Below are 922,746 nucleotides of genomic sequence, written 5' to 3'. Positions count from 1 at the left end.
AAAGCAGTTTCTGGAAAAAACCTTGGCAGAAGAATTGCGGCAGATGGAAGAGTACCCCGACGGTGAGAAAGAAGAAATACGGCAGATTTACGCCAAGAAAGGATTCACCGGCCAACTGCTAGAACAGGTGGTGGAAACGCTGGTAAAGGACAAGCAGATTTGGGCAGACACCATGCTGCAGGAAGAACACGGGCTCAGTTTGTTACCCGTTTCTGCCTGGAAAGCCGCCCTTGCCACCTTCACTGCTTTTCTATTAATCGGACTCATTCCGGTGGCACCATATCTATGGAATTATCTCTTCTCTGCACCGTTGCAAGCCCCTTTTTGGTGGAGTAGTGTGTGTACGGGTTTTGCCTTTTTCTTCATTGGCGCACTTAAAAGCAGGTTCGTCAATAAGCCTTGGTATTCCTCTGGGCTAGAGACATTACTGTTGGGTGGAGCTGCCGCAAGTTTGGCGTATGGCGTGGGGATGATTCTGGGAAATGCGTAAGAAGTTACTGAGTGCCGTTTTTGGCTTATATTCTAGAAAATAGCCCAAAAATGACACCAGGTGGGAAATGTTTTAAAAGATGGCATCCATCATAATCCTACCTGCTTTTTGTCATTGAGTTGACGGAATTCTTTCAGGAATTTGACTGCATGTTGCTTTTTGAGTACATGGCTAAAAAGTGATGTCCCAACTGCAGAATTACTTAATCTCTGAGGAGGTTGCTTACCGTAAATAGGAGGCTCGTTTTTGGCCTGTTTTCTGGAAAATAAGCCAAAAACGGAACATCCTTATTTAGCAAGAGAATGGCTGGCAAGTTGTTGGAGCTGGCAGAAACTGACTGTGTCAATTATGAAAGAAACTGCTACTGTCCCGCTCTTTCCGGTTGCCCCGCACGCCGCTTCTCCACAGGAGCTAGCCCATGAATTGCAGTCCCATTTACAGCATGGCCTAGCAGCAAATGAAATACCTGAAAGACAGCAAAAGTGGGGAAGAAATCAGCTAGCGCAACAGAAAAAAAAGAGCCTGTTTTTCCTGTTCCTTCGGCAGTTCAGTAGCCCTATCACCTACCTTCTGTTGGCGGCGGCTACGCTGTCATTTTTGTTTAGAGAATGGCTGGACGGCGCGGCCATTTTGATAGTCACCTTCATTAACGCGGGCATTGGTTTTTTCATGGAGTTCAACGCGGGCAAGTCCATGGAAGCGCTCCGCCAGATGGCCTTGGTGCCCGCCAAAGTCATACGGGACGGACAAGTGCAGGAAATCTCTTCAGAAGACGTGGTACCCGGGGATGTGCTCTTATTGGAGGCCGGCGACCTAGTGCCCGCCGATGCCCGCCTCTTCATGGTCGTGCAATTAGAAATCAATGAGTCGGCGCTTACGGGTGAGTCTTTGCCAGTTAGTAAACAGGAGGATGTCCTCTCAACTCAGATTCCAACGGTAGAAAAAACCAACATGGTCTTTAAGGGAAGTTACGTGACCAAAGGCAATGCGCACGCCTTGGTGACGGGCATTGGCTCCCATACCGAACTAGGGCAAGTGGCCACTCTCCTTCAGACCGCAGACCAAGGCATTACGCCTCTAGAAATAAAACTAGAGGTGTTTAGTCACAAACTCTTAAAGGTGACCATCGTGCTTTGCATCATAGTCATAGTAGCTGGCTTATGGCAAGACCGCTCCTGGACAGACAGCCTGGGCACCGCCATTGCGTTGGCGGTGGCAGCCATCCCAGAAGGTTTGAGCATTGTGGTGACGCTGGCTTTGGCGCAGGGAATGCTCAGGATGGCCAAGTACCAGGTCATCGTCAAGAAACTGTCGGCGGTAGAGACGCTGGGCGGCACCAATGTCATCTGCACGGACAAGACCGGCACGCTCACAAAAAACGAAATAGAAGTCAACACCTTGCTGATACCAGGCATGCATGAACCTGTGAAGGCAGAGGCACTCCTTCATCAGCAATTGCCAGCGTCTTCTTCCGATTATTTGCACTCAGGCCAAGATGACAATGTGCACCATATTCTGCGGGCCGCGGTGCTTTGCAATACCGCCTATTACACTGGAACGGGCCCGCAAGCAAAAGGCGTAGGCGATCCGGTGGAGGTGGGCTTGTTAAAGTTTGCCCAATCCACAGGCATTGAATTGGAGAAACTCAGGCAACAGTTTCCCAAAATGGCAGAAGAATCCTTCACCTCAGAAACCAAAGTGATGGGGACCCTGCACCAACTACCTACCGTTGCCATTCTCTACGCCAAAGGCGCCTTGGAGGAGTTGTTGTTGCAGTGCACGCAGATATTGCAAGACGGCAAAATTTCAGTGTTAACGCCAGAAAAGAAAACCTACTGGAAGGAGCAAGAAACCAATATGGCGCAGCAAGGACAAAAAGTACTGGCCTTCGCTTACAAAGAAACAGCCTTTACCCATACCTTGTCCATGGACGGGCTGATTTTCCTGGGTTTGGCAGGCTTGCTGGACCCGCCCCGGGAAGATGTAAAAAACGCCCTAGCCGAGTGCCGCAGCGCCGGCATTTGCGTGAAGATGATTACCGGAGACCATCCCTCCACGGCGCGGAACATTGCTGCCCAAGTGGGCATCACTAATGGGCAGACAGATTCCATTCCTGTGGTGCACGGCGCGCAAATGCCGGGGTATGCTGCCTTGACAACCGCTCAAAAACAGCAGTGGCTGGAGGCACCCATTTTTGCCAGGGTAAGCCCAAAGCAGAAGCTAGATTTAGTGGCCTTGCTACAAGCCAACCAAATGGTAGTGGGCATGACCGGCGATGGAGTGAATGATGCCCCTGCCCTACAAAAGGCCGACATTGGCATTGCCATGGGCATACGGGGCACCCAGGTAGCCCAAGAGGCCGCTGACATGGTGCTCAAAGACGATTCCTTCTCCTCTATTGTGCTGGCTATAAAACAAGGGCGCATCATCTTTGACAACATCAGGAAATTCGTGGTTTTCATGTTGTCCTGTAACTTAAGCGAGTTGCTGGTGGTGACCATGATCTCTTTGCTGGCCTTTCAGTTTCAATTGCTTCCCATCCAGATTCTGTTCATCAATTTAATCACAGATGTGTTACCAGCTTTGGCATTGGGGGCCGGGCCCGGCAACCCTGACATCATGCTACAGAAACCCAGACATTTAGAGGAACCAATCCTACAGCATGCCCATTGGGTTTCTTTGGTGGCATATGCAGCGATCATTGCCATGTGCGTGTTAGGGGCAGTTTCTTTTGGCCACCAGATCGTGTATGAAAACAGCGGCGCAGAGGCAGCCCACGCTAACAACATTCTCTTCCTCACCTTGATTCTGTGCCAGTTGTGGCATGTGTTCAACATGGGCAACAAGAACATCTCCTTCCTAAAAAATGAGGTAGTGACCAATCCTTATGTGTGGTATGCACTATTGGCTTGCGGCCTCATTTTACTGTTGGTCTTCTTGGTGCCACCTTTGGCAGCGGCCTTGGCTATTTCACCCATCAACCTACTGGATGTGGGCGTGTCCTTTGCCTTCAGCCTCTTGTCCTTCTTCCTTATTTTCTTGTTAAGAAAGGGGAATGTCATTTTGTAAAACGCCTGTCATGAAAAAGAACAAGCAAGACATCTACATCACCAAATCCTCTGGAGAATCTGCTCTCTTCTCTTACCACAAACTTAAACGGTCTCTGGCAGCGGCGGGTGCCACCCAACCCGTGATAGAGGACATCATTGCCCAGGTAGAGAATGACTTGTACCAAGGCATCTCCACCAAACTCATCTACAAGAAAGCCTTTAGCTTGTTAAAACGAAGACCTGGTGCTCTAGCGGCCCGCTACAAACTCAAGTCAGCTATCATGGAACTGGGCCCGGCGGGTTTTGCTTTTGAGCGTTTTGTGGGTGCGCTATTCCAATACAAGGGCTACCAGGTGGTGGTAAGCAGGATCTTGCAAGGCCGCTGTGTGCCCCATGAAGTGGATGTGATTGCCACCAAAGGCTTGGAGCAGCTCTTCATTGAGTGCAAGTTCCATAACCTACCCAACTACCAATGTGACGTCAAGATCCCTTTGTATGTGCATTCCAGGTTCAAAGACATTGAAGAAGAGCAGCGCAAAAAACCTGGTAACAAAAACCTTTCCTACCAAGGCTGGATTGTCACCAATACCCGCTTCTCTGTTGACGCCACCACCTATGGTACTTGTGCCGGCCTTCAGTTGCTGAGTTGGAACTACCCAGAAGGCCGCGGCCTCAAAGAGTTGGTGGAGCAAAGCGGCATTCATCCCATTACCAGCCTCACCTCCCTCACCCACGCCGAAAAACAGCACCTGCTGGAAGACAAAGTGGTCCTCTGCAAAGAATTATGCCAAGCGCCTGCCCTGTTAGAAGACCTGGGCATTGGCAGTGATCGTCTGAAACGCATTTTGCGGGAAGCCCATGACTTATGTGACCAATAACCATCCCATTTCTCTCTACTATGGATACCACCATTTCGCTACAATTCTTGGGTGCCGCCGGCACTGTCACTGGTTCCAAGTTCCTGCTCAAAACTCAAGGCAAGACCATACTCATTGACTGTGGCATGTTTCAGGGCATCAAGGAACTGCGGCTGCTCAACTGGGAAAACCCGCCTTTTAACCCACAAGAAATTGACCTGGTGCTGCTCACCCACGCCCACTTAGACCATACCGGCTCTCTTCCTAAACTGGTGCAACTGGGGTTTAGAGGCGAAGTCTGGGGCACAGACCCTACCCTGGACATAGCAGAAATCATCTTAAGAGACACGGGCAAGATTCAAGAGGAAGAAGCCAAGCAAGCTAATGAAAACGGCTACTCCAAACACCACCCTGCCTTGGCGTTTTATACCTTAAAGGAAGTGGATAAAACCATTCGGCAGTTTAGAATGAAGCCTTTGGACCACTGGATTACTATCACAGACAACCTCAAATGCCAATTCAGGTACAACGGTCATTTACTGGGGGCCACGTTTATTGAGCTGGAGGTAAACGGCAAGCGGATTGTGTTCTCTGGAGACATTGGCCGCACCCAAGATTGGCTGTTGCATGCGCCTCACAGACCAACCCAGGCAGACGTGCTGTTACTGGAAAGTACCTACGGCGACAAGCTCCATCCCAATGAAGACACCAAAGCCCGCCTGAAAGAAGTAGTCACCCATACCTTGTCCAAGAACGGGAGCTTGTTCATCCCAAGTTTTGCGGTGGAAAGGGCCCAGGCCCTCATGTACCTTCTATGGCAGCTCAAAAAAGAAAACGAACTGCCCAACATTCCTATCATCTTGGACACCCCCATGGGGGCAGACGTGCTCAAGGTATTTTACCAGTCCCTCTCTTGGCATAAGCTGTCTGCAGAAGAAACCCTCCAAATGTGCCAGGACTTCAGGATTGTGACGTCGTACAGAGAAACCTGGGAAATCATTGATCAGCGCAAACCCAAGATTGTCATTGCGGGCAGCGGCATGGTCACCGGGGGCCGCATTCTCACCTATTTGAGTAAATACCTGGAGGATGCCTCCACCTCCATTCTTTTAGCAGGGTACCAAGCTGAGGGAACGCGGGGCCGGGACCTGGAGGAAGGCGCGAAAGAGTTGAAAATCTTCGGAAAAATCTATCAGGTAAACGCAGAGGTCTTCTCCCTGGAAGGACTTTCTGGCCACGCAGACCAAAAGGAACTTTTGGACTGGCTCTCTGACCTTGAAACTCCACCCCGGCACCTGTTCTTAACCCACGGCGAACCAGATGCGCTTGCCGGTTTACAACAAAAGATAAAAGTCCAGTTAGGCTGGGAAAGCCATATCCCTACCCTCCTGGAACAGGTAGACATACAGCTATAAACGGCTCCTAAACTGACTTATACCAAACTACCTGAATGCTCTAAAACAGAATGGCCGGCTAGTAAATCTTTGTGTGGATTGTCCGCTAAGTGATGCTAAAATCCTGTACCTTTTAGCAATAAACTTGCTATGGAAAGAACTCTAAAAATTACAGGCAAAGGCACGCTGGCAGTGACCCCAGACATCATCATTCTCTCATTTGAGGCCGAAGCCCATAAATGGGAATATGAGAAAACGATTCTGTCCCTCAACAAAAAAGTGGAACAGTTGCGCGCGCTCTTAGAAGCCGAAGGAATTGCCAGAACCAGCCTCAAAACCAAGGATTTTAGAGTCAGGAAAGAGACCATCTATAACAAGACAACCAGCACCTATGACTTTAATGGTTTTGGCGCCTCGCATAGTTTAGAGGTAGAACTGCCTTTAGACAAAGAACTCATCAACCGGGTGCTTTCTAAAATCGCGAGCCATATAAAAGCACTGGATTTCAACATCGCTTTCGGGGTGAAGGACGCAGCCGCCCACCAACAGCAACTCCTCCAGCTGGCCATTTCCAAAGCAAAGGAGAATGCCACCATAATTGCCACCACCACCGGCGTAGAACTGCAAGAAATACTAGACATTGACTATTCCTTCCGGGAAATTGTGATACGGTCACAGCGCTACAGCAACGCCTTGTATGAGGCAGACATGATGATGGATGCCGCAGCCCCCTCCGTGGACTTTGAAGCCGATGACATCGACGTCAATGAAACCATCACCATTACCTGGCGAATAAGCTGACCAATCAGTATGATGCTTTGAAAAGCATTCAGAATTCTGAGTCGTTTTTAGCCTATTTCCTGGAAAATAGGCTAAAAACGACTGCTTAAACTTATGGATTTCCTTAGGGAAGATGCAATCTGCACGTCAGTAACAAGTGTTTCTTGAGGTTGAATAATAACACTAGTTACAGAAAACTCTAGCTTCGTTTTTGGCTTGTTTTCTGAGAAAGAAGCCAAAAACGAAGCTAGAGACATAGTGCCTTCTATTGGAAATTCAAGGCTGATTAGGAAAGACCTGCCAATTCTCATTAAGCTATCAAGGAAAGCTACCGCCTTCAACAGCAAGCAAATTCCATTGAAAGTAAAGACTCTAATGTTTCTCGCCGGGGTGGTAGGTGGCTTTGGCGCGCTTCTCTACGTCTTCCCGGTAATAGGCCACGTCCTTGAACTGCACGTCTGCATAGCGCTGGGCCTGGTCATTGAAATGCGGGGAAGCCGGGTCACCGCTTTGCCCGCCGGCCAGCAGTGACTTGGCCTTTACCTTCTCGCCAAACTCCACCACCGCTACAAAGCTGTTACCTAGGGTGCCGTACAAACGCTTGGTGTTATACGCCGCTGACCCGAACGACGCCAGGGCTCCCCAGTTCCCCGAAGCCATGCCAATAGGAATGCTGGGCAGCGCATCATTGAAGGTGGGTTTGATGTCACCGGTTAGCCGTTGGAAGCGGTTGATTTCGCCCCAGGGCGTGTTCCACTGACCAAAGTCCTTCTCTAGCTGCGCCACCGTCTGGGCAAACACGTCCAGCCGCTCCTGAGCTGGGGCTGTGTTGGCGTAGTAGGCCACGCGGTCCATGAGCGCCAGGCTTTTGGGGGCACTGCCACTCTTGAAAAGGTTGGTGGCATAGAAATGGGCCAAAGACATCGCTACAGATTCTTTAGACACGGCATAGTCCCAGCGGCGCATCACCTCTATAGCTTCCTTCAGTTTGGGGTCATTGGGTTTCTGCGTGTCATAGGCTTTCACCAGGCCCGGAATCAACACTTCAAAAGCCGGCAAGTACGGGTCATAGGCTAGCCTAATAAGTTTGTCCAGCGTCAGGTTGTCGGCTTTCTTGAGCAACCGAATGGCATGCACGCCTCTAAAGTTCTCTGGCGCCGGGGCCATGTACGCCGGATAATCTTCTTTTTTAGGGCTGTACTCGCCGGCCCCGGTAAAGGGAGTGGAGTTGCAGTTCTGAATCCAACCGTTGGGCGGGTTGATGATTCTGATGGTTTCCTCCAGGGGGTGCAGGCCCTGCCAGTCCGTTTTCGGGTTGCTGCCATCCACGGGCTTAGTGTAGTCAAAGGAGGTGTCGCGGCGCGGAAAGAAGTTGCCGTGGTAGTAGGCAATGTTGCCATCCGCATCAGCATAGACAGTTCCATTAGAGGAGTTGGTCCGCATCTGCATCATCTGGTTGAACTCCTTCAGGTTGCTTTGCTTGGTCCTTATAAAAGACTGAGTCAGGGCCTCTACCGGTTTCCACATGAGGGCGGTGGCCACCCATTTGTCCCCGTTTTGGTGCGTGATGGGGCCATGGTGGGTTTTGTAGGTGGTAAACATTTTTTGCTTCACCCCTTCGCCGGTTTTATAAGACAGGGTCACCTGCGAGGTAGTCACCGGCCGTTTCTCAGTACCGTATTTGTAAAACAGCTTACCTTCTTCTTTGGTAATGGTTTCTTCAAACTCATCAATGACATCTGTATACGCTGAGGTGTGCATCCAACCAGTCTTCTCGTTAAAGCCCTGGTAGATGAAGAATTGGCCCCACGTCACGGCTCCGTAGGCATTCAAACCTTCTTCGCTCACGGCGTGTACCTCTCCCCTGAAGAAGAAAGACGTGTGAGGGTTGATCAACAACATAGCCTTGCCAGAAGCCGTGTGCTTACCCGAAATGGTAAACCCGTTAGACCCTTTGGGCTCCTCTAGCATACCGGGTTTCAATAAACCGCTGCCCTTAGGAAGATAACCCATTGATTTGTCTGACTCATAAAAAGCCTTTACTCTGGCCGTAGAGATGCTTTCAATATCGCCGCCAATGGACCCTTCACTGAAGTACATGGGCATCCAGGGTTCAAAGCGAGTGAGCAGTTTGGGTTTTACTTCGGGGTGGGTGAGCAAGTAATAATTGATGCCGTCGGCAAAGGCCAGGCACAGGGCCTTGAGCCATTCGGGGCTGCGTTCATAGTTCTGGATGGCTTCTTCCTTGGACATGTAGAGTCGGGCCCTGAGGTCACTGTAGAGCATCTCCTCTCCTTCCACCTCGGCCAGGCGGCCAATAGCCCAGAGGTAGTTGCGCTCCACCCTGTTAAAATCATCCTCACACTGGGCATACAGCAGGCCAAACACCGCGTCGGCGTCTGTCTTGCCATACACATGCGGCACCCCGAAATCATCGCGCACAATGGTTACGCGCGCCGCCTGCTCTTTCCATCTTTTAAGCTCTTGCCCTGATGTAACCTGCTCCCTCACCGAGCAAGAAACTAGAAAAGAAAGCAGCAAGACGAAAGCGGTTATGTTCTTATGAATCTGTCTCATGGAGTGCCAGTTTTAGGTGTTACAATTTAAGTAGAATAGTCAGACATTGTATGCTTCTTCTATGCCAGTTAAAACCGTATGTACATTTAGTCATTAAATATCTAAGCGGACCAGAAGACTGCCTCACGTAGTCACGGGTCAGCATGTATGTTCGGATTTTGCTATCTTACTTACCACTAATCTTGCCTTTATGAAAAAACTCATAGCATTGGCTGTAGGCATAACCCTTTCACTGTCTGCCGCCGCCCAACAAACCCAGAAACCGCCTTTGCACGGCAAGAACTGGATGGCCATTACGGGTAAGCCCTTGGCCGCCACTGCTGGCGCCATAACGTTCCATCAAGGCGGCAACGCGGTAGATGCCGCATGCGCCATGCTAGCCGCTACCTGCACCATGTGGGACGTGTTGAGTTGGGGTGGCGAAACGCAGGCCCTCATCTACAACCCCAAGACCAAAAAGGTAATAGCCATCAATGCCATGGGTGTGGCGCCTACGGGTGCAACCCCTGAATTCTTCAAAAGCAAAGGCTATAATTTTCCGCCGGAGTTTGGTCCTTTGGCGGCCACCACGCCCGGCACGCCCGGCGGACTCATGCACATGCTGGCCAACTACGGCACGCTTAGTTTAGAGCAAGTGCTGGCTCCCGCCATGGACTTGGCGGCGGGTTATCCCATTGACGCGCAAACCGCCAACAGCATTGAGAGGGGCAAAGACAAAATCAAGGAATGGCCGTACAGCAAAAAAGTGTTTTTAACCCATGCCGGCGAGAAACGTGAAGCCCCCGAGGCCGGCGAGATCTTCGTGCAGAAGGATCTGCTCCAGACGCTCACCAAACTGGTAGAGACCGAACGCGCCGCGCTTAAGAAGGGAAAGAGCCGAAAAGACGCCATCCTGGCCGCCTATGACCGCTTCTATACTGGAGACATTGCCCAGGAGTTTGTGCGCGGATCCAAAGAACAAGGCGGCCTCATCACCCTGCAAGATCTGGCCAAATGGAAACCCCTGGAAGAAGAACCCTTAACCGTTAATTATAAGGGCATTGATGTGTACAAGTTACAGCAATGGACCCAAGGCCCCATGCTGCTGCAGGCCTTGAACATCCTGGAGAACTTTGACCTGAAGAAGATGGGCTTCAACAGCGCCCAGTACATACATACGGTGTATCAGGCCATGAGCCTGTCCTTTGCCGACCGTGATTTTTACTATGGTGATTCCAGGTTTGCTCCTGCTGAGCCCATGAAAGGTCTGTTGAGCGATGCCTACGCCAAGCAGCGCGCGAGTCTCATCCAAATGGACAAGAACAACCCGAACATTGGTCCCGGCGACCCTTACCCATTTGAAGGCAAAACCAATCCCTACCTGCAGTTGCTCAAAAACAGAGGCTATGAGATGGACACCACCAAACGCAACTTCGCGCCCAAGCACGACACGCGTAATGAATCTTCCTTAGCCGAATACCAGGAACGCCTGTGGTTGGGTACCACCACCGTTGAGGCCGCCGACAAGAAAGGTTGGGTAGTATCCATAACGCCCAGCGGCGGTTGGTTGCCTGCCACCATTGCGGGTAATACCGGCATTGGCATGAGCCAGCGCATGCAGAGCTTTGTGCTGGATGCGTCCTTGAATCCTTTTAACGTGGTGGAGCCCGGAAAGCGCCCCAGGGTGACTTTGACGCCATCCATGGCCCTGAAAGACGGCAAACCTTACCTTTCTTTCGCGGTGCAGGGCGGCGATACCCAGGAACAGAACCTGTTGCAGTTCTTCTTGAACATGGCCGAGTTTGGCATGACCGTGCAACAGGCCTCTGAGGCGGCCAACTTCAACACCAATCAACTGTGGCTCTCCTTGGGCGGCACCAAAACAGAGGATCGTAAACCCAAACCCGGGCAGATTCTCTTAAATGACACCACCCCCGAGGAAGTGCGCGCGCAACTGAAAAAAATGGGCTACATCATGAGCTTCGATGACCGCACCAGCGGCCCTATCAATGCCATCTATTTGGACTGGAAGCACGGCAGTCTCTGGGGCGGGTCCAGCAACCACGGCGAAGACTACGGCATAGGTTGGTAATCTCCCCTATAACTAATCACAGCTACCTATTTTCAGCCTAGCATAAAAAAGCCTCTCCTGTTGGGAGAGGCTTTTCGTTTAAAGTGTTTGGGCAAAAATTAATTCTATGGAACAGGCTCCCCTTATTCTAACCTTGGCCATAATGCCAGAGGCGCAGGCGTATTTTGACCAGTTACGGAAACAGCACTTCCCCAAGGAACGCAATTTCTTGGACGCCCATCTCACCCTCTTCCATCACCTAACCCTCCCTGAACAGGAACTTAGAGAAACCATCCTGAAAGGATGCCAGCGGCAAGCCAGCTTTCCATTGCAAGTGACAGGGCTCATGCCATTGGGAAGAGGAGTGGCTTTTAAGATAGAGAGCGAAACGCTTACTAACTTGCATGCACAGTTGCAACAGCGCTGGTTCTCATCCTTAACTGCCCAGGACCAACAAAAGCTGAGGCCGCACATCACGGTACAAAACAAGGTAACCCCTGAGGCGGCGAACGCTTTGTTGCAAACCTTAAGCAGCGATTTTCAGCCGTTTGTCACAGTTGCCACGGGCCTTACGCTGTGGCGGTACATGAACGGACCATGGGAGTTGTTGGAGCGATTTGACTTCCAAGGAAGATAGGTAAATCATGTCTTTTAGAAAGAGCCACGCTTTGGTTTAAAGGGACTCATTCTCTTGTGAGGGTTTGATGGCGGCAAACAACACCGGGCTGAAAAACCGAAGGTTCTCTATGACGCACGCCATGTTGTAGAACTTTGCAGGATCAATCTCACCGTTCTCTGCCATGGCCACCAGGATGTTTTCTAGGGCGTCTGCATAATGGGCGTCAAATTCTTGTTCGGTCATCATCAATAATATACCTTTTCTGGAACAGTAACACTTAGCTGCCCGCTATAATTTCATCACTTGGCCCATATGCTTTCGTTTTTTACCTCATTTCCAGAAAACAGGCAAAAAACGAAAGCATATGGAAGTTGAAGAAGCCCCCCTCCTCCCTCTGCTTTCAACAACTCCTCTTCCAGCCCGTAAACCAACAAGCACTATTGAGGCACATAACCACAGGAGATATGGAAAACAGTGGATATTCTTCAGGCAAGTACCACTTGCAGGAGCTAGGTGATAGTCAGTATGAGATTGCTAAAGGCGAGTCAGACATCAGGGGTTGGGACGTGGTGGACCTTCAGAACCAGTTTATAGGCAGAGTGCAGGAATTGGTCTATGACCAAGAGGCGCAGAAGGTGCGCTATGCGGTGCTGGACCTGGAGGGAAACCAAGTGAATCTGGCACTTAGGCTGGTGCTCGTCCCGGTGGGCATGACCGAACTTGAGCTAGAGACCAGGATGGTGATTCTTTCAAAAGTATCCTTATCACAACTGCAGGCTCTGCCTCCTTATGAGCGAGGTCAGTTAATCCAGCAAGTAGAAACCAGAGTGTTGCGGGTGTTCGCGGGAGAACCGTCCATTCAAATTGAGCAAAACAGGAACCAGCCGCTTACCAATACCACAGATATAGTAGGTACTGCACCACATGATTCTGATACCCAGTTTACCGACCAACACTTTCCGCAACAGATACCTTTTGAACACCATTTTACTGACGCAGACTTTGGCAGTTTTAAAGACGGCACTATTGACCTCACAGAAAAAATGGAGGTGGCTACGGTGACAAAAGTCCCTTATGTGGTGGAGGAAATTGAGGTGGGCAAAGAGGTGCAAGTACAAGAAGAGACCATCCATGAAACTGTAAGAAGAACCGAAATGAAAACAGAAAATTTAACTAATCCATTATTACAGCGGGGTCGCCCTTAAAATTTTCCCCTAATTAAAAGTAGCCATTATCTTAAAGCCTGTTCTTTGTCAATTATGACAAAGAACAGGCTTTATCTTTATAGTCTAATCTAATTCAATAAATAATATACATCTTACTAACTAAATATAGTATTATTTACCAACGCAATTTAAATCATTACAAATGAAGCATTCCAATTCATAGAAATGCTTTTAAACACCATCTTAGACACTATTTATTACCTAATCTTCTTCCTATCCTAAATACACCATTGCCACTAATTTATATAAAATACAATTTTTATATTACATTTCCAAACTTCAATAATTCTCCTTCGTTAAGCTGACAAACGGGAAAATGAAATGAATGACATGGAAAATCAAGAGAAGGAACCACTTCATAACAACCCATCCCATCTAAATTCAGATACCTCTCGGGCTCAGGCCACCAATATCACTATTCCGGTGATTGAAGAACGCGTGCAGGTAGAGAAAAGAGTGGTTGAGAAAGGTGCCGTCAGAATCACGAAAGTGGTGAGTGAGCAGGAGGTGCCCATCAACATACCCTTGCTGCAGGAGGAGCATGACATTCAGCGCATACCCGTGAATAAATATGTAGACACCCCACCACCACCCATCCGCTACGAAGGAGACACCATGATTATACCCATAGTGCAGGAGGTAATGGTGGTAGAGAAACGCCTGATGGTAATAGAAGAATTGCACATCACAAAAAATATAACGCAGACCCAAGACGTGCAGCAAGTGAACCTCCGCAAAGAAGAAATTAGGATAGAACGCATCTCCCCTGACGGAACTGATTCTGCGCAGAACCCACTGTAACCTCTGGTCACAGCCCCTTTTTTATTTGTTTATTTTTTCACCAATCAATCTAATATAAAACTATGGCACAGACAGTAATAGGAATATTCGACAATTCAGGAGAAGCACAAAGAGCAGTGCAAGAGTTAAAAGGCCTAGGCATTAGCAATGACCGCATAGACGTATCTACCGGTAGACAAGGTGCTGTTGGTTCTAGCTCAGGCACCACTGGAGCTACCAATTCGCATTTAGGGGACACTCGTGGTGAATCGTTAGCCCATGACGCCACAGACAATGATGGAATTTCAGGATTCTTCAAATCCCTGTTCTCAGATGATGATACTTCAGCCAGAGCTTATTCTAGTGTGGCCAGAACAAGTGAATGCATGGTAACTGTGCATGCCCAAAATAAGGAGGAAGCCCAACGTGCCGCCCGTGTTTTGGACCAGTACGGTTCTGTAGACTTAGACCAGCGTGCCTCTGAGTATGGCTTCAAATCCAGCGGTTGGACAGACAATGCCAGAACCAGCAACACCTCCATTCCCATCATTGAAGAAAATTTAGAGGTAGGTAAACGTGAAGTAGAGACCGGCGGCGCCCGTCTGCGCAGCAGGATTGTAGAGCGTCCGGTAGAAGAAAGTCTTCGTCTGCGCTCTGAGCACGTGCGCGTAGAACGCCATGCCGTGAATAGACCAGCCACCGACGCTGACTTTAACACCTTTAAAGAAGGTGATATTGAAATGCGCGAACGCGCTGAAGTACCAGTGGTTAATAAAAACGCCCGCGTGGTAGAAGAAGTATCCCTGGGCAAAGAGGTAAATGAGCACGAGGAAGTAATCAAAGACACCGTGCGTTCAACTGAGGTAAATGTGGACAAACTTAACAGCGCCACCACAGACCGTGACCGTTTGAACAATGACCCAACTAGAACCAGCGGCCTGGACAATGACCGTTCCACTAACATCTAATTGCATTAAATATTAGAAAGGTTAAGGCGGCTATTGCCAGACGGTAGCCGCCTTTATTATTCCTTCCTGTCATTGGTTTGGCAGGATTTACCCAATCCAGACAAAATAAAACTATGGCTGATTTAGATGTACAACCAAAGAGCGGCAGACCCTGGTGGCTGTGGCTTCTACTCGCTTTAATAGGACTTGCTTTATTATTTTTCTTGCTACGCGGCTGTGACCGTGAGGAAGAGGTAGACACCACCACTACCACCACTGAGACAACCACACAAACCTCTACCGCCGCAGAGGTAGATGATGACGATGACTGGAATAGTCTTGACCTGAACGCCCCGGTGGCCGCTTATGATGAAATCACGGACAAGGACATTGAGGTGCGTGGCAATGAGAACTACGCCGTGTATACCATGGATGAGACCATCCTCTTCGGGAGTGACAAAGCTGCCATTCAACCTGCCGCTGCAGATAAATTGAAACAGGTGGCGGCCTCTATCAACAAACGCTTTGCCGGTGGCCAGGTGCGCGTGTATGGGTATACAGATGCCCAAGGCAGCGCCAGCTATAACAAAGAGCTAGCAGAGGAGCGGACAAGAGCCGTGCAGACCTGGCTGGTGGACAACGGCGACGTGAACAAAGACAACGTCACGCTACACCCCGTTGGTGAATCCAATCCGGTGGCCTCCAATGCCACGGCAGAGGGACGCCAGCAGAACCGCAGAGTGCAGATTGTAGTCCGCAAATCTTAAGCGGCAAGATTCATCACCTTCATTTTTTAATTATTTAAAAACCGTACTGTACCCAGTACCGCAACCTATATACAACTATGGAAAGAGATTATTTTAACCCAAAAAGCAACCTACAAGAACTAGGTGGCAGTGACTATGAGATTGTAGACGATCAGCCTAACATCAAAGGCTGGACCGTAAAGAACCAGCAGGGCCAAACCATTGGCGAAGTAGAGGAGCTTATCTTTGACGTAAACGCCCGCAAAGTACGCTACATGGTGGTGGATTTAGAAGGCAGCATGCTGGATTTGGAGCCACGTGACGTTTTGGTACCCATTGGCATGGCGCAACTGCATGAATCTGATGATGACGTAATTCTTCCGTCTGTGACCGTAGAGCAGTTCAGAGCGTTGCCTACCTATGAGAAAGGTCACTTCGGGCGTGAGATAGAAGACTCTGTCAAGAACGTGTTTGAAGGCCTTGGCGCCGCTGCTGCGGGTGCCGCTGCCGCCGTTTCAGGTGCAGCCCATAAGGCCGCAGACGCCGTCACCGGTGACAATGACCGTGATGATGACTATTACAAAAATGACATGTACTCTGACCAGGCCTTCAAGCAGCGCCGTCCCACCGGCACTGAAGGCAAAAAGTCTATTCCCATCATTGAGGAGAATCTAGAGGTTGGGAAACGTGAAGTGGAAACCGGTGGCGTGCATGTGAGCAGCAGAATTGTGGAGCAGCCGGTAGAGGAGCACGTGCGACTGCGGGAAGAGCGCGTGGTAGTTGAACGCACTCCCGTAGATAGACCAGCCACTGACGCTGACATCAATTCCTTCAAAGAAGGCGAAATTAGCATGACGGAACGCGCCGAAGTACCGGTGGTTAATAAAGAAGCCCGCGTGGTAGAGGAAGTTTCTCTGGAGAAAGACGTGGAGGAACGCGAAGAGACCATCAGAGACACCGTGCGCTCCACTGAAGTGGATGTGGACAGACTAGATGACACTTCTGACCGCACCAGACTGGACTCAGACCGTGACAGAGACGGTGGTTTGGACAACGATAACCGAACCAGAATCTAGTTCATTCAGATTAGTTTATAGGTAAAAAGTCCGGCAAGAAAATTCTTGCCGGACTTTTTTGTGGCTTCTGTTTTTAGGCTCTTTTCCAGAAAACAGGCCAAAAACGGTTCTACTTAATGTATGACAACCTCACTTGCCTAGCACCGCTGCCAAGTCATGCCGGTAGGCCTCACTCAACGGAATTTCCTTGTTGTGGATGGTGACCTGGTGCCGTTCTACTTTGTCAATCTTGTCCAAGGCCACTAGGTAAGAACGGTGCACCCGCGCAAACTTCTCTTGGGGCAGCAGATTAATTGCCTCCGCGAAGGTGCTTCTGGAGAGGTGCTTCACCCCTTTCTCCATAGCAAATGTCACGTAATTGCCGGTGGCCTCCAGATACAGAATCTCGTCAAAACTCACCTTGATTTGCTCGTAGCCCGTTTTGATGTAGATATGGTCGGCGGCTTCTGGCGCATTCCTGAAATTGTACAGCTCATAGGCCTTGTTGCAACCTTTGATGAATCTGGACAAGGAGAAGGGCTTCAAGAGGTAGTCCACCGCGTCCAGTTCAAAACTGGTGACGGCGTGCTCTGAGTAGGCAGTGGTGAAAATGATGAGCGGCTTCTTCTGGAGGCTGGTCACAAACTCAAGCCCCGTAATGTCCGGCATTTTGATGTCCAGAAACACCAGGTCAATGGATTCTTTCTGTAGAAACTCCAGCGCCTTGAACGCGTCAGTGAAGCAGGCCACCAGCTCCAGGTACGGCACCTTAGAAGCCAAAGACCTGACTACTTCTAAGGCCATTGGTTCATCATCCACTGCAATTGCTCTCATGCTCTTCCTCTGTGTTTTCTGTCTCTTTCCTTAAAGCTACGCGAACCGCCGCCAGATTACAAGTCCAGGGTTAGGTGCACAAAAAACTCTTTGGCGGTTTCCCTGATGATGAGGTCGTGGCGCTTAGGGTACAGCAAGGCCAGCCGCTGTTTCACATTCTCCAGCCCCACGCCCGACTTATCCTTTTCAGGGTCCAAATCGCTTTTAGAATGAATGCTGTTGTAAACATCAAAGTAGAGCTTCTTCTGGTCACAGTGCAAGCTCACCCGTATCCAGGACTTGTTCTGCAGACTGATGCCGTGCTTGAACGCATTCTCCACAAAAGGTATCAAGAGCATAGGCGCGATGAACTTCTCTGCTAACACATCCTCAATGTTGGTCTGAATGAGAATGTCTGGCGACGTGGAGGTACGCAGGGACTGCAGCGCAATATAGTTGTTCAGGTACTCTACCTCCCGGGCCAAGAGGATTTTCTGCTGGTGGTTTTCATGGAGCATAAAGCGCATCATGTCGCCCAACATCTGGATGCCCTGCGCTGTGCGGTCGCTGTTCTCCTGCAAGGCGGTACCGTACAAGGTGTTCAAGGTATTGAACAGGAAGTGCGGATTAATCTGGGACCGAAGGAAGTCTAAGTTGGCGGCAGAATTACCCAATTCTTTTTTCAGGCCATGCACCACCTCTTGGCTTTTTGTGTGCCGCACGTACAGAAAATACGCCACCGGGAACGTGAAAAAGAACTGGAAAAACCCGCATATCACGCCCACTGCTATCCCAAAGTCGCCTCCATTACTGAAAATGACGGCTATGAGCGCAGCCGGAAAGAAGGAAAGAAAGGAAAAGAAGACCGAGAATAGCAGATAGCTCAAAAACGGTCTCTTCCTGGATAAGGCATCTGGTATAAGCTTGAAAAACGCAAAGCAGAACAAGGCCACGCTTATAGGACCAATGATGCCCCAGCCAATAATCGCCTCGCCCTCGGCCTCTCCAATGATGAGCAGGAACATGGTCACCATCCAGATGACAATGCCAATGAGGCCGTCGCGGGTCACAATCCGGTACTTTGACTGGATGGCCTCTGAGTTATTGAGCAGGTAAAAAACCGAGATTTTGATAGCGTAATACAACCCGAAGACAAAGACAAACCAGGCCGCCTGCAGGTAGCTTTTCTGGAAGTAGTTGTCTAAGGCCTGGTCTTCAGTAGCAAAGGTATGGAACAGATAATTTTTAGAGTGGGTCTCAATAACGCCAAACAAGAGGCCTAACACGGCAAATACCAGCACCAGGTAAAAGATGGGCAATTTCTTGTTTTCGCCGCCTACTAAATCTGGAAAAACCTTAAAGTTCAGGAACACAAACGTCACATATATCAGGGCGCACTCTGCCAGGTTAGGAAACAGGTAGTTGCCATAATAGTCAAAAGGCGTTCTGTGTTCCTTATATAACTCCTGTAAATAGTTAGACGAGTTATTGGCCATGGAGAAGGCAGCCAAAACAAATAAAATGGTAACCAGCCAGAACTCTAATTTTTTGAACTGCTCCTTATCGTTGAGGATTTCTTTCACGGATGTATTATTGGAAAGTACGGAAAGGTAAATATTTTCTGCCATGCTAGTCTAGTGTTAATGAATCTGAGATAAGCTTATACAAGAATAAGCGCCTTTTCCCTGGCCTGAAACTAAATGTGATGAACCCTTGGAAAAATGTGACGGATGGGAATATCCCGGAAATCTTAATCAAGAGAAAGGTGAAAAACATGGTAAATGAAAGCAAACGCATGAAATTATTTCTCAGCTGAGAGTCAATATTTCTGTGAATCTACTTCCTGGTCATTTTTGACCTGTTTCTAGGAAAACAGGCCAAAAACGAAACCAAGGCAGAGAAAAATCAGGATAATCACGGGCGTGAAATCTAGTTGGGCAGCTTATTCTTCGCTGCTGTTCTTAGCGTCATCATTGCTGATTTTCTTCTTTTTCTTAGGCTGGGGCTTGCCCGTCACCTTGCCAAATTTATAGCTGGCAAGCACGCGCACCTGGCGGTTGTAGATATAATTAGTGCCATTCTGGTCCACAGTAGGTGTGGTAAAGCTATTGCGCTGCTTGAGCCGCTCGTTGAAAGGATTGTCCACGCTCAGGCCAATGCTCCCGTTCTTCTTGAAAATCTCTTTTCTAACGGCAAAGGAATAAGCCGCATTGGCAGAGGCTTTTCCCTGCAAGGTCACTCTTCTGGAATTAAACTCGCCGGTCATCTGCGCGCTGAATCCGTTCTCAAAGGCGTAAGAGGTGTTCAGGTTCAGGCTGTACATCATGCTGGCATTGGCCGCCTTCAGCTCGGCAGAGACGCTCTCCAAGTCCACGTAGAAAACGTTCATGTTGCCGCTTATGCTCCCCTTTTTCAAGAACCGGGCGTTGCCGAACAAACTCATCCCGTAGCTGGCGTTGCGGCCAATGTTCCCGAAGCGGGTATAGTTTACGCCTCCAGCCGTAGGCACCACAAAGGCCTGAATGGAATTGTCGGTCTGGCGCAGGTAGAGCGAGGCGTTCACCGAGATGCCATTTTTGAAGAAAGTGCTGTAGCCCAGTTCATACGCATTGGTGATTTCGGCCTGCAGATTAGGATTGCCCACTTGAATGTTGAACGTGTCGGTGCGGTTCTCAAACGGGTTCAGGTAGCCCAACTGCGGCCGCTGGATGCGCTTGGTGTAGTTGAACTTGACCGTTTGGCTTTCACTCAGCTTACTAGAGATGGCCAGACTTGGGATGAAGTTGCCGTAGGTCTGTTTTACAGAGGTGTTGGTAGAGGCAAAGTCCCCGTCTACCTGCGTCATCTCATAGCGTGAGCCCAATTTAAAGGTGTACTTCTTGTTCAGGCTGAATTCATAGGTGGCATAGGCTGCCTCCACGTTCTGGTTGTAAGAGAAAATGTCTGTTCTGTTGGGCACTACGGCAAACGGCGCATCGGCCGGACTGGCCAGCAGGAACTGATAGTCACTTTCCACGTAGCGCAGAATGGCTTTGGCCCCCATTTCCAACAGGTGCTTATTCTTAAACGGGTGCGTGTAGTCTGCCTGCAACGTCTTCTCATCATTGTAGGCATCGTTCAGGAACTGCTCCCGCGTCACCAGCTGGCGGTCCTGGTTTTGGATGTCCGCGAAGTTGAAGTTCTGGCGGTCGCTTCGGCTCAGCAATCCCAGAATACTCAATTCCTGTCCAGGATTAGCCAATTGTTGGGTAAAGTCCAGGTTGATGTCATAGTTGGCGTTGTCAAAATCGCTTTTATTGATTCTGGTATTGGCCAGGGTAGTACCGTTGGTGAGGTACTGCGTGGAGGCCTGGGTGGTGGTGTAGGTAAACTCTCCGCCTTGGAATCGGATACCCCCTGATATGCTGCTCTTGGGCGTCAAGTCATAATCCAACCCAAACTGGTAGAGCTGGAACAAGCCTTCGCGTTTTCCGTCCATGACCTGGGTCAGGCGGTCCAGTCCTTCAATGCCTTTGTATTGGGTTTCGCGGGTGCTCTCCGTCGGGTTGTTGCGCCATTGGCGCCCAGCGGCCCCGTTGAAGCCAAACTTGCCTTTGCGGTAATTGAGGGTCCCGTTCATGTTGCTGATGCGGTTGCCGTACCCGGCGTTCACTATGCCGTTGATGCCTTGCAGGCTGTTCTTCTTGGTAATGATGTTGATGATGCCTGCCGTGCCCTCAGCGTCATACTTTGCGGATGGGCTGGTAATCACCTCCACACTCTTAATCAAATCTGCGGGAATCTGGCGCAGCGCGTCTGCCACGCTGGTAGCCATCATGGCGGATGGTTTGTTGTTGATGAGCACGCGTATGTTGGAGCTCCCGCGCAGGGACACGTTGCCGTCCATGTCCACGGTCAGACCCGGCACCTTCTTAAGCACTTCGCTGGCCGAGGTTCCGGCGTTGGTGATGTCTTTTTCGGCGTTGTACACCAGGCGGTCCACTTTGTCCTCTACCAAATCCTTCTCTCCTGTCACCGACACTTCCTGCAACACTTTAGAATCAGATTTCAGTGAAATGGCACCCACGTTCACTTCGTCTTTGTTGCCCAAAGAGATGTCTTCCACTGACTTGGTTTCATAGCCCAGAAAACTCACTAACAGCTTGTACTGTCCGGCGGCTAGGCGGGTCAAGGTGAATTTTCCCTTATCGTCTGAGATGGTGCCGTCCACTGTTTTGCCGGTGGCTTTGTCCACTAAAGATATAGTGGCAAACTCCACGGGCTCCTTGCCGGCCTCATCAAGGACCACGCCAGCAATCTTACTGTTACCTTTGGGAGCGGTGCTACCAGCTAAAGGAGAAACAACCGTAGCGGCAGGTTTGGAGGGCGGGGCTTGGGCTGACACCTGCTGGGTTGCCAATAAGCCCGAAACGGCTAAGAGTACTAACTTTTTCATAGAATACTTTTTGAGGTGGCTAACTGAACATTGCACATCACTTATTGGGTGGTCAGGCCTTACCCTTGATGGGGCGTAGGTTTGATTGCCGGAGGGTGTGTGCGGTAAGTGATTCAAGGTTAGCCAGCTTTGAAGGCATCCTAAACTAAATGTGACGAATCCCAGAGAAAATGTGACCAATGGGCAAATCCGGTATTTTCAGAAGGCCGTTACAGATTCATGCATCTTTTAAAGCTTCCTGCGTATATAGCCGTTAAGGTATATTTTCCGTTAAAGCCCTAGTTTCTGTCTGATTTCCGGAAAACAGGCCATAAATGGAATCTGGCAGGTAACTAGGTTCACTGGACATTCTGACTGGAAACTAGAGAACAGGGCCACGATTACATCCTTGGGTAATAGAGTGTCTAAAGCTAGCGTTCTATCCATGGTCAACCTTCATCAGGAATCTTAGTAAGTACACATGAACATGAACAGCAAAATCTATAAAGCACCCTTCCTTGGTACTACCCTTCCCCTGCTCTGCCTGGGGTTGGCGCTAATGACCACCGGATGCTTTGAAAAAAAGGGAGCCCGCGAAGAAACGGAGACCACCACTACAGAGGAAGCCTCCTCGCGTGACCAAAAGGAACCCTCCGCCACAACCCCTGAGCCAGCACCCGTAGCCAACACCAAAGTAGACGTAGACATTTACCTGGAGGTGTCCAACGGCATGAAAGGCTTTATGCCCCCTCCCGCCGCCGACAAGGAGCCCACCACGTTCCAGAACCGGTTGACCAAATTGATTTCTGAGGTGCAGGATGGCGTGCACGTAGATGACAAGCGCTTTTACTTGGCCAAACAAGACAATGCTGGCAGACCCGTACTGGATAGCGTTTCATACAACACTCTAAAACTGACCATTGTCAGCGGCATCAAAGACAACGTGTTGGGCACTCCCCTGCCAGACATGTTGCAGGCCGCCTTGTCCAACTCCACCAAACGTGGGGCCTTGAGCGTGGTGGTCTCTGACTTTATCCATGGCCCAGACCCTAACAACCCCGGCCAGTTTCTGTCTTTGGACGCCGACATCAGGAGCAGTCTAAAACAGGCTGAGCATCAGGATTTGGTAGTGGCGGTTTTGGCGGAGGCATCGCCGTTCTATGGCAACTATTACCCGGCTGTGAAAAAGCCGGCGGTTAAGCAGACACTATCCGGGCAGGAGATTCCGTTCTACATCTGGGTGATTGGCAAACAGGACGAGGTGCAGACGTTCACCAAAAAAGTATTGCGCAACCTGCCGGCCCAGCAAGCGTATTTCGGGTTTTCATATGCCAGCGTGCCGTATTCAGCCGTCCTTAAAGCCAATGCCTTCAAGCCCATGGGCGTGGTGTACTGCACCAGCCGAACCGCTGAAACGTGTACCACTATAAATCTAGCGCCAGAAAATAAAGAGCCGGTGGAGTTCACCATCGGGCTGGACTTGAGCAATTTACCGGCCACCATGCAGTCAGCGGACTACTTGAAGCAGAACCTAAAGCTGACTACCACCGGTGGCAAAGCGTCTATTGGCACCATCCTTGTAGCCAATGAAGATACCAAGTCCGCACCGGGCGTGTCTCAGTTTACCCATTTCGTGCGGGTAAAGGTGCCTCAGTTGACGGCCAACACCGGTTCCATCACGTTGAATTTACCACAAGCGGTACCGTCCTGGATAAGTCAATGGTCCACGGGCAATGACAACAATCCGGCGTCAGCGCCCAGAAAAACGTACCAGTTCAATAAGATTATAGACGGCGTGCAGGCGCTCTATAGAGATAAAAGTGAGTTTGTATTTAGTGCTACAATGAAGTTTAACAAAGAAACCAACTAAGGATGATTCAGAATTTCTTCTCCGGGCTGTATGAGCTTTTCTTGGGCCGGCCCATGCCAGCCAGTTTCACCAATGATTACCGCGAGGTGGTGTTCCCCAACACCGGTCTCATGCTGTTCATCATCACGCTGGTCATGGTAGTGCTCTATTATTATGTCTTGAACCGCGCATTGAGCACCGGTTTCTACAAGCCAAGACACTGGTACATTTTTTTGGCCATCAATGCCATCATTGCCTTCATCATCCCTATTTCTCAGGTGAGCGGCGCCGACATTGATACTCATTCTTACACCTACACGTTTGCCTTTGTAAACGCGGTGCTCAGCTTAATCCTGTTTTTCATTTTCTCCCTATTGCTTAAAAAGGGAAGTGTCCAGGCTTGGACTACTCCCATGAAATGGCCCCACACTAGATAATTATGGCAAAACTTTTTGTATTCGGAATTGGCGGAACGGGTTCCCGAGTGATTCGCTCGTTGGTGATGCTCATGGCCGCCGGTGTCAAAATCAAGAACTGTGACAAGATTGTGCCCATCATCATTGACCCAGACACGCAGAACGGGGACATGAATCGCACAGTAGAACTGCTTAAAACCTACAAGCACCTGCATGACCAGCTGGGCAAGCGCGAAGAGGGTTTTTTCCATACCAACATCAGCACGCTTTCCAGTATCTCCGGCGACGGTTCCTCTAAAGTAAGGGACTCATTTGTGTATGACTTTGGCGGCATCAACAAGCCGTTCAAAGACCACGTAGGCTACAACCAATTGGAAATTGACTCCCAGGCGCTGGTAGACTTATTGTTCACGCCAGAGAACCTCAACAACAGCCTGGATGTGGGCTTTAGAGGAAGCCCCAACGTGGGCAGTGTGGTCTTGAACGAGATTATTGAATCTCCTGAGATGCGCTTTTTCGCGTCTAATTTTCAGGCCGGCGACCGCATCTTCTTTGTGAGCTCCATCTTTGGCGGTACCGGCGCAGCTGGCTTCCCGCTGTTGCTGAAGAACTTCAAAGACCAGCACTCTACCTTGCCCAATGCGTCTAGTTTGAACTCGGCGTTGACAGGAGCCATGGTGGTGTTGCCGTACTTCACACTGGAGCAACCAGCCCCGGGCGTGGACGCTGACTTTATTGACTCCAACACCTTTACTACTAAGGCCAAGGACGCGCTTTCTTACTACCAGAACCACCTGACTGGGGTGAACGCCACCTATTACATGGGTGACACGCCAGACCGTCCGTTGGAGAACAACCCAGGCCGGGCTAGCCAGAAAAACGACGCTCACTTGGTAGAACTTTTGAGCGCGCTTTCCATCATTGACTTCATGGACTACTCAGACAATGAGTTGACGGGTAACTCGCATTACCATGAGTTTGGCTTGCGTGAAGACGTAGACAATGTACAGTTCTCGCATTTGGACACCGAGACCAGAGACCGTATTGCCAAGCAGTTGATTCGCTTCCATTACTTCGCCCGCTACTACGCCAACCACGTGCCGGACGACGCGCAAGCGGCCTACGCAAAGGGTGTTGACTTAGGAGGTGCCATGCGCAACGAGCCTATCTTCAAGGAGCTGAACAAGTTCCTGAACAGCCCAGACATTGGCTATGAGGCCTGGTTGAAAGAATTAAGCCGGATGGAGCGCACCTTCTCTGCCTTCCACCTTCATGAGACCGACTTCAACCGCATGGTATCTGACAAGCAGGTAGAGACTGGTTTCCTGAATAAAGGCATCTCGCAAGGCGCGTTTGTGAAAGAGTTAAACCGCGCCTCAGAATCCATCTCAGACCGCGAGGCCTTCAAAGCCACCATCAAAGCCTTTGAGATAGCTACTAATAATTTGGTAGAAGAGAAGCTTAAGTATTCTTGATAAAAGGGATTGGGATTAGTAGGGATTGTCCCCTTGAGGGGACTTTAGGGGTGTAATCGTTGGAGAGAACGTTTGCAATGTAAACACCCCTCTACGCTCCCCTCAAGGGGAGAATCACCTTATAAGAATCATCCCCCTACCCCCTTCAAAGGGGGACGAAGAAGTAGCAAATCTTCTTAGCAGAAGTAACAATTCTTCCTGATGGAAGAAATAAACAAAAGGAAAGAAATAGAGGCCATCCCCCAAATTCGTTTTTGGCCTCTTTTTCTGAAAACACCTTAAAAACAGATTGATTTATGCCGAAAGTACTTCGACTTCATAAGACCGGTTCTAACGTAGAAGGTTGGGCAAAAACTAGCCAGATTACCAGCACGGAGATAAAAGACATCACCGACGGTGCCGGTGGCAGAGCCCAGAAAATCACCGCCTCCATCCCTACGCCTTTCGCGCGCATGCACTTGTTTGAGACCGCCTTTGACTTTGTCAAGCAAGGCGTCTCCAGCACCCCCAACAGCATCTACCATAAGTTTGTGACCCACTTCTGGGACTTGTGGGAACTGCTCTACAATCACCAAAGCTACGCCCAGGGCGGTAACAAGATTGTTATTAGACGTTGGAACAAGCAACAGCAGTTGCATGCCATGCAGTCCAACCCTAACACGCAATTGTTGGGCAGAACGCTGGAGCTGTTCATGAACGACCCCAAGTTTAAAGGTGTGGATGATTTGTTCCTTTTTTATCTGGAATCTACGGATGGACGGGGTAACAAGCACATGCAGTTGTTGGGTGGTACTTCGCCGTTCACCTTCCTGTTTGTGTCTCCTAACGTGCAACCGCTTTCCATCAATAGAGCGCAGAATGTGGGTGTGTACTTTGACAACAACTTCGTGTCATTGAATGACCGCGAGCGTGATTTCAAAGAGTACGTACACAAGCTGTTCGTGTCTAACCCGGCGTACATCCAGGCCTTCCCGGCGGTGTACAATGCCTTGGATGAAGCGGTGTTAAAAAGCATCTCTATGTCTGGGGTGATGGGCCAGAATGCGGTCATCAATGACTATTTGCCCTTGGTGGATTTACAGCAGAACCCGGTGCACGTGGGCCACTTGAACTTCCTAGTGAAGAAAGACCAGACCGCGGTGACCAGCAGTGACTTGTTCCTGCGCCCTACCAACAATCTTTTCCAGGGAGACCGTCCTATCGTGCTTAAGCCAGACTTGCGTTTGGCCCCGCACGTGAAGTATGTAAACAACCTGGCTTGGCCGACCAACACGCAGGTGGGCTACTCAGATGAAAAAGAAATCCCTGCGCGCTCGTTGCCGGGCGTGGGTTTCAACTACCCGTACCTTACCATCAATGACCTCTTGCAAGAGACCATTGTGCAAGTGCCTTACGAGGTAAACACAGACCGTTTCTACAGCGGGACCGTCTTGTACCAGCCGGGTGTCACTGAGAAAGTCTTCAACTACCTGTTGCCTATCACCAGCACGTACTTTGATTACTTTACACCTGAGGATTTGGCCAATCACCTCACGTTCTATGTAGACGTGAACCATGTCCGTGTGACCTTGTCTATCCCGACAGAGCATGGCCCGGTGGTGTATGAGCGCAGTTACTATGACAACCCGCTCAACTCCAGAGACCCACACGGGCAGATTATTCCAGAGAAAGGCCACATCCTGAAATCACGCGTGGGCATAGGGGTGTTCCCGTTCTACAAGTTTGTGGACGCGCCTACTTACAATGACTTCTACAAAGTGATGCTGGTAGACGAGGACATTGACCCACTCTTGGTGAACAGAAACCATACATTGAACTTCTATGTAGGCGGACGCCAACTGGACGCCAGTGGAGGGTTCATGTCGGCTACGTCCCAAAGACGGACCAAGAAAAGCAACAGCAGTGCCGGTAGTACTTACTATGAAATAAGGGGCACGCACTTTGACTACGCTGAGCTGACGCACCAAGGCGTGGATGTGACGGGCAAGGCGCTGATTGTGCCTAAGTTCCAACAGATGCACCAAGGTATTCAGAGCTTTACCTTTGCCATTGACTTCGGGACGTCCAATACGCACATCGCCTACACCGCCGGTGCTAACCAGGCCCCGAAAGAGTTCTCCATCACGGCCAATGACTTACAGTTGGTGATGCTGAACAAGCCTTCAGAGGACGCGTCTTTGACAGATTACCAGCGTTTCCATAAGCGTGGCTTCGGGCGTTTATTTGCGGTGGAGACCTTGCTGAAGCGTGAGTTTATTCCGTTGATTATCGGCTCGGGTGGGTCGCTTTACTCTTTCCCTACCAGAACGGCTACCTGCGAGTCTATTGACTTTGAGAACCAAATTCCAAGCTTGTTCGGAAACATCAACATAGGCTTCTCCATCAACACCGAAGGCACGCACCAAGACCAATACAAGCAGAGCTACCATACTGACTTGAAGTGGAGTGAGACGCTGTCCAATACCGGCAAGCGCCGGATTGAAGCCTTCTTCACCGAAATTATGTTGCTCATCAAAAACAAAGTAGTCTTGAACCATGGCAACGTGGCCAACACCAAAGTGGTATGGTTTGCGCCGTTGAGCTTTGATGACTACTCGCGCAACATGTTCCAGAACGTATGGGACGGCGTGTACCAGACGGTGTTCAAAAACGGAAGAAACACGGCCTGCATCACAGAGTCTGTGGCACCGTTCTACTTCCTGTCCAGAACCGGTGTGGTAGTGCCTAGCCAAGATGAAAACCTGATTAACGTAGACATAGGCGGTGGTACTACAGACGTGCTGTTGTTCACCAACCGTAAGCCTTCGCACAGCGCATCCTTCCGGTTTGCTGGGAATGACCTGTGGGGCGATGGCTTCGCCTCTGTCAAGACCAGCAAAGACAACGGTTTGTTGCAATACGGTGTGTCCCATATCATGCAGATTCCTTTGTCTGAGGAAGGCAAGGAATACAAGAAGTTCCTGGAAACGGCTTTGGACAACCCAGACTTCGGGTCCGCGGACATTACCAGTTTGCTGTTTAGCTATGACCGTGAGTTAAATTACAGCTCTCAGTTGTTGCAGGCGCGTCAGCTTAGACTGATGTTCTATCTGCACTTCGGGGCCTTGATGTACCATTTGGCACAGCTTACCCAGTTGTTGGGCACGCAGGTTCCGCGTTACATCTGCTTCTCGGGTCAGGGTAGTTTGTACATCAAACTCTTGGCCGCGGGCACCAACTTCACCAACGTGGAGCGTTATGCTAAAACCATCTTCCAGAAAGTGACCGGCCAGGAAGCGCCTAGCAACTTCAAGCTGGTGTTGGTGGACAATCCTAAGCAAGTGACGGCCAACGGTGGGGCCATGGCCTTGGAAGGCGCCAACCTTTCTGACTTGACAGATATTCCAATCATGCGCCCAACAGGTGCCGTGGCTGGGGAAGATGCCATGAAGTCGGTGAATAAGAGCCAGATTTCGTCTACGCTCAGAACCGAGGTGTTGGACAACGTCATGAACTGCTTGACGCTTTTGTTGGACGATGCCGATGTGGCTCCTCTGATGCGCTCTATGGGCGTGGAGGTAGACCCGCACTGGGTGCTCAACTTCATGCGCAACAACATCCAGGACAGCTACACCATGGTCTTGGAAGAGACCCTGCGCGGACTTTCTGACCGTGAGCTCATCCCAGAGACCATGTTCTTTATGCCATTGAAGCAGTCACTGTACTTGCTATCTAAAGAACTGTACCACCAGCAGGTGGGTGCCATTGTATAAATTTAAAAAGACCGCCGGTGCTGGAGAAAAGCACCGGCGGTTTTAGTATCCTCTAACCATTAAAACATTTGGTATGACTATACCTCTCATCATAGCAATTGTGGCGGTTCTGCTAGCCGGCTTCACCTTCTTTAAAGTAAGCGGGCTCTTGCATAGAATCAGCTCACTAGAAAAGAAGAACCGCGAGTTGGAGTCTGGCCTGAAGGGACTGGAAAACAACTTCAAACGGAACAACCCAAGAAACCCACAGCAGGAAAGCCGTCCAGAGCGCGGAAACCAACCCAAACAACCTCAACAGGCCCAGCCTGCCAGAGGACAGCAACCGGCGCCAGAGCAGCGCCAGAAACAACAGCCTCAGCAAAACGCCAGACAACAGGCACCTCAGCCTCAACAGCCACCACAGGAGCGTCAGCCGAAGCAAGCTCAGCCACAGCCTCAACGGGCCCCGCAAGAACCCAGAGCCCGTCAGGAAGGTCAGGCTCCGCAACAACAGCCAAGACAGCCTAGAGAGCCACGTCAACCTCAGGAAGGACGACAGCCCCGCAACCCGCAACAAGGCCAGCAACCAGCCCAACCACTAGACGGTGACATGGGGCAACAGCCAGCCCGTGTGCAACAGCAACAACCGCAACAGCGCAGAAACGAACCTAGAAGAAGAGATGGCATGAACCCACAAGACCAGAACTCGTCCTCAGATGAGAACAGACCTATGCAGAACCCCATGGTGGGCGGTGGCATGGTTGGTGATGATTTGTTGAACGAATTGTCCCAGCCCCAGCAGGCACCGCAGGAGCCGGAGTCTCCTATCAGGTTTGCCATCATCCCGGAGGACGGCGTCATCAAAACGCACCAACTGCAAAAGCGCCCCGACTCTGACAGCTACCTGGAAATTGACACCCCGCAGGAAGGCAGTACCCAAACCCGGTACCGCTTTAACCTGGCCGGCAACCACGCCTTCGTCATCTCACAGGGCATGGACCGACTTGAGAACGCTTTCAACTTTGAGAAGCCTTCTAACCGTATGGTGACCAGAATTGTACAGCAAGGCGATGGTGTTTTGACCAGAACCGGCAGTGGCTGGAAGATTCAGGAAAAAGCCCGCATTGACTTTAGTTAAACAGCCTTTCTTTTACCCAATTTCTGCCATTTTGGAGTAGAAGAATTGAATCCGTTTTCAGGCTGTTTTCCAGGAAATAGCCCGAAAACGGATTCTTAGTTAAATCTGGCAATTTTTAGGTACATTCATTGGCTACATCAGAAGTTCTTTCCTGATGGCTAATTCTGAAATAAATGAGAATTATAACTGAGGCGATTAATACCGAACCTATGCATTCTGTCACAAAACAGGATGTCCTTACAGTTCTTAAGTATGTCCCTAAAGATTGGATTGGCCTTAAACATACTTTTCTTATTTCTGCCCAAAAATTTGATAGCTCTGGCTGGAATCGACCTGTGATTTTAAATCAAACTACCTTTAGAATCTTATCACGTGGCTTACCTAAGCAACAAGTAATAAAAGAACTATTGTTAGAGATAGCCATTAATCCTACTCAAACTTACCCAAAGAAACTTCACATTTTAGAAAAGGAACAAAGGCGTAAATTGGAAGAAGTAATTCAACCCTTTTATGAGAAGATTTTAGCTGAATTATAATTCATTCTATCTAGAGGACATTTTGTATTAATGAGAAGCAAACCTTGATTTCACGTTGAAGCCTTTTTTAAAACGGTCACTGTCAATTCGTTTTTGGCTTAGTTTTCAGAAAACAGCCTAAAAACGAAGCAAGAAAATCAAACAATCCCGCAATCTTCCTTCAGTGACACTACCCAAACCAACCTCCTTTCCATGGAAGTAATATTTATCTTAGAAGCCCTTTTGGTCCTGGTCATCATTGGCTACCAATGGCGCGTGTACATGGCTAACCGTCGCAAGATTGAGACCATAGAAGACCTTTTCCCAGATGAGTCAAGGCTGTCTGTTCAGCGTGCGCCCTTGGACGGCTCGGTGCCAGACAAAGTAGCCTCTATCTCACAGGAACAGCTCTGGGAGCAGTTGGTCTATGGCAAAGATTTTAGGGAAGGCTCGCCTAGCAGTCCGGTCATTAAGCGCATTGTGGCTGTTGATTCTGAGGAACTGCACATATCTGCGCAGGACGAAGCCAATCCTTTTTACACAGTTCCCATTGCGCAATTCAAGCAGTCCGTTCAGCAGGGAAACATCTTCTTAGAAGAGCATATTCAGGCCAACAAACTGGCTCAGAAACCTTTGGCTAAATCAACTGAAACCACCGAGCTAATTCACGCGCAAAACCCGTCCTCGGTTTTCCAGAAGATACTCAAAAGCACCAATGAGTATCTGCGCCTGAACAAAGGTGCCGCCGCTGATTTTACCATTCTCAAGGACGTAGCCGAGCGGTATTCAGATTCCTTGGACGAAGAAGTGCAATCCACCATTTCCACGCCCTTGTATGTCGGTTTACTAGGTACTTTCTCTGGGGTCATCATCGGTCTTTCCAGCTTGGTGTACACCGGGTTAAGAAGCGCCACAGCAGACGAAGGCTCATTTATCACGGACCAAAATATTCCTTCTTTCCTGTTTGGGGTGCTCATTGCCATGGCCGGCAGTTTCTGCGGTTTGCTTTTGACCATGATGGGCAACAACGCCCTTAAGAACGCCCGAAGCCTGCGGGACAGAAACAAAAACGAATACTACACCTTCCTGCAAACGCACCTGTTGCCAAAGTTGAACAGTGACATGGCCGCCAGTCTGGGTAACCTGAAATCCGTGCTGGACTCGTTCAACAAAGACTTTCTGGACAAGATTCTGGGTTTCCGGCCCATCGTGGAAACGCTCACGGATAACATCAGCACCCAGAAGGAATTCATTCAGCGACTAGACGAGATTGGCTTCACGCAGATGGCCAACGCCAACCTGCAGGTATTTGACAAAATCAAGGAAAGCGAACGCCTGTTCATGAACTTCCTGCAGTACCAGGAGGCGTTGAATGAATCGGTGCGCAAGGGCGGAGAATTGACGCAGAACATCTCACAGGTGCTAGGTAGATTAACTTCTCTGCAAGAAGGTTTTGATAGATTACCGGGCTACTTGAAACAGCATGATGAATCCATTAGACGGCAAGTGAATTTCTTCTCAAAGCATGAGGAGGAACTGGACAACATTGCCAACCGCACCGAACAGTATTTCGATAAAGCGTCATTGCGTTTGACAGACCTGATGCAGGCCCGCTTACAACACCAGGAGCGCGATGCCCAGAACGCCTATGAGAAGTGGCAGGAGCATTTCAGGCGTCTGAACGAGGACAACCTGTACCAGCGCATTTTGGAGTACATGCAACCGTTCAAGAACCTCAACAGCCAGCAGGACACGCTCAATAAACAACAGGCAGAACTGGCCCAGGAAATCAAGCAAACCAATGACGCTCTGTTGCGCAAACTGGAAACCGACACGCAGGTCCAGCAGGCTCTATTGCAACAATTGGCCGTCTTGAATGACAACGTAGAGCGTACCCTGGAGCCGGGACCGATAAAGGCCGCCATGGGCAAAATCTTCGGGAAGGGACAGATAAACAGACGCCGGCCGTAACCTACCATGAACAAGGAAAACAAAGACTTTTTCTGGCCCAGCTACGTGGACCTCATGACGGTGCTCTTCCTCATCATGCTGGTCTTGTTTGTGCTCAGTTTCAAGATGTTCACTGATAAGGATTCTGAGAACCGACGCAACATTGCCCAGCTCAAAGTAGAGGTGCAGGAAAAGCGCAAGCTAGACGAAATCAAGGAAGCCCTCTCCCGTTTGGATAGCCGCTACTTTCAGTACAACGAGCGCTACAAACGGCATGAGCTGTTGGTGGACGTGTTGTTTGCCCAGAGCAGTGCCACGATTCCGCAACGGTCCTTGATGCCTTTGCGCCGTGCTGGCGAAGAACTCAGCAGTGTGTTAAACTCTGTACAAGGCGCTGATGTGAAATACTTGATTGTGATTGACGGCCGCGCCGCCTCCTTTCCTCAGGGTGACCCCAGAAACGCTACCCAAAGGGAATATGCCTTGGAACTGAGCTATAAACGCGCTCTGGCACTCCTCCAATTCTGGCGTAGCGCGGGCATCCGTTTCCCCAAAGACCGCATCGAACTCATCGCCTCGGGCAGTGGCTTTGAAGGCGCCGGCCGGACTGGTGATGTACGGGACAGACGCTTCGTGATTCAGATTCTTCCGAAGGTGGGGACGTTGACGACCACATCTGTATCAAAATAGCTTTAATATTTAATATACTTCTTGCCAACTCTCATTACTTACCTTTGTTTGACCTTTATACTTTATTAAATGAAAAAAGCATATCTATCTCTTTTCTTGGCTCTGTTCATATTTACTTTCAGCTTAAGTTCAACCGCCCAAGAACTTACTTCGAGCATGCCGACTCAAGATTCAACTAAGGTTTATTCAAAAGAAGAAGTAGACGCACAAGCATTCTTTGCGCCCAAAAAGAACTCCAAAAACGATTTATATAATTTAATGCGTTTTATCAGCAAGGAATATAGGTTTCCTGGTGCGGCTATAAGATATGGCTTGTCAGGAGACGTACTTTTATTATTCACTGTAGATAAACAAGGAAATCTTACTGACTTCAAAGTAGACAAACCAATGTACCCAGAAATTGAAGCGGAGCTAATAAGAGTTGTTCAACTTACTAGCGGCCAATGGAAGCCTGCAATGAAAGATGACAAGGTGGTTAACTCGATGTTTACACTCCCATGGAAATTTTCTGTAAGATAAAATCCTTATTAATTTAGGATTCTCTGTTCCACAACGCTTTAAGCTACTTTAAATAATTATTCTGCACACAAAAAAGCGTCCCTCTATTTTTAGCCTGTTTTCTAGAAACCAAGCCAAAAATGAAGGACGCCTTTCCCATTAAACCAAATGATGTCTATGTTCTGTTCAGCTCGTCTGGGCTGGTGGTTTTGCGTTGCTCTACCTTCTGTCCTTTGCTGAATTTGTAGCGAAGCGTCACGCCCAACGTGCGCTGGTAGAGGTACTGGTCAAAGTTGTTGATGTTCTGGCCAATGGTAGTGTCAAAGCGTAAGCGGTAGCTTCTGAAGATATCGTTCACGTTCACGCTCAGGTCCAGTTTCTTGTCCAGGAAGCTTTTCTTAAGACCAGCGTGCACCCACCACATGGCACCTACCTTGTACAGACCTGAGACTCCTGGTCCACGGCCTGCGGCGTTCACTTCCAGCTGAATGCCCATGGGTAGCAGAATGTTGTGGCTTGACTGGAGCATGTACAAAAACTGAGAGTTGACCACACGCTGGTTGTTGTTATCAGAGTTCAGCTGACCATCTGTGTTGGTCAAGAACGTGTACTCATTATAGGACAGCGTGAGCGTGTTGTTGGTGTCCCAGTTCTTCATGATTTTAATGGGCGTGATGGCCGTCATGCTCACGTTCTGTAAATCATCCACGTTGCCGGTGGTATAAATGGTGGTCGCGTTCTCAACGTCCAGATACGGCAACTCAGACATCACGTCCTTCACGTACTGGTAGTTGAGCGTCAAGATGTAGTCTTTCCTGAACGTCTGCGTAATGCCCACGGCGTGGGTGTATTGCGGGCGCAGTTGCGGGTTACCCGTGGTGTAGGTGAATGGGTCACGGTAGCTGATGAACGGGTTCAGGTTGCCATAATTGGGGCGCTGAATACGGCGGCTATAGTTGTAGCCAATCTGATAGTTCTCGCTTACCTTTTGCTGCACAAACAAGGTGGGGAACAGGTTAAAGTAGCTTCTTTCATTTACCTGGTTCATGGTAGGAGACTCACCGGTAGACTCGGTCTTCTCACCTCGTAAACCCGCCTGCACCTGAAACTTTTCGCCAAACTTGTTACTGTAGGTCACATACCCCGCGTAGATGTTTTCGTCATAGATAAAATGGTTGGTTCTGTTAGGGTCCAAGACCAGTCCGGTGTTGTTGAAGTAAAACCGTGAGTCATTGTCAGATACCACGCGGCTGGCTTTAGCGCCTAACTCAAACTTGCTTATTTTATTCAAAGGCTTGACAAAGTCAATCTTCCCGGAGTAGATGTCAAAGCCGTTGTCGGTGTCGGTGTACAGGAAATCCTGGGTAGTAGGGCGGCTTGCTTCGGATAGGTCAGTGTAGTAATTGTAAAAGTTGGAGTGGCCGGCGTTGGAGATTTTCACGAAGTCAAAATCAGCTGAGAGCGTAGTGCCCACCGTGTCTAGCTTTCCTTGGTAGTGGACATTGTTGGTAAAGCTCCTGAACCGGTTGGTCAAGAAGTTATTGGCGTTGATGAACGTCTCAGGGTTCTGCCGGTTATCTCCCATATAAGAGTCGGTGATAAAATCCACCCACACCGTGTTCTGGTTGAAGGCGGTCAAAGCGCCCACGCTGTGCTTGTCATTGATGCTGTAGTCGGTACCAATCCGGAAGGTGGGCGGACCCTGGTTTTTGTGCTGACCGTTGGCCGTCTGGTCAAAGTAGATTTTACCGCCCTCGGCGTCATAGACGCGCTCAAACGTCCCTTCGCGGTTGCCTATGCGCTGCATCTGGTCAATGCTGGCAAAGGAGTTCCACTTGCCGGTCTTAAAGTTGATGTTGCCGCCCGTAGAGTAGCCGTGCTGTTTAAAGTTGGTGTTGTAGGTGCCGTACACGCTCCCGTTCAGGCCCTGTATCTCGTTCTTCTTCAGGTTGATGTTGAGAATACCCGCCGTGCCCTCGGCGTCAAACTTAGAGGTGGGGTTGGCGATGATTTCAATGTTCTTGATGTTCTCCGCCGACATTCCCTCTAGCACGGTCCGCAAATCAGAAGGCGATAAGTACGTCAGTTTACCATCCATCATCACGGTCACCCCGCCCCTACCATTCAACTGAATGTTACCGTCCTGGTCCACAAACACCCCCGGCGACTTGGCCAGTACGTCATAGGCGGTTCTACCCGCGGCCAGCGCCGTACCTTCAATGCTCACCACAATCTTGTCGGCCTCCTGCGTGATGGTAGGACGCAACGCCTCTACCTTCACCTCTTTCAATTGCTTGGCTGAGGACGCCAGTCGCACGTTGTTCACCGTCACCTGGGGCTTGTCTGGTGTAATGCTCACGCTGGGGTAAGTCTTGGTTTGATAGCCAATAAAACTGAAGGCCAAGGAATAGTCACCCACCGGCAAACCGTTGAAGGTGTACCTACCTTTCTCATCGGTGATGGTACCGCCCACCGACTGGGTGGTGCCCTTCTTGAGCAGGGCCACGGTGACAAACTCTAGGGGAGCCTGGGTGAGGGAATCTGTGAGCGTACCGGAGATTTTCCCGGGACCATTCTCAGCAGATGCGGCGGGCGCCTGGGTGGTGCCTTGAGCCTGTGCTTGCCCCAAACAGAAAAGGCAAAAGCATAGCAGGCCCAGCAAAATGCGGGCTCTTTTTTTCATTGTAAAAGTGTTTGAAGTGTAGAGTTTAGGTTAGTTTGAAAGTATACTATAAAGACTTTTCAAAATCATGATGGTTGCACGGATAGTCCCAACCTTTCAAAGAAATATTGCAAATTTTTTTGGTGGCTTTGTCTCCAGCGCAGTGTTGTAAGAAAACTGGCACATTTAATTTGGCTCGGCTGGGAAAGTGGGAGGGTCTGTAGGATTCTCAAACGGCAAAACACAGCCTCCGGCAGGAAGGGATGGGTGGTGGAGATTGGGTTCCATAGAATCCGTTTTTGGCCTGATTCCTAGGAATCAGGCCAAAAACGGATAGTTATTCTGGATAGGTAAAGGCTATTCTGAGCGGTCTCTGTTGGCTCTTCTATAGCCCATTATTTTCACGTTGATGTACTCGTCCAAAGACTTCAGGTTGTAGCCGTCTTTGCGGGCCTCCTTGATGAAGTCACCGGTCACGCCGTGAATCTTGGCTTCCACGGCTTTGTCAATGCTCAGGTTCTTGAAACCCTCTTTCTCAAGGCCCTGTAAGAAGTCTCCGTTCACGCCGTGTATCTTGGCATTGATGACTTGGTTAATGGACAGATTTTTAAAACCATAGCTGTTCAAGGCTTTGATGGTTGCAGAGTTGACGCCGTGAATCTTGGCTTCGGTGATTTTGCTCAAGGTGAGGTTGCTGTAGCCGGCGTTGCTTAAATCTTTGATGTAATCTGCCGTCACACCGTGAATCCGCATTTCAATGGCTTTGTCCAGAGTCAGGTCTGCCCCGCCAATGGCTTTCAACTCCTTAATCCGCTCGGTCGTCACGCCGTGGATTTTCGCGCTGATGACTTTGTCCAGAGACAGATTCGTATAGCCGGCCTGTTTCAACCCTTCCACATACTGGCTGGACACGCCATGGATTTTGGCCTCCATCATCTTTCTTAAAGGCACGTCTTTGTAGCCCAGCGCCTGCAGCTCTTTCACGTAATTCTCAGAGATGCCATGGATTCTGGCCTCAATCACCTCAGAGATGGATGGCTTGGAGTTGTTGTGCTTCTGGAACAGCGTCACAAACTGCTTGAACTGGTCCATGGTCACGCCATGGATGGCCAGCTCCTCTAGTTTCCGGCCGCTCACCTCGCCGTAGTTGGATTTCAGGTAGCCCACGTAGTCTTTGCTCACATCCCCCAGGAACAGGAAGAACAACAGGTTCTGGTTGGTGTCCTTGGTGTTGATGTCCTGCTTGTTGAGGTAGCTCACAAAAGAGTTGTTGGGCGTGAAGGTGTATTTGCCCTGGCTCACCTCTTCGTCCAGCTTGCCGTTGAACTGCTGGGTGCCGGCCTCTCTGGTCATGATAAATACATCGGCACCAGTTTTCTTAATCAGGCTTTTGTCAAAGCAGCGGGACATGTTCCAGGTAGAGGTAGACTTGTTGCCCTTCAGCTCCACACAGTACTCTTTGGCTGTGGTGTGGCCGTACCAGTAGCCCTCAGACATGTCCACTGAGCCGCCGGTGTTGTTGATGGAGAAATTGTTGTTGCGGCGGCTGGGCTCCTGTTGCTGCGCTGCTTTGGTTTTGGCAGCAGACTTCGGCGTGGTTTGCACTGCGTTTGGCGCAACCGAAGCGGCTTGCGGTGCGGGTTTAGGGGCAGGCACCACTGGCACGCTCTCTTTCTTGGCGGCCGGTGTTTCTGGGAGTATCTCCTGCACGGTCAAGGTTGGCAGCGGCATGGTGTGGCTGGTGGCGGGCTCATTCAAGACCAACAGCGTCCCGAAGAACAGCGGGGCCAGGAAGGCGTACTTCCAGAAGGCGTGCGGGGTGGATTTCTTAGCGTTCATCATACAAATTCGTTGCTTTAACAGGGACTGGTTATAGTTGGTGGTAATGCTCAGGGGTTTCTGGGGGCAGGCAATCTGCAGGAGGCTCATCTGGTAGCTGTCGGGGCTCACTTGCTCCTGGCCCAGCAGGATGGCGTCTGTCTGGTACTCAATGTTCTTCTCCACTTCGCGCTTATAGAGCCAGGCCAGCGGGTTGAACCACAGGACCACCACGGCCAGTTCGGCGAGCAGCAAGTCCAGGGTGTGACCCAAACGCACGTGGATTTTCTCATGCGCTATGATTTGCTCATAGGTGTCAAAATCATAAGAGTCTGGGTGGATGAAGATGTATTTAAAGAAAGAGCAGGGCGCCTGCGGTTTAGCGGTATTGATGATGACGTAATCGCCGTCCTCCACCTTGTCATGGCTTCGGTAGACCTTCCAGAGGGTGGCCACCAGTTGGAACAGCAGGTTGAGGCAGAAAATGGCCACGCCGAACACATAGAACATAGCCAGCCAGAATCCCCAGCTTCTACCCTCCAGCACCGACGTTTCCGCTGCTGCAGAGGCTTTCTCCGTCTCTGCCACCATGGAAGAACCCGAACTAGCAGGCTCCTGCGCCGTCACGCTTTGGGAAGCCACAGAGGCAGCGGGCTCCACTGTCTGGACCCGAAGCCTTTCTACTGACGTACTGGCCACGCCAGGCGTGGTTTCCGTCACGGTTTCCTTCTCCTGGAACAGAGAGGAGACAACGCCCTGGTTTTTGACCAGCTGGGGCATGTTCACAAACGGAAACGCAAAGGCCAGTACCAGGCAGCACAGCAGGTAGAACCGGTTGGTGGCAAAGAAGCTTTCCTGTTGCAAGACCAGCTTGTAAAACAGAAAGCCCACGGCCATCACCAAGGAAACTTTCAACAGATATTCCATCATGGCGCAAATGGTTTAGTTTGATTTCTTTGACTTAATCAATTGAATAAGCTCGTCCAGCTCCTTGTCAGACAGGTTCTCTTCCTTGGCAAAGTGCGTGAGCATGTTGGCGAAAGAATTCCCGAAGTACTTTTTCTTGATGCTGGCCATGTCCTGCTGGCGGTAGTCGGCTAGGAGAACCTTGGGGCTGTATTGAAAGGTGTTGCCCAGTTTCTCGGCCTGCAAAAATCCCTTTTCGGTTAAGATTTTCACCATGGTGGCCACAGTGTTGTAGTGCGGTTTAGGTTCTGGCAGGCCGTCTATGATGTCCTTGATAAAGGCCTTTCCCAGCTGCCATACAACCTGCATAATCTGCTCTTCTCGTTTCCCTAATTTCTGCATAGCGGTAAAGTTTACACTAAACTACTAATTGATTAGGACAACTCCTAATACATTAGGAGAAAAACTACTGTGTTAGGAGTAAATATTTTAATCTGATGCCTAAAAAGTGGCCAAGCGCCGTCTGAAACGGCTTTCGGCTTTATAAAAATTTTTTATTACTACCTATAAATAAGCGGGTTAAGCCATTAACCTTGGTGCCTATGCCTGGTATTAACCGACATCTGCCCGCAGATGGTGAAGCGATTTTACTTTTGCACGCCACAATATTTAGGCCTTGCGGGAGGTTAGGTAGAATACGCTTGGGTGGTGCGCCCAGGCTGTTTCCTTTGTCAAAAGGAGAATACCCTTATATTGCAGGATGTTTGCGAACGAATTACGGTTAGGAAACCTGGTATTAGAGGCTGGCAGGCCCGTGGCGATAGATGCGCCCCGGCTGATTGCCCTACTATCCGGCGAGCCCGTTTCCTTCGCTCCCATTCCCCTCACCCCAGATTGGCTCACCGGCGCCACCTACAACGACCTGGAGCATGAGTACACGTTCCCGGAGCTAAGCCAGTGGGCCCTGGACCCCGAGTACAACGAGATTGTGTTCAACGGCGGCTACATTGCCACCAGCGCCCCGGTAGAGTACGTGCACCATCTGCAGAACTTCTTCTTTGTCATGACGGGCCAGGAACTGTACCTTCCTTTAGAGAACTTCAACAGCACCGCCCAGCCGCAGGAATAAATCCTTCGTTTTTGGCCTGCTTTCTGGAAAACAGGCCAAAAACGAAGAACAAGAAGTGTCAGCTGGCATACTTCTCTGCCTCCTGCAAACCCACTGGCGTAAACCGACAGTACATATCCAGGGTGTCTGACCGCTCCATCACCACCCATTTCTTCAGGTCCAAGTCCCGTATCTCCTGCTCCACCTCTCCCAGTGACAAGCCGGGCGTTTGCTTTGAGATTTCTACCGGATTGATTCTAGCTTCTAAAGGATTCCCGTGGCCGGTTGCCAAAGTATACAATGCTTTCAAGATTCTGCTTTCCTTAGCCATAGTCTATTTGTTTGGTAATAACTCATACTCAACGCTATAGCTAGGTTTTACGCAGTTCCCCAATCAATGGCTTAAGCCAAAGTATGCCACGTAAAAAATCGTTTTTGGCCTGTTTTCCAGAAAACAGGCCAAAAACGATTAGGCACATCAATCCATGCGCAGGTTTTTGACCGGGTTGGCCGTGGCCGCCTTCAGGGCCTGGAAGCTCACCGTCACAAAGGCCACCACACAAGCCAGAATCCCGGCCACGAAGAACACCCAGATGGGAATGTCAATGCGGTAGGCGAAGTCCTTGAGCCAGACGCTCATGGCGTACCAGGCCACCGGGAAGGCGAACACCGCCGCAATCAACACAAGCTTCAGGAAGTCCTTGGCCAGTAAAGTGACGATGGAAGAGGTCTCGGCGCCCAGAATCTTTCTAATGCCAATTTCTTTCTTGCGCCGCTCGGCCGCGTACGCAGCCAACCCGAACAAGCCCAGACAGCCCACAAAAATGGCCATGCCCGTGAAAATCCAGAGCAGGGACTTGAGCTTGTCTTCGGCTTTGTACATGGCCTCAAAGTTGTCGTCCATGAACTTGTACTCAATGGGGTATTCAGGGGAAAACTGGTTCCAGACGGTTTTCACGTGGCCAATGCCCGCGGCCACGTTCTGTCCCTTCAGCTTCACGGCCACCTTCCAGTTGGCCCCCGGGAAAATCTGCAGCACCGTAGGGTCCATCTTGTCAAAGAGGCTCTTGAAATGGAAGTCCTTCACCACGCCAATCACCTGGCCTTTTTTGATGGTGTCCTTGTCTAGCCACATCTTCCACTCCAGTCTTTGGCCAATGGCCTGCTCGGGCGTGCCCAGCCCCAGCTCCTTCACGGCGGTCTCGTTCAGCATGAAGGCTTGGTCCTTGTCCGTGGGCATGTCTTTGGAGAAGCCTCGGCCGGCCACCAGTTTCAGGCCCAGCGTCTTTATGTAGTCATGGTCCACCATCAGCTGGGCCACCCCGTGGTGCTGGCGCTCGCCGTCTTTAATGACCTCTATGCCGTCTCCGGCCGTGGCATCGCCCGGGAAGCCATAGCCGATGGACACGCTGGCCACGGTAGGCGATTTGGCCAATTCATTCTTAAACGTCTCATAGTTCTTGTACATGTTGTCGCCACGCATCGGGAAGAACATGATTTGGTCTTTGTTGAAGCCCAGGTCCTTGTTGTGCAGGAAACTCACCTGCTGGTACACCACCAGCGCGCAGATTATCAGGAAGATGGAAAGCGAGAACTGCAGGACAATGAGGCCATGGCGCAACCACGGAATCTTGCCCGGCCCGCCGTCGCTCACCACCGCGCCCTTCAGGACGTTCACCGGTTTAAAGCCAGACAGTACCATGGCCGGGTACAGCCCCGCCAGCACGCCCACCACTAAGACCAAAGCCAGTAGCAACAGCAGCAGCCCAGGGCTGGTGAATATATTGAACGTCATCTCCTTCTCTGTGAAGTCATTGAGCGCCGGCAAGAACAAAGACGTAAGCGCCGCGGCCACTATCACGCTGATAAGGGTAATCAACAGGGTCTCCGCCAGAAACTGGAACATGAGTTGGGTGCGGCTTGCGCCGATGGTTTTACGCACGCCCACCTCCTTGGCTCGTTGCAAGGACTTGGCCGTGGCCAGGTTTACGAAGTTGAAGCAGGCAATCAAGAGGATGAAGACCGCAATGATGCTCAAGGCCTTCACGTAGGTGATGTTCCCTCTGTTGGACTGGTCAAACTTAAAGGCGGCAGAGTACAGGTGAACCTTCTGGAGCGGCTGAAAATCCGGCAGGTAATCCTCTGGTTTGTTGGTCTCTGGGTCTAGCTGCTTTTTGGTCACCGCCCTGAACTTGGCCAGCAAGGCGTCTGGGTCAGCGCCTTCCTTCAGTTTAATGTAGGTGTAAAACTGCTGCCAGCCCCAGCTGTTCATGCGCTCCGCCGGGAATTTGAACCGCTCCATGTTCCGGATGTAGTTGATGGGCAAATGGAACTTGGAGTTGCTCTGGAAAACGCCCTTCACCAGGTATGTCTCCTTGTCAATCATGACCTTCTTGCCTACCGGGTCTGCGTTCCCGAACACCTTCTCAGAGAACTTGTCTGATATCACCACCGACGATGGGTCATCCAGGGCCTTCTCCGGGGAGCCGTACACAAACGTGAGCGGGAACACCTCAAAGAAGGTAGGGTCTGAGTCCAGGCCGCCTTTTTCATAGATACGCTTGTTGCCCGCCTCTATGAGCGCCTGGCCGTCCCATTGCTGCATGAGAACGCGCACACTGGTCTCCACCTCCGGAAAGCTCTGCTGCAGGGTGGTCCCAAACATAGGCGGTACGCTTGCAATCTGGTCATTGGTCTCCTCCAGGTTGGCGAAGTTGTAGACGCGGTAGACCCTGTCGCCTTCGGGCACAAACTTGTCATACTGCAACTCATCATACACAAACAAGCCAATGAGCAGACAGGCGGTCAAGCCCAGCGCCAGGCCGGCAATGTTGGTAATGCTAAAGCCCTTATGCCTGATAAGGCCTCTGTACGCGACTTTAAAGTAGTTCTTGAACATCTTCTTTAGATTTATACTGTTCGTTCTCTGTTTCTTTGGTTAGGCCTGCGCCAGCACATTTGACAGGACAGTCTGGCCGTCCAGCATTCTAATGACCCGGTGGCTGTAGTGGGCGTCATGCTCTGAGTGGGTCACCATGATGATGGTAGTGCCCTGGGTGTTGAGCTCGGTGAGCAGTTCCATGACCTCGTTGCCGTTGGAGGAGTCCAGGTTCCCGGTGGGCTCATCTGCCAGAATCAAATGCGGGTTATTGACTACGGCCCTAGCCACCGCCACACGCTGCTGTTGCCCACCCGACAGTTGCTGCGGGTAATGGTTCTGGCGGTGCTTGATTTTCACTTTCTCCAGCACCTCTTCCACGCGCTTCTGGCGTTCAGCTGGTTTTACGCCCATATAAATCAAAGGCAGCTCTACGTTCTCAAACACGGTCAGCTCGTCTATCAGGTTGAAGCTTTGGAACACGAAGCCGATGTTCTGCTTGCGCAAGGTGGAGCGTTGCTTTTCATTGAGTTGGGTGACCTCGGTGCCGTTGAACTGGAAACTGCCGGCGTCTGGCTCGTCCAGCAAGCCCAGCATGTTCAGCAAGGTGGACTTTCCGCAACCCGAGGGGCCCATCACGGCCACAAACTCGCCTTCCTTCACGGTAATGGTCAGTTTGTTTAAAGCGGTGGTGTGCATCTCATCGGTGCGATATACTTTCTCTAAGTTAGAAATCTGTATCATCGGTTTGGTCTTTTAGGGTTCAGCGGATAAAACAGGCCAGGGGTCAAGTGCTTTCCCTTGGGTGGCTCTGTGCTGCCCAACCCTTTGCACACCTGGTGCCAAACTAGATAATCGCTCATTTTCAGCCGTTTACAAACATCCCCTTGAGCCCGCGCGTGCATTTTCGCGCCTGATGTGTGCGAATTCGCACGCGCGGGCACTATCCATATCTTGGAATACTGCTCACAATCAGCGTCTTGGAACAATGGCATAATTGTAGTTTCTTTAATGAGAAAGAGAGTAAGTTATGCAATTGAAGAAGGCTTCTGTATTGGTAGTGGATGATGACCCAGATGTGCTGACGGCGGTTAAGTTGCTACTGCGCCCGCAGGTGAAGGAGATTGTCACGGAGAAAAATCCTGAGAACCTGCCGGCCCTGCTCAGGCAGCACACCTTTGACGCCATCCTACTGGACATGAACTTTGTCTCTTCCATTAACACCGGCAATGAGGGACTGTACTGGCTTAAGAAGATAAAGCAATTGGGCAGTGAGGCCGCGGTCATTATGATTACTGCCTACGGCGAGATTGACCTGGCCATTCGGTCACTCAAAGAAGGGGCCTTTGATTTTGTGGTCAAGCCCTGGCTTAATGACAAGCTAATACAGACCATCCAGGACGGCATTAGCAACAAATCTGGCAACGCCTCCTCCTCTACCGTGAAAGGGTCCGAGGTCATTGGGTCTGAACTGCTGGGTGAGTCTGAAGCCATGCAGGACATCTTCTACAAAATCAAGAAAGTAGCGCCCACCGATGCCAACATCTTGATACTGGGGGAAAACGGCACCGGAAAGGAGCTCATCGCCAAGGCCATTCACCAGCACTCCCTGCGCGCCGACAAGCCCTTTGTTAAAGTAGACGTGGGCGCCTTGACCGAATCCTTGTTTGAGAGCGAGCTGTTCGGGCACAAGAAAGGCGCATTCACAGACGCCAAGGATGACCGCATGGGTAGGTTTGAAGCTGCCAACAAGGGTACCATTTTCTTAGATGAGATTGGCAACATCTCCCTACACCAGCAGGCCAAACTGCTGAGCGTACTGCAGAACAGGCAAATTATCCGGTTGGGTACCAATGAGCCCATCAACATTGACGTGCGCCTGCTCTGTGCCACCAACGTTTCCCTGGCGCAATTGGCAAGCGAGGCGCGCTTTAGAAAAGATTTGATTTACCGTATCAATACCGTGGAGATTGTGGTGCCGCCCTTGCGCAAGCGCGGTAATGACATTGTACTGCTGGCTAAGCACTTCGCTGAGTTCTATGCCAACAAGTACTTCAAGACCACGCCTGAACTTTCCAAAGGGGCGCTGGACAAGCTCAAAAGCTACCACTTCCCGGGGAATGTGCGCGAGTTGCAGTACGCCATTGAACGTGCCGTAATTATGGCAGACGGGCCAGTGCTGGAAGCCAGGGACATGCTCTTCTCCCCTATTGAGTCGGGCGCCGTGGAGGAAACTGCCGCCACTGAGACCAATTTGGAGGAAATAGAAAAAGCTACCATCATCCGCGTGCTTGAAAAGCACAACGGCGTGCTCACCAAGGCCGCTAAGGAACTGGGCATCACCCGCACATCGCTCTACAGACGCTTAGGCAAGTATGACATTTAAGAATTTTGAAGGGCGGCTCTTACTGCGCGTGGCGTTTCTGTTTGTCACGCTCAGTCTGCCGGTGCCGGTGGTCCTGCAAGGCTGGTCAGAGCTGCTGGTGTTTCTGGTGCCGCTGGGCCTCTACCAAGTATATGAATTGGTGCAATTCTTAAAACAGGCGCAAGAAGAACTAAAGCTGTTCCTGGAGGCGGTGCATTACCGTGATTTCTCCCGCTATTTCAGTGAGAAGCAAGCGCCCGTGCAGTTACAGCAACTGCGCAAAGGCTACAATGAAATCAACTCCACGTTCCTGACCATCAACCGCGAAAAGGAAACCCAACACCAATACCTGCAGAAGGTCCTGGAACTGGTGGAGACAGGCATTCTTTCCTATGATTTGGATTCTGGCGAAGTGGTCATGATGAACGAGTCGTTTAAAAGGCAGCTCCATATTCCCTACCTCAAAACCATCCACTCCTTGGCCAAGCGCGACCAGAGCTTTTATGAGGCGGTGTACGGTCTGCAGCCCGGGCAGACCAAGATTGCCGTGGCCCGCACCGTGAGTTTGGAGAAAGGCGATGTCAAAATGCTCCTCTCCGCTACTTCTTTTCAGAACGAGGGCGCCAGGTATAAACTAGTGGCCTTCCAGAACGTGCATGAGGCCTTGGACGAAAACGAGTCTGAGGCCTGGCAGAAGCTGTTGAACGTGATGACGCATGAGATAATGAATTCCATCGCGCCCATCTCCTCTTTAGCTGACACCCTTAAAAACCGCCTGCAGGACACCAAAACGCACGGAGCCACCGCCCATGATTTAGAGGACCTGGAAGAAGGCATTACTACCATCAAACACCGAAGTCTGGGTTTGTTGAAATTCGCGGAGACCTACCGCAACCTGAGCAAGATTACCACGCTGCATCTGGAAAAGGTACTGCTCAAAGACCTGTTCTCCAACCTGCAGCGGCTTTTGGAACCCACGTTGGCCCAGCGGGGCATTACCTTAAAAGTAGATTTAAAAGACCCCGCCATCACCCTTCAAGCTGACCCGAATCTCTTGGACCAGGTGCTCATCAACCTGGTCATGAACGCCGTGGAAGCTGTGAAAGAAAAGCCTCAACCCACCATCACGCTCACCGGCTACAGCAACGCAGAAAAGAAGGTGGTCATCAAACTCACCGACAACGGCATTGGCATGTCTGAGGAAGTGCAGGAGAAGATTTTCATTCCGTTCTTCACCACCAAAAAGACCGGCAGCGGGATTGGCCTGAGCTTGTGCAAGCAGATTGTCTTACTGCACCGCGGCACCATTCAGGTACAGTCTGTAGAAGGCATGGGCACCGCGTTTATTCTGCGGTTTGGGTAGATTGGAATAGCTTCTATAGTGCAATCAGAAGGTTATGCCATAGTGAAGAAAATACCCTAATTGAAGTTATAGTTGAAGCTTACTGACAACGACCTAATTATCTTTACAAACCAGCCATCATTATACAAGTCAAAATTGCGGCTTGTAAGATTGCGTTTAAACAACAAGAATTCAACATTCCCATTCAACCGTTTTTGTACCCTGTAACTTAGTCCAAAACCGGCAGTGGTATAAACATCCATTCCTTTGTAATGCTCATCATAAAGGATGGTGGTTACCTTGTTTTCTGTAGTGGTCTCTCTAAAATGGCTGAAAATAAAAGCAGGAGTAACTGTACCTACTGCGTAAATGGGTATTTTCTTGTTCGCATTAAGCAAGACAAACCTTCCTGTGACGGGTATGCCTATACCTCTTGTGCGGTCATAATAATCATGGTAAACGGTCTGCCCGTTTCCGTTAAGTGGGACTCCATACGTTTGGCTTTCTCTGGTTCTGCCACCATAAGCAAGCCCTAGTTGAGCACTAGCCCTCCTGGTAATTTTATAGCCTATATGAAGGTCTATAGGAAGGAATTCCCCAGATATAAATCTGGGCTTATCAGGGCTGTCATCATAAAAGATCCGATACTGAAAATTTGGAAATTCAACTCCCACATAGAATTTATGGTTAAGGGTGTTAGAAGAATCTTGCTCTTGCGCTGAAGCAACAGAAGAGGTAAGCAGCGAAAAGGATAGCAGAAAAAGAAGACGTAGCAGCATACACATTTCCTTTAGAGTATAACTTTCAAAAAGATAACTCTATAAAACATGCGTTATTGTAAAAATTCTAAGAAAAATTTTACCTGCGCTTGGCCTTGTTCTTTCTGGCAAGTTTCTCTTTTTCCCTAGCGCCTTTTATCTTTTTGAACTCCTCCATCGGTACGGTTTCAGAGTATTCCAGGGAGCTAAGAATGTGCTGGTCTTCCTCAAAATCATAGATGAGCAGGACAGAGAGAAACTTGTCCGGGTTTTCTTCATACTCGCCGTCTACCAGGTCATAGACCTTGAAGTCATACTCACCTTCGGGTAGTTTTTTGTCAATGATTCTGGCCAGCCGGTCGCCGGTGATGACCAACGGGGCGTCCAAGTCATCTATGTAGTTGAAGTCTTGCAGGTAGTGGCCATCTTTCTTGTACATGAGGTACTCCACTCGGTCCAAGTGCACTTCAATGCCTTGGTGTTTAGTGTCGCGCTTGTGGGTGATGTCTAAGATGTTGCCTACAATTTTCATAAGGAGATGCGTCATGCTCCCAACCGCTGAAAGACGGCCGGATTTTAATAAGGGCAAAGGTACGGTTTCTATTGGAAAGGACCGTGCCTCCGTTTTTGGCCTGATTTCCAGAAAAGAGCCTAAAAACGGCGTTGCCTCTTTCCTAAAACGAAATGCCCCCTCCCGCGTTTTTCTCTTAGAAACCACCCGCTAGAAATATGCTTCGTTGGATAGATGTGCTCACATACGCCAAATACAGCAACCCGGAGCCTGAGCGCAGGGTAGAGCACACCCAGGAAGAATGGCGCCATCGCCTCACCCCTGCGCAGTTCCATGTCTTGCGGGAACGCGGCACTGAGCCTCCCTACCGGAACGCCTACTGCAAAAATTATGAGCCCGGTGATTATGCCTGCGCCGGCTGCGGCAGTCTGCTTTTCTCAGCCACTGCCAAGTACCACGCCATCTCAGGGTGGCCCAGCTTCACCCAACCCGTTTTCAAAGCCGCGTGCAGCTTTCTCTTTGACGACAGCCACCACATACAGCGCGTAGAGGTGCGGTGCAACAACTGTGACGGGCATCTGGGCCACGTCTCCCCAGACGGACCAGCCCCCGCGGGACTGAGGTTCTGCCTCAACTCAGGAAGTCTGGTAAAGCTTGACATTCCTCCTTCAGAATAGCACCATAAGTAGTAGAACCGAGGCCAATACAACTTGAAAATGCCGTTTTTGGTCTGCTTTCTCAGAAACAGGCCAAAATCGGCTTCTTTGGTTATAAACCTTTGCAGCGCTTAGTTATATCTGCCCCGGCGCTGCCTGTCCTCCAGGAACAGTTGCAAGAAGATTTTCTGGTCGGTGATGACGGAGCGCTGGGTGGCGTATTGCTCCAGTTTGCGGTTGGTGGTGTACCCGAAATGCTCATAGCCCAGGCTTACGTTCTTGAACAACTGCACCGTGACCCTGGGCCGCACAATACCGATGGAGTTGGTCCCTTCCAAGCCTTCAATGGTCTTTAGCAAATAATGATAGTATACAAAAGACGCCGAGGCATGCCGGCCTAAGCTCAGGGTGCTTTCTATTTTTCCGTGGAGGCCCGTGGTGTAGACGTAATCGCGCAGGCCGTTCTCGTCTGGCGCAAACCGCGTGCTGTTACCCGCCAACGGAATCACGCCCAGGTGCGCGTTGGTGTACAAATTCACTTGCTTGCTGAGAGGCAGACGCGTGAACAGGCCTGGTCCAAATCCTAGGGCGCCCAAGTCAAAATTACGGGTGTTCCAGTAATCGTAGTATTGGAAAAGGCCGGTCAATACATCCAGCTTGCCTACGGTACTGTTGCGGCCAAACAAGATGCCGTAGCCCGTGATATTGTTGATGATGCCAGAGATGGTATCATGGGCACCCCGGCTAAATTCGGCGCGTACCCGGAAAAGGTCAAACGGTTTGCGCTTCTGGTCTTCAAATGGGTTGCCGTAGTCCAACTGTACGTTGAACATGGTCTTATTGCCGCCCGCCCCAAAGACATCGTCCTGGTTGACGTTCTGCCGGTGCACGCCCGCAAAAAGGGTGATGTTGATGGGCTCCTTCTCATACACCTCTTTGTTGGTCACCTGTGCCGTTTTGCCCTGCAACAGGCGGTTCAGCCCCCTGATGGGGTTGATGACGCCGGCGGCCACCTCACGTATCACGCGCTCCCGGCCGGTGGTCCTGTCATCCAGAATGTTGGAGCTCAGGCGGTACAGAATCTCGCCCAGGGCAGCGCCGTTGATGGGCGTGTAAATCATGTCATTGTAAGACGGCAGGGTATTCTCCCCGAAGTATTCCCAGGTCAGGCTTCCGCCCACGGCGAAGGGCAGGGACTGCCAGTAGTTGTAGCCCTGCGAGCGGGCCGCATTGAAGTACAGCGTCCCCTGGTACGGGTGGCCAATGAAGTTTATCCCGAACTCGTCTGTGTCCCACTCTGGCTCTGAGCGCAGGTTATGTTTCCAAGTAGTAGGGCTCACATAGGCGTAGTCTGCCTTGGCCACGTAGCGGTTGAAGCCCATAAAGGCCAGGTTGATGCCTAGGACCTGGGCCGTCGGTTTCCAGAGGGGTTGGCGGTAGTTGTATTCGGGGTCATCGTTGAGCAGGTCGCCGTACTTGTTGTAGAGCGTGGTGTCCAGCAGCACGGTGTTGGTGGGCTCGGTGCCGCCCAAAGAATCTTTGAAAAGACGGGCTTTGCGGTCCTTGATGTTCTTTAACTGCGCATCGCGGGTGCCACGGCCCGGCTTGATGGTGTCTTGTTCTATCACTTGCGCCTGCAACAGGGTCACAGACAAAAGGCTAAGGCAGAGGGTGAAAAGGAGCTTCATAGGCACGGAGTCAGGCACCCAGAACGAAGCGGGGTTTAAAGCCATACGGCGCGCTTTGCAACAGCATTCTGGAACCTACACCCGCCATACGTAAAAGCCGCAGAAAAAGTAGGCGTTTCCTACGGCGCCTCCCTTGAGTGCCATCATTTTCTTATTAAAATGAAGCTATATTTAGAAATGGAGATGTGTTTAGGCGGCTAACGTGGGCTTTGACTGCTTTAGCAGGCAGCAATGCTTGTACTTCTGGCCACTACCGCAGGGGCACGGCTCGTTGCGGCCCAGGCGCTTGCCGTACGGGTTCAGAAGTTCCCTGAAGTTCAACCTGAACCGGCGCTTGGGGTTCTGCTGGAAAATCTGGGTGAGCATCTGGTAGAGCCGTGGGTGCTTCTCGGCTAGCTGGCCCGGCTTCTCAAAAAAGTACTCCGTCACCACGGCAAAGAACTCAGCCTCATTGGTGGCGCCGTACGGATTGATGTCCGACTCGCCCTTTTTAATCTGCTTGATTTTGCGGTACATGAGGTCCTGCCAGGGCTGCACCAGTTCCTCGGGTAAGTAAGCGCGGGGCACGCCGTTAATCTCGCCATCGGCTTGGTCAAGCATGTGCGCAAACTCATGGATGCCTACGTTCTGCCGGTCGGCCATGTCATTGAAGCCGCGCTCCAGGGCAGGCTTGGACAGGGTCACGTAATGGTCGTTCTGGAAAGGGTTCACGCGGCCCAGCACCTCAGAGACCGCCTCAGAATCTTGGGCTTTGTAGCGCTCAATGCTCCCCGGGAAGATGATGACCTCGCCCAGGTTGCGGTACTCCCAATCATCAAACCGAAAGATGGGAATGACGGCGCTGGCCGCCACCAGCACGCGCAGGGTGTCATCCACCTCCACCTCAATGCCCGTGATGCGCTTTTCTGCCAGAAACAGCTGAATCATCTTCTCAAACCGGTGCTTGTCCTCTTCCTTGCTCAAGGTATGGTAGAAGCCCACCCGGTCCAGCAACACCTTGCGCCACTCCGCGGGGAACTCCTGCGCCATGATTTTTCGTCGGTTCCTGGTTTTCTGGGTGGCCCAGCGGTAAAAGAAGAATACCACCAGTGCCACAACTATAGAGAATGCTAAAAGTGCCATAGGGCTTGTTGAACGGGTACGGGTCTAGAAAGATGTGCGAAAGAAAGGGAATTACCTGGATTGTTGGAATTAGGTTGGTGAGGAGACAGAACGTTTTTGGGCTGTTTTCTGGGAAATAGGCTAAAAACGCACCTCGTGCTGACGTTCTCCTTGAAAGAATAAGTTAGGTAACGTTGGAGATAATGTAGAGACCAGGCACCGCCTTGTCTCCCTCGCAATGTTATATCCTGTTGAGCTATATCTTTATACGTACGTCATCCCCCTACCCCCTTCTAAGGGGGACAGAATGCGTGGTAGGTTGTTGGGACGATGTCACCGGCTTGTCTCTTACGCAGGCCAAATCCAAAAGCGCGGGAGACAAGGCGGTGTCATTGTTTCTACAACTCTTTGCCTATTCTGAAAATTAACACTGAATCTCGAAAATCCTGCTCAACAAAAAGGCCTCGCAGGTTCTAACCTGCGAGGCCTTCAAAAATCGTTTTTGGGCTATTTTCTGGAAATCAGGCCAAAAACGGAAGTTTACTTTTTGCCGGTCTGCTTAGGTACCGGGAAACCTCTGTCACGCATGAGGGCGTCAATCTTGGCGTCGCGGCCTCTGAACAGACGGTAGGCCTCTGCAGGGTCCATGGAGTTGCGCGGTGCGAATAGATATTTTACCAGGCGGGCGGCCACCTCTTTGTCATAGAACCCGCCGGGGGCTTCTTCAAAGGCTTCGGCGGCGTCTGAGGTGAGCACGTCTGCCCACAGGTAGCCGTAGTAACCGGCGGCGTAGCCCTCACCCGAGAACACGTGCGTGAAGTGCGGCGAGCGGTGACGCATCACAATCTCCTTAGGCATACCCAAGGTGGCTAAAGTCTCCCTTTCAAATTTGTCCGGGTTCAGACCGGTTGGGTCTTTAACAGTGTGGTATTTTAAGTCCATCAAGGCAGAACCCAGGAACTCTGTGGTGCTGAAGCCTTGGTTAAACGTAGACGCTTTCTTGATTTTAGCCACCAGAGAGGCCGGCATGGGCTGGCCCGTTTTGTGGTGCTTCAGGAACTGGTTAATCACCTTGTCCGTGGACAACCAGCGCTCCAATAGTTGAGATTGGAACTCCGTGTAATCGCGCACGCCGCCGTTCAAGGTTGGGTACTTCACGTTAGAGGCCAAAAAGTGCAAAGCGTGGCCGAACTCATGGAAGAAGGTAGTGGCATCATCCCAGGACACCAACACAGGGTCACCCGGCGCCGGCTTCACGAAGTTGGAGTTGTTGGAGGCCAGCACGGTTTTCTTGCCGTCAAAGGTTGAGAAGCTTCTGTACTGAGAGGCCCAGGCCCCCGAGCGCTTGCCCTGGCGGGCGAACGGGTCAAGGTACCAAAGTCCGATGTGCGCCCCGGTGGTTTTATCCGTCACTTCCCAGACTTTCACGTCCTCATGAAACACCGGCACAGAACCGGCCGGTACTGGTTTGAAGGAGAAGTTGAACAGCTCCCCAGCGGTATAGAAAATGGCCTGGGTCAGGTTCTCTAGTTGCAGGTATTGCTTTACCTCATCTGAGTCAAGGTCATACTTCTTTTTGCGCACTTTCTCGGCGTAGTAGCGGTAGTCCCAGGGCGCGATGGTGATTTTGGCGCCGCTGGCATTGGCCACGGCTTGCATGTCCTTCACTTCTTCCTTCACGCGGGCCAAAGCGGCAGGCCACACAGACTCCATCAGGTTCATAGCGTTGGTGGGGTTCTTGGCCATGCGGTTCTGCAGGCGCCAGTCGGCGTAGGTGTCAAAGCCCAGGAGCTTCACGCGCTCATCCCGCAGTTGCAGAATCTTGGTGATGTTCTGGTTGTTGTCATTGGCATCGCCGTTGTCACCGCGCGAGTAATACGTGTTCCAGACTTTCTCGCGCAGGGCACGGTTGTCTGAGTAGGTCAGGAACTGGTCCATGCTGGACCGCGTGTTGGTGATGGCATACTGGCCCGGCTTGCCGTTGTCTGCGGCAGCCTTGGCAGCCGCTTTCACAAACGACTCTGGCAGTCCGCTCAGCTGGTCCTTGGTGATGTAGGTGATGTATTTCTCTTCATCTGCCAGGGTGTTGTTGGCAAAGGACGTGTACAGGCTTGACAATTCTTTGTTGATGGCGGCATAGCGTTGCTTGGCGGCCTGGTCTAGCCCCGCGCCTTCCATGGCAAACTCCTCATGAATCAACTGCACGGTGCGCTGTTGGTCTGCCGGCAATGGTGTTTTTTGAGACTGGTCATACACGGCCTTGATGCGCTCAAACAACTTGGTGTTCTGCGAAATCTTAGAGCTGAACTCAGAAATCTTAGGCGCCATCTCCGCTTGAATCTTTCTGAACTCGGGCGTTGAGATGTTGCTTCCCCAAATGCCATAGTAAATAAAGGCTCTATCCAAGGCATCGCCAGCCTTCTCATAGGGCACGATGGTGTTCTCAAAAGTAGGCGCAGCAGTGTTGTTGGTGATGGCGTCAATCTCAGATAAATGGAGGGCCATGCCCTGTTCCATGGCCGGCTTGATATCACTCAGGTTCATTTTGTCAAAGGCCGGGACGCCGCCATAAGGCCCGGTCCATTCTTTGAGTAGTTGATTATCAAAGCTTGGTATCAAGGTTTCCATAGTAGTAGGGGCCGCACCGGCTGTTTCATTGGTAGTAGCGGTCTGCTGCGGCTGGGTGGAAGTACAGCCTGCCAAGGCCAGCATGAGCAAGAAGCTGGACTTCTTAGAACCGGTTAAAAAAGGTTTATGCATGTTTTTTAATTTACAAGGTTTGCGTTCTGCGTGTGGTAAAAATAAGACACGCTTCTTTAAAAACGGAATTATCTTAAGAAAGCCTATAAAACCTGCTGGTAAATGCGTCCGCTCGAAAAACTTAGCGCTCAATTGGCCTCTCTCACGATATGACTACATTTGTTTAGACTTGTGTATCTATGAAAAAACTATTGACCTTGCTCCTGTCCTTGGCAACTCTGACGGCCTGTACCGATGAGGAAACGGATGCCCTGGGTTTGGAGTACCCAGCCACTTTTTCTATTGCCAAAACGCACAACACCACCCCGGTTAGAATGTACACTCAAGCCGGCGAAGTCAAGGACGGTACGCTGATCAAAGCATTCGTGCAGAAATGGGACGATGGTTATTTTCTGGAGAACAAAGTGGAGACCATCAGTTCAGGAGAGTCGCTTGTTTTCCAAAATTCCTCTCTGGTTGAGTTACAAAACGGTTCAACAAATGAGGCATATGAGGTAAGCCAAAAAGAGGGCGAACTGCTCTTCACCTCCAAAAAGGAATTCTCCATTTTTGTCCAGCCTTCTAACAACCACTACACACAAGTTTCTAAAGGCATTCTCAAGTATAAACCGCTTGAATATGACTTCAAAAAAGTACCTACGGGAACAGGGATTCAAGAAATGTACACAACAAAACGGCAGCTAGTAGCCACCTTAAAAGGCCAAGAGTTGCACGTTTACACCTTAAAATACACGCTAAAATCCGGTGACCAAAATAGCTACGCTGTGAACAGCATGACGCAATCCAACCTGTTTGACCCTTCTGGCCTATCTAACCTAGCTGCCAAAGACACGCTGGTAGTGCAGGAATTTGTAATAGTAGCAGATAAAAAATAGCAATAGAATCCTCCGTTTTTGGGCCATTTCTGTGAAAACAGGTCAAAAACGAGGACGCTTTTTTTAGGCCTTCCGGATGGTGATGCGGCGCTTTTCCTGATATTTCTGGAGGACGGATTTGAGGGCTTCGGTGAGGTCTTGCTTAAGCGCTTCCCAAAGGTCTGGATCCCCGTTCAAGAAAAACTTTTGGTTCACCTCCAGCTCAAACCCGGCGTACTGGTCCTTCCCGAATTTTGGTCGCAGGTACGTGGGGAAACCGTCTGCCGTGCCGGGATAAGGCTCGTTGAAGACAATGGTCCAATGAGGATTCTGTTTCTCCAGGGCGGTTTTCAGTTGGCCGGCTATTTTCTTTTCCAGGGGTTGAGCGGGGTCAAAGAGAATCCCGATGTCGGCTTTCCGCACTTCGCCTCCCAGAACCGGAGTAAAGGTGTGCACCGCCAGGTGCAGGACCCGGTTGCCTTTGGCCGTCTCTTCCTCCAGCCGGTTAAGCACTAGGTTTCTATGTGGGTGGTAGTAGGTCTCCAGCACTTGCTGTTTCTCCTGCTCAGTAAGTTTTTTAGAATGTTCTGAAAACAGCTCGTCGCTGTGCAGGGACCGGTTGGCCTCTACCAGCAAGCGCGTGGTGGTGGTCACGTACAAGGGCAGGGTAAAGGCGCGCTCCAGGTGCCGGGCCAGCTGGTGGGCCCCAAAGTCTATGGCTTTGTGCGTGTACAGCACTTCTTCTTTGCCTTTGAATAGCGGCGCCCACGCTGGCGGCACCTCGTTACCGGCGTGTTCACAAGTGAGCAGACAAATCAAAGGCGAAGTAGACATAGACAGCAGTCGTTTTTGGTCTGTTTTCTGGATTTTAGCCCAAAAACAGGGGTATAGAGTACGCTGGTGTTTCTTCTACGTCTCAAAGGAAAAAGTGGTCCCCTGCGCGTCTACTTTCAAGTGCACAAGCGCTCCCAGAATCAAGGCTTTGTTTACTTGGCCATGCCCCGCCTTAAACCCGAAACTCACTGGAAAGTCATACTCCTTGACGGCATCCAGAATGATCTCTTCAGGGGTTTTCCCGAAGGGCGGGTCATCATCCTCCATGTCAATGAGCTCGCCTACAATCAGGCCCCGCACATAGTCAAACTTGCCCGCGTGTTTCAAGGAGATGAGGTAACTGTCCAGCCGGAAGTGCTTCTCGCCTACTTCCTCCAGAAATAGGATCTTGCCGTTGCTGTTCACCTCAGACATGGTGCCTTTAGAGTTACACAACAAACTGACGGTGCCGCCCACCAGAATTCCATCAGAAGTGCCCAGCCTGTTCAAGGGATGAGGCTTTACCGTGTAGTGCAGGTCTTCGCCAAAAAGTGCCTTGCGCAGGCTTTCCCAGGAGGTGGCATGGTAGCCAGCTTCCAGGTCGGCGGCCATGGTGCCGTGAATGGAGCCCGTGCTCAGTCGGCCTTGCAAGTGGTTGTGCAGAAAGGTGGTATCACTGTAACCCACCACCCATTTGGGCTTGTACTTGAAATGGCTGAAATCCAGCTGGTCAATGATCCTGACAATGCCATATCCGCCCGTAGCCTGAAAGATGGCTTTGATGTCGTCGTTGTTCAGCATGCCTTGCAGGTCCTTCAGGCGCAGGGTATCTGAGCCGGCCATGCTGCCGTGCCTGGCGCCAATGGTTTTGCCCAGCACTGGTTTCAGTTTCCAGCTTTCCAGAATCTTGACCACCTCTTGAATGTAGCTTTCATGGGTGAAAGAACTGGTACTGATCAACCCTACGGTGTCATGGGGCTTGAGGAACGGTGGAAGTATCATGGTCTAGACTTTTCTGGCAAAACGAAGCAGGGGTAACTCGGTTGAACCTTCCTCCCAAAATCAGTAATTACACCTGCTTTCCAGTATTTTACGCAAGCCCACTGGTGGCAGGTCAAGCAACCATCCGTTTTTGGCCTGTTTCCACCAAACCAGGCTAAAAACACCTCATTCGTCCAAGCAGGTTACAAACAAAAGAAGGCCTGAACATTACTGCCCAGGCCTTCTTTTATTGATGCTTAAAGCTTACTGTTGTTCACACTTATAGGTAAACGTGCGCACCGTTCCCACTGAGCTAGTCACCTTGGCGGGCCTGCCTTGGTCATTGTACTCATAAGTATTGGTTCTGGTGTAGTTGTAAACGCTTGGGTCATAGTTGCTACCCGGTCCTTTTTTGGTGCCCTCTAAGGTAGACACAGACGTGGTAGAGAGAATGTTGTTGGTAGACAAGCCTGGGATGAAGATGCCCGTGTTGGGCAAGAACATCACGTACAGGTTTTCATTGTAAGGGTTTACCTTGTTGTCATGGGTGAAGCTTACCTTCAGGACGATGTCATTAAAATCTTCTGGGTTGGTTTCTGAGTAGCGTGTGACCCGGTATTCCTGAACTTGCGTTAGATTTCCTTTGGCGTCATAAGTAAACGTGAAGTCATTTAACAACAGGCGGGGCGAAGTGGTCACTAACCAGTTCTTCAAACTAACCAGCTGTTGCTTGTTATTGAAGGTGAGTTCTTTGGTGTTGTAAAGTTGCAAGGAGCCTGACCCCGGGTTCTGTTTTTTATTGTACACGTTCACCTGTCTTACCAGCCCATCCAACCCATAGAGAAACTCATGCGCTTCTAAAGGCCTGGCTTGCGCATCTAGCAAAGTAGTAGAAGCCACATCCCCTACAGTATTGTAATCATACATGATGGAGGTAGTGAGAGGCCGCTGTCCCTGGTACACCTCAGACACATGCGACAGATAGTTTTGGTCAAAATGGAAGTCACGCGTAAGGGATTCGCCGGGCGTGGGAAACGTCACTTGTTCCTTGAGCAGCAAGCAGGCAAAGTTGGCTGGGTCTGGCGCCGGATCTTCTTTGTCTGAGCAAGAAAGCGTGACGCACAAGAGCGTGAAAACGGATACATACGAAAGGGTTTGTCTGAATTTTGTCATGTCTGTCTACATTTTGCGCTGCCAATTTAACAAACTCCAACTATATAGCCATCAGGGGATATAGACTTTTATTTTGAGGTTCTTATAGGTTTTTAAAAAGCAGCGAATTGGTTGATAATACATTGGCCACTTGGGTGTTGGCTCAATTTAAAAGGTCCCCAGAGGCAGTTGCATACTGCTACTAGGAAGAGTCCCATTTACCGCTTCGCTCAAACCTTGCGGCATGATCTGAAGAAGTCCGTTTTTGGGCTGTTTTCTGGAAAACAGCCCAAAAACGGACTTCTAATTTAAATCTCTAATTCCTTCCGCAGGAAAGGCGCCGTCTTGCTCTTCTTTACCTTAGCCACTTGCTCTGGGGTACCAGCCGCTACAATCTGTCCGCCTTCCTCCCCTGCCCCGGGACCAATGTCCAGGACCCAGTCGCTGGCGGCGGCCACGCGCATGGTATGTTCTACTACTATCACAGTGTTGCCGGCGTCTACCAGTTTCTCCAGTTGGGCCATGAGTTTCTCCACGTCTGAAGGGTGCAGGCCGGTGGTAGGTTCATCCAGAATATACAAGCTGTTGCCGCGGCTCAAACGTTGCAGTTCAGTGGCGAGTTTGATGCGCTGGGCCTCCCCGCCGGAGAGTTCCGTAGCAGGCTGACCCAGACGAAGATAGCCCAGTCCTACTTCACGGAGGACGGTGAGGGCGCGGTGAATGGCAGGCTCCTCGTCAAAGAATTCTTGAGCTGCGTCTACGGTCAGGTTAAGGACCTGGGCAATGTTGAGGTCCCGGTAGGTCACTTCCAGGGTCTGGGCGTTGTAGCGGGCGCCGTGGCAGATCGGGCAGGGCGCGTAGACGCTAGGCAGAAAGAGTAGTTCCACCATCACGAAGCCTTCGCCGGTGCAATTCTCACAGCGGCCTTTGGCCACGTTAAACGAAAACCGGCCCGCGTCATAGCGGCGCTTCTTGGCGAGAGGCGTTTCAGCGAAGAGCTTGCGCACGTGGTCAAACAAGCCAGTGTAGGTGGCCATGTTGGAGCGAGGCGTCCGCCCGATGGCTTTCTGGTCTACGCGCACCAGGCGCTTAATCTGCTCTAGGCCACTCACAATTCGTCCGCCCAGGGTTTGGGGCGCTTTGCTTTCCAGCCCGTCTCCCTCCTCTTCCTCCGCAGTGATTTCCTGCCCCAGATGCTCGGCGACCAATTCTACCAGTACCTGGCTCACCAGACTACTCTTGCCAGATCCCGACACGCCCGTGACAGTGGTAAACACGCCCAGCGGAAACTCAGCCTCCAGGTTGTGTAGGTTGTTGCGGGTGACGCCGCTGAGTTTGAGCCAGCCGGAGGGCGGACGGCGCTCCCGAACACCCACCGGCGCCGAGCCGAACAAGTAGGCGGCGGTTTGGGAATTGTTGACCTTTTGCAGCCCTTGCGGCGGACCACTGTACAAGATTTCGCCGCCTTTCTCACCCGCCGCAGGACCTACGTCTACCAGCCAATCGGCTTTGGAAATCACGTCTAGGTTATGCTCCACCACAAACAGAGAGTTGCCCGCCTTCTTCAGGTTCTCCAGCGCCGTGAGCAACGCCAAAGTATCAGAAGGGTGCAATCCCGCCGAGGGCTCGTCCAGCACATACACCACGCCAAACAGATGCGAATACAGTTGCGTGGCCAGGCGCAGGCGCTGTAACTCACCCGGCGACAAGGTAGGCGTGCTCCGTTCCAAGGACAAGTATCCGAGTCCCAAATCCAACAGCACCTGAATGCGGGCCACCAAATCCTGAGCAATGCGCTGTTTCACAATCACCTGCTCGGGGTGCTCCTCGTCGTGCTGGGTGTGGCTAGAGGTGACGGCGTTTACATACGGTTGCAGAGTCTGGGCGACGCGTTGCAGAGGAAGGCGCGACAATTCAGTGATGTCGTAGCCGGCAAATTTCACGGAAAGCGAATGCGGGTTCAGGCGCTTGCCCTGACAGGTGGGGCAGTCAGTATGGAGCATGAACTGCATCACCCGCTTCTTCATGAGGGGGCTGTTGGTGTTGGCGAAGGTATGGAACACGTGCCGCCGGGCGCTGGTAAAGTTGCCCATGTAGTTGGGTTCCTCTTTGCGCTTGAGCGCACGCTGGGTTTGCTCTGGGGTGTAGCCAGGGTACACAGGCACCACGGGTTGCTCTTCGGTGAAGAGAATCCAGTCGCGTTGTTTCTGGGGCAGCTCGCGCCAGGGGCGGTCTATGTCAATACCCAGGGTGACCAGGATGTCGCGCTGGTTCTGGCCGCCCCAGGCGGTGGGCCAGGCGGCAATGGCCCGCTCCCGGATGGTAAGGCTGGGGTCGGGCACCATACTTTCCTCGGTTACCTCATAGATGCGACCCAGACCGTGGCAGGTGGGGCAGGCGCCTTCGGGGGTGTTGGGTGAAAAGGCCTCGGCGTAGATGATAGATTGGCCTTTGGGGTAGTCACCGGCGCGGCTGTAGAGCATGCGCACCAGATTAGAGAGCGTGGTCACGCTTCCCACGCTGGAACGGGTGGTGGGCGTGCCGCGTTGCTGCTGCAAAGCCACCGCCGGCGGCAGGCCTTCAATGGCATCTACCTCGGGCACGGCCATCTGGTGGAACAGCCGTCGCGCATAGGGGCTTACGCTCTCGAGGTAGCGGCGCTGAGCCTCGGCGTACAGCGTGCCAAACGCCAACGACGACTTACCCGAACCCGACACGCCGGTGAACACCACCAGGGCATCTCGGGGAATGGTGAGGTCTACATTCTTGAGGTTATGCTCCCGGGCGCCGCGAACGGTCACAAAGCCGGTGAATCCCTGGGGAGTGTTTGCGTGTGTATCTTTTGCCATATGCGGTAGAACCAAAGGTCTTTTACCTTACGCAAGCCAGAAAGCGGCTGTTGTACTATAAGGCAAATGACATCGGCTCGCACCAATCGTTTTTGGGATATTTTCTATGAAACAGGCCAATAACGAGAGCCTTTGAGCAAGGTAGTAATCTGCATTTCCTGGTGTCTCATGAGCTTGCCATCAACCGGTCCCTAGGAAAACAAAGGAAAGTATCTATCTTAGAATCAGCGAATCCAACTCCAACAAAAGCCATTATGCTGCAAACCGAAGTTCCTCTTCCGCTGGCCCAAAAAAGCTACACCCGGGTTTCCTCTATTGACATTGTGCGCGGCCTGGCCATTGTGATTATGGCCCTGGACCACGTGCGCGACCTATGGCACACCACCTCCCTGGTGCAGGACCCGCTTTCGTTTGAGACCACCACGCCAGCCCTATTTCTCACCCGCTGGATTACCCATTTTTGCGCGCCTACCTTTGTATTTCTGGCAGGTACTTCGGCGTATTTATCTTATAAAAAACATGGCGATGCAGGCCGGGCGCAGAAGTTTTTGCTAAGCCGGGGCCTCTGGCTCATGGTGTTGGAGGTGACGGTCATTGGCTTCGGGATTTGGTTTGACATTCAGTTCAGGACGGTCATGCTGCAGGTGATTTTTGCCATTGGCGTGGGCTTTGTGGTACTGGCCTTGCTGCTCCGGTTGCCCTCCAGGGTAATAGGCGGAATAGGCGCGGCCATTCTACTGCTGCACAACCTGTTGCCCCAAGTAGGCCCTGCTGAGACCATGGCAGGCAAATTCCTATATTCGCTCCTGTTCCGGCAGGGCTTCTTTCCGTTTGAGGGCGGACCAGCTGTTTTGGTGGCCTATCCCTTGCTGCCTTGGATGAGTCTTCTATTACTGGGCTATAGCTTTGGCGAGGTGGTTCGTAAAGATGCCGTATCTCGCCAGAAAACTTTGTACCTCCTAGGCTTTGCCATGCTGGCCGTATTTATGGTTCTGCGCGTGTTCAACCTGTACGGCGAGCCAAACCCATGGGCGCCGCAAACCTCCACTGCCTTTACCATTCTGTCGTTCTTTAACGTGACCAAGTACCCGCCTTCATTGCAATTTAGTTTGTTCTTTCTGGGCGTGATGGTGGTGTTGCTGGCGCTGCTCAATACTACCAATATTGCCGTGACCCGCTTCTTTGCCACCTACGGCCGCGTGCCCATGTTCTTCTACCTGTTGCACTGGTACCTGATTCATACCTCTATGTTTGTAATGGTGTTGGCGCAGGGCGTGAAATGGGAAGACCTGCCCTTTGGCATGATGAAGTTTGGGCGACCCGAGGAAGGCGTGGGCGTAGAATTGCCTTACGTGTATCTGGTCTGGATGGCCGTGGTGCTGCTCCTGTACCCGGCCTGCCGTTGGTACAGCCGTTACAAAGCGGCCCACCCCGAGAAGAAATGGCTGAGCTATCTATAAATTATGCGGTGCCGTTTTTGGTCTGTTTTCTGTAAAACAGACCAAAAACGCGTTTCTATTAAAAGCCTGAAGGAATCAAAGCAACACCTCACTCCTATTTTAATTAATAGCCTTACAACTTCCTTTTCTCCACTCCTTCCTTCGTAAGCTTCACGGGGTTAATCATCCCTTGCGCGTCAAAGGTCATGGGTTCTATGCAGGTGACGCGGGCGTTGCGGTCTTTCTGGTCCAGGGGGCGGCGGTGGTAGACAATGTACCACTCATCTTTGCCGGGCACTTGGATGACCGAATGGTGCCCGGCGCCGGTAGCAATGCTAGGGTCTTGCTGTAGAATCTTGCCCACCCGCTCAAACGGACCGAAGGGAGAATCTGCCACGGCGTAGGCCACGCTGTAATCGGGTCCGGTCCAGCCGCCTTCTGACCACATAAAGTAGTACTTGCTGTTGCGCATGAACATAATAGGCCCTTCTACATAGTTTTGGGGCGTAATCTCCTTGAAGATGGTGCCGTCTGCCTGCGGTACAAAGCCTGTGAAGTCTGGCTTGAGCTTGGCAATGTTGCAGTGCCGCCAGCCGCCGTAGATAAGGTAATACTGGCCGTCTATGTCCTGAAACACAAACTGGTCTATGGGCTGGGCGCCGTTGTGGAACTTGTCTACCAGCGGCTTGCCCAGGTAGTCTTTGTAAGGACCCTCGGGTTGGTTGGCCACGGCCACGCCAATGCCGCCCAGCTCCTGGTCGCTCTGGATGTCATTCGCCCCGAAGAACAGAAAATACTGCTTCCCTTTCTGCACCACGGCCGGCGCCCATAGGGCCCGCTTCGCCCATTTTATCTGCGCCGTGTCCAGAATGCGGGTGTGCTTCTGCCAGGTGATAAGGTCCTTAGACGAAAAGGCATCAAAGTACACTTGCTGGTTATAGGGCGCCGAAAACGTGGGATACACCCAGTATTGCTTGCCAAAAACGGCTGCCTCTGGGTCTGCGTACCAACCCGGGAAGATGGGATTGCCAGACGTGGCGGCTTTCTGCGCCGAAGCGGAGCCAGCGCCAGAAGTTTGCGTGTCTTTGGCCGGGACGCAGCCCCAGACAACCATTTCCAGGCCCAAGGCCAGCGTGTACCAATGTCTCATGCGGTTTCTAATAAAAGGGAGGCCATTAAGATAGAAATTATTTAGAAATGCAGGATATCTCCCTCGGCCTTCGGTCTCAAAGCCAGCGCTAACCTTGGGGTACTTCCCTATCCCAAAGCCACCCGGTCCAGCCAGTATAAAACCGTTTTCGGGCTGTTTTTCGGGAATTAGACCTAAAACAACAAAACCCTTTCTTTCTCTGCCAGGAGCGCTAACCTCTTGCCCCAGAAAGGTATTACCAGAAGAGGTGCAGAGGTTGTACCTTTACGTTTCTTCTGCTTTTCATTACCATGCAAGCTTCCTCTTCTAAAGCCAGTTATCCCGCACTGTGGCTGGGTGCCCTTGTGATCCTTGTCCTGGGCGTGCATACCTTGATTTGGGGCCGACAAGAATTGTCTGAGATGGAACAAGTACGCGGGCCCATCACGCATATTTTAAAAAAACATCCCGCCTTCCCTTATAAGAATGACCCGAAGGACCGATACCTACACATAGCAGGTTTTGACAAAGCCTTCAACGTGTATTTGGGCGGCGATTCAGATGATTTCCTGCCCGAGTTCCAATCCATTGCAAAATTAAAAGTAGGCGATACCGTTACGGTGTACTACCAGGAGTCACCGGGATTAATGCAGAGTCCGGGAGCCCAAGGAGACGTCATCGCATTTACATATCAGATTGAAAGAGGCGGCCAGATTCACTACCTTAGAGGAGACTCAAACGTCTATTTAGCTTATTTTCTAATCTTTATGGGAGGCTTGATTGCCGCCGTCCTGTTTTATTACACGTACCTATGACCCAGTTAAAGCAACGCGTTTTGTTAACCAAGAAAGAGTTTTACCTGGAAAGAACGGGCGTAAAAGTCATCTCTAAATCTGCGTCAGAGAATCTGGAATATACCGTCAAGTATGAAGAGATAGGCTTTGACCAGGTAAAGAAACAGGAAAAGGGGGCCTTGTTCCCGGCCATCTTTTTCTGGCTGATGGTAGCGCTAGACCTGTTCCTCCTCTATGACACCTACATCAACGAGGAGGGCGTGGCCATGCAAGGTTTCTGGGCCTTTGCAGGGCTGTTCTTCGGGGCAATGGCCGTGATGGCGACCATGCAAATAAACAGGAAGGTAATCTTCCTCACCGGCGGCTCTAAGGTGCTGGAACTCCTGAGCAACAACCCGTCTACCCAGGAAGTGGATGCCTTCATTGAGGCGCTGTATGAACGCATTAAGAACGTGTACAAAAGCAAATACGCCGTCATTGACCCTAACCTGCCAGAAGAGTTAATGATGGAACGGATTAATTGGCTCTTTGAGATGGGTGTCATTACCCAAGAAGAACAGGAGGACTACTACATGCAGATCCAGATTAATAGCCTGCTTTCTTAAGGCCCAACCCGCGTAAAAGCCTTCGTTTTTAGTCTCTTTTCTGTAAAACAGGCCAAAAACGAAGGCTTTTGCTTTTACCACCTCTGCACAAAAGCCATATAGCTGTTTCTACATATACCGGATTGTTGTACCTTCCCTTTTGTAAGTAGAAACATGCGCCCCACTGGGCCACCCCCGCAATCATGAACAAGAACCGGCTAGAAGCATTTAGTGATGGCGTGTTGGCCATCATCATCACCATTATGGTACTGGAGATTAAGGTACCGCACGGCACCGAGTGGCGCGCCCTGGTCCCGCTCCTGCCCGTGTTCCTGAGCTACGTACTCAGCTTCATCTACATTGGCATTTACTGGAACAACCACCACCACATGCTCCACAGCGCCAGCAAGGTGAATGGAAGCATTCTCTGGGCCAACCTGCACCTGCTCTTCTGGCTGTCTTTGATTCCCTTTGCCACCGGCTGGATGGGCGAAAACAGCTTCGCGCCGGCGGCTACGGCCCTGTATGGTGGCATCCTGCTCTTGTGTTCTATTGCCTATTGGGTGCTGGAGCAGACCATCATCCAAAAGAACGGCAAAGACTCCCTCCTCGCCAAAGCCATTGGCCAAGACCTGAAAGGCAAACTCTCCCCGCTCTTATATCTAACCGGCATAGCCCTCTCCTTCTGGAGCCCCTGGGCCGCGAACGGTGTCTATGTGCTGGTGGCGTTTATGTGGTTGATACCGGATAGGAGGATTGAGCGTATTTATGAGGAGGGATAGATAGTAATTTCTAATATTTAACTAATTTGTGATTTTATTTAAGCTATTTATATTTATAAGTTTTATAAAATTCAACAATTTGGTCCTTCAAATAATTGATTCATAGAACTTTATTATAATACATCTGTAAAAAAAGCATCTATAAAAAGAACTTTTAAGTTTTTCATTAATAGAAACTTATATTTAATTCGCAAACCAAAAACCAATCTTTAGTTACTACTCAAAAAAAAATCAAATAGATGATTGTTAATATAGAAAATTTAGGAGCAATTAAGAATGCTTCAATAGACTTAAGTAAAAAACTTACAGTTTTCTGTGGCCCAAATAATTCAGGTAAAACATATGTTGCATTTGTGATATACGCTTTATCGAAATACAATTTAAAATTCTTTAAAAGCGTCTTAGATAAAGACCTTCTAAAAACCATAATAGAAGAAAAAAAATGTTTATACCATTATAATATAAATGAGGTTTGGGATTTCAGGGCATCTGAAATAAATGATATTTCAGATGGAACAGATAACTTATTTGGAATATCTGAGGAAATCGCTAAAAACTTATTTAACGAATTTAACATCTCCATAAAAGAGAATAAGGAAGAATTAAATAATAAATTAGAAGTTATTAGTTTTGAGCAAACTATTAAATTTTCTGACTTATCAGTAAATATCATTAAACATTCTAATCAAAACCATTTAATAATTGAGGTAAATAACAAAACATTATCTAAAGACCATATACAAATTTTAGAATTCTACTTACCGACTAAATTATTATCCCTTCTTGCATTTTACCCTTTTTCTACAAGCTACATATTACCAGTAGAAAGAAATTCAATTTACACTTTTAGCAAAGAACTTTCTATAAGGAAGCAAGACTTTCTTGATAGAGCACAAGACTTAGGTTCGAACAAAAAAAGCGACCCATTTGATTGGCTTTTAAAAAGAACTACAAGATATCCTATGCCTATAAGAGATGGATTGGAAGTAGCAGAGGATTTAGCAAACTACAATAATTTAAAAAGTGACTTTATTGATTTTGCAGAAAACATTGAAAATAATCTACTACAAGGAAAAGTCATTTTATCCAAAGATGGCGAAGTTCAATTTTGTTCAAATAAATCCAAAAGAAAAAAAATCCCAATCCACTTAACAGCTTCAATTGTAAAAACTTTATCTAGTTTAGTATTCTATTTAAAGCATATTGCTAATAAGAATGACCTAATAATAATTGATGAACCAGAACTTAATTTACACCCAAATAACCAAATCGTTCTGACAAGAATCTTTGCACAACTTATAAATAATGGATTTAGACTACTAATTAGCACTCACAGTGATTATATTATAAGGGAATTAAACAATTTGATTATGCTTTCTTCCCCTAAAGAAGGCATTTCTGAACTTGCTAAGAAATTCAATTACAAAGAAACTGAGTGCATAAACAAAGATGAAGTAGGTGCTTATCTTTTTAATTACAAATACAGCAATTCAAAAAACATTACAGTTGAGCAAATAGCCATTAATGAGCAAGGGTTTGATGTCAAAACTATTGATGACACTATTAACTCATTAAATAACATTTCAGAAGATTTATACTATACATTAAAATACGGAGTAGAGGATGAGCAACTTATCATTGATTAGTGAAATATTACATACAGACTTTGTATCTACCAAAACAAGTGCCTTAGAAGAACCAGCCACAAAAATGAATATCCCAATCGACAAAAGAGGGGGCTGCAAAATAATAAATTATAAATTCGATAAAGAACTAAGCAAAGATTACAAAGGCGGACTTTTTCCTTTTTTTGCTAAAACTAAAGGCATTTGCAGTATTTGTGATTATATAATTTTTGCTGAAAAAGACAAAACTTTATATGCTTTAATAATCGAACTAAAAAGAGGCAGAAATACAACAACACCACAATTAAATGCCGCTGAATGCTTTGTTAATTATATCATTAATACAACCAACAGAATACATAAAACTAATTTAAATCCTCTAATAAGGAAAATAAGCATACATGAATACAAATTAAAAAAAAGAAATACTGTTTCTAGAGAAATAAATTACGACTCTAATTATCATCATGATTTTAAACATGACATTTTCTTAGTTTCTTCATTTTTAAAATAATGCATGAATAATTTTAAAATGAAAATACTACTTCAAAAACCATTTAAAAGATTTATAGTATTTTAATGAAATTACATAAAAGAACATTTTGAAAATATATCAAAAATTTTAAAATCACTTCAATCAAATATTAAACCTTTATTTAAAAAATTCCAATTGCTCAATTATGAGTAATTTTGCAAAAGGTACAGCCAACTATTGTGTACTTACCTTTTAACTAAGTTTACTACTTGCCTTTCGACCCATTTACCATAGACCTGCCCGTTCGGGAGATTATCCCTTCCGTGCGGGAACACCTTGCCGCCCAGAACACGCTGATTGTGAACGCGCCTCCGGGGGCGGGCAAGAGTACCCTGTTGCCGCTGGCCCTCTTAGACGAGGCCTGGCTGAAGGGGCAGAAAATCATCATGCTGGAACCCCGTAGGCTGGCGGCCCGCACCATTGCCGAACGGCTGGCGCAACTGCTGGGCCAGGAGGTGGGCCAGACCGTGGGCTACCGCATCCGGTTTGAGAACCGCACCTCAGAGAAGACCCGCCTGGAGGTAGTCACCGAGGGCATTCTCACCCGCATGCTCCACTCAGACAACGCGCTCAACGGCGTGGGGCTGGTCATCTTTGACGAGTTCCATGAGCGGAGCATCCACGCAGACGTGGCCATGGCCCTGGCACGCGAAGCCCAGTCTACTCAGCGCCCAGACCTGCGCATTCTGGTCATGAGCGCCACGCTCAACATGCCCCAGCTCACCCGCCTGCTCAACGCCCCCGCCGTAGAGAGCCAGGGCCGGCAATACCCCATCAACGTGCAGTACGCCGGCGAGACCGATGCCCAACTGCTCCATGAAATGACGGACCGGGCTATCCGGAAAGCCCTGCAAGAACAGCAAGGCGATGTGCTGGTGTTTCTGCCCGGTGAGCAGGACATTAGAAAAGTAGAAGCCCTGCTGAGGAGGGGCCTGCGCGAGGTGGCCATCCACCCGCTGTACGGCATGTTGCCCCCCGGCAAGCAGTACGCCGCCATTATGCCAGACCGCAACGGCAAGCGCAAAGTGGTGCTGGCTACCTCCATTGCCGAGACCAGCCTCACCATTGAAGGCGTAACCGTGGTCATTGACACGGGCTTTGCCAAAACTCAGCGTTTTGACCCCGCCACCGGCCTTAGTAGGCTGGAGACGGTGCGCATCTCCAAAGACGCCGCCGACCAACGCGCCGGTCGGGCCGGACGGTTAGGTCCGGGCACCTGTTACCGCCTCTGGACCGAGGCCCTGCACGAACGCCTGGCCCCGCACCGCACCCCTGAGATTCAGGAAGCCGACCTGGCCCCGCTGGTGCTGGACATGGCCGCCTGGGGCATCTCAGACATCAGGGCGCTCACCTGGCTCACACCGCCGCCCAAAGCCGCCCTGCTCTACGCCCAGGAAACCCTGCACCAGCTCAACGCCCTGGAGAACGGCCGCATCACCGAGCACGGCCGCAAGATGCACGCCCTGCCCACCCATCCGCGCCTGGCGCACATGCTGCTGGCCGCCCAGGAAAGCGACCAACTGGCGTTGGCCACCGACATTGCCGCCCTGCTGGAAGAACGTGACCCCTTGCCCCGCGAAGCCGGCATTGACCTGAACCTGCGCATTGAGGCCCTGCGCCGCACCCGCAAAGAAGGACTGCACCAAAAGCGCTTCTCCAAGATTGACAAGATTGCCGCCAGTTACCGCCGCCTGTTTAACATTGAGCCCGAGAACAGCACGGTAGACCCGTATGAGACCGGTGTGCTGCTGGCCAACTGCTATCCAGAGCGCATCGCCTACGCCAGGCCCGGCAACAACGCCCAGTTCCAGCTGGCCAACGGCAAGTACGCCTCTGCCGGCCACCGCGATGACCTGGCCCATGACCCCTGGCTGGCCATTGCCCACCTGCACGCCGGTGGTGACGGTCCGGGCCGCATTTTCCTGGCCTCGCCACTCAACCCCAAAGACCTGGCCCCACTGGTGAAGCAGAAAGACGTGGTCTCCTGGGACCCCGAGGAAGGTGAACTTACCGCTTCCCGTGACATGCGCATTGGCTCCATCGTGCTCCAAAGCAAACCTCTCCCCGAGCCCGACGAGCGTTTCCTGGTGCAAGCCATCTGCGAAACCATCAAACGCGAAGGCGAGGATTGGCTCAACTTCTCTGACGCCGTGAAGCAGTTCCAGAACCGTGTGCTGTGTCTGCGCAAATGGCACCCCACCGAAGGCTTCCCAGACATCAGCACCCCTACCCTTCTCATGACTTGTAATGAGTGGCTGGCCTACCACCTGGAGGACGTCCAAATTGGCCAGGACCTCCTGGACATTGACCTCTTGCCCCTTTTACAGAACATGTTGAATAAGGAACAACGCGACCGCCTGGAAGAACTGGCTCCGGCTACCATGACTTTGCCAGACGGACACGCCGTGGAACTGTACTACCCAGACAACGCCCTAGCGCCCATCATGGAAATCAGGCTGCAAGACGTGTTTGCCTGGGAGCATAACCCTACCGTAGACGGCGGCGACGTAGGTGTGGCCCTGCACCTGCTCACTCCGGACCTAAAGCCCCTGAAAGTGGTGAACAGCCTGCATTACTTCTGGCAGGAAGAATATAGATTGATGCGTGGTTCTTTGAAGGCAAGGTTTCCGAAGGTGGATTGGAGGTAAGGATTGGATTTGTTAAGGCTTCCGTTTTTGGCTTGTTTTGAGGAAATCAGGCGGAAACGGAAGTCTTATTTTTATATCTAAAACTTAAATTGATAAAGCCTATCAACAAAGGCATCCTATAACCTCAACGTCTTAACTACTTTTCGCTGCAACCCTGTTGTACCACTGCCAAAATCCTATAGTGTGAGGGAATGCTTAGCAAGTGACCGTATGGTCTGTTTCAATATCAAGTAAAACTATGACACTAGGTGGACTTAACTATCAATTTACTACCCAATTTCTAATCCAAAAAACAAAGCCCGTACAGTTCTTCTGTACGGGCTTTGCAACTATTACAAAGAAAGTTTAATGGTTGTCATCCATATACAATTCAATGGCTTTTTCTGTATCTCCCATAAAAACCAATTCTCCTTGCTTCATAAAAGCTGCTCTATTACAGTATTGACGGATAACGTCTACGCTGTGGCTAACCAGAATGACTGTTTTGCCCTCTATCCAAGAACTTTCAAATACTTTAATGGCCTTTTCCTGAAACTTAACATCGCCTACTGCAAAAATCTCATCTAAAAACATGACATCTGCGCCGGCCTTTACAGCAATGGAAAAGGCCAGACGAGCCACCATACCAGACGAGAAAAACTTGATTTTTGTATCTATGAATCCCTCTAACTCGGCAAACTCAATGATCTCATTAAAGATGGCATCTATGTCCTTTATTTTTAATCCAAGCACCGATCCAGATACGTATACATTTTCCCTAGCGGTCAACTCGTGGCTCATTCCCACCCCAAGGTTCATAAGCATGGTAGAGCCATCAATTTTTACATAGCCACTGTCTGAAGGGTAGACGCCTGCCAATATCTTTACAAGTGTTGATTTTCCGCTACCGTTTCTGCCTAATAAACCAATACACTCACCTTTCATTATCTCCAGGGACATGGATTTTAATGCAGGTATGTATTTGGTCCTAGGAGGGTTAAACAAATTGAATAAACGGTGTTTAACTGTGTTATGGCTGTCTTCAGAGATTTGAAACGTCTTGCTAATATTTCTTGCCTTTACAGCTACCTTGCTTTCTACAATAATAGTATTCTTTTCCATCTTATAACTTCTCTGCCGCTCTAGCACCCAATTTGTTTAACAAAATAAGACCTATTAATAAAAACAAAAATCCATAACCAAAATCAAAAAACATCAGGTCAAAGTCTGGAGGAATATTTTGCATCATGACTCTGCGCGCGTTAATGATGATGCCGGCCAAAGGATTGGCGTAGTCAAACGATGGAAGGGCCTTCTTAAAGCTAGAAAGCTTATAGAATATAGGAGATATAAATAAAAGCAACGTGGAAAACACCTGCCAGATTTGAGTTATGTCTTTGGCAATAATATAAATGTTAGAGAGAATCAAGGAGATTCCCAAAGACATGATAAAAAGATTTAGGAAAATAGGAATTATCCAGAAATTATAAACCGATGCTCCCGTGGATTCTGGTTCCAAGAAATTATAAAACAATAGGAACATGACAAAATTGAAGGAAAAGCCTATTACATTGCTCATCAAAGTGGAAATATAGATTTCCAGCTTATTCATATTGCTGTATTCGTACAAATATTTCTTAGTGTTAAGAATCTGAACAGTTCCGCTTGTGCTTTCCAAAAAGAAATTATAAAGAATAAGCCCAATAAAAAGATACGAAGCAAACGCTGGAACGTCTTGCTTCATAATTACCTGGAATACCACATAATAAATGGCAATGTCTAATACAGGTTTTAGCAAGGCCCAAAAAAGTCCTAGTTTATTCTCATAATATCTTAGCTTGAATTCAATTTTAGCCAAAAGCCATAACCTTTCCAGCTTATTTGTACCAGAGTACCAATCACTTAAAGACTTAAAAACTAACATTATCCTATGTTTTTAATTTATTAAATTTGTTAAACCACAATTTTTAGCTCATACTAGAGCCCAGAGAAGGACCAAAACTAGATAATTGAAGCTCGCCAATGGAGATACTTAAGATTACAGGTAAAAGCAAAATATTATAACCCTGCTACAATCCAACAGTATAGTTGTCTTTCACCAATGTCAAACTGCCATCATTTTTCATCTCGAGAAGAAAGTGTACGAAGTTACCATAAGGTATTAAAGTCTTAAAAAATCCCAAAAAATAGGCTTATTCATGAATATGAAAATTAAAGTAAGGTCAACTTCCATTACATCTCTCTAAAAAACAGCCGCTTAAATTTTTACCATTTTCTAGAAATTTGTTTTGCTTATTCATGATATTCTAGTATTCAATCCTATTTTACGACTTTAACTTGCTGTAAAAAGAAAGAACATTTAATTTCTCACTTTAAATACTCTTTAAAAATCTCTTCTACTCTATGATTGAAATTCATTTTGCTATACTGTTTTGAAGCGGCTATGGCATTTACAGACAATTGCTCTCGTAGATCTTCATTTTTTATCAACTCTACCGTATGGCTAATAAGCTCCTGCTCGTTTCTCCATAGCATGCCGTTTTGCCTATGTGAAACTATCTCCTTTTGACCTGCAACACCTATCACAATAGGAACACAACCGGCCGCCATTGCCTCCACCGTAGTAATACCAAAATGTTCAAATCTATCTGGAGCCAGATCCTCGTTTTCATACATACCAGCGGCATGCCAGAAAAACTTGGCAGTAGCATACTTTGCTTTTAGATCAGAAAATGCAATATCTGTACAGATTTCGATAGGATACCCTTGAGCTGATAATTTACACAGCTTCAAATAATCTTGGTGATGATCTTCTGGATGTGTTCCTCCGCATATAACTAGTTTATAATCTCTAAAGTCTGGATGACTAGCATATGCATTTTTAAATGCCTTTATGATCTCTTGTTGTTTCTTGTTATGCCCTCCCACGAAGAATCTACCAACAGCGAGGATAACATTCTTTTTTTCAGAAGAATTAAAGAAATGCTCAACATCCACCGGCGGATATAGCTTTTCCACTTTTATTCCTTTTTCACCATATATTCTTTTAATCCATGAAGAGGTATAATCTGAATTAGATATGTTAAGGTTAGCTTCTAAAAAACCCCTATTCCAATTATACTCCTTTATAACCGTCCATTTAACATAAATTCTAGTTAAGTATTTACCTAGGACTTTACTATTCCAAGCCTTAATTACCCATTTTGTAAAGACATCATGCGTATCAATATATACCAAACGAATGAATAGACCTAAGTTTCTAGAGTCAAAATTATTCTTAAAACTATCGGAGGGCTTAAAAGTATCAAACTTTAAATGGATGCCACAGGAATGCTTTACAGGACTTTCAATTTCTATAATATCCTTGTAAAAGGAGAAGTTCAGCTTATTCCCATGAATTTTTATTGATTTAACTACGTCCCTAACTATCCTACCCTCCAAAGGCTTGAAGAATATTTTTAATTTATTAAATGGCTTAGTGATTAATAAAGTTGAATTGGCTGTACTCCATCTTCCAACTTTATTGCCATTTATCTCCTCATTATAGAATCCTTCAAAAAACCGAACCGTACTATCATATCTATTAAAAAATTCTTCCCCCACCTTATGCACAAGAGTATCATAAGTTGAAGGCTTTCTTGTTAAATTAAATTTAGGAAAGAAAACCAAGGAAATATTAACAGCATTAGGCGCAACAAACGTAGAGAAATAGGTTGCGTTAATAAATATGTCAGGTCTATTGGATTGTATAAACTCCATCACCTGGCTATATATATTTCTCTCTTCACTAAAACTAACAAACTTTACTCTTGATAAATCAAGATTTAATTTTGATGAAATTAGCGTAACATTAGCTTCACCGCTATATAGAATTGTGACATCATGCTTTTTTGAAAGAACTTCCGCAATGCCTCCCGCATGCTTTTCACCTCCCCCGCTGGTAGGCAAATATTTATTAAATAAGAAAATTTTCACTTAGAACTTGGTTGGATTATATCTAATAATTCCTGAAACTGAGTCTTTTAGTACGTTAAAATTCAGCTTTATTCTTGACCTTAGTGCTGGATCAGAAAACTTGATTTTGTATCCAAATTTAACAAAATACCAGGTTTCATTAATACGATCTAAATATGAGGCAACAAAAGCTTTAATACCTATGTTTTTGAAAGCGAAAATTAATTTATTCCTAAAAACGTGATATGTAAAGAAAGGAGACCATTCCACGCTTGTTGCGGAGTGATAATGCCATACTAGAGCTTTTGGATTATATACTATTTTGAAACCATTGTTTCTTATCCTAAAACTCAAATCAGAGTCTTCATAATAACTAAAATATAACTCTTCAAAAAGCCCAACCTTTTCTAAAGCAACTTTAGAAATTAAGCAGGCACCGCCACAAAACATTTTCACTTCTCTTTCAGCGTCAAATTGCCCTTTATCAATTTGCCCAGAACCAATATCATATCCATTAAACTGCTCATCCACGTCTGAACCAGCATTTTGAACCATCATGAAAGAATCTTTCTCAAATACAGTTTCAGGAATGGTAAGCTCATAGAAGATTTTATCCTTCTGCAACTTAAACTCAGGTAGATAGAAGGATCCCACTCTTAGCTTAATAACCTGGTCCTCAACTTCAGAATTACATTTTATATATAATCTAAGCTTGACAGGCAATCTCAAGTCACAGGTAGCCACTGGCAAGCAAACTTGAAATTTGGGTCCAATGCTTCTAAAAGTAAATATTTCATCCTCTTCTTCATTACCAAAACCCTCTAAAAAGAATTTTTTAGGGTACCAGCAATTTTCAAAGCAAGAGTTGTTATAGAATCGTGCTTCTACAATTTGATTGTGCGGTTGATTTTCACTTGTTATATCACCTTGAACAAGTAAAAACCGTTCATAAAAAACAAGCTTAGAAGTAACCACACCAATTTCATCTCTTTCTCTTGCTTTGGATACAAGGTTTAGAAGCCAATCTTTATCTGGCTTGGTATCGTCATTAATTAGGGCATAGAATGAATAATCAAATACTTGTTTTGCCGCTTTAATAGCAGCATTATTGCCACCTGCAAAACCAACATTTTTGGGTAAATTAAGCAAATGGTAATTAAAATTTATGTCAGCAATAAGACCAACATCAAATTCATTTAACTCATAATTATATATATAAACATCAAATAACCTATACGATTGTTTATTTAGACTTTTAAATAACTCTTTAAGAAAATTTGGTGATTTATAAAAACCTGTAATTATCGCTACTCTACTTTCCACTTCTTAACACCAGTAAATGAAAAACCATCATTCCCCAATACACCCATGTACCTGCTATGCACATAAATACTATAAAGATCTAAACCATTGGCCTTGTATCTAGACCACATTTCAGGTAGGCTAAATATTCTAAAAACTAAACATTTTCCAGATTCTGATACAGGATCTTCATGGTACACAGGGGGCTTATAATATAAAATTTCGTTATTCTTTAGCTCAGCATACAGCGAGTCTTCTGATCCATCATGATCAAATGGAACTGTAAATATTACAGCACCGCCTACTTTTAATATTCTTGCAACTTCCTTTTCACCAAGCAATGCATCTGGAACGTGCTCAAAAACATCTGTATGCACTATTAAATCAAAGTACTCTTCTGGAAAATGAGTATTTTGAATGTCTACATGAAGCGTTTCATTAATGATTTCTCCTGAACTAGCTGTAAAACTCAGATACTCTGTTGCATAAAGTTCAATATTATATTTATTACAATAATGCTTAAATATAGAGGCAAAAGGAGAGTGGCTTTCCAAAAGTAAAATACGTTTATCTAGATAATGCTTTTGCAGAAGATATTCCAGACTTGAAGTTTCTTGCTCATTATTTAGCTTAGCCAAAGCTATTACCAATTGCCTAACTCTATTGGTACACCTAGAATTTTTAGAGATAACACTTTCTCTCAGGTTTGGAGAGTTAATTTCAAAAAAAGTATCCTGACCAGTAATATTATCAAATCCATAAAACCGACCTAAAGACATTAGCTTCTCATCTTGCTTAACAGAGCTAAAATCTATAACAGGAATTTCGTTATGAAATTTATATAAAAATTCAATCATACATTATCTTTAATACTATAATTATTTCTTCAAAACAAACTATAAACGAAAATATCAATATTTTCAGACTATTTTTAAGATTTTTTTTGCATTCATAAATACACTAGCATTTTGCTAAAACCTTAGACAAACACCAGCATTATCGTTAAAAAAATATTAAATACATCTTAACATTTTATACACAAGAGACTTTTAATCAAAAATATATTTTCAAATTAAAAAAATATAACCTAAATATTATAATTTATATCTTACAACATATTCAATAAAGTACTCAAATGTTAAACCTTACTTTACACCAATATAATTTTCTTTTATATAAATATTTTGTTCAGATTAGTTTACACAATTAGCACGTATTATTTATTTATTAAATTTTATTAAAATATCTTAAATTATCAACTTTTAATTTGAATGACGACTTTATGCTAACCTAATCAAGTAAAAACCAACTAAGGTGTCATTAATATTAGTAAAATGCAATAGCATTGTGTCACTTTCCAAAGTTACGATTTTTTTATTTGGCCATGAATTCTAACTTAAAAAGAATAAAAAACTTATGGCAACAACCTATTTAAATACTTAATAATCAAATAGTTAATCACACACCTTAGATACACAATGTATTTTCTCTAAATTATATAGAGTGGATTATATAATTATTTATGAGATTAATTTAACTGTAGTCTTTGACCTATTTAGTACTTTTATGGCATTGCATCCCTCAATAATTTTTACTAACACCAAATAGAAAGCATTAGAGTATTGCTATTTGAACCTTGCCTTCAGTATTGGCTAAGGAAAATTTTAAATTTTTCCTTCATTTTAAAAATTATACTAATTCTTCGTCTAAGATTGAGTTTCCCACAAGCATCATATCAATTCAGATCTTGATACTACCTTAACAAAAAATATTGCCTGTTTTAGAAATATTTATTATTAAAGCATACTCAGTAGCTAAAAAGTAGGCATATATGATTAACGCCGTTTTTAGCTTGAAATGAAAGAAATACGCCAAAAATGCACCTTGCTCAAAGTTAAAGGCACAAAAAAGAGGCGCAGAAATTTCTGCGCCTCTTTTGATTTAGATGTCTTCAAGAAGACTATTTGTTTTTCTTTTTCACGTCCAGCTCTTTGGTGCTGATGTTTTTGTTGTTGCCTTCGCCAGTTGAAGCACTGCTTTGAGCGCCAGCCCTATGGAAGGAAGCGGCCAGATTATTTCCTTTAGAACTCGTGCCTTGGTTACCAGTGCTCCCAGCATTATCTTTTTTGCTGCTAGCGCTCCCAGATTTGCTCAGGTACAAGCCGTAGGCCAATAGCCCCACACCCGCCGCGAAGGCTACGTATGATTTATCTTTGTTGTGCAATGATTGGTAAAACCTCATGCCCGACTCAGCTGGATCAGAGATAATCGCTGAAATCTCAGATGGGTTATGAATCAGGTCGGCAAGGGATTTAGGTTCTAAGTTATTTTCCATAGTGGTAGTTTTAAGGTATGTTGGTGGTGTAGGATACGGCAATTTTACCTAGAAGATGCCTACCCCACCAAAAAGATAGCCTTAGTGCTTAGTAGGGCAATTTTCAAAGTCCTGTTGTCCACTTATTTTCCTTTAATGCAAACTTTCCTCATTCTCCATCTGCGCCTTTTCGTCTTCACTAACTGAGTCTCTTCAACGGAAAAGAACTTCGTTTTTATGAATGTTAACGCTCTACTGCATACTTAGATAGTAGGCCTTTTCTACTTCCAAGTGTTGTTTCCGCTTAAACAGTAAGGACACCAAATAGGACCAATCTATGCACTTGCTATGCAGCACATTTAACCGATGATTTCTGCGTAGAAAAGTGAACTGGTTCCTTGACTAGATATGCGTAAAGCTGGAGGACAATTAGGCATACTTATGAACCCTCAGGCTTAATTTAGTAATATTCTAAATTATCTAAATATCCTGATTAGATGAAACATACTAAGCCATTGTATAGGTATAACCTTATAAATAGATGTTTCACCTAAACGGCATATAGATATGGAAGCGACTTGCAATCATTGCGCCCACTGGGCCCAAGACTCTAAGGTAGTAGAAACGCAGAGCAATCAATTTGGCGTTTGTGATGAGCTCACCGGCCAACACGCCATGAACCCAGAATATGTATTGCCCTTGGTACATGAAGGTCCGCAGGACTCTAAACCTAGGCAGTTTGAGATGATCACCGGCGCCATGTTTGGCTGCAACCACTTTGACGAACGTCGGTCTTGGGTACAGTAATCTCAAAACTTTCAACCATAAAAAAAGGTCCTCTTTCTACTAGAAGGAGGACCTTTTCATTTAATCGTTTATTCTTAACTCAACCAAGCAGACCATGGCAGGCGGCTCAAAATCAAGATCAATCCCAATCCATAGAAAATAGCGATGGACTTAAAGCCTTGGGTGGTGTCTAGTTGGCGCTTTGCTTTGGCATAGCCAATGGTGATGAAGATAACAGCCAACACCATCATCAAGGGATGCTCCAGAAAATACAGACGCGCGCCAGACTCCTTCATGCCTGCTTTGGAGAAGTTAGAAATCCCAAGCGGCGACACGAAATACAACACCAAGCCAATCACCCACTGCAGGTGTGCCGGAATCAAACCCAACAAGCTCAGTTTGCGGTCTTTGTGCGTAAATACTTTATTGCCCATGAGCCCGGCCACACCGTTCAGCCAAGAGATTAACAGTCCTATTAAGACCAGGTATGCCAAGTAAGAGTGTAGATGCTGTAATCCTGTATACATAGTTGTAGGTTTAGTTTGTCTGGTAAATATAAGGATTACCGGCTTTCTGGAAAGCAGAATAGGGAATTAGAATTTTGAGGATGTTTTGGTCATTGATGGGTTTGCTTGGAGGTTGATCTTGAGGTGCATTCTGCTGAAGGATCAACTGATTTTTTGGAGTTGGCTGGTAGATGCCGTTGGCTATTGCTTTGTCGTTGCCGCTTATTGCGGTGCGCACTCACTTCCAAGTTTCATCACTACCTCTAAGCGCTCACGGCCGCGGGGCCTCGTCCTGGCCCTTCGCACTGCTGTTGTACTCTGGGCTCAGGAGCCCTGCCTGCGGCAACGAAACAACAGAGGCGCTCAGGACCAGGACTGGTTCTGGTTCCAATCCTGTTAAGGCTTGCTTGTCTATGGTCTTTCCTTAAGCAAAATCAGTTCATGTCGCTGCAGAGGCATGCGTGCCAAGGCACGGTTTGGTTTTTCTTTTACAAATTAATTGATTCTACTTTAAAACAGCCTTTGCCCAAACGCGTGTTCCCTTCTTGAGGATTGACCCATAGAGAGTTTCAGGCACCGAGAGTAGCTCAATAATGCGGCATTAGAAGCAATGATCTAGTGTAGCACTACTGACCAATAAAAAAACCGTTTTTAGCCTAATTTTTAGAAAATAGGCTAAAAACGGTTTTGTCATTTTACCACAAAAGGCCGCGGATTTAGTGGCAGCCTTTTGGGTTTGAGAAGTAGTTGAAGATGGTATTAAGAACTGCAAGAAAGCATGGAGCAGCCTGCTTTTTGGCTGGCCCAGTCGGGGCGTTTGGCGAAGAACTGGTCGTGGGCTTTGCTGTACGGGTCCTTCGTGGCGGCTTGCAGTTGGGTGAACAGCTGGTCATCGCCTTTGGTGAGGCCCTCAATGGCTTGATGCAGCAGGTAGTTTCTCAGAATGAACCTCGGGTTGGCTTGCCGCATAATCTCTTGGGAGGCCTCTCTGGAGATGTTGTTGCTTTTCAGGCGCTCTGCGTAGGCTTGCAACATGGCGTACAACAAGGCGCTTTCGCGTATGCCCGGCGTAGTGTAATAGCTGTCTGCAAAGTATGCAATGGCCTCTTCTTCCGTACCCAATTCCAAAGGCAGGTCAATGAGCAATTGGTAGAAGATGGTCATGTCGGATTGTACCTCGGCTAGGGTTTCTTCCCATTGGGTGAGGAAGGCCGGGTCAGATTCGCGCACCTGGTCCAAGCCTATTTTTTTGGCCATCATAGCGAAGTACTTCTGGTAATACACTTCGCTATAGGTTTCCAACAAGGCGACTAGTTCTTTGCTATCTGGTAATAAGGTAGCCAAAGCGCTGGCCAGACAACCCAGGTTCCAGTACGCAATGTTTGCCTGCTTCCCGAAGGCGTACCGGCGGCCCGGCAAATCTGTAGTATTGGGCGTAAAGTCTGGGTCATAGTCGTCTAGGAACGAGTACGGGCCATAGTCAATGGTAAGGCCCAGAATGGACATGTTATCCGTGTTCATGACGCCGTGCACAAAGCCCACGCGCAGCCATTCTGTGATCATAAACGCAGTGCGGTCCATGATTTCCTTGAACCATGGCAGGATCTTTTCTTCCAGCGTTTCGCCCTGGATATGCGGATAGTATTTCTTGAGGGTCCATTCCACCAGTTGGCGCAGGTTGTCCAGCTCCTGGCGGGCAGCCGGCATCTCAAAACTCCCAAACCTCAGGAAACTAGGCGCTACGCGCATCACAATGGCGCCGGGCTCAAACTCGGGGTTACCATTATAGAACATGTCTCGCATGACCTGGTCGCCGGTCGTCACCAGGCTCAAGGCCCGGGTGGTGGGCACGCCCAGGTAATGCATGGCTTCGCTCATCAAGTATTCGCGCACCGAGGAACGCAGCACCGCCCGTCCGTCTGCCCTTCTGGAATAGGCGGTGGGTCCGGCGCCTTTCAGCTGAAACTCCCATGACTGGCCATTGGGCGAGGTCCATTCGCCTAACGTAATAGCCCGGCCGTCGCCCAGCTGCCCAGCCCAGTTCCCGAACTGGTGCCCGGCGTAGCAGGCCGCGTACGGTTGCATGGAGGGCGCTAGCGCGTTTCCGCCTAAGACATCCAGATCTTGTTGGTCTACCGGCTTTTCAACACCCAGCTCTTGCGCCAATTCCTCTGACCAGGCTAGCAACGTCACTTGCTTGACCGGCGTGGGAATGGCCTTGCTGTACAGCATGCCCGGCGTCTGCCTGGGACGGGTATCACCAGAGTCATCTCCGGGAAAGGCCTGCACAAATTCGTTTTTATATTCTTTCTGATGTAAACGCTCCATAAGATTCTTGTAAACAAATGCGAGTTAGAGGGAATGTGTGGCAAAACCAAACCTGCCTCCTTTCCTCCAGCATACCATAACAGCCGGGCGCTGAAATTAGTTGTCCCAATACACACAACATTCTCAGTAAGCTGACTTGACAAATTAGGTTAAACTACTTCTCAATCTTTTGCCTGCCAAAGCCTGATTTTTGCCTAATTTCTGGGAAACAAGCCAAAACGGCTTACGAAAACCTGCTTGAGAACATTGACCCTTGAAGAAGCTTTTGCAAAAGCAGCACGAAATTTATTAACGGAAAGACATCTTCTTACCGGGCAGGCAGTACAAGAAACCTTGGGAGAGCATAATGCCCACATGTAAGCCTTGCACTATGATTAAAGCCTATAAACTATACACAGACGCAGACGGCAATTCTAGAGTAGCCACAGGCTATGTCCCCGACAGGAAAAACCTGGACACCTATCAACTGGAATTCAAGGAGACGCCGTCGCCGGCCAGTTATGACTGGCACACGGCCCCGTTCCTGCAATATGTGCTCACCCTTACGGGAACCTTGGAATTTACCACCAGCACCGGTGAAGTATTCATCATCCAACCCGGCGACGTGTTGCTGGCCGCAGATCTAACCGGTAAGGGCCACAAATGGCGCCTGCTAGATGAGCATCCCTGGAAACGCGCCTACGTGAGGCTCCGCAACCTAGAAGACGCCTCCTTTATGGAAGATGAAACCGCCCCATAAAAAAGAGCAGAGACCTAAACGCCTCTGCTCTTTTTACCTTTTTACGGTTTGTATAGCTCTTATGCCTGCTCTTGGCTTAACTGGCCAATCATCTCATCTACGGTTTCTTTGGTGAACCCAATGCGACGGGCGTATTCCAGGCAGAGTTGGTATTCTTTGTCGGCTATGTGGCCGTCTTGCAAGACCATCATGATGACCGTCTGGAGTTCAAGGGTGCGTTGCAGTCCGTCTTCTGGTATCACAAAAGAGAGCAAGGCAATGTTTTCTGCCATGGGCTTGGTGTCTGCTTCAGAGAGGTTCAGTTGGTTGCCAATAGACACCAGAAAATCGCTTTCCCCCTCGTCCAACTGCCTATCTGCCACCGCGGCCAGTAATATATTCTGAAAAAATGCCAGCTTTTTCTGCTGCGTATTTAAAAGCTCCTCAAAGGATTTACTTATTGCCATTGTCTGTGGGTTTAAGTGAACAATGTTAGTGTTTCTTCTTACTGCCTTCAGGCGACAAGGTTGTAAAAAGTAGGTTTCCAGCAGGCTAGTGCAGCTACGTTTTGCAGGACAACGCTGCTTCCATTTTCAGCCTCTTTTCTGAGAAATAAGCCAAAAACGGCAAGTAAATGCTGCGGCATCACATCCAGGAAAAATGCAGAATCACTAACGCTACAAGCCTTTGGTTTCCTGTAATCCCCTCCGGGCCACCTGATATCTATAATTGGCGGATGCCCGTATGAGAAGTAATTTTTGCGGTAAATACGTAGCCTTTCTCCCCCGCTGGTTATCTTATAATTTGCCAAATGCTTAACTTGCCCAATCTGTCTGTGGCCAAGAACCACACGCATCCCCTTTTATGGAAAACAAACAGGCCCCCATTGGCATCGCCATAGAAAAAAATTATGACTCTGAGTTCTGCGGAAGCATTCCGTTGCACCTGGTCAACCTCATTCAACCGCACGGCGTACTCCTGACGCTTTCTACGCAGGACCAGCGCATTGTGCAGGCCAGTGAGAACGTCACGCAGATACTTTCCCTTTCTTTGGAGGAAGTGCTGGGCCAACCCATCGCCAATTTTCTGCCCGAAGCCCAAGTAGCCGACCTTCTGGCCAAAGTACAGCTCTCCAGCCATCAGGAGAAGATTCCGTTTACCTTGACGTTTACGGTGCAGGACGTGGCCACCCAGTTCACGGCCCTGGCGCATTTAAAAGAAACTTACATTTTGTTGGAGCTGGAGGAAAATCCTGCTCCCGCCCTCCAGGATTCCTTCATAGCCCTGTACCAGCAGATCAAGTACATCACGTCGCTCTTGAAACAAGCCACCACCACGCAATTGGTGAGCCAGATCAGCGTGGATGAATTGAAAAAACTAACAGGATTTGACCGCATCCTCATGTACCAGTTTGACCCGCAATGGAACGGCATTGTCATTGCCCAAGCAAGGGAGCTGGACATGGATGACTACATGGGCTTGCGCTTTCCGGCCTCTGACGTACCCAAACAGGCCAGGGACCTGTACTTCAAAAATCCGTACCGCTTAATTCCTGCTCGTGACTATACCCCGGTGCGGTTAATCCCCATCATCAACCCAATTACCAGCCGGTTCACAGACTTGTCTGACTGCAACTTGCGCAGTGTGGCAGGCGTGCACCTAGAGTATCTGGGCAACCTAAAAGTGCAGGCGTCCATGTCTCTGCCCATCATCATTGATGACAAGTTGTGGGGCCTCATCTCTTGCCATAACAAGCAACCCAAGTGCCCAAGCTACGAGCTACGGTCAGCGATGGAACTGCTGTCCGGGATTATTTCGGCGCAGATTGCGGCCAGAGAAAAGGAAAAGACCATGGAGTTGCGGGCGCAGTTGCGGGACGTGCATGCGCAGTTGCTGGAGCAGCTCTACACCTCCCCTACCTTTGCCGATGGCTTGGTAAAAGAAGGCGACCACCTGCAGAAGCTCTTAAACATTGACGGCGTGGCCGTGTTGTATGAGGGTAGCATCTGGACCAGCGGCACGGTGCCTACCCACCAAAGCTTGAAAGAGCTGGTGTATTGGCTAAAGCGCAACAAAACAGACAAAACCTACGCCACAGACACGCTGCCTAGTTTGTACATGCGTAGTCAGGAGTTCAAAGAGGTGGCCAGTGGGTTGATTGTGCTGCCCATTAACGCAGAGGAGGGTGAGTACATTTTAGGGTTCAGGCCAGAGGTGATTCAGACCATTAGCTGGGGCGGCAATCCCAACCAGGCCATCCAGATGGAGCCAGATGGTAAAAGCTACCACCCTAGAAACTCTTTTGCCACCTACCAGGAGACGGTCAAGCATACGTCCATGCCCTGGTTGCCAGAAGAACTGGAAGCCGCCGAAAACCTGCGCAATGCCGTGCTTGAAAAAATCATTAAAGAGAGATACTAGCATTTGTGGCTCTGGAGTTTATATAACAGAGCGACATTTTGTCCCCATTGCCCATGAATAGTACGCTTCCAGCAGTTAAACCCCCTAAAACTGACCATTACCTTGTAGGAATTGGCGCCTCGGCGGGAGGTTTAGAGGCTATCCATAAGTTGTTTGACTATTTTCCAAACAACTCCAGCTTTTCGTTTGTCATCATCCAGCACCTTTCGCCAGACCATAAAAGCCTGATGGCGGAGCTATTGTCCAAGCATACCCAGATGCAGGTGCTAGAGGCCGAAGACAACATGCGCACTCGTCCTAACTGCGTGTACGTGTTGCCCAGCGGCAAACAACTCACCATTGAGCGCGGCCGTCTGCAGTTGGTCACCCAAGTGCGTAACCGCGAGCCCAACTTTGCCATAGACGTTTTTTTTGAATCCTTGGCCAAAGACCGCGGCCGGTACGCCATTGGCATCATCTTGTCCGGTACCGGCTCTGACGGCACCAAAGGCGTGAAGATGATTAAGAACGCCGGCGGCATGGTGATGGTGCAAGACCCCGCCACTGCCAAGTTTGACGGCATGCCCCGCAGCGCCATTGAAGCAGGCTTTGTGGACTATGTCTTCTCACCAGAGCGCATGCCCGGTGAGATCATGGAATACACCCGCCAGATTCCCCTGGTAAAGACCCTGTTGGAGAAAGACCTGGACGAGGAGAATGAAGGAGTGCTCAAGGAAATCCTGGATCTGATCTGCACGCATACCCAGACCAATTTCAAGAACTACAAGCAGGCCACCATCTACCGGCGTTTGAAAAAGCGCATGGATACGCTCAAGGTAGAAGGACTGCCGGCATACTTAACGTACCTGCATGAGCATCCGGCAGAGATCAAGAAGTTGTGGCAGGAATTCTTGATTGGCGTCACCAAATTTTTTAGAGACACAGAGGCGTTTGAGTTGTTGGAGCAGGAAGTAATTCCAGACATAGTGGCCGGTGTTCCTGAAGAAGAATTAGTAAAAGTGTGGGTGACTGCCTGCAGTACCGGGGAAGAGGTGTATTCCTTGGCCATTCTGTTCCAAGAGTGTTTTGAAAAGATGGGACGCGAGCCAAAAATCAAGCTCTTTGCCACAGACATTGACCAGCGCGCCATTAAATCAGCTTCAAAAGGCACCTACTCTGCCAGCATTGCCAAAGACATAAGCCCAGAGCGACTCCAGAAATATTTTCTCCTGAAGGATAACCGCTACACCGTCAAGGAGAACATCCGCAACTTGGTGGTCTTTGCCCAGCACGACCTGCAAAAGGACCCGCCGTTCAGCAGAATGGATTTGATCACCTGCCGCAACATGCTTATCTACCTCAACCCAGATTTGCAGCAGAAGGTGTTGGCAGTGTTCCCGTACGCGCTCAAGCAGAACGGCTACTTGTTTCTGGGCTCCAGTGAGCATATTGGGGACATGAAAACCTACTTTGCGGAACGCAACCGCAAATGGAAGATCTTCCAGAAGATAAAAGAGAAAAGCGGCATCCAGCGGCATTACGGCATTACGCCCCAGGCCCACTCCTTCCCGGTGGAGCACAGCCCTACGTTCAAGAACTCACAGCTGGTGCGCTACAACGACCAATTCATGGACGCCGTGGCCGAGGAGTTTAAAATCACGGGACTGTATGTGGATGACAACTTCCAGCTCTTGCACGGCATTGGAGACATCAACCGGTTCTTAAAGCTACCCGACAAGCGCCTGCACTTGAACCTGCTTAAGATGGTGCCCAAGGAACTAGCCGTTACCCTGAGCGTGGACATCAGGAAGGTGCTCAAAAACCAGAAACCAGTGGCCCGGCAGGTCATGATGACGCTGGGCAAAAAACACCAGTTGGTGAACCTGTCGGTGAAGCCCATCTCAGTGGACCGCGACATGCCCAAGGTCATCCTAGTGCTGTTGCAAGAAGTGGGCAAGGCCAGCCCTTCGCTTAAAAACCTGAAGCCCTCGCTTATCACTGAGGAGGACTCTGACTATTTCACGCAGCTCACTGTCATGGAGATTGAGCTCAAAGAAGCCCGTGAGAGCCTGCATTTGACCGTTCAGGATTTGAGCACCGCCAATGAAGAGTTGCAGTCCACCAATGAGGAACTCATGTCTTCTAATGAGGAGTTGCAGAGCTCCAATGAAGAGATGCAGTCTTTGAACGAGGAATTGCACACGGTCAACTCTGAGCACCAGTTAAAAATACGTGAGCTACAGGAACTCAACGAGGACCTGGACAACTACATACGGAGTTCTAACATTGGACAGCTCTTCCTGGACCACCACCTCATCATCCGGAAGTTCACCCCCGCGGTCAAAAACATCATCAACATCATTGAGATAGATGTTGGCAGACCCATCCACCACCTGTCCCACAACCTGCGCTACCCTAACCTGTTAGAGGACATCCAGAAGGTGAACAATACGTCTGTAGAGGTAGAGCAGGAAGTAGAAACTCAGGATGGTAAATATTTTCTATTGCGCATTATCCCCTACCTTAAGCATGACGGCAACAAGGACGGCGTGGTGCTGAGTTTTGTGGAAGTGACTACGCTGAAAACCCTCAGCAATGTGGTGCAGGGCGTTCTCAATAGTTCGCTTAACAACATCATGGCCTTTAGGGCGGTGCGCAACGCAGAGAATGTCATCACAGATTTTGAGTGGAGCCTTTTGAACAAGCAAGCTGAGAAACTGGTGGGCTCGCCGCAGGCGCATCTCATGGGCAAAAGCGTGATGGAGGACATGTCCTTCCTCAAGAAAAATGGTTTGTTCAAGAAGTTTGCCCGCGTGGTGGAGACCGGCAGCCCGCTGCACTTGGAGCAGTTCCTGGACTTTAACGGCACCCGCGCCTGGTATGAGATTGCCGCCGTGAAAATGGGCGATGGGTTCACCGTGACTTTGGCAGACGTCACCGACAAGAAGGTAAGCGAAGAGAAAATCCTGATGGCCTATGAGGACCTCAAGAAAGCCGAAGAGGAGCTTATCAAGCTAAACAACCAGCTGGAAATACGGGTGGTAGAGAGAACTAAGGAAGTCACAGACAGCCAAGAGCGCTTTAAGCTGGTCTCTAAGGCTACCAATGACCTTATCTGGGACTGGAACCTGGTAGACAATCAACTCTGGTGGAGTGATACCCTGGAATCCATTCTGGGCTACAGCCACCGCGAGATGGAAAACGGCATAGATTCCTGGCTCACCAAGATCCATCCAGATGACCGGCAGCGCGTCATGAACGGCATCAATGAGACCATCAACTCTGGCAAGGACCAGTGGATTGCAGAATTCAAATTGGCCCGCGCTGATGGTTCATATGCCTACATTTACAACCGTGCCTACATCCTGCACAATGAATACAACATGCCCCACCGCGTGCTGGGCTCGTTCATTGACCTCACAGACCTCAAAGAAACCCAGGAGAAGCTAAAGGAAACCAACGACCACCTCATGCGCGTGATTGAGGACCTGGACAACTTTGTCTACACGGCCTCGCATGACTTGAAAGCCCCTATCCTCAACATAGAGGCCTTATTGCGTGAGCTTCTTTTGGAGCTCCCAGAAGAGGAATCTGAGCAAGCAGAGTTGCAGCAGATTATCAGCATGATGCAAGGCGCGGTGGAACGGTTCAAGAAGACCATTGACAACTTAACGGAGGTCACCAAGCTCCAGAACCAGCAGCATGGCCTGGTAGAGAAAATCAAGGTAGGCGAATTGATAGAGAACGTTGTCCTGGACTTGGACCAGATGTTTAAAGAGTCTGGAGTGCAGTTAAAAGTGGACGTGTCCAACTGCCCTATCATCTCCTTCTCTGAGAAAAACCTCCGGAGCATTATTTATAACCTTATCTCCAACAGCATCAAGTACCGCTCTCTGGACCAGGAGCCCTACATCCACCTCACCTGCCTCACCGAAGGCGGGTACAGTGTTTTGAAAGTAGAAGACAACGGCCTAGGTATGAGCCCTACGCAAGAAGAGCAGCTGTTTTCCATGTTCACCCGTTTCCATGACCACGTAGAGGGCTCTGGCATTGGCTTGTACATGGTCAAAAAGATCGTGCACAACGCAGGCGGAAAGATTGAGGTGTCCACCAAAGTAGGCAAAGGCACCACGTTTAAGGTGTACTTTCCTAAGTAAGAGAAGCCCTTAAAATTTAAAGTCCGTTTTTGGCCTGTTTTCTGTAAAACAGGCCAAAAACGGGATTCATGGTTAAATCCAACTGTAGACTTTCTGTTTAGGTGGTAGTCTGGTTTTGATAGCGCTAACCTATAAAGCTGGCAGCGCCTGTGCTTTTCTTCGAAGGGATCTTTCTTTCATGGGGTCCATCTCTTCTGGTCTGGACAAGGCACTTACCACCAAGCCAGTTACGCCCAGGGTAATGAACGTGTTTCTGACCTTTGCATGATGAGAGAAGCCAAACAGCCAAGGGGCAGCCAAAGTAAACAGACTGGTCACCACATCCACGGCTAAATGCGCTTTATACGGTACCACTTGTACGGCACCCCACTCGGCTTTGGTGACCAAGGCAGACACCAAGGCCATGCCGCCAATGGCCCGGCACAAGGTGGTGGCTGTTTCTTGTCTCGTGAACCCTATAGATTCTGGCGCAGAGGCCATGGCCGGAATATACGCTGCCTCGGCTACGCCGTGCATTTGCCTTGAAATTGGTTGCCACATAGTTTCTATCGTTTTAATGAAATACGCCCAGAATTCACATCATCGCGCTCAGGCTTTTTTTCTACGACGCCTATGTTGGTAGGTTCCTACGTCTCTCTTTATATGAACCGTTTTTGGCTTGTTTTCTATAAAACAGGCCAAAAACGAGGGTTAATACGGACTCACATCAGCCCCTCAACTCTACTAAATAATTTAGCAAAAATAAAATATCTACTTCTTAATTTTAGCAAACTACCTTTGTAAAACTGTTGTTACCCTCAACAAAGCACCTAACCCTTGTATGGAGAATCAGTACCTGGAGAACCTAAGAGCCATTGCCTTTACCCTGCACATCAAGCCCAAGAACCGCGCCGACCAAGCCGTGGCCGTGGGCCTGTTGGCAGAGATGCTGTTGCTGCTCCAAGAATCCTATACCCAGTTTTTAACGGTTACCAACAACAAGCGCAAAGGCATCATTAACACCCAGGTCACCAAGCCCGAGGTCAGCTCAGACCTGATGATGGTAGACGTCAATTTTCAAGGATTCAAGGCTAGCATAGCCCCAGATTATGTAGGCACCAAAGCCAAAGGCGCCAGCAGCATGGACTTCCCGTTGCCGGTGTTGAAGGAACTGTTCACGGCTTTTGTGCAGGAGATTCTGGCGGTTGACTATACCAACTCACATGCAGTTTTGGAGTTGGCAGAGCGCTTTACTACCGAGGAACGGAAACGCATTTTTGGCCCTCTCTTCAAGACCATCCAGAAATCTGAAGGCTATGAGATTCTGGTGAATGCCCCAGAGAATGACAAGACGTTTGCCTTGACGCGCATTCCGCAGAGCGCAGTCCAGGAGTTGACGCCTTCCAAAGACAAGCCGAAGGTGATACGGCCCAAGAAAGTGCGGCAGCCCATAGTAGCTCCTCCCCTACCAGCCGGCGTTGAGCAGGAGCCCGAAGTACTTTTAGAAGAATCTGCCCCCGCGTATGCCATTGTATTAGTAACCAAAGTTACCGTAGCCGGCGAACCGCCCATCGTCCTGAAGCGCCCTTTGGAAGTACGCGTAGATGTGGAGGATGGTGTCTACCTTATGGCCTATCCAGACCTGGAAATTGAGGTAAGCGGCTCAAGCCAGGAAGAAGCCGAGAAAGCGTTCCACTTTGCGTTTTACTCCTTGTATGAACACACGGGCATGGAGTATGATGAGAACCTGACAGACAGTGCCAAACAGATTAAGAAAGGTATTCTAAGCCTGATTAAATAGTTTTTAAAACAGAAGGGGTCTTTGCTTTAAAGCAAAGTCCCCTTCTGTTTTAAGCATAAATGCGGTTTAGGTAATCATGACGTCTTCCTTACTGACGGCCTGTTTCACGCGGTCAATGGCCAGATATTCTAAGACGCCTACGGCCAACACTACCCACAGCAACCCCAACAGAAACCCGGCTACCACATCCGTCAAAAAATGGACCCCCAGGTAAATTCTACTAACGCCAATCAAGAGTACGTACAGTAGTCCCATCAAAAACAGCAAAATTTTAGCCCGCTGGTGCTTTACCTCCAGCAGGCAGAAATATGCCAACAAACCCACCAGCGCCATTGCACTGGCTGCGTGTCCACTGGGGAATGAGAACGAGTTTTCTGGAATATAAAACGCCACGTCAATTGGTCTTTCTCGGCTAAAATAAGTTTTTAATACATCCATGGTAATGCCACTCCCCAGCACCGATATAATAAGCGCCACCAAATGCTGGTACATGCGCTTAAAATACAAGAAGAGTCCGGCCATCACCGTCATGGCTGTAACGCCATACACGTTGCCCAGATGTGTGAAGGCATACAGGAACAAACTCAGTTCTGCGGAGCGCATGTTAAAAAAGAAGGCGGTCACTTGTATGTCTAGGGCCTTGGTGGCCTCTGAGTTGACCACGTTCTCTGCCAGTTGACTCAACAGGAGCATGTTCACGCCTATCAAGAAAAGCAAGATGGTCAGCGGAAGTCCGTAGAAATGGTCGGTTTTAAAACGGGCGTGCAGAAACCTGGAAAACCGCGGGTACTTCTTTTTCAGGTCGCGCATATAAGGCGACTGGAAAACGGATTCTACCCATTCCGTGAGGTACAGCAGGGGGATCTTAAACATACACCTCTCTCTTAAAGTCCAACGCAAAACTTCTTTAAAGCTTATATTGAGGCTTCCGTGTCGGAAATACACAAAATACAAACCAAAGACCTTTTACGCATTAATGAAGACGGGGTGTATCATATTCTGGAAAGAATAAATTTCATTCCATTTCTCCTGCGTGATTAATTTGCGCTCCATCACCACAATATCATGGATGGACTTGCCGGTAGCCAGCGCCTCTTTGGCAATGGACGCCGAAGTCTCATACCCTAGGATAGGGTTCAAAGCGGTTACGATCCCTACGCTGCGCATGACCATGGCCTGGCAGTTCTCCACGTTGGCTTTGATACCGTCCACGCATCTGGTGCGCAGCGTAATCAAGGCATTGGTCATGTAGTTAATGGAGGTGAAGATACTGAAGGCAATGACCGGTTCCATGACGTTGAGCTGCAGCTGCCCGGCCTCGGCGGCCATGGTCACGGTTAGGTCAGCGCCAATCACATAGAAGGCCGTCTGGTTGACTACTTCGGGGATGACGGGGTTTACTTTGCCCGGCATGATGGAGGAGCCCGGCTGCATGGCTGGCAAAGATATCTCAGCTAGGCCCGCCCGCGGCCCCGACGATAGCAAGCGCAAGTCATTACAGATCTTGGAAATCTTGATGGCGCTGCGCTTGAGCATGCTAGAGATGTGCACATACGTCCCCATGTCTGAGGAAGCCTCCACCAAGTCCTCGGCCAGCACCATGGGCAGGCCCGTCAACTCTGCCAGGTACTTCACGCATAAAACAGGGTATTCTTCTGGGGCGTTGATGCTGGTGCCAATGGCGGTGCCGCCCATATTGCACTCTGTGAGCTTGCGCTGGGCTTCGCGGAGGCGTTTTAAATCGTCTTTTAAGGTGGTGGCAAAGGAGTTAAACTCCTGCCCCAGTGACATAGGCACCGCGTCCTGCAACTGGGTGCGGCCCATCTTCAAGACCTCGGCAAACTCCACAGCCTTGGCTTTAAACGATTTGCGCAAATCTGAGAGCGCGTCAATATACAGGTTCAGTTTAAAGTACAAGCACAGCATGACTGCCGTGGGGTAGGTATCATTGGTAGACTGTGAGAAGTTAACGTGGTTGTTGGGGTGCAGGAACTCATACTGCCCTTTGGCATGGCCCATGTACTCCAACCCGATATTGGCAATGACCTCGTTCACGTTCATGTTCACCGATGTCCCGGCGCCGCCCTGGATAAGGTCAGTCAGGAACTGGTCCTGGTACTTGCCGGCTATGAGTTCATCACAGGCAAAGACAATCGCCTCGGTGATCTTGGCATTCAGCACGCCGCAGTCATGGTTGGCCAGCGCGGCTGCCTTCTTCACATAGGCAAAGGCCTTGATAAAAAACGGTTCTTGCGCATTGGTGATGCCCGTAATGTTGAAGTTTTCTAGAGCCCTAAGGGTTTGCACGCCATAATATGCGTGGGCCGGAATTTCTTTTTCGCCTAGAAAGTCATGTTCAATTCTAACAGTTGGTGCCATAGGTTTGCCTTTGATTTGCGGAGTACCATTACGGGTACCTGTGGTAACATACCCTTTTTCTGATAGATGGGTTTTACTGCCTGCTACTAATGGGCCTTGAGCCGTTTTTGGCCTGATTTCTGGAAACCAGGCCAAAAACGGTTAAGCCTCCTTTTACTAGTATTCAGGAGGCATGAATTTTAATTATCGCGTTGTTGAACTCAAGGTAAATCCATGCCCAACGTTAGATTTATTTATAGAAAACTGTAACTTCGTCAAGAAACTACTTTACATAAGTAAGACTATAACTTTACCGGATCCGCACTGTAGCTCTCACTCTCCTAACAACTTGCTTTCTCTTTGGTACTGCTTTAGGCCTTTGTATGAAAAAAACCTCTACGCTTCCCTCTTGTTTATTGCTAGCCTTAGGACTTTCCTGGGTGAATCCTGCTTCTACACAGGCGCAGAACGGCCCCACCTCCACTATTGCCAGCTTTGACAAAAGCCTGGTGAACTGGTACAACCTAAGCCCCGAAGTGGAGCAAGTGCAAGGCGTCAGCGTGAACCGTGTGTACCAGGAATTACTGCCCACCCGCACGCCCAAACGCAAAACGGTGGTGGCCGTCATTGACAGCGGCATTGACATATTGCATGAGGACCTGCAAGGCCGCATCTGGACCAATCCCAAAGAAGTGGCTGGCAACGGACTGGATGATGACGCCAATGGCTACATTGATGATCTGCACGGTTGGGGATTTCTGGGCAATGCCAAAGGAGAAGACATCAAGTTTGAGACCTATGAGTTTGTCAGGATTTTGCGTAAGCTGGCCCCTACTTACAGCCAATACACTTCCCTGCAAAAGGTGCCCACCGCCAAACAAGCAGAATACAAACAATATGCAGCCGCCAAGAAAGCCTTTGACGAGGAACTAGCCAAACAACAAAAGAACAAGCAGTCCCTCATGGAGTTCAACCAAGTGTTGGGCAAAGTAGAAGGTATCATTGCCCAGCATTTAGATAAAAAAGATTTTACCTTGGCAGAACTCAAAGCCATCACCGCTGCTAATGAAGATGTCTTGCGCGCCCGTGCCTGGCTGATAGGCAGGTATGAGCTTGGATACACGCCCTACTCTTTCCACCACATGCTGGAGATGAGCGATGTTTTCCTGAACCAGCACCTCAACCTGAGTTATGATCCCCGCAGTACCATCATAGGTGACAACCCCGAAGACATCCAGGACCGCCGCTATGGCAACAACAACGTCACAGGCCTCCGCCCTGACCATGGCACTCCGGTAGCCGGTGTCATTGCTGGCGTGCGCAACAACCAAATAGGCATTGACGGAATTGCCCAAGACGTGGAAATCATGGTACTGCGTGCCGTTCCCCAAGGCGATGAGCGCGACAAGGATATTGCACTGGCCATTCGGTATGCCGTGGACAACGGGGCGCATATCATTAACATGAGCTTCGGGAAGAGCTTCTCTGCCCAGAAAAGCTTGGTAGATGAAGCCACCGCCTACGCCGAAAGCAAGAACGTGCTCATAGTGCACGCCGCCGGCAATGACGCCTCTAACATTGACGAAGCCGCCAACTTCCCCTCCAAAAAAAGAAGCAACGGTACCTTGGCCAGCAATTGGCTGGAGGTAGGTGCCAACGCCCGTCTCTTAGATGAAAACCTCTGCGGCGAATTCTCCAATTACGGCAAATTGACGGTGGACCTGTTTGCGCCCGGCGTAGAGATCATTTCTTTGGCCCCCGGCAACCAATACAACAAAATGGACGGCACCAGCTTTGCCAGCCCCGTAGTCTCAGGCGTCGCCGCCTTGGTGTGGGCCTATTATCCAGAACTGACGGCCGTGGAGTTGAAAGAAGTGTTGCTAGCCTCTACCGTGCAGCATCCTAAACAGAAGGTCTACCAGCCCAACCTAGCTTCGGCCAACAAACGGAAAATTGCTTTCGCAGCACTGTCAAAAACCGGCGGTATTGTGAATGCCTACCAAGCCATGCTGCTGGCAGAAAAGAAAGCCGCGGAGAAAGGAGTTAAGAATTAGAGAGCAGGCGTTTTTGGCTTAATTTCTGGAAATGAGGCTAAAAACGAGTCTTGAGGATTTTCTCCTTGTCTCTTAGCAGTTAAGCTTTGGGCTGTCTCATTTGCCTTTAAGTTGCTGAACAGTCAATGCCTCTTATAGCTTATTTTTAGTTTTTACAATTCTCCCTGCTTTGGTAAACCAATTATAGTTTGCCAACTTGCCTAACAACTCCTTATCGGCCAAAGGCTTATGCGCCAATTTTTACTGCTTTTCATTCTTTGCTTAATTTTCATTTCCCCCGCGTTTTCACAAACAATTGAATTTGAGTGGAACAGGACGTTTGGCATCCCTTTTTATGGGCCATCAGACATCACCTTGGATGAAGACAAGAATATGTATGTCTTGGATTATGGAAGAATCTGCAAATATGACTATGAGGGTAATCTCCTAAAGAAGACAAGACTTAAAAACGCGGACAGCTCTAACTATTATCCAGCTTTTCATAGAGACCTAGAGGGAAACTTCTACGTGATCAACTATACGTTAGGTAAAATTCAAAAATTCAACCCCTCAGGTGATGTACTTCATCAATTTGGTCAAATAGGTTCTGGTCCAGGTCAATTTAATAATCCCTTAGGATTAGCCCTTGACGCCCAGAAAAACATCTATGTAGCAGATACAGAAAATGGTCGTATTCAGAAGTTTACTGCCACGGGCACTTTCCTTTTTGAGTATAAGCTCCCGCCTACAGAATATCACGTACTGCCTGCCTATAACAACCCAGTCTCTATCCAAATAGACTCAAAAGGCATCATTCATATTTTAACCATTGGGTACAGGCTCTTCAAGGTTGACGCAACCGGTCAGCTATTAGATATTTACGATCTATTAAACAATGGATACAGTCCTCTTCAATTCAAAAATACCATTGCGCTAGACCAGGAAGACAATATTTATTTCTCTGATGCCATCAGGCGGTCTGTACATAAACTTGACAGCAAAGGGAGACTGCTTTTTTCTATAGGTAGCTTTGAAGATTCAACGTTCAACAATGAGGGTAGAATAGCTCTTACTGTCACTAAAACGGGCGAGCTGTTCACCATGCAACTACCCGGCATTTATAATCAGCAAACTGTCAAGAGTTACTCTCCTTTGGGTAAACCCATCAAGCAATGGGGCAACTCCCTCATGATCAAGGACCTTACAGAAGATCAGCAGGGCAATTACTATGTCCTTAACTATACGCCAAATGCTGGAACCAACATCCAAAAGTTCAACCCCCTCGGTCACCGGTTGTTTACCATTTCTTATTCTTCAGAATATGGCGAAACCATACCCTCTACAGACATTGAAGTAGATGCAAAAGGCAATCTATATTGTTTGAACAGTACAAACAACAATTCCAGAATCGTAAAATTCAACGGTGAGGGAAAGTTTATCACCACCTATACTAACTTTGCCAGCAACCCTAATTTTAATAATTTCTCAGATTTAGATATTGATGTACATGGCAACATGTATCTGGTTGATTATACTAATTCAATTATCCAGAAACTTGACCCTGCCGGCAAGCCAATTGCCTCTTTTTCTGGGTTGGTAGACAGGCCTCATACCATAGGGGTAGACAAACTGGGCCACATGTACGTGATAGACTACGGCAATCGAATTCAGAAACTGAATCCTTCAGGCGAGGTTCTGGCTCAATTGTCACCCAAAACTACTTATAACACAGGGTCAGTAAACACTACGATTGAGTTTGACGACAAGCTGAACGTGTATGTGAATGAAGGGGATATAAATGTTTATGATGCTTCAGGCAGGTTTATTCAAAAACTAGAAGGGCTAAGTCCCTTGCCTAATATGTGGCCTCAAAGATTTTCCATTGACAAAGCCGGAAGCAGATTACTCATTTCCCGGGGTTCTTATGTGGACGAGTACCTATCAGAAAATTCACCGCGCCAAGCCTTCATCATTGGGAAGCTATTTGATGATGACAACAGAGACTGTGCCTTGGGTAGTCAAGAAAAAGCATTGCCGCAAGTACTAGTGGTGGCAGAGCCGGGCCCTTTCTACGGCATCTCTGACAAGCAGGGCAATTACATCATCCCCGTAGACACGGGAAGCTACAGAGTCAGGTCTATTTTAAAGGATGAGCCGGGGCAAACGGCTATTCCCATTTGCCCCCAACCCTCTACCAAGCCAGTCATAGTAGATACCTACGGAAGTAAGATTCAAGGTCCTAATCTGGGTCACTCAGTTATAAACCGTCCCATGTTGACCGTTTATGTGTCATCAGACAGGCGGCGGCGTTGCTTTAGAAACACCACTACCGTAACATATTCCAACGTAGGGTACGGTGGAGCGCAAGGATCAAAAGTCATGGTGCAGCTACCGCCAGAAGTTATTCTTATCTCTGCCTCCTTTCCGTTCACTAAAGACAACAAAGGCAACCATGTTTTTGAGGTGGGAGACCTTGCACCTAATACAGAAGGAAAAATAACCATCACAGACTCCGTATCCTGCGCAGACCCTGCCCTAAGAGGCCTTACTGTCTGCACCAAAGCCTGGATTACGCCATCTAACACCTATCCTTCGCCGGTTATGGTTGGCCTGGCAGATGTGGCCGTAGAGGCACTATTGACGTCTGCGACGGACACCAGAGTTGTGCTCACAAACAATGGCCCAGGAAACATGCCTGACAGCCTGTCCTTCAGAATTTTGCAGGACGCTACACTATCCTTCACTGGGCGGTACAAACTTGCCGCCGGTGACAGCCTGGTGTTGCAGGTACCCGCAGATAAACGAGTGATCAGGGTAGAGGCAGACCAACCAAAAGGCCATTTATTCAAAACATTTGCCAGCGCCAACCTAGAAGTGCCTAGTTTAAACGATGGCATTCCTTCTCCAATCATGAGCGCCCTGCCCCCCGACGATCCCGAGCCAGAGGTCAGCGAGCAGTGCCTGCCCATCATAGACTCGTATGACCCTAATGACAAGCAAGTCATTCCCGCGGGCCTCACCTCAGAGCACTACACCCCCACCAACACACCTTTACGCTACACCGTCCGCTTCCAAAATACAGGCACAGACGTAGCGTACCGGGTGGTAGTAGTAGACACACTTTCTGCTGACCTGGACATCAGTACCCTTAAAGTTGGCGCAGTTTCGCACCCCTACCGGCTGTCAGTGACCGGAAAAATACGTCCTGTGCTCATGTTCACCTTTGATAACATCATGTTGCCAGACAGTGCCACAGACTTGGCGGGTAGTAATGGTCAGTTGCAGTTTAGCATAAAGCCAAAAGCAAATCTGCCGGAGAAGCACCTGATTGAGAACTTGGCGGACATCTTCTTTGACTACAATGAGCCTGTGCGTACCAATACCACCGTCAATAGGGTATATGACATGCCAGTAGTAATGAGTGACAATCAGTTGGTGGCTAAAAACGTAATTGCATCCCCACGTATTATGAGTTTCTGGCCGGGGGCTGGTAAACATGGCAGTGAAGTGACCATCACCGGCACCAAGTTCATAAGAGAGGCCGCCAGTAACCAAGTGTATGTTAACGGAGCTCCGGCTCAAATCCTGGAGGCCTCTGATACCTTCCTTAGGATAAAAATACCCGTTGACGCTTACACCGGAAGGATAAAAGTAGTCACCCCAGACGGCGCGACATTAAGCCAAGAAGACATTACCGTGTACCAACCACCAGTAGTTACCGGCCTAAGCTCAACTGAAGGAATTGTAGGTGCTGAAGTGACCATTATTGGAGAGCATCTTAGACCAGATTTACTAGAGAGCATCACCCTAGGTACTTTTCCGTGCCAGATTGCAAGATACCCCAACAACGGAGTGATTATTTCCATTCCGCAGGGAGCAACCAGCGGCGTGTTTACCGTTTATTCCAAAGGCGGAACTGCCAAGAGCAATGCGTATAGGGTTTGGCAAATGCCTTCCCTTACAGGCTTTGACAAAACCAGACAGCGCGTAGGCGGCAACGTAACCTTGCAAGGCATACACTTCGCTCCAGAGGTAGGACGTAACCAAGTGCTTTTCGGGGACAAAGTGGCCAAGGTGGTGAGCGCCCAAGAGCAACAAGTAACTGTGCAGGTGCCCGCAGGCGCAGTATCAGGAATGGTAAAAATCACTACGCCCGGCGGAAACTCCAGCAAACCCTTTGAGGTCATTCCTGCCCCAGTGATTACTGAAGTCCTCCCTACTTCTGCCAGCGTAGGAAGCGTGGTGGAATTGAAAGGGATTCACTTCCTAACCTTGGGACAGCAAGACACCATTAGCTTTGGAAATGTAAAGGCTGAGGTTTTGAATGCTTCGTCAACCGTTCTTAAAGTGAGGGTGCCCAAAGGAGCCATGAGTGGGTCTGTTTCTGTTGCCGGCATTGGCGGAAGTGCCAAGGCAGATTTTGCTGTATTGCCGCTCACGCCGCAAGAATCTATTGAGGTCTTCCCTTCCCCTAATCAAGGCACGTTCACCATTGACTTCCTTAAAGCCGACTTTGATGTGCAATCTGTGCAGATGCTGGACAAGACCGGAAGAACTTTTCATAGCCAAATGGTCAAAGACCACCAAGTCACCAAACTAGAGATAGACCTGCCGCAAGCGCCGGCAGGCTTGTACGTGTTGCTGATCAAAACGGCGCAGGGAACCGTGACTAAAAGGGTAGTGATTCAATAGCGAATCCTGACCTTGCTAAGCTTGAATACAGCTGACTTTCAGGATCCCCTTGTTCACCCATATCATTCATTGGGCGAACAAGGGGATTCTTTGTAAAGCCAAAGCTTTCATTTTTAGCCTGTTTTCTGGAAAAGAGGCCAAAAACGAATGCCTCTTACACATATTTTCTTTCCTTAAGAATCCCGACCTTTGCGGCAAGATGTCCGTGAATCCTTCCCTTTCCCAGTTACCAGACCTGCCTGTCAAAGAAGCGCTTCCGGCGTTAATGGAGGCCTTGGCAGCTAATACGCGCGCCGTACTGGAGGCGCCGCCGGGTGCCGGTAAAACCACGCTGGTTCCGCTAGCTTTATTGCAGGCAGCCTGGCGCGCAGACGGCAAGATCCTGATGTTGGAACCTCGTCGGCTGGCCGCTAGAGCCGCCGCCCAGCGCGTGGCAGATATCTTAGGTGAAGCGGTGGGACAAACGGTGGGCTACTGGGTGCGGCTAGAACATAAGGTCTCAGACAAAACCAGAATTGAAGTAGTCACCGAAGGCATCTTGACCCGGCTCATTCAAGCTGACCCCGGCCTGGAAGGCATTGCCGCCATCATCTTCGACGAATTCCATGAGCGGAGCCTGGCCGCAGACACGGGTTTGGCCCTAGCCTTGGATGCGCAAGCGGTCCTCAGGCCAGACTTACGCCTATTGGTCATGAGCGCCACCTTAGACGCCACGGGAGTGGGTGCTTGGCTAGAAGCGCCTGTAGTGAGAAGCGAGGGCCGCATGTACCCGGTAGAGACGTTTTACCTATCTCCCGCAGAGGTGGCCGCTGCTGGCACCCGGGCGCCAGAGCGCTTACCCAACCTTGCCCCGAAGGCGATTAGGCAGGCGCTAACCAAACATACCACTGGAGATATACTGGTGTTTTTGCCAGGCATGGGCGAAATGCGACGCGTGGCGCAATTACTGGAAAGCACGCTACCTGAAGCCACTCAACTGCATTTACTGCACGGTGATTTGACCCTGAGCCAACAGTTGGCAGCCATTCAACCCGCCCCCTTGGGTATAAGGAAAGTAGTGTTGGCCACCAGCATCGCGGAGACCAGCTTAACCATTGAGGGCGTAACTATAGTGATAGACGGTGGTTATGCCCGGGTGCCCAAATTTGTGCCGCGCAACGGCCTAACCACCTTGTCTACAATCCAAGTCTCGCGGGCCACCGCAGACCAACGCCGTGGCCGCGCAGGACGATTAGGTCCTGGCATCTGCTATAGACTCTGGACTGCAGCCGACCAACTACAACTACCAGAACGCCAAGCCCCCGAAATCTGTGAGGCAGACCTTTCCAGCCTCGCCTTGGAACTGGCTATTTGGGGAGTGAAAGATGCCAACCAACTAAAATGGCTGGACACCCCACCTGCCGCCGCTTTGGCGTTGGCCCGTGATTTATTACTAAGGCTAGAAGCCATAGATGCTCAGGGCAATCCTACCCCGCATGGCAAAGCAATGGCTGCATTGGGCTTGCCTCCTAGGTTGGGGCATTTGGTACTGCAAGGCCATGCCTTAGGTGCCGGTGCAACTGCTTGTGCCCTGGCCGCTTTGTTGGCTGACCGGGATATCCTAAAACCCCAGGCTGGTGGTTTCACCGAGCCTTTGCCAGACTTAGCCTTACGATTGGAGATCCTGGATTATAAACGCCCCCCCACGCCTGGGTTTGTCATAGATGAAAATGCGTTAAGGAGAGTTAAGGAACAAGCCCAGCACTTGCGCCAGCGCATCAAAGAAACTCAAAAGTCATTGCAACCAGACAAAGCTGGAATATTAGCGGCCTTAGCTTACCCAGACCGCTTGGCCCAAAGAGAGTCAACGGGAAGGGTGCGTCTGGTGACCGGTCAAAAAGCTACTTTGTCCACAGAGCTCTTCACCGAGGCTGAGTTCTACGGAGTGGCGCACTTGGAGATTGGTGCCAGGTCAAGAGTGCTGTTGGCCGCCCCCATTGACAAGGCCGAGATTCTCACGCATTTCAAACACCAATTAGAAGAGGTGGAAGAAGTGAAATGGGATACCACCACTGAGAAAGTCACAGCCCGCAAATTTACGAGACTGGGCGCTTTAGTATTGGAAGAAAAGCTCGTCACTAATCCAAACGGTGAGTTAGTCAATCAAGCCTTGTTGCAGGCTTTGCAGGAAAAAGGTATAGAGCGTTTGCCTTGGCCCAAAGAAGCCACCCAGTTAAAGGAGCGTTTGGCTTTTCTACACGTTTTGGATTCAACTAATTGGCCAGACGTTTCAGATAGCAAGCTGCAGGAAACCATGCATGAATGGTTGGCTCCTCACCTGGTTGGCCTGAAATCATTGGACCAAGTAGCGCGCCTAGATTTCACCGAAATCCTTCTCACGGATTTTACCTGGGAACAGCGTCAGGAGTTAGACCGTTTAGCACCGTCACATTTAGAGGTGCCCACTGGCTCAAGAATAGCCTTGGACTACTCAAACCCAGAGGCTCCGGTGTTGGCAGTGCGCCTGCAAGAGATTTTCGGGATGCTGGACACGCCCAGGATTGGCGGCGGCAAAGTGCCCTTGCTGGTACATTTGCTATCGCCGGCCATGCGCCCAGTGCAGGTGACTCGTGATTTAAGAAGTTTCTGGACTACGGGCTATTTTGACGTGCGTAAAGATTTACGCGGCCGCTACCCCAAACACCACTGGCCCGAAGACCCGCTCACAGCCCCGCCTACCCGGCGCACCAAGAACCGACCAGCCTAACTACCCCTGTCTAAAATCATATTTCAGATAGAAACCGTTTTTGGCCTCTTTTCTGGGAAAGAGGCCAAAAACGGTTTGGCTTAATTAGTTTGTGACGTGTATTAAAACAGAAAGGGGAAGCCGCTTTGGCCTCCCCTTTCTGTTTATGATGGATTGAGATTATAAACCTCCGCGTGTGCCGGAAGTTTTCTCGCCTTCGTGTCCTTTTACTTTCACAATTTTATTGTACAAACCTAGTAGCAAGAACGGAGCTGGCCACTGACCTACAAAAAGCGCCTCATCATCTTTTTTCATGATTTTAAGCGTCGCTGAAATGGCCATTGAGCCAAGCGCCGCCCATAAGAATAAATCTGATGGCAATTTAGCGGTATATTCCTCTATGGTTCTGGCCACTGGGCCTTCTCTGTGCTCTGGGTTGAAGTTGTCAGCTTTCTGCTTTAATTCTCTGGCTTCGTTTTTTAAGTCTCTTGCTTCCATAGTATTTATAGGTTAAGATTCGGTATGCCTATAAAAACGAAGGAGCCCGTATATGGTTTACAAAAAAATACAATTACCAATTATATTTGAACCGCGGCCTCTGCCATGCGCAAGGTAAACACGGGGGTTTCCTCGTACCTGGAGGCTACAATTACTTGCGTGTTTTCTGCCTGCGCCTCAAACAATTCCTTCACCAGGTTAGGGCAGTTATTCTCCTTAGACAAATGAGACAACAACACGTGGCTCATATGGTCTGGCTTGCAGGTGGTGAAAAGCGAAAGGGCCTCCCGGTTAGACAAGTGGCCGTGACCACCCCTGATGCGGTTCTTGAGGTAGTAAGGATAGCGGCCACTTTCCAGCAGATGCTCACAGTAATTAGCCTCCAGAAAAGCCACATGGCACTGGCTGAAATGGCGCATGAGGTTCTGACAAGCCCTTCCTATATCCGTGAATACCCCTATTTTATATTCTTGGCAGGCCACCACAAAGCTATGAGGATCTGCGGCGTCATGCCATTTAGAAAATGCCGTAATGGTTAGGTCACCCACTTGGATGGGTTCTTCTGCTAGGAATGAGATTGTCTCAATGGCTTCTGTGCGAAGGTAACAATTCTGCAAGGTGGCTGGGGTGATGTAAACCGGAAGTTGGTATTTCCTGGCCAGCACCGCCACGCCTCTAATATGGTCTGAATGTTCATGCGAGACAAAAATGGCCTTCACTTTGCTCATTCTCAACCCCAGACGCACCATGCGCCGCTCGGTTTCGCGGCAAGAGATGCCTGCGTCTATGAGGACTGCCTCCTGGTCATTGCCCACATAATAGCAATTGCCGTTGCTCCCCGAATTTAGTGATGTAAAATGTATACTCATGCTCTTGCAAAGTAACCAAAAGACACTTGCTTAATCTACTATATAGAAAACCCTAATATTAAGAATTCCTTTTTCGCTCTGCTGATTCTACTTAAGTTAATAAGGACAGCTCTTAGTAATATTTTCCACAAGCCTGGATAAGGCTTTAGAGGATCAAAAGGCTAACTCATTTTAGTGTATTTTTGTGAGCTGAACCCAAGCTCCGCCCTTTTGGCTTCACGCGTGACTATGTTTTATTGGGCTGCTTTCTTATGAATCAAAAAGAGAAAATCCTCTACGCATTGCTGTTACTGTTTTTTATTTCTCTGTTCACTGGGAGCTTAGCTGCCTACTCTAGTATCGCCACAGGTGCCTTGTTTCTGTATGGGTTCTTTTTCAACTCTTTGAGTGAGAAGTGGCAATTACTGAAAGAGCGGAAGCATATTTTAGCGATGCTGGTTTTCTATGGTTTTCTGGTAGTAAGTGTGTTGCTCTCAGAGGACAAAGACTCGGGGCTGCACCATTTAAAGCTCAGGCTTCCGCTATTGCTGCTGCCCCTTGGTGTTGGCTTACTAGATCTGCGCCGAGAATTCATTGATAAGGTACTTCTTTCTTTCGCCACCATTACGTGTTTGGTGCTCTTCATTTGTTTGTTGTCGAGCATCTACTTTTCAGGTTTTTTTGCTAAACCTGAATTCTTGTACAATGATGCCTTGACCGTCATCCTTGAGAGGCAGTCCATTTATATTGCCTTACTCGTCAATATCTCCATCTTCATCTTTGCCCGCGCCATTTTCTACTCCAATCACAAGCATAAGGGATTGCTGACGCTGGGCACACTTTTCTTATATGGGATTGCCTATCTGTTGGCCAGTAGAATCATGTTTGCCTGGCTTTTGGTGGTCACCACTGGCTTCAGCTTTTACTATGTAGTTAAGCACCGTAAGCTTTTGGAAGGCTTGACCTTAGTGCTTGGTTTGGTGATTGGCACTGTAGTGGTTAACAAAACGCTGCCACTCACTTTTAACCGTTACAAGGAAGTAGCCTACAGCAGTTTCAAGTTTGAAAACATGGGCCGTGAGAGCCACTACAACATGCAAATCACCGAGGACCAATGGAATGGCGTCAATTTTAGATTAGCCGTTTGGACCTGCGGAATGGAGCTCTTCAAGGAGAACCTGGTGCTAGGCACTGGCTTGGGCGACAAGGACGCTGCGTTAAAGGAAAAATATGCCGAGAAGAACTTCCAATATGCCATCCAAACAGACCGGAACGTGCATAGCAACTACATTGACATCCTGTATAGCTTGGGTTTGGTGGGGATGTTGCTATTTGCATTGAGTTGGATTGGTTTGCCAATTCTGCAAGCTCTTAAATCCCAAAATGGACTGGCAGTTCTAGTAGTTCTCACCTTTGCCGCCGCATGGGTTTCAGAGGTCTACTTTGCTAGAAGCATAGGTGCTACGTTGACTGGTTTCTTTTTACCTTTTCTCCTTTTAGTTCTTCCGCCAGAGAAAGACAGCATAGTGTTGAATGATTTTGATGATTTAAAATAAGTATTCAAGTAAGTACCACCAAAAGCAGCCTCCTGATTCTGTTTTTAAAAGAAATCAATTTCCGTTTTTGGCCTATTTTCTGAAAAATAGGTCAAAAACGGGAAAGCCACTAGCATACCTATTTAGGTGCTAGTGGCTTTTTCATTAAGTTTAGGCGAACTACATATGGTTACCTTTCATAAGGTAATTGGTAATTGCCTTTTAATCCTTACAGAATTATGACTATTCGCTCTACCACAAAGCTACCCTGATTTTTTCAGAAGTCGGGCCAGTACTTTATCCAACTGAAATCCAGAATCAACTCTAGCTAGTTATTAAGAACAGTAAGATGAAAGTTTCTGATTTAAAGGCAAATACCTGCAGTCTACTTTTTAATGAAGTTGAATGCTTTGAATGCGACACTCTTCAGGTATTTATTCTTTTTAACTACTGATATCATTCCTTTGCCCAATCTGCTATTGAAAGGAAATTTGTAGATCAATTGAAAATCTAAGGAAGGATTATCTAATACCACGCCGGGGCCATTTGCATTTGTTAGACTAAAAACTTCAGAAGCATACTGAGCATAAAAAGCACTATGTTTCTTGCTCAAATACTCATATAACACTAGCATCTTCACACTGGAAACATCTCTTATCATAGAATCTTTTCTAACTCTATAATGGAAAAGTACCTCAGGAAGTACTACCCCATTAAGGCCACTCCCTAAAAGGGAAATAACGCTCTCATAGTCCTCTAACCCTTGGAAAGGCATTTTGCCATCATTCAGGCCCGCATGTAGGAATGAAGCCTTTTTATATACCAGTGAACTTGAGTTGATAAGGTTGTGGTATAAGATCACTGGCGGTTCTGGAGAAAAAGTCGGCCACACTTTGGTAGAGTCTCCAAAGTACTGAGTCCAAGCCCCTACGAAATGCACATTTGCGCATTGCTTTAGGACATTTAACGCCTTAGAGAAATATTCTGGTGCTACTGTGTCATCTGCGTCTAAGAAAGCGATGAATTTACCCTTGGCATTCTTGGCCCCAATATTCCTGGCAGCCGCTAACCCGCTGTTTTTAGTATCAATAACTGTACAATCTTTGGCCTTTCTAAATTTATCAAGCACTTTAAGACTTTTAACGTCCGTGCTACCATCATTTACAATCAGAATCTCCTTTTTTACATTCGCAGACTTTCTGACGGAAGAAATTGTTTCTTCTAAATAGGCACCAAGATTATAAAAAGGAATGATGACGGTGAGCAGTTCAGCACTCCCTGTTGAGTCGTCTATGCTAGAAAGAATTGGTGAAAAATTCTTTCTAGTCCTCACAAATGGGAAGTTAGAACCTTTGGGTTCCTTTACTACCAATTCTTTCACAAGCTTCATTTTCTTTTCGTAAATGGCTTGAAGGTTGTAATGGTCCTTTACTTTTTTGACGGCATTGGTGATAACAACTTTTCTGTCTTTTTCAGAAAGGGAAAGAATATGATTTAACTGAGCCGAAAAGGTTTCTGGATGGTTGTGGTCAAATAGGAATCCATCTTTGCCATTCTCAATAACCTCTGAATGTCCTCCCTGTTTTGAGGCCAACACCACTTTACCCAAGGCCATCATCTCAAACACTACATAGGGCAGATTATCATTCATGCTAGGTATGAGTACCACCTTAGCAGTTGAAAGCCTGTGTTTAATCTGACTTGGCGGAATTTTATCTTCTAACTTAAGTAGACCTTTCTCAATGTACTGTTTATATTTTTTTCTAAAAATGTCACCCATGGTCTTTCCTTCAGGGTGATACACAATATCTTGACCACCAATTAAAACCAATGGTTCATTGAATCCTTCATCCCATAACTGCTTAAAGTACGTTAGCAGAATAGAAGCCCCCTTTTGGAAGGTAAGCTTCCCAAAAAAGATAATCTCATTGGGTAAACTTGACCCACCTACATTACTTCTTCCCTTTGTTTGATCATCAAATGGATTGGGGACAACAAAGACATTCTTGTTTGTTAAGGTAAAACGACTTGTCAGTTCATTCACCATGAATTGGCTAGGAGAAATTAACAGATTAGCTCCCTGCAGGCAGAACCTCTCCATTTCACAAACCCAATAATTAGGATATTTATACTGGAGCACATGATTGTACTCCATATAAAGAAAAGAGGGAGAATGCATTGTGATGACCACTGGAATATCCTGACACCAGTGGTATCTCAAATATTTAAATTGCAACAGGTAGTAGGCAATACCTAAGTATTCTTGTGCCTCAATCACATCAGGCTGGCCCTCTGCCAAAACAAAATCTTTGACAATTTGAGCAAACTCATAACTAATGTTGGCCACATGCCCTAAAAAGCCAGAAGACTTAGTTTTTGAAGGGTTAAACCTTACTATCCTAACATCTTCTTTAAAGGTGATGTCAACATTATTTACAGAGGAATCATTTATAAATACAGTAACACTGTGACCATTGGCCTTCAGCATTTTTGCTGTAAAATAACAATAAGTACTAATGCCTCCCCCAAAAAAAGGAGGAAACTCAGTAGTGAGTAGCCAGTAATTCAATTTAAATATTTAATATAGTTCTTATTAAAAAGAGACTTAAGTGTTCGCTTACCAGTGACCACCTTTATAACATGACCAACTCTTTTAAACCAAAGCGGTAAAACCTCATACTCATTTGTATAAAATTTCAATACTTCTTCATATTGCTTGGTATTACGCAAGACTCTCAAATACTCTCTATTGGCAAGTAATTCCTTCTCATAGTTATAATTAATCACCTTTAATTTTCTAATTTCCTGCCTTTCTGATTTGATTATTAAAAGGCTATTATAAAGAATTGGATTACTAATTTTAAATCGTTCTTCAGTTTTACCTAATATAGAAACCAGATTGCTCTCCTCTAACCCTAACGCACCATTAACAAATACATCCTCCTCTACCCTGCCATGCAAAAGGTAATTCTCAACGTAATGATTTTCAATATATTCCAATGAAATAGAGGACGCTTCATGTAATATATCCCGCAGAGGAATATAATGTATTTCAACAGTATTTGATGGTTCTAACGCAAGTTCTAGGTTTATGGCATCACTTATCAAAGACAAGGTAGGAGTTTCTACTTCTTCAGAAGCCAAATACATGTAAGGCTTGCAATTGGAGGAGGAGAACAACGGATGAAACAAAATATTAAGGATTAACTTCTCCTCTTTCAAAGAGCGGACAAATTCCTCAATTTGAGACTCAGTATGTCCGTCAACTTGGAAACAAAGTGCAAAGCTTTCACAATTATCATTAAAATCCTTTGAAGAATAAATAAAGGCAAGTAAGCCTTGTAATAATTGGACATCTACTTTTATGACGAAAACATACTTTATCCCAGGATAAAAATATCTATCCTTTTTAGAAAAGTCAAACTCATTAAGGATAATTGCAACCCTATTAAGCATTATATACCTTTAATTTTAAAGCTACTATTATTCATTATCCAACTTAAAATCCTTTCCCAAGAATGCGCGTATGTTCCATTGTCATTATCTAGGACATTCCCTTTCTCTAAAGAAGACCTAATTGTTAGCGGGTTGTGTTTAGAAAAGAAATCTTCATATATTTTAGACCTTACCCAGAACATGGTTCCACCTACAAAAGTATAGTCTTTAATTTTAAATCTATAATCATTCAATAGTTCCAATAATATAGAGGCATTAGATCCTAAAATCTTACCGCTCCTTTGATCAAACTCATTTAAAAGTAAATCTTTATTGGCAATTAATCCTACATTATCGTTTATGGAAAACTCTCTAAGGATCTGACTAATTTTGGATGGTTCTAAAATAGATAATAGCTTTTCTCTCCAAAGCCGTCCATTAGCTGCATGAGGGCTGACTTTATCATGAATAAATATTAAATAATCAGACTTATTACCAATTTTTAAATACAAATCAATTAGAACTAACTTGCCACCTATGTCTTTCCCCACATTAGAGGAAACCGTAATTACAGAGTCTGGAAAATTAGATTTTATATTTTTGTAAAGAGAATCTTTATAAGTAGTTTCTGAACATATATTAAAATAAAAATCAACCTTCATTTCCTGCAAATTTTTAAAATAAGGAAAAAGGTCAACTAAGGAATTTTCATAGAAAAGATGACATAAAACAGAAATTGACATATAAAGCCCAACTAATCTTTTTTAAACATTACTTTGTCTTTTTCCAAAAACTAATTTATAACTACAGAAAGTAGGTTTACCTTTACTTCCTGAGATTTAATCTGCCACTTTCAAATTAAAAAAATCAGTCTTAGTGTTTGTAATGTACTTTACTAGCAATGAAAGGTCCTCTTTTCTTACTCATCACAAGCATTTTGACATTCAAAAACTTGCAAAACAATTTTACTTGCATATTGCATTCTAACGAAGCAATAACTACAATCTTAATATCCTGCGGCATCAAAAAGTAAGCGGTTAGAACATTTTTCTCGGCAAAGGTTTAAATTGACCTTTATTTAAATTCAAAAAATGACTTCTTCTATCTTTTCTAAAACAGCTTTCGGGCTATTGTTATTCTTTTACGCTAGCAATTCCAACGCCCAATCCTCTTGGCCCTCCACCTTCCAGCAAATCAATTCTGAAGTGCAAGCCAATTCCAAGGCGTATAGTTCCCTGCAAGAGGCTTCTAAAACCATTGGCCACCGGCTCACGGGATCAGAGAATGGCAAGAAGGCAGAGGACTATGCGTTTCAACTTTTCAAATCCTATGGATTGACGGATGTGCGGTATCAACCATTTGAAGTGGAGAGCTGGAGCAGGGCAACTTTAAAGCTGCAAGTTCGTACAAGCGGCGCGCAATACCAAGAAGTAAAGGCGGTATCCCTTGCGCACTCACCAGTTAAGGCTAATCTCACTGGTCAAATAGTAGATATGGGCAATGGCTTGGAAGCCGACTACAAAGCCAAACCCAACGCGGTGAAAGGCAAGATTGCCTTGGTATACTTAGGCATCTTACCGGGTTCACCTGCCGGCACGGGCAACCTGCACCGATCTGAGAAGACCGCCTTGGCCATTAAAAACGGAGCCAAAGGAATTATCATCATCAACACGGTAGCGGGTGGAACGCTCTTGACGGGCACTGCATCTGTAACCGGTAAGCTCATTCCAATTCCGGCCATTTGCGTGGGCAAGGAAGATGGCTTGACACTGAAAGATCAGTTACAAAAAGGGACAGCGGTGACGGCGAATATCCAGATGACCAACAAGTCCGCTAAAATCAAAGCCAGAAATGTGATTGCCAACTTAAAAGGCAGTGAACTACCCAATGAGAAAATTGTGATTGGTGGGCACCTTGACAGCTGGGATTTGGCCACCGGTGCCATTGACAACGGCATCGGGTCATTTGCGGTAATAGACATGGCGCGCACCTTGCAAGCCTTGAACCTAAAACCTAAGCGCACCATTGAGTTTGTCATGTTTATGGGCGAAGAGCAGGGCTTATTGGGCTCTGAAGCTTACATTGAGCAGGCCACCAAAGACAAGAGCCTGGACAAGATTGCCTTCATGCTCAATTATGACATGACCAATGACCCGAAGGGCTACAGCGCCAGCCAAGAATCTGTGAAGCCGCTGTTCCAATCCATTGGGGCCATTGCCGCCTCTATTGACACCACGTTTAAAAACAGTTTCTCTGCCAGGGCTGGTTTGCACTCAGACCACCAGCCATTCATGTTGCAGGGCATCCCTACGGGCGGTTCCTCGGGCGGAAAGCTGCCCAACAACGCAGGCGACTGCTACCATGCCGACTGTGATTCCTTCTCTTTGGTGAATGAACAGCAATTGAAAAACACCGTCCGCTTCAGTGCCATGTTATTGTACGGTCTGGCAGATGCCACTTCCATTCCAGCCAGAAAGCTGACAGATGCAGAGACGAAAGCATTCTTGATTAAGAACAACCTCAAAGAACCTCTCCAAATAGCTGGTGAATGGCGCTGGGCCGACTAGCCTGTAGTAGCTTGATGAATTTCTTATCCGTTTTTGGCCTGATTTCTAGAAATCAGGCTAAAAACGGATTTCTTTTTATGAGCTAATCTTCCGCTAATCTATTCACTTCTAATCCTTATAGTCCGCCTCTATTGCCTATCAATAGTATTGATTGTCCAGCCTTTCATGTTTTGCGTATGTTGCAGCATAATCATAATAGATGGACGCAATGGAATTCAGCTCTATTAACCCAGAACACTTACTCTTTGACGCCGCCCGCAAAGGAGACGTGGCGCTAATAAAAGAACTTCTAGCCGAAGGCGTGAACGTAGACGTGCGGGATGGGCGTGGCTTCACCCCCATGATTCTGGCCAGCTATTAAGGACATTTAGAAGCCACCAAAGTTTTACTGGATGCCGGAGCAGACGTGAACATTCAGGACAACAGCGGTAACACGGCCTTGATGGGTCTCTGCTTCAAAGGCCACGCCGAAATAGCGGAATTGCTCATTCAACACGGTGCCGACCTTAACCTACAGAATGGGAGCGGCGGCACGGCCCTCATGTTCGCGACCATGTTCGGACGCCATGAATTGGTAAAGATTGTAGCCAAGCATGGCGCCGACCAGAACCTGAGAGACAGCCGTGGCTTGACAGCCACTGAGATGGCCCATAAAATAGGCAACGAAGAAGCCTTGAAAGTCCTAGACGCCTAATACTCATACCTAAGCAGAGCCAGTTCTATTTAGTGTCTAAACGCAGGGACTGTTTTTGGCCTATTTCCACGAAAACAAGCTAAAAATGAATTAATTGACTTGTTTTTCAACGAATTCATAGCCCTATTACTATTTTTATCAAACCAGATATCGAAAGGTATCTGGTTTATTTTTTTGCCCTTCGTGTGGAATTTGAGTCATGGCTGCATCTACCCTTAAAGCGCAATACTTATTTCAGAAAGCTATTGCGGGAGTTCAACTGAAATCCGTTACCTTTTTTGAAGCATTGACCCACCGGCCCTATGTTTTTAAAACTCTTCTCACGCCAAAAAGACCCTACTGACCTGGAGCTGGTGCACCAGTTCAGGAAGACCAGTGACGCGGCGTGCGTGGGTGAGTTGTTTGAGCGGCACACCGAGATGGTGTATCTGGTGTGCCTTAAGTATTTGAAGGACGAGGAGGAAAGCAAAGACGCCACTATGCAGATTTTTGAGACGCTCTTTACCGCGTTGCAAAAGCATGATGTAAGTGTCTTCAAAAACTGGCTGCACACCTTGGCCAAAAACCACTGCTTGATGCTACTCAGGTCAAACAAAAAGAAAAAATTCAGTTCCTTTGATGACCAAACCAACGCCACCCTGGAAAAGTCTGGTGCGCATTCTTTCACAGACCAACCTGAGCCCGACCTGGATGTGCAGGCCTTGGCGCAGGGTCTCAGAGAACTGAACGAGGAGCAGCGCCAGTGCGTGGAGTTGTTTTATTTGCAAAAGAAAAGCTACAAAGAGATTGCAGACTTGACCGGATACGAGGTGGCCAAAGTGAAAAGCCACATTCAGAACGGAAAGCGGAACCTGCGCATTTACCTGGAGAAAAACTATGAACAGTAACCACCACTTAGGGCAGGATTGGGGACCCGAGGGCCATCCTTCACTGGAGGTGCTAAGAGGGTACCAGTCAGAGCGCCTGTCACCGGAGCAGAACCACCAGGTGGAGCGCCACCTGGTGTCCTGTGAGCTGTGCTCAGACCTAGTGGAGGGCATGGACATGGCGCAGGCAGCCAAAGTGTACAAGGCTGTGAAGGAGACGCGCGGTCGCGTACAACACTACCTGGCCAAGAAAAAGCGCAAGCCCAGGTTCTTTGTCTGGTCTGCTTGGCAGACGGCGGCCATTCTGCTCATCCTGTTTTTCTGCCTGGTGTTGATGGTGTACCATTTCTATTTCGCACCATCCGCGCCTGGCAAACAAAACCCACCGCCAAAACCATCAACTACTGCGATGCATCTGGGTTCTCCAGCTTCAGAAGTTCTTCCAGAAGCGCAAGCGTAACCGGGCCGGGCGTACCGTCGCCAATGATGCGGCCGTCTATCTTCACCACAGGCATGACCCGCTTGGTAGTGCTGGTGAGAAACGCCTCCTTGGCCTGGCCAATGTCCTGCAAGGTGACAATGCCTTCCTCGGCTTTGAACAGCCGGCCGGCAATCTCTAGCACGTTCTTCCGGGTAATGCCTTTCAAGACATCCTGCGCGGCTGTCACTACGGTATTGTCCTGCCGAACGATGAAAAAATTCGCCCTAGGGAATTCGGATACAACCTCGCCGTTGTGGTACAGCACATCATCCGCGCCTTGGGCTTTCACCTGACTCAACAGCTTGATGCCCACGGAGTAATTGATGGTCTTGGCCGCCGGAATGTCCCGCACATAGTCATGGGTGATTATAGAAAAACCTGTCTGAATCTGCTCTTGGGTAGGCATGGTCACAGGCTGCTGAAGGATGAGCAGGTTGGGAGACACCGGTTGATAGCCGTCCGGGGAATAGCCCCCCGTCAGAATCATCTTGATACCCGAGAGCGGCAGGTTGTTCTTATCAATCAAGGTGAAGATTACCTCTTGCAACGCCGCCCGCTCCAGGGGAATCTCCAGCTCCATCAATTGGGCGGACTGGAAGAACCGGTCCAGGTAATCTTCCATGAAAAGCGGTTGCCCCTGCTCTACTTTCAAAAAATCAAACACGCCGTAGCCCCGCTGAATGGACAGGTCACTCACATGCAAAAACGCTTGCTCATACGGCAGAATCTCGCCGCGCACATAGGCGTACAAAGTTGGGTTATCGGGCATGGTATTTCTTGAGTAGGTCTAAGGTTTTGTCTAAGGGCAGGGCTTGGATGGTATGTTGGTCTTTGCCTTGCATGGTTTCAGCTTTGAACAGCGAATTGATGATGGCTTCCTCAGTGGCTTCAATGGTAGCCAGGAACAAGGCACTCATGTCGTCATTCCGAAGATACGTGACGGTTTGGGTAGCCTCTTTGGAGGTGAACGGCACCCGCACCCCAGCGTGGGTGGAAAAAGCAATGACGTAATCCCCGCTTCCGTTGGAGGCAATGCCGCCGGTTTTGGCCAGACCCAGCATGGCCCGCTGCGCCATGCGCTCCAGGTTGCGGGCGTCCACGGGCGCGTTGGTGGCCACCACCATCATGCAGGAACCATCTGCCTTCTCCAGAATCTGCTTACTGAAAGAAAACTGCTTGAGTTCCTCTCCTACCGGCACGCCGTCTATCTGCAACACGCCGCCAAAGTTACTCTGCACCAGCACGCCCACCGTATAGCCGCCTAGGGCTTGTGGCAGTTGTCGGCTGGAGGTGCCAATGCCGCCCTTAAACCCGAAGCACACCGTCCCCGTCCCCGCGCCCACGTTGCCTTCTGCCACCGGCCCTCCCTTGGCTTGTTGAATGGCCTCCAGCACCTGCGCCTGCGTCACATGCCGTCCGCGTATGTCATTCAGATACCCGTCATTCGTTTCCCCTACCACTGCATTCACCGACTGCACCGTTTCATTGCCCGGCTGTTGTAACGTGTAGTCTACTACCGCATTCATCGCCGTGCCCACGCCCAGGGTATTTGTTAGAATAATTGGCGATTCTAAGTTGCCTAGTTCCCGTATCTGCGTCACGCCTGCCAGCTTGCCAAAGCCGTTGCCCACAAACACCGCCGAGGGCACTTTCTCCTGGAACAGGTTGCCGCCATGCGGAAGAATAGCCGTCACGCCAGTCCGTACCTGAGCGCCTTGTACAAAGGTCACATGCCCCACTTTCACGCCTGGCACATCAGTAATGGCGTTGAGCTGACCGGTGGGCAATACCCCAATCTTCACGCCGTATTCTCTGGCGCGCTTGCGCTGCTGGGCCTGCGCCCAAGGCAGAAGACAAAGCAGCAATACAAGAGTTAAAAGATGTTTCATGAACAGGTGGTTTGGCTAGGAGTAAATGTAAACCTTAGCCGGTAGATTTCTACTAAAACCTACCTAGAAGGATGAGAATTGACCATGCCGCATCCCACCTTGTTTTTGGCCTCATTTCCAGAAAACAGGTCAAAAACGCTGGTTGACTTAACGGGCGCCCTTCCTATTGAATGGAAAAGCCCGCCTTCTCAACTCCGCAATAAAATCAGAAAAGGCTGTTTTGATTTCAGCTTCCGCGGAGTATCTTTCAAGACCAAACCAACCAACATGAAACGCAGAAACTTCCTGAAAGCCGGCTCTCTGGCGGGCATCACCTTCTCTATGCTGGGCGTAGGCGCCTGCACCCAAACCAAAGACAAAACCACCGCTACTACAGACAAAGACGGCAACTCCCCCTCAGATGAGTTTGAGTTGAGCGAGGCCACCGTCCAGCAGCTGCAGGACCGAATGAAAAGCGGCGACCTGACCTCCAAGAGAATCACCCAACTGTACCTGGACCGCATTGAGGCCATCGACAAAAACGGCCCAAAACTCAATTCTGTCATCGAAATAAATCCAGACGCGCTGCAGATTGCCGAGGCCATGGACCAGGAGCGCAAAAACGGCAAAGTACGCGGCCCGCTGCACGGCATTCCGGTGCTCATCAAAGACAACATTGACACCCGTGACAAGATGTCCACGAGCGCGGGGGCCTTGGCATTGGCGGAGAACAAAGCCAGAAAAGACGCCTTTGTGGCCGCCAAACTCCGTGAGGCGGGCGCCGTCATCCTGGGCAAAACCAACCTGAGCGAGTGGGCCAACTTCAGGTCTACGCGGTCTACCAGCGGCTGGAGCAGCCGCGGCGGACAGACCAAGAACCCGTATGTGTTGGACCGTTCTCCATGCGGCTCCAGTTCAGGCTCAGGGACGGCCGTGGCGGCCAACCTGTGCGCCGTGGCCGTGGGCACCGAGACCGATGGCTCCGTGGTGTGCCCGGCCTCCGTGAACGGCGCCGTGGGCATCAAGCCAACCGTGGGCCTGGTGAGCCGCGCGGGCATCATCCCCATCTCTGCCAGCCAGGACACCGCCGGCCCCATTGCCAGAACCGTGGCGGACGCGGCTATTCTGCTGGGCGCTTTGACCGGACAAGACTCCAATGACCCTGTCACGCAAGAAGGTGCCGGCAAAGCCCTTTCTGACTACACCAAATTCCTGGACGCCAACAGCCTGCAAGGCAAACGGATAGGCATTGAGAAATCCTTCCTGAAGGGACACGAAGGCATTGACGAGCTTTACAAGAAGGCCATTGAGGTGCTCAAAAGCAAAGGCGCCACGGTGGTGGAAGTGGAAATTGCGGCCAAAATTGGAGAACTGGGCGGCGACGAATTCAAGGTCCTCCAATACGAGTTCAAGGACGGCGTGAACAAGTACCTGGCCACAGCCAATGCCAAGGTCAAGTCATTGAAAGACGTCATTGAGTTCAACAAGCAGAATGCCGCCAAGGCCATGCCCTACTTTAAGCAGGAGATTCTGGAAGAGTCAGAAAAGCTAGGCGACTTGAAAAGCAAGGAGTACGTGAAGGTGCACGACAAGAACCTGAAAACCTCGCGCGCACTCATCAACAAAATCATGGATGACAACACGCTGGACGCCATCTCGGGCCCTACCTATGGTCCGTCCTGGTGCATTGACGTAGTGAACGGTGATGCCTTCTCGGGGTATGGTTTGTCCACACCGGCGGCCATCTCGGGCTACCCGCACATCACGGTGCCCATGGGACTGGTGCATCATCTGCCCATCGGGTTTTCCTTCTTCGGGAAGCCCTACACTGAGGGTCCGTTGATTGCCTTGGCCTACGCGTTTGAGCAGGCCACCAAGGCGCGTCAGAAACCCACGTTCCTGCACTCCACCAACCCAGCCTAAGCCTTTCGTTTTTGGCCTGAATTCCAGAAAACTGGCCGAAAACGGCCAACCAGTAAAACAGAAAGGCCGATGCTTATGTAGCATCGGCCTTTCTGTTTTATGCCTCAGGAGAGGATTTATCTTCTGAGTCTGGTTTGTTCTTTTTCACCTTGGTTTTCTTCTTCATGCTTTTGTGCTTGATCATCTTGGCGTCCACGTAAAAGATGACCTCTTCGGCTATATTAGTGACTTGGTCGCCCATGCGCTCCAGTTTCTGGAGAACACTGGACATTTTTAGGCTGTGGTCAATCTGGTCTGGGTATTGCTGGATGTACCTTACCAGCACCTTATCCTTCTTTCCGTTGATGGTATTTAGCAGTTTGTCGCGCTTGATGAGGTCACGGGCCAGGTCGGTGTCCTGGTCATCATAGGCCTTAAAGGCGTCCTGCAGCATGGACTGCGCGGCATCGTACATTTCTAGTAGGCGGGTGGCCTCCAGGAGCTCTGGTGAGAAGGTGCCTTCCACTTCGCGCACCTGCTGAGCAATGCCCTCGGCGGCGTCTCCAATGCGTTCCAAGTTGGCGTTAATCTTCAAGGTGGCCAAGACCCATCGCAAGTCTACCGCCACCGGGTTGTAGAGGGCGAAGAAGTCCTCGCACATGCGGTCAATCTTGGAGTCAAAGTTGTTCACCTTCTTGTCCCGCTTCACTACTTTACGCGCCAGGTCATGGTCAGCGGTCACCAGCGCTTGTCGGGCAGAAGATACCTGTTCTGTTACCAACTCCCACATAGCGTTCACCTTGGCTTTGATGAGCTGTAACTCTTTGTCTAATTGATTCATTCCTGGAGACACGTGTAGCTAGATTTGAAGGTAGGAAATCTTTCTTTATCAAGGAAACTTGTTCTGCTTTGCAAGACCAAATCATCAACCAAAACGGCCGGTGATGTAGTTCTGGGTACGCTCGTCTTTGGGGCTGGTGAAAATGGTCTTGGTCTTGCCGTATTCAATCAGTTCGCCCAGGTAGAAGAAAGCCGTGCTGTCACTCACGCGGCCCGCCTGTTGCATGTTGTGGGTTACAATCACAATGGTGTAATCCTTCTTGAGTTCATAGATCAGCTCCTCAATCTTGGCCGTGGAGATAGGATCCAGCGCCGAGGCCGGCTCATCCATCAACACCACTGACGGTTCAATGGCCAGCGTGCGGGCAATGCACAACCGTTGCTGCTGTCCCCCAGATAATTCAAAGGCCGACTTCTTGAGTTTGTCTTTGACCTCTTCCCAAAGGGCGGCTTGCTTCAGAGACTTTTCCACGCGCTCCTCAATGAAGGCTTTGTCCTTGATGCCGTCCACCCGAAGTCCGTAGGCCACATTCTCAAAGATGGATTTAGGGAATGGGTTGGGTTTCTGGAAGACCATGCCCACGTGCTTGCGCAAGTCGTCCACCCGGATGTTCTTCGCGTAAATGTCCACCTCGTCAATCAGGATTTCGCCGGTAATTTTGACGTTGTCTATGAGGTCGTTCATGCGGTTAAAGCACCGCAGGTACGTAGACTTTCCGCAACCAGAGGGTCCAATAAAAGCCGTCACCTGGTTCTTCTTCATGGCCATGGTAATGCCTTTGAGGGCATGAAAATCGCCGTAGTGCAGGTGAACGTCTTTGGTTTCTATGCTATTCATATCTTTTGTGAAAGAGGCAGTTCAATTGTTCGTTTTCGGGCTGATTTCTGGGAAATAGGCTAAAAACGGAGCTTAGTTCATTTTCACTTTCTTACCGTAGTATTTGCGCAGCCAGTTGGCCAGCAGGTTCACCAGTAAGACAATCACCACCAAGACGAAGGCGGTCCCATAGGCCATGGAGCGCGAAGCCTCAATGTCTGTGCCGCTGGTAGAGATCACGTACAAATGGTACGGCAAGGCCATGACCTGGTCAAAAATGCTGGTAGGTAACTTGGGCAGGAAGTACGCAGCCACCGTGAAGAGAATGGGCGCCGTCTCGCCAGAAACCCGGCCTATGGACAGGATTAAACCGGTGATGATGTTGGGGAACGCAATGGGCAACACCACTTTGCTGGTGGTTTGCCACTTGGAGGCACCCAGCGCCAGACTGCCAATCCTGAACGAATCATCAATCGCTTTCAGGGCTTCCTCCGTAGTTCTGATGACCACCGGCAAGGCCAGCAGTCCCAAGGTCAAAGAACCCGCCAATAGCGAATCGCCAAAGCCCAATTTGTTCACAAACAAGGCCATCCCAAACAGACCGAACACGATGGACGGAACGCCCGCCAGGTTGTTGGTCATGAGCTTGATAAAGCGCTTCAGCCAACCATCTTTAGCGTATTCGTTGATGTAAATACCAGACATAATACCCACCGGAAATGCGAACAGCATGCTGCCTAACACCAGGCACAGCGTACCTACAATAGCCGGGAAGATACCACCCTGCGTCATGCCTTCGCGCGGCATATCGGTTAAAAACTCCCAACTGATGGCCGAGATGCCGTTGAAGATGATGAAGCCCAGGATAACGACCAGAATGGCCACCACCAGAAAGCTCAGCACCTTGAACACGCCAAAGGCCAACGTCTGTTTTAGACGTTTGCCCTCTCCCTTCTTGGTTCCGTCTTGAAATCCCATGACTAATCAGCTTTATTGTTGGATTCAAGACACAAGACATAAGACGCAAGATTTCTCTTCTCTAAAAATTCGGAGTCTTCTGGTTTTACCATGCTGTCTTGTGTCTTAAATCTTACGTCTTGTGTTTAAAAAATTACTTCGCTTCTCGTTTGGCAGACACGTAATCTACGGTCAGGTTAATCACCAGCGTCATCAAGAAGAGGATACAGCCCAGTGCGAAGAGTGCCTGGTAATGGATGCCTCCCTGCGGGGCCTCGCCTAGTTCTGCGGCAATGGTGGCAGGAATGGTGCGCACCGGCTCCAGGAATGTACTTGGTATCACAGAAGCATTCCCCGTAACCATGAGCACGGCCATGGTCTCGCCAATGGCGCGGCCTATGCCCAGAATAGCCGCCGTGGAAATACCGGAGATGGAATACGGGATGATGACCTTGTAAATGGTCTGCCATTTGTTGGCACCTAAGGCCAAGCTCGCTTCTTTCATGGCTCTAGGCGTGGTGCGCATGGCATCCTCAGACACAGAGATGATAGTTGGCAAGGCCATTATGCCCAGAATGATACTACCCGCCAATGCGGTCTCCCCCACTGGCAAGCCAAACACGTTCTGAATCATGGGCACAATCACCACCAAACCAAAGAAACCATACACCACCGACGGAATCCCTGCCAGTAATTCAATGATAGGTTTAAGGATGTTTCTCATGCGTGGACTGGCAATCTCGGCCAGGTAGATGGCGGTGGCCAATCCCAAGGGCAAGGCAATGAGGATGGCGCCCAGGCTCACCCACAGCGTCCCTAGAATAAGTGAGAGCACGCCCATCTGCACGGCCGGGGTAATAGTGGGGTACCATTCCTTGCCCCCCAGAAAATTACCCAGGGTAAAGTTCTTGAGTTTGATCTCATGGCCCTTGAAATCCTTGGCCAGGTACTCATCCGGGAAGTACGCTAGCAGGTTGGGCTCCTTCACCATCAGTTCACTCAAACGTTGCGGCAGGTACTCAAAATCAGCGCCTATCTCCTCTTCAGAATAGTAGTCTGTAATGTCATCTACGCTGAAGATTTTGATGGGCGCGTTCTGGCCGCCCACTTCTTTCCAGTTGGTGATGTTCTGGTCAAAGATCTCCTTTATCTCACTGGCAGAAAGCTCCTTGACCGGGTTCTGGTTGCTGACCGAAATGACGGTGCCTTCGCTCACCGGGGTCTGCGAGAACAGTCCTAGGCCTTCCTTAAAAAGAAAGAATACAATCAAAAGCACCGTTAAACTGGTCACGGTCCCGCTGATGGTCAGGAGTGCTTCAATGACCTTTTCACCCAGGCGGCCGACGTTGCGCTTAACAGGAGGAGTTGCTTTCACGGGAAGTTCTGGTGTTTACTTGTTCAAAGGCACGTAGCCAATCTCCAGGACGGTCTTCTGTCCTTCTGGTGACAGGATGTAGTCTACAAACGGTTTCACTTTGGCCTCAGCGGTGGCATCATAAAAGAAGTACAAGGGACGCGATACCGGATAGGACTTATCTTGCGCGGCAGCCACGCTAGGTTTTACATAGGTCTTGCCCTGGTCATAGGACACGGCCAACGACTTAACTTCTGGGGTTTCATAAGCCAAGCCAATGTAGCCAATGGCGCCTTCGGTCTGGCCTACGCTCTGCACAATAGAACCGGTGGCCGGCATCATCAAAATACCAGAGGCGTAGTTCTTCTTGTCCAACACTTCCTCTTTGAAGAACTCGTACGTGCCAGAGCTAGTCTCCCTTGAGTAAGCTACAATCTTAGCATCGGCACCGCCCACTTCTTTCCAGTTGGTGATTTTACCGGTAAAGATTCCTTCCAGCTGCTCACGGGTCAATTGGCTCACCTTGTTTTTAGGGTTGACAATAACAGAAAGGGCGTCATAGGCAATCAGGGCTTCTTTCACGTCCTTCTTGGCTCCTTTCAACTGCAGTTTTTCTTGGGTCTTCAAGTCTCTGGAGGCCATGGCAATGTCTGTGGTGCCTTCCATGAGGGCAGAAATACCCACCCCCGTGCCGCCGCCTACAATGGTAAGCGAAGTGCCTTTGTTTTTGGCCATGTAGCGCTCTGCCTGCTGTTGGGCCAACGGTAATACCGTGTCAGAGCCTTTGATGGTGATGGCGGCCGTAGAGGTGCCTGCGCCTTTGTCGGCCTCGATGTTTTCTGCCTTCTGGTCGCCGTCTTTGCCGCAGGAAACTAATAGCGTAGCCGCCAAGAATAGGCTGGCCGTTTTAGTGCTGAATAATTGAGTGATGGTTTTCATAGTCGTCTATTTCTTTGAGATTTAGCTTAGAAGTTAAATTGAGCCTGTAACCGAAGAAGGTTACCATGCTGACGGTTGTTCAGTTTTGCGCCGTCTTTGGTGGTTCTGTCTGAGATGGTGTACTGGGTCACTAGCTCAAACTGCGGAAGCGGTTGCCACTCCACCCCAATCTCGGTTTCATAGACCTTGCTGGCGCGGGCGTCTAATTCTGTTTTACGTCCGCCGTCATAATATTGGGCTTTGGCAAACGGAATAATGGTTTGTTTTCCTACCTGTAGCAGATAGGTGGCCTGGGCATAACCACCGTGCAATGATTTTACTTGAATGGAATTGGTTTCTGGGTCGAATTCCGGGCCTTCGCCAACGTTGTATTCCACCTGCAGGCCGAATGGTTTAGGATACAGCACCAAACTGGCGGCTGCGCGCTGGTCTCTGAAATTTCCGCCTGTAATAATAGATGGGTCGCTTAACTGTTCTTCCGTGACGTTGTACAAACCGGTATAGGCCTGAATCCCGGGCTCTATGATTTGACCGTTAGGCAAGGCCAGTGGATAAGACAGGCGGGTTACCACATGTAGGTTGTCGTTGGCCTCTGCCCTGTTCACCGTTTGCCCGTTAAAAACACCTAACGCAAACACGCCATAGTCTCCAGAGCCTTTCAATTTGCTGTTTCCTAGTTCTTTGAATCTGTCCCGGATGTGGGCTGGCGCCCAGTAGAAGAAGGCACCCAAATCGCGCTCATTGGGTATGCCCGTGTTCAAGGCATCGGCGCGGTCCAAGGTTGGGCGGTTCTGGCTGGATTGCATGTTCTCAAAGCCATAAGGAATCTTGCTCTGCCCAATCCTGAACCTATATTCTTTCTGGTCGTCCAGGGCCAAGTCTACATAGGCGTCTCTCAATTGCCCGAAATGCAAGGAACTGCTCCCAGAAGGGGTGGTGGCGAAGTCAGGTTGAATGTAAATAAAGACCCTGTCCGTGAGGTTGCCTGAGAATACCAGGCGTGCGCGCCTAATCAAAAAGCCACCGTTGTCTCCCATGGACTTGTCATAGTCGCTTTTGAGCTTGTCATTGGTCTCCAGGAGACGGTTATAGCGTATCTGCACGTAGCCTCTCAATGAGATTTTATCATACCAGTGGCTTTCCTTTTCTGCTGGTTTAGCTGTCTGGTCTGTGGTGATGAGTTTGGCAGAATCTGCTGATGTGGTTTGAGCCACCACCTCCTGGCGCGTGAACATCATTAGAAAACCAGCACACAAATACACAACAGCGCGCTTTTTACTCTGGAACTTAGTTATGGGTGAGAACATAACAATGGGTTAATAGTCAGAACTAGGTAACAATTCTAGCAATAGTCAATTACCAGAAAGGTATTCTTAGAAGAGCTTGCCCCTTCTTTACTCCAACCTGTTTGGCGTTTCCATACACGGTTGGCGTAGTTGCTTTTTAACACTACAAAGGTATTTTGAACAAATGGCCATTTTGTGACGGTAGTGTTATGTTTATGTTACGCCAATGTTAAGAATAGCGCAACCCTATGTTCAAATCGTTTTGGTCTCTTTTCTGGAAAACAGGCCAAAAACGGCCTTTACCCTAGAAACAACCATTGTCTACGTACCTTTGGGTTTTACCCCATTTCATATGCACACCCTTGAGCAGTTACAATCTGGCGCGTTAACCGGCACTACCCATTTAAAACTAAGCTGCGGGCTCACCCATTTCCCGATGGAGATTCTGCAGTTGGCAGACACCCTGGAAGTGCTGGATTTGTCCGGGAATAGCTTAACCGCCTTGCCCCAGGAGTTCGCGCGGCTGACCAAGCTCAGGATTGTTTTCCTGTCCAATAACCCGTTCACAGAATTACCCGTGGTACTTGGGAGGTGCGGCCACCTGGAGATGATTGGGTTCAAGGCCTGCCAGATAGAAACGGTCCCAGAGAACTCCATTCCTGCCTCCTGCCGTTGGCTCATTCTCACAGACAATAAAATCACCCATCTGCCCGCTTCTATTGGCAACTGCACGCAAATGCAAAAGCTCATGCTGGCCGGCAACCGCCTGCAAGCGTTACCACAAGAATTGGCCAACTGCAAAAACCTGGAGCTGCTTCGCATCTCAGCTAATCAATTGCAACAACTCCCAGACTGGCTTTTCAACTTGCCGAAGTTGGCGTGGCTGGCATTCGCAGGGAATCCGTGCAGCGCATCAAACCTTGCACAGCACAAGGTTCAGACTACAAACTGGAATCATTTAGGAATAGAGGAGCAGTTGGGTGAGGGAGCCTCCGGCATCATCTACAAAGCGAAGGTGAAACCAGAAACCAACCCTATACTGCCCGAAGAAGTGGCCGTGAAAGTCTTCAAAGGAAGTGTCACCAGCGACGGCCTCCCCGAAGATGAAATCAACGCCTCCTTGGTGGCTGGCGCGCACCCCAATCTGGTGGAAACCCTGGCTATTCTCACCGGCCATCCAGAAAAGAAACAGGGACTGGTCATGGGCCTGATTCCGGAAGGATTCAGCAATTTGGGCGGACCACCCAGCTTCTCGACTATCACCAGAGACACCTTTCCGCCAGGCACTACGTTCACCTTGCCACACGTGCTGACCATTGCCCGAGGCATTGCCTCGGTGCTGGTGCATCTGCAAGCCAAAGGAGTTTTACATGGTGATGTCTATGCGCACAACACGCTGGTAAATAAGCATGGCAATCCGCTGTTTGGGGACTTTGGGGCGGCTACGGTTTTTGATAACACCAAGGCACCTTTAGCGGTTAACCTGGAGCGGGTTGAAGTAAGGGCCTTTGGGTGCCTACTGGATGATTTACTGCAACACCTGGCACCTGTGCCAGCGGAAGATTCACAAACTGTAAAAGCGCTGAAATCCTTACGTGACCAGTGCTTGCAAACCGACCTGATTCAACGCCCTTCTTTCCTAGAAATAGAAACTTCGCTAACTGATATATAACGCTCCCTAATCCGTTTTTGGCCAGTTTTCCAGAAAAGAGGCCAAAAACAGATAAGAAACATCTGCCTTTGTAAGAACACCCTATTTTAGGCTACTAATCTTGCAAGTAAACTGTAACTTACTGCCTCATTCCTGAACCATCTAATCACACAAAATATGCTAAAGAAACTTCTGTGCTCGGCGTTGCTGGCGGGGTCCAGTATAGCCGCTTCGGCGCAAGGCACCCCGTCGTGGTTGCGTTACCCTTCCATATCACCAGATGGACAGACCATTGTGTTCACTTATAAAGGTGACTTGTACAAAGTAGCGGCCGGCGGCGGAACGGCTATGCCTCTGACTCAGCACGAGGCGCACGACTTCATGCCTGTGTGGAGCCATGACGGCAAGTCCATTGTGTTCGCCTCAGACCGTTTCGGGAATTTTGACGTGTTCAAGCTGTCTATCAATGGCGGCGAGGCCCAGCGCCTGACCTTCCACTCGTCCAATGAGTACCCGTATGACTTCAGCCCAGATGATAAGACGGTCTATTTTGGCGGAACCCGCATGGATGCGGCCAGCAACCGCATGTTCTCCACCTTCGCGCTATCAGAGCTATACAAAGTAGGCGTAACCGGCGGACGCGTAACGCAGGTGTTGACCACGCCCGCCGAGGACGTGAAGGTGAGCCAGGACGGCAACGTGCTCCTCTACCATGACAAGAAGGGCGGCGAAAACCAGTGGCGCAAGCACCAGGTATCTGCCATTGCGCGCGACCTCTGGATGTATGATGCCAAAGCCAACAAGCACACTAAACTTACCAACCATGTAGGCGAAGACCGCAACCCCGTATTCGCTGACAATGAGAAAAGCATCTACTACTTGAGCGAAGCCAGCGGTACGTTCAACGTGCACAAGATGGCAGCCGGCACCCCAAATGCCGCCTCTACGCAGGTAACCAAATTCAGCAAGCATCCGGTGCGTTTCCTGAGCGCGTCTAACAACGGTGTGCTGTGCTTCAGCTTTGACGGCGAACTCTACACCAAACAACCCAACGGCGAGCCGCAGAAGTTAACCGTGATTATTGCCACCGATGCCAAGGCCAACAATGAGCGCATTGTGAACGTGGGCGGCGGGGTGAGCGGCATGGCCGTGGCACCCAACGGCAAAGAAGTGGCCTACATCTACCGCGGCGAGGTGTTCGTGTCGTCGGTGGAAGGCGGCGTGACCAAGCGCATCACCAACACGCCAGAGCAGGAGCGCAGCGTAAGCTTCTCGCCAGACGGGAAGTCTCTTTTATATGCCACCGAGCGTGGCAAGGGCTGGAAGATTTACCAGACCCAGATGGTGCGCTCAGAGGAGCCGTATTTCTACGCTTCTACCCTGCTCAGAGAAACCCCCATCATCAACAACGACAAGGAGAACTACCAGCCCGAGTTTTCGCCAGACGGCAAGGAGATTGCCTTTGTGGAGGACCGCATGACGCTCAAGGTGTACAACCTGGCCAGTAAACAGGTGCGCACCCTGCTCACCACCAATGAGCTGTTCTCCATGTCAGACAACGACCAGTACTTTACCTGGAGCCCAGACAGCAAGTGGCTGTCGTTTGAGTTCTCAGAACCGGGTTTCGCCAACGGTGAAGTGGGCCTCATTGCCGCCGATGGTTCCGGCAAGAAAATCAACCTGACGGAGAGCGGTTACCAAGACTTCGCGCCTAAATGGATGCAGGGCGGCAAAATGCTCATCTGGGCCAGCACCCGCGAAGGCATGCGCGCCCAGGCCAACAGCGGCGGCGCCCAAAGTGACGTGTTTGCCATGTTCCTGACTCAGGATGCCTATGACAAATTCAGGCTGAGCAAAGAGGACTACGCCCTGGTAAAAGAAGCCGAGGACAAGGCCGCCAAAGAAAAGGAAAAAGCCAAGGAAAACGAGAAAGACAAAAAGAAGAAAAAGGAAGAAGACAAAGGTATGACCATTGACTGGGAAGGCCTGAAAACCCGCAAAGCCCGCCTGACGCTTCACTCTTCGCAATTAGGCGATGCCGTGGTTTCTAAAGACGGCGAGACGCTGTATTACCTGGCCCGCTTTGAGAAAGGCTATAATCTGTGGTCAACCAACCTGCGCACCAAAGAAACCAAGATGCTGGTTCCTTTGAACGCCAACCGCGCCTCCCTGTCATGGGACAAGGAAATGAAAAACATGTTCCTGTTGTCGGATGGTCGCATCGTGAAACTAGACCCAGCCACGGCCAAACAGGAGGCCGTCGCCATCAACGGCGAGATGAACCTGAACGTAGCCGCTGAGCGCGAATTCATGTTTGACCACGTATGGCGCCGTACGCAGAAGACCTTCTACACCGCCGGTTTCCATGGGGCCAAATGGGCCGAGCTGAAGCCTGACTATGAGAAGTACCTGCCGCACATCAGCAACAATTATGAGTTCTCTGAGATGCTGAGCGAATTGCTGGGCGAGTTGAACGTGTCGCACTCGGGTGCTAGTTTTTCTAACGTGCCGGTGAACGCAGACGCCACTGCCTCACTAGGTATCTTTATGGACCAGACCTACACGGGCAACGGCATCAAGATTGACGAGGTCATCGCTGAAGGTCCTTTGAACAAAGCGGGCCTGAACATCAAGCCGGGCAACATCATTGAGAGAATTGACGGCGAGACCATCACGCCAGAGAAAGACTACGCGCAGTACCTGAACCGCAAGGCCGGTAAAAACACGCTCATCACCGTGTATGACCCAGCCACTAAAAACCGCCGCGACATTACCGTGAAACCAATTTCTGGTGGAGAGGAAAATTCCTTGCTCTACAAGCGCTGGGTACGCCGTAACGCCGAGGAGGTGGACCGCCTGAGCAACGGCCAACTGGGCTACGTACACATACCCGGCATGAACGACCCAAGCTACCGCACCGTCTATGAAGAAGTGATGGGCAAGTACGCCAACCGCAAAGCCATGGTAGTAGACACCCGCAACAACGGCGGCGGTGACCTGGTCGCTGACCTGGCCATGTTCCTGAGCGGCAAGCTGTTTCTGACCTACACCACTGACAACCGCGTGACTGGCGTAGAGCCATCCTTCAGATGGAACAAGCCAAGCATTGCCCTCGCCAATGAAGCCAACTACTCAGACGGCCACTGCTTCGCGTTCAGTTACCAGGATTTGAAACTAGGGAAGCTGGTAGGCATGCCAGTGCCGGGTACCTGTACCTTCGCGGGTTGGGAGTCTCTGCAAGACAACAGCCTGCGCTGGGGCGTTCCGCCGCTGGGCGTGAAAGACGTGCAAGGCCGCTACCTGGAGAACCTGCAAACCGAGCCAGACGTGAAAGTGATGAACGAGTTTGAGCTGGTAGCCAAAGGCAAAGACCAACAACTGGAAGCCGCCGTGCAGGAGTTGTTGAAGGAAGTGAAATAGACTTTGTTAGACACAAGACGCAGGACATAAGACGTAAGAATCTCATGTTGAGGATAACAAAAAGGCCTGAGAAATATCTCAGGCCTTTTTGTTATCTAATCTTAAAGGAAATAATTTCCCCAACTTCAGCCAAACCTTCAATAACCTAGTACAAATCAATATCTTACAGCAATAAATCCAAAAACTATGAGAAAGCTTCTACCATTATTATTGTTGGTTAATGCAGTGTTGTTTTCTGCGTGTGAAGATGACCCTGAAGAGCACCAGGTCAGGTATGAATTCACCTCAGACAAAGCAGACCAGTACAAGTTTAGCTACGCAGTCACTTCCAATAGCGAACCCACTGAAACCATTAATGGTACTACTTGGTCAAAAACGGTGAGCATCCCGGATGAGGAAGGCGTAGGCAACCCTACTATTGCCGCGGTGACGGTGTACCCACCAGCGGCTTGGGTGAATACTGCTACCTCTGCCAAAATCAAACTCACTATTTATGTAGACGGTGCAGTAGCCACTTCCAGAGATGCGACCCTGACTGGTTCTGATTTCAATATGGGAATACGGGAACTAGCCTCTTTCTAAAGATAGTCTTCGTTTTTAGCCTAATTCCCAGAAAACAGTTCAAAAACGGAGTCTACTCAAACAACTGCGGCAACTGCTGGACCAAGGTATACCCACCCATATAGGCCATCATCAACACGGCTATCGCGCCGAAGACAGCCAACCACACCGGGTGTCTATACGAACCTATAATTTTGGTTTTGTAAGCAGCCACTAGAATGGTAGCCAAGGTGATAGGCAGAATCAATCCATTAAGCGAGCCGGCCAGAATCAACAGATGCACGGGCTTGCCAATCAATACAAAGATGATGGTGGAAATGGCAATGAACCCGATGATGAACCACTTCTCATTCTGGGCGATGCGGGGATGGAACGACTTCAGGAAGGAAACCGAGGTATAGGCAGACCCCACAATGGAGGTGACCGCCGCCGCCAGCATCACCAACCCGAACAGCTTGTACCCCACCGCCCCGGCGGCCAATTGAAAGACAGACGCCGGGGGGTTGGCCTCATCCAGCAACAACCCTTTGCTCACTACCCCCAAGGTGGCCAAAAACAGGAACACTCTAATGACAGACGCAATGCCAATCCCGGACACGGCGCTGGCATTGACGCTGGGCAAAGCGGCCTCACCGCGCACACCGGCATCCAGCAAGCGGTGACCGCCCGCGAAGGTGATGTAGCCGCCCACCGTGCCGCCCACCAAGGTAATGATGGCCATGAGGTCCAACTGGTCTGGTAGAACGGTTTTAACCGCGGCCTCACCTAGCGGCGGCGCAGAAACCGCGGCCACGTAAATGATAAGCAGAATCATGAGCAAGCCCATGACCTGAGCAAACCGGTCCATCATCTTGCCGGCTTCGCGCACCAGGAAAATGACAATGGACATAAGCGCGGCAACAATAGCCCCTGTCTCTGGAGCAAGGCCTAGCAGTACCTGAAAGCCCAGCCCTGCCCCACCCACGTTGCCGATGTTAAAGGCGAACCCACCCAGGACAATCAGGATAGAGATGAACACCCCCAAGCCTGGTAAAACAAGGTTGGCAATTTCCTGCGCGCGCTTCTCTGAGACGGCAATCACGCGCCAGACATTCAGCTGCACCACAATGTCCAATACAATGGACACCAGAATCACAAACCCGAAACTAGCGCCCAGCTTCTGGGTAAACACCGTGGTCTGCGTCAGGAAGCCCGGACCTACCGCCGAGGTAGCCATTAGGAATGCCGCCCCTAGCAGGACACTCCAGTTTTTAGTTGATTTCATAAGGTATTCATGGCTTTGAGCGTGATGCCTTCCTGGGTAAGCATTTGGTGCAGGATGCGCGCGAATTCCAGGGCATGCGCCCCATCGCCGTGCAGGCAAATGGTATCTGCCTGAATCTCAATATCTGTCCCTTGTTGGGAGCGAACCTTTCCCTCCTGGACCATGCGCAAGACCTGCGACGTCGCTTCCTTCTGATTGGTGATTAACGCATTAGGTTGTTTACGCGACGTCAAGGTACCATCGGCCTGATAGGTACGGTCCGCGAAAACTTCTTGGGCTACCTGCAACCCAATCTTTTGACCAGCCTTTATCAACTCACTCCCTGCCAAACCATACAACACCGCCTGGGGATGCACGTGGTAAATAGCCTCAGCAATGGCTTGGGCAAGGCCAGCGTTCACCGCTGCCATGTTGTACAAGGCGCCATGAGGTTTCACATGATGCAATTGACCGCCCTGAGCCTGCACAAAGGCGTGAAGTGCACCTATCTGATACACTACCATGTCGTAGACTTCCTCAGGAGAGACCGCCAGCTCTCTTCGGCCAAAGCCTACCAAGTCTGGAAAGCCCGGATGCGCCCCTATGGCTACGTTATTGGCCAATGCCAAACGCACCGTTTTCTTCATCACTGAGGGGTCGCCGGCATGAAATCCGCAGGCAATGTTGGCGGACGTCACAAAGGGCAGAATGGCCTCATCGTTGCCAAGGTGGTAGGCGCCAAAGCTCTCGCCAAGGTCACAGTTTACATCTACCGTCAAAGAAGTATTCATGCCTTGAATGTAAGGGATAAAGTTTGCTTTAGCTTCTCCAGGTTCCGCTCTTGTTTTATGTACATGTATTGCGCCTCCTCCAGAGACACTTCCTGGAACTGAAGAATCTGTCCTGGCAGCGTTTGCGCCAACTTGGACAGGTCAGCCGTGATGACCTGCGCAATTCTGGGGTAGCCGCCCGTGGTCTGGTGGTCGGCCAGGAGCACGATGGGGTTTCCGTTGGAGGGCACCTGCACCGTCCCGAAGGTCACCGCCGTAGATAGTAACTCCTGTGGTTTCTGCAATTCTAACGTAGCTCCTTCCAGTTGGAAGCCCATTCTATCTGATTGCGGCGTTACTTGGAAGGGCGCCTGCCAAAAAGAGGCCTTGCTCTCGGGCGTAAACCAGTCATACTCCGGCCCGCGCACCGCCCGTATGGTGGGGTTCAGTCCATACCCCGGCAGTACCTCAGCCGACGGCGTCCAGGAACTTGCAGCGTAAGATTTATCAGCTAGTCTGCCTTCTAACTTCTGCCAGAAGGAAAGCATCTCAGGAGAAACAGTATTCGTTTCCAGTTCAACGCCAGCGGCAAGCGCTTTCCCGTGCCAGCCCCCGAAACCGGCTTTCAAGTAGGTGGAAGCGCTTCCCAGGATGGGCTCCACTGTTAAACCACCGGCCACACACAAGTAGGCCCTGCCTCCAGTTTTAGGAGCGCTAAATGAGAGCCTGGCCCCCTTCTTGACCAAGATCGGTCGCCACAGCGGGATGGGCTCACCGTCAATTTTAGGGGAAAGGTTTGCGCCGGTGACAGCAATAACATGGTCTTGCGTGAATGAAAGGACAGGCCCCAACAAGGTCATTTCCAGCGAAGCCGTATTCTCCGGGTTGCCCATCAAGAGATTGCCAATCCGGAGGGCCAGCGCATCCATGGCGCCGCTCACAATCACCCCTTCCTTCTGATGCCCTTTCCGGCCCAGGTCCTGCACTGTGGTCAGCAGGCCCGGCTTTTCTATCTTAAGCCCCATGTTGCTCCGCTTGTAAAAAATGGAATTCCTTTTGGCTGATGGGCACAAACTGCACGTACTCGCCCATTTGCAAGAGGCTGGGGGTTTCTCTGTTGGCGTCAAACAGTTGAAGAGGCGTTCTACCTATCAACTGCCAGCCGCCCGGGGTCTGCATAGGGTACACACCCGTCTGCTGGCCCGCTATCCCCACCGACCCAGCAGGAATCACTGGCCTGGGCGTAGACTTTCTAGGCGCGGCCAAACGGGCATTCAATCCGCCCAGATACGGAAAGCCGGGCGCGAAGCCTATCATGTAGACCAGGTACTTCGGGGCCGCATGCAGGGCAATGACTTCCTCTACGGTCAGCCCGGAGTGCTCAGTTACAAAAGGTAAATCCGGCCCGAAATCACCCCCATAACACACCGGAATCTCTTGGATGGTTTTCTTTTTGTTGCGGGTAGCGCTGATTCCTTTTTCCAGCATATCTTCCACCAACCCCACTACGGTTTCATACGGGTTGACCTTCCCTTTCAGGCTGGTGAGCCATGGGTTGTAGTAGATGGTCACCGAGGTGTAGGCCGGCACCTGCTCCACAAATCCATAAAACGGATGCGCCTCCACGTACTTCGCAAACGCCCGCACCTGTCTATGAATCTCACTAGAAATTCCTTCGCCAAACTGCACCACCAACGCACTGTCCCCCAGCGGGAAAAGCTGAATGTGCGAGGTGTCTGTTGGTGAAGTTGTAGCCATGGAAGGAGATTAAAATGGATGGCCTTTTTTAGCTTTTTTTCTGGAAAACAGGCTAAAAACGAAGTCAAGGTAATTAACTTTATACGCTAGGCATTTGAAGATTCAGATAAATACAGCTCTCTATTCTTATGCGGCACCAAAGCCAGGATGACGGCCTGCTCGTAGAGTTGCTTTCTGTCCAGCACTTCATGAGTCAAGATGCCAATGGCCCCGCCCTTCTGCTTGGAGTTGGTGCGCGAGAAAATCTGGTCGTTGGCGGCTCCTAATTCCATTCCCTGCTCTACTAATTCCTGCACAGCTTTGGGTAAGAAGAACGTGCCGGAGCGGGCTTTGCCCACCAAATCCTCGGTTTGGATGACCACCCACGCGAAAGTGGCTAATTCTCCCTGCAGATAATCCACGCCACCCTCTATGCCTACCCAAGCATCAGCCTCGGGGTGGGCTTCTTTGGCATTCTGCACGCGGTTGAGTGCGCCGGTGAGCGTCTCTGCATCGGTCATGGGCTGGTCTGCTACGCCGGAGGGCACCGTCACGGAAACCGTTTCAATGGTGGCGTGCGGGAGCATCTGTTGCAAGCCGCCCAGCGCCGCGCTCACTTTCACTGGATTGCCAGAGGCGACTACTACTTTCAAGGATGGTTTATCAAACATGTTATGCGTATCAAGAAATGAGCACCCGTTTTTGGCTTGTTTTCTGGAAATCAGGCCAAAACGCCACTAATGCGCATGCCTTTCCTAGAGCCTCGGGGAATTAGACAGGAATTCGCCTATTCCTTTGTAGCTTTAGCATGGCATGAAACATAAATATATCAAAACCCTTTCAAACGGTCTGTTACTTCTCACCGCGGTGGCCTCCCTTTCTTGCAGTTCATCCAAAATGGGCCCAGGTTCTCCGGCAGTCGCGGTAGAGACCGGCGTCTCTAAAAAGCTAGCCGAACACCGGCGCGCCATCCTGCAAAACCTGGCCTACAGCCTGCACCTCAACATTCCGGCGCAGAAGCAAGCGCCCATCCAAGCCAGTGAGAAAATCAGCTTTGTGCTGAAGGACAACGACCAGCCCCTACAACTGGATTTCAAGGAAAAGTCCGACCATCTCAAGAGCCTCCGGATCAACGGCAAACCGGTGGCCGTGAGCCTCGCAAAAGAGCACATTGTCCTTCCGGCCAAGGCTTTGAAAGTTGGGGCCAACGTGGTGGAGATTGATTTCATTGCCGGGGATTTGTCTTTGAACAGAAACGAAGAATACCTGTACACGCTCTTGGTGCCCGACCGCGCCCGGACTGTTTTCCCATGCTTCGACCAACCTGACTTGAAAGCCACCTTTGAACTGACCTTGACCCTGCCCAAAGAGTGGAAGGCCCTGGCCAACGGTGCTTTGCTGGACTCAACGGTCACGGCCAATGACAAGACCTATCGGTTCCAGAAGTCAGACACCATCAGCACGTACCTGTTCTCTTTTGCCGCCGGAAAATTCCAGCACGTGAGCCAAGCGGTAAAGGGCCACACCATGCACTTTCTGCACCGCGAAACCGACCAAAAGAAATTAAAATTAAGCTTGGAGCCTATCTTCCAAATTCACGGCGATGCCTTAGCCTTCATGGAAGACTACACCCAGATAAAATACCCGTTCCAGAAGTTCGATTTTGTGGCCATCCCAGACTTCCAGTACGGCGGCATGGAGCACGTGGGCGCCATCCAGTACAAAGCTTCTACCCTGTTATTGGACGAGGGCGCTACGCAGGACCAGAAGATTTCCCGTTCCAGCTTGATTTCGCATGAGACGGCGCACATGTGGTTCGGGGATTTGGTGACCATGGAGTGGTTCAATGACGTCTGGATGAAAGAGGTCTTCGCCAATTTCATGGCCGATAAAATCACGCAGGTGGCGGTGGCCAACTCCAATTATGACCTCAAGTTTTTGACCGACCATTTCCCAGCGGCCTATGGCATTGACCGGACCGCGGGCGCCAACCCCATCCGGCAGAACCTAGACAACCTGCAGGACGCGGGCTCCATGTACGGCAACATCATTTACCACAAGGCGCCCATCATGATGCGCCAACTGGAGCGCCTCATGGGCGAAGAGCCGTTCAAGCAAGGCCTTCGCAAGTACCTGAAAACCTACGCCAACGGCAACGCCACCTGGCCAGAACTCATCCAGATTCTAGACGCGCTTACTCCGCAAGATTTGCAGGCCTGGAACCAGGTGTGGGTGAACGAACCCGGTCGGCCGGTCTTTGACTATGACCTGAAGACCGCCAACGGCACCATCATAGAACTACGCATCTCGCAGAAAGGTGAAGACGGCTCGGCCCGCGTCTGGCCGCAGTTCTTTGAGGTAGCCCTGGTGTACCCTAACCGCGTGGAGCAATTGACAGTGAATGCCAACCAGGCGCAGGTGACCGTGCCCAGTGCCGTGGGCAAAGCCGTGCCTTTGTATGTGCTTTTCAATAGCACGGGGCAGGGTTATGGCGTGTTCCCGGTAGATGCCAAACTGCTGGGTTCTATGTACAGTTTGAAGAGCCCGGTTGAGAGAGCCTCGGCGTACATTAATCTGTATGAGAACATGCTCAACGGTCGGTCGGTGACGCCGCGGCAATTGCTGGATACCTATAGAAAAGGCTTAGCGCAGGAGCCCGAGGAGCTGAACCTGAAGCTGATGACTGGCCAACTAAGCGACATCTACTGGCGCTTGTTGTCTGCCGCAGAAAGAAACAAACTGGCCCCGGACCTGGAGAAAGAACTGGTCCAGGCGGTGCAGAAACAGGTCAAGCCCAACTTCAAGAAACTACTGTTTAAAACCTACCAGAGCATTGCGCTCACCAAAGAAGCGCAACAGCAGCTTTATCAAATCTGGAAAGAAGAACAAGCCCCCGAGGGCGCCAAACTCACCGAGGACGACTACACCTCTTTGGCCCTGGCCCTGGCCGTGCGCGACTACCCCAACAGCGCTGAGATTTTGCAACAGCAGATGAGCCGCATTCCTAACCCAGACCGCAAACAGCGCATGCAGTTCCTGCTTCCGGCCTTGTCTGGGGACGTAAAAGTACGCGATGCCTTCTTCGCTTCTTTGAAGAACCCAGAGAACCGTGAGAAAGAGTCTTGGGTCTTGTCGGCGCTGGGCTATCTGCATCATCCCTTGCGCACCGCCACCTCAGAGAAATACCTGGCTGAGAGTCTGAACATGCTCACCGAGATTCAACAGACCGGGGATATCTTCTTCCCCTACTCGTGGCTGTCGGCTACCTTCGGGTCTTACGGCACTACCTCCGCCGCCAATACGGTGCGTTCATTTTTAGCCCAGAATCCAGATTACAACTCAAAACTGAAAGCCAAGATTCTGCAAGCCGCCGATGGGTTGTTTAGAGCGGAGAAGTTGTTGAAGGAAAGCAGATAGAGGCTAAAGTGAATTTTAATATCCGTTTTTGGTCTATTTCCTGGAAATCAGCCTAAAAACGTATTAGCGTGGTCCCTTCTCCCTGAGGGAGAAGGTTAGGATGAGGGGGAAATGCATTGGTGGATTTGTAGAGACTAGGCACTGCCTTGTCTCACACGCATTGCCTTCATTTGCAGGTGTAAACACCCCTCTACTGAGCTGCGCTCGGTGCCTCAAACTCTCGTTTTGGCAATCCTCAAGGGGAGAATCTGCGATTGGCAATGGCTATTATTAGGTTGTTCTTCATCGTTTCATCTAATGATTTGGATAGACTACCTGAGAAAGCATTTAACCTTTCTGTCTTTATAACCCAGTCCTTCGTATTTTTGCATCATGATTTTAAAAGCCTTCTGCACAGACATTGACGGTACCCTCTTGAACAAAGACCGGGAACTGTCACCAAAAACCATTGCAACTCTACAGCGCCTGCCCAAAGATTTCCCGGTGATTCTGGCGTCTAGCCGCATGCCCAGCGCCATGTACCACCTGCAGAAGGAATTGGGCGTGCATCCTTCGTCGCTCATCTGCTACAACGGCGGGTATGTCTTGCATTTTGCCGAAGGCTCAGGAACGCCCGAAGTCCTGGAGACGGTGATGATACCGGTAGCTATCTGTCAGCCTATTCTGGAGATGACGCAGGGCACGCAGGTACACATGAGCTTGTACCAGGAGGATTTCTGGTACGCCCCGCAAATGGACCAATGGACCGAGCGCGAAGAGAAAATCACCAAAGCCAAGGCCATCCTGCAACACCCTGCCCAGGTCCTAGAAAGCTGGCAACAGGCCAACACCGGCGCGCACAAAATCATGCTTATGGGCCCTGAGGCCGAAATCCATGCCTTAGAGCAAGCCTTGAATGGGCAGTTTGGCGAGGAGATTCACATCTACCGTTCCAAAGACACGTACCTTGAGCTGGCGCCCAAAGCTATTTCCAAAGCATCGGGTCTAGAGTTAATCTTGCAGAAACATGGCATCCAGCTGTCTGAAGTGATTGCCTTCGGGGACAATTACAATGACATTCACATGCTGCAGGAAGTGGGTCTGGGCATAGCCGTGGCCAACGCCCGCGACGAAGTGAAAGCAGTGGCTAAGGAAGTCACTTTGAAAAGCATAGAAGACGGCGTGGCCGTGGCCGTAGAGAAATACTGCCTGTAACATATAAGATGCCGTTTGGGGGCTGTTTTCTGGAAAACAGCCCCCAAACGGCATCTCTCCCTTCTCTTCTTAATTAAATCCTGTAGTCCGCGCAAATGTTGGTACCTTTGCGTCTTGCTTCAGTGCGCATCAAAATCCTGATTTGTTGTGTACAGACTAGAAAGCTTCTATTCAAGAAGGTTACCACTGGTCTTGCCTTGGAGCAATTGTCACAAACATCATCATAGAAGAAGCGCGTGGAAACACAGAAGAACAATCCCCTTCACGGAAAAACCCTGGAAACCATTCTAGCCCAGTTAGTGGAACACTACGGTTGGGAGAAGTTGGGCGAACGCATCAGGATTAACTGCTTTGTCAGTGACCCCAGCATTCAATCCAGCCTCAAGTTTCTCCGAAAGACGCCCTGGGCTCGTACAAAGGTGGAATACCTGTACGTAAAAACCTTCGGCGGCAAGTAAAGAGGAGTCACCCGCGCATTAGTCTATCACCCAAGAATCACATCACCATGTCAAAAGACGAACAAGTACGCTTAAATAAATACATCAGTGACTCTGGCTTCTGCTCTAGAAGAGAGGCCGACCGCTACATTGAAGAAGGCCGCGTGACCATCAATGACCGCATCCCCAAAATGGGCGCGTCAGTAAAACCCGGCGACGTAGTGGCTGTGGACGGCGAAACCATCAAGTCCAAAAAACCGTCGGACCGTCCCATTGTGTTGGCCTTTAACAAGCCGGCCGGGGTGACCTCCACCACAGACCCGAAGGATAAAACCAACATCATTGACTTCATTGGCTATCCCAAACGCATCTTCCCCATCGGGCGTTTGGACAACCCTACTGAGGGGTTGATTTTCCTGACCAATGACGGGGATTTGGTGAATAAGATTCTGCGCGCGGACAACAACCATGACAAGGAGTACTTGGTGACGGTAGACAAGCCCGTAACCGATGAGTTCATTGCCAAGATGAGCAACGGCGTGCGTTTGTTTGAAGGCGTGACCAAGAAATGCTTCGTGCAGAAACGCGGGATTAAGAGCTTTACCATTGTGCTCACGCAAGGCTGGAACCGCCAGGTGCGCCGTATGTGCGAAGCCCTTGAATATAAAGCCACCAGCTTGAAGCGGACGCGCATCATGAACGTAAAACTGGCTGATTTACCTACTGGTCACTGGCGTCATTTGTCTCCAGACGAGATGAAAGGCCTACTGGAAGCAGTATCAGATTCTTCCAAAACTGAGGAGGCTTCGGCCAAGACCAGAACCACCGCCAAACAGGCCGCCGAGGAAGCCGAGAACGACTTCTCTGACCTGCGCGAAGAGGAAGAGTTTGGTGTGAAGGTTCACTACGCTAAACCTCAGCAGTCGCTTCCGGCCTCTGAGCACAAGCGCACCCTGCCCGGCGAAGTGAAACGCGAATACTTTGAGCGCAAGGCCAAGTACCCGGCCAAGAAAACCGGCACCGGCAAACCAAAAGCGGAAGCCAGCGGCAGACCAAAGCCCGCTTCTACCAGAGGACCCAAAAGCGCGGCGCCTACCAAATTAGGAGCCAGACCAGCGGCCAGCCCCAACCCGAAATCGGCGGCCAATCGTAAGCCCAAAGCCAGCGGCCCGGCCAAACGCACCGCGGGCACCAGAGGCGGCAAACGCAGTAAATAGGTAATTAGGCAGTGTCTTCTAGCCACTAATCATTGAGTCAAATAAAAGTAAAAGAATTAGGCTTAGTTAGTAAGCCAGAAGGAAGGAGAAGTTTAAAAAGCTTCTCCTTTTACTTTTTGTCTTTATTATTCACTCCCATAATTCTGCTAGGAGGACTTCTTTTCATGATTCCTGCAAGCCTCCTCTCGCTCTACCAAAGATTTTCATGGACTAAGGGAGAAAAGCTGCGGATGAAAGCCCAATTGACTAAATCCAGCACAATAGAGCAGTGGACCTATTGGACTGAAATGAATTCCATCAAACTGTACCAAAACCTTGAAGGTGAGATTCGATTCGGACCGGGCTATTTTTCAGTTAAAAGTGAGCCATTACTCCATGATTTTGATGGTAAAACATTTGGAGGCTGGTTCTTTCACTATAAAGACGGCATATTCCTCCAACAATGGGACTCAACCAAAAGTCCTCACTCGTCTCTCTTGTATTTTGACACTGTAGGTCTTACCATCATTGAGTTAAAAACTCAGGTTCCTTCAGTCATTTGGGAGATGGAAGTTTTGGAAGAAAACCAACTCCAATTGAATTGCGACACAGGCTATAAGATTTTGGAGTTAAGAATTGAGTTAGGAACTAGAGACTAATAAAACTTCACAAATACAAGCGGCGTTTTTAGGGATGGTACCGCGGTAAACTCAAGGAAATTCAATGGAAATGGAACACCACCAGTATGAGCAACAGGTCTTGCATGACCTGCGGGCGTGGCAGGAGCAGATGCTCCGGAGGCCTACCCTCGTTAACCAACTGGCGGCCCGTTTCCAAAAGAAGGTAAACAGCTTCATTCCGGAGAAGGTCCATAAGGGCATTACTACCACCTTGCGACAAATGATAAAAGCCGTGCTGTTCGGGGCGAAGATTACGTCCCGGCCGCCGGTTTCATATTCCAGCCTGCAAGCCCAGGAAGCCGCCGTGATAGAGCGCATTGAGTTCTACAAAAAGACCGCCGCCGCCGAGGGAGGCATCACCGGCGCTGGTGGAATACTACTGGGTTTGGCCGACTTTCCACTGTTGCTAAGTTTGAAGTTAAAGCTGCTTTTTGAGATTTGTAGCCTTTCTGGGTTTGACGTGCGCGACTACCGGGAGCGGGTGTACTTGCTGCACATCTTCCAGCTGGCGTTCAGTAGTCACCAGCACCGCCGCGAGGTATATTTGCAAATGGTGGATTGGGAAACCCAGAAACAGCACCTGCCTGAGGACATAAACGAATTTGACTGGCGCACCTTCCAGCAAGAGTACCGCGACTATATTGACCTGGCCAAGATGGCGCAGTTAGTGCCCATCATTGGCGCCCCCGTAGGTGCGATAGCCAATTATATGTTGTTGCAAAAGCTGGGTACCACCGCGCTCAACGCCTACCGCATGCGCTACAAAGAAACTCTGCACCTTCCCGCTTCTACTAGCGCCAATTCATAACGCTGTGGTAGATGAGCGAGGCCGCTAACTTGGCCGTTCTGCTGTCTATGTCAAACTGAGGATTCAGCTCCACCACGTCCAGACTGAGCACCTTGCCAGATTTCATGATTTCCTGCAAAAGCAAAAGGACAATATCTGGCTGCACGCCCATCGCCGCCGGGGCACTCACCCCAGGGGCATACCCCGCCGCGAAGACATCCAAATCAATGCTCACATACACTTTGTCCACTTTGGATAGAAAGGCCTGCACGTCGGTTTTTAGAGCCTCGGCTTTGAACATGTGCAGGTCCTGCGACAGTACATATTCTGCACCCAGGTTCTGCGCGGTATTGAACAAAGCTCGCGTATTGCCATATTCCTGAATGCCCAGACAGAGGTAATTAAAGTCTTTGTTCTGCTTATCTAAGACGTCTGCTATCTGCAAAAACGGCGTACCTGAACTGGGTTGCGTTGCGTAACTACGCAAGTCAAAATGGGCATCGAAATTGATGACACCCAACGTCTCCTCTTCCTGCAACCCAGATTGTAAACCCAGAAAATGCCCATACGCCGTTTCATGGCCACCGCCTAAGACAATGGTTTTGTAGCCATGCTCCTGCAAGGCTTGCACCTTCTTGCCCAACTGCACCTGCGCTTCTTCTAGATGCTGATTCAACACCAGCACATCGCCCGCATCGTGTAGAGAAGATTTGCTGGGCAAGTGGTTCGCGAAGGAGGCCATGGCTTGCCGAATCAAAGGCGGCGCGCTGGCCGCTCCTACCCTGCCCTGGTTCCGGCGCACGCCTTCATCACAGCAGAACCCCAGGAATGCAAAACCACGCTTGCCCGGCGCCACTTGTGGCAATTCCTGGTCCGGCGACAGCCTGAGCAACTGCATCACCTGGTGCCAGCGCAAGCCCAACTCACCGTCTGCGGCATCTACTCTTCCTTTCCAGGTCTGGGCATCTGTGGGTTTATACATGGGGCTTGGTTATGTATTGTAACGATAGTTAAGTTGCTTAAATGCAGGTTGATTTTTATTAAAGTCTGCCCGCTTTTGGCCTGTTTTCTGGTAAACAAAGCAAAAACAGACAGCAAAATTTGCCATGGTATATTATAAAGGCATTTCACCCACTTTTGTCATCCTGAAAGGACTTTGTGGGAAAGCTGTAGTAGCGCCTTTTCAGTGAGTTTACTCCATTATTAAAAATTACAGAGATGATTGTTTCATTGCTACTGCCTGTTTAGTTTGCCCACATAGTCCTTTCAGGATGACAAAAAAAGAAGGAAGTGCTTTCTAGAAAAGAACATCCTTACAACCTGTGGGTCTTTTGTCTTGTGTCTTAAATCTTGTGTCTACTAACCTACACCAATATCCCCTTCTTCCAAACCTTGCTTGGTTTCAGCTTGCCTTGCACATAGAGAATCTCCTGGTAATCATCTGTATTGAAAGCAATCATGTCTGCCAGTTGGCCAGTGGCCAGGGTGCCTCTGTCTGATAGGCGAAGAGCATGGGCGGCGCGGAAGGTGATGCCAGCCCAGGTTTCAGCCATGGTAAGTTTTTGGGCAGCGCTTAGCAGGGCGGCTTGCAGGAGTAAGTCGCCCATGGGCGCAGAGCCGGGGTTCCAATCTGTGGCGATGGCGACGCAGAGGCCGGCGTCCAGCATTTTGCGCGCGGGTGCGTAGTGCATACCCAAACCCACCGATGCACCTGGTAAAACGGTGGCCACCACGCCGGCTTCTTTCATTATATCAATCTCCTCTTCGCCGCTGGCCTCCAGGTGGTCAGCGCTGGCAGCATGCACACGGGCGGCTACTTCACTTCCGCCAGTAGAGAACTGGTCGGCGTGGACGGTGATGTCAAAGCCCAGGTCCTGGGCGTCTTTCAGGTAGCTTAAGGCGTCTGCTTCGTCAAAGGCGGTGTCTTCTATGAAAATGTCCACGCGGTTGGCTAGGCCTTCGGCTTTTACCTGGGGCAGCAAGATTTCCACTACATGCTTCAGGTAAGTGGCCCCGTCTTCAAACTCCGGCGGAACCATGTGCGCGGCCAGGCAGGTAGGCACCAACTCCAAAGGCTGTTGCTGGCTTACGTTCTGGATGGCGCGCAGCATTTTCAGTTCATCATCTAGGGTTAGCCCGTAGCCACTCTTTACTTCGCAGGTGGTCACGCCTTCTTGTAAGTGCCGTTGACAGCGTTGCAGCAGGCTTTGCTCCAGTTCTGCCTGGCTGGCTTTCCTGGTCTTGCGCACGGTGTCCAGGATGCCGCCGCCGCTTCTGGCAATCTCTAAGTAGGTTTTACCCGCTATGCGCAAGGCGTAGTCCTTGGCTCTGGAACCGGCAAAACAAAGGTGCGTGTGCGCATCAATCAGCCCGGGCAATAACACCATCGGCTCCTCTATCCATTGAACGGAATACAGTTGTTCTTCGGCTTCTTTGAGCAGGTGCGCGAAGGCCTCTAGTTTCACTATTTTCCCGTCATGCACCAGAACCCCGGCCTGTTCCACAATAGGCAGGGCTTCATCCAACAGAGGTCCGTTCAGGGACAAACCGGCCATGGTCACCGCCTGCGCGAACGGCCCGATTAACAGAAACGATGCTTTTGCCATAGTTTTAGGATAAGGTGATGGAATTAAATAGGATAGTCTAATTTACGCCTGTTGTTAGTAGAGATTCAATCTGTATTTATCATGCTGGTGGTATCCCCAAGATGCCCTGCACATGGTTAGCGGTTCATGTAGAATTCACCATAAAGTTTAGTAAAAAGCCTTTCCGTTTTTAGTCTGTTTACGAGAAAACAGGCCAAAAACGGAAAGGCTCATCACAGGTATTTCTTATACGTTCAGGCCGAATTTCTCAGCGTTCTCTTGAGCAGTTTCATAGCCCGCATCTGCGTGACGGAAGATGCCCATGGCCGGGTCATTGTGCAGAACGCGGCTTAGGCAGCGGTCGGCGCGGTCTGTGCCATCTGCTAGTATCACCATGCCCGCGTGCTGTGAGTAGCCAATGCCTACGCCGCCGCCGTGGTGGAACGACACCCAGGTGGCACCGCCGCTGGTATTGGCCATCAGGTTGAGCAAAGGCCAGTCAGACACGGCGTCAGAACCGTCCAGCATGCCTTCGGTCTCACGGTACGGCGAGGCCACCGAACCGCAGTCTAAATGGTCACGACCAATCACGATAGGCGCTTTCACTTTGCCTTCGCGCACCAGTTGGTTAAACATCAGGCCAGCTTTCTCACGTTCACCCATGCCCAGCCAGCAGATGCGGCACGGCAAGCCTTGGAACGCAACTTTCTCCTGCGCCTGCTCCAGCCAGTTAATCATGTGGGTATTCTCAGGGAAGAGTTCTTTCAAGGCTTCATCCGTGACTCTAATGTCCTCTGGGTCCCCAGACAAGGCGGCCCATCTAAACGGACCCTTGCCTTCGCAGAACAGTGGGCGCATGTACTCCGGTACGAAGCCCTGAATATGGAACGCATCTTTCTCGCCGCCCTGCATCGCAAATTCGCGCAGGTTGTTACCGTAGTCAAAGGTTCTGGCGCCGCGGTTTTTTAATTCCAGCATAAAGTGCACGTGGCGGGCCATGCTTTTGAGAGACTTCTCTTTATAGGCAGAAGGATCTTCTTCTCTTAACCTTTTAGCTTCTACCAAGGTCATACCGTTGGGCACATAGCCGTTGATGGGGTCATGGGCCGAAGTCTGGTCGGTTAACACGTCTGGGGTGATGTTGTCTTGAATCATGCGTTCCAGCACATCGCCAATGTCGCCTACCAAGCCCACTGAGATGGCTTCGCCTTTGGCTTGTGCCGCCAGCACCAGGCGCATGGCCTCATTGTAGTCATAGGTCATCTTGTCAATGTAGCGGGTCTCCAGCCGTTTCTTGATTCGCTCAGGGTCAATGTCCACGCCTAAGAAAGTCGCACCGGCAATGGTGGCCGCCAATGGCTGAGCCCCACCCATTCCGCCTAAGCCGCCCGTCACCACCAATCTATTGCGCAAATCTCCGCCAAAATGGATTCTACCGCAGGCGGCGAAGGTCTCATAGGTGCCTTGCAGAATGCCCTGGGTGCCAATGTAAATCCAGCTTCCAGCGGTCATCTGGCCGTACATCATCAGGCCGCGGTCGCGCAGGTTATTGAAATGCTCCCAGGTGGCCCAATGCGGCACTAGGTTAGAGTTGGCTATGAGGACGCGCGGTGCCTCGGCGTGCGACCGTATCTTGCCCACGGGCTTGCCAGACTGCACCAATAGACTTTCATCCTCTTCCAGGGTCAACAACAGCTCCACAATCTTGCGGGCGTCTGCCGGCGTACGCGCGGCCTGGCCAATACCACCGTAGACCACCAGCTTCTCGGGATCCTCGGCCACCTCGGCGGTGAGGTTGTTGAGGAACATGCGCAAGGCAGATTCTGACTGCCAGTTCTTGGCGTTCAACTGTGGGCCGGTGGGCGGCGTGTAGACCGGGTGCGTGGCGTATTTCTGGATGAATTCTTCTACTGTGAGATTAGAGTAGACAGCGGGTGCCGGGGCATTTACAAGTTCCATGTGAGCAAGGGTTAAAACGCAAATGAGTGCAGGAAATTAGCGATTTTCTTGGAGTCTATGGGAGATTGTTCCTCAGAAAATGCTGTAGTCCCTTTGTGGTTCTTCTACTGATTTGCACTTTCAGAATTGGTCTATGAATCCCATCAGCTTTGAACAACTTTAAATTAAGCAAGACTACCTTCCAGCAACACATTCATTTTAAAAAGAAAGACCTTGCCTAAAAAACCTATTTAAGGTGGGCAAAAAGGCCTCATGCAACCTAAAGACCGTTAAACCGTTGCAAGAGAAATATTGCACTTATAGAAGCGCAGCACCATACAGACACCCCAACCCCTAATTCTACCTAACTATGAAAAAGAACATATTCTACAGTGGCGCCCTGGCAGCCCTTCTGCTGTTCAATTCTTGCGCCACCAACCCGGTGACCGGCAAGAAAGAAGTGATGCTGGTCACCGAGGACCAGGAACTGGCCATGGGCTTACAAGCCGACCCACAGGTGGTAGCGCAGTTTGGGTTGTACAACGACCCCGCCATGCAAAAATTCATTCAGGAGAAAGGCGAACAAATGGCGGCCGTTTCTCACAGAAGTAATTTAAAATATACGTTTAGGGTCCTGGACTCAGAGGTGATTAATGCCTTTGCCTTACCCGGCGGCTATGTTTATTTTACACGGGGCATCATGGCGCACATGAACAACGAGGCGCAGTTTGCAGGCGTTTTGGGCCATGAGATTGGGCACGTAACGGCCCGTCACTCGGCTTCGCAGCAAAGCAAAGCGACCTTAACCCAAGGCCTTTTAATCGGGGGCATGATCTTGAGCCCCCAGGTGGCACAGATGGGCGAAACTCTGTCACAGGGAGCTAGCCTTATGTTCTTGAAATTTGGCCGGGACGATGAGCGCGAGAGTGATGAGCTGGGCGTGGAATACTCTACCAAGATTGGCTACGATGCCACCCACATGGCAGACTTCTTCCAGACCCTGCAACGCAGCAGCGCGCAGTCTGGGGCCCAGGAACTGCCGGATTTCATGTCTTCTCACCCTAACCCCGGTGACCGTTACACCACAGTAAAGCAACTGGCCGCCCAATGGAAACAGAAGGTCAATACGCCTTTAAAGGAAAACCGCAACAGCTTCTTGAAACTGATTGACGGCATCATCTACGGCGAGGACCCGAAACAGGGCTTCGTGGAGAACCAAGTATTCTACCACCCTGAGCTCAAGTTCCAGTTCCCTATCCCTCAGGCCTGGCAGTACCAAAACACGCCGCAGCAAGTACAGATGGCCCCTAAAGACGGCAAGGCGCTTATGTTCCTGACCTTGGTGCCGGGCACCGCCCTAGAGTCTGCCGCGCAAGAAGTAGTGACCAAGTACCAGTTGCAGCCCCTGGAGTCTAGAAGCGTAACCGTAAACGGCCTGCCGGCCATAGCCATCGTGGCAGACCAGAAGCCATCACAAGAAGCCCAGCAACAACAGCAGCAACAAGCGGCCGTGCGTGCCATGATTTACCTGATCCAATACGGCGGCAACATTTACGGCATATTTGGGGTGACCTCGGCCACAGACTTTAACGCCTACGCTCCTACCTTTTCCAATACCATGCAGAACTTCAGGACCCTCACTGATCCCGAGAAACTGGGCCGTCAGCCAGACCGTGTGCGCGTGAAAACAGCGGCTAAGTCCACTACCCTGGCCCAAGCCTTGGCTTCATACCAAATTCCGCAGAAACGCCATGAAGAAATAGCCATCTTGAACGGCATGCAGTTAAACACCCAATTGCCCGCCGGTACTCTATTCAAGATAGTTACCAAGTAGGCTGTCATTATCATCTAATAGGTTCCGTCGTTTTTGGCCTGTTTCCTCAGAATCAGGCCAAAAACGACGGAATTTCTACTAAAGATAGAGCCAATGGAAATGGACGTGATTCATGACGAAGAGGACCTCAGGTTCTATGCTGTTTTAGGCCAAGAGGAAGCCGAACTAACATACACCTACTCAGAAGACAAGGTGCTGGATTTGGATTACACCTTTGTGCCCGAAGCCTACCGGAACCAAGGCCTAGCCGACCAACTGGTCAAGGCCGGGCTGGAGTTTGTGAAGGCCCGCAACTATCGTTTCATCCCCTCTTGCCCTGTGGTGGAGGCTTACGTTCATCGGCACCCGGAGTACCAGGCCTTGATGGACTGATCAACCTTAGTTTTGGCTTCTTTTCCAGAAAACAGGCTGAAACTGAATTTCTAATCAACCCTTTAAAACGACAGAAACCATGGGCGTCACCGACTTGTTTGAGAAGATAAAGAAAGAGATCAAAGCCATACTAGGCGAGGAAGCCAAGGACAAGTTCTTCCAGCACGAGAACACTTTCCCAGATGAGGCCAGCGCCGTGCAAGCGTTTGCAGAATCCAGGCAGAAACTGTTCAACGTGGAGGATTGGTCCCACATGACGGGCATCACTTCTACCTTTGAGTTATATGACGCCCAGGGCCAACGCGACCCGAATAAAAAACCAGACCTAGGCGACTATATCAAAATCATTCTGCCGGCCACCACCATTGAGAACTGGGTGAAAGTCATTGAAGTGGTGGAAGAAGAAAACCTGGCCAAGTTTGTGGTACAGCCCAGTCATAACCCGCTAACGCCGGCAGAAGAACCTGGCAAAATCGAGCATTTCTTCACCGAAGAAGCCACCAGTACCTTTCTGGTAGCCCGCCAAGGCACTACCCTCTTGGCCTGTGAAATTGGCAAGAATGAAGTAGCCAACAACCAAGGCGAAGAAGCAGGCGACCGGCCCATTTTGAATACGGTGATTTCTACTGGCGGCTGGGCGGGCTTCCAAGCTATTCAATGGGGCAACCTCACCAAGTTCCTGGTGCACTTAAAGGACTAAGCCTTTCCTACTCCACCATAACAGTACAGCCCGGCTTCTACAAAGAAACCAGGCTGTACTGTTTATTTAGGCAAGTCTTAGGCTTGCTTCACTAACTGAATCTCAGCCAAAAGTTTGATTTCATCTGCTACCACCACGCTACCAGCTTCGGTGACGGCGTTCCAGGTCAGGCCAAACTCTTTGCGGCTAATCTTGCCGTTGATGGTAAAACCGGCCTTGGTCTGGCCGTACGGGTCCACCACAATCCCCCCGAACTCCACGTTCACGGTCACTGGTTTGGTGATGCCTCTAATAGTAAGGTCGCCGTGCAGTTGGGCCTCGTCCTCGCCGCGTTTCTCATAACGGTTGCCCACAAATTTGATCTTGCCATGGGTATCAGCGTCAAAGAAATCGGCGGACTTCAGGTGGGTGTCGCGCTGCTCGTTGTTGGTATTGATGGAGTTGACGTCTGCGGTGAACAGGATCTTGGAGGCGGTGGAGAAATCATCGTTCTCCGTCTCTACCTCCACATTGAAGGTCTGAAAATACCCCGTCACGGTGGTGATCATTAAGTGCTTTACTTTGAACTGCACCTCTGAGTGCATGGGGTCAACGGTCCATTTAATTGCCATAGTTTTTGATATTAGAAATTGAATACTTGTGCTCCTTCTATACGGCTCTTTCTCACAGCAAGTTGAATTAGCATAGAGACAAATAATGTACCTACAGGAAAAGCCTGTCAGCAGCTAGCAAAAAACATCCTATTGCGTTTTTGGGCTAATTTCCAGGAAACAGGTCAAAACCGAACGAGGAGGTATTTAGGCACTGACGACTTCGGTGGTTTTGGCAATGTCATGGCAGACTTTGTTGAGGAATGCCAACTGCTCTTGTAGCAAGGTATCTTCCTGGCTGGCGGGCTCCTGCGCTTTTACTTCTGGCTGATGGCTTTCTAAAGCAATTTTTGGTTGCGCAGGGTCTAAGGTGAGCAAGGCGCTTTGGAGGGCGTGCGAGGCCCGGCGCACTATCCGCTTATACGGCTCTGAAAGGACCTGCTTCTGGTTGGATAACCTCCCCGAGGCCATGGTGGCGATGAAGGAGGAAAGGATATGGTTGAGCACCACCAGCTCATAGACTTCCTTCTTTTTGCGCTGCTTGCTTTTGGGTTCAGAGGCCATGCGCTGGAATGCCGCAGATAAATTGGCTGCGCTCACATACACTTCTTTCCGGGCCAATTTGTACTCCACTTCCGTGATGTCAGGCTTGGCCAGCATCTGCAGGTAGGTCAGGTTTGCCTGGATGGCGGCTTTCAGGAAGGTCTTGATTTGTTTGGCCTCCCAGTTGGGGAAGATGAGGTAACTGGCCAGGAACGCAATGCCGCAGCCCACCAGCGTGTCAATCATGCGCTCCTGCACCACCTCTAGGCCAGACGCTCCCAGAAAACTGAACACCAGCAGCACAAATGGCGTCATGAACAGCACGCTCCAGACGTAATTGATGCGCTGCACGCTGTAAGTGCCCACCATGAAAAGGACCATCAGTAAAAACCTGGCCAGCGGATCTTCAATGTAGTACAGTACCAGAATCCCCACAAAACTGCCCACCAAGGTGCCTAGCAGGCGCTGGTAGTTGCGCTGTTTGGTCACGCTAAAACCGGGCTTTAAGATGAACACCAGCGTCAGCAACACCCAATAGCTGTGCTCGCCATACGGGAAGATCTTGGTCAAGGCATAGGCGGCCAAGCTGGCCACCGCCATCCTGAAGGAAAACCTGAACACCGAAGATTTAAAGGTGAGGTTCTGGATGAACAGCTGCGTGTCCAGTTTTAAATGCGAGACAAATGGCGCAAAGGCCTCACGGGGCGAGAAAGAAGCGTCTTCTGCGGCACCTTCGCGCAGGTACTGTTCTATGCTGTGCACTCGCTGGGCTATCGCTTTAAAATTGACATTGATCTTTTTAAGCACCAGCACCTGTAGTCCTTCGTGGCTTTGCTCTATCTGCAAGATGGCGAGTCGCATTTCTTCCAGCTTAGTCGCCAAAAGTTCTTCTTGCCCGGCATACGGCCTGTTGGCCTGCACCGCCAAAGAAATATGGTCCAGTTCTTGGGCGTACAGTTGTATCAATTCTATGATCTTTGGCAACACACCGGTGGGCGCAAACTTCTCCCGAAGGGCGGTGTAGTCATAATGAATGGCGGTAATCTGCTCATAGAGGTCCACCAGGTCCACAAAAATCATGAACAGCGTGCGGCCCTTGCTGGTGGAGTCTTTCACCACCAGTCGGCTTTTGAAGAGCAACTCCCGCACGGCGTCCTGTTTCTCGTTGACCAACACTTGCTGCGTGACTAGTTTGCGATACTGCTCTCCAAGGTCGGCGGCAGGATTGTAGAACTCGGCTTTGATCTGGAGGAATTTGGCTACCTCCCGGATGCCTTCGGCCAGCGCTTGTTGGGCCTGCCGGTAAGGCATCACCTGTCCCGTGAATAGGCTCAGAAGCGCATACCAGGCACCGCCCGCCAGGATCAACAGACTGTACCGCGGCACGGCGCTGGGCTCAATGGGCTGGGCCAGTGTCATGATCATAACCAGCAAGGATGCCAAACCAATGAGCGAAGCGCGCAAACCATACACCAAAAACATGGAACAGACCAAGCTTAATACCAGAATCTCCAGGCCCAACAACACCGGGTACTGCCGCACATAGCCCGTCACCAGGCCCACCAGCGCGCACAACACCATGCCCACCGCCATGCCGTTGCGCTTGTGCGTGACCGGCCCCGGCGAGTCTGCCAGGCTGACGCAGATGGCCCCCAAGGACAGACTGAACCCAATCTCTAAATGGCCAAAGTAAGACGCCACTAAACATGGCAGCAGCACCCCAAGCGTGGTGGTGAGGCCGTCAGAGAAGTGCTGGCTGAAAAAGAAGTACTGGAATTTTTGTAGTTGCCGTTTGCTAAGCATGTTCATGTCATGAAAATCACTTCCCAAAAAACTCAATAGACCGCGGTTGGCTTCAGGAAATGTTCTTAACGGGTGATTGGCGGCAAAGGTAAACCTAGATTTCGCTTAAGTGCAGTTTGCCCGCCCTTATCTTGCCTACCCTCCTTCCCGTACATGGGTTGTCTCTTTCTGGCTGGCAGCAATCCGTTTTGGGGTTACTTTCTGGAAACCAGGGCAAAAACGAAATCCAGACCAGAGACAACCTAAGGCTTAGTACCTTTGCAACATGGCGGCACAAGAGAATTTTTACGAGGTGGTGATCATAGGCGGCGGGCCCATTGGGCTGGCCTGTGGCATTGAAGCGCAGCAGGCAGGGCTTTCTTACGTCATCTTGGAGAAAGGCTGCCTGGTAAACTCGCTCTACAACTATCCGCAGACCATGACCTTTTTCTCTACATCAGAGAAGCTGGAGATTGGCGGCGTGCCCTTCATCTCAGACAACCCCAAACCGCGCCGCGCCGAAGCCCTGGAATATTACCGCCGCGTCACGTTAAAATTCGGGCTGAACGTACATTTGTTTGAAGAAGTTCAGCACGTAGAGAAAGTGCAAAACCAGTTTCAGGTGCAGACTTCTAAGGCCAGGTATACAGCCCACCACGTCATTGTCTCTACCGGTTTTTATGACTTGCCAGCACTCATGGACGTTCCCGGCGAGGACCTGCCCCAGGTGACGCACTATTACCAGGACCCGCACTATTACGCCCTCCAGAAAGTAGTGGTGGTAGGCGCCAGCAATTCTTCAGTGGATGCCGCCCTGGAAACGTACCGCAAAGGCGCCCAGGTGACCATGGTGGTGCGTGCCCCAGAGATAGGCCAGCGGGTTAAATACTGGGTGCGCCCAGACATTGTGAACCGCATAGCCGAAGGCAGCATCAAGGCCTATTTCAATTCCAGCGTCACGGCCATACGCCCCGGCGCAGTAGACATCCTCACTCCCGAAGGCCCTGTCACCCTAGCCAACGACTTCGTCCTAGCCCTGACTGGCTACAAACCTGACTTTGACTTGCTCAGGAAGTTTGGCGTGCAACTCTCTGCAGATGACAAGCTCTACCCGCAGCACAACCCAGAGACCATGGAGACCAACCAAGAAGGGTTATATTTGGCAGGCGTGGTCTGCGGCGGCATGGACACGCATCTCTGGTTTATTGAGAATTCTAGGGACCACGCCCCCAAGATCATTCAGCACATCCTGGCCAAGCGTACCCATTAGCGATTTCGTTTTTGGCCTAATTTCTGGAAAACAGCCCAAAAACGAAATCTATTTAGCTGCTCCAAAATTGCTGAGGTGCTGCCAGTGCGTGCCAAGTCTGAAGGTTATTTATTGAATACGAGCCTTGCCTGTGGGCATACTCTCCAAAGATTTTCTGCTGTAAGCGGCTGTCTGGTTCTATCTTCTTTGAATAAGCCGAAGCCCATTTGTTACTAATACGTAGTTTTTACCTAGTTTTTCTCCGTATTAAACCCATTTTTTACGCTATTGGATTTATTTCAAAAAGGAAATCAGCCAAAAGTCTATGTTACAAAATAGGCAATTCTTTCATTCTTCTATAAAGGGCGGTACTCTACATTTGTCACATACCTAATGGCAAAATAAAGGAACCGCCCCCCCTATTGGCTGCCTGCTGATACCAGTTCCTTTTGCCACTAGGTCTTTCATTACAATCCCCTAGGCTGAGATCTCCCCCCAAGATCTCAGCTTTTTTCAAAAAACAGGAACGCCGTGCCCTTTTTACTAAGACTTCTTTCATTGCACAAAGTCCTCTCCAAAGCAGGACTGCTAAGAAACGCCCCCAGGGAGTGGATGGGGCTTCTGCTGCAAACCAATCCTGATGAGTTTTCTACCGGGGAGGTAGTGGCTTTTTACCTGCTGCTTCTCTTGCTTGCCAGCATGTTACTAATCTTTGTCCTTTTTATTTAAATACCTTACCTGTAGTCATATCCCCCGACTCACACACAAAAGCCGACTCTAGCGATTGAGTCGGCTTTTGTGTTTATACTGGTCAGACAAAGGCGCTAAGAAGCATTTAGAAATCCTATCAGGCTTAAAATGGCGCCAAACAGATTACCAAAGACATGCAAGTACACGCCCAAATACAGGTTCTTTTTATACCAGACCAGGTACGTGAGGGGCAGCTGAATCAGGAAAATGAGCGGATAATTGTAGGGTTGCCAAAAATGCGCGAAGGCAAAAAGCGCCGCTGATACCAAAGGAGCGTACACTCCCAAAGAAGTCATCCTGGAGAGCAGGTACCCTTTAAAGTAAAACTCTTCCACCACCGGTATGATGAGACCATCTACCAAGATCTGCAACACCAGAAACAACAGCATAGCTTGGTAGCTAAGGGGTTGCACCTGCTCGCTGCCCTTCAAATAAGCAGGTAACCAATAAAACACATCCTCCAGCAGAAACTCTTTTACCGGCGCCAGAAGAAACAACAAGCCAAAGGCCCAGGCAATAAATGCAAAAAAGAAAAGAACATACTGCCACGCAGGCATGGGTTGGTGGTATAGGTTCACTCCCCTAAGGGTATAGAACCCGTTGATCCTTTTGCCTTCCCTCAACAACAAATACACGTGCAAGGGAATGGTTATGAAAAGCAAGGCCACCAGAAAGGAAAGCCCAGTGTGCCATTCATATTTCTGAAGCAAGGGTGCCAGCAGTACCACTAAGACAATGGTGATGACACCGGGCAATAGATGCAGAAATACGGCTTTGCCTGTTCTCATATGGGTTCTGTTTACTCGGTAAGGGTTGGCTACTTGGTTTGCTTATACTTGGATGGCTATGAAGTTACCAATGGATCATTGACTTGACCAAGCTACTACAAATCCTGAATTTAAAACCCATCTATGGCTTAAGGTGACCAATGATTTTTGACTTATGAATATGCTCGTTTTTGAAGTCTTTCCCAGAAAACAGGCCAAAAAACAAAGAGCCACCCTTTTGCAAGGGCGGCTCTTCTATCATCAATCACTTCACATTACTTAATTCCTTCTGGACGAGGTTCTTTCACGCCCGGCGGCCGGCCGTTCTTGGGAAGCGCCTTGCACCGGTTGGCTGGTTTGCGGGGTTGATGTAACCCTGCTGCGCTCTTGGCTTACCTGCGGGCTTGGCGCAGTTTCTACGCGCGGTTGCGTATAATTGGCCTGGCTTCTGGCGTCACCGCTGTGTGGAGAATAGTCAGTAGTACGCTCTCCTTCCGGGGCTAGGTTAGAACTTCTCGGGCGCGTGCTGGGCGCTTGTTGTTCTCTAGTCCTGGTAGCTGGTTGACTGCGTTCTGTCCTTACCGGAGCTGGCGCGTTGTCAGGAGCTGTCTGAACTCTTGTATTACGTGGCTCTCTTGTTGTGCCGGCACTAGGTTGGGTTCTTACGGTACCACCGGTCTCAGAAGTGCGCTGCTGTTCAGCTTGGTCAGTAGAAGTGACTCTTCTACGGGGGGCCGGCGCTTCAGAAGAAGTGACTCTACTACCACTTGCAGCTCTGTCTGTTCTAGGCGCAGCAGTAGCATCTCTACTGGTTCTGGTAGGTGCCTGGCTGTCTCTGGCTTCTACCCTGGCAGGAGCTTCAGAACGTCTGCCAGACACTTCCGGACGATAAATACGCACGGTGTTGTCAGCAATCTGGTTTCTACCCGGACGGCTATCATTGTCCACGCGGTACACGTTCACCTTGCGGTTGGTAGACCGCTCAATGTCCTGAGCTCTTGGCCCATACACATACTTGCGGTTGTCGCGCTCATAATAGTTGTTAATGATGGTGGTGTTATGGTAGATGTTCACCACCCGCGTTCTAGGCACATAATAGTTGTAGATTCTAGGGCTAGAGATGTACATGACCGGCACAAAACACCACCGGCTGGCCGGCATCACATACGTTACTCTTGGACCCATGGGCGCCCAACCGTAATAACCGTCGCTGCGTCTCCAGTCTACCCAGGCTGGTCCCCACTCATTGCCCGGCACCCATAGCCAACCATAATAGTCGTCATAGGCCCAGCGGCCGTAATGGAAAGGCGCCCAGCCCCAGTCATAGTCAGAGACCCAGGTATTGCCGTACTCGGTCATCACCCAGTGCCCACGGGTAGCATACGGATGGAAGTCGCGGTCTACGTCCGGAGACCATACGTAGCCATACTCTGGGTCATTGATCCAGCGGCCATACGGATCCAGTTCATCATAAAAGGTTTGAAATGACACTCTGGCGCCCGGCTGGGCTTGCGCGTGCGGAGGGGCGGCTAAGAAGGCCAATAGCAGCGCAAGCATGCCCATGGCCCAATAGTGTTTAAAAGTGTTCATCTTCTTTGTCTGTTAATAAAGGTGAAAAACGTGTTTGTCTTTGAGGTGAACCGTTGCAAGGAAACGCATTCTCTTCCCTAGTTTTTCACCTTAACCTACTTGCAGCAAACACCTTGCCTAAAATATAGAATCCATCCTATCTTTTGATAACTACATTCTTTCAAAAATTCACAACCATTTAATAATCAAATATTTGTCTTTCTAAATAACGATTAAAAATCTAGCTAAAATCGAAAACGAATAATTAAAACCATGTTGTGAGAGGTGTGCTTTTGAACAAAGGCTGGGGTAAGTGGTTTAATGTAAGTGGCAACATAAGCTTCCTCTGATTTTGGTCCATTTTCTAGAAAACAGCCTAAAACCGGAATGGTAACTTATGATTAGAAAGGCTATAGGCCGCTTTACTTTACAAGAATTTTGGGGTTTGGAACAGAGAAGGCGGCATAATTGTTGTACCTACATATAACCAAAGAAGAATAAAAAAAGATTTTACCTCAGGAAACAACACATCCCCGTAAAATCTTGTACCTTATACTTCGTTGGTAGAAAAGGAGGGAGAGTAAGGGCTCTGTGAACTTCGGGTGTCTGGACTAGACGCTAAACCCGCTTAACTTTTTAAACTGAACCCATGACAAGCAACACACTATCCTCCATCGCTTCGTTACTTAAAAAATTAATATCCCGCTTAACCGGACCTACGCTCCAGCCTATTCCCGTGCCGGTGCGTCAGCAGCCCAACCGATAGGTTTCTGTTGTAACCATCCCTAAGCGTTCAAATCGTTTTAACATCTGCCTAATTCTTGAAAATCCCTGCTATGCCCGTAGCAGGGATTTTTTATTTCTACACTCACAGGCTCTTAGGCTGTTTCCATTTTTGACCTGATTTCTGGGAAACAAGCCAAAAACGACCATGGTGTCCCAAGAAATAGTGTTCCGTCTTACATTAATTAGTAATTTCCTGCTCCAATCTCATACAACCAACAACATGAAACGATCCTCTCTCCTGCTGTGTCTGAGTGCGCTTTTGAGCACGGGCACGGCCTTCTCCCAAACGCTGGAGGTACCCAAGAACGTGACCAAGGCTTTGAAGAAAACTAAGCCAAGCGATATCAAAAAACACATTGCCTACCTGGCAGATGACAAACTCAAAGGCCGCCAACCGGGCACTGAAGGCTACCAGATGGCCGTGGACTACGTGGTCAATCAATACAAGAAAATGGGCGTAGAGCCGGGCGGCGAAAACAACACCTACCTGCAACTAGTGCGCCTGAGACGCTCCTTCACAGGCGCCGACGCTTCTTTCACCAGCCAGGTGACGGGCCAAGGTACTCCGCAGACCTGGACCGTGGGCAAAGACGTGGCCATTAACCCGCACCCAGAGCAAGCCCAGTCTAGCGTAGACGCGCCGGTGGTGTTTGTGGGGCATGGCATTTCGGCCCCGGACCTGGGGTATGATGACTATGCGGGCCTTGACGTGAAAGGCAAGATTGTGATGGTACTGCGCGGTGCTCCCAAAAGCTTCCCTTCTACCGTGGCTTCTTACAGCATTGACGTGACCACCATTTTGAGAAACGCCGCCGAGCATGGCGCGGTGGGCGTGCTCATGGCCACCAACACGCAGAACCCGAAAGCTACCGTACCCAACCTCTCCAGAGGCGTGAACAGCGTGGCCGGAGCTGATGGCAAAGTAGCCACCTCAAGAAACTATGTCTCAGATAAAATCAAACTGATGGCTACGTTGTCGGCGCCGGCTACGCACCAGTTCTTTGTGAAAGCGGGTCTTGATACGGCTCAGGCGTTTAGCACCTTGCGCAGTGGCAAACCCGCCTCGGCAGATTTAAAGCAGACCGTGAAGGCCAGCTACACCTCTTCTAACAAGGACTTCGACTCCTGGAACGTGATTGGCAAGATTACCGGCTCTGACCCACAACTGAAGAATGAATACGTGGTGCACAGCGCACACTTGGACCACGTGGGCATCACGGCCCCAGTGAACGGCGACTCCATCAACAACGGCGCGCATGACAATGCCTCTGGCGTAGCTAGCTTGTTAGAGATTGCCCGCACTTACACCCGCCTCAAAGACAAACAGAAGCGCTCTATCTTAATTGTGATGGTGACTGCAGAAGAGATGGGTCTGCTGGGCTCTGCCTATTTTGCCAAGTATCCTACCGTACCAAAGAGCAGTATTGTGGCTGACATAAACACCGACATGCCCACCATCATTGCCCCGCTCCTATCGGTGGTGGGCTTAGGCTCTAACCATTCTACCTTAGAGACACCGGTGGCCTATGCGGCTTCCTACCTGGGCATGACCGTAGAAGCCGACCCAGAGCCGAATGAGAACCGTTTCATACGCAGCGATCAGTACAGCTTCGTGACGCAGGGCATTCCGGCTTTGCACATCAAGTACGGAAACAAAACTGCCGACGGCCTCAACAACCTCAACAAGAAAGTGGCCGAATGGCGCGCCATCCACTACCACAAGCCACAGGATGAACTCAATGACACCTTTGACTTTGACGCCGGCAGGAAGTACGTGCAGCTCAACTTCTTAATCAGCTACCAGGTGGCCAATACCCCAGAGCGTCCAACCTGGAAACAAGGTGACTTCTTCGGGACGCGTTTTGGCCAGTAGCAGGAAATGTACAGGTTGCTGAGGAAGAATCAGCCATGCATGAGCGCATATGCCTGTACCTGTTATGATGGAGCCTATTATTTGGTTTCATTGTGGGCTGATGAATATGCAACAAACTAAATGTAGTATATTCATCAGCCCACTTTTGTTGGGTTAAAATAAGAATTTAGTAAGGACCTGCATAACGCACAAAGTGCAGATAAGCCGAATAGTTCGGTTTATACAATAGTTAGCACCAATAAATATGAATTATAAAGAATTGCTTAAATACTGGACTGGTAAAGAGCTGTCCAAATTTGATGGTGACTTACTTTCAAAAAAGGGAGCCAATGATGATACAACTCAATTTTTGTCTATAGTCGGGCTCCCAAAATCAGCTGCACCTTTTCTCACATTTGGGCATAATGAAGCGACTCTAAATCTAGAATCGATTGCACTTGTTTATGAAACTGAAGAATTCGCACATCAATTTCTTCTAATAATTGGCTCAGAAGGTGCCGGCGACCCATTTTGTATCGACTTGATGAATGGTTGCCAAGTCGTTGTGCTAAACCATGAGCAGGAATTCGAAAGTACCTTTGTTAATACTTCAGTAAATGAGTTATTTCAGTTTCTATCTGCCTACAAGGAATTTGGGAAAGAAGTAATAAGCTTGAATGGAGAGGACGCTTTCCTCGACTCCAATTTCACGGACGAACAATTTGAAAAGCTTAACTATAGATTAAAGTCAATAGATGAGAAAGCTGTAAGTGAGGGTAACTTCTGGTTTTATGAACTGGAGAATCTGTTAGCTAACAGAGAATACTTTCTTAAAGAAAATTAAAAATTACAGGTGCTAACATTGTATAAAAATCATGCTTCGGCCGACGGCCTCGCACGTTTTTTATACTAGCCGTTAAGGCTACTATAAATTCCTTGTTAATTAAACACCCAAAAAGACTTGTAGATACCGTCTTAAAGAGTGGTGCTACCTATTTGAGAAACATCTGACCATAATTATTCTATAAAACTTTAACCTATAGCAAAGAAATCTAAATGGCAGAGGAGAATAAGAAAATATTAGAAAAGGCAAACGCGGCTATCACGAAGGGTGACAATGAAGGATTTCTGGCTTTCTGCACCGATGATACGGCGTGGACCTTCGTGGGGGACCAGATCTTACTAGGGAAGGAAGCCGTCCGGCGGTACATAGCCTCTGCGTATCTGGAGCCTCCTAAGTTTATGGTTGAAAACTTGATAGCAGAAGGCGATTATGTGACTGCCCTTGGCAAAATCAGATTGAAAGATACTGATGGTCAAATGGCTGAATACTCCTACTGTGATGTTTGGCGATTTAGGGATGGGAAGATGGCTGAGTTGAAGGCTTTCGTAATCAAAACCAATGAATAGGGAAACCTAACAACACACTTGAAAGCATCACCCGTATAGAATTTATTTACGCAAAATACCAACACTTTACAGCAGGTCTGCTTTAAAACGAGATCACTTCTGTTAGCACTATATTTAAACATCACCTCTGTTTTGGCTTGTTTTCCAGAAAGTAAGCCAAAAGCGGTTTGTGAAAAGTTAATTGGGAAGCAATCATTCCCCCATTGCGCCCACAACTACTTCATCCGCAGGTCAAATATTCCATTATCTTTGCGCCATCTTTAGGCCCTTCCTCTTTCTAAAATCGCAGAATCTGGCCTTGGGATACCCTTTTTTACCTTTTTCATAAAAAAGAATAAAAATTAGTTCTCAAAATTAAGAACTAAAGAAACTAACCAGTATCTTTGCAGCGTTCTACCTCAAACAAAGAGAACAAACCTGTGTTAAAACTATCACCAGAGCAAAAGCAGCTAATTGAAAAGATTGGCATTTACCATGAGCAGCAAGGCTTTCCGCCGGTGACTGGACGCATCATGGGCTTGCTGTTTGTTTCTGAGAAACCGTACCTCACTTTTGAAGAAATCATTGAGACCTTGAACATTAGCAAAAGCGCTACAAGCAATGCCTTAAATCTGTTGTTGCAGATGCGCCTGATAGAGTACACTACCTTCTCTGGGGATCGCAAGCGCTATTTTAGCGCCCTGTTGGACAACTGGAACCAGGAAGTGGTTAATAAGATGAACTCCATCTTGGCGTTCAGTAAGCTATTGAGACAGGCCAACGACTTAAGAGGTGATGCCAACCCAGACATGAACCAAAAAGTGTTGGACCGGATTGAATTCATGGAGTTCTTATCCTCCCAAGTGCCCATGCTGCTGGAAAAATGGTTGAAAGACCGACAGAAATAATTTTTTTACCCATTTGGTTCTCATTTTCCTGAACTACAAAGAAAGATACAAACCAATTAATTTTAGTAAAACCGTGAATAAGAAGCATTTATTACTGGGGCTTTTCCTCTCACTGACGGCAGGGTCCAGTTTTGCGCAAAATCAACCTCAGGCGGGGACTACTCTCTCCTTGAAAGAGGCGCTTACTTTTGCAACCGCTAACAATATTTCCATTCAACAGTCTCAATTGGATGAGCAAGGCGCTGAATATAAGATAAAGGAAACCAAAGGCTCTGGTCTGCCTCAGATTAATGGTACTGGACAGCTCACCGTTTCTCCGTCCATCCCTACCCAGTTGTTGCCAGGTGAAATCATTGGCGAGCCGGGCACGTACGTGCCTGTGAAATTTGGTCAGAAATACAACGCCACCGGCGGGCTAGAGCTGTCTCAGTTGATTTTCAGCAAGTCCTATTTTGTAGGATTAGAAGCGGCGGCCACTACCCGTGACTTGTACCGTCTGCGTACCCAGATGAGCAAAGAGGACGTGTTGTACAACGTGAGCTCTGCCTACTTACAGGCGCTTCAGACCAAAGAGCAGTTCAACACTATTGCCGCCAACTACAACCGCTTGGTGCAATTAGAGAAGATTCTGACGCTGCAATACAAAAACGACTTCGCCAAAAAGGTAGATGTGAACCGCATCACGGTCAATAAAACCAATCTGGAGAACCAGCGCGAGGCCTTGGCCTCTACTTATGAGCAGCAGAAGAACGCTCTTAAGTTCTTCATGGGCATGCCCATGGATCAGCCCATTGAATTGGAGGAGTCTACTACTTTGGTCACCACTGTGCTTCCGCTAACGGCTAATGCCAATGAGGTGTTGGCCAACCGTGCAGACTTCAAAGCCTTGCAGACTCAGAAGAACTTGTACGGCCTGAACATTTCAAACATCAAAGGCAGGGCCTACCCTACGCTGGCTGGTTTTGGTCAGTATTCTTACAATGCGCAGCGCCAGGAGTTTAACCTCTTTGACACCAGCCAACCTTGGTTCAACACCTTTGTGCTGGGCTTAAAATTGAACGTGCCCATTTTTGACGGTTTCCAGCGCAAGTACCAGACCCGTCAGGCAGAGCTAGAGGTAAAAAAGACGGATTTAAGCATTCAAAACCTGACCTTGAACACGCAGATGAGCTTAGACAACGCCCTCAAGCAAATAAGCACCAGTGAATTGTCTATTGAAAACCAGGAGCGCAACGTGCGCATGGCCCAGGAGGTGTATGACACTACCAACAAACTATACAAAGAAGGTCTTTCTCCCTTGACAGATTTATTGGATGCCGAGGTGGCCCTGAGAGAGGCGCAGACCAACGTCAACAATGAACGATTGAAACACAAAATCGCGCAGCTGAACTACCTCAAAGCCCGCGGCGAATTAAGTAACCTAGTCCAATAATCCTTACCTGTACATCACCCATAAAATGAAAAAACTGATTTATATCCTGCTTGCAGTTGTGTTGATAGGCGCCGTTGCCTACACCTTAAACAAGAACAAAAAAGAAATGACCGCTAAGGCTGCCGTTGCTGAAATCAAGAGCGAGGCCATTCCGGTGACCTTAACCGAGGTTACGTCGGCTAAGCTGGACAAGTCGTTCACCGCGCAAGGAAATTTCAAGCCCGTGCAGAGCCTCACCTTGGTTTCAGAGATCTCTGGTCAGATCCAGCGGGTGCTTAAGCGCAAAGGCGACAAAGTGCGCGCCGGCGAGTTGCTGTTGCAGGTAGAAGATAACACCAGCAATGCTAACCTAGCTACGGCCAACGCCAACTACCAGAAAGCCCAGAAAGACCTGGAGCGCATGAAAAATCTGATTGCCGGTGACGCGGTGACCAAACGCCAGTTAGAAGACGCTCAAATCAACGTGAACGCTACCCGCGCGCAGTTGGTAGCCGCCCGTCAGAACCAGAACAACACCCGCGTGACGGCCCCCATTAGCGGCCAAATCAACGAGATGTACATTGAGGTAGGCTCATACCTGAACGCCAACGCTGGCACCAAGATGTATGACATCGTGAACGTTGACCGCCTGAAACTGAATGTGAAAGCCTCTGAGTCTGAAGTGCTTTTAATTAACAAAGGCCAGAAGGTGAAAGTGACTGCCAACGCAGGCGGAGCCCAGGAATACGAAGGCACGGTGATGGCCATTGGCGCCGCCGCAGATGCCAGCTTAAAGTTTGACGTGGAGATTGAAGTAAAAAACACTGCCAACAACAACCTGCGTGCGGGTATGTACGGTACCGCTTTCTTCCCGGTGAACGCCCAGCGTGACGCGCTTTTGTTACCCCGTGAAGCCATTGTAGGTAGCATTCAGGACCCAAGCGTGTACGTGGTGAAAAACAACAAAGCCTATCTGCGCAAAGTGAAAGTGGGCATTGTAACGCAAGACCAGGTAGAGATTCTGGACGGGGTTCAACCAACAGAGCAAGTGGTACGCAGTGGCCAGATCAACCTGCGCGAAGGCATCCAGGTAACACCGCTTAAGTAATCATCCTTTTCTTTTTACAGAAGAAGTTTAGAACATGAACATAACCAAATTATCTATACAGCGGTCAACCTTGGTAGTGGTGGTCTTCACGGTCCTCACGCTCCTAGGCGTTGTCTCCTACAACTCCCTCAACTACGAGTTGTTGCCCAAGTTCAGTCCGCCGGTATTAACCATTACCACGCTATATCCGGGTGCTTCGCCAAATGAGGTAGAGAACTCAGTGACCAAAGAGATTGAAGACGCGCTTTCTGCCCTGGAGAATGTGAAGGAGATGAAAGGAACCTCCCTGGAGAGTTTCTCCATCATCACCATTCAATTGAACCAGGGCACCAACGTAGACTTGAGTTTGCAGGACGCCCAGCGGAAAATCAACGCCATTCTGGCCCGTCTGCCAGAAGACGCTGACCCGCCTACGTTGAACAAGTTTGACTTTGACGACCTGCCTATCATCAAGATGGGGGCCACCGCCAACATGCCCGCCACCGAGTTCTTCGATCTGATTGACAACAAGATTAAGCCAGAGCTTTCCCGCGTGCCGGGCATGGCCCAGATTAAAGTTTTGGGTGGGGCTGAGCGTGAGATTAAAGTCAACATCAAGGCTGACAGATTGGAAGCCTATGGCATCTCTATCTTGCAGGTACAACAACGCATCAAGAACTCTAACCTGGACTTCCCAACGGGTAGAATCAAGAACGAGAACGGCCAGACCCAGCTACGTTTGGCGGGTAAGTACCAGAACCTGGACCAACTGCGCAACCTGGTCATTAAATCTGACCAGAACGGTACCGTACGTCTCTCTGACCTAGCCGAGGTGCAGGATACCCAGAAAGACGTGGACGTGTTGAGCCGTATCAACTCCAAAGCATCGGTGGGGATTACCATCCAGAAGCAGTCAGATGCGAACGCCGTGGAGGTGAGTGCCCAGACCAAGGCTGCTTTGGCCAACCTGGAGAAAATCTATGCCAAGGAAGGCCTTAAATTTAACATCGCCTCAGACAGCTCCAACTTTACCCTAGAAGCCGCTGACTCGGTGATCCATGACTTGATCATTGCCATTATTCTAGTGGCCGTGGTAATGTTATTATTTCTGCACTCCCTCCGGAACGCAGTGATTGTGATGGTGTCCATCCCGGCCTCGTTGGTGGCTACTTTCATTGCCATGTTCTTGCTGGGTTACTCCCTGAACTTGATGTCACTATTGGCCCTCTCATTGGTGGTAGGCATTCTGGTGGATGACGCCATTGTGGTGATTGAGAACATTTACCGGCACATGGAGATGGGCAAAAGTCCAGCGCAGTCAGCGTATGACGGTATCAAAGAAATCATGGCGACCGTTACGTCCATCACCCTGGTAATTGTGGTGGTGTTCGTTCCTATTGCCTTGTCTACCGGTCTGGTATCTGACATCTTGCGCCAGTTTGCGGTGGTGGTTTCTATTGCGACCATGATCTCCTTGTTCGTGGCTTTCACTTTGATTCCCTTGCTGGCCAGCCGTTTCTCTAAACTGGAGCACGTGTCTGATAAGAACATGTTCGGGCGGTTTATCCTTTGGTTTGAGCGTCAACTGGACAACATCATTGAAGGCTTCACCAATACCTTGAAGTGGGCATTCAATCACAAGTTCATCACGCTGGGGGTTACGTTCCTGTTGTTGATTGCCTCGTTCATGCTGGTGCCATTCGGGTTCATCGGGTCTGAGTTCATTCCGGCGGGTGACCGTGGTGAGGTGAGCTTGCAGTTAGAATTACCGAAGAACTCCACCGTAGAGCAAACCAACTACGCCACTAAACAAGTAGAAGAATACCTGCGCACCATCCCTGAAGTGAAACGCGTGTTCACCACAGTGGGTACTACGGCTTCTTCGCAGGCAGGACAGACTTCGGCGTATCAAGCTGAACTGTCTGTAGCCTTGGTAGATGTGAAAGACCGTTTATTCAGTACCCAGCAATTCAGCCGTCAGGCTAAAGCTGATATTGAAAGCAAACTGCCTAACGTGGAGGTTTCTCCGGTACCTGTAGGTTTGGTAGGGAACGCCCAGGCGCCTATTCAGATAGTTCTGTCAGGCTCTAACTTGGACACCCTGATTGCCTTCTCTAAGCGCGTTACCAAGGTGGTAGAAGGCGTATCAGGAACCGTAGACGTGGAAGTGTCTGTGGAAGGCGGTAACCCCGAGATTGAAGTAATTGTGGACCGCGACAAGATGGCCAGCGTAGGCATGTCTCTGGAAAGCGTGGGCGCTGGTATGCAGATGGCTTTCTCCGGAAACACAGACGCTACCTTCCGCTCTGGTACCGAGGACTATGACATCAACATCCGTCTGGACGAGTTTGACCGCCGCAACGTAACCGACATCGCGAACCTTTCCTTCATCAACAACCAAGGCAAAGTGGTACGTTTAGGCCAGTTCGCTGATGTGAAGCAGTCTACCGGCCCATCACAATTAGAGCGTACCAACCGCGTGACGTCCTTGAATGTAAACTCGCAGGTAATCGGGCGTCCGTCTGGTTCTGTGGGTGCTGACATCCAGGCCAAAATGGCTGAGATTAAAATACCGAACGGCGTGACCGTTGACTACGCCGGGGACTTGAAAAACCAGAGCGAAGGTTTCGGTACGCTGGGGATTGCCTTGCTGGCGTCCATCATCTTCGTGTACCTGATCATGGTGGCCCTGTATGACTCCTATGTGTACCCGCTGGTAGTGTTGTTCTCTATTCCGCTCGCCATCATTGGTGCCTTGCTGGCCCTGGCTTTGGCTGCGCAGAGTTTGAGCATCTTCTCCATCCTGGGTATTATCATGATGATTGGTCTGGTAACCAAGAACGCCATCATGGTGGTGGACTTTACCAACCAGATGAAGAAAGAAGGCCATGACGTGAAGAGCGCCTTGCTGGAAGCCGTGCGCATCCGTTTCCGTCCGATTTTGATGACCACCCTGGCCATGGTGATTGGTATGCTACCCATTGCCCTGGCGGGTGGATCCGTAGCCGCGACCAAAAACGGCCTGGCTTGGGCCTTGATTGGCGGTCTGAGTTCGTCCATGTTCCTGACCCTCATTGTGGTGCCTATCATCTACTATGGCTTCGACCGGATTCTGGCCAAGTTTGGCTGGGATAAGACGGAGGAGATTATCTTGATTGACAAAACCGCCGAAGAACTTGAGCGCGAAACCGCTGAGCTGGAAGCCCAAAAAGAACACCACGGTCACGTGGCCATTGTATAAATACCACCTGAATGAATGATATAGAAAGGCGGGCGCATCTTGCGCCCGTTTTTTTCCCTTCTTCTTTCCACTTTCCTTCTTTTCATTCCCTTACAAATCAGTTATGATTACCTTATTAGCGCCTCCTCTACAAGAGCAGGTGGTGCACCTCATCCAGAAACGCACAAAACTTCCAGCCCACAAACTGAAACCTACCGCCCACCTTTACCAAGATTTAGGGTTAGACACTTTACAAGTAGTAGAAATTATCTGGGACCTGGAAAAACGCTTCCAAGTAGAGATACCGGATGATGTTCCATTGCAGACCGTTGGTGACTTTATTGATTTTCTGGCAGCACACACCAAATAATATTTTCATTCTCTTCAATACATACCAAAAGAAAAAGGCAGGAGCTTCTCCTGCCTTTTTCTTTTTCCATTTTTGGCCTGTTTTCTGGAAAGTAGATCAAAAACGAGAGGATTGTTGATTGATTTCATCTGTTGTTGCAAACACCCCCCTTCGCCCCCCTCAAGGGGGGAGTCCGCGTTTGGCAAAGGCCTTTGCTACTAGCACCCAATCCAGTCTTTCTGACGAGTCGCCTAAGCAGGTTGCCGCCTCTGGCAGGACGGCGGTTAGGGCAAGGCAGGATTGGTTGATCAGCAGAGGATGGCGCTGCGCAGAAGAGGCAAGCTGGTACAGCGCGAGGCGGGAAGACGGGGCCCCGCGGCCGCGAGCGCTTAGCGGCGAAAATGAAACAATACAGCATAAGGGCACCGGAAGGAAGAACCTTCTCAGGAACAGCCAACTGCGTGCACAATGTGTTGCAATTAGCAAGTCAGTTTGAAAAGCAGTTTTAGTCGTTGGTGAGAACACCAACAACGGCAAGAGCAGTTGAGAAACATCTGCATTAGACCAAGCTAGTAGCATGCTAAAATCAAAAATGGAAATCTCCCATTTTCCGCTTATTTTTCCGGAAATAGCCCAAAAACGCATGAACCGTCTCCTCAGATTGCCCCTGCTCCTACTGGCGCTGGCCTGCACCGTTTCATCTGCACAAAGCCAAAAGAAAAAAGCCCCGTTTGCCCCCGAAGAGCTGGTCAACCCGCTCATGGGCACCGACTCCAAACCCAGCCTTTCCAACGGCAACACATACCCCGCCATCGCCGTGCCGTGGGGCATGAACTTCTGGACCCCGCAGACCGGCACCATGGGCAACGGCTGGGCCTACACCTACGCCGCCGACAAAATCAGAGGCTTCAAGCAGACCCACCAGCCCTCCCCCTGGATGAACGACTATGGGCAGTTTGTCATCATGCCCGTGACCGGCAAAATGAAGTTTGACCAGGACGGCCGCGCCAGCTGGTTCTCGCACAAAGCCGAGGTCGCCAAGCCCTACTACTACAGCGTGTACTTGGCGGACCATGACGTCACCACGGAACTCACGCCTACGGAACGCGCCGCCCAGTTCCGGTTCACCTACCCCAAAGCCGACAGTTCTTTTCTGGTGATTGACGCGCTGGACAAAGGCTCTTACATTAAGGTGCTTCCGGGGCAAAAGAAAATCATGGGTTACACCACCCGCGCCGCCCGCAGCAACCCGAAGAACTTCCGGAACTACTTCGTCATCTATGTAGACAAGGCCTTCACGTTTTCCCGCACGTTCAGAGGCAATACGCTGGTGAAGGATTCGCTTGAACTGACGTCCAACCACTCTGGCGCGGTCATCGGGTTCAGAACAGCCAAAGGCGAAAAGGTGAATCTGCAAGTGGCCTCGTCGTTCATCAGCTTTGAGCAGGCAGAATTGAACCTGCAGCGTGAACTGGCCCAAGACAATTTTGAACAGACTAAAGAGAAGGCCCGCAGCTTATGGAACAAGGCCCTCAGTCGGATTGAGGTGGAAGGCGGTACTGAGGAACAGCAGCGCACCTTCTACTCCTGCCTGTACCGTACGCTGTTCTTCCCGCACAAGATGTACGAGGTGAACGCTGCCAACAAGATTGTGCACTACAGCCCCTACACCGGCCAGGTGCACGAAGGCTACCGCTTTGCCGGCACCGGTTTCTGGGACACCTTCCGGGCGCTCTACCCTTTCCTGAACCTCATGTACCCCAGCATCAACCAAGAGATGCAGGCTGGTCTGGTCAACGATTTTCTGGAGGGCGGCTGGTTACCTGAATGGTCCAGCCCCGGCTACGCCGATATCATGGTGGGCAACAACTCGGCCTCAGTGGTGGCGGACGCCTATGTGAAAGGACTGCGCGGCTATGACATTGAGAAATTGTATGAGGCACTTTTACACGGAGCCAACAACGAAGGTCCCATCTCAGCCATTGGCCGCAAAGGCGCCGAGTATTACAAGAAGCTGGGCTATGTGCCGTATGACGTCAAAATCAACGAGAACGCCGCCCGCACTCTGGAGTATGCCTATGACGACTTCGCGATTTACCAATTGGCCAAAGCCCTCAAGAAACCACAGGCAGACATTGACTTGTACGCTAAACGGAGCCAGAATTATCGCCATCTGTTTGACCCGAGCACTGGTTTGATGCGCGGTAAAAACCAGGACGGCACCTTCCAATCGCCGTTCAATCCGTTCAAGTGGGGAGACGCCTTCACCGAGGGCAACAGCTGGCACTACAGCTGGAGCGTGTTTCATGACGTGCAGGGGCTGGTGAATTTGATGGGCGGCAAAGAAAACTTCGTGAAGAAGCTGGACTCTGTATTTACCTTGCCACCAGTGTTTGATGAGAGCTATTACGGCAGTGTGATTCATGAAATCAAAGAGATGCAGATTGCCAACATGGGCCAGTACGCGCACGGCAACCAGCCCATCCAGCACATGATTTACCTATACAACTTTGCGGGTGCCCCCTGGAAAACCCAGTACTGGACCCGCGAAACCATGAACCGCATGTACAAGCCCACCCCAGACGGCTACTGCGGAGATGAGGACAACGGTCAGACCAGTGCTTGGTACGTGTTCAGCGCTATGGGCTTCTACCCGGTTTGCCCCGGCACCACGCAGTACGTTTTGGGCGCGCCGCTTTTCCAGAAGATGACGTTGACGCTAGAGAACGGCAAGAAGGTGGAGATTGAAGCCCCTAAGAACAGCGACCAAAATCGCTATGTGCAGGAGTTAAAGGTGAACGGCAAAAGCTATGACAAGAACTGGGTGGACCATTTCGACCTGATGAAAGGGGGCCGTCTCAAGTTTGACATGACGGATAAGCCCAACACCAACCGCGGCACCCAAGAAAGCGCCTTCCCATATTCGTTCTCCCCGAAGCAGTAAAGGAGTAAAAATCCTACTATCACCACTATACTCTTTCTTTTATCATCCTGAAAGGACCTTGTGAGCAAGCTATACAAGTGCTTCAATAAACGCTACTACAGCCTGCCCACAAGATCTTTCCAAGATGACAGAAAAGAAGAAAACGCTCTCTTCACAAGAATTACATTGAATGAAAAATGCACTCTTCCTTCTCTTAGTTTTTGCCCTCGGCTTTATGCATCATCAAGCCACTGCCCAGACTACGACTATCAAAAAAGGAAAGTACACCCTTACGTTTGTGAACCAGGACCCAACGTTTGAGCCGACCATCCAAGACAAATTGGTGAACGCCTTTTTCAAGGTCTACCCCAAAGAAGCCAAGCGGTTCAACAAGAATACCGTCAAACACGTGACGCTCACCATAGACACCGTCTATGCGGGCGTGGCCTATGCGCACGACGGCAAGATCACCATCGCTTCTGCCTGGTTGCACAAACGTCCCGGCGACATTGACGTGATCACCCATGAGGCCATGCACCTAGTGCAAGCCTATCCGCCCAATAGCGGACCGGGCTGGCTTACCGAAGGGATTGCGGACTATGTACGTCATGCATACGGCGTGGATAATGCCAGTGCCAACTGGTCTCTGCCTGAACTCACTGACAAGCACCATTACACTAACAGCTACCGCATCACCGCCCGCTTTCTGCTCTGGGCTGAGAAAAAGATAAACAAGAAATTAGTGGACACTTTAGACGCCCATATGCGCAACCAAAACTACACCCCTGAAGTCTGGCAAGCCCTTACTGGCAAAACCGTAGACGAGTTGTGGGAGGCTTATAAAGCAAACCCTGCTATTTAAAAGCACTTTATAAAAACGAACGGCTCCACCTGCATTTAGGTGGAGCCGTTCGTTTTTAGCCTGTTTTCTGGAAAATAAGTCAAAAACGGCTTTACTTATTTTCCAGAATAGCTTCTATCTGTGACAGTTCATCAGAGCTGAACTTTGTATTTTGCATGCACTTAAGCGAGTCTGCTAATTGCGCCGGGGTACTAGCCCCTATCAAGACAGACGTCACCCGTGGGTCTTTCAACAGCCAGGCCAGGGCCATTTGCGCCAAAGACTGGCCGCGGCTTTGGGCTATTTCATTCAATCGATTAATCTGCTGCACCCTTTCTGGCGTAATTTCCTCTTCCTGCAAGAAACCATGTGGTTTGGCAGCTCGCGAGTTCTCCGGAATGCCTTTTAAGTACTTATTGGTGAGCAGACCCTGCGCCAACGGTGAAAACGGAATACAACCCACACCCTGCTGTTCTAGCAAGTCCAGCAAACTTTCCTCTACCCAGCGCACAAACATAGAATACTTAGGTTGGTGGATGAGGCAAGGTGTTCCTAACTCCTTCAGAATCTCAATAGCCCGGGTAGCCTCCGGAGTTTCATAGTTAGAAATGCCCACATATAGGGCCTTGCCTTGGCGCACGATGGAATCCAGGGCACCCATGGTCTCTTCCAGAGGTGTGTTGGGGTCTGGACGATGGCTGTAGAATATGTCCACGTAATTCAGCTGCATGCGCTTGAGGCTCTGGTCCAGGCTAGAGATAAGGTACTTTCTGGAACCCCACTCACCATACGGACCGTCCCACATGCGGTAACCGGCCTTGGTGGAAATAATCAGCTCGTCTCGGTAGCCTCTGAAATCCTCGTGCAGAATCTTCCCAAAGTTCTCCTCTGCGGAGCCGGGCGGGGGACCGTAGTTATTAGCCAGGTCAAAATGGGTGACGCCGGCGTCAAAGGCATCATGCAGGATCTGGCGGGAGTTCTCCAGCACATCTACATGCCCGAAGTTGTGCCATAGCCCCAGAGACAGAGCAGGTAATTGCAAACCGCTGGTGCCACAGCGGCGGTATTCCATGGCGCTGTAGCGCGTTGGTGAGGGAGTATATGCCATACACGTAAGAATCAAATGAAGCTGTAATTTGCTCTTTCTACGGATAACAGCCAAAACCCTTCTGCGCTTTTAAAACAGGAAAGACTATATTTGACCTCGTCACCAGACAGAATCTCTCACTAAGCCAGAACCGAAGTACCGTCATGAGGATTTCCTCTTTCTTCAAAGAAAAATGGGTATTCACCTCTCTCATCCTTCTGGCCCTACTGGCGCTAGGTGTCCTGCTTTGGCTCACTCAATATATTCACCCAGCCGCCGATGACTATGGCTATGCCCTAAGAGACACCAAGCAGGGATTCTGGGCCATTCAAAAAGAGACCTACATGAATTGGTCGGGCAGGTACTTCGGGACAGCCATATTGCAGTTGAATCCTTTGCGCTACAGCTCCTTTGCAGGTTACCGCATCGTCTCTTTTTTCATGATCCTAGGATTTGCGGCAGGGCTGTACCTAGTGGTGGAAGCGTTCCTCAAAGCCACTTGGCCAGCCATCAACAGGAAGGCGTTGACTGCTTTGCTTTTTCTTCTGTACATGGTGCAGTGCCCCAGTCTGCCTGAATCCTTCTACTGGCTGACGGGCTTTCTCACCTACACGGTCTCTTGCTTGCTGTTTTTGTTGATCTTGGTTTTTATTCACCGAATGAGTTTGACCGAGCATGCGAGTAGCAAGTTCTTATATGCGGTGCTAGCCTCGCTTCTGGGCATCATGATCATTGGTTCCAATGAAATGGCGCTCATCATGTTGATGAGTACATTCTGCCTGCTTCTTGCCTACCACTGGCAACAGAAATCTACAATACGAGTACACTTGTCGGCCATCATTCTAGTTTGTCTGGCCGCGGCGCTGGTGATGGTGATGGCCCCGGGCAATTACCAAAGAATGGTTGGTGAGGCGAAGTCCCAAAACCTGTTTTGGTCTGTTGCATATGCTACAGGGTTGACGGTAATGGCTTTTGTAAAATGGCCATTTCCCTTGTTGATAGGCTCACTGTTGTACATCCTCTATATCTTTCCTAAAAAGTCTACCAACTCACCTATTGGTAAGCTGTTCACCTTAGACTTGAGGTTGGTAGGCTTCTTCTATTTGACTACGATGTTTGCCATGCACTTTTTGTTTGTCTGGTCTACCGGGGAGCGGCCTACGCCACGCCTAGAGAATGTGATCTACTTTTACTTGCTCTTGGGTTGGTTCTATATCTTGCAGGCCTGGCTAGTGCGTTACCACTTGAGCACCGCCTCCTTGCCTCTGGCTTTTCCTAAATTAATACCAGCCATTGCTGTTTTGCTTTTCGTTTTATACGTTTTAACTCAGCAAAACCCAATCACCACCGCGTTCACAGACCTCCTTACAGGAACAGCCGCTAGGTATGATCAGGAGATGCAGGCACGTTATAAAACGCTGACTACTTCAAACTGCCAGACTTGTGCTCTTCCTCCTTTAACCAAAGTCCCTCCTTCCATCACTTTTATTGATATTGCCCCCAAAGAAGACAGCCTTCATGGCTGGGTAAACGTAGGTACCGCGGCTTACTGGAAGAAAGACAGCGTGTATCTTACCAAACCTAATCCACCCATGCAAAACAATCAAGCAAGCCTAGTGGAATGGAGCAGATCTTTGCTTTCAAAATAAAAAGGGAGCCTAACGTATTGGGCTCCCTTTTTAAATGAGTTATTGATTACTGATTACTTGAGTTTGCGCTTGAATAAGTCCAGCGTTCTATCCCAAGCCAGATTTGCGGCGGCTTCGTTGTAGCGGGCCGGCGAGGTGTTGTTGTTAAAGGCATGGTTGGCGCCTTCATAAACAAACAGCTGGTATTGGACATTAGACGCTTTCAGGGCTTGCTCAAACGCCGGGATTCCGGCATTCACGCGCTCGTCCAGACCGCCGTAATGCAAGAGCAGTTCGGCTTTAATCTTGGGTACGTCTGCTACTTCGGGTTGACGGCCATAATACGCCACCGCGGCGTCCAGGTCTGGAGAGTGAATAGCCAATTGAGCCGCCAAGGCCCCGCCCCAGCAGAAGCCCACGCATCCGGTTTTTCCGTTCCCCTTTTTATGCTTCTGCAGGTACTCCAGTCCTTTCAAGAAATTGGTCAGGTTCTGCTGGGCGTCTAATTTGGAGAACATGGCGCGTGCTTCGTCCTCGTTGATGGGCGTGCCACCAAACGGTGAAAGCGCATCTGGCGCGATGGCCAGATAGCCTGCCTGCGCTACGCGCATGGTAACGTCTTTGATATGCGGATTCAATCCTCGGTTTTCATGGATGACCAGTACCGTTCCTAGTTTCTTGCCTTCGGGCCGTGCCTGGAACGCTTTCATGGTCACACCTTCTGCCCCAGCATAGGTAATGTATTCGGCTTTGATGTCTTTGTCTGCCACCGTAGCCGCCTGCGCGTAGTTGTTTTCCAGCATAGGCAATAGAGACATGGCCAAGGTCAGGCTTCCGGTTAGTTTGGCCAGTCTGGTGATAAACTCTTTGCGCGTGAGCGGCTCGTGGGTGTATTCGTCAAAAAGGTTGATGATGCGTTGGTCCATGGCAGTTTCGTTTGCTTGAAGATACAAAAGGGAGAACAGTTAGCAAGTAGCTTGATCTGGTAACCGACTGGAACTTGATAAGTTATCCTAATTTGTAAACAGTCATTTTTAGCTTGTTTTCTGGAAAACAGGCCAAAAACGAAAAGCTTCTCCTTCTCTACTTTCAGATGAAAATTCAAGCCCTGCCTAACCCTAATAATTGACTATTATTTTTCTAATCAATCCATGGTTATCTGTGGGCAGATAGTATATTTGCATATTATTTTGAATTAGTCTAAATAATTAACACCTTCTGCCGTTTACCTTTCAGGATGCACATTTTCAACGCAGAGTTACATTTTGAGTAGGGCTAAAACCAAAAGAACCATTGACCTTAACTAGTTCTAAGCACAACACATACGTCATGAAAAAACTATTGCTGTTACCCCTCTTCTTTCTTTGCTTAGGCCTTCAGGCGCAACAGAAGAATTCGCTTTTAGAGCAGGCGTTTTGGAAGTCTACCCCAGACGTGGCCGCCGTGCAGGCAGAAATGGCCAAAGGAAACAGCGCCACCGCCTACAATCCCGGCATGTTTGACCCTACGGTGCTCGCCATTAACAATGATGCACCTTTGGCTACCATCAAGTTCTTGCTGGAGCAACCCGAAAATAAAGTAGGCAAGCCTACCCATGACGGCCGCATTTACCTGCACTGGGCCGCCAACAGAGGCAATGTGGAGCTGGTGCAGTACCTGTTAGCCAAAGGCTCTGACATGAACTTCCAGGACAGCAACGGCAACACCCCTATCGCGTTTGCCGCCAATGGTGGACAGACCAATCCGGCGTTGTATGATGTCTTCTTCAAAGCAGGTTTGGACCCGAAGAAAAAGTACAAGGATGGGGCTAATCTGTTGTTGATGACCATTGCCAATGACAAGGACTTCGTCCTGGCCAATCACCTTACCACCAAAGGCCTGACGTTGAAAGACGTGGATGCCAACGGGAATACTGCCTTTAACTACGCCGCCAAAACGGCCAGCGTGGCTCTTTTGAAAAGCTTGTTGCAGAAGGGTGTAAAGTACAATGACAACGCCCTCATTATGGCGGCCCAAGGCTCGCGCCGCGGCCCCAACACGCTAGAAGTTTTCAAGTACCTAGTAGAAGACCTTAAACTAAACCCTGCCTTTGCAGACCAAACCGGCGAGACCGTGTTGCATGCCTTGGTGCGCAGACCTAACCAAACAGAATTGGTCACTTATTTCATGTCCAAAGGCGTGAACGTGAACAAGGCGAATGCTGAAGGCAACACGGCTTTCATGTTTGCCGCGGCAGGCAAAGATGCCGCCACGGTAGAACTGTTGTTACCAAAAGTACAGAACATCAACGCGGTAAACGCTAAAGGGGAATCTGCCTTGACCATGGCCGTGAAGAGCAGTTCGCCAGAAGTGGTGACGCTTTTATTAAATAAAGGAGCTGACATTAACGTCAAAGACAAAGACGGTTTTAACCTGGCCTACCATCTGGTACAGTCGTATGCAGTGCCTAGACCCGGTTCTGCCCCAGCTGCTACAGATGAGTTTGGCACCAAAATGGCACTGTTGCAAAGCAAGGGATTGAATTTTGCCGCCCCGCAGAAGGACGGTAGCACCTTATACCATGCCGCAGTTACTAAGAATGACCTAGCCTTGTTGAAGCGTTTGGAGCCTTTGAAACTAGACGTGAACGCCAAGAACAAAGAAGGCATTACGGTCTTGCACAAAGCGGCCATGCTGTCTAAAGACGATGTCCTTTTGAAATACCTGGTTTCTATTGGGGCCCAGAAGAATAGTACCACTGAGTTTGAAGAAACCGCTTACTCGCTGGCCAAGGAGAATGAGCTCCTAACCAAAAACAAAGTATCTATAGATTTCTTAAAACAATAACATGAAGCTGATTTTCAGAGCGTGTCTGGTAGCCATCATCGCAGGTCTTTTCTCTTTCCAGGCATCGGCGCAGACTACCAAGTACAAGTGCCTATTGCAGATGTCTAATTACGTGGGCGAAGGTGCCTACATTGTAGTTTCCCTCATCAACCCGAAAGGACAATATGAGAAGACGCTCTACGTGATGGGTCCCGACAAAAAATGGTACAACAGCTTAAAAGAATGGCATAAGTTTCAGACTAAAAAGAAGGCGAACATCAGCGCCATCACGGGTGCTTCTGTAGCCGGTGGCGACCGTAGCATCACCACCTTTGACATTGAGACTGCCAAGATCAACGCGGGCTACAAACTACGTTTTGAGACCTCAGTGGAAGACAAGGAATACTACGTGAAAGATTTGGAGATTCCATTGACTACTGCCAGCCTTTCGGCTAAAAATGACGGTACCGGTTTTATCCGTTACGTCCGCTTCAGCGCCAACTAATCTAGCTCATGACCATTTCCATCTGGAGATACAGCCACCTAGCCCTGGCTGTATCTTCTTTTCTTTTACTGGCGGTAGCATCCATTACGGGCATTCTGCTGGCTTTTGAGCCGGTGGTTTTAAACGCCCAGCCGTACAAATTAGATGGCATTGACCAAATAACGCTGGCGCAGTCACTTCCTGCCCTCAAAAAGCGCTACCCAGACATCACAGAGCTGACCGTAGATGCGCATCAGTTTGTTTTGCTCAAAGGCAGTGACACCGATGGGGAAAATGTAGAAGCCTACATTCATCCTTTGACCGGAGAAATTCTAGGCAAGCCCCAGCCCCAGAATGAATTCTTCCAGTGGGTCACTAACCTGCACCGCTCCCTTTTTTTAAAGGAGACTGGTCGGTTTTTTATAGGCCTCACCGCGTTTCTGCTCTTAATGATTACTATTTCGGGTGCCATCCTCATCATCCAGCGTCAGCGGGGTTTGATGCGCTTCTTCACCCGCATCGTCAAAGACAGTTTTGCGCAGTATTACCACGTGGTGCTTGGCCGCCTTTCCTTGATTCCCATTTTCCTCTTGGCCGTGACCGGCACGTATCTATCTCTGGAAAGATTTGAGCTCATCAAAAATGAAAAAGTCTCTCCCGAGGTTGATTTTGACGCCATTAAGACCGCGCCGGCCAAGCCATTGTCAGAGTTTGCCCTTTTCAAAAACACCACGTATGCGCAGGTAGAATCTATAGAATTCCCTTTCTCTGAAGACCCTGAGGATTATTACACGGTTAAACTCAAGGACCGTGAGCTCGCCGTCAATCAAATCACAGGAGACATCTTAAGCGAAGTAAAATATCCTACTACCCAGCGCCTTACTACCCTAAGTTTGGATGTACACACGGGCAGGACTTCTATTCTCTGGGCGATTATACTGGCGGTGGCCTCTGGCAACATTCTGTTCTTTATTTACTCAGGATTTGCCATTACCCTTAAGCGCAGAGCCAACCGCATCAAGAACAAATACACGGCCCAGGAAGCTCGCTTCATCATTTTGGTAGGCTCAGAAAACGGAAGCACGAATAGATTTGCACAGGCCGTATATCAGCAGTTATTAAAGCAAGGCGAAAAACCATTCCTTGCCGAACTGAACCAGTACACCACCTACCCAAAGGCCGAGCATTTGCTCATTCTGACGGCAACGTATGGCTTGGGAGATGCACCTTCCAACGCTCAGAAATTCGCCTCTCTGGTGCAGACCGTTCCGCAGGCACAATCAGTGAAGTTCTCAGTGGTGGGCTTCGGTTCGCATGCCTATCCGGATTTCTGCCAATATGCTTTTGAAGTGCACCAATGGCTTTCGCACCAGTCTTGGGCCCAGCCGTTGGTAGACATCCACACGGTCAATGACCGGTCACCGCAGGAGTTTGCGCTTTGGGCCGAGGCTTGGTCTCAGCAGAGCGGCGTGGCCATGACAGTTCTGCCTGAGCTCATGCAAACCAACCGTCACCGCCTGGACACCTTCACGGTAACGGCCAACACTGGCTCCATTAATCAAGAAGGCACGTTTATAGTCAGGCTAAAGCCTGCAAAGCGCACCAACGTAACCTCTGGTGACTTACTGGCCATCTACCCAGAGAACGACCACCGCGAGAGGCTTTACTCCCTTGGAGTTATTGATGGTGAATTACAGATTAGCGTGCGCTTGCACCCCAACGGTTTAGGTTCTGGCTTCCTGCACAGGTTGACCACGGGGCAGACTATGCAGGCCCGCTTGTTAAACAATTCCCATTTTTATTTCCCCCAGAAAGCGCCCGTAGTAGTCATGATTGCCAATGGAACCGGCATAGGTCCGTTTTTGGGCATGGTTCACCAAAACAGCCCAAAAACGGCCTGTCACTTGTACTGCGGCTTCAGGAGTCAGGCGTCCTTCAGTACGTACCAAGATTTTCTAGAAGAACAGCAGTCGGTGCAGAAGCTTACCAACCTGCACGTAGCCTTCTCCCGCGAAGGCGAAAAGCAGTACGTAAGCGATTTGATTGACCGTGACGCTGACTTTATTGCCAATACCCTTTCTGCGGGTGGCGTACTTATGATCTGCGGGTCTTTGTCTATGCAGAAAGACGTCACGGTCCTTCTGGAAACCATCTGCCAGACTAAACTGAACAACCCACTCAGTTACTACCAATCCCGCAGTCAACTTCTTACAGACTGTTACTAAAGGTTATGTGATTCCCGTTTTTGGCTTGTATTGCGGAAAACAGGCCAAAAACGGAATCAGTAGTTAGTTATTGATTGCTTAATCCGTTGAAGGAAAAAATACAGGCGCGCGTCGGAATTTATCCCGAAGGATTTCGGGAGACTCGTGACTTAAGATGATGTGAGTCTCCAGACTCGCCGGGAACCAAGATTATAAATATATAAACCCATGGCGCAAGCGTCCGCTTGTGTCCACACGCATATCAGATTAACAATGCGTGCGGACACAAGCGGACGCTTGCGCCATGGGTTTATATAGAAAGTAGAACTAGTGCCATGACTATGGCGGACTAGGAGTAATTGCTTGGAGTCTGGAGACTCCAACCATCCATAGACACGAGTCGTAAGACTCGCGCCATATAAAAGAGGTAATTACTGCTCTGGGTTAAACTGACTCATATCCAAATTAGGCGAGGAAACGACCTTTCCTTCATCCGTTATCATGATACAGCTGTATTGTGGGTACTTCTTTAGAAGCTTCAGGCCTTTCTTTTGCCCTAGAACCATGATGGACGTACTGAAGCCGTTGGCCATCTCTGCGCTGGGTCCGAAGACAGTGACGCTGGTCAAGCCGGTAGATGGGTAGCCGGTAGCGGGATTGATGATGTGAGAATAGCGCTTGCCGTCAAACTCCACAAACTTCTCATAGCTCCCAGACGTCACCACGGCGCTCTGCTTGAGGGGCACCACCGCAAATAAACTGTCTCTATCCACGGGGTTGGTAATGCCAATCATCCAGTCGGTGCCATCTGGTTGCTTGCCCCAAGTGCTCATGTCTCCGGAGCCGTTCACAATGCCCGCTGGTATGCCACGAGATAGCATCAGGTCCCGGCAACGGTCGGTGGCATAGCCTTCGCCCAGCGCCCCGAAGCCAATCTTCATGCCCTTCTTCTTCAGGAAAATGGTGGAGTTTTTCTTGTCTAACACAATGTTTTTGTAGCCTACCTTCTCCACTGATTTCTTCACCGCCTCGGGGCTGGGCATTTCTTCCATGGAGCCGTCAAACTTCCAGATTCGGTCCATGGCGGCAAAACTGATGTCAAAGCCGCCTTTGGTCAGTTTGGATAGGCACAAGGCACGCTCGGTCAAGGCAAAAACTTCTGGGTCTACTTTGACGGGCGCAATGCCGGCCATGCGGTTCACTTGAGAAATCTGCGTCTCTTCCTTCCAGTCTGATATGAGGTATTCAATGCGGGTCACCTCTCCTATCACCGCGTCAATGCTCTTTTCTGCCGTCAGAGAATCCTTCGCTACAATGGTAATGTCAAACCTACTCCCCATCAATTTCACGGTTCTTTTTCTTAAAACCTGCGCATTGACGGTGAGGCTGAGCAATACTAGGAATAGAAGGGCTACACTTTTCATTCTGCAAATTTCGGCATTTTAATAACGGCACCGCACTCAATTCTAGTCTTAAATGCCACAAGGTCTGGTATAAATTCCCCCAGTTCATTTTTAGCTTGATTATCAGAAATAAGGCCAAAAACAGCTTTACCTATTAGCAAACTAAATCAAGGAAGGCAGTTCATTCGCAAGCCAAAGCATAACAACTATCTATTTCTCAGCCTGTAAAAGCGTCATCTGTTTGTTATCTTTGGCACCTCATTATTACCAACCATTCTAACTTTTTACAATCCTTTATGAAAACACTTTTTACGCTCTTCTTCTCATTACTTTTCACGGTACAGTTATTTGCCCAAACGCGCGTGGACAGCATTGAGGTGAAGAAAGGATTTTCCACCACGTTCAGACAAAACGGGAAAAACCTGACACCAAAACAATTGCAAGAAATCACTCAATCAAACCCAGAAGCCAAGAAGGAAATGCAGCTTGCCCAGAGCAAGAACGTGGTAGCTTCTATTCTTGGAACCGCGGGCGGTGCCTTGATTGGCTGGCCGGTAGGCGCGGCTTTGGGTGGTGGTGAGCCTAACTGGACCTTGGCAGGCGTTGGCGCGGGATTGGTAGCCATAGGGATTCCTTTCTCTGCCTCTTATGTGAAGCACGCCACTAAAGCGGTTCAATTGTATAACGGCGGACAGATGCAGTCATCCGTTCCTAAGCTAGATGTGAAATTAGGCTTCACTGGAAATGGCCTCGGTCTGAACATGAAGTTCTAAGATAAACATTCACTAGACCTTCCTCATAAAGAAGAAGCCCCTTCCAACCGTATTACAAACGATTAGAAGGGGCTTCTTCAATTAAACTGAATTTGACTACTTCTTGGGTTTGCTGCTCATGTAGAAGGTCAGCTTGCCGCCGTTGGCCAGGTCTGCGTGGTTCAGGAATGGTTGGTTTAGAGTCTTGCCATTCAATTCCACTTTCTGCACAAACACGTTTTTGTCGCTTTGGTTTTTGGCTTCAATGGTGAAGGTCTTGCCATTTTCCAATTGAATAGTAGCTTCTTTCACGGAGGGGCTTCCTAACGCATATTGCGTAGAACCGGGAGCCACCGGATAAAACCCGAGGGAACTGAACAAGTACCACGCACTCATCTGGCCGCAGTCATCGTTACCTCCCAGGCCGTCTACCGTGGCTTGGTACTGCTTCTTGAGGATCATGCGCACGCGTTCCTGGGTTTTCCAAGGCTGGTCGGTCCAGTTGTATAGATAGGCCACGTGGTGCGCGGGTTCGTTGCCGTGCACGTAGTTGCCAATAATGCCTTCGCGGGTGATGTCTTCGGTGTCCGCAAAGAACTCATCGGGCAGGTGCATCGTGAAGAGCGAATCCAGGTGCGACACGAATTTCTTGTTGCCACCCATGACTTGAATCATCTCCGCGGGCGCATGCGGCACATACAAGCTGTAGTTCCAGGCATTGCCTTCAATGAAGCCCTGGTTGTGCGTGCTCAACACATCAAACTCTTTCTTGAATGTGCCGTCACTCAATTTAGGACGCATGTAGCCAATGCGGGTGTCATACACGTTCTTCCAGTTCTGGGCGCGCTTGCTGAACTCCTGGTACACGTCCTGGCGGCCAAGTTTCTGCGCCATCTTAGCAATGCACCAATCGTCATAGGCGTATTCCAGCGTCTTGGACACCGAGGAGCCGTTCTTGTCTTCGGGCACGTAACCCAGTTGCATGTAGTATTGCAGGCCGTCATAGTAGCCTTGGCGGGCGGTGGCCACGCAGGCATCCAGGGCGCGATTGGCGTCGCCGGTGTACGTGCCTTTCATAATGGCGTCTGCGATCACCGACACGCTGTGGTAGCCAATCATGCACCAGTTCTCATTGGCGTGGTGCGACCAAACCGGCAACATGTTGTGTACGCTCTGGTCATAATGCGCCAGCATGGAGCTGACCATGTCGGCGTTGCGTTTGGGCTGGACAATGTTAAACCAGGGATGCAGGGCGCGATACGTATCCCAAAGCGAGAAGGTGGTATAGTTGGTGAAGCCGTTGGCTACGTGGTTGTTCTGGTCCAAGCCGCGGTACTGGTTGTCTACGTCCATGTAGGTGGTAGGCCCCAGGAAGGTATGATACAACGCAGTGTAGAAGTTGATGTAATCATCCTTGGTGGGCAGTACGGCGCGCACCTTGCCCAGCTCCTTGTTCCAGAGCGCCTGGCTCTCGTACTTCACGCGGTCGAAATCCCAATGCGGAATCTCAGCACGCATGTTCGCCAAAGCCCCGGCCGTACTCACAGGGGACAGCGCGAATTTTATTTTCAGCTTCTCTCCTTCCTCTGTCTTGAAATCGAAATAAGCGCGCAGTTGCTTGCCCGCCATCTCCGGGAAGTTCTTGGTTTGGTCAAACTTGCGCCAGAAGCCTTTGTACACCTGTGCTTTGCTGTAGTCTTTGTTACCGTAGCTGGTGAAGGGCTTGGAGAAGGACATCGCAAAATAAACCGTGCGCGTTCTGGCCCAGCCGTTGGTCATGCGGTAACCGGTAATCAAGGTGTCATTCTCAATGCGCACAAAGGTCCAGGTGTTCTTGTCCTCATAGTTGTAGATGCCGTGCATCAAGTCCAGGATGATGTGCGCCTCGTCTGACTTCGGGAAGGTGTATTGGTGCATGCCCACGCGGTTGGTGGCCGTGAGTTCTGCCTGAATGTTGTGATCGTCTAGCTTGACGCTGTAATAGGCCGCCTCGGCGCGCTCATTGTTATGCGAAAATTTAGACCGGAAACCTGATTCAGGTTGGGTCTCGGTGCCGGGGTTCAACTGCAGTTTGCCGGTAGTAGGCATTATCAGGAAATCACCTAGGTCTGAGTGACCAGTACCGCTGAAGTGGGTGTGACTGAAGCCTACAATGGTTGGGTCATCATACTGGTAGCCGGCGCAGTATTTGTACACGTCCTTGTTATACTTGCCGCCCATCTCATACGGAATGGTGTCCGTATCCGGAGACAGTTGCACCATGCCAAACGGGGCCGTGGCTCCGGGATACGTATGTCCCATTTTAGCCGTGCCAATCATGGGGTTCACCCAGCGCACCAAGTCAAACGGTGGTTTCTGGGCAAAGGCAGAGAACTGCAAGAGCAGGAAAGTGAGGAAGAAGAGTTTTCTCATGGCGGGGAAAATATGATGCAGGAAAAGTCCCGCCTAAAGATAGAAGGATGCCGCTAAAAAAAGGATTCGTTTTTAGCCTGTTTTCTGAGAAGTAGGCCAAGAACGAATCTTTCTGTAGTTTACTCTAAGTAAGCGCATTCTCTGTGTTTGATTTCAGCTAAGGCACAATCACAATTTTACCGGTGGTATGGTGGGTTTCTATCTGGCGCATGGCATCGGCGGCTTGGTCCAGGGTGTAAGTACCGCTCACATGTAGCTTGAGTTTCCCTGCTTCGCCTAGTTGGCGCAAATGCTCCAATTGCGTGGAGTTGGGCTCCACAAAAACGTATTGAAAGTTAATGCTCTTGTCTAAATCCTGGCCTTGGTTTAAGATGGAGACTAGCTTTCCGCTGGGCTTGAGCGCTTCCAGGCTTTGGGTGAGGGTTTCGCCGCTGGCCGCGTCAAAAATCAAATCTACGCCTTCTGGGAATATCGCTTTCACCGCCTGGCCCACATGAGTGTCTTTGTAGTCCACGGTATGGTCGGCGCCCAGCTCTTTCATGAAGGCGTGGTTTTTCTGGCTGGCCACGCCTATGACGGTCGCGCCTTTGTCTTTGGCCAACTGGATGCCCAGACTACCCACGCCCCCTGAAGCACCCAGAATCAAGACCGTCTGTCCGGCCTGTAATTTACCTGCGTCAAACATGGACTGGTACGCCGTCAGGCCCACCAAAGGAATACCGGCGGCTTCTTCAAAGCTTAAGTTTTGGGGCTTATGCGCCAGGTAGCTTTCCGGAATGACAATGTACTCAGCAAAGGTGCCATGCTGCACCGTGGGCCGGCGGGCATAGGCGTATACCTCGTCCCCGGGCTTGAAGCGGCGCGCACTGAACCCGCACTCTTCCACCACGCCGGCCACGTCCCAACCCGGTATGGCCGGGAAATTCAAGGGAAGGAAAGCCATGAGCCAGCCTTCGCGCACGGCAGAATCTACGGGATTGACAGCGGCGGCTTTGATGCGCACCAGCACCTCGCCCTCTTTTACTTCTGGTAAATCCAGTTCCCCAATTTTGAGCACAGAGGCGTCTCCGTAGTTTTCATAATAGGCTGCTTTGTTTTTCTTGCTCATCTTATTATTAAATGATTGAGTGAATAAGGTTTAGACGGAGCCCTTGCTTCAAAACCCCCTTTTCGTTTTACCCCTTTTCGTGGCCAGGGTTTTGCTGGTCAGCCCACTTGGCGGTGTAGAAGAGGATACCGTTTTTGCTCTGTTTTCTGGAAATTAGGCCAAAAACGACGGCGCTTTCTGCGTCAAACTGCCGGCAGGAGTCAATTGTGTTTACTACCTTTACCCCGAAACAGAATCCCTTCTTCCAGAAGAATTTGTCTCTGGGCGGCAGGGCTAACCAAAAGAAACAGTATGAGCAGTCAGATAGAATCTTTAGAACCAAAAGCCCTGTGGCAACATTTTTCGGCGCTGAACGCGGTGCCTAGACCCTCCAAGAAAGAAGAGCGCGTGATCCAGTTCATGCAGGAGTTTGGCAAGAAATTAGGCCTGGAAACCATCACCGACGAAGTGGGCAACGTCATCATCAAGAAGCCCGCCACCGCTGGCCTGGAAGACCGCCCTACCCTGGTGTTGCAAAGCCACCTAGACATGGTACACCAAAAAAACGCCGACACTGAGTTCGATTTCAACACCCAAGGCATACAGATGGAAATTGACGGCGACTGGGTAAAAGCCAAAGGCACCACCCTGGGCGCCGACAACGGCATTGGCGTGGCCACCATCATGGCTTTGCTATCCTCTACAGACATTGCGCATCCAGCTTTAGAGGCCTTGTTCACCATTGACGAGGAAACCGGCATGACCGGCGCCATGGGTTTGAAAGGCGGTTTGTTGGACGGCTCCATCTTGCTCAACCTAGACACTGAAAACGATCAAGAGTTGACCATTGGCTGTGCGGGCGGCATTGACGTGACGGCCACGGGTATATACAACTCTGAAAGCATTCCGTTTGACTTCACGGGGTTTAAGCTGAGCATCACGGGTTTGACTGGCGGGCACTCGGGGATGGACATTCACCTGGGACGCGGCAACGCCAACAAACTCATGAATCGCCTTTTGTACCAAGCTGCTGACAAGTTCAACGTGCGCGTGTACAGCATTGACGGCGGAAGCTTGCGCAACGCCATCCCAAGAGAATCCTTCGCAGAAGTGGCTGTGCCCGAAGAAAAGGCCGAAGCCTTTGAGCAGTTCCTGACCAAGCAGGCAGAGATCCTAAAGGCTGAATACGCCCTCACTGACGCCAACCTAGACATTAAGGCCGAGCACATTGACTTGCCTTCTTTGGCTATTTCGCAGGAGTTCCAGAGCCTGTTGTTGCGTGTATTGTACGCCTGCCCGAACGGGATTTACCGCATGAGCCCCGCCATTGAAGGCTTGGTGCAAACGTCCAACAACCTGGCGCGCGTGCTGGTAAAAGACGGCGAGTATTCTTTGCAGTGCTTGACCCGTAGCTCAGTGGACAGTGAGAAGCTGGACCTTGCAGATGCCATCAAGTCAACTTTTGAACTGGCCGGTGCTAATGTGACCTTTAAAGGCGCCTACCCGGGTTGGACGCCAAGACCAGACGCCACCATTGTAAAATTGATGAGCAGCCTGTACCAGGACCTGTTTAAAAGCGCGCCGCACGTGAATGCCTGCCACGCAGGTCTGGAGTGCGGCATCTTGGGCACCAACTACCCAGACATGGAGATGATTTCCTTCGGGCCCAATATTACCGGCGCCCATTCCCCAGATGAGAAAGTGCAGATTAGCTCCGTGCAGAAATTCTGGGGCTTCTTGCTAGAGACCTTGCAAAAGCTACCAAAGAAAACAGCATAACACATTCATCAATCATGCGAAGCGCCTTGCTCAACTACCAAGTTGAGCAAGGCGCTTCCATTTTTAGCCCCTTTTCTAGAAAACAGCCTAAAAACGAACTCTGCAAACCAAACCACAATCCAGTACCTTTGCTACATAGTAAACCAAACTTCATCAAACCTCCCTCCTTCCATGGCCAAACGCAAAGCCTCTGCCCCAGAACACTTCCCTACGGTAACGGGTTTGCGCACCAGTGGCGGTACGCCTCAGCAACAGGCATTCAACCAGTACGTAGCCAGAATCAACTTTTTAAAAGAGCAGTTGGCGCAACAGCGGGCGGCTTTGTCGCAGGCCAAAGTGCGGGTGCAGAAAGAAGTACAGCCGCTCATCACGCAGTTAGTGGAGAAACGCCGGGCCTTTGTGCACTTGCTGGACCGCGCCTATCATTTGGAATTCTTCCAGAAGCAGGAGAAAGAGAAAATAGCCTTCCTGATTCAGAAACTGGCCTATGACCTGATAGATACCTATGGTGCCGATGACCTGAAAGACCTGTATGCGCAGTATGTGCCCCACGAGGCCGAGAAGGAAAAGGACGAAGAGATAGATCCTGAGGCCCCAGAAGAAGCACCCGAAGACCAGGAAGACTATGAGGCCTGGGAGGCCCAGCAACAACAGCACCGCGAAGCCCAGCAGAAGGCGCGCCAGAAAGCCAAGAAGCAGAAAGAAAAAGCCTCTGAGCTAAAGATGGAACTGAGTTCGCTTACCAAGGCCAGTCGCAAAATCTACACCACCCTGGTCAAACTCCTCCACCCCGACCGGGAACTGGACCCCGACATTAGGCTCTGGAAAGAAGAGGCCATGAAGCGCGTCACCATTGCCTACAACCAAGACGACTTCTTTGAACTGCTCAGGCTGCAGATGGAATTCCTGCATTTAGAGGAAGAACATCTGGACCAAGTGCCCGAAGACCAGCTCACCTATTACCTGAAACTGCTCACAGACCAGATTCAGGAACTGGAGCGGGAACTGCAGCACTTCCAGACGGGACCGCAGGCCAATTTCTTCCAGCGGTTTGCCGGCACAGAGCGGCAGATGGACTTGAAATTCAGGAAGGTGAAGAAAGAATTGAAAGATGAACTGAGCCAGTTGGACCTGGAACTGCGAGTGTTACAAGAACCCATGCAGTTGCGGGAATTCTTGAAACAAATGCGTAACTTCCAGTAAGATAACCCTTTTCAATTTTGGGCCATCTACCGTTCAATACCTGTCCCTTTAAACCGGGGTTTGGGCAAGGCTATGCAGCTTACAAATACAGTAAAAACTAAGGCGTAGTTCTTGGTCTGTAGCCCAACATATAGTGCCGCGCTTGCGTATATTACTACATATCTATATGTAACCTTATAAATAGAAGCGCCATGCACGAACATGAATATAGAGCCCGCGGTAACTGGAACGAAATCAAGGGCAAAATGAAGCAAGCGTACGGGGACTTGTCTGATGACGATCTAACTTATGACGAAGGTCAGGAAGACGAATGGATCGGGAAACTACAGCAGAAGATAGGCAAAGGAAAACACGAAGTGAAATCTTGGATTGACTCTCTGTAAGACAATTCCTCTGGCAAATCCCAATGCTTGGCCTGTCCGGTAGAGCGGGGATTTCTCCTGGGTCTGTTGCGCTCTCATACTGAGCCAACTTTCTAGACTTGGGATTGCGGCCGGCAAAAGCGTCATACCTTTTGCAATTGTTTATTCAAAAAAAGGAAAGGCTCTCTTTACCAAGAGAGCCTTTCCTTTTTTTATGGGTTTGGGTTATATACCCTTATTTTACTTGGTTGGTGGCCATCAAAGACTTCATACCCAGATAGGCTTTCTGCTGGCTGGGCGTCAATACCTCTACAACAGACGCCGAGAAGGAAGTCTCAATCAAAATCAAATGTTTTGCCAAGGCCTCTCCCGTCATGGTAGTTTCTGCTTCCTTAATAGCCTCTAGCTTCTTGGTCTCAAAGCCTTTGATCTTTAAGTACTGCATCTCATTCAACTGCAACGTATTTGCCAACTCGCGTGCCAACGCGCCGGCAGAATTAACTGAGGCAGACGTGCCCGCCAAAGAAGAGGAAGCAACAGACAAGGTAACAACTAAGGCAAGGACTAGGCTTTTCATGGAGCAGTGTAATTGTTTATAGTAACTGCTGTAAAGATGGTGCTATATAGTATTTGCCTGTTATTTATTAGGTGAATGCCCCCATTTTTCAGGCGAACCCCGCTAAATCTACGTTCAATCATATGCCTTTCTCCGCTCAATACAAGAAAACAGGCGGTTACGCTGCTAGCCTACCAATCCTCGCTTACTTGTACTCTAACTAAGCTCTGTTTATCTACTATTGATTAAACGTTGTCTGCAATTGTTGGAAGGAAGCTAAAGGATAGTCAACACGTTTTGGGGCGGACGGCCAATCACCGCTTTATCACCGTTGACGACTATGGGGCGCTCAATCAAAACAGGATTTTCTACCAGCACTTGAATCCACTCATCCTGCGTGAGGTGCTTCCCGGCGTATTGCTCTTTGTATAGCGCTTCTCCTTTTCTAATGATGTCTTCGGGAGCCATTTGCAACTTGGCTAGTACGTTTTTCAGTTCTTGGACTGTGGGCGGGTTAGTAAGGTAGGACACTACTTCAACTTCCTGGCCTGCATTTTCAAGTAGGTCCAGCGTCTCACGGCTTTTACTGCATCTGTTGTTGTGGTAGATGGTAACCATATGGGTGTAGGTTTGATGGTGGAGTTCAAAGATAAGGAATGCGCCCAGATTCTCGTTTTCGGCCTGATTCCTGGAAAACAGACCAAAAACGAGAGGACCTATCTTTACAAGAATCTGGCTATTTTTTGGGCTCTGGGAAGCGGCCGGTGCTTTGGCGCTCTACCATCCAGTTGGGGTAGCCAGGGTCGTGCTGGCTGGCCTGGTTGATTTGGGCAAGTTCATCTACCGTCAGTTCCAGGGTGGTGGAGTGAATGTTGGAGGTAAGCTGCTCGGCTTTTTTAGCCCCAATGATGGTGCTGGTCACGCCGCGCTGCTGGCGCACCCAGGCCAGAGTAACCTCGGCGGCAGATACACTGTAGCTCTCCCCTATCTTCTGCAGCACATCAATAATGTCATAGGCCTTTTCTTTGTCAATGACAGGAAAGTCAAAGGTATCTCTTCGGCTTCCACCGCCGGTGTTGGTTTGGTCTCTGGTGAACTTACCGGACAGGAAACCACCAGCCAACGGACTCCAAGGCATGAACGCCAGATTCTGGTCCAGGGCCAGCGGCAGCAGGTCTCGTTCTGAGTCGCGGTTGGCGGGCGTATAAAAGTACTGCATGGCTTTGAAGCCGTGCCAGCCCCGCTGCTGGGCAATACCCACGGCTTTCATGACCATCCAGGCGGGCCAGTTGCAGACGCCCACGTAGCGCACCTTGCCCGTCATGACCACGTCATGCAGGGTGTGTACAATCTGCTCTACAGAGGTGGCAGGGTCAACGCCGTGCACGTACAGCAAGTCTATGTGGTCTAGTTGCAGGCGCTTGAGGCTGTCTTCTACGCTCTGGAAAATGTGGTACCTAGACAAGCCCTGCTGGTTCACGCCTTCGCCCATCTTGCCGCGTACTTTGGTGGCAATGAACAGTTCATCCCGCTTAAGGCCCAGTTGCTTGAGCCCGGCGCCCAACAACGTTTCGCTCTGCCCGAAGGAGTACACATTGGCGGTGTCTATAAAATTGATGCCCGCGTCTATGGAAGTAGTGAGCAGTCGGTTGACTTCCTGTTGCTGTAATTGGCCAATCTGGGCCCAGATGCCGGCGTTTTCTCCACCGCCGAAGGTCATGGCGCCCAGGCACAGCTCTGAGACCAGCACACCCGTATCACTGAAAAGGTTGTAGTTCATAGGAAAGGCTCTTGATACATAGTTGGTTTATTGAACGAGAGTTGCCGCCCTAAGGATAACCCAACCGCCTCCTTATACTCAAGGCCAAATGACCTACAAAACCACTGATATAAACTTGCATTTTTGGCCTGATTCCTAGAAAACAGACCAAAAACGAAATAGCATAGACTACTTTCCCAATGAGAGCATACTTCCTTTACTCTTTTCACTAGCCTCCAACTTTGCTTACAGGTGTATAAATTTGAAATTGCCACGTACCTTAGTAACTACAGCCTTGATGACTACTGCGCTATGAAAACCTTTTTGATCAAAAATACCTGGGTGATGGGTGCTTGCCTGCTCTCGTTACTAGCCACTTCGGCCCAGGCCCAAACTACGCCTACCTTTACGCGGCAAGACACTTTGCGCGGCTCCATTACGCCAGAGCGCGCCTGGTGGGACTTGACGCACTATGACCTGTCCCTAAAAGTAAACCCGAAGGACAGTACGCTGCAGGGCATGAACAAGGTCAGCTACAAAGTCTTGCAACCGCACCAGACGCTACAGATTGACCTACAGGCCCCCATGCGCATTGAGCGCGTGACGCAGAACGGGCAGAACCTGGTGGTACGGCAAGACAGCAACGCCTGGTATATTCAACTGCAACAGCCACAGACGGCAGGGGCTATGCATTCCATTGACGTGTACTTCAGTGGCAAGCCGCAGGTGAGCGTGAACCCACCCTGGAGCGGCGGCGTCACCTGGAAACAGGACGCACTAGGAAATCCGTTCATCGCCACCTCGGTGCAAGGGGACGGCGCCAGCCTCTTCTGGCCCAACAAGGACCACATGTACGACGAGCCCGACAGCATGATGATACGCGTGAACGTACCCCTGCCGCTGGTAGACGTTTCTAACGGAAGGTTACGAAAGGTGGAGGAGCACGCAGACAGCACCAGAACGTTTCATTGGGCGGTTACTAATCCCATCAACAACTACGGTGTCAACTTCAACGTGGGCAACTATGTGTCGTTCTCAGAAGTCTACCAAGGCGAGAAAGGACCGCTGGATTGTATCTACTATGTCTTACCTGAAAACCTGGAGAAAGCCAAAGCCCAGTTCAAGGACGTGCCGCGTATGCTAAAGGCCTTTGAGCACTGGTTTGGGCCTTATCCTTTCTATGAAGACAGCTATAAGTTGGTAGAGGTACCATACCTGGGCATGGAGCACCAAAGCTCGGTGACGTATGGCAACAAATTCCAGAACGGTTATTTGGGCCGAGACTTGAGCGGCACCGGCTGGGGCCTTAAGTTTGACTTCATCATCATCCATGAGAGCGGGCATGAATGGTTTGCTAACAACATCACCTACAAAGACGTTGCGGACATGTGGGTACATGAGGCGTTCACGGCCTACTCAGAGAACCTGTTTGTGGACTATTATTACGGCAAAGAAGCCAGCAGCGCGTATGTGATTGGCACGCGCAAAGGCATTCAAAACAACCGCCCCATTGTAGGGAAGTATGACGTCAACTACGCCGGCTCTGGGGACATGTACTCTAAAGGTGCCAACATGCTGCACATGGTGCGGCAGCTGGTGGGCAATGACATGAAATGGCGCCTGATCCTGCGCGGCCTCAACCAAGACTTCTACCACCAGGTAGTGACCGGCGCGCAAGTTGAGCAGTACATTTCTCAGAAGAGCGGGCAGAACCTCACTGGCTTTTTTGACCAATACCTGCGTGACACCCGCATTCCGGTGCTGGAGTACAAACTCAATGGCAACACCTTAGAATACCGTTGGACCAATTGCCTGGACACCTTCAACATGCCGGTTAAGGTGGTAGTGAGTGGCAAAACCAAATGGATCAAGCCCGTAGCCACTACTTGGAAGAAAACCACGGTCTCCCATAAAGCCGCTGAAATAACGGTAGACCCCAATTTTTATGTAACCAGTAAGCGGGTAGAATAGGCGGTTAAAGGGCCAGATAAAACGAAGAAGGCTTGCTAGAGAAAATCCAGCAAGCCTTCTTCGTTTTTAGCCTAGTTTCCAGAAAACAAGCCAAAAACAGTTCTTAAACAGCGGCTTCTATTAAGGGCTCTACTGGAACGCTCACATCTGCTTCTGGTACTAAAGGCACTTCTACAAAGAAACTAGCGCCAGACGTAGGATGGCTTTCAAACCAGATGCGGCCGTTTTGGGCTTCCACAAACTCGCGGCAGAGCACCAGTCCCAGGCCAACGCCTTTTTCTTGCTTGGTACCGTAGGTGGTGCCGCTGTTCAGCAAGAAAATATCTGGTGACAAGAGGGCTGGTTTCCCATTGCCGCTGTCCTTGACCTGTAACAGTAAGAAATCACCGTCTTTGACGGCGCTAACGGCAATGACCCCTCCAGAATTTGTGAACTTAATCGCGTTGTTTACCAGGTTTCTCACCACCAATTGCAGAAATTCTACTTCGCCCACAATATGTAAGTCTTTATCCAGGCGGTACTCCAGCTTTATGTCCTTGCGGCGGGCAATGTCTTTAAACAGCTCCAACGTAGAGGATAATGACTGGTCCACGTTGATAGATAGCATCGTTTTCTTACCGCCTTCCATGTGGCTTTTAGACCAAGCCAGCACGTTGGTGAGCATATCTAAGGTGGTTTGGGTGTTTTGCAGCAACTGGGTTTTAATCTGCATCTGCTGTTCTGCCGGCATTTCTGCTTTGGTCAGGAACTGCAGGTAGCCCTGAATGTTGGCCAAGGGGGCGTGCAAGTCATGCGAGATAATGGACAGCAGCTTGGTCTTCTCTTGGTTTAGCTTTTGCAAGGCCTTGTTCGCCTCTTCGGTAGCCAGACGGGCATTGTTGTAATGGTTGAGCAAGAAAACGGTGCACACCCGTATGAGCAGGATCACGATCAGGTAGGTGGTGACCATGTCAATGAAACGGGTCTCACGGGAGAGGTACTTGCCCAAGATGACTTCGGGGTACAGGTACTCTGTCAGTGCCAGCAAGATGATAAGCCCTACGTTGACAGACGTCCAGATCCAGTAACGGCTGTTGGTAGCCACCACCAGAATAGGGAAGAAAAACAAGGACAGTAAAACCAGCGTGGGCCCGGTAATACCGTCGTTAAAGAAGTAATTGATGCCCAGTCCTGCGTGAATGGAGATAGACAGGATCAAAAAACTGCGCTGGTACTTGCCTTTAAACCTAGAAAGGTAGAACGCATACGTCACCAGAGCCAACAGGAACAAGGTCACAAAGAAGGGACCGTACAACCTTGAAAGGATGTTAAACGGAATGTTGTACCCAATTCCTAGAATGGTAATAAGCGAAAAGGTGTTGTAAACCCGCTGCTCCATAGAAAACTCATCGCTTGAGCCCACTAAGTGCATCCATTTACGTTGTATCCAGGCCTGCGCCCCACTCCCTCTTCCTATCATTCTTGTCTGGCTCAAAACCGGAACAAAGGTACAACCTATAATTTTATTTTTATTGCACTATTAAAAGAATGTAGCTACATTCAATGGAGTGAGTAATAAATCTTTTTCTCACTTATTAGCGCTCTCCTTCAGTTATTTCTTATACTATTTTTTTGATTTCATCTCTTACAAAAATCGCTTTGAGCCTATACAGTTTTTAACTTTATCAATATTGAACACAAAATTATAAGCAGAATACCAAACAGGCATTTTTTAGGAAGCTGTAGCAAAAAAGGCGCCTCTAGGGTTGCAGTATGTTGCAATACTAGAGGCGCCTTTTTAACAATCATTGATTATAAATCTTGTGAAACTAGCTTCACTAGGTTAGTCCAAGCCTCCTTTACGGGTAGGTTTAGACTGAACTGGCCAAGTACCTGGCTGACCCGATCTTGGGTTTACCGGCAAGACAATCTTTTCTCTTGATGTCTTGGTTGGGTCTTCGCTGGCCATGTATGCTAAGATGGCCGTTAGAATAGCGTTGCTGCGCACATCATCAAACACAATCTTGTCATAGGTGTCACGGTTGGTGTGCCAGGTGTAGGTACCATACGACCAGTTCAAAGAACTCAATGAAAACGCCGGAGCGCCCGCTGCTACAAAAGAGGCATGATCAGACCCGCCGCCACCTGGCGTACCCGGGAAGTTGGTTTCTATGGGCTGACGGATAGACGCCGGCACAGCCGTTAGCCAACGGCCTATGTAATCATAGGAATGCAAGAATCCCTGCCCCGAGATGTTCACCACGCGGCCCGTTCCATTATCCTGGTTGAAGACTGCCTGGATGTTCTTAACAATCTCTGGATGATCCTCTACAAACGCGCGGGAACCGTTCAAGCCCTGCTCCTCGCTTCCCCAGTGGCCCACCAAAATGGTGCGCTTAGGGTTGGGGTAGATTTTCTTTAAAATGCGCATGGCCTCCATCATGACAATAGTGCCAGTACCGTTGTCTGTGGCACCAGAACCGCCGTCCCAAGAGTCAAAGTGCGCCGAAAGAATCACGTATTCATTGGGCTTCTCTGAGCCTTTGATTTCTGCAATGGTATTGAACGCCGGCACCACGCCCAACTCTTTGGAATTGGTTTTGATGTTGATCTTGGGTTTGTCACCTGCTTCTACCATGCGGTACAGCATGCCATAGTCTTCTAGGGCCAGGTCTACCGTCGGGATTTTCTTGGTGAAGGCATTGAAGATCTTGTTCACGCCAAAACCCGCCGACCAGTTAGACATGACAATGCCTGCAGCCCCCGCTTTTTCTAAAACCACTGGTAAGGTGCGGCTGGTATACCCCGTTTTGGTGAGCTTGTTACGCCAAGCCTCGGTTTGGGCAGTGCGTTGCGCTTTCATTTTCTCAAAAGATTCTTTCAAGGCGAACTCCTGCCAGTTGTAGTCTGGACGACCCGTAGGCTGGTACATAGAGATCATGACCAATTTGCCTTTCACAGACGGAAGCCATTTTAAGAAGGCCAAGGAATCTGTGATTTCGGCTGGCAGGGTAATCAACTCGGCGGTGACGCCTTTGCCTTTGGTGGCAGGGCTCCAGGCCAGCTGCGTTCCTTCTAAGCTTTTAATTCTAGGAGCCACCATTTCTATTTGGGAGGTGCCTCTTTCCCAGCCGCGCCAATCGCCCCACCTTTCATTGCGGGCCATGATTCCCCAGCCCTGGTACTTGGCCACGGCCCAGTCATTGGCTTGTTTCATCTGCGGGGAGCCCACCAAGCGCGGGCCAATTCCATCCAGTAACTCATAGGCCAAACGCTCTAGTTGGGAGTTCTCCGTGGCTTCTTTGACAATGGCTTCCACCACCGGGTTTTTAGGGAGCTGCGTTTGGGTGTTGTTTTGGTTCTGGGCCTGGCCCACTTGGGCAGACAGCAGAAGAGCCACCAGGAACGCCTTAGGCAAGTGGCGGGTAGACACAGTTTTCATAGTTTTCATACTTGCTAATTTAGGAAAGGAATGCGGTCAGGCAACAGATAATTCTTGTTTACAGGCGTTTGCCTGCTTTCCTTTTTGAAAGTAGCCTCACTTACCCTCCTGCCCGAAACTTATTTGCCTTACTTTTACTTTTAATGGGTACCCCCAATACCAAAGACGCACATGCTAGAATATTCCATCTTCAGAAAGCTACCGCCCTGGATGCAGGCGCAGGAACTGGCCCAAAAAGGGGCCTTTCTGGCGATTAGATACCATAAGGACTGGACCATCAAACTCTACTACATTGACAACCGGTTTGTAGAAGTGTGGGGCCGCGGTGATTTGCAAGTGGTAGGCACTTTTCTGGAACCTGCCAACGCGCTCCATGTGGTGGAACCGTATTTAGGCAACCTAGACGTGCAGGACTTCCTTAACTAATAAGCTCATCTGCTGATTATGGCCTCATTCCTATAAAACAGGCCAAAAACGGTTCACGTCTCCACCCTTTCAAGTGAATTCCCGTTAAACCCATTTTCTAAATTTAATCCCTAACTCCTTAGAACATGGACCAACGCGAAGTAACCGATAAAGACAATCTTACCTGGACGTGTGTACAGGCTTACGCCAGCTTAGAAGGCGCCGCCGCCGAAAAAGCCACCGAGCTGAGTGAAACAGACGCCGGCAACGTCACCGTCATTTGCACTCCCAGCGGTCAGGCTCAAACCGTACGCCTAGAAGTAGCCAAAGACTGGCTGGAGAGTTTGTCAGATGAGGAGCTGGTGCAGCAGATTGAAAAGGCTAGGTAGAAATAACTTTTCCGTATAACTATAGCATTCTTAAACAGAAAGCCCCTTTCATCTTAAGGGGCTTTCTGTTTTTAACCTATTTACCAGAATCTAGGGCAAAAACGAATACTACAATGCAAAGTAATTTCTGAGCGGCACGCGGGGTTTGGAGGTATTTTTCTAGATTTAAGGGAAGGCTTGTAGAAAGCCAGATGTACCCAAACCTCCACACACCAACCTAACATGAACAAAAAATGTATGGCTTTCCTGCTTTTCTGGTGGGTAAGCCTTTCCTTTGGCTTTGCCCAGCAACAGGCCAGCAACTTGGTCCAGATCACAGACATGCTCAAGATCAAGCAAATGGGTTCTGTGGCCTTGTCACCAGATGGCAAACAGGTAGCCTTTACGGTAACCAGCATTGAGCCGGACGCCACCCAGAAAAACGAGTTCAAGTACGTGACCCAGCTGTACCTGCAACCTACCAATGGCAGCGCGCCCGCCCGGCAGCTCACCTACGGCACCAACAACGCCACCCAACCCACCTGGAGCCCAGATGGCAAGCAACTGGCTTTTGTGCGCGTGGCAGATGGCAAGGCCCAGATTTTCTTGCTTTCGTTTGCCGGTGGTGAGCCCGTGCAGTTAACCAAGTTCAAGTACGGCGCCAGCCAACCGCGCTGGAGTCCCAACGGACAGCAGATCTTGTTCACGTCGGGCTTTGCGCTGCGGGAGTTACTGGCAGATTCGCTTTTAAACCCCACGCGTGATGTACCCAAATGGTCTTATGAGAAGCCGGGCTTCTTCCAGAATGAGCACCTGCGGCCCAATACTTCCAAAGCCAACCCAGATGGATCCTTAGCTGAGATCAGAAACTATCTGGACCAGAACGAGAAAGACAACAAGGCCAAGGTAATTAACCAATTGTCTTTTCAGGAAGAGTCCACTACTTCTTCTACCATCAACCTTTCCCATGTGTTCATCATGGATGCCAAGCCGGGGGCCACGCCCAAGGACCTGACGCCCGGCTTTGCGTCCAGCTCCAATCCATATTTTGTCAACAACGGGCAACAGGTGGTGTTTGAAGGCGATTCCAAAGTAGAAGAAAATCCAAATAGGGCCCTGGAGAATTCCATCTATCTCATTAATGCTGATGGTAGTGGACTTAAATCCCTGGTTTCTAAGCCTGGCTACTCTTACAATGGCTTGTCCGTGTCTGCGTCCGGTAAAATGCTGGCCTTCCAATACAGCCAGGCCATGCAGGTGGCGCATCCTATTTTAATGGTCATGCCCGTTAGCGGCACGCCAAACGACATTACCACCATTGCCTATGACCGAACCAAAAGCAATCTGGTTTGGGATGAGAAAGACCGTACTCTCTATTTCCTGTCTCCGTCTAACGGTGGTTTTGTCTTAAACCGCGCCGATGTCAAAAGTAAAAAAGTGACCCAACTCACCGACTTCAACAGCGGCGTAAACAGCTTTGACGTCAAGAAAGGACAATTAGTCTTTGCCAAGACTGAAGTAGCCAACCCTAATGAATTGTATGCCGCCAACGCCGAGGTTAGGAACGTCAAGCGTCTCACTTCTTTTAATTATGACTGGGTAACTGCCAAAAAATTAAGCCAGCCCGAAAAGCACACCTTCACCAACAGCAAAGGCCAGACCGTAGAGTATTGGGTCATGAAACCTACCAACTACGTGGCCGGTCAGAAATACCCATTATTATTAGAGATTCACGGTGGACCAACGGCCATGTGGGGACCCGGCGAAAGCAGCATGTGGCATGAGTACCAGTACTTCGCGGCGAAGGGCTATGGGGTGGTGTATGCCAACCCACGCGGCTCTGGCGGCTACGGCGAGGAATTCATGCGCGCCAACATCAAGGACTGGGGTGCAGGTCCGGCCAGTGACGTCTTGACCGCGCTGGACAAAACCGTAGCAGAAGGCTGGGCAGACACCTCCAAACTAGCCATCACTGGTGGCTCTTACGGCGGCTATCTGGTTTCCTGGATTCTGGCTCATGACAAACGCTTCAAGGCGGCCTGCTCGCAGCGGGGCGTGTATGACTTGACCACGTTCTTCGGGGAAGGGAACGCCTGGCGCTTAGTGCCCAACTACTTTGGCGGCTACCCTTGGGAGGCCCAGCACAAAGCCATCATCCAGAGCGAGTCGCCGTTCACCTACGTGCAGAATATCACTACCCCGCTCATCATCTTCCATGGTGAGAATGACCTGCGCACCGGCGTCATTCAAAGCGAAATGCTCTACAAGGCCCTCAAAATCCTGAACCGTCCGGTAGAATATGTGCGGCACCCAGGGGCCACGCATGAGATCACGCGCACGGGCAACAACCGCCAGCGCATCGACCAAATGCTCCGCACCTATGAGTTCTTTGAGCGGTACATGAAGTAATGAAAAGTGAATAATGACTAGTGATTAATAAATAGAGTTGACAAGGCCGTTCCTAATGGGAACGGCCTTGTCATTTTTGGTCTCTTTCCCAGAAAACGGGCCAAAAACAGCAAGGCCTGAATCTGGTAGATTCAGGCCTTGCTGTTTTGTAGTTAGTGTCAGGTATGGGAGCTTATGCAGCCTTAGCCAGATATCTCAAGTGTGAAATGTGAGAAGCAATGGCCGTTCTTGTTTTTTCGTACTCAATATACGGAATCTTATACTCAGCGCAAGTCTGTTTTATGATTTTGCTGATCTCAGGATAATGCACGTGTGAGATTTTAGGGAATAAGTGGTGCTCAATCTGGAAGTTCAAACCGCCCGTCAACCAAGAAACCACTTTGTTCTTAGTCGCAAAATTGGCCGTGGTACGCAATTGGTGAATGGCCCACTCGTCTTCAATTTTGTTGGTTTCAACAGTGGCCACCGGGAAATGGGCGTCTTCTACGGTATGTGCCAACTGGAACACAATGCTCAACACCAAGCCCGTGAACATGCCATACACCAAGAAACCTACCAACCAAGGCAAGAAGCCCACCATGTAAATGGGCACTACCACAAACATCAAAAAGTGCTGCACTTTAAACGCCCAGAACGAGATGTGGTCAGCGCGCTTCATTTTCTTTAATGGAATATCGCCCACTTTCTGAGTGAAATACTTTACGTAGTCCGTGAAGAAAATCCAGTAGATGTACAACATGGCATACGCTCCCCAGAAATAAAAATGCTGGTATTTGTGAATGCCCAGGTGCTTCTGGTTCTCACATAAACGCAAGAACGGACGTGCGTCCAGGTCATCGTCTACGCCGTCAATATTGGTGTAGGTGTGGTGAATGACGTTGTGCTTGGTGGTCCACATAAAGATGTTGGCCCCCATCACGTTCAAAGAAAGTCCGGCAAGCTCATTCAGCCACTTCTTCTTACTGAAACTCCCGTGACCACCGTCATGCATCACGTTAAAGCCAATGGCCGCGGTTACGCCGCCCAGCAAAACGCATTCTAATAGCGCCACCCACACGGTTGGGGTGAAGAACACTAAGTGCACATACAATAAGATTAAGCTGGAGATGAGGATGATCGCTTTGGTGTAAAGCTTATAGTTACCGGTGGGAGATGTACCACGATCGGTGAAGTACTGATTGATCCGGTTTTTCAGCTCTGCGTGAAAGCCAGTGGGTTGCAAAAATCTTGGCGTAGCCATAAATAGTAATTAGATGATGAGAAGGCTACAGATGAATAAACGCCTTCGGCACAAATTTATATCTATAACTGACTTTAAAGGTAACGCTTTCTACGTTAGTATTAATTCAACTGGTCTAGGAAACCATTTGGTTTAAATTTTCCCAGTAATCCGTTTTTAGCTAAATTCCTGTAAAACAGCCCAAAAACGCCTTTTAGAAGTCATGTTGTAAATACGGACTTGTTAGGGTATGTGGTTCTATAAATCAATTATATATTTTTGGCAGCTTGCTTAGTTAGGGTAAATCAAATATCCAATGGTGATATAATAGGACTGAAAAGTAAGCTTATACCAAAATTCCGTTTTTGGCCTGTTTCTAGGAAATCAGGTCAAAAACGGACTTGAATAATAACAAAGACTTGGCTATGCACCTTTGAAGGCATCATCAGCGGTTGGGCCGTACATGCCCGGCACCGGAATGTCCAGCAACCTTAAATAAACAGACAATTGCCCGCGGTGGTGGATGAGGTGGTTTAGGGCTACGTTTCTAATCACCGCTGTCTTGGGCATAGAAAAAATCACATGTTCCCCGTGCCGAAGCGTCCAGTTTTTACCCAGGTCTGCATAAGTTGCGTTGGTGAGAACTTCAGTGACGTTGGCCACCACCTGGTCATGGTAGGCGAGCAGCTCTTCAGTGGTAGTTGGCTTGAACGGTTTGTATTTCTCTTTGACAAAGTCCTTCTCTTCTGAGCCCAATGAGCCCGCAATGAACATCTCTGGGATTTCTGCTACGTGCGCGGCCAAGGTGCCCAAGGGCGTGCTTTTGGAATGCGGCTGCCACTCAAATTTGTCTGAGGGAATGCGCTCCAGCATTCTTCTAGTGCTTTTGGCCTCTTGCTTGAACTCCTGTAATAGTATTTGATTCAATTCCATAGGTAAGGATGGTTGGACTGGTTGCACAAGTAAGGTAAAAATGAAGCCGGAAAAAATAATGGGTGGCGGGCCTTCTTGTAGTAGAAAAGCTCACCACCCATTGAATGTTTTAGCCTAACCGGCCTGTATGTTTGCTTAAGAAAAAATCACGGGCAATGCGTGTTAGTTTCTCAACTGCGCCAGCTGCTGCTTCAATTCTTCTACCTTGTTGGCTTCTGACTGCTGCTCACGCTTCAGCTTGATCTCTTTGTCACGGGCGGCTTGCTTGTAGTTCTTGAACTCTTCGTTTACCTCTTCAAAGGCATGTATTTTCTCCTGTGCCTCGGCGTTGCTGTTTTTGTACATGACAGAAAGGGCCGCCGCTAAAACGCCCAAGCCTAGGATGATTCCCAAACTGAGCCACACATACACTTGCTTGTCCATGTCCATGCCCAACACGGTGAGGCTGGCCACGTCATGCGCGCCCTGCTGCAGCTGTTGGTCTTTTTTGGCGTTCTCCTGCTGCAAGGCCAGTACCTGGGCTTTCTGGTCGGCTAGTTCTTGTTGGGTTTTGGCCAAGGCCACGGCCGTTTCCTTGCCTGCGTTCTTAATGCTTTGCTGCCGTGCCTGCAAGGTATCCTGGACACTTCTTAAGAGGGCGTCTAAGCCGCTTTCGCGCACTACCCGGTACCCTTGGCCCTTCTCTGTGTAGGAAGATGACCTGAATTTTAAGGAGTTGAATTGTTGCTGTAACGTATAGGCGGCGCGGTTTCTGACCGGCGTTGCGGTTCTGGTTTGGGTCTGCGCCATGCCTGCGGTTAGGATGGTAGCACTAAAAAGGATTGAAAGGGCGAGGGCTTTCATACGTACTAGTTAAAGTCAAAAAATACAACCTGTGAAAATAAAGCTACTGATTTCCTTTGAAGGGTAAAAGCCCTAATGGCCACTTCTCCGGTTTTTCAAACTTTTTTCTTCGGTAATACTATTTCAACGGTCCACGCTTCTATTTATTGAGTGCAAGGCTAGCGGCAAAGCCAGAAAACCAATGCCATTTTTAGGCTGTTTTCTGGGAATCAGGCCGAAAACGGAAGCGGGCCACCAACCTAGTCCTGGGCAGAACCGTTATCTTCAGCCAGTGTCACTTAACTCTTAGCGCCATGTCCCTTTCGTCCTTCCTCTCTCCTTCTGCGGCCAAAATTAAAACCGGCGTTTACTTTAGCCCCGGCGAAGAATGCCTCAACGCCATCATTTCCTGCATTCTAGCCGCCAAGTCGTCGCTCAAGATTTGCGTGTTCACCATCTCAGATGACCGCATTACCAGGGCCATATTGCAAGCGTTCCAGAAAGGCGTGGCCATTGAACTGCTCACCGACAACGAGAAGCTGTTTGACAAGGGATCAGATATTAAGGAACTGGGGCTGGCGGGCCTGACCATACGCGTAGACAACACTGCCAACCACATGCACCATAAGTTTGCGGTGATTGACCAAACACACGTGCTCACGGGCAGCTACAACTGGACTAGAAGCGCCGCGCTCTACAACCATGAAAACCTGTTAATTTCCTCAGACCCGCTGCTGGTAAAACCCTACTTGTATGAGTTTGATACGCTTTGGGCTGAGATGGTGCCTTTCCAGTAAAGTCCTAAAACTTGCCAGAAGATTACCTAGAGGCGGATAGCCTGCTTTCAAGAAAACCAAGAGGTTAAATGATTGCGGAATTCAGGACTTTTCTGGTTGGAATTAAGATAAACTGGGGTGAGTTTCTTGAAAGCTTTAGAAATCTATCTAGGAGAAATTTCTTGGGAGTAGACGCCTTCATAGGCTTGCTCCAGATTGGCCCTGTAGCTGAAATAAGCATCTAAGCGACATGCTTTGAGGGCATGTTGCATAAGCTGGTTTGGGTTTACCAGCACTACGTGCAGTTGCTGGTTTCGGAGGACCAGGAGTTGGTTGATGAAATGGCACATCCCCAACTGCCTGATGCACTCCACAGTATCACAGTCTACCCAGACATGGCCCTCCTTGTGCTTTTGCCTGACGCTCAGTAAGCGTCGGCTTAACCTCTTGTCACAAGTGTCCACATCGCCTTGCAAAAGGACAATCACTTTGTCTCCTATATTTTCGGTTATAATCTTTTGCATGGCCAGTCGCGCTCAACTTCACATTTGCACACTCCTTCAGCTTTGGAAGCAATCAATTATAGAGGTATACCCAATTATACGCGATTGGCCCTTGATCAGCCCTTGATAAAACACGGCAAACGCATTGTATAAACACTGATTTTAAGACACTTACCCAGATATAGCTATCAGCAGAGATTACCCTTTTGCATGCAAGGCTTGGGTTACTTTACAGATTGATGCCCCAAATGCCTCAGTCGTTTTTAGCCTGATTTCTGGAAAACAGGCTAAAAACAGAAAACCCTTCCTTGTGCAGGAGGGGCTCTGGGTCATAGTTTTATTTTGGTATGGGATATGGGTATGCTTACGCTCTCTTGTAAGAAGCGGGCAGCAAGTGGTATGTGCTCAATTTTAGGGAGCCGTTCTTTAGCTCTGAAATTCCGGCTTTGGTAATGTAGTAACTGGTAAAGTTGGACAGGTTGCAGCTGGTGAGGTACCCATGACACTCCAACACTTTACAACATGAAATCACCCGCTCCAAGGACATGCCAGACATCACACTGATGGTGTCTGGGGAAAGGGGTAAATGAACCGGCGAAGGATCTCCCTTCACCAGTCTATGAATGGCTTTCAGCACGATATCTTCTTCTCTCATATGGGGGTAAAGGCAGCTTTTACATGCCTAGAGTTGAACGAAATGCCTACCCGGAGGTTACTAAAAATACTGTATTTATACGGATAATCTAAATTAGAAAAACGCTATTCATAGCCTCCAGAGGCGCTTTGCCATATTTTTACAAGCCAATCATCTAAATAAAATTCAGAAACTAGAGCCCCCACTTTTAAACATTTCAGGAGGAAACTGGTTGTTATGTCCCTTCTCTTGTAAAAATCTGGCACTCAGAAACCATCATGTTTGAGTAAGTAAAATTGCCCGCAATTTGTAGCTGCATGCACCATCTGTCCGTTTCAGGCTTGAGTCGTTTTTGGGTTGTTTTCCAGAAAGTAGGTTAAAAACAATCAGGCTCGTTCTTCTTCGTCTTGTTGGCGGTTCTTGGAGTTGGCATTGGAGAGCAGCAGCCGCCTAATGCGGGCAATGTGGACCTTAAGCTCATCTGCCCGCTCCTGCTGTGATACTGACCAAGCGTTATGCCCTTTCTTTCGGTCTTGCTCTGCCATGGCACTAAGCATGGTGCGTCGCTCCTCTAACATGCGCAAGGCAATCCAAAGCGTTTCTTCTATGGAGTCTATGTTGGCGTTTAAGAGCGCTTCGGCCGTAAAGGAATGACCGGCGTGGCACCTAAAGTGTTTAATGTGGCCTTGGCTTACCTCCCAGAGCGCACCCCCGCAGTCTGGGCAAGAATATGGCGCCCGGGTGCCCAATAGGTCAATCTGCCCTATCTCACCAGAGTCAAGCATGACCCGTTCGGCAATGGTGGCCTCAAAGGTGATGTCCTCGGGAATTTCATTAGAAGACGAGGCCGGCACAAACACCAGTTCCTCTAACAGCGCTCCCATCTCTGAAATGCTCACCACATAGTCTACCTCTACCTCATGCAAGACGCTTAAGGGCATGTCTGGGTACTCGGCGTCCTCCGGCTTCTGCACCATGGTTATGCCGCCGCTCCGCTTGATCATCTCCATGCCCACCGTGCCGTCCTGCAACATGCCCGTTAAGACAATGCCGATTACCCTGGGGCCGTACGCCGCAGCTGCGCTCCTGAACAAGGGATCAATGGCGGGCCTGAACAAATTCTCCCGTGGGCCTTTGGTGACCAGCATCTTGCCTTTCTGCAACAGCAGGTGGTTGTCTTGTGGTACAAAATAGACATGCCCCATTTCTATGGCTTGCTCATGCTGGGCCACCTGACATGTAAGTGGGGTTATTTTATTTAAGCGGTCTACCAGTACTTCGGCGTTGGAGTCGCGGGCCAGGTGCTGCACAATGAAGATGGCGGCGGGCAAGTCTTTGGGCAATTGGCTTAACAGATCGCAGAGGACGGCCATGCCCCCGGCTGAGGTACCAATCACAATGATTTCATGGTGGGGAAGTTTCATGCAAGGAGATGTTGGTCCGTTTTGATAATACGCAGGTTAAGCCCAGACTGGACATTCGTACCCTCTGAAGATCAATGCAGATCATGGTCTGGCAGGGAAACCAAAGGGAATACATCAGTATAAATGCGGTTTCTTGCACCTCACCGCGGTTTTAGGCCGGCAAACCTCCATATTTTTGTACCTTGTAAGAAGAAAGCGCCTTGGTACTTCCAGACTTGGAACCTGATGGCCTACAGGGAACAGTAGCCTAACCCTTCTACCCGCCCCTCATCAATACGTACATTCTATATGGAAAGAACAGAAACTGAGCCTTCTACAGCCCCAGTTACCCCTACTCCTCACGCTCCTCTAGGTCTTAAGCAAGACAAGCGCAGCCAAGACTTTCAAGTGGTGGGGATTGGTGGCTCCGCCGGGTCCCTGGAAGGGTTTGAGACGTTCTTTCAGCACCTGCCCATGGGTACTGGCATGGCCTACGTAGTGGTTCCCCACCTGGATCCTACCCAGAAAGGCATGATGACAGACATTATTCAGCGCTACACCTCCTTGCCCGTGCAAGAAGTGACTGATCATTTGCCGGTGCAACCAGAGCATGTGTACGTGGTACCGTCCAACAAAGAAACCTCACTGGAGAAGGGCTTTTTCAGGCTGCACGCCCCAGAGCAGCCCAACGGCCAACGCATGCCCATTGACTACTTTTTCCAAAGCCTGGCCATGAACCGGCGCGAGCACGCCATTGGCATCATCTTATCAGGGATGGGCGCAGACGGGACGCTGGGCGTGAAAATGATCATGGAAAACTTTGGGATGGTGATGGTACAGACCCCAGAAACAGCCCGGTTTGACGCCATGCCCAAAAACGCCATCAAGACCGAGTTTGTAGACCACGTTCTACCCGTTGAGGAAATGCCGGATAAGCTGCTGGCCTACGCCAAGATGCCGCCCCTAAAAGGCGACCAAATGGCAGAGGCGCACAAGTCCACCCAAATGCTCCAGAAGATTTTCTCCCTTATCAAAAATAAAACGGGGCATGACTTCTCCTTGTACAAACGCAACACCATCTTTAGGCGCATAGAGCGGCGCATGAACAGCCATCAGATTGTGCAGTTCTCAGAGTACGTACATTTTCTGCAAGAGAATCCTCAGGAGGTAGAGCTGCTATTCAAGGAGTTGTTGATTGGCGTGACCAAGTTCTTTAGGGATGGAGAGGCCTTTGCCCTGCTGCAGGAGAAGTACCTGCCAGAACTGCTCAAAACCAAACAGGACGGTGATTATGTGCGCGTATGGGTGGCAGGCTGCTCAACCGGCGAGGAGGCCTATTCTATTGCCATCCTGCTGCAAGAGGTTGTTGAAAAGCTAGGCCTGCGTCTAAAGATACAGGTCTTTGCCACGGACATTGACCCAGAGGCCATTGACCGCGCCCGAGCCGCCGTTTACCTGGATAACATCACCGCCGATGTTTCGCCTGAGCGCCTAAAACGATATTTCAACAAGGTAGATAGCCAGTACCACGTCAAGAAAGAACTACGGGAAATGGTGGTGTTTGCCGTGCACAACGTCAACCGTGATGCACCTTTCACCAAACTGGACCTGCTCACCTGCCGCAACTTGCTCATTTACCTGTCAGCAGACCTGCAGAAGAAACTGTTCCCGGTGTTTCATTATTCCCTGAACCCCAACGGGCTGCTGTTTCTAGGGTCTTCAGAGACCTTGTCTGGGTTCCCAGATATGTTCACCACCTTAGACAGTAAATGGAAAATATCTCGCCGCAATGAAACCACCATCCCCCTGTCCAGGCTGGTAGAGTTCCCGTTTGCCTTTACCCCTTCCTTTGACTCCGTGAAAACAAACCCTGAGCCGGCCATTACCGTGAAAAAAGAAAACAACCTGAGTGCCGTGGTGCAAAGCGTGCTGCTTCAGCACTTTGCTCCTCCTTCTGTGATTATCAACATGAAAGGTGATATTTTCTATGTGCACGGTAGAACGGGCAACTACCTGGAGCCGGCGCAGGGGCAGGCCACCTTCAACCTGTTTGACATGGCCCGCGAAGGCCTCAATTTTGAACTGGATAACCTGGTGAGCAGGGCTTTGGTGCTCAATGAACCTGTTACGGCAGAGAACATTCAGGTAAAAACCGACCAAAACACCAAAAACATCAAGCTTACCGTATCGCCGCTGAAGGAGCCAGACCCTTTAAAAGGCATGCTGATGGTGGTCTTTGAAGACATGCCCCCCCGCAGAAGCAGAAAAGGTAAGAAAGACAATGCAGAAGAGTCCTCGGCCAAGGATGACCGCATCAAAGAATTGGAAAAAGAGCTGCTCTATACCAAACAGCGCCTGCAGTCTACCATTGAAGAGATGAATTCCTCCCTTGAAGAGTTGAAGTCTACCAACGAGGAACTGCAAAGCGCCAACGAGGAACTGCAAAGCACCAATGAGGAGTCCATGACCAACAAGGAAGAGATGCAGTCTCTCAATGAGGAGCTCATGACCATCAACCTACAATACCAAACCAAGACAGAAGAGCTCACCAACTCTAACAATGACATGAAGAACCTGTTGGACAGCACAGAGGTGGCCACCATCTTCCTGGACAACAAGCTCAACATCAAAAACTTTACGCCGCAGGCCACCCAGATCTTTAACTTGATTAGGGCAGATGTGGGCCGCTCCATTACGCACATAGCCTCTAACCTTAAGTACCAGCGCATCCCAGAAGACGTGCAGGAGGTGTTGGAACGCCTGCGCAGCAAAGAGGTGCACCTGCAAACAATAGATGAGCAGCAGTGGTACTCTATGCGCATTTTGCCGTACCGCACGGCAGACAACTTCATTGACGGGGCGGTGGTCACTTTCACCAACATCACCAACTTCAAGAACCTGGAGGCCAGCGTAGCCGCCACCAGCCTGTATGCCGCCAACATTATTGACATTATCCAGCAGCCCTTGGTGGTCTTAGACGGCCAACTGCGGGTAGAATGTGCCAGCAACGCCTTCGCGCAGACGTTTCAGTTAATTCCAGAGCAGTTGAAGGGCCAGTGGCTGTACCATTTGGGCAACGGGCAATGGGATATCCCGGGCCTGCGCCTTTTAATGGAGCGGGTGTTAGAAGAACGCATAGACATTAAGAATGAGGTGCTGGAACATGAATTTCCGGTGTTAGGCTACCGTAGGATTATTTTAAACACCCGCCGGGTAGAGCAGACGGAAAACAAGCCGTTTAAGATTCTGTTGGCCATGGAGGTATTTGAGAATTAACGCAGAAGGCCATCTATACGCTTTTGAATGTGCGCTATGAGTGAAGAAAAGAAAGTCTCTATTGGTCTGGCCCATGATTTCTCCCTGCTTAGAAAAGAAGCCGAGAAATTACAAAAGCCCGTGAGCGAGGAGGATGTGCAGAAGATGACGCCGCATGAGATTAAACGCCTCATTCAGGAGTTACAAACCCACCAGGTGGAATTGGAGATGCAAAACCACCAGCTGCAAATGACCACCCAGGAGCTGGAAGCCGTCACGGCCAAATACCAGGACTTATACCATTACTCCCCTTTTGGGTATGTGACCCTAGATGAGCACGGCATCATTGAAGAGGCCAATGCCAAGGGAATGGACCTTTTGGCCACTACCCAGCAGAACTTGCTTGCCCGTAGGTTCAGTCAGTTTGTGCACCCAGACTACTTGGATGCCTACTACGGGTTCTTCAGGAAGGTTCTGCTCTCCAATGGTCCAGAGACGGTAGAACTGCAGGTGGTGTCCAGCACGGGCGCCATTTTCTATGCCCAGCTAGAAGGACTGTTGTTGCGCCGGCAGAATGACACCGACCAGTGCCGCATTGCTTTTGTAGATGTGACGGAGCGCAAGACGGCCCATATAGAGCTCTTCAACAAAGAGGCGTTGCTTTCTGCCATTGTCAATAACTCTTTGAATGCCATCCAAGTATTGAAAGCCGTGCGGGACCATAAAGGCAAGCTCATTGACTTTGAATGGGTGCTATTGAACAGAACCGCAGAGATTTTCCTGGACCATACCTTAGGGCAGCTGCGCAAACACCGCCTGTCTGACTTGTTGCCTGAGATGAAGGAGAAGGGTTATTTCACTACCCTGGAACAGGTCTTGGAGGACAACAAACCGGCTACGTTCACCGCCCAGCTCACCGTCAACAACCAAGCCCACTGGCTTAACTGCGTGGCCACCAAACTGGAAGACGGATTGGTGCTCACCTCAGAAGACGTGACGCAGCAGCGCATTGCCAATGACAAGCTGCAAGAAAGCCAATTGCTGGTCAAAAAGATGGCCGAAGCCATACCTGACTTCCTTTATATTGAGGATTTACAGGCGGGCCGCAATGTCTACAACAACCGCAACTTTCTATCCTTCTTAGGGTATTCAGAAAAAGACATCCAGGGCCACCCACGTGACTTGTTAGACACCCTTTACCACCCAGAGGATGAACATCTGCTGCTGAACCGCGCCAAGCGTTTTGCCCAGGTAGAGGAAGGACGGGTACTGGAGTACGTGGTGCGCATTAAAGACAAGAAAGCCAATTGGCGCAACATCCAGTTCAGGGAGACGGTCTTTAAGCGTGGAGCCTCTGGTGTGCCGGTGCAACTGGTGGGCACGGCGCAGGACATCACAGAGAAGATGCGGGCAGAACAGGAGTTGCAGCGCCTGCACAAAACCATACGTGCCATTCTGGAGAACTTGCCAGTGATTATCTGGCGCTTAGACCCAGAAGGCCGCATCATAGAATCAGTGGGTTCTGGTTTGGCTTCTTTGGGCTACAAAGACCACGAGCTGGAAGGCAGGCTTATCTCAGAAGTGAATCCCAGCATTGTGCCTAACATTCAGCAGGTTTTAAAAGGGCATTCTGACTTTTTCATTGCCGAGTCTGAGGTAAACGGCAAGAAACGGTACAAGCAGAATTACTTTGTGCATGACAAAGACACTAAAGGCGGCATTGGGTTCTGTTTAGACATCACTGAACAAAAAGCCGCCGAGGCAGAAGCCCAATACCGCAACATGCTCCTGGACCAATTGCTGAAAAACTTACCATTGGTGTTGGCGGTGGTGGACCAGGAGGGCCGGTACCTGGAGATTAGAGGAAACGGGTTGAAAGCCGTGGGGATGCAAGACAATGAGCTCAAAGGCAAATTAATCTATGACGTCTTCCCATTCTTAAAAGAGAACTTCTCCGGAATACTCTCAGGAGAAGTCAAAAGCTTTACAGCCGCTTTTCCGTATCAGGGCAAAAACTCCTATTTCAAGAACTACGGCTTTCTAGAAAAACAGAACCAGGTAGGCATTGCCTTTGGGATTGACATTACAGACCTGCATGAAGCCCAGGAAAAGCTAATTCTAGAAAAGGAATTCTCTGAGAACCTGCTGGAAACCCACATCAACGGTATTATCGCTTTTGACAAGTCCCTGCGTGTAACGGCCTGGAACAAGGCCATGGAACAGATTACCTCCCTCCCCAGGGAACAAGTGTTGGGCAAACCAATCCAATCCTTCTTGCCCAAGTCAAAGCCTGGCACGCTTCTGCAGAACCTGCAGAGGGTTTTACAAGGCGCGCAGGTAACCATTAAACACTTGCCCTTCTTGCCAACCAACAGGTCTTTTGAGGTGAACTTTGCACCACTTTTTGGCGCTAATAAAGAAGTGATAGGGGTTTTAGGAATTGTCTGGGATGTGACGGTCCAGAAAGCCAAACAGAAGGCAGAAACACAGTATGAGCTTTCGCAGCAAAAGGCGGTGATGGAGGCCGTACTCACCACGCAAAACGAAGAGCGCAAACGCATAGCCGAGGCCCTGCACAACAGCCTGGCCCAGCTTCTCTATGCGGCCAAACTTCATTTAGAAGAATTGCAGACCAAAAGCACCATTGACGTGAATTTGATAGAGCCCGTTGCCAAGGTGTCTGGTTTTTTAGAGGAGGCCATCAAAGAGACCCGTACCTTGGCGCATGAACTCATTCCCAGGGTGTTGCAGGACTTCGGGCTTAAGTCAGCTCTTAAGGACCTGGCTACCCGTCTTACGTCCAAGAGCCTTTCCATTCAATGCGTGGTAACGGGATTCAGCCAACCCAAGGATTATGCGCTGGAGACCCACATCTTCCGGTTTGTGCAGGAGCTGCTCAACAACGTCATGAAACACGCCCACGCCACAGAGGCCTTGGTGCAAGTAGTTGACAAAGGAACCGCAGTACGGGTGCGGGTAGAAGATAACGGCAAAGGGATATGCACCCAAGAAATGGACAAGCCTGCCTCAAAGGGCATGGGACTTAAGACGCTACAAGACAGATTAAAGCTGTTGCAAGGAGAACTGACTGTGACCTCGTCAGAGAAGGAAGGTACTATTATTACGATTGAGATACCCACCAAATAAGGTTAGCCCGCCATTTTTGGCCTGGTTTCCAGAAAACAGGCCAAAAATGGTGAACCTGAAAGCAACAGAATAGTTAGCATTGTTTAACCTGTAGGGCTGCCTCTTCTTTTGTTGGCACAATGGTCATGATCATGTGCAAGCCCAGTAATTCAAACACGTTTCTCACTTGGTCACTCATTCCATACAAGACCATGGGTATGTGCAGGCTTTCTAGGGTGCCCAAATGTGAGATGAATACCCCCAAGCCCGCAGAAGATATATATTTTAATCCTTGGCAGTCAATCCAAAGCTGTGAGATTGGTCTTAGTAGCGCATCTTCTATGGCGCGGTCTACTTCTAAACATGTAGACGCATCCATTTCCCCAACCAAGCGCAGGATATAAGCCTGCGGCTCTTGTTCTATTACAATCTTCATGGACTTGTCTGTTTATTTGATGAAAATAAGAAAAAAAATTCTTTTTTCAACGGGCATTTGCCTTACGCAAATTTGGGAGGCAGCTGCACGTACTGGAGGGCATCTTGAAAGGTAGGCTTAATCACTACCAACGAGTCAAAACCAGAACTGCTCACAACCTCGTGGATGTCTTTTCTTAGGTTGAACAGTACCAGGTTTTTCTTTTGGGCCTGTAAATGAGAGATTAAAGGCAACAAAAGGCGTAATCCAGTGGGGGACACCTGGATGATTTTACCAAAGTCTACTAGAATAAAGGGGCTTTTCCAGGGGGTGGCTTCATGCAGCACATTCAGTAATGTTCCTGCATACGCCTCATCTAAACTTCCCTGCAGGATAACAAGGGGCGTATGATCCGCTAAATATGTAGCCTGCACGCTTTTGTCATATCTACCCTCCATTTTCAACCTCCTTTATGCTTAGCAGTCACTGGTTTACAAACATAAGTATAACATTTTTTTCCTATATGAGGGTAAATACTATAAAATCAAGTACTAATACTCATTCTTCACTTAAGTCGAGATTTTACGTAACAGGGATGGTGGTAAAGAAATGAGTAGGCCGTATTTTTAATACCTAAAACCAAGTATTTCTTTTTAACAAAACGCACAAGAAGGCTTGTCTAATAGAATATCAGCAACACAATGATAAAAGTTATAATAACAGACGACCATACCTTGATCAGAGATGGTCTTAAATCGCTTCTTAAGTCAGACAGATCTATACAGGTGGTTGGAGAGGCGGAGAACGGCGCCCAGCTCTTGGAACTGCTAGAGACAGTGACGCCAGACGTGGTCATGCTGGATCTGAATATGCCCGTCATGGACGGTTTTGAGGCCCTCACCCAAGTGCAGGCCAAGTACCCACATGTGAAAGTGCTGATTTTGACCATGCTGGACCAAGACAGCTATGTGACCAAGGTGCGCACTGCCGGGGCCTTGGGCTACGTCTTAAAGACGGCCGGACGCACAGAACTTATCCATGCCATCAAAACCGTGGCCGAGAACAACTCTTATATCTGTTCTGAAGTGGCCTTAAATCTCTTGAACCGGGTAAACAATGGCCCTGGAGAGCAACAGGAGTTTTCTGGCAAAGGAACCTCAGACCTCTCTAAGCGCGAAATGGAAGTGCTAAGGCTGATTGCAGAGGGATATACCAACGCCGAAATCGCGGACAAGCTCTTTGCTAGCAAACGCACCATAGAGTCTCACCGTCAGCATCTGATTGAGAAAACCAAGGCTAAGAACACGGCCACCCTCATTAAATATGCCATACAACAAGGCTTGATAGACTAGTTGTAACCAAAACAAACCCCCTTGCACGCAGAAGCCCGCCATTGGTAATGGCGGGCTTCTGCGTGCAAGGGGGTTCAAAACAAGTGAACCCTACTACGTTTACCGGCTTTTTAGCGCAGGCAGTCTTAGTACATTCTTGCCTGCCTCTGCGTGGTCTATGTAAGCCTGCCTCAATTCCTGAAGCCGGCAAATAGATTCTTTGATGGTTGTTGGGTCTGTAGACAGAAGAAGGTTGTTCTTCAAAAGCTTTTCAATAGGCTGTGCAGCCACTTTTTTCTTTGCAGTGATACTCATAGGAGTGTGATCAAAAGAATTTGGGAAAGCACATTAATGTACGAACAACGAAACTACGCTATTGAAATTAAATACACAACCCCTACAATATGATTAATTAAAGGGTTTGTTGCATCTTAAAAATTGTCTACCTTTACTTTGAACGTAAAAGGGACTGACATGCAACCATTTCTTGGCTTTTTATTTTTCTTCTTGGGCCTGTTGGCTTCTTTCGTGACGTGGTTGTTGACCTTGCTCTTCGGCTAAGCCACCTCTCCTCTTGGTGATTATTTAGCCAACCATGTTTGGCAGAGCACCTTGTGGTTACCGCTCTCATTTCTTTTAATGTGCGTGCATGTCTGCGCTAAAAAACAGCGTACTTTTGCACCCCCATTTACCTGCTTGCGTTTGATAGGTTGGAATGGTTTTCCCAACTTACTCTTATGCCTACAACCTCGGCTCCCTCTCCTATTCGTTTAATGGCGTTTATGTTGGTGTTGGCCTTTTTGCTTCTCAGCATCAAGTTCGCTGCCTACTTTCTCACGCACTCCAACGCCATCTTTACGGATGCCCTTGAGTCTATCATCAACTTTGTGACGGGTGGGTTTGCCTTGTACAGCGTGTACCTGGCCGCCAAACCCAAGGACCAGGACCATCCCTACGGCCATGGTAAGATAGAATTCCTGTCTTCTGGCTTTGAAGGCACGCTGATTTTACTGGCCGGTATAGCCATCATCATCAAATCCATCTACAACCTGCTCTATCCACACCCTATTGAACGCTTAGATTGGGGTATTATCCTAACGCTGGTTACCGGCGGCGCCAACTACCTGGCAGGCCGTTACCTGGTGCGCACCGGCACCAACCAGCACTCCCTCACCATCATCGCCAATGGCAAACACCTGCTCACAGATGCCTATACCAGCCTTGGCTTGATCATAGGCTTGCTGGCCATCTACTTCTTTGAGTACATCTGGCTGGATGCCGTGGTGGCCATCATATTTGGGTCTATCATCACGTACACGGGCTACGGACTGGTCCGTAACTCCATCTCTGGGGTCATGGACGAGGCCGACCACGAATTGATTTCCCGCATCATCTCTGTGTTGAACCAACGCCGCCGCGAAAACTGGATAGACCTGCACAACATGCGCGTCATCAAGTACGGGCGGCAACTGCACATTGACTGCCATTTAACCCTGCCTTGGTACTTCAACCTGGTTGAGTCCCATGCGGAGGTAGACGCCTTACAGGAGATCATCACAGAAGAGCTAGGCGATGTGGTAGAATTGTTTGTACACCTAGACCCTTGCCTGCCCCCTGACAGCTGTAAACTGTGCACCAAGTCTGACTGCCATGTACGGGAGAATGCATTTGTAGGGAGGGTGGAATGGACGCTTGAGAACGTCATTGAAAACCAAAAGCACGTCTTGGTCTAACGCTTCCGTTTTTGGCCTCTTTTTTTGGAAAACATGCTAAAAACGATCTCCGCTTTCTGATTAAGGCTTTACTGCTGCGTCTTTTGGTTTCAACCAAAGGTCACTCACAATTGGATAATGGTCTGACAGCTTCTGCCGGATGGCACGGTAGCCACTTCCTACCATTCGATTGTCATGCAACAGGTAATCTATCCGTAGAATAGAGAACATGCCATCATAGGTATTGCCTAGGCCCCAGCCACTCTCTATGAAGGCGTCTTGCAGCCCTTTGCTAATTTTATTATACGTAAAAGAGGCCGGCGGATCATTGAAGTCGCCGCATACAATTACAGGGTAAGGTGACTGCTGAATGTGCTTGGCCACTACCTCTACCTGCTGTGCCCGCTTGACGGCCCCTACCTTTAACCGCATGATAATATTGCGGGAGGCGGTGAGTTTCTCATCATTGGTGGGCTTGGCATTGGGGTTACCCAAGAACTCATAATCTTCCCGCTTAAACCGGTTAGATTGCAGGTGCACATTGTATACCCGCACCGTGTCTGGGCCTACTTTAATATCTGTATAAATGCAGAGATTGTTGGTCACTTCATTAAACATAATATTACCCCTATTGACAATAGGATAAGTACTAAAAGTAGCAATGCCCCAATGGTCGGTCTCCCGTTTTGTCTCTGTGTAAGCGACGTGCTTTTGGGTGGTTTTCTGCAGGTGGAGCAGAGTGTCAAGGTTGTTTCGGCCGGCCTTGGTAGAGGTGTAAAACTCTTGGAAGCACACCACACTGGGGGCCTCGTCCTGCACCATTTTAAAGATCTTCTCTCGGGTTAATGGGTTGCCTGTCCAATTGTACAAATCAAAGAGCCTAGCGTTAAAACTCAACACTCTGATTTTCTCGGCTACGGCTGGCACCTCTGCCGGGAACAAGTTCAACTGCACCTGCGCCCTCAAGTTGTCCAAGCCAATGAGCAGCACGAACAAGGAGATGAACAGGGCTCGGCTCTTTACCAACAACCAGTACACCACAAAGAGAATGTTCACCAACAAAATGCCAGGGTAGGTCAAGGCAAAAAGGCTGGCCACCCAGAAACTACCTGGGTTTATATAAGAGCAGATGTGCGCCAACAGCAACCAAACTGCCACTCCTATATTTAGGAAGACAATCAGTTTAAACAGAAAACTTCTTCTGGTTTTTTGGGCAGCCACCGCAACACGTTAAGGTAAAACTTGCAAGCTTAAAGATACAGATAGAGGAAGTGGAACGGAAAGCCCAAGGTCAGAATCTTCAAATCTAATAGAGGCCTAGACAGCTGCTACTATCAACTCCTTAGTACCATGACCGTACAATAGTAGAACGGCAAAATCATGGCGTAAGGTATCCTTGACTAGATCAAAATCTACCGGTTAAAGTAAATCAAAAGATACAAGGTGCTATCCACTTGATTTAAAAATTAGTATAAAAATTTCGAGTGAAAACCTTGGAAGACCGTGGAACATCTCACCTAAGCGCAATTGGCCATTCCAGCTTCTTCTAACAGCTGATTTAGCTACCTAACACCTCTCAAACTAAAGCCAAATCATGCACCTATAGGCCAATAATGAGGCTAATCGCCGAAAATCTGGAGGATTCACTGGCTTTTCCTGCACATGGCACTACCAGACCTTTCATTATCCCTCCAAAAACCACCTGACACGTTGTCATATAGTGTTCTTACTATATTACTTGCCAGGTTTTTAATCTCTTTCTCTTAAAGCTACACTTCACATATACTTTTACACACAGTTGCGGCTACTCAATGACCATAGTTAAAACATAGAGAGCTGCTTTCCGCTTTTGGGAGTGAACTGGGAGAAGTCATACGGAGGCATTGACCTGCCTGCAAAATATTTTCTGTGGTAAATTTTAAAGAGGGATTTGATAGTTTCTGCCCATTGGCCTTCGCCGTGCATGCGCCTTCCAAACTGACTATCATTGAGAGATCCGCCGTGGCAAGACTTGATTTGGTCCAGCACTTTGGCCGCCCTATCTGGATATGCCTTGAGTACCCAGTCCTCAAAAATCTCCCCTACCGCTCCGTTTAACCTTACTACGGTATAGGCCGCTGAGAGCGCTCCGGCATTGGCCGAGGCTTGCAAAATAGCAGGGATCTCTTGGTCATTTAGACTTGGAATGATGGGAGCCACCATCACATTCACCGGCAGACCGGCCTCGGCTAGAGTCTTCACCACCGCTAATCTTCTTATGCCCGTGGCCGTGCGCGGCTCCAATTTTTGCCGAAGTTCTTCTTGCAAGGTGGTAATGGAGATGTTCAAATGCACCAAGCGGTGCTTGTGCAATTCTTGTAATAAATCAAGGTCACGGAGAATGAGTGCGTTCTTGGTAATGACGCTCACCGGGTGCTTGTATTGGAGCAGCACCTCCAGCAGCTGACGGGTAATTTTACGCTTGGCTTCTGTGGGTTGGTAGCAATCTGTGTTGCCCGCCAGCATGATGGGTCGCACCTTCCATCTGGGGTTCTCCAGCTGTTGCCTTAGTAGCTGCGGAGCGTTTTCCTTGACTATGATTTTCTGCTCATAATCTAGCCCTGCCCCCATCCCCCAATAGGCATGTGTGTTGCGCGCATAGCAGTAAACACAGCCATGTTCACAGCCTTGGTATGGGTTCATGGAGTAGCTCAAACCAAGGTCAGGGGAGCTAACTTCATTGACGATTTTCTTGGGGTTCTCAGTTAAGAATTGCGTCTTAGATTGGGGTGTCCACTCTTCATCCAGGCCCTCTAAGTGGGTGACTACATACTCTTGGTTTAAGTATGGATTCTTAGGATTGTATTGCGCCCCTCTACCTTTCCTGGCTTCAGATCCCTTAAAGGGAGCTGATGACTGATGACTACCTCGCTCTACCATAGCTAAATTTATTAGCTTTTTAGAACATCCGCAAGGTCTAAACACCCAAATATTTTAGCAAATAACTAACTCACTATTAATCTGATAGTTAACCTTAACAGCAAAAAAAAACTAAAATAGCTACTCAAGCCCATCCTTCTACAAACCTTCTGATGCAAGTCCGATGGTTAAGGCCCATCCTATGGATAGCTTTTGAAACAGTTCTACGCTGCCTCGGTTTAGAATTAATGACAATTTATGCCTTGAAGTTGTGCGCCCGCGTAAGAGTAGAGTTGTAACCTATAATACCTAACCTTTCAAAACCTATGAAAAAGAAAATCTCAATCTGGATGACCGCTGGAGCATTTGCCATCACTCTCCTTCCTTCCTGCGGAAGCAACAAAGAAGATCAAGCCAATGGAACTACGCCCAACAACCCCACGGTAAACAGTGGCTCCATGAACGATGGCACCAGCTCTACCACAGACATGGAAACGCCTACCAATTCTGGCATGACTGACACCATGAACACCACAACCACCACTGGCACCACGGCTACCACTGCCAGCACTACTGCAACTACCACCGGCGTAACGACTGGCACTACTACAGGGACTACAACTGGCATGAGCACCACGGGCTCAACTGGCACCACAGCTGGTGGCACTACCGCCGGCACTACCGGAAATTAATCACCGCTAGCGCATTAAAAGAAAAGGCGGCCAAACAATAGGCCGCCTTTTCTTTTAGAGTATACTTCACCAGCACACCGTGTTTAACATATTTACTCAACTCAAAGACATTCTTTTAATTGCGTCTTTACTTCATCCAATGAAACACGGGTTGAGGGGCTTTTAAATTCTGAATGCAGGTAATTTAGAATATTGGTGATGTCTGCCTCTGTTAAGCCTTTGTTAGCAGGCATGGCTTGGTTGTACATTCTACCGTTTACCTCAATGGGACCACTGATACCGTTCCTGATGAGACAAGCCAGTTCATCACGGTGCTTGTCCAGGTAATCTGAACCTGCCAACGGCGGAATCACGCCGCGTAGTCCCTCCCCATTATCCAGGTGGCAATTAGCGCAATGCCGGCCATACAGGAGTTTGCCTTCCTTGCCCCGTTCTGTGAAACAGCCCGCCAGCACAATGCCAAAGCCCAAGACACCCAACACCAGTAAGATTCTATTCAGGGCCATGGCCTATTTCTTTTTCTCTTGCAAAAGCAAATCTATGTCTTGCATGAGCCGATCCACGTCTGGCGCCATGGTGCCGTCATAATGCCCTCTGACATGGCGCTTTTCATCTACCAGCAAAAAGGCCCCGCTGTGCGCAAAACCACCCGGCGCCTCTTTGTCTTCTAAGGCACTGGTCATGTAATGGTTCTGAGCCATGCCCAAGATCGTGTCTTTATCTCCGGTCAAGAAGTGCCATTTCTTACTGTCCACGCCTAGACGTTCTGCATATTCTTTCAAAACAGCCACCGTGTCATGCGTGGGATCAATGGAATGCGAAAGCAAGATCACCTTTGGGTTGTCTTTGTATTTCTCGTACACGCGCAACATCTGGCTCTTCATCTTCGGGCAAATGGAGGGGCAACTGGTGAAGAAAAAGTCGGCTACGTAGATTTTGCCGGCCACTGTTTCTTGCGTCACCTGTTGGCTGTCCTGGTCTATGAACTTGAAGTCAGGGATGGAATGGTAGATGGTGTCTACCTGGGGCTTTCCGTCCACCATGGTGACCTTGGGCTCGCGCGGACCTAGGATGGGTAGTTGCTTTTCTTCTCCCACCTTGGATTGACAACTGGCCAGCGCCAAGGTGAATAGGCCGGCATATAAAAGAGATTTGGTCATGATTTATTTTTTGGGAAGATTCAAAGCTTTGGCTTTGGCCAGGCTTGTCTTAATTTGCTGCTGGATTACCTCTATCTCTTGTTTCTCTTTTTGCAGGTATTGGAGGGCTGCGTCTTCAGAAAGCGAGTCCGGAGCTTGATAAGAACGCATCCATTGCATCATGGCGTCATCTGCTTTGATTAAAGCCAAAATACTCTCACCATACTTTTCTTTTAGGGCGGCGTTGCTCTCAGGAACAGAGTCTGCCTGCTGTGAAAGGCGTTTTCGCTCTATATACAGCTCCCCATATTTGGCCATAGCCGAGTCATGTTTTGCCATCACTTCGTCTTTAAGTAGGTCTATTCGGGTCTTCTCAGGGGCCTTTTCAACTTTCACGGTGTTTCCGCGGTCGCAGCCCAAACAGGCGCACAGGCCAACCACTATAAGCCATTGATTCCTTTTCATCCTTTAATGCATCAAAAGGTGTAACATGGGGCAAAGGTAGAACCTACATTTCTAGAACGCACAGGAATCCATGAGATTATCTGAGCGCTGCCACGCTTCCACTCGTTTTTGCCCTGATTCTGGGAAAAGAGGCCAAAAACGGCCAAAACCATAAGGATAACTTACCACCAGTTTAACAAAAAAAAAAGCTGCCCTTTTGGAGCAGCCTTCTTTCCTAATTAAATCATTACCAATTAAAATCTTCCCTGGAAGGCGGTTGCGCACCTTGCCCGCGGATGTGCCCGCTCATGGGGTCATAGCGCCGGTCCCGGCCCTCCTGGCTTCGGTAGTCTTCTGCGTTCCCATAGCTGAGCGACCCGGCCATGTTGCCGTAATTTTCACTTCTGGCGCCTTCGCCTTCTTGGTTAAAGTGGTGGCGTCTTGGGGCGTTGTACCCCATCATGGCGCTGTTCTCCCTGACTGCCCTACGGTCAAAGCCACTCTCTAGGTAAGAGCCGCCGCCAATCATGTTCCCGTATTCGCCTCTGTTGTAATGAGACTGGGCGTCATCATAGATCTCATAAGAACTGTCATCTTCTCTACCGCGGGAAGGGTCATTGTCTTGCATGTTTCTAGAGTAATGGCTAGTGCCTACGTGTTCTGAGGGCTGCCAACCTTTGGTGGCATCTGCGCCTTGGGAACCATAGCGGCTAGTGCCGTCATACTGTTCCCGCTCACCGGGAGCAAAGCTGTTGTGGTCGCGGTAGGCACCGTAGAACTGGCGTGGTTCTCTATGTCTATTGTCAGCACCACCGTGGCCGCTGGTAGAGTTGAAGCCTACCCTGGAATCCTGGTGGGCTCCGTTTCTGGAACTCCCCCAGCCCTGGGCTCCGCCGTAGCTGCCCATGCTGCCGTAGTTTCGGCTGGCGCCTTCCAGGCTGCTGTTGCTTTCACTGGACAAGACTCTTGGGTTGTCGAAACGTTCTCCCTGGCGGTGCGGGTCTCTGCCATAGTCATGGTGGCTGCCTTCCCACCGCATAGAAGAAGATTGTTCTCCGTGATGGGCCGGGTAGCCGTGACGTCCGGCGCCGCGGTCATCTTCTGACGGGTGCCTGCGGCTTTGGTCACGGTAGTTATTTTCTGCACCAAAGTGTTGGCCACCTTGGTGCTGGTCATTCTCTACGCGGCGCTGGTTTTCATGGCGCCCGTAATCCTCTCTCTGCTCATTTCTATTCATAACTCAAACAATTTAAGGTACATGAATAGTATAGCTTAACGAGGCCAAAGGACATCCGGTTTTTGGCTTATTTCCTGGAAAACAAACCAAAAACGGATTTCAAGAACAATGCCTTGCCTACAATTATTTGGTTCTTAGATTGTTAGCATTACTCCCGTCTAACTTTTGAGTATCTTCCTCATTGGTGGCGGCTACGTTACCTTCGGCCTGCTCTCCTTCTGGTTCTGTGTCCAGGTAATCTGTTTCTTTGGCTTGCAGCGGGTCACCACCAATGTCTGGCTTGGCTATGTTCTCAGCTTCTGAGTGGTTGCCCGTGGTTGGCGATGGGTTGCTGTCTGGCAGTTTTTTGCTCTCATCTGAGTTGGTGATGATGTCTTGGTCAATGGGCATGGCTTCTTGGTTTAATAAGTAAAATCACGTGTTTATACGGATGTCACCTTCTTTTGTGAGCAGCCTTCTAGAACCTTAATAATTTCTTGACCTGGGTGCCTAAAAGCAAAAGTCCCGTTTTTGGGCTGTTTTCCAGAAAACAGCCCAAAAACGGGACGCAATAAAAGCAGTTAGCAACTTTTAGTTGTCGCTGAAGGGCTCCATCTTGATTTTCTCAATCATGAGGTACTTTTTGAATTCGTGGAGCATCTTGTTCATCTCTACGTCTTGCTCCTCCATTCTCAGGCGCTCAGCGTCAGCAGAGGCAATGGCGGTGCGCAGCTGCTCCAGGCTCACGGCCATGTGGTCACGGGCGCCTTGGGCACGTTCCTTTAAGGCTGGATCCATCTCTGGGCCTTCCAGGTTCTTGTCCAGTTCATGCAGGCAAAGCTCCAGGAAGGGAATCATGTCCCAGGGGTTGTTGGGACGGTTCCAGGTGAATTCTATGTTGTCGCGGCGGCACTTGTAGCGGTTAGACTTCCAGCCCAGTTCATTGGTGGCCACGCTCACTTTCTTGAGCATGTCAGACTTTCCGCAGTTGGGGCACTGGGCCTGGTCTTCAATAATGCCGCGCAAGGTCTCGGTCTTTTCCTGCACTTGCTGCCTGAAATCTGCGTGCGCATATATTTTCTCTGTGAGGCGCTCACAGGCGGTGTTGAGGTCTTCATGTTCTTGCGTTAACGCTCCCTCCTGCGCCAGGCGCTCACCACGCTTCTTGAAAAAGGTGATCAGCTTTATTACTTCGCGTTCGGTCTCTGTCAGGTTCTGCTTCATTGGGGCGTTTGTTCTATTCTTGTCAAAGATACAAAAAAAGCAAGGAAAGATGGCTTGGGGAGGAGAGCTGCGGGAAAGGCATAAAAAAAGCCCTTCAGAGGTGTAGTCTGAAGGGCTGTGAAAACAGGAGCCAGCGGAACAAGTGTCATCAGTGTCTGTAGCATATCCCCCAATAAGCGCCAGAACCTTTGTCTCTCTTGCCGAGGCAAAAGTGCCCCGCTGCTCCTTTATATCATAACGTCAACTAGTGTATACGTTTTTGTTCGTTTAACTGTGTCAAAGGTAGATGGATAATTTGGCCCTGCCTTTAAAATTCGGTGAGCCGGTCTTCTTTCTAGCCGAAGCACTTCATTTTCCGGTTAAACCAATTTTACCGTCTCCTTCTTTCCCATCCTTTTTGAGAACTCTCTAAAGTTATTGGTTTCCTTCATATTCTGCAATAAAAACAAATATATTTTTTAAAATATTTAGTTGTTTTCACCCTCCCTACCTCAATAAAAATAATGCAATAAATTGAAAATTAAAAAAAGATAGAATTTTACGAATCCTCTGAACTTAAGTTTCAATTTTAAATGTTAACCCGTTCAAATGAACTAATTTAACATCACTATTCTAATTTAATCCGCTACCTCAGGCTTACCTCTGACTAGCACTTTAAAGAGAACAGTACAATTTAAGATTGCTATGAGAAATTCTTACTTGCCCGTTAGATTAAATTTCGCCTTCCACACTACTTCCTTATATCGGTTTTTCTTGTCTATGAGCAGGGGCTTCTCCTTGCCTAAGCCTTCCCTGCAACCCGTTTTCTTAGCGGCTTAGTCCCAGTTTCTTCCTCCCTGATGTAGTCTGGCGTGGGCATTTGCTTGCGCCTTCCCATATAAGATAGTTTTTCACCGTGAGCACTCTAACTGGCACCATGGCGTCTGTTCAAAAATATTTAAGCTTATTACCTTTCTTTTTCTTGTTGTCCTTTGCCTCTTTGGCGCAGACGTGCCCAGACAAGCCAGACGCGGCCCTGGAGGATGTCAACAAGGAGAATTTCATCAAATGTAGCCCCGTGATTGGGCCTTTTGAGTTCAACCTTTCCGTAAAGAATACCTCTACCACCAAAGCCACCAACCAATCTTATTTGATTGAATGGGGGGACGGTTCACAAAACACTTACACCTCATCCTTTTCTTCAGCTACGCACCAATACAAAACCAGAGGCAAGTTTGATTTGAAGGTGACGGTTACCAGCCAGAGCGGATGTACTTCTAGCAAGACGTACGCTGTATACAATGGCACCAACCCCGGCTTTGGTTTGCAGAACGTGGGGAATACTTCTTCTTGCGCCCCGGCCACCTATACCTTTAACATTACTGGCGTCAGCAACAACTCGCCAACCACCGCTTACAAGATCTGGTTTGACGACGGCAGTGATACCCTGTATTTCAACCAAAGCAACATCCCCTCCAGCATTGACCACGTTTTTGAACATTCTTCCTCTAAAAAAGAAAACGGCTTTACCATCTCTGGGGTAGCCATTGACTGTTATAACCGAAAGACTCCAGCCACCATTAGTGGTTTTGTGGTTTCTGGCAATCCTAAATCTGATTTTGAGTTCAAGTCACCTTCCCGTTGCGTGGAAAGCGTGATAAAATTAAAAGACACGTCTACTGGCGGTTTTAACCCATACAACCCCAACAACAGCGGTGGCTATAACCGCAAATGGAGTATTGAGCCTGCTACCGGTTGGAGCTTTGTCAATGACACAGATGAGTTCTCTGAAGAGCCAGAAGTTATATTCCATACCTCGGGTCAATACAACATTACCTTAACCATCACCCCGGTGGGGAACAGCGCCGTCTGTCCAGGAGACCAGCACAGTGAAACCATCACCATTGAAGACCCTACCAAAGCGGCTTTCACCTTACGGCCAGAGCAGTTAAACAGCTGCGCCCCTAACACCTTTGCTGCGCAAAACCTGAGCACCGGTACGAGCGCGGCATACAAATGGTCAGTGTCTCCGGCTACCGGCGTTACGTTTGCCCAAGGCGACTCTACGTCTACGCACCCTTCGTTTACCTTTCAAAACGCAGGCACCTACAGAATTACCCTGACGGCTAAAAACACATGCGGCACCACTTCCTATTTTGAAGATGTGACTGTTTTAGCAGCTCCTACCGTGACGTTGCCAGCCAATGCAAAGTATTGCGGACCGCAGACATTGGTGTTTGGACCTGCAAATGCCGCGCATACTCCACTTTACAAGGCGCAGGGAAGCAATATTACGCGGTACCAATGGAGCATGGACAGCAAAGACGGCGCCCAGTTCTTGGAGCCCTACATGGCCACCGAAGCCTATCCATCCATTGTATTTACCAAAGTGGGCACATACCAAGTAAAAGTGCAGACTTGGAATGAGTGTGGCGAATCTGTCACAGCTACCCAAACCGTCACAATCAATGCCCTGCCTGCTGCCCCAACGGTAGCCCCAGTGTTGGTATGCAAAGGAACTTCGGCTACATTAGAGGCTACGGGTGACGCGGCCACTTATAAATGGTATGCCTCGGCCACAGATACGACTCCTTTATTTACAGGCCAAAGTTTTACAACTCCTGTGCTGCCAACTTCTACTACTTATTATGTAGAGGCTTTGTCAGAAAATAATTGCGCTAGTTCTATCCGGACGCCAGTAGAGGTAACTGTACAAGAGCAACCAGTTGCGCCTGTCATTAGCAGCAACCCCGCCATTTGCGCCAACAGCAGAGCGGTTCTGGGAACTTCGGTACCCAACTCTAAGATTGAATGGTTCTCTGCTGCCAATAGTGATATTCCTTTCTATGTAGGCAATACATTAGACACGCTTTTAACAGCCACCACCACTTTCTATGCCGGGAGCATCACTGTAATTGGAGGCTGTAGATCAATAACCCGTTCCAAAGTGACGGTGACGGTTCACCCATCCATTACCAACAACACTATCACCACTTTGCCCAAAGGCATCTGCGAAGGCAGCGCCAGCGGTAATATTGCTGCCAGCGCGGCCAAAGGCGGATTCGGATCACCAGCCTACCAATGGCAGATGAGCACGGACGGTGAGAACTTTACAGACCTTCCTTCCTTTACCAGCCAGAATCTTCCTTCCAGAGTATTGACGGTTACAACCTGGTTTAGAAGGGTGGTAACCTTGGGCGCCTGTACAGAAAGCACGCCTGCCATTAAGATTACCGTAGTGCCTCCTATCACGCAAAATGTACTGGTTACTCCTTCAGACTTCATCTGTGCCGGTACTGTTCCTTCAGCCATTGTAGCCGAGCCCTTACTAGGTGGAGACGGTTCTGAGTCAACTTTTGTCTGGGAAAGCAGCCCTTCTAAAACAGGCACGTTCACGCTGGCCAAAGGAACCGGCACCTTAACTTCCTTCCAACCGGAAGCCCTGCCAAACAGCCGCTGGTTCCGTAGAAAGATTGTAATGAACGGGTGTGAGAGCATTTCTGAGGCCGTGGAGGTGCAAGTCAATCCATTGTCTTTACCGCCAACCGTGATCGCCACCCGCAGCACCATCTGTAGCGGTTCTAGCGCAGAGCTGAAAGCCACCGCGCCAAGCGGCCCTTACACTTGGTACGATGCAGCCACTGATGGAAACCTGCTATACACAGGCAACACCTTTGTGACGCCTGTCTTAACCAACACTACAGGCAGCGCCATTACAGTTACTTATTACGTACAGTCAGAAGCTACCGGTGGCTGTACTGTTAGCCGTACGGCCATTAAAATCACAGTAGAGCCAGAGATCACCAACAACACTATCCTGGACGTTACCCGCGTCTGCGCCGGCGAGTCTCCTGTCATCAAAGGTTTGGTGCCAACCGGCGGGTCTGGTTCTCCGGTGTACACCTGGCAATACAGCCTGGATGCTGGTGATGAGAAGGTATTCAAAGATGCTACCGGTTCTTCTAAAAATAGTCTTTCTTACACGGCTACAAACCTTGGACAGACCACCTGGTTTAGACGCAAAGTAAAATTGGGCGCGTGTGAGTCTTATTCTAACTCAATTGAAATAGTAGTAACCCCAGCGCTAGCCAACAATGTTTTACCTGGCACGCTTAAGTTCTGTGAAGGCCTTACGCCCCCTGTATTGCAGGAAGTGGCACCGGTGACGGGTGGTGATCCAGTAGAAGGCATTCAGTACCGTTGGGAGATGAAGACCTCTTTGGCAGACGCCTTTGAACCAGCCCCTGGTGCCAACACCAATGCTACCTACCAACCTATCAACATTACCCAGCCAAATACTTGGTTTAGAAGAGTGGCCATTTCAGGCAGCTGCCAATTAGAGAGTAATACCTTGGTCTTGCAGATGTCACCTAGACCAGCCTTACCGGTATTGGCCAAAACTAGCCTGGAGGTGTGCGTGGGCGGTGGTGCTACTTTAAATGCCATCCCGAAGGCAGGTGTTACCTTCCAATGGTTTGACCAAGCAGGTACCTTCATTAAAACCAGCAACAGCCTGACCATTTCTGCGGCCGATCTACCAGAAGCCAGACCATACTTATATTATGTAGAGAGCAAGACGGCAGACGGTTGCTTATCATCTGAGCGGGTGGCTGTAACAGTAAAGGTATTGCCTCTACTAAGTGAGTCCATTGCCAGCGGTGAACAGTCTGTATGTACAGGTTCTTCTCCTACCAAGCTGTTAGCGGCCACTGCCCCAACTGGCGGCAATGGTCAGTACCACTACCAATGGCAGTTCACTACAGATATAAGCAAGCCCTTCAAAAACACATCGTTTGAAGATACTTTGGCTACGTACCTGCCCGGCAATTTGTATACACACACCTGGTTTAGAAGAGTAGTGACCTCGGCTGACTGTGAAACGCATTCCAACGCTGTTAAAATCACCGTAGACGTACCAGTGTCTAACAACATCTCCATCACCCAAGGCTCTCCCGAGGTTTGCTATGGGGTAGCGCCTTCTATTACCTTAGGTGGGCCGGTTTCTGGCGGAGACGGTAAAATCTACTGCTACCAATGGCAGTCTAGAACTGACGCTTCACAGCCTTTTGTGAACACCTCTTCCAAAGACACGCTGTCTACGTTCAATCCGGGTGCTGCTTTGAGCAATACCCAATACAGAAGATTAGTGAGATCTGGGGCTTGTGAGGTTGCTGAATCCAACACCATTGAAGTATTTGTGAATCCAATACCGGCGGCCCCTGTTGCTGAGAATGCCACTATTTGTACTGGCACTAAAGCTAAACTTACCGCTACCGGCGAGGGCACCATCCAATGGCTGGACGCTACCACGGGTGCTATTCTCTTCACAACCAGATCTGGTGGCACCTTTGAAACCCCGGTGCTTACGGCTACCACCACCTACCATGTTCGTGTCATTTCTGCACCGGCATTGTGCGTGGGTCCTGCCACAACTGTAACCGTGAGAGTAGAGGAGAAAATCAGCCAGAATGCCATTCAGGGCGTAGCCGATGTATGTTATGCCACTATTCCTGAGAAACTAGTGGGGAGCACCCCAACCGGTGGTAATGGCCAGTATGAATACCAATGGTACATCAAAGCCAAAAACAAAACCACTTTCCAGGAAATACCGGGTGCCACAGACAAAGATTACCAGCATGCTCAGATGTTGCTGAGTGACACCAAGTTCAAGCGCAGCGTGAAAGCCGGCGAATGTGCCGAGGATTTCAGTCAGGAGATTGAGATTAAGGTAAACATGCCTTTAGCCGAGGGCGCCAACTACATCACCCCAATGAATCAGCTGAAAGCGGCTGGCACTACCCCTTCCCTATTGAGAGGGAGCGCCATCCCCGCTGACTACACCATTCAATGGTGGTACAAGACAGCTAGCATGGCAGATTTCGAACCGATTGCCGGAGCCACTTCCAAAGACTACCAGCCAGTTGCTTTGCAAGAAACTACTTTCTTCATGCGCCAGGCCAAGTCTAAGTATGTTGACTGTTCTAGCTTCTCAGATGCGGCAAGGGTAACCGTGTTCAAGGCGTTTACTGACAACACTATTGTTGGCGGCGGCCAAGTGTGCTACAAAGAGCCTTCCAACTTTGTCATCAAGGGTAATGAGCCAGACGGCAACTTGTCAGATGTCCAGTACTATTGGGAGAAGAAAACACAGAATACAGAGTATGTCTTGATTGGCAATCCTTCTCCGGCCACGGCCAAAGACTTTAATGTGCCCGTGCTGGAAGTAACCACTTGGTACCGCAGAAAAGTAGTGGTAAACGGAGTGGCCACGCTCTCTAATGAGATCAAAGTAGAAGTCTATAATAAGGTAGCCAACAATTCTATTTCTTCTACCCAGATTGTCTGCGCGGGCACTGCCCCAACCAAACTGATGGGTTCACTACCCACTGGCGGAAGCGGAAGCTACACTTACGTTTGGGAAAGCAGTACCACCAGCGCTACCTCAGGCTTTACCACAGCAGCTGGTGTGACTTCTGCTCAGCATTATGAGTCTGGTGCTTTGGTGAGAACAACTTGGTTTAGACGCATGGTTTTGTCAGGTAGCTGTACTAGTGAGGTAAGCAATGTTATCCAAGTAACAGTAACGCCTTTACCCAAAGCTCCGGTGGCCAAAGATGTCTTCTTGTGCGCCGGCAACACCGTTACGTTGACAGCCTCCTTGCAAACGCCAGCCACCGGCGTGGCATTGGAATGGTACACCCAAGCGCAAGGCGGCAAGTTGGTACAGGCCGGAAGCACCTTTACTACCCCTATTCTACAGAGCACCACTACTTATTATGTACAATCTGTTTCTCAGAGCTGTGCCAGTGAGCGCGTGCCGGTAACGGTGAACATTCCGGTACCAACGGCCAATGCCGGCCAGGACGTGACCATTGCCTTTGGCAGATTCGCGGAGTTGACGGCAACCGGCGGTGTAAGTTACCAATGGTCACCAAGCTTGGGCTTGAACAATGACAAAGTAGCCAACCCAGTAGCCAAACCTAAGGCCACCACTACCTATACGGTGACGGTGACCACGGCCGAAGGCTGTACTTCTACAGACCAAGTGACCATCACGGTATTGCCCGCAATAGAGATACCAAACGGCTTCACCCCTAACAATGACGGCATCAATGACAACTGGGACATTCCAACCTTGAAAGGCTACCCAGAGGCGCACATAGAAGTCTTTAACCGTTGGGGCAACAAGGTGTTTGAGTCTAAAAACTATCAGACGCCGTGGGATGGCACCATGAAAGGCCAACCCTTGCCAGCTGCCACTTATTATTACTTAATCCGCTTGGGCGGAAAAGAGGAACCATTGTCCGGAAACGTAACCATTATTAAGTAAGCCACATGAAAAAGCTTGCACACTTGTTCTTCTTTCTGTTTTTGGCAGCACCCGCCTTTGCCCAGCAGAAACCGCAGTACAGCCAGTACCTGTTCAATAACTATCTGCTCAATCCTGCCCTATCAGGGATTGAGAGTTACACAGACATAAGAATGGGGACGCGCCGTCAGTGGGTAGGCCTTGAGGGCGCACCGGTAACGTATTACATTAGTGGGCACACCTCCCTTGGAGCCAGCGACCGTAAATCTGCGGTTTCTGCGCCCAAAGGGTTTATTCCCAGAATGGCCGCTGCCAACAACCGCACCACCAAGTACCATAAATCCAGACCGCACCACGGGTTTGGCGCCTTGGCCCAGACGGATAAAACGGGCCCGTTGAACACCAGCAACCTCACGGGCACGTATGCCTACCACCATCCCCTGACCAGGAGGGTGAACATGTCGGTGGGCATTGCGGGCGGGGTACAACAGACCAGACTAGACGGAAACGCCCTCAGGTTAAACCACAGCAATGACCCTACCATCCAGCCTGGCCAAATGGCCAGAACCAAATTTGACCTGGGTTTAGGCACCTGGATCTATTCAGATTTCTTTTATGTGGGAGCGTCAGCGGCCCAGCTGGTATCTAAGAGCACCGCCAACGCAGAAGGCATGTACGTTGCCCAACAAGATTTACAACCGCACTTCTTCCTGACTGGCGGCTATCGGTTAAAGATACGATATGACCTGTCCTTGGAGCCATCCATCATGGTGAAGATGGCCCAGCCCAGCCCCATTGCGGTAGATGTTAATTTTAAGACAACCTACATGAACCGAGTTTGGGCCGGAGTGTCTTACAGGCACAATGATGCGGTGGCTGCCATGGCCGGCATGAACATCAATTACCTGATGGACATTGGCTACTCCTATGACCTCACCACCTCAGAATTGAGTAAGGCCACAGCCGGAAGCCACGAATTGATCGTCGGAATTAAGCTTCAGAATAAGAGCCGGTTAATTTGTCCCCAATGGCTATGGTAAAATAACTACACTTCAATCATTATTGTACGAGGCCCCGGTTTTGGTCTGTTTTCTAGAAAACAGACCAAAACCGGGGCCTCATTGCGTTGCTGCATGTCTCTAAAGCCGTCCTTTTCCTTTCTTTTTTAGTGAACAAACAATTCTCAGCCAAACCAGCCGAATCTATCTTAACCAAATATTACCCTTTCATTATATAATGAGATTCATATACCAGATAATATAAATATTTAGAAATATCTATAGAACTCAAAATTGAACAAATCAAATAAGGTGATTAGAAAAAATCTATAAACCCCAGATTTCAGCACATTTAGCAAAACCCTAATTATAACAAACCGTTAAAGAGCATATATCTGAAATGATAGATTTTCAAGCCAATCCAAGACCAATCCAGCCATTAAAGCATACTAATTGTTTAACAAAACCAGTACCATTATGAAAAATTTTACTCTTACTGTATTCTTCTTTTTGTCTTTTGTTTTCTCTGCTGCTGCCCAGCAAACGCCTTCTACTCCGGCATTGGACCAGGCATCTAGCAACCTCACCAGAGTCATGATGCAAAACATGGGCTTGAACGAGGATGAGTACATCAAACTGAAGGCCTTGAATCAGGAACGTTTGTCTAAAGCCACTGAGGCCGATAAACTGTACGCCGATGACCAAGAGCAACGTGATGTGCGCCTTCGGGAGATTGAGGATGAATTTGAAGTAAAATTATTTAACATGCTCAATACCCGTCAAGTGACTGCTTACGCTGAATTCAAACAGAAACCAGAAGCAAACTACTTGGCTATTGTACAGCAGTTGAAGGCCTCCCCCAAAAAATAAGCACCAGTAACTTTATTTTTAAGCCCCGCCCAAAAAGCGGGGCTTTTTTTGTGCCTTATAACACCTATCTAACCTCACATCTTACTATAATTCAATTAGTTGCTTAGAAACATGTAAAAACCAGAATATACGTGCCAGCGTATATTCACCTGACATGCCCAACCAGGCAAAACAACTACAGCAACAGACAAATCCTTTCCTATGCACAGAGTTACTCTTTATATGCTACTGCTTTCTTTGTTCTTGGTAAGCAACCTCTCCCAGGCCCAAACGCCCATCACCCAAGTACACAAAGCCGCCGATAAACTGACCAGAGAAATGGTCTCAGTCTTACAACTCAATGAAGCAGACGCGGTGCAACTCTACAAATACAACCGCGAACGGTTTACCAAGCTGGCCACGTTGCAGCAGCAGGCCGCCCAGCTTACCCAACGCCAAGAAGATTTAAAGCGAAGCCAACTGGAACAGGAATACCATGAACGCATCTTTAGGATTTTGAACGCGCAGCAGTATGTGCAATACAAGCGCTTTAAAGAATCTAGAAGAGAATTCACGCAGCCTACCCAAGTAATGGCCTCGTTAGGCAGATAAACTCAAACAGTCGGCGTCCCCTCGTTTTTGGCTTGTTTTCTGGAAAACAGGCCAAAAACGAGGGGACGCTTCTTTTACTTATATTGTCGGCTCTAGATTTTCTGATAACCGGCAGTTCTTCGTATTTGCCTACCTTTGCAGGGAAACTACGCTGGCATCTCTGCTATCAGGAATTCCCGTATACTCAATTTGGCAGCGCCAGCCTCTACCACCTTTTGAAGACACCTTATGGAATGGTCTAAAGTATTCAATCCTAAAGCTATGAACTCGTTCCAGTTCATAGCGCTCACCGGGATTATCATGTCTCTGCTGGCCCACGTGCTGCTACATTTCCTGGGCAAAGACATTGAGTCGTTCAATTACCTCTACCTCTGCTGGGCCGTACTGTTTGTGTTTGGCACCATCCAAAACCTGCGCCATAATCCTGAGGACGATGACCATCACCATCATCATTAATGAATATTGAGCAGTGAATAATGATTAATAGAAAATGAACAATGATTAACTTTTAATTTTTAACTTCTGTCCAATCATTTTTATTCATTCATCAATCGCCACTACTTAGTATTTATTGGTCACTACAATTATGTTAAGAGAAGAAGCCCTCCAGATATTACAGGAATACACCAAAGGCGAAAGCCTGTTGCGCCATGCCCGCACCGTGGAACTGGTCATGCGCGCCTATGCCCAGAAATTAAATCAGGACGAAGAGCGATGGGGCAATACTGGCCTCTTGCATGACGCGGATTATGAAGCTTTCCCAGACCGTCACCCCCACGTGATTGTGGAGCTGCTCAGAGAAAAGGGCGAAGAAGAGATGGCCCATGCCATCTCGGCGCACTACAGCCATTGGGGCATTAGCTATGATACCCTTCTGGACAAAGCGCTTTTAGCTTGTGACGAGGTAACCGGCTTTGTGGTGGCCTGTGCGCAGGTAAGACCCCAGCGGCTGGACGGCTTGGAAGCCAAATCTGTTCTTAAAAAATTGAAGCAAGCCAGCTTTGCGGCCTCCGTAGACCGCGGCGAAGTACGTTTGGGTGCTGAGATGCTGGGCGTTGATTTAACCGAGCATATCACCTTCATCATTGGCACCTTGCAGGCTCACGCCGAGGAACTTCAACTCACGCCCTTGCCCCAAAGCGCCTCTTAATACCACCTCATTTTTGCATGACCTCCTCCCCTGACCAACCGGTTAACCACGTACCTGCGTCTTCTTCTGCCTCTGAATTTGTCATTGAGCAAGTGGACCTGAACGCGCTCACGTTTGACTGGCTGGAAGCCCATAGCGCCGAGCGCGTGTTGCCAGAATCAAGGGGCTATGTAGACATCCATCCTCTGTCCATTCAAGTAGACTTTGGGTCGTTTGTCAATCCGTTTAGCAGCATCGTGTTTCAACCTGTGGTGGTGCGGCAACTGGACCAGCGTCTAGGCTTGGACTGTGCCTGTCCCGCACCCAAAGACAAACTCTGCACGCACCAAGTGCAGGTGCTGCAGTGCCTGTTGTACCGTGAGGAAATACGCGTGTTCTTTGACTCAGCTCTGCGGCACCAGAAACTACAGAAGGCCGCTGTGCCGTACGGTCTGGAGAACGAACCCAACCTGGATTCCTTCTTTGAGCTGGAGTACAGCAACAAAACCCTGCACATAGAACCGCGTCGCAAGGAGCTGTTTCCCATTCATACCTTCACCAGTGCGTTCATTGCCGAAGAATTAGCGCCATCTGCCCCGTCGCTTCCCGTAGCACCTAATTCGGCTGACGGAGTTAGGCAAATAGTGGTCATGGGCAAGCACCGGTTTTACAACCATTTGCACCTGGAATTGATGGAAGCGCCCTTGACCAGGGACGGCAAAATCAAGAATCCGTTGAAAGCCCTGGCGCCGTTTGATTTCCTGTGGCAGACTCAGAACCCTGAGGAGCTCAAGTTTTTCAGCGGCATTTCCAAGTTCCAGAACAACTACAACACAGTCAGGACCTCGGCAGATCTGGAGGCTTTAAAAGCCCTTCTAAAAAACCCCTTGCACCTGGATTTCTACTGGCACGACACTGACAAATCACCCAATGTCACGGCCAGCGCCTTGACGCCCGTGCAGGTGAAAACTCTGCCGGTAAACTTACAGCTGACGGTGCATTTGCAAAACGATTTTTATGAGGTAACGGGGCATCTGCAGGTAGAAGACCAAGCCTATGACTTCCCAGATTTGCAGGTCAAGTTCAACTACTTCCTGCACCTAAAAAATACGCTGTACCTGGTAGAGGACGAAGGCGTTTTGCGCGTCATCGAGTTTTTCAAAAAGCACCACAACCAACTGGTTCTGCATGCTTCTAAGTTTGAGGAGTTCAGGGTGCAGGTGCTGGCCAACCTGGAGCACCAAATCAAAATCACCTACACATTCCTGCAGCCCGCCACCGCCAAACAGATAAAAGAACAAGGCTTCGACCAGCCATTTGAGAAAGTCTTGTACCTGTCAGAGTCCATGCCCTACGTACTGCTCACGCCGGCCATTCATTACGGTGAGGCAGAGGTACCGATATTGTCCAAGAAGCAGATTTATGCCACAGACGCACGTGGGAAACCATTCACGGTGACCAGGGACGAGAACACAGAGCTTTCGTTTCTGCGCGCGGTACTGCAAGAACACCCAGACTTGGAAAACCAACTCACACAGAGCAGTTTTTACCTGCACAAGGACCAGTTCTTGAATGAAGAATGGTTTCTGGAGGCGTTTGCCAACTGGCGAAGCCAGGGCATCACCATGTTGGGCTTCAACCAACTGCAGGGCAACAAATTCAGTCCATTCAAAGGTACGCTGTCCATCTCTATGGAGAGCGGCATTGACTGGTTTGACACCCACATTGACTTACTTTACGGCAAACAGAAAGCCTCGCTTAAACAACTGGCCAAGGCCGTCAAGAACAAGACGCGCTACGTGCAGTTAGACGATGGCACTTTAGGCATCCTTCCCCAGGAATGGATAGACCGCTTGGCGCGCTACTTTAGGCTAGGCGATGTAGTGGAAGAACAGTTACGCACGCCCAAAGTACAGTTTGCCAACATCACGGAGCTGTATGAAGATGAAGTGCTCTCTACCGAGGTCAAAAAGGAGCTAACCGGCTTGCAGAAGAAGATGCAACCCAAAGCCAAGTTGCCGCAAGTACCCGTGCCTAAAGAATTGCAGGCCACCTTACGCACCTATCAACACCAAGGCCTCAACTGGCTCAACCACTTGGATGACCTCAACTTTGGTGGCTGCCTGGCAGATGACATGGGCTTGGGCAAAACCGTTCAGGTGATTGCGTTTATGCTGGTTCTCAAAACCAAACGGCAAGCGGGACCGCATCTGGTGATAGTGCCTACGTCCTTGTTGTTCAACTGGCAACTGGAGCTGGCCAAATTCGCGCCTAGCTTAAAAGTGCACACCTTCTATGGTGCAGAGCGTGGCCGAAAGGAATTTGGCTTGGTAGACGTGGTCTTGACATCTTACGGCACTTTACTGTCTGAGATAAAAGCCCTGAAGGAGGTGCTCTTCCATTACATCTTCCTGGACGAGAGTCAAGCCATCAAGAATCCAGAATCCCAACGTTACAAAGCGGCCCGATTGCTACAGGCCAGAAACCGCATGGTGCTCACCGGTACGCCCGTGGAGAATAACACCATGGATTTGTACGGGCAACTATCCTTCGCGTGCCCGGGCCTGCTGGGCGACAAGCGCTATTTCCGGGACCATTATGCCACGCCCATTGACAAGTTCAAGGAAACCAAGCGCGCTGCCGATTTGCAGAAGAAAATCCAGCCCTTTTTGTTGCGCCGCACCAAAGAACAAGTAGCCAGTGAATTGCCAGACAAAACAGAGATGGTCATTTACTGCGAGATGGGCTTGGAACAGCGTCAGGTCTATGAGAGCCACGCCAAGGAAGTCCGTGATTTCTTACTAGGCCAACCAGAAGACGACTTGCCAAAAAGCCGCATGCACGTACTCAAGGGCTTGACCAAGCTTCGGCAGATTTGCAACTCACCGGCGCTCTTGCCTGATGATGCCTCGTATGGCGATTCTTCGTCTAAAATTGAAGCTTTGCTGGAGCAGATTGAGAACAAGGCCCCTTATCACAAGATACTGGTGTTTTCGCAGTTCGTGTCCATGCTGGACCTCATCAGGCCAGAGCTGGAGAAGCGCGACATTCCTTTTGAGTACCTAACCGGGCAGACCACCCAGCGCGGCAGTAAGGTAGACAACTTCCAGAGCAAGCCTGAGGTGCGGGTCTTCCTGATTAGCTTGAAGGCGGGTGGCACCGGCCTCAACCTCACCGCCGCCGACTACGTCTATCTGGTAGACCCGTGGTGGAACCCGGCCGTAGAAAACCAAGCCATTGACCGCGCGCACCGCATTGGCCAGCACCAGAACGTAGTAGCGGTTAGACTCATCTGCCCCGACACCATTGAGGAGAAAATCATGACCTTGCAGACCGGCAAGAAAGAACTGGCTAAGAACCTGGTTAAAACAGACGCGCCGTTTCTGGACACCCTCTCCAAACAGGACCTGCTGCACTTGGTGAGTTAAGTTGGCGGCACGTTCCTTTTAGCAGATTTGCGTTTCTGGCTGCTATGAAGTAGGCGAGAAACGTTCGTTTCTCGTTACCTTTATAGCTGGGTTAGCCATCTACATTCAATCAGGCTAACTGTTTACCTAATTCAGAATTGAGTACCATGTCCGAAGAAGACAAAGAGATATACTACCGCACCTATTTCGGGCAGAGTCATGACTACTATTATGACAAGCTGGAGCAGTACCAGGCCGGCCGAAAGTTCACCTTCAACTTCTACGCCTTCTTTCTGGGTCTGCCTTGGCTGCTTTACCGCAAGATGAACCGCTTTGCGCTGTTTCTGCTGGTAGTGGTGGTTGGTCAGTCCATCCTGTTAAACTACCTGCTGGAGCAGAAATTCATCACCGCTGTAAATGCCTTCTGGTATGAAAGAGGCGCTATGCTTTTCTGGGGATTGGTGACGGGTTTTTTGGCCAACTATTTTTACATGCGCCAGGCCCAGCGCGAAGTTGACAAAGCCATTGCCGCCACGCCCAACGAAGACACCGCCCTTGAACTACTCAGCCAGAAAGGCGGCGTCACCTTTATCCCGCATATTGTGATTGCCGTGATGTTGCTAGTCTTGCTATTGATGGGCCAGTAAAAGCTACGTCTCCGTTTTTGTTCTGTTTTCTGGGAAATAGGCGAAAAACGAGCATCTTAATCCCTCATAGAATTCTATAGATGAAGCAGATGGCAATGCGTGAGAGACAAGGCAGTGCCATTGTCTCTACAATGCACCGCGTCAGCTCAGAAAGGCATTGCAACGTCTCTCCTAGCAATCTGATAGCCGACCGACCTTGCGCAGGGCAGCCCTGGCTGTGCGCCCGGAGCATGGGAGGGAGATGTAGTAGCTTTTCAATTGGCAGAAGCGTAAGCGGGCTATGGATGAATAGCGCTCGCCAGGTGCAGAGAATGAAGAAAAGCTGTCTGAGCGGCAGCGAGTTTCTTTTCTTCTTGATTCTTTTGGTTACTTTTCTCATCAAGGAGAAAAGTGACAAACGCTAATAGAAAGCAAGGAAGGAGGATTGGGGAGGACGGTGTTGGAAGGTAGAGGCTTGAACGGAAATTAAGGTCGTTGGTGAGAACACCAACAACGGCGGGCGAAAATAAAGGCTTTTTTGAACTCCGGATTCTAGACTCAGAACTCTGGACTAGCGACTCAGAACTCGTACGTCATCCCCCTACCCCCTTCAAAGGGGGACAAAAAAGGTCTAATTATAAAAGTTTTTTGGCCTATTTTCCAGAAAACAAGCCAAAAACGACAAACTGTTTATATCTGGGCAATCTTATACTGCTTTACATCCACCGTCTCCCAGACTTTGTTCAGGATATACGGTTCTTCAGACATCCACTTTTGCAAGTCTGACTCGGTCTCAAATTGCAACACCAAAGAGGAGCCGCGCATGATGCCTTGCTCATCTAGAAAAGCGCCACCCAAGAGAAAGTTGCCGCTTTCCTTCAGGTTTTTCATCATGTCAATGTGCTGGGGCCGGATGGCCATGCGGTGGTCCAAGGCGCCCTCGGTGGTGAAATCTGTGCCGGTAACTAAGTATTGTGTCATAGTCAGTTCTAATTAAGAAGCTAAAAGTAGAGAAAAACGGGGGCATCCTAAAATAAAGCCTCTCAGTAGAAAGCTGAAAAGAAACCGTAATTTTATCCTTTATCTACAGAATGCCCCATTTGCCGTACTATCCAAAGACGGCCCATTGATAAACGCCTATGACCAACAACGATATCCTCAAGAAACTACGCGTGGCCTTGCAACTGCGCGATGACCAGATCATAGACATCCTCAGGCTGGTAGACTTCAACGTCACCAAGAGTGAGTTGGGCGCCATCTTCCGGAAGGAGGACCACCCCAACTACCAACCCTGCGGCGACCAACTGCTGCGCAACTTCCTGAACGGACTAGTCATTCACATGCGCGGGCCCATGGAACCCAAAAAAGCAGGTACAGACCAACCACAGAAGCCAGCTTCTGCTCCCAGAGATAGAAATAGCCAGGACCGGGACGGCGGCAGAAACCGTGAGGACAGCAGGGATCAGCCAAGAGAAGACGATAGACGGCCTTTCAGAAGTAAGAGATAAAGCACTAAACCACAGCCCCAACGCTGTGGTTTTTGTTTTTAGCCTGTTTTCCAGGAACTAAGCTAAAAACGCCTGTCCTTTACCTGTGAGTGCTGTCGTAGTTATATGAAAGGCGGTTAGATAAACTGGACACTATCAGCCATTATATGGGAACAGCAATTGAACCCTAAGCCACGCTTACTATGTGTTAAAGAGACGTCTGTGTACAATAATCCAACTGGAATATAGTTTTATTATATATTCTAATGTTGTACTTAGCACGCATTTCCATGGCCCAATATTTCTGGAAAAGAAAAGACAAAACTACTGCTCCCAAAGTCAAGAAATCTGCGGTGCGGGAATGGGGCGACGCTCTCATGTTTGCAGTAGTCTGCGCCACCATCATCCGGTGGCTGACCTTTGAGGCGTATGCCATTCCTACTTCTTCCATGGAAGGCTCGCTGCTCACCGGAGACCATTTGTATGTAAGCAAGTTGCACTACGGTTCGCGCACGCCCATGACTCCGCTGCAGGCTCCGCTTACCCACCAGACGCTCTGGGGCACCAACATTCCCTCCTTCTCAGAGGTGATTCAGTTGCCGTCTTACCGTCTGCCAGGCATTTCTGAAGTTAAACGCAATGATGCCGTCGTTTTCAACCACCCCCAGGAAGAGGAACGACCAGTGGATTTGAAAACCTTCTTGATAAAGCGGTGCATAGGCGTGGCCGGAGACACCCTCCAGATCAAAGACGGCCAAGTATATCTTAACGGAACCGCCCAGGAAGACCCCGCCAAGCTACAATTCAGCTATTACCTTAAAACCGATGGCTACGTGCAGGAGAGATTCTTCAAAAAGCAGGGCATACGTGAGGTGATGGCCGCGCAGGATGGTTATTATGTGCATACCTCGCCAGAAACGGCGGCAAAGCTCCGCTCCTTTGACTTCATCAAAGAGGTGGTGGCCTTAAAAGCAGCGCCGGGCACCCCAGAAGTGCAGGTGTTTCCGCAGACGCCGGCCACGCATGCCTGGAACCAGGACAATTTCGGGCCGCTGTACATTCCCAAAGCGGGCGCCACGGTGGCCCTCACGCCAGCCACGCTGCCCCTGTATGAAAAAGCTATAAGGGTGTACGAGCATAATGATAAGGTGGAGAAAAGGAACGGCAGGCTCTACCAGAACGGCAAAGAACTCACCCACTACACCTTTAAGCAGAACTACTATTTCATGATGGGCGACAACCGCCACAACTCCAATGACTCCAGGTACTGGGGCTTTGTGCCCGAAGAATACATTGTAGGCAAAGCCGTCCTGATCTGGATGTCCGCTGACTCCACAGCCAGCCTCACGGACAAGATTAGATGGAACCGCTTGATGCATACCGTAAACTAAGCTCCTTTAGTTAAATGGCTGGCATTTTTACCAAAACCTAGCCACCGGCTTTTCTTGCGGAAGTGCCGTTTTTGGCCTACTTTCCAAAAAATACCCCAAAAACGACCTCACGCCCATGTGGACCTGCGAAATCTGCACCCAACAGTTCCTGAGAACCAACCAAGCCCACTCTTGCCTGGACAAAACCGAGGCCGACTTTCTGCGCGGCAAACCTGAGAAAGTACTTGCGCTGTACCACCATTTTCTGGACCAGTACCGCACCATCGGAGACTTCCGAATTCATCCATCCAAGTCTATGTTATCGCTGGCCAAGAACACCCGCTTTTGCATGATTTACAAAATGGGCCGCACCTTCCTGGACGTGTACATACCGCTCAGCAAAGTTTACGCAGACACGCTGTGCTTTCATAAGATTGGCCACGTAGGCGAAAAGCAAACCAACCACTGGCTCAGGATTTATGAACCCGAGGACGTAAATGAGGAAGTGATGCACTACATGAAAATGGCCTATGAAGAAGACGCCTTAAAAGGTGCAACTCATTTAGCCAAGGCTGAAAAATAAGCCATGCATGCTCTATAAAAACGGCAAGTCCCGCCAGTTAACGCACTGTCGGGACTTGCCGTTTTTAGCCTGTTTCCTGAAAAACAAGCCAAAAACGCTATTATATGATAACACGCTAGGTAGCCAAACCAGCCTTTGCCGCAGTATCCTCTTCTTTCACCTCATGGTTGCAATGGCGGCAACTGGCTGAGCAAGGGGTCTTTCTGGCTTGGTACAGGTTGAGCAAAGGCGTGCGCAAATGGCCGGGACTAGTCTTGCGGTAATCACTAGAGAAGTATTCCTGTAACAGGTGCGTGTCTCTGGTGGCTAGCACAAACAAGTCTGGCGTAGCTCTTCCGGAGAAACTGTTCAGGCCTTCCAGCAAATCATCCTCTTCCTGGCAGACAATGTCCAGGTTGGGGTACGGCAATTCCGTTTTAAGCGTGGCGGCGGCCTTCTTCACCTGGCAGAAACTCACGCCGTCTAGCTGGCTGTGCAAGTGCAACAGCGTAAGGTGCACATTGAACTTCTGGGCCAGCTTCTGCACGCGTTTCATGACGGCCTCATTGGTATCTGTTACGTCCAGACTGAAGACAATCTCCTTTAACGGCTGAAAAACGGCGTTGCTTGGCACTAAAAGAATAGGACACTTCACTAACTCGGGCAAGGCCACTACCTCTTGCTGCTCCAATCCAGCCAGCAGATAGTCTGCCGGGGACACCAGCATGTCAATGTCCCACTCGTCCACCAGCTGGGTTAAATGCTTTCTTAGATCGCCTTCTTTGATGGAGCATTCAATAAGAGGTTCGGTGCCTATGCCAGCGGTAACTTGGCGGGCATGGCGCTCCGCGAAGCTCCTCAGACGCATCACCAATTGGCTTTCAAAGGTGGGCGTGAGTTGCAAAGCGCCAGTGCAATGCAACAGCGTAATGTCTGCACCTATGTGGTCGGCAAACTGGTACGCATAGCGCAAAGCGGTCACGCAGGCGTCTGTGAAATTGAAAGGAAGTAGAATTCTTAGCGAGTTCATAGTCTGTTTTTTGATAGGTATATTTCTGATTAAGGAACGTGACAAACCGAAACCTCAGAGGTGGTAGTCACCAGTTGCGGGCTCACGTAGGGTACGCCCAGGTTAAGGCCTCTAAGAATGAACAAGACGGCCAGACATCCGGCCACATACGGAACCGCGGTGCGCATGTAGTAGCGCATCTTGGGCTGAATCATTTTACCGGACAGAGACACCAGCCACATTAAAGGAATGGTCCCCAGCCCGAACATGGCCATATACAACATGGCTCCGCCCACACCCGGCGCACTGATGGCCCCGGCCAAGGCAAAATACACCATCCCGCACGGCAACAATCCGTTCAAGACGCCAATCTGGTACAAGGCTCTTGGCGACCCATTCCCGAAGTGCTTGGCCATGGCCTTTCTTAGGGCGTTCCACCATTTTTCGGTGCCCAACCAGCGGTTTATTTTATTAGAAGTAGCGGCGGGTAACACTACCAACAAAAGCATCATGACGCCAGAGGCTATGGACAGCGTTTGTTGCCAGCCCGCCAGGTTCAAGGTTGAACCAATAGCCCCAGCCACAGCACCTAACACTACATAGGTAGTAAGTCGGCCTATGTTGTACAGGAGCCGGCCTCCCAGAAAGGAAGCGCCGGTACCCCTGCCAACAGGTAGCGCCATTGCAATAGGGCCGCACATCCCTACGCAATGAAAACTACTGATAAAACCTATGACCAATCCAGCCCACCACATGGTTTAGAGCGTTACGTCTTGTTGCTGATAATATTCCTTGTCGCCTACTTTGCCCACCACCTGCACGCGCCATAGCCCTTTGGTCAGGGAGCCGGTAGTGAAGTGTTGCAAACCGTCAGCGTTCAGTTTCAAAGGTACCTCAAAGTCAAGCGTCACGTCAGAAGGCCTGAAAAACAACACCGACCCCGTGGCTTTCCTTAGCTCTGCGGGGAACTGCACCACCAATTGACCTGCCGCCTGTGCCGCAATAATCTGGATGGGCTGTTCTAGCTGTTGCGCGTGGCTTAACTGTTGCATGCGCTCATTGTAAGCCAGTTCTTTGGCGTAATAGTCCTTGCTTACCAAGTCCACGTCGCTCTGCATGGTGCCATACACCAGCATGCCTATGTAGCAGATGAACAGCAGAAACGCCGAAATGATGATGTAAGGAAGAAGAGACTTCTTTGGTACTGCGGGGGTATTGGTATGGATAGACATTTTAGTAAACGTTAGTTATTTTAGAAGACGCAAGATGTCAGACACAAGACGCAAGACTTCTTTTAAGCATTTCTATGTCATTTGCGATTTGCTCACTTGTTTAATATTTAGTGACATTTTCAAATTTGAACATCTCCAAATCTTCAAATCAAAAAATAGCACATTAATGACCTGGCCCCAGGAACTTAGTGGTTTCGGTGGTGAGAAGTTGGTTGCCGCTGTACACGCCAATGGTGATTTCTGAGCTCGCCAATTCCAGGCTGTTTTTTGGGATTTCAGCAAAAAACACGCCCTCTACCAAACCTTGCTTCGGTAACACCAACTCATTCCGGATGACCTTGATGGTGCCCTTCGGTGATATGAGCTTCAAGGTGATAGGCATCTGAATGTCTGTTTTGTTGATGACTGTGATGTTGTAAAGGTTGCTGACGCCACCGCTCTCCGTATTCTGGTACAACATGCCCGGCGTACGCAGAATGGTCGCGTCCACGTTGCTTCTGGTGGCCAGCAACGTCCCGAAGGCTGACATCAACAATACTAGAATGGTGGTGTAGAGCTTCACACGAGGGGTCAATTTCCAAGGCTTCTTCTCTTCAATGCTTTCCTCAGACGTCATTCTAATCAGGCCGTGCGGCTTGTTGATGAGGTCCATGATGTTGTTGCAGGCGTCAATACAGGCGGTGCAGTTAATGCATTCCATCTGCTGAGCCCCGTCCCGGATGTCAATCCCCGTCGGGCAGACCTGCACGCACTGGTGGCAGTCAATGCAATCTCCTTCCGTACGAATCTGGTTTTTACGCAGCTTGCTTCTGGGTTCGCCGCGCTGGTAGTCATAGGCTACCGTAATGGTCTGCTTGTCTTGCATTACTCCTTGCAACCTTCCATAGGGGCAGACAATGGTACACACCTGCTCTCTAAACCTGGAGAAGATAAAGTAGAACACTCCAGTAAACATAATAAGCGAAACAAGGTCACCCATATGGTTAGCAGGAGAGTCTGTCACAATCTGCCAGAGGTCCTCAACTCCAATGATGTAGGCCAGGAACGTATGGGCAATCACAAAGGACACAAGCACAAACAGCGTGTGCTTGGCCGTCTTCTTCCAGACCTTCTCAAAAGACATGGGCGCGCGGTCCAACGCTTTTTGCTGCGGGGCATCGCCTTCAATCCAGTATTCAATGCGCCTGAACACCATTTCCATGAAAATGGTCTGCGGACAAATCCAGCCACAGAAAACACGTCCATACACCACCGTGAACAAGATGATGAACACTACAAACGCCATGAAACCCAGCAACAGGATGAAGAAATCCTGCGGCCAGAAGATCTGCCCGAACAAGATGAACTTACGCGCCGGGAAGTTGAGCATGAGCACCGGCAGACCGTTCACCTTCCAGAACGGACCAGTGAAGAGCATGGTCAGGAGCAGGTAGCTCACGTACTTGCGGTATTGGTATAGTTTACCGGAGGGCTTTTTAGGGTACACCCACACCCGTTTGCCGTCTTTGTCTACCGTGGATATATGATCCCGGAAGGTTTCAGGCTCTGATAGAATATTACTCATGGTCTCATACCGGTTGTGCGCCCGGCAGCGAGCTTGTACTTTCTGGCTCAGAAGCAGAAGTGTTTCCTCTCCTTTGAACCTGTTGTAAAATTACCCCGCCCCCACCCCGCATACCATTGCCTTCATCATCCCTGAAAATGATTTATCTCACCTTTTAACATGAGTTGCGAGTTAGGTAAACATTTATGAAGCTTTTTTGGCCTGTTTTCCAGAAAACAGCCCAAAAACGTCCCTTGGCGCATCCGTTTTATCCGATGCACGCTAGGGACAAGGCAGTGCCGTTGTCTCTACAACAAAAATCTCCGCGCCAGCGCAAAACGCATTCCTGCGTCTCCAACAGCAGTCCGCTCGCCGACCGACCTTGCGCAGGGCAGCCCTGGCTGTGCGCCCGGAGCATAGGCAGGGAGCAGGCAGTAGCGTATCAATCAGCAATGGCGTAAGCCCGCCATGAAACGAATCACATTGGCCAGGTGCACAAAACTGAACCACCGCCTGTCTGAGCGGCAGCGAGTTCGGTGGTTCTTGATTCTTTTGGTTAGGTTGAGCATCAAGGAGAAAAGTGACAGACGCGGGTAGAAAGTAAGGGAAAATGAAATTGGTAGTGATGAGTTTGGGAGGCAGAGGCGGAAGGTAATAATCAGATATAGCAAGTCATCCCCCTACCCCCTTCAAAGGGGGACAAAGAAGCTCCTTTCCTAATCAAGGCTTAAACAGAGAATCGTTTTAAGCCTATTTCCCAGAAAACAAGCCAAAAACGCATTCAATCATACTTATAAAAAAAGCCCTTCCTGTAGCAGGAAAGGCTTTTCACAAACTAAAAACTAAACTTATTTCTTCGCCTCTACCTTCTCTCCTTGCGGAGCCTTGGCATTGGCAGGCTTGGTGCCTTGAATACTTAAAATGTAGCTAGATACTTCTAAGATCTGGTTATCGCTTAGCTTTTTCTGCCAAGCCACCATGCCTTTGCTGGTCACGCCGTATTTCACGGTTTTGTAAACGGCATTCACATCGCCGCCGTGCAGCCAGAACTCATCTGTGAGGTTAGGCCCAACGGTTCCCTGGCCTTCCTGACCATGACAAGCCGCACAGTTCTGAATGAAAGTGGCTTTACCAGCCTCTAGCTGCGGAGCGTCTTTCAGGGCCGTGAAGTTGGTGACCTCATTGGCGTTGCCTTCACTGCTGGCAGGATTCAAGAGGGACGCTTGCTGTACCTCGGCTTGGTATTCTGCGTCTTGTAATTGGCCACTGCCTAGCACGTGGTAGTTTAAGAGGTACACTACCCCAAACACGATGGTAGCGTAGAACATGTACTTCCACCAAGGTGGCAGGTCGTTGTCAAATTCATGGATACCGTCATAAGAATGGTCTTCCATCAAGATGTCCTTGTGCTGGCCAACTAGCGTGGTGGTATCACCGCGTAAGAGGGCAATGACACGCGCCATGGTCGTGTTGCGCAAGGCCGGGCGCTCATACAAGTGGCTCAGGATGGGCAATGCCTGGAAGAAAGTGACAATCAAAACGGTCATCACAATCAACAACAAGAAGGCTACCAAACAAAGCAGCACCAAAGTAGTGGCGGGCATGTCCTTCAGGCTGAAAGCTGGGGTGGCAACTGGTTCCTTGGTAGAATCATCGCCTTTGGTCACCTCAGTTTTAGGAACTTCGGCTACTGCGGGGGGTTCACTTTCTGCCTTCACATAGGCAATGACGTCTTTGATGTCGCCTTCAGACAGGGTGCTTTCAAAAGAGGTCATGGGCACTTTCCCGAACTTCTCAAACACTTCCACCGCTTGCTTGTCTCCAGAAGAGACCATCTTGGTGGAATTCTTCACGAAGCTGGTGATCCACTTCTCATCGCGGCGTTTGTGCACGTCTTTGAGCGCGGGGCCTACCACTTGTTCTGTGACGCTGTGGCAGACGGCGCAGTTGGTATCAAAAACGGCTTTCCCTTTAACGGCGTCCTGCGCCTGGGCAGGTTGCCACAAGGTATTGGCGCTTAGTAAAGCAGCCAGCCAACATATTCTGGTTAGGCGTCTCATGACCGTAGTTCTGTTTCTAAAGCGTTGAATCCGTTTTCGTTTTGCAGGGGCATGGCCTTCATGGCGCGCACATGGTCTCTGTTGACTACCAGCACATATCCTAACAGCCCAATGAAAAAGGCGAAGAAGATGATAAAGGAGATGATAGGATAAATCTCTATGCCGGCTATGGATTGAAGTATGTTCTTATACATGGCTCTATTTTTTGAGACTCAGGACGCAAGACCCAAGATGTAAGACTTTTTTCTTATGATATAGAAAATGAAATGTCTCTGTCTTGTGTCTTGAATCTTGTGTCTTATGTCTATTTTTCTTCTTGCACTTTAATGTCAGTACCCAGGCGTTGCAGGTAGGCAATGAGGGCGATGATCTCCTTCTCAGGTTTCACCTCAATGTTTTCCTTGCGCAGACCGGCACTAATGGCGCGGGCCTGTTTCATGAGGTCCTCGTTGGCTCTATCGGCGTAGCCGGACTCATACGGTACACCCATTTTCTGCATGGCCTCTATCTTGGCTTTGGTGTCTGAGATGTCCAGGTCTTTCTCTAGCAACCAAGGATAGACAGGCATGATAGAACCCGGCGACATAGAGGTTGGATCCAGCATGTGGTTATAGTGCCAAGAGTCTGGGTACTTACCGCCAATTCTATGCAAGTCTGGACCCGTCCGCTTAGAACCCCACAGGAACGGACGGTCATAGACAAACTCGCCGGCCTTAGAGTATTCTCCGTAGCGCTCGGTCTCAGAACGGAACGGTCTCACCATTTGTGTATGGCAGTTCACACAACCCTCTTTGATGTACACGTCACGCCCTTGCAACTCCAATGAGGTGTAAGGTTTCACAGAGTCAATGGTAGGCACGTTAGATTCTACCAGGAACGTAGGCACCATCTCTACAATACCACCAATCGCGATGGCCACCGTAGCCCAAACGGCCATTTGTACCGGACGGCGCTCAATGATTCTGTGCCAATGGCCTTTGTGTTGACCTGGGGTAGTAATCACCTCGGCGGCCATTAACGGAGCGGCCTGGGCTTCTTCATTGGCAAGCAGGTTGCCGCTCTTCACAGTCTTGATGACGTTGTACAACATCACAAACACGCCACTCAGGTACAACACGCCACCAATTCCACGCAGGTAGTACATAGGCACAATCTGCAAGACGGTCTCTAAGAAGTTAGAGTACTGCAAGAGGCCTTCATTGGTGAACTGTTTCCACATTAAGCCTTGGGTGAAACCTGCCCAGTACATAGGGATGGCATAGAACAGGATACCCAGCGTGCCTAACCAAAAGTGCCAGTTGGCCAGTTTCTTAGAATATAATTCTGTTCTGAAGATGCGTGGCAACAACCAATAGATAATCCCGAAGGTTAGGAAGCCGTTCCAGCCCAGGGCGCCTACGTGTACGTGTGCTACTATCCAGTCAGTAAAGTGGGCAATGGCATTCACGTTTTTCAAAGACAACAGCGGTCCTTCAAAGGTGGCCATACCATAGGCGGTGATTGCCACCACCATGAACTTAAGCACCGGCTCTGTGCGTACTTTATCCCAAGCGCCTCTTAGCGTTAAGAGACCGTTGATCATACCACCCCAGCTTGGCGCAATCAGCATCACAGAGAACACCACTCCTAAAGACTGCGCCCAGTCTGGCAACGCGGTGTACAACAAGTGGTGAGGACCGGCCCAGATGTAGATGAAAATCAAAGACCAGAAGTGGATGATAGACAGTCTATAAGAGTAAACCGGTCTATTCGCCGCCTTAGGCAGGAAGTAGTACATCATGCCCAGGTATGGCGTAGTCAGGAAGAATGCGACTGCGTTGTGGCCATACCACCACTGTACCAGCGCATCCTGCACCCCGGCGTAGCCAGAATACGACTTCATGAACGTTACCGGAATCTCATAGGAGTTGACAATGTGCAATACCGCTACCGTCAGGAAGGTGGCAATGTAGAACCAGATACCCACGTACATGTGGCGCTCGCGGCGTTTGATGATGGTGCTAAACATGTTCCAGCCAAATACCACCCAGATCAAGGTAATGGCAATGTCAATGGGCCACTCCAGCTCGGCGTACTCTTTAGAAGTAGTGTAGCCCAACGGAAGCGTGATCACCGCCGAAAGGATAATCAGCTGCCAGCCCCAGAAGTGGATTCTGCTCAACACGTCTGAGTACATGCGCGCCTTACAAAGACGTTGCAACGAGTAGTACACGCCCATGAAAATGCCGTTGCCCACAAAGGCAAAAATCACGGCATTGGTGTGCAAAGGCCGTACCCGCCCGAAGGTGGTATACTCGGTGCCCATGTTCATTTCGGGGCGCGCCAACTGGAACGCAATGATCACCCCAATGAGCATGCCGGCTATCCCCCAGAACAGGGTGGCATAGGTAAAGTCTCTGACAATCTTGTTGTCATAGTAGAAAGTTTCCACGGTTTTGACGGTGTCTTTGACCGTCTGCCCGGGTGTTTTTAGAACCTCAGCTAACATGTGCGGTGTCCTCCATAGGTTTAGAAGTAGAAATAGTAAGGGATTTAGTAGAGTTTTGGGTAGGCGCGTGCGTCAACTCGTTGTCAAACAGGATTCTCACCGAAGGGGTGTAGTCATCCTCATATTGGCCACTGCGCACAGCGGTCAGGAACGCACTTAAAAATAGGATCGCCATGATGAGGCTGATGCAGATAAGTAAGTAGATGATGTTCATAGCGTTTCCTGGGTTATGTTGTACCCTCTTGGAGGCTGGCCCGGCGCTGAAGAAGTGAAATGAGAGGAACAGCGCTTACCTTTCTCTTTGAGTTGTTACAAAGGTCTTGAGAAGGCGCCTCAGAAAAGATGACAGAAGTCAGTTTAGGGGGTGATTGATGTCAAAGGGAGGCAGTAAGGCAAAAATGATCCAAGCGCTTACTTACGGCTAGAAAGCTTTTGTCTCAAGTTGCGGCGCTTTCGTTTTTAGCCTATTTTCCAGAAATCAAACCAAAATCGGCGGCCTCTGCTTTTTTTCATCACGCCTTATGTCACAGAAACCACTCTCTCGGTACTTACTCAACTCTACTACCGTCTTCTCTCTTACTCTCTTGGTTTTGGGTCTGACCGTGATAGGCGTGTATTTGTTTGGTCTGGGGCGGGAGCATACATTCTTCCAGAATTCTCTGCTGTCCACTAGCATTCTGTCTGTTGTGTTTTCTGCCTTTGTAAGCATAGGCCTGTATGGCGGCGTCAAATTGAAAGACACGTTAGGCCAAGTCACAGATAAAATTCCATTCAGAAAGAAGAACAAAGACGGATCATCTGGTGGTAGTTGGCTCAGCATGGGAGATTTCATGCCTTCTTTCCCTGGCAAATCAAGCGACTCCTCTAGTAGCAATAGCTTTGACGTTGGTGACCTAGGCGGTGATGAAGGTTGCGTAGGAGTCTTGGTGGGAATAGTGGTTTGGTTAGCCGTAGCCCTGGCGCTGAGCATAGCCCTGTGGCTTTTTGGCGAAATCCTGCTGGTGGCCCTCTTTGCCTTCATGGCTATGCTGTACTGGATATTCTTCAGGGCGCTACGGCTAGTTTTCAGGCACAGTCATCAAACCAGAGGGCGCCTTACGGCAAGCATTGGCTATGGCTTGGTCTACACGCTAGTTTACAACAGCTGGATTTACGCCATCTTTATTTTAGTGGAATACCTTAGGGGCTGATACCCATTTTTGACCTCCTTTCCTGAAAACAAGCCAAAAATGGGTTGACTTCGCTTTAGTTCATTCTCTGCATCCCTTTCATCTTTCTCGCGGAGCCATTTCTTCTCTTCTCGTATAGCACAAGTAGACTTAACCACAACACTATGAAGAGAATAGCCATTACCGGAGCCACTGGTCATCTAGGCCGTTTGGTCATCCAGAAACTAAAAGAAAAAGGAACCACAGATACCCTCATCGGGCTGGTGCGCTCTCCAGAGAAAGCCGCTGACCTAGGTATTGAAACGCGCCTTGCCGACTACGAAAAGCCCGACACCTTGAACAGCGCGTTGCAGGGCATTGACACGCTCTTGCTCATCTCGGGCAGTGAAGTAGGCAAGCGTGCGGCCCAGCACCAAAATGTGATTGCCTCCGCCAAGAATGCGGGCGTGAAATGGATTGTGTACACCAGCCTCTTGCACGCAGACACTTCTACCCTTAGCCTGGCCGGCGAGCACCGCTCCACCGAAGAAGCCTTGAAAGAATCCGGCATTCCGCACACCATTCTACGCAACGGCTGGTACACTGAGAATTACACCGGTTCTATTGGTGGGGCTTTGGCTGGAGGCGCCTTCATTGGCAGTGCCGGCGAGGGCAAGATCTCCTCTGCCGCCCGCGCCGACTTTGCCGAGGCCGCCGCCGTAGTGCTCACCACCAAAGGCCACGAAGGCAAGGTCTATGAACTAGCTGGCGATGAAGCCTACACCCTACAAGACTTGGCCGCTGAGATTTCGCGGCAGACAGGCAAAACTATCCCGTATAAAAACCTCTCAAAAGAAGAATATGCCCAAGCGCTGGCAGACTTTGGCTTACCCGAGGGCTTGGCGCAGTCCATTGCCGGCTGGGACATCTCGGCCTCACAGGGAGATTTGTTTGATGACAGCCACCAGCTTTCAAAGCTCATTGGTCGGCCTACAACGCCCCTATCCGTTACCGTGGCCGAGGCGCTGAGAAATAGTTAGATCGACGTGTTCCCAGAAAGGAAGTCTCCTCATTTATAAGGTGCCTCTCGTTTTTGGCTTGTTTATCAGGAAATAGGCCAAAAACGGGAAGTCCTTTTGCGTGCGTTTGTCATCTTCCCATCCAGATGCTATATTGTTCGTAATACCATGAGCTCATCAGGAGTACAAAGCAAAACAGAAAGGTAATCAGGCACCTCGGCGAAGGACCTGGCAGACAGTCTTAATTATGTTGTCTCCAGGGTTCTTGAACAACTGGCGTACACGTATTTCCCACTTATTCTCTACCCTCCCATGGAAGCACTCAGCACAGACATTACGGATGACATCAAAAGCCTAAATCAAACTTTTGTCACCTCCTTTAACCAAGGTGATACCGCCGGCGTGGCCAACCTGTACACTATCACGGCGCTGCTCATGCCCGCCGGAAGCGAGGTCATCCAAGGCCGGGAAGCCATTGGTAAGTTCTGGCAAAATGCCCGGGACAACGGCGTTACCCATATGACGTTAGAAACTGTGGAGGTAGAACAACTGGAGCTAACCGCCATTGAGCTGGGTACCTATACCTTGCAGGGCGCTGGTAGCAACCCCATAGACACCGGTAAATACATGGCGGTCTGGAAGCGCGAAAACGACCACTGGAAAATGCAGAAAGACATCTGGAACAGCAATTAAGCATCCTAATTCCTACAAACCCAAATCACAATTAACACCAAATGCCCCAGCGTAGAATTCTATCATGGATTCAGTGCTGGGGCATTTGCTGTTTAATAAGGACCAGCTTGGATTCAGGCTTCAGGAAGAAGCTTCGTTTTTAGGGTATTTTCCAGAAAACAGGTCAAAAATGGCAAAACAGACTTATCCCAAAGGATCACCGCCTTGACTGAACTCCTGCGCTATCTGTTGCGACAGTTCCAGAACGTTCTTGAGCACGGGACTGTTATCATCTTTGCGCCATGTCATGTACAGGTTCACTTTCTGCGGAAGATGGATGAAGCGCACGTTGGGCGGAGCGGCAAACGCATAGGAACTCGGCATGATGGAGATGCCCAGCCCACGCGCCACCAGTCCCAGAATCATCGTCCCGAAGTCTGAAGCAATGTGCACGTTGGGCGTAAAGTTGTATTCCGTAAAAATCTGCTTGAGCGTGTTCACGTAATGCGTCTTCTGGTGTAGGCCAGATAAGATGAACTTCTCTTCCTGCAGGTCCTGCAGGCCCTTAAAATTCTCCTGCGTCACCCAATGATTCTGCGGCACTATCAAGGCAAACGGTTCTGAGTAAAGGCATAAGGACGTAAGCGACGGGTTCTGGGCAGGATCTCGCCTAAAGGACAAATCCATCTGGAAATTGAGCAGCAACTCCTCAAAGCTGATGTCTACAGGCTCCACCAATTCAACTTTCAATTCTGGCAGAGTCTGCGCAATGCGGGACACTACCGCCGGCAGAAACCCATACGCCACAGACCCAGGGTACCCGATGGTGATGGAGCCCAAGGCGCCTTCGTGTATCTTTTTGGCTTGCCGGTGGGTGCGGGCAATCTCCTCCAACAACGGCGCCCACCGGTCCCGCAGAAAAGCCCCGGCCTCGGTGAGCTTCACGTTGCGCTTGCTTCGTTCAAACAAAGTCACGCCCAATTCGTCCTCCAAGGCCTTGATTTGTCGGCTCAAGGCAGACTGCGTGATGAACATCTTCTCTGCGGTGTTCCAGAAGTGCAGTTCCTGCGATAGGGCCAGAAAATATTTTATCTGCTGTATGTCCAAGGGGTTCTGTGATGTGGTTGGTGCATTAGTCAATCCAAGATTAGCATTTTTTAAGAAGACCGCCAGCCGTTCCTTTGCAATATGGAAAGTAGCACCTTTTTACAACGGAAATACCTGAAAGAAGCCATAGGCTGGGCCGGGGCGTTGTGCTCGCTCTTGGGCTTCAGCCTGAATACACTCAACCTCATCAGTAGTCAGTCTTTAACGTACCTGCTCCTCAACGTGCTGGGTTGTTTTTTCCTCATCATTTACGCCGTCAACAAGAAAGCGCATGCCAGCTGGGTGCTCAACTCCATCTGGCTGCTCATCACCGCCATTGCGCTGGTTAAAACCTTGATGGCTTAGTAGTTGAAACTTCGCCCTTGGCACTACTATAATCTTTCACTTCTTGGTTGAATCTCAGCCTTACTATTGCTTCGTTTTTGGCCTATTTTATAAAAAACAAGCCAAAAACGAAGCTTTCCCTATTTTTAGCCTATCCTGTTTTCAGCTATACCAAAGCCACTTTCAGTTCTTCTGTAATTGCAGAACACCACTCTTAATGCCTTACTAAAGATAATTGCTGGGTTCTGTTTACCTATTGCTCTTTATTGCTATATATTAGATAATTAAATATTCAGATTAAAAAATCAATTCCATATTCTATCCAATAGCCCATGCCCCTAAAAGTTTTTTACGCTCTACTCATATTATTAGTCCTAAGCTCAAGCGCGTTCGCTCAAAAATGGATGCCGCCTGCCCCTTTGGTCCCAAACGTCAACTTACAGGATATTGCCAAGGTTACCTACAGTGACAGCCTCAAAGCCGTAGTGATTGAATACAACCCAAACCTTGCATTACAAGTGGGACCGTTTGTGACAGCCTACCACCAAGCTCATGAGTACGGTCATTTTTTACGGGGGCATATAAGCAAAGGAAAACTCAAAAAAGATACTACGGCACACATGACCCAAGTGAACACCATCATGGAAGTGGGCGCTGATAAATACGCTATTGAGACGCTCTATTCTCAGGACAAGACCATCTTGCTAGCCATGTTGGATTATCTAAAGAAAAGTGAAACAGAAGAATTGACCAACCTAGCCAAACTGGAACGCATTAAGCATTTAGAGTATAGAATAGCGCAATTAGACGAAGAGTCAAATTACTTTATAGTGCCCTGCAAACATTCTGCGCATGGTACTGATCCATGGCCTTGCTCCCACATGACCCGCGAAGGCAAGACATTACACCAATCAGACCCGGCGACTTGCACGCATGCGGCCCACCCGCAAGGGGACAAAATCAAGCGCACCGTCAACCCTAGATAACAATTGCTGAACGTTTTTGGCTCATTTTCTAGAAATTAGGGCCAAAACGCTTTTCTTCCAGCCATGAACCGCTTCTTCAACAGGGACGCCTCTGCCCAAATTCTTCAGAACATTCACCAATCGGCGGTTAGGTCTGTGTATGACCATGGCAAACACCGCATGGTGCTGGTAGATGCGCAAGAGAAGGAATTAGCGTTCTTCCGGTTGCCCATCACCCTTCCGCCGCCAAATCATGCATTAATTGAAGAAGCTGAGAGCGTGCATTATGTCATTCTGCTGGTGCAGAGTGGGAGTTGCGCCATGGGTTATTTTGAAGACGGTTTTAACTTGAATCACAAGGTCTTCAGGGCATATATGGTGCGCAAAAAGCAGGGAAAGAGCCAGATTAAACACCTCAAGACCAAGGGCAAGAGCAGAGCGGGGTCACGGGTACGATTGGGCGAGACGGTGGAGTTTTTTGAGAACATCAACGAACGCTTGCAGGAGTATTTTGAAGACCACCAGGTGCACCGCATTTGCATGAGCGTCTCCAAGATTTTGGTGCCCTACCTCTTCGACTCACACGTAAAAACGCCTTTTGATAAACGCGATGAGCGCATCTTCAAAATCCCGAAGCACGTGCACACGCCCATCTATGAGGTCATGCTCAACATCAACCGCTTCCTGCAGAAAGGCGAACTCATCTATGAACCTGCCCAGGAAGAATTGGTGAAAAAACTACTGCGCGGCGTAAACGGACAAGAAGAGGACGAGGAAGAAGAAGATTTTGAGAATATAGAAGACCCCGAAGACCTAAACGAAGAAGAGGAGCTGGACTAGGCCATTTTCCTTGACCGCTCCAGCTCCTCCCCTCTGCATATTTTGCCTTGTCACCTCAAGGCTACAACCACTTCTTCCTCCTGAAATACCACAAGAAGCCCATGGAAGCCAGCAACATCAATAGTAGGGCAAACGGGTAACCTCCTACCCAATTGAGTTCGGGCATGAATTTAAAGTTCATGCCGTAGATGCTGGCAATGAGCGTAGGCGGCATGAACACTACGGTTACTACCGTGAAGATTTTGATGACCTTGTTCTGCTCAATGTTCACCAAACCCAGGAAGGTGTTCTGCAAGTACTCCAGACGCTCAAAGCTGAACTGGGTATGTTGCAAAAGCGAGTTAATGTCTTTGATGACAATGCGCAAACGCTCCTTCTCAGGCTCATCAACAGCGAAAGATCTGAGCAAGGAAGAAACCAACCGTTGCTTATCCACGATGCTCTCCCGGATGAGGATGGTGTTTTCCTGAAGTTCGGTGATCCTGATCAAGACCTCTTCCTCAATAGACTGCTCTTTTACCAGGCGCTTACTGATCACGTTGGTAGTGCGGGTGAGGTGCTCAATAAAGTCGGCGTCGTTGTCAATCTGGGTCTCTAACAGCAACAGCCAGACCTGAATAGCCCTAATGGTGGTGCCTTTGAAGGTCTTCATCTTGCGCACCGTCTCCCCGAAGGACTTGAGGTCCGTACGGCGCATGGTGAAAAGGATGTCTCTTTGTAGAATAAAGGAAACTTGGCGCGTGATGTAGGAGCCGTCCTGGTGCATGACAAAGGCCGTGTTGGCTTCAAAGAACCCGCCCTCGTCCTCAAAATAACGTGAGGAGCTTTCAATCTCGGCGGCCTCTTGCTGGGTGAACAACTCAATCCCGAAGGCTTCTTCTACCCGGCGTTGCTCATGGTCTGAGGGCGCCTGCAGGTCTACCCAGATGATGCGACCTTTGTCTTCTGGCGCGTCAAACGTCTCTGGGTTTTTCTCCCAGGTCAGCTCGCCGTCTTTTAAATAGAAACATCTTATCATACGCCTGTCCATTGCGCCGGGTCAGCCTTCTCCTCTCCGCCCCTGCCTGTCTAGTTGCAAACCTACTGATTTTATCTGGGAGCTGGGAAATTGCTAATGGCAAAGTTTAACACTATGGTTGCTCCTGCCCTAACGCTTAGACTAGGTGTCCTATAAATTTTGGATCGAAGGATTTTGTATACCAAGATTACCCTGCCATCCATTCTTCATTTTGGCCTATTTCCTGGAGATTAGACTATAAACTGATAATCCTAGCAAGGTATTTTTTTATAGTTCAAATTCCCCTATTCACCTTTCTAAATTTATCAGACAGTAAAATTCTCAGTCCTTATTGAACTAGTAGTTAGCAGTTTAAGTTAAGCGACAAATAAAATTTTCAATCAAATATTAAAGATTAAATGAAAGATCAATTACCAAAAAGCAGAAGCTCTGCTTCGTTCAAAGTTTGGATGTTGGTATGGGCTTTTTCCATTTTCAGGTGTGGCTCTGTTTTAGCGCAAACCACTCCAGTGTACGGGGCAGGCGATTACAGAACTACCTCTGGTGGTACAATCGGTCAGGTAACAGGAACCGCGCAATTAGAGCAATTCACCACGAATAGTACATGGGTGCCGGCTTCTTATCCTTTGCCTGCCAATTCAACTTTATATGTGCAGCACGCGGTCCAAATGGAAGGCACATTAGAAGTGGATAAAGTATTTGTGACTGTCCAACAAACTGCTACTATACATCCCTCAGCCTATTTAACTACTAATACACTTCTGTCCATTGAATCTGGCGCCACGCTTTTGATGCAAGGAGATGTCCATTCAAAAGGTACTCTTAAGTTGGGGGCTAGCGCAAAACTCACCATTAAATCTGCTACCTATCAAGCGCAATCTACCATTTGGGCAGGAACAGAACAGCTAGACCCAACCTCAGAAATACGGATAGAAGATGCGCTTTCCAATGCGGTGCTTTTCGCTCCGTCATTAATGACTATCCAAGCCAATGGGTATCTTTTAGGTAAATTGAGCATCGCACTTTCCAAGACAAGTTCTCAGTGGCAATTAATAAACAGTGCTGCCTCTCTGGCTTATTCTACCACCAATTTCTCGCTGCCTTCCACTTCTTCTTTATTGCTATCTCCTGGAAATAGCCAGGTTAATTTTGGGCAGCATCTTACCTTATCTGGTGGTACTTATTTTGGCCAAAATCAAAGCAATGGAACCAGTACGTTGGTAGTTGGGCAAGATCTGCAAATGGCAAATAGCACAGTTCTGCAACTGAACCAAACTGCCAGTGCAACGGCCGTTACCTTGCTTGAGGTGAAAGAAAACCTTTTGGTAGATAATACTTCTAGCATAGTCAACAGCGCTACGGTAAGCACTAGTACCAGTGGAATTAAATTAACAGGGACCGATTGGCAAACGATTAGCGTAGCAGGACAACTGAACCATGTTTCACTGACCGTAAAGACCGGTAGTAAAGCGCGTTTAGCTAACAATTTAGCACTTAATCAAAATAACTCTGTTTACGCGGGTACTGTCACGGTAGAGAACGGTGCGGCTTTGGATTTCGGGGTAGATGGCACTGGTAATGGTTATGTTATTTTGGGTCAAGGATATTTCAGGCTAGACCAAGGTGGTACTTTGCACATTACTAGCGCACAAGGAATCAATGCCACAGGTACATCTGGGAATGTGCAGGTGACAGACACTAGACGCACTTTTAACCAAGTAGCCACCTTCATTTATAGCGGTCAAGTGCCGCAGCAAACTGGTAATGTGTTTACTAGTACCGCCAGCGGCAAAATCGTGATCATAGATAACCCCACTTCCGTCACCTTAACCAGCGGTATCAACATCTCTAACAATACCGCCTTGGCTCCTGACGGTGGTCGGCTTGAGATCCGGCAGGGTAAGTTGCTAGGCACTGCGAATGCAGATGTGACTGGTACGGGTAAACTGGTGATGCGAGGAGGTTTGTACCAAATACAAATGCTGAATGTATCGGTGCCGCAACTGTCAGGAACCCATGACATCACTATTGGTACTATTGAACTGGCGGGCAATGGCACACAGACCTTGAAGGGCGGTACGTACCCAACCTTGATAGTAAGCGGAAACAATACCTTAGGGGCAAATGCCAAAACAATCTCTAGCACTACCACCATCACGCAGAACGTGGTGATTATGCCCAATGCCATTTTAGACGCCAGCAACAAATCCTTGAAAGGCGATGGCGGACTTGTCATGACAGGTGGTACGTTGCGTTTGGGTAAAAGCACGGGAACGTTGCCAGAATTAACCGGCGTCAACAATCCTTATAACCTGACCGGCGGCACCATTGAGTATTATGGCACAGTTAATGGCCAGACGCAAAGTATACGGGGTACCTATGGTGCCTCCAAGAAAATCACCTATTACAATTTACAACTCAACGCAGCACAGGCCAATACCAGAGATGGGGAAAGTAATCTTACTTCCAACGCCAATTTTGATGTGAGTGGCACGCTATCCGTGAATGCACCTACTGTCTTTCAAGTAGTATCAACTAGAACCATTGCTGGTACCGGCAATTTTACGGTACAACCAGGAGCAACTATATTATATGGATCTCCCCAAGGAATCAAAACCAGCGGGACAGGCTCGCTAGATGGTAACATCCGGGTGAGTGGCAACAGAACTTTTTCCTCTGGCGCAAATTACGGCTTCATTGGCACCTCTGACATGGTTAGCGGGAATGGCCTACCTGCCACTGTAGCGAATTTGCTGGTTGCCAAGACCGGTAATGGTGTAACGCTCTCCAATTCTGTGGCCGTCACTGGTACGTTTACCTTAAAGAGTGGCTTTTTCAAAACAGACACAAAAGAGCTTTCCATAGCTTCTACCAGTCCTTCTGCACTGGCAATTGTAGACACGGCATTATACATCCAAGGCAACCTCAGAAGAGCAATTGGGAATACTGGTGTCTACCAATTCCCGGTAGGAAGTGCAAACGGTAAACGGACGCTGGACCTTACGTCTAATGACCTTACGGGAAATGGCTTTCAAAGCATTTTGGTAAGCTTCAATCCCTTGACCAACCACCAAGACAGCGATATGCTCTTAGAGGAAAATGATGTCTATTATACCAGCATGCAAACCGAAGGGACGTGGCTGGTAGAACCCAATGCCGTTCCAGCTACCGGGACATACACCGCAGTTGCTTCACTTAGGGGATGCACTAATCTTACAGATAACCAATTTGCTTTACTGGTGAGACCAAAGAACTCTGTTACGGGAAGAGACTGGTCTACCGGCGGTGGCGTTTTAGAAGGTGCTAATAAAGAAGGTCGTACGGTGATGGGCGGTTATGCCAAACGTAGTTTTATGACCCAGTTTGGACAGCTGGGTATAGGGAATGCGACTACAGGCCTGCTGCCAGTGACGTGGCTTTATGTGACCGGCAAGCGCCAGCAAGAGAAGAATGTGATAGAATGGGCCACCGCCACTGAAATAAACAACGACCGCTTTGAGGTAGAGTATTCTTTTGATGGCAGAACCTTTAAACCGGCTGGAATTGTGAAAGGCGCGGGCAACAGCAACACGGTTCAGAACTACAAGTTTGTTCATGCGCTTCCTACTAATCAATTAACTTACTACAGAATTAAGCAGATTGATATGGATGGTGCATTTGAGCTAAGCAAGACTGTGACCATTCATGCGAGTATCATTCCTCTGTCAATTCAGCTTTCCTTATATCCAAATCCAGCGCAGGACGAATTACATTTATCTGGTCTTGCATTAGGAGCCACTACCCAAGTGCAAATCTTTAACGCGACTGGACAGAAGGTCTATTCAAATTCGCCTGTGGCTGAGGATACTTTTGCTAAGGTGAGTGTAAAGCATTTACCTAGCGGTACTTATTATTTACAAGTAAGCCAAAACAGAGTTACTCACCGGCTACGGTTTATAAAACAGTAATCTGTTTTTGGCCTATTTTTCCAAAAAGAGTCCAAAAACGAAGAGGGCCGATTCCAATGAATCGGCCCTCTTCGTTTTTAAATTATCACATGTAGTATGCTGAAAACTAGCACATCAGCACATTGAAAAATCAGCACATTAATACGCCCTGGCCTCGCTTTTCTCCATGTAGTTCATGAAGGCGCGGTTTACCACTTTGGTACCGCCAGGAGTTGGGTAATTCCCCGTAAAGTACCAGTCGCCTAGATGGTTCGGGCAGGCTTCGTGTAATGAGTCTACGGTCTGAAAGATGACTTCCACCTCGGCTTGAATACCTTTGGCGGTGACAATTTCGGCTACCTTGGCACTCACCTCTTCGTAAGAGAAGGCCTCATACAGCGCCTGCACGAAGTTCTTCTCCTTGAAAGCCGAAGTGCCCGCGGCTTGGCGGCATTGTTCATACACCTCCTCGGCCAGATTTTCTTTGTTGTTGTCTTTCAACAGGCCCATCAATGCCCTGAAGGCCACAAACTCCTTCATCTTGGACATGTCAATACCGTAGCAATCTGGGTACCTGATCTGCGGCGCACAGGACACGATGATGATTTTCTTAGGGCCCAGCCGGTCCAGCATTTTGATGATGCTTTTCTCCAAAGTAGTGCCGCGGACAATGGAGTCGTCAATCACTACTACCGTGTCTACGCCTTTTTTCACCACTTCATAGGTAGTGTCATACACGTGGGCCACCAGGTCATCGCGGTGGTCATTGTCGGTGATGAAGGTTCTGAGCTTGGCGTCTTTGATCACCAGTTTCTCCACCCGTGGCTTAAAGGAAAGGATGGTTTCCAGTTTCTCGGGGTCGTTGCCGGCTTCCGTGATGGCTTGCTTGCGGTAACTGCGAAGGTAATCCTCAATGCCATCCATCATGCCGTAGTAAGAGGTCTCGGCAGTGTTGGGGATGTAGGAGAAAACGGTGTTTTCCAGATCGTGGTTGATGGCCTTTAGGATCTGCGGACAGAGTAGTTTGCCCAGGGCTTTGCGCTCCTGGTAAATCTCTGGGTCATTGCCTCTGGAGAAATAGATGCGCTCAAAGCTGCAGGATTTTTTCTCTAGGGCCGGCAACACTTCGCGCTCAGAGGTGGTGCCGTTCTTGTTGATAATGAGGGCGTGGCCCGGGGTGATTTCCTTGATTTGGCTGTAATCTACGCCAAAGGCAGTCTTGATGGCGGGTTTCTCAGAAGCGACTACGACCACTTCATCATCCACATAATAATACGCTGGTCTAATCCCGGATGGGTCACGCACTACAAACGAAGCACCGTACCCCGTCATCCCCGCCATGGCGTAGCCGCCGTCAAAATCCTTGCAGGCCCGGCGCAGCACGCGTTGCAGGTCCAGGTTTTCTTCTATAAGGTGGGTGATTTCCTCGTTGTTGTGGTCAGGTTTGTAGTAGTCAAAGAGGCGTTGGTTTTCCTCGTCTAAGAAGTGACCTATTTTCTCCAGCACCGTGACGGTGTCTATTTTCTGCTTAGGATGCTGACCTAGGTTGGTGAGGACGTTGAAGAGCTCGTCTACGTTGGTCATGTTGAAGTTACCGGCCACGGCCAGGCTTCTGTTGCGCCAGTTGTTCTCCCGTAGCATGGGATGGCAGTTGTCTACTGAGTTTTCGCCGTGGGTGCCGTAGCGAAGGTGGCCCAGGTACACATCACCCAGAAAAGGAAGGTTGTCGCGGAGCCAGTCTACATCTTTGGCGGCTTCGGGGTTTTTGCGGAGTAGTTTGCCGTACTTCTCGCTGATCTTCCCGAAGATGGCGTCAATGGCCTTGGTCTTGACGGAGCGGTAGCGGGCTATGTACTCAGTGCCGGGTTTGGTGTCAATTTTAATACTGGCCAACCCTGCGCCATCTTGTCCCCTATTATGCTGTTTCTCCATGAGCAGGTACATCTTGTGCAAGGCGTACATGGGAGTCCCGTATTTCTGGGCGTAGTAGTCAAGGGGCTTGCGAAGGCGAATCAGGGCAATACCGCACTCGTGTTTTATTGCGTCACTCATAAGACTGAATCAATTAAAGGGAAAGCACTTGTTCCAGGACTTTCACCAACCAGTCTGCCTTAAAGAAGGAGAGCAGAACCGGTATGCAAAGTAAGCCTAAAAATAAGTAAGCCCCCAGAGGAAAAGCTATTTTCTGTCCGTATTCCTTTCCGCGCATGAAAAGCGTGAAGGGAACCTTGAGATAGTAATACAACGCCACGGCGGTAAGCAAGAGTGCCCCTAGTAGCAAAAGAAAAAATACTAATTGTCCGGTGACCTGATAACCCTCCCATAACTGGGAGAACACCAACAGCTTGGCCACAAACCCACCCGTAGGCGGCAAGCCAATCAAGCTGATGAGAAAGACCATGGCCAGCACGCCCACATACGGCGCCTTCTTCCCTAAGCCGGCCCAATCACTAAGCACCGCTGACCCAGTGGCATTCTGCAGCAACTGGATAACCAGAAAGAAACCCATGTTGGAGAACAGTAAGACCGTGGCATAGAATAAAATGGTAGAAGCTGAAGCGCTTCCGCCCCACAGCAAAGTCACCAACAAAAAGCCCGCGTGCGCAATGGAAGAATAGGCCATCAGGCGTTTGATGTCCTGTTGCAATAAGGCCGTAAAATTGCCCAGTACCAACGTACCCACCGCCGCTACCTGCAACAGAATAAACAGCGAGGGATTGGTCTCTTGCAAACTTCCCGTTGTAACTCCACTGCCCAGGCAGAACCGAAGCAACACCAACACCGCTGCGATTTTTGGAGCCGTGGAGAAGAACGCCACCACCCCGGTGGGCGCGGTCTGGTACACATCTGGGGCCCAGAAATGAAACGGAAAACCAGCTAGCTTGAAAAGAATGCCCGCCAGCACCAAGCCCCATACTAATGTCATAAACACCAAGGGCACCTCTGCTAAAGAAGCCCAGAAGCCAGGCACCAAAAATTGAAGCGTACCAGTTAAGCCGTACAAAAAGGAAATACCATAGAGCATGATGCCCGAGGCGAACATGCCATACAGAATGTACTTAACACCCGCCTCTACCCGCTTAGGTGATACGGAAGCCAGGAGTAGCAACAGGTAAGACCCAATAGACACCAACTCCAAGGACAGGAAAAGCATGAGCAAGTTGCTGGACCGAACCAACAGATTCAAGCCCAAGACTACGGCAAATAACACCGCAAAAAACTCATTTCGGGTACTGGTCTCCAGTTCCTGCTTCCAGCCCAATTGCATCACCAGCAAGGATAGCACCGCCGAAAGACTGAACAGCCAACTTCCCCAAAAGGCCAGCCCGTCCTGGTGCAGCATGCCCATGAAAAGACTCCCCGTGGCATAAGGCAGAACCTGAAAGACCTGGAGGCCCTGCCAAACCGCTATTCCCATGAACAGCAGGAGCGAGAAGAAGGGAAGCTTGGCCCGGAGTTTTTGAGAAGGCAGTAAATCCAGCACCAGCACTACCAAAAAGCCCGCCAGCAAGAGACATTCGGGACCCAAACTCTGCAGGCTTTCTGCGGTTTGTCCCATAATGTCCGGCGGGGCTATGAGGATAGGCGTCTGCATTAGGGAAGAAGGAGTGAGGTAGGCGCCACCGGCTGGAAAATCTTCAAATACTCCGCCACCGTGGCTCCAGATTTATCTAAGAGCAAGGCAGGGAACAACCCGAACAACAAAATTAGCAAGGCCAATGGCAAAAGCATCAGCATTTCGCGCTTGGTTAAGTCAGTAAATGATTTAGGCAAGTCGGGACTCAGCCAGAACCGCCCGAAGAACATGCGTTGCAAAGTCCAGAGGTAATACGCCGCCGACAGCACCAGGCCAATCGCTGCCGCCAGAGCCATCCACCGTGGCAGGAAACCACCGCCCGCCTTAGACCCAAAGGCCCCAAGCAAAACCAACAACTCGGCAATGAAACCAGAGAATCCCGGCAGGCCCAGAGAGGCGAAGAAGGCAATCACCACAAAGGTGGTGAACACGGGCGCTACCATGGCCAGCCCTCTAAACCGATGGATGTCGCGGTTGTGCATACGGTCATAAATCACGCCGGCAATCAAAAAGAGCATCCCTGAGATGAGTCCGTGGCTGAACAACTGGAATAGGGCGCCGTTCCAGGCTTCGGGCGTTAGTGCGGCCAACCCTAGTAAAACAAAGCCCATGTGCGAGACCGAGGAATAAGCAATCAGTTTCTTTAAGTCAGACATGGCCAAGGCACAGGCCCCACCATACAAAATAGAAATTACGCCCAAGAGGCCAATCAACCAACTCATTTCAGCGGCCTCGGCGGGGAACACCGGAAACGCAATCCTAAACAACCCATAACCACCTACTTTTAGCAAGATACTGGCTAAAATTACAGAGATGGGGGTGGGTGCTTCCACATGGGCATCGGGAAGCCAGGTGTGAAAAGGTACGCCCGGTAGTTTTATGAAGAATCCCAGAAACAAGGCCAAAAACGCCACCATGCGCGCAGACAAACCAAATATTGAAATGCCCGACGCCGCATGCAAGATACTGCCCGGGATGAAATTGCGCGCGTCCAGCATGTCTGGGATGTTAAACGCATGCACTACTTGGGCAGAGGTCAGTTGGCCATTTTGCAACAATGTTTGCACCTGCTGGATGCCTTGTGCACCGGCCGGTAATCCTTGTTGCACCGCCGTAGCTGCCGGGTCCATGACTGAGGCATACAAGCCAATAAAAGCCAGCAGAATCAAGACTGAACCTACCAGCGTGTATAAGAAAAATTTGATGGCCGCGTATTCTCTTCTGGGTCCGCCCCACATCCCAATCAAGAAGTACATGGGTAGTAGCATGAACTCAAAGAATAGGTAGAACAGGAACAAGTCCATGGCCACAAAACAGCCCATCACGCTACCTAAAAGCAATAGGTACAAGCTCAAGTAGCCTTTCAGGGACTGATGAATGCGCCAGGAAGAGAGGATGCCTATCACGGCTATAATGCCCGTCAGCAGGATGAGCGCCACGTTTAAGCCATCTACGCCCAGCCAATAGTAGATTTTGAGCTGACCCAAGGAACCCAATTGCAAAGCAATCCAGTCATACTTCTCCTGAAACTGAAAGCTCTGCCCCACAACACCGCCCGTGGTATTCTGAACTTGGAAAAATAGCAGAAGGGAAAGGGACAGTTCTAAGAGAGTTGCGCCTAAGGCTACATATTTCAGGAGGCCCGTTTTTTTAGAAGGCAGAACCAACAGCACCAGCGCGGCGACCAACGGAACAAAAATGAGACTACTAAGCAAATATGCCATGCGCTGTATGAGAGACCGCTAATAAAAAAGCCAGAAGAGTAAGACCACCAGCCCTAACAGCGAAAATAGATAATAAGATTGAATGTTACCATTCTGGAGGCTTCGGCCCATATGCCCTACTTGCCTGGAAGACCAGCCAACCATTTGCACTGCACCATCCACTACCCATCTATCACCCCAGGCTATCAGCTTTGAAATAGCCACAAAGCCTTTACTAAAAGCGTGCAAACCATAATTCAGGATATGGTCAGTTTTCTCAGTAAGTCTGCCCAGTGCCAAGGTGGGTCTGACTACAACAAAGGCATAGGCCTCATTTAAGAAGAACTGATTTTTTAGCCAGTACCGCCAACCCATCACCGGTTTGGTGAACTGCTTGGCCCGCACCGCCTGGCGGGTAAAGAAGGCCAATGCTCCACCCAAGACAACCATTGCCAAAGAAAGATAGAGGATCCAGGAGATATGGGCTTGATGACCGTTTGCTGGGAAAAAGGAATTAGCGGCTAGCGCGGAGGCTATCTGCGGCACTAGCCAACTTTGCTCTGAAGAAAGCGGCGACCAGGAAAAAAACACCCACAGACTCAGGACCGTCAACAGCATCACTGGCGCTAGCATGATCCAGGATACTTCCTGGCGCGGACTGTACTTATAAGACTTCAAGGGCAGTTTCAATCTGGGTCTTCCGAAGAATACCAGTAACAGTTGCCGCGCCATGTAGTACGCCGTCAGTAGCACCGTCGCGAAGCCAAACCCCGGAAGGAGCCACTGCCAGGTAGCACCAGCTTGCGCCCATTGTACGCTAGCCAAGAGCAAGGCCTCCTTAGAAAGAAAACCCGAGAAGAAGGGAAGTCCTACCAGCGCGCCCGCCGAGATACCATAGCAGACAAAGGTGAGGGGCAACATCATGCGCAGTCCGCCCATGTTGCGCATGTCCTGCACGTCAATGGGCGCCTCAAACAGAATCTTGTTGGAATGATGGTGCCAGGCATGCTGGATGGCATGAATCACAATCCCTGAAATAAGGAACAGCGAAGCCTTGAAAAACGCGTGCGTAATCAAATGAAGCAACGAAGCCTCTGGCGCGCCCACGCCCACGCCCATTACCATGTAGCCCAACTGTGAGATGGTAGAGAAAGCCAGCACTTTCTTGATGTCCTGCTGTTGACTGGCGGCCAGCGCTCCTATAAAAGCCGTAAAGACCCCAATGATGGCCATGGTCAGCAGGACCTCGGGTAGGAAAAACGGGAAGCACCGCGCCAGCAGATACACACCCGCGGCCACCATGGTGGCCGCGTGGATGAGGGCAGACACTGGCGTAGGACCCTGCATGGCATCCGGTAACCAGACCTGCAACGGAAACTGCGCAGACTTGCCCATGGCCCCCGCCAATAACCCGAAACCCAGCAACAGCATCACGTCTTGCTCGGTTTGCAAAGGCAAAGTTGACAGCAACGCTTGCGCCGAGTTGATGTTGAAGGTTTTGAACACCGCAAAAAACGCAAACAGCGCCCACAGAAAGCCCACATCGCCAATTCTATTGACCAGAAACGCTTTGGTGCTGGCCTTGGCCGCCGCCTGCCGCTGGTACCAAAAGCCTATTAAAAGATAGGATAAAAAGCCCACCAGTTCCCAGCAGATGAAGAGCACCAGCAGGTTATCTGCCAGCAACAACCCCAGCATACAGGCCGTGAACAAACTCAGGTATGCGTAATAGCGGGCGTAAAGCACATCGCCTTTCATGTAGCCCACAGAGAAGACCATCACCAGCAACGAGATAAACGTCACCAACACCAGCATCACGGCCGTGAGGTTGTCCAGATAGACGCCAGCCTGCATGGAGACTACTTCGCCGGTTGGCTGGGGTAGTAAAAACCAGGTAAACTCAGAGTGAAGCGGCGTCTGTCCCCAGACTTGACTAAACAAAAACAGTGCCCCTGTCAAGGACAATCCCATGAACCCAATGGCCAGCCAATCACCGTGGCGGGGAAGTTTTCTGCCAAACAGAAACAGACTCAGGAAAGACAGAAGCGGCATCAAAAGCAGACCGGCCACCGTCACCCGTTCCAACAAGGAAAGGGATTGACCCAACACAGGGACCACCAGGAGCAAGGTTTGCAACTCAGCCATTTAGTTGGTCTATGTCTTGGAGATGGGCCGTCTTAAAATATTTGAACACCTGCAACACAATAGCCAGGGCCACGGCGGTCTCACAAGCGGCAATGAGCATCACAAACAGGCTGTACACCTGGCCCTGCAACCGGTCAGGGTCATGTTGCGCAAAAGCCACCAGATTCAAGTTGGCAGCGTTAAACAGCAACTCAATGCCCATGAGAATGGCAATGGCGTGCCGCTTGGTCAAAACAATGGCCAGACCCAGGCAAAACAGGATGGTGCCCAGCACCAGCAGATGCAACAACGGAATGGCCATCATTTGCGCGAGGTTTGTTTGGTGATGGCCGCCGCGCCTACCAAGGCCACCAGCAACAAAACAGAGGCTATCTCAAAGGGCAGGACGTAGGTAGAAATCAGCTGTTTGCCCAGGCCATGCAAGGACGTGTAATGGCCCTGCGCCGCTTGTTGGGCAAGGGTAGGAACAGCAGGGTAGTGGCCAAACGCGGCATCAAACGACTGCACCAAAGCCCAAATACCTCCTCCTAACAAGGCCATCGCTAGCAGAATGCCCAAGCTTCGGTTCACCGGCTCTTGCGCCACAAAATTGCCCGTGGCATTGGAGCTTAACAGTAATCCAAACAGAATCAACACCAGCACCCCGCCTACATACACCATTATCTGCGCTATGGCTACAAAATCGGCGTACAAGAGCACGTAGATGGCCGCAAGTCCTAACAACGTCAGAAGAAGGGCGAAGGCCATGTGCAACAAGTTCTTGCTCAACAGCAACCATACGCCGCCGCCCACCGCTAAACTAGCGAAAACGTAGAAAAGAACTAGTGGCAGTGACAACATAGGTTAGAAGCAGGATCAATGCAGGCCAAGTTCGGAAAAGACGCTCTAACGGCCAAGCCTGATTTTTAAGGGGAAGGTCATGTTTTCATTTTCACCTATTTCCCGCAAAACAAGCCAAAAACAAAAAACCCTTAGGAACCACGCCTCACCCTCCCCTACCTTTGCGACATGAACCAGCAGGTGAAAGTACACGGCTCTTTGTTTTTAGTGGCACTTATTTACGGGGCCAACTACAGCATTGCCAAAGAGGTGATGCCGGAATACGTGCAGCCGTATGCTTTGATTTTATGGCGGGTGAGCGGCGCGGTACTTTTCTTTTGGGCGGTGTCGCTGGTTAGAACCAAAGAGAAGATTCAAGGCTGGGCTGACTGGCGACGGATTATTCTGTGCGGGTTCTTCGGGATTGCCCTGAACCAGCTTACCTTCTTTGGCGGACTCAACCTCACCTCTCCTATCAATGCCTCTTTGATTATGACCATCACGCCCATTGTAGTGTTGGTCATGAGTGCGGTATTGTTGCGCGAGAAAGTAGAGGCGCAACGCATTGGAGGTATCCTGCTGGCCTGCGCGGGGGCCTTTTTGCTCATCTACGGCAAGACAGACGCCAAATCGCAGGGCAATACATTAGGGGATATTCTGATTCTGGTGAACGCCACGTCGTACGGCATCTACCTGGTGCTGGTAAAGCCCCTCATGCAACGCTACAAGGCCATCACCGTGGTGAGCCGCGTGTTTTTGATTGGTTTTATAGGGGTGCTGCCCTTCGGGTTGCCGCAGATCATGGAGCCTGACTATGCATCCTTTCCCATGTATGTATGGGCGGCCATCGCGTTTATGATCATTGGCGTGACCATCATGGCCTACCTGCTTAACGCTTGGGCCTTGACCTATGCCAGTCCTTCATTACTGGGCGTGTATATTTATTTACAGCCGGTGCTGGCCATTTTAATTGCGGTAGTATTGGGCAAAGATGTGTTCACCTGGCAGAAAGCGGTCTTCGCGCTCATGATCTTCGGGGGCGTATACTTGGTAAGCCGACCTAGGAAGCCGGCTGCCCTTCCCGTTTAATTTTTTTCCCACATTTCGCACTAAGCGGCAGTTGTCTTTGTTAGCCGGGGATTAAAGCGATTGCCATGAACCCGCAAGACCAACAGCCATTTGACGAACATGCCTTGCATCATCTGTTTCTGCAAGTAGAAGCGGCAGATTCAACTTGCCTGCTCAACCTGGCTGGTCATCCCCTGCGCATACGGGAGGTGGTGTTTCAGATGGTGGAGAATGGGTGCCGCGTTTGCAAAGTAGAAGCTGACCAGTACAATACCTTTCTGTATGACAAAGAAGTCACGGAAATTTACGACTACCTCACCACCATTATTAAAGTGAAATTTAAATAAAATGAAAACACTATCGTATTATAGATTAAATTCAATTATTAAATTAATAGTAGCGCCTGCTTTCGTAAAGAAAGCAGGCGCCTTTGTTTTTAAAACACTCCATGCAATAAGACAATAGCTAACACAATCATTAAAGACTCAGTACAACCCAATTTTAACATACTTCGTTTAATACAATATAAGCCATACTACCTAAAACTATGAAAAAGTTAAAAATAGTCACTATCATGCTTTGCTCCGTTTTCTTTTTGGGCGGTAGCATCACAGAGACGCAGGCACAGGACACCCAGAAGAAAGAAAAGAAAGGCTGGAGTAAGAAAGCCAAAGGGGCTGTGATTGGTGGCGCCGGTGGCGCGGCCGCTGGAGCCGTGGTGGGCGGTACCAAGGGCGCAGTCATTGGCGGAGTTGCCGGAACGGTGGCCGGGGGAGCCATAGGCAAGAAAAAAGACAAGAAGAAAGACCCTAAGCGCCATCAGCAGTACGCTAAGAAAAACAACGACTAAGGCCTTTCCCTTATACATCCTACAACAACAGAAGAGCCCGGCACATGTGCCGGGCTCTTCTGTTGAACGCCTAGCCGTTTTTGGCCTGTTTTCAGGGAAATAAGCTAAAAACGGCTGGGCCTTAATTGCCCTCCTGAATTTCCTGGGGCTCGTCGCCGCGCTCTTCTCTTTCTTTTTTCTGCAGGCCGTTGTTCCCGAACCTATAGCTGAAGCCCACATACACCAACTGGCTCTGCGGCTTAAACCGGCTCCTTTCCTCAAACTCATTCTCCACGAAGGTATTGGAGTTGAACCGCATGGTGTTGAAGATGTCCTGTACCCGCAGAATGATGTTCCCTTTTCCGTTTAATACCTCTTTGCGCGCGCTCAAACTGGTACTAAAAAACGCCGACCGCTCTCCCTGGATGGTCACTGTGGGAGACCGGTAGTTGGCAGACAATTGCACTTCGGTTTTGAAGGGCAGGGTGAAGTTGGAGTTAAGACGGCTGGTCCAGCTTAACCGGCTGTTGGCCTGCCCCCCTTCTTCAGAGGCGTCTATGCGGTAATTGAAGCCAGAGGCGTTGGCATTGATTTTCCACCAGTTGGCCAGGTTGGCGGTGCCGGTCAGCTCCAGACCATAAGACTCTCCCTTGCCCACGTTGGCAAACGTAGAGATGGTAGAATTCTCATCCAGAGGCGTCCTGAAACTCTGCACAATGTCCGTCATCCTGCGGTAGAAGACGCCAACCGTGAGGGTAGTCTGTTTCCAGAAACGCAGGTAGTTGATCTCATACGAATCAATGAACTCGGGTGTCAGATTGGGGTTGCCCTGCCGGATGTTACGCGGATCAGAAACGTCTCTAAACGGATTCAAGGACCAGGTACCGGGACGGTCAATGCGACGACTATAGGAGGTCTGCACCTTCTGCTCCTCAGAGAAATCATAAGTCAGGAACAGGCTTGGAAACAGGTTGAGGTAGTCCTGCTTGTTGCGCTGGGCCTGCGTGATTTGGTCAGTGACAATGTTAGTCTGCTCTACCCGGGCGCCTACCTGATAGCTGAATTTCTTGAGGGCATCGCCATAGTTCCCGTAGACGGCGTGCACCCATTCCTCATAGACAAAGCGGTTGGTGCGGCCACTATTGTTCTCAAACTGGCTGGTGGTGAAGTTGAAGTCACTGGCCTTGGTGTCTTCGTCGCTGCGCTCAAACGTGCTGCGGTAACCGGCCTCCCATTTTCCTTTCTCATGGAACGGGTGCACGTAATCTGCCTGCAAGGAAAACTCGCGCTCCCGCTCCAGATTGAGGTTCCGCTGCCAGGTAAAAGGCTGGTACAGGCTAGGCGAGCCGTCTGCATTCCTGAACTGCTCCTGCACCTCGTCCTGGCCCGGTTCGCGCTCCATATTGAAGACAGCATCGGCGGTCAGTTCATGGCCGGGCTTGGTAAACGTCTTGCGGTAGCTCAGGGCGTATTCCCAAAGGCTTCTATCCTCATTGCCCGTGTTTTGGCGGGTAGACGTGCTGTCCAGGGCGCTGCTCTCCCGCAGAAACCGGCTGAAGCTGTTGCCTTCACTTTCCCGGGTGCCCATGCGGTACAGAATGGAGCCGGTCAAGCTTTGGTTGTCGGTGAGCTGGTAATCGGCGCCGAACCTGAAGTTGTGGTTGCTGTTGATGTTTTCGTTGCTGGACTCCAGCTCTTCCAGGCGCACGCTTTCGCCGGCCGGCGTGTACCTTCTGGTCACGGTGCCTTCGCCTTGGCGCAAGTCCCTTCTAAAGTCATGGTTGGCAAACAGGTTGAACTTGCCTATTCTATAGTTGAGGTTCAGGGAGGTGTTGTAGCGGTTGTTCAGGCCCGCGGTCACCGAGGCGATGCCGTTCAGGCCTTGCTGCTGCTCTTTCTTGAGGATGATGTTAAGCACGCCGCCCGTGCCGCTGGGGTCATACTTGCTGGAGGGATTGGTGATGACCTCTACCCGCTCAATGGCGCTGGCCGGAATCTGGTCCAGCCCCAAGCCGCTCAGCGCCGAGGGCTTGCCGTCAATGAGAATGGTGATGTTGGAGGTGCCGCGCATGCTCACCGTCCCTTCCTGGTCTACCGTCACCGAAGGCACATTCTGCATCACGTCCACCGCCGTGCCACCTACCGTTGACAAGTCCTGCCCCACGTTGTAGACGCGCCGGTCCAAGCCGTACTCCACGGCTTCGCGCTGGCCCATCACCTCCACGGCTTTCAAGGTGGTGCTGGCCGTCTTTAACTGGATGATGCCCAGGTTCACCTGCGGCTTGGCGGCGGTCACCACCACGTTGGCCAGGACGCGCGTCTGGTAGCCTATGTAAGAGAACTTGACATGGTAGCGGCCCACGGGCGCGGGTGCCAGGACAAACGTTCCCTCGGCCCCTACCAAGGCGCTGGTGACAATGGCCGAATCTTGCACCGACAGCAACACGGCCGTCGCGAAGCCCACCGGTTGGTTGGTGCCCGCCTCTTGCAAGGTCCCCGAAATCTTGCCTTGGGCCTGGCCGGAAGTGGTTAGAACAGAAATGAAAAAGAATAACAGAAATAGGTGTTTCATGCAGGGGAAATAAGGATACGCAACTCTTGTACTCAATCTATCAATCACGAGGAACTGAAAAGGCGGACAGCCAACTTCTAGTCTACCATTCTCTAAAAGTTCAGCAAAACAATATTACTTAACATATTTATCAAGATACAAACCGTATCACTTTCTAGTCTTCTCTGCCGAAAGCATCTTCTTGCGGGCATGGATAGAAGTGGCCTGAAAGATTTAAAACGAACAGCAAGCATTACTTAGACAAGTCATTGCTCTAATAGTTTAACATCCAGCGCACCTTTCTGTTTTTGGCCTGTTTTCTGGGAATGAGGCCAAAAACAGAAAGGCCCGAAGTTTCCCTCGGGCCTTTCTTATCTAAAAGTAGAATGTTCTATAAGTGAATCACCTCACCGTAGGCAGCCGCAGCGGCTTCCATCACGGCCTCAGACATGGTTGGGTGTGGGTGAACGGCTTTGATGATTTCATGACCGGTCGTCTCCAATTTACGGGCCACTACAATCTCGGCAATCATCTCGGTTACGTTGGCGCCAATCATGTGCGCTCCCAGGAACTCACCGTATTTGGCGTCAAAAATCACCTTCACAAATCCGTCTTTCACACCGCCGGCGCTGGCTTTTCCAGAAGCAGAGAACGGGAATTTGCCCACTTTAATTTCGCGGCCCATCTCCTTGCACTCTTTCTCTGTGTAGCCCACAGACGCAATCTCTGGCGAGCAATACGTACAGCCCGGTATGTTCTTGTAATCCAAAGGCTCTGGGTGGTGACCGGCAATGGCCTCCACGCAAATAATACCTTCTGCTGAGGCCACGTGTGCCAAGGCTGGACCTTTCACGATGTCACCGATGGCGTACACGCCTTCCACGTTGGTCTTGTAGAAATCATCTGTGATGACGCGGCCACGCTCTACGGCTACGCCTACTTCCTCCAGACCAAGGTTCTCCAGGTTGGTTTGGATACCCACAGCCGAAAGTACTACGTCCGCCTCAATTGTTTCTTCGCCTTTGGCGGTTTTTATTTTCACTACGCAACCCGCACCAGACGTGTCTACTGACAATACTTCAGAGTTGGTCATTACGTTGATACCCGACTTTTTGAACGACTTCTCCAGTTGCTTGGAAATTTCTTCGTCCTCTACCGGCACAATGTTGGGCAGGTACTCTACCACGGTCACCTCGGTGCCCATGGCGTTGTAGAAATAGGCGAACTCCACGCCGATGGCGCCTGAGCCTACCACTACCATTTTCTTTGGCATGTTCTCCAGGACCATGGCCTGGCGGTAGCCAATGATTTTCTGACCGTCAATAGGCAGGTTCGGCAATTCACGGGAGCGGGCACCAGTAGCCAGGATGATGTGCTTGGCTTCGTAGATTTGGGCTTGGCCGTCCTCAGAGGTCACCTCTAACTGGCCTTTGCCTTTTAGTTTGCCGTAACCGGCTATGTGGTCAATCTTGTTTTTTCTGAACAGGAACTGGATGCCTTTGCTCATGCCCTGGGCTACGCCACGGCTACGGTTTACCACCGCCCCAAAGTCAGCCGACGCATTATCTACGCTGATGCCGTAGTCAGCCGCATGCTTGATGTATTCAAAAACCTGTGCACTCTTCAATAAGGCTTTTGTGGGGATACAGCCCCAGTTGAGGCAGATGCCGCCCAATTCGGCTTTCTCTACCACGCCTACTTTCATACCCAATTGCGAAGCGCGGATGGCAGCCACGTACCCACCTGGGCCGCTTCCTACCACTATCAAATCATATGTTGATGCCATGTGTCTGGATGTAAGGTTTTACTTGAGACAAAGCTACATCATAAACCCGCTTTTGCCAAGTTTCAAAGCAAGATGACGTTTTTGGGCTGTTTTGGGGGAAAGAGGCTGAAAACGGTAAAGCGTCTTTGGCTTGAATGCTTTGCCAGAAGAGCTAAACAACAGATTATCAGGAACAAAAAACCACCAATGGTTGTAGGCACTGAAATCCTTGAAAAGCTTATGGAAACAAAAACTTCACCGGGCCTTGTACAAGCCAGTTTACTCTTACACCTCAACGAAAAGAGAATAAGGGTAGATCTCCCAGCCACTGCCTGGCATACCACTCAGATAAAAACCATACCTGGCAGAAGATGGAGCAAGACGCATACCTGTTGGCATCTGCCCTACAGCAAAGAGTCCTTTGCGCTGCTTGCCAAATGCTTTGGGGAGCTACAGACACTTCTTACTGCGAATGGGACCTCTATTGCTGTCTTCTCCTCTCTCCCCTCTCCTATGGTGGCTGGCACAGAATCTGCCACGTTAAACACAGGAAGGCCAACTGAGCCAGCATGTCTTTCTACCAACCACCAACAGGTTACCTTGACAGTGCTGCCCAGTAAACGCATGGAGGTTAGGTTTCCTTACCATCCGGCGCATCTTAAGAAGATGAAGTCGATTCCATATTATTTCTGGGACACAGCTTCAAAAGTTTGGACGCTGCCGTTTTCAGAAGCCATAGTGGCAGAATTGAAGGACCACTTTGAGCAGTACGGCCTTCCCCTGGAGGTGTGCAAAAAACCAAAAGAGGAAAGTACACCCTTGGCACCGGTCAAGCCCAAACCTACTCTTGTTAAGCCCTGCCCCAAGGACTATCTAGACACGCTGGCCTTAAAAGGCTATAGTCCCAATACGGTTAAACAATACAAGAGCCTGTTCCTTGACTTTATCAATTACTATGCAGACCGTGACCCTGCCACCTTGGAGGAGGCAGACATTAAAGCGTACATGTTGCATTTAATTGATGACTATGACATTTCTGCCTCGCACCAGAACTCAGCGGTGAACGCCATCAAATTCTATTATGAGAAAGTACTCAGGCGGCCGCGCACTGTCTATTACCTAGACCGGCCTAAAAAGGCGCATACCTTGCCAGAAGTATTAAGCGAGGAGGAAGTTACACGCATTATGCAAGCAGTAGACAACCTCAAGCACAAATGCATTCTGCTTTTAATTTACTCTGCCGGTTTACGGGCTGGCGAATTGATTAACCTGAAGGTCATTGATATTGATTCCCAAAGAAAGGTCTTGAATATACGAGCGGGAAAAGGACAGAAGGACCGCATCACATTACTCTCAGAGAAAATCCTGATTTATCTTAGGCAATACTACCAACAGTATAAACCTAAGGTCTGGTTGTTTGAGGGACAAGCTGGGGAGGCCTATAGCTACACCAGCGCAAGGAAAATCTTTAAAAACGCCTGCCTAAAAGCTGGCATCCAGAAAGAGGTTTCTTTACATACTCTCCGGCACAGCTTTGCCACCCATCTATTAGAACAGGGAACCGACCTAAGGTACATTCAAGTCTTATTAGGCCACCATTCCAGTAAAACCACTGAAATTTACACGCATATTACTAGAAAAGGTATGGAGAAGATAAAAAGCCCGCTGGACCGTATAAAAATATGATTATTTTCATTTTTTGAAAATCACCAAATGTATATTGCCTTTAAAACCAAGAAGTTAAGCTTGTCTTTACTGAAATAAACGCACCTATCAATTTCAGTTACTATATTTGAAATAAACGCCACTGTGGCGTTTATCCAGACGTTAGGTGTAAATGATAAAATATCGAATAAATGAAATGGCTTTGTTACTCCTCTTTGGCATTATTCATACTTCTTTGTTTCTCCTGCCAACATAAGGAAGGGAATGGTGGTGACAGTCAAATCCATAAAAACTTAATATCCTTCGACAATAAGTTTCTCAGGGATTTAACCTCAGAAGAACTAAATAACTACACTTACGGAAAAGGAAGCATCCAAAAAGAACAGAGGGGGGATACTCTGTATGTGACGGCAGACTTCCCTTGGGACGGATGCGCTGACATGGAAGGAGATCTTGTTTACAAAGGAGACTCGCTCACGTTGGTGTATAGATTAAAAGAGGAAGTTCTATGTACGGAAATCATTTATTACCGACTTCAATATAAGATTCTAAACAAAGAGAAACTTGATTATAAACTCAAGGTAGAGTTTCAGGAAAAAGGAAAAACATCTACACCTAACACTGTATAAACGTCACCTCGGCCGACGGCCTTCGGCGTCGTTTATACTAGTCCGTTAGCGGTAATATTATGAAAAAGACTCTATCAATATTGGGAATTTTAGGTATTGTTATTTGCCAAGCTACACCATTACAGGAAAGTATTAGAATTGGCAAATTTACTTACAAGACTAAAAAGGACGGAATCTTCTTAAAGGATGAATCATATCACTGCAAAACGTTTACCTTATACTCTCAAAGCGGTGAACCCCAAGCAGGCCTTATAATAGAGGCCATGCGGAATGACACACTTTTTGTGAGTGGAACCTACCAGATTGAATCAAGCAAATTCATTGCGAAAAACTACTACCATTATAGATATAGCCACGAACCCGACTCTTCAGTAAAAACCTTTGTACAGAACAGCAAAGGGAAGCTAGAACTACGCTCATTCATTGAGTTTACAGGTGGGGTAAAAAATGCAATCAAATTGCCTAATCATTAGCATTAGCGCAATTGAAATATGACTGGCAACCAACAGAAAAAATACTACCTCTAACAACAGCTAAACGCCAGCTCGGCCGACGGCCTTTGCCGACGTTTAGCCTAGCCGTTATAGGCCAAAATTCGTTTCAGATTTACACGTAGGCTTTTGCCACTATAAACTATTGCAGGTTACTGCTCTTTTTCTGGAAAGGCCTTGATGTTGGGTTTTGAAACAATCTCAACATCGCTTGGTATGGATATGTCAAAAAGACTCTGCCATGCTCCTGAAATCCTTTGCGGCGAGAACTCAAAATCACGGCTAAAATGTCTCCAGTTCTTGAGTAAGAAACAATTGAGTTCTGGGTTAAATTTTACCCCGGCGGCTTCCTCATCTCCTTTTCTCATGGGCCTTATTTTCCATAATTCCACAATGCACAGGGCTTTGCCGGCATTTTTACCAACTGAGTTTGTTTTTCCGCAGCAGATAACAATATCTCCACGATACTTAAAAGTCCTGAACCTGGTTTCTATAGTTTTTTCTCCGTTCTTTATCCAATCCGCATAGGGCGCGCCTGGATAATCGTTCATAATCAAAGCCTTGTATATTCTTTGCTTTTCTGCCATTGGGAGAGCTATTACAATTCCTATTCCAACAAAAATCACGGCTATAGCCTGGCACTCATACAATGGCGGCAGACCTTCATGTTACCGGCTATGGTTTTTCAAGTTAGGTTTTTACCTTTAGCCAATGCTTGCAGAACGCAGGATGCCATCCCTGTATAAATACCTTCTACGTTAAGCATAGCCAATACATCTAACAAACAACAGATAGACCAACCATGAAGATGATATTGGCCATAGGCCTGGGCAGTTTTCTAGGAGGCATTTCCCGCTACCTGCTTTCACTAGCCATCCAGACGAAGGTTGGCACCTCCTTCCCTTTCGGGACCTTGGGCGTGAACCTCATAGGCTGTTTCTTGATTGGGTTGGTGTTTGGGTTAGCAGAGAAAGGAAACTTATCCAATGAGTGGCGCCTCTTTCTGGCAACGGGTGTATTAGGCGGCTTCACCACGTTTTCTGCCTTTTCTTATGAGACGGTGGCCTTGCTACGAGACGGTCAACTTGCGTATGCCGCTACCTATATTGCCGCCAGTGTCGTCATTGGCCTGCTTGCCACGTTTGCGGGTCTGTCCATTCCCAAATTCTTGTAGTCCTCGGTCGCGCTAGGTTGACACTATAGAGAACCTTGTTTTAATTGATAGAGGTGCTGAAATAAAAAGCCGTTTTTGGCCTGTTTTCTTAAAAACAGGCCAAAAACGGCTTTGGAAGGATTTGGGAATAAACGCCTGCTTACTTGGCGGGCGCTACAGAGGCGGCTCCGTACTTCATCACCTCTACTGTGGCGGGTTTGCCTTCAGACAAGGATATTTTAAACAGATAGTCATACTCATGGTCTGCCACGGCGGCAAACGGCTTCTGCGCCCCGAACGCCTCTACCAAAGACAGCACCGTGTTGGAGTGCCCGGCCACTACTACCGTCTGGCCAGCGTGGGCGGCTTTCACCTTGGCGGCTAGTCCAGTGGCGTCTCCGGCCTCGTAGATTTGCACGGGTATTTTGGTGGCCTCGCTCAAGGGCTGCAAGGTCTCTTGGGTGCGTTTGTACTTGGTGGCGTACAAACCTTTCACCTGAGCGTTCCCCAACTTAGACTTTAACTCCTGGGCGCGGACCTTGCCGGCCTCAGAGAGCGAAGGGTCATCGGTCATGGCGCCCGAGGAAGCGGCCTTTTCACCGTGGCGGGCAATGTACACAGTGGTTTGTCCGGCCTCTTGGTTAGCGGCAGCTACCCCGTTGGCGGCTTTGGGCGCAGAGCAGCTGAACATAGAGAAAAGTACCAGGAAGGTTATTCCCAGGAGCAGAAGTGGTTTAATCTGTTTCATAGTGGGTACAAGTATGCGGAATCAAGGTAGCATATTTTCTCTTAATTCAACAGGGCTTCGCTTTTGGGCTAATTTGGACAAAACAACCCAAAAACGGACATCAGTTGGCCAACAGTTGGTGCAGTTGGGCATACTGGAGCAGCATGATGGTTTTGGCGTCCATAATCTGGCCGGTTTTCACTAGTTGCAGCGCCTCCTGGAAGGGAAGCTCTAGCACCTCTATGTTTTCCTGTTCTTCGGCGTGGCCACCGCCCTCAGTCACCTTCATGTCCTTACTGTATTCGGCTACAAAAAAGTAAAGCTTCTCCGTGACGGACCCCGGCGACATGTAGGCTTCCATGACCTTGCGCACGTCAGAGACGCGGTAGCCGGTCTCCTCCTCGGTTTCGCGTTTGATGCACTGCAATGGGTCATCCTGGTCCAAAAGGCCGGCGCAGGCCTCAATCAACATTCCGGATGCGTTGCCGTTCAAGTAAGTGGGCATCCTGAACTGCCTGGTGAGAATAACGGTGCCGCCGGTGCGGTTGTAGAGCAGGATGGTGGCCCCGTTGCCCCGGTCATAGGCCTCGCGGCTTTGGGTCTCCCAGTTGCCGTCTGGCCTGCGGTAGTCAAACGTTACCTTGTTCAAGGTGTACCAGTTATCTGACAAGATTTCTGTGCTGATGTTCTTTACTTTTGGTTGGGCCATGCGGGACTAGTACTAGTGAGTACGGTGTGTGAGTTAAACTTTCTGGGAAACAGGTGTTACGCGTTTGTTGAAGAGGCTTTTAAATGAAATATGGGCTTCCTTTTAAAGCCCTCTCCGCAATTCTGAGGCAGAACGTTCAAATCTGCAAAATATTTGCCTACAACTATATTTTACAAAAACAGTATGTAGCAGCAATCTAACCTTGTTGATGTATGGTCCTTGATTTTTCTTCTGTTTGCCGGGCGTTGCGGCGCAACGGCGCATTGGTAGTAGTGCTGGTGCTTTTCCCTTTGGCGGGCTGCAAAACGGCCAAGACGCACTCGCGTGAAGGTCTGGAGCGCGTCAGCAAGAAGGATTACATAGGCGCCATCACGGAATATGACCAGGCCATCGCCAAGAAGCCCGACGACGGTAATTTGTACCGCCTGCGCGGCATCGCCAAATACGAGTCCAGCGATTACGCTGGCGCCACGGCAGACTTCACCAAGGCCATCTCCTTAATCCCGAGGGACGCCGAGTCTTATAAATTCAGGGGGGATGTAAAGCAAAACCAAAAGCAGTACAAGGCCGCCATTCAGGACTATAACCAAGCCATTGCTTTTCAGCCTAATTACGCCAAAGCCTACAACAACCGTGGGCTAAACAAGGCCAGACTGAGGGACACCAAGGGTGCCATCGCAGACTTTTCACAGGCTATTTCTCTTCAGCCAGATTACAGTGTGGCTTACCTGAACCGCGCCAACCTGCGCATGCGCCAGAAACAATACCCGCTGGCCTTGGCAGATTATGACCAAGCCATTGCCCTGGACCCGCAAATGGATGAGGCGTTCTATAACCGCGGCGTGCTCAAGTACACCCAGCGCAAACGCAAAGATGCTTGCGCAGACTGGCAACGGTCCTTTGAGTTGGGTAATCCGCAGGCCGGCACCGCCCAGCAGCGCTTCTGCAAATAGGCTTCGTTTTTGCCTCCTTTCCAGAAAACAGCCTAAAAATGGCTTCTCCGTAATTCTATCCATTTGGGTGCTTTTGCAAATGCGGGCAATTAGTATCTTTGGGGCTGAACACCCTTGTCTGCTCTAGTCAATAGAACAGGCAACTAATCAAGACTTATGAAATTACTGGAAGGAAAAGTTGCGTTGGTGACCGGCGCCTCTAAGGGTATTGGCCGCGCCATTGCCACCAAATATGCCGAAATGGGCGCCAATGTTGCGTTCACCTATTTGTCTAGCGTAGAAAAAGGCCAGGCCCTGGAGAAAGAACTAGCCGAGTACGGCATTCAGGCCAAAGGCTACCGTTCAGACGCATCAGACTTTAAACAAGCCGAAGAATTGGTGGAGAACGTGGTGAAGGATTTTGGGAAGCTGGACGTGCTGGTAAACAACGCCGGCATTACCAAAGACGGTTTGTTGATGCGCATGTCTGAGGAGCAGTGGGACGCCGTCATCAACACCAACCTGAAATCAGTTTTCAACCTGACCAAGTCTGCCACCAAGCACATGATGCGCGCCAAGAGCGGCTCTATTATCAACATGACCTCTGTGGTGGGCATCAAAGGCAATGCGGGCCAGGCCAACTACGCCGCCTCTAAAGCCGGCATCATTGGCTTCACCAAATCAGTGGCTTTGGAACTAGGTTCTAGAAACATCAGAAGCAACGCCATCGCGCCCGGTTTCATTGAAACCGACATGACCGACGAGCTGGACGCCGCTACCGTAGCCGAGTGGAGAAAAGCCATCCCCTTGAAGCGTGGTGGTGCTCCCGAGGACGTAGCCAACGCCTGCGTGTTCCTGGCCTCTGACCTTTCTTCTTACGTAACTGGCCAGACCCTGCAAGTGGACGGCGGCATGCTGACGTAATTGCTGTTATTATAGTATAATTAAAAAGCCGGTGTTAGGGAATCCTGATACCGGCTTTTTAATTATTGACTAGTCCTACGGATTCCGTATTGGTAGTCTGTTACTTTTACTCGCTTTTGCCTGTTGTATGAGATTTAATTTATTCCTCCGATACAGGCGAGCGTTTATATTCTGAATAAGCAATTAACCTATTTCCATCAAAAAGGTAGAGGCCGGTTTCTCTGGTGCCCACCCAAAGGTTTCCCGTTTTGTCTTCCAGAATTGACCAAACCCAAGGATTGACCAGTCCATCTTTTTTGGTAAAACGTGTGAAGGATTTGCCATCATAACGGCTAAGTCCATCAGCACCGCCAAACCAGAGGCTTCCCTGTCTGTCTTCTATGATGCGGGTGACTTCGCCGGGCATGCCGTCTTTTTCTGTAAAACTTGTAATTGATTTGCCGTCATACCGGTACGCCCCACCCCAATTGCTGAACCAGATATTCCCGTTTTTGTCTTGCACTTGAGGCCAGCCCCAACTATGAGCTTTTGGCTTGGGTCCATTTTGAAATAATACCGTTAGCTTAAGGTTGGTCACCGATTTGCCATCATACCGGTACACGCCTTCATTGGTCCTGCCGCCCAACCAAATGTTACCTGCCTTATCTTCAAAAATCTGTTCCACCTTATCGTTACTGGTCAAAAAGCCATTTGCGGCCTCGTCCACTATAAACAGGGTAAAAGATTTGCCATCGTAGACATACACGCCATCTATGGTGACAAACCATAGTTTTCCGCTTTTTGCTTGCATCATACTGGTCACCCGATGCGAGTCGCTGTAGTAGGGATTTTTATTGGGAGGCAGGTTTTTTGGTAGAGGAATCTGAATTCTGGCAAATGTCTTACCATCATAGAGACATAGTCCCGCTTTAGTGCCTATCCAGAGGTTACCGTCTTTATCCTCCAAAAGGGAGGAAATATCATTACTGCTTAGCCCATCGGTCACTAAAAACTGGGTAAACGATTTTCCGTCATATTTGTAAAGCCCATTTTCTGTGGTCCCGAACCAAAGGTTCCCGGCTTGGTCCTGCAGGCTACATTGAACATTGCCATACCTGGGGTTGCCTATGGTCTTTATGAGTTTAGGAGGAGCCAAAGCTGTAATGTTTGATTCGCTTGCCTTCTCTTTTGATACCTCTCTTTTGACTGTTCCGTTGCAGGCAGTCCCCAAAAGTAAAATGGTCAAGAAAGCAACAAACTTCGTTGATGAGAGATAGCTTTTCATAGTCAAATGGCCTTTGAGGTTCTTACCTATTTGTGGGGTTGGGTGTCGTTTTGCAGTAACCGGCAATTGCTGCCTCATCGTAATCTTACGCTTTTCAGCACCATGTGTGAAGTCTAACATTCGGTTTAAAGTCAATATAGGAAGATAAGCCTTCTCGCGTTTCAGGAGGATCCTTAAGCGCATCTAGCTTAGGTCTTTCCAAATTATCCTTTTTGGCCTAATTTCCAGAAACTAGCCCAAAAACGAAATACAATAAGCTACTGGCTAAACAAGTTCAACAGAAAAGTCTTATGCGTTGTATAGAACTTGTTCTATCTTGCTAAATGATAGAGTTGCGCTAATTTTCTGCTTGTGCCCACGTTCCAATTACACACCGTTTACTCTCCCTGGTACTTTCTGCTTTGCCTGGCGCTGGGCATAGCAGCGGCGTGGTATCTGTACCGCGGGGATAGCGGTCCCTGGCCGAGGGGCATCAAATGGGTACTGGCCGCTTTACGGGCCTTGCTCATTACCTTGATCAGCTTTCTCTTACTGGAGCCGTACACGCGCATCATTAAACAAGAAGAACTCAAGCCCACCGTTGTCCTGGCCGTAGACAACTCGCAGTCAGTAAAGCTGTTCACTTCGGCGCCGATATTGACCCAGACCTTACAAGGCTTAGAAGGATTGGCGGAACGCTTGCGGGGCAAAGGCCTGCGAGTAGAGGTGCAAACCTTGACGGCTAATGATTCCATTGAAAACGTGGCCTTGCCGAAGACTTCCTTCTCAGCCTCCACCACCAATCTGCACGACCTACTGGACCAATCTGACAAGGCCTACGGTCAAGAGAATTTGGTAGCCACCGTGTTAGTATCTGACGGGGTACACAACCTGGGGCCCACGCCTACCTACCAATTCTATAAAGGCAAAATCTTCCCGGTGGCTCTGGGTGACACCATCCCCAAGAAGGACGTGCTGCTGGCTGACGTGGAGTACAACAAAATCAACTACTCCGGCACCTCCTTTCCTATCAAGGTAAGCGTGCAACACAGCGGTTACACAGGCACCAACGCCACAGTGCTTTTACAGGAAAACGGCAAAACGCTCCTCCGCAAAAACCTCACCCTGCCCCGCTCTGGAAGAACAGAAACCACCTTTCAATTGTCTACCTCGCAACTGGGCAAGAAGCATTATGAAGTGGTGGTGCAGCCGTTGGCCAAGGAGTTCACCCAAGTGAACAACCGCCGCCATGCCTATCTAGAGGTGGTGAAAGGCAAGCTGAATATCCTGCTCGCCGCCGCCGCGCCGCACCCAGACATCAAAGCCTTGCGCTCAGCGCTAGCTACCAATCCGCTGCTGAACGTGGAGGTGGTACTGGGACCGTTTCAGACGCCTAAGTTTAAAGAAAAGTATGACGCAGCGGTCCTGCACCAGATCCCTAGCCTGAGCGGCAGCGGCAACGACTGGCTGCGCCAGTTGCGGGCTGGCAAAGTGCCTACGTTCTACGTGCTGGGCGCGCAAACCAATATGGCAGCCTTTAACGCACTGCAGGCGGGTGTGCAGTTTCCGGGGGCGGTGGGTCAGTATGACGAGGTGCAGCCCTTGCTCAACGCCAGATTTCAACGGTTCTCCACAGAACCGCTGGCCAAAACCAGAATTCCGGCCTGGCCGCCTGCGTTCGTGCCCTTCGGGAATTGGAGTTTGAGCGCCGGCACTGAGGTTATCCTGCACCAACAGGTGGGCACGGTGCGCACGTCCAAACCGCTGTTGGTGTACAAGTCGTCGGCGCCGGTTCCTGGCGCGGTGCTGCTCACGGACGGCAGCTGGCAATGGCGCCTGACCGAGGCCGCCGACCATGGCATTCCGCAGATTTACGACGGCCTCATGACGCACGTGGTGCAACTGTTGGCCAACCGAAGAGACCAGAAACGACTGCACGTGTACCCGGTTAAAGATGTGGTGGGCGTCACCGAGGAACCCGTCATCCAGGCAGATGCCTTCAACGCGGTGCAGGAAGAAATCTTCGGGCAGAAAGTGTCCCTGACGCTTACCCATGAAGGCGGCAAGAAAACGCAGCATCAATTTGAGCACGTACAGGGTGGCGAAGGCCTTCGTTTGGGCGCTCTGCCCGCGGGCGTGTACAGATTTTCGGCCAGTGCCCAGGTAGAAAACAAGCTGTACCGTGACAGCGGCGAATTCATAATAGAGCAGCAACAATTGGAAGCGCTTTCTTCCTTGGCCAATCATACCTTGCTGGATCAGTTGGCCCAGCGTTCTCAAACCAGGCTCTACTACCCGGCCCAGTTGGCACAGCTGGAAAAGGATTTGACAGACGCCAACTTCAAGACCATCCTTAGAAGCAAGGACGAAGAAAAGGACCTGATGGAGCAGCTCTGGTTTTACTTTTTGATTCTGGGCATTGCCCTCTCTGAGTGGGCGCTCAGAAGGTTCTATGGGAAGCTGTAAAATCTACTGTCCTTTCAAAAATCCCCTGATATGAAAGATGAACTAGTTACCGTCACCACTTACTCCAGTGCCATTGACGCACACCTGGCTAAGAACAAGCTGGAGAGCGAAGGCATTCTGGCGTTTCTTTTTGATGAAAACGTAATGTCCCTGAATCCGCTCTACAACATCTCAGTGGGCGGCATCAAACTCAAAACCCTGGAAAGCGATCGCGCTCATGCTGAGGCGGTATTGAACGGCCTACAGGACCAGCCGTACACCAATGAGCAGAACGAGGTCATCACCTGTCCCCAATGCGGCTCTGAGAACATCTCCTATTCCTACGGGCCCACAGACAACCTGAAGTCTTTTTTTGGCTTCCTGCTGGCCTTGGTCACGTTCAGCCTGCCGCTTTTGTCTAAGGACAAATACACCTGCGGGCAGTGCCACCACGTTTTCCAGAAATAGCCGCGCCGCCGTTTTTAGCCTGATTTCTGGGAAACAAACCAAAAACGACGAATCATTCCTACTTTACGTATCACAGAAATCACCTTACCCATCCATCGCTTTGCAGTATTTTCTCCTCAATAAGCCCTTTGAAGTCCTAACCCAATTCACCGATGAAAATGGCCGCCAGACCCTGAAGGACTTCGTGCCAGTGCCCAACATCTATCCCGTCGGACGCCTGGACTACGACTCTGAAGGCTTGGTCCTGCTCACCGATGACAAGCAACTGCAGCACCGCCTCTCTGACCCCAAGTTCAAGATTGAGAAAACCTACTGGGTGCAAGTAGAAGGCACGCCCACCGAAGAATCCTTGGAACAATTACGCAAAGGCGTCCTCATCCAAGGCAAGAAAACCAGTCCCGCCAAAGCCAAATTGTTAGGTGAAGTCAACTTCTGGGAGCGCTCCAAGCCCATTCGGTTCAGGGCCAACATCCCCACCTCTTGGATAGAGATCAAAATAAGCCAAGGCATGAACCGCCAGGTGCGCAAGATGACCGCCGCCGTAGGCCATCCTACTTTGCGCTTGGTGAGAGTAGCCATTGGCAAACTTACCCTAAACGACCTGCAACCCGGTGAGTCCCGCTCCCTCACCCCAGACGAAGTGAAACAACTCCAACTTTTCGCCAAACCCAAAGCACCCTATCAACCCCATTTTAGAAAGCGATAGCATTTTTGCCCGTTTTCCACAAAATAGGCCAAAAATGACCGTTGACGCAGACCTCTCATAGCCTACCGGACGCAATGAAGGCTTTTGAGTACTGGCAGTTCTAACCAGACATAGCCTTCGTCATCCCCCAACCCCCTTCAAAGGGGGACGCAATGCGCAGGTTGAAGCAAGTGTTTCGAGGCAGTTGCAAACTGCCTCCATCATGGGCCCAAGTCGCAGACTTGAACCATGGCCACGTGCCAGCAGGTGAAAACCGTGCGGAGTACGCATGTCTCTGCAGCGACAGTACCCGAATTTGCCTACAAGCAACAAACCCACCATCAGGCCATTACAGAACTGGAACCCAAACCAGTCCTGGTCCTGAGCGCCTCTGTTGTTTCGTCGCCCGGCAGGGCGGGGCCCCACAGGCCCAGAGTACAACAGCAGTGCGAAGGGCCGGGACGAGGCCCCGCGGCCGTGAGCGCTTAGCAGAAACCATGAAACAGAGCTGTGACTGCGCTCCGGAAGAGAAGTCTTTCTTTGGGAAAGCCAATGGCGTACACAAGATATCGCATCAAGAAAGTCAGTTCTAATTCGTTAGTGAGAACACTAGAACCAGCGAACTACTTGAAACCGTTTTTCACCTACTTCCCAGAAAACAAGCCAAAATCGCACCCCACCCTGACACTCTCTGCCGAATATTCGTATAGACAAACTTTTAACTTCCGCCAAAAATGACATTGTGTCACAAATGGCATGGAAAAAGGCCTTGGCATAGGTCTTGTTACTTAGAAGCAAAACAAGTTTAATCAAGGAACTACAATATAAAACTATAGACAATGGGAAAAATAATAGGCATTGACTTAGGTACTACCAACTCGTGCGTGGCCGTAATGGAAGGGAACGAACCAGTGGTAATCCCTAACAGCGAAGGCCGCCGGACTACTCCGTCCATCGTGGCATTCCTGGACAACGGGAACGGTGAGCGTAAAGTGGGAGATCCTGCTAAGCGTCAAGCCATCACCAACCCACAAAATACCATCGCGTCCATCAAGCGTTTCATGGGCCGCGGTTTCTCTGAAGTGAAAGAGGAAACGCAGCACGTGTCCTACAACGTGCAGTCTGGTAGCAACAACACCGTACGCGTAAAGATTGGCGACCGTGAGTACACGCCGCAAGAGATCTCTGCCATGGTGTTGCAGAAAATGAAGCAGACCGCCGAAGACTACCTGGGCACCACGGTGACTGAGGCAGTGATCACGGTGCCTGCCTACTTCAACGATGCTCAGCGTCAGGCTACTAAAGAAGCCGGACAGATTGCCGGTCTGGACGTGAAGCGTATCATCAACGAACCTACCGCTGCCGCTTTGGCCTACGGTCTGGACAAGAAACACGCCGATCAGAAGATTGCCGTGTATGACTTAGGTGGTGGTACTTTTGATATCTCTGTACTAGAGCTAGGTGACGGGGTGTTTGAAGTATTGTCTACCAACGGTGACACGCACCTGGGTGGTGACGACTTTGACCAAGTGATTATTGCCTGGTTGGCAGATGAGTTCAAGGCCGAGGAGAACATGGACTTGCGCACAGACCCAATGGCGCTTCAGCGTTTGAAAGAAGCCGCTGAGAAAGCTAAAATTGAGTTGTCTTCGTCTTCTGAAACCGAGATCAACTTGCCGTATATCACGGCTACGCAGACTGGTCCTAAGCACTTGGTGCGTAAACTGACCAGAGCTAAGTTTGAGCAGTTGGCAGATTCATTGATTCGTCGTTCTATGGAGCCTGTTAGAAAGGCGTTGCAGGACGCAGGTCTTCAGCCATCAGACATTGACGAAGTAATCTTGGTAGGTGGATCCACCCGTATCCCAAGAATCCAGGAGGAAGTTGAGAAGTTCTTCGGTAAGAAGCCGTCTAAGGGTGTAAACCCAGATGAGGTAGTAGCCATTGGTGCCGCTATCCAGGGTGGTGTATTGACCGGTGAAGTGAAAGACGTTCTTTTGCTAGACGTAACGCCTCTTTCTTTGGGTATTGAGACCATGGGTGGCGTGATGACCAAGTTGATTGAGTCTAACACCACCATCCCAACCAAAAAATCTGAGGTGTTCTCCACCGCTTCTGACAACCAGCCAAGCGTAGAGATTCACGTGTTACAAGGTGAGCGCCCTATGGCAAAGGACAACCGCACCATCGGTCGTTTCCACTTGTCAGATCTGCCTCCAGCGCAACGCGGCGTTCCGCAGATTGAGGTGACCTTTGACATTGACGCCAACGGTATCCTGCACGTGTCTGCCAAAGACAAAGGCACCGGCAAAGAGCAGAAAATTCGCATCGAGGCTTCTTCTGGCTTATCAGAAGAGGAAATCGAGAGAATGCGTAAAGAGGCTGAAGCCAACGCTGAGTCTGACCGTCAGGCCAAAGAGCAGGTAGAAAAAGTAAACCAAGCAGACTCTATGATTTTCCAGACGGAGAAACAGCTGAGCGAGTACGGTGAGAAACTTTCTGCTGGTAATAAGACTGCCATTGAGGGTGCTCTGGCTGACCTGAAGAAAGCGCACGAGTCTAAGGACTTGGCCGCCATTGACAGCGCCATGATCAACATCAACAACGCATGGCAAGCCGCCAGCCAGGAGATGTACGCCGCTACCGGCGGTGCCGGACAGCCTGGTGCTGACGGAGGATTTGAAGGTGGTCAACCAGGCGGCAACGCTGGTGGCAACGGTCAGTCTTCTAACAATGCAGACACCGTAACAGACGTAGACTACGAAGAAGTTAAGTAATTTAAAATAGGTTTAGTTGAGAAAGCCCCTCCGTTTTGCGGTGGGGCTTTTTTTTGTTTCCATTCCTTTTCGGATACCTTGGTAAGAGTTCTGTAACTTTACTCCATGAATTTCATCACCCTTGACTTTGAGACGGCCACCGCAGACCGTGACAGCCCTTGTGAGATTGGATTGACCTTTGTGCAGAACGGCAAAATTGTTGGCACGCAAGCCTGGCTCATCAAACCTAAGTCTTATCCCTACTTCAACAGTTGGAACATTGCCATTCATGGCATCAAGCCGCAAGACGTCAAAAACAGCCCTGAGTTTGACGGAGTTTGGCGCGAGTTGCAACCACTGTTGCAAAACCAATTGGTCATTGCCCACAATGCCAGCTTTGACATGAGCGTGCTCAGAGCCACCTTGAATACGTATAGCCTGTCTTTTCCAGATCTACACTATGCCTGCAGTGTGCAATTCTCTAAACAGGTCTGGCAGGGCTTACCCAAATATGACTTGAAATCACTCTGCAACCGGCATGGCATTGAGTTCAAACATCACCGCGCGGCCGCAGATTCTTACGCCTGCGCAGAACTCACGCTTAGAGCTTTGGAGCATACCCATTGCGGTCACCAGGACGAGCTGGCAGAGAAACTCAAAATCAACTATGGCAGGTTGTTTGACGGAGGCTACACGGCATCGTCAGTGCGAAAAGCGCCTAAGCCCAAGAAGGCATTTCCATTTTAAGAAAAGTAGACAGGGGTTGAAATTTCGTTTTTAGCCTATTTTCCAGGAAACACGCCAAAACTGCTATGCAGTTTTCTCCAATTGGGTAACGCCTACAAATCCTCTTCCGCCGTCAATGGTTACGCGCCAGCCGCGCCGCTTCAGGGCCCGCTTGATGAACTCATTTAGAAAACCGTGGGCTACCAACACGGCTAACCCAGAAGCCTGCGCCTCATTGACTAAATGGTCTGCGGCTTGGGAGGCCCGTTTTCTGGCAGTTTTGAAGCTTTCTATCTCTTTATGTGTTAGGCCCATCATCCATAGCGCCCGAGAAGTCACCTGCCACCAAAGTAAAGGAAACTTCCCCAAGGGTAATCCCCAAATCCGGTTCTCAAATTCTCTAAAAGTAGAGTCTTCTACCAACTCAACATCATTGCCAAACAACTGGATAGCCGTGGCCTTGGAACGGGGAAGCGTACTACAAAACACTTTTTTGATGCGGCCAATGGGCAGGTGCTCACTGCGCTCAATGATTTGTTCTACCTCGGCTAGGTTGTAGTCTTGCAGGTACTGCGCAGCCTGTTGCTTGGAGAAAAAGCCGGATTTGTTGACCATAGGTCTGGCATGCCGAATCAAATAGATATGTTGAACTCCTGCCATCATTCTTTCCCATACTGTTAACGATGGTTAAAAGGTTGTCTTCGGTTTTGGGCTGTTTCCTAGAAAGTAGGCTAAAAACGGTTAGCTGGGTTGAACTTGATACACCGTTTGGTACAAGCGAGACCTAATTTGGGTAAACGCTTCTTGGGAAAGTGACGCAGGGAAAGACATGAGTTGTAAAGGCACCCATGGTTTGTCTGAACTGTAAGGCGGTTGTTGGTAGGGAAAAGAATTAAGGCAAAAGCCTAGCTGTTGGTAAAACGAGATTCGGCACTGAGACAGGGTGGTTGTTGGTGGCTCTACTTCTAAAATGATGGGTGACAGATGTGATTCTTTTAGAAAGTTGATGATCGCCTTTCCCAGCCCCCTACCGCGAAGGTGCTGACCTATCGCGAAATGCTCTAGAAAACTAAACTCTGCCAACGACCAAATTCCCAGCAAGCCTATCAATTCTTCTTCTTGAAGAACTATCTTAAAGGCATATTCTGGTATCTGAAACAACTCTAGTTGTTGGTGGCTGGACCGCCTCTCTTCTGCGGGGAAGGCTTCTTCATACAATTGCCACGCCTGAGCGAACTCGGGCGTGGCAATGCTTGGTATGTTTTGGAAACTGAGCAAGGCTACTGGTTAGTCCACGTCAATGTCGCCGCGGTGCAGTTGCTCTACAGAGCGCATCACCTTCTCCCGTTGCGTGGTCCGGTATTTCTCCAAAGCGTCCGCAATCACGGCGTTAGAGGTTCCCAAAATCTGGGCAGCCAGAAGGCCCGCGTTGGCAGCGCCATTCAAGGCCACAGTGGCTACGGGAACGCCGGTGGGCATCTGCAGAATTGACAAGATTGAATCCCAGCCGTCAATAGAGTTACTGGATTTCACGGGCACGCCAATCACGGGCAGGGTAGTCAAGGCAGCCACCATGCCTGGTAAGTGAGCGGCCCCGCCAGCGCCGGCAATGATCACCTTAAGGCCTTTTTTACGGGCGTTCTCTGCGTATTCAATCATGCGGTGCGGTGTACGGTGCGCAGACACAATGGTGATTTCAAAGGGAATGCCTAGCTGCTCCAGAATGTCGGGGGCGCCGTCCATTACTTTCAGGTCTGACTGGCTTCCCATGATGATGCCTATCTGCGGTCCGTTCTTCTCAGGTGTTGGGTTCATGCTATTATCTTTAAGCGGTTCTTAATAGTATCTGCTTTCTGTTTTACTTCTTCCACGGTGGGCGCCAACACGGTCAAATGCCCCATTTTACGGTACGGCCTGGTAAATTTCTTACCATACAGGTGTAAGTAAACACCAGGCTCCTGCAAGACCTCCTCCAAGCCTTCATAGACGGCCTCGCCAGAATACCCGGCCTCGCCTAGAACATTCACCAAAACTGCAGGGCAGTGCGGTTCTGTATCACCCAAAGGCAAGCCAAGGATGGCGCGCAAATGCTGCTCAAACTGTGACGTGGCATTGGCTTTCATGGTATGGTGGCCACTGTTGTGCGGCCTGGGCGCTACCTCGTTTACTAGAATCTGGCCGTCTGGGGTCACAAACATCTCTACGGCTAACAGGCCCACCATGTCTAGGGCAGTGGTGACGTGCGTGGCAATTTCAATGGCCATGCGCTGCAACTTATAGCTGATCTGGGCGGGGGCTAGTAGATAGTCTACCAAGTTATGTTCTGGGTGCATGACCTGTTCCACCACCGGAAATGCTTTTACCTCGCCGTGGGTATTGCGGGCGCAGATGACAGAAATTTCCTTGTCAAAGTTGACAAGCTTTTCTAGCACGGTAGGGCCGTCAAAGGCTTTGGCCTTATCCGCTGGAGAAGTGATTCTTACCACCCCATTTCCGTCATACCCACCCTTTCTCAACTTCTGGAATGCTGGTAAGAAATCCTGGTTGGCTGCCAGTTCTTCTTTGCTCTGCAGCAATCTGAATGCCGCGGACGGCACCGCATTCTGCGCGAAGAATTCTTTCTGCAAGCCTTTGTCCTGGATGGTTTTGATAGAGGAAGGCTTAGGATAAACCTTCACGCCGGCGGCTTCCAGCTCAAACAGGGCCTCTACGTTCACGTGTTCAATCTCAATGGTGAGCACGTCACAGCGCTTGCCAAAGGCCAGCACTGTCTCATAGTCCTTGAAGTCGCCGTGCACAAACTCCTCACATAAATACCGGCAGGGAGCGTATTCATCTGGGTCCAGAACCAACGTGTATAGGTTAAAGTCAAGGCCTGCCTGCAACAGCATTCTGCCTAATTGACCGCCTCCTAAAATTCCAAGCTTACAGTTTTTCATCTAACAAATATTAGACTTTTTTAAATTAATTATTGCGAATATTCAACGGTAATAAATTACATTTAACCGTGAAAACAATGGGGTTCATCGAGTAGATAGAATAGCATTCGTCTAAAAGGTGAACTTCGTGCCTATATACCATACCCAATATATTATAAGCCAAACCTTTACCAAACCCTATGTCAGCATCTTACCGCCTGATTCTTGTAGAAGATGACCAAGAGTACTCATATTCTGTAAGACAGTCCCTCAACAGGCAGAGTCAATTCACCAAAACCCTTGACGTAGTCCCTTACACTTACCTGGAGTTTGAACGCCAATTAAACCTTGTCCGAAATTCTACACGTGAAATTATAGTTTTTGGCGGACGTGAGTGCTTAAACTTTTCACCTGACACCGCTTTATTACGACTTTTATTAGCCCAACAGGAACGAACCCACTTCTTTGTGATGACCGCCACCCTAGAAGGCAGACAGATTCTAGACTTATGGCACCCAGGCATCCTAGGCATTGTGGAACGCAACGCCACCGCTAAAAACTGGTTGGTATTGGCCGTACAACGCTTACAGAGCAAACAACAAGCCCGCATTGGGAGGCAAAACAGGACACTTGCACAAGCCAACCCTCCTTCTAAAGGATTCTTTGGCACCATGCGTGCCGCCTTCTTCAGCTTTTTCTTATAAGAACCAAAGGCTGGCATGATGCCAGCCTTTTTTTATGTAACCTGCGCCTACTGTAGCGCTTTCTTCAGATTTGCGTAAGCGGTACCGTATGGAAATACTTTTAGCCACTTTCTCTGCCCTCTTCTCTGTCATCAATCCGTTTGGGGCCATGCCCGTTTTCCTGACTCTTACCCAAGGAGACAACCCCGAGCGCCGCGCGCAATTAGCCAGACGCGCCTGCCTATACATGGTGCTTATCCTGGCGGTGTTCTTTCTGGCAGGACAAGCAGTCCTGGATTTCTTTGGGTTACGCATTCATGATCTGCGCATTGCCGGCGGTATCATGATCATGCGGGCAGGCTTTGAACTGCTCAACTCCAAGCCAGAGGAAAATAAAAAAATATCAAAAGACGTGGTAGAGGAAGGCTTAGAGAAGGAAGACATTTCCTTCACGCCGTTGGCCATGCCGCTACTTTCCGGCCCAGGCTCCATTGCGGTGGTCATAAGCTTGTACACAGAATCCTTGTCTTTTCTGGATATGGGTCTGACCATCCTAGCCATTGCGCTCATGGGGTTAATGACGTATGTGGTCCTTCTTTTCTCTCCTAAGTTGATGGTTTTCATGGGGAAAGCCGGTTTAGCAGCGCTTTCTAAAATAATGGGCTTTATTGTGCTGTCGCTTGGAGTAAGCTTTATTATTACCGCGTTAATTGCACTATTTAAATAATTTATAACAATAACAACAATATAATTATTTTTATATAAACTTTACATTCTATGCTCTTTTCAAATCTTCAACCACTGGAGATAGAACATACCTCTATTTAAATTTCTGATTCTCCTTTACAAATGCCACATGTCTAAAGTGAGGCTTTTACGTATCTTTGTGCTATGCAATTGAAGAATGACTTGCTGCTGCGCGCCGCGCTTGGGCAGCCTACAGAACGCACTCCTGTGTGGCTTATGCGCCAGGCAGGACGTATTTTACCAGAATATAGAGCCGTAAGAGAACGCCTTTCGGGCTTTAAGGAACTGGTGGAAACGCCAGAACTGGCCGCCGAAGTAACCATTCAACCGGTAGATTTGCTGGACGTGGACGCGGCCATCATCTTCTCAGACATTCTGGTAGTGCCAGAAGCTATGGGCTGTACCTATGAGATGATAGAAAAGCGCGGACCCATCTTCCCGAAGACCGTGAAAACGGCCGCCGATGTAGCGTCAATGCGCGTAGCTGATCCACATGAACACTTAGGTTATGTCTTGGATGCTATCAAAGTCACCAAGCGTGAGTTAAACGGTCGCGTACCTTTGATCGGGTTTGCCGGTGCGCCTTGGACCATCTTTGCCTACATGGTGGAAGGCAGCGGTTCCAAGACCTTCTCGCATGCCCGCAAGATGCTGTATGAGGCGCCAGAATTGTCTCATACCCTTCTTCAGAAAATCACCGCCACTACCATCGCCTATTTACAAGCCCAGGTAGAAGCCGGCGCCGACTTGATCCAGATCTTTGACTCATGGGCCGGTATTTTGCCGCCTGCGCATTACAAAGAGTTCTCGTATCGCTACATCTCTGAGATTTGCAAGGCCTTACCTAACGTGCCGGTGACGGTGTTTGCCAAAGGTGCTTTCTTTGCCATGGCAGATTTTGCCCAGCTGGACTGCCAGGTGATTGGCCTTGACTGGAACATGAACGTACAGGAAACCCGCCAGATTATTGGCGACAACAAAACATTGCAAGGTAACTTGGACCCATGTGCCTTGTACAATGACTTTGCGGGCGTGGAGCGCGAAACCAAGAAAATGCTGGACGCCTTTGGAGGAGACCGCCACATTGCCAACTTGGGCCACGGCGTGTACCCAGACACTGACCCTGAGAAGGTGAAATGCTTTATCCAGACCGTGAAAGAATACAGCCAGCGCTAATACGTTTTTGACCTGATTTCCAGAAAACAGCATAAAAACGGCCTGCCTCTCAACAAGGGGCAGGCCGTTTCATTTTATAAAACGAATGAGGTCTAGGCCTCGGCTAGGTATTTTTTAAGCACCGGGGATTTTCTGGCCTCTAACAGCAGTAGGTCGGCGTCAATTGGGACCACGCCCACATGCTCACAAACTAGACCGCCGCCCAAGTTTGCTAGTTCTGCCAAGGCGGGCAACGGCAAGCCCAAGGCCATGCATAAGGCGGCAATGCTCACCACCGTGTCTCCGGCGCCTGAGACATCAGAAATAGCTCTGATGTGGGCATCCAGGTAGGTTTTATCACCGGTTTCATTCTGGCAGAAGACGCCCCGCTCTGACAAAGTCACCAGCACATTCTCCACGCTCATCCGTTCCTGCAGCTGATTGACCGCCGCCTCAAATGCCTCATGGTGACTGTCCGTAAAATCAACCTTTAGGCCTTCCTTTAGTTCTTTGAGGTTGGGCTTGAACAGCGTGCAGCCGGTATAGGACAGAAAGTTCTTCTTCTTAGGGTCCACCACGGTGGGCACGCCTTTCGCCTTGGCGAGAGCCAGCAATTCCTGGATTACCTCGGTGCTGAGCACGCCCTTGTCGTAGTCCTCAAAGATGACCACGTCTGCCTTGTCCAGCAGTTTGGCAAAGCGCTCCACCAGGTGCTGATGCTCAGAGGGCGTCAGGTCTGTTTCTACTTCAGAGTCAATGCGCAACAGTTGCTGACCACCAGAGATGATGCGCTGCTTGACAGTAGTAGGGCGTTCTGGGCTGAGGACAATGCCCGCATCGGTCTGTTTTTGTTCCAAAAGGAGACGCACCAACGCCGCGCCTTCCATATCGTCCCCTACTACTGAGCACAAAAGTGGCGTGGCACCCAGGCTTTGCACGTTCAAGGCTACGTTGGCGGCCCCGCCCAAACGCTGTTCTACTTTTAGCCGGTTCACAATGGGAACAGGAGCTTCTGGTGATAGGCGTGAGGACTTCCCCCAGAGATAGGCATCTATCATGACGTCTCCCACCACCAGCACCTGCAATTGCCGGAAGCGCTCAAAAATAGACGTTAAGGTACTGTTGTCAGACATTTAAAAGAGACACAAGATATAAGACGCAAGACACAGGATTTTCTCAAATGGCTGAGATGTCCTGTGTCTTGCGGATGATGAATTTCATAAAATGGTTTAGGCCAATTTGGCCAGACTTGCTTTGATGCGCTCCAGAGCTTCTATCAACTTGGCGTCTGAGGCGGCAAAGGAGAAGCGAATGCACTGTGGCGCGCCAAAAGCGGCTCCGTCTACCAACGACACGTGCGCATCATTGAGCAGATACATGGCCAAATCATTGGCGTTGTTGATTTCATATTCACCAGTCTGCTTGCCAAAGTAATAACTCACGTCTGGGAAGATATAGAAAGCTCCTTCTGGGATATAGGTCTTAAAGCCTGGGATGTCTTTCATCAACTCCAACACCAGGTCTCTACGACGCAGATAAGCGGTGGTCATTTCCTCTGCTGAGGCTCTACCACCCTCCAGGGCGCCTACCGCCGCTTTCTGGGCAATGGAACAGGTACCGCTGGTGATCTGGCTCTGCATCTTGTCACAGGCATCTGCTATTTCTTTGCTGGCGGCAATGTAGCCCACGCGCCAGCCGGTCATGGCATAGCCTTTAGAGAAGCCGTTCACGGTCACCACGCGGTCTTTCACCGAGGCAAAAGAGGCCAGACTGTGGTGCTTGCCGGTAAAGTTGATATATTCGTAAATCTCATCAGCAATCACGTACACCTGCGGATGTCTCTCCAAGATGGCGGCAAACGAAGCTAACTCTTCTTCGGTAAACACAGACCCGGTTGGATTGCACGGCGAAGAATACATAACCAGCTTGGTATTAGATGTGATGGCGTCCTCAAACTGCTGGGCGGTTACTTTGTAGTTGTTTTCCAAGGCGCCCATCACCGGCACGGGAATGCCTTCGGCCAGTTTCACTACCTCTTCATAGCTCACCCAGTACGGCGAGAAGATCACCACTTCATCTCCAGGGTTTACTAGACACAAAACGGCGTTGGCAATGGATTGCTTGGCGCCTGTAGACACCACAATGTTTTCTGGACCATACTCCAAGCCGTTGTCTCTTCTCAACTTCTCTACAATGGCTTTGCGCAAGTCTGGGTAACCGGCCACGGGTGTATAGAACGTATACCCGTCATCAATGGCCTTTTTGGCGGCGTCTTTGATGTACTGCGGCGTCTGGAAATCAGGTTCCCCGAAGCTTAGGTTAATCACGTCCACGCCTTTAGCGGCCAGCTCGCGGGCTTTTTTGGCCATAGCAATGGTCTGCGATTCAGAAAGCGACGTGATACGGTCAGAAAGGTGGGTATAGTCAGTTGTTATCATTCCAAAAGGGGCATTAATGGATGTCCAAAAATAAATTTTTTGCCACAGAAGCCAAGCCACTAGACCATTGCTTTTGCAGAAGTCAATTCTACGCAAAAATACGCTGATTTGCCGCCCCCTCCTGCTTTTTATCAGATTACTTTTTAGTTAGGCAAGCAAATGGTTGTAAGGGAAAGGGCACGCAAGCCGTTTTTGGCCTGTTTTCTGCGAAATACCCCAAAAACGAGGCTATACCGAGCGGCCCAGACTCGACAGGTTTCTAAGCACAATGGAAAGGTCCGTCCAGGCGGTGTAGTCCTTGGCGTACACCACTTCCATCTGGCGGGCGGTGGCCTCGTCCATGATGGCTTTCTTGCCCTGGTCTATGGGTGACAGGACGCTGGGCCGGGTGTCTGAGGTGGCCGTGGCCTTTAAGCCCACCCATTCATAAATCCCCACCAGGCACGCCAGGCAGTTTTTAAAGAACTGTTGCTTCTCCGGAATCTGCCAAACCAAAACAGGTGACAGCGCCAACAGCCCCAGACTCATCAACGAGTTGAGGACCATCTTATTGCGCAGGTGGTACGGGTTGAGCAGGTTCACCTCAATGTGCAGGGCGTAGTAGTCGCCGCGCGTATTTTTAGACGAACTGCCAATGATGTAGGCGCTGTTCTCCGGCAGTATCTTAAACTCCAGGGAGCTGTTATGGATCTGCACCATCCATTCTATGATCTGGGAGACGGCCAAATCCTTGCCGCAGAAGATGACCTCGTTGATGCGATGTATCTGAATCACTTCCTTGATCTGCTGCAAGTCATGAGCGGTGTGTTGGGGTTCAAACTGAGCCACTGGGGCATGCGCGCCCGCCTGTTTTAACAAGGTAGCGGCACGTTTCACTTCTTTCTGACTGCCCACCACGGCAATACGCTTCACCTTCGGCTCCCCGAACCGCCAGTGGCCATACTGGGTCCAATGCCAGAACAAGCGCCAACTGGTCATTCCCGCCAAGCCAACCAGAACGCCCATGAGCAAATGTTTTTTGTGCTCAAGACCCGCGGTAGTGACATTAGAGAAGGCCATAATCAAAATACTGCCCACCAACATACCGCGAACCAATCGGTACAACCTGGTAGGCGGGTCATAGGCTCCACTGAACAGCGCCGCACCCAACCATACAGCAAAGTAGATGACCCAGGTTTTGGATTGAAGCGCCGGCATGGTGATGTCCAGTATCTCGGCCCCAGCATACAGCCCAACTCCCAAACACAAGCCGTCCACCAACAAAGGCAATAGGGCCTTCACCCCTCTTGCCGTAATAGACAAAAGAGCGCGCAGGTAAATGGCCAGCCGAATCAAGAAAGAATATACCTTAGCCTGCCGACCGCTGAAATGCTTTTCGGCGAAGATCATCATGGCGCGGTAGAACATGAACACGTAGTTCACGCTGGTCTTGCGCGTGCTTTCTCCTTTGTAATGGATGATGCGCGTCTCCGGGAAATAGACAACCTGATAGCCACCTTGCTTGATTCTATACGAAAGGTCAATATCCTCGCCGTACATGAAAAAGGTCTCGTCCAGCAAGCCCACTTTCTGCAGGGCCTCTGTGCGCATGAACATAAAGGCACCCGCCAGGATGTCTATCTCGTGAGTTTTATCATGCGCCAAGTGGCCCAAGTGGTATTGATTGAACAAGGCAGATTTTGGAAAGAGCGCTGCCAAGCCGAACACCTTGCTGAAGGCCACCCATGGCGTAGGAAGTCCGCGCTTGGATTCTGGTAGAAACTTACCGGCCCCGTCCATCATCTTCACGCCCAGCGCGCCGGCCTGCGGGTGCTGTTCCATGTATTGAAAGCAGCGCACAAACGTGTCTTCCTCCACCACCGTGTCTGGATTAAGGAGTAGCACGTATTTGCCCTGCGCTAGCCGAATGGCCTGGTTGTTGGCCTTGGAGAAACCCAAGTTGTCTTGGTTGGCAAAGAGAATCACCTCGGGGAAACGGCGATGCACCATCTCCACAGATCCGTCTACAGAGTTGTTGTCTACTACAAAGACCTCAGCGTTGAGGCCTTTCACCGCTTTTCTGACGGACAGCAGGCACTGCTCCAGAAAGTAGCTGACGTTGTAGTTAACAATAATGACGGAGAGGTCTTTCAAACCCAGAGGCGTTAGCAAAAAACAAATATCCAGAAATTTACCAAAAGGCCGGCATACTACCGTCCTGCCAGGGCACAAAAAAAGCAGGAACTTGCGTCCCTGCTCTTCTATCGTTTTTGGGGTGTTTTCTAGAAAAAGAGGCAAAAAACGCCTAGACTTGGCTGTAGGCCGTCCGGTCCAGAATGCTTCTACCCAGCGTAATCTCATCGGTGTACTCCAGTTCTCCGCCTACCGGCACGCCACGGGCAATGCTGGAGATGCGGGCAGGAAAGTCCTTGAGCTTGCGCGTCAGGTAGAAAGAAGTCGTGTCTCCTTCCATAGTCGGGCTCAGGGCCAAGATAATCTCTTTCACTCCCGAGGACGGGAGACGCTCCACCAAGGACTGTATCTTCAAATCTGCCGGGCCGATGCCTTCCAAAGGAGAAATGACGCCGCCCAGCACGTGGTACACGCCTTTGTACTGGGACGTGTTCTCAATGGCAATCACGTCACGCATGTCACTCACTACGCAGAGCAGCGAGCGGTCGCGCAAGGGGTTGGCGCAGATGCCGCACACGTCCTGGTCAGAGATGTTGTGGCAGGTCTTGCAGTACCTGATGCCCGTACGCATGCGCACCAAGGCTTCAGAGAGGCTTTTCGTATCTTCGGTTTCGGCTTTGAGCAGGTGCAACACCAAACGCAGGGCAGTTTTCTTACCCACGCCTGGCAACTTGGCCAGCTCCTCTACCGCGTTCTCAATTAGCTTAGAGGGAAAATTCATCCAGTCAGTTCAGGTTTAAACAATATCCGCTGAGATACCCCGGTCATGGATGGCCGTGCACATGGACTGTAGCTCTGTGAAAGAACCCAGCTTGACGGTGCACTTTCCTTTGTAATGGATAAGCATGGTACACTGTTCTGCCTGCTCCTGCGAGTGGCGACACACCTGCACCAAGGTGTTGATGACGTGGTCAAACGTATTGACGTCGTCATTGAACACCACCAGTTCACGTAGGTCGGTGGTCTCTTCCTCCAGCACCAATACGTCTTCCTGCTCCAGAATTTCAGTTAAAATGTCCATAACGCAAAGTTACATAGTAGACCTGAGTTAAAGAAGCACAACCTTTGTGGGCCTCAGCAAAAGTAAAACAGATAAAAAATGCCCGTTGTTCCTGAAAAACCAATACTTTGGACTTATTTTTGACCAGTTAAGCACTTACTAATCCTCTTACGCCGCAGGCACTTTACCGGAGGAAACCAGTATTTAATTCTACCCAAGACATGTACCAACCAACACTCAAAAAACTCTCTTTGTTGTGGTTTGCCGCCCTTCTGGTCCTACCCACGCTGGCCCAGAACAAGCAGCTCACCATGGAGGACGCCTTCCTCAATCCCAGCCTGAACCCTGCCAACCTGCGTCAGCTTACGTGGGTGCCGGGAACCGATGAGTATAGCTACGTTTCTGACAAAAACGACCAACTCCTGCGCGGCGGCATCAAGGACAACGCCAAGACCATCTTGACTGCCGCAGAAGTGAGCAGTGCCATAGAGAAAGCCGGCGGAAGCAAAATCTCCACCGTAAATGGCTTACAGTGGCTGAACAGCAATGAGGTATTCATTAACCAAAAAGGCCAGCTGTACCGCTTTAACATGCAAACCAAAACGGCGCAAAAATTCTACGCCATGGATGCGGCCGCGGAGAATGTGGATTTCGCGCCTAACAAACAGCGCTCGGCCTTCACTAAAGGCAACAACCTGTTCCTTTCCCAGCCCGGCACGGAGAACAAGCAAATTACCCAGGACACCAACGAGGCTATTGTAAACGGTCAGGCGGCGCACCGCTCGGAGTTTGGTATCACCAAAGGCATCTTCTGGAGCCCGAGTGGCAACGGCTTGGCGTATTACCGCATGGATCAGACCATGGTCACCGACTACCCGTTGGTGGACATTAGCACGGTGCCGGCTACGCTCAATAACATTAAATACCCTATGGCCGGCGGCAAGAGCCATCATGTGACCGTGGGCGTTTACAACGTGGCCTCTGGCAAAACCGTGTTCTTGAAAACCGGCGAGCCCGCCGAGCAGTACCTGACCAACATCACCTGGAGCCCTGACGAGAAGCACATTTATGTAGCCGTGGTTAACCGTGCGCAGAACCAGATGTGGCTGAACCAGTATGACGCCGTTACCGGTGCCTTTGTGAAAACTTTATTTGAAGAGAAGAACGACAAGTGGATTGAGCCGGAACGCGGAATGTATTTTGTGCCCGGCAAGCCAGACCAGTTTGTATGGTTCTCTGAGCGCGATGGCTATGACCACCTGTACCTCTACAACACCAGCGGCAAGCTCATCAGTCAATTGACCCAAGGCGACTTCATTGTCAAAACTATTGTGGGCTTCAACCCGAACGGCAAAGAAGTCTACTATACCGCCACCGCTGAAAGCCCCTTGGAGCGCCACCTCTACTCTGTGGAATTATCTGGCGGCGGACGCATTGGCCGCATGACCCAGGGCAGCGGCGTGCACAACGTGACCCTCAGCCCGAAGGCGGATTACTTCATTGACAACTACAGCAGCCCAGTTACGCCGCGCACCATTAGAATTCTGGACACGGACAAGGACAAAGTAGCTAAGACCCTGTTGACCGCGCCAGACCCGCTAAAGGATTACGCTTTAGGCGAGACCACTGTCTTCCCCATCAAAGCCGAAGACGGAACCGACCTGTTCTGCCGCCTGATTACGCCACCCAACTTTGACAAGAGCAAGAAGTACCCGGTGGTGGTGTATGTGTACGGTGGTCCGCATGCGCAAATGATTACCAACAGCTGGTTGGGCGGTTCTAACCTCTGGATGCAATACATGGCCCAGAAAGGCTACATTGTGTTCACGTTAGACAACCGGGGCTCGGCAGACAGAGGACGTGCATTTGAGCAAGCCATTTTCCGGAACGCTGGCGTAGCAGAAGTAAGCGACCAGATGAAAGGCGTAAAGTACCTGAAATCACTGCCCTATGTAGACCAAAACCGTCTGGGCGTGCACGGCTGGAGCTACGGCGGGTTCATGACCACTTCTTTGATGCTCAAGCAGCCGGGCATATTCAAAGTTGGTGTGGCCGGCGGTCCTGTGATTGACTGGAGCTTCTATGAAGTCATGTACACCGAGCGCTACATGGACACCCCACAAGAAAACCCTGAAGGCTACAAAAACGCCAACCTACTCAACCACGTCAAAAACCTGAAAGGCAAGCTGCTCATGATTCACGGCACCGTAGATGACGTGGTGGTGTGGCAACACAGCCAGGCCTTCCTGAAAAAGGCCGTGGACGAGGGTGTTTTGCTGGACTACTTCGTGTATCCGGGTCATCCACACAACGTGGGCGGCAAAGACCGTGTGCACCTGTACAAGAAGGTCACTGAGTACTTTGACTTGCATTTGAAATAGGATTTCCATTTCTGGCATGTTTCCTGGAAATCAGGCCAAAAACAGATGCCATTAAAAAAGGCGCTTCTACTTTAGGAGCGCCTTTTTTATTTGTAGATACCGCTATGGCGAAAGCAATTTTGCCTCCTCCTAATTTGACAACTTCCTCCAAACTTTTAAAGAAATCAGGGCTTTCTATATAGGCGAAACGGCATTTAATTAACTTAGTGAAGCTTGCATTTTTTCTGTATCAATTGAAATTAGCCCCCGTAAGAAATGAGGTAATCACTTGAATTTGAGTACTCATTTAACATTGTAAGTATGGGAGTTTCATTAAAACCATTGAAGGAACAGGTAATTGTCATCACAGGCGCTTCTAGCGGCATTGGCTTGGCTACAGCCAAATCGGCGGCTAAACAAGGCGCCAAGGTTGTCTTGGCCGCCCGCAACCGCGAAGCCCTAGAGCAGATTGAGCGGGAAATTAGAAATGCAGGCGGAGAGGCGCGTCACTGCGTGGCAGACGTGGGAAGACAGGTAGAGGTACAATGGATAGTGGACGTGGCTATGCGGGAGTTCGGAGGGTTTGACACCTGGGTGAACGATGCAGGGGTTTCTATCTACGGCCGTCTGGATGAGGTCACCGATGAAGACAACCGCCGTCTGTTTGACACTAATTTCTGGGGCGTAGTCTATGGCTCTTTAGCCGCCGCCCGTCACCTGAGAAACAGAGGAGGCGCCATCATCAACGTGGGCAGTGAGGTGTCTGACGTGTCTATTCCGTTGCAAGGCATGTACGCGGCCAGCAAGCATGCCGTGAAAGGCTTTACAGATGCCTTGCGAATTGAATTGATGGAAGACAAAGCTCCGGTGTCGGTGACGCTCATAAAGCCCGCCGGTATTGACACGCCATACCCAGAACACGCCAAGAACTACACAGACAAGGCCCTCACCCTTCCCCCACCGGTATATACCCCCGAAGAAGTAGCCAATGCCATTTTGGAGGCGGCCACGCACCCGCACCGCGACATCATGGTAGGCGGCGGCGCCAAAGTGATGAGCGCCTTGAACAAGCGCTTCCCAGGCTTGATGGACTGGGTGAGTGCTAAGATGATGTCTGAGGCCCAGTTAGAAGACGGACCGGTCACCAACAGAAACGGTTCCTTGCACCGGCCTTCTACCGCCGGCGAAATACGCGGCCACCACAATGGCTACGTCATGAAAACCAGTCTGTACACCCGCGCAAAAACCAACCCGGTAAAAGTGGGCGTTTTGGCCTTGGCCGCCGGAGCCGCCGTGTTGGCTTTGGTCAACAGCAACTCCAAAAAGAATGGCGTAAAAACATCCTATAACCACGCTGACTTGGATGATTTGAGTAATCTTCAAAACCGAGAATTCATCAACACCCAGGATGTTCAAAATACCCTTCGGTAAGTAGACATTCTGCTTTTTAAAGGGCTTCTGCTTTCTAGCGGAAGCCCTTTTTTATTGAACGGCATTCCAACTCTTACTTTCCGTTTTTGGCCTGTTTTGGAGAAAATAAGGCAAAAACGAATGGCCATGTATCTCTGCCTAAGATTTTTACATTGAAGATTAATGTCTATTTTTCGAAATAAGAACTACACCTCACCAAACAAATAAACTATGATGAAACGCACATACTTCTGGGCCATTCCCTTGAGCCTTTGGATTTTAGCGGGTTGCCAATCTGGAGGCACCAAGGAAACCACTTCCACCACCTCTACGGCTAAGACTGCTGGGTCAGAAGTCACCCTGGACAGCTACAAAACCTACGTGACTGCCATTGCCGCTGATGACATGGAAGGCCGCAAGCCTTTCACCAACGGCGAGAAGAAAACCCTGGCATACCTGGAGAAAGAAGCCAAGGCGCTAGGACTGGAACCGGGCAACGGCGACAGTTTCTTGCAGGAAGTGCCCATGGTGGAAATCACCTCTACCGCGGCGCCCACCATGACCGTGAAGGGCAAGCAGACCCTGACCTTGAAAGGCTTGGAAGACTATGTGGTGTGGGCCAGACGCCCCGATGCGAACGTGACCATCAAAGACACCGAACTGGTGTTTGCGGGCTTCGGGATTGTGGCACCCGAGTACAAGTGGAACGACTACGCCGGCCTGGACGTGAAAGACAAAATTGCCGTAGTAATCGTGAGTGACCCGGGCTTCTACTCCCAGGACACTACCTTCTTCAAAGGCAAGACCATGACCTACTATGGCCGCTGGACCTACAAGCTGGAAGAGGCCGCCCGCCAAGGCGCCAAAGGCTGTCTGATTGTACACGCCGACGAACCCGCCGGCTACGGTTTCAAGATTGTGCAAAACAATTGGAACACCTCCAAGTTCTACCTTGCGCCCAAAGGCAAAGACGTACACCGCAACGCCATGGAGGGCTGGATTACCACACCAGTCGCCGAGAAGCTGTTTGCAGCCGCCGGCAAGAACTACCAAGCAGAGCTGGCCCGTGCCGCTAAGCCTGGTTTCAAAGGCGGACCTTTGGGGTTGACCGTGAGCACATCGTTACAAGCCAAGGCCAAGTATGACAAATCGTACAACTTCATCGCCAAGATTACCGGAGATAAACGCCCTGAGGAGGCCATCGTCTATTCGGCGCACTGGGACCACCTGGGCATCGGTAAGAAGAACGACCAGAACGACAGCATCTACAACGGCGCCGCCGACAACGCCAGCGGGACCGCCGGTCTACTGGCCGTGGCCAAGGCGTTCAAAGACAGTGGGCAAAATCCTGACAGAACCGTGGTGTTGTTGTCGGTGACCGCCGAGGAGCAAGGTTTGCTGGGGTCGGCGCACTACGCGGACAACCCCACATTCGCCAAAGAGAAAACCGTGGCCAACCTGAACATGGACATGCTCAACCCTTACGGCGCCACCAAAGACATTGTATTGATTGGCATGGGGCAGTCTGAGTTGGAAGAGATGCTAGCCGAGGAAGCCAAAAAAGCAGGCCGTTACATTGCCCGCGACCCTAAGCCCGAGGCCGGCCTGTACTACCGCTCAGACCACTTCAACTTCGCCAGGACAGGCGTACCGGCCTTGTTCACCGGCATGGGCACCGACCATATTGCCCTAGGCAAAGAGAAAGGCAAACAACTGCTGGAGGACTTCACCACCAACATCTACCACAAGCCCAACGACCAGGTCAACGAGGCCTTCAAGATGGACGGCGCCGTAGCAGACTTACAGCTTCTGTACCAGTTGGGCAGACGCCTGGCCTTCTCCAATGAGTGGCCGCAATGGAAAGCCGGTTCTGAGTTTAAAGCCGTAAGGGATAAATATATGCCGAAGAAGTAAACAAAATACTTAGGTATGAAGTCCTCTTCTCATTCCCTTTTGTCATCCTGAAAGGACCTTGTGGGCAAGTTGTAAATGCGCTTGCTAAAAATGAAAAGCCAACCTCCGTTATTACGAATGTAAAGTACGGTTTCATAGCCTGCGTATATCTAGTTTTCCCACAAGGTCCTTTCAGGATGACTAAGAGGGAGTTCAGGGTTGGTAAATGATTTAAATTCGTTTTTAGCCTCTTTTGCTGAAAACAAGCCAAAAACGGTTCGGGCTGCATCTACCCTAGAGTCAGCCCGAACCGTTTTTATTAGCGCTCAGATTTAAAACAAAGCTGTCTGTTGACCTGCCTTCATTTCAACCGGGCTATGTTCCCGCTCTAAATCCAACAGCCATTTCTTGCGCCACAAGCCGCCGCCGTAACCCGTAAGGCTTCCGTCTTCGCCAATAACGCGGTGACATGGGATTAAAATGGAGATGCGGTTCATGCCGTTGGCCTGCGCCACCGCCCTGATGGCACCCAGGTTGTTCAAGGCGATGGACTGCTGTTTATAGGAGCGCGTGGTCCCATATGGAATTTCCTGCAACACCTGCCATACCTGATTCTGAAAGGCCGTACCCGGGGTAACTAGAGGAACGGTAAAGATTTGCCGCTTTCCGGCAAAATACTCTTCCAGTTCTTGGTTCAGTTGCGCAAAATAATGGCTCTCGCCTTGCACCAGGGTGCCGTTCAAAAGCTTGGTTAGTGCCTTGAATTCAGTTTCCAGCATGCGGCGGTCGGTGAATTCTAGTAGGCAGATGCCTTCTTCCACGGCGCAGGCATACATGGTGCCCAAAGGCGTCTGTAAGCGGGTGAGGTGAATGATGCGCTGCTCTTTGCTGAGCGACGGAGCCACGCCAAAAATAGACTTGAAAGAATCTGTAAAGCCGCTCAAGGAGTCATAGCCCGAGTCAAAGGCTACGGCCGTCACCGCCTCGCCGCTCTGTATTTTCTTGAACGCCGAGTTGATGCGGCACATGCGCTGGTAGGCATGGAACGTGATGCCGTGGTTCTTCAGAAACCAGCGCCTAATCTTGCTGGGCTCTATGCCGCGTTGCTCCAAATCCCAATCCTTGAACTTGATAGAAGGGTCTTGGTTAATCTCCTGCAGAATCTCCTGGATGTACGAGGGCGTCTCCCCCATCTTCTCCAGCGGCGAGCATACCTTGCAAGGACGATACCCGTGCAGAATGGCCTCTTTGGTCGTCTTGAAGAACTCCACGTTTTCGCGTTTGGGTTTGCGCGCCGTGCAGGTAGGCCGGCAGAAGATGCCCGTGGTTTTTACGCCCGCAATGAACGTCCCTTCATAACTGACGTCCTTGGCCACCAGGGCCTGGTAGAAGATTTCATCTGAGGTCTGGAGCGCGGTATTCATATCAATACAAAGATGTGAAAGACTTGGTAGTATTTATAGCCTGCATTTGATTTTCCATGTGCTGATAGACTGCTTGGTGGCCGAAGTTACCCATGCTCACCCGCTTCACGCCGCCTTGCTCTAATTCCTCAAAAGGCGCCAGGGTGGGCAGGCTCATCACGTTCACAGGCAAGTGGATAGCGGCAGTTATCTGGCGTATGTCTTCTGAGCGCACTAAGCCTGGCACAAAAATACCATCTGCTCCGGCGGCCTGGTACAGACCCACTCTATAAAGCGTTTCTTGCACCGCGTCTTCCAGGCCAAGCAAAAAGGCGTCTGTCCTGATGTTCAAAAACACCTGCACCTGCTTTTGGTCAAGCAACTGTCTCACCTGCTTCAGCTTTTGGGCAAAACTTTCGGCGGGCTGCAGGGTACGGGCACCCAGCACGGTTGAGTCTTCCAGATTGATGCCTACCACCCCAAGTTGGTGCAGTTGGGCAATGTTCTCTGCTATCTCTTCGGCGGTTTCTGCATAGCCCGTTTCTATGTCTACAGTTACTGGCAGTTTTACGCACTGCACTATTCTGGAAACCATGTAGACCAACTCAGAAAAAGGCATCTGTTCTCCATCTTGATAGCCCAAGGAATGCGCAATAGCGGCGCTGGAAGTCCCGATGGCCTTGAAGCCGGCTTTCTCCAGGGCCTGCGCGCTGGATACGTTCCAAGCGTTACCCAACAGGAAAGGTTCTGGTTGTTGATGAAGCTGTAAGAAGGTGGTATAGTGGCTCATAGCGTATTAGATTATACTACAAAACAAGCCTTTCCACCATCCCTCCACAACCGAAAAATTAACAACTATATTTTTTTACAGCCGCCGCTTTTGCCCTGGTTTCTGGAAAACAGCCCAAAAACGAAAGAGAGCAACACCTTTGGTGTCGCTCTCTTTCTAATTAGGTTTTTAAATTTAAATAGCCATCGCCTTTTCTTTAAGCCAAGCTAATTCTTCTTCAGTTAAGTGCGGTCCCAGCTTTTCCACCACGCCCTGGTTGTAGCTGTTGAGCCATTGAATATGGTGTTTTTCCAGCAAATCCTTATTTACCGGTGCCGTGTCAATGATAAACTGAGTCAGGGTCTCAAAGGTATAGAACTCGGCAAACTCGTTTACTTCATCGACAATGGTCAGCACCAGGTTCTCTATGCGGATGCCATAGCGGCCCGGGCGGTAAATTCCGGGCTCTACTGAGGTAATCATGCCCAGTTCAATGTCAATGGGCGTAGGGGTGGCGTTGAAGACATGCGGGCCTTCGTGCACGTTCAGGAAGAAGCCTACGCCGTGGCCGGTGCCGTGGCCGTAGTTGCGGGCGTGGTCCCAGAGCGGCTTGCGGGTGATGGCGTCAATCTGGTAGCCGCGCGTGCCCTTCGGGAAGCGGGCCGTGGAGCCGTCAATCATGCCTTTCAACACCAGCGTGTAGTCGGCTTTCTCTTCTTCGGTGAGTTTGCCCAAGGAGATGACGCGGGTAATGTCTGTGGTACCCGTCTGGTATTGCCCGCCCGAATCCAGCAGGAACAATCCTTCGGCTTTGAGCGGCACGTCGCTTTCTGGGGTAGCTTTATAGTGGGGCAAAGCGCCGTGCTCTCGGTAGCCGGCAATGGTGTCAAAGCTTTCGCCCACAAAACCGTCCTGCTCTGCTCTAAAGGCGCGTAGTTGGTCGGCCAAAGAGATTTCGGTGATTTCTGTTTTGCCCAGGTTCTCTTCCAGCCATTTAAAGAAACGGGTCAAGGCTACGCCGTCTTTCACCATAGTGATTCTGGTATTGGCCGCCTCTACTTCGTTCTTCACCGCCTTTAAGACTGTGCTTGGGTTGGTGTCCTGCACCACGCCCATTTGGGTAGGCACTTGTTCAAACAAGGCCTGGCAGGTACGTTTCGGGTCCAGGAAGATGGTAGAAGAAGCAGGTAGTTGGCTTAGGGCGTTGGCCACTGCGTCATAGGCCTGCAAGGTTACGCCAGCTTTCTCTAAGCGTGCTTTGTCCTGGTCTGTGAGCTTAACGTCGTCAATAAATAGAACGGCCTTGTCCTGGCTTATCAGCGCGAAGCTCAGCACCACCGGATTGGCTTTCACGTCGCTGCCGCGCAGGTTAAAGAGCCAGGCAATGTCATCCAGGGAAGAGATTAAATGATAATCCGCTCCAGCCACTTTCAACGCTGAGCGCACCTCCTGTAGTTTTTCTTCTGCAGATTTGCCGGTGATTTTCTCATCCAGCAAAAAAGCCGGCGCCGTAGGCAAGGATGGTCTGTCAGCCCAGACGGCGTTCAGGAAATCATGCTGTCCGGCTAACTGAATGCCGCGGCTGCCTAGTTGCTGTTGCAGAAGCTGGGCCAATTGCAAAGACATGAGGCGCCCGTCAAACGCCACGGTCTCCCCTTTTTTCAGGCGGCTGCCTAGCCATTGAATGTACTCGGGGCTGTGCTGCACTTTCAGTTTCACCAATTCAAAACCGAAGCCAGCCAATTGCTCTTCGGCCTGCTCAAAATAGCGGGCATCGGTCCAGAGGCCGGCAAAGTCTGGCGTTATCACGAGCGTGCCCGCCGAACCGGTAAAGCCCGAGGCGAAGTAAATGCCCTTGTAATAGTCGGGTAGGTACTCACTCATGTGCGGGTCCGCCGAAGGGATGATATACGCATTCACGCCCTGCTCCTGCATCTGTTGCCGTATGCCGGCTAATCTATCTGTATGGCTCATAATCTCAAGTCTGTTTGCGGCTCAAATTACATAATAGAGACACAAGATGTAAGACACAGGACGCAAGACTTCAATTTTTGCCAGACTTTAGATGCAAGATTCAAGACATTAAACTTCTTTGAAGCCCATAGAGAAAGTAGCTCAAACTAACTTAAGCAAAAGCAAACCAACCACCATTTGCAAGAATTTCGCCTCATTACCAAGCCACTATGAACGCTTTTGCTAACAAACCCGTACTTTTGCTAAAGATTTGAGCGAAGCCTATTTATCAGAGGCTTTCCCAATTATTAATTCTTAATTATCAATTTTTAATTAATAGCATGCCCGTACCTTCTGCCCCGTTTAAACAGGCGGTGAAAAAGCTAAGTGAGAAAGAAAAGGAAGCCCTGATTCTGCGGTTGGTGCGCAAAGACGCCGAAGCCTATGACACGCTGGCCTATGAGCTGCTGGATGAGATTACCCAGGAGACCGTATTTGAGCGCAGTTCTGAGGCCATCCATGAGATTCTGTTCACCGTATCCGGGAGAAGCCTGAGCAAGGCCTTGAGTCGCGGCATGAAAAAGGTAACCCAGGAAATTGCCCGCTACCAACGCATTACTAAAGACCGCAAAGGCGAGATAGAACTGCACATCTACACGTTGCAACTCATCTTTGACAATTTCACAGGACAGTTTGAGAGCGTTTACAAAACCTTTTATGTAGCCACGGCGCGCATGGTGTTGCGCACCATCATGCTCATTAGAAAGCACCTGCACGAAGACTACCACCTAGAGTACCAGGACACGCTCAATATGTTTCTTGAAGACTTGAACGGCCGCAGCAAACGCCGCCAACTGCCGTTTAACTTGCCTATGGAGTTTGAGGTGGATTGAGTTGTAAGACGCTAGATCTAGATATTAGACGATAGACAATAGACTTGTAAATGTCGTTTTTGGCCTGTTTCTCGGAAAACAGGCCAAAAACGACATTTCTTTTTCAGGCCTCCCTAAATAATAGATAGCAGGAACTAGAAGAGTCTTCAGGAATACTTAACCAATTGAGTAACTTGTGCTCATAATCTTCTGAATGCCCTTTATGCCGCTTCGTTTTTGCCCTGATTTCCGGAAAATAGCCTTAAAACGGATTTCCTTCAGCCTGTTTCTTTCTCTAAGTCTCTCACCAACCATCACCTTCGCGCAAACGGCCACGCCTACCCATGTCTACAAAAACTTGGCGTTGGAGGGCGGCGGCATCAGGGGTATTGCGTATGGCGGCGCGCTGGCAGAACTGGACAAACGCGGGTTTTTACAGCCCATTGAGCGTATTTCAGGAACGTCCGCAGGGGCTATTCAGGCGTGTTTGTTAGCAGTAGGGTATTCACCGCAGGAAATCACCAAAGTAACCTTTGAGACGCCCGTTCAGAAGTTCGCAGATGGGCGGTTCCTGTTCATCGGCGGCTTCACGCGCATGGCCAACCGCTACGGCTGGTACCGCGGCGAAAAGTTCACACAATGGATCTCTGCCCTCATTGAGAAACGCACCGGAAACGCCGATCTTACCTTTCAGGAACTACATGCGCTGGCAGGAAAAAACGGCTATAGAGATTTGTACATTACGGGCACCAACCTATCCCGGCAACGCACTGAGATTTTCAGTCATGAGACGTATCCTAACATGCGCGTGAAGGACGCGGTACGTATCTCCATGTCCATTCCCATGTTTTTTCAGGCGGTATTCATGGACAGCACCGGTAAAGTGTACCCAACGCCGCAGCCCAACCATGTCACAGACGTGATGGTAGACGGCGGCGTGCTCATGGATTTCCCCTTGCTAGTGTTTGACCACCCCAAATATTTCGCTGCTGGAGCATCAGCAGAAATGCCCAAGACCCGGTTCATTAACCCAGAGACCATTGGCATACGCCTGGACCACGAAGAGCAGATTGCCTATGACTTGGAGCGGAAAGGACTGGCACCCAACTCTATTGATTCCTTCACAGATTACATAAACGCCTTCTACCGTATTGTGGCCGAAAACCTGAACCGCCATGAGCTTACCCCCGCCGACTGGGACCGGACGGTGTCTGTGAGCACGGCAGGTTTCGGGCCTAAAATCAAGCGATTGTCTGAGAAGGACAAGCAGACTTTGCTGGAGAGCGGCCGTAAAGGAATGCTGCAGTTCTTTGCCAACTGCGAGTAGTTTTTCACCTAAGTTTGTCCTCTATAGTTCTATTTTGTTTAACCCTGCATGGTTGGTTCACGTTGATATGAGTTGAAAACCAAAACCACCAATATGCCATCAAACGAAAACAAGAAAATTGTTGCGGTTCTAAGAGAACTCAACGAGTTTGTCCATGACGGGATGGAAGGCTACGAGCGCGCCGCCCAGGAAACCAAAGATGACTTGCGCAGAGACATCTACCGCAAATTCTCTCAGCAGCGTTTGGCGTTTGCCAATGAATTGAACATGATCATTCAGCGCCACGGCGGAAGCCCAGAGCGTGACACCACGGTCAAAGGAAAGCTGTACCGCCAGTGGATGGACTTTAAAGCTGCCTTGACTGGCCGCGACGAAGATGCCATTTTAGGCTCCAACATATATGGCGAAGAGTGGGCCCAGAAAGCCTACCGTGACGCCTTAGACCATGAACTGCCGTATGACGTGCGTGGCACTATCTTGCGCCAGCGCGAGGCTTCTTCTGAAGTATTGCAACGTCTGCACCAGATGCGGGGCTCATCTTCACCAGATTCTTTCTATCAGGGAGACTACTCCAGCAACGGTTCTTCAGCCCAAGGGCTTACGCCTTTAAAGACGGCTTTGTACGCCGCGGGTGCCGCCGCAGGAGCCGCTTTGGTATATGGATTGATCACCAAGCGCATACCAACGGATAAATTGATGGCCGGTATTACCAGCCTAACCAAAAACATTGACCTGTCTGGTCTGGGCAAGAAGGAAGGCTCTAACGGGTCTACTGCCGGCTCTACCGGAAAAGGCACTTCTAGCAAATCTAAGAAGGCATAAAGAAAAGCGGCGGGCAATGCCCGCCGCTTTTCTTACCTTATCCTATAACACATTCACTATATCTTTTTAGAACCTAAACCCTATGGAGCCTTTAAAGCCATGGTTATAGGTTTTATAATCTGCTCCCTCGTCCACGGTGGTTAAGCCCATGTCATAGCTTCCGCTCAGGTTTAAGCCATTGGCAAACTGGTAGCCCAGTCCGGCGGCCATCCCTACGTCTATCTGGCGTTGCCCCATGTCCCAGTCAAAGTCATTGTTGTAGGCAGAAATACCCAAAGCCCCTGCGCTCACGTTAAGCTTGTTGTTCACCAGTAGGGACACCTGCGGCCCGGCAAACAAATTCAAGCCCCCAGCTACATACAGCTTGGCCAGCAAAGGCACCTCTATGTAATCTGATTTGTTGGTGACGGTAACCTTGGCGTTCATATACTCACCTGCCTTGCCTGGCACGGTCCCTTCCAGCACCATCCCTTTTTGTGCGTACTGCACGCCCGGTTCAAACTCAAAGCCTGCACCCAGGGGTATGCTCACATACATGCCACCATGGAACCCAGGGCGCATCTTGGTCTTCACGTTGCCGTCTGTAAACTCCAGCATGTCGTTGACGCTCTTCATGGTTTCGCCTTGCCAGCCGGCCATGCCGTAGCCGCCTCTAAAGCCCACTTTCATGCCCCCGTCCTGGGCAAATCCTTCGGTCACTACGCCGGCTACCAACGCCAATGCCGCTACTAGTATCTTTTTCATCTGGTATAGATTTATCATGTTTTTGAACACCTGCGTTCTTGCCGTGTTTAAATGAAAAACCATGCCAATTTGAAAAACCTATATTCTTATGGAGTTGGTTTGGTGGCATCAAAACCCTTCTATCTCAATGCAGAGGCGCTTTTCACCTTTCAGAAAAAGACATAAAAAAACCCAACCTGGAGAGAGGTTGGGCATATAGGTGAAAAGAAATTGCTATTACAGCTTAGTCAGCTCTACGTCTTGCCAGAAACCCATTGCTTTGTCTTTGGGTCCCACCAGAATGTCAACTCTGTTTCTGATTCTGCGGTGCATGGCATCTCTTACTACATATATGCCATCTAGTTCTTTTGAAATACCTGTTACCTTCACAGAGTCGCCATAATCAAAATCTCCTCCCCATCTAGTAAGCAGGTTGCGGGACAATGCCAGCCAACGATGCTTCTTGGGGTTCTTGGGATTAATGCGGGAACCATCTGCGGTGATCAATGGGGAATCATCTGTCTGCGCGGCCTCTGGATGATAGATAGAGGCATCTACTTCAATGATTTCTGGAGCGGGAGCTGCTTCCACTACGGGTGGTGCAGGAAAAGAGACAACTCTAGCGGGTACCGGCTTGGCTGGGGCCGGCGTGGTAGAGCCGGTAATCTCTTTTAGAAACGGAAATAAAATGAGCAGTAATAATCCATACGTGTGGTTCTTAACCATGCTTTCTTAATTGGTGGAACATCGATTTAAAACTCTATGCTCTTTAACGATTTAAAGAACATATGGTTATTTATCCAAGAAAACACGGTATAATACCTTGATAAACAGGGATTAACAAAATATTCCCATCCATTTGCAGCTATGCAATTGAATGGGAATATCCTATAAATTATCTATTATTTTATAAAGGAATTTGCTTATCTAAAAGCTGAACGGCGTTCAACACAGTCTCCACAGACTTAAGGTAAAACGGCTGGTGGATGTTCTTGAATTCATCTGTCTCTTTGTGGTAGTGCGGATGGTCCTCCACCCCAAAATACACAAACGGAATCTGCTTTCTATGGAAGCTGCCATGGTCTGACTGCAAGGTCCAGTCATCGTGCCCTTGCTCTGGCCTATCGTGCCCCTGTTTCAGGGTGAGTCCCTCAGGGGTTTTAACTTGGTCTAGGATGGGTTTTAACCACGGGTAATGGAACGTGCCCGCCGCATACAACTCATTCTTAGCCGAGATGCTGAGCATGTCCATGTTCACGTTCAGGAGGATTCTTTCCTTAGCGATGGGCAGGTTTTCTACAAATGCTTTTGAACCAGCCAGGCCCTGCTCCTCGGCGTCAAAGGCCACAAAATAAAGCGTGTGCTGTGGCTTCTGGGCATTGAAATGGGTAGCAATGGCCAATAAAGCACCTATCCCAGAGGCGTCATCATCCGCGCCGTTAAAGATGATCCCATTACGAGTACCCACGTGGTCATAGTGTGCCGTAATGACAATCACTTTCTCTGACTTGCCCGCAATGGTGCCTATGATGTTAGACCCAGGCGTCTGCTCTTTGGTAGCCCTAGAGGTAAACTGAAAGGGTTGCAAAATGGGCGTCAGTCCTACCTCTTTGAAGCGTTTCATTAAGTACTGCTGAGCTTTGGCGTGACCAGGCGTGTTGGGCAGCCTGCCGCCCATGGAGTCGGCGGCCAGGATCTCAACGTCCCGCAACACCTGGGAGCTTTGGTAGCCCTTCTGGGCGCAGGAAGATACACTAAGGGCGCACAGGGCCACGCCCAAAAACCAATGGCCTACAGAAAATGATGATGGCTGTTTCATGGTCTGGAAGATACTGCAAAAACTAGTATAGCCCAACGCATGCCCTCAAATCCATCACCGTTTTTAGGCTCTTTTCTGGAAAACAGGCCAAAAACGGAAAACCAACCCACCAATCACAAAAAAAACGCGCCCCGTGAGAGGACGCGCTTCTGAAAATATACATTCTAAAACCAGTGTGCTTAGGTAGTCAAGACTCCCACGCGTTTGCCATCTTTGTTGAGCAGCAGACCGTCTGTGGTCACAAAGATGGACGGCAGATACTGACTCTCTAGAACATAAGGAAAGTTAGGGCTTCCGGTTTTCTGCAGCTTGCCAATTACCTGAAAACCGTCTTCGGTCTCTCGTACTACGTTGTAGGCGGTGGTCACGAAAATCAATTCTTCAGGAGCATTTTGCAGCTTCACCTGACGCAAAATGTGCTGCGCGTTCATTTTAGAAGCGGAGGCTCTTCTGGCGGTTGGGGCCGGCGTGGCAGCCATGGCCGCTGACCGCGAAGGCGCTGCCACAGAACGAGTAGGCGTACCGGCTTTGGAACTGGCCAGAATCTGGCTTTCGGCGTTGCGCCAGCCTTTGTTGATGGCGGCTAAACGTGAGTTCCTGCCTGGGTGCGTACGGCTGTCATAATCATCTGCCAATACTTTGATGGCAGCCTGGGTCTCGCTTAAGCTGGCACCCATTTTCCGCAACACAAACCCAGAGAACTCATCGGCTTCTAGCTCATCATTGATATTGCTGCCGCCTTGGTTCAGGGTATGGCCATTCAAATGGTGACCCATCTCATGCGCCAAAATGCTGATGCCCGCCCAGTCTGTGCGCACGGCGTTGTTCACCGCGCTTAAGAAACGCTCATTGTACAAGATATAGCGCTTGCCATTGATGATAGTGGCCGCGGCATTGGGTACGTTGGCGGCTCTTACCTCAAAGCGAGGCTTTAAGCCAATGACGTCAATAATCTCAGCAATCACGTCACGGGTGTCTGCCGGGGTGGAAGAGAAGGCAACAGATCCTTTCTTGGCCTCGGCCACAGACGGATTTGTCACTGCGGCACCAGCAAGCAGTATGCTGGTGAGTACTGTTAAAAGAACCTTTTTCATATGCGTTTCCATCTATTGTAAAACAGAGGAGGTGGGTAGAAAATTCAACGCCTCTGTCATAAATCTTATTGTACCCAGTATATAGCAAGTTCTCTGCCAACTTTTAAAATACGCGCTTTAAACCAAGATGGGTGCCGCTGTTTCCAAACTATTTTTCTAGTTCCAGACAAGGCACAAAAAAGCCCTTGGCTTGCCACCAAGGGCTTTTCTAATTAATAGTTGTTCTCTGAGTTGGCGTCGCCGTCATTGGTATCGCGCTCATCCAGGGAGTTCTCTGAGGAGAACCGTGACGTATTGTCAAAGTTCTCATCCTGCTTGGTGGAGTCGTAGCCGGTCATGGAGCGCTTGTAGGTGTCATTGTCGCTTTGGCTTTCACGGTCGCGCTCTGTTTGTTTGCCTTGGTCGGTTCTTAATACGGACTTGTTGCTGTCTGGATCGTTTACTGGTTTATGTGGATCTGGCATGGTGTGGTTTGCGTTAGGTAAAACAAATGGCTAACAAAGCCGATGTTCTTTTTACTTGCCAAGCCAGCAAAGGGTTATGCCCAAGGCAAAAACGGCCTAACAAAAGAGAGGCACCTTTGGGGCGTCTCTCTTTTGTTACTAGGTTATATGACAGCCTATCTCATGGCCTTGCGTTCCAAGTCCGTGAGGAGCTTTAAAAAGGCCTCGGCGATGTCTTCTATCTCCCGCAGGCCTTCAATGGCTTCTTCTTGCTTGCCGGCCTTGTACAGGTGGTACAGGTGGCGGGCGGTGTCATGCAATTGGTCATGCAAATGATCTAGTTGGCGCAGCTCTGGGCTGTCCCCTAACTGCGGAAAGGCCACTTGCTTGATCCATTGCCCCAACGCACAGGCATTGTTGGTGATGACCGGCTCTGGGTCTATGGAAGCGCCATACAGCAAGGCCCGCAACTTAGATTTAAACAGCACATGCTTGATCCTGGCCTGCTCAAAATCCTGACTGCTGATGGGTTGTTGTGTAACTCTGTTCTCTATCACGTACTCCTTCGGGTTAAAAATCTCTACAAAGGTAAGGCTTGCCTGCTCACTTAAGTTCCTTGATTACCTTTCTTTAAACCCGGCAAAGGTCGTTTTTGGCCTGATTTCTGGAAAACAAGCTAAAACGATTTAATACTCATTGTTCTGTGCCGCCGCTTTCTGGTTAGGCGCGTTGAGCACTGACTGGGTGAGCTCAGTTTCGCTTTCATAGCCCCGCACCCGCTCTTTGCCAATGCCGCCCGGTCCCGGCAGAAAATGGTTTATGACGCCCATCAAGTCCGTCACCGCCCCCGGAAACAAGCCGTGCAGGGTACTCATGAGTTTGGCGTTCAACCCCAGGGTCTCCTCAGATTTTCCGTAGCGGGCGGCGTCCATGATCTTACGGGCGGCGTCCTCGGCGGCCAGGGAGATGAGCGGGTTGGCGTCTAACAGTGCGAAGGCGGTGTATTCCTTTTCATGCTGCCCTTTCATGTAGGCGTTGCGGGCGCTGCCGGTGCGCATAAGCCCTGGGTTGATGGTAGTCACGTAGATGCCGTACTGTGACAGTTCTGACCTGAAGCCTTCAGACATGCCTACCAGCGCAAACTTGCTACCGCTATAAGGCACCAGGTGTGGTACGCTTACCTTGCCCCCAATAGAAGCGATGTTGACAATACGGCCCTCGCCGCGGGCTTTCATGTCTGGGATGACCTCCAGCATGGTGTAGAGCGCCGCCCAGTAATGGATGTTCATGGCCTCCTCAAAGTCTGGCACGTCCATCTCTTCCAGCGGCCCCGCCGAGATGACGCCCGCGTTGTTGATGAGCACCTCTACCGGTCCCAGCTTTTCCTTGATCTCAGAAATCATACTTCTGACTTGCTCGCGGTCGCTTACGTCACAGTTGAAGCCCAGCACGGTGGTTCCTCCTTCTCTAAGTTCGGCGCAGGCCTTGTCCAATTGGTCTTGCGTGCGGGAACAGATGGCAATCCTGGCGCCCTGCTCCGCGAACATTCTAGCCAGCACCAGGCCCAGTCCCCTACTACCCCCGGTGATGAGAACCGTACGATCCGTAAATGAGAACTCACGTTTACTCCTCAATGCGGAGCGCAACAGGAACAGGCTACCAATACCGGCGCCTGCCAATAACAGGCTGTTTTTTGTTTTCTTTTCCATATAGGTTACTTCTTTAATTCTTTGAGATAGGCGGCCACGTCAATGCCTTCGCCTAGAACTGGTTTGAAAATGTCTCCCAGCTTTTTGACCCGCTCCGGCACGTTTTTAATGGTGAACTGCGAAGGGTGCAGGCCATTCTTGACTTCTTTCCATTGCAGCGGCGTGGACACCGTTGCCCCGGCGCGGGGCCGTACGCAATAGGGCGCCGCAATGGTCTGCGCAATGGCATTCTGCATGTAGTCAATGTAAATCTGGTTACGCCGCTCTTTGGGACTGCGCTCCAGGCTGGTAAGTTTGGGCAGACGCTCATGTACCCTTTGGGCAAGCAGCAAGGCCAAATCCTTGACTTGGTCAAACGGGAATTTAGCGGCCAGCGGCACGTACAAATGCATGCCTGTAGCCCCAGAAGTCTTGGCGTACACAGGTATCTTCAACTCATCCAGCACTTCTTTGGCTACCAGGGCCGTTTCTACCACTTCGTCATAGGTATTCTCGCCGGGGTCCAGGTCCAGCACCAAATAGTCTGGTCGGTCAATGCTTTGCAGGCGCGAGTTCCAGGGGTTGAGCTGGATGCAGCCTAGGTTGTTGAGGTAGGCCAGCGTGGCTTTGTCTTGGCAGATAATGTAGTCCACCTCCTGCCCCGTAGATTCGGCTTTGATGGCTTTGGTCTGCACCCAGTCTGGCGCGTTGTCCCCGGCGTCTTTCTGGAAGAACCCCGGCTTGGCAATGCCATTGGGGTTGCGTAGTAGGGACTCTGGCCGGTCTATTAAGTACGGCAGAATGATGTCGGCCATGGTCTGGTAGTAGGTGACCAGGTCGCCTTTGATGATGCCTTCCTCGGGCCAATACAGTTTCTCTGGGTGGGTGATGGTCACTTCTTTTCCGTCTAGTTTCAATACCATGGTGTCTTCCTGTTTTTTGCCTGATTTGGGAATTTCAGCCTGTTTTCCGGTGCTTTCCTCTTCCACTACTTTCTCTGATGAGATGACCGGCTCATGAATCACGTCTTTGGCTTTCTTGTCGGTTCTGAGCCCTTCAAAGATGGCTTGGCGCATCTGCCCGTCACTGGTCCACTCCGCGAAGGATAGTTCACAGACCAGCTCGGGCTTCACCCAGGTAACATCTCGGCTTAAGGGCACTTTTTCTTTGAACGGGGATTTCTCCTGCACCAGCGGTTCCAGCTTGGCTTTGAGATCCGTGAGGCTTTGCTTGTTGAAGCCGCTCCCGCTTTGGCCCACGTACTTGAGCTCTTTGCCTTCATACACCGCCAGCACCAGGGCACCTATGTGTACCCTGCTGCCTTTAGGTTCTGTGAAACCGGCAATGATAGCTTCCTGGCGCAGGTGGGTCTTTATCTTGAGCCACTCCTGCGAGCGCTTGCCAATGAGGTATTTGCTGTCTGCAGCTTTAGCCATGATACCCTCCCACTGGTGTTGCTGGGCCTCTTTGAAAAACTGGATGCCGTTGCCTATTCTGTGCTCACTGTAGCGCAAGGGATCTTTGGCTTTGGACAGCAACTGCTTTAGTTTCTGTTTGCGGGCCAGCAGCGGTTGGTTTCTAAGGTCATCGCCGTCCAGGTAGAGCAGGTCAAAAATGTAATAGTAGAGATGCTCTGAGGGTGTGTTCTGGTAGTTTTGCAGCGCCTGAAAATTGGCCTTTCCGTTCTCGTCCAACACTACCAGCTCGCCGTCAAACACGGCTTGGCAAGGCAGGTTTTGCAGGGCCTCAACCACAGGCTTGTACTTTTCCTTGAAGGATTTGCCGTTGCGCGAATACAGCTCCAGATGCCCTTCCTTTACTTCGGCCACGGCGCGGTAGCCATCCCATTTTACTTCAAACAGCCAGTTAGGGTCGTCAAAGGGTCCATCGGTGAGCTTGGCCGTCATGGGGTCAATGAGGTGCGGCATGGGCATGGTGCCTGCCTGTTTCTTTGCTACAGCCTTGGGTTTTGATTTTGCGCCTTTGGGTTCTGGAATCTCTTGGAAGGTCTTCTTGGGGTTTTGTTCTTCTAAAGCCATGGGTCCAGCAGATTGGTTAGGTCAGCAGTTTGTACGAGAAATTACGATAAACGCTGCCTCAACCCCGTTCCTCCGTTTTTAGCCTGATTTCTGGAAAGTAGGCCAAAAACAAACCTTGTTGGTTTATTAGACTTTACACCGTGCAAGAAATTGCTACATGGGCATATAGACTTCTGAGAATGGCGGCTGGTCTACTACCTCTGCTGGCTTTGCCTCAACCTTGTTTGGTTCCTTGCGCAGTTGGCGGGCAAATTTTTCAATTTTTGTAAAGTTGGCGTACAGGACCCTGTGCGGAAAAAGGGCCATGAGCTTTGCCTTAGCCGAAACCACTTTAAGGTAGTAGAAATCCCTTGTCTCTTTTTGCCAGGCATTGAATACCAGGAAAAGGATGGCTTTACTTCCTTTGAGGACATAGGAAGCCATGATTAGGACCCAAAACGCATAGAAGGCTGCCTTGCGCCTGGCTCCTTTGTTCACGAAAATGCGGTAAGGTACAATGCTCTCAAAACTGCGGGCCCCTTGGTTTATCAACCTGATGGTATAGTCCCAAGAAAGGCGACCATTGGGCATAAAATGCTTGAACCTAAGGCTGTCTTCATACCAGATGGAATAGCCCACCAAGACAATGTTGTAGCAAAGCTCATAGTCCCCGCCGGCGCTCAAGTGAACGCCTAACCTGTCAGTGAGCAATGGTTGAAAGTGGGCTTTGGTGAGTTTGTCATAGGCAGATTTTCTTAGGACGCATCCGGCCCCATACACCACGTTGTTGTGTACCTGACCAGAAGCTTCCGCCTGCGGTCCATTGGCGAATAATCCGTGCCCCCTGGCCCAAAGCGGCACCTTGCTTTCAAAGACCAGTTCGCCGCGGCCGCCCAAAACTCCTACGTCTGGGTGACGGACCATGAGGTCATAGGCATTGTTCACGTAGGTGGGAGCCAGCCAGTTGTCATCATCACAGAAGAGAACAAACTCATAGGCGGCATTCTCTAACGCCATGTGGCGGGCATGAGATAATCCAGGATTAGCTTGATACAGAACTGTCAAGGGGACGGTGCTTTTGCCATCTGCCCAAACATCCCTAATAACAATCTGGGTATTGTCTGTGGAGGCGTTGTCAATGACCAGCACTTCCCATTTCACATCATCCCTTACCTGCTGTTGCGCCAGATGTTTGAGGGTTTTGGGCAAAAGCCTGGCACCGTTGTAGGTGCAGATAATCACAGATATCCCTAATTCCATAATCTTTTGAGTAACATCATGGCGTGTAATTTTAAGCTGAGCAGGTATAACATAGGACTCTGGTAGAGTTGGAGAGATTGGCGGATTTGGGCCACCGTGGCCGACTGATTGGGCACGCGGCGCCATAATTTGCGGGCTACCTTTAAACCGTACCCGGCATAGTAGCGCTGCGATTTTTTCAGGATATGACGTCTATGCTTTTCGGGGAGGTGCTGTTGGATGAGGCGCATGGCGGTGGCTAAATCCTGCAAATGCTGGCCAGAAGAGAACCTGCTCCCTGAAATGGAATGGGCATGTTCCCGGTAAAAGGCCAGGGTCCTGGGAGTATAAGCCACTGGAAAACGGCTCGCAATCCTCACCCACATTTCCCAGTCTTCGCCGTACTCCAACGCATAAAAGCCACCTAGCTGCTCATACACTGTTCGGCGGACGGTCATGGCCACATACTGTGCCTGCTGGCGTTCGCTTATTTTTAAAAGCCAATTGTTTAAAATGCCTTCTGTGGTCCTTTCAGGGGTTTTGTCATAGACCTTCTCCCCTTTCTCATTGACGCACCGGTACCGGCAAAAAGCTGCGCCCGCTTCTGGGTATTGATCAAACAGTTGGGCTATTTGCGAGTAATATCCAATTCCTACATAGTCGTCGCCGTGGAGCAGATGCACCAAATGTCCGTTGGCCCGGTTGAGGCAGGTCTCAAAATTGCGTAGGCTACCAACGTTCTCCGCTTGTCTATAATAGGAGATTCTGCCCTTGCCAATTTCTTGCACTAGCTGTTGAACATCTATGTCAGTACTGGCGTCGTCCACTACCTCCATCTGCATTTGCCGTTCTGGAATCTCCTGTGCCAGCACACTCTCCAAGGCTTCTTTTAAAAACGCTCCACAGTTGTACACCGGAATCATCACAGACCACAACGGCCGCTCCCTACTAATAGGTAACGGTTGAATGATGGGCGGTGACATGGGGATTCTGGTCATGGTGTGCGATTATAGGTAAGAAGTAGATTAGGTAAAGCTTAACTCATGGGATAAGTGTGGCTGCTTTTGTAACGCTGGCGTTGCTTTTTTTCTTTTGGCTTCAATGGCTTGGGCTCTATAAAATTTGACTACATCCTTCAGGGTAAAAACAGAAAGCAAAAGGTAGATTCTCTGGGGCCAGGCTAAACGCTTAAGAAAGAAATTCACGATGTACCGTTTCTTGTAAATGGCTGCTTTTTGAATATCCTGGCTGTTTCTGTTGGGGTTTTCTGTTTCTAAGATTTTTTGGGTGATACCATCCAGTGTTTTTAGGCAGGCTACAATTTGGTGGACCTTTTTCTCTTGCAACAAAGGCAAGAAGCTATACTGATAGCAGTCAATGAAAGCCGGCGGCAAAGATTTATCTGTTCTGGTATAGTATTGTATGTTCCGCTGAATCTGCTCTTGTTGAGCCTGGGCATACTCCTCTTTGCGTAAAACCTGGTGCAGGCTTTTGCTGGTAACCCGGTAGTCCAATAGTAGCTCAGGCAGGGTATGGATGCGGTAGTTTCTGGAGAGTTGCCAGAACAGCTCAAAGTCCTCTGCGTATGGTTTGGTGTAGCCATTTACGGCTTGCACGGCCTCCCTGCGGTACATGACTGTTGGGTGGTAAATCCAGCAGATAAAGGTGAGGTTGTAATAGAAATACTCGCTTTTGAAGTCATCCTGCCTCACAAACTTCCCCTGCTCATCTATCACCTTCACAAAGGAAGACACCATGGCACAGGCTGGGTTTTGCTTTAAATAAGTTACCTGCTTTTGCAGACGGTCTGGATACGCGACATCATCTGCGTCCATTCTGGCTATGTAGGGCGCCCGCGCTAGATCAATCCCTTTGTTTAAAGTGGCACTGATGCCCAGATTCTGTTCATTCTGGCACAACCGAATGCGTGGGTCTTGATAGGATTGAATAATGGCTACGCTGTCATCTGTAGACCCGTCATCTATAATCAGGAACTCAAAATCACGGAAAGACTGCTGGAGAATACTCTCCATGGCCGCTGCCAGAAAATCTTGAGCGTTGTAGACGGGCATTAACACAGAGACGGCTGGCATCATGAATGGGCAAGTTTGCGTATTCCTCTTCTAAAAATGTGTTTAATCTTGGTGGGCAGCGTGTGTTTTATGAAATACTGCTGCGGATGGCGGTACGGCTGAAATGCGTTTTCAAGAAGCCCTACTATCTCAGGGTCTTGGATATGGTGCTGTTGCAAATAGGCCTCATACCAAGTCAGGAAATAGTGCCGGGCCACGTGGTACAAGCCATTGGCTTTGGCACTCTGCTCCACAGAGCCCACCCGTTGGCGGTAGCGGTTGTGGCACGCCGAAGAGATGTAGACATTCTCTTGCAGATAGACCTTGCTTAAAAATGCCTGGTCTTCATACATCTGGTAGTCGTTGATAAAGGACTCTTCAAACCCACCAGACCTCTCAAACGCCTCTTTGGTCATGACCACCGCCGAAGGACATGGACAGGATTTGGCTTGTAATGGATACAAAGCCCTGGCTAACTCAAAAGGCTTATACACCCTATTTGCCTCTACTCCAATCTGCACTTCCACGTCTTTCCTGGCGGGATTCTCCCAACTAAACCAATACTCAGAGGCTTCGGCCACCATTCCCACCTCTGGGTTCTTTTCAAATAACTTTACTTGGTTTTCCAGCTTAAATGGCAACCAGACGTCATCAGAATCCAGGAATGCGAAAAGCTCTCCCTTAGCCTGCCTTACCCCTAGGTTTCTACTGGCCGCTGCACCTTTGTTGCTGTGTCCTGCGTGGTCTACATAAGTAATCTTTTCTGGGTAGGCGGCGGCATAGCCTTTGGCAATGTCCCGACTGTGGTTGGTGGAGCCGTCGTCTACCAAGATGATTTCCCAGTGGGCGTACGTTTGCTGACGCACGCTGTCAATGGCCTCTGAGAGGAATTCCTCTTCGTTGTAGAACGGGATAATCACCGAGACAAGCGGCCTATTCAAAGTACTCATAAGTAGCAGGAATAACGTTATCTAGGATAGCTAAGGAATTTCTGAAACGCCTGTTCCCCTAAATCAGGAACTTGGATCCTACCTAATTGGAAAGGATTTGTGTGCTGGTGAATGCGTTGTTCTTGCGTGGTGAATGCGCCAGAAAAACCAATTTGCTGCGTAACTTCTATGCTTTCTGCGTTGTAAGCGCCATAGGGAAATGAACAGGTTTTGACATTCTGGCTTGTGATGTCCTGTAAAACATCACGATTCTGTCTCCACTCTAGGAGCTGTTGTTCTTTGCTGAGGCTAGGTAATAATGGATGTGTATTGGTATGGCTCCCCACCTCAAAAAGCGAGTTAGCAGCAAGTTCTTTCAATTGGGCATAGGACATGCATGTAGACTTCTTCTCGTCAACAGCTGTTCTTCCTGCCCATTCTTTGATGCTAGCCAAATACTGTTGTTGCTCTGCATGGGCTAAAGGCCTGAGGACTTGCCAAAGTTGCAAAAACAGCTTGCTGCGTTGGGTGTCTGTTTCCTGCACAAACGCTTTCCAATGGCTTAGCTTTTCTTTAAGGTCCTGGGTGAGGTTGCATTCCTCGCCTAGGTCCAGGTCAAGCTCTATTCCAGACACATTCATTTTGAAGTGAGTTGGCAACTGGGCTGTCCCTAACATCACCTCCTCTAATTCATCCCACCAAAACCCGTTGGCTGTGTCTGTGTTTCTTGTGGCAATAAAGAATGTAGCTGGTAGATTGTATTTGTCTAGCAAGGGTTTTGCTATAAAGAAATTATCTGCATAACCGTCATCAAATGTGATAGCCAAGGTATTACTCTGAAGGCTATTTTTCTTCTGGCGGTCTAACAACTCGCTCAAGGGAATAACCCGGTAGTGATTTTTTAGGGCTTGCAGTTGCTGTTCAAACCGTTCTGGGTGCACAGAGATATCCCAAACATCATGGTCAGGCGCCTCTACTCTATGGTACATGAGTACCAACGCGCTGGGCTTTAAATAGTCCTTGATAATATGTTTGAGTTTGGCTACCATATTATGCTGCGGCTTTGGTGGCTTTTACCGCTACTATGACTTGGTAGTGCGGGTCATGCTCCTCTAGTTTCTCTTTGGGTACTTCAGGCAAACCCAAGCCGTATAAAAACTTACTGGCCGCAAACACATTGCCGTAGGTGGTAATCTCTATTTGCCCGCCTGGAAAAGCCTCTTCTAAGAGCTTGCGCATGGCTTTGTCTGTGAAGGCCCAGTACCAAGTTTCCTTCCATTCGCCGTGGTCAATGGGAGTGATGCCAGGTACGGTCAGCAGGAGGTTACCACCAGGTTTTAAGATGCGATGGCACGTGCTGAGTGCGCCTCTCACGTCATAAATTAAATGCAGGGTTTGCGTGAGCAGGAGACAATCAAAGGCAGTGGCGGGCAGGTGAGGCGCATTGCTTATATCTGCTATAAACGTGGCTTTGGGGTTGCTTTCATCTATATGCAGAATATCGCTTTGCGTTACCTTTTCCTGGCCATAATTAAGCGTGTACTCATTGTCTCCTATTTCTAAAACGCGGCCATTGATGCTGCTTGCTTTCTCCGTTAAAAACTGCTCTATGTAGAAGCGGTCTATGGGACCGCCGCGGTCATAGCCAAAATCTGTGCTGAACGGCTTGGTGCTTCCAAAATCCCCGAACTTTACTTCTCCTACCGCCGGGATAAAATTTCTGTACCAGTTGTTTCTGTGCAGATAGCGCAACCAAGAGGCCGGAATCAGTTTTTTTACTTTTTTCTTCACCATGGCTTTGTTCGCTTTTAGAGAATAAGGAAGCAAGTATTGGGGTCTGTGTTGCAGAAAAGTTAAAAGCGCGTTTAAAGTCAAAGGCCTTTTCTCCTTCAATTGATGCTCATAGAGTTCACGGCAGTAATATTTCTTCCAGGCGGTTCTTCCTTTTAGATATGCCTTCCGTTCTTCGTCGGTTTGCAACTGGTCTTTTTGCCTGTCCAATGTAGCCAGCGAGCCTTTTAGCATCTTAGGTATGTTTGAGGACATGTTGGCCGTATGGAACCGGTAAACCGCAATCTTATCTGTGTGATGCAGAACGGGGTATTTTCTGGCTACACGCAAATACAGGTCGTAGTCCTCACAGTTTTTAAGCGAAGGATTAAACAGGAATTCCTCAAACACCGACCTTCTAAACAACACCGTAGCCACCATGCCAATGTAATTGCCTTGCAACAAATGGGCGTAGTGGTTGTCTATCACTGGCACCACTCCTTCTTTGATGGCGTTCTCTTGCATGTAAAAGGCATCAAACGTTCCTGACACAAAAGCCGCCTCTTTCTGCTGTAGCAGCCGGCGCACGTTGCTTTCTATCCCTTTTGGGTACAGCCAATCATCAGCGTCCAAAAACAAAAGCATGTCACCTGTACTATGGCGTATTCCCGAATTTCTGGCAGAAGGCAATCCTTGGTTTTCTTGGTAGAGGTAGTGTACACTTGGGTACTGTTTGGCTACAACTGAGGTCTGATCTGTAGAACCATCATCTACTACTACAATTTGGGTGTGTGCGTAAGTTTGGCGAAAGATGCTTTCTATGGCTTTTGACAGGAAATGTCCTTGGTTATAACACGGAATAATAACCGATACCAATGGATTGTCCTGCGCTATAGAAAGTGTCTCTTCCATAACTTCATATGCTATCACTTGTCCCAATTCTTGGTATGCTTAAAATAAAAGGCCAAACCAGAGAGTAATCCTGTCACTTGGGCCCATAAGGTTCTATACTGGAAGGGGTAATCTGGAAAGCCTTTCACTGCCGAACGGCTGTAGGACAGCAAGAGAAGCTTGGCTAAATACTTGGGATAACCTGCCCTGTAATACCGCTGTTGCCGTAATGCGGCTACCGCGTGACCCCGCATGTAATAGAAGATTTGTTTTTTCAATTCCTGCACATTTTCCCGGTGCTCATGAAAGACAATGGCCCGAGGGTTGTAGTGAATTGTATGCCCTTTGGCTAGTACCCGGTACCACATTTCTGAGTCTCCGTTGCACCCGGCGGCTCCTGCGTCCAGCAACTCATCAAAGTAGCCTACCTCTTCAAACACATCTCTCCTGAACGCCATATTTGCACCCGCTCCTATCTCCCAGACCGGTGGACCTTTAGGCAACGTGGCTTTGAAATAGTGGGTATCATAGATTTTGTCTACATAGCCTCTGTTAAAGCTCCAGTGCTTCTCAAAAATGCACTGCGCCTCAGATCTAAGGTGAGAGGCTATGACCAGTCCCGTCATAGCGGCCACATTGGGGTCCTTAAAGGTTTCCCAAACATGGTAGGCCCAAAGCGGGGTTACTAGTACATCATCATCTAAATAGGCCACCACCGGCAACCTAGCGTGTTTCGCCCCCGTGTTTCTGGCAATGTCTAGCCCAATTCTGGGTTCGCGCACATACATGACACTTTCAACTTCTTCTACAACCTGTTGGGTGGCATTGTCTGCGGGCGCATTGTCTACTACTATGATTTCTTGCGGCTGGCATTCCAACTTAAGCAGGCGATCCAGACATTGTTTCAATTGGGGAGCACGGTTGCTGGTGCAGACCACCGCAGAAACCGGAACGTGACGTGGCACTTCTTTTGTAAGTACAGGAGCAAAGACAAGCTCAAAAAACTCTCGCCACTTCTGGGTCTCCTCTTGCTCTATCCACATGCGCCACGGCCAATTGGGCAACCCGCTTAGTTTAGCGTAATACTCTACCGCTGGACCTAAGGCCGCAGCTATTTTTTTAAGCAGTTCTGGAAGGTCAAGTTCTGATTTTGGCTCTAAGAAGACATGCCCTACCGCCATAGATCGCCACCAGAACACCAGGTACTGCCCTTGTTCCATGTCCAGGATATCTGGCAGGTGCAAGCCACTGGTTAGGTTCAGGTGATGAATATGATAGGAGATGGATGCTTTCATTACCTTAGATTGTGGTATCTTCTAAAATCAGTTCAGCGTGTTTTAACCGGAAGGGCAGTTTCGGTCGTACCGCTCCCCACCATTTGCCATACCATTGGATGCCCCCCCGGTAGTCCTCTAAGTCAAAAGAAAGGCATTCATCAAAGTCGAAAAGCGCCACAGAGGTGTCCTTTACAAAGTTGAGGGAGATGTAATAAGAGCCGTCATTCAGGAAATTACCAGGTATGGTACACTCCGCCTCCATCACGCCCACCTGGCTGAGAACTGGATCTGAGGGCACGTCAAAAATGCATTCGCCACTGGCAGTAAACAGCAACAGTCCCACACTCAATTGGATGTCTTCCTTTAAGCACCAAAACTGAAACTTAACCGTGAGCGGCACTCTAATATCCAAGGGCGCCTCTGGACTCTCTAATTGCGGGATTAATTCCACAGACTTCACCCGAAGCCAATCATTGCCAGGCGCCGCTGTGGGGGAAACCCAGCTTTGTTGGAATTTGGAGTGCTGACTTTGATTGAGGTAGTTGTTGACCACCGTATGGACGTCTCCAAAAGCCTGTAGCTCACCCTTATTAAGCCAAAGCGCCTTGTCACACAAATTTTTGATGGCCTGCATGCTATGGCTGACAAATAAGATGGTACGCCCCTGTGCCTGAGACACTTCCCGCATTTTACCTAAACACTTCTTCTGGAAGTCTGCGTCCCCTACGGCCAATACTTCATCCACAATCAGAATGTCAGGTTCCAGATGGGCTGCCACAGCAAAGGCCAGCCGCACATACATGCCCGAGGAATACCGTTTGACCGGGGTATCTATAAACTCCTCTACTCCAGAGAACGCCACAATCTCATCAAACTTAGAGTGGATCTCTGCTTTGCTCATGCCTAGAATGTAGCCGCTTATGTAAATGTTCTCGCGGCCGGTCAAGTCTTGGTGAAACCCAGTGCCTACCTCCAGCAGGCTACTTACTTTTCCCTTTCCGCGCACGGTGCCTTCCGTGGGCTTCACAATCCTGGAAATGATTTTGAGCAAAGTAGATTTTCCCGATCCGTTACTGCCAATCACCCCTACGGCCTCGCCGTGTTTTACCTCAAAGTTGATGTCTTGCAAGGCCAGGATGGATTGGTTTTCTATATGGTCAGATTTCCCCACCAAACCTGTCTTAAAATAAGGGTCTTCCTTTTTCAAAATGGAGGTGGTAAACCATCGCTGGACATCGCGCCTGAACGTACCCGTGCCAATTGTACCCAAGCGGTACAGTTTGTACAGATGTTCTACCTTGATGACAGTCTCAGACATACCTTTCTATCTCCATTTTCAAACTACATCAATCAACTTGTCACCCTGCTTGTTGAAAAACAAAATGGCACTGAACAATAAAACCAGCGTGATTACCAAGCTGTACAACAGCTGTCCTGGGGTGACCAATCCTTGGCCTAACATGGAGAGTCTGAACAGCTCAAACAGCGGCGTCAATGGGTTTAACTGCACCACCCAGCGCAACTTCTCTGGGATGACGGTCAAAGGGTAAATGACCGGTGTAATGAACATCAGCAACCTAACTCCCAGGCTCACAAGGTTGGTGATATCACGGTACTTGGCAGTGAGTACAGAAAAAAGCAGCCCCAGCCCTAATCCAAACAATCCCACCAAAGCAACGGCTACTGGTAACAACAGCAGAGACCAACTCCAGGTAAAAGCAAAGTCAGTGGCTAGGCTGTAGTACAGGATGACGACTATGAACATGCCCAACTGAATGAAGAACCGCAGAAACTGCGTACTCACAATAGAAAGCGGCATGATGATTCTAGGGAAATAGACTTTGCTGAACAACTGAATGTTCTCCCTAAACGTGTTAGACGTGCCTGTAAAACTGTCACTGAAGAAGTTCCAAAGGACAATGCCCGAGGCATAGAAGACTACCGGAGGCAGCGCTCCGGTAGAGATTCCCACCAGTTTATTGAATACCAACACGTAAGTAAGCAGCGTGAGGATGGGTTGAAACAAAATCCAGAGCGGCCCCAACACTGTTTGGTTATAATTCAATAGAAAATACCGCCGTACTAACCCTACCAACAAATGCCTATAAGCCCACAATTCCTGAAGGCTGTGGCTCCAGAAAGTGGTCTTATTTGTAATCTCCCAATCCCATTTGGTAGAAGGGGCCGTTGGCATAGCAGGGGTGAATCAAGCAATTAGGACGTAAGGCGCAGTGCAGGTATACCAACAATACTATCTAGCTTTTGGCTAGTAATTGTATTGAATGCCGAAGAGAGGAGATGATGAGCTAATACGCGTATTGGATTAGCTTAATATTTATATGGTATTATACGGATATATTCCTGCTATGGTCTGAAATATTGATCACTATTTGCCTAGGAGCGGCTTTATTTTTTTGTACAAGAAAATAAACGGCGCAGGCACCCTGTTCAGAAAATAGAGATACCGCCATTTCTTCTTGAAGAGGGAGGTATAGGAGGTTTTCTTTTCAATAACCCGGCTTTGCGCTCTGTTCAAGGACAAGGCCATCCTGATGCCGGCTTTTAACGCCTTCACTGCGACAAGCTCATTTTGATAAAACTTGCCGGGCCGGTAGAGGTCATACCAGTTTTCCTGGCACGTGTCTCCTTTAAAAGACCTAGTACTAAGGCCGCTGTACTGCCGGTTATAGGTCACCAAGGGATTGGCTAGGAAAGCCACCTTATGGGAAATGGCAATTTTACCGCAGAAATAACTATCCTCGCCGCTCACCATCCCCACCGGAAAGCAATCAACTTCTTGGCAAATGGCGCGCGGCACCACCGTTGAAGACAATCTGGTGATCTTGTTGTGCAGCTCAGCTTTAAAATAGTCTGGCAGAATTCCTGTTTCTAAGCCCAAGTCAGGCTCCAACACCTTGTTTCTATCAGCTACTTTATGGGCTGCAATGTACAAGCCACAGTTTGGATACTGTTGCATAAACTGGAGCATCTCCTCTAGATATAGGGGCTGCCAAAGGTCATCGGCGTCTAGAAAAGCAATGTATTCTGCCTGTGATTGGCGTATGCCGTGGTTCCGGGCAGAAGAAACGCCTTCGTTCTGCTGGTGAAATATCTTGATTCTGTTATCTGTGAAACTCTTGACCACTTCTAAGCCATTGTCTGTAGAGCCATCATCCACCACTACCACCTCAAATTTGGTCAAGGTCTGCTTTAGCACAGATTGCAAGGTAGCGCCCACGTAAGCCCCTTTGTTATAAAGCGGAATTACAACACTAAATATGGGGCTCGCTTGGCTCATTTAAGAAAACGCACGTTTTTACTTGCTAACAGCAAAGAGACACCACTCTTACAGTCAGACCTCTAAGAAAGGGAATTCTAAATTTTAAATTGCCATTTGGCCCGGCTTTTTCCTATTATTTTGATTTAGTTTCTGGCCTGCTCCTCTGGCTATTGCAAATTATTTAAAACTTAACACCCTCCGTTTTTGGCCTGGTTTGCCCAAAACAAGCCAAAAACAAAATGGCCTGTCCTTTACAGAACAGGCCATTTTGCACTAAACAAGAAATGGGTCTAGTGTTTGCCGCCTCTACCGGCAATGTTAGGGTTGTTGACATCATCTTTGCCAGAAGTACCGCCAGATGACTGCTTGCGCTGCTCCGGGTCACTGCCGTGGCCGGCACTACCGCTGCTTTTACCGCCGCCGGTACCATCGTTGCCGTTGTGGTTTCCTTTAAAGCCGCTGTGGCTGTCACCTAGCCCGCCCGCATGGGTGCCGCGGCCAGTGTCTTTGTCACTTTCAGCGCCGCGCGGAGTGTGGCTTACCGGGCTAGAAGGCACTTTGCCCAAGCCCTGCGCTTCGCCGCGTCCGCCGCCTTGACGGCCTAAGATGTCACCACCGCCGTTTATGTCATCATGGGCTTGTCCCTTGTCCAGGTTGCCGCCGGCATCATTGATGTCTTCTCTGCCTTGAGAATCATAATTGGCCGTGTTGCCGTCTTTGGCCTTGGTACCGTAGTTGTGGTCTGCAAAACCGCCCGTTGGTTGATTGGTGGCTTTGTTCTTATTATTAGCTTGGTTCTCGTTTTCTTGATTCTCGGAATTTCTATTGTCGTCAGCCATGGTCTTTTAAGGTTGAGGGTGAATACTTATACAAACGTGTACCCTATTTACGAGACCAAGGCCACAGAGTTAGTGCCGTCCTGCAGGCCAAGTTTCAATATTCCGTGCTACGCCCAGAAAAGCCCGCCCCCAGTTTATCTATTTTTGGGCAAGTGTAGGTAGGATGTTGGCCTTGGCCCATTGCACGGCCATGAACGTTTTACCGTCATTAAACACGTTCTCTGCCAATTCTTTAGGGCTGTATAAGATGGATTGGATGCTTTCATGTTCATCGTCTTTGCCCCCGCCCTCGTTTACCTGGTGGCTGACCTCGGCATAAAACAGGACTATTTTCTCTGAACAAGCTCCTGGCGAAGGATAGAACTCAGAGATGAACTCTAGTTTGTCTACGGCGTAGCCAATTTCTTCCTCAATCTCCCTGGTGATGGCGTCTTCGGGTTTTTCATCTTGGCTGTCCAGCATGCCGGCTACCACTTCTACCATGTCTTGCTCCACGGCCGGACGGTACTGTTTGGCCAAGATGAACTTTTGCTGGGCAGTGTCAAAGACCAAGGCAGCGGCTGCAACACCCGTCTGGAAGACTTCGCGCTTAAACTCCTCCTGCCCGTTCTGCACCGTGTAAACCTGCAATTGATAATGACCTTTATAAGCGGTTTCTTTTTTGGTTATTTTCATGAAAAGAGAATGTTTGAGTCTTAGAAAAAGCGGCTTGTACGCGCCAAAGGCAATACGTTTGTGTGCGGGGCTGGTTTGTGTACAACGCTTCGGAAAGAATTGGCAAGATTAAGGCCGCCGGGCACAAATGTGCGTACATGATACCGTAATTATTTATTTTATGAAAAAATCATTTTTACTGGGTCTGCTTCTGTTGCTGGCCACCGTGGGCGGCGCGCAGGCGCAAGCCACTTCTAGTCACTACAAAGCCGCAGAAACCCTCTTGTTGACCATGGACACTCCCAAAACGGTAGACACCAACCTGCAGCAGATGCTCACCCTGCAAATGGACCAGATGCCGGCCATGAAAGACGCCGAAATAGAGGTGCGTTCCTTCTTTGCCAAATACATGAGCTGGGATGCCCTCAAAGAGGACATGATCAAAATGTACATGGAGGAGTTCACCGAGAAGGAGCTCAAAGACATGACCGTTTTCTTTAAGACGCCCACCGGCAAGAAATTGGCTGCCAAGCAAAGCACGCTCACCTTGCGCGGCGCGCAGTTGGGCCAGTCCAAGATTCAGCCGCACCTGATGGAGCTACAACAGATTCTGCAGAAGAAGATGCAGGACAACTAAGCAATTGTTGATGTAACCGTTTTTTAAGGCAAGGCCTACCTCACTACATGAGGTAGGCCTAGTCGTTTTTGGCCTGATTTCCAGAAAACAGCCTAAAAACCACTCTAGTCAGACTCTTTCTCCTGCAACCAAAACAATGCGGTTTCTTATAAGTTAGTAAGCTGACCCGGTTCTCTGCGCTGTGTGCTAGGATTTTGTCCAATCTGTAAACTCTCCATACTTTACTACTTCTATCATGAAAAAACTAGTTTTGCTTTTCACCTTCGTTCTCTTTCTAATGACCACCGCACAGGCTCAACAGATTAAAACCCAACTGGTAGAATACAAAGAAGGCCAAACCACGCTGGAAGGCTATCTGGCGTATGACCCCGCCCTGAAAGGCAAAAGACCCGCCGTACTGGTGGTGCATGAGTGGACGGGCATCAATGACTACACCAAGAAACGCTGCGATCAATTGGCTAAGATGGGTTACGTGGCTTTTGCCGCTGATATTTATGGAAAAGGCGTGCGTCCTACCTCTCCAGCCGCCGCCGGCGCCGAGGCCGGTAAATACAAAAACAACGTTCTCTTACTTAGAGCCAGAGTCAATGCCGCCTTGGACCATCTAAGAAAGCAAGCCAACGTGGACACCAAGAAGATGGCGGCCATTGGGTATTGCTTTGGCGGAACCACGGTGTTGGAACTAGCCCGCAGCGGCGCTGATTTGGCGGGCGTGGTAAGCTTTCACGGAGGATTGGGTTCGCCCAACCCGGCAGACGCCAAGAACATCAAAGCCAAAGTATTGGTAGCCCACGGCGCCATTGACCCCTATGTGTCTAAAGCTGAACTGGACGGATTTTGGAAAGAGATGAATGACGCCAAAGTAGATTACCAGTTCATTGCCTACAGCAACGCCATACACGCCTTCACAAACCCAGAGGCTGGTAATGACAACAGCAAAGGCGCCGCCTACAACGCCGCCGCCGACAGACGCTCTTGGGATGCCATGAAACAATTCTTCGCAGAAATTTTCAAATAGGAAGGCCTTACAAATCTTACAGGAAGAGGAAGTGGCGGCATGCAGCTTCCTCTTCTTCGTTTTTGGGCTGTTTTCTGGAAATTAGGCCAAAAACGAAGAAGAGCATTTTCTGTTGGCCTATCCAATTCAATTAGAATTTCTAAGCAGAACAGAAGAAGTTTAACAACGGGCCTTGGCCGCAACTCTTACGTTGCATTGACAGTACAAGTCCATGCCGATGCTATTTTGGCAAACCTACGTACTCCCATGTTTTCTGCCCCAACCAAAACCCTTTCCTACTGCCTTTACGCTGTTCTGCTGGCCCTTTTGGCGTTGTCTACCTGGTCGTGTAAAAAGGAAAAACCGGTGCACCATACCGTGGTCTTCAAACCCACCAATATTGAGCCCGAAGACACCATCAAATACCCCAATGCCCTTATCACGGCCCTAAACAGAAAAAACAAATGGGTGGATTCTGTCTTCCAAAGGATGAGCCCAGATGAGCGCATCACCCAGCTCATGATGATTGAGGTCTTCTCCAACCAAGGCCCCAAGCACGAAGAAGACGTCCTGAACCTAGTTAAGCGCTACAAAGTGGGCGGTTTGATTTTCTTTCAGGGCGGGCCGGTACGGCAGGCCAAGCTCACCAACAAACTACAGGCCGCCTCCAAAGTACCCATGCTCATTGGCATGGACGCCGAAAGCGGCGTGGGCATGCGCATGGACAGCGCCATGCAATACCCGCTGCCCATGTTGCTGGGGGCCATCAACAATGACAGCTTGATTTACCGCATGGGCGCCGAGATGGCCTATGAATTCAAGCGGTTGGGCATGCATCTGAACTTCGCGCCGGTGGTGGACGTGAACAACAACCCCCAGAACCCCATTATCTCATATAGGGCCTTTGGGGAAAACAAGGAGGACGTGAGTTCTAAGAGTCTGGCGCAGATGCTGGGCATGCAGGACAACGGCATCATTGCCACTGCCAAGCATTTTCCCGGCCACGGTGACACCAACGTTGACTCGCACCATGACCTGCCCATCATCCCCTACGGCCGAGATCGGCTGGATTCTCTGGAGTTGTACCCATTCAGGCATTTAATCCAGAGCGGCGTGGGCGGCATGATGGTAGGCCATATTCACATGCCCAAGCTAGACTCCACCGCCAACCTGCCGGCCTCTTTGTCTAAGCCTATCGTGACCAATCTGCTGCGCAAGGAACTAGATTTTGCCGGCCTTATCTTCACAGATGCCATGGTCATGAAAGGCGTGACCAAATACTTTAAACCCGGCGAGGCCGAAGTGATGGCTCTAGAGGCGGGCAACGACGTGATTGAACGTCTGGTGAGCGTACCCAAGGCGCTGGCCGCCATCAAACAAGCCATCCGGCAGGGACGGCTGAGCCAGAAAGACATTGACCGGAAATGCAAGAAGGTGCTGGCCGCCAAGCATTGGGTGGGCCTGAACAAATACCAACCCGTAGAGTTAGACAGCCTCTACCAGGACCTGAACCGGTCCAGAGCACATGAAACCCTACGCCGCCTAGCCGAAGGCTCCCTGACCCTGCTCAAAAACAAGAAGCACCAAATACCGGTGGAACATAAGAAGCGCCGAAGCATTGCCAGCCTGGCGGTAGGCGCCACCAGCAGCACCGTGTTTCAGGAGCGAATAAAGCGGCAGTTGGCGGTCAAAGAGTTTTTCTTGCCGCGCAAGAGTAATCCCAAATATATCAAACAGCTCAGGAAAGACCTGCTCAAACATGACCTCATCATCCTCAGCATTTATGGCCCCAGCATTAGGCCTAGCAACAGCTTGGGCTTGGGCCCTGAGGACCGGGCACTCATCAATGAACTGGCCAGAAAAAAACGCAGCGTGGTGGTACTTTTTGACAATGCCTATACCTTAGACCACTTTCAGGATATTCATCAGGCTACTTCCATTTTGGTAGGGTACCAGCAACTGCCCGCCATCCAAGTAGCGGCGGCCTCTTTGGTACTGGGCAGGTTAGAACCCGCCGGCAAGTTGCCCGTCACCGTGAACAAGCATTTCAAATACGGGAAGGGACTTTAGTTTTGGCTTGATTTCCAGAAATTAGCCTAAAAACGGTCTTGAATAGTTACCTTGGTCTGGGTAGGCTTGGATTTCTGATTTGCGTAAAAAGTGAGAGGCAAGGCACCGACAACATGAAGAGATACTCTAGAAATTGGTTTTGGATCTGCGCTTGGGTTTTGCTACTGGGAGCAGCGTCCTGCAAACAGAACAAGGCCTTGGTCATGCAGTCTCCCACGCGCGCCTACCAAACCAAACATGTGGTGGTGCTGGTGATAGATGGCGTGCGGTTCTCAGATACCTGGGGAGATTCTGACCGTTCCTTCATCCCTAACATGGCTCAGCGCTTGGCCCCGCAGGGGGTTTTTCATCCAAAGTTTTACAACCAAGGCAAGACATTAACCAATCCCGGCCATGTGGCGCTTACCACAGGCAATTACCAATACCTGAGCAACAACGGCTCTCAAATTCCTAATCATCCATCGGTCTTCCATTATTACCTGCAGCACACCAAAGAACCTGCCACGCAAGCCTGGATCATTACCAGCAAAGACAAATTGGAGATTCTGGCCAAAACCGAGTCTACTGAACCAGCCGCCCAGTTTGCGCCTTCCACCAATTGCGGCAACAACGGACTTGGTACAGGCTATAGAGAAGATGCAGTCACGTTGCGCAAGGCCAAGGAGATTCTGACAATGCACCATCCTAAGCTAGTGCTCATTAACTTAAAGGAACCAGACAGCCAGGCGCACGCCGAGCAATGGGTAGGGTATTTGAAAGCCATTAGGCAAAGTGACACCTATGCCTATGATCTATGGAAGTGGCTGCAACAGGATTCTGTCTACAAAAACAACACTACCCTCATCATCACCAATGACCACGGCCGGCACAACGGGAACGGCTATAATGAGCACGGTGACCTATGCGAAGGCTGTAGACATATAAGTTTGCTGATGCTGGGGCCCGATGTCAAGCAAGGCTTTACGCCTACCATTGCCCGGTCTCAAGTAGACGTAGCCGCCACCATCGCTGAACTGCTCAACTTCCCCATTCCCAAACGGGACGGCGAGCCCATGCTGGAACTATTGCGTGAGAAGGTCAAACCGGAGTAACGGTGTTTTCATTGATGGGCTCAAAGGACCGGACGGTTTTCTGACGCAAGTCAGCGGCTTCTTTTTCCTCCAGAGATTTCTTGGCACCCATTAACCTGGAAAAAGCCGTGACGTTGGTGAACACCGCCAGAATAGCCAATGGGAACGTGAACACAGACATGGTCTCAAACACGGAGAACGGTACGCCCGGAATGTACAGCTTAAAATCCCCGAACAGATAGGACGTCAAGCCGCAGAACATTCCGGCAAGGGCAATCACGACCACGCGTTCTGGCCGCTGGAAGAAACCGCCTTTGCATTCTATGCCCAGGCCTTCGGCGCGGGCGCGGGTGTAGCTCACCATCATAGACCCAATCAAGGCCACAAACGCGAACAGAGAACTCAGGAAATAATCATGGGCGATGAGGTAATAGCAGATGCCCAAAAACATGACCAGTTCTGAATAACGGTCTAAGACAGAATCAAACAGCGCCCCGAAGGTAGAACCCATATTGCCCATGCGTGCCACCTGCCCGTCCAGCATGTCAAACAAACCAGCCATCATAATCAGAAACCCAGCCCAGCCCACATACGCGTAGTTGGCCCGGTTCTCGTCTTCGGCGGCGATGATGAAGAGCACGGCCACCCCAATGTTCATAATAAAGCCCGTCATGGTTACGGCGTTGGGCGTAAAACCCAGTTTAATCAACAACCGCACAAAGGGATTGACAATGTAGTAGATGCCCTGCTGTAAAAATCGTTTCCAGGCTTTTTCCTCAGTGCTCATACGTCTTGGGTTCTTGTTAAAACGGTGGTAAATAATGCAATAGACAGAAGCCAACTCTATCTAAAAACGAATTTCTTCTGCAAGTGGTAATTGTAGCCTACGCCCACAAAAATAGTGGTGACCACCTTTGAAATAACATACACTAGTCCTGTATACTGGGTAAGCAGATACACCCCCGCGGCATTCAGCAACATGCTCCCCAGCCAAACCATGATGTACTTAGCTGCCTGCGCTCTGGCACTCTTGCCTTCCGGCTGAAACACCCATTTTCTATTGACCGTAAAATTAAACAGCCCGCCAGAAATGGTGCCCACCATGGTGCCCAGCACATACCAGAAGCCCAAAGTCTCAACCACTACAATGGTCACCAGAAAGTCTATTCCGGTGGCAATCATGGCAGCTGTTTGTGCTTTCAGGAAAGTGAGCATACTAGAACAAATTAAAATAAAGCACCGCCTGCACCACCAAATTGGCATAGATGCCCGCCAGCACGTCATCTAACATCACGCCCCAACCACCTTTCACTTGTTCTGCTTTTCTAATAAAGAGCGGCTTGGCAATGTCAAAAAACCGGAAAAGCACCAGCGCCGCGAGTAAATAGGGCCAGGTCAGCGGCACCGCGATTAAACTAATGCACATACCCGCCACCTCGTCAATCACCACTTTCTTATCATCCTTGCCCCAGAAGGGCTCTACCTGGTTGGCTGACCAGATGCCCAACAGCGTCACGAACAGAGTGACTAAGAATTGAAAAAGCACTACCTCATTTCCGTTGGCTTGCACCGCATACCAGACCAGACAAGTAACCACGGCCGCCACCGTACCGCCGCCCTTGCCCAGATAGCCTATGCCCAGCGTAGAAGAAATGAGGTAGTGCGCTTTTATCATTTACAGAGACTCTACCAGATCCTGGTAATAATCCAGACCCAGGTGCGTGATTAGATCTTCGCCCATCATGTGGCGCAAGGTGTTCTGCAGTTTCATGAGCTGCTTAAAGATGTCATGCTCGGGCGCTAGGCCTTCGGCGGTCTGTGGTGACTTGTAATAGAAAGACAGCCACTCCTGAATGCCGCTCATGTTGGCGCGTTGGGCCAAATCAGAAAACAAGGCCAGGTCAAGTACCAGCGGCGCGGCCAAAATGGAGTCACGGCACAGGAAGTTGATCTTGATCTGCATCTGGTAGCCCAACCACCCGAAGATGTCAATGTTGTCCCAGCTTTCTTTGTTGTCACCGTGCGGTGGATAGTAGTTGATGCGCACCTTATGGTACATATCTCCATACAGTTCTGGGTTAGACTCCGGCCGGAAAATCTCATCCAAAACGCTCAGTTTGGAGACTTCCTTGGTTTTGAAGTTGTCTGGGTCATCCAGCACATAGCCATCGCGGTTGCCCAGAATGTTAGAGGAGAACCAGCCCCTCACGCCCAAGGCTCTGGCGTGCAGACCCGGCGCCAGGATGGTTTTCATCAAGGTCTGACCGGTTTTGAAGTCCTTACCCGAGATAGGCACCTCTTGCTCTTTGGAATAGTCTACCAACGCTGGAATGTCACAAGACAGATTAGGAGCGCCATTGGCGAAAGGCACACCCATTTTAATGGCCGCGTAGGCGTAAATCATGCTGGGCGCAATGTTGGGATCGTTGTTCAACAGCCCTTCTTCAAATGCCTCAATGGTCTCATGCGAAGCACTCTGCTCAATGTATTTCTCTGTAGAGCCGCACCACACCATCACCAAACGGTCACAGCCGTTGTCTTCTTTAAAGCTGCGGATGTCCTCCATCAAGGCCTCTGCCAGCTCCATCTTGTTGGCGCCCTCTTTGACGTGCGTGCCGTCCAGGTTTTTGGCGTAAGACTTGTCAAAGACCGCTTTCATGGGCTTAAGGGCCTCCAACTCTGGTTTTACGGCGAGCAGCAACATGGGCTCCAGCACCTTGGCGTTCACCGCGGCTTCAAACACGTTGTCGGCGTACACGTCCCAGCCCCCAAACACGATGTCTTCTAGGTTGGCCAAGGGCACAAAGTCCTTGATGAGGGGATGACGGCCTTCGGTGCGTTTGCCCAACCGTATTCTGCCCATCTGCGTGAGCGACCCAATGGGTTGAGAGATGCCTTTTTTCACGGCCTCTACCCCGGCAATCAAGGTGGTGGCAACGGCGCCCAAGCCCGGGATGAGGATGCCTAGCTTGCCTTCGGCTTTTTTCACTTCATATTCCATAGTATTCTATCTGCTTAATAAGGTGAATTCTATTGCTAATGAGATAACTGCTCTGCCCTGGGCCGGTTATGTTACAACCGCTTAAGGGTTTAACGGTTTACAAGACTCCTTAAAAATATAGTATTTCCTTAATAAGTAAAGCCAATGGCCTAAATAAATGCGTACTATTTCCTGAAAGAATACCGTGAATGGACTTTCCGACTTGGACCCAGCCCCGAGATAGAGGAAGAAGGATATGCCGTTCTCATTTCCTAACAATCCCAATACCGCACAAAAAAAGGGAGCGTTTTTGGTCTGCTTTCTAGAAAACAGGCCAAAAACGTTCCCCGCTTAAAACTAGGGTTTAGTTTTAATTTATCGCACGTCTTTCAACGTCACTTTCAAAATGTTACCGGCATCGTTTTTCCCTTCATTGGAGATGTACAAGTCCCCCGACGGACTGAAGGCAATCCCTTCTGGCTTGTAGAACTCAGACTTGCTTAAGGCAAAGCGGTTCTTGATTTTACCGTCCTGGTGCAGAATGAACAACTGCGGATTGGACGCCTCTGTGAGGTAAATATCACCGCTCACCGGGTGGATGGCAATCTCTGAGGGCTGCCACACTTTGCTCAAGCTCTTCTGCTTTTTCTGGAACAGCAGCGGGTCTTTCAAGTCCAGCTTAAACACCGGGTCCTTGGACAGTTTCTTAGAACTTAAGTCAAAAGCATACACGCCTTTGTAGGTGGCGCTGTTGGCTTCCTGTCCTTTAATGGCCAGCAGCAAGCGGTTATTTTTCTGGTCATACCCTAACCCTTCTACGTTGTGCTCTGAGGTCAATACACTAGGAAACTCAGTGACCTGGTTTTGCGAGGTATGGATGTTGGTCACCTCAAACAACTGCCCGTCACTGCGCACCACGTAGGCGTTGTTGCCCACTAGGGCAATGCCCTCGTAGTCGCCCGCTGCGGCAAAGGTAATCTGGCGGTCAATGGTCCCGGTTTGGGTGTTGTACAAGAAAATTACGCCGGCCTCATCCTGCACGCAGGCAAACTGGTTATTGCCCAGATACACAATCCCGGACACTTCGCGGAGAATCTCGGGCACGTCCCATTTCTGGGCGATGGCTACTGCCGGCGATGCTGCCTCTACCGCGCCCTTCTTTCCTTTTTTACCGTTGTCATTGCCTCTGGCGTCTGCCTGCAAGGCGTCACAGCCAAACAAGGAAGTGCTCAGCACTACTCCCAACAACATTCCTTTTATAGTTTTCATAGCTTTTTAGTTTAACGGTGGATTTGAAAATCGGCCCAATATGTGAGCCAAGTTCTACTCTCATTTATAAAGTTAAGGCTTCCGTTTTTGGCTTCTTTCCTTTGAAACAAGCCAAAAACGAAAACTCAGTTTCTTACTTAGTCCCAGAACGTCTCAGGGCTGGTGGCTCCCTGGGCGGTGTAAACTTGCTTGAGTTCGCTCATGGGTTTCTGCAACTCCACTTGATAGAAAACCTGGCCATTGCGTTCCACCTTTTCAGCGTCATCTAGGGTATACTCCTGGTGGCTGGTCTGGATTTGTTGGGTGATGGGCGCAGGCAACTGGCTCGCGTCAATCTCCTGCTTTACGGCCATCACCTTACCGGTAGCGTCCACCAGGGCGGCGTACTCCTGTTGGTTTACGTCAAACTCGGCTTCAAACAAATTACCACTCTTTTCCCATTCCAGGTTTGCTGCGTTGGGAAACTGGGTTTTCAGGCCGTTTTGAACCACCGAGGGCATATTGCCCATGCTTATTTTCTGGCTACAGCCTGTTAAGAGTGTACCGGCCGCCAACATAGATATCCAAAGAGCTTTCATAGTCATTTTGCTTTAATGAAACATGATAATGACTCAAAGATCAGGGGCAAAACAGGAAACAATTGGGAATTTCACCCCAAATTCAGAAAAAACATATAATTTTTTCTTTCTGACGGTAATGGGATGAGCAGAGAAAGCAGATGAATGACGAAACCGTTTTCGGGCTGATTTCAGGAAAACAGCCTAAAAACGGATTCAACCTATTCTTATTTAAAGGAGATGTGCAGCATGTGCTTTTGCTCGAATTGATAGCGTACGGTAAACCCATACAGGTCGCAGATGGCTTTGACAACGGCCAGTCCCAGTCCGGTAGACGTATTGGCGGTACTGCCTTTGTAAAACCGCAGGAACAGCTGGTCTGGGTCCAGCGCAGCGTCCGGGCCAGAGTTCTCCATAGTCAGAGAAGTGGCGGTGAGCCTTACATGGACAAAGCCGCCCGGCACATTGTGCACCAGCGCATTCTTCACCAGGTTTACGACCAGCATATTGGCCAAGTCTGGGTTCATGGTGACTGGACAGTCCTCCAGTTCCTCTTCTACTGATAGGTACTTGTATTCAAGTTGGTCCTCAAAATCTTGCAGCACGCTCTGCACCGTTTCCTTCAGGTTTACTTCCCCTTCTTCAGCAAACTGTCGGTTTTCAATCTTGGAAAGCAGGAGCAAGGATTTGTTCAGGCGGGTGAGGCGCTCCAGGTTCTGGAGGATGCCGCCAATCTGCTCTAGTTCCCTTTCCTGAAGATTGGGGCTCTCAGCGAGCAACTCCAGTTTGTTCAGGGAGATGGCCAAGGGCGTCTGCAACTCATGCGAGGCGTTTTCAATAAAGCTTTTCTGGCTTTGGTACACGGTCAGGTTCTTCTGCAACAGCTTCTCCACGGTCTGGCCCAGCAAGGCAAACTCTTCAATGTTAGATTTAGGCGAAGTAAAGGGCTGTGAACCATCCAACCTAAATTTTTTAATGCGCGCCAACAGGGTATAAAATGGTTTCCAGATACGCTTGAGCAGGATGTTGTTGAGTAAAAGCAAGGTGGCCAGCAAACCCAGGTACAGCCACAACAGGGAATACAGCAGGTCCTCAATGAGGTCATCTTCCTCTACCATGGAGGTGATGAGCCGCATCTCATAGTACCGTCCGCCTTGCCCGAACACCGTAGTCAACAACCTTACCGGCTCATAGTCCTTCTCATTCTGCATGTACATGAGCGTGTCCTGGTACAGGTCTTTGTGTTGCTGGGCCCAGGCTGCCGTCACAGGCCTGATTTTGTAATAGCCTTCCTCAAAGTCTGTCTGCTGCAAAACGGTACTGTCCTGCCGTGCTTTTTGCATGACCAGGATTTTCTGGTTCTCCAGGCCGTCGTCTATGCTGTCATAGATTTCGTCTAGCATGTTGTAGTAGAAAATACCGGCCCACGCCGTTAATACCACTAACAGAATAGCAGCGAAATAGGCCGTTACATGGTTGAGCAGCTTCATGACATGACCAGTTTATAGCCTATGCCGTAGATGGCCTGCACCTCTACCTGAGCGCGGGCGTCCTTCAATTTCTTGCGCAGGTTCTTGATTTGGGAGTAGATGAACTCATAGTTGTCGGCTTGGTCAATGCTGTCGCCCCAGACGTGCTCCGCTAGGGCAGTTTTGCTCACCAGCCGGTCTTTGTTGGTAACCAGGTACAGCAGGATGTCATACTCTTTCCTGTTGAGAGTTAGCTCCTGCCCGTCTACCCAAATTTGGTGCTTGTCTAGGTCAATCTGCAGGTTCTCCAGTTGTTGCTGGTTCTGGCCTTCAAACTTCCTTCTCCTGAGCACAGATTTAACGCGCGCATGCAGTTCTGCCAGATGGAAAGGCTTGGGCAGGTAATCATCGGCGCCCAGTTCCAGACCCTGCACCTTGTCTTCAATGGAGTTCTTAGCCGAGACGATGATGACGCTGTCTGTCTTTTGCTGTTTTTTGAGCTCTTCCAGCAGGTCCAGGCCGCTGCCACCGGGGAGCATGATGTCCAGCAAAATGCAGTCGTAAGCATAAACACCAATCTTCTCCAGCGCCTGGTCATAGGTTTGGGCGGTCTCCACCACGTAGAGTTCCTGTTCCAGAGAACGGACCATATTTTCCAGCATGTCTGGCTCGTCTTCAATGACCAGGATTTTCATAGGCGCACAGGTTTCTGTGCAAGTACGTGCCAGAACCTGGAAAGAGTTGGGAATTTTAAGATGAAGAGAAAATAAGAAAGGAGATGACATCGTTTTTGGCTTCCTTTCTAGAAAAAAGGCCAAAAATGAAATCAATCAAGAACGGGAGACTTTGCCCTTGGCTTCCCAGTGACTGTTTTTGACGGTGAGGCCGTCTGCCTCTAGAATCAGTCTCCGCACATAGCGTTCGCCTTGGATGCTGCCGTCTACGTTGCGCTTTCCAATGAAAAGGGTTTTGGCGTGACCGTTGGCGTCAGTGATGATGGTCAAATCCTTGCCAGAAAAACTGTCCTGAAGTGTGGCGTTCGGCTCCAAGGCCTTGCTCAGTTTGGCTTCCAGCTTAGGATTCAGAGGCATGGGGACTGGCGGTTATTGTTCGGTGTAGGATTGCAGAATGGCCAGGGCTTCGGTCTCATTGGCCTCCACCACCTCATCTATGACGGTCTGGATTTCGGGTTCTGACCAACGGGCGTCCTCGGCGGCTTTTACAAACACGCCCAGGGCCACAAACCGGCCGCCTTCCAGAGGGAGAATCGCTTTTACTTTCTTTCGGATGTTCATGGAATGAAATTTCGTTTTGGCCTATTTCCCAGAAAACAGACTAGAATCAGAGGACAATCCTTTAGACTCCTGCACCCAGTTGAGGGCTTCGGACATGGTCTGGAAATACTCTACCGTGGCTTGGATGTGGGGCCGTATCTTGGCAATCATGCTACTGATGGCCATCTGGTTAAAGATGTCATCTGACACCACAATGGCAAATTTACGCACCCCCAGCAACTGGAACTGCGGAAACCAGGTAGCCACGGTCCATTCCTGATCTGCCTGCCGGATGACCTTCATGTCTTTGGTGTCCAGAATCCAGAAAAGATGACCTGCCTGTCTGGAGGTTTTAAGGGCCTCTAGCATGCCTTCATGGTACACTTCACTAGAAACAAAACCACGCCAATGAAGCGTCAGGCTTCTGCGGGCATCATTGGTATCTATGGTATACGTGGCTAGTGGTTCTTCCATTTGGACTTCAAGCGTCATTCAGTTTCTGCCAGAGTAGGCAAAACGGATTTCCTCACCCCCTAATACCTAATTGCAGGTTTATAGTTTTGTAAGGAATCAATAAACTAATTGAACTCTGTTTACAAGTATAACATTCTGCCGCAACTTGCACAAGAAAGCCCCGCTTTATAGGCGGGGCTTTTCAAAATTATCTAAACATGTTTTTGAGCTTGCTCAGTTTAGTGGCCATGTCCTCTTCTTCTGCGGGCTCTTCTTTGCGCGCGGCGGCTCTCGGTTTTCCGGCTCCTCCAGTAGGTCTGGCGGCTTGCGGGTCACCTTTCATGGAAAGGGCTATGCGCTTGCGGCTCACCTCCACCTCTAGCACCGTCACTTCCACGCGCTGACCCACTTTCACAACCTCGTGCGGGTTGCTCACGAAGCGGTCTGACAGGTGGCTTACGTGTACTAATCCGTCCTGGTGCACCCCAATGTCCACGAACGCCCCAAACGCGGTGATGTTGGTGATGATGCCCGGTAGCTTCATGCCCTGGCGCAGATCCTTCATCTCGTTTACGCCTTCGGTGAAGCTAAAGGCCTCATAGCTTTCGCGCGGGTCACGGCCAGGTTTGGCCAGCTCACTTAAGATGTCTTGGAGAGTAGGCAGACCAACGGTCTCAGAAACGTATTTCTTGAGGTCAATCTGCTTGCGAAGTTCTGCGTTCTTCAACAAGTCCTCCACAGTAGCACCTAGGTCCTTGGCCATTTGCTCTACCAAGGCGTAACGCTCTGGGTGCACGGCACTGCCGTCCAATGGATGCTTACCACCCCGTATGCGCAGGAACCCGGCCGCCTGTTCAAAGGCTTTGTCTCCCAGGCGGGCTACTTTACGCAATTCATTGCGGGTTTTGAAGGGTCCATTCTGGTTGCGGTAGTCTACAATGTTCTGGGCCAACTGCGGTCCTAAGCCTGACACGTAGGTTAAGAGTTGCTTGCTGGCGGTGTTTACTTCCACGCCCACGGCGTTCACGCAGCTCATCACCACGTCATCCAGGCTGTGCTTTAAGGCGTTCTGGTCTACATCATGCTGGTACTGCCCTACGCCAATGGATTTTGGGTCTAGTTTTACTAATTCCGCCAAGGGGTCCATTAAACGGCGACCGATGGAAACGGCCCCGCGCACGGTGATGTCCTGGTCTGGGAACTCCTCGCGCGCTACGTCTGAGGCCGAGTAGATGGAGGCACCGCTTTCGTTTACCATCACCACGGCAATTTCTTTGGGCAAGCCCAGTTTCTGCACGAAGGTCTCGGTCTCGCGGCTGGCGGTTCCGTTACCTATGGCAATGGCTTCAATCTGGTATCTGGCGCACATGGCCATTACCTGATGCCCGGCCGTGGTGGCTTGTCCGGCGCCGTTGTGCGGGAAGATGGCCTCATAATGCAACAGCTTGCCTTGCTCATCCAGGGCCACTACTTTACAACCGGTTCTAAAGCCTGGGTCAATGGCCAACACGCGTTTCTGGCCCAGCGGCGCAGACAAAAGCATAGGACGCAAGTTATCCGCGAATACGCGGATGGCTTCCTCGTCGGCGCGTTTCTTAGAAGACATACGCACTTCGGTTTCCATGCTTAAACGTAGCATGCGCTTGTAGCTTTCGCGTATGGCGAGTTTCACCTGCTCGGCGGCGGCGTTATGGCCTTTTACAAACTGGTCTTCCAGGATGTTGATAGCCGCTTCTTCCTCGGGCTGCGCGTCCAGCATGAGCACCATTTCCTTTTCGCCGCGGCGCATGGCCAGGATGCGGTGGCTGGGGGCTTTTCCAATGGGTTCTTCCCACTCAAAGTAGTCCTTGAACTTCTGGCCTTCCTCCTCTTTACCCGGCACTACGCGCGCCTTGAACACGCCTTTCTTCTCGAACAAGGTCCGGATGTTGGCGCGGGCCTCTGGGTTTTCGTTCACCCATTCGGCAATGATGTCACGGGCACCGGCTAAGGCTTCCTCGGTGGATTTTACTTCTTTTTCTTCGCTTACAAAACCGGCGGCTTCAGCGGCCACGTCTACGTTGGCTTGCTCAAACAAGGTAAGGGCCAGCGGCTCCAGGCCTTTCTCACGGGCAATGGTGGCGCGGGTACGGCGCTTGGGTTTGTAAGGCAGGTAAATATCTTCCAGCACGGCCATGGTGTCGGCGGCCAAGACCTGGGCTTCTAGTTCTGGGGTGAGTTTCTCTTGGTCCCTGAGTGACTTGAGAATACTTTCGCGGCGTTTGTCCAGTTCTCTCAACTGCTCTATGCGGTCCCGGATGGAGGCAATGGCCACTTCGTCCAAACTGCCGGTCACTTCTTTTCGGTAACGGGCCACGAAGGGCACCGTAGCGCCCTCATCCAACAACTGAACCGTAGCTTGTACCTGGCGCTCACTCACTTGCAGCTCTGCCGCAATCTTCTTGAAATGGATTTCTGACATGGGGAATACAAATCGTTCTAAACTAGGTAAAGCAGGCGTTCTGCGCACTTTACAGACTTCAAAGTTAACGCTTAATTAGCACAAACCACAGCCCATACCAAGCTATGAATGCAACTGGCAGTCTCTCAGATTGGCTTGGTTTTTGTATCTTTGGCTAGTCTAGAAACGGAACTATTTGATTGGCTGCGCGCCTTGTACAAACACCTGACCGTTTGTGTTTTAGATTATTAAACGCTATCCCTTATGAAGAAACTGTTTTTACTGGCCGCCTTGGTGGTAGCTTCTTACACTGCCTCGGCGCAAGCCCCGGCCACTACGCCAGAAGCCCGCGCCAAAGCCATGACCAGCTCTATGCGCCAACATTTAGGTTTGACCGGTGCCCAGGTGGTGAAGATTGAGGAAATCAACCTGCGGGCCATTCAACAATTGGAACAAGCTAAAAAAGACTTGAAAGGCGACCCCAGAAAGCTGAAAGCCATGATGGACCAGATCAGCAATACTCGCCTAATGGCCCTGAAAGAGCAGATGACGCAACCGCAGTTCTTAAAATACCAGCAGCAACGCGAAAAGAAAATGGGTCTCTCTACTGAACCCGGTGCCGCTCCTGGCGGAGCACCCGGCATGAAGAGCAGCGCGTATGACAATAGCAACTAAGCCAATTGCATAGACCACCGTTTTTGGCTTCTTTTACCAGAAACAGCCTAAAAACAGAAAAGCCCCGCTCAAGAGCGGGGCTTTTCTGTTTTATGAAGTGGTTGTGTTATATCATTTCCAGTAATCCAAGCACCAGGAACACTACCCCCACAATGGCGACAATAGAACCTAATAAACCTAGGTGAGGAAGGATACCAATCAAGACACCCGCCAGAATCAAAATCAAACCGATTTTGATGTAGCCGTTAACAGCATTGGCTTTCTTGCCGCTTTTGGCATCGCGCTTGATCTTAGAAGCCACTTTCATGAACTTCTTGTTAGACGAAGCCGCTTCTACCGTCTTGTTCATGTCTACAGGAGCAGAAGCTGTGGCAGCCGCCACCGCTGACGTTGTTAAAGGAGCCGTTCTGGCTACAGTTCTTGAAGCAACTGGCGTAACCACGCTTGCCTCTAACGGCAGCGAAGCTACTGTAGACACGGGAGCGCTGGTTGCAGGAGTTTCGGCTTGCGCGACTGTGATTACCTTTTCTGTAGTAGCAGATTTAATATAGGCAGGCTTAGAAGCTACCGTGTAATCAAAGTATTGGCCAGAGCTACAACCAATCATGAACTGGCTGGCTACACTGCAAACTACTAAAGAGAGTAAAGATTTAAATTTCATAGTGAAAGGGATTAAGAATGTTATGGTGCAAATTTAGCAGGATTACGTAGTCTTACGCAGATGATGAAGAATAAGTATTTAGATTCGCAGTTAGTACGTGAGCCCTAACGTCTGGTTCTGTGAATATGGTATAAATAATTTTGACGTTAGATAATTCCTAGCATTCGGCAAGACTGACTAAACCGTCTTAGGCCAGTCCACACCTCGTTCAACTACTAATATCTAAAACCCCGCGTGCGCAAAATCATCCATATAGACATGGACGCCTTCTTCGCCTCTGTAGAGCAGCGGGACAACCCGGCATTGCGCGGCAAACCCGTGGCGGTGGGTGGAACCAAGGCACGGGGCGTGGTAGCCGCGGCCAGTTATGAGGCCCGGCAGTTTGGGGTGTATTCTGCCATGCCCAGTTCCATCGCCTTCCGCAAATGTCCTACGTTGATTATGGTGCCCACGCGGTTTGAGGTCTATCAACAGGTGTCCAGGCAGATACGCGAGGTCTTTCTACGCTACACAGATTTGGTGGAACCGCTTTCCCTGGATGAGGCCTATTTGGATGTGACGGAGAACAAGTTCGGGCTGAAGTCTGCCATGTACATTGCCCTGCGCATTAAACAGGAGATTTTGGAAGCCACCCAATTGACGGCTTCGGCGGGCGTATCTTTCAATAAGTTTCTGGCCAAGGTGGCCTCTGGCACCAATAAACCAGACGGCATCACGGTTATCACCCCAGACCAGGCCGAAGCGTTTGTAGAGGCCCTGCCCATTGAGAAATTCTATGGCATAGGCGATGTGACCGCGGCCAAAATGAAACAACTAGGCATACACACCGGCGCCGACCTGAAAGCCCGCTCTGAGGTGGACTTGCGTCGGCACTTCGGGAAGTCGGGTACTTACTTCTACCAGATTGCCCGCGCCCAGGATGACCGACTGGTTGAGCCCAACCGTATCAGGAAAAGCATCGGTTCGGAGCGCACCTTCGGCCAAGACCTGGAAACCGAAGAAGAGATGTTGCCCGAGTTAAGACGCATTGCGGAAGAGGTGGCCTATGACCTGCACCGCTTGGAGGCCTCGGGCAAAACCGTCACACTCAAGCTCAAGTACCATGACTTCACCTTGAACACCCGCAGCAAAACTTTCTTCTCCAACGTCCGCACCGAAGACGTCCTCCTAGACATTGCCGCCGAACTGCTGCACTCTCCCGCCTTTCCCGCCAAACCCATCCGGCTGCTGGGCATTACCGTGTCTAACCTGAGCTACGGTCAACAGCAAACCGGCCAGCTGTCGTTTCCTTTTTAATTGTTGATTGCTGATTGTTGGATGCTAGCTAGAAGGACTATCACATCAAAATCATTCTCCTTTTTGTCATCCTGAAAGGACCTTGTGGGCGAACTAGACAGGCGTTTGATTAAGTGCTATTACTTTCTCCTTTGGAGAGACCAGGCACTGCCTTGTCTCCCACGCATTTCCATCTTCTTCTCAATCTACCTTCTGATGTAAACACCCCTCTTCGCTCCCCTCAAGGGGAGAATCTGCGTTTACTTTAGCGCCTCTGCAGCTTGCCCACAAGGTCCTTTCAGGATGACAAAAATGGAATGAATCCTCATTTTCCATTTTTTGCCTATTTTCACCAAAACAAGCCAAAAACGCCATGGAAGCCCAACCAGACTACATTGCCCAGAACAGACATGCCTGGAACCTGAGAACGGGTGTCCACAAAGACTCTGCGTTTTATGACGTAGAAGCTTTTAAGAAGGGAAAAACCAGTTTAAACCCGCTGGAGTTAGAGGCTTTAGGCGATGTTAAAGGCAAGAAGCTGCTGCACCTGCAATGTCATTTTGGGCAGGACACGCTCTCTTGGGCAAGATTGGGCGCCAAGGCCACGGGCGTAGATTTGTCAGACGCGGCCATTGAACTGGCGCAGCAGTTAAACCAGCAACTGGGCCTGGACGCTGAGTTTGTCTGCTGTAACGTCTATGACCTGCCACAACACCTGCAAGGCGAGTATGATATAGTGTTCACTTCGTACGGCACCATTGGTTGGTTGCCAGATTTGGATAAATGGGCTGAAGTAATAAACCATTTCCTGAAGCCCGGCGGCACGTTTTTCATAGCAGAGTTTCACCCCGCGGTCTGGATGTTTGACAACAACTTCAGTTATATTCAATACCCGTACTTTAACACCGGCGGCCCAATCATTGAAGAATCAACCGGCACCTACACCGACCGGGACGCGCCTATCCAATACACAGAATACTCCTGGAACCACGCCTTGAGCGAAGTTATGACAGCTTTACTCAAACAAGGTCTGCAGTTGGTGGAATTTAAAGAACTGCCTTATTCTTACTATAACTGTTTTGCCAACATGGAGCAGGGCACAGACGGGTTTTGGCGCATCAAAGGCATGGACGAGAAACTGCCCATGATGTATTCTTTGAACATGGTGAAGGTTTAATTCCTTATAGCTTATGCGTTGTAAGTATTCAAATGCATTTTCCCTTTAAACACGAAGGCCTTGCTTTAACCAGTAAAGCAGGGCCTTCGTGTTTGTTAAGCAATCATAGCTACCTAGAAAATCTCGTGCAATTCTCTTTTCAGGAACTGGAGGGCTTGGGCGGTGGGGTCAATGTCATTATGCAGGACGTTTTCCAAGACGCGCTTGGCCAGGTCGGTGCCGCGGCTGTTCTCGGGTAGGGCCTGGTAGTTCTGGTTAATCATGGTCACCACGTCTTCCTTCGCCTTCTTCACTTGTTGCCAGGCCGCCTCGCTCATGTACAGTTGCTGGGACAGGTTATGGGTATATTCGGCTCTAATCTCCTGTGACAGTTGAGCCTGGAACTCAGGGGCCGTCATGCCCGAAGGGCTCACGCGAATGAGCAGATTGCTGGGCGTGATGCGCTCTAAAAACAAAATCACGCGCTCATAGGCCTGCAGCCTGATGGGAAGGATGACGTCGCTGTTCTTCAGGCGAATCTCCAGGAGGCGCTTACGGTAATCGCGCTCCATGTACCTCTGGGTGAGCAGGTACATGCCGCCGCCTACTAATAAGGCTGGAATGAGGCTTAGGGCAAGAAGCAACAGCAAGGATGAGGTATCTAAAGTCATAGATTTGGCGAAGGTTTGTGGTGTAAATATCGTTAAAAAACGAAGAACGTTTTACTGAATCATTTTACCGGTTTTCAGGTTACTTATAGTATAGCGCTGATTTATAAAAACAGCCTAGTTTTTAGTACCTTTGCCACGCATAAGCCAATTTACTATGGAAAGCACAACTGTAAAAACAGCTCCTATTTCACTCACCGAACGCGCATTGGCAGAGGTGAAAGTGATTTTGAAAGATAAGAACGTTCCGGCCGAGTACGGTCTCCGGATTGGGGTACAAGGCGGCGGTTGCTCAGGCATGTCGTACTTGCTGGGTTTTGACAAGCCCAAAGACGCCGACGAGATTTTCCAGCTGGACGGTGTTCAGTTAATCATGGACAAGAAGCACGCTATGTATGTGCTAGGCATGGAGGTAGACTTCCAGGACGGCTTGAACGCCCGCGGATTTGTCTTCAATAACCCTCAAGCCAAAAGCACCTGCGGTTGCGGAAGCTCCTTCTCTGCATAACATTCCTTTCTTTTATAGTCAAAAGGCCTGCTCTATGAGCAGGCCTTTTGTTTTTGGGCTGTTTTCTGGAAATCAGGCTAAAAACGACAACTTGACTACATTTTCACATTCTCAAATCTGCTCATTCTCAAATTCTTCAATAGCACTTCAGCACATTAAGTTATTAGCACATTAATAAGTCTTTGTCATAGTGGTAGGCACAGCTAAAACAATGTCAGCTCTTGACAGATGGTCCTTCTCCAGCTTGTCTAACTGCCCTTGCGAAACGGTGGAAATAGTCATCACCTTTAACTCCGGCCGAAGTCGTTTCAAATACCAGAGAATGCCTTCGTGGTGGTCTGAGTGATAAGAGCCGTTGAGGTGCAGAAAGCGCTGACCCTGTTTCAGGTTCTGGTGGATAAACTGAGCCATAGTCACGTCTTTTAGAGCTTGGGCTTCAATAATCTGGCTAGCCGAGGCCGAGGCGCCGTGCGAATCGCCAAACATGCCGCGCATTTTCTTATAGCCCGGCAGTTCCATGTCTACAATAAGTGGCAACAGCGCCAACCATTGTTTTTCTGTTTGCGGCTGAGCATCTAAGCCTTTCAGTCCTTCTCTAGCCACTACTCGGGCTAGTCTGCGCGGGGCGTTGGTGGCAATCACTTTGATTTGATGCTCCTTCGCGAAGGCAAGAATAGGTTTATAGTCGGTAGCGAAGTTTGGCCAGGCACGGCTTCTCTCCAGAAAGGCAGGTTCTGCTAATTGGTCCAATAGAAAGGAGTCTACCGCGGACTGGGTGTCGGTTTCCCACATTTCGGCACCAATGACCAAGTTGCCTTTATGGAGCAGGTGCAGGTCTTGGGCCAGTTCCAGTTGCAACCAATGGGCAATAGGGTCATTATGCTGTTCCCCGAAGAAGACCACGTCCGCCTTCGCCAGCTCCTTCAGCATCTTCTCATACGTGATAGACTTGCCCTTGCTAGTGAATAGCCTATAAGCGGGCTTGTCTGTCTTAAAAGACATTAGAAACAAAGGAGTCAATAACAGAGATAGCAGTTTTTTCATAACTCAGACACTATTAACTTCCAAGGATTTCCAGTTTGTCCATACACTAAACGCGCCTAGCACTGTCCCAAAGAGTCCTCCAAACAGAGCTCCCCAAATAGAACCGCCAACCCATGCATATCCGATCATTAGTCCAAAGTCTTCTGGTACATTTATGAATGTTCTTGTATAAAAATCAGGGCTTAATGTCGCTAATCCGATTGCAATTAATCCACCAATAACCCAAGATAGATACACAAAGCCCATAATTCTTAACAAGTGGCTTGCCCCAAACCTGAAAGTCGCTTGGCCTTTTGTGACTAAACTAATAGTCAAAATGAAAATAAGTGTGAAAACTATTCCATATAATAGCCCCTCAAAAATTCCTTGTGCTACACTAGCGGCCCAAATTCCCTCGAAATCCCAGCCCATTATATTTCGGTAATAGGTAGGGCTTACATATCCATTTATAAAATTTGTAGATGCACCTACAAACCCGCTTGCCAAAACGCTAGTGATTGCAATCCAAAGAATTGTCAAGTAATTTGTTTCTTACTTGTAGCTAAAACTAGACTTCATATAATTCATTAATAACACCTAAGCCAATGTGATTTTCGCCTCATTTCTGAGAATTAGGCCAAAAACGGCTATTGACTACACGGTTAGAGTCATCATCTAAAATCTTTAAAATCAACCCTTATAAAACAGCCATTTAGAGAGTTCACGGTAATTGACTTTCTTGCCGTACATCAAAATACCTACGCGGTAAATGCGGGCGGCTACCCAGGTGGTACCAATGAACCCGAAGATGAGTAGCAGCATGGACAAGGCCAGTTCCCAACCTGGTACCCCAAACGGCAGGCGTAACATCATGACCACCGGCGAGGTGAAGGGAATCATGGACATCCAGAAAGCCACGGCGCCGTTCGGGTTTTTGATGATAATGGTCTGGGCCACAATGAAGGACAAGATGAGCGGGATGGTGATGGGGAGCATGAACTGCTGACTGTCGGTTTCTGAGTCGACGGCCGCGCCCACGGCCCCAAACAAGGCACCGTACAGCAAGTAACCACCCAAAAAGTAAAACAGGAAGCACCCTACCAGCAAAGGCACGTTGAGGTTGTCAAGCGCGCCCAAAACCTCAGACACCTCCTGCGCTTGGGTCGCGTCCTTCTCAGTTTCCATCTGTTGCATGGTCTGCCCAATGTTGGCCTGTGAGAAACGGTCCAGCTCAAACTGTGAGGACACTACTGATGTGATGGTAGAAGTAAGGATAATCCAGAGCAGGAACTGCGTGAGGCCCACGGCGGCGATGCCCATAATCTTACCAGCCATCAACTGGAAAGGCTTCACCGAGGACACCATCACCTCCAGAATGCGGCTGGTCTTCTCTTCAATCACGCCACGCATAATCTGGGCGCCGTAGATGAAAATGAACAGGTAAATCAAAAATGCCCCAAAAAAGCCCGCCCCCGAGTTCACGCCCACGTTACTGCTTTTCTCGCCCTCGGCGCTTAGGTTAATGGTGCTGATGTTGACATCGGTCTTAATCTGGTCCAGTACCTTTTGGTCAATGCCCGACTTAGAGAATTTGATGGCCTCCACCTCCTTCTGCACCTGACGCTCTAGCTTAGAAGCCAGAGAAATGCTGGCGCTTTTCTGGGAGAACAGCTGAATGCCTTGCGGCTTGTCTAAGTTCAGTTTAGGAATGTAGAGCAAGGCCGCGTCCTCGGTTTTCAGGTACTCTTCCTTGGCTTTCTGCACCGGGCCGCCCACGGTGACAAACTTTATCTCTTCGGTAGACTTCAACTTACTGGCCAGAATGCCGCTCTCATCCAACACCTGAATCACTTTGGCGTCCTCTGACATGGTGGCCAACCAGATGGGAATCACCATCACCATAGCCATGAGCAAGGGGCCCAGTATGGTCATAACAATGAAGCTTTTCTTTCTTACCCGCACCAGGTACTCGCGCTGAAAAATCAACCAAATCTTACCCATGGTGCACCTCCTCTGTTACGGTTTTAATGAAAATATCATGAATGCTAGGCACCTTCTCCTGAAAGCAATGCACCTCCACCCGGTCCAGTAAATAGCGAAGCAAGTCATTGGGGCTGATGTTGGGCTCCAATTGTACCTCAGCCTTAAAGTGGTTGCCTTCCTGCTGTTGTTGGATGACTTCGAAATCTGGCGAGGTGATGAGCAGTTTGCCTTCGCCCTCAAGCGTATACAAATGGTTCTTAAACTTGGCCTTTATGTCTTGCAGGCTACCGTCTAGCACTTTCTCAGACTTATGAATGAGCGCAATGTGGTCACACAACTGCTCCACCGACTCCATGCGGTGGGTAGAGAAGATGATGGTACAGCCCTGCTCCTTCAGCTTCAGGATTTCATCCCGTATGATGTTGGCATTTACGGGGTCGAAGCCCGAGAATGGCTCGTCCAGAATCAACAGCTTGGGCTCATGCAGGACGGTGGCAATAAACTGCACCTTCTGTTGCATGCCCTTGGACAGGTCCTCCACGCTTTTGGTAAGCCACTCGCGCAGGCTCAGGCGGTCTGCCCAGATTTTAATTTTGGAGGTGGCATCCGCTTTAGACAAGCCCCGAAGTCTAGCCAAGTAAATTAACTGCTCGCCTACCTTCATTTTCTTATAAAGACCGCGCTCCTCGGGCAGATAGCCTACTTGTTGAATGTGCTCAGGTCGTAGCGGCTCGCCATCCAGCAACACTTGGCCTTCATCGGCAGCCGTAATCTGGGTAATGATTCTGATGAGCGACGTCTTGCCCGCCCCGTTCGGCCCCAACAGCCCGAAGATGCTCCCCATGGGCACGTCAAAGGAAACGTTGTTGAGGGCTCTGTGGGCTTCGTACTGCTTGCTGACGCCTTTTATCTGTAGAATTGGTTGCAATGCAAAGTGGTTTAAATCCTAGGCTAAGCTACTGGAAACTGTTGCACGGTGCAAATGCTTGCTTCTTTCGTTTTTGGCCTGATTTCCAGAAAACAAGCCAAAAACGACAACGGCCACTCTCCAAATGGAAAGTGGCCGTTGTTTATACTTAAATCGACTCAGAACTTGCGACTTTAGACTCGCGACTATCTATTGAAAATACTCCTTCATTTTCTCGAAGAATCCTTTCTCGTTCTTGCCTGGGTTTGGCGCGAAATTGGGGGAGTCGCGGAGTTTCTCCAGAATCTGACGTTCCTCGGCGTTCACGGTTTTAGGCGTCCAAACGTTGATGTGAATCAGCTGGTCACCGCGGCCGTAGCCGTTCACCTCTGGAATACCCTTGCCGCGCAGCCTTAAGATTTTGCCCGATTGGGTGCCTGGGTCAATCTTAATCTTCACCTTGCCTTCAATGGTAGGTACTTCCAGGCTGGTGCCCAAGGTAGCGTCCACAATGCTCACGTACTGCTCAAACATGACGTTGTTGCCGTCTCTGCGCAGGGTTGGATGCTCTTCTTCTTCAATCTGAATAAGCAAATCACCCGGGATGCCGCCGCGCTCCGGCACGTTGCCCTTGCCGCTCATAGAAAGCTGCATGCCGTCTGCCACACCCGCCGGTACGTTGATAGAGATGACCTCCTCACGCAGCTGACGGCCTTCGCCGTGGCACACATCGCATTTCTGGCTTACCATCTTGCCCTCACCGTGGCAGGTAGGGCAGGTAGACGCAGACACCATTTGGCCCAGCATGGTGTTCACTACGCGTTTCACCTGGCCCTGGCCCTGGCAGGTACCGCAGGTTTGTAGGGCGGTTCCGTTCTTAGAACCGTTCCCGTCGCAGGCCTGGCAGGACTCGTAGCGTTTTACCTTGATTTTCTTCTCAACACCTTTGGCTACCTCTTCCAGGTTCAGCTTGAGCTTGATGCGCAGGTTGCTGCCTTTGCGCATTCTCTTGCCGCCGCGCTGTCCGCCGCCACCAAAGAAGCTTTCGAAGCCGCCTCCCCCGCCGCCACCGAAGATGTCGCCGAACTGGGAGAAGATATCTTCCATGTTCATGCCACCCCCGCCGCCGTAGCCGCCACCGTTAACGCCCTGATGCCCGAACTGGTCATAGCGCTGACGTTTCTGCTCGTCGCTCAGGACCTCGTAGGCTTCTGCGGCCTCCTTGAACTTGTCCTCGGCGGTAGGGTCGTCTGGGTTCTTGTCAGGGTGAAACTTGATGGCAATCTTGCGGTATGCCTTCTTAATCTCATCCTGGCTAGCTCCCTTAGAGATGCCTAGCACTTCATAATAATCTCTCTTAGTTGCCATGGCTGTTTATGCTCCTATCACCACTTTCGCAAAGCGAACTACCTTATCATTGAGGTAATAGCCTTTCTCCACCTGGTCAATAACTTTTCCTTTCATGTCTTCATTGGGCGCCGGAATCTGGGTGATGGCCTCATGCACCTCGGCGTCAAACGGCTGTCCTACGGCGTCCATCGGTTTCAAGCCCTTCTGCTGAAGCAGGTGCTGAAACTTGGTGAACACCAGCTCCACGCCTTCGCGCACCGCGTTCACATCCTGAGCGTCCTTCATAGCCGCTTGGGCGCGCTCCAAATCATCCAGCACCGGGATTAAAGCCACCATCAATTCCTGATTAGCAGTTTTGAATAGTTCCAGGCGTTCCTTAGAGGTACGGCGTCTGAAGTTGTCAAACTCGGCGTGCAGGCGCAGGTACTTGTCGCGCAGCTCGTCGGCCTCAGAAGCGCTTTTGTCTTCGGCCGCCGGTTCTTCTGGTTCCCCAATCAGTTCCTCCTCATGCTCTGGCGTGGGAGCTTCTAACCCTTCATGGTGTTCTGGCTGTATATTTTCTTCTTCTTGAGGATGTTGTTCGGTTGTGTTACTCATATCTATCCTGACAGATTATATTTTCTATTCAAACGTTCACGTTGGTGCCTGACCAGGGACAACTACTTTGCCAAACCTTTTATTCTGTCATTCTGACACAATTCTCCTGCAACAGGAAGGTTTTATGGGCGAAGAGTTGGCAGGCGCCGTGCCTGCCTTTTGCGCTGGCAGGCAAATAAAATCTTGTCGTTTTTGGCCTGTTTCCCAGGAAACAGGCCAAAAACGACAAGGTTTTTAAAACATAGATGTGGCTTAGGCTTCTTGCAAGGCCTTCCAGATCATGTCCTTCAACTGCATGATGTTCTTGTTGGTCATACTGGAAATGAAAATGGCCGGAAGGTCTTTGGGCAGGGTGGCACGCATTTCGGCTTCCAGTTCTTCATCCAATAAATCAGACTTGGTCACGGCCAGAAGGCGTTGTTTCTGCAACAGTTCTGGGTTAAACGTGCGTAATTCGTTTACCAATACCTCGTACTCGGCGGCAATGTCCGGGCTCTCCGCGGATATCATGAACAGAAGAATGGAGTTCCGCTCAATGTGTTTCAGGAAGCGTATGCCCAAGCCTTTGCCCTCAGAGGCGCCTTCAATAATCCCCGGAATGTCGGCCATCACGAAGGACTTGTAGTCGCGGTAGGCCACTACGCCCAGGTTCGGCACCAAGGTGGTGAACGGGTAGTTGGCAATCTTCGGCGTAGCCGCAGAAACCACAGACAGCAGAGTGGATTTACCGGCGTTCGGGAAGCCCACCAGCCCCACGTCTGCCAGCAACTTCAACTCCAAAATGGTCCACTCCTCCAGACCGGGCTCGCCGGGTTGGGCGTGGCGAGGCGTCTGATTGGTTGGCGACTTGAAGTGGGCGTTGCCCAGGCCTCCTCTTCCGCCGGGGGTGATGATGATTTCCTGATCGTGTTCGGTGATTTCGGCTTTTATCTCGCCGGTCTCCGCGTCACGGGCAATGGTACCAATGGGTACTTCCAAGATAATGTCTTCACCGTTGGCACCCGTGGAATGGCTGGAACCACCAGAACCGCCTGGCTTGGCAATCACGTGTTTTTGGAACTGTAAGTGCAATAAGGTCCAAAGCTGAGAATTTCCCTTGAGGATGATATGACCGCCACGGCCGCCATCGCCCCCATCAGGCCCGCCTTTGGCGTTCTTTTTGTCCCGGTGTAAGTGGGCAGAACCTGCGCCACCGTGCCCAGAACGGCAACATATTTTAACGTAGTCGATGAAATTAGATGACGACATTTGAATTAAGAATTAAGAATTAGGAATTAAGAATTGCTCCTAGAAAATCAGCTTTGTTATAATCAACGTTTCCTGAAATCTGCTTTAAAAGCTACGTGGTGCAATTTCAATCCTTTGAGATAATAACATAAAAACCACCTGGCATTGGAGTACCAGATGGTTTTTAGACAATAGGTTTATTTAAAAGGAGGCTACGCCACTTGGCAGGCCTCTATAATTTCACAGCTTTTGCTGAAGATTTCTTCAATCTCACCAATCCCGTCCACGGCGTAGAACTTGCCTTGCTGGGCGTAATAATCTGCCACGGGAGTAGTCTTGGTGTTGTATTCCTGCACCCGCTTTCTGATGAGGGTCTCATCTGCGTCATCTGGTCTACCCGAGGTCTGGCCACGCAGCAACAGACGCTTGGTCAATTCCTCTTCGTCTACCTGCAGGGCAATCATGCAGCTAATGCCCTGGTCGTATTTCTGCAACAGTTGGTCCAGCGCTTCGGCCTGGGGCACAGTGCGCGGAAAGCCGTCAAAGATGAAACCGGCAGCGGTGCGGTTGTCCGCTATTTTGCTTTCAATCATGCCAATCACCACTTCATCTGGCACCAAGAGGCCCTCATCCATGAGTTTCTTCGCCTGAAGACCCAATTGGGTGCCTTGCGCGATTTCAGAGCGCAGCAAATCACCAGTAGACAGGTGGATAAGCTGATACTTTTCAATCAGTTTCTGGCTTTGTGTGCCTTTGCCTGCACCTGGAGGACCAAATAGTACGATGTTCAGCATGTGTTGATTGGTAGAGAAAGAGCAAAAATAAGAATTAAATCTTGCAAACCACAGGACTATTGGAAGAGTTCCTGGCAGGGGGCTCGCGTTTTTGGTCTGATTTCTGGAAAACAGGCCAAAAACGGAAGGCTTTAGACGCTACATTACTTTATAGATGTCTCTAAGGTTACGTCCCAAGCCGTTGTAATCCAAGCCGTAGCCCACCACAAACTCGCCGGGCACCGAGATGGCCGGGTACTTGATGGAGAGGTTGTGCTCCAGGCACTCGGGCTTGATGAGCATGGTAGCCACTTCAACGGAGGCTACGCCTTTCTCACGCAACTGCGGCAGCAGGCCGGCAATGGTATTCCCAGTGTCCACAATGTCCTCTACTATTACCACATGGCGCCCTTCAATGTCCTGGTTCAGACCCATAATTTCTTTGACCTTGCCCGTGCTTTTCATGTCTGCATAAGAAGACAGCTTGATGAAGGATATCTCACACGGAATGCTCATCTCCTTCATGAGGTCTGAGGCGAACATGAAAGAACCGTTGAGAACCGCCAAAAATAAGGGCTGTTTTCCCCGGTAGTCATGGCTGATACGGGCGGCTACCACTTCTACGCTATGTTGGATGCGGCGCTCTGGTATGTAAAGACTGAACTGTTTATCGTGGATGGTGATGGGCTGGTGCATTGCGGTAACGAAAGACGAATTCAAAAATGGGGAAAACCGCTTGAATATAAAAGCAAAAAGCCCTCTTCTAGGGAAAAGGGCTTTTTACGGGGACCGTGACCGGCAGAGGCTTAGCCTTTTACCGGAGCAGCGGGCGCTTTGTAGTCAATTGTCTTCTCAGCGTCTACCTTAGGCAGTTGACCGGTAGTTTCTGTAGTGTCTATGCGGTTCTCAGGCGCAGGTGCGGCAGTGTCACGTACGGCAATGTGCGGGGCAATCACCAAAGACACAATGGACATCAACTTAATCAAGATGTTCATGGAAGGGCCCGAGGTGTCTTTAAACGGGTCACCCACGGTGTCACCGGTTACAGATGCCTTGTGCGCCTCTGAGCCTTTGTACTCCATCACGCCATTAATCATCACGCCTTTCTCAAACGACTTCTTCGCGTTGTCCCATGCACCGCCGGCGTTGGACTGAAACAGGGCCATCAAGACCCCAGAAACGGTTACGCCTGCCAGAACGCCACCTAAGATTTCAGCGCTGGACACTTCCTCAAACACGCCACGCAGTCCAAAACCGATAATCAAGGGAACAATAAGGGCGATGGCGCCTGGCAACATCATTTCACGGAGGGCTGCTTTGGTGGAGATGGCCACGCACTTGTCATACTCGGGCTTGCCGGTTCCTTCCATGATGCCTGGAATCTCCCTGAACTGACGGCGCACCTCGTGCACCATGGCCATGGCCGCCCTACCCACGGCACTGATGGCCAAGGCTGAGAAAACAAACGGAATCATCCCGCCAATGAACAGACCGGCCAACACCGGCGCTTTGTACAAGTCAATAGAACTGATGCCCGAGATGCCCACAAAGGCCGCAAATAAGGCCAACGATGTTAAGGCCGCAGAAGCGATGGCAAATCCTTTACCGGTGGCGGCTGTGGTGTTTCCTACGGCGTCCAGGATATCGGTGCGCTCGCGTACTTCTTTGGGCAACTCGCTCATCTCAGCAATACCACCGGCGTTGTCTGCAATAGGTCCGAAGGCGTCAATGGCCAGCTGCATGGCGGTGGTTGCCATCATCCCGGCAGCGGCAATGGCTACGCCATAAATCCCAGCCATGGCATAGGAGAAGACGATACCCGCAGCCAACACAATGATAGGCAGACAGGTACTCATCATACCCACGCTCAGACCGGCAATAATGTTGGTAGCCGCACCCGTAGAGGATTGTTGCACAATGGAGTTTACCGGCTTCCGGCCCATGGCCGTGAAATACTCGGTAATAAGAGAAATGAGGGTTCCTACAATCAGACCGATGATGATGGCATAGAACACATCCATGTCAGTGAACTCAAAGCCACGCAGGCTTAGACGCTCTGGCAACATCCAGTCCACCACAAAATAAGAGGCGATGGCGGTTAATATCACACTTGACCAGTTGCCCATGTTGAGGGCCGCCTGCACGTTTCCGCCCTCTTTCACGCGCACAAACAGGGTGCCTATCATGGAGAAGATAATTCCCAGACCCGCAATGAGCATGGGAAGGATGATGGGAGACAATCCCCCGAAGTTATCGGTTACGGTAATCTCGCGGCCCAGCACCATGGTCGCCAGGATGGTCGCCACGTAGGACCCGAACAAGTCGGCGCCCATACCGGCCACGTCACCCACGTTATCGCCTACGTTGTCGGCGATGGTAGCAGGGTTTCTTGGGTCATCCTCGGGGATGCCGGCTTCAACTTTCCCTACCAGGTCAGCCCCCACGTCGGCGGCCTTGGTGTAGATGCCACCGCCCACGCGGGCGAAGAGGGCAATACTTTCAGCACCCAAGGAGAAACCGGTCAGCACCTCTAAGGCGCGCTCCATCTCCTCACTGCTGGCACTGGCGCCATGCTGCTGCACAAAATAGTAATAGAAGGCGATGAATAGCGAGCCTAAGCCTAGCACGGCCAAACCAGCCACGCCCATACCCATCACGGCACCGCCGCCAAAGGATACATCAAGGGCCTTGGACAAGCTGGTACGCGCCGCCTGCGCCGTGCGCACGTTGGCCTTGGTGGCAATGCGCATGCCTATGAAACCGGCCAGAGCCGAGAAAAAAGCGCCGATGATGAAGGCCAGGACAATAAGCGGCGAAGACTTCTCGCTCACGTAGCCTAGGTAAAACAGGAAGAGCGAGGCGATAATGACAAAATAGGTGAGGACTTTGTATTCGGCCTTGAGGAAGGCCATGGCGCCCTCTGCAATGTAGCGGGCAATGGTGCTCATGTGCTCATTGCCGGCGTCTTGCTTGCTCACCCACGCCGATTTGACGGCGGTGTACAAAAGTGCCAGCAGGCCAAAAGCGGGAATCGCGTAAAGAATGGTCTGCATAGAGAATTGGTTTGTTTGTTAGTAAAAGGTATTGGTAAGCGTACGCGTAAGCTGTTTCTTCCCTGCCAATGGCCTAACTTTCCTCCTTCTCGTGCCTGTCTCTTGGGTTTCTACTTAGAGCTTGTTCTTGCTCTGAGTCGTTTTTGGCCTGTTTTCTGGAAAACAGGCCAAAAACAGAAAAACCGGAGAACCTTCAATCGGCTTGTGCAATCAAATCATTAGCAGTGATACTGGTAAAATTGACGCCAGACACTAGTTATGTCTGTTGTGCAAGCTAAGGCTTCTCCACTAAAAAACAAATATTCTCTATATTAGATCCTTAACTGTAACATATAATTAGGATTGTCTTTAAAGGCACATATACTTGTTATTCCTTGAACCTTATTTATATTTACCCAATTCCAGGTTTGGAGCAAGGTAGAATTTCTTAAATTCGGTGTGAAATTGTATCCTTCGATGCACTATTGTAGATTAATGGATTCTTTTAGTAAAATGAAGTTTCCTTTAACCTTAAGCAATGGTGCACGATTGACTCCTGGGTTAATGAAAACAGACCTTAAAATCAAAAAAATTTTTTTGACTTAACTCAAATGAAAAAAATTTGCATAGTTGGAACAGGTGGATTTGGTAGAGAAGTACTATGCTGTCTAATAGATAGTATATCTGCTAAGAATCTGAAAATAGAAGACGTTGCATGTTTTATGGTTAATGATGAATTCTATAATGAACCCCGGATACTGGGCATTGAGGTGATTCCTGAATCAAAATTCAATCCTGTATTATATGATGTTGTGGTTGCTGTAGGAGACCCATTGGCTAGGAAAAAGATTGTAGAAAACTTACCTTCTAGTACCACTTACGCAACCATTATCCACCCTTCAGCTGTGATTTCTCAATGGGTTGAAATTGGAGAGGGAAGTGTAGTGACAGCTGGCACCATACTCACTTGTAACATAAGAATTGGCAAGCATGCGCATTTAAATCTAAACACTACCATTGGCCATGATTGCGAGATTGGAAACTATTTCACTACGGCTCCAGCTGCCAATATTAGTGGCAATTGTGAATTCGGTGATTGTGTTTATTTTGGAACTAAAACAGCAGTAAAACAAGGAATTAAAATATGTGAAAATGTTACAATTGGAATGGGCGGTGTAGTAGTTAAAGATATAATAGAGGCAGGAGTTTATATTGGCAATCCGGTAAAGAAGCTTGAGAGAAAATAGCGTTCTACTTTCACCTAAAAACCACTTACTCCTCTCAAACTAAAAAACAATCTTAAAGCCTCTTCATCAAAACCTTATACAAATCTACCATCGCCTGAATGTCATGCTTGTGGACTAGCTCATTAGGCGAATGCACATGGTCTTCTGGCGCGCCTATAAAGCACCAATCCCAGGGAATGTCCCCGCGCTGTAGTTCTTTGCCGTCTGAGCCACCGGCGTCCTCTACCTCTATTTGGAATGGAATCTGCGCCTCTTTGGCTATCTGAATAATCTTCTGCACAAAGCTTCGGCGCGGAATCAAAGAGTCCCTGAGTGAAATGGCAACGCCATGCCCAGCCTGCACACCTTCGGTAACCCACGTGATGTCTGCTACTAGTGCCTGCGTCACGCCAAATTGCTCATGGATGTACTTGGCCAGGTAACCCACAGATCCACCACCGGTCTCTTCCCAGCACCCGAAGGCAATAACACCGTCTTCCAGCGTTTTGGCCACCTGCAAAGCACTCCAGACGCCTAGCCTATTATCTAGGTAGCAGGATTGCACAGTTTCTTCTGTCTCCCTGTAATCGCATTTAAACACCAGTTCGGTGCCGCGCTCAATCTCCCGCTCAAACTCATAGGTGAGTTGGTGCTCTTCTTCGTCTACCCTGAGGGTGCATTCAATTTTGCCTTGGCTGTCCTCCCCCACCAAGGTAGTTCCATCCTCCAGAACCGGCCCGCCGATTCTAATCAATTGCTTGCCGTACCGGACCATGAACCCAATGGAATCCATGTGCGCAAAGATGACCGTCCGTGGCTTCCCGAATACCAACAACAGGCAATCCTGAAAACCTTTCCCATGCATGAGCTGGGGTTGTACCTTCCATTGCTGTTGGTTCTCTTGTAAATAGCGTAACAAGAATTCCTTCATTTGCACTTCGTTCCCAGAGGGCGCATGTATCTGACAAAGCTGTTTGAGTAGTTTCATATGGTGTTGTGATTACTATATCAAAGGTAAAGGCTTAATTTAATATGGGACCAACACTAACTGAAAGTAGATTTTTGCACCAACCCCATAAGTATAATTGCATTTAACTAAGTACTGTAATAGCGAATCCCGTTTTTGGCCTACTTTTGCCAAAACAAGCGAAAAACATTCTAGCCAAGACATCGGTATGAAACCTAGTTTGACATGTACTTGTTGTGGGAACGCAAACGTTTTACCCTAAACCCTTTACATTGGCGGGTCAGCTAACCGTTTTTGGCCTGTTTTCGAGAAATTGAATGAAAAAGATTTTTTTCTTCCTGTTGCCCTTCTTCTGTATTTCTACAGCGTTTGCGCAAATTCAGGACACCACCAAGCAACAGCAGATAGACCAAGAACTTTTGGACTCTTTGAAGCGCTCAATCATGTTGGACTCTGTAGAAGTGCTTCCGCAGGCCTTGAACATCAAAGGGTGGCTTTTGCTGAATGAGGACATCAAAAACGAGCTGGGTGGTGCGGTAGACAACATGTACAACTTCAAGTTTGAAACCGCTGAGAAGCAGTTCAAGTCTTTGAGACGCCGGTATCCTAAACATCCTATGCCCTATTTCCTGCTGGGGTTAAGCAATTGGTGGAAGATGGTGCCCTCTAATATACGAGACACACGGTATGATGCCACGTTCATGGCCTACATGGATTCTACCATTACGTTTGCTGAGAACCTCTACGACGTAGACAAGAATAACCTGGAGGCGGCCTTCTTCCTTTCAGCGGCAAACGGGTTTGGCGCACGCCTGCAGGCAGAGCGCAAGAACTGGCGTAAAGCAGCCATTATGAGTAACCGCGCCCTGGACTACCTGCAGAAAAGCAGAAAAGCAAATGGGCTAAGTGATGAGTTCCTGTTTGGGGAAGGCTTGTTTAATTACTATGCCGTCTGGATTAAGGAAAATTATAAGCTATTACGCCCTGTGCTCCTTTTCTTCCCTAATGGAAACAAAGCTTTAGGTCTGCGTCAATTACAACAAGTGGCTTTCAATGGCTTCTACACCGGCACGGAGTCCAAGTTCTTTTTGATGAAGATTTATGCCAACGATGCCAAAAATGATGCAGCAGCCATGTCTCTAGCCCAATACCTAGCAGCCACCTATCCAGATAACCCCTACTTCCAACGGTTCTTCGCGCGTATGGCATTCACTCAGGGCAATTTCCCGGCGGTGGAATCAACCTCTATGGCTATCCTAGATAAAGTTAAAAAGAAGACGTTTGGCTATGAGTCTATCAGTGGACGGTATGCCAGCTTTTACTTGGCTTATATTTATCAAAACAAATATAAAGACTTCACAGCTGCCAAGGACTATTACAAACAATGCATTAGCTTTGCTGAGCAGAGCGGCGAACAAGAGTCTGGCTACTATATCGCATCATTTGTGAACTTAGCTAGAATAAGTGAAAAGGAAAAGAATGTGAAGCAGGCCAAACAGTATTATGAAACTGTATTGAAGCTTGCTAATAAAAAGTCAGACTCTGAAAAGGAAGCAAAGGCTTATTTAAGAAAAAACAGAAGGGTGATGTAAAAATACAAATTACATCACCCTTTTATAATGTTTTTAAAATGAGAGTTAAACCATGAGTTACAACATAAGAATTATAGATTTAAAAGAGTCAAATATAGGAGAACAAGTAGCTACGTTAATAAACACTACATTCAACCTTAATTTAACATGGCAGAAAATACTTTTAAATACATATTACGATAATTCTATATCAAATTCACCACCATCGTTCTATGTTGGCGCATTTGATGAAGCTAAATTAATCGGTTTTACTGCATTTAAATCCCATGATTTTTTACAAAATGGAGAGATTATAAATTGTTTCCACCATTGTTCAGTTTGCACCTCAAAAGAATACAGAGGGAAAGGAATTTTTCCCAGCATTATTGAATTTGGAAAACAGGAAGCAATAAAGTTAGGCGCAGGATTTTTATATGGCATACCGAACCATAACTCAGGGCCAGTATTTAAAAAATTAAATTATAAAAACTTTGGCCCTTTTTTAAAAGTAAATGTGCCAAATGTTCCTTTGTTATTTGAAAATGCATTTGGCAAATGGCAAGAAACAGATGTTCTTTATGCAGAAAAAAGCTTTTATCAAAACGAATACCAGTTGATAGATGCTAAAACCAAAGAGCACGGGACAGACTTACTTGTTTATGAAGACCTAGGTAATTTAATATGGGGGATAAAATTAATTAAAAAAATAGGACCAGTTAACATCTCCTATTTTAGCGTGGGCGGAATGATAATTAATAAGCCACATTTCTTCAAACAAAGTGTCAAAAAGTTAATAATGAAATACAAAATCAACTTTGTACAATTTATATTTCATAACACATCAGTTTATAAAAATTTATTTACTAGCCCAAAAGAAGCTCCTTTTGTGGAACCGTTTGTTGTATATCCATTAAAAAGCGAATTATCATCAAATGATGTTTTCAATTTTATGCCAGGTATAAAAAATAATTTCTAATGAAGATATTACTTAAAAAGGCTTGGTATAAAATAATACCATATAAAATCCCAGATACATATAGTTTTAATTTAGGCTATGTATTTCACACAGAAATGGTATTTGATGATAACATCTTTAAAAATTTATTATTTTTTTGCAAAGAATATGAAATAATAACAGGAAAAAAACCTATATGCACAGTAATGTCAGGAGTGAATCCTAAAGTAATTGATGGAATGCAAAAAAATAATTGCAATTCAAATCAACTAGCAGACAGATATAAAGAGTTAAGTAAATTAGCAACCATTGGATACCATGGGCATTTTTATTTAAATACCACTCATTTTAAGAGGCACGAATCAGAAATAAGAAGTAATAATTTTTCAAAACTTCACGTAAGCCACCAAGTTGAAAAGGACTTGGAATGGTTTTACAAAAACAATTTACAGCATAACGGAATATATGCAGGAGGATGGTGGTTTACTAATAAAGACTTAATAGAAATACTTATAAAGTTAGGATTTAAATATGATTTTAGTTTTTCCAAACACATTTATTTCAGAAATCAATTTTCTCATGATCTTATGCTAAGAAATAGTATAAAAACCGGTCAACCATTTGAACTGAATATAAAAAACACCGGATCTATAAAAGAAATTCAGAACTTAATAGGAGCGCCAGCTACACCTTTTTATGACGATTACAAAAGGCATACACTTAATATACTTGATAAAAACCAACCTACAGTAACTGGAGTATTAAATTCACATGATTATGATTTAGACGCAACAAACACTCTGCACCTATTTAATTTTCTAAGCAAAGAAAAAAATGTAAATTTTTTCGATGCCAAAGATATATTGGAAACCGGTTTAAAATTGGATTACAAGATGGTTTCAATCTAAAGAAGCCAACAAACAATGCCTACAAGTAAATTAATTTTGTTGTGGATTACAAAGACTTAATTTTAACACCAATATATCTAATTATAGTTTATATTATTGCTTATAGAATTAGACCTAAAGTAACTAATAAATTAACTAAAAGATACTTTATACCAGCAATAACAGTCAAACTATTTGGCGCTATTGGAGTAGGTTGCTTGTATTTTTTCTACTATGGTGGTGGAGAACCAGGTGGAACAGGAGATACTTTCAATTATTTTAAAGAAAGTTCGGTAATTCATGAGGCTATACTTGAATCCCCCACATTAGGATTAAAGATTCTATTTAAAGAAGCTGGATATGATCCAGAAGCATACAAATATATTTCAAGAATAGATTGGTATGACACAACGAATAATTTTTTTGTAATACAGACGGCCACTATTTTTGGCTTATTATCTTTCAACACATACACTATAATAGCTATATTTTTTGCACTATTAAGCTTTTCAGGCCTACATGCATTATACATAGCATTATTAAAAATCTTCCCAAAATTCCATAAGGAATTAGCAACTGGAGTGTTTTTTGTGCCTTCATTATTTTTTTGGGGGTCAGGCTTAATGAAAGATACTATTTGTATAGGGGCATTAGGATGGGCATTTTGGGCTTTTCATAAAGCCCTTATTCAAAAATCATCCATTATAACAACATCACTTATATTATTATTATCATTAATTACTATACAAATAGTAAAAACCTATATTTTATTGTGTTTTGTTCCTTCAGCTATCCTTTGGATATTCATGGAAAACAATAAAAAGATTAAAAATAAAATCCTGAAAGCAGTAATATCTCCAATTTTAATAATTGGAGGAATAGGCATAGGATATATAGCTGGAACAAATTTAACTGAAGGAAGTGAATATGATGTTGAAAATGTAGCAGAAACAGCAGCGACAACATCTAATTACTTAGAAAGACAAACAGCAAGAAAAGCTGTGGGAGCAAGAACAGGGTCAACATATACGGTAGGTAAGCTAGATGGGACAATCCAGAGCATGATTACCGCTGCTCCGCAGGCAATCCTTGTGTCACTGTATAGACCATTCTTATTTGAAGTAAGGAACCCCGTAATGCTGCTAGCAGCAATTGAAACGTCATGGTTACTTATAACAACGTTAATTATATTTTGGAAAAGAGGATTTATTAAAACAATATCAACAATACGCAAAAATCCTCTATTAACTTTTTGCTTAGTATTTACTTTAACATTTGCAATTGGGGTTGGTCTAACATCAGGAAACTATGGAACCCTAGTAAGGTACAGAACACCACTTATACCATTCTTCGTCACCCTTTTAATGATACTTAAGAAAACAATAAGAAGAAAATCATAAGCCAAAATTATAAACTAACTCACCCCAATGAAGATCTGGAATAAAGTTATAGGGTGGGTAAAACTTTCCATGTCTAGAATAAAGCCCATATACATACATAAATTTTGTAGCATAAACCCCATCGAAATTTTCAGTATTATATTTAGACCATACAATATTTTTAAATCCTAATTTTTTAACTTGTGTTAAGTCAATAGGATTACCAAACTTATCTACTCCTATCAGTTTATCGTTGGAATCAACAAATACCCAACCCTTAACAGTTAATACTTCACTTAATGCATGAGATCTAGTTTTAGGTTTTAAAAAGGCATGTAAGGCAGAATTTTCATCTAGGCTATAAACCGAAACATGCCTAGTTTTGAATCCAGAAAGTCTCAATATCTTTTCAATAGCACGACTTCTGTCATAACAATGCCCATACCTCATCTTATAAAGAACTTCAGGCTCCCTAGACATCCCTTCATCTAAACCTTTATTACGAGGTGCAGTCAACAGAACAGCTTTTTGCACAGCTGAAATGAATTTTATTTGCTCATGAAAATCATTCTTATCTGGACCAGATAAAGGTATAATATTATTTTCTTGCAAAATTTTAGTTATAGTAACCTTGTCCCTTTCAGTAATATCTTGATCAACTTGATGAATCCAAAATAAGGCAACCAATATCATGGGAAGGATAAAAAACCAAACTCTATTTTTCAAAACCTTCATATATGTTGAATTAATTAATAATATACAACTACCAAACAAAAATACTACCTACGAAATTCTAATAATTTGTCTTTAAGAATATAAATAAACCAAAAAAACAAATAGTATAAATTAATTAACAATGGCATCCAAGAAACAAACAAGACAGATAATAAAATACTCACTCCACCTATTAACAGATAGAATTTAAATTTAAATCCAACTAGAGAACGGGAGGGCATATTAAGGAGTTTTTTACTATCCATATAAGTCAAAGACCTATATAAAACGTAGGTAACAAATATAGACGGCATTATTAAAGCCAAGTCTTCTCGCTCTAAAAAAATAAAAATAGGAGCCAAAAATCTAGTTAAAGCTAAATTAACAAATGTAAATACCTTAAGTTCCTTTTCCTTAAGAACATTATGTAAATAAAAGAAGACAGCTACAATACAATGAAACACCCACCATGTGTATGATAGAAAAAGATTCAAATAAAAAGTAACCCAAATAAAAACTATTATTCTAAAACAAATCCAAACAAATAACTGACTATTGCTAGGATTAAAATTTTCAATTCTAAAACGGGGGTTATCTTCATTTCTAACACTATATACATCATTTCCTAAATATCCAATTTCATAAATAGAGATAAAGGCTAAATAAGCTAGAATAAAGTCCTTAAAAACATAAAAAAAAGAATTGTTAGATAAAAAATACAACAACATAAATGCCAACAACCATTCATAGTATAAATGGAAGATTAAATCCCTATTTTTTTGAAGACGGCTTTGAAAAAAATAGCTAAAGGGGAATAAATACCTAAAAATATTCATTTAGATTGAATTTCTATAAAATAAGGATTTAGCTCTTGCCAAAAAAGTCGAGCTTGTGTATTATAAATAATAACAAAACGTTGATGAGCAGCCTCCACTAAACTCCGGTCAGAGAAATTATCTGTGGCAACTGCAAACTTTGCAGTTGGAAATGACAAAAGCTGGCTAATATTTTCTAATTTTTTGCCCGTCATCTCAAATGTTAAATTTCCTGTAGTTAACCCATCATCATCATACTCTAACATAGAGCTTAGAAAAGGTACACCCAAATAAAAAGCAATAGCAGAAACTACAGGGTCAATACTGGCTGACACAAGCACAACCTTTTTATGGTTTTCGACAAGATTATTGAGCATTTGATGAGTTTGCTCAATTTTTTTTGAAGGCAGAAACCTTTGCTCAAATAATTTACCTAATGTATACAGTTCCTTTTTACTAAAACCTTTTAGCAAATTAAGAACTAACTTTTTAGGCCAATCAACTTTTGTTACCTTTTGCAAGATATATAGACAAAGAAAAATAGGAGAAAAACGTTTAGTAAATAACTTAAACAAAAGACTCCTAATAGTCAATGCTTTTTCGCCTAAGGCAAATTCAATAAAATCGAATGTAGTGTTTGATAAAAATAGAGTATCACAAATGTCAAATACAAACAATTCAGTTTCATTAGACAATTCTGGGAAATTGGGTTTAATGTTTATCATTATTGTAAAACTTCCTGGTAAAGAGTACAATACTTCTCAATTGCGTTATCGAGTAAATAATACTCTTCTGCCTTACTTCTTATGGAAACCGAATCCTTCTTTAAAAGTTCAGGAATGTGATCAACAATTTTTTCGTAACTCTCCTTATTAAATTCATCAATTGTAATACCAGATTCAGTAAATTCAATAATATCCTTTACATCACCTACTCTAGAGTTACATACAACAGGTATTCCTAATGCTAAAACCTCACCAAGTTTAGTAGGAGAACTTGCAATCTTGGAATAACTTTGTTTAATAAAGAAAAGATTAATATCAGAGGCTGAGGCAAAAAGTGCTACCTCTGCACGCTTAGCAAACTTAATTATGAATTCCTCTCTTTGTAAACCCAATTTATCAGCTTTTTCATAAACCATTTCAGGAGGCTCAGGTGTAATGAAAAGAAAACGTGAATTAGGAAATTTGTTTTTTATAAAAACATAGGCTTCCAACATCTCATCTAAAAGGTACCAGGTACCAATAGATCCTAAATAACTTATTACTAAAGAATCCTTATTAATTCCAAGAAGAGCTCTGGCAAGGGCTTTGCGCTCACCATTGTTAACAGGAAATAATTGAAAGTCTGCACTACAAGGGATGACGCCAATATTATTTTTATTATAACTATCCCAGTTTTGGATTTCCTCCTTTCCTGCTTCAGTAAGACTAACAATAGCATCAGCATTTGTTATATAACTAGCTTCCTGGTTTTTATAGTATTTGTAGGCAAGTTTAAAAAAAGGATTATTTAGATTCCACATTCCGCCGTCCACGCGTTCATCAACCCAAAATCCTCGCATATCAAAAAAGTATTTGATTCCAAACCTCTTTTTCAGTTTAACACCTATGCCCGCACTTATATAACTACGGCAATGGACCATAGCAAATTTCTTATGCTTATGTAGATTTACAGCTTTCCTTTCCATCATATAGATATCATAATACTTAGACAAAAAAGGTGGTTTACTGCTAAAAGGAATAGGCTGCCAATCTATCCCATTTTCAATGCAAATATTTTCAATTAAGCTTTTATTAGCCGCAAATCTACTAGGCTTTTCAAAAGAAATAAGTGTAAAGCAAAAGCCTTTTTTTGATAAACCTATAATATATGGCAAAACCTGTGACTGACCTAAAGGATCAGTCATACCATCATAGGATAAATATAAAATATTTTTATTTTGCATATTTTAACCAATTACCAAAATGAAAGATACTGTTGATAAAAAACTAACCAAAAAAAAATTTAACATTTTAACAGTTATCTGAAAACTATATCAATAGATCATATCTGATAATAACGCATAAGCTCCTTTAAGTAATTCCTTTTTGTAAAATTACTTGCATGTAAGTGCCCCTGATATGAAATTGATTGCAAATCAAATTTCCCTGAAGAAAACTCTTCTATTAACGAAGCTAACTCTTCAGCATTTTCATGATTAAAATAAATGGCTTTTTCATTAGTAACTTCCCGGAGCACGGGTAAATTAGAAACAAGAGCAGGCAATCCAATTGCCATTGCCTCAATAACAGCCAGTCCAAAGCCCTCAGATCTGGATGATAGTATATAAAAGTCATATTTAGGCAATTTATTAGCTATGTTAGGCTCAATGCCTTTGAAATGAATATTATTAATTTCTAATTCTTTACACTTATTGTGTAAATTTGTTAGTTCCCCACCTTGTCCAAATATATCTAATGAAATACGGTTCTTAACATGACTGGATAATAAAGAAATTGCCTTTATAATAATTTGATAATTTTTATCAGGTTTTAGATTTCCAACGCAAACAACCTTAATATGAGAATTTAGATTCGGTTGCAACCTATAATTATTAAAAAAAGAATCTGCTATAAAATTATATAAAACATATATATTATTTCTTATTCCTATATACTTACCTAAATTCATGCGCACACCATTGGAAACACACAATGTAATAATACGCTCATTATACGTTATTCTATCTAATAATCTAGCATGAATTGGATAATCCGCACCCTCTTTTCCATATAATACAGCATGATAAGAATTAATTAAAACTACTTTGTTTGAACAAACTAATCGAGAAATTATAACAGAAAAAAATAGGTGTGAGTGAATAATATCTACTTTATATTTTCTTAATATTTTTTTTATAGCAAATACGGCACTAGGAATAGAATGAAACCATTTAAAATCCAAAAACCAAATATCAATTCCTTTCAGCTCAATTTCAAAGTCGTTACCCTTCTTAAGACTTATAATAACATGACGGACATCATGCAAAGAACTGACCACACCAGCTAACAACGTTTCGGCACCTCCTCTAGCTAATCCATCGATTATATGTACTACAGTTCTTTTACCTTCCACTATTAATTTTGTTTAACTACTAAAATATTTTTAATTAATTATTAACTCAAAATAAAAACTCACCCTTTATACTCTATTAATCACAGTTGTAAATAATTTTAAAACCAAACCAGCTATTTGTTTCAAGATTTATAACTATTGAAAATTCATCTTACGACAAAAAAACTTCCTTTTACACACTTAAAGCCCTTGCGCACAAAACAACTGAGTGCACAAGGGCTTTAAGTGTATTAAGACACAAAATCCTATAGTGGTTTATCTACGTAATATTTCCCTAACGAAGTAATTACGGCCTCATAAAATTTGTACCTAATTCTTTTTGGAAGTAAATATTTAAAAAAATTAAATTCATCAATAAATTTAACTAAAAAAGGAAATGCAAACAAAGAATAAATTATTTTTTTACCCTTATTAATTTCTAATTTTTTGTAACGATGATATTTTTTAACTAAATTATATTTTAATTTAATTAATTTTTTTACATTCTCAGTACCTTGTCGCCTTCTTAATACATAAGACCTACAAGTAATAAAATCATCATGCCAAGCAAATGCTTGTTTATTATAATAAATTGGAATTCCAAGATCAGTCGCTCGCATAGCTAAATCATAATCTATAATAGCATTAAGCCTAGGGTCAAAACCATTCAATAAATTAAAAGTTTGTTTTGCAATAGAAAAATTCCCAGCAGTAATATAAATCTCATTTTCAAACATAGGACTATGTAGTGCTTCTAAATTTCTTTGCCATTCTTGACGTGCAAAAACAGCATACTTTTGTATATCTGTTTCAGCAAGCGAAGGATCTTCCATTTGCGCACCAACAAGAATAGACCCTGAATTTTTTTTGTGATGATTTAAATGAACCTCTAAACAGTTAGATTCTGGACGCATATCATCATCAAACGAAACTATAAGTTCAGCATTTGCTAATCTAAACCCTTCATTTCTTACACCAGCTCTACCACAATTATTCAAGTGAACAATCCTTAAATCATATGGAAACTGTTGAATTATGAGCGAATTCAATATATCAGCTGTATTATCGGTAGAACCATCATTAACAACAATTACCTCAAAACAAGATATTGTTTGCTTAGACAAACTATGCAAAATATTTAGAATTTTATCACCCCTATTATATGTAGGTATAACAACACTCAAGAGTAGTTTATTCACAATTAAAATTTTTATTTATAAATTTAAATCGATGAAGCAATAATTATATTACAAAAGACCTTTATATAAACTTATCAACTTGTTTGTTTCAGTCTCAAGATTAAATTCCCTTTCAACCTTTTCTCTACCTTTTACTATTATAGTATCAAGAACATCTGGTGGAGTGTTAATTAGTAGCAAAATTGCACGTTCAATGTCATCTACATTTCCTTCCTCAGCAAGAAACACATGAGCAACTTGATCTAATACTTCTGGAATTCCTGAATGCCTAGTAGTTACACATGGAAGTCCTATTGCTTGAGCCTCCATCAAAACCGTTGGGATTCCTTCCATGTCTCCATTATCTGCAGTTTTACTACATAATATAAAGGCATCAGCTTTATATAAATAATCCTTAGTTATTTCGTGATCAATTGCACCTAAAATTTTAATGTTATTTTCTGCTTTTTTTGAAAATACAAATTTCTCGAGATCGTCTTTTAAAGGACCATCTCCAATTATAGTTAAAGTTGCCTGCGGGTATTTTTTCAAAATATTTATAAAAGCTTTGACACTATCATAGTGTCCTTTCTTTTCAACTAATCTTCCTATGGAAACAAAATTTTTCACCTCCAATTTTGATTTATTAATAAATTTATAATCATAAATAATCTTTCCCACATGAATTATCTCTATTTTATTTTCCGGACAACCTAAGGAAATTAGATGATGCTGCATATATTTAGAAACAACTGTTATTTTGGATGCACTTAAAAACATTCTTTTAATATGGCCAATCCAAAATTCATCTCTAGTAAGCTCAAAAGCATCCCACCCATGAAATGATACAACAAGAGGAATGTCGAGTGTTATTGCTATTGGAATAATTATACAACCTTGAGGTCCAAAATGAGCATGGATAATATCCGGTTTTTTCCATTTTAATATATTGAAAAGCCTAATTCTTTTTAACTTCCATTGGTATTCTATTCCTGCTCTATAGCCTATTTTATCAAGAACAAAATGCCAAATCTTTTGAAAAATAGTTAAACTTACATCTTTAATCTCTGTAACATATAGATAAGGTCTTTGGTTCTTATTTATATGCATGTGGGTAATTACCTCACTTGTTGTAACTAATTTATTACTTTGCAAAACCTTGACAACATCATAAACAAAAGTTTCAGATAAAGGAGAAAATTTGTTACAATAATGAGCTATTTTCATACAAATAAACGTTTTAATAATCTTTAGTTTAATTAAACTTAATAGATTATTGTTAATAACGTTAGTCTCTTAAGTTTTATTTTATTAAGTTTGATACAATCTCTAAATTAATTATTTTTTCACAACCCAGTTTTATTTAAATTATTTACAGGAAGTATTACATACTTTTTTAAAGCATATTTTAACAAACTAATCAGGAATTTACTGGACACTAACCTGTTGCTTATTCCGAATTTCAACAACAATAGATCTTGCTTAAATCCAGATCGAATTCTCAGACACTCATATAACATTTTATCAAATAGCTTAGCCTTTTGCCTATCAATAATACATGCATATTTATGACTTAACAATTTATCTACGTTGTTGTAGAATTCTATTTTAGCTCTAATTGCATTTAAAACCTTTATAGGATCGTTTGACGTCCATATATTTGACCAAACTCCTCCTTCATGCATCCTATATATCGACATTACTTCACTGTGATATTTAATTTTACCATAATTCGCATTTAATATATGTAAAGTCCAATCACCAAATGGTAATGACTTGGCCCAATCTGGAAATTCTTTAAATAAATTATTTCTAAAAACACATGAAGCTGTCGCAATAAAATTTTCCTTAATTAAATCCTGCATATTACACAAGAGGTCACCTCTTTTATGCTGAATTTTTATACTACCATTTGGAAATAAAAATCTCGAATTATGGAATGATATAACGAAATCACTATTACCTTCTAGAAAATCAATCTGCCTTTGCAATTTTAATTCATCAATCCAATAATCGTCACCTTCACATAAAGCAATATATTTACCTGTACAAGCCTGCATGGTTGACAAAAAATTTTTCATCATCCCCTGATTTCTCTCTGGTCTAATAACTTTTATTATATTAGGGTATTCCATTTCATAATTTCTAACAATTTCAATGGTATTATCCTTTGAACAATCGTCACCTATTATTAGCTCTAATCCAAAATCAACTTTTTGCGAGAGAACACCCTTTATGGCCTCTTCAATGAATTGCCCATGATTAAAAGTTATCATGCACACACTTACTTTGATTTTTTCCACTCTCGTTTATTTATAATAAAACTAGTTCAAACAACCATTATTTAATGGTTACATTTAATTTACTATACCATTATATTTTTATCCTAATAATGAACTATCTTAATTTTACTTTTAATTACATATATCAATATTTGTAATTAATATTTTTTTTGTATAAATTTATTTTATCCATATTTAAGTATTAAAATAATATAATACAATATTATTATATTATTTTAATTAGGACTATTATAAATAAAGTTTATATATTTTTTAAATTTCAAACCACAACCCTAAATTTATTATATTGACATATCCACCAATGAAGTATGTAAATGTTTTTATCAAATAAATCAACTTCTTAAAATTTAGCATTTAAACTTCGATTATTATATTTTCTAATTAGCATTTATATCAGAATCTAAAAAGCCTCACACTCAATTTTAAAAGTTTATTTTATCCGTTATTTACATTTATTATTTTATTTTACTACAAACTTAAACATATCATTTTCGCTCAATTCTATAGTAACTCATTTTGATTTGTATATAAAATTTCACAAATCATATCTTGTTCTTTTAAAGATAAGTCATGATATAACGGCAAACAAAGTATCCTTTTTGAAATGCTTTCAGAAATTGGACATTGTTGGCTATCTACATAATTAACTGTATTCAATGATGGGTAAAAATACCTTCTTGGAAAAATATTTTTGGAATTAAATAATCCTACCGCATTTAGTAAACACTTTTCAGTTTTGAAAATAATTGGAAAATAGGATGAATTGTAATTATCTGTACCTTCTGTAATTTCAATAAAATTTACTTCCAGGTTGGAAAGCTTATTTTTATAATAATCCCACTGTGTTTTTCTTTTTTCTTGAATTTCATCCATATATTTAAGTACACAAATTCCCATAGCAGCATGAAGTTCAGAGTTTTTTGCATTTATGCCTATACCGTCAAAACTAACAGGAGAAGTATGTCCAAAATTTCTTAATAAGGACATCTTTCTTAATATTTCTGGATTATTCGTAAATACCGCTCCTCCCTCTCCTGTATGAAATAGTTTTGTTGCATGGAAACTTGTAGTACTTACATTACCATATTCGAAAATAGATTTCCCCTTGTAAATTGTACCAAAACAGTGAGCAGCATCATATATAACTTTAAGACCATATTTATCTGCTATTCTTTGTATTTTTTCAACATTACATGGATTGCCAAAAACGTGAGTTGCTAATATTGCGCTTGTTCTTTCATTTATAGCTTCCTCAATTTTTAAATAATCTATATTTAGTGAAAATGGATTTATATCTACAAATATTGGTTTACATTGTTCCCATACAATTGATGAAGTGGTAGCAACATAAGAAAAGGGAGTTGTAATTATTTCTCCACTTAATTCAAACGCTTTTATTGCAATTTGAATTGCTACTGTACCATTACTTAAAAAAAGTAAATTTTGAACACTCAAATACTCTTTTAATTTTTCCTCCAATTCATTCAAAAGTGGACCATTATTAGTGAGCCACGATCGTTGGAAAATTGATCTTACGTAAGCTTGGTATTCCTCTACTGGAGGCAAAAACGTTTTTGTTACATTTATCATCGTTTTACAAAAAAATTAACTTTTAATTTTGGCTTCAATACATTAACTACATAATTCAACTCTTCATTTTTCATTATCCATGAAAACAACACGTATATAACTATTGCAACTGTTGAATAAAACAATAAATAGAACAAATTGTTTATTTCAAAATATTCATTTATATATATTAATCCTAAGCCAATAAGTATTGAATGAAGCAAAGATGGTGCTAAATCTTTCAATTGTTTAATTGGCCCATACTCCAAAAATTTATTTGAAAAAATAGTATTAATAAAAAATGCCAATACAGAAGACAATAACTGCCCATAAATTAAACCCATTAAACCCCATTGATAGCTCACTATCAAAATTAGGACTGTTAATATTTTTTTATAAATTTCTAGTTTCAAAAAGAGATCTGACCTTCCTTTTACTAATAAAATATTTAAATTAATTGAATGAACTGGATACAATAAAGCAACAAATGCCAACACTCTTAGGATTGGTATAACAGGCAGCCATTCTTTTGTTAATATAATTCTTACTATAGGCTCTGACAGTCCCATAATTATCATTAAAATAGGGAAATATACAAAACCTATCAGTTTTAAAATTTTTTTATACGCTAAGATTAATGTTTTATTTTCATTCTGTAATTTAGCAAACAATGGATATGTCACCCTTGCTGAAGCAAGAGTAAAAAGACTTTGAGGAATATCTGTAAAAGACTTAGCTCTATTATAAAATCCCAAACTTGTTACTGAAAAAAACTTACCAATTATTAAAGGATAAATATTATTGAAAAAAGTATCTATCACCTCTGTTATTAAAAGCTTAGATCCGAACCCAAACAGTTCATTAAATGACTTTTTTGAAAATTCTAATTTAGGCCTCCACCCTGATGATACCCATAATAGAATTATGCTTAGAAATGTTGAAAACAAATCTCTTATTACTAAACTCCAATAGGTCCAACCTGTCCAAGCTAAATATATAGCTAAACTACCTGCTAAAATTGAGCTAACGGTAGTTCTTATTGTTAGGACTTTAAAATTTAGCTCTTTTACTAATCTAGCATTTTGGACTGAATTTAGGGCGATTAATATTAAATTAAGACTATATACTCTAACTATTGCTATTAGCCTTGTTTCATTATAATATTTTGCAATTATTGGGGCAGCTAAATATAATATTAGGTATAACAGTAGAGAAAGTGTTATATTCCACCAAAACACAGTCGAAAAGTCTGTATTTATTGCATTAGTTTTTCTAATTAATGCTTTGTTTAACCCTGCCTCCATAAATGGCATTAACAATGACATAAAAACTAATATCATTGCGACTAAACCAAACTCTTTAGGCCCTAAAATTCTTGCAAGGATTATAGAAATAATAAAATTTATTAAATAAAATCCTAACTTCTCAAATAGTGTCCAAATAAATCCGCTTACTGCTTTATTCTTTAACTCCTTATGCATTAAATGCGATTTTCTTTTTAACAATTTTACTTAACATTACCTTAGTCTTTTTCATTAAAAAGTTCTTTTTTAAAATATTTTAACGTTCTTTTCAGGCCCTCTTTTCTTTCAATTTTTGGATCCCAGTCAAGTATACTTTTTGCTTTTGAGATATCCGGCCGCCTTTTTTGCGGATCATTTTCCGGCAAGGATTGGTAACCAAATTTTAGTTCAACTCCTGTTATTTGTGAAATTTCCTCAGCAAATTGCCTTATAGATATTTCATCTGGATTCCCAATATTTATTGGTTGAGTATAATCACTCAATAATAACTTGTAAATGCCTTCCACTAAATCATCCACGTAGCAAAAAGAACGTGTTTGGGACCCATCGCCAAAAATGGATAATTCTTCGCCTCTTAGAGCTTGTCCCATAAAGGCTGGCAATACACGTCCATCATTTAGACGCATTCTAGGACCATAGGTATTGAATATTCTAACAATACGCGTCTCAAGACCATGGTGTATATGATAGGCCATTGTGATAGCCTCTTGAAAGCGTTTAGCCTCATCGTAACAGCCTCTGGGACCTACTGGGTTTACATTGCCCCAATACTCTTCCGTTTGTGGATGCACCTCTGGATCGCCATAAACTTCAGAGGTAGATGCTATTAAAATACGCGCCCCCTTAGCCATTGCTAATCCTAGAAGGTTATGAGTACCTAAAGAACCTACTTTTAAAGTTTGTATTGGGATTTTTAGGTAATCAATGGGTGACGCTGGAGAGGCAAAGTGAAGAATATAATCTAAATGGCCTGGTACGTGTACAAACTTTGAAACATCATGATGGTAGAATTCAAACTGCTCTAATTTAAAGAGGTGCTCAATATTCTTCAGGTCTCCGGTTATCAGGTTATCCATAGCAATAACATGATACCCTTCTTTTATAAAACGGTCACAAAGATGAGACCCTAAGAAACCAGCACCCCCGGTTATTAAGACACTTTTTCTACCTGACATATCAATTAGTAGTTTCTACAACAGGCAAGACTTCCTGTACTCCAATTCCATAATAGGCAAAGCTCAGTTCTTGGAGCTCTTTTGCATCATAGATATTGCGGCCATCAAATATGACCTTGTTTTTCAGCAGCCTTCCAATCACTTGGAAGTTAGGGGACCTGAACTCTGGCCACTCTGTCACCACCAGCAAAGCATCGGCATCTATAAGAGCATCATATTCATCCTTTGTATACTCTACTCTCTCATTCTTCCCAATCATATGCTGGGCTTCCTTGATCGCCACCGGGTCATAGGCTCTCACGTTGGCACCCTCCGCTAATAGCCTCTCAATAATGACTAAAGAAGGGGCCTCTCGCATATCATCTGTTTTAGGCTTAAAGGAAAGCCCCCAAAGCGCAAACGTTTTCCCTGCTAAGTCACCGTTAAAGTGCTTCATCACTTTCTTAAACAGCACCTCTTTTTGGTTCTCATTTACAGATTCCACCGCTTGGAGGATCTGCATCTGATACCCATTCTCTGCGGCAGTTTTGATTAGGGCCTTTACATCTTTAGGAAAGCAAGAGCCCCCATACCCGATGCCCGGATAAATGAACTTGTTCCCAATCCTGGAATCACTTCCAATTCCCCGGCGAACCATGTTCACATCTGCGCCCATGATTTCACAAAGGTTGGCAATGTCATTCATGAAACTGATTTTGGTAGCCAACATGGAATTAGCCGCGTACTTGGTCATTTCTGCGGATGGGACATCCATAAAGATGATTGGATGGCCGTTTAAAAGGAACGGCTTGTAAAGCTTGCGCATTACCTCTTCCGCCTGCTCAGACTCCACGCCAATGACAATACGATCTGGCTTCAGGAAATCCTCAATGGCAGCCCCTTCTTTCAAGAACTCGGGGTTAGAAGCTACGTCAAACTCTATTGTAGATTGCCGCTTATCTAATTCCTCTGCTACTGCCCGCTTTACTTTTTTAGCTGTACCAACAGGTACTGTACTCTTGGTGATTACCACCAGATAGTCAGTCATGTGTTGACCAATTTCCCTGGCCACGCCGAGCACATACTTTAAATCCGCGCTCCCGTCCTCCCCGGGAGGGGTTCCTACTGCAATAAATGCAGCATCACAACCTTGTATGGCCGTAGCTAAGTTTGTAGAAAAAGTAAGACGCCCTTTTGAAACGTTTCGCAATACCATCTCTTCCAATCCCGGCTCATAAATCGGCAGAATCCCTTTCTTCAGGTCTTCTATCTTCTTTGTATTGACATCTATACACGTTACCTCAATACCTACCTCAGCAAAGCAAGTACCTGTTACCAAGCCAACATAGCCAGTTCCTACTACAGCTATTTTCATAAGTTTATTGTTTTAAAACAGAAGGATTTTTATAAACAATCAATTGTCTTTACATCATCCACTTCTTCCACCAGTGCTGGAAGACCACCAAAGCCCAAATGCGGGCATGGATGTCGCCAGGGTTGCTGGAGAACAGTTGCGCCTTTAATCTTTGAATTTCTTTCACGTTAAAAATGCCCTGGCTTTCAATAAATGCATCTGAAAGTAGGTCATCCATGATCATAGGCTTCAGTTCGTTTTGGAACCACTTTAACAGCGGCACCTCAAACCCGTGCTTCGGTCGTTTGTATAGTTCGGGTGGCAGCATGCCTCTGAAGGCGTCCTGCACAATTTTCTTCTTCATGCTGCCATCAATTTTAGAAGACTGAGGCAAGGAGAAAGCAAAATTGACAACTTTATAATCCAGGAATGGGGTCCTTACCTCTAAACTATTGGCCATAGACATTAAATCCACCTTGGTTAACATGTCATTAGGCAAGACCAGATTCATATCGGTTAACAACACCTCGTTAATGTCACCTTTCTGAGAAAGATGGCTCAGAATCTTCTGGCGTCGTTTTTTATACACATCTTTTGACAAAACGCGCTTCACCTTGCCGCTCAGCATGGATTTGGCATCATCTTCGGTTGCAAAAGAGGCCCAGCGCCAGTAGCGGTCTTTGGCAGACAGGTTCATGCCCTCGGCGAAACGTTGGAACTGACGAATGCGGTTACCCAACGAAGAGTTACGCGATTTAGGCATCATTTCCCAAACCGGTAATAAGGCAGCTACCGTTTCAGCTACAAAACCGCCTTGGCGCACCTTATATTCGGCCATGTGCTTGTTATAGCCAGCAAAGAGCTCATCTGCCCCATCTCCAGACAACGCCACGGTCACTTTCTGACGGGTATGATGACTTAGAATATTCACCGCCAAGGCTGATGAATCGGCGAAGGGTTCATCTATATAGTCAAGCGCCCTGAAGAGGTGCTCGTATAAATCATTGTTGGTAAGGGAAAATACGGTATGGTTGGTCTTGTACTTGTCCGCCACCAACTTTGCATACTTCGTTTCATCAAAGAAGGGTTCATCTTTGTACCCAATAGAGAAGGTATTTAGCTGTTGGGTATGGCGAGAGGCCAAAGCCACAATGACAGAGGAGTCAATCCCACCGCTTAAGAAGGCGCCCAAAGGCACATCTGCAATCATACGGCGCTGCACCGCCCCATCCATAAGGTCCACCAGTTTCTTCTGCTGGGCTTCATAAGAAAGCGGGTTGTTCTTGGCCTTTTTCTCGTCGTACGGAATCTTGTACCAGCGCTTAATCTCGGTTTTGCCTTTTTTGCCAACCCGTAGATAATGCCCAGGCATAAGCTTCTTCACTCCTTTGAAGATGGAGGCTGGAGCCGGAATGTAGTTTAATTGAAGGTACTCATATAGAGACACATAGTCCAGCTTACGCGGAATTCCAAACTCTAGAATCGATTTCATTTCTGAGGCGAACACTAGTTTGTCCTCATCCTGAAACATCAACAGAGGCTTCACCCCCATTCGGTCACGGGCTACAAATAACGTCTCCTCTTCCTTATCATAAATAGCGAAGGCGAAGAAGCCGTTCAACTTCTTCAAAAACTCGGGCCCTTGCTGGATATACAGTTTCAGTAAAACTTCTGTATCTGACTGAGAAAAGAAAGTATAGCCTTGCGCGACAAGCTGAGAACGCAATTCCTGAAAGTTGAAAATCTCACCATTAAATACAATGGTGTAGCGCTCCGCCTCATCCACCATGGGCTGACAGGCAACATCGCTCACATCAATGATAGAGAGTCTCCGGTGCCCTAAACCTACATTCCCATGGGTAAAATGACCCTGAGAATCCGGTCCGCGTTGCTGAAGGGCATCTGTTGTTTGGGGTAAACGTCCGATGGCTTTGCGGCCCTCTTCGGTAAAAGCATAGATTCCTGATATTCCGCACATATTGCCGCAAAGTTACGATTAATAACTGAAATGGTTTTGGCCAGCGGTCTTATCACCATTCCTGGGCTAAAGCTATTCCATGTGGCAACTTGGTAAACACCAACTGAATGCACTTTAATTCAATCTATTACAATTATCGTGAGTTTCTGAAGAAGCAACAGTGCTCTAATCGTTTAATTAGATTTTTACTATATTTCATTGAGACTCCTTCATGCCCTTATTTAACTCTCAAAGACTCCACAGTTTTAATAGGCTGCCCTATTATTAAATATGAAGTAAAACAGCATAGCAATCAACAATCTTAATGAGTGCGGCAGAAACACTTATGGTCCTCATCTATCCACAAAGCAATTTATTGGTTTTAGCAAACCGCTTTTGGCTTGTTTTCTGGAAATGAGGCCAAAAAAGGGCTACATCCTCTTCAACCAGCCCTTAGCGATCCACCTAATCTCCAACTTGAATAGAATATACAAAGTAGTTATCCAACACATGCAATGGTTGGTAGCCTTTAAACTCACTCAAGTACTTTGAATTTTTATTCACCCAAACCAGTGAGATTGAGTGGGTCTTGATATTCTCCAAGATTCCCCTATCCATGGGGAAAATAGGTTGAATCACCTTTGAGACGATTTTTTGTGGTCCTGTATCCAATTTATCCAATGAATTCCTTAACCCTGTAACGTCGTAGGTAAAGAGGTACATCCGGTAGTCATTGGCCCTGCCGTATTCCGTTACATGCGTTGGATAGAGGAATAAGAAAAATTGACTTTCTAATACTTCGTTTTCGTCTACAAAAAGGCCCTTTATTACTTTGCCTTCCCCTATTCTCGCTAACTTATCCTCCAGATTAGGATCATACGCTCTGTTTGTTTTAACTTCTGAGAATGGATAGGTATAGTCAGTGACTAAGAGCATGATCACTAAACAAATCAGGAACTTGCCCTTATCAATTAGATAAGCCAAAATAAAGAAGAAGGCCACCCCAGCTAAGTTTAGCCCCACGCTCTTGAACTGGTACGCGTCTACTGAAAGGCTTTGGAATATCCCAAACAGCCCGTGGTACACTACAAAACAAAGCAATAGCCAGTATCCTAGGTCTCGCAACCAGACCTTTTTAATGAGTGCGGAATAATTGTTTAGAAGGATAAAGGAAAGCAGCACCTTAAAAGGATAAGACAATAATGCCAGTAAGAAAATCCGGTACACCCTTCTCGCCGGCGCGTCACTTATAATTGTTTGAAAGGTCTCTTGCAGGCTCAAGGTCATATATTTATCCGTCACTTTTTCCTTGAAAAGGAAGAAGAACAAGGGATAAGCTACCAGATAGGCCCCAAACAAATAAAAGGTGCGTTTTTCTACCTTATCAAAAAACAAAAGCAGAAACAGGGCCGCCGCAGGCAGAAATAACACATTCTCTATTCCGGCTATCAGCAAGAACCCACAAGCCGCATCATATTTTTTATCATACAACAACTTAGCCACCAGAATCAAAAAAGGCAGTAATACGATGGCTCGCAGGTCTGCGACAGCATGCGGAGGGAAAATCCATTTCAACCCCAGCACCACAAAACCAAAGACGATAAAAACGCCAAGCAGTTTTCTTTTATAGGTATCCAGCCTGTGGGCATAGATAGAGTAGACCGTTAGCACGCACAGGGTTTTCAATAAGGGGAATACAAAATAAAACAGTATCAGGTCACTTTTGGCGTTATAGATTGACTTAAAGAGGCTTGCCAACCAGAATTCCGCGAAATGGTAAAGTGAAACACCAGTAAAACCTTTGAGCACCCCTTCTACACTTACCGTTTCTACCTCCTCATAATACAGTAGACTAACAATGTGGCTGTAGATGTAGCGCTCCCCGTCGTCTGCATGAATATGTTTCAGGTAATTTAAGGGATGATCAAACACGTCCAGTTGAAAGTTGACCTGGACGAAGAAAACCAGAACATAAACGCCTGCCAATACTACCCCAAAACGTAATTTCCCAATGGGGTTTTGAGCTTTCTCCAGACTGAATCTCTTCCTAAATAGAACAATCACCAGCAACAGCAAAACCATGATGGTAATCATGGCAGTTTTCACGATTGCATAAACTGAAACAGCTAAAAGGATCCCAACCCAAAGATTAATAACATTCTGTAAAAACCCAGAAGACCCTTTCAGCTGACGGTCTATGAACAAAGAACCCAGCAAAAAGAAAAAAATGGAAAGGACAACGCCTATTAGAAGAATTGGATACATCAAGTAAACCTTAAGGGCAACTGTAAAGTCAAAGGATATCTGGAAGGTTTAGTGTACGCTTTCTACAATGTACAGCGGCCTTTTCCTGGAGGCATCCAGCGCTCGCCAAACGTATTCCCCAATCACACCCAAGGCAATCATCTGAAAAGAGGAGACAAACAACAAAACTACCATCAAGGCCGTCCATCCCTCTACGGCTACTTGCCCTGTTGCTTTAGCAAACAAGACGAAAACTCCATATAGAAAGGCAATGGACCCTAACACCATACCTGTTACAGAAATGGCCCTAATGGGGTAAAAAGAAAAAGCCAATACGGAGTCTAGAAACAGCTTCAGCTTTTTACTGAAGGTCCATTTGGAGGTACCTATTTCACGCTTTTCTCTTTTATAGGGAATGGTGACATAATCAAAGCCCAGCCACGCCATAAGGTACATGACATTGCTGTTAGGATCTTTTATTTTCAGAATCTCCTCCCGTATTCTCCTATCAAAAAATACAAAGTCAAACCCTCCAGCGGGCAGTTTATCAAAGGCTATTTTACGCATGACCTTATGGAACCCCCAGGAAAAGAAGCGCTGCAACATGGGGTCTTCCCTAACCTCCCTATGCCCTATGATTAGCTTCACGCCATTCTGCCAATAGCCGTACATCCTCACCATCAAGGCAGGCGGGTCCTGCAGGTCAGCGGATATGATGGCCGAACAATCCCCTTCGGCATACTCCATGCCCGCAATGACGGCATTATAAGAACCCACGTTTTTGGCGAGCTTGACCACCTTCACTTTCTCAGGATAGTGCTGCTTAAGCGTCATCAAAACCTGCAACGTGTTGTCTTTTGATCCGTCATCTACAAAAACATACTCCAAGGCTACGTCTTCCGGAAAAAGGTCTTCATTCTCTAATAACCGCAGAAAAGTACTGGGAATGTTATCCTCATTAAAATAGCAAGGGATGATTACGGATACTAATGGCATTGCAATAGTTTAAATCTTCTTAAAAAGTAAAGGGTGCCTTTAAGCACTAAAAGAAAGTATATGGGTGGCTCTTCCAAAGCGAAAGTCCAGCTTCTCACATGTCCTGATGGCTGCCCGGTTGGTGGTTTGGGTGGTATAGGTAACACACAAAGCTTCCTCGGCTTTTGCTTTATAAACTAATTCACTCAACAGCTTATACAAGCCACCTTGATAAGAGGGGCTTACTGCGGCCAAGGCAACATGGAATCTCTTCATGGGCTTGGCTGGCAGTGTTTCCTGAAAAATAGAATACGCCAGAAAGGCATTCACTGGCTGTGCCGATCCTCTTGGCACCAAAACTCCCGCACAAAAGCCATTTAGAGCCTCCTGGGCGTACCTGACCAGGTAAGCATCTGCCTCCTTGGTGGTGAAGTGGATGTCTGCGTGGGTTCTATCAAAAGGATTTCTCTGCTGGGCCGCCAATTGCGCTAAAGCTTCTCCATCCGAAGCCGTGGCAACTCTAACCGGGAAACGCTCATTTGAAAAGTTTACCAGATCCTGTCTGTGATAATGAAGTCGGGTTTCTACCAATTGGATGCCCGCCGCGGTTAAGCATTGCAACAGAAAAACGTCTTCGGAAGGCAGTTCTATGAAACAGTAGGTATTTCCATGCAGAGAAAGGAAAATTTTGAATTGGTGGGCAGCCTGTATGAGTGCCGCAGGCGGACACGGTTGGTACAACACCGTGAAGAGCTTGTAGCAGTTTCTATTGAAAAAAGAGCTGTCCCAGGAAAGTCGCTCAAACAGAAAGACAAATTCATTCCCGTCCACTTGAATGGTTTTGACAGAATCATTTAGTAACGATAAGAGTTTGTTTATGCTAGGCTTCACAAAAAACTGAAACTGCTCTACCGGGCTGAACTCCCGCAAAAAGCTATACGGGCTGTAAAAACCTAGTTCCCCTATTCTAGCCTGGAGCAACGCCTCTAATTCCATACCTGCTTAAACATTGCATAGTCCCTAATGTAATCTGCCTCTTCAAATGCCGTAGACGCCAATACCAGTTGGATGGCGTTGGATGAGTACTGCATGGTATGCCACACATTAGGTGGTACGTAGACGCCTGATTGAGGACTCTCCAACACAAACACCTGTATTTCACCACTGGCAAGCTCTGTGGTCACCAGAATTCGGCCGGTTACGGCAATGATGATCTGTTCTGTGGCATAGTGCGCATGCCTGCCGCGTAAGATGCTCTCTGGTGTATTATAGATCCAGAATACGCGCTTACAATCAAAAGGGAGCACACCGGCCTTCTCTGCAATAGAAATGAAACCAACACTCGGCTCACCTATTACCGGGAATTCAACAAGATATGGTTTCCTTTCTCTGTCCTTCATTTGTAACAATTGCACTAGACTTGGCTGTACATCAGTACCAAGCCCACAGGAAGCAAGGTACAAAATCACTGCCAATGGATAATGCTTCACCTATATTTCGTTTTTGGCCTGTTTCCCAGGAAATAAGCCAAAAATGAAGGACTGCCAAGCAAGCGGCGAAGAACCTATCCTCATGTTTTAAGGTTATTAAACAATTTCTGTAGAGGCAAGGCAGTCCACATTCTTCCGTTTTCCGCTGCCAGTAGTACCAATGAGGTAGCATCGTCCCGCCTTGGACCCCTTCAAAAACTAGAGGTTACGCGCAAACTGATTATCTTTGAGTTGACTTTCCCTGACCCTATGTCCTCAAAACCGACAGCCTTGATTATTGGGGCTGGCCCTGCCGGGCTTACGGCTGCGTTTGAATTCCTTGAGCACACCACGGTGCATCCGGTGGTGGTGGAAGCAACGGAGCGGGTGGGTGGTATTTCTGCCACCATTGAGTACAAAGGCAACCGCATGGACATTGGAGGCCACCGCTTTTTCTCTAAGTCTGACCGGGTCATGGATTGGTGGCTGTCCATCTTGCCTCTGCATCTGGAGCCTGGACAGTCCATAGGATCTCTCGCGTATCAGGGCAAATCCAGGGAAATTCCGGTAGTTACCGCTACAACAGGTGATGCGCCACAAGATGTAATGTTGCTGCGCCAACGCAAATCCCGCATCTTCTTTAGAAGGCAGTTCTTTGACTACCCTCTTTCCTTTTCGCTTGCCACTCTCTCACAGTTGGGCTGGGTCTGGTCGGCCAAGGCCGGATTCAGTTATTTTAAACAAGTAGTCTTCCCGTTAAAGAAGGAGCGCAACCTGGAGGACTTCTTCATCAATAGGTTTGGCAAGCACCTCTACAAGACTTTTTTCAAGTCCTATACTGAGAAGGTCTGGGGCGTGCCCTGCCAACAGATAAGCGCTGAATGGGGTGCCCAGCGCATCAAAGCCTTGTCCATCACCGAAGCGGTCAAACACTTTCTGCGGCAGCAGTTCTTCACTCCCAAAGGGGATTTCACCCAGAAGGACACTCAAACCTCCCTTATTGAGCAGTTCCTATACCCCAAACTGGGCCCTGGGCATTTATGGGAGGTGGTAACCCGCAAAGTGAGAGAGAAAGGCGGCGAGGTGCATCTGCACCAGAAAGTGGTGGGTTTGGAGCTGACAGGCAATAGAATCACCTCGGTGACCATTCATAATTCAGAGATCAAACAGGATTACACTCTTTCCCCGGAGTATGTCATCTCCACAATGCCTATTAGGGACTTGGTATCCGCTTTAGGCGAGGCCGTCCCTCAGGAGGTGCGCGAGATAAGCGAGCACCTCCCCTACCGGAACTTCCTGACGGTGGGTATCCTATTGCACAAACTGGCCATCCAGGAAGGAGAAGACCCGCTCATCCATGACAACTGGATATACATCCAAGAGCCAGACGTCCTGGCCGGCAGGTTGCAGATCTTCAATAATTGGAGTCCTTACCTGGTAAGAGACCCGGACACGGTGTGGTTGGGGGTGGAGTATTTCTGCCAGGGCGAAGACGCGCTTTGGCACATGAGCGAACCCGAGCTGAAACAGTTGGCCATAGACGAACTAGACAAGTTGGGCATCATCTCCGCAGATCAGGTCATAGACAGCACCGTCTTTAAAATGCCGAAGGCTTATCCGGCTTATTTCGGTTCCTATACAGAATTCCCAAAGGTGCAGGCGTTTTTAGACGGTATAGAAAACCTGTTTCTGGTAGGGAGGAACGGCATGCACAAGTACAACAACCAGGACCATTCCATGCTTACCGCCATGCTGGCCGTGGAGAACATTACCAGCGGACGCACGGACAAGTTCAACCTTTGGGAGGTGAACACAGAGCAGGAGTACCATGAGGGTTCTTCAGAGAAGTAACCGCATGCTTAGCAAGAATACTAAACTGGCGGGCGTCTTCACGCTCCTATACGCCTGCCTGCTGGCCTTTTTCATGCAATACCATGAGTTGTGGTTTGACGAGACAGAGCCATGGTTGCTGGCCTTGTACAGTGACACTTATGCAGACCTGCTATATAACAAGAAGTTTGAGGGCCATCCCAACCTCTGGTACAGCCTCTTGTTCGTGGTTACTAGGTTCACAGACAATTTAAACGCCTTGAAGGTAACGCAGTGGGCGTGCGCTGTGGCTTTTATATTTGTCTTTCTAAGAAAAGCTCCCTTCTCTTGGGCGTTTAAACTACTCTTTTGCTTTGGATATTACGGGCTGTTTGAATACGGCCTTATTAGCCGACTATATGCTATAGAACTAGTCACTCTATTTTTGATTTGCACCTTCTACCCAAAGAGGTTCACGCATTGGTATGGGTACATTTTCCTATTAGTCCTCAATGCCCAAACCAATCTCTTCGGGTTTCTCATATCCGGTGTTTTAGGCCTCTTGCTGTTTTCAGAGGCTTTTAAGTTATGGAAAGAGTCTCCTCAATGGATGCCGTTGCCAAAGGGTCATCAACTGGCAGGGATTGGCCTATGGGGGCTAGGTTGCCTGTATTCTTTCTGGAGCATGTTGCGCCCGGTAGAGCCGCACAGAGAGTTTTTCCCTTTTCAAAAGGTGTATTACGTCTTCCAGTCTGCTACCAGAATATGGCAGTCATTCTTTACGATACCCCAATCACATGTCACCTTCTGGAACTCCTCTATTCTTAAAACTTCAACAGAGATTCCGCTATCACTCCTCTTGTTGCTTTTTCTGGTGCTGGCCTTTTATAAAAACAAGAGGCTGTTGCTCCCCCTCCTGCTTCTTTATTCCTTCCTACTTTTATTTTTCTCCTTTAAGTTTGAGGGAGCCATACGGCATCATGCCCATTACTTTTTCTATGCGTTGGCGTTCCTCTGGATCAAGACCTTTTATCCAGAGGAACCGTCCTCTGCTCCATCTCGCGGGCAAAGACTACTGCAATGGGTAGATTCACTTATCCCCAAACTATTTTTGTTTTTTGCCCTGGCTCAATTCATTGGGGGCGCTAAAGCCCTTTATGTGGATTGTAAATACCCTTTTTACCCCGGAAAAGATGCGGCTGAATTTCTACAATCCTTGCCTGCGTCCTATACCATTACCATTGAGGATGATGTCACGGCTTCTACTATTTCCGCCTATCTAGGCAAGCCACTTTGGCATCTACCCAACGGAAACCACTCTACTTTTTTCCGGCTCAACCTCCTAGAAGGCCATGCTCCCCGCAAATTTGTCTTATTTGACTGGGCCAGCGCTATGGCGCAACAGCAGAAGGCACCAGTCATCTTCATCTCCAGGTTTGAAATTCCCTATCAATGGCACGCCACGCCGGTAAAGTTTTTAAAAGCGTTTAAGGGTGATTACATGAATCCCTACTCTTTCTATGTCTATGAGATTCCCCCATACCCTTTGCCTAAACAACAGATAACCGCCGAGCCGCCGGTAGGTGGAGTAGAAAAATAGTCTACCTCCGTTTTTGGCCTCATTTCCCCAAAACAGCCTAAAAACGATACCGCACCTGCACCCTAACATCGGTTCTTCTGGGTCCTTGAATCTCCTCCAAGCCTGAGCTCACCGTATATTGGTTCCTATATTGGGTGAGGCTGAGTTTGGCCCAGACATCCAGGTGCTGGTTGAGTTGGTGCTGGGCCAATAGGTAGACGTGTGTGCCGGTGCCCGTGAATACTGGAATAGAAAAGGCATAGAGCACATCCTGCTCGGGGGCATATTGCCGGGCGTCGTAGCCGTCTGTGTCAAAGAGGGAATAGCGGGCGCTTAGCCGAGTACTATTCCGGTCCCAGGTCACGTCTTGCGCCATCAGATAGCCTTTTTGCTTTTCTCCAGATTGCTGAAACTGACTCATCTGTACCCGTGACCTCAGCCTGAGCGAAGGCAAGGGGCTCACATCCAGCAAGAGCAACAGCCGCTGCGATTGCGTTTCAGTGACCTGGGCCAAAGCATTTCCTTCCGCAGTTTCGTTGCGGGCTTTGCGTTCCTGTTGAAACTGGGCATAGAGCAGGGTGGTTTTGGAGGGCACAAACTGCAGTCGCAGCAAATACTCGTCACCATCTGAGGGCGCTTCTACCCTGTAGCGTAGCCAAGGAAACCGGAACCGGTCATAAAAGGCGGTGAGCTGCCAACGGTTGCTCAACTTCAGTTTAAGGCCGGAGTAAAAGCCGTCCTCGTTCTGGTTGCGCGTGCTTTCGCCGAAGGCATTGCCATAGAGACTCTGGAAATCCCTGGCATAATGGCGGTACACGAAGGCCATCTCCACGCGTTCAGACAAGCTGGCCAATATCCCATTTACTGTGCCTAATCCGCCATTTTCTGACCTAGCTGTTTCTCCGAAGAAGTTGAAATTCTGCCAAAGGTAGCTGTAGTGCAGGCCTACCCCGCTGTTCTGCCTTCCGCTAAAAGTAAACAAGTTGTAGGGCTCCGGCCTCTTCTGCAAGGACAGGTTGTAGCGGGTAGTCAGGGCGGTCAAACCAATGCTTAAGGTTTGCGCGAGATTTCTATAGGTGACATCGCCGCCCATCACCTGCTCCCTGGCTCTGTTGCGGTTGGTAAACTCAGTGGGCGTGCGGTACAGGCCCGAGGTCTGGATACTGCCCAGTCTGCCAATTTCTTCGATTAACTCCTCTTCGTTCTGCGCTGTTTCAGACACAGAGGCGTCCACTTTTCTATTAGAGTAAAAGAGGGTGCTTTCCAGTCTTCGCCAACGGTGGGTGGCAGCCATTCCTCTGAAGAAATTAGTTTCCATGGCCGAGGTATGCGGCCGAATGCCCACCTGACTGCGTCTCACGGTGGTAATGGTTTCTGAGCCCTTCCCTACCCCCAAACCACTCGAAAGCAACAGACCCTGCCCAAACTGCAATTGATAATCGCCGACCGCTATGGTTTTGAACTGGCCTCTGTCATACAACTGCGCGTGGAAGGAGTAGAAATCAAACCCATACAGGCGTTGGCTAGGGCTCCAGGAAAACTGCTCCCCGGCATCTTTCTCGGCGGTGAGGCCAAAACTGAAGTCTTTTGCTTGACTGAGTCTGTACCTAAGCAAGTATTTATCTGGTGAACCCAAGTAACGGGTAGTGGAACGGCCTTCGGGAGCAGTATAGCCTCTTTGTTCCTGTAAGGTTCTATCATAGCGCAGCAGCAGAGAATGATTATCGGCCTGTTTAATTCTTTCCCGCCATGTCCTCTGCCCTGTATGCCCTTGGCCTTGAACCGTTACAAATGGCAATAATCTTCTAATAGTGAGTAGGTCAAACCCCGGAATGGCCTGCAATTCATATAAGCTCAACAGCCTGCCGTTCTCTGCTATGTGTTGGAGTAAACTGGATATCTGACTTTCTGACAAGAGCCACAGTCCGCGCAGCTCTTCCCGGCTGGCGCGGTTTAGGTCTAAAGGCTGCCGGTAATATTGGAGTAGGGTCTCATATAAATCCTCATAAGTTACAGTGTTTTCATCATTCTGCTGGGCGAACAGTTCTTGGACCAACAACTCCACATCTACCGCCTGCCTGGGGATTTCTTGTGCCCACACTGGAAGCCGTTTTAAGGCTATAATCAGGAAAACAAGCCAAAAACGCTTCATGGCTGCTTGCCCCATTGGTACACCAACGACAAGGCATTGCTCACGCCCAACCTACTTTGCGCGCCTAAACCATATCCTATTTGAAACTGCTTGAATTTTACTTCTATGCCGCCGGTGGCCGAACGGGTACCGGAGTTGAAACCCGTGCGCAGGGCCAAGGCTGGGATAACTTGGTACTCAACACCAGCTTTCACGGCGGCATCAGCTTCCAACTCTTTCTCAATTTCAGCCACCAGCAGGACTTTGGTAGCGGCTTGGTAACTCAAGCCAATCTTCATGACGGTGGGCACTCGTTCATCCTCGAACTCGGCTAATTTGGCTTGGTTTAGGTTGTAGATGTGGGCGCCAAACGTGAGGCCGGGAATGACCTCTGACTGTCCGCCTACGCTAAGGGCCACGGTTTTCCGGCTTCCCCACTCTTTTACGCGCACTTGCAACACGTCTGCCTTCAGGCCTAACCGTACTTGTCCTAACTGGTGTGCCACGCCAATGCCCAGACGTTGTTCATTGTATAACTCGCCACCGTAGCGTTGCACGTCCAGTCCAACGGTTCCCCACTTGCCAGAAGGATACACGGCAAGCAATCCTACCGTTGTCAGCTCTTGAATAGTGAACCTGTTGTGCGCGAAGGCTCCCAAAGAAGGATGTTCTACCCCAGCGATGCCGGCCGGGTTATTGGAAAGCGCCCAAACATCTGACAGCGTCACAGACGCTCCGCCTAAGGCCATGCTTCTGGCACCGGTGGGTGCGTTGTAAAGCTGAGCCTGTGCAAACTCGCTAAAGAGAAGAAAATAGAAAGCAAGGATAAACCGTAGAGGATGTGACATAGGCACAGGGGTTAGCCGATTTTCCTCCTACGTACATCAGTTAAAATTGGTACTATCAGCTATATATACTTTTACTATATTTATAAAAGCATCCATATGCATCATCATGAAGAAATTCTTTACTTCTCTCTCCTTTACCGCCAGCGTTGGCTTTATGCTTTCCTTTGCTTCTGCAAGCGCTGGGCCAACGGCTGCCACCTTTTATAATGCCAGGTGCACCGCTACGGCTAAGTCTACTGGCAAGCAGTGTAAAAACAAGCAGTGGGGAAAGTGCGAAAGGGTATTATGCTATGTCCATTGTAAATAGTTGAAACGATAAGCTTTACTCTATTAAAAACAAAAACGCCCGATGCAGATGCACCGGGCGTTTTTAGGGTATTTTCTGGAAACTAAGCCAAAAACGATTAGTTCTTCTGCTTCTTGGTTTCGCGCTTGATTTTGGTCTCTTTGCCTTTCTTTTTGATTTTGATTTCCTCAGTAGGTGTCTCTACTTCCATCTTGCCGTCCATCTTCATGTCGTTCAAAGATGGGTTGAACTGGGTGTTGGGGTTACCGTTATTGACCAAGGTCATCTCATTGATCAGGTGACCAGCGTTGCCCAGTTTGTCCATCACGAAGAGCACGTATTTGATGTCTACGTTGATGCAACGCTTGTACTCAGGGTCAAATACTAAGTCACCGGTCATGGCTTCCCAGTTACCGTCAAAGGCCAAACCAATCAACTCACCTCTACCATTGATTACCGGCGAACCTGAGTTACCACCCGTAATGTCATTGTTGGTGATGAAGGCTACGCGCATCTCGCCGTTGTCTGCGTACTTGCCATAGTCTTTCTTGGCAGCCAGTTCCATCAACTTGGCAGGCACAATGAACTCCTCATTGGTTGGGTCTTCTTTGGCAGCCAATCCGTCTAGCGTAGTGTAGTACTTGTACTCCACACCATCACGCGGCTCATAGCCTTTCACGGTACCGTAGCTTAAACGAAGCGTAGAGTTAGCATCTGGATAGTACACTTTATTCGGGTTCATCTCACGCAAACCGGCTACGTACAAGCGGTTGGCTTTGGCCAGCGACGCGTTGTACTCGGTTAGCTTAGGCAAGATGTTGGCAGTGTAGTTCTGCTGAACGGCACGCACTACTTTGAACGCTGGGTCATTCTCCAGAGCTTTCAAGGTGGGGTTGGCCAGGAACGCGTTGGCTTTGGCCTCAGTGCCTAAGATAGACTTGCTGTAGATGTCTGCCGCCCATTTCTTGAAGTCACCTTTGTAAGTAGACGTCAGGTCTTTAAAGATGTCACCGTGCTGTGCTTTTGGCACGTCATTGTAGTACATCTGCATCAGCTCAGCAAACATGCGCTGGTCTGTAGACGCCAGGTAGCTCTTGTAGAACTCCTCGTTCATCTCCTTCACGCCGGCCATCAACTGGTCACGCTGGGCTTTGTCGGCTTTGCCTTCTTTCAGCATATTGTAAACTGGGGTGTACTGGTAAGCATGCATCATCAACTGAGGCGCCAAAGCGGCTTCAGAACGGTAGATGGCTGACAAGTTGTATTCGCGCTGACCAGCGTAAGAGGCGTTGATGTCAGAAAGGGCGCTTCCGTAAAGGCCTTTGCGGGTGGCATCGGCATCAGCCCAAGTTTGGAAGGCTTTCTCTTCGGTGGCTTTCTTGTTAAGCGTTTTCATACGCTTGATGCCCTCGTTCTGCCCAATGTAGTATTTGTAGTAGTTGCTGATACTGGCGTAGTTAGAGGCCAGTTTCAGACGGTTGGCCTGCGAGGCGTCCATGGCTTCTTTCATGATGGCCAAACGGCGCTCGCGCAATTTGATACGCGCTGGGTTAGACTGATCTACCGCCATGCTCAAGCCAGAACCGGCCATGAAACGCGTGGTACGGCCCGGGAACCCGAACACCATAGAGAAGTCACCTTCTTTCACGCCGCTCATAGAGATAGGCAAGTGGTGCTTTGGCTTATAAGGCACGTTCTTGTCTGAGTAGGTAGCCGGCTTGCCGTCTGGGCTCATGTACACTCTAAACATGGAGAAGTCGCCGGTATGACGTGGCCACATCCAGTTGTCTGTGTCACCACCAAACTTACCAACGCTTTCTGGCGGCGTGCCTACCAGACGTACGTCTGAGAAACGCTCATAGACAAACAAATAGAACTCGTTGCCATTGTAGAAGTCGCGCACGTAGGCCACGTACTGACCGTTGTTCTTGGCGGCATCTGCCAGAGACTTGGTGCGCTCAGCCACTAATTTGGCACGCTCCTGCTCAGACGTCTGGGCCGTGATTCCCTGCAACACCTGACCCGACACGTCTTCCATGCGCACCAAGATGTCTACAAACAGACCTTCGTTCTTTCTTTCCTCCTGACGAGTCTTGGCCCAGAAGCCATCACGCAACAAGTTGTTCTCTGGGGTTGAGTTAGACGCAATGGCATCATACCCGCAGTGGTGGTTGGTCAAGAGTAAGCCCTCCTTAGAGATGAACTCACCGGTACAAAAGCCCCCGAACTGCACGATGGCATCCTTCAAGCTGGCGTTGTTGACGTTGTAAATCTCCTCGGCGGTAAGCTGCAGGCCTTGCTTCTGCATGTCTACCATGTTGAGGCGTTTTACCAAGAGCGGGAGCCACATCCCTTCATCTGCCTTGGCAGAGAAAGAAGCGCCCAAACTGATGGCTAACACAAATGCATATATCTTTTTAAGCATAACGTTTGTTAGTTAGTACAGGCCAAAGATACACATTTGTGCATTTTTTTGCCGATACTAGCAGAAGAAGTACCTGAACGCCTCACTTTATGCAGGCCGATGGTCGTTATGAAAGAAAAGGAGTACGCGTATGCAGTGGCTGAATTGGGTTTTTAAGCAGTTGTTTCTGGGTTTGGTCTGGCTGTACCGCTACACCATTTCGCCGCTCACGCCGGGCAGTTGCCGCTTCACGCCCACCTGCTCGGCCTTCGCCCACCAAGCCATTGTCAAGTACGGTCCTTTCAAAGGCGGCTGGATGGCCTTGAAACGAATTGGTCGATGCCATCCTTGGGGCGGGCACGGTTATGACCCGGTGCCTTAATGCTTAAACCTGTTTATCTCGAATCAACATGAGGTTTATTAATCAGATCTTCGCTCTCTCAATAATATGTATTTCAATTTTTTGTAAACCATCAGACATGCCAAGAAGTCGTTCTACTATGAGAAAGGACCAGCAACAGCTTAGGAAAGACTATGCTTTGTGCATGTGCCTGCGCAAAACCTATTCAAAGGAAACAGCTTCAAAAATTCAGGAAGAAGATATTACCAGAGGGGTTTTAATAGACATCAGTGACTTATATGTTCTCTACCTTAAGTTAGATAGCCTTGCCCAGGAGGCCTCCAACAGAATCACACCAAGCGTTATCTCTGACCATGAAGGCAAGTCATTTGTTCTATTAAACTGCCTTAATTTTTACCGGTCAAAGGAGCTGGACAAATTTGTCAAGGCACTAATGTCAGAATATTAAGCAGGTCCTTCAATAATTCACCTCATATAAAGCATTTCCATTTCGAAACTAAATTACCATGGACCAATTCTTACAAGCAGCATTTGAAGAAGCGCAGAAAGGCTACAACGAGGGCGGCATTCCCATCGGGTCTGTCTTGGTGCACAACGGAAAAATCATTGGCCGGGGGCACAACAAGCGGGTGCAGAACGGCAGCCCCATTTTGCACGGCGAAATGGATGCGCTGGAGAACGCGGGACGGCAACCGGCCTCTGTGTACAAGGAATGCACCATCTACACCACCCTTTCACCCTGCCCCATGTGTTCAGGTACCATTTTGCTATATGGCATTCCCAGAGTGGTGGTGGGAGAGAACAAGACCTTCATGGGCGAAGAGGAACTGCTCAAAAGCCGAGGCGTGGACGTCACCGTGGTTGATAGCCAGGAGTGTTACCAACTTATGCAGCAGTTTATCCAAGAGAAACCTTCGCTCTGGAACGAGGACATAGGCGTGTAACTAAATAGTATCGTCATTTTAGGCTTATTTCCTAGAAAATAGGCCAAAAACGCCTAGTGCAAATAGCCCGCTGGAAAACTAATGGGGCCTTGCATTTCGTTAGTATAGAAGGCAGGTTTCTGCCTTTAACAGACGCATCCATGAAACGACTCTTTTTCATCTACTTTTTAGGCTTGATTCCTTTGCTCAGTTGCCAAAGCGCCTCTGACCAAGGTACCAAGCCACAGGCCACAGCTACCGTTCCTACGCAGCCCATTACCTCAGAGCAGACCAAGAACCCCTACTACTCTCGCACAGACACCACCAAATTGAAACTGTCTGATGCTGAATGGAAGAACGTGTTAACGCCCGAAGTGTACGCCGTGGCCCGCCAGAAAGGCACCGAGCGCGCGTTTACTGGCAAGCTTTGGGACTTCACAGGCAAAGGCACGTACTATTGCGCCGCCTGCGGAAACAAGCTCTTCGCCTCTGACGCCAAGTTTGCCACAGACTGCGGCTGGCCTAGCTTTTTTGAGACTTTTAGAAAGAACGCGGTTGTTTACAAAGAAGACAAATCCTATGGTATGGACCGCATTGAGGTGTTGTGCGGGCGCTGTGACGGTCATTTAGGGCATTTGTTTGACGATGGCCCACCCCCAACCTACAAGCGCTACTGCATGAATTCCATCTCCCTGGACTTTGTGCCCAATAATGGTTTGCAAGTAAATAATTAAGGCACTTAGTATTCAAACAGTCAAGAACCGCCTCCTGTCCCACCCCGGCATGAGGCGGTTCTGTTTTCATCAGGTAGCAAAGGCGGTATGCATTACTAAAATTCATTGTTTCCTTTCTACCTTGTCCCCGTATTTTCATGAAACTGAAAGGCACATTGAATGGCGTTAGAAAAACGGGACTTTGATGCAGTAGTGGTAGGCTCCGGGCCGAACGGCTTGGCCGCGGCCATTGCCCTACAGGAACAGGGATTGTCGGTGCTGCTCCTGGAGTCCAAGGACACCATTGGCGGCGGATTGCGCACCAAAGAACTAACGCTTCCCGGCTTTCACCATGACGTCTGCTCGGCTATCCATCCCCTGGCCGAGTCTCCTTATTTCAAGACCTTGCCGCTGGCCCAGCATGGACTGGAGTACATTTACCCGCCAGTGGCAGCCGCCCACCCCTTTGACGGTGGTACGGCGGCGGCGCTTATGCATTCCTTACCTGAAACCGCGCTGCACCTGGGTAAGGACAAAAAGGCGTATGAGCAATTGATGACCGCTCTGGTAAAGGACTGGCCCAGTTTGGCGCCTACCGTCTTGGGCCCGCTGCAATTCCCGAAGGACCCTGTGGCCATGGCGAAATTCGGAATAAAAGCCATGGCGCCGGCCACTACTCTAGCCGATTTGGTCTTTACCACTAAGAAAGCGAGAGGCCTGTGGGCGGGTATGGCAGCACACTCTATTCAGCCGTTGAGCAATATGGCTACCTCAGCTATTGGATTGGTCCTACTGGCGCAGGCGCATTTGCATGGTTGGCCCTTGCCCAAGGGCGGTTCGCAGAGCATCGCCAATGCCTTGGCGGCTTATTTCACCTCATTAGGCGGAAAGATTGAGACCAACGTGCATGTCAGGTCGTTGCAGCAACTGCCCTCCTCGCACGCGGTCTTGCTGGACGTCACGCCCAAACAATTACTGGAGATAGCAGGTCAACCCTTCTCCTCTGTCTACCAATGGCAGCTGAAACGTTACCGCTACGGCATGGGCGTCTTCAAAATTGACTGGGCCTTGGACGGACCCGTTCCCTTCACCGCGCCAGAATGTAGACAGGCCGGCACGGTGCATCTGGGGAATACTTTAGAGGAAATCGCGCAAGCAGAAAAACTCACGGCCCAGGGCCAGCACCCCGAAAAACCGTTTGTCTTAATGGCGCAGCAAAGCGTCTTCGACCCCAGCAGAGCGCCAGAAGGGAAGCACACCGCCTGGGCCTATTGCCACGTGCCCAACGGCTCCACCCAAGACATGACGCAGGCTATAGAGAACCAGATGGAGCGGTTCGCGCCGGGGTTCAAGGACTTGGTTCTGGCCCGTCACACTATGAACACCCACCAGATGGAGGCCTACAACCCCAACTACATTGGCGGCGACATCAATGGGGGCATCATTGATTTGGGGCAGTTGTTCACGCGTCCGGCATTAAGGGCCTCGCCGTACAGGACCTCGGCCAAAGGCATTTACCTCTGCTCCTCTTCCACCCCTCCGGGCGGCGGCGTGCACGGCATGTGCGGCTACCATGCGGCAGACCGCGCCCTCAAAGACATCTTTAAGCTCAAGGCTAAACCGCTAAGCTGATTGCCGGCGTGACCACCTCGTTTTTGGCCTGATTTCTGGAAAACAGGCCAAAAACGAGGTGGTTTATATCTAGTCAACCTTTTTATCTGGATTCTGCTCAGAACCTCTCCAGCCAGCCGTAGCACCTTCTTAAGGTTAAATTTCTGTTAACTTCTAGGAGTGGGCTTCGTTTACAATAATTCCTGCTTTCAGGTTTTTAGCGTACTTCTTAACCTTTATTTGACCAATGAAACGATTCCCTCAGTTGCTTTTATTGGCTTGCGTCGCCTTGCCTCTCACCTCCGCTCTTAGCAGTTATACCCCGTTTACCACCGCTCTAGGCAGCCTTGAGTTGCTGGCCAAACTGCCCGAGGTGATTGTGGAAAGCTCTGGTTTGGAGACGGCCGGTACGCCGGGACAGTACTGGACGCACAATGACGCCGGCAACCTGCCCATCCTCTACAAAATAAACGAACAAGGCAAACTACTCAGCCAGACCCAGATCCAGGGCACCATCAACAATGACTGGGAAGACCTGGCCCAGGACAACAAAGGCTACCTGTACATTGGCGATGTGGGCAACAACAAAAACGAGCGCCAGGACCTAAGAATCTACAAAGTCTCTCCCAAACAGGGCTTTAAGGCACAGGTCATCAAATTCAGGTACCAAGACCAGCCCACTGGCAAAGTAGAAAAAGAGTTGCGCAACTTTGACTGCGAAGGCTTCTTCTGGCACAACAACAAACTCTACCTACTCTCCAAGGACCGCGGCCAGCAACGTACGTCCAAACTATATGAACTTTCAGACCAGCCCGGCACCCACACCGCCAAACTGGTCAGCAAAGCCCAAATTCCGGGTGAGGTCACCTCAGCGGATGTAAGCCCCGATGGCACCAAGATGGCGGTTCTGACCTACGGAAAATTGTACGTCTACCCTATCAGGAAAGGCTCTAACCAGTTCTTCAGCCAGAAGCCCCAAGTCATGCTGTTGCCCAAAACCGGCAAGTCTGAGGCCATCCTGTTCAAAGACAACAAGACGCTGGTCATGAGCAACGAGGAAGGCGACCTTTTCCAATACGCGCTGTAGAAACCCAACCAACATAAAACAGTTCGGCCTCCGGAAAGTCTACTTCCGGAGGCCGAACTGTTTTTAGGCTATTTTCTGGAAATCACGCCAAAAACGGCTAGCTAACCATTTGTTGCGGTGGTCTGGGTTGGCGCAGGGCGTAGATAAGCACCACAATGCCAATCAGAATCAACGGGATGCTCAGCCACTGGCCCATGTTCAAGGTCAGCTCATCTTCAAAGGCTTCCTGGTTTTCCTTCAGGAACTCAACCAGGAAACGGAAGGTGAACAACAACGTCACAAACAGCCCGAACAGCAGTCCGCGCACTTTGCCGGCGCCTTTCTTCCACATGGTGTAAAGCAAAATAAACAGGAACACGCAGAAAAGGCTTTCATACAACTGCGTTGGATGGCGTGGGTCAACGTAGGCTGGCACACCATTGAAGAGCTCATTGTTGCGCACAAACTTAAAGGCCCATGGCAAGTCGGTCGGTTTGCCGATGATTTCTGAGTTCATGAGGTTGCCCAGACGAATACAGGCACCGCCCACGGCCACCACAATCACAATACGGTCCAAGACCCACAGGTAGTCAAACTTGTACTTCCGGCTGAACAGGTACAGCGCCGTCAAAATGCCTATGGTACCGCCGTGGCTGGCCAGACCGCCTTCCCAGATTTTGAAAATCTCCAGCGGGTTAGACAAGTAGTACACCGGGTCATAGAACAGGCAGTGGCCCAGGCGCGCGCCAATCACGGTACCAATGACCATATATAAAGTGAGTACGTCCACATCCTCTTCTTTGCGGCCGTCTGTTTTGTAGATGTACTTCTCAATGGGTTGCGTCAAGACAAAGGCCATGGCAAACAGCAGGCCGTACCAGCGCACCGTCAAAGGCCCAAGTGAGAAAAGGTCTGGGGACACGTCCCAGGTGATAAAATCCAGCATGGTAGATAGGTTAAAGCGCTAAAATTACAATTTAATATAAGAGAGGCAACCACCAAGGCAGAATCTGGCAGAACACTTTCGCCTTTTTTGATGTTACTTTGCAGGCGCAAACCGCAAAACCTTGTAAGGGGCTGTTGGTTGCATACTCAGAAACGGTTAGGAGCCCCAAGTTCTTGCCTTTACCCTATATTAACTAATTTCAATGTCAACTATAAGTACTGATATCTGTATCATCGGGGCGGGCCCGGTGGGCTTGTTTGCAGTGTTTGAAGCCGGTCTTCTTAAAATGAAGTGCCACGTGGTAGACGCCCTTCCGCAAGTGGGCGGGCAGCTCTCAGAAATCTACCCGAAGAAGCCCATTTATGATATTCCCGGCTACCCGATGGTCTTAGCCGGCGACTTGGTGCAGAACCTGATGCAGCAGATTGAGCCCTTCCACCCCACCTTTACCCTGGGTGAGCGTGTGGAGGAGATTGAAAAACTGGAGGACGGCTCTTTCAAGTTAATCACTACAGACAAAACCGAAATCACCTGCAAAGTAGTGGTGATTGCCGGCGGCCTGGGTTCTTTTGAGCCGCGCAAACCGGCTATTGAGAACCTGGAGAACTTTGAAGGCGGCAAAGGTGTGGCCTATATGGTCAAAGACCCTGAGTTCTTCAGAGACAAGCGCATTGTATTGGCCGGCGGCGGAGACTCTGCTCTGGACTGGGCCATTTACCTGGCAGACGTAGCCAAAGAACTGACCTTGGTACACCGCGGCACCACCTTCAGAGGGGCGCCAGAATCAGCTGCCAAGGTGTCTAGTTTAGCCGAGGAAGGCCACATGAAACTGCTCTTGAAGTCTAACGTGACCCAGGTGCACGGCAACGGCCAATTAGAATCAGTGACCATCTCACCAGACGGCGCCGAAGGCTACCAAGTAGAAGCAGATTACTTCATCCCGCTCTTCGGGTTGGTGCCTAAGTTGGGGCCGCTGGAGAATTGGGGACTGGAACTGGAGAAGTCGGCCATTGTGGTGAACACCGTGGACTACAGCACCAACATCCCGGGCGTATACGCCATTGGCGACATCAACACCTACCCGGGCAAGCTGAAATTGATCCTGTGCGGTTTCCATGAGGCGGCCTTGATGGCGCAGAGTGCCTACTCCATTGTGTACCCAGACAAGAAGTTTGTATTGAAATACACTACCGTGAACGGGGTGCCAACCATGTAATGCCATGCAAGACGAGATAACCCTTTACGTAGAGAATGAAGCCGGGGAGCGCATTGCCGTTCCCGCCCCCACTGACATGGGCCTAAGCCTGATGGAAGTGCTAAAAGCCAACGAGTTTGACATCCTGGCCACCTGTGGCGGCATGGCCCTGTGCGCTACCTGCCACGTGGAACTGGTACAGGCCCCGGAACTACCCGAGGCTTCGGACGACGAACTTTACATGCTGGAGAACCTGCCCAACCTGCGGGAAGGCAGCCGTCTTTCTTGCCAGATTAAGATAACCCCAGACCTGGACGGTACTGTCATCAGGCTCATGGCCGACCATTAACCATCCTCAAATTACAGGAAGCCTCATGCAAGTGTAGCCTTACCGCTCCATTTGTGTGAGGCTTTTGTTTTTGCCCTCATTTCTGGAAAACAGGTCAAAAACCGCTTTAAACAATTTAAACCCATCTTTCAGAATCTGCCTTTCCAAGCCAAAGGTTAAGGTTTTGTTAAAATCTGTTTTTCTCTGCCAGCCGCTGTAATAATCCTATGGCCTTGCCTACTAATGCTTCAACCAAAGCAAGTATAGGTGGTGGAACAGCGCAATTCTGCCCCTTGCCCGCTTGAAATAAAAATTATCGTTTTCACTTCTTCTATGAAAAAATTTCTGCTCTTAACCCTGTTAAGCTGCGCCACCACCGCTCCAATTTGGGCCCAGGCCCCTACTCCTTCTGCCCGTCCGGCTGGCGCTCCCTCTGGGGCGGCTCCAGCGGTTGCCACGCCGCAAGGCGCTGGTAAAATCACGGGAACCGTGTCAGATTCTTCCAGCAGCAAGCCGGTTGAGTTTGCCACCATCGCCTTGGTTAACACTGCCACTGGTAAAACAGTAGACGGCACCGTGACCGATGAGAAAGGCCGTTTCACTCTGAACAAGGTAGCGAACGGTACTTACAAGCTTACCATAAGCTTCATAGGCTATGACACCAAAGAACTGGCGCAGGTCACCATCTCAGACAATGACCGCGACCATAACTTCAGCAAGATTGAGTTGAGCCCGTCTCAAACCAGATTGAAGGAAGTGACCGTAACCGGCGAGAAACCGCTCATTGAGGACAAAGTGGACCGCATGGTCTACAACGCCGAAAGAGACATCACCAACACGGGCGGCACCGCCGCCGACGTGATGCGCAAAGTCCCTTCCATTGCCTTGGACCAGGATGGCAACATTCAGATGCGCGGCAGCGGCAACGTGCGCGTATTGATCAATGGCAAGCCGTCTACCATGATGGCGGGCAACGTGGCAGATGCCTTGAAGCAGATTCCGGCAGACGTGATTAAGAACGTAGAGGTGATTACCAGCCCATCGGCTAAATATGACGCCGAAGGCACGGCCGGTATCATCAACATTGTGACTAAGAAAAACAGTTTACAAGGCATTACTGGTTCTACCACCCTCACCGTGGGCACCCGCGCCAGCAATGGCAACGCCAACGTAAGTGTGAAGTCTGGTAAATTGGGCGTGAACCTGAACGCAGGCACCAACGTGTTCTACGGCAAAGGTGAGATGAACATGAACCAGATGAACCAGTCCACCATCAAGGACCGGGCAAACACGCCGCAAAACGAAGGAGACAACCCTTCTACAACGGAGATTGAGACGCAATACAACACCAAGAGCCTCATTCAGCAGTTGGGCACCAACCGCGCCAACGGTCAGTTTGGGTTTGGGCAATTGGGTCTAGAATATGAGATTGATGAAAAGAACAGCGTTTCTGCGGGCATTAGAGTGAACACCGGTAACTTTAACATGCGCGCCAAGCAACACGCTACGGCTTTCTCGGCTAACCAAGTGGCGGCTGGTTCTCAGGACTTCGGGTCTGATGTGTTGGTGAACGAGTATGACCTCACCATGAAAAACAAGAACAACCGCCTGAGCATGGACTTGAACATGGACTACACCCACTTGTTCAAGAAACCGCAGCAGGAGTTCACATTCCTGACCTTGTTTAGTAAGACAGACCAGGACAACGAGGTTTTCCAGACGCGCTATGACTTAGAGGGCAACACCATCTCTGTTACCAACAACAACAACGAAGGCGAGAATAAAGAATTCACCTTGCAGGCGGATTACGCGCACCCAATGCCTAAGAACACTTTATTGGAGATTGGTGCCAAAAACATCATGCGTGATGTGAGCAGCAAGTCTTTCTACGGCGGCGTAAGCTCTAACGGAGACTTCTCATATGACCAGGACGTGCAGGCCGCGTATCTTTCCTATGGCTTCAACATCAACAAAAAGACGCAGGTGAAATTTGGCGGCCGCTATGAGTTGACCAACGTAGCCGCCGACTTTGTAAATGAAAAGCAGCCTGACTTCAAGGCAGACTATGACAACTTCATCCCGAACGTGACGGTGGCCTATGACTTGAAACCTACAATGAAAGTTCGCGCCTCGTTCACCCAGCGTATCCAGCGTCCGCAGTTGTTCTTCTTGAACCCGTACCGCCAGCAGCAAGGTCCTAACTTGGTAGTGTTTGGTAACCCAGAATTGGATGCTGAGTTGACAGATTCTTATGAGTTGAACTACAGCACCTTCTTTAAGACCACTTCTTTGAACGTGGCTGCCTATATGCGGGTAACGGACAACGCTATTGAGTCTGTGACGGATGTAATCAATGACACCACGTTCCTGACGTTCAAGAACATTGCCCGGAACAAAACCATGGGCATGAGCTTCTCTGGCTCAACCAAACCCATCCCAGCCTGGAACATCAATGGTAACGTGAACTTGTACTATGTACAACTAAACGCTCCTTTTGCTTCTAATGATGGTTTCATGTACAACATCAACGTGAGCTCTGGATATGACTTTGGTAAAGGCATCAGCGCGCAGTTCTCTGGTGGTTTCAATGCGCCAAGAATCGCGCTGCAAGGTCAGATGTCGGCTTTCTCTTATCACAACTTGTCTATCAGAAAAGAGTTGTTCGCCAAGAAAGGCGCATTGAGCTTAGGCATGGACAACCCGTTCAGGAGAGCCTTGGAGTTTGAGAACGTGCAGGAAGGCAATAGCAACACGTCTGGTTTGCCGTTCAGCACCAGAACCATTGCCACCCAGTACAACCGCGGTTTCAGGCTGACGTTTGAGTACCGCTTCGGTAAACTGCAGCAGCAAGGCCCACCTAAGCGCAAGAAATCCATCCGCAATGATGACGCAAAACAAGGTGACGGTGGCGGAGTGCAATAAGCCAACCATCATCCTTTCATAAAAAGAACGCCGGCAGATACCTGTCGGCGTTCTTTGTTTTTGGCCTCATTCTGGAAATCAGGCTAAAAATGATAATGCCAACCCAGTGTTTTGGCACTGGGTTGCTTTGGCTAAAAATATAAATATATACTATATACAATATTGATATACAGGCCCCGTTCCTCTTCAAAGCTTCTTTTGAGACGTCTGCGCTAATCTTTTCTTACTAGTCTATCTTTACATGCCCTCTTTCCTTTCGCTCTTATTTATTTGCTTATTCCCTGCGTCCTGGACCACAACGGTCAGCCCACTGTCAGTTTTCACGCAGCAGGCTTCTACCGTCACCCTCTCAGGGACCATCTTAGATGCAGACACCCAGAAACCAATTGCGTACGCCAGCGTGGGCGTCCTGAATGAGGCTATCGGCACCATCTCTAGTGACAAGGGCACTTTTACGCTAACCATTCCCAGTAACCAGAAAGACAAGACGTTGCGCGTTTCGGCCATTGGCTTTGAGGCGCAAGAGTTGAAAATACAAGAATTGCTTTCTGGGGGCACCTCGCTCAAAATCACTCTAAAAGCCCAGCCGGTTGAGCTAGCCGAGGTACAGGTGAAGGCTAAAAACTGGAAGACGAAAGAATTGGGCGGCAATGCGGGTCCTTTTACTTTGTTCCACCACGCGTTTGTGAATTCCACGCTGCCTTTAACCCAGAACCTGGGCAAAGAGGTGGGGCTTTACATTGGTACAGAAAATAAGGCCACCTTCTTGAGCAAACTCAATTTCTGCCTCACCACCAACCAGTTTGACGAGGTAAAGTTTAGGGTAAACCTGTATGCGGTGCAAGCCGGCCAGCCCACGCAATCCCTAACCCCCCAAGACATTATCATCACCGTTAAAAACAAGCAAAGAGGTTGGATCCAGGCAGATTTAGAGCCTTATAACCTATACTTAAACCAAGACTTTGTCATTTCATTGGAATGGATAGACTGCCAGCCTAAACAGCAAACAGGCGGCTTGACCCTGGCGGCCAGCATGCCCGGTTTCCAAACCAGTTTCCATAAGCGCGCCAGCCAAGACAAATGGGCCAGAATAACTAAAGTTGGCATGGGGCTTAATGTAGAAGTTCAGCGCGCCCATTAAACCTAACCCTCTTTTTGTTGTCTATCTGTTTTTAGCCTGATTCCTGAGAAATAGCCCAAAAACGCTTCTGCTCCCTACCCTCATGCTTGCCAATGGGTTTATTCAATCTGCCTATACCTTATTCAATCCCAGTATCACTTTAACCGTTTTTATGCGTCACCTTGTACTGCTTGCCTCTTTGCAATTATTCTTACTTTCTAGTCTCTGGGCGCAAAGCCCAACGGCTATTCCCCTTCCTTCCACCACTTCGGCCACTGGCGGCGGAAGCGTGCAGCGCGCAGGGGGTAAAGTCTCTGGCGCGGTCACGGACTCTACCACCAAAAAAGCCGTAGAGTTTGCCACCATCTCTTTGGTGAGCGCCGCCACCGGCAAACCCGTTGACGGCACCGTGACGGATGACCGGGGCCGCTTTACCTTGAACCGGGTGGCCTTTGGTACTTATACCTTGCAGGTGAGTTTTATTGGCTACAACACGTATACCCGCTCTGCTTTTACGGTGTCTGAGAAAGATGCTGAGGTTGAGTTGGGCAACATTGTGCTTAAGCCAGTGCAGAATAAACTGCGCGAGGTGACCGTGGTAGGCGAAAAGCCGCTGGTAGAAGACAAGGTGGACCGCATGGTCTACAATGCTGAACAGGACATCACCAACATTGGCGGCACGGCTTCAGATGTACTCAAGAAAGTGCCTTCTTTGACGGTAGATTTAGACGGCAACGTGCAATTGCGCGGTTCTTCTAATGTGCGCGTACTCATCAACAACAAACCCTCCAGCATCATGGCCAACAGCGTGGCAGATGCGCTGCGTCAGATTCCCTCAGACATGATCAAGACCGTGGAGGTGATCACCAGCCCCTCGGCCAAGTATGACGCCGAAGGGTCTGCGGGTATCATCAACATCATCACTAAAAAGAATACCATGTATGGCGTGAACGGAAGCGTGAACGCCTCTGCCGGTAACAGAAACGCCAACGGCAATGGCAACTTAAACATCCGTAGGGGTAAATTTGGGTTCAATGCCAACCTGGGCACGCACCAACAATACAACAACAAGAGCGACAATGAGCTGACCAGATATGTAATTGACGCTCCTAAGGCTGAAACTTTCTCCAGTACCTTGTTGCAACAGGGTACCTCTAAGCGCCAGGGCGGTGGCTTGTTTGGCCAGTTTGGCTTTGACGCCGATCTTGACTCCAGCAACTCCATTAATGCGGGCGTGAACTTCTACCGAGGCCGGTTCAACAGCAGCGGTTTCCAGTCCAGTGTTACAGACTTTAGAGACAACACTACCACGCCAGACCGTTACCTGGAGACTACTTCTGAGAACAAAAACCGCCACAACTCCCTGGACTTGAACTTGGGCTACACGCACATCTTCAAGCCTCAGCAAGAACTGGCGGTTTTGGGTCAGTGGACTAATGGCGGCATGAACACCTTCTCTAACCAGGACAACGCCATCAACCAGAATGACTTCTTAGACAACCTGGTGCGCAACACCAATGAGGGTTTCAACCGCGAGATGACCTACCAGGCAGACTATACGCATCCGTTTCAGAACAAGACCTTGCTAGAGGTGGGCACCAAAGCCATCCTTCGTCACGCCGAAAGCGACGCAATTTACCGTGACATTGACGTGGACACGGAACAGACCAAAGAGCGGGAGAACTCCTTTGGCTATGACCAGGATGTATATGCCACCTATGCTTCTTACAGTTTTAAAGCTTTGAAAAACTATAACATCAAATCTGGGGTGCGCTATGAGTACACAGACTTGCAGGCCAACTACATTGCCCCGGCTCAGCCTTCGTTTAAAGACAACTACAGCAACCTGATCCCGAATGTAATGGTGTCGCGCACGTTCAAGTCGCAGACGGTGCGTGTGGGCTACACCCAGCGTATTCAGCGTCCGCAGATTTGGTACCTGAACCCGTACGTAAACACGCAAGATAACATCAACTATTCCTTTGGTAATCCGGAGCTTTCGCCAGAGCTGACGCACTCATATGAGGTGGGCTACAGCAATTACTTCAAGACCAGCTCGGTGAACGTATCTTTATACTGGCGCCAGACCAACAACGCTATTGAAAACGTGCGCAATATTGTAGGCGAAGAGGACGTGAACCCAGATGTAGAATGGCTGCAGAAAGTAGGCAACTCATACACCACCTTTTACAACATTGGCAAGAACGCCACCTACGGACTGAGCTTCTCTGGCAACACCAAGCCCGTGCCGGCATGGAACATTGGCGGAAGCATCAATCTAAACTACATTGACCTGAAGAGCGTCATTCAAAGTAATGCGGCCTGGCAGTACAGCTTCAACGTGAACACGGGCTATGATTTCGGGAAGGGTTTGGCGCTGCAGGCGTTTGGGTCTTACAGCTCGCCTAGACCCAGCATCCAAGGTAAGTTCTCTGGCTTCTACTACTCCAGCGTAAGCGTGAAGAAGGATCTCTGGGACAAGAAAGGAAGCATTAGCGTGGGCGTGGATAATCCATTCTCCAAGTCCATCCAGTTCACCTCAGACCTGTCTAATGATAACTTCATCCAGAACACGGTCAACCAGAACTACAACCGCAACGTGCGCGTGAGCTTCTCCTACCGCTTCGGGAAGATGGACATGAACGCACAGCCGCGCCGCAAGAAATCCATTAAAAACGATGATGCCAAAGGCGGCGGGGAAACCAACTAAGCCTCTGCCAATTAAAAAAACTGAAGCCCGTCCTTGCTGCAAGGACGGGCTTCAGTTTTTAGGCTATTTCTTGGAAAGCAGGCCAAAAACACATTCCTATTCCGTTTGCGGAAACTGGTCTTCGGTTTCTGGCAGGGGCTGCTCTATAGGTTCTGTCACCTTCTTTTTCTTGATGCTGTACAGCGCCTTCTGCACCTCATAACAGGCCAACAGAAATAGTCTGAACGGCTGGGCGTTCTTCAAGACTTCTACCAGCGCCAGAATCTCCGGGATATACACCTTGGCAAAGTTGCGGTCATTCCTAGCGATGTCTCTGGTGTTGTCAATGATGTCGGCTAGTTTGATGGCTTGCGCCGGAAGGGAAATGCTGCTCAAACGCTGCACTTCCATTTCTTTGCGTCGCCGCCGGTTATGACCCGGGTAGGCAGACTTGATGAACTCGTCGGTGAGTTCTTCTACCCATAGTAAAATATTATGGGCGTTCGCCTCGGTGCCCTGGCAGACTTCCTCCAGAAAGGCTTGCAACTCTGGTGGCTTGACGGGCGTGTCTTCCAGCACGTCATGCAGCAACGCGGCCATGACCATACTGGTGGTGCCGTCATATTCTTTGACGGTTTGGGCCACGCGCTCCAGGTGCTTGACGTAAGGCTCATTGGTGAACTTGCGTCGTTGCTCGCCATGTGCTTCTACCGCAAACTCCCAGGCCCTGCGCTCCAACTTGGTCAAGAAAGAAGGACATTCCAACGGCTCCATAATTCCTTATTTAGGTTAAAAGCGAAATCCGTTTTCGGCCTATTTCTGAGAAAAGAAGCCAAAAACGGAAACGCCAACTATTTCAAAATCTTCCTATCGTCTAATCAGCATATTAAACAGTTAGCACCTTACTTCAATTCGCTCAATTCCTCCCTGAAGCCGCCGCTTAAGATAGGGAAGCGTAGCCAGCTGCGTGGATCCACGTTGTAGTCATCCAGGTGGAAGGACGGGGCGTAGCGCTCCCGCTTCCATTGGTTGCGGCTCCAAAGCGAATAGAAGCGCTGCACATATTGCTTAAGCTGGTCATCTGGGTAAGTGCCTTTCAGCTTCTCAAACACCTGCTGCGGCGATAGTCTGTCATAAAAGGCTAGGCGCTCAATTTGGTTCAGCAACGGATATGGCATGAGGTCCTTTTCATCGGTTTGGGCACGTTCTAACGGCCGCAATTCTGCCGTAGGCTGCAGGTTGTTCACGTACTGCAAGCCTTCATAGCCCAGGTTCAACTGTGCCCAGATGAGCCACTGCCGCACAAAGGACTTGTCCACGCCCGCAATTGGGGAGATACTGCCCGCCGTGTCCCCGTCCATGGTCGCGTAGCCCACTGAGGCCTCTGAGCGGTTAGACGTAGCCAGCAACAGCGAATTAGAGAGGTTAGCCAGCATCCAGATGCCGGGCGCGCGCACCCTCGCCTGAATATTCTGCAACGTCAAATCATCCTGCTCCCAGGTCAATGGTCTGCCAATGGCTTTCTCAATCTTACCGCGGTACCCGATTACCTCTTGATCAATGGTCCAGTTGTAGAACACCGCGCCAATGGATTTGGCCAATTCTTCCGCGGAACGGAAAGTATCATCAGAAGAGTTTTCGGTGCCTTGGTAAGCGGTGATAAGCAGTTTGCCCACCAGCGCATTTCTGAGGGCTATGCCAGACAATTGCTTGAACTGCTGTAGCTCTTCTGTGGTCAGGCATTGGGTTTTACGCACGAACTCTTCCAGGCCAATCTCTGCGAGGGCTCTAGTCACCATCTCAGCCACGGCCACGGCGCAGAGCGAGGAGTCTGCCCCGCCGCTTAAGGACAACACAAAGCCTTTGCTTTTGCTCTTGCGCAGGTAATCCAATAAGGCCACCGTAATCGCCGAAATAAATTCTATGTTCTCATCTACCGGCGGCAACGGTGTCACGTCCACCAAGGGCAGCGGATTATCAAACGATACCTCGGCGCATTCAAAGTCCACGTCTTTAAAGGAGAGCAATTGGTTTCTGAGAACCACGTTTCCGTTCTGGGCTATGAGAATCTCACCGTCATAAATCATTTTGCCCGCCTCGTTGCCCAGCAGGTTCACATACAGGTAGGTGCATTCAAACTGCTTGGACGCGTCTACCACCAAGTGGTAGCGTACGTCTGTCTTGCTCATGGCAAAGTGGCTGGCGCTGGGGTTAATGATGAGCTGTACGCCTTTGGGCTTGTGTCTATAGGCGGGTCGGTTCTCATTGCGCCAGGCGTCCTCACAAATCTCAAACGCGAATTTCACGCCTTGGTGCTCATAAATAATGTCGCCTATCTGGTAGGTCTGGCCCAGCATCTCAAAGTCTTGCACCGTATTGGCTGGCCATGAACTAAACCAGCGCGGCTCATAGTGCACGCCGTCATTGGCCAGGAACTGCTTGGCGGTAAAGCCCACAATCTTTCTGTCATTGATGACGCAGGCCGTGTTGTACAAAATCCCGTTCACCCGCACAGGAAGCCCTACGCAGACAATAACGCCTTGGCACCATTCCTTGATTTGGAGAAGGTGTTGAAAGCATTCTTCGGCCACCCACTCACTCAAGAATAAATCCTCGCAGCCATAGCCGGGAATGGTCATCTCGGGCAGGCAGAGGATGTCTACCTGCTGTTCATTGGCCTGTTCAATGGCCTTCTTGATGTTGCTAAGGTTATTCTCCCAGTCAAGGGGCGTTTGGTTGAGGGCGGCGCCGGCAAGTTTCATAGACTCAATTCTTTTGCAGTTTGTAACGCAAGAATGGCCCGCAAGTTAAAAAATACCGGGTACCAGAAGCCTAAAAACAGCTAGAAAGAAGTATGACTATTGCTTATTCAGCACTAAAAAGAAAGAGAGGATATAAGATGGAGATGCCGTTTTCAGTCTGGTTTCTGGAAAACAGGCTAAAAACGAAAGAGCTAACCGATGATGGCGCCGCTGGCTTTGAGGGCTTCCATGCTTTTCTCGGCGGCGGCCTGCTCTGCTTTCTTCTTAGATAATCCGCTGCCAGTGCCAATGGCCTCATCATCCACTACCACAGCGGCGGTGAACTCTGTGTTGCTGCCAGACTGCTTCTGCCCAATGATCTCAAACCGAATGCTCCGGTTCTGACCTTGCGCCCACTCAATGAGTTTGCTCTTAAAGTTGCTAGTGGTGGTGGTGAGTTGGTGCAGGTCAAAGTGTGGCTTCATGAGCCGGTCCAGGATGAACGTCTTAGTCTGCTTGTAGCCTTTGTCCAGGTATACGGCGCCTACCAATGCCTCTAGGGCATTGCCATTGATGAACTTATGCCGCGACACACCCGTGGTGGTATCTACCTTGATGAGCGTAGACAAGCCCACTTTCATGGCTAGACTGTTCAAAGACTCACGGTTCACCATGCGGGACCGGATCTCGGTTAGGAAGCCTTCGTCTTTGTAAGGGTATTTTTTGAACAGGTACTCGGCTACTACCGCGCCTAAAATGGCATCCCCTAAAAACTCAAGGCGCTCATTGGTCTCCTGGTTTCCTTTCAGGTTCAGGCGCACGAAGGACGTGTGCGTAAACGCTAATTGGTACAGGTGCAAGTTGTCTGGCGCCATGCCCGTAATCTGCGTGATGGCGTTGACAAAGGCTTTGTCTTTGTAGAAGAATTTGTGAAAAGCGCGGAGAACCGGTCTAATCGGAGACACTAGTCAACAAATTTGCGGAATATCACAGACGTGTTGTGCCCCCCAAACCCGAACGTGTTGCTCAGTGCAATATTCACCTCGCGCTCCTGTGCCTTGTTAAAGGTAAAGTTAAGCTTGGAGTTAAATTGCTCATCATCCGTTGAGTGGTTGATGGTAGGAGGAACTGCGCCGTTTTGGATAGCCAGAATACATGCGATGGCTTCAATAGCACCGGCCGCACCCAGCAAGTGACCCGTCATGGACTTGGTAGAGCTAATGTTGAGGTTATAAGCATGCTCCCCGAACACGTACTCAATGGCCATGGCCTCACTTACATCTCCCAGCGGAGTAGAAGTGCCGTGCACGTTGATGTAGTCTACTTCCTCTGGCTTGATGCCAGCGTCTTTCAAGGCGTTCTTCATTACGTTGCGCGCGCCCAAACCTTCTGGGTGCGGAGCGGTAATGTGGTACGCATCTGCTGACATGCCTCCGCCAATGATCTCGGCGTAGATTTTAGCACCGCGCGCCTTGGCATGCTCGTACTCTTCCAGGATGATGGCACCCGCGCCTTCGCCCAACACAAAACCGTCACGGTCTTTGTCAAACGGACGAGATGCTGACTCTGGAGAGTCATTGCGCTCTGAAAGGGCTTTCAAAGCATTAAAGCCTCCAACGCCTGCCTCTGTCACCGCTGCCTCAGAACCACCAGTCACCACTACGTCTATCATCCCCAACCTAATGTAGTTGAAAGAGTCAATAATAGCGTTAGACGCAGAGGCACAGGCAGACACCGTCACAAAGTTAGGTCCCCGGAAGCCGTATTTGATAGAAATGGACCCGGCGCTGATGTCAGCAATCATCTTAGGGATGAAGAACGGGTTGAAGCGTGGCGTACCGTCACCATTGGCGAAGTTCACACACTCTTCTTGGAAAGTACGTAGACCACCAATCCCAGAGCCCCAGATAACACCAATGCGGTCTTTGTCCAGTGCTTCAGAATCAATGCCTGAGTCCTTCACGGCCTGATCGGCCACAACCATAGCAAATTGCGTAAAGAGGTCCATTTTGCGGGCCTCTTTACGGTCAAAATATTGCTCAGGATCATATCCCTTAACTTCGCACGCAAACCGAGTCTTAAACTTAGAGGCGTCAAAGCGGGTGATGGGCGCTGCGCCACTTACTCCGTTGATTAGGCCGTCCCAATACTCTGAAACGGAATTCCCCACGGGGGTAAGCGCACCAAGGCCTGTAACTACAACTCTCTTAAGCTCCATAAGCTGCTAATAGAGGATAGAACCTGTATGATTGTAAAAATTGGATCGATGTAATAAAGAATAGGGGAAGATTACTTCGCGTGCTCTTCCAGGTAGCTGATCGCTTGGCCTACCGTTGCAATGTTCTCAGCCTGATCGTCTGGAATAGAAACATTGAATTCTTTCTCGAATTCCATGATCAATTCTACGGTATCAAGAGAGTCGGCACCCAGGTCGTTTGTAAAGCTAGCTTCTGGCGTTACCTCAGATTCTTCAACGCCTAATTTGTCAATGATGATAGCCTTTACTTTTTCTGCGATTTCTGACATTTTTTTAGAAGTTTTTTAAAACACAGTTGCAAAGAAATGGATTTGCAAACACAATGTCAAACAAATTGTGTTCAATAGTTTTATTCCGGTTTTTTATAAAATCTATTCTTGCGTTTCCAGATCGGTTCTTTAAATTGCCCATCCAACAAATCACAAACCCATTTACCTGCAATGAAGTCTTTAAAGTTAGATGTGGACTACGATTACGACTTTGACTTATACGGGGTTGTATCGTCTAGCAAAGAGCACACCCTGGCTTGGGCTTTAAACAAATCTTTTAGATTGCGCCTTATCAAGCAGGCAGACCTTTGCATTGATTTCTTGAACAAGGGCCGGCTGGTCATCTCTAACTACCTGCACAGCGCAGAGCACGGCTCTCTTCGGTTATTCAGGAACCGTTCTGTGGCCATGAGTACCCTTCCCGCTCCTTTTCTGGTGCCAGACATTAAGGAATATGACTACCTAATTCAAGTAACAGGCAGCCTGGATTCATTTCAAGAGCAGTTATTGCACAAATTACACGCAGTACCGTTAGTACAATACGTGCGGTCTTTTGACCCCAATAGTTTACGTCACAGAGAAAACCTTTTATTTTAGCCCATGGCTATCTATTTTAACAAGACCAAGATTATCGCAACGGTTGGCCCTGCCAGCAACACATCTGAACGTTTGAAAGCCCTGGTGGAAGAAGGCGTGGATGTATTTCGCTTAAACTTTTCGCATGGCTCTCATGAGGAGCATGCCAAGGTGATTACGGCAGTTAGAGAACTGAACGTGGAGATGGGCACCAACATCTGCCTGCTGCAAGACTTACAGGGTCCTAAGATCAGGATCAATGACGTAGAGAACGGCGCCGTAGAGATTGCGCCCGGCCAGATCATCAAGATTGTCTGTGACAAATCCATGGGTACCGCCTCTAGGCTTTCTACCAGCTACATGCGCCTGGCGCAAGACGTACGCCCTGGTGACGCCATCTTGATTGATGACGGCAAGCTGGAACTGACGGTGATTAGTACTGACGGCGACAAAGAAGTAGAAGCCGAAGTGGTGTACGGCGGCACCGTGAAGCCAAGAAAAGGCATCAACCTGCCAGACACTTTGGTGACCGCTCCTTCCTTGACGGAGAAAGACATCCAGGACCTGCATTTTGGGTTGGACAACAACGTGGAATGGATTGCGCTTTCTTTTGTGAGAAAGGTAGAAGACATCCATGAGATTAAGCGCATCATAGCCGAGCGCGGCAAAGATGCCCGCGTGATTGCCAAGATTGAGAAGCCAGAAGCCATCCGCAACATTGACTCCATCATAGAGGCCACTGACGCGGTGATGGTGGCACGCGGCGACCTTGGCGTAGAGATTGGCATGGAAGAGGTGCCCATGCTCCAGAAGATGATCGTGGAGAAGTGTACCGCCATTGGTAAGCCTGTGATCATTGCCACCCAGATGATGGAGAGCATGATCACCAGCCCCCGCCCTACCCGCGCCGAGACCAATGACATTGCCAACGCCGTAATGGACGGAGCTGATGCCCTGATGCTGAGCGCTGAGACCGCCGCGGGTATGTACCCGATTGAGACCATCCGGAGCATGAACCGCACCATCCAGTCGGTAGAAAACCAGGCTGAGGTGTTTCACCGCAACTTTGTCTACAACCCTAACTCAGACACGTTCTATAGTGACACCCTGGTAGCTAACGCCGTGGGCCTGGCCCGTGACACCAACGGACGCGCCCTGATTGGGATGACCAAGTCGGGCTACACTGCCTTCCAACTGGCCAAGCACCGCCCTAAAGCCAACATCTTCATTTTCACAGACAACCGCACGCTGTTGAACACCTTGAATCTGGTGTGGGGCATTAGAGGCTTCTACTATGACCGCTTTGTGTCTACTGATGAAACCATTGCTGACGTGAAAGAGATCTTGGTGCGCGAGCAACACTTAGAAACTGGTGACATCTTCATCAACATTGGCTCAATGCCCGTGATGGAGAAGAAACGCGCCAATATGATCAAATTGAGCATTGTCCACTAAAAGACGCTAGAGACTAGAATTTAAGGAGCTAGACTTTTAATACAACAAGAAGGCCCGCTTCCAAATGGAGGCGGGCCTTTTTGTTACAAGCTATTCTGGATTTTCGTTTTTAGCTTGTTTTCTGGAAACCAGGTCAAAAACGAAAGTCTCTACAACACAAAAAGCCTTGCATGGGGCAAGGCTTTTTGTTCAACGTAAGTAAAGGAACGGGTCCTTAAACTTAGGCTGCTAATTTATTTACAAACTTGGCCAACTTAGATTTGTTGTTAGCCGCTTTGTTTTTGTGAATCACGTTCTTCTTGGCCAAACGGTCTAGCATACCAGACACAGTTTTGAAAAGCTCTTGGGCTTCAGCCTGGTCGGTGGTGTTTTTCAAACGCTTTACAAACGTACGAGTAGTTTTTGCTTGATAACGGTTAAGCAAGCGTTTCGCGTTGTTAGATCTGATTCTCTTTATTGCTGACTTGTGGTTAGCCATGGTTTACAGTGAATATAAATAAATGCTTTTGACTTCTGGTTCTAAATGAGTTTGCAAAACTACAAGACTGCCAGATTAATTCCAAGAAGGAAGGGATTAAAATTTAATATTCTTCCTAGCCTTACCGGCCAAATACAGCCTGCATGGCCCTAGCGTCCACCAATCTATCCTTCTTTACAGGTTTAGCTTTCCTGCGGTATACTGGAAACCAAAGGACTAGGTGTGGTGTTCTAGGCTTGATTCTGTAAATTTACAACAAAATAAGAATTCACGCACCTAAATTTTATAAAAGAACCATGGGAATGTATCCTGAATATATGGTGGCCCCAATCCGGGAAGACCTTACCTCTGTTGGCTTTGAGCAATTGATGACCCCAGAAGAAGTAGAATCTGTCTTGAACCAGAAAGAAGGCACCGTGTTGGTAGCCATCAACTCTGTGTGTGGTTGTGCCGCTTCTAAAGCCCGTCCGGCCCTGAAAATGGCCGTAGCCTCCAGTGAAAACAAGCCTAGCAAATTGGTGACTGTATTTGCCGGCATGGAAGGTGACGCCGTGGCTAAAGCCCGCGAGTTCATGCTACCCTATCCTCCCTCCTCTCCTTCCATCGCTTTGTTTAAGGACGGCGAGCTGGTGCACATGATCGAGCGCCATCACATTGAAGGCAACGACCTGACCAGAATCGTGGACAGCCTGCAAGGCGCCTTTGAAGACTACTGCGCTAAGTAATCATCTTATTTGCAACCTCACAGAAAAGCCTGACACTTGATTGCGTCAGGCTTTTCTGTTTTGGCCTATTTTCTGGAAATCAGGCTAAAAACGCATCAGCACAGTCCCTTCTCCCTGAGGGAGAAGGTTAGGATGAGGGGGTTTGTATTGGAAATAAACCATCTGTATGCATAATCATCCCCCTACCCCCTTCAAAGGGGGACTGAATGCGCGGATTCTGTAGAGACTAGGCACTGCGGAGTACCACCGCTCACTTTTGAAAGAATCCGTATTTTCTAGTTCGAATAAACAAATAACCAACAACAACTACCCTACAGCGTCTTAAACCGATCAAAGGCCAGCCGTTCCAGTTCTTCGCGGTGGTTGGGATGGGCAATTTGGATAAGGGCCTTGGCGCGCTGGCGCAGGTTCTTTCCGTATAAATCCGCGATGCCGTATTCTGTCACGATGTAGCGCACATGGGCTCTGGTAGTAGTGACGCTGGCCCCGGGTTTGAGCATGTTCACAATCTTGGACTCGCCTTTGTTGGTAATGGAGGGCAAGGCAATGATGGGCTTTCCGGCATCAGAGAGGGCCGCGCCGCGCATAAAATCCATCTGGCCGCCTACTCCTGAGAACTGATAGGTGCCAATGGTATCAGCGCAGACCTGGCCGGTCAAATCCACCTCAATGGCGCTGTTGATGGCCGTCACCTTGGGGTTCTGCCGAATAATGGAAGTGTCGTTGGTATAGACGGCCTCCTTCAAGACCACGCCCGGGTTGTCATCCAGAAAATCGAAGACCTTCTGAGAACCGTTCACAAAACAGGAGACGATCTTGTGGGGAAGAATGCGTTTTTTGGACCCGGTGATGATGCCTTTCTCCACCAAGGGAATGATGCCGTCAGAGAACATCTCCGTGTGGATGCCCAAGTTCTTGTGGTTCATCAGCTGCGCAAGCACTGCGTCCGGAATGCCGCCTATGCCCATTTGCAACGTGGCACCGTCTTCTACCAGCTCGGCTACCATTCTACCTATCTGCAGCTCTACACTGCCCGTGTGCTTGCCCAAATGCTCAGGCAAGGGCTCGTCTACCCACACCTTGGCATGGAACTGCTTCATGTGTACCACGCCATCGCCGTGGGACCTAGGCACCCGTGGATTCACCTCAGCAATGATGATCTTGGCCGTCTCTACCGCTGACAAGGCTATGTCTACAGACGCTCCCAAACTGCAATAGCCGTGCGCATCTGGCGGCGACACCTGCACCAAGGCCACATCCAAAGGCAGAATCTTTCTCCTAAATAAAAAGGAAATCTCACTCAGGAAGATGGGAATGTAATCTGCGTGGCCTTCATTGATGGCCTGCCGAATATTACCGCCCACAAAGCACGCGTTGGTCTTGAAACTGCCGGCGTTTTCTGGATTTGTATAGGGCGCTGGGCCTTCGGTATGAATGTGGATGAACTCTACCTCCCGCAGCTCTGAAGAACGGGCAGACACTGCGTTCACCAGCCTAAGCGGCGTCATGGCGGCCCCATGCACAAACACGCGGTCCCCAGATTTTATGAGTTTGACGGCTTCTTCAGCGGAGGTATATTCTGTGGAAATGATCATGGCAGGTGCGGTATTGACGGTAAAAGAACTCTCTTACCCAACGACAAAATTACCGCCACGTTGCCCCTTGTATAAATGACGAGGGCCAACCGTTTGGCTGACCCTCGTCATTTTGCTTCAATTCCCAGAAAACAGGCTATAATCGCTCGGCTACATATTTGCGCAGGTCAAAACCTATGTCTTGCCTGAAATAGCGGCCCGGCCATTTGATGTGCGTGGCTGTCAGGTTGGCTTTTTTGAGCGCTTCTTCCATGTTGTTGCCCAAGGCGGTGATGGCCATGACGCGTCCGCCGTCCGTCACTACCTGACCTTGTCCGTTCTTCTTGGTGCCGCCATGAAAGCAATACACGTCCTGTGGCACCTCTTTCTCCAGACCATGGATTTCTTTACCCTTCTCGTAGTCCTCAGGATAACCGCCTGAAACCAGGAAGATGGTAGTGGCCGACCGCGGGTCTATCTGCAGGTTGAACTGTCCCAACTCATGGTCATGCAGGGCTTTGAACAGCTCAAACAAATCTGACTGGATGCGGGGCAAAATGGCTTCGGTCTCGGGGTCCCCCAGACGCACATTGTATTCAATCACGTAAGGCTCTCCATTCACGCTCATCAACCCAATGAACAAGAACCCTGAGTATGGGATGTTCTCTTCTTGTAAGCCCCTTAACGTAGGCTCAATGACGCGTTCGCGCACCTTGGCCATAAAGGCCTCGTTGGCAAACGGTACCGGGGAGACAGCGCCCATGCCGCCGGTGTTCAGGCCAGTGTCTTCCTCGCCAATGCGTTTGTAATCCTTGGCCTCTGGCAGCATGACATATTCTTTGCCATCCGTTAGTATGAACGCCGACATTTCAATGCCCTGCAGGAACTCCTCAATCACCACCTTGTTGCCCGCGCTGCCAAATTTGCTGTGCAAAAGCATGCCTTTGAGCGTGAAACTGGCTTCCTCAAAATCCTTGGCAATGACCACTCCTTTTCCGGCAGCCAATCCATCTGCTTTTAAGACAATAGGAAATGACTGCTGTTGCAGGTACATTAAGCCTTGGTCAAGAGTGTCAGCCGTGAAGGTCTGGTATTGCGCTGTGGGGATATTGTATTTGAGAAGGAACTGCTTGGAGAAGTCCTTGCTGCCCTCTAGCTGCGCACCCGCCTTGCAAGGGCCTACTACCAGAATGTTCTGGAGGTATTCCCGCTCCGCGAAATAGTCAGAGATGCCCGCCACTAAAGGATCCTCGGGGCCCACTACTACCATCATGATGTTAAAGTCCGTAGCGAATTTGGCCAGTTCCTCAAAATCCATGGTGGAGATGTCTACGTTGGTGGCAATCTGAGCCGTGCCGGCGTTCCCGGGCGCTACGTAGATTTTGTCACAGTAAGGGCTTTGCTGCAATTTCCAGGCGAGGGCGTGCTCGCGGCCGCCAGAGCCGATGATGAGGACATTCATATTCTTTTGGTTTGCACCCGGGCGTGGCCGCGCAGGTATGATTCAAAATGAAGCCTTGTCCGTTTTTGGCCTACTTCTTGGAAAACAGCCCAAAAACGAAGTGCTCTACAAAGGAAACAAAAAAAGCAGGTGTTGCCACCTGCTTTTTCTTTTTTCTAACGCTCTGCCAATTTTAGTTGGCGTATTTAGACAAGAACTTGATGCGCATCAAACGCAAGTCATCCTCGGTGTAATCATCAGTGCCTAGTTCTTTCATCGCCTCGGCCATGTTGTCAGTGGTGGCGTTCATAAAGTAATCCATCACTTCCTGCTGGCGCTCATGGTCCAATACCCCATTGATGTAGTAATCCAGGTTGAGTTTGGTGCCCGAGTAGCAGATATGCTCAATCTCTTCAATCAACTCAGCCATGGTAATGGACTTAGAAGAGGCAATCTCCTCCAGGTCCATTTTTTTGTCTATCTGCTGAATCACGTAGATTTTGAGCTTAGACTTGTTTACCGTGGTTTTCACCACCACATCGGCGGCGGTTTCAATCTCGTTCTCCTCTACGTATTTGGTGATGAGCTCCAGGAACGGCTTCCCGAACTTCTGGGCCTTGCCCATCCCCACGCCTGCAATATGTGACAGGTCCTCTTTGTTGGTAGGGTACGTGGTAGCCATCTCCTTGATGGACGGGTCCTGGAAGAGCACGTATGGTGGCAAGTTCATCTCCTTGGCCAGCTTCTTCCGCAAAGACTTCAGCATGTCAAACAGAACGGTGTCATGCCCGGCCGCGGCCTGCGTCTCTACCTTCTCTTCTTCCTGCTGTACCTCTTCTTCAAAGTTATGGTCCTTAGCAAACTTGATAGGGTGTGGCTTCTGCAGGTACTCTCTTCCCTTGTCAGAAATCTTCACCGTCCCGAAGTTCTCAATGTCCTTCTCCAGGTAGTCAAACAGCAAAGCCTGGCGCAACACCGAGCTCCAGTAAGCGGCGTCGTGCTCCTTGCCAGCGCCATAGACTTCTAGCTGGTCATGGCTGTAGCTTTCCACGTACTGGTCTTTCATGCCCGTGAGCACGTTCACCAGGTGATCCATCGGGAAGCGCTCATTGGTCTGCTGCACCGTTTTAATGGCCAGAATCAATTCCTTCTCAGCCTCAAACTTCTCTTTGGGGTGCACGCAGTTGTCGCAGAAGCCACAGTCCTTGTTGTACATCTCCCCAAAGTAATGCAATAGCTGTCTTCTTCTACACACCGCTGAGTCTGCGTAAGAGGCCATCTCCTGCAACAGTAGTTTGGAGTTGTCGCGCTCGGTGACCGGTTTGTCCTTGCTGAACTTCTCCAACTTGACAATGTCATCGTAGCTGTAGAACATGAGGCAGTTGCCCTCCAGTCCGTCCCGTCCTGCACGGCCTGTCTCCTGGTAATAGCCCTCAATGGACTTAGGCGTATCATAATGAATCACAAAGCGCACGTCTGGCTTGTCAATGCCCATGCCGAAGGCAATGGTGGCCACAATCACGTCGGCGTCTTCATTCAAGAAAGCATCTTGATTGGCCATCCTGATGGGTGCGTCCAAACCGGCGTGGTACGGCAAGGCTTTCACATCGTTCACGCGCAAGAGCTCGGCTATCTCTTCTACCTTCTTGCGGCTCAAGCAGTAAATGATGCCGCTTTTGCCTTTGTTCTTCTTGATGTATTTGATGACCTGTTTTTTGGTTTGGTGCTTAGGGCGCACCTCATAATACAGGTTGGTTCTATTGAAAGAGGATTTGAACACAGATGCGTCGTCCATCTGCAGGTTGCGCTGTATGTCCAGTTGCACCTTTGGTGTGGCCGTGGCGGTAAGGGCAATAATAGGCAGGTTGCCTATGCTGTCAATAATGCCTCTGATTTTGCGATACTCTGGCCTGAAGTCATGACCCCACTCAGAAATACAGTGCGCCTCGTCAATGGCTACAAACGTAATCTTGGCTTGCTTTAAGAAATCCAGGGTGTCTTCTTTGGTCAAAGACTCTGGGGCCACGTACAGCAATTTAACTTCGCCGCTAATGGTCTCCCGTTTTACGCGGTTTATTTCTGCTTTGGAAAGCGTGGAGTTCAGGAACTGCGCGTTCACGCCAAAGGCGTTCAGCTGGTCCACCTGATTCTTCATCAGGGCAATTAAAGGGGAAATGACAATGGCCGTTCCCTCCATGGCCAGCGCTGGCAACTGGTAGCAAAGCGACTTGCCCGCGCCGGTAGGCATGATCACAAACGTGTTCTTGCCTTCCATGATGTTTTGGATAATCGCTTCTTGGTTGCCCCTAAATTGACTATAGCCGAAAACTTCCTTTAATTTGTTTTTTAAAAAATTGTCTTGTTTCACTAACATGTGAGATTCCTGTGTTATAAACAAGGTTCTGGTAAACTGTCTTTTGTTGTCTTGTCTAATACAAATTTAACTTGAATATCACGAAAAATATCAAAAACATCGCAAAAAATGTCCTGCAGGAAGAAGCGGCGGCGGTGTTGAAATTGGCAGACTACATTAATGATGAGTTTGAAGCCTGTGTGCAGGCTATTTTGGCCATTAAAGGCCGAGTAGTGGTGACTGGAATAGGGAAAAGCGCCAACATTGCCACCAAAATTGTGGCCACCTTCAACTCTACCGGCACGCCCGCCTTGTTCATGCACGCGGCAGACGCCATTCACGGCGACCTTGGTATGATACAATCTGAGGACTTTGTCATCTGCCTCTCCAAAAGCGGCAACACGCCCGAGATAAAGGTGCTGGTTCCCCTGCTTAAGCGCAAAGGAGCGCAATTGGCGGCCCTGGTGTCCAACACAGATTCTTACCTGGCGCAACAGGCAGATTTTGTCCTCAATGCCACCATTGAGAAAGAAGCCTGTCCTAATAACCTGGCGCCCACCACTAGCACCACCGCGCATTTGGCGTTGGCAGATGCTTTGGCGGTTTGTTTGTTAGAGGCTAGAAACTTTACCAGCGAGGACTTCGGGGCTTTGCATCCGGGCGGCTCTTTGGGCAAACGTTTATACTTGAAAGTTGAAGATTTGTATTTGCTGAACGCGGCTCCTAAAGTTTCAGCAGACGCGGCGCTCAAGGAAATCATCATTGAGATTTCTTCCAAACGTTTGGGCGCCACCGCGGTGGTTGACAGCCAAGAAGCTTTGGTGGGCATTATTACGGATGGTGATTTACGCCGCATGCTTTCCAACCATGACGACTTAAAAGGCATTCATGCCACGGACATCATGACGCCTTCCCCGCTCACCATTGACGTAGACGCCTACGCCGCCGAAGCGCTGGTCATTATGCAACAAAAAAACATTACGCAGCTCATTGTCACTAAATCTGGTACCTTTGTGGGGTTTGTGCATCTGCACGATTTGCTGAAAGAAGGATTAATTTAGACATGAACGCGAATACCTACGTGGTGATCATGGCCGGCGGCATTGGCAGCCGGTTTTGGCCGTTTAGCCGCATCAACCACCCTAAGCAGTTCCATGATGTACTGGGCATTGGGGAAAGCCTGTTGCAGTCAACCGTGAAGCGGTTTGAAGGCATATGCCCCCCTGAGCATATTTATGTGGTCACCAACAGAGAGTATGAAGCCTTGGTAAAAGAGCATCTACCCAATTTAGGCGAAGACCAGCTACTACTGGAGCCCATTGGCCGTAATACCGCTCCCTGCATTGCCTTTGCCTCTTATAAAATACTAGCCAAAAACCCGAACGCCAATATTGTGGTAAGTCCGGCAGACCACGTCATTCTGCGGGAGGAGCCATTCAAGAAATGCATAAACCAAGCCTTAGAGGCCACTGCTAGCCAAGAAATTTTGGTCACTCTAGGCATAAAGCCTACCCGCCCTGACACCGGCTATGGCTATATTCAGTTCCTAGGTAGCCAGAAAGACGACCTGAAGAAGGTGAAGACCTTCACAGAAAAACCGTCCTTGGAGATTGCCCAAATGTTTCTTGACAGCGGTGAGTTTGTTTGGAACTCGGGTATTTTTATATGGAGTGTAAAAGCCATTGTGCATGCTTTTGAACTACATCTAAGTGAATTAGCAGACACGTTTGAAGAAGGCAAAGCAGTGTTGAACACAGACAGGGAAGAAGCTTTTATTGAAAGAGCCTACTCCCATTCCCGCAACATTTCTATTGACTATGGCATCATGGAGAAGGCGGACAACGTCTTTGTAATTGAGGGCGATTTTGGCTGGTCGGATCTGGGTACATGGAACTCATTGTACAGCGTCACAGAAAAAACTTCTGAGGGCAACGTTGTGGATGGCAACATTCTGCTTTATGACGTGAACAACTGTATCATCAAAACGCCTAAAGACCAATTGGTGGTAGTGCAGGGTTTGACGGACTACATCATTGCAGAGCATGACAACGTGCTCATGATTTGCCGCCGCGAAGATGAGCAGAAAGTGAAGGATTTTGTCTCTGACGCTAAGTCTCAGAAAGGCAACCAATACATCTAAGCCATTTTTAGGCCATATCCTGGAAAACAGGTCAAAAACGGCACGGCCCGACATTTCAACAATGTCGGGCCGTGCCGTTTTTATAATTCTTACAAGCTTATGCTTTGCTGCGTTGTCTAAGGGTTTCATACAAGACAATACCGCTGGCCACGGACACGTTCAAGGATTGAATCTGTCCGGTCATCGGAATTTTCACGCGTACATCGGCGCGCTTCAAATACTCTGGAGAGATACCATCCTCTTCGCTTCCCATCATAATGGCAAGAGGCCCTGTCAAGTCTACAGAGGCATCGGTTAATTCTTCTTCGGCTTTCTCAGTACAGGCCACTACGCGTATGCCAGACTCCTTCAAGAAATGAAGCGTGTCTTTTAGGTTATTCTCTCTACAAACGGCAATCAGGTTCAAGGCGCCGGCAGAGGTCTTCAAAGCGTCTGCGTTAATCTGAGCAGCGCCGCGGCTTGGGATCACAATCGCGTCCACGCCCATACACTCGGCGTTACGGGCAATGGCGCCAAAGTTGCGCACATCCGTGATTCTGTCCAGCACTAACAGCAAAGGGTCTTTGCCTTTTTCAAAGATAGAGGCCACAATCTCGTCTAGTGGCAAGTACGTCACTGATGACAGGAACGCCACGGCTCCTTGGTGATTCTTGCGCGTCAGCTGGTCCAGTTTCTCAATAGGAACAATAGAAATAGGAACACCCGCAGCTCTGGCCAGCTCACTAATCTCTTGGCTAATGCTATGATTGACGCCTTTCTGCAGGTAGATCTTCTCTAAAGTTTTGCCGGCGTTGAGCGCTTCTAAAATGGGACGAAGGCCAAACACCATCTCCATCTTGTCTACCTTGGGTTGTCTATGGTAATTTGGGCGTCCGCCGCCGTCTTTATCTCTGTAATTTCTGTTCTCCATGCATCTATTTTCTTACGGCAGGCCTAAATAAGGGCGCGCCAACTTAAGGCAAAGGTAGAGGGATTTCTTCAAACTTCGGCAAAGACGCTTGTATGGGCATTGTAAAACGAAGTGCCTGTTCCTGTTTCCATGGACAAAAGGACGATTTTAACTGGTCATTTTTGGCCTCATTTCCAGAAAACATGGCAAAAACGCCACTCCAAAAACAAAGAGGCCAACCGTTTCCGGCTAGCCTCTTTTAATTACTATAAAGTTTAATTTAGTTACCCATTTGGCTGTAGTAGCGCATAAAGGTTTGCTCAACCTGGGCAGCTTTTTCATTCATACCAATCTGCTTGCATACCTGCATCAATTGCTGCAAGATGAACAAGTTGATTCTAATCTCAGAGTCAAAGAGCGCCTCTTGGTTAAAGTAATAGGCCAAGGCTTGGTCAGCCCGTTTGTACATTACGTCCACAATCTCCTGCGCCTTCTTCTGTTCGCCTAGTTGGTACAATGGAACCACGTATGGTGGCATGTAGTAGTCATACGGGATGGACTTGTCTGGCAATTGGGCAAGGGAGTGCATCAAGACTTTTTTGGCCGTGGCCATGTCATCATCTTTCATGTACTCTACTGCCAACTGGTAGTATTTGTCACGGGCGTTGGCCGGGAAACGCAGGTAATTCTCATCGTAGAAAATATCCTCGCGGTCCATGTTGCGCCAAGAGAACTTGTTCATCATGTTATCATACATGATGTCCTTGGCAATGTAGCCCATGTTCTCTTTGTTTGGACTCTTAACCGGCACTACGCGGTAAGCCAAGCCTTCTAGCTGCAGGTAGTTGTCCAAGCCAACAAAGTCTGAGTTGTCTGCCGTGGTAGAGAAGTAGACAGGGCGCTTCCAGTTGTTGTTGGCAATCAAGTCTAGAATGGCCAGGTGTTTTTTCTCCAGCCCGCCTTGGTTGATGGTCCAAGCCATGCGGCTCACAATAGAATCCTGATGCTCTTTGTCAACGGCGTTGTTGGCAATCACGGCTTGCTTGTCCACGTTCAAGAAGAAGTTCTTGGTTGGGAAAGACAAATACGTCTTGCCCGAGCGATCACCAATCTGCAGGGCCTCATGGTTGGCTTTCACCAGTTCAATGTACTGCTTCAGGTCAATACCAGCGGCTACTTCTGGACGCTCCATGTACGGCAGGTAGTCATTGATGCCTTGACGGTAGTTAGCATTTTCTAAGCTCATCGGGAAGGGCTCAGACTGGTAGGCCTGACGTTTCATTTGATCCAGGTACCAGTCAGTGTTCATGTAGCTCAATACAGCCACACGCACATCGGTCCTGAAGCCTTCCACTTCTTGGGCGTACCACAGCGGGAACGTGTCATTGTCACCATTGGTGAACAGGATGGCGTTAGGCGCTACGGAGCTCAACAGGTTTTTAGCCGAGTCCAGGGAATGGTATCTGTCTGAACGGTCATGGTCGTCCCAACCTTGGGCGGCCATCACGCCTGGTATGGCTAAGCCAATAAGAGAAGCCACAGCACCGGCAGCCACATCGGCTTTCATTAGTTTTCTCAGGAAGTCAGCAATGGCCAACACGCCCAATCCAATCCAGATGCTAAAGGCATAAAATGCCCCCGAGAAAGTATAGTCACGCTCACGTGGTTCAATTGGCGGCTGGTTGAGGTACACCACAATGGCAATACCGGTAAAGATGAAGAGCAAGCCAATGATGAAGGCATCGCGCTCTTTGCGTCTAATCTGGAAGATGAGGCCAAGAATACCCAAAGCCAATGGCAACATTAAGAAGTTATTACGGGCCTTGCTCTCAGAAATACGCTCTGGCAGGCCGTTGTCACTCTCCCATGGCCACAAGACCCCAGAGTTTTGAATGTCACCTTCGCGGCCCACAAAATTCCACCCGAAGTACCGCCAGAACATATGCCCCATCTGGTACTTGAACAAGAACTCCATGTTGGCGCCAAAGCTAGGCTTCTGGCCCTGCTGCACATCGGTCCATTTCTGGTATTGCTGCAAGTGACCTGGTGCGTTGCTGTATAGACGTGGCAAGAGCACCTTGTCTGCGCTGTTGTACACCGGCTCTACTTTAGGGTCTACCTTAATGTAGTTCTCTGGTCCTTTGATGTACTGGTCAGCGCCAATTTCCTGGTCTACCGGCTCTGCGTTGAACTGCGGTCCAATTAACAAAGGACGGTCGCCGTATTGCTCACGCTTCAGATAAGAAACAAAGCTGACAATGTTCTCAGGGTCATTCTCATCAATCGTCGGGTCATAACCTGACCGGATAGGAATGATTAAATAAGAGGAATAACCGATCAGGATGTAAACAAAGCAAACAAGTGCCGTGTGCAGAAGGCGATTGCCTTTCTTAGTGGAGTATTTAATAGCCCAAACCAGCAAGGCAATGAACAAGGCTACAAAGAAGATCACGCCACTGCCAAACGGCAACCCGAGGCTGTTCACAAATATCACCTCAAACTTACCAGCAATAGACGGCAAGCCCGGGATAACGCCTACCAGGATAATCCCTAATACCACCGCGCTTACCACCAGGGTAAGAATGGCGCCTTTGGTAGAATATTTCTTTAATCTAAAGAAGAAGATGAACGCCAAGGCTGGCAAGGCCACCAAGTTCAACAAATGGACGCCAATGGAAAGACCCACCATGTAGGCAATCAAGATCAACCATTTGTCGGCGGTTGGTTTGTCGGCGCTGATCTCCCAGCGGAGCATGGCCCACACCACAAACGCGGTAAAGAACGCGGATAAGGCATATACTTCGGCCTCTACGGCAGAAAACCAGAAAGAATCTGAGAACGTGAACGCCAAAGCGCCAACGGCCGCGCTGCCCATGATGGCAATGGTTTGGCCCATAGTCGGTTCAACTGTACGGTCCTGCACCAATAATTTGCGCGCCAGAATGGTAATAGTCCAGAACAGGAACAGCACCGTAAACGAGCTAGACAGCGCCGACAGCATGTTCACCCACCAGGCCACCTGCGTGACGTCACCAAAGGCAAACAAGGAGAAGATGCGTCCCAGTAATAGATAGAAGGGCGCTCCCGGCGGATGGGGAACCAATAACTTGTAAGAGCAGGCAATGAATTCGCCGGCATCCCAGAAACTGGCTGTGGGCTCCAGCGTGAGTATGTACGTAATGGTTGCCACCGCGAAAACGAGCCACCCCACCAGATTGTTAATCCGTTTGTATTGAAGCATGATGTGTTATTGATTGAACCCTCGAAATTAGCAATTTTCTGAAAGCCTAGCGCGCGGCCAGGCCATTTATTAAAAAAAAGAGCCAGCAATTGCTGGCTCTTCTCATATAGGTGCTTTTGGAAAGGACTATTGTAAGATCAGGCGCTTGGTCTCCACCATCTTGTCATTCACCAACAGGCTGTAGAAATAAATACCAGCAGGCAACTCAGACAAATCTACCGGCGGCAAGGCAGACTGCCCTACCTCATAGGTTCTGATCACTTTGCCAATGGTGTTAGAGATGCGCACTTTGTAGTTGTCATCGCCTACTGGGTTTAAAGAGAAGTTGATGACCCCGGTAGACGGGTTAGGATATGCGCTTAAAGAAGGAATCACCTTGTGCTCTTTCAAGGCGGCGCTCACCGTGCGGGCTACGCCAGACTTATATGCAGAAGCGTTGCGTATGCTAGGCTTTACCGCAAAAGACTTGTTTTTCTTGTTAGTGGTTACGTGCAAGAAGGGAGAATATTTCTTCGCGTTCGGGTTATAAGATGGCAAGTTGAGAGCCGTAGAAATACCAAAATCCATCACGGTCAAGCTGGTGCCACTGCGCCATACCATCTGCACTGAATCTGACTTTGAGGCCTCTGTGGATCTGGTACCCACCGGCACCACGCCAATAGCCGCGGCCTGGCTTCCAAAAACCAGACAGAAAGCTAAAAACCCTAAAAGAACGCGCGTAAAAATCTTCATACCATATATGCTTCCTATTCTTTGGATACCTTCCTGAACAGGTCAAATATACCGCCTATATTGTTAAAAGCAAATGAAAGACGGCAAAAAACACATATTTAACACCTCCTTAACTTGAACCTAACCCCTTGCCGCTCAAGTGGTTGTTTTTGGCCTGTTTTCCAGAAATCAGGCCAAAAACGGGGCTCAGAAAACGTACTTGATCTCTTGGAACTGGAAGAACTGCAATTTCTGTTCTACAATGACGGCCAGCCTTCCTACCGCGTCTACCCCGGCTATCTGACCCATCACCCGCTGGCCCTCAATTTCAAAAGGATGCCATTCCTGGTAACGGTACAGCTGTTGTAGGTACTCCTGTTTTTGTTGGTCATGGGCACCGGCGCGCAAAGCCAGGTACCGTCGTTCCAGGTTCTCTAATAGTTTGGTGACCATGCCGGACAGTGAGAATTCCTTGCCGGCCAGCAGAGCAAACGAAGCGGCGCGCTCATGTTGAAAGGTGACTTGGTTGATGTTTATGCCAATGCCAATGACGGTGTGTTGCAAGAATCTGCCACTTATGGCGTTTTCTATCAAGATACCCCCTACCTTTAAGTCTTGGTAGTAAAGATCATTGGGCCACTTGATCCTGGCGCCTTCGGGCAGATGGGATTTAAGCAGGTCCAAAGCCGCCAAAGAAACGGCAATATTGAGACTGAATTGTTGGTTTGCCTCCAGGAAGGTGGGCTTGAGCACCAAGGACAAGGTGATGTTTTTGTCAGGTTCCACGTCCCAGGTATTGCCACGTTGGCCGCGCCCGCCGGTTTGGGCGCCCGCAATGATGACACAACCGTCTGTGGCGCCATTTTTGTTAATTAGCTCCTGTGCCACGGTATTGGTAGAGGCGCATTCAGGCAAAAACAGCAGTAGTTGCCCTACAAACAGGGTATTCAGCGAAAGATTTTGCAAAGACATTCGTATTATTGAAGATCAAATTTATATTTCCCAGATGAAACAAAACACGATTAAGGATAAATCCGACATATTGGCAGAGCTGGTAGTAAAAGGAATGCAAGAAAGAAAGGCAGCCGATATAGTGGTTTTAAACCTGAAATCCCTTAAGAATGCCGTGGCAGACTACTTCATTATTGCTTCTGCCAGTTCAGATACGCAATTGGACGCCATTGCCACCTCTATTGAAGACGAAGTATTTAAACTTACCAAAGAGTATCCTTGGCAGAGCGAAGGCCGTACCAACCGTGAGTGGGTGGTACTGGACTACGTAGATGTTGTGGCGCACGTATTCCTGAAAGAAAAACGTGATTTCTACGCCCTTGAAGAACTCTGGGGTGATGCTGAAATCACGCACGTAGCCTCTGAAGAAGGCACCAGTAAGGCGGTGGTCTAAACATATCCCCTCTGCCTGAAGTTTACTTGTTTATTGACGAAAACAATCCATGACTGAAAAACCAGAGAATAAGAATAAAAGGCGCAAGATAATCCCCAACACTCCTCCCAAGCCTACCATGCAAATGTGGGTGCTAGCGGCGTTGGTGTTGTTTATCTTTGGTCTTACCTATTACAACAACCAAAACTCTACCGTTGAGATCAAGCAGTATGCCTTTGAGGACATGCTCATGGCCCAAGACGTAAAGCGGGTGGCGGTAGTGAACAACAACAGTGTTGAGGTAACGCTCAAGGAAGAGGCGCTCAACAATGACAAATACAAAGGCCAACTAGAGAACCGCGGCACCTTTGCTACCAAAACCGGTCCTCACTACCATTTTGACATCATCTCCGCTGAAAGTTTCAAAGAGGATTTTGACAAAATGCAGGCGGCCACGCCAAGAGAGCAGCGCATTCCGTTGGAGACGGAGAAGCGCGCAGGCCTGATGGAAATACTGATGGGCTGGCCGTTCTTTATCCTGTTAATGGTAGGCTTCTGGTTCTTGATGCGCCGCATGGCGGGTGGCGGAGCCGGTGGCCAAATCTTTAACATTGGTAAATCACGCGCCGCGCTGTTTGACGCCGAGAACAAGGTAAAAATCACGTTCAAGGACGTGGCCGGTCTAGAGGAAGCCAAAGAAGAGATTGAAGAGATTGTAGAGTTCTTGAAGAACCCTACCAAGTTCACCATTCTAGGCGGTAAAATCCCGAAAGGCGCTTTGCTGGTAGGCCCTCCGGGCACTGGTAAAACCTTATTAGCCAAAGCCGTAGCCGGTGAGGCAGACGTTCCTTTCTTCTCTTTGTCTGGTTCAGACTTCGTGGAGATGTTTGTGGGCGTGGGCGCGGCCCGTGTGCGTGACTTGTTTAAGCAGGCCAAAGCCAAAGCCCCGTGTATCATCTTTATTGATGAGATTGACGCCATTGGCCGTAGCCGTAGCCGCGGTCAAATGCCCGGCGGCAATGACGAGCGTGAGAACACTTTGAACTCCCTGCTAGTGGAGATGGATGGTTTTGCCACCGATTCTGGGGTAATCATCCTGGCGGCTACCAACCGTCCTGACATTCTGGATTCTGCCTTGTTGCGTCCAGGTCGTTTTGACCGCCAGATAAGCATTGACAAGCCAGACGTGAACGGTCGTACGCAGATTTTCAACGTGCATTTAGGCCCGTTGACTTTAGCCGAAGATGTGGATGCCAAGAAATTGGCCGCCCAGACGCCAGGTTTTGCCGGTGCTGAGATTGCCAACGTTTGTAATGAGGCCGCTCTGATCGCTGCCAGACGCAACAAGAAAGCCATTGAGATGCAAGATTTCAATGATGCTATTGACCGCGTAATTGGTGGTTTAGAGAAGAAAAACAAAATCATCTCTCCAGAAGAGAAGAAAATTGTAGCCTACCATGAAGCGGGTCATGCCATTGCAGGCTGGTTCCTGGAGCACTGCGATCCTTTGGTGAAAGTGAGCATTGTACCACGCGGTGTTGCCGCTTTGGGTTATGCGCAGTACCTGCCAAAAGAACAGTTCCTCTATAACACTGAGCAGTTAATAGACGAGATGTGCATGGCCTTAGGTGGTCGTGCCGCTGAGCAGATTGTCTTCGGGAAAATCTCTACGGGTGCGCTGAGCGACTTAGAGCGCATCACCAAGATGGCGTACAGCATTGTGACCATGTACGGCATGAATGACCGCATTGGCAACCTGTCTTTCTATGACTCTAAGCAGCCAGACAACGCGTTCACTAAGCCTTACTCAGAAGCCACTGCAGAGACCATTGACTCTGAAGTACGTCTGTTGGTGAGTGATGCCTACAACCGTACCATTCAGTTATTGACCGAGAAACGTCCAGAATTAGAATTGGTAGCCCAAGAACTGTTGGAGAAGGAAATCATCTTCCAGAATGACTTGGAGCGTTTGGTAGGAAAGCGTCCGTTTGAAGGCTTGACTACGTACCAAGCCCACACGGCGGGTACAGACCGTAGCAAAACCCAAAGTGAGGTGGAGGCAGATACGCATGTGATTATTCCTTCAGATGCGCAAAACGGTCAGGAAGAGACGCCAACCACCGTGGAGCCTGAGGATAGACCAAGCGCTGGAATGGGCACAGGACCTACGTTAAATTCTTAGTATTACTCTGGCCCAAACGGCTACATTTTAGAATTTTCTCATGTACGAAGCGAAATCCAAAGAGATTGTGCTCCGCAAGGTAAGAGAGGCGCTGGCTATGTCAGCGCCTTTTCTGCCTCCTACGCCAGACTTCACCACGTCTGTACACGGCCCCTTACTGGAAGAACTTTCTGTGCAATTTGCAGAGACCTTCATCCGGAACGCGGGCACCTTTGTGTACTGCGAAAGCGAGGAAGACTTCTTTGACCAACTCTTCACGTTTAAGCAGGAACGCGGCCTGGACAACCTCTATGTCTGGGAATCTGGGCTCAAGAAAATCTTGCACGCTGGCGGGATCAATTTCAATGGCACCGAGGATGACTTCATTGGCAAAGCCCAAGCGGCCTTAACCACCTGCGAGGCGTTGATCACTAGAACAGGAAGCATTTTGGTATCTTCAGCTACAGGCAGCGGGCGCAGACTGTCTGTCTACCCCGAGATGCATTTAGTGGTAGCCAAGCTCTCGCAACTGGTACCCGAAATCAAAGACGCGTTGTTGCTGATGGAAGAGAAATATGGCAAGCGCATTCCTTCCATGATCTCCCTGGTGAGTGGTCCCAGCCGCACCGCCGACATTGAAAAAACCCTAGTAATGGGCGCCCACGGCCCCAAAGAATTAATCCTTTTCCTGATTGATGATTACACCGATTGAGCACCTCCCGCCCGGCAAGAAGATCTACTTCGCGTCTGACTTTCACTTGGGAGTGCCCACCCCGGAGAAAAGCTTGGCTCGGGAGAAGAAGATTGTGCGCTGGCTGGATCAGGTCAAAGAAGATGCCCATGCTATTTACTTACTAGGCGACATCTTTGATTTTTGGTTTGAGTACCGCCACGCCATTCCCAGAGGATTCATCAGGCTGCAAGGAAAATTAGCTGAAATAGCTGACAGCGGCATTCCCATTTACCTGTTCACGGGCAACCATGACATGTGGATGTTTGACTACTTCCCCAAAGAGCTCAACATTCCCATCATCAGAAAACCCGTCTCCACGCAGATTGGCAAACACACCTTTTTCATTGGCCATGGTGATGGCTTAGGCCCCAAAGACCATACTTACAAAGTACTCAAGCGCATTTTCGCCAACCGGGTAAGCCAATGGTTGTTTGCGCGCATCCATCCCAACATGGGCATTGGCTTGGCTAATTACTGGTCCCGTAAAAGCCGCTTACAGAACACGGTGCATGACGAGGTGTTCTTAGGCGATGATGAATGGCTGGTACATTACTGCAACAAGGTAGAGCAGCGCCAACACCATGATTTCTATGTATTCGGTCACCGGCATTTGCCTTTAGACTTACCTATTGGTGAGCAAAGCCGTTATTTGAACTTGGGAGAGTGGGTCAATTTTTGCTCCTACGCCGTGTATGATGGAGAGCAACTCAACCTATTGTATTTTGAGAAAGCAGACGCCTAAACTTTTGTTGGTTATGTTGCTATGGCTGTGTCTGGCTTTGTCAGGACACGCGCAGTCAGGCACGCCTTTAAAAGTAGCGTTCACCCTGTCAACTCCCTCCCATTCCCTATTGTCCTTAGATCGGTTTGATAGAGCATATCTGGCAGATGCCAAGCAGAACATTCTGCAGCTAGACACTTTAGGCAAAGTCATTAACAGGTTCTCCCCAACGGTGCAGGGTCATTTGGCCAGCGTAGAGGCCTGGAGCATGGCTAAGATTATAGCCTTTTATGATGACCGCCAACGCATCCAGTTACTTGACCGCTTCCTTACGCCGTTGGGTTTGGCAGATTTGCGGGATTATACAGATGGTACCGTCAGGGCCGCTACCTTGGCCGCCGATGACCGTTTATGGCTATTTGACGAAAGCACCTTCAGACTTCTCAAGATTGACACCCGCCTGACTCGCATCACCCATGAAACTGCGCTGGAACTCACCCTTGACCGGCGGCAGCATGACATCCGGTACTTGCGCGAGTACCAGGGCAAACTGTATATGGTAGACCGCTTGTCGGGTATCTATGTCTTTGACAACATGGGCAACTACCAGCAGCGCTTGCCCATCACCAACCTGTCTTATATTGGCTTGCTAGGCGATGAGCTGTATTACCTGGCAGACAACAAGTTACAGTTCCAACACCTGTATACACTGAAGGAGCGCTCAGTCACTTTGCCAGAATCCACCGTTCCTTACACACAGGCCTTGGCCGGAGACAGGTTCTTGTACTTGCTTACGCCTACCCAGCTCACAGCCTACCGCTGGCGCTAAGGCGTTTTCGGGCTGATTTTCAGAAAACAGGCCAAAAACGAAGGGTGACTGCTACCTTACTCCTTCGCTAAAAACTTCAACCCCAGCACCCCAGCAATAATCAACCCGATGCAGATCAAGCGGACGGCGTCTCTGGGTTCACCCAATAAGACTATTCCTAAAATGGCAGTACCTACAGCCCCAATACCGGTCCAGGAGGCATAGGCGGTTCCCAGTGGCAAGGTCTTCATGGCCTGGGCCAGCAAGACAAAACTCAGTATCATGACAATAACGGTAATGACGCTGGGCCAGAGTTTGGAAAAGCCTTCGCTGTACTTGAGGCCATAGGCCCAGCCAATTTCACAAAGTCCTGCTAGTACCAGGTAAATCCAGGCGGTGTTCATAGTAGATGGAATGAGAGCCAAAATACGTTTCAAGGGGCAAGATAGCCACTTGGGCGTGACTTATGCCGCTCTGGTCAGGAAATGCTTGTCTAGCAACAACTAAAGCAGTTACTTGCGTACCTTAATTTTAGAGGCGGTCCAAAAAAAGAAGGACTCCCGCGTAATCCTATGCTGAAAACGGCTTTCTCGTTTTTATTGTTATTGGCCTGTATGGCTACTGCTTGGGCGCAGACAGAGGTGCCCACGGCCAAAGAGCCCGAGGTGCTTTTTCAGGGCGAGGTGAACCATGGGTTTTACCTGGCGCCCTCCTTGCAGCTGACGCGCTTTCATGACAAGTCGGGGTTCATGGTGGGGGGCAGAGCGGCCTGGCTCATGAACCACAAAGTGGCCATAGGGCTGGCGGGCTATGGTCTCACCACCCAAACCAACATAGGTGAGATTGAAGAGACCAACAATGCGTTTCTACAAGTGGGTTATGGCGGAGCGCTATTGGAGTACATTCCAGAACCAGATAAATTGTTCCACCTCACGTTCCCATTGATGGTAGGTCTAGGTGGAGCCGCCTATACAGATAACTTTTCAGACAACCAGAACACCGGCAACTACAGCTATGAGGTGTATGACACAGACGCCTTCATGGTCGTTGAGCCCGGCGTACAGGCAGAACTCAACCTGGCGCGTTTCATGCGCTTGGGATTGACCTTTAGCTATCGGTTTACCCACGGCGTCTCCCTCCCCAAGACCTCTGACAAAGACCTAAGTACCGCTGCCCTCACGCTTACCGCCAAGTTTGGTCGTTTCTGACCTTTAATTTTAATAATTGTTTTTGGCCTATTTCCTGTAAAGCAGACCAAAAATGACCCTTATTTTCTTCCTGAATTAGCTATTGAGAGGCTGAGCACCAGCCGCCCCGTATGAAGAAGCCCTTTTACCTGAAGCACAAGAAACTGCTTCGTTACGCTGCCAACACCGGCATTGCCTTCGTTCTCTTCTGGACCTTCTTTTTCATCCATAGAACCGGTTTAAAGGACTTTGTGCCTACAGACATCTTTAGGTTGATGTACACCTCTGTGATGGTGAACGTGAGCTTGGAAGGGACCAGACGCATTGCCAAACGCCTGAGCAAGAAATATGACTGGCGCGAGTACGGCCTGCGCCGCTTTGTCTATGAATGGGTGGCCGTTCAGGCCTACATCCTGTTGGTGATGATCTTGTTTGAGGTGGTACCCCGCCTAATCTTGGGCCATGTGTCCTACAGTTTCTCAGACGCCATGGCCTCCCGTGACATCAAAGCGGCTTTTGTGTTCGGGTCCATCATTTTGCTGTTTGTTCACTTCATCCGGTCTGGTATTTATTTCTATAACCAGTGGCACCGGTACCTGGTGCAGTCAGAAAAATTAAAGAAAGAGACCATCAAGGTGCAGTTTGAGTCTTTGAAGCAGCAGGTGAATCCGCACTTTCTGTTCAATAGCCTGAACGCCCTTTCCTCGCTTATCTACAAAGACCAGGACCTGGCCGCCAAGTTTGTGGAGCAGCTCTCCAAGGTGTACCGCTACGTGCTGGAAAACAAGGACAAGGAGCTGGTGCAGCTGCACGTGGAGTTGGACTTCATCTACTCGTACCTGTTCCTGCTCAAGATCAGGTTCCGGGAGAATCTGCGTGTGAACATACAAGTACCAGATGAGTTGCTTAACCACATGGTGGCGCCTTTGACCATGCAACTCCTTATGGAGAACGCCATTAAGCACAACATTGTAAGCCGGGATGAGCCGCTGTTCATTGACGTGTTTGTGGAAGGCGATTACATCATCATCAAAAACAACCTGCAGTTGCGCGAAAGCCGCGAGGAGTCTACCGGCGTTGGTCTTAAAAACATCATCAACCGCTACAAATTCATTACAGATAAAAAAGTGGACGTGGAGGTGACAGATGCCAATTTTATTGCCAAATTACCGCTTCTAACCAACGCTGCGTAATGAACATTCTCATCATTGAAGACGAGTACCTGGCCGTAGAAAAACTGGAGGCGCAACTCTTGCGCTATGACCCAACCATCCAGATTGTGGGCACCATTGACTCTATTAGAAACGCCGTGAAATGGTTTGAGACCAACCCGGCCCCAGACTTGGCGTTCCTGGACATTCACCTCTCTGATGGGAACAGCTTTGAGATTTTCCAGAAGGTAGAAGTGAAGTGCCCCATCATCTTCACCACGGCCTATGATGAGTATGCCGTCAAGGCGTTCAAGGTCAACAGTATTGACTACCTGCTCAAGCCCATTAGCAATGAGGACCTAGGCGCAGCGATGGACAAGTTCAAGTCCCTTCGCCGCCAGATGGAGCAACCGGCGGCCCCGGTCCTGGACATGGAAACCGTCATGGCTATGCTCAACCGCGGCAAAGCCGAAGCCACGCCTGTCTACAAAAACCGTTTCTTGGTAAAGAGCGGCCAGAAGATACGCTCCGTATCCATTGAAGAGATTGCCTATTTCTACGCCGAGGACAAGATTGTCTTTCTGGTCACTAACGCCGGCCAGCGCTTCATAACGGACTTCACCCTGGACACGCTCCAGGAAATCCTCAACCCCGAATATTTCAACCGCCTCAACCGCCAGTTCATTTCGCATATTCACGCCATAGATGAGATCCATCCTTACATGAAAGGCCGCCTCAAAGTCTACGTGCGCCCCACCACCGACAAGGAAATCATTATTAGCAGCGAGCGCGCCCATGCGTTCAAGGAATGGCTGGGCAAGTAATCGTTTTTGACTTGTTTTCTGGAAATGAGGCTAAAAACATAGACTCTATTTCAATGTATTATCATAAAGTGCATTAGCCAGTCCAGTTACGATTATTTGTCAATAATGGTAGTAAACCGTATGCTTGTCTTCTCCTATAGGGCAGATAAGCGTATGTTCACGTTTATACAGTAGTTGTGGGCATTTATAAAATGAAAATTAAATCAATTATATTATCCCTTGGACTTTTAATTCTGCCTTGGAGTGCTATAGCGCAAAAGCGTGAGGCAATGCCTATCAATGAAATAAAAGAAATAATACGCCTTGCTGTTGATTTGCCAGAACTGCAACAATATTTACACAGAAGGGCTGATACGACAAGAACAATCTTGACCTTGCAAGAATTTGGCCTTATAACGGCAGACAGTTTTGAAGGATTTAAAAAATTCGGACAGCAGATTAGAATAGTAAACGAAGAAACTATAGAAAAAGAGAATATTAAAAATTATTTGAGCATTGGTGATTGGACTTATGGTGGCAAGAATCTTAGGCTTCAAATAGAATACCCAATAGAAGGGCTATTGATTAACTTCAGATTTCAGAGGGATAATGGAAAATGGAAGGTTATCAATACAATGATAATGGAAAATTAAAAAACGGCCCACAACAACAGCTAAACGCAAGGCTCGGACGACGGTCTTGCCCATCGTTTAGCCAAGACGTTAGGATCAAACCAAGACCTTCTTAGCCACCATATTCTTCCATGGATATCCAACAAGCCTACAACCTCTGGTCTACCCAGTATGACACCAATAAAAACAGAACCAGAGATCTAGAAGAGCGGGCGTTGCAGGAAATGGCGGACAGTCTTCACTTTGAAAGGTGCCTGGAAATTGGCTGCGGCACGGGCAAGAACACTACTTGGTTAGCCACGCGCGCACAACAGGTCACGGCCGTAGATTTCTCTGAGAACATGCTCGCCAAAGCCAAGCAAAAGGTAACCTCCCCTATCGTTGAATTCCGGCAGGCAGACATCACCCAAGCTTGGCAATTTGCAAATGGCCTATATGATTTGGTGACCTTCAGCTTGGTGCTGGAGCATATTGAACAGCTAGAACCCATCTTTCAAAAAGCAGCCCAAGTGTTGCCCTCCAACGGCTATGTCTATGTGGGCGAACTACACCCGTTCAAACAATACGCTGGTACCAAGGCTAGATTTGACACGCCTAATGGCCGTGTAGAACTCACTTGCTTCACCCACCATGTCTGTGACTTCATACAGGCGGCCCAACAAAATGGGTTAGCCCTGGAAAGCATGCAAGAATATTTTGACGGTGATGACAGAAGCACCACCCCTAGAATCTTAGCCCTGTTTTTCAAGAAAGCCTAATCAAAAAACTAGCTAGTTCTCTCCCAAAACACCCTCATTTTTAGCCTGATTCCTCCAAAACAAGCCAAAACCAGTATGTGGATAACTAGCAAAAGAGTGCCCACCTATTCGGATTAAGTTATTATATTTGTTAATTAGGGCCTTCGGAATGGCCGTTTATGGCCCGGATTGTCTTACCTTCCCAGATGCCAGATGCTGTAACCAGTTTATAGACAAGCAGAACATCATCATGTAGTTTGGGAGGGAGACGTTGCCTGGCAGGCAGCAGAGACCAATAGTTTGAAAACAAGAATTATCTATATAAAGGAATTTACCTGTGGGATGTAGTTCATGTTCTAGTGGCGGTTGCGGCACCAAAATGACCAGTGCAGAAGGCACAGAGGTAGTAGCGGGCTGTAAAAGCAACGGCGGTTGCAGCACGGGAGGCTGTAACCGGTTAAATGTATTTGACTGGCTCTCAGACATGGAAATACCCGTGTCTTTCAAAGAGTTTGATATAGTGGAGATACGGTTCAAGGGAGGACGCAAAGAGTTCTTCCGGAACATCAACCACCTGCCCCTCATTACCGGCGATGCCGTGGTAGTAGACGTACCCAACGGCCACCATATTGGCCACGTGTCCTTGAAAGGCGAATTAGTGCGCCTGCAGATGAACAAGAAAAAGGTGCAGAACAACGAGGAGATACGCAGTATCTACCGCGTGGCCACTGAGAAGGACATGGAGAAATTCAACCATGCCCGGGAGCAGGAATCTACTACCATGTACCGCGCAAGAGCCATCATCCAGGAGCTCAAGCTTAAGATGAAGCTCTCTGACGTAGAGTACCAGGCAGACAAAACCAAAGCCACTTTCTTCTATTCAGCAGATGACCGAGTAGACTTCAGGGAGTTGATTAAAAAGCTGGCCGAGGAGTTTAAGATACGCGTGGAGATGCGCCAGATCAGCTTACGTCATGAGGCCGGCCGCTTAGGTGGTATTGGCTCCTGCGGACGCGAACTGTGCTGCTCTACCTGGCTCACTGATTTTAGAAGTGTGTCCACCACCGCAGCGCGCTACCAGAACTTGTCATTGAATCCTAGTAAACTGTCGGGCCAGTGCGGACGTCTCAAGTGCTGCTTAAACTATGAGTTGGAGACGTACATGGAAGCCCTAAAAGACATTCCTAACGTGAACCGCCCATTGCAAACCAAAGCCGGAGACGCCTTCCTGCAAAAGACAGACATCTTCAGACGCATCATGTGGTTCGGCTACCGCGGAGACAGCAACTGGTTCCCGGTGACGGTAGACCGCGTGCATGAGGTGTTGAAGATGAACGCCGCCGGCGAAATGCCAGAAAACCTAGCCGAAGAGGTGAAGCAACAGCAGCCTGAAGTGGTGGACTTTGTAGAAGCCCTGGAAGGCAACCTAGACCGCCTGGACGACCAATACGGCAAGAACAAGAAGAAGCGCAAAAAGAAAAAGAAAGGCGGCCCTGAAAACAACAATGCCACTGAGGTATTGGCCAATGCCGCCCCAACCCCAGAAGTGCGCCGTGACCGTCCTACGGGCCAAGCAGGAACTGCTACTACTAGGCCAGAAAGACAAGGAAGAACAGAAAGAACATCTTCTGAGGGAAGACCTGCCAGACCAGAAAGAACCGGCAACCGTCCTGAGGGCAGAAACCGCCCAGACCGCGACCAAAACAGAACAGCGGCTCCGCAAGAGGAGCGAGCTCCAAGAGAGGAACGCGCACCACGGCCAGAGCGTGAAGGTGGCAACCGTGCGCCGCGTCCAGAAGGAAGCAGGCCGCCAAGACAGGAACGTCCGCAGGGGCAACGCGTGCCAGGAGAACGCGGTCCGCGTCCGCAAGCTCAAGCCGCAGCGCCTATTGACGCCGCTGCGGGAGAAGGCACTCCCCAAGCCGCCGCACTTGGTTCTCCTGAAGAGCGCGGGCCAAGACCAGAGGGCCAGAACCGCCCAAGACGTAACCGTAACCGCAATAACCGCAACCGTAAACCGGGTGGCGGCAACGGCGGCGCTGAAAACACCGCTGGACCTTCTAACGCAGACGCCTCATGAAAATGAACCGCTTCTTAACTTTAGCAATACTTCTGTGCCTCAGCTGGACACTGGGCAGCTGTGACGCCAACCGCGTGTTTGAAGAAAACCAGGACTTGCCTAATAACCAATGGCCGGTCAAGCTCACGCCTACCTTCACCTTTGAGATCAAAGACACGACGAAGCAATACAATGTGTACTTTAATGTGCGCAACGCGGTGAGCTACCAATTTTATAACCTGTACCTGCGACATTACCTCATTGGGCCAGACGGCAAACAGGTCAGCTCAGCCCTGCATGAAATGTTCTTGATGGACCCTAAGACCGGGGAACCCAAAGGCAGCGGCGCCGGTGATATCTTTGACCACCAGTTCAGGGCTTTGAAAAATGTACGCTTCGCCAAGACAGGCAAATACCAGCTCAAGGTAAGCCAATACATGCGCCAAGACCCTTTGCCGTCTATGATGGCCATTGGGGTACGCGTAGAAAAGTTAGCTCCTTAAAAGCAACCGCCGTCATTTTTTAAATCCGTTTTCGGGCTGATTTCCAGGAATCAGCCCGAAAACGGATTTTTGTCTTTACTCCTATTATCAGGTTGTAAATACTTATGCATTATCTGCTAAAAGTACTAGGAGGCAACACTTTCTGAGGCAAGGCATCGTATAAAATCACATACGTGCAGAAAGGCCCTTTTTAGGCTTATTTCCCAGAAAACAGGCCAAAAACGAAGTTGGATTGTCCAGTAAAATTTCCTTGTTTTCAAGAAGACAACTTTCCTTGCCCTTTCTGAGTATTTGTACCCGACTCTATCAATGCCTTGCGTATGAAATTTGCCCTTGAACTATTTGGTGGCCTTATGATTATGGCCTCGTTGCTTACCCTGGTTAAAAGCACCTATTGGTGGATTAGGGTATTGGATTTCCCGCGTGTACAAGTTGCCGTTTTCTGCACCTTTGTCCTGGGGGCGTACGGCTATTTTTATGGGTATGAAACCATAGCAGCCAAGCTGTTTGGAGGGCTTTTGGTCATTGCCATTCTCAATGAACTCATCCATGTGTACAAATACACCCCATTTGTGCGGGTGCAGGCGCTACGGTCTAAGATAAAGGCGCCCAAGAACTCGTTTGGGTTCATGATTTCTAATGTGCGCATGTCCAATACCAATCACGCGCCTTTTTTAAAACTGGTGAAGGAAACAGACCCAGACATGCTGCTGGTCAATGAACCCAACCAGCGCTGGGCCACGGCCATGGAAGAGTTTGATGAGCGGTACCCCTACTCCATCAAGAAGCCTCTGGAGAACACCTACGGCATGATGTTCTTTAGTAAGTTTCCCTTGAGCCACGTGGACGTGCGCTATCTGGTAGAGGAAGGCATTCCGTCTTTTTATGCCATTGTGGAACTGCCCACCGGTAAGAAGTTTGACTTGTTCACGGTGCATCCGCAACCGCCGCATCTTAACAAGGACACAGACACCAGAGAAGCTGAATTATTGACGGTCGCCAAGATGGCGAAGGCCTCGCCGTGGGCCAGCATTGTGGCCGGCGATTTGAATGATGTGGCTTGGTCTTACTCCACCAATCTCTTCAGGAAGATAAGCGGCTTGCTGGACCCGCGCATTGGTCGTGGATTCTATAATACCTATAATGCGCTGGTGCCCTTCTTTAGGTATTCATTGGACCATATCTTTTATGACCCGGCGTTTAGGCTGATACGCTTGCAACGCCTGCCCAAGTTTGGTTCAGACCATTTTCCTATCTTCATTAGGCTTAATTATGAACCACTGGAAGCCGATGATCATGACATTCCAGAAGCGAACCATGAAGACCACGCCGAGGCGGTGGAGCTGATTGAGAACGTGAAGGACATTGTGCCGCCCACTTCTCCGGTGAATGACATCATAGACTCTGTTCAAAAATAGGGATAACTGTATATTACAATTCAGGCCATTACTTGCCACCTTCTAGTACAGGTGTAAGTTGCTGTGCTTAACCATTTTTGTTTTTCCATTTATTCTTCTATCCATTCTTCCTTGATTAAAATTTCACATTAGGTTGTGAACCATGGCTATTTGTGCTCGTATAGATTTAGCACTTGTCATTAGTGGACAGAAGTGGGTGTATTGGTTCATCCCTCCTTTCCGCTGGCATGAAATACCATACCTAACCAACCATTCAAAAACTAATTAACAAGGAGAATTAACTATGAAAGACAATCAAAAAGATCAACAAAGCAGCAACTTAGGATCAACTACTGGCGGTTCTATGGGCAACACAGGTGCAAGCGGCTCTACTGGCAGCGGCATGGGATCTAGTTCATCTTCTTCTGGCATGTCATCAGGGTCCTCTGGCATGTCTGGCTCAACGGGCAGCATGGGCAGTGGCACCTCCGGCTCAGGTTTGAGCGGCGGCACTTCCGGTTCGGGCATGTCGGGCAGTTCTTCTGGCATGAGCGGTTCTACCGGTTCAACTTCTAAAAAAGGATCCTCTTCTTTAACTTCTTCAAAAGGAACATCTGGCTCTTCATCTACCCTTTCTGCGGGATCCACAGACAAGAAGAGCAGCACCAGCAAATCATCTACCCCCAAAGCCAGCACTTCTAAGTCTGGCAGCACCAGCAAATCCGGAAAATCTTCTTCTTCTAAAAGTGGTTCTTCTGCCTCTAACTCTTCAAAGATGGGACAGGACAATGACTCTATGATGGGAGGACAGTCTGATTCTATGCGCAACATGGGAGGAGGTCAGTACAACCAAGGCGGTTACGGCTCACAAGGCGGTGACTACGGCCAAGGTGGTTATGGTCAAGGTTCCATGGGCGGCGGCTACGGCCAGCAGCACGGCGAAAGCTGGGGACAAGGCGGTTCTAACTACGGCCAAGGTGGCTACGGCTCATCCATGGGTGGCAACATGGGCGGAAGCAATTATGGCCAAGGCGGCTATGGCGGACAAGGTTCCATGGGCGGTAACTACGGCGGTTCACAGCAAGGTGGCTACGGTTCTATGGGCAGCAACCCGTATGGCATGAGCTCACAAGGCGGCTACTCTGGCAACTCATCCCGTTCAGAGTCTGACCGTGGCGGTTACTCTAACTATGGTGGCTCTGGCTACTATGGCAACCAAATGGGCTATGGCAATGAAAGCGGCTATGGCATGCAAAGCAACAGAGACCAAAGCAGAGGCCAGGGCGGTTACAGCCAAGGCTATAGCAACCAAAGCCAAGGCTCTTATGGTGCCACAGGCTCAAGAGGCGGATCTTACGGCGAAGAGTATGGCTCACGCAGTGGCTCGTCACGTGGAGGCTATGACGGCAATATGGACTTTGACCGCAGCAACCGCGGACAAGGTGGCTACGGCCAAGGCTCACAAAGCGGAAGCTACGGCGGCTCTAACCAAGGCTACAGCTCAGGAATGGGTTCACGCGGCGGTTATGGCAACACAGACATGGGCTCTAGAGGCGGCTACGGCTCGTCACAAGGCGCTAACCAAGAGTGGCAAGGTTCCCGTGGCTCAAACATGAGCAGCGGCGGCTACGGCGACTCTAGCGGCTACGGCTCTATGAGTGGTGGCATGGGAAGTGGCGGCTATGGCGCAGGCCAGGGCGGTTACAGCACCCACAACTCACAAGGCGGCGACTTTGGCTCACGCAGTTCACAAGGTGGTTACGGCTCACAAGGCGGCAACTACGGTGGTTCTAACAGCGGAAGCTTTGGTGGCTCCAACTATGGCAGCATGGTCAATGACATGGGCTCACGCGGCGGATACGGCTCTTCTAGCGGCCAAGGCGGTTCTATGACCGGCGGTGGTTACGGTGACCAAAGCCGTGACTATGGCATGGGCGGTTACGGCCAGGGCGGTTCTTCTTATGGTTCTTCTAGCGGTTACGGCTCAATGGGCAGTGGAAGCTATGGTGGCCAGGGCGGACAGTCCAACTACGGCGGTGGCGGTTCTGGCTATGACAGCTCAGACATGGGCCGCACTTCTTACGGAAGCGACGGAGATGACTATTCAGGCGGAAGCAACCGCGGCGGAAGCTCTTCTTCTAGAGGAGGTTCTTCTTCCAACAGAGGAAGATAAGCCGTAGCTTTTTGCTACAATAATAAAAAGCCCTGCTGAAAATTTCAGCAGGGCTTTTTCTATGCATTAAGGTATCACCGCTCAGGCAAAGCCCTGGAAAATAGAGCGGAGTCATGATGTCTGACTAGGCCACCAAGGGCAGGTATTTCTTACGGTTCTCAATGATTATCCATAGCAGAATGGCCCAAATGATCAAGGCAATGGGGAAGCCGCTTGGCTCTACGAATGCATGCGTCAGCAACACGCCTACCATGACCGGGAAAATCACCAAAGCACCCAGCGCCCTTGTTCTTGGGAACAAAATGAGGACACCCCCTAGCACTTCGGCGAAGCCAATCAAAGGCATGAGCCAGGCTATCTCAATGATGGCCGTTGTGTCTTTTACCAGCTCAACGGGCAGGTTGTCTGGCACGGGCATGTAATTGAAGAACTTGTTCAAGCCGCCGTTGATGAGCAACAACCCGAACAGCACACTGAGGACGGTTAAGATTTTCTGTTTCATAGTTGGGTATAGAGCTAGTTGTCTTGGTAGTTGATCATCCAGTTGATGCCGTACTTGTCTGTAAAGCCGGCATAATACGCACCATAGAACATTTTTTGCAAGGGCATTTCAATCTCACCTTCTATGGACAGCTCCTTAAAAAGTCTGGTGGCCTCTTCCAGAGATTCTGGCTCTAGGCTAATGTGCATGTTATTACCTGTAGTGAGCGTAAAACCCATTTCTTTTGGCGCATCGGTTCCCATTAACACAAAGTCACCCAATAGAGGCAACTCTACGTGCAAGACCATTTTTTTAACCTCCTCGGCTATGGGTGGTTGACCTGGGGTAGTGGGTATTTCTCCAAACCGTTTGATGCCATTAACAAACTCTGTCTTGAAAACCGACTTGTAAAAGGTAAATGCCTCTTCTGTGTTTCCTGGCAAATTAATATAGGCTGTTACCCGGGCGCGCTTACTAGTTTTGTTTTGCTTACGTAGGTAAAACTGGGTGGCAATGTACTGGTCAAGATTCTCCAAACCAGCGGTGAAGCCTTCCTTAAAGCCCATTTGGATGATTGTCTCCAAGTCCTCTAATTTCTCAAACCGCAAGGTGGCGCGTACCATGGTGCTGTCGCCTTCTGCTGTAAACGAGTTCTCCCATTCCACTCTGGGATGAGCAGTACTGACTACCGCGTATTCATCACAGAAAGCGTCAATACCCGAAAAGTAGACAAGTGGTTGGATTTTTTTGTAGTCAAACAGGCACCAGTGCTTCTCCCCTTCTGGACTGAGCATGTAGTAATGCCAACGGCCGCCTTCTCTAAAATCCATGGACTTGGTAACCGCTTTGTAGGGCTTGGGCGCCCACCATTGGTCTAAGATCTCAGCCTCGGTCCAGGCAACCCAGACCAAATCATTGGGGGCGTTGAAGGACCTTTCTACTTTTATGAGGTTGTTTTCCTTTTTTACCTCAAAATTGAAAAGAATAGCCTTGTTCATTTTTTATCTGCTTTAAGTTTCTTCAAAACGTCATCTAGTTGGTCAAAGCGCTGGGACAGTAATTGCTTGAACTGCTCCAGCCATTTCTCTATCTCTTTCATTTTGGCAGTGTTCAAGTGGTAATGAATCTCGCGGCCTTGCTGCTCCTGGGTTAATACGTCACACTCCGTAAGGACCTGGAGATGTTTGGAGACCGCCTGCCGACTGCTGTTAAAATGCTCGGCTAGCGCGTTGGGCGTCATGGCGGTCACAGCCAACAATAAGATGATGGCGCGTCTGGTTGGGTCGGCTATGGCTTGAAAAACGTCTCTTCTTGTTTCCATCTTACTTTAAATTGCAACCATATGATTGCAAATATACACGCAACCATTTAGTTGCGCAATAATATTCTCACTTTAATTTCCGAAGCATGATGAGCAGGCAGCTAGAGCTCTTTCAACACTACCATTTTCTAATATAATTTGAGTTTAATAGGCCTTAAAAGGTCTAGTTGCAATCAAAGTTGTTTAAAATCTAAAACCCGTTTTTGGGCTGTTTTTGTGAAAACAGCCCAAAAACGGGTTTTATTAGAGGTAGAATTTGGGATTTTTTAGAAGCACTCCTTGTACGCCTGTGCGAACGACTCAAACGTATGGGGTGGTCTGCCTATAATTTCCTGCACGGTGTTGGTAGTGCCAGAAGCGTAATTGGCTCGGCAGATGCCATTCAATTCTAGCAAGCTGTCAATCATCCAGGTAGGCAAGCCTTGTTGCTGCATGGCTTGCCTGGCGCCTTCTTCAGGCACGTCTACGTAGGAGATGGTTCTGCCGGTAGCCTTGGAGAGTGCGGCGGCCACTTCCTCGCCAGACAGCGCTTCTGGGCCAGTGAGTGTGTACGCCATGCCGTCATGGCCTTCTGGTCTTAGCAGAATCTCGGCTGCCACGGCGCCTATGTCTCGGGCATCAATGTAGGTCACACGGCCTTGGCCCAAAGGCAAATAGAAAGCGTTTTGCTGGTGTATGGTGTGCGCATACATCTTTGAAAAGTTTTGCATAAAGGACGTAGGCCGAAGATGGGTGTAGTTAACTTCGGCGGCCTCCAGGTATTTCTCTACTTCGCGGTGCCATCTGCCTAGTTGAATGCCCGGCTCTGCCTCTGCCCCACTGGCAGAAAGCCGCACTATGTGCCGCACACCGGCCTTCTGCGCCGCGTCTATCAGCTGTTTGGCCATCTCAACTTGGTGTTCATCAAAGGGCGTGATTAAGAAGGCGGAGTCAATGCCGGTAAAGGCGGCCTCTAGAGTGATGGGCCTACTGAAGTCTATTTCCACCACCTCCACACTAGGCAGTCGCTTTAGATTTTCGCCTTTGACCACAGAGTGAATGCCGGCCCGCACGTGCGCGCCCATAGAAGACAAGGCTTTAACGGTTTCATTGCCCACGGTGCCAGTGGCACCGGTTACTAAGATTCTAGGTTCCATAGTTGTGGTTTGAAAGCAGAAGCGCTAAGCAGAAATCTACTTAGCGCCTTGCAGTTTTATAGTATCATCGTTCTAAAGCTAGAGAGGTTTATTTGGCCTTTAATTGAAACAGTTTGCCCGCCTCATTGCTGATGAGCATGTCTGTGTTGCTGGTAAAGATCAAGCCTTCGGCCTGGCCGGTTTTCTCTAGCTTAATTTGTTGCTTGGTGCCTTTGAATACCTGCTCTGGGCTGGCGATCTCAAACAGATACACCCAACCATCTCCTAACAAAGCAATGCGCTTGCCGTCTGGCGAGATGTCTGCTGCCGTGATTTCTGTATTGATTTGCAGGCTGTCAATAGGAGAAACTTTCTGCTGTGCGCCGGGCTGGTCCAACACTTTGTAGAGCTTGACCCAGCGGTCTGTGCCGCGGTTCTTGGTGAACAGGTAAAACGCGTTGTTGTGGTAAAAGAAACCCTCGCAGTCAAAGTTCATCTTCTCTGGTGCCGGCGGAAAGTCATTCTGGTCTGCGTATGCAAACCGGATGGTGCCCACGTTTCGGTTGTTCTTTTCGTCTATCTTCAGAATCTCCAGGCTGTCCCGGGTGTTCTCATTGTTCCCGAAGTCCCCGATGTACAGGTAGCCGTTCTCGCCGCGGGTCAGGTCTTCCCAGTCCTTGTTTTTGGCACCGGTAATTATCACTTTCTGCAGGAGCTCTCCGTCGGGGCTTATTTTTAACAGTTCGGCCTCATTGCCGCCGTCGCCATGGGTCCAGTAGTTGCCGTCTGCCGTCTGCTCCAGGCCAGAGCTTTCCGTGACGTCTCCTTTGTCCATTTTGCTCAGCTTAAAGAGCTCATAGGTATTGATGACCGTGAAGCCCTCTGTGGGGGTGTCTTTGTCTTTCTTCTTGCCGTTTCCCTCTTGCATAAAGCCGTTTTCTGCCTTCTCTTCTTTTTTGGAGTTACCGGCGTCACAGGCTACTACAATGAGCAGGCAGAGGCCTACAAATAATTCAAGGGCTTTGTCTTTTAAGGTCATGGTGTTTGGGTACTCAAGTCGTTTAGTTTTTGCCATACCTGTTCAGGCTGGCTCCAGAACTGACGACTGTATACGGTGCCAAATCGCCAGCCTCTTGCGCTTAGCCTGAAGGGCATATCAGCGTGGGTGGCTTTGGCGGATGGGCGGCGGTAATACAAGTCGTCGTCGGTGAGTAGTACGGCTTGATAGCGCCCCTCGTTTCGGAAAGTAAGGTCTGCGAACGGAAGTTCTGCTGCAACCTCCGTTTTTGGCCTGTTTTGGTCAAAAGAGGCCAAAATCGCTTGGTGCAAAAGCAAGGAAGAAGGCACCTGCCCTATTGGCGCCGGCTGGGGCGTAAACCCATTCTCGCTGACGTGTTTGGCATAGGCCAGATAATCCCGCAACAGTTTAGGCCCGGCATGCTTGACGTTCTCCACGGGGAACTGCTCCGGCCACAGACTACTCACCACGTACACCCGTTTGATGGCGCGCGTGATGGCCACGTTCAACCTATTCTCGCCTTTGGCCGCGTTCAAACTCCCGAACTGCGCGCGCACCACGCCGTTCGCGTCGGGCGCGTAGCCGATGGAGAAGATGATGAACTGCCGCTCGTCGCCCTGGATGTTTTCAATGTTTTTGATGATTAGTGCCTCGGGCAGTTGGATGTTCTGGGCCATGGCCTGTTCCTCCAATAAATCCTGCACCAGTTGCTGTTGCGGAAAGTTGAAGGTAATCACGCCAATGTCGGTCTCGCCTTGGGCCAACAATTCAAAGACCAAATCGCGCACGCGCTCGGCTTCTGGTCTATTGGTTTGGTCCTGCCAAAGGCCGTCTACTTTCAGGAACTGCAAGGCCGGCCGGGTGCTGTTCATGGCCTCCTGCTTGGGGATGAGCTGTAGTTTATGGCGGTAGAAATGTTGGTTGGAGAACTGAATGAGTTCTGGGTACTGGCTTCGGTAATGCTCTGTGAGCAGGGTCTGCGGCAGATGCAGGGCGCTCAGTTGCAACAAAGATTCCACTACCAGTTCCTCGGCCTCATCTTCCTCGCCGCCAAAGCGCACGCGGTACAAGTCGGATGGTCCCAATTGCTGTTCATCACCGGCAATGACGGCTTGCTTGCCGCGCATCATGGCGGGTATGCCCACTTCGGCGAAACACTGCGAAGCCTCGTCAAAAATCACCAGGTCAAACACGCGCTCCAGCGGGAACAACGCCGACACCGTCTCGGGGGAGGCCAGCCAGCAAGGCAACAGGCGCAATACCTCCTCCCCGAACAGCGCTTGAAGTTTACGCAACGGGTACAGCTGCCGTTTCTTGCTGACCTGCGTGAGCAACCTACGATACGTGACCGGATTGCCCAGACGGTTGAACTCCATGTTTTTGTAGGTCTGCTCGCGTAGGTTGAGCAGGATAATCTGCCGGCTGAGCTCTGCTTTGCGCTGAATGGCTTCCTGCAACTCCGCTTCCAGTCGTTCCAATTCGCCGGTGCTCACCATGGTCAAGACAGGGTACTTGGCTTCTATGTGCTGAATCCAAGCCAGGTAAATGCTGTTCTCCATGGCCTGCAACTGCGCCTCCACTCCTTTTGGCACCGCTTGCCGCAATTGCGTCAGCCAAGCCTTCAATTCTGGTGAGAAGGAAGCCAGCAAGGTATCATAAGCCACCAAACGGTCGAAGTTTTCTGCTAGGCTCTGCCCAAGGCGCGTAACGGCCGACGGGTCCACGGTGAGCTGTTCAATCTGGCTATCGGTAAGCCACTTCTCCCATTCGTTCTGGCGTTCTTCCAGTTGTTTCAGTTTTGGCAGAGATTCTGAGAAAACAGCCTGAAAACGCTCGGCGCGCATCTGCAAAACATCTTCGGGCAAGACGTCATACGCCACCAGTTGCTGAAGTTGCCCCCGCAGTTCCCAGGCCTTTTGCAATGCTTTTAGTTCTGTATTCGCTTGGGATGAAAACAGCTCCTGCGGAATCTCTAATGTGGGCTCTAAAACTTGAAGACTCTCCCACTCCGTTTGCAAGCCGTCCCAGTTCTGCAAGGCCGTCCGCAACTGCTCCGTGGCGGTGTCTGCGTGGGTAATTTTCTTCTGCTCCGCAAAAGTCTGCAATTGTTTACGTTCCTGCGCAAACTGCCACTTTATCTTCCCGAAGAAACCCGACTGCGCCTCGTCATGGCTCTGGAGCAAACGTCGTAATTGCTCGGCTTCCATGGCAGACAGTTGCACCATCGTGGCCTTGGTTTGTTGCTGTAGCTTGGTGACCAAACCTTCCGCCTCACGCTGGTTTGTGTTTTTGCCTAGATTCCCGAAAAACAGCCTGGAAACGGTTTTATCCTGAAGGTCATGTTGCAAGGTCTGCAAGGTAGAAAGCTCCTGAAGCAAGGCCTGCAAGGCATCCCAGGGCTCGGCTTGGCCGGGAAGCAAAGGCGCTAATGCTTTGGCATTCTCCTGCACTGCCGCCGGGATTTCCGTTAACAATTGTAGAAGTTTTTGCCGCTCGTTCCAGGTGTGGTGCTGGAAACTTCTTCGCTCGTTCCACGGGAAATCTGGCGCTTGCAAGGTCACGGCGTCCTGCAAATAGTGCATCAGGCGCGGGCGCTCCTCTTGCCAGGTTTGCGCGGTAAATGGCAGGTAGTTATTCTCCAGCGGCAGTTGATACGCGCGCAGATTGCTCCGGAGGTACAATTCCTTCACACTCCATCCGCAGACGCTAGTATCAAACAAGGCCTCTTTCAAAGAGTTGAGCCGTTCAGAGATTTGATTGATGCGGCGGCTCACTTCCAAAAACTGGCGCTCGGCGTGCACGTTGCCCAGCGTTTTGTCCTGGCGCTGGTATTCGTCTACATGCTCAATTTGCTGACGGATTTTATTGAAGACCAAGCCACGGTCCAGGTTCAAGTCATGCACCAGCGCCGCGAAATGGTCCAGGCCTTGGGTAGACAGTCTTGAGTACACCACGTCCAAGGCGGCACGTTTCTGGCAGACCACCAACACCGTTTTACCGCGGGCCAGATAGTCAGACACCAGGTTGCAGATGAGCTGTGACTTGCCGGTCCCCGGGGGGCCCTGCACCACCACGCTCTGCCCCGACTTCACTTGCTTGAGCGCGGCCTCCTGCGAGGCGTCTGCGTCAAAGGCGGTGAACAGTTGCTGTTCCAGGGCGGCGATGGCGGGATTCACCTCGGTTTGGGGCAAGAGCAGTTCCTCTAAAGATTCGGCCGGTGGGTTTTCCAGCAGTTCCTCATAATCGGTTAGCTGGTAAGAACCAGCCTGCGGAAAAATGCCCAACACGGCCTCGGGCTGAAGCTTGAGTTGCCCCGGCTTCCAGGTTTTCTCCAGGTCTTCGCGCTTGTAAGTTTTAAACGCTTGCAGGACGTTGGTGAACAACTCCTGGTTGAAATTGAGGTCTATGTTGCTTTCCTTGAGCGTCTCGTACAGTTTGGTTCTATAGGCCTGGCTGTCCGCAGGGAAATCATCCAAGTCCAGTTCCATGAGTGCCTCGTCTACGGGCACATTGAGGTAATGCGCATAGGCCAGCAAAAAGCTTTTGTTGAAGAAGGGCGGCTGGTCTTCGGGGCGTACCAGTTGCCACTGGCGCTTCTCGTTCACCTGCAACTCCACCGGGAAAAACAGCAGGGGACAGCGCAGCAAGGTCCCGTCCGGGAATGCGCCTTCCACGAAGGGCCAGCCCACAAACAACTCCTTCGCGCCGCGCTCTTCCCAAATCATGTGCGCCCGCCGCTGGATGGTCTTCAGTTGCTTGTTCAAAGGCGCCAAGGCCGCATCTCGCCCATCGGCCACCTCGCACAGGGCAATCTTCTCTTTGCCCGCCAGCAAGGCCTCTACGTACTCAAACGACGGCCCTTTGTGGGCGTGGTCCAGCGCATGCACATCCAGATGCAAACTCACCGACGGCCGGAGCAACACCAAGGACCTGTTGGAACCGCTGAGGTTGAGCAGGCGGCGTTGGTACTGTTTGAGCAGGTTAGGCAGGGACGTGACGTTATTCATAGTTTGGTGGTAGGCAAGAGTAGTGGTATAAAGAACGGTGCCTGTGGGCAGAATTGCAATGGCCTTATGGTAACGTCCTTATTGCACCGTTAGGTACGGTTGCATCTTTAGAAAAGCCGCCTCGTCTATTAATTTGATTTTGCGCAGGTCTTCCACACTACCGTAAGCACCATGTTGCGTGCGGTAATTGATGATGGCTTTGGCTAGGTTAAGACCGATGTAGGGATGCTGACGAAGTTGGTCAAACGTGGCGGTGTTCAGGTTGAGTTTCTGCGGCCCGGCGCCTTGCGCAATGAAGGTGTACTTGCGCACGCTGTCAATCACCTCGGGCGCCAAGCCGTACACTTCTGCCACTTGGTTCACCGAATGAAAGCCGCCCATCTTGTCCCTGAACTTGACAATGCGCTGGGACAGTTTGCTCCCGATGCCCCTAATCTGCTTGAGCTGGGTAGTGTCGGCCGTGTTCAAATCAAAGGGCTGCAGTTCCCAACGCTTGCGCGCATACTCCGTTTTTGGCCTGTTTTCTGGAAAAGAGCCCGAATACGGTTCGCTTCCTCTCTTTATATAACCAACACCTTCAGGCAAGTCAATATATGGGTACCACAGTTGGTAGAGCGTGTCAGGCAGACCATAAATCTTCTGCAGTTGCGCTTTGCTTTTGAAGTCGCCGGCCTTGGCGCGGTAATTTAGAATTCGCTGAGCGATGTATTTGTTCAGCCCCAATTCTTGCCACTGCGCCACATTGAGCTGGTTGGGATTGAAGCGGTAGAGTTTGATGGGCTTCTTGCGGTAGCGATTAGCTCGTTCCTCGGCCACGTGCGCGGCTTTGGTGTCTAACTGCACCACCAGACTGTCTAGAATTTTCTGGTCGGTGGTAGGGTCATAGGGCTCATTTTTTTGGTATAATAAAAAAGGCGCGGCAATGAATACCGCCATGAGCAAAATGAGAATGAGAAAACCGTTGAGCTCGCGTTGCGAGAAGTTGAAGTAGTCGCGTATCTGACGGAGCAAACGGTTGAACATAGGCCTATTACGGAAAATTCTGGAATTGTTTTGCTGGTAACAAGTATAACCTCACCCGCTTAAAACCAAAATGCGTTTTTGGCCTCTTTTCAAGAAAAGAGACCAAAAACGCATTTCATAATTCCGATGATAAAACTATTGAATCTGACCCGCCACAATGGCAATGCTTTCTTTGAAGGAATGCGGTTGGTAGCCGAGTTGGGTCTTGGCTTTGGTGATGTCAAAACCGGTGCGTGGTGGGCGTTTGGCCGGTTGCGTGAAGAGCGTTCCGTCTACTTCTTCAATCAGGCTTTTGTCTAGGTTAAAATAGTCGGCTACCTGTAAAGCCATCTGGTGAGGCGTGAGCAGTTCTTCGCCGGAGATGTTGAAGATGCCCTGCGCGTCATGCTTGGCGGCCAGCCAACAGCCCTGTGCCAGGTCCTCGGCCAAAGTAGGCGTGCGTAGTTGGTCGTTGACAACCTTGATTTGCTTTCCTTGCTCCAGACTGCCTTTCACCCACAGGACAATGTTCGAACGGCCATAGTCATGAACAATGCCAAACACCAGCACCGTGCGCAGAATGGCCCACTTGCAGGCGGCTTGCTTGACCAGTTCTTCGGCGGCCAGCTTGGTCTCGCCATAGAAGTTCACTGGGTTGCCTTCAGCTTCCTCAGAGTAAGGGCCGTTTTCGCCGTCAAAGATAAAGTCTGTGGAGACGTGGATGAGGTGCACGCCGTGGCGCTCGCTGGCCTTCACTAGGTTCTCCACTGCATCCACATTCTGTTTCCAGCACTCGTCGCGCTGGCTTTCGCAGTCATCTACGTTGGTCATGGCGGCCGTGTGGATAATGTGCGTGGGCTGGGTGTCCGAAATGACTTCCTCCACCTGCTCGGCGTTGGTCACGTCCATGGCCACAAACGCTACCTGCGGGTAAATCTCCGCGAGCTTGTTCTGCCCCCTGGAGGAGGCGATAATCTTCACCGATGCTTCTGTGTGCAACAGGTCTACCAGTTTCTGGCCTAAAAGCCCGTTAGAGCCGGTAATGAGAATGGTTTTCATAGCGAGTGGTTATTCGTAGCGGTAGCCGTAGAGCTTGGTGATTTGCTTCTTCTTCATCTTCTTGGCCGTCACCGTCATCTTGATGTCAGTGGTAGGACGGTCGCGGAAGTCTTTGCCCTGTTCGGCAATCTTGTTGATGACCGACAAGCCGTCAATCACCTGGCCGTACACAGTGTAGTTGTTGTCCAGGAAATGAACGCCCTCCTGGTTCTCCACCAGGTAAAATTGCGAACCGCTGGATTCCTTCTTGGGGTTCATGTTGTCGCCTAGACGTGCGGCGGCCAAAGCGCCGTAGATATGCTTGTGGTGCGGCAGAATCTCTGAGGGGATGGTGTAGCCCGGGTTGCCGGCGCCGTCATCATTTGGGTCTTCGTTCTTGGTGTTTGGGTCGCCGCCCTGAATCATGAATTCCTTAATGATGCGGTGGAACGTGGTACCGTCGTAGTATTTGTCCTTCACCAGCTTCAGGAAGTTGTCGCGGTGCTTGGGCGTGTCTTCAAACAGTACCAAACGCATAACTCCCTGCGGGGTGGTGATGGTGATGAGGTAGTCTTTCTTGCTTTTCTTCTGGGCCTGCGTCTGCACAGCAAGGAGCAGGCAAAGGCTAAAAAGGAGGGCGAGTTTCTTTAACATATTCTGTTTTTCGGCTGATTTCTGGAAATTAGGTCAAAAACAAACTTAGTGCTTCTCGGCGCGAATCTGGTGCAGGATGCGGTCGCCGCCCTGGCTTAAAACCACGTGGGCAATCTGTTCGCCCAGTGACTCGGCCTGCTCTCTGTCGCCGGTGGTTTCCTCCAGAATCAACTCCTGTCCGTCCAAGCTGATGATGCCCGCTCTCAAGGTCAACTGGTCGCCCTCTAAGGTAGCCAGCGCGAAAGTTGGGATGCTGCAGCCGCCTTCCATGGTACGTAAATAGGCGCGCTCTGCGGCCAGGCAAGTATGGGTGTCTGTATGGTCCAAGGCTTCCTTCAATTTCAACTTACGCTCCAGTGGCAAGGTTTTGGCGCACTCAATAGCCACACTCCCTTGGCCGGCGGCCGGAATGAAGGTATCTAGAGGCAAATGCTGGGCAATCATGTGGTCATACTGCATGCGGGACACCCCGGCGTACGCTAGCAAAATGGCGTCGTACTGGCCGTCTTGCAGCTTCTGGATGCGGGTCTGCAGGTTGCCCCGGCACTCGGCGGTAATCACGTCTGGGTAAAAGCGCTTGAGCATAGAGCGGCGGCGCGTGGAAGAGGTGCCAATCACCTGCTGGCCTTCGCCTAGTTTGAACAGCGGGTCAAAGGAAATGACTACGTCATGCACTTTCTCGCGCTCCATAAAGGCCAACATCTCCAAATCCTCGGGAATGGTGGATTGCACGTCTTTGGCGCTGTGCACGGCAATGTCAATGCTGCCGTCACGTAGGCTTTCCTCCAGCTCCTCGGTGAAGACGCCTTTTGCGCCTATTTTGTCCAAGGACTTATCTAAAACTAAATCGCCTTTGGTGGTGATGGTAACAATGTCCACCTCCATGCCGTGGGCCCGCAACGTGTCTGCTACGTGGTGGGCTTGCCAAAGCGCCAGACGGCTTCCGCGGGTCCCGATTCTTATGATAGGAGAGTTTGTATCTGCTTGCATAGGTTCTATTTAAGCGACTGGCCTGATTAAGTGCGCAATCTGAATAGACGTATCTAAAAACGTAATCTTAGGGTGCGCGTTCCGCTCAATGTGGTAATGCGCCTCATTTATCTGCTCAGAGAGCTGGGCGCCGTTGCCTTGGTGGATGAGCTTGGAGAACTTCTGCACGAAATCCATTTCGGGCGGCGGCAAGAAGGTAATCAACTGACTGTCCACGCCGTACAGCAACACCTTGCGCAATAGATTCAAGGCGAACTGCAGGAAGTTCTTCTGATTTTCACGGCCAAGTTTCTGAAAATCTTCGCTCTGCTCAATGATGCCGTCAAACTTGTGGTTATAGCACAGGCGCATCCAGCTGAGGAAGAACGTGAAGTAGTCTGAGGTCATCTCTTTGCTCAGCACGCGCGCCGCCTGCAAATTCCCTTCGGCCAACTGCGCCACTTGGTACGCAGTGTCCTTGTCTACATTTTGCTGTTCTGTCAGGTAATGCATCACCTCTTCTTCTGTGAACATGCGCACTTTCACTAACTGCGTACGCGACAGAATGGTGGTCAGTACTTTGTCCGTGGAGTTGCTTACCAACAGGAAAACCGTCGCGGCCGGCGGCTCTTCCAATAGCTTCAGCAGGGCGTTGGCCGTGGTGGAGTGCAACAGCTCAGGCAACCAGATGATGACTACTTTGTATTTGGCCTCGAAGGCTTTTAAAGCGGTGGTTCTGATGAGCTCGCGGCTTTCCTCGCGGGCAATGTTGCCTTGCTTGTTGTCGGCACCAATGTACTGCATCCAGTCGTTGAGCGTCTGGTAGGGGCTATCCGCAAGGAACGTGCGCCAGTTTTTGATGAAGTTTTTGCTCAGGGCCTCTGACTGGTCTTTGGTCTTGGTCACCGGCATCACAAAGTTGACGTCTGGGTGAATGAGCTTGCTGATTTTGGAACAGCTGGAGCAAGTACCGCAAGAGTCTTCTGCCGTGGGCGTCTCGCAGTTGAGGTATTGGGCATAGGCCAGCGCCAAGGCCAGGTTCGCCCCGCCCTCCGGCCCGAAGAACAGTTGCGCATGGGCCACGTGCTGTGCCTGCACCGAGTTCAACAGCAGTTGCTTGGTTTCCTGGTGGCCGTAAATTTGAGAAAACTGCACAGTGATTTCTGGTTTAGAAACAAGGCCAGAAGGCTTGTTTTCAGATGAACTGTAAAGATAAGATAGTGACGGCGTTTTTGCCCTATTTTTCAGAAATCAGGCGGAAAACGGTTTTCTAAAGGTTCTTAAAACTTCATTAGGACAAGAGAGGGATGCTTCTTTTTCATCTCAGACAAGACACCTCCTAAAGATTCAGCTCTTTCTTTAGATTCTAAATAGAACTGACATACCCTTTTGTCATCATTTAAAAACTTTAACTTTATATAGCTACCAGTGCCATCACTTGGAGGAATTTTTCCGCCTTTGGGTCTTCCTTTATAATCCAATGTTGCATCTATGACTTTAAGATTGCAAACAGGAATGAGCTCTGCAGCAATTTGAATTTCATCTGTTTGAAAGGTCACAAACTCCTTTGACAATTCAGGCCCTTTTCCATTGATGGCATTTACTATGGAATAAATTAAAAGTGGAACCCCAACAACAGGTAAAGCTAAGAAGGCAATAGTATAGGCGAGTTCAAACCCAGCAATGCCAAAGAAGAATCCAATAATAAAGACAGCCATACCAAAAAGACCAAATCGCCCCATGAATTTAGAAAGGGGTTTTTCTTTACCTACTAAGTTGAATTTCAAAACATTTCCTTGCATAGTTATTTCGGAACGGAGAAAACAAAAACTCCCGTTTTTAGGCTAATTTCTGAAAAATAGCCTAAAAACGGGAGCCAAAATAAACAATTACGCCTTACGCCGTCTTCTCCCAGTTGCGGGAAGGTTTGGTTTGTTCGAAGACGTGGGTAAGGATGCTTTTATCTTCTTCTGTCAAAGGTAAGCCACGGCGTTCAAGGACTACTTGAGCTACTTCAAAGACTTTGCGTAGTTGGAAGGTTTCATAGCCGGTCACGCCGCCCCAAGAGAAGGACGGGATGAAGTTTCTGGGATAGCCGGCGCCAAATACGTTGGCGCCAACGCCTACCACCGTACCGGTGTTGAACATGGTATTGATGCCGCATTTGGCGTGGTCGGCCATCATGAGGCCGCAGAACTGCAGGCCGGTGTCCACGAAGCGCTCTTTGGTGTGGTGCCAGAGTTTTACTTTGGCGTAGTTGTTCTTGAGGTTGGAGTTGTTGGTGTCTGCCCCAAAGTTGCACCACTCCCCTACCACCGAGTTGCCCAGGTAGCCTTCGTGGCCTTTGTTGGAATACCCGAAGAATACGCAGTTACCTACCTCGCCGCCTACTTTGCAATGCGGGCCTACAGTGGTATCGCCGCGCATCTTGCCGCCAATGTTGATGGTACTTTCTTCGCAGAGCGCAAACGGTCCGCGTATCACCGCACCTTCGTGCACCTGGGAGTTTTTACTCAGGTAGATGGGCCCGTCTTCGGCGTTTAGAATGGCGGCTTTGATTTTGACGCCTTCTTCTATGAACACATTCTCTGGCGCATAGACAATGGTATGCGGATCGTTGACCGCTTGGCTGGTTCTGCCTTTGGTCAGGCGGGCAAAGTCTGCTTTAATCTGGGCTCCGTTGATTCTAAAGATGTCCCATGAATTTTCCACCAAAACCACGTCTGCCGCCTCCACGTTCATCTTCTCCGCGCTGAAGTTCGCATAGAGTTCCTCTACAGAAGCATAGGCAGTAGCGCCGGCATTAATGGCCAACAAGGTCTCACCGCTGTACAACGCCTGGCCTTCTTTCAAGTCCTGTACTTGGGAGAACAGACCGTCTGTTGGGCACAAGGCGCCGTTCACATACAAATTGGCGTCAGTGGTTTTCTGCGCAAACTTCTGCTGCAAGTAGTCCTGTGTCAAGAAAGAAACTTGGCTTTGGGACACATGCGCCCATTTCTCAGAGATGGTTTGGATGCCTACCCGTATCTCCGCCACGGGGCGGGTGAAGGTGAATGGCAGGAGGTTGGCCCGCAGGGTGGGGTCGTCGAAGAGGATGATGTTCATGGGTCAAAAATAAAAAAGTCTTCCCAAATAATTTCGGGAAGACCTTTATACGTTAGGGCGCAGAAAGCGCTTATTTCTTGTAACGCTGCTTAAACTTGTCAATACGTCCTGCAGTATCCACGAAAAGGTTTTTACCAGTGTAGAACGGGTGCGAAGCAGAAGAAACCTCTACTTTAACCACCGGGTAAGTCTTGCCGTCTTCCATGGTGATGGTCTCGTTAGAGTTCATGGTAGAGCGGGTGATGAATTTAAAATCTGAGGAAGTATCTTGGAAAACTACTTCTCTGTACTCAGGATGAATGTCCTTTCTCATTGTATTGCTGTATTTTTAAAGACGCATTTCTAGAATCAGGTGGCAAAATTAAGAATATCTTCTGCATATTAAAACTATATATCTAAAATTTTTCAGAGTGACTGGATTGCACCCAGCATGGCCGGATTGGCAAATATTTCAGTAATTTGGCCGCAACTCTCATGTTTCACTTCCTAGCTCCCGGTTTATGGCCTTTACCACTGACAACCTGATTCTGGACCGTCAAGCCATCCTTCAGAAAATTACGCGTATTGCTTATGAAATCTTTGAGCGCAATTTTGAGGAGGAGCGCCTGGTACTGGCAGGCGTGTATGAGAACGGCTACCTTCTGGCCCAACTGCTGGCAGAGGAACTGAAGAAGATTTCGCCGCTGGCCATTGAGCTCATGGAAGTGCGCCTGCATAAGACCCAACCCCTGCAGCACGAGCTCAAGCTAACCCCAAGCCCAGAATCCCTCACAGACACGGTAGTAGTGCTAGTGGACGATGTCTTGAATACCGGCAAAACCCTGGCCTACACCTTACGCGCCTTCTTAGAGAAGGACTGCAAGAAGCTGGAGATTGCCACGCTGGTGGACCGCCACCATCCCCTCTACCCTATCTCAGCTACCTACACAGGTTACTCCCTGGCTACTACCATCAAAGAGCACATCAAAGTTGAGTTGAACGAGGAGACCTTCGGCGCGTATTTGATGTAATGCTACGGCGGTAATAAATCAGGTTTCACAGTTAGATTGATTTGAAATATGCAGTATGCGATAGGCATTGCTTTAATAGCTTGGGGAATATGGTATTTATCCACCGCTTTTGACCTTAGATGGCCAAAAGCGGTGGCAACTTCTTCAGACGCTGTCTTATGGAAGAAGTTCTTTGGTAGGCCTTATGGGCCCATCGCAAATTTCATAATAGGGATGGTGTGGTTAGGGATAGGCGTATTCTTAGTCTTTAAATAACCGTTTCTTACTTTATCGTTCGTCATTTGTCCTCTATCCGTTTTTGCCCTCATTTCCAGAAAACAGCCTAAAAACGCTTGCTATGAAAATCTGCTTCGCCTCTAACAATGCCTATAAACTAAAAGAGATACAGTCTTTGCTGGGTGCGCCCTTTGAATTGGTGAGCTTGGAAGAACTGGGTTGCACTGAGGAACTGGCCGAAGACCAGGACACGCTGGAAGGCAACGCGCTGCAGAAGGCGCAGTACGTTTGGGAGAAGTACAAGACGCCCTGCTTTGCAGATGACACTGGGTTAGAGGTAGAAGCTTTGAATCATGAGCCGGGTGTGTATTCAGCGCGGTATGCGGGACCGGAGCGCGACAACCAAGCCAATATGCAGAAGGTTTTGGACAACCTGCAAGGGAATGGAAACCGCAAGGCACGTTTCAGGACGTCCATTGTGTTGATTCTGGAGGACGGCGAGCCGCATTATTTTGACGGTATTGTGGAAGGCCACATTCTGGATGCGCCCAGAGGCACCAACGGTTTTGGCTATGACCCCATCTTCGCGCCAGAGACCAGTCCGCTTTCCTTCGCAGAGATGAGCAGTGATCAGAAGAATGAAATCAGCCACAGGGCGCGCGCGGTGCAGCAGTTGGTTTCGTTCTTGCAGCACCGGTATGTACAAACCGGTACCTGAGCAAATTCTTTTGAGGCATCGTTAGGCGGCATGCGTACAAACACCTAATTTTGCACCCCGTAAACCAATTGCACTTATGCATCAAAAGCCGTTCATTGTAGGCATTACGGGAGGGAGCGCCTCAGGAAAAACCACCTTCTTGAGTAGATTACTGGCTTCATATGCACCTGAGGACATCTGCCTCATCTCACAGGACAACTATTACCATGACCGTGAGAAACAGTTCAAAGATGACCAAGGCGTCCTTAACTTTGATTTACCTACCTCTATTGACAGCCTTGCCTATGCCCAGGACATTCTTAAGCTAAGCCAAGGCGAGACCATCCACCGTCAGGAGTATACCTTCAACAATCCCAACGTAGTGCCGCGCCAACTTGAGTTTAAACCGGCCCCTATTGTAGTGGTAGAAGGCATCTTTGTTTTCTATTATGAGGAAGTGGCTAAACTCCTGGACTTAAAGGTCTACATAGATGCCAAGGAGCACATTAAACTGCAGCGCCGCATCATCAGAGACAAAGTAGAGCGTGGCTATGACCTGGATGACGTGTTGTACCGCTACACCCACCACGTAGCCCCTACTTATGAGAAATACATCAAGCCATTCAAGAACGATGCAGATGTAATCATCCCCAATAACCGTCATTTTGACAAAGGCCTTGAGGTACTGGTGACTTACTTGAACTCAAAAATCAGCAAATAACCAGGCCCATATTTCTAAGGCGCTGGAACTCTTTCTAAAAGCCTCTGCTTTACCAAGTGTAAGGCAGAGGCTTTTGTTTTATGCAGGATTCCTATATCTTTGCTTATACAGATGAAAACCGGACAGAACATATCACATCATTGGCGCCTGCTATGGACTAGTTTGGCGCTGCTGTTGGTATTGTCTGTGAACCACCAGGTTCTGCCGGCATATGCGCATACTGCCACCCCGGCAGAGCAAACGGCGGTAAAAGCACATAAGAAGGCGGAAGGCACTATTGTCAAGCAGAGAGTCTCTCTGGAGGCCACCACTTCTTTTGTAGACCTTGTTTTAGCGGAGCCCGCGCTGTTACCTACCTTTTCGTTTACGGCACCTGAGGCCCTAAACCTTAAAATGGAGGCGCCGCTGGCTTATTGGACTTTCTTCCTGCAGCAGCAGGCCACCCAGCCTATTTCACCCAACGCTCCTTAACGCGTTCTTTCCGCATCCTGGCCTTTCTGGGCCACCCTAGGGATGCAGACTCTTTACTCCCTATATTTTATCCCTTGCAAGGCTGACAAAAGCGGCCATACGGGCTATTAGGGCCTCTTAAGCATTTTTAATACTTTTCTATACATTTTACAAAACCCATGCGTAACAAAGGATTTATTGTATTCCTGACGGTGATAGTCACGGTGCTATGCCTGTACTTTCTATCACTTAGCCTGGTATCACGCAATGTGGAGCAGAAAGCTGCCACCTATGCCACTGATGCCAAAGGCAATGTAGACCAATATAAAAAACAGACGTACCTGGACTCTGTCTGGAGAGCCCCTGTTTTAAACGTATTAGGTAAAGAATATACCTACCAAGAAATCAAAGAAAGTGAGTTAGGACTTGGTCTTGACTTGAAAGGCGGCATGCACGTGACCCTAGAGGTTTCTCCGGTAGAAATCATTAGAACCATGGCCGGCAACCGCAAAGACCCAGCGTTTGAGCAAGCCATTGCCCAAGCCCAGAAATTGCAGGTAAACAGCCAAGAGAACTTTGTAGACTTGTTCTACCGCTCGTATCGTGAGATTGCCCCTAACGCTAAGCTTTCTTCACTGTTTGCCAACAGCGCCAACCGCAACTTGAACTACGCCTCTACAGACCAGCAAGTATTGGCAGAGATCAACCGGGAGGTGAATGACGCCGTGGCCCGCTCTTTCAACATCCTGCGCACGCGTATTGACAAGTTTGGCGTAAACCAGCCAAACATCCAGCAATTACAAGGTACTAACCGCATCCAGATTGAATTACCGGGTGTAGACAACCCAGAGCGTGTTCGTAAACTATTGCAAGGAACTGCCAACCTGGAGTTCTGGGAAGTATGGCGCACAGATGAGTTTGCTCCTTACTTCACGCAGTTGAATGACTACCTGGTAAAAGAGGAGTCTGCCAACAAACTAAAAGGTACTTCTACCGCTGGTGCTTCTACTTTGGCTGCCGCTGCGGCACCAAAAGACACTACCTTGGCAAAAGCCTCTGGTGATACCACGGCACTTGCCAACCAATTGGCCAAAGCAGATACTGCTGGCACCAAGAAAGATTCTTTAAACACCAACCAGAGCTCTTTGTTGGCGCGTTTGTTCACGCCGCTTCCGGGTGGTTTGGGCTCTAACGTACGTGACACGGCTAAAGTGAACGCTTTGTTCGCTAAGGAAGAAGTACGTGCCTTGTTCCCGCAGAACATGAAGTTCTTATGGGGTGTGAAACCAATTGTGGCCAATGACGGTGCTGAGTTCTTAGAACTATTCGCGGTGAAGAAAGGACGTGACGGCAAGGCTCCCTTGACAGGTGAGTACATCGCTGACGCCCGTCAGGATTACAGCCAGACGGGTCAGCCAGAAATCAACATGGCTATGAACGTAGCTGGTTCTAAGAAATGGCAACGCTTAACCGCCGACAACATCGGTCGTCAGGTAGCTATTGTTCTTGACAACTATGTATACTCTGCGCCAGTGGTACAGAATGAGATCAGTGGTGGTAACTCTTCCATCTCTGGTTCTTTCACCATTGATGAAGCCCAGGATTTGGCCAACATCTTGAAGGCCGGTAAAATGCCAGCCCCTACCCGTATTGTAGAAGAAGCCATTGTGGGTCCTTCTTTGGGTCAGGAAGCCATCAACCAAGGTTTGCTTTCTTCTTTGGCGGGTCTTGCCCTGGTAGTGATCTTCATGATTGCCTACTATGCTAAAGGTGGTTTGATTGCCAACATCGCCTTGTTGTTCAACATCTTCTTCATCATTGGTATCCTTGCTCAGTTTGGCACGGCGCTTACCTTGCCTGGTATTGCCGGTATGGTATTGACCATGGGTATGTCTGTGGATGCCAACGTACTAATCTTTGAGCGTATCAAGGAAGAAATGGCGGCTGGCTTGAATATTCAGGAAGCCATTAAGAAAGGATACAGCAAAGCGTTTAGCTCCATCTTTGACTCCAACGTGACCACTTTATTGGCTGGTATCATCCTATACTTCTTTGGATCTGGTCCAGTAAAAGGATTTGCCATCACCTTGATGATTGGTATTGCTACCTCCTTCTTTACAGCGGTGTACGTGTCTAGAATTTTGATAGAGTGGATGGCGAAAGGCAACAACGCCAGCACCCTTTCTTTGGAGACTGCACTATCTAGAAACTGGTTTAAGAACATCAAGTTTGACATTCTAGGCAACCGTAAAAAAGCGTATTTGTTCTCTACCATCCTTATTGCCTTTGGTATTGCCGCCGTGTTCATTAAAGGCGAATTGCCATTGGGCGTTGACTTTAAAGGTGGTCGTTCTTACGTAGTTGACTTTACCAGTGCCGTACCAGCCTCTGATGTACGCTCTGCCCTGGACGATGAGTTCCAAGGAAAAGGTACTGAGGTAAAAACCTTTGGTGCTGCCAACCGCTTAAAAGTGACGACCAGTTACCTAGCCGAGGATGAGTCTACCCAAGCCGATGAAACCGTACAGGCTGCATTGGTGAAAGGTTTAACGGAGTACCAAGGCCAGAATCCTAAAATTGTAAGCTCCTCTAAAGTAGGCGCTACCATGGCCGATGATATTCAGAAGACAGCTGTAATTGCCGTATTGCTGGCCTTTGCCGGTATCTTCGTGTACCTGGCCTTCCGTTTCAGCAGATGGCAGTACAGCTTGGGTGGGGTTATCGCCTTGATCCACGACGTGTTGGTAGTGTTCTCTGCCTTCACCATTGCCAACCTGTTTGGGGTTTCTTTTGAGATGGACCAGGTGTTCATCGCCTCTATCCTGACCATTATTGGTTATTCTATCAATGACACCGTGGTAGTGTTTGACCGTATCAGGGAGTACACGCAGGAGAACCCACGCATGAAGTTTAGAGACATTGTGAACCCGGCCTTGAACAGCACGTTTAGCCGTACCATCATTACCAACTTAACGGTATTGCTAGTGGTGATTGTGCTCTTCATCTTTGGTGGTGAAACGCTGAGAGGCTTCTCCTTTGCCATGTTGGTAGGTTCTTTGACCGGTACGTATTCTACCTTGTTCATTGCTTCTCCAATTGTAGTAGATACTACCAACGTGGACAAGATGAATGTAACCTCACAAGCCAAACCAGTAATTGTTTCCTAAATAAAGCACTTGCTTAATTGAGAAAAGCCCGGCAGATTGTCGGGCTTTTTTATTGCCTCTCTATTCGCATTCAGCCTGCGGAATCAGGGGTTATATGCCCAGAAAACTTTTATAGATAAGATTTTAGAGAGAAGTCGTTTAATACTTCAAAATCCTTATTTTTGTAAGAATGGGAAGTAGGCGCTAACTTTTACGCGTTGCATTTCCTTGGTTTTATTGCTCTCCATACCCAACTAAACAAACTCTTAACTACCCTTTCTAACTGCCCATGGACCGTTTTACCGGACTAATAGGAATTGTCTTAATCTTAGGCATTGCCTTTCTGCTTTCCAATAACCGGAAGGCTATCAATATTCGCTTAGTGGTAGTGGGGCTTCTCCTGCAATTAGGCTTAGCCTTTTTTATCTTGAAAGTGCCGTTTGGCCAAATGCTGTTCTCTAAACTAGGAGCCGGTATTACCAGAATCCTGAGCTTCTCTGACCGCGGTGCCGAATTTGTGTTTGGCGCGCTTGTGAACAAAGAAAAAATGGACCGCGCCTTTGGCCCGGGCAATGACGTGATCTTCTTCTTTAAGATTGTTCCTACCATCATCTTTGTAGCGGTTTTGGTAAGCATTGCCTACCACATTGGCTTGATGCAGCGCATTGTGTCTGTGGTGGCCAAAGTGGTGCATAAACTGATGGGCGTGAGTGGTAGTGAGGCGGTGTCTAACGTGGCCAGCGTATTTGTGGGCCAGGTAGAGGCACAAATCATGATCAAGCCATATTTGCCTACCATGACCAACTCAGAATTGTTAGCGTCTATGGCGGGTAGCATGGCATGTATTGCAGGGGGTGTAATGGCCGTGTACATAGCCTTGGGCGTACCCGCTGAGTACTTGATTGCCGCTAGTATCATGGCTGCCCCCGGCGCCTTGGTGATCTCTAAAATTGTCTTCCCAGAAACCGAAGAATCTGAAACCAAAGGGAAAGTGGGGATTGAGGTGGTGAAGCAAGATGCCAACCTGGTAGATGCCATTTCTCACGGTGCCTCTGACGGATTACGCGTAGGTTTGAACGTGGTGGCCATGCTAGTAGGTTTTATTGCCTTGATAGCCCTGGTGGACTTCTTCTTAGGCTATGTGGGTACGTTCTTAGCCGGCATGGGCATGTCTCTGGACGCCGTAGGTATTCCTTTGGAGAACTTGAGCCTGAAGAGCATTCTAGGAAGCATTTTCTCTCTCTTTGCCGTAGCCATGGGCGTACCTGTAAAGGATATGTTTGCTGCCGGTTCCTTGATGGGTACCAAGATTGTCATCAATGAGTTTGTGGCCTACTTGGACCTTGCCGCTATTAAAGGCACCTTGGACCCTAAGACCTTGTTGATTACCTCCTTCGCGCTTTGCGGTTTTGCCAACTTCAGCTCCATTGCCATTCAAGTGGGTGGTATTGGTCAGTTAGTACCAGAACGCAGAAAAGACCTTGCCGCGCTGGGCGTAAAAGCCTTGATCTGCGGAACCTTGGCCTCATACATGTCAGCAGCCTTAGCGGGTATTTTGATGTAATACGTACCAACTCTGATGTATACTTAAAAGCAAAAGGCACCTTAGAAATAAGGTGCCTTTTGCTTTTATTGACTTCTGGCGCTTCAATGAAAACTTAACGCTTTATTTCGGCATTAAGTACTGAAAGGAAAACTATCCTGCGCTCCGATTTTGGCTTATTTTCATGAAAACAAGCTAAAAACGCAAGTCTTAGATTACGAGCCTCACTCCGCCTAATTCTTGGATACCATACGGGAAATGATCACCAGGTGACCCGATGAACATGAAGTTCTTAGGAATGCCCCATTTGACAGAAAGTTCGTCAATGAGTTCTGGCCCGAATTGTCCTCTCCACACCACAAAGTCCACCACCAGCTCTGGGTACGCTAAGTCCAATACTTCAATTTCGTGCATGAGTTTCTTTGGCGGTTTCTCATCGTCTCTGAGCACGTTCACAATCTTGAGCTTGTTGGTATGCTCATTCTCCACAATGTAACGCATCACCTTGTTGATGTTGGCTATGTTATCTCCCTTGGTAAAGAATACAAATTCCTGAGACCTAATCTTGTGAATCAGCCTGACTAAAGCCCTGGATTTGAAAGGAAGTACCTTTTCAAAAGGCTCTTCTATTTGGCGCAACAGATAAGCAAAAAAACCAAGGAGCTCAATGCGGTACAGCATAATGAACACCACAGACACGGTGGGCACAAAATATTTCAAGAACACCCAGACATAGGCCGGGTTCAGCAAGGCATTGCCTACCAAAGCGGCAAGGATAGCAGAGATGGCAATGAACAGCACCAAGGCAGTGGCACGCACCGGTCTAGGCAGGCGGTTCCGTCGCATTTTCAACAACACATTACCCAAGCCAAACAAGGCCATTACAGACAAGAAGGAAATGGTGTAGACGCCGGCCAACGCGCCAATATCTCCTTTGGTGATGAGCAAAATAGACACGCACAACAAGAAGAAGCTGATCATGATCAGGTAGGCAGATCCTTTCTTGTTGGTAATGAGCAAGAATTGAGGCAGGCAGCGGTCCAGCGTCATACGTTGTACCAAACCCGTCACTCCCACATAAGACGTAAGCACCGCACCGCTCAATACCATGGCTGCATTCACAGAGACAAGCGTGGCTAGCCAACTTCCTCCGGTCACCTCGCCTAAATAAGCCAACAAGGCCGTTTGGTGTGTGGCCACGGCGGCTATAGGGATGATGGCAATGGCCAGAAACGCGGTGAGTGGGTTAAACACCGTCACGGCCAACCACATGTTGCGCAGCGTCTTCGGGAAGACGCCCCGCTCCTGCTCTTCTACAAAGTTGGCAGAACTCTCAAACCCCGAAATACCCAGCATGGCCGCCGCGAAGCCAAAGAACAGCGCCTTCCAGATGCTGCCTCCTTCTAAGGGTTGGCTGTAGTTTAAGGCCAGCGTGTCAAACCCATTGTTAAACAAGAAGATAAAGCCCACTACTACCAATAAGGTGAGCGTAGAGATATGAGTGATAAAGATGATGACCGCTACAATAGAAGACTCACCAATCCCCATGATGGTCAAGCCCATGAAGAGCGCTAAAAGTCCAATGGTGGCATAAATGATGGGAAGTCCTTCCCAGAGGTGGTGCACATAGTGCATGGCCTCACTAGCCGAGATAACCGCGGTGGCCATGTACGATAGCAGCGTGAGGCAGGCCGCCAATGAGGCCGTGCTTTTGCTGGTGGTGTTCAACAGGGCGTTGTACGCGCCGCCGTTCAAGGGCAGGGCTCCTACTACCTCGCCGTAAATGCTCCTGAATAAAAACAAGACGCCGCCTACCATCAACAGCGCCACCCAGGCATACTGCCCAGAATAAACAATGGCCAACGCCGAGACATAGAGGCAAGAGGATGTGATATCATTGCCGCAAATGGCCGTGGCGGCCAGCTCCTTTAGTTTTGGAGGGTGCGGTTTTGGGTCGTGGGTGAGTACAGCTGTTTGCATGTATAAGTATATATAATATGCAGTATACGAACTTAATCCATGAAGTTGTGTCTTGCCTTCTTCGGCTAAAATTATACTAGTAGAAAGGTCTCATAACCACCCAGATACAGCCGTTGTTTCAGGATTAATTCTGAAGCTAAAAGTACACACGCAGCTCAAACCGTCCGTTTTTGGGCTCTTTCCTGGAAACGAGGCCGAAAACGGAAATCCGCGTATTGCCCAACAAAAAAGCCCTGACATGGCTGTCAGGGCTTTTAGAATCAAATTCTGAGTGAGCTTACAAGGTTACGCCTTCGGCCACCACTTCTCTTACTTCGGGGACCATGCGCTTTAACAGGTTCTCAATACCAGCTTTCAAGGTAACCGTGGCAGAAGGACAGCCGCTGCAAGAGCCTTGCAGGTTCACGGTCACAATTCCGTCATTGTATGACTTGAACGTGATGTTACCGCCGTCTTGCTCTACCGCCGGACGCACATAGTTCTCTAACAAGTCAATCACTTTCTGAGAGATGTCTGCATCCTCGGCTGACAGGTTGGTAGGCAGTTCTGTGGTGGCAGCGCTGGTGGCCGCTGGCGTACCAATGAAAATAGGGCCGCCCGCCTCTACATAGGACTTGATAAAGGTTCTCAGCTCAGGGATCAAGGTTGGCCACTGGTCTGCGGTGTTTTTGGTCACGGTCACAAAGTTGCTCGCAATGAACACTCTGGACACGTATTCAAAGTTGAAAAGCTCTTGGGCAAACGGAGAGTCTACCGCCGCTTCTACGTTGGCATAATCCACGCTCTGCCCCTCTCCCAAAAGAGAAGAGTTAAGCACAAATTTCATGGACTCTGGATTAGGGTTGGCCTCTGCATACACAGAAACCGCTTTGGCTGTATTATCAATCATGGCTATATCTTACTTTGTTATAAAAACCTGAGGCACTTGCTTTAAGTTTCCAAAATTAGGTAGAAATACAATAGGTTCTGCTTTACGTGAAACGCAGGCCGGTATGTTTTCTGAAACCAGCCCAAAAACACCGGCCAGTTTTCATCTTTACCCTTAACTTTACCCGCATACGGTTTCTATTATTGCCCTTTGCCTATGCTCAACGCCTCTATTTTACTGTCTGCCGCTCCGCATCAAATTCCCGGTTACCTAATCATCCCCTTTGTGGTATTGATTGGCTTGATTGCCACCGGGCCTATCTTCTTTCCGCATTTTTGGCACAAGTACTACAAATACATTGCGGTGGCCTTGGGCCTTTTGGTGCTAGGCTATTATTTGGCTGTATTACAAGACACCCACCTGCCCGCCGAGACTCTAGCCGAGTACGCCTCTTTTGCCATTCTGCTAAGCGCCTTGTACGTGGCCGCTGGTGGTATTTACATCAATGCCAATGCCAATGCCACGCCCTTCATCAATGTCTTGATTCTGTTTCTGGGCGCCTGTCTGGCCAATGTGATAGGCACCACGGGCGCGTCGTTGCTCTTGATTAGGCCGTTTATCAGGCTGAACAACCACCGCATCAAGCCCTACCAGATTGTATTCTTCATTTTTATAGTGAGTAATGCCGGCGGGATGCTTACGCCGCTCGGTGACCCTCCATTGTTCATTGGTTTCTTGAAAGGCGTGCCTTTCTTCTGGACGATGCAGAACTTGTTTACTCCTTGGTTGATTGCCGTAGGCGGACTTTGTGCCATCTTCTTCTTCAGGGACAGGATGAATAAAAGCACGTACCAACCCAACCCAGAGGTAAAAGCCCGCAATGAGGCCAAGACCGAATTTTATTTTTCAGGTAAGCGCAACATCCTGTGGCTAACCGTCATCATTGGGGCAACTTTTTTGAATCCTTCTACTTTTGAGTGGCTCCCATATATTCCCCTAGAAGGGGGCATCAAAGTCTCATTTGTGCGAGAGTTAGTGCAATTGACGGCTGCTTTCCTGTGCTACAAGTTTGCCAGCAAGACCGCCTTGAACGGCAACCACTTCTCCTTTGAGCCCATTCTGGAAGTGGTGTTTCTGTTCTTCGGGATTTTCTTTACCATGATGCCCGCCTTGCAACTGTCTGCGGAACTGGCCTCCAGCCCTGAATTCTCTGCCTACCTCACCCCCAGCATGCTGTATTGGACCACCGGCACGTTGTCAGGAGTTCTGGACAATGCCCCCACCTATGCCAACTTCTTGTCCCTAGGAATGGCGAAATACGGCATGAACTACGCCAACGTAGACCATGTGCAGCAATTCGCCCACGGCCTGAGCAACGCCCCCGAGACCCTATTATCACTGGAGGCTATCTCTATTGGGGCGGTTTTGTTTGGCGCCATGACCTACATTGGCAACGGACCTAATTTCATGGTGAAAGCTATTGCCGAGCAGGCCGGCGTCAAAATGCCACCATTCTTTACCTATGTCTACAAATACTCCCTAGTGTATCTGTTGCCTATCCTGGTCTTGATTTGGCTGGTAGTAATTAGATAAGACTGAAATACAGCAAAGTCCCCGTTTTTGGTCTGATTTCTGGAAATCAGACCAAAAACGGGGACTTTGCTTTTGAATAGACGAAGGCTTTTCAGCTGAAAAACATACCACAATGTATTTTTCGTTTTCCGGCTATCTTCCAGGAAACAAGCCAAAAACGACCTTAGGCTAATCTGTTGGCACGTTGTCTCAGCACAAAATCTGCCAGCACAAGCGCGGCCATTGCGTCTACAATGGGCACGGCTCTGGGCAATACGCAGGGATCATGACGGCCCTTTCCTTGCAGGGTAATCTCCTGCCCACTCTGGTCAATGCTGGTTTGGGGTTGCAGAATGGTCGCTACCGGCTTAAACGCTACTCTAAAGTAAATGTCCTGCCCGTTGGAGATGCCACCTTGAATGCCGCCGCTGTGGTTGGTGCGGGTCTTCACTTCGCCGGCCTCATCTGTATAAAACGCGTCGTTGTGCTGTGAACCGTACATGCCCACGCCGTCAAAGCCGCTGCCGTATTCAAACCCTTTCACCGCGTTGATGCTGAGCATGGCCTTGCCTAGTTCGGCGTGTAGCTTGTCAAACACCGGTTCACCCAGACCCGCAGGAACGCCTTTTATTACGCAGGTTACCACTCCGCCAATGGTGTCTAGTTTGTCGCGGGTTTCCTCAATGAGCTGAATCATGGCCTGCGCCGTCTCTTGGTGCGGGCACCGTACTATGTTGCTGTCTACTTGGCTAAGATCCAGTTGGCTGTAATCTGCCGGGGTGTGGATGTTCCCTACTTGTGAGACGTAAGCTGTAATTTGAATGCCTTGCTGGGCCAAAAACTTTTGCGCCAACACACCGGCCGCTACACGGGCCAGTGTTTCACGGGCAGAGCTTCGGCCGCCGCCGCGGTGGTCTCTGGAGCCGTACTTGGCAGTGTAGGTATAGTCTGCGTGCGAAGGTCGGTAGGCTTGCTCTATGTGCGAATAGTCATGGCTGGCCTGGTCCTTGTTAAACACCGTGAGCGCGATGGGCGTGCCCTGCGTCTGGCCATTGAAGATGCCTGACAGGATCTGCACCTGGTCCTTCTCATCACGCGGGGTGGTGATCTTGGACTGTCCCGGTCGGCGGCGGTCAAGGGCATGCTGAATCTCCTCCAAGGTGATGGGAAGCCCGGCGGGGCATCCGTCTACCACCACGCCCACCGCAGTGCCGTGTGACTCCCCGAACGTAGTGATCTTAAAGATGGATCCGTAGGTATTGCTCATGAATTCTTCTTAATAAATATAAACAGGGCCACCACCAGCAACACCGCCAGGGCAATGTTGCTATAGCGGCGGGCCTCCTGCATTTGGTCTAACCTGGCCACCTGGTTGCTTTCATCCGAAATGATGTCGTAAAAACTGCCCACGTCTTGTGACCGAATGGTGGCGTTCTGATCCTCTTTGCCCCGCACGCGAATGGTCATGCTGGGCTTGAGCGTGTCATACCGGGCGGTCACCGGATTAAAATACACCCACTGGAAGATGCTGCGCAACGGGTACTCCCCTGGGTGGCGGCCTACCACAAAGTACCGGTACGTTTTGGTGCCCGAGATTTTACTGTTAGCAGCATTCACGTATTGCCGCACCTCGGGTGGATAGATCTCAATACCACTAGAGTCCCAAATGGTCTGCGGCGTGGGCATGTTACCTATATTTCCTTCGCCCTCCACTCTAAACTGGTAGACAGAGTTCTGGTTGATGGAAATGGTGTTTCTGGAGAGTTGCTCCTGTAACCTGAACACGCCTACCGGCACCTGGTCTCTAAGCGGATGAGGCGGCAGGGCGCGCACTTCAACCGTCTGTGCAGAGGTGGCATATGATTTATATTCGGGTAGCCTGTTCTGGGTAAGCAGGCTGGGGTTCTTGGCTACTTTGTACTTGACCATCTGCAACTGCACCACCGGAAAGCGCAGGGCCTGCGCCGTGATAGGAAACAGCACCGCCTCGTGCAACTTGTATCGGGTAAAGGCCTTGTCTCCTACTTTTATCTTTTCGGGCTGAATTTCTTGTTGCTCCAACACCTCTTCCCAGACGCTGCGTTGCTTGAGTTGGCGCACCACCTCTAGTATCTGCGTCTCAAACTGATAGAAATCCAGCAAGCCCAGGTCGGTGTCGGCTACATAAAACCACAAGGAGACCGGCACACTCTCGCCTACATAGGCCTGCTTCTTGGGCACGTGCAGCGTAAGAAAGGCGTTTTCCTTCACCTCTACAAACTCTGGGGCAGGCGCCACTAAGGGAGCGGTAGGCAGCGTATCAGTAACAGGCTTTACAGGTTGCGGCGGGCCTACTTTCAACTTATAGGGTTTGGCCGTGACCGTCTTTCCGTCTACGGTTAGGGTGAAGGGCTTCACGGTCACTTCGCCTTCCTTTAAAGGGGCGTAGCGCTGCGTGAGGGTATAGACCACCGTGATTTGCTGACCAGTCTTGTAAGTGGACGAGGACAGTTGGCGTGTGCTTTTCTGCAGGCCCTCAATCTCTGGGAAGCCTTCTACCTTGACGGGTTTGGTAGGAGAAACTTTGACCGAAATGGTAAAATACTGATCAATGGGAATGGAGGCTGGGCCATACTCAATGGACAGGCTCTGCGCCCAGCTAGTGCCGGCCCAAAGCAAGAGTATCCCTAAGAGTATCAGTCCCTTTTTCATGTAATTCCTCAAAAACAGGCCAAAAACTGTGGTTATTTTTAGCCCAATGCCAAAAATACGAATTACCGCCATAGTGCCCTCCCTTTCCCTGCAAAAGACCGCGCCAAGGGCAAAGAAATCAGCCATTTCAAAAAAAGTTTACTTCTCCAAAATCCGGCTGGACTACTTAGCCCGTAGGTCTCGCTGAAATCCGGTTGCCACACAGCGACGGAGGTCACAGGCGGTCGACTACTTTTTCAGGAACGCTGGCCCCACCTATTGTTACACCTTCAAACTTTAAAACTATGGCAAAAAACCTAGAACCGACTCCTGTGGATGAGACCACAAGCAGGATCAACACCCCCTTCAACAGACGCAATTTCCTGAAGTACACAGGATTGACCATGGCTGCTACCGCCGTTGTTCTTACCACTGGTTGCGACGATGATGACGAAGACACTACGCCAATGGCAGAAGGCTCTGTGAACCTTGGCACGGGTGATGTAGGAATTTTGAACTACGCCTACGCGCTTGAGCAATTAGAAGCCGCCTTCTACACCCAAGTGGTTGCCAACGCCGCCTTCTCTACCGCGTTCCCAAGTGCATTGGAGCGCTCTATCCTCACAGACATCAGAAATCATGAGGTAGCGCACCGTGAGTTCTTCAAGGCCGCCATCCCGGCAGCATCCAGAATTCCAGACTTAACCCCAGACTTCAGTGCCGTTAACTTCTCAAGCCGTACTTCTGTCTTGGCCACCGCTAAAACGTTTGAAGACTTAGGCGTAGCGGCTTACAATGGGGCTGGCAAACTGTTCACAGACACAGGCAACGGTCTTACTTATTTGACTTTGGCTGGTAAAATTGTTTCTGTAGAGGCCCGTCACGCGGCAGAAATCAGAGACTTGATCAGCAACGGTGACTTTGCCAAAGGAGACTCAGGCATTATTGCGGGTCGCCAGATTGTAGATACCAATGGATTGGACGTAGCCTTAATGCCTTTAGAAGTATTGCAGCGCGCGCAGCCATTCATCAAGCAAACAATTGTAGCAACTGGTTTACCAACACAATAATCTAAAGGAGAAATAAAGCCATGAATATATTTAACGTAATTCAAGAGATTGAAAAAGTAGATCCAGAAGTATTTGACCGTCTGGATGCCCGCAGATCTGTTTTCAAACACTTTGCTGGCTTCAGCAAGAAATTGGTGGCCACTGCCGTTCCATTGGCCTTTGGCTCTTTCTTAAACAAGGCCTATGCTCAGACTGGTAGCAACGCTGCCATTGTAGACGTATTGAACTACGCCCTTACCTTAGAGTACCTGGAGGCTGAGTTCTACAAGCAAGCAGCCGCCGCTGCCCCTGCGGTAGGTGCTCCTGCCGCCGCGCAAGGCGCTTTGGCCTTGATCAGAGACCATGAGGTAGCCCACGTTGCTTTCTTAAGACAAGCAATCACCAGCTTACAAGGCACTCCGGTTATGTTTACGGCCGCCAACTTTGACTATACCGCTGGTGGTGCGTTTGCAGACGTGTTTACTAATTACGGCACTATGTTAGCCGTTGCCCAAGCGTTTGAAGACACTGGCGTAAGAGCGTACAAAGGCCAGGCAGGGAATCTGGTAGCCAACAATACTATCTTAACCGCCGCTTTGCAGATTCACTCAGTGGAGGCTCGTCACGCTGCCCACATCAGAAGAATGCGCAGAGACACGCCGGCTATTATGGCGTCAGTTAAACCATGGATCACAGGTAAGGACAGAGGTGGGCTTCCGGCTGCCACGCAACCTATCTATGATGGTGAAGAACTGACTACACAGGCTACCGTGAACATTATCATGAATGCTGGTGGCATTAACATCAACGCAGATTCTGCCTCTGAGGCGTTTGATGAGCCTTTAACCAAGGATCAAGTGCTGGCCATTGTGGATCCGTTCATCAGATAGACAACAAAATCAGCAGATTATTATCAAAATAAAAAAAGGTAGCCTTGCGGGCTACCTTTTTTTATTAAATTTGTATTAATTCATCCTTTTATAGAGCATCTTTTACAATTTTAGCACGTATAGGTTAATCCTTACAAATCTATACCTTACCTATAAACACTTATACACGCCATGTTGGAGTATGTGAAAATGATCTTGGACAAAGTGAGCTTTGATCAAAAACTATTTGAGAAAGAGCTTAGAAAAGGTCTGCGGATGCTCGTGAGAAAAGAACTGGAAAGCTTGAGAGAGTGGTGCTATAAGCGCTACGGCAACAACTATGACAGTATCTTAAACCGGGTCTTCGGCAACGTAATGGCTGCTTAGGCAGTTAGACTCATCCGCTACGAATCGCACGTTGCGCAGTAACCCATTGTAGCCTGTGCGCTTGACGGCAGATTTCCTGAACAAATCCTGAAATACATCTTGAGTGAGCTCTTGCCAATCCCCAATGGTGAGGCGGAGCAACTCTGGATGTGGCGAAAACGCCGGCTCCTGGTGGGGCTTGCTAAACCGGTTCCAGGGGCACACATCCTGGCAGATATCACAGCCAAACACCCAGTTCCCAAACTTCCCCTCTACCTCTTGAGGAATCTGGTCCTTCAACTCAATGGTGAAATAAGAAATGCACTTGCTGCCGTCCACCACGTACGGTTGTGAGATAGCGTCTGTGGGGCATGCGTCCATGCATTTGGTGCAGGTGCCGCAATAGTCTTTGATGGGACCATCTGGCTCCAACTCCAAGTCTAGGATTAGCTCCGCAATAAAGAAGAAGCTGCCCGTGCCTGGCCTGATCAGGTTGCTGTTCTTGCCTACCCAACCCAAACCGCTTTTTTTAGCCCAGACCTTGTCCATGACCGGCGCCGAGTCCACAAACACCCTTCCTCCCACTTCGCCAATCTCTTCTTGTATGTAGTTGAACAGCGTCTTGAGCTTGTCTTTGATGACAAAATGATAGTCTTGGCCGTAGGCGTATTTTGAGATTTTAAGCGTATCCTCGGGTTGGGTTTCTTCTGGGTAATAATTCAACAGCAGACTCACTACTGACTTGGCTCCTTCTACCAACAGGCGCGGGTCCAGGCGTTTGTCAAAGTGGTTGGCCATGTACCCCATTTGGCCGTGCTTGTTCTGGTTCAACCAGTTTTCCAGCCTAGGGGCCTCCTCCTCCAGAAACTCAGCCTTTGACACGCCGCAGTACATAAAGCCCAGTTCTTGAGCCTTCTGCTTGATAAGTTGCGTGTGTTTGGGAGCAAGGTTGAACATGGAGAAGGAAGGATGCTATTGATGAAGGAACAAAATTGGCAGAAAAGAATTTCAGTTGCCCTACTATTTCTGATTTTGACCTATTTTCTGGAAATCAGGCTAAAAATGATTTAAGGTGAAAGCCTTTAAAAAAGTAAGCCCCGAATCTTGAAAGAGTCAGGGCTTACATGCATAAGATATAATTTAACTACTCGGCCTGGTCAAACAAGGTACCGCTGCGCACGTGGTTAGGGGCAATCTTACCTAGGTGACGGTACGCGGCCTCGGTGGCTTCACGGCCCCGGCTGGTGCGTTTAATGTACCCCTCCTGGATCAGGAACGGCTCATATACCTCTTCAATGGTTTCGGCCTCTTCGCCGCAGGCAGTAGCAATGGTAGAAAGACCCACCGGACCGCCCTTGAACTTGTCAATGATGGTGCTCAGGATGCGTTTGTCCATTTCGTCCAGACCGTTGTGGTCTACGTCCAGAGCATTCAGCGCGAACTGGGCAATGTCTACCGTAATGGTCCCGTCTCCTTTAATCTGCGCGAAGTCACGGGTACGGCGCAACAGGTTGTTGGCAATACGCGGCGTACCGCGGCTACGGCGGGCAATCTCAAAAGCGGCGTCTTCATAGATGGGCGCTCCCAGAATCTCTGAAGAACGCTGTACAATGGACGTCAAGAGCTTAGAGTCATAGTACTCCAGGCGGGAGTTGATGCCAAAGCGCGCCCGCAACGGCGAGGTAAGTAAACCCGAACGCGTAGTGGCACCAATCAAGGTGAAGGGATTCAAGGTAATCTGAACAGAACGGGCGTTGGGGCCAGAGTCCAGCATGATGTCAATCTTGTAATCCTCCATAGCCGAGTACAAGTACTCCTCCACAATGGGGTTTAGGCGGTGAATCTCATCTATAAAGAGCACGTCGTTGCGCTCCAGGTTGGTGAGCAAACCCGCCAGGTCACTGGGCTTGTCCAAGACCGGGCCAGAAGTGATTTTAATGTTGGAACCCAGGGCATTGGCAATGATGTGGCTCAGCGTGGTTTTACCCAAGCCGGGAGGTCCGTGCAAAAGCACGTGGTCCAAGGCCTCGCCGCGCATGATGGCCGCCCCCACAAATATCTTGAGGTTCTCCACCACCTTCTCCTGGCCGGTAAAATCGCCAAAGTCCAGCGGCCGAAGGGCTTTGTCATACTCCTTCTCTATGGGTGACAGGTTATCGGCGGAGCCGCTTAAATAGTCTTCTCTCATGTGTAAAAATCTCTTAGCGGTTCAGCAAAGATTCAGTTGTAAAGATAACAGCTATTAGCCTAAAAACGGTCCATTCTATAGTCCTAAAACCTATCTTTTTGCTAGTATTTTTACCAAAATGAATAAATTTCCAACATACTTAGCAATCCTGTGTTTTTGCACCCAACCAATAGTTGGCTTGTAACTAAAAAAGAATAAATGGACCGTTTCTCGCGTTCTCTCTGTTGACGCTATAACAACAGTACTTTTTCTTAGCCAAACCCCATGAACATAGATACATTCGCCTCTTTAAAGGTTTTAATGGAAAACTTGGAGTGCGAAGCCACCGATGAGCAAAAAGCCTTGCACGAGCTACAGAAGCAATGTAATGAAATTTTGTACCTCATCAAGAACCTGCAATTCAACCACAACTCAGCGCACGTGCAATTGGCTACCAAGCAGGCGCTCCAGTACATTTACCGGGCCCTCTCTGAGATTGACACCAAACGGGTGGCGCATGCACGGGTTAAGCCAAAAGCTAAAGTAGACTTGCAGGATATCTGCGGCCCTGCGCACGCCAGCCTGGAGATTATCTTAAACCTGAACTACAATTAAGATCCGTTTTTGGCTTATTTTCCATAAATCAGGCCAAAAACGAAAAAAGGCTATTACATATCTGTAGTAGCCTTTTTTGCTTCTAGAACTTATTGTACACTTAAGTCATCGTTTAATTTCCCATTGCCTGCCTGATGATTGATACTGTTTATGTTTTTGAGAACAGATTAATTAGTCTCAAGGGCATGCCATTCATCTAAAAGAAATATGGTTTGTTCTGTTGCTTGCAGCAGCGCATCATGCGGAACGCCTACCATGTAAGAGGAGAGCGTAATATTAGCCCAAGTGATGCCATATTTTTTGGCGTTCTCCCCAGAAAAGGAAACGGTCTTGGAATGGTGGATTAGGTATTTAATACCCAATTCTGCCAGCAGCTGTAAGGTAGCACTAGAGACTTCAAGGCCAGAAAATACAATCACCGCCTGTTTGCCTTGGGCATAAAAAGCCGTCTTCTCACTTAGAGCGTTGGCAATGAGCGTAATGTCATGCTTCTTATGATTGGCTTGTGCCAATATGCCTTTTTCTGAAGGCTGAATACCATAGGCTACTACTTTCATAGTTTCGCATCAAATAAGGCACAAAGCTAAGGCTTCTTCTGCGCTGGTCATTTGCTGTGGGACAAGCAAGAAAATGATGCTGGTCAATTTTTCATGTTGGTAAGACGCGGCAAATCCAAAATCTGAATCAACCTTCCCTTTTTCAGGATAAGTTTCTCAGTAGTGAAATCTGATAAAATTCTGCTCACGGTTTCGTTGGCCATACCGGCCATAGAAGCCATGTCTTCTCTGGACACCTGCAGGCCATCCTGCACCAGTAATTTGGGCTGGTCTTGCGCCAAACTTACCAGCACATTTGCCATGCGTTTGCGCACAGAATGATAGGCCATCTGCAACAGTTGAGTTTCTTTCTCTCTTATGTTCTGTGACAGCAATTGGATGAATTTTTGGCCAATATCTGTAAAACGGGCCAAAAACGAGTCTACCGTTTCTTTTGTCAATAAACACATGGAGCTGTTTTCCATGGCAGTGGCATTGTCTGTATAGGGCTCGCCTAGCAGCAAGGCTTCAATCCCCATGTAGTCACTCTGGGTGAACAAACCAGTAATCAATTCACGGCCATCTTCTGCCGTTTGACTGGTTTTAAACCTACCACTCATGACTAGGTAAATGCCTTTGGCGTGGTCTTCTTCTTGATAGATGCTCTGGTCTTTCTTTACCTGTCTAACCTTAAGGCCTGCAATGGTGTTTTTTAATTGGGTGAGACCATCAGAGCCGCCAGCTAAGGAATCTATGTTTCCAATGGGCTGACTATAAAAGGCTTGCTGCTGTTGTTTTTTTGCCAATTGGCTTTCTACGGCTACAAGCAGTTCCATGTCATCAAAGGGCTTGGTGAGATAGTCATCGGCGCCCATTTCCATTCCTTTTCTAATATCAACTCGTTCGGCTTTGGCGGTTAAAAAGACAAAGGGAATGTTTGCGGTCACTGGGTTCTTATGCAACAGGTACAAAACACCAATGCCGTCCATTTCGGGCATCATGATGTCACACAGGATGAGGTCAGGGACTTGGTCAAGTGCCAAATCTACCCCTGCCCGTCCATCAGAAGCTGCTAATACTTCATACCCGCTCAGTTCCAGAATCTCCGTAGAACTCTCTCTAATGTCCACATTGTCCTCAATGATTAAGATGCGCTTTTTCATGGTTGTACTGGAAAAGTGAAAGTGACAGAGGTGCCTTTATCTAAATTGCTCTCAAAGGTGATGGAGCCGTTCATGAGCATGACGTACCGGCGTACAATATGCAAGCCCAGTCCCGTGCCCGGAATGGTGCCCGTGTTATGCGCCCTGAAAAAAGGCTCAAACAATTGGGCGTGGTCTTTCTCAGGGATGCCTATGCCGTAGTCCTTGATAACCACGGTGAGCACATTCTCCTGTATCTCTGTGTTAAACTCAATAAAGGTATTCTCCCCAGAGTATTTGATGGCGTTGGAAATCAAGTTGATGATGCAGTTCTTGAGCAGGTACTGGTCTAACCTAAATTCACTCTCTACGCCGGTGTGCTGGTAAATAATATCCTGGCCGTCTTTAGAAACCAATTGCATCTCTTCGGTGATTTCTTCGCCTAGGCGCACCACGTTAAATAGTGTAAAAGTAGGTTCTACCTTGCCCGCGTCCAGGCGCTCATGCAACAGGAAATCATTTAAGATGTTGGTCAGGTTGGTGACGGCGCTTTTGATTTTATTGACGTGCTTGGTGATGTTAGGATTCTCAGACAAGGCATACCGTTCAATAAGCGACGCTGACAGCTGTACAGAGCTAAGCGGCGTCCTGAACTCATGCGAGGCCATAGATACAAACCTGCTTTTGAGCTGGCTCAAATCTTTTTCCTTCTGCAAAGAGGTACTCACCGTGTCCTTTGCGTTCTGTAATTCTTTTAAGGAGTGTTGCAGCGACTGGGTACGCTCTTTTACCTGCGCTTCTAGTTCTACGTAATGCTCCCTTAGTTTTTCTTCGGCCTCCTTCTCGCGGCTTAGGTCATGGATAAAACCCGTGTAAATGATTCTGCCGGCCAATTGCACCTCGCTAAGCGCCAACCTGAACGGAAAGACAACGCCGTCCTTTTTCAGACCCTTCACCTCGCGGCCAATGCCAATCATGTGCGGAACCCGCGTCTCTTGGTACCGTGACAGGTATTGGTCATGTCTTTCTTTGTCTGGCGAGGGCATTAGCATGGAGATGTTTTTGCCAATCACTTCAATAGAAGAATACCCGAAGAGGTCACTGGCCGCCGGATTGATGCTTTCTATCATGCCCCGGTCATCAATGGTGATAATGCCGTCAATGGCGTTTTGGATGATGGCTTGTACTAATGCGGTATTATCTGAGCTAGTTGTAGCCATAGTGGCCTAATAACACGAAAGCGTTTGACATCGTGCGTTTTAATTCAAACCACACTCTTCTTGACCAGCATCAAGTTTGGGCGTAACCGGCGTCAGGTGACAGGGAAAGCACCCGCTCTACCTTTGTTTCAAATAAAACCTGACCCCTATGACCGTTACTTATACCAATTCCCGCATCTCTCTTTTAGCCTTTGTCTACATGCTGGCCATGTTGGTGGTATTGCCTTGGCAGACCAAAGCCCAGTCTACTTACACGCTGGTGCCCAAGGCGCAGGTGTTCATGAAAGTGACAGGAACCTCAAATGTGCATGGCTGGGAGATGGCCTCTTCCACCATGCAAAGCAAAGGCGATTTTAAGTTTGACAAAAACCACGTCCTCACCTCCATCCAGAACTTCCAGTTGACGCTAGACGCCAAGACGCTAAAAAGCAAGCATTCTTCCTTAGACACCCGGGCCTATAAGGTCATGAAAGCCAGCCAACATCCTAAAATAGTCTACAACCTGCGATCTACAGACGTGACTACGTTGGCTAAAAACAAATACTTGGTGAAGGTGCTAGGCGATTTGACCATTGCGGGAAATCGTCAAGTTATATCCATGAACGTGAACGTGCTGGTGAACGCAGACAACAGCATTACCTGCACCGGCACAGAGAAGATCAAACTCTCAGATTACAACATAGAGGCGCCTAGCTACATGGCGGGCACTATGAAAGTGGGCAATGACCTTACCATCGGCTTCGCCCAGACTTACCATAAATAAAGATACCCATCTCTATCACAGCATAACGCACACTATTATGAAACGCACCTTTACTTCTGCCTTCGCTTCCCTTATTATAGCTGGCTGTTCTTTTGCTTCGCTCAGCGCCCAAGCCCAGGTTTTCGGGCCGGTATCTAACCTGAGGCCTTATGACAAAGCCGGCATCAACGTATTTGAAGACCCCAAGCAGGACAGCGTGGACTTTGAAGGCATCCGAGTGAAACTGGGCGCCGGTTTTACGCAGTCATTTCAGGCCTTGAAGCACAGCAACAACGCAGGCAACCTCTACAAGATCACCCCCGGTCTGAACACCGCCAACGCCAACCTGTTTCTGGATGTGCAATTGGCAGACGGCATCCGGTTGAATTTGACCAGTTACCTGTCATCACGCCACCACAATGAGACGTGGGTGAAGGGCGGGTACATCCAGTTTGACAAATTACCTTTCAAGGGCGATATCTGGGAAGACATCATGGAGTATACCACCATCAAAGTGGGGCACATGGAAATCAACTACGGAGACCAGCATTTCAGACGCTCAGACGGAGGCCATACCTTTTACAACCCCTTCGCCGAGAACTACATCTTAGATGCTTTCTCCACTGAGATTGGCGGTGAGGTCTTGGTGCGCAAGAACGGTCTGTTTGGGATGGTGGGCGTGTCTAACGGCATGATCAAAGGCAACATTGACGAGCTGGTCCCAACCGCGGTAGATGACAACACGCACAAGTCACCTTCTTTCTACCTGAAAGCCGGCATAGACAAACAAGTGAAACCCGAGTTTAGAGTAAGAGCCTCGGCCTCATTTTACACCAACAACAGCTCTGGCGGACAGACCTTGTACGGTGGTGACCGCACGGGATCCAATTACTTCATGGTCATGGAAAAACCGGGAGGGACTTATTCAGCAAATGCTTTCTCAGGCCGGTTTAACCCTGGGTTCAGTAAGAAGGTAGATGCGTTGCAGGTGAACGGTTTCATTAAGGCCAGAGGCTTGGAACTGTTCGGGACACTGGAGTCTGCCCAAGGCCGTAGTAAGAATGAAACCGAGATACGCGATGTAAGCCAGTACGCCGTAGACGCTGTGTATAGATTTGGGAGCAGTGAAAACCTCTTTGTAGGCGCTCGTTACAATACGGTGTCTGCTACCTTGGCCAACGTGCCCGCCACCCTTACCACTGAAGCCATTGTCTACAACAATGATGTAAAAATCAGCCGCATGGCGTTTGGCGGAGGCTGGTTTATGACCAAAAACATCTTGCTGAAAGGCGAATATGTGAACCAGGAATACAAAGACTTCCCGACGGCAGACTACCGCGACGGAGGCCGATTCAAAGGCTTTGTAGTGCAGGCCGCCGTTGGTTTCTAAGCACAGCAATGCAGTCTTAGTCAAGGCCGAGAAGGGAAATTACCTTCTCGGCCTATATTCCTTTCTTTAACATGCACCCTATCTCTATTCCAATGCAAAGCTTGTTTTTTCTGCTTCTGGTAGTGAGTTTAGCGTGGATGCCTGCTGGCAAACCCAGACAAAGTAAATGCTGGACAGTGAGTGGCAGCAGTAGCTTACACGTTAAGGGGAGCACCAACCTCGCCAAGTTTTCCTGTGACATTAACTCATACAGCAGGCTGGACACGTTGGTCGCGACATATACAAATGGGGAGGTGGTTCTTGCCGGTAAGTTGCAGTTGAGCCTAAAAAAGTTTGACTGCCACAACCCAATAATGACCCGTGATTTACGCAAAACCCTAAAAGCAGAGCAATTCCCGCATCTTTCTATCACCTTCCTATCTTTAAACAGGCTCCCCGCATTAAGTCAAAAAGCCGAACACATTACTGGCTGGGTAGACATTGAGCTTGCGGGTACGCGCAAACGTGTTGAAGTCCGTTACCAGCTATCTGTTGATGCCCAGAACGTTGTCCATTTGCTGGGCTCACGTCAAGTCACTTTCGCAGATTTCAACCTCACGCCGCCCACCAAATTAAAAGGCATGGTCAATACGCACCAGAGCCTGTCCATTTCCTTTCACCTAAAGATGAAGGACCTTACTGCTTCTATGTAAATCCGTTTTCGGTCTGTTTTAGAGAAATCAGGCCAAAAACGAAATACAGACAACAGGTTACATCCATCTAACCTTGCATAAGCGGTACATCTGTTTTGGTTCTCCCAACTTCTTGATGCACATCAATCTTGCTGGAAACCATCATCAAGAGAAACCACTTCTATAGCCGGTACTTTTGTACAGTCCTCTACCCAGCCTTATGAAAGCAGCCAAGTTCTCCTCCCGCAACATTTTCACATTTTTCTTTTGCATGATTTTGCTGGAGGTAGCATTCCCTAAAAGCCTATCTGCTCAAACCGTGTATAGCACCCATGCAGGCAAGGCGGGCACAGTGAAAGTGAGTGGCACCTCAGATCTGCAAACCTGGACCGTCACCTCTACAGAAGCAGAAAGCCAAGGCGTCTTCACTCTGGATGAGAAAAATCAGATGAAAGCTATTAGCCAGCTACAATTCACCCTGAAAGCCAACTCCTTGCAAGGCGGACTGAAGATCATGGACCATAAAGCCCACAAGGCTTTAAAGGCAAGCAAATACCCTGTCATTTCCTTTCAATTAGAAAGCGCTGTTGTATTACCCATTCAAGCGAACCAACAGGTAATCCACGCCACCGGGTCTTTGACGCTTAAAGGCGTTACCCATACTATAACATTACCTATGCTTGCCGTGCTCAACTCAGACCGAAGCTTTACCATTACCGGCACTAAAGCCTTGCGGTTTTCAGATTACCTCATCAAAGCACCTAGTTTTATGGGAGGTGCCATGCAGGCAGGCAATGACATCACTGTTGATATTCTCCTCACCTACCTTCCGCCACAGACGCAAGTTCTAGCAGAAAATAAGTAAAGACGCTCAACTACCAGCATACCAAAAACAATTGCCGCTCATCATCATAATGCAGAATCAGGAAATCATGAACCATGACATTTTCACTTCCTTACAGGAATTGATGAATCATCTTAATTGCAAAGCCAAGAATAGCCCCACGGCGGTGCTAGCAGTTAGATTCCAATGTGAGGAAGTACTAAGACATATTGAACACCTACAATTCACCAACAACTCGGCGCATGTGCAGTTGGCCACCAAACAGGCCCTGCAATACATTAGCACGGCCATTGAAGAAGCAGATGCTTACATTTTAGGAAAAGGCTCCTTGTCTGGCAACAAAAAGAAAAACTTGATGGATATCTGCGGCCCTGCGCACGCCAGCCTGGAGATTATCTTAAACCTGAACTACAACTAAGACCCGTTTTGGGGCTATTTCCCAGAAAACAGGCCAAAAACGAAAAAAGGCACCTGCATTACTGCAGGTGCCTTTTTCGTTTTAAATCGTCTATCAGGATTCTCGGTACTTTAGTTTAGCTAGTCTTTATGGACGTCTTTAAACTTTAGCATCTCAAGAAGCTTTTGCTCTTTGTCATTGTCAAATCCACAAGAGGTCTTAAACTCCTTCGGGTTTTCATATGTCCCAAAAAGCATGTCCCACCAAACTATGTCGCCATAATTATTGGTATGCTTGTTATACTCATGGTGAATTCTGTGCATCTCTGGCCGCTGAAACATATACCCAATCCACTGCGGCGTCTTGACGTTGGTATGGTAAAAAAATTCGCCCAAAGCGGTGCACAAGGTGTAAATGGCCCCGGCTTCAACGCTTAGCCCCAGAAAGGTAAAGACTAGCAAACTGCCAATAATGGAGTTCACCGTCATCTCCAGCGGGTGCTTATAGAAAGAGGTGATTACTTTTATGCGCTGGGGACTGTGGTGAATCTGGTGAAAATGCGTCCACAAAAAGTCTACCCTATGCCTCCATCTATGCCACCAGTAAAAGATAAACGTGGCTATAAAATAAGCGATCGCTCCTCCCACATAAGGATTCACATGGTCAGAGATATTGAATACTGAGTACTGTGAAAACCATTTCTCCCAAGTGAGGCCTGCCACCGTCACTACCGCCAACTGCACAAAATTGACCGCCAGCACCCGTATGGTCCAGGTGGGCACTTCTGGTAATTTCCACCCCGGCACCATCCGCTCCAAAATGAAGCAGAAGACAAACACCGCAAATATAATGAGGAGCATCAAGTCAGTTATTTCTTTTCCAGATTTTTACTTAAACGCCTGAATACCAGTAATATCTGCTCCTGTAATCAATAAGTGGATGTCATGGGTACCTTCATAGGTAATCACGCTTTCCAGGTTCATCATGTGGCGCATGATAGGGTACTCACCGGTGATGCCCATACCACCGTGAATCTGGCGGGCTTCGCGGGCAATGTGCAAGGCCATGTCTACGCTGTTGCGCTTGGCCATGGAGATTTGCTGGGTAGTGGCGTTGCCTTCGTTCTTCAACATACCTAAACGCCACACCATCAACTGCGCTTTGGTAATCTCCGTGATCATCTCGGCGAGCTTCTTCTGGATTAACTGGAAGCTGGCAATAGGCTTACCGAACTGGATGCGTTCTTTGGCATATTTCAAGGCAGACTCATAGCAGTCAATGGCGGCGCCAATGGCTCCCCAGGCTATCCCGTAACGGGCAGAGTCCAAGCATCCCAACGGTCCTTTCAGACCGTCAATATTGGGTAGCAGGTTTTCCTTAGGCACTTTCACGTTGTCAAATACCAGCTCGCCGGTCACCGAAGCGCGCAAGCTCCATTTATTGTGGATCTCTGGGGCGGTAAAGCCTTCCATGCCGCGCTCAACAATCAAGCCCTTGATTCTGCCTTCCTCGTTTTTGGCCCAAACCACCGCCACCTGGCTTTCGGGTGAATTAGAAATCCAAAGCTTGGCTCCATTCAACAGGTAATGGTCGCCCATGTCCTTGATGTTGGTAGTCATACCGCCTGGGTTAGAACCGTGGTCCGGCTCCGTCAGGCCAAAACAACCCAACCACTCGCCGCTGGCTAGCTTAGGCAGGTACTTGTTGCGTTGTTCCTCAGAGCCGTAAGCGTAAATGGGGTACATCACCAGAGACCCTTGTACTGACGCCGTGGAACGCATCCCAGAGTCACCGCGCTCAATCTCCTGCATGATAAGTCCGTAGCTGATGTAGTCCAGGCCTCCCCCGCCGTATTGTGTGGGGATGGTAGGACCAAACGCGCCCACGTCGCCAAATTTCTTGACAATCTCAGTAGGGAAGTGCGCGTCTTGTGCCCACTTTTCAATGTTAGGAGAGATTTCGCGCTTGACAAAGTCACGCATGGTCTGCCGAATGAGCTTGTGCTCATCTGTCAGGAGGTCATCTATGTTGAAGTAATCTGTGAAACCAGAAGTATCAGAAGCCATGAGAAATAGAGTTATTACTTGGTTAATGAGGACTATTGCCAAACTTAACAAGAATTGAGGTGCCACCCAAGTTCTAAACCAGTAAAGAGTTAGGAGTCGCGAGTCCTGAGTCCAGAGTGGCGAGTCCTTGGTTAAAGTAAGTACTCTGTATTATCAGGCTTTTCTTACTGCACCTCCTGCTGTTGTTGGATGCTATCATCAGCAACTCAGGTTGCGTTTCACTTTGATTATAAAACACTTGGAGCTAAAAACTGTTTTTTGCCTCTTTTCAGGAATCTAGGCCAAAAACGGTTCAGCCATAAAAAAATGGCATCTGCTGCCTGCGCAAGAGATGCCATTTTTGGGGTGTTTCCCAGGAATTAGGTTAAAAACGGAGGCTCACCTGCACCAGGAAGTTGCGTGGCGCTTGGGGGAAATAATAGTTGTAATCATAGCGGTTCGGATCACCACCGTATAGCTCCGTGAAGGTATAGCCATTGGCCTCATACTTTTTGCTGAAGACGTTGTTCACCAGCAAACCCAGCTCTATTTCCTTCATCCAATTAACCGGTTTGAAGGTGTAAAACACGCGGGCATCGCCTACGCCGTACGGCGACAATCTACGGTTTTGGCTGGCCGTGTTGTCCAGAAACTGCTCACTCACGGTCTTGTACTGGAAGGCCACGCGCAAACCCGTCACCGGCCTCACTTGAATCTGCGAAGACGTCACTACGCTAGGGGAATAGGCAATGGTGGTCTCGTCGTATTGGTTCACCACCACGTCTTCTGGGTTGTAGTCAATGGGCAGGACCTCGGTGAACTGCTTGATGCGGTTTTTAGAGAAGGACAGGTTGGTGGTCACATCCACGAACTCGCCAATGAACAAGTTACCAGACAACTCCACCCCGGTCCTATAGCTTTTCGGGATGTTGGTTCTAAGCGCCGTACCCACATCATTCAACTGTCCCGTCAACACCAATTGGTCTTTGTAGTCCATGTAGAAATAGGTCAGATCTGAGCGAAACAGCAAGGACTGCCCCGCCACTTGGCCCAGGCTGTGGTTGAAGCGGTAACCGGCTTCCCAGTCAATCAGACGCTCTGGTTTGGCTACATCATTGACCGGACGGTCTGTGAAGTCTGAACGCGTTGGTTCCCTATTGCCCACGGCCACTGAGGCGTACAGGTTGTGGTTGTTGGTGAGGTTGTAGGTAATACCGGCTTTGGGGTTGAAGAAGGCGTAATCAGCGCGCGTGGTCACGTCCCGGCGGTCATCATCAAAGCCGTCAATTTGGTAGTCTACGGTGCGCAGCTGCACATCGCCAAACAAGCCCACTTGGTCGGTTACAGCCAGATTTACTTTGCCATACACGTTGAAGTCGGTTTTCTGGGCCTCGTTTATATAATAGCGGTGGTTAGGCCGAATGGTAGCCGCGTACTGCGCCCAAATCACCTCGCCATAATGGTCACCGTCATAGCGGTTCCAACCGCCGCCCAACGTAGCCGACAGTCTGCCCAAACCTTGGTACTGCAAAGAGAAAGTGGTTCCGTAGAAATGATTATCCAACCACTTCTGGCGCACCAGGTCCGTTCTGGAAATGGTACTGCCTGGCGCCACCGGAATGGCATAATTAGAGAAGCGCTCATTCACTTTGAACTGCTCATAAAACCCGAAGCCCCGGGTATAATGCAAGGCGCCATTCAGCGTCCATTGTGGATTGAACGAATGGCCGTAGTGCAGCTGGTAGTGGTTCTGCTGGTAGTCATCCACCTCGTTGTCATAAGGCGTCTCGGTGCTACCATAATCCGTGCCCGCAGAATTGAAGGTGCGGTTGGTTTTAAGCGTCTCCTCATCCACGCCGTTCCAGGCCTGATAGGTGATTTCCTTTCCACCAAAAACGACTAGTTTTAAGAAGTCCTTAGCGCCATAGTAGCTCCCAGCTACGTAAAATGACTTTAAATCTGAGGTAGCGCGGTCAATATAGCCGTCAGAAGAGACTCTGGACAAACGGCCGTCTACCGCAAATTTACCGCCCAATAGACCAGTGCCAAACTGCACGTTATTCTTCCAGGTGTTGTAAGACCCGAAGGCATTGTCCGTGCGCGCGTAGGCTTCTAGGCTGGCGTCCTGGGTCTGCAGGTTCAAACTGGCCCCGAAGGCGCCTGGCCCGTTGCTGGAGGTTCCCACGCCGCGCTGAATCTGCACGTCCTGCAGAGAGGAGGCGAAGTCAGGCATGTTCACAAAGAAAACGCCGTGGCTTTCGGCGTCATTCACGGGTATGCCGTTCACGGTCACGTTGATGCGGGTAATGTCTGAGCCTCTAATGCGCAAACCGGTGTAGCCCACTCCGGCGCCGGCGTCTGAACTGGTCACTAGGGATGGCGTATTCTCCAGCAGATACGGCAAATCCTGCCCAAAATTGCGGCTTTGGATTTCTTCTTTGCTCACGTTGCTGTAGGTGGTGCCGGTTTTTTCATTGGCGCGGGAGGCTGTTACCAACACTTCTTTGGTAGCCATGCTCCCCCGTGTCAAGGTAAAGTCTTTGGCTAGGCTTTCTTGTAAAGACACCAACTCTGTGGTAGTGGTAAACCCCACGTGGCTTATTTTAACGGAATAGTTGCCCGGCTGTACGTCTGAGAATTGAAAACGGCCGTCGGCCGCGGTTTGGGTGGTTAAACTGATTTCTGAAAGGGTGATGGTACTTCCAACCAGTGGTTGGCGGGTGGCGGCGTCCAGGACACGACCAGATAAGGTGATTTGTGCCATGGCAAACCAAGGCAGCAGACAGCCCATAACCAGGGCTAATACTCTTTTCATGTGAAAGATGGTAATGGTAAAACATACAGGCCACACCAGGGGTCGGTGTGCCCAAATTGTTTTGTTTCCCTTGTTTTTCCCTTCGCCGGTACTAACCGTATCAGGTTCAATGGGTATGATCTCAGCCCGTATTATTAAGGCACCCCTAAAACTGGGACAAAGCTAGCTCCCTGTTATTTTAAAAACAAACCAAGAACCTGTTTCATCCTGCCTATTTTTTTGAATCTACACCTAACATAGTAAGGCCGCTATACGTTGAACTTATAGACCCACTCCCCTGATAGTGAGTGTTATGTAAGACTCCTAACCGTTGATTCTTATGATCAGTATTGTATACTCCTTGGTGGTGTTAGCTATGCTGGCATTTTTTGCACTGGTTCCGCGCAAAAAATACCGGGTGCCGCCCCAGGATGACAGCGATGACGATGGCGGCGAGCCCCTCAACGACGGACTGCCAGATTTGGACCTTCCCCCAGGTATTTGCCTGCCCATTAATGACTGGGAACCTACTTACAACAGACCCCGCATCAAAGAAACGCTCTAAAACATCCATTCACTTCTCTCAAAACCCGAAAGCCTGGCGGCAAGCACGCTGAGCTTCCGGGTTTTCTGTTTTACAGGTTGTTCCTGACCAAGCACAAAAAAAGCCGCCAGCTAATACAAACAGGCGGCTTTTTTATAAGGTATAGCTTCAGATTAGCTTTTGGCTACTTTGTTTTTGTTGGCTTTCTCTTTTTTGACTTTGGTTACCACTTCTTCTTTGGCCACCAGGTTGATCTTTAACTCAATGTCATCCTGAATGGTTTTGTCCCCTAGGTTTTCAAAGAAGTTGCCAGAACGGAACTTGATGTCAAACTTGGTACGGTCAAACTTTAAGGTACCAGTGGCCGTGGCTACACCTTTCTTCACCCAAACCGCCGCCGGGAACACAATCTCATTGGTGATGCCTTTAATGGTCAGGTTACCCGTCACAATGTAATTGGTAGAACCTACCTTAGCATTGGCTTTAGGCGCCAAGTTGGTGATGATGAAATTAGCCGCTGGGTATTTGTCTACCGCAAAGAAATCATCTGCCTTTAAGTGGTTCACCAGGTTTTTGTTGGAGTTGCCTTGCAGGTCGTTGCAGGTGATGGAGGTCATGTCAATCACAAAAGACCCACCACGCAAAGCGTTTCTGTCAAACAGGATGGTCCCGCTGGTCAGTTTCAGGTCGCCGTTGTGCTCACCGGTTACTTTACGGCCTATCCAGCCCAGTTTACTCTCAGTGGTTTCTACTTTAAAGGTTTGCAAGGCAACGGCCGCTTTGGCAGCAGTAGTTGTGCCTTTTTTAGTTGGCGCTAAGGTGGTGAAGGCGGTGGCACCTACAGAGGCAGCCAGTAACACAGATAGTAATGTCTTTTTCATGGGCGTATAATTGGATGTATGACCGTATGGTTAGTCGCGTATTTTATCAAGTAGAATGCTGAGCGTTTCAGCTTCCTCAGCAGAAAGGTTGTTCACCCCGTGTTTAGTTCCTTCCTGGATCTTGTCCAGCTCCTCTAGCATGTTCAGGCCTTTCTCAGTGATGACAATGTCTACCGTGCGGCGGTCTGCCGGACACTGCGTACGAGTAACCAGTTTCTTGGCCTCCAGCTTGTCTACAATGCGCGAGGCATTGGAGGTTTTGTCCAGCATGCGCTCAATTAACAGGTTCACGGTAGCCGGTTTGGGGTATTGTCCTCTTAGAATGCGCAGGATATTGTATTGAGGCAAGGTAATGCCATAGTCTTTTAATACAGTGGATTGGGCCAGTTGCAGACCGTTGGCGGTGAACACAATATTGATGTACGCCTTCTGAAACGGATCCTTAAAAGTGCTTTGCTTTATTTCGTCTTCAATCTTCATATCTCTACAAAATTAGCATATTAGCAAAGCAATATATGTATTGACAGAAACATTTTCTCTAATGCCTTGCCAACCTCGCATTTTAGGCCTTTGAAGCCACGGTTGTTAACACACACGGCCGTCTGTGCGTATGGGTGTCAGACAGTTCACTCCCGGTAGTATGGCACTTTTGATTCTTTTGGCATCTTTCTCAGACATTTTCTCTAGCCCAGAAAACATGATCAGGTACGGCGGGCTGGCCCTCATTCTAGTAGTGATGTTTGTAGAGACGGGCCTGCTCATTGGCTTGGTGATTCCGGGGGGAGATTCCTTATTGCTGGCCACCGGCCTGTTGGCGGGCGCCGATGTGTTGACCATTCCTTTGGGCGTCTTGCTGGTGAGCATGACCGCTGCGGGCATTGCCGGAGACATCCTAGGCTTTACCATCGGCCGGAAACTGGGCAAGAAGCTTTACCAGAAAGAAGACACGTGGTACTACAAGCGCCGGCACTTAGACAAGGCAGAGAAGTTCTACAAGGAGAAGGGCAAGTCTGCCGTGATCTTGGGCAAGTTTGTACCGGTGGTGCGCACCTTTAACCCTTTGCTGGCCGGGGCCACGGGCATGGAGTTCCCTCGCTTTATGGCCGTAAGTGCTTTGGGTACGGCCCTGTGGGTTGGTTCTTTGGTGGTAGCCAGCTATTATTTGGGCAGACAGTTTCCGCAATTAAAAGATTACCTTCACTACGCTATTCCAATTATCATTGGCTTGTCTATCTTGCCAGGAATTATACAGTACTTTAAAGAACGAAATGCCAAACCCAAGACAGAGCATTGATTTCTGCTTTTGGCCTAATTCTCAGAAAACAGCTTAAAAACGACAAATAATCAACCACAGACATGACACGTCCTTTCTTTTTAGCCATCCTTCTGGTGCTTTGCTGCCTGGCAGGCCATCAAAGCCAAGCCCAGCAAGCGTCTATCTCAACTTCTAAAAGCGGAAAAACCGTTACGCCCAGTGTTACACCTTTTAAACAAGGCGTGATCATGCGCAACGGTAAAATGGTGGAAGTGAACAACCAGCAGAGCACCCCACTCACAGAAACCAAGAGATTCCCAAATGGGTCTACCGTGACGCCAGATGGTGTCTATGTAAACCGTGCCGGCCAAGAAATACAAATGACCGAAGGTGACCGCGTGGATATAATAGGGGTTTTCTCTAAGACGCCCGTGATTATCAATGAAAGCACCGTAGTGACTGGTGACACCGCGGCCCTGCGCAACGAGTTGCAACAAGCCCAGCAACTACAAACCCGCCTGGAGTTACTACAGCGCAAGCGCGAATTACTGGAGCAGAAAAACACCCTATTAGAAAGCGCCGCCCAAAACAAAACCAAATCCAAGGAACTTCAGAAACTGGACGCTGACCTGGCAAAAATCAAGCAACAGCTTACCCAAGCCGAAGGCAAGAAACAATAATTTGAATGATTAATGAATAATGACCAATGAGGAATATTCACTATTCCTCATTGGTCATTATTCATTAATATTGTTTTTGACCTATTTCTATGAAAATAGACCAAAAACGAAGCTACGGTTGCTTTATGGGAGTTAGTATTCCGTCTTTTTCCTGTACATACCCAAACGGTTCGTCTTTGACCACCAGCATGCCGTCCAGGTCCAGATAATCTACGCCGTGCGCCAGTTGAATGCCCGACCAGATGCCCATGGAGGTTTCCATCATACAGCCAATCATAGTTTTCAGGCCCAAAGACCGCGTCTTTTGCAGAATCTCCAATCCTATCAAATAACCACCGGCCTTCATCAACTTCATGTTCACGCCATGGAACTGGCGTTTCAACAGATCCCAGTCGGCGTGGTCGGTGACAGACTCATCTGCGAACAGGTCATAGGGCGAGTAAGGCTTTAAATACAGGTATTCTTCATCCAAGGCGGCGGGCATGGGCTGCTCTATCATGAGGATGGGGTATTTCTTGAGGCCTTCCATAAACCGGATGAGCGCGTCTGGGTCCTGCCAGGCCTCATTGGCGTCTACAATCAAGGGCTGGGCCGTGGCTTTGAAAACCTGCCCCATCATGTCCAAGCCAGACTCCTCGTTCACCTTTACTTTTAGGTATTGAAAGCGCTTGAGTTGGTGCTCTTGCGCAAAGGCCGCAATCTTGCCCGGGTCCATGATGGGGAACGTGAACGCGGTAGGCGTAGAAGCCACCGCCGGCACCCCCAGAAATTCAGGCACGGACTTGTTCGTTTTCCTGCACAGGTAATGCACCAAGGCAGACTCCAGGGCAAAACGCAGTGCAGGCATCACGGCTTCGCGCTGCGTCAAAAACTGCAGTTCTTCTACAGTCTCTACGTTTGATAAGCCGTTCTTTTGCAGGTTTGCAAACTGCTCCAGTAAGAGGGCAGGCGTCTCGCCGTAGCGGATGTTGGGCGCGGCCTCTCCCCTGCCCTGGACGCGCTCATTGCCCACCGTCACCAGCAGGTTGGTTTTCATGTCTGAGGCGTTTCTGGAGATTTTCCAGGTAAACTTTAGCGCCAGGTCAAGGGTCTCTATTTGCCAGTTCAACATATGGGGGTAGTGGATGAGATTTTAAGTTTAGAGCAAAAATGCATCAAAAGCCAGAAAAAAGAGGGAAACTATCGCTGGCCTGCCCCTTTAGGAAACCATAGTTTTAAATTATATTTGGCTTCGCTTTGGTGGGCTTCATCCTTATCATGGCCTACTTCCAATCATCTAACCCATTGCCAAACACCTTCTTCTGGGTGTGACCGCAGATTATCTTATGAAAAATTCTACTCTTGCGCTGGTGGCGTTTGTGGTGCTTACCATCTCTGCTGTCCTGACTGTCATGCACAACCACGCCTTGGTGGCTATTCCAGACTTGGTGCTGGCTACTGCCCGTTGGATTGGCATCCTTGTGCTGGTTCTATTTGCGTACCGTAAAAAATCATTGACCACCTGGATTCTGGTGAGCATGGTCATTGGCGCCGAGATTGGCTACAGTTTCCCAGACTTCGCGCAGAACCTGAACGTGTTCAGCAAAATCTTCTTAAAGATGGTGAAAACCATCATCGCGCCGCTGGTATTTGCCACGTTGGTGGTGGGCATTGCCGGTCACTCCAACCTAAAGCAAGTGGGCAAGATGGGCGGAAAGGCGCTTATCTACTTTGAGGTGGTGACCACCATTGCCTTGTTCATTGGTCTGGCGGCTATCAACATCAGCAAGGCCGGTGAAGGCATTGTCTTGAAAGGGGCCACCAGTGACGAGATCAAAGCACCAGAGCCGCAGACCTGGCAAGACATTATCCTGCACATCTTCCCGGAGAACATTGCCAAGTCCATCGCTGAAGGCCAAGTGTTGCAGATTGTGGTGTTCAGCGTGTTGTTCGGGATTGGCCTGGCCATGCTGAATGAGCGCAAGCGCCGGCCGTTGCTAGAAGTAACCGAGAGCTTGGCTGAGACCATGTTCAAGTTCACCAACATCATCATGTACTTCGCGCCTATAGCCGTGGGGGCGGCCATTGCCTACACGGTGGGCCACATGGGCTTCGGGATCTTGATCAACCTGTTTAAACTGTTAGCCACGTTGTATGTGGCCCTCATTGCGTTCCTGGTATTGGTGCTGTTGCCGGTGGCCTTGTTCTTCAGGATTCCTATCAAGATGTTTGCCAAGGCCATCGCCGAGCCGGTGTCTATTGCCTTTGCCACCACCAGCTCTGAGGCCGCTTTGCCGCGCGCCATGGAGGCCATGGAATCCATTGGCGTACCGCGTAAAGTGGTAGCATTTGTGATGCCTATGGGGTATAGCTTCAACCTGGACGGAACCACTTTGTACTTGTCATTGGCTTCTATCTTCGTGGCGCAGGCCGCGGGCATTGACTTGACCTGGGAGCAGCAGCTTTTGATGGTGTTTACCCTCATGCTGACCAGTAAAGGCGTGGCCGGCGTGCCAAGAGCCTCTCTGGTGATTTTGCTGGGAACGGCTGCTTCTTTTAACCTTCCGGTAGAACCAATCTTTATCATTTTAGGTATTGATGAACTCATGGACATGGCTCGCACCTCTGTGAACGTGATTGGCAACTGTCTGGCCACCGCCGTCATTGCCCGTTGGGAAGGCGAATTTGTGGACCTGGACGAGCCAAGACCACTAGAGTCTATCTAAGAATTAAGCAACAGCTTGCGGGTGTCTAAACGTAATTGAAGCGCATATGAAAAAGTCACTTCTTCTTTTTGCAACGGTTTTGGCCTTAGGAAGCTGCGCCGGCACCAAACAAAGCACCAGCGCATCTCCGGCTCCTACGGGCATCAACCCCAATGAGAACCGCGAAGAGAAATCTCCCACGGGAGAAACCATCTTGATTGGCCCTACCACGCGCGTCGCCTTTGACCAGGCCCCACACAGCGCTTGGTTCCACCCGGGGTATCAGCGGTACACGCCCAATGCCAAAATCATGGAAGAGCTGACGCCTTTGCTGGAGACGGTGACCTTCAAGGCCTATATGGGGAGCTGGTGCATAGACAGCCAGCGTGATGTGCCTAGGTTCTTCAAAGTCTTGGACATGGGCCGCGTGCCACTCACTAAATTGGAAATGGTGAGCCTACGCGAGGACAAAAGCACCTGGACCGGCGAAGAAAAACAGCTCAACATCAGCGCCGTGCCCACTTTCATTGTCTACAAAGACGGTAAGGAACTTGGCCGAATTGTAGAAGTGGCCTACCCTACCATTGAGATGCAATTACTCAACATCATCAAAGGCACTGAGAAGAAGTAAGTCTCACTACGCTTAAGCACGACCATATAAAGAGGCCGAAGACAAAGGTTGATTCCAGCCTTTTCTTCGGCCTCTTCCTGTCCCCAGAATCTATCAGAATCTCGTTTTTGGCCTGTTTTCCAGAAAACAGCCTATAAACAGAAAAGCCTGCCCTTCATGTAGTAGGGCAGGCTTTTCTGTTTTATCCATCAACTCAAGTGATTAATGCAGAGGCCGGCGCTTGACCATGCCGCCTTCTGTGTCATCAATGCTGTGCTGGAATAGGAATGCGTTGGGGTCAATCTGTTTTACTTCCTTCTTCAGGTCTGGCAGCTCAAAGCGGGTCACCACCGTGAAGACAATATCAATGTCTACGTTAGAGGTACCTCGCTTGCCAAACCCGCGCTTGCCCTGGTAAATGGTCACGCCGCGGCCCAGGTTCTCTGTGACGGCCTGGCGTATCTTCTCGCTGTGCTCAGAAACAATGGTCACGCCGGTGTATTGCTCAATCCCTTGTATAAAGAACTCAATCATCTTAGAGGCGGCAAAGTAGGTGAGAATGGAATAAAGTGCGGTTTCGGTGCCCAGCACCAACATGGCAGACAGGAAGATGAGAATGTTGAGGAGTAGAATGAAGTCACTCACTTTCAAGGGATAGTTCTTACTCACGATCAGGGCGGCAATCTCTGTGCCGTCCAGCACTGCGCCGCCGCGCATGGCCAGGCCAATGCCCGAGCCAATAAATACGCCCCCAAACACCGCCGTCAGCAACTTGTCATGCGTCACGTCTGGGAACTCCACTACCACCAAGGCCAGGGAAAGACCGGCAATGGCCGCCGCGCTTTTCAAGGTGAAGCGCATGCCCATCTGCTTATACCCCAGCACAATAAATGGTAGGTTGATGACCAGAATCAAAATAGCCAGAGGCAACCCAAACGCCGCCGAAAGTAACATAGAGATACCCGTTACCCCGCCGTCAATGAAATGACTGGACAGCAAGAAGCCCTTCAGACCGAAGGCCGCGGAGACGATACCTAAAAGTATGAGAATGGTGTTTTTGACAGTGTTACCGAGGTTGTTGGCGCTTTGATTTTGATCCATGGGGAATGATAAAAGGTGATACTATTCGCTGAATCCCTTGTTTTTTGAAGAAGATTCAGCTCGACTGGTTAAAGATGCGAAATTAAAAAGAGAACATTTTCTTTCTTTTATCCCAACGCACAAAAAGCCTGGACAGATGCGCCTCCAGCAAAATCCACGCTAGTTTCTATTAGGATAGTGCCATTGGTTTTGACTTGGTTTCCAGAAAGCAGGCCAAAAACGAAATCGATTTCCCAGCCGTTTAGCCTACTTTTGTACTTTCTGAGCTTACCGTGTATGACGTTTTCCCCATCTCTTCCTTATTCGCGCCGAACTTACCGCGTGGCCGTGGGTTTCCTGTTCTTTCTGCTGGGCCTGTGCTTTGCCAGTTGGGGCTCCCGTATTCCCAGCATACAGGCCAAACTGCACCTCTCTGAGGCTGAGCTGGGCATGGTGCTGTTCTCCTTGCCGGTGGGCTTGATGCTGTCCTTGCCGTTCACGGGTTGGTTGATTCCTAAGGTGGGCAGCCGGAACGCGGTGACCGTAGGCCTTTTGTTTTACAGCCTGGTGCTGGTGTCCATTGGGCTGGCCCAGAATACCTGGCAATTGGTGGTGGCGCTGTTCTTCTTCGGGTTTGGAAGCAACATGTCCAACATTGCCGTGAACACGCAGGCCGTGGGCGTGGAGAACATGTACAAAAAGTCTATCATGGCGTCTTTTCATGGCTTGTGGAGTTTGGCGGGCTTCACGGGTGCGGCCATTGGTACGTTGATGATTGGGGCCAACATTATTCCTTTCCACCACTTCCTGCTCATTCTGGCCTTGACGGTTCTAGGCGTGGCGGTGAGCTTCAGGTACATTCTGCCTCAGGATGATACTCCTACTGAGAAGCAGCCTTTGTTTGTGATGCCTGATAAGTCTCTGATAGTGCTGGGCATGATTGCCTTCTGCTCCCTCATCTGCGAAGGGGCCATGTTTGACTGGAGTGGCATCTACTTCCAGAAAGTAGTGGGCGCCGAAAAGGCTTGGGTGGCTGCGGGCTACACGGCTTTCATGAGCACCATGGCCCTCACCCGCTTCATAGCCGACTGGCTCACCACCAAGCTAGGCCTCCCGAAAGTATTAGTACTGAGCGGTTCCTTGACGGCAATTGGCTTAGCGATAGCGGTTATTTTTCCTTATCTGGTAACGGCCATCATCGGGTTTCTACTAGTTGGTATGGGCGTAAGTGCCGTGGTACCGCTGGTGTACGGAGAGGCCGGCCGCTCCAAGACCATGTCGCCTAGCACGGCGTTGGCGGCGGTGACCACCATCGGGTTTGCCGGTTTCCTGGTGGGTCCGCCTTTGATTGGCGTGGTGGCTGGTTTCAGTAGTCTGCGCATCTCGTTTGCCATCATTGCCTTGATGGGCATCACGGTAGCCATCCTCTCCTCCAGAGCCAAGATGGAGTAAAACCGTTTTCGGGCTATTTTCTGGAAACCAGGCCAAAATCGGTTAATTTCGGTATGCCGTTGCCTTAGTCAGGAAGCTTTGGACAGCTTGTTGTGCACCTTTGAGTCAAACCATTCACTTGGTTCACAAACCCTCATGACATATTTACTCCCAAGGAAACGTATAGCATCTGCGCAAGCCTTTCCACTTTTATATCTATACAATTTTTATTTTTCCGTCTAATACAAAGCTTTAATTCGGTTTAAATACATCATACAATTCTAAAGCAATTAAGTACTGAATAAAATATTTTTTCAATTCCAAAATCCGGTGATATAGGGAGCTTCGTAAGTGAGGCATTACACACATAAAAGCCATCCTAATCATTATGAAAAAGTCTATTGTATTATTTGCCTTAGCCGGAACTGCTTTCTTCACCTTTGATGCCTCTGCCCAAACTACTTCTAAAACCAAGATGGACAAAACCACGGGTATGGAGAAGAAAGAAGGTGTGCTAGTGGGTGGCGCCATGATGGTGCCTTCTAAAAATATTGTGGCCAACGCTCTTGGCTCCAGCGATCATACTACCCTGGTAGCCGCTGTTAAAGCCGCTGGTTTGGTAGAAACCTTGATGGGCCCAGGTCCTTTCACGGTGTTTGCTCCTACCAACGCTGCCTTTGAGAAACTGCCAGCTGGCACGGTAGAGTCGCTTTTACTCCCTGAAAACAAAGCCAAGTTGACAGCCGTGTTGACCTATCACGTAGTACCAGGCAGATTGCAGGCCAAAGACCTGAAAAACGGACAGAAACTAAAAACTGTGAATGGAGAAACCTTAACTGTTACCCGCAAGGGCAACATGGTCATGATCAACGGAGCCACAGTTTCTATTGCAGATGTTATCTCTAGCAATGGCGTTACCCATGTAATTGATGCTGTAGTTTTACCAACCATGTAATCTTGACAGATTTACATTAGCAGAAAAAACAGCTCACTTTTAGTGGGCTGTTTTTTTTATAAACTAGAGTTTATTTCCGCTATTAACTCGTTTCATTAACCAGATTAAAACATAATTAAAATTCAACTGTTTAGCATATTTCATCCTTTTTAAGGATAACTAAATAAGTTAATTCAACTTAATTTTAATCGCAATAATTAGAAAACTTTTACACCAGCTAATATTAATCAGTCTCCCTACCAAGCCTATCTGATAAAAGGCGGCACCAAAGCCTTCTTTTTCTAAGACCGGCTTCCCTTGAAAAACATCTCTGAAAATGCGGAAAGTAAATGGTGCTTTTTTCGGACATACTTGTAGAATTTCCGTTTAAAGCCGTGTATGCACTCCCAAGAACACCAGATAAGCGTTTCTACGTTTCCCTTTAAGGCGCATTTCAGCCTGATACCTATAATTACTTACTGGCAAAATGAGCAAACTGGCTGCCGAAGCAGCTTTTCTCTTTGCGCCGATGAAATTAAGCGGCAACTCAAAGCCGCACCAGAACTCCTGCAGCCCATCACAGATTTAAGCATTCTGGAGAAGCACCAGTGTCTCATTGATTTATTGATGACGGCCATCTTTCCGCCGGCCACGCAAGAGGTAGAGGCTATTGGTACCGTGGGCCCTTTGTATGATGCCAGCTTTTACCATACAGACCTGTTTAAGCAGATTATCCTCACGGACCAAAACCACCTAAAACGCCCGCTCAACATTGATGAGAATCGCATGTTGTTCAACCGCGTGCGCATGGTCTATTTTTTGGTGCTGGAGAAGTTTTACGGCGTGCAGGTGCCCCATGAGGAGTTCTTGATTTACACTGTTCCAGACTACCAATTGGGCTTGTACCGCCACTTCAATGTGGAGATTAACACCCAGTTTCTGGAGATAACCGCCAGGCATGAGCTCCCAGAACTAGCCGAGTCAGACATTCAGTTCATGCTGGACAACATTCGGGACATGGACCTCTGGATGCAGGCCTTGCCGCCAGAGCTGTTTGAGATTAGCGGTTTCTACACTTTGCATTTGGTAGACGTAACCGTACAGGAGGTTTTGTCTTCGCTTAAGAATGATTTGCTAGAGCGTGATGTAATGCTGGCTCCAGACCGCTTTGAGCAGTTACAGGAAAAGGTGCGCATCTTCTTTAAACGTCCGCACTTACAACTGGGTGTGGCCGCTTTTCACAAGAACCGGAGTACGTTTGTGAACTTCGGGAATAAGATCAACCACAGTTTCTTGTTGCAGAGCGACCCAGACAGCAGCAGCTACGCTGGCTTTAAGTCTATCTATGACAACCTGGTGCGGGACGGCAAGCCGTTGGTCATCAAAGACGTATCTGTGACCCAGCTGCTGCCAGACGGCGTGCGCGAAGAAATGCTGGGCATGGGCATCAAAAACATCATCCTAGCCCTTTTGCGCTACGGTGATGAGCCCATTGGCATCCTGGAATTGGGTTCGCCTAACCCTGGGGACTTGGACAACTTTTCCCTGGCCAAAATGGACCAGTTCCTGCCTTTGTTTGCGGTGGCGGTCAATAGAAATTCTGAGGAGGTAGAATCACGGGTGCAGGCGGTCATCCGGGAGAAGTTCACGGCCATCCATCCAGTGCTGGAGTGGCGTTTTAGAGAAGCGGCCTTGAACATGCTCAACAAAGCCAATCAACTCAATGGCCCCGCCGAAATGGAGCCGATTGTGTTTAAAGACGTGTACCCGCTGTACGCCGTGGCAGACGTGCGTAGTTCCAGCACAGAAAGAAACACCGCCATTCAAGGCGATTTAGCCGAGCACCTGCATCTGGCAGAGCGCATCTTAAAGAAAGCCATTGAGGTGCACACCCTGCCCATTCTGGACGAGTTGCGTTTCTCCGTGTCCAAGCATTTGCGACAGTTAAAGAAAGGCGTTCTGCTCCAGGATGGTATCTTGATTTTTGAGATGCTGCGCACGCAGGTAGAGCCCATGTTTACCTTCTTAGAGGCCACGCACGAGGACCTGGTGCCCTACATCCAGAACTACCGCAACGCCATGGACCCGCAGCTGGGCATCTTGTACAAACGCCGCAAAGCTTTTGAAGAAAGCCTCACCCTTATCAATGAGACCATCTCTAACTACATTGAGCAGGAAGAACTGAAGGCCCAGGAAATGTACCCGCATTATTTTGAGAAGTTCAAGACGGACGGGGTGGAATTCAACATCTACGTGGGCTCTTCTCTGGAGGAAAAACAGCCTTTTGACATCATGTTCCTGCGCAACCTGCGCCTGTGGCAACTCATGGTCATGTGCGAAGTGACGCGCCTCACCGCCGCCCTCAAACCGCAACTGGAAGTCCCGCTAGAAACCACGCAGCTAATCTTGATGCACAGCCAACCCCTGGCCATCAGGTTTAGGCAGGATGAACGCAAATTTGACGTGGACGGCGCCTACAACATCCGCTATGAGATTGTCAAAAAGCGTGTGGACAAGGCCTTGGTGCGCACCACAGATGAACGCCTCACGCAGCCCGGCAAGATTGCCATTGTCTACTCCCAGGCCCGCGAAGCCAATGAATACCTGGAGTACATTGAATACCTCCAGAACAAAAACATTCTAACCGACGACGTAGAACAACTGGAGATTGAAGACCTGCAAGGCGTGAGCGGTTTAAAAGCCTTGCGCGTAAAAGTGAAGTGCTAGCTATCTATTAGATGGCATTGAAAGAACTGTAGAATGAGTGATCGGTAGAGAATCGTTTTTAGCCTATTTTCCAGAAAACAACCCAAAAACGCCATGCCAAACAGCCACCGCATCCACCTTGTCCAAGGCGACATCACCAAGGTTCATACAGAGGCCATTGTGAACGCGGCCAATACCAGTCTACTGGGCGGCGGCGGCGTTGACGGGGCCATTCATAGAGCAGGCGGGCCGGCCATTTTAGAAGACTGCCGAAAGATTGTCGCCAAACAAGGTGGCTGTAAAACCGGCGAGGCCGTCATTACCACCGCTGGTCACCTGCCTGCCAGGTATGTCATTCACACCGTGGGCCCCGTCTGGAACGGAGGCCACAAAAACGAACCAATCCTCCTGGCCAACTGCTACCGTAATTCTCTCTTGTTAGCGGCCAAGCATGATGTCAAGTCCATCGCGTTCCCCAACATTAGCACGGGCATTTATGGTTATCCCAAAGACCAGGCCGCCAAAGTTGCGGTAGAGACGGTGCAGGAGTACTTAGAAAACCACGCCTTTCCACTAGAAGTCTCCTTTGTGGTCTTTGACGCAGAAAACCTGGGCTTGTACCAAAAGCTTTTAAAGAATAGGCTTTAACAAAGGCATGAGAGTGTGTCTTTCAAGTAAAAAGCCGTTTTTGGCCTATTCCCTGGAAAACAACCCAAAAACGACTTTCTACAAGCTACGAGCCTTGCTTGATTTACTCCCTTTGAAAGGTCTCCTCTGAAATATCTTCGTCGCTTACTTCCTCTTCAATTTTGCGGCCCATGCGTTTCTGCAGCTTTTTTAACAGGGCAATGGCAATGACCAGCCAGAAGAACCCTGCGCCCCAGCCAGCTAACACGTCTGACGCATAGTGCACGTTCAAGTACACCCGGCTAAAGCCAATCAAAAGAATCCAGAGCAGAAACAGGCCGCTCAAAAACCACCGTAAGCCTGTATGTTTCACGTTGGTCCAAATCAGGTACAGCAGCAGGCCCCAAAAAGCCCCGCCAATCATGGCATGCCCGCTCGGGAAGCTATTGCCGCCTTGCTCTAGAAAGGCCGTTTCTGGCCGGGGTCTACCAAAAAGCCATTTCATGGTTTGGTTGAACAGCGTGGTAGTGGCGGCAATGGCAATGATTTTAATGGCATAGAACCGCCATTTCTTAAAAACAAGGAAGAAGAGCGCCAGTCCCAAGGACCCGAAGATCAAGAAATACTTTGACCCGAAGAACGTCACAAAATACATGGCGTCTGTGAGCTCAGGCGTGGTAAAATCTCCTACAAACGCAAAGGCGGCCTGGTCCAAGGCTTTCTCCTGTTCCACAAAGACCTTGGTGGCCATCCAGAAAAACAACAGCGCAGACCCCACAAACACCAACCAGAGCAACAGCACCTCTAGGGTAAGCGTGGCAAATAACGCCCCTATTCTTCTGGCCCAATGGTCTCTTTTAGATTGTGGATGTGGCATGTATCGGGGTTAGGTTGACACAAAAACGGCATGGTTTTACTAGAAATTATATACGGGCTAACTGGCAGAAGGCTTCTGTGAAATAAGAAAACAAGCGCTTCAACATCCAGTAAGAATGGGCAGTGCGTATGTATGGCATGATACCCCTTGTTCACTTTCTATGCTCAGATTTGGCCGGTCGTGCAGATTTTCTCTTGACGCACGGTAGGTTTCTGATGCTTAGAACAGAACAGGAACAAACGGTGCGGCTTTACTGGACCAGGCATTTTTTAGTGGAGGTATATTCCTCCAAAACATACCATAAAACGGAGAAAATCACAGCGGTTACAGATACTTCTGCTTTAGAAGGCTACGTGGCCCATGTCAATGTGAATCAGCTGCTTCCGCATTAGAATATAGGCCGCAAAAAACTGAAATTCCTTATAACAAAAAAGCCGACCTCTTAAGAGATCGGCTTTTTTGTTGTGCGCTGGGGGAGACTCGAACTCCCACACCCGAAGGCGCTGCCACCTGAAGACAGTGCGTCTACCAATTTCGCCACCAGCGCAAGAAATGCCCCACCGTTTGCAGCAGGGAGCACAAAGGTAACAGTTTCTAAAAACCTACAAAGCGTGATGCAGGACTATTTTAAAAGAATTTTAGCTTAGGCTACGGGCAGTTCGCCGTCTATGACCACCGGGTTGAGGTTGCGCTTGGAGTATTTTTCCATGAGGCGCAACAACCGCACCGCCAGAATCACCCAGCCCAGACCAGCGGCCAATCCTGCCAGCACATCAGTAGCGTAGTGCACGTGCAGATACACCCGGCTAAAGCCAATGAACATAATCAAGGCACTCAACAGGGTGATCAAGCCCCAGCGCAACAGGTCGTTCTCAACGTTTTTATAGACCAGGTAAATCAACAGGCCATAAAAGGAGGCACTAATCATGGCATGCCCGCTGGGAAAGCTCAACCCATAAGACTGCACCAAATGCGGAATCAAAGGCCGGGGCCGGTTGAACAGGTATTTCAGCATGAGGTTCAAGGAAATGCTGCCCACGGCAATCACCGGCACTTTCAAGGAATACCACTTGTGCTTTTTCACGAACAAGAAATACGCAATAAGCATGAGCGCCGCGCCTGTGATAAAATTCCTGGACGCCAGAAACGTGACACCTTTGATAAGCTCCGTGAGAAAGACGCTGTTGATGCTATCTGCCCAGGCAAAGGCGCGCCTGTCAAACCCCAGTTCATTGCCCGGCAGAACTTCCTTGGCCAACCAGAAGAATACCACCAGGCACAAAAGAAATACTATATAAATGACTACCAGCTCCAGTGTGAACAAAGCTGAGGAGGCCAGAAATTTTCTTATTCTTTTTGTCATAGCAGTTGTAAGGCTCTGGCTTCCGTTTTTGGGCTAGTTTCCAGAAAACAGGCTAAAAACGGAAGCAATTCCTAAAGTACGTGTATCTGGGCCGTACGTTGGACTTATTCTAAGCACAGACAACCCACACAGGCTAAAAAGAGTATGTTTTGGCAACCCAACATGCCTTGCCCATGAAACCGAAGGACCTGACGCCCCTGGTATTGAAACTGAAAGACCGCAACCTTACGCTGGCCTTCGCGGAGAGCTGTACCGCGGGCAGTCTGGCCGCCGAAATCACCAAAGCCACCGGCACCAACGGCGTCTTTCTGGGCAGCATGGTCACCTATGACGAAGCCGTCAAGCAGAAAGTGCTCAAGGTCAAAAAAAAGACCCTGGACCTCTACACCGCCGAAAGCCAGCAGGTCACCAATGAGATGGTCTTGGGTGTGCACAGTTTGCTCAAAGCCGATGTCTGTGTAGCCGTCACAGGACTATTTGGTGGCGGCGCCTCTGAGACCGTGGAGAAACCCGTGGGCACTGTCTTTGTGTCCATTCTTTTTCAGAAGAAAGTAGAAGAGTACCGCGAGGTGTTCAAAGGATCACCTGAGAAAATGAGGGATCAAACGGTGGCGTTCATCTTCCAGAAGCTGTCAGATACGCTGGAACGGCATTTTCTGCATGACTAACCACAAGGTTTTATAAGTCTGCTTATCTGCCTTTCGTTTTTGGCTTACTTTTGAGAAAAGAGCTCAAAACGGATTCCTGTACAGCTTATGCCCAAACAAACCCCTTCCTCCAACTTTGACCTGATTGCGCCCGTGTATGACCCACTGGCGAAGTTGGTCTACGGCCGGGCTCAGCAACAAGCACAATCGCGTTTTTTATCTTCCATCCCAGAAGGTGCCAACGTGCTCATAGTTGGTGGTGGCACCGGCTGGATTTTGACGGAGCTGTTGCGCGTGACCCAACCCAGGCAGGTATTGTTTCTGGAAGCCTCAGAGAAGATGCTGCAGCAAGCGCAGGCCAGGCTTCAACAGATGTCTGTGTCTAACGAGAGTGAGGTAATCTTCAGGCTTGGCACTGAGGTTGACCTTTTGCCAGAGGAGAGGTTCCACGTGGTAATGACGCCTTTTGTGCTGGATTTATTCTCTTTGGAGGAGGCCAGAAGCATGATGCAAAAACTAGCCGCCCATCTACTATCCAACGGGCTCTGGCTGCACACAGACTTCCATGCAAGCAAAGACGTGCTGCACAGGCTTTGGCAAACACCTATGCTTTGGACCATGTACCGCTTCTTTAGATTGGTAAGTCATATCTCCGGACAGAAACTGCCTCCGTTTGACAGGCTTTTTCAGGAACTGGGTCTGCAGCTAGAAAGCGAGGCTTTTTATTACGGTGACTTCATTGGCGGCCAGAAATACCGGAAACCGAACGCCTAAAAAGAGTATGGCGCGCTATATCAATCCTGTGTAACTTGAGGCACTAATCTACGCTTCTATGAAAAAGAGCATCTGTGCCGCGGTAGCGGTCGCCATATGGGGTTTCTCCTCGCCTGCCTTAGCCCAGCAGCAAGTCAACTACACCGTTTCCTTTGAGAACGCCGTGCACCATGAGGCGCAAATCCAAGCGGTTTTCCAGGGCGTGAAGACGCCGGTGCTGGAAGTGCGCATGAGCCGTTCCTCGCCGGGACGCTATGCGCTGCATGAGTTTGCCAAGAACGTGTACAGCGTGCAAGCCTTTGACAGCCAGGGAAAGCCCTTAGCCATCTCCAGACCCAACCTACACCAATGGAACGTATCTGGCCATGACGGAACGGTCAGGATTACCTACACCCTCTTCGCTGATAGGCCCGATGGTACGTACGCAGGCGTAGACGCCCATCATGCTAAGTTGAACGCTCCTGCCACCTTTCTTTATGCCAACGGCTTTGAGCAGGCCCCGGCAAGAGTTGAGTTTAAAACCGGTGATAAAACCCAGTGGACCGCCGCCACGCAGCTAAAACCCGAACCCAACAACAAACTGGTATTTACGGCGCCCAACTTCCAGTACCTCATGGACAGCCCCACCGAGCTGGCCAACTTGCAATGGCGCGAGTGGAACGTAGAGGACAAAGGCCGCACGCAGCAAATCAGGATTGCCATGCACCACCAAGGCACCGAGCAGGAACTGGAAGACTACACCACCAAAGCCAAGCGTTTGGTAACGCAGGCCCAGGCGGTGTATGGGGAGCTTCCTTCGTTTGACTTTGGCACTTATACCTTTTTAGCCTGCTACATGCCCGGCACACCCGGTGATGGCATGGAGCACCGCAATTCTACCAGCATCACCAGTTCAAGGCCCTTACGCACCGGCATGAGTGGCAACCTGGGTACCCTGGCGCATGAATTCTTCCATGCCTGGAATGTGGAGCGCATCAGGCCTAAGAGCTTGGAGCCGTTCAATTTTGCAGACGCCAACATGAGCGGGGAACTTTGGCTAGCCGAAGGCTTTACTAGTTACTACACAGACCTGCTCATGCACCGCGCCGGCATCATCAACCCCGACGAATACCTGCAAGCTGCCGCAGATGAGGTGGGCTATGTGCTGTACGCGCCGGGCAAGAACTATTTCTCACCAGTAGAGATGAGCATGCAGGCCCCGTTTGTGGATGCCTCCAGGTCGGTGGACCCCGTGAATAGACATAACACCTATATCTCGTATTACACCTTCGGGAGCGCGGTGGGTTTTGGCTTGGATTTGACCTTGCGCACCAGGTTTCAGGGCGTGTCTTTAGATGATTACATGCGTCTGTTGTGGCAGCGCCATGGTAAGCCAGAGAAGCCCTACACGTTGCCAGACTTAGAGCAAGCTTTAGCAGATCTGACCAAAGACCCAGCTTTCGCCAAGGATTTCTTCCAGCGTCATGTGTACGGCAAAGAATTGATGCCGTATGAGTCGTTGGCCAAGAACATGGGCGTGGTGTTGCGCCTTGCGCGTCCGGGTAAAGCCGAACTGGCGATGGAAGCTTTGCAGTTCGCCAATGACCAAGCCACGCTCATGAGCGGCACACACATTGGCAGCCCGCTCTACAAAGCCGGCCTGGAACGTGAGGACATTTTACTGGCCATCAACGGCAAAAAACTGAAAGACCAGAAAACCCTTAATGAGGTTTTAGCCAAATACAAGCCCGGTCAGACCGTGCAACTAGACATAGAACAGAAAGGCGTGAAAAAACAGGTAGCTGTGACCTTGATGCAGGATCCTAAGATTGAAATGGTGCTTTTGGAGAAAACCGGACAGACCCTCACGCCAGAGGTGAAAGCCCGCCGCGAGGCCTGGCTAGGCAGCAAGACGGTTCAGTAAGACGTTCATTTTTGGTCTCATTTCTAGAAAACAGGCCAAAAACGATGTTCAAGATTAAACAATTTTGCGGGCTATTTTCGTTAGATTTGTAGAAACCCCTGTGGGTGTCAAGACTATGACTAAAAAATTCTCTTTCTATACTACCTTACTCACTGTCTTCCTATTGAGTGGGAATTTGGTGCAGGCGCAAGACATCACCCACCTACCGGAAGTAACAGGCCAACCAACGGTAGCCGTTGCCAAAGCAGATTCCGTGCAATTACCAGCTAGGGCTAAAATGCCGAAGGTGAGCTACAGTCTGTCTGCCGGTGCGGCGTTCAGCAGTTTTGGGTCTGCCTCTTACCTTGAGCCCAGAGTGCAATACCACGTAACGCCCAGGTTCAGCGTCTTCAGCAGTGTGATGATGATTCAGGCTTGGGGCGGGGCAACGTTTGGTTCTACCAGCCGTGAGGGCGGTGCTGCTACTTCTTTCATGAACTCGCCGGCCTCGCGCCAGTACTTAGTGCACGTAGGCGGTTCTTATGCCATGACCGAGAAGCTGATGCTTTCTGGAAGCGTTTGGAAGAGCATTGGGCCTACTTCGCCGGCGCGCTACATGGCCAACCCTTTTATGTATGGCGGCTATCCAGAGCAGGGCTTCAACTTCCAGGCGAAATACCAGTTGGCGCCTAACGTGACCATTTCTGGTGGCGTTCGGTACGGCACTGGCCAATCCGGCTACTTCGGTGGCCCAAGCAGCTTTTACAACAACGGCTCTGCCTTCGGGAATCCTTTCTAAGTAATACAGATCTCTTCTTTTGGCACCTATGCCCTTTGACAAAACTCCTCTAAGTAGAGACTTAGAGGAGTTTTTTGCTTTACAGGCAACTGGCGTAAGAGCAACGAACTGTAAACACGGTATCATTTTTTGGTTATATTTGCCTTTATGCCCTGCTTCATTTTAGGCAGATCCACGCTCCAACATTGACTATCATATGTCGTCAACGCTCATTTTAGGCATTATTTCGGCCTATTTCTGTATACTTATCTTGATTTCCTTTTTGACCAGTAAAAAGGGAGAATCTACAGACAGCTTCTTTTTAGCCAACCGGCAGTCGCCGTGGTACGTGGTGGCCTTCGGGATGATTGGCACCTCCTTGTCTGGGGTGACGTTCATTTCCATACCGGGTATGGTGGAGAAGGCGCAGTTCTCTTACCTGCAACTCATCTTTGGCAACATGCTGGGCTATTTTGTGGTGGCCTTGGTGTTGATGCCCCTGTATTACCGTCTCAACCTGGTTTCTATCTATACTTATCTTGAAGAACGATTTGGCTTCTGGTCTTATAAAACCGGTGCGGCGTTTTTCCTGCTCTCTCGTACATTAGGCGCTTCTATTAGAATGTACCTGGTGGCCGGCGTCTTGCAGTTGGCGGTGTTTGATGATTTGGGCGTTCCGTTCGAGGTATCCGTAGCCATCACCATTGCCTTGATTTGGGTGTACACGTTTAGGGGCGGTATGAAGACCATCATCTGGACAGACACTTTCCAGACGCTGGCCATGCTCATCTGCGTGGGCATTAGTATCTCCATGATTTCTTCTGAGCTAAACCTGACGTTCTCCAGCATGGTAGACACCGTTAGCAACAGCAAGTACTCACAAGTGTTTTTCTGGGACGTGAAGGACCCGCGTTATTTCTTCAAGCAGTTCTTCTCTGGCGCTTTCATTTCTATTGTAATGGTGGGTCTGGACCAGGACATGATGCAGAAGAACCTGAGCTGCAAGAACCTGAAGGAGGCACAGAAAAACATGTTCACGTTTACGGTCATCATCATGATTGTGAACATTCTGTTCCTGAGCCTGGGCGCGCTGTTGTATCTGTATGCGGGTGCCAAAGGCATTGGTCTACCAGAAAAAGGCGATAACGTGTTCCCGTTCCTGGCGCTTAACTACTTCTCTTCGTTTGCGGCCATCGCGTTCATTCTGGGCATCACGGCCATTACGTATGCCTCGGCAGACTCTGCCTTGACGGCCTTGACCACCTCTTTCTGCGTAGACTTCCTTGATTTCAAGAACCGCCCTGAGACGCAGCGCATCCGGATGAAGAACTGGGTACACTTGGGCTTCTCGCTTTTGATGGGCCTCATCATCATTGCCTTTAAGTATTTGAACAGCGAGAGTGTAGTGCAGGCCGTGTTCAAGGTGGCAGGCTATACCTACGGTCCATTGCTGGGCTTATACGCCTTTGGGGTCTTCACCCGACTGGCGGTGCGTGATAGAATTGTGCCGATTATCTGTGTATTGGCGCCCATCTTGACGTACATCATCAGTTCAAACTCAGTGGAATGGCTTTGGGGATATGAGTTTGGGTTTGAGGTGTTGATCCTGAATGGCATTCTCACTTTCTTAGGCTTGCTCTCTGTTTCTTACAAGAAGACCGAATTTATTGATACGCTGGCTGAGGCCTAGCCGAACCTATTTTACCGCCTTCGTTTTTGGGCTGTTTTCCAGAAAACAGCCCAAAAACGAAGGCGGTTTTCATTTAAGCTGAGCCTCCTTCTGCCCTACTTTTGCGGGCCATTCGCCACGTGGCCGGATGCCCAGCTTTTTCATTCCTTTCTAATTGCATGTCACCATTACTCATCCTTGGGATAATAATTGCTTACTTCTGCCTCTTACTGGGTGTTTCTTTCTTGACCAGTAAGAAAGGTGAGTCTACCAATAGTTTTTTTCTGGCCAATAGACAGTCGCCGTGGTACGTGGTGGCGTTTGGGATGATTGGCACTACCCTGTCTGGAATCACCTTTGTGTCTATACCGGGCATGGTCCAGAAGGCACAGTTTACCTATTTGCAAGTGGTGTTTGGGTACGTGCTGGGCTACCTGGTGATTGCCACCGTGCTGTTGCCACTGTATTATAGGTTGCAGTCGGTTTCTATCTACACGTATCTGGAGCAGCGGCTGGGGAAATGGTCCTACCGGTCGGGTTCGGCGTTTTTCTTACTTTCCAGGACTTTGAGCGCTTCGTTGCGCTTGTACTTGGTGGCAGGCGTGCTGCAGTTGGCCGTATTTGATCCCTTGGGAGTTCCGTTTGGCGTTTCGGTGTGTTTGACCATCGGATTTATCTGGCTGTACACGTTTAGGGGCGGCATGAAAACCATCATCTGGACCGATACGCTGCAAACTACGGCCATGCTGGTGTGCCTAGGCATTAGTATTTACCTGATTTCCCAAGACTTAGACCTTTCGTTTACCGGTGTTTTCTCTACCATTGCAGACAGCCCTTATTCTAAAGTATTTGAGTGGGAAGTGAATTCGCCTAGCTACTTCTTGAAACAGGTAGTATCTGGTGCCTTTATTACCATTGTCATGACCGGCCTAGACCAAGACATGATGCAGAAGAACCTCAGTTGCAGAACCTTGGGCGAATCTCAGAAAAACATGGGTTGGTTTACGGTCATTCTAGTGATGGTCAACCTGCTCTTTCTGGGATTGGGCGCCTTGTTGTACCTGTATGCTAACACCAAAGGAATTGCCCTACCTGACAAAGGGGATGATGTGTTCCCGTTCCTGGCCTTACATCATTTCTCTGCCTTGGCGGCCATCGCGTTCATTCTGGGCATCACGGCCATTACGTATGCCTCCGCAGATTCTGCCTTGACCGCCTTGACCACCGCCTTTTGCGTGGATTTCTTATCCTTTAAAAGCCGACCTGAGCCGCAGCGCATTAAAATCAAGAACTGGGTGCATCTGGGCTTTTCTGTGGTGTTGATAATGTTCATCCTGCTTTTCAGGGCCTCACAGAATGAGAGCCTCATTCTTTTACTGTTCAAGATTACCGGTTACACGTATGGGCCGCTGTTAGGGCTTTTTGCCTTTGGTTTGCTTACTCACCGCACGGTGAAGGACCGGTGGGTACCGCTTATTTGCGTTTTGGCTCCTATCTTAACCTATGTGTTGGCGGCAAACTCTAAAGAGTGGTTGGGTGGATATGAGTTTGGCTTTGAAGTTTTGCTGTTAAACGGGATGCTGGCTTTTGTTGGGTTGTGGTTAGTCTCAGCCTCTGAATCAAGAAATCAACCTATACCCCTGAATAAGTAGTTTGTGGCAAATCAATAGGATTCTCTACCTTTGCGAGTTGCTGTGTCTGGATGGACGGCCCGTTTTTGGGCTATTTTCCGGAAATCAGGCCGAAAACGCCTCCAGCAGCCACCAATTCTTTTACTCTTAAGTATTACATGGCAAAACGCGGATTTGGGCCAGGCACGGCTTCAGGACCTGAGACAGAGGGCAAGGCAAAACTGAACAAAGAGAATCTTCGTCGGGGCTTGAGCATCTTCCGGTTCGTGCTTCCTTACAAGCGCAATTTCATCATTGGCCTTATCTTCCTGCTTTTCTCCAGTTTGACGTTCATGGCGTTTCCGGCCGTGACCGGCATTCTCTTGGATGCCGCAGTGGGCAATGCCAACTTCTTTACCCAAGACTTAGACACCATCGCGCTGGTTTTATTTGGCGTAATTCTCTTGCAGGGGATTTTCTCGTTTTTCAGAGTGTACTTCTTTGCGCAGGTTAGTGAGAACTCCATCGCAGACATTAGAAGAAGCCTGTACTCCAAGTTCATGGGGCTGCCCATCACGTTCTATGAGCAGCGCCGCGTAGGCGAAATCACCAGCCGCATCACCTCAGACGTGAGTTATATCCAAGACGGCTTTTCCATCACGCTGGCAGAATTGTTCAGGCAGGTAACCACCTTATTGGTAGGCATTGGCTTTATCATGTACATCTCTGTGAAGCTGTCCTTTTTCATGCTGGCCACCTTCCCATTGCTTATCATTCTGGCCATGGTCTTTGGCAAAAAGCTGAAGAAGCTTTCCAGGAAAACGCAGGATGAGCTGGCTTCTACCAATGTGATTGTAGAAGAGACCTTGCAAGCCATTCAAGTGGTGAAGGCCTTTACCAACGAGTTGTTTGAAATTAGAAGATACGGTAACGCTCTCAGCAAATCTGTGAAGACGGCCATCAGCACATCTTTCTACCGGGGGGCCTTTATCTCCTTTATTATTGTGGGCTTGTTTGGCGGCATCATTTTGGTGATCTGGTACGGCGCCACCTTGGTGCAGCGCGGTGAACTAACCATAGGTCAATTGACCTCCTTTATCCTGTACACTACGTTTATTGGCGCTTCGGTGGCGGGGCTGGGAGATTTGTACGCCAAAGTGCAGGTTTCTATTGGAGCCTCTGAACGAATTCTGGAAATCCTGGAGCAGGAAACAGAGCAGCCAGAACTAGAAATGACTACGCCTCCCCAATTGCGACTGGATGGACACGTTTCTTACAACCATGTGGGCTTCTCCTACCCTACCCGGCCAGACTTGGCAGTGTTACAGAACATTGATTTTGAAATTGCGGCTGGTGAGAAGATTGCCTTGGTTGGACCAAGCGGTGCCGGTAAATCTACCATTGTGCAATTGCTCATGAAGTTTTATGCGGTTGACCAAGGCACTATTTCTTTGGACGGCAGAAACATTGCCTCATTGCCTTTACATGAACTGCGCCATAACATTGGCATCGTGCCGCAAGAAATACTTTTATTTGGGGGTACCATCCGGGAGAATATTGCTTACGGCCGGCCAGACGCTACTGAGGAAGAAATTTGGGAAGCCGCTCAAAAAGCGAATGCCCTTCAATTCATCCAGTCATTCCCAGAGGCTTTTGATACCGTAGTGGGTGAGCGCGGCATTAAATTATCTGGTGGTCAGCGCCAACGCGTGGCCATTGCCAGAGCTATTTTAAAGAATCCGGCTATTTTAATTCTAGATGAAGCTACGAGCTCTCTTGATTCTGAATCTGAGAAATTAGTGCAAGAGGCTATGGATGAATTAATGAAGAACAGAACCACCATAATTATCGCGCACAGGTTAGCTACCATCAGGAAAGTAGACAAGATTTTGGTGATTGATAAGGGCCAGATTGCAGAACAAGGCACTCATGACCAGCTTTCCTCAGACCCTAACGGCATGTATGCCAATCTGCTACGTCTTCAGTTTGACCACAGGTAGATAAACAAGCTATAGTTAATGCCTTAATTAAACATAATATATTATGTTTAATTAAGGCATTTTTATTTACAATTAATTACAAACTATTTACCTAGTAATTCGTTTAATAAAACATTGATTTTACAAAAACAATTAGCGAATTTATTCTTAAATGTTAAAACAATTTTAGAATAAATATTATGTAAAATACAAAATCATAAACTGTACCCGCTTTACTTCGCCCTTCCCTCCCACTACTTACCTTTCCTAATCCGAGGTTGTTCATTAGATAGAACTAAGATTGTATTATACCTAACCAATCCGATTTTACCCTCAAGCAAGCAAAGAGCCGTTTTACCCCTATAATACAAATTTTGTATATTTCTGGATCTGTTGTCAGACTTTCTAAAGTTTAGCGTAGTTACAATTCAATTTTCTTTTTAATTAAAGGCTTAATTAAAATACCAGGCAAATCACATCTCATTTCAGAATATTCGCCACAAACAACCACGCTCCGCCAAAGGATTTACCAGAAAATTTTTGTTTTAGGTGAATTCTTCTTATCATTAACCATTCATTTATTTACACAAACCATTAAACCAAACCAACATGAAAAAAATCTTACTCTTAAGTCTTTTCTTGTTGTCTGTGCTTCTTAACGAAGCAATGGCACAAAATAGGACTATCACAGGAAGGGTGACAGATGCTGGCAACAACGAAGGGTTGCCAGGTGTTACCGTTTTGGTGAAGGGCACGTCTAATGGCGCCTCCACTGATGCGAATGGTAACTTCCAGTTATCTATTCCAGCAGGCAACGCCACTTTGGTATTCAATTACATTGGATATGTTGCTCAGGAACGCGCAGTAGGTAACTCTACTACTATCAACGTTGCTTTGGCTACTGACACCAAGGTTTTACAAGAAGTAGTGGTAACAGCTCTTGGCATTGAGAGAGAAGCTAGAACTGTTACTTATGCTACACAAGAAGTAAAAGCAGAAGACCTTAACATTACTCAGAACAACAACATCAAAGATGCTCTTGCTGGTAAAGTTGCAGGTGTTCAGATAAATGGACAAGCAGGTTCTAAACTTGGACAATTTGGCAAAATCCGTATTAGAGGTGCTATCTCATTAACTTCTGACTTGGATCCTCTTTACGTTGTGGATGGTGTGCCTGTGGCAGACCCAAATGATGTAGACATGGAGAACGTTGAGTCTGTTAACGTTCTAAAAGGGCCAAACGCAACGTCCCTTTATGGTCAAAGAGCTGAGGCAGGTGTGGTTGTAATCACTACTAAAAAAGGCACTGGCGGATTGTCAGTTGAATATGTTGGTTCAGCTACATGGGACAGAGTTGCTTATCTTCCTAAATACCAAAACCAATATGGTGGTGGTTATGAAGGTGATGCTTCATTTGGAACTTTTGATTTTGAAGCTGATGCTTATCCAGAAGAGTGGAAAGTATTTGACGGCAAACGCTATTTGTTGTTTGACAACAACTATGCAGATGAAAGCTGGGGTCCTAAATTTGATGGCCAAGAGTACGTTCCATGGTATGCATGGTGGCCAGGAACTGCTGAGAATCCTAACCCATATTACGGTAAAACCGCAAGATATGAGGCTCAGCCAGACAACATCAAAAACTTCTATGATGTTGCCTTGTCAAAAAAGAATACTATCTCTTTTGGAGGTAGCACAGACAAATTCAATGCTCGTGTAGCCTACACTAACCTAGATCAGCAAGGTATTACTCCTTCAACTGACTTACAGAAACACTTCCTTTCTACTGCATTTGGGTATGAAGTAACACCTAAGTTGAGAGTAGATGCCAATTTACGTTATACTACTTCTAGAATCAGAGGTGACCAAGCGGATGATTACAGTAACCAAACTTCTGGATCATTCAACTCTTGGTTTAACAGAAACGTTGAAATTGAGAAACTAAGAGAGTTGAAAGATTTAAAAACTCTTAATGGTTATTCTGCTTCTTGGAACTGGTGGGGACCTGACTATTATACGTTGGGTGGATTTTATGAGAAACCAGCTTTCTGGTTTAACCCTTACACCTACCTTGATGCGCATCAGCAAATCAGAAACAATAACAACCTGACTGGTAGCTTGTCAACTGCTTATAGCCTAACTGACCATTGGAAAGTTACTGCCACTGCGGCAAGAACAGCTACAAACTACCGTTTTGAAGAGTATTTCCCGTTCTCTTTGGCTAACTCTGCAGCACCAGATGCTTATAACCCGTGGATTAACGGCTTTGGTAGAACAGAGATTACAAGCACAGAAAACAACTTCAGCTCTGATTTGAGATATGAAAACAATTTTGGAGATTTTGAGCTAACTGCATTTGTTGGTGGTAACATCAGAAGAGAAGACTACTCTAGCTTCTCCTCTCGCATGAACGTAAACGCTAACACTGGTGGCTTGATCATTCCAGATTTGTATACCTTCGGTAACGCAGGTATTGTACCGGTAGCTCAGACAAACATCAGCAAGAAGCAGGTGAATAGCGTCTACGGTAACGCCAACTTTGGTTTCAGAGACATGGCTTATTTGGACTTTAGCTACAGAAGAGACTATAGCTCAGCCTTACCTTCAAACAAAAATGGATACGGTTACCCTGGTGTAGGAGCAAGCTTTATTTTCACAGAGCTTGATGTAATGAAAGGAATCAATGCCTTGTCATTTGGTAAATTAAGAGCAGGTTGGGCACAAGTTGGTAATGACTTACCAGCTCAAAGAATCAACCCTGCTTACGGAACTGGACCTCAACCATTTGGTGGAACAGATCTATTGGTTTACAGCCGTACTTTGTTAGTTGATCCAAACCTTGTACCAGCCATCAACTCTTCATTTGAAGCAGGTATTGACCTTAAGTTTATCAACAATAGAATTGGTTTCAGTTTGACGTATTACAATGAGAAAAGAGATGATGAAATCATCCCTGTAAGTATCTCTCAAACGACAGGTTATAGCCAATTCTTAACTAACGCAGGTTCTTCTTCTAGAAAAGGTATTGAACTTGCTTTAGATGGTGACATCATCAGAACAGAAAGCGGTTTTAACTGGAACCTACTTGTTAACTATGCTAGAAACAGAACTACAGTAGATGCACTTCCAGATGGTCTTCAGGCAATCTCTGCTCCTGGTGGAAGCGATGACTGGAACTATGTAACTGTTGTACACGAGTTAGGCAACAACTGGGGTCAATTAAGAGGTAGAGGTTATGCTACTGATGATGCTGGAAACAGAATCGTTCAGGAGAATGGCCTTTATGAAGTTGAGGATAACAAATATTTCGGAACTGTACTTCCAGACTTTACTGGTGGTTTCTTAAACAGAATCAGCTACAAAGGTTTGTCACTTACTGCAGCAATTGACTTCCAGAAAGGTGGTAAATTCTTCTCTCTAACTGAACAATGGGGTGGTTATTCTGGCTTGACAGAAGAAACTGCTGCTATGAACGATAGAGGTAAAAACGTACGTGATGATGTTGCTGAAGGTGGTGGAGTACACGTTGTAGGTGTGAAAGCTGATGGAACTAAAGTTGACACGTATGTAGATGCAATGACTTATTTCATGCAGTTCCAAGCAAATACGTTAGCTGAGCCATTTATCCATGATGCTAGCTACCTTAAACTAAGAGATGTTAATTTATCATATGACTTCTCTGGTTTCTTGAAAGAGGGAATCCTGAAGAACAAATTTGTTAAAGGAGCAACTATTGGATTAGTAGGTAGAAACCTATGGTTGATCTCTGTTGCTGATGATAACAAAAACCGTTGGGATCCATCTGAGTTGTCCAACACCTTTGGTGAGAACTCTCAATTACCAGGAACCAGAAGCTACGGTGTAAATGTTAGATTAACGTTCTAAATTCAACAAAAATGAAAAAAATTGTATATGTACTTCTAAGTTTAGCTCTAGCGCAAAGTGTTGTTTCTTGCGATACGGTAGACTTTGGAGATATGAATGAAAACCCTAATGGTCCTCAGGAGGTTTATCCTGCAGGTTTGTTATCGGGTGCTATGCAGACTTTTGCTACTCAGACAGGCAGAGAAGGTTTCTTAAACCCAACTTTGTACGTGCAATATCAATCACAGATCACCTACACGGATGAGATGTTGTATGCAGAGTCTCCTGCTTCTTGGGCTAACTACTATACCCGTATTCTTCCAAACTTGAATACTGTTATAGAATTTAACATGAACGAGGCAAATCACTCTCCTGCATTGTTGAATCAAGGTGATCCTGCAAACCAAGCTGGTATAGCTATGATTTTTAGAGCTATTGTTCTAAAAAGATTAACTGATACTTGGGGTGATGTTCCATATTCAGAAGCATTCAAAGGGTTAGAAAACCTAACTCCTGCTTATGATTCACAGGAGAAAATCTACCAAGCTATCATTAAGGATCTTACCACTGGTAGAGATATGCTTAATTCAGGTAGAGCTCCTATTGGTGACTTGTATTACAATGGTAATGTTACTAACTGGAGAAAACTAGCAAACTCTGTATTGCTTCAAGTTGCAATGCAGCTTTCTGGAGTTGACTCAAAAACTTCTATTGATGCAGTTGCTGTATTCAATGAAGCCTTGACCAATCCAGGTGGAGTAATTGATGAAGTAAGCGAAGAGGCTTGGTTCAAATACGAAAGTGTTGCCGCGTACCAAAATCCTTTTGCTCCAAACAGAAGAGCTGACTATGGTTTATCAGGTGAGTTTGTTGACGCTTTCCAAGGAGATGCAGGCTTAAACCCAACTTCTAACAGAACCGTTGATGATAGACTTAAGGTATTTGCTACAAGTGCTACCATTGAAGGTATTCCATATGGATATGCTAATGAGACTGGTGCTGGCAGATCTAAAGTAAATGCCAACTACGTTTGGAATGCAACTGCTTCACTTCCATTGATGACTGCTTCTTATACCTACCTTAACAGAGCTGAAGCTGCACAACGCGGCTGGACAAATGAGGTAGCAGCAACAATGCTTCGTAAAGGAATAGAACTTTCTTTTGAATCTTGGGAAACTAAATCAATTGATAAGGCTAGAACTTTAACAGCTGCAGAAGTTACTAAGATCAGTAACATCAGTGAGGCAGGTCCTGCTTATGCTACTGCAAGACTTGCTGACGCACTTACTGTCCCTGGTGGAATGCTTCAAGTAATTGCCGAAGAAAAATGGAAAGCTTTATTTCCAAATGCATTTGATGCATGGGCTGAGTGGAGAAGAACAGGTTATCCAAACCTTCAACCTGCTACTGATGCTTTAAACGATGGCAAGATTGTAACTAGATACATTTATCCAACTAACGAATCTACTCTAAACAGAGATGGTTTAGCTGGAGGTATCAAAGGTCTTACTCCTGCTACCAACACTAATACATCAAGAGTTTGGTGGGATGTAAACTAGTCCATCAAAATTCTTTTTAGTTTTCAAAGAGCCAGGCAATGCTTGGCTCTTTGCTTTTAACCCCTATCCTAATTTTACAATCAAGGTTAAACTCCAGAATTGTACTCCTTCCACATTTAGTAAAACCTAACTCACATAATGTGGACTAACACTGGAAAAATGAACTAAGATTTTGCAATTCTCATTTTTTATCTGAAAACTTTACGCAACAGAGCATTCTGCTCTTTAGCTTCAATTACCTAAATGAAAAAAAAGTCTATTTTATCAGTTGTGCCCGCAACGGTAAAACACTCCTCAACAGGGGGTGCGCTTTTTTCTGTTCTTTCCAGAGCAGTTTTTATATCTGCCTTTACTCCTACCCGATCCAGGCGCTAGGCCACCGGATGGCCCAGGTTACTAAGCGTAACCATACCGGATGCCCCTTTATGCCCGTCTAAAACTGCGGCTGCAAGGATTTCTCTTATTCTTCTATTTATCAATTTTAATACCATTGCGTATGAACGCTTCGGCTATACAGTCGTTGCCTATTGCCCCTGTCTTCATGGAAGTACAACCTGATTTTACAGTGGTGGTAGCCTCACAAGAGCACACCCCCTTCGCCCAGCAAATCTGTGATGAGATGGAAGCCTCTGCCAAAGCGCGGGGCACTGGCATTGCCAAACGCTCACCGCTATATGTAGCTCAGAAAATGACCGAAGGTAAGGCCGTCATCGCGTTTGACGCACAAGGCGCCTGGGCTGGGTTCTGCTACATTGAAACCTGGGGCCACGGCGAGTATGTGGCCAACTCCGGGTTGATCGTGTCGCCGCACCTGCGCAAAAGCGGTTTGGCCAAGCGCATCAAGGAAAAGGTGTTTGAGCTTTCCCGCACCAAATACCCGCATGCCAAAATCTTCGGGCTCACCACAGCGCTGGCGGTGATGAAAATCAACTCAGATCTGGGCTACCGTCCCGTGACCTATTCTGAGCTCACCAACGACGAGGAGTTCTGGAAAGGCTGCCGCAGCTGCGTGAACTTTGATATTCTCACGGCCAAAGACCGCAGCAACTGCCTCTGCACGGCCATGCTCTTCGTTCCGGCCAAAGACAATGAGTGATTGAGTGGTTGAATGAATGGGAGAATAAAGATTCCCATTCATTTAACCACTCAATCACTCAATAAAAACTCCCTCAATCATTCAATTTCTCAATCACTCATTACCAACATGAAAAAAGTAGTTCTCGCGTTCAGTGGCGGCTTAGACACATCGTTTTGTGTGAAGTACCTGCTGGAACAAGGTTATGAAATCTATTCGGCCATTGTGAACACCGGCGGCTTCTCTGAGGAGGAACTGGCGGAAATCGCCCGAAGGGCCGAGAATCTGGGCGTGGCCCACCACGTAACCTTAGACGAAACCGACAACTACTACCAGACCTGCCTGAAGTACCTGATCTTCGGGAATGTGCTGAAAAACAACACCTACCCCCTATCAGTGAGCGCCGAGCGGATCTCCCAGGCGGTGGCCATCGCCAAGTATGCACAGGAAGTGGGCGCTGAGGCCGTGGCCCACGGTAGCACCGGTGCCGGCAATGACCAGGTACGGTTTGACATGGTATTCAACATCCTCATCCCCAACGTGGAGATCATCACCCCCATCCGCGACTTGAAACTGTCCCGTGAGGAGGAGATCGCCTACCTGAAAGAGCGTGGCGTGGAGATGGATTTCCAGAAGGCGCAGTACTCCATCAACAAAGGCATTTGGGGAACATCCGTAGGTGGAAAGGAAACCTTGACCTCTCATCAGGCGCTGCCAGAATCGGCTTACCCTACTCAGCTTTCTAAAGAAACGCCGGAGCGCATTACCTTGCATTTCAAAAACGGGGAGCCGGTTGGCTTGAACGAGGAAATGTTTGACAACCCAGTGCACGTGATCCAGAAGCTGCAGGAGATCGCCGGTGCTTTCGCCATCGGCCGCGACATTCACGTGGGCGATACCATTATTGGCATCAAAGGGCGCGTAGGGTTTGAGGCGGCGGCCCCGATGATCATCATCAAAGCGCACCACGCTCTTGAGAAACACACGCTCACCAAATGGCAGCTGTACTGGAAAGACAGCCTGGCTACCTGGTACGGCAACTGGATGCACGAAGGCCAGTTCCTGGATCCCACCATGCGCAACATTGAGACGTTCATGGCAGACACACAGAAAACCGTGACGGGCAAAGTGCACGTGCTGCTGGCGCCTTACCGCTTCCAGGTGGAAGGCATTGAGTCAGACCATGATTTGATGTCGTCAAAATTCGGATCGTACGGTGAGATGAATAACGCTTGGTCTGGCGAGGACGTGAAAGGCTTCTCCAAAATCTTCGGGAACCAGACCATGATGTACCGGTTAATCAATGGCGAAGATGGCGCAAAGTAATCTCATTAAAGTAGGTATTGTGGGAGGCGCGGGCTACACAGGCGGTGAACTCCTGCGCCTGCTGGTGCACCACCCGAACGTAACCATCAGTTTTGTGCATAGCCAAAGCCAGGCCGGCAAACCGGTGGTAGACACCCATACTGATTTACTGGGCGACACGGAGTTGGTCTTCACCAACAAGCTGGGCACCGATGTAGACGTGCTCTTCCTCTGCGTGGGCCACGGCGATGCCCGGAAGTTTCTGGAGGCCAATCCACTCCCGGACGAGGTGAAAATTATCGATCTGAGCCAGGATTTCAGGTTAACGCAAAAATCCACTTTAGGCAACCGCCAGTTTGTATACGGTCTGCCGGAACTGAACCGCGAGGGGATTAAAACCGCGGCCAACGTTGCCAACCCGGGCTGCTTCGCGACGGCGATTCAGTTGGCCTTACTGCCGCTGGCGGAGAACAGTTCGCTACCTGCAGAAGTGCACGTGAGCGGCATCACAGGTTCCACGGGCGCTGGCCAGAAACTAGCCGATACTTCACACTTCAGCTGGCGCAACAACAACATCTCCAGCTACAAAGTGTTCGGGCACCAGCATTTGCTGGAGATTACCGAAAGCTTGCAATCGCTGCAAAATGGAGTGGACACAGCCATAAGGTTCGTGCCTTACCGCGGTAACTTCAGCCGGGGCATTCTGTGCACCACCTACCTGACTTCAGATTTAAGTCTGGAGGAAGCCCAAGCCCTGTACCGGCAGTTCTACGAAGGCCACCCGTACACCATCGTCACTGACAAAAACCCTGACCTGAAACAGGTGGTAAACACCAACAAGTGCCTATTATACATAGAAAAGCACGATGATCAACTGGTCATCACCAGCCTGATTGACAACCTCCTGAAGGGTGCCTCAGGCCAAGCCGTGCAGAACATGAACCTGCTGTTCGGGCTGGACGAAAGGGCCGGTCTGCAGTTGAAGGCCATCGGGTTCTAACACCTCCGTTTTTGGCCTGTTTTCTGAAAAGCAGGCCAAAAAACGGAAAAGTCATTTGTCTTGCATTTTACGTCTATAACATGAATCTTTTTGACGTTTACCCCCTATTTGATATAACGCCCGTGAAGGCCCTCGGCTCCAAGCTCTGGGACGAAAACGGCATTGAATACCTGGACCTGTACGGCGGTCACGCGGTGATTTCCATCGGGCACAGCCATCCGCATTACGTGCAGCGGTTAACTGAGCAGCTGAACAACATCGGCTTCTATTCCAACTCCGTGAAAATTCCACAGCAGCAGGAACTGGCGGACAAGCTGGGCCAACTGAGCGGCTACCCGGACTACCAGTTCTTCATGATCAACTCCGGCGCTGAGGCCAACGAGAACGCCTTGAAACTGGCATCCTTCCACACGGGCCGCAAGAAAGTGATCTCGTTCAGCAAATCCTTCCACGGCAGGACCTCGGCGGTGGTGGCCGCCACGGATGACCGCAGCCTGATTGCGCCGGTAAACGAGACGGACAACATTCTGTTCCTGCCGTTCAATGACTCTGCCGCGGTGGAAGAAGCCTTGGCGAAGAACGAGGTGGCGGCCATCATCGTGGAAGGCATCCAGGGCGTGGGCGGCGTGAACATCCCCACCATGCAATTTTTGCAGGATTTGGAGAAGCTGGCCAAGAAACACGGCGCGCTGTTGATCCTGGACGAGATTCAGTCGGGGTACGGGCGCTCTGGGAAGTTCTTCGCGCACCAGCACGCCGGCATCAAGCCTGATCTGATCACCATCGCCAAAGGCATGGGCAACGGTTTCCCGGTGGGGGGCGTATTGATTTCACCGGAGATTTCGGCCAAACACGGCATGCTGGGCACCACCTTCGGGGGGAATTATCTGGCCTGTGCCGCCGCTCTGGCGGTGCTGGAAGTGATGGAGCAGGAAAACCTGGTGGAGAACGCAGCCAAGATGGGCGATTACCTGATGGAGAAAGCAAAGGCACTACCGGGCGTGCGCGAGGTACGTGGCCAGGGCCTGATGGTGGGCATCGAACTGGAGCAACCCTGCGCCCCGCTCCGAAAAGCCCTGCTGGACGAGTACCGCATTTTCACCGGCTCCGCGTCCAACAAGAACACCATCCGGGTGCTACCAGCCCTCAATGTGACCCAGGTGGAGCTATACAGATTCCTGGAAGCGTTTGCTGAGTTAGTATCCCGCGGCGCATAGCAGCACGTATTAAGATTATATTTTTTTGTCTAACCTGGTGTCGTGCTATTTGCCGCGCGATACTTGATATCCCATAAAAATGAAGCAATTCACCTCCGTTCACGATGTAGAAGATTTAGAGTCCCTGGTGCGCGAAGCCCTGGTGTTAAAGCAGCATCCGTACGCATATGAGAGCTTGGGCAAGCACAAAACCCTGGGCCTTATTTTCCTGAACCCCAGTTTGCGGACCCGCCTGAGCACGCAGAAAGCCGCGCAGAGCCTGGGCATGAACGTGATGGTGATGAACATGGGCCAGGAAGGCTGGGCGCTGGAAACCCAGGACGGCGCCATCATGAACGGTACCACCGTGGAGCACATCAAAGACGCCGCCGCCGTGATGGGCCAGTACTGCGATGTGCTGGGCCTTCGGTCGTTTCCTAAGCTGCAGAGCGTAGAAGAAGACTACTCCGAGGAGATTCTGACCAAATTCATCCAGTACGCCAACGTGCCGTTTGTAAGCTTGGAATCTGCCACGCGCCACCCGCTGCAGAGTTTGGCAGACTTAGTGACCATTATGGAACATACCCCTGAAGACCGCCGGCCGAAGGTGGTCTTGACCTGGGGGCCACACGTGAAAGCCTTGCCGCAGGCCGTACCAAACTCGTTTGCCGAGTGGATGAACGCTGCCGACGTGGACTTCGTCATCACCCACCCCAAGGGTTACGAACTGGACCCGCAGTTCACCAACGGCGCCACCATCACCTACAACCAGCAAGAGGCCCTGGAAGGCGCGGATTTCATCTACGTAAAGAATTGGTCTACTTACCAGCCTTACGGGCAGGTGCTCACCCAAGACGCCAGCTGGATGCTTACCAACCAGCACCTGGCCAACACCAACAACGCCAAAGTCATGCACTGCCTGCCCGTGCGCCGCAACGTGGAACTGAGCGATGAGATTCTGGACGGCCCTAACTCTCTGGTGGTCCAAACCGCCGCCAACCGAGAATTTGCGGCGCAAGTGGTATTAAAACGGTTACTGCAAGGCATTGTCTAAAGGCTAAACGCGAAGAATCGTTTTGGTCCATTTTCTGGAAAACAGGCCAAAAACGCTCCCAAGGTGAATAGTCACCGCCTGCTAACTAGCTCATAAGGTCCTTTCAGGTTGGCATAGGAGAATTGAGAAAGCCTAAAAATCTGCGCTGCAAGTAAATTGTGCCACCAAATAATCTAGAATTTAACGCCCAATAGCTAGTGCCTCAAAAAATAAGCGTCATCAAAATAGGCGGTAACGTCCTGGACAACGCCGACAACCTGGAGCGGTTTCTGACCGATTTTTCCTTGGTGCCGGGGTTGAAGGTGCTGGTGCACGGCGGGGGCACCATCGCCTCGGAGATTGGCAAGAAAATGGGCATAGAGCCGATGATGATCAACGGCCGCCGTGTCACGGATGCCAACACCCTGCACTTGGTGACCATGGTCTATGGCGGTCTGCTTAACAAGAATTTGGTGGCGCAACTACAGGCAAGAAAATGCAATGCCCTAGGATTGACCGGCGCCGATGCCAACGTCATTCCCGCCCACAAGCGCCCCGTGAAAGACGTCAATTACGGATTCGTGGGCGATGTGGAGAGCCCGGACCAGGTGAACGTGGCGTTTCTGGCGTCGCTGGCCCAACAGGGTATTGTGCCGGTGTTTGCTGCCCTCACCCATGACGGCGAAGGCAGCCTGCTCAACACCAACGCCGACACCATCGCCTCTACCCTAGCCGTGGCCTTGAGCCGCCAGTTTGAGGTGAATTTGGTGTACTGCTTCGAGAAGAAAGGTGTGCTCTTGAATGTAGAAGATGAAACCAGCGTCATCCACCACCTCCAGCCTGAGTCCTACGCTACCCTAAAAGAAAAAGGCGCCATCTTCGCCGGCATGCTGCCCAAGCTGGACAACGCGTTTGCGGCGCTTCAGCAAGGGGTAAACGCTGTGATCATCGGGGACTCAGCGGACATTTTGGGCATCGCCGCCGGCGAGAAGGCGGGCACTAAGATTACATTATAAAAGGCGGCTTCCGTTTTCAGGCTACTTTCCAGAAAACAGGCCAAAAACGGCATTTCACTTAACTAATAAGCGGCGGCTTCTCCCAGTAAATGGAGATTAGAAAAACCACTTCGTTAATATGACCAACACCTTATACCAAGACGCTTTAACCCTGCTGCACCAGTTGATTTCTATCCAATCGTTCAGCCGCGAGGAGGCAGGAACGGCGGAGGCGATTGCGAAGTTTCTGCAGGCGCGGGGAGTACAAACTCACCGCCAGGAGCACAACGTCTGGGCGTTCAATAAGCATTACAACCCTGCCCTGCCTACGGTGCTCCTCAACTCGCATCATGATACCGTAAAGCCCCACCCCAGTTGGACCTTTGACCCGTTCACGCCCACCGTTAAGGACGGCAAACTCTATGGCCTAGGCAGTAATGACGCAGGCGGCTGTCTGGTGTCGTTGATCGCCACGTTCGTACACTTTTATGAGCGGCAGGATTTAACCTATAACCTAGTGCTGGCGGCTACCGCCGAAGAGGAAATCTCCGGGAAAAACGGCATTGAACTGGTGTACCCAGAATTGGGCGAAATAGCATTTGCCATCATAGGCGAACCCACCCAGATGCATCTGGCCGTGGCCGAGAAAGGCCTTATGGTACTGGACTGTGTGGCCCATGGCCAGGGCGGACACGCCGCGCGCGAGGAAGGCATCAACGCCATCTATGAGGCACTGCCCGATATTGAATGGTTCCGCACATTCCGCTTCCCGAAGGAAAGCAGCTTTCTAGGGCCAGTAAAAATGAGCGTGACCGTAATTCAGGCGGGTTCGCAGCACAACGTAGTGCCGGACCAATGTAAATTCACTGTAGACGTGCGCATGACGGATGCTTACGGGCCCGAGGAATTGTTGAGTATCATAAGAGAGCACGTAAAAAGTGAGGTGACGCCGCGGTCTACCCGGTTAAAGCCATCAAGTATTGACCGGGAACACCCCATTGTGCAGTCTGGGATAAAGTTAGGCAGGAATCTGTACGGCTCCCCTACCACCTCTGACCAGGCGCTGTTGGATATCCCGTCGGTGAAGGTGGGTCCCGGCGACTCGGCACGGTCGCATACCGCCGATGAATTTATTTATCTTTCCGAACTGGAAGAGGGCATTGCCCTGTACATACAATTATTGACACCCGTTATTACCGCTTAGCATGAAACTCTGGCAAAAAGAAACCTCCGTGGCCCGGAACGTTGAAAAATTCACCGTGGGCAAAGACGCCGAAATGGACTTGCAACTGGCGCCTTTTGATGTGCTGGGCTCCCTGGCGCACACGCGCATGCTGGAAAGCATCGGGTTGATGGAACCAGAAGACCTGGTCGCCGTCCAGCGCGAACTCAAAGCCATTTACCAGAGCATTGAACGCGGCGAATTTGAAATTGAGCCGGGCGTGGAAGACGTGCACTCGCAGGTGGAGTTGCTGTTGACCCGCTGTTTGGGCGAAGCCGGAAAGAAAATCCACAGCGGCCGCTCGCGCAATGACCAGGTGCTGGTGGATTTGAAGCTGTTCATCCGTTATGAGATTAGACAAACAGTAGAGGCCGTGCATACGCTCTTCAACACCTTGCAGGAACTCAGCGAGAAGAATAAAGACATCTTGCTACCCGGCTACACGCACTTGCAGGTGGCCATGCCTTCTTCCTTTGGCTTGTGGTTTGGTGCGTATGCTGAGAGCCTGGTAGATGATTTGCAACTCTTGCAGGCGGCTTATAAAATCAGCAACAAGAACCCTTTGGGCTCGGCAGCCGGATACGGCAGTTCCTTCCCGTTGAACCGACAGATGACCACCGATTTGCTGGGTTTTGAGGCACTTAACTATAATGTGGTGTACGCCCAGATGGGTCGTGGCAAAACAGAGCGGAGCGTGAGCATGGCCTTGGCATCCATCGCCAGCACGGTGGGACGCATGGCCATGGACGTGTGCCTGTACATGAGCCAGAACTTCGCGTTTGTGACCCTGCCCGATGAGCTGACCACCGGCTCCAGCATCATGCCGCACAAGAAAAACCCAGACGTGTTTGAAATCATACGCGGCAAGTGCAACCGCCTGCAGGCCTTGCCCACAGAAATCCAGATGCTCCTAGGCAACCTGCCCTCGGGGTATCACCGTGAGCTGCAACTGCTCAAGGAAAGCTTCTTCCCGGCCTTCACCGAGATCAGGAATTGCCTGGAGATGATGACCTTCATGCTGCCCCACCTGAAACTGAACCCCGATATCCTTAAGGACGAGAAATACCAGTACCTCTTCAGCGTAGAGGTGGTGAACAACCAGGTCTTAAGCGGCGTGCCATTCCGGGATGCTTACAAGAACGTGGGGCTGGCCATTGAGAAAGGCGAATTTGAGCGCCCAGAGAAAGTGCATCACACCCACGAAGGCAGCATAGGCAACTTGTGCACAGCGGAAATTAAAGGCCTGATGGACGAGGTGCTGAGCGGCTTCCAATTTGAGAAGGTAGACAAAGCGATAAAGGAGTTGCTGGCGTAGACCGTTTTTGGCCTGTTTTCCAGAAAACAAGTCAAAAATGAGGAAGCCTCTTGGACATACTAGTTCAAGAGGCTTCCTCATTTTCAACCGAATCCCAAACTTAAACCTTCACCAACATTTTTCCTTGGTTCTGGCCAGTAAATAGGCCTAGAAATGCTTCTGGGAGTTGCTCAAAACCGTTGACAATGGTTTCCTGGTAATGCAGTTTCCCTTCCTTCACCCAAGTGGCTAATTGTTGCATTCCCTCTGGGAAGCGGGCGTGGTAGTTGCTCACGATAAAGCCTTTGATGAGGGCGCTGCGGGTTAAGATGAGGGGTAAGAAACGAGGTCCCATCTGTGGCTGCTGGTCGTTGTAATGGGCAATCTGGCCGCAGATGATGAGGCGGGCGTGAAAGTTGATCAATGAAATGACGGCATCAGTGATCTCGCCGCCCACGTTGTCAAAATACACGTCTACTCCGTTTGGGCAGGCCGCTTTTAAATCTGCGCGCAGGTTCTGAGTGGTTTTGTAATTGATTACTTCATCATACCCAAACTCTTTTTTCAGCAGGTCGGCTTTCTCATCAGAGCCGGCCAAGCCTACTACGCGGCAGCCCTTTAGTTTGGCAATCTGGCCTACCACCATGCCTACAGCCCCGGCTGCGCCAGACACTACTACCGTCTCCTCTTCCTTCGGCTGACCTATGTCTAACAACCCGAAGTAGGCGGTTAAGCCGGGCATACCCAGAATTCCTAGGTAATAACTGGCCTGCGCCAGGTTGGTATCAATCTTCTGGAGCTTCTTCGCCTCCGCTATGGCCTGCGTGGCCCAAGGGAGAGCGCCCAGTACCACATCGCCGGGTTTCAGGGCCTCGCTTTTAGACTCCGCTACTTTGGCTATCACGCCACCTTCTAGCGGCGCGTCTACTTGAAAGGGCGGGGTGTAGGATTTTGCATCGTTCATGCGCCCGCGCATGTACGGGTCTACGGAGAAGAACTGCGGCGCCAGCAATACCTGTCCGTCTTGCAAGGCAGGCAATTCTACTTTCTCAAACCTGAAATTCTCTTTACTGGGGGTTCCTTTCGGCCGGCTGGCCAAGACTATCTGGGTAATTTCCATGGGTTCTTTTTAAGGTATAGAGACAAGGCCGCGGCGTTGTGGTTTATACAAAAACGCGTCTGCCCACGATAAGGTACAATAGGGTAAGTGGCTTTAGGGATACCACCTAACCGTTTTTTGCCTTTTTCGCGTAAACTGGCCAAAAACGGCTATTGATAGGCCCGTTCCTGTTCCAAAGAAACGGGTACTTCTTTCCGGGGCCAGAGCATGCCCAGCAGGAAGCCGACCAGACTTCCTGCCAAGCCATAAATATTTATTTTTAGGCTATTTTCTGTGTAATAGCCTAAAAATGGCAGGCACATTAAGCGTTTTAAACCGCCTTACATTTACCTTTAAGGGACAGCGGGTATCAAAGCGTATTCACCTGTCCTATTAGAAGGTTTTGCTATCTGTGCTTCTATCTTCACAGAGAGGCAGACTATTTCTTCCATTCTCATGCTAACAGCCTGATGCGAAACATTTACCTACCTAAACCGCATGCCTTTGCAAAGTCGGCCTTGATCATGGCCTGTCTTATTTTTAGCTTAACTGCTCAGGCTACCCACATACGGGCCGGAAACATTTTTACCAAAAGTGATACTACCGCCGCCAAGAATCCGTTTCGGTATTTCTTTAAACTTGTTACCTATTCTGTAGTGGGCGGCATTGAGGATGAGCAGTCTACCCTGTACTTTGGGGACTGCAGCGCACCACAGACGGCGGCAAGAACTGCCAGAGTAATGTTGCAGAACGGAGAAAATAACACTTGGACTAATACGTATTACTTTGAGCACACCTATGCCAGTGAGGGGGCTTTCACCGTGTCCTTTGTAGGCGAAAACCGGAACGCGGGGATCGTCAACCTGTCCAACTCCGTGCAGCAGACCTTCCTCCTCACTACTACCATCACCATTGACCAGTTCCTGGGCTTGAACAGATCACCAATCCTGCAGGTGCCGCCCATTGACGTGGCAGCCATCAACAGCATCTTCGTGCACAACCCTGGTGCCTATGACCCAGACGGGGATAGCCTGGTTTTTAGGATGACTGAGCCCCGCATTAGTGGGAATAATAACGCTTGCGGAGAGCCTACCTCTGTGGTGGCCCCGGAATATTTAGGGTTGGAGAACTTCCTGGGAACCCCGGCAGAGAACACTACAGCTTCCTTCGGGCTGAACGCCACAACGGGCCAGTTGACCTGGAATTCCCCAAACAGGTGGGGAGAGTACAACATAGCGTTTGTGGTAGAAGAGTGGCGGAACCGACGCCTCATTGGCCGCGTGGTGCGGGACATGCAGATTCTAGTAAAGGACATTCCCAACAAACCTCCCAGGCTGTTGATACCCCAGGACCTTTGCCTGGTGGCGGGGACCCCTCTGCAACAAATCATCAAAGCCACTGATGCAGAAGGTCAACGTGTTGACATTAGTTCTTACCCCGGCGGAATATCTGGCTCTACTCTTATAAGGTCTACCAATGAACAAAATGCATACACGTTCACCTGGCCCACAGAATGTCTGGCCGTACGCCGGCAACCGTACCAAGTAGTGTTTAGAGCAGTAGACGTTTCACAGGCTGGCGTCCAACCACTGGCAGATGTACAGGCTTGGCGCATTACCGTGGTGGGTCCAGCCCCAGTGATTTCTTCTGTGGTGAGACAGACCAACAACAGCATACAAGTGAACTGGCAGAATTATGCCTGTGCCAATGCCAGAAACATTCACATTTACAGAAAAGAAGGTCCTTCCACGTTCTCACCAGCTGGGTGTGAAACGGGTATTCCGGCCAGTAGCGGTTTCATCAAGGTGGGTGAGGTGACTGCCAACGTTACTTCTTTCTTGGACAGCAACAATGGCCAAGGGCTTCCGGCAGACAAAACTTACTATTACCGCATCTATGCAGACTTTGATGAACCTGCCGGCGGAAAAAGCTTAGCCTCTACTGAGATAGGCAGTACCATTACGGGGTTAACAGACGAGCTACCACTGCAAATCACTTTTTACCCTAATCCAACCAAGGACTTTTTCCAGGTAAGGACAACTGCTTTCATTAAAATTTATGAAGCCGAGGTGTTCACCGTACAAGGACAGAGAATACAATCACTTACTGCTCAGAAATCTGGTGAAGGCTATAGCTATTCTGTTAAAGGATTAGCCCAGGGAATGTACATCATCAAGTTACAAACTAGTCAAGGCCAATGGGTTCAGAGGTTGGTCGTGGAAAGATAACGTATCCGTTTTTGGCCTGATTTCCAGAAAATAACCTAAAAACGGAGGCATAAAAAAGGGAGCAAGTCCAAATGGACTGCTCCCTTTTTATTTTTGAATAACTTCCCCCAATTTAGTTGAAGTCAGCGGCAGTTACGCCTTCGTTCAATTTCACGGATTGGGCTTTCATTTCTAGTACTTGCTGTTGACCAGCTGCGTTCACAGTCAAGGTGATGGTATGTGGGTACAAGATGCTGCCCACTTTCTTGTAGTCTGTGTACTCGGTGCTGTTGCTCACGGTCATGTTGTTGGTGGTAGTGGATTCTTCGCTTTTCACCAACAGTTTGCTAGCCAAGTCATAGAACTCGGTTTTGGTTTTACCAGCCGGGTAGACCACCACTACTTTGTAGGCATCAGAACCGTTTACTTTTTCTACGCCTTTCACCTCAGCTTTGAAGGCTGGGTTCTTCACGTAATCCAGTTGCTCAAACAAACTGGTCACATCTGCTTTTTCTTTGATCTCATCAGCGGTCATGTCCTTTTTCTGGCCCATTTGCTCCTGGTAACCAGCCTTGCCGTTGAAACGTGTTTTAATGACCGGGTTACCCCCCATGGACATGGTCATGGCTTCATAGTTAGGTGCCATGTATTTGGCTTCTACCGCTAAGCTGGCGCCTTGCATGTTCATGGTCATGTTAGAGGCAATAGACTTTACTTTTCTCAGCTCGGCCTCGCCACCTAATGCTTTGATGTAGTTGTTGAAGATATCTGTAGCTTTTACATTGGCCGTAGCCGCCGCCGAAGAAGCACCAGCGGCTGCCATGGCATTGGCGAAGGTGTCATACTGCTTAACCGGGTAGTTCAGTTTCTTGAGGTTGTCCAGCATCTGAGAGGCGTTGCCTACCACCACCACGCGGGTGTTGGTGCTGTTGAAATACTTCTGAGCCACACGCTGAATGTCTTCTTTGGTCACCGCATTCACGCGCTGCAGGTAGGTTCTGTAGAAATCCTTGGGCAGGTCATTGATCAAGATGTTACGGGCAAACGTTGCCGTCAATCCTTTGTTTTCCAGACCCAATGCAAAAGAGCCGTTGTACAATGCTTTGGCACTGGCCAACTCATCATCGGCTACTTTCTCGGTGCGCAGCTTGTTGATTTCATTAATGAATTCCACTACCGCGCTGTCGGTCTTGGCGGTTCTTACAGAAGCGCTGGCCGAGAAATCTGTTTGGAATCTACCGGAGCCGATGCTAGAATAAGCACCGTAGGTAAAGCCGTGTTTCTCCCGCAGGTTGTTGAACAAACGGCTTTCAGACCCGCCACCCAGAATCTGGTTGGCTAGCAACACCGGGAAGTAGTCTGGGTTGTTCATCTTCAGGTCCACCAAATTGGTCACCGTGATCTCCGACTGCACCGCATTGGACATGTCCACTACGTTGATCTCCGTCTTGGCTGGGTTTGGCACTGAAGCCAGTTTAGGAAGCGTCAGGGCCGGGCCTTTCAAGTCACCCAGGACAGACTCGGCCAGTTTCTTGGCGGCGTCTGGCTTGATGTCCCCAATGATGGTGAGGTAGCCTCTGGATGGCGTGATGTATTTGGCGTAGGCTGCTTTTACATCAGCCAAGGTCAGGCTTTTGATGGTTTCCTCGGTGGCGAACTCGCCGCTTGGGTGGTTTTTGCCATAGGTCAAGGCGTTCACCACACGGCCCGAGATGGCTTTCACGCTTTTCTCCTCGCTCTTCATACCCGTCAAGGTCGTCGTCTTGAGCTTGTCAAACGACTCCTGGGTGAAAGCCGGGTTCTTCAGGCCCTTGCCCATCAAGGCAAAAGCTTCGTTGAAATAACGCGTCAAGGCAGAGGCGCTTCCGCCTGAGGCAGTAAGTCCCACATCGGCGCCCATCTTGTCCACCGCCTCGTCAAACTGGGCCTTGGTCATGTCTTTGGTGCCTTCGTTCAGCATCAGGCCCATCAAGCCCACCACACCGGCTTTAGAACCTTCGGTGATAGGACCGGCGTCAATAAAGTAAGAGGCACTCACCTTGGGCAGTTTGTGGTCTTCCACCACCAACACCGTGATGCCGTTCTTCAGTTTAAAGGTAACCGGGTCTTTTAACGTGATGACCGGGGCCGGGCCGGCCGCTGGTTTTTTGCTTCTGTCTACTTTCACCTGCGCCTCTGCACTAAACAGCAACAACGCACTGGCGGCAATCAAAATATATTTCTTCATGGTTGGTTCTAGGTTGAGCCGCCTCTCTCCTGCCCTATGAGCAAGGGGGCGGCAAAATACTTTTGAAATTAGTTAGCGCTTTTGGCGGGGGCTGGCAGGTAATACAAGACCACGCGGGCGTTAGGCTGCAGGTATTTCTTGGCCGCGTTCTGGATGTCCTGGCGCGTAATGCTTCTAATGGTCTCCAACTCCTGGTTCACGTTGTTGGTGTTCTTGTTGTAGAAGGTGTAGCCGCTGGCCAGGTTCTCCGCTACGCCCAACATAGTTGAGTTGGCGGTCACGTAGTTGTTCTCAAACTGATTCTGGATTTTCTTGTAATCCTCCTCAGAGATGAGGTTGTTCTGCAGCTTGGTGATTTCCTCGTCCACGTCTTTCAAAAGCGTAGGCAATGGGGTGTTGTTGTTAGGCAAGGCGAAAGTGATGTACGCGCCATAGTCCTCCAGCGCGAAGTTGAAGGCCCCCACCTGCAAGGCGTTTTTCTTCTCATCTACCATTTTCTTGTACAGCTTGGAGCTGGCCCCGCCCGACAAGATAGATGTAATCATCTGCATGGTCTTGGAGTCCTTGGTGCTCATGCCCGGCACCCGGTACGCCGACATGATAGCCGGAATCTGGATGTTGGCGTCATAGGCAGTGTCTACCACCATCTGCGTGATAGGCGCCTCTTCCATCTTCTGGTACACCACCGGCTCGCCCTTCGGGACGGCGCTGAAGTAAGCGTTTACCAACTCTTTGGTCTGGGCAATGTCAATGTCGCCGGCAATGGAAAGGACGGCGTTGTTGGGCACGTAGAATTTCTTGAAGAACGCCTGGAACTCAGACAGCTTGGCGGCGTCAAGGTCTTCCATAGACCCGATGGGCTGCCAACGGTACGGGTGCTTGGTGAACAAGCGCTTGAAGATTTCATTGGAGAAATGGCCGTAAGGTTGGTTGTCAATACGTAGGCGTTTTTCTTCTTTAACTACCTCGTTCTGGGTCTTCACGCCCACCTCATTGATGACCGGGTGCAGCATTCTTTCGCTCTCCAGCCACAAGCCCAGCTTTAACTGGTTGCTGGGGAACACCTCATAGTAGAAGGTGCGGTCATGCGAGGTGTTGGCATTGTTCTGGCCGCCGTTGCTGGACACCAGTTTCATGAATTCGCCGCGCTTGATGTTCTCAGAACCCTCAAATAGCAAATGCTCAAAGAAGTGCGCGAAGCCAGAGCGGCCCACTTGTTCGTTTTTGGAGCCTACATGGTACATCACAGACACTGCCACTACGGGGGCAGATTTGTCCTGGTGCAGAATCACGTGTAAGCCATTGGGTAAATCATACTCTGTGAACTCTACCTTCTGGGCCTGCGCCGCGGTAGAAGAGAGCATGGCCGCTGCTGCCGCAGCGAAAAAATGCTTCTTTGAAAACATAGGGTTGTGTTTGGTTGTGTAATTGAAAATGTTGCTGCGATTGTTAAGACGAAGATGGGCAAATCTACCGGAAGACTATTCCTAAATGAAAGAATATTTTTTACTTGTAAAGTGCCAACAAGGTACTTTTTTTAAAAGCCCGTTTCTTGTGTGAATGACCGTTGCAGGTCATTTCACCATTAGTAGCGTAAGTGTTCCGTTTCTTACAGCAGTTGCCAAAGAAATTGCCCCTTTCTTTCTAAGCCACAGCAAGGACCGCATCAGTTTTCGTTTTTGGCCTGAATTCTAGAAAACAGGCCAAAAACGAAAGAGGAGCCTTACCCACGTGGGTGAGCGCTCCTCTTTCTACTACCTGTCTCATCCTGGTTACGTAGCGTCCTTTTCCCGAATCAGCTTGAAGAATCCCTCCCGGAAAGTTTCGCCAATGGGAATCTGCTTGTCTTGAATGTAAAGAGTATGGCCGTCTACCATGCTCACCTTGTCAATGGAGATGATGTAGGATTTGTGCACCCGGTAAAACGGCGGCTGAGGGAGTTGCTCTTCCAGATCGCGCAGGGTTTGATATGTGACAACGCGTTGCTGCGGCAGGTACAAAGACACGTAGTTCTTGAGGCCTTCAATGTAGAGAATGTCTGCGTAGTTGATGCGCAGGAACTTGTTCTTGCTTTCGCCTTTCACAAACATGTACTCTGCGTGGCTGTTCTGAACAGTTGGTGGAGTAGAAGCAGAGGAAACCGCAATGCCTACGATTGGTTGCAGAATAGCCTGCGCTTTTTGTACGGCTTTTAAGAAACGGTCAAAGGCGATGGGCTTGAGTAGGTAGTCTACCACATCATGCTCATAGCCTTCTAGTGCATATTCTGGGTAGGCAGTAGTGAGGATGACTTTGCATTTATTGCCGGCCAGTTTCAAGAACTGTAGGCCGGTCAGTTCAGGCATTTGAATGTCTAAGAACACCAGATCGGCGCGGTTTTCACTTACCCAACCCAAGGCCTCAATGGGACTGGTGGTGCTGCCCACAAACTCCAGAAACGGAACCTTGTCAATGTAGGCCTTGAGAAGGCTAGACGCATAGGCCTCGTCGTCTACACAAATGCACCTGATCATGTTCTTAATGAATTACGGATGTGGAAAGGAAGATAAGGAAACGCGCAAAAAGGAACTAGCAAGCGAACAAATCGTTTTTGGCCTCTTTTCATGAAAAGAGGCCAAAAACGATTCTTACAGATTCTTCAGTTCCAGATGGGCCTCATGTACGTGGCCGTCATTTTTGACAATTAGTTCATATTGATTAGGATACAGCAGTTCCAACCTTCTCCTGATGTTGCTCAGGCCAATGCCGGTGGTCTGGTCTTTCTGATGATTTGAGATGCGGTTGATGACGGTAAACTGCAGACTGTTAGGTGAGGCGTGCAAGGTGATTTGGATGGGAGCCGAAGGATCATCCGCGATGCCGTGCTTGAACGCGTTTTCTACAAACGGAATCAAGACCAGGGCGCCAATCTGCTGGCTGTCTACTTCTCCTTCTACCGTAAAATTCACAAAAAACCGGTCTTCAAACCTAAGCCTGAAGATGTCTACAAAGCTGCGCAGGTAGTCTACCTCTTTTTGGAGTTCTACTTTGCCGTTGGGGCTTTCATGCAGCATGTACCGCATCATCTCAGAGAGTTTGAGAATGGCCTCGGCGAGCTTCTCAGAAACGGGATAGGCCTGCGCGTACAGGTAGTTGAGCGTGTTGTAGAGAAAGTGCGGATTCACCTGAGATTTCAGAAAGGCCAGTTCAGCCTGCGTCTTTTCGGCCCGGAGCAGTTTGTTTTCCTTCTCTTTTTTGAAGGCGTCCTGCACGTTCCACACCACGGCGCTAATGGCCATCAAAGGGAACGCCCTGAAGAGATTGTCACTCAGGTAATAAGAGAAAGCCGTGTTGGGCCCATAGTTTCTGAAACCGAACAAGAACGGATACATCATCTCCTCCAGAAAATAGCGGGTGAAGGTGAACAGGAACGGGGCAAAAGCCAGGCAGAGGATCAGGGGTACTATCTTCTCGCGTTTCAGGAAGCGGGGGTAAACCACCAGGTAACAGAAATAGAACGTGATGGCTATGCTCCCAAAATAGGTAAGCAGGAGTAGGTAGGTCCAGCTAGGCTTATTGGGATTCTCCACATGCTCTGCAAAAAGGCTGTAGCCAATGTACAGGGCCCAAGCCAAGAGGTGGTAGAGAATGGTTTTGCTCGTCTTCATGTCCCAAAGCTAAAAATCACGCAGCGCCTGCGCACTAATTTTATCCCAATCCCCTGGTTTTTGATGCGAACCGCCGTTTTTGGCCTCTTTTCTGGAAAATAGCTTAAAAACGGTGGTTGGGATAATTGTTGAGGGCGTTGGGATTATATTTTTTCAAGGGAATGCGAGGATCTTCACCTTTGGGCATCTGTTTGACAAATCGCTACCGCTATGAAACCATTCTCTACCCTTCCCCAACGCTGGCTATTGGCCCTCGCCTCCCTCCTGCTTTCCTTTTCTGCCCTAGCCCAGCAAGGCACCACCGTGAAAGGAAGCGTGCAAGATGCCCGGCAGCAACCGCTAGGCTTTGCCACCATTCTTCTCCTCCACTTGCCAGATTCCAGCATTGCGCATTCCCAAATGGCCGACGAGACGGGCACCTATGCCTTTGACAAAGTACTGGCCGGGAGATACCTGGTGAAGGCCACGCGCATTGACGTGAATGCCGCCGTGAGCGCACCTTTTGACGTAAGCACCCAGCCCGTGCAGGTGCTTGCCTTGGTGACGCCAGAGAAAGCCACAGCCTTGAAAGAAGTGGTAGTGCAGGGCCAGCGGCCATTGCTGGAGCAACAGGCAGACCGCCTGGTGTTAAACGTGGAGAAACTGAACACCGCCGGAGACAACGCCCTGGAGGTTTTGAAGAATGCGCCGGGCGTACGTCTGGATAAGGATGACAACATCATTTACCGCGGCAGTGGCAGCGTGAACGTGCTGATCAATGGCAAGATGACTTATATGAGCGGTGCAGAACTAAGTGCTTACCTTAAGTCATTGCCCGCCTCGGCGCTGAGCAAGGTAGAACTCATTGCCAACCCGCCGGCTTCTTATGACGCGGCGGGCACGGCGGGCATCATCAACCTGCAACTGAAACGAGAACTCACCCAAGGCATGAACGGAAGCCTGAACGTGGGCACTGGCTACGGCACCTATGAAAAAGCCTGGGCGGGCATCAACCTCAATTACAACCTGGGCAAGGTAAGTTTTTACACCCGCCTCAATACTAGCCACTCCAACTCTTACAACAAGCTTACAATGGAGCGCACCATCCGGGACAGCCTGTACCGTTCTGTGAACTACTGGCACCCCATTACCAAAAGCGTGAACGTAGTGGCCGGCGCCGATTATTTCCTCAATAAAATGCACACCGTAGGTTTTATGATCAAAGGGTACACCTCGCCGCAAGACGTGATCACCACAAGCAACTCAGTGAACTATGACATACCGGGCAACGCCATTGGCAGCGTGCACATGCGTAACCCCCGCGATATTTCTTCCAATAACTACAGCCTTAACTTCAACTACAAATTTGACTTGGACACTACCGGCCGCTCCCTCACCTTTGACGCCGACTTGGTCCAGTTCAGAAACACCGCGGATGAGTTGTTCACCAATGAGTACTTCGCGGAGGCCGTGGTAGGCAACAAAACCTTTGAAGAACTGAGAAGCTACTCTGATGCACCGGTCCGGATTTATGCTCTAAAACTGGATTACGTGCACCCGCTGGGCCACAACTGGAAAGCCGAAACCGGTTGGAAGAGCAGCTGGGTTCGCAACGATTCTGACATTAGGTTTGAGCGCAAAGAAGAAGGCACCTGGTACAATGACACCCGCCGCACCAACCACTTTTTATATGATGAAAACATCAATGCCGGGTATGTAAGCCTGAGCAAAAAAGTAACCAAAGAAATTAGCGTAAAGGCAGGCCTACGGGCCGAGCAAACCATCTCACAGGGTAATTCTTATACCACAGAGGATGCCGTAGACCGCAACTATTGGCAGTTGTTCCCGAGCATGTTCGTGAGCTATACTCCGTCTGAGGACCATCAATTCTCCACCTCGTACAGCCGCCGTATCAGCAGACCCAATTACAAAAGTTTGAACCCCTTTACCTTCTTCTCAGATCCGTACATGGGTCTGCGTGGAAACCCGTTTTTACAGCCGTCTTTCTCTAACTCCCTACAGTTCAGCTACACGTTTAAGAACTTCCAGTTACTGAGCGTGAGTTACTTGCAGCAGAAAGACTTTGTAGTGGAAGTGGTGCGCCAGAACGATGTCACTAAAGAGAGCATTAGCATGCCGCAGAACCTGAGCCGCGCGCGTTTTCTGAGCGTGAGCAGCGGCGGAAGCATACCGGTGCGTAAATGGTGGAACGCCAGCGTGCAGGTACAAGGCAGTTTAAACAAAGTCACCACCCCCGTGCAAGGCGACCACTACAACCAGGAGCAATTCTCCTGGGACTTCAGCACCGACAATAACTTCACCCTGCCCAAAGATTTTAGCCTTCAGTACTCCGCGTATTACAGCTCCCCATCCGTGTCTGGGCTGTTCCAAAACAAGGAAGCGTATTTGATGACCATTGGCGCCAAGAAGACGTTTTTGAGTGGCCGCGCCACCGTGAGCGTGAAACTGAATGACATCTTTGACACCGCCCGTTTTAGAGCCAACCTCCAGTACAACAACGTAGACATGTACTGGGAAAACGAATGGGAGAGTCGTCGCCTCAACCTCACGTTTGACTACAAGTTTGGCAACAGCAAAATAAAGACCGCCCGCAGCAGAAAAACCAGCACCTCTGAGGAAGAGAACCGCGTGTCTAACTAAACCTCATAGCTGTTCATGTACACAAGCGCTCCTCTGTTTTTGGCCTGTTTTCAAGAAAACAGGCCAAAAACAGAGGAGCGCTTTCACTTGTTAAAAAAGTCAGACACCAGAAACTACCGCAACACCCGACTTTTGTCCTATCCGCCGCCCAAAAATGCACGTACCTTTGTAGAAGACAAACGCCCAGAAAAAATGTTAGGAAAAGGTTCTAAACTCTACAGCATTGCCAGACTCAAATGCCCCCGCTGCCACGAGGGTGACTTGTTTGTAAACAACAGTTTACTGAGCTGGCGCAAGATGTCTGAGATGCTGCCCAACTGCCCTGTTTGCCAGCAAGTCTATGAACCAGAACCCGGCTATTACTACGGCGCCATGTTTGTGAGTTACGCCTTGACGGCCGGTCCTACGCTGGCAGTGGTGGGCTTGATGATGCTGTTCTCACAAGAAATTACCCTCTGGATGTTTATTGGTGCTTTGCTGGTGTCCTTGTTGTTGTTTTTGCCGGCCATCTTCAAGCTTTCGCGCGCCATCTGGATCAACATCTTCATTGGCTACGACCCTACCGCGGCTGCTAGTCCGCAGGCCCGGGGGCATTAATTTTGCTTCGTTTTTAGGCTATTTTTCTGAAATTAGGCCAAAATCGGCACTACATGTGCAGATGTGCCTATGCCTCAGAAACTGCCCGTTTACCGCATCCCAGACTTTACCGCCGCCAAGGCCCTGGCCCGGGGTTTCCATATTGTGGACTTGCAGGCGCACCGCGAGAAACACGCCTTTGTGCAGGCCCCGCACAAGCATGATTTCTACCTGCTGTTACACGTTGCTACAGGGAAAGGCACGCACACCATTGACTTCACAGAGTATCCCGTCCAAGCCAACAGCTTCTACTTCCTGACGCCCGGCCAAGTACACGCCTGGGAATTATCACCAGATACCCAAGGCACGCTTCTATTCTTCACCGCAGAATTTTACCAGGGCGCTTACTCCAATGATACTCTGCGGCGTTTTCCTTTCTTTCAGTCCTGGCAACATGAACCGGTCTTATTCTCCACCGCAGAAGTCGTGCAACCCGCCGTAGCATTGCTCCAACAGATGCAACAAGAATACGTGCAGGCAAAACTATTCCAACAAGAAGCATTAAGGGGTTATCTGGAACTGCTTTTGATTCAACTGGCAAGACTTTATCCTGTGGCTACTGTCCAACCAGACGAACAGAATTGGCCGTTCCAGTTGTACCAGTTAGAGAGCCTGGTGGAACAGCATTACCTGGAACACCAGCCTATCTCCTTTTACGCCGAGGCCTTGCACCTAACGCCCAAATACCTCAACGAACTCTGCAAGCACAACCTGGGCAAAACCACGTCTGACCTCTTACAGGAGCGCCTCGTCTTGGAAGCCAAACGCCTCCTCACCCATTCTCCGCACTTGACCATTTCGCAGATTGCCAGCCAGCTTGGGTTTGAGGACAATTCCTACTTTAGTAGGTTTTTCAAGAAACAGACCGGCACCACGCCAGAGAAATTCAGGCAGAAGGCTAAATAGAAAAAGCCGGTGATTGGGTCACCGGCTTTTCTATTATTTAATTTTTAGGCAAGGGTACCATTAAGGATAGAGTATTTCAATAGTTTGGGGCTTTTTCCATCCTATATCAATCCCAGTAAGTTTGTTAAGTTCAAAGATTTCTTCGGCATTTGGTGAAATAAAAATACCCGCACCTCTTACCCATATGATGTCAAATTCTGCCGGAAGATTATGAAGCACTATCTTTTCAAAATCTGTTACTTTATGATACTTCTGCCTAAAATCAACATAATCATCATAGCTTCTAATATTAAGATAGTTTTTCCCCAGAAGCTCAGAACCCGTGTAAATCACAGATTCTGGCCAGTTGACCCTATCTAATTCTGTGAAAGGAAATCTTAATAAATAGAACTTGCTCTCACTATCATAGTTAGTGATGTCCACATCCACCAAGGAATAATCTGGCAGTGACAGTTCCGTTAAGACAGTTACCACCTTCTCACTTACCATGAAAGGAATGGCCTTGATGTAGTAGCAAAAATTCATGAAGTCATTCACCCTCCCACCTCTTAGAAGCTTATACCGTAAAGGCCTGTCCAGCCCTAGTTCTATTCTTGGGTCCTGTGGAAACTGCAAGTGAAACTGGTCCTCTCCTTTGATATTCTTAAAATTTTTCTTTTCAAGTTCAATCTGGTAAAACCCATTTCTAACCCCAATTACTTTATGCTCACCGCTTACGTCTAAACTCTTGTATATCATTTCTAATATGCAGTTGATAATAGCAATTGAAGTTAAACTCTTTTAATTCTTACAACCCGTACTTATCCATCAGGTAAATCAAGGCGGCCATGGAGGCGCCGCCTAGTTCCAGTTCGCGCTGGTTTACTTTGTCGAAGGTGTCTGCCGCGGTGTGGTGAATCTCAAAATAGCGTTGGGAGTCGGGCACAAACTCCATGACGGCGGCACCGTTGGCTTTGAGCGGCGTCACGTCTGCCCCGCCTCCGTCTTGGGTGATTTCATGCAGGCCATAGGGTGCCAGCAAAGGCTTCCAGCTGACAATCTTCTGGTACACGGCTGGTGTAGCATCCATGCTGAAGCCTCTTGGCGTGAACCCTCCCCCATCAGATTCCAAGGCGGCGATGTGCTTTTCGTTTTTGGCTTTGGCCTCTTGGGCGTATTTGGTTCCGCCGCGCAGACCGTTCTCCTCGTTCATGAACATAACGGCCCGGATGGTGCGCTTGGGTTTGTAGTTCATGGCGCGCATCATGCGCAATACTTCCATGGACTGCACACAGCCGGTGCCATCGTCATGGGCGCCCTGGCCGTTGTCCCAGCTGTCCAGGTGACCGCCTACCACTATGATTTCGTCTGGTCTTTCTGAGCCTTTGATTTCGCCAATCACGTTGTAGCTGAGCACGTCAGGCAACCATCTGGAATTGACTTTTAAATGCAGTTTCAAGTCTTTGTCTTCGCTTAACAACTTGCTCAGCAATTCGGCGCCTTTGGTAGAGATGGCCACCGCCGGAATCTTGGGCGCATCCTCGGCATAGCGCAAACCGCCCGTGTGCGGCTCATCATCCAAGGCAGAAGACATGGACCGAACCACTACACCCACCGCCCCAAGTCTAGCCGCGGCAGATGGTCCTTGCGAACGTTGGTCTACCGCCCCGCGGTACGCCAAGCCCGTATGAATATGCGTCTGGTCAAACGCCCTGCTGAAAAACACAATCTTGCCCTGCACCTTGCGTTTGCCCAGTTTCTGCAACTCGTCCAGGCTTTTCACTTCTATTACCTCAGTAGTTAAGCCTTGCGAAGGCGTAGGCACCGAGCCACCCAAGGCTATCACATTCACTTGCTGGTTAGGCGAAATCTTGGAGTTGACAATGTAGGCTTCCTCCTTCTCACCGCGTTGCCAGTGTGGCACCATCACCTCTTGCAAATACACCCGGTCTAAGCCCATCTTCTCCATCTCCTGACGGGCCCACTCCACGGCCGCGGCCGCCTGCGGAGAACCGCTCAAACGCCCGCCAATGCGGGTGGTCAAATACCGCAACTGCTCATAGCTCTTGCCGTTGGCCAGCGCCTCGTCGTAAATTTTACGGATGTGCAAAGAGTCTTGGTTCTGCGCCGAAGCACCCAAAGAAACCGCCAGCAATCCCGCCAGCGTCAAGTGTTTTAAAGAAGGAAATATCATGAAAGTCTTGCGTCTTGAATTCTATGCCCCGAGTTAGCAGGAAGAATTCTGAATGCGAAATAAAAAGTTAAAAATATACCGCCTCACGTTACCCACTACTCCAGTTTTCGGGCTATTTTCTGAGAATTAGGCTAAAAACGAAGGAGCAGAAAGCCTAAATCAAAGACGGGCTCGTCATCCCCCTACCCCCTTCAAAGGGGGACGGAATGCGCAGGTAAAAGCAAGTGTTACGAGGCAGTTACAAACTGCCCTATCATGGGTCCAAGTCGCAGACTTGAACCATGGCCACGGTAAAGCAGATCAAGCAAACCGTGCCTTGGCACGCATGCCTCTGCAGGGACAGTACCCGTACTTACCAACAAGCAACAAACCCACCATTAGGCCATTACAGAACTGGAACCCAAGCCAGTCCTGGTCCTGAGCGCCTCTGTTGTTTCGTCGCCCGGCAGGGCGGGGCCCCACAGGCCCAGAGTACAACAGCAGTGCGAAGGGCCAGGACGAGGCCCCGCGGCCGTGAGCGCTTAGCGGAAGAGATGAAACAAGACTGTGAGTACGCACCGGAACAAGCCACAATACTCACGAACAGCCAAACCAAGTGAACAGATGGGACTCAAATTAATGAAGCTTTACTTCGCGTTTAAAATCTTCTTATAATCCGCCGGCGACACCGTCAACAACCCCACTTCTGGCAGACGCTCCGTCAAAATGAGCCAATTCTTATCTGCCTTAAACACCGGCGCCAGAATCTTCACTGCCTCATCTACTTTCCCTGTGTTCGCCAAGGTGACCCCATGCCAATACTGCATTTCCAAGTTGTCGGGCTGAAGGGCTTCAGCGGCGCTGTATTCTTTCATGGCCAGGGCCATGTCGTTCTTCTCCACGGCCAAGTCACCGTTGTTCATGTGCTGGTAGGCGCGTTGCACAGTCAATAACCTCCGCAATTCTTTCAAGGGCACGGGGTTATCATCTACGCGCAGGTCAATGAGGCGCTCTTGCCAGGGCTGGTCCGATTTTTTACCAGATACTACTATCAAAGCCGCCGACTGCTTGCCGCGTATGTCTCCACCTTGGGCTTCGGCGGCATCCATGGCGGCTAGCACGCGTTCGGCCAAAGGGAGGTGGGCGTTTTGCTCAAAGGCTCTGGCCATGGCAGGCCACACTTGGTCAGAGAGCATCATGTTGGCCTGCACCGAAAACTGTTTGCCCGTGATGTGCCCGGCATACTTGATGCATTTGTTGCCGGTGTGCGTGGCTACGTTTCCTTTGGCATCCAGGATGGCGACTTGGCGCACTTCGCGGCCTTCATCATCAGAAAGCAGAATCTTTAAGGTTTCCTGCGCAGACTTTCCCTGTTTCATCAAGGCCAAGCCACGCGGCCCGAAGGACTTGTTCGTGAACGACTGCGTAGCTACTACGCCCACGCCGGCCTCGCCCCAACTCACCGAGGTACCCACCGAAAACCAGTGGCTCTGCACAGCCACTGCCATCTCGCCGGTGGCCGGGTCACGGGCCACGATGGAATAGGTATGCGCCAGTGGCTCTTGTGGTTTGTAGACGGATGGTGTTTGCGCTAAGGCGGGCGTGGTAGCTAACAATGAGCCTATACCTAATAAGTAAAATATCTTTTTCATAAGAATAGAGCGAGTTTGAATGGGAAGATACAGAAAAAGGCTGTGCGGTGAGCGTTCCGTTTTCGGAGTTATTCCTAGAAATCAGGCTAAAAACGGGAGAACTAGTGGCCATCAGAATCAAATATAATTTACAAAACTTTGCACCGTCTGTCAAACCAGCTTTCATGTTCCTCAATCTTCAATCCTTGTTGGACCTCTGACTAGCATAAGCTCCATTCTACAAGGACCAGAACTAGTTTATTAAAGCCCTGAAAGATCACCACGATAAATCCTCTACTGCACTACGGTGTTTCTTTTGCAGGCAAGGAACTCGGGATATTTCTCCAGTAAGAAGTATCCTTGCGACTGCGCATTACGGTCCTACCACCAATGGTTTGTTCCTTCGCCAAAGCTTTCCCGCAGACGCTTTTACGGTCCAATTTCTTCCGGCAGTAGCCACTAATGAATGGACGATCCAATTGTCACCAGATAAAAAAGTGCTGTCCTATATCTTGAAAAGGGACAGGCAATTGCGGTTTCAGGTAGATTTTAAATTACAGTAAGCGCCTAAGGCTGAGATTAAAGATTCTCTTTCTTATCTTTCAGGACTAAATCACAACAAACCCTATGCTTTCTCTTTCTCCCGTTAAGGCTGTAGTTACCAGTCTGGCCTTGCTGCTTTGTTTCTCTTTTGCCACACAGGCGCAAACAGCTGCTTCCATCACCAGCTCTACTGCTCAAGAAGACACTTCCAGAGTCTATAACTTTGTAGAGAAAATGCCCGAGTTTCCGGGAGGACAAGATGCCTTGTACCAGTATTTGAACAGCAGCTTTCAATACCCTGCCAGCCTTCAGCATGACAATACGGCTACCACTATCCAGTTTTCCTTTACCGTTGGGGCCACGGGCAAGGTACATGACCTTAAAAAAGTCAAAGGCGTGCATCCCTTGGTAGATGCAGAGTTTGCCAGGGTCTTGCAGAACATGCCCGCCTGGACGCCAGGCCAGCAGAACGGCAAGGCCAGAAGGGTAAAATACACCCTTCCGTATAAAATTCCCGGCACTCCTCTACCTGAAGCCAATGCCAGCGCCCCAGAAGAAAAAATCTACATCGCCACAGAGGTAGCCCCTGCCTTTCCGGGTGGCAACAAGGACCTCACTTCTTACTTGAAAAAGAACTTTAAGCCCACCATGCAACTCACGGACAAGGTGATGGAAGGTACCATCATTCTCAGCGTCATTATCAACAAAGACGGTTCTGTACGAAAGGAAGAAACCAAGATTCTTAAAGGGATGGGTTACGGCATGGATGAGCGCATGGTGACAGTGATGAACTCGCTTCCTAGCTTTGCCCCGGCCAAGCAGAACGGGGAGAACGTGGTGTACAAAATGGTACTGCCCATCAAGGTAGATGCCAAGGGTCATGTGAAAGAAGTGCTGGAAGGCGCGCAGAAATAATATTTAGAATTTAAACCTTTAGAACCGTTTTTGGTCTGTTTTCTGGAAAGCAGCCCGAAAACGGTTTTTCTTTCAAAGTCATTATCTGTCTCTACCCAACAAAAGCACACTCTTGTATGCTACCCTTCTCCCAATTTACGAAGTTTTATTTGCGCACGCTGGCATTTGCACTTTGCTTCCTGTTCACAAGCCAAGCTTACGCGCAAGACACCACGCAGACTCTAGCTCAATCACAAATAGATACTACAAAAGTATATGTAGCTGTTGAGCAGATGCCTGAGTTTCCGGGAGGCAGAGAAGGTTTACATCAATACTTGAGTTCACAGTTTAAATATCCAAAGGAGTTGACAAACCATTCTTTCACAGGACACCTTGTCTACAGCTTTATCATTGGCACAACCGGAAGAGTCTCGGACATTATTAAACTTAAGGGTGGGCCTAAACTTTTGGAGAAGGAAGCTGAACGTGCATTACAAAGCATGCCCACTTGGACTCCCGGCCAGCAAAATGGCCAGAACGTAAGGGTAAAGTTTACTCTACCATTTAAAATAACGCCACCTAAACAGCCAATGCCTCTGACGCCATCTCCAGAGATTACCATCACCCCAGATGAGGGCGTGTATATGGTAACTGAGATTCTTCCTCTCTACCCCGGCGGCCATTATGATTTAAACCTTTTCATTAAACGCAAATACCAGGCACCTAGCGGAATAACATATTTGGGGCCTAATCCCATGGTCTTGATTACCACTACTCTTACACCAGATGGCATTATTAATATTGGCGAAACCAAAGTAGTAAAAGGAATTAACCCAGTGATTGATGCCCGTTTAGTAGAAGTAATCAATCAACTCAAGCGGTTTACACCGGCCTACCAGAATAAAGAAGCTGTTCCCTTCAAATTGATTTTCCCCATTAAGCTGGACCAGAACGGAAGAGTGCTAGAGGTAGAGAGAACCAATCTAGTACCTGTAACAGCACCTGCTAATACAGATTAGTAATTCAACTATACATCAGATCGTAAACCGTTTTCGGCCTAGTATCTAGAAACTAGGCTGAAAACGGGTTTCTTTTTGTCTGCGCTTCACAACTTTACCTATATTGAATCACCAATCTAACCAACAAACCTATTCCTTCACTTATATGAAGAAGCACGCTTCGTTGTTTCTGCTGTTGTCCTTTTTGGGGGTATGGCAGACGCAGGCCCAGAAATTGAACACCGCCGTTTTCCAGCAGATGAAGGCCCGCAACATTGGGCCGGGCGCCATGAGCGGACGCATCACCACCGTTGACGCCGTGGTCAGCAACCCAGAGATCATCTATGTAGGCGCGGCCGCGGGCGGCGTCTGGAAAAGCGAGAACGGAGGCGTCTCCTTCTATCCTGTTTTTGATGAGCAACCCAACATCAACATTGGCTCACTGGCTATTCAGCAGAGCAACCCCAGCGTAGTATGGGCGGGCACCGGCGAAGGCAATCCCCGGAACTCGGTGAATATGGGCAACGGCATCTACAAAACCATTGACGGGGGCCGTACCTGGAAGCACATGGGCCTGGACAAGACCTTTAACATCCACCGCATCCTCATTGACCCCTCCAACCCAGATGTTGTGTACGCGGGCGTGATTGGCTTGCCGTTTGGTGACCATCCAGAGCGCGGCGTGTACAAAACTACCAACGGCGGGCAGTCTTGGGAGCGCATCTTGTTCACCAATGAGAAATCTGGCGTGGCCGAAATGGTCATGGACCCTAGCAACCCCAACAAACTGGTGGTGAACATGTGGGAACACCGCCGTACGCCTTGGGATTTCAAATCGGGCGGGCCGGGTTCTGGCTTGTACATCACCTATGACGGCGGAAAGACCTGGAAGAAGAAAGGCGTGACTGACGGCTTGCCAGCCGGCGACTTCGGGCGTTTGGGCTTGGCCATTAGCCGTAGCATGCCTAACCGAATCTACGCTTTAGTTGAAGCCACCAAGAACGGACTGTACCGCTCAGATGACGGAGGCGAGAAATGGACGAAAGTCACCGAAGACCCTTCTATTGTGACCAACCGCGCCTTCTACTTCAATGAGATTTTTGTGGATCCGCAGAATGAGAACCGCGTCTACATGATTTATCAGCCCATTGCGGTGAGTGAGGACGCCGGTAAAACCTTCAAGGTAATTGCCACCCTGGAGCAGATTCACGCCGACCATCATGCCTTTTGGATCAACCCCAACAACCCCAACCACCTCATTGATGGAAACGACGGCGGAGTGGCTATTAGTCAAGACCGCGGCAAGACCTGGTATTACCCAGAGGGACTTCCTATTGGGCAATTCTACCACGTGAACGTGGACAACGAAGTACCTTACAATATCTACGGCGGCCTGCAGGACAACGGATCTTGGACCGGTCCGGCGTATACCTTCAGCAACGGTGGCATTAGAAACCTGCACTGGATGAACGTTTTGGGCGGCGACGGCTTTGACGTGGTACCAGACCCGGAGAATGCGCGCTACGGCTATGCCATGTCACAGGGCGGCAGCTTAAACCGCTATGACAAAGTCACTAACAACTCAACCAACATCAAACCCACGCACCCAGATGTGAAGACGCGTTTGCGCTTTAACTGGAACGCGGCCATTGCGCTTGACCCGTTCACCAACGGCACCCTGTACTACGGCAGTCAGTTCCTGCACAAATCCACAGACAAAGGCATGACGTGGCAACTAGTGTCTCCAGATTTGACCTTGAACAACCCAGAGCACCACAAGCAGAATTTGAGCGGCGGATTAAGCTTGGACGTGACCAGTGCAGAGAACCACAATACCATTTTAACCATCGCGCCTAACACCAAACAACAAGGCGTCATTTGGGTGGGCACCGATGATGGTAATGTGCAGTTGACCCAAGACGGCGGCAAGACCTGGACCAACGTGCGTGACCGCATCAAAGGCCTCCCCAAAGAAGCCTGGATTCCGCAGATCACCGCCTCTAAGCACCGCGCCGGCGAGGCCTTTGTAGTAGCCAACCATTACCGCATGGGCAAAGACTTTAACCCGTACATCTTCAGGACCACCGACTTTGGCAAGACCTGGACGCGTCTGGTGAATGAGAAACAGGTGCGTGGGTATGCGCTGTCCTTCTTACAAGACCCCGTGGAGCCCAAGCTGATGTTTGCCGGCACGGAACATGGCTTATGGGTAAGCACAGACGAAGGCAAGAACTGGGCACAGTGGACCAGCGGTTACCCTTCTGTGCCTACTATGGACCTGGTGATGCAGGAAAGAGAAGCGGATCTGGTGATTGGCACATTTGGCCGCGGCATTTATGTATTAGACAACATCAGACCGTTGCGTCAATTGGCTTCTACCCAAGCAAAAACTTTAGAAAAGCCTTTGGCGGTTTTTGCTCCTTCAGAGGCTTTCTTGGCCAGTTATGGTCAGGCCCCGGGCAGCATGAACGAGTCAGAGAATTTGTACCAGGCACCTAACCGTCCTTCGGGCGCGCAGATTACCTATTACATTCAGCCTAAACGGAATACGCCAGTGGCCAAAGCCGCAGACGTGAGAAAGCAGAAGGAGAAGCCAAAAGCCACCACTACCAAGAACATGGAGACGGGTGCGGTACAGGCTGTTTCACTTCCGGCTAAAGACACGTTGGCACCCAAGACCTCCAATAGAAAAGACACCCTGTTTGTGCGTGTATTCAATGAGGCCAACCAACTCATCAGGACCTTGCGCCAGGTGCCAGACTCTACCTTGGGCGTACAAAAGTTTAGCTGGAACCTGACGGAGCGCGGCATCAAACAGCCGGTCAACCGGACCCAACCCCAGCGCGGAGGTGGCGGAGGCGGTGGTGAGCCGTCTGGCAACCAGGTGCTGCCGGGCACCTACAAACTGGTGTTCCAATATGCCGGGGCCAAAGACTCTACCCTGTTAGCTGTAAAGCCTGACCCGCGTGTACCGTACAACCAGCAGAACATGCTTGCCCGCAGAGCGCTGCAGGAACGCTTGAACAACAGCATCAAACAGATTACAACGGCGGCAGATCGCATCCAGGAAGCCTCAGAAGCCACTGACAATCTCTTGGCCCAGTTAAAGGACAAATCTGGCAAAGAAACGGCGGCGCTGCTGCGTACTACCAAAGCCATGCAAGATTCCATTAAACTACACCGTGAATCGCTCTTCGGGAAAGGCTTGGAAAGGCAAGGCTACGGCCGTCCGTTCTACCAGACGGCTATCACTAAGTTAAACGAGGCACGGTCGTACATCAATGGACGCACTGAACCCTTGACCTCTACAGAGACCCAACTGGTGGAACAGGCAGAAACCCTCACCCGCGAGACGCTGGCCAAGATCAACGCTTTCTTCAGCACGCAGTGGGCCGCATACAGAAACCAAGTTCAAGCTACCCCCCTGACTACCCTTAAGGAATATTCTGCTATCCAGTAGACCTCTTAATTTGTAGAAATAGAAGACCTGGCGCTCACTGCGTCAGGTCTTTTTTGTTGAGAAAAACAACCATCAGAAAATACATAACGGCACCTATGGTCTAATCCTTTCTAATTTCAGCAAATTCATTTATCGCTCAACTTCAACAATATATAAAAACATAGATATTCATTAAGTCATATTCTATTTCATCTTTACAAGAATCTTCATTGGAGTCCTGAGGCACTGAACTAAAAATGAAAATTTATGGATTACCTTTACCAATAGCACTCCCAGTGCAGACAAGAATATAAGTATAATATGAAACGAATCTTACGCAAAGCCATCAAACCCTTTTTACCCAAGTACCAGGTAATTACTACTTCTTACCAAATCATTCCGGGCCAGCCTATCACCAAAAAGCATTCTACCCACGCTTTTGAGAAAGGTGCTTCTAAAGAGGCCAAAGAGTTCTACCAGAAAGTGGTTACCTCAGACATCACCAAAGCCTTGGCTCCCATTGAAGTGAAATTGAAAAGAAGTTTTTTCACGGTGGGCAAAACCCACATTGGCCCCGTAGAGAACTTCAAGAAAGTGAAAGCCATCTCCGCTAATTAGATTCCTAAAAACCCGATACAATAAAAAGCCCTTTCCAGATGTTGGCTAGGGCTTTTTATATTTTAACAGACCAAGTCGTTTTTGGCTTGTTTTCTGGAAAAAAAGCCAAAAACGACTTCACCTTTAAGCTATACAAAGTCAAACGATTAACGCTTGCTTGGCTTAAACGGCAGACCGCTACTTATTTTATAAAATAAAGTTTCAAAAAGCGGGTTTGGGCATTAAACCTTTGACGCGGGCGCTTGTCTATTGCTTGCAACCCAGGTTGCAAAACACCATCACACCAAACAAATCCTTTACTAACAAAACACCCCATACCACAAGTATGAAGAAATTCTTATTAACCCTCGGCTTGGTTGGCTCTGTTGCAGGAGCGACTATGGCCCAAGGCCGCACCCAGCCCGCCGACTCAACGCGCCGGGTAGCTGGAGCCGCCGGCATGGCAGGCACTGCCAACACCAAAGCCAAACCGAAGCCATACGCTGACGTGATCACTGACAAAGCCGTGTCAAAAGCCGGTTTTTTCAAGACGCACAAAGTAGATGACAAGTACTTCTTTGAGCTGGCAGACTCTGTATTGGGTCGTGAGCTATTGGTAGTAAACCGTATCTCCAAAGCCGGCGCCGAAGTACGTTCTGCCTCTGGCTACGCCGGTGACCAGATTGGTTCTGCCGTCATCATGTTTGAGAAAGGGCCGGATGACCGCATCTTCATGCGCAAAATCTCTTACGCCACCTACAGCCCAGACAGCACCAAGAGCATGTACCAGAGTGTACAGCGTTCTAACGTGCAGGCCATAGTAGCCGCCTTCAACGTGGCCGCTTATGGACCAAACAACAAGAGCACGGTGGTAGATGTAACCGATTACATCAAAGGCGAGAACGAGATTTTCTCCTTCAGCAATGCGGCGGGCAAGACCCGTTTCAGACTGGGTAACTTCCTCTCTGACCGTAGCTACATCCAAAACGTTCGAAGCTACCCTACCAACATTGAGGTAACTACCGTGAAGACGTATGTCTTGACGCCTCCCACCACTGGTTTCGGGGCAGCCCCTGCAGGTGGCGCGGCGGGTTCTACGTTGAACGGTTCTTCTACTATTGAGATCAACACCTCTATGGTTGTATTGCCTAAGAAGCCCATGCAGCCAAGATTCTTTGACCCACGCGTGGGTTACTTCACCGTTGGGTACACAGACTTTGACGCCAACCCACAAGGCGTGAAGGAAATTGAAATGGTGAAGCGCTGGAGACTGGAGCCTAAGCCTGAGGACATGGCCAAGTACAAGCGCGGCGAATTGGTAGAGCCTATCAAACCTATCATCTTCTACATTGACCCCGCTACGCCTAAGCAGTGGGTGCCTTACCTGATTGCAGGTGTGAACGACTGGCAGAAAGCCTTTGAGAAAGCCGGCTTCAAGAATGCCATCATTGGTAAAATGGCCCCAAGCGCCAAAGAGAATCCAAACTGGAGTCTAGACGATGCCCGTCACTCTGCCATTGTATACAAGCCTTCTGAAATCTCTAATGCCAGCGGTCCGTCTATCTCTGACCCACGCAGCGGCGAGATCATGGAAAGCCACATTAACTGGTACCACAACGTGATGAAATTGGTACGTGACTGGTACTTTATCCAGGCCGCCGCTATTGACCCACGTGCCCGTAAAATGGAATTCTCTGAAGAATTGATGGGTGACTTGATCCGTTTTGTGTCTTCACACGAAGTGGGTCACACTTTAGGCCTTCGTCACAACTACGGCTCAAGCTCAACGGTTCCTACAGAAAACCTGCGTGATAAGAAGTGGGTTGAGGCCAATGGCCATACGCCTTCTATCATGGACTACGCTCGCTTTAACTACGTGGCACAGCCAGAAGACAACATCTCTTCTAAAGGCATCTACCCAAGAATTGGCGACTATGACAACTGGGCCATTGAGTGGGGCTACCGCGTGTTGCCAAACGCCAAGAATGCGCAGGATGAGATTCCGGTCTTGAACAAGATGACCATGGAGAAATTGAAGAACCGCCGTAACTGGTTCGGGACGGAGATTAACCCAGATGATCCACACTCTCAGAACGAAGACTTGAGCGACAACGCCATGAAAGCCTCTGAGTACGGTATCAAGAACCTGCAGCGCACGTTGGCCAAGTTGCCAGAGTGGACCAAGTCTGAGAACGAAGGCTACGAGAACCTGGAGAACATCTATGGTCAGTTAACCGGTCAGTTCAACCGCTACATGGGCCACGTGGCCAAAAACATTGGTGGTATCTATGAGAACCCGAAGACGGTAGAACAAGAAGGCTTTATCTATGAGCGCACGCCAGCGGCTACCCAAAAAGAAGCCATGACGTTCCTAGATAAGCAATTGTTTACCACGCCAACTTGGTTGTTAAGCCCGGCCGTGTTGAACAACACCGGTGCTAACCCAATGGTGATCATCTCTAGAAGCCAGCAGGCAGTTTTGAACAGATTGGTAAGCCAGAACACGCTCACTAAACTGATTGCCGCTGAAGCCATGGATGGTAACAAAGCCTACAAGGTAACCGACTTCTTCACCGACATGAACGGCTCTATCTTCAAAGAACTGAAGAACAAGCAAGCCATTGACGTGTACCGTCGTAACCTTCAGAAGATCTACGTAGAAGAACTGATTGAATTGGTGAAACCAGCTCCAGCCCCAACCGCTGCGCAAGCAGCCGCTGGTGCCGGTAGAGGTACTGCTGCACCCACCATGGCCATCGGGCAGAGTGATGTGATTTCCGTAGCTAAAGCTGAGTTACGCAACATCAACAGCATGATCAAGTCTGCTTCTACCCAGACAGATGCCTTGAGCAACTACCACTTGCAAGACCTTTCTGACAGAATCACAGAGGCCTTGAACCCAAGAGGATAATTTTATTCAAGCTTTATAAAAAAAGGCTGCTCCAGAGATGGGGCAGCCTTTTTATTTTAGTGGCGGAAGAGAGTTCGATAACAATTCCGTTTTTGACCTGTTTTTTAGAAAACAGGTCAAAAACGGATTACCCCTCCTCGTGACCGCTTTCCATGGTCTTGGAACCTTTGAAAGGCTTTACCTCTGGATTCAGGTTCCACTCGTTGTTAAGTTGGGCAATGGCGAAGGCGGCGGTCATATCAAACTGGCAGGGCACTACAGAGACGTAGTTCTCGGCAAGGGCGGCCTCGTCCGTGTCGGCGCCCTTGTCAAAGTTCACGAAGTTACCGGTGAGCCAATAGTAGCTTCGGCCCATGGGGTCTTTGCGCTCGTCAAACTCCTCTTCCCATTTGGCGCGCGCCTGACGGCACACCCGCACCCCGGCAATGGGTTTATCAGATTTCTTCGGGAAGTTGACGTTCAAGGCAACGCCGTGCGGAATCCCAAACTCCAGCGCCTGACGCGTAATCATTTCCACGTACTTTTCTGTATGTGAGAAGTCAATATCATGGCCGTAGTCACACAATGAGAAACCAATGGCCGGCAGACCTTCAATGGCCGCCTCAATAGCTGCCGACATAGTTCCAGAATACAAGACGCTGATGCTGGAGTTGGAACCGTGGTTGATGCCGCTTACTACCAAGTCGGGTTTTCTATCCTTCAAGACATGGTGCTTGGCAATCTTGACGCAATCGGCGGGCGTGCCGGAGCATTCATAGGCCTCCAACTCTGGAAAGATGAGTGAACGGTCCAGACGAAGAGTGTCACCAATGGTGATGGCGTGTCCCATGCCAGATTGCGGTCCGTCTGGTGCTACTACTACCACGTCACCTATTTTGCGCATTACTTTCACCAGCGTATGAATACCCGGTGCCGTAATACCATCATCATTAGATACTAAAATCAGAGGCTTCTTTGCCATGTCTTCAAGGATTAAATGCGACGCCAAATTACCTTGAATACGCGCCATCGCCAAAAAAGAGCAAAGCAACTTACCTCCTACCCTTGCGTTATCTTTCTATAACTCGTACTTATGCTGCCCAATACTTTGACCACTATGAGAAAGACCCTCCTTGCTTTAGGCACCTGCTTATTCATAGCCTCTTGTGGCACCGACAACGCGACCACCACTACTACCCAAGAAGATTCAATTGCCGCCGCCGCTGAAGAAGCCAAAGAAGAAGAATTAACGCCAGAACCAGATGCTACTGAGACCGAAACCATGGACGACAATGCCATGGAAGCCGTCATTGCAGAGGACGTTTCTGCCGGCACCTCTACCTCGGCCAGCAAAGCGCCTAGTGCAGAAAACCCACTATTTAACCTGAGCATTCAGAAAGGTCAGGCCGGCGCCGTTAAGATTGGGATGACCATTGAAGAACTGCAAAAACAATACGGCTACAACAAACTCAAAGAAGTGGAACTGCAACAGGAAGGCACTGCCGTGAAAGCCTATGAAGTGCTAGGCGAACGCAACCGCACCGATATGCGCGTGGAACAGCAATGCAAAGGAACGGCTTGCAAAGTCTGGCGCATCACCGTACTCAACCCGGCTTTTAAAACCCAAAGCGGTATTGGCATCGGCTCTACCTACAAAGACCTAAAGGCAGCTATGAACATCAAAAGTGTAGCCCAAGGCGAAGGCAATTTTGTAGCCATCTCAGAGGATAGCAAGATGAGTTTTGTGTTGGATGTAAGTAGTATGCCAGCCCCTGAAGTGTCAAAGCTGAAGCTAAACACCGTGCCTGGTGATACTAAGGTGACCAGCGTGATGCTTTTCTAACTTCTAAATCCTTCAGAAACAGAAAGGGCGGCCACTTCACAGTAGCCGCCCTTTCTGTTGTTATTTACATCTTACTTAGCAACTTCAATCATAGAAGTGCTAGGCTTGGAGTTGTTGACTTTGGCGTATTTCACATCCAAGTCACCCGTGCGGGTGGCGCCGGCAAACTTCACATTGCCTTTCAGCTGGGAGTATTTAAAATCGGCGAAGCCGGTGAAACGAGCCTTCTGGAAATCTGCTCCGTCGTTGAACTCAGCATATTTGAAATTGGCAAGATCTGCAAACGTGGCGCCATTGAAGGCAGCCGCCTCTGGAAACTTGACATACTTGAACGTGGCATCGCCCAGGAACTTGGCTTTGCTGAAATCCACGGACTCCTGCACTTTCATGTACTTGAACAGAGCCTCTTTTTTGAAGGTGCTTCCGGCAAAGGAAACGGCGTCTTTAAACTTGGAATACTTGAACGCAGTCTTGCCCTCAAACACGCAATTGGCAAACGTCACGGCTTCTTCAAAATCTGTGTTGTAAATTTCATTCTTCAGGTCGCGTTTTTCTAGTTTAATATTCTCCCCTTCTATGTTGTCTGGGTTGTAGTAGGCTAGAACGTCGCCTTGAAAGGTGCAGTTCTCAAAGGTAAGCGGCGCGGTTACCTTGCTCAGGTACTCGCGTTGAGGGGTAATGGCGTCATTGCCTTTGTTGATATTGGTTACCTGCGTTTTGTTCTGCAACTGTGTCAGGTCCAGAAGACCAGTGATGGTTACATTTTTGTAGTTTACGCGCTCACCGCGGTTAATTTTGGCAATCACCTCAGAGGCAGGAACCGTGGTCTGTGCCCACAATGATACAGGTACTGCTATGAAAGCTAACAGGAAAAAGAACAAGTTTTTCATATGCGTTTGGTTTTGGTTTTTGGTGAGTCAGGTTAAAAGTAGTTCCAGATTAGGTTTCTGCTTTCTTACTTTTTTGATGCTTGTAGTCTAAAGACAGGGTTTCCTGAAGAGGGATGCACCATGGTAAAGATTTTTTTCAGATTTTAGCCTGATATTCTTAACCACACTACCAAACACCGCTCCTACACTAACATGCAACTTTTAAAAAACAACTACCGCTACCAAGACCTCGGGTTATTGATTCTCCGGGTGGGCATTGGCATTATGTTCATGGTGCACGGCTGGCCAAAAATAACGGGCGGTCCCGAGATGTGGGCCAAAGTAGGCGGAGCCATGGGCACACTAGGCATTACGCAGGGCGCTGTCATATGGGGCTTCTTAGCCTCCTTCGCCGAGGCAGGCGGTGGATTGCTGATGATTCTGGGCTTGTTTTTCCGTCCGGCCATGGTGTTGATGTTTTGTACCATGTTGGTAGCGGCCTACATGCACTTTGTGTCGGGTGACGGTTTTGCAGGCTATTCCCATGCCTTGGAAGCGGCCATTCTGTTCTTCAGCCTGCTCTTCATTGGACCGGGCCGCTACAGCTTAGATCAAAGCGTTTTCGGAACTTCGCCTGCGCGCCGGTACTAACTAAATACCTAATCACTTCCTTCGTTTTTAGCCTGATTTCTGGAAAACAGGCCAAAAACGGATTTCCTTCTTCCTTCTAACAAACACGCAATGCTTCTCACGCTTCTTTCCCTTCTCACCAGTTTCCTGTTGCAAACCTCACCAGCCCAAGACTGGCAAACGCCTTATGAGAAAAGTAAGAAGACGCAGACGGCCACCTATGAGGAGTGTATTGGGTATTATCAGCGCTTAAACCAGGCCTATCCAGAGATAAAGATGTCGCTTATTGGCCTAACCGATACCGGCAAACCACTGCACACCGTCGTCATCTCCACGGACCAGGACTTCGACCCGGTGTCTGTGCACCAGAAAGGCAAAACGGTGATTTTGATTCAGAACGGCATCCATCCGGGGGAGCCCGAAGGCATTGACGCGACCATGATGCTGGCCCGCGACCTCATGCAGAACAAAAAGCTGAAGGCCCAACTGGACAATGTGGTGCTGGTCATCATCCCCATCTACAATGTGGGCGGCGCTTTAAACAGAAACAGCCACACGCGCACCAACCAGAACGGCCCGGAGAGCTACGGCTTCAGGGGCAACGCCCGCAACCTGGACCTGAACCGCGATTTCATCAAGGAGGACTCTAGGAACGCCAAGACTTTCGCTACCATTTTCAGGACCTGGGACCCGGAAATTTTTATTGACAACCACACCAGCAACGGCGCCGACTACCAGTACACCATGACGCTTATTCCTACCCAGCACAACAAGCTGGGCGGCGCGCTGGGCAAGCACTTGAAACAACAGATGCTCCCGGCTTTGTATAAAGGCATGGAAAAGCGCAAATGGCCGTTGGTGCCCTACGTAAACTCGCGCGGCGAGACCCCGGAGACCGGCATTTTCGGTTTTGCAGATTTGCCGCGCTATGCCTCTGGCTATACCACCTTGTTCCAGACGCTGGGCTTCATCCCGGAGACGCACATGCTTAAATCGTTTGACAAGCGCGTAGCCTCCACCTATGACCTCATGTTGGAGTTTCTGGACTACGCCGCCAAAAACGGAAAGACCATCCAAACAGCCCGCCAGCAGGACCGCGCCGCTTTGCTCAGCCAACAGCAGTTTGCCTTGAACTGGGCCCCAGACACTACGCAGGTAGAAACCATCCAATTCAAAGGCTACGAGGCCAAGTACAAAGCCAGCGAGGTGAGTGGCCTGGAGCGTTTGTACTATGACCGCAAAGCGCCCTTCACGCGTCCGGTCAAGTTCTTCGACACCTTTAAACCAACCTTGATGGTGAGCAAGCCCGTGGCCTACCTTATTCCGCAGGCCTGGACCGAAGTCATTGAGCGCCTCCAGCAGAACCAGGTCACTTTGAAGCGCCTCAGCAAAGACACGTTGTTGACCCCAGAAACCTATTACATCACAGATTACAAAACCGGCCAGCGTCCGTACGAGGGCCATTACCTGCACACTGACGTGCAGGTGCGCAAAACTCAGCAGCCTATCCAATATTACGCCGGCGACTACGTAGTGTACCTGAACCAGGTGGCCAACCGCTTTTTGATGGAAGTGCTGGAACCGCAGGCCCCGGACTCCTACTTCGCCTGGAATTTCTTTGACTCGGTGCTGGGCCAGAAGGAGCATTTCTCTGCCTACGTGTTTGAGGACCTAGCCGCGCAGTACCTCAAGCAAGACCCCAAGTTGAAAGCCGCCCTGGAGGAAGCCAAAGCCAAAGACCCCAACCTGGCCAAAAGCGCCCAAGCCCAACTCAACTTCATCTACCGCAACACCCCTCATTATGAGAACACGCATAACCGCTACCCTGTGGCCCGCTGGCTAGGCGGTGCGTTGCCGGTGCAATAAGTTAGTGCTAACTATTCATTGGAAACATGCGATAAAAATCAATGGTTAACCATAATTAGCGATTACCTTTGGTCTCCCCTAATTGCTAACTATTTACATATATCAATAGGGCTGCGCCCAAATCTGCATGAAAAATCAAAAGGCAATCATCATTGGGACTGGTAAACTTGCTGAGTACGTGTACATGGCTCTTACACATGATAGCCTGTATGAAGTGGAAGCATTCAGTGTTGAAGCAGCTTTCAATGGACATTCAAATACATTATTTGGCCTTCAGATAATTACTTTAGAAAGCTTGCTTGAGTCACATCCTCCCGGTCAGTTCCATGTATTTATTGCAGTAGGAAATAATGCCCTCCGTGAACGGCTTTTCAAAAAGGTTAAAGCAATGGGTTTTACATGTTTGTCTTACCTTTCTTCCAGAGCAGTATTGTGGCCAGATTTAGTGTGTGGCGAGAACGTTTTAGTGACTGAACTTTCCGGAGTTCAACCCTTTGTGACAATCGGCGACAACTCGATTCTTTTCGGAGCAAGGGTTGGACACCATTCGGTTATTGGAAATCATACTCTCATTAGTGGATGTACACTAGCTGGTAATGTTAAGGTGGGTGATAGTACATTTATTGGACTAAATGTTGCGGTGAAGGAGAATATTAATATCGGTGAAGCTAATATTATTGGCATGGGAAGTATAATAGTGAATGACACAAGCAATGGCGAGGTGTACTTAAATGCACCAACAAAAAGGAGAGACATGCCCACTAACGTAAAAATTAAATTCTCTGAAAAATTTCTTTAGGCTCAAATCATTTAATTAAAAGTCTCAATATTTAATAAAAGCTCTCACCACTTATTGATAAATTTTTTGTTACATAATACCATATTCAAAAAAAAATTAAAATTTCCTCAAAAAGCCTCTTCTGACACCCAGAAGAGGCTTTTTGATTTTATATGAAAATATTTTTCCTGAAAGCTTGTTACCTATTACGAATATTTCGTAGAATTACTAAACAATCGTAACACTACGAACATCTCGCATAAAAATAAACTCATGGAAAAGCTGACGCAACAAGAAGAGGAAGCCATGCAGGTCATCTGGGAAACCCAGGGCGGCTTCATCAAGGATTTTCTGGACAAGCTCCCTGAGCCCAAGCCGCCCTATACCACGCTGGCCTCTACCGTCAAGAACCTGGAGAAGAAAGCCTTCGTGCAGGGGGAGAAACTGGGCAACACCTACCGCTACGCCCCCCTCATCAAAGCCGAAGAATACAAGAAGAAGTTCATGAAGGGCTTTGTGGGCAACTACTTCCAGAACTCCTACAAGGAGCTGGTGGCCTTCTTCGTGAAGGAGAAACAGCTGAGCCCCCAGGAACTGAAAGAAATCATGGACATGATTGAAAACCAAAAATCCAACTGATATGCCAGCGCTCCTCCTCTATCTGCTTCAGGTGAATATTGGGATTGCCCTCTTGTATCTCACCTACCAACTGCTGTTGCGCCCCACCACGTTCTATCAGCTGAACCGCTGGTTTCTGGCGGGTGGCTTGGTTCTGGCTAACGTCCTTCCGTTGCTTGATTTCTCCTCTCTGTTCATTAAAAATGAGCAGGTGTTCCAGACATTGGCTACGTTTTCGGGTACGTGGACCTTTCCAGCCACTACTGCAAGTGAAGAAACTGCTTTTGATTATTGGCAGATCCCAGTTTATCTCTTCTGGCTGGGCGTAGGTGTGATGGCCATAAGGCTGTTAGTGCAGATGGCGTCTTTGTACCGGCTGCACAGAAAGTCCCGGCGGGCGGCGTTCCAAGGCATCCCGTACAGGCAGTTGCCGGTGGCTTTTCCGCCGTTCTCCTTCGCCAACACCATCTACTTTAACCCCAACCTGCACCCCCAGCGGGATTGGCTGCCCATCCTTCAGCATGAGCACACGCACGTGACCCAGTGGCATACCCTGGATATCCTGCTGGTAGAGTTGACCTGCCTGTTCCACTGGTTCAACCCGGCCGTCTGGCTCTTGCGCATTTCTCTTAAACAGAACCTTGAGTTCTTAACCGACCAGCAGACCCTAGAGGCCGGCATTGATAGAAAACAGTACCAGTTCTCGCTTCTGCAAACGGCGGGAGCGCCCCCCATAGCCTTTACTTCTTCCTTTAACTACCATTCACTTAAACACCGAATCATGATGATGAACAAAGCTCCCTCTACCCGGGTACAGCAAGCGCGTTTCTTGGTAGCTATTCCGGCCCTGGCCCTCTCGCTTTTCTCGTTGCAGGGAATGGCGCAGACTTCACCTGTCTCCATCTTGGAGCAGACCACCCAAGACGGTCAGAAAATCATCTCTCAACAGGATGATTATGATGTATTCAAGCGAAGGAATCCTACGGTTGATAAGCTAGGCTGGAATCAAGAGAACCTTTATGTACACCTAAAATCTGGCAAAACCGAAGTCTATCCTAGAACGGCAAAAGGGTTGGCAGAAGCTGAGAAGAAATACGGCACATTGCCTTCGCCGCCTCCCCCACCACCGCCTGCCCCAGCTGCACCTAACGCACCAGATGCCGCCTTGGCCCCACCACCGCCTCCACCGGCCATGAACGTAGACTTACCGGCAGATTTCAAGAAGCGTAACCCAACGGTGAAAGGCATTAGCGCCAGCGAAGACACTTTTTATGTGGTCTTTAAAAATGGTGAAGTGGAATCTTTTGACGCGACGGCAGAAGGAAGAGCCGCCTTTGAGAAGAAGTACGGGGCCTTGCCGCCACCTCCACCACCTACACGCATAGAGGTAAACGAGATGGCTCCTCCGCCACCGCCAAAAGTTAAAAAGAAGAATTTGCCACCTTCACCACCTAATGTAATCGTGGATGAAATGGCCCCGCCGCCACCGAAGCGCAAAAACAAGTAAGCTCCGTTTTTGGCTTCTTTTGGTCAAAACAGGCCAAAAACAGAAAGCCCGTTACAAGAGCGGGCTTTCTGTTTTTCAGGGATAAATATTCAAGATTCGTAATTCTCTTAAATCCTTCTAGCTTTGTAGAAAGGCCAAAGTAGGCCGCTCTTTAAGCAAAGACAGATTTGGCAAACGTATTAGACATACAGGGGCTCAGCAAGCGGTACAAGTCCGTGCAGGCCCTGGACCAATTAAGCATCAGCGTGCCCGAGGGCAGCATCTACGGATTGCTGGGCCCCAACGGAAGCGGCAAGACCACCACGCTGGGCATTGTACTGGACGTGATTAACCCCACTGCTGGTACGTTCCAATGGTTTGGGCAGCCGCTCTCCAAAGAAACCAAGCGACGCATTGGCGCCCTGCTGGAAACGCCCAACTTCTACCCCTACCTGACAGGCCTTCAAAACCTGAAGATTGTTGCTGACATCAAGCGCGTAGACCACAGCCAGGTGCAGACCGTGCTGGAAACCGTGGGCTTGGCCAACCGCCAGCACAATGACTTTAAGGGCTACTCTCTGGGCATGAAACAGCGTCTGGCCATTGGGTCGGCGTTGCTAGGTAACCCCGAGGTGTTGGTCTTGGATGAACCTACCAACGGACTGGACCCAGAAGGCATTGCTGAGGTTCGGGAATTGATTCTCAACGTGGCCAAACAAGGAAAGACCATTCTATTGGCCAGTCACCTGTTGGACGAGGTAGAGAAAGTCTGCACCCACATGGCTGTGTTGCGCGCCGGCCACCTCAAAGCCGAAGGCCCGGTAGGCACCATCATGTCGGCGCATGACTTGGTGATTATCAACGGCGGCGCGCCGCTGGAGAAGCTGGAGGAGATTGCCCGGTCCCTGCCCATTGTGACAGATGCCAAGATTATTCACCACCAGGTACAGCTCATCCTGCAAACCGGCGTGGATAGCGCAGAGGTGAACAAGGCCTTCTTCGCGCAGGGCATTGCCTTGAGCCAACTCACCGTGCGCAAGAAAACCCTGGAAAGCCAGTTCATGGAAATCATTAAAGCCGATAAGAAAATATGACTCCGTCCCTCCTCCGCATTGAGCTCAGAAAGCTATTACCTTACAAAACCGCTTGGGTGATTCTGGCCGTCTTTGCCGCGCTCCTGTTTTTGATTCTGCACATCAGTAGTAACGTGACCATCAATGGCCAGACCGCCGGGCCATCGTTCTATGAGTTCCCGGGCCTGTGGCCGAAGGTGACCTACGTGGCCAGCTACTTCAATTTGTTGCTAGGCATTCTGATTGTGATTGCTGTCACGGATGAGTTCACGTTCAGGACGTTGCGCCAGCAGATTATTGACGGTTACACCCGCGCCGATGTGGTGCAGGCCAAGTACTCCGTGGTATTGCTACTGGGCTTTGCCTGCGCGCTGTATGTGTTCTTGCTTGGCTTGTTCTTTGGCATTACTAGAGCCACCGAGGTGCCCTTCTCTAAAATGTACGTAGACGCCGAGGCCGTGCTGTATTACCTGGTGCAGGCCATCGGGTACATGTCCCTGGCCATGCTCTTCGGGTTCTTGATTAAGAAAAGCGGATTGGCTATTCTGGCGTTTTTGATTTACGCGAAAATCCTGGAGCCCATCATCCATTACCAACTGCCCGACCACATAGACAAGTACTTCCCGATGAAGGTATTGTCCAGCCTCACGCCCATGCCCGGCAAAGAAATGTTTGAGATGGTGACCGGTGCTTCTGAGGCCTTAACGCCTATGCACGCTTTATTACCAGCGGTCCTATACATTGGCCTATTCAGCTTCCTGAGCTACTTTTTGCTGCGCTTTCGAGATTTATAACCTGATAAAGGTATAAAGCAGAACGCTCCGCTGAGATTCTTTTCAGCGGAGCGTTCTGCTTTATAATTGAATTGCCTTTCTTAAGAAATAGTCCCGAAGTATGTCACTATCTTCACCAGGTCCGGAAGGCTAGTGTACTTAAGTTTGTTCTGCTTAATGTAGGTTTTCATCTGGCCGTTCTTCTTGCCAAACACCACCTCCAGGTCTTTCTTCACGTTTCTGAGCTCTTTCACCTTGCCGCTGGGCAACAGCAGGAAAAAGATGTCTTGACGTGCATCTACGTAATACGGGCCAGCTCCAGGATAACCGCCTGCTGGGTAATAACCGCCCATATTTCTGTAATACGGGTCACGGCTGATGTCTTTTCTAACCATGGTTTCGCGGCGCAGCAAGCCATATTTACCCATGGCAATTTGCTCAAAAAACGCCGGCGCCTGAAAATCACTGTAGTCGTTCCCGAAGTTCCACTTATGTGTCACAAACACTCTTCTAAAGCGTCCGTCCTTGTCAACAGCCTCAAAGCCGCGAACAGCCACCGGTGCCAAAGCCACCACGCCACCGTCTTCCTTCACCACTTTAATCAAATCCTCGGTGCGGTGGTAGGTGATTTTGCCGTTGATGGAGTCTCCGTTGGCTAGGTAGATTTTACCTAGTGACCACTCGTCTACCAACCCAGACGCTTGCGCCATGGCTTGGGTAGAGAATAGGACTGCCAGCACCAAAAGCCCCAGCCCTTTCCAAACTGTTTTCTTCAAATCCATCATATCCCCCAATTATATCTTATTATTACTATATACCAACAAATCAACCAGAAAGTTGTTTTTGCTCAGGCTATTAAAACGAAGAAAGGAAGCCAGAACGTGTCTTCAAATCCAATGAGAAGATACCAAAAGTTCTATTTTCCTTTTACGTGTTAAAAGCAAGAATCAGGCCTAAACCAAATAGAAAAAGAAAAGGCGAAAAGCGGATTCCCTTGGGTCTCCGTTTTTCGCCTCATTTGGTAAAAACAGGTCAAAAATGACTTCTTTCTACTTTTTCATGATGGTATGCCCCAGCTTGTCGCGCTTGGTAGTGAGGTAGCGCTGGTTGTGTTCATTGGCGGCAATCTCAATAGGAATTTGCTCTACAATCTCCAGCCCGTAGCCAATTAGTCCCGTGCGCTTTCTAGGGTTATTAGATAGCAAACGCATTTTAGTCACGCCTAAGTCGCGTAGAATCTGGGCACCCACGCCGTAGTCACGCTCATCTGTGCCAAAGCCCAATTGCAAGTTGGCCTCAACCGTATCTAAGCCTTGTTCTTGAAGTTTGTAGGCTTTCAGTTTATTCAAAAGGCCAATGCCGCGGCCTTCCTGGTTCATGTACACAATCACGCCCTTGCCTTCTTGCTCAATGATTTCCATGGCGCGGTGCAGCTGCGGTCCGCAGTCACAGCGGCAAGACCCGAAGATGTCACCGGTCACGCAAGAAGAGTGCACGCGCACCAACACGGGCTCGTTCTCTGACCAAGTGCCTTTTACAAGTGCCAGGTGCTTGGCGTTGTTGCTACGCTGGGTGTAGGCATACAAATCAAAATTCCCGAAGTCCGTAGGCAGTTCCACGGCAATTTCGCGCTCAATGAGGCTCTCCTTCTGCAGTCTGTATTGAATGAGGTCCTTGATGGAAATCAGCTTCAGGTCGAAGCGCTCGGCTACTTTCTCCAGGTCCGGCATGCGGGCCATGGTGCCGTCTTCGTTCATGATTTCTACCAACACCCCAGCTGGTGCCAGACCGGCCAGCAAGGCTAAGTCAACGGCGGCCTCGGTGTGGCCGGCTCTTCTAATCACGCCTTCTTTGCGCGCACGCAACGGGAAGATGTGACCAGGCTTGCCTAAAGAAGCGGGATCTGTTTTTGGGTCTGCTAAGGCCAGAATGGTTTTGGCGCGGTCACTAGCAGAGATACCGGTGGTACAGCCATGGCCCAACAAGTCCACACTTACAGTGAACGGGGTAGCGTGCAAAGCGGTGTTACGGCCTACCATCAGTTCCAGGCCAAGTTCGTCGCAGCGCTCCTCGGTGATGGGGGCGCAAATGAGGCCGCGGCCGTGGGTGGCCATGAAGTTGACAATCTCTGGGGTTATCTTCTCGGCGGCACAGATAAAGTCGCCTTCGTTTTCGCGGTCATCATCATCTACCACTATGACTACCTTACCGGCTCTGATGTCATCAATGGCATCTTGTATTTTATCTAACATGACATTACTGTAAAGTGAAGGCCGTGTTTTTTCCACAAAAGAAGAACCCATGCCTTTGGATGCGCAAAGATAGCAGTTTTTTATGCCTAACCCTTGTTAGGAAGCAGTATCCTTAAAGTGCATAGTTTGGGGAGGCGTTTTTGGCCTGTTTTCTGGGAAAGAGGGCAAAAATGGATTGAAGAACCAGATGGACTAGCTGAATACGTCCAGAGAGTTCCAATAAATTCCCATCTGCCCTCTCCTTCGCATAGCTACCCTATCAATTCTTTCAGGGAATGAAATCTGTTTACCCTCTAACATAAACTCTTGGAGGCTTTTGAAAGAGGAAAATCTATTAAATACAAAATCCCAGTCTATGTAATAGCTTAGCATCCAAGCGAGTTCCTTGTCAAGTGTTCCTGCGCGGATACGGTTATCTAGAACCTGAATTACTTTAAGTTCAGAGTCCTCATCCAATTCACAAATTCCTGATAAGTCACTAGGCTCAACTTGCGCGTACCATTGTAGAAAAAGGGCTCTTTTTAAGGCTTCAGGCTCAAGTTCTGCTAACACTGCATATTGACTATGCACTTCTTTATAAGCCACAAAGATTTCTTGCAATGTGACTTCATCTCGCGTTTTGCTACTTTTTAGTTGAAGGGCTCGAGAATAAAGCCTGTTTTCTTCTTGTGCCAGTTGTTGCAAGTTAAAACCCATCTACAACTGTGGTATGTTGCTAATCTTTTCAATTACTGGGTCCAAAGTAGAAATGATATGTACCACATGGTTCTGACAGTAAACTCCGTAATGCATTAATTCATCTGAAAAGATGTAATCAGCTATCGTTTCATTTTTAATAAAATCCATATACCTAGATTTTTTAAAAATACAGAAGGTGTTAAACTCTCCTGTTTCATACTCTTCCCAATCATTGAAGTTTAAAAAACTCTCATTAAATACCTGATAAGCCACATAACGATGGAAGGAGATGTTAAACTTTGTTCCGTTTTCATTCACCGACAATAGACGGTTCTCCGAAATCACCTTATCATTGATTAGTACATCTTGTACAGTTTCAGAAGTCATGAATTCTGAAATTTCCAGACAAAGACCATTATCTCTGGGTTCATACAATGCAGTTAAATACATTGATGGATACCGGTTAATTTCTTGGAAATTCTTCATTTGCATAATTCCCAATTGTAAATTACCGGTTCACCACTATGCCCAGCATATCACCAATCTGCTTTTCAAAGTCTTTGAGGGCTTTGATGGTGCGGAGGACCTTGTCCAGTTCCTGAGGGTCTTGCATGGTTTGCAGGCTTTCCATGTGGACGCGGATCATGGCCTGCACGTTGCGCCACTTCAGACGAAGGACCTCGCGCTCAGAGCCGTACTGGATGAGGTCAATCTCGCGGGGCACGAAAACTTCGTGCTTGGCCCACCCATCGCTGAGCTCGTACTTCTCGCTGATTAAATCAATAATCTCCTTGACAACTTCCTTGTCTTCGCTTTGCATCATTTCAGCCGATGTAGGATGAAATCCCTGCTCCAGTTTAATGCGGCACATGTCAAAGAGGCGCTTGTAGATGGGCGTCTGGAATTCAATATCCTCCAACTCGCCGAGCATAAATTGGCTGGTCGTGACTCCGGCCTCCACTTCTTTGTCGGCGTAGTTTAGGATGAGGCGGATGACTTCGCGCTCCCGGGTCCTGATGAGGCTGGTGGTGTCTTCGGTTTGGTTTTCCTGTTCGTAAGCTTCAGCCTCTGCCGCTGCGGCGGCTTCTGCCTCGGCGGCCATCTCCTCAAAAGAGCCCGGCGCGTAAGAACCCGGCGAGAAGGCGGATGGCGCAGAACCGGGCGCTGGCTTTGAAGCCTTTTGCTCTGCTAGGTGAATCTTGTTGTACTCAGAGATGAGCACCTGCTCGTCAATCCCGAACTGGATACTACACTGCTTCAAAAACACCGACCGCTTGATGGCGTCTGGTATCTTGGCAATGGAGACCACCATCTCTCTAATGGCATCTGCCTTCTTGACGGGGTTGTTCTTGGCTTCCTGGGCGTAGAGCTCAGCCTTGAACGAGATAAAATCCTGGCTGTGCGCTTTGAGGTACTCTTTGAATTTGGTATCGCCTACCTTTCTAATGTAGCTGTCCGGGTCATCGCCGTCGGGGAACAAGACCACGTCCACGTTCAGGCCGCCTTCCAGAATCAGGTCGATGCCGCGCAGAGAAGCCTTGATGCCCGCCGGGTCACCGTCATACAACACCGTGATGTTCTTGGTATAGCGGCCAATGAGTTTGATTTGGTTCTCAGTCAGAGACGTCCCCGAAGAGGCCACCACATTCTCAATACCGCCCTGGTGAAGAGACAGCACATCCAGATACCCTTCTACTAGGTAACAAACGTCCTCCTGCCGAATAGCCTGCTTGGCCTGAAACATGCCGTACAGCACATCAGACTTATGGTAAATAGGCGACTCTGGCGAGTTTACATACTTAGGCGATTTCTTGTCATTGGGCTTGAGCGTACGCGCGCCAAAGCCAATGGTACGGCCGCTTACATTCTGAATCGGGAACATGACCCGCCCCCTGAAGCGGTCATACTGCTTGCCTTCTTCCTGCTTGACAATGGTGAGGCCAGTCTCCTCCAGGTACTTGAGTTGGAAGCCTTTCTCCAACGCCGCTTTGGTGAAATCATCCCAGGAATCCAGGCTGTAGCCTAGCTCAAACTTCTGGATGGTTGCCGCAGACAAGCCACGTTGCTTAAAATAGGGCGCGCCTATGCTCTGGCCTTCGTCGTTCTTATGAAGCGCCTTGACGTAGTATTCTTTGGCAAAATCAGAGATGATGTACAGGCTGTCCTTCTCATTTTGGGCTTGTACGGCGGCTGGGCTAGTGTCTTCCTCAATGTCAATGCTGTACTTCTTGGCTAGGTACTTAAGCGCCTCCACATAGCTGGTGCCCTCAATGTCCATGATGAACTGCACCGCGTTGCCCGCCTTTCCGCACCCGAAGCACTTGTAAATCCCCTTATTGGGCGCTACCGAAAAAGACGGTGATTTTTCAAAATGAAAAGGACAAGGCGCCCACAGGTTCTGGCCCTTCTTCTTCAAACTCACAAAATCACCCACCACCTCCACTATGTCGGCTTGCAAGATGATCTGGTCAACAACTTCTTTCTTTATCAGGGCCATGGGTACTCAGGAAAAATCTGGGGAGTTGACAAAGATACTGCGAAGGTTTGAGAGTCAATTGTCAATTCTAATATGCAGAGGATAAATAAAAAAAGCCAGCTACTGGAGCTGGCTACTAAAGAAATCGTTTTTGCCTTCTTTTCTGGAAAACAGATTAAAAACAGAATCAGCATGGTTTCAAATTTTATTGATCACCCCTTCAAATATGCCTTCTGTGATTTGAATTTCTTCTTGGTCTGGTGTGTCACTGTTCATATAAGACTTTTTCAAAGCACATTTAAAAGTACCTTTTACAAATTTGGTTTCTGGGTTAAATGCTGTCACCACTACCTCAGAAAAGGTACTTTGCCTGTCTAAGTCATAGTTGCTTCTAATAGACCCATCTTCATTCAATATATAATAGATGGCATCACCAGTGGACGGCAATTTATAGGTCCCTGTTCCCTTAAAGTCAATTTGTAGGCTCATCATCCCGTTCTTGGTATAAGCGCCAATAAATAAGGAATCTGCCCATGTTTCATCAATTAAACGCAGTCTAGAGGGTTTTTCCTGGGTCCAGACGATTGCGTTTTTCAAAACACTCTTGTCTGGGGCAGGGTCATCCTCTTTTCCGCAGGAGGATAGAACAACGGCACCTAACAGAGGCAATAAAAAGAAGAGCTTTTTCATAATACATTGAATTATAAATGAACTTGAATCTGACTGGATGAATGGTTTTAAGATTTTAGGCAGAACCCACTTCTGGAATTGGAAATAATTTTTTGAGAGGTGGCTCTATCTTACATTACGCCCAGAAAGAAAACTGCCGTTGCCTCAGAAATAAATAAATTTTACAGGCCACGCCAGCACTACACCTCTTCGTATTCTAGAATATAGCCCACTAAATAATTTCAAGAGCGAGGCTTTACCGGATTAGTTTTCAATTCTGAGTAGAATAAGAGAACTTTCCTATTTGCCCCTCTTGCTTAATTAAACTTCTCACCTCTACCCACACGCGTGTTTTTCAGGAAAAACAGCAAGACATTTAATTTATCTGACACGCTGGCCGGTTGCCTTAAAGGCAGGCAAAGCGATCAGAGAAAACTCTATGAACAATACTATAGCCTGGGCAAGAGTATATGCCTACGCTATGCGGCCAATCAAGAACAAGCCGAAGAAATGGTGAATGACGGGTTTCTGAGAATTTTGGAAAATCTGCACCAGTATGACTTTACCAGACCTTTTGAAGCCTGGTTTAGGACCGTGGTGGTGCGCACTAGTATTGACTATTATCGCAAGCACCAAAGCAAAGGCACGCATCTAGAATTAGAAGAAACCTTGGAGTTGGAATGGGACGATGACCTGTTAGAAAATATTTCGGCGAATGAGATCCTGAGTCTGGTACAACAGCTCCCCCCTGCTTACCGGGCAGTGTTCTCCCTCTTTGTGGTGGATGGCTTTAACCACGCCGAAATTGCCGAGATGCTGGGCATCAACGAAGGAACCTCCAGATCCAATTTGGCAAAAGCCCGCGCCAAAATGAACAATGGATTAAAATGTATTACCCTGAATACCGAAAAAGCCATGTCTAGCAAGCGCTTTGACCATCAGATAAAAAACAAGTTGGAGTCTGTGCAGCCGCCCTATATACCGGCGGCCTGGCAGAACTTTCAACAGTTACTACCTGTGCCTTGGCACATGGTGATCTTTCAAAAATACGCCGGTAGAATTTACAGCGGGGCGGCTACTATTGCCTTGATTACGCTGTTTTTCTTCTATGGACAGGAGCGTGAGCACAATCTGCACCTGCAGAAAGAAATTGCCAGGATGCGCCAGGATTCTTTCCGCCGTGATTCTTTACAAACTAATCTGGACATTGCTCAATTACCGCTTCCTGTAACCAATGGATCGGCACAAGACACATTGTATATCATCAAAAAAGTATTCCTGCAAAAGGAGAATGCACCTAATTTAACACATGGCAATTTGTTTGGTGTTTCTAACCTTAGAAGGGATGATAAAGAAAGTGCACATTCAGCTCAAAATCAAATAGGTAGATATACTATTTCTACCACTTTTGCACGAGAGCATGAGCGTTTGAACACTGAAAGAATTGCATCCACAGCAAACAATGAATTGCTAATAGACACCTCTTTGGTCCTAGCCTCTGCTTTACCCTTACAGGATTCTAATCAATCTCAAAGGGGCGACTCACTGTCTAATAACAACCAAAGGGATACTACTCAAATTAAGAAGGTGACATTTCCGGCCACTAGGTTGGGGGTGTCTGGGGGTGTAAATTCTAATAATGAAGTTACCTACGGCCCAAGCCTTGAATACTTTGTGGGTAAAAAAATAAGTATAGAAACAGGCATCCAATTTTCAAGAGGACTTACGGGCAACTTTGATAGTCTCTACAGATTTACTAGAGTCAAACCTGGAACGGACAGCACGTCCCTTATTAGATATGACAGCTTGGTTTCATTTAAGCAGTCTACTAAGATTTTCCGCCTGCCAATCCAGTTTAACTATTACCATACTTTCAACAACAACTTATCTATGTTTATAACGGCCGGCACGCATCTCCACTTGGCTGTGGCTCAGAAAATGAGTTTACATCAACGGTCTACAGAAGCAGTATTGGATCAGTTTGAAAGAACGGTCTCCCCAATAATCTTCAATAATGTGTTTATAGGTGCAGGGGTAGAATACAAATTCAGGAGCTTATCGCTACAGATTACTCCCTATTACCGGTACACATTCAAAACACCCTCTTATGAGCCAAGGCCTGCCAGAACCGGGGTGAACGTCAATATGAAGATTAACTTGACCCATTGACACTAGATAAATATTTTATGAGTATTTAAAGCTAATCTCTTGTAAGCATCTGAGCGAACATGGATTGTTTGTTAAATCATTTTTCACCTGTTTCCCAGAAAAAAGGCTAAAAATGAGGCAATAGACAAAAACACAGTTTCCTGCACGCTACTACAACTAAACCTTGCTTCTTAGCTTGGTAATGAGATAGTGTGTATCTTTGCAGAAGCGAAATTTAGCGCCCATATTCCTATGGCCATTACCAAAGAAGACGTATTAAAAGCCCTCAGTTATGTAGAGGAGCCAGACCTGGGAAAGGATTTGGTGACCCTGAACATGATTGAGGATGTAGCAATAGACGGCCTCAACGTGAGTTTCACCGTGATTCTCACCACGCCGGCCTGCCCCCTAAAAGACCTCATCCGGAACGCCTGCATCAGAGCCATCACCACCATGGTGGACCCAGCCGCCCAGGTGACCGTGAACATGACCTCCCGCGTGACCACAGCCCGCGTAGATACCACGGTATTGAAAGGCGTGAAGAACATTATTGCCGTGGCCTCGGGCAAAGGAGGCGTGGGCAAGTCTACCGTGACCGCCAACTTAGCTGTGGCCTTGGCCCAGTCGGGTGCGAAGGTAGGTTTGGTAGATGCTGATATCTCGGGTCCTTCTGTGCCGACCATGTTTGGCGTAGAAGATGCTCGCCCGGTAGTGTACCGCACGCCAGACGGCAAAAACTTGATTCAGCCTATTGAAAAATTTGGCATCAAGTTAATCTCTATTGGGTTCCTGACGCCGGCAGAACACGCGGTGGTTTGGCGCGGTCCTATGGCCAGCTCAGCCCTCAAGCAGTTCATCACTGAAGTGGAGTGGGGCGATTTGGATTATCTCTTGATTGACTTACCTCCGGGAACCAGTGACATTCACCTGACGTTGGTACAGACAGTACCGGTGACGGGCGCCATCATTGTGACCACGCCGCAGAAAGTAGCCATAGCCGATGCCGTGAAAGGTTTGCAGATGTTCAGACAGCCGCAGATCAACGTGCCGGTCTTGGGCTTGGTAGAGAACATGGCCTACTTCACCCCAGCTGAATTGCCAGACAACAGATACTATATCTTCGGGCAGGGCGGCGGACGTGATTTGGCAGAGCGCTACGGGGTTCCGTTTATTGGCGAGATTCCGTTGGTACAAAGCATTAGAGAGAACGGTGACGCGGGCACCCCGCAGATTCTGGAAGAAGGCTCACCGGCCACTGCGGTATTCAAGCAGGTAGCCGAGGAAGTAGCCCGCCAGATTTCTGTTAGAAACGCCAGCTTGGCCAGAACTCAGGTAGTAGAAATTAAAGCGTAAGAAAATGGCAGAGAGCGCATTGAATGAGATATTGCTTCTTCAGGTAGAGCAGGCTTTGGACTCCATCCGTCCATACTTGAAAACAGACGGCGGCGACGTGAAGGTACTGGAAATCACCGAGGAGAAGATTGTGCAGTTGGAGTTGGTGGGCGCCTGCGGCACCTGTCCTATGTCTGCCATGACCTTTAAAGGCGGCATTGAGCAAGCCATCATGAAAGCCGTTCCTGAGATTAAAGGAGTGGTGGCCGTAAACCTGACGCCTATCTCTGAGAGCTTCGTGTAAGGTTTCTGAGTTAGAATTTCAACCATAGAAATACGCCCGCGGCGTGTTCAGGAATATAATGTCCTGAACACGCCGCGGGTTTTCAGTTTTTGGCCTGTTTATTAGAAAAGAGGCCAAAAACGACTCACTCCGGAAAATCCCTACTCATTCTGTGTAAACTTCTGAATTGTCGGGAAGGTCGCTATCTTTGTTTACCAACCTATGTCATGATTGTATGATTAGAGCCAACGACCCATCCCTACATTCCTGGATTCAGATTGCGCCAGAGAGTGACTTTCAGATACAGAACCTCCCTTTCGGCATTTTCCAGACCGAGGACCGTGACCCGCGCGTTGGCGTGGCCATTGGCGACTACGTGCTGGACGTGTATGTATTGACCCAGCACGGCCTGTTTGACATGCTGGATGTGGAGGACCCCACCGTTTTCCATAGGCTGTACCTCAATGAGTTCATTGCCTTGGGCCGTCCCATCTGGCGCCAGGTACGGGACCGCATCTCTGAGCTGTTGCGAAATGACAACCCAGAAATTAGAGACAACCGCGAATTAATGGCCGAGTGCCTGGTAAAGCAGAAGGATACCCAGATGCTGATGCCGGTGAAGGTACCCAACTACACAGATTTTTATTCCAGCATGGAACATGCCACTAACGTGGGCACCATGTTTAGAGACCCGGCCAACGCCTTGTTGCCCAACTGGAAACACCTGCCCGTGGGCTACCATGGCCGGGCCTCGTCCATCATCCCGTCTGGGGTGCCGGTGCGCCGCCCCAAAGGACAGACCAAACCCGCCGATGCGCCCGCTCCTATCTTCGGGCCCACCAAACAGCTTGATTTTGAGTTGGAGGTAGCCTTCATCACAGGCAAAGCCACTGAACTGGGCTCCAGCATTACCACGCTAGAGGCCGAGGAGCATATCTTTGGCATGGTGTTGTTCAATGACTGGTCTGCCCGGGATATTCAAAGCTGGGAATATGTACCCTTGGGACCGTTTCTGGCCAAGAACTTCGCGTCTTCTATCTCCCCGTGGGTAGTGACGCTAGATGCCTTGGAGCCCTTCAGGGTACCGGGGCCGGTGCAGGACCCGCCGGTATTGCCTTACCTGGAGTACAGCGGTGAAAAGAACCTGGACATCCAGCTGGAAGTGACCCTCAAGTCGGCTACGATGGCGCAGGAGGCCGTGATTTGCCGTTCTAACTACAAGTACATGTACTGGAACATGAACCAGCAGCTGGCGCACCACACCATCAATGGCTGTAACCTGGAGGTGGGCGACATGTACGCCTCGGGCACCATCTCAGGCCCTACGCCAGACTCCTACGGCTCCATGCTGGAACTGACCTGGCGCGGCACCAAACCCCTAACACTGCCGGACGGCTCTGAGCGCAAGTTCATCCATGACGGTGACACCATCACCATGCGGGGCCACGCCGAGAAAAATGGCGTGCGCGTGGGCTTCGGGGAAGTAAAAGCTAAGATTCTTCCTGCTATTTAATTGATTTGAAAATTTGAAGATGTGGAGATTTGGAATTGACTTTCCTCCTTTACACATCTCCAAATTCTCAAATCTCCACATCTTCAAATAATAGAAAGTGAAAGTTTTTTACCCGAAAGAGATTTCTACTGGTGAGTTTCATGCCTTGATGTTGGGTGCCATTGCACCCCGGCCCATCGCGTTTGCCAGCACCGTAGACAAAGAAGGAAACGTGAACCTGAGCCCGTTCAGCTTCTTCAACTGCTTCGGGTCCAATCCGCCGGTGCTCATCTTCTCCCCTGCCCGCCGCGTGCGCGACAACTCTGGCAAGCACACGCTGGACAACGTGCTGGAAACCGGCGAGGTGGTCATCAACATCTGCAACTACTCCATTGTGGAGCAGATGTCCCTGGCCTCTACTGAGTATGACCGCGGGGTCAACGAATTCACTAAGTCGGGCCTGACGCCGGTGGCTTCTACCTTAATTGCCCCTCCCCGCGTGGCCGAGGCGCCTGCGGCCTTTGAGTGCAAAGTGCTGGAGGTGAAACCCATTGGCGACAAGGGCGGCGCGGCCAATTTGGTCATTTGCGAGGCGGTGTTGCTGCACGTGAATGAGAACATCCTGGGCCCAGACGGTAAGAAAATTGACCCATTCAAGCTGGACGCCGTGGCTAGACTAGGCGGTGACTGGTACCTGCGCGCCAACGGGGACTGCCTTTTTGAACTGCCTAAGCCCTTGCAGTCCAAAGGCATGGGCATTGACCAACTGCCCGCCCACATCCGGACCAGCACAGTCCTAACTGGCAACAACCTGGCCCGCCTTGGCAACACCGAAGCCATGCCCACGCCAGAAGAACTGCAGGCCTACGAACATGAGCCCATGCTCCGCTACATGCTGCAAACCCACGCCCAGGACCCGCAGGAACAGGAGCGCCAACTGCACCTCTTCGCACAGAAACTATTGGAGGAAGGACGCGTGCAAGATGCCTGGAAGGTGTTGCTTTTGGCCCAGCCGAAAGGGTAACCAACCTTCCGTTTTTGGCTTATTTTCTGGGAAACAGGCTGAAAATGGCTAATTGTTGACTGTCAATTGTTGTTTGGAAAAAGTCACTGATTACTTATTGGACCAGTGTCTACTAGTGTTTGCACAAAGCTTGTGGCCGCAATGCGTAAGAGACAAGGCGGTGCCTGATCTCAACATCCTTTGCAAAATCAATCCGCACTAATCTTGTTCCTCAAGGCGATGAGCCTTAAACCAAGAGGTCCGTTTTTGGCCTGTTTCCATGGAAACAGGCCAAAAACGGACCTCTACTATTTTACTTTAAATCCTGAAAATCGAGATAAATCCAGAAAAACCTGCTCCTAGTTTCGCACGGCGATCATCAGGCTCAACTCCTTGTAACGCATGTTGAATTTCTTGGCGATGGCGGCGTTGGTGAGGCTCCCTTTGTAGATGTAGACCCCGCTGCGGTAATGCTCATGCGTGAACAATACTTCATTGATGCCGCCGTGCTTGGAAATCTCCAGGAACATGGGCGTGAAGATGTTGCTCAGCGCTTTGGTGGCGGTGCGGGGCACGCGCGATGGAATGTTGGGCACGCAGTAATGAATCACGTCATATTTGCGGTAAACCGGCCTATTGTGGGTGGTCATCTCTGAAGTTTCAAAACAGCCGCCTTCGTCAATGCTCACGTCAATAATCACCGAGCCGGGCGTCATCTTGGCCACTACTTCTTCGGCGATCATGCAGGGCACCTGGCCTTCCTCAGCGGTGACAGCGCCAATGACCACGTCTGCGTCCTGTATCTCTTTGTGTAAGATGGTATTGTCTAGCGTGGAGGTGAAAATCTGGGCGCCTACGTTGTGCTTGAGCCTTCTCAGCTTATAAAGATGGTTGTCAAACACCTTTACCTCGGCCCCGAGACCTAGGGCGGCGCGGGTGGCGTATTCGGCCACAGTGCCGGCTCCAATGATGACCACCTTGGACGGAGGCACGCCCGTGATACCGCCCAGTATGACGCCTTTTCCTTCTTTCCCGCTGCTCAGGTACTCGGCGGCAATAAGCATGACGGTACTGCCGGCAATCTCGCTCATGGCCCGCACTACAGGTCTGGACTCAGATTTGTCTTTGAGGAGCTCAAAGGAGATGGCGCTTATTTTCTTACGGGAGAGCGCCCCAATATATTCAGAAGTAAGGCTGCCAATCTGCAAGGCAGAAATGAGCGTCTGACCTGGCCTGAAGAGTTCTATTTCATCTAAGGTGGGCGGAGCAATCTTTAGGACGATGTCTGCCTCATAGACTTCCTTGGTGGAGTATACTATTTGAGCGCCAGCCTCAGAGAATTCATGGTCAGAGTATTTAGAAGGCCCACCGGCGCCAGATTCTATCCAGATTTCATGACCGTGGTCTACCAATTGCTTTACAGACTCTGGGGTAAGGCCAATGCGGTTCTCTTGCAGAGAAGATTCCTTTGGGATGCCAATGAACAGGTTGCGCTTGCGCGTCTCCACGGCCAGCATGGATTCCTTGGGCATTAGGCTACGGGCGGTGGCCTTGGTCAGGGCCTCAAACCCGTTAGAACTTTCCGTCATTTCCTCCATAAGCTCTCATTTGTATGATTCGCGCTTCTTCCTGCGGACCGGGTGTAATAGTTACTAGAACACCCTCCTCTGGCAGCAGGTTCTCAATTTTTGAGGGCCACTCTATGAGGCACAGGTTGTCAGAATGAAAATATTCCAGCACCCCAATGTCCAGAGCCTCAGCGGGGTCGTCAATCCGATAAAAATCGAAATGATAGATGACCTCGCCGCGGGCGGCCTCATACTCATTGACCAAGGCAAATGTGGGACTGCTTACGTGTTCTTGCACGCCTTTGGCCGCACATATCGCCTTGATAAACGTGGTTTTACCCGCCGCCATCTCGCCTTCAAACAAAATTATTCTTTTTTGACCGATAAATGCCAAAAAATCAGCAGCGGCCTGGGGCAATTCTGCTTTAGAGGAAATCTGTAAGGTGCGTTCCTGCACCAGTGGGTCAGGCATTTTTAGAGCTAAGGGTAACAAATGGAATAATGGTTTCTTCTAAAGAGACGCCGCCGTGCTGGAACGTGTCTTTGTAATAATTGACGTAGTAGTTGTAGTTGTTGGGGTAGGCGAAGAAGTCGTCGTTCATGGCAAACACGTACGCCGTAGACACATTGGCCTTGGGCAGATGGAAGCGCTCAGGCTTGCGGCATACTAGCACGTCCTTCTCTGTAAAGCCTAGGTTCTTGCCGTGTTTGTAACGCAGGTTGGTGTTGGTGTTGCGGTCACCAATGATTTTGAACGGCTTTTTCACGCGCACCGTGCCGTGGTCTGTGGTGATAATCAGGCGACCCTTCTTCTCTGCAATGGCTTTTAAGGTATCAAACAGCGGCGAGTGCATGAACCATGAACGCGTTAAGGAGCGGTAGGCGGCCTCATCGGCGGCTAGTTCTCTAATCATCTGCATGTCTGTGCGCGCATGTGAGAGCATGTCTACGAAGTTGTAGACGATCACGTTGAGTTTGTTAGACTCCAGGTTGCTCATCTTGGCCACTAATTCCTTACCAGCCGTAATGTTGGTGATCTTGTTGTAGCTGAACTTCTCTTTGATGTTGTTCTGCTGCAGCTGTATCTCTAGGAAATCTTCTTCGTGCATGTTCTTGCCTTCCTCCTCGTCGTCTGACACCCACAGGTTGGGGTATTTCTTGGCGATTTCTGCCGGAAGCATGCCTGAGAAGATGGCGTTACGTGCGTAGGCGGTGGTGGTAGGCAGAATGGAGTAGTACATCTCCTCGTTCTCCACGTTGAAATAGTCCGTGATGATGGGCTCCAAAACCTTCCATTGGTCATAGCGCAGGTTGTCAATCAGGACAAAGTAGATGGGCGTATCGCTTTCCTTCATCATCGGGAAGACGCGGTCTTTGAAAAGCTTATGGCTCATCAACGGAATTTCATCCGTCTCATCGTTCACCCACTCCTCATAGTTGTCCATGATGAACTTGGCGAAGTTGGTATTGGCCTCGTCCTTCTGCATGTTGATCACGTCGGCCATGCTTTTGCCCTCGGTCTCAGCAATTTCCAGTTCCCAGTACACCAGTTTCTTGTAGACATCGGCCCACTCCTGGTAATTGAGACGCTCACCAAACGCCATGCCCAGCATCCTGAAATCGCGCTGATAGGAACTGTTGGTTTTCTCCTCTACCAGACGGCGGTTGTCCAGGATCCGCTTCACTGAAAGCAGGATTTGGTTAGGGTTGATGGGCTTGATGAGGTAGTCGGCAATCTTAGAACCGATGGCCTCTTCCATGATGTGCTCTTCCTCGCTTTTGGTGATCATGACCACCGGCAACAAAGGACGCAGGGATTTGATCTCGGAGAGTGCCTCCAAACCAGAGATGCCCGGCATGTTCTCATCCAGGAAAACAATGTCGAAGTTCTGTTCCTGCACCTTCTCTATGGCATCAGCGCCGCTGTTCACGGGCGTGACGTCATAGCCGCGTTCTTCTAAAAAGAGAATATGAGGCTTGAGCAAGTCAATCTCATCATCCGCCCACAAAATAGTATATCTTTGCATGGCTATATTTTTTTCATAGTTAGTGTTGGCTGGGGGATTGTGCGGCACGCAAAACGCCTCCTTTTAGAGGGTTCTTCCGTATAAATCGCACAACTATACAATTACCGACAACGGACACAGAAGAACTTAGTTATCTTGAATAAGAAAAAAATCTTCAACGACCCAGTCTACGGCTTCATCACGGTCCCCTCTGAGCTGCTGTTTGACATCATCCAACACCCGTACTTTCAGCGCCTTAGACGCATCAAGCAATTAGGCCTCACTGAGTTTGTGTACCCTGGGGCCTTGCATACACGGTTCCATCATGCCTTGGGGGCCATGCACTTGATGAGCATTGCCATCCAGAGCCTGAGCGGTAAAGATAACCGTATTTCTGACAAGGAATGTGAGGCCTCTATGGCGGCCATTCTCCTGCATGACGTGGGCCACGGTCCGTTTTCACATGCTCTGGAGCATGCTATTTTTGACCAGGTGCCGCATGAGCAGATTTCACTGCACATCATGCAACTGCTCAATGAGGAGTTTGATGGCAAGCTGCAACTGGCTATTGATATCTTCACTGACAGTTACGAGCGTCACTTCTTCCACCAACTCGTGTCCAGCCAACTGGACGTAGACCGCCTGGATTACTTGAACCGAGACTCTTTCTATACGGGTGTGTCTGAGGGTTTGATTGGCGCCGACCGTCTATTAAAAATGCTCAACGTAGCCGAGGACCAGCTGGTGGTGGAGGAGAAAGGCATCTATTCCATTGAAAGCTTCTTGGTAAGCCGCCGCCTCATGTATTGGCAGGTGTACATGCACAAAACCGTCACCAGCGCAGAGCAGATGGTCATGAAAGTAATGCAACGCGCCCGCGAACTGACCCAACAAGGCGTGCCCGTTCCTGCCAGCCCGGCTTTGACCTTCTTTTTGCATGAGTCTTTGTCCATTTTGGACTTTGAGCGCGACCCAAGCATCCTCAAGAAGTTTATCGCTTTGGATGACTATGACATTTGGGGCGGCATCAAAACCTGGGCCGAGCACCCGGACAAGATTCTAAGCTACCTCTCTGTTTGCCTCTTAGAGCGGAAGCTGTTCAAAATCATCCTGTCCCCCACTCCGTTTGAGATTGAGTTCTTGGAAGGTGTGCGTGAACTGGCCCAAGAGCAGTTTAACGTGGCACCGCAGGATGTGCATTACTTGGTAGTAACCGGCAAAATAAGCAACAACGCCTATGAATCGGGTGGTGAGAATATCAACGTACTCACCAAACAAAGCCAGATTGTGGACGTGGCCCAGGCCTCTGACCTGCCCAACATACAGGCCCTAAGCAGGAAAGTGGAGAAATATTACGTCTGCTACCCGAAGGAGATTGCCAGTCTATAGGATTTAACTCATGGCTTACGCTTATGGTAGAAGTAAGCCATTGGTAGTTCTGGCGCACCATCACCGTTTTTGGCCTGTTTTCCAGAAAATACCCCAAAAACGGAAAGGCTAGAGCATGCTTCTACCAAGTGTAAAGCTCCCATGCTTGTAATCCTTTCTACCAAAGACGGCAGCCGCATATTGGTGTTTTCAGCTACCCACCAGAAAAACTCTCAAAAAATATTGGGAGTTTTTTTATGCGAATTGAAACATTAATCGTATCATTGCGATATAGTAATCAAAGACAGAGAATCATGGGCGTAACCAAGACACAGAATTTTACCGAAGAGCAGAACACCGTGGCCATGTATGCGAAGGCCCTGGCGCACCCTGCTCGGGTGGCTATTCTTCAGCACTTGCTACATCGTACCACTTGTGTTTGCGGGGACTTGGTTGAGGTTTTGCCATTGGCGCAGGCCACCGTCTCTCAGCACTTGAAAGAACTAAAGGCTATTGGCTTGATTGATGGCACCGTAGAAGGCACCAGCGTTTGCTACTGCATCAACAAACACAAATGGGAAGAGGTACGGGATATGTTCCTAAACATGTTTGCTTCCCCAGTGGCTTGTGGCCAGCAATGTTGCTGACCTTTTTTTGGCTTCATTTATCGTAATATTGCAATAATATAAACAAGCAATTAGAGTCGGTAGCATCTTTTAGATTTCAACAATTACAGCTTAGAAATATTTTTAACTAACTTTTAACCCTTACTACTATGAAACTTTCAGAAGTAAAAAGAATTTTGGAAACTGCTGAGTCAGTGGATTTCGGTTTAGAAAATGGCAAAATGGTGCCTGAGCACTTTCACGTGACTGAGGTGGGCGTAATCACCAAACATTTTATTGATTGTGGCGGCACCGTGCGCCATGAGAAAGTGGCCAACTTCCAGCTTTGGGACGCCGATGACTATGAGCACCGCCTGAAACCAGGAAAACTCCTCAACATTATCAGCCTCTCAGAGAAGACTTTGGGCATGGAGGATCTGGAAATTGAGGTGGAGTACCAAAGTGACACCATCGGGAAGTATGATCTAGGCTTTGACGGCAAGAAATTCATGCTTCTTTCCAAAACCACTACTTGCCTGGCCCAGGACAATTGCGGTATTCCGGCAGAGAAAATCAAACTTAACTTAGCCACTGTGGGCGCTGGTAACGCGTGCGCTCCGGGCTCTGGCTGTTGCTAACCTTGTTTCTATGGTCATTGAGGACATGCTGCCCCAGCATTGGGCAGAAGTAAAACAGATTTACCTGGATGGCATTGCCACAGGCCAAGCCACCTTTAATACAGACGCCCCTTCCTGGGAGGAATGGGATAAGGCGCACCTAACCACCTGCAGATTTGTAGCCCTGGATGGAGACAAAGTCTGTGGGTGGGCGGCCCTGACACCTGTCTCCAGCCGGTGTGTCTATGGTGGCGTAGCCGAAGAGAGCGTCTACATTGCCCAAGACTGCCGTGGCATGGGGCTGGGCCTTCAGCTATTGAGTCACTTGATTACAGAATCTGAGAAGGCGGGATTCTGGACCTTACAGGCGGGCATCTTCCCAGAAAACGAGGCCAGCGTCAAACTGCATGAGAAAGTGGGTTTCAGGATTGTGGGTACCCGTCAACGGTTGGCCAAGCATTACGGCGTCTGGCGTGATGTGTACCTACTGGAACGTCGCAGTTCTACTGTTGGGCTTGACTAGCTCTGCCTCTGCCTTACCTAAGCACAGAGAATGCACTTTGGCGTTCCCTGTGCTTTTGCCTGTAAAATAACTGCCTAAAGTAATACCTTTAAATCAACGTTACCCTTCTCCCTCTATTCTATGAGAATTGCCTTGTTTAGTGACATTCACGCCAATCTTCCAGCCTTGGAGGCGGTATTGGCAGACATGGACCAGCAGAATTTAGACGCCATCTATTGCCTAGGTGATTTGGTGGGTTACTGTACCTGGCCCAATGAGGTAGTCGCTGAGATTAGAAAACGAAAAATCCCCACTATTGCGGGCAATTATGACGAGGGCGTGGGCTTGGCTAGTCCTAACTGCGGTTGCGCCTACAAATCTGACATGGAGAAAGACCTGGGTCAACAGTCCATTGACTACACCAACCATGTGGTCACTGAGGAGACGCGTCAGTACTTGCGCATGCTTCCAAGGCACCTCAGGCTCACTTTCATGGATGACTCTAAACAGGAGAACAAGATAGAGGTCCTCCTAGTACATGGCAGCCCACGCAAAATCAACGAGTATCTTTTTGAGGACCGCCCCGACAAAAGCTTCCTGCACATGTTCGCAGAGGCCGGGGCAGACATCCTGTTCTTCGGGCATACGCACAAGCCCTATCATCGCGCCATTGCTTATGAGCAGGAGGGCCAGACCCGTTACCGGCATGCCATCAACATTGGGTCAGTGGGCAAACCCAAGGACGGAGACCCACGCGCCGGGTACGTGATTGTAGAGCTGACGCCAGAATCTAACTTAACTCAGCTAAACAGCATCAAGGTAGAGTTTATTCGCGTGGACTATGACGTGGAGAAAGCGGCGCAGGCCGTAGAAGCCAGCCCGCTGCCCAATGAATTTGCCACTATGCTAAGAACCGCTTAAGCCCAGAACATGAGTCAATGCAACGTAGACAAAAGAAAGAAGCTTTCTAGATTAGACCAGTTCCTCACGCTTTGGATTTTCCTGGCCATGGGCGCGGGCGTCCTGCTGGGGTATGTATACCCGGGAATAGAAGACGTCATTAACACGTTTCAAACGGGCACGGTAAATGTGCCCATTGCCATTGGCCTCATCTTAATGATGTACCCGCCCTTGGCTAAAGTACGCTACGGTCAGCTAGGCAAAGTCTTCCAAAACATCAAAGTCATCACGCTTTCCCTGGTTTTGAACTGGATAATCGGGCCGATTCTGATGTTCCTGCTGGCCATCGTTTTTTTAAGAGACTACCCTGAGTACATGGTGGGTATCATTCTCATTGGCTTGGCCCGCTGTATTGCCATGGTGCTGGTCTGGAATGAACTGGCCGAGGGAGACCGCGAATACGCAGCCGGACTGGTGGCCTTCAACAGCATTTTTCAGGTGCTGTTTTACAGTGTCTTCGCCTATGTATTCATTACCGTCTTGCCCACCTGGTTTGGTCTGGAGGGGAAAATAGTGGACATCAGTATGGGAGCCATCGCGCAAAGTGTGGGCATCTATCTGGGCATCCCGTTTTTGATGGGCTTTCTGTCTAGTCTGATTCTTCGCCGACTTAAAGGAGATGCATGGTACCAGCAGGTTTTTATTCCGGCCATTAGCCCCATCACGCTCATTTCCCTGCTGTTCACCATTGTGGTTATGTTCAGCTTAAAGGGTAATTTGATTGTGACGATTCCCATGGATGTGATCAGGATTGCCATTCCGCTGGTCATTTACTTTGTCATCATGTTTGTAGTGAGCATTTACATGGGCAAGGCTCTGGGTGCTAACTACGCGCAGAACGCATCAGTCGCCTTCACGGCTACGGGCAATAACTTTGAACTGGCCATTGCAGTGGCCATTGGCGTGTTTGGGTTGAATTCTGGTCAGGCCTTTGCCGGGGTGGTGGGTCCGCTCATTGAAGTGCCAGCTTTGATTGCCTTGGTGAATTTGGCCTACTGGTTCAAGCGTAAGTACTACCGAAACACTGCAGAAGCAACTCCTATTACTTAGATGTACTACTTGGCCACCAGCGCCTACCACTGATTCTTGAATACTCCTAAACAAAGCACTCCGGCAGGAGTTAAATTACTATTCAGTGAAAAATGGATACCTATTGCTAGGTAATTCCTTTACAAAGAACCTGCTACCTCCTACAGAGCAGGCTTTTTTGTGTCTGCCTTTAGAGAAGACACCATAGCCGGGTAGTCTGGGCCAAGCATAAAATAAATTGTTTCTTTAACTTTACACCATGGAATTCACAGTACAACAGATCGCTGATTTACTCCAGGGCCAGGTGCAGGGAGACTGTCAGGCCACGGTAAACAGACTTGCCAAGATTGAAGAGGGCACTCCTGGGTCGCTATCGTTCTTATCCAACCCCAAATACGAGCACTTTCTGTACAACACGGGCGCCTCGGCGGTAATTGTGTCTAAGACCTTAGAGCTAAAGCAAGCCGTTTCTACCAACCTCATTTTGGTAGACGATCCGTACAGTGCCTTCTCTACCCTGTTAGAAGTATACCAGCAAGCCTTGGCCTCTATGCGCGAAGGTGTGGAAGAACCTTGTTTCTTAGGCGAGAATTCCAGCATTGGTCCTAACCATTACCGCGGTGCCTTCTCTTACATTGGCAAGAACTGTAAAATTGGGAAAAACGTCCATATTTACCCGCACGCCTATATTGGGGACAGCGTCACCATTGGCGACAACACCGTTATTTACGCCGGGGTAAAGATTTACCCAGACACCGTAATTGGTAGTTCTTGCACTATTCATGCCGGCGCCGTTTTAGGGAGTGACGGCTTTGGTTTTGCTCCTCAGAAAGACGGCAGCTACAAAACCATCCCGCAGATAGGCAACGTGGTGATAGAAGACCATGTGAGCATTGGCGCAAATACTACCGTGGACTGCGCCACCATGGGCTCCACCATTATCAGGACTGGCACTAAGATTGACAACCTAGTACAAGTAGCCCATAACGTGGAAATTGGCAGACATACTGTGGTAGCCGCCCAGACGGCTTTTGCCGGTTCCTCTAAAGTGGGTAATTACTGCACCATTGCCGGCCAGGTAGGTGTGGTGGGCCACGTGAGCATAGCCGACAGAACCATTGTAGGCGCTAAATCTGGCATCTCTAAAAACATCAAAGAAGAAGGTACTTTTGTGCAGGGAGCACCCGCTTTTGACTATAAACAGAACCTGCGGGCCATGGCTGTTTTCCGGAAACTACCTGAGCTACAGAAACAGGTAGATGAACTCAGAGAAAAGCGTTAACTTTGACGCCTCTTTACCTATTTAGTGCCGCATGAACGATAAACAGCATACCATTAAAGCACCGGTGACGGTTTCTGGTATTGGATTGCATACAGGGGTTATCTCAAACATGACCTTTTTGCCTGCCCCCATTAACCACGGGTACAAGTTCCAGCGCGTTGATTTACCTGAGCAGCCTATTGTAGACGCTGACGTAGACAACGTGGTAGACCTCTCCAGAGGAACTACGATTGAGCAGAACGGCGCCCGTGTGAACACCGTGGAGCACGTATTGGCGGCACTGGTAGGCTTAGAAATTGACAACGTCCTCATTCAGTTAGATGGCCCTGAGCCGCCTATCATGGATGGCAGCTCTATTTTGTTTGTGGAGCCTTTGCTTGAAGTTGGTCTGGAAGAGCAGAATGCCCTCCGCAACTTCTTTGAGGTGCCCGAGGAAATCAGGTTCAGAGACGGCGCCCGGGAGACCGAGATTGCCATCCTACCTCTGGATGACTACCGCGTGACCGTGATGGTAGACTACCATTCCCCGGTATTGGGTAGCCAGCATGCGTCTATGACGGATATTTCTCAGTTTAAAGATGAGATTGCCTCTTGTCGTACCTTCTGCTTTTTGCATGAGCTAGAGATGCTCTACAAGCAAAACCTCATCAAAGGCGGCGACTTAAGCAATGCCATTGTGGTGGTAGACCGCGTAGTAGAAGAAAACGAGCTGGATTACCTTTCTGACCTTCTCAAGAAGCCGAAGGTGGAAGTGAAGAAAGAAGGTATTCTCAACAACGTTGACTTACGCTACAGAAACGAGCCCGCTCGTCATAAACTACTAGATCTTATTGGTGATTTGGCCTTGGTGGGCCGCCCGTTGAAAGGACAGATCCTGGCCGCGCGCCCGGGTCATGCTTCTAACGTAGCCTTCGCCAAGAAAATCAAAAAATATATTAAAGAAACTTCGGTTAAGAACACCCCCATCTACGATCCTAAGAAGACACCGGTGATGGATATTAACCGTATCTCGCAGACGCTTCCGCACCGCTACCCGTTCTTGTTGATCGACAAGATCATCCACCTGGATGAGACAACGGTAACCGGCATCAAGAACGTGACCATGAACGAGCAGTTCTTTCAGGGCCACTTCCCGGGGAACCCAGTGCTGCCGGGCGTGATTCAGATTGAGGCCATGGCCCAGACAGGCGGCATTCTAGTGTTGAACACCGTGCCGGATCCTGAAAACTATTGGACCTACTTTTTGGGCATTGACAAATGCCGCTTCAGAAGGAAGGTAATTCCGGGAGATACCATTATCTTTAAATGCGAGCTCTTGGCTCCTATTAAACGCGGTATCGCAAAAATGCAAGGCCAGGCTTTTGTGGCTGGCCAATTGGTAATGGAAGCAGAAATGTCTGCTAGCATCGTAAGAAAAGACGCATGAATCAGCCCCTCGCATACATCCACCCCGAGGCTAAAATAGCCCAGAACGTAGTTATAGAGCCGTTTACCAGCATCTATAAAAACGTGGAGATTGGGGAAGGCACCTGGATTGGTCCCAACGTGACCATCATGGAAGGTGCCCGCATAGGCAAGAACTGCAAGATTTTTCCGGGGGCGGTGATCTCTTCCATTCCGCAGGACTTAAAGTTTGCCGGTGAAGACACGCTTACCTTTATTGGTGATGGCACTGTGATCCGGGAGTGCGTAACGGTTAGCCGCGGCACCGTAGACCGCATGAAGACCGTGGTGGGTAGCAATTGCCTAATCATGGCCTATGCCCACGTAGCACATGACTGCATCATTGGTAACCACTGCATCATGGGCAACGCCGTACAGATGGCGGGCCACGTAGTGATGGGTGACTATGCTATCATCAGTGGCGCCAGCGCCGTGCATCAGTTTGCCAAGATTGGCGCGCACGCCATGGTGTCTGGTGGTTCTTTGATTAGAAAAGACGTTCCTCCGTTTGTGAAAGCGGCCCGCGAGCCTTTGTCCTATGCTGGTGTCAACTCTATTGGCCTGCGCCGCAGAGGCTATACCAATGAGCAAATCAACGAGATACAGCAGGTGTACCGTATTCTGTACATGAGCGGCTTGAACAACGCCGCAGCCGTAGACAAGATTGAACTGGAAATCTCCCCTAGCCCAGAGCGCGACGAAATCCTGAATTTTGTGCGGGACTCCGGCCGAGGCATTATCAAAGGCTATCAACGGGATGCAGATTAAGCTAACGTCTGTTGGCAAACGATATAATTACGAGTGGATTTTCAGGAATCTGTCCTATGAGTTTGTGTCTGGCAAGGCATATGCTATTCTAGGACACAATGGCTCCGGAAAATCCACTTTGATTTCTCTCCTAAGCGGTTTTCAGCTACTCTCTGAAGGAGACATCTCCTACTCTCTAGGAACCAAGCAACTACCCGTAGAGCAAGTCTACCGCCATCTCTCCATTGCCGCACCCTACCAAGATTTACTGGAGGAACTGACGCTGGAGGAGATGATCCAATTCCATACCCGGTTCAAGTCTCTCCGCAACATCACCGCCCAACAGCTACCCGATATTTTGCAACTCCAGAAGGCTAAACATAAACTGGTGCGTGATTTCTCCTCGGGCATGCGGCAGCGGTTAAAATTGGGACTGGCGCTGTACTCAGATACCCCTTTCCTACTCTTAGACGAACCCACTACCAACCTGGACCAGGATGGCGTAGCGTGGTACCTAGAGCACCTTCATCAAAACCGGAAAGACCGACTCGTCATCATCGGGTCAAACGTACCGCATGAGTACAGCTTCTGCGACGAGCAACTGCCCATTAACCAATTCCACTACGTGGTTCCGGCCCGCAAAAACAGCCTTTTGAAGTAGAATGCGTTTTTGGCGTATTTCCTGGAAAACGGGGCAAAAACGGCGCTCTTGGTTAATATGTCAAGTATCGTTTTTGGCTTATTTTCTAGAAACTAGCTCAAGAACGATACTTGCCTAAAAAGAGAAGCCCGCGCATGTGCGCGGGCTTCTCTTTTATATTTTCATTTATAGCCAGAAGCTATTCATTGGCCGGGTACAATTCTGGTGGCTCTTTCTCTTTGGTTTTGACGATGAACGGACGCAGGGCCTCGCTTTCATCAATGTACAGGAACGCGTCATAGCGCTCTGGGATAAGGGTGGGCACATAGTTGCCATACGACTCATGGTTGGCATTGTACACTACGCCAATGGCCCGGTGGCCAATCTGTTGTCTTGCTTCTGGGATTTCTTTCAGCTCATGCGAGAACAAGAGTTTATTGGTAGGGCTTAAGGAGTGCAACCAGTGTTCCCAGCTTCCTTCTTTGGCAGGGGGCATCTCCATCTTCTGCATGGGGGCACCCCAGGCGCTTCCGGCAATGACAGACCCTTCATAAGAACCAAAGCCAACCAAGTACACATTTTCATTGCCATATTGCTCACGGGCCAGCTGGCCAATGTTCACCATGCCGGCGCGGGCCATGTCGGTGAAGCGGGCATCGCCTATGTGGGTATTGTGCTCCCAGATAATTACTTTGGAATCGGGGCCGTGGAATTCAAGCAGACGGTTGAGAGTCTCCATCATGTGCTCATCGCGCACGTTCCAGGAGCTGCCGCCGCCTCTGATCATGGCTTTGTAATAACGCTCGGCGTTCACGGCCACCAGGGCATTCTGCTCGGCGTCAAAAACTGCCTCTGGATTATTAGGCTCGCCGCCTTCATGCTTTCCTAGTTCCATCAAAAGCGAGAGAACGTCCTGTTCGCAATCTTCAGACACGTAGGCCACGGCGCGGGCGTATTCTTGCGGGTCAGAGCTATAGGGTTCAAAGCACTTGAAGGCTTCTTTGGCCGCTTTTAGGGCCTGCCCGTCGCGCTTTTCCAGGTACTTCATGATGCGCTGCAAGGAATCCCACAAACTATATACATCCAAACCGTAAAACCCTACCGGCAACGAATTGGGATGGTCATTGTGTTCTTTGAGCCATTCCACCAATGCGGCTACCTCCCAGTTGCCCCACATCCAGGTGGGCCAGCGGTTGAAGTGCTTGAGGATGTCAGACACCTTGGTTCCCGGCTTGCAATACCCTTTGATGAATTTATTGATTTGGAAGCAGTCTGGCCAGTCGCCCTCTACGGCAATAAAGGTGAAGCCTTTCTCTTCTATTAAGCGCTTGGAGATGGCGGTGCGCCAGGAGTAGTAGTCAGAGGTGCCATGGGAGGCTTCGCCCAGCATCACAATGCGCGAATCTCCTATATCCTCTATAAGTGAATCTAAATCTGATTTGTTTTCCAGCCGATGATATGGCAGTTTGGTATATGTCATGAGTGGTAAGCAAGTGAAGTCTTGCCTTTTACCCATACATACCCAAAAAAGGTTACCCGTTTTTAATCTATTTTTGAAAAAATAGGCTAAAAACGGGTAAAGGCTCCTTATTGGTTGCTGCCAAACACTCTGCGCAGCAGTTCAGTGGTTCTGGCAATGGGGTTTTCCCTGATGTTGGCCTCCTCCTGGGCTACCAACGTAAAGAGGCCGTCAATGGCCTTCTGCGTGGCATATGACTCTAAATCTGGGTTGGCTTTCTGCACCAATGGAATCTTGTTATAACGGTTCACCAAGTCAGTATAATACCGGGTGGCGTTCACCTTGTCCAATGAGTTTTTGATGACCGGTCTAAAAGCGGTCGTCAACTGTGAGGTAGTGGTTCTTTTTAAGAATTGGGTAGCCGCATCTTTCTCACCGCGTAGAATGTTCCAGACGTCTGAGAAGGTGAGTTGTTTGATGGCGCTAATGAAAATAGGCACTGCACTTTTGGCGGCATCTTCGGCACCACGGTTCAAGGTCATGACAAATTTGTCCACCTCAGAACCTAGTCCAATGCTGCGCAAGGTTTTTTCTACGCGCTGTACGTCCTGCGGAAAAGGAATCCGGATGAGGCTATTCTTATAATATCCGTCGGTTTGACCTGCTTGGTTGGCGCCCCTGGTAATGCCTTGGGATAACGCTTCGCGCAAGCCCATGGCTACCTCATTCTGCGTCAAAGGACCGCCGCGGCCTGTTTGCGTGGCAATAGCCCCGTCTACCGCTTGTTGTATCTGACTGGCCGTGCAAGAGGACAATCCCAAAAATAGTAGGGTTCCTAAAACAAAAGGGGACGTAGTTAATTTCTTCATCTGAGCGTACATGATTACATTTGATATAACGTAGGTAAAACTCGTTACGCATAAATCAAGCCAAACAGATGAAACAAGAGGTATCAGCAGAAATTATCACCATAGGCGATGAACTGCTGTACGGGCAGGTGGTAGACACCAACTCTGCCTGGATGGGAGAAGAACTAGGGAAAATTGGGATCAAGGTCAAGCAGATCACCTCCATTTCTGACAGCCCCGAGGCCATAGAAGAAGCCTTAGACACGGCTAAGACACGGGCGCAGGTTATCTTGATGACCGGCGGACTGGGCCCTACCAAAGATGACTTGACCAAACACACCCTTACCAAGTACTTCAAGACGCACTTAGAACTGCACCAGCCGTCTCTGGACAACGTGGTGGCAATTTTCAAGAAATACAACCGGCCCCTCACGGTCACCAACCAGCAACAAGCGTATCTACCGGCAAGCTGCACGCCCATCTTAAACACCTTGGGCACCGCCCCGGGCATGCTCTTTGAAGAAGAGGGACACATCATTGTGTCCATGCCCGGCGTCCCTTTTGAGATGAAGGGCATGATGACCAACCATATTCTGCCGCACCTGCAAGCCCATTTCCAGCTACCCGAAATCAACCACAAGGTCATCCAGACCATTGGCCTGGGCGAGTCCTTTCTAGCAGACACCATCTCTGACTGGGAAGACAGCCTACCCACCAATCTAAAGCTGGCCTATTTACCCAACCTGTCTGGGGTACGGTTGCGCTTGACTGGCGTGTACAACGGCATTGATGATTTAGAGGATCAGATGATGCGCGAAGTAGGCAAACTCAGCGACCTCATCCCTGACTATATCTATGGCTACGGCGAGATTTCTTTAGAAGAAACCGTAGGAATGCTCCTAAATGGCCGCAACTACACCATCTCTACCGCAGAGAGCTGTACCGGCGGACTCATAGGTCATAAACTGACCAGCGTGCCTGGTAGCTCCATGTATTACAAAGGTGGCATCATTGCCTATGACAACTATGTAAAAATAAATGAGCTAGGTGTGGAGCAGGATATTCTGGACAAATATGGCGCAGTGAGCGGTGAGGTAGTGCGCCAAATGGCCGAGGGCGTGCGCCGCAAGATGGGCACCGACGTAGGCATTGCCACCAGCGGAATAGCCGGCCCCGGCGGCGGAACCCCAGATAAACCCGTGGGTACCATCTGGATTGCCTACGCAGACGCCACTCAAACCATCGCCAAGAAACTCAACTACAACAAGACGCGCCTGCTCAACATTGAGTACACGGCCTTGCAGGCCATGAACCTCATTCGGCAAAGTTTGCCCGGCCCGGTTGAGGAATAGGTAAAAAACTCTAAATTTGCCTAACAAGCGTTAGAATGGCTGCCTTGCATTAGCACCTTACAAGAAGGTAGTTTCTGAAAACCAGCAACTTATCCTAAAAACCAAGGCTCCTAAATGTGACTGCTCGTCGCTTGCTAAAAAAGATTACCGTTTACTGATTACCGTTTATTGTTAACTAATCATTGAATTAAACTGATAATATGGCCCTTGTAGAAATGGTGATGCCCAAAATGGGCGAGAGTATCATGGAAGGCACTGTCTTGAAATGGTTGAAGCAAGTAGGCGACACCATTGAGCAGGATGAGTCTGTACTGGAAGTAGCCACTGACAAAGTGGACACGGAGGTACCAGCCATCCAAGGCGGTGTGTTGAAAGAGATTCTGGTGCAGGAAGGCCAGGTAGTAGCCGTAGGCGCACCTATTGCCATCATTAGCACTGGTGGAGATGATACTCCTGCTACTTCTACCCCAGCGGCCCAGGCAGCTCCGGCCACTCAGCCTACCACGCAACCAGCGGCTCACCCCGCCGAAGCGCCTCAGGCTTCTGCTCAGGTGTCTCAGCGTTTAGAGCAACCAGCTTCGGGACGTTTCTATTCTCCGTTGGTGATGAACATTGCCCGCGAGGAAGGCATCTCTATGCAGGAACTGGAATACATTCCAGGCACTGGCAAAGAGGGCCGTGTGTCTAAGAAAGATATTCTGGAGTACGTAGCCAACCGTCAGAGCGGCGCTCCGGCGGCTTCTGCCCCGGCTCCGCAACCAGTTGCCCAACCAGCACAAGCGCCTACTCCACAGCCAGCGGCACCAGCCCCAGCGGCAGTTGCTGCCCCGGCGCAATCGTACAGCGGCAACGTGGAGATTATTGAGATGGACCGCATGCGCAAGATGATTTCTCAGCGCATGGTGGACAGCAAGCGCATCTCTCCGCACGTGACCTCTTTTGTGGAGGCAGACGTGACTAACATTGTGAACTGGAGAAACAAGATGAAGGACGCGTACAAAAAGCGCGAAGGCGAGAACCTGACCTTCACTCCTATCTTCATTGAGGCCATCGTGAAAGCCATCAAAGACTTCCCGATGATTAACGTGAGCGTAGATGGTGACAAAATCATCAAGAAGCGCGACATCAACATTGGTGTGGCCGTAGCCTTGCCATCTGGTAACCTAATTGTGCCCGTGATTCACAACGCGGACCAGATGAACCTAAACGGCTTAACCAAGAAGGTAAACGATTTGGCCAACCGCGCCCGTTTAAACAAACTGACCGCCGCTGACCTGGCAGACCCAACCTACACCGTTTCTAACGTTGGTTCTTTCGGCAACGTGATGGGTACACCTATCATCATGCAGCCGCAGGTGGCCATCATGGCCGTAGGTGCCATTAAGAAGAAGCCAGCCGTGATTGAAACCCCAGAGGGTGACTTGATAGGCATCCGTCAGTTCATGTTCCTGTCGCACAGCTATGACCACCGTGTGGTGGATGGTTCATTGGGCGGCATGTTCGTGCGCCGCGTAGGTGACTACTTAGAAGGCTTCGACCCGAACACTACTATTTAATTTGGAGATTTGGGAATTTGAAGATTTGAATATTCCCTTATACATAAGAAAAGCCTCTCCACTTGGAGGGGCTTTTTTGTGGCCTCGTTTTTGGCTCGTTTCCTAGGAAACAAGCCAAAAACGAAAACCCATAACCCGAAAGCCTAGAATATAGTAAAAGCTGTATCTTGCTGATGCAGGATGCTACACTCCCTACCAATATGAAAAATACCTTATTCTTAATCTTCCTGGCATTCGTGCTGTTTCTGGCCATTTACTTTTACTGGGGACAAAGCCAAGCCGAAAGTCAGTTAGCCAGCGCCAACACCAAAATCACCAGCCTGGAACAGCAACTGCAACGCTACACCCGCTCTGCCCCGCCAGTACAGAATCCAGCCCCTAAAGACACTACCGCCAAGCCCAATCCAAACAACCTGGAAGAAGACATGGTGACGCCACCGGCCTCCACCAGCTTTGAAGACGAACTAGGCACCTTGAGCGCCGGAGACATTCAACGCCTGCAACGCAAAGGCCTTAAAAACCCTGAGGCAGATTTGATGAACGATTTGATGCGCCGTCAGAAAACTATCCTGAACGCGACCGGCACCATGGGCGGGACTATGGCCATTAGGGACATCCGTATCTTGAACGACCGCTACGCCATGGCTTATTTTGAAGACGGCCACAACGGCGGGAATATGCTTTTGAAATATGCCGTAGCCGATGGCACCATCACCTGGACCAGATTGGATTCTTATAAACTGTAAATCGACAATATTAGGCTCTTGATGAAAAATGAACAAATCAGGAAGAAGCTTGTAGATATATGGGGAGCGGAAGGATTATGGACACCCTTGAACGGGGAAATAGCTTCTGAAACATTAGACTACTTTGAATTAGATGAATTTCAGTCTGCATTTGGCCTAGAAAAGCTCAAAGAAATTCTTGAGGAGTTAGAAGCCGGACCAATCCACGAGATAAGCGAAATCCAAGAGGATAGAATCATACCAGTATCTGAGATTGATGAATATGTAGGTATAGAAATGTTCTACACTGACTCTGATGCGAGTTGGGTGATTTATCTCTCACATGAGAATACTATTACAATTGCAGGTGCAAGGCTTCTTGACGCATTAAAACAGAAGTGGGCTAATTATAATGATTTCAACAAACCGTGGGAGAAAAAATCGTAATCAATTATAAATAAATAGCATACCCGGCAAAAAACCTTACTATAGTTTATAAAGAGTAAGTACATCAAGAATACTGTTTTTGGCCTGTTTTCCAGAAACTAGGCTAAAAACATCTTCCAACTAAAACAAAAAGCGGCTATCCTTTGCAGGGTAGCCGCTTTTCTATAATCAATATTCCAAAACTTACTCAGAAGGCAAAGCAGACAAGCTTTGCTCTAAGGCGGCAATCTTGGCCTCGGCGTCTGCTTGCTTTTTGCGCTCTGCGTTGATGACCGCATCTGGGGCACCGGCCACAAAACGCTCGTTGCTAAGCTTTTTGTCTACGCTGGCCAGGAATCCTTTGGTGTAATCCAGTTCCTTCAAGATGCGTTCGCGCTCGGCGGCGGCGTCAATGGTACCTTCCATCGGGATAAAGAACTCTGAGCTGTCCACTACAAAAGAAAGCGCGCTGTCTAGGGGCTGTTCGGCCTCCTGAATCTCGCTCAGGTTGGCCAGTTTGCTTACCAACACTTCATACCCAGCGATGGCGTTTTTGCCTTCGTTCAAGCGCACGTGCAGGGCCAGTTTCTTGGCCGGCGACAGGTTTTTGCTGTTGCGCAGGTTCCTGATTTGGCCTACCACGTTCAGCACGTATTCCATGTTGCGGAGAATGTCTGCGTCTACGCGTCCTTGGGCTGGCCAAGGAGCTACCACTAAGCAGTCTTTCTCGGCGCGTTCTGCCATAGAGTTCCAGATTTCCTCGGTGATGAACGGCATAAACGGATGCAACACCTTCATCAGTTTCTCCAGGAACTCATTGGTGGCCTGCAAGGTGCCAGCATCAATAGGTGACCCGAAGGCTGGTTTAATCATCTCCAAGTAAGATGAGCAGAAATCATCCCACACCAGTTTGTACACGGTGAGCAGAGCATCAGAAATCCTGAACTTCTCAAAATGGTCTTCCAGAATGTTCAATGACTCATTGAATTTAGAGTCAAACCACTTAATGGCCTTCTCGTTCGGATTAGGCAAGGTGGCATCTACTTCCCAGCCGTTGATGAGACGGAACGCGTTCCAGATTTTGTTGCTGAAGTTACGGCCCTGCTCACACAATTTCTCGTCAAACAACAGGTCATTGCCCGCCGGAGAGCTGAACAACATACCCGCGCGTACACCGTCGGCGCCGTACTGTTCAATCAATACCAACGGGTCTGGCGAGTTGCCCAATGACTTAGACATTTTTCGGCCCTGTGCGTCACGCACAATACCGGTCAGGTACACGTTTTTGAACGGCAATTCCTTCCGGAACTCATAGCCGGCCATAATCATACGCGCTACCCAGAAGAAGAGAATCTCAGGGGCGGTTACCAGGTCATTGGTGGGGTAGTAGTACAGGATATCCTCGTTGTCTGGGTCTTTGAAGCCGTCGAACACCGAGATAGGCCATAACCAAGAAGAGAACCACGTATCCAACACGTCCTCGTCCTGACGCAAATCTGACATTTGTAGATTAGCATCACCACTTTGCTCCTGCGCCAAGCGTAAGGCTTCCTCTGGGGTGGTAGCTACTACAAAGGTTCCGTTCGGCAGGTAGTATGCCGGAATCTGCTGACCCCACCACAACTGACGCGAGATACACCAGTCGCGCACGTTTTCCATCCAGGAACGGTACATGTTCTTGAACTTGGGCGGGTGCAACTTGATGTTGTCGTTCATCACGTTCTCAAGCGCTGGCTTGGCCATCTCTTCCATCTTGCACCACCATTGCATAGACAGCTTGGGCTCAATCACGGCATCGGTGCGCTCAGAGAAACCTACGTTGGTCACAGAATCCTCTACCTTCTCTAGCAAGCCTTTGGCCTCGAGTTCCTTGGTGATTTTCTTGCGTACCACAAAGCGGTCTTCGCCTACGTACAGGCCGGCGCGCTCATGAATGGTACCGTTATCGTTCAAGATGTCAATGCTTGGCAGGTTGTGCTTCACGCCCAGTTCATAGTCATTGATGTCATGGGCAGGCGTCACTTTCAACACCCCCGTACCGAACTCAATGTCCACGTACTCGTCAAAAATAATGGGGATGGCGCGGTTCACCAACGGAATGATGGCTTTCTTACCTTCCAGATGCTGATAGCGTGGGTCTTGGGGGTGCACGCAGATAGCCACGTCGCCCATGATGGTCTCCGGGCGTTTAGTGGCCACGGTCAACACTTCGTCAGAGCCTTCAATGGCGTAGCGCAAATAGTACAGCTTGCCGTTAACCTGCTTGAAGTTTACCTCCTCGTCAGACAAAGCCGTCAGGCCTTGCGGGTCCCAGTTGACCATGCGCACGCCGCGGTAGATGAGGCCTTTGCGGTACAGGTCCACAAACACTTCAATCACGGCCGCGGTCAGGTCTGGCTCCATGGTGAAACGGGTACGGTCCCAGTCACAAGAGGCGCCCAGTTTCTTCAACTGCTCCAAAATGATTCCGCCGTATTTCTCTTTCCAATCAAAGGCGTGCTGTAGGAATTCCTCCCGGCTGATGTCTTTCTTCTCAATGCCTTTCTCCTTGAGCATGTTGACCACGCGGGCTTCGGTAGCGATGGACGCGTGGTCGGTGCCTGGCACCCAGCAGGCTTCTTTGCCTTGCATACGGGCTCTTCGCACCAAAATGTCCTGGATGGTATTGTTGAGCATGTGTCCCATGTGCAACACACCCGTTACGTTGGGCGGCGGAATCACCACGGTGTAAGGCTCCTTCTTGGGATTGGGCTTAGACCTGAAGAAACCGCGCTCCAGCCAAGTGGCGTACCACTTGTCCTCTACTTCTTTGGGATTATATGTTTTTGGAATAGACGTCATTGGGCAATGTGCTAATTGTTGAATGGGCGGGTGTGCTATTAGCGCAGACACCCGCTCATTTTACGTGAATCTGCAAAAATAACAAATTAGCAGACTTACGACTCAGATAATAGATTTTAGATAGTAGCTATTGGACGGCAGACTGCGGTGATGCTCCGTTTTTGGCTTGTTTTCTGGAGAAAAGGCCAAAAACGGGCAGGCAACAAAAAACCCGCACAGGGCGGGTCTTTTGGAATACATATTGAAATTAGCCTTAGCTGGCGGCGTGCAGCCACTCTTTCTTGGCCAACAGGTCTTCTTCGCTCTCACGGTAGTCTGGGTCATCTACACAGCAGTCTACCGGGCAAACCGCGGCGCACTGAGGTTCTTCATGGAAACCGCAGCACTCGGTGCATTTGTCAGAGACAATGTAGTAGAATTCGTCTGAGATGGGCGGTTGCGGGGCTTTGCCGTCAATGGTTTCACCGCCGTCAATCTCCACTTGGGTTAGAGAGGTACCGTCTCCCCAGGTCCACTGCGCGCCACCTTCATAGATAGCAGTGTTAGGGCACTCCGGCTCGCATGCGCCGCAGTTGATACACTCATCCGTAATCATTATAGCCATAATCGTATCTCCTGTTTCTTTTTAGTAATTTTGCACCGGCTTCTACGGCACGCCATACTACGCGCAAAAGTAATACTTAGCGCCCATTGTATCAAACGTTTCTCACGCACTCGCTGTTCCCCTTTCAATATGATGACATTAGAAAACCGACTTTCTGCCTTTGTAGCCTTAGGAGATTACCTACGTGCACTCACAGAAGAGGAATTAGAATACCTGGCCCGAAGAACGGGGCAGTTCAATAACTTCTTTGACTTGCCAAATGTTTCAGCGGCCCTGAGCGGTATTGCCCACATGCTCCAGCGCGAGGCACTGGAGAAATGGGTGGCGCAGTATGATTTCAGCCAGATAACGCCCAAGAAAGTGGGCGTGGTGATGGCAGGCAATATTCCGGCAGTGGGGTTCCATGACGCGCTGTGCATTTTGCTGTCGGGCCACATTTTGCAGGCCAAACTGAGCTCAGACGACCCGTTTTTGGTGCGGCACCTGTTGGACAAACTGATTGAGCTGGACGACCGCTTCTTGACGCAGGTGCAGTTTGTGGACATGCTCAAAGAGTCTGACGCCATCATTGCCACCGGCTCTGACAACACCGCCCGCTACTTTGAGTACTACTTTGCCAAGCGCCCGCACATCATCAGAAAGAACCGCACCAGCGTAGCCGTCCTGACCGGCGAGGAGACCCCTGAGGAACTAGCCGCCCTGGGTGATGACATTCTCCGTTATTATGGGCTGGGTTGCCGAAACGTGGCCAAGGCCTACGTGCCGGTGGGTTATAATTTCACGCCTTTCTTTGAGGCCATTGAGTACAAGAAGGAAGTGGTCAACCACCACAAGTACCAGAACAACTATGACTACAACAAGTCCATTCTGCTGGTGAACCGCGTGCCGCACTTGGACAACGGTTTTTTGATGGTCACCGAAAGCAAGAGCCTGGTCTCCCCCATCTCTGTGCTGTTCTATGAGACCTACACAGACGCCGAAGACTTAAAGGCGAAACTGACCGAGGTGCAGGACAAGTTACAGTGCGTGGTGTCCAAGGAAGGCGCCTGGCAGAACAGCTTCTCGTTTGGGCAAGCGCAGTGCCCGGCCGTGACAGATTATGCCGACGGCGTAGACACCATGGCGTTCCTGGCGAAGCTATAGCCGTTTTTGGCTTATTTTAGGCAAAACAAGCCAAAAACGCTTGTTTGTTTGGCAACAATAGCACGATTCAGATTTCTTTCGTATAAACTAAAACCAACGCAATCGTTTGCGTTTATTCTGAATTATTTATTCATTGCCAGCAGACAACCAGACAACACTGACTACCAGACAACACTGACTAATTATGGAAAAAACCGCACCTCATTTTCCGCTGATTGAGAAAGAAACCATCCCAGAACTTCAGTTTGGACAAGAAGACGTTTGGGCCGATAAAGAATCCCAGAAACGCCGTATGCATGACTTGGAGCGTGCCAGCCGGTTAGGCAATGGCTACCAGGGCAAGGTTGAATTGACCTTTCAAGTAGCCAACGGCGACATTAAGCGGGTACAAACCACCATCTGGCAGGTAGACCAGGAGTACGTGACCTTGAAATCTGGGGTGACGCTTCCGCTAAAAGCTGTGTTGGGTGTTGAGTTCTTCTAAATAGACAACCATTATAAAAGAAAAGGCTCCTGCTATCTCAATAGCAGGAGCCTTTTCTTTTATACTATCACTGTGCTTAGATTCTATCCAGCACTTTGATAATCAAATCATCAATCACTTGCTCTGAGTTATCAGCGAAGGTGTTGGAGATTCTATTGGCGACAATAGCATTCAAAGACAATACTTCATGGCCTAGCAGTCTGCCCAGCGCATAGATACCAGCGGTTTCCATCTCGAAGTTTGTGAACTTAACATTCTCATACTGAAAGGCGCTTAGCTTCTGAATCAAGTCCTGCACTTTTGGCTGCAATCTTAATTGTCTTCCCTGCGGGCCGTAGAAGCCTGGGCAGGTGAAGGTATTGCCATGAATCATGTCAAAGGCAATCTGCTCACGCAATAAGTCTGAACCTTTGGCGCAATATGGCAAGAACCCGATGCCCAAGGCCAATTGCACCTGTACCGCAATCTCCGTTTCATAGCCAGTTTCCATCAATGGGTAGAATTGCATCAAAGAGTCTAAGCCCATGGCGTACTCAGTAGCTAAATGGCTGCCCAGCGGAATATCCTGCTGCAAAGCGCCCGATGTGCCTATGCGCACAATCTTTAGGGAGATATGGTCTTCGGCATCCACTGGCTCACGGCTCACGAAGTCAATGTTCACCAGCGCGTCCAGCTCATTGAACACAATGTCAATGTTGTCTGTGCCTATGCCCGTAGACACCACCGAAATGCGCTTGCCTTTGTAGTAACCAGTATGCGTCACAAACTCGCGCTTAGCCACCTGCACCTCAATGGAGTCAAAATGCTGGCTTACTTTGGCCACGCGGTCCTGGTCGCCCACCGTGATGATGGTGTCAGAAATCTGCTCAGGCAGCAGGTTCAAGTGATAGATGCTGCCGTCGGCGTTAAAAATCAGTTCAGACTCCGGGATGCGGGCCATAGGTTCATAGTTTTAGGTGGTACATGTGAGGCAAGGACCTCTTGCCCTAAGGAAAGAAAAAGCGCCGACACTATTGCCCAGAAGCAACATGCGGCGCTTTCTTTCTATAACAATTATCGCTTACACGGCCTTAGATTGCTCCGTCTTGCGGCGGTTCAAGCCTTTGTACGGGTTGTAGCCGTTGGTGTTTTTTTGGTAATAACCAGTGCCATCATACGGGCGCTTATCGGGGTGCTCCTGGCAGGTGGTAGAGCAGGCGCCATCCATTAGGGTACCGCAGGTTTCACAGATGGGCACGTGCAGGTTACAGTGCGGGTTGGCGCAGTTCACCATTCTAGCCGAAGGCGTTTCGCAAACATGACATTTAGAAATGACCACCGGATTGACGGTGTTCACGTCTACCGCCACGCGGTTGTCAAAGACATAGCATTTTCCTTCAAAATCCTCGCCCCCGGCTTCCATACCGTACTTGATGATGCCGCCGTGCAATTGGTACACGTTCTCAAAGCCACTCTCCAGCAAGAAAGCACTGGCTTTCTCGCATTTGATGCCGCCGGTGCAGTAGGTCAGGATTTTCTTGCCCTCGTACTTTTCCTTCAGCTCATCTATCTTCTCCGGGAACTCCCTGAAGTTCTCAATGTCCAAAGTCACGGCGTTCTTGAACTTGCCCATGCTGTACTCATAATCTGAGCGCACGTCCAATACCACCACGTCCTCCTGGTCTTTCATGTCCCTGAACTCCTTCGGAGACAAATGCACACCCGTCCGCTCAGTGGGGTCGATGTTCCTCAGGCCGGCGTGCACAATCTCGGGCTTATGACGCACGTGCAGTTTGGTGAAGGCATGCTCCTCGGCATAATCCACCTTGAAGTCAATGCCAGCAAAACGTGGGTCGGCTTTGACGGCGGCCATGTAGGCTTCGCAGTCTTCCACCAAACCAGAGACGGTGCCGTTCAAACCCTCTGGCGCGACAATGATGCGGCCTAGCAGGTTGAGGCTTAAACACAGCAGATGGTGCTCCTCGCGGAACAGTTCTGGGTCTTCAATCTTGGTGTAGTGGTAATAAAGAAGGATACTGTACTTTTTCATACGAGCTTAGTTTCAGACTAAGTGTAAAATGGATGTTAGATACTGGATGCTAGACGCTAGACTTTTGTGGTTAAGTTCCTTTTCTAGTTTTGGCCAAATTTACAGAAAACAGCCCGAAATCGAAAAATGACCTTCGTCAGTTCTGAGTCTTGAGTCATATTGATAGACTACGATTTCAGAAGTCTTGAATCTTTTGTCTTGCGTCTTATGTCTTTTTAGACAGCTTTTGCAGGGTTTCCGAAGACGGTTTGCTTGGCGGCTACGTCTGCCACTACCACGGCACCGGCGCCTACGCGGGCGTTCTTGCCAATCTTCACACCAGACACAACCACGGCTCCGGTTCCAATGAAAGCTCCCTCGGCCACGGTCACGCCTGCGTTAATGATGGCTCCTGCGCCTAGTTGCACGTGGTCTTCTATAACAGCGTTAGAATCTACCAGCGCTCTGGCTCCTATCACACAGCTGTCACCAACCTTGGCATTGGGATTGACGATGGCCCCGGCTTGCACTAAGTTGCCATGGCCAAGCCAGGCGTGCTCAGACACGTAGCTGAATCTATGAATGCCGTTCACGGGCACTACTTTGTAATCTTCTTTGAGCATGTTCACCAGGCTCTTCCGGGCGGCCATATCCTCAGCGGCTACAAACACGTCGCACTTCTTGCCAATAAGCTTCAGGAAATTCTCGTCCTCGGTGTTGCCCATGACGGTGATTTCGTTCACCTCCTGCTGTTGCAGGGCAACTTTGTCATCTAAAAAGCAATACACCACCACATCGTTACTCTGGAAAGTATCTAGCGCGGCAATACCCAACTCCTGGGCACCTAATATTATAACGGGATTCTGCATGGTCTCAAATTGAAATATTTATGCAAAAATACGCAAAGAAAAATTAAGCGCTTTTGCCGCCTTTAGTCAGGCGGTGCCACCAGCGTAACCAAGGTCCCTGCGCTAGCGCAATGGTCAGGAAAATTGCCAACAATGGCGCGCGGTACCGGTTCAAGGACCCCAGGTTGGGCGTGGGCAAAGCAACCAAAACTGCGCCAGCCAAGAAGAAACACAGCAACACTAACCAGAAGGCAGGGGGTGGTTTAACCTTTGTGTTTTTAATGATCTCTACCAGGGCCGTTAGAATTATGAATAAAATGACCAGATTCTCTATCGCAATCAGTTTATAGAACAAAGGCGCCGGTTCCCAGATAAAAGGCCGCACCAACATCTGCCCCACCGCCTGCGGCGCATGCCAAAGTATGGAAGTGAATGAAGCATTTAGATTGGGGAATACAATCTGCGGAAGCTCTGAGGAGGTCTTCGCTGAAATTTTATTGTAGTTCAGCATAACGTGAAAACCCAAGTCGTCTGGCGTAAAATCAGATTGCAAAAAGTAAGCACTAACTGCTCCCAGCACCATCATTCCCAGCCAAAGCATGGCCTTTCTAGACAAAGAGCTGAGCACTCCAAATCGCTTCGCCAAAAATTCTACCAAAAGATAAGCCAGCAGAAACACGATAGCCGGGACTGCTAAGAAGAACTTCACCTTCCAGAACAGCCAGGATGCTAGTGCAAACAGTACTCCGTAGTACAGTTTTTCCTTGACGCCTTGGGCATAGAGCAACCGTACAGTAAAGCCAAACAAAAAGCACATGGCGCCCATCACCAGGCTATCCTTACTCACGCCGCTGGTCCAGAACACAATGGAAGGAAAGAACAGGAAGGCAACAAAGGCAGGAATCCTATAATCTGGGAATCGTTCTTCAATTCTTAGAAACAAATACCAGCAGCCCCAAAAGCTGAACAGAGACAGATAGGCACTGCTCCACCAGTAGGAAGCATCCGTGAGCAGATACAGAAAGCTCAACAACTTGATAAAGAAGAAGGAATTGGAGTCCGCTCTAAAAGCCACCAAGGCCTCGCCCGTTTGATTTTCCAACCAAAACCGGACATAGTCTAAAGGAAGTTGGGTGGTTTCTTGTAGCACCTTGAGCGCCACCCGATGGTAGGACCAGGTGTCTCCGCCGCCTAGTATTTCTTTGTATACATACCCCAGCGCCAGCCCAGCCACTACCTTTACCGCCAGCCCAGCCCAAAAAAGCAAACCGTGCGCCTTTCCCTGGTGTAAGCGCCACAACAGAAACACTAGAAAAAAAAGCGGTGGCAGATGAAGCCAGGATGAAAGCATTCAGGGGCGAGTTAGGTGTTGCTTCATCAGGCGGTGCCCGACCACGCAATTTAAACATTTCTTGGGTTGGCAATACCTTTGGTACAACCCAATCAAGGCCTGAGAGTCGGCGGCGGATTTGTTTGCAAAGCCTAGACCAGTATACAACCTAGTAATCTTGTTGTTTTCTTTGGGGATTTGCTCCAGCAGGGCGATGGCTTTGCCTTGGTAGAAATAGTCACCCGTCCTTCGGCTGTAGGCAATAAACAACGGCGCCACTACATTAATGAGCAAATTCTGGATACTCTCCTCACCTATTCTGGCAAATGTCTGTTTGCACTTCTTGCCCGGTGCGTAATGCTGTTGCCAATACGCGGGTGGCTCTTGCTGGAAGAACTCCTTGAACTCTTTTATAGTACTACACGCCACCAAGGTGGACCAAAGGTGCTCGTGCGCCAGCAGCACCGCCAAGAACTGCCCCAACCGGATGCCCGGGAAATTAGCCGGCCGCAGCCTGAGCATGTTCCAGGCCTTGGCCGTCAAGGGCTCCTCTAAGGCATGCTTGTGGCTTAGGAAGTGGTGTTCTTTGGCCAGTTGCAACGCATATTCATCTGGCGCAGTGATGTGGGAAAGCAAGCCCGCCTGCCCAAACACCAAGGCCTCCAGTTGGGCCGGCTTTTTCTGATACCGTTGCACCATACCCCAAGGCAGCACCTGCGTAAGAAACAGGAAACCGTCCTGGTTCATCTTAAACCCAAAGCCCGCCGCCATGGTCTGGTACACGGTGCTCTCCCAATTTTGCCTGCTCTGCTCCATGCGCTCCAAGACCAGTTCAGCCTTGAGTTGCAGCCTCTCCAGCAGGGTCTTGTCCAGCATAGAGGATTTGTAAATGCCGTCTACCAGGTGGGTCTGCGGGGCGCAGGGAATGACGGCCTCGCTCCAAAGGAGCTCCTGGTACTGGGCTTGCAAAGGCAGCTGGACCCGGCCTTGCAGTTCCAGCGTGGGCATTGGCGTCCCTTCTTCGCGTAAAGCAACTTCATCCTCTTGCCAGACCACATGCAAGACCACCTGGTTGTATTTGGCGTCGCGTTGGTGATGGTGCCGGCGCCAGTCTGAGGAGGAAAGGTGAATCTCTACGCTGCCCACCCATTCCGTTTCGTCTAACTTTATTCTGGCAGAAGAGAAATCGGGGCCCGCATCTGAGCGGTTGTAAAAGCCGGGGTGCAGGATAGTTATCTCTTCGCCGGTGGTGGTGAGCAGCTGTTCTTTGTTGAAGTATTGATGTTGCCAGACGTAGTGCAAAAAATCCTCTTTCATAAAACGGGAACAGCCTTTCACATTTCCCTTGCTCATACGGCAACAGAACGTGAAAGGCTGAACCTGTCGTTTTTGGCCTCTTTTCTGGAAAACAGGCCAAAAACGGCTATTGCGGCAAGTACTCTGTCAAATACTTGTTCATTTCATGCTGCACGGCCAGCGCGGCCACCCGGGCTTTCTCCGCGAAGTCTTCGCCTTGGGACGCATAAATAATCTGGCGGGAGGAATTCACCAGCAGACCGCAGTGGCTGTTCATCCCGTACTTGGATATCTCCTCCAAGCTTCCGCCCTGGGCGCCTACGCCGGGCACCAACAAGAAATGGTAAGGAGCAATCTCCCGGACGCGCTCAATGTAGTCACAGCGCGTAGCGCCCACCACGTACATCAGGTTTTCGGGCGTGCCCCACTCCTGGCTTCTGATCAAGACTTTCTCAAACAGGAAATGCTGCTCCCCTTGGGCCACTACACTGGAGAACTGAAAATCCTTGCTGCCTTCATTGGAGGTGAGCGCCAGCAGAATCGCCCATTTGTTGGGGAACTGTAGGAACGGCTGCACCGAGTCGGCGCCCATGTACGGGGCCACCGTGATAGAGTCAAAGTCCATCTGCTCGAAAAACGCCCGGGCGTACAGCTCAGAGGTATTGCCAATGTCGCCGCGCTTGGCATCGGCTATGGAGAACACGTCTTCTGGGATGGCCTCCAGAGTCTTCTGCAGGCTCACCCAGCCCTTGGGGCCATGCGCCTCATAAAACGCCACGTTGGGTTTATAGGCTACGCACAGGTCAGAGGTGGCTTCAATGATCTGGCGGTTGAACTCAAAGATGGGGTCTTCGTGCTGCAGCAGGTGCTTCGGGATTTTCTTCAGGTCAGTGTCCAGGCCTATGCAGAGGTAGGAACGCTTGCGCTGGATTTGCTCAAAAAGCTGTTGTCTGGTCATGGGATGGTGATCAGGTTGCGGTTCACAAATCTAAACTGTTTTTGGCTTGTTTTGTTGAAAATAGGGGAAAAACGATGGTGGATTGTTTGCATGGGTTTGTCAGTAGCGGAATGCCAATTTCACGCTTACTCTTTGTGGTTCTCACTAACAACCAAAGTTGCTTCTCATCTAGAATTTGTTTGGCTCCTTAAGTGCACGCATTTGGCTGTTCCTGAGTATGACTTCCCTTCCGGTGCGCATTTACAACCTTGTTTCATTTACTCCGGTAAGCGGTCACGGCCGCGGGGCCTCGTCCTGGCCCTTCGCACTGCTGTTGTACTCTGGGCCTGTGGGGCCCCGCCCTGCCGGGCAACGAAACAACAGAGGCGCTCAGGACCAAGACTGGTTTGGGTTCCAGTTCTGCTGGCGCTTATAAGTAACTACCCTGTCTGTAGGCGAAGGCCGTTCCTGTCGTTGCAGAAGCCCGCGTGCTGCGCACGGTTTGCTTGATCTGCTGGCACGTGGCCATGGTTCAAGTCTGCGACTTGGACCCATGATGGAGGGCAGTTTGTAACTGCCGTATGGCTTGACCAGATCAGCACGGGCTCCCCTATCTTTCTTGCTTATGTTATTTGTATTTCTGGACAGTTTTGTCCGTTTTTGGGCTGGTTTCTGGGAAATAGCCCGAAAACGAAAAAGGCTCCTGCGTTTCCGCGGGAGCCTTTTGAGTGTGTGATTCATGTATGCCTCTTAACGAAGATCTACTACTTTCACACCTTTGTATTTGGCCTTGTCAAAGGCGAAATGGTTGGCTGGCAACACTGGGTTAGGCGAAAACTTCTTGATCGTGTACACATAGCGGTTTCCGTTTTTGCGGAACATCTGCCAAGACTTGATGGAGTTGTCTTTCTTGCTGATGAACATGCGCACCTTGAACACTTGGTTGGTTTTGTCTTCTGGGGTCATGTCAATTACGTGCACGGTCTCGCCGCCTAATTTCTGCTCACCGCTGTAGTTGTACTTATAGCCTTTTTTGTAGAGCGTATAAATCTGGTTGGGCGTTAATTCCTGCTCATCTGGGTCATTGTCAGAGATGTTTACTTCGTTCTCCTTCTTCATGAAGGTCCAGATGGTAGTGCCGTTGTTGATGATCTCCTGTCCGGCCACAGCCAGACGGAATTTATTGCCAGACACGGTGATGTCTCCGTTGATGGTTTCCTTCACCTTGGCGTTTTGACTTTCTAATGTTTGGGAAAAAGTGGCTTTGAAGGCTTTCATGGCTTGATACTTCTTGCTCATGGCATCCAAAATCTGCTCAGCTTTCGGGTCTTTCTGCGCGCTGGCAAACTGGGCTACCGTCATCAGAGCGATCAAGAAAGAAAAGAATCGTTTCATAAGAGTGTATTTAGTAAAAAGTGGATCTACTGTTTTAGTTACGATCCAATGTATTCAATAACTGTTCCAAACTGTATTCGTCTGGAATTAAAACTTCGCGGGCCTTGCTTCCCTCAAACGGACCCACCACGCCGGCAGCTTCCAATTGGTCAATTAAACGGCCTGCGCGGTTATAGCCCAACTTCAATCTGCGCTGCAACAAAGAAGTACTACCCTGCTGGTGCGTCACCACAATACGGGCGGCCTCCTCAAACATGGCGTCCTTGTTGCTCGGGTCAAACTCGGCTTTGTCATTGCCGCTCTCATCGCCCACAAATTCTGGCAACAAATACGCGTCTGAATAGCCTTGCTGTTCGCCAATGAAGTCACAGATTCTGTCCACCTCGGGCGTATCTACGAACGCGCACTGCACCCGGATTAGGTCTGAGCCCAGGGAGAACAGCATGTCACCTTGGCCAATCAATTGATCGGCCCCGCCAGTGTCCAGAATGGTGCGCGAGTCTATCTTGGATGTTACCTTAAAGGAAATTCGGGCAGGAAAGTTCGCTTTGATGATACCCGTGATCACATTTACCGACGGACGCTGCGTAGCGACCACCAAATGGATGCCAATGGCACGGGCCAACTGCGCCAAACGGGCGATGGGCGTCTCCACCTCTTTGCCCGCCGTCATCATCAAATCTGCCAACTCATCAATCACCAGAACAATGTACGGCATGAATTTGTGCCCTTTCTTAGGGTTCAATCTGCGCTCTACAAACTTAACGTTGTATTCCTTGAGGTTTCGGCAACCGGCATCTTTGAGTAAATCATAGCGCTGGTCCATCTCCATACAGAGCGAGTTCAGCGTGTTTACTACTTTTTTAGTATCAGTAATAATAGCTTCTTCCGTGTCTGGCAATTTGGCCAGGAAATGGCGCTCAATCTTGTTGAACAGAGAAAGCTCTACCTTTTTAGGATCTACCAACACAAACTTGAGTTGTGATGGGTGACGCTTATATAAGAGTGAGGTCAAGATGGCGTTCAAACCCACCGATTTACCCTGACCCGTGGCACCGGCCATGAGCAAGTGAGGCATTTTGGCCAAATCGGTGATGAAGACTTCATTGGTGATAGTCTTCCCGAAGGCGATAGGCAGGTCCATTTCGCTCTTCATGAACTTCTCAGTGCTCAAGATGGATTTGATGGACACCATCTCCTTCTTCTTGTTGGGCACCTCAATACCAATGGTCCCCTTGCCGGGAATGGGAGCGATGATACGTATTCCCAAAGCCGCCAAACTCAACGCGATGTCATCTTCCAGACTCTTAATCTTGGAGATACGCACGCCCGCGTCCGGCACAATCTCATATAGGGTCACAGTAGGCCCGATGGTGGCTTTGATGCTGGCAATGCCGATGTTGTAATTGCCCAGCGTCTCTACAATGCGGTCTTTGTTAGCTTCCAGTTCTTCTTTGCTTACCGTGACTTTGGCTAGGCCGTAATCAGTGAGCAAGTCTATGTGCGGGTATTGGTAGCGGGGTAAATCTAAGGTAGGGTCATAATTCTCGCTGGTGACGGCTTCTACCTCGGCGTGGGCCGGAATCGGCGCGATGTCCAAATCCAACTCAGCTTCTTCCTCAACGTCATCCTCTAGCAGAACCTCATCCTCAAAGTCATCTTCCATCTCTAAAGCGAGCGGCACAGACGTTGGGGTTGCCGTTGAGCGGGAAGTCACAGGCAGGTCATTGACGGCGAAAAGATCTTCTTCTGGCTCTTCCTCATCGTCATACGCACCGTCGTTCTGGTCTTCGTTAAAGAAGTCTTCTCCTTGTTGGTCTTGAAGGGCAAATGGCGCCGGGTAAACCATGTCTTCTTCCTCCTCATCCTGGGCCTCTATGCTGCCAGATGGATTGGTGAGGTGGTTCATAGCCATGGACGGCGAAGCATACACCCCAGACTCTGCAGGATAATCTTGACGATAAGTGTTTCCTTCTGGACCCGCAGTGGCGACGGCTGGTTTTGGACGATTGAGCGTGGTGATGTTAAAGAAGAACATCACAAAGGCAATCAGCGCGAAGGCCAGCAGCAGCCCGGTTCCCCAGCGCAGCAGGCTCTCCAGCCACAAAGCTGTCTCATAACCAATGGCGCCGCTCAGGAAACTGTAATCACTGGCCAGACCGCTGGTCAAAACCACATAGCCGGCAGAGATACTTCCCCACAGCAAACCAAACAGACATAAGGTGACCACTGAGGAAAGCGTGATAGTGGTGCGCCTAAAGACAATCTTATAGCCTATGTAAAAAATGATGGGAATGAAAAAGAAGGAGGCTACCCCAAACCAGCGGTTGATAAAATAGTCAGACACCCAGGCGCCAAACAAACCCAACCAGTTCTCAGACTCCAGGCCGGCTTCTTTCACCGCATCCACAGTGACAGACTCTACCACGCTCTGGTCTGCCGTGCCCGTGAACAGGTAAGAAACAAACGCGATGGTGAGGTACAAACTAGAAAGCAAGAAGAAAAAACCTACAAATAGTTGCAGGCGTCTGTCCTTGAAAAAGCCAAATGAGAGGGTAGGCGCAGTAAAAGACCTTTTGGGTTTTGGTTCTTTGGGGGCCTTAGCCTCCGTTTTTCCCTTAGGTTCATTCTGGCTCCTCGGCATGTTTTTAGGCCGCGGACCAGTCCCTACTTCGCGTTTATATGTGTTCGTAGCCATGATGTCTCCAAACCTCAAATCTACACTTTTCCGTTCAATAACGCCCGAAGAATTTACCGCGGCTTACAGAGAAAAACCAGCTAATTAGCTCAATATTCGGCGGTTGATATGTTTGATGAGACGAGGGCCCTCGTAGATAAAACCGGTGTAGAGTTGCACCAAGTCAGCGCCGGCGGCCAGTTTCTCTACTGCGTCCTCTGGCGTCATGATGCCGCCCACGCCTACCAGCCTGATTTCCTCGGGCAGATTCTGGCGCAGGTATTTTAGGACCTGGGTGGAGGCGTCTTTCAAAGGCCTTCCGCTTAGGCCACCCATCCCAATGGCTTCTATCTCTTGGGCCGGCGTTCTCAGGCCGGCTCTGCTGATGGTGGTGTTGGTGGCAATGATACCCGCCAGGTTGGTCTGCACGGAAATCTCCACAATGTCATCCAGCTGCGCGTGGTTCAGGTCTGGGGCAATCTTGAGTAGGAGCGGCTTGGGGCGGGCTTTGCCCTGGTTTCTATTCTGCAGGTTGGCCAATAGGTCTAGCAGAGGCTCTTTCTCCTGCAGGGCGCGCAGGTCGGGGGTGTTGGGCGAACTAACGTTCACCACAAAATAGTCCACCACGTCATACAGGGCGTCAAAGCAATACAGGTAGTCCTGCAGGGCCTGCTCATTGGGCGTGACTTTGTTCTTGCCAATGTTCCCGCCAATGATGACCTTGCTCTTTCTGCTTCTGAGCCGCTCCACCGCCGCGTCTACGCCGTGGTTGTTAAAGCCCATCCGGTTGATGATAGCTCCATCCTGCGGCAATCTGAACAGGCGCGGTTTGGGATTCCCTTCCTGCGCCTTGGGCGTAAGCGTGCCAATCTCAATGAACCCGAAGCCCAGCTCTGAGAACTCGTCAATCATCTTGGCGTCCTTGTCAAAGCCAGCGGCCAAGCCTACCGGATTAGGGAACGTGAGCCCGAAGACTTTTCGCTCCAGCCTGGGGTCGTTCTCCTGAAAAAGGCTCTTGGAGATAGACTTGGCCAGTGGCAGGTGAAACGCATTTTTAAGGGCAGAATTGGTAAACGAGTGCACCTCTTCTGGGTCAAATTTAAAAAGCAGCGGGCGGATGAGTTGTTTATACACGGCAGGGCAGGTTTTGGCAAAGATAGCAAAAGACACCTGTTCCCCTGAATGGCTTTCTTTAAAATACTCAAGGCCATCCCAACGTTATTTATCAGAACGTTATCCCCGTGAACGATTGGGTTGTAACTTGCCCCTGTTTAAAGGCTTCTTTCTAAGCACAAGCCCGGAAGCCACCCTCACCTATGAGTGACACCAAGAAATGTCCGCATTGCCAGCATTGGTCTGCCTGGCACCAACAGGTCACCGACCGCTGTGCCCACTGCCAAAGCCTGCTGGACCCCAAAGCGTACCAACGTCTCTTAGACCAGGACACCCGCCAGGAGGCCGAGAAGAACCAGTTCAACGTGGTCCTTATTGAAATCCTGCCCACTGATTCTGCCTTCACCAAATTCTGGAAACGCATTGTGCAGGGCTTCCAACTCACGTTCATGGCCATCCTCTCCTTCATCTTATGGCTCATCGCGCTCTTGGCCGGCTGAATTGGCGCACGCTCAGCCCGCTCTTCTGGGTATTGGCGGCTCTGTACATGGGCCACAGAATGGCGGTGTGGTTTTCCATCTCCCGGCCTGACTGGATGCGCTTCTATCTAGATGACCTGCTGTGCCTGCCGCTTATCTTGACCGTTACCCTGTTTTTCATGCGCGCCTTCCACGGACCGACGTTTAGGCTCACGCCGTACCAAGTGGGCATAGCCGTGGCCTATTACGCGCTGGCGTTTGAAGTAGTCTTCCCGTTGTTCATGCCCCGCTATACCGCCGACATGGTAGACTTCGTTTTGTACGCCACAGGCGGATGGATCTTTTATAGGTTCTTGAACAAGTAGTCGTTTTTGGCCTAAAATCCAGAAAATAAGCCAAAAACGATGTAACTAAAAAAGGAACCTTAGGGTAAGCATAGCCTTATCTCAAGTTTCTACGTTCTTACGGCATGCCCTTTTTCAATACCTACTTCGGGAGTTTCTCTGATTGGATTAATACGCGCTGGAAACGCTGGAGACACCGTCACGCCCCCAAACTCACCAAACAGTACTGGCAATCCTTGACGCCGCAGGGCTGGCTGCGCCTTATCGTCAAGGCTTTGCTGTACGTGGCTTTGCTTCTGTTTCTGTTTTACCTATCCGTGTACTTCGGGTTGTTTGGCTGGCTGCCCACCAAGCGCCAACTCAAGGAGGTGCAGAACAACATGCCCTCAGAAGTCTACACCGCTGATGGCGTGCTCATGGGGCGCTACTTCATCCAGGACCGCACCAACGTCAAGTATGACCAGATAGCCGAGCCTGTTATCCAAGCACTCATTGCCACCGAGGACGCCCGTTTCTACGAGCATGACGGCGTGGACAATCGAAGCCTAGCCCGCGTGTTTCTAAAAACCCTGCTGCTGCAAGAAGAAAGCTCCGGCGGCGGCAGCACCATCAGTCAGCAGCTGGCCAAAAACCTATATCCGCGTAAGGATGTGGGCTTCCTGTCCATGCCTGTGAACAAGATGCGCGAGATGATTCTGGCTAAGCGGCTAGAAGTAGTCTACAACAAGCAGGAGATTTTGGAGCTGTACCTGAATACCGTGCCCATGGGCGGCAACGTGTACGGCATTGAGTCGGCGGCGCGGCGCTTCTTTAATACGTCTGCGGATTCCTTGAAAACCGAGGAAGCGGCCACGCTCATTGGCATGCTCAAAGCCACCACTACCTATAACCCGCGCACCAACCCAGACCGGTCCCGGCAGCGGCGCGACGTGGTCTTGGCCCAGATGACCAAATACGGCTACTTGACGCAGGATCAGAAAACCGTGCTGCAGGGCAAACCGCTCAAACTGGACTACAACCTGTCCTCGCACAACAGCGGCCTGGCCACCTACTTCAGGGAGCACCTGCGCGAGGAACTGACCAAATGGGCGGCCTTGCAAGAGAAGCCAGACGGTGGCAACTACAACCTGTACACAGACGGCCTCAAGATTTACACCACCCTGGACAGCCGCGCCCAACGCGCCGCCGAGACCGCCTTGAAGCGCCGCATGAATGCCTTGCAACTGGACTTTGACAAGCACTGGGGCAAACAAGCTCCCTGGACCGGCCAACCCGACATTCTTAAGAACGCCAAGGAACGTTCCCTGCATTATAAGCGACTGGTAGCCCAGGGAAAATCTGAGCGTGAGATTGACGAGATCTTCAACACGCCCGTGCCCATGAGGCTCTTTAGATATCGTGGGGAAGAGACCCGTACCATCTCTCCCATGGATTCCATCAGGCACTACATGCGCTACCTAAACGCCGGATTTTTAGCCATGGAGCCAAAAACTGGCTATGTACGGGCCTGGGTGGGCGGCATCAACCACACCTTCTTCAAGTATGACCACGTGCGCGCCAAACGCCAAGTGGGCTCTACGTTCAAGCCGTTTGTGTATGCGGCAGCCATGGAACGCGGCATTTCGCCTTGCTCCTATTTCCCTAATGACCGCCGTGTATTCCCCGAGTATGAGAACTGGTCGCCGCGCAATGCAGACAATGTATACGGCGGGGCTTATTCCATGCAGGGCGCACTGGCGCAGTCGGTGAACACGGTGGCCGTGAACGCGGCCTTGCAAGTGGGCCTTCCGGAAGTGATAAAGGTGGCCAAAAACTTAGGTCTGCAAAGCGAAATGCCTACGACTCCTTCCCTGGCCTTGGGCACTGCAGATGCCAGTTTGTATGAAATGGTGGCGGCATACGCCTCCTTCGCCAACGGCGGTTACCAAGTCAAACCAAGGTACCTGTTGCGCATTGAAGACCGGAACGGACGGGTGCTCCTGGACCAGACCAACCAGGATGGACTTGGCCCCAAAGTACTCTCTAGCCAAACCACCTCCTTGATGTGTCCTATGCTGGAAAGCGTCATCAATGAAGGAACCGGCCGGCGCTTACGCAGTGAGTATGGCTTGCAGATGGACATTGCGGGCAAAACCGGCACCACGCAATCTCACGCCGACGGCTGGTTTGTGGCCTACACACCAGACTTAGTGGCCGGCGCCTGGGTAGGTGGGCAGGATCAGCGCATCCGGTTTAGGGATTTGGAACTGGGTGGCGGCTCTAATACGGCTTTGCCTATCTGGGCAGGGTTCTTTCAGCGGCTCACCAAAGAAAGGGAGTTTAGGAGCATGGCCTACAGTCACTTTCCTGCGCTGCCCTCTCAATATAGCATGTACCTCAACTGCCCGCCCTTCCAGCCGCCAGTGCCTGTAGAACCGGTCTATGAAGAGGAAGACAATGACATTGGGGACATCTTCAAAAAAGGCGGCCGCAAGCTCAAAGATATCTTCAAACGCAAAGACAAAAAGAAGAAAAACCGTGGCTGGCAAGAAGACTTGGAAGAAGAATTAGAACGAAGAGGAAATGGCCGGGGGAATGGTCGCGGAAGAGGGAATTAACAAGTTTGAGGTTTCGTTTTTGGCCTGTTTCCTAGAAAATAGGCCAAAAACAGAATATCCAAGCTCCTTCAAGATTGCCAAGTAGCACTTGATATTCCAAATCCTGTAGAGACAACGGCACCGCCTTTTCTCCACTCTGCGCTATTTTAAAGTGAGACAATTAGCAGACACAAACTTCCCTCTGCTGCGCTCATAACCTCAGAAGATCGTTTGGCCATCCTGCAGAGGAGGCTCTGCAGGTAGAATGCTAGCTACGTCACTGATAGGTAATTTCAAAAAGAGAAGCCCCGCTTAGATGCATCTAAGCGGGGCTTCTCTTTTATATTCGTTTTTAACCTGATTTCTGAAAAAGAGGGCAAAACTGATAAAGCTTTAATTTCTTTTTCTTTCCAAGGTCACTTTAGACTTGTAGCAGATGCCACCCAAGGGTGGGTTGAATTTGGAGACGCTTACTTTGGCAAGCTCTACAAACGGAAACTCCTGGAAGACGCGCTCCATGATGCGGTGGCCCACGTGCTCCAGCAGACGGGCCGGGGTGGCCATCTCCTGTTGCACCAGTTGGTACAGCGTTACATAGTTCACGGTGTCGTGCAGGTTGTCAGAAATGGCCGCGGCTTTTAAGTCAGTCTCAATGGAGATGTCTACGCCGTACCGGTTTCCTATCTTCTGCTCTTCGTCAGAGAATCCATGGAAGGCAAAGAATTCCATGCCTTCCAGTGCCACTTGCCCCATCTTACTGCTTAGGCGATGTCGTCAAAGAAAGAACCTCCACCGGCTGTTGCGGCTACGGCAGGCTCTGCTTTATGCGTTCCCGGAGGCTGTACCTCTGGCTTGTTAGGCAAGGGCTGCTCACGCTCTGGCTCTGGGTTTTCTACCGGAGAGGGCTTAGGTGCAGGTACGGTATCTGGTCTGGGCTCTTCAATCTCTGGTTTAGGCGATGGCGTGGACGGCACATGCGGCGCTGGCGGTACAATCTCTGGGGTTCTTGGGTGCACGTCTGGCGTTGGGTCCGGCATGTGCGGTGTTGGGAACGTGCCCGGTGTGGCTGGAATGGACTCACGGCTTCCGCCGCCGCCAATCTGCTGGGCCATAGGTTGGTCTGTAAAAGCTGAGGCAGGAAGAGCACTTGGCGCGGCTGTCTCTATAGTTGGAGTTGCTAAGGCGTTCATAAACGTATCATTATCTTGGTTAGGGCGCTGCGCTTTTGCCTGCGCTGCTCTAGATAAGATACTTCCAATAGCGGCTTTTGGTTTAGATTTGGTCTTCTCAACTTTGTCCAGGGCGTCGGCGGCCATGTTCTGCAGGTCGCGCACCATGCCTTCCAGGTAATCCTCCAGGCGTAGGTAGTCCTGCTCCAGGTTCTTCACCTCAGACTGCATCTCAGCAATGGTTTTGTCTGCCTGTGAATAAGCATTCTCCACCACTGAGCGGGCTTTCTGGCGGGCAGCCTCCAGCAGTTGGTCGGCTTTCAATTGAGCCTCACGCACTTGCAGGTCGGCGGCCTTGGAGGCCTGCTCTACCATGCTGTTGCTGGTGTCCTCGGCGGTCTTCAGGGTTTTGTACAGCGATGACTCCACCTCGCGCATTTTCTGCACTTCGCGGTTGGTCACCTCCAGCTTCATCTTTAGGTCCTTGTTCTCATCCTGAAGTTTTTCCCACTGTTGAGAAAGCGTCAATAAAAACGCCTGAACCTCATCCTTGTCCAACCCTCTAAACGCTTTTTCAAACGTCTTCTGTCTTATTTCTAACGGTGTAATCTTCATATTTCCTTCAATGTTAAGGCCCAAACCGAAATGCTGCGGTCATCGCTACACGAAACTAACTGATTCCAGTGACCCGACCAAAACAATTTGTTGACCGAGGTCCCGTGGCCGGCGTGGCGGGCTTTGTCAATCACTTTCAATAGTTTAAACGTCTGAGCGTCCCAAATCTTCACCGACTTGTCCATGCTGCAGGTGGCAAACAACCGCCCGTTGGGATGGAACGTGATGTGGTTGATGGTGAACAGGTGCGCAATGATGCTAGCATGCTCCTGGTAGTTTTGCGTGGCTTTCCAGACCTTCAAATGTGCGTCTCTGCTGCCACTGATCAGGTATTCCCCGTTGGGCGTATAAGCCACCGTAAACACAGAACCCGTATGACTTTCTAACGCCTGCTTGACCACTAGCGTCTGCGCGTCCAGGATTAAAATTCTATGATCACTTAAACCCACAGCTATCTCCTGGCCTGCCGGGTGTACCGCAACAGACCGTACGCTCTTCTCAGACAACTGCACTGACTTGATGACTGCCAGTTTCTCTAAGTCCACTAACAGCAATGCCCCGTTTCCTAAACCTATATAAGCTAGCGGCTGCGTAGCGTGCACCTGAATGTCAAAGATGGCGGCCTGCGGCAAGGGAATGGTTTTGTGAATAGCTTTCTGGGCAAGATCCAGCACTTCCAGGCTGTTCTGGTTGTGCCCAATCAAGAGCCAGTTCTGCTCAGGCAGATACTTAAGCGCATAAACCGAACTGCTCACCTTGGCAACCAGCTGGGCGGTGTTGGGTTGGGTGAGGTCCCATTGAGCGACCATGCCGTCCGCCCCCGAGGAGAAGAACTGGTTGGTCTGCCCCCCGCGCTCCACGGTATACACGCAGTCACGGTGCCCGGTGAGGGTGGCAATCTTCTGAACCTGAAACGGACTAGCCATGTACAACCTGTAAAAAACGATGAATGCTATTTTTGGCTAAATTTACCAAAAACAGGCCAAAAATCACTTTCTTTCTCTACCCTGCGTATGCCACTGCACCATGTCCACACTTTAGATGAAAACACCGTGCTGGGCATTTGGCAGATACAGGAAGACGTAGAGGAGTTAACCTTTCAATTATTAAGCCTTCGTCCCGCCAAAGAACTCCCCTTTTTTAAAGCCGAAGCCCGGCGCCGGGAATGGTTGGCCTCTAGGTTGTTGGTGTACTTATTATTAGAGAAACTAAATTATCCGGAGGCGGTCTTGCAAAAACAGGAAAGTGGCAAACCTTATATAGAAGGCGCAGAAGTTCATGTATCCATTACCCACTCAGGAAGGTGGGCGGCAGCCTTGGTTTCTGCCTCCCATCAAGTTGGCATAGATATTGAATTAAAAGCAGAGAAAGTGCAGCGGGCCATTCAGCGGTTTTTGAATGAGCAGGAACTGGCAGACGTACAGGATGATGAAGACAAGATGCACCTATATTGGAGCGCGAAGGAAACCTTGTACAAAGTCTACGCCCGCCGCGAACTTGATTTCAGGAAGCAGTTATTGATAGAGGACTTTGTGAAAGAGGTTTCTGGTCAGTTTACGGGCCGCGTGGTAGCCCCAGAAAAAACGCATACGCATATAATACAGTACCAGGTGGAAAGAGAGTACGTTCTCACCTACATTCTGGCACCTGTGACAAATACTAAAGAGTACTAACGTAGAGATGACTATGAAACGATTATATATGCTAGCCTTTGGCTTATTCTTGACCAGCAGTCTGGCCTTTGCCCAGGGTGGATATAAGGTTGGCGCCAAAGTAGCAGATTTCACCTTGAAGAATACCCAGGACCAGCAAATGTCTTTGGGCCAGTTTAAGGATGCCAAAATTGTAGTAGTGGTTTTCACCAGCAAGAACTGTCCATATGCAAAACTGTATGACGGCCGTCTGCAGACGCTGGCCAGCAACTACGCAGACAGAGGAGTGCGCTTCTTGTTTGTAAATCCGGCCATTGGTCTGGAGGAAGGCGGCGATACCATCAAGACCATGGCAGATAAGGTAGACACCAGCATTTCTGAGATGACCTACCTGTTAGACTATCAGCAGAAAGTGAGCAAACAGTTTGGCGCGGTCAAAACCCCAGAGGTGTTTTTGTTGCAAAGCAGCGGCGATGGATTTTACCTGAGGTATAAAGGAGCCATTGATGACAATCCACAGATAGAAGCGTATGCCAAGGAACATTATTTAAAAAATGCTTTAGAAACTGTACTTGCTGGACGCACTATTACCACTTCAGAAAGAAGACCCACAGGTTGCATGATTAAGAAGTTCTAAGCTTATCTAAAGCCCTATAAATAGAAAGGCCACCTGTAACAAGGTGGCCTTTCTATTTATAGGGCTTTTTCAAATGAATTAATTCTATTAATGAGTTTAAAAACTGGTTTTATTTTACTTAGTATTAAACACCATTTTAAAAACAAGGAAAGAATAGGGATAAACGTAACATAAATTAAAAATTAAATTAGCTGCAAAGGCTGTTTTATTAAAATCAGAACTATCTATAAATCACAATGACCTTCCTAACATTATATGTAACTACATAAATTTTTAATAAGCATTTTCTAAAGAATTGATAAACACTCATTTTACAGACACCATTTAAATTTTAATGTATGAGCGGTTTTTATAAATTATTTGAAAAAAAATTTGACAATACATTTTTTAATCCCTAACATAGGAACATCTTTCAACAAACCCCTAACAAACATGAAATTACATTACGCGTTTAAACTCGCTGCTGTGGCCCTGGTATTGGGTAACACTGCATGTTCAAAAAATGAGGAAGAGGTAGCAGAAAAAGCCTCTGTTTCTAAAGAAACCCTAGCCAAAATCTATGAGATGGGTTTTGGTACTACAGATGTAAAAGCCGTTGACGGTGGCTACTTGGTAGAGGGTGACATCATGTTGACCGACGAGCAATTGAATACCAAACAGAATGGAAACTTCTTACGCGTTGGCGAGACTGAGCAGTATCGTACAACCAACTTGGTAAGCGTAGGAAGCGGCCGAACCATCAACGTAGCTATTACCACTTCTTTACCTAGTTCTTATGTAACTGCTTTGGATGAAGCTATCCGTCGTTACAACGCTGAGAACTTATTGATCAAATTCCGCAGAGTGTCTTCTGGCTATAACATCTTGTTATCCAAAGCACCAACCGGTTCTTCTTACCTGGCTTCTGCTGGTTTCCCAACTGGTGGCAACCCGTACAACAGCGTGAAGGTGAACTCTGATTACATGGGTACAAACCCAGGCACTAACTACTTGGCTACTATCCTTGCCCACGAATTAGGCCACACTATCGGTTTCCGTCACACGGATTACATGGACCGTTCTTACTCTTGCGGTGGTGCTTACACCAACGAAGGTGCTTCTACGGTAGGTGCTATTCACATCCCGGGTACTCCAACCTCATTTGATGCCACTTCTTGGATGTTGGCTTGTATTGGAACTGGTGCTAACCGTCCATTCAACACCAACGACCGCACAGCTCTTAATTACCTATACTAATTAGTATAGGTTATTAGCTTAATTAGGCTTTTAATTCTGAAAGCTTAATCCCCTTTATAGGCAATAAAATATCAGAGTGAGTTTCCATAAAAAAACTTACACAGGTATTTTATTGCCTAAATTTGGCGGCTTTAATTAAAAATAATTATTTTATTTTCACCAAAGCTGCATCCTTTTAAAAAGCCACGCGTACAAAGCTTCCTCTAGTGTTTTATGTTGTTATTTTCCATTAATAACAACCACCTAAATTGACTTAATAATCAGGACGGGTAATTACTTTTAATTAACTATTATTACTTTCTGTTTTAAAAATATTAGCAACCTATTTTCCACCCTTTAACTAATTAGCAGCACCCTAGACAAAGCACAGTACTACACCTAAATCCTTTCAAAAAACCTTACAAACAATTATTTTCAAACAACTCTCTAACAAAACTCATTATGAAATTAACTCACACTCTTAAACTGGCTGCCGTAGCCTTAGTTCTTGGTTTCTCTTCTTGTTCTCAAAACGAAGAAGAAGTAGTTGAAAAAGCTTCAGTTTCAAAAGAAACGTTAGCCAAGATCTATGAAATGGGCTTTGGTACTACAGATGTTCAGGCTGTAGAAGGTGGCTATTTAGTAGAAGGTGACATCATGTTGACTGATGCTCAATTAAACGCTAAGCATGACCACAAATTCTTGCGCGTTGGTGAGACTGAGCAATACCGCACCACTAACCTAGTGAACGCTGGTACTGGCCGTAACATCACTTTGTCAATTGATCCTACTTTGCCAGCTACGTATGTAACTGCTTTGGACGCTGCTATTGCCCGTTACAATGCACAAGGCTTGTTGATCACTATGAGCCGTGTAGCTTCTGGTGGAGAAATCTATCTACAGGCTGCTCCTAAGTCTGCTCAGTACCTGGCTTCTGCTGGCTTCCCAGTGAATGGCAATCCTCATAACAACATCAAAATTGCTACTCGTTACATTGGCACAAACCCTAACCAAGCTTGGTTCACTACTATCTTGGCACACGAGATTGGTCACTGCATCGGTTTCCGTCACACGGACTACATGGACCGTTCTTACTCTTGCGGTGGTTCTTACACCAACGAAGGTGCTTCTACGGTAGGTGCTATCCACATCCCTGGTACTCCAACAACTGCTGATGCTACTTCTTGGATGTTGGCTTGTATTGGATCTGGTCAGAACCGTCCATTCAACTCTAACGACGTAACTGCTCTTGGCTACTTATACTAGTAGTTATTAAGAACTAGTTTACCCCTATAAAAAAGGGCCTCCAGAAAACTGGAGGCCCTTTTGCGTTTTTTATGGTTTGCTTATTACAGGTCAAATTTCCTCAAGGCTGTAATGAAATAACTCAACCTTTTTCAGCGAGGCACTTTCAAGCTCATCCTTCTTTACCGGCATACTCACATGAACTGGTTAGTTGCCTTGGCGTTTCTTTTTGGAGCCCGCCACTAATAGAATCCTCTTGATGTAGCCTTACTTTTACACGATCCTTAATCTTCAGAAGCAATAGATGCATGCCAAATAAGGGCAAAAGACAACTTAGACCACTAGCCGAAGGAGGACGAGAGTCTGCATGGAAAATAGGTAAGCCTCCGTTTTTAGGCTGTTCTCTAGAAAACAGCCTAAAAACGGAGGCTTACCTGCAATTCGTTCTAAAGTAGGATGACTTTGGTTTGCGTAAGGACGCCAGTAGAAGAAAGCACTCTGATAAAATATGCTCCCGGCCGCAAGCCTTTGGTTTCAATGACTTTGATGGAACCGTCTTGTAAAAACTCTCTTACCAACCGCCCCACCTGGTCATAGATAAATATGTTGTTAGTGGCATCATCCTGCGTGATGATGTTCATATCATCGCCGGCCAACGCTGGGTTTGGATATACTTGTATGTAGCGCTCAGGCGTGTAGAAAAGACCTTCGGGCTGGCTGTAATAGGTAGCCCCAGATTGGGTGACCAGCTTAATGCGGTACTCATTCCATCCAGACAGTGGGGCCAGATCTTGTAAGTCAAAATCTGTTTGCCGCCCAATGGCTATGGGCTGAAGCGTTTTAAAGGCACCGTTTACCTTTTTCTCCAGGTACATAGCCGTAAGGCCGTACGTAGTGCTAATCTGCAAATCCAGGAGCACCGTATCGGTTACAAAGTATTTTGGCAGGAAGCTCTTCACGTAGCAAGCCACGGCCTGCTGGGTGTAATTCTGGGTGAGGCTTCGTTGCCCCAGCGTCCCCTGCACCATAGGCGCTACTGCATAATGCACCGCTGCTTGCTGCTTCTTATTGAAGACTACCACCGTATCTGTTGTCTGCGTGAGGGGTTCTAAAAACTGACTACCGAGTTGATAGACCTGGAATTTATCGGCGCCTGGGGCTTTGGGCCAGAACAGCATGACCTCATCGCCGCATTGGTAGCCTACCTTTAACGCCAGCGTAGGACTAATCACAAAAGCGCCTGTGGCATATGCCTCACCGGCTATAACCATGCGCAACTCAGCCAACGCGGTAGTATCTGGCAAGGTAATGTCAACGGCCTCTTTGCTGACGTCAACAACATTCTTTAACACCTGCCAGGGAGCACCAGCGGTGGCGTACCTGAATTCTAACCTACCGGTAGCCACTTCTTTAACCGGCGCTACCCACCGAATCCTACTTTTCTGACCCGCTTCTAAATAGCTACTCACTGAAGGATAGTACCAAGAAAAAGCCTTTTCATATTCATAGACTACACTAAAGCTTTGCTGGCCATCCACCTGAAACCCACTCACCAAGATTTCATATTCACCGGGAGCAGGGTTCTCTAACGTGACCTGCTCCACATTATTGAGATGGTCTGCCTTTCTTCTGGCGGGAGCCAGTAATGAATCTTTGTGGGCGAACGTGCTTAAGCCCCAAGGCAGCCATTGCTGCGCAGAAGCAGTTGCTTTTACTACCAGGTCCAAGTCATTCACCAGCGCACTTGCTGCATTAGGTTCCCCTTCCTTGTCCAGCCAAACCAAAGTGACCTTTACGTTGGCCATGGTTGGCGGCACTGTGAATTTTATGGACTGGGTGGTTCCTTGAGTGGCGGTACCGTTGGCATAGCGGCCTTCCATGATGGACTGCACCGTTCCCAGCGCATCTGCATTCCCAAAGCCGGCGGCATAATCCACGTGCGCTCTTCCCTTGTCATCTGCGGCATTGATGATGGCCGCTTTCACTAAACCTGATGGCGGCAAAACTCCTCCGTTTTTCTTCTTAAAAGCATCCTGTACCGCCAAGGCAATGCCAGATACGACTGAGGCCGCCTCAGAGGTTCCGGCTTCGCCGAAGGCAACCACTTCTGGCTTAATACGGCCGTCATACGTGGGACCTTTAGAACTCAAAACACTTACCTGCCCCGAGGTATCAATGGCGCCCACGCTCAACGTATTTTTAGAGACCTTGAACTGTCCCGTGAGGTTGGCAAAGCTCGCTATCTTTTCATAAGGCCCTTCGGTTGGGGCCAGCAAGCCAGAATTCCCCGAAGAGAACACGTGCAGCAAGTATGGTAGTTGTCTTGCTTGTTGGTCATAGGCCTGGCTCTCCAGGCCATAGTAATTCTCCACGCCCACCCCGTAGGAATGGTTTTGCACCGTCACGCCTTGTGCTTTCAACACATCTGTATTGTCTGGTAGCAGATTTGCGAAGTTGGCAGCGGTTACCTTGCTTTGCCAAGCCACTCCCTGAGAGGTAGGAGACGTGTTTCCGGCGCCGGCAATCAAGGTGGCCATGGCAGTAGCGTGTGGGGTATACGTCTGACTGAAGGCGCTGGAAGGAAGAACTCTGGTTTTAAAGTCTAGGTCTAGGCTGTCAAACGGCTGTTCTTTCACTGAAACGGTTAGTCCTTTGCCATGTACCTCTGGATAGGCCAGATGCAAAGCATCCACTCGGTTTACCCGCAAGTCTGCGTTTTGGAGGTAGGCTTCTTCTTTGGCTTTTCTGTCTGGAACGTCTACAAAGGTCACCCAAGGGCATTGACCTAATTTCTGAGGATCACCTTTTTCTAAACCAGACACCAAAAAAACAGAATTCAAGGAAGTAATAGGCTGAGAGGAGGCATTGGGGACATGCTGTTTAAGCCATTTCTGGAAAGACGCTGAATCCTTTACCCGTACCCTCACTCTAGAAAACTCCTGCTGTCTGTTGCCACTTTTTAAGGCCGGGGCCATCTTGGCAGATTCCGCTTGACGATCTTGGGTAGAAGTTTGTGCCAACACAGGCTGTTGTCCAAAAAAAAGGCAACAGGTAAGCCCAAAAACAAAATATGTATAGATAAAACGCGCGTACTTCTTTCTCATAGAACAGATTAGCTCTTTCCTCAGCTAGGTAAGATACGCATTTACCGTTTTAGGACAATAATTCTGAACCTGATTCTTGCGCAGCTTCCTAAACTTATTGCATTGAGCAAAAGGACGAAGGCATAAAAAAAGCCACCCCTTACAAGGCGGCTTTTCATTTTTGGGCTATTTCCTGGAAATGAGGGCAAAAACGCTATTCTTCCCAGTCTCCGTCTCCATCTTGGTTGGTCTCATCCTCATTTTTCTCTTCTGAGTCTTGGGCTGGCGTATCTGAGAGCACCTCCAACAGTTTTTCTATCTCTGTCGCCTTTTCTGCCTCGTTGAGCTTTTCATAAGACATGGACAAGTTGCGCAGGGCCCGCCGTACAATGTCAATGGGCGCACAAGGTTCATAGAAAATATCAACGGGGTTGAGGTTGAGCTGCAGGATGTAATTGTCAATGTCGTTTTTGGTGAGGATGAGCCCCCGGTTGTAGGCATTGATGTAAAACTGTGGCACCACGTCGCTCTTGTAGGTAAGGATGAACAGGTTGGGTAGATTAACACCATAGACCGGCAGCCCCATGCGTTGGGCCAATGTCATGTAAATCACGCACAGCGTCAAGGGGTTTCCGCGCTTGCTTTCCAGCACTTGGTACAGCATGGAGTTGGTGGGCGCGTGGAAGTTTTTGGTATTGGCAGAGAAGTGCTGCAACTTGAACAGCACGTGGTTCATGGCCTTTACCTGGTCATAGGGGTGCATGTCGGGCTTAACCTGTACCCAGACCTCGTAATGCAGTTCGGCAATGATTTTCATGACGTCTTCCATGCGCACGTCTGGGTACTGGTAGGTGTTCACCAGCCACATGCCTTTCAGCAGGTCCTGGGCACCTTCCTCCTTCCATTCCTTCAAGCGTCTGTGTAAAGCTTCAAACTGAAGGTCATGGATGAGGTCTTCCAATTTCTTCTGATGGTCTGGGTCCAGGCTCTCCTCCCAGGCTTCCTCAAGAAAAGGCGTAATGGTCTCCCCCAACTCCACAATGCGGCCATGCACGTGCGCGACTACCCCCGGGTCTTCATCGTCCAACAGCGAAATCAGCGCCTTTATTTCTTTATTCGTCAAAACTGCGTGTTCAATTAATAATTAGAAGTGAAAAATTAAGAAGTATCTCTCACAATATTAAAACGAATACGGCAAAGAAGTGAGCTGCGTCATTTCTTTGCCGTATTTTTTTATAGTCTGATTCTCAAACTCAGGTTTGGATTACGCCTACGTTGAATGGTTTGGTGATGGGGGCGTTGTTGGCTGCTTCAATGCCCATAGAGATGACTTTGCGCGTTTCTAGGGGGTCAATGATGCCGTCTACCCACAGGCGGGAGGCCGCGTAATACGGGCTCAACTGCTCATTGTAACGGGCCGTGATTTTGTCGAGCAAGGCTTTCTCATCTTCTGGAGTAATCTCCTCGCCTTTGGCTTTTAAAGATGCTACCTGAATCTGCAACAAGGTCTTGGCCGCTGATGCTCCTGACATGACCGCTAATTGCGCCGTTGGCCAGGCATAGATCAAGCGTGGGTCATAGGCTTTGCCGCACATGGCATAGTTACCCGCGCCGTAGCTGTTGCCAATCAGGATGGTGAACTTAGGAACCACAGAGTTGCTCATGGCATTCACCAGCTTGGCGCCGTCTTTGATGATGCCGCCGTGCTCTGCCTTGCTGCCTACCATAAACCCCGACACGTCTTGCAAGAACAACAACGGAATTTTCTTCTGGTTGCAGTTCATGATAAAGCGCGCGGCCTTGTCTGCAGAGTCTGAATAGATCACGCCACCCATTTGCATCTCGCCTTTCTTGCTCTTGACAATCTTGCGTTGGTTGGCCACAATGCCCACGGCCCAACCGTCTATGCGCGCCAAGCCGCAAATCAGACTTTGCCCATAAAGATCCTTGTATGGCTCAAACTCAGAATTGTCCACCATGCGCAGGATGATGTCCATCATGTCATAGGGCTTCACGCGGTCCGTGGGCAACAGACCGTAGATTTCTTGTGGGTCTAACTTAGGCGCCACAGGCTCTACTCTGCTGAAGCCTGCTTTGGGGTTGTCGCCCATTTTATCAAAGATGTTCCGGATATGGTCCAGGCACTCTTGATCGGTCTCGAACTTATAATCTGTGACGCCAGAGATTTCTGAATGGGTGGACGCGCCGCCCAGGGTCTCATTGTCAATGGTCTCGCCAATGGCCGCTTTCACCAGGTATGATCCAGCCAGGAAGATAGAACCTGTGCCTTCCACAATCATGGCCTCGTCGCTCATAATAGGCAGATAGGCGCCGCCTGCTACGCAAGAACCCATAATCGCTGAGATCTGCACGATGCCTTCTGAGCTCATGATGGCGTTGTTCCGGAACATGCGCCCGAAGTGCTCTTTGTCTGGGAAGATCTCGTCCTGCATGGGCAAGAACACGCCGGCGCTGTCTACCAGGTAGATGACCGGCAGGCGGTTCTCCATGGCAATTTCTTGCGCGCGCAGGTTCTTCTTGGCGGTGATGGGAAACCAGGCACCCGCTTTCACGGTAGCGTCATTGGCCACAATCATGCACTGGCGGCCTTTCACATAGCCAATACCAGCCACCACGCCTCCGCCAGGGCAACCACCGTACTCCTGGTACATGCCTTCGCCGGCAAAGGCGGCAATCTCCAAGAACTCTGATGCCTCATCAATCAAATACTGAATGCGCTCCCGGGCCGTGAGTTTGCCCTTCTCGTGTTGCTTGGCTATGGCTTTCTCGCCGCCGCCCAAAGATACTTTCTGGTGTTTGCTCCTTAACTGAAAACAAAGCTGCTTCAAGGCGTCTTCGTTCTTATTGAATTCTAAATCCATGCGGGGATGAATACGGTAGTTTTGAGGTTGGCCCTTTGTGGGCTATGGACAAATATAAGGATTTCAAAGAAAGCCTAACAATTGTTAGCTAGTTGTTTAGCCCTAAAAGCAAAAAAGCGTTTTTGGCCTGTTTTCTAGAAAACAGGCCAAAAACGCTTTTAATATCTGTTTGAGAAATTTACTTCTTCTCTATTTCTTCAATGGTGCCGGCCTTCTCAACGGTAGCGGCATTCTTCACTTTGGTGGCCTCTTTCACGTTTTCAGCTTTTTCTACCTTGGTGCCACCCCCTATGAGCGAGAAATGCACATACCGCTTAGGATTGGCCTTAAAGTCAATGAGCAAGGCGTTTAAACTGGCGCTGGAAGCATTCAAGTTGCGGTACAAGGAATCATCGTTCATGAGCTTGTTGAAAGAGCCTTGGCTTTCATTGAATTTCTTCATGGCCAATTGTGCCTCAGACACCGTCGCGTTCAAGTTCTTAATGGTCTGGTTCATGGTCTGCACGTCAATGGTGTCTGTGATCTCATTGAGGTTAGACGCCAGCTGACTGAACTTCTTTTCTGTGCCTTTTAAGGAGGCCGTGAGTTGCGCCAGGTTACCAGCAATCTGGTTGATGTTGCCTTGGTTGGCCAGCGCCATAGCCCTGATGGTCTCTGAGGTAGCCTCGGCGTTCATGAGAATGGACTGGATGCTGCGCTTGGCGTCCTTGTCCAAGAACATGTTCAATCGTACCAAGGTAGAGTCAACCGTGTCTAAGACTGGCATGGCTCTGGAGGCAAACAAGTCTGTGATGCTTTCTTTGACAAACGGAATCAAGTTCTCACCGCCGTCATAAAGCCGCTTGTTCTTACCCATGTAGAGTTCAATGGCTTTGCCGCCCAACAAATCTGAGCTTACCAGCATGGCCACGGTAGAATCCCCTACTATGATGTCTTCATTTATCTCCACAGTGACCACCACCCGGTTGCCTTTGGTTGGCTGCAGGGTCATCTCTTTGACAATCCCTACGTTTAAACCATTCAGGATCACAGGGTTGGACACCGTCAAGCCAGACACACTTTCATAGGTTACAAAAAACGTGCGCGAAGAAGAAAAGACGCTAGAGCCTTTTAAGAAAATGAAGCCCACATAGAGTGCCGCTACTGCCACAAGGCCCAGCAACGCTACTTTGAGTTCTTTAGATAAATTCACAGTTGGAATTGGTTAGTTCATGGCCTCAAGCTCTTGCTTGTACTCTTTGAAGGCCCGGTATATGCCTGAAGCCATATACGATTGGTTGCTATTATCGTTGAGGAACTTCTCCTCACTAGGATTGGTCAGGAATCCTATCTCAATCAAGGCGCTAGGCATGGCAGATTTCCAGAGCACCAGAAAGCCCGCTTGCTTTACGCCCCTACTGGAACGTCCTAACTTGGATTTAAATTGTTTCTCTACCTTTTGGGCAAACCGAAGGCTGTTGTCAATATAGGCGCTCTGGTAGAGACTGAACAGGATATGGCTCTGCGGCGAGTTGGGGTTAAAGCCGCCGTAGTTCTCTTTGTAGTTCTCTTCTTGTAAGATAACCGAGTTCTCGCGCTTGGCTACGGCCAGGTTGCCGTTGGAGGTATGCAGACCCATGGTGTACGTCTCCGTGCCAAAGGCAGCGCTAGGACCTGAGTTGCAATGGATGGAAATAAATAAATCTGCGTGGTTTTTATTAGCGATGCCGGCCCGGTCAATCAACTCCACAAAGGTGTCGTTCTTACGGGTGTAGACCACCTTCACGTCTGGGTTGTTCTCCTCTATCTGCTTGCCCAGTTTTAGGGCCACAGCCAAGGCCACATGTTTTTCGTAGGCAGATTTGCCGTTACAACCTATATCTTTACCACCGTGACCAGCGTCAATGACCACCGTGCGCACTTTCACCTCTTTCCGTTTAGCTGGCGTAAAGGATGGGAGGAGTAAAAAAACAAGCAGGCAAAGGGAGACAATATTTTTCACGAGTATCGTTAGTTAAAAGCTATAGTTAATAACTTTGTACTAATAAGTACAAAACAACAAAAATTCTACTTGATTCAGAAGAGATCCCTCCAGTTTTTAGCAGTCGCCCTCCTGGTCCTTGCTGCCGTATTCACCAGTTTGGAGGGAAAGGCTCAGGTACGCCCCACTCGGCCAGATACTTTGAGTGTGTCTGTAAGAGACACGGCCAAGACTCGCAAAGGTGACATTGAGACCACTATCAATTATAAGGCCAAAGACTCCATAAGGTATGACGCCATCCAGCAAATCATGCACTTGTATGGCACTGCGCACATTGATTATGGCGAGATTGCCCTGGATGCGGCCTACATTCAAATCAACTGGAAAACCAATACCCTTACCGCAGACGGTATTCTAGACTCTGCCGGGGTGATGCAAGAGAAGCCCTTGTTCAAGAACGGCGCTGAGACCTACCAAGCCCAGCGCATCGTCTACAACTACAAAACAAAAAAGGGTAAAGTTTCTGGCGCGGTCACTACGCAGGGCGAAGGTTTCATCCACGCAGAGACCATCAAGAAGAATGAGCTCAACGAGATTTACGGACGCCATGCCCGCTACACCACGTGTAACCTGGAGCATCCGCACTTTTATATTAAAGCCACCAAGATGAAAGTAATTCCCAGCGACCGCGTGGTGGCCGGGCCTTTCCATTTGGTGTTTGCTGATGTACCCACGCCCATAGGGTTTCCTTTCGGTTTCTTTCCTTCTCCCCAAAAACGCGGGTCAGGGATTATCATTCCGTCCTTCGGGGAGTCTGCCCAGCAGGGTTTCTATCTGCGCGAGGGAGGTTTCTACTGGGCCGTGAATGACTACCTGGACATGCGCTTTACCGGCGACATTTACTCTTTGGGCGGCTATGGTGTGCAGGTTCAGTCCAATTACATAAGCCGTTATAAGTTCAGCGGTAATTTCAACCTTCGTCACTCTTACACCAAAGGGGCAGAAGATTTGGGTGGCGCTAACTTAAATGAAGATTACAGATTAACTGGAGACTCTAGGGACATCTGGATTAGCTGGAGCCACACTCCTATTGTACGACCAGGCAAAGGCCAATTCTCTGCCAGTGTGAACGCCGGTAGCCAGTTCTTTAACCAACGCAACCCTACCAGCGCGCAGCAGGCGTTGAGCCCGTCTTTCAACTCAACGGTCTCGTATCGTAAAAGCAGTCCCAATTCGCCAATCAACTACTCCATCCAAGTTTCCCAAAGCCAGTCGCAAGGCACTAACTCTTACAGTTATCAGACCCCAGACGGAAGAGACACTACCATCACAGAAGCCACGCAGAACATGAGTTTTGTATTGCCTGACTTCAGTTTAGGGGTGGCCAGCCAAAGCCCCCTGGAGTGGTTTGGAGTAGCCATGACCGGTCGTTGGGTAGAAGGCATACGGATTGGCTATAACTTAACCGCCCGCCAGAATGTAAGCAATACCGTTTCTAGTGGCGGCAATGCAGGCTATCCTTTCTCTGACGCGGCGAGAAAAGACACTACACTGGCCATCAATGGCACCAACTTGTCAGAGATATTCAGGAATGCCAGGACGTCTATCAACCATGACATTCCTATCACACTGGGGACCATCAACCTGTTCAAGTTTTTCAAGCTGACGCCCAGCGTGTCTTACAATGAAAGCTGGTTCACCAAGAAATTCACGTACAGTTCAATCCCCAACTCAGACTTGCTGAAGATTGACACGGTGAGCGGGTTCCATAGAGCGTACCAATACTCAGGTGGGGTTTCCTTCACCACCAACGTGTACGGCATTGCCAACTTCAAAGGGAAAAAGGTGCAGGCCATCCGTCACACCATCACCCCTAACTTGGGCTATAGCTTTAGACCAGACTTCGGCCGGCCGGAGTTTGGCTTTTACCAGCGCGTTCAGAGTGATGCCAATGGAAACACCCAACTGCTCTCCAGGTTCCAGGGCTTAGAGGGCAACGTGCCGGGGCCGGGTCTTACTAGTGCCATGACCTTTGGTATTGACAACAACGTGGAGATGAAAGTGAAGACGGAGAGCGACAGTGCCGGTGGCTTCAAGAAGGTAAGTTTGATTGACCGCTTTGCCATACGTTCTGCCTATAACTTCGCCGCCGACTCCTTCAAGCTTTCCAACATCAACGTGGACTTGAGCACGCGTCTGTTCAACAACTTCCCGTTGACGGCCGGTGCCGTGCTGGACCCTTACCAGTATGACCAGAACAACCGAAGAATTGACAGACTGCTGGTGGAGGGCGGAGGACTTAGCTTTGCTAGAATCACGAGTCTGTACTTTAACACCAGCTTTGAGCTGAACCCAACGGCCCGCAAGCAACAACAGAACTCTACCGCGCCGCCTCCCACCAACCTACCTAGCTTGCAACGTGATTTGACCGCTGCAGACTACGTAGCGTTTAATATTCCCTGGACTTTGGCCATTGACCTGACTTCTAACTTTGGAAGGGACTTTGAGAACGGCAAACTAGAGAACCAGGCTACATCGGCGGGGATCAATGGTTCTGTGACGCTCACAGACAAGTGGATGTTTAACTACACCACCAACTATGACTTCAAGAACAAGATGCTGAGTTACACCAACATTGCCATAACCAGAGACTTGCACTGCTGGCAGATGTCCATCAACTGGGTGCCGTTTGGCCCGTACCAGATGTACTCCATCAACATCAACGCCAAGTCTTCTATTCTGCAAGACTTGAGAATACGCAGAACCGGAAGCTCCAACCCGTACCGCTACTAAGCAGCAAAAGCCACCTACCCGGTGGCTTTTTTGTTTTTGGGCTCTTTTTGAAAAAAACAGGGCAAAAACGCTTTCTAGTGCCAATGTTCTTTTCCTACCTTTGCTTGGAGCCTACACTAACAGGCGGGAGCGTATGTCAGTACAGAAAGAGGTAAAGATTGTCACCACCCACCAGCTGCACACCATGAAGGAGCGCGGCGAAAAAATCTCCATGCTCACGGCCTATGACTTCTCCATGGCCACTCTGCTGGATGCCGCCGGCACAGACGTGTTACTGGTAGGTGACTCTGCCTCTAACGTGATGGCCGGTCATGAAACTACCCTTCCTATCACGCTGGATCAGATGATCTACCACGCCTCCTCTGTGGTGCGCGGGGTCAAAAGAGCCTTTGTGGTGGTGGACTTGCCGTTTGGGTCGTATCAAGGAAATTCTTCTGAAGCCCTGCGCTCTGCCATCAGGATCATGAAGGAGTCTGGCGCGCACGGCGTAAAGCTGGAAGGCGGCTTTGAGATTAAAGACTCCATCACCCGCATCTTAAGCGCTGGCGTACCCGTGATGGGCCACCTGGGTTTAACCCCGCAGTCCATCTATAAATTTGGCACCTACTCGGTGCGCGCCAAAGAAGAAGCCGAAGCCGAGAAACTCATAGAAGACGCCCACTTGCTGCAGGAACTAGGTTGTTTTGCCATTGTGCTGGAGAAAATTCCGTCTAGCCTGGCCAAACGCGTCGCCGCTGAACTGCATATCCCTATCATTGGCATTGGCGCCGGTCCGCACGTAGACGGTCAGGTATTAGTGATTCATGATTTGCTTGGCATCACCAAAGAGTTCAAACCACGTTTCCTGCGCCGCTACGCCGAACTACACGAGACCATCACCAACGCCGTGGGCAACTACATCAAAGACGTTAAGTCCCTCAACTTCCCCACTGAAAAAGAAGCTTATTAATTACTGATTGTTGATTGTCTATTGCTGATTGATTTTCATTGAACAACAATCAGCAATAGACAATCAACAATAATTCCGTTTTCCGCCTCTTTTCCAGAAAACAGCCCAAAAACGCCATGCCTGCTCCTGCCCTAGACATACTGTTTGAAGACAACCATATTCTGGTGGTCAACAAACCCAGCGGCATGCTGGTGCAAGGTGATGAGACCGGCGACAAGCCTTTGTCTGAACTGGCCAAGGAATACATAAAGGAGAAGTACCAGAAGCCGGGCAATGTGTTCATGGGTGTGGTACATAGGCTAGATAGGCCGGTGAGCGGCGTGGTCCTCTTGGCGAAAACCTCTAAAGCCCTGGCCCGCTTGAATGAGCAGTTTAGCTCCCGTAAAACGCAGAAAGTCTACTGGGCGGTAACCCTTCGGGCCCCGCAACCAGAGAGTGGCACCTTGGTGCATTGGCTCGTAAAAGACGCGGCCAAGAACATCACCAAAGCCCACCCTTCAGAAAGACCTGGCAGCCAGCGCGCCGAACTCAGTTACTCTTTATTGAAAGCCGCAGGCAACAAGTTTTTGATAGAGGTGCGACCCATTACGGGAAGGCCCCATCAGATACGCGTTCAATTGGCCTCACTCAAATGCCCCATTGTAGGCGACCTCAAATACGGCGCCCCAGAACCGCTGCCCAACAAAAGCATCTGCCTGCACGCCCGCGAATTGGGCTTTGAGCATCCCGTGTCAAAAGAATGGTTGACGGTGCAGGCTCCTCCTCCCAAGATAGCCGCCTGGCAACCATTTCAATCTTAGTTTTCCTCTCCATGTAGCCAGTTATTCAGGCTGCAAAAGATGACTTTCATCATTATCAGTTAATTTTTAAAGCAGACTTTACGGCCTTTCCTTGTAGGTTCGTAGATTTGTGAACTTAAATACTTGCCGGCTGTTTAGCAATTGCCACCCACTGGCAGACAATACATCATCTCACACCTATGCTTGTTATCCTCGTTTTCTTTGTAGTACACTGGTACTTGTCACTGTTTGTACAGACGTTTTACCTGCACCGCTACGCCGCCCACAAAATGTTCACCATGAACGCTTTCTGGGAGAAATTCTTCTTCTTGTTAACCTACGTGAGCCAAGGCTCTTCTTACTTGTCGCCAAGGGCGTATGCCATCATGCACCGCATGCACCACGCCTTCTCAGATACAGAGCGTGACCCGCATTCCCCGCACTTCTCCAGCAATGCCTTTACTATGATGTGGAAGACCAAGAACATCTACAATGATTTCTTGAATAAGCGCACAGAGGTGGAGGAAAGATTTGACGGCAACTACCCAACCTGGCGCGCGCTGGAGAGCATTGGCGACCACTGGGGTTCTCGTCTGGCTTGGGGCGTGATTTACGTACTCATCTATATCAATTTTGCCGAGCACTGGTGGTTGTACCTGCTACTGCCTTTGCATTTCTTGATGGGTCCGTTGCACGGCGCCATTGTGAACTGGAGCGGCCACAAATACGGCTACCAGAACTTTGACAACAATGACAAGTCCAGAAACTCGCTGTTCTTTGACTTCTTGACCGGCGGAGAGTTGTTCCAGAACAACCACCACAAATTGCCTAACCGCGTGAACTTCGGGGTGAAGTGGTGGGAAGTGGACCCAACCTATCCGGTTATCTGGACTTTGGACAAATTGCGCATCATCAAATTGAAGAAAGCGCCAGTTCGGTCATAATTAGGACCAAATCATAAAAACGCCTCAGCACTTACTTGTGTTGAGGCGTTTTGCTTTTTAGACTGATTATTGGAAGGCGACTGATTATTTGACTTTTAATCTGCGCCTATCTTGGCGCTTGTTCCCGTTTTTGGCTTAATTCCCGGAAAACAGGCCAAAAACGGAAGCAGCCCAGCCACTTCAACTTGCTCGCTCATTTTCATACATGCATCTCCGTTAACATTACAAGCAGGTTGTTAATTAGCACATTCCATCAATTTCAAAACTTCACATTGTCAATTTGTTAGAAATTGGCGTATCTTTGCCCCCCAATGCCGGACGGGTTCCGGCGCTTTAACAAAACTAGTTATGCCTGTTAAAATCAGACTGGCCCGCAGAGGCCGCAAAAAAGCAGCTATGTACGACATCGTAGTAGCTGATTCTCGTTCACCACGTGATGGTCGTTTCATCGAGAAATTGGGTACTTACAACCCACAAACCAACCCTGCCACTATCAACTTCAACGAAGACAAAGCGTTGGATTGGGTATTGAAAGGCGCTCAACCAACTGACACTGTGAAAGCTATGCTTTCTTACACTGGTGTTATGTTCAGAAAGCACTTGCAGATTGGTGTTGCCAAAGGTGCCGTGACGCAAGAGCAGGCAGATGCCCGTTACCAAGAGTGGAAAGACGCCAAAGACGCTAAGATTACTGGCAAGAAAGAGCAATTAGGCTCTGACAAAGCTGCTAAGAAAAAGGCTAACCTTGAGGCTGAAGCCAAAGTAAACGCGGCTCGTGCAGAAGCTATCCGTTTGAAAAACACGCCGGCTCCTGAGCCAGTTGCAGAAGTAGAAGAAGAAGCTCCAGTTGCTGAAGCTGAGACTGCTACAGAAGAAGGTGCTACTGAGGCTCCTGCTGCTGACGCTACAGAAGAGCAAGCTTAATTTTACGGCCATGACGTTAGACGCATGCTTCCAGTTGGGGTATATCGTCCGTACGCATGGCACCAAGGGCCAGGTGGTCGCGTTTTTTGACGTAGACTTCCCGGAAGAGTACGATGAATTGGAATCAGTTTTCCTGTTAATTAACGGGAAGCTGGTTCCTTTTTTCATTGATGACCTCAATCCGCAGGACAAAGGCAAAAGCATCATCAAGTTTGAGGATGTGGACACCGTGGTGCAAGCCGAGAAGTTGAAAGGCACCAGCCTGTACCTTCCGCTGAAAATGCTGCCGGAGTTGGAAGAAGACCAGTTCTACTTCCATGAAGTGATTGGCTACACCGTGGTGGACAGTGTGCTGGGTGAACTGGGAACGGTAGAAACCTTCTTTGATTTGCCGGCGCAAGACCTATTGGCCATGCAGTACCAGGGCCATGAGATCCTGATTCCGGTGAACGACGAGGTCATCCAGAGGACAGACAAGGCAGAGAGAAAGCTGTACGTGACCCTGCCCGAAGGACTGATGGAGGTCTACACCAAGCCCTCTAACAGAATGGAGGAAGAGCCACCTATTGCCGGTGAAGAGGAAGACGACGACGATGACGCGGTTTGATATTATCACCTGCCAGCCTAGCCTGCTAGACGGCCCCTTCAGCCACTCCATCTTAAAGCGTGCCCAGGACAAAGGCCTGGTAGAAGTGCATCTGCACGATCTACGCCAGTACGCCATCAACAAGCACGGTCAGATTGATGACTATGCGTTTGGCGGCGGTGCGGGCATGGTCTTGATGGTAGAGCCCATTGCCAAGTGCATAAGAGAATTGCAGGCCCAGCGCAGCTATGACGCGGTCATTTACATGACCCCAGACGGCCAGACGCTGAACCAGGCTACCTCTAACCGCTTGTCCCTGCTGGAGAACATCATCATTCTGTGCGGTCATTACAAAGGCGTAGACCAGCGCGTGCGCGATTTGTTTGTGACCCATGAGATAAGCATAGGCGACTATGTTTTGTCGGGTGGGGAGCTGGCGGCCGCGGTGCTGGCAGATTCCATCATCAGAATCATACCCGGCGTATTGAATGATGAGAGCAGTGCCTTGTCAGACTCTTTCCAGGACAACCTGTTGGCGCCGCCGGTGTATTCCCGGCCCGCTGACTTTGAGGGACATGCCGTCCCAGAGATTCTTCTTTCTGGCAATACCCCTAAAGTAGAGGAGTGGCGCTTTGAGCAGGCAATACAGAGAACCCGCGAACGCAGGCCTGATTTATTGCCCGAAGAATAAAATTATTACTACTTGATTTACAATTACAAAAATTACGTCTATATTTGCACTCCGAATTTTGAGATAAAATAGACACTATATTATAGTCATGAGCGATTTAATCAAATTAGTAGAGCAGGAATACACTGAGAAGCGTGCGTCTATTCCTTCTTTTGCTGCTGGCGATACCGTGAACATTCACGTGAAAATCCGTGAGGGTAACAAGGAGCGTATCCAGCAATTCCAAGGCGTGGTATTGCAACGCAGAAACTCTGGTGTAAGCGAGACTTTCACTGTAAGAAAAGTGTCTAACCAAATCGGTACAGAGCGTATTTTCCCGCTTCTTTCTCCAAACATCGAGAAGATCGAGGTGATCCGCAGAGGTAAAGTAAGAAGAGCTCGTCTGTTCTACTTGAGAGGCCTTTCTGGTAAAGCTGCTCGTATCAAAGAAAGAAGAGGATAGGACCATATCCAATTGGTTTTCCCATAGTTTTAGTTTTGAAAAAAGCCGGTTTCTACACCGGCTTTTTTTATTGCCCTATTTTTTTGTTGCTCGTTATTTGTTGTTAGTTGCTCGAGGGACATACAATAGGCCGTTACTGATAGAGTAAAGGCCTCCTCGTTTTTGTCCTCTTTTTCAGAAAACAGCCCAAAAACGGCGGCAAAGCTATCAGGTTACAGAGTTTCTGCGTAGACTTGGATTCCATTACCAAATTGAACCACAGAACATGCAACAGAACCGTTGGAGTTTAGAAGGCCGCCGGGCCTTGGTCACCGGCGCCACCAAGGGCATAGGCGCCGCCATTGCAGAAGAACTGCTTACCTTGGGCGCCGAGGTGCTTATTGTCGCGCGCAAGGAACTGGAGGTAAACCAAGCCGTGGTAGACTACCGGGCTCGTGGCCTTAAAGCCTCTGGCATGGTCGCAGACGTAAGCCTTTCGGCGGACCGCCACAACCTCCTGCAATTGATTCAGAATACCTGGGGCGGCCTGGACATCTTGGTCAACAACGTGGGCACCAACATTAGAAAGAAAATCCAAGACTACAGCCCAGAAGAATACAGCTTTCTGTTGCAGACCAACCTGACCAGTGCCTTTGAGCTCTGCCAGCATGCCTTGCCGCTGCTGCAGAAATCCCCGCAGGGCAACGTGGTGAACGTGTCTTCGGTGGCTGGTTTGGGCCACGTGCGCACGGGCACCATCTACGGCATGACCAAAGCGGCCCTAATCCAGCTGTCTAAGAACCTGGCCGGCGAATGGGCACCCTACGGCATCCGCGTGAACTGCGTGGCGCCTTGGTACATTAAAACCCCTCTAGCTGAGACCGTCTTACAGGACCAAGAGTATTTAAGGAGCGTGTTGAGCCGCACTCCGCTCAACGTCATCGGCAACCCCGAAGACGTGGCCGGAGCGGTCGCCTTCTTATGCATGCCCGCGGCGGCGTATATTACGGGCCAGTGCATAGCTGTGGACGGTGGCATGAGCGTGAACTACTTCTCATAAGAATCAAACCATTATAAAACGGAAAGCCCTCTCAAATTTGATTTTGAGAGGGCTTTCCGTTTTTGGGCTACTTTCTGGGAAATGAGCCAAAAACGGTTTTAAGGAAAATACTTGCAGGTCTTCAATCCCCCTGAGTTCTTGGAAAGTTTCGTGCATGAAGCATGCCTACCGCCATGCCATAGCTTATGCGCCTTATTCAGGAAGTCATTTTTCAATCTGATTAAATATTAACTTGACCAAGTCTCCTTGCAGTCTATTATCTCCTTGTGTATAGTCAATAACCAGAATAAGTTCTAAAGTCCTTTTTGTAAGTTTTTCGATTCTATAACTCACCGGAATTAGGACACCTTCTTGTTTGAACCTAATATGATTCATTTCTACTTCATAATGTACAGATTGCACAGAATCATTGATTTCATATCTCAAGGTGCTCTGATCCCTAAAATCCATCAACGTAATTATCGGCACGTTGAACATAGTGCCTACGCTATTCTTAACGTGCTTTATTTCCTTAAAAACCCATATCTTATGAAGAGTTGGTTTCTTTGAATTTAGTGAAGTAACAGATTTATTTGCTGCTACTCCAAAGCCTGCTTTAATTCCCTTTTGGATATTAGGAATGTTAATTATCAAACCGAATAATAAGATTAACAGTCTCATTTAGTTAGGATTATCCCTAAAAATCTCCTACGCCTAAAGCATGCTTTTCAAAGCATGATAGTAGTTCTCCAGTGCATGCTCATTGGTGTGCAAGAACAGGAACGGCTCGATCAGCTCCAGTTCCATGAGTTGGAGTTCCTCTCCTACCACCACGCCGTCTACGCGGGCGTAGAGACAGCCTTGGGCAAATTGGTCTACCAGTTTCTGGGCTTGGCTCAATAGGTGCGCGGGGGCTTCCTGAGGATGGATGGTGCCGCCAAAAAAGTGCTGCACTCTAAAGTCACCGCTCTTGGCAGACTTGAGCAAGGTATGGCTATATTTCCCCCCGAAGAACAGAAACGACCACTCCCCTTCTTCCTGAATCTGCGGCATGAATGGCTGGGCCAGAAAATCCTCTGTGGCGGTCAACTCCTGAATCTTGGGCAACTCGGCGGCGGCCTGGTTTTTTGCTACAATAAACGTGTTCTTGGCACCGCCGCTCACCGTAGGCTTCACAATAAGTTTATCGGTGCCAAAGCGGGTGTAGAGTTCCTCCAGGTTAATGTCAGTGCCTCTTTTAAGCAAGGCAGAAGGAACTACGGGCAGACCGGTTTCAGCTATCTGTAACAGGTAGTGCTTGTCCGTATTCCAGCGCACAATGTCCACGGGGTTGAGCAGGCGCACGCCCAAGCCTTCTATTTTGTCCAGCCACGCCAAGAACTCCTCAATGCGGTCAAAGTAGTCCCACGGCGATTTAAGGATAGCCACGTCGTACTGTTGCCAGTTCACGGCCGGGTCATTCCATACCTCCACGGTCAGGTCCAGGCCTTTGGACGTGAGGTAATCCACCAATACACTGTCTTCGCTGCTGCTCAAGGAGCCGTAGCTGTGCAAATCTGAATAGGTTACTAATGCGAGTTTCAAGGGAGTAATCTGTTAATAATGGATTCAAGTAACTGAGCGCAAGTTTCAGCCGAGAGGCCTCTGAACAAGGTGGCTCTAGGCATAAAAAAAGCGCTTCGTTTTTGGCCTATTTTCTCAGAAACAGACCAAAAACGAAGCGCCAAAAGTACAGAAAATTACTTGGATGCGCTCTTCTGCAGAGGCTTATTCAGGTAGTCAACGGCCAGGTAGGCCAGGGTGCGCATGCCCAGTTTCATGCCGCTCTCGTCAATCATGAAGTCCGGGGTGTGGTGTGCGGGAATCTTGTTGGAGTCCATCCCCTTCGGCATACCACCCACAAACAGGTACACGCCCGGAATCTGCTGCTGGAAGAACGCGAAGTCCTCGGCGCCGGTCACGGCCTTGGTCAGTTTCACGTTGTTCTTTCCGGCGGCCTGTTCTAGGCTTGGCAACATGTGCGCGGTGAGCAGCTCGTGGTTATAGGTGACGGGGCATTGCTCGGTGATTTCAACGATAGCCGTGGCGCCGGCGCTGGCGGCAATCATCTCGGCGGTGCGTTTGAGGCGGGCGTGCAGTTCTTTCTGCATGTCGGTGTTGAGCGCCCGGATGGTGCCGATCATCTCCACTTCCTCTGGGATGATGTTAGAGCGCACCCCGCCATGAATGGCGCCCACGGTGATGACGGCGGCATCCTGCGTGATTTCCATCTGGCGGCTCACAATGGTCTGAATGCCGTTAATTATCTGCGCCGACACGGCAATGGGGTCAATACTGGCCCACGGGTACGCCCCGTGCGCCTGACGACCCTTAATTTTAATCTTGAAGTTGTCTGAACTGGCCATGGTCCCCTGCGGCTTGTACTTCAAAGTGCCTACCTCTGTGGCCGAATTGATGTGCACGCCAAAGATGGCCTCTACCTTGGGGTTGGTCAGCACGCCTTCCTTCACCATCAGTTTGGCGCCGCCTTCCTCTCCTGCGGGTACGCCTTCCTCGGCGGGCTGGAAGATGAACTTGATGGTGCCAGCAATGTCTTTTTTGTTCTGAGTCAGGATTTCGGCGGCGCCCATGAGCATGGCAATGTGCGTATCATGGCCGCAGGCGTGCATCACGCCCACCTGCTGGTTATTGTAAGTGGTCTTCACCTTAGACGCGAAGGGCAGGCTGTTCCGCTCGGTCACGGGCAGGGCGTCCATGTCGGCGCGGAGGGCGACCACGGGGCCGGGCTTGCCGCCTTTCAGAAGGGCTACCACCCCAGTTTTGGCGACGCCGGTATGAACTTCCAGCCCCAGGGATTTCAGGTGCTTGGCAATCTTCTCGGCGGTCTTGAACTCCAGGTTGCCCAGCTCTGGGTTCTGGTGGAAGTCTCTTCGCCATTGGATGACTTTTGGTTCTATCTTGTCGGCTAAGCGGTCTATCTGGGCGTGCAGGTCGTTGCTTTGCCCGTAGCTCACCGCTGGTAGCACAAAAAGGCCGGTGGCCAGCGTGCAAAGGCTTAGTTTCTGTAAAAGCGTCATGGAGAGGTTGTTTGATTTGGTGGTGTTTCCAGAAAAATAAGTCAAAAACTGTTAACATGGAAGTAAAAGAAAGAAAGTGCCGTGACCGCTGGAATCCTAGGCGGGAAAGGTGTAAGTTTATAGGAGGCGTACTGGTCTCACAGAATCCCCCGTTCTGTTCTAGTACTGGGCCTACCCCGCTCCATCACGTTACCTTGAAAGGACTTGCTTTCCTTATGAAATACCTATTCCCTATTTGCCTCCTGCTTTTTGCGGTGCTGAGCAGCTGTACCACCAATTACCAGGAAGTGCCCGCTTTTACTGACACCAAGCAATGGCAGGCCGTAATTGTGACGCCCGCCGGCTCCACTGAGCCGCAGCGCTATGACTTCATTAAAAAAGAGTTTGTCCGTAAAACAGAAGCCGGACGAGCCAAAGAACTGGACTTTCTGCCCTATCTAGGCAACGAGGGCTTTATTCCCAGCACCCTGGTAGACTCAGCTAAGGGAAGGCCGGCCGCACCGTTGCCGGTACTGGTGCTTTCCAACCAATTAAAACAGGGGACGGTGCTGGAGATTCTGCCCATGGGCGTGCTGGTGCTGGAACGAAGCGGGGAGCTGTACCATCTGATAGTGGCTATACCGGCCCGGCCCAGTGAGCAGACCATCTCGGCGCACAACTACATGGATTTTTCGGGGCGCTACCCGGCCGTGAAGACCATCTTGCAGAACTGGTACCTGAACGTGGACCGCCAGCAACCCACCCGTCTGATGGGCTGGAAAGATGAGGCCTTCGCCGAAAAGCTAATTCAGCAGTGGATTCAATAACCAAAAAGAGAAAAGCACGAATAGTAAGGTGATGCCAGAGGTAAAAAGGCCTTTGGCATTTCTATTCAATCTCTTCTTAACTTCGCGCCAGATAATAAGAATGAAACTATGTTACCCGCTATAAATCCCACCACCACCCAAGCCTGGAAGAAATTAGACGCCCATTTCCAGCAGATGCAGTCTCAGCACCTCAAGGACCTGTTTCAGGAGGACCCGCAGCGCTTCGAGAAACTGAGCCTCACCTTTGAGGACATCCTGCTGGACTTCTCCAAGAACCGCGTGACCGAGGAGACCATGCAACTGTTGTTGCAATTGGCGCAGGAGACCGGTTTGCGGGAAGCCATTGACGGCATGTTCTCCGGGGAGAAAATCAACTTCACCGAGGACCGCGCGGTGTTGCACGTGGCCTTGCGCAACAGCTCCAACACGCCTATTCTGGTGGACGGACAGGATGTGATGCCAGACGTGAACCGCGTGCTGGACCAGATGAAGGCCTTCTCTGAACAAATCATCTCGGGTGGCTGGAAAGGCTACACGGGCAAGCCCATCACCACCATCGTGAACATTGGCATCGGTGGCTCTGACCTAGGCCCCGTGATGGTCACTGAGGCCTTGAAGCCGTACCAGAAGCCTAACATCACCACCTACTTTGTGTCAAACGTGGACGGCACGCACATAGCCGAGACCCTCAAGAAAGTAGACGCCGAAACCACGCTGTTCATGATTGCCTCCAAGACGTTCACCACCCAGGAGACTATGACCAACGCTCACAGTGCGCGCACCTGGTTTTTGGAGAATGCAAAGAATGAGGAGCACATCAAAAAGCACTTCGTGGCTATCTCTACCAACACCAAGGCCGTGTCAGCGTTTGGCATTGACCCGCAGAACATGTTTGCCTTCTGGGACTGGGTAGGCGGAAGGTACTCGTTGTGGTCTGCCATTGGCTTGTCCATCTGCTGTACCATCGGGTTTGAGAACTTCAGGTCCTTGCTGGATGGAGCGCATGCCATGGACCAGCACTTCCAGAAGACGCCATTTGAAAAGAACGCGCCCGTGATTCTGGCTTTGCTGGGCATCTGGTACAACAACTTCTTTGGGGCTGAGGCGCACGCGCTATTGCCGTATGACCAGTACATGCACCGCTTTGCCGCCTACTTCCAGCAGGGCGACATGGAAAGCAACGGCAAGTCGGTGGACCGGAACAGCGAAAAGGTAAATTACCAGACCGGTCCTATCATCTGGGGCGAGCCCGGCACCAACGGCCAGCACGCGTTCTACCAACTCATCCACCAGGGCACCAAACTGATCCCATGTGACTTTCTGGCCCCGGCCGTCAGCCACAACCCGCTCAGCGACCACCATCCAAAACTGATGGCCAACTTCTTCGCGCAGACCGAGGCCTTGATGAATGGCAAAACCGAGGAGGAAGTCTTAAAGGAGATGCGTGCCGCCAACCTGTCTGAGGAGGAAATTAAATCCTTGAAAGACTTTAAAGTGTTTGAAGGCAACCGCCCTACTAACTCTATTCTGTTCAAGCAACTGACCCCAAGAACGCTGGGCGCCTTGCTGGCCATGTATGAGCATAAAATCTTTGTGCAGGGCATTATCTGGAATATCTACAGCTTTGACCAATGGGGCGTGGAACTAGGCAAGCAACTGGCCTCCAAGATTCTGCCTGAGCTATTAAATGAGGAGCCAGTCATGTCACATGACAGCTCTACCAACGGTTTGATCAACCAGTTTAAGGCGTTTAGAACCAAGTAGTCCTATAGACTTCTCTTATACTCCCCTTTCAGCTTTCTGCAAAGTTGGAAGGGGATTTTTTCTGTCCATCTGTTTCCGCGACAGGCTATTACTTGAAACTCCGTTTTTGGCCTCTTGCCTAGGAAACAGGCCAAAAACGGAAGCCTACTGTGACAAGAACTTACTTCAGGTAGATTACTTCATTTTTTATGTACGTACATACACATAACAACCTTTTGGCGCTTACCTTCGCTACGGAAGTAATAAGCCTACTCCAACCTAGTCACTATGAGAACCATCAAGAAAATCCATAAAGCAGAATACTCCCCCATCGCAGACTTAATCACCTACTCGCCATTACCGTCCCGAGGACTGCAGATGATTGACCCGTTTCTGTTTCTGAACCACCACGGGCACCAGGTGTACAAGCCCAACAACAACGGATTGCCGTTTGGGCCGCACCCGCACAGGGGCATGGAGACCATGACCTTCATTCTGGAAGGCGACATCATGCACAAAGACAGCGGCGGCCACGAGAGCGTGATTACGGCCGGTGGGGCGCAGTACATGACCGCGGGCCGTGGCTTAATCCATGCCGAAGTGTCTTCTTTAGACTTCAAAGCGAAGGGCGGACCGCTGGAGATTCTACAGTTGTGGATGAACCTGCCCGCCAGGCACAAGATGATGGAGCCGGCGTACAAAGGTCTGCAGAAGGAAGACATCCCCAGCTTTTCTCCTGAGGATGACAAAGTGACCATCAACTTGGTTTCGGGCACGTGGGGCGAGCACAAAGGCGCCTTTGACACCGTGACGGATATTCTTTTGGGCACCATTTACTTCCAGCCCGGCGGAGAGTTGAAAGTATCTGTGCCCGCAGAGCGTAATATCTTCTTCTACATCATCAAAGGCTCACTCACCGTGAACGGGCAGGAAGTGCCTTACCGGAACCTGGTGGAGTTTAACAATGACGGAGAGGAATTGGAGGTGAAAGCTTCTGAGGAAAGCATTCTGTTGTTCGGGCATGCGGCGCCATTTAATGAGCCGGTGGTGGCGCAGGGGCCGTTTGTAATGAACTCCGAGGCTGAGATTAGACAGGCCTACCAGGACTACCAGCAGGGCAAGTTCGGGCAGTGGAAGCACTAAATCGTTTTTGGCCTGATTTCCGGAAAACAGCCTGAAAACGGGAGGGCCCGATGTTGCAGAAACATCGGGCCCTCCCGTTTTCAAATCACAGTGTACTGCTTAGTTAATCTTGTCCATTTTGGCTTTTACAATCTCCACGGCGCGGCGCATGTTCTCTACTTCCTTCTTAGCGGCCTCTTGCTGCTTCAGGTTGTTTTCTACGTCTTGGTTTAGCTGAGTCAGTTCGTTGCCGTTGGCGGCCAGTTCGGCTTCCAGTTCTTGTTTGCGGGCTTGGTTCTTGGTGATTTTGTATTTGATTTCATCCGCCTGGCGCGCTACGCGGTCGGCCTCATTCTGAGAGTTTACCAATACTTTCTCGGCATCAGAAATCTGTTGCTGCACGTCTTGCTTGTATACTTGGCGCGCGAACTGCTGCAACATGGCCTCAGAGCGGGCCCACTCTTTGGTGGTTTCCTTTTTGCTCAGGTACGCGTTGCCTAAGTCCAGAGACCACCAGACCATAGTCCCTTGGTCAGAGCCCTCTACCTTAGACATGATGCGCATGGGGTTGGTGGTAATGGTGTCTATCTGGGCTTTCTCCACGGTGTACACGCCTTTACCCGCTTGTGCTTTGGCGGTAGGTAAAATAGATGGACCTTTCACGGTGCCGCCGGACTTCTCCTTTAGATAAGAGGCCCAGGCCTTCTCCACCACTTTGCTGTCCAGCTGGATCATGATGCGCTGCCCCTTCCGGACGATGCCATTGATGTCCACTTCCTTTTCGTCTACCGTTGAGCGCTGCTGTGCCCAACCCATCGTTGCCATGCCTAAAAGCATGAACAACAGCGCTACTGCCTTCATGTGCGTACGTTTGCCTTTCATCTTATTGTAGTGAGGTATTCAATCCTGAAATTAGGCAAAAAATCAGAATAGGCACAGAGCCGTATAAAATTTTACCTTTGAGCCAAGCGCCACTAAAAACCTATTGGCCCATTTGCCTGTTTGATGCACTATGAACGTAACCGTCTGTAGAAAAGAGAACTTCAACGCCGCCCACCGCCTGCATAATCCTGCCTGGACAGATGAGCAGAATACCCGGGTGTTCGGGCTCTGCAACAACCCTAATTACCATGGGCACAATTATGAGCTGGTGGTGCGACTGACGGGCCCCGTAGACCCAGACACAGGCTATGTCTATGACATGAAAAAACTGAGTCTGCTGATTAAAGCAGAAATTTTAGATAAATTTGACCACCGAAACTTAAACCTGGACACAGACGAGTTCAAACATCTGAACCCCACCGCCGAAAACATTGCCATGGTCATCTGGCAACGCCTGCGCCCCCACCTCTCAGAAAACCTGGCTTTGTCCGTCACACTATTTGAAACCGAAAGAAACTTTGTTGAATACCATGGATAGACGGGAGGACAATGATCAGGATCCTGAAGAAGACCATATGACTGGTTCTTTGGATACGCCGCTCCGCCCAGATGCCTTTGCCCTGACGGATGAGCAGAAGATTGAGGGCATAGAATACCACTTTAAAGAGATCATGCAGCTTCTGGGCCTGGACCTGGAAGACGATAGCCTGAAAGGCACACCACGCCGCGTGGCCAAGATGTACGTGAAAGAGATCTTTGACGGCCTAAAGCCAGAGAACAGGCCGGCCGCCCGTCTGTTTGAGAACCGCTACGGTTACCGCCAGATGCTGGTAGAGCGTGACATTACCTTGTACTCCAGCTGTGAACACCACTTTGTGCCCATCATCGGCAAAGCCCATGTGGCCTATATCCCTAATGAGCATGTGATTGGCTTGTCTAAATTGAACCGCATTGTGCAGTACTTCGGGCGAAGACCGCAGGTGCAGGAGCGTTTGACGCGCCAGATTGCGCAGGAATTACGAGATGTGTTGAAGACTGAGAACGTGGCCGTTTTAATAGAAGCAGACCACCTCTGCGTAATGAGCCGCGGCGTAAACGATGTGAGCAGCAGCACCATTACCTCTGAGTATTCGGGGCTATTTGAACAGGAAGCGTACCGCTTGGAATTCATGCAGGCCATACGCCATAACAAAAGCTGATGCAAATCTTCCAGAAGATGAATTTTTCAGACGTTCGCTGCGTTTTCCAGTGCACTGCCTCTTTAAAAGGAGCAGGCACATCTATTCTTAACTGATTTTTCAGAAGGGAAAGATGGCTGTGAACGCAGATCGTATAGAAAGCAACATGTCAGGAAAGAAAATACTGATTGCCGGAGGCACTGGTTTGTTAGGGACACGTTTGTCAGAGATGCTGATTGACAGTGGGTATGAAGTAGCCCACCTCAGCCGCAACCCAGACAAATACGCGCACTACAAGACCTTTAAGTGGGATCTTAAAAAAGGCTGTTTGGATGAGAACGCCTTGAAGTATGCAGACTACGTCATCAACTTGGCAGGCGCCAGCGTCTCTGAGGAGAAATGGTCTGGGTCCCGCAAAAAAGAAATCCTGCACAGCCGTACGCAAAGCACGCATGTGCTCTGTGACTACTTAGGAAAGGTGCAGCACCACGTGAAGGGGTTCATCTCCTCATCGGCGGTGGGCATTTACGGCAACTCTGGAGACAAGCTGATGCTGGAAGAAAGCGCTTACGGCTCTGACTTTTTAGCCGAAGTCTGCAAGCAATGGGAGCATTCTGCTTGGCAGGTGCACAGCTTGGGGATCAGGACGGTTATCTTCAGGATTGGGATTGTGTTGAGCAACAAAGGCGGGGCGCTGCCCCAGATTGCCAAACCCATACGCATGCTAGCCGGTGCACCGCTTGGTTCTGGCAAGCAGTACATGTCCTGGATTCACATTGATGACATGTGCCGTTTGTTTATCAAAGCCATTGAAGACACTAGCATGCAAGGAGTGTACAATGCCGTATCTCCTCATCCTAGTACCAATGAAGAAGTCACCAAAGCTTTGGCCTCAGTGATGCACAAGCCTTTGGTTTTCCCTAACGTACCAGCCTTCGGGTTAAAGTTGATGTTGGGCGAAATGAGTGAAATTGTGTTAGGTGGCTCCAGAGTGAGTGCCAACAAAGTGCTACAGACTGGCTTCACGTTTGAGTACGGCCAGCTTCAAGAGGCTCTGGAGTCTCTATATGATAAGAATAGTTAAGTGGTGAATGGGACTGGGTCATGCAGATCATTATTCAGTCCCATTGACTCTTCTTGCATACTTACCTCTTCCCCTTTTGTCTTCTTGTCTAGTTAATCGGATGCAAGGCTGCAATTTCTTTGCAAACTCCTGCAACTTAGGATATATAGATTTTTTATTCGGGTTTTGGTTCACCTTATGGTGTAAGGATTCGTATTCATCTATTGGATCCGAAAAACAAGAAGTAACTCCTTTAAATCTCTGGGTGATTTAGGTCCCCAATCAAATCCACACTCTCCTTTTCAGGGTTTACCCATAAGCATATTGAATATTATATAAATCATATATTTAATTAAATCCGTCAATTTTTCAAAGTAGTACTGTTAGAAGAAATCTATTGGACTTTCTGTAAATTCTCATTTAGGCTGGCACGACATAAATTGTCGCTTTTGTAAAAATTGGCCACAACTTTATAAGAGAATCTTAGTATATAGGTTATATAGCAAACGGTAATATTTACATCTCATTACCTTTGCTATCTCAGTGACATACAGAGCACTTAAGAGATTTAATTTCTGAACTTCTCTTTCAGCAAATCCTTTAGATCATCTGTATATTTTAGAGTAATAGGCACTAGTGTTGTAAGGGTTGAACGGTGATGAATGAATTTTGCTTTTAATAGCAATTCAAGAAGGAGCCTCCCTTTGTGAGAATGGCAAGTTGCGGTTGGTAAACAAATAATGCTACTCTATGAAAAACCTTTTCCCTTCTACTTACTCAGATTAGTACCTGAGCGCACACCCTCTGGTGAGGTTTCCCTCACAGACTCAACTACCATTTAAGGCAAGCTTTCACTGTTAAGGTGAAAATACTCTCATCAGGTTTTGAATAGGAATCTATTCTTCACTTGGCTTGGCTGTCTATGGCTCGTGAATTCCCCTATCCTCTTTCTGAGCGTGAGGCCCTACCCTTACGACATACAAAAGTGAATAAGTATATCTGCAAAGCTTTTTGCATGCAGATGTAGTTGGTGCACTTGAACAAGTCTTCTCCTGGGCTTGGTGATTTCTACCCATGCTGGTTTTGCGTGCAGTTTTGTCAACACCAGTGGCGGTAAACTTTTCTTTTGCTAAGCAGCCAGGGAGCCAGACACGCTTCCAATCCTTAAAGACCTCCTACTTGTGGGCCACTTTGGCCATTTACCTTATTGCAATTGTAGTACATCGCCTAAATCTGAGTACCCATGATTCAGCCTATACCTACTTTTCTACCAGATAGCTCTTTAACAGATCCAAGTTCCTTCATCTCTAGAAAAACACCTAGGTTACTAGTAGGCCTCTTGGCGCTTTTATACCTATTCTTCTTAATTCAATATACTCAAGATGCTAAATGGGCGGTAAGTAGCCTGGTGTCCATCTATTGCTTGGCCTATTTGATAACCACTGTTGTCTCCTACAGAAGACCCATCAACTCTTATAAATTTTCTGTCTATTTTATTATTTCTGCCAGTCTTCTAACTCTGTTCTACATTTATTTCAATAATCTATTCCTACACTACACGTTTGCGCCGGCTACCACTTTATGGATTGATCAGGTAACTACTCCCTTAGAATTGCTTTCCCTTTCTTTCTTAAAACCTATGATGCCCGTGAGAGAGGGGAACCAACAAACTGCCTCGCAGTTTCATACACCCATATTTTCTTCCATCAAAAATTTTGCAGTAGACCACAAAACGAAATATACCCTGATAGCAGGCATAGGCAATACTGCTAAAACCATTCAGAAACAGTTCTACAACTGCCATGACGCCAGTTATCAGATAAAAGGCTTTGTGAAATGCAAGAACGAGGCCTGCGAGGTACAGCAAGAGAATATTGTCTCTGACCTGGCGCAGTTTAAAAATTACCTAAGAGATAATACCGTAGATGAGATTGTGATTGCACTGCCGGTCAAAACGTCTAAAAAAGTAAAACGCATCTTAGAAACCGCTGACTACTACGGCATTCGGGTAAAATACATTCCAGATTACCAGAACCTCTTCGGGAAGAATTACAAGGCTACCCGCGTAGGCTCCCTGGACATTGTGAACGTGCGCCAGACCCCGTTAGATGAGACCTATGCCTTCTTATTGAAGAATACCTTTGACAAGATTTTCTCCTTGGCAGCGCTCCTATTTCTGGCACCAGTGTTTCTGGTGATAGCCGCGCTCATCAAGTTAGATTCACCAGGCCCTATTCTGTATTGCCCGGTAAGGATTGGCAAGTCTGGCAAACCTTTCAAGGTGTTCAAGTTTAGAAGCATGCGCGAGAACGATAGCGCCTTAGGTGGCACCATGTCTACTCAGGAAAACGACAACAGAATCACTAAACTGGGTCGCATATTAAGAAAATACAGCTTAGATGAGCTTCCTCAGTTTATAAACGTGCTGTTAGGTGACATGAGCGTGGTAGGTCCCAGACCACATAGAAGTTTCTTAAACCAACAGTTGCAGGAAAGCGAAGACAAGTACATGGTGCGCCATTACTTTAAACCTGGCATTACGGGCTGGGCACAGGTGAATGGCTGGCGCGGGCCTACAGATACCAAGGAACAGAAAAACCAACGTACCTGCCATGACCTATGGTATGTAGAGAATTGGTCCTTGTGGCTGGATATCAAGATCATATACATGACAATTTTCGGAAAAAACACCCACAAAAATGTCTTCTAATACGTATATATATGAATTCAATATTCTTCCCGTCACAGTAGCCTGGCTTTTACCTACGTAAAGCCAGTAAGAGTTCTCTGTTTAGCTACTGTTGCCTTACCATTCCCTCACCCTATAGCGTCCTAAAACAAAGAACCATGAGAAAATTTACGCTCCTGTTCATATTTTCTATCTTTTTATCTCTGCCTTTAACGGCGCAACTTTCCTCCTTTAAAGTACTACAACCCGTTGGCGTTGCTACCAACACCGGTGATAAGCCACAGTCAAAAGTGTGGTTTTATGAAGGAAAATACTGGAGCATTCTACCAGATGCCGTTGGTACCCACCTCTGGCGCCTGGATGGTACCGCCTGGACCAAACTACAACTGCTGCTTCCTGGGGATTATGCCAAGGCAGATTGCAAAGTGGTGGGCAACATTGCGCACATCCTTTTATTCAGGGAGACCAATATGTCTTATCTGATGTCATTAGAGTATTCTGCCAAGGACAACACCTATCAACTCTGGTCACAACGTCCGTCTAGGGTGGTATTGAACCTGGATCCTAATGTGGAAGTGGCCACCCTGGACATTGACAGCAAAGGCAGAATGTGGATAGCCTATGACGGCAGTAAAGAAATCTATGCCCAATGGAGCGATGCCCCCTACTCTACCTGGAGCGCCCCCATTACCTTGGCTAACAACACCAGCACCGATGATCTATCTGGTGTCATTGCGCTACCCGGTATAAATAAAATAGGCGTACTCTGGTCTAACATTGCCACCAAGCGCTTCGGTTTTAAGTTACACGATGACAACGCTGACCCCAACACATGGTCAGAGGACGAGATTCCGGCCAACCAGTCAGCCATGGATGTTGGCGCCGGCATGGCAGATGACCATTTAAACATGACGGCCGCCAGTGACGGCACTTTGTATGCCGCCGTCAAAACTTCCTTTGAAACCGCCGGTTACACCAAAATAGCCTTGCTGGTACGTAGACCATATGGCACTTGGGATGAAATGTACAAAGTATCTGGCACCGGCACCCGGCCCATTGTCATCTTAAACGAAGCACAGGACAAGCTGAAAGTAATCTATACCGCTGATGAAGGCGGCGGCGACATCTTACAACGAGAGTCCTCTACCATTAACATCTTGTTTGACTCGCCGCGCACCTTGCTTGCCGGGCCTTATAACTATGCTTCTACAGCCAAGAACAATCCCAATGCACCAGAGTCTATCGTGATTGCCACCAACGTATCTTCCCTCAACTTGCAGGCGGTAGGAGTATTAACGGTAGACGCCCTTGGTTCTACCCTAAAAGCCTACCCAAACCCATTCAATATGATGTGCACCATAGCCTTCTCTTTGCCAGAGGACAGCGACTATTCTATTGGCATCTATGACAGCAAGGGTTTACAAGTAACCTCATTTGTACAAGGCAGCGCCATTAAAGGCAAACAAAACAAGGTTACCTTCAACGGCTCAAGTTTAGCCAGTGGCCTTTACATAGCTCGCCTTAAAACCAGCACGGGCATGCAGCATATTAAAGTATTGCTTGAGAAGTAAAAAGCTGCTCAGACAATAGATTATCTAAAACGAAGTCGCCAGCTACCTACACTAGCTGGCGACTTCGTTTTTGGCCTTATTTCTGGAAAACAGGCTAAAAACGACAGGTTCATGGCCAGATAGTGGGATTACTTTTGGGCCGTGGTTTCGGCGCTGGGCGCCATTTCTGCGTAGGTGGCGTGCTCATTACCCACTTTAATGTTGTCAAAGTACACCACCCGGTTGGTCACGGCCGAAGTCCCGTTTTTAAAGGCCGCTTTGTACAATCCGAGCTTCCATTTGGGCATCACCGCATTGTTGTACATGTTGCCGGCAGCATGTGTGAGAATTTTGTTTCCGTTGTGCCATACCTCAATGAGTCCGTCTTCATGGAAGGAATGCACAAAATGAAAGACAAACTCATGCCAGGTGTCTTTGGTTACTTCGCCTAGGTCCAGTTTCTTTTTACTTTCGGGGGTTACGCCGTCAGAGACCAAGTTTGCATTGAACCCGGTATCTAACACAAACCTGTCCTTATTCACGCGTAGGGCTGTGGCAGGACTAGAAGACTTCTCCCCTAAATGCTGGTCGGCGCGCTGGTACCACTGCGAAATGATTTCACGCACCGTGTCTTTGGCAAACCCATCTGACGGAAAATACACCGCAAAAGAATACCAGCGCTCCTTAGAAGTGACCGGCCCTACAATGGTGACTTCGGCGCGTTTGCCGTCTTTCACCAAAGCCTGGTCAGCTCTTATCTCAAACCGGGCTGCTTTTCTGCCTTTGAACACCGGCGAGGTGACATATTGCAAGGCGTAGTCCCAGTCTCCTATTTCTTTGCCGTGGGCGGCAGAAAATGGTGCGTCATTTTCAAAGGTTTCTTCAAACAGGAGATTGGAATTGGCTGATGACTTGGTTACAGAGATTGGGTGAGTATCTAGAGCCGTAGACTTTTCTCCTTTTTTACCTGCGCACGAAACCGCCAACAGCATCTGCAGCAAAAGCAAACCATTAGAATATAGAACCATAATCATGTAAAGAGAGGTGCCGCATGGAAAGTAGCCGAAATTGCGCGAAGCAAATTCCTTAGCTGTTACTATTCAACCTTCTACGCAAGTATGGCCACCTTTGTGATATTAATTTACTGAAGGTTTCCTCTACTATTATTTAGCCCGAAGTTGGGCAGAAGCATAAGTGATTTCATACTTGAGCTATGTAGAATTTTCTTCCGTTTTTGGCCTGTTTTCTGGAAAACAGGCCAAAAACGCTTCTCCTCTCATCTTTGTTTAGCATCAATTCCATAATCATCTCAAGCTTGTACAAACAAAAAAGGAGCAGCTAGGTGGCTGCTCCTTTTTAAAGGGTTTAGTATCTGTTATTACTAGTCAGGTTAAGGTTGGCATTTGGCCAGGTTCTTAGTTCTGAATTTTGAAGTTGATGGTGTACGCAGGAGCTGTTAAAGATCCAAGGCTGCTCTTAGTACCAGTGTACGTGCTACCAGTCAAGGTATAAGAACCTGTTGCAGCAGTCCAAGAGTAGTAGTCACCTGCTCTGTTGTCACCAAACAAAGCGTAAGGAACTGCGTCATCCAATCTGGTTTCGCTCTTAGCACCTGACATTACAAATTTCACTACACCACCGGCTTTGGCCGTGTTGGCTCTGATGTTGAATCTGTTTGTACCAACAACACTTAGGTCAATCACGCCACCATTAGGGATAGTCATGATGTCTTTGTCTGTAGTGGCATTTACCAAGGTGAAGCTAACAACCTTCTGAACGTCTGTTGAAGTTGTGGTAGTAGGAGTAGTCGTCGTGGTTGTGGTCGTGCCACCAGTTGTAGTCGTTCCACCTGTTGTAGTTGTACCGCCTGTAGTAGTAGTTGTACCAGTTGTGGTAGTAGCAGTAGTTCCTGAACCAGTACCAGAGCTCATGTCAGCGAAGGTGGCGTTTGCGTTACCTACTTTTACGTTGTCAAAATAGATCACGCGGTTGGTCACGATTGTCTCATCATATTTGAAAGCAGACTTATACAAACCAATTTTCCACTTAGGCAATACGTCATTGTACATGTTACCACCAGTCAAAGTCTTCACTTTCACACCGTTCATCCAGATCTCAACAAGTCCGTCAGAACCATATGAGTGAATGAAGTGGAACACAAACTCAGTCCAAGTGTCTTTCTTGATGGCACCTAGATCATGTACTACGCGTGTTTCTGGCGTGTTTCCTACTTCAAAAGTGATTCTATCTTTGTCCGTTCTCAATGAAGTAGAAGGGCTTCCGCTCTGGTACCACTGGTTAATGATCTCACGCTCCGTGTCGTACTCATATCCTTTAGAAGGGAAATAAGCAGCGAAAGAGTACCAGGTATTCTTGGTGATATCACCTTCAGCACCCTTTACAATAGTGAATTCAGATCTTTTACCATCATTCACCAACGGCTGATCCTTTCTGATCTCAAAGCGGGCTGCTTTAGTACCTCTCCATACTGGAGTATTTACAATTTGAAAGGCATAATCCCAAGTTCCAATTTCTCTACCATGAGCAGTAGAGAAAGGAGACGTACCTTCCATAGTTTCCTCAAAAATCAAGTTGGTTGAAAGGTTAGAAGTAGAAGCTACTTCTGCGGTTGGGTTCATTTCTTCTAGTTCATCTTTTTCACAAGAGGCAGAGATGAAACCTACTAGCAATGGCAATACGATATATTTGGTGTTAAACTTCATGTTGAAAAAAATTAATAAAGGGATTTTGTAAAAGGTTTGGCTTAGTTCTCAAGCCCCGTGTAATAATTAGGCGGCTTAAGCGTTTAAATATCAGTCAGCTAAAACTGACCTTACTACTTCCTTCTAAAAGTGCCTCATAGACGACTGTTTGGTTAAACTTCTTCCTTTTCTCTTTCTGCACTAAAACCAGAAACACCATCTGGTACCGTTTTGCGTGAATTGTATTTTTACCTTTTGTAAATTCTCATTTTATCTTTCAGAATCTTGTAACCTCCTTATTACCAATTCCGTAGTTGCAAAGTTAATAACAATATTAATACATTTTTCAAAGACCCTCCATTATTACCATATTGTATCAAATTGTTATAAAAAAAAGCTAAAGTTCTTTATTCCCTTCTACACTTTGTTAGAAAAGTACACAACTAAATATTTCAACTATCTGTATATCAATCACTTATATCAAACATCCACTATACTTGATTCTTCAGTATAGCAAGAGACTATAATCTTTTAGTCAAAGAAACGCCCTCATTCAATAAAACATAGATTGTTATATTCTAACTAGCTATTAACCAATACACTAATGCTACATATTGCATTAATCCGTGTCAGTTTAGAAGTATTTATTCTTGATAATTGAACACACTGTTCTAAGGCTCATTTTTTGGATAAGGCGCGTTTATAGATTGGTAGAGCTTCAATCAGAGTATTAGATTTGAAAGGAGACCTCTTATAGTAGAGGATGTGGCTACTGATTGAAATAATATCTTAGATAATGTTAGATGGAAGTGGCTGTAGGCTATTCGTCATCTGTGCAGGTCTCTTTATTAAGGGATTGGTCTTTCACTTAGAATAGCTGGTAGACGAACTACCTCCACCAAATCGTCATCCAACCTATTTCCAGAGAGGGTTTGCTATATTCTAGATTTTGAGATTATCCGTATTAAAACGCAAACATTCACTTTTGGCCCGCGTATAGCATCTTATATTCTCACTATTCAGTTATTGAAAAAGTAACATACACTTCTGAATAGGCCAATCAACCAGAACCTTTAGGCGTCTAATGCCTTAACACCTCTCACAGTTACGTTCATGTGGTGCTATGAACGTCTGAAAACATGCGGAGCACCCTTGCATATTGCCCTCCAGCGCCAGCCGCAGATAATCTTATTTGCCCGCTGACTTCATGTAACTGCAAAGAAAGCTTCTGCTTTAGGTACATGCTTATCCAGGCTGCCCCGGCCTTCTATTCTACTGCACCTACTGCCAGATCATCTGTTTGATTATTAGTGTTTGTGGCATGAAAAAAATTTCAACTCTCTTATTTGCACTTTCTGTGCTCTTTGTATTTTCAGTAAATGCCCAAAATGTCTTTATACCATTTGGTTCTACCTGGTCGTATCTGGACAACGGGTCAAACCAAGGCACTTCTTGGAAAGACCCCTCGTTTACTGAGACTACCGCATGGAAATCTGGGTTGGGCAAATTTGGCTACGGCATAGATGATGCAGTAACCACCATCAATTATGGGCCCACCACCAGCCCCAAGTACATTACCACCTACTTTAGAAAAACAGTCAATATCCCAGACCTATCCTCCCAAAGCTCCTACTCAGCCAACATTAAAATGGATGATGGCGTGGTGGTGTATGTGAATGGCGCAGAGGTTCTACGCTACAACATGCCCACCGGCACTATCGCCTATAACACCCTTGCCTCCATTAGCTCTAGCGGCAATGGAACCAACATTATCAACTTTGCCATTCCAGCATCTGCGTTTGTAGTGGGCACCAATGTGGTAGCGGTTGAGGTCCATCAACAGAAGGCCAATACCTCTGACATGGCCTTTGACTTGGAACTGATTGGGCCAGGCACAGATGTCACGCCACCAGCAGTAGTAAGCATCAATAGGCAGGCGCCTACCGCCTCAACTGTCACCTCTCCGGGCACCGCTATCTTTAGAGCCACTTTCTCTGAAGCTGTTACGGGTGTCACTGCAGATGATTTCACTTTTACTGTAAGTGGTAGCGCGACAGCTACCATTGCTAGTGTAACTGCTGTAGGGACTAAGAAGACGCAATATGACATCTCCATCAACCTTAGCGGAGTAGGGACGCTGCGTCTAAACTTAAAATCTTCTGCCACTGGCATTATAGACTCATCCAACAACCTAATTGCCACTGGTTATACTTCAGGGCAGACTTACACCCTTGAAGCCTTAAGCAGCGGGACCGGGTTCAGTTCAGTGACTAACCTCAGCCCCATGCCCATTTCCATTAACACCGCAGACAAACCTCAATCTAAGGTATGGCAGTATGCGGGCAAGTTCTGGACGGTGCTGCCTACGGCAGATGGAACCTTCCTTTGGAGGCTAGACGGCACTACTTGGACCAAGATGTTATCTGTGTATGGCGGCACCTCTTCCAGAGCAGACTGTAAGGTAGTGGACAATGTAGTGCATGTACTCCTATATAGAGGCAGCAGCACTTCTTACCTGGTATCTCTGGAATATGTGCCCACATCTGCCAACTACAAACTTTGGAGCGCCAGAACCACTAGAACATCTCTTACCTTAGGACCAGATGCCGAAACTGCCACGCTGGACCGGGACGGCACCGGAAGGCTGTGGATAGCCTATGACACCCCCGGAGCGGTCAACGTCCTCTGGAGTGATAGTCCTTATACTACTTTTAGTGCACCTATTGTTATACAGACTGGCATAGTCAATGATGACATTTGTAGCATTATCGCCCTGCCTACCCAAGGCAAGATTGGGGTACTGTGGAGCAACCAGAGTGCAGACTTTTTTGGCTTTAAGACACATAATGACGGGGACGACCCCAACACCTGGTCTGTAGATGAAAAACCTGCCTCCCAGTCTGCCTTGAAAGTGGGCACTGGCTTCGCTGATGACCACCTGAACATGAAAATTGCCAGCGATGGTACTTTGTATTGCGCGGTTAAGACTAGCTATGAGTCGCCGGGCTATACAAAGCTAGCGCTTCTTGTCCGGAGACCTACTGGGATTTGGGATAATGCGTATGAAGTGACTGAGTTTGAAGGCACCCGGCCTATGCTCATCCTGAATGAGGCCGCAAATAAAATGCAGGTCATCTTTACCTCGCATGAAAATGGCGGTGACATCCTATACAGAGAGTCTGCTATCAGTAATATTTCCTTTAGCCCTACCATTCCTCTATTGAGAGGATTGTACAACTATACCAGCAGCACCAAGGACAGCTACACGGGAGAGACGGTCATCATTGCCACAGATGTTTCCACCACCGCCTGGAAAGCAATTGGTTTTTTAGTGACAGACGGCAACGCGGCTGCCACGGTGACTACCAATTTATTACCAGAGCACAGTCATAAAATGCTCAAGGCGTATCCTAATCCTTTCCAAGGAACCACCACCGTGCTGTTCACTTTGCCCACCGCAGGAGACTACACCTTGGCCTTGTACAATAACAAAGGAGAGCAGGTAGCAGACCCTACAAAAGGAAACGCTGCCGGTGGAGTTTCTACTGCTGTTGAGGTGAAAGCGAATCATCTGCCTTCGGGCCTCTACATCCTTAAACTGCAGACGGCGCAAGGCATTGAGACCATGAAATTACTGCACACTAGGTAAAAGTACCTCCGCTGACAGGGCGGTGAGATGAATATGAGATTTTTGAATTCTCTGGCCTTTGGGCCAGAGAACTTCTACACCCATAAAAGTACGCTTATAGAAACACTTCTAATCCTACCAGACCAAACGCTATGATTGTACCACTAAGAAAATCGCTGTCCTACTTGTTACTTGTGCCTTGCTTCCTTTTCTTCTGCTCTTGTGCCAGCACCAAAAAAGTGGTGTACTTTAATAACATTCAAGACAGTGAACTGCCGGCGGGCGTAGAAAACATTGAACCGCTTATTCAGAAAAACGACCTGTTAAGCATTTCTGTGAGCAGCCTTAACCCAGAGGCCACCAAAATCTTCAATACCCCCAACGTAACAGACTCAGAGGCCCCTGACTTCTCAGGCAGAGCCACTTCCGTGTCAGGGTATCTGGTCAACTCTCAAGGGTACATTCAGTTCCCCATCTTAGGAAACATCAAAGCCGTAGGGTTAACCAAAAGACAATTAAAGGAAAGCCTTACCAAAAGCCTTACAGAACGTAAACTCTTGGTAGACCCCATCATCAACATCAGGTACCTCAACTACCGCGTAACGGTCCTGGGCGAAGTAGCCCACCCTACCGTGGTAAATGCCCCCAATGAGAAGATCACCTTGTTAGAAGCCCTAGGCCTAGCGGGTGACTTAACCATCTACGCCAAGCGTAGCAACGTCCTGATCATACGGGAAGTGGACAATAAGAAAATCATTAAACGAATTAATCTTAACTCTACAGAGCTGTTCAACTCCCAGTATTACTACCTACAGCCCAATGACATTGTGTATGTAGAGCCAGACAAAGCCAAAGTAGCCACCGCAAGTCCAGTGAGACAGCTTTTGCCCTTGATTTTTAGCGGGCTGACTGTCGTTGTAGTTGCCGTTGATAGATTAACCAGATAAATCAGCTAAGACGTATATGACTGACCAAACCAACACCCAAGAAGAAGGTCTGTTTGACTCTTTGGCGCATAAATATGTGCCTTACTGGCCAATGTTCCTTATTCTGTTCATGCTAGCCATGGCAGGCGCTTGGGCCTATTTGCATTACCTAGCTATTCCTACGTATGAGACCTCTGCCACCATCATCATCAAAGATGAGAAGAAAGGGGTGGATGAGTCCAGAATGACCCAATCCATTGACGCCTTCACCTCTAACAACATTGTGGAGAATGAGATAAAAGTCATCCAGTCCAGAGCCCTCACTAGACAAGTGATTGATGACCTTGGTTTATATGCTCCCTTTTATGAGGAAGATAAGTTTAAAGCAATTCCGGCCTATTCTACCTCTCCCATTAAGGTGCGCCTTAAAATACCAGAGCAAGCCAAAGAAGTAGAAAAGGTCTACTTCACCTTTGACAAGGCTACCCAGCAGGTAAAGATTGACGGTAAAAAATATCCCTTGAACACTTGGGCAGAGACGCCTTATGGTGAGATGATGTTTTTACCCAATGACAAACAGTCTGACCAGGCAGAGCTACCACTTTATTTCTCCATTGTTCACCCTAAGAAAGTAACAGACGGCATCATCAGCAGCTTGTCCATTCAGGCAGAAAACAAACTATCAACCGCCGTAAACCTAAATTTTACAGATGCCTCCCCTGCCCGCGGCGAAGACATCTTAAATAAACTCATTGAGGAATACAACCAAGTGGCCATTGACAAGCGCAATGATTTGGCCGCCAAAACCCTGGACTATGTTAACAACCGCATTATTCTGGTAGGCAAAGAACTCAAGGAACTGGAAAACCAGATGGTGCAGTACAAGTCCAGCCGTGGAGTGGTGGACTTAAGCGAGCAAGGCAAGATGTACTTGAGCAGCGTGGGTGAAAGTGACCGCAACCTCTCTGACATCAACCTGCAACTAGCCATTCTAAGTGAGGTGGAACAGTACGTGATGCTGAAAAGCAACTCGGCGGGCATGGCGCCTTCCACTTTAGGCATAAAAGACCCGGGCTTAACCCAACTACTCCAAAAGCTGTATGATTCTGAGATACAATACCAGCGGTTAAAAGGAACCACCGCCGAGAACAACCCGGTCTTATTGTCGGTGGTGAGTGAGATTGAGCAGATACGGCCAAGTATCTTGGACAATATCCGCAACCAGCGCAGGGCCTTACAAGCCAGTAGAGCCAGTATGGCCTCTACCAGCAGCCGGTACAACTCCCAGTTGCAGACCATCCCGCGCAAAGAAAGAGAGCTCCTGGAAATAAGCAGACAGCAAGCCACCAAGAACGACGCATATAATTTCTTGCTGCAGAAACGCGAAGAAACAGTTCTCTCTTATGCGCCAACAGATGAAGACACCCGCATTGTAGACATGGCCGAGTCCTCTTTGTACCCCGTAGCGCCACGGTCATTGTACATCTACCTCATAGCAGCGGTGATGTCTTGCGTACTAGGGGTGGTCATGATTTCTGGAAGGGAGATGATGAACGGCAAGCTGTTGTTCTTGTCAGAGATTCTGTCCAATACAGACATCCCCGTGGTGGCCGAGCTGCAATACACCAAGACCAAAGACAAACTGCACCAGAAGCCTACAGACGGTTTTGTGATTGAGGAGTTCAGGCACATGCGGGCCACCATTGGCTTGTTTGGCCGCACCTTTGTCAAGAAGAAAATCATGATTACGTCCAGCATCGCTGGTGAGGGGAAAACCTACGTGAGCACCAATCTGGCCCACAGTTTAGCTTCCTCAGGCAGAAAAGTGGCTTTACTGGATTTCGACTTACGGAACCCTTCCACTACCCGCCTCTTTAATTTAACCAATTACAAAGGCATAACTGAGTACCTCATGGAGGACATTGAGCCCTACCAGATCATCAACTCCACTGAATCTGAAAACCTGTACGTGGTACCCGCGGGCGTCTTTGTGGGCGACAGCACCGAACTCCTGCTCAACGGAAAACTGGAAGACTTATTCAGCTATCTGGAAAACGAGTTTGACTACATACTGGTAGACACTGCCCCGGCAGACATCATCTCTGGCGCCTCTATCCTCACTGAGTTCTGCAACATGACCTTGCTCATTATGCGGCACGGGTACACGCCAAAAGCCCTGGTGAAACGCCTGCCCAAAAACAACAAATTCAAGTTTATGAACAACATGGCCATAGTGTTCAACGGCGTAAAACCAAGAGGCTTGTTCAAAGGCCATCATGGCATTGAGTACGGCTACGGCTATGAGCTGAACTATGGCAACAACGCCTATCTGGCCAAGAATACTTAATTGAAAAATAGATAGCCAAAAAGCTATCAAACACGTTAATAAATGAGCCCCACTACGCAGAATGACTTATCAGAAGAAAAGATGGTCATTGGCGTTGGCACCTATCCAGCCTCCCTCGGCACTTATTAGTCTAGTCCTTTTTTACATAGTAAACCAATGGATTGTAACTGGTATATCCTTTGCACTAAACCTAAGCGGGAAAGAAAAGTAGCGCAAAGCTTAAAGGAACTGCGCATCCAACATTTTTGCCCCATCAACAAAAAGGTGCAGAAGTGGGGAAAGCGGCAGGAAACTATTTATGAGCCCCTGTTTGCTACCTATGTATTTATCAAAACCACAGAGGCGCAGCTCCGCACCCTGCAACTACTGCCCGAGGTGGTGCAAGTGGTACACAGAAAAAAAGGACCTATAGTGGCGATAGACACAGAAGTGAAGGCGATTAAGGAATTCATGAAAGCCCACCAGAACGTGCGGTTTGCCATCACCAACCAGAGCAAACAAAGCGTAGCCCTGCAGGTAGAAGACATGCTCCTGGATAGAGAAGGCACTGTGATTCCTACCAAGACGCAGTTGACCAAAGTGACCCTCCCCTCCTTAGGTGTTTTATTATACGCCCAAGAAACCAAGAAAAGCACCACCAGGACCAAGACGAAAATTGGCTCTGTCAATAGATAACTAAGTTTTACAAAAAGACACTCTCCCTTTCATAGCACCCTTTCTATGAAAGAAAACCGGTAGCTCGCCTACACCCTGCCTCTCCCGTGGTACGCTGTCTGATGTATGGAGGTCCTCCTATGTCACGTGGCTCTCGTTGTTGCATTGCCTTCTTACATCCCCTTTCCTGTTTGCTGGCCTTTCAGTTCAAAGCTTATCATGAGTTTTCACCTGAAGGCCGTTTTTAGCCTGATTTCCAGAAAACAGGCCAAGAACGATGAGCTCCATTTTCATGGGCAGCATTCTCTAGTAGGAAAGCGTGGACAGCATCCTACTTGAGTTATCATTAACACCGCAGACATGAAGATATTAGTGACAGGGACCGCCGGTTTTGTTGGATTTCATCTAGCCGAAAAGCTCCTTTCTAGAGGAGACGAGGTAGTGGGTATTGACAACATCAATGATTACTATGACACCAAGCTTAAGTTTGACCGCCTGACAGAAAGCGGCATCTGCGAGGGCCTGGTGCAATGGTACAAAGAGGTGAGAAGTTTTAAATATCCCAACTACCGGTTCATCAGGATGAACCTAGAGGACAAAAACGCCTTGCTATCGCTCTGTGCCAAGGAAAAGTTTGATGTCATTGTGCATTTGGCTGCCCAGGCAGGCGTGCGCTACTCTATCACCAACCCAGATGCCTACGCGCAGTCCAACCTAGTTAGCTTCCTAAACATTCTGGAGGCCAGCCGCCACAACAAGATCAAGCATTTGGTATATGCCAGCTCGTCTAGCGTGTACGGCCTAAACGGCAAAATGCCTTTCTCAGTGAAAGACTGCGTAGACCACCCGGTGTCTTTGTATGCAGCCAGCAAGAAAGCCAATGAGTTAATGGCCCACACCTATAGCCATCTGTACAGAATACCAACGTCTGGCCTGCGGTTCTTCACCGTGTACGGCCCCTGGGGAAGACCAGACATGGCCTACTTCTCCTTTACAGAAGCCATTCTCAAGGACAAGCCCATCAAGGTATTCAACTTCGGGCAAATGAAGCGTGACTTCACCTATATAGATGACATCACTTCGGGCATGATCAACGTGATTGACAAACCCGCCGAACCGCTCCCAGACTGGGATGGTGCTTGCCCAGACCTGTCCAGATCAACGGCTCCTTATTGTATCTACAACATCGGGAATAACAACCCAGTGGAATTGATGAGCTTCATCCAGGAGATTGAGGCCAACATGGGTAAAAAAGCCATCCTGGAGATGGAAGGCATGCAACCCGGTGACGTGGTGTCTACCTGGGCCAATGTAGATGACCTTATAGAGCACTTTAACTACAAACCAGACACTACCATTCAAGAAGGACTCAAGAAGTTCACAGACTGGTACAAAGCATATTATGCCTTAGAGATTGCAGCCCCAGCCAAAGCAGCAGCCGCTTAAAAAAACAGATTGTCTTACCTATTCCACTGTAAGCCTGTTGGCAAGATGTCAAAGGTTTTTTTCATCACATCGCAACGCATTATTAGTTTAACAAGAATATGGCGCATGATAAGAAACTTACCGAACGCACCTTTTCAGGCTTCCTGTACCTAATCACGGGCAGCGGCCTACAAGTAGTTTTAAAAATTGGCGTGCTGGCCGTCTTGGCTAGATTGGTAAGTCCCAAAGAATTTGGGGTAGTTGGCCTTGCCTTAATCATAGTAGAGTTCTCTAAGATGTTCACCCAAATGGGGGTGGGTCCCGCCATTGTGCAGCGGGCAGAGTTGGAGGAACGCCACTTGCAAACTGGGTTTACCCTGTCTATTGTAATGGGCCTTTTCTTCTCTGGGCTACTGCTGCTGGGAGCGCCGGTGCTGGCCGGTTTCTTTAAGATGGAGAGCCTCACCCCAGTGTTAAGGGCTATCTCCTTTGTGTTCCTGGTAGACTCGTTCACCTTGATTGGGCAGGCACTTTTACAGCGCACCATGCAGTTTAAGACCAGTGCCATTATTGAGCTGACATCTTATGCCATAGGCTATGGGGCCATAGGTATCATTTTAGGAAAAATGGGCTGGGGCGTTTGGGCTTTAGTGGTTGCCCACATTTGCCAGGCAGTCCTCCACTCTATGTTTCTCCTCAAGTTGCAGCCTTTCCCGAAACGGTTGGGCTTTGACAAAACAGCCTTTAAAGAACTAGTCTACTTTGGAGGCGGCATGACCATGGGCCGCATTGGCAACTTCTTGGCTACGCAGGGAGACAACTTGGTGATTGGCCGCACCCTGGGCCCGGCAGCTTTGGGCATCTACGGCAGAGCCTACCAGTTCATGGTGATGCCCGCCAGTTTGTTTGGGACGGCCTTAGACAAAGCCCTGTTCCCGGCCATGGCCAAGGTGCAGCAAGACAAGCAAAAAATAGGCAAAGCCTTCTTGACCGGGGTAAACATGATTGCCCTCTTAGCCATGCCCTTGAGTGCCGTACTGGTGCTACTGGCCCCAGAGATTGTGTTGACCTTGCTAGGCAACAAATGGACAGATGTCGTGCTCCCTTTCCAGATTCTGGCGTGCAGTCTCCTGTTTAGGATGAGTTACAAATTGAGTGACACTTTGGCTAGGGCCACCGGCGCTGTATACAAAAGAGCCTGGCGCCAGATTATCTACGCGGGCCTAGTATTTGCTGGAGCACTCATTGGATCATACTGGGGCCTATATGGCGTAGCCATTGGGGTGGCGGTCGCGTTAACGGCTAACTTCTTTATGATGGCTCAACTAAGTATTCAATTAGCATCCATTACATGGGCCAGCATAATAAAAGTGCACTGGGCAGGTTTGTTCCTGATGGCATCCATAGGCGCAGCCTGCTACCTACTGGTGTCTCTTTGTAGAGGCTTAGGCTTCTCGCCGCCTGTGACTCTGGTTCTAGTTGGGGTGGGATTGTTGGCCCAACTCTACCTCACGGTAAAGTTCTTTCATAGGTACATCATCAGTGATGACTTAAATGACCTTTTTCATCACTTAATCGCTAAGAAATTTAAAAAGGGCAATCACAAGAAAGCATCTGAACTAACTCTACAACCCATCCAAGATCCTACCAGTATGTTTCACTCAGCCTACCCAGACTCCGCCCTTAACGGCCAGACGCCCATTGCGCCATTAGCCACCGTGCAAACGCTTCTGGAGGCTTTGCACCACCAGAATATCCTGTATTGTCACTGGAAGAGCAATGAGCACCTAGATGCCTCTATGACCGGAGACACAGACTTAGACGTGCTGTTCCATCATGAGCAGAAGGAACAGTTGGAGGCTCTGCTGGCTAAACTGGGGTTCAAGAACTTCAAGTCTATTAAAGAAAAGCAGTACAAAGACATTGAAGATTACATAGCCTTGGATGATGCCTCTGGCAAGGTTATACACCTACACGCACATTTCAAGATGACCATGGGCGAAACCTACCTTAAGGGATACCAGCTCAACATTGAGAAAGAGATTCTAAGCACCAGGGTGTATGATGAGACCTTCGGGATATACCGGTCAGACCCGGCCATTGAGTTAATCTTACTCTACATTAGAGAAGCGCTCAAACTCAGAAACCGGGACATTCTCATGATGGGCCTGTTCGGCAAAATCCACTATTCAGAGAACGTGCTCAAAGAATACAGATGGCTGAAGGCCAGAACCACGCCTGTGCAGATAGAAGCCTTTCTGGCGGCCATGTTCAAGGAGTATGCTGCCATGATACAGATTATGAACGGTGGGTTTACCAAGAAGCAGTTGCTTAAACTTTCCTTTTTGGTGAGAAAAGAATTTGAGCAGGACCGGCTCTACTCCCCGCTCACGGCGTCTTTGGTGCGCTGGTACAGAGAGATCACGGTCAAAGTCTCCAGGAAAACCGCCCAGTTGTTGAACCGCCCCATCATCAGCCAGAGAATTAACCCAAGAGGCGGCATGGTTATAGCCGTTATTGGTGCTGACGGCTCTGGCAAATCTACGGTGACGGCCAACCTTAGAGACACCTTCCAGAAAAAGTTGGATGTGTACCGCATTTACTATGGCCGCGGCGACGGCAAAATATCATGGCCCAGAAAAGCACTCATCAATTTAAAAGGTGTGTTTCACCAAGCGCCCAAAAAGTCAGCCAACGGCCGGAAGGTGGCAATGACCACCCCACGTAAAAAAGGCGCCTTAGCCGAGGCGTACCGGTGTATCAATGCGCTCATAGTAGCCAATGAAAAGCGCAGAAACCTACAGCTCATGCAAGAGGCCAAACAGAAAGGCATGCTCATTATCTGCGACCGCTACCCACAAAACCAGATCATGGGCTTTAACGACGGGCCTTTGCTTCACCATCTGGCTTCGTCCAAAAACCCGATTTTTAGGATGATGTCCAAAATTGAGAGCAACATCTACGCCAAGGCAGACAACACCCCGCCAGACGTCATTTTCAAGCTCATAGCAGAGGCGAAGGTGGTGGAAGCCCGCAAACCCGGCGAGACCTTACTAGAGACGCTTGAAGCAAAAATATCTGGTTTTAAAAGCCTGCAATTTAAAGACACCTGCAAAGTGATTACCGTAGATGCCACCCAGCCTTTAGCCCAGGTGCTTTCTACCGTCAAAAAAGAAATATGGCAGGCGTACCACTAACCCAACGCCTATGAGAAAGACAACCTAACCAAGAACCATAAAAGAGAGCAGACTGCTTCCACTTTTGGCCCCATTTCTAGAAAACAAGCCAAAAACGGAAGAACGCCGCCCACCGGTCATTGCCTGTTAAGGCCCCAATGTAGTAGAAAGAGAAACCGAGTAGATAGATGGAGGTACAGGAACAAATAACCGAGCAGGAGGCAGTCTTTAAACCACTGCTACGCCCTACCCAAAAAGCAAAGATTATTGAGTTTGTAGGCCCGCCGGGGGCTGGCAAAACCTCTAATTGCTATTGCTATACCGCTTTGTTAAGGAACATTGGGTACAAGGTGCTCACCTTAAATGACATTAAAACCCATATCAGGCGGCTGGGCAAAATGCAGCGCACCCAACTGTTGGCTAAAACCCTGTTGCTTCACTTGCCAAAGGTTGTTTCCTATTCTTTGACCTTGGTCTTCAACCGCATCTTCAGCATCAACTCTATTTTAAGATACCTCAGAATTGCCGCTTTTGACACGGCGCTCCATCAAATAATCAAAGCCAAAAAATATGATTTTGTGCTGCTGGAGCAATGGATGATCCAAGAGTTGTGGTCGGCTACCATCTTCCGGCTCAAGTCGTATGACCGCATAGAAAAGCAGCTGCACCGGTACTACCTTAAAACAGACCAGTTGCTCTACTTTGATATTGACATGGAGACCGCCTCTGTGCGCATCACCAACAGAACCAGCAAGCTGAGCCGTTTTGACAGGATGGATCCGCAGCGCCGGGTCCGCAAACTCAAACAGTACAACCAGTACTTGTATAACCTGTACCAGTATGCGCGGTGTCCAGACAAGCGCGTGATTTCCACTAACAACACCCCAGAAGAAAACGCAGCCCATTTTCTGCAGCAACTCACCTAAGTACAACACAGCCCATGGCTCTCTTCCTCCTCTGCGCCCTGCTCATTGCCAGCTTCTTTTACAGCACCAAGGTGTTTGTGTATGCCTTGATGGTCTTTTTTGTGCTGTTTGACATGCTGGACGGCTTTTACAAGGATGATAAGATTTATGCTGCGGTACGGTACCTGGTTCCTCTTATCCTCATGGGTATTTACATTGCCAAGTACAACGCGCTCAAAAAGTCTGATACCCTGCTGTTCTACCTTTTCTGCTATTTGATTGTCTTGTGGCTGGTGAACGCGGGTGACCTCATCATTACCTCCAGAGTGACCATGGCCGTGATGATTACCTTGCTCATGATACCCATTGGCAAGCATGTGGCCACCCGGGCAGACTTCATAAAGGAGTTTGAGCCATATAACCGGGCCTTGCTCATTCTGCTGCCGGTGTACGTGGTGTTGGCCAATAAATACGGGTTTGGCGAGTCTTACACAGAGGAGTTCTCAACCGGCTTCTTGATTACCTCCAGAATGTACATAGTACCCATTGTGGTGTTTCTGGCCATCCATTACGTGATTACCAACAAAAACAGAACCTTTCTGATTAAGGCCACAGATGCCACCTTTATCTTAATGAACATCTGCATCCTGCTCATCAACACCAGAAGGACGGCCATAGGCATGCTGTTTCTAGCCTTGGCGGTCTATGCCTTCTTTAACCGACAGATGCTGTTCAAGATGATCACGCTGTTTTTTGTCTTGGTGGTGGCGCTCATAGTGTCGTATCCCTTGTATGAAGCCCGGCTCACCGCGCAATTAGAGAAAAGAGACAGAATCCAGGACTTAGACACCTATGAAGAGGAAGGGCGAGTGCTGGAGACGATGTACATCATGGACTACCACCAGGAAAAGAAAAGGCCCTTGCAACTCTTCTTCGGGGTGAAGCTCTTTGACACTCGTGAGTTTGGCGTGAAATACTTTGGCCGCGACCGGCCCATTCACAGTGACCTCAACATGCTTTTGTACAGCACGGGGTTGGTGGGGGTAGTATTGTTCTTGGTGTTTCTTGTGCACTATTTCATCAGGAACAACCACGTCATAGCGCCCAGCCACAAAATGCTGTATTACCCTTTGCTGGTCATGCTGTTGGTGGTGATTTTGCCAGGACGCTTTATTGGCACGCTTACCTTCGCGCCGTTTCTTCTTATGCTGTTGACTGCCATTAAGCACCGTAAGGTGGTGGACAAACCAGAGCTGTCTGCCATCACCATCCAGGAAAACAGCAACCCATTGCTTGCCTTTCATTCAACCCAAACCCCAGATGTAACCCATTGACCAATCCCATAAAACAGCAGAACTATGAAAGTACTTTTTGTGTGCTCCGGAAACAGTAAGAACTTTGAGGTGGTGCCTTTCATTAAAGAGCAGGGAGATTCTCTGGTAAGGCGCGGCATTGAGGTAGACTATTATCCTATTGTGGGCAAAGGCTTGCCGGGCTACCTAAAAGCCGGTTTGCAACTCAGGAAACACCTGCAAAACAAAAAGTATGACCTCATTCATGCCCACTTCACGCTGTCTGGCTGGTCTGCGGTATTAGGCGCCAGAAATACGCCGGTGGTATTGTCTTTGATGGGCAGTGATGCCTATGGCGAGTACATAGGGGTGAACAAGGTAAAATTCAGCAGTCGGTACTTTACATTGCTTACCTATCTTATCCAGCCGCTTACCACCATCCTAATCTCCAAATCCAGCAACATTGAGAAATACGTCTACTTAAAAGACAAGTCCTACATAGTGCCCAACGGCATCAACAAAGAGAAATTCAAGCCTTCTGCCGAGGATTACCGGGCTGAACTGGGCTTGCCGCAAGACAAGAAGCTGGTGCTGTTTCTGGGGAACAAGACCAATGTGCGCAAGAACTACCCGTTGGCCAAGCAAGCCGTAGATAGCCTGGACCGGCCAGATGTGGAGTTGATTAACCCTTTCCCGGTTACCCATGACCAAATCCCCAAATACCTGAACGCGGTAGATGTGCTGGTGGTCCCTTCTCTGATGGAAGGCTCTCCCAACGTCATCAAAGAAGCCATGGCCTGCAACTGCCCCATCGTCTCCACAGACATGGGCGATGCCAAATGGGTCTTAGGGGATACCTCTGGTTGTTACACGTCTAGTTTTGACCCACAAGACTTTGCCGAAAAGCTAAAAAAATCTTTAAATTTTGCAGAAAACCATGGCAGGACCAACGGTTCTCAACGTATTAAAGACCTGGGACTAGATGCTGACACAGTGGCCAACAGAATTGTAGATATCTACAAAGTGGCCGTCAACCAGATAGATACCCCCGTGTCGCCGGCGCCCTTTGCACCGCTAGAAGTACAACACGTAGGCATTACCTAAATCCAAACCGTATTTGCCAGTCGGGCACCGCTCTCTGCCGCAAATCCTTTCTATACCCCTGCCACTAGCCTCCAACCCCATTGGATGGGCTACCATGTCCTGCTGCCTCCGCTGTAAACCCCTTACCTCCTACTAGAAGTGTATGAAAATACTGATAGACATCAACCATCCTGCGCATGTGCATTACTTCAGAAATTTTTACAAGATCATGACGCAGAAGAATCATGAGATTCTGTTTGTATCCAGAAACAAAGAAATTGAGCACAACCTGTTGCAGCTGTATAACATCCCGTACATTAACCGCGGCAAAGGACAGAACGGCAAAATTGGCAAGTTCCTTTACCTGCTCTACGCCGACCTCAAGATCTGGCAGATTGCCCAGAAGTTCAAACCAGACGTGTTCCTGAATTTTCTGCATCCCTACCCGTCACAGGTGGCCAAGTTCATGAACAAAACCACCTTGGTCTTCAGTGACTCTGAGCATGCCAAATTACACCACAAACTAACCGTACCCTATGCAACCAAAATCTTTACTCCCTCTTGTTACACCATTGACCTGGGCCAGAAACAGCACCGCTTCAAAAGCTACATGGAGCTTGCCTACCTACACCCTAACTACTACAAACCAGACCCGTCCATCCTGGACATCCTAGGCGTGGCGCCAGAGGAGAAGTTTGTGATAGTACGGTTTGTGTCTTGGGCGGCTGCGCATGACTTTGGCCACAATGGCATGACCTTAGAGAACAAACGAAAAGCGGTGAAGGAGCTCTCCAAGCACGCCCGTGTGTTCATCTCCTCAGAAGGCGAACTGCCCGAAGACCTGGAATCGCTTAGAATCAAGATCCCGTTCCACAAGATGCATGACGCGCTGTATTATTGTTCCCTATTGTTTGGCGAAAGCGGCACCATGGCCTCAGAGGCCGCGGTATTGGGCACGCCGGCCATCTTTGTGAACAGCAACCGATTGGGCTACATAGATGAGCAAGGCGAAAAATATGGCTTGGCCTCTTACTTTACAGAAAGCCCGCAAGACCAGGAAAAAGCCATTGAGAGAGGTTTGGAGATTATCCAAGACACCGGCGGCAAAGCCAAGTACAGCCAGTTACGAGACAAATTGCTGGAGGACTGCATTGATACCACTGAGTTTATGGTGAATGAAGTACTCAAGTACGAGACCTCTAAAAATTAAGGAGTATCCTATACAGCACCGGCCCCGTTTTCGGCCTGATTTCTGGAAATCAGGCCGAAAACGGGGCCGGTGTATTTTTATAATCTTGCGCTTAGAATTGCGCGGAGATACTGTCGTTGAGTTGCTGCAACAGAGAATCCACAGCCACAGAGTCAATCACCTTCGGTTTACGCGGCACCACAGTGATACAGTTGTATGGCTTGCGTATTTTCACCGCAGGTTTAGGGAACGGTCCTAGTTTGATGCCCAGCGTAGGGTCTTGGTAGACTTTCTCCATGAAGCGCCCAAAAATAGGCAAGGCCGTCTTGGAACCTTCGCCGTACGCCGAGGTCCTAAAGTGGATACTTCTATCCTCGCCGCCTACCCAAACGCCCGTCACCAAGTCTTTGGTCACGCCCATGTACCAGCCGTCTGAGTGGTTAGAGGTGGTTCCGGTCTTACCCGCCACCTGGTTGCCCTTCTTCCAGAGCTCATATTCCCAAAGCGCCTGAGAGGTTCCGCCGGGTTCTTCCATGGTGCCTTTGAGCATATGTACCATCAAGAAAGCGGTTTCTTCACTAATCACGCGCTTCTGCTGCGGGTTGAACTGCTCAATGAGGTTGCCGTTGCGGTCTTCAATCTTCAAGACCAGGATAGGCTTGTTCAAAAAGCCGTTGTTCACAAACGTGCTGTAGGCGTTCACCATCTCAAACACGCTCACATCTGAGGAACCCAGACCAATGGACGGCACTGCCTCTAAAGGACTAGTGATGCCCAGACGGCGGGCGAACTTACGCACGGTCTCCCAGCCAATAGCCTCAGTTAATTGTGCAGTCACCGTGTTAATGGAACGACCCATGGCATGGCGCAAACTCATCTGACGCCCAGAGATGGAATAGTCTGCGTTATGCGGCGTCCATTCCATGTCCTTGCCATCCTCTACGTACCTAATGGTCACGTTCTTATCTTGCAACTTATCACATGGCGAGTAACCCTGGTCAATGGCGGCAGCGTACACAAACGGCTTAAAGGTAGATCCCGGCTGACGGCGCGCCTGTTTCACGTGGTCGTACTTGAAGTTCTCGTAGTCAATGCCACCCACCCAGGCTTTGATATGCCCGGTGTACGGGTCCATGGTCATCATGCCGGCGTGCAAGAAGCGTTTGTAGTACCGCAATGAGTCCATAGAACTCAAGGTGGTGTCCTTCATGCCCTTCCAGGTGAAGACCTGCATTTTCTTGGGCGTGTTCAAATCGCGGTTAATGGCCGCGGTGTCATCGCCGTGCTTTGCTTTTAAGGACTGGTAGACCGCCGTGCGCTTGATAGAGTTCTCTATGAAGTTAGGAATCTCCTTGTCCTGGTCATCTACCCAGGGGTTGCGCCTGCTCCAGTGGCTCTCAAAGCGGCGCTGCAGGTTCTTCATCTTCTCGCGCAAAGCTTCCTCTGCCAGACGCTGCATTCTGGAGTCAATAGTGAGGTAAATCTTAAGCCCCTCAGAATAAAAGTCCAGGCCCTTCTCCTCTGACCACCTGCGCACAAACTCATTCACGGCCTGGCGGTAGTAGGCCGGCACGCCGTCCAAGTGCTCCTCTACGTGGTATTGTAGGCTGATGGGAACCTGCGTTAGAGAGTCCGCCTGCGCTTGGGGGATGACCTTGTTCTTGGCCATCTGTTCCAACACTACGTTGCGGCGGGCCAAGGCGTTCTTCGGGTTGAAGCGTGGGTTGTAGGTGGTTGGGGCTTTCAGGACGCCCACCAGCATGGCGGCCTCCTCGGGCTTTAGTTTATCTGGTGTCGTGCTGAAAAACGTGCTGGCGGCCACTTTAATCCCGAAGGCGTTGCTCCCGAAGTCCACGGTGTTCAGGTACATGCCCAGAATCTCATCTTTGGTATAGCGCTGCTCCAGCTTAATGGCGGTGTTCCACTCCTTGGTTTTGGCAATGAGGGTAGAAATGCCCGGTATGTAGCCCAGCACGCCTTTGGTATTCTTAGTACGGGTCTTGTAGAGGTTCTTGGCCAGCTGCTGCGTGATAGTAGAGGCCCCGCGGGTGTCACCGCTTAGGTTGTCTCTTACAGCGGCAAGCAACCCGATGGGGTCAATGCCCTGGTGCTTGTAGAAACGCTCATCCTCAGTAGCAATGAGGGCTTTGGCCATGATGGGCGCAATGCTGTCAAACGGCACCGGGTCGCGGTTTTCTCTAAAGTAACGGCCTATCATGACGCCGTCTGCGGTGTAGATTTCTGAGGGCACGTTGCTGCGCGGGTTCTCCAACTCGTCCAGTCCCGGGCTTTCCCCGAAGAGGTACAGGAAGTTGACGTCTACGGCTACAAAGTACAGGATCACAAACACGACGCCCGCGCCAAACACCTTCCACAGGTTTCTCACCCATTTGTTGTACTTGGATTGCGGTTGTATCTTCTTCTTTTTTTCTGACATGCGGTAACGGCGCAGTGGGACCTACGAATTCAAAAACGCACAAAGTTACGGGAAAGTGTTGGCTTTCCAGAGGTTGGCCAGGCGTTTCCAGGCTGTTTCCCAGAAAATAGGCCAAAAACGCAGTTCCGTCTACTTGGTGCGACTGTAAAAAGCCGCCTAGTTCTTCCCTTTGTCAGCTCAACCTATAAGTCCAGATACTTCCTATATAAGTAATAGAGCACCTTTTTGTCACGGTCGGTGAGCACGGCGCTCACATCTGCCTGGATGAAGTGCAGCTTGAAAGCCCTGATGGCTGCCGGCAGGTCTTTGGTGTCATAGCCAATGATTTTCAAGGCATCCTTCGGGTTGAAGGACGTGGGCACCAGGTACGTGGAGTCAATCAGCGTGGGAACGGTGGTAGGCAGCACGTCTGGCTTTTGCGGCGTAATCAAGACCAAGGCCAACGAGGAGTCCTGCGCCAGCGTGTCCCGGTCCAGGGTCTCCTCCAGAATCAGTTTCTCTACCTCGGCCTCGTCATACCAAAGGCCAAAACCAGCCTCAGATAAGCGTTTCCAGGGGAAGATGCGGCTAGGATCGTTTTTGCGGGTGGGCGCTATGTCTGAGTGGCCAATAAAGTTCTCCGTCGGGATTTTGTGGGTTTTCTTTAAGATAGCCAGAACCTGCTGCAGGCTTTCTAACTGCGCCTCCTGAAACGGCTCCGTCCCGTTGTTGTCCAACTCAATGCCAATGGACGACGAATTGATATCCGTGTTGTTGCCCCAGCGGCCGCTACCGCCGTGCCAGGCGCGCAAATAATCATTGAGCATGTGGTAGACCTTGCCGTCACGGCCAATCACGTAATGCGCGCTCACCTGCGTTCTGGGCAAGGTAAAGGTTTTGAGCGTCTGCGCCGTGGAATCCTGGGCGGTGTGGTGGATGACCACGTAGTTGGGCTTGCGCAGGTTGAAGTTGGTGGTGCCCACCCAGTAGTCGCCTTGTTTCAGGGAATCCTCGCCGGGGTTGGTGACGGGCGTGGTGCGCAAGGATTTGGCGAGGGCCTTTACCTGTTTTTTGTAGGACTTATTGGCGTCGGCGTAGGGATGTTTGGTACAGGCAGAGGCCGTTAGCACCAACAGGCAGCACAGCAACAAACGATGCAGGGGTAGTTTCATAGCAGAGGTTCAAAAGCCAAAGATGACAAGTAGACGCCAATTCTCCCAGCTCTTGTCAGGAATCGGTTGTCGCTTTTAGTCAAACTCTATACGGTAAGCGCTTCGTTTTTGGGGTATTTCCTGGAAAGGAGGCCAAAAACGTCGGTCCTTCTTCGCTTGCGCCGCTTGGCAAGAGTTACTACCTTGTCTCTTCTAGATTTTTCTGCCGCATGGATGCCTTACCACCCCTTCAGATAGAGCATGAGTTTGAACCGGTCCCAGCCCTGTTTCAGTCTGCGGGCACGGGCCAGCCGTTCCAGACCTGCCTTACGTGTGATTGCGCCCTACGCGAAGACGGCACGGCCTACATGGTGGAGAAATCCATCCGCAACTACCCAGAGGCCCAGTTGCAGGACGTCATCTTTGAGTACGCCATCTGCCTGACTTGTGCCCAGAAACTGCGCGAAGAGCTCTCTGTGGACTCCAAAGCCCGCATAGAGGCCTTCTTTGCCCAGCACGTGAACCTGGTAGCCCGTCGCGAAGCCCTGCTCAGCCTACCCAACCCACTGCACCTGGACAACTGGCTTTCGCATTGCCTAGTCACTGGCAAACCCCGCGAAGCCTGCACCGAGTACCAAATCTTCGGGCAGTGCGACGGACCGGATTTGGTGTATGGCTACCTGCCCTACATGATTTGCGACGAAGCCCTGGAACAACTGCAAGAACTCATCTCGCCGCACACCCGCCAGGTCCTGGATGATTTCATGGACACCCACTTCGGATTGCCGCCCGAGCTGCGGGCCTTGTTGCATGACCGGCTGGTCTTGATTTAAGTTACGGAAGGCAATTGGAGTTCTGCTGAAAACAATCTCAACCGTCACATACTGCTTGAAAGTGATTGAAAAACTAAGCAAATACAGACTATTAGCTATTACTATATCATTACTAACCGCTGCTTTTCTAATTGAATCTCCGTTTGCTCATCTCCATTATGAAGAACCAAGGTATTCCTTCTATTTTTTAATCATTTTTATAAATACGATTCTATATCTATTACCTGTCCAAAAGATAGTTACCGCTGAAAAAATAATATATGGTTTATTGATAGCATTCTTTTCCATGCTTGGAGGGATTTTCTTCACAGATGCAACATTAGGAGTGCTTTATGGATACGATGACTATTATGGATTATTAGAATCTCCAGATTTGTTGGAGAGTATTATATTCTATTTCACCTCCATTTTGCTGAGTACTGGCATCTTCTATCTCATATTAAAACACAAAGCAACCTATTAAACTAAGTTCAAGAACTCCTAGGATTTTGCCACCGGCAAACAAGAACCAACTTTAAACTCATATCTTTTAACTCTTAACTAACATAAGATGCGTCATTTCTTCCTTCTTCTTTCCATGGCAGTGCTCAGCCTGACGGCCTCTGCCCAGACCAAAAAAGCGGCCACAGTCAACCAAGATGCCAAAGCCGTGGAGGCCGCGGTGGTCAAGTTCTTTGACGGCATGCGCCAAAGCGACAGCACGCTATCCAGGTCGGTGCTGGCGCCGGGGGCCCGGTTGCAATCCGTAGCCAAGGGCAAAGACGGCATGGTGCAGCCCAGAGAGACGCCCATGCAGAAATTCATTGAGATGGTGGGTCAGAAGCACGAGAAGATGCTGGACGAAGGCATCTGGAACGTGAAAGTGAATATTGACGGAGACTTCGCCACGCTGTGGTGCGACTATGCGCTGTTTGTGGGTGACACGTTCAGCCACTGCGGGGTGGACGCGTTCCAATTGTACCGCGCCCAAGACGGCTGGAAGATTTTCTCCATCACTGACACCCGTCGCAAAGAAGGCTGTGACATGAAAGCCGCCGAGGCCTCTAGAGCCAAAAAGTAATCCGGACGTTTTCTACAACATTACTACCTACTGTAGGCCACCGTCATCATTTAAGCCTAGCTAAACGCCACCTATTGTAAAAAAGTAGGTGGCGTTTTTTATGGCAATAAACCTAGGCTAAGAGCTAAGAAAGGAAGCAGAGCCGCTACAAAAAATAACAACTCGTTTTCAGCTTACTTTCCAGAAAATAGGCCAAAAACGGAGGAAACAAATTACGATAATACGGCAGATTGCTCAAGTTCTTGGCAGGCCTTCAACCAAGCCAGAGCGTCTTCCCTGAAGAAGAACATGCGGTATTGCAACTGCTTTCCAATCTTACTGATGTGCATGACGTCACCAGCCGTTTCGCCGTAAGAATGTTTGTTGGCTACGTGCGCCAAATACTTTAAGCCGGCCTGCATGGCCCTTGGCAACCACTCCTCTTCCAGCCATTCTACGGCTTGGCTCCAGGGCCCAGACTGGTGGCTGTTGTCGTTCAGTTTAAAAGCGCATCTGGTTTTCTCTAAAAGCTCTAGACCCATGCCACACGCAACCCGCAAATCCTGTTGAGACGCGTAGCCATCCCAGTGCGTGTCAATTAGGTCCAGGGTTTGGTTATACTCCACCACGTAAAAGGTCTTGTCAAAAGAGTTTTTGGCTTCTAAGCGCATAGAAAATGAAACGGAATAAATGATAACGTAAGTAGCGGGGGATCTTGAGAAAGAACCGTTGTAAGGACCAAATGTTTGCAGCCCTGAGGACTCCTTGTCAGGTAAAGATGCATTTTTTCTACAGCATTCTATAAGGCTTACGCTTGATTTACATTGCCTAGGCTGGCACGCTACGCATTAAGATTTGAAGACAAAAGTTAGGGAAGCCGTATAAGGCACATTCGGTAGTCAAACCAAATGCTGTTATCCTATGAAAACGTCCTTGCTATTGCTTCAACTTTGCGCGCTTGCCTTTTTTCTACAATCCTGCGGAACAGATACGGCAGGGCCCACCGGACGCGGCAAGACCATGATTCTTAGCAGCTCAGGGGAAATTTCAACGTTGCCCGATGAGGCCAGCATTACCCTGCACCTGCAGTGCATGGACAAGGACATCAAGCAATCAAAGCAATGCCTGCTGGAGAAGTCTGAGGCGCTCAACAACCTATTCAAATCGTATAAAATAGCCCCCGAAGACATTCTCACCACCTCCATCAACCAATCCAAAGAGTATGGCTGGCAGAACAACTCCAACGTGTTTTTGGGCTTCAGGTCTTCTATCACGGTTTCCTTGAAAGTGCGCCGCCTGGCGGTGCTGGAAGAGTTGTACCCGGCGTTGCTCACCAATGAAAACGTGACCATTGGCAACCTGGCGTATTCGCATAGCAAGCTGGACAGCCTAAGCCAGGAAGCCTACCAAAAGGCGCTCACCAATGCCAACACGCTGGCAGATAAACTGGTCAAGAAGATGGGCTTGTCTGGCAAGGAAATCCTGAGGATAGCCAATGTTGAATTGCCTACGGTACAAGAAGTTCATGCGGCATCGGTGGTGCGCCCAGAATCTGGAATGGCCACTGACGCCGCCGCCAACTCCAGAATTACGCTCAACTACGGTTCTGTGTACCTTTCCAAAACGCTGCACGTGGAATACAAGCTTGACTAGAAACTCCACGCATCTTCTAACCAAGGACTAGTATAGTTAATGCGTTTTTAGCCTCTTTCTCAGGAAACAGGCCAAAAACGGATGGGTTAGGTTCTAATGCCCGCTTATGATGCGACCGTCCTCCATTTCAATCACCCTGTCTGACCGGCTGGCAAAGTCTGGGTCATGCGAGACAATGAGCAGCGTCTGTTTTTTGTCCTGGCAGAGCTCCTGGAAAATCCCGAACACGATGTCTGAGTTTTTCTTATCCAGGTTGCCGGTGGGCTCATCACCCATGATGAGCACGGGGTCATTGATGAGCGCGCGCGCAATGGCCACCCGCTGTTTCTGGCCGCCGCTCAACTGATTGGGCATTTTGAGTGCCTGGTCTGCCACGCCCAACGTTTCCAGGTACTCCATGGCGCGGTGCTCCACTTCTGGCGCCCCATATTTTCCTAGTTTCAGACCGGGCAGCATGACGTTTCTGAGCACGTTAAACTCCTGGATGAGGTAATGAAACTGGAATACAAACCCAATCTTTTCATTCCTGATCTGGGCCAGCTGCGTGGGCGTGCGCTGGCTCATCAATTCACCGTCCAGGAAGAGTTCGCCTTCATAGTCAGTGTCCATGGTGGAGAGGATGTAGAGTAGCGTAGACTTTCCGCAGCCAGATTTACCCACCACCGACACAAACTCGCCGTGCGTGATCTGGAACGAGATGTTGGTGAGCACCTGAAACTTTACCGGGTCATAGAAATACTTGTTGATGCCTCTTGCCTCCAGAACAATGCCTTCCATGGTTATTTCCCCCTGATTATGCTCACCGGATCTGTTTTGCTGGCTTTCCGGGCCGGGAACAAGCCGGCAAAATACGTTGTCACTAACGCAAACGTGATGCCTATGAGGTAGTACACCGGGTTAAAATACACGGGAAACGTGTCAATGGTGGGCAGGGACTCGGTCTTGAACGGCACGTTGTCTATGACTACAGAGATCACGTATCCTAACAGCAAACCCATCACCCCGCCGGCCACGCCAATAATCATGGACAGCAAGAGAAAGACGTACTGCACGTCTGGCGCCGAAAAGCCCGTAGCCTTGAGAATGGCAATGGCATCCATCTTCTCATAAATCATCATGTTCAAGATATTGTAAATCCCGAAGCCCGCCACAATGAGCAGCGTGATGCCCACGGCGTAAGAGATGATGCTCCTGATGTTGCTGCCCGTCTCAAACTGCGAGTTGGCCGCCTGGATGTCGGTGGCTTCCAGGCCGTATAGGGCGGCGTATTCCTTGGCAGTGGCCGGAGCCAGGTTCAGGTCGGTGAGGTTGACTTGAATGTCTGTGAGGTAGGCAGAGGGCTGGCCCAGTAGTTTCTGCACCGTCTCAATAGACGCGAAGCTCTGGACGTTGTCTATCTCCATGATGCCCAGCTGCACCACGCCCACCACTTTTAGCGTCCCCTGCTGTCCGTTGGGCGCCGTGATGCGCACCACATCACCTAGATCTACCATCATCTTCTCCGCTATGCCCTTGCCCAGGATGATGCTGTTTGACACCGTGGCCAAGTCTTGTAAATTCCCCTCAATGATGTAGTCGCTAATAGAAAACAGTTTGTCTTCCATGACCACGTCTATGCCGTCTATCACGCCGCCCAACTCAATGGTGCCCGTGTTGTAGAATACTTGCGTGATGGCCTTGGGCGCTACACCCACCACCCGGGGGTCTTCCTTAAGGGCTTTGATAATGGCTTGGCTGTTGTAAATTTCCTTGCCCCGGTCTTTGGGCTTGACAGACCTGATGAAATGCTCATGGCCTGCATATTTGGAGGTGCGTTCTACGGCCTGCACCGCAGACGGCTTTATTTCATTGTAGAGCCTCACATGCGGCAAGCGGTTTAAAATAAGCCCGTCCAGCAACTGATTCAAGCCATTCATGAAACTAACCAAGGCAATGAACATCCCAATCCCGAAGGTCACGCCTGCCGCCGCCACGATGGACTGACTCATGCGTGCCCTGAGCAGCCCCACGGCAATGTTCAAGATCAGTTTCAGGTTCATGCTTACTGGGGTTTATAAATAAACTGGGTAGTATCCAGGCCTTGCAGGATCTCGGCTTTGCGGTAATCGCGCAGGCCTACTTTGACTGGGCGGCGCTGGTCTGGTTCTACTAGCACATATTGGTCTTCTACCAGGTACTCCACGGGAATGAGCAGGGCATTTTTCTTGGTCTGCACGACAATGTTGGCCTCGGCGGAGAGATTGGGATACAGCGTGGCGGGTGGTTTTACAAAGCGGGCTTCTACCTTGAAGGTGCGGGAGTGTTCGTTCATGATGGGATAGATTTTCTCCACCACGCCTTCAAACACCTGCCCTTTGTAACTGTCCAGCAGAATCACTACCGGCTGCCCCCGGCGCACCCGCACAATGTCATTCTCATCTACTTCCAGTTCCAACAGAAAATTATTGGCCTGCCCCAGAATGGCCAGCGGCGTCTGAGGGCTCACCAACTCACCTTTGTCCATGAGCACGTCATACACCTTACCCGAAATGCTGCTGCGCACCACAAAATCACTCTGTAGCTGTTTGCTGATGTCATAAGTCACATTGGCGCGTTGCCACTCATTGCGCAACTGCTTGTTCAATTGGGCCAGATTGGCGCGTGCGGCGGTGTAATTGCTGCGGGAAGAAGTATAGGCCAGTTGCCGCTGTTCCAACTCTACTTGGGTGCCAATCCTTTGCTGCCACAGGCGTTTCTGGCGTTGGTAGAGGGATGAGTCCAGCTGGTATTTCTCACGGGCAATGCGCACCGCCGACTGGGCCTCTTGCAGCCTTCCAGAAGAAGCCAGGTTGTTTTCGCGGCTGAGTTCCAGGGCTAGTTGGGCGTTGCGGGCGTTGAGCGAGGCGGTATTGTCTTCCAGCAGAAAAAGCGGCGCTCCTTTCTGGACGGTGTCTCCGGCTTTGACTAGGATGGTCTGCACAATACCACTCACCACCGGAAAGGCCGTGTACTGCTCTGCCGCTTTCACCGTGCCCGAGGCATACACAGACTCCGTGATGGCGCTCAGCCGGGGCTTGGTTTTCTCCTGTTTCTCTTTACAGGAAACCACCAACAGCAGTAACAGCACTATCACCCGAATGTATTTTTTCATGGCCCACCTTCCAACAACTCCCCACCATTAAGGTCAACTAATAAGAAAAGGAAAACACCTTCCCTCGTCCTCAACGAAAGCCTTCTTATTACTTGATACTCATGATTTTACCCGAAGTTGAGAAAGAGGCTTTATTATCAAGGGAAATGGCGTGAGGAGCATAAACGCCGAAGTCCGTTTTTGGCCTGTTTCTAGGAAAACAAGCCAAAAACGGACTTCATATGGCATAAGTATGAAAACGAAAGGGTTGTGGATTTACCCGATGGCAATGGTATAGGCGGCCTCAAAAGTCTGGTGGCTCCCCAAAGAAACCATACCTTCCTTCTGGCTTAGCTCTAGGGGCGAGCCAGCGCTTCCGGCAATGCCGTGCCACGGCTCCAGGCACAGGAAAGGCGCGCCCGGCCGCTTGGTCCAGATGCCCAGGTACGGGAAGCCGGCAAACTGCATCTGTACGTAATGCGGGTGTTGGTCACATTTTAAGGCAATCTTTTCTGAGCGCACGTTCTTAAAGACCAGCGCATCTTTCTCATAGTGGCTGTAGCGCAAAGGCAGGATGGCCATGTTGTCCAGCACCGGTTCTGTCTGTCCGTTCTGCAGCCCAGTTCCGTCTTCTAGCAGGTAGCGCGCCAAGGTTTCTGGATGGGAAAATTCTAAGTAGTAGTCCTCAAAAGTGGTATTGGGCGTGAGCGGACAATTAAAGGCCGGGTGCGCGCCAATGGAGAACAGCATCTCCCCTTCGGCTAAATTCTGCACCTGGTATTTCACCTCCAGGGTCTGGTCCTGCAAGGTATAAAATATCCTCAACGCAAACTGAAAAGGGTACACCTGCAAAGACTGCTCAGATGACCGTAGTTCATACACTAGTTGATCTAAAGTTTGGGAGAGCACCGTAAATTCCTGGTCCCGGGCAAAACCGTGCTGGGGCAAGGAATACGTCTGGCCTTGGTGCAGGTACTGATCTTGCGGCAATCGGCCCACGATGGGGAAAAGCACCGGCGCATGGCGGTTCCAGAACTGGGCATCAGCTTGCCAGATAAATTCCAGGTTTTCAGATTTCTTGAGGAACGAGCACAGTTCTGCGCCGTGGCTTTTGACGCCAACGCGCACCAATTCATTCTCTAAGTAGGCAATGGACATGTTACTAGTCTTGAGTTCTGAGTCTTGACACTCGTTAGTCTGCAATTAATATTTGTTCTACGGCGTGTACGGCCGCCTGGAAACGAGCGTGGTGGGTACCAGATATTTCAACAAACGGGGCGTTCCTTTGCTGCAGCTCGCGCTTGTACCATTCATAGAAATACTGCCGCAAATGCGGATGCTCGCGCTGCGGGTCGGGCTCCCAGGGCAAGTCTACGTTTAAGAGCAGGTACAGGTCTATTTGCTGCTTGTCCAGCTCCTGCAAGATGTAAGATGAGGCCTGACCGTAGGCATGTTCAGACCAGATTTTCATGACCAGCGCCTCGGTGTCCAGAATCAGGAGATGGGGATTTGAAGCTTCGGCGGCCTTCCAACGGTGTAACTGTCCCTTTAGGATCTGGTCCAGGTCATGGGCTAGGTACGGTCGGGTTAGTTCTGCGATGTAGTGACGGGCGTACTCGGGTACCCAAGGCGCTTGAAAATGGGCGGCTAGGTGTGCGGCCAAGGTTGACTTGCCAGTGCTTTCGGGGCCGGTGATGGCTATTTTTTTCACAAGAGAGAAGGCCTTAATCCAAGCTTCGGTTTTGGCCTACTTTCCAGAAAACGGGGCAAAAACGGAAGACCCGGCCAAGGTAGGCAAAAAGCGGCTGACTAGTTTAGTTTGGGATGGTTGGCTTGGGCTTGAAAGTAAGGTTGTAGCTCACCATGAACTGCAAGGTGTGGTTATTTAGAAAGTTGATGCCGTTGCTTTGCTGTACCAGTTGATGCAAGTAGCCAACCTCAAAAGACGCTGCTTGGCTCAACTTATAGCCCACCCCGACATAAGCTCTGTTCTGGTCAAAAATATTGGCCTGCACGTTCTCCCCGAAATTGATAAACACTTCATTAGACGCAACCAGAAAAGGCTCTTTCTCTTCTAACGTAGCTCCTAGTAACGGTAGAACCGCTTTTAGTTGATAGCGGGTTCTGTTCAGAAAGGTAGCATTTTCCTGGGCTGGCCGCTTGATAAACCGCTGCTCCAACCTGAACCGGTGCTGTAGCAAGAATGGTCCGTAGGCTGCCTTGAGTTGTAGTTGTTCTGTGAGGCGGTGCTCGGTGAAATGGTTGCGCGCGGGCGCCTCACCATACGGGTGCGTGTGGGTAAAAGTGTAGGATCCGGTGACTTGAACGTCTGGCGTAAGTTTGTAATGAATGCCGCCTATGGCTACCAACTGCAAGGGGTCCAGAAAACGGGCCCTCCTTAGGTGGAGCTCAGAGTTCAATCCCCATTTATCTGTGAAGAAATGATCTCCCTTGTAGATGTACCAACCTTGCACGTGGGTAGTGTATTTCCTTTCTACCTGACCCTGCGCCCAATGGCCACCCAACCCTAAGAAAAAAGCTACCGCTAAAAACCAGTTTTTCATCATCTAAATAGTACCGAGGAACCTGCCTTGATTACTCCATGCATGCTTGGACGGACAAAAATAGAACATTCCTTTTTCCTGGGGGCGTTTCATTCAGTGGGACGTTGGCGAGGTTAAAAAATGAGCAGTCGCCTGTCACGCATGGCAACAGACGACTGCTTGTATAGTGGTTGATAGCGTTGGGGTTACCCGTTCAAAGGGCGCTAGTTTTTATAATACAAGGGATTTTGCTTCCGCTTTTTATACTCGTCTAAACTGAAGTTCATGGCAAAGCCCGGTTTCCCGAACACATACGTAGGAGACATCACAATAGAAGGCTTTCTTCCCCAGCGGTTACGGTGCGACAGGTAGGCCAAGTGGGAAGACAGCATGCCAATACCGGCGCCCACAAAGACATCACTCTGCCAGTGTTTGTTGTTGAGCATCCTGAACGCGCCCACAGAGGTGGCAATGGTATACGCTCCAATTCCGTACCAAGGGCTTCTGTGCCGCAACTCTGAGTGGACAATGGAGGCAGCTAGGAATGCCTGCGCCGTATGGCCAGACGGCATGGATTCAAAGTTTTCCTTGTTGGGCCGTTCTAGGTCAGACACCTGCTTTATGCCAAAAACAGTGATCCCGAAGATGGCTTCGGCTTTCACTATCACCAGGGCCGTGTTAAGAAAGTCATGGTTGGACTTGACGTTCAAGAGATTCACCAGCGCCAGCTCTACGTAGGGCGCAATGAGCAGGGCGTCATCAATTGAGGTCTTAAAGTTGGGAAAGTTGCGCTGCAGGTCCCGCTGGGCGTCATAGCTGCTGTAAATACCGTTTCCTTTGATGGTGCTGAGTCCGTAGCCAATTAAGATGGCCGGCACAATGGTGGCTTTAAACGCTTTGGATTTAAAGAACGGGGCCTTGGTGGCGGCTTGGTGAACGGTAGAGTCCTGGTACTTTTTAAGCGTGTCCTGGGCCGGAACGGGGGGTTGGTATTTTTTTAGGGAATCGGTTTCCTGGGCAAACACCTGCGGGGCAAAACTTCCGAAGGTCAGGGTCAAGGAAAGCCAGATGCGTATTGCTTGTTTCATTGTCTAGAGGCTGTGTTAAGAAACTGTTACTATTTAGATTAAATCGTAAGCGCGTGGCAAATGGTTGCCAATTTCAGCCGCTATCTTTCAAATACCTGCTAATCAGAAACAAACAGACGCATCGAGCCCATTCAAACACTAATTTCATGCTATACTTGGGCACCCTCAAAGGCGGGTTTCTGTGGCTGCATGGCCTTTTTCCAATCTCGGTAGCCAATCCAGGCCAGGGGAATGAAGACGGCATACAAAATGGCGGTCAGGTATAATTCTTTGTAGAGATACAGCGGCACATATACTATGTCCACCACCAGCCATAACAGCCAGTTCTCTAGTTTCTTTCGGCTCATCAGCCATTGGGCGGCCAGACTCACGCCGGTGGTGGCCGCATCCCAGTAGGGCACATCTGCCGGGGTGGTAAGATCCAGGTAACGGCCCAAGCCATAGGTAAAGCACGGCACCAAGACCAACAGCAGCACCCATTGCCAGGTATGCGTTTTAGTGACGGGTCTCTCTGCGCGTTCCCCGCCTTTGTACAGCCACAAATACCAGCCGTATACATTGAGCAAGGCAAACATGACCTGCAAACCCATGTCTGCAAACAGCAGAGCGTCTCTAAACACCACTACATAAAAGGCGGCACTGATGAGCGCCAGCGGGAACGTCCAGATGTTCTGCTTAACCGCCAGCCAAACGCACAGCAGTCCAGAGACAAAACCCACCAGCTCTGTGATCTTGCCGAGGTCCCAATATTCTAAGGTGAAGAAGTCCATCATATGCACATGGCGTTTTTGGCCTGTTTCCTGGAAATGAGGCCAAAACGGCTTGGTCAAGAAGGTGAGCAGGCGCACAAAAATAGAAGCTTCTGCGTGGCTTGCGCGCGTTTGGGCGCCTGTACCGCTAATTATTTTGCTTTACCTTTGCCGCATGCTACCAGAAATCACGCCTACCCAGTTAAAGCAACGCCTGGACAACCAAGAGCCCTTGCAACTCATTGACGTACGTGAGCCACAGGAATGGGACATCTGCCATCTAGGCGGCACCCTCATTCCCATGGGCGATCTAGCTAAAAAAGCCCCTACCCTAGACCCTGCTGCCACCACAGTAGTTATCTGTCACCATGGGTTTAGAAGCGCCCAAGCCGTCCTATTTCTGCAACAGCGCTTTGGCTTTACCAATGTCCTAAATCTAAAAGGCGGCGTACATGCCTGGGCCAAAGAAGTAGACCTCAGTTTCCCTACCTATTAGATGATTGCTGGTTGTTGATAGACGATTTTAATCTGGTTTCTGGAAAATAGGCTAAAATCAGCAGGACAAGTAATAGTTGCTAGTTGGTTTATCTGCTAGTATAAATACCCCTCTGCTGAACTGCGCTCGCTATCTCAAACTCTCGTTTGAGCAATCCTCAAGGGGAGAACCTGCGAGTAGTAGAAGCCTTTGCTACTGGCACCTGATCCAGTCTTTCCGGCGAGTCGCCTAAGCAGGTTGCCGCCTCTGGCAGGGCAGCGGCTGCTACAAAGCAAGGTTGGTTAATCACACAAGGAAGAAACCACGCAGAAGAGGCAAGCTGGTACAGCGCGAGGCGGGAAGACGGGGGCCCGCGGCCGTGAGCGCTTAGCGGAAAATATGAAACAAGACGGCATAAGGGCACCGGAAGAAAGGACCTTCTCAGGGATAGTCCCAATGGTAGCGCACGGCAGAGAAAGTCATCGATGCGACATCCGCGCCATGAAGGTAGATGTTTAGACGGTAGGCTTGATCGTTAGTGAGAACACCAACAACGGCGAAAGTTTTCGCGAAATCCTCCGGAAGACAAAAGACAACCTCTTCATTTCTCGCTTATTTTCTTGAAATCAGGCCAAAAACAAACTGCCCATAATTTCTTTTCCAAGAAAAAGCAGACCAACCTCAACTTTTCTCTTAATTTTACGTGGCAAATACCATAAACGCTATTTGCTATGCAGTTCCACGCTCCTAATCTGTTGTTTGAGGCACTCACCTACGACGACGTTCTTCTCCTTCCGGCCTATTCTGAAGTACTGCCCAAGGATACCAATACCTCCACCCAACTGACGCGCAACATCCGGCTGAACATTCCGCTGGTCTCGGCGGCCATGGATACCGTGACAGAAGCAGACATGGCCATTGCCATGGCGCAAGAAGGCGGCTTGGGCATCATACACAAAAACATGAGCATTCAGCAGCAGGCAGAGCAGGTGCGCAAAGTAAAGCGTTCTGAGAGCGGCATGATCATGGACCCTGTGACCTTGCACGAGGACGCCACCTTAGGCGAAGCACTGAGCCTCATGAAAGAGCACAAGATTGGCGGTATTCCCATCATCAACACAGAGAAGAAACTGGTAGGCATCATCACCAACCGCGACCTGCGCTTTGAGAAGAACTATGCCATCAAGGTCTCTGAGATCATGACCAAGGACCGGCTCATCACCGCCCCAAAAGGCATTGAGCTGGACAAAGCCGAAGACATCCTGCAGGAATACAAGATTGAGAAGCTTCCTGTAATTGACGAAAATGGGCACTTGGCCGGTTTGATCACCTACAAAGATATTTTAAAGAGAAAGCACCGTCCCAACGCCTGCAAAGACCAGTATGGTCGTCTGCGCGTAGGAGCCGCCGTGGGCGTGACGGCAGACGTGCTAGACCGCGTCTCTGCCTTGGTAACCGCCGGCGTGGACGTGATCAGTATTGACACGGCGCATGGTCACTCCAGAGGCGTGATGGACGCCGTCAGAAAAATAAAGGACACCTTCCCAGACGTAGACATCATTGCCGGCAACGTGGCCACCGCCGAAGGTGCCAAAGCCTTGGCAGACTCAGGCGCCGATGCAGTGAAAGTGGGCGTTGGCCCGGGCTCTATCTGTACCACGCGTATTATTGCTGGTATCGGGGTTCCGCAGTTGTCTGCCGTGATTGAAGCCGTGAGAGGCTTGCAGGGAACCGGCGTACCTGTGATTGCCGATGGTGGCGTTAAATTCTCTGGTGACATTGTCAAGGCCATTGCCGGCGGCGCCAGCTCCATCATGGTAGGTTCTTTATTAGCCGGTACTGAGGAAGCCCCCGGCGAGATGCAGATTTTTGAAGGCCGTAAATTTAAGTCGTACCGCGGTATGGGGTCTATTGAGGCCATGGGCGAAGGCTCCAAAGACCGTTACTTCCAGGACGCCGAGGATGACGTGAAGAAACTGGTACCAGAAGGCATTGTGGGCCGCGTGCCGTACAAGGGATTGGCTGCCGAGGTGCTTTACCAACTGGTAGGCGGCCTAAAAGCGGGCATGGGCTACTGCGGTGCCCCAGACATTGAAGTGCTTAAAAAAGCCAAGATGGTTAAGATTACTGGCGCCGGTCTACGTGAGAGCCACCCGCATGATGTGCAGATCACCAGAGAAGCCCCAAATTATAGTAGATAATATCATTAAAATTTTAGTTCTTTTGTAAGAATTCACGTATTCACCCTCGTTCTACACCTAACCAACACCAATAGCAGGCGCCCAACCAATGCCCTATACCAAAAGAGTCAAGCGATTGAGTTTTCTGACAGGAAGCGTAAGCTGGGTTCTGCTATTGGTGAATATTCTGTTTTTGGCCCGCCAGGTGCATGAAGGCGAACCCAACGCCGCCTCGCCGTACCTGAGCAACCTCTTCTCGGTCATCTTCCTGTTATCAGTGTTTCTGTACCAGCGCCAACGCATGAAGGTGCAGAAGAACCCACAGTTCACCTCTCCGCTTTGGAAGCTGTTTGTCAAAGGAGGCCTGAGCGCCTACCTGTGCATGCTCCTGCAAGTGGGGTATCCAAGCCTGCAGGCCTATTGGGTCAACAGCCCGTATTTGTTGGATATCTTCTATCAGATAGTCTTCGGGTTTCTGGGGTATTTCTTGGCCAAGGCGTTTTACACGTGGCGGCAGTTTGTGCTCTACCATAAAACCAAGGACCTGGAAAGCCAGTGGAAGTGGTTTGAGATTCTGGTGGGCCTCTCCTTGCTGGTGCCCCTGTTCAACGTGGAGTACATGAACCACATCTTCCTGATTTTGGATCTGGGATTGTTGCTGGCCTATGGTTTGTACATGAGCGTGCATTTGCGTTGGGTGGCCTATTTGAACCTAGAGCGCAAATGGGGAAGCATTCTCCTGCTCATGGCCATTCTGGTGAGCGTGGTGCTGTTCGGGAATTTCCTGTTCCAGTATGCAGACTCCCCGGAGCTGGTAGTGGACTACACAGACAATCCGTTCATTCTGCTCACCTTATCGTTTGTATTCTGTTACGCGCTGGCCTCGTTGCTGGTGGCTTTGTTCAGTTTACCCACGTCCCAGGTCTTTGAACAGAAAAACGCCGATTTGCTCAATTTCCAGCGCCTGAGCCAGACCATTCAGCAGGGCCGCAGTGAAGAAGAGGTTTACTCCATGCTCTTTGAGAGCGCCATCAAAGCCTCTGGCGCAGATGCCGCTTGGTTAGACTTAAAGGAGGAATCCAAGAAGTCTCTACCCTTGCGCAATGAGAGCACGCCAGACCCTATTGTACAAAGCATTAAAAAGGCATACGCCGAGCTGAAGCAGGATTCTTCTCAATTAGGGGAGAACAAGGTCTTCATGAACGGAGACTTGCTGCACCATCCGGCTTTTAAAGAGTTGCGCTTGCCGTTCCAATCCTTGCTGGTGATCCCATTGGCTTCTGCTAAAATAGAATACGGCCACTTGTTCTTGCTGCGCGAGGTAAGCCAAGGCTTTGACGCAGATACTATGAGCGTGGTGCAGACGTTTACCAACCAGACCATCCTCACCATTGAGAACCTGCGTCTGGTCACGGAGTCACTGCAGAATGAGCGGTACAAGGAGGAACTCAAGATTGCCAGCCTGGTGCAGGACAGATTGATTCCTAAAACATTTCCTACGGATACCTGGTTTGAAATTAGTTCTTACTCACAGGCAGCCAAAGAGGTAGGAGGTGACTTCTATGACTTTCTGCAGCTGAGCGAGTCCAGGATTGCCATTATTATAGGAGACGTGTCGGGGAAAGGGATTTCGGCGGCGTTCCACATGGCCCAGATGAAAGGGATTTTTCATGGGCTCATGCAACAGGACATGCTGCCAGATGAATTCATGGTGCAGGCCAACAGTGCTTTGAGCCGCTGTTTGGAGCGCACCTCGTTCATCACCTCGGCGCTGTATATCATTGATTACAAGATGCAGGGCGTTTCCTTTGCCAGGGCCGGCCATTGCCATACGCTGTACTACAACTCCATGACGGAAGATACTTTCTACTTCCAGACAGAAGGACTGGGACTGGGGATTGTACGGGACAAGTCCTATGCCAAGCGCATTCACCGGTTGCACTATGACTACAACCCCGGTGACGTGATGGTGATTTATACAGACGGTATTGTGGAGGCCCGCAGTCCAGACCAGGATGAATACGGCGAGGAGCGCCTCAAATACATGCTCTCCCAAACCTATCACCTTGAAGCCGAAGACATTAAAAGCGCCATCATCAATGATGTGTCAGATTTTTCAAATGACATTTTGTATGATGACCAGACGTTGCTCGTGATCAAGTTCAAACCCCCTCAACCAAAGATTTAGAAGTTCCGTAAAGAAGCGCGATGAAAATTAAACACACTATTTCCGACAACACCATCACCATCAGCTTAGACGGTGAATTGGATGCAAGCTCATCTGTGATGCTAGATGAAGAACTGTCTGCGCCTAGTATCATGATGTTCAGCAAGATTCTGGTAGACTGCAAGAATCTTAACTACATTTCCTCTGCTGGCTTGGGCGTATTTATTTCGCACCTACAGCGTTTTGAAGACGCGCAGATCAAGCTTATCTTCTTCAACATGCAGGAGAAAGTACGTAACGTATTTGAAATCTTAGGCCTTGACCTGTTAATGACCATTGTTTCTTCTTATGAAGAAGCCGTGACCATCGCCAATGACTAATTTCATTAGGGTCAGTTGCGACAGGAAAAACCTGAAGATCATCCGGGCGTTTGTCACGGAAACACTGGCCCCTGTCCCCTTGTCTGCCATCACCTTGAACCAGATCATTCTGGCCGTGGATGAAATCTGCGCCAACATGATCATTCATGCCAACCAGGAGGATGGCAGCAAGTTCATGTGTCTCAACATTGACTATGATGACACAGAGGTGGTATTTGAGCTGTCAGACAATGGCATTGCCTTTGAGCAGGCCCAGTACCGTGAGCCCAACATCATTGACAACATCAAGATGGGCAAGAAAGGCGGCGTGGGCGTGGCCCTGGTCAACAGGATCATGGACAAGGTAGAATATACCCAGGAAGGCACCACCAACATCTGCCGTCTGCACAAGCTCATCTCCTAGTCAGGCATTATTATTTCCATCCCGCTATACAATAAAAACCGTTTTTGGCCTGTTTCCTGTAAAACAGGCCAAAAACGGTTTCTTTGTTAAACCAAAGGGGCGGGATGTTTTTCAACGGGAATCAGTTCTGTCCAAAAAAATGAGTAAAATTGCATAACGTTCGGCTGGTTGACGGCTGTTCTTTTGTGATTTGCTAAGAATCTATGCGAGCTTCTTCTATCTACCTGGGCCTTGGCGCCTTGTTTCTGTACGGTTGTACCTCTCCCAAAAAAGCCGGCGAACCCGCGGTGCTGACCATTGGGCCAGAGGCGGTGCCCGTTTCTGAGTTTGCCTATGTGTATGAGAAAAACAACGGCAACTCTGACAGCGCTTACTCCCAGGCCAGCGTGCAGGAGTACCTGGACCTGTATACCAACTTTAAACTGAAGGTAGCCGAAGCCAGAAGCCGCGGCCTGGACACCACGCAAGCCTTTAAAACCGAGCTGGGTGGCTACAAAGAGCAGTTAGCCCAGCCGTACTTAACGGAGAAAAGCGTCACCGACCAACTGGTCCGTGAAGCCTACGAACGCTCCAAAAAAGAAATCAACGCCTCTCATATTCTGGCTGCGGTAGACATGGAAGCCGACCCGAGGGACACCTTGGCCGCCTTCCAGAAGATCACTTCCCTTAGACAGCAGATTTTGAACGGCGCTTCTTTTGAAGTGCTGGCCAAAACCAGCTCAGATGACCCATCGGCTAGAGAAAACAACGGCCAGCTAGGTTATTTTACGGCCTTGCAGATGGTGTATCCGTTTGAGAACGCCGCCTACAACACGCCCAAAGGCCAGGTGTCTGAACCTGTGAGAACCCGCTTTGGCTATCACTTGATCAAAGTCAATGACATTAGGACGGCCCAAGGCGAAATTAAAGTAGCACATATCATGGTGCGGGCCACCCAGGGCATGCCTAAGGCTGACTCGTTAACAGCCAAAAGAAGATAGACGAGATCTATCGCCGCGTACAGCGCAAGGAAGACTGGAACAAGCTAGCCTCTCAGTTCTCTGAAGATGCCGCTTCTGCCGAAGAAGGCGGGGAACTGCCATGGTTTGGCACCGGTCGTATGATCCCTTCCTTTGAGGAAGCTGCTTTTGCATTGGCTCAACCGGGCGCTATTACTCCGCCTGTACAGACCCCTTACGGCTGGCACATCATCAAATTACTGGAGCGCAAAGAACTGCCGGCCTATGAAGAGATGGAAACCTCTCTGCGTAACCGCATTGCCAAAGACTCCCGCTCAGAACTAAACAAGGCGGCCTTCTTGCGCCGCATCAGAACAGAGAACCAATTACAGGAGGTTGCCGCTAACAAAGAACTAGCCTTGCGCTTGGCAGACTCTACCCTCCTTTCCGGAAACTGGCAGTACAAAGAACCTTCAGAGCCTAAAAATGCAGGTTCAGCGCCTTTGTTTACCATCAAGGGCCAACCGTATACCTTGAGCCAGTTTGGCAAGTACATAGAGGAAAACCAGAAGGCAAAGCAAACAGCCTCCTCTGCTCACATCATGGGCTTGTTGTATGACAAGTTTGTGGAGACCAGCCTGCTTAATTATGAGCGGGATCACCTAGAGGAGAAACACAAGGAGTACAAAATGCTGGTGAATGAGTACCATGATGGCATTCTGCTGTTCCAATTGATGGAAGAAAAGGTCTGGACCAAGGCCATGGAAGACACCGTGGGCTTGCGTAACTTCTTTGAGCAGAACCGCAGCAAGTACATGTGGGGCACTCGCGCCGAGGCTACCATCCTGAGCGCGGCCAATCCTACCATCCTAGAACAGGCCCAAAAACAGCTGGCTTCCGGACGGTTCCTGTCTGAGCGGTACAAGCAACCTGAGCTGGCCTTCGCCTTTAACAATGACAATCTTTCTGCCACGGCTACTGCGCAATTAGACCAGTTGGCCAATGCATTGCAGGCAGATACGTCCTTGACGGTTGAATTGGCAGGCTATATTGATTCCAGAGAAGCCACCAACAGAAGCAACGCCTCTCTGGCCGCCAGAAGAGCCAACGCGGTGAAAAACTACTTAGTTAAAAAGGGCGTGGACGAAGAAGCCATTCAGGTAATCTCAACTGCTACTGGCCGAAATGCACGCCGGGTAACGGTACAAATGTATTCTACAGATTTGCAGACCCTGGCAGACCAGTTCAACCAAAATAGCCCACTGGCCTTGCAAGTGTCTTCGCGCAAATTCCAGAAAGGCGAGAACAAGGCTTTGGATCAGGTGACATGGGCACCCGGCACTTACGCTACCACCGTTGACGGCAGAGCAGTGTTGGTGAAAATTACCAAAGTAGACCCCGCTGGCCCTAAACAGTTGAATGAGACCCGCGGCGCGGTGATCTCTGACTACCAGAACTACTTGGAGAAGGAATGGATCAAAGAACTTCGCCAGAAATACCCGGTAAGCGTGAACCAAGCAGAGGTAGAGAAGCTCATTAAGAAGTAAGTTTCTTAAAGTGCAGGCGTTTGTCTAGCTTTGTTTATTAAGATAAATCATATTTTGCCCTGAAAGCCGCCTTCTACAGAAAGTGCTGGCTTTAAAAACCTAACATGAAAACCCGTATTAACTTTTCTTCTTTCTTTAAAAGCATTTTTGCGTTGGCATTGGTATGCTCTTTGGGCAACCAGGCGCAGGCGCAGCAAACCGTTCTGCTGGACAATATCATTGCCCGCGTGGGCAGCCATATCATCTTGCGCTCAGAGCTAGAATTACAACAAGCCCAGGCGGTAAGCCAAGGCTACCCAGCCACTACAGAACTGCGCTGCAATATTTTACAAACCATGATCCAGAACAAGGTGCTCTTGACCCGCGCCGAAGTGGATTCTGTGGTGGTAGAACAAGCACTGGTAGACGGTGAACTAGAGCAGCGCTTGTCCATGATGATTGGGCAGATTGGCGGCCCAGAGAAACTGGAGGCTTACTTTAACAAGCCCATGAGCCAGATCAGAGAAGACTTGCGCAAAAGCATGCGCGAGAACCTCACCATTAGAAAAATGGAGCGGGAAATCTCTGGCAAGATCAAAGTGACCCCAAAAGAAGTAAAGCAGTTCTTCAACCAGATTCCGCAGGACAGCTTGCCGTATTATTCTACTGAGGTAGAAGTAGGCCAGATTGTAAAGGTGGCGCAGATTGGCAACGCCCAGAAACAAGCGGCTAAACAACAGTTAGAGGAAATAAGAAAGCGCATTGTAGCCGGGGAAGACTTTGCGGCTTTGGCCAAGCAATACTCTCAAGACCCTGCCTCTGCCGCAGAAGGCGGAACGCTAGGATTCTTTAAGCGCCGCGAGTTGGTACCAGAATATGAAGCCGCGGCCCTTAGATTAAAGCCCGGCGAGATGTCTCCGGTGATTGAATCCATGTTCGGGTTCCACTTGATCCAATTGATTGAGGTACGCGGAGAGGAATACAGCTCACGCCACATCCTCATCAAGCCGGCCACGGCGCAGGTAGACATGCAAGCCACGGCCCAGGCCTTGGACAGCATCAAAACCCTTATCCAGAAAGACAGCATCACGTTTGCCAAAGCAGCCAAAGACTTCTCAGATGACATGACCTCTAAAGGCAACGGCGGTATGATTGCCTTGGGCAACAGCCCTACCACGTACCTGCCCGTAGACCAACTGGATCCTTCCATCTTCTTCGTGATTGACACCATGCAGGTAGGCAGCATCAGTGCTCCCCTTCCCTACCGCACCGAAGACGGCAAAGAAGCCATGCGTATCCTGTACCTGAAATCTAAAAGCGCTCCGCACCAGGCTAACCTCAAAGACGATTACCAGAAGATAGCTGCAGCCGCCTTGAGCAACAAACGCAACAGAGCCATTGCTGAGTGGTTCGCCAAAAACAAAAACACTGTCTTTGTAGACGTAGCCCCAGACTTTCAGGCGTGTAAACTAGACGAGTAAATAACTATCCTCTATGCCATTTGCCTCTGACAAAGAAGCCGCTGACGCGCTATACAAAGCCTACGGGCGCCTTACCTCTGAAATCTCCCAAACCATCATTGGGCAAGAGGAAGTAGTAAAACTAGTGCTGACCGCTGTTTTTTGTCAGGGGCATTGTCTTTTGGTAGGCGTACCGGGCTTGGCTAAAACCTTGCTCATCCATACCATCGCCTCGTCGCTGGACATGTCCTTTAACCGGGTACAGTTCACGCCAGACTTGATGCCCTCAGACATTCTGGGCTCTGAGACCCTGGACCAGAACCGCAACTTCCAGTTCGTGAAAGGTCCGGTGTTTGCCAACATCGTCTTAGCTGATGAGATCAACCGCACGCCGCCCAAAACCCAGGCCGCGCTTTTAGAAGCCATGCAAGAATATTCTGTGACGGTGGCCGGCCATCATTACAAGCTGCCGCGTCCGTTCTTTGTGCTGGCCACGCAAAACCCTATTGAACAGGAAGGAACCTATCCCCTGCCAGAAGCGCAATTGGACCGCTTCATGTTTCACGTGGCCTTGTCTTACCCAAGCTTCGCCTCAGAACTTCAGATCGTTAAAAATACCACCGGCGACCGCAATTACAAACCGCAGGTCATCCTCACGGCAGAAGAAATCATTGCGTTTCAACAGTTGATCAGACGCGTGCCTGTAACGGACAACGTAGTGGAGTACGCCGTGAAACTGGTGCACAAGACCCGCCCAGAGTCTGAGATGGCGGCCCCGCAGGCTAAGCAATACCTGGAGTGGGGCGCAGGCCCTAGAGCCTCGCAGCACTTGATCATGGGTGCCAAATGCAATGCGCTGCTCAACGGCAAATACTCCCCAGACATTGAAGACGTGAAAACCGTGGCCGTTCCTATTTTGCGCCACCGTTTGGTCCGTAACTTCAAGGCCGAGGCAGAAGGCATCACCGTTGAACAGATTGTCAAAGAATTATTGTAATTCGTTTTTGGCCCGTTTTCTGGAAAATAGCCCAAAAACGACCTGAATACGATTACTCTTATTTAGCTTACTCTTCCCCTGCCGTAACTTTTCTCCCTAAAATCAGTTTGCAGAGACACTATTCGTTTCTCTGCCCTAAGTGGCCGCATACCCAACAAGCTTTTAACCTACAGCTTTTATGCACCGGAAGACCATTGCAATTATTGGAGGAGGTTTCAGTGGAACCATGGTGGCCGTCCATTTGCTCAGGCAAACCCACCAACCCGTAGAAGTCCTCCTAATCAACAAAGGCTATCCCCTGGGCAAAGGTGTTGCGTACGCGGCAAACTCAGAGAAATACCTGCTCAACGTGCATGCTGGCCGCATGAGCGCCTTCCCAGACCAACCCACCCACTTTGTAGATTGGTTAAAAACCCAACCAATTTATGCGCATGCAACGCTGGAGGAGATAGCCCATACCTTTGTGCCCAGGCAACTGTACGGCGAATATTTAGAGGCTATTTTACAGGAAACCATCCACACGCACAGCCAAAAGTTTACGCTATTGCCAGAGCGGGCCACCAAACTCACTACCAGTAAAGATCTTTTACAGCAAACCTACCAGATAGAACTAGAAACTGGCCAGAAAGTAGCTGCCGAACAGGTAGTGCTGGCTTTGGGTAATTTTCAGCCGGCGCCCATGCGGTGCGTGGCACCAAGGGAAACCGAGGCTTTGACACCGCCTATCTACTTTTCAGATCCCTGGCGCCCCGACATCCTCCAGGATTTGCCTGCAGACGCCACCGTGGTTTTGCTGGGCACGGGCCTTACCACCATTGACGCGCTGCTTGGTTTGCAGGAACAGGGATTCACAGGAAAGGTAATGGCGGTTTCTACCAATGGGTTCCTGCCGCGTCCGTACCTGTCTGGCCAACCAAATGCAGCCTTCGGGGATCGTATAGCGCAAGCTTCTTCTTTGCTGGAGATGGTTCGGTTGTTCAATCAGGAATTAAAGCAGCACCAGGGACAAGGCTGGGAAGAAATGATCAACGGCATACGGCCGCATACGCACGCCATGTGGCAGAAACTCACACGCACTGAGCAACGCAAATTCATGCATAGGCTGGGATCTTTGTGGGGCGTGGTGCGGCACCGGCTTCCGCCGCAAGTGCACACCGCTGTGCTAGAAATGCAGCAAAGCGGTCAATTGCAAGTGATGGCCGCCCGCGTGCAATCCATGGCTGTAAAGGGGAACAAAGTAGCCGTGACCCTTCAGCCCAAAAACACCCTCACTCCTGAAACGGTGTTGGCAGACCGCGTCATTAACTGCACGGGTCCGCAGCTTAAGTATGATGCGGTGCCAGACCCGTTGGTGCAGTCCCTTTTGCATCAGAACCTGGCGGTGGCGCATCCTTTACAGATGGGTTTGCAGGTAGACATGATGGGAAGTCTCATCCAACCAGACGGCACGCACAGCCAGGGCTTGTTCACCTTGGGCTCGTCCAGACGGGGCGAGTTGTGGGAAAGCAACGCCATTGCCGAGTTGCGTGAGCAGGCTTCTCAACTGGCCAAGCACCTGTCTCAGCCGTTTTTTGGCTATTTCCTGGAAAACAGACCAAAAACGCAGCCTACGGCTTCGGTATAAACACTATGAAAACCGTAATGTGATCTGTACTTTTACAGCTAGAATACTTTTACAAGACATCCATGGAAGCTAGTGCCCTTTTTGAACGCTTTGAGAACAACGTAGACACCATTGCCCGTCACTTAAAAAACGGCGTGGACATACGCACCACTCCGTACCATATCTCTATGCCCCTGGAAGTGCGCATGCTGTGTGACATTCTGCACCATGTGGGCTTTGACTATAAAATCACCCAGGACGGTTTTGGATCCTTCACTGAGTTCCAGCAGCAGTACCAGCAGGACGCCAAGCGTTTCTCAGATGCCATCTACCAGATTCTGCAGGACAAGCACGCCTACATGAAGACGCCAGACGGCACCGTGTTGCTGAAAGAGCACCTGATCAGACGCCTGGAGTACTTCAATGAGATTGCCCACTCCATGGAAGTGATTGCCCGCTGGCAGCAACTAGGCAGCCCGGTACAGTACAACTATCCGTTCTTAACCAAATAAAACAAAAAAGGCAGGCTCTCCAGAACCTGCCTTTTTTGTTTGCCTCCCTTACGGCCTATTGTAGCCCAGAATATGCACCTTGAGTGTTTGACCGGGTTGCCGCTTGGTCCTGAAGGTAATCCAGGCTTCCTCCCTGCTTTGGGAGGGCGCCTGCGGAAACAAGGCTTCGGCCTTCTCAATTTCTGCGCCTCCCTGGTGCAAGGTGACCTCAACGGCAATGTTCTCAGCGGTTTGCGCGCCTTTGTTGACCAATTCCAACTTGTAGATGTTTCTGCGGAGGCTGTCTGTAGTAGAGGCCAAAGACACTCTCAGGTCTGGAGGCGTATCTTGGTACGAAAAGGATTTGAAGGCCAGATACCCAATCAGCCCCAGCAGCAACAGCAAACTGGCGGCAAAAACGCTCCACTCAAGCAGGTTCTTTTTCATAGTTGTCGGTTTTGGAAACGTCTGGATTGGCTTCTTGGTCTAGCAGCAGCCTACCCGCTGAAGCACCTAAAGAAGCCACCAGACTTAATATGACGGTCATTTGCACACCCGTGTGGAACCCTTCCCCTTCAAACCGGCCATAAAACCACAAGGCTCCTGCAGACACACAGAACGCGGTGCCGTACGTGATGCTCACATTCCAGAGGACTTCCATGAAATGGGGCTTTTGTTGGGCAGGCGTTTCATAGGCTCCCCTAAACCCTATGTAAAAAAGAATGATGCCGTTTAACACCAGTGACACCAACACAATGCCCAATACCAACAAGGGTTTGATGGAAGTGGCCAGCAGAAACACTTCATCTGTGGGCGCAATGTTAGAGGCCAATAGCATACCGGCGCAGACAGACAGCACTACTAACTCTAAGGTAGAAGAACCCTTGTCCTTTTTTTGAGCAGAGGTCTCTTGCATGCCCACGGACACTTCCTCACTGTTAGCCGACGTACCCAGTTGCGCGGTCCCAATGGACACCCCAATGGCCACCGTCAAGGCCTCGGTGATGACCATGTAGACAATCCGCTCCAAGGACATGGTGTCAAAGTCAATAAGGCCCAGAAGCAGCAAGAACAAAAAGGCCAGTACCAGCCCAATCCCCATTTCTTCTACAGAGTCGATGGCCACCTCTTTCCAGGACGCATTCTCCCGCAGGCCGGCATAGGCATTGTAGCCCAACAGCAAGGCATAGGTGAGGGCTATGTTTAAAAGCAACAAGACAGGCGAAGTTCGGTAGCTGCTCACCCAGACTTCCATGGTGAAGAGCAAGGGCAAACTGAAGATGAGTCCACCAATCAAGCCTCGGCCATATTCTTGAAGGGAGTCCCCTATTGGCTTTTTTTGCATATTGATTGTCAAATACTTGCAAAACGCCGTTTGGGTTACCATCCGTACAAAAACAAAGGGCCCCTCCGTGATTTTACGGAGGGGCCCTTTGTTTTTGTACTAATATTTTATTGGTGCTCTTCCCTAATCTGGGTATGCCCGTCTTGCGAATGTTCCGTTACCAGCTCACCCTTGGGTTCTTTCTTGAGGCTACCAGAAATCTCATCGCCCACGGGTCCTTTGGCCACCGTGATGCCGCCGTCTACAAAGTATAAGGCACCCGTCACGTAAGAGGCTTCGTCAGAGGCCAGGAAGGCGTAGACGTTGGCTACCTCTTCGGGGGTGCCCCTTCTGCCCAGCGGCGTGGCCTGAATCATGGTGGTCTCCATCTTCTTGTCCATGGGGCCGGTTTCCTTGTGCGTCCAGGCGGTATCAATAGGTCCTGGGCACACGCAGTTGCAGCGCACGCCAAACTGCGCCTGCTCTACCGCCAGCCCTTGCATAAAGGCATGGATAAACCCTTTGGTGCCGCCGTACGGCGTATTCTGGGCAATGCCAATCTTCCCCGCCTCTGACCCCGCCGACACGATGTTGCCTTTGGTTTTGTGTAGTTCTGGCAAGGCCGCCCGGCTCATCATGAACGCAGAGGTCACGTTATGGCGCAGCATGTACTCAAACGCATCTGTAGGGTAGTCCTGCAACAGCGCGGTGACCGGGAATACACCGGCGTTGTTCACCAGAATATCCAGCTGGCCGTATTGCTTGACCGCCAGGTCTACGCAGGTCTTGGCGTTGGCTTCTATGGAGATGTCACCGGTGTAGGCAATGGCTACGCCACCGTCTTTGGTGATGGCTTTGGCCACGTCTTCTACTGGGTCTTCCGGGAAACCACAGACCACTACGCTGGCTCCCTCTTTGGCAAACTTGTGACAGATGGCTTCTCCTATGCCCGTTCCGCCGCCGGTCACAATGGCCACTTTTCCTTCTAATCTTCCTTTCATAGCTCTTTCATTGTAAGTGATATAGAACTAAGAGAAACGACCCGTGCTAGATTTTGTTGAAAAGAGACAGCACTTCTCTGCATGCGCCTCGTACAAAAAGGCAAGTCCCCTTTTTCTATGCGGCAGCACATCACCTCTTATGTTTCGTCTTTTCACCTGACCACGCCCCGGCTGTTGTTGCGGCCTTACCACCAGGAAGAAGCCCAGGTATTCCTGGATTTGCTGGATGAGAACAGAGAAAGGTTACTGTCAGATTTCCCAGACAGGACTTCCTCAGTGACCAATTTGGAAGAGGCCGTAAACCGAATTAAGCTTCTGGAGTACCAGCGCCGCACCGGAGACTTGCATAGCTTTGGGCTTTGGCGACAACAAGACCACCAGTACATTGGGGACATTACCATACGGCGCCTGGCGCGCGGCAAGAAAGTGGCCGAAGTGGGGTATTACATTGACGCCTCGGCAGAGGGCAAGGGCTACATCTCTGAGGCCATGCTGGCGCTGCTGGAATACGCCTTTGAGGTCTTGCGCATGGATGCTATCAGTCTGCGTTGCGCCAAGGAAAACCAGCGGAGCCAGAAGGTGGCAGAGCGCTGCGGCTTTACATGGACCGGCGAATTTGTGCCCTACCTCAACCAACTGTCAGACAAGCCTCCCCGGCCGCTCTACACGTACCGCATCACCAGAAAGGAATACACCAGCAAAGCCGCTTAGCCGTTTTTAGCTCCCTTTCTGGAAAATAGCCCAAAAACGGCTAGCGCTTCTTGAGTCTGGCTAGAAAGAAGTCTGTGTTAAAGTTCAAGTACAGGCTGTTAGAGAACTCCAGTTTGGGCTCATTCAAGTCATACAAAGGCTCCAAGCGCAGCGTCAGAGTCAAACCCTGGGCCAATTTCACGTCATGCATCAGGCGTAGAATCAACAAGTCCCGCTCCTCTTGGGTGAAGGTAGAGTTCAGGTAATTGGAGGACTGGGACGGGTACAACTGTCCGCCCATCTCGGCTACGTAGCCTCTGCCCCGCCAATAGCTCAGCATCACGTTCTGGTATTTGGTGTCTATGCCCGCATTCAGGTAAATGCCCGTTCCTTGTTTGAACGCCAGTTGCTTGGTGTTGGAGAAGTCTTTGAAGGCCACCACGTATGGCTGAAAGTACAGCGCATGCAGCACCTTCCTGTCATAGTCCTTGCGCAGAATCAAGCCCACGGTTCCGTTAAAAAAGGTATCCAGCGGCTTATCCGTGACGTCAATCTGGCCGCCGCGGTGCATGGCCGTGAACTGGATGGGCAAGCCCACATAGAAAGTAGAACCGGTATTGCTTTCATCTACGTCCATGGAAGCGGGCGTCTTGTACAAGGCAATCTCCGCTACGGCGCCTCCGGCCACCACTTCCTGGAACGGGTCTCCCTCGCGCAGGTAGCGCTGCCAGTCAATAAAAGCGTCCAGCTTGAGCCACGGTTTGTTCAATAGAAACTGCAGACCGTTCTCCAGGCGGTTGGTCATGAGGCGCTCAAAGTCATAGAGAGGCTCAATGTAGCCGTGGTTCACGTGGCCTTCCAGCGTCCCGAAGATGAGCGTCTTGTCATCTTTCTCATACCGGATGGAGAAGGTAGGTTGGGTAAGGGAATACTTCTTGGTGCCGAAGTCTTTCTGCAGCTGCACGCCGGCGTCTATGCGCACGTGCGGCGTGGCGTGGTACACCAGCCTAGGATTAAGGTGATAGCCAAACAGCGTGTAGCCGTCTGCTATGTTGTTGAAGTACTCGTTGTTTTTGCTGTAGCCCAGCGCGTTGAGGCCCAACTGCAGCTCGCCGGCTTGATCTGGTTTGACCGGCTGACGGTTTTCAAGGGCTTGGTTGTTCAACTGGGCTTGGGCAAGAGGGGTGTAGCAAATGCCCACCGCGGCCAATAAAAGCCATTTCTTCAACATAGTATACTTTGGGACAAGAATGAGAGCCAATCAGAAGGAGAAGCCATTTTTGAAAAGAAGCCTCTCCCTTAAATACCCACAAGGTACTTATTTTACTTAAAGAAAACAGACCCCGTCCATAGTGGGCTTGGCTACTCGTTTGCCAAAAAGCAACTGCCAATTACTCAGTCATCCCGTGCCTTAACAAGAAGGCGCTAAGCACCGTAAAGTAACCTGCACAAGAGTGGCCAAGAAAACTAACCTAATGAGCAAACACCGGGCAGGAGTAGTTTCTTCAGCTTGAATGCTTTACTACAAATTTTAGCAAATGGGTAAAAATAAAACTAAAAAATGTAGTCTAAAATGGCACAAAACCCTACCTTGTGGTGTTAGAATATTGCGCCTCTAAAGCAGATCTGGCAAGTGCCCAAAATGCCGCGGCAAGCGTTTGCAGATTAGCCTAGGATTCGTAAATTCACATACTATAAAAGCAACGAAAAACACAGACATGAGTGTAAACACCGAAAAATTGAAAGCGCTCCAACTTACCATCGACAAGCTGGACAAGACCTACGGAAAAGGGACTGTCATGAAGCTGAACGATACCAAAGTGGTGGATGTACCGGCTATCTCTACCGGCTCCCTTGGTTTGGACATTGCGTTGGGCATTGGAGGTCTTCCACGCGGTAGAGTGGTTGAAATCTACGGACCAGAATCTTCTGGTAAAACCACGCTCACCATGCACTGCATTGCTGAAGCACAGAAAAAAGGCGGTATTGCCGCGTTCATTGACGCTGAGCACGCTTTTGACAAGGCCTACGCTGAGAAGCTGGGTATAGACACAGAAAACCTTTTGATTGCCCAGCCAGACAACGGTGAGCAAGCCCTTGAGATTGCAGACCACTTGATCAGCTCTGGTGCCATTGACATCATTGTGATTGACTCTGTGGCTGCTCTGGTTCCTAAAGGCGAATTGGAAGGCGACATGGGTGATAGCAAGATGGGTCTTCAGGCTCGTTTGATGTCTCAGGCGCTTCGTAAATTGACGGGTACCATCAACAAAACCGGTTGCTGCTGTATCTTCATCAACCAGTTGCGTGAGAAGATTGGTGTGATGTTCGGTAACCCAGAGACCACCACGGGCGGTAACGCTCTTAAATTCTACGCCTCTGTGCGTCTGGACATCCGTCGTATTGGTCAGATCAAAGAAGGTGCTGACAACATTACCGGTAACCGTACTAAGGTGAAAGTGGTGAAAAACAAAGTGGCGCCTCCGTTCAAAGTGGTGGAATTTGACATCATGTACGGGCAGGGTATCTCTAAAGTAGGTGAGATTCTTGACTTGGGCGTGGAGTTGAACATCATCCAGAAGTCTGGTTCTTGGTTCTCTTATGATGGTAACAGACTGGGTCAGGGCCGTGACGCCGTGAAGCAGTTGTTGCTGGACAATGAAGAGATGATGCAGGAGATTGAAGACAAAATCAGAGCCATGGTCAACGGTGAGCCAGAAAAAGTGGCCGCCGTGCTAGAAGGAACTCCAGAATAATTTCACAAAAAGCATAAGAAAAGGCACCTTTATAGGTGCCTTTTCTGTTTAAGTTGAGTTCCTGGCTAAAACTGTTATTTTTGTCTAACCCCTTGTACAGCATGAGTTGGTACGAGTTTTGAATAGGCCAGATAAGAACAGATCTGATTGATTTATGCGAGCTCCATATAAATTTCTTTTCCTTACTGGTTTTCTAGGAACCATCCTGAGTGGTTTTGCCGCGAAAGACTCTATGCGGGTCATTGACAATGACAGCTTCAAGTCTGGTGAAACCCTCCAATACAAGGTCCATTACGGTGTCATCAACGCTGGCGAGGCGGTCATCAACGTGGCCCCTACCATTCACCGCGTGAACAACCGAGTGTGCTACCAGGCTTCTGTGAACGGTAGAACCACTGGCTCTTTTGACTTCTTCCACCGCGTGCGTGACTCCTGGACGTCGTATATAGACACTACCTCCATTGTGCCGCAGCGCTTTACCAGAAACATTGAGGAAGGTCGCTACAAAAAGAAAGAAACCACTGAGTTTGACCATTACCAGAACAAGGTTTCTGTCACAGACAGCCGTGACAACCGTAAAAACGTGAACTACAACGTGCCAGACAACGTGCAGGACATGGTGAGCGGCTTTTACTACTTACGTACCCTCAAACTGCAGAACTACAAAGTAGGCGATACCTTTAAAGTGCAGGGCTTCCTGGACGACGAGGTGTTCAACATGGTGGTGATGTACAAAGGCAAAGAAATAGTAGAAACCAAAGCCGGAAAGATACGGGCCCACCGTCTGGTACCGCGCATGCCGGCCAACAAACTGTTCAGCGGTGAAAACGCCATTTCTGTATACCTATCAGATGACAACAACAAGATTCCGGTCTTGATCAAAGCCGAAATGTTTGTAGGCTCTGTAAAGGTGGACTTGTACAAGTACAGCGGCTTGCAGAGCAGGTTGAGTGTGGTGAAGTAAAGGATTCAAATAACTATATAAGAAAGGCCACTGGAGACAAACCAGTGGCCTTTTCGTTTTTGGCTTGTTTTCTGGGAATCAGGCCAAAAATGAGCAATTCAATTCCCGCCATTCCATAAAAGATTAACAAATTGTTATCATTAGGTTATGCGGTGGCAGAAAACGAGGCCGCCTGAGAGGAATGTCTATATTTGTATAGAATTTAATGTCTCTTGAGCGGTTTTCAAAAGCGCTTCTTGTTCCACCTCTTATACCTATTGGCATGCAAGTTCAAGCTAAATACAAGGTTTTGGTAGTAGACGATGACCCAGATATTGTGGAGCTTCTGCAGTACAACCTGGAGAAAGAGGGCTATGAGGTAGCACAGGCCGGCAACGGCAAAGAGGCCTTGGAGGTGGCCCGCACGTTCAAGCCAGACATCATCCTGCTGGACGTGATGATGCCGGTCATGGATGGCATTACCGCCTGCCGACAGTTCAGGGACAATCCCAAGTTCAAAGACACCCGCATCCTGTTCCTGACCGCCCGCTCTGAGGAGTTCTCTGAAGTTGCTGCCTTTGACGCCGGCGCCGATGATTTCATTGTCAAGCCCATCAAGCCCAGGGCGCTCATTAGCAGGCTGGCCGCCTTCGTGCGCCGGGATAACCAGCAGGCCGAGGTGAGCCCGGTGATTGAGATTGGTGATCTGCGCATTGACCGTACCAGCTTCAACGTGCAGCGCGGCGACCAGAAAATCACCCTCCCTAAGAAAGAGTTTGAACTGCTGGCGTTCTTGGCGGCCACGCCCAACAAGGTGTTTAGCCGCGATGAGCTGCTGAACAACGTCTGGGGCAATGACGTGTTTGTGATTGCGCGCACCGTAGACGTACACATTAGAAAAGTGCGCGAGAAAATAGGCGAAGACCAAATAAAGACCATCAAAGGCGTTGGCTACAAATTCAACACCGACTAATCCCGCCCCTTTGGCAGAGGTTGGTTCCGGCAAATTCAAACTGACCTCCAAAGGCATTGCGGTGATCATCTCTCTGTTGGTGGCCGCTATCATCACCTCCTACCTGTTGGTTTCGCCTAACCTGGAGTTCAAACAGCGCATTCTGGCGCTGGGCTTCACGTTTTCGTCGTGCTTTCTGCTGGTGTACTTCTCTTATGAGGCGCTCATCTTCAAGGAGATCAACATCATCTATGACGGCCTGGACAAGACCAAGCGCAAGGACTTTAGGCGCATGAGCAACAAGTTCCTCTGGCGCCCAGAGCCGCTCAAGCGCATTAAGGAGGAGATTTACCACATGGCCGCCCAGAAGCAGAAGGAGATTGACGAGCTTAAACGCCTACAAGCCTTACGCCGCGAATTCCTGGCAGACGTGTCCCATGAGTTGAAAACCCCCATTTTCGCGGCGCAGGGCTTTATCCATACCTTGTTGGACGGCGCCATGGACGATGTAAAGGTGCGTGACAAGTTCCTGCAGAAAGCGGCCAAGAGCTTGGACGGATTAGACGAGCTGGTACAGGACCTGATCACCATCTCTCAGCTGGAGAAGGGCGTGGTGCAGATGAACAAGACCGCCTTTGACCTGCGTCAACTGTCGCATGAGGTCTTTGAGCAACTAGAAACCAAGGCCGCCCTAAAAGGCATTACCCTGCATCTGGTGCAGGACGAACTGGAAAACTACCTGGTACAAGCAGACAGAGGCCGCATCAAGCAGGTGCTCATTAACCTCTTGGACAACGCCATTAAGTACGGTCGGGAGCACGGCAACATCTGGCTCTCCTTCTCTGCCGGCAAGAAAAAGACCTTGGTAACCGTGAAAGACGATGGCCGCGGCATTCCCAAAGAGCACCAGACCCGCATTTTTGAGCGTTTTTACCGCATTGACAAAAGCCGCACCAGAGACACTAGCGGCGGGGGCTCTGGCTTGGGCTTGGCTATCTCTAAACACATTGTAGAAGCCCATCGCTCCACCATCGCCATTGAAAGCGAGGTAGGCAAAGGCACCATTCTCAAGTTTAAGCTGCCTACGGCCAGGGTAAAAGGTGACTAGCTTTTGAAGGCTAATGAAGCGGATACCCCCTATCAAGACAAGTGAGAAATATTGAGTAAATTGCGCCTTTTCCCAGAGGCTGTCGTTTTTGACCTGTTTTCGTAAAAGGAGGCTAAAACGGAATACGGCCTTTGCCCTCTCACTCATTTATATGAAGCTACCCGCTTTCCAAGACCTTATTATTTTTGAGAACGAAGATTACATAGTCGTCAACAAGCCGCCGTTTCTGGCCACGCTGGAAGACCGTTCTTTCCAATCCTCTAACCTACTGGCCCTGGCCCGCGACTATTGCGATGACGCCCAGGTCTGTCACCGCATTGACAAGGAAACGTCTGGCGCCCTGGCCATCGCCAAAAACCCCGAGGCCTACCGTCACTTGTCCATGCAGTTTGAAGACCGTAAAGTGACCAAAGTCTACCACGCCGTGGTCTGGGGAAGCTATGAATTTGACAACCTGCTGGTGGACCGCGCCATTCAGCCGGGCTTGAAAGGCATTGCCAAGCTGGCCTTCAAAGGCAAGCCCGCTCAGACGTATTTCACTACGCTGGAGAAGTTCTCACGCCATACCTTGGTGGAGTGCAAACCAGTAACCGGCCGCATGCACCAGATTCGTCTACACCTATCCTACCTGAAGGCTTCTATTGTACAGGATGAGATGTACGGTGGCAAGCCACTGTTCCTGTCATCGCTCAAGCGCAAGTTCAACCTGGCCAAAGACACCGAGGAACAGCCTTTGATTAAACGCTTCGCGCTGCACTCCTACCAGTTGGGCTTTACGCTATTGAACGGTGAGCCGGTGACCATCACCGCAGACTACCCGAAGGACTTTCAAGTGCTGGTGAAGTTGCTGCGGCAGAACAGCTAGTAACAATGAACTGCTCCAGCGGAGCGCTACCCTTAGATGAAAGAATTCCGTTTTTGACCTACTTCTCAGAAAATAGGCCAAAAACAGAATTCTGATTTTCACACTGCTCCTTCCTCCCTGCGCTTGCCTTCAAGTTGCGGCTCTTTTAGCAGAACTGCCAACAAGCCCAGAAGTGCCATGATTTTCAAGGGAATAATCTAAAAGCGGTATTGCACCGGCAAAAAATTACTCCTATCTTTGTGACCATTTTTCAAAGTAGAGATACTTTATTTTTTCACCTGTTAACCATTTACAATGGACCATTTAAGTTATAAGACGCTATCAGTTAATAAGGCGGCCGCAGATAAAGGCTGGGTAGTGATAGACGCCGGAGACTCAACATTAGGCCGTGTGGCTAGCCAGATCGCTATGATCTTGCGCGGTAAAACCAAACCTTCTTTCACTCCAAACGCTGACTGCGGTGATAACGTGATTGTTATCAACTCTGACAAAGTTAGAATGACTGGTAAGAAGTGGGACAAGAAGACGTTTGTGACGCACACTGGTTACCCAGGTGGTCAGAAGACCTTCACTCCGCGTGAGTTGAAAGCCAAATCTTCTACCCTATTGGTAGAGCGTGCCGTGAGAGGTATGCTACCTAAGTCACGTTTAGGACGTGAGCAGTTCCGCAACCTGTACGTGTATCCAGGTGTAGAGCATCCGCATGAGGCGCAACAGCCTGTTACAGTAAAACTTACAAAATAATCTAATCATATTTAATGGAAGTTCTCAATACATCTGGTAGAAGAAAAACCTCGGTGGCGCGCATCTACATGACGCCTGGGCAAGGGAATATCACTATTAACGATAGAGATATTAAGGAATACTTCCCGAGCGAAGTATTACAGACCATCGTACAGCAGCCGTTGGCTACTATTGACGCGATCGGTAAATACGACGTTCGTGCGAACATCAAAGGTGGCGGTGTGGCAGGTCAGGCAGAAGCCTTACGACTGGCTATCACTAAGGCTTTGGTAGAAGAAAACGCTGAGACCCGTCCGGCCCTTAAGAAAGAAGGTTTCTTAACACGTGACCCACGCATGGTGGAGCGTAAGAAATTCGGTAAGCGCAAGGCTCGTCGTTCATTCCAGTTCTCTAAACGTTAATATATCATCAGCTGTAAATATATCATGGCTAATACCACATATAAAGAATTACTGGACGCCGGTGTACACTTTGGTCACCTTACCAGAAAATGGGATCCTAAAATGGCTCCGTACATTTTCATGGAGAAAAACGGTATCCACATCATTGACCTAAACAAAACCTTAGTTTCTCTAGATGAGGCTATCTCCGCTATCAAGCAGATTGCCAAGTCTGGCCGCAAGATTTTGTTTGTCGCTACCAAAAAACAAGCGCAGGACATAGTAGCAGAAGAGGCAAAACGCCTTAAGATGCCTTATGTAACGGATCGTTGGTTGGGTGGTATGTTGACTAACTTCCAGACTGTACGTAAGTCTTTGAAGAAAATGTCTACCATTGACAAAATGGTAAAAGAGAACACTGCATATGCCGCCATGGCAAAGCGTGAGCGTTTGATGATGTCTCGTGAGCGCGAGAAGCTTGAGCGTGTATTGGGTGGTATCGCTGACTTGTCACGTCTCCCAGCTGCTTTGTTCATCGTGGACGTGAAGCGTGAAGGCATCGCTATCAAAGAAGCTCAGAAATTGAACTTGCCAGTATTCGCGATTGTAGATACCAACTCTAACCCAGAGCTAGTAGACTTCCCTATCCCGGCAAACGATGATGCTTCTAAGTCTATCGCTTTGATTACTTCATTGATTGGTAAGGCCATTGAAGAAGGTCTTTCTGAGCGTAAAGTAGACAAAGACGAAACCGACAAGAAGCGTTCTGAAGAAGAAGGCATCCAAGAGAAAATTGAGGCTGAATAGTCTTCCAATTGACTCATAAAAAGTAAAAGAAACTGAACATTGGAAGCGTAGCAACTGGTGTTCAGTTTCTTTTTGATTATTGGGCGCCCTGCCCTCCTCTAGTAGAAACATATTAACCGTAATTCTTAAATAAAGAACAATGGCTATTACAGCACAAGACGTTAACAGACTGCGCCAGGAAACCGGTGCCGGTATGATGGACTGCAAAAAAGCGCTTACTGAAGCGAACGGCGATTTTGAAGCCGCCAAAGACATCCTTCGCAAGGCTGGTCAGAAGATTGCCAGCAAGCGTGCTGACAACGCTACCTCTGAAGGTATTGTGTTGACGCAAGTAAACGCTGAAGGTACAGTAGGTAAAGTTGTTGCCTTGGCTTGTGAGACTGAACCAGTTTCTAAAGTAGAAGACTTCAAAAACCTGGCGAACGCCGTTTTAGCTGCTGCTGTTGCCAGCAACTCTACTTCAAAAGAAGACTTATTGGCTACGCCGCAGGCAGATGGCCGCTCGCTAAACGACCACATCACTGACTTGATGGGTAAAATTGGTGAGAAGATTGACGTTGCCGCTTATGAGACCATCAACGCTGAGAAAGTTGTAGCTTACAACCACTCTAACGGTAAGTTAGGTGTATTGGTAGGTTTGACGAACACTGGTGGCGTAGAGGTTTCTGAGGTTGGAAAAGACGTAGCCATGCAGATTGCCGCTATGAAGCCAATCGCTGTAGACAAAGACGGTGTTGATGCTAACACTATCCAACGCGAGATTGAGATTGGAAAAGAGCAGGCTCGTCAAGAAGGCAAGCCAGAAGAAATGCTTGAGAAAATTGCTCAAGGCAAACTGAACAAGTTCTACAAAGAAAGCACTTTGTTGAACCAGGAGTTCGTGAAAGACCCTTCTGTAACCATCGCTAAATTATTGGATAACACCAACAAAGGCATGACCGTTACTGAGTTCAAGCGTATCGCTATCGGTTAATCACTGATTGAATATTATAGTAAAAAGCCCCGCTGTCTACACAGCGGGGCTTTTCTTTGCTTCCGTTTTTTGCTTAATATCTGGGAAACAGGCCAAAAACGCCTTAATCCAAGTCGGTCTGTTTCCTGACGAATTCCTGCCCGGCAATATCCTCTTTCCGGATGAAAGGACGGATGATTAAGCGCGTACCATTCTCATAGGTAAAAAACTTATACACCCAGTTGGCCAATACCACTAGCTTGTTCCTAAACCCGATGAGGTAATAGATGTGCACGAAAAGCCACGCCATCCAAGCCATGAAGCCAGTCAGGTGCATGTTCTTGGGTAAGTCGGCTACGGCTTTGTTGCGGCCAATGATGGCCAGAGAGCCTTTGTCAAAGTATTCAAACGGCTCCAAAGGCTCTTGGCGCATGATTTTGCGCAGGTTCTTGGCCAGGTGTTTGCCCTGCTGAATGGCTGGTTGCGCCACGCCCGGGTGCCCCTTTGGCCATTTCTCTGTTTTCATGGCAGCTACATCACCAAGCGCGAAGATGTCATTGTAACCTATTATCTGGTTGTACGGGTTGACCAGGTAGCGGCCACGTTCACTAGCCTCAGGTGGCAGGCCTTTCACTTGCGCGCCAGAAACCCCGGCGGCCCAGATCAAGGTTTGCGTCTGTATCTGCTCCCCGCCTTTAAAGACCACCGTTTTGCCGTCATAGGACTCCACCAGCGTATTCAACTTCACATTGATGCCTACCTCCTGCAAATACTTTAAAGTGGTAGCACTAGACTCTGGAGACATGGGCGGCAGCACGCGGTCAAGACCTTCTACCAGGTAGATGTTCATCTTGCTGAAGTCCATGCCTGGGTAGTCATTGGGCAGCACGTGGCGGCGCATCTCAGCTAAAGAGCCAGCCAACTCCACCCCGGTGGGTCCTCCGCCCACAATCACTATGTTTAGAAGGCTTTGGCGCACCTCTGGGTTCACAATCATGTTGGCCTGTTCAAAGGACTGCAAGAGCTGGCTGCGTAGGTTCAACGCGTCAGGAATCTGCTTCAAAGGGAAGGAGTATTCCTTAATCTGGTCATTCCCGAAGTAGTTGGACTTGGTACCGGTGGCAATGACCAGGTAATCATAGGACAGGTCGCCTACCAGCGTGGTCACAGTTTTGCTTTCGGGGTTGATGCCCGTCACCTTCACCTGCCTAAAGTGGAAGTCTTCATAGTCCTCATCAAACATCTTGCGCAGCGGCTCGGCAATGGCATCTGCCTCCAAACCGGCGGTGGCCACCTGATAGAGTAAGGGCCAAAAGCCATGGTAGTTCTGGCGGTCAAACAGCACCACCTGAAACTCTTTGCTAGGTAAGTTTTTGATAAGGTTCACCCCGCCAAAACCGCCGCCAACAACTACGACGCGGGGCTTGGTGGTATCTGGGATATTTAACGTAAGCTCATTTAACTGAAGCATAGAATCTGTTTGTAGAATAAGAGAATCTGCCAATTAAGGCTGGCAGAAAGCCAATCTTAGACTTATACTTGATTTGGGGTATATAAGATATTCTTAATTAGAACATACTCCCGTTGGCTTATCATCCTTGCCTAGAAACTCTAATTTTGGGCTCTTTCCTAGAAAACAGCCTAAAAACGAACCTCGGCTACCAGAAGCTTTTCTACCTATGGAAACTCTTGCCTACAAACTTGAGGACGGCGGGCAGCGCCGTGCGCCAATAGGTCCAGGTGTGGCCACCGTCCCGCACTCTAAACTCATGCGGCACCTGCTTGTCCAGCAAGGCGGCGTGCAAGGCCATGTTGCCCTTGATCAGGAAATCATCGTCGCCACAGTCAATGTAGTAACGCACCTGCTTGAGCTTGTCTGCCGGCTGGGTTTGAATCAATTGCAACACAGAGTTCTTGTACCAGTGCCCGCTCAGGCGCTCCTGTCCTTTCAAATCTGGGCCGTAGATATTCCCGAAGATACCGGTATAGTCCTTGTCTGGCGTGGCTAAGATCTCAGCATCGGTCCTGACGGCGGCGCTCAACGGAGCCGCTGCCGCGAACATCTCTGGGTGTTTAAGCGCGTAAATCATGGACCCGTAACCGCCCATGGAAAGGCCGGCCACCGCCCTAAACTCTTTGGTGGCGCGGGTACGGTATTCTTTGTCTATGTGCGGGATGAACTCCTGAATGAAAAAGTCCTCATACCTGGTCTTGCCGTCCTGGCTGTTCACATACCAGGTCACGCCCGCGTCAGGCATCACAATGATCATAGGAGGAATCTGACCGGCCTGCACTAATCTATCGGCAATCAGATGCGCCTCGCCAAACTGACTCCAGCCGGTTTCATCATCGGTGTAGCCGTGCAACAGGTATAACACCGGGTACCGGCGGTTGGACTGGCTGTAGTCTGCCGGTAAATAGATGGAGTATTCCACGGACTGGTCCAAGAGCTTGCTCTTTACTTTCAGGCTTTCTTTGAGGGCGCCTTGCTGGCCGTAGCCAGTAAAAGACAGCAAAAGCAACAGGGAGAGGAGAAGTGATTTCATAGCAGATAGGGAAATAATAACAGGTAAAAAAGCCCGCAAGCTAGGCCTGGCAGATGCCTCAAAGTTACACGCGTCTGGCAGGCAGGCAAGAACAATCTGCTTTCTTTTACTGCCTCCACAAAGACTGTCTGGCACAACCTTTCCTTAACAACGCAGGTACTCTCACAGGACCTTATTATGAACATCTTATGACTACTTCTGCATCTTCTCAACGATTAAATGGCCAGGTGGCCTTGGTAACCGGCGCCAGCTCAGGAATTGGTCAGGGCATAGCCATCAAAATGGCCCAGGAAGGAGCGCGTGTGGTAATCAATTACTACTCTGATGAGGAAGGTGCCAAAAACACCCAACAGGCCATTGAAAAAGCGGGAGGCAAGTGCTTGCTGGTCAAGGCAGACGTGTCAAAAGAAGCAGAGGTAGAAGAGATGTTTGCCAAGGCGAAGAAGGAGTTCGGGACCATTGACATTCTGGTGAACAATGCGGGCATTCAAGAGGACGCCGATTTTCTGGAGATTACCCTGGAGCAATGGGAGAAGGTCATCAACACCAACCTGACGGGGCCTTTCTTGTGTGCCCGGGCAGCGGCCAGAGAGTTTGTGAAAAGAGGCGTCAAGAAAAAGACCTCTGCGGCGGCGGGCAAGATCATCTTCATCAGCTCGGTGCATGACATCATTCCCTGGGGCGGACGGGTGAACTACACCACCTCCAAAGGCGGCGTCATGATGATGATGAAAACCCTGGCGCAGGAACTGGCACCTCAGAAGATACGGGTGAACAGCATTTCGCCGGGGGCCATTAAAACAGATATTAACAAGGACGAGTGGAAGACCAAGGAAGGCCGGGAGCAAATGTTGTCGCAGATACCGTATGGCAGAATTGGAGAGCCCGACGATATTGCCAGAGTGGCGGCGTGGCTTGCCTCTGATGAGGCGGATTATGTGACAGGGGCTACTTTGTACGTAGACGGTGGCATGACCCTGTACCCCTCTTTCGCGGAGTAAAGGAAAGTGATTTTAAGCCTACTAGTTGGTTTTAGGACGGCAGGCGTATTCTTCAATAGAATGCTCCAGCCAATCTACGGCTTCTTGCTCGGTCATGAAGGCTTTTCTGTGTACGTTGGGATGGGGCTCAGTCAAGGCGGTGAAGGTCTCTCCTTCTTGCAGACGTTGCATCTGCCGCGGGTTCAGGAGCCAGGCCACGCAAAGTTGGGCCGCTACCATCTGTAAGGCTTTGGGGTAGAACTCTTCTACCAGCCACTGACTTTCCTGTTGGGTTACTTCTCCTTTAGAACGGCAGTCTAAGAGCCAGGAGGCAGCTTCGTTCTCCTTGGCCATTCCTAAAATAGCCAGGCAGTTCAGCTTAAATTCCGTGAAAGAAACAGGCTGCTGCCACCGGATGATGACCGTCTGCATGTCCTTTCTGTAGGAAATCTTTATATGTTTGCTTATTCCTACCTGCATAATGGGAAAGGTTGAAGCTTATGGTTTAGTCATGACCATTGCACTTGTAAATAGGAGTTGTTTGAGAAATGAATATAAAGCAAGTAATTCTCAAAAACAAGTTCTCCACAAGCTTTTCAACAAGCTTCCCACAGATATAGTATATATACTGATATTCTAATTTTAGAAACTATGCCGTCTGCGGGCCTCGTGCAGGTTTTTGCGCATGGTCAAGAACTGCTCCATGCACTGCTGCAGAAACTCCTCATCTAGCCAGGTCTTAATCTCTTCATCTCCAGCCACATCCATCTCGCTCACTTTATAGGTCTGCTCAAACGGGCCCAGCTCCAGCTTAATCAGGTACTTGCCGTTCCAAGCTAATAGGGTGATTTTAATTTCTGGGTGAGGGATGTCCGCTACAACGCGCATGGTATTTTTGGTTAGTTGAAAGGCAAAGGTAGAAAGATTGTCATGGATGAGAGGAGCCCTGCCGTTTTTGGCCTCTTTTCTGGAAATCAGCCCGAAAACGCTAGACTTCAATCCCCATCTGGCGCATGAGCTGGCTGGCGTTAAAGCTCTTGCAGATGCCCGGCCGAAGGGTATAGTCAAAATGCAGCTGGCCGTTGTCAAAGTAACTATTAAAGCTGAAGTTCTCCACCGAGCCCGGCAGTTCGTCTTCCATGTTGCCCAGCTCCAAGTCATGGGTAGACACAAAGCCCGAGCAGAAGCGCTTGTGCAACTGCCTGATCAGGGCCATGGCGCCCTCGTGCCGGTCATGCGAGTTGGTGCCTTTCAAAATCTCATCCAGAAAGAAATATACGGGCTGACCCGTGGCAGTCAAGTCAATAAGAATCTTAAGGCGCTTGAGCTCGGCGTAGAAAGACGAGGTGTTTTCTGCCAGATTGTCTTCGGTGCGCATACTGGTATACACCTGCGCGGGATAGACGGTTAAGCGTTTGGCACAAACCGCCGCGCCCGCAAAGGCCAGCACCATGTTCACGCCCACTGCCCGCAGAAACGTACTTTTACCTGACATGTTAGACCCGGTGATCAAGGCAGTGTGCCCTGCCCCGCTAAAGGCCAGACTGTTGGCCGTGCGACCCAAACTGAAAATCAAGGGATGGCTCAGCTTTTCGGCGTCAAACTGGAACGGCTCTGGGCTGATGACCGGGATGGCGTAGTCGGGATTGGCGTACTGGAAAGCGGCCAGGCTGGCCAGGGCCTCAAACTCGGCGGCGGCGTTCAGGACCTCGCCAATGTTGGCCGACATGGTTTTCTTCCAGCGCTCCAGCCGCCACATCCAGATAAAGTCCCACATCAAGGCGTGGTTCAGGATGAAGTTGAGGTAGGTATTAAGCCGCGCTGACAGATACTGGATAATGGAGGCCAGTTGCCGCACGTGTTCAGAGGCGGGCTTGTCGTCTATCTTGAGTTGTTGTTGCAGGTGCCGGGCCTTGGCGCTCTGGAAGGTTCTACCCTCAATGTGCACCAGCATGTCTGTGTAGCTCTGCAAGGTCTCATACATGCCCGTGCTTTCCTCATAATACTCATCGCGCTGGCGCTGGTACTTGACGGCAATTAGAAACTGGATGACCACCAAGCCCACAAACGGATAATGCGAGCCTCCCTCCTGTGACCAGTAGATAATAGAAGCGATGGTGAGCAAGGGAAAGAGAAAGGTAGCCACCGCCAGCCAGGCTTTACCCTCAAAGAAATTAGGGTTCTTTAGCCAGAGCAGAAACGGTTGTGGCAGTTGCTGCGTTTTGCGGTGATGGTGCATGCCCCGCGCCTGCAGGTTCTGCCGCCATTCCAAGTCGGGGGCCAGTTCTGCCACTGCCTCTTGCCGGGCCAAGATTTCTGCTGGCGCGGCAGGGGCCTTAAGCCATTGTGCCAGCCGCTGCTGCCCTAATCGCGTGACGGCTCGGTTCAATAGTTGAAAGATGGAGTTCGACCCGAATACGTCTAAGTCTGCCGTGTAGTAGTGGTTGGGCTCCTCAAACTCCTGCCCATCTGCCAGCAGGTCTTTGAAATTGCCGCGCAGGCGCTCCTGCTCTGCCCGATTGATAAGGCCCAGATACAGCTGGTGTTTGCGCTTGTACTCTACCTTGTTGTGCCAATGGATAAGTCCCGCGAAGATGAAGTACCCTGCCAGCAAAATAGAAAGGCCAATGGCCGGCTTGTCATAGTAAAACAACAGCACGCAGGCCGCCACCGCTCCTACCACAAAGGCCAACCGGAACCAGCCAATCCATCTGTGTTTACTGGCAAACCGTTCTTCTTGTGATAAAAAACGTTGCTCTCTCTTTGCGAACAGCCCTTCCGGGGAATCTGTCATATCTAATGATTAGTGATGAATGAGTAATGACCAAAAGGATGAGTATTGATGAAGCAGTTTTTTACACTCAATAATAACATACTAGGCTAAACGGCGGGCGAGGCCATCGGACGAAGACTAGCATTCAGGTAATGTTGGTTTTAGTACTCCTTGATTTACATACACAAGAGTTGATTATCCAATAATGGCAATAACTATTGTAGAAAGTATAGCTAAAAAGAAAAGCGCCCATCCTGACACCTGTGTAAATCGGGCAAACCGTTTGTAGCTGAATTCATTGTTTCTCTCATCATAATGGTCAACCACAACTGATAATAAATTTAAGACGGCACATAAAAAAGCGGCATACATAATCCAAGCCGACACACCAGTCAAACTCATTCCCTTGGTGAACCTGGCTGGTATGTAGAAATCGTTATTTACTATGCCATAAGTCCCATAAATCAAGAGTGCTAGAGACAAGACGATGTTTATCCCCCTCTCTTCAGGAGGAATTTGGTTTGGAGAATAATAACGGAATGATTTTTTTATCTGATTGCCCATTAATTAACTTATGTAGTAAACGCGAATAAACGGCCACTACTTACATTGATAAAATTTTATAATTTATATTTCAACCAACATTTCCCTATTAATCATTCTCTCATTAAATAGTGGCGATGCATTTCAGTTCTATAGCAATGGGCGTGGGCAGGGCGTTTACCTCTACCGTAGTGCGGCAAGGCTGGTTGTCTTTGAAATACTCGGCGTACACCTTGTTGTAGGTCTGGAAGTCCTCTTTCATGTTGGTCAGGAAAACGGTGACGTCCACCAGGTTATCCCAGGAAGAGCCGGCCTCCTCCAGAATGGTGCGCACGTTTTGGAAAACGGCGCGGCACTGCACGGCAATGTCATAGTCGGCTATCTGGCCGTGGGCGTCCAACAACACCCCGGGTATCTGCTTCTGCCCCTTCTGCCGTGGGCCTACCCCAGAAAGGAACAGCAGGTTGCCTACGCGGCGGGCGTGCGGGTACAGGCCCACAGGTTCTGGGGCGCTATTAGAATGAATAGGGTCTGAAGAAGAAGTAGTCATAGTACATCCGTTTTTAGCCTGTTTTTCCTAAAATAACCGAAAAACGCCTGGATAACAAAAAAGCGAACCCGTTGGGGCTCGCTCTTTCTAACGCGTGGGGGTAGGATTTCTTATTAGTTGAACTGGACAGACCCGTATTTAGAGGTCACGTTCACCAGTCCTTTGGACGCTGCCTTGCCAAACTTGCCCTTGTAGGTAGCAGAGGTATTGCGCACTTCCTTGAAGCTGTAATCCACCAGATCCTGGTCTACTTTTAAATTGCCGTAAGAGGTGTTCACGTCAAAGTTGAAGGCTGTCTTGTCTGCGAAGTTCAGGTTGATGGTGGTATAGCCACCGTTCACATCTATCTTCTTGAAGCCCGAGGCAATGTTGGCAATCTCAAACTTAGAGCAGTACTTCATCTCCATGCCAGCAGACTCTTTCAAGTTGGTCACCGTGAAGGTAGTGTAAGAGCCTCTACCAGACAGCTGGTTTACATTGCCTACCTTAAATGCTCTGTCATAGCGGCTTTCAACGGCCAGGGCATCAATGTTGTCAATAGCGATGCTGCTGTAGGCCGTGGTGGTCATGAGGGTCTCCGCGGAGTTCAGCTTGAAGGCCGAGTACTTCACGTTGAGGTTGCCGCCGCGCATGTAGTCTACCGTTGAAAGGTCTTTGCCGTACTCCAGGGTTACCCGGTTATGCTTGTTGTTCAGGCGTCCGGCGTTGATGGAACCGTACTTCACGCTCACCTCGCTGGGTCCATCCAGGTCGGGCAGCACTACATCGCCAAATTTGTTGTAGATGGCCACCGGATTGGCCTTCGGCATTTTCACCAGGTAGTTCACCTCAAAGCTCTTGCCGCTGGCCGTCTGAATGTGCATGGGCTCGCGCACGGTCACCACCGACACCAGGTTGCTGCCTTGGCTGGCCTGAATGTTGATCTTGTCCAGAATCTCCTGGGCTTTGGCGTCTGTGCTGGCTCTGGTGATGATGTTCACCTCTACGGCAATCTCGTTGCGGTTCCAGGTCTGCACTTCTACCTTGCCAAACTGGTTCTCCACGTTCAGTTTGTCCGCAGAGCTCACTTTGAACGTCTTGCTGAACTTCTTGGACTTGGTGAAGTCATAGGCGTTGGGTTGCGGCTGCTCCACCTCGGGATTGGAAACGATGACCACATTGGGTTGCTCCAGATTATGAAGAAACTCCAGCGCCTGACCTGCCTTTACCAACTGCAAAGCGTTCTTGGTTTCTCTAGAAGCAATCAGCAGCGCTTCTTTCACGCTGGCAGATACTTCTGAGGCCACGTGGTTTTTATCTAAATACACTATTTGGGTGCACGGCGCGGCCGAAGGGACTGGCGGCGCAGGCATTTCTTGTCCCCTCGCGGCGGTCAAGACCAAGCTTGCGGCCAGGGAAAGGAGGACCTTAGTAGATAGTAGTGGTTTCATCTGTACTTTGTTTTTTAACGGTCTGTATGTTCTCTAAAATGGCCAGCTGTCTGTTTAAGATGGCAATGCGCATTTTTAGGTTGTCACTCATGGCCTGGATCAGTTCGGCCTTATTGGGGGTGGTGTATAATTCCTGCTTTAACTGGTTGTAAGAGGCGTCTAGGGCTTTGGCTTCCTGCTCCCATTCTTTCTCCATGCCCAGCGCTTTCAAATCATATTCTTGCAACTGGGACTCTTTCTGCTCAATGATGCTCACAAACTGGGTTTCAATCTGCTTCAGCTCCGGGGCAATCTTCTCAAGGCTGGCGGGTTGCGTGGCGGCCAGCTGAGGTGCCTGCGCCGAGTTGGCACCGTAGTACCAGGCCGTTAAAAACACAGATACTAACATGGCCACGGCGGCGGCGTAGCGCCAGGCCACGTTCCAGTTCATGGACAGGATGGAGGCTTCTTTGCCGGCGGTGGGTTCTACGTGCATGGTGGTCTGCCCAGGCTCCAGGTCGGCGGCAATCTCCTGCCACAGGTCTGGGCGCGGTGCGAAGGAGTCAAACTCATCGCGGTGGGCTTTTACGAAATCTTCTAATCTATCTTTCATGGCGGTTAAGCGGTAAATTCGTTTTTTGGTTGTTTTGGAGAAATCAGGCTAAAAACGCCTCTTCTTCCATGAGGCCCAACAGTTTCTTGCGGGCCCGGCTGTATTGTGACTTAGAAGTAGCCTCACTGATGCTCAGGATGTCGGCAATCTCGCCGTGGTCGTATCCCTCCAGCAGGTACAGGGACAGCACCACGCGGTAACCGTCTGGCAGTTTCTGGATGGCGCGCCGAATGCTCTCCACCTTGTACTGCATCTCTTCCTCGTCCATGTCTGGCCCGTCATCTGCCACCTCCATGTAATCTTCCATGGGCACTACCTGCAGGCGCCGGCTGCGCACTTTGGTAATGGACTTGTTGATGACTATGCGCTTGAGCCAACTGCCAAAAGTAGAGTCCCCCTTAAAGGTGCTCAACTCTTTGAACGCGCTCAGAAACGACTCCTGCAGGACATCTTCTGCCTCTGTGTAGTCATTGGTGATGCGCATGCTCACGTTGAACATGGCTTTGCTGTAGAGCTTGTAGAGCTCATATTGCGCTTTGCGGTCGCCCTCTTTGCAGCGGGCCACTATGTGCGCGTTTACGTCTGTGTATTCCAGCGTCTCCAAATTGTAAAGGTGTTAAGGCCTTATCATATGCTTACTCCATTTGCAGTTCCCGGAACAACCCTAACGCGTCTTCGCCCAACTGCCTACCCATCCTGTGTTCCTAATACTTCTGACCTAAAGACTACCTCAAAAGCCAATAGTTGCACCGATGTCCGAAAATATCTCTGCTTTTTTAATCGCTTTAAATTACCCTGAATTTTTCCGTATTTCGCGGAAATTATCAAAACATCATGAAAACTGTATATACATTCATTATCAGCTGCTTAGCCCTCATTTTTACGGTAAGTGGCACCCAGACGGCCATGGCGCAGGCCGCCACCCAACCCCGCGAAACCAAGCTGACCATGAGCGATGGCACTGAGTTATATGTAAAAATCTCTGGCAAAGGCCGCCCCTGCGTGTTCATTCACGGCGGTCCCGGGGCCTGGAGCCATTCTTTTGAAGTGCTGGGCTTGAACACCCTGGAAGATTCTGTGCAGATGATCTATGTGGACCAGCGCGGCAGCGGCCGCTCGGGCAAAGCCCCCACCGGCAATTATTCTTTGCAGCGCATGGCCCAGGACTTTGACGAGGTACGGCAGCAGCTGGGCTACCCAACATGGACGGTGCTGGCCCATTCCTTCGGGGGGATCATTGCCACCGAGTACGCGTATTACTTCCCGAAGACCATCTCCCGGATGATCATGCTCAACACCACGCTCAATCTGGAATACTCTGCCAAGGTGCAAATACAGAAAGGCTTGGAGATTCTGAAGCCAGCAGACACGACTCCGTTTCTGGACCCAAAGCGCCCTTACATTGACCGCTTCATGGCCATCATCCAGGCCTTGAATGAGAAGAACGCCTACCACCAGCTTATGTACACCACAGCAGAGGGCTTGCAAAAAATGAATGAGGAAGATGCCAAGCGTCCCAATAACTACGCGTTTGGGCAGGCTTGGGCCAACTCACCGGAGTATTTTCAGGATTTCACGGAGGTGACCAGGCACTTGAAAATGCCGGTGCTCGTGATTTCCGGGGAGCAGGATTTCTCCATTGGGCCAGACCATTACAAGAGCTTTAAATTTCCACACCAGACCACGGTCTCCATGCCCGGCGGGCACGTGATTTACCTGGAGCAGAACGCCCAGTTTCAGAAAGCAGTGAAGGAATTCTTAAAGAAGACCAGCCGCAAGATCTAGCTTCTGGCCGCGCGGGCTTTATAGGACCAGGTAATTCTAAAGCGGGCCACCTCCTCGCCCTGCGCATCATGGCCAATGCTGAGGGTCTGCAGGCTGCTTCCCTGGCCGGTGGTTTGGGTTTCTTTGACGGCGGCGGCAATCTCATCCCCGTCGGCGCAGGTAAACGTGATGGTACCCACTGCTTTCTTGGAGAACTCGGCCTCCATGTTGACCACCAGCATGGAGACAGACGGGTTGGCCTTATAGAGGTACATCATGGACAACACGCCAGAGGACAACTCAGCAGCCATGGCCAGACACGCGAAGTAGATGGATTTAAACGGATTCTTGGTGAGGTAGCCGTATTTAAGCGTGACTTGGGCCTCTTGCTCAGAAAGGTATTTGATTCTGCAGCCCGCCAGATACGCCATGGGCAGGTTCTTAAGCAGAAACAGCCTCAGCTTGAACGGATTGGTGATCTGTCTCTGGAATTCAAGAAGGTGCGCTTGCTCTGCCATGGCCTAAAAGCATTGATGTCCTGAAAAGGTACAAATCCTTTTGCCGCTTTCAAACAGAAAGGCCGCCCTATATGCAGGGCGGCCTTTCTGTTTTTGGCTTGTTTTCTGGGAATTAGCCCAAAAAACGGATGTCTAGATGTCAAACTTGATGCCCTGCGCCAATGGCAGTTCTCTACCAAAGTTGATGGTGTTGGTCTGACGGCGCATGTACACGCGCCAGGCATCTGAACCCGATTCGCGCCCGCCGCCGGTCTCTTTCTCACCGCCGAAGGCGCCGCCAATCTCAGCGCCAGACGTCCCAATGTTCACGTTAGCAATGCCGCAGTCAGAACCCCAGTGGCTTAAGAAGGCTTCGGTCTCCAGGATGTTGTTGGAGAAAATGGACGAAGACAAGCCTTGGCGCACGCCGTTCTGCACCTCAATGGCGTCATCTACAGAGCCCGTATATTTAATCAAGTACAAGATGGGCGCAAAGGTCTCTTCCTGCACGGTGTGGTACTCGTTTTTAGCCTCTACAATGGCCGGGGTCACGTAGGTGCCCGTGGCGTACTCTTCGCCTTCCAGCACAGTCCCGCCTATCAAGAGCTTACCGCCTTCTTTCTGCACCGCCTCCAACGCATGTAAGAACGAGTCCACGGCATGCTTGTCAATGAGCGGACCTACCAGGTTGGTGTCCTTTAACGGGTTTCCAATAGGCAGCTTGGCGTAAGCGTTCAACAGTCGTTCCTTCACCGAGTCATAGATACTCTCATGAATAATCAAGCGGCGGGTGGAAGTACAGCGCTGACCGGCGGTACCTACGGCGCCAAATACCACGGCGCGCATAGCCATGTCCAAATCAGCGTTCTCCGTGAGGATGATGGCGTTGTTACCGCCTAACTCTAGCAAGGATTTACCTAAACGAGCACCCACGGCCTCGCCTACTTTCTTGCCCATGCGGGTAGAACCCGTGGCAGACACCAAGGGCACGCGTCCGTCATGCGCCATCTGGCTGCCAATGCTGGCGTCACCTATGATAATGTTGAACACGCCTTCCGGCACGTTGTTTTCCTCTAATACCTCTTTGATGATATGCTGGCAGGCCACGGCTGTCAAAGGCGTCTTCTCAGAAGGCTTCCATACCACGGTGTCTCCGCAGATGGCGGCCAGCATGGCGTTCCAGCTCCAAACTGCCACCGGAAAGTTAAACGCCGAGATGACGCCCACCACGCCCAGCGGGTGGTACTGCTCATACATGCGGTGCGTAGGGCGCTCTGAGTGCATGGTGTAGCCGTGCAACTGCCGGGACAACCCAACGGCAAAGTCGCAGATGTCAATCATTTCCTGCACCTCGCCTAAGCCTTCTTGCAAAATCTTGCCCATCTCATAACTTACCAGTTTGCCCAACGCGTCTTTGTTGTCACGCAGTTTTTGACCAATCTGACGCACCACTTCGCCACGTTTGGGTGAGGGCCAGGTGCGCCATTCCATGAATGCCTCTTGGGCCTTGCTGATGACCTTATCATAATCTTCTGCGGTGGCCATGCGCACAGAGGCAATCTTACTTCCGTCTGTGGGCGAATGGATGGTGCGGGACTCTTGGTTCTTGTCACCGCCCCATTGCAGACCGGTGCTGTAGGCGGGGTTGGTTTCTTGGATGCCTAACTCAGAAAGCAAGGCGGGTATATCTATGATTTGTGTCATGGTAGTGATTTTAAAGGAATGGATATGGTTGATACAAGGAACTCTACAAACCTAAAGAAACAAAAAAGCTCCTGCAAGCATGCAGGAGCTTTTCAAGTCAGGCCGTTTTTGGCTTATTTTTCAGGAATCGGCTCAAAACTAACGACCAATGGCGTAATAGGCCCTACGGCCGTCTGGGTACACGCCTTCAATCAAGAGACCACCCCGACGAGTGCCACGTAAGATTTCATTCACGTCTTCTGGCGAGTTGGTAGGCTTCTTGTCAATCTGGGTGATGATGAAACCGTCTTTGATGCCAGACTCAGCGAAGGTGCTTTTCTCAATACCAGAGATTTTCACGCCGCCCGTAATGTCCAGACGGTTCAACTCTTGCTTGGAGGCTGCCTCAAACTTGGCGCCCGCAATGGTCATGGACTTAGGCGAGTTAGGATCACGTTTCACAATCTCTGTGCTACCATTGGCATTGCGCAAGGTCACGTTGGTCAATTTGGTGCTACCGTCACGGCTGTAACCCACCTTGATTTTATCACCAGGACGGTAGCGGGTCACTTGCTCTTGTAACTGGGCACCTGTGTTCACCTTCACGCCGTTGATTTCGGTGATTACATCACCTTCCTCAATACCGGCAGACTTGGCGGCGCTGCTCTCAGAGAAACCAGCCACGTACACCCCGTTCAGGTTTTTCAGCTTTTTCTCGGCGGCAAACTTGGCGTCAATCTCTTGCATCTGCACGCCTAGCAAAGCGCGCTGCACTTCGCCGTATTTCAACAAGTCATCTACCACTTTGCTTACAATGGCGGATGGCACGGCAAACGAGTAGCCAGAGAAGGTACCAGTCTGCGACGCGATGGCCGTATTGATCCCAATCAAATCACCGTTCAGGTTCACCAAAGCGCCCCCACTGTTACCAGGGTTCACGGCGGCGTCTGTCTGCAGGAAGGACTCTACGCTCATGCCGCTGGAATTCTGAAGAATACCCACGTTGCGGCCTTTGGCACTGATGATACCAGCCGTCACGGTTGAGTTGAGGTTGAACGGGTTACCCACGGCCAATACCCACTCGCCCACTTTCACGTTGTCTGAGTTGGCGTAGCGCAAAGCCGGTAGGTTGTCAGAGTTGATTTTCAGCAGGGCAATGTCCGTGTTCGGGTCTGAGCCTACCAGGGTGGCTTCAAACTTACGCTTGTCGTCCATGATCACCTCAATCTTGTCTGCCTTGTCAATCACGTGATTGTTGGTGACAATGTAGCCGTTGGAGGCAATGATCACCCCAGAGCCTGAGCCCAGGGCCGGACCTTGTTGGCGCTGATACCCTTCCATGCCCTCGTCCCCGAAGAAATCACGGAAGAACGGGTGCATCTCACTTGGCATCTGGCGCGTCTGCATTTTGTATTCCGTGGTCACGTGGACCACGGCCGGGGTCACCAGCTCGGCGGCCGTCTGGAAGTTCAAGCCTTCTGGCACTACCACCTTGCCGTCCCGCATGGCACTGGTGTACCGTACGTTGGTGTTGGGCAACTGCTGTCCCGCAGTGGGCTGATCATCTTCCAGCAGTTTATAGCCCCCAATGGCCACGCCCCCGCCCATCATGGCAGAGAGCATTAGGCCTAGCATTAGTTGTTTCGTTTTCATACAATAGGTTAGCTATATCTGTTAAAACTCAGGTGTATAAGGAATGTTTTCGCGGAGCGTTACTGCTTTCTTTCTTGTACGTCTTTAACGCTAAAATAACAAAATTGGTATTTACTTGTCCACAAATATGACGCCAAAAAGGCGCTCTTTAGGCGCCTGTCTGGGGTATGGGAGAGCTTGCGTTATTTCACCGCAATCTGGTGCTTGACTACCTTCTCTTCCACCTTGGGCACGGAGATGTGCAGCACGCCATTCTCAAACTGAGCGTCTATGGCGCTAGCGTCTACCTGCTCTGGTAATTGGAAGGAGCGGCTGAACTTACCGAAGTTGCTTTCCACTTTGTGGAACTTCAGATCCTGGCCGTTTTCCTTGGGCTTGCGCTCACCGCTTACCGTCAATACTCCCTCTTGGAATTCTACGTTGATGTCTTCTTTGTAAACGCCCGGCAAGGCCAACTCTACTTCATAAGCGTCTTTGGTTTCCCATAGATCTACCTGCGGTGTAAAGCCCTGCGTCTTGCGCGTTGTCACGGCCTCGTTGATGAAATTGTCTAACAAGCTGCTAAACGTCTGAGGCATTCTGTCTTGGTAAAACGGATGATATTTAACCACTGTCATTGTCTTTTTATAGTTTTTAGGTTGAATTTTGACTTGATACTTACTCTTCAGTAAATTCTGTACCAATTGGAATTTCAGCTGAAAACCAGACATTCCGTCTGTATTTGCTTTTTTATCCGGATTTTAATACGACATACTGTCTGATTCAGAAAGTATGAGATGTCGTTTTTGACTTGTTTTTCAGGAATTAGGCTGAAAACGGATTTACCGGAATAGAACTCTCCTAGTAGATTAGCTAAGCTATTTTTTGAGAAAGCAGAAACGTGCCGTGTGTCTACCTAGGCAAACCATCCTACTTCTTATGTCATCCTGAAAAGATCTTGTGGGCCAGCTGTTAGAGCGCGGCCTAAGAAAGAAGATGGTATTTGATGATAGTTGAAAATGATGATAGTTGAAAAGGTGAATTGTTTCATAGCCAATTCTTGGCTAGTTCGCCCACTAGGTCCTTTCAGGATGACAAAAATGGAGAGGCACTTCATGTGGGTAACGCAAGTTACAAACTTGCCACATGGCAGCTCCAAGTTGCAAACCTGAAGCATAGTATATACACAAAAGCCGCTTTTGGCCTGGCTTCTGGAAACCAGGCCAAAAACGGCTTTTGTGTTTAGGGCAATTTAATTACTTACTAGCCAGCGCCTTTAGCTCTTGAATAGCTAGATAGGCCATTAAGCCACTGCCAATCTCCAAGGCTGACTCATCTATGTTGAAGGTTGGCGTATGTACAGGCGAGGTGATTCCCTGAGCCTCGTTGCGGGTGCCCAGGCGGTAGAAGCAGGCGTCGGTGGTTTGGGAGTAGTACGCGAAGTCCTCAGCAGTCATGTACATATCCAAGTCAATCACGTTTTCCTCTCCTAAATACGCTTGCGCAGCCGCTTTGGCGCGGGCCGTGAGCTGGGGTTCGTTCTTCAGAAACGGGTAGCCGTCCATGATGTTGATGTCACAGGTACCGCCCATGCTTTCCACCAGCCCTTCGGCCAGCTTCTTCATGTGCTGCTTGGCCTCGGCACGCCAGGCTTCGTCCATAGTCCGGAACGTGCCTTCTATTTTAACTTCACTGGGGATGACGTTGGTGGCCCCGTTGGCGATGACTTTGCCAAAGGACAACACCGACGGCGTTTTGGGATTGGCTCTGCGGCTCACAATCTGCTGTAAGGCCACTATCAAATGCGCCGAAATCAACACCGGGTCTACCAATTGCTCGGGAAGTCCGCCGTGGCCGCCTTTGCCTTTGACCGTGATGTAAATCTCATCTGCACTAGCCATGTACATGCCAGATCTAAAGCCCACTTTACCCACCTCCAGGGGCGTGAACACGTGCTGGCCTAGGATGCTCTGCGGCGCGGGGTTCTGCAAAACGCCTTCCTTGATCATCAAGGACGCGCCTCCCGGAAACTTCTCCTCGCCGGGCTGAAAAATCAGCTTTACCGTTCCTTCAAACTGGTCACGCAATCCACTCAAAATACGGGCGGTGGTGAGCAGCGAAGAGGTATGCACATCATGGCCGCAGGCATGCATCACGCCTTCATGCTTGGATTTGTAGGCTACCTCGTTTTGTTCCAGAATGGGCAAGGCGTCCAGATCGGCGCGAAGGGCGGTAGTGGCTTTGTCTGGGCTTTGGCCTTTGATGAGGACTACAATTCCAGTATCTGTCATGCGCCGGGGCTCCAGGCCAAACTCCTGCAACTTGGCAAACACGTAGGCAGACGTCTCGTGCTCCTGAAAGGAAAGCTCTGGGTGCTGGTGCAGGTGTTGCCGCGTGGCTATGGTGTCTTGCGCGTACTGCTGGGCAAGCGACCGTATCTGGTCTTTGAGGTCTTGCATGATGTTACAAGTGGTAAATGCTTTGGCAAAGGTAAGGTATAAAACGAAACTGCCGTTTTCGGCCTCTTTTCTGGAAAGTAGGCCAAAAACGGCAGTGCCTCAATTTATGGGTTTCCGTTAGAAGTTCTTAGGGATGTTGATGGTTTCGGGCACGATCAAGGCGTTGGGGATCAAGTCTTTGATTTTGGACAAGGCTAGTTGTGCCTCTACCCGGCTCATATAATCACCCACTTTTAACTGATAGGTAGGCTGCTTGTAGGTGAGGTAGTCTTTGTCTGAGGGCAGGCGCTGAATGATGCTGTTGCGCAAATCCATGGCCGCCTTGCGCTCATTGCCCGTGAAGGCCAGAATACGGTAGCCGTTGGCATACTTGATGTTTTTGTTGGCCAAGGCCACGCTGTCCATGAGACCTTCTACCTGATTACGCACGTGATGCGTAGGCGTCACCGCCGCCATGGGAGTAGCACCAGTAGTAGAAGCAGATGGAAAAACCGTGCGGTATTTGCTGACGTCAATTGCCGTCGCCGACCCGCCGCCTTTGCTTTTAGCCGAAGTGGAAGAAGTAGTGTCTCCGTTGGCGGGCGTGCTACCGCTGGCGGCGCACCCGGTGAGAACGGCTACAAAAACCCAAAGAAGTGCTTTAGTTGTCATCTGTGTCCAAGTCATAGCAGAGAGACGCCGGAGGATGTTCCAATCCGGTCTGCCCCTGCCTTCACCAACGCAAGTGCCGCTTCCTTGGTTTTGATTCCGCCGGAAGCTTTGATTTTAATATGTTCTGGTAAATGGGCGCGCATCAAGAGAATGTCTTCTACGCTGGCCCCTCTGGCGGCAAAACCCGTGGAGGTTTTCACGTAATCCACCTCGGCCTGCACGCAAAGGGAGCAAATCTGGATGATTTCTTCTGGACTGAGCAGCGCAGTTTCAATGATCACCTTCAAGACAGCATTTTTGAAATGGCACAGGGTGCTCAGTTCGTGCAGTTCGGCGGTGACTTCATCTAAAAGCCCAGACTTGAAGGCGGCAATGTTCATGACCACGTCAATCTCCGTGGCGCCTTCAGAGAGGGCTTGGTGCGCCTCAAAGAATTTTACTTTGGCCAATTGATAACCCAACGGGAAACCCACCACGGTGGCAATCTGCACGCCGGTGTCTTGCAAAGCGTCTACCGCCTGCCGCACAAAGCACGGCGGCACGCACACGGCGGCAAACTGATGGTCAGCGGCCTCTTGGCACAACTGGGCCACCATTTGCTGGGTGGTGTCAGGCCTAAGCACCGTATGGTCAATATACGGTGCCAGGCTCTGCTCCATTAAGTTATCCAGATTAGTCTTCAATGAGGATGCAACGGTTGTTGAGCAAGTCGTTTTCTACGGTCTTGTACTTCACGTCTTTCATCACACGTCCGTCTGCGTACTGCACGCTCACGCGGTCATTGCGGCCGGCGTGCTTCTCTACCCTGATAGGTGCCTGCTTTTGCACGGGCGCCTCTGGCATGTTTGGCATAGATGGAACGCGCTGCTCTTCTAGCGTTGAATGTACTTCTTCTTTCTGCTCCTGCAATCTTGGCGGTCTTGGCGCTTGCGTAGCGCGGGCTTCCTGCACCGGTGGTGCCTGCTCCTGTTGCTGTGGCAAGTCTGCCTTGAACAAGAAAGAGATGGTCTCCTCGTTCACTTTGGCAATCATGCGCTTGAACAACTCAAACGACTCAAACTTGTAAATCAAGAGTGGGTCTTTCTGCTCGTACACCGCATTCTGCACACTTTGCTTCAGGTCGTCCATCTGGCGTAGGTGCTGCGTCCATGCTTGGTCAATAGTCGCCAGCGTGATGATTTTCTCAACGGTTTTGATGAGCTCCTTGCCATGGCTGTTCACCACTTTCTCCAGGTTAGCCACCGCAGTGATTTGCTTACGACCATCTGAGAACGGAACCGCAATGTTTTCAATCATCGGGCCGCGGTTCTCATAAATGTCCTTCATGATTGGCGCCGACTGCTCCATGATGTGCTTGTTCTTGCCCAGGTAGAAATCTAAGGCCTCGTTGTACAAGCGGTCAATCAAGGTATTTACCGGCTGTGACGCTAATTCTGGGGCGGTGATGCTGGTATTGAAACCGTATACTCTGATGATGTGCAACAAGAAGTCCTCATGGTTGCCCGTCACTTTGTAGGTGTTCACAATGTCCACCGCGGTGTCGTCAATCATGGTCCAGATGTCCAGCTCCAGACGCTCGCCGTAGAGGGCGTTGCGACGGCGTTTGTACACCACCTCGCGCTGGGCGTTCATCACGTCATCATACTCCAAGAGGCGCTTACGCGTCCCGAAGTTGTTTTCCTCCACTTTCTTCTGGGCACGCTCAATGGAGTTGGTGATCATGGAGTGCTGAATCACTTCACCTTCCTCCAGACCCATACGGTCCATTAAACGGGCAATGCGGTCAGAACCGAACAAGCGCATTAAGCTGTCATCCAATGAAACGAAGAACTGCGAAGAACCCGGGTCACCCTGACGACCGGCACGACCACGCAACTGGCGGTCTACGCGGCGCGACTCATGGCGCTCAGTACCAATGATGGCCAATCCGCCGGCGGCCTTAGATTCAGGCGCCAGCTTAATGTCCGTACCACGACCGGCCATGTTGGTGGCGATGGTCACAGTGCCTGGCTTACCGGCTTCGGCTACAATCTCAGCCTCGCGCTGGTGATGCTTGGCGTTCAAGACTTGGTGCGGAATGCCGCGTATCTTAAGCATACGGCTCACCAACTCAGAAATCTCTACCGAGGTAGTACCCACCAGCACCGGACGGCCCTGTTTGGTCAGCTCCTGAATCTCTTCGGCAACGGCGTTGTATTTCTCTCTGATGGTTTTATAAACCTTGTCATGCTCATCCTTGCGCTGGGCTACGCGGTTGGTAGGAATCACTACCACGTCCAGCTTGTAGATTTCCCAGAACTCACCGGCTTCCGTCTCAGCCGTACCGGTCATACCGGCCAGCTTGTGGTACATTCTGAAGTAGTTCTGAAGCGTTACCGTGGCATAGGTCTGCGTAGCATCTTCTACGCGCACGTTCTCCTTGGCTTCAATGGCCTGGTGCAAACCGTCTGAATAACGACGGCCTTCCATGACGCGGCCCGTCTGCTCATCCACAATCTTTACCTTGTGGTCTTCGGTCACAATGTACTCAGTGTCCTTCTCAAAAAGGGTGTAGGCTTTCAGCAACTGGTTGATGGAGTGCACGCGCTGAGACTTCTCCTGGTAATCCTGGATAAGCTTTTCTTTTTGGTGCAGTTTATCGTCAGCTGACAGTTCTTTGTGGCTTTCAATATTGGCAATCTCGGTTCCAATATCTGGGAGGATGAACAATTGCGGGTCTTCGCCTTGACCTGTAATCAAGTCAATGCCTTTCTCCGTTAGTTCAATCTGGTTGTGTTTCTCGTCAATAGTGAAGAACAACGGCGCATCTGCCTCTGGCATCTGACGCGAGTGGTCTTGCAGGTAGAAGGCCTCTGTCTTCAATAACAACTGGCGCACCCCGGTCTCACCCAAGAACTTAATCAAAGGCTTGTTTTTAGGCAAACCTCTGTAGGCTCTGAATAAGGCCAGACCGCCTTCTTTGTCGTTGCCTTCCTTGATTAGGCGCTTGGCCTCCACCAGGAAGTTGCTTACCAACTTGCGCTGGGCTTCTACCAGAGAAGCCACACGTGGTTTCAGGATATAGAATTCGTGCTCATCACCACGTGGAACAGGACCAGAAATGATGAGCGGCGTACGGGCATCGTCAATCAAAACGGAGTCCACCTCATCCACCATGGCGTAGTGGTGCTTGCGTTGTACCAGCTCATCTACCTCACGGGCCATGTTGTCGCGCAGGTAGTCAAACCCGAACTCGTTATTAGTACCGTAGGTGATGTCTGCTAGATAGGCTTTGCGACGGGCGTCTGTGTTAGGCTGGTGCTTGTCAATACAGTCAATGGTGATGCCATGGAACTCAAACAAGGGCGCCATCCACTCAGAGTCACGCTTGGCCAGGTAATCATTCACGGTTACCACGTGCACGCCGCGCTTGGCAAGTGCATTCAGGAACGATGGCAGGGTTGCTACCAACGTCTTCCCCTCACCCGTGGCCATCTCGGCGATTTTACCCTGGTGCAAGACAATTCCACCAATCAGCTGTACGTCATAGTGCACCATGTCCCATACCACCTCAGTACCGGCGGCGTTCCAACGGTTGGCCCAAACAGCTTTGTCGCCTTGTAGCTGTACGTTTGGTTTGCGGGTAGCAATCTCACGGTCAAAGTCTGTGGCAGTTACACTTAGCTGACCAACTTCTTTATACCGGCGGGCGGTTTCTTTGACAATGGCAAAGCCTTGGGGCAGCACTTCCATAAGCACTACCTCCAGTTCTTTGTTGCGGTCTTTCTCCAGCTCGTCAATCTGCACGAAAACGCCTTCCTTCTGGGCTATGTCCAGGTCTGGCTCGTTTTCTATGCGTTGGTGTAAGGCCGCTATTTTATCATCAATGGGTTTCAGACGCTCGGCAATGGTAGCCTGTACCTGCTGGGTACGTTGGCGCAGTTCGTCGTCAGAAAGGGAGGCCAGTTTTGCGAACTCTTGGTTGATAAGAGCCACGTACGGCATTACTTCTTTGATGTCCCGTTCTGACTTAGTGCCGAAAAGTTTGGCGACTGTCTTCCCAAAAAAATCAAACATATAGAGCTATTTAAAAGATGTACTAAGATTCAATTTCAAAAATAAGCGGATTTTCCGACAATCTGCTACTAAGCCAAAACAATACCAGTCCCGGAACAGTGCCCCAGACCTGACGCGATGGCAGATAAATTTAAAAAATTGAAAATCAGGAAGAAATTCCCGTGCATGAAAAAGCCGTTTTTGGCCTGATTTCTGAAAATCAGGCCAAAAACGGCTAAAAAGATTGGTCTACTTTTTAGGCTTGCGCCGCCATTTCAAAGGAAGCATCTGGCTCTTCTACCGCTACTTCTTGCGGTCTGAAAGGCACCTCACTTTGGCGCAGGAATCTACCCAAAGCATCTTCTACGCTAGGCAAATGAATTCCTTTGCCGGAGGCCAAGGCCGTGAAAGATGGTCTAGGCGCTGGTAGGTTCATTTCATTTTGAGAAACGTTTTGCAGATACGGAGCGGACTCCAAACCCGCCACCTTGGCAGAAAGCTCAGCCAATTGGGCCCACGTATAGGTACCTTGGTTGGCCACGTGCCAAATGCCATGCGCCTTATCCAAGAGCAAATCAAGGCTGGCATGCACTAAGTCTGGAACGTAGGTAGGCGTGATATAGGCATCCTCACAGGCAGTAAACTGCTCCCCCTGCGCGAAGGCGCGCAGGGCATGGTACACAAAGTTATGTTCATCCCATGGGCCAAAAAACGCGCTAGTTCTAATTACCAAGGCTTCTGGCATAGCGACAAGCACCTGATTCTCTGCCAGCAGTTTGCTGCTACCATAGATGTTTAATGGGTTGGGCTGATCGGTTTCAACATAAGGCTCCTGTTTATCCCCGTCAAAGACTAAATCTGAGGAAAACGTCACTAAGGCAATGTGATGGGCATGACAGTGCTTAGCCAGACACACAGGTCCTTGGGTGTTTTCGCGGTAGCAGGCCACAGAATCTTCCTCGGCGTCATCTACGCGCACGTAGCCGGCGGTATTGACTACGGCCCACGGCTTGTATTTGGCGAAGGCTTCTTCAACAGAGTCTGCATCGGCTATGTCCATGTCCTGCCGGGTCAAAAGCACGTAGGGCAAACCGCGGTCTTCGCAGATTCTGGCGAAGGCCCGGCCTAAGGTGCCAGTGGCGCCGGTGATTAAAATGGGCTTGTGCTCATTCTCTTCACAGGACAAGGCATAACACTCTGTATAATCTTGGGTGTCTGGGTAAATAGCTCTGGATGGACGTTTCCACCAACCGGGCAGGCGAGCAATGGGATGAGCGTCTTCGCCAGCGGCAAGTTTTTTCAAGAGGTGCGCTGCCGCCGTTGGCCGGGGCGTGCCACTTCTTACGTCAAACACGCCGCACTCATAATGCCCATTAGACTGGGTGAGCAGGGTGTTCCAGTCAAAGGAGCCTAGTAAGGACCAAGCCGTTACAGCCGGTACGTTTTTGCCTTGTTTCTGTAAAAACAGGGCAGAATCCCAAACGTCATGCAGCCACCGCATCTGTTCTTCTCTGGAGCATCCCAAATGGGCTTCGGTTACCACCACTGGTTTCTGGTAGCGGTCACAGGCGTCTGTCAATAGCTTTTGCAGGCCCACCGGCGTGGCCGCACTTACGCGCACCGCCTCTACGTCTGCGTAGCGGTGCTGCCCGTTGCTGCCATGGGTATGGACCGGATATTGGATTAAATGCTCGTCTAAGTACCGTTCACTGGTCACGTAGTAATTCACGCCAATGATGTCTGCCGGGCAGGGATTCGCTACAAAATCCAGCAAGTCTTGAGCAGGTAGCTTAGAGCTGATTAAGTAGCCCCATAACGGATGGCTTTTATCAACTTTACCAGCTAGCATGTCCCAAGAGAGCCAGCGTCTGTGGTTCTCAAAGTCGGCTTGGTATTGAAGGGTGGGTGTAGCATGGATGTAGCCCAGGTCATCGGTCTGCACCAGTTTGGCCTCAGGGGTAATTTCCCGGATGGCCTGCATGGCCAGTTGCGTTCCTTTTATCTGGTGATAGAGTGCTTTGACAAACGAGGCATCGTCTTGGGCATGCGGGTACCACAACCCATACAAGGCACTGAACCTGGCTGTGGTCAAGGGCTCGTTGATGGGCGTGTAATGCGTGACCCAAGGAAACTGTTTGGCCACGGATTTAGCGTAGGCCGCAAACTTCTCTGGGAAGCCGGGGTCAAGCAAATTAGTATACTGCGGGCCGCTGCCATGGTGCAGCAGGCCCACAATAGGATCTATGTGAAGGGCGCGCAGTTTATCTAACCGCTCAGTGGCCCATTCCCAATTCAGGTTTTCTGGATGTTCTGGGGCTACGTGCTCCCAAAGCACAGGGTACCGTAATTTCTTGATGCCCAGGTCTGCCAATGCTTCTAAGTCTGACAGCCTCTGTGCATGCCCGCTCTGTGCCAGCTGATCAAAGTAACGGTCCCCTACCCGGTTGACTGTACACTCAATGCCGCCCCAAAGCTCAAGGTTACCCATTCGTGCTCAGTTTGGTGGAACTTCCGTTAAGGGCCTGACGCACTTCCTTAGGCAAGCCAGAAACGCCTTCTACTTCAGGCAATTCCTCCTTTGGGCTTCCCATCAGTTTCTTGTGCAAGGTCAGGGCTTGGGCCACTACTTGGTCCATGTTGTAATATTTGTAGGTAGCCAGTCTGCCCACAAAATGAACGTTGGGCGTAGCCTCGGCTAGTTTCTTGTACTGGTTGTACAACTCAGCGTTTTCTGGTCTAGGCACTGGGTAGTACGGATCGCCTTCGGCGCGCGGGAACTCATACACCACGCTGGTCTTCTGGTGCTGCTGACCGGTCAGGTATTTAAACTCCGTGACGCGGGTGTACAAATGGTCATTAGGATAGTTGACCACTGCCACCGGCTGAAACACTTCTTTGTTAAGCGTCTCATGCTTGAACTCAAGGGAGCGGTATGGCAACTTGCCGAACTTAAAGTCAAAGTACTCATCTACCGGCCCCGTAAAGATCATTTCCTTGAACGGAATGAAATCAATGATCTCATGGTAGTCTGTGTTGAGCATGATCTTGATGTTGGGATGGTCCAGCATCTTCTCAAACATCTTGGTGAAGCCGTGCAGCGGCATGGCCTGGTAGGTGTCTGTGAAGTAGCGGTCATCCCGGTTGGTACGCGTGGGTACCCGTGAGGTCACCGACTTGTCCAGCTCAGAAGGATCCATGCCCCACTGCTTGCGGGTGTAGTTCTTGAAGAACTTCTCATACAGCTCACGGCCCACTTTGCTCACCACCACGTCCTCAGAAGTACGCACGGTGTCTACTTTCTCGGCCACCGACTCAAAGAACTTGTCCAGTTCAAAAGAGGTCAGGTTTAAGCCGTAGAGCTGGTTGATGGTGTCCAGGTTGATGGGCATGGGCACCTGTTGGCCGTCAACGCTGGCCAATACGCGGTGCTCATAAGAACGCCACTCCGTGAACTGGCCCAGGTACTCAAAAACTTCCTTTGAGTTGGTATGGAAGATATGCGGTCCGTACTTGTGTACTAAGATGCCTTCTTCATTGTAATGGTCATAAGCATTGCCGCCAATGTGCGGACGCTTGTCTATCACCAATACTTTCTTGTTAGAATAAGAGGCCAGTCTTTCTGCCAAAACACTTCCGGCAAAACCAGCACCCACAATCAGATAATCAAACATATAGAGGTTCGTAAATCTCGTTTTTTACTTATTTTCTAGAAAAGAGCCTTTTTTTGGCTAGACGCCGGCTCTTAACTTTTTCTCTTGCTTTTCTTTAGAGACACTGTGCATCAGGTGCACCATGTTCTGCCAAGTCTTATCCCAAGAGATGCCGGCCAGGTAATCATCTGTGCGGCGCATCCAGTCCTGGTCTTCTTTCTGGGTAAGGGCTTTCTCAATGGCGGCTTCAAACGCTTCTGACGTCTCTGCAATGTGCACTAGGCTCAAGTCACCGTAAGGCCGCACCACGTCTCTGATAGGCGTAGACACAACTGGTCTGCCTGCGGCCAGGTACTCAGGCGTTTTGGTAGGGCTGATGAACTTGGTAGACTCATTCTGCGCGAACAACAGCATAGCTACGTCCCAGCCGGCCAAATAAGAAGGCAGTTCTTTATACGACTTGCCCCCTAAGTAATGGATATTTTCGGCCTTCGGCAAATGCGCCGGGTCAATTTTCACCACCGGCCCGATGATGACAAACTGCCATTCTGGGCGCTTAGTAGACAATTCTCTGAGCAGCTCAATGTCAAACCGCTCATCTACCACGCCAAAGAAACCCATCCTTGGATGCGGAATGTTGGCTTGGTCTGCCGGCTCCTCATGGCTTTGACGGGCCGTGGCGAAGTGGGCTTTGTCAATGCTGCTCGGGAAGGCATACACCTCTTGGTGACGGTCTTTCTTGGCCTCATACAAGCTCTGCCCGCCCGTAAACACCACATCGGCTTTGGCCAACATCTCAGTTTCCAGTTCTAACAGTCTTGGTGGCGCAAACTTAAAGGCAGACAGCTCATCCATGCAGTCAAAGACGGTCAGGCTTGGTTTGAAATGGCGCGTGATCTCCAAGGCCATGGGCGTGTAGTACCAGAAGACAGACTGCTCCAGGTTATTTTCCTTGAAGAACACGTTGAGCAATTCAATCTGCTTGGCATCAGACTCGTCTGGCGTCAAGCCGTGCGGCAAATGCGCGATGACCAAAGTCACTCTTCCATCTTCACGCAGATGCGTCTCTAGCCTTGGCTCGGCGTTGTCTTCAAAGTAGGGCTCTTCAAAGAAATACAGCTGGGTATGTTTGGCAAATCTTGAAAGCAAATGCTGAGGGCGCTGATACACAAAGTCCCAACGCAGGTGTGACAGACACACAATAGCCGGAACGCTTTGCAAATAAGTCTCTACATCAAAGGCCGGACTTTTCTTAACAGACACCTTTAAAGAACTGGGTACTATGGTGGGGGAATACGTGGTGTTTGAGGTATTCACTTCTGGCTCAGAAGAAACATAGCTGCTCCCTACGCCAGGGACGAAATCAGAATCTAAATCCAACATGTTATGAAGTATAGCTAGGTATATCAAAACAAAGAGAAACGTCGCCGTTTCTCTCTTAACTACCTACTATACGCACAAACCCCAAAAAGGCTGCACATTTGCCTTACAGATATATAAATACATCTAAGAATAACTATATTTTAGCCCACTAATAAGGATTTTTCAGAGGCTGACCGAGGAAATAGGGTATTTACCGAATCAGGGTTTAAACACGTTTACGCCAATACCTTCTGGTACTCAGCCACATCCTGCCAGCCGCTGGCCGTCTTCAGCCAATCTCTTCTAATTCCAATCTGATTGAAACCGGCCTGTTCAAACAGTTGACGGCTGCCCATGTTAGAGACTGTCACGGAGCAATACAGTTGGCGCAGTTGCAGGACGTTTTGGGCATAGGCCACCAACAGTTCCAGCGCCTCTTTGCCATACCCGTTTCCTCTGTGCTCTGCCACCAGCGCAATGCCCACCCCCGCCCGCTGGTGCAATGGCTCGAAGTCAAATAGATCAATGGTGCCTATTACCGTTTCTTTCTTTTGCAGACACACCATAAAGCGCAACTGCCGCGTGGCGTAAATGTCTGAAAGCGCATTGTCCAGGTATTGACGCAGCATGTCCCTGGAAAACGGCGACACCGACAAGCTCACCGGCCACAGGCGCGTGTCATTCTCAAACAGGTAGAGAAAGTCCAGGTCTGTGGGCTCTGGGGCCCGCAGGAAAATACGGTCGGTGTGGAGAAGCGGCATCTAGTAGTATTCTGTTTTTGGGCTGTTTTCTGGAAATTAGGTGAAAAACAGAATGAATTAAGCGAGCAATATTTCGCCTTTGAACACCTGTTCTGCCGGCCCAATCAAGAAGACGTTTTTGAACCCGCTCCCCTCCTGCTCAAAGCTCACCTGCAACTCCCCGCCCAACACTTGAATATGCACCGGACTGGTAAAGCCTTCTCTACTAGCAGCCAAAGCACAAGCCGTCACGCCGGTTCCGCAGGAGAAGGTCTCATCCTCTACGCCTCGCTCATAGGTGCGCACGAACAAGGTGTTGTCCGGCTTCTGTTCCACAAAGTTGACATTGGTTCCCTCGGCCTTGAAACGGTCTGAATACCGAATAGCCCGCCCTTTATTGAACACATCCAACTCTTGCAGGTTCTCCACGGTCTTCACGTAATGCGGCGAACCTGTGTTCAAGAAACAGGCGTCTTCAAACTCTTCAATACCGTCTACATCTTTCATCTGCAAATGTACCAGGCCGTGCTCCACGGTAGCGCGGTGCGGACCATCAGAGGCAATGAAATAAGCTTCTGTCTCAATCACGCCCATGAACTGCGCGAAAGCCACCAAGCAGCGTCCACCATTCCCGCACATAGAGCCCACCTTGCCATCTGCATTATAATAGACCATCTCAAAGTCATAGCCATCCTTGGTTTGCAGGAGCATGAGGCCATCAGCGCCCACGCCATTACGACGGTCGCACAGAAACGCCACCTGCTCCTGCGTCAAGGAGATGTCGCCGTTCAAATTATCCATCACCACAAAGTCATTGCCGGTGCCCTGGTATTTATAGAAGGTGAGTTGCATTTGGGTAATGTTCTAATTTTTTAATGTGCAGATGTGCTACTTGATTTGAAAATTTGGAGATGTGCAGATTTGGAGATGTTGTTCCGCTGTGATTCCTATATACGTTTTTGGGCTACTTTCAGGAAAACAGACCAAAAACGATTGAAACAACTCTTCATTCTAAACTTTTAACTCTTAACTAATCAATGATAACTGTTTCCCCTACCTTTGCAGGCTACACCACAAAGACAAAGATATGTATTCTTTCCTGACCACTAGCGCCTGGACCGATTACGAACTGATTGACTGCGGCAACTTTGAGAAGCTGGAGCGATTTGGCGACTACATCTTGGCCCGCCCAGAACCGCAGGCCGCCTGGGACAAGCACCTGCCCGAAAGCGAGTGGACGCGACTGGCCCAGGCCACGTTCAAGCGCGAGAAAGGCAATCAGGAAAAAGGCCAGTGGTCTTTGAAGAAAGGCATGGCCGAGCAGTGGTTCATCAACTACCGCTACCATGATTTAAAACTTCGGTTCAGGTTAGGTCTGTCCTCGTTTAAGCACGTGGGCTTGTTCCCGGAGCAGGACCCCAACTGGCAGTTCATCTTTGACCGCACCCGCGCCCTGCCCGGCAAGCCGAAGGTCCTCAACATGTTCGCCTACACGGGCGGCGCTTCTCTGGCAGCCAATGCCGGCGGCGCCGATGTCACGCACCTAGACTCTGTGAAGCAGGTCAACTTCTGGGCCCGCGAGAACATGGAAGCCAGCAATCTGAACAACATCCGGTGGATTGTGGAAGACGCCATGAAGTATGCCCGCCGTGAGGTGAAGCGCGGCAACAAATACCAGGGCATCATCCTGGACCCTCCCGCCTACGGCCGCGGCCCCGACGGCGAGAAATGGCTCCTAGAGGAACAGCTCAACGAACTCATCAAGCTCTGCTCCCAGTTGCTAGACCCTGAGCACAACTTCTTCGTGATTAACCTGTACTCGCTAGGCTTTTCGGCATTGATTCTGGACAACCTGATTAGAGCCTCCTTCGGGAAGACCGTCAAGAATGAAGAACTAGGCGAACTGTACCTACAAGACCAAGGCCAACGCAAATTACCGCTGGGCACCTTCTTCCGGTTCAGCTCTACCAAGTAGGGTTAATTGTTGATTGCTGATTGTCAGTTGTTAATTATTAAGTGCTAGTTGATTTCTGGTTTAGATGCTGATTTCATCCCAATAACTATCTTCCCCTCTTTGTCATCCTGAAAGGATCTTGTGGGCGAACTAGATAAGCAGAAGCTACACCTAATCATGCCTGCTTCTCTTGATGGAAAAATTCAATGCCTGGTTTCATAGCCTCAGACATTACAGTTTGCTCACAAGGTCCTTTCAGGATGACCAGAGTGGGAAACTGATTTATAAAAGTCGTAGATAAAAGCCGTTTTTGGTCTGTTTTTCATATAAGAGGCCAAAAACGACTTTCTTTGTTTACTAAGAGGAAGCGGAGATAAGCTGGAAGAAATTTTAGCGCAACCCTTTGCCGGCAAATCTGTTCCTCTTTCGTACAAACCCAATTGGTGCCAAAGCAGAGAAACAATCTCTAGAACCACCAATTGTTAATTTTTAATTCTTACTTAAATAGATGCGTCGTTTAGCTCTCATAGACCTGGGTACCAACACCTTTCACTTGTTGATTGCAGAGATTGCAGAGAACGAGGAACGGACTTTCCTATACAGAACCAAAGTGCCGGTGAAGCTGGGCCAGGGCGGGATTAGCAAAGGCGAGATTGCGCCCGATGCCCGGGACCGCGGCTTGGCCACGCTTAAAGACTTCAAAAAGATTATTGAGGAGCACAACGTCACCGAGATAAAAGCCACCGCGACCAGTGCCATCCGGAACGCTATCAACGGCATGGAGGTGGTGCAGGCCATTAGAGAGCAGACGGGCATTGAGGTGCAGGTGATTTCTGGCGCCCGTGAAGCCGAACTCATCTTCAAGGGCGTGCAGGAAGCCTTGCAGATGGGCTCTAGTCCGGTGTTAGTGATGGACATTGGCGGCGGAAGCGTGGAGTTCATCATAGGTTCAGACAAAGGCATTCTCTGGAAGAAAAGCTTTGAGATTGGGGCCCAGCGACTGCTGGACAAGTTTTTCCACCATGACCCCATGTCTGCCGGTGAAGTGAAAGCCGAACGCCATTACCTGCACGACCAACTCCAAAAACTTACCGCCGCGGTCTTACAATGGCAACCCGAGGTTTTGATTGGCTCGTCAGGCACGTTTGACACGCTCATTGACATGGACATGGCCAAACGCGGCCTCCCAGCCCGTGATGAAAACGCATCGCCGGAAAGTGAGTTGACTTTAGAATCCTTTCAAGCGCATTTCAAAGAATTACTTACCAAGAACCGTGAAGAACGCCTTGCCATCCCGGGCATGCTGGAGATGCGCGTAGATATGATTGTAGTGGCCACGGTCATGATTGACTGGGTGCTGGAGAAATACAACATGGAGCGCATCCGGGTATCTTCTTATGCCCTTAAGGAAGGTTTATTGGCGGAGATGTTAAAGTAGCATAAAGTTAGCTTTCGCTTTTGGCCTATTTCCTAGAAAACAAGCCTAAAACAGACCTTGAAACAAAATACAATTCCATCATAAACAAGAACGGCCTCCCTTAGTAAAGGAGGCCGTTCTTGTTTAGGGGCTAGGTCAATTTCTTGAATTTCTTCTGATAGGCTTTGTTGAGCTTTTTCAGGTCTTTGTTGCCGGCGGTGTAGGTTTCTGCCATGGCTTTATAGTTGGCTTTTGGGTTGGCCTGAGCGTCTCTGGTGGCTAGTTGTTCGCCTACTAGTTCCTGTAGTTTGTTCAGGTTATAGCCAGAGTAGTCCAGCACGATTAAGCGCTTAAGCAGGTCAATGGCGGCGGTTGGTTCAGCGTTTGCGGCGACGTATTTGGCCACCTCGGCGATGAAGGTTTTGTTGGCGTGCTGTACCCCGAAGGTCACCAAAGACGTATGTACTAACCCGAAGCGCATCAAGTCCGCATCCTGGTACTGTTGGCCGGCCTGTAAGTAAGTTTGCACGGCCTCGGCCATCTGGCCTTTACTCACCAAACCATCTACCTGAATCAGCATCTCTTGATAGCGGGCGGGTGCGTCTATGCGAGTCAACTCTACGTCTGCGGTGGCGGTAGAGATGGCACAGCCGCCGTTCTCTCTGGCACTTGCAATGGCTTCTTCCAAAGCATTGGCGGCCAGGTGAAATTTCTTCTCAGAGCTCAACTGCAGGGCAGTTCTGTAATGCTGGTCATAGGCGGCTTGGGCGTTCTGGCATTCTTGTGAGAAAATGCGCTGGCTTAAGCCTCTGAACTTCACATCCAGGTCTTTGTCGTTTACCAGACCGTATTTCACTTGCATAGCAGATACCTCACCAGCGGCGGTGCGGGCTTGGGCTAACAAATTACCCAAAGCCTGATTCTCAGCCACCGCAATCTTAGAAAGCAATACTGGCTTGGCTGCTTGACGGGTCAATGAAACTGCGTCTGCCTGCTCCTTTAACTGGTAATCCAGGGCTTTGTTTTTGGCTTTCTCAAACGCAGCAAGGGCGTTACTGTACTGCTTGGCCTGCAGGGCTTTTCTGCCGTCGGCCATGAAGTTGGCGTAATACTGTTGTTGCACTTCGCGCATTAAGTTGCGGGCGTCTACGTCATCACCAATGGCGGTTTTGTTCTGCTGTGCGAACGCCTGGGCATCACGGGCAATCTTCTCAGCTTGGCCTAGTTGCTTTTGGTCTAAGGCTTTTTGTCCATCCTTTAAATAAGTGTCATAGATACCGTTCTTGGCCTGGGCAATACCTCTGTCCCACAGCTCTGGGCGGCAACGAAGGCTAGAGATGCTTCGGCAGAACTCACGGGCGTCTTCAAACTCCTGCAGGGCCTCGCGGTACTTGCCTTGGTTGTTGAGCTTTTCGCCTTCGCGCACGTAGTCATTCTGGATGTCTAGGGCCAGTTCCTGCGCGAAGCGGTAGGTTTCTGGGTCTGGTTGCATGCCATTCAGGATGTCGCGGGTGCGCTGGCCGGCTTCTTTCACGTAGCCTTCTTTCAGGTCCAGCCTGGCCAATTGCAGGTGAGACGGCGCGAAGGTTGGATTGGCCTGAATGGAGCGCATGAAGAAATCCCGGCCGCCACGCACGTTTCCGTTCATGGCCAGTTCCAGGCCGCGGCTGTAGAAAATCTCTGGCAGGCGGGCGTACATCTGGTCCAGGGCCAAGGCGCGCTCCTTAAATTGGTAGGCCAGGTCCTTCATCTTGCGTCTCAGCTGGATGGGGTCGTGCTGGTTCAGGTCCAGTTCGCGATCCAGGTTCTTACGCTCTAAGCGGTCCAGGTTGGCTTGCAACGCAATAAGGCGGTCCTTGTGCTGGGCCAGGTAGTCTAAGTCATTGGGGTTGATGGCCTGCAGTTCTCTGGACAGTTGCGCCAGGCCGCCGTCCATCTCATAATACTCCTTCACCAAGGCCACGCGCTCACCTACCGCGTTTCTGTTGCGGGCAGAGAAGTCCAGGGTGCGGTCTATCACGCGCAGTTTATAGCCTTCAAAGGCAGAAGTGTCTTGAATGGTGGCCTGTACCAGCTCGGCAGAACCGTCACGGTTAATATCTTTGCTGGCCACGGTGATGGTTTGCAATACTTTATCCTCGCGGCCCAACAGCTGCACCTTGGCACTTATCACGCTTGGGTCAAAGGCCTGCGCCATGTCAAACCCACGGTACGGCACCCGGTCACGCACGCGCACATTACGCACCTGCACAGACAGGGTAATCTGCCCGCCGCTTTTGGTGATGCGCTCCTGCTGTTCAAATTCTATGGGCAACAATAGTCTGGTCCGTCTGTTGGAAGGCATCTCCAACTCCTCGGCCATTCTAGCCAAGGCCTGATTGTCCACGCTAGAAATAGCAAAAGATTCCTGGCGCTTTTGGTCATAGATAACCTTAGACTGCGCCATTGCCTGACCGCTCACCAAGAGCAAGGCAGTGAAAACGAGGAAGTGTAGGTGTGCTTTCATAATATTAACTTTTACTGATATTCAAGCTAAGACAAATTCCGTTCCAGAAAATGCGTTAGCGTGAACCTCTATCCAGAAGATGCCGAAGAAGCTTGTCTGGTTGCTTGAATGGACTGATTATTCTTGGGAGTTTTTTTTGAAAGGCAAAGGTCCGTTTTTAGCCTGAATTCTGAAAATCAGGCCAAAAACGGATTGGGACTATAAGCCGCTTACCCGGTTGTTCTTAGGGTACTTCACTTCAAACCGAAGATTTCGTTTGACGGTCTCATTGGGCTTGAGCGTGACCAGCCAGGTAACTTTGCCGGTTTCCTTGTCCAGCTTGCCGCCGTTGGTGTTTACCTCGCTTACCTCAATGTCTGAATGCGTGCTGATGGGAATCTGGTCCTCTACGGTGATGGTGACCGGCGTGCTTTTGGTGTTGCGCAAGCTTATCTCATAGCCGAACTGCTCTTTGATGTTACTGCCCAGCGTGGAGCGTTTCTGGAAGTCCTTCATGCGCTCGCGCTGAACTACCACGTTCTGGTCGCGGCCCAAGGAAAGCGTGAGCGTGTCTTTGGTCTGGGTGGGGTCAATCACCGACTTGCCCGTGAAGGTGCCGTCCAGGAAAATATTGGCCTCGCCGGGAAGCAACTTTAGGTTTTCCCAGTTGGTGAGGTGCGCCACCAAAAAGGCGGTTGGGTCCAGTTTAGGAACGGTGGTATGGGCGTAGGCGGTAGTGAGGCTGTGCTGCTGTACGTCTACCGTGTGCGGCTCCCCGTCAGAAGGCACGCTGAACGGAATCCCAATCTTGAACTCGGCGGCTAAGGTAGTAGCTACGGCTTTTGTAAAATCTGCGGTGCTAGTTGAGGGAGCGGCGGCATCAGCTACTTCATAAACTGCACCTACTACTTCTTGTAATTCTTGTTTCCTTTCAACTTGAACTCCAGACACTCTTCCTTTTAGGGCACGAGAAAAATCATTATTAAACTCCAAGCGTTGAGGACTCAATTCTGGCTTCTGGGCACCCTCAGCTGGGTTAGTGGTGGCCAGAGTCAATTGCACATTGTCCCAGTTCACGCCAGTATTCTGGCGCACGTTGGCTTTGTATTGCAAAGCTACCGGACCTTGGGCACCGGTGGCTCTAATGTCATAGATAGGCTCCCAGCCAGCATTGTACACTAAATAAGTGACCTCTAAACTCACTTGCGTGCGGGCGGCGGCTTTTACGGCCACAATCACTTTGCTAGAAGACTTTTGTCCTTGGCCTCTGGCTATGCTAAGTTGGCTAGCAAATCTGACTTGTCTGGTTTTGAGAATATCTAAACGTATATCCACGGTTTGGATTTCCTTCCGGATGCTGAGCAAGCGGGCGCGGTAGAAGTCGGCTACTTCTTTGAGGCGGGCGGCGGTGATGCCGGTCTGGGAACCGCCTATGCTTTGGTTGGCCTGTAGCATGGCCTCCTCTTTTTGCAGGACATCGCGCTGGTCGGTTAAGGATCTAATCTGGCCGGTGTAGCTTTTAAGGGAGTCTTCCAGTTGCTCGGTCTCACGGGATTTCTGCGAGCCTATCAGATAATTCTGCTCATACCTAACGGAAAGCAAGGTCACAGCGCCAGTAGGATTCACCTGCACGCTACGCTCATCAAGCTGGGATGGAAGTCCGTCCAGGACCAGTTCGGTGACGCCGGCCTCAACGGTGCCCCGGCCCACGTTGGTGACCTGGGCGCGGTTCAGGAACACGGTGACGGCTTTCACCTGGGTGGCTAAGGATTCCTGTTTTTGGGCTAGAATCTGGAAAACAGGCCAAAAACAAAGCAGGCAGAGCAAGAGCGGGGCACGAAGGGTTTGCATAAAGGGCGGGCTAGATTGGGCGGTTGTGGCAATTGAATAGCCAAAGCTAGCATTTCTGGTTAAACTTTTTGCAGGTTTCCGTTACCTTTGGCGCTCTTACTTATGTAGTTCGCATGTATTCCTACCAACGCCTTTTTGATTTCACCCAGAAGATATTCTTAAGCATCGGATGCCCCCAAGAAGATGCATTCCTAGCCACCGAAACCTTACTTTCTGCTGATTTGCGCGGCATTGACTCCCATGGCGTAGCCCGTCTAGTGGGCTATGTGCGCCTCTGGGAGGCCGGCCGCATCAACCCCAAACCCAACGTGCGCGTGGTGCATGAGACGCCCAGCACGGCCACGGTAGACGGCGACGGCGGTCTGGGTCTGGTAGTGGCGCCCAAAGCCATGCAGATTGCCCTAGAGAAAGCCAAAAACGTGGGAAGCGGCTGGGTGAGCGTGAAGAACTCCAATCACTTCGGCATAGCCGGGTACCACGCCATGAAGGCCCTGGCACATGACATGATTGGCCTGTCTATGACCAACGCCAGCCCTTTGGTAGCCCCCACCTATTCCCTGGAAAGACTCCTGGGCACCAACCCCATTGCCGTGGCGGTCCCGGCCAATACCCAACCACCCTTTGTAGCCGATTTAGCCACCACCACCGCCGCCAACGGTAAGCTGGAAATCTTGCAACGCAAAAACCTGGAAGCCCCGCACGGCTGGATTCAGGCCGCCGATGGTTCTTCTTCTACCAACCCCAATGAGCTCAAAGACGGCGGCGCGCTTTTGCCACTAGGCGGCGACACCGGCAGTCACAAAGGTTACGCGCTGGGTGCCGTAGTGGACATCTTCTCAGCGGTATTGTCAGGGGCTAACTACGGTCCGTGGGTACCGCCATTTGTGAGCTTCCTGGCCCCACCGGCCAACCCCGTGGGCGAAGGCATAGGCCACTTCTTCGGGGCCATGCGGGTAGACGCGTTTAGACCGGCAGAGGACTTCAAAAACCACATGGACAACTGGATTACCACCTTCCGGAACTCCAAAGCCAAAGACGGCCACCACGTCCTCATCCCCGGCGACCCAGAACGCCTCTGCCAGGAACAGCGCGAGAAAGAAGGCATTCCGCTGTTACCACCGGTAGTTAAGGATTTGGAAGGCTTGGGTGAGAAGTTTGGCGTGACGTTGTAATGCGTTTTTGGGCTTTTTTCTGGAAAAGAGGCTGAAACTGGCTTTAATAGTATTTTTATATCTTCACATAAGTTTCTAGCTTTATACACCACAAAACAAATGAAACAGGCACTTATAGCTTTATTACTTTTAGTGAACTGTTTTGCTTATGGTCAGTCGTCGAGAAGTGAACTTGCGGAATCTAAACTTTTCGTCAGGGCAACTTATTTTGAAAATAAAAACGAATTTATCGGCCTTCAAACTAGGAAAGACTTGGCCGACACAGTCATAGACAAGGTCAAATACCGAAAATTTCAAACAGCAGATTTTACAGACTACTCTGACAAGCAAGAAATTAACACATTCTATGAAGCTTATGCGAATGGCTTTTATCGCTTGCTCGACAGCAATAGAAAAATCATTCACAACATAAATTATCTAACCGATAAAGAACAAACAGGCGAGATTTTCGGCAAGCAGTCAAAAATATCTATTGAGTTAATTGACACACGGAACAGCTTCCCGAAGGAAAGTTTAATTCCGTCAGAGAAAACACCAAGGAAATATTATCCCAAAGGCAAACCTGATGTTTATCTTGTAATCATTCCCGACCTGAAATCACTTGTCGTTTCAAGCAATGGTCTGTTTTACACCAAACAGTTAATGGGTGACAACTACAATGACATAACAAAAGGTCTGCAAAACAACTTTTCAGCTTCCGCAAAATTTGACATACAGGTAGGCGATGAAATCCAACTGTTCTACCGAAGGAAATGGTATAGCGACACAACCAATCTTGCCGAATACGAGGACAAACAATTTAAAAATCTCAAGTATACAGGCGACACTATTATCAACGATACTAAAAACTTGAGGATTGAGGTTGATGGATACAATTATCTAAGCGGTTCATATGACCATCCGCAGGAATTCTTTGTGAGTGTTACAGACAGCGGATATAATGTAGGCCATCAATTCGTTTCTTTTCAAGATTACAAAACCGAATTGAAGTTAATAGACACTGAAAAAGGAAAGGATTTATTTTTACAAGGAGTGACGTTTGACACTGTTAACGGAAACACTTACCCCAAAATAGTTCAATCCAGAAATGACCCATACAGGTATTACCTTTTACCCTTTTTCCCCATGCCATTTATTGAATTCGGCAATGTGCAGGGAATAGTTACTTATTCAAAAATCAAAGGGATTGAAAAAGGAAAAAGAAGGGAGAGAACCTACATCACAGACAGAAACAACATTAGGGATATAGCCAACAAGAAGAAGAACGAAGTTGAAGTATTGATATACTTTGTGGATGAAGCGGAAGTTGAAATAGAAATACTAGACCCCAACTCCGAGCAGGTTATTGGAAGAGCTAAATCAAAATCAAAGAAAGGCTTGAATTCCTTTGTAGTACACTCTGTAGAAATTGCAAAAAACAATCAATACACAGTTCAGATAAGGTATGATGGCAAAGACAGCTCTGGCAGTTTTTCTAATAGCGTAACGATAAAATATTAGAAACATAAAATCCTGACGGCAACGCAGATAGTAATCGCTCATCCGCTAATTACGGGTTAACCTCTGTTCTAAAATTCTTTTCAAACTCGCTAATTCCGTTTTTTGGCTCTTTTCCAGGAATTAGGCTAAAACCAGCCATACTCTTCTACTGGCTTCCTTTCTGCGCAAAACTTAGATTGGCAGATATTCCCCACTTCCTTATTCACCTCTTCACCTGCCGTAATAAAATCAACCTCTCTGCGACAAATGCTTTAAGTTGAAATTCCCGCCAAGGCGTTTGCTTCTCCTGTACTACAAATCCCTTTATTAAAACACTATGAAAAACACCACCATGGCATTGGGCCTATTGGCCCTCTTGTCTTTCAGCGCGCCGGCAGAGGCCGCCAAAGCCCCCGAACTCACCTACCAGGTGAACCTCAATGACCGCGCCGATGACCTGTTCAAAGTCTCTCTGGACGTGAAAGGCCTGAAAAGCGCCAACAACATCTTCCAGTTTGCGTCTACTGCGCCGGGCACGTACCAGACCATGGACATTGGCCGGTTTGTGAAGAACTTCAAAGCCTTTGATAAGAAGGGCAAGGAAATCACCACCAAGCAAGTGTCTGTGAACCAATGGGAACTAAGCCGCCCTGACAAGGTGCGTAAAATCACCTACCAGATTGCCGAAACCTGGGATACGCCGGTAGAAAAGAACCGCGTCTACAACATGTGCGGCACCTCTCTGGAGCAGGACCACGCGCTCATCAACGGGCAAGGCGTGTTCGGTTATTTTAAAGGTTTGCAGTCAGCGCCTATGCGCCTAAAGCTAGAGTCTCCGAAGGAATGGCTAACGGGCACCGCGCTAAAGACAGATAAGAACGGCTACTACCTCATCAACAACTATGACCACCTGGTAGACTCTCCTATCCTGGCCGGTAACCTGACCAAAGCAGCCACTGATTTCAACGGCACTACGGTTGACATCTATACCTATTCCAAAACGGGCAAGATTAAGTCGCAGGATTTAATGACCAACATGACGGGCATGCTGGATGCCGCTCACAAGTTTGTCGTTAATTTTCCGGTGGACCGTTACACCTTCCTGTACCATTTTGAGGACGAAGACTGGGGTGCCTGGGAGCATTCGTACAGCTCTGAGTATGTCATGAAAGAAAGTGACATGACGCCCGAGTTTGCGCATAACATCACCGACATCGCTTCGCATGAGTTCTTCCACATCATCACGCCGCTCAACATCCACAGCGAGATCATTGAGCGCTTCAACTTTGAGACCCCTACTCCGTCGCAACACTTGTGGCTGTATGAAGGCACCACCGAGTGGGCTTCTGATATGATGCAACTGAGAGCCGGCATGATTGACTTGCCTGCCTACCTCAAAGACATGCAACAGAAGCTCAAGAACAATGACATGATGGGCACCAACTACAGCCTACAAGAATTGAGCTTGACCTCTTACACGCCGCAGGGCAACAAGATCTACGGCAACATCTACAACCGCGGTGCGGCTACGGCGGCTTTGTTAGATATTAGATTGCTGGAATTGTCTGGTGGTAAGCGCGGTCTGCGCGAAGTCATCAATGAGTTGTCTAAAGAATATGGCCCGTCTAAGGCGTTCCCGGAGCAGGACTTCTTTAACATCTTCGTGGCCAAAACCCACCCAGAAATTGCCGACTTCTTCAACAAATATGTAAAAGGCGCCGAGGCCTTGCCAGTGGCCGAGTACTTCGGGAAACTGGGCATCACGTACACGCCTTTGAGAACCTCTGACAAAAAGACGTTTGACCCGGGTTATAACCTTGGCGCGCCCGAAGGAAAGATTGTGTTCATGAAAGTGAACCCTGCCCAACAACAAGCCGGCCTGAAGGACGGAGATGAGCTGGTAGCCGTAAATGGCACTGCGGTTACCTTGAAAAACGCCAACCAGGAAGTACCTAAGATTTTCCAAACCAAGATTGGGGATTCTTATGCGGTTACCATTCGCAGAGACGGCAAAGAAGAAAAACTGACCCTGAAAATGCTGGAAAGACAAGAAACCCAGAGACACCTTTTTGAGGTGGACGCCAACCCAACGCCGGCCCAGAATGCCTTGCGTCAGGCCTGGGTGAAGAACCTGTAATCTTACATCGCATTTCACTGCAACCGCCACTGTTTCTTGAAAGAGACAGTGGCGGTTTTGCTTACCACCGTTTTGGCTTGTTTTCTGGAAAGGAAGCTAAAAATGCGTCGGGTTTCCTATCTTAACACCTGCTCCTACCCAGCTTAACTAACCACATGAAACTGCTTCGGCATTACCTGAAAGTGTATGGTCTTATCCTATCTATGGGTCCAGCGTGCGGCACGTGGGCGGTGCTATGTGCGTACACCAAACTGATCGGGCAGGCGCACTGGGTTGCTAAGTTCGGCGGCAGTCATAGAAAGACAAATAGCATTGTTTTGTTTGGCAAGCGAGTTTTATTCCCGAGCTATGTTTTTCTGCTCCACCAGTTTGAGGAGATTTTCGTCTTGGATGCTTATAGAAGTAAAGTGACTGGCCAGAAAACCCTTATCATTGACGGCGGCAGCCACTTGGGTATTTCGGTGCTTTATTTTATTACCGCTTACCCAGAAGCCAAGGTCTTGGCGTTTGAACCAGAAGCGAAGGCTTTTCAACTCCTGCAACAGTTTGTCACGCACAACCAGCTTTCCCAAGTAATGCTGGTGAATGCCGCCTTGACTGGGACGTCCGGCACGCTCACTCTCTTTACCCATGAAGACGCCTCAGGTAGGTTAGATGCTGGCGCTTATACAACCAGTACCGCCACCGTTCCTGTAACCGTTCCCGCGCAGACGCTTTCTACCTACCTCACAGAACCGGTGGCTTTGCTTAAACTAGACATTGAAGGCGCCGAGGTGGAGGTGATCCAGGAATTGATAGCCAGCCAGAAGATTGCCGTGGTGCAGGAGATAGTGCTGGAGTTTCACACAGAGATTCATCCTTCCCCAGAGCACTTGATTACCCTGCTGGCCAAATCTGGCTTTAATGCTAAGCGGAAAGATGCCTTGGCGCTTTATGAAACAGACGCCTCAGACTTTCTGCTGCACTTCACTAGAAAGTAAGCAAGGCACTCCATTCAACACGTTTAGTGGCGGGAATCGTTTTCAGTCTGTTTTCTGGAAAACAAGCCGAAAACGACTTTTTCCAATTCGGTTAGGCCAAGGCTTGCTCCTTTTCTGAAGGAACGAATCTCCTAGTTACTACATAATTGATGACCGCTAGCAATAACACAAAACCCGTTAAGGTCCACATGGCGGGATAGGGAGATTCCATTGTTCGCACAGACAGCACATCATTGCTCACCCGGTAAATGATATTGCCGGCCCAGTGCACGCCCACCGTGTACCAAATATTTCTGGTATACAACAACGGAATGGCCAGCATTACGCCCAGCACAAACAGGTAGACCAAGGTCTCAGGTCCGGCGGTGAGGGCATAGACATGGTTCAGGACGTAGACTACTGCTGAGAACAGAATCAAGGCCCAGGTACCCATCCGCTTATGGAAGTGCCCAAACAGGTAGCCTCTGGTGAGTATGTCTTCGGCTAGCGACGGCAGAAACGTACCTGCCGCGAAGATAAGCGTCTGCGTGATGAGCACATTGGTGTCGGGCTTTGGGCCCAGTATCTCAAAACCCAGCCAAAGCCGCGCCCAAAGCGCCACCGCATACACTACCAAGCCAATGGCCAGGCCTTTCAAAAACAGTTTCGCGTAGGGCTTGTCAAAGCACAGTCCCCAAGCACCCAGCCCTTTGAAGCCTTGCCACTTGGCCACCAGGTTGGCCACGGGTATCACGGCCAGCATACACCCCAGGAACAGGGGAACGTGCTGATGGAACCGCATGGCATATTCCCCGCCGTGGTAGGTGAGGGCAATGAGCAGGAACCCTGCCAGTATGCTCCACCAAGAGGTTGCCTGAGTGGTTGAGGATGGATGCTCCATGCGGTCTAGAAGAACTGTCTTTTGCATAGCGTTAACGAATTTCCGCAAATATATAACAACCGCTATATTATTATAGGCGTCAAATGCTCCTTAACGATTCAGTTCCTTGAACATAGCCTTGCCCCTATGTTTTGAATTGCCTACCTTATTCGCAGATTCCGTTTTTGACCTACTTCCCAGAAATCATGCGAAAAACGCTCCTCCCCTTTCTGCTTCTCTTACTTACTTTCACACAGCTTTCAGCGCAGAATAAACCTGGCGGCATTGCTTCTAAAACGGCTGGACTACAGAAATTTGCCGGCTATTTTCCTTTCTACTGGGATGAGGCCACCGGCAAGATTCTGCTGGAGATTGACAAGCTGGACACGCAGTTCCTGTATGTCTCCTCACTTCCGGCGGGATTGGGTTCCAATGACATTGGCCTGGACCGTGGACAGTTAGGCGGCACGCACGTGGTGTATTTCCAGAAGGTAGGGCCTAAGGTTTTGCTGATAGAGCCTAACCAAGGCTACCGCGCCATGAACGGCAATCCCGCCGAGGAGCAGGCCGTGGCCCAGTCCTTCGCGCAGTCCACGCTGTGGGGCTTTAAAGTAGAAGCCACCGATGGCAGAACCGTGTTGGTAGACGCCACTGACTTTTTGCTGAGAGACGCCCATGACGTAGTAGGAAGCATTAAGCGGGCCAGACAGGGCTCGTATAGACTGGACGCCTCGCGTTCGGCCCTTTATCTGCCCCGCACCAAAAACTTCCCGCAGAACACCGAGTTTGAAGCCTCGCTCACGTTTGTGGGCGGGGATGATGCCGGCAACTTCGTGCGCGAAGTGGCTCCGTCTATTGAGGCCCTCACCCTGCGCCAGCACCATTCCTTTATTCAACTCCCAGACTCAAACTACACGCCCAGAGCCATGGACCCGCGGGCCGGCTACTTCGGGATTGAGTACATGGACTACAGCACCCCCATTGGCGAGTCCATTGTCAAACGCTACATTGCCCGGCATCGTCTGCAAAAGAAGAACCCAGGCGCCGCCGTGTCTGAGGCCGTGAAACCCATTGTGTACTATGTAGACCACGCCGCGCCAGAACCCATCAGAAGCGCCTTGCTAGATGGAGCCCGCTGGTGGGCGCAGGCCTTTAAGTCCGCGGGATACAAAGACGCGTTCAAGGTAGAGATTCTGCCCGTAGACGCAGACCCCATGGACGTGCGCTACAACGTCATTCAATGGGTGCACCGCAGTACCCGAGGTTGGAGCTACGGCGCCTCTGTCACGGACCCACGCACCGGCGAAATCCTGAAAGGCCATGTGAGCCTGGGCTCTCTGCGCGTGCGCCAAGATTATTTGATTGCCGAAGGTTTGCTAGCTCCTTATGAGGAAGGCAGACCCGCCAACCCCGAAATGATGAAGATGGCCCTGGCCCGCTTACGTCAGCTGTCAGCGCATGAGTTGGGCCACACGCTGGGCATCATGCACAACTACGCCGCCAGCGTAAACAACCGCGCCTCGGTGATGGACTATCCGCACCCCACCGTGAAACTGACGGCAGAAGGAAAAATAGATTTATCTGATGCCTACGCCTTGGGCATGGGCGATTGGGACAAATTAGCCGTGACGTACGGTTACCAAGACTTCGCGAAGGGTGTGAACGAGAAACAGGCGCTGGACCAACTCCTGCGTAACGGTCACCAAAGTGGCTTGCAATTTATCGCTGACCGAGATGCTCGCTCTCCGGGCGGGGCGCACCCGCAGGCGCACTTATGGGACAATGGCGCCAACGCGTCTGATGAGTTGCATCATGTATTGCAGGTTAGGCAGAAAGCCTTACAGCAGTTTGGCCTGAACAACATAAAGCCCGGCGTGCCCATGGCCATGCTGGAAGATGTGCTGGTGCCCATTTACAATTATCACCGCTACCAGGTAGAGTCGGTGGCCAAAGTGGTGGGTGGGGTTAACTACACCTATGCCTCCAGAGGCGATGGCCAACTGGTCACCGAGAAGGTACCCGAGGCCGAGCAACAGAAAGCCTTGGATGCGCTCCTAGAGACACTCCAGCCCAAGGTGCTCACCCTACCAGAGAACATCATCGCTTTGATTCCGCCAAGACCGGCCGGTTGGTCGCCTACACGTGAGCTGTTTGACAAACGCACCGGCCTCACCTTTGACCCATTGGCCGTCGCCGAGGCTTCCGCCGATTTTACCTTGTCGTTTCTGTTCCACCCAGAGCGCGCCGCCCGTTTGGTGGAATTGAAAGCTAGAGGCAGTAAGCTAGGCCTGGAGGAAGTGTTGGACCAGATACTAGAGCACACCTGGAAAGCCAAACAGCAGAACGGCCTACCCGGCCAGACGCAGTTGCTCACCCAACAGCTGGTACTCACCCACCTGCTGGCCTTGTCCCAGAATGAGAACGCCGCCTACTCCGTGCGCGGCATCGCCATTTTGAAACTGGAAGAGCTGGAAAAGCACCTGAAGAAGCTGGCCAAGTCCTCAGACGATGCCGTGAAAGCCAACGCGCTTCTGGCCTTGAACAGATTAGACCAGCCTGCCAACGCGAAACCGCAACTGCACAAAGACCTTCCGCCGGGCGCACCTATTGGGACCACAGAAACTCTTAGCTGCGAATAGCGTTTTTGGCCTCTTTTCCGGAAAACAGCCTAAAATCCCACTCCCATTTTGGAGTGGGATTTTTTGTTTGAAAATAAAAGGCACGCATTCCGTCCCCCTTTGGAGGGGGTAGGGGGAGGATTTAATCGTACTGATTAAGGCTCATTAAGAGCACGCCTTTAGGCCTTTTGCTAAAAATAACAACATCCCAATTTGAAACTATTTTGTCCTCCCCCTACCCCCTCCGAAGGGGGACTTATCAGCAAATGCACATTTCGCCTTATTCGTCAATTGCTTGTTTCTGCATATAAAAATCATGCAATAATTTCTTGGATTGGTGCGAGAAAACTTTATATTTAAAGGACTAACCATAAACCTCTTAGACTTTGAAAAGACGCGATTTTCTCCACCTTTCCGGCCTGGGTTTGGGAGCTATGATGCTGCCCATTCCGCTGTGGGGCCATGACATTGCGCCCGAGGCGGCGTTGGAACCGGCAGACGTGGCCTTCCACAAACAGTTGGCAGACGCGGCGCTCAACGCGGCCAAGTCTAAAGGCGCCACCTACACCGACGTCAGAATTGGCCGGTACCTGAACCAGTTCGTGATTACCCGTGAGGACAAGGTGCAGAATACCGTCAACACCGAGAGCTATGGCATTGGCGTGCGCGTGATTGCCAACGGCACCTGGGGCTTCGCGTCCATGGATGATGTCTCGCCGGCCGGGGCCGCCAAAGCTGCTGAACTGGCTGTGGCCATTGCAAAGGCTAACTCTAAACTGCAGACAGAGCCAGTTCAGCTGGCACCGCAGAAAGGGTTTGGTGAGGTTAGCTGGAAAACTCCTATTGAGCGCAACGCTTTTGAGGTACCTATTAAGGAGAAAGTGGATTTGCTGTTAGGAGCCAACGCTGCCGCCATGAAGAACGGCGCCAACTACGTCAACTCCGCGCTATTTCTGGTGAACGAGCAGAAATACTTCGCGTCTTCTGAGGGTTCTTACATTGACCAGGACGTGCACCGCACCTGGCCGGTGCTCAACGTGACGGCCATTGACCAGAAGACCGGCAAGTTTGAAACGCGCCAATCCTTGAGCGCTCCCGTGGGTATGGGCTACGAATACCTCAGCGGAAAGCCAGAGGGCAAATATCAGGGCATTACTACCCGATACGGCAAGTACTATGACATGGTGGAAGACGCTGGTGCTGCTGCCAAACAAGCGAGAGAGAAACTAACCGCTAAATCTGTTTTGGCCGGTAAATATGACCTGGTGTTGGACCCGTCTCATTTATGGCTGACCATCCATGAAAGCGTAGGCCACCCGCTGGAATTGGACCGCGTACTGGGCTATGAGGCCAACTTCGCCGGCACTTCTTTTGCCACGCTGGACAAATGGCAGAGCAAAAAATTCAAATACGGCAGTGACAAAGTAAACCTGTTCGCGGACAAAACACAGGTTGGCTCTCTGGGTGCCGTGGGCTATGACGACGAAGGCGTGAAGACCAAGCAATGGGACTTGGTGAAGGACGGCACCTTGGTCAACTACCAGGCCACCCGCGACCAGGCCCACATCATCGGGGAGAAAGAGTCCCATGGCTGCTGCTACGCCGACAATTGGAGCTCGGTGCAGTTCCAGCGCATGGCCAATGTGTCTTTGGCGCCGGGCAAGCAGAAGTTGAGCGTAGACAACATGATTAAAGACGTGGAGAAAGGCATCTACATCATTGGCGACGGTTCCTTCTCCATTGACCAGCAGCGCTACAACTTCCAGTTCGGGGGCCAGCTCTACTATGAGATTAAGGACGGCAAGATTGTGGGGCCTTTGAAAGACGTGGCCTACCAGAGCAACACCCAGGAATTCTGGAACTCCTGCTCGGCCATCTGCGACGAGAGCGATTACCGCTTAGGCGGTTCTTTCTTTGACGGCAAAGGCCAGCCTACCCAGAGCAGCGCGGTGTCCCATGGTTCGTCCACCACCCGCTTCAACGGCGTGAACGTCATCAACACTGGTAGAAAAATCTAGATGAGTCGCGAGTTCTGAATCGCGAGTTGCGAGTCTTGAAAAAGTTTGAGCTTAAGCATTCCCATTCCTAAAGTGGGAGAGAAACCAACTCGCGACTCGTGACTCGTGACTCGTGACTAAAAAAGTAAACTGTTTACTTCAACTGAAAGACGTTATTCAAACATGGCAATATTAACCAAAGAACAAGCCCAGGTCATCCTGAAGAAGGTGATGGCCTTGAGCAAAGCCGATGAGTGCGAGGCCAACCTCAACGGCGGAAAAACCGGCAATGTGCGTTACGCACGCAACTCGGTGTCCACGGCCGGCGAGTCCCATACTACCACGCTGGTGGTGCAATCCTCGTTTGGCAAGCGCATGGGCGTGGCCACCATCAATGAGTTTGACGATGCTTCTTTAGAAAAAGTAGTACGCCGTTCAGAGGAATTGGCCAAACTAGCGCCTGAGAACCCGGAGTACATGGGCGTTTTAGGACCGCAGAAATACATCACCACCAATCCGTACGTGGCGGCCACGGCTGCCATCACGCCAGACAAGCGCGCCGAGATGGTGGCCAAAAGCATTGCGGCGGCCAAATCCAAAAACCTGACGGCCGCCGGCTACCTGCAAGACAATGTGGGCTTCCAAAGCATGATGAACAGCAAAGGCCTGTTCGCTTACAACACAGATACCGGCGTTGACTTCTCTTTGACGGTGCGCACGCCAGACGGCACCGGCTCAGGCTATGTCTCCAGAGGCTTCAATGATGTGAGCAAACTTGACACGGCCACGGTCTCTAACATTGCCGTGAATAAAGCCACGGGCTCAGCCAACGCCAGAGCCTTGGAGCCCGGCAAGTACACCGTTATCCTGGAACCGGCTGCGGTGGCCGTGATGCTGGAGAACCTGTTCTTCGGGATGGACGCTCGCTCCGCAGACGAGGGACGCAGTTTCCTGAGCAAAGCCGGCGGAGGCAATAAAGTAGGGCAGAAACTAGTGGATGAGCGTGTGACCATTTACTCAGACCCGGCGCACCCAGAACTGCCTACCTCGCCGTGGGCACAGGACGGCCAGGCCTTGAACAAAACCACCTGGATAGACAAAGGCGTCATCAAGCAGATTCCGGTGTCACGCTACTGGGCGCAGCAGAAGAAAATCACACCGGTGCCTTTCCCCAACACGGCCATTATGCAAGGCGGCACGCAGAGCTTGGAAGATATGATCAAAGGCACCCAAAGAGGCATTCTGGTCACGCGGCTTTGGTACATTCGGTCCGTGGACCCGCAGACCCTGTTGCTCACCGGCCTTACCCGGGACGGGACCTTCTACATTGAAAATGGCAAAATCAAGCACGCGGTCAAGAACTTCAGGTTCAATGAGAGCCCCATCATCATGCTCAACAATCTGGAGGCCATCGGGAAGGCTGAGCGTACGGTGAGCGGCGAGTCCAGCAACAACTATTTGTTGCCACCGCTCAAGATTAGGGACTTCACGTTCAGCAGTCTCTCGGACGCTGTCTAAACATTCTCGCTTTTGGCTTGTTTTCTGGAAATCAGGCCAAAAACGAACATCCTTACAAAATAGCCCTGCTCTATCCAGCGGGGCTTTTTTGTTTCCTGTAAATCCATCAGTTACATAAGGGAAACCGTAAACCTGTTCACAGGGTAATTCTTCGTACTTTTGCCCACGAGGCGCCTGCGGGTGTCTCTTAAAATTGACAGCATGGCTAAAATTGCGATAAACTTAACCACTGCCTCCATCCAACAGGAAGAGGTAATTGTGGGCATTGACTTAGGCACCACCAACAGCCTGGTGGCGTACATGCACCCAGACGACCGAACGCCTATCGCCATCAATGACCAGGGCTTGGGCACCATTGTCCCGTCGGTGGTCCATTTCCATGAGAACGGCGAAGTGCTGGTGGGCAACGCAGCCAAGGAGTATCTGTTGACTGATCCAGCCAACACCATCTACTCGGTGAAGCGCCTGCTGGGCAAATCGTACCAGGACCTGGGCGAGCACAAGGACACCTTTGGCTACAAAATCATTGATGACAACTCTGAGGGGCTGGTGAAGATACGGGTGCAGGACAAATTCTACTCCCCTATTGAATTGTCTGCTGAGATTCTGAAGGAACTGCGGGCCCGCGCTGAGCATGCCTTGAAAACCCCGGTGAACCGTGCGGTGATTACCGTTCCAGCCTATTTCAATGACTCCCAGCGCCAAGCCACCCGTGACGCCGGTAAACTAGCCGGACTGGAAGTGTTGCGCATTGTTAACGAACCAACCGCGGCGTCATTGGCTTACGGTATCGGGCTGGACCCAAGCGAGGAGAAAACCATTGCCGTGTATGACCTGGGTGGCGGTACGTTTGACATCTCCATCCTGAAGATTCACCAAGGCATTTTTGAGGTGCTATCTACCAACGGGGACACCTACTTAGGCGGCGATGACCTGGACCAAGCCATTCTTAAATACTGGTTACCGCAGAACCGTCTGCTGGCAGACTTAGTAGCCAGTGACCCAAACCTTGCCCAAGCCCTGCGTTTAAAAGCCGAGGAAGCCAAACGCACCCTGAGCGACCAAGAAACTTATACTTCTGAGTTAAATGGCATTGAGTTGAAGCTGGACAAGCACACTTTTGAGACGCTCATTACGCCCATTGTGGACCGCACCATGGCCTCGTGCCAAATGGCCATGCGCGATGCAGGTTTAACGGCAGAGCAGATTGACACCGTTATTATGGTGGGCGGCTCTACCCGCGTGCCCCTAGTGTACCAGACCGTAAGCGACTTCTTCGGGAAGCCGGCCAACAACTCATTGAACCCAGACGAAGTAGTGGCCCTGGGCGCCGCCATTCAGGCAGATGTGCTGGCGGGTAATAGAAAAGACATTCTCTTGCTGGACGTGACGCCGCTCACGCTAGGCATTGAAACCATGGGTGGCTTGATGGACTCCATCATCCCGCGCAACTCCAAGATTCCTACCAAAGCCGGCCGCCAGTACACCACCTCCGTGGACGGGCAGGTGAACATGAAAATATCGGTGTACCAGGGCGAGCGCGACTTGGTAAAAGAAAACCGCAAACTAGCCGAGTTTGACTTGAGAGGTATTCCGGCCATGCCCGCGGGCTTCCCGAAGGTGGACGTAAACTTCATCCTGAACGCCGACGGCATCTTGAAGGTGGAAGCCATTGAGTTGCGGTCAGGCACCAGACAAGAAGTAGAAGTGAAACCGCAGTACGGCCTCACAGATGAGCAGGTAGAGCAGATGCTCATGGACTCCATCACTCACGCCCGCGAAGACGTGAATACCCGCATGGTCATTGAAGCCCGCACCACCGCCGAGCAGATGATTTACCAAGTTGAGCGCTTTGTGGAGAAGAACGGTGAGCATTTGACCCAGGAAGAAATTACTCTAACCCGCCAGAATCTACAGCACCTGAAAGACGTTCTGCCAACCGGGGATAAGGACACCATTCTGAAAGCGGTGGATACTTTGGAAGAGCAGACAAGCCCGTTTGCCGAGCGCGTGATGCAAATCTCCATTAAGAAAGCCATGAGCGGCAAGAAGATTGAATAGAGCGTTTTTAGGCCTCTTTTCTGGAAAAGAGGCCTAAAACGGAAGGTTATCTAAAAGCAGAAGGCGCTACCTGATTGGATAGCGCCTTCTGCTTTTATGGGAGTTGATACTTATTTCTGTTCTTGTTCAGCCTCTAGTTCCTCTTCATCTTTCTCTACAATGATGTACAGGTCCTCGGTAGGCTTTTTCATGAGGTACTTCTCCCGCGCGAATTTCTCCAGCAACTCGGGGTTGCTTAAGAGTTCCTTGCGGTCCTTCTGCACTTCCTGGATTTTCTCTACATAGTAGTCTCGCTCCTCTTCCAGAATGGCCAGCTTGCGGCTGGTCTGGTACTGCGTGATAAAGTCATTGGAGTCAAAGAAAATCATCCAGACCAAAAACACCACGCCGGTGAGAAAATAGAAGTTCTTGAAGAATTTAGGAACGCGCGCCAACATATGCTAAGGAGATAAAAAATGGCGGCAAGTCTCCTTGCCGCCATGAATTTACTAAGATTTCCGGCAGGTCAGGTAGTGCACCTGCCAGAACTTTTTCATTTCCCGTTTTTGGCCTACTTTCTAGAAAATAAGCCAAAATCAGAAGCCGAGCCTCTACGCGAATTGCCTAGAACTTGCGGCCCGGGAAGTAAGCGGTCTCGCCCAACTCCTCCTCAATACGGAGCAATTGGTTGTACTTGGCCATACGGTCGGAACGTGAGGCAGAACCCGTCTTGATTTGACCGGTGTTCAAGGCCACGGCTAAGTCAGCGATGGTGTTGTCCTCGGTCTCACCTGAACGGTGGCTCATGATGCTCTTATAGCCGTTGATACGGCCTAGGTTGATGGCGTTGATGGTCTCCGTTAAGGTACCAATCTGGTTTACCTTAATCAAGATGGCGTTGGCAGTCTTCTGGTCAATACCCTGCTGCAGACGCTCCACGTTGGTCACGAACAAGTCATCGCCTACCAACTGCACCTTAGACCCGATAGAGTCGGTCAATGACTTCCAACCAGTCCAGTCGTCTTCGTCCATACCGTCTTCAATAGAGATGATGGGGTATTTGTTTGACCACTCAGTCCAGAAGCTCACCATCTCAGAAGAAGTCAGCTTGTCGCCGGTAGATTTCTTGAAGTGGTAATGGCCCGTAGAAGCGTCATAGAATTCTGAAGCGGCGGCATCCATGGCAATCATGAAGTCCTCGCCTGGACGGTAGCCAGCGGCCTCAATGGCCATTAATACTACCTCAATGGCTTCCTGGTTAGACCCGATGTTCGGGGCAAAGCCACCTTCATCGCCTACGTTGGTAGACATGCCTTTTTTCTTGAGCACGTTCTTCAGGTGATGGAATACCTCAGAGCCCATTCTTAACGCCTCAGAGAATGTTGGCGCGCCTATGGGCATTACCATGAACTCCTGGAAGTCAATGGAGTTGTCTGCGTGGCTACCACCGTTCAAGATGTTCATCATTGGAACCGGCAAGGTGCTGGCGTTCACGCCACCTACATAGCGAAATAACGGCTGTCCTGCTTCCTTGGCCGCCGCTTTGGAAATTGCCAGGGAAACGCCCAAGATGGCATTGGCGCCCAACTTGGCTTTGTTAGGCGTGCCGTCAATCTCAATCATGATTTTGTCCAGCAGGCTTTGCTCAAACACGTTGAAGCCTACCAGCTCATCAGCAATGATGGCATTCACATTGTTCACGGCTTGCAAAACACCTTTGCCCATGTACTTGCTGTTGTCACCGTCACGCAGCTCTACCGCTTCGTGCTTGCCGGTAGAGGCACCAGACGGCACCGCGGCACGGCCTACAATACCGTTCTGGGTGATTACATCTACTTCAACGGTGGGGTTACCGCGGGAGTCAAAAATCTGACGGGCTTTGATGTCTTCAATTAAGCTCATATTCAATCGTTTTATTTTGTTACTTATTCTTTTTGTCGTTTTCCAGCATCTCCAGGAACAGGTCAAACAGGTAGCCTGAGTCATGCGGCCCCGGAGAAGACTCTGGGTGGTACTGCACAGAGAAAGCAGGCTTATTTCTCAACCGGATGCCCTCTACCGTATTATCATTTAGGTTAATGTGCGTGATTTCTACATCTGGGTTCAGCTTCACGGCGTCTGCACTCACCGCAAAACCGTGGTTCTGCGACGTAATCTCGCTCTTACCCGTAATCAAATTCTTTACCGGGTGGTTTAAGCCTCTGTGTCCGTTGTGCATCTTATAAGTAGGGATTCCGTTGGCCTGCGCCAGGATCTGGTGTCCCATGCATATCCCAAACATAGGGCGCTCTACTTCCAGAATGCGCTCCACGCTTTTTACCGCCTCTGTGGTCACCGCAGGGTCACCAGGGCCGTTGGAGATGAAGTAGCCGTCTGGCCCCCAAGCTTCCATTTCGTCAAAGGACGTTCCATAGGGGAACACGCGGCATTCGCAACCACGCTCTACTAGGTTGTTCAAGATATTCTGCTTCACGCCCAAATCCAAGACCGCCACTTTAAATCTAGTAGTGGTAGGTTGAATTTGATACTGTTCTTTGGTAGAAACGTGAGAAGAAAGCTCCAAGCCATCCATAGAAGGAACCTGCTTTAATTGCTCTTTCAGCTTCTCCACATCGGTCTCCTCAGAGGAGATGATGGCGTTCATCACGCCCTTATCCCTGATGTAACGCACCAAGGCCCTGGTGTCAATCTCACAGATACCCACTACTCCCGCTTTCTCAAAGTATTCCTGCAAAGAGCCTTCAGCTGTTTTACGGGAGAAGGTTGTAGAGAAATCCTTACAAATAAGTCCTTTTATCTGAATGGCATTTGATTCCACCTCTTCTGGCTGCACACCATAATTGCCCACATGTGACACCGTGGTAATTACAATCTGCCCATAGTAAGAAGGATCCGTGAAAATCTCTTGATACCCGGTCATACCCGTGTTAAAGCACACCTCACCACCGGTAGTACCAATCTTACCAAGGCTCTTACCCTGGAAAACGGTGCCATCTTCTAGCACCAATACTGCATCTGTTGTTGTCTGAAGCTTCATTCTATCTAAGTATGGGACAAAAATAAAAAAGGGATACGAGTAAACCCGTATCCCTTTTTTATAAATGATTCATTATCGTTACTCAGCAGCTGGAGTTTCTGGAGCCTCTGCTGCTTTTGCTTCTTCAGTAGAAGGAGCTGGAGCAGAAGTTTCAGTAGCAGTAGCCTCAGAACCTTCTTTCTTCTTACCAGAAGAACGACGTCTTGTTTTGGCTTTTCCTGCAGCGGCAGTTCCTGTTGATGACAACATGTCCTCGTTGTAGTCAACCAACTCAATGATACACATGTCTGCGTTGTCACCAAGACGGTTGCCAGTTTTAAGGATACGTGTGTAACCTCCTGGACGATTAGCGATTTTACCTGCAACACTGTCAAATAATTCTTTCACAGCTTCTTTGCTTTGCAAGTAAGAGAAAACAGTACGACGAGAATGGGTCGTATCGTTTTTACCTTTGGTTAACAAAGGCTCAGTATACTTACGAAGCGCTTTAGCTTTAGCTACCGTTGTGATAACGCGCTTGTGAAGGATCAATGACGCCGCCATGTTTGATAACATAGCTGAGCGGTGGGCAGCAGTCCTACCTAAGTGATTGTTCTTTTTACCGTGTCTCATTTTTCTAATTGTGCACGTGCATACCGTCGATCAACCTTTACGGGATCGGGAATTATGCCGTAGGATTACTAATCTTCTTCTAATTTATACTTTGAGATATCCATCCCAAAGTTAAGACCTTTTTCAGATACTAGGTTCTCCAGCTCAGTAAGAGATTTCTTACCGAAGTTTCTGAACTTCATCATATCTGCCAAGTCTAATTGCACTAGGTCTCCTAACGTTCTAATGTCAGCTGCTTTTAAGCAGTTGTAGGCACGTACAGAAAGATCCATGTCATGCAATGGCGTCTTCAATACTTTTCTCATGTGCAGCATTTCTTCATCTACCGCTTCTTCCTCTTCAGGCTTCACAGTTTCAAAAGTCATGGTGTTGTCTGAGAACAACATGAAGTGTTGAATCAAAATGTTGGCAGCTCCTTTCAAAGCATCTTCAGGGTGGATAGATCCATCCGTAGAGATTTCTAATAAAAGGCGCTCATAATCCGTCTTCTGCTCAACACGCGTGTTTTCTACGCTGTACTTCACATTCTTAATAGGTGTGAAGATAGCGTCAATAGCTATTTGTCCAAACACCTGATCTACTGGCTTATTCTCCTCGGCAGGTACGTAGCCTCTGCCTTTTTGAATAGTCAACTCAATCTCAAAAGATGCTTCTGGATCTAAATGACAGATAACCAAATCAGGGTTTAATACCTGGAATGAACCTGAGAATTTGTTGATGTCACCGGCAGTGAAGGTGTCTTGCTTGCTGATGCTGACAGTAATCTTGTCATCAACTAAGTCACCAACCTTTTTAAACCGAACCATTTTCAAGTTCAGGATGATTTCAGAGACATCTTCAACCACACCTTCAATGGTAGAGAACTCATGGAGTACACTAGGAACACGAATGCTGGAGATAGCATATCCTTCTAAAGATGATAGAAGAATTCTTCTCAGTGCGTTTCCAATGGTAACACCATAGCCCTTCTCTAGCGGCTTAAATTCAAATTGCCCGTGGAAGTCATCGGATTTCTCCATCACGACTTTCTCTGGCATTTGAAATGCTAATATTGACATGTTTGCTGGGTTAAGGTTGACACTTAAAATTAGAACTGATTACTTAGAGTAAAGCTCGACGATCAGCTGCTCTTGGATTTTCTCAGGGATTTGATCACGCTGAGGAGCCGCAATGAAAGTACCTACATATTGTGAGGCATCCCACTCTAACCAAGTGAATTGACGAGCATTACGTCCAGCTAAGCTAGTAGTAATTGCTTCTAATGATTTAGATTTCTCACGAACACTCACTACATCACCAGGACGAAGCGTGTAAGATGGAATGTTCACAATGCCACCATTTACCAAAATGTGCTTGTGAAGTACCAACTGACGTGCACCACGTCTAGTTGGAGCAATACCTAAACGGTAAACAGTGTTATCCAATCTTGCCTCCAAAAGAGCCAATAGGTTCTCACCAGTGATACCAGTCTTACGAGCAGCCTTGTCAAACAAGTTAGCAAATTGCTTCTCTAATACACCATAGATGTATTTAGCTTTTTGCTTCTCCATTAACTGGATAGCGTACTCAGATTGCTTTTTTCTACGACCACGGCCATGCTGACCTGGACCATACGCCTTCTTAGCTAAGGCTTTGCTTGGTCCAAAAATTGGTTCGTTATATCTTCTAGAGATTTTACTCTTAGGGCCTGTATATCTTGCCATTTCTAATTCTTAATAATATCCTTAAACTCTTCTGCGTTTGGGAGGACGACATCCGTTGTGCGGAAGTGGCGTTACATCTTTGATAGAAGTAATCTCAATACCAACGTTCTGCATTGTGCGGATAGCTGACTCACGACCAGCACCAGGACCTTTAACAAAAACCTCTGCTTTACGCATACCAGCTTCATAGGCTACTTTACCACAATCTGCGGCAGCCATCTGAGCGGCATAAGGAGTGTTTTTCTTAGATCCTTTGAATCCCATTTTACCAGCAGATGCCCAAGAAATAACTTGGCCATTGATGTTGGTAACAGAGATGATGATATTATTGAACGAAGCTTTGATGTGCACCTGACCAACAGGCTCCACAACAACCACACGCTTCTTGGCTTTATCTTTTCTCTTCTGAGCCATTGTAGTTTAATTATTTAGATGCCTTCTTCTTGTTTGCAACAGTCTTACGCTTGCCTTTTCTGGTTCTAGAGTTGTTTTTAGTTCTCTGACCTCTGGTTGGCAAACCTTTTCTGTGACGTAGTCCACGGTAAGATCCAATGTCCATCAAACGCTTGATGTGCAATTGTACCTCAGAACGAAGAACACCTTCTACTTTGTGCTCTGAAGCGATAACGTTACGGATTTCACCCGCCTCATCCTCCGTCCAATCCTTAACTTTCTTGTCAAGATCCACCCCAGCCTTCACCAAAATAGACTGTGACAATTTCCGGCCAATACCGAAAATGTACGTCAAGGCAATTTCGCCTCTTTTGTTATCTGGAATATCAACTCCTGCTATTCTAGCCATGTTTTAAAAATTAACCTTGTCTTTGTTTATAACGTGGATTCTTCTTGTTGATCACGTAAAGCTTCCCTTTACGTCTGATCACTTTGCAGTCTTCACTGCGCTTTTTTACTGACGCTTTAACTTTCATCTGCTTATTTGTATCTGTAAACTATTCTTCCTTTACTTAGGTCGTAGGGAGACATTTCCAATTTCACTCTATCACCAGGAAGAATTTTGATGTAGTGCATCCGCATCTTACCTGAAATGTGAGCGATTACTTGATGGCCATTTTCTAATTCTACCCGGAACATTGCGTTGGATAGCGCCTCGATGATGGTACCGTCTTGTTCAATAGAAGACTGTTTAGCCATGAATTAGTTCAATGCTTTTTCTATGTATTCAAAAGTAGTCAAAATTTCGGCTTTCCCCTTTCTAACTACCACAGTATGCTCAAAATGTGCCGAAGGTTTTTTGTCACGCGTCCGGATTGTCCAACCATCCTCTTCCTGAACTACGTGTCTTGAACCTAAATTAACCATGGGTTCAATGGCAATTACCAAACCTTCTTGTAGTTTCATGCCTTGCCCACGTTTACCATAGTTAGGAACTTCAGGGCTTTCATGTAAGCTTTTGCCTAATCCATGCCCCACTAACTCTCTAACCACACCGTAACCAAATTGCTCCACATGAGATTGCACAGCAAACCCAATGTCTCCAATTCTGGCACCAGCTACCGCCCAGTCAATTCCTTTATACAAGGATTCTTTGGTGCGGGCTAACAGATCAGCAACACTTGAATCAACTTGCCCTACAGCGTAGGTGTAAGCACTGTCACTATGGTAGCCCTTAAAATAAACTCCACAATCAACAGACAGAACGTCTCCTGATTGCAGAGCATATGAACTAGGAATTCCATGAACTACTGCTGAATTCAAGCTTATGCATAAGCTATTTTTGAATCCATTGTAGCCTTTAAAAGAAGGCGAACCTCCATTGTCAAAGATATACTCTTCGGCAATTTTATCTAACTGCAAGGTAGTAACTCCTTCTGAAATAGCTTTGGCGACTTCACCATGTGCTTTCCCGAGAATCTGAGCACCTTCCTTTATGATCTCAATTTCTTCTTCAGTTTTGTAAACAATCATTCTTAAGAAGCAACCGCAATATTTGAAGTAGATCTACCTCTAAGCTTACCAGACTTCATCATTCCATCATAATGTTTCATTAAAAGATAGCTTTCAATTTGGTTTAGCGTATCCAATACAACACCTACAAGAATGATAAGAGACGTACCTCCAAAGAAGGCAGCAAATTCTCTGGTCACACCAAACAGCATAGCAATGGAAGGTAGGATAGCAATTATCGCAAGGAATATAGCACCCGGTAAAGTGATTCTGGTCAAAACTTCATCAATAAATTCAGAAGTCGCTAAACCTGGTTTCACACCTGGCACAAAGCCACCACTTCTTTTCAAGTCATCTGAAATCTGGTTAGGATTCACACTGATGGCTGTGTAGAAAAAAGTAAAAATGATAATCAATACAGCAAATGAAACATTGTATTGCCAAGAGGTATAATCTGAGAATACAGAACCAATCTCACTGGCTAACTCACTTTCATTTTGCCAGAAAGAGGCAACCATTGCTGGCAGGAACATTAAGGACTGAGCAAATATGATAGGCATAACACCAGCAGCATTCACTTTTAAAGGAATAAACTGACGTTGACCTGCCTCTAAAGAAGCGCTGCCCCCAACTTGCTTAGCGTATTGAACTGGAATTCTTCTGATAGCTTGAGTGAGCATAACTACACTCATCACAACAAAGAAAAGAACAATTAGCTCAATGATGAAAATAAGAGCTTTACCTAATCCTAAAGCCATAGCCTCACCGATTAAAGCGCCTGGGAGACGGGATACTATACCAATCATAATCAGCATAGAAATACCATTACCAATCCCTTTATCAGTGATTTTCTCACCTAACCACATGCAGAACATAGTTCCGGCAGTTAAGATGATCATAGAAGAAATGGTGAAGAGTGTGTTGTTTACTGCAGGATTAATAGCTTCTGCATTAATGGTAGCAATAAAAGCAACAGACTGAGCTAGGGTAATTGCAATAGTCAATACTCTAGTGTACTGGTTAATCTTTTTACGGCCAGACTCACCCTCCTTCTGTAACTTTTGGAAATAAGGAACAGCAATAGTAAGAAGCTGTAAAACGATAGACGCAGAAATATAAGGCATAATACCCAACGCAAAAATGGAGGCATTACCAAATGCTCCACCTAAGAAGGTATCTAAAAGACCTAAAATTCCTTGCGCACTAGATTCTAATTTGGAAGGATCAATTCCTGGCAATACCACATATGATCCTAGCCTGAAAATTGCGATGAATCCTAAAGTATTTAGGATTCTAACTCGCAAATCTTCAATGGCAAAAATGTTCTTTATCGTAGAAATCAGCTTCTTCATGTATTACAAAGTCACAACCTTGCCGCCTGCTTTTTCAATTGCTTCAATTGCCGTCTGAGAGAATGCGTGCGCATGCACTTCAATGGCGCTTGTAATCTCACCTCTACCTAAGATTTTGATGTTATCATTTTTAGAAGCTAAGCCGTTTTGACGGAAAGTATCAAAGTTGATAACAGAAGAACCAGTTTTAGTGATAAGGTTTTGAAGAACATCTAAGTTAACCGCTGAATATTCAACACGGTTGAAGTTCTTGAAACCAAATTTAGGAACACGACGCACTAATGGCATCTGACCACCTTCAAATCCTGCCTTAGAAGAATATCCTGAACGAGATTTGGCGCCTTTGTGTCCACGGGTGGAAGTACCACCTTTACCTGAACCAGTTCCGCGACCAATTCTCTTCCGATCCTTAACAGAACCTTCAGCAGGTTTTAATGTACTTAAGTTCATTATTAGACCTCCTTAACTGCTACTAAATGTTGAACGTGGTTTACCATTCCTGCAATTTGAGGAGTAAACTCTTTTATGACAGTCTTATTGATTTTACCAAGACCTAAAGCTTTCATAGTAGCCTTTTGTCTTTCAGGACGATCAATAATACTTTTAATCTGGGTGATTTGAACTTGTGCCATGATTACCCGTTGAAAACTCGTTGTAAACTAATACCACGTTGCTGAGCAACTACCAAAGGATCACGCATTTTAGACAAGGCATCAAAAGTTGCTTTTACCACGTTGTGTGGGTTGGAAGAACCTTTAGATTTAGCCAATACATCTTTAATACCTGCACTTTCAAACACTGCACGCATTGCACCACCAGCTATTACACCAGTACCAGCTGCAGCAGGCTTAATCAACACAAATCCTCCAGAGAATTTACCTTCCATTGTGTGTGGCACTGTGTGCTTGAACAATGGTACACGAACTAAGTTTTTCTTAGCATCGTCAATACCCTTAGCAATAGCGTCGGTTACCTCATTGGCTTTACCTAGACCATAACCTACAACACCAGCACCATCACCTACTACCACGATAGCGGAGAAGCTAAATCTTCTACCTCCTTTTACTACCTTGGCCACACGGTTAATAGCTACTACGCGCTCTTTCAGCTCGATCTCGCTTGCTTTGATACTTCTAATATTCAATTTTGACATCTTCTTAGAATTTTAGACCCGCTTCACGAGCCGCATCAGCTAATGATTTTACTCTACCATGGTAAAGATATCCACCTCTGTCAAATACAACTTCAGAAATACCTTTCTCTTGGGCTTTAGCTGCGATATCACGTCCAACATGAGCTGAAGCTCCTGTTTTGTTTTCACCGGCAGCTGCCTCTACTTTGGCAGAGGAAGAAGAAGCCAAGGTAACACCATTAACGTCATCTATAATTTGAGCATAGATAAACTTATTGCTTCTGAATACAGCAAGACGCGGACGTTGTGCTGTGCCAGAAACCTTGTTACGGATGCTTCGACGGATTCTAAGTCTTCTTTTTGCTTTATCGAATGACATACTCTTTCTTATTTAGAAGCAGTTTTACCAGCTTTTCTTCTAACAACTTCACCAACGAAGCGAATACCTTTACCTTTGTAAGGCTCAACTTTACGAAGTGAACGGATCTTAGCAGCTACCTGGCCTATCAACTGCTTATCAATTCCTTCTAATGAAATAACAGGTGCTTTACCTTTTTCAGTTACAGCATTAGCTTTGATTTCTTCAGGAAGTGCTACATAGATATTGTGAGAATATCCAAGTGCCAACTCTAAAGTTTGACCAGTAGTTGTGGCTTTGTAACCTACACCAACTAGTTCCAAATCAATTTTATAGCCAGTGCTTACCCCTACTATCATGTTGTTGATGATAGAACGATAAAGACCATGTAAGGCTTTGTGTCTCTTCTGCTCAGTAGGACGGATTACAGTTAGTACTCCATCTTCTACCTGAACCTGAATATCTGTATCAACAGGAGCAGAAAGCGATCCTTTAGGGCCTTTCACTGTAACCAGGTTATCCTGATTTACCAACACCTCAACACCTTGTGGAAGCGTGATGGGAAGTTTACCTATCCGTGACATTTTCTACTAATTAATACACGTAACACAATACCTCACCACCTACATTAAGACCTTTGGCCTCTTTGTCTGTGATTACCCCTTTAGAGGTAGAAAGAATGGCAATACCATATCCATTCAATACACGTGGCAACTTTTCTAAGTGCACGTACTTGCGGAGCCCCGGCTTAGAGACTCTCTCAAGTTTCACGATAGCAGACTGCTTGGTAGCTGGATCATACTTCAAGGCAATTTTAATAGAGCCTTGAATTGAGCTATCATCGAACTTGTAACTTTGGATATAACCTTTCTCGTAGAGAACTTTGGTTAATTCCTTTTTTATTTTGCTAGCCGGAATTTCAACTACACGGTGATTTGCCTTGATGGCATTCCGTAGTCTAGTTAAATAATCTGCTATCGGATCTGAATGCATTAGACTATAATTTTAGATTCCGCTCTTTTTAGGGAGCCGCAAAGATACTAATCTTTCTTAACTTATAAAACAGTAGGTGTAATAATTACCAACTTGCCTTCGTTACTCCAGGAATCTTGCCAGCTGAGGCCATCTCTCTGAAAGTAACACGAGAGATACCGAACTTTCTCATATATCCTCTTGGTCTTCCTGTTAATTTGCAACGGTTGTGCAGACGAACTGGAGAGGCATTCTTGGGCAATTTATCCAGGCCTTCATAATCACCAGCTGCTTTTAGAGTAGCTCTTTTGGCAGCGTATTTGGCAACTAGTTTCTGTCTTTTAAGCTCTCTAGCTTTTACTGATTCTTTAGCCATTTTCTTATTTCTTTAAGTTGACGAAAGGCATTCCAAACGCTTTTAAAAGCTCATAGCTCTCTTCATCGTTTTTGGCAGTCGTCACAAACGTGATGTCCATACCAGCAATTGACTTGATCTTGTCAATGCTTATCTCAGGAAAGATAATCTGCTCTTTTACACCTAATGTATAGTTACCACGGCCATCAAAACCTTTGTCACTAATACCTTTGAAGTCACGAACACGTGGAAGAGCGATGGTCATCAAACGATCTAAAAACTCATACATTCTCTCCCCTCTAAGAGTCACTCTGGCGCCAATTGGCATACCTTCTCTTAGTTTGAAGTTTGAGATTGAGTTTTTAGCTTTCGTTTGAACTGCTTTCTGTCCAGCAATGATTGTCAACTCATCAACTCCAATGTCTACCAATTTCTTATCAGCCACGGCATTACCAATACCTCTATTGATGCTAATCTTGGTAATCTTTGGAACCTCCATCACACTTTTGTATTGGAATTTCTCCTTTAACAAAGGCATGATCTCTTTTGTATATTTTTCTTTAAGTCTAGCCGCCATGTTAAATTAAATTTCCAGATTTTTTGGAATAGCGTTGAAGCTTACCGCCTTCATTCAACTTTTTACCAGTTCTAGTAGCTACATTAGTACCAGCCTCTACCAGCATAACATTGCTAGCATGGATAGGAGCTTCAATTTTATTGATACCTCCCTGAGGATTCTTGGCACTTGGCTTTTGGTGTTTAGATACAAGGTTCAGACCTTCTACAACCACCTTCTGTTTGTCAACCAAAACAGTGGTAACAGTACCAGTTTTACCTTTATCGTCACCAGCAATAACTTTAACAGTATCGCCTTTTTTTACATGAAGTTTATTCTTTGTCATCTTTTCCTCTCTCTAAGGTCTATAATACTTCAGGAGCCAAAGAAACAATTTTCATAAACTGTCTTTCACGTAGTTCACGGGCAACTGGCCCAAAAATACGCGTACCACGAGGCTCGTCGTTGTTGTTCAACAATACTGCAGCGTTATCGTCAAATCGGATATAAGAACCGTCCTTGCGACGTACTTCTTTTTTCGTTCTAACAATCACTGCTTTTGTAACAGTACCTTTCTTAACGTTACCGGAAGAAAGAGCTGATTTTACCGTTACAACAATTTTATCTCCTACAGAAGCGTATTTCTTGCCTGTACCACCTAAGATACGAATGCACAATACCTCTTTTGCACCACTGTTATCAGCAACAGAAAGTCTTGATTCTTGTTGTATCATCTTATTTAGCTCTTTCTATAATTTCAACTAAGCGCCAGCACTTGTTCTTGCTCATTGGTCTAGTCTCCATGATGCGTACAGTATCACCGATACCGCACTCGTTTTTCTCATCATGTGCCATGAACTTCTTGGACTTGGAAAGGAATTTACCGTAGATAGGGTGTTTCATACGGCTCTCTACTACAACTGTGATAGACTTGTCCATCTTGTTGCTTACCACGCGTCCAGTTCTCTCTTTTCTTAAATTTCTAGTCTCCATGGATCTCTAAATTAGCCATTGAGTTCTAGAGACCGCAATTGAGTCTCTAGTCTGGCGATGGTTTTTCTTGTGTGCTTAATTCTGCTGGGGTTTTCCAACGGAGAAATAGCATGGGCAAACTTTAAGTTCTCCAGGTTATTTCTCTCTGCTGCAAGTTGCTCCTTCACTTCTGTAAGTGAGAAAGCCTTTATCTCAGACTGCTTCATGATTATTTCTCAACGTAATCTCTACGTACAACAAACTTAGTTCTGACAGGCAACTTCTGAGCAGCTAAACGCAGAGATTCTTGAGCTACTTCTAGTGGAACTCCATCAGATTCAAACATAATGGTACCTGGTTTCACCACAGCTACCCAATACTCAGGAGATCCTTTTCCCTTACCCATACGAACCTCTGCAGGCTTCTTAGTAATAGGTTTGTCAGGGAAAATACGAATCCATACTTGGCCTTCACGTTTCATTGCACGCGTCATTGCGATACGAGCAGCTTCAATTTGACGGCTAGTAATCCAAGAGGCTTCTAACGACTTGATAGCAAATGATCCAAAAGAAATTGTACTTCCTCTTTGGGCCAGACCGCGGACACGGCCTTTCTGCATCTTTCTATATTTAGTCCGTTTTGGTTGTAACATTTTTAATTAACCTAAAATGGTTGAACAACTACTTGCGTTTGGCACCACTACTTCGCTTCTGGTTGACATCACCAGGGCGTTTGTTGCGACCGTCACGACGGTCGTTGCCACCTCTTTCATTCCGATCGTTACGAGGGCCTCCTGTTGAAGGACCACCGCTTTGCTGACCGGCGTTTGGAGATAAGTCACGCTTTCCGAAAACTTCTCCTTTGAAGATCCAAACTTTGATCCCCAATTTACCATATACAGTTTGAGCTTCTGACAATGCATAGTCAATATCAGCTCTCAATGTATGTAGAGGAGTGCGGCCTTCTTTGTAATGCTCAGTACGTGCCATTTCAGCACCACCCAAACGGCCTGAAACTTGAATTTTGATACCTTCAGCACCTACTCTCAAAGCAGAAGCAATTGCTTGCTTCATAGCTCTTCTGAAAGAAATACGCGCTTGAAGTTGTTGAGCTACAGATTCACCTACCAATTTCGCATCCAGCTCTGGACGTTTAATTTCAAAGATATTGATTTGAACATCTTTGCTAGTGATTTTCTTTAGCTCTTCTTTGATTTTGTCAACCTCTTGACCGCCTTTACCAATTACTACACCAGGACGGGCCGTGTTGATAGTGATGGTGATTCTCTTAAGGGTGCGCTCAATAATGATCTTTGAGATACCACCTTTAGGAATACGGGCAAGAATATATTTACGGATTTTTTCGTCTTCAATAAGTTTGTCAGCGAAATCCTTTCCTCCGTACCAATTAGAGTCCCAGCCTTTAACGATACCTAGTCTTAGGCCAACTGGATTAACTTTTTGTCCCATTTTAACTATTTGGCTTTGTTAGATTCGGATGATTCAACTGCTTCCACTACTGGTTTTGAATCAATCACAAGCGTTACATGATTTGATCTTTTTCTGATCCGGTGACCTCTACCTTGAGGAGCTGGACGAAGACGCTTCAACATCTTTCCTTCATCAACTTTAATTTCTTTGATGAAAAGATTAGCATCTTCAATACGAGCATCCGCATTAGCAGCTTGCCAGTTAGATAAAGCAGATAATAATAGCTTCTCTAGCTTTGGTGCACCTGCATTGGCTTCAAATTTAAGCAAGCCAAGAGCGCGTGTAACACTTTTGCCACGAATCAAGTTCGCTACCAATCTCATCTTACGAGGTGAGCTTGGTACATTATTTAGTTTAGCTACCGCTTCCATTATCTCTTACCTTTATCCTTTTTAGCAATATGGCCTCTGAAGTTTCTGGTTGGAGCAAACTCACCTAACTTGTGACCTACCATGTTTTCAGTTACATAAACTGGGATGAATTTATTCCCGTTATGTACTGCAAATGTATGACCTACGAAATCTGGGGAAATCATTGAGCGACGTGACCAAGTCTTGATTACCGCTTTTTTACCAGATTCGTCCATTGCCTGGACTTTTTTGTCGAGCCTAAAGTCAATATAAGGCCCTTTTTTTAATGATCTTGCCATTACTTATTTTTTCCTTCTATTAACGATCAGGTTCTCTGAGTATTTATTTTTGTTTCTGGTCTTCTGACCTTTGGCATATAAGCCATTACGTGAGCGTGGGTGACCACCTGATGACTTACCTTCACCACCACCCATTGGGTGATCGACAGGGTTCATAGCAACACCTCTTACACGTGGTCTGATACCCATCCATCTGCTACGTCCGGCTTTGCCCAACTTCACATTCATGTGGTCTGCATTTGACACTGATCCTACAGTAGCCATACAGTTAACCAGAACCATTCTCATTTCACCTGATGGTAACTTCAAGGTTGCATAACGGCCTTCTCTTGCTACAAGCTGTGCATATGAACCTGCACTTCTTGCCATGATTCCACCATTACCTGGAGTTAACTCAATGTTGTGTACAATGGTACCTAGAGGAATATCAGATAGAGGAAGAGCGTTACCCACTTCTGGAGCTACTCCTGGTCCTGATACTACTGTTGCGTCCACTGCCAAGCCTGCTGGAGCAATGATGTAGGTTTTCTCACCATCTGCATAGTAAAGCAAAGCAATACGGGCCGTTCTGTTTGGATCGTACTCAATCGCTTTTACTGTTGCAGGAACACCGTACTTCGTTCTTTTGAAGTCGATGATACGGAATCTTTTCTTATGTCCACCGCCTATGTAGCGCATGGTCATACGACCCGCATTGTTACGTCCACCAGATTTTTTCTTGGATGCCAACAAAGATTTCTCAGGCTCGCTCTTCGTGATTTCAGTGAAGGCTGGCGCGATTCTAAATCTTTGACCTGGTGTTGTTGGTCTTAGTTTTCTTAATGCCATTCTATTTTAAACTTAGATGCCGCTGTAGAAGTCAATAACTTCTCCCTCTTTCAATGTTACAATAGCTTTCTTGGTAGAGGCTGTACGACCTGTCACAACACCTGATTTCGTATTTCTAGATTTCAGTTTGCCTTGGGTACGCATAGTAGAAATTTTCTCTACTGTAACTCCGTATTTAGACTGGATCGCTTTCTTGATCTCAATCTTATTTGCTTTTCTATCAACCTCAAAGGCAAACACACCCTTTTCTGTAAGGGCTGTCAGCTTTTCAGTAAGCAATGGTCTTTTTAAAATGCTCATTATTTTGTGGCGTAAAGTTCTTCAAGAACTGAAAGAGACTCTTCTAAACAAATTACTCTATCAGCATTTAACAAATCATAGGTTGTTAAACCTGAAGCGGTAGCAATCTTCACTTTAGGAACATTTCTGCTAGACAATACTGCATTGGTGTTCACTTCATTAGTGATCACAAGCGTTTTCTTGGCAGTTAGGTTCAAGCCATTCAAAATAGCAATGAAATCCTTTGTTCTAGGAGTGTCAATCACCAAGTTGTCCAACATGACAACTCTATCACCTTTCGCCAAAGTTGACAAGGCTGACAATCTTGCCACTGCTTTCAACTTCTTATTCAGCTTGAAGCTATAGTTTCTTGGCTTAGGTCCGAATACACGGCCACCACCTACAAACACTGGAGACTTCAATGAACCAGCTCTGGCTCCACCTGTACCTTTTTGCTTTTTGATCTTTTTAGTAGATCCAGCAATTTCAGCACGCTCTTTTGACTTGTGCGTTCCTTGACGTTGGTTAGCCAAGTATTGCTTTACATCCAGATACATGGCATGCTCATTCGGCTCAACACCGAACACAGACTCTGGAAGCGTTACTTTTCTTCCTGTATCTTGGCCTTTACTATTGAAAACTGATATCTCCATCTTATTTCTCAACTACGATAAATGAATTTTTAGCACCAGGCACAGAACCACTTACCACCAAAACGTTTTGTTCTGGCAAAATTCTAAGCACACGAAGGTTTTGGATTTTAACTCTGTCACCACCCATTCTACCAGCCATACGCATTCCTTTGAATACTCTGGATGGCCATGAACAGGCACCAATTGAACCAGGGTGTCTTGCTCTGTTGTGCTGACCGTGAGTCTGTCCACCAACACCGGCAAAGTTGTAACGTTTTACAACGCCTTGGAAACCTTTACCTTTAGAGGTACCTACTACATCTACAAATTCACCTTCTTCAAATGAACCAACGTTTACTTCGTCTCCTAAAGAATAAGAAGCTACGTCGTCTAATCTAAATTCAACTAGCTTTTTCTTAGCAGTTGTGTTAGCTTTTTGGAAGTGGCCAGCAAGCGCTTTGCTTGTTCTTTTAACTTTCTTCTCTCCGTATCCAAGCTGGATAGCTGTGTAGCCATCCACTTCCTGCGTTTTGACCTGGGTCACAACGCATGGTCCTGCTTGAATCAAAGTACAGGCCACGCTCTTACCCTCAGGTGTGAAGAGGCTTGTCATTCCGATTTTCTTACCGATAATTCCAGGCATTCTACTTTATTTATTTAACAATGAATATAATACACCCGTTTAGGTGTTATTTGGGAGTGCAAAGTTCATTATTTATTTTTTCTTTTACAAGCCCCTCTAAATTATTTGTTTTCAGATACTAATGATTTGGAATATTATTATCCATCAAACTCCTTTTAGCTTCCTAGGCTTTCGAATTTATAGTCTCCAAATCTTTACTAATTATTCTTAAATTATCCATTCGTCGTTTTTGCCCTGATTTCTTGAAAACAGGGCAAAAACGACGAATGGATAAAAAAAAAGGGAGAGGTTACCCCTCTCCCTTTTTAATGGATTTTGTATTATCAGACTTTGATCTCAACATCAACACCACTTGGCAACTCTAACTTCATCAAAGCATCTACTGTTTTAGAAGAAGTAGAATAGATATCTACTAATCTTTTGTAGGTACAAAGTTGGAATTGCTCACGCGCTTTTTTGTTTACGTGTGGAGAACGCAATACTGTGAAAATATCTTTCTCAGTTGGCAAAGGAATGGGACCACTCACGATCGCGCCAGTCGCTTTCACCGCTTTCACGATTTTCTCTGATGATTTGTCAACCAGATTGTGATCGTAAGATTTCAGCTTAATTCTGATCTTTTGATTCATTCTATTTCAACTTATTTAGCTGTTCCTTTTAATTTTGCGATGATACCATCTGCCAGGTTTTGCGGCACTTGCTCATAATGAGAGAAAGTAAGTGATGCAGTGGCACGGCCAGAAGTAATGGTACGTAAGTCAGTTACATAACCAAACAGTTCTGATAAAGGAACGTCAGCTTTCACTACTGTAGAAGTCCCTTTGGTATCCATACCTTTCATGATACCTCTTCTTCTGTTCAAGTCACCTGTCACTGGACCTGTGTACTCATCTGGAGTCACAACGTCTACCGCCATGATTGGCTCAAGCAACTTAGGAGCACACTGCTTACCAGCTTCTCTAAAGCCTTGACGGGCTGCCAATTCAAATGATAGTGAGTCTGAGTCAACGTCGTGGAATGATCCGTGGAACAAACGCACTTTCATTGAATCAATTGGGAATCCTGCTAAGATACCATTTTTCATGGCCTCTTCGAATCCTTTTTGAACCGCAGGGATGAATTCTCTAGGGATTACACCACCCACAATGGCATTCTCAAACTCAAGACCTTGCTTGCCATCTTCACGAGGGCCCATGTTGAACACGATGTCCGCGAACTTACCACGACCACCAGACTGCTTTTTGAACACTTCTCTGTGCTCAACTGTCTTGGTGATGGTTTCTTTGTAAGCTACTTGAGGCGCACCTTGGTTCAACTCAACCTTGAACTCGCGCTTCATGCGGTCAATGATGATCTCTAAGTGAAGCTCACCCATACCTCTCAAGATAGTCTGACCAGTTTCCTCGTCAGTATTTACCTGTAGGGTTGGATCTTCTTCAATAAGCTTGGCAATCGCCATTCCCATTTTATCAGAGTCAGCTTGAGTTTTAGGCTCAATGGCGTATCCAATTACTGGTTCTGGGAAGTCCATTGATTCCAAAACGATTTTCGCGTTCTGGTCGCAAAGGGTATCTCCGGTTTTGATGTCTTTGAAACCTACAACCGCTCCAATATCTCCAGCACTTAGTCTTTCGATTTGGTTTTGCTTGTTGGCGTGCATCTGGAAGATACGAGAGATACGCTCTTTGTTATTTGAGCGAGTATTGTACACGTAAGATCCAGACTCTAACACACCTGAATAGGCGCGTACAAAGCAAAGACGTCCTACGTAAGGGTCAGTTGCAATTTTGAAAGCTAGGCCAGCAAATGGCTCGCTTTCACTTGGCTGACGAGTTACCTCTTCACCTGTATCTGGGTTTGTACCTACAATATTTTCTTTGTCTAGAGGTGATGGAATAAGAGCCATCACATAATCAAGCATTGTTTGTACACCTTTGTTTTTGAAAGAAGAACCGCAAAGCATTGGCACGATCGCCATGTCAATGGTTGCTTTACGAAGTGCTTCAATGATTTCAGCCTCAGTGATTGATGCTGGATCCTCAAAGTATTTCTCCATTAGAGCCTCATCGTAATCAGCTACTGCCTCTAACAATTTCTCTCTGTATTCTTCTGCCTCTTCCAACATATCGTCTGGAATTGGAACCTCAGTAAAGGTCATACCTTTATCAGACTCATTCCACTCGATACCACGGAAGTTTACTAGGTCTACTACTCCTTTAAAGTTATCTTCTGCACCAATTGGTAACTGTAATGCTACGGCATTGCTACCTAGCATTTCTTTCACCTGCTTACATACTCCTAAGAAGTCTGCGCCTGAACGGTCCATTTTGTTAACGAAACCAATACGGGCAACTTTGTAGTTGTCAGCTAGTCTCCAGTTAGTTTCAGATTGTGGCTCTACACCATCCACTGCACTAAACAAGAAAACTAAACCATCTAATACACGAAGGGAACGGTTTACCTCTACGGTAAAATCAACGTGACCTGGTGTATCAATGATGTTGATATGGTATTTTTCGCCTCTGTAGTCCCAGTTTACAGTGGTAGCGGCAGAGGTAATAGTGATACCTCTTTCCTGCTCCTGCTCCATCCAGTCCATGGTGGCGGCTCCATCGTGCACCTCTCCTATTTTGTGGCTTACACCAGCATAGTAAAGGATACGCTCAGTAGTCGTGGTCTTACCGGCATCAATATGCGCAGCAATACCTATATTTCTTGTGTATTTTAAATCCCGAGCCATTAATTAGAATCTAAAGTGTGAGAATGCCTTGTTGGCTTCCGCCATTCTGTGAGTATCGTCTTTCTTCTTCACAGCGGCACCTTCTCCTTTAGCCGCAGCGATGATCTCACCGGCCAATTTGTCCATCATTGTTTTCTCACCTCTCTTGCGAGCATAAGAAATCATCCATTTGATTCCGAGTGAAATCTTTCTATCCGGACGTACCTCAGTTGGCACCTGGAAAGTAGCACCACCCACGCGGCGGCTTTTCACCTCTACACCTGGCATGATATTGTTCAATGCTTTTCTCCAGGTCTCAAGACCGCTCTCCTTAGTTCTTTTCTCAACTAAGTCGCAAGCATCGTAGAATATCTTGTATGCAGTACTCTTTTTACCGTCCACCATCATGTAATTCACAAATCTGGTAACTAGAGTCTCTTTGTACTTAGGATCAGGAAGAAGAATTCTCTTCTTTGGTTTTGCTTTTCTCATTATCTAAATCCTTATTATTTTTTCTTACCGCCTTTACCTGCTGCAGCCGCTGGCTGACCTGGCTTAGGACGTTTAGCTCCGTACTTAGAACGGGACTGTAGACGACCGTTTACACCAGCTGTATCCAATGCACCACGGATGATGTGATATCTTACACCTGGTAAGTCTTTCACACGACCACCTCTGATTAACACAATAGAGTGCTCCTGTAGGTTGTGGCCTTCACCAGGGATGTAAGCATTGACTTCTTTGCCGTTTGTCAAACGCACACGAGCCACTTTTCTCATTGCTGAGTTAGGCTTCTTAGGTGTGGTTGTGTAAACGCGTGTACACACGCCACGTCTCTGCGGACATGAGTCAAGGGCTGGGGATTTAGACTTAGATGTTAGTTTCTCTCTTCCCTTTCTTACTAATTGTTGTATAGTAGGCATTTACTAACTTTTTAAACTGATTTCTCTCTTCAAAAAATGGTTTGCAAAGGTATAAATTTTGCTTTGCAAATTCAAAGTTTTAATTCACTTATTATTAATGGCTTAGGCTTCGCCTATGGTTCCGCCAAAGTTTAGAGGAAAGCTGGGGGCTTCCTGCGTCTGCTTTATGCCCCCAAAACTTTCTTCATACTTTTGGATGTTTTCCTCCAAAGCAGCCAAAAAACGCTTGGCATGCTCTGGAGTAATCACCACTCTTGCTTTTACTTTGGCTTTCGGAATGCCGGGCATCAAGCGGATAAAGTCAATTACAAATTCACTGTGTGAATGGGCAATCATGGCTAAGTTAGCGTATTCCCCTTCTGCAATTTCCTCGGTCAGCTCAATGTTTATCTGACTTTGCTGTTCCGTAGCTGCCATCTTATTTCTCCTGCAGTTCGCCTTGCTTAGATTTCACACCTGACTGTCTGCTGGCAGTAAGAGCTTCATACTCATCCTTGGATCCAACAATTAGTTTAGTGTACTCTCTAAGTCCAGTACCTGCCGGGATTAAGTGACCCACAATTACGTTCTCTTTCAAGCCTAACAACTCATCCGCCTTTCCTTTGATAGCTGCCTCGCTCAATACCTTAGTAGTCTCCTGGAAGGATGCCGCTGAGATAAAGCTTTGCGTACCAAGGGATGCTTGTGTGATACCTTGTAGGGTTGGTCTAGACACCGCTGGCTGGGCATCACGTACCGTCACAATGCGAAGGTCACGACGCTTTAAGCTAGAGTTCTCATCACGCAGACGGCGAGCCGTCACGATCATACCTGGTTTCATGGCGGTTGAGTCTCCTGCATCCTCCACTACTTTCATGTCAATGATCATGTCATTCTCTTCCATGAACGTTACCTTGTCCACTGTCTGGTTCTCTAGGAAGCTAGTATCACCTGGGTCAAGAACATTCACTTTCTGCATCATCTGACGAACCACTACTTCAATGTGCTTGTCATTGATCTTCACACCTTGCAAGCGGTATACCTCCTGAATTTCATTCACTAGGTATTCTTGCACGGCACCTGGGCCTTGGATGTTCAGGATGTCATTTGGAGTGATGGCACCATCAGATAATGGAACACCGGCACGCACAAAGTCATTGTCCTGAACTAGGATGTGCTTGGAAAGAGGCACCATGTACTTCTTCTTCACGCCATCCTTAGACTCAATATAAATCTCGCGGTTACCGCGCTTTATACCACCATAGGTTACTACGCCGTCAATCTCACTCACTACGGCTGGGTTAGACGGGTTACGTGCCTCAAAGAGCTCCGTAACGCGTGGTAGACCACCCGTAATGTCGCGGGTTTTACCAATGGCACGAGGGATCTTAGCCACAATCTGACCAGCGTTGATCTTCTGACCATCTTCTACCGTGATGTGGGCACCTACTGGAATGTTGTAACCTTTCGGCTCGCCATTGGCAGGGTTCACGACGATAGCAGGGTTTTTGGTCTTATCCTTCGTTTCAATGATAACCTTCTCACGGTGACCAGTCTGCTCATCTGACTCCTCACGGTAGGTGATACCTTCCACGATGGAATCATACTCAATAGACCCGTCAAACTCTGACAAGATAACCGCGTTGTATGGATCCCAGTTACATAGCTCATCGCCTTTGGCAACCTCTTGTCCTTCATCCACTACTAAAAATGAACCATAAGGAACGTGGTTACTGATCAACAATTTGCCGGTATTAGGATCAACTACTTTAACTTCACCAGAGCGTCCCATTACCACTTTCACGCGGTCACCTTCAGCATTGGTGGTATCAATAGTTCTAACGTCTTCAAACTCAATCTTACCGTTGAACTTGGCACGGATGGCTGCATCTACCGCAATGTTAGAGGCAGTACCACCTACGTGGAAAGTACGAAGGGTCAACTGTGTACCTGGCTCACCAATAGATTGTGCGGCGATAACCCCAACGGCTTCCCCTTTCTGCACCATTCTACCCGTAGACAAGTTACGACCGTAGCATTTGGCACAAATACCACGCTTGGTCTCACACGTCAACACTGAACGGATCTCAACAGCCTCAATGGCGGTACCTTCAATGATTTTAGCTACCTCCTCGGTAATTTCATTACCAGACTCAAGGATAACTTCATTGGTGTGTGGGTTCACGATATCATGAACGTTCACACGGCCCAGGATACGCTCAGATAGAGACTCAACAATATCCTCGTTGTCTTTCAAGGCGCTCACCTCAAGACCACGCAAAGTACCGCAGTCAGGCTCATTCACGATTACGTCTTGAGAAACGTCTACCAGACGACGAGTCAAGTAACCCGCATCTGCCGTTTTCAAGGCAGTATCCGCTAGACCTTTACGGGCACCGTGGGTAGAGATGAAGTACTCAATTACATCTAGACCTTCTTTAAAGTTAGATAGAATTGGGTTTTCAATAATCTCCCCTACAGATCCTTGCAATGATTTTTGTGGCTTAGCCATCAAACCTCTCATACCACCCAGCTGACGAATCTGCTCTCTAGAACCACGGGCTCCGGAGTGCATCATCATGAAGATGGAGTTGAAACCTTGATCGTCTTTTTCAAGACGGCTCATCAACGTTTCTGTGATCTGGTTGTTGATACGTGTCCAGATATCAATTACTTGGTTATAACGCTCATTGTCTGTGATAAGACCCATTGAGTAGTTGGCCCAAACAGCGTCCACATCTTTCTTAGCTTCTGCTACCAAGATGTCTTTCTCTTTCGGGATCACAATGTCACCAAGACCCATGGACAGACCGCCTTTGTAAGCAGACTGGAATCCTAGGGTTTTGATATCATCCAGGAACTGAGCCGTTCTGGCCATTCCTGTCACCTTGAATACACGCGAGATGATCTGCTGTAGCTTCTTCTTAGTAAGAAGTTCGTCTACATAGCCCACCGCCTCTGGTACCAACTGGTTAAAGAGCACTCTACCGGCAACTGTTTCAATTAACTGAGTAGTTAACTCTCCGTTTTCGCCGGCAACTTTTGCTCTAACTTTGATATATGCTTGCTTAGATAATCTACCTTCATTGATGGCAATGATTACCTCTTCAGCGCTATAGAAAGACATACCCTCACCTTGGATTTTCTCCTTCTCAGTGGTACGTTTTCCTTTGGTTACATAATACAGACCCAATACCATGTCCTGAGAAGGTACTGCAATTGGAGCACCGTTAGCAGGGTTCAAGATATTGTGGGCAGCCAGCATCAACATAGAGGCTTCCAAAACAGCAGCAGGTCCTAGTGGAACGTGCACCGCCATCTGGTCACCGTCAAAGTCAGCGTTAAAGGCCGTACACACCAATGGGTGCAACTGGATTGCTTTTCCTTCAATCAGCTTTGGCTGGAATGCCTGAATACCTAATCTGTGGAGCGTAGGAGCACGGTTCAATAGTACTGGGTGTCCTTTCAATACATTTTCAAGGATATCCCAAACCACTGGGTCTTTTCTGTCTACAATTTTCTTAGCAGACTTTACCGTCTTCACAATACCGCGCTCAATAAGCTTACGGATGATGAACGGTTTGAAAAGCTCAGCCGCCATGTTCTTAGGTAGACCGCACTCATGCAGTTTCAACTCTGGTCCTACTACAATTACAGAACGGCCAGAATAATCCACACGCTTACCAAGCAAGTTTTGACGGAAACGTCCTTGCTTACCTTTCAGCATGTCAGATAAAGATTTCAAGGCGCGGTTACCCTCTGCTCTAACAGCATTCACTTTACGTGAGTTGTCAAACAGAGAATCCACGGCCTCTTGTAGCATACGCTTCTCATTCCGCAGAATCACCTCTGGCGCCTTGATCTCTATCAAGCGCTTAAGACGGTTATTACGGATGATTACACGACGATATAAGTCGTTCAAATCTGAGGTTGCGAAACGACCGCCATCCAAGGGAACCAATGGACGCAATTCCGGCGGAATCACAGGCACCATGCGGATAACCATCCACTCAGGCTTGTTCTCAATTCTGGTAGAAGCGTCACGGAATGCTTCAACCACGCGAAGGCGCTTTAAAGCATCTGCCTTACGCTGCTGAGAAGTCTCATGAGCGGCAGAGTAACGCAAATCATACGATAGGTCATCTAAGCTGATGCGCTCCAAAAGCATTTGTAACGCCTCGGCACCCATTCTCGCGATGAACTTGTTTGGATCATGGTTGTCCAACATTTGGTTCTCACGAGGAAGCTTGTCAATCATGTCCAGGTACTCGTCCTCAGTCAAGAAGTCCAGTGTGTTCACACCGTCTTCTGCCAAGATACCTGCCTGAATAACTACATACCGCTCATAGTAAATGATCTGGTCCAATTTCTTGGTTGGCAGACCCAATAGATAACCAATTTTGTTTGGCAATGACTTAAAGTACCAGATATGTGCTACCGGTACTACTAATTCAATATGGCCCATGCGCTCACGACGCACTTTCTTTTCAGTTACCTCAACTCCGCAACGGTCACAGATAATCCCTTTGTAACGGATTCTCTTGTATTTACCGCAGTGGCACTCCCAATCCTTCACTGGTCCGAAAATACGCTCGCAGAACAGACCACCCATCTCTGGCTTGTAGGTTCTGTAGTTGATCGTTTCCGGCTTAGTCACCTCTCCGTTTGATCTCTCCAGGATTGATTCTGGAGAAGCCAAGCTGATGGTTACTTTAGAGAAGTCTTGAACTAACTTTTTATTTCTTGCTAACGCCATGTTATGTGTTGCTAGATATGTAAAACTCCTATTTGTTCTTAAGGCATTTAATGTGAGTTAAGGAGACTCCAGAAAGAGCCGTTTTTGGCCTCTTTTTCTGAAATCTCCTCAAAACTGTATCACATTAGTCCAGCGTAATCTCTAGGGCCAAGCCTCTGAGTTCGTGAATCAACACGTTGAACGACTCAGGGATATTTGGCTTAGGCAACACGTCTCCTTTTACAATGGCTTCATAGGCCTTTGCACGACCAATCACGTCATCTGACTTCACGGTCAGGATTTCTTGTAAAACGTTGGCGGCACCGAAGGCCTCCAATGCCCACACCTCCATCTCACCAAAACGCTGACCACCAAACTGGGCTTTACCACCCAATGGCTGCTGCGTGATCAATGAGTATGGTCCGATAGAACGTGCGTGCATCTTATCATCTACCAAGTGACCTAGTTTCAGCATGTAAATCACACCAACGGTTACTGGTTGATCAAAACGATCTCCGCTCAAACCATCAAATAGATAGGTACGGCCATATACAGGAACGCCTGCTTCTTTCAACTCAGCAGATACTTCTTCTTCAGAAGCACCGTCAAAGATTGGCGTCGCATACTTGCGTCCCAATTTCAGACCAGCCCAACCAAGTACGGTCTCGTAGATCTGCCCGATGTTCATCCTGGAAGGTACCCCTAGTGGGTTCAAAACGATGTCCATTGGTGTTCCATCTTCTAAGAACGGCATGTCCTCATCACGCACGATACGAGCTACAACCCCTTTGTTACCGTGACGACCCGCCATCTTATCACCTACTTTCAGCTTGCGCTTCTTAGCGATGTAGACTTTGGCCAACTGCACGATACCGGCTGGTAACTCATCACCTACCTCAAGAGTGAAGCGATCACGTTTGAAACGGGCAGAGATAGTGTTGCGGCGCTTGGTGTAGTTTTTCACCAACTCCAACAACATTTTGTTTGTCTGCTCATCTGCGGTCCATCCTTCTAGGATCAGATCCTTAAAGATGTTCACCTCTTCGGCTACGGCATAGTTGCTTTCGTCCTTGTAAGGGTTCTTATCAGGGAATAGACCTTCCGTGATGTTCTTCTTACCAAACTTGGCACCTTTGGCAATCATCTCATCCCCGAAACGGTGACGGACGCCTTGGCTAGTTTTACCTTCAAGTAGAGCAATCAGCTTCTCAACCATCACAGTTTTCACTGCTTTAAGCTCGCTGTTGTATTTCACTTTCAGGTCTTCTACTTCCTTCTTAGACTTGGCCCGAAGGTTTTTGTCTTTCTTAGGACGAGAGAAGAGTTTGGTTTCAATAACCACACCATTCAAGGATGGCGGCGCTTTCAAGGATGCATCCTTCACATCACCGGCTTTGTCACCGAAGATGGCACGAAGAAGTTTCTCTTCTGGCGTTGGATCCGTCTCTCCTTTTGGAGTGATTTTACCAATCAAGATATCACCTTCACGTACCTCGGCACCAATTCTGATGATACCGTTCTCATCCAGGTTACGAACTGCTTCTTCGCTCACGTTCGGGATTTCAGAGGTTAATTCCTCCTCGCCACGCTTCGTCTCACGAACTTCCAGTTCAAACTCCTCAATGTGAATTGAAGTAAAGATGTCATCTCTCACTACACGCTCAGAGATAACAATAGCATCCTCAAAGTTGTATCCTTGCCAAGGCATGAACGCAACCTGTAAGTTTCTACCTAAGGCAAGTTCGCCTTGGTTAGTAGCGTAACCTTCGCATAATGGCTGACCCTTGGTTACTTTCTCTCCTTTTTTAACCAAAGGAGTCAAGTTGATACAAGTGTCTTGGTTGGTACGACGGAATTTGATCAAGTCATAGGTTACAAACTCAGCGTCAAAGCTAATTAGCTTCTCAATATCGCTTAGGTCATAACGGATGATGATTCTATCTGCATCTACAAAATGAACCTCACCTTCGCCTTCAGCACGAACCAAAGCTCTGGAGTCCAAAGCGGCTCTGCCTTCTAGACCAGTTCCTACAATTGGAGCTTGTGGCTTCACCAAAGGAACCGCCTGGCGCTGCATGTTAGATCCCATCAAGGCACGGTTAGCATCATCATGCTCCAAGAAAGGAATCAATGAGGCTGCTACCGAAACGATTTGGTTAGGAGCAACGTCCATGTAGGTATAGCGCTCTGGCTCTACTACCGGGAAGTCACCTTCAAAACGGCCTTTTACTTTATCGTTTACGAAGTTACCTTCTTCATCAATGCGGGCATTTGCCTGTGCAATGTGGTGGGTATCTTCTTCTTCAGCTGTCAGGTATTTCACGGTAGACGTCACATCCACTTTACCGTTCACCACATTTCTGTAAGGTGTCTCAATAAAGCCCATGCTGTTGACGCGTGCGTGCACACACAGAGAAGAAATCAAACCAATGTTTGGTCCCTCTGGTGTTTCAATAGTACAAAGACGACCGTAGTGGGTGTAGTGAACGTCACGAACCTCAAAACCGGCGCGCTCTCTGGATAGACCTCCTGGCCCTAGTGCAGACACACGACGCTTGTGCGTGATTTCTGCCAATGGGTTGGTCTGGTCCATGAACTGAGACAACTGGTTGGTACCAAAGAAAGAGTTGATCACAGAAGACAATGTTCTGGCGTTGATCAAGTCTACTGGCTTGAACTCCTCGTTGTCACGCACGTTCATACGCTCCTTGATGGTTCTGGCCATACGGGCAAGACCTACACCAAACTGCGCATACAACTGCTCACCAACGGTTCTTACTCTACGGTTACTTAAGTGGTCAATATCATCCACTACCGCACGTGAGTTAATCAAACCAATCAGGTACTTCACAATAAGAACGATGTCCTCATTGGTCAATACCTTGGCTTCCCAGTTTTTGTCAAGGCCTAGCTTCTTGTTGATTCTATAGCGACCAACATCTCCTAGATCATAACGCTTATCACTGAAGAACAACTTCTGGATGATGTCTCTAGCCGTCTCAACGTCTGGCGCCTCTGTGTTACGCAACTGGCGGTAGATCTGCTCTACGGCTTCCTGCTCAGAGTTAGAGTTATCTTTCTGTAGAGTATTGTAAATGATGGTGTAGTCTGCAATGTTTACATTCTCCCGATGAAGAATGATAGACTTAACACCAGAGTCAATGATGATATCAAGATCGTCCTCAGTTACCTCAGAGTCACGCTCTAAGATTACCTCATTACGGTCAATTGAAACTACTTCACCAGTGTCCTCATCTACGAAGTCCTCTGTCCAGGTTCTAAGAACCCGTGCAGCTAACTTTCTACCAACAACTTTCTTAAGCGTTTTCTTATCGGCTTTTACTTCCTCAGACAACCCGAACAAGTCTAGGATGTCTTTGTCAGTACCATAACCGATGGCTCTTAAAAGAGTGGTAACCGGGAATTTCTTCTTACGGTCAATGTATGCGTACATCACGTTGTTCACGTCTGTCGCGAATTCTATCCAAGATCCTTTAAAAGGAATGATTCTGGCAGAATATAGTTTGGTACCGTTGGTGTGCTTGCTTTGCGCGAAGAACACGCCAGGTGAGCGGTGCAACTGAGATACAATCACGCGCTCGGCGCCATTAATCACAAATGAACCTTTCTCAGTCATGTAGGGGATGTTCCCTAAGAACACCTCTTGTTCAATTGTCTCAAAATCCTCATTGTCATCATCATTACAGATGAGACGAAGTTTTGCTTTCAACGGAACAGAATACGTTAAGCCGCGGTCAATACACTCATCAACTGAGTATTTTGGAGGATCAACGTGGTAGTCAACGAATTCAAGAACGAAGTTCTCTCTTGAGTCAGAGATAGGAAAGTTCTCTGCAAACACTTTGAAAAGACCTTCTTCTGTGCGGTTTTCGGCGGCTGTTTCCAATTGGAAAAAGTCCTGGAAGGACTTCAGCTGTACATCCAAAAAGTCGGGATACTCAATGACCTTTTTGATGGAAGCGAAATTAATCCGCTCTGTCGTTTTACTTGTAGCCAAAGTTGTCTGATTTAAACGTTTAAACTTTGTCGCGCTAAGGCCTGAGAATCAGGCACTAGCCATTAATTTTTCTAGAAATTCCTTTCTAGGTACAAACAGGAAAAGACCTGACGAAATTGCCAGGTCTAACCCTTAGTGGTAATGGATGGTGTAGTGTGGATTACTTAACCTCCACTTCAGCACCAGCTTCTTCCAATGCTTTTTTCAATGAATCAGCTTCATCTTTAGCAACACCTTCTTTCAATGGCTTTGGAGCACCATCAACTAGTTCTTTTGCTTCTTTCAAGCCTAGGCCTGTTAATTCTTTAACCAGCTTCACAACTGCTAGTTTAGAGGCACCAGCTGACTTAAGAATAACATCAAAAGATGTTTTTTCTTCAGCAGCAGCTCCAGCGTCTCCACCAGCACCACCAGCCATCATAACAGGAGCAGCTGCTGCTGGCTCAATACCATACTCATCCTTAAGGATCGTAGCAAGTTCATTAACCTCTTTTACAGTTAAGTTAACCAACTGCTCAGCGAATGCTTTCAAATCTGCCATTTTTATTAGTAATTAAAAGTTGTTTTAAATTTAAGTTTATTGTTCTCTTTCTGATAAAGTCTTCACTACGCCGGCCAGGATGTTGCCACCGCTCTGTAGAGCAGAGATAACGTTTTTGGCTGGTGACTGAAGAAGTCCGATAAGGTCTCCCAGTAATTCTTCTTTTGATTTGATGTTGCTCAACGCATCCAACTGCTCTTCACCTAGGTAAATGCTGCTGTCAATGTAAGCACCTTTCAAAAGAGGCTTCTTTGCGCCAGTCTTGCGGAAATCTTTCAGCAATTTTGCTGGACCATTTCCTGCGCCATTGGCAAACAAAATCCCAGAAGAACCTTTCAAGGCTACATCCATTGAAGATGTATCTGCATCAAGAGTATCTAGGGCTTTGCGGATCAAAGTGTTCTTGTACACTTTGTATTCAATCCCTCTGTCAAAACAAAGTCTTCTGAAGCTATTGATAGTTGCTACCGTCAGTTCTGAAGCATCAGTGATGTAGAAGAATCCAGACTGAGCAAACTTTTCACCCAAGTCCTGTACAATGATTTCTTTTTCTTCTCTTGTCATCTCTTCGTCTCGTTAAATAGAGTTTTTATCTACCACCACACCAGGGCTCATTGTACTAGACAATGTGATGCTTCTAATATAAGTTCCTTTGGCAGAAGAGGGCTTCAAACGGTTCAAAGTAGCGATTACTTCTGTAGCGTTCTCAAACAATTGCTCTGGTCCGAAAGATACTTTACCGATGCTGGTGTGAATGATACCGGTTTTGTCAACTTTAAAGTCGATTTTACCAGCCTTAACTTCTTTCACTGCTTTGGCAACATCTGTAGTTACAGTACCTGCTTTAGGGTTCGGCATCAAGTTACGTGGTCCTAGGATTCTACCTAATCTACCTACTTTAGCCATTACCGCTGGCATGGTAATGATTACGTCAATGTCAGTCCATCCTTTTTCAATCTTCTGGATGTACTCATCTAAACCTACGAAGTCCGCTCCTGCGTCTTTTGCTTCCTGCTCTTTGTCAGGCGTACAAAGCACCAATACACGAACATCTTTACCGGTTCCATGGGGAAGTGTCACAACACCTCTTACCATCTGATCAGCTTTGCGAGGATCAACCCCCAAACGCACGTCAATGTCAACGGATGCATCGAACTTGGTGAAAGTGATCTCTTTCACAACGTTCGCAGCCTCTAACAATGCGTACTCCTTGGCAGGATCGTACTTCGCTAAAACTGCTTTTCTGTTTTTAGAAATTCTAGCCATTTGTTTTTTAATTACTCACTCCAAGGAGCCGTACCAGACACTGTGATTCCCATGCTGCGCGCGGTACCTGCAACCAATTTCATTGCTGACTCAACTTTGAATGCGTTTAAGTCAGGCATTTTGATTTCTGCAATCTCTCTAATCTGATCCCAAGTTACAGAACCAACCTTGTTACGGTTAGGCTCCTTAGAACCAGCTTTGATTTTAGCTGCATCCATCAATAAAACCGGTGCCGGTGGAGTTTTAATTACAAAGTCAAATGATTTGTCAGTGTAAATTGTAATCAAAACTGGGCATACTTGGCCGGCTTTATCCTGAGTTCTAGCGTTGAACTGCTTGCAGAACTCCATAATGTTCAAGCCTTTAGAACCAAGTGCAGGTCCAATCGGCGGCGATGGATTCGCGGCGCCTCCCTTTACCTGAAGCTTCAGATAACCTTTTATTTCTTTTGCCATTATTATTTATTACTACTGTTCTTTTTCTACCTGCATATAGTTTAGTTCTACTGGCGTGTTTCGGCCAAAGATCTTCACCATCACGTTTAATTTGCGGCGCTCTTCAAACACCTCTTCCACTGTACCGGCAAAACCATTGAATGGGCCATCCATTACTTTCACGGTCTCTCCTACAATGAAAGGAGTCTCCAACGTCTCCACTTGCTCGTCTGTCTCGTCTACCTTTCCTAAGATTCGGTTAACTTCAGACATGCGCAAAGGAACCGGCTTAGACGGCGCGCTTCCTGTTCCAGCTCCTAAGAAACCAATAACGCCAGGGGTACTAGTAATTAAGTGCTCAATCTCACCATTGGCCAAATCTGCATGCACCAGCACATATCCTGGAAAGAAACTTCGCTCACGCACCCGCTTCTTGCCGTTACGCATCTCATAGACTTTCTCAGACGGAATTAGCACCTGGGGCACCATCTCCGTTAGATTATGACGAGCCACCTCATTCTCAAGATAAGATTTTGCTTTCTTCTCTTGACCTGATACAGCGCGTACTACATACCACTTTAAATCTGCCATGCGTCCTCTTCTTTTTTAGAATTGGTTATAAAACCATGACAAGGTGGAATCGTATACCAAGTCCATAGCACCTACCAGTAGAGCAAACACCAATGACCCTACCAATACCAAGATAGAACTCTTCTGTAGTTCAGAATAGGTTGGCCAGGAGACCTTGTATTGCATCTCCTCTACTGTGTCATTGAAAAATTTTCTCAGCTTTTCCATTCTTTTGCTGCTATTAACTTCTGTTGCACGGGAGGTAGGACTCGAACCTACAACCAATGGTTTTGGAGACCACTACTCTACCAATTGAGCTACTCCCGTAAAAAAATGCACGCCATCGTTAAATGGAGTGCAAATGTATTATTTGTTTCTCAAAAAAACAAATCCGCTCCACTGAAGTAGTAGAGCGGATTTTATTTTTTATGACTAATTAGTCAAGGATTTCAGTTACCTGACCAGCACCTACTGTTCTACCACCCTCACGGATAGCGAAACGTAGACCTTTCTCCATCGCTACTTTGTTGATCAAATCAACAGTGATAGTGATGTTGTCACCAGGCATAACCATCTCAACACCTTCTGGCAAAGTGATAACACCAGTTACGTCAGTAGTTCTTAAGTAGAACTGTGGACGGTAGTTGTTGAAGAATGGAGTGTGACGTCCACCTTCTTCTTTAGAAAGAACGTAAACTTCAGCTTTGAATTTCAAGTGAGGAGTTACTGAACCTGGCTTGCAGATAACCATACCACGACGGATATCAGTTTTCTCAATACCACGAAGCAATAGACCTACGTTGTCACCAGCTTCACCTCTGTCTAGGATCTTGCGGAACATCTCTACACCAGTTACTACTGATTTCAAGCCTTCAGCACCCATACCCAAGATATCAACTTGCTCACCAGAGTTGATGATACCACGCTCAATACGGCCAGTAGCTACTGTACCACGACCAGTGATTGAGAACACGTCCTCAACTGGCATCAAGAATGGAAGGTCAGTTAAACGAGCAGGAATTGGAATGTAGCTATCTACTGCATCCATCAATTCTTCAATGGTTTTCACCCATTTCTCATCGCCGTTTAAACCACCAAGGGCAGAACCTTGAATAACTGGGATGTTATCACCGTCGAAATCGTAGAAAGAAAGAAGCTCTCTGATTTCCATTTCAACTAGCTCTAACAATTCTGGATCGTCTACCATGTCCACTTTATTCATGAACACAACAAGAGCAGGAACACCTACCTGACGAGCCAAAAGGATGTGCTCACGAGTTTGTGGCATTGGACCATCTGTAGCAGCAACTACCAAGATAGCACCATCCATCTGAGCAGCACCAGTAACCATGTTCTTCACATAGTCAGCGTGACCAGGACAGTCAACGTGCGCGTAGTGACGGTTCTCAGTAGCGTACTCAACGTGAGACGTGTTAATAGTAATACCACGCTCTTTTTCTTCTGGAGCGTTATCAATAGAAGAGAAATCTCTTTTTGCGGCTAGACCTTTGCCCGCTAAAACCTGAGTAATAGCAGCAGTCAAGGTTGTTTTGCCGTGGTCAACGTGCCCAATAGTACCGATGTTTACGTGCGGTTTGGAGCGATCAAATTGTTCTTTAGCCATTTTAGATAGTATTAAGTTCTGAGTTGAATAGACGTATTATTTGACAAATAATATTACTCTTCGAGCCAACGATGGGAATTGAACCCACGACCCCTTCCTTACCAAGGAAGTACTCTACCCCTGAGCTACGTCGGCATAAGGAAAAGATGCAGCTTGCGCTGCATCCTCCTTTTTTCTTTCAAGAGCGGGAGACGAGGTTCGAACCCGCGACCTACAGCTTGGAAGGCTGTCGCTCTACCAGCTGAGCTACTCCCGCTTGTTTCCTGGTAAAAAATCAGAAGCCTTTTTAAAACAACCTGTAACCTTGTTTCAGCTTCTAACCAATCTAAGTGTGGGGGGAGAAGGATTCGAACCTTCGAAAGCTTACGCTAACGGAGTTACAGTCCGTCCCATTTGGCCACTCTGGAATCCCCCCAATCTTTTTGTCAAAGAACCCTTTTTCCGTCTTCAATCGCTGATTCCGTTCTAAGGAGATGCAAAATTAACGGCTTTTTGTTCCGTGTCAAACATTTGGGCAAAAATATTTTCTCTGGCTATGGTTGCTGGTTCATCCAGGCAGCTAAATCCGGGTGCTTTTCCAACAGTTTAGACACTTCCATCTTACGGTCTTCGGTTTCTGCTATCCACAGAAGCACTTGAAAGGCAGTCTGTTTCACTACCGCTACCTTCTCTTTCTCTACCACCTCTACTAGCACCTTCCATCCTCTCTCCTGGTCATCAATATTTTTTTTCAAAAGGAACGCGCCAAAGCTTTGCAAGAAGTAATACAGGTTCTCATTCTTGAGTTGCGGCGCTCTCTGCAAGTACCAATCATAGATTTCATCCTCTGTTGATTCTGTGAAACTGGCGGCCAAGGCGTTCACCACCTCTGGATTTTTATAGCCTAAAAACTTTTTCAACGGTTCAAGCGGCCCCTTGGCTTTGGCATAGGCAAATATGGAAGCGCCCACTACTTGGTAAGAACTATCCTGTAGGCCGCGTTCAAAGGTAGTAGAGGCAATTTCTGGCACGTTGCTCAATACATATATGGCCATGGCTCTTACTTGACTATTCTTGTCCTGCTGAGATAGTTGCTGCAACCTAGATTGGTACTGTCTTTCCTTTAACTTCTCAGAGCCTGCCAGCAGCTCCAGGCCCAGCGCTCTTATCTTCCAGAAGGGATCTGACAACGCTTTCTCCATCACGGGCTCTGATCGCTTCTCACCTTCTATCAAATGGAACAGCGCCAAAGACTTGGCGGCATAGGTAGAACCATCCATGAACTGGGCTTCCCATTCTTCTGGCGTCTTCTCCTCCATGATCTGCGCCAGTAACTCTTGCTCTGGGTCCACTATAAACACCTCGTGTAAATGCGTCATAGGAATTGAAAGCGTGTCCACTCTGTTTGCTATCTGAAACACCACCCTTTCCCTTTTGTCCCCTTTCTTTACCTCTATGGTTAATGGAAAACGGTAAACAGGCCGGGTAACGCTATCCTGTAGTTGGGCGACTCTTATCTTTAAGGAATCTCCCGCTTGCCATTTGGTTACTGCTAGCACAGGGTGGCCCGGGCTCAAGAACCATTGGTTAAAGAACCAGTTCAAGTCTTGGCCAGTGACATCTTCAAAGGCAAGGCGCAACTCGTCAATCTCTACTGAGGTGTACTTATGTAGCGTGAGGTACAGATTCAAGGAGGCGAAGAAGGCCTCATCTCCCACTAACTTTCTGAGCATATGCAGTACCCGTCCGCCTTTGGCATACGAGTGACTGTCAAACATATCTTCCTTGTCCAGGTATTTGTACCTGATCAACGGCTCCTGTTTAGACTGGAACTCTTGCAGGTATTGGTGAAAGGCCTCTTGGTGCGTGAGGGCCGCTTCTTCAGGACCATATTTATGTTCAGCCCAGAGGTACTCAGAATAATCGGCGAAGGATTCATTCAAGGGAAGGTTAGCCCAGGACTCGGTGGTGACATAATCGCCAAACCACTGGTGGAACAACTCATGCGCAATGATATGGTCCCAGTTTTTGTCTAGCAGTTCGCGGCGGTCCTGTTGTAAAGCTTCCATAAAGGTAGAGGCGGTGGTATTCTCCATGGCGCCAGACACAAAGTTGCGCACCACCACTTGCGCGTATTTATTCCAAGGAAAACTCACGCCTAGCTTTTGGGAGAAAAACTCCAACATTTCTGGAGTTCGCCCAAACGTGGCCTTGGCGGTGGCTGCGTAGGCTGGTTCCACCCAGTAGCTTACTTCCTTTCCGCGCCAGGTGTCTTTAATCACGGCATAGTTCCCAATGGCCATCATGGCCAAGTAAGGCGCGTGGGGCTGGTCTAGTTTCCAATGGTCTGTGCGCAGGTTGTTGGCTTCTTTCTTAGAAGATACCAATCTTCCATTAGACAAGGTCTTGAACTTATCCTCAATAGTGATGAAGAGTTCTTGGGTCATGCGCTCATTGGGCTTGTCAATAGTAGGAAACCAGCAGGAGCTGGATTCTGTCTCGCCCTGGGTCCAAATCTGCTGAGGAAGGTTAGGATCGGTGCCCAGGGGATTGATGAAATACAAACCTTGGTCCGCCACAATGGCGTCGCTGCCCGTCACCTTCAACTCAGTGGGCTTGGCGGTATAGGCAATAAACAGTTGAAGCGTGTCTTTGCGCGTATAGCTCTTGCCCAGTTGAACGGTGATTTGCTTTTGGTCATAGGTAAAGGGCAGTGCCTTCCCCATCTTGCCTTGGCGCAACTCCACCTTGTGCACATCAAAGCCCTTGGCATCTAGCACCACTTGCGTCTGCGGATAGAAATAGGGTTTTAGCGTCAAGGTGGCCTCGCCCATCAGTTGCTGCTTGGCCCAGTTGAACTTGACAGCCAGCCGGGTGTGGAGCAAATCTACTTTGCGCTCTGCGGCGGGCTGGTAGGGGCCGTTGCTGGTCTTAGGCTTGGCAAACGCCGCTACAGAATCCAGAAGAGCGGTGGTGTCCAGAGCCATTCCGGTTTCTTCTGAAGAGGCTATAGGCGTACTAGGTTGCTTGGCGGCGCACCCTGCCAGGAAAAGACTGACGCCAAAGGCGAAGAAGGCGCGGGAAAGGATATGGTTCATGCAGGGAAATTATTAACTTTGTGAGGCTAAGTTGAGAAATTACTTTCAAACTTACGTACACACGGTCTTAACCCTCCGCTTCATGTTGCAGGTAAAATCAGCCGCCCAAACGTGGCAAGTTGTCTTAGAGAAAAATCAGATCCTTCTTAACAACACACCTTTTACCTGGGATTTACTCCCACTCACTCCTACCTCTTTCCACATCCTCAAAGACGGCCGATCGTATACCGCTGAGCTGTTGGACATAGAGGCAGACACCAAAACCTTCCGGATCAAGATCAACGGCAACGTGCATACCCTGCAGGTGCAGGACCGCATGGACTTGCTGCTGGCTAGCCTGGGCATGGACCAAGCACTGGTGCAGAAGATCAATGACATCAAGGCGCCTATGCCGGGACTTATCCTGGACATTAAAGTGGAGGTGGGCCAGGAAGTGAAGAAAGGTGATCCTATTTTGATTCTGGAAGCCATGAAGATGGAGAACATCATCAAGTCTCCTGGTGACGGCGTGGTGAGCGCTATCAAGGTAAACGTGAAGCAGAACGTGGAGAAAAACCAGGTGCTGGTGCTTTTCTAGCCAAGGCGTTTTTCACCTGTTTTCCAAGAAATAGCCCAAAAACGGAATTCCATATCTACCATAATACTTTTAAAACAAGCGCATGCAATACAAACGAATACTACTAAAGTTGAGCGGTGAGTCCTTGATGGGCGATCAGCAGTATGGCATTGATACCAACATGCTGGTGCAGTATGCAGAGGAGATTAAGTCTGCTGTAGATATGGGCGTGCAAGTAGCCGTGGTGATTGGAGGTGGGAACATCTTTAGAGGCGTACAGGCTGAGTCTGTAGGTTTGGACCGAGTGCAAGGTGACTACATGGGCATGCTGGCCACTGTCATCAATAGCATGGCGTTGCAGAGTGCCTTAGAGAAAGCCGGTGTCTTCACGCGTTTGCTATCGGGTATCAACATTCAGCAGGTATGCGAGCCGTACATCCGCCGCAGGGCTATGCGTCACCTGGAGAAAAACCGCGTAGTTATCTTTGGCGCCGGAATTGGTAGCCCTTACTTTACCACAGACTCAGCAGCTAGCTTACGCGCCATTGAGATTGAGGCAGACGTGGTTTTGAAAGGAACGCGCGTAGACGGCATCTACACCGCAGACCCAGAGAAAGACCCAACCGCTACCCGCTACACAGACATTACGTTTAACGAGGTGTTTGAAAAAGGCCTGAACGTGATGGACATGACGGCGTTTACCCTTTGCAAAGAGAACAACCTACCCATAGTAGTGTTTGATATTAACCAACGCGGCAACTTAGCCAAATTGGTAAGCGGCGATAAAATAGGGACCTTGGTTTCTATGTAAGCAAACTGCTGGCACACGGTATATATTTAAAGAATAAATTAAGAACTTAGCGCCGCCATAGGCCAAGGCTGGGGTGGCACCCTTCGTTATCTTTCTAAATTGACAATCCAATGACCGAAGAAATTAATTTTTATTTGAGCGAAGCCGAAGAGTCTATGCAAAAGGCTTTGCAGCACACCAACGTAGAGCTCACCAAGATACGCGCCGGTAGAGCCAGCGCCTCCATGGTAGAAGACTTAAAAGTTGACTACTATGGCACGCCAACTGCTTTCTCACAGGTAGCCAACATCTCTGCGCCAGATTCCCGCACGCTGTTGATCAGACCATGGGAGAAAAACATGATAGGTGAGATCAGCAAAGCCATCAAAGCCAGCGACCTGGGCTTGAATCCCTTGACTGAGGCAGATGCCGTGCGTTTGAATATTCCTGCCTTGACCGAAGAGCGTCGCAGAGAATTGGTAAAGCAAGCCAAAAACGAAACCGAGAGCGGCAAGATCAGAGTGCGCAACATCCGCAAGGACGTGAACGACTCTTTGAAGAAACTGCAGAAAGAAGGCACCGCCGAGGACGCCGTGAAAGACGCCGAAGGCAAAGTGCAGAAACTAACTGATTCTTACATTGTAAAGATGGACGAACTGCTTTCTAAGAAAGAAGCAGAGATCATGACCATCTGATACCCCTTTTTGGCCTCTTTTGGCCAAAACAAGCCAAAAACGAAAAGGCCGCTCTTTGCAAAGAGCGGCCTTTTCGTTTTAAATTAGAAATAGAATTTATGGCTTAGTTCACTGACTTCTCCAAGATTCCGGCCAGCCAAGCCTCGGCTTCGGCTCTTTGGTCAAAGATCTGGATGCCTGTTACGTCATTGGTAAATCTGAGGGACTTGTCTGTAGACAGCCTGCTAAAAGCGCTGGGTGAATACACCCAGGCAAAACACTTCATGCCCGCCTGTCTTACCCTAGGAAACCAATCAACCCCCACCCACTCGGCGGCGCTGGACCAGATGCCTTCTACCCGGGTATTGTCATTCAATACTTTGGTGCAACCCTTCTCCACCATTGCTTCTAATAAACGCTCACACCCATCCTGTATAGTCTGCAGGTTCTGGAAACCTATCCAATCTGCATAAATACAGTCTAAGGATTTGTGGTAAGAAAGTGTGAGGTATGTATCTGAAAATAGGATTTGATCACTCATTCTTCTATCTGCTCTTGCCCTGAAACGAATAGCAAATTACACCTGACCGTTCAAAAGCACAAGCTTTACTTTAGATAAAATTGCATTTAACTAATACACCAAAAGGCGTAACTATTATTAAACGCAACTATAATCAGAAGGTTACAAATATTTTGCCTCAGCCTAAAGTTTCTTGCACTAGTTAGATGAATAATGATCAAAAGCTAAGAATACAGCTTTTTAGATTTGATGTAGTCCTCCACCACTTCGGGCAATAGATACCGCACCGACTTATTTTCTTTAAGGCATTTCCTGATGAAGGTAGCCGAAATGTCTAGCAAGGGGGCTTCTACCACTTGTATTCTGGCATGACCAGCCAAAGCATCTGGAATTGGCGCACTACCGGGTCTTGGGTACACCAAGATCTCATGCTGGTCCAGAATCTGCTCGTAGTTTTTCCACTTATGGAATGTGGCCAGGTTGTCTTCACCCATAATCAGGGAAAACTGATAGGTGGGGTATTTCTCCTTGAGCCAGGTGAGCGTGTCTATGGTGTAGCTTGGCTTGGGCATTCTAAACTCAATGTCCGTCACACCTAGATCGGGATTGTCGGCAATAGCCAGGCGCACCATGTGCAGGCGGTCAAACTCATGCAACAGACTGTTGCTGGGCTTGAACGGGTTCTGCGGACTCACCACCAGCCAAACCGTGTCTACATTGGCATTGGTGGCCATGAAGTTGGCCAGAATCAAATGCCCAATATGGATAGGGTTAAATGACCCGAAGAGCAGACCCACCCGCATGCCTACAGAATAGCGTCCTCTTGGTAGATGAAGTCGCGCACCAGCTTTTCTGCTTTTTCACACGCTTCCTGTAAATGCTCATTCACAATCACGGTGTCAAACTTGTCTTCAAAGCTCATTTCAAACTTGGCTTTGAACACGCGGCTAGAAATGCTGGAGGCAGAGTCTGTGTTGCGGGCAACCAGACGCTTAGAGAGTTCTTCTATGGAAGGAGGTTTTACAAAAACGGCCAAAGCACGATCACCGTAAAAGTGTTTCACGCTTAGGCCGCCTTTGACGTCCACATCCAGGATGGCATGTTTGCCCTCTGCCCAGATGCGTTCAATTTCAGATTTGAGAGTACCGTAGAAAGCGCCTTCATAGACCTCTTCCCATTCCACAAACTCATCATTGTCAATCTTCTCTCTAAACTCTTCTGGCGTAATGAAGTAATAGTCTTTGCCATTTTCTTCACTGCGCCCGCGGCGGTCACGCGTACACGCTGAGATAGAGAAACTTAACTCCGGCAGTTGCTTAACTAAGTGATGAACAATAGTGGTTTTGCCGGCTCCGGACGGTGCCGAGAAGATGATGATTTTACCTTGCATCCTGGATGGGGAGGCTTAAAGAACTTAAGCGCTATGGTGAATTTTAGTTTTGATGGTGTCTACCAGAGAGGCGGGTGTGCCAGGTCTGCGCAGGGCGTTGTTTAGGAACTGGACAAACTGCTTTTGCTTGTCAATGCTTTCAAAACAAGGAGAGCATTCATCGGCCTGTTCGGCCAGAAACTCTTCATCGGCTTCAGAGGCTTTGCCCTCCAGCCATTTTTCAAACACGTCTACCACCTTCTCACAATCAGAATGGTGATTCTCCTCAGAGGCGGAGCCGCTCATTTTTTCGTCTGTAATTGTCGTTCCCATCATGTATGCCCTGTTAGCTGTTATAACCCATCGATTTAGCGTATTTCTCTAGCTTTTCCTTCAGGAAGTGCCTTGCCCGGTGTAGTCTACTCCGCACGGTCCCAATTGGAATGTCCAAGATCTTGGCCATCTCCTCATAGGTGAATCCTTCTAAGTCACAAAGAATGATTACCGTCCTAAAGTCTACTGGCAGAGAGTTTAACGCACTTGCCACCTCATCCCCTATCAGGTCCTGCACACTTTCCATGCGCAGATCCGTGGTTCCTCCGGAGCTGTCTCCCTCGGTGTCCACGTCTTCAGAATTGTAGTAACCTTCTACCTCAGAGTAGTCTACTTTGGCAGGTTGTTTACTCTTTTTTCTGAAGTCATTAATGAATGAATTCTTTAGGATGCGAAACAGCCATGCTTTGGCATTAGTTCCGGGCTCGAAATAATCAAAGAATCGATAGGCCTTAAGATAAGTCTCCTGCACAAGGTCATTGGCATCGTCTTCGTCCAGGGTAAGACGGAAGGCGAAGTTATAGAGAGAGGAAATGACCGGCATTAACTCCGCCTCAAAGCGGGCGTCCTTTTCCTCTTTACTCATTGAATTCCCTCTCTGTTCGCTCATTTGACTTAAATTTGTACTTTTACAGCTCTGATAAAGGTACCTATACGCAAATATAGAAATTAAATATACATAGGTGCATACGAATATTAGGGCAGATGTTTACAATACGCTCTAGAAACCTCTGTTTTTCTACCAGAATACCAGCCTTTTCTTTAGCTAACTCACTGCCAGCAAAAAAGTTTACCTACCCAATCTCTTCTTGCGTTTTACAAAGTCTATGCAGAAAATAAGTGCCGTCCTGATCACCTTAAACGCAGGCGAAATTCTGAGAACCACCTTGCAGGCCTTATCCTGGTGTGACGAGCTGGTGGTGGTAGACTCTGGCAGCACGGACCAGACCCTGCAGATTTGCCAAGAGCACGGGTGCCGTGTAGAATACAGGAAATTTACCGGCTACGGAGAACAGAAACGCTTTGCTGTGGAATTAGCTTCTCATGACTGGATATTGTCTGTAGACGCCGATGAAGTGGTCACGGACCAACTGCGGTCAGAGATACAAGCCGTCTTGAGCCAACCCGCTCCTACCCACGCAGGGTATTATGTTCGTATTCCGTTGATGTTCTTGGGCGCGCGCATCAAGTCTGAGGCCTCTAAGAAATTTCTGAGGCTGTTCAACAAACAGTATGGCAATTATGACACCGCCGCGGTGCACGAGAAAGTGAGGCTGAACGGCACTCTAGGTGATCTAAAAGGCGAGATGCTGCACTACAGCTACAAGGATATTCAGGACTACTTCAGGAAGATGAACCAGTACAGCACGGCAGCCGCGGTGAGCCTGCATGAGAAAAAGAAAGAGGTGCCGTTCGCGCTCATGGTCTTAAAATGCCCTATTGCGTTTTTTAAGACGTATTTAATTAAAGGCTGCATCTGGAACGGCGTACCGGGCTTTATCTATTCGTTCTTCTCAGGCTTCTACCCCATGATGAAGTACGCCAAACTCTGGGAAGCAAACCATAACGCCAGCAACCCCAATAAGCAAAACACCGGATTCTAGATACTGGACGTTAGATAGTAGACCCTAGAAAAAAAGCCTAGATCAAAAAACAAAACAACATGCAGAAGCACCCGTTTTTGGCCTGTTTTCCAGATAACAAGCCAAAAATGAGTACTCGCAAGCGGAAAACACCTTTAGATAATCTTACTTCTTCTTCTGACATGACCACCAGCCTCATCATCACTACCTACAACTGGAAAGAAGCCTTAGAGGTAGTCTTGAAAAGCGTGCTCACGCAGACAGAGATGCCCGAGGAAGTGATCATAGCCGATGACGGGTCCAGAGAAGACACCACTGAGGTAATTAAGCAGTACCAAGCCACGTTCCCAGTACCGCTCAAGCACAGCTGGCAGGAGGACTTAGGGTTTAGAGCCGCTGAGAGTCGCAACAGAGCCATGGCGATGGCTACGGGAGACTACCTCATCATTATTGACGGCGACATGGTCCTGCACCCTGATTTCGTGAAAGACCATAAGCGCGCCGCAGAGCCAGACACCTTTATGCACGGCAAACGCGTCTTATTGCAGCCAGTACTCACCCAGCAGATTCTGCAGACCAGGCAATACCACGTCACGCCGTTCTCCAGCGGCATCATCAATCGGCTGAACACGCTTTCCATTCCGGTTCTGTCCAACCTTCTCTCCAAGAAGCAGCCTGACATCCGGTCCATCCGTAGCTGTAACATGGCCTTCTGGCGAAAAGACGTGCTGCGCATAAACGGTTTCAACAATGACTTTGTGGGCTGGGGCCGTGAGGACAGCGAGTTTGCCGAGAGACTGCTGAATGCTGGCGTCATCCGGAAGAACCTGGTCTTGGGCGGCGTAGGCTATCACCTGTACCATGAGGAAAAACCCAGAACCTCCCTGCCGGCCAACGACAAGATTCTGGCCGACGCCATTGCGCAGAAAGCCACATGGTGCCAGAACGGGATAGATAAGTTTTTGCGGTAATATCCTCTACTCAAAACGAATAACATGTTTCAGATAAACGCGCATGTGTTACCGTCCATAGACTCTAGCCAGTTTGGCAAAGCGCAGGGAGCGTATGCAGTGATTTTCATTGACTACAAAGACATAGACGGCGCCTACGCCTTAGCCAAATTCTATATAGAAGATGACGGCTGGGTGATTGATGAAATACAGGATGAGTATCTGCTCTTTACCTCTCCAGAAGATGTGTCAGAGGAATACCTTCCTTACTACAAAGAGGCCCTTGAGACCGGCTATTCTTTGTTGTTCAACTGCTATGAGAAGGATGACCTAAAAGACTAAACAGAACAGGCCTAACTCTTTAAATAAAAACGCCCGGCTCCTCTAAAGAAGAACCGGGCGTTTTTGGCTTATTTTCCGGGAAATAGCCCAAAAAAGGAAATATTAGTAACGGTAGTACTCTGGCTTGAAAGGACCTTCTACCTCCACGCCAATGTAGGCGGCTTGTTCTGGGGTCAATTCTTCCAACACCACACCAATTTTGGCTAAGTGCAGACGGGCTACTTTCTCATCCAAGTGCTTCGGCAAGGTGTATACCTTATTCTCATAGGCATCCGTGTTGGTCCACAGTTCAATCTGGGCCAAAGTCTGGTTAGAGAACGAGTTAGACATTACGAATGATGGGTGACCTGTAGCGCAACCAAGGTTTACTAAACGACCTTCAGCCAAAACAATGATGTCTTTGCCGTTGATGGTGTACAGGTCCACTTGTGGTTTCACAGTATCTTTGGTGTGACCGTAGTTCTCATTCAACCACGCCATGTCAATCTCATTGTCAAAATGACCGATGTTGCAGACAATGGTCTTGTCTTTCATGGCCTGGAAGTGCTCACCGCGCACAATGTTGAAGTTACCGGTAGCGGTCACCACAATATCGGCTTCTTTGATAGCCTCTTCCATCTTACGCACGGCAAAACCGTCCATAGCAGCCTGCAAGGCACAGATTGGGTCAATCTCAGTTACAATCACGCGGGCACCGGCACCGCGCAAAGACGCGGCAGAACCTTTTCCTACATCACCGTAACCAGCCACTACGGCAACTTTACCAGCCATCATCACATCTGTAGCGCGTCTGATGGCGTCTACCAGTGATTCTTTACAGCCGTATTTGTTGTCAAACTTAGACTTGGTCACAGAGTCATTTACGTTGATAGCCGGCATCACCAAAGTGCCGTTTTTCATACGCTCATACAGACGATGCACGCCCGTAGTCGTCTCTTCAGAAAGACCTTTGATGCCAGCGGCCAATTCTGGAAACTGGTCAAACACCATGTTGGTCAAGTCACCACCATCGTCTAGGATCATGTTCAAGGGCTTACGATCTTCACCGAAGAACAAGGTCTGCTCAATGCACCAGTCAAACTCTTCTGCATTCATGCCCTTCCAGGCATACACCTGAATTCCAGCCGCGGCGATGGCGGCAGCGGCGTGGTCCTGGGTAGAGAAGATGTTACAAGAAGACCAAGTCACCTCAGCGCCAAGGGCCGTCAACGTCTCAATCAAAACCGCCGTCTGGATGGTCATGTGCAAGCAACCAGCAATACGCGCACCCGCCAAAGGCTGGCTTGGGCCGTACTCTTCTCTGATCGCCATCAAGCCTGGCATCTCTGCTTCGGCTAGTTTAATTTCTTTTCTTCCCCATTCAGCCAGGGAAATATCTTTTACTTTGTACTTCAAATACGTTTCTACCATTGTAGTTCAGGGTTTTACAGAAGAACCGCAAAGGTACGCAATAAGTTTATCTTCCTCAACGGAAACGCCGGTTACACCACTTATACCTCTTCGTTTTTAGCTTATTTTGGTCAAAACAGGTCAAAAACGGAAAAAGGAAAAGCCCGCTATTAGGGCGGGCTTTTAAAATCAGTTATCAAATAGGGTATGCTTAGTTGTTCACAATCACTTCGGCACCCAGTGTGTTGGTGTTGCCAGCCGGCGGCACTAAGAAGCCTTTCGCGAAGACGGTGTAGATTTTACCAGCCTGCAAGTTGACGGTGGCCGTTACGGCGTTCACATCTGTGCCTACCGGCTGTACCAGCAGCGTGTAAGAACCTGCGTTCACCGGCGTAAAGGCAGTAGAACCTTTAAACGCAATGTTCGAAAACAGATTGGCATTGGTCGCCTGCACCACCACGTCTACGTTAGGCGCGTCTGGCGCCAGGTGAATGAAGCGTACGTGGGCTCTTCCGGCGGCAGGTGCCGTGAGGTTGTCTTCTACCACCACGGCGGTAATGTTGTTGACCGGCCCAGCGGCGAATACAGAGTAGTTCATGTTAGCAGCCAACGTAAGGTTAGCGTCAATCACGGCGCTGGCCACACCAGAGCCCGAAGGCGTCACTCTTATGTTTCTGGTTCCGGTTTCTACTTGTAAATACCCCGTATTTCTAGGGTAGGCAAGGGCGGTATTGTTGACTTTGGTACCGTCTACATATAAATCAACCGTTGGGGCGTTGGGCGAGGCATGCACTACCATCACATTGGCTTTCTGCTCCACAGCCGGCGCATCTTCATCATCGTCATCACAGGCGGTAGTAAAGAGCAAGGTAGGCAAAGCAGCCATCAGGCATAGTTTCATCCACTTTTTCATACGTCTTCTGCTTTAAGTTAAAAATTAGGACTTACTTCTACTTAACTGCCTATCAGCCAATTTGTTTAACAAAACAACACCAAACGCTCCACAACATGCATGCTGCGTTGGCTTAGTCAATTCTGTATCTTTGCCCCTCTAGTCTACCAAGCACCTGTATGCGCATATTTTTACCTGAGGAACAAGAGTTTATTCTCAAACATCTATCCCATGACCCAGCGCAGTTGATGTTGCAGGCCAAGCGGTTTCCTCACTTGCCCATGCAGGAGCTGGTGCCCCAGATAAAAGCCCGACAGAAGGCCCTGCAGAAGTTGCCTACCTGGGCCAACCATCCAGAGGTGGTGTTTTCGGTTATGTTGTCCCTAGAGCAGAGTTCGTCAGAGGTGACAGCGGCCTATAAAAGCGGATTAGTGCAGGGAGAAACGCTGGCAGATGTGACCGGCGGTTTTGGGGTGGACAGCTTCTACTTCGCCAGGCGGTTTGCCAAGGTCACGCACGTGGAACAAAACCTAGAGTTGCAAGAAATTGCCCAACACAACTTCCGGTTATTGGGCACCGAGAACATCACCAGCCTCAACACCACTACAGAAGAATTTCTAAACTCCATTAATTCCCCTTTAGACGTCATCTACCTGGACCCGGCCCGAAGGGGCCAAAGCCAGGAACGGGTGCACTTGCTCCAGGACTGCGAGCCAGACGTTTTAAACCTGCTTCCTATACTATTACAGAAAGCCAAAAAGGTATTGCTTAAAACGGCCCCCATGCTGGACATTGACTTAGCCTTGCAGGATTTGACGGGCGTACAGCACATCTGGATTGTAGCGGTGCAAAACGAAGTAAAGGAAGTACTGTACCTGATCACTTCTGACCAAAACCCTGAACCCAACATTACGGCTGTCAATCTAAAAACTGGCCAAACACCGCTGGAGATTACCTTTACCAAGCAGCAAGAGGAACAGGTCACCGCGGTATATGCCACTGAGCCCTTGCGCTATGTATATGAACCCAACACGGCGCTTTTGAAAGGCGGTGCGTTCAAGTGGCTGTCACAGGAATATCATGTAGAGAAACTGCACCGAAACAGCCATCTCTACACCTCCTCAGCACTTGTTCCAGATTTCCCCGGAAGGATTTTTGAAATCATAGCCCAGCCCAAAGCGAACGCCAAAGACCTGCATAAACTGCTCCCCAACAAAAAAGCCAACATCACCGTCCGGAACTATCCTTTGACCGTGGCGCAGCTGCGGGAGAAAGTAAAACTGAAAGAAGGCGGCGACCACTATCTCTTCGCCACCACAGACTTACATAACAAGCCCATTCTTCTCCTAGCCAAAAAGGTTGATTAATTGCTGGTTGCTCAATGTTGATTGTTGGCCGTTCGTATTTGTCAAGCCAATTAAGAAACAATGGCATAATGGCAACAGCGCCTAATCCAACAACTAAATGAGGTAAGCCAAAAGCTTGCCGCCACCCGGTATACCAGATCAAGCAAGCCGTGCCTTGGCACGCATGCCTCTGCAGCGACATGAACTGATTTTGCTTGAGGAAAGACCATAGATAAGCAAGCCTTAACAGGATTGGTACCCAAACCAGTCCTGACCATGAGCGCCTCTGTTGTTTCGTCGCCCGGCAGGGCGGGGCCCTACAGGCCCAGAGTACAACAGCAGTGCGAAGGGCCAGGACGAGGCCCCGCGGCCGTGAGCGCTTAGCGGCAGAGATGAAACAAGGCTAGATGTGCGCTCCGGAACAAACGACAACTACAAAGGAACAACCAAAGCAAGTGCACTTGAAGAGCAGTGTCTAATGAAATTGCAGTTGGAGAAGAAGCTTGAGACATTTGTGAGAAGACCAACAACCGCGGCGAAGATGAAGTCGGAAATATGCCAAAACGAGTGAGAGGCAGACGCATTGACCAAACATTGCCAAGCAACAGTTAACAATCAGCAATCACCTATTAATACTTAGGCTTCGCCTTACTCACCCATTTACTCCCCCTCACGCTAAACCGCCAAGGCAGCAAGGCATCTGCCCCCGCATAGGCCACTCCCACCCTAGGACCAGCAATGATGTCTTCATCTTGGATAAGCACCCCTTTATCTTCTACCCAAATCTCATTGCCTACCAAAGAAGTGCCATTGTGGAGCGTAGAGATGCCCATGGCCTGCGTCACCAAGCCCGGCCCGGCGGTGAGCCTGGTTTCTATGTTGGAGAGCCCACGGCGTTGCTGCATTTCAGGTAAACCTTCCAGCGGTTCAATGGCCCTGATGAGCACCGCGTCTGCGGTGCCTTCTGCGTTGGTGACAATGTTGAACAGGGAATAAATGCCGTAAATGAGATACACATACGAAACGCCGCCCGGCTCATACATAATCTGGGTGCGCTTGGTGCGTCTACCTAAGTGCGCGTGGCAAGCCGCATCATTCTCGCCTGAATACGCCTCGGTCTCCACGATTATGCCACCAGTGAGCACCCCGTCAAAGGAAGAGTAAAAATGCTTGCCCAACAGCTCACGGGCAATGGTCACAGAGTCTGGACGGGTGTAAAAGGAGAGCGGCAGTTTGGACATGGCGTTGGGTAGAAACGTTTTCGGGCTACTTTACAGAAAGTAGCCCGAAACTGGAAATTCAAAAATGGTATGACAGGCTTGTTATCTCTTGGCAGCCAAGGCCTTCTCAATATTAAAATACACCTGCGTCAGGTTCAACTTGTTAGGTAGTTTCAACTTCACCAAGTCGTATTTATTGTCTACCAGTTGCGCAGCCCCATCCTGCCGAAGCTTAGCTGCTGCATTCAAGAACATGTACTCGTCCCGGGGGGTCACCAACACCACCGCCGTTTCTGGGGAGCGTCCGTTGCCGCTGGCCTTGATGGCAGCGAGCAAACCATCAAACTTTGTAAGCCACTTCTTACTCTCAGCAGCTCTTCTTAGTTCACCGGTGGCCATGTGCATCAGGTAAATCACGCTTAGGTTAAACGGGTCTTTCTGCAGGAGCTTGGTACCGGTAGATAAAATCACGGGCCAATTCTCATACAGCACCAACTGCCCCAGTTCATCCTCCTTGTCATTGACGGCCCAGGGCTTGTAGCCAGGCTGCTTAGGGTAGCCATAATACAAATGCGAATACTCTTCTGTGGTGAGCGTGACGTCATTGGCCATGTACCGTTTTAGCAGTGTGGGGTAGTAGAACTTTGACTTAGGCGAGGCAATGGCCGCATTGATCTTAGTAAAATCTACCTTAGAGATGGTCTGCGCCTGTCCCATAAAAACAAGGCACACAGAGAAGACAAGAAGCGTGAAAAAGCGTTTCATAAATAGGGGTTGAATTGAATCTGCAGACAGAACGCAAATACAGTGCTAAAAACTAAAACATCACAAAAAAAGTTGCAACCGGGACGCCTTCTGCGGCACTTCCCTTTAGGCAACCAGGCACTACGGCATTATTTGCCTAAACTACAGTATCTTTCGGAGTATAGGCCAACTTAAAAAGGTGGATAGAGTAAGCGTATCTGGCATACTGTGCTTTCAATAGATTACAGGATACCCAGACGGCTGGCAATAAGGATGGTGCAAGAGGTAACCGTCTGTTTTTTTCTTTTAGTTTGATTTTGATGGAGAATAACTTCGGGGGGATGCCAATTATCCCAGAAAACGAGGAACAGAGAGTTGCGAAGCTTCGCAGCCTGGATATATTAGACACGCACCAAGAAGAAGGACCGTTCAAGCATATTGCCAGCATGGCGGCGCGCATGTTCAACGTGCCCATTGCCTTGGTCAATTTAGTGGACCGTGATTTTGTGTATACCAAAGCCAGCCATGGTTTAGACAATCCAACACCGGTACCCAGAGGCACCAGCCTTTGCTCCTTGGCTATCTTAAGAGAAGACGTCACCGTGTTTGAAAATGCCCTAGAAGAACCGTGCCTGCTAGCCAACCCCATGGTCACCGGCGAGTTTGGCCTCAGGTTTTACGCCGCAGCTACGCTTACCACCAGTGACGGACACAACATTGGCGCCCTTTGCATTGTGGACCAAGAATCCAGAACTTTCTCTGACATTGACCAGCGCATCCTGGAGAACCTAGCCTCCATCATCACAGAGGAAATCCAAAAAATAAACAAAACCAGTTAAGCCACCTCATTCGTTTGCTAGTGGCTGGTGGATAGCCAGGTATATTATGGTGGTAGCATGACCGCTGCAACATCGCTTAGATTACACTATAGTTTCATTCGCCAGAGTCAATTTCCTTTCAACCTCTCAGCCTCGTTTTTGGCCTATTTCCCAGAAAATGGGCCAAAAAGGCCTTAGCCCTGAAATTTTGCGTGGTGCTATAGTGCACTTTCCAAACTTACCGTACCTTTGCCCCAGATTTTGGTGACAGACTCGGCTACCGCCGATGATGTCTTAAAAGGGAATCAGGTGTAAAACCTGAGCTGTTCCCGCAACTGTTATCTTCCATTACAAGCTGCCCACCGCATGCCACTGTCTGTTCACCAGATGGGAAGGCCGGCCAGCCGAAGAGAGCCAGGAGACCTGCCAACGTCCACAATTCACCTGGAGGCTTTCGGGAAAAAAAGCAGCAAGGATGGTGGCCCGCGTGGGCTGGCGTTTTCGTTTATTTCCTTTTCTGGCAAGTCTCCTCTGCTTTTTTGTAGCTGAGGCATGGTACGTCACTTTTTTACGTGTTTAATTGGTACGCTGGGACTTGGAGCCATAACGCCTCTGGCTACCGCTGCGCAGGCATTGCTGCCAGACACCTTACAGGTGAACCCCATTGACATCACCGGCACCAAGTACACCCGTTTTGCCGCCGGCACCAAGCTGGAGACCGTAGACACCCTTCTCTTGCAACGGCAGCCCGGCCTTACCTTGGCAGACGTCCTGCAACAGCGCAGCGGCCTATACCTGAAAAGCTACGGCAACGGCATGACCGCCACGGTGGCCTTTAGAGGAACCACTGCCAGTCATACCGCCGTGCTGTGGAATGGCTTTAACATTTCCCTGCCAACCTTGGGCCTCTCAGACTTCGCGCTACTGCCTCCTGCTGCCCACAGTATGGTGACGCTGCAACACGGACCCAGCGGCGCCTTGCATGGTTCTGGTGCCATTGGCGGCGCGGTGCTATTAGAAAGTTCTATCTCCTTTGTGTCCCACCAAACCTTGCGCGTGCAGCAGGAAGAAGGCAGTTTTGGCCACCACCGAACAGCTATGAATGGGTCTTTTGGAAACGAAAAAGTCGCCATCCATTCCTCCTTTACCAAAACCAGCTCTACCAACAATTTCAAGTTCAGGGACCTTACCCAGTTCGGGCGGCCTTGGCAGGAACAGGAGAACGCGGCTTTTGACCAGAGCAGCTTTTCCCAGGACGTGCAGATTAAGCTTAGCCCAACGCAGCATATCTCCGCGAGGGGCTGGTGGGTAAAAACGCACCGCCAAGTTCAGCCGCCCATGGGCAGTGCCAATACCAACGCTCAGCAAGACGATGAAAACCTGCGCCTCATGGCGGAGTGGCAAGGACAAATCGCCAAAGGCACCACCACTGTCAAAGCCGCCTATTTCAAAGACCGGTTGGATTACAGAGATAATGGCCTGCTGTCTTTGTCCACCGTCAACACCCTCCAGAGCCAATTAGAACATGAACGCGCCTTGCTGCCCAACCTCTTGCTGCAGCTAGGATCAGAAGCCCAAGTATTCAGAGCCGAAGTGGACGGGTACGGAGATTCACAGAAGGAAAACCGCTTCTCTGCCTATGCCTGGCTGCGCTATGACCCGTTGGAGAGACTACAAATAAGTTTGAATGTTCGGCAGGCCTGGGTGCAAGGATTCAATCCGCCGGTGACACCCACGCTGGGAGCCAATTTCCTGCTTTCAGAAAAGGAGACCGGCACACTCACGCTCAAAGCCAATGTTTCTAGAAGCTACCGCGTGCCCACGCTCAATGACCGCTTCTGGCGGCCGGGCGGCAACCTAAATCTACTACCTGAGAGCGGCTGGGGCTATGAAGCTGGTATAACGCAATCTTATATTCAGAACCATTTGACGGGAAATACAGAACTCACCTTGTACAGATTAAAAGTAGAGGACTGGATTCAATGGCAACCCTCTAGCACTGGTAACTATTCTGAGCCTGTGAACTTAAAGACAGTGCGCGGTCACGGGCTGGAGCTGGACACCAAATGGAAGTACCAAGCCACTCCTCTGTGGACCCTGTCTGGCGAGGCAGCCTACGGCTATACCATCTCACAGCAGGCCCTGCCCAACGCCCGGGCTGAACTTCAAGATCGGCAGTTGTTCTATGTACCCAAGCACAAAGTGGCTGGCTGGGTAGAGGCTAAGTTCAAAGACTGGTGGCTGGCGGTAGACGGCACCTTTACCAGCCGACGCTACACAGACCAGGACAATGACAACTGGCTGGAGCCATATGCGCTAGCCAACGCTTCTGCAGGCAAAACCCTACGGTGGGCTTCGTTTGAGGCACAGCTAATGGCACAGGTCCAGAACCTCACCAACACCGCCTACCAGACCATGGCCTACCGGGCTATGCCGCCTCGGCATTTCAGAATCTCATTGGCGCTGCAATGGGCCAAACGTCCTTAATCCCTTTTTTACCTATAACCACTATGAACGTATTTTCCCTTAAAAAACAGTTTCTCTATTTGGTCCTAGCCAGCGGGCTGGTGTTCACGTCTTCCTGTGAGGATGACAATGACGAAACGTCTGCCTTCAGAGACGGGGTCTTTGTCACCAATGAAGGCCAGTTCAACAGCGTCAATGCAGAGGTGAGCTTTATCTCCCGCGATGGCAAAACCGTGCTTCCAGACCTTTTTAACCAAGTAAACAACCGTCCCTTGGGAGACGCGGCCCAGTCCATGACCTTTATTGGGGACAAAGCCTATATTGCCGTCAACAACAGCAAGAAGATTGAAGTGGTGGATGCCCGCACCTTTGCCTCAACCGGCGTCATCAACAACTTGCTTATTCCCCGCTACATTGTGGCCCTCAACAACAACAAGGCCTATGTAACCGAGTATGTGGACTATGGCGTGAACGGCCGCGTGTCAGTCTTAGACCTTACCAAAAACACGGTAACCAAGTCCATTGGCGTGGGTGAATTGCCCGAGGGAATGGTATTGCACAACGGCAAACTGTACGTGGCCAATGGTGGCGGCTCTACCGTGACCATCATCAACACTACCAACGACGAGGAAGAGACTACCATAGAAGTAGGCAACGGACCTTCGCACATGGTGCTGGATGCCAACAACAAAATCTGGGTGATTAGAGGCGGCTACGGAGAGCCTGGTGCGCTGGTAAAGATTGACCCAGCCAATAACAACGCGGTGACGTCTTTTCCCATCCCAGGCTCTGGGCTGTTGACGCTCAATGGCAGCAAGAACACACTTTACTATTCGGCGGCTGGTAAGATCTACAGCATGTCCATCAACGCTACTACCACGCCTACTACTCCTTTGATTAGCCGAAATCCCTATGGACTAGGCATTGACCCAGTTTCTAACAGACTGTACTTGGGCGTGGGCGGCTATACCTCCAATGGCTGGGTGGTGCGCTATGAAACCACCGGGTCCAGGATTGACTCGTTCCAGGTGCGGGTGCTGCCCAACGGGTTTACCTTTAGATAGTCGTTTTTAGGCTAGTTTCTGGAAAATAGGCCAAAACGAAGAAGCCTGCTCCAATCTGGGGCAGGCTTCTTCGTTTCCTATGGAAGGTGTTTTAATTAGTTACCGGTGGTGGTAGCGTTAGCCGCGCCGCCTACGCCGTTGCCAGAGTTGGTGCTGGCGTCTTTGTCCCGCATTTTCTTTTGCTGACGGTCATAGACATCTTCATAGGCAGTGTCTGGCGTGGTGCCGGCACCGGGCGTGGCCTCGCCTTTGTTGTCTTGGGTGTTGTCATTCATGCCGTCCTCATTGTGCTCCGTGGGGCTTTTATCTTTAAAATCGCTTTCCTCTACGTTGGTTTTGCCATCACTGGTGCCGCTGCTACAGGCCATGGCGCCCACAGACAAAGCGCCCGCAAAAAGCAGGGACCAAGAGAGGCGCTTCACAGAATTCATTCGCTTTTTCATAATGTCAGGTTCAGGGTTTGAGCTTGTGGGCCTTGTCTTATGCCAAAGACCGTTTCTGTATGGTAGTACGCGCAGAGTCAGGTTTGAGTTAACGGTGAACAGTCCTATTCATATTTCTATAAAGGCACAGCATCTAGCGGTGAACATGCACTTACGGCTAACCTAAATGCAATTAAACCTCGTATCAGGTACTGTGCCTTGCCAATGGCCAAGCACCTTATTAGTTGATGTTTTACTTAAGATAAGGAGATAGAAATCATGAAAGGAAGTGGAAACAGCCCCAAGCAGAACAGACCAACCCAAGACAACAGCTGGCAGGCAGAGCGCGCGCAAGACCAGAACGCGGGCCAGAACAACAGCAACCGCCACAACAATAATCCAGAGAATAAAGGCTCTGCCCACAAGGCCAGCACGTACAGTCACCAGCACCCAGACGGCAGCAGCCATCAAAATACTGGCAACGCCAACCAACAGAACACCAACATGGGCGCGGGCGTGAGCGGAAGACCCAACAACACCAGCAACGATAGCTCCATTGACAGCAAAAACGCCCCTAAGTTTCAAGACGGACCGGTAGCCGGCGGCGCAGACAACACCCGCGGGGAGAACGTACCGTCCAGAGAAGGACAAAGCGGCGGCGCCAAGAAAGGCAAGTTTGACCCAGAAGCCAAAAGCCCGCAAGGCTCCAACGCCAATTGGTCAGATACCCGCGGCGCCGACAGCTCTGACAAGGAGTTCAAGAACAACCAGCCCAACGCCAGCACCTTGAAAGGGCATAAGAGCAATGAGAACCTGGGCAACGAAAAAGAATAAACTAGACCCTTTTGAAGGCAGCCGTTTTTGGCCTGTTTTCCAGAAAAGACCCGAAAATCAGTTTCGGGTCTTTTCTTTTTATAACCGCTCTCCTGCTTTCTGTTCTTGGGTGGTGGCCGGCAATGCGTATCTTCGTATATAGTTTCTCATACACTACCTCCACTTCTCATGGAAGCCAACCCCAATGTGATCACCCCAGAAGTATTAGCCCAAGGCCTTTCCTTCTCTCACTACATGGACCAGGTGCGCGAGGCCGTGGCCCAGAACAGAACCACCGGACTGGAGCAGTCACGCCTTCTAACGGATGTCACCAAGAACAACGTGGCCATCATGGAGCGCACCTACCAGACGCCTCTTCTACCCGAGTTGGTGCACCTGGTGCAGAGCCTCCCTACGCCTATGATTTGGCTGATCATCACCGAAGGCTGGTGCGGGGACGCGGCGCAGAACGTGCCTATCTTGGCGGCCATTGCAGAGAAATCTTCACACATCACGTTCCTGACCATCCTGCGCTCAGAGCACCCGGCAGTCATGGACGCCTACTTGACCAACGGCGGAAAAAGCATTCCCAAGCTTATCTGCTTGGATGCCCGTACCCTGCAGCCCTTGGGTTCATGGGGACCGCGCCCGCAAGCCTTACAGGAGGCCATTCTGCCGCTCAAGAAAAGTAATCTGCATATTCTGGAAACCATCAGGCTGGCGCAAGAAATCTCAGACGCAGACCAAGGCCAGTCTTTGCAAAAGGAGTTGTTAACGTTTATCCCGGCGTGGGTGCAGGCCGCCCAGTCCCTATAAGTGTATGGCGAAGACCGTAAAACCTCTAAAGCGCCATCCGTTTGAGCGCCCCTGGAAAAGAGATTTACTCATTACCAGCCTCATCTCCATGCTGCTGGCCATGGCTGTTCTGCTGTACGCCTTCGGCCTCACAGATGATTTCATTCTGCGCCTGTTCAACGCCTTTGCTGGTATTTTCATTCTGCTGGCGGGTACGGCTTTGGTGGTAGTGCCGTCGGTGAACTGGGTTTTTGCCCGTTTCTCTAAAAAGAGGCCAAAAACGGCCAACACCACTGCTCCCAAACGCAATGCACCCAAGCAGAATACCTTCAAGAGCCCTTCACAGAGTCGCGAGTATTAAGGTCCGTGTCTGGCTGGGCACCTCCTTTGAATTTTATTTGTTGAGGAATAGAACCATTTCCACATCTTCACATCTCCAAATTTTCAAATCATCCTCCCATGCAACAGCTCCACATAAAGAACATGGTTTGCCCGCGGTGCATAGCCACCGTGACAGAGGTGTTGTCTGGACAGGGCTTACAGGTGCAGGAAGTGAAACTAGGCGAGGCGCTAGTGGAGGGCGAGGTGCACACAGACCATTTGCAATCAGCCTTGCAACAGCATGGCTTTGAACTCTTGCAAGAGAAAGACGAACAGCTCACCGACCTCATCAAAACCACTCTGTTAGAGTACCAACAGCATCTGGAGGAGGAATACCAACCCATCACCACTTCGGTGTATCTAGCAGAGAAACTGGGCATGTCTTACCAACATTTAAGCAAAGTCTTCTCCCAGCACACCGGTACCACCATTGAGAAATACCTCATTAAACTCAAGATTGAACGCGTCAAAGAACTCATCTCTTATGGAGAGCTGACTTTGAGCGAAATTGCCTTCAAGCTGCAATACAGCAGCGTGCAGCACCTGTCCAACCAGTTTAAGAAAGTGACGGGCGTCTCTGTGACAGACTACAAAAAAGACCCGTCTGTAGCGCGCCTCCCGCTGGACAACCTTACCTAAGCCAACGCCCGATTTTATTTCTGAACAACGCCCCTTAACCCGAAGGCGTAAAGCGTTAGTACCCGCTACTGAGAAGTAGCTGTTGGTACTACAGGAGTGTGTATGTGCCTAATCCATGTTTCATTTAAAACTATGATCTAATGCACCAATCACAAAACCGAACCGCCATTGATGCCCTCCAAGAATGTATTTTAGCCTGTGAGCACTGCGCCAGCGCCTGTCTGCAGGAAGAAGACGTGAAAATGATGGCCCGCTGCATCGCCATGGACCGTGACTGCGCCGATGTCTGCCGCCTGACCATGATGCTCTTGGCCCGCGGCTCTGAGCACGGCAAGCACCTATTGCGGGAGTGCATAGAAGTCTGCGAAGCCTGCGCCGCCGAATGTGGCAAACACCACCATGAACCCTGCCAGCAATGCGCAGAAGCGTGTCGTCGTTGCACCGAGGCCTGTCGTTCTCTGGCGGCTTAATCTATTATTTTTTTGAATCAAGAACGAGACAGCCGGCTGGCACCGGCTGTCTCGTTTGGTGTTTAGCCTTATTGGGTATCCCATTTTCTAGCTATTTTCCAGAAAATAAGCCAAAAACGAATTCCTATATGCACTTCCTACCTTTAACCGAATTATGTAATGGCTATACTCTAATTCTGTAACAGCCACAACCGTACATTCTCTTTCATTTGCCTTGGTGAACAGTTGAACAAACAGGATACGTATACCCAAAAGGACCAAAGGAATAGAAATGGAGCATTCGCATAGTCATTCACACGCGCACGCGTTACCGGCCGGCGGCAATCTGAACAAGGCCTTTGGGTGGGGCATAGCGCTCAATATATTGTTTGTCTTGGTAGAGGCAGGTGCCGGTTGGTACTACAACTCCTTGGCTTTGCTCACAGACGCGGGTCATAACCTCACAGACGTGGTAAGCTTGCTACTAGCCTTTTTTGCGATCAAGCTTTCGCAACGAAAACCTACTGAGCGCTTCACCTACGGCTATGGCAAAACCACTACCCTAGTCTCCTTGCTCAACGCCATTCTGCTCATGCTGGCCGTGGGCGCCATAGGCTGGGAAGCCATCGGCCGTTTGGGTACGTCGCCTGAACTCAATGGGGCTGCCATTTCTATAGTAGCCGTGATTGGGATTGCCATCAATGCCGGCACCGCCTTGCTTTTCTTCCGGAACAAAGAGCATGACATCAACGTGAAGGGAGCCTACCTGCACATGGCCGCCGATGCACTGGTGAGTCTGGGCGTAGTGGTGGCGGGTCTTATCATGCGCTACACTGGTTGGTTCTGGATTGATGCCGTCTTGAGTTTGATTATTGTGGGCATCATTGTCTGGAGTACCTGGGGCTTACTAAAAGAATCTTTGCGCCTGTCCCTAGACGCCGTGCCGCAGGGCATTGACTTGAAAGCGATTCAAACCTATTTACGCCAAGTGCCCGGAGTGGAGCAAATCCATGATCTGCACGTCTGGGCCATGAGCAGCACCGAGAATTCGCTCACCGCGCATTTAGTGGTCACAGATGCGTACCAAGACGAGCAATTGTCTACCATTAGAACAGAGCTGAAAGAGCATTTTCAGATTCAGCACGTGACCATTCAGGTAGAACGTGGCACCATGCCTTTGGCCTGTGAACAAGCCGAGGCACATCATTAAAATGACTGGTCTCCAATTTTCGGCTGTTTCCCAGAAAACAGGCTAAAAACGGCGGTCCCCTTTTGGAGCAGGTGCGTATAGAAGAAGAGACCAAACTAGAAGCCTATGCGTACCGAGTATAAACCGGCCATTGATGCCCTATTGGCCTGTATTGCGGCCTGCGACCATTGTGCCACCGCCTGCCTCCAGGAAGAAGAGGTCAAGAAAATGGCGCGCTGTATTCACCTGGACCTGGACTGCGCCGACTACTGCGGACTGGCGGCCTCGTTCCTGTCCAAAGGTTCCGAACACGCCCGTCTGGTGCTCAGGCAGTGCGTTGAAATCTGCGAGGCCTGCGCCGTGGAGTGTGAACGCCATGCCCACGAGCATTGTATAGCCTGCGCCCAAGCTTGCAGAAACTGCATTGAAGCATGCCAGGAACTCATCCCCAAATCAGACCCCTTAAGTGAACTGTTGGCCGCGGCCAGTAGCTCAGAATCAGCATAAGGTTTTTGGCCTGTTTTCCAGAAACCAGCCTAAAAACGACTTTTATAGAACTCCCTTATGCGCCAAGTGTGAGGGAGTTTTCTTTTGCATGGAGTGTTTCACCAAATCATGTACTTCTTTGGCTAAATTGTGTACAAGCGCGGTCAGGTTCAAAGGCTAGTTTTGCTTTTCAAATGCACCGTTCCCCATGCAAGTACCAGACACCTTTACGGGCTCAACCCCACTGTATGACGTCCTCATTATTGGCACAGGGCAGGCGGGCTTGGCCACAGGCTATTACCTGAAAGGCCAAGGTAGACACTTCTTGATAGTAGAAGCCGCGGCCAGCATAGGTCATTCCTGGCGAAGCCGCTACGATTCCCTGACGCTGTTCACGCCAGTAGAATACTGTCAACTGCCCGGCCTGCCCTTGCGGCTGCCCACAGGCCACTACCCCTCCAAAGACCAAATAGCAGACTACTTGGAGCAATATGCCCAGCATTTTCAACTACCTATCGCCTTCAGGCAAAGAGTGACCTCCGTTTCCAAAAGGGATGGCGTATTTACAGTAAAAACCAACAACCAGACGTTTCAGGCCAGGCAAGTAGTTATCGCCACGGGACCATTCCAGAAACCCTACATCCCCAGTTACACCACTTCGCTTAATCCAGAAGTAGTGCAACTGCACAGCGCTCATTACCGCAGCCCAAGCCAGTTGCCTATCGGGCCGGTGCTGGTGGTAGGCGCTGGAAACTCTGGCGCGCAGATTGCCGTGGAACTGTCCCGAACCCATGCCGTGCACTTGTCCATCCGGAAGAAGCTTACGTTTTCCTCGTTGAAAAAATGGGGCAAGAGCGTCTTTTGGTGGGGCACTAAAACCGGGGCCTTGTTTGCTCCTCCTTCTACGTTCCTGGGTAAAAAGCTGTACCGCCAGCAAGACGTCATCTATGGCCGAGAACTGGAAAAGGCAATTGCCCACGGTGAGGTGAAAGTTTGTCCAGAGATTGCTGGCTTTGAAGGTAAAGAGGTATTCTTTAAAGATGGAAGCCAACTCGCCTTCCACAGCATCATCTGGGCCACCGGCTTTCAACCTGATTATTCCTGGCTACAAATAGAAGATGCTTTAGACCGACTGGGCGCGCCCCTGCAGCACAAAGGCATCAGTGCGATGCCGGGCTTGTTCTACGTGGGGCTCTCCTGGCAAACCTCCCGCAGCTCTGCCCTGCTCCTGGGAGCCGGCCGCGACGCCCAGTTTATCACAACGCAACTCGCCAGCAACGTCCCCTATTCTGAGGCTGCTAGTTAACCGGAATCGTTTTTAAGGTGTTTTCTGGAAAAGAGGCTAAAAACGAAGGTCCCGGTTAAAATTATGTAAGTCTGGTATACAAAGCTGTAACGCTTGCGCCTCTTGCTAGCGGTACCTTTGCTTTAGAAATTGAGATTAGACGTAAAGAAAAACGATATGGCAACACTCACCAAACCAACAAAGGGCGTCGTGAAAGAGACCTTCCCGGTGGAGGGCATGACCTGCGCGGCCTGCGCCGGAAGCGTGGAGTCCATGCTCCAGGCCCAGCCCGGCGTGCAGAGCGCGGCGGTGAACTTCGCGGGTAAGACCGTGCTGGTGGAATACGCCCCGGGCACCGACCTCTCCTCTTTACAAAAGGCCCTGCAGAGCGTAGGCTATGACCTACTCATCCAGAAAGAAGAAGCCACCCCAGAAGCCCAGCAAGCCCGCGAGCAGGAAGCCTACGCACAGATCAAAAGCAAAACCGTTTGGGCTATTCTGCTGTCATTGCCGGTGGCCGTCATAGGCATGTTCTTCCACCACCTACCCTACGGCAACTGGATCATGTTACCCCTCTCCATTCCGGTGGTATTCTGGTTTGGCCGGAGCTTTTTCATCAACGCGTTCAAGCAGGCCAGGCACGGCAAGGCCAACATGGACACCTTGGTGGCCCTGAGCACCGGCATCGCGTTTCTGTTCAGCGCCTTTAACACCATCTATCCGCAATTTTTCTTAGATAGAGGATTAGAGCCGCACGTGTACTATGAGGCGGCCACCGTCATCATCGCGTTCATTCTTTTGGGCAAACTGCTGGAGGAACGGGCTAAATCCCGGACCTCGGGGGCCATTAAAAAGCTGATGGGCTTGCAACCTAAATCGGTGAAGGCTTTGCGCAACGGCCAGGAGATTGAACTGCCTATTGAACAAGTGTTGGTAGGGGATTTGCTGATCATCAGGCCCGGCGAGAAGATCCCCGTGGATGGCAAAGTGCTGAGCGGAACTTCTTACCTGGATGAAAGCATGATCAGCGGCGAACCCATGGCCGTGGAGAAGAACGCCGGCGACCAGGTTTTTACCGGCACCATCAACCAGAAAGGTAGTCTGCAGATTACCGCTGAGAAGATTGGCGCCCAGACGCTGCTGGCGCAGATCATCAAAATGGTGCAGGAGGCGCAAGGGTCTAAAGCCCCCGTACAGAAACTGACGGACAAAGTGGCGGGTATCTTCGTACCGGTGGTGATGGGGATTGCGCTGTTGAGCTTCGCGGCCTGGTACTTTTTGGGCGGTGACAATGCCACCACACATGCCTTGCTAGCCTTGATTACCGTCTTGATCATTGCTTGTCCGTGTGCCTTGGGTTTGGCTACGCCTACCGCCATCATGGTGGGCGTGGGCCGTGGCGCGGAAAATGGCATCCTCATTAAAGACGCCGAAAGCCTGGAAACCGCCCACAAGCTCACGGCCATCGTCTTGGACAAAACGGGCACCATCACCAAAGGCAAACCCGAAGTCACCGACCTGCTCTGGACCGCACTCTCAGAAAAACAGGCAGAGCTTGCCAGCGTGCTCTTGGCCATGGAAAACCAAAGCGAGCACCCTTTAGCCGAGGCCGTGTCCAAGCACTTGACTGCTGAGGGAGTCAAAGCGGTTACCTTAGACCATTTTGAAAGCGTGACCGGCCGCGGCGTACAGGCGCAGCACCAGGGGCAAACGTATTGGCTGGGCAACGAAAAGCTGATGCAGGAGAACAACCTCCGTTTTTCACCTGATTTACAGGAAACAGCCCAAAAACTAAAGTCAGAGGCCAAGACTGTAGTCTACGCCGCCACGCAAGATGAAGTGGTGGCGCTCATTGCCATCGCTGATGCTATTAAAGACACCTCACACCAAGCCGTGCAGGAGTTACAGGCCTTAGGCTTACAAGTCTACATGCTCACCGGCGACAATGCCCAAACAGCCGCCGCAGTGGCCAAGCAGGTAGGTTTGCAACACTACAAAGCTGAGGTGATGCCGCAAGACAAAGCCGATTTCATAATAGAACTGCAGGCCCAGGGACAAGTGGTGGGCATGGTGGGCGACGGCATCAATGACTCGCAGGCGCTGGCGCTGGCAGACGTGGGCATTGCCATGGGCCGCGGCACCGACATTGCCATGGACGTGGCCAAGATCACGCTCATGCACTCAGACCTCAGTTCCATTGCCAAGGCCATCAAGTTGAGCAAAGCCACCGTACGCACCATCCATCAGAATCTTTTCTGGGCCTTCATTTACAACGTGATTGGCATACCCGTTGCGGCAGGACTTCTCTACCCAATCTGGGGATTTCTGCTGGACCCAATGCTGGCGGGCGCGGCCATGGCCTTGAGCTCAGTGTCTGTGGTGACCAACAGTTTACGGCTGCGTTCGTTAAAATTGTAAGGGCAGGGCAAAAGCAGAAACCTCTATTTCAGACCAATTTCTAATTCGTAATTTTTAATTCTAAAAAGATGAGCACGCATAGATTCAAGACCAATATCAAGTGTGGTGGTTGCATTAGCACCGTCACTCCTATTCTGGACAAGACCCCCGGTATTTACAACTGGGAAGTAGACACCAACACACCAGACAAGGTGCTGACCGTAGAAGGTGACGCCTCTTCTGAGGCCATCATTTTAGCGGTGGAACTGGCTGGCTACACAGCCGTTGAGATAGACGCGTAACATAAGGTTTTCTTTAAAAGCAAAAGGCCATCCTTATGGGATGGCCTTTTGCTTTTAGGAGGATGCCAGCAAACCTTGCAAGCCTGCTTCGGCACGGGACGCTACAAACTCAATCACCCGTACATCTGCCAGATCTTGGTACACAAACGGGTCTTCTTGCATTAGGGCTTCTATGTGTGCTTTGCTGTCTGCCTGGCAGAAGATGAGGCCGCCGTCACGTGGAACCTTACGCCCCGAGGCCAGGAAATTGCCCAGCGCATAGTTCTTTTCCAGAAACGCCATGTGCTCGGCCATGAAAGGGTCAACCTCAGTAAGCGAGACTTTGTAGGTGAGTTCTATGATAAACATATCGTGAGTTTTAAAGTGATGGGCAAAGCTAACCGTTCTCCTCGTTTTTAGCTTGTTTCTCAGAAAATAGGGCAAAAACGGCACTCACCTAAATCTGAATTTTGCACAAGTCTTACCAAATGGTGTTAAACAATAGGGCCTGTCATCCGTTTTCTTTGTAGCAGTACATCCCTCACCTAAACAACTGCTGTTATGAGAACGATTTTCACCATAGCCATAGCCAGTTTGCTCAGTGTCTACACGGCAACTGCGCAACATGAGCACCACACCCCGCCGCCTGCCAAAAAGGAAAAGAAGCAGGAAGTAAAACCTGCAACTACCCCCAAGAAAGCAACTCAACCGGTGGTTAAACCGAAGGCCAAACCTTCTAAGTCTGGTCAAATAAAGAACAAACCGGCCCCGCCGCCTGCTCAGAAAAAAGCCACTCCGGCGGCAAAGCCTAAGCCCAAGACCACTCCTTCCATCATGGATCACTCCCAGCATAATGGAATGGATTCCGCGCAAATGCACCAACACCACAACATGATGGCAGACAGCATGAACCGGGCAAAAAAGATGGAGCACGCCGGCCATGACATGATGTCTCAGGACAGCACAAAGTCTCTTGAACACCACACCGGCATGATGATGGAAGAAGGCTCCAAGCCACAGGACACCACCCAGCACGCAGGCATGCAGCACGGTGCCGGCGGCATGAGCCATGCCTTTTCCCGCAACCTGCCCATGAACCGGAACGGCTCCGGGACCAGTTGGCACCCAGACGCCACGCCCATGTACGGCTACATGAAACACACCGGCCCTTGGATGCTCATGTTCCACGGTCAAGTGTGGCTGCGCTACAACAAGCAGGACATTTTTGACAAAGGCTCAAGAGGAGATTCGCAACTGGACGCGCCCAACTGGTTTATGGGCATGGCCCAGCGCAACATTGGCAACCGTGGACTATTGCGTTTCAGTGTGATGATGAGCCTGGATGAACTGTCCATGGGCGACCGCGGCTATCCCCTGCTGTTCCAGAGCGGCGAAACCTACGGCGGCGGCAAGCGCCTGGTGGACCGCCAGCATCCGCATGACTTGTTCTCAGAAATAAGCGTGGGCTATACGCACATGGTAAATGAGGACGTGGATGTATATGGGTTCTTCGGGTACCCGGGTGAGCCGGCTGTGGGGCCGCCGGTGTTCATGCACCGCATCTCGGCGTTCAACAACCCAGAGTCGCCGCTGGGCCACCACTGGCAGGACGCTACGCACATCACGTTTGGGGTGGCCACGGTGGGGCTTCGGTACAAGCAATTCAAATTGGAAGGCTCTAACTTCACGGGCCGCGAACCTGATGAGAACCGCTATGACTTTGACAAAGCCCGCTTTGACTCCTACGCCGCCCGCCTGTCGTATAACCCGTCAGAGAATTGGGCCTTGCAGGTGTCTAACGGCTGGCTGAAAAGCCCGGAATCCATTGAGCCCGACGAAAACGTGACCCGCACCACGGCCTCTGCCTTGTACAGCCGTGCCTTGCCCGGCGGCGGTGACCGCTTCTTCACCTCGGCGTTCATCTGGGGCTACAACGGCGGTGACCATCACCAGGAGCACTCCGGCATCGCCGAAGCCAATCTCCAACTAGACAGGACCGCCGTGTACGGCCGCTACGAGTTTGTGCAGAAGACACCCGGCGAGCTGGACTTGACCGACCAATTCGACCACCACGACATCTTCAATGTGCACGCCCTGACTGTGGGCACCAGCCAGCGCGTGGCCAACTTCGCCAACACCTATTTGACGGTGGGCGTGCAGGCCACCGTCTTCGCGCCAGATGAGAAACTGAAACCGCTGTATGGCAAAACGCCTATCTCTGGTGAAATCTACTTGCGCTTAAATCCTGGCCTGATGATGGGCGGCGGAATCAAGAAAGCTTCTGGCGGTATGCAACACCAGCATTAGACTCAATGCATATAAATAGTAAATCTGTTTTTGGCCTGTTTCCTGGAAAACAGGCTAAAAACAGATTTCTTTTTGACCTCATTTTGTATCCCCCTTTGAAGGGGGTAGGGAGATGACAAGAGGCGCGAGGATATACCAAGGCTCTTGCCAAACGCGGGAAATATCAGAGCCGGAATATTAAGTTTTCCAACATATATAATTATCCCCTACCCCCTTCAAAGGGGGACGAAATGCTTATTTTCTTCATGGGATTTAATGCAGCAACAATATTACCTTCTCCGCTTTTGTAACGGAAAGCTATCGTACTCCTTCCATCGAACTCAATCTTCCACTCTGCTGTTTTCCTCTCACCTGTGCTTTTTTCATTTTCCTCCTGATTTCCAGAAATCAGGCCGAAAACGGATTTATTCAAACGCAGGGCTCTGACTTCAAGACTCAGCACTCTTTATAGTACCTTTGCACAAATTTGATTCCCTTGACGCCTTCGCCCAAAATCCTGCTCATCACGCCGCCGCTCACGCAGTTGAACACACCGTACCCCGCCACTGCCTACATCAAGGGCTTTCTGCGCGGACGCGGGTTTGACGTCACCCAGGCAGACTTCGGGTTGGAGTTGGTGCTGCGGCTGTTCTCCAAGAAAGGGTTGAACCAGGTGTTTCAAGCTATTCTGGACGGCGCATATGAGGTATCTGATAACAGTCAGCGCATGCTGCGGCTCCGGAAGTCGTACCTGGACACCATTGAGCCAGTCATCAAGTTTCTACAGGGCCGTGACAGCACCTTAGCGCACCCCATTGCCATGGGAAGCTTTCTACCAGAGGCCAGCCGGTTTTTGCAGCTAGCAGATTTGGAGGAAGCCTTCGGGACGATGGGTATTTCTGATAAAGCCCGTCACCTGGCCACGCTGTACTTAGAAGACCTGGCAGATTTAATCAAGGAGACCGTTTGTCCGCATTTCGGGTTTAGCCGCTACGCCGACAAGCTGGCCATGAGCGCCACGTCTTTTGACCCACTGGAGAATGAGTTGCAGACGGCACCCAACCTGGTAGACCAGATGCTCGTGGAGATTCTGGACGAGCGCCTGCAGGAAGTGCAGCCAGACGTGGTGGGTTTCTCGGTGCCTTTTCCGGGCAACCTGTACGGGGCCCTGCGTCTGGCCCAATTGATTAAACAGAAGTACCCGCACATCAAAACCCTGCTGGGCGGCGGCTACCCGAACACCGAACTCAGGACCTTGCGCGAGCCGCGGGTGTTCAACTACATAGATTTTATCACGCTGGATGACGGCGAAGGCCCTTGGCTCAAACTTCTGGAGTATTTTCAAGGCCAGCGTGACATCGCCCAACTGCAACGTACCTTCCTGCTCCAGAACGGCGAAGTCACATATATCAATGGCGCGACGGATGCTGATATTCCGCACGCCGAGGTAGGCACGCCGGATTACAGCGATTTAAAAATCCATGAATACCTGAGCGTGGTGGAAGTGCTCAACCCCATGCACCGCCTCTGGAGTGACGGCCGCTGGAACAAGCTCACCATCGCGCACGGCTGCTACTGGAAACGCTGCTCCTTTTGTGACATCACCTTAGACTATATTTCGCGGTATGAGACCGCGCCGTCTACTTTGCTGGTAGACCGCATTGAGCAGATTATTGCGCAGACGGGCCAGACCGGTTTCCATTTCGTGGATGAGGCCGCTCCTCCCCTGGCCCTGCGTGACTTGGCCATTGAATTGTTGCGCCGCGGCGTGAAGATTACCTGGTGGGGCAACATCCGGTTCGAGAAAACCTTCAGCGCAGACCTTTGTCGGTTATTGGCCGAGAGCGGTTGTATTGCCGTGTCCGGTGGGTTGGAAGTAGCCTCTGATAGATTGCTGGCCAAGATGGAGAAAGGGGTGAGTATTGCGCAAGTCGCCCGCGTAACCCGCGACTTTACCGCTGCCGGTATTATGGTGCACGCGTATTTAATGTACGGCTTCCCGACGCAGACTGCGCAAGAGACCATGGATTCTTTGGAAGTAGTGCGCCAGTTGTTTGAGCAGAACGTAATCCAGTCTGGTTATTGGCACCGGTTCTCCATGACGGCGCATAGCCCCGTGGGCAAGAACCCCGAGAAATACGGCGTGGTGAAAGTAGGCCCCGAGCCTGGCTTGTTCGCGGACAATGACCTGTGGCACGAGGACCCGCAAGGCGCTGACCATGAACTGTATGGCCCCGGCCTGGCCAAGGCGCTCTACAATTTCATGCACGGCATCGGCTTGGAAGAGCCGCTTTCCTTTTGGTTTGATTTCAAGGTGCCCCGCGCCTCGCACCCAAAGAACATGATTGCCCAAGCGGTAGAAGCCATCGGTAAACCAGATTCTGAGAAGCAGAACCTGCGGGTGCTGTGGTTGGGTAATGCGCCAGAGATAAAAGTGGAGATGAAGACCAAGAAAGGCCGAACCTTCCACAACGCCCTGCTCACCTTCACCGAGAAAACCGAGGAGTACGAAATCAAGACGTCGCCGGAGGTGGGGCAATGGCTGCATACGTGGCTCACGCGTCTCTCTGAGGACTACGGCACCAAGTTCCTGCTCAAAGACCTAGCCGCTGACTACCCCGAAGGCCAGCCGTTCACCTTCCAGGAATTCCTGATTACGGATACCTGGCTGGACTTGCGCGAGCGGGGACTGTTGGTGGTCTAAGCGTTTTTGGCCTGATTTCTGAAAATCAGGCCAAAAACGTCAATAGCTCTTCTGTTAAACCTTACTGGTTGAATAGTTTCAGGTACTCGCTGATGGGGCCCAGGCCCATTTCGGCGCGGCGCTTATCCAGGTTGGCCTCGTCTTCTACTTTGTACAGCTCATACTTTTTGGTGGTGGGGTTCATCTGCATCTGGCTACCGTAGAGTTGGGGCAGGCCGCGGTTCATGCGTACGCGGTCTTCCATGAGAGCCAGACTGCTTTTAGAGGCCTCGCCTTTGGCGGCGGCTTCTCTCAATAGAGGGAGGTATTTCTCCATGGTCTCGCGGTCTGAGTGCTGAATGACCAGAAACGCCGCCTGGCTGGCCTGTTGTCCTACCAGGCTTTTACCCGGCCAACCATACTGGTTCAGAATGGCAATGAGCTGCTGTTTATTTTCCTCGTCCTGCTTATCAATCTTCGCCCAGATGTCCTTCCATTGCTGTGACTCCGTCCCGAAGTTCTTCTGAATAGAATCAAGCTGGCTGCGGTACATCTGGTCCGTGACGTAGATTTTCTCCAGTTGTGCTTTCAAAGGCTTGTTGTAGTTGGCCTCTAATTTGGCCAGGCGCGTGTCTAAGTCCTGAATGAGGTTGGGCCAGCGCTTGTCTGCATGGAGGCTTGCCAAGTCTGTGTCTTTCTGGAGGTGGGCCTTGTTTTCCCAGCCTTTGGCCACCGCTTGGTTTAAGTACCCAAACGCTTTGTCCTTCTCCCCGGCCAGCGCCCAGGAGCAGGCCGCGTTGTAATAGTCGGTGGCAGTGCCTTTCCCGGTTTTCAGGAATTGGTCATACAGCTGCCCAGAGGCTTTGTACTCTTTGCTCTGGTATTTGCCGAACGCGTCTGCGGCGGTTTGGGCTAAGGCCAGTTGGCTGCCGCTGAACAGCACCATGCATATAAGGGTTAGGAGTAGCTTTTTCATAGGTCTTGGGTTAGGTGGTGAAACTAATTTACCCAAAATCCAGAGAAAGGCGTAGACTTTAACACATTTTAACAACCTGTCACACTGCGCGTTGCATATACAAATCGCGTTGCACGTCCTGGCCCAGGACAAAGGTCAGTTCACCGGCTTCGGCAAAACCGTATTTGTGGTAAAACCGGATGGCGCGTTCGTTGCTTTCCCAGACCGTGAGCCACACCACGTCATGCCCGTTTTCTTGGGCGCGGTCCAAGCTCATCTGCATCAAGGTATCTCCCAATCCTCTGCCCGTCCAGGCCTGCAACAGGTATAAGCGGCTTATCTGAAAAGGCTTCTGTCCAGAGATTTCTTCAGGCGCAGGGCCGGTATTCCATTTCACATAGGCCACGGCCTCTTCTTCCACTTCTACGATTAGGAAAACGGTATGCGAGTCGGCTAGTTCTTCGGCCTGCAGGGCTGGGGTGTACATGGTTGGGTGGAACGCCTCCATGTCCTCGGGTTTGTTGTAGGCGGCAAAGGTTTCATCAAAGGTGCGCCAGCCTAGGTCTGCCAGTAACGCGGCATCATCAAGAGTGGCTATTCTAAAGGTAAAAGGAGTGGAAGGAGTCACGGGCAGAAATTCGTTTCCGCAAAGATACGACAAGGGAGTTCTGAGTTCTGATTTTGAGAAATCCGTTTTTGGCTTGTTTCAGAGAAATCAGGCCAAAAACGGACGCCTCAATAGACGAGCCGATAACTATCTATGTGCTTACATTAATTTAGACTGCTTCTAATAGCGCTCCTGCGTATTATTACTTTAGCAAACCTAACCAGTCACTCAATTCCCTCTATATGGCATTTGACAACGATTCTCCCCACGCGCTCCCTACCGGGGAGGATGGGCAATGCCCCAATGAAACCCGCCGAACATTCCTAAAACAATCCTCCCTCCTGACGGCCCTGGCCCTGGCGCCCACCGCCGCTATCAAAGCCGCCGACCTGAAACTGGAGGAGAAAGTGGCCGCCGCCTTTGAGCAGGTGAAGGTGACCCTGGACATAAACGGAAAAAAACACAAGCTTTCTATTGAGCCACGCACCACGCTCCTGGATTTACTGCGTGAGCAACTGCACCTGACCGGCACCAAGAAAGGCTGCGACTATGGCCAATGCGGCGCCTGCACCGTGCACGTAGATGGCCAGCGGGTGAACTCCTGCCTGACCTTGGCGGTGATGCAGGACGGCAAGGAAATCACTACCATTGAAGGTTTGGCCAAAGGCGATAACCTGCACCCCATGCAGGAGGCCTTCATCAAGCATGACGGTTTCCAGTGCGGGTACTGCACGCCGGGCCAGATTATGAGCGCGGTGGCCTGCATCAAAGAAGGCCACGCCGATTCTGACGACGAGATACGGGAGTTCATGAGCGGGAACATTTGTCGGTGCGGGGCTTATCCTAACATTGTGAATGCCATCAAAGAAGTGAAGAATGGAGGGTCACGCGTATGATTCCGTTCCAATATGTAAAGCCTAGCAAGGCGCAGGCGGCTATTGACACTGTCACCAAAGAACAGACGGCCATGTTCATTGCCGGCGGCACCAACCTCATTGACCTCATGAAACGCGGCGTCATGAACCCTGAGAAACTGGTGGACATCAACAAACTGCCCCTGCGTAAGATTGAGAAAGAAGACGGCGGCACGCGCATCGGGGCCTTGGCCTTGAACAGCGCCGTCGCGGAAGATAAGCTTATTCTGGAGAAGCACCCTCTGTTGGCGCAGGCCTTGAACGCGGGTGCCTCGGCGCAGCTCAGGAACATGGCCACGGTAGGCGGCAATTTGATGCAACGCGTACGCTGTCCCTACTTTTATGACACGGCCATGCCTTGCAATAAGCGCGAGCCCGGCACCGGATGCGCCGCGTTGGAAGGCTACAACCGCATGCACGCCATCTTCGGGCACAGTGACAAATGCATCGCTGTGAACCCCTCTGACATGAACGTGGCCTTGGTAGCCTTGGACGCTACCGTCTTGGTCTCTGGCCCTAAAGGCGACAGAAAAATTCCGTTTGTAGACTTTCACAGACTGCCCGGTGACACGCCGCATATTGACACCAACCTGCTGAAAGGCGAGTTGATTACGGAGGTCCAGATTCCGGAGAATCCCTACACCAAGAATGTGCATTACCTGAAAGTGCGGGACCGCAACTCGTATGCCTTTGCGTTGGTCTCGGCGGCGGTGGCCTTGGAGCTAAACGGTTCTACCATCAAATCAGCGAGGCTGGCGATGGGCGGCGTGGCGCATAAGCCGTGGCGCTTGACAGAAGCAGAACAGTTTCTGGCCGGCAAACCCGCCACGGAGGCCACGTTTAAGCAAGCCGCTGAGGTGGCCATGCGCGGCGCGAAGGCTTTTGAGCACAATAAATTCAAATTAGAACTCGGGCCCAATACGCTTGTACAGGCTTTGAAAAACGCGGCCGGCGCCGTTTAACCCTCTCCTAGATATGAAAGATTTGTTCTTCCAAGATAACGTGGGCAAGCCCATGGACCGGGTAGATGGCCGCCTCAAAGTAACCGGTGCCGCCAAATACTCCGCTGAATACCAGTTGCCCAACATGGCGCACGCTGTGCTGGTGGGCAGCACCATCGCCAAGGGCCGCATCAAAAGCATTGACACCAAACGCGCCGAAAACGCGCCCGGCGTCCTGGCGGTGTTGCACCATTTAAACGCGCCCAAAGTACCGGGCTATGTGCAGGCGTCTCACCCCACAGAGCCCAAGCCGGTAGGCCAGCCCTTGCGCGTATTCTTTGACAACCAGGTTTACTTTAACGACCAGCCCATTGCCGTAGTGGTGGCAGACACCCTGGAGCGTGCCCTATACGCGGCCAAACTGGTGAAGGCCCAATATGACGAAGAAAAACACGCCACGGATTTCAATAAGCAGGTAAAGGAAGCGGTGTTGCCCACGTCGGCGAAGCGCAACCCCAAGCACCCCTTGAATGACTACACCCGAGGCAAAGAGGACGCCTATAAAACCGAGAACTTAAAGGTAGAAGGCGAATACGTGATTCCTACGGAGGTGCACCACCCCATGGAACTGCAGGCCATCATCGCGCACTGGGAAGCCGACAACAAGCTCACCGTCTATGACAAAACACAGGCGGTCATTGGTACGCAGAACGCCTTTGCCAAGGACTGGGGAATCCCGGTGGAGAATGTGAAGGTGATTGCCACGTTTGTGGGCGGCGCCTTCGGGAATGGTTTGCACACCTGGCCGCATGAGACCGCCGCCATCATGGCTGCCAAGAAGGTAAACCGTCCCGTGAAGCTGATGCTCACGCGGGAGCAGATGTTTACTATGGTGGGTTATCGGCCGCACGCCTGGCAGAAGGTAGGCATGAGCGCCACGCCGCAGGGCAAAATCACCGCCATCACACATGAGGCCATCGGGCAGACGTCATCGTATGAGGAGTTCACCGAGAGCACCCTGCAGCAGACGCGCATGATGTACACCAGCCCCAACGTGACCACACGCTACCGTATTTTGCCGCTTGACATCTCTACGCCCATCTGGATGCGCGGCCCCGGCGAGGCTACCGGCGCGTTTGCTTTGGAATCTGCCATGGACGAGATGGCGCATGTACTAGGCATGGACCCGCTGGAATTCAGGTTACTTAACCACACCGACAAAGACCCGGAGCGCAACCTGCCTTGGTCTACTAAATACCTGACGGAGGCCATGAAGATGGGCGCCGACCGCATTGGATGGAACAAACGCCAGCTCAAACCTAGCTCTCTTAAAAACGGCGAATGGCTGGTGGGCTACGGCATGGGCGTGGGCACCTTCGGGGCGAACCGCGGACGGGCCGTGGTGCGTGCTACCTTGTACCCAGACAACAAACTGGTTTTGCAATGCGCGACTACGGACATCGGTCCTGGGACTGGCACGGCCATGGTCCAGATTGCCTCGCAGAACCTGGGGATTGCGACGGAGAACATCGTCTTTGAACTGGGTAGCTCTTTGTATCCGCCATCGCCTAGCCAAGGAGGCTCGGCCACTGTGGCCAGCGTTGGCTCTGCGGTGCATGCGGCGTGTATGGCGCTTAAGAAGAAGTTGACCACTATGGCGGCAGGCAATGCAGACTCCAGCTTTAAAGGAGCTACGGTAGATACGCTTACGTTCAAAGACGGCGCCCTTTCTGCCACCAACTCCCCTTCTACCCGCTTGAAGTACGAAGACATCTTAAAGCAACAGAAATTAACAGAATTAAAGGTCACCGAAGAATCCAAGCCAGACCCAGAGGCGCGCCAGAAATACTCTATGTACTCGTTCTCGGTGCATTTTGCCGAGGTGCAGGTGCACCCTATGACTGGCCAAATTAAGGTAACCAAACTGGTTTCCTGCGCAGACGCGGGTACCATCGTCAACCCGAAGACCGCGGGCAACCAGATGATTGGCGGCGCGGTGGGTGGCATCGGCATGGCCCTCACCGAAGGCACCGTCATGGACCACCGGTACGGCCGCTACGTGACCAAGGACCTGGCCGACTACCATTTGCCCGTGCACGCAGACGCGCCTAACATTGAGGCACTCTTCGTGAACAAGCCAGACCTCATTAACAACCCGAACGGCACCAAAGGTATCGGGGAGATTGCCACCATCGGGGTTGCCCCGGCCATTGCCAATGCCATCTTCAACGCCACGGGTAAGCGCATCAGGGAACTGCCTATCACGCCAGACAAGTTGATTTAACATGATGACTTTAAACGGAAAAGCCGCTCAACCTATTTGGTGAGCGGCTTTTCCATTTTTGCGCTAGTTTCTGGAAAACAGGCCAAAAACGCCTCTTGTGGCTTAATACCTGTAGCCGGGGAAGTACTTGATATCAAACTCCAGATAGTCCTCGTCATGACCGTTGCCCGAGGTCGTGTCATGGTCGTCCACTATGTTCTTCACTTCCATCAATCCATAAATCACCCAGGAGTTTGACAAAGGATACCGCACCTTAAACGCATAGACGTCTCCTACCTGCGCGTTCAAGACGGTGGTCGTTTCTGGGCCGTATTGCTTCATGGCCTGAGCAATCTGGTTAGGTTGGTACCAATCCTTGCCCACGGCAAGCACTTTCACATAGGCCACTTTTCCCTCGCCCATCTCAGGACCAGAGGTGAACGAAGCCTCAAACCGGTTGTCATACCAGTTGCGCGGCGGCATTTTATTGGTAAGGAACGCAAAGGCACTCAGAAACTTCTCATCCACCAAAGACTGCGGCGGATGGTTGGCGATGCCCAAGTCAAAAATTACCAGAGAGTTGCTGGAGCGGCCCCAGTAGTTGTAGAGCCTAGCGCCGGTGTACACCAAGGGGGCTGCCAGCGTGAACTTGATCTGGCAGGGCTTGCCCGTGGCCGGGTCTTGGTAGATGGAGCCGTCGGCGTGCTGCGGCTCCACGGTCAAAATGATTTCCTGGCCGGGTTGCGTTTTCTGGGCGTGGCTGTCTACAACGTATTCCAGCTCATACTCATGGGACGTGACACCATTGGCTTTTGAAGTGGCTTTGGTTTGAACCATCAACGGGAACTCGCGGCCTCTAAGGTTGTCATATACCTTGAAGTCTTTAATGCCCTGGTTGGAGTTGAACCCGAAGAAATAGCGGATGGTGTCTCCGGAGTACACTTTCATCTCATTGGTTCTGCCCACCGGCAGGTAGCCTTGGTTGGTGAATCTGGAGAACTGCACTACGGCAGAAAGTTCTGAGTGCGGCGCGGGCGCTGGTTCTTCTTCATCGCCGCAAGCGGCCATCAAGAACGGGGCGGCTAATAGCCACAGCAGGTTTAAAAGTTTACGCATGGGTGTAGGTGGTATGACTGAAGTTCTGGACGAAGACCGCAAAAACGCGATTTTATGCCTTCTACAACAAAGACCGCCTTCTGTCTTTTCTCCCCTACTCCACCTAGAACCTTTTCAAAAGAAGAAGCCGTTTTTGGCCTGTTTTGGTGAAAACAGGTCAAAAACGGCTTCTATGAAAGCTCAATATATTAGTCTCTCTTTGCCTTAAGCAGTTTGCGAAGCTCTGCCAGTTCATCTCTAAACTTAGCGGCTTGCAAGAAGTCTAACTCCTTGGCGGCGGCCTCCATCTGCTTTTCGGTTTTCTTGATGACCTTCTCCAGCTCGTCGCGCTTCATGTACTGCACCACTGGATCCGCGGCAATGGACATGAGGCTTTCATCTGGGCCCGAGTAGGCTTTGGCCTCGCGCTTGTTAGAGTCCGCCACCGAGGTTTGGTCCATGATGGCTTCCTTGGACTTGAAGATGGTCTTAGGCGTAATACCATGCTCTAGGTTGTATTCCATCTGCGTGGCGCGGCGGCGGTTGGTCTCATCAATGGCGCGTTGCATGGAGCCCGTGATTCTGTCGGCGTACATGAGCACCTTGCCGTTCTCATTACGCGCGGCGCGGCCAATGGTCTGAATCAAGGAGCGCTGGTCGCGCAGGAAGCCTTCTTTGTCAGTGTCCAAGATGGCCACTAAACTCACCTCTGGTAAATCCAGACCTTCGCGCAGTAAGTTTACGCCAATCAACACATCAATCACGCCTAGACGCAGTTCACGCAGAATCTCCACGCGCTCCAGAGACTTCACCTCTGAGTGGATGTACTTCACTTTGATGTTGAGGCGCTCCATGTATTTGCAAAGCTCTTCGGCCATACGTTTGGTCAAGGTAGTCACCAACACGCGGTCCCCTGACTTGATGCGGTTGTCCACCTCGTCCAGTAGGTCATCTATCTGGTTCTGGCTTGGTCTTATTTCAATCTCAGGGTCTAATAAGCCCGTAGGCCGGATGATCTGCTCCACAATCACCCCTTCAGACTTCTGAATCTCATAGTCACCTGGCGTGGCGCTTACAAAGATGACTTGGTGCATAACGCTCTCAAACTCATTGAAGGTAAGCGGACGGTTGTCCATGGCGGCCGGTAACCGGAAACCGTATTCTACCAGCGCGGTCTTACGCGAGCGGTCACCGCCCCACATGGCGCGCACCTGCGGCAAGGTGGCGTGGCTTTCATCAATCACCATCAGGAAATCGTCTGGGAAGTAGTCCAGCAAGCAGAACGGCCGGGCCCCTGGCTCGCGCCGGTCAAAGTAGCGGGAGTAGTTCTCAATACCAGAGCAGTAACCCAGCTCCCGAATCATCTCCAAGTCAAACTCGGTCCGCTCCTTAATACGCTTGGCCTCATTGTCGCGGCCCTCTTTCAGGAAGTACTCATGCTGGGCCACCATGTCATACTGGATTTCATGGATGGCTTGGTTCAAGGTGTCTTTGCCCGTCACGAAGAGGTTGGCCGGGAACAGCGAGATGCTTTCCTCATCGGCTATCTTTTTGCCAGACTCTGGGTCAATGCGCTGGATGGACTCAATCTCATCGCCCCAGAAATAGATGCGGTACGCAAAGTCTGCATAGGCGGGGTATATGTCCACGGTGTCGCCTTTCACCCGGAATGTTCCACGGGTAAACTCCACCTCGGTGCGGCTATAGAGGATAGACACAAACTGGTAGAGAAGGTTGTTGCGGCTCACCTTCATGCCAGCCGCCAGCGGAATCACGTTCTTGCCAAACTCTTCTGGGTTACCAATACCATAGATACAAGAAACGGAGGCCACCACAATCACATCCCTCCGGCCAGACAACAGTGCTGACGTAGCATGCAAACGAAGCTTCTCAATCTCTTCGTTGATGGCCAAATCCTTTTCAATGAACACATCAGAAGAAGCGATGTACGCCTCGGGCTGATAGTAGTCATAATAGGAGATAAAATATTCTACGGCGTTATTGGGGAAGAATTGCTTGAACTCACCGTACAGCTGGGCGGCCAGGGTTTTGTTGTGGCACAACACCAAGGTAGGCTTCTGCACCTCCTGGATGACGTTGGCCACGGTAAAGGTTTTACCCGTACCGGTGGCGCCTAGCAATACCTGTGCGTGCTCGCCGTTGCGCAGCCCGTCTGTAAGCTGGCCTATGGCGCGGGGCTGGTCGCCGGTGGGTTTGAATTCTGACGTTAGTTGAAACTTCATGCGTTCTGAAATACAGTCAAAGATAACGTATTATAACACCAGTCAAGGCCAGAGAGTTTAGCCGAATGCTAAATAAACTAGTGTTTTTACCGGGCGTACATGACATACGTAAAAAAGCGCCGCTTCTATGAAACGACGCTTTCCAAGAATTTAAACATAGGAGATGCGGCTCTTTTACAAGAGCCTATATTTTTAAGAGCAGGGCGTTTCCTGCACGTTGATGATTTTTGCTTTGGGGTACAGCACGTAAATGCCGTGGCAGATCTGGTCTTCTTCTTTAGAGGCGGGGGTTACGGTGACGTACAACCGCTTGTCCCTTACCTGGTATTTAACCGGCAGGTGGAAGGTGCTCACAAAAACGGTGTCGCCTTTGGCCTCTGTGTCAAAAATAGGCGCTGCGTCTTTGCTCAGGATGGCCAGGGTGGTGCCGCAGCCTTGGTCTTTCACAATGGCCTCATAACAAACGGGACTTACCTGCTCGTCTTGGCAAGCGGTGAACAGTAAAGCACTTCCTGCCAGCAGGAGAATGCCTTTCAAAGAAACAGACGAAATACTATTGGGTTTCAAAAGATCAAAGGTTCAAGGTGTCTACTAGACTAAGGCAGGATAAACGGCTGGTGCATGTTTTCTGGCTGGGCCGTTTTCTTGACCTGCTTTTTCAAAGAGACCATGAACTGCTGGGGGGCTGGCTCTTGGGCTAACACCTGCTTGATTTCTTCTTTCATCCACAGCACCGTACTGCCAATGTACAACGGTACTGAGAAAAGCAGCACCCACGTACGGGCCACTTTTGAGAAGAAGATAGTATCTGGATGTTGTTTACGCATTACTCTCATTGATCTTTCCACTTATACCTATAAGACCACTTATCCTTCCAAGACCCCTATAGAGGTAGCCAAAATAGTATGGCTTCTATGATAAATTGTTATTTAGAAAGTCTGTATTTACCACCAATGCTCACCCCTACTTGGTAGGGGTCTGTCTGCGTCTGACTTTCCTTTAACGCAGATGAAAAAGAATAGGTAAGCTCTGGGGCCACCGTCAAACTCATTTTTCGGTTTACCTGGTAGCCAATGCCCGCAGAGGTGGCCGCTGCCCACTGCCAGGCCCTGAACGGCGAGGCCTCGTCCTTGTAATGGTAGCGTTTGGCCTGTACGTCTGGGTTGTCAGACTCAATGCGGTTGTTGAGCAACAGGTTCAGGTTCACGCCCCCAGACACAAAGGCAAATACCTTGCTGATGCTTTTGCGGTAGGCAATGCGCAACGGCACTCCTATCTGCTGGTATTTGTACCGGGTCTGGTATTGCTCTGTTGGGGTCACTGCCTCTAGGTTATTCACCAATTCTGGCTCAAAGGCCACTTTCACAATGGGTTCAGGTTTGTTCACGAAGGGCACTAGTGAATTGATGCGCATGTCGCTGGCCTTGGTGATCAAGAACGAATGGGTGGTAGTAGCTTCATTGTGCCCGTACATAAAACCCGACTCTATCTGCCAATGGTCATTTATCTGATAGCCCGCTCCTACCTTGGCGCTGTAAGAATAAGAGGGCGAATAGCTGTCCCTATACTCTTCCAAAGCCTGGTCATATTGCTCATACATGAGCTGTTGCTCTTCAGACATTTTCATGCCCTGCCGGCTAGGCGCCTCACCCACAGAAATTGGGGCATAGGCATACATAGGCGTATAGGCCAGAGACACTATCCAACCCTTCTGCATTGTTTTTTTATCTGGCTGGATAGCAGAGGCAGCAGGCGCTACTTCTACTTTAGCCATCTGTAAGCTGTTGCCGTCTCCCTGATATAGGACAGTTGCTACTCTACTATTTAACAAAGAGTCTGAGGTATTCACGGCACTTGTGTTGGAAGTAGCAAGTGATGCTACTGAAGTAGTTAATGGCTGCTTGGCAACGGCACTCTCTAACGTGGTGAAAGTTTCGCCAGTTATGCGTGATGCCTCTTTGCCCTTAGCTGCTTTACCAGAGTTTTGAGTAATGGAGGCGACTGCTAGTTGATCACGTTTATCTTCCCCTCCTCTGCTTGAAGCCACAGATGAACTACGACCACGCTGAGGTGCATTGGCGGCAACTTTATCTGTAGTTGAACCAGACAGTCTAGTAGACTCATTTTCTATGGGCGCAGAAAGTAATTCATTACCTGACTTAGCCAATGGAGCATTGCTAGCGATTTCGTTTTTGGCTTGTTTTCCAGGAATTGAGCCAAAAACGGAATTCCTGGCTGTTGATTCTTCTGGTACAGATTCTAATGACTTATCCTGCTTGGCAGATGCTGATTGCTCCGAGGGAGTAGTAGTACTAGATGGAGCTTTCGCCAATGGGCCTTGGCCCGTGCCGAACAGGCTTTGGTCTTGCTGCCACAGGTAAGCACCTGCGGTTAACAACAAGAGTAGGCAGGCGGCCGCCACAGAGCGGTACCAGAAGGCCTGTTTGCGGTAGTGCTTTAACTCCTGGTTCTCCAAGGCCTGGTCCAGGTTGTCCCATAGCCGTGCCGCTGGGGGCACTTGCGCGTCCTCAAAGCCTTCGCGGAAGACGTCCTCCACGCGGCGGTTCCGTTTGTTATCCTCAGCCGATGACTCTTTCATGGTATTGGTTTTCTAAATTCGACAGGGCTTGGCGCAAGCTGGCGCGGGCCCGGGAATATTGAGACTTAGAGGTACTTTCTGTAATGTCCAGCATTTCGCCAATCTCTTTGTGCGAAAAGCCTTCAATGGCATACAAGTTAAAGACCGCTTGGTACCGCGGCGGCAGCTCCCTAACCAATTGCAACAATTCTTCATACCCATGCTGGCTGTCAAAATTTTCCTGTTCAGAAGCCTCGTCCCATTCCTCCTCCTGGTCGGTCACCGTGAGGTGCCGGTTGCTGTGCTGGTGCTTGAGCGCGGTGTTGATGACAATGCGCTTGACCCAGAATTCCAGCGGGCACTCCCCCTTAAAATTCTTGAGGTAGGTAAACACTTTCAAGAACGCGTCCTGCAAAATATCCTCGGCCTCAAAATCTGTGCGGGCATACCGTTTACTCACGGCCAGCATCTTGCCTGCATACCGCTGGTACAGTTGGTGCTGCGCCTCTCGTTTTCCGGCTACGGCACCTTTGATCAGGTCCTCTTCTGAGAGAGGATTTGCAGGCTGAAGTTTCAAGGGTTAGGTGGTGTGGGGGCTTCTAATAGGAAGAGTCCTTTTTACCATAAAAGGTTGCACGCCAAAGATAACCAAAGAAATTCTATTGGCTAATAGCAACTAAATAAAGCCTCCATCCTATTAGGCTAGGTTTTAGCGGGTTTAAAGGCGAAAAAGGGAAAGGGATCCAGGTCGTTTTTAGCTTATTTTCTAATAAACAGGCCAAAAAAGGACGGTAGCTTAGCTGTTCCAGATTTGCCAGGCTACTTCTGCCTGCAGGCACAGCATCTCATAGCCGTTGATGGTTTTGGCGCCCATGGCCTGCCCTCGTTTCATGAACTCCGTCACGGCTGGGTTGTACACCAAATCATAGAGGTAGTGGTGCGAAGAGAGCAGCGCATATGGAATGGCCGGAGCGTCCTGCATATTAGGAAAGGTACCCACCGGAGAGGCATTCACTATCAGAGAGACGGCGGTCATTAAACTGGGCGTCAGGTCCTGGTATGTTATGGTACCCGCCTTTCTCTCCCTGGAAACCACTTGGTAGGAGATATTAAGATAGCCTAGGGCTGCCATCACTGCTTTGGCCGCGCCGCCCGTTCCCAGCACCAAGGCCTTTGACTGCGGATGGCAATGGTAAAACCCCTGCAGAGACTGCATGAAGCCCTGGTAGTCTGAGTTGTGGCCAATTAATCTGCCTTGGTCAAACTTGATGACGTTGACCGCCCCAATCTCTGCGGCAGCCGGTGACAAATCATCTAGAAAAGGAAGTATGGCTTCTTTGTACGGGATGGTCACATTAAGACCCCGCAAGTTGGGATGCCTCTGGATGAGTGCTGGAAACTCTGAAATGGCATCCAGCTCAAACAGTTGGTAGACACTATTTGGAATGTCTTCTGCCTTGAACTTCTCGGTGAAGTAGCGCTGGGAAAACGAGTGGCTGAGCTTAAAGCCTATCAGTCCGTATAAATTTTCAGCGCGCTCCAACCCCATGCGTGATTACTTAGCAGGCTGCTTGCCAAACTTCTGCTTCAGGATCTCATAGATAGGCGGAATGATGGAAATCAGGATAATCCCAAAAATCACCATGGTAAAGTTCTTCTTCACCGCCGGGATGTTCCCAAACAGGAAGCCAGCCATCACGAAACCCACTACCCATAGCAAACCGCCAATGATGTTATACGACAAGAACTTGCCATACTTCATGGTGCCCACGCCGGCCACAAACGGTGCAAACGTCCTAATGATAGGGATGAAGCGCGCGAAGATGATGGTCTTGCCACCGTGCTTCTCATAATAGGCCTGCGTCTTGAGCAGGTACTCTTTTTTGAGGAACCGGTAATCCTTCCTAAACACCCTGGGCCCAAAATAATCCCCTATCAGGTAATTGAGCGTGTCTCCTAAAAAGGCTGCCACAAACAACAACACCAACAGGTACCAGACGTTCAACACGCCCGTGGCGGCAAACGCGCCTGCTGCAAACAACAGAGAGTCACCCGGCAAAAACGGCATGACCACTACACCCGTCTCCACGAAAATGATGAGGAACAGAATGGCGTAGGTCCAGGTACCGTAGTCAGAGATGATCTGGCTCAGGTGTTTGTCCAGGTGCAGGAATAGGTCAATAAACTGATGGAGGAACTCCATGGGGATAATCTATAAAGTTGAATTGCTAGACCAGTTTGTCCAGCAAGGTTTTGTCAATAAAGTGGGTGAACGTATCACCGCGTAAGCCTAAACGGATGGTCTCTAATGGAATGATTTCATTAGGCGAGATATTCCCTAGGTTCACGTTGGCTCCCAAGAGCTTGATAAAGAAAACCTGTTGTGCCTTCTGCGGCGCTTCCCAGATGATTTTCTCAAATGGAATTTTGGTTAGAATCTCTTCTACCAGACCGCTGCGCACCTCACCGGTTGACCGGAACAAGCCCACGTTACCTGCTTCTCTAGACTCACCAATCACTTTCCAGGCACCGGCGTCCAGTTCGTCTTGCATGAGTTGGATCCATTTGTAGGGCGGAATAATCTTTTCAGCGTCCTTAGAACCTACTTCAGAAAGAACCGTCACCTGTTCGGACAAGGTTCTGATGTACTCGCATTTTTTACCGTGGTCCATGTCAATGGAACCGTCAGATACTTCAGCAAACGTCAACTGGAACTTGTCCAACATCCTGCGGTAATCATCAAATTGATCCCGAACAATGAACGCTTCAAACAAGGTACCCCCAAAATACACCGGAATGCCTGCGGCTCTGTACACCTCCAGTTTTTGCTCCAGGTTAGGTGTCACAAAAGAAGTGGCCCAGCCTAGTTTGATGATATCTGTGTACCCGCCGGCCACGTCTACAAAGTTCTCTGCTTCGCGCACGCTCAGGCCTTTGTCCATGGCCATGGTGAAGCCGCTCTCTCTAGGTTTAGCAGTGCGTTCTGGTAATTGGGAAAGATGGTAATTCATGAAAATGCTATTTACGGTACTGGTCAATCAGACGGGCCAAGGCTCTCTGTGACTCCAGTTCTGGAAAGAAGTCGAATAGAAGCTTATGCTTATCGAAGTCCAAAATTAGAGCATTTTCCAAATAATTATACGCTTGTTTGTATTTTCCTGCAGCTAAGCAGTAGGCACACAGCCTGTAATACAGCTCTGCTTCATCTGGTTGCAGTTCTACAGCGTTCATCAATAAATCCGCGGCCCCCTCATAATTTCCCTGCTCATAGAGGATGATGGACCAGTTCAGCCAGATGTCTTTGTTCTGTGGGGCTAAAACGCTGGCCTGCTCATAGGCTTCAACGCTGGAGATGATGTTGCCCATTTGATATTCTGCCGCCGCAAGCGCCATCCAGTAGTCTGGGTTCTCGCTGTAAAACGAAATGGCCTTGCGGTAGTAATGCACCGCTTCCATCCACTTGCCTTGTAGGTCCAGGATAACGCCAATACCAAACCATGCCTCGTCCATGTCTGGCGCCAAGTCAATAGCCTTCTGGTAGTATTTGTGGCTTAGGTTCCACTGGGAAAGTTTCTCATAACACTCGCCTACGTTGCAGTAGATGTCTGCATTAGGTTCTGAGTGTTCAATGGCCAACATAAATGCTTCAATGGCTTTGGTGAATTCACCTAGATAGACGAAGCTATTGGCCAAGTTCACATAGGCCGCCGGGAAATCTGGCTTGATCAGCGTAGCGTACTCATAGGCACCTACCGCTTTCTCATAGTCTGCAATTCTGCCATAGACCAGGCCAAGGTTAAACCAAGCCATGGGTGAGTAGGGGTCTGCGTCTACAAATTCCTGGAAGAAGGGAACCGTGTTCTCTCCTTCGCCGGTAATCTCTATGCAGTACAACAGTTCCTGCAAGGCCAGCTCATTCTCAATATTGAGCTTGAGGCACTTTTTGTAGTACTTTAGCGCCGCCTTGAATTTGCCCCAGCTCTGGTAGGAAAGCCCAATGTTGAAATAAATATCGTCTCGTTCTTCAATCAGTTCTGCCGCTTGTTTGAAATAGTCAATGGCGGCGCCAAAGTCACCCTTTTGATTGAAGATGATGCCTTTGGTCAAGGGAATATCTGCAGAGTCTGGGTCTATCTGGGTCACGTCTTCTACTATGGCGAGCGCCTCATCAAAGGCTCCTAACATGGCCAGGACCTGGGCTTTGTCCACTAAGATTTCGGTAGAGAAAGGGTATTGTTCTATGGCTATGTCACAGGCCTTAAGTGCCTGCGCATAGTTAAAGTTATTGGCGTAATGGTCTATAATGGTCTCAAAATCTGAAAGATCAAAAAATGCAGATCCATTTTTTTCCAGCATTTGCTCAAACTTGGCTATCAAGTCTAGCTCCTCCCCGGAAAGCTCATCAAAATTATCGTTCATCTAAAATAAGTCTCAACGTGGGCACAGGCTTCTATGCTCCTCTCTAATCACACGACATTGTTTTTATCAGGCACTTGCCCTTTGCCTTTCCTTTTTCAAGGTTTGACAACACCAATCCAATGTTTCTTCTAACGGCCTGAACTCATAACCTAGCGCCTCTTTAATCTTTGCATTGCTATAAAAATGCTTTTCCTTGGCTACGCGCGCAGTATCTTTGGTGATAAGGGGCCTGGCGCCAGTCAATTTTCCTCTTAATGCCTCAGCGCGCCAGATTATTTCTGTTAACCAATTGGACACCTTAATGGTTGGAGGTTTCTTGTCAAAACAGCTGGCTGCCCGTTGAAAAAAATCATGGTAGGTAATCTGATGGGCATTCAAAATAAACCTATTCCCCCAATAACCATCCTGCATTAAAAGAGTCATGGCATGCACAACATCTCTCACGTCTACAAAGTTAGCGTATCCTTCTGTATAAAAAGCATGTTCGTCCCAAGCGTATTTAAACAACTGGGTGCTGCTTCTTTTCCAATCGGCGGGTCCAAGGACAATAGACGGGTTGACAATGACAGCTTTTAACCCCTCAGAGATACCTCGCCACACTTCTACCTCGGCTGAATACTTTGAGAAGGCATAAACCGATCGTTCCTCATTGGGGTCCCACTTGGCATCTTCGGTGATGACTGCGTCTCCCTTTTTTCTATTGATGGCCGCTATTGAGCTCACATGACACAGCTTCACATCTGGAACCTGCAGGCAGGCATCCACCACATTAGCAGTACCCTCAACATTGATTTGTTGTAGTAACGATGCGTCTTGGGGCGAATAGGACACAAAGCCGGCACAATGGTACACCTCGTCTACCTCCTTTACCAGGGATTGAAGCAGTAGAGGATCTAGGATATCCCCCTCTATCCACTTGACTCCACTTATATGTTGAATTGGGGGTGTGTTTCTATACAAGGCTGTAACCTCATATCCATCTTTCCGCAGTTGCTGCAGCAAGAACTGGCCTATCAAGCCACTACCACCGGTTACGAGCGCTTTCTTCAAGGAAGAATGTTAAAGGGTATTGTTAAGCAACGGCAACTTTAATGCCTGAGATAAAAGAGGATCTGTTAAGGTACTTTCTAACGCTCTCAGATGTCTCATTGAGTGCGTGTCTGTGCCCAAAAACTCAACAGCCCCTTTTTTAATTAATTGCTCTGCTACCATTCTAGCGCCTTTAGAGTAGTAGCCGTTAATGGAATTGGTATTCAACTGAAAGTATACGCCTAAGTCGCGCAGGCTCATCAATTCGTCTATCCTCCCATAGTAATACGTGTACCGCTCTGGATGAGCTAGCACTGGCATGAATCCTGCAGCTTTTAAGGAAAAGATGGCTTGCCGTAAATGCGCCGGTTCATTGATATAAGATGTCTCCAAAAGCAGATACTTTTTATCTCCTCCAAAAGACAATAACTCTTGCCCTTCTTCTAGCTTAGCCATGAACCATTCATCCAGGTAATATTCTGCGGCACAAGATAGTTCTAACTGTAAGCCGGCTTTTTGGGAGGCATCTTGCAGTTCTTGTAATTTCTCTCTAATTCCTTCAGGCGTATTTTTGAAGAAGTCGCCCATGATATGGGGCGTCATGCACAGCTTCTTGAATCCAAGTTCTTGCAGTTTCTCCATCATTTGAATGGAATCCTCTACACAGCTAGAGCCGTCATCAATGCCTGGCAACAAATGCGAATGCATATCGGTCACCAAACTGGCATAAGACGTTATAGCAGGTTCCTTGGGCGTCTTCTTAAAACCACGAAGCGGATTCCACATACCCTACTTGAACATTGACTTAACCCGGCTAGACAGAGTAGGCTTTTCCTCCTCTTCATAATAGCCATACCCGTAACCATATCCGTAGCCATACCCATACGAGTAGCCATACATGTTGGTGCTTGGAGCATCATTCAGGATGGTGGCCATATTAGTCAAATGGTTGGTCTTCATAACTCTATCTACGCCTTTCAAGAACGCTTTCTTAGAGTAGTTGGCGCGTACAATAAACAATGGAATGTCTGCCTTGCGCATTATCAAGATACCATCTGTTACTAAACCCACCGGTGGACTATCAATCAGAATCACATCATACTCTTGATGCAGTTCTTGTAAGATTTCATCAAACTTCTGCCCCATAATCAACTCAGATGGGTTTGGAGGCGTTGGACCCGCAGAAATAAAATCTAAGTTCTCAATAGATGTTCTTTGCGTGGATTCAGCAATTGAATGTTTCTCAATGAGAATGGTGCTCATGCCTTTGATATTCTCCCCATCCAAGGCAATGTGTACTTTAGGCTTACGCATGTCCAAATCCAGCAAAATCACCCGTTGTCCAGACATGGCAATGATACCGCCTAAGTTGGTCGCCACAAAGGTCTTACCTTCCCCACTAATAGTAGAAGTCACAGAAATTAGGCGTTTTTTCTTGGCAGAACTTAAGAAGTCCAAGTTGGTCCTGATAGACCTGATGGACTCACTGAGAGCTGACTTTGGATTTTGATTTACTACCAATTTAGAGACGGGCATCTTCTCCTTGCTATAAGAAGGGATAACACCAAGAACAGGGGCACTTGTATTCCGCTCTAATTCACGCACGCTGGTCACCGTATTGTGCATTAAGTACCGCGCCCCAATCAAGGCTATGCCGAAAAATAAGCCGCCCGCTATCCCAATTGCATAGATAATCATCCTGTTCGGGTAGATAGGGCTAGACTCACTGGGCAGACTAGCAGGAGATAGAATCTGAAAGTCTGGAATGGTACCTGCCATTGAAATGCCAAACTCCACCCGTTTTTCCATGAGGAGTAGGTAGAACTTTTCGTAAATCCCCAGTATTCTTATCAGCCTTGCCCGCTCTGTCTCTTTGGATGGCATCTGCATGATCTGCCCAGTCAATAATGATTGATTTCTATCAATGCTTGAAATCTGGTCTTGTATATAACCTCTGCCTTCTTTTAAAAGAGAAGATACTTTGTCTTGGGCAAACTTTATCTGCTGGTCCAATAATTCCACTGACAATGTATTGCCACGAGTAGTAGTCAATACTTTCCTGCGCTGAGCTTGAAGATCGTTTAACTCAGTTAATAACTGGGCTAATTGTGGATCTTGTTGTTCTTGTAATTGAAGGCTGGAAATAACAAGGCTTAAATCATCACCTTTTCTTATGCGTTGCTGAATGTCTGATAGTAACGAGTTTCTAAAGCGTAAATCATACTTCTCTTTCTCCAATTCTTGGATTTGAGTCATGGCCCCTTCCAGCCCCGCCTTTACATCATATGACTTATTTTGCTTTACAAAATACTCCATATCAATTTCAGCCTTCTGCAGGTTATCCTGCGTCTCCTGCAACTGGTTAGAAAGGAAATCAATAGTTTGCTGACTGGCTTGGTTACTTCTCGCTAACTTCTGCTGAAGATAAACCGTGTCAATTTTATTGACTACGTCCCTAGCTTTCTCTCTATTGAATTCCTTGAAAGAAATTGAGATAGTCTTCGCCTCTGGATTTAATACGGCTACAGAAAGATTATCATTCAAATACCGCTTTAAAGCTCCACTACTATGCACTATAAAATAAAAGCTCTCACCAATATGGTTAGCAGAGAAGGAAGGATTGGTAAGAACGTTGATATTGTTTCCCGACAGGGAAATAGGTGATCCAACGGTATGCACATCAGACTTTTTACCGTCTTCTCCTATTTGAACAGTGTACCGGGTCCTTGAATCAAAAGTGACGTAAATCTTCTGGTCATACAGATCAAAGCGAGAAGAGTCAAATGCCACTTTAAAAGGGCTGTCCTTATAAAGCTCTACCTCTAAGATTCTGGCCTCTACATGGTAACTCACCTGCAAGGGCATGCTCTTTTTTAATCTATCGTAGACCAAATCAGATTTGATCAAGTCCACTTCGCCTTGCAGCTTTCCCAAATCAGACTCCATACCAGCCCCAGGAAGTTCCAGAACTTTGGCTTCTGTTTGCTCTTCTAATTTAATAACCGAGGAGGATTCGTAAACTTTTTTGGTATATCTAAGGAAGAGGTAAGAACCTGTTAACCCCAAAAGGACTAGCAAAATAACCCAAGGAATGCTCCTGCGGACAACATGCCAAAGCGTTACTAAATCAATACTTGATCCACTATCCTCTTCTTCTATATCTGCATTACTCGTGTGATAATCCAGTTCATCTAGATTATTGCCTGTTTTCACACTCATGAAGTCTCTTTTTAATTAAGTAAATTCTCTATCACCAAATAGGTGGTAAGTATATTGGAAAGGGCGCCTAATACGGTCAAGGCATCTCTTAAAGACTCATTGAAAACTCTACGGACAGGTTCCACATAAATCACATCATTCGGTTGAACCCAAATATTAGCTCTTTGTAAACCTTGTACTGTAGAAAGGTCAATAATTTCAACACTGGGATTATCTGACGCTACATTCCGGATTAAACGGATATTGTGCGCTTTTCCATTATCAGGGATACCACCGGCCAAGGCTACTACCTCAACCAAGTGCATGCTTTCATTTTCTAATGGGATAACCTTGCCGCCAGTTGCGCCAAGAACGACAACTCGTCTACTTACAACTTTAGAATAAACATAGGTCTCCTTGTAATAAGTTTCGAATTTGGTCTGCAATAAGCTATCTACTTGTGAGACTGTAAGACCATCTACCTTCACATAGCCTATCATAGGAACTTTCACTTCACCGGTTGGAAGTACATTGTAGTCTGGATCTTCTACTTGTTGTCCTTGTTGAGAACCTCCGCCTCCTCTACCTGATCCACTTGTTAGTTCTTGTCTTAAGAAGTTATTAGGATCTACCAGAAGCTCTCCTTTATTGGTAAAGATCTTAATCTCTAAGATGTCATTGGGTTGCACCCGGTAGTTCTTACTTGCCTCAGCGGCAGATGCTCTTAAGACTTCTGCATTCACGTTGCCGTCTGTCTGAAACATAATGTTCTGACGGTAGACGTTACACCCGGTAAGCTGAAACAGCAAAAACACAGGCAATAATCTCAAAAAGAATTTAGTCATGGACAAGGGCAGTGGATGAGTAACAATGGTAGCCAATTTAGCATGAACCTGATTCTGCGGAATGGCTAGACCTAACTACAAAGAAAGGCAAAAGTAATGGGTACGCCAAAACAACGCCTTCCTTCCGCTCATGCGTACTGCAATGACCTAAAAAAGTTGCCTGAGCTATAGAGTATACCAGGACTATTTCATCCTACAGGCTTGTCAAAACCTAACTTACGTTAGCTTTGTAAGCTAAAAAGTCGTAACTAACACCCTCATTACGTAAAATCAAATCCTGCACTATAGCCTATGCAACTCACTTACAATGAAAACCAGCAAATGATTGCGGAGATGATCCGTGGTTTTGGCGCCAAAAACATTAAGCCTGACATGATGAAATGGGATGAGTCCCAAGAATTCCCTGTCCATGTGTTCAAGAAACTAGGTGAACTTGGCTTGATGGGCGTGTTGGTGCCTCAGGAATACGGCGGAGCCGGATTTGGATATTTAGAGTATGTGACGGCTATCGCTGAGCTTTCTAAAATTGACGGTTCTATTGGCTTGTCTATGGCTGCACACAACTCTTTGTGCACAGGACACATATTGCAGTTTGGTACTGAAGAGCAAAAACGCAAGTGGTTGCCAAAACTGGCGTCTGCTGAGTGGATTGGCGCTTGGGGCTTAACAGAGCCTAATACTGGTTCTGATGCCGGCAACATGAAAACGGTGGCCGTTCGTGACGGAGACCATTGGGTTTTGAACGGCGCCAAAAACTTTATCACCCATGGTAAATCTAGCAACATTGCGGTGGTGATAGCCAGAACTGGTGAAGTAGGCGACTCTCATGGCATGACGGCCTTTGTAATTGAGAAACCGACAGACGGTTTTACTGCCGGACGCAAGGAAGATAAATTGGGTATGCGCGCTTCTGAAACCACAGAGTTGATCTTCCAGGACTGTCGCGTGCCGCATGAGAACATCTTAGGCGAAGTAGGTGATGGCTTCATTCAGTCTATGAAAGTTTTGGATGGTGGCAGAATTTCAATTGCGGCCTTGAGCTTGGGCATTGCCCAGGGAGCCTATGAGGCGGCTTTGGCGTACTCTAAAGAGCGTCACCAATTCAATAAACCTATCTCTCAATTCCAGGGTATCGCCTTTAAATTGGCAGATATGGCCACAGAGATTGAAGCCGCTGCGTTATTGACTTACCGGTCTGCCGCTATGAAGAACCGTGGCGAGAACGTAAACAAGGAATCTGCTATGGCTAAGCTATATGCCTCTGAGGTGTGCGTGCGCGCGGCGAATGAAGGCGTCCAAATCTTTGGTGGCTACGGATACACCAAGGATTATCCGGCTGAGAAGTATTACCGTGACTCCAAGCTGTGTACCATTGGTGAGGGCACCTCAGAAATTCAGAAACTCGTTATTTCAAGAGCCGTATTAAAATAATTGCGACAGGTATTGACAGTCAGATATTTTGTAAATATCTTTGCAGTCCTTAAAACAATTGACTTTAAACTCAATCTATAATATGATTATCGTAAACGTAAAGGATAACGAGTCTGTAGACAAAGCCTTAAAAAGATTCAAAAAGAAATTTGAGAGAACTGGTGTGTTGAAAGAACTACGCGCTAGAACTTTCTTCCTAAAGCCTTCTGTGAAGCAGAGAAAGCAGAAAGAAAGAGCTGTTTATAAGCAACAATTGTTCGCGACAGACAACTACTAGGCTTTATCCATACAACCTACGAGGTAATTCCATAAATTAGTAGACAGACTTTGAAACAAGTCGTTTACTGATTTATGGAATTATTTTTTAAGTACCTGCAGTTTGAGAAACGGTTCAGTCCACATACCGTCACCTCTTACCAGACAGACCTTCAGCAGTTTCAAGAGTATCTTAAGGAGACCTACGAGCTCACAGATATAAGCAAGGCAGACCACGCCATCATCCGGTCCTGGATTGTAGCGCTGGTGCAGAAAGACCTGGACAGCCGCACCATTCACCGCAAGATTGCCTCCCTCCGCTCCTACTTCAAGTTTCTATTGAACCGTGGCGAGGTAGAACAGAACCCCACCCTCAGAATCAAAGCACCCAAGCTGCCCAAAAAGCTTCCGGCGTTTATTCCAGAAGATTCCTTCACGCAGTTATTAGACCAAGGCGATTTCACGGAGGATTTGAAAGGCCAAACCGAGCGTCTCATCCTGGAGCTACTTTACGGTACCGGCATGCGTCTGGCAGAACTCATTGGTCTTAAAATCAACGATGTAAACCTGCCAGAGAGTACCATCAAGGTCTTGGGCAAGGGAAACAAGGAGCGTATTCTCCCTTTAAACACCTCCCTTAAACTAACCTTGGCGAAGTTCTTAGAGATGCGGCGCCAACATTCTGCAGATAACAATTCCTCCGCTCTCTTCGTTACCGATAAAGGACTCCCGCTCTACCCAAAGTATGTGTACCGAGTGGTGAAAAAATACATGAGCACCGTTTCTACGTCATCAAAAAACAGTCCGCATGTGTTGCGCCATTCCTTTGCCACGCACTTATTGAACAGAGGGGCAGATTTGGGAGCCATCAAGGATTTGCTAGGGCACGCCAGTTTGGCCGCCACGCAGGTCTATACCCATAATTCCATTGAGCAGCTCAAAGCCGTCTTTGAAAAAGCTCACCCAAAAGCGTAACAAGTACCACTAAAGAAGTAAACTATGAAACTGCAAATTCAATCCGTGCACTTCAATGCCGACCAAAGCCTGTTAGACTTCATCCAAAAGAAACTGGACAAGCTAGAGACCTTTTATGATAGAGTGATTAGCGGCGAAGTTATCCTTAGAGTATCTAAGCCAGAGTCGCATGACAATAAAATGGTAGAGGTGAAACTGTTTGTACCAGGCGCCACGCTTTTCTGCAAAGAAGAGGCCAACAGCTTTGAGACCGCCACTGACAGTGCCTATGAAGACATGAGAAAGCAACTAATCAAACATAAAGACAAGCTAGCTACCCACTAAAAAGTAGAATTGATTGCCAATTACCCATAAAAAAAGAGCCCCGTTTTGGGGCTCTTTTCGTTAAAACAGGTCAAAAACGAATTTCTATAACTGGAATGCCGCTTTGATTTTATCTACATAGTCTAGCTTCTCCCAAGTAAAGGTCTCAAACTCACGCACTTCTTTGGTACCATTTACGGTATACTCTACTTTCTTCACACCTGCCTCGCGGCCCATGTGACCGTAAGCTGCCGTCTCAGAGAAGATAGGGTTTTGCAGCCCGAAGCGCTTGATGATGTCATACGGACGCATCTCAAACAGCTCATTTACCTTGTTGGCAATTTCGCCGTCTGTCATTACTTCGCCGTTAGCGCCTTTCACTTTGGTAGTACCATAGGTAGTTACGTACAAGCCAACCGGCTCTGCCACGCCAATGGCGTAAGCAACCTGCACCAACACTTGCTCTGCCACACCAGCCGCTACTAGGTTTTTGGCAATGTGACGGGCCGCGTAGGCTGCTGAACGGTCTACCTTAGAAGAGTCTTTTCCAGAGAAAGCACCTCCACCGTGGGCACCTTTTCCGCCGTAGGTGTCTACAATGATTTTACGGCCTGTCAAACCAGTGTCGCCGTGTGGCCCGCCAATCACAAACTTACCCGTTGGGTTGATGTGGTAGGTGATGTCATCAGCGAACAGGTCTGCCGTACGCTGTGGCAATTTGCTCTTTACACGGGGTAACAGGATGTTCAACACATCTTCTTTGATGCGGGCTACCATGTTGGCTTCGGCTTGCTTAGAGGCCGCGCGGTCATTGGCATCAGACAGTTCAAACTCATCGTGCTGGGTAGAGATGACAATGGTGTCAATTTTCTCTGGCACGTGGTTGTCTGAGTAACGGATGGTTACTTGAGACTTGGCGTCTGGACGCAGGTAAGTCATCTCCTTGCCTTCCTTCCGGATGGCGGCCAACTCCTTCAACAACAAGTGAGAGATCTCAAGGGCCAAAGGCATATAGCTGTCGGTTTCGCTGGTAGCGTAGCCAAACATCATGCCTTGGTCACCGGCGCCTTGGTCTTCTGGGTTCTCGCGCTCCACACCTTGGTTGATGTCACCAGACTGCTCATGGATAGCGGAGATCACGCCGCAGGCTTCGGCGTCGAACTTATATTCAGACTTAGTGTACCCAATGCGGCTAATTACCTCACGGGCTACTTTCTGTACGTCTACATAGGCTTGGGTTTTCACCTCGCCGCTCAATACCACCAATCCGGTTGTCACCAAGGTTTCACAGGCAACTTTGGATTGTGGGTCTTGCTTTAAAAACTCATCTAACAAGGCGTCAGAGATTTGATCGGCTACTTTATCTGGGTGTCCCTCAGAAACCGACTCAGATGTAAAAAGATATGGCATCTCTAAAAGATTAAAATACTAGGTTAAGGTGCAGCTCTCCCAAAGAACTACAGGGGGCAAAATTACTCTAAATGATGGAGATGCAAAAACTTGAGTGATAAATACCCGAAGACACTAACTGGTAAGTTTTTAGAACCGCTCTCGTTTTTGGCTTAATTCTTAGAAAACAGGCCAAAAACGAGAGCAACTCATCTTGTATAATTTGTAAACCTTTTGCCCACTTGCCCGTTTCACAAGCAACAATTTTAGAATTCCTTTTCACCTATATTCCCATGAAACGACACATTTGTACGCTTGTCCTTGCTATAGCTACGTTCACCCAATCCTTCGGGCAATCGTCCTCGCCTTATAAAACGTCCTTTAAAGTTGATGCCCCCATCACTGCCGCAGGGATGGGTTTGAGCGGGTTAGGGCTTTACTTGATGCAACAGAAAGATGCCTTCACCGAAGAAGAGGCCATGGCCATCTCAAAAAGCGATGTGAATAGCTTTGACCGCTTTGCCGCCGGTAACCATAGCGCCAGTGCCAAGAAAGTAAGTGATGTGATGCTGTATAGCTCTATTGCTGCGCCCGCGTTGCTATTGTTTGACAAAGACATCTCCCAGAACACGGGACAGATGCTGGCGTTGTATGTAGAGACCATGTCGGTGACGGGTACGTTGTTTACGATGGGATCGGCCGCTTTTCCAAGAACCAGACCCTTGGTATATGATAAATCTGGCGACGTGCCTTTGAGCGAAAAAACCAGAGCTAATGCCCAGAACGCTTTTTTTGCCGGACATACGGCTGCGGTTGCTACCATGACTTTCTTCACAGCCAAAGTTTTCCATGACTATAACCCAGATTCGCCGGCCAGGCCATTTGTGTGGGCAGGTGCCGCCTTGGTGCCAGCTACGGTAGGCTATTTAAGATTAGAAGCAGGCAAGCACTTTTTAAGTGACAACATCATGGGATATGTCATTGGCGCAGCCGTGGGCATTGCCGTACCTCAGTTCCACAAAACCAACAGCAACCTGTCATTAGCGCCAACCACCATTCCGGTGCAGGGCGAGGCTGTGGAAGGCGTAGCACTTCAATACAAATTCTAAGCAAGCATTCAGAAGAAGGCGTTTTTAGCCTGATTCCCGGAAAACAGCCCAAAAACGAAGAGGCCAGACACTATGTCTGGCCTCTTCGTTTTTACTTCTTCTGCAGATTGGTTTCAAACAGCTTAAGAATGCGCTTGTATTCATCGGTCCAGCTGGAGGGCTCTACAAAACCGTGGTCCTCTACCGGGTACACGGCCAGTTCCCAATTATCTTTGCCCAATTCTATCAAGCGCTGCGACAGGCGTACAATGTCTTGGAAATGCACGTTGGTATCTACCATGCCATGGCACATGAGCAGTGCTCCTTTCAGGCCTTCGGCGAAGTAGATGGGCGAGCTGCGGGTATAAGCCAGACTATCCGCTTGGGGTTCATTTAAGATGTTGGCGGTGTAGCCGTGGTTGTAATGCGACCAGTCCGTCACAGATCGTAACGCGGCCCCGGCGGCAAACACATCTGGCTGCGTAAACATGGCCATTAACGTGATGAAGCCACCGTAAGATCCGCCGTAAATGCCAATTCGTTTAGGATCTACATTGTATTTCTCAGCCAGCAGCTTAGCGCCGTCCACGTGGTCGCTCAGGTCTTTGCCCCCCATGTGGCGGTATATACCCGTGCGCCAGTCACGGCCGTAGCCGGCGCTTCCGCGGTAGTCAATATCCAAAACGGTGTAGCCTTTGTCTACTAATAGGTTGTGGAACATGTACTCCCTGAAGTAGGTGCTCCACCACTTGTGCGCATTCTGTAAGTATCCCGCACCATGCACAAAAATCACCGCCGGGCCGTTAGACACGCCATTGGCTGGTTTGTATAAGCGGGCGTGTACATCGGCGCCGTCTTCAGCCTTGTAGGTAATCACTTCCGGTTCGCGCCACGGATAAGCCTTGAATTCTTCGGTGAGGGAATTGGTGATTTGCACTGGTTTTGCGCCCGGCTTGTTGTCTATCAAGAACAACTCCCAGGGCTTGTTGGAGTAGGAATAGCGCACTGCCAGTGTCTTTTCATCTGGTGACATTGTGACCTCATGCGCACCCGTCATGCGGGTAATCTGCTCGGCTTTGCCGCCGTTCAACGGCAGACGGTAAAAATGCTGCTCCCCTGGGTGCACCTGGTTGGTGGTCAGGTACCAATGCTTCTGGTCTTTGGACATCTGCACGTTCAACACTTCGTACTTTCCGCTGGTCAAGGCTGCCTTCTTGCCAGATGCTATATCTAGCGTGTACAAATGGGCATAGCCGCTTTCCTCAGAGGTGAAATAGATGCGTTTGTTGTCTGGCATCCACCCTATGATGCCCGGCCCGAAACCGTTCACCCAGGCCTCGTCGCGCTGGCGGTCCAAAGTCTTCACGGTTCTGGTAGCCGGGTCAAAAGAGGCAATCCAGCGGTCTTTGTTGTCTGCCGATCTTATCACCAAAACGCCTTGCTTGCCGTCTGTGGAATAATACGGCCCGAACATCATCACTCTACGTGCAGCGTCTGCGGCTGCCTTGTCTGCTTCTGTAGTTGGCTTCTGGCCTTCTTTCTGGAACGCTGGTTTTTCCTGTATCCCGGTCAAACCTCTGAAGGACACCAGGTAGGTAGTATCTGCTTTCACATCATACACGCCCATCTCATAGGTAGCCTGCATCGCGCCAACCTTGGTTCTAGTGGGAATGTCTTCGGTGTAGCCAGAAGCCGTCACGAAGTTAGGCACCTGCGCAATCTTACTGTTAGCGGGCCTGGTGGTTAAGCGGTAGGTGATGAACCGTTCATCTGGGTTTAGGGTAATGTTGTCTACCGTTTTGTCTTCGGTGTAAATTTCTTTGGGTCTGTTTCGGGTGAGCTCGCGCTGGGCCAGTTGTTGGTTTTTACGGTCTTCCTCGCGCTTCTTCACAATCTGCAACAGGTCCAGTTGCTGCTCTCTTAAAAACAGTTCCTGCTTGTCTCGAGTCTGCGTAGGATCAACAGGTTTGCGGCCTCTCCTAAAATCGGTGAGTTGCTTTACTTGTCCATTGCTGATGTTCCAGGTAAACAAATTGCCATCCTTTAGATAGGCCACCCGTTGCTCATCAGCGGTGAAGGTGGGCGATGACTCTCTATCCGCCGTTGACGTGATTTGTCTATTCTTGCCTGATTTCACATCCAGCAAAAACACATCACCGGCTTTCTCATACACGCGTTGCGTGCGCAGTCTATTGTAGGTTCCGCCTTGCGATGGCATGGCCAACCTAATGGCTTTAGACACCTTGTTGATCTTCTTGGAACCCGTGTCTACCACATACAGAGAATCCTGTCTGGTCTTCTCAGGATTCCAGAGGAAATACACTTGCTTGCTGTTCTCTGCCCAATAAACATTGCTAGGCGAGGTCCCAATCCACTGCGCAGGGTCACGCATGATTTTTTCAACGGTTAGGGCGGGCTTGGTCTGGGCAAAGCCCGATACCAACGGGTACAAAAGGGAGGCGCTTACCGCCACTACAGTCTTGATGAAACGCATTTTTAGGCTCTTTTCTAGAAAATAGGTCAAAAACGGAAATTACTTTAAGAAGGCTGCTGGATGCTTTTTATGGAAATCTGTCTGGTCTTGGTACGATTTCACAAAGGCTAGTAATTCTGCCTCGCCAAACAGCTTGCCTATAAAGGTAATAGTAGTGGGCAAATTACGAGCATTAAACCCATTTGGTATCACCACGCAAGGATGCCCCGTCAGATTAGTCACAACTAGATTGCTGCTGGCAAAAGAAGGAGATACATACACATCTACCTTCTCCATCATCTTGTGCATCTCCTGTATAAGCTGATTCCGTACCCGCTGGGCCTGCAAGTATTCCACCGCCGGAATAAAGCGGGCGCTTCTAAAGGTGTTGGGCCAAGCATTCTTATCTTGGTTGACCATGTCGGCTACTTTGTTGTTGCGGGTGATTTCATCAAAGGCGGTGGCTCCTTCCACTGAAATAGTCATGACCAAATCATTCACTGGTATCTTAGGCAAATCCATTGGGATCAACTCATGTCCTGCTTTTCTGAGGGCCTCCAGCGTAGCCTGGTCTTGGGCTTTGGTAGGATAGTTTCGGTCGAAATCCGTTTTTAAATAGCCAATTCTAAGTTTTTTGAGGTCTTGCTTGGCGTTGTAATTGAAAGGCGCATCATAGACCGTCTGATCTTTCCCGTCTGGGCCATAGATGGCGTTGAACACAATAGCACAGTCCTCCACAGTTCTGGCAATAGGACCAATCTTATCCATGGACCAGCTCAAGGCCATAGCCCCATGTCTACTCACGCGGCCATACGTAGGCCGCAGACCAGTGGTCCCGCAGGCATTAGACGGCGACACTATGGAACCCAGCGTCTCTGTCCCTATGGCAAACGGCAATAAGCCCGCCGCCACGGCAGATGCTGAGCCCGCTGAAGAACCACTGGAGCCTCTTGTCAGGTCCCATGGTGTTCTAGTTTTGCCTCCGTACCAAACGTCGCCCATGGCTAATTCCCCCAAGGTCATCTTTGCTACCAGCACTGCTCCGGCCTCTCTTAGTTTAATGACCACGGTGGCATCTTCGTCAATTACCTGGTCTTTGAAAGGCACAGATCCCCAAGTGGTTTTATAGCCTTTGGTACTCAGCAAATCTTTAACGCCAAACGGGATGCCATGCAACAGCCCTTTGTACTTACCTGCCTTGATCTCATCATCGGCTTGCTTGGCTTGCTGCAAGGCTAACTCTTCCGTGAAAGTAGTGACGCAGTGTAATTGGGTATTGTACCGCTTCAAGCGATCCAGAAAAAACTGAGTCAATTCCAAAGAGGTGATTTTTTTATTCTTCAAAAGCTCAGCCAATTCTCTCACTGAGTAAAAAGCCAATTCTTCTCTATTGGTCGGCAAACTCATTTTGCTGATTGAAGATGCCTTGAACTTTTCCCGCCCTTTGGCAAACTGAAAGCCTACCGGAATGGGATTGAATTGCAAAGCAGGAAGTACGCTGTTCTCCAACTTCACCTCCCGCAGGCGAGTATAGCCATTTCGCAAATCTGTAAGTTCTGCAAGCGCCGTGTCTATCTGAGCTGGGGTAAATGATAACCCCAACAGTTTCTGAGCACCTTGCACCATGGGTATGGTAATTTTTTCCATCTGCACCTGCCTGCCAAAGAAGGCGCCTGTGGTGAAGAAGATGATTGCTAGAATAGCAAATAGAGATATTTTCTTAATCATGTCGTGAACAAGGGATTACAGTCCTACTCTTAAAGATATAGGTATTCCACATAAAAAAAGCGGGTACCCACTATGGGTACCCGCTTTTTTTATATATCAATTAATTATTGAGGTTGATAGATGGATAAGTAGAACGTATCATAATTAGGAGAAACGGCCACATCACCACTTCCTTTTAATCTTAATATAATCCTCTTAGTGGCCGTGCCAGGAATACTAATAGGCTTAATTAAGATGAGCCCGTGTGATGTATTAGGAGCGATAACTATTTTCTTGTTTGCACTCATGGCGTCAAAAGTATAGTCTGTTCCCTCTACAGCTGTGCTAGTTGGCAAAACCTCAAAACTAACTTCAGTTGCTGTTGGTCTTTGAGGACCCACTAATTGAACTAATACAGTGTCTACGGTACGGGCTGAAGTAACAACAGGTGGTGTACCAGTGCTATACTGTTTAGCAGTTATAACTCTAGACGTATCTGTCTGTGTTAGACCTGTTAATTGAACAACGCCTTTTGAACGCAAAGCAGCTGTTGTCATACCCAAAGTATGATTTTTAAATTCAACAACTGTTGGACCACTATATGATTTATCTTCCTCTTCAAAGCAAGAGGTCAGTCCAAATGAAAGAAGGACAAGACAACCAAGTATGTATTTATTTAATATCTTCATTTCACTGGGAATTAATAACCTGGATTCTGTTTGATTTTAGGATTTAGAGTCACTTGGTCTGCAGGAATTGCAGACAAAACTCTGAAGTTAGAGTAATCCAAACTAGGCGTCGGATCTTGCTTATCAATTGGCAAACCTCTTCTCTTCAAGTCAAAGAATCTGTGACCTTCAAAAGCTAATTCAAGTCTTCTTTCAACTAGGATTTTGTCAATGATGGTTCCTTTGTCAGTCTCAACAATAACAGAAGCACCTGATCGTAGTCTTAAAGCATTCAAATCAAGTAATGCATCTGTCAAATTATTAAGTTCGGCTTCAGCTTCAGCTTTTATTAAATATAGCTCAGAGGTTCTAAACAATGGGATGTTGTCTGTAAACGCTCCACCAGTTGCAGAATACTTCTGTGAGTAAACTAAGCCTGTTTCTTTTGGCGTTGATGGCACACCAGCTGGTGGTGTTGCTGGTGAATAGTACATGTTTTTACGCACATCACCAGCCTCATATAGGTTATACAACTCAGCCGTTGGAACTATATCACCCCATGCGCCTGTGGTAAATGTAGATGTTAATGAGTGCAATGACTCATTAGATCCTAAAGACTCAGTGGCTTGGATATAACGTAATTCGAACAAAGACTCTGGATTTGGTTGCGTTTTAAAGGCATTCACATAGTTAGCCTTAGAAGTCAAACCGCTAGTTCCAACAGAGGTAGCCGTTACCCCTCCTCCTGCAGCCGTTGTGAACCCTTTAGTAGCCAAAGCCGCCTTAGCGTTATCAAGAGCTTGTTGCCATTTCCCTTGGTACAGGGAAACTCTTGACATTAAAGCCTCTGCTGCAGCCTTGTTTCCTCTAAAATGGGCAGCTGAAGTAGATGGAGCTACAAGATTTTTAATAGCAACTCCTAAATCAGATTCTATTTGAGTATAAACGGCAACGTTAGTGCTTCTTTCACGCATATCAGCATCTGCTAAAGATGCCGTTGGAGTAAGTCTCAAAACAGCTGAAAGATTCCATCCGCTAACTTCTTTGCCAGGCTCATAACCATATATTCTAGCTAAATCAAAGTAGAGCAGGGCTCTTAAAAAATGTGCCTCACCTCTTATTTGACTTTTCTCAGCTTCAGTAGTGGTAGCTGTCTCAATACCTTTGATCACAAAATTTACTTCATTGATTGCAGCATAGGCTGTTCCCCATATTGCTAACCCTTGGGTATTGTTTTGAAAGAAGGTATAACGGTTTGAGTTAGGAGTAGTCTGTCTAAGGTTATCAGCCATTACATCTGGCGCCAACATCATCTGGGCACCATAATATGTATTAACCTGTAACCGGTCATATACAGAATTTAAAACTGCTCTAACTCCGGTTATATCTGTCAAGGCCACTTCAGAACTAACTGATTGACGTGGCTCAGTATCTAAAAGGTCGTCGCACGCGCTAAAGGAAAGCATAGCTCCTCCTAGTAACGCTAACATTATGCGTTTCTGTAACATTATCTTTAAATATAAAAATTAGAAGCTAACTGAAACTCCACCTGAAAGCTGTTTGGCTTGAGGGTATGTTCCTATTTCATTATATAAAAGCTCTGGATCCAATCCAGAATAACCAGTGAAAGTCAACAGGTTAAGTCCTTGTACAAATACCCGTGCATTAGAAAGACCAACTCTAGATATTAATGTCTCTGGCAGGTTGTAGCTTAAAGAAACCTGCTTTAAACGGATATAAGAGTTGTCTTCAACTTGCTTGCTTGAGAATGCAAACACACCAGTTGTTCCAGGCTCAGCTCCACCTTCATATGGTCTTGGCACATCAGTGATTTGACCAGGCTTAATCCATCTGTCTAGCTGATCTCTTGTTTGGTTGTAACCAGTAGAGGCAGAGTTAGACATAAAATAGGCGTTATTGTTCAGCGTTTTGCTTCCAAATGAACCTTGGAAGAATACATCTAGTGTCAAACCTTTAAAGCTGAAAGAGTTGGTTAACCCACCAAAAGATTTAGGAAGGTATTGTCCAATTACCTTAGAGTCTCTAGCTCTTACATTGTATGTAATGTTACCAAGGGTATCATAGTACATTGGACGTCCATCTGCAGGGTTTACACCAGCAAACTCTGGGTACCACAAGATGTCAATTGGCTCGCCTACGCGGAGACCTGTACCAATATTTTTCAAGCCATCTTGTAACTCAACAATCTTATTGCGTTGGAATGTGATGTTGAAATTGGTAGACCATTTGAATCCACCTGCATCAACATTAACTGTTCCCACCTCAATTTCAAGACCCTCATTTCTTACAACACCAACGTTTTGGAAGATGGAACCAAATCCACTATCTGTAGGAAGTTGTTTTGCAAGTAACAGGCGCTCGTTATTACGTCTAAATACGTCAACAGATCCAGTTACACGGTTGCCAAAGAAACCATAATCTAAACCGAAGTTGATTGTTTTAGCTTCTTCCCACGTAAGATCATCATTACCTAATTGTGAAGGACGGATACCTGGGTTTCCATTGTATTGTCCACCACCGCCAAATAAGGCTCTAGAGGCAAAGTTATCAATCTGAGAGTTACCAGTTACACCGTAGCTTAATCTAAGTTTAAGGTTATCTAAAACGGCAACATCAGACAAGAAGCTTTCTTCATTCATTGCCCATGCTACTGAACCTGAATAGAACAAGCCATAACGATTGTTTTTACCGAATTTAGAAGAACCATCATAACGCACTGTGGCACTTGCAAAGTATTTATTGCTCAAATCATACTTAGCATTGGCAAAAATACCAGCGGTCCTATAAGTAGTATAAGTACCTGTTGTGGTGATTGGAGTAGAGGCAGAGGCCAGCGTACGGAAAAGCCCGTTAGGGAAGTTCTGTCCTGTAGCTTGTTGTGTTTCTCTTACTTCTTGACGATACTCAGCTCCAACTAATCCTGAAATATTATGGATTTCAGCAATCGATTTGTTGTAAGACATGGTATGGCTAGTATTCCAGTTCAAAGTTCTGCGGTTGGTGTTAGTTGCAGAACCACCTGTAGTTGCAAACTGAGGAACTCTAGGATCTGAATAGAAATCATCTTGGTTATCAGCGAAATCAACACCTACAAATGACTTCCAGTATAAAGAAGGATTTACCTTGTAAACAGCAGCAAAGCTACTTACAGTCTGGTTAGTGACAGCCTTTCTGTATTGATAATCCAATAGTTGTACTAGGTTATAAGAGAATGCACCTACTAGTGGAGCATTGTAAGTACCATCTTCTTTATACACTTTTTGATAAGGAAGAATCAATGGTGCAGAAAACTGAGGGCTGTTGATAAACGCGCCGTCAGCAATGTTTCCATTTTGAGTAATAGTAGATAAGCTGATATTGGCTAAGAAAGAAAGCTTATCTGTTGCCTTATGGTCAATATTTAGTCTTGCAGTTCCTCTTTCAAAGTCAGATTTCTTAATTTGTCCTTCTTGCTTGTTATAAGAACCAGAGAACAAAAACCTCGTTTTCTCATCACCACCAGAAGCAGAAAGGTCATACGTTCTTAGTCTACCTGTCTGATAAACTAAATCTTGCCAATCTGTAGTTTCTACAGTAGCTGGATCTCCATACAAGCTATAAACATATGACCGGGTTGGCTGTGCCGGGTTTGTTGGAACAGTACCACCATATCTATTAAAGAATGCCTCATAACGCAGGTCTGAATAATCTGCTGCAGATAAAGTCTCTAATTTCTTAATACGGTCTACAGTACCCTCTTGCGCAGAGAAAGTAACCTTGGTTTTGCCTGACTTACCACGTTTGGTTGTAATCAAAACAACGCCATTAGCTGCTTGCGCACCATAAATAGAAGCTGCTGCCGCATCTTTTAATACCTCAATTGACTCAATGTCATTTGGGTTAATAGAAGATAAAGCATTTGATGAAGATGCACCAGAAGTACCTCCATTGGCTACTTGAACCCCATCGATAATATACAATGGATCATTTCCAGCATTAATAGAGCCTTGACCACGAACACGCACGTTAAGCGCTCCGCCTGGCTGACCACTTGTAGCAGTTACTTGAACACCAGCAGCACGCCCCTGCAAAGCCCTGTCAAAGCTTTGTACCGGCAAATTCTCAATGGTTGCTCCACTTACACGAGCGGTTGAACCTGTTGTCTCAATCTTAGGCTGCACACCATAACCAGTAATTACAATTTCTGACATTTGCGCAGCGTCAGACCCTAATTTCACATTTACAGATGACTGGGTACTTACGGCAATTTCTTGCTTTGCATAACCAATAAACGTAAACACCAAGGTACCACCGTTAGATGGTACACTAATTTCATAACCACCATTTACATCTGTCGGAGATGCGGTTGTGGTTCCTTTGAGCTGAACTGTTACACCAGGCATTCCCTCTCCTGTTTGTGCATCAGTCACTCGTCCTGTCACAGTCCGATTTTGAGCCCACGCTTGGGTGACAAGCGCTAACACAAAAACGAAGCTGAAAAGTAAAGCTTTCTTCATGTGGTTTTTTGGTTTGTTTGTAGAGATTATTCTTTGTTAACCAAATATAACCACCAACTCAACTTTAACAAATCCTTAACATGAAATATTTAGCAAAATCATCAACCTATTTTTTACATTATCCGTTTAAGGCAATTTAGAATTAGAAAAATATCAATGTAGTTAAGTAGCTAACAATTTTAAGTAAAAAGCCCTTGGCCTAAATTTAGGCCAAGGGCTTTTTACTTAAAATTAAGTCAATAAGTATTCAGACATTAAGCACTAAAAAAATTACTGCTTAATGTCTGAACAATAATACATTTACAGCAAGTTAGTAGTTAGGGTTCTGTTGCTTAGCTAAAACTGGATTAGAAGAAGTTTCAGAAGCAGGGATTGGCCAAATGAATCTAAAATCATCATAAGGCACAGCAGGCACAGCAAAGGCTCCAGCTCTTACAGTTCCGCTAGCAGCAACATAGTCAGCAGCTGTTGAATTCCCTTTTGTCACCTTAGAAGGGATGCCTTTATATACATAAATCCCTTCTACTGCCAGTCTATGGATGTCCTTCCATCTCAAGCCTTCTGCTAAGAACTCAATTCTACGCTCATTGATTATAGCTTGAATGAGTGCCTGTGGAGAACTTAATTCAGCAGCTGTGTACACTTGAGTGGTTGATCTACCTCTTACAGCATTTAATAATTCAATAGCCCTATCAGAAGAGCCAGTACGAGCCAATGCTTCTGCATAGTTCAACAACACCTCTGCATATCTAATAACTGGTGTATTATCTCCCCAAGTTACTTTATCACCATTATACTTGGTCGTGTATCGGTAGTTGTTGCTACTAACATCTGTAAGAGCGGTTCTTCTCTTGTCATTAACAGGCCAAAACGTTTGATTCCATATAACAGGGCTGATAGCCACAAGCGCTCTATTGGGAGCAGAACCATACATCTGAGGCAATGCACCATTGGTACTTGCATTATCTGTACCTGAGTTAAGAATAGAGAAAATTGACTCTGTGTTATTCTTATTGCCTGCGCCAAATGGTCCTGTAGGTTCAACAGTAAGTTTGTAACCACCTATAGGGCTTGTGAAGGGAGCAGTGGCACTCACTATTTTGGTAGCCTCAGTGATCACACCTGCGTTATCACCCTTGTGTAGAAGAATTCTTGTTTTAAGGGCAATAGCAGCTCCTTTCGTAGCTTTTGTAATCTGAAAAGTAGTTCTAGAAGCTGGCAAAGCTGTTTCTGCAGCATTTAAATCAGTAAGGATCTGATCATACACCTCCTTAACAGTATTACGGCCTTGCGCTTTGGCCTCATCTACACGCGCTGGGGTATTTACAGCAGTCAATCTAATTGGAACTCCTAGGTGAGAAGCATCTCCAGTATGGTTATAGGGTCTTGCAAAATGTGTGACTAACTCATGCAAGGCTAATGCTCTCAAAAACTTACACTCAGCAATATACTCATCTGCCAATTGTGCAGAGATGATGCCCGCAGTAGAAGCACCCTGTATTCCCTCAATGGCAACATTCGCCTTGTTTATGAGAGAATAAAGAGTTTCCCACATATATTGGTTGTTAGCAGTGGTGGCATTATATAAGTTCTCATAGGTAGCTTGGTAAAAAGCTTCCATGTTCATCATATCTTCCCCTCTGTTATCCCCTTGCTCTACACTTGCAGCACCAAATGGGTACCCCCTTACAGCACCACCAGCATAAAACCCGCTTTGCGCAGCATCATAGACACCGTTCATGGTAAGTTGAATTCTTGCTGGAGATTCAAAAGCACCTACCTCTGTATACCTGTCTGGCGCTTCTAACTCAATTACCTCTTTCTCACAAGAGGTTAAAGTAAAGGCTAATGTGAAGAAAGGCGCAACCAGCGCGACCTTTATAGCCCGTTTTATGGTATGATTTTTCATTTTGAATATTTAAATCTAAAAATTAGAAGCCTAGGTTAACACCAAAAGACAACACTCTCTGCTGAGGGTTGGTATTATAATCTACCCCAATAGAAGAAGACATTTCTGGATCTAAACCTTTATAACCAGAAATAGTCACTGCGTTTTGCAATTGAGCAAATATGCGTACTCTCTCAATTTTATATTTCTCAGTGAAGGTTTTTGGAATAGTATAGCCCAAGCTTACATTACTCAATTTCAAGAAGTCACCGCTTTCAACAAACCTAGAAGATGCCTCATTCTCAGTATTGATGATAAGCTGTCTGCCTTGTCTCAACTTAGGTGTTTGACCATCTCCAGGCTTGTCCACACTTTGCCATCTTCCCAAAATCTCAGTACCGTTGTTTTCAAACAACATGGTTAACAGGTCCTGACGGGTACGGTTCATGATTTTATTCCCGCCAGAGAAACGGAAGAACACATTCATGTCAAAGCCGGCATACTTAAAGTTGTTGTCAAAGCCGCCAAACCAAGTAGGCAATGCACCACCAAGAACAACTTTATCACTAGCGCTTAAAGAAGCAGCCTTAGACACGTCTGTTGGGTTAGCTGGGTCATATACTTTATAAGCGTTTCCGTTAATGTCGCCCTGAACCAAAGAACCATTGGCTTTCTTATAGATTGGGTTACCATTAGACATATTTACGCCTTCATACATGTAACCATAAATAGAATTAAATGATTCTCCTACTCTGATTATGTTGTAGGCACCAATGATGTCTTGACCCTCTACTAGTTCTTTAACCTCATTTCTTTGAGTAGAGAAGTTCACACTAGAGTTCCAGGTAAAGGCAGAAGTTTCAATTACATTCCCGTTAACAGAGAATTCCAATCCGTCATTTACCATTCTACCAATGTTTCTGTAGATAAGGTTACCTGGCACGCCCAATGATGGAGGTGTTGGAGCACCTAACACAATGTCATCATTGTCTTTCTTCCAGTAAGCAAACTCAAAATTTAAGCGACCATTGAAGAATCCAAGGTCCAATCCAACATCAGAGATTTTCTGTGTTTCCCATTTCAGGTTAGGATTACCTGTGTTACTGAAAGCAATACCACTTTCACCACCATATTGAACCGAGCCAAAGCTTCCCAAATAACCGTAGTTACCACTTACAATTCCACTATTTCCTACTTCTGCGTAGCTACCTCTAATTCTAAGATCACTTATGATGTCTACAACGCCAGAATTTTTAAAGAAATCTTCTTCTGAGATTCTATAGGCAGCAGATACTCCTGGGAAATAACCCCAACGGTTGTCAGGAGATAGTTTAGATAATCCATCTGCTCTAAGAGATACTCCAAGGTAGTATTTGCTTTTGAAGTTGTAATTCACACGTCCCAGATAAGACGCCAAACCATTCTCTTCTAAGTCACCAAAAATCTGCTGGGTAGTAAGCGTTCCAGTCTGAATGTTCTCATTAAAGAATCTATCAGATATGGTAGTACCTGAAGCCTGGAAGAAAGAAGATCTACTCTTAGTATATTCTGCTACCAATGTTGCATCCACATTGTGGGCCTCATTGAAAGAAGTGTTGTAAGATAGAATGTTCTGCCAGTTCCAAGTATAGAAAGGGCTATATGCTTGAGTAAGTGAACCACCAGAAGAAAGACCGTCACCATGACGTGGATCCTGAAAGCTGAAGTCATCCACAATGCTGAAGTCCGCTCCAATCAGGGTTTTGAAAGTCAGTTTATCAATGATGTTGGCGCTCAAAGAAGTATTACCAACAAAACGATAGGTTTTACCAGCGCGGGTATTATTCTCCAATACAAACATCTGGTTAGGAATACCATTGGCAATGGTAATAGTGTTAGGCCCTCTGCCCAATGAGCTACGCGTGGTAGCGTCCACATTGTATCCTGTTGGATCATTTGGATTGTACACAGGTACGTTAGGCAACATACGGATTACCGCGAACGTGTTACCAGACAGACTGTTTGTACCAATGAGCGGACCTAAGTTTTCTTGGTGAGTCAAGCCAGTCTGTACATCCCAAATAATTTTATTGCTAACCTTCTGATTTAAGTTAGCTCTTAAGGAGTAACGGTTTAGGCTGTTTGCTACAGCAATACCTTCTTGATCACTGTATCCTAAAGACACATAGTATTTAGTTCTTTCTGTTCCAGCACTTGCAGAAATAGTATGACTCTGCTGAAATGCTCTTCTATATACATAGTCATTCCAGTTGGTATTGGTACCATCAAACTTAGCTGGCTCAGCAGAACCTGCGTTTCTGTATTTCTCGTTCTGGATTTCAACAAACTGCTCTGCATTAAGCAGGTCATGCAGTTCAGTTGCCTCAGACCAACCAGTCCAGCCATCATAGTTGAATTTAAGTTGACCTTGCTTTCCTTGCTTGGTAGTAATAAGGATTACCCCATTAGAAGCACGTGACCCATAGATAGCTGTAGCAGCTCCGTCTTTCAAGATTTCAAAAGACTCGATGTCATTTGGGTTAATGTCTGCTAAGGCGTTCACACTAGTAAAAGCACCAACGTTTCCAGAAGAAGCTGGCACACCGTCAATAACTATTAAAGGTGAGTTACTTCCAGAGATGGAGTTTACCCCTCTAATTCTAATGGTTGGAGGAGCGCCCAAGATACCAGATGGCTGTTGAACCACCACCCCAGCCGCGCGGCCAGACAATTGTTGGTCAAAGCTTGGCGTAGCCAAGTTGGCTATGGCTTCACCTTTCACCTGAGAAATGGAGCTAGTCACATCTTTTTTAAGCTGAGTTCCATAACCTACAACTACAATTTCGTTTAAGGCTTGCTGGTCAGCCGCAAGTCTTACATCAACTGTAGATCTGGTTCCAATGTTTACTTCTTGGTTAGAATAACCAATGAAGGTAAATACTAAGGTACCACCAGTAGATGGAACGCTAATTTCATATCTACCATCTCCATCGGTTGGTGAAGCATTTGTGGTTCCTTTGAGTTGAACAGTTACACCAGGCATACCGTCTCCTGTTTGTGCATCAGTCACTCGTCCCGTGACAGTTCTGTTCTGAGCCCACGCCTGTGTTATTAGCGCCAGCACAAAAACAAAACTTAAGAGTAAAGTTTTTTTCATTTGGTTGTGTTTAGGGTGTACAGATTGGTTTATCTACCAAATATAGGCAAACGCTATATATCCGCAACTTTATTACAATCTGAACATTACATTATTTTGGTTTTAAATAACATGGTGCGGTACTGTATCCTTTGAAAATATGCTTCCCCCAGCTTTTAAGTCTTTATGGCCGTTTAGTGTGTTCATTTATAATAAAATCTAGCGCACTAACTCAAATGTTTCATACTTCTATCTACTCAACATCTCAATTATTTAAGGCTAAGGGCAGACATGAAGACATTAATTATTATAGCACATATGGAGGCCTTAAATACAGAATAACAAAAGCGCCTCCCCTAATTGCTTAGAAGAGGCGCTTTTGAATATAAAGTCGTTTTTGACCTGTTTCTGAGAAAATAAGCCAAAAACGAAGAATTCTTAATTCCAGCCTAAACCGATACCGGCCATGGCGGTAGAGTATTTGGCCAAGGTGTACTCACCGTAGAGAGAGAAGAAAGCCAATTTTAACCTAAGACCGGCCGTAGCGCCTACCTGCGCGTCTTTCATGTTCACTATGATTGGGTTTACTACGTCATCCACGTATTTGCTGTAGGGAACAGTAGTTCTATACGCCACCACGGGATACTTGCCCACCGCGTTTAAATCAGTCTCCACGTTGCTGTACCGCACGCCGGCATAGCCCGTAATTACACTGAACGTCTTTGAGGCAATCAAGCTAGCCGACCAAGCCTTGGTCTTCAACTCCAGTGCCTGGCCATCATAATAGGTAGAACTTTGCTGCTGCGGGGTCGCGTATTGCATGTTATCTGCTGTCAAAGGTACGTCTAGACCATAAGAGCTGGTAAGGGAGGTATAGCCCCCAAACACTGTCACGTCAAAACCCGGGATAGAAGCCAACCCCGGAATCCATTGCTTGATGCCATGCTTCACGCCCACACCCCAAAGGCTTCCTTCAAAATCGTCGGCTTTGGTTTTAGGTACAAACCGTACGGCAATCTCTGTGTCTTTTACCAAGCCAACGCTCACCTGTGCCATCGGGAAAGGCAATACGTCATACCCGGTCCCAGGAGGTGAGTTGAAAGACACCACCTCTTCTTCTTGGTTGGTCAAAGGATTGCGGGTGTACACGGTCAGCTCTGGTCCTTCAGTGTCTTCCCCGAAAACGGTGGGCACCAATACCGGGCGGTTAGGGTCAAAAGTAGCACCGGTAGAGGTGCGTATCTGCTTTAGGCCCAGTTTTGAAATATCAAACGTCTTGGCGTTATCTGGCGCAAACACAGCCGAGGCATAGATACGGATGTCAAAACGACCTGGCTTCATGGCTTGGCCTGAGTTAAACCAGCCGCTGCTCAGGTTATGGCCCAAGGCAATACCAGCAGGCTCTGCGTACGCTTTCACAAGCTTGGTAGCGTCTTCTTTACCAGCTCTAATGAATTCCCCCACCTCGTCCTGGGCTTGGGCGGCAGGAGCAACTAAAAGAAAAGCCAGGGCAGGCAATGCCCAGAATGAAAGTCTTTGTAGAGATCTTTTCAACATACAAGTAGATTAAAGTCTGAAAAATCAATTGGCAACCAGGGACTTCCTGCTGCGCTAAACTTATAGTAAAGAGGTATTCTAAAACAGGCGATGGGGGATTGCCTAGTATTGGGTACTGGTTTTGACGTATTTCCTGGAAAACAGGCTAAAAACGGCTAAGCGTAAAACGTGTCGTAGGCAAATTTAAGAATGATGCCCGTCACTACCACTAAGAAAAGCTTCCGCACAAACCCACTGCCTTTGGCCAACGCAATCTTGGTACCCACTACAGAACCTAGCACGCTGCTGATAGCCATTGGTATTCCAATGTGGAACAAGATAAAACCTTTATACCCAAAGTACAACAAAGCAGATAAATTAGTAGCTACGTTTACTACTTTGGCTGACGCCGAGGCCGCCAGAAAGTTAAACCCGAACAAACCCACAAACACAAACATCAGGAAACTGCCCGTCCCAGGCCCGAAAAACCCGTCATAGAACCCAATTACCAGCCCCACGCCCATGCCGTACCAGACCTCCTTGGCCGGCGCCAGTCGCGGTGCGTGGATGGCGCCAAAATCCTTCCGGAAGAAGGTATACAGAGCCACGGCAATCAACAAAACCAGAATCAAAGGCCTGAGCATCTCCTTGTCAAAATGGCTCACCACGCGGGCACCCAGGAACGAGAAGACAAACGCCGCCGCTGCCGCCGGCAGAACCGCTTTCCAGTTGATTTCTACGTTGCGGGAAAAGCGCCAGAGAGATACCGAGGTACCGGCAATGCTGGACAGCTTGCCCGTGCCAAACAAGGCCGGGATAGGCGCCGAAGGAAGGAACACGAACAGCGCCGGTAACTGAATAAGTCCGCCGCCGCCCACTACAGAATCAATCAAGCCCGCCAGAAACGCGAACAGACACAGGTACAGAATCTCCACAAGTACAAACAGATAAGGCCCCGTGCAGAGCCAATTTTCTGCAAAGATTCAGAAAAACGCCGGGCTTGCCAAAAGTGAGGATACGCGAAGCCGTTTTTGGCCTGATTTCTAGAAAACAGCCTAAAAACGACCGCCTACCACGGTAGTCTCTTTGATAATTTCCTTCTCGCCGTTCAGGTTGAACAGCTCCACCAACACTATATAATACCCGATGGCCGCTTTGGTGCCTTTGTCCGTGAGCCCGTCCCACTGAACCAGGTTCTCACTGCCAGCCAAGGAGTTGTTAGCCAGTTTCCGCACTGGTCTTCCAGAGCCGTCGTAGATGGTTACCTGGGCTACGGTTCCGGTTCTTAAGTCTGAGAATTGCATCAACAGCACATCGTCCACCCCATCACCGTCTGGTGTGAACACCTTGGGCTCTAGCGTAAGTTTCTTGCTTTGCGGCGTAGCGGCGGTTTGGGCTTGGGAATTCAGATAGCCCGGAGTCGCCTTCACGGCCGTGGCCGCCGAATGGAAATTAGCCGCCACCGATGGCCCGGCGAGCTGCATCCTTTCCAGGGAAATGCCCTCTGGATCCTTTATCAATTTGAAATGCTGGTCTGCGCTGTAGGCTACTTCATCCATGACAGTTTTATCCGGTAGCAGCAAGACCACATTCCCGGCATCATCGTTGAAAGAGGGCAGCGAGGTAAGTTGATGGAAGGTGTCGGGTTTGCCGTTGGGATATTGCTCCCGAAGAATCTTGGCATCTGCCGTGAGTACCCAATAGGCATTGGGCGCTAGTAGAAGAGGTTGCGCGGAAATGGTCTTGGCATTGGTGATTTCGCCCTTCTCGCGATTGGCCACTTGCCAGTTCTGCAGGTTCAGGTACTTATCGGTGCGGTTGACCAGTTCCACAAAGTCCACGCCGCCGGTGCCGGGGTTGAACAAAATCTCATTGATGACCACATCACCTTTCTGTGCTTCGGCTGGCAAGACTAGCGTCACCATCTGCTGACTCGCGCTTACATTCCCTGCGCAATCTCTCACACCCTGCACGGTGACGGTATACTTTACATTCTCCCGTAACGGCGCCTGCAAGGTCAATTCCACCTCAGAAAATCCTGAGGGCAATACTTGCACTTTTGAAACTACCACTTCGGGCGAAATCCTGTACAAGGAAAAAGCCGCCGCCAGACTGTCCAGAGGTTCGTCAAAGGTGAGTTTTACTTTATCTGGGCTGGTCGTCACAGCTTGCACTAAAATAGGACCCGACGCATCCTTCCCTTGCACAGAGTTTACCTTACCCGGAGTTCCGCCGCTTGGATATTCAGAGGCTTTCCAGGCGACAGCGCCCGTGCAGGCGGTGTTCGCATCCACCAGTTCCAAGGTCCAGCCTCCCTCCTTCTTCTGAGCATCGCGGTACCATGCGTTGGTGTATGTTACTTTGTCCAGCAACTGTCCTTGCGCGTTGTAAAGCTCTACCTCATCTCCCGCGTCATTTAAAGACGGAAAGCTGGACAAACCTACCACTTCCCCGAAGGGCTTGTACAAAGCCGTATCTGCGGCGGCGGTTACAATCACATAGGCACCGGGCTTGAGTAGGTAGGATGGAAAAATGGCCGTATTGGTGGTCGCGTCTGAGTATTTCCAGTTCTGCAGGTTAAAGGTCTTGTCGCTTTGGTTATGAACCTCGAAGAACTCTGCGGCAGGCAGGTCCTGCAGTGGGTTCAGGTCAGCATAAATCTCCGTGATGCGCACGTCGCCGGGTTGGGCAATGGGCACGTAGTCAAAGGTGGTCTGCAAATTACGGGCGGTGTTGCCTTGAACGTCCACAATCTCCGCCATCTGGAGGGTGTTGGCTCCTGTGGCAAAATCTGAGGCGAAAGTAAGCCGGATGGTACTGGGGTCTACTATTTCAACAGAATTGGGATTCCGATTACCATTGAGCAGATAGTTCTGCAAGTTCTGCACTGAGGTTTCGGTGACAGGCTCTGAGAATTTCACTTCCAGAGACCTCGGTCCAAGCACTTTGGTCTCAGTGAGGGTGGGCAGGCCAATGTCTTTGATGGAGAAGTCATCGAAGTAAAACTTTTGGGCGTTGGCCTGGCTGTAGGTGAAGCGCACGCCGGTGTAGACCGACGTGGTGTAGCGGGCGTCTTGCGCCGTGCCTTGACTTACATAGTTCTGGCCGGTGGCCCCCATGTCCACTTCCAGGTTCCAGACAGAGGCCTCGGTTCTGGTCACGCGCACTCTAAGCAAGTTGTTGGAAGTGGCCACGGTCTTATCTGGACCATTGATGATGCGCACGGCGGTGCCGCCGTCTTTACGGTAGAGGCTTACCTCGTCCTCAGTGCCGCCAATGCGCACGAAATAGCCTTGGTGAGCGCCTTTCAAATCTTGGTTGTCTGAAGTGAGGTGGACTTCGGCGTAATTGCCTGAGGAGGTGGCAAAGTTCAGTTGCAGGTAGAACTCCCATTGCACGCCAACGGCCAGCGTATTGGGCGTCATGAGTTGCAGGGTGGTGCCCGTCACGGCGGGACCTTTGCTTTGCAGTTGCTGGGCGGCGTTCACCTGAAAAGAGGCCACGTCACCGGTCCAAGCAGGATTTTGGGTAAAATCACCGTCTGCAAATGTCTCCCGAAGCTGGGCGCTAGCCGTGCCGCAAAGGGCAAACCATAGCATTATCAAAAGAAAGAGTTGCCGCATAGAATGACCATACTTTAAAAGTGCGTAAAAGTTGGTTTCTTTGCGGCAGAGAAATTTCCGTTTTCTGCCTGATTCTCAGAAAACAAGGCAAAAACGGAAATCTACTCAGGCGTGCGGCCTCAACATAAAAGCCAAAGCCCATGACCGACATTCATTTTTATAAGTTCACCTTACATGAAAGTAGCTGTAGTAGGCGCCACCGGCCTAGTGGGTGGCGAAATGCTGAAGGTGTTGGCCGAGCGCCAATTTCCGGTTGATGAGTTGTTGTTAGTGGCCTCAGAGCGTTCTGTGGGCCAGAAGATGTCTTTCCAGGGCAAGGAGTACACCGTCATTAGTATGGATGATGCCATTGCGCAGAAACCAGCCATTGCCATCTTCTCTGCCGGCGGTGGCGTGAGCAAGGAAATGGCGCCTAAGTTCGCCGAAGCCGGTACCACCGTGGTTGATAACTCATCTGCCTGGCGTATGGATCCTACCAAAAAGCTGGTAGTACCCGAAATTAACGCTTCTGAACTGACTGCCGCTGACAAGATCATCGCCAACCCTAACTGCTCTACCATCCAGATGGTAGTGGCCTTGAATCACCTGCACAAAGCGCTTAAAATCAAACGCATTGTAGTAAGCACCTACCAGTCTGTGACCGGAACTGGCAAGAAAGCGGTAGACCAACTCATGAACGAGCGCAACGGCCAAGAAGGCGAGAAAGCTTACGCCTACCCTATTGACCTGAACGTGATTCCGCAGATTGACGTCTTCACGGAGAACGGCTACACTAAGGAAGAAATGAAGATGGTCAACGAGACTAAGAAAATCATGGGCGATGATTCCATCCAAATCACCGCTACGACGGTGCGCATTCCTGTAATTGGCGGTCACTCAGAGTCAGTGAATGTAGAGTTTGAGCGCGATTTCACCTTAGAGGAAGTGTACCGCATCTTGCAGGAAACCCCGGGTGTGGTGGTGGTAGATGACGTTGCCAACCTTCAATACCCAATGCCTCTCACCGCCCACGGCAAAGACGAAGTGTTTGTAGGCCGCATCCGCAGAGATGAGTCTCAGCCAAAAACCCTCAATATGTGGATTGTAGCGGACAACCTGAGAAAAGGCGCCGCTACCAACGCGGTTCAAATCGCGGAATACTTAGTAGAGAACAAGCTGGTGTAATTACCACTTTTTATAAAAAGAGAAAGGCTACCAAATGGTAGCCTTTCTCTTTTTATAGTGTTTCCGTTCTGGGATATTTTCCTCTCAAACTTTCAAGCCAATCACGAAAATCACTAGTCACTTTCTCAACACTTTCAATACTTGGGTCAACATCGCTGAAACTTGCCACTTCAAATTTATTTTCAAAATCTCGCCCAATCTGAATAGCATCATAAGATATGCCTTCTAATGCTTCAACTGAATTTTTCAAGTACTCCGTGAAGTTATAGACGCCAATTTTTTGACTTAAGTAATCGTCTAAGCAAGAACTTAGCCGTCTGATTATTCTGCTGTTAGCGCTTTCCAATTTTCTTAATAATTAGACAGATATCATTAAGCCTTAGAGATGTCAGTAGATTCAGAAGTTACTTTTCAAACTTTTAAACTCCTTTAAAGCATTCGCTCTAGAGATGAATTCCTTTTCAGTTACAACATGAGTTGTATCCTTTTTCCAGAAAGGATATAACCAAGTCATGCCAGTTCCAAATAACTCTTTAAAGCCGGTTTCTTTTATTACACGATAATCAACTTTGTATCTAGCCTTCCCTTTAAAATATTCTTTCCTCTCGATTGGACTGCTTAGCAGGTCAAGAAATTTCCAGGCAGTATCTAGGCTTGTAGCATTCGGGAAATAATCTACCACCATTGAAATACCTATTCGAGGTTCAGTCTCAAATGATAAATCTATAAATCTTGGCGATGATGCTTTTTCACTTTGAACCTGTAGAATGCTTTCATCAATGCGCCTGACAACTAACTCAGGCTGGTTATTTAGAAACGCTTCGATTTGATTCAGCAACACAATCATATTTTAGAAAAAGCGCGAAACTTTGTACCTCACTAATTCGCATCCTGCCAAATCACCCTCAAATCCTTTACTTCCCTATCAAAATCTGGGCAGGTTTCATCGCCGTTGAAGCAGAGGAGGTTGCCTTCGCAGTCATAGACGGAGTTAATGGAGTTGATGCCGGGCTCACAGCTTCCAATTACGAAGACGCTGTGCCCGTTGTAGGTGCCTTGTTGCACCACCTGGCAACGGTTAGAACGTTCTAATTCCTGGACCCGCACTTTCAGCCATTTGATGTTCTCTGTGGGCTTAACCACGTCACAGGTACGCTTTATTTCTTCCAGTTCACAAGAGGAGAAGGCAACTAAGACAAGAAGGCACAGGGTGTACAGGTGTTTCATAGCAATGGGGTCTTTGCTTTATAGATACCCGCTAAGGGAGATAGGTTGCTTTGGCCACGTACCTTTCTATCTATTTCCTGCAAACTACGCCTTCACAGATAGAATGCCAAACCCCGTTTTTACTTTGCATATGCGCCTGCTAAATGAAGAAAGCCGTTTTCGGCCTGCTTTCTGGAAAACAGGACGAAAACGGCTTTCAAATTATAAGAGGGTTCTCCTTATTGATACTGGATGTACAACGGAACCGGCGTCAGCTTGAGCAGGTCTTTGGGATCGTAGAGTTTCCAGCCGGCCTTCTTGGTGTCGTTCTTATAGAAGATTTTGAAACCAGTGTATTGCACAGGCTCTTTCTTGATATAGTCGTTGTAGGTGCTCTTCTTCAAGATGCGGTCACCCCAGCCGTCCATGTGCATCACAAACTGCACATTTGGACGCAGTCTGATTTGTTTGTAGTTGGTGACCATGCGCTGTGTGAAGCGGTGCACCACCAAAATCTTAGGAGGCAGATTGTAGCGCTTGGCAATGTCTGCCAGGACACCAGTGGCGTAGTTGATTTCTGAGGCATCAATTGTCCCCACGCGTCTACCCGGCACGGCGCCGTTCTTCATGGCAAACTCAGGGTCAATGCCCAAGTGCACCTGCGGCAGTTTCAGCCATTTCTCCAGCCTAGGAATCTCTTCTTGCAGGGTGCTTTGGCCAATCTGGATGTCCAAGAACACAATGGCATTGCGCTGCTTGGCCCAAGAGATGACAGAATCAGCTACGTGGTCGCTCATGCGAAGACGGTATTTACCGCCTTTACCAGGCTGGCCCTGGGCCGTTACCACAATCACGTGCAAAGCGGGCTGAACGGGCGTGGCCGGGTCAACCTTTGTCCAGGTTTTCACTTCCTCGTCCAATTTCTTGAGCATCTGCTTAGGAGGCAATTCGCCTAAGATACCCATGCGCTTAGACATGGGGTTACCGTAGTAGGCAATGATGCGTTTGTGCGGCAGGATGGCCTTAGTGGCCAAATCCAGAGAGTCGGCCTTGGCTTTGGCGGCCAATGAGTCTGCTACGGCCTTAGCCGAATCTGCAGCGGCCGCGGCGGCAATCTTCTGGTCTTGACGGGCCGTCTCCTCGGCGGCGGCTTTAGAATTACAACTGGTAAGGGTGGCTCCCCAGAGAAAGGCTAGGGCAACGGCCCCTCCCAACTTCAACTTCATGGCCTGCTTTGAGTTCATTTTAATAGGTACGCTAATCACTTGGGTAAACGTGAGTGGAATGGATTCTGGAAGATACCGGTTTTTGACGGATGTTTAGAAAGCCCGCGCCTGTTTTGTTTCCACTTTTTTGATTTTCACCTGTTTTCTGAAAATCAGGCCGAAAACGCTTAGTACATCTCATATTCCCTATATACGCAGTAAGCCGAGGCAGGAAACCAATCTGACTGGTTTTGTCACTTTCCCAAGGCAGGGCACGTACCAGATAAACGCGTGGGCCGGCAAATACAAACGCCGCCCGCCAACGCGTCATAAAAACAGACCAATTGTAAAGGATGGACCTACAATATAGGAAAGACGCTATCTTTACAGTTGCTTAGAACGGCCTGCCAGCGCCCCACAACCCAAGTGCCCATGAAGAAACTCAACAGAGTCTTGTTGATTGACGACGACGAGATTACCAACTATATGAACCAGCGCGTCTTGAACAAAGCCGAGATTGCCGAGCAGATTGACGTGGTGCTCAACGGCGAGGAAGCCCTGAACTACCTGACCGGCGAGGCCCACGCCAACGCCACCCTGCCCCTGGACCTGATTCTGGTAGACATCAAAATGTCGGTGATGGACGGCTTTGACTTTCTAGCCCAGTACCAGGAACTCCCCGACCACCACAAAGCCAAGAAGGTGTTCACGCTGTCATCCTCAGCCAGCTTTTATGACCTGGAGAAGCTAAAGGAGTTCCCAGACGTGGTGGGTTTTCTGTCCAAACCCTTGACGCAGGCAGACGCCATGCACTTAGTCACAGAGCATTTCAGTTAACACAAAAAAAGGAGGCTGTGATGGCCTCCTTTTTCGTTTTTAGCCTGTTTTTCAAGGAAATGGCCTGAAAACGGGTTTGTCAAAATCTATTCTCTGCCTCTGCGCTCAGGGGCTTTAATCACAAACTCCTGCGTGGTCTTAGAGCCGTTGGCTTCTACCTCTACGGTGTATTTGCCCGGCTTCAGGTACAGGCTCTTGTTGGAGGCTGGCGTCACTTTCACGGCCTCGCCGCCTTTGCGGCCTTCGTTCAAGGCTTGCTCATAGGCGGTTTGGTTGGCTGGCTCCACGGTCAAATCATAACCCACGTAGTTCAAACCCTTCTCGCTCTGGTCGGTTACCTGTTTCAGCACCTGGCCTTTGTCGGTTTTGATTCTGATGGTGGTGGTGCCGGCGTTGTTCACGTAGAACGGCACGGTCAAATTAGGCGTGAAGGTGTCCCCGTACGTCCCGAATTTCTCTCCCCAACGGTCAGAGTACTGCGGCGCGGTGAGTGGGAACATATGTACTGCCTTGCCTTGCACTTCTGGCGTCAACTGCTGCAAGTGCGCAATGTTACCAATGTACAGCGAGCGACCGTGCGTACCCACCACCAGGTCATTCTCTCTTGGATGGATGGCCAAATCATGCACCGACACGGATGGCAAATCATCGCCGCCCAAGGCCTGGAACGTCTGTCCTTTGTCAAGTGACATGTACAGGCCGTTGTCAGAGCCTACAAACAATAGGTTCGGGTTTTTAGGATCTTCTTTGACTACGTTCAAAGGCTCCTTCGGCAGGTTTTTGCCTAGTTGCTTCCAGTTCTTACCGTAGTCAGTAGACACGTATAAGTACGGCGTGAAATCATCCCAACGGTAGCCGTTCAAGGTGGCGTACACCGTACCCTCGTTTTCATTAGACGCTGAGATAGCGCTAATCCACATGTTCTTCGGCAGCTTATCCGAAATCTTGGTCCAAGAATAACCGCCGTCGCGGCTCACATGAATCAAGCCGTCATCAGAGCCCGTGTATAGCAACCCGAAGCGCTTCGGCGACTCCTCAATCACGGTCAAGGTTCCGTAGCCCACGTCACCCGCTCTTCCGCCGTTGGTCAAATCACCCGACAGGGCCTCCATGTTCTCTCCTTTGTTCAGAGAGCGGTGGAACTTGTTGGACCCGAAGTACAGCACATCCTGGTTATGACGCGACAACAGAATAGGGCTTTCCCAGTTGAAGCGCAACGGACGCTCGCCCAGTTGGTGCTTGGGCTGGATAGGCAGACGCTGACCGGTTGCCTTGTTCAGCCTGAAGTACGCGCCGTACTGTGAGCCGGTGTATACGGTGTTGTTGTCCCTGAAGTCTACCTGCACCATCATGCCGTCTCCGCCGCCCAAACGCTGGTACGGGTAGCGGCCGTTCTCTGTCCAGGCAGCGCTGGCAGTGTAGGTGCTTGGTCCGCCCCAAACGCCGTTGTCCTGCAAGCCGCCGTACACGTTGTAAGGCGTGGCCATGTCCACCGCCACTGAGTAAAACTGCCCCAACGCCTGCGAATTGGCTTTGAACCAAGTCTTGCCATCATCATAGGTAATGTTCACACCGCCATCGTTCCCGCTCACCAAATGGCCGGGCTTAGAAGGGCTCACCCACAAATCCTGGTGGTCTGAGTGCACGTTGTCGCCTTCAATGTTCTTCCAGGTTTTACCCGCGTCCTCAGACTTGAGCAAAGGCACCCCCAGAATGTACACATGATTCGGGTTGATAGGCGACACTCTAATGACCCCGAAATAGTAGCCGTAGGTATAGTACAGGTCGTCAATGTAGCCGTCATGGGTTTTCTTCCAGGTAAGTCCTGCATCATCTGAGCGGTACACCTGCGCGCCCGTCACCGGCGTCTCAATCATGACAGAGTTGGCGTCTACCAAGAAATCTGACAAGGCCACCGGTCTAATCTTATCCGTGCGCACCATCTCCTTCACGGAGCGGGCGGTGTAGGTTCTTGGGAAGTTGTTGTCGTCTAAAAAGGTGTTGATGGTAGCGTCATCCAGCTTCAGGAAGTCTTCTTTGGTGAAGTCCTTGAACTGCTCTTTGCGCAACTTGTTGGTGTTGCTGGCCACGGCCGGCTTCACGTCCTTGCGAAGTTCCTGGTTGTCAACGCTGGCGTAAATAATCTTCGGGTTGCCCGGGAAAATGCTCAAGCCAATACGGCCCACGCCTTCGCCGGCAGGCAGACCGCCTTCCATCTTCTGCCAGGTCTCACCGCCGTTGGTGCTTTTGTACACGCCAGAACCGCTTCCGCTCTCCACGAAGTTCCAGGCGCGGCGCTCGCGCTGCCACAAGCTGGCGTACAAAGTATTAGGGTTGCTTGGGTCAATGACCATGTCCACGGCGCCCGTGTTGGCGTTGCCGCCTTTCAGGACGTGCTTCCAGGTGCTGCCACCGTCGGTGGTCTTGAAGATGCCGCGCTCTTGGTTAGGCGAGTACAAATGGCCCACCGCCGCTACCCAGGCCATGTTCGGGTCAGTAGGGTTTAAGATGATACGGCCAATGTGGTGGGTCTCTGGCAAGCCTTTGTGTTGCCAGGTCTTGCCTCCGTCGGTTGATTTATAAATACCCACGCCCGAGTAAGACGAGCGGCTGGAGTTGCTTTCGCCGGTGCCTATCCAGAGGATGTTGTTTTTCCAGTCCACGGCAATGTCCCCGATGGTCATCACGGCCTCGCGGTCAAACAAAGGCTCAAAGGAGATGCCGTTGTTGGTGGTGTGCCATAACCCTCCAGAGGCATAGGCCACGTAGAAATTGGTTGGGTCTGTGGGCGACACGTCCAAGTCCACCACGCGGCCGCTCATCACCGTAGGGCCTACGTTGCGGAACGCGATGTTGCCGGCAATGGAGTTCTGCTGCAGTTTCAGGCGCTGCTGGTAGCCTTCCAGGCGCTCTTTGGCGGGGGTGAACGGTGGCTGTTTTTCTTTGTTTTTCTGGGCGATGGCCGGTAGGCTCAAAAGGCCTAGCATCATCAACGGGAAGAGTGGTTTGCGTAGCATCATGCCTTGTGCGAAGACGTCTGTCTTTTGTTGGTTAGGTTGGTGTTGGATTCCTGAAAATAGAGCAAAAGCGTCAGTTAATAAAATAAGCGCCAGCGCTTTCTAAAAGAAAAGCCGTTTTTGGCCTGTTTTTAGGAAATCAGGCCAAAAACGGCTTTGGATAGTACTAGTTTACGCTACTTCTTCTCTGCGGGAGCGGGCGCAATCAGTTTCTCTTTGTGCAGCTCACTGTGCCGTATCTGCCCGCCGGTGATGCCCGCCAGCGCCATGACACCAAAGGCCAATACAGACACAATAAGCGTGATGACGGCCCAGGTTCTTGGTTTCTGCGAGCGGGAGCCCCGGACTGATGTAGTCATCAACCCCATGACAGCGGCAGCTCCGGCGGCGCCCATTGCCCAGAGGGCAAACTCAGCGGCCTCTTCATGGGCCTCAATGTCATCATGGCGCACGCCAGCAAAACGCTCTACCATTTCTTCTGCTGGCTCACCAGTAAAATAGGCCGGCACCGTGAGCAGAGAGGAAATTAAAATAGTAGTCATTCCAGCTTTCAACACCGACACACTTCTGGTGGCAAACCCAGAAGCTAAAAGCAGCGCTCCAAACAAAGAACCAAGAATAGGCAGGTGATTTAGCAGCAGGTGGTAATGGGCGTCATTCATACAAGAAAACCGACAAGGGCTAGGAGCTTAAAAGAAAGCTTAATATTACAAATAAATAGCGGAACTGCTATATTACTTTAACCCGCTTGTCTTCAATTCCTAACCTCTGCAGGCTTAAAATGAATTCTTGGCCCGGTACTTCTGCGCATTGGCCGGCGAAAGCGTCTCGGCGAACTTGAGCAAAGCCTGACGGGTGAGTGCCGTGTTCTCAAACATGCCCATATGCCCCACGTGGCCCAGGAAGTAGGTCATGCTGTTCTCTGGCAGGTGACACTGTTGCAGAGTGGCCTCCAATGGCACGGCTGGGTCTTCTTTGCCCGCCATGAAGAACACGGGAATGGGCGTGGTTTTAAGAACCTCAGTGCGGTCTTTTCTGTCGCGCATGGCCTGCAGACAGCCTAGGATGGTTTCCGGCGACGTGGCTTTCCCAATGGCCTGCATCTTCTCAATGGCCGGCTGGCAGGAAACCCGATTGCTTTCGGCAAACAGGGGAGCCACGAAGGTTTCCATGAACTTGTCCACGCCATGCTTCTGGATGAACTCCACGGTTTTGTTGCGGCTGTCTTTCTTCTCCTCAGTATCTGCCAAGGCGCTGGAGTGGAACAGGCAAAGCCCGTACAACAGCTCCGGGAACAGCTCCGCGACCGCCAGACTCACGTAGCCGCCCATGGAATGACCTACCAGCAGGCATTTCTCTACGTTGAGCGAGGCCAGCGTCTCATGAACTTGACGCGCCTGCGCTTCCATGGAATATTCTGTTGGGAATCCGCTTTCTCCGTGGCCAGGCAAGTCTAGGGTGATTATTTGAAATTCATGGAGCAGCGGCTTTACGAAATCTGTCCAGAGCTCCTTGCTTTCGCAGAAGCCGTGCAGAAAGACCAAGGTGGGACCGGAGCCGGTTTGGGTATAGGAAAGAAGATTAGATGCCATAGGAAATTCTGATTTTGACCTGTTTTACGGAAAAGTGGCTAAAAACGAAGAGGTTTATTTGCCTTCCCTCCCCTGCCCCGTGGTTTCCTGCGGTTGTGTTTGTGGTTCCTGCAAGGCTTTGGTCTTCTTCTTGATGCTGCTGTTCGCCATTAAAGCGGTGATGATGGCCACAATGGGCCACTTCTCCAGCACCTCTAAGTGAGAAACGGTTTCCTTCCAGGTGATGCCTTGGCCAGACAATAGCTTCTTGACAGGTTCATACAAGTCAATGACTGTATAAATAACCACCACCAACAGCAATGACCGGCCAATGATAATGAGCTTCTCTTTGAAGGGCAAGGTGGGCAGGGATTCGTGGGCAGGGCTTGTCATGGGCTAAAGATACTCATAATTCCTGGTCGTCGTTTTTGGCTTGCTCTGGTGAAAACAGGCCAAAAACGGAAAGTCCTCCCAGGTTAGATAACCTGAGAGGACTCCCTTCATCCATTTTTTTCGAATTACACTCTTACCGTCACTTCCATCAACTCTCTAACGGCGCGCTCAATACCTTCTGGGTCAAAACCGCACAGGCGGTGTAACTCTAGCTGAGAGCCGTGCTCTACAATGGTGTCTGGAATGCCCAGACGCTTCACTTGCGCGTTGTAGCCGTGGTCGGCCATGAACTCTAAGATGGCACTGCCAAAGCCGCCTTGCAAGCAGCCATCCTCTACCGTCACTACTTTATCGTACTTCTGGAAGATGTGGTGCAGGAGTTTTTCGTCCAAAGGCTTACAGAAGCGCATATCATAATGCCCTGGGCGCAGACCGTCCAGTTTCAGGTTCTTGCAAACGTCTACCACGTAATTGCCAATGTGCCCGATGGTCAAAACTGCCACCTCCTCGCCTTCCTGAACGGTGCGGCCTTTGCCAACCTCAATCAGCTCCAGTGGGGTGCGCCATTCGGGCATCACGCCTTCGCCGCGTGGGTATCTTATGGTAAAAGGCCCCATGCCGTCTTGGCTAGCCGTGAACATGAGGTTACGCAACTCTTGCTCATTCATTGGAGAGGACACCACCATGTTAGGCAAACAGCGCATGAAGGCGATGTCATAAGAACCGTGGTGCGTCTGACCGTCTGCCCCGGCAAAACCGGCTCTGTCTAGCGTGAAGACCACGTGCAGGTTCTGCAAACACACATCATGCACCACCTGGTCATAACCGCGCTGCATGAAGCTGGAATAGATGTTACAGAACGGCACCATGCCTTGCGTGGCTAAACCCGCCGAGAACGTCACGGCGTGTTGCTCCGCAATGCCCACGTCAATGGCGCGGTCTGGCATGGCCGCCATCATGATGTTCATAGAAGAACCACTTGGCATAGCCGGGGTCACGCCCATGATTTTGGGGTTCTGCTCAGCCATTTCCAACAGCGTGTGTCCAAATACATCCTGGTACTTAGGGGGCTGGGGCGTGGTGTGGTGTACTTTGTAAATTTCACCGGTGACTTTGTCAAACAGACCCGGCGCGTGCCATTTGGTCTGCTCTTTCTCCGCCAAGGCAAAGCCCTTGCCTTTGACGGTCACGCAATGTAGAATCTTAGGTCCGGGAATCTTCTTCAGGTCTTGCAAGACGCTGGCCAGATGATTGACATCGTGCCCGTCAATGGGACCGAAGTACCGGAACTTGAGGCTTTCAAATAGGTTGCTCTGCTTGAGGAGAGTGGCCTTGATTCCGCTTTCCACCTTAGAGGCAATCTGCTGGGCGTTCGGGCCAAACTTGCTGATTTTGCCCAGGATGTTCCAAAGCTCGTCGCGCACTTTGTTGTAGGTGCGAGACGTGGTGATGTCTGTTAAATATTCTTTGAGCGCGCCCACGTTGGGGTCAATGCTCATGCAGTTATCGTTTAGAATTACCAGCAGGTCGGCGTCAGTGGCGCCGCCGTGGTTGAGGGCTTCAAAGGCCATACCGGCCGTCATGGAGCCATCCCCGATCACGGCAATGTGGTGACGGTCAAACTCTTTCTTAATCTGGGAGGCCACCGCCATGCCCAGTGCTGCCGAAATAGACGTACTGGAGTGCCCCACGCCAAAAGCATCGTATTCGCTCTCCTTGCGTTTCGGGAAACCCGAGATGCCGTTGAGTTTACGGTTGGTGTGGAAGTTGTCTCTTCGGCCGGTCAGGATTTTGTGGCCGTAGGCCTGGTGCCCCACGTCCCAGACCAGTTGGTCATAGGGGGTGTTGAACACGTAATGCAGGGCCACGGTCATTTCCACCACGCCCAGGCTGGCGCCAAAGTGGCCTCCGTAGATAGACACATTGTCAATGATGAACTGTCGCAGTTCCTGGCAGACCTGTAACAACTGGTCCTCAGACAGCTTCCGCAGGTCAGCGGGCGAGTCTATCTTGGACAGTAATTCTCCGGGTTCAATGATCATATGTCTTTCTACTTAGCAAAATCTTAACCAATGAGGTGGCCAAATGTTCTGGTTTCCCCAAAAAATGTAAAAATAGCAAAAATTCTTATCCCTCTTGCCAAGCCGCTCGCGTTGCTTATTTCTCCTCTACGAAAAATAGACGTTTTTGAATAAAAAGCCTGCTTGCTTGTAACGCAAAAGGAAGCGTGTACAACATCAAAGGGAAAACCGGCACCGTGTACCTGGACGCGCCCACCGGCCCCGTCAGCCCTGCTACTAGCAAAATCACGCCCAATAGGAGCATCTTTTCAAAGACAGGCACCTGCTTGTTCATCGCAAAAAGCACCAAGGTGAGTACCTTCAACAAATTGGCCAGCACCAGAAGCACCAACGCCAGCAGGAAGAAGAAATTGTAGCCTTTGAAATATGTGAATAAACCACTGTAACCTTCAGCTTGCAGGTAATTGCTCAGCCCCGGCCCTTTCTTGATATCTACCCCAAAATAATGCACCAGATCATACCGACCCGGGTCCAGAAAGAAATGCACCATGCCCATTAGGTGATTTTGCGCATACGTCACAGGTGACTCCAATAGAACATTTACGCTGGCTTTTCTGATGAATTTCTGCCGTTCGGCAAAGGATGGTTGTTGGTCGGCATTGGTTTCTAAGGCAGTCAAGGCGCTGTCGGCATAACCGTAACCATGCTCCTTTTCCCAAACGCCAAACGCATTGAACTGGCGCAGGTTGATCTCCTGGATGCTGGAGAAATGGAAGTATCCCGTCCTGTGCTCATTGTAATTTTGGTATGCGAAGGCCAGCGCCAGGGGCAGTACCGCATACAGGTACAAAAGCGCTTTCTTTCGCCTTATGCCCTCAAAAATCCCCCAAGCTAGAAACAGAAAGGTGAACGGATAGAACAAGGGCTTGGTGAGCATGGCCGCTGTCAAAAAGAGGCTGGCCATTAAAAAGTAGTACAAATTACCCCTCCTGCGGAAATGCAGAAGGCAAACAAAGCAACCCAACACCAAGGCCTGCACCAAGATCTCAGACATGACCATGTTGGCATAGATGATTTGTGCAGGATACAGGACCAAGGCCAACAACAACACTATTGGGTAGCGGCACTGTAAATAACTAGCCTGCCACAGCTTCTGCACCGTGTACAAAGTAAATAGACTAAGGAACGCCTGCGCCAGTAAAACGCCCCAAACGCTAGTGGTTACTAGTTGCCAAAGCAAGATAAACAACGGGTAGACCGGCGGCCGAAGCGTAAAGCCTTCCAGAATAAATGGTGCTTGCCACACCGCACTATAGATTTCTCCGTGCTCCCGCAGGTTCTGGGCTACGTTCAGGTATTGCTGAGAATCGGTGAGGAGATAGGCTTGGTGGTTCAGTTGCCAGAGAAAGCCTGCCAGGTGCAATACCACTATAGTCAACCAAACCCATTTCTGGTTTCTGGACTCTTTGGCTGATGAAAAAGTGGGCGTGGAGGTCAATCTGGGCAGGGCTGGTTTTTAGGGAAAGCAAGGTAGCCAGAATTAGGCAGTCTCTGGTTTTCTGCTTCGTCTTCTTTTTTTTGCCTAATTTTATGTCTTGAAGCCTTAGAAGCAAGGGCTTTTCTATACGATGCAGACTCGTTTTTGACCTGTTTCCCAGAAAAGAGCCCAAAAACGGCGCTGGCACCTAAAACGCCTTTCGCCTGAATCTGCTTCTAACCGAGCTTCCACCGTAAGACGTAGCAGAACAGAATTCGTGAGTTTCGAGATAAAATTATCGCTTTTTGAGGGTCCCTTTGACTTATTGCTCTTCTTTATTGAGCGCGATGAGCTGGACATTCATGATATTCCCATCTCGCAGATCACCAATGACTTTGTAGGCTACATACGCCAGCTGGAGACCATGAACATGGAAGTGGCCAGTGAGTTCATCCTCACCGCCGCCACGCTCATGCGCATCAAGGCCAAGATGCTGTTGCCCCGTTTTGAGAAAGACGAGCAGGGCAATGAGATTGACCCGCGCCAGGAACTGGTCCAGCACCTCTTGGAATACAAGCGCTACAAAGAAGTCTTAGGCGACTTAAGCTTGTTGGAGGATGTGCGCCTGCAACAAGAGCGCCGCGGCAACACCGACGAGGAACTGGGCAAGATTGCCGCCAAGCACCAGCTGGAGTACGAGCTCAAGGACCTCAACCTCTACCACCTCATGCAGTCTTTCCACAAGGCCATGCAACGCTACGAGGAAGAACAAAACCGGCCCAAGCACACCGTCTATACCTACCCCTATACCATAGACCAGCAACGCAACTACATCAAGCACCGGGTGAGCGCCCAGGGCGCGGTGCAGTTCACAGACATACTGGAGGCCTTCCCCGACAAGATTGGCCTTATCTTTAACTTTCTGGCGATTTTAGATTTGCTCCAGCTCAATGAGATTGGCTTGGAGATTGGCGATGGCTTTAATAATTTCCGCATCGTGCCCTTTTCTGATACCCAGCACCTGACCGTCTCTGAAACCAATGGATCTGAATAGAAAGAAACTTCTCTCCTACTTCACGCCGCAGCGCATTCTCATTCCGGTGGTGATTGGCTTGAGCGTGATTGGGTACATGTTCTACCGGGACAGCGCCCAGATGGACTTAACGCCGCTCTACAACGCCAAGCCGTTCTGGCTCTTTATGACGTTTCTGGTGCTGGTGGTGCGGGACTTCGGGTACATTTACCGCATCAGGTACGTGACGGAGAAGTTCTTGAGCTGGCGCAAGAGCGTGGACGTGATCATGCTCTGGGAGTTTGCCTCTTGCGTGATGCCCTCTGTAGTAGGCGGGTCAACCGTGGCTGCTTTTATTTTGAACAAGGAAGGCCTAAGCTTGGGTAAGTCTTTGGCCTATGTGATGGTGACGGCCATGCTGGACAACCTGTACTTTATTGTGGCCGTGCCGCTGGTGTTCTTGATTACCGCCGGTGACATCTTCCCGCAGGTTTCTGCCATGGAATTCTCCGTGACGCAGAGTTTAGAGATTGCCTTTGTCATCAGTTACCTGCTCATTGCCTTCTATGCGTTCTTGATGGCCTATGGCCTGCTCATCAACCCGAAGGCCGTGAAACGCCTTTTCTTACGCGCTACCTCGTTTAAATGGACGCGTCGCTGGAGACCGGGCGCCTACAAGCACGGCAATGAACTGGTATGGGCTTCGCAGCATTTGAAGGGCAGCACGTTCAGTTACTGGATGAACGCCGCCCTGAGCACCGCCTTTGTCTGGACTGCCCGCTACTTTGTCATTAACTGCCTCATTGCTGCTTTCACAGACATAGGCTTCCATGACCACGTGCTCATCTTCTCTAGAAACATGGTCTACAAAATTGTCTTGCTAGTAGCCGTGACGCCGGGCGGTGCGGGTATTGCTGAGGTGGCGTTCCCTACGTTCTTCGGGCAGTTCTTGGGCCGATTCACCACGGTGATTGTTTTGCTGTACCGCGTGGTGACGTATTACCTGTACCTGATTCTAGGTTCTTTCTTCCTGCCTCGCTGGGTATTGCGCGTCTTTGGCGAGCATCCGCAGGACGACGAGGACGATGTTTAAACCCTTGCCTCCGTTTTTGGCTTGTTTTGGGTAAAACAGGCCAAAAACGGAAGGTTATCTTTTCTTCTACCTTTTCTCCTTACTCATGCGGTTTTTAAAAGCCTTTGTCTTGTTGGCGCTTCTGGTAAGTACTTTTACCTCTTCTTTTGCGCAGACAACGCCCACTGATGCCCCTAAGCCGTGGGTGCAGACCTCTTTTCATGGACTCTCCTTGCTGGATCCCATGGCCTTGCAGAAAATGGAGATTCCGGTGGCCCCAGAGCAGAAGGCCATGTTCCACTCCATGGAGGCCCACATGGGCAACGGTGGCGATTACATGATTTACAGCATGTACATGCACGCCAAAACCACCCAGGTCAGTATTCAAGGTAGTTTACAAGGCGCCATTCAGAATGCCGTTACCCAGCTGCAAGGCACTGATTTCCAGATTGAGTTCATGGAATTGAACCAAGAGAAAAGCGCTCTGCTGGCCACTGCCACGTTCACCAGAGGTACAGACAAGATGATAGTAAAAGGCTACGGCTTCACTGACCAGAAAGGCAAGGCATATATTGTAGCTGGGTTTGGAGAGGACAACCTTAAGATGCACAATACCTTTACCCGTCTTTTGACTAGCATTAAAGTGCAGTAAAGAAGAAATGCTTTAAAGCGAAAAGGCCTCCTGATAAGCAGAAGGCCTTTTTTATGGACAACCTATTTTGTAAAGGAGACACAAAACCCTTGCCTTTGCAAGATTACACGGGGATTGTTTTATCACCACGCATACACTCGGGCAATCATTGCCGGCCTTTTTTCAGTAAAAAAGTCGCCATTGGTGATGGGTGACCGGGTAGTAAGTTTGGTTTTTGGCAGGTTTTTGGCCAGACGTTTCAGGTAGACTAAGTTTTATTTTTTTACGTATCCAGAGAATAGTCTAAAATCTATGGACACGAATTAAACTACTTTGTCAACCCTAATCCAATTGCTATGGAAACGACAGCAAATAGATCAACTGCCCCCACCCAAAGAATTGGTGTCCGCTACGGTGTGCTTTCGGCCTTGGCCATGATTATCTATTTCATTGTCATTAACCTGCTTGACCTGCAAGACAGTGAATTGGTGCGCTTTGGCAGTAATATCTTTATCATAGGAGCGGTGGTGCTGGCCATTAGGTCACTCAAGAAAAACTATGAAAACCGCAATAGGCAGACGCCCTACCTACCCGGTCTGGCCATCGGGTTTCTGGTGGGGTTGATTGGCTCAGCCCTCTTTGCAGCCTTCATCCTGATCAATGCCATCTTCCTTGACCCTGACTATGCAGGCGTTTTGGCCACCCAAGACTACTACGGGATTCAACTGCCCCTTATCATGGTAGCGGGATCTGTTGTGATTCTGGGGACGGCCACAGGCGCCATGACGGGCTACATTTTAATGATGGCGTTTGACAATTCTGGCGGGCAGTTTAGCAAGGATGCTTAACATCTTTGTCATTTCCTTAAAAACGTTTTCGGCCTGTTTTCTGTAAAACAGGCCGAAAACGGCACTACCCATCTTGCACAAGCTTTAAAATAAGCGTCAAAAGAGTGATGTCAAGCTTTGTCGCTTTGCCTTCTACGTAAGAAGTTTATTATCTCAGTAAGCCGCCTTGGTCAGATCCTGTTGGTGAGGCTTTCCTCTGGGCACTTGCAAAGACAAGGTCATCTTTATTTCCTCATTAGATTCCAGCGGCTCCCATTTAGGCATTTTTCTGGCTGCCTTGAGCACGGCGCTGTCTACATCACTTCGTACGGACTTCACAATCTCAAAATTTGTCAAGGAGCCATCTGGCTTGACCACGAAGGAAAACACGACGTTGCCCGAGACATGTGCTTTTCTAACCGCCACCGGAATCACCAGGTTTCTGTACAGGAAGTCTTCCAGCACCTGGTCGCCGCCCGGGTAGACGGCCATTTTTTTGCTGACGGCCATTCTCTCTCCATACTTCTTATAGTCCTTCACCCCGGCCTCTATGCGCACGGCCAACTTATTCTCCTTGGGTGGAATAGGGCAGGAATAGCCGTCACTGTAGGCGCAATACGGATTATAGGCTTTGTTAAAATCTACCCAGACGCTGTCTGTGCCCATGGGAATGGCAAAGTCCATGTACCGGCCGGTGGCATATGTTTCTTGCCCGGTGGTAGCGTCTGTGAACGGAATGAACAGGTAGTTGGCGTACTGCACCTGCTTCATGAGGTCCTGGTTCTGGTAGGCGTTCAGTTGCAGCTTCTGACCGTTCAGGTTAAAGTGAAGTTCGCCGTATTTGACGTATTCTGGCGTGCGCGGGCCGGTGGTGGGCATTTTAAAGACGCCTTCATTGGCAGTGCGCACAAACTTGGCCTTGACGCGGTAGGCTTCATTGATTGGATAATACTCTAGGGCTGCGAACGTGGATTTGTCCTCTGGCGTGAGCGGGGATTTCTCACCGTGCTTGAACACGCTGTCCTCTTGGGCGCGGTGCTTTAAGATTTCTTGGTGGTACGTGGAGGAAGTCTGTGCTTGCACCCAAAACGGCAAAAGCACCAATACTAGCAGGGGAAAATATCTTTTCATAAAAACGCATTTGGAACCTAACCAAAGTTACAAAATCAATAGTCATCTCCCCTCTTGCGTTTTTGCCCTCTTTTCGCTAAACCAGCCCAAAAACAAATAGAACAGGTACTACTTACCAGAATAAGCTTACAGCAGGTGTCTTAGTATTTGATAGATACCCTATAAGGAATAGTATACTTAACGCTCACAGCCCTGCCATTCTGTATACCTGGGTACCAAGTGGGCATAATCTTGAATATGCGGATCACTTCTTGGTCAATGCTAGGAGTGAAGGACCTTTCTACTTTAATGTTAGCTACTTTGCCTTCGGATCCTACTGTCATAGAGAGTACTACGGTGCCATCCATACTTTCTCGCCTTCTAGAGACATCTGCAGGAACCCTAAAGTTGTCACGTATGAATTTGTACAAGGCTGCCATTCCTCCTGGAAATTCCGGCATCTTCTCCACATTTTCTGTATAAGTGATAGACTCTAAGATAGCAGGTAGAAGATGCTCTTTCCGTAAAATGTACCTAACAGCTCGCTCTTTCGTTAGAAAGGAAGGACTTGGGTTAAGGGCTTCGGCATGGTAGACAAAGTCAAACGTCCCTATCTTGGGATTCTCCTTTTCTATGTAATTGCTGGAGGGCCGGCCAGTAAATACGTCAAAAAGCTTTCCTTCTTTTAGTACGCCAGCTTCAAACAGTTCCTCAAACACCGACTTACCGTTTTTCTGAGTAGCCTTCCATTGACCAATTCTCTTGCCTTCTTTCCAGTTACCGGTAATGTTTACTGTAAAGTCTATGCCTTTTATCTGAGCCCGCATCTTGGAGTACCAAGGGCCCGTGCCATCCTTCACTAGTTGTTGCCCGGTAGTATCATAGAAAGCTAGAACCTTAAAGTCTCCATTCTCCAGGTATTCAACGGTCTGCCAAGGCTTGCCCGAGGCGTAATAGTATTCCCATGTACCCACGGGCTTGTCTTTCAGGAAAATGCCGCGCTGCTCTAATTTCTTGTTGGAGTAACTGGTTTGGAAGGCTCCGTCTTTGCCCGTCTCTAAGTAATTCACCTGCAGTAGCGGTGTGCCGTTGGCGTAAAAATCAGTGACCTTGCCCATGAATTTCAGCCGAACGGTGTCCAAGCTACCCACTCGTATAAAAGACGCCTTCTCTTTGACAGTCACCTGCCAGTTTTGGTCATAAAACATAGTGACCGGTACCACCTGCGGATTTATTTCTTGGGCCATGCTCCTATTCCCCAGAATGAGAAAGAAGATCAGTACCCACACAAAACGAAGATTCATGATGGGATATAAATATGGAATAGATAGCCTAAAGATAATCAACCATTCCGTTTTCAGTCTGTTTTCGCTAAACCAGCCCAAAAACGGCAGGCACAAAAAAAGCCTGACACGTGAGCGTCAGGCTTTTTTGGGGTATTTTCTAGAAAACAGACTAGAAACGCTCGTCAGCAGAGAAGAAGAAGTCTCCTTCAATCTGGGCGTTCTCATCAGAATCAGAACCGTGTACGGCGTTGGCCTCAACAGACTTAGCGTATTGCTTTCTGATGGTACCGTTCTCAGCCTGGGCTGGGTTGGTGGCGCCAATTAAGGTACGGAAATCCAACACGGCGTTGTCTTTCTCTAAGATCATGGCCACGATAGGGCCAGAGCTCATGTATTTTACCAGGTCACCATAGAACGGACGCTCCTTGTGCACCTCGTAGAACTTACCGGCACGCTCCTCAGTCAGGCGCGTCTTTTTCATGGCTACAACTCTAAAGCCAGCCTCTTCCATCATTTTAGTGATACCGCCAATGTGGTTGTCCTGCACGGCATCTGGTTTAATCATGGTGAACGTTACGTTTCCAGCCATTTTTCTTATTATTTAACAGTGATTGACTAATTGAGACGCAAAATTAGCACAATTTGGTAAAAGTCTTTGTTCTGCCTGATAAATACCCCAAATGAGGCCTTTGTTTCCCTTGGGCTTTTATTTGGTTTGTACTTTTATTCTTCTGAATTTTGCATCTTATACCCGCATTTTTTCTGACGCGGGTGGAGCGTATACAATGCAACAAATCAACGAGCTACGAGAGCTTTTGCAATCGCCTAAGAAGATCATGATCACCACGCACCATAAACCGGATGCGGACGCGTTAGGATCTTCACTGGGGCTGGCAGGGTATCTAAAGAAAAAGGGCCACCAGGTAACGGTGATCACCCCCACAGACTACCCCTCCTTCCTTAACTGGATGAGCGGCAACGACGAGGTCCTTATTTACAGCCACCGCACAGACGCCCAGGCCCAGGCCATCATCAAAGACGCCGAGGTGCTGTTCTGTCTGGACTTTAGCGCCTTGAGCCGCATCAATGAGCTGGGCGGCTACATACGTGAGGCCAAAGGCACCAAGGTCTTGATTGACCATCACCTGGAGCCAGAGCCCTTCGCCGAGATCATGTTCTCCAACACCAGCGCAGCGGCCACCGCAGAACTGGTCTATGAAGTGATTAGAGATTTAGGCGATGAAGAACTGATAGATACCGCCATTGGGGAGTGTTTGTACGCCGGCATCATGACCGACACGGGTTCCTTCAGACACGCCAGTACTACCCGCAACGTGCACTTGATTATTGCGGATCTGTTGCACAAAGGCGTAGACATCTGTAAGATTCACCGCAACATCTATGACAGCTACTCAGAGAGCCGCCTGCGCTTTTTGGGATACGTGCTCAAAGACAAACTGACGGTGGTGCGGGAATACAACACCGCCTTTATTGCCGTTACCTCAGAAGAACTAAAGCAATACAACTCCCAGACCGGTGACACAGAAGGGTTAGTGAACTTTGCGCTTTCCATTGAAGGCGTGCGTTTTGCCGCTCTGTTCATTGACCGCACAGAGGCCGTGAAGATCTCCTTCCGGTCGGTGGGCGACATTTCTGTGAACGAGTTTGCCAGAAGTCACTTTAGCGGGGGCGGACATAAAAATGCTTCGGGCGGAATTTCTTATCTTTCCCTGGCGGAAACCGTGGAGAAGTTCAAGAGCCTGCTGCCCCAGTATGCAGACCAATTAGCCAAGTAATCAACCAAATTAGATTTACACTACTTTAAAACCGATGTTAAAAAAATCAATCTACTTGTTGCCAGCCTTGGCAATAACCCTTTTTGCCCCGTCGTGCAAGAACTTGGGCAATGACTCATTTCAGAAAACCGCCTCTGGCCTAGAATACAAACTATACACGGCTGGCAAAGACGGTGGCTATGAGGTAAAAGATGCCGCCAAGGTAGATTCTACCAAAATGGGCAAAGTGATGACCTTTGAGATGGAATACCGCACAGAGAAAGACTCTTTGCTGTTCAGTACCAAAGACAACGCCATGCCTATCCAGATTAAACTGGTAGAGACGCCTAACAAAGGCAGCATTGAAGAAGCATTCTTGTTGCTAGACAAAGGCGACAGCGCCGTGTTCAAAATCAACGCAGACACTTTGTTTGCCAAGACCTTCAAAGCCCCACTTCCTCCGTTCATCAAAAAAGGAAGCTTTTTGACCTTCTTCGTGAAGGCAGTGAACCTGCAGACTGAGCAAGAGGCTATGGCTGACTATCCTAAAATGATGGAGCGCCAGCAGAAGGCAATGGAAGAGAAAGCCTTAAAGCAAGCCCCTATTGACGACAAGTTGATTCAGGAGTACATCAAGAAGAACAACTTGACGGCTCAGAAAACGGCCAACGGTGTGTATTATGTAATCTCTCAGCCAGGCACAGGCGCAAACGCTACTGCCGGTAAAACTGTGAGCGTACAATACAAAGGCACCTTGTTAAACGGTAAAGAGTTTGACTCTTCTGCCAAGTCTAACGGTGGCAAGCCAATTGAATTCCCATTAGGCCAAGGCCAGGTGATCAAAGGCTGGGAAGAAGGCTTACAGCAGTTTAACAAAGGCAGCAAAGGCATCTTGTTGATTCCTTCGCCAATGGGTTACGGTGCCATGGCCCGCGGCGCAGACATGCCGGCTAACTCTATCCTTCGTTTTGACATTGAATTGGTAGACATCAAAGACACGCCGGTGAACCCAGCGGGTCCTGCCGGTCCAGGTCTATAATTCTTAACAAGATGCAACAGTTGGTAAGAAAAAGCGTGCTGTGGCAATTAGTGTTGTCTCTGTGTCTGCTTACAGCCTCAATGGGTTGTAAGGATGACAATATAAACCCCTATGACAACTTTGATGCCGCCGCACAGGCAGAGTTTGACGACAAATTGATCAAGGATTATCTGGCATATTATGATATTACAGATTATACGCGCACTGCGTCTGGTTTATACTATGTACAAAAAACCAAAGGCAACGGCGTAAAGCCAGTAAAAGGCCAGCAGGTAGAAATGCACTACGTAGGAAAAATCGTAGAAGACAGCCGAAAGTTTGACTCTTCTTATGACCGTGCGCAGACTTTCAAATTTGTGTTGGGCCAGAACAAAGTGATCAAAGGCTGGGAAGAAGGTGTGCTTTTGATGAGCAAAGGCGAACAAGGCCTTTTAATCATTCCTTCGCAATTGGCCTATGGTCGTTACGGCAGTGGATCTATTCCTCCCAACACGCCTATCATGTTTGAGATGGAGTTGATCAACTTCTGATCATACCCTTTTATAGAAAAGGCCACCTGTTGCAGGTGGCCTTTTTTTATGCCCTATCCTAAGCAAAAGCAGATGCTTCTCCGGTTTTGGGCTATTTCTTGAAAATTAGGGCAAAACGACGTTTACGTGAGACCAGAACGCTTTTACTCCACGCTCAAAACCTCAGAAAGCACCGCCAATGATTTTATCTCTCCCAAGTTGGCTACGTGCAGTTGAAAGTACTGGACCAATAGCTGGAGTAGTTCGCGTCGGGCACGGCCGTTGAGGATATGCGCAGCCACGCCGTTTTTCAGAAGTTCAGTGAGGTACGGCTCTAAACGCTGCAGTTGCATCACGCTGTTGCCCAATACCGCAGAGCCTCCGGTTTCAAACGCAATCTGACTGATAAGCTCATCGGCAGAGGAAACCCCGAAACCCAGATACCCCGCCAACTGCAGCAGAAACGCCAAGTGGAAATTCTCAAAGCCCGCCGGCGCCTCGTCAAAGGCAATGATGGCATCGTGCAGAAATTCAAACAACGAGCGGTTTTCCTCTTCTTCTTTCACGGTACGGGCCACCATCTCAGACAAGAACATCAAGATGCTGCTCTTCCTGATGTCATAAGGTACAGATGAGAACGGATGGCTGCACTTGTACTCAGAGATGCGCGTCAAACCGCCTTTGGCCGAAGGGTACACCACCATATCCAGCAGCGTGAAGGGCTGGAACAGGGCAATCCTAGACGCACTCCCCTTTTTGCGCACGCTGTTGACTATGTAGCTCTGCAGGCCCAGCTCCTCGGTGTAAATGCGCACAATAATGGAGGACTCCTTGAACTTGATGAAGTTTAAAACAATACCCCGGGTCTTTATCAGCATGCCAAATGTGCTATAATTTCAAAACTGAACTTGTGGTTGAACGCCATAGCTTCAAAGCTTGGCGTTTTCAGGCTATTATCCAGAAAACAGGTCAAAAACGAAAGCCTGCGGTAAAGCTGCCTTTTATGACAACAGCTATTGTACGGCTATTTTGATGGAACAGGTCTCAACGCCATCATCAGAACCGGCCAGCACTACATACACACCCGGTTTGGCCTTGTTGCCCTTGTAGTCGCGGCCGTTCCAGGGGAAGGTACCGCCGTTGGACTTTCCTTCATACACCAACTTGCCGCTAGTGTCTGTAATCTTCACCCAGCCGTTGTTGGGCAAACCTGATATGCCAATAGAGCCTGTGTACCCTGCCCGCACCGGATTGGGGAACACCTGCAGACAGTCTTTGCTCACTTTTTCTGTTTTGGTGGCAGCGCCTCTGTATGCCGCAACGCCGGCCTCGGTGCCAATGAAGACTTCGCCGGTTAAGTGGTTGATGGCAATGTCCCTGATCTTGTCTGAAGGCAATGGACTGTTCTTGGTGGTGAAGTTAGAGATCAGCTCCTCGCCGGTTTCATTGAAGAGCCACACGCCGTTGTCGGTGCCCATCCATTTGCGGTTGCCACCGTCCACGGCAATGCTGCGCACCACCTGTCCCTGCAGCAACGGGCGCCGCTCATAGATGGGTAGATAGGCGCTTAGATCATCCGTTGAAAATACATCGGCGCCGCTGCTGTAAACGGCCACCCCAGATCCGGTTCCTACCCATATTTCGCCTTTGTTGTCAACGGCCAGGCTGTAAACCTGCGGGCTGGGCAAACCACCTTCGCCGGCCCCGCCTAGGTAACGGTAGGTTTTGTCCAAGTCATTGTAAACCACCAATCCCGCGCCCGGGGCATTGGTACTCACCGTAAGCCATTTATAGCCCTCGTTGTCAATCACAATCTTGTCCAGCGCGTTGCTGAACTGAAAATTAAACGGATGTGATTTCCAGGTACCGTCTGGCAGTAGCTCAAACAGACCAGCCGCATTGGCTTGTTGATTCCGGTTCACTACCCACAAATGGCCTTGCGGGTCCACCGCAAGACTGGTGATGCGCACAAAATCCTGATTGCTTGGGATGGCACTTCTAAGCGGACTGTTGGTCTCATTGTAGAGCGTCACCTTATCAAGACCATCCCATTCCAAAAGACCGCCGCCATAGCTGGCCAGGTAGAACTTACCGGTCACCGGGTTTCGCACCGCGGCTACCAAGTCGCGTACATTACTCGGGAATTGCCCGCCGCTGAACCGGTTGTAACTAGTCCACTGCCCGTCCTGGTATTGGTAGAAGCCTGCGCTAGAGCCAGCCTGCAAGTAGGATTGGTTAAAGCCACCGCCCAGAGCCGTAAGGGTATTATTTTCAGCGTACAAACTGAACACATCCACAAAGGCCGGACCATTAGGCGCGATGGTTTTTGCCGTGTTATTCTTTAGTTGGACTAATCCATTCACGTAGTCTGCTACCCAGATGCTTCCGTCCTTGGCCGGAATAGCCATGCGCGCGGAGGTTATAAATTGATTAGTATAGTTAGTGGCTTGGCCGTTGGCATTGGCTTCTACTACGTTGGGGCCGCTGGCCAGCACCAGCCTCACGCCGTTGGTTTCAATGGCCGCAAACTGATTGTCTGGGGTAGAGAAAGGCGCCCTCTGCCAGGTATTGTTTTGGTATTGGTACAGCCCGCTGCCATTCACGCCCACATACACCCTGCCTTGAAAGGCTGAAATTGTTCTCGTGTTGTCGGTGGCCTGAGCAGGCAATCCTTGGGCAATGGCAAATCTTCGCCAGGCTCTGTAGTCTAGCAGGTTAGCGTTTTGGAGAGAGGCTGCCATGACGCCCATAGAGGAGGTGATGAACAAACTGTCTTTGAGAATGGTGGAACTGTAGACCTGCACCGCTTCGCCATGCGGGCCTAGGTTGGAGTAGGTGTCTTTTACTTCCAGTTTGACCAAATCCACAACAACCAACCCGAAAGATGTGGACAGATACGCTTTCTTCTGGTGCGTGTAGAGATGATGAATGGTTTTGACGCCGGCAAGTTGTTTTCGCAGCAAATCGGTGATGTTCTTAATCTTGCCGTCCTGCACCAAGTCCAGGTTGGTGTTCTCATAGGCCACCACCAACGTAGTAGAGGCCGAGTCATAGCGCACACTGGCCAAGTTTACGTCACTGAAGCCATCGGTGCGGGTAAGTACTTGCAGTGAATTGTCTTCCTTGATTAATCTGAAGAAGCCATCTTCCGTGGCGACATAGATGGAGTTGGGAGTTTCGGTGAGGGCCTTGGCGCGGTTGTTAGGCACGTGCAAACGCCAGGAACCTAGGGGCAGAGTAGAGCTTTGCGCCTGCGCCGCGAAGGTTAACACCCAGGCACAGAGAAAACTCATCCAGAACTTTGCAGAAGAAAGCACCATATGTAAAGATACGCAGTTTGCCTTCGTTTTTGGCCTGTTTTCCGGAAATCAGGTCAAAAACGCTAGTGCCACACCAGCATGGACAAAATGCCCGTCACCATGATGCCTTTGCAGAGCCAGCTCAACTGGGCAAAGTCGCGCTTGCGGTCAGCGTAGAATAGTTGCCGAAATAGCACCAAAGACGGCAGCACCACGCCAATGAACAGGTACACCACCAACAGCTTGGACTCCCACTCATGCGCTATCACAAAGCCCGTGAACGCCCAGAAGCAAAGTAGTAGAAAGTACAACACCCACTTGGTTTTGGGCAGACCCAGGACAATGGGCAAGGTCTCGCATCTAAAGGAGGCATCACCCTGCACGTCTTCCATGTCTTTGACAATCTCCCTGATCAAGGTCATCAAAAACGCGAAGATGCCGTAGGCCCAGGCCGCCAGCGACGGTTGTCCCGCCTGCAAGGGCACCACCAGCACCATGGCTGCCGCCAGCAAGGCTACCGTTATATTACCCACCAGCATACGCTTCTTCAACTGCGCCGAATAGCCCCACAACAGCAGTCCCGTGCCCAGGTACACCAAGCCGATGCGCCAGCCCAACAATGTCCCCAAAACCACACTGACCAACGACAGGTACAGGTGCAACATCATGGCTTTGCGGCGGGTGAGGCCTTTGCCTACTATGATGCGCTCAGGCTTGTTGATGCGATCTATCTTGAGGTCATAGTAATCATTGATGATGTAGCCAGATGCCCCAATGCAGAACGTGGCCAACAACAGAATGCCAAACGGCCAGGTGAAGGACTTAGCCAGACTACGCTCCGGAAACACCAGACACAGGCGCACCAGTACCTGCGTGAGTAGCATGATGACCAGATTAGGAAACCGAATAAGGGACAGGAGACTCTTCACAGCGCAGATAAACCCAGATAGGCGGGCAAGGTACGGCAAAGGGGCCACAAATGAAAAAAGCCCCTAGACCAGGGGCTTTTAGAAGAGTTCACAAAATGGGTATGCGAAAGCGGTAATTAGAGTTTCTTCACGTTTACCGCGTTAATGCCTTTTTTACCTTCTTTGGTGTCGAATTCCACTTTGTCATGCTGTTGGATTTGGATTCCGTTGAGGCCTGTCACGTGTACGAAGAAATCCTCATTGGTGCCTTCTTCGGTGATAAAGCCGTAGCCTTTAGACTCGTTGAAGAATTTTACCGTTCCTGTTTTCATAAGAAATTAAAAATTGAAAGAATGAATGATATTGTAAATATATGATTTCTTTCAAAAAAGCCAACTTTCTTTACAATAATTTGAAAACCAAGCACGTTAGTGGAAAAAATCCCTCTACCAGCGCTTCTGTAGCTTCATCACCATCTCAATCAATTCTCTAGCAGCGCCTTTTCCTCCTTCGGCGGCGGCCACGTACTGGCTTATGTCACAGATGTCAATGGCCGCGTCTGCCGGGCACGCCGAAATCCCACAGTATTCCATAACTTCCAGGTCTGGCATGTCATCTCCCATGAACACCACCGTCTCTGGCTCAATGCCATAGTAGTAGAGGTAGTTCTGGCAGGTGTCCAGCTTGTTCTCCACGCCCAGGTAAATGTCCTTGATGTCCAGTTGCTCCAGACGCTTGCGCACGCCAGGCTCGTTGCGGCCAGAGATAATGGCCACTCTATAACCCTTCTTAAGCGCATGCTTAATGGCATACCCGTCTTTGATGTTGAAAGACCGCGCCTGCTCTCCCGTAGAAAAGCACATGAGCGTGCCGTCCGTGAGAACGCCGTCTACGTCAAAAATGAAGGTGGAAATGTTCCGGAAGTCTGGAAGCGCTTGCATGGCAAATCTGGCTACAACAGTCTATTGATTGTCTCTCCACTCATACACCCAGGCGGCCTGAATCTGCTCCAGGTGGCCCTCGTTGGCCTGTTCGCGGGTGCCTTCAAAGTTAGGCAGCGTTAAAATCCACTCCAGCAAGTCCGTGAACCGGATGCGGTAGATTTTGCTTTCACCAAACTCATCGCCAAACTTCTCATAAAGCGCCATGGCAATGTCTTCATGGTCGGCCCAGTTGATAGGCGGTTCATATGATTTATTCATAATTTCTAATGATTAATAGTAATGATTAATGACCAGTGACTAATGATTAATAAGAAATGAAATAATCAGAAATGTTAAAAACAGCAATACTCATGATGTGTCTTCATCTGATATTATTCATTGGTCATTAATCACTATTCATTAAAACTAGTGTCCAAGGAAATCTTGCTTGGGGATGGTGACTACCAGGTCCTGGCCGCCTTGCACCACGCACTGGCAGGCCAGTCTGGAGTTAAGGCGCGGGTTCACGGCGCGGTCAATGAAGTCTTCTTCCTTGTCGGTGATTTCGGGGAGGTCATCCATCCCGCTTTCAATGTAGACATGGCAAGTACTGCACCCACAGACGCCTCCACAATTGTGCTGTAGTTGTACGCCGTTGTTAAGGGCTACATCCAGCACAGACTCTCCTTCGGCTCCCAGATGAGTTTCATCTGGTTTCCCGTCTTCGAACTTATAAGTAATATTGACGACTTTCATTCTGGGGCAATGTTCATTAAGGGTGCAAAGGTAGGCAACCTGCGGCCCCTATCAAAACCAGACGAGTTTTGTCTTCGGTATCAGAAAGGCAATCAGTCGTTTTTGGCCTGTTTTCCGGAAATCAGGCCATTTTCGGAGGCGGTGGTTTGAATGCTTCGGGTAAGGGTCTGGTACACCTGCTGGTACTGCGGATTGCCGGCCAACAATTGCAGATGCGCCTGAATGGTATTCTTGTCATTGCGTTGCGCCGGTCCGGTCTGCACCATGAACGGCGGAAACTGCCTGGCCTTCTCCAGTGTCTCCTGCATGAGCGGCTCCAGCAAATGCGTAGGCAATTGCGCCTTCTGCAACAATTCCTGCGCTATGCCCCACAAGTGGTTGGTGAAGTTACACGCGAAGACGGCGGCCACGTGCAATTTCTTGCGCGCCTCTCCCTGCAGGATTACAACCTGATTGCTTAACAGTTTGCCCAGTTCCTTTAAAATTCTCTCGTCTTCTGGTCTTTCCGCTTCTACACAAATGGGAATTGTCTGCCAATCCACGGCCTTTTCTTTGCTGAATGTCTGCAAGGGATAGAAGACGCCTCTCCTTACTCCAGAAATAGACGAAAGCACCTGCAAAGGCTGAGCCCCCGAGGTATGCACCACCAAGACATTGGCTGGAAAAACCGCTTCTCTCGCCAACTGATCCAAAGCCTGGTCTGGAATGGAAAGCAGATAGATATCCGCCAGCGGCGCTACGGTAAAATCAACATTGGTGATGGCTTGACTTTGGACTTGTTGCGCCAACTCTTGCGCATGCCTTTCTGTGCGACTGTACACCCAAACTACCTCTACGCCCGCCGCTTTCAACCCAGTAGCTAAGTGCGTGCTTACGTTGCCTGCGCCTATGATGGCTACTTTGGTCAATTGGCTAGAAGAACTTGAAAGCGGATTAGAGTCTGGTTGCATGGCGGAAAATAGCCTCTTTTTCTGAAAACTCGGCAAAAACAGGATTTGTAAATAGAAAGAGGGAGAACAGTTGCCTGCTCTCCCTCTTGCATAATTTTATAAAAACCGCTTAGGCTATCTGCTTTTCACGAGTGGTGATGGCCTTTTTACCAACTGCTGTTTTGCCACCTTTGGTTTTGCCATCATTGTAGTGACGCACAATGGCCATGATAAACCCGATCGTCATGATGATGGTACCAATCCAGAGAATGCTTATGAACGGCTTCTCCATAGCCTTCAAGATGATATAGTCCTTCTGTGTGGTATTCACACCGATGGTAATTTTACCCTTCTCTGGGTTGATGCTCAACAAGAACAGACGCATGCCTAGGTCTTCAATCTCTTCTGGCACCTGTCCTACCTGGCTCTTGTTTCTAATAGCGTAGATTGGGTGCGCGTGGTACGTACGGCGTTCGCCCATCACCTGCATGTCTGCCTGCACGGCAATGTCGCCCGGCTTCAACTGCAACAGCAAGGTGTCTTTGGCTGGCTCAATACCGTTCAACACGGCCACGTAGTCGTTCACGAAGATGGTGTCGCCAATCTTCACTTCAAACTCCTTCAGTTCGCCCCACTCCTTCTCCTCATTGGGGTCTGGAATGGTAGAGACGTGGGTGTACAAGTCTTTGCCCGGCATCATCTTGATGTCTGGCGAGGCCAGCAAGCCCATCTCTGGGTTCACCTGAGCCCGTGGGTACAGCGTAAAGACTTCGCCTGACTCGCGGTGCTTGTATTCTACCTGGTAATAGGTATTCTCTGGAGACACCAGATCCACGGTATCACCGGCGTTGTAAATCACCTTGTCGCCGTCTTTCAAAGGACCGCGGGCTACGGCTTTGTACTCATCGGCCAGCCTGAAGAGCATCTGCTTGTTCACATGCTCTGGGATGTTATCTACCTCCAGGTACTGGCCTTTGTAGGTTACTTTGTAAGGCCCCATGTCATTGGCATCATTGCGCCACAGCAGGACGTTGTCGCGGTTAATGTCATCGCCAAACTCACGAGCGTACACCATTCCAGACATGTTCTTAGAGATGATGTTAGAATAGCCCGCCGAGAATAATATACCCAACAGCATCAGGGCTACCCCAATGTGCGCCACCGCGCCACCGGCAATAGCTACTCTAGACTTGAGCAGTACAAACAACACACGCAGGTTACTGAAGAAGGCATACAAACCGGCAATCAAGACCACAATGTACACGGGGTTGTTGATTTTCTCCGCGATGCCCATGTCTCCCCGCTTACTCAAAAGCAGGATAAGCGCCGTGAACAAGGCCGTGAAGATGAACGGCACCGCAAACACGTCAGAGATTTTCTCGCCTAGGTTCTGCTTGCGCCACCATAATAGTTGCCCCGTGCCAGACAGGAGCGCGATGCCCACGCCCATCCATAACTGGAACTTGGTGTAGTGCGCAATCTGGTCTGCAGGTAAGGCCGCGTTGGTTTTCACGCCAATGAAGCCCATGAAAGAATTGTACACCGGGATAGACGTGGTCACCAATACCTGGAACGCGCCCAAGCAAAGGACCGCAGCCCCAATGAATACCCAGAATTCGCCATTATAAGTGGCAATCTCTTTCTCAGTAGCAGGAATGAACTTCCAGCGGTAAATCAATAAGGCGATAGACAGCACCAGGAACGCCGCCAAATAGGTAAACAACTGCCCTGACAAGCCTAAGTCAGTAAAGGAGTGCACGGAGGCGTTCCCCAAGATACCACTACGCGTTAAGAAGGTAGCGTACAGGATTAGCAGGAAGGACGTGATAAACAAAATGAAGGTAGCGCGCAAAGCAGTTCTGCTCTTGCGGTAGGCAATCAAGGTATGGATAGCCCCTACTAGTACTAACCACGGAATGTAGACGGCATTTTCTACCGGATCCCAGTTCCAATACCCGCCAAAGTTCAAGGTCTCATAGGCCCAGTAGGCACCCATCATGATCCCAAGACCCAAGATACCCGCGGCAAATAAAGCCCAAGGCAAGGCAGGTTTAGTCCAGGAAGAGAATTCCTTCTTCCAGAGACCGGCAATGGCGAAGGCAAACGGCACCAAGGTAGCGGCAAAGCCCAGGAACAAGACCGGCGGGTGAATCACCATCCAGTAGTTCTGCAACAATGGGTTTAGACCAGTACCGTCTTTAGGTACAAAATTAGGGTCCATCTGGAACACCGGAGCATCCGTCATGAAGTCCCGCATTAAGATAAACGGTGAGCTGCCTAGTTTAAAGTCGCCAATGACCACGCCCAGAATCATGGACGTCAAGAAAATCTGCACGAAGGAGAAAACGGCCATCACCGGGCTTTCCCACTTCTTAGAATATTTGATTAGAATAAGACCCAAGACCGCATGCCAGAAAATCCAGAGAAGGAACGAGCCTTCCTGACCTTCCCAGAAGCAGGAAATCATGTAATGCACCGGCAGGTGGTTGCTGGAGTGGCTCCAGGCGTAATGGTACTCGTAGCGGTGCGCGTAGATGATGTTGAACAGGGCGAAGATAATCCCCACCACGGCCAAAGAGTGCACGAAGAAAGCACCTCGGGCCAGCTTGCGCCAGGATTCTTGATCAGCCTCTAGGCTATTCAGCCGGGAAGCGAAGAAGTAAGCAAAAGAAGACACCAATGCGGCCACAAACGCGACAATCACACTGATATGCCCAACATCACCAATAAGAGTGTTAACCATGATGGTTAGTTAAGAATTAAAAGTTAAGAGTTAAAAGTCTATTGAGACTAACATCACCCTTCCCTATCACTAAATTATAATCTTCAAATTTGAGAGCTAAGCCTGAGTGAAATCCACTCTTAACTTTTAACTCTCAACTTTTAACTAAAGTCTGGCGGTTTTGCCTTCAGCCTTAACTTCGTTTTCTGTGTATTTAGAAGGACACTTCAAGAGAATCTTGTCGGCCACAAAGGTCTTGCCCTGCATGTTACCGGTGATGACCACCTGCTCAGAACGGTCAAAGTCCTGCGGTTTAGGATTGTAATACACCACTTGCTGCTCTACCCGATTGGTATCTACCAGCACGAAGGAGAAGTAGTTGGGGTCAATCATAGGATCATACTGCATGCCTACAATGTGGCCTTTGGCGTCTTTCTTCAGGCGTCCTACCACGTGCACTTTGGTGTCATCACCGTCTTGAGCGCGGGCCTGGGCCTCAGAGAAAGGCACGTACACGCTGGCGTCTGATGCTGTGGACATGATGATGGTGATGGCCGCAGCGATAATCAAGATTCCGAAAATGTGTATTCTTTTCATGGTTGCAAGAGCTTGAGCGGGGTTTTCCGCTTACCTAACACTACTTACTATAAATTAAATCCGCAGGGGCGGCACTTTTAAAACAGCCCTAAAAAAAGGTTGCCTTTTTTGGCCTCTTTTTACAAAAACAGGCCAAAAACGATTTTATTGCCTTAGCTCGCGCTCTAGCTTGGTTACTTTTCTATCCAGAGAAATCAAGTAGATAAGCAATCCTAACAGGATGGTCACCAACACGGCCACCACAATGTAAATCTTGCCGTCCTGACGCATCACATCGGCCATTTCGGGCCCGGAAGCGGCGGCGGTAGTAGTGGTAGTTTCGGCTTGGTTTTGCGCCAAGGCTGGCGTTGCTGAGGCGGCTACCCAAAAGAAGAGTAGCATCAAGGTCCATTTATATAGTTTCATATATGCGTTGCTTCAAAAGTTCAAGACGGGCTTTTACGGTCACCATCCAAATACCTAACAGGGTCCAACCTAACACAGCCGGGTAAAACACTAACCTTAACCGAGCGTCTAGGTCATAAGAGTTAAAGCCAGGGTTTCCGCCGTTGCCGGGGTGTAAAGAATCTGTGAGTCTTGGAAGGATGAAAAGCAAAGGAATCAAGGCCGCAAAGGCAAAGATGTTGTACACCGCGCCAATTCTAGCCCGTTGCTGATAATCTTGGAAAGATCCGCGCAGAATCAAGTAGGCGAAGTAAATCAAAAGACCAATGGCCGAGGCGTTCTGCTTCGGGTCATTGCTCCAGAACTCGCCCCAGGTGAAGCGCGCCCATTCCATGCCGGTCACAATACCCAGCACGCCAAACAGAATGCCCACCTTAGCCGCTTCTACCGCCATCACATCATTCTTAAGCGACGGCGTGCGCAGATACTTTATGGAATAGACCACTGAAATAAGCAGAATCAGGATCATCCCGAACCACATAGGCACGTGAAAGAACAGGTTGCGGATGGTCTCATTCAAGATGGCCAATCTGGGCACCTCAGAGAGCATCCCTCCCACCACGGTAAACAGGAGCAAGGCTATGGTCAGCCATTTCCACCAGGATAGTTTCATTCTTCTAGTTTAAACCGTTGCTTAACTGCGCCACAAATACGGGAACAGGATGTAAGAAACAGTGACAACAATCATATTTATCGCCAGAACGGTCAGGGCCTCATCCAAACTCAAGGAGCGGTCCAGCCCGTCAATGGCGTTCTTAGACATTCTAATCAACATGAGCAGCATGGGCACCATCACCGGAAAACTGAGCACCGCCATCAAAGTACCCGTGTTAGAGGCCTTGGCCGCAATGCCCGAAATCATGGTCAGCGACGTGGCAAACCCCACCGCGCCCAGCACAATGGCCGCCAGAAACATGGTGATGTCCTGCACTGGGTTGCCAATCACCACGGCATAGAAGACAAAGCACAAGAGCGCCAGCACCAGCATCAAGGCCGTGTTATACAGAATCTTGGCCAGAATCACGCCTTGCGGACTCACAATGCTATAATAATAGAGCAGGCGTCCCCTACTCTCCTGGGCAAAGCCCTTGGCAATGGCATTGACTGCGGTGAACAGCAGAATGACCCAATACAGGGCATTCCAAACCGGCACCTGCAAGCCTCCAAACTGCAAACTGAAACTGAGGTAGCAAATGAATACCGTACTGCCCACGTACAGGAGCATGCCGTTGAACGCATACTTCTGTCGCCATTCCAGCACAAAATCCTTTTGCATCAAGTAGATAACCTCTTTCAGGAGCACGCTTTTCTTCTTTGGCGCAAAGGTACAACACAAAACCATGGCACAAGATGATTTCTATCATTAATCACAGCGGGACGAGTCCGTTTTTCGGTTACTTTCGGGAAATCAGGCCAAAAACGGATTTCGTTTCCAAATTCATCTATACCTCACCCATCGCTTAACAGTCCCATAACATTCTACCCTTGCTTTT

At 49.1% G+C, this 922,746-nt stretch carries 797 protein-coding genes, 5 tRNA genes, 1 pseudogene and 2 riboswitches (1 of these 805 running past the window's edge); of the genes and pseudogenes, 367 read left to right on the top strand and 436 right to left on the bottom strand.

All coding sequences use genetic code 11. The features are described from left to right. From TH61_RS13000 to TH61_RS12980, 5 genes are all read left to right on the top strand, one after another. Positions 1–490, top strand: the 3' portion of a protein-coding gene (locus TH61_RS13000) for a VIT1/CCC1 transporter family protein (protein ID WP_071887846.1). It extends 272 nt beyond the left edge of the window; 490 of the gene's 762 nt are visible here — the last part of the coding sequence; its start codon lies beyond the left edge, outside the window; it ends in the stop codon at positions 488–490. Between the two features lie 348 nt (positions 491–838). Beyond that, positions 839–3,559 carry a cation-translocating P-type ATPase gene (locus TH61_RS12995; RefSeq protein ID WP_066510085.1) on the top strand — a complete coding sequence of 907 codons (2,721 nt, stop codon included), beginning with the start codon at positions 839–841 and terminating at the stop codon, positions 3,557–3,559. 10 nt (positions 3,560–3,569) lie between these two features. Further along, positions 3,570–4,418 carry a restriction endonuclease gene (locus TH61_RS12990; RefSeq protein ID WP_066510084.1) on the top strand — a complete coding sequence of 283 codons (849 nt, stop codon included), beginning with the start codon at positions 3,570–3,572 and terminating at the stop codon, positions 4,416–4,418. Between the two features lie 20 nt (positions 4,419–4,438). Continuing rightward, positions 4,439–5,812 carry an MBL fold metallo-hydrolase RNA specificity domain-containing protein gene (locus TH61_RS12985; protein WP_066510081.1) on the top strand — a complete coding sequence of 458 codons (1,374 nt, stop codon included), beginning with the start codon at positions 4,439–4,441 and terminating at the stop codon, positions 5,810–5,812. Positions 5,813–5,941: 129 nt separating this feature from the next. Next, the gene (locus TH61_RS12980) at positions 5,942–6,592 is read left to right on the top strand and encodes an SIMPL domain-containing protein (protein ID WP_066510076.1); all 651 of its coding nucleotides are present in this window, start codon (positions 5,942–5,944) and stop codon (positions 6,590–6,592) included. A gap of 351 nt (positions 6,593–6,943) precedes the next feature. Here the strand turns inward: TH61_RS12980 and TH61_RS12975 are convergent, their stop codons facing one another. Continuing rightward, complete coding sequence (locus tag TH61_RS12975; protein WP_066510075.1) at positions 6,944–9,148, bottom strand: acylase; 2,205 nt, start codon at positions 9,146–9,148, stop codon at positions 6,944–6,946. Positions 9,149–9,338: 190 nt separating this feature from the next. On the opposite strand from TH61_RS12975, the gene TH61_RS12970 reads away from it, so the two are divergent. Continuing rightward, positions 9,339–11,219 carry a gamma-glutamyltransferase family protein gene (locus TH61_RS12970; RefSeq protein WP_066510074.1) on the top strand — a complete coding sequence of 627 codons (1,881 nt, stop codon included), beginning with the start codon at positions 9,339–9,341 and terminating at the stop codon, positions 11,217–11,219. A 106-nt stretch (positions 11,220–11,325) separates the two neighbouring features. Beyond that, on the top strand, positions 11,326–11,835 hold the full coding sequence (locus tag TH61_RS12965; RefSeq protein ID WP_066510072.1) for a 2'-5' RNA ligase family protein: 510 nt from the start codon (positions 11,326–11,328) through the stop codon (positions 11,833–11,835). Positions 11,836–11,871: 36 nt separating this feature from the next. Here TH61_RS12965 and TH61_RS12960 read toward each other — a convergent pair whose 3' ends face one another. Next, positions 11,872–12,063: a hypothetical protein gene (locus tag TH61_RS12960; RefSeq protein WP_066510070.1), complete on the bottom strand. Its 192-nt coding sequence runs from the start codon at positions 12,061–12,063 to the stop codon at positions 11,872–11,874. Between the two features lie 218 nt (positions 12,064–12,281). Here TH61_RS12960 and TH61_RS12955 point away from each other — a divergent pair, with 218 nt between their 5' ends. The 5 genes from TH61_RS12955 (at position 12,282) to TH61_RS18025 (ending at position 16,592) form a co-directional block, all read left to right on the top strand. Further along, entirely contained in the window at positions 12,282–13,022 is a 741-nt protein-coding gene (locus TH61_RS12955; RefSeq protein ID WP_066510067.1) for a PRC-barrel domain-containing protein, read from the top strand. 351 nt (positions 13,023–13,373) lie between these two features. Further along, positions 13,374–13,844 (top strand): YsnF/AvaK domain-containing protein, encoded by a 471-nt coding sequence (locus TH61_RS12950; RefSeq protein ID WP_066512851.1) that lies wholly within the window; start codon positions 13,374–13,376, stop codon positions 13,842–13,844. A 62-nt stretch (positions 13,845–13,906) separates the two neighbouring features. After that, the gene (locus tag TH61_RS12945; RefSeq protein WP_071887844.1) at positions 13,907–14,791 is read left to right on the top strand and encodes a YsnF/AvaK domain-containing protein; all 885 of its coding nucleotides are present in this window, start codon (positions 13,907–13,909) and stop codon (positions 14,789–14,791) included. A gap of 113 nt (positions 14,792–14,904) precedes the next feature. Then, positions 14,905–15,537: an OmpA family protein gene (locus tag TH61_RS12940; RefSeq protein WP_066510061.1), complete on the top strand. Its 633-nt coding sequence runs from the start codon at positions 14,905–14,907 to the stop codon at positions 15,535–15,537. Between the two features lie 77 nt (positions 15,538–15,614). After that, a complete protein-coding gene (locus TH61_RS18025; protein WP_231862219.1) occupies positions 15,615–16,592 on the top strand; it encodes a DUF2382 domain-containing protein in 978 nt (325 codons plus the stop codon). 129 nt (positions 16,593–16,721) lie between these two features. Here TH61_RS18025 and TH61_RS12930 read toward each other — a convergent pair whose 3' ends face one another. The 3 genes from TH61_RS12930 to TH61_RS12920 all read right to left on the bottom strand — a co-directional run bounded on the left by TH61_RS12930 (position 16,722) and on the right by TH61_RS12920 (position 21,819). Continuing rightward, the gene (locus TH61_RS12930) at positions 16,722–17,405 is read right to left on the bottom strand and encodes a LytTR family DNA-binding domain-containing protein (protein ID WP_066510059.1); all 684 of its coding nucleotides are present in this window, start codon (positions 17,403–17,405) and stop codon (positions 16,722–16,724) included. 56 nt (positions 17,406–17,461) lie between these two features. Continuing rightward, entirely contained in the window at positions 17,462–19,012 is a 1,551-nt protein-coding gene (locus tag TH61_RS12925; protein ID WP_082780374.1) for a sensor histidine kinase, read from the bottom strand. A 314-nt stretch (positions 19,013–19,326) separates the two neighbouring features. Further along, entirely contained in the window at positions 19,327–21,819 is a 2,493-nt protein-coding gene (locus TH61_RS12920; protein WP_066510058.1) for an outer membrane beta-barrel family protein, read from the bottom strand. A gap of 466 nt (positions 21,820–22,285) precedes the next feature. On the opposite strand from TH61_RS12920, the gene TH61_RS12915 reads away from it, so the two are divergent. The 9 genes from TH61_RS12915 (at position 22,286) to TH61_RS12875 (ending at position 34,081) form a co-directional block, all read left to right on the top strand. Then, positions 22,286–23,668 (top strand): hypothetical protein, encoded by a 1,383-nt coding sequence (locus tag TH61_RS12915; protein ID WP_066510053.1) that lies wholly within the window; start codon positions 22,286–22,288, stop codon positions 23,666–23,668. 2 nt (positions 23,669–23,670) lie between these two features. Continuing rightward, entirely contained in the window at positions 23,671–24,084 is a 414-nt protein-coding gene (locus TH61_RS12910; protein ID WP_066510050.1) for a hypothetical protein, read from the top strand. Between the two features lie 2 nt (positions 24,085–24,086). After that, the gene (locus TH61_RS12905; RefSeq protein ID WP_066510048.1) at positions 24,087–25,538 is read left to right on the top strand and encodes a hypothetical protein; all 1,452 of its coding nucleotides are present in this window, start codon (positions 24,087–24,089) and stop codon (positions 25,536–25,538) included. A 296-nt stretch (positions 25,539–25,834) separates the two neighbouring features. Further along, on the top strand, positions 25,835–29,290 hold the full coding sequence (locus tag TH61_RS12900; RefSeq protein WP_066510046.1) for a hypothetical protein: 3,456 nt from the start codon (positions 25,835–25,837) through the stop codon (positions 29,288–29,290). A gap of 73 nt (positions 29,291–29,363) precedes the next feature. Continuing rightward, positions 29,364–30,407: a hypothetical protein gene (locus TH61_RS12895; protein ID WP_066510043.1), complete on the top strand. Its 1,044-nt coding sequence runs from the start codon at positions 29,364–29,366 to the stop codon at positions 30,405–30,407. A gap of 173 nt (positions 30,408–30,580) precedes the next feature. Then, positions 30,581–30,943, top strand: a complete 363-nt coding sequence (locus TH61_RS12890; RefSeq protein ID WP_066510041.1) for a hypothetical protein — start codon at positions 30,581–30,583, stop codon at positions 30,941–30,943. Positions 30,944–31,135: 192 nt separating this feature from the next. Beyond that, positions 31,136–32,893, top strand: a complete 1,758-nt coding sequence (locus TH61_RS12885; protein WP_066510038.1) for a hypothetical protein — start codon at positions 31,136–31,138, stop codon at positions 32,891–32,893. Between the two features lie 6 nt (positions 32,894–32,899). Next, positions 32,900–33,562, top strand: coding sequence for a hypothetical protein (locus TH61_RS12880; protein ID WP_066510034.1), 663 nt, complete (start codon positions 32,900–32,902; stop codon positions 33,560–33,562). Between the two features lie 69 nt (positions 33,563–33,631). Next, positions 33,632–34,081 carry an energy transducer TonB gene (locus TH61_RS12875; RefSeq protein ID WP_082780373.1) on the top strand — a complete coding sequence of 150 codons (450 nt, stop codon included), beginning with the start codon at positions 33,632–33,634 and terminating at the stop codon, positions 34,079–34,081. A gap of 154 nt (positions 34,082–34,235) precedes the next feature. Here the strand turns inward: TH61_RS12875 and TH61_RS12870 are convergent, their stop codons facing one another. The 3 genes from TH61_RS12870 to TH61_RS12860 form a co-directional block, all read right to left on the bottom strand. Beyond that, complete coding sequence (locus TH61_RS12870) at positions 34,236–36,743, bottom strand: outer membrane beta-barrel protein (RefSeq protein ID WP_066510029.1); 2,508 nt, start codon at positions 36,741–36,743, stop codon at positions 34,236–34,238. 336 nt (positions 36,744–37,079) lie between these two features. Then, complete coding sequence (locus TH61_RS12865) at positions 37,080–39,470, bottom strand: M56 family metallopeptidase (RefSeq protein WP_066510026.1); 2,391 nt, start codon at positions 39,468–39,470, stop codon at positions 37,080–37,082. A gap of 12 nt (positions 39,471–39,482) precedes the next feature. Beyond that, positions 39,483–39,848: a BlaI/MecI/CopY family transcriptional regulator gene (locus tag TH61_RS12860; RefSeq protein WP_066510025.1), complete on the bottom strand. Its 366-nt coding sequence runs from the start codon at positions 39,846–39,848 to the stop codon at positions 39,483–39,485. A gap of 358 nt (positions 39,849–40,206) precedes the next feature. On the opposite strand from TH61_RS12860, the gene TH61_RS12855 reads away from it, so the two are divergent. Further along, positions 40,207–40,575 (top strand): hypothetical protein, encoded by a 369-nt coding sequence (locus tag TH61_RS12855; protein ID WP_066510022.1) that lies wholly within the window; start codon positions 40,207–40,209, stop codon positions 40,573–40,575. Positions 40,576–40,633: 58 nt separating this feature from the next. Here TH61_RS12855 and TH61_RS12850 read toward each other — a convergent pair whose 3' ends face one another. From TH61_RS12850 to TH61_RS12840, 3 genes are all read right to left on the bottom strand, one after another. Further along, complete coding sequence (locus TH61_RS12850) at positions 40,634–40,885, bottom strand: hypothetical protein (protein WP_066510020.1); 252 nt, start codon at positions 40,883–40,885, stop codon at positions 40,634–40,636. Positions 40,886–41,032: 147 nt separating this feature from the next. Next, complete coding sequence (locus tag TH61_RS12845; RefSeq protein WP_066510018.1) at positions 41,033–43,453, bottom strand: ABC transporter permease; 2,421 nt, start codon at positions 43,451–43,453, stop codon at positions 41,033–41,035. 39 nt (positions 43,454–43,492) lie between these two features. Further along, positions 43,493–44,176, bottom strand: a complete 684-nt coding sequence (locus tag TH61_RS12840) for an ABC transporter ATP-binding protein (RefSeq protein ID WP_066510016.1) — start codon at positions 44,174–44,176, stop codon at positions 43,493–43,495. A gap of 286 nt (positions 44,177–44,462) precedes the next feature. Here TH61_RS12840 and TH61_RS12830 point away from each other — a divergent pair, with 286 nt between their 5' ends. Together TH61_RS12830 and TH61_RS12825 are read left to right on the top strand one after the other, a co-directional pair. After that, complete coding sequence (locus TH61_RS12830) at positions 44,463–45,818, top strand: sigma-54 dependent transcriptional regulator (RefSeq protein WP_066510008.1); 1,356 nt, start codon at positions 44,463–44,465, stop codon at positions 45,816–45,818. Next, positions 45,808–47,160, top strand: a complete 1,353-nt coding sequence (locus TH61_RS12825; RefSeq protein ID WP_066510001.1) for a PAS domain-containing sensor histidine kinase — start codon at positions 45,808–45,810, stop codon at positions 47,158–47,160. Before TH61_RS12830 ends, TH61_RS12825 begins: the two co-directional genes overlap by 11 nt. A gap of 56 nt (positions 47,161–47,216) precedes the next feature. Here the strand turns inward: TH61_RS12825 and TH61_RS12820 are convergent, their stop codons facing one another. Together TH61_RS12820 and TH61_RS12815 are read right to left on the bottom strand one after the other, a co-directional pair. Next, on the bottom strand, positions 47,217–47,918 hold the full coding sequence (locus TH61_RS12820) for a hypothetical protein (protein ID WP_066509998.1): 702 nt from the start codon (positions 47,916–47,918) through the stop codon (positions 47,217–47,219). Positions 47,919–47,997: 79 nt separating this feature from the next. Further along, positions 47,998–48,444 carry a hypothetical protein gene (locus tag TH61_RS12815; protein WP_066509995.1) on the bottom strand — a complete coding sequence of 149 codons (447 nt, stop codon included), beginning with the start codon at positions 48,442–48,444 and terminating at the stop codon, positions 47,998–48,000. A gap of 182 nt (positions 48,445–48,626) precedes the next feature. On the opposite strand from TH61_RS12815, the gene msrB (TH61_RS12805) reads away from it, so the two are divergent. After that, complete coding sequence (gene msrB, locus TH61_RS12805) at positions 48,627–49,085, top strand: peptide-methionine (R)-S-oxide reductase MsrB (protein WP_066509991.1); 459 nt, start codon at positions 48,627–48,629, stop codon at positions 49,083–49,085. 110 nt (positions 49,086–49,195) lie between these two features. Here the strand turns inward: msrB (TH61_RS12805) and TH61_RS12800 are convergent, their stop codons facing one another. The 3 genes from TH61_RS12800 to TH61_RS12790 form a co-directional block, all read right to left on the bottom strand. Further along, positions 49,196–50,797, bottom strand: a complete 1,602-nt coding sequence (locus TH61_RS12800) for a DUF3943 domain-containing protein (RefSeq protein WP_066509989.1) — start codon at positions 50,795–50,797, stop codon at positions 49,196–49,198. A 144-nt stretch (positions 50,798–50,941) separates the two neighbouring features. Then, the gene (locus TH61_RS12795; protein ID WP_066509986.1) at positions 50,942–51,874 is read right to left on the bottom strand and encodes a zinc-dependent peptidase; all 933 of its coding nucleotides are present in this window, start codon (positions 51,872–51,874) and stop codon (positions 50,942–50,944) included. Positions 51,875–52,393: 519 nt separating this feature from the next. Further along, positions 52,394–54,613: a M3 family metallopeptidase gene (locus tag TH61_RS12790; RefSeq protein ID WP_066509978.1), complete on the bottom strand. Its 2,220-nt coding sequence runs from the start codon at positions 54,611–54,613 to the stop codon at positions 52,394–52,396. Positions 54,614–54,792: 179 nt separating this feature from the next. Here TH61_RS12790 and TH61_RS12785 point away from each other — a divergent pair, with 179 nt between their 5' ends. After that, positions 54,793–55,488, top strand: a complete 696-nt coding sequence (locus TH61_RS12785) for a hypothetical protein (RefSeq protein WP_157600712.1) — start codon at positions 54,793–54,795, stop codon at positions 55,486–55,488. 63 nt (positions 55,489–55,551) lie between these two features. Here TH61_RS12785 and TH61_RS12780 read toward each other — a convergent pair whose 3' ends face one another. The 4 genes from TH61_RS12780 to uvrA form a co-directional block, all read right to left on the bottom strand. Continuing rightward, complete coding sequence (locus TH61_RS12780) at positions 55,552–56,301, bottom strand: N-formylglutamate amidohydrolase (protein ID WP_066509974.1); 750 nt, start codon at positions 56,299–56,301, stop codon at positions 55,552–55,554. 75 nt (positions 56,302–56,376) lie between these two features. Next, positions 56,377–57,282: an LD-carboxypeptidase gene (locus TH61_RS12775; protein ID WP_066509972.1), complete on the bottom strand. Its 906-nt coding sequence runs from the start codon at positions 57,280–57,282 to the stop codon at positions 56,377–56,379. Between the two features lie 243 nt (positions 57,283–57,525). Next, positions 57,526–58,434, bottom strand: coding sequence for a hypothetical protein (locus tag TH61_RS12770; protein WP_157600711.1), 909 nt, complete (start codon positions 58,432–58,434; stop codon positions 57,526–57,528). Between the two features lie 287 nt (positions 58,435–58,721). Beyond that, entirely contained in the window at positions 58,722–61,262 is a 2,541-nt protein-coding gene (uvrA, locus tag TH61_RS12765) for an excinuclease ABC subunit UvrA (protein WP_066509967.1), read from the bottom strand. 254 nt (positions 61,263–61,516) lie between these two features. On the opposite strand from uvrA, the gene TH61_RS12760 reads away from it, so the two are divergent. Next, positions 61,517–62,722 carry a DUF1624 domain-containing protein gene (locus TH61_RS12760; protein WP_066509965.1) on the top strand — a complete coding sequence of 402 codons (1,206 nt, stop codon included), beginning with the start codon at positions 61,517–61,519 and terminating at the stop codon, positions 62,720–62,722. 112 nt (positions 62,723–62,834) lie between these two features. Here the strand turns inward: TH61_RS12760 and TH61_RS12755 are convergent, their stop codons facing one another. Continuing rightward, positions 62,835–63,815: a glycoside hydrolase family 43 protein gene (locus TH61_RS12755; RefSeq protein ID WP_066512841.1), complete on the bottom strand. Its 981-nt coding sequence runs from the start codon at positions 63,813–63,815 to the stop codon at positions 62,835–62,837. Positions 63,816–64,141: 326 nt separating this feature from the next. On the opposite strand from TH61_RS12755, the gene TH61_RS12750 reads away from it, so the two are divergent. The 6 genes from TH61_RS12750 to hrpB (TH61_RS12725) all read left to right on the top strand — a co-directional run bounded on the left by TH61_RS12750 (position 64,142) and on the right by hrpB (TH61_RS12725) (position 70,798). Further along, positions 64,142–64,645, top strand: a complete 504-nt coding sequence (locus TH61_RS12750) for a hypothetical protein (protein WP_066509963.1) — start codon at positions 64,142–64,144, stop codon at positions 64,643–64,645. Then, entirely contained in the window at positions 64,642–65,229 is a 588-nt protein-coding gene (locus tag TH61_RS12745; protein ID WP_066509960.1) for a hypothetical protein, read from the top strand. The genes TH61_RS12750 and TH61_RS12745 overlap by 4 nt, the downstream gene beginning before the upstream one ends. A gap of 182 nt (positions 65,230–65,411) precedes the next feature. Then, on the top strand, positions 65,412–65,990 hold the full coding sequence (locus TH61_RS12740) for a TMEM175 family protein (RefSeq protein ID WP_066509958.1): 579 nt from the start codon (positions 65,412–65,414) through the stop codon (positions 65,988–65,990). A 239-nt stretch (positions 65,991–66,229) separates the two neighbouring features. Further along, on the top strand, positions 66,230–67,636 hold the full coding sequence (locus TH61_RS12735; protein WP_066509956.1) for an AAA family ATPase: 1,407 nt from the start codon (positions 66,230–66,232) through the stop codon (positions 67,634–67,636). After that, a complete protein-coding gene (locus TH61_RS12730) occupies positions 67,614–68,129 on the top strand; it encodes a hypothetical protein (RefSeq protein ID WP_157600710.1) in 516 nt (171 codons plus the stop codon). The genes TH61_RS12735 and TH61_RS12730 overlap by 23 nt, the downstream gene beginning before the upstream one ends. A 230-nt stretch (positions 68,130–68,359) precedes the next feature. Then, positions 68,360–70,798, top strand: coding sequence for an ATP-dependent helicase HrpB (hrpB, locus tag TH61_RS12725; protein WP_066509949.1), 2,439 nt, complete (start codon positions 68,360–68,362; stop codon positions 70,796–70,798). Between the two features lie 345 nt (positions 70,799–71,143). On the opposite strand, the gene TH61_RS12720 is transcribed toward hrpB (TH61_RS12725), so the two are convergent. The 6 genes from TH61_RS12720 to TH61_RS18245 form a co-directional block, all read right to left on the bottom strand. Beyond that, a complete protein-coding gene (locus TH61_RS12720; RefSeq protein WP_066509940.1) occupies positions 71,144–71,899 on the bottom strand; it encodes an ABC transporter ATP-binding protein in 756 nt (251 codons plus the stop codon). A gap of 1 nt (position 71,900) precedes the next feature. Next, on the bottom strand, positions 71,901–72,701 hold the full coding sequence (locus TH61_RS12715) for an ABC transporter permease (protein WP_066509938.1): 801 nt from the start codon (positions 72,699–72,701) through the stop codon (positions 71,901–71,903). A gap of 443 nt (positions 72,702–73,144) precedes the next feature. Further along, complete coding sequence (locus tag TH61_RS12710; protein WP_066509937.1) at positions 73,145–74,752, bottom strand: glycosyltransferase; 1,608 nt, start codon at positions 74,750–74,752, stop codon at positions 73,145–73,147. Continuing rightward, a complete protein-coding gene (locus TH61_RS12705) occupies positions 74,753–76,054 on the bottom strand; it encodes a glycosyltransferase (RefSeq protein ID WP_066509935.1) in 1,302 nt (433 codons plus the stop codon). Beyond that, positions 76,039–76,890 (bottom strand): bifunctional 2-polyprenyl-6-hydroxyphenol methylase/3-demethylubiquinol 3-O-methyltransferase UbiG, encoded by an 852-nt coding sequence (locus tag TH61_RS12700; RefSeq protein ID WP_066509927.1) that lies wholly within the window; start codon positions 76,888–76,890, stop codon positions 76,039–76,041. Before TH61_RS12700 ends, TH61_RS12705 begins: the two co-directional genes overlap by 16 nt. Before the next feature lie 1,103 nt (positions 76,891–77,993). After that, a complete protein-coding gene (locus TH61_RS18245) occupies positions 77,994–78,368 on the bottom strand; it encodes a hypothetical protein (RefSeq protein ID WP_066509925.1) in 375 nt (124 codons plus the stop codon). Positions 78,369–78,914: 546 nt separating this feature from the next. On the opposite strand from TH61_RS18245, the gene TH61_RS12690 reads away from it, so the two are divergent. After that, the gene (locus TH61_RS12690; RefSeq protein WP_066509922.1) at positions 78,915–79,154 is read left to right on the top strand and encodes a hypothetical protein; all 240 of its coding nucleotides are present in this window, start codon (positions 78,915–78,917) and stop codon (positions 79,152–79,154) included. 74 nt (positions 79,155–79,228) lie between these two features. Here TH61_RS12690 and TH61_RS12685 read toward each other — a convergent pair whose 3' ends face one another. The 3 genes from TH61_RS12685 to TH61_RS12675 form a co-directional block, all read right to left on the bottom strand. After that, the gene (locus tag TH61_RS12685; RefSeq protein WP_066509919.1) at positions 79,229–79,660 is read right to left on the bottom strand and encodes a hypothetical protein; all 432 of its coding nucleotides are present in this window, start codon (positions 79,658–79,660) and stop codon (positions 79,229–79,231) included. 10 nt (positions 79,661–79,670) lie between these two features. Continuing rightward, positions 79,671–79,877: a hypothetical protein gene (locus tag TH61_RS12680; protein WP_066509916.1), complete on the bottom strand. Its 207-nt coding sequence runs from the start codon at positions 79,875–79,877 to the stop codon at positions 79,671–79,673. A gap of 521 nt (positions 79,878–80,398) precedes the next feature. Beyond that, a complete protein-coding gene (locus tag TH61_RS12675) occupies positions 80,399–81,967 on the bottom strand; it encodes a YdiU family protein (protein ID WP_066509913.1) in 1,569 nt (522 codons plus the stop codon). A 370-nt stretch (positions 81,968–82,337) separates the two neighbouring features. On the opposite strand from TH61_RS12675, the gene TH61_RS12670 reads away from it, so the two are divergent. Next, the gene (locus TH61_RS12670; RefSeq protein WP_066509910.1) at positions 82,338–82,706 is read left to right on the top strand and encodes a hypothetical protein; all 369 of its coding nucleotides are present in this window, start codon (positions 82,338–82,340) and stop codon (positions 82,704–82,706) included. A gap of 59 nt (positions 82,707–82,765) precedes the next feature. Here the strand turns inward: TH61_RS12670 and TH61_RS12665 are convergent, their stop codons facing one another. After that, positions 82,766–83,152 (bottom strand): hypothetical protein, encoded by a 387-nt coding sequence (locus TH61_RS12665; protein WP_066509904.1) that lies wholly within the window; start codon positions 83,150–83,152, stop codon positions 82,766–82,768. Between the two features lie 397 nt (positions 83,153–83,549). Between TH61_RS12665 and TH61_RS12655 the strand changes: the two genes are divergently transcribed. Continuing rightward, positions 83,550–85,106 (top strand): GAF domain-containing protein, encoded by a 1,557-nt coding sequence (locus TH61_RS12655; protein ID WP_066509899.1) that lies wholly within the window; start codon positions 83,550–83,552, stop codon positions 85,104–85,106. A 53-nt stretch (positions 85,107–85,159) separates the two neighbouring features. Next, positions 85,160–89,242: a chemotaxis protein CheB gene (locus TH61_RS12650; protein WP_066509897.1), complete on the top strand. Its 4,083-nt coding sequence runs from the start codon at positions 85,160–85,162 to the stop codon at positions 89,240–89,242. Between the two features lie 129 nt (positions 89,243–89,371). On the opposite strand, the gene TH61_RS12645 is transcribed toward TH61_RS12650, so the two are convergent. Beyond that, positions 89,372–89,782 (bottom strand): hypothetical protein, encoded by a 411-nt coding sequence (locus TH61_RS12645; protein WP_157600709.1) that lies wholly within the window; start codon positions 89,780–89,782, stop codon positions 89,372–89,374. Between the two features lie 280 nt (positions 89,783–90,062). On the opposite strand from TH61_RS12645, the gene TH61_RS12640 reads away from it, so the two are divergent. Further along, positions 90,063–91,022, top strand: a complete 960-nt coding sequence (locus tag TH61_RS12640) for a hypothetical protein (RefSeq protein WP_066509891.1) — start codon at positions 90,063–90,065, stop codon at positions 91,020–91,022. Between the two features lie 66 nt (positions 91,023–91,088). Here the strand turns inward: TH61_RS12640 and TH61_RS12635 are convergent, their stop codons facing one another. Together TH61_RS12635 and aspA are read right to left on the bottom strand one after the other, a co-directional pair. Further along, positions 91,089–91,895 (bottom strand): phosphatase PAP2 family protein, encoded by an 807-nt coding sequence (locus tag TH61_RS12635; RefSeq protein ID WP_066509888.1) that lies wholly within the window; start codon positions 91,893–91,895, stop codon positions 91,089–91,091. 93 nt (positions 91,896–91,988) lie between these two features. Further along, positions 91,989–93,401 carry an aspartate ammonia-lyase gene (aspA, locus tag TH61_RS12630; protein WP_066512839.1) on the bottom strand — a complete coding sequence of 471 codons (1,413 nt, stop codon included), beginning with the start codon at positions 93,399–93,401 and terminating at the stop codon, positions 91,989–91,991. Positions 93,402–93,763: 362 nt separating this feature from the next. Here aspA and TH61_RS12625 point away from each other — a divergent pair, with 362 nt between their 5' ends. From TH61_RS12625 to hrpB (TH61_RS12615), 3 genes are all read left to right on the top strand, one after another. Next, entirely contained in the window at positions 93,764–95,434 is a 1,671-nt protein-coding gene (locus tag TH61_RS12625) for a S8 family peptidase (RefSeq protein WP_066509885.1), read from the top strand. Between the two features lie 228 nt (positions 95,435–95,662). Then, a complete protein-coding gene (locus TH61_RS12620) occupies positions 95,663–100,105 on the top strand; it encodes an IPT/TIG domain-containing protein (protein ID WP_066509883.1) in 4,443 nt (1,480 codons plus the stop codon). Between the two features lie 205 nt (positions 100,106–100,310). Continuing rightward, on the top strand, positions 100,311–102,851 hold the full coding sequence (gene hrpB / locus TH61_RS12615; protein WP_231862218.1) for an ATP-dependent helicase HrpB: 2,541 nt from the start codon (positions 100,311–100,313) through the stop codon (positions 102,849–102,851). 159 nt (positions 102,852–103,010) lie between these two features. Here hrpB (TH61_RS12615) and TH61_RS12610 read toward each other — a convergent pair whose 3' ends face one another. Further along, positions 103,011–103,328, bottom strand: coding sequence for a hypothetical protein (locus TH61_RS12610; protein ID WP_066509878.1), 318 nt, complete (start codon positions 103,326–103,328; stop codon positions 103,011–103,013). A gap of 80 nt (positions 103,329–103,408) precedes the next feature. Beyond that, positions 103,409–104,197, bottom strand: coding sequence for an MBL fold metallo-hydrolase (locus tag TH61_RS12605; protein WP_066509876.1), 789 nt, complete (start codon positions 104,195–104,197; stop codon positions 103,409–103,411). A 251-nt stretch (positions 104,198–104,448) separates the two neighbouring features. Here TH61_RS12605 and TH61_RS12600 point away from each other — a divergent pair, with 251 nt between their 5' ends. Then, complete coding sequence (locus TH61_RS12600; RefSeq protein ID WP_066509873.1) at positions 104,449–105,732, top strand: O-antigen ligase; 1,284 nt, start codon at positions 104,449–104,451, stop codon at positions 105,730–105,732. 364 nt (positions 105,733–106,096) lie between these two features. On the opposite strand, the gene TH61_RS12595 is transcribed toward TH61_RS12600, so the two are convergent. From TH61_RS12595 to TH61_RS12585, 3 genes are all read right to left on the bottom strand, one after another. After that, complete coding sequence (locus TH61_RS12595) at positions 106,097–108,199, bottom strand: glycosyltransferase (protein ID WP_157600708.1); 2,103 nt, start codon at positions 108,197–108,199, stop codon at positions 106,097–106,099. A gap of 77 nt (positions 108,200–108,276) precedes the next feature. Further along, entirely contained in the window at positions 108,277–109,167 is an 891-nt protein-coding gene (locus TH61_RS12590) for a hypothetical protein (protein WP_066509868.1), read from the bottom strand. Then, positions 109,167–109,889 carry a rhamnan synthesis F family protein gene (locus TH61_RS12585; protein WP_066509865.1) on the bottom strand — a complete coding sequence of 241 codons (723 nt, stop codon included), beginning with the start codon at positions 109,887–109,889 and terminating at the stop codon, positions 109,167–109,169. The genes TH61_RS12590 and TH61_RS12585 overlap by 1 nt, the downstream gene beginning before the upstream one ends. 348 nt (positions 109,890–110,237) lie before the next feature. Here TH61_RS12585 and TH61_RS12580 point away from each other — a divergent pair, with 348 nt between their 5' ends. From TH61_RS12580 to TH61_RS12565, 5 genes are all read left to right on the top strand, one after another. Next, positions 110,238–111,713, top strand: coding sequence for a M20/M25/M40 family metallo-hydrolase (locus tag TH61_RS12580; protein ID WP_066509862.1), 1,476 nt, complete (start codon positions 110,238–110,240; stop codon positions 111,711–111,713). A 199-nt stretch (positions 111,714–111,912) separates the two neighbouring features. Continuing rightward, entirely contained in the window at positions 111,913–112,074 is a 162-nt protein-coding gene (locus TH61_RS18500; protein WP_369796890.1) for an ankyrin repeat domain-containing protein, read from the top strand. Positions 112,075–112,119: 45 nt separating this feature from the next. Continuing rightward, entirely contained in the window at positions 112,120–112,407 is a 288-nt protein-coding gene (locus TH61_RS18495; RefSeq protein ID WP_369796889.1) for an ankyrin repeat domain-containing protein, read from the top strand. Positions 112,408–112,709: 302 nt separating this feature from the next. Then, a complete protein-coding gene (locus TH61_RS12570; RefSeq protein ID WP_066509856.1) occupies positions 112,710–113,294 on the top strand; it encodes an RNA polymerase sigma factor in 585 nt (194 codons plus the stop codon). Then, the gene (locus TH61_RS12565) at positions 113,284–113,733 is read left to right on the top strand and encodes a hypothetical protein (protein ID WP_066509854.1); all 450 of its coding nucleotides are present in this window, start codon (positions 113,284–113,286) and stop codon (positions 113,731–113,733) included. Before TH61_RS12570 ends, TH61_RS12565 begins: the two co-directional genes overlap by 11 nt. Here TH61_RS12565 and TH61_RS12560 read toward each other — a convergent pair. Together TH61_RS12560 and TH61_RS12555 are read right to left on the bottom strand one after the other, a co-directional pair. Further along, a complete protein-coding gene (locus tag TH61_RS12560; RefSeq protein WP_066509851.1) occupies positions 113,675–114,523 on the bottom strand; it encodes an aminotransferase class IV in 849 nt (282 codons plus the stop codon). The two genes, TH61_RS12565 and TH61_RS12560, sit on opposite strands and share 59 nt — an antisense overlap. Further along, positions 114,513–115,643: a P1 family peptidase gene (locus tag TH61_RS12555; protein ID WP_066509841.1), complete on the bottom strand. Its 1,131-nt coding sequence runs from the start codon at positions 115,641–115,643 to the stop codon at positions 114,513–114,515. The genes TH61_RS12560 and TH61_RS12555 overlap by 11 nt, the downstream gene beginning before the upstream one ends. Before the next feature lie 267 nt (positions 115,644–115,910). Here TH61_RS12555 and TH61_RS12550 point away from each other — a divergent pair, with 267 nt between their 5' ends. Then, complete coding sequence (locus TH61_RS12550) at positions 115,911–117,545, top strand: amidase (protein ID WP_066512836.1); 1,635 nt, start codon at positions 115,911–115,913, stop codon at positions 117,543–117,545. A gap of 97 nt (positions 117,546–117,642) precedes the next feature. On the opposite strand, the gene phoU is transcribed toward TH61_RS12550, so the two are convergent. The 6 genes from phoU to TH61_RS12520 all read right to left on the bottom strand — a co-directional run bounded on the left by phoU (position 117,643) and on the right by TH61_RS12520 (position 123,738). After that, positions 117,643–118,365, bottom strand: a complete 723-nt coding sequence (gene phoU, locus TH61_RS12545; protein WP_066509838.1) for a phosphate signaling complex protein PhoU — start codon at positions 118,363–118,365, stop codon at positions 117,643–117,645. A gap of 84 nt (positions 118,366–118,449) precedes the next feature. Continuing rightward, positions 118,450–119,202, bottom strand: a complete 753-nt coding sequence (gene pstB, locus TH61_RS12540; protein ID WP_066509837.1) for a phosphate ABC transporter ATP-binding protein PstB — start codon at positions 119,200–119,202, stop codon at positions 118,450–118,452. A 72-nt stretch (positions 119,203–119,274) separates the two neighbouring features. Continuing rightward, complete coding sequence (gene pstA / locus TH61_RS12535; protein ID WP_066509835.1) at positions 119,275–120,159, bottom strand: phosphate ABC transporter permease PstA; 885 nt, start codon at positions 120,157–120,159, stop codon at positions 119,275–119,277. A gap of 133 nt (positions 120,160–120,292) precedes the next feature. Next, positions 120,293–121,513 (bottom strand): phosphate ABC transporter permease subunit PstC, encoded by a 1,221-nt coding sequence (gene pstC, locus TH61_RS12530; RefSeq protein WP_066509832.1) that lies wholly within the window; start codon positions 121,511–121,513, stop codon positions 120,293–120,295. 15 nt (positions 121,514–121,528) lie between these two features. Continuing rightward, complete coding sequence (locus TH61_RS12525) at positions 121,529–122,431, bottom strand: PstS family phosphate ABC transporter substrate-binding protein (protein WP_071887843.1); 903 nt, start codon at positions 122,429–122,431, stop codon at positions 121,529–121,531. Between the two features lie 26 nt (positions 122,432–122,457). Next, complete coding sequence (locus TH61_RS12520; RefSeq protein WP_066509828.1) at positions 122,458–123,738, bottom strand: porin; 1,281 nt, start codon at positions 123,736–123,738, stop codon at positions 122,458–122,460. Between the two features lie 331 nt (positions 123,739–124,069). Here TH61_RS12520 and TH61_RS12515 point away from each other — a divergent pair, with 331 nt between their 5' ends. The 3 genes from TH61_RS12515 (at position 124,070) to TH61_RS12505 (ending at position 129,370) form a co-directional block, all read left to right on the top strand. Beyond that, positions 124,070–125,389 carry a leucine-rich repeat-containing protein kinase family protein gene (locus TH61_RS12515; protein WP_066512830.1) on the top strand — a complete coding sequence of 440 codons (1,320 nt, stop codon included), beginning with the start codon at positions 124,070–124,072 and terminating at the stop codon, positions 125,387–125,389. A 156-nt stretch (positions 125,390–125,545) separates the two neighbouring features. After that, a complete protein-coding gene (locus TH61_RS12510; protein WP_066509826.1) occupies positions 125,546–128,788 on the top strand; it encodes a S41 family peptidase in 3,243 nt (1,080 codons plus the stop codon). A 186-nt stretch (positions 128,789–128,974) separates the two neighbouring features. After that, complete coding sequence (locus TH61_RS12505) at positions 128,975–129,370, top strand: hypothetical protein (RefSeq protein ID WP_157600707.1); 396 nt, start codon at positions 128,975–128,977, stop codon at positions 129,368–129,370. A 52-nt stretch (positions 129,371–129,422) separates the two neighbouring features. Here the strand turns inward: TH61_RS12505 and TH61_RS12500 are convergent, their stop codons facing one another. The 5 genes from TH61_RS12500 to yjjX form a co-directional block, all read right to left on the bottom strand. Then, positions 129,423–130,613 (bottom strand): NRAMP family divalent metal transporter, encoded by a 1,191-nt coding sequence (locus TH61_RS12500; protein WP_066509818.1) that lies wholly within the window; start codon positions 130,611–130,613, stop codon positions 129,423–129,425. Further along, complete coding sequence (pxpA, locus tag TH61_RS12495) at positions 130,610–131,383, bottom strand: 5-oxoprolinase subunit PxpA (protein ID WP_066509813.1); 774 nt, start codon at positions 131,381–131,383, stop codon at positions 130,610–130,612. The genes TH61_RS12500 and pxpA overlap by 4 nt, the downstream gene beginning before the upstream one ends. Next, entirely contained in the window at positions 131,380–132,387 is a 1,008-nt protein-coding gene (locus TH61_RS12490) for a biotin-dependent carboxyltransferase family protein (RefSeq protein WP_066509812.1), read from the bottom strand. The genes pxpA and TH61_RS12490 overlap by 4 nt, the downstream gene beginning before the upstream one ends. After that, positions 132,377–133,120, bottom strand: a complete 744-nt coding sequence (pxpB, locus tag TH61_RS12485; RefSeq protein ID WP_066509805.1) for a 5-oxoprolinase subunit PxpB — start codon at positions 133,118–133,120, stop codon at positions 132,377–132,379. Before pxpB ends, TH61_RS12490 begins: the two co-directional genes overlap by 11 nt. Positions 133,121–133,206: 86 nt before the next feature. After that, positions 133,207–133,770, bottom strand: coding sequence for an inosine/xanthosine triphosphatase (gene yjjX, locus TH61_RS12480; RefSeq protein ID WP_066509804.1), 564 nt, complete (start codon positions 133,768–133,770; stop codon positions 133,207–133,209). 142 nt (positions 133,771–133,912) lie between these two features. Between yjjX and TH61_RS12475 the strand changes: the two genes are divergently transcribed. From TH61_RS12475 to TH61_RS12450, 6 genes are all read left to right on the top strand, one after another. After that, the gene (locus TH61_RS12475; protein ID WP_066509802.1) at positions 133,913–136,516 is read left to right on the top strand and encodes a M1 family aminopeptidase; all 2,604 of its coding nucleotides are present in this window, start codon (positions 133,913–133,915) and stop codon (positions 136,514–136,516) included. Between the two features lie 372 nt (positions 136,517–136,888). After that, a complete protein-coding gene (locus tag TH61_RS12470) occupies positions 136,889–137,710 on the top strand; it encodes a Cof-type HAD-IIB family hydrolase (protein ID WP_066509800.1) in 822 nt (273 codons plus the stop codon). 236 nt (positions 137,711–137,946) lie between these two features. Continuing rightward, positions 137,947–138,168, top strand: a complete 222-nt coding sequence (locus TH61_RS12465; RefSeq protein ID WP_066509797.1) for a VF530 family DNA-binding protein — start codon at positions 137,947–137,949, stop codon at positions 138,166–138,168. A 47-nt stretch (positions 138,169–138,215) separates the two neighbouring features. Continuing rightward, positions 138,216–139,364 (top strand): 23S rRNA pseudouridine(2604) synthase RluF, encoded by a 1,149-nt coding sequence (rluF, locus tag TH61_RS18490; protein WP_066509789.1) that lies wholly within the window; start codon positions 138,216–138,218, stop codon positions 139,362–139,364. 32 nt (positions 139,365–139,396) lie between these two features. Beyond that, the gene (locus TH61_RS12455; RefSeq protein WP_157600706.1) at positions 139,397–140,002 is read left to right on the top strand and encodes a hypothetical protein; all 606 of its coding nucleotides are present in this window, start codon (positions 139,397–139,399) and stop codon (positions 140,000–140,002) included. A gap of 70 nt (positions 140,003–140,072) precedes the next feature. Then, the gene (locus TH61_RS12450; protein WP_066512824.1) at positions 140,073–140,831 is read left to right on the top strand and encodes an EcsC family protein; all 759 of its coding nucleotides are present in this window, start codon (positions 140,073–140,075) and stop codon (positions 140,829–140,831) included. Here the strand turns inward: TH61_RS12450 and hutG are convergent. From hutG to TH61_RS12435, 3 genes are all read right to left on the bottom strand, one after another. After that, the gene (gene hutG / locus TH61_RS12445) at positions 140,815–141,792 is read right to left on the bottom strand and encodes a formimidoylglutamase (RefSeq protein WP_066509784.1); all 978 of its coding nucleotides are present in this window, start codon (positions 141,790–141,792) and stop codon (positions 140,815–140,817) included. The genes TH61_RS12450 and hutG overlap by 17 nt on opposite strands. Before the next feature lie 382 nt (positions 141,793–142,174). Next, on the bottom strand, positions 142,175–143,416 hold the full coding sequence (gene hutI / locus TH61_RS12440; protein WP_066509782.1) for an imidazolonepropionase: 1,242 nt from the start codon (positions 143,414–143,416) through the stop codon (positions 142,175–142,177). A gap of 225 nt (positions 143,417–143,641) precedes the next feature. Further along, positions 143,642–145,354: a urocanate hydratase gene (locus TH61_RS12435; RefSeq protein ID WP_066509780.1), complete on the bottom strand. Its 1,713-nt coding sequence runs from the start codon at positions 145,352–145,354 to the stop codon at positions 143,642–143,644. A 349-nt stretch (positions 145,355–145,703) separates the two neighbouring features. On the opposite strand from TH61_RS12435, the gene TH61_RS12430 reads away from it, so the two are divergent. The 3 genes from TH61_RS12430 (at position 145,704) to TH61_RS12420 (ending at position 148,239) form a co-directional block, all read left to right on the top strand. Then, positions 145,704–147,167 (top strand): M48 family metalloprotease, encoded by a 1,464-nt coding sequence (locus TH61_RS12430; protein ID WP_066509776.1) that lies wholly within the window; start codon positions 145,704–145,706, stop codon positions 147,165–147,167. A gap of 99 nt (positions 147,168–147,266) precedes the next feature. Continuing rightward, a complete protein-coding gene (locus tag TH61_RS12425; protein ID WP_066512821.1) occupies positions 147,267–147,539 on the top strand; it encodes a GNAT family N-acetyltransferase in 273 nt (90 codons plus the stop codon). A 79-nt stretch (positions 147,540–147,618) separates the two neighbouring features. Next, positions 147,619–148,239 carry a hypothetical protein gene (locus TH61_RS12420; protein ID WP_066509774.1) on the top strand — a complete coding sequence of 207 codons (621 nt, stop codon included), beginning with the start codon at positions 147,619–147,621 and terminating at the stop codon, positions 148,237–148,239. Between the two features lie 77 nt (positions 148,240–148,316). Here the strand turns inward: TH61_RS12420 and TH61_RS12415 are convergent, their stop codons facing one another. Then, entirely contained in the window at positions 148,317–148,850 is a 534-nt protein-coding gene (locus TH61_RS12415; protein ID WP_066509771.1) for a YceI family protein, read from the bottom strand. 186 nt (positions 148,851–149,036) lie between these two features. After that, positions 149,037–151,175 (bottom strand): FUSC family membrane protein, encoded by a 2,139-nt coding sequence (locus tag TH61_RS12410; protein WP_071887964.1) that lies wholly within the window; start codon positions 151,173–151,175, stop codon positions 149,037–149,039. Positions 151,176–151,440: 265 nt separating this feature from the next. Here TH61_RS12410 and TH61_RS12405 point away from each other — a divergent pair, with 265 nt between their 5' ends. Beyond that, positions 151,441–152,424 (top strand): YpdA family putative bacillithiol disulfide reductase, encoded by a 984-nt coding sequence (locus TH61_RS12405; protein ID WP_066509766.1) that lies wholly within the window; start codon positions 151,441–151,443, stop codon positions 152,422–152,424. A gap of 803 nt (positions 152,425–153,227) precedes the next feature. On the opposite strand, the gene TH61_RS12400 is transcribed toward TH61_RS12405, so the two are convergent. Both TH61_RS12400 and TH61_RS12395 read right to left on the bottom strand, forming a co-directional pair. Next, positions 153,228–153,941, bottom strand: coding sequence for a CPBP family intramembrane glutamic endopeptidase (locus TH61_RS12400; protein WP_066509764.1), 714 nt, complete (start codon positions 153,939–153,941; stop codon positions 153,228–153,230). A gap of 258 nt (positions 153,942–154,199) precedes the next feature. After that, on the bottom strand, positions 154,200–155,510 hold the full coding sequence (locus TH61_RS12395) for a DUF6600 domain-containing protein (RefSeq protein ID WP_066509761.1): 1,311 nt from the start codon (positions 155,508–155,510) through the stop codon (positions 154,200–154,202). Positions 155,511–156,495: 985 nt separating this feature from the next. Between TH61_RS12395 and TH61_RS12390 the strand changes: the two genes are divergently transcribed. The 10 genes from TH61_RS12390 to TH61_RS12340 all read left to right on the top strand — a co-directional run bounded on the left by TH61_RS12390 (position 156,496) and on the right by TH61_RS12340 (position 170,276). After that, positions 156,496–158,148 (top strand): M28 family metallopeptidase, encoded by a 1,653-nt coding sequence (locus tag TH61_RS12390; protein WP_066509758.1) that lies wholly within the window; start codon positions 156,496–156,498, stop codon positions 158,146–158,148. Positions 158,149–158,392: 244 nt separating this feature from the next. Continuing rightward, positions 158,393–158,971 carry an SUKH-4 family immunity protein gene (locus TH61_RS12385; RefSeq protein WP_066509755.1) on the top strand — a complete coding sequence of 193 codons (579 nt, stop codon included), beginning with the start codon at positions 158,393–158,395 and terminating at the stop codon, positions 158,969–158,971. 212 nt (positions 158,972–159,183) lie between these two features. Beyond that, complete coding sequence (locus TH61_RS12380) at positions 159,184–159,537, top strand: nuclear transport factor 2 family protein (RefSeq protein ID WP_066509751.1); 354 nt, start codon at positions 159,184–159,186, stop codon at positions 159,535–159,537. Positions 159,538–159,956: 419 nt separating this feature from the next. Then, entirely contained in the window at positions 159,957–160,424 is a 468-nt protein-coding gene (locus tag TH61_RS12375) for a GbsR/MarR family transcriptional regulator (RefSeq protein ID WP_066512818.1), read from the top strand. A 73-nt stretch (positions 160,425–160,497) separates the two neighbouring features. Then, positions 160,498–161,856 (top strand): TolC family protein, encoded by a 1,359-nt coding sequence (locus TH61_RS12370; protein ID WP_231862217.1) that lies wholly within the window; start codon positions 160,498–160,500, stop codon positions 161,854–161,856. A 25-nt stretch (positions 161,857–161,881) separates the two neighbouring features. Beyond that, positions 161,882–162,943, top strand: a complete 1,062-nt coding sequence (locus TH61_RS12365) for an efflux RND transporter periplasmic adaptor subunit (RefSeq protein ID WP_066509749.1) — start codon at positions 161,882–161,884, stop codon at positions 162,941–162,943. A gap of 34 nt (positions 162,944–162,977) precedes the next feature. After that, positions 162,978–166,163, top strand: a complete 3,186-nt coding sequence (locus TH61_RS12360) for an efflux RND transporter permease subunit (protein ID WP_066509741.1) — start codon at positions 162,978–162,980, stop codon at positions 166,161–166,163. 103 nt (positions 166,164–166,266) lie between these two features. Further along, the gene (locus tag TH61_RS12355) at positions 166,267–166,512 is read left to right on the top strand and encodes an acyl carrier protein (RefSeq protein WP_066509739.1); all 246 of its coding nucleotides are present in this window, start codon (positions 166,267–166,269) and stop codon (positions 166,510–166,512) included. 622 nt (positions 166,513–167,134) lie between these two features. Next, on the top strand, positions 167,135–169,435 hold the full coding sequence (locus TH61_RS12345; RefSeq protein WP_066512816.1) for a GH92 family glycosyl hydrolase: 2,301 nt from the start codon (positions 167,135–167,137) through the stop codon (positions 169,433–169,435). 214 nt (positions 169,436–169,649) lie between these two features. Next, positions 169,650–170,276, top strand: a complete 627-nt coding sequence (locus TH61_RS12340; RefSeq protein WP_231862216.1) for a basic secretory protein-like protein — start codon at positions 169,650–169,652, stop codon at positions 170,274–170,276. Positions 170,277–170,367: 91 nt separating this feature from the next. On the opposite strand, the gene mgrA is transcribed toward TH61_RS12340, so the two are convergent. Further along, positions 170,368–171,363, bottom strand: coding sequence for an L-glyceraldehyde 3-phosphate reductase (gene mgrA / locus TH61_RS12335; RefSeq protein WP_066509732.1), 996 nt, complete (start codon positions 171,361–171,363; stop codon positions 170,368–170,370). Positions 171,364–171,506: 143 nt separating this feature from the next. On the opposite strand from mgrA, the gene TH61_RS12330 reads away from it, so the two are divergent. Continuing rightward, positions 171,507–172,991, top strand: a complete 1,485-nt coding sequence (locus TH61_RS12330; protein WP_066509730.1) for a DUF6056 family protein — start codon at positions 171,507–171,509, stop codon at positions 172,989–172,991. A 53-nt stretch (positions 172,992–173,044) separates the two neighbouring features. Here TH61_RS12330 and TH61_RS12325 read toward each other — a convergent pair whose 3' ends face one another. Then, complete coding sequence (locus TH61_RS12325; RefSeq protein ID WP_066509729.1) at positions 173,045–173,896, bottom strand: dienelactone hydrolase family protein; 852 nt, start codon at positions 173,894–173,896, stop codon at positions 173,045–173,047. Between the two features lie 403 nt (positions 173,897–174,299). On the opposite strand from TH61_RS12325, the gene TH61_RS12320 reads away from it, so the two are divergent. From TH61_RS12320 to TH61_RS12310, 3 genes are read left to right on the top strand one after another with little or no spacing between them, the layout of a single operon-like run. Further along, complete coding sequence (locus TH61_RS12320) at positions 174,300–175,796, top strand: ankyrin repeat domain-containing protein (RefSeq protein WP_066509728.1); 1,497 nt, start codon at positions 174,300–174,302, stop codon at positions 175,794–175,796. Between the two features lies 1 nt (position 175,797). Then, a complete protein-coding gene (locus tag TH61_RS12315) occupies positions 175,798–176,280 on the top strand; it encodes a DUF2271 domain-containing protein (protein WP_066509725.1) in 483 nt (160 codons plus the stop codon). 8 nt (positions 176,281–176,288) lie between these two features. Continuing rightward, complete coding sequence (locus TH61_RS12310) at positions 176,289–178,484, top strand: PepSY domain-containing protein (protein WP_066509724.1); 2,196 nt, start codon at positions 176,289–176,291, stop codon at positions 178,482–178,484. 410 nt (positions 178,485–178,894) lie between these two features. On the opposite strand, the gene TH61_RS12305 is transcribed toward TH61_RS12310, so the two are convergent. After that, on the bottom strand, positions 178,895–179,887 hold the full coding sequence (locus tag TH61_RS12305) for an FAD:protein FMN transferase (protein ID WP_066509722.1): 993 nt from the start codon (positions 179,885–179,887) through the stop codon (positions 178,895–178,897). Between the two features lie 275 nt (positions 179,888–180,162). Here TH61_RS12305 and TH61_RS12300 point away from each other — a divergent pair, with 275 nt between their 5' ends. Further along, positions 180,163–180,639, top strand: a complete 477-nt coding sequence (locus TH61_RS12300; RefSeq protein WP_066509720.1) for a hypothetical protein — start codon at positions 180,163–180,165, stop codon at positions 180,637–180,639. A gap of 96 nt (positions 180,640–180,735) precedes the next feature. On the opposite strand, the gene TH61_RS12295 is transcribed toward TH61_RS12300, so the two are convergent. Then, the gene (locus TH61_RS12295) at positions 180,736–183,030 is read right to left on the bottom strand and encodes a GH92 family glycosyl hydrolase (protein WP_066509719.1); all 2,295 of its coding nucleotides are present in this window, start codon (positions 183,028–183,030) and stop codon (positions 180,736–180,738) included. 157 nt (positions 183,031–183,187) lie between these two features. Beyond that, positions 183,188–184,138 (bottom strand): NADP-dependent oxidoreductase, encoded by a 951-nt coding sequence (locus tag TH61_RS12290; protein ID WP_066509716.1) that lies wholly within the window; start codon positions 184,136–184,138, stop codon positions 183,188–183,190. A 291-nt stretch (positions 184,139–184,429) separates the two neighbouring features. Here TH61_RS12290 and TH61_RS12285 point away from each other — a divergent pair, with 291 nt between their 5' ends. The 3 genes from TH61_RS12285 (at position 184,430) to TH61_RS12275 (ending at position 187,482) form a co-directional block, all read left to right on the top strand. Continuing rightward, complete coding sequence (locus TH61_RS12285) at positions 184,430–185,896, top strand: aminoacyl-histidine dipeptidase (RefSeq protein WP_066509714.1); 1,467 nt, start codon at positions 184,430–184,432, stop codon at positions 185,894–185,896. A gap of 171 nt (positions 185,897–186,067) precedes the next feature. Further along, positions 186,068–187,099, top strand: coding sequence for a hypothetical protein (locus tag TH61_RS12280; protein WP_066509712.1), 1,032 nt, complete (start codon positions 186,068–186,070; stop codon positions 187,097–187,099). 191 nt (positions 187,100–187,290) lie between these two features. Further along, positions 187,291–187,482 (top strand): CsbD family protein, encoded by a 192-nt coding sequence (locus TH61_RS12275; protein WP_066509709.1) that lies wholly within the window; start codon positions 187,291–187,293, stop codon positions 187,480–187,482. 214 nt (positions 187,483–187,696) lie between these two features. On the opposite strand, the gene TH61_RS12270 is transcribed toward TH61_RS12275, so the two are convergent. The 3 genes from TH61_RS12270 to TH61_RS12260 all read right to left on the bottom strand — a co-directional run bounded on the left by TH61_RS12270 (position 187,697) and on the right by TH61_RS12260 (position 189,797). Then, positions 187,697–188,038, bottom strand: a complete 342-nt coding sequence (locus TH61_RS12270; RefSeq protein ID WP_066509707.1) for a hypothetical protein — start codon at positions 188,036–188,038, stop codon at positions 187,697–187,699. A 255-nt stretch (positions 188,039–188,293) separates the two neighbouring features. Next, positions 188,294–188,635 (bottom strand): arsenate reductase (glutaredoxin), encoded by a 342-nt coding sequence (arsC, locus tag TH61_RS12265; RefSeq protein ID WP_066509706.1) that lies wholly within the window; start codon positions 188,633–188,635, stop codon positions 188,294–188,296. A 118-nt stretch (positions 188,636–188,753) separates the two neighbouring features. Then, positions 188,754–189,797 carry an aldo/keto reductase gene (locus tag TH61_RS12260; protein ID WP_066509703.1) on the bottom strand — a complete coding sequence of 348 codons (1,044 nt, stop codon included), beginning with the start codon at positions 189,795–189,797 and terminating at the stop codon, positions 188,754–188,756. Between the two features lie 291 nt (positions 189,798–190,088). Between TH61_RS12260 and TH61_RS12255 the strand changes: the two genes are divergently transcribed. Next, positions 190,089–191,747, top strand: coding sequence for a M1 family metallopeptidase (locus TH61_RS12255; RefSeq protein ID WP_066509701.1), 1,659 nt, complete (start codon positions 190,089–190,091; stop codon positions 191,745–191,747). 103 nt (positions 191,748–191,850) lie between these two features. Here the strand turns inward: TH61_RS12255 and TH61_RS12250 are convergent, their stop codons facing one another. Continuing rightward, a complete protein-coding gene (locus TH61_RS12250) occupies positions 191,851–193,206 on the bottom strand; it encodes a sensor histidine kinase KdpD (RefSeq protein ID WP_082780372.1) in 1,356 nt (451 codons plus the stop codon). 363 nt (positions 193,207–193,569) lie between these two features. Further along, entirely contained in the window at positions 193,570–195,177 is a 1,608-nt protein-coding gene (locus TH61_RS12245) for a M20/M25/M40 family metallo-hydrolase (RefSeq protein WP_231862215.1), read from the bottom strand. Positions 195,178–195,339: 162 nt separating this feature from the next. On the opposite strand from TH61_RS12245, the gene TH61_RS12240 reads away from it, so the two are divergent. The 3 genes from TH61_RS12240 to TH61_RS12230 all read left to right on the top strand — a co-directional run bounded on the left by TH61_RS12240 (position 195,340) and on the right by TH61_RS12230 (position 198,350). Continuing rightward, positions 195,340–195,594: a hypothetical protein gene (locus tag TH61_RS12240; protein WP_066509691.1), complete on the top strand. Its 255-nt coding sequence runs from the start codon at positions 195,340–195,342 to the stop codon at positions 195,592–195,594. A gap of 125 nt (positions 195,595–195,719) precedes the next feature. Next, positions 195,720–195,962, top strand: coding sequence for a hypothetical protein (locus TH61_RS12235; protein ID WP_066509689.1), 243 nt, complete (start codon positions 195,720–195,722; stop codon positions 195,960–195,962). 237 nt (positions 195,963–196,199) lie between these two features. Then, positions 196,200–198,350: a S9 family peptidase gene (locus TH61_RS12230; protein WP_066509687.1), complete on the top strand. Its 2,151-nt coding sequence runs from the start codon at positions 196,200–196,202 to the stop codon at positions 198,348–198,350. Positions 198,351–198,522: 172 nt separating this feature from the next. On the opposite strand, the gene TH61_RS12225 is transcribed toward TH61_RS12230, so the two are convergent. The 3 genes from TH61_RS12225 to TH61_RS12215 form a co-directional block, all read right to left on the bottom strand. Then, positions 198,523–199,590 carry an acyl-CoA desaturase gene (locus tag TH61_RS12225; protein WP_066509684.1) on the bottom strand — a complete coding sequence of 356 codons (1,068 nt, stop codon included), beginning with the start codon at positions 199,588–199,590 and terminating at the stop codon, positions 198,523–198,525. Between the two features lie 402 nt (positions 199,591–199,992). Further along, complete coding sequence (locus TH61_RS12220; RefSeq protein ID WP_066509683.1) at positions 199,993–200,502, bottom strand: DinB family protein; 510 nt, start codon at positions 200,500–200,502, stop codon at positions 199,993–199,995. A gap of 162 nt (positions 200,503–200,664) precedes the next feature. Further along, positions 200,665–201,345 (bottom strand): hypothetical protein, encoded by a 681-nt coding sequence (locus tag TH61_RS12215; RefSeq protein WP_066509682.1) that lies wholly within the window; start codon positions 201,343–201,345, stop codon positions 200,665–200,667. Between the two features lie 293 nt (positions 201,346–201,638). Here TH61_RS12215 and TH61_RS12210 point away from each other — a divergent pair, with 293 nt between their 5' ends. After that, on the top strand, positions 201,639–202,121 hold the full coding sequence (locus tag TH61_RS12210) for a phospholipase D-like domain-containing protein (protein WP_066509680.1): 483 nt from the start codon (positions 201,639–201,641) through the stop codon (positions 202,119–202,121). A 143-nt stretch (positions 202,122–202,264) separates the two neighbouring features. On the opposite strand, the gene TH61_RS12205 is transcribed toward TH61_RS12210, so the two are convergent. The 3 genes from TH61_RS12205 to TH61_RS12195 all read right to left on the bottom strand — a co-directional run bounded on the left by TH61_RS12205 (position 202,265) and on the right by TH61_RS12195 (position 204,661). Continuing rightward, positions 202,265–202,624: an STAS domain-containing protein gene (locus tag TH61_RS12205; RefSeq protein WP_066509670.1), complete on the bottom strand. Its 360-nt coding sequence runs from the start codon at positions 202,622–202,624 to the stop codon at positions 202,265–202,267. A gap of 343 nt (positions 202,625–202,967) precedes the next feature. After that, positions 202,968–203,258 carry a hypothetical protein gene (locus TH61_RS12200; RefSeq protein WP_066509668.1) on the bottom strand — a complete coding sequence of 97 codons (291 nt, stop codon included), beginning with the start codon at positions 203,256–203,258 and terminating at the stop codon, positions 202,968–202,970. A 365-nt stretch (positions 203,259–203,623) separates the two neighbouring features. Further along, positions 203,624–204,661, bottom strand: coding sequence for a chemotaxis protein CheB (locus tag TH61_RS12195; protein WP_066509666.1), 1,038 nt, complete (start codon positions 204,659–204,661; stop codon positions 203,624–203,626). 288 nt (positions 204,662–204,949) lie between these two features. Here TH61_RS12195 and TH61_RS12190 point away from each other — a divergent pair, with 288 nt between their 5' ends. Further along, positions 204,950–207,916, top strand: coding sequence for a CheR family methyltransferase (locus TH61_RS12190; RefSeq protein WP_066509660.1), 2,967 nt, complete (start codon positions 204,950–204,952; stop codon positions 207,914–207,916). A gap of 36 nt (positions 207,917–207,952) precedes the next feature. Further along, positions 207,953–211,042 carry a PAS domain S-box protein gene (locus TH61_RS12185; RefSeq protein ID WP_066509657.1) on the top strand — a complete coding sequence of 1,030 codons (3,090 nt, stop codon included), beginning with the start codon at positions 207,953–207,955 and terminating at the stop codon, positions 211,040–211,042. Between the two features lie 73 nt (positions 211,043–211,115). Here the strand turns inward: TH61_RS12185 and TH61_RS12180 are convergent, their stop codons facing one another. Next, a complete protein-coding gene (locus TH61_RS12180) occupies positions 211,116–211,457 on the bottom strand; it encodes an STAS domain-containing protein (RefSeq protein ID WP_066509651.1) in 342 nt (113 codons plus the stop codon). A 62-nt stretch (positions 211,458–211,519) separates the two neighbouring features. After that, entirely contained in the window at positions 211,520–211,870 is a 351-nt protein-coding gene (locus TH61_RS12175) for an STAS domain-containing protein (protein ID WP_231862214.1), read from the bottom strand. Positions 211,871–212,137: 267 nt separating this feature from the next. Here TH61_RS12175 and TH61_RS12170 point away from each other — a divergent pair, with 267 nt between their 5' ends. Beyond that, positions 212,138–212,788 (top strand): response regulator transcription factor, encoded by a 651-nt coding sequence (locus TH61_RS12170; RefSeq protein WP_066509647.1) that lies wholly within the window; start codon positions 212,138–212,140, stop codon positions 212,786–212,788. 716 nt (positions 212,789–213,504) lie between these two features. Then, positions 213,505–214,500 carry a cation diffusion facilitator family transporter gene (locus TH61_RS12160; RefSeq protein WP_066509643.1) on the top strand — a complete coding sequence of 332 codons (996 nt, stop codon included), beginning with the start codon at positions 213,505–213,507 and terminating at the stop codon, positions 214,498–214,500. Between the two features lie 60 nt (positions 214,501–214,560). Here TH61_RS12160 and TH61_RS12155 read toward each other — a convergent pair whose 3' ends face one another. Both TH61_RS12155 and TH61_RS12150 read right to left on the bottom strand, forming a co-directional pair. Beyond that, positions 214,561–215,637, bottom strand: coding sequence for an endonuclease/exonuclease/phosphatase family protein (locus tag TH61_RS12155; RefSeq protein ID WP_157600704.1), 1,077 nt, complete (start codon positions 215,635–215,637; stop codon positions 214,561–214,563). Positions 215,638–216,300: 663 nt separating this feature from the next. Next, positions 216,301–217,398 carry a PA0069 family radical SAM protein gene (locus TH61_RS12150; protein WP_066509641.1) on the bottom strand — a complete coding sequence of 366 codons (1,098 nt, stop codon included), beginning with the start codon at positions 217,396–217,398 and terminating at the stop codon, positions 216,301–216,303. 305 nt (positions 217,399–217,703) lie between these two features. Between TH61_RS12150 and TH61_RS12145 the strand changes: the two genes are divergently transcribed. Next, positions 217,704–218,069, top strand: a complete 366-nt coding sequence (locus TH61_RS12145) for a hypothetical protein (RefSeq protein ID WP_066509640.1) — start codon at positions 217,704–217,706, stop codon at positions 218,067–218,069. Positions 218,070–218,170: 101 nt separating this feature from the next. Here the strand turns inward: TH61_RS12145 and TH61_RS12140 are convergent, their stop codons facing one another. The 6 genes from TH61_RS12140 to TH61_RS12115 form a co-directional block, all read right to left on the bottom strand. Continuing rightward, positions 218,171–218,575 carry a cytochrome c gene (locus tag TH61_RS12140; RefSeq protein ID WP_066509638.1) on the bottom strand — a complete coding sequence of 135 codons (405 nt, stop codon included), beginning with the start codon at positions 218,573–218,575 and terminating at the stop codon, positions 218,171–218,173. 3 nt (positions 218,576–218,578) lie between these two features. Next, complete coding sequence (locus TH61_RS12135) at positions 218,579–219,229, bottom strand: SCO family protein (protein ID WP_066509631.1); 651 nt, start codon at positions 219,227–219,229, stop codon at positions 218,579–218,581. A gap of 3 nt (positions 219,230–219,232) precedes the next feature. Continuing rightward, complete coding sequence (locus TH61_RS12130; RefSeq protein ID WP_157600703.1) at positions 219,233–219,604, bottom strand: hypothetical protein; 372 nt, start codon at positions 219,602–219,604, stop codon at positions 219,233–219,235. Between the two features lie 295 nt (positions 219,605–219,899). Next, positions 219,900–220,889, bottom strand: a complete 990-nt coding sequence (locus TH61_RS12125; RefSeq protein WP_066509628.1) for a hypothetical protein — start codon at positions 220,887–220,889, stop codon at positions 219,900–219,902. A 123-nt stretch (positions 220,890–221,012) separates the two neighbouring features. After that, positions 221,013–221,279: a hypothetical protein gene (locus TH61_RS12120; RefSeq protein WP_066509626.1), complete on the bottom strand. Its 267-nt coding sequence runs from the start codon at positions 221,277–221,279 to the stop codon at positions 221,013–221,015. 180 nt (positions 221,280–221,459) lie between these two features. Next, on the bottom strand, positions 221,460–222,092 hold the full coding sequence (locus TH61_RS12115) for a hypothetical protein (RefSeq protein ID WP_066509624.1): 633 nt from the start codon (positions 222,090–222,092) through the stop codon (positions 221,460–221,462). 895 nt (positions 222,093–222,987) lie between these two features. On the opposite strand from TH61_RS12115, the gene TH61_RS12110 reads away from it, so the two are divergent. The 8 genes from TH61_RS12110 to TH61_RS12075 all read left to right on the top strand — a co-directional run bounded on the left by TH61_RS12110 (position 222,988) and on the right by TH61_RS12075 (position 237,022). Beyond that, positions 222,988–229,401 (top strand): gliding motility-associated C-terminal domain-containing protein, encoded by a 6,414-nt coding sequence (locus TH61_RS12110; RefSeq protein WP_157600702.1) that lies wholly within the window; start codon positions 222,988–222,990, stop codon positions 229,399–229,401. 5 nt (positions 229,402–229,406) lie between these two features. Further along, on the top strand, positions 229,407–230,420 hold the full coding sequence (locus tag TH61_RS12105; protein WP_066509620.1) for a type IX secretion system membrane protein PorP/SprF: 1,014 nt from the start codon (positions 229,407–229,409) through the stop codon (positions 230,418–230,420). Between the two features lie 435 nt (positions 230,421–230,855). Further along, positions 230,856–231,248, top strand: coding sequence for a hypothetical protein (locus tag TH61_RS12100; RefSeq protein WP_157600701.1), 393 nt, complete (start codon positions 230,856–230,858; stop codon positions 231,246–231,248). 222 nt (positions 231,249–231,470) lie between these two features. After that, the gene (locus tag TH61_RS12095) at positions 231,471–231,839 is read left to right on the top strand and encodes a hypothetical protein (protein WP_066509613.1); all 369 of its coding nucleotides are present in this window, start codon (positions 231,471–231,473) and stop codon (positions 231,837–231,839) included. A 261-nt stretch (positions 231,840–232,100) separates the two neighbouring features. Continuing rightward, entirely contained in the window at positions 232,101–232,295 is a 195-nt protein-coding gene (locus TH61_RS12090) for a hypothetical protein (RefSeq protein ID WP_231862213.1), read from the top strand. A 130-nt stretch (positions 232,296–232,425) separates the two neighbouring features. Then, on the top strand, positions 232,426–232,989 hold the full coding sequence (locus tag TH61_RS12085; RefSeq protein WP_066509606.1) for an HD domain-containing protein: 564 nt from the start codon (positions 232,426–232,428) through the stop codon (positions 232,987–232,989). A gap of 17 nt (positions 232,990–233,006) precedes the next feature. Continuing rightward, positions 233,007–236,396: a DEAD/DEAH box helicase gene (locus TH61_RS12080; protein WP_066509602.1), complete on the top strand. Its 3,390-nt coding sequence runs from the start codon at positions 233,007–233,009 to the stop codon at positions 236,394–236,396. Positions 236,397–236,542: 146 nt separating this feature from the next. Continuing rightward, the gene (locus tag TH61_RS12075) at positions 236,543–237,022 is read left to right on the top strand and encodes a DUF2628 domain-containing protein (RefSeq protein WP_066509600.1); all 480 of its coding nucleotides are present in this window, start codon (positions 236,543–236,545) and stop codon (positions 237,020–237,022) included. A 669-nt stretch (positions 237,023–237,691) separates the two neighbouring features. Here TH61_RS12075 and TH61_RS12070 read toward each other — a convergent pair. Continuing rightward, positions 237,692–237,982 carry a YciI family protein gene (locus TH61_RS12070; protein ID WP_066509597.1) on the bottom strand — a complete coding sequence of 97 codons (291 nt, stop codon included), beginning with the start codon at positions 237,980–237,982 and terminating at the stop codon, positions 237,692–237,694. Positions 237,983–238,140: 158 nt separating this feature from the next. On the opposite strand from TH61_RS12070, the gene TH61_RS12065 reads away from it, so the two are divergent. The 3 genes from TH61_RS12065 to TH61_RS12055 all read left to right on the top strand — a co-directional run bounded on the left by TH61_RS12065 (position 238,141) and on the right by TH61_RS12055 (position 240,441). Beyond that, the gene (locus TH61_RS12065; protein WP_066509596.1) at positions 238,141–238,509 is read left to right on the top strand and encodes a DUF1456 family protein; all 369 of its coding nucleotides are present in this window, start codon (positions 238,141–238,143) and stop codon (positions 238,507–238,509) included. A gap of 269 nt (positions 238,510–238,778) precedes the next feature. Further along, entirely contained in the window at positions 238,779–239,879 is a 1,101-nt protein-coding gene (lepB, locus tag TH61_RS12060; protein WP_066509594.1) for a signal peptidase I, read from the top strand. Between the two features lie 115 nt (positions 239,880–239,994). Then, entirely contained in the window at positions 239,995–240,441 is a 447-nt protein-coding gene (locus TH61_RS12055; protein ID WP_066509586.1) for a DUF5655 domain-containing protein, read from the top strand. 115 nt (positions 240,442–240,556) lie between these two features. Here the strand turns inward: TH61_RS12055 and TH61_RS12050 are convergent, their stop codons facing one another. From TH61_RS12050 to ccoS, 8 genes are all read right to left on the bottom strand, one after another. Continuing rightward, a complete protein-coding gene (locus TH61_RS12050; RefSeq protein ID WP_066509585.1) occupies positions 240,557–241,450 on the bottom strand; it encodes a universal stress protein in 894 nt (297 codons plus the stop codon). Positions 241,451–241,479: 29 nt separating this feature from the next. Next, a complete protein-coding gene (locus TH61_RS12045) occupies positions 241,480–242,112 on the bottom strand; it encodes a sulfite exporter TauE/SafE family protein (protein WP_066509584.1) in 633 nt (210 codons plus the stop codon). 75 nt (positions 242,113–242,187) lie between these two features. After that, the gene (locus TH61_RS12040; protein ID WP_066509582.1) at positions 242,188–242,661 is read right to left on the bottom strand and encodes a FixH family protein; all 474 of its coding nucleotides are present in this window, start codon (positions 242,659–242,661) and stop codon (positions 242,188–242,190) included. A 163-nt stretch (positions 242,662–242,824) separates the two neighbouring features. Next, entirely contained in the window at positions 242,825–244,225 is a 1,401-nt protein-coding gene (gene ccoG, locus TH61_RS12035) for a cytochrome c oxidase accessory protein CcoG (protein ID WP_066509580.1), read from the bottom strand. 827 nt (positions 244,226–245,052) lie between these two features. After that, on the bottom strand, positions 245,053–246,264 hold the full coding sequence (locus tag TH61_RS12030; RefSeq protein ID WP_066509579.1) for a c-type cytochrome: 1,212 nt from the start codon (positions 246,262–246,264) through the stop codon (positions 245,053–245,055). Then, positions 246,261–246,458, bottom strand: coding sequence for a hypothetical protein (locus tag TH61_RS12025; protein WP_066509578.1), 198 nt, complete (start codon positions 246,456–246,458; stop codon positions 246,261–246,263). Before TH61_RS12025 ends, TH61_RS12030 begins: the two co-directional genes overlap by 4 nt. A 110-nt stretch (positions 246,459–246,568) precedes the next feature. Continuing rightward, complete coding sequence (gene ccoN, locus TH61_RS12020) at positions 246,569–248,752, bottom strand: cytochrome-c oxidase, cbb3-type subunit I (protein WP_066509576.1); 2,184 nt, start codon at positions 248,750–248,752, stop codon at positions 246,569–246,571. Next, positions 248,742–248,966 carry a cbb3-type cytochrome oxidase assembly protein CcoS gene (gene ccoS / locus TH61_RS12015; RefSeq protein ID WP_066509573.1) on the bottom strand — a complete coding sequence of 75 codons (225 nt, stop codon included), beginning with the start codon at positions 248,964–248,966 and terminating at the stop codon, positions 248,742–248,744. Before ccoS ends, ccoN begins: the two co-directional genes overlap by 11 nt. Before the next feature lie 307 nt (positions 248,967–249,273). On the opposite strand from ccoS, the gene TH61_RS12010 reads away from it, so the two are divergent. The 3 genes from TH61_RS12010 to TH61_RS12000 all read left to right on the top strand — a co-directional run bounded on the left by TH61_RS12010 (position 249,274) and on the right by TH61_RS12000 (position 251,612). Further along, positions 249,274–249,942: a hypothetical protein gene (locus TH61_RS12010; RefSeq protein WP_066509569.1), complete on the top strand. Its 669-nt coding sequence runs from the start codon at positions 249,274–249,276 to the stop codon at positions 249,940–249,942. A gap of 143 nt (positions 249,943–250,085) precedes the next feature. After that, a complete protein-coding gene (locus TH61_RS12005; protein ID WP_066509564.1) occupies positions 250,086–250,940 on the top strand; it encodes an SDR family oxidoreductase in 855 nt (284 codons plus the stop codon). 291 nt (positions 250,941–251,231) lie between these two features. Continuing rightward, positions 251,232–251,612: a DUF4440 domain-containing protein gene (locus tag TH61_RS12000; RefSeq protein WP_066509563.1), complete on the top strand. Its 381-nt coding sequence runs from the start codon at positions 251,232–251,234 to the stop codon at positions 251,610–251,612. Positions 251,613–251,795: 183 nt separating this feature from the next. Here the strand turns inward: TH61_RS12000 and TH61_RS11995 are convergent, their stop codons facing one another. After that, positions 251,796–252,731, bottom strand: a complete 936-nt coding sequence (locus tag TH61_RS11995; RefSeq protein WP_231862212.1) for a LysR family transcriptional regulator — start codon at positions 252,729–252,731, stop codon at positions 251,796–251,798. A gap of 48 nt (positions 252,732–252,779) precedes the next feature. Here TH61_RS11995 and TH61_RS11990 point away from each other — a divergent pair, with 48 nt between their 5' ends. The 3 genes from TH61_RS11990 (at position 252,780) to TH61_RS11980 (ending at position 254,827) form a co-directional block, all read left to right on the top strand. Further along, complete coding sequence (locus tag TH61_RS11990; RefSeq protein WP_066509556.1) at positions 252,780–253,043, top strand: hypothetical protein; 264 nt, start codon at positions 252,780–252,782, stop codon at positions 253,041–253,043. Between the two features lie 383 nt (positions 253,044–253,426). Next, positions 253,427–254,008: a hypothetical protein gene (locus TH61_RS11985; RefSeq protein ID WP_066509554.1), complete on the top strand. Its 582-nt coding sequence runs from the start codon at positions 253,427–253,429 to the stop codon at positions 254,006–254,008. A 63-nt stretch (positions 254,009–254,071) separates the two neighbouring features. Further along, positions 254,072–254,827: a hypothetical protein gene (locus TH61_RS11980; protein WP_066509551.1), complete on the top strand. Its 756-nt coding sequence runs from the start codon at positions 254,072–254,074 to the stop codon at positions 254,825–254,827. A gap of 61 nt (positions 254,828–254,888) precedes the next feature. Here TH61_RS11980 and corA read toward each other — a convergent pair whose 3' ends face one another. After that, positions 254,889–255,845 carry a magnesium/cobalt transporter CorA gene (gene corA, locus TH61_RS11975; RefSeq protein ID WP_066509549.1) on the bottom strand — a complete coding sequence of 319 codons (957 nt, stop codon included), beginning with the start codon at positions 255,843–255,845 and terminating at the stop codon, positions 254,889–254,891. A 398-nt stretch (positions 255,846–256,243) separates the two neighbouring features. Between corA and TH61_RS11970 the strand changes: the two genes are divergently transcribed. Continuing rightward, positions 256,244–259,792 carry a T9SS type A sorting domain-containing protein gene (locus TH61_RS11970; protein WP_082780369.1) on the top strand — a complete coding sequence of 1,183 codons (3,549 nt, stop codon included), beginning with the start codon at positions 256,244–256,246 and terminating at the stop codon, positions 259,790–259,792. Positions 259,793–259,930: 138 nt separating this feature from the next. Here the strand turns inward: TH61_RS11970 and TH61_RS11965 are convergent, their stop codons facing one another. Genes TH61_RS11965 through TH61_RS11940 form a run of 6 tightly spaced genes read right to left on the bottom strand, consistent with a single transcriptional unit; the run spans position 259,931 to position 268,036 of the window. Then, entirely contained in the window at positions 259,931–261,823 is a 1,893-nt protein-coding gene (locus tag TH61_RS11965; protein ID WP_066509544.1) for an amidophosphoribosyltransferase, read from the bottom strand. A 13-nt stretch (positions 261,824–261,836) separates the two neighbouring features. Then, complete coding sequence (locus TH61_RS11960) at positions 261,837–263,366, bottom strand: NADH-quinone oxidoreductase subunit N (RefSeq protein ID WP_066509541.1); 1,530 nt, start codon at positions 263,364–263,366, stop codon at positions 261,837–261,839. Beyond that, entirely contained in the window at positions 263,366–265,072 is a 1,707-nt protein-coding gene (locus TH61_RS11955) for a NuoM family protein (protein WP_066509538.1), read from the bottom strand. The genes TH61_RS11960 and TH61_RS11955 overlap by 1 nt, the downstream gene beginning before the upstream one ends. Before the next feature lie 18 nt (positions 265,073–265,090). Beyond that, on the bottom strand, positions 265,091–267,196 hold the full coding sequence (locus tag TH61_RS11950; protein WP_066509537.1) for an NADH-quinone oxidoreductase subunit L: 2,106 nt from the start codon (positions 267,194–267,196) through the stop codon (positions 265,091–265,093). After that, positions 267,189–267,500, bottom strand: coding sequence for an NADH-quinone oxidoreductase subunit NuoK (gene nuoK / locus TH61_RS11945; protein ID WP_066509534.1), 312 nt, complete (start codon positions 267,498–267,500; stop codon positions 267,189–267,191). Before nuoK ends, TH61_RS11950 begins: the two co-directional genes overlap by 8 nt. Continuing rightward, on the bottom strand, positions 267,497–268,036 hold the full coding sequence (locus tag TH61_RS11940) for an NADH-quinone oxidoreductase subunit J (RefSeq protein WP_071887841.1): 540 nt from the start codon (positions 268,034–268,036) through the stop codon (positions 267,497–267,499). Before TH61_RS11940 ends, nuoK begins: the two co-directional genes overlap by 4 nt. Positions 268,037–268,204: 168 nt before the next feature. On the opposite strand from TH61_RS11940, the gene TH61_RS11935 reads away from it, so the two are divergent. The 3 genes from TH61_RS11935 (at position 268,205) to TH61_RS11925 (ending at position 269,933) form a co-directional block, all read left to right on the top strand. Continuing rightward, on the top strand, positions 268,205–269,104 hold the full coding sequence (locus TH61_RS11935; RefSeq protein WP_066509529.1) for a DMT family transporter: 900 nt from the start codon (positions 268,205–268,207) through the stop codon (positions 269,102–269,104). 65 nt (positions 269,105–269,169) lie between these two features. After that, positions 269,170–269,430, top strand: a complete 261-nt coding sequence (locus TH61_RS11930) for a hypothetical protein (RefSeq protein WP_066509527.1) — start codon at positions 269,170–269,172, stop codon at positions 269,428–269,430. 200 nt (positions 269,431–269,630) lie between these two features. Continuing rightward, positions 269,631–269,933, top strand: coding sequence for a glycine zipper domain-containing protein (locus TH61_RS11925; RefSeq protein WP_066509526.1), 303 nt, complete (start codon positions 269,631–269,633; stop codon positions 269,931–269,933). Between the two features lie 121 nt (positions 269,934–270,054). Here TH61_RS11925 and TH61_RS11920 read toward each other — a convergent pair whose 3' ends face one another. Next, the gene (locus TH61_RS11920; protein ID WP_066509524.1) at positions 270,055–272,484 is read right to left on the bottom strand and encodes a TonB-dependent receptor domain-containing protein; all 2,430 of its coding nucleotides are present in this window, start codon (positions 272,482–272,484) and stop codon (positions 270,055–270,057) included. Positions 272,485–272,854: 370 nt separating this feature from the next. Then, a complete protein-coding gene (lpdA, locus tag TH61_RS11915) occupies positions 272,855–274,249 on the bottom strand; it encodes a dihydrolipoyl dehydrogenase (protein ID WP_066509517.1) in 1,395 nt (464 codons plus the stop codon). Between the two features lie 645 nt (positions 274,250–274,894). Here lpdA and xerA point away from each other — a divergent pair. From xerA to TH61_RS11900, 3 genes are all read left to right on the top strand, one after another. Then, on the top strand, positions 274,895–275,914 hold the full coding sequence (gene xerA, locus TH61_RS11910) for a site-specific tyrosine recombinase/integron integrase (protein ID WP_082780460.1): 1,020 nt from the start codon (positions 274,895–274,897) through the stop codon (positions 275,912–275,914). A 194-nt stretch (positions 275,915–276,108) separates the two neighbouring features. Next, positions 276,109–276,522: a hypothetical protein gene (locus tag TH61_RS11905; protein ID WP_157600699.1), complete on the top strand. Its 414-nt coding sequence runs from the start codon at positions 276,109–276,111 to the stop codon at positions 276,520–276,522. Positions 276,523–276,581: 59 nt separating this feature from the next. After that, on the top strand, positions 276,582–276,995 hold the full coding sequence (locus tag TH61_RS11900) for a hypothetical protein (protein WP_066509514.1): 414 nt from the start codon (positions 276,582–276,584) through the stop codon (positions 276,993–276,995). 170 nt (positions 276,996–277,165) lie between these two features. On the opposite strand, the gene TH61_RS11895 is transcribed toward TH61_RS11900, so the two are convergent. Further along, positions 277,166–277,639 carry an ASCH domain-containing protein gene (locus tag TH61_RS11895; protein ID WP_157600698.1) on the bottom strand — a complete coding sequence of 158 codons (474 nt, stop codon included), beginning with the start codon at positions 277,637–277,639 and terminating at the stop codon, positions 277,166–277,168. A gap of 176 nt (positions 277,640–277,815) precedes the next feature. On the opposite strand from TH61_RS11895, the gene crcB reads away from it, so the two are divergent. Beyond that, positions 277,816–278,187: a fluoride efflux transporter CrcB gene (gene crcB, locus TH61_RS11890; RefSeq protein WP_066509509.1), complete on the top strand. Its 372-nt coding sequence runs from the start codon at positions 277,816–277,818 to the stop codon at positions 278,185–278,187. A 139-nt stretch (positions 278,188–278,326) separates the two neighbouring features. On the opposite strand, the gene TH61_RS11885 is transcribed toward crcB, so the two are convergent. Next, positions 278,327–278,914 (bottom strand): histidine phosphatase family protein, encoded by a 588-nt coding sequence (locus TH61_RS11885; RefSeq protein ID WP_066509507.1) that lies wholly within the window; start codon positions 278,912–278,914, stop codon positions 278,327–278,329. Between the two features lie 100 nt (positions 278,915–279,014). After that, a complete protein-coding gene (gene nudK / locus TH61_RS11880) occupies positions 279,015–279,602 on the bottom strand; it encodes a GDP-mannose pyrophosphatase NudK (protein ID WP_066509505.1) in 588 nt (195 codons plus the stop codon). A gap of 212 nt (positions 279,603–279,814) precedes the next feature. Here nudK and TH61_RS11875 point away from each other — a divergent pair, with 212 nt between their 5' ends. Together TH61_RS11875 and fabG are read left to right on the top strand one after the other, a co-directional pair. Then, positions 279,815–280,555 carry a tetratricopeptide repeat protein gene (locus TH61_RS11875; protein WP_066509503.1) on the top strand — a complete coding sequence of 247 codons (741 nt, stop codon included), beginning with the start codon at positions 279,815–279,817 and terminating at the stop codon, positions 280,553–280,555. A gap of 156 nt (positions 280,556–280,711) precedes the next feature. Further along, complete coding sequence (gene fabG / locus TH61_RS11870; RefSeq protein ID WP_066509501.1) at positions 280,712–281,458, top strand: 3-oxoacyl-[acyl-carrier-protein] reductase; 747 nt, start codon at positions 280,712–280,714, stop codon at positions 281,456–281,458. Between the two features lie 139 nt (positions 281,459–281,597). Here the strand turns inward: fabG and TH61_RS11865 are convergent, their stop codons facing one another. Next, on the bottom strand, positions 281,598–282,842 hold the full coding sequence (locus TH61_RS11865; RefSeq protein WP_197464036.1) for a two-component regulator propeller domain-containing protein: 1,245 nt from the start codon (positions 282,840–282,842) through the stop codon (positions 281,598–281,600). A gap of 231 nt (positions 282,843–283,073) precedes the next feature. Between TH61_RS11865 and TH61_RS11860 the strand changes: the two genes are divergently transcribed. The 6 genes from TH61_RS11860 (at position 283,074) to TH61_RS11840 (ending at position 289,802) form a co-directional block, all read left to right on the top strand. Further along, entirely contained in the window at positions 283,074–285,167 is a 2,094-nt protein-coding gene (locus TH61_RS11860) for a hypothetical protein (protein WP_066509488.1), read from the top strand. A gap of 30 nt (positions 285,168–285,197) precedes the next feature. Next, positions 285,198–285,614: a putative signal transducing protein gene (locus tag TH61_RS11855; RefSeq protein WP_066509485.1), complete on the top strand. Its 417-nt coding sequence runs from the start codon at positions 285,198–285,200 to the stop codon at positions 285,612–285,614. A 100-nt stretch (positions 285,615–285,714) separates the two neighbouring features. Further along, positions 285,715–286,320, top strand: a complete 606-nt coding sequence (locus TH61_RS11850) for a pseudouridine synthase (RefSeq protein WP_082780368.1) — start codon at positions 285,715–285,717, stop codon at positions 286,318–286,320. 228 nt (positions 286,321–286,548) lie between these two features. Then, entirely contained in the window at positions 286,549–286,788 is a 240-nt protein-coding gene (locus TH61_RS18155) for a hypothetical protein (RefSeq protein ID WP_157600697.1), read from the top strand. Between the two features lie 350 nt (positions 286,789–287,138). Then, positions 287,139–289,076: a molecular chaperone DnaK gene (dnaK, locus tag TH61_RS11845; protein WP_066509480.1), complete on the top strand. Its 1,938-nt coding sequence runs from the start codon at positions 287,139–287,141 to the stop codon at positions 289,074–289,076. A 105-nt stretch (positions 289,077–289,181) separates the two neighbouring features. Continuing rightward, entirely contained in the window at positions 289,182–289,802 is a 621-nt protein-coding gene (locus tag TH61_RS11840) for a 3'-5' exonuclease (protein ID WP_066509477.1), read from the top strand. A 63-nt stretch (positions 289,803–289,865) separates the two neighbouring features. Here the strand turns inward: TH61_RS11840 and TH61_RS11835 are convergent, their stop codons facing one another. The 4 genes from TH61_RS11835 to TH61_RS11820 all read right to left on the bottom strand — a co-directional run bounded on the left by TH61_RS11835 (position 289,866) and on the right by TH61_RS11820 (position 292,720). Further along, complete coding sequence (locus TH61_RS11835; RefSeq protein ID WP_231862211.1) at positions 289,866–290,396, bottom strand: histidine phosphatase family protein; 531 nt, start codon at positions 290,394–290,396, stop codon at positions 289,866–289,868. A 126-nt stretch (positions 290,397–290,522) separates the two neighbouring features. Continuing rightward, a complete protein-coding gene (locus tag TH61_RS11830; protein ID WP_066509471.1) occupies positions 290,523–291,059 on the bottom strand; it encodes a GNAT family N-acetyltransferase in 537 nt (178 codons plus the stop codon). Between the two features lie 9 nt (positions 291,060–291,068). Then, positions 291,069–291,596, bottom strand: a complete 528-nt coding sequence (purE, locus tag TH61_RS11825; RefSeq protein ID WP_066509469.1) for a 5-(carboxyamino)imidazole ribonucleotide mutase — start codon at positions 291,594–291,596, stop codon at positions 291,069–291,071. Beyond that, positions 291,593–292,720 (bottom strand): 5-(carboxyamino)imidazole ribonucleotide synthase, encoded by a 1,128-nt coding sequence (locus TH61_RS11820; RefSeq protein ID WP_066509464.1) that lies wholly within the window; start codon positions 292,718–292,720, stop codon positions 291,593–291,595. Before TH61_RS11820 ends, purE begins: the two co-directional genes overlap by 4 nt. Positions 292,721–292,899: 179 nt before the next feature. On the opposite strand from TH61_RS11820, the gene TH61_RS11815 reads away from it, so the two are divergent. The 3 genes from TH61_RS11815 to hemE all read left to right on the top strand — a co-directional run bounded on the left by TH61_RS11815 (position 292,900) and on the right by hemE (position 295,305). Further along, positions 292,900–293,403 (top strand): hypothetical protein, encoded by a 504-nt coding sequence (locus TH61_RS11815; RefSeq protein ID WP_066509462.1) that lies wholly within the window; start codon positions 292,900–292,902, stop codon positions 293,401–293,403. 88 nt (positions 293,404–293,491) lie between these two features. Then, entirely contained in the window at positions 293,492–294,109 is a 618-nt protein-coding gene (locus TH61_RS11810) for a MarC family protein (protein ID WP_066509460.1), read from the top strand. A gap of 164 nt (positions 294,110–294,273) precedes the next feature. Further along, positions 294,274–295,305 carry a uroporphyrinogen decarboxylase gene (gene hemE, locus TH61_RS11805; protein WP_066509458.1) on the top strand — a complete coding sequence of 344 codons (1,032 nt, stop codon included), beginning with the start codon at positions 294,274–294,276 and terminating at the stop codon, positions 295,303–295,305. Positions 295,306–295,397: 92 nt separating this feature from the next. Here hemE and TH61_RS11800 read toward each other — a convergent pair whose 3' ends face one another. The 5 genes from TH61_RS11800 to TH61_RS11780 form a co-directional block, all read right to left on the bottom strand. Further along, on the bottom strand, positions 295,398–296,417 hold the full coding sequence (locus tag TH61_RS11800; RefSeq protein ID WP_066509456.1) for a bifunctional heptose 7-phosphate kinase/heptose 1-phosphate adenyltransferase: 1,020 nt from the start codon (positions 296,415–296,417) through the stop codon (positions 295,398–295,400). A gap of 96 nt (positions 296,418–296,513) precedes the next feature. Continuing rightward, positions 296,514–297,722: a pyridoxal phosphate-dependent aminotransferase gene (locus TH61_RS11795; RefSeq protein ID WP_066512807.1), complete on the bottom strand. Its 1,209-nt coding sequence runs from the start codon at positions 297,720–297,722 to the stop codon at positions 296,514–296,516. Between the two features lie 228 nt (positions 297,723–297,950). Then, the gene (locus TH61_RS11790; protein WP_066509454.1) at positions 297,951–299,855 is read right to left on the bottom strand and encodes a glycosyltransferase; all 1,905 of its coding nucleotides are present in this window, start codon (positions 299,853–299,855) and stop codon (positions 297,951–297,953) included. A 151-nt stretch (positions 299,856–300,006) separates the two neighbouring features. Continuing rightward, a complete protein-coding gene (recR, locus tag TH61_RS11785; RefSeq protein ID WP_066509452.1) occupies positions 300,007–300,615 on the bottom strand; it encodes a recombination mediator RecR in 609 nt (202 codons plus the stop codon). A 15-nt stretch (positions 300,616–300,630) separates the two neighbouring features. Beyond that, positions 300,631–300,915, bottom strand: a complete 285-nt coding sequence (locus TH61_RS11780) for an ATP-dependent Clp protease adaptor ClpS (RefSeq protein ID WP_066509450.1) — start codon at positions 300,913–300,915, stop codon at positions 300,631–300,633. Positions 300,916–301,115: 200 nt separating this feature from the next. On the opposite strand from TH61_RS11780, the gene TH61_RS11775 reads away from it, so the two are divergent. The 3 genes from TH61_RS11775 to TH61_RS11765 all read left to right on the top strand — a co-directional run bounded on the left by TH61_RS11775 (position 301,116) and on the right by TH61_RS11765 (position 306,578). After that, entirely contained in the window at positions 301,116–303,275 is a 2,160-nt protein-coding gene (locus tag TH61_RS11775) for a S9 family peptidase (protein WP_066509447.1), read from the top strand. A 300-nt stretch (positions 303,276–303,575) separates the two neighbouring features. Next, positions 303,576–304,685, top strand: a complete 1,110-nt coding sequence (locus TH61_RS11770) for an SDR family oxidoreductase (RefSeq protein WP_082780366.1) — start codon at positions 303,576–303,578, stop codon at positions 304,683–304,685. A 210-nt stretch (positions 304,686–304,895) separates the two neighbouring features. Continuing rightward, positions 304,896–306,578 carry a M28 family metallopeptidase gene (locus TH61_RS11765; RefSeq protein ID WP_066509444.1) on the top strand — a complete coding sequence of 561 codons (1,683 nt, stop codon included), beginning with the start codon at positions 304,896–304,898 and terminating at the stop codon, positions 306,576–306,578. A gap of 311 nt (positions 306,579–306,889) precedes the next feature. On the opposite strand, the gene TH61_RS11760 is transcribed toward TH61_RS11765, so the two are convergent. From TH61_RS11760 to TH61_RS11750, 3 genes are all read right to left on the bottom strand, one after another. Beyond that, positions 306,890–307,981, bottom strand: a complete 1,092-nt coding sequence (locus TH61_RS11760; RefSeq protein ID WP_066509442.1) for a bifunctional transcriptional activator/DNA repair enzyme AdaA — start codon at positions 307,979–307,981, stop codon at positions 306,890–306,892. A gap of 1 nt (position 307,982) precedes the next feature. After that, complete coding sequence (locus TH61_RS11755) at positions 307,983–308,750, bottom strand: isocitrate lyase/phosphoenolpyruvate mutase family protein (protein ID WP_066509441.1); 768 nt, start codon at positions 308,748–308,750, stop codon at positions 307,983–307,985. 174 nt (positions 308,751–308,924) lie between these two features. Then, positions 308,925–310,703: an aminopeptidase P family protein gene (locus TH61_RS11750; protein ID WP_066509440.1), complete on the bottom strand. Its 1,779-nt coding sequence runs from the start codon at positions 310,701–310,703 to the stop codon at positions 308,925–308,927. A gap of 320 nt (positions 310,704–311,023) precedes the next feature. Between TH61_RS11750 and TH61_RS11745 the strand changes: the two genes are divergently transcribed. The 3 genes from TH61_RS11745 to TH61_RS11735 all read left to right on the top strand — a co-directional run bounded on the left by TH61_RS11745 (position 311,024) and on the right by TH61_RS11735 (position 313,703). Next, a complete protein-coding gene (locus TH61_RS11745) occupies positions 311,024–311,575 on the top strand; it encodes a hypothetical protein (RefSeq protein ID WP_066509438.1) in 552 nt (183 codons plus the stop codon). Positions 311,576–311,777: 202 nt separating this feature from the next. Further along, on the top strand, positions 311,778–312,881 hold the full coding sequence (locus TH61_RS11740; RefSeq protein ID WP_071887959.1) for a patatin-like phospholipase family protein: 1,104 nt from the start codon (positions 311,778–311,780) through the stop codon (positions 312,879–312,881). Between the two features lie 93 nt (positions 312,882–312,974). Next, positions 312,975–313,703, top strand: coding sequence for a PA2169 family four-helix-bundle protein (locus tag TH61_RS11735; RefSeq protein ID WP_157600696.1), 729 nt, complete (start codon positions 312,975–312,977; stop codon positions 313,701–313,703). A 66-nt stretch (positions 313,704–313,769) separates the two neighbouring features. On the opposite strand, the gene TH61_RS11730 is transcribed toward TH61_RS11735, so the two are convergent. The 20 genes from TH61_RS11730 to TH61_RS11635 all read right to left on the bottom strand — a co-directional run bounded on the left by TH61_RS11730 (position 313,770) and on the right by TH61_RS11635 (position 334,460). Continuing rightward, entirely contained in the window at positions 313,770–314,447 is a 678-nt protein-coding gene (locus TH61_RS11730) for a porin family protein (protein ID WP_066509427.1), read from the bottom strand. A gap of 216 nt (positions 314,448–314,663) precedes the next feature. Further along, entirely contained in the window at positions 314,664–315,152 is a 489-nt protein-coding gene (locus tag TH61_RS11725; RefSeq protein WP_066509424.1) for a hypothetical protein, read from the bottom strand. Positions 315,153–315,333: 181 nt separating this feature from the next. Continuing rightward, positions 315,334–316,245: a M20/M25/M40 family metallo-hydrolase gene (locus TH61_RS11720; RefSeq protein ID WP_066512805.1), complete on the bottom strand. Its 912-nt coding sequence runs from the start codon at positions 316,243–316,245 to the stop codon at positions 315,334–315,336. A gap of 179 nt (positions 316,246–316,424) precedes the next feature. Continuing rightward, complete coding sequence (locus tag TH61_RS11715) at positions 316,425–317,339, bottom strand: M48 family metalloprotease (protein WP_066509422.1); 915 nt, start codon at positions 317,337–317,339, stop codon at positions 316,425–316,427. Positions 317,340–317,551: 212 nt separating this feature from the next. After that, the gene (locus TH61_RS11710) at positions 317,552–317,803 is read right to left on the bottom strand and encodes a hypothetical protein (RefSeq protein ID WP_066509420.1); all 252 of its coding nucleotides are present in this window, start codon (positions 317,801–317,803) and stop codon (positions 317,552–317,554) included. A gap of 155 nt (positions 317,804–317,958) precedes the next feature. Then, complete coding sequence (locus tag TH61_RS11705) at positions 317,959–318,339, bottom strand: CZB domain-containing protein (RefSeq protein ID WP_066509418.1); 381 nt, start codon at positions 318,337–318,339, stop codon at positions 317,959–317,961. Between the two features lie 129 nt (positions 318,340–318,468). After that, positions 318,469–319,491, bottom strand: a complete 1,023-nt coding sequence (locus TH61_RS11700; RefSeq protein ID WP_066509416.1) for an SDR family oxidoreductase — start codon at positions 319,489–319,491, stop codon at positions 318,469–318,471. 5 nt (positions 319,492–319,496) lie between these two features. After that, positions 319,497–321,509 (bottom strand): DNA ligase D, encoded by a 2,013-nt coding sequence (gene ligD / locus TH61_RS11695; RefSeq protein ID WP_066509414.1) that lies wholly within the window; start codon positions 321,507–321,509, stop codon positions 319,497–319,499. Between the two features lie 153 nt (positions 321,510–321,662). Continuing rightward, positions 321,663–322,748, bottom strand: coding sequence for a glycosyltransferase (locus TH61_RS11690; protein ID WP_066509412.1), 1,086 nt, complete (start codon positions 322,746–322,748; stop codon positions 321,663–321,665). Then, on the bottom strand, positions 322,739–323,725 hold the full coding sequence (locus TH61_RS11685) for a glycosyltransferase (RefSeq protein WP_071887839.1): 987 nt from the start codon (positions 323,723–323,725) through the stop codon (positions 322,739–322,741). The genes TH61_RS11690 and TH61_RS11685 overlap by 10 nt, the downstream gene beginning before the upstream one ends. Positions 323,726–323,752: 27 nt before the next feature. Continuing rightward, positions 323,753–324,823, bottom strand: a complete 1,071-nt coding sequence (locus TH61_RS11680; RefSeq protein WP_066509407.1) for a glycosyltransferase — start codon at positions 324,821–324,823, stop codon at positions 323,753–323,755. Then, positions 324,820–325,749 carry a glycosyltransferase family A protein gene (locus tag TH61_RS11675; protein WP_066509404.1) on the bottom strand — a complete coding sequence of 310 codons (930 nt, stop codon included), beginning with the start codon at positions 325,747–325,749 and terminating at the stop codon, positions 324,820–324,822. The genes TH61_RS11680 and TH61_RS11675 overlap by 4 nt, the downstream gene beginning before the upstream one ends. 17 nt (positions 325,750–325,766) lie before the next feature. After that, positions 325,767–326,777 (bottom strand): polysaccharide deacetylase family protein, encoded by a 1,011-nt coding sequence (locus TH61_RS11670; RefSeq protein ID WP_066509401.1) that lies wholly within the window; start codon positions 326,775–326,777, stop codon positions 325,767–325,769. A 1-nt stretch (position 326,778) separates the two neighbouring features. Beyond that, positions 326,779–328,410 (bottom strand): glycosyltransferase, encoded by a 1,632-nt coding sequence (locus TH61_RS17840; RefSeq protein WP_071887838.1) that lies wholly within the window; start codon positions 328,408–328,410, stop codon positions 326,779–326,781. A gap of 14 nt (positions 328,411–328,424) precedes the next feature. Next, entirely contained in the window at positions 328,425–329,684 is a 1,260-nt protein-coding gene (locus tag TH61_RS11660; protein ID WP_066509398.1) for a glycosyltransferase family 2 protein, read from the bottom strand. Positions 329,685–329,688: 4 nt separating this feature from the next. Further along, the gene (locus TH61_RS11655; protein ID WP_066509396.1) at positions 329,689–330,984 is read right to left on the bottom strand and encodes an ABC transporter ATP-binding protein; all 1,296 of its coding nucleotides are present in this window, start codon (positions 330,982–330,984) and stop codon (positions 329,689–329,691) included. Between the two features lie 18 nt (positions 330,985–331,002). Further along, positions 331,003–331,860 (bottom strand): ABC transporter permease, encoded by an 858-nt coding sequence (locus TH61_RS11650; RefSeq protein WP_066509394.1) that lies wholly within the window; start codon positions 331,858–331,860, stop codon positions 331,003–331,005. Positions 331,861–332,052: 192 nt separating this feature from the next. After that, a complete protein-coding gene (locus tag TH61_RS11645; protein ID WP_066509392.1) occupies positions 332,053–332,964 on the bottom strand; it encodes a glycosyltransferase family 2 protein in 912 nt (303 codons plus the stop codon). Positions 332,965–333,236: 272 nt separating this feature from the next. After that, a complete protein-coding gene (locus tag TH61_RS11640; RefSeq protein WP_066509390.1) occupies positions 333,237–333,785 on the bottom strand; it encodes a hypothetical protein in 549 nt (182 codons plus the stop codon). A 138-nt stretch (positions 333,786–333,923) separates the two neighbouring features. Next, on the bottom strand, positions 333,924–334,460 hold the full coding sequence (locus TH61_RS11635) for an NUDIX domain-containing protein (RefSeq protein WP_066509387.1): 537 nt from the start codon (positions 334,458–334,460) through the stop codon (positions 333,924–333,926). 160 nt (positions 334,461–334,620) lie between these two features. On the opposite strand from TH61_RS11635, the gene TH61_RS11630 reads away from it, so the two are divergent. The 4 genes from TH61_RS11630 to TH61_RS11615 all read left to right on the top strand — a co-directional run bounded on the left by TH61_RS11630 (position 334,621) and on the right by TH61_RS11615 (position 339,234). After that, a complete protein-coding gene (locus tag TH61_RS11630; RefSeq protein ID WP_197464035.1) occupies positions 334,621–335,076 on the top strand; it encodes a DUF2059 domain-containing protein in 456 nt (151 codons plus the stop codon). Positions 335,077–335,311: 235 nt separating this feature from the next. Continuing rightward, positions 335,312–336,094 (top strand): dienelactone hydrolase family protein, encoded by a 783-nt coding sequence (locus TH61_RS11625; protein ID WP_082780364.1) that lies wholly within the window; start codon positions 335,312–335,314, stop codon positions 336,092–336,094. A gap of 246 nt (positions 336,095–336,340) precedes the next feature. Further along, on the top strand, positions 336,341–338,143 hold the full coding sequence (locus TH61_RS11620; protein ID WP_066509377.1) for a glycoside hydrolase family 3 N-terminal domain-containing protein: 1,803 nt from the start codon (positions 336,341–336,343) through the stop codon (positions 338,141–338,143). 203 nt (positions 338,144–338,346) lie between these two features. Then, positions 338,347–339,234, top strand: coding sequence for an alkaline phosphatase family protein (locus TH61_RS11615; RefSeq protein ID WP_197464034.1), 888 nt, complete (start codon positions 338,347–338,349; stop codon positions 339,232–339,234). Here TH61_RS11615 and TH61_RS11610 read toward each other — a convergent pair. The 12 genes from TH61_RS11610 to TH61_RS11555 all read right to left on the bottom strand — a co-directional run bounded on the left by TH61_RS11610 (position 339,221) and on the right by TH61_RS11555 (position 349,676). Continuing rightward, positions 339,221–340,000 carry a CDP-alcohol phosphatidyltransferase family protein gene (locus TH61_RS11610; RefSeq protein ID WP_066509371.1) on the bottom strand — a complete coding sequence of 260 codons (780 nt, stop codon included), beginning with the start codon at positions 339,998–340,000 and terminating at the stop codon, positions 339,221–339,223. The two genes, TH61_RS11615 and TH61_RS11610, sit on opposite strands and share 14 nt — an antisense overlap. 56 nt (positions 340,001–340,056) lie before the next feature. Continuing rightward, positions 340,057–340,428 (bottom strand): GtrA family protein, encoded by a 372-nt coding sequence (locus TH61_RS11605; protein WP_197464033.1) that lies wholly within the window; start codon positions 340,426–340,428, stop codon positions 340,057–340,059. Position 340,429: 1 nt separating this feature from the next. Then, positions 340,430–340,888, bottom strand: coding sequence for a phosphatidylglycerophosphatase A (locus tag TH61_RS11600; protein WP_066509359.1), 459 nt, complete (start codon positions 340,886–340,888; stop codon positions 340,430–340,432). Continuing rightward, complete coding sequence (locus TH61_RS11595; RefSeq protein WP_066509357.1) at positions 340,889–342,214, bottom strand: inositol-3-phosphate synthase; 1,326 nt, start codon at positions 342,212–342,214, stop codon at positions 340,889–340,891. It abuts the gene before it with no gap. A 354-nt stretch (positions 342,215–342,568) separates the two neighbouring features. Further along, positions 342,569–343,462, bottom strand: coding sequence for an SdiA-regulated domain-containing protein (locus tag TH61_RS11590; RefSeq protein WP_082780362.1), 894 nt, complete (start codon positions 343,460–343,462; stop codon positions 342,569–342,571). Positions 343,463–343,599: 137 nt separating this feature from the next. Continuing rightward, the gene (locus TH61_RS11585) at positions 343,600–344,040 is read right to left on the bottom strand and encodes a PepSY-like domain-containing protein (RefSeq protein WP_157600695.1); all 441 of its coding nucleotides are present in this window, start codon (positions 344,038–344,040) and stop codon (positions 343,600–343,602) included. A 206-nt stretch (positions 344,041–344,246) separates the two neighbouring features. Next, on the bottom strand, positions 344,247–345,509 hold the full coding sequence (locus TH61_RS11580; RefSeq protein ID WP_066509348.1) for a HAMP domain-containing sensor histidine kinase: 1,263 nt from the start codon (positions 345,507–345,509) through the stop codon (positions 344,247–344,249). Further along, a complete protein-coding gene (locus TH61_RS11575; protein WP_066509345.1) occupies positions 345,506–346,183 on the bottom strand; it encodes a response regulator transcription factor in 678 nt (225 codons plus the stop codon). The genes TH61_RS11580 and TH61_RS11575 overlap by 4 nt, the downstream gene beginning before the upstream one ends. A gap of 135 nt (positions 346,184–346,318) precedes the next feature. After that, on the bottom strand, positions 346,319–346,579 hold the full coding sequence (locus TH61_RS11570) for a hypothetical protein (RefSeq protein WP_066509343.1): 261 nt from the start codon (positions 346,577–346,579) through the stop codon (positions 346,319–346,321). A 12-nt stretch (positions 346,580–346,591) separates the two neighbouring features. Beyond that, the gene (locus TH61_RS11565) at positions 346,592–346,783 is read right to left on the bottom strand and encodes a hypothetical protein (protein ID WP_066509340.1); all 192 of its coding nucleotides are present in this window, start codon (positions 346,781–346,783) and stop codon (positions 346,592–346,594) included. 21 nt (positions 346,784–346,804) lie between these two features. Further along, entirely contained in the window at positions 346,805–347,254 is a 450-nt protein-coding gene (locus tag TH61_RS11560; protein ID WP_066509337.1) for an STAS/SEC14 domain-containing protein, read from the bottom strand. A gap of 169 nt (positions 347,255–347,423) precedes the next feature. Then, a complete protein-coding gene (locus TH61_RS11555; RefSeq protein WP_066509334.1) occupies positions 347,424–349,676 on the bottom strand; it encodes a Tex family protein in 2,253 nt (750 codons plus the stop codon). Positions 349,677–349,919: 243 nt separating this feature from the next. On the opposite strand from TH61_RS11555, the gene TH61_RS11550 reads away from it, so the two are divergent. Then, positions 349,920–350,330, top strand: a complete 411-nt coding sequence (locus TH61_RS11550) for a hypothetical protein (RefSeq protein WP_066509329.1) — start codon at positions 349,920–349,922, stop codon at positions 350,328–350,330. A gap of 106 nt (positions 350,331–350,436) precedes the next feature. On the opposite strand, the gene TH61_RS11545 is transcribed toward TH61_RS11550, so the two are convergent. Then, positions 350,437–350,991, bottom strand: coding sequence for a hypothetical protein (locus TH61_RS11545; protein ID WP_157600694.1), 555 nt, complete (start codon positions 350,989–350,991; stop codon positions 350,437–350,439). Positions 350,992–351,249: 258 nt separating this feature from the next. Here TH61_RS11545 and dinB point away from each other — a divergent pair, with 258 nt between their 5' ends. Next, on the top strand, positions 351,250–352,287 hold the full coding sequence (dinB, locus tag TH61_RS11540; RefSeq protein WP_066509324.1) for a DNA polymerase IV: 1,038 nt from the start codon (positions 351,250–351,252) through the stop codon (positions 352,285–352,287). A 352-nt stretch (positions 352,288–352,639) separates the two neighbouring features. Next, positions 352,640–353,443: a class I SAM-dependent methyltransferase gene (locus tag TH61_RS11535; RefSeq protein ID WP_066509322.1), complete on the top strand. Its 804-nt coding sequence runs from the start codon at positions 352,640–352,642 to the stop codon at positions 353,441–353,443. 113 nt (positions 353,444–353,556) lie between these two features. Here the strand turns inward: TH61_RS11535 and TH61_RS11530 are convergent, their stop codons facing one another. Beyond that, complete coding sequence (locus TH61_RS11530) at positions 353,557–354,093, bottom strand: hypothetical protein (RefSeq protein ID WP_066509319.1); 537 nt, start codon at positions 354,091–354,093, stop codon at positions 353,557–353,559. Positions 354,094–354,247: 154 nt separating this feature from the next. Between TH61_RS11530 and TH61_RS11525 the strand changes: the two genes are divergently transcribed. Then, a complete protein-coding gene (locus TH61_RS11525; protein ID WP_066509309.1) occupies positions 354,248–354,598 on the top strand; it encodes an iron-sulfur cluster assembly accessory protein in 351 nt (116 codons plus the stop codon). A gap of 171 nt (positions 354,599–354,769) precedes the next feature. Here TH61_RS11525 and TH61_RS11520 read toward each other — a convergent pair whose 3' ends face one another. From TH61_RS11520 to TH61_RS11475, 10 genes are all read right to left on the bottom strand, one after another. Beyond that, positions 354,770–355,642 carry a ChaN family lipoprotein gene (locus TH61_RS11520; protein ID WP_066509307.1) on the bottom strand — a complete coding sequence of 291 codons (873 nt, stop codon included), beginning with the start codon at positions 355,640–355,642 and terminating at the stop codon, positions 354,770–354,772. 3 nt (positions 355,643–355,645) lie between these two features. Further along, positions 355,646–356,161 (bottom strand): hypothetical protein, encoded by a 516-nt coding sequence (locus tag TH61_RS11515; RefSeq protein WP_066509305.1) that lies wholly within the window; start codon positions 356,159–356,161, stop codon positions 355,646–355,648. A gap of 150 nt (positions 356,162–356,311) precedes the next feature. Continuing rightward, positions 356,312–357,622, bottom strand: a complete 1,311-nt coding sequence (locus TH61_RS11510) for an ABC transporter permease (RefSeq protein ID WP_066509304.1) — start codon at positions 357,620–357,622, stop codon at positions 356,312–356,314. Then, positions 357,615–358,532: an ABC transporter ATP-binding protein gene (locus TH61_RS11505; protein ID WP_066509300.1), complete on the bottom strand. Its 918-nt coding sequence runs from the start codon at positions 358,530–358,532 to the stop codon at positions 357,615–357,617. Before TH61_RS11505 ends, TH61_RS11510 begins: the two co-directional genes overlap by 8 nt. Positions 358,533–358,721: 189 nt before the next feature. Next, positions 358,722–359,879, bottom strand: a complete 1,158-nt coding sequence (gene dnaJ, locus TH61_RS11500) for a molecular chaperone DnaJ (RefSeq protein ID WP_066509297.1) — start codon at positions 359,877–359,879, stop codon at positions 358,722–358,724. Positions 359,880–359,885: 6 nt separating this feature from the next. Further along, positions 359,886–360,458: a nucleotide exchange factor GrpE gene (locus TH61_RS11495; protein ID WP_082780361.1), complete on the bottom strand. Its 573-nt coding sequence runs from the start codon at positions 360,456–360,458 to the stop codon at positions 359,886–359,888. A gap of 252 nt (positions 360,459–360,710) precedes the next feature. Beyond that, the gene (gene obgE / locus TH61_RS11490; RefSeq protein ID WP_066509293.1) at positions 360,711–361,706 is read right to left on the bottom strand and encodes a GTPase ObgE; all 996 of its coding nucleotides are present in this window, start codon (positions 361,704–361,706) and stop codon (positions 360,711–360,713) included. Between the two features lie 191 nt (positions 361,707–361,897). Next, the gene (locus TH61_RS11485) at positions 361,898–362,479 is read right to left on the bottom strand and encodes an adenylate kinase (protein ID WP_066509291.1); all 582 of its coding nucleotides are present in this window, start codon (positions 362,477–362,479) and stop codon (positions 361,898–361,900) included. Between the two features lie 138 nt (positions 362,480–362,617). Further along, positions 362,618–363,154: a hypoxanthine phosphoribosyltransferase gene (hpt, locus tag TH61_RS11480; protein WP_066509289.1), complete on the bottom strand. Its 537-nt coding sequence runs from the start codon at positions 363,152–363,154 to the stop codon at positions 362,618–362,620. A gap of 110 nt (positions 363,155–363,264) precedes the next feature. Further along, complete coding sequence (locus TH61_RS11475) at positions 363,265–365,511, bottom strand: sodium-translocating pyrophosphatase (RefSeq protein ID WP_071887836.1); 2,247 nt, start codon at positions 365,509–365,511, stop codon at positions 363,265–363,267. A 590-nt stretch (positions 365,512–366,101) separates the two neighbouring features. Between TH61_RS11475 and TH61_RS11470 the strand changes: the two genes are divergently transcribed. Then, positions 366,102–366,737 (top strand): acetyltransferase, encoded by a 636-nt coding sequence (locus TH61_RS11470; protein WP_066509288.1) that lies wholly within the window; start codon positions 366,102–366,104, stop codon positions 366,735–366,737. A 52-nt stretch (positions 366,738–366,789) separates the two neighbouring features. Here the strand turns inward: TH61_RS11470 and TH61_RS11465 are convergent, their stop codons facing one another. Beyond that, positions 366,790–367,704 (bottom strand): M20/M25/M40 family metallo-hydrolase, encoded by a 915-nt coding sequence (locus TH61_RS11465; protein ID WP_066509284.1) that lies wholly within the window; start codon positions 367,702–367,704, stop codon positions 366,790–366,792. A 296-nt stretch (positions 367,705–368,000) separates the two neighbouring features. Between TH61_RS11465 and TH61_RS11460 the strand changes: the two genes are divergently transcribed. The 4 genes from TH61_RS11460 to TH61_RS11445 are packed head-to-tail and all read left to right on the top strand — an operon-like array spanning position 368,001 to position 372,496. Beyond that, positions 368,001–369,275 (top strand): tol-pal system protein YbgF, encoded by a 1,275-nt coding sequence (locus TH61_RS11460; protein ID WP_066509282.1) that lies wholly within the window; start codon positions 368,001–368,003, stop codon positions 369,273–369,275. A gap of 52 nt (positions 369,276–369,327) precedes the next feature. Continuing rightward, positions 369,328–370,230 carry a GNAT family N-acetyltransferase gene (locus TH61_RS11455; RefSeq protein WP_066509279.1) on the top strand — a complete coding sequence of 301 codons (903 nt, stop codon included), beginning with the start codon at positions 369,328–369,330 and terminating at the stop codon, positions 370,228–370,230. Continuing rightward, entirely contained in the window at positions 370,230–371,117 is an 888-nt protein-coding gene (locus tag TH61_RS11450) for a hypothetical protein (RefSeq protein ID WP_066509272.1), read from the top strand. Before TH61_RS11455 ends, TH61_RS11450 begins: the two co-directional genes overlap by 1 nt. Before the next feature lie 41 nt (positions 371,118–371,158). Then, on the top strand, positions 371,159–372,496 hold the full coding sequence (locus TH61_RS11445) for a hypothetical protein (protein ID WP_066509268.1): 1,338 nt from the start codon (positions 371,159–371,161) through the stop codon (positions 372,494–372,496). Here TH61_RS11445 and TH61_RS11440 read toward each other — a convergent pair. The 16 genes from TH61_RS11440 to TH61_RS11360 all read right to left on the bottom strand — a co-directional run bounded on the left by TH61_RS11440 (position 372,491) and on the right by TH61_RS11360 (position 392,538). Then, the gene (locus TH61_RS11440; protein ID WP_157600693.1) at positions 372,491–373,210 is read right to left on the bottom strand and encodes a transglutaminase domain-containing protein; all 720 of its coding nucleotides are present in this window, start codon (positions 373,208–373,210) and stop codon (positions 372,491–372,493) included. The genes TH61_RS11445 and TH61_RS11440 overlap by 6 nt on opposite strands. A gap of 811 nt (positions 373,211–374,021) precedes the next feature. Continuing rightward, complete coding sequence (locus TH61_RS11430) at positions 374,022–374,729, bottom strand: HAD family hydrolase (protein WP_066509259.1); 708 nt, start codon at positions 374,727–374,729, stop codon at positions 374,022–374,024. Further along, positions 374,729–375,952: a glycosyltransferase gene (locus TH61_RS11425; protein WP_071887835.1), complete on the bottom strand. Its 1,224-nt coding sequence runs from the start codon at positions 375,950–375,952 to the stop codon at positions 374,729–374,731. Before TH61_RS11425 ends, TH61_RS11430 begins: the two co-directional genes overlap by 1 nt. Before the next feature lie 98 nt (positions 375,953–376,050). Further along, positions 376,051–377,121 (bottom strand): glycosyltransferase, encoded by a 1,071-nt coding sequence (locus tag TH61_RS11420; protein WP_066509256.1) that lies wholly within the window; start codon positions 377,119–377,121, stop codon positions 376,051–376,053. A 245-nt stretch (positions 377,122–377,366) separates the two neighbouring features. Further along, positions 377,367–378,299: a glycosyltransferase family 2 protein gene (locus tag TH61_RS11415; RefSeq protein ID WP_066509254.1), complete on the bottom strand. Its 933-nt coding sequence runs from the start codon at positions 378,297–378,299 to the stop codon at positions 377,367–377,369. Between the two features lie 48 nt (positions 378,300–378,347). Next, positions 378,348–379,505 carry a glycosyltransferase gene (locus tag TH61_RS11410; RefSeq protein ID WP_066509252.1) on the bottom strand — a complete coding sequence of 386 codons (1,158 nt, stop codon included), beginning with the start codon at positions 379,503–379,505 and terminating at the stop codon, positions 378,348–378,350. 119 nt (positions 379,506–379,624) lie between these two features. Further along, complete coding sequence (locus TH61_RS11405; protein WP_157600692.1) at positions 379,625–380,581, bottom strand: glycosyltransferase; 957 nt, start codon at positions 380,579–380,581, stop codon at positions 379,625–379,627. A 501-nt stretch (positions 380,582–381,082) separates the two neighbouring features. Next, positions 381,083–382,171 (bottom strand): DegT/DnrJ/EryC1/StrS aminotransferase family protein, encoded by a 1,089-nt coding sequence (locus TH61_RS11400; RefSeq protein WP_066509247.1) that lies wholly within the window; start codon positions 382,169–382,171, stop codon positions 381,083–381,085. Continuing rightward, on the bottom strand, positions 382,168–383,631 hold the full coding sequence (locus TH61_RS11395) for a lipopolysaccharide biosynthesis protein (protein WP_066509245.1): 1,464 nt from the start codon (positions 383,629–383,631) through the stop codon (positions 382,168–382,170). The genes TH61_RS11400 and TH61_RS11395 overlap by 4 nt, the downstream gene beginning before the upstream one ends. Before the next feature lie 41 nt (positions 383,632–383,672). Further along, positions 383,673–384,629 (bottom strand): UDP-glucuronic acid decarboxylase family protein, encoded by a 957-nt coding sequence (locus TH61_RS11390; RefSeq protein WP_066509244.1) that lies wholly within the window; start codon positions 384,627–384,629, stop codon positions 383,673–383,675. 1 nt (position 384,630) lies between these two features. Continuing rightward, positions 384,631–385,983 (bottom strand): UDP-glucose/GDP-mannose dehydrogenase family protein, encoded by a 1,353-nt coding sequence (locus tag TH61_RS11385; RefSeq protein WP_066509241.1) that lies wholly within the window; start codon positions 385,981–385,983, stop codon positions 384,631–384,633. Positions 385,984–386,032: 49 nt separating this feature from the next. After that, a complete protein-coding gene (asnB, locus tag TH61_RS11380) occupies positions 386,033–387,940 on the bottom strand; it encodes an asparagine synthase (glutamine-hydrolyzing) (protein WP_066509239.1) in 1,908 nt (635 codons plus the stop codon). 444 nt (positions 387,941–388,384) lie between these two features. Then, positions 388,385–390,184 carry a hypothetical protein gene (locus tag TH61_RS11375; RefSeq protein WP_066509238.1) on the bottom strand — a complete coding sequence of 600 codons (1,800 nt, stop codon included), beginning with the start codon at positions 390,182–390,184 and terminating at the stop codon, positions 388,385–388,387. Positions 390,185–390,232: 48 nt separating this feature from the next. Beyond that, positions 390,233–391,159 (bottom strand): glycosyltransferase family 2 protein, encoded by a 927-nt coding sequence (locus tag TH61_RS11370; RefSeq protein WP_066509236.1) that lies wholly within the window; start codon positions 391,157–391,159, stop codon positions 390,233–390,235. Positions 391,160–391,198: 39 nt separating this feature from the next. After that, positions 391,199–392,134, bottom strand: a complete 936-nt coding sequence (locus TH61_RS11365) for a GNAT family N-acetyltransferase (protein WP_066509234.1) — start codon at positions 392,132–392,134, stop codon at positions 391,199–391,201. After that, complete coding sequence (locus tag TH61_RS11360) at positions 392,125–392,538, bottom strand: FdtA/QdtA family cupin domain-containing protein (RefSeq protein ID WP_066509232.1); 414 nt, start codon at positions 392,536–392,538, stop codon at positions 392,125–392,127. Before TH61_RS11360 ends, TH61_RS11365 begins: the two co-directional genes overlap by 10 nt. Before the next feature lie 339 nt (positions 392,539–392,877). On the opposite strand from TH61_RS11360, the gene TH61_RS11355 reads away from it, so the two are divergent. Both TH61_RS11355 and TH61_RS11350 read left to right on the top strand, forming a co-directional pair. Then, positions 392,878–394,458, top strand: a complete 1,581-nt coding sequence (locus TH61_RS11355) for an NAD(P)/FAD-dependent oxidoreductase (protein ID WP_066512800.1) — start codon at positions 392,878–392,880, stop codon at positions 394,456–394,458. A gap of 4 nt (positions 394,459–394,462) precedes the next feature. After that, the gene (locus TH61_RS11350) at positions 394,463–396,016 is read left to right on the top strand and encodes a hypothetical protein (RefSeq protein WP_066509231.1); all 1,554 of its coding nucleotides are present in this window, start codon (positions 394,463–394,465) and stop codon (positions 396,014–396,016) included. 37 nt (positions 396,017–396,053) lie between these two features. On the opposite strand, the gene TH61_RS11345 is transcribed toward TH61_RS11350, so the two are convergent. The 3 genes from TH61_RS11345 to TH61_RS11335 form a co-directional block, all read right to left on the bottom strand. After that, positions 396,054–398,096 (bottom strand): helix-hairpin-helix domain-containing protein, encoded by a 2,043-nt coding sequence (locus TH61_RS11345; RefSeq protein WP_231862210.1) that lies wholly within the window; start codon positions 398,094–398,096, stop codon positions 396,054–396,056. Between the two features lie 47 nt (positions 398,097–398,143). Beyond that, on the bottom strand, positions 398,144–398,974 hold the full coding sequence (locus TH61_RS11340; RefSeq protein ID WP_157600691.1) for a hypothetical protein: 831 nt from the start codon (positions 398,972–398,974) through the stop codon (positions 398,144–398,146). 404 nt (positions 398,975–399,378) lie between these two features. Continuing rightward, a complete protein-coding gene (locus tag TH61_RS11335; protein ID WP_066509227.1) occupies positions 399,379–401,685 on the bottom strand; it encodes a S46 family peptidase in 2,307 nt (768 codons plus the stop codon). Positions 401,686–401,815: 130 nt separating this feature from the next. Here TH61_RS11335 and yidD point away from each other — a divergent pair, with 130 nt between their 5' ends. From yidD to TH61_RS11305, 6 genes are all read left to right on the top strand, one after another. After that, entirely contained in the window at positions 401,816–402,046 is a 231-nt protein-coding gene (gene yidD / locus TH61_RS11330) for a membrane protein insertion efficiency factor YidD (RefSeq protein WP_066509226.1), read from the top strand. Positions 402,047–402,164: 118 nt separating this feature from the next. Beyond that, the gene (locus TH61_RS11325) at positions 402,165–402,473 is read left to right on the top strand and encodes a T6SS amidase immunity protein Tai4 family protein (RefSeq protein WP_066509224.1); all 309 of its coding nucleotides are present in this window, start codon (positions 402,165–402,167) and stop codon (positions 402,471–402,473) included. Between the two features lie 58 nt (positions 402,474–402,531). After that, entirely contained in the window at positions 402,532–402,969 is a 438-nt protein-coding gene (locus TH61_RS11320) for a nucleoside deaminase (RefSeq protein ID WP_066509222.1), read from the top strand. Between the two features lie 140 nt (positions 402,970–403,109). Further along, complete coding sequence (msrB, locus tag TH61_RS11315; RefSeq protein WP_066509221.1) at positions 403,110–403,682, top strand: peptide-methionine (R)-S-oxide reductase MsrB; 573 nt, start codon at positions 403,110–403,112, stop codon at positions 403,680–403,682. 159 nt (positions 403,683–403,841) lie between these two features. Beyond that, positions 403,842–405,293 carry an NAD(P)/FAD-dependent oxidoreductase gene (locus TH61_RS11310; RefSeq protein ID WP_066509220.1) on the top strand — a complete coding sequence of 484 codons (1,452 nt, stop codon included), beginning with the start codon at positions 403,842–403,844 and terminating at the stop codon, positions 405,291–405,293. Positions 405,294–405,519: 226 nt separating this feature from the next. Further along, positions 405,520–406,359 carry a hypothetical protein gene (locus tag TH61_RS11305; protein WP_157600689.1) on the top strand — a complete coding sequence of 280 codons (840 nt, stop codon included), beginning with the start codon at positions 405,520–405,522 and terminating at the stop codon, positions 406,357–406,359. 97 nt (positions 406,360–406,456) lie between these two features. On the opposite strand, the gene lgt is transcribed toward TH61_RS11305, so the two are convergent. After that, a complete protein-coding gene (gene lgt / locus TH61_RS11300; RefSeq protein WP_066509217.1) occupies positions 406,457–407,284 on the bottom strand; it encodes a prolipoprotein diacylglyceryl transferase in 828 nt (275 codons plus the stop codon). Between the two features lie 202 nt (positions 407,285–407,486). Here lgt and TH61_RS11295 point away from each other — a divergent pair, with 202 nt between their 5' ends. The 5 genes from TH61_RS11295 to TH61_RS11275 all read left to right on the top strand — a co-directional run bounded on the left by TH61_RS11295 (position 407,487) and on the right by TH61_RS11275 (position 415,559). Next, a complete protein-coding gene (locus TH61_RS11295) occupies positions 407,487–408,500 on the top strand; it encodes an NAD(P)/FAD-dependent oxidoreductase (RefSeq protein ID WP_066509216.1) in 1,014 nt (337 codons plus the stop codon). A 4-nt stretch (positions 408,501–408,504) separates the two neighbouring features. Further along, positions 408,505–408,828: a 2Fe-2S iron-sulfur cluster-binding protein gene (locus TH61_RS11290; RefSeq protein ID WP_066509215.1), complete on the top strand. Its 324-nt coding sequence runs from the start codon at positions 408,505–408,507 to the stop codon at positions 408,826–408,828. Positions 408,829–409,140: 312 nt separating this feature from the next. Next, a complete protein-coding gene (locus TH61_RS11285; RefSeq protein WP_066509214.1) occupies positions 409,141–411,729 on the top strand; it encodes a TonB-dependent receptor domain-containing protein in 2,589 nt (862 codons plus the stop codon). Positions 411,730–411,970: 241 nt separating this feature from the next. After that, the gene (locus tag TH61_RS11280) at positions 411,971–412,870 is read left to right on the top strand and encodes a carboxypeptidase-like regulatory domain-containing protein (protein WP_066509208.1); all 900 of its coding nucleotides are present in this window, start codon (positions 411,971–411,973) and stop codon (positions 412,868–412,870) included. Positions 412,871–413,021: 151 nt separating this feature from the next. Further along, entirely contained in the window at positions 413,022–415,559 is a 2,538-nt protein-coding gene (locus tag TH61_RS11275; protein WP_197464032.1) for a TonB-dependent receptor domain-containing protein, read from the top strand. 96 nt (positions 415,560–415,655) lie between these two features. Here the strand turns inward: TH61_RS11275 and TH61_RS11270 are convergent, their stop codons facing one another. The 5 genes from TH61_RS11270 to TH61_RS11250 all read right to left on the bottom strand — a co-directional run bounded on the left by TH61_RS11270 (position 415,656) and on the right by TH61_RS11250 (position 420,805). After that, positions 415,656–416,312: an HD domain-containing protein gene (locus tag TH61_RS11270; RefSeq protein ID WP_082780359.1), complete on the bottom strand. Its 657-nt coding sequence runs from the start codon at positions 416,310–416,312 to the stop codon at positions 415,656–415,658. 128 nt (positions 416,313–416,440) lie between these two features. Then, complete coding sequence (nadE, locus tag TH61_RS11265) at positions 416,441–418,300, bottom strand: NAD(+) synthase (protein ID WP_066509204.1); 1,860 nt, start codon at positions 418,298–418,300, stop codon at positions 416,441–416,443. 191 nt (positions 418,301–418,491) lie between these two features. Further along, the gene (gene rnc, locus TH61_RS11260; RefSeq protein WP_066509202.1) at positions 418,492–419,244 is read right to left on the bottom strand and encodes a ribonuclease III; all 753 of its coding nucleotides are present in this window, start codon (positions 419,242–419,244) and stop codon (positions 418,492–418,494) included. After that, positions 419,244–420,497 (bottom strand): beta-ketoacyl-ACP synthase II, encoded by a 1,254-nt coding sequence (gene fabF / locus TH61_RS11255; protein WP_066509200.1) that lies wholly within the window; start codon positions 420,495–420,497, stop codon positions 419,244–419,246. The genes rnc and fabF overlap by 1 nt, the downstream gene beginning before the upstream one ends. A gap of 71 nt (positions 420,498–420,568) precedes the next feature. Next, positions 420,569–420,805 carry an acyl carrier protein gene (locus TH61_RS11250; RefSeq protein ID WP_007659745.1) on the bottom strand — a complete coding sequence of 79 codons (237 nt, stop codon included), beginning with the start codon at positions 420,803–420,805 and terminating at the stop codon, positions 420,569–420,571. A 171-nt stretch (positions 420,806–420,976) separates the two neighbouring features. Between TH61_RS11250 and TH61_RS11245 the strand changes: the two genes are divergently transcribed. Both TH61_RS11245 and pyk read left to right on the top strand, forming a co-directional pair. Next, complete coding sequence (locus TH61_RS11245) at positions 420,977–421,402, top strand: IPExxxVDY family protein (protein WP_066509198.1); 426 nt, start codon at positions 420,977–420,979, stop codon at positions 421,400–421,402. 3 nt (positions 421,403–421,405) lie between these two features. Then, positions 421,406–422,836 carry a pyruvate kinase gene (pyk, locus tag TH61_RS11240; protein ID WP_066509196.1) on the top strand — a complete coding sequence of 477 codons (1,431 nt, stop codon included), beginning with the start codon at positions 421,406–421,408 and terminating at the stop codon, positions 422,834–422,836. Positions 422,837–423,056: 220 nt separating this feature from the next. Here the strand turns inward: pyk and rpsT are convergent, their stop codons facing one another. After that, on the bottom strand, positions 423,057–423,314 hold the full coding sequence (gene rpsT / locus TH61_RS11235; protein ID WP_066509191.1) for a 30S ribosomal protein S20: 258 nt from the start codon (positions 423,312–423,314) through the stop codon (positions 423,057–423,059). Between the two features lie 302 nt (positions 423,315–423,616). Between rpsT and TH61_RS11230 the strand changes: the two genes are divergently transcribed. Further along, complete coding sequence (locus TH61_RS11230) at positions 423,617–424,039, top strand: BrxA/BrxB family bacilliredoxin (protein WP_066509190.1); 423 nt, start codon at positions 423,617–423,619, stop codon at positions 424,037–424,039. A 311-nt stretch (positions 424,040–424,350) separates the two neighbouring features. Here the strand turns inward: TH61_RS11230 and TH61_RS11225 are convergent, their stop codons facing one another. The 3 genes from TH61_RS11225 to recQ form a co-directional block, all read right to left on the bottom strand. Then, the gene (locus TH61_RS11225; protein WP_066509189.1) at positions 424,351–425,634 is read right to left on the bottom strand and encodes an acetyl-CoA hydrolase/transferase family protein; all 1,284 of its coding nucleotides are present in this window, start codon (positions 425,632–425,634) and stop codon (positions 424,351–424,353) included. Between the two features lie 136 nt (positions 425,635–425,770). Further along, on the bottom strand, positions 425,771–427,075 hold the full coding sequence (purD, locus tag TH61_RS11220; protein WP_066509188.1) for a phosphoribosylamine--glycine ligase: 1,305 nt from the start codon (positions 427,073–427,075) through the stop codon (positions 425,771–425,773). A 172-nt stretch (positions 427,076–427,247) separates the two neighbouring features. Further along, positions 427,248–429,428 (bottom strand): DNA helicase RecQ, encoded by a 2,181-nt coding sequence (gene recQ, locus TH61_RS11215; RefSeq protein WP_066509186.1) that lies wholly within the window; start codon positions 429,426–429,428, stop codon positions 427,248–427,250. Positions 429,429–429,499: 71 nt separating this feature from the next. Here recQ and TH61_RS11210 point away from each other — a divergent pair, with 71 nt between their 5' ends. Then, positions 429,500–430,468 carry an SIS domain-containing protein gene (locus tag TH61_RS11210; RefSeq protein WP_066509182.1) on the top strand — a complete coding sequence of 323 codons (969 nt, stop codon included), beginning with the start codon at positions 429,500–429,502 and terminating at the stop codon, positions 430,466–430,468. A gap of 2 nt (positions 430,469–430,470) precedes the next feature. Beyond that, entirely contained in the window at positions 430,471–431,547 is a 1,077-nt protein-coding gene (locus tag TH61_RS11205) for a mannose-1-phosphate guanylyltransferase (protein ID WP_066509181.1), read from the top strand. A gap of 97 nt (positions 431,548–431,644) precedes the next feature. On the opposite strand, the gene rlmB is transcribed toward TH61_RS11205, so the two are convergent. The 4 genes from rlmB to TH61_RS11185 form a co-directional block, all read right to left on the bottom strand. After that, positions 431,645–432,457 (bottom strand): 23S rRNA (guanosine(2251)-2'-O)-methyltransferase RlmB, encoded by an 813-nt coding sequence (gene rlmB / locus TH61_RS11200; RefSeq protein WP_066509180.1) that lies wholly within the window; start codon positions 432,455–432,457, stop codon positions 431,645–431,647. A gap of 259 nt (positions 432,458–432,716) precedes the next feature. Then, positions 432,717–435,677, bottom strand: a complete 2,961-nt coding sequence (locus TH61_RS11195; RefSeq protein WP_066509178.1) for a protein O-mannosyl-transferase family — start codon at positions 435,675–435,677, stop codon at positions 432,717–432,719. Positions 435,678–435,803: 126 nt separating this feature from the next. Then, positions 435,804–436,409: a T9SS type A sorting domain-containing protein gene (locus tag TH61_RS11190; RefSeq protein ID WP_066509176.1), complete on the bottom strand. Its 606-nt coding sequence runs from the start codon at positions 436,407–436,409 to the stop codon at positions 435,804–435,806. Positions 436,410–436,595: 186 nt separating this feature from the next. Beyond that, entirely contained in the window at positions 436,596–437,354 is a 759-nt protein-coding gene (locus TH61_RS11185; RefSeq protein WP_231862209.1) for a biotin--[acetyl-CoA-carboxylase] ligase, read from the bottom strand. A 100-nt stretch (positions 437,355–437,454) separates the two neighbouring features. Between TH61_RS11185 and rsfS the strand changes: the two genes are divergently transcribed. The 5 genes from rsfS to TH61_RS11160 are packed head-to-tail and all read left to right on the top strand — an operon-like array spanning position 437,455 to position 442,216. Continuing rightward, positions 437,455–437,793, top strand: coding sequence for a ribosome silencing factor (rsfS, locus tag TH61_RS11180; RefSeq protein ID WP_231862208.1), 339 nt, complete (start codon positions 437,455–437,457; stop codon positions 437,791–437,793). 49 nt (positions 437,794–437,842) lie between these two features. Further along, a complete protein-coding gene (gene ftsH / locus TH61_RS11175) occupies positions 437,843–439,954 on the top strand; it encodes an ATP-dependent zinc metalloprotease FtsH (RefSeq protein ID WP_066509171.1) in 2,112 nt (703 codons plus the stop codon). A gap of 40 nt (positions 439,955–439,994) precedes the next feature. Then, positions 439,995–440,645, top strand: a complete 651-nt coding sequence (locus TH61_RS11170) for a lactate utilization protein (protein ID WP_066509170.1) — start codon at positions 439,995–439,997, stop codon at positions 440,643–440,645. Then, positions 440,629–441,408: a UDP-2,3-diacylglucosamine diphosphatase gene (locus TH61_RS11165; RefSeq protein WP_066509167.1), complete on the top strand. Its 780-nt coding sequence runs from the start codon at positions 440,629–440,631 to the stop codon at positions 441,406–441,408. Before TH61_RS11170 ends, TH61_RS11165 begins: the two co-directional genes overlap by 17 nt. Positions 441,409–441,421: 13 nt before the next feature. After that, on the top strand, positions 441,422–442,216 hold the full coding sequence (locus tag TH61_RS11160) for a hypothetical protein (RefSeq protein WP_066509166.1): 795 nt from the start codon (positions 441,422–441,424) through the stop codon (positions 442,214–442,216). 56 nt (positions 442,217–442,272) lie between these two features. On the opposite strand, the gene sugE is transcribed toward TH61_RS11160, so the two are convergent. Then, positions 442,273–442,599, bottom strand: a complete 327-nt coding sequence (gene sugE, locus TH61_RS11155; RefSeq protein ID WP_066509163.1) for a quaternary ammonium compound efflux SMR transporter SugE — start codon at positions 442,597–442,599, stop codon at positions 442,273–442,275. 168 nt (positions 442,600–442,767) lie between these two features. Between sugE and TH61_RS11150 the strand changes: the two genes are divergently transcribed. The 8 genes from TH61_RS11150 (at position 442,768) to TH61_RS11115 (ending at position 450,685) form a co-directional block, all read left to right on the top strand. Continuing rightward, entirely contained in the window at positions 442,768–443,403 is a 636-nt protein-coding gene (locus TH61_RS11150) for a hypothetical protein (RefSeq protein ID WP_066509161.1), read from the top strand. Between the two features lie 110 nt (positions 443,404–443,513). After that, the gene (locus TH61_RS11145; RefSeq protein ID WP_066509160.1) at positions 443,514–444,575 is read left to right on the top strand and encodes a sensor histidine kinase; all 1,062 of its coding nucleotides are present in this window, start codon (positions 443,514–443,516) and stop codon (positions 444,573–444,575) included. Then, the gene (locus tag TH61_RS11140) at positions 444,575–445,357 is read left to right on the top strand and encodes a LytTR family DNA-binding domain-containing protein (RefSeq protein WP_066509159.1); all 783 of its coding nucleotides are present in this window, start codon (positions 444,575–444,577) and stop codon (positions 445,355–445,357) included. The genes TH61_RS11145 and TH61_RS11140 overlap by 1 nt, the downstream gene beginning before the upstream one ends. Before the next feature lie 191 nt (positions 445,358–445,548). Beyond that, positions 445,549–445,989 (top strand): hypothetical protein, encoded by a 441-nt coding sequence (locus TH61_RS11135; protein WP_066509157.1) that lies wholly within the window; start codon positions 445,549–445,551, stop codon positions 445,987–445,989. A gap of 110 nt (positions 445,990–446,099) precedes the next feature. Then, on the top strand, positions 446,100–446,726 hold the full coding sequence (locus TH61_RS11130) for a class I SAM-dependent methyltransferase (RefSeq protein WP_066509155.1): 627 nt from the start codon (positions 446,100–446,102) through the stop codon (positions 446,724–446,726). 358 nt (positions 446,727–447,084) lie between these two features. After that, positions 447,085–448,785, top strand: coding sequence for a regulatory iron-sulfur-containing complex subunit RicT (ricT, locus tag TH61_RS11125; RefSeq protein WP_082780358.1), 1,701 nt, complete (start codon positions 447,085–447,087; stop codon positions 448,783–448,785). Further along, complete coding sequence (locus TH61_RS11120; RefSeq protein ID WP_157600688.1) at positions 448,782–449,267, top strand: gliding motility lipoprotein GldH; 486 nt, start codon at positions 448,782–448,784, stop codon at positions 449,265–449,267. Before ricT ends, TH61_RS11120 begins: the two co-directional genes overlap by 4 nt. A gap of 320 nt (positions 449,268–449,587) precedes the next feature. Next, on the top strand, positions 449,588–450,685 hold the full coding sequence (locus tag TH61_RS11115; protein ID WP_066509153.1) for an endonuclease/exonuclease/phosphatase family protein: 1,098 nt from the start codon (positions 449,588–449,590) through the stop codon (positions 450,683–450,685). A 303-nt stretch (positions 450,686–450,988) separates the two neighbouring features. On the opposite strand, the gene TH61_RS11110 is transcribed toward TH61_RS11115, so the two are convergent. After that, complete coding sequence (locus TH61_RS11110) at positions 450,989–451,495, bottom strand: hypothetical protein (RefSeq protein ID WP_157600687.1); 507 nt, start codon at positions 451,493–451,495, stop codon at positions 450,989–450,991. Between TH61_RS11110 and TH61_RS11105 the strand changes: the two genes are divergently transcribed. Next, positions 451,461–452,837 (top strand): hypothetical protein, encoded by a 1,377-nt coding sequence (locus TH61_RS11105; RefSeq protein WP_066509151.1) that lies wholly within the window; start codon positions 451,461–451,463, stop codon positions 452,835–452,837. The genes TH61_RS11110 and TH61_RS11105 overlap by 35 nt on opposite strands. Positions 452,838–452,961: 124 nt before the next feature. On the opposite strand, the gene TH61_RS11100 is transcribed toward TH61_RS11105, so the two are convergent. The 14 genes from TH61_RS11100 to TH61_RS11035 all read right to left on the bottom strand — a co-directional run bounded on the left by TH61_RS11100 (position 452,962) and on the right by TH61_RS11035 (position 467,863). Then, a complete protein-coding gene (locus tag TH61_RS11100; protein WP_066509150.1) occupies positions 452,962–453,339 on the bottom strand; it encodes a DoxX family membrane protein in 378 nt (125 codons plus the stop codon). A gap of 14 nt (positions 453,340–453,353) precedes the next feature. Further along, a complete protein-coding gene (locus TH61_RS11095; protein WP_066509149.1) occupies positions 453,354–454,316 on the bottom strand; it encodes an SRPBCC domain-containing protein in 963 nt (320 codons plus the stop codon). Continuing rightward, positions 454,313–454,639, bottom strand: coding sequence for a helix-turn-helix transcriptional regulator (locus tag TH61_RS11090; RefSeq protein ID WP_066509147.1), 327 nt, complete (start codon positions 454,637–454,639; stop codon positions 454,313–454,315). The genes TH61_RS11095 and TH61_RS11090 overlap by 4 nt, the downstream gene beginning before the upstream one ends. Positions 454,640–454,905: 266 nt before the next feature. Further along, entirely contained in the window at positions 454,906–455,775 is an 870-nt protein-coding gene (locus TH61_RS11085) for an SDR family oxidoreductase (RefSeq protein WP_066509145.1), read from the bottom strand. Between the two features lie 88 nt (positions 455,776–455,863). Continuing rightward, on the bottom strand, positions 455,864–456,793 hold the full coding sequence (locus TH61_RS11080) for a hypothetical protein (RefSeq protein WP_066509143.1): 930 nt from the start codon (positions 456,791–456,793) through the stop codon (positions 455,864–455,866). Next, entirely contained in the window at positions 456,790–460,779 is a 3,990-nt protein-coding gene (locus TH61_RS11075) for an AAA domain-containing protein (RefSeq protein ID WP_066509141.1), read from the bottom strand. The genes TH61_RS11080 and TH61_RS11075 overlap by 4 nt, the downstream gene beginning before the upstream one ends. Before the next feature lie 78 nt (positions 460,780–460,857). Next, the gene (locus TH61_RS11070) at positions 460,858–461,802 is read right to left on the bottom strand and encodes a helix-hairpin-helix domain-containing protein (RefSeq protein ID WP_066509140.1); all 945 of its coding nucleotides are present in this window, start codon (positions 461,800–461,802) and stop codon (positions 460,858–460,860) included. A gap of 135 nt (positions 461,803–461,937) precedes the next feature. After that, the gene (locus TH61_RS11065; RefSeq protein WP_066509139.1) at positions 461,938–462,840 is read right to left on the bottom strand and encodes an SDR family oxidoreductase; all 903 of its coding nucleotides are present in this window, start codon (positions 462,838–462,840) and stop codon (positions 461,938–461,940) included. A gap of 9 nt (positions 462,841–462,849) precedes the next feature. Further along, a complete protein-coding gene (locus TH61_RS11060) occupies positions 462,850–463,473 on the bottom strand; it encodes a peptidylprolyl isomerase (protein WP_066509137.1) in 624 nt (207 codons plus the stop codon). A gap of 45 nt (positions 463,474–463,518) precedes the next feature. Continuing rightward, entirely contained in the window at positions 463,519–464,463 is a 945-nt protein-coding gene (hemC, locus tag TH61_RS11055; protein ID WP_066509135.1) for a hydroxymethylbilane synthase, read from the bottom strand. A 9-nt stretch (positions 464,464–464,472) separates the two neighbouring features. Further along, a complete protein-coding gene (locus TH61_RS11050) occupies positions 464,473–465,597 on the bottom strand; it encodes a DNA polymerase III subunit delta (RefSeq protein WP_066509134.1) in 1,125 nt (374 codons plus the stop codon). Positions 465,598–465,722: 125 nt separating this feature from the next. After that, positions 465,723–466,244: a hypothetical protein gene (locus TH61_RS11045; RefSeq protein ID WP_066509132.1), complete on the bottom strand. Its 522-nt coding sequence runs from the start codon at positions 466,242–466,244 to the stop codon at positions 465,723–465,725. Positions 466,245–466,338: 94 nt separating this feature from the next. Further along, a complete protein-coding gene (locus TH61_RS11040) occupies positions 466,339–467,550 on the bottom strand; it encodes a GlmU family protein (RefSeq protein ID WP_066509130.1) in 1,212 nt (403 codons plus the stop codon). 70 nt (positions 467,551–467,620) lie between these two features. Continuing rightward, positions 467,621–467,863, bottom strand: a complete 243-nt coding sequence (locus tag TH61_RS11035; RefSeq protein ID WP_066509127.1) for a type B 50S ribosomal protein L31 — start codon at positions 467,861–467,863, stop codon at positions 467,621–467,623. Between the two features lie 187 nt (positions 467,864–468,050). On the opposite strand from TH61_RS11035, the gene TH61_RS11030 reads away from it, so the two are divergent. From TH61_RS11030 to TH61_RS11000, 6 genes are all read left to right on the top strand, one after another. Then, positions 468,051–468,560, top strand: coding sequence for a phosphoribosyltransferase family protein (locus TH61_RS11030; protein WP_066509126.1), 510 nt, complete (start codon positions 468,051–468,053; stop codon positions 468,558–468,560). Between the two features lie 337 nt (positions 468,561–468,897). Continuing rightward, positions 468,898–469,494, top strand: a complete 597-nt coding sequence (locus TH61_RS11020) for a non-canonical purine NTP diphosphatase (RefSeq protein WP_066509122.1) — start codon at positions 468,898–468,900, stop codon at positions 469,492–469,494. Between the two features lie 76 nt (positions 469,495–469,570). Continuing rightward, complete coding sequence (locus TH61_RS11015; RefSeq protein ID WP_066509121.1) at positions 469,571–470,194, top strand: uridine kinase; 624 nt, start codon at positions 469,571–469,573, stop codon at positions 470,192–470,194. A gap of 111 nt (positions 470,195–470,305) precedes the next feature. Next, the gene (locus TH61_RS11010; protein WP_157600686.1) at positions 470,306–470,665 is read left to right on the top strand and encodes an RNA methyltransferase; all 360 of its coding nucleotides are present in this window, start codon (positions 470,306–470,308) and stop codon (positions 470,663–470,665) included. 158 nt (positions 470,666–470,823) lie between these two features. After that, the gene (gene secDF, locus TH61_RS11005; RefSeq protein ID WP_066509118.1) at positions 470,824–473,811 is read left to right on the top strand and encodes a protein translocase subunit SecDF; all 2,988 of its coding nucleotides are present in this window, start codon (positions 470,824–470,826) and stop codon (positions 473,809–473,811) included. 268 nt (positions 473,812–474,079) lie between these two features. Further along, positions 474,080–475,354 (top strand): NupC/NupG family nucleoside CNT transporter, encoded by a 1,275-nt coding sequence (locus TH61_RS11000; RefSeq protein ID WP_066509116.1) that lies wholly within the window; start codon positions 474,080–474,082, stop codon positions 475,352–475,354. 189 nt (positions 475,355–475,543) lie between these two features. Here TH61_RS11000 and TH61_RS10995 read toward each other — a convergent pair whose 3' ends face one another. Together TH61_RS10995 and TH61_RS10990 are read right to left on the bottom strand one after the other, a co-directional pair. Further along, positions 475,544–477,313, bottom strand: coding sequence for an APC family permease (locus TH61_RS10995; protein ID WP_066509114.1), 1,770 nt, complete (start codon positions 477,311–477,313; stop codon positions 475,544–475,546). 277 nt (positions 477,314–477,590) lie between these two features. Continuing rightward, positions 477,591–478,202, bottom strand: a complete 612-nt coding sequence (locus TH61_RS10990; RefSeq protein WP_066509112.1) for a NifU family protein — start codon at positions 478,200–478,202, stop codon at positions 477,591–477,593. 195 nt (positions 478,203–478,397) lie between these two features. Between TH61_RS10990 and TH61_RS10985 the strand changes: the two genes are divergently transcribed. Beyond that, complete coding sequence (locus tag TH61_RS10985; protein WP_066509110.1) at positions 478,398–479,774, top strand: sodium:proton antiporter; 1,377 nt, start codon at positions 478,398–478,400, stop codon at positions 479,772–479,774. A 163-nt stretch (positions 479,775–479,937) separates the two neighbouring features. On the opposite strand, the gene aroC is transcribed toward TH61_RS10985, so the two are convergent. Both aroC and TH61_RS10975 read right to left on the bottom strand, forming a co-directional pair. Further along, positions 479,938–481,020 carry a chorismate synthase gene (aroC, locus tag TH61_RS10980; protein WP_066509108.1) on the bottom strand — a complete coding sequence of 361 codons (1,083 nt, stop codon included), beginning with the start codon at positions 481,018–481,020 and terminating at the stop codon, positions 479,938–479,940. Then, the gene (locus TH61_RS10975; RefSeq protein ID WP_197464030.1) at positions 481,017–482,444 is read right to left on the bottom strand and encodes a BatD family protein; all 1,428 of its coding nucleotides are present in this window, start codon (positions 482,442–482,444) and stop codon (positions 481,017–481,019) included. The genes aroC and TH61_RS10975 overlap by 4 nt, the downstream gene beginning before the upstream one ends. A 284-nt stretch (positions 482,445–482,728) precedes the next feature. On the opposite strand from TH61_RS10975, the gene TH61_RS10970 reads away from it, so the two are divergent. Next, positions 482,729–483,493, top strand: a complete 765-nt coding sequence (locus tag TH61_RS10970; RefSeq protein WP_066509104.1) for a ferritin-like domain-containing protein — start codon at positions 482,729–482,731, stop codon at positions 483,491–483,493. Between the two features lie 20 nt (positions 483,494–483,513). Continuing rightward, the gene (locus TH61_RS10965; RefSeq protein WP_066509102.1) at positions 483,514–484,362 is read left to right on the top strand and encodes a ferritin-like domain-containing protein; all 849 of its coding nucleotides are present in this window, start codon (positions 483,514–483,516) and stop codon (positions 484,360–484,362) included. 330 nt (positions 484,363–484,692) lie between these two features. On the opposite strand, the gene queG is transcribed toward TH61_RS10965, so the two are convergent. Further along, positions 484,693–485,664, bottom strand: coding sequence for a tRNA epoxyqueuosine(34) reductase QueG (queG, locus tag TH61_RS10955; protein ID WP_066509100.1), 972 nt, complete (start codon positions 485,662–485,664; stop codon positions 484,693–484,695). A 187-nt stretch (positions 485,665–485,851) separates the two neighbouring features. After that, complete coding sequence (ruvB, locus tag TH61_RS10950; RefSeq protein ID WP_066509098.1) at positions 485,852–486,895, bottom strand: Holliday junction branch migration DNA helicase RuvB; 1,044 nt, start codon at positions 486,893–486,895, stop codon at positions 485,852–485,854. Positions 486,896–487,159: 264 nt separating this feature from the next. Between ruvB and TH61_RS10945 the strand changes: the two genes are divergently transcribed. After that, on the top strand, positions 487,160–487,489 hold the full coding sequence (locus TH61_RS10945; RefSeq protein WP_157600685.1) for a hypothetical protein: 330 nt from the start codon (positions 487,160–487,162) through the stop codon (positions 487,487–487,489). Between the two features lie 167 nt (positions 487,490–487,656). On the opposite strand, the gene TH61_RS10940 is transcribed toward TH61_RS10945, so the two are convergent. The 3 genes from TH61_RS10940 to TH61_RS10930 all read right to left on the bottom strand — a co-directional run bounded on the left by TH61_RS10940 (position 487,657) and on the right by TH61_RS10930 (position 490,387). Further along, positions 487,657–488,046 (bottom strand): hypothetical protein, encoded by a 390-nt coding sequence (locus TH61_RS10940; protein ID WP_066509094.1) that lies wholly within the window; start codon positions 488,044–488,046, stop codon positions 487,657–487,659. Between the two features lie 83 nt (positions 488,047–488,129). Beyond that, positions 488,130–489,188, bottom strand: a complete 1,059-nt coding sequence (locus tag TH61_RS10935; RefSeq protein ID WP_066509093.1) for a response regulator — start codon at positions 489,186–489,188, stop codon at positions 488,130–488,132. Next, positions 489,185–490,387: a PAS domain-containing sensor histidine kinase gene (locus tag TH61_RS10930; RefSeq protein ID WP_066509092.1), complete on the bottom strand. Its 1,203-nt coding sequence runs from the start codon at positions 490,385–490,387 to the stop codon at positions 489,185–489,187. The genes TH61_RS10935 and TH61_RS10930 overlap by 4 nt, the downstream gene beginning before the upstream one ends. 148 nt (positions 490,388–490,535) lie before the next feature. Between TH61_RS10930 and TH61_RS10925 the strand changes: the two genes are divergently transcribed. The 5 genes from TH61_RS10925 (at position 490,536) to TH61_RS10905 (ending at position 494,452) form a co-directional block, all read left to right on the top strand. Then, on the top strand, positions 490,536–491,150 hold the full coding sequence (locus TH61_RS10925; RefSeq protein WP_066509091.1) for a YceI family protein: 615 nt from the start codon (positions 490,536–490,538) through the stop codon (positions 491,148–491,150). A 37-nt stretch (positions 491,151–491,187) separates the two neighbouring features. Then, a complete protein-coding gene (locus tag TH61_RS10920) occupies positions 491,188–492,519 on the top strand; it encodes a hypothetical protein (RefSeq protein WP_066509086.1) in 1,332 nt (443 codons plus the stop codon). Between the two features lie 353 nt (positions 492,520–492,872). After that, positions 492,873–493,211 (top strand): hypothetical protein, encoded by a 339-nt coding sequence (locus TH61_RS18150; protein ID WP_157600684.1) that lies wholly within the window; start codon positions 492,873–492,875, stop codon positions 493,209–493,211. A 199-nt stretch (positions 493,212–493,410) separates the two neighbouring features. Then, the gene (locus TH61_RS10910) at positions 493,411–494,055 is read left to right on the top strand and encodes a YceI family protein (RefSeq protein WP_066509084.1); all 645 of its coding nucleotides are present in this window, start codon (positions 493,411–493,413) and stop codon (positions 494,053–494,055) included. A 49-nt stretch (positions 494,056–494,104) separates the two neighbouring features. Next, complete coding sequence (locus TH61_RS10905; RefSeq protein WP_157600683.1) at positions 494,105–494,452, top strand: hypothetical protein; 348 nt, start codon at positions 494,105–494,107, stop codon at positions 494,450–494,452. A 119-nt stretch (positions 494,453–494,571) separates the two neighbouring features. Here TH61_RS10905 and TH61_RS10900 read toward each other — a convergent pair whose 3' ends face one another. The 3 genes from TH61_RS10900 to TH61_RS10890 form a co-directional block, all read right to left on the bottom strand. Further along, positions 494,572–495,291, bottom strand: coding sequence for a sterol desaturase family protein (locus TH61_RS10900; protein WP_066509081.1), 720 nt, complete (start codon positions 495,289–495,291; stop codon positions 494,572–494,574). Between the two features lie 27 nt (positions 495,292–495,318). Beyond that, positions 495,319–496,497, bottom strand: a complete 1,179-nt coding sequence (locus TH61_RS10895) for an acyl-CoA dehydrogenase family protein (RefSeq protein WP_066509080.1) — start codon at positions 496,495–496,497, stop codon at positions 495,319–495,321. 364 nt (positions 496,498–496,861) lie between these two features. Beyond that, positions 496,862–499,291 carry a TonB-dependent receptor gene (locus TH61_RS10890; protein ID WP_066512793.1) on the bottom strand — a complete coding sequence of 810 codons (2,430 nt, stop codon included), beginning with the start codon at positions 499,289–499,291 and terminating at the stop codon, positions 496,862–496,864. A gap of 60 nt (positions 499,292–499,351) precedes the next feature. Beyond that, positions 499,352–499,448, bottom strand: a riboswitch (TPP riboswitch). Between the two features lie 162 nt (positions 499,449–499,610). On the opposite strand from TH61_RS10890, the gene TH61_RS10885 reads away from it, so the two are divergent. Further along, positions 499,611–499,835: a hypothetical protein gene (locus tag TH61_RS10885; RefSeq protein ID WP_066509079.1), complete on the top strand. Its 225-nt coding sequence runs from the start codon at positions 499,611–499,613 to the stop codon at positions 499,833–499,835. Between the two features lie 152 nt (positions 499,836–499,987). On the opposite strand, the gene TH61_RS10880 is transcribed toward TH61_RS10885, so the two are convergent. Both TH61_RS10880 and TH61_RS10875 read right to left on the bottom strand, forming a co-directional pair. Continuing rightward, on the bottom strand, positions 499,988–500,695 hold the full coding sequence (locus TH61_RS10880; RefSeq protein ID WP_066509074.1) for a YceI family protein: 708 nt from the start codon (positions 500,693–500,695) through the stop codon (positions 499,988–499,990). Positions 500,696–500,725: 30 nt separating this feature from the next. Then, positions 500,726–501,175, bottom strand: coding sequence for a MarR family winged helix-turn-helix transcriptional regulator (locus TH61_RS10875; protein WP_066509072.1), 450 nt, complete (start codon positions 501,173–501,175; stop codon positions 500,726–500,728). A 160-nt stretch (positions 501,176–501,335) separates the two neighbouring features. On the opposite strand from TH61_RS10875, the gene TH61_RS10870 reads away from it, so the two are divergent. Next, a complete protein-coding gene (locus TH61_RS10870; RefSeq protein WP_066509070.1) occupies positions 501,336–501,989 on the top strand; it encodes a DedA family protein in 654 nt (217 codons plus the stop codon). 62 nt (positions 501,990–502,051) lie between these two features. Continuing rightward, positions 502,052–502,630, top strand: a complete 579-nt coding sequence (locus TH61_RS10865) for a DUF6799 domain-containing protein (RefSeq protein WP_066509068.1) — start codon at positions 502,052–502,054, stop codon at positions 502,628–502,630. Positions 502,631–502,742: 112 nt separating this feature from the next. On the opposite strand, the gene TH61_RS10860 is transcribed toward TH61_RS10865, so the two are convergent. Continuing rightward, positions 502,743–503,741, bottom strand: coding sequence for a dipeptide epimerase (locus tag TH61_RS10860; RefSeq protein WP_066509066.1), 999 nt, complete (start codon positions 503,739–503,741; stop codon positions 502,743–502,745). A 214-nt stretch (positions 503,742–503,955) separates the two neighbouring features. Between TH61_RS10860 and TH61_RS10855 the strand changes: the two genes are divergently transcribed. Then, entirely contained in the window at positions 503,956–505,335 is a 1,380-nt protein-coding gene (locus TH61_RS10855; RefSeq protein ID WP_066509064.1) for a dicarboxylate/amino acid:cation symporter, read from the top strand. 46 nt (positions 505,336–505,381) lie between these two features. Then, on the top strand, positions 505,382–505,945 hold the full coding sequence (locus tag TH61_RS10850; protein WP_157600682.1) for a thioredoxin family protein: 564 nt from the start codon (positions 505,382–505,384) through the stop codon (positions 505,943–505,945). A 201-nt stretch (positions 505,946–506,146) separates the two neighbouring features. Here the strand turns inward: TH61_RS10850 and TH61_RS10845 are convergent, their stop codons facing one another. Continuing rightward, positions 506,147–507,025 (bottom strand): YitT family protein, encoded by an 879-nt coding sequence (locus tag TH61_RS10845; RefSeq protein ID WP_066509061.1) that lies wholly within the window; start codon positions 507,023–507,025, stop codon positions 506,147–506,149. 177 nt (positions 507,026–507,202) lie between these two features. Between TH61_RS10845 and TH61_RS10840 the strand changes: the two genes are divergently transcribed. From TH61_RS10840 to TH61_RS10825, 4 genes are all read left to right on the top strand, one after another. After that, on the top strand, positions 507,203–508,456 hold the full coding sequence (locus tag TH61_RS10840) for an MFS transporter (RefSeq protein WP_369796884.1): 1,254 nt from the start codon (positions 507,203–507,205) through the stop codon (positions 508,454–508,456). 367 nt (positions 508,457–508,823) lie between these two features. Continuing rightward, positions 508,824–509,390: a fasciclin domain-containing protein gene (locus TH61_RS10835; protein WP_066509057.1), complete on the top strand. Its 567-nt coding sequence runs from the start codon at positions 508,824–508,826 to the stop codon at positions 509,388–509,390. A gap of 378 nt (positions 509,391–509,768) precedes the next feature. Next, positions 509,769–512,096: a hypothetical protein gene (locus TH61_RS10830; RefSeq protein WP_066509056.1), complete on the top strand. Its 2,328-nt coding sequence runs from the start codon at positions 509,769–509,771 to the stop codon at positions 512,094–512,096. Between the two features lie 93 nt (positions 512,097–512,189). Next, complete coding sequence (locus TH61_RS10825; RefSeq protein ID WP_066509051.1) at positions 512,190–512,723, top strand: O-acetyl-ADP-ribose deacetylase; 534 nt, start codon at positions 512,190–512,192, stop codon at positions 512,721–512,723. Positions 512,724–512,826: 103 nt separating this feature from the next. On the opposite strand, the gene TH61_RS10820 is transcribed toward TH61_RS10825, so the two are convergent. After that, entirely contained in the window at positions 512,827–513,579 is a 753-nt protein-coding gene (locus TH61_RS10820; protein WP_066509050.1) for a phosphatase PAP2 family protein, read from the bottom strand. A 137-nt stretch (positions 513,580–513,716) separates the two neighbouring features. On the opposite strand from TH61_RS10820, the gene TH61_RS10815 reads away from it, so the two are divergent. Continuing rightward, positions 513,717–513,971 carry a hypothetical protein gene (locus TH61_RS10815; RefSeq protein WP_157600681.1) on the top strand — a complete coding sequence of 85 codons (255 nt, stop codon included), beginning with the start codon at positions 513,717–513,719 and terminating at the stop codon, positions 513,969–513,971. A 73-nt stretch (positions 513,972–514,044) separates the two neighbouring features. Here the strand turns inward: TH61_RS10815 and TH61_RS10810 are convergent. Together TH61_RS10810 and TH61_RS10805 are read right to left on the bottom strand one after the other, a co-directional pair. Continuing rightward, a tRNA-Leu gene (locus TH61_RS10810) sits at positions 514,045–514,126 on the bottom strand. 96 nt (positions 514,127–514,222) lie between these two features. Beyond that, positions 514,223–514,942, bottom strand: a complete 720-nt coding sequence (locus TH61_RS10805) for a phosphatase PAP2 family protein (protein ID WP_066509048.1) — start codon at positions 514,940–514,942, stop codon at positions 514,223–514,225. Between the two features lie 173 nt (positions 514,943–515,115). Between TH61_RS10805 and TH61_RS10800 the strand changes: the two genes are divergently transcribed. The 17 genes and pseudogenes from TH61_RS10800 to argH all read left to right on the top strand — a co-directional run bounded on the left by TH61_RS10800 (position 515,116) and on the right by argH (position 538,845). Next, complete coding sequence (locus TH61_RS10800) at positions 515,116–515,610, top strand: CinA family protein (protein ID WP_066509046.1); 495 nt, start codon at positions 515,116–515,118, stop codon at positions 515,608–515,610. Positions 515,611–515,697: 87 nt separating this feature from the next. Beyond that, on the top strand, positions 515,698–516,363 hold the full coding sequence (locus tag TH61_RS10795; protein WP_066509044.1) for a methyltransferase domain-containing protein: 666 nt from the start codon (positions 515,698–515,700) through the stop codon (positions 516,361–516,363). Positions 516,364–516,421: 58 nt separating this feature from the next. After that, complete coding sequence (locus TH61_RS10790) at positions 516,422–518,266, top strand: M61 family metallopeptidase (protein ID WP_066509042.1); 1,845 nt, start codon at positions 516,422–516,424, stop codon at positions 518,264–518,266. A 115-nt stretch (positions 518,267–518,381) separates the two neighbouring features. Then, positions 518,382–519,044 (top strand): hypothetical protein, encoded by a 663-nt coding sequence (locus tag TH61_RS10785; RefSeq protein WP_066509041.1) that lies wholly within the window; start codon positions 518,382–518,384, stop codon positions 519,042–519,044. 196 nt (positions 519,045–519,240) lie between these two features. Next, on the top strand, positions 519,241–520,713 hold the full coding sequence (locus tag TH61_RS10780; RefSeq protein ID WP_066509040.1) for a sodium:solute symporter: 1,473 nt from the start codon (positions 519,241–519,243) through the stop codon (positions 520,711–520,713). 158 nt (positions 520,714–520,871) lie between these two features. Continuing rightward, positions 520,872–522,344: a sodium:solute symporter gene (locus TH61_RS10775; RefSeq protein WP_066509037.1), complete on the top strand. Its 1,473-nt coding sequence runs from the start codon at positions 520,872–520,874 to the stop codon at positions 522,342–522,344. A 137-nt stretch (positions 522,345–522,481) separates the two neighbouring features. Continuing rightward, complete coding sequence (locus TH61_RS10770) at positions 522,482–524,302, top strand: ABC transporter ATP-binding protein (RefSeq protein WP_066512791.1); 1,821 nt, start codon at positions 522,482–522,484, stop codon at positions 524,300–524,302. Between the two features lie 588 nt (positions 524,303–524,890). Continuing rightward, a complete protein-coding gene (locus TH61_RS10765) occupies positions 524,891–528,166 on the top strand; it encodes a SusC/RagA family TonB-linked outer membrane protein (RefSeq protein ID WP_071887832.1) in 3,276 nt (1,091 codons plus the stop codon). Positions 528,167–528,177: 11 nt separating this feature from the next. After that, a complete protein-coding gene (locus TH61_RS10760) occupies positions 528,178–529,704 on the top strand; it encodes a SusD/RagB family nutrient-binding outer membrane lipoprotein (RefSeq protein WP_066509034.1) in 1,527 nt (508 codons plus the stop codon). 541 nt (positions 529,705–530,245) lie between these two features. Continuing rightward, positions 530,246–530,788, top strand: a pseudogene (locus tag TH61_RS10755) (GNAT family N-acetyltransferase); the annotation flags it as partial. A 120-nt stretch (positions 530,789–530,908) separates the two neighbouring features. Continuing rightward, positions 530,909–532,105 carry an argininosuccinate synthase gene (gene argG, locus TH61_RS10750; RefSeq protein WP_066512789.1) on the top strand — a complete coding sequence of 399 codons (1,197 nt, stop codon included), beginning with the start codon at positions 530,909–530,911 and terminating at the stop codon, positions 532,103–532,105. Beyond that, positions 532,092–533,084, top strand: coding sequence for an N-acetyl-gamma-glutamyl-phosphate reductase (gene argC / locus TH61_RS10745; protein ID WP_066509033.1), 993 nt, complete (start codon positions 532,092–532,094; stop codon positions 533,082–533,084). The genes argG and argC overlap by 14 nt, the downstream gene beginning before the upstream one ends. An 80-nt stretch (positions 533,085–533,164) precedes the next feature. Continuing rightward, positions 533,165–534,301: an aspartate aminotransferase family protein gene (locus TH61_RS10740; protein WP_066509032.1), complete on the top strand. Its 1,137-nt coding sequence runs from the start codon at positions 533,165–533,167 to the stop codon at positions 534,299–534,301. Between the two features lie 79 nt (positions 534,302–534,380). After that, on the top strand, positions 534,381–535,334 hold the full coding sequence (locus TH61_RS10735; RefSeq protein ID WP_066509031.1) for an acetylornithine carbamoyltransferase: 954 nt from the start codon (positions 534,381–534,383) through the stop codon (positions 535,332–535,334). Positions 535,335–535,531: 197 nt separating this feature from the next. Further along, the gene (gene argB / locus TH61_RS10730) at positions 535,532–536,329 is read left to right on the top strand and encodes an acetylglutamate kinase (RefSeq protein ID WP_066509029.1); all 798 of its coding nucleotides are present in this window, start codon (positions 535,532–535,534) and stop codon (positions 536,327–536,329) included. A gap of 118 nt (positions 536,330–536,447) precedes the next feature. Next, positions 536,448–537,512, top strand: a complete 1,065-nt coding sequence (locus TH61_RS10725; RefSeq protein WP_066509028.1) for a M20 family metallo-hydrolase — start codon at positions 536,448–536,450, stop codon at positions 537,510–537,512. A gap of 1 nt (position 537,513) precedes the next feature. Then, a complete protein-coding gene (gene argH / locus TH61_RS10720; RefSeq protein ID WP_066509026.1) occupies positions 537,514–538,845 on the top strand; it encodes an argininosuccinate lyase in 1,332 nt (443 codons plus the stop codon). A gap of 100 nt (positions 538,846–538,945) precedes the next feature. Here the strand turns inward: argH and TH61_RS10715 are convergent, their stop codons facing one another. Beyond that, entirely contained in the window at positions 538,946–539,944 is a 999-nt protein-coding gene (locus TH61_RS10715) for an NADP-dependent oxidoreductase (RefSeq protein WP_066509024.1), read from the bottom strand. A 449-nt stretch (positions 539,945–540,393) separates the two neighbouring features. On the opposite strand from TH61_RS10715, the gene TH61_RS10710 reads away from it, so the two are divergent. Further along, positions 540,394–542,151 carry a T9SS type A sorting domain-containing protein gene (locus TH61_RS10710; RefSeq protein WP_066509022.1) on the top strand — a complete coding sequence of 586 codons (1,758 nt, stop codon included), beginning with the start codon at positions 540,394–540,396 and terminating at the stop codon, positions 542,149–542,151. 112 nt (positions 542,152–542,263) lie between these two features. On the opposite strand, the gene TH61_RS10705 is transcribed toward TH61_RS10710, so the two are convergent. From TH61_RS10705 to TH61_RS10690, 4 genes are all read right to left on the bottom strand, one after another. Further along, positions 542,264–544,357, bottom strand: coding sequence for an insulinase family protein (locus TH61_RS10705; protein ID WP_066509020.1), 2,094 nt, complete (start codon positions 544,355–544,357; stop codon positions 542,264–542,266). 68 nt (positions 544,358–544,425) lie between these two features. Then, positions 544,426–545,763, bottom strand: a complete 1,338-nt coding sequence (locus TH61_RS10700; RefSeq protein WP_066509019.1) for a pitrilysin family protein — start codon at positions 545,761–545,763, stop codon at positions 544,426–544,428. A gap of 366 nt (positions 545,764–546,129) precedes the next feature. Next, on the bottom strand, positions 546,130–546,870 hold the full coding sequence (locus tag TH61_RS10695; protein ID WP_066509018.1) for a LytTR family DNA-binding domain-containing protein: 741 nt from the start codon (positions 546,868–546,870) through the stop codon (positions 546,130–546,132). A gap of 114 nt (positions 546,871–546,984) precedes the next feature. Then, entirely contained in the window at positions 546,985–548,004 is a 1,020-nt protein-coding gene (locus TH61_RS10690) for a sensor histidine kinase (protein WP_066509017.1), read from the bottom strand. A gap of 210 nt (positions 548,005–548,214) precedes the next feature. Here TH61_RS10690 and TH61_RS10685 point away from each other — a divergent pair, with 210 nt between their 5' ends. From TH61_RS10685 to TH61_RS10675, 3 genes are all read left to right on the top strand, one after another. Beyond that, a complete protein-coding gene (locus tag TH61_RS10685) occupies positions 548,215–550,644 on the top strand; it encodes a TonB-dependent receptor domain-containing protein (RefSeq protein WP_066509013.1) in 2,430 nt (809 codons plus the stop codon). A gap of 87 nt (positions 550,645–550,731) precedes the next feature. Next, positions 550,732–551,241 carry a DUF983 domain-containing protein gene (locus TH61_RS10680; protein WP_231862207.1) on the top strand — a complete coding sequence of 170 codons (510 nt, stop codon included), beginning with the start codon at positions 550,732–550,734 and terminating at the stop codon, positions 551,239–551,241. Positions 551,242–551,310: 69 nt separating this feature from the next. Beyond that, entirely contained in the window at positions 551,311–552,186 is an 876-nt protein-coding gene (locus TH61_RS10675) for a helix-turn-helix domain-containing protein (RefSeq protein ID WP_066509011.1), read from the top strand. A gap of 60 nt (positions 552,187–552,246) precedes the next feature. Here the strand turns inward: TH61_RS10675 and TH61_RS10670 are convergent, their stop codons facing one another. The 3 genes from TH61_RS10670 to TH61_RS10660 all read right to left on the bottom strand — a co-directional run bounded on the left by TH61_RS10670 (position 552,247) and on the right by TH61_RS10660 (position 555,990). Next, the gene (locus tag TH61_RS10670; protein WP_066509005.1) at positions 552,247–552,924 is read right to left on the bottom strand and encodes a hypothetical protein; all 678 of its coding nucleotides are present in this window, start codon (positions 552,922–552,924) and stop codon (positions 552,247–552,249) included. A gap of 49 nt (positions 552,925–552,973) precedes the next feature. After that, positions 552,974–554,359, bottom strand: coding sequence for a M20/M25/M40 family metallo-hydrolase (locus tag TH61_RS10665; protein ID WP_066509003.1), 1,386 nt, complete (start codon positions 554,357–554,359; stop codon positions 552,974–552,976). 626 nt (positions 554,360–554,985) lie between these two features. Further along, the gene (locus TH61_RS10660; protein ID WP_066509001.1) at positions 554,986–555,990 is read right to left on the bottom strand and encodes a DUF1028 domain-containing protein; all 1,005 of its coding nucleotides are present in this window, start codon (positions 555,988–555,990) and stop codon (positions 554,986–554,988) included. Between the two features lie 606 nt (positions 555,991–556,596). Here TH61_RS10660 and TH61_RS10655 point away from each other — a divergent pair. From TH61_RS10655 to TH61_RS10635, 5 genes are all read left to right on the top strand, one after another. Further along, positions 556,597–557,427 carry an energy transducer TonB gene (locus TH61_RS10655; RefSeq protein WP_066508999.1) on the top strand — a complete coding sequence of 277 codons (831 nt, stop codon included), beginning with the start codon at positions 556,597–556,599 and terminating at the stop codon, positions 557,425–557,427. 116 nt (positions 557,428–557,543) lie between these two features. Continuing rightward, positions 557,544–558,425 (top strand): energy transducer TonB, encoded by an 882-nt coding sequence (locus TH61_RS10650; protein WP_066508997.1) that lies wholly within the window; start codon positions 557,544–557,546, stop codon positions 558,423–558,425. Between the two features lie 145 nt (positions 558,426–558,570). Then, positions 558,571–561,864, top strand: coding sequence for a hypothetical protein (locus tag TH61_RS10645; protein ID WP_066508996.1), 3,294 nt, complete (start codon positions 558,571–558,573; stop codon positions 561,862–561,864). 300 nt (positions 561,865–562,164) lie between these two features. Beyond that, positions 562,165–562,461 carry a hypothetical protein gene (locus TH61_RS10640; RefSeq protein WP_066508995.1) on the top strand — a complete coding sequence of 99 codons (297 nt, stop codon included), beginning with the start codon at positions 562,165–562,167 and terminating at the stop codon, positions 562,459–562,461. Positions 562,462–562,786: 325 nt separating this feature from the next. After that, the gene (locus TH61_RS10635) at positions 562,787–565,351 is read left to right on the top strand and encodes a zinc-dependent metalloprotease (protein WP_066508994.1); all 2,565 of its coding nucleotides are present in this window, start codon (positions 562,787–562,789) and stop codon (positions 565,349–565,351) included. A 127-nt stretch (positions 565,352–565,478) separates the two neighbouring features. Here TH61_RS10635 and surE read toward each other — a convergent pair whose 3' ends face one another. After that, the gene (gene surE / locus TH61_RS10630) at positions 565,479–566,312 is read right to left on the bottom strand and encodes a 5'/3'-nucleotidase SurE (protein WP_066512784.1); all 834 of its coding nucleotides are present in this window, start codon (positions 566,310–566,312) and stop codon (positions 565,479–565,481) included. Between the two features lie 135 nt (positions 566,313–566,447). On the opposite strand from surE, the gene TH61_RS10625 reads away from it, so the two are divergent. Next, positions 566,448–567,173 carry a hypothetical protein gene (locus TH61_RS10625; protein ID WP_157600680.1) on the top strand — a complete coding sequence of 242 codons (726 nt, stop codon included), beginning with the start codon at positions 566,448–566,450 and terminating at the stop codon, positions 567,171–567,173. A 71-nt stretch (positions 567,174–567,244) separates the two neighbouring features. On the opposite strand, the gene TH61_RS10620 is transcribed toward TH61_RS10625, so the two are convergent. Continuing rightward, positions 567,245–568,063: a pentapeptide repeat-containing protein gene (locus TH61_RS10620; protein ID WP_066508989.1), complete on the bottom strand. Its 819-nt coding sequence runs from the start codon at positions 568,061–568,063 to the stop codon at positions 567,245–567,247. A gap of 192 nt (positions 568,064–568,255) precedes the next feature. Between TH61_RS10620 and TH61_RS10615 the strand changes: the two genes are divergently transcribed. The 7 genes from TH61_RS10615 (at position 568,256) to TH61_RS10585 (ending at position 575,287) form a co-directional block, all read left to right on the top strand. Then, a complete protein-coding gene (locus tag TH61_RS10615; RefSeq protein WP_066508987.1) occupies positions 568,256–568,693 on the top strand; it encodes a DoxX family protein in 438 nt (145 codons plus the stop codon). A 90-nt stretch (positions 568,694–568,783) separates the two neighbouring features. Next, complete coding sequence (locus TH61_RS10610; RefSeq protein WP_066508985.1) at positions 568,784–570,538, top strand: M14 family metallopeptidase; 1,755 nt, start codon at positions 568,784–568,786, stop codon at positions 570,536–570,538. A gap of 127 nt (positions 570,539–570,665) precedes the next feature. Then, the gene (locus tag TH61_RS10605; protein ID WP_066508980.1) at positions 570,666–571,337 is read left to right on the top strand and encodes an acetyltransferase; all 672 of its coding nucleotides are present in this window, start codon (positions 570,666–570,668) and stop codon (positions 571,335–571,337) included. Between the two features lie 252 nt (positions 571,338–571,589). Further along, positions 571,590–571,955: a BlaI/MecI/CopY family transcriptional regulator gene (locus TH61_RS10600; RefSeq protein WP_066508978.1), complete on the top strand. Its 366-nt coding sequence runs from the start codon at positions 571,590–571,592 to the stop codon at positions 571,953–571,955. A gap of 1 nt (position 571,956) precedes the next feature. Further along, positions 571,957–573,441 carry a M56 family metallopeptidase gene (locus tag TH61_RS10595; protein ID WP_066508976.1) on the top strand — a complete coding sequence of 495 codons (1,485 nt, stop codon included), beginning with the start codon at positions 571,957–571,959 and terminating at the stop codon, positions 573,439–573,441. A 167-nt stretch (positions 573,442–573,608) separates the two neighbouring features. Continuing rightward, the gene (locus TH61_RS10590) at positions 573,609–574,514 is read left to right on the top strand and encodes an ABC transporter ATP-binding protein (protein WP_066508974.1); all 906 of its coding nucleotides are present in this window, start codon (positions 573,609–573,611) and stop codon (positions 574,512–574,514) included. Beyond that, positions 574,511–575,287 (top strand): ABC transporter permease, encoded by a 777-nt coding sequence (locus tag TH61_RS10585; protein ID WP_066508973.1) that lies wholly within the window; start codon positions 574,511–574,513, stop codon positions 575,285–575,287. Before TH61_RS10590 ends, TH61_RS10585 begins: the two co-directional genes overlap by 4 nt. Before the next feature lie 80 nt (positions 575,288–575,367). Here TH61_RS10585 and TH61_RS10580 read toward each other — a convergent pair whose 3' ends face one another. From TH61_RS10580 to TH61_RS10555, 6 genes are all read right to left on the bottom strand, one after another. Next, on the bottom strand, positions 575,368–576,051 hold the full coding sequence (locus TH61_RS10580; protein ID WP_066508971.1) for a hypothetical protein: 684 nt from the start codon (positions 576,049–576,051) through the stop codon (positions 575,368–575,370). Positions 576,052–576,315: 264 nt separating this feature from the next. Next, entirely contained in the window at positions 576,316–577,518 is a 1,203-nt protein-coding gene (locus TH61_RS10575) for a bifunctional 3,4-dihydroxy-2-butanone-4-phosphate synthase/GTP cyclohydrolase II (RefSeq protein WP_066508969.1), read from the bottom strand. Positions 577,519–577,710: 192 nt separating this feature from the next. Next, a complete protein-coding gene (locus tag TH61_RS10570; RefSeq protein WP_066508967.1) occupies positions 577,711–578,214 on the bottom strand; it encodes a hypothetical protein in 504 nt (167 codons plus the stop codon). Continuing rightward, complete coding sequence (locus tag TH61_RS10565; RefSeq protein ID WP_066508966.1) at positions 578,215–578,688, bottom strand: hypothetical protein; 474 nt, start codon at positions 578,686–578,688, stop codon at positions 578,215–578,217. A gap of 16 nt (positions 578,689–578,704) precedes the next feature. Then, positions 578,705–580,693: a DNA primase gene (dnaG, locus tag TH61_RS10560; RefSeq protein ID WP_066508961.1), complete on the bottom strand. Its 1,989-nt coding sequence runs from the start codon at positions 580,691–580,693 to the stop codon at positions 578,705–578,707. Positions 580,694–580,870: 177 nt separating this feature from the next. Next, a complete protein-coding gene (locus TH61_RS10555; RefSeq protein ID WP_066508959.1) occupies positions 580,871–581,362 on the bottom strand; it encodes a DUF6252 family protein in 492 nt (163 codons plus the stop codon). 327 nt (positions 581,363–581,689) lie between these two features. Here TH61_RS10555 and TH61_RS17835 point away from each other — a divergent pair, with 327 nt between their 5' ends. The 5 genes from TH61_RS17835 (at position 581,690) to TH61_RS10530 (ending at position 587,620) form a co-directional block, all read left to right on the top strand. Continuing rightward, a complete protein-coding gene (locus TH61_RS17835) occupies positions 581,690–583,510 on the top strand; it encodes a sigma-70 family RNA polymerase sigma factor (RefSeq protein WP_071887831.1) in 1,821 nt (606 codons plus the stop codon). A gap of 231 nt (positions 583,511–583,741) precedes the next feature. After that, positions 583,742–584,842: an Mrp/NBP35 family ATP-binding protein gene (locus TH61_RS10545; RefSeq protein WP_066508957.1), complete on the top strand. Its 1,101-nt coding sequence runs from the start codon at positions 583,742–583,744 to the stop codon at positions 584,840–584,842. A gap of 4 nt (positions 584,843–584,846) precedes the next feature. Then, positions 584,847–585,125 carry a NifU family protein gene (locus TH61_RS10540; RefSeq protein ID WP_066508956.1) on the top strand — a complete coding sequence of 93 codons (279 nt, stop codon included), beginning with the start codon at positions 584,847–584,849 and terminating at the stop codon, positions 585,123–585,125. Positions 585,126–585,339: 214 nt separating this feature from the next. Beyond that, complete coding sequence (gene fahA / locus TH61_RS10535; protein ID WP_066508954.1) at positions 585,340–586,617, top strand: fumarylacetoacetase; 1,278 nt, start codon at positions 585,340–585,342, stop codon at positions 586,615–586,617. 97 nt (positions 586,618–586,714) lie between these two features. Beyond that, on the top strand, positions 586,715–587,620 hold the full coding sequence (locus tag TH61_RS10530; RefSeq protein ID WP_066508952.1) for a flavin reductase family protein: 906 nt from the start codon (positions 586,715–586,717) through the stop codon (positions 587,618–587,620). Between the two features lie 338 nt (positions 587,621–587,958). Here the strand turns inward: TH61_RS10530 and TH61_RS10525 are convergent, their stop codons facing one another. From TH61_RS10525 to TH61_RS10515, 3 genes are read right to left on the bottom strand one after another with little or no spacing between them, the layout of a single operon-like run. Beyond that, positions 587,959–589,188, bottom strand: coding sequence for an alanine dehydrogenase (locus TH61_RS10525; RefSeq protein WP_066512782.1), 1,230 nt, complete (start codon positions 589,186–589,188; stop codon positions 587,959–587,961). Next, entirely contained in the window at positions 589,172–589,639 is a 468-nt protein-coding gene (gene tsaE, locus TH61_RS10520; protein ID WP_066508950.1) for a tRNA (adenosine(37)-N6)-threonylcarbamoyltransferase complex ATPase subunit type 1 TsaE, read from the bottom strand. The genes TH61_RS10525 and tsaE overlap by 17 nt, the downstream gene beginning before the upstream one ends. Further along, entirely contained in the window at positions 589,632–591,194 is a 1,563-nt protein-coding gene (locus tag TH61_RS10515) for a bifunctional response regulator/alkaline phosphatase family protein (RefSeq protein WP_066508947.1), read from the bottom strand. The genes tsaE and TH61_RS10515 overlap by 8 nt, the downstream gene beginning before the upstream one ends. Positions 591,195–591,329: 135 nt before the next feature. Between TH61_RS10515 and TH61_RS10510 the strand changes: the two genes are divergently transcribed. The 10 genes from TH61_RS10510 (at position 591,330) to TH61_RS10465 (ending at position 600,387) form a co-directional block, all read left to right on the top strand. Further along, complete coding sequence (locus TH61_RS10510) at positions 591,330–592,562, top strand: HD domain-containing protein (RefSeq protein ID WP_066508946.1); 1,233 nt, start codon at positions 591,330–591,332, stop codon at positions 592,560–592,562. A 293-nt stretch (positions 592,563–592,855) separates the two neighbouring features. Continuing rightward, positions 592,856–593,188, top strand: a complete 333-nt coding sequence (locus tag TH61_RS10505) for a helix-turn-helix transcriptional regulator (RefSeq protein ID WP_066508945.1) — start codon at positions 592,856–592,858, stop codon at positions 593,186–593,188. Positions 593,189–593,316: 128 nt separating this feature from the next. Beyond that, entirely contained in the window at positions 593,317–593,784 is a 468-nt protein-coding gene (locus TH61_RS10500) for a DUF6428 family protein (RefSeq protein WP_066508944.1), read from the top strand. Positions 593,785–593,794: 10 nt separating this feature from the next. Beyond that, on the top strand, positions 593,795–594,286 hold the full coding sequence (locus TH61_RS10495) for a GNAT family N-acetyltransferase (RefSeq protein ID WP_066508943.1): 492 nt from the start codon (positions 593,795–593,797) through the stop codon (positions 594,284–594,286). A gap of 120 nt (positions 594,287–594,406) precedes the next feature. After that, positions 594,407–595,186, top strand: a complete 780-nt coding sequence (locus tag TH61_RS10490; protein WP_066508941.1) for a metallophosphoesterase — start codon at positions 594,407–594,409, stop codon at positions 595,184–595,186. Positions 595,187–595,195: 9 nt separating this feature from the next. Then, complete coding sequence (gene arsB, locus TH61_RS10485; RefSeq protein WP_066508938.1) at positions 595,196–596,275, top strand: ACR3 family arsenite efflux transporter; 1,080 nt, start codon at positions 595,196–595,198, stop codon at positions 596,273–596,275. A gap of 238 nt (positions 596,276–596,513) precedes the next feature. Further along, on the top strand, positions 596,514–597,536 hold the full coding sequence (lpxD, locus tag TH61_RS10480; RefSeq protein ID WP_066508937.1) for a UDP-3-O-(3-hydroxymyristoyl)glucosamine N-acyltransferase: 1,023 nt from the start codon (positions 596,514–596,516) through the stop codon (positions 597,534–597,536). A gap of 31 nt (positions 597,537–597,567) precedes the next feature. Continuing rightward, entirely contained in the window at positions 597,568–598,962 is a 1,395-nt protein-coding gene (locus TH61_RS10475; protein ID WP_066508935.1) for a bifunctional UDP-3-O-[3-hydroxymyristoyl] N-acetylglucosamine deacetylase/3-hydroxyacyl-ACP dehydratase, read from the top strand. Further along, positions 598,959–599,747 (top strand): acyl-ACP--UDP-N-acetylglucosamine O-acyltransferase, encoded by a 789-nt coding sequence (lpxA, locus tag TH61_RS10470; protein WP_066508933.1) that lies wholly within the window; start codon positions 598,959–598,961, stop codon positions 599,745–599,747. The genes TH61_RS10475 and lpxA overlap by 4 nt, the downstream gene beginning before the upstream one ends. Next, positions 599,737–600,387, top strand: coding sequence for an ATP-binding cassette domain-containing protein (locus TH61_RS10465; protein WP_066508931.1), 651 nt, complete (start codon positions 599,737–599,739; stop codon positions 600,385–600,387). Before lpxA ends, TH61_RS10465 begins: the two co-directional genes overlap by 11 nt. Before the next feature lie 178 nt (positions 600,388–600,565). On the opposite strand, the gene TH61_RS10460 is transcribed toward TH61_RS10465, so the two are convergent. Then, entirely contained in the window at positions 600,566–601,846 is a 1,281-nt protein-coding gene (locus TH61_RS10460) for an erythromycin esterase family protein (protein ID WP_066512780.1), read from the bottom strand. Positions 601,847–601,953: 107 nt separating this feature from the next. Beyond that, the gene (locus TH61_RS10455; protein ID WP_066512778.1) at positions 601,954–602,694 is read right to left on the bottom strand and encodes a DUF4197 domain-containing protein; all 741 of its coding nucleotides are present in this window, start codon (positions 602,692–602,694) and stop codon (positions 601,954–601,956) included. Between the two features lie 68 nt (positions 602,695–602,762). Here TH61_RS10455 and TH61_RS10450 point away from each other — a divergent pair, with 68 nt between their 5' ends. The 4 genes from TH61_RS10450 (at position 602,763) to TH61_RS10435 (ending at position 606,753) form a co-directional block, all read left to right on the top strand. Further along, positions 602,763–604,025, top strand: a complete 1,263-nt coding sequence (locus TH61_RS10450; protein ID WP_066508928.1) for a competence/damage-inducible protein A — start codon at positions 602,763–602,765, stop codon at positions 604,023–604,025. A gap of 200 nt (positions 604,026–604,225) precedes the next feature. Then, on the top strand, positions 604,226–605,581 hold the full coding sequence (locus TH61_RS10445) for a dihydrolipoamide acetyltransferase family protein (RefSeq protein ID WP_066508926.1): 1,356 nt from the start codon (positions 604,226–604,228) through the stop codon (positions 605,579–605,581). A 200-nt stretch (positions 605,582–605,781) separates the two neighbouring features. Beyond that, a complete protein-coding gene (locus TH61_RS10440) occupies positions 605,782–606,327 on the top strand; it encodes a hypothetical protein (RefSeq protein ID WP_066512776.1) in 546 nt (181 codons plus the stop codon). Positions 606,328–606,348: 21 nt separating this feature from the next. Continuing rightward, on the top strand, positions 606,349–606,753 hold the full coding sequence (locus tag TH61_RS10435; protein ID WP_066508924.1) for a hypothetical protein: 405 nt from the start codon (positions 606,349–606,351) through the stop codon (positions 606,751–606,753). 183 nt (positions 606,754–606,936) lie between these two features. On the opposite strand, the gene TH61_RS10430 is transcribed toward TH61_RS10435, so the two are convergent. Then, entirely contained in the window at positions 606,937–609,573 is a 2,637-nt protein-coding gene (locus TH61_RS10430) for a valine--tRNA ligase (protein ID WP_066508923.1), read from the bottom strand. 253 nt (positions 609,574–609,826) lie between these two features. Further along, positions 609,827–610,177 (bottom strand): 4Fe-4S binding protein, encoded by a 351-nt coding sequence (locus tag TH61_RS10425; protein WP_066508922.1) that lies wholly within the window; start codon positions 610,175–610,177, stop codon positions 609,827–609,829. Between the two features lie 129 nt (positions 610,178–610,306). Here TH61_RS10425 and TH61_RS10420 point away from each other — a divergent pair, with 129 nt between their 5' ends. Together TH61_RS10420 and TH61_RS10415 are read left to right on the top strand one after the other, a co-directional pair. Then, positions 610,307–611,320, top strand: coding sequence for an acyl-CoA reductase (locus tag TH61_RS10420; protein ID WP_369796882.1), 1,014 nt, complete (start codon positions 610,307–610,309; stop codon positions 611,318–611,320). A gap of 184 nt (positions 611,321–611,504) precedes the next feature. After that, positions 611,505–611,804, top strand: a complete 300-nt coding sequence (locus TH61_RS10415) for a hypothetical protein (protein ID WP_066508920.1) — start codon at positions 611,505–611,507, stop codon at positions 611,802–611,804. A 76-nt stretch (positions 611,805–611,880) separates the two neighbouring features. Here TH61_RS10415 and TH61_RS10410 read toward each other — a convergent pair whose 3' ends face one another. From TH61_RS10410 to pyrF, 6 genes are all read right to left on the bottom strand, one after another. Further along, a complete protein-coding gene (locus TH61_RS10410) occupies positions 611,881–612,744 on the bottom strand; it encodes a nucleoside phosphorylase (RefSeq protein WP_066508918.1) in 864 nt (287 codons plus the stop codon). Positions 612,745–612,864: 120 nt separating this feature from the next. Then, the gene (locus TH61_RS10405) at positions 612,865–613,833 is read right to left on the bottom strand and encodes a rhodanese-related sulfurtransferase (RefSeq protein WP_066508916.1); all 969 of its coding nucleotides are present in this window, start codon (positions 613,831–613,833) and stop codon (positions 612,865–612,867) included. A gap of 215 nt (positions 613,834–614,048) precedes the next feature. Then, positions 614,049–614,681 (bottom strand): NeuD/PglB/VioB family sugar acetyltransferase, encoded by a 633-nt coding sequence (locus TH61_RS10400; protein ID WP_066508913.1) that lies wholly within the window; start codon positions 614,679–614,681, stop codon positions 614,049–614,051. Between the two features lie 43 nt (positions 614,682–614,724). Then, on the bottom strand, positions 614,725–616,011 hold the full coding sequence (locus TH61_RS10395) for a hypothetical protein (RefSeq protein WP_066508912.1): 1,287 nt from the start codon (positions 616,009–616,011) through the stop codon (positions 614,725–614,727). Further along, complete coding sequence (locus TH61_RS10390) at positions 616,012–617,307, bottom strand: DUF2851 family protein (protein WP_071887954.1); 1,296 nt, start codon at positions 617,305–617,307, stop codon at positions 616,012–616,014. A gap of 106 nt (positions 617,308–617,413) precedes the next feature. Beyond that, positions 617,414–618,244, bottom strand: a complete 831-nt coding sequence (gene pyrF, locus TH61_RS10385) for an orotidine-5'-phosphate decarboxylase (RefSeq protein ID WP_066508899.1) — start codon at positions 618,242–618,244, stop codon at positions 617,414–617,416. A 217-nt stretch (positions 618,245–618,461) separates the two neighbouring features. Here pyrF and TH61_RS18145 point away from each other — a divergent pair, with 217 nt between their 5' ends. Then, positions 618,462–618,659, top strand: a complete 198-nt coding sequence (locus TH61_RS18145; RefSeq protein ID WP_157600679.1) for a hypothetical protein — start codon at positions 618,462–618,464, stop codon at positions 618,657–618,659. Between the two features lie 314 nt (positions 618,660–618,973). Here the strand turns inward: TH61_RS18145 and TH61_RS10380 are convergent, their stop codons facing one another. From TH61_RS10380 to TH61_RS10370, 3 genes are all read right to left on the bottom strand, one after another. Next, positions 618,974–619,618 (bottom strand): outer membrane lipoprotein carrier protein LolA, encoded by a 645-nt coding sequence (locus TH61_RS10380; RefSeq protein ID WP_066508897.1) that lies wholly within the window; start codon positions 619,616–619,618, stop codon positions 618,974–618,976. A 34-nt stretch (positions 619,619–619,652) separates the two neighbouring features. Next, positions 619,653–622,316, bottom strand: coding sequence for a DNA translocase FtsK (locus tag TH61_RS10375; protein WP_066508895.1), 2,664 nt, complete (start codon positions 622,314–622,316; stop codon positions 619,653–619,655). An 84-nt stretch (positions 622,317–622,400) separates the two neighbouring features. After that, positions 622,401–623,429 carry a quinone-dependent dihydroorotate dehydrogenase gene (locus TH61_RS10370; RefSeq protein WP_066512770.1) on the bottom strand — a complete coding sequence of 343 codons (1,029 nt, stop codon included), beginning with the start codon at positions 623,427–623,429 and terminating at the stop codon, positions 622,401–622,403. Positions 623,430–623,611: 182 nt separating this feature from the next. Between TH61_RS10370 and TH61_RS10365 the strand changes: the two genes are divergently transcribed. The 3 genes from TH61_RS10365 to TH61_RS10355 all read left to right on the top strand — a co-directional run bounded on the left by TH61_RS10365 (position 623,612) and on the right by TH61_RS10355 (position 626,828). Beyond that, the gene (locus tag TH61_RS10365; protein ID WP_066508893.1) at positions 623,612–623,908 is read left to right on the top strand and encodes a hypothetical protein; all 297 of its coding nucleotides are present in this window, start codon (positions 623,612–623,614) and stop codon (positions 623,906–623,908) included. Further along, entirely contained in the window at positions 623,881–624,252 is a 372-nt protein-coding gene (locus TH61_RS10360; RefSeq protein ID WP_157600678.1) for a hypothetical protein, read from the top strand. Before TH61_RS10365 ends, TH61_RS10360 begins: the two co-directional genes overlap by 28 nt. A 104-nt stretch (positions 624,253–624,356) precedes the next feature. Continuing rightward, the gene (locus tag TH61_RS10355; protein ID WP_082780355.1) at positions 624,357–626,828 is read left to right on the top strand and encodes a penicillin-binding protein 1A; all 2,472 of its coding nucleotides are present in this window, start codon (positions 624,357–624,359) and stop codon (positions 626,826–626,828) included. A gap of 372 nt (positions 626,829–627,200) precedes the next feature. On the opposite strand, the gene folB is transcribed toward TH61_RS10355, so the two are convergent. From folB to TH61_RS10340, 3 genes are read right to left on the bottom strand one after another with little or no spacing between them, the layout of a single operon-like run. Beyond that, positions 627,201–627,560, bottom strand: a complete 360-nt coding sequence (gene folB, locus TH61_RS10350) for a dihydroneopterin aldolase (protein WP_066508889.1) — start codon at positions 627,558–627,560, stop codon at positions 627,201–627,203. 8 nt (positions 627,561–627,568) lie between these two features. Further along, on the bottom strand, positions 627,569–628,591 hold the full coding sequence (locus tag TH61_RS10345; RefSeq protein ID WP_066508887.1) for a DivIVA domain-containing protein: 1,023 nt from the start codon (positions 628,589–628,591) through the stop codon (positions 627,569–627,571). Beyond that, the gene (locus TH61_RS10340; protein ID WP_066508884.1) at positions 628,588–629,517 is read right to left on the bottom strand and encodes a WD40 repeat domain-containing protein; all 930 of its coding nucleotides are present in this window, start codon (positions 629,515–629,517) and stop codon (positions 628,588–628,590) included. Before TH61_RS10340 ends, TH61_RS10345 begins: the two co-directional genes overlap by 4 nt. A gap of 87 nt (positions 629,518–629,604) precedes the next feature. Here TH61_RS10340 and TH61_RS10335 point away from each other — a divergent pair, with 87 nt between their 5' ends. The 4 genes from TH61_RS10335 (at position 629,605) to TH61_RS10320 (ending at position 633,361) form a co-directional block, all read left to right on the top strand. Next, positions 629,605–630,264, top strand: coding sequence for a 4'-phosphopantetheinyl transferase superfamily protein (locus TH61_RS10335; protein WP_066508883.1), 660 nt, complete (start codon positions 629,605–629,607; stop codon positions 630,262–630,264). Positions 630,265–630,277: 13 nt separating this feature from the next. After that, positions 630,278–630,880 (top strand): redoxin domain-containing protein, encoded by a 603-nt coding sequence (locus TH61_RS10330; protein WP_066508882.1) that lies wholly within the window; start codon positions 630,278–630,280, stop codon positions 630,878–630,880. 432 nt (positions 630,881–631,312) lie between these two features. Then, entirely contained in the window at positions 631,313–632,116 is an 804-nt protein-coding gene (locus tag TH61_RS10325) for a M57 family metalloprotease (RefSeq protein WP_066508881.1), read from the top strand. A gap of 441 nt (positions 632,117–632,557) precedes the next feature. After that, positions 632,558–633,361 carry a M57 family metalloprotease gene (locus tag TH61_RS10320; RefSeq protein WP_066508880.1) on the top strand — a complete coding sequence of 268 codons (804 nt, stop codon included), beginning with the start codon at positions 632,558–632,560 and terminating at the stop codon, positions 633,359–633,361. A gap of 425 nt (positions 633,362–633,786) precedes the next feature. On the opposite strand, the gene TH61_RS10315 is transcribed toward TH61_RS10320, so the two are convergent. From TH61_RS10315 to TH61_RS10295, 5 genes are all read right to left on the bottom strand, one after another. Continuing rightward, positions 633,787–636,363, bottom strand: coding sequence for a S8 family serine peptidase (locus TH61_RS10315; RefSeq protein ID WP_197464029.1), 2,577 nt, complete (start codon positions 636,361–636,363; stop codon positions 633,787–633,789). 274 nt (positions 636,364–636,637) lie between these two features. Beyond that, on the bottom strand, positions 636,638–637,546 hold the full coding sequence (locus TH61_RS10310) for a transglutaminase-like domain-containing protein (protein WP_071887830.1): 909 nt from the start codon (positions 637,544–637,546) through the stop codon (positions 636,638–636,640). Positions 637,547–637,676: 130 nt separating this feature from the next. After that, on the bottom strand, positions 637,677–639,305 hold the full coding sequence (locus TH61_RS10305; protein ID WP_066508875.1) for an acyl-CoA carboxylase subunit beta: 1,629 nt from the start codon (positions 639,303–639,305) through the stop codon (positions 637,677–637,679). Positions 639,306–639,483: 178 nt separating this feature from the next. Further along, complete coding sequence (locus tag TH61_RS10300; RefSeq protein ID WP_066508874.1) at positions 639,484–640,497, bottom strand: MlaD family protein; 1,014 nt, start codon at positions 640,495–640,497, stop codon at positions 639,484–639,486. Between the two features lie 12 nt (positions 640,498–640,509). Next, the gene (locus tag TH61_RS10295; protein ID WP_066508873.1) at positions 640,510–641,286 is read right to left on the bottom strand and encodes an N-acetylmuramoyl-L-alanine amidase; all 777 of its coding nucleotides are present in this window, start codon (positions 641,284–641,286) and stop codon (positions 640,510–640,512) included. 69 nt (positions 641,287–641,355) lie between these two features. On the opposite strand from TH61_RS10295, the gene TH61_RS10290 reads away from it, so the two are divergent. The 9 genes from TH61_RS10290 (at position 641,356) to TH61_RS10250 (ending at position 650,412) form a co-directional block, all read left to right on the top strand. Then, positions 641,356–644,058, top strand: a complete 2,703-nt coding sequence (locus TH61_RS10290; protein ID WP_066508872.1) for a putative LPS assembly protein LptD — start codon at positions 641,356–641,358, stop codon at positions 644,056–644,058. A gap of 133 nt (positions 644,059–644,191) precedes the next feature. Next, the gene (gene panB, locus TH61_RS10285) at positions 644,192–645,007 is read left to right on the top strand and encodes a 3-methyl-2-oxobutanoate hydroxymethyltransferase (protein ID WP_066508870.1); all 816 of its coding nucleotides are present in this window, start codon (positions 644,192–644,194) and stop codon (positions 645,005–645,007) included. Between the two features lie 116 nt (positions 645,008–645,123). Continuing rightward, a complete protein-coding gene (locus TH61_RS10280) occupies positions 645,124–645,807 on the top strand; it encodes an RluA family pseudouridine synthase (protein ID WP_066508868.1) in 684 nt (227 codons plus the stop codon). Between the two features lie 179 nt (positions 645,808–645,986). Continuing rightward, positions 645,987–646,730 carry an acyl-CoA desaturase gene (locus TH61_RS10275; protein ID WP_066508866.1) on the top strand — a complete coding sequence of 248 codons (744 nt, stop codon included), beginning with the start codon at positions 645,987–645,989 and terminating at the stop codon, positions 646,728–646,730. A gap of 348 nt (positions 646,731–647,078) precedes the next feature. Then, positions 647,079–647,654, top strand: coding sequence for a 30S ribosomal protein S16 (locus TH61_RS10270; RefSeq protein ID WP_066508863.1), 576 nt, complete (start codon positions 647,079–647,081; stop codon positions 647,652–647,654). Positions 647,655–647,664: 10 nt separating this feature from the next. Then, on the top strand, positions 647,665–648,261 hold the full coding sequence (gene rimM / locus TH61_RS10265; RefSeq protein WP_066508861.1) for a ribosome maturation factor RimM: 597 nt from the start codon (positions 647,665–647,667) through the stop codon (positions 648,259–648,261). Beyond that, positions 648,248–648,931 carry a tRNA (guanosine(37)-N1)-methyltransferase TrmD gene (gene trmD, locus TH61_RS10260; RefSeq protein ID WP_066508860.1) on the top strand — a complete coding sequence of 228 codons (684 nt, stop codon included), beginning with the start codon at positions 648,248–648,250 and terminating at the stop codon, positions 648,929–648,931. The genes rimM and trmD overlap by 14 nt, the downstream gene beginning before the upstream one ends. A gap of 88 nt (positions 648,932–649,019) precedes the next feature. Further along, positions 649,020–649,373, top strand: a complete 354-nt coding sequence (gene rplS, locus TH61_RS10255) for a 50S ribosomal protein L19 (protein ID WP_066508855.1) — start codon at positions 649,020–649,022, stop codon at positions 649,371–649,373. A gap of 265 nt (positions 649,374–649,638) precedes the next feature. Further along, positions 649,639–650,412 (top strand): SDR family oxidoreductase, encoded by a 774-nt coding sequence (locus tag TH61_RS10250; RefSeq protein ID WP_066508854.1) that lies wholly within the window; start codon positions 649,639–649,641, stop codon positions 650,410–650,412. A gap of 204 nt (positions 650,413–650,616) precedes the next feature. Here the strand turns inward: TH61_RS10250 and TH61_RS10245 are convergent, their stop codons facing one another. The 3 genes from TH61_RS10245 to TH61_RS10235 form a co-directional block, all read right to left on the bottom strand. After that, positions 650,617–651,072 carry a hypothetical protein gene (locus TH61_RS10245; protein ID WP_066508852.1) on the bottom strand — a complete coding sequence of 152 codons (456 nt, stop codon included), beginning with the start codon at positions 651,070–651,072 and terminating at the stop codon, positions 650,617–650,619. Positions 651,073–651,105: 33 nt separating this feature from the next. After that, the gene (locus TH61_RS10240) at positions 651,106–651,975 is read right to left on the bottom strand and encodes a RimK family alpha-L-glutamate ligase (RefSeq protein ID WP_066508851.1); all 870 of its coding nucleotides are present in this window, start codon (positions 651,973–651,975) and stop codon (positions 651,106–651,108) included. A 155-nt stretch (positions 651,976–652,130) separates the two neighbouring features. Beyond that, entirely contained in the window at positions 652,131–653,468 is a 1,338-nt protein-coding gene (locus TH61_RS10235) for an amidohydrolase (RefSeq protein WP_066512769.1), read from the bottom strand. 215 nt (positions 653,469–653,683) lie between these two features. Here TH61_RS10235 and TH61_RS10230 point away from each other — a divergent pair, with 215 nt between their 5' ends. The 3 genes from TH61_RS10230 to TH61_RS10220 all read left to right on the top strand — a co-directional run bounded on the left by TH61_RS10230 (position 653,684) and on the right by TH61_RS10220 (position 657,160). Beyond that, positions 653,684–654,274: an inorganic diphosphatase gene (locus TH61_RS10230; protein ID WP_066508849.1), complete on the top strand. Its 591-nt coding sequence runs from the start codon at positions 653,684–653,686 to the stop codon at positions 654,272–654,274. Positions 654,275–654,382: 108 nt separating this feature from the next. Continuing rightward, positions 654,383–656,038, top strand: coding sequence for a glucose-6-phosphate isomerase (pgi, locus tag TH61_RS10225; RefSeq protein ID WP_066508847.1), 1,656 nt, complete (start codon positions 654,383–654,385; stop codon positions 656,036–656,038). A gap of 267 nt (positions 656,039–656,305) precedes the next feature. Continuing rightward, positions 656,306–657,160 (top strand): pirin family protein, encoded by an 855-nt coding sequence (locus TH61_RS10220; RefSeq protein ID WP_066508844.1) that lies wholly within the window; start codon positions 656,306–656,308, stop codon positions 657,158–657,160. A 99-nt stretch (positions 657,161–657,259) separates the two neighbouring features. Here TH61_RS10220 and TH61_RS10215 read toward each other — a convergent pair whose 3' ends face one another. Further along, positions 657,260–658,021, bottom strand: coding sequence for a hypothetical protein (locus TH61_RS10215; protein WP_066508842.1), 762 nt, complete (start codon positions 658,019–658,021; stop codon positions 657,260–657,262). Positions 658,022–658,151: 130 nt separating this feature from the next. Here TH61_RS10215 and TH61_RS10210 point away from each other — a divergent pair, with 130 nt between their 5' ends. From TH61_RS10210 to TH61_RS10185, 5 genes are all read left to right on the top strand, one after another. Then, a complete protein-coding gene (locus tag TH61_RS10210) occupies positions 658,152–658,559 on the top strand; it encodes a 6-carboxytetrahydropterin synthase (protein ID WP_066508841.1) in 408 nt (135 codons plus the stop codon). Further along, a complete protein-coding gene (folE, locus tag TH61_RS10205) occupies positions 658,552–659,220 on the top strand; it encodes a GTP cyclohydrolase I FolE (protein WP_066508840.1) in 669 nt (222 codons plus the stop codon). Before TH61_RS10210 ends, folE begins: the two co-directional genes overlap by 8 nt. 145 nt (positions 659,221–659,365) lie before the next feature. After that, positions 659,366–660,283, top strand: a complete 918-nt coding sequence (locus TH61_RS10200; protein ID WP_066508838.1) for a TIGR01777 family oxidoreductase — start codon at positions 659,366–659,368, stop codon at positions 660,281–660,283. A gap of 1,222 nt (positions 660,284–661,505) precedes the next feature. Next, positions 661,506–662,972 carry an exopolysaccharide biosynthesis polyprenyl glycosylphosphotransferase gene (locus tag TH61_RS10190; protein ID WP_082780352.1) on the top strand — a complete coding sequence of 489 codons (1,467 nt, stop codon included), beginning with the start codon at positions 661,506–661,508 and terminating at the stop codon, positions 662,970–662,972. Positions 662,973–663,109: 137 nt separating this feature from the next. Further along, positions 663,110–664,522 (top strand): T9SS type A sorting domain-containing protein, encoded by a 1,413-nt coding sequence (locus TH61_RS10185; RefSeq protein ID WP_066508833.1) that lies wholly within the window; start codon positions 663,110–663,112, stop codon positions 664,520–664,522. A 128-nt stretch (positions 664,523–664,650) separates the two neighbouring features. Here TH61_RS10185 and TH61_RS10180 read toward each other — a convergent pair whose 3' ends face one another. Continuing rightward, a complete protein-coding gene (locus TH61_RS10180) occupies positions 664,651–665,535 on the bottom strand; it encodes a polysaccharide lyase (protein ID WP_066508831.1) in 885 nt (294 codons plus the stop codon). 381 nt (positions 665,536–665,916) lie between these two features. Beyond that, a complete protein-coding gene (locus TH61_RS10175; protein ID WP_066508829.1) occupies positions 665,917–667,224 on the bottom strand; it encodes a polysaccharide lyase in 1,308 nt (435 codons plus the stop codon). 1,300 nt (positions 667,225–668,524) lie between these two features. Here TH61_RS10175 and TH61_RS10170 point away from each other — a divergent pair. From TH61_RS10170 to TH61_RS10125, 10 genes are all read left to right on the top strand, one after another. After that, positions 668,525–670,852: a T9SS type A sorting domain-containing protein gene (locus TH61_RS10170; RefSeq protein ID WP_082780351.1), complete on the top strand. Its 2,328-nt coding sequence runs from the start codon at positions 668,525–668,527 to the stop codon at positions 670,850–670,852. Between the two features lie 131 nt (positions 670,853–670,983). Beyond that, a complete protein-coding gene (locus tag TH61_RS10165) occupies positions 670,984–671,778 on the top strand; it encodes a polysaccharide biosynthesis/export family protein (protein ID WP_066508821.1) in 795 nt (264 codons plus the stop codon). A 16-nt stretch (positions 671,779–671,794) separates the two neighbouring features. Then, entirely contained in the window at positions 671,795–674,104 is a 2,310-nt protein-coding gene (locus TH61_RS10160) for a tyrosine-protein kinase family protein (protein ID WP_066508819.1), read from the top strand. Positions 674,105–674,260: 156 nt separating this feature from the next. Beyond that, entirely contained in the window at positions 674,261–674,779 is a 519-nt protein-coding gene (locus TH61_RS10155) for a UpxY family transcription antiterminator (protein WP_066508817.1), read from the top strand. Positions 674,780–675,118: 339 nt separating this feature from the next. Beyond that, positions 675,119–676,204, top strand: coding sequence for an NAD-dependent epimerase (locus tag TH61_RS10150; RefSeq protein ID WP_066508815.1), 1,086 nt, complete (start codon positions 675,119–675,121; stop codon positions 676,202–676,204). A gap of 98 nt (positions 676,205–676,302) precedes the next feature. Continuing rightward, positions 676,303–679,380, top strand: a complete 3,078-nt coding sequence (locus TH61_RS10145; RefSeq protein WP_066508813.1) for an oligosaccharide flippase family protein — start codon at positions 676,303–676,305, stop codon at positions 679,378–679,380. Between the two features lie 167 nt (positions 679,381–679,547). Beyond that, complete coding sequence (locus TH61_RS10140; protein WP_066508811.1) at positions 679,548–680,285, top strand: hypothetical protein; 738 nt, start codon at positions 679,548–679,550, stop codon at positions 680,283–680,285. A 14-nt stretch (positions 680,286–680,299) separates the two neighbouring features. Next, the gene (locus TH61_RS10135) at positions 680,300–681,598 is read left to right on the top strand and encodes a hypothetical protein (RefSeq protein WP_066508809.1); all 1,299 of its coding nucleotides are present in this window, start codon (positions 680,300–680,302) and stop codon (positions 681,596–681,598) included. Positions 681,599–681,622: 24 nt separating this feature from the next. Continuing rightward, positions 681,623–682,660 carry a glycosyltransferase gene (locus TH61_RS10130; protein ID WP_071887829.1) on the top strand — a complete coding sequence of 346 codons (1,038 nt, stop codon included), beginning with the start codon at positions 681,623–681,625 and terminating at the stop codon, positions 682,658–682,660. Positions 682,661–682,802: 142 nt separating this feature from the next. After that, positions 682,803–683,849, top strand: coding sequence for a DUF354 domain-containing protein (locus TH61_RS10125; RefSeq protein WP_066508808.1), 1,047 nt, complete (start codon positions 682,803–682,805; stop codon positions 683,847–683,849). Positions 683,850–683,940: 91 nt separating this feature from the next. On the opposite strand, the gene TH61_RS10120 is transcribed toward TH61_RS10125, so the two are convergent. Then, the gene (locus tag TH61_RS10120) at positions 683,941–686,265 is read right to left on the bottom strand and encodes a penicillin-binding protein 1A (RefSeq protein ID WP_066508806.1); all 2,325 of its coding nucleotides are present in this window, start codon (positions 686,263–686,265) and stop codon (positions 683,941–683,943) included. A 182-nt stretch (positions 686,266–686,447) separates the two neighbouring features. Continuing rightward, the gene (locus tag TH61_RS10115; RefSeq protein WP_066508804.1) at positions 686,448–687,416 is read right to left on the bottom strand and encodes an N-acetylmuramoyl-L-alanine amidase; all 969 of its coding nucleotides are present in this window, start codon (positions 687,414–687,416) and stop codon (positions 686,448–686,450) included. A 209-nt stretch (positions 687,417–687,625) separates the two neighbouring features. On the opposite strand from TH61_RS10115, the gene TH61_RS10110 reads away from it, so the two are divergent. The 3 genes from TH61_RS10110 (at position 687,626) to TH61_RS10100 (ending at position 689,288) form a co-directional block, all read left to right on the top strand. Further along, the gene (locus TH61_RS10110; RefSeq protein WP_066508803.1) at positions 687,626–688,228 is read left to right on the top strand and encodes a hypothetical protein; all 603 of its coding nucleotides are present in this window, start codon (positions 687,626–687,628) and stop codon (positions 688,226–688,228) included. Between the two features lie 55 nt (positions 688,229–688,283). Continuing rightward, positions 688,284–688,691 carry a hypothetical protein gene (locus TH61_RS10105; RefSeq protein WP_066508801.1) on the top strand — a complete coding sequence of 136 codons (408 nt, stop codon included), beginning with the start codon at positions 688,284–688,286 and terminating at the stop codon, positions 688,689–688,691. An 87-nt stretch (positions 688,692–688,778) separates the two neighbouring features. Then, positions 688,779–689,288, top strand: a complete 510-nt coding sequence (locus TH61_RS10100) for a nuclear transport factor 2 family protein (RefSeq protein ID WP_071887828.1) — start codon at positions 688,779–688,781, stop codon at positions 689,286–689,288. 212 nt (positions 689,289–689,500) lie between these two features. Here the strand turns inward: TH61_RS10100 and TH61_RS10095 are convergent, their stop codons facing one another. After that, entirely contained in the window at positions 689,501–689,938 is a 438-nt protein-coding gene (locus TH61_RS10095; protein ID WP_066508794.1) for a hypothetical protein, read from the bottom strand. A 250-nt stretch (positions 689,939–690,188) separates the two neighbouring features. Here TH61_RS10095 and TH61_RS10090 point away from each other — a divergent pair, with 250 nt between their 5' ends. Further along, positions 690,189–690,920: an SIMPL domain-containing protein gene (locus tag TH61_RS10090; RefSeq protein WP_066508792.1), complete on the top strand. Its 732-nt coding sequence runs from the start codon at positions 690,189–690,191 to the stop codon at positions 690,918–690,920. Positions 690,921–691,013: 93 nt separating this feature from the next. Here TH61_RS10090 and TH61_RS10085 read toward each other — a convergent pair whose 3' ends face one another. The 8 genes from TH61_RS10085 to pnuC all read right to left on the bottom strand — a co-directional run bounded on the left by TH61_RS10085 (position 691,014) and on the right by pnuC (position 698,433). Next, positions 691,014–691,697 (bottom strand): ABC transporter ATP-binding protein, encoded by a 684-nt coding sequence (locus TH61_RS10085; RefSeq protein WP_066508790.1) that lies wholly within the window; start codon positions 691,695–691,697, stop codon positions 691,014–691,016. Positions 691,698–691,699: 2 nt separating this feature from the next. Then, positions 691,700–692,959, bottom strand: coding sequence for an ABC transporter permease (locus tag TH61_RS10080; protein WP_066508786.1), 1,260 nt, complete (start codon positions 692,957–692,959; stop codon positions 691,700–691,702). A gap of 2 nt (positions 692,960–692,961) precedes the next feature. Further along, positions 692,962–694,050 carry an efflux RND transporter periplasmic adaptor subunit gene (locus TH61_RS10075; RefSeq protein ID WP_071887827.1) on the bottom strand — a complete coding sequence of 363 codons (1,089 nt, stop codon included), beginning with the start codon at positions 694,048–694,050 and terminating at the stop codon, positions 692,962–692,964. A gap of 255 nt (positions 694,051–694,305) precedes the next feature. After that, entirely contained in the window at positions 694,306–695,187 is an 882-nt protein-coding gene (locus tag TH61_RS10070) for an aldose 1-epimerase family protein (protein WP_066508780.1), read from the bottom strand. Positions 695,188–695,221: 34 nt separating this feature from the next. After that, a complete protein-coding gene (locus TH61_RS10065; protein ID WP_066508779.1) occupies positions 695,222–695,740 on the bottom strand; it encodes an AAA family ATPase in 519 nt (172 codons plus the stop codon). 103 nt (positions 695,741–695,843) lie between these two features. Then, complete coding sequence (locus tag TH61_RS10060) at positions 695,844–696,596, bottom strand: DUF2490 domain-containing protein (RefSeq protein WP_066508777.1); 753 nt, start codon at positions 696,594–696,596, stop codon at positions 695,844–695,846. Between the two features lie 200 nt (positions 696,597–696,796). Then, positions 696,797–697,660 carry a phosphatase PAP2 family protein gene (locus TH61_RS10055; protein WP_066508776.1) on the bottom strand — a complete coding sequence of 288 codons (864 nt, stop codon included), beginning with the start codon at positions 697,658–697,660 and terminating at the stop codon, positions 696,797–696,799. A 149-nt stretch (positions 697,661–697,809) separates the two neighbouring features. Beyond that, entirely contained in the window at positions 697,810–698,433 is a 624-nt protein-coding gene (gene pnuC / locus TH61_RS10050) for a nicotinamide riboside transporter PnuC (RefSeq protein WP_066512764.1), read from the bottom strand. A gap of 151 nt (positions 698,434–698,584) precedes the next feature. Between pnuC and TH61_RS10045 the strand changes: the two genes are divergently transcribed. The 11 genes from TH61_RS10045 (at position 698,585) to TH61_RS10000 (ending at position 711,050) form a co-directional block, all read left to right on the top strand. Continuing rightward, a complete protein-coding gene (locus TH61_RS10045; protein ID WP_066508774.1) occupies positions 698,585–698,905 on the top strand; it encodes a rhodanese-like domain-containing protein in 321 nt (106 codons plus the stop codon). A gap of 710 nt (positions 698,906–699,615) precedes the next feature. Further along, positions 699,616–701,085: an IMP dehydrogenase gene (guaB, locus tag TH61_RS10040; protein WP_066508772.1), complete on the top strand. Its 1,470-nt coding sequence runs from the start codon at positions 699,616–699,618 to the stop codon at positions 701,083–701,085. Between the two features lie 88 nt (positions 701,086–701,173). Next, complete coding sequence (locus TH61_RS10035) at positions 701,174–703,252, top strand: GAF domain-containing SpoIIE family protein phosphatase (RefSeq protein ID WP_066508770.1); 2,079 nt, start codon at positions 701,174–701,176, stop codon at positions 703,250–703,252. A gap of 20 nt (positions 703,253–703,272) precedes the next feature. After that, complete coding sequence (locus TH61_RS10030; protein ID WP_066508768.1) at positions 703,273–703,611, top strand: STAS domain-containing protein; 339 nt, start codon at positions 703,273–703,275, stop codon at positions 703,609–703,611. After that, the gene (locus tag TH61_RS10025; RefSeq protein ID WP_066508766.1) at positions 703,604–704,014 is read left to right on the top strand and encodes an ATP-binding protein; all 411 of its coding nucleotides are present in this window, start codon (positions 703,604–703,606) and stop codon (positions 704,012–704,014) included. Before TH61_RS10030 ends, TH61_RS10025 begins: the two co-directional genes overlap by 8 nt. Before the next feature lie 203 nt (positions 704,015–704,217). After that, the gene (locus TH61_RS18355) at positions 704,218–704,994 is read left to right on the top strand and encodes a peptidylprolyl isomerase (protein WP_231862206.1); all 777 of its coding nucleotides are present in this window, start codon (positions 704,218–704,220) and stop codon (positions 704,992–704,994) included. Continuing rightward, positions 704,991–706,499, top strand: a complete 1,509-nt coding sequence (locus TH61_RS10020; RefSeq protein ID WP_369796933.1) for a peptidylprolyl isomerase — start codon at positions 704,991–704,993, stop codon at positions 706,497–706,499. The genes TH61_RS18355 and TH61_RS10020 overlap by 4 nt, the downstream gene beginning before the upstream one ends. Positions 706,500–706,603: 104 nt before the next feature. Then, complete coding sequence (locus TH61_RS10015; protein WP_066508764.1) at positions 706,604–707,959, top strand: peptidylprolyl isomerase; 1,356 nt, start codon at positions 706,604–706,606, stop codon at positions 707,957–707,959. Between the two features lie 13 nt (positions 707,960–707,972). After that, the gene (locus TH61_RS10010; protein WP_066508762.1) at positions 707,973–708,935 is read left to right on the top strand and encodes a MoxR family ATPase; all 963 of its coding nucleotides are present in this window, start codon (positions 707,973–707,975) and stop codon (positions 708,933–708,935) included. A 178-nt stretch (positions 708,936–709,113) separates the two neighbouring features. After that, a complete protein-coding gene (locus TH61_RS10005) occupies positions 709,114–710,559 on the top strand; it encodes an FAD/NAD(P)-binding protein (RefSeq protein ID WP_066508760.1) in 1,446 nt (481 codons plus the stop codon). Between the two features lie 62 nt (positions 710,560–710,621). Next, positions 710,622–711,050 (top strand): hypothetical protein, encoded by a 429-nt coding sequence (locus TH61_RS10000; protein WP_066508758.1) that lies wholly within the window; start codon positions 710,622–710,624, stop codon positions 711,048–711,050. A 48-nt stretch (positions 711,051–711,098) separates the two neighbouring features. Here the strand turns inward: TH61_RS10000 and TH61_RS09995 are convergent, their stop codons facing one another. From TH61_RS09995 to TH61_RS09985, 3 genes are all read right to left on the bottom strand, one after another. Continuing rightward, positions 711,099–711,476: a hypothetical protein gene (locus tag TH61_RS09995; RefSeq protein WP_066508754.1), complete on the bottom strand. Its 378-nt coding sequence runs from the start codon at positions 711,474–711,476 to the stop codon at positions 711,099–711,101. Continuing rightward, positions 711,457–712,374, bottom strand: coding sequence for a DUF2391 family protein (locus TH61_RS09990; RefSeq protein WP_066508752.1), 918 nt, complete (start codon positions 712,372–712,374; stop codon positions 711,457–711,459). The genes TH61_RS09995 and TH61_RS09990 overlap by 20 nt, the downstream gene beginning before the upstream one ends. 107 nt (positions 712,375–712,481) lie before the next feature. Next, positions 712,482–713,354: an SDR family NAD(P)-dependent oxidoreductase gene (locus tag TH61_RS09985; protein ID WP_066508750.1), complete on the bottom strand. Its 873-nt coding sequence runs from the start codon at positions 713,352–713,354 to the stop codon at positions 712,482–712,484. Between the two features lie 81 nt (positions 713,355–713,435). Here TH61_RS09985 and TH61_RS09980 point away from each other — a divergent pair, with 81 nt between their 5' ends. After that, positions 713,436–714,065 carry a GNAT family N-acetyltransferase gene (locus TH61_RS09980; RefSeq protein WP_066508748.1) on the top strand — a complete coding sequence of 210 codons (630 nt, stop codon included), beginning with the start codon at positions 713,436–713,438 and terminating at the stop codon, positions 714,063–714,065. Positions 714,066–714,105: 40 nt separating this feature from the next. Here the strand turns inward: TH61_RS09980 and TH61_RS09975 are convergent, their stop codons facing one another. Beyond that, the gene (locus TH61_RS09975; protein WP_231862205.1) at positions 714,106–715,275 is read right to left on the bottom strand and encodes a hypothetical protein; all 1,170 of its coding nucleotides are present in this window, start codon (positions 715,273–715,275) and stop codon (positions 714,106–714,108) included. A gap of 487 nt (positions 715,276–715,762) precedes the next feature. Between TH61_RS09975 and recA the strand changes: the two genes are divergently transcribed. The 9 genes from recA to tsf all read left to right on the top strand — a co-directional run bounded on the left by recA (position 715,763) and on the right by tsf (position 723,572). Then, on the top strand, positions 715,763–716,800 hold the full coding sequence (gene recA / locus TH61_RS09970; RefSeq protein WP_066508746.1) for a recombinase RecA: 1,038 nt from the start codon (positions 715,763–715,765) through the stop codon (positions 716,798–716,800). 154 nt (positions 716,801–716,954) lie between these two features. Beyond that, the gene (locus TH61_RS09965; RefSeq protein ID WP_066508745.1) at positions 716,955–717,764 is read left to right on the top strand and encodes a DUF3108 domain-containing protein; all 810 of its coding nucleotides are present in this window, start codon (positions 716,955–716,957) and stop codon (positions 717,762–717,764) included. A 262-nt stretch (positions 717,765–718,026) separates the two neighbouring features. Further along, positions 718,027–718,716, top strand: a complete 690-nt coding sequence (locus tag TH61_RS09960; protein WP_066508744.1) for a response regulator transcription factor — start codon at positions 718,027–718,029, stop codon at positions 718,714–718,716. Between the two features lie 10 nt (positions 718,717–718,726). Next, complete coding sequence (locus TH61_RS09955; RefSeq protein ID WP_231862204.1) at positions 718,727–719,803, top strand: cell wall metabolism sensor histidine kinase WalK; 1,077 nt, start codon at positions 718,727–718,729, stop codon at positions 719,801–719,803. Between the two features lie 151 nt (positions 719,804–719,954). Then, a complete protein-coding gene (locus TH61_RS09950; protein WP_066508742.1) occupies positions 719,955–720,668 on the top strand; it encodes an RluA family pseudouridine synthase in 714 nt (237 codons plus the stop codon). Between the two features lie 294 nt (positions 720,669–720,962). Further along, on the top strand, positions 720,963–721,412 hold the full coding sequence (gene rplM / locus TH61_RS09945) for a 50S ribosomal protein L13 (protein ID WP_066508739.1): 450 nt from the start codon (positions 720,963–720,965) through the stop codon (positions 721,410–721,412). Positions 721,413–721,426: 14 nt separating this feature from the next. Beyond that, positions 721,427–721,813, top strand: a complete 387-nt coding sequence (gene rpsI / locus TH61_RS09940) for a 30S ribosomal protein S9 (RefSeq protein ID WP_066508737.1) — start codon at positions 721,427–721,429, stop codon at positions 721,811–721,813. 24 nt (positions 721,814–721,837) lie between these two features. Further along, positions 721,838–722,599 carry a 30S ribosomal protein S2 gene (rpsB, locus tag TH61_RS09935; RefSeq protein ID WP_066508735.1) on the top strand — a complete coding sequence of 254 codons (762 nt, stop codon included), beginning with the start codon at positions 721,838–721,840 and terminating at the stop codon, positions 722,597–722,599. Between the two features lie 139 nt (positions 722,600–722,738). Continuing rightward, complete coding sequence (gene tsf, locus TH61_RS09930; RefSeq protein WP_066508733.1) at positions 722,739–723,572, top strand: translation elongation factor Ts; 834 nt, start codon at positions 722,739–722,741, stop codon at positions 723,570–723,572. A gap of 103 nt (positions 723,573–723,675) precedes the next feature. On the opposite strand, the gene TH61_RS09925 is transcribed toward tsf, so the two are convergent. Together TH61_RS09925 and TH61_RS09920 are read right to left on the bottom strand one after the other, a co-directional pair. Continuing rightward, positions 723,676–725,022 (bottom strand): NAD(P)/FAD-dependent oxidoreductase, encoded by a 1,347-nt coding sequence (locus TH61_RS09925; protein WP_066508731.1) that lies wholly within the window; start codon positions 725,020–725,022, stop codon positions 723,676–723,678. 202 nt (positions 725,023–725,224) lie between these two features. After that, entirely contained in the window at positions 725,225–726,097 is an 873-nt protein-coding gene (locus TH61_RS09920; protein ID WP_066508729.1) for an esterase family protein, read from the bottom strand. 188 nt (positions 726,098–726,285) lie between these two features. Between TH61_RS09920 and TH61_RS09915 the strand changes: the two genes are divergently transcribed. Continuing rightward, positions 726,286–727,098 carry an SDR family oxidoreductase gene (locus TH61_RS09915; RefSeq protein ID WP_066512757.1) on the top strand — a complete coding sequence of 271 codons (813 nt, stop codon included), beginning with the start codon at positions 726,286–726,288 and terminating at the stop codon, positions 727,096–727,098. Between the two features lie 21 nt (positions 727,099–727,119). On the opposite strand, the gene TH61_RS09910 is transcribed toward TH61_RS09915, so the two are convergent. The 8 genes from TH61_RS09910 to TH61_RS09875 all read right to left on the bottom strand — a co-directional run bounded on the left by TH61_RS09910 (position 727,120) and on the right by TH61_RS09875 (position 733,569). Beyond that, positions 727,120–727,557, bottom strand: coding sequence for a hypothetical protein (locus TH61_RS09910; protein ID WP_066508726.1), 438 nt, complete (start codon positions 727,555–727,557; stop codon positions 727,120–727,122). 162 nt (positions 727,558–727,719) lie between these two features. Further along, on the bottom strand, positions 727,720–728,076 hold the full coding sequence (locus tag TH61_RS09905; RefSeq protein ID WP_369796881.1) for a hypothetical protein: 357 nt from the start codon (positions 728,074–728,076) through the stop codon (positions 727,720–727,722). Further along, positions 728,066–729,871, bottom strand: coding sequence for a hypothetical protein (locus TH61_RS09900; RefSeq protein ID WP_066508725.1), 1,806 nt, complete (start codon positions 729,869–729,871; stop codon positions 728,066–728,068). The genes TH61_RS09905 and TH61_RS09900 overlap by 11 nt, the downstream gene beginning before the upstream one ends. Before the next feature lie 174 nt (positions 729,872–730,045). Next, positions 730,046–730,414, bottom strand: coding sequence for a hypothetical protein (locus TH61_RS09895; RefSeq protein WP_066508724.1), 369 nt, complete (start codon positions 730,412–730,414; stop codon positions 730,046–730,048). Positions 730,415–730,517: 103 nt separating this feature from the next. Then, positions 730,518–730,943: a RidA family protein gene (locus TH61_RS09890; protein ID WP_066508722.1), complete on the bottom strand. Its 426-nt coding sequence runs from the start codon at positions 730,941–730,943 to the stop codon at positions 730,518–730,520. A 113-nt stretch (positions 730,944–731,056) separates the two neighbouring features. Continuing rightward, a complete protein-coding gene (locus tag TH61_RS09885; protein WP_066508720.1) occupies positions 731,057–732,373 on the bottom strand; it encodes a hypothetical protein in 1,317 nt (438 codons plus the stop codon). Further along, a complete protein-coding gene (locus TH61_RS09880; RefSeq protein WP_066508718.1) occupies positions 732,351–732,965 on the bottom strand; it encodes an anti-sigma factor in 615 nt (204 codons plus the stop codon). Before TH61_RS09880 ends, TH61_RS09885 begins: the two co-directional genes overlap by 23 nt. 43 nt (positions 732,966–733,008) lie before the next feature. After that, a complete protein-coding gene (locus TH61_RS09875) occupies positions 733,009–733,569 on the bottom strand; it encodes an RNA polymerase sigma factor (RefSeq protein ID WP_066508716.1) in 561 nt (186 codons plus the stop codon). A gap of 230 nt (positions 733,570–733,799) precedes the next feature. Between TH61_RS09875 and TH61_RS09870 the strand changes: the two genes are divergently transcribed. Next, on the top strand, positions 733,800–734,750 hold the full coding sequence (locus TH61_RS09870; RefSeq protein WP_066508715.1) for an alpha/beta fold hydrolase: 951 nt from the start codon (positions 733,800–733,802) through the stop codon (positions 734,748–734,750). Here the strand turns inward: TH61_RS09870 and TH61_RS09865 are convergent. From TH61_RS09865 to dapF, 13 genes are all read right to left on the bottom strand, one after another. Further along, positions 734,747–735,247 carry a DUF4442 domain-containing protein gene (locus TH61_RS09865; protein ID WP_066508714.1) on the bottom strand — a complete coding sequence of 167 codons (501 nt, stop codon included), beginning with the start codon at positions 735,245–735,247 and terminating at the stop codon, positions 734,747–734,749. The genes TH61_RS09870 and TH61_RS09865 overlap by 4 nt on opposite strands. Positions 735,248–735,379: 132 nt before the next feature. Beyond that, the gene (locus TH61_RS09860; protein WP_066508713.1) at positions 735,380–736,930 is read right to left on the bottom strand and encodes an aldehyde dehydrogenase family protein; all 1,551 of its coding nucleotides are present in this window, start codon (positions 736,928–736,930) and stop codon (positions 735,380–735,382) included. Between the two features lie 138 nt (positions 736,931–737,068). Continuing rightward, positions 737,069–738,562 (bottom strand): Do family serine endopeptidase, encoded by a 1,494-nt coding sequence (locus TH61_RS09855; RefSeq protein WP_066508712.1) that lies wholly within the window; start codon positions 738,560–738,562, stop codon positions 737,069–737,071. Between the two features lie 182 nt (positions 738,563–738,744). Then, complete coding sequence (locus TH61_RS09850; protein WP_071887951.1) at positions 738,745–739,179, bottom strand: Hsp20/alpha crystallin family protein; 435 nt, start codon at positions 739,177–739,179, stop codon at positions 738,745–738,747. Between the two features lie 618 nt (positions 739,180–739,797). Beyond that, positions 739,798–741,000, bottom strand: coding sequence for a M20 family metallopeptidase (locus TH61_RS09840; RefSeq protein WP_066508710.1), 1,203 nt, complete (start codon positions 740,998–741,000; stop codon positions 739,798–739,800). A gap of 117 nt (positions 741,001–741,117) precedes the next feature. Then, positions 741,118–741,651 (bottom strand): SPOR domain-containing protein, encoded by a 534-nt coding sequence (locus TH61_RS09835; RefSeq protein WP_066512754.1) that lies wholly within the window; start codon positions 741,649–741,651, stop codon positions 741,118–741,120. 11 nt (positions 741,652–741,662) lie between these two features. Then, positions 741,663–742,334: a deoxyribose-phosphate aldolase gene (gene deoC, locus TH61_RS09830; protein WP_369796880.1), complete on the bottom strand. Its 672-nt coding sequence runs from the start codon at positions 742,332–742,334 to the stop codon at positions 741,663–741,665. After that, positions 742,324–745,707 carry a preprotein translocase subunit SecA gene (secA, locus tag TH61_RS09825; RefSeq protein WP_066508706.1) on the bottom strand — a complete coding sequence of 1,128 codons (3,384 nt, stop codon included), beginning with the start codon at positions 745,705–745,707 and terminating at the stop codon, positions 742,324–742,326. Before secA ends, deoC begins: the two co-directional genes overlap by 11 nt. Before the next feature lie 235 nt (positions 745,708–745,942). After that, a complete protein-coding gene (gene rfbD / locus TH61_RS09820) occupies positions 745,943–748,174 on the bottom strand; it encodes a dTDP-4-dehydrorhamnose reductase (RefSeq protein WP_071887825.1) in 2,232 nt (743 codons plus the stop codon). Beyond that, a complete protein-coding gene (gene glf / locus TH61_RS09815; protein WP_066508704.1) occupies positions 748,167–749,357 on the bottom strand; it encodes a UDP-galactopyranose mutase in 1,191 nt (396 codons plus the stop codon). The genes rfbD and glf overlap by 8 nt, the downstream gene beginning before the upstream one ends. Positions 749,358–749,414: 57 nt before the next feature. Beyond that, on the bottom strand, positions 749,415–750,719 hold the full coding sequence (locus TH61_RS09810; protein ID WP_066508702.1) for a glycosyltransferase family 1 protein: 1,305 nt from the start codon (positions 750,717–750,719) through the stop codon (positions 749,415–749,417). 215 nt (positions 750,720–750,934) lie between these two features. After that, the gene (locus tag TH61_RS09805; RefSeq protein ID WP_066508700.1) at positions 750,935–751,459 is read right to left on the bottom strand and encodes a GNAT family N-acetyltransferase; all 525 of its coding nucleotides are present in this window, start codon (positions 751,457–751,459) and stop codon (positions 750,935–750,937) included. 57 nt (positions 751,460–751,516) lie between these two features. Then, the gene (dapF, locus tag TH61_RS09800) at positions 751,517–752,290 is read right to left on the bottom strand and encodes a diaminopimelate epimerase (protein WP_066508699.1); all 774 of its coding nucleotides are present in this window, start codon (positions 752,288–752,290) and stop codon (positions 751,517–751,519) included. A gap of 235 nt (positions 752,291–752,525) precedes the next feature. Between dapF and TH61_RS09795 the strand changes: the two genes are divergently transcribed. Further along, positions 752,526–753,413, top strand: coding sequence for a class I SAM-dependent methyltransferase (locus TH61_RS09795; protein ID WP_066508698.1), 888 nt, complete (start codon positions 752,526–752,528; stop codon positions 753,411–753,413). A gap of 487 nt (positions 753,414–753,900) precedes the next feature. Next, positions 753,901–754,830: a phosphatase gene (locus TH61_RS09790; RefSeq protein ID WP_066508696.1), complete on the top strand. Its 930-nt coding sequence runs from the start codon at positions 753,901–753,903 to the stop codon at positions 754,828–754,830. A gap of 130 nt (positions 754,831–754,960) precedes the next feature. Here the strand turns inward: TH61_RS09790 and TH61_RS09785 are convergent, their stop codons facing one another. Together TH61_RS09785 and TH61_RS09780 are read right to left on the bottom strand one after the other, a co-directional pair. Beyond that, entirely contained in the window at positions 754,961–757,315 is a 2,355-nt protein-coding gene (locus TH61_RS09785; protein WP_066508692.1) for a hypothetical protein, read from the bottom strand. Between the two features lie 198 nt (positions 757,316–757,513). Next, positions 757,514–759,145 (bottom strand): DUF4139 domain-containing protein, encoded by a 1,632-nt coding sequence (locus TH61_RS09780; RefSeq protein WP_066508690.1) that lies wholly within the window; start codon positions 759,143–759,145, stop codon positions 757,514–757,516. Between the two features lie 113 nt (positions 759,146–759,258). Between TH61_RS09780 and TH61_RS09775 the strand changes: the two genes are divergently transcribed. From TH61_RS09775 to TH61_RS09760, 4 genes are all read left to right on the top strand, one after another. Continuing rightward, positions 759,259–760,317 carry an Ldh family oxidoreductase gene (locus TH61_RS09775; RefSeq protein WP_066508688.1) on the top strand — a complete coding sequence of 353 codons (1,059 nt, stop codon included), beginning with the start codon at positions 759,259–759,261 and terminating at the stop codon, positions 760,315–760,317. Between the two features lie 99 nt (positions 760,318–760,416). After that, positions 760,417–761,817, top strand: a complete 1,401-nt coding sequence (locus TH61_RS09770) for a hypothetical protein (protein WP_066508686.1) — start codon at positions 760,417–760,419, stop codon at positions 761,815–761,817. A gap of 316 nt (positions 761,818–762,133) precedes the next feature. Then, positions 762,134–763,933: a PDZ domain-containing protein gene (locus TH61_RS09765; protein WP_231862203.1), complete on the top strand. Its 1,800-nt coding sequence runs from the start codon at positions 762,134–762,136 to the stop codon at positions 763,931–763,933. A 155-nt stretch (positions 763,934–764,088) separates the two neighbouring features. Beyond that, positions 764,089–764,913, top strand: coding sequence for an FkbM family methyltransferase (locus tag TH61_RS09760; RefSeq protein ID WP_066508685.1), 825 nt, complete (start codon positions 764,089–764,091; stop codon positions 764,911–764,913). Between the two features lie 91 nt (positions 764,914–765,004). Here the strand turns inward: TH61_RS09760 and TH61_RS09755 are convergent, their stop codons facing one another. After that, complete coding sequence (locus TH61_RS09755) at positions 765,005–765,820, bottom strand: CPBP family intramembrane glutamic endopeptidase (protein WP_066508683.1); 816 nt, start codon at positions 765,818–765,820, stop codon at positions 765,005–765,007. Between the two features lie 158 nt (positions 765,821–765,978). On the opposite strand from TH61_RS09755, the gene TH61_RS09750 reads away from it, so the two are divergent. The 4 genes from TH61_RS09750 to dnaK (TH61_RS09735) all read left to right on the top strand — a co-directional run bounded on the left by TH61_RS09750 (position 765,979) and on the right by dnaK (TH61_RS09735) (position 773,966). Continuing rightward, positions 765,979–768,411, top strand: coding sequence for a zinc-dependent metalloprotease (locus TH61_RS09750; protein WP_066512751.1), 2,433 nt, complete (start codon positions 765,979–765,981; stop codon positions 768,409–768,411). A gap of 365 nt (positions 768,412–768,776) precedes the next feature. Beyond that, on the top strand, positions 768,777–770,408 hold the full coding sequence (locus TH61_RS09745) for a TldD/PmbA family protein (protein WP_066508678.1): 1,632 nt from the start codon (positions 768,777–768,779) through the stop codon (positions 770,406–770,408). Positions 770,409–770,570: 162 nt separating this feature from the next. Next, entirely contained in the window at positions 770,571–771,905 is a 1,335-nt protein-coding gene (locus tag TH61_RS09740; protein ID WP_066508676.1) for a TldD/PmbA family protein, read from the top strand. 201 nt (positions 771,906–772,106) lie between these two features. Continuing rightward, positions 772,107–773,966 (top strand): molecular chaperone DnaK, encoded by a 1,860-nt coding sequence (gene dnaK / locus TH61_RS09735; RefSeq protein ID WP_066508673.1) that lies wholly within the window; start codon positions 772,107–772,109, stop codon positions 773,964–773,966. 110 nt (positions 773,967–774,076) lie between these two features. Here dnaK (TH61_RS09735) and TH61_RS09730 read toward each other — a convergent pair whose 3' ends face one another. The 51 genes from TH61_RS09730 to TH61_RS09485 all read right to left on the bottom strand — a co-directional run bounded on the left by TH61_RS09730 (position 774,077) and on the right by TH61_RS09485 (position 811,306). Continuing rightward, on the bottom strand, positions 774,077–774,403 hold the full coding sequence (locus TH61_RS09730; RefSeq protein ID WP_066508672.1) for a septum formation initiator family protein: 327 nt from the start codon (positions 774,401–774,403) through the stop codon (positions 774,077–774,079). Positions 774,404–774,569: 166 nt separating this feature from the next. After that, positions 774,570–775,847 carry a phosphopyruvate hydratase gene (gene eno, locus TH61_RS09725; protein ID WP_066508670.1) on the bottom strand — a complete coding sequence of 426 codons (1,278 nt, stop codon included), beginning with the start codon at positions 775,845–775,847 and terminating at the stop codon, positions 774,570–774,572. 19 nt (positions 775,848–775,866) lie between these two features. Next, positions 775,867–776,982, bottom strand: a complete 1,116-nt coding sequence (gene carA, locus TH61_RS09720) for a glutamine-hydrolyzing carbamoyl-phosphate synthase small subunit (protein WP_066508668.1) — start codon at positions 776,980–776,982, stop codon at positions 775,867–775,869. A gap of 78 nt (positions 776,983–777,060) precedes the next feature. After that, complete coding sequence (gene rplQ / locus TH61_RS09715; protein ID WP_369796879.1) at positions 777,061–777,537, bottom strand: 50S ribosomal protein L17; 477 nt, start codon at positions 777,535–777,537, stop codon at positions 777,061–777,063. A 125-nt stretch (positions 777,538–777,662) separates the two neighbouring features. Continuing rightward, positions 777,663–778,652, bottom strand: coding sequence for a DNA-directed RNA polymerase subunit alpha (locus tag TH61_RS09710; RefSeq protein WP_066508664.1), 990 nt, complete (start codon positions 778,650–778,652; stop codon positions 777,663–777,665). A 39-nt stretch (positions 778,653–778,691) separates the two neighbouring features. Next, on the bottom strand, positions 778,692–779,297 hold the full coding sequence (rpsD, locus tag TH61_RS09705; RefSeq protein ID WP_066508662.1) for a 30S ribosomal protein S4: 606 nt from the start codon (positions 779,295–779,297) through the stop codon (positions 778,692–778,694). Positions 779,298–779,318: 21 nt separating this feature from the next. Beyond that, positions 779,319–779,711, bottom strand: coding sequence for a 30S ribosomal protein S11 (gene rpsK, locus TH61_RS09700; protein ID WP_066508659.1), 393 nt, complete (start codon positions 779,709–779,711; stop codon positions 779,319–779,321). A gap of 10 nt (positions 779,712–779,721) precedes the next feature. After that, positions 779,722–780,099, bottom strand: coding sequence for a 30S ribosomal protein S13 (gene rpsM, locus TH61_RS09695; RefSeq protein ID WP_066508657.1), 378 nt, complete (start codon positions 780,097–780,099; stop codon positions 779,722–779,724). A gap of 10 nt (positions 780,100–780,109) precedes the next feature. Then, complete coding sequence (gene ykgO / locus TH61_RS17830; RefSeq protein WP_071885446.1) at positions 780,110–780,226, bottom strand: type B 50S ribosomal protein L36; 117 nt, start codon at positions 780,224–780,226, stop codon at positions 780,110–780,112. 4 nt (positions 780,227–780,230) lie between these two features. Further along, entirely contained in the window at positions 780,231–780,449 is a 219-nt protein-coding gene (gene infA / locus TH61_RS09690) for a translation initiation factor IF-1 (protein ID WP_048919321.1), read from the bottom strand. Positions 780,450–780,452: 3 nt separating this feature from the next. Continuing rightward, positions 780,453–781,223: a type I methionyl aminopeptidase gene (gene map, locus TH61_RS09685; RefSeq protein ID WP_066508656.1), complete on the bottom strand. Its 771-nt coding sequence runs from the start codon at positions 781,221–781,223 to the stop codon at positions 780,453–780,455. A gap of 2 nt (positions 781,224–781,225) precedes the next feature. Then, positions 781,226–782,554 carry a preprotein translocase subunit SecY gene (gene secY / locus TH61_RS09680; RefSeq protein WP_066508654.1) on the bottom strand — a complete coding sequence of 443 codons (1,329 nt, stop codon included), beginning with the start codon at positions 782,552–782,554 and terminating at the stop codon, positions 781,226–781,228. A 3-nt stretch (positions 782,555–782,557) separates the two neighbouring features. Beyond that, complete coding sequence (rplO, locus tag TH61_RS09675; RefSeq protein ID WP_066508652.1) at positions 782,558–783,004, bottom strand: 50S ribosomal protein L15; 447 nt, start codon at positions 783,002–783,004, stop codon at positions 782,558–782,560. 2 nt (positions 783,005–783,006) lie between these two features. Beyond that, positions 783,007–783,186 (bottom strand): 50S ribosomal protein L30, encoded by a 180-nt coding sequence (gene rpmD / locus TH61_RS09670; protein ID WP_066508650.1) that lies wholly within the window; start codon positions 783,184–783,186, stop codon positions 783,007–783,009. A 2-nt stretch (positions 783,187–783,188) separates the two neighbouring features. After that, positions 783,189–783,707, bottom strand: a complete 519-nt coding sequence (gene rpsE, locus TH61_RS09665) for a 30S ribosomal protein S5 (RefSeq protein WP_066508649.1) — start codon at positions 783,705–783,707, stop codon at positions 783,189–783,191. Between the two features lie 4 nt (positions 783,708–783,711). Continuing rightward, positions 783,712–784,065: a 50S ribosomal protein L18 gene (gene rplR, locus TH61_RS09660; RefSeq protein ID WP_066508648.1), complete on the bottom strand. Its 354-nt coding sequence runs from the start codon at positions 784,063–784,065 to the stop codon at positions 783,712–783,714. Between the two features lie 8 nt (positions 784,066–784,073). Then, entirely contained in the window at positions 784,074–784,628 is a 555-nt protein-coding gene (gene rplF / locus TH61_RS09655) for a 50S ribosomal protein L6 (RefSeq protein ID WP_066508646.1), read from the bottom strand. Positions 784,629–784,638: 10 nt separating this feature from the next. Further along, on the bottom strand, positions 784,639–785,037 hold the full coding sequence (rpsH, locus tag TH61_RS09650; protein ID WP_066508644.1) for a 30S ribosomal protein S8: 399 nt from the start codon (positions 785,035–785,037) through the stop codon (positions 784,639–784,641). Positions 785,038–785,122: 85 nt separating this feature from the next. Beyond that, positions 785,123–785,392: a 30S ribosomal protein S14 gene (gene rpsN, locus TH61_RS09645; RefSeq protein ID WP_066508638.1), complete on the bottom strand. Its 270-nt coding sequence runs from the start codon at positions 785,390–785,392 to the stop codon at positions 785,123–785,125. Positions 785,393–785,396: 4 nt separating this feature from the next. Further along, the gene (gene rplE, locus TH61_RS09640; RefSeq protein WP_066508636.1) at positions 785,397–785,948 is read right to left on the bottom strand and encodes a 50S ribosomal protein L5; all 552 of its coding nucleotides are present in this window, start codon (positions 785,946–785,948) and stop codon (positions 785,397–785,399) included. Position 785,949: 1 nt separating this feature from the next. After that, a complete protein-coding gene (rplX, locus tag TH61_RS09635) occupies positions 785,950–786,273 on the bottom strand; it encodes a 50S ribosomal protein L24 (RefSeq protein WP_066508635.1) in 324 nt (107 codons plus the stop codon). 19 nt (positions 786,274–786,292) lie between these two features. Further along, positions 786,293–786,661 carry a 50S ribosomal protein L14 gene (gene rplN / locus TH61_RS09630; RefSeq protein ID WP_066508631.1) on the bottom strand — a complete coding sequence of 123 codons (369 nt, stop codon included), beginning with the start codon at positions 786,659–786,661 and terminating at the stop codon, positions 786,293–786,295. Between the two features lies 1 nt (position 786,662). Next, on the bottom strand, positions 786,663–786,920 hold the full coding sequence (gene rpsQ, locus TH61_RS09625; protein WP_066508629.1) for a 30S ribosomal protein S17: 258 nt from the start codon (positions 786,918–786,920) through the stop codon (positions 786,663–786,665). 11 nt (positions 786,921–786,931) lie between these two features. Further along, the gene (gene rpmC, locus TH61_RS09620) at positions 786,932–787,126 is read right to left on the bottom strand and encodes a 50S ribosomal protein L29 (protein WP_066508626.1); all 195 of its coding nucleotides are present in this window, start codon (positions 787,124–787,126) and stop codon (positions 786,932–786,934) included. A 2-nt stretch (positions 787,127–787,128) separates the two neighbouring features. Then, positions 787,129–787,551 (bottom strand): 50S ribosomal protein L16, encoded by a 423-nt coding sequence (gene rplP / locus TH61_RS09615; protein WP_066508625.1) that lies wholly within the window; start codon positions 787,549–787,551, stop codon positions 787,129–787,131. A 28-nt stretch (positions 787,552–787,579) separates the two neighbouring features. Next, the gene (gene rpsC / locus TH61_RS09610; RefSeq protein ID WP_066508623.1) at positions 787,580–788,368 is read right to left on the bottom strand and encodes a 30S ribosomal protein S3; all 789 of its coding nucleotides are present in this window, start codon (positions 788,366–788,368) and stop codon (positions 787,580–787,582) included. A 5-nt stretch (positions 788,369–788,373) separates the two neighbouring features. After that, complete coding sequence (gene rplV / locus TH61_RS09605; protein ID WP_066508621.1) at positions 788,374–788,760, bottom strand: 50S ribosomal protein L22; 387 nt, start codon at positions 788,758–788,760, stop codon at positions 788,374–788,376. Then, complete coding sequence (rpsS, locus tag TH61_RS09600) at positions 788,760–789,038, bottom strand: 30S ribosomal protein S19 (protein WP_066508617.1); 279 nt, start codon at positions 789,036–789,038, stop codon at positions 788,760–788,762. The genes rplV and rpsS overlap by 1 nt, the downstream gene beginning before the upstream one ends. 3 nt (positions 789,039–789,041) lie before the next feature. Continuing rightward, the gene (gene rplB / locus TH61_RS09595; protein ID WP_066508614.1) at positions 789,042–789,866 is read right to left on the bottom strand and encodes a 50S ribosomal protein L2; all 825 of its coding nucleotides are present in this window, start codon (positions 789,864–789,866) and stop codon (positions 789,042–789,044) included. Positions 789,867–789,878: 12 nt separating this feature from the next. Then, complete coding sequence (gene rplW / locus TH61_RS09590; protein ID WP_066508613.1) at positions 789,879–790,166, bottom strand: 50S ribosomal protein L23; 288 nt, start codon at positions 790,164–790,166, stop codon at positions 789,879–789,881. Then, the gene (rplD, locus tag TH61_RS09585; protein ID WP_066508610.1) at positions 790,166–790,798 is read right to left on the bottom strand and encodes a 50S ribosomal protein L4; all 633 of its coding nucleotides are present in this window, start codon (positions 790,796–790,798) and stop codon (positions 790,166–790,168) included. The genes rplW and rplD overlap by 1 nt, the downstream gene beginning before the upstream one ends. Before the next feature lies 1 nt (position 790,799). Continuing rightward, entirely contained in the window at positions 790,800–791,420 is a 621-nt protein-coding gene (gene rplC, locus TH61_RS09580; protein ID WP_066508608.1) for a 50S ribosomal protein L3, read from the bottom strand. 323 nt (positions 791,421–791,743) lie between these two features. Beyond that, positions 791,744–792,049, bottom strand: a complete 306-nt coding sequence (gene rpsJ, locus TH61_RS09575) for a 30S ribosomal protein S10 (protein WP_048919298.1) — start codon at positions 792,047–792,049, stop codon at positions 791,744–791,746. A gap of 11 nt (positions 792,050–792,060) precedes the next feature. Beyond that, positions 792,061–794,160 (bottom strand): elongation factor G, encoded by a 2,100-nt coding sequence (fusA, locus tag TH61_RS09570; RefSeq protein ID WP_066508605.1) that lies wholly within the window; start codon positions 794,158–794,160, stop codon positions 792,061–792,063. Between the two features lie 3 nt (positions 794,161–794,163). Beyond that, positions 794,164–794,631 carry a 30S ribosomal protein S7 gene (rpsG, locus tag TH61_RS09565; protein WP_066508604.1) on the bottom strand — a complete coding sequence of 156 codons (468 nt, stop codon included), beginning with the start codon at positions 794,629–794,631 and terminating at the stop codon, positions 794,164–794,166. A 14-nt stretch (positions 794,632–794,645) separates the two neighbouring features. Then, positions 794,646–795,062, bottom strand: coding sequence for a 30S ribosomal protein S12 (gene rpsL / locus TH61_RS09560; RefSeq protein WP_066508603.1), 417 nt, complete (start codon positions 795,060–795,062; stop codon positions 794,646–794,648). Positions 795,063–795,164: 102 nt separating this feature from the next. Then, positions 795,165–795,479 carry a DUF3467 domain-containing protein gene (locus TH61_RS09555; protein WP_066508601.1) on the bottom strand — a complete coding sequence of 105 codons (315 nt, stop codon included), beginning with the start codon at positions 795,477–795,479 and terminating at the stop codon, positions 795,165–795,167. Position 795,480: 1 nt separating this feature from the next. Next, complete coding sequence (gene rpoC / locus TH61_RS09550; protein WP_066508599.1) at positions 795,481–799,797, bottom strand: DNA-directed RNA polymerase subunit beta'; 4,317 nt, start codon at positions 799,795–799,797, stop codon at positions 795,481–795,483. 124 nt (positions 799,798–799,921) lie between these two features. After that, positions 799,922–803,794: a DNA-directed RNA polymerase subunit beta gene (rpoB, locus tag TH61_RS09545; protein WP_066508594.1), complete on the bottom strand. Its 3,873-nt coding sequence runs from the start codon at positions 803,792–803,794 to the stop codon at positions 799,922–799,924. Between the two features lie 160 nt (positions 803,795–803,954). Next, entirely contained in the window at positions 803,955–804,335 is a 381-nt protein-coding gene (gene rplL / locus TH61_RS09540) for a 50S ribosomal protein L7/L12 (RefSeq protein ID WP_066508593.1), read from the bottom strand. 36 nt (positions 804,336–804,371) lie between these two features. After that, positions 804,372–804,899, bottom strand: coding sequence for a 50S ribosomal protein L10 (gene rplJ, locus TH61_RS09535; protein ID WP_066508591.1), 528 nt, complete (start codon positions 804,897–804,899; stop codon positions 804,372–804,374). A gap of 12 nt (positions 804,900–804,911) precedes the next feature. After that, positions 804,912–805,601 carry a 50S ribosomal protein L1 gene (gene rplA / locus TH61_RS09530; RefSeq protein WP_066508590.1) on the bottom strand — a complete coding sequence of 230 codons (690 nt, stop codon included), beginning with the start codon at positions 805,599–805,601 and terminating at the stop codon, positions 804,912–804,914. 11 nt (positions 805,602–805,612) lie between these two features. Beyond that, a complete protein-coding gene (gene rplK, locus TH61_RS09525) occupies positions 805,613–806,056 on the bottom strand; it encodes a 50S ribosomal protein L11 (RefSeq protein ID WP_066508587.1) in 444 nt (147 codons plus the stop codon). A 12-nt stretch (positions 806,057–806,068) separates the two neighbouring features. Beyond that, on the bottom strand, positions 806,069–806,626 hold the full coding sequence (nusG, locus tag TH61_RS09520; RefSeq protein WP_066508584.1) for a transcription termination/antitermination protein NusG: 558 nt from the start codon (positions 806,624–806,626) through the stop codon (positions 806,069–806,071). 15 nt (positions 806,627–806,641) lie between these two features. Beyond that, entirely contained in the window at positions 806,642–806,833 is a 192-nt protein-coding gene (gene secE, locus TH61_RS09515) for a preprotein translocase subunit SecE (RefSeq protein ID WP_066508583.1), read from the bottom strand. Between the two features lie 26 nt (positions 806,834–806,859). After that, positions 806,860–806,932, bottom strand: a tRNA-Trp gene (locus TH61_RS09510). 109 nt (positions 806,933–807,041) lie between these two features. Next, on the bottom strand, positions 807,042–808,229 hold the full coding sequence (gene tuf, locus TH61_RS09505; RefSeq protein ID WP_066508582.1) for an elongation factor Tu: 1,188 nt from the start codon (positions 808,227–808,229) through the stop codon (positions 807,042–807,044). A gap of 63 nt (positions 808,230–808,292) precedes the next feature. Further along, positions 808,293–808,364, bottom strand: a tRNA-Thr gene (locus tag TH61_RS09500). A gap of 48 nt (positions 808,365–808,412) precedes the next feature. Beyond that, a tRNA-Gly gene (locus tag TH61_RS09495) sits at positions 808,413–808,485 on the bottom strand. A gap of 76 nt (positions 808,486–808,561) precedes the next feature. Then, positions 808,562–808,644 (bottom strand) — tRNA-Tyr (locus tag TH61_RS09490). A gap of 118 nt (positions 808,645–808,762) precedes the next feature. Continuing rightward, positions 808,763–811,306 carry a M1 family metallopeptidase gene (locus TH61_RS09485; RefSeq protein ID WP_066508579.1) on the bottom strand — a complete coding sequence of 848 codons (2,544 nt, stop codon included), beginning with the start codon at positions 811,304–811,306 and terminating at the stop codon, positions 808,763–808,765. An 82-nt stretch (positions 811,307–811,388) separates the two neighbouring features. Between TH61_RS09485 and TH61_RS09480 the strand changes: the two genes are divergently transcribed. The 3 genes from TH61_RS09480 (at position 811,389) to frr (ending at position 813,347) form a co-directional block, all read left to right on the top strand. After that, positions 811,389–811,883, top strand: coding sequence for an acetyl-CoA carboxylase biotin carboxyl carrier protein subunit (locus TH61_RS09480; RefSeq protein WP_066508576.1), 495 nt, complete (start codon positions 811,389–811,391; stop codon positions 811,881–811,883). Between the two features lie 82 nt (positions 811,884–811,965). Then, complete coding sequence (gene pyrH / locus TH61_RS09475; protein ID WP_066508575.1) at positions 811,966–812,673, top strand: UMP kinase; 708 nt, start codon at positions 811,966–811,968, stop codon at positions 812,671–812,673. Positions 812,674–812,783: 110 nt separating this feature from the next. Next, positions 812,784–813,347, top strand: a complete 564-nt coding sequence (gene frr / locus TH61_RS09470; protein ID WP_066508574.1) for a ribosome recycling factor — start codon at positions 812,784–812,786, stop codon at positions 813,345–813,347. A gap of 103 nt (positions 813,348–813,450) precedes the next feature. Here frr and TH61_RS09465 read toward each other — a convergent pair whose 3' ends face one another. The 5 genes from TH61_RS09465 to TH61_RS09445 form a co-directional block, all read right to left on the bottom strand. Further along, positions 813,451–813,867 carry a hypothetical protein gene (locus tag TH61_RS09465; protein WP_066508573.1) on the bottom strand — a complete coding sequence of 139 codons (417 nt, stop codon included), beginning with the start codon at positions 813,865–813,867 and terminating at the stop codon, positions 813,451–813,453. A gap of 203 nt (positions 813,868–814,070) precedes the next feature. Next, positions 814,071–814,649 (bottom strand): nicotinate (nicotinamide) nucleotide adenylyltransferase, encoded by a 579-nt coding sequence (nadD, locus tag TH61_RS09460; protein ID WP_066508570.1) that lies wholly within the window; start codon positions 814,647–814,649, stop codon positions 814,071–814,073. Between the two features lie 2 nt (positions 814,650–814,651). Next, positions 814,652–815,236 carry a guanylate kinase gene (gene gmk / locus TH61_RS09455; protein WP_066508568.1) on the bottom strand — a complete coding sequence of 195 codons (585 nt, stop codon included), beginning with the start codon at positions 815,234–815,236 and terminating at the stop codon, positions 814,652–814,654. 24 nt (positions 815,237–815,260) lie between these two features. Next, the gene (locus tag TH61_RS09450; protein ID WP_157600677.1) at positions 815,261–815,551 is read right to left on the bottom strand and encodes a hypothetical protein; all 291 of its coding nucleotides are present in this window, start codon (positions 815,549–815,551) and stop codon (positions 815,261–815,263) included. 10 nt (positions 815,552–815,561) lie between these two features. Beyond that, positions 815,562–816,158: a sigma-70 family RNA polymerase sigma factor gene (locus tag TH61_RS09445; protein ID WP_066508566.1), complete on the bottom strand. Its 597-nt coding sequence runs from the start codon at positions 816,156–816,158 to the stop codon at positions 815,562–815,564. Positions 816,159–816,375: 217 nt separating this feature from the next. On the opposite strand from TH61_RS09445, the gene TH61_RS09440 reads away from it, so the two are divergent. The 3 genes from TH61_RS09440 to TH61_RS09430 all read left to right on the top strand — a co-directional run bounded on the left by TH61_RS09440 (position 816,376) and on the right by TH61_RS09430 (position 818,423). Beyond that, a complete protein-coding gene (locus tag TH61_RS09440) occupies positions 816,376–817,152 on the top strand; it encodes a glycosyltransferase family 2 protein (protein WP_066508564.1) in 777 nt (258 codons plus the stop codon). 107 nt (positions 817,153–817,259) lie between these two features. Beyond that, the gene (locus tag TH61_RS09435) at positions 817,260–818,102 is read left to right on the top strand and encodes a glycosyltransferase family 2 protein (protein WP_231862202.1); all 843 of its coding nucleotides are present in this window, start codon (positions 817,260–817,262) and stop codon (positions 818,100–818,102) included. A 24-nt stretch (positions 818,103–818,126) separates the two neighbouring features. Then, complete coding sequence (locus TH61_RS09430; RefSeq protein WP_066508560.1) at positions 818,127–818,423, top strand: hypothetical protein; 297 nt, start codon at positions 818,127–818,129, stop codon at positions 818,421–818,423. A gap of 102 nt (positions 818,424–818,525) precedes the next feature. Here the strand turns inward: TH61_RS09430 and ahcY are convergent, their stop codons facing one another. After that, a complete protein-coding gene (gene ahcY, locus TH61_RS09425) occupies positions 818,526–819,833 on the bottom strand; it encodes an adenosylhomocysteinase (RefSeq protein WP_066508559.1) in 1,308 nt (435 codons plus the stop codon). 190 nt (positions 819,834–820,023) lie between these two features. After that, positions 820,024–820,725: a DUF4397 domain-containing protein gene (locus TH61_RS09420; protein ID WP_066508558.1), complete on the bottom strand. Its 702-nt coding sequence runs from the start codon at positions 820,723–820,725 to the stop codon at positions 820,024–820,026. A gap of 158 nt (positions 820,726–820,883) precedes the next feature. Here TH61_RS09420 and TH61_RS09415 point away from each other — a divergent pair, with 158 nt between their 5' ends. Further along, positions 820,884–822,071 carry a class I SAM-dependent methyltransferase gene (locus tag TH61_RS09415; protein ID WP_066508554.1) on the top strand — a complete coding sequence of 396 codons (1,188 nt, stop codon included), beginning with the start codon at positions 820,884–820,886 and terminating at the stop codon, positions 822,069–822,071. Positions 822,072–822,679: 608 nt separating this feature from the next. On the opposite strand, the gene TH61_RS09410 is transcribed toward TH61_RS09415, so the two are convergent. Together TH61_RS09410 and TH61_RS09405 are read right to left on the bottom strand one after the other, a co-directional pair. Beyond that, positions 822,680–823,291: a DNA-3-methyladenine glycosylase gene (locus tag TH61_RS09410; RefSeq protein WP_066508553.1), complete on the bottom strand. Its 612-nt coding sequence runs from the start codon at positions 823,289–823,291 to the stop codon at positions 822,680–822,682. An 81-nt stretch (positions 823,292–823,372) separates the two neighbouring features. Continuing rightward, entirely contained in the window at positions 823,373–824,035 is a 663-nt protein-coding gene (locus TH61_RS09405; RefSeq protein ID WP_066508552.1) for a DUF4919 domain-containing protein, read from the bottom strand. Between the two features lie 320 nt (positions 824,036–824,355). Here TH61_RS09405 and TH61_RS09400 point away from each other — a divergent pair, with 320 nt between their 5' ends. The 3 genes from TH61_RS09400 to TH61_RS09390 all read left to right on the top strand — a co-directional run bounded on the left by TH61_RS09400 (position 824,356) and on the right by TH61_RS09390 (position 828,362). Then, positions 824,356–824,853, top strand: a complete 498-nt coding sequence (locus TH61_RS09400) for a GAF domain-containing protein (RefSeq protein WP_231862201.1) — start codon at positions 824,356–824,358, stop codon at positions 824,851–824,853. 224 nt (positions 824,854–825,077) lie between these two features. Continuing rightward, positions 825,078–825,278, top strand: a riboswitch (cobalamin riboswitch). A gap of 106 nt (positions 825,279–825,384) precedes the next feature. Beyond that, positions 825,385–827,319: a TonB-dependent receptor gene (locus TH61_RS09395; protein ID WP_066508548.1), complete on the top strand. Its 1,935-nt coding sequence runs from the start codon at positions 825,385–825,387 to the stop codon at positions 827,317–827,319. 23 nt (positions 827,320–827,342) lie between these two features. Beyond that, positions 827,343–828,362 carry a YncE family protein gene (locus TH61_RS09390; RefSeq protein ID WP_066508546.1) on the top strand — a complete coding sequence of 340 codons (1,020 nt, stop codon included), beginning with the start codon at positions 827,343–827,345 and terminating at the stop codon, positions 828,360–828,362. A gap of 95 nt (positions 828,363–828,457) precedes the next feature. Here TH61_RS09390 and TH61_RS09385 read toward each other — a convergent pair whose 3' ends face one another. Next, positions 828,458–828,805, bottom strand: a complete 348-nt coding sequence (locus TH61_RS09385) for a hypothetical protein (RefSeq protein WP_157600676.1) — start codon at positions 828,803–828,805, stop codon at positions 828,458–828,460. Between the two features lie 258 nt (positions 828,806–829,063). Here TH61_RS09385 and TH61_RS18350 point away from each other — a divergent pair, with 258 nt between their 5' ends. The 10 genes from TH61_RS18350 (at position 829,064) to TH61_RS09335 (ending at position 837,520) form a co-directional block, all read left to right on the top strand. After that, entirely contained in the window at positions 829,064–829,618 is a 555-nt protein-coding gene (locus TH61_RS18350) for a hypothetical protein (protein WP_231862200.1), read from the top strand. 168 nt (positions 829,619–829,786) lie between these two features. Then, entirely contained in the window at positions 829,787–830,413 is a 627-nt protein-coding gene (locus TH61_RS09375) for a thioredoxin family protein (protein ID WP_066508542.1), read from the top strand. A gap of 4 nt (positions 830,414–830,417) precedes the next feature. Next, positions 830,418–830,753 (top strand): hypothetical protein, encoded by a 336-nt coding sequence (locus TH61_RS09370; protein WP_066508537.1) that lies wholly within the window; start codon positions 830,418–830,420, stop codon positions 830,751–830,753. Between the two features lie 98 nt (positions 830,754–830,851). Further along, on the top strand, positions 830,852–831,412 hold the full coding sequence (locus TH61_RS09365) for an AraC family transcriptional regulator (RefSeq protein ID WP_071887824.1): 561 nt from the start codon (positions 830,852–830,854) through the stop codon (positions 831,410–831,412). Between the two features lie 140 nt (positions 831,413–831,552). After that, entirely contained in the window at positions 831,553–831,882 is a 330-nt protein-coding gene (locus TH61_RS09360; RefSeq protein WP_066508534.1) for a four-helix bundle copper-binding protein, read from the top strand. Positions 831,883–832,153: 271 nt separating this feature from the next. Next, the gene (locus tag TH61_RS09355) at positions 832,154–833,071 is read left to right on the top strand and encodes a cation diffusion facilitator family transporter (RefSeq protein ID WP_066508533.1); all 918 of its coding nucleotides are present in this window, start codon (positions 832,154–832,156) and stop codon (positions 833,069–833,071) included. Positions 833,072–833,176: 105 nt separating this feature from the next. Then, positions 833,177–833,557 (top strand): four-helix bundle copper-binding protein, encoded by a 381-nt coding sequence (locus TH61_RS09350; RefSeq protein ID WP_066508531.1) that lies wholly within the window; start codon positions 833,177–833,179, stop codon positions 833,555–833,557. Between the two features lie 187 nt (positions 833,558–833,744). Further along, entirely contained in the window at positions 833,745–834,842 is a 1,098-nt protein-coding gene (locus TH61_RS09345) for an NAD(P)/FAD-dependent oxidoreductase (protein WP_066508530.1), read from the top strand. 156 nt (positions 834,843–834,998) lie between these two features. Further along, on the top strand, positions 834,999–837,239 hold the full coding sequence (locus TH61_RS09340) for a cation-translocating P-type ATPase (RefSeq protein ID WP_066508529.1): 2,241 nt from the start codon (positions 834,999–835,001) through the stop codon (positions 837,237–837,239). Between the two features lie 68 nt (positions 837,240–837,307). Beyond that, on the top strand, positions 837,308–837,520 hold the full coding sequence (locus tag TH61_RS09335; protein WP_066508527.1) for a heavy-metal-associated domain-containing protein: 213 nt from the start codon (positions 837,308–837,310) through the stop codon (positions 837,518–837,520). 54 nt (positions 837,521–837,574) lie between these two features. On the opposite strand, the gene TH61_RS09330 is transcribed toward TH61_RS09335, so the two are convergent. After that, positions 837,575–837,868, bottom strand: a complete 294-nt coding sequence (locus TH61_RS09330) for a YciI family protein (RefSeq protein WP_066508525.1) — start codon at positions 837,866–837,868, stop codon at positions 837,575–837,577. A gap of 192 nt (positions 837,869–838,060) precedes the next feature. Between TH61_RS09330 and TH61_RS09325 the strand changes: the two genes are divergently transcribed. Beyond that, positions 838,061–839,806 (top strand): hypothetical protein, encoded by a 1,746-nt coding sequence (locus TH61_RS09325; RefSeq protein ID WP_197464027.1) that lies wholly within the window; start codon positions 838,061–838,063, stop codon positions 839,804–839,806. Between the two features lie 199 nt (positions 839,807–840,005). Here TH61_RS09325 and TH61_RS09320 read toward each other — a convergent pair whose 3' ends face one another. Next, on the bottom strand, positions 840,006–840,218 hold the full coding sequence (locus TH61_RS09320; RefSeq protein ID WP_157600675.1) for a hypothetical protein: 213 nt from the start codon (positions 840,216–840,218) through the stop codon (positions 840,006–840,008). Between the two features lie 63 nt (positions 840,219–840,281). On the opposite strand from TH61_RS09320, the gene TH61_RS09315 reads away from it, so the two are divergent. Further along, positions 840,282–842,489 (top strand): radical SAM protein, encoded by a 2,208-nt coding sequence (locus TH61_RS09315; protein WP_066512740.1) that lies wholly within the window; start codon positions 840,282–840,284, stop codon positions 842,487–842,489. 61 nt (positions 842,490–842,550) lie between these two features. On the opposite strand, the gene TH61_RS09310 is transcribed toward TH61_RS09315, so the two are convergent. Beyond that, on the bottom strand, positions 842,551–843,444 hold the full coding sequence (locus TH61_RS09310; RefSeq protein ID WP_071887823.1) for a DUF6624 domain-containing protein: 894 nt from the start codon (positions 843,442–843,444) through the stop codon (positions 842,551–842,553). Between the two features lie 79 nt (positions 843,445–843,523). Further along, the gene (locus tag TH61_RS09305) at positions 843,524–844,051 is read right to left on the bottom strand and encodes a GNAT family N-acetyltransferase (protein WP_157600674.1); all 528 of its coding nucleotides are present in this window, start codon (positions 844,049–844,051) and stop codon (positions 843,524–843,526) included. Positions 844,052–844,272: 221 nt separating this feature from the next. Here TH61_RS09305 and TH61_RS09300 point away from each other — a divergent pair, with 221 nt between their 5' ends. From TH61_RS09300 to TH61_RS09290, 3 genes are read left to right on the top strand one after another with little or no spacing between them, the layout of a single operon-like run. Beyond that, complete coding sequence (locus TH61_RS09300) at positions 844,273–844,926, top strand: (2Fe-2S)-binding protein (RefSeq protein WP_066508520.1); 654 nt, start codon at positions 844,273–844,275, stop codon at positions 844,924–844,926. Continuing rightward, complete coding sequence (locus tag TH61_RS09295; RefSeq protein WP_066508518.1) at positions 844,923–845,906, top strand: xanthine dehydrogenase family protein subunit M; 984 nt, start codon at positions 844,923–844,925, stop codon at positions 845,904–845,906. Before TH61_RS09300 ends, TH61_RS09295 begins: the two co-directional genes overlap by 4 nt. 13 nt (positions 845,907–845,919) lie before the next feature. Next, complete coding sequence (locus TH61_RS09290) at positions 845,920–848,169, top strand: xanthine dehydrogenase family protein molybdopterin-binding subunit (protein ID WP_066508516.1); 2,250 nt, start codon at positions 845,920–845,922, stop codon at positions 848,167–848,169. 102 nt (positions 848,170–848,271) lie between these two features. Here the strand turns inward: TH61_RS09290 and TH61_RS09285 are convergent, their stop codons facing one another. The 14 genes from TH61_RS09285 to TH61_RS09215 form a co-directional block, all read right to left on the bottom strand. Next, positions 848,272–849,264 carry a hypothetical protein gene (locus TH61_RS09285; protein ID WP_066508514.1) on the bottom strand — a complete coding sequence of 331 codons (993 nt, stop codon included), beginning with the start codon at positions 849,262–849,264 and terminating at the stop codon, positions 848,272–848,274. A 188-nt stretch (positions 849,265–849,452) separates the two neighbouring features. Continuing rightward, positions 849,453–851,486: an excinuclease ABC subunit UvrB gene (uvrB, locus tag TH61_RS09275; protein ID WP_066508511.1), complete on the bottom strand. Its 2,034-nt coding sequence runs from the start codon at positions 851,484–851,486 to the stop codon at positions 849,453–849,455. Positions 851,487–851,678: 192 nt separating this feature from the next. After that, positions 851,679–852,053, bottom strand: coding sequence for a hypothetical protein (locus tag TH61_RS09270; RefSeq protein WP_157600673.1), 375 nt, complete (start codon positions 852,051–852,053; stop codon positions 851,679–851,681). A gap of 29 nt (positions 852,054–852,082) precedes the next feature. Continuing rightward, complete coding sequence (locus TH61_RS09265; RefSeq protein ID WP_066508509.1) at positions 852,083–852,313, bottom strand: hypothetical protein; 231 nt, start codon at positions 852,311–852,313, stop codon at positions 852,083–852,085. 98 nt (positions 852,314–852,411) lie between these two features. Then, positions 852,412–854,085 carry an outer membrane beta-barrel protein gene (locus TH61_RS09260; protein ID WP_066508508.1) on the bottom strand — a complete coding sequence of 558 codons (1,674 nt, stop codon included), beginning with the start codon at positions 854,083–854,085 and terminating at the stop codon, positions 852,412–852,414. Then, positions 854,066–854,641, bottom strand: coding sequence for an RNA polymerase sigma factor (locus tag TH61_RS09255; protein WP_066508506.1), 576 nt, complete (start codon positions 854,639–854,641; stop codon positions 854,066–854,068). Before TH61_RS09255 ends, TH61_RS09260 begins: the two co-directional genes overlap by 20 nt. A 219-nt stretch (positions 854,642–854,860) precedes the next feature. Continuing rightward, the gene (locus tag TH61_RS09250) at positions 854,861–855,607 is read right to left on the bottom strand and encodes a shikimate dehydrogenase (protein ID WP_231862199.1); all 747 of its coding nucleotides are present in this window, start codon (positions 855,605–855,607) and stop codon (positions 854,861–854,863) included. Positions 855,608–855,619: 12 nt separating this feature from the next. Next, on the bottom strand, positions 855,620–856,267 hold the full coding sequence (locus TH61_RS09245) for a DedA family protein (RefSeq protein WP_066508502.1): 648 nt from the start codon (positions 856,265–856,267) through the stop codon (positions 855,620–855,622). Positions 856,268–856,292: 25 nt separating this feature from the next. After that, positions 856,293–857,075, bottom strand: a complete 783-nt coding sequence (locus TH61_RS09240; RefSeq protein ID WP_066508501.1) for a phosphosulfolactate synthase — start codon at positions 857,073–857,075, stop codon at positions 856,293–856,295. Between the two features lie 7 nt (positions 857,076–857,082). Further along, on the bottom strand, positions 857,083–858,483 hold the full coding sequence (locus tag TH61_RS09235) for a tetratricopeptide repeat protein (RefSeq protein WP_066508500.1): 1,401 nt from the start codon (positions 858,481–858,483) through the stop codon (positions 857,083–857,085). Between the two features lie 66 nt (positions 858,484–858,549). After that, complete coding sequence (locus TH61_RS09230; RefSeq protein WP_066508498.1) at positions 858,550–859,533, bottom strand: NAD-dependent epimerase/dehydratase family protein; 984 nt, start codon at positions 859,531–859,533, stop codon at positions 858,550–858,552. Positions 859,534–859,542: 9 nt separating this feature from the next. Then, complete coding sequence (locus tag TH61_RS09225; protein WP_066508496.1) at positions 859,543–860,298, bottom strand: tyrosine-protein phosphatase; 756 nt, start codon at positions 860,296–860,298, stop codon at positions 859,543–859,545. Positions 860,299–860,301: 3 nt separating this feature from the next. Beyond that, positions 860,302–862,731 carry a polysaccharide biosynthesis tyrosine autokinase gene (locus TH61_RS09220; protein WP_066508494.1) on the bottom strand — a complete coding sequence of 810 codons (2,430 nt, stop codon included), beginning with the start codon at positions 862,729–862,731 and terminating at the stop codon, positions 860,302–860,304. An 11-nt stretch (positions 862,732–862,742) separates the two neighbouring features. After that, on the bottom strand, positions 862,743–863,555 hold the full coding sequence (locus TH61_RS09215; RefSeq protein WP_066508492.1) for a polysaccharide biosynthesis/export family protein: 813 nt from the start codon (positions 863,553–863,555) through the stop codon (positions 862,743–862,745). 291 nt (positions 863,556–863,846) lie between these two features. Here TH61_RS09215 and TH61_RS09210 point away from each other — a divergent pair, with 291 nt between their 5' ends. The 4 genes from TH61_RS09210 to hpf all read left to right on the top strand — a co-directional run bounded on the left by TH61_RS09210 (position 863,847) and on the right by hpf (position 866,540). After that, on the top strand, positions 863,847–864,986 hold the full coding sequence (locus tag TH61_RS09210) for an acyl-CoA dehydrogenase (protein WP_066508490.1): 1,140 nt from the start codon (positions 863,847–863,849) through the stop codon (positions 864,984–864,986). An 82-nt stretch (positions 864,987–865,068) separates the two neighbouring features. Then, positions 865,069–865,263, top strand: coding sequence for a 30S ribosomal protein S21 (gene rpsU, locus TH61_RS09205; RefSeq protein ID WP_066508486.1), 195 nt, complete (start codon positions 865,069–865,071; stop codon positions 865,261–865,263). Between the two features lie 74 nt (positions 865,264–865,337). Next, the gene (locus tag TH61_RS09200) at positions 865,338–866,216 is read left to right on the top strand and encodes a tyrosine-type recombinase/integrase (protein WP_066508484.1); all 879 of its coding nucleotides are present in this window, start codon (positions 865,338–865,340) and stop codon (positions 866,214–866,216) included. A gap of 24 nt (positions 866,217–866,240) precedes the next feature. Next, positions 866,241–866,540, top strand: a complete 300-nt coding sequence (gene hpf, locus TH61_RS09195) for a ribosome hibernation-promoting factor, HPF/YfiA family (RefSeq protein ID WP_066508482.1) — start codon at positions 866,241–866,243, stop codon at positions 866,538–866,540. Between the two features lie 84 nt (positions 866,541–866,624). Here the strand turns inward: hpf and metK are convergent, their stop codons facing one another. Continuing rightward, a complete protein-coding gene (gene metK / locus TH61_RS09190; protein ID WP_066508480.1) occupies positions 866,625–867,929 on the bottom strand; it encodes a methionine adenosyltransferase in 1,305 nt (434 codons plus the stop codon). 272 nt (positions 867,930–868,201) lie between these two features. Between metK and TH61_RS09185 the strand changes: the two genes are divergently transcribed. Continuing rightward, positions 868,202–869,017 (top strand): phosphatase PAP2 family protein, encoded by an 816-nt coding sequence (locus tag TH61_RS09185; RefSeq protein ID WP_066508478.1) that lies wholly within the window; start codon positions 868,202–868,204, stop codon positions 869,015–869,017. 91 nt (positions 869,018–869,108) lie between these two features. On the opposite strand, the gene TH61_RS09180 is transcribed toward TH61_RS09185, so the two are convergent. From TH61_RS09180 to TH61_RS09135, 10 genes are all read right to left on the bottom strand, one after another. Further along, entirely contained in the window at positions 869,109–871,490 is a 2,382-nt protein-coding gene (locus TH61_RS09180; RefSeq protein WP_066512734.1) for a prolyl oligopeptidase family serine peptidase, read from the bottom strand. A 39-nt stretch (positions 871,491–871,529) separates the two neighbouring features. Beyond that, entirely contained in the window at positions 871,530–873,197 is a 1,668-nt protein-coding gene (locus TH61_RS09175) for an amidase (protein ID WP_082780349.1), read from the bottom strand. Positions 873,198–873,301: 104 nt separating this feature from the next. Next, on the bottom strand, positions 873,302–873,865 hold the full coding sequence (locus TH61_RS09170) for a hypothetical protein (protein ID WP_066508476.1): 564 nt from the start codon (positions 873,863–873,865) through the stop codon (positions 873,302–873,304). A gap of 11 nt (positions 873,866–873,876) precedes the next feature. After that, positions 873,877–875,334: a RagB/SusD family nutrient uptake outer membrane protein gene (locus TH61_RS09165; RefSeq protein WP_197464026.1), complete on the bottom strand. Its 1,458-nt coding sequence runs from the start codon at positions 875,332–875,334 to the stop codon at positions 873,877–873,879. Positions 875,335–875,370: 36 nt separating this feature from the next. Next, a complete protein-coding gene (locus TH61_RS09160; protein WP_066508471.1) occupies positions 875,371–878,361 on the bottom strand; it encodes a TonB-dependent receptor in 2,991 nt (996 codons plus the stop codon). 310 nt (positions 878,362–878,671) lie between these two features. Next, a complete protein-coding gene (locus TH61_RS09155; RefSeq protein ID WP_071887822.1) occupies positions 878,672–880,270 on the bottom strand; it encodes a RagB/SusD family nutrient uptake outer membrane protein in 1,599 nt (532 codons plus the stop codon). Positions 880,271–880,292: 22 nt separating this feature from the next. After that, the gene (locus TH61_RS09150) at positions 880,293–883,385 is read right to left on the bottom strand and encodes a TonB-dependent receptor (protein WP_066508470.1); all 3,093 of its coding nucleotides are present in this window, start codon (positions 883,383–883,385) and stop codon (positions 880,293–880,295) included. Positions 883,386–883,802: 417 nt separating this feature from the next. Next, entirely contained in the window at positions 883,803–884,921 is a 1,119-nt protein-coding gene (locus TH61_RS09145; RefSeq protein WP_157600672.1) for a DUF6588 family protein, read from the bottom strand. 155 nt (positions 884,922–885,076) lie between these two features. Continuing rightward, positions 885,077–885,835, bottom strand: coding sequence for a TSUP family transporter (locus tag TH61_RS09140; protein WP_231862198.1), 759 nt, complete (start codon positions 885,833–885,835; stop codon positions 885,077–885,079). A gap of 120 nt (positions 885,836–885,955) precedes the next feature. Next, the gene (locus tag TH61_RS09135) at positions 885,956–888,523 is read right to left on the bottom strand and encodes a lamin tail domain-containing protein (RefSeq protein WP_066508464.1); all 2,568 of its coding nucleotides are present in this window, start codon (positions 888,521–888,523) and stop codon (positions 885,956–885,958) included. 174 nt (positions 888,524–888,697) lie between these two features. Here TH61_RS09135 and TH61_RS09130 point away from each other — a divergent pair, with 174 nt between their 5' ends. Then, entirely contained in the window at positions 888,698–889,687 is a 990-nt protein-coding gene (locus TH61_RS09130; protein WP_066508462.1) for an aspartate-semialdehyde dehydrogenase, read from the top strand. 52 nt (positions 889,688–889,739) lie between these two features. On the opposite strand, the gene TH61_RS09125 is transcribed toward TH61_RS09130, so the two are convergent. From TH61_RS09125 to TH61_RS09110, 4 genes are all read right to left on the bottom strand, one after another. Beyond that, on the bottom strand, positions 889,740–889,937 hold the full coding sequence (locus tag TH61_RS09125; RefSeq protein ID WP_157600671.1) for a hypothetical protein: 198 nt from the start codon (positions 889,935–889,937) through the stop codon (positions 889,740–889,742). A 147-nt stretch (positions 889,938–890,084) separates the two neighbouring features. Then, positions 890,085–890,534 (bottom strand): hypothetical protein, encoded by a 450-nt coding sequence (locus TH61_RS09120; protein ID WP_066508458.1) that lies wholly within the window; start codon positions 890,532–890,534, stop codon positions 890,085–890,087. A gap of 32 nt (positions 890,535–890,566) precedes the next feature. Continuing rightward, positions 890,567–890,914 carry a hypothetical protein gene (locus tag TH61_RS09115; protein ID WP_066508457.1) on the bottom strand — a complete coding sequence of 116 codons (348 nt, stop codon included), beginning with the start codon at positions 890,912–890,914 and terminating at the stop codon, positions 890,567–890,569. Positions 890,915–891,132: 218 nt separating this feature from the next. Beyond that, positions 891,133–892,137: a hypothetical protein gene (locus TH61_RS09110; RefSeq protein WP_231862197.1), complete on the bottom strand. Its 1,005-nt coding sequence runs from the start codon at positions 892,135–892,137 to the stop codon at positions 891,133–891,135. 393 nt (positions 892,138–892,530) lie between these two features. Between TH61_RS09110 and TH61_RS09105 the strand changes: the two genes are divergently transcribed. Further along, the gene (locus TH61_RS09105) at positions 892,531–892,935 is read left to right on the top strand and encodes a response regulator (protein WP_066508456.1); all 405 of its coding nucleotides are present in this window, start codon (positions 892,531–892,533) and stop codon (positions 892,933–892,935) included. Between the two features lie 86 nt (positions 892,936–893,021). Here TH61_RS09105 and TH61_RS09100 read toward each other — a convergent pair whose 3' ends face one another. From TH61_RS09100 to TH61_RS09075, 6 genes are all read right to left on the bottom strand, one after another. After that, on the bottom strand, positions 893,022–895,955 hold the full coding sequence (locus TH61_RS09100; RefSeq protein WP_066508455.1) for a glycosyl hydrolase: 2,934 nt from the start codon (positions 895,953–895,955) through the stop codon (positions 893,022–893,024). A 173-nt stretch (positions 895,956–896,128) separates the two neighbouring features. Continuing rightward, positions 896,129–896,614, bottom strand: coding sequence for a hypothetical protein (locus TH61_RS09095; RefSeq protein WP_066508454.1), 486 nt, complete (start codon positions 896,612–896,614; stop codon positions 896,129–896,131). A 114-nt stretch (positions 896,615–896,728) separates the two neighbouring features. Then, positions 896,729–897,544, bottom strand: coding sequence for an alpha/beta fold hydrolase (locus tag TH61_RS09090; protein ID WP_066508453.1), 816 nt, complete (start codon positions 897,542–897,544; stop codon positions 896,729–896,731). Between the two features lie 54 nt (positions 897,545–897,598). Beyond that, positions 897,599–897,916, bottom strand: a complete 318-nt coding sequence (locus TH61_RS09085; RefSeq protein WP_066508452.1) for a hypothetical protein — start codon at positions 897,914–897,916, stop codon at positions 897,599–897,601. Positions 897,917–898,041: 125 nt separating this feature from the next. Continuing rightward, positions 898,042–899,958, bottom strand: coding sequence for a 1-deoxy-D-xylulose-5-phosphate synthase (gene dxs / locus TH61_RS09080; RefSeq protein ID WP_066508450.1), 1,917 nt, complete (start codon positions 899,956–899,958; stop codon positions 898,042–898,044). A gap of 115 nt (positions 899,959–900,073) precedes the next feature. Then, positions 900,074–901,435, bottom strand: a complete 1,362-nt coding sequence (locus TH61_RS09075) for a hypothetical protein (RefSeq protein WP_066508448.1) — start codon at positions 901,433–901,435, stop codon at positions 900,074–900,076. A gap of 256 nt (positions 901,436–901,691) precedes the next feature. Here TH61_RS09075 and TH61_RS09070 point away from each other — a divergent pair, with 256 nt between their 5' ends. The 4 genes from TH61_RS09070 to TH61_RS09055 all read left to right on the top strand — a co-directional run bounded on the left by TH61_RS09070 (position 901,692) and on the right by TH61_RS09055 (position 904,977). Further along, a complete protein-coding gene (locus TH61_RS09070) occupies positions 901,692–902,468 on the top strand; it encodes a ScpA family protein (RefSeq protein WP_066508446.1) in 777 nt (258 codons plus the stop codon). Further along, positions 902,455–903,519, top strand: a complete 1,065-nt coding sequence (locus TH61_RS09065) for a lysylphosphatidylglycerol synthase transmembrane domain-containing protein (RefSeq protein ID WP_066508444.1) — start codon at positions 902,455–902,457, stop codon at positions 903,517–903,519. The genes TH61_RS09070 and TH61_RS09065 overlap by 14 nt, the downstream gene beginning before the upstream one ends. A gap of 85 nt (positions 903,520–903,604) precedes the next feature. Further along, positions 903,605–904,150 (top strand): hypothetical protein, encoded by a 546-nt coding sequence (locus TH61_RS09060; protein WP_066508441.1) that lies wholly within the window; start codon positions 903,605–903,607, stop codon positions 904,148–904,150. Between the two features lie 335 nt (positions 904,151–904,485). Continuing rightward, positions 904,486–904,977 carry a DUF4199 domain-containing protein gene (locus tag TH61_RS09055; RefSeq protein ID WP_082780348.1) on the top strand — a complete coding sequence of 164 codons (492 nt, stop codon included), beginning with the start codon at positions 904,486–904,488 and terminating at the stop codon, positions 904,975–904,977. A gap of 153 nt (positions 904,978–905,130) precedes the next feature. Here TH61_RS09055 and TH61_RS17825 read toward each other — a convergent pair whose 3' ends face one another. From TH61_RS17825 to TH61_RS09040, 3 genes are all read right to left on the bottom strand, one after another. Beyond that, on the bottom strand, positions 905,131–906,087 hold the full coding sequence (locus TH61_RS17825; RefSeq protein ID WP_071887821.1) for a TonB family protein: 957 nt from the start codon (positions 906,085–906,087) through the stop codon (positions 905,131–905,133). 140 nt (positions 906,088–906,227) lie between these two features. Continuing rightward, positions 906,228–907,370, bottom strand: coding sequence for an energy transducer TonB (locus TH61_RS09045; protein ID WP_157600670.1), 1,143 nt, complete (start codon positions 907,368–907,370; stop codon positions 906,228–906,230). Between the two features lie 151 nt (positions 907,371–907,521). Continuing rightward, positions 907,522–907,941, bottom strand: coding sequence for a nucleoside-diphosphate kinase (locus TH61_RS09040; RefSeq protein ID WP_066508436.1), 420 nt, complete (start codon positions 907,939–907,941; stop codon positions 907,522–907,524). A gap of 196 nt (positions 907,942–908,137) precedes the next feature. Between TH61_RS09040 and TH61_RS09035 the strand changes: the two genes are divergently transcribed. Genes TH61_RS09035 through TH61_RS09025 form a run of 3 tightly spaced genes read left to right on the top strand, consistent with a single transcriptional unit; the run spans position 908,138 to position 910,696 of the window. Further along, entirely contained in the window at positions 908,138–909,148 is a 1,011-nt protein-coding gene (locus TH61_RS09035) for a bifunctional oligoribonuclease/PAP phosphatase NrnA (protein ID WP_066512724.1), read from the top strand. A gap of 34 nt (positions 909,149–909,182) precedes the next feature. Next, positions 909,183–910,166: an FKBP-type peptidyl-prolyl cis-trans isomerase gene (locus TH61_RS09030; RefSeq protein WP_066508435.1), complete on the top strand. Its 984-nt coding sequence runs from the start codon at positions 909,183–909,185 to the stop codon at positions 910,164–910,166. 11 nt (positions 910,167–910,177) lie between these two features. Continuing rightward, the gene (locus TH61_RS09025; RefSeq protein WP_066508434.1) at positions 910,178–910,696 is read left to right on the top strand and encodes an FKBP-type peptidyl-prolyl cis-trans isomerase; all 519 of its coding nucleotides are present in this window, start codon (positions 910,178–910,180) and stop codon (positions 910,694–910,696) included. A gap of 143 nt (positions 910,697–910,839) precedes the next feature. On the opposite strand, the gene recO is transcribed toward TH61_RS09025, so the two are convergent. The 13 genes from recO to TH61_RS08960 form a co-directional block, all read right to left on the bottom strand. Beyond that, complete coding sequence (recO, locus tag TH61_RS09020; protein ID WP_066508432.1) at positions 910,840–911,553, bottom strand: DNA repair protein RecO; 714 nt, start codon at positions 911,551–911,553, stop codon at positions 910,840–910,842. 135 nt (positions 911,554–911,688) lie between these two features. Continuing rightward, entirely contained in the window at positions 911,689–913,995 is a 2,307-nt protein-coding gene (locus tag TH61_RS09015; RefSeq protein ID WP_066508430.1) for a two-component regulator propeller domain-containing protein, read from the bottom strand. Positions 913,996–914,057: 62 nt separating this feature from the next. Then, positions 914,058–914,903, bottom strand: a complete 846-nt coding sequence (locus TH61_RS09010; protein WP_066512722.1) for a geranylgeranylglycerol-phosphate geranylgeranyltransferase — start codon at positions 914,901–914,903, stop codon at positions 914,058–914,060. Positions 914,904–915,019: 116 nt separating this feature from the next. After that, on the bottom strand, positions 915,020–915,214 hold the full coding sequence (locus TH61_RS09005; protein ID WP_066508428.1) for a cold-shock protein: 195 nt from the start codon (positions 915,212–915,214) through the stop codon (positions 915,020–915,022). A gap of 114 nt (positions 915,215–915,328) precedes the next feature. Continuing rightward, a complete protein-coding gene (locus tag TH61_RS09000) occupies positions 915,329–915,823 on the bottom strand; it encodes an HAD family hydrolase (RefSeq protein WP_066508426.1) in 495 nt (164 codons plus the stop codon). A 21-nt stretch (positions 915,824–915,844) separates the two neighbouring features. Next, the gene (gene iscX / locus TH61_RS08995) at positions 915,845–916,084 is read right to left on the bottom strand and encodes a Fe-S cluster assembly protein IscX (protein ID WP_066508422.1); all 240 of its coding nucleotides are present in this window, start codon (positions 916,082–916,084) and stop codon (positions 915,845–915,847) included. Between the two features lie 147 nt (positions 916,085–916,231). Then, entirely contained in the window at positions 916,232–916,561 is a 330-nt protein-coding gene (locus tag TH61_RS08990; protein ID WP_066508421.1) for a 2Fe-2S iron-sulfur cluster-binding protein, read from the bottom strand. A gap of 92 nt (positions 916,562–916,653) precedes the next feature. Further along, positions 916,654–917,511: a Rossmann-like and DUF2520 domain-containing protein gene (locus TH61_RS08985; RefSeq protein WP_066508416.1), complete on the bottom strand. Its 858-nt coding sequence runs from the start codon at positions 917,509–917,511 to the stop codon at positions 916,654–916,656. Positions 917,512–917,620: 109 nt separating this feature from the next. After that, positions 917,621–920,233, bottom strand: a complete 2,613-nt coding sequence (ccsA, locus tag TH61_RS08980) for a cytochrome c biogenesis protein CcsA (protein ID WP_066508415.1) — start codon at positions 920,231–920,233, stop codon at positions 917,621–917,623. Between the two features lie 144 nt (positions 920,234–920,377). After that, complete coding sequence (locus TH61_RS08975) at positions 920,378–920,809, bottom strand: cytochrome c maturation protein CcmE (protein WP_066508413.1); 432 nt, start codon at positions 920,807–920,809, stop codon at positions 920,378–920,380. A gap of 144 nt (positions 920,810–920,953) precedes the next feature. Beyond that, positions 920,954–921,214: a CcmD family protein gene (locus tag TH61_RS08970; RefSeq protein ID WP_082780347.1), complete on the bottom strand. Its 261-nt coding sequence runs from the start codon at positions 921,212–921,214 to the stop codon at positions 920,954–920,956. Further along, a complete protein-coding gene (ccsA, locus tag TH61_RS08965; protein WP_066508412.1) occupies positions 921,201–921,866 on the bottom strand; it encodes a cytochrome c biogenesis protein CcsA in 666 nt (221 codons plus the stop codon). Before ccsA (TH61_RS08965) ends, TH61_RS08970 begins: the two co-directional genes overlap by 14 nt. Positions 921,867–921,887: 21 nt before the next feature. Then, a complete protein-coding gene (locus TH61_RS08960; RefSeq protein WP_066512718.1) occupies positions 921,888–922,529 on the bottom strand; it encodes a heme exporter protein CcmB in 642 nt (213 codons plus the stop codon). Positions 922,530–922,746: the final 217 nt, after the last annotated feature.

This window comes from Rufibacter sp. DG15C (genome assembly GCF_001577755.1).
Lineage (GTDB): Bacteria > Bacteroidota > Bacteroidia > Cytophagales > Hymenobacteraceae > Nibribacter.
The sequence above is the reverse complement of the archived record's forward strand: the minus strand, read 5'-3'. Positions and strand labels throughout refer to the sequence as shown.

Excerpts from the sequence above, each read along its gene's own strand:
- TH61_RS12820 (WP_066509998.1), bottom strand. The coding sequence starts at position 47,918 with ATGCTGCTACGTCTTCTTTTTCTGCTATCCTTTTCGCTGCTTACCTCT.
- TH61_RS10305 (WP_066508875.1), bottom strand. The coding sequence starts at position 639,305 with ATGGATTTAGAATTCAATAAGAACGAAGACGCCTTGAAGCAGCTTTGT.
- tsaE (WP_066508950.1), bottom strand. The coding sequence starts at position 589,639 with ATGCCTGACCCACTGGTGCAGGAACGCACCTTACAGATTTCCTCTAAA.
- TH61_RS12635 (WP_066509888.1), bottom strand. The coding sequence starts at position 91,895 with ATGTTTAAGATCCCCCTGCTGTACCTCACGGAATGGGTAGAATCCGTT.
- TH61_RS12430 (WP_066509776.1), top strand. The coding sequence starts at position 145,704 with ATGAAAAAGAACATATTCTACAGTGGCGCCCTGGCAGCCCTTCTGCTG.
- TH61_RS12720 (WP_066509940.1), bottom strand. The coding sequence starts at position 71,899 with ATGGAAAAGAATACTATTATTGTAGAAAGCAAGGTAGCTGTAAAGGCA.
- TH61_RS11290 (WP_066509215.1), top strand. The coding sequence starts at position 408,505 with ATGCAAGACGAGATAACCCTTTACGTAGAGAATGAAGCCGGGGAGCGC.
- tuf (WP_066508582.1), bottom strand. The coding sequence starts at position 808,229 with ATGGCTAAAGAACAATTTGATCGCTCCAAACCGCACGTAAACATCGGT.
- TH61_RS11065 (WP_066509139.1), bottom strand. The coding sequence starts at position 462,840 with ATGAAAACCATTCTCATTACCGGCTCTAACGGGCTTTTAGGCCAGAAA.
- hpf (WP_066508482.1), top strand. The coding sequence starts at position 866,241 with ATGAAACTGCAAATTCAATCCGTGCACTTCAATGCCGACCAAAGCCTG.
- TH61_RS12210 (WP_066509680.1), top strand. The coding sequence starts at position 201,639 with ATGTCCCTTTCGTCCTTCCTCTCTCCTTCTGCGGCCAAAATTAAAACC.
- rplX (WP_066508635.1), bottom strand. The coding sequence starts at position 786,273 with ATGACAAAGAATAAACTTCATGTAAAAAAAGGCGATACTGTTAAAGTT.
- TH61_RS10620 (WP_066508989.1), bottom strand. The coding sequence starts at position 568,063 with ATGAAAAACTTGTTCTTTTTCCTGTTAGCTTTCATAGCAGTACCTGTA.
- TH61_RS17840 (WP_071887838.1), bottom strand. The coding sequence starts at position 328,410 with ATGGAAGAGACACTTTCTATAGCGCAGGACAATCCATTGGTATCGGTT.
- TH61_RS12650 (WP_066509897.1), top strand. The coding sequence starts at position 85,160 with ATGAATAGTACGCTTCCAGCAGTTAAACCCCCTAAAACTGACCATTAC.
- TH61_RS12785 (WP_157600712.1), top strand. The coding sequence starts at position 54,793 with ATGAAAAAACTATTGACCTTGCTCCTGTCCTTGGCAACTCTGACGGCC.
- TH61_RS11920 (WP_066509524.1), bottom strand. The coding sequence starts at position 272,484 with ATGAAACACCTATTTCTGTTATTCTTTTTCATTTCTGTTCTAACCACT.
- TH61_RS11750 (WP_066509440.1), bottom strand. The coding sequence starts at position 310,703 with ATGAGCCATACAGATAGATTAGCCGGCATACGGCAACAGATGCAGGAG.
- TH61_RS10675 (WP_066509011.1), top strand. The coding sequence starts at position 551,311 with ATGCCTCAGAAACTGCCCGTTTACCGCATCCCAGACTTTACCGCCGCC.
- TH61_RS11275 (WP_197464032.1), top strand. The coding sequence starts at position 413,022 with ATGCGTCACCTTGTACTGCTTGCCTCTTTGCAATTATTCTTACTTTCT.
- metK (WP_066508480.1), bottom strand. The coding sequence starts at position 867,929 with ATGCCATATCTTTTTACATCTGAGTCGGTTTCTGAGGGACACCCAGAT.
- TH61_RS12105 (WP_066509620.1), top strand. The coding sequence starts at position 229,407 with ATGAAAAAGCTTGCACACTTGTTCTTCTTTCTGTTTTTGGCAGCACCC.
- TH61_RS12085 (WP_066509606.1), top strand. The coding sequence starts at position 232,426 with ATGTTAAGAGAAGAAGCCCTCCAGATATTACAGGAATACACCAAAGGC.
- TH61_RS09985 (WP_066508750.1), bottom strand. The coding sequence starts at position 713,354 with ATGAAAGGAAGATTAGAAGGAAAAGTGGCCATTGTGACCGGCGGCGGA.
- TH61_RS09175 (WP_082780349.1), bottom strand. The coding sequence starts at position 873,197 with ATGATTAAGAAAATATCTCTATTTGCTATTCTAGCAATCATCTTCTTC.
- TH61_RS11985 (WP_066509554.1), top strand. The coding sequence starts at position 253,427 with ATGCCGCCTGCCCCTTTGGTCCCAAACGTCAACTTACAGGATATTGCC.
- TH61_RS11335 (WP_066509227.1), bottom strand. The coding sequence starts at position 401,685 with ATGCTTAAAAAGATATATGCATTTGTGTTAGCCATCAGTTTGGGCGCT.
- TH61_RS10055 (WP_066508776.1), bottom strand. The coding sequence starts at position 697,660 with ATGAAACAAGCAATACGCATCTGGCTTTCCTTGACCCTGACCTTCGGA.
- TH61_RS12040 (WP_066509582.1), bottom strand. The coding sequence starts at position 242,661 with ATGTCTATCCATACCAATACCCCCGCAGTACCAAAGAAGTCTCTTCTT.
- TH61_RS11635 (WP_066509387.1), bottom strand. The coding sequence starts at position 334,460 with ATGAAAATAACCAAAAAAGAAACCGCTTATAAAGGTCATTATCAATTG.
- TH61_RS12420 (WP_066509774.1), top strand. The coding sequence starts at position 147,619 with ATGGGCGTCACCGACTTGTTTGAGAAGATAAAGAAAGAGATCAAAGCC.
- TH61_RS11205 (WP_066509181.1), top strand. The coding sequence starts at position 430,471 with ATGAACGCGAATACCTACGTGGTGATCATGGCCGGCGGCATTGGCAGC.
- TH61_RS10250 (WP_066508854.1), top strand. The coding sequence starts at position 649,639 with ATGCAACAGAACCGTTGGAGTTTAGAAGGCCGCCGGGCCTTGGTCACC.
- TH61_RS11865 (WP_197464036.1), bottom strand. The coding sequence starts at position 282,842 with ATGTTAGACTTCACACATGGTGCTGAAAAGCGTAAGATTACGATGAGG.
- TH61_RS11510 (WP_066509304.1), bottom strand. The coding sequence starts at position 357,622 with ATGGGTAAGATTTGGTTGATTTTTCAGCGCGAGTACCTGGTGCGGGTA.
- TH61_RS10245 (WP_066508852.1), bottom strand. The coding sequence starts at position 651,072 with ATGAGACTGTTAATCTTATTATTCGGTTTGATAATTAACATTCCTAAT.
- gmk (WP_066508568.1), bottom strand. The coding sequence starts at position 815,236 with ATGCAAGGTAAAATCATCATCTTCTCGGCACCGTCCGGAGCCGGCAAA.
- TH61_RS09485 (WP_066508579.1), bottom strand. The coding sequence starts at position 811,306 with ATGAACCATATCCTTTCCCGCGCCTTCTTCGCCTTTGGCGTCAGTCTT.
- TH61_RS10145 (WP_066508813.1), top strand. The coding sequence starts at position 676,303 with ATGGCGCATGATAAGAAACTTACCGAACGCACCTTTTCAGGCTTCCTG.
- TH61_RS10010 (WP_066508762.1), top strand. The coding sequence starts at position 707,973 with ATGCCATTTGCCTCTGACAAAGAAGCCGCTGACGCGCTATACAAAGCC.
- TH61_RS10925 (WP_066509091.1), top strand. The coding sequence starts at position 490,536 with ATGACCGTTACTTATACCAATTCCCGCATCTCTCTTTTAGCCTTTGTC.
- TH61_RS09200 (WP_066508484.1), top strand. The coding sequence starts at position 865,338 with ATGGAATTATTTTTTAAGTACCTGCAGTTTGAGAAACGGTTCAGTCCA.
- TH61_RS09415 (WP_066508554.1), top strand. The coding sequence starts at position 820,884 with ATGCGCATATTTTTACCTGAGGAACAAGAGTTTATTCTCAAACATCTA.
- TH61_RS11855 (WP_066509485.1), top strand. The coding sequence starts at position 285,198 with ATGAAAGATGAACTAGTTACCGTCACCACTTACTCCAGTGCCATTGAC.
- TH61_RS12100 (WP_157600701.1), top strand. The coding sequence starts at position 230,856 with ATGAAAAATTTTACTCTTACTGTATTCTTCTTTTTGTCTTTTGTTTTC.
- hutI (WP_066509782.1), bottom strand. The coding sequence starts at position 143,416 with ATGGCAAAAGCATCGTTTCTGTTAATCGGGCCGTTCGCGCAGGCGGTG.
- TH61_RS12905 (WP_066510048.1), top strand. The coding sequence starts at position 24,087 with ATGGCAAAACTTTTTGTATTCGGAATTGGCGGAACGGGTTCCCGAGTG.
- rplS (WP_066508855.1), top strand. The coding sequence starts at position 649,020 with ATGAGCGATTTAATCAAATTAGTAGAGCAGGAATACACTGAGAAGCGT.
- TH61_RS12200 (WP_066509668.1), bottom strand. The coding sequence starts at position 203,258 with ATGAGAGAAGAAGATATCGTGCTGAAAGCCATTCATAGACTGGTGAAG.
- recA (WP_066508746.1), top strand. The coding sequence starts at position 715,763 with ATGAGTGTAAACACCGAAAAATTGAAAGCGCTCCAACTTACCATCGAC.
- TH61_RS12740 (WP_066509958.1), top strand. The coding sequence starts at position 65,412 with ATGAACAAGAACCGGCTAGAAGCATTTAGTGATGGCGTGTTGGCCATC.
- rpsQ (WP_066508629.1), bottom strand. The coding sequence starts at position 786,920 with ATGGAGACTAGAAATTTAAGAAAAGAGAGAACTGGACGCGTGGTAAGC.
- TH61_RS10180 (WP_066508831.1), bottom strand. The coding sequence starts at position 665,535 with ATGATTATGGTTCTATATTCTAATGGTTTGCTTTTGCTGCAGATGCTG.
- TH61_RS10645 (WP_066508996.1), top strand. The coding sequence starts at position 558,571 with ATGAAGAAGCACGCTTCGTTGTTTCTGCTGTTGTCCTTTTTGGGGGTA.
- pyrH (WP_066508575.1), top strand. The coding sequence starts at position 811,966 with ATGCAATACAAACGAATACTACTAAAGTTGAGCGGTGAGTCCTTGATG.
- TH61_RS12220 (WP_066509683.1), bottom strand. The coding sequence starts at position 200,502 with ATGGAATTGAATCAAATACTATTACAGGAGTTCAAGCAAGAGGCCAAA.
- TH61_RS09000 (WP_066508426.1), bottom strand. The coding sequence starts at position 915,823 with ATGCAAGCGCTTCCAGACTTCCGGAACATTTCCACCTTCATTTTTGAC.
- rplW (WP_066508613.1), bottom strand. The coding sequence starts at position 790,166 with ATGAGCATTTTAAAAAGACCATTGCTTACTGAAAAGCTGACAGCCCTT.
- TH61_RS09225 (WP_066508496.1), bottom strand. The coding sequence starts at position 860,298 with ATGTGGAATCCGCTTCGTGGTTTTAAGAAGACGCCCAAGGAACCTGCT.
- TH61_RS11035 (WP_066509127.1), bottom strand. The coding sequence starts at position 467,863 with ATGAGAAAGGACATTCATCCTGAGTACAGAGAAGTAGTTTTCCAAGAT.
- TH61_RS11590 (WP_082780362.1), bottom strand. The coding sequence starts at position 343,462 with ATGAAAACTATAAAAGGAATGTTGTTGGGAGTAGTGCTGAGCACTTCC.
- rplQ (WP_369796879.1), bottom strand. The coding sequence starts at position 777,537 with ATGTTATCAAACATGGCGGCGTCATTGATCCTTCACAAGCGCGTTATC.
- argC (WP_066509033.1), top strand. The coding sequence starts at position 532,092 with ATGGCGCAAAGTAATCTCATTAAAGTAGGTATTGTGGGAGGCGCGGGC.
- TH61_RS12300 (WP_066509720.1), top strand. The coding sequence starts at position 180,163 with ATGAAAACACTTTTTACGCTCTTCTTCTCATTACTTTTCACGGTACAG.
- TH61_RS12415 (WP_066509771.1), bottom strand. The coding sequence starts at position 148,850 with ATGGCAATTAAATGGACCGTTGACCCCATGCACTCAGAGGTGCAGTTC.
- TH61_RS10815 (WP_157600681.1), top strand. The coding sequence starts at position 513,717 with ATGATACCCCTTGTTCACTTTCTATGCTCAGATTTGGCCGGTCGTGCA.
- TH61_RS11675 (WP_066509404.1), bottom strand. The coding sequence starts at position 325,749 with ATGAGTACTTTGAATAGGCCGCTTGTCTCGGTGATTATCCCGTTCTAC.
- rpsD (WP_066508662.1), bottom strand. The coding sequence starts at position 779,297 with ATGGCAAGATATACAGGCCCTAAGAGTAAAATCTCTAGAAGATATAAC.
- argH (WP_066509026.1), top strand. The coding sequence starts at position 537,514 with ATGAAACTCTGGCAAAAAGAAACCTCCGTGGCCCGGAACGTTGAAAAA.
- TH61_RS10830 (WP_066509056.1), top strand. The coding sequence starts at position 509,769 with ATGCACTCCCAAGAACACCAGATAAGCGTTTCTACGTTTCCCTTTAAG.
- TH61_RS10330 (WP_066508882.1), top strand. The coding sequence starts at position 630,278 with ATGAAACGATTATATATGCTAGCCTTTGGCTTATTCTTGACCAGCAGT.
- TH61_RS09465 (WP_066508573.1), bottom strand. The coding sequence starts at position 813,867 with ATGAGTGATCAAATCCTATTTTCAGATACATACCTCACACTTTCTTAC.
- TH61_RS11475 (WP_071887836.1), bottom strand. The coding sequence starts at position 365,511 with ATGCAGACCATTCTTTACGCGATTCCCGCTTTTGGCCTGCTGGCACTT.
- TH61_RS12525 (WP_071887843.1), bottom strand. The coding sequence starts at position 122,431 with ATGAAAACCATCACTCAATTATTCAGCACTAAAACGGCCAGCCTATTC.
- TH61_RS11655 (WP_066509396.1), bottom strand. The coding sequence starts at position 330,984 with ATGTCTGAGACTGTCATCAAGGTAGAACATCTGTACAAACTGTACCGC.
- TH61_RS11135 (WP_066509157.1), top strand. The coding sequence starts at position 445,549 with ATGAAAATTAAATCAATTATATTATCCCTTGGACTTTTAATTCTGCCT.
- TH61_RS09260 (WP_066508508.1), bottom strand. The coding sequence starts at position 854,085 with ATGAAAGAGTCATCGGCTGAGGATAACAAACGGAACCGCCGCGTGGAG.
- crcB (WP_066509509.1), top strand. The coding sequence starts at position 277,816 with ATGAAGATGATATTGGCCATAGGCCTGGGCAGTTTTCTAGGAGGCATT.
- TH61_RS11190 (WP_066509176.1), bottom strand. The coding sequence starts at position 436,409 with ATGAAGATTTTTACGCGCGTTCTTTTAGGGTTTTTAGCTTTCTGTCTG.
- TH61_RS09980 (WP_066508748.1), top strand. The coding sequence starts at position 713,436 with ATGCGCCTCGTACAAAAAGGCAAGTCCCCTTTTTCTATGCGGCAGCAC.
- TH61_RS12080 (WP_066509602.1), top strand. The coding sequence starts at position 233,007 with ATGACCTCCTCCCCTGACCAACCGGTTAACCACGTACCTGCGTCTTCT.
- TH61_RS10740 (WP_066509032.1), top strand. The coding sequence starts at position 533,165 with ATGAATCTTTTTGACGTTTACCCCCTATTTGATATAACGCCCGTGAAG.
- TH61_RS10360 (WP_157600678.1), top strand. The coding sequence starts at position 623,881 with ATGGCTCATCGCGCTCTTGGCCGGCTGAATTGGCGCACGCTCAGCCCG.
- TH61_RS11640 (WP_066509390.1), bottom strand. The coding sequence starts at position 333,785 with ATGGCTGACGACAATAGAAATTCCGAGAATCAAGAAAACGAGAACCAA.
- asnB (WP_066509239.1), bottom strand. The coding sequence starts at position 387,940 with ATGTGCGGAATATCAGGAATCTATGCTTTTACCGAAGAGGGCCGCAAA.
- rpsT (WP_066509191.1), bottom strand. The coding sequence starts at position 423,314 with ATGGCTAACCACAAGTCAGCAATAAAGAGAATCAGATCTAACAACGCG.
- rpsG (WP_066508604.1), bottom strand. The coding sequence starts at position 794,631 with ATGAGAAAAGCAAAACCAAAGAAGAGAATTCTTCTTCCTGATCCTAAG.
- TH61_RS10775 (WP_066509037.1), top strand. The coding sequence starts at position 520,872 with ATGTCACCATTACTCATCCTTGGGATAATAATTGCTTACTTCTGCCTC.
- ykgO (WP_071885446.1), bottom strand. The coding sequence starts at position 780,226 with ATGAAAGTTAAAGCGTCAGTAAAAAAGCGCAGTGAAGACTGCAAAGTG.
- TH61_RS11160 (WP_066509166.1), top strand. The coding sequence starts at position 441,422 with ATGTTGCTATGGCTGTGTCTGGCTTTGTCAGGACACGCGCAGTCAGGC.
- TH61_RS10515 (WP_066508947.1), bottom strand. The coding sequence starts at position 591,194 with ATGCAAAGATATACTATTTTGTGGGCGGATGATGAGATTGACTTGCTC.
- TH61_RS10900 (WP_066509081.1), bottom strand. The coding sequence starts at position 495,291 with ATGCTCCTCATTATATTTGCGGTGTTTGTCTTCTGCTTCATTTTGGAG.
- TH61_RS11340 (WP_157600691.1), bottom strand. The coding sequence starts at position 398,974 with ATGTCACATCCTCTACGGTTTATCCTTGCTTTCTATTTTCTTCTCTTT.
- TH61_RS11740 (WP_071887959.1), top strand. The coding sequence starts at position 311,778 with ATGCCGCTTCGTTTTTGCCCTGATTTCCGGAAAATAGCCTTAAAACGG.
- TH61_RS09095 (WP_066508454.1), bottom strand. The coding sequence starts at position 896,614 with ATGAATGACGCCCATTACCACCTGCTGCTAAATCACCTGCCTATTCTT.
- TH61_RS10690 (WP_066509017.1), bottom strand. The coding sequence starts at position 548,004 with ATGAAGACGAGCAAAACCATTCTCTACCACCTCTTGGCTTGGGCCCTG.
- TH61_RS12975 (WP_066510075.1), bottom strand. The coding sequence starts at position 9,148 with ATGAGACAGATTCATAAGAACATAACCGCTTTCGTCTTGCTGCTTTCT.
- TH61_RS12605 (WP_066509876.1), bottom strand. The coding sequence starts at position 104,197 with ATGAGTATACATTTTACATCACTAAATTCGGGGAGCAACGGCAATTGC.
- TH61_RS11145 (WP_066509160.1), top strand. The coding sequence starts at position 443,514 with ATGAAGAAGCCCTTTTACCTGAAGCACAAGAAACTGCTTCGTTACGCT.
- TH61_RS09805 (WP_066508700.1), bottom strand. The coding sequence starts at position 751,459 with ATGCCGCTTCTCCACACCGACCGTATTTTCCTGCGGGCCCCAGAGCCC.
- TH61_RS12360 (WP_066509741.1), top strand. The coding sequence starts at position 162,978 with ATGAACATAACCAAATTATCTATACAGCGGTCAACCTTGGTAGTGGTG.
- TH61_RS12715 (WP_066509938.1), bottom strand. The coding sequence starts at position 72,701 with ATGTTAGTTTTTAAGTCTTTAAGTGATTGGTACTCTGGTACAAATAAG.
- TH61_RS12950 (WP_066512851.1), top strand. The coding sequence starts at position 13,374 with ATGGAAAATCAAGAGAAGGAACCACTTCATAACAACCCATCCCATCTA.
- TH61_RS10710 (WP_066509022.1), top strand. The coding sequence starts at position 540,394 with ATGCGAAACATTTACCTACCTAAACCGCATGCCTTTGCAAAGTCGGCC.
- TH61_RS10220 (WP_066508844.1), top strand. The coding sequence starts at position 656,306 with ATGAGAACCATCAAGAAAATCCATAAAGCAGAATACTCCCCCATCGCA.
- TH61_RS11045 (WP_066509132.1), bottom strand. The coding sequence starts at position 466,244 with ATGCAAGGAAATGTTTTGAAATTCAACTTAGTAGGTAAAGAAAAACCC.
- TH61_RS11600 (WP_066509359.1), bottom strand. The coding sequence starts at position 340,888 with ATGATAAAAGCGCACTACCTCATTTCTTCTACGCTGGGCATAGGCTAT.
- TH61_RS11935 (WP_066509529.1), top strand. The coding sequence starts at position 268,205 with ATGAACCAGCAGGTGAAAGTACACGGCTCTTTGTTTTTAGTGGCACTT.
- eno (WP_066508670.1), bottom strand. The coding sequence starts at position 775,847 with ATGAGCTTAATTGAAGACATCAAAGCCCGTCAGATTTTTGACTCCCGC.
- TH61_RS12505 (WP_157600707.1), top strand. The coding sequence starts at position 128,975 with ATGAGAAAGCTTCTACCATTATTATTGTTGGTTAATGCAGTGTTGTTT.
- TH61_RS10650 (WP_066508997.1), top strand. The coding sequence starts at position 557,544 with ATGCTACCCTTCTCCCAATTTACGAAGTTTTATTTGCGCACGCTGGCA.
- TH61_RS12365 (WP_066509749.1), top strand. The coding sequence starts at position 161,882 with ATGAAAAAACTGATTTATATCCTGCTTGCAGTTGTGTTGATAGGCGCC.
- secY (WP_066508654.1), bottom strand. The coding sequence starts at position 782,554 with ATGAAGAAGCTGATTTCTACGATAAAGAACATTTTTGCCATTGAAGAT.
- rplN (WP_066508631.1), bottom strand. The coding sequence starts at position 786,661 with ATGATACAACAAGAATCAAGACTTTCTGTTGCTGATAACAGTGGTGCA.
- ruvB (WP_066509098.1), bottom strand. The coding sequence starts at position 486,895 with ATGAGAGAAGACTATTTAAGCGGCTCCGCCGATAACCTGTCACCCATA.
- rplC (WP_066508608.1), bottom strand. The coding sequence starts at position 791,420 with ATGCCTGGAATTATCGGTAAGAAAATCGGAATGACAAGCCTCTTCACA.
- TH61_RS11650 (WP_066509394.1), bottom strand. The coding sequence starts at position 331,860 with ATGCCAACGGCCCCTTCTACCAAATGGGATTGGGAGATTACAAATAAG.
- TH61_RS09895 (WP_066508724.1), bottom strand. The coding sequence starts at position 730,414 with ATGGGCAATCAGATAAAAAAATCATTCCGTTATTATTCTCCAAACCAA.
- TH61_RS09005 (WP_066508428.1), bottom strand. The coding sequence starts at position 915,214 with ATGAAAACAGGAACGGTAAAATTCTTCAACGAGTCTAAAGGCTACGGC.
- TH61_RS09240 (WP_066508501.1), bottom strand. The coding sequence starts at position 857,075 with ATGAATTACCATCTTTCCCAATTACCAGAACGCACTGCTAAACCTAGA.
- TH61_RS11360 (WP_066509232.1), bottom strand. The coding sequence starts at position 392,538 with ATGAAGGACAGAGAAAGGAAACCATATCTTGTTGAATTCCCGGTAATA.
- recQ (WP_066509186.1), bottom strand. The coding sequence starts at position 429,428 with ATGTTAGTGAAACAAGACAATTTTTTAAAAAACAAATTAAAGGAAGTT.
- TH61_RS10735 (WP_066509031.1), top strand. The coding sequence starts at position 534,381 with ATGAAGCAATTCACCTCCGTTCACGATGTAGAAGATTTAGAGTCCCTG.
- TH61_RS12280 (WP_066509712.1), top strand. The coding sequence starts at position 186,068 with ATGGCCAAACGCAAAGCCTCTGCCCCAGAACACTTCCCTACGGTAACG.
- TH61_RS09410 (WP_066508553.1), bottom strand. The coding sequence starts at position 823,291 with ATGTCCAAACTGCCGCTCTCCTTTTACACCCGTCCAGACTCTGTGACC.
- recR (WP_066509452.1), bottom strand. The coding sequence starts at position 300,615 with ATGAATTTTCCCTCTAAGCTAATTGAGAACGCGGTAGAGGAGCTGGCC.
- TH61_RS10150 (WP_066508815.1), top strand. The coding sequence starts at position 675,119 with ATGAAGATATTAGTGACAGGGACCGCCGGTTTTGTTGGATTTCATCTA.
- TH61_RS11645 (WP_066509392.1), bottom strand. The coding sequence starts at position 332,964 with ATGAGCCAAGCGAGCCCCATATTTAGTGTTGTAATTCCGCTTTATAAC.
- TH61_RS11580 (WP_066509348.1), bottom strand. The coding sequence starts at position 345,509 with ATGAAGCTGCTCAACCATGTAACGGCCTATTTCGCTGCTATTCTGTTA.
- TH61_RS11110 (WP_157600687.1), bottom strand. The coding sequence starts at position 451,495 with ATGTTGCGCATAGAATCAGACTGTCCTCCCATCATAGAGTCATTGTCC.
- TH61_RS10525 (WP_066512782.1), bottom strand. The coding sequence starts at position 589,188 with ATGACGGAAAGTTCTAACGGGTTTGAGGCCCTGACCAAGGCCACCGCC.
- TH61_RS09920 (WP_066508729.1), bottom strand. The coding sequence starts at position 726,097 with ATGAAATCACTTCTCCTCTCCCTGTTGCTTTTGCTGTCTTTTACTGGC.
- TH61_RS11530 (WP_066509319.1), bottom strand. The coding sequence starts at position 354,093 with ATGACTTTAGATACCTCATCCTTGCTGTTGCTTCTTGCCCTAAGCCTC.
- ccoG (WP_066509580.1), bottom strand. The coding sequence starts at position 244,225 with ATGAGTAATATTCTATCAGAGCCTGAAACCTTCCGGGATCATATATCC.
- TH61_RS12640 (WP_066509891.1), top strand. The coding sequence starts at position 90,063 with ATGGAGAATCAGTACCTGGAGAACCTAAGAGCCATTGCCTTTACCCTG.
- queG (WP_066509100.1), bottom strand. The coding sequence starts at position 485,664 with ATGTTCAACCTTGCTCCCAAACACACGCAACTTATCAAGCAGAAGGCT.
- TH61_RS12735 (WP_066509956.1), top strand. The coding sequence starts at position 66,230 with ATGATTGTTAATATAGAAAATTTAGGAGCAATTAAGAATGCTTCAATA.
- TH61_RS09860 (WP_066508713.1), bottom strand. The coding sequence starts at position 736,930 with ATGACACAAATCATAGATATACCCGCCTTGCTTTCTGAGTTAGGCATC.
- TH61_RS09480 (WP_066508576.1), top strand. The coding sequence starts at position 811,389 with ATGTTGCAGGTAAAATCAGCCGCCCAAACGTGGCAAGTTGTCTTAGAG.
- TH61_RS10120 (WP_066508806.1), bottom strand. The coding sequence starts at position 686,265 with ATGTCAGAAAAAAAGAAGAAGATACAACCGCAATCCAAGTACAACAAA.
- TH61_RS12900 (WP_066510046.1), top strand. The coding sequence starts at position 25,835 with ATGCCGAAAGTACTTCGACTTCATAAGACCGGTTCTAACGTAGAAGGT.
- TH61_RS12045 (WP_066509584.1), bottom strand. The coding sequence starts at position 242,112 with ATGGCGCTACCTGTTGGCAGGGGTACCGGCGCTTCCTTTCTGGGAGGC.
- TH61_RS12850 (WP_066510020.1), bottom strand. The coding sequence starts at position 40,885 with ATGGCTAAGGAAAGCAGAATCTTGAAAGCATTGTATACTTTGGCAACC.
- ccoN (WP_066509576.1), bottom strand. The coding sequence starts at position 248,752 with ATGTTAGCTGAGGTTCTAAAAACACCCGGGCAGACGGTCAAAGACACC.
- TH61_RS18025 (WP_231862219.1), top strand. The coding sequence starts at position 15,615 with ATGGAAAGAGATTATTTTAACCCAAAAAGCAACCTACAAGAACTAGGT.
- TH61_RS11150 (WP_066509161.1), top strand. The coding sequence starts at position 442,768 with ATGCTGAAAACGGCTTTCTCGTTTTTATTGTTATTGGCCTGTATGGCT.
- pxpA (WP_066509813.1), bottom strand. The coding sequence starts at position 131,383 with ATGAATACTTCTTTGACGGTAGATGTAAACTGTGACCTTGGCGAGAGC.
- TH61_RS11835 (WP_231862211.1), bottom strand. The coding sequence starts at position 290,396 with ATGGTCAACAAATCCGGCTTTTTCTCCAAGCAACAGGCTGCGCAGTAC.
- TH61_RS10035 (WP_066508770.1), top strand. The coding sequence starts at position 701,174 with ATGCCCTATACCAAAAGAGTCAAGCGATTGAGTTTTCTGACAGGAAGC.
- TH61_RS10405 (WP_066508916.1), bottom strand. The coding sequence starts at position 613,833 with ATGAAAAAGTACAGTATCCTTCTTTATTACCACTACACCAAGATTGAA.
- TH61_RS12965 (WP_066510072.1), top strand. The coding sequence starts at position 11,326 with ATGGAACAGGCTCCCCTTATTCTAACCTTGGCCATAATGCCAGAGGCG.
- TH61_RS18155 (WP_157600697.1), top strand. The coding sequence starts at position 286,549 with ATGGCCACGTGCCAGCAGGTGAAAACCGTGCGGAGTACGCATGTCTCT.
- TH61_RS12090 (WP_231862213.1), top strand. The coding sequence starts at position 232,101 with ATGAACTCGTTCCAGTTCATAGCGCTCACCGGGATTATCATGTCTCTG.
- fabG (WP_066509501.1), top strand. The coding sequence starts at position 280,712 with ATGAAATTACTGGAAGGAAAAGTTGCGTTGGTGACCGGCGCCTCTAAG.
- TH61_RS11320 (WP_066509222.1), top strand. The coding sequence starts at position 402,532 with ATGGACCAATTCTTACAAGCAGCATTTGAAGAAGCGCAGAAAGGCTAC.
- ccsA (WP_066508412.1), bottom strand. The coding sequence starts at position 921,866 with ATGAAACTATCCTGGTGGAAATGGCTGACCATAGCCTTGCTCCTGTTT.
- TH61_RS11970 (WP_082780369.1), top strand. The coding sequence starts at position 256,244 with ATGAAAGATCAATTACCAAAAAGCAGAAGCTCTGCTTCGTTCAAAGTT.
- TH61_RS12075 (WP_066509600.1), top strand. The coding sequence starts at position 236,543 with ATGTCCGAAGAAGACAAAGAGATATACTACCGCACCTATTTCGGGCAG.
- TH61_RS12825 (WP_066510001.1), top strand. The coding sequence starts at position 45,808 with ATGACATTTAAGAATTTTGAAGGGCGGCTCTTACTGCGCGTGGCGTTT.
- TH61_RS11690 (WP_066509412.1), bottom strand. The coding sequence starts at position 322,748 with ATGGAATTAGGGATATCTGTGATTATCTGCACCTACAACGGTGCCAGG.
- TH61_RS09990 (WP_066508752.1), bottom strand. The coding sequence starts at position 712,374 with ATGCAAAAAAAGCCAATAGGGGACTCCCTTCAAGAATATGGCCGAGGC.
- TH61_RS11390 (WP_066509244.1), bottom strand. The coding sequence starts at position 384,629 with ATGTCAGGTAGAAAAAGTGTCTTAATAACCGGGGGTGCTGGTTTCTTA.
- TH61_RS12070 (WP_066509597.1), bottom strand. The coding sequence starts at position 237,982 with ATGACACAATACTTAGTTACCGGCACAGATTTCACCACCGAGGGCGCC.
- mgrA (WP_066509732.1), bottom strand. The coding sequence starts at position 171,363 with ATGGCATATACTCCCTCACCAACGCGCTACAGCGCCATGGAATACCGC.
- TH61_RS12590 (WP_066509868.1), bottom strand. The coding sequence starts at position 109,167 with ATGCTTAATAGGGTTGCAATTATCCTTAATGAGTTTGACTTTTCTAAA.
- TH61_RS09730 (WP_066508672.1), bottom strand. The coding sequence starts at position 774,403 with ATGTTGGCGCGCGTTCCTAAATTCTTCAAGAACTTCTATTTTCTCACC.
- hpt (WP_066509289.1), bottom strand. The coding sequence starts at position 363,154 with ATGCACCAGCCCATCACCATCCACGATAAACAGTTCAGTCTTTACATA.
- TH61_RS12310 (WP_066509724.1), top strand. The coding sequence starts at position 176,289 with ATGACCATTTCCATCTGGAGATACAGCCACCTAGCCCTGGCTGTATCT.
- TH61_RS12915 (WP_066510053.1), top strand. The coding sequence starts at position 22,286 with ATGAACAGCAAAATCTATAAAGCACCCTTCCTTGGTACTACCCTTCCC.
- TH61_RS12865 (WP_066510026.1), bottom strand. The coding sequence starts at position 39,470 with ATGATGGAATATCTGTTGAAAGTTTCCTTGGTGATGGCCGTGGGCTTT.
- TH61_RS10465 (WP_066508931.1), top strand. The coding sequence starts at position 599,737 with ATGCAGATTAAGCTAACGTCTGTTGGCAAACGATATAATTACGAGTGG.
- TH61_RS12770 (WP_157600711.1), bottom strand. The coding sequence starts at position 58,434 with ATGACAAAATTCAGACAAACCCTTTCGTATGTATCCGTTTTCACGCTC.
- TH61_RS11770 (WP_082780366.1), top strand. The coding sequence starts at position 303,576 with ATGGGAGTTTCATTAAAACCATTGAAGGAACAGGTAATTGTCATCACA.
- TH61_RS11885 (WP_066509507.1), bottom strand. The coding sequence starts at position 278,914 with ATGAAACAGATTAAACCACTTCTGCTCCTGGGAATAACCTTCCTGGTA.
- TH61_RS12120 (WP_066509626.1), bottom strand. The coding sequence starts at position 221,279 with ATGCCCATTGACCAAGACATCATCACCAACTCAGATGAGAGCAAAAAA.
- TH61_RS11395 (WP_066509245.1), bottom strand. The coding sequence starts at position 383,631 with ATGCATAAGGAGTTAAAGAATAAAGCAGTAAGCGGATTTATTTGGACA.
- TH61_RS12970 (WP_066510074.1), top strand. The coding sequence starts at position 9,339 with ATGAAAAAACTCATAGCATTGGCTGTAGGCATAACCCTTTCACTGTCT.
- TH61_RS09300 (WP_066508520.1), top strand. The coding sequence starts at position 844,273 with ATGGCATTTGACAACGATTCTCCCCACGCGCTCCCTACCGGGGAGGAT.
- TH61_RS10595 (WP_066508976.1), top strand. The coding sequence starts at position 571,957 with ATGCCAGCGCTCCTCCTCTATCTGCTTCAGGTGAATATTGGGATTGCC.
- TH61_RS12320 (WP_066509728.1), top strand. The coding sequence starts at position 174,300 with ATGAAAAAACTATTGCTGTTACCCCTCTTCTTTCTTTGCTTAGGCCTT.
- rpmD (WP_066508650.1), bottom strand. The coding sequence starts at position 783,186 with ATGGCACAAGTTCAAATCACCCAGATTAAAAGTATTATTGATCGTCCT.
- ccoS (WP_066509573.1), bottom strand. The coding sequence starts at position 248,966 with ATGAACATCATCTACTTACTTATCTGCATCAGCCTCATCATGGCGATC.
- TH61_RS11325 (WP_066509224.1), top strand. The coding sequence starts at position 402,165 with ATGAGAAAGGACCAGCAACAGCTTAGGAAAGACTATGCTTTGTGCATG.
- TH61_RS12260 (WP_066509703.1), bottom strand. The coding sequence starts at position 189,797 with ATGAACTACAACCTTTTCAGTGATACGGGTGTGCTGGTCTCAGAGCTG.
- corA (WP_066509549.1), bottom strand. The coding sequence starts at position 255,845 with ATGATAAGATGTTTCTATTTAAAAGACGGCGAGCTGACCTGGGAGAAA.
- TH61_RS11070 (WP_066509140.1), bottom strand. The coding sequence starts at position 461,802 with ATGTTCAACCGTTTGCTCCGTCAGATACGCGACTACTTCAACTTCTCG.
- TH61_RS09420 (WP_066508558.1), bottom strand. The coding sequence starts at position 820,725 with ATGAAAAAGTGGATGAAACTATGCCTGATGGCTGCTTTGCCTACCTTG.
- TH61_RS12205 (WP_066509670.1), bottom strand. The coding sequence starts at position 202,624 with ATGCAAAAGATTATAACCGAAAATATAGGAGACAAAGTGATTGTCCTT.
- TH61_RS10075 (WP_071887827.1), bottom strand. The coding sequence starts at position 694,050 with ATGAAAAAATACATTCGGGTGATAGTGCTGTTACTGCTGTTGGTGGTT.
- rplF (WP_066508646.1), bottom strand. The coding sequence starts at position 784,628 with ATGTCACGGATAGGTAAACTTCCCATCACGCTTCCACAAGGTGTTGAG.
- panB (WP_066508870.1), top strand. The coding sequence starts at position 644,192 with ATGTCAGTACAGAAAGAGGTAAAGATTGTCACCACCCACCAGCTGCAC.
- TH61_RS12450 (WP_066512824.1), top strand. The coding sequence starts at position 140,073 with ATGGAACACCACCAGTATGAGCAACAGGTCTTGCATGACCTGCGGGCG.
- TH61_RS10200 (WP_066508838.1), top strand. The coding sequence starts at position 659,366 with ATGTCAGGAAAGAAAATACTGATTGCCGGAGGCACTGGTTTGTTAGGG.
- TH61_RS12390 (WP_066509758.1), top strand. The coding sequence starts at position 156,496 with ATGAAACGATCCTCTCTCCTGCTGTGTCTGAGTGCGCTTTTGAGCACG.
- TH61_RS09025 (WP_066508434.1), top strand. The coding sequence starts at position 910,178 with ATGCAACAGTTGGTAAGAAAAAGCGTGCTGTGGCAATTAGTGTTGTCT.
- ahcY (WP_066508559.1), bottom strand. The coding sequence starts at position 819,833 with ATGGTAGAAACGTATTTGAAGTACAAAGTAAAAGATATTTCCCTGGCT.
- TH61_RS11990 (WP_066509556.1), top strand. The coding sequence starts at position 252,780 with ATGGAAAGTAGCACCTTTTTACAACGGAAATACCTGAAAGAAGCCATA.
- TH61_RS09850 (WP_071887951.1), bottom strand. The coding sequence starts at position 739,179 with ATGACAGTGGTTAAATATCATCCGTTTTACCAAGACAGAATGCCTCAG.
- TH61_RS10345 (WP_066508887.1), bottom strand. The coding sequence starts at position 628,591 with ATGAAGATTACACCGTTAGAAATAAGACAGAAGACGTTTGAAAAAGCG.
- TH61_RS10625 (WP_157600680.1), top strand. The coding sequence starts at position 566,448 with ATGAGAAAGACCCTCCTTGCTTTAGGCACCTGCTTATTCATAGCCTCT.
- TH61_RS10575 (WP_066508969.1), bottom strand. The coding sequence starts at position 577,518 with ATGTTAGATAAAATACAAGATGCCATTGATGACATCAGAGCCGGTAAG.
- TH61_RS10410 (WP_066508918.1), bottom strand. The coding sequence starts at position 612,744 with ATGGCCCGCATCCCGGAGTCTGAACTGATTTTTAACGCCGACGGCAGC.
- TH61_RS09385 (WP_157600676.1), bottom strand. The coding sequence starts at position 828,805 with ATGAAAAAGCGAATGAATTCTGTGAAGCGCCTCTCTTGGTCCCTGCTT.
- map (WP_066508656.1), bottom strand. The coding sequence starts at position 781,223 with ATGATTGTTTACAAAACTGAAGAAGAAATTGAGATCATAAAGGAAGGT.
- trmD (WP_066508860.1), top strand. The coding sequence starts at position 648,248 with ATGACGCGGTTTGATATTATCACCTGCCAGCCTAGCCTGCTAGACGGC.
- TH61_RS09055 (WP_082780348.1), top strand. The coding sequence starts at position 904,486 with ATGGAAACGACAGCAAATAGATCAACTGCCCCCACCCAAAGAATTGGT.
- TH61_RS09360 (WP_066508534.1), top strand. The coding sequence starts at position 831,553 with ATGCACCAATCACAAAACCGAACCGCCATTGATGCCCTCCAAGAATGT.
- TH61_RS11095 (WP_066509149.1), bottom strand. The coding sequence starts at position 454,316 with ATGAACAAGGCTATTCTTTTCAATTTTGAGGTAAAAAAGGAAAACAAC.
- TH61_RS12010 (WP_066509569.1), top strand. The coding sequence starts at position 249,274 with ATGTCACAGAAACCACTCTCTCGGTACTTACTCAACTCTACTACCGTC.
- TH61_RS11900 (WP_066509514.1), top strand. The coding sequence starts at position 276,582 with ATGAAAAAGACTCTATCAATATTGGGAATTTTAGGTATTGTTATTTGC.
- iscX (WP_066508422.1), bottom strand. The coding sequence starts at position 916,084 with ATGAATAAATCATATGAACCGCCTATCAACTGGGCCGACCATGAAGAC.
- TH61_RS12565 (WP_066509854.1), top strand. The coding sequence starts at position 113,284 with ATGAACAGTAACCACCACTTAGGGCAGGATTGGGGACCCGAGGGCCAT.
- TH61_RS10795 (WP_066509044.1), top strand. The coding sequence starts at position 515,698 with ATGCCCAAACAAACCCCTTCCTCCAACTTTGACCTGATTGCGCCCGTG.
- purD (WP_066509188.1), bottom strand. The coding sequence starts at position 427,075 with ATGAATGTCCTCATCATCGGCTCTGGCGGCCGCGAGCACGCCCTCGCC.
- TH61_RS18500 (WP_369796890.1), top strand. The coding sequence starts at position 111,913 with ATGGACGCAATGGAATTCAGCTCTATTAACCCAGAACACTTACTCTTT.
- TH61_RS12895 (WP_066510043.1), top strand. The coding sequence starts at position 29,364 with ATGACTATACCTCTCATCATAGCAATTGTGGCGGTTCTGCTAGCCGGC.
- TH61_RS12115 (WP_066509624.1), bottom strand. The coding sequence starts at position 222,092 with ATGAAGCAGAACCTGACAGAGACCGAACGCGAAGTAATAAAGCTGATC.
- pyrF (WP_066508899.1), bottom strand. The coding sequence starts at position 618,244 with ATGACCAGACAACAGCTTTTTGAGCAAATCCAGCGCAAGCGTTCCTAC.
- TH61_RS09375 (WP_066508542.1), top strand. The coding sequence starts at position 829,787 with ATGGAAGCCAACCCCAATGTGATCACCCCAGAAGTATTAGCCCAAGGC.
- TH61_RS09965 (WP_066508745.1), top strand. The coding sequence starts at position 716,955 with ATGCGAGCTCCATATAAATTTCTTTTCCTTACTGGTTTTCTAGGAACC.
- TH61_RS12665 (WP_066509904.1), bottom strand. The coding sequence starts at position 83,152 with ATGGCAATAAGTAAATCCTTTGAGGAGCTTTTAAATACGCAGCAGAAA.
- TH61_RS09900 (WP_066508725.1), bottom strand. The coding sequence starts at position 729,871 with ATGACAGATTCCCCGGAAGGGCTGTTCGCAAAGAGAGAGCAACGTTTT.
- TH61_RS10655 (WP_066508999.1), top strand. The coding sequence starts at position 556,597 with ATGCTTTCTCTTTCTCCCGTTAAGGCTGTAGTTACCAGTCTGGCCTTG.
- TH61_RS10030 (WP_066508768.1), top strand. The coding sequence starts at position 703,273 with ATGAAAATTAAACACACTATTTCCGACAACACCATCACCATCAGCTTA.
- TH61_RS09755 (WP_066508683.1), bottom strand. The coding sequence starts at position 765,820 with ATGCAAAAGACAGTTCTTCTAGACCGCATGGAGCATCCATCCTCAACC.
- TH61_RS11100 (WP_066509150.1), bottom strand. The coding sequence starts at position 453,339 with ATGAAACAGAAAATCTTAACCGTCCTCAGTGTGCTGTTCGGGTTGTTG.
- TH61_RS10660 (WP_066509001.1), bottom strand. The coding sequence starts at position 555,990 with ATGAAAAAGATATTTTACTTATTAGGTATAGGCTCATTGTTAGCTACC.
- TH61_RS12410 (WP_071887964.1), bottom strand. The coding sequence starts at position 151,175 with ATGCTTAGCAAACGGCAACTACAAAAATTCCAGTACTTCTTTTTCAGC.
- TH61_RS10015 (WP_066508764.1), top strand. The coding sequence starts at position 706,604 with ATGAAAACCCGTATTAACTTTTCTTCTTTCTTTAAAAGCATTTTTGCG.
- TH61_RS11385 (WP_066509241.1), bottom strand. The coding sequence starts at position 385,983 with ATGAAAATAGCTGTAGTAGGAACTGGCTATGTTGGCTTGGTAACAGGT.
- TH61_RS12730 (WP_157600710.1), top strand. The coding sequence starts at position 67,614 with ATGAGCAACTTATCATTGATTAGTGAAATATTACATACAGACTTTGTA.
- TH61_RS10380 (WP_066508897.1), bottom strand. The coding sequence starts at position 619,618 with ATGAAACGATTCTTTTCTTTCTTGATCGCTCTGATGACGGTAGCCCAG.
- hemE (WP_066509458.1), top strand. The coding sequence starts at position 294,274 with ATGCAATTGAAGAATGACTTGCTGCTGCGCGCCGCGCTTGGGCAGCCT.
- phoU (WP_066509838.1), bottom strand. The coding sequence starts at position 118,365 with ATGAATCAATTAGACAAAGAGTTACAGCTCATCAAAGCCAAGGTGAAC.
- TH61_RS12285 (WP_066509714.1), top strand. The coding sequence starts at position 184,430 with ATGAGCAGTCAGATAGAATCTTTAGAACCAAAAGCCCTGTGGCAACAT.
- TH61_RS10715 (WP_066509024.1), bottom strand. The coding sequence starts at position 539,944 with ATGGAAATTACCCAGATAGTCTTGGCCAGCCGGCCGAAAGGAACCCCC.
- TH61_RS10110 (WP_066508803.1), top strand. The coding sequence starts at position 687,626 with ATGGATGCCTTACCACCCCTTCAGATAGAGCATGAGTTTGAACCGGTC.
- TH61_RS11015 (WP_066509121.1), top strand. The coding sequence starts at position 469,571 with ATGCATCAAAAGCCGTTCATTGTAGGCATTACGGGAGGGAGCGCCTCA.
- TH61_RS09030 (WP_066508435.1), top strand. The coding sequence starts at position 909,183 with ATGTTAAAAAAATCAATCTACTTGTTGCCAGCCTTGGCAATAACCCTT.
- TH61_RS11730 (WP_066509427.1), bottom strand. The coding sequence starts at position 314,447 with ATGAAAAAGATACTAGTAGCGGCATTGGCGTTGGTAGCCGGCGTAGTG.
- TH61_RS09910 (WP_066508726.1), bottom strand. The coding sequence starts at position 727,557 with ATGCAGGTAGGAATAAGCAAACATATAAAGATTTCCTACAGAAAGGAC.
- TH61_RS09015 (WP_066508430.1), bottom strand. The coding sequence starts at position 913,995 with ATGGTGCTTTCTTCTGCAAAGTTCTGGATGAGTTTTCTCTGTGCCTGG.
- TH61_RS11350 (WP_066509231.1), top strand. The coding sequence starts at position 394,463 with ATGCTTAGCAAGAATACTAAACTGGCGGGCGTCTTCACGCTCCTATAC.
- aroC (WP_066509108.1), bottom strand. The coding sequence starts at position 481,020 with ATGAGCAATACCTACGGATCCATCTTTAAGATCACTACGTTCGGGGAG.
- TH61_RS09065 (WP_066508444.1), top strand. The coding sequence starts at position 902,455 with ATGGATCTGAATAGAAAGAAACTTCTCTCCTACTTCACGCCGCAGCGC.
- TH61_RS11115 (WP_066509153.1), top strand. The coding sequence starts at position 449,588 with ATGAAATTTGCCCTTGAACTATTTGGTGGCCTTATGATTATGGCCTCG.
- TH61_RS12755 (WP_066512841.1), bottom strand. The coding sequence starts at position 63,815 with ATGGTTGTCTGGGGCTGCGTCCCGGCCAAAGACACGCAAACTTCTGGC.
- TH61_RS10770 (WP_066512791.1), top strand. The coding sequence starts at position 522,482 with ATGGCAAAACGCGGATTTGGGCCAGGCACGGCTTCAGGACCTGAGACA.
- TH61_RS12625 (WP_066509885.1), top strand. The coding sequence starts at position 93,764 with ATGAAAAAAACCTCTACGCTTCCCTCTTGTTTATTGCTAGCCTTAGGA.
- recO (WP_066508432.1), bottom strand. The coding sequence starts at position 911,553 with ATGCTGATAAAGACCCGGGGTATTGTTTTAAACTTCATCAAGTTCAAG.
- TH61_RS12425 (WP_066512821.1), top strand. The coding sequence starts at position 147,267 with ATGGACGTGATTCATGACGAAGAGGACCTCAGGTTCTATGCTGTTTTA.
- TH61_RS11820 (WP_066509464.1), bottom strand. The coding sequence starts at position 292,720 with ATGAAAAACTGTAAGCTTGGAATTTTAGGAGGCGGTCAATTAGGCAGA.
- lepB (WP_066509594.1), top strand. The coding sequence starts at position 238,779 with ATGGCCCAATATTTCTGGAAAAGAAAAGACAAAACTACTGCTCCCAAA.
- hemC (WP_066509135.1), bottom strand. The coding sequence starts at position 464,463 with ATGCAAGCAGATACAAACTCTCCTATCATAAGAATCGGGACCCGCGGA.
- TH61_RS11085 (WP_066509145.1), bottom strand. The coding sequence starts at position 455,775 with ATGGAACCTAGAATCTTAGTAACCGGTGCCACTGGCACCGTGGGCAAT.
- TH61_RS10860 (WP_066509066.1), bottom strand. The coding sequence starts at position 503,741 with ATGTTGAACTGGCAAATAGAGACCCTTGACCTGGCGCTAAAGTTTACC.
- TH61_RS10400 (WP_066508913.1), bottom strand. The coding sequence starts at position 614,681 with ATGCAGAATCCCGTTATAATATTAGGTGCCCAGGAGTTGGGTATTGCC.
- msrB (WP_066509991.1), top strand. The coding sequence starts at position 48,627 with ATGCTTCGTTGGATAGATGTGCTCACATACGCCAAATACAGCAACCCG.
- TH61_RS10325 (WP_066508881.1), top strand. The coding sequence starts at position 631,313 with ATGAAATTACATTACGCGTTTAAACTCGCTGCTGTGGCCCTGGTATTG.
- TH61_RS12795 (WP_066509986.1), bottom strand. The coding sequence starts at position 51,874 with ATGGCACTTTTAGCATTCTCTATAGTTGTGGCACTGGTGGTATTCTTC.
- TH61_RS11030 (WP_066509126.1), top strand. The coding sequence starts at position 468,051 with ATGGCCTTTACCACTGACAACCTGATTCTGGACCGTCAAGCCATCCTT.
- lpxA (WP_066508933.1), top strand. The coding sequence starts at position 598,959 with ATGAATCAGCCCCTCGCATACATCCACCCCGAGGCTAAAATAGCCCAG.
- TH61_RS10080 (WP_066508786.1), bottom strand. The coding sequence starts at position 692,959 with ATGAACCTGAAACTGATCTTGAACATTGCCGTGGGGCTGCTCAGGGCA.
- TH61_RS12255 (WP_066509701.1), top strand. The coding sequence starts at position 190,089 with ATGAAAACCTTTTTGATCAAAAATACCTGGGTGATGGGTGCTTGCCTG.
- TH61_RS10005 (WP_066508760.1), top strand. The coding sequence starts at position 709,114 with ATGCACCGGAAGACCATTGCAATTATTGGAGGAGGTTTCAGTGGAACC.
- TH61_RS10845 (WP_066509061.1), bottom strand. The coding sequence starts at position 507,025 with ATGGATCAAAATCAAAGCGCCAACAACCTCGGTAACACTGTCAAAAAC.
- TH61_RS11620 (WP_066509377.1), top strand. The coding sequence starts at position 336,341 with ATGTTTTCTGCCCCAACCAAAACCCTTTCCTACTGCCTTTACGCTGTT.
- lpdA (WP_066509517.1), bottom strand. The coding sequence starts at position 274,249 with ATGGCATCAACATATGATTTGATAGTGGTAGGAAGCGGCCCAGGTGGG.
- TH61_RS12840 (WP_066510016.1), bottom strand. The coding sequence starts at position 44,176 with ATGATACAGATTTCTAACTTAGAGAAAGTATATCGCACCGATGAGATG.
- TH61_RS12595 (WP_157600708.1), bottom strand. The coding sequence starts at position 108,199 with ATGCTGAAGGCCAATGGTCACAGTGTTACTGTATTTATAAATGATTCC.
- TH61_RS10570 (WP_066508967.1), bottom strand. The coding sequence starts at position 578,214 with ATGGGTTTTAACTTGCAACAACTGGCACAAGAAGAAAACAGGCTTTAT.
- dnaJ (WP_066509297.1), bottom strand. The coding sequence starts at position 359,879 with ATGGCAACTAAGAGAGATTATTATGAAGTGCTAGGCATCTCTAAGGGA.
- TH61_RS11925 (WP_066509526.1), top strand. The coding sequence starts at position 269,631 with ATGAAAAAGTTAAAAATAGTCACTATCATGCTTTGCTCCGTTTTCTTT.
- ligD (WP_066509414.1), bottom strand. The coding sequence starts at position 321,509 with ATGGCTTTAGAAGAACAAAACCCCAAGAAGACCTTCCAAGAGATTCCA.
- TH61_RS10505 (WP_066508945.1), top strand. The coding sequence starts at position 592,856 with ATGGGCGTAACCAAGACACAGAATTTTACCGAAGAGCAGAACACCGTG.
- rplD (WP_066508610.1), bottom strand. The coding sequence starts at position 790,798 with ATGGAGATATCAGTTTTCAATAGTAAAGGCCAAGATACAGGAAGAAAA.
- TH61_RS10825 (WP_066509051.1), top strand. The coding sequence starts at position 512,190 with ATGCCAAACAGCCACCGCATCCACCTTGTCCAAGGCGACATCACCAAG.
- TH61_RS09950 (WP_066508742.1), top strand. The coding sequence starts at position 719,955 with ATGAAGCTACCCGCTTTCCAAGACCTTATTATTTTTGAGAACGAAGAT.
- TH61_RS11120 (WP_157600688.1), top strand. The coding sequence starts at position 448,782 with ATGAAAATGAACCGCTTCTTAACTTTAGCAATACTTCTGTGCCTCAGC.
- TH61_RS11625 (WP_082780364.1), top strand. The coding sequence starts at position 335,312 with ATGAAAAAACTAGTTTTGCTTTTCACCTTCGTTCTCTTTCTAATGACC.
- TH61_RS10440 (WP_066512776.1), top strand. The coding sequence starts at position 605,782 with ATGAAAAATACCTTATTCTTAATCTTCCTGGCATTCGTGCTGTTTCTG.
- carA (WP_066508668.1), bottom strand. The coding sequence starts at position 776,982 with ATGAAGCTTCAGACAACAACAGATGCAGTATTGGTGCTAGAAGATGGC.
- TH61_RS11495 (WP_082780361.1), bottom strand. The coding sequence starts at position 360,458 with ATGAGTAACACAACCGAACAACATCCTCAAGAAGAAGAAAATATACAG.
- TH61_RS12065 (WP_066509596.1), top strand. The coding sequence starts at position 238,141 with ATGACCAACAACGATATCCTCAAGAAACTACGCGTGGCCTTGCAACTG.
- TH61_RS11250 (WP_007659745.1), bottom strand. The coding sequence starts at position 420,805 with ATGTCAGAAATCGCAGAAAAAGTAAAGGCTATCATCATTGACAAATTA.
- TH61_RS09100 (WP_066508455.1), bottom strand. The coding sequence starts at position 895,955 with ATGATGCTACGCAAACCACTCTTCCCGTTGATGATGCTAGGCCTTTTG.
- TH61_RS11715 (WP_066509422.1), bottom strand. The coding sequence starts at position 317,339 with ATGAAAAAGGTTCTTTTAACAGTACTCACCAGCATACTGCTTGCTGGT.
- TH61_RS12945 (WP_071887844.1), top strand. The coding sequence starts at position 13,907 with ATGGCACAGACAGTAATAGGAATATTCGACAATTCAGGAGAAGCACAA.
- TH61_RS10185 (WP_066508833.1), top strand. The coding sequence starts at position 663,110 with ATGAGAAAATTTACGCTCCTGTTCATATTTTCTATCTTTTTATCTCTG.
- TH61_RS12585 (WP_066509865.1), bottom strand. The coding sequence starts at position 109,889 with ATGTCAATTTCTGTTTTATGTCATCTTTTCTATGAAAATTCCTTAGTT.
- TH61_RS11310 (WP_066509220.1), top strand. The coding sequence starts at position 403,842 with ATGGCGTTAGAAAAACGGGACTTTGATGCAGTAGTGGTAGGCTCCGGG.
- TH61_RS12355 (WP_066509739.1), top strand. The coding sequence starts at position 166,267 with ATGATTACCTTATTAGCGCCTCCTCTACAAGAGCAGGTGGTGCACCTC.
- TH61_RS09870 (WP_066508715.1), top strand. The coding sequence starts at position 733,800 with ATGAAAACTGTATATACATTCATTATCAGCTGCTTAGCCCTCATTTTT.
- TH61_RS12580 (WP_066509862.1), top strand. The coding sequence starts at position 110,238 with ATGACTTCTTCTATCTTTTCTAAAACAGCTTTCGGGCTATTGTTATTC.
- TH61_RS10450 (WP_066508928.1), top strand. The coding sequence starts at position 602,763 with ATGAAACAAGAGGTATCAGCAGAAATTATCACCATAGGCGATGAACTG.
- nadD (WP_066508570.1), bottom strand. The coding sequence starts at position 814,649 with ATGCGGGTGGGTCTGCTCTTCGGGTCATTTAACCCTATCCATATTGGG.
- TH61_RS10800 (WP_066509046.1), top strand. The coding sequence starts at position 515,116 with ATGAAACCGAAGGACCTGACGCCCCTGGTATTGAAACTGAAAGACCGC.
- TH61_RS12870 (WP_066510029.1), bottom strand. The coding sequence starts at position 36,743 with ATGAAAAAAAGAGCCCGCATTTTGCTGGGCCTGCTATGCTTTTGCCTT.
- TH61_RS12510 (WP_066509826.1), top strand. The coding sequence starts at position 125,546 with ATGCTAAAGAAACTTCTGTGCTCGGCGTTGCTGGCGGGGTCCAGTATA.
- TH61_RS10935 (WP_066509093.1), bottom strand. The coding sequence starts at position 489,188 with ATGAAAAAGCGCATCTTAATCATTGAGGACAATGTGGACATTAGAGAG.
- TH61_RS11080 (WP_066509143.1), bottom strand. The coding sequence starts at position 456,793 with ATGACCTTAAAAGACAAAGCCCTTGAATTATTTGTAGGCCTCTGCCTG.
- TH61_RS10455 (WP_066512778.1), bottom strand. The coding sequence starts at position 602,694 with ATGAAGAAATTAACTACGTCCCCTTTTGTTTTAGGAACCCTACTATTT.
- TH61_RS10985 (WP_066509110.1), top strand. The coding sequence starts at position 478,398 with ATGCTCAACGCCTCTATTTTACTGTCTGCCGCTCCGCATCAAATTCCC.
- TH61_RS12890 (WP_066510041.1), top strand. The coding sequence starts at position 30,581 with ATGAGAATTATAACTGAGGCGATTAATACCGAACCTATGCATTCTGTC.
- TH61_RS10115 (WP_066508804.1), bottom strand. The coding sequence starts at position 687,416 with ATGAAACTACCCCTGCATCGTTTGTTGCTGTGCTGCCTGTTGGTGCTA.
- TH61_RS09780 (WP_066508690.1), bottom strand. The coding sequence starts at position 759,145 with ATGCAAACCCTTCGTGCCCCGCTCTTGCTCTGCCTGCTTTGTTTTTGG.
- TH61_RS10890 (WP_066512793.1), bottom strand. The coding sequence starts at position 499,291 with ATGAAAAGAGTATTAGCCCTGGTTATGGGCTGTCTGCTGCCTTGGTTT.
- TH61_RS11745 (WP_066509438.1), top strand. The coding sequence starts at position 311,024 with ATGCCCGTACCTTCTGCCCCGTTTAAACAGGCGGTGAAAAAGCTAAGT.
- TH61_RS09430 (WP_066508560.1), top strand. The coding sequence starts at position 818,127 with ATGTTTCAGATAAACGCGCATGTGTTACCGTCCATAGACTCTAGCCAG.
- rpsK (WP_066508659.1), bottom strand. The coding sequence starts at position 779,711 with ATGGCTCAGAAGAGAAAAGATAAAGCCAAGAAGCGTGTGGTTGTTGTG.
- TH61_RS12515 (WP_066512830.1), top strand. The coding sequence starts at position 124,070 with ATGCACACCCTTGAGCAGTTACAATCTGGCGCGTTAACCGGCACTACC.
- TH61_RS09165 (WP_197464026.1), bottom strand. The coding sequence starts at position 875,334 with ATGTTAGCGTTACTAGGAGGAGCTATGCTTTCCTTTAGCGCGTGCGAC.
- TH61_RS11465 (WP_066509284.1), bottom strand. The coding sequence starts at position 367,704 with ATGAAACTACTCAAACAGCTTTGTCAGATACATGCGCCCTCTGGGAAC.
- TH61_RS09370 (WP_066508537.1), top strand. The coding sequence starts at position 830,418 with ATGGCGAAGACCGTAAAACCTCTAAAGCGCCATCCGTTTGAGCGCCCC.
- TH61_RS09120 (WP_066508458.1), bottom strand. The coding sequence starts at position 890,534 with ATGATTGTGTTGCTGAATCAAATCGAAGCGTTTCTAAATAACCAGCCT.
- TH61_RS09155 (WP_071887822.1), bottom strand. The coding sequence starts at position 880,270 with ATGAAAAATCATACCATAAAACGGGCTATAAAGGTCGCGCTGGTTGCG.
- TH61_RS12160 (WP_066509643.1), top strand. The coding sequence starts at position 213,505 with ATGCCTACAACCTCGGCTCCCTCTCCTATTCGTTTAATGGCGTTTATG.
- TH61_RS09765 (WP_231862203.1), top strand. The coding sequence starts at position 762,134 with ATGAAAAACACCACCATGGCATTGGGCCTATTGGCCCTCTTGTCTTTC.
- TH61_RS12215 (WP_066509682.1), bottom strand. The coding sequence starts at position 201,345 with ATGAAAGCCCTCGCCCTTTCAATCCTTTTTAGTGCTACCATCCTAACC.
- TH61_RS09135 (WP_066508464.1), bottom strand. The coding sequence starts at position 888,523 with ATGCGGCAACTCTTTCTTTTGATAATGCTATGGTTTGCCCTTTGCGGC.
- TH61_RS12645 (WP_157600709.1), bottom strand. The coding sequence starts at position 89,782 with ATGTGGCAACCAATTTCAAGGCAAATGCACGGCGTAGCCGAGGCAGCG.
- argG (WP_066512789.1), top strand. The coding sequence starts at position 530,909 with ATGAAAAAAGTAGTTCTCGCGTTCAGTGGCGGCTTAGACACATCGTTT.
- rplP (WP_066508625.1), bottom strand. The coding sequence starts at position 787,551 with ATGTTACAACCAAAACGGACTAAATATAGAAAGATGCAGAAAGGCCGT.
- dinB (WP_066509324.1), top strand. The coding sequence starts at position 351,250 with ATGGACGCCTTCTTCGCCTCTGTAGAGCAGCGGGACAACCCGGCATTG.
- TH61_RS11780 (WP_066509450.1), bottom strand. The coding sequence starts at position 300,915 with ATGGACATTTTAACTGAAATTCTGGAGCAGGAAGACGTATTGGTGCTG.
- TH61_RS12145 (WP_066509640.1), top strand. The coding sequence starts at position 217,704 with ATGAAAAAGAAAATCTCAATCTGGATGACCGCTGGAGCATTTGCCATC.
- TH61_RS11525 (WP_066509309.1), top strand. The coding sequence starts at position 354,248 with ATGGAAAGCACAACTGTAAAAACAGCTCCTATTTCACTCACCGAACGC.
- TH61_RS11140 (WP_066509159.1), top strand. The coding sequence starts at position 444,575 with ATGAACATTCTCATCATTGAAGACGAGTACCTGGCCGTAGAAAAACTG.
- xerA (WP_082780460.1), top strand. The coding sequence starts at position 274,895 with ATGAAGTCGATTCCATATTATTTCTGGGACACAGCTTCAAAAGTTTGG.
- secE (WP_066508583.1), bottom strand. The coding sequence starts at position 806,833 with ATGGAAAAGCTGAGAAAATTTTTCAATGACACAGTAGAGGAGATGCAA.
- TH61_RS08985 (WP_066508416.1), bottom strand. The coding sequence starts at position 917,511 with ATGCAACCAGACTCTAATCCGCTTTCAAGTTCTTCTAGCCAATTGACC.
- TH61_RS11460 (WP_066509282.1), top strand. The coding sequence starts at position 368,001 with ATGAAAAAGATTTTTTTCTTCCTGTTGCCCTTCTTCTGTATTTCTACA.
- TH61_RS10165 (WP_066508821.1), top strand. The coding sequence starts at position 670,984 with ATGATTGTACCACTAAGAAAATCGCTGTCCTACTTGTTACTTGTGCCT.
- TH61_RS09760 (WP_066508685.1), top strand. The coding sequence starts at position 764,089 with ATGAAACTGCTTCGGCATTACCTGAAAGTGTATGGTCTTATCCTATCT.
- TH61_RS11305 (WP_157600689.1), top strand. The coding sequence starts at position 405,520 with ATGAAACGATTCCCTCAGTTGCTTTTATTGGCTTGCGTCGCCTTGCCT.
- TH61_RS09450 (WP_157600677.1), bottom strand. The coding sequence starts at position 815,551 with ATGATGGGAACGACAATTACAGACGAAAAAATGAGCGGCTCCGCCTCT.
- TH61_RS11810 (WP_066509460.1), top strand. The coding sequence starts at position 293,492 with ATGGAAATACTTTTAGCCACTTTCTCTGCCCTCTTCTCTGTCATCAAT.
- TH61_RS12190 (WP_066509660.1), top strand. The coding sequence starts at position 204,950 with ATGGAAAGAACAGAAACTGAGCCTTCTACAGCCCCAGTTACCCCTACT.
- TH61_RS10995 (WP_066509114.1), bottom strand. The coding sequence starts at position 477,313 with ATGCAAACAGCTGTACTCACCCACGACCCAAAACCGCACCCTCCAAAA.
- dxs (WP_066508450.1), bottom strand. The coding sequence starts at position 899,958 with ATGATCATTGAACCCGGAGAATTACTGTCCAAGATAGACTCGCCCGCT.
- TH61_RS10025 (WP_066508766.1), top strand. The coding sequence starts at position 703,604 with ATGACTAATTTCATTAGGGTCAGTTGCGACAGGAAAAACCTGAAGATC.
- TH61_RS11685 (WP_071887839.1), bottom strand. The coding sequence starts at position 323,725 with ATGACCAGAATCCCCATGTCACCGCCCATCATTCAACCGTTACCTATT.
- TH61_RS12885 (WP_066510038.1), top strand. The coding sequence starts at position 31,136 with ATGGAAGTAATATTTATCTTAGAAGCCCTTTTGGTCCTGGTCATCATT.
- TH61_RS10835 (WP_066509057.1), top strand. The coding sequence starts at position 508,824 with ATGAAAAAGTCTATTGTATTATTTGCCTTAGCCGGAACTGCTTTCTTC.
- TH61_RS12385 (WP_066509755.1), top strand. The coding sequence starts at position 158,393 with ATGAATTATAAAGAATTGCTTAAATACTGGACTGGTAAAGAGCTGTCC.
- TH61_RS09810 (WP_066508702.1), bottom strand. The coding sequence starts at position 750,719 with ATGTTGGATTTAGATTCTGATTTCGTCCCTGGCGTAGGGAGCAGCTAT.
- rpsH (WP_066508644.1), bottom strand. The coding sequence starts at position 785,037 with ATGCATTCAGATCCGATAGCAGATTATTTAACTAGACTACGGAATGCC.
- pyk (WP_066509196.1), top strand. The coding sequence starts at position 421,406 with ATGGCTATCTATTTTAACAAGACCAAGATTATCGCAACGGTTGGCCCT.
- TH61_RS11840 (WP_066509477.1), top strand. The coding sequence starts at position 289,182 with ATGAATTTCATCACCCTTGACTTTGAGACGGCCACCGCAGACCGTGAC.
- TH61_RS12860 (WP_066510025.1), bottom strand. The coding sequence starts at position 39,848 with ATGCAGAAATTAGGGAAACGAGAAGAGCAGATTATGCAGGTTGTATGG.
- TH61_RS09925 (WP_066508731.1), bottom strand. The coding sequence starts at position 725,022 with ATGCTTCAGTTAAATGAGCTTACGTTAAATATCCCAGATACCACCAAG.
- TH61_RS10420 (WP_369796882.1), top strand. The coding sequence starts at position 610,307 with ATGATGACATTAGAAAACCGACTTTCTGCCTTTGTAGCCTTAGGAGAT.
- TH61_RS11545 (WP_157600694.1), bottom strand. The coding sequence starts at position 350,991 with ATGAAATTTAAATCTTTACTCTCTTTAGTAGTTTGCAGTGTAGCCAGC.
- TH61_RS11355 (WP_066512800.1), top strand. The coding sequence starts at position 392,878 with ATGTCCTCAAAACCGACAGCCTTGATTATTGGGGCTGGCCCTGCCGGG.
- TH61_RS09145 (WP_157600672.1), bottom strand. The coding sequence starts at position 884,921 with ATGTTGAAAAGATCTCTACAAAGACTTTCATTCTGGGCATTGCCTGCC.
- TH61_RS10130 (WP_071887829.1), top strand. The coding sequence starts at position 681,623 with ATGAAAGTACTTTTTGTGTGCTCCGGAAACAGTAAGAACTTTGAGGTG.
- rplV (WP_066508621.1), bottom strand. The coding sequence starts at position 788,760 with ATGGAAGCGGTAGCTAAACTAAATAATGTACCAAGCTCACCTCGTAAG.
- TH61_RS11410 (WP_066509252.1), bottom strand. The coding sequence starts at position 379,505 with ATGAAAATAGCTCATTATTGTAACAAATTTTCTCCTTTATCTGAAACT.
- TH61_RS10125 (WP_066508808.1), top strand. The coding sequence starts at position 682,803 with ATGAAAATACTGATAGACATCAACCATCCTGCGCATGTGCATTACTTC.
- TH61_RS11700 (WP_066509416.1), bottom strand. The coding sequence starts at position 319,491 with ATGGAAAAGAAAACAAAAAACAGCCTGTTATTGGCAGGCGCCGGTATT.
- TH61_RS11450 (WP_066509272.1), top strand. The coding sequence starts at position 370,230 with ATGAAGATATTACTTAAAAAGGCTTGGTATAAAATAATACCATATAAA.
- yidD (WP_066509226.1), top strand. The coding sequence starts at position 401,816 with ATGCAGTGGCTGAATTGGGTTTTTAAGCAGTTGTTTCTGGGTTTGGTC.
- infA (WP_048919321.1), bottom strand. The coding sequence starts at position 780,449 with ATGGCTAAACAGTCTTCTATTGAACAAGACGGTACCATCATCGAGGCG.
- TH61_RS12910 (WP_066510050.1), top strand. The coding sequence starts at position 23,671 with ATGATTCAGAATTTCTTCTCCGGGCTGTATGAGCTTTTCTTGGGCCGG.
- TH61_RS12330 (WP_066509730.1), top strand. The coding sequence starts at position 171,507 with ATGAGGATTTCCTCTTTCTTCAAAGAAAAATGGGTATTCACCTCTCTC.
- pnuC (WP_066512764.1), bottom strand. The coding sequence starts at position 698,433 with ATGATGGACTTCTTCACCTTAGAATATTGGGACCTCGGCAAGATCACA.
- TH61_RS11485 (WP_066509291.1), bottom strand. The coding sequence starts at position 362,479 with ATGCTGAACATCGTACTATTTGGTCCTCCAGGTGCAGGCAAAGGCACA.
- TH61_RS12620 (WP_066509883.1), top strand. The coding sequence starts at position 95,663 with ATGCGCCAATTTTTACTGCTTTTCATTCTTTGCTTAATTTTCATTTCC.
- TH61_RS10070 (WP_066508780.1), bottom strand. The coding sequence starts at position 695,187 with ATGTCCATTGCCTACTTAGAGAATGAATTGGTGCGCGTTGGCGTCAAA.
- TH61_RS12185 (WP_066509657.1), top strand. The coding sequence starts at position 207,953 with ATGAGTGAAGAAAAGAAAGTCTCTATTGGTCTGGCCCATGATTTCTCC.
- TH61_RS11060 (WP_066509137.1), bottom strand. The coding sequence starts at position 463,473 with ATGTTAAAGAAACTCGCCCTCCTTTTTAGCCTTTGCCTGCTCCTTGCT.
- TH61_RS09045 (WP_157600670.1), bottom strand. The coding sequence starts at position 907,370 with ATGAATCTTCGTTTTGTGTGGGTACTGATCTTCTTTCTCATTCTGGGG.
- TH61_RS09085 (WP_066508452.1), bottom strand. The coding sequence starts at position 897,916 with ATGACAAGCCCTGCCCACGAATCCCTGCCCACCTTGCCCTTCAAAGAG.
- TH61_RS11775 (WP_066509447.1), top strand. The coding sequence starts at position 301,116 with ATGTACCAACCAACACTCAAAAAACTCTCTTTGTTGTGGTTTGCCGCC.
- TH61_RS09290 (WP_066508516.1), top strand. The coding sequence starts at position 845,920 with ATGAAAGATTTGTTCTTCCAAGATAACGTGGGCAAGCCCATGGACCGG.
- TH61_RS11550 (WP_066509329.1), top strand. The coding sequence starts at position 349,920 with ATGAAGAAACTGTTTTTACTGGCCGCCTTGGTGGTAGCTTCTTACACT.
- TH61_RS11815 (WP_066509462.1), top strand. The coding sequence starts at position 292,900 with ATGTCAGCATCTTACCGCCTGATTCTTGTAGAAGATGACCAAGAGTAC.
- guaB (WP_066508772.1), top strand. The coding sequence starts at position 699,616 with ATGCAGTTCCACGCTCCTAATCTGTTGTTTGAGGCACTCACCTACGAC.
- TH61_RS11760 (WP_066509442.1), bottom strand. The coding sequence starts at position 307,981 with ATGAATACCGCGCTCCAGACCTCAGATGAAATCTTCTACCAGGCCCTG.
- TH61_RS09775 (WP_066508688.1), top strand. The coding sequence starts at position 759,259 with ATGTATTCCTACCAACGCCTTTTTGATTTCACCCAGAAGATATTCTTA.
- TH61_RS11660 (WP_066509398.1), bottom strand. The coding sequence starts at position 329,684 with ATGAAAGCATCCATCTCCTATCATATTCATCACCTGAACCTAACCAGT.
- TH61_RS11230 (WP_066509190.1), top strand. The coding sequence starts at position 423,617 with ATGTATCCTGAATATATGGTGGCCCCAATCCGGGAAGACCTTACCTCT.
- TH61_RS12925 (WP_082780374.1), bottom strand. The coding sequence starts at position 19,012 with ATGGCAGAAAATATTTACCTTTCCGTACTTTCCAATAATACATCCGTG.
- TH61_RS09770 (WP_066508686.1), top strand. The coding sequence starts at position 760,417 with ATGAAACAGGCACTTATAGCTTTATTACTTTTAGTGAACTGTTTTGCT.
- TH61_RS11570 (WP_066509343.1), bottom strand. The coding sequence starts at position 346,579 with ATGCCTCTGAATCCTAAGCTGGAAGCCAAACTGAGCAAGGCCTTGGAG.
- TH61_RS09060 (WP_066508441.1), top strand. The coding sequence starts at position 903,605 with ATGCGGTTTTTAAAAGCCTTTGTCTTGTTGGCGCTTCTGGTAAGTACT.
- TH61_RS17825 (WP_071887821.1), bottom strand. The coding sequence starts at position 906,087 with ATGAAAAGATATTTTCCCCTGCTAGTATTGGTGCTTTTGCCGTTTTGG.
- TH61_RS11950 (WP_066509537.1), bottom strand. The coding sequence starts at position 267,196 with ATGGCTGAGTTGCAAACCTTGCTCCTGGTGGTCCCTGTGTTGGGTCAA.
- TH61_RS10430 (WP_066508923.1), bottom strand. The coding sequence starts at position 609,573 with ATGACGTCTATTCCAAAAACATATAATCCCAAAGAAGTAGAGGACAAG.
- TH61_RS10700 (WP_066509019.1), bottom strand. The coding sequence starts at position 545,763 with ATGTTTTCAAAGAAGCATTTTTTCGCTGCGGCAGCAGCGGCCATGCTC.
- TH61_RS10820 (WP_066509050.1), bottom strand. The coding sequence starts at position 513,579 with ATGCCACATCCACAATCTAAAAGAGACCATTGGGCCAGAAGAATAGGG.
- folE (WP_066508840.1), top strand. The coding sequence starts at position 658,552 with ATGGATAGACGGGAGGACAATGATCAGGATCCTGAAGAAGACCATATG.
- TH61_RS10215 (WP_066508842.1), bottom strand. The coding sequence starts at position 658,021 with ATGAAAGGCAAACGTACGCACATGAAGGCAGTAGCGCTGTTGTTCATG.
- TH61_RS12030 (WP_066509579.1), bottom strand. The coding sequence starts at position 246,264 with ATGAGACGCCTAACCAGAATATGTTGGCTGGCTGCTTTACTAAGCGCC.
- TH61_RS09185 (WP_066508478.1), top strand. The coding sequence starts at position 868,202 with ATGAAACGACACATTTGTACGCTTGTCCTTGCTATAGCTACGTTCACC.
- TH61_RS10490 (WP_066508941.1), top strand. The coding sequence starts at position 594,407 with ATGAGAATTGCCTTGTTTAGTGACATTCACGCCAATCTTCCAGCCTTG.
- TH61_RS09740 (WP_066508676.1), top strand. The coding sequence starts at position 770,571 with ATGGCAATATTAACCAAAGAACAAGCCCAGGTCATCCTGAAGAAGGTG.
- TH61_RS09040 (WP_066508436.1), bottom strand. The coding sequence starts at position 907,941 with ATGGCTGGAAACGTAACGTTCACCATGATTAAACCAGATGCCGTGCAG.
- TH61_RS10170 (WP_082780351.1), top strand. The coding sequence starts at position 668,525 with ATGAAAAAAATTTCAACTCTCTTATTTGCACTTTCTGTGCTCTTTGTA.
- TH61_RS10895 (WP_066509080.1), bottom strand. The coding sequence starts at position 496,497 with ATGGCTTCTGATACTTCTGGTTTCACAGATTACTTCAACATAGATGAC.
- TH61_RS09235 (WP_066508500.1), bottom strand. The coding sequence starts at position 858,483 with ATGAACGATAATTTTGATGAGCTTTCCGGGGAGGAGCTAGACTTGATA.
- TH61_RS09840 (WP_066508710.1), bottom strand. The coding sequence starts at position 741,000 with ATGCAAGACCTCAAAGACCAGATACGGTCGCTTGCCCAGCAGTACGCG.
- rplK (WP_066508587.1), bottom strand. The coding sequence starts at position 806,056 with ATGGCAAAAGAAATAAAAGGTTATCTGAAGCTTCAGGTAAAGGGAGGC.
- TH61_RS10905 (WP_157600683.1), top strand. The coding sequence starts at position 494,105 with ATGCAGAATCAGGAAATCATGAACCATGACATTTTCACTTCCTTACAG.
- rpsB (WP_066508735.1), top strand. The coding sequence starts at position 721,838 with ATGGCTAATACCACATATAAAGAATTACTGGACGCCGGTGTACACTTT.
- TH61_RS12500 (WP_066509818.1), bottom strand. The coding sequence starts at position 130,613 with ATGAAATCAACTAAAAACTGGAGTGTCCTGCTAGGGGCGGCATTCCTA.
- TH61_RS08975 (WP_066508413.1), bottom strand. The coding sequence starts at position 920,809 with ATGAAAAGAATACACATTTTCGGAATCTTGATTATCGCTGCGGCCATC.
- ricT (WP_082780358.1), top strand. The coding sequence starts at position 447,085 with ATGACCAGTGCAGAAGGCACAGAGGTAGTAGCGGGCTGTAAAAGCAAC.
- TH61_RS09160 (WP_066508471.1), bottom strand. The coding sequence starts at position 878,361 with ATGAAGAAAGCTTTACTTTTCAGCTTCGTTTTTGTGTTAGCGCTTGTC.
- TH61_RS11535 (WP_066509322.1), top strand. The coding sequence starts at position 352,640 with ATGGAAGCCCAACCAGACTACATTGCCCAGAACAGACATGCCTGGAAC.
- dnaG (WP_066508961.1), bottom strand. The coding sequence starts at position 580,693 with ATGGCCCTGATAAAGAAAGAAGTTGTTGACCAGATCATCTTGCAAGCC.
- TH61_RS10500 (WP_066508944.1), top strand. The coding sequence starts at position 593,317 with ATGAAACTTTCAGAAGTAAAAAGAATTTTGGAAACTGCTGAGTCAGTG.
- TH61_RS11020 (WP_066509122.1), top strand. The coding sequence starts at position 468,898 with ATGAAAATCTGCTTCGCCTCTAACAATGCCTATAAACTAAAAGAGATA.
- TH61_RS11595 (WP_066509357.1), bottom strand. The coding sequence starts at position 342,214 with ATGGAATATGAAGTGAAAAAAGCCGAAGGCAAGCTAGGCATCCTCATC.
- TH61_RS11965 (WP_066509544.1), bottom strand. The coding sequence starts at position 261,823 with ATGAGTGACGCAATAAAACACGAGTGCGGTATTGCCCTGATTCGCCTT.
- pgi (WP_066508847.1), top strand. The coding sequence starts at position 654,383 with ATGTTACCCGCTATAAATCCCACCACCACCCAAGCCTGGAAGAAATTA.
- TH61_RS12875 (WP_082780373.1), top strand. The coding sequence starts at position 33,632 with ATGAAAAAAGCATATCTATCTCTTTTCTTGGCTCTGTTCATATTTACT.
- TH61_RS11670 (WP_066509401.1), bottom strand. The coding sequence starts at position 326,777 with ATGGTAGCCAAACTCAAACATATTATCAAGGACTATTTAAAGCCCAGC.
- TH61_RS10865 (WP_066509068.1), top strand. The coding sequence starts at position 502,052 with ATGACACGTCCTTTCTTTTTAGCCATCCTTCTGGTGCTTTGCTGCCTG.
- pstB (WP_066509837.1), bottom strand. The coding sequence starts at position 119,202 with ATGAATAGCATAGAAACCAAAGACGTTCACCTGCACTACGGCGATTTT.
- TH61_RS12095 (WP_066509613.1), top strand. The coding sequence starts at position 231,471 with ATGCTACTGCTTTCTTTGTTCTTGGTAAGCAACCTCTCCCAGGCCCAA.
- rplB (WP_066508614.1), bottom strand. The coding sequence starts at position 789,866 with ATGGCATTAAGAAAACTAAGACCAACAACACCAGGTCAAAGATTTAGA.
- TH61_RS10045 (WP_066508774.1), top strand. The coding sequence starts at position 698,585 with ATGCTACCAGAAATCACGCCTACCCAGTTAAAGCAACGCCTGGACAAC.
- rplM (WP_066508739.1), top strand. The coding sequence starts at position 720,963 with ATGGACCATTTAAGTTATAAGACGCTATCAGTTAATAAGGCGGCCGCA.
- TH61_RS08960 (WP_066512718.1), bottom strand. The coding sequence starts at position 922,529 with ATGCAAAAGGATTTTGTGCTGGAATGGCGACAGAAGTATGCGTTCAAC.
- TH61_RS09880 (WP_066508718.1), bottom strand. The coding sequence starts at position 732,965 with ATGAAAGATAGATTAGAAGATTTCGTAAAAGCCCACCGCGATGAGTTT.
- rplJ (WP_066508591.1), bottom strand. The coding sequence starts at position 804,899 with ATGACAAGAGAAGAAAAAGAAATCATTGTACAGGACTTGGGTGAAAAG.
- TH61_RS10090 (WP_066508792.1), top strand. The coding sequence starts at position 690,189 with ATGAAAACGTCCTTGCTATTGCTTCAACTTTGCGCGCTTGCCTTTTTT.
- TH61_RS10605 (WP_066508980.1), top strand. The coding sequence starts at position 570,666 with ATGAAAAATCAAAAGGCAATCATCATTGGGACTGGTAAACTTGCTGAG.
- TH61_RS12275 (WP_066509709.1), top strand. The coding sequence starts at position 187,291 with ATGCACGAACATGAATATAGAGCCCGCGGTAACTGGAACGAAATCAAG.
- TH61_RS12560 (WP_066509851.1), bottom strand. The coding sequence starts at position 114,523 with ATGCCCGATAACCCAACTTTGTACGCCTATGTGCGCGGCGAGATTCTG.
- TH61_RS11630 (WP_197464035.1), top strand. The coding sequence starts at position 334,621 with ATGAAAAAATCATTTTTACTGGGTCTGCTTCTGTTGCTGGCCACCGTG.
- TH61_RS12880 (WP_066510034.1), top strand. The coding sequence starts at position 32,900 with ATGAACAAGGAAAACAAAGACTTTTTCTGGCCCAGCTACGTGGACCTC.
- tsf (WP_066508733.1), top strand. The coding sequence starts at position 722,739 with ATGGCTATTACAGCACAAGACGTTAACAGACTGCGCCAGGAAACCGGT.
- TH61_RS11930 (WP_066509527.1), top strand. The coding sequence starts at position 269,170 with ATGAACCCGCAAGACCAACAGCCATTTGACGAACATGCCTTGCATCAT.
- TH61_RS11270 (WP_082780359.1), bottom strand. The coding sequence starts at position 416,312 with ATGGAGCCGTTGGAATGTCCTTCTTTCTTGACCAAGTTGGAGCGCAGG.
- TH61_RS11285 (WP_066509214.1), top strand. The coding sequence starts at position 409,141 with ATGAAAAAATTTCTGCTCTTAACCCTGTTAAGCTGCGCCACCACCGCT.
- rpsU (WP_066508486.1), top strand. The coding sequence starts at position 865,069 with ATGATTATCGTAAACGTAAAGGATAACGAGTCTGTAGACAAAGCCTTA.
- TH61_RS11425 (WP_071887835.1), bottom strand. The coding sequence starts at position 375,952 with ATGCAAAATAAAAATATTTTATATTTATCCTATGATGGTATGACTGAT.
- TH61_RS12140 (WP_066509638.1), bottom strand. The coding sequence starts at position 218,575 with ATGGCCCTGAATAGAATCTTACTGGTGTTGGGTGTCTTGGGCTTTGGC.
- TH61_RS10275 (WP_066508866.1), top strand. The coding sequence starts at position 645,987 with ATGCTTGTTATCCTCGTTTTCTTTGTAGTACACTGGTACTTGTCACTG.
- TH61_RS11755 (WP_066509441.1), bottom strand. The coding sequence starts at position 308,750 with ATGAGCCACTATACCACCTTCTTACAGCTTCATCAACAACCAGAACCT.
- TH61_RS09445 (WP_066508566.1), bottom strand. The coding sequence starts at position 816,158 with ATGAGCGAACAGAGAGGGAATTCAATGAGTAAAGAGGAAAAGGACGCC.
- TH61_RS10375 (WP_066508895.1), bottom strand. The coding sequence starts at position 622,316 with ATGGCTACGAACACATATAAACGCGAAGTAGGGACTGGTCCGCGGCCT.
- TH61_RS09975 (WP_231862205.1), bottom strand. The coding sequence starts at position 715,275 with ATGTTGAAGAAATGGCTTTTATTGGCCGCGGTGGGCATTTGCTACACC.
- uvrA (WP_066509967.1), bottom strand. The coding sequence starts at position 61,262 with ATGGCAAAAGATACACACGCAAACACTCCCCAGGGATTCACCGGCTTT.
- TH61_RS12775 (WP_066509972.1), bottom strand. The coding sequence starts at position 57,282 with ATGATACTTCCACCGTTCCTCAAGCCCCATGACACCGTAGGGTTGATC.
- TH61_RS10610 (WP_066508985.1), top strand. The coding sequence starts at position 568,784 with ATGCTTCTCACGCTTCTTTCCCTTCTCACCAGTTTCCTGTTGCAAACC.
- rpsJ (WP_048919298.1), bottom strand. The coding sequence starts at position 792,049 with ATGAATCAAAAGATCAGAATTAAGCTGAAATCTTACGATCACAATCTG.
- TH61_RS12980 (WP_066510076.1), top strand. The coding sequence starts at position 5,942 with ATGGAAAGAACTCTAAAAATTACAGGCAAAGGCACGCTGGCAGTGACC.
- secDF (WP_066509118.1), top strand. The coding sequence starts at position 470,824 with ATGCGTAACAAAGGATTTATTGTATTCCTGACGGTGATAGTCACGGTG.
- TH61_RS09855 (WP_066508712.1), bottom strand. The coding sequence starts at position 738,562 with ATGAAAACGAAACAACTAATGCTAGGCCTAATGCTCTCTGCCATGATG.
- TH61_RS09310 (WP_071887823.1), bottom strand. The coding sequence starts at position 843,444 with ATGAAAAAGCTACTCCTAACCCTTATATGCATGGTGCTGTTCAGCGGC.
- TH61_RS10210 (WP_066508841.1), top strand. The coding sequence starts at position 658,152 with ATGAACGTAACCGTCTGTAGAAAAGAGAACTTCAACGCCGCCCACCGC.
- TH61_RS12405 (WP_066509766.1), top strand. The coding sequence starts at position 151,441 with ATGGCGGCACAAGAGAATTTTTACGAGGTGGTGATCATAGGCGGCGGG.
- surE (WP_066512784.1), bottom strand. The coding sequence starts at position 566,312 with ATGGCAAAGAAGCCTCTGATTTTAGTATCTAATGATGATGGTATTACG.
- TH61_RS10855 (WP_066509064.1), top strand. The coding sequence starts at position 503,956 with ATGAAAAATTCTACTCTTGCGCTGGTGGCGTTTGTGGTGCTTACCATC.
- TH61_RS11130 (WP_066509155.1), top strand. The coding sequence starts at position 446,100 with ATGGATATCCAACAAGCCTACAACCTCTGGTCTACCCAGTATGACACC.
- TH61_RS10435 (WP_066508924.1), top strand. The coding sequence starts at position 606,349 with ATGAAAAATGAACAAATCAGGAAGAAGCTTGTAGATATATGGGGAGCG.
- TH61_RS12295 (WP_066509719.1), bottom strand. The coding sequence starts at position 183,030 with ATGAGAAAACTCTTCTTCCTCACTTTCCTGCTCTTGCAGTTCTCTGCC.
- TH61_RS09865 (WP_066508714.1), bottom strand. The coding sequence starts at position 735,247 with ATGGCAGAGCAAGCGCACCTTCTTGAATTCCAGAGACAGATCACCAAT.
- TH61_RS12235 (WP_066509689.1), top strand. The coding sequence starts at position 195,720 with ATGGACCAACGCGAAGTAACCGATAAAGACAATCTTACCTGGACGTGT.
- TH61_RS12610 (WP_066509878.1), bottom strand. The coding sequence starts at position 103,328 with ATGGAAGCAAGAGACTTAAAAAACGAAGCCAGAGAATTAAAGCAGAAA.
- TH61_RS11455 (WP_066509279.1), top strand. The coding sequence starts at position 369,328 with ATGAGTTACAACATAAGAATTATAGATTTAAAAGAGTCAAATATAGGA.
- TH61_RS10495 (WP_066508943.1), top strand. The coding sequence starts at position 593,795 with ATGGTCATTGAGGACATGCTGCCCCAGCATTGGGCAGAAGTAAAACAG.
- TH61_RS10805 (WP_066509048.1), bottom strand. The coding sequence starts at position 514,942 with ATGACAAAAAGAATAAGAAAATTTCTGGCCTCCTCAGCTTTGTTCACA.
- rsfS (WP_231862208.1), top strand. The coding sequence starts at position 437,455 with ATGCAAGAAAGAAAGGCAGCCGATATAGTGGTTTTAAACCTGAAATCC.
- TH61_RS12400 (WP_066509764.1), bottom strand. The coding sequence starts at position 153,941 with ATGAGAACAGGCAAAGCCGTATTTCTGCATCTATTGCCCGGTGTCATC.
- rpsC (WP_066508623.1), bottom strand. The coding sequence starts at position 788,368 with ATGGGACAAAAAGTTAATCCAGTTGGCCTAAGACTAGGTATCGTTAAA.
- TH61_RS11980 (WP_066509551.1), top strand. The coding sequence starts at position 254,072 with ATGAACCGCTTCTTCAACAGGGACGCCTCTGCCCAAATTCTTCAGAAC.
- TH61_RS10000 (WP_066508758.1), top strand. The coding sequence starts at position 710,622 with ATGGAAGCTAGTGCCCTTTTTGAACGCTTTGAGAACAACGTAGACACC.
- TH61_RS09035 (WP_066512724.1), top strand. The coding sequence starts at position 908,138 with ATGCAACAAATCAACGAGCTACGAGAGCTTTTGCAATCGCCTAAGAAG.
- TH61_RS10445 (WP_066508926.1), top strand. The coding sequence starts at position 604,226 with ATGGCCCTTGTAGAAATGGTGATGCCCAAAATGGGCGAGAGTATCATG.
- pxpB (WP_066509805.1), bottom strand. The coding sequence starts at position 133,120 with ATGGCTACAACTTCACCAACAGACACCTCGCACATTCAGCTTTTCCCG.
- rplO (WP_066508652.1), bottom strand. The coding sequence starts at position 783,004 with ATGAACTTAAGTACATTAAAACCTGCTGAAGGTTCTGTTAAGGATCGG.
- TH61_RS10695 (WP_066509018.1), bottom strand. The coding sequence starts at position 546,870 with ATGATCAGGTGCATTTGTGTAGACGACGAGGCCTATGCGTCTAGCCTT.
- TH61_RS18150 (WP_157600684.1), top strand. The coding sequence starts at position 492,873 with ATGACCCGTGATTTACGCAAAACCCTAAAAGCAGAGCAATTCCCGCAT.
- rplE (WP_066508636.1), bottom strand. The coding sequence starts at position 785,948 with ATGGCGGCTAGACTTAAAGAAAAATATACAAAAGAGATCATGCCTTTG.
- TH61_RS11795 (WP_066512807.1), bottom strand. The coding sequence starts at position 297,722 with ATGATAACAACTGACTATACCCACCTTTCTGACCGTATCACGTCGCTT.
- sugE (WP_066509163.1), bottom strand. The coding sequence starts at position 442,599 with ATGAACACCGCCTGGATTTACCTGGTACTAGCAGGACTTTGTGAAATT.
- TH61_RS10175 (WP_066508829.1), bottom strand. The coding sequence starts at position 667,224 with ATGAAGTTTAACACCAAATATATCGTATTGCCATTGCTAGTAGGTTTC.
- TH61_RS11560 (WP_066509337.1), bottom strand. The coding sequence starts at position 347,254 with ATGACGCTTGAAGTCCAAATGGAAGAACCACTAGCCACGTATACCATA.
- TH61_RS10975 (WP_197464030.1), bottom strand. The coding sequence starts at position 482,444 with ATGAAAAAGGGACTGATACTCTTAGGGATACTCTTGCTTTGGGCCGGC.
- TH61_RS11470 (WP_066509288.1), top strand. The coding sequence starts at position 366,102 with ATGAAAAAAATTTGCATAGTTGGAACAGGTGGATTTGGTAGAGAAGTA.
- TH61_RS09885 (WP_066508720.1), bottom strand. The coding sequence starts at position 732,373 with ATGAAACCACTACTATCTACTAAGGTCCTCCTTTCCCTGGCCGCAAGC.
- TH61_RS10635 (WP_066508994.1), top strand. The coding sequence starts at position 562,787 with ATGAAGAAATTCTTATTAACCCTCGGCTTGGTTGGCTCTGTTGCAGGA.
- TH61_RS11075 (WP_066509141.1), bottom strand. The coding sequence starts at position 460,779 with ATGAATAACGTCACGTCCCTGCCTAACCTGCTCAAACAGTACCAACGC.
- TH61_RS11440 (WP_157600693.1), bottom strand. The coding sequence starts at position 373,210 with ATGAAGGTTTTGAAAAATAGAGTTTGGTTTTTTATCCTTCCCATGATA.
- hutG (WP_066509784.1), bottom strand. The coding sequence starts at position 141,792 with ATGTATAAACCCACAGATGCCCAGACCTGGAAAGGAAGAGTAGATGCC.
- TH61_RS10580 (WP_066508971.1), bottom strand. The coding sequence starts at position 576,051 with ATGATGGATTTGAAGAAAACAGTTTGGAAAGGGCTGGGGCTTTTGGTG.
- TH61_RS09220 (WP_066508494.1), bottom strand. The coding sequence starts at position 862,731 with ATGAGTGTGAAAACAGGCAATAATCTAGATGAACTGGATTATCACACG.
- TH61_RS12290 (WP_066509716.1), bottom strand. The coding sequence starts at position 184,138 with ATGAGCAAGAAAAACAAAGCAGCCTATTATGAAAACTACGGAGACGCC.
- TH61_RS09435 (WP_231862202.1), top strand. The coding sequence starts at position 817,260 with ATGAGTACTCGCAAGCGGAAAACACCTTTAGATAATCTTACTTCTTCT.
- nuoK (WP_066509534.1), bottom strand. The coding sequence starts at position 267,500 with ATGATGGCCATTCCGTTGTTGCATCTGCTGGTGCTGGGCACCATCCTG.
- TH61_RS10640 (WP_066508995.1), top strand. The coding sequence starts at position 562,165 with ATGAAACGAATCTTACGCAAAGCCATCAAACCCTTTTTACCCAAGTAC.
- TH61_RS09215 (WP_066508492.1), bottom strand. The coding sequence starts at position 863,555 with ATGACTAAATTCTTTTTGAGATTATTGCCTGTGTTTTTGCTGTTTCAG.
- TH61_RS11280 (WP_066509208.1), top strand. The coding sequence starts at position 411,971 with ATGCCCTCTTTCCTTTCGCTCTTATTTATTTGCTTATTCCCTGCGTCC.
- TH61_RS09170 (WP_066508476.1), bottom strand. The coding sequence starts at position 873,865 with ATGAAGATATTAAATAAATACATACTTGGTTGTCTTGTCCTTCTTTCA.
- rpsN (WP_066508638.1), bottom strand. The coding sequence starts at position 785,392 with ATGGCTAAAGAATCAGTAAAAGCTAGAGAGCTTAAAAGACAGAAACTA.
- TH61_RS10600 (WP_066508978.1), top strand. The coding sequence starts at position 571,590 with ATGGAAAAGCTGACGCAACAAGAAGAGGAAGCCATGCAGGTCATCTGG.
- TH61_RS10920 (WP_066509086.1), top strand. The coding sequence starts at position 491,188 with ATGAAACGCACCTTTACTTCTGCCTTCGCTTCCCTTATTATAGCTGGC.
- rfbD (WP_071887825.1), bottom strand. The coding sequence starts at position 748,174 with ATGGGTAACCTTGAGCTTTGGGGCGGCATTGAGTGTACAGTCAACCGG.
- TH61_RS11565 (WP_066509340.1), bottom strand. The coding sequence starts at position 346,783 with ATGAACATCCGAAAGAAAGTAAAAGCGATTCTCCCTCTGGAAGGCGGC.
- uvrB (WP_066508511.1), bottom strand. The coding sequence starts at position 851,486 with ATGAAGTTTCAACTAACGTCAGAATTCAAACCCACCGGCGACCAGCCC.
- TH61_RS11225 (WP_066509189.1), bottom strand. The coding sequence starts at position 425,634 with ATGATCATTTCCACAGAATATACCTCCGCTGAAGAAGCCGTCAAACTC.
- fabF (WP_066509200.1), bottom strand. The coding sequence starts at position 420,497 with ATGGAGCTTAAGAGAGTTGTAGTTACAGGCCTTGGTGCGCTTACCCCC.
- TH61_RS12180 (WP_066509651.1), bottom strand. The coding sequence starts at position 211,457 with ATGAAGATTGTAATAGAACAAGAGCCGCAGGCTTATATCCTGCGCTTG.
- TH61_RS11520 (WP_066509307.1), bottom strand. The coding sequence starts at position 355,642 with ATGAAAAAACTGCTATCTCTGTTATTGACTCCTTTGTTTCTAATGTCT.
- TH61_RS09915 (WP_066512757.1), top strand. The coding sequence starts at position 726,286 with ATGACTACTTCTGCATCTTCTCAACGATTAAATGGCCAGGTGGCCTTG.
- TH61_RS11295 (WP_066509216.1), top strand. The coding sequence starts at position 407,487 with ATGTCAACTATAAGTACTGATATCTGTATCATCGGGGCGGGCCCGGTG.
- TH61_RS12195 (WP_066509666.1), bottom strand. The coding sequence starts at position 204,661 with ATGAAACTTCCCCACCATGAAATCATTGTGATTGGTACCTCAGCCGGG.
- TH61_RS11040 (WP_066509130.1), bottom strand. The coding sequence starts at position 467,550 with ATGAACATCATCCTCTTCGACGACCCCACCCTGCGGGCCAACCTCCTG.
- TH61_RS10060 (WP_066508777.1), bottom strand. The coding sequence starts at position 696,596 with ATGATGAAAAACTGGTTTTTAGCGGTAGCTTTTTTCTTAGGGTTGGGT.
- TH61_RS10685 (WP_066509013.1), top strand. The coding sequence starts at position 548,215 with ATGAAACCATTCTCTACCCTTCCCCAACGCTGGCTATTGGCCCTCGCC.
- TH61_RS11245 (WP_066509198.1), top strand. The coding sequence starts at position 420,977 with ATGAAGTCTTTAAAGTTAGATGTGGACTACGATTACGACTTTGACTTA.
- frr (WP_066508574.1), top strand. The coding sequence starts at position 812,784 with ATGACCGAAGAAATTAATTTTTATTTGAGCGAAGCCGAAGAGTCTATG.
- TH61_RS11940 (WP_071887841.1), bottom strand. The coding sequence starts at position 268,036 with ATGTTGTCACTGCCACTAGTTCTTTTCTACGTTTTCGCTAGTTTAGCG.
- TH61_RS12345 (WP_066512816.1), top strand. The coding sequence starts at position 167,135 with ATGAACCGTCTCCTCAGATTGCCCCTGCTCCTACTGGCGCTGGCCTGC.
- TH61_RS10460 (WP_066512780.1), bottom strand. The coding sequence starts at position 601,846 with ATGACATATACCAAACTGCCATATCATCGGCTGGAAAACAAATCAGAT.
- TH61_RS10870 (WP_066509070.1), top strand. The coding sequence starts at position 501,336 with ATGGCACTTTTGATTCTTTTGGCATCTTTCTCAGACATTTTCTCTAGC.
- TH61_RS09265 (WP_066508509.1), bottom strand. The coding sequence starts at position 852,313 with ATGCGTAAACAACATCCAGATACTATCTTCTTCTCAAAAGTGGCCCGT.
- TH61_RS10095 (WP_066508794.1), bottom strand. The coding sequence starts at position 689,938 with ATGCGCTTAGAAGCCAAAAACTCTTTTGACAAGACCTTTTACGTGGTG.
- rimM (WP_066508861.1), top strand. The coding sequence starts at position 647,665 with ATGACGTTAGACGCATGCTTCCAGTTGGGGTATATCGTCCGTACGCAT.
- TH61_RS10965 (WP_066509102.1), top strand. The coding sequence starts at position 483,514 with ATGAATATATTTAACGTAATTCAAGAGATTGAAAAAGTAGATCCAGAA.
- TH61_RS10270 (WP_066508863.1), top strand. The coding sequence starts at position 647,079 with ATGCCTGTTAAAATCAGACTGGCCCGCAGAGGCCGCAAAAAAGCAGCT.
- TH61_RS11170 (WP_066509170.1), top strand. The coding sequence starts at position 439,995 with ATGTACGAAGCGAAATCCAAAGAGATTGTGCTCCGCAAGGTAAGAGAG.
- rpoC (WP_066508599.1), bottom strand. The coding sequence starts at position 799,797 with ATGGCGTTAGCAAGAAATAAAAAGTTAGTTCAAGACTTCTCTAAAGTA.
- TH61_RS10875 (WP_066509072.1), bottom strand. The coding sequence starts at position 501,175 with ATGAAGATTGAAGACGAAATAAAGCAAAGCACTTTTAAGGATCCGTTT.
- rluF (WP_066509789.1), top strand. The coding sequence starts at position 138,216 with ATGTCAAAAGACGAACAAGTACGCTTAAATAAATACATCAGTGACTCT.
- TH61_RS12960 (WP_066510070.1), bottom strand. The coding sequence starts at position 12,063 with ATGATGACCGAACAAGAATTTGACGCCCATTATGCAGACGCCCTAGAA.
- TH61_RS10190 (WP_082780352.1), top strand. The coding sequence starts at position 661,506 with ATGATTCAGCCTATACCTACTTTTCTACCAGATAGCTCTTTAACAGAT.
- TH61_RS10760 (WP_066509034.1), top strand. The coding sequence starts at position 528,178 with ATGAAAAAAATTGTATATGTACTTCTAAGTTTAGCTCTAGCGCAAAGT.
- rpsL (WP_066508603.1), bottom strand. The coding sequence starts at position 795,062 with ATGCCTACTATACAACAATTAGTAAGAAAGGGAAGAGAGAAACTAACA.
- rlmB (WP_066509180.1), bottom strand. The coding sequence starts at position 432,457 with ATGGAGAACAGAAATTACAGAGATAAAGACGGCGGCGGACGCCCAAAT.
- TH61_RS11955 (WP_066509538.1), bottom strand. The coding sequence starts at position 265,072 with ATGGCATATTTGCTTAGTAGTCTCATTTTTGTTCCGTTGGTCGCCGCG.
- TH61_RS18245 (WP_066509925.1), bottom strand. The coding sequence starts at position 78,368 with ATGGAAAATAACTTAGAACCTAAATCCCTTGCCGACCTGATTCATAAC.
- TH61_RS11375 (WP_066509238.1), bottom strand. The coding sequence starts at position 390,184 with ATGTATCCAATTCTTCTAATAGGCGTTGTCCTTTCCATTTTTTTCTTT.
- TH61_RS12135 (WP_066509631.1), bottom strand. The coding sequence starts at position 219,229 with ATGACCAAATCTCTTTTATATGCCGGCCTATTCACCTTGGCGCTGGCC.
- TH61_RS12990 (WP_066510084.1), top strand. The coding sequence starts at position 3,570 with ATGAAAAAGAACAAGCAAGACATCTACATCACCAAATCCTCTGGAGAA.
- lgt (WP_066509217.1), bottom strand. The coding sequence starts at position 407,284 with ATGCTGGATTTTATCACCTGGGACGTGTCCCCAGACCTTTTCTCACTT.
- pstA (WP_066509835.1), bottom strand. The coding sequence starts at position 120,159 with ATGGGATTTCAAGACGGAACCAAGAAGGGAGAGGGCAAACGTCTAAAA.
- TH61_RS09325 (WP_197464027.1), top strand. The coding sequence starts at position 838,061 with ATGAGAACGATTTTCACCATAGCCATAGCCAGTTTGCTCAGTGTCTAC.
- TH61_RS12170 (WP_066509647.1), top strand. The coding sequence starts at position 212,138 with ATGATAAAAGTTATAATAACAGACGACCATACCTTGATCAGAGATGGT.
- TH61_RS11615 (WP_197464034.1), top strand. The coding sequence starts at position 338,347 with ATGCAGTCTCCCACGCGCGCCTACCAAACCAAACATGTGGTGGTGCTG.
- TH61_RS11370 (WP_066509236.1), bottom strand. The coding sequence starts at position 391,159 with ATGCCATTAGTATCCGTAATCATCCCTTGCTATTTTAATGAGGATAAC.
- TH61_RS10725 (WP_066509028.1), top strand. The coding sequence starts at position 536,448 with ATGACCAACACCTTATACCAAGACGCTTTAACCCTGCTGCACCAGTTG.
- TH61_RS12395 (WP_066509761.1), bottom strand. The coding sequence starts at position 155,510 with ATGAACACTTTTAAACACTATTGGGCCATGGGCATGCTTGCGCTGCTA.
- nudK (WP_066509505.1), bottom strand. The coding sequence starts at position 279,602 with ATGGCCCAACCAAAAGTAAAGAACATCAGCACAGAAATCTTGTCAGAT.
- TH61_RS12655 (WP_066509899.1), top strand. The coding sequence starts at position 83,550 with ATGGAAAACAAACAGGCCCCCATTGGCATCGCCATAGAAAAAAATTAT.
- TH61_RS18145 (WP_157600679.1), top strand. The coding sequence starts at position 618,462 with ATGACTTCCCTTCCGGTGCGCATTTACAACCTTGTTTCATTTACTCCG.
- TH61_RS12245 (WP_231862215.1), bottom strand. The coding sequence starts at position 195,177 with ATGAAAACTATGAAAACTGTGTCTACCCGCCACTTGCCTAAGGCGTTC.
- TH61_RS11585 (WP_157600695.1), bottom strand. The coding sequence starts at position 344,040 with ATGAAAGCTCTTTGGATATCTATGTTGGCGGCCGGTACACTCTTAACA.
- TH61_RS11010 (WP_157600686.1), top strand. The coding sequence starts at position 470,306 with ATGAAAACCGGACAGAACATATCACATCATTGGCGCCTGCTATGGACT.
- TH61_RS09105 (WP_066508456.1), top strand. The coding sequence starts at position 892,531 with ATGAAGAAACTCAACAGAGTCTTGTTGATTGACGACGACGAGATTACC.
- TH61_RS10615 (WP_066508987.1), top strand. The coding sequence starts at position 568,256 with ATGCAACTTTTAAAAAACAACTACCGCTACCAAGACCTCGGGTTATTG.
- yjjX (WP_066509804.1), bottom strand. The coding sequence starts at position 133,770 with ATGTTTGATAAACCATCCTTGAAAGTAGTAGTCGCCTCTGGCAATCCA.
- TH61_RS10415 (WP_066508920.1), top strand. The coding sequence starts at position 611,505 with ATGGAAAAAACCGCACCTCATTTTCCGCTGATTGAGAAAGAAACCATC.
- TH61_RS11105 (WP_066509151.1), top strand. The coding sequence starts at position 451,461 with ATGATGGGAGGACAGTCTGATTCTATGCGCAACATGGGAGGAGGTCAG.
- TH61_RS11165 (WP_066509167.1), top strand. The coding sequence starts at position 440,629 with ATGATTACACCGATTGAGCACCTCCCGCCCGGCAAGAAGATCTACTTC.
- TH61_RS11195 (WP_066509178.1), bottom strand. The coding sequence starts at position 435,677 with ATGCTTCAATACAAACGGATTAACAATCTGGTGGGGTGGCTCGTTTTC.
- TH61_RS10235 (WP_066512769.1), bottom strand. The coding sequence starts at position 653,468 with ATGACGCTTTTACAGAAACTAAGCCTTTGCACGCTGGCCACCGGCCTT.
- fusA (WP_066508605.1), bottom strand. The coding sequence starts at position 794,160 with ATGGCTCGGGATTTAAAATACACAAGAAATATAGGTATTGCTGCGCAT.
- TH61_RS10335 (WP_066508883.1), top strand. The coding sequence starts at position 629,605 with ATGCCACTGCACCATGTCCACACTTTAGATGAAAACACCGTGCTGGGC.
- TH61_RS10540 (WP_066508956.1), top strand. The coding sequence starts at position 584,847 with ATGGCAGAGAGCGCATTGAATGAGATATTGCTTCTTCAGGTAGAGCAG.
- TH61_RS12670 (WP_066509910.1), top strand. The coding sequence starts at position 82,338 with ATGATTAAAGCCTATAAACTATACACAGACGCAGACGGCAATTCTAGA.
- TH61_RS10140 (WP_066508811.1), top strand. The coding sequence starts at position 679,548 with ATGGAGGTACAGGAACAAATAACCGAGCAGGAGGCAGTCTTTAAACCA.
- ftsH (WP_066509171.1), top strand. The coding sequence starts at position 437,843 with ATGACTGAAAAACCAGAGAATAAGAATAAAAGGCGCAAGATAATCCCC.
- TH61_RS09750 (WP_066512751.1), top strand. The coding sequence starts at position 765,979 with ATGCGAAAAACGCTCCTCCCCTTTCTGCTTCTCTTACTTACTTTCACA.
- TH61_RS12125 (WP_066509628.1), bottom strand. The coding sequence starts at position 220,889 with ATGAATAGAAATGAGCAGAGAGAGGATTACGGGCGCCATGAAAACCAG.
- TH61_RS10085 (WP_066508790.1), bottom strand. The coding sequence starts at position 691,697 with ATGGAAGGCATTGTTCTGGAGGCAAGAGGCATCAACAAGTATTTCTAT.
- TH61_RS12790 (WP_066509978.1), bottom strand. The coding sequence starts at position 54,613 with ATGCATAAACCTTTTTTAACCGGTTCTAAGAAGTCCAGCTTCTTGCTC.
- TH61_RS18355 (WP_231862206.1), top strand. The coding sequence starts at position 704,218 with ATGCGAGCTTCTTCTATCTACCTGGGCCTTGGCGCCTTGTTTCTGTAC.
- secA (WP_066508706.1), bottom strand. The coding sequence starts at position 745,707 with ATGTTTGATTTTTTTGGGAAGACAGTCGCCAAACTTTTCGGCACTAAG.
- TH61_RS09350 (WP_066508531.1), top strand. The coding sequence starts at position 833,177 with ATGCGTACCGAGTATAAACCGGCCATTGATGCCCTATTGGCCTGTATT.
- TH61_RS12490 (WP_066509812.1), bottom strand. The coding sequence starts at position 132,387 with ATGGGGCTTAAGATAGAAAAGCCGGGCCTGCTGACCACAGTGCAGGAC.
- TH61_RS12150 (WP_066509641.1), bottom strand. The coding sequence starts at position 217,398 with ATGGTAGAGCGAGGTAGTCATCAGTCATCAGCTCCCTTTAAGGGATCT.
- TH61_RS10705 (WP_066509020.1), bottom strand. The coding sequence starts at position 544,357 with ATGAAGAAATATATTTTGATTGCCGCCAGTGCGTTGTTGCTGTTTAGT.
- TH61_RS10780 (WP_066509040.1), top strand. The coding sequence starts at position 519,241 with ATGTCGTCAACGCTCATTTTAGGCATTATTTCGGCCTATTTCTGTATA.
- TH61_RS12845 (WP_066510018.1), bottom strand. The coding sequence starts at position 43,453 with ATGTTCAAGAACTACTTTAAAGTCGCGTACAGAGGCCTTATCAGGCAT.
- TH61_RS10785 (WP_066509041.1), top strand. The coding sequence starts at position 518,382 with ATGACTAAAAAATTCTCTTTCTATACTACCTTACTCACTGTCTTCCTA.
- TH61_RS12940 (WP_066510061.1), top strand. The coding sequence starts at position 14,905 with ATGGCTGATTTAGATGTACAACCAAAGAGCGGCAGACCCTGGTGGCTG.
- TH61_RS11610 (WP_066509371.1), bottom strand. The coding sequence starts at position 340,000 with ATGAGCACTGAGGAAAAAGCCTGGAAACGATTTTTACAGCAGGGCATC.
- rplA (WP_066508590.1), bottom strand. The coding sequence starts at position 805,601 with ATGGCTAGAATTTCTAAAAACAGAAAAGCAGTTTTAGCGAAGTACGAT.
- dapF (WP_066508699.1), bottom strand. The coding sequence starts at position 752,290 with ATGCAACTCACCTTCTATAAATACCAGGGCACCGGCAATGACTTTGTG.
- TH61_RS12270 (WP_066509707.1), bottom strand. The coding sequence starts at position 188,038 with ATGAAAAGCCTAGTCCTTGCCTTAGTTGTTACCTTGTCTGTTGCTTCC.
- TH61_RS09890 (WP_066508722.1), bottom strand. The coding sequence starts at position 730,943 with ATGACTACTTCTTCTTCAGACCCTATTCATTCTAATAGCGCCCCAGAA.
- TH61_RS12325 (WP_066509729.1), bottom strand. The coding sequence starts at position 173,896 with ATGGACCAACGCATCATCAACCTTTTTGACGAATACACCCACGAGCCG.
- TH61_RS09130 (WP_066508462.1), top strand. The coding sequence starts at position 888,698 with ATGAAAGTAGCTGTAGTAGGCGCCACCGGCCTAGTGGGTGGCGAAATG.
- TH61_RS11555 (WP_066509334.1), bottom strand. The coding sequence starts at position 349,676 with ATGTCAGAAATCCATTTCAAGAAGATTGCGGCAGAGCTGCAAGTGAGT.
- ccsA (WP_066508415.1), bottom strand. The coding sequence starts at position 920,233 with ATGGTTAACACTCTTATTGGTGATGTTGGGCATATCAGTGTGATTGTC.
- TH61_RS11000 (WP_066509116.1), top strand. The coding sequence starts at position 474,080 with ATGGACCGTTTTACCGGACTAATAGGAATTGTCTTAATCTTAGGCATT.
- TH61_RS09365 (WP_071887824.1), top strand. The coding sequence starts at position 830,852 with ATGCAACAGCTCCACATAAAGAACATGGTTTGCCCGCGGTGCATAGCC.
- rpsI (WP_066508737.1), top strand. The coding sequence starts at position 721,427 with ATGGAAGTTCTCAATACATCTGGTAGAAGAAAAACCTCGGTGGCGCGC.
- TH61_RS12225 (WP_066509684.1), bottom strand. The coding sequence starts at position 199,590 with ATGGCTACGCCAAGATTTTTGCAACCCACTGGCTTTCACGCAGAGCTG.
- TH61_RS09090 (WP_066508453.1), bottom strand. The coding sequence starts at position 897,544 with ATGGCATCTAATCTTCTTTCCTATACCCAAACCGGCTCCGGTCCCACC.
- TH61_RS11680 (WP_066509407.1), bottom strand. The coding sequence starts at position 324,823 with ATGATGCCAGCCGTCTCTGTGTTAATGCCCGTCTACAACGCTCAAGAT.
- TH61_RS09960 (WP_066508744.1), top strand. The coding sequence starts at position 718,027 with ATGCAAGTTCAAGCTAAATACAAGGTTTTGGTAGTAGACGATGACCCA.
- rpsM (WP_066508657.1), bottom strand. The coding sequence starts at position 780,099 with ATGGCTAGAATAGCAGGAGTTGATATTCCAGATAACAAAAGAGGCGAA.
- TH61_RS09150 (WP_066508470.1), bottom strand. The coding sequence starts at position 883,385 with ATGAAAAAAACTTTACTCTTAAGTTTTGTTTTTGTGCTGGCGCTAATA.
- rplL (WP_066508593.1), bottom strand. The coding sequence starts at position 804,335 with ATGGCAGATTTGAAAGCATTCGCTGAGCAGTTGGTTAACTTAACTGTA.
- TH61_RS12005 (WP_066509564.1), top strand. The coding sequence starts at position 250,086 with ATGAAGAGAATAGCCATTACCGGAGCCACTGGTCATCTAGGCCGTTTG.
- TH61_RS12700 (WP_066509927.1), bottom strand. The coding sequence starts at position 76,890 with ATGATTGAATTTTTATATAAATTTCATAACGAAATTCCTGTTATAGAT.
- TH61_RS10390 (WP_071887954.1), bottom strand. The coding sequence starts at position 617,307 with ATGAAAGAGGATTTTTTGCACTACGTCTGGCAACATCAATACTTCAAC.
- TH61_RS12760 (WP_066509965.1), top strand. The coding sequence starts at position 61,517 with ATGCTGCAAACCGAAGTTCCTCTTCCGCTGGCCCAAAAAAGCTACACC.
- TH61_RS09295 (WP_066508518.1), top strand. The coding sequence starts at position 844,923 with ATGATTCCGTTCCAATATGTAAAGCCTAGCAAGGCGCAGGCGGCTATT.
- TH61_RS10100 (WP_071887828.1), top strand. The coding sequence starts at position 688,779 with ATGCGTCATTTCTTCCTTCTTCTTTCCATGGCAGTGCTCAGCCTGACG.
- TH61_RS10355 (WP_082780355.1), top strand. The coding sequence starts at position 624,357 with ATGCCCTTTTTCAATACCTACTTCGGGAGTTTCTCTGATTGGATTAAT.
- TH61_RS12985 (WP_066510081.1), top strand. The coding sequence starts at position 4,439 with ATGGATACCACCATTTCGCTACAATTCTTGGGTGCCGCCGGCACTGTC.
- TH61_RS10135 (WP_066508809.1), top strand. The coding sequence starts at position 680,300 with ATGGCTCTCTTCCTCCTCTGCGCCCTGCTCATTGCCAGCTTCTTTTAC.
- TH61_RS09710 (WP_066508664.1), bottom strand. The coding sequence starts at position 778,652 with ATGTCAATATTAGCATTTCAAATGCCAGAGAAAGTCGTGATGGAGAAA.
- glf (WP_066508704.1), bottom strand. The coding sequence starts at position 749,357 with ATGTTTGATTATCTGATTGTGGGTGCTGGTTTTGCCGGAAGTGTTTTG.
- TH61_RS09795 (WP_066508698.1), top strand. The coding sequence starts at position 752,526 with ATGTATTCTTTCCTGACCACTAGCGCCTGGACCGATTACGAACTGATT.
- TH61_RS12555 (WP_066509841.1), bottom strand. The coding sequence starts at position 115,643 with ATGAAACATCTTTTAACTCTTGTATTGCTGCTTTGTCTTCTGCCTTGG.
- TH61_RS11710 (WP_066509420.1), bottom strand. The coding sequence starts at position 317,803 with ATGCCAGATCCACATAAACCAGTAAACGATCCAGACAGCAACAAGTCC.
- TH61_RS10790 (WP_066509042.1), top strand. The coding sequence starts at position 516,422 with ATGAAAAAGAGCATCTGTGCCGCGGTAGCGGTCGCCATATGGGGTTTC.
- TH61_RS09405 (WP_066508552.1), bottom strand. The coding sequence starts at position 824,035 with ATGAAACGCTTTTTCACGCTTCTTGTCTTCTCTGTGTGCCTTGTTTTT.
- TH61_RS10850 (WP_157600682.1), top strand. The coding sequence starts at position 505,382 with ATGAAAAAGTCACTTCTTCTTTTTGCAACGGTTTTGGCCTTAGGAAGC.
- TH61_RS12470 (WP_066509800.1), top strand. The coding sequence starts at position 136,889 with ATGATTTTAAAAGCCTTCTGCACAGACATTGACGGTACCCTCTTGAAC.
- TH61_RS09345 (WP_066508530.1), top strand. The coding sequence starts at position 833,745 with ATGCAAGTACCAGACACCTTTACGGGCTCAACCCCACTGTATGACGTC.
- TH61_RS12520 (WP_066509828.1), bottom strand. The coding sequence starts at position 123,738 with ATGTTCTCACCCATAACTAAGTTCCAGAGTAAAAAGCGCGCTGTTGTG.
- arsB (WP_066508938.1), top strand. The coding sequence starts at position 595,196 with ATGAGTCAATGCAACGTAGACAAAAGAAAGAAGCTTTCTAGATTAGAC.
- TH61_RS12920 (WP_066510058.1), bottom strand. The coding sequence starts at position 21,819 with ATGAAAAAGTTAGTACTCTTAGCCGTTTCGGGCTTATTGGCAACCCAG.
- TH61_RS10160 (WP_066508819.1), top strand. The coding sequence starts at position 671,795 with ATGACTGACCAAACCAACACCCAAGAAGAAGGTCTGTTTGACTCTTTG.
- TH61_RS09440 (WP_066508564.1), top strand. The coding sequence starts at position 816,376 with ATGCAGAAAATAAGTGCCGTCCTGATCACCTTAAACGCAGGCGAAATT.
- TH61_RS09180 (WP_066512734.1), bottom strand. The coding sequence starts at position 871,490 with ATGCGTTTCATCAAGACTGTAGTGGCGGTAAGCGCCTCCCTTTTGTAC.
- TH61_RS12930 (WP_066510059.1), bottom strand. The coding sequence starts at position 17,405 with ATGAGAGCAATTGCAGTGGATGATGAACCAATGGCCTTAGAAGTAGTC.
- TH61_RS12315 (WP_066509725.1), top strand. The coding sequence starts at position 175,798 with ATGAAGCTGATTTTCAGAGCGTGTCTGGTAGCCATCATCGCAGGTCTT.
- dnaK (WP_066508673.1), top strand. The coding sequence starts at position 772,107 with ATGGCTAAAATTGCGATAAACTTAACCACTGCCTCCATCCAACAGGAA.
- TH61_RS11605 (WP_197464033.1), bottom strand. The coding sequence starts at position 340,428 with ATGCTCACTTTCCTGAAAGCACAAACAGCTGCCATGATTGCCACCGGA.
- obgE (WP_066509293.1), bottom strand. The coding sequence starts at position 361,706 with ATGTCGTCATCTAATTTCATCGACTACGTTAAAATATGTTGCCGTTCT.
- nusG (WP_066508584.1), bottom strand. The coding sequence starts at position 806,626 with ATGGCAGATTTAAAGTGGTATGTAGTACGCGCTGTATCAGGTCAAGAG.
- TH61_RS12745 (WP_066509960.1), top strand. The coding sequence starts at position 64,642 with ATGACCCAGTTAAAGCAACGCGTTTTGTTAACCAAGAAAGAGTTTTAC.
- TH61_RS12685 (WP_066509919.1), bottom strand. The coding sequence starts at position 79,660 with ATGTATACAGGATTACAGCATCTACACTCTTACTTGGCATACCTGGTC.
- TH61_RS11430 (WP_066509259.1), bottom strand. The coding sequence starts at position 374,729 with ATGATAAACATTAAACCCAATTTCCCAGAATTGTCTAATGAAACTGAA.
- TH61_RS11400 (WP_066509247.1), bottom strand. The coding sequence starts at position 382,171 with ATGATAAATGTAACAAAAACGTTTTTGCCTCCAGTAGAGGAATACCAA.
- TH61_RS12600 (WP_066509873.1), top strand. The coding sequence starts at position 104,449 with ATGAATCAAAAAGAGAAAATCCTCTACGCATTGCTGTTACTGTTTTTT.
- TH61_RS10670 (WP_066509005.1), bottom strand. The coding sequence starts at position 552,924 with ATGATATACAAGAGTTTAGACGTAAGCGGTGAGCATAAAGTAATTGGG.
- TH61_RS09210 (WP_066508490.1), top strand. The coding sequence starts at position 863,847 with ATGCAACTCACTTACAATGAAAACCAGCAAATGATTGCGGAGATGATC.
- TH61_RS11365 (WP_066509234.1), bottom strand. The coding sequence starts at position 392,134 with ATGGAATTAGAGGCGTTGCTCCAGGCTAGAATAGGGGAACTAGGTTTT.
- dnaK (WP_066509480.1), top strand. The coding sequence starts at position 287,139 with ATGGGAAAAATAATAGGCATTGACTTAGGTACTACCAACTCGTGCGTG.
- TH61_RS09245 (WP_066508502.1), bottom strand. The coding sequence starts at position 856,267 with ATGGAGTTCCTCCATCAGTTTATTGACCTATTCCTGCACCTGGACAAA.
- TH61_RS10320 (WP_066508880.1), top strand. The coding sequence starts at position 632,558 with ATGAAATTAACTCACACTCTTAAACTGGCTGCCGTAGCCTTAGTTCTT.
- TH61_RS12340 (WP_231862216.1), top strand. The coding sequence starts at position 169,650 with ATGCATCATCAAGCCACTGCCCAGACTACGACTATCAAAAAAGGAAAG.
- TH61_RS10395 (WP_066508912.1), bottom strand. The coding sequence starts at position 616,011 with ATGCTTTCATCCTGGCTTCATCTGCCACCGCTTTTTTTTCTAGTGTTT.
- TH61_RS09115 (WP_066508457.1), bottom strand. The coding sequence starts at position 890,914 with ATGAAACACCTGTACACCCTGTGCCTTCTTGTCTTAGTTGCCTTCTCC.
- TH61_RS09330 (WP_066508525.1), bottom strand. The coding sequence starts at position 837,868 with ATGTTTATCATAGAACTCACCTACAAAGTCTCGCTTACTGAGGTTGAC.
- TH61_RS09785 (WP_066508692.1), bottom strand. The coding sequence starts at position 757,315 with ATGAAAGCACACCTACACTTCCTCGTTTTCACTGCCTTGCTCTTGGTG.
- TH61_RS12240 (WP_066509691.1), top strand. The coding sequence starts at position 195,340 with ATGCTAGAATATTCCATCTTCAGAAAGCTACCGCCCTGGATGCAGGCG.
- TH61_RS11090 (WP_066509147.1), bottom strand. The coding sequence starts at position 454,639 with ATGGAAACAAGAAGAGACGTTTTTCAAGCCATAGCCGACCCAACCAGA.
- TH61_RS12025 (WP_066509578.1), bottom strand. The coding sequence starts at position 246,458 with ATGTATAAGAACATACTTCAATCCATAGCCGGCATAGAGATTTATCCT.
- TH61_RS18350 (WP_231862200.1), top strand. The coding sequence starts at position 829,064 with ATGAAAGGAAGTGGAAACAGCCCCAAGCAGAACAGACCAACCCAAGAC.
- TH61_RS12250 (WP_082780372.1), bottom strand. The coding sequence starts at position 193,206 with ATGATAGGAAGAGGGAGTGGGGCGCAGGCCTGGATACAACGTAAATGG.
- TH61_RS12435 (WP_066509780.1), bottom strand. The coding sequence starts at position 145,354 with ATGGAACTTGTAAATGCCCCGGCACCCGCTGTCTACTCTAATCTCACA.
- TH61_RS11875 (WP_066509503.1), top strand. The coding sequence starts at position 279,815 with ATGGTCCTTGATTTTTCTTCTGTTTGCCGGGCGTTGCGGCGCAACGGC.
- TH61_RS09110 (WP_231862197.1), bottom strand. The coding sequence starts at position 892,137 with ATGAACTCAAAGCAGGCCATGAAGTTGAAGTTGGGAGGGGCCGTTGCC.
- TH61_RS12995 (WP_066510085.1), top strand. The coding sequence starts at position 839 with ATGAAAGAAACTGCTACTGTCCCGCTCTTTCCGGTTGCCCCGCACGCC.
- TH61_RS10155 (WP_066508817.1), top strand. The coding sequence starts at position 674,261 with ATGGATTGTAACTGGTATATCCTTTGCACTAAACCTAAGCGGGAAAGA.
- TH61_RS10565 (WP_066508966.1), bottom strand. The coding sequence starts at position 578,688 with ATGCAAATGAAGAATTTCCAAGAAATTAACCGGTATCCATCAATGTAT.
- TH61_RS12750 (WP_066509963.1), top strand. The coding sequence starts at position 64,142 with ATGCAAGCTTCCTCTTCTAAAGCCAGTTATCCCGCACTGTGGCTGGGT.
- TH61_RS10940 (WP_066509094.1), bottom strand. The coding sequence starts at position 488,046 with ATGAAAGTAGTAGCCTATGGTATTCAGCCTTCAGAAAAAGGCATATTG.
- TH61_RS10765 (WP_071887832.1), top strand. The coding sequence starts at position 524,891 with ATGAAAAAAATCTTACTCTTAAGTCTTTTCTTGTTGTCTGTGCTTCTT.
- lpxD (WP_066508937.1), top strand. The coding sequence starts at position 596,514 with ATGGAATTCACAGTACAACAGATCGCTGATTTACTCCAGGGCCAGGTG.
- TH61_RS09390 (WP_066508546.1), top strand. The coding sequence starts at position 827,343 with ATGAACGTATTTTCCCTTAAAAAACAGTTTCTCTATTTGGTCCTAGCC.
- TH61_RS09400 (WP_231862201.1), top strand. The coding sequence starts at position 824,356 with ATGCCAATTATCCCAGAAAACGAGGAACAGAGAGTTGCGAAGCTTCGC.
- TH61_RS10280 (WP_066508868.1), top strand. The coding sequence starts at position 645,124 with ATGCCTGCTCCTGCCCTAGACATACTGTTTGAAGACAACCATATTCTG.
- TH61_RS10945 (WP_157600685.1), top strand. The coding sequence starts at position 487,160 with ATGAACATAGATACATTCGCCTCTTTAAAGGTTTTAATGGAAAACTTG.
- TH61_RS10230 (WP_066508849.1), top strand. The coding sequence starts at position 653,684 with ATGAAATACCTATTCCCTATTTGCCTCCTGCTTTTTGCGGTGCTGAGC.
- TH61_RS10910 (WP_066509084.1), top strand. The coding sequence starts at position 493,411 with ATGAAAGCAGCCAAGTTCTCCTCCCGCAACATTTTCACATTTTTCTTT.
- TH61_RS10340 (WP_066508884.1), bottom strand. The coding sequence starts at position 629,517 with ATGGCTAGTCCGTTTCAGGTTCAGAAGATTGCCACCCTCACCGGGCAC.
- rpmC (WP_066508626.1), bottom strand. The coding sequence starts at position 787,126 with ATGAAGCAGTCTGAGATAAAGGCTTTCTCACTTACAGAAGTGAAGGAG.
- TH61_RS12780 (WP_066509974.1), bottom strand. The coding sequence starts at position 56,301 with ATGTCTACTTCGCCTTTGATTTGTCTGCTCACTTGTGAACACGCCGGT.
- TH61_RS08990 (WP_066508421.1), bottom strand. The coding sequence starts at position 916,561 with ATGAAAGTCGTCAATATTACTTATAAGTTCGAAGACGGGAAACCAGAT.
- TH61_RS12050 (WP_066509585.1), bottom strand. The coding sequence starts at position 241,450 with ATGAACTCGCTAAGAATTCTACTTCCTTTCAATTTCACAGACGCCTGC.
- TH61_RS09335 (WP_066508527.1), top strand. The coding sequence starts at position 837,308 with ATGAGCACGCATAGATTCAAGACCAATATCAAGTGTGGTGGTTGCATT.
- fahA (WP_066508954.1), top strand. The coding sequence starts at position 585,340 with ATGATTAGAGCCAACGACCCATCCCTACATTCCTGGATTCAGATTGCG.
- TH61_RS11800 (WP_066509456.1), bottom strand. The coding sequence starts at position 296,417 with ATGTCTGACAACAGTACCTTAACGTCTATTTTTGAGCGCTTCCGGCAA.
- TH61_RS10885 (WP_066509079.1), top strand. The coding sequence starts at position 499,611 with ATGATCAGTATTGTATACTCCTTGGTGGTGTTAGCTATGCTGGCATTT.
- TH61_RS10585 (WP_066508973.1), top strand. The coding sequence starts at position 574,511 with ATGACTCCGTCCCTCCTCCGCATTGAGCTCAGAAAGCTATTACCTTAC.
- TH61_RS12830 (WP_066510008.1), top strand. The coding sequence starts at position 44,463 with ATGCAATTGAAGAAGGCTTCTGTATTGGTAGTGGATGATGACCCAGAT.
- TH61_RS10970 (WP_066509104.1), top strand. The coding sequence starts at position 482,729 with ATGGCAAAAAACCTAGAACCGACTCCTGTGGATGAGACCACAAGCAGG.
- TH61_RS10555 (WP_066508959.1), bottom strand. The coding sequence starts at position 581,362 with ATGAAAAAGCTCTTCTTTTTATTGCCTCTGTTAGGTGCCGTTGTTCTA.
- TH61_RS09555 (WP_066508601.1), bottom strand. The coding sequence starts at position 795,479 with ATGGCAGCTACGGAACAGCAAAGTCAGATAAACATTGAGCTGACCGAG.
- TH61_RS09395 (WP_066508548.1), top strand. The coding sequence starts at position 825,385 with ATGGTACGTCACTTTTTTACGTGTTTAATTGGTACGCTGGGACTTGGA.
- msrB (WP_066509221.1), top strand. The coding sequence starts at position 403,110 with ATGAAACGACTCTTTTTCATCTACTTTTTAGGCTTGATTCCTTTGCTC.
- arsC (WP_066509706.1), bottom strand. The coding sequence starts at position 188,635 with ATGGTTACCATCTACCACAACAACAGATGCAGTAAAAGCCGTGAGACG.
- folB (WP_066508889.1), bottom strand. The coding sequence starts at position 627,560 with ATGGGGCAAGTGGCACTGGAAGGCATGGAATTCTTTGCCTTCCATGGA.
- TH61_RS12800 (WP_066509989.1), bottom strand. The coding sequence starts at position 50,797 with ATGGCTTTAAACCCCGCTTCGTTCTGGGTGCCTGACTCCGTGCCTATG.
- TH61_RS10665 (WP_066509003.1), bottom strand. The coding sequence starts at position 554,359 with ATGATATTTCCTTCTTTAAAACACTTGACGCTGGCGGGATTGCTGGCG.
- TH61_RS12690 (WP_066509922.1), top strand. The coding sequence starts at position 78,915 with ATGGAAGCGACTTGCAATCATTGCGCCCACTGGGCCCAAGACTCTAAG.
- TH61_RS11725 (WP_066509424.1), bottom strand. The coding sequence starts at position 315,152 with ATGGTTAAGAACCACACGTATGGATTATTACTGCTCATTTTATTTCCG.
- TH61_RS10545 (WP_066508957.1), top strand. The coding sequence starts at position 583,742 with ATGGCCATTACCAAAGAAGACGTATTAAAAGCCCTCAGTTATGTAGAG.
- TH61_RS12230 (WP_066509687.1), top strand. The coding sequence starts at position 196,200 with ATGGCTTTCCTGCTTTTCTGGTGGGTAAGCCTTTCCTTTGGCTTTGCC.
- TH61_RS12380 (WP_066509751.1), top strand. The coding sequence starts at position 159,184 with ATGGCAGAGGAGAATAAGAAAATATTAGAAAAGGCAAACGCGGCTATC.
- TH61_RS12055 (WP_066509586.1), top strand. The coding sequence starts at position 239,995 with ATGTGGACCTGCGAAATCTGCACCCAACAGTTCCTGAGAACCAACCAA.
- TH61_RS12550 (WP_066512836.1), top strand. The coding sequence starts at position 115,911 with ATGAAACGCAGAAACTTCCTGAAAGCCGGCTCTCTGGCGGGCATCACC.
- TH61_RS09355 (WP_066508533.1), top strand. The coding sequence starts at position 832,154 with ATGGAGCATTCGCATAGTCATTCACACGCGCACGCGTTACCGGCCGGC.
- TH61_RS09340 (WP_066508529.1), top strand. The coding sequence starts at position 834,999 with ATGGCAACACTCACCAAACCAACAAAGGGCGTCGTGAAAGAGACCTTC.
- TH61_RS12000 (WP_066509563.1), top strand. The coding sequence starts at position 251,232 with ATGGAAGCACTCAGCACAGACATTACGGATGACATCAAAAGCCTAAAT.
- TH61_RS10930 (WP_066509092.1), bottom strand. The coding sequence starts at position 490,387 with ATGGCTACAACTAGCTCAGATAATACCGCATTAGTACAAGCCATCATC.
- TH61_RS12570 (WP_066509856.1), top strand. The coding sequence starts at position 112,710 with ATGTTTTTAAAACTCTTCTCACGCCAAAAAGACCCTACTGACCTGGAG.
- TH61_RS08970 (WP_082780347.1), bottom strand. The coding sequence starts at position 921,214 with ATGAAACTATATAAATGGACCTTGATGCTACTCTTCTTTTGGGTAGCC.
- rpsS (WP_066508617.1), bottom strand. The coding sequence starts at position 789,038 with ATGGCAAGATCATTAAAAAAAGGGCCTTATATTGACTTTAGGCTCGAC.
- TH61_RS11575 (WP_066509345.1), bottom strand. The coding sequence starts at position 346,183 with ATGAAAATCCTGGTCATTGAAGACGAGCCAGACATGCTGGAAAATATG.
- TH61_RS09790 (WP_066508696.1), top strand. The coding sequence starts at position 753,901 with ATGCGTCGTTTAGCTCTCATAGACCTGGGTACCAACACCTTTCACTTG.
- rpsE (WP_066508649.1), bottom strand. The coding sequence starts at position 783,707 with ATGTCAAAATTGAATATTAGAAGTATCAAAGCAAGCGAGATCGAGCTG.
- TH61_RS12475 (WP_066509802.1), top strand. The coding sequence starts at position 133,913 with ATGAAACATAAATATATCAAAACCCTTTCAAACGGTCTGTTACTTCTC.
- TH61_RS10365 (WP_066508893.1), top strand. The coding sequence starts at position 623,612 with ATGAGTGACACCAAGAAATGTCCGCATTGCCAGCATTGGTCTGCCTGG.
- TH61_RS11735 (WP_157600696.1), top strand. The coding sequence starts at position 312,975 with ATGCCATCAAACGAAAACAAGAAAATTGTTGCGGTTCTAAGAGAACTC.
- nadE (WP_066509204.1), bottom strand. The coding sequence starts at position 418,300 with ATGAAACTTGCCGGCGCCGCCCTCAACCAAACGCCCCTTGACTGGGAG.
- TH61_RS12855 (WP_066510022.1), top strand. The coding sequence starts at position 40,207 with ATGTTTGCGAACGAATTACGGTTAGGAAACCTGGTATTAGAGGCTGGC.
- TH61_RS11720 (WP_066512805.1), bottom strand. The coding sequence starts at position 316,245 with ATGAAACAGCCATCATCATTTTCTGTAGGCCATTGGTTTTTGGGCGTG.
- TH61_RS12305 (WP_066509722.1), bottom strand. The coding sequence starts at position 179,887 with ATGAAAAGTGTAGCCCTTCTATTCCTAGTATTGCTCAGCCTCACCGTC.
- TH61_RS12955 (WP_066510067.1), top strand. The coding sequence starts at position 12,282 with ATGGAAAACAGTGGATATTCTTCAGGCAAGTACCACTTGCAGGAGCTA.
- TH61_RS09285 (WP_066508514.1), bottom strand. The coding sequence starts at position 849,264 with ATGCGTAAACTTTTAAACCTGCTGTGGCTATTAGCCGCCCCGTTCTTG.
- TH61_RS10425 (WP_066508922.1), bottom strand. The coding sequence starts at position 610,177 with ATGGCTATAATGATTACGGATGAGTGTATCAACTGCGGCGCATGCGAG.
- TH61_RS12815 (WP_066509995.1), bottom strand. The coding sequence starts at position 48,444 with ATGACGCATCTCCTTATGAAAATTGTAGGCAACATCTTAGACATCACC.
- TH61_RS09995 (WP_066508754.1), bottom strand. The coding sequence starts at position 711,476 with ATGAAAAAGAACCTGCTTGAGTGGAGCGTTTTTGCCGCCAGTTTGCTG.
- rplR (WP_066508648.1), bottom strand. The coding sequence starts at position 784,065 with ATGTCATTCGATAAAGCAAAAAGAAGACTTAGAATCCGTCGAAGCATC.
- purE (WP_066509469.1), bottom strand. The coding sequence starts at position 291,596 with ATGAACCCAACACCTGAGAAGAACGGACCGCAGATAGGCATCATCATG.
- TH61_RS10475 (WP_066508935.1), top strand. The coding sequence starts at position 597,568 with ATGAACGATAAACAGCATACCATTAAAGCACCGGTGACGGTTTCTGGT.
- TH61_RS10880 (WP_066509074.1), bottom strand. The coding sequence starts at position 500,695 with ATGAAAAAGACATTACTATCTGTGTTACTGGCTGCCTCTGTAGGTGCC.
- TH61_RS10990 (WP_066509112.1), bottom strand. The coding sequence starts at position 478,202 with ATGATTGATAATACAGCCAAAGCGGTTTCTGTGTATGCAGAGGCCAAC.
- TH61_RS12675 (WP_066509913.1), bottom strand. The coding sequence starts at position 81,967 with ATGGAGCGTTTACATCAGAAAGAATATAAAAACGAATTTGTGCAGGCC.
- TH61_RS11765 (WP_066509444.1), top strand. The coding sequence starts at position 304,896 with ATGATGAAACGCACATACTTCTGGGCCATTCCCTTGAGCCTTTGGATT.
- aspA (WP_066512839.1), bottom strand. The coding sequence starts at position 93,401 with ATGGCACCAACTGTTAGAATTGAACATGACTTTCTAGGCGAAAAAGAA.
- TH61_RS11960 (WP_066509541.1), bottom strand. The coding sequence starts at position 263,366 with ATGCAGACGCCTATCCTCATAGCCCCGCCGGACATTATGGGACAAACC.
- TH61_RS09835 (WP_066512754.1), bottom strand. The coding sequence starts at position 741,651 with ATGACAACTAAAGCACTTCTTTGGGTTTTTGTAGCCGTTCTCACCGGG.